The organism is Synechococcus sp. M16CYN, assembly GCF_040371545.1.
Taxonomy (GTDB): domain Bacteria; phylum Cyanobacteriota; class Cyanobacteriia; order PCC-6307; family Cyanobiaceae; genus Parasynechococcus.
Map to the genome: position 1 here is coordinate 57672 of NZ_AP029048.1, position 922746 is coordinate 980417.

Below are 922746 nucleotides of genomic sequence, written 5' to 3' on the forward strand. Positions count from 1 at the left end.
TCCACTGCAACCGATCTTCTATGTTTAATTCTCTAAATAACTGAAGCATATTTGGGTAAGCACCAAAAAAAATATGCAAACCAGTTTCGTACCAATCACCATCATTATCTTTCCAAGCAGCCACTTTGCCACCAAGAACATCACGGGCCTCCATCAGAATTGGCGTGTGCCCGGCATCCGCGAGGTATTTGGCACAAGACAAACCTGCAAGTCCGGCTCCGGCGATAGCGACGCGCATGCAAAGAGTGAAATATTGAAATCAACCTTAAAAGAGTCTTCTTCTCAATCGCTTCTTAAGCTCAAGAATCGACTCTGATGCAATATGGCCGACACCCTGCTGAAGTGTGCAACCCGACATGTGCGCTTGTTCACCGCCCGAGTGGAACAGGAAGAGCTAATACCAAGTCCAGATCAACTTACGTTGGACCTTGACCCCGATAATGAGTTCATCTGGAATGAAGGTGCCATCAATCAAGTGCAACAGCATTTCCAGCAACTTGTGGAGACTGCCGCGGGAAGCGAACTCAGCGATTACGTCTTACGTCGTATTGGTACTGAACTTGAAGGATCTATTCGTCGGCTGCTGCAAAACGGAGAGCTTAGCTACAACCCAGAAGCTCGTGTTCAGAACTTTTCTATGGGTCTACCACGTACTCCTGAGTTGCTGTGAACCGCTCCCGCTACAACCGCTTACAACGAAGAGGGGGAAGGGGCTACGAACAGAAGGGTTATTACGATGATCGCCGCAGCTACGATCGGGGTGAGCGCCCGGCCAACTCATCACCGGAGGCCAACGAAACAGAGCTGAAGTTTAATTCCCGCACCGCAGCAGTCCTGGCCGGCGTTCTGATCGTTGGCATCGGCATCGGGAGTACGGTGACGAGCACAACACAAGGTGACCAAGGAAATATTGCCAGTTCGCAACAGCTGGATATGGCCGTGCCTGATCCTGAATTTTGCAGGCAGTGGGGTGCCAGTGCTTTTGTGATGGATATTGAGATGTATACAACACTGAACCCATCTAGCAGCTTCGTGACTCAGCCAACCCTGCAGCCAGGCTGCGTAATCCGTCGAGAAAACTGGTCTGTACTGCGCAGGGAAGGTGCAATCACGGGCGATCAAGAACGAGAATGCAAACGACGCATGAATACTTTCGCTTACATCGGTTCAGTGCGAGATAAGCCAGTAGTCCGCTGCGTTTATCAAACAGACGTCACTCAAAATCGATTTATCAACAAAGGAATTGCCAACGACACGTTGGGTATAACACCGGAAGCGAATCAATTCTGAAATGGCTGCTCTGCTACGGGAATAAATGCCGATGAATCTGGTGCTGAAATGTTTTGGCGAATAGGGCTATCAGCACTGGCAAAAACAGGGAGCACGTCCTGGCGGAATGCTGCAGAAGCTCTGGAACAGTACCGGGCAGGGTGCGTGATCAGCTTCAGCTGCCGTTTTACCTGCAGATCAGCGACCTGGGGCCGGTGAATCGTGCCTGCTGTTAACTCACGATCAATCGACACCACAGGCACAAATGCGGCGCCAAGACCAGCTTGAACTGCATTTTTGATGGCTTCAAGAGAATTGAGTTCCATCTCGATTTGCAATCGCTGTACATCAAGACCTGAGCTAGCAAGCAACTGATCCACCATCTTTCGAGTAGTTGATTGGGCGTCCAAACAAACAAAGCTAAGTCGGTAAAGATCTTCCTTGGTTAATTCCGTAAGGCGAGCAAGCGAGTGCTTGACCGGGAGAACGAGCGCCAGCTCATCATTGGCATACGGCACAACCTGCAACAGCTCGTTTAGCTCTTGCGGTAGCTCTCCGCCAATGATGGCTAAGTCGATCTGGCCGTTCGCTACACTCCAGCCGGTCCGACGAGTACTGTGGACCTGAAGCTGTACTGACACCTCAGGATATCTCTGCCGAAACAATCCGATCATCCGAGGCATCAGATACGTACCAGTGGTCTGGCTTGCTCCGACTATCAACGAACCGCCCTTTAAATTATGGAGATCGTCCAGCGCCCGACAAGCCTCCGTGCATTGGCTAAGAATGCGGTCGCAATAACTGAGTAGCAAATGCCCAGCTTCGGTGAGCTGTGCTTTGCGGCCTCCACGATCAAAGAGAGACACCTCCAACTGTTTCTCGAGATTCTGAACCTGAAGACTGACGGCCGGCTGCGTGACGTAAAGGCTGTCTGCGGCTTTTTTAAAACTTCCCTCGCTCACTATCGCGCGCAGGATGCGCAGTTGATCAAGGGTGAACGGCAGATCAGCCACCGCGACGCACCCACTAGAAAGCTGGAATCTAAGCCCAGAATGACAAAGGGCCAGAATTACGGCCTGATGAATCCTTTCTTATGGCAACCAACCATGACAGCAGCTTGGTGATGCTGGCTCTACTAGTGATCTTCGCGGTGATTCACAGCGGGGGCGCTGCTCTCCGCAGCCGGGCAGAAGCAATAGTCGGAGCACGGATCTGGCGCTTGATTTTCGCCGCTGTCAGCATCCCATCAGCAATGGTGATAATTGGTTGGTTTCTCGCCCATCGCTACGACGGTGTTCGGCTTTGGAATCTTCAGGGTGTACCCGGGACAGTCCTCTTGGTCTGGATTGGCACAGCTATCAGTTTCCTATTCCTCTATCCAGCCACCTACAACCTTCTGGAAATCCCTGCCGTTTTAAAACCACAAGTTCGCCTGTACGCCACAGGAATCATCAGAATTAGCCGCCATCCCCAAGCGGTGGGACAAATTCTTTGGTGTATTACCCATGCCCTATGGATTGGTAGCAGCTTCATGCTGGTCACCTGTCTCGGCCTGATTAGCCACCATCTCTTCGCGGTATGGCATGGTGACCGTCGACTGAAAGCGTACTTTGGGGCAGCCTTCGACGACGTCAGAAAAAACACGTCGATACTTCCCTTCGTCGCTGTCGTCGATGGTCGCCAAATCCTGGACTGGCGAGAATTTGTGCGTCCTGCACAGTTGGGTATTATTGCTGCCGTTGGCTTATTTTGGTGGGCCCATCACTTCATTCCTCAAGCCAGTGAAATGGTGCGCAATTCCGCACTCGAATCTTTACTGGACTAAGTCTTAAACTCAAGTCTCAATCGGTTACTAGCGGATGCCCTCGGCAGCTGAATTAGCCTGGCTAATCCCCGTTTTGCCCCTAGTGGGGGCCGTCATTACTGGGTTGGGATTGATCAGCTTTAACCGAACCATCAATCGCTTACGTAAGCCAGTTGCTCTCCTATTGATCACCTGCGTCGGAATAGCCACAGCTTTGAGTTATGCCACTTTGGCAAATCAACTGGCTGGGTCACCGACCGTTGAGCATCTTTTTGTTTGGGCTAGTGCTGGCGACTTCACGTTACCGATGGGTTATGTCATTGATCCGCTAGGAGCGATGATGTTGTCGTTGGTGACCACCATCGCTCTCCTGGTGATGGTGTACTCCCATGGATACATGATCCATGACAAGGGTTACGTGCGTTTTTTTACATATCTCGCCCTATTTAGTAGTTCCATGCTGGGTCTAATCATTAGCCCGAACTTGCTGGAGATTTACGTGTTCTGGGAGTTAGTTGGCATGTGCTCCTACCTTCTCGTGGGATTTTGGTATGACCGAGAGGGAGCAGCCCATGCCGCTCAAAAAGCATTTGTGGTAAATCGCGTCGGTGACTTCGGACTTCTTCTCGGTATTCTCGGCTTATTTTGGGCCACTGGAAGCTTTGATTTTCATGGCATTGCTGATGGGCTGCAAAGGGGCTTAGCCAACGGCAGTGTTGCTCCATGGGCTGCTCTGTTGCTCTGTCTGCTTATCTTCATGGGGCCGATGGCAAAATCAGCCCAGTTCCCTCTTCATGTTTGGCTGCCCGATGCTATGGAAGGGCCAACACCTATATCTGCCCTAATCCACGCCGCAACAATGGTGGCAGCAGGAATCTTTCTCGTAGCTCGACTTGATCCGCTGTACACCCAGTTTCCCACAGTACAAGCCGTTATTGCTGTCATCGGGACTATCACTTGCTTCCTGGGGGCTTCTATAGCTCTAACCCAGATGGATCTAAAGAAGGGTCTCGCCTACAGCACGGTATCGCAGCTCGGATACATGATGCTGGCCATGGGGTGTGGCGCCCCTATTACTGGCATGTTCCATCTGGTCACGCACGCCTTCTTTAAAGCGATGCTCTTCCTTGGATCTGGCTCGGTCATACATGCTATGGAAGATGTAGTTGGCCACGAACCAATTCTGGCCCAAGATATGCGCCTGATGGGAGGCCTACGCCAAAAGATGCCGATCACTGCCACCACCTTTTTCATTGGCTGCATAGCGATCAGTGGTATCCCGCCCTTGGCTGGTTTTTGGAGCAAAGATGAAATTCTTGGCCAAGCCTTTAAAACCTTCCCGGCGCTATGGCTCGTGGGTTTCCTCACAGCAGGGATGACGGCCTTTTATATGTTTCGGCTTTATTTCCTTACCTTCGAAGGAAAGTTTCGCGGTAACGATAAGGCTATTCGCACCTATCTCCTTGCCGCTGCTGGCAAGGAAGACAAAGATCATGACGATTGTGTCAACAGCGTGCATGAGTCGGCCTGGCCGATGACGACGCCGCTCATCCTCTTAGCTGTACCCTCCGTACTGATTGGTTTGCTGGGCACCCCTTGGAATAATCGTTTTGCTGGCCTATTGAACCCGGAAGAAGCTGCAGAGATGGCTAAGTACTTCAGCTGGAGTGAGTTTTTGCCCTTAGCGATTGCCTCTATTGTCATTTCTTTAACAGGCATCGGCTTAGCAACTTTTGCTTATGCCATACAGCGAATCAATCTCGGACAGCTTATTGCTGGGCGGTTCCCAATAATTAACACCTTCCTTGTCAATAAATGGTACTTGGATTGGATTAACGAACAATTATTTGTTCGAGTTAGTCGCAGGCTCGCTCGCGAGGTTCTAGAGGTGGATGCCAAGGTGGTAGATGGGGTTGTGAACCTCACCGGCTTGCTTACCCTTGGTAGCGGAGAGGGTCTCAAATATCTGGAGACTGGTCGTGCGCAATTTTATGCGCTGATTGTGTTTGCTGGTGTGATTGCCATGGTTGTTTTGTTTGGAGTGATCGGCAGACCAATTAACTGATCCAGACCCTTATGTGTGTCATCACCTATCGAGGTGATGACACAGCCTCAGCGATTTCTACGATCCAACCAGTGAAAACTTAGGTAGTTCGTGATCGATTTTGCTGTCGCTGGTCTGAGCGACCCCGTGCAAACGGCAATACCTTGGCTGAGTCTGTCGATCATCGCGCCGATAATTGGCGCGATGATGGTTCCCTTCATCCCTGACAATGGAGAGGGTAAGCAAGTGCGTTGGTATGCACTGCTTATCACTTTGGTCACATTTCTAATAACAGTTGCGGGCTATCTCAGAGGCTATAACCCCAGCCTAAGTGGCCTACAGTTGTCTGAGCGCGTCAGCTGGTTACCTGATCTTGGCCTCACCTGGACCGTTGGGGCTGACGGACTGTCGATGCCCTTAATCCTGCTGACTAGTTTTATCACTAGTCTTGCCTGTCTGGCTGCATGGCCGGTGACCTTTAAACCGCGGCTGTTCTATTTCCTATTGCTCACGATGGATGGAGGCCAGATTGCTGTTTTTGCGGTGCAAGACATGTTGTTGTTTTTCTTGGTTTGGGAGTTGGAGCTGATTCCCGTTTACCTGTTACTTGCAATTTGGGGAGGCAAAAAACGTCAGTATGCTGCTACGAAATTCATCCTTTACACGGCAGGTAGCTCTCTTTTCATCTTGCTGGTGGCTCTCGCTATGGGATTTTTTGGAGGGGAGACGCCGAGCTTTGAATACACCAAGTTGGCGGCCAAAGACTTCGGAAGTGGCTTTCAGTTGTTTTGTTACGCAGGGCTGCTCATCGCCTTCGGAGTAAAATTGCCAATTGTGCCTCTGCACACATGGCTACCGGATGCCCATGGTGAAGCGACAGCACCGGTACATATGTTACTGGCCGGCATATTACTAAAAATGGGTGGTTATGCTCTACTGCGCTTCAACTGTGAGCTACTTCCCACAGCGCACGCTCAGTTCGCCCCTTTACTGATCGTGCTTGGCGTTGTGAACATAATTTACGCTGCTCTCACTTCCTTTGCCCAGCGTAACCTCAAACGGAAGATTGCTTATAGCTCGATCAGTCATATGGGATTCGTGTTGATAGGTATCGGCAGCTTCAGCGTTCTTGGCACAAGCGGTGCCATGCTACAAATGATAAGTCACGGACTGATTGGCGCCAGCTTGTTCTTCCTTGTGGGCGCCACCTACGATCGCACCCACACTCTACTTTTAGATGAAATGGGTGGGGTAGGGCAGAAAATGCGAGTCATGTTTGCCCTATGGACTGTTTGCGCTCTCGCTTCTCTAGCCTTGCCTGGAATGAGCGGTTTTGTCAGCGAGCTAATAATTTTCGCCGGGTTTGCTACTGATGAGGCCTACACATTGGCCTTTCGCGTAGTTATTTGCGGACTTGCAGCAGTGGGAGTCATTCTTACGCCAATTTACCTGCTCTCAATGCTTCGGGAAATCTTCTTCGGCAAAGAAAAAATTGAGCTTGTTTCCGACACGAACCTGGTAGATGCCGAGCCCCGTGAGATTTATATCATCGGATGCTTACTCATTCCAATCATTGGCATTGGTTTGTATCCGCGTGTTATGACCGATAGTTTCAGCAGCTCGATCGAGGCGTTAGTAAGTCGAGATCTGACTGCTATGGAGCAGCTCAGCAAGCCCACGGCACCATTAATTCGGGGTCAGCGCGAATCTTCCATGCCGGCGATGCTGCAGGCACCCATCCTCACCCCTTCAACCTCTTAGGTAATTAGGTAACACACCGATCCTGTGGCTTTAGTGCCGGGCTCTCTAAAGTTCGCCCAGGCCAAGGCGCTTTGCCCATGCTCTGTCTTGGCCTGATGTTTGTCTTCAAACTGGGTTTATCCTTAATCTTTGAGAACAAGGCTTTAGCAATCGCTTACGTGTTGTGGGAGAGCAATACTCTCTGCGGATTTGGTGAATCCCTACCTTTTCTTTATTTTTTGTCACTAAAACCGGAGCCACATCCCACCAAAAGGTAGGTCAGGTTTCCGCTAGCAATGATCCTGACCTTGAGTAGGCCCTACACAAAAACGCAATACCAACCAAGACGGACTCGGATGAGCAGGCATACATGGCAGATGGCTAGCCTGCCAACAACATGGTCGATACTTTAGATCGGGCAGAGATTTGAATTCCCATTGCATCAGGTTATCCCCGAAGAAACCACTGGTTCCGGTACGCCTCTAGCTATCCGTCTTCTGCAGAGCGCTGTCGAGTGCGGAAGCCTTGACCCTTGGGGTGTCAATGTGATTGCTGTTTTGGACGGATTCCTGGACCAACTTAGGCAACGTCTCGAAATGTCTCGACAAATAACAACGGCCGTAACAAGACAAGGTGGCAGTTACGAGCGCGATCTAGCCGAAAGCAGTCAAGCCTTTTTGGCTGCATCAATTCTCCTGGAGCTAAAAGCCCAATCGCTTGAGGCAAGTTTGCTCTCATCTGCTCCTGAAGTGGATGAATATTGCGAAGTCGACCCTGATAATCAGAGAGGGCTGAATCCATGTTTTGAACTACCTAAACGACCAGAGCTCTATCTGCAACGTCGACCAGTAGCGCCTTTACCACTGCGTCGGATTGTTGCTCTCGGAGCATTGGCATTGGTTGAACAACTCGAGGCCATTGCCAAGCGGCGGCTTGAGTCACGTGAGTTTGAAATACGACCTCGTCAAAGCCACAGGCGTTCCAGTGCAAACAACGCAGTTGCCCAAGTAGCCGACCTAGCTCATAGGGAAAAACTACCTGAAACTACAGAAGCTCTTGGTGTTTTTCTCGCCGGCTGGGAAGACGCTTTGGATTGGGTGGACTTCGAACAACTGGTACGGCACTGGGGTCATGTAGCCGCAGCTGATCTTAATCGAGACAGGGTTGGGGTGTTCCGGGCCCTTCTCTTTCTCTCCTCCCAAGGCAAGGTGGAACTCGACCAAAAAGTGTGGCTACATGGACCATTACAATTCAAACGAACCCCAGCCAGTGGAATTCCGACTCGATTGCCGATCGGCTGTCTTCGTTTGCCAGACCCTGTATCGACTGCGGCAACCACTATCACGCGAAAGTAGTCTAATGTGCTGCCAATTCAGGAGCCCGAAACGCCAATGAAGGCGATGATTCTGGCGGCTGGCAAGGGGACAAGGGTGCAGCCGATTACGCATGTGATCCCCAAACCAATGATTCCGATCTTGCAAAAGCCAGTGATGGAATTTTTGTTGGAACTATTGAAGGAGCATGGTTTTACCGAAGTGATGGTAAACGTTTCTCATTTGGCCGAAGAAATTGAGAACTACTTTCGTGATGGCCAACGTTTTGGCGTAGAACTTGCTTACAGCTTCGAAGGCAGAATTGAAGATGGTGAGCTAATCGGTAGCGCCCTAGGTTCGGCTGGTGGACTAAAAAAAATCCAAGATTTCCAACAGTTTTTTGACGATACCTTTGTGGTGCTCTGCGGAGATGCCCTGATTGACCTCGATTTAAGTGAGGCCCTGCGACGTCACCGGGAGAAAGGAGCTATTGCCAGCTTGGTAACCAAACGTGTTCTTAGAGACCAGGTCAGTAGTTATGGTGTTGTCGTCACCGATGATGCGGGTCGAATCTCATCCTTTCAGGAAAAACCAAGTGTTGAAGAGGCGCTCAGTGACACAATCAACACTGGTATTTATATCTTTGAGCCAGAAATCTTCAAACACATTCCTTCTAGAGTCTCCTTTGATATTGGCTCTGATCTGTTTCCAAAGCTGGCCGCATCCGGAGCACCTTTTTATGCCATCCCGATGGATTTTGAATGGGTGGATATCGGCAAAGTGCCAGATTACTGGCAGGCAATCCGTAGGGTACTCTTAGGTGAAGTTCGCCAAGTCGGTATTCCGGGCAAGGAAGTGTGTCCAGGTGTCTTCACCGGCCTTAATGTCGCTGCCAACTGGGACAAGATCAAAATTTCTGGGCCTGTTTACGTTGGGGGCATGACCAAAATCGAAAACAGTGCAACCATTATTGGTCCCTCAATGATCGGGCCTAGTTGCCATATTTGCGAAGGCGCCACAATCGATAACTCAATTATTTTTGATTACTCACGCATTGGAGCCGGTGTTCAATTAGTGGAGAAACTGGTTTTTGGACGCTACTGCGTTGGCAAAGACGGTGGTCACTTTGATCTGCAAGAAGCCTCGCTTGATTGGTTAATTACTGATGCTCGACGCCAAGATCTTGTAGAGCCGTCTCCACAACAAAAAGCGATGGCAGAACTACTCGGCACTGATCTCACCTCAGCAACGAGCTGATTCCTGCTTGATCAAGAATCAGGGGGATTCGCTCTTCTGCTCTAATTGCCATCAGGTGAACGCCTCGGACAATTCCTAGGTATTGCTGTACTTGCTCCGCAGCGATGGCTACTCCTTCCATTGATGCATCGGAAGCCCTGTCTAAACGCTCGATCAGATGGTTTGGAATACATGCTCCAGGCACCACACGGTTAATGAAGCAAGCATTCTTTGCCGACTTTAATAGAAATACTCCCGCTATCACAGGCAGCTTCAGAGGGCCTGCAAGCTCATGCTGAAAACGTTCCAGTACAAGAGGATCCATTACCATTTGGGTCTGAACAAAACGGGCACCTGCCGCTGCCTTTCTTTGCAACCGGCGCTGCAACCCGCTCCAGCTACGCGAGTGAGGATCAGCGGCGCAACCCACAAACAAGGAGGTTGCACCATCAGGAAGGCTTCCTTTAACCGGATCTTCACCCTGGTTCAAGGCGGCCACTTGGCGAATAAGCTGCACCGACTCCAACTCGTTCACTGGTCGCACCTCAGGCTGGTCCCCTGCACGCATGGGGTCGCCGGTTAGGCATAAAAGATTGCGAATGCCGAGGGCATGGGCTCCTAGCAGATCTGCCTGAAGAGCGATGCGATTACGATCGCGACAAGCTAGTTGCCACACTGGCTCAGTGCCAGCATCTAACAAGAGTCTACAAGCGGCCAAGCTGCTCATTCGCATCACAGCACGGCTTCCGTCAGTGACGTTCAGAGCATGAACACGCCCACTTAAGTGAGCAGCCATGGATAGCATGTGAGAGGGATCTGCGCCACGTGGTGGCATCACTTCTGCTGTGAAAACCTGCTCCCCAGCCTCGATCGCGCGCTGAAGCGCTGTCATCAAACCCTTTTTTCGCTTCAAGAAATCACTGTGTATTACTAGAACCCGTAACGGGACTAGCATGGTGCCAAAGGTGGCCGACCATGTCATCAGTCGATGCAACTGATCCCTTGGACATTGCCCTGTCCACCAGGGAAATCGAGATCATTCAGTTGGTAGCAGAGGGACTCACCAATCAGGAAATTGCTGATCGTTTAACCATCAGCAAGCGAACCGTCGATAACCACGTGAGCAATGTGTTCACCAAGACTGGCTTGAGGAACAGGGTGGCCTTACTGAATTGGTCAATGGACAACGGGAAGATTTGTCGCGACGGCTTCAATTGTTGTGCTCTTCCAGACGCGGACCCCCCCATGAATCCTGATCGAGGAAAACACGGACTTAGGCAAGACTTGAAGAGTCGGAGACAATGAGGGACGAGGCTTAAACAGGTGGGTTCCAGGCAAACCTCGATGCTGCTTTCAACCGAGTGAGGCATTTCTATCCAAACCACAAAAACCAAATATTGCCGGAGCGTCACCACGCTCCTCTCGAAGATAAAAGTAATCTATAAATTAATTAGGGAGGTTTAGGCCAACCCATAGTGTTGGCGATCTTTCAAAGGCCAAGATTGCAGTGGGCAGTTTGCTAGAACCGCGTTGGCCCAGCGCGATTCTCCGGTGATCTCGTTTCCGCACCAGGTCGGGATTTCGATCTTCTGATTAATCTGAGAAAGTTCCACTTCTGCCAAGACCAGGGGAGAATTAGCACCGGTAAAGCAATCCACTATCCAATCTCCACCGGGAAGATCAAGGGCCCAACGCGTTTTCTCTAAGCTAGGCAATGACAAACGCCACATGACCTCTGCATCCACAACGGGGATGGCATATTCGAATTCATGTCGAACTAAGCCAACGGCATCAGCTGGAGCTTTCAGACTGAGCCGAGCCTGATCCTCATCCTCAAATCGCAGGCGCACAGTCACCCCTTCAGCACTTGCTGCGAGATACATCTGCCGCAATCGCTGAGCAGACCTAGCATGAGTAAGCCATCCCTCACCATGTACCAAGAACCGCCGCTCAATTTCCAAGGTCATAAGTCAATTGGGCGAGGGCTGATCAAACGTAAGGCTGCCCGCCCAGTGCAACTTATGAGTTAAAGTTCGATAGTAAGAGGGACTTTGGTTCAGCAGTACCATCTGGGCATGGCAGCGAGCCTGTTGCACTACGACGCACTCGCCAGGTTGCAACAAAGTGCACCCAACACCATCTTTCCAAAGCTTAATTTGATGACCTAAATTTCCTAAGGGCCACAGCACCAGCCGAGAACGAGAGGGAACGACAACGGTGCGGCTTGAGAGACTCATCGGACAAATTGGCGTAACTATGATGGCATCGATGCCTGGATGCAAAATCGGCCCCCCAGCAGCCATCACGTACCCAGTAGAACCTGTCGGGGTCGCGAGAATTAGCCCATCTCCACGTACCTGATCCACCACTTCCCCATCGATTTCGAGTTCGAGAGTGCAGGTAGGAGAAATTTCATCGAGGTAGGCCCTCAGATAAAAATCGTTGAGGGCCCAATGATGTTCCTTATCACCTTCAACACCGGGTTGCTCCAGCACTGCTGGCCCTATAGGCCGTTCTGTCGCACAGCGACGATCGACCATCGCCTGCAACATCATCCGTCGTTCAATTGCATACTGATCGCGTAGCAAACGCTGCCAGACCTCGTTTCCTCTTAATACCCATTGATCATGCGTAAGAAAGCCGAGATGACCACCTACGTTGATATTAAGCAGGGGAATATCGTGCACTGCAAGATGACGGGCAGCGCCAAGGACCGTACCGTCACCTCCCAAAACAACTGCCAGATTCGGCAACTCAGCCTCCACAGCCAATAAACCTGGGAACGGATTTGCTTGGGGACCAGACATCGCCAAAATGACTCTAGATCCAAGGGCCTCTAACTGCCTTGCACAGTGACGCGCCTCACGTTGGGCTGGTTGACTATCTGCTCGATAGACCAACCAGATCCGGTCGAGACGCATAACTTTCCGGGGGATGGTTTACCAACGCAACAGGTTGAACTGCTCCATATCAACAGTAACGCGGTTGCGATAAAGCGACAGTAGAATGGCTAAACCGACCGCTGCTTCTGCTGCGGCAACCGTAATTACGAAGACTGCGAACACTTGACCCCTAATTAGATCACCATCAACATAAGAGGAGAAGGCCATCAAGTTAATATTTACCCCGTTCAACATCAATTCAATGCTCATCAATACGCGTACGGCATTGCGGCTGTTAATCAACCCCCAGACACCTATGCAAAATAGCATTGCGGCAACAAGCAAATAAGCTTGAAGAGAAGAGAAGGTGGAGAGAAATTCGTTCATTTGTCGATGTTTAAGATCAGCAGTCAGGAAGAGCGCCGCTCCAAAAGCAGTGAAGCAGGAGGCTTTTCGATCAGGCCCTGATCAGCAACCTCACCAGTCACCACATCATTTGAAAAAACGTCGCGGCGTGCTAAGACAATGGCACCGATCATCGCCATCAGCAGTAACACAGAAGCTAGCTCAAAAGGTAGTAAATAATCAGTAAATAAGTGTTCACCGATCCTGGCTGTCGCTTCCTCGCCAACTACAGTTGGCCCGGGTAGTGACCAGGGCGTGGTGACTACCACGCGCGTCAAGAGCGCCAGAAGGCCAAGACAGACGGCACCGGAGACTAAACGTCGAGTAGTGAGATTGGCAATAGTTTTAAGCTCTTCTCGCTTATTCACTAGCATAATCGCGAATAAAATTAAAACGTTGATAGCGCCTACGTAAATCATCACCTGAGCTGCTGCAACGAAGCTGGCATTAAGTAGCAAATACAAGCCTGCTACGGCCATAAAGACTCCGCCTAAGAGAAAGGCCGAATAGACGATGTTACTTAGCAGAACGACCCCAAGGGCACCAGCCACCACAGCAGCAAACAGTACCAGCAAGCAAATCAGCTCAGCAGTCGTCGCAATGGTCATGCGTCTACCCCCCTATCACTTTCAAATGATTTCTCCTTGTTCTTGACCAAAGTGATGGTTTCCATCACTTCAGCAGGTAGTGTGCCAGCACGAGGATTGTCAGCAGGCACACCATGGGGATCAACTTCTCCGACAGGTAGATACGCCAATTCACGCAAAGGTTGTACTGATGGATCTGTGGTCACGTTGGTTGGAAGACGTCCAAGGGCAACATTGTCATAATTCAGACCGTGGCGATCGAACGCTGCCATTTCATATTCCTCAGTCATTGAAAGGCAATTAGTGGGACAATATTCCACACAATTACCGCAAAAAATACAGACTCCAAAGTCTATAGAATAATTACGTAATTCTTTTTTCTTTGTATTTTTATTCATGACCCAATCGACTACTGGAAGGTTGATTGGACAAACTCGAACACACACCTCACAAGCAATACATTTATCGAACTCGTAGTGGATTCGACCCCTATAGCGCTCTGAAGGGATGAGCTTCTCGTAGGGATACTGCACCGTAACCGGCCGGCGCTGCATGTGGTCAAAAGTGACCGCGAAACCCTGTGCCAGATTACGGGCTGCATACATTGCATCTCGAGTGTAATCACCAACCTGCTTAAGGAATCCAAACATTGACAGAAACTAGTTAAGGGTTAATAGTAATTCTCAATCCAATAATGACGGAAAAGAGAAGAGAACGGCGACTTCAGCCGCCAAATGCCACAGGAAATGCCAACTTGAGAGCAGCAGTGACCAAAAGATTTACAAGGGCCAGGGGAAGCAAGAACTTCCAACCCAAATCAAGTAATTGATCAATGCGAACGCGCGGTGTGGTCCAACGCAACAAGATTGCAACAAAGACCAGTAAATAAGACTTCAGGATGGTCATCACAATGCCGACAGACCCCGTGATCACCTGTACCGTAGGTGCATTAATTGGTTGATGCAGCCATCCAGCAAACCACTCCACTGGAATCGGGCAACCCCAACCACCTAAGTACAGCACTGATACCAAAACAGCTGAGAGCACCAAATTGATGTACCCCGCCAGGTAAAAAAGGGCAAATTTCATCCCGGCATATTCGGTCTGATAGCCTGCTACGAGTTCCTCCTCCGCTTCCGGAAGATCGAAGGGAAGGCGCTCACACTCGGCCAAGGCACAAACCCAGAAAATTAGAAACCCGACGGGTTGGCGCCAAATGTTCCAACTGAGGATCCCAGCTCCAGTCTGCTGGCCAACAATGTCAACTGTGCTGAGAGAGTTACTCATCATCACGATCGCCAGCACTGCTAATGCTAGTGGAATCTCATAACTAATCGACTGCGCTGCAGCGCGTAAGCCCCCTAATAATGAATATTTGTTGTTAGAGGCATACCCACTCATTAATAATCCGATTGGCTGAATGCTGCTAAATGCGATCCAGAGGAAGATGCCAACCCCAATGTTACTAATCAGCAGGTTCTGGCCAAAAGGGACGATCAACCAAGAAACAATTACTGGCACCACCACAAGGATAGGGCCAAGGGTGAACAGAATACTGTCGGCACGTGCAGGAATGATGTCTTCCTTGACTAACAGCTTAAGACCGTCGGCCAAAGGCTGAAGAACGCCGAGGGCACCAGCATATTCGGGACCGATTCGCTGTTGAACGGATGCCGAGATCTTCCTTTCCAACCAAACTGACACCAGCACACCAATTACTGCCGCCACGAGGACGAGCAGCATCGGCAAAGGAAGCCAGAGCAACCGGGCAACCTCAGGAGAGAAGCCAAACCCCTGCATTGCCTGGCTAAAACTTAGTTCCAGGTCCAATCCCGGGCTTACCATGGTGTCGACCGAAGTGTCTTTAACTTAAACGGCTGAAGACGCAGCCCGTTCGTTTATCGGGGTCCACGATCGCGGCTGCGCACCGGAATAAATCTGAGATGGACGAAAAATGCGGTTGGCACCCAGCTGTTCCCGCCAGTGGGCAAGCCATCCAGCCACGCGGGCAATCGCAAAAACAGGGGTGAAGAGATCACGAGGAATACCGAGTTTCCTATAGACCAAACCAGAGTAGAAATCCACGTTGGGATAAATACCTTTAGGGCCCAGACGAAACATAGCCTCTCGTTCTATAGCCCTGGCGACGTCATAAAGCTCGCTATGACCGAAGTCGTTAAACATCTCTTCAACAAGCGACTGAAGAATGACAGCTCGCGGATCTTTCACCTTGTATTCCCGATGGCCAAAGCCCATGATCTTGCGTTTAGCGGTTATTGCCTCATCAAGGAAAGCACCGGCATTATCTGGGCTACCAACCTCTTCAAGCATGGCCAACACATCTTCATTTGCTCCACCGTGTAGGGGACCAGCCAGAGTTCCCACCGCAGAAGCGATAACAGCATAGGGATCGGTGAGAGTACTTGCGGTCACTCGAGCACTAAACGTGCTTGCGTTGAGACTGTGCTCGGCATGAAGCATCAAACAGCGGTCGAAAATTCGTGCGGCTCGCGGATCAGGCTCACGCTCGGTGAGCATATAAAGAAAATTAGCTGAGTACGCCAAATCATCTCGAGGCTGAATCGGATCTTGGCCTTTGCGAATTAATTGGAAGGCCGCCACCATCGTTGGGATTTTGGCAATCAAGCGCACCACAGCTTTGTAGATATAGCCGGGATCGTCAATGGCACGTCGTGAATAAAATAAACCAAGGGATGCAGCACTGGACTGCAATGCATCCATCGGGTGACCACTGGCCGGGAAGCATTTCATCATGTCCCGCACCCGAAAACTCATCCTGCGATGCATTTGTACCTCATGCTCGAACTCATGAAGCTGCTCATGAGTAGGCAACTCACCCCAGATCAACAAATACGCCGTCTCCAAAAAACTGCTGTTAACTGCTAGATCCTCCATGGGATAGCCGCGATAGGTAAGAAGCCCTTGCTCCCCATCGATATCGCAAATCGCAGACTTGGTGGCGGGTACACCATCTAAGCCAGGCCGCAATTCGATTCCAGTCCGCGCATGGCGTAGGTCGCCATTCTGCTGCTGAGCCAACGCCTCGATGCCACTGCAGGCAACCTAAGGCGCGAGGATATACGCCCTTGGTTTAGGGGGAAAGACCTGATCGCGGCAAGAAAAAGAACTGCTATCAGTCGGTCATCTCAACTGATACAACTGAAAAATTAATCCTACTTTCTTCGGCACTAAACCATCAGAAAGTAAACCAAACGAGGTAGAGGCCAGGCACATAAAGTCAGGCTCATGCTCTACCAAATCGACTCGATCTCAAAGCTTTGGGACTAGCGCCAGCCTGGTCTTCACTGGGTCGTGGACATCTAGTCAGTATCAAACACTGAAGTAAACACGCAGCTTGGTCATTGCCGCATAGGTACGTTAATGCAGCCGTACCTATGCGCACCATGTTTCAGATGGTACGGGGAGTTTATCTCCATCGATCTTATGCCTTACCACGAAGGGGCTAGCGTCAACCGAGCCTAAGGCGAGCATGGAAGGGAAGGATGGCGCCCACATCGTCTTTTTTGTCGGCATCCACGGCAAGGCTGAGTTCTCGCACATGATCCTTTAAAGATTGACCCGCGAGAGCCTGAATCAAAATCCAGGGTTGCCACTGATCCAACAAGTTCTGAGAAGGTTCATCTGCCAAAAGAAGGGCCTGGACCGGATTCATTTTGGTGCTGATAGCCTGCCACTGAAGAAGACGAGGCCGCAACCCGCGGACGTCTTGACGATGCGTTAATGCCATCAGGGTCTCCCCCCACCAATCTAAAGAGGAGGCACGAGCCTGAGCCACCGCCAATTGAACCTCGAGGCCAGCATTCCGATTGCGTTGACGTGCGAGACGCGTCCAAACTTCAAGCGTTTCACCTTCACCCTGTAGCTCTGAGCGAGACAGCCCAAACTTACGGAGTCGCGAATCTACGGCAACCTGAGATGGATGTTCACGATGTGTGCCCAGTAGCCAACCATCAGACTGGTGCTGCCAAAGTAATGGTCCGTCGTTGAGTTCCGCAATCGCTGCTGCTGCAAATTGACCTCGCAGATAATCTCGAAGCAATGGTCCTAACCACTGCGCTATCGGATGTTGTTCATCAGGGTCAAGCAGGCGGGCAGGGTTTTGCAGTTGGGCCAGCCAAAGAGCTCTACCACCAGCTGTTGCGGAAAGATCTGTGATGGATGGCCAGGCTTCTGACTTCAAGCTGTCGCGAAATTTAAGCAAGGCATCTACAACCAACTCAGTACCCTCTAAGCGCAAGGACGCAAGCAGACCTACTAAGTCATCACGGTTCACGAGCGCCGCGGGAAGCTGCAACCAGCGCTGCATTGCTGGTGGCGAGGCCGTCAGCAATGCGACACCATTACTAAAGTCGGCGACGTTCTGCTGTAGGCGCTGATCCCCCAGCTGATGCTGGGCATCCAACTGAGATACATCGAGGGATTGCTCGAGGACGCCGCGACCCGACGCCAGTAGTAAGAGATCGTCATCAATCAAAGCCGTAGCCAGCGGCTGGGGATTTCGACCGATCAAAGCACCACGCCCACTGATCACACCGATCCCTCGATAGCTGCTGACCTGAAGATCTGTTCCGGCTAGGCTACGGGTCTGCCAGAAGCGCTGCAAAAAGCGACGAGCACCATCGTTATCACGACTGGTAAGGGCAAGAATCCATCCGGGCTCAGAGCCACTTTCTAACAAAGTGAAGCTGATTTCAGACCCAATCCATGGCAGGAGTTCAGCCTCGAAGTCAAGACCCGCTAAAGCAAAGGCACCATTGCGCCAAGTCCGAGCACCATCCCGGGCTGCACGACGCCCTGTCGCGGGCGCCACCGCCTGGGCATAAGCAGGAAGGCGTGACGGGTCAGCCAACCAGCACAGGGAGATAGCAGCATCGCGAGGTACGAAGCGCGCTGAACGTGGCAATTGCAATGTCTGCTGCGCAAGATGGAGAGGACTACGTCGGTCTATTGCCCAGACCAAACCGATAGCCAGCAGTACTAGCGACAAGAGAACAGCACCAACTGCTGCAAAAAAAGAGCGGGCCTTCATAGGCCTGCGATTGCGAGTTCTCTCATCTTTGTCCATCGCAACATAAATGGCGCTATGAATTCCGTCTAACCGCCTCTGATCAGCGTCCGTGAACGTTTACTTTGACTGCACAGCAATCAAACTCCATTGGAATTAGTGAATGTGCGGTAGGTACAAAAATTGGTATTACCAGCTTCCTGTGAGAGGCATCGCATCTTGTCCATACAAGGCGCGATGCCAAAACGCTACATCATTGATGCGGATGAATTAAATCTGCAAGAGTCGGCGCTCTAGTGCAACAGCCTTGCATCCCAGTCAATTTGATCTCGACCCAAACCTAATAATTAAAGTACTGAAATAGCGCAATATACTCATCCAATCCTGTATCTCATCGAGACGAACTCCAGACACTTTTCCTGTGTACAGCTCACTTTGACTAGCGCCCGGATCGCGAGTTGTAAACCTTCCTAAGCCTGCGGCTAATGATACGATCCATCAATAACGAATTGATTACGCCAACTAGCTACGGAGCACACATGCGGACCTATCTGAGTAGGACAGGCTGCTTGCTAGTTAGTAACTTGGAAGCGAGATTCAGAGTTTCTCTCCGAGCCTTTCTACGACTGTATTCACGTCCTTGTCTCCACGACCAGAACAGTTTATTACAACTTCACAACCCTTCTGAAGAGTGGGACACAGTTGGTCTAACCATGCAAACGCGTGGGCCGTCTCCAACGCAGGAATAATGCCCTCCAGTGCACTAACTAGACACAGAGCATCAAGAGCCTGCTGATCGGTCACCGCTACATACTCTGCGCGGCCAATTTCACGTAAATAACTGTGTTCTGGCCCAACACCAGGGTAATCGAGACCTGCACTAATGGAGTGTGCTTCTTGCACCTGGCCGTCGCTGTCTTGCAGCAGTAGGCTCATGGCACCATGCAGAACACCAGCGCGACCTTGTGTAATGGTGGCAGCGTGACGAGGTGTATCTATACCATCGCCAGCAGCCTCAACCCCGATCAGACGAATGGCTGTGTCTTGAACAAAATCATGGAATAGGCCCATAGCATTAGATCCACCACCGACACAGGCCATCAGCACGTCAGGCATACGACCAAAAGCCTCACGACACTGCTGCTTGGTCTCCTGTCCAATCACAGCATGGAAGTCGCGCACCAGCATGGGATACGGATGTGGGCCAGCAACAGAGCCCAGAATGTAGTGGGTGGTTTCTACGTTAGTGACCCAATCGCGAATCGCCTCACTAACTGCTTCTTTTAGGGTAGCTGAGCCCGTGGTCACCGGTTGCACCGTCGCGCCGAGTAAGCGCATGCGAAATACGTTAAGCGCCTGACGATTCATATCTTCGGCACCCATATAAATCATGCACCTAAGGCCGAAGCGTGCACAGACTGTTGCCGTGGCCACACCGTGCTGTCCAGCCCCAGTTTCGGCAATGATCCGCTTTTTACCCATTCGGAGAGCCAGGAGTGCTTGGCCGAGAGCATTGTTGATCTTATGAGCGCCAGTGTGGTTTAAGTCTTCACGCTTTAGCCAAATGCGCGGGCCTCCATCAGCGCGACGATAGTGGGCTGTTAGCCGCTCGGCTTCATACAGCGGTGTTGCACGACCCACATAGGTCTTAAGGAGCCGATTCAGTTCATCTGTAAAAGCAGGATCATTCCAAGCTTGCGTCGCAGCTCGCTCTAATTCAACTAGAGCTGGCATCAGGGTTTCTGGCACGTACTGACCACCGAAACGGCCGAAGCGACCATGAGCAGCGGGTCGCATCGTTGGCTGAAGGCTGGCGGGATCCAGGTGGATAGCGTTCGGCAAAGTGCTGGCCACAGATCCAGTTAGTTCAAAGCGCTAGGCCAGCGTAAACAGGCAGTTAGGTGATGACATAGGCAATCAACCTAAAGCTCGGGTTATGAAATCTCGGTCGTTTAAGAGTAATTACTAGAAACTTAAAGCAAAATGCCGTCCAACTTAGGGCCTAATATTCTCAAGTAGCGCAGGCGTACGGGGACACCTTGAAGCTGCAATGTCGGTAAACTAAAGTTGTTGTTACCAAAATCCTAATCAATTACGTAGCAACAATCGGGCTATTTACGCTAACACTGCATGGGTAGTTTCTCAAGGCGATTCACTACAGGCGATCCAGAGACTGGTCACATTGATCACATTCGCGTTCAGACCCGTGTCCTTTGCGACTATGTAGTGTTATTCCGCCACGAAACCCAAAGCATTGGATAACTTTGGCACACTGTGGGGGAAATGTGTTGACTTGATAGCATCGAAATGTCAGTCGCTATGGCTGTTCGACCGAAATATCAGAAACCTTCGCTCGCAGATAGCAGCTAAGAGTCGGCTTATTCAACGGTTATGAAACTGAAGCTACGCAACAATCAAGACCGCGTAAGCCTCTCCTTTGCACCAAGAGAATCTGGCGACTCGGCGTAGGCCTCAACAGCAACGCTATTGCAACTGGTGTTACTGCATCCAGCCATCCGGATGCCCAATTGTTGCACTCGGAAAGGTAACATTAGTTACGATTGGGCTCAAATTGGGCTCAAGCTAAAATAGTATCATATTGAGTATGATCATCTGGGCATTCTCTCAACCGAGGTTGGTTCAGCAGCGGAGTTAACCTCAAGAACTCGACGCCTAATGTAGAGTTGACCTATTCAGCGAGGGTTTATATAGGGTCGGCTTTTTGCTGCGATTTACCCTTAGGGAGGGCTGGATCTAATTAGGGGCGAAACGCTGTCGAAAAAACAGCTAAGAACGACGCAATTAAACCTTAAGGAGTGGTTGTGCAAACCAAACTTTGGTTCTGCTTCCCTGGAAGGGCTATCGGCTGAAATGCGTTGGTAACCGGTTTGAGTGACAATGGTCGCCTTTTCCCACCGATTATGAACTCATTTACCCCCCAGGTCGCTAACATTACCTGGCATGAAGCTTCGGTAGACCGAGTAGCCAGAGCGGACAAGCGTGGGCACCGCAGCGCCATTCTTTGGTTCACTGGACTTTCTGGATCCGGCAAAAGCACCCTGGCCAATGCAGTGAATGCGACTCTGTTTAAGCGAGGATTGGCTAGCTATGTACTGGACGGTGACAATATGCGCCATGGTCTCTGCAAAGATTTAGGTTTTTCTGGCGCTGACAGAGAAGAAAATATCCGACGCATCGGCGAAGTAGCAAAGTTATTTCTCGATGCAGGCATCATCGTTCTCACCGCTTTTATATCTCCGTTTCGCGCTGATCGCAACAAAGTTAAAGCCCTAGTCGAAGCAGATGATTTCCTCGAGATCTATTGCGCGGCTGATCTGAACGTTTGTGAAGTTCGAGACCCCAAAGGCCTCTATGCTAAAGCCCGGTCTGGTGTTATTAAAGAGTTCACGGGTATTTCCAGCCCCTACGAGGCACCTGAAGCCCCCACTCTGAAGATTGATACTGGCGTCCAGGAATTGTCTGTATCGGTCAGTAGAGTAATCAGAATCCTTCAGGACAGGAAAGTGATTCCGTCAATGTAATGTCAGTACTTAATTACCTGTTGCATCGGCCAGTGTTTTAATGTAATCGACGGTCGACACTGCAAAGAGAAGACTCAACAATTCTCCAAAGCCGGGTGGGCTAGCAAGCCCAGCTCCAATTGGCAAAAAAATTGAGCGGTCAGGCCGGTTACAGCCCAACGATCCTACCCATAAGTCTAGGTTGAATCACCTGATCCACAATCTGGCCTACTACAACAGCAGCGATCAAGAGCTTTAGTCCAATTCGGAGATCTTGGACTGCTAAAGCGGCGTTTACAAACATGATGGTGAGAGTACTGGCATATGGGATCAACATGGTGAAGCCGATCAATACGGCAAACAGCACGTCGTAGGGGATATCTAGACTGGCAAACACCAGTAGCTGCCTACCGCAGAGGATAAAGGCAAGTAACACTTGACCGGCAAAGTAGCCGCGAAAGGTTCGGTCAAAAGTTCTCATGACCAGAGCCTGCCGACGCTCCGGTAGCTATCGGATCAAATCCGCGGTGATTGGCTCAGCTCCCAGCAATAGGAACACTGCCAACGCCAACACGATTACCATATCGATGGCGATGCTCACCGTAGCGCCCAAAATACCCAGCAAACGCTGACTCAATTGGGTAGCTACCCAACCCACCTGGGTGGCTAAATCACTGCTGAAACCAACAAAATCCGTAGGAAGGCCATAGGAAGTAGCCCAGGCTTGGGCTTGATTGATCCCCTGCTCAGCGGCCGTTAGCAACGATGGTCCTGTACTAATCAATTGACTGAGCTGCACAATCAATAACGGCAGCAGTTCGACTGCCGCTAGCGCTAGTAGGCCTGCCGTGAGCAGCACCACTACGGTAATCGCTAGCAGTCATGTCAACCCAAGCCTTATTAGTCAGCGACAGGGAAGATCCAAGAGGAATGCGATTAATGCGGCCGTCACAAACAGCCCCGGAAATGGGGCGAACTGCACCAAGATTCGTTTAAGGACAAAAACATTTAACCCGAATAAAGGCAGCACCAAGCTAAGGTGGAATCAGCTAGGCCAAGCCTTCATTTAGTGGAACCTTCTGAGATTGAAGCTTGGGATACTTCGGCCATGTGTTAACACCAAAGACCAAAGCAAGTAGCCATTTCCAGCAACTCAGCGGCTCTTGAAGCAAAGGTGAGATAGCTTTGTAAAACATCAATCACAATTAAAACGTTGATCAGCATCAGGGAAAACATGGAAGAATTGTAATCAAACCGTTGCGAAAAACCGTGGGATTACTAAATAATAGCCCCTAGCACCGCGCAGTTGAGGTAAAGGATAGGCCTCGTTAGAAGTAATAGTTATGGACAAGAAATATATTGTCGCAGCACGACCACGGTAAAAAACCACCTCCGCAATAACTAAACTTCTATCATCCTTTGATAAGATCCTTGGATTCGATCTAATTCGGCAGTAGATCCAGTTTCGTTAATAGTGTTACCTATAGCAAAGAGTTGACCTTGAGACACACCCTGGGTTCAACGGAGCCTCGTAGACTTGAGCAGGGTTCTTGACCATGAATCAGAACCAATTTCTTCAGTCAAATTTCACTACAAAATAATGTTGTTAAAAAATAGTGGTAAGTACTATCGCCCGTCACGAAGTTAGTAAGGGTAAGAGTGTGGTACTGAGCATCGCGCTAACTCATTTGCTCGAGATAAGTACTGCTACCTAAGTCAAGCAAGCGAGCATCTTTTGCCACTACTACATCATGTAAGCTGTTGCGATAATCCGTTAAGCGCTGAGCCAAGGAATTATCGGAAGTGGCCAGGATCTGAGCGGCGAGTAGCCCGGCGTTAAGGCCTCCATTAATGGCCACCGTGGCGACGGGAATGCCGCCAGGCATTTGCACAATCGAGTAAAGCGAGTCCATGCCAGATAATGCTCGGCTCTGCACTGGCACTCCAATCACGGGAAGAGTGGTGAGGGCTGCCATCATTCCGGGAAGATGAGCGGCACCACCGGCGCCGGCCACGATTGCACGATGTCCTCGCCGACGTGCCTGCTGAGCGAACGCCACCATTTCCAGAGGGGTGCGATGGGCGGATAACACTCGCACCTCTACTACAACCCCTAGCTGTCGCAAGATCGCTGCTGCTGGCTCCATCATTGGCAGATCAGAATCACTGCCCATCACCACGGCAACGCGGGCAGAAAGAGAGGATACTGTCACAATGTGCTCCGACAGGACTGCCATCGTCACCTTCTAATGGCCTCAAGTGCCAGATTCAATGCGACGGATCACTGATGTGCGCTTACCCGCACCCTTGGGTAGTGATACTGAACAACGCTACTGGCTCAATTTAAGCCCACAGGGTGTCATAGTCGCATCCGGCCCGATGGAAATAAAAAACCCAGAGGTGAGGAGTAGTTGGCACGGGGATTGGATCAGCCCCCGTGCTGTTGATCTGCAGATTAACGGCGGGTTAGGTCTGGCTTTCCCGGAATTGGTTCCCACCGATTTACCACGCCTGATAGACCTACTGAAATTGCTCTGGAGAGATGGGGTTGAGGCGATCGCTCCAACCCTAGTGACCTGTGGGGTTGCTCCGTTACGCAAGTCCCTTGCCGTGTTGCAAGAAGCCAGAAGCTATAAGCGACCCGATTGTTGTCGATTATTAGGTGCCCACCTTGAAGGACCTTTTTTAGCAGAATCGCGCCGAGGCGCACATCCGAAGCAACACCTAGTTGCACCAAGCCTCACGGCCCTTCATGAACGCATCTGTGGCTACGAATCCGAGATTGCCCTGATGACCCTGGCGCCTGAACTCGACGGTGCCGCTACGGTGATTGACCGACTGCGGGATTTAGGGATCACAGTAGCTCTGGGTCACAGCAGCGCTAACGCCGGCTCCGCAGCAAAAGCTTTTGATCAAGGAGTGGGAATGCTTACCCATGCCTTCAATGCGATGCCGGGATTACATCACCGGGCGCCGGGTCCAGTGGGGGAAGCATGCAGACGTGATGCCATCGCCCTCGGTCTGATTGCGGATGGCGTACATGTAGATCCGACCATGGCGGTGTTGCTGCAAAAACTTGCACCAAATCGAATTGTGTTGGTCAGCGATGCCCTTGCTCCCTACGGACTCGCCGACGGTATACACCGCTGGGATAAGCGAAACTTATTAGTCAAGAACGGCGTCTGTCGACTGAAGGATGGCACCCTGGCTGGGGTGACCCTACCCCAATTGGAAGCGGTAAAACGTTTGGCCAGATGGAGCGATGACGCAGGGGCTGCTATCTGGAGTGCCACGGTAGCCCCACGTGGAGTACTTGGCAGTATCGGCACGCTGGAGCAGATTCTGATTGGACAGCCCCTTACTGCGCTGTTGCGCTGGCACCAAACTGCAAAAGGATGTCTGGACTGGAGTTACGCTGCTTAAGATTTCGCAGCAGATCGCCTTGTCTCACTAGATGGCCTCTGATCAGCTACTAACGCAGAAACAGCTCGAAAAGGAAAAAGTAAAGGGATACTTCGAAACCACGGGCTTTGACCGCTGGAACCGCATCTACAGTAAAAGCAATGAAGTGAACAAGGTGCAGCGCAATATTCGCATTGGTCACCAGAAAACTGTGGATGAAGTGGTGAGTTGGATTCAAGAAGGCGGTGCCGTAAGCGACGTCAGCTTCCTCGATGCCGGCTGTGGTGTGGGCAGCCTTAGTCTGCCGTTGGCCATCATGGGCGCTGGTTTTGTCTACGCCAGTGACATTTCCGCAACGATGGCCAGGGAAGCGGAACGCCGGGCTCGAGAAGCTGGCCTCGATATGGGCAAGTTGAAATTCTCCGCTAACGACCTAGAGAGCATCAGCGGGTCTTTTCACACGGTGTGTTGCTTAGATGTCTTTATCCACTACCCCCAGCCGGCTGCAGAAGAAATGGTGAAGCATTTGTGTAAGCTCACCGAAAAGCGACTGATCGTGAGTTTTGCACCGTACACTCCATTTTTAGCAGTGCTCAAAGGTATCGGCCAGTTATTTCCGGGACCTAGCAAAACCACCCGTGCCTACACGCTGAAGGAAGCCGGTATTGTCAAGGCTGCGGAAGAATGCGGTTTGCGAGTGGTACGCCGCAGCTTGAACAGAGCACCATTTTACTTTTCCCGTCTGATCGAATTTTGCAAATAACGAAATGTTAGCTGAATTAAAGACTTCTTTAGACAACATCATGACTAACTATATTTTAGCAAACTTAAGTCTGTTCAAAGCGCCACCATCTGTGAGCAGCACTCTCAATCTCCAGGTTCGGCCATCATTGAAATCTTTCAAATAAAAGGAGTTACACAATGCGTCATTGAACACTTCTTTAACCCATCTCTTTCGTGCAACGACCCCAATTCGATTCTCTAGAACCAGAACTCAATAGCAAAAACTCTCTTTATATACGCTAGCTTTTGCTAGGAGAGGCCAATCAAACCCTGTCATAACTATACTATTTTGACTAGACTTGACAGACTTATGAAGTAACCGAGCATCAGCTGAAGCATAGATAAAGATACGGGCACGTCAACGAGAAATTTGTCTACCATATCGCTGGTGGTTGACCTGACTCAAAACTGATGCGATGAGTATGAATCATTTTACTAAACGGTGCTCCAACGCATAACGCACCAACTCTGTACGGCTGGAGGTGCCAGTTTTGTTGAACAAGCGACTCACATACTTCTCTACATTACGGATTGATGTTTCTAGTTGACGCGCGATTTCTTTATTCATTAAACCCTCGGCTACCAACTGCAGCACGCTTGACTCTCTCGGGGTAAAACTATGCACGACGGAGTTCTTTAAAGGCAAGGCTTCCGCTTGGGCTAACAACGAACGGATCTCGGTGATCTGCTTGGCCATCTGGCCCATATCGGTATCAGCGAAACGAGCCGCTTCTTGCAGCAGCCGATGTTGGCGCTGAGCGACGTTGCACACCCGTGCTACTAGTTCGTTGGGATCGAACGGTTTGGAGATGTAGTCGTCTACTCCGGCCATATAACCTTGAGTTCGGTCTGCTGTCATCCCCTTAGCAGTGAGGAAAATCACTGGCGTCCCACCCAAAAGCTCGTCTTCCCGTAATTTTTTTAATAAGCCGTAGCCATCGAGTTGCGGCATCATTACATCGCTGATTATGACATTGGGCAGCATTTGTTGTGCCTTAGCAAACCCCTCTTCCCCATTTACCGCGGTGGTGACATCAAAGCCCTCATCTTCTAAATAAGCCTGGACGGCGGTTCGCAGACCCGGCTCATCATCCACTAGTAGTAACCGTTGCGATGGCAGTGGCGCCTCTTGCTCATCGTTTGATGTAGTGGGGGCATTGCTCATGACTGGGGAGATTCTAATTGCAATTTATGGAGACTGTGTTTAAGAGACAAGTGCAGGTAACTACTTCTGCCGTTCATGCAACCAGGATAGAGAAATCGAGTTCCAGTAGCTTTTCACACAGCATGGCAGGGTCTACCCTCCGTTGTCTTTAAAAAGCCACAAGTGGTCTGTTAAGCCAAGTTGACTTCTTAGTTGTACTAAATAATTGGAACACCAGGCCCGAGCCAACGTAGGCAAATCAAACACCTTTTATGCTGTGAAACCGCAAGTTTTCTGGTACCAGTGGTTATAGAGCCATAGATGCAGGGTCCACCATTGCCACCTTCAAGCTGTTTAATCCAGACCGCTTCATTTAATTTAGTATTCTTAGCGGACGGTAGCTTTTATCGCCAAGAGTACTAAAGGCAACATCGATCCAAAACCAAACAGGTTCATTGAGAAAATACGGATCTATGTGGCAAAACAAAATAGCGCCGGTTCATGATCGCGACAGCTAGTTACCAACGGTACGCTGAACAACGTCCCTCTTGCCTTTGATTTCCAAGCCACCACCCCCTGTGAGGTTGAGGTAGTGGAAGCGATGGCGCCCTATTGGAATAAACATTGGGGAAACCCCTCCAGCCGCCAGCACCACCAAGGCCTCATCGCTTCTGCTGCAATCAAGCTGGCTCGGCGCCAAATCGCGGAAGCCATGGCCGTCACACCCGAACGGGTTGTATTCACCAGTGGCGCCACTGAAGCCAATAACTTGGCCTTGCTTGGTCATGCCCGTACTTACGGAAGTGGCCATTTAATTAGCGTGAACACTGAACATCACGCCGTTTTGGATCCGCTCGCCCAACTGCAGCGAGAAGGCTTCCAGGTAACACTGTTGCAACCGCAACCTGATGGTTTAATTACCCCATCTCAATTAGAGAGAGCAATCACGTCGGATACGCGACTCGTAAGTGTGATGGCTGCCAACAATGAGATTGGAGTGTTACAGCCTCTGGCAGAACTAGCAGCAATTTGCCAAGCTCGAAATATCACTATTCACAGTGACGCAGCCCAAGCTTTTGGACACATCCCATTGGGACCCGACGTCCTAGGGCTAGATCTGATCAGTATTAGCGCTCATAAACTTTATGGTCCCAAGGGCGTCGGTGCTCTGATCATCCGAGAAGGCATAAACTTGCAACCACTGCAATGGGGAGGCGGCCAAGAGGGGGGTCTACGGGCAGGCACGCTGCCCACTGCCCTTATCGTTGGCTTCGCAACAGCCGTGCAGCAGGCAATGGCAGATCGGGAGGAAAGGTGGAAACGCCTTGCTTGTCTGCGAGATCGGCTCTGGAGAGGGCTGCAACAAAAGATCCCTGGGCTACAGCTCAACGGCGCCGCTTATCCACGTCTAGCCCACAACCTCAATATTACCATTCCTAGGGTGAGCGGTAGTCGCTTGTATCGAGATTTACGACCCTACCTTACTTGCAGTAGCGGATCTGCTTGCAGCAAAGGTGCTCCCTCCCACGTACTCCAAGCTATCGGTCGCTCTCGCTCCGAAGCAAACTCCTCTCTGCGGCTTAGTCTGGGCCGCTATAGCACTGCTAACGATGTAGAACAAGCAATCGTATCGATTGTGGAGGCTGTTGCTATGCAACAAATGTAGTCTTCCCACGATACCCAGTTATTGCTTAGCACTGCCGCCCAGAACGGACGCTTTCAGCTGGGATTCTTTATTGGTACCCAATCCAGCTATCAGCCAACTAGTGGCTTTGTTTTTAATGACTTCATGCTAGAAGCGTCTGTTAAATGCACCGGTGAACCTTCGAGATGTTATTGATCTAATTCCTGGGTTATGGATCGTTTTCAACGGTAAAGATTCATGTTATTATAGGCCTTCTCAGCATGCGCCGGACGTCCTTTATTAGGGTCTCTTCAGCCAGTAATAGATCACGCTTATATTGCCATTATGTAATTGTTTTTCAGCTTCCCTTTGCTGACTCACTGCTACTGCTGTCGATACTTAAGAGATTATTGATTACGATAATCAACTTGGCTTGCACGGTGAATTCATGAATGTACGGTGCATATAGATCTGTTAGTGACATGAATTGACCATAGTGAGTGAACATCAATCACTTGACACTGGTTGTAACTAAATGCTTATAGCCTGTTGCGTATCTTCACCTCAGTCGGATTGGAGTCGTTTAAATCCACATATACTGCCGGGTGGCTAAAGGGATCACCCTGCTGACGTCATAGATTTGGTAGTATAGGATCGGGACGATAAGCGCTCAGTTTTGGTAATACAAGCGCCGTTTCTATCACTTTGGCAGTCGCCTTGGCTCGCAAAGTGCGCTTTATTCTTAGATTTGGACAAAGTCAGACGGCGGTTGGTGGTTGTTCAATACCAAAAGAGAAATTAAATGGGCGGGCTCAACGATTGTTAACCCGTCGCGCTAAACGCCATTTAGCACTACGACTGCGAGGGTTGATCCGCCGCTCAGCGCTAGTGGCCACTATTGGCTTTCTAGTTATGTTTTCCAGCCGATCGTCCCGCATAAATGCTGTTTTTACCAGCTTATCTTCCAATGAGTGAAAGCTGATGAGACCGATTACTCCCCCAGGCTCCAGCCAACTCGGTCCGCTCTGCAAAAATCTGTCTAACGCTGTGAGCTCGTTGTTCACGGCAATTCGCAGTGCTTGGAAAGTACGTGTGGCTGGATGAATCCGGCCCCAACGAACCTTTGGTGGATAGCAACTGGCTACAGCATGAGCTAGCGCTGACGTTCCTTCATAAGCCCCCTGGTCAGCTAGATCGCTTTTGATCCGACGGGCAATTCGACGAGACCAACGCTCTCCGCCGTAGCTGTAAATGAGATCAGCTAAAGCGTTTTCTTCTAATCGGTTAATCAACTCCGCTGCTGTTTCAACATCGCTATTGGGATTCATTCGCATATCTAAGGGGCCATTCAATCGAAAGCTAAAACCTCTTTCCGCCACGTCCAGCTGAGGGCTGCTAACTCCCAAATCTGCGAGCACCATCAATGCCGACTCAGATGGGGTGTAGTTAGCGAAATTGGCAGCCAGAATGGTGACGCGGTCGCCAAACACTGCCAGACGCTTTGACGCCGCTGCTCGAGCTGTTGGATCTTGATCGAGTCCTATTAAGCGAAGGTTGGTATGGCGCTCGAGGAGAAGGGCGCTATGACCACCGCCACCGAGGGTGACATCGATCAACAAACCGTTGTGATGCGGTAATTGATCGGCTCCAGCAATCACGGCACCTGCCATTACAGGCACATGACTGAAAGGAAACACAGAGCACAGGCGGTAACTGTTTTAGTATCAATACATCATGTTGCTTCGTCGCTCTTCATGACGCAGTTAGAAACGCGCACGGAGCCGATGGTGGTGAACTTCGGCCCACATCATCCCTCCATGCATGGGGTGTTGCGACTGGTGGTCACTCTCGACGGTGAAGACGTGGTGGATTGTGAGCCAGTTATTGGCTATCTCCATCGCGGTATGGAAAAAATCGCAGAGAATCGCACGAACGTGATGTTCGTGCCCTACGTGAGCCGCATGGATTACGCAGCTGGCATGTTTTACGAAGCCGTTGTGGTGAACGCTCCGGAGAAGCTAGCCAATATTCGTGTTCCCAAGCGAGCTAGCTATATCCGGGTACTGATGTTGGAACTAAACCGAATCGCTAATCATTTGCTTTGGCTTGGCCCCTTTCTTGCCGATGTGGGAGCCCAGACACCATTCTTTTACATATTTCGAGAGCGAGAAATGATTTACGACTTATGGGAGGCCGCCACTGGACAACGGCTGATTAACAACAACTACTTTCGGATAGGTGGTGTGGCTGCCGATTTACCGTGGGGTTGGCTCGAAAAATGCCGCGACTTCTGTGACTGGTTTGCCCCCAAAATTGATGAATACGAGAAATTGATTACCAACAATCCGATCTTTCGACGCCGAATTGAAGGTTTAGGGACGATTGCTACGAAGGACGCTATCAACTGGAGCCTAAGTGGACCGATGCTGCGCGCATCTGGCGTACCTTGGGATCTACGTAGGGTGGACCATTACGAGTGCTACGACGACTTTGAGTGGTGCGTGGCCTGGGAGAAAGAAGGCGACTGTTTCGCCCGCTATCGGGTACGGATCGAAGAAATGCGTCAGTCGCTTAAAATCTTGTGCCAGGCTTGCAACATGATCCCCGGTGGACCCACTGAAAACCTCGAGGCTAAACGACTGAGTGAAGGAAAAAGCAACGACGCGGCAAGCTTCGATTTACAGTATGTAGCCAAGAAGGTAGCCCCCACGTTTAAGATCCCCAACGGCGAGCTTTACACCCGCTTGGAATCTGGCAAAGGTGAAATTGGTGTTTTTCTTCAAGGCAATAACAATGTGACCCCTTGGCGTTTCAAAATTCGTGCCGCAGACAGCAATAACCTGCAAATCCTTCCTCACATTCTCAAGGGGTGCAAAGTAGCTGACATCATGGCCATACTCGGTTCCATTGACGTGATTATGGGATCTGTAGACCGCTGATTAACTGAATGATATCGAGGTAAGCATTGAAAGATGAAGCCAGGTGATTAGGTAAGAGCTACAAAAAAACCTCCAATAACCTTAAGCACTCTAAGGCAACTCACACAAATAAAATACTGTCCTACCGATTAGATCGCAAGTTAAGTCGGACTAGCGGATTCCTAGGCAATAAAGCGAATACCTGGATTCTGTGCGGGAGCAATAACCAGAAAGCAATTCTGGCAAAGCCCCCAATAGTTGGCGGTCGCCTTAGTAGCAAGCCTCACTTTCCGAAGGTAAAAGTTACTCTATTAAAGTTATCATTTTATCGCAAAAACCAGCAAAAGCGGGCAACGAAAATGACTATGTACAGCGATAAAGATGTTAATAAAGCTCACACTTTTTCTGAACTTTAATTTTTTTACAATTAGAGTAGTAGTGAAAAAGTAGCGCCGAGAGTTATATCCACATAAAATCTAATCCGGAAGCGTTAACGCTACTACAAAACCAGAAGGAATGTAAGACATAGAATCTAATTGTTGTGACAAAGAGGAAAACAAGCTTACCATCATATGTAAAGGTAATATACCTGAAGTAACCCTCTCAGTATCTAGAACTCAGTACACATCAATACTGCTGGCACGGTCGCTACTTGACAAACCAAACAGACTGGAAAACAGAAAAGACTAAAGTTTATGTCAACACTACTTGTGCAACTATAGACCTTGGCAGATTCGGCACCAGAGTGGCGGCACTGCTCGGCTTTGGTGTCAACAACTTATTTGTAATGTTGCAATGACTATCTGTACTTGGTTGGAGTTAACTCGAACGGTGCGCTTCAGCGACACCGATGCTGCTGGTGTGGTTCACTTCCAAAGACTCCTGGGGTGGTGTCACCAGGCTTGGGAGGCAAGTCTTGAGGAGTTTGGAGTGCCAGCGGTTGCTGTTTTTCCTGGTGGACCAAAAGAACAGCCCAGCGTTGCCCTGCCGATTGTGTACTGTCATGCAAACTTTTGCGCTCCGCTACGTATAGGCGATACTGTTGTTATCCAACTGCGACCCAAGAGGCTCAATCCAAGCTGTTTCGAAGTAATCAGTCACCTACGCTTGGACGATCAGAAAGTTGCGAGTGGTTGCCTACGTCATTTAGCAATTGACGCCAGTACTCGCCAGCGCTGTAACTTGCCCAAACCAATAGAATTTTGGCTGAAGGCGGCAGCCCTAAGCCGAATCTAACCTTTCTAGCCAATTCTGCCAGTGTTGCCGATTCCACTTGCCAGCGTCCGTCTGAGTCAACTCAGGACAAAGAACCCAACGCCGCGGCTGTTCCGCGGCTGGCCAGTCGGTCGTCAACGATGCAATCCGCTTCAACAACGCGGGATCCGAACTATGGACGAATGCCACTAACTGCTGACCCCATTCTGGTTCATCCACTCCCGCTAGCAGTATAGCTTCGACCGGAAGTTCTTCTTGGCGGATCGCTGACATTAACCGAGCTTCAAGCTGCTCTGGGAAAATGGTTTCACCACCGGAGTTTAGTGCTGTATCGAGTCGTCCACATATTTCAAGACCTTTTGCAATTTGTGCCCGATCCGCCGTGCGCCACCAACCATTAGTGTCTGCCACAGGTTGCAAGGAATCGGGCTTTTCTTGTTGCCAGAGGCCTATCGCCAGCCGAGCAGTTTTAATTTCTAAGGCCCCATGCACGGCTAGACGCAGCTCTACATCGTGCAACGGTGTGCCGCAGGTGCGATCTCCGACTAGAAATCGTTGGGGTGACAATGCCGTCACCATCGCAGCCGTTTCCGTAGCCCCATAGCAAGGGGCTAAAAGAATACCTTCAGCTCTAGCTTGCTCGGCGAGGAGTTGTGGCAGAGACGCCCCACCGATCCAAATCAGCCTCATGTCTTTCAACAGGGCTTGACCATTTGTATCAGCCAGCAACCGCCTCAGCTGCGTTGGCACTAATGAAAGCAAGATCTCGCGATTTGACCAATTAGGCAAGCTGCGGCAATAGCGCAGTAGCTCCCACGGCTGTTTCATCAACTCTGGCGCCAAGCGACAATGCGGCACCCCCCAGCTGCGTGAACGCCACCAGGGCATTAGCCCACTGACGTGATGCATCGGAAGAGGATTTAACACAAGAGTCTGCTGAGGATCGATTCCAAGGTTTTGCAACCAGGTCGCCGTCGCCTCTGCTGAAGAGTCGAGATGGTGACAAGGCTGCAAACACAACCGGCGGCCACCAGTGCTGCCTCCACTGCTTATTATTACCCCTGGACCAGACGGTAACAAACGATGGGGCAATAATAACGGCGTACCTTGCAACGATACCCAACGCCCAGCATCTAATTCCTGCAGCAAGTTATCCAGATCCACACACATCACAACGCTCCCGCCCAGACCATCTCCGGATCGTCGGAGAATAGGGGTCCCGTCGGACACCACCCTGGAGCCAAACCCGGAGCTGTTGGCGTGGGTCCATCACACTGAAGGGCGGCCAAATGGTGTAGCCAACGGCGGCCAATGCCAGTTTCAAAAGCCGTACTCACCATTCGATAAGGAACCTGATTCTGGAGCTCCTGTAACAGCGGCCGTGGATCTCCGTCGACTACCGGACGCCGCACCTGCCAACCCATCCAGCTATCCCGAAGTTCGGGCCTATACTCAAGTGATTCGTCCAACGCTACTGGACCAAGCCGAGCTAACTGCTCAAGACCCGCATGGTCATTCACTGCTAACGGCTGTTCTAACCAATCGAAACGTGGCTCCTGCCTCAGGGCCTTCATCCAAGACTCAGCGGTGGAGCGATCCCAACCACCGTTGGCATCTAGCCGAAGCCTGGCGTTGCTGGGCAAACGGTCTAAAAGCTGCCTCAACCATTGCTGTTCAAGCGCGGCCGGTTCAGTTGCTACTTTCCATTTAAGCGTCAACACCTGTGAAGAAGAGGTCTGATCTAGAACGCGGTCAACGGCCATGAGCATCTGCTCCCCTGCCGGTAGGAGCTGAGCAGAATTAGGTGCGGCTTTCCAACTCTGTGAAGCATCACCTCCAACGACCCCATCGAGCTCCGCCAATGCCGCACCACACCCAAAGCCGATCGCACCGGGTCCTTCAATGATCAGCCCCGCAAACTGAGACAAGGAGAGTCGATTCGGGAGGGCTAACAATAATCCACGGCAAAGAGTCCATTGCTCAGCTTGTAATGGCGCCACCTCACCCCAACCGACCATACCGTTGTCGTCTTGCACGCGCAGTAACCAGCCACGGCGTTCCGAGAAAACACCAGCTGCTGTTCGTAACGACTGCATTAGTGCGAAGCGAAAAGAACGAACTTGGAGTCGCAACATCATCTCACCGGCAAGCATGCTCCCAGTGCCAAACCAACGGCAAGACCCAAGCCATTCCAGGCTTGAAAACGTAGTGCCAAAAACTTGCTGAGACCGATGCGTGTGGGCTGATTATGGTAGCGCTGCAGCAAACGAATCAAGGCGCAGCCAGCTGGCAAGCCCAGGCCGCTGAGCAGGGCTGTAAGGGGCCAATGGCCCTGTAGCACAGGAAGCCATTCAATTAGCAGGGTAAGGGTTACAAACCATGGAACCAGAGCTGAGGCTCGCGCGGTTCCCAGGCGCACCACAGGTGAACGCTTGTCATGGGCAATATCCTCTTCTACTTGATGAAAATGAGAGCAAAAAAGCACCAGCGTTGTGGCCAAGGCCGGACCGGACCCCAACAGTAACGCTTGGTCCCATGGAACCACCCCCGTCCCCACCGGCGCTAGCACCAACAAAGCTGCTGCAGTTGCAACAGGGCCGAACGCCAACCAGCAAAGTGGTTCACCAAGCCCCCGGTAGCCGAGACGAAACGGCGGACCCTGATATACATAACCCAAGCCGCAACTGAGCAGCACTAGCATCAGTACCACAGGATTACTTGACCAAGCTAGCCAAGCCACTAACACCAGGCCAAGCAGCAAGGCTACAGACGACAGCAACGCAATGCAATCTCGGCGACCTGTGAGATTCACCACCGAGTGGGGTTTACCAATCGCGTCCACTCCGGTTGCGGAATCAAATAGATCATTGCTGAGGTTCTCCCATATCAATAAAAGAATTGCGGCCAGCAGGAAACCCAACATTTGATTCCAGCGCAACGTTCCTTGAAAGCCAAGCCACCATCCTGCGGCCAAAAGCACTGGCATCACAGCGACCGAGTACATTGGCCACTTGATCGCAGCTTTCCACAACGCCCTCCGTTGGGCGTAACAGGATGCGACAACCTGTGGCTCTTGCATGGGCAGGACCCGTATCACTCGAAATAATGGCTCATACATTTGAGCAATCCCTCTGGCCAGTCACTCCACGGATGTCGACTGATCTCAGTTTCGGCGAACTGCTTACTGCTGCACAACGGAGCTGGAGCGAGCGTCGTCACGATGAAGGACTGTTGAGTTTATGCCTGCCTTTAGACCGCATAGATCCGCTCCAGGCGTTGCCACAACTGGCAATGAAAGAGACATTCCGCGTCCTATGGGACAACGCACCTGGTATCTGCTTAGCGGTCGCCGGCCGCTGTCAACAACTCGAACTGGCCAGTGCTCGCCGATTTGAACTCGCCCAGCGTTTCGTCGACCTTAGCCTTGGCCGTTTAACTGATGGCAGACCAGACACTCCAGCGTTTTCACGTCCGCGAGTGTTGCTTTCATTTCAGTTTTTCAACCAGACTAGCGAATGCCACTATGGCATCCATAGCAGCCCATCGGTGCAGGCGGTTTTGCCCCGCTGGCAACTCAGTCGACAAGGAAGGTGCGGCTGGCTCAGGTTGAACGGTGTCGTGAATAACACGGCAGAAGCACGTGAGCTAGCCGAGCAGCTATGGTTGAAACGCGGCGCATTGCAAGACGAGAGGACTGAATTCAAGCTCTCTCTCAGTCCCGCCGTCCGGCTCGATAGACACAAGATTGATTCTTGGCAGCGGCGCTATGCTGATGCCCTTAACCGTGGCTTAGAGCTAATTAATAGCGGTGAGCTTCGCAAATTGGTGTTGGCAGTGCGTCAATCCATTTATGTGGGACCGCACTTCGACCCTTTACCCCTATTGGCCCGTCTACGGCGCCAACAGGCCGGCAGTTGTCGCTTACTCTGGCAGCGCGACACTGGTGATGTACTTTTCGGCGCTTCTCCAGAACGCCTGTTAAGCCTTCGCGGTAGTCGTTTGAGTAGCGATGCCCTCGCTGGTACAGCAGGCCCGAGTGAGAGCGGCCAGCAATTGCTACATTCGGATAAAGACAGAAGAGAACATGAACTTGTAGTAGAAACCATCATCGACCAGCTTCGCCACAGCGGCTTATCGCCCTTGCGGCAGCGCCAACCCCAACTAGCCCGTCATGGACACCTAACCCATCTGCACACCCCAATTGTTGCCGACGCTCAGGGACACTCAGCACTATCTCTCGCCGAACAGTTGCACCCCACTCCTGCGGTTGCTGGTCTTCCTCGATGTGAGGCTATGGCTTGGCTACGTACTTTGGAACCCTTTGAAAGGGGAAGTTACGCCGCTCCGATTGGCTGGATTGACAAGGCTGGAGACGCTGAATTGCGAGTTGCTATTCGCTGTGGTCATGCCAAAGGGCATTACTTAGATCTCACCGCTGGTGCAGGCCTGGTGCGTGGATCTACCGCAGAACGAGAGCTGCAAGAAGTGGGCTTGAAACTGACTGTCCTTGCTAACCAGCTGACCTTAAGCTCTTCTCAAAACTATGCACCTTAAATTCCTTTAAATTTGGGACGATATTTGGAAAGCGCGGTGAAGTCGATCAATTGTTTGATCCGCTATCGGCTGCTGCATCAGTCGCTCCACCTCTCGCACCCCGGTAGGACTGGTGACGTTGATTTCGCTCAGCATTCCGTCGATCACATCGATGCCTACAAAAAATAGGCCCTCAGCCTGTAGGGCCGGTGCTAAGGCAGCACAAATTTGTCGTTCCCGGTTTGTGAGTTCCGTAGCTTCTGCCTGACCACCTACTGCCAGATTACTGCGGAACTCACCGGCCAAGGGGCGACGGTTAACTGCCCCTAGAGGCTCACCATCCACCAATATGATCCGCTTATCGCCATCAGTAACTGCCGGTAGGAAGGCTTGAGCCATCACTGGTAGACGCTCCTGCTCAGTTACTAACTCCAATAAGGCTTTCAGATTAGGGACCTCAGCATTTACCCGAATCACACCGAAACCGGCACGTCCCCCGAGCGGTTTGAGCACTACGTCACCTTGTTCTTGGGTAAAGGCTTTAAGCTCTGCTACCCGACCAGATACCGTCGTGGGAGCCATCCATCGACAAAAACGCAAAGCGCCAAGCTTCTCATTCCACGCGCGCAAAGCACTGGGGCGGTTGAGCACACGCACTCCTGCACGTTCCGCTACTTCAAGTAAATGGGTGGCATATAAGTACGCTTCGTCTACTGGCGGGTCCTTGCGCATCCATATTACATCGAAGGTAGTGAGGCACTGACGTTCTCCCGCTCCAATGCTGATCCATGGATCCGGAGTTACTGGCAGTGCCATTGCCAACGGTTTATCACCACGAGCAATCAGATCAGCCGGGGTGCACGCCCACACCTCATCGTCGGCACGTTGCGCTGCTTGCATCAGGGCAGCCGACGAATCCTTGAATGGATTAATACGTTGGAAGGGATCCAAAACAAACAGCTGGCGCATGACTTAGACCTTGAGAAGGAGATCAAGCTTTCCTGCTTGCTCTAAGGCATGCAGATCATCACAACCACCCACGTGATAATCGTTGATGAAGATCTGAGGAACGCTGCGGCACCCATTGCTGCGAGCAGCCATTGCATCACGGCCAAGCTCGTCGCCATCCAAATTGATTTCGATGTATGCCGAGCCTTTGGCCTCCAACAAAGCTTTGGCTCGAATACAGAACGGACACGTACGCCAGGTGTAGATCTCAACCTTGGCCATGACAAAAACAAAACACCATATTCGGGACTCTATGAAGCAAATGCGCTGATAGCTTCGGATTCGATTAAGGTCAGCTCCTTGCCTGATTTCACTGACTTCAAACGCGACTTATCTGAGCTAACTGACCGCCTGGGCAACGCCCAGGACTGTCTTTGACGTTCCTACGCTGGCTGCTAAGCAGCAGGATCTGGAACAGCTCGTCGCACAACCTGATTTTTGGGACGACCAGCGAAATGCGCAGAAACAGATGCGATACCTCGATGAAGTGAGAGCCCAATTACAGCAGCTGGCGAACTGGTGCAGCGCCATCGATGACGCTAAGGCTACCCTCGAGCTCTATGAGCTGGAAGCTGACGAAGACATGCTTTCAGAAGCTCAGCGGGGCCTCGACTATCTTCGCCAAGGACTCGAGCGCTGGGAACTCGAGCGCTTGTTTAGCGGTGAATACGATAAAGAGGGAGCTGTACTCAGCATCAACGCCGGCGCCGGAGGCACCGACGCTCAGGATTGGGCCCAAATGCTGTTACGCATGTATACCCGCTGGGCGGAAGATCACAACATGAGGGTGACAGTTGATGAGCTCAGCGAGGGGGAAGAAGCCGGTATTAAAAGCGTCACTATTGAAGTGGAAGGCCGTTACGCTTACGGATACCTTCGCAACGAGAAGGGCACGCATCGTCTGGTTCGGATCTCACCGTTTAACACTAATGGCAAGCGCCAAACTAGTTTTGCTGGCATTGAGGTAATGCCAAAATTGGAGGATAGCATTGACGTAGATATTCCCGAGAAAGACTTGGAAATAACGACCTCTCGGTCCGGCGGTGCTGGTGGTCAAAATGTCAACAAAGTCGAAACCGCTGTACGCATCCAGCATTTGCCGACCGGTTTGGCGGTGCGCTGCACCCAGGAGCGCTCCCAGCTCCAAAATAGAGAAAAAGCTATGATCTTGCTCAAGGCCAAGTTGTTAGTAATTGCGCAGGAACAGAGGGCAGCAGAAATCGCCGACATCCGTGGCGATAGTGTGAGTGCGGCCTGGGGTAACCAGATTCGCAACTACGTCTTCCACCCTTACCAGATGGTGAAAGATTTGCGCACACAGAAAGAGACCAGTGATGTGCAAGCCGTGATGGATGGCGCGCTTGATCCGTTCATTGACGCGTCTTTACGGCAAGGTGTTGAGCGTTCTGACAATGATGCAAGCAGTTAACTACCTATGAGCATTAAACCCAGTCAAACCACCACACCACAGCCCAGCTTTGTGAAGCAAGCAATGCGTAACATGGTGCGCAAGGGACGGCAAAGCGCTCTTCACTTCAGTCTAACTGCCATAGGGTTCCTTGGCTTCATCACCCTGGTGGCCTGGTTGGGTCGACCGACTTTGCCCCAGTAAATGAGTGATAAAAACTGACCTCGCTTTTGGCTTCGCCGGGGTTGACCTGCTAGAAGAAGATAATGATCGGCTCTTGTCAGACACTGCTTGGGCTCTGGTATTTAACCATTGGATTGAACTAGTTCGCACTGATCCTAAGCTCCGCTGTCCATTCGTCGTACGACAGGCCACCGAGGTCAGCCTTGGACTTAGCTTCACTGATGATGCTGGCATCGCTGATCTGAACAACCAATGGCGGCAGAAACCAAATCCCACTGACGTGCTGTCGTTCGCTGCTCTCGAAGGAACGTCAAAATGGATGGATGGCGCAGCTGTGGAACTCGGCGACATTATCGTGTCACTGGACATGGCCCGACGTCAGGCCCAAGAGTACCGTCACAGCCTAGAACGGGAACTGCAATGGCTTGTTAGTCATGGTCTCCTACACCTTCTGGGGTGGGACCATTACAATGACGTTAGCCTTAGTTCGATGCTTGCTCTTCAGGAACGTCTCCTAGAGATAACAAGTAAAATTTTTACTAAGGATAGATGACACATGAAGATTAAATAAATTTTTATGCTCACCAAAACTTCGCTAATTGCTATCTACAGATCCTCAATACCGGACGGGGTTGTGGTCATGTCTCGATCACTTCGTAACGAAAGCTGGCGCGTTGCCAAAGATTTTCTCGCCAGCTTTCGTTACGCTGCCCAAGGCTTGGGCTATGCATTCGTAACCCAACACAACTTTCGCATCCACGTGCTAATAGGTTCGTTGGTCTTTGCTTTGGCCGGCTGGCTGCAGCTTGATGTGATTCGCTTGGCTGTGTTGGTATTCACGGTGACAGCCGTTCTCGTATTAGAGCTATTGAACACTGCTATGGAAGCTGTAGTGGACTTGGCTGTTGGTCGGCGCTACCATCCCCTAGCCCGTATTGCGAAGGACTGTGCAGCAGCGGCAGTTCTGACAGCTGCAATCAGCTCTATCCTGATTGCTTTATTTCTACTTCTGCCCCCTTTGACGCTTCGCTTGGGGCTTTGATTTCACCTTCTCGCCATTTCTTGCGAATGCTGCTGATCATTGATAACTACGACAGTTTTACTTTTAATTTGGTGCAATACTTGGGAGAACTCTCCGCTCAACACCCTGTAGCTGCCGATCTCAGGGTTGAACGCAATGATGCTATGAGCCTGGCTGAAATTAGTCGCTTGGATCCCGCAGCAATTCTGCTTTCACCGGGCCCTGGTGACCCTGATCAGTCCGGCGTCTGCCTAGATGTGCTGCGAAACCTATCTCCTACAATTCCCACCCTCGGAGTATGTCTCGGTCATCAGGCTTTGGCACAAGTCTACGGCGGCAAGGTGGTACGTGCACCAGAACCTATGCACGGCAAAACCTCGCCGGTACTACATGGTGGGAAGGGAGTGTTTGCTGGCTTACCCCAGCCTCTAACAGCCACCCGGTACCATAGCCTTGTGGCAGATCGAAACAGTCTACCTCCATGCTTAGAAGTCACTGCTTGGCTGGCAGATGGCATGGTGATGGGCTTGCGACATCGAAGTTATACTCACCTGCAAGGGGTACAATTCCATCCAGAAAGTGTACTCACTGACGCTGGCCACCAACTACTAGCCAACTTCCTAACAGAAGCGGTTGCAAGCCGCCGGTGGGTCGCTCCCTAGCAGGAGATGTCTCCCTTTTATAGGGCCGGGCCTTATCAATATCAAGTCAGCGGGTATTAAACTTGAAGGATTTTTATGAACCCAGTGACAGGGTGGGTAGCTAAAATTTTGCCAGCGCCATAGTCTGGTTTTGGCAGCGAGGAGTTCGAATTTTGCCCATTTAACGCGGCTGGCGCAAACACTGATCTAATCATCACCTGCACTGATTCGGTACTCTTGAGACAGCTTGACTTAAATTCTTATTAATTCATTTTGATCATTGAAATCCGGTAGCAACAACAGGTACTCAATGGTAACAAAGCTGCCATTTTGATGAACTAGCCAAATCCAAGGGCAAGTGTCTTTCCTTCGTGTAGCACGTCAAGGGCAACGTTTCTATAGGCCACAATAGAGTGGGCACGCAGCCTCTTTTCAACGCTGCCGCTTGCATCACAGCTATACAGAATCCCGATCAATTAATCCGGTCGAGTAACGTTGGATGACTCAAATTATAATGCAATAACTGAAGTAAGATTTTGATAGCGCTTGTAAGGTCAACTTCCAGGAAATCAAATCTAGTCTGAGATTCGTTTGTAGACCACCATCACAGCATTATTTTCAGACGAAATGAAATTAAGCTACGGCCCGACTGCAGACCAATTTTGACATTGCTTACCAAAGGTCAAGGCATGGAATGGAACACTATGCAAAATAACACCAAAACCCTATAACAAAGACGACTTCCAACAAGTTAAAGCCCTTAGGCTAATTCGGTTGCACTAAGAGCCGAAAACTGCAACTAAATAGGCCGAGCGTTGAATGCTCAGTAACGACAGCAGGGCTATAGTAGGTCTGAACCAAGTACAAAGAGTGTAAGCACTCTTGAGGTTTTAAAAGTCATTATTTTTCTTTCAACCTGTCGGAATCAGCTTCCATTGAGTGTCGTCTGGAATTTTAGGAGCTACTTTTAGGTCGGCAGGCTCTTCCCAAGACACTCGCCAATCAGGCACCCGGCAAGACACATAATCGGGGTGCTCGATGCGAATACCTCCCAAATCAGACGGTATTCCTACCCAGCCACTTTCCCAACGTGCACAATCCTGACGGGAGCTTCCCTTTAACCAAACCCAGCACTTCAACTTACTTTTGCTTGGCATCGCGGCCCTCATTATGTCGATCTAATCATTGTAAAATAAACATCTAAGTTTCATTTACACAACGCCAGTCAACACGAAGAGCGAAAAGCCTGGCTCGAGGATATAGGCTAAATATTAAGTACGAGTAAATAAGGTTGGCAGCCTTAAACGTCGTGCGCAATGATGATCCGGTTTGCATAGTTTCAAGGTCTTTCAAACTTCGCAGATCAAATGATCGTTTCGCCTCAGACCAAACTTAGTTTCGGGATAAGGAAATTATTAACTGCTTATTGTATCCAGCACCATGGGTACAATTCAAATCCGAGCGTGGGGATCCACCTAATACACTTAAAATATTAAGTAGTTAAATAAACAAAAAATATTCTTTGCCTAGACACTCTCACAAAAGTCCATAGCTAGATCTGTCGACGCGGTTAGTTCTTGAACTGAATCCAGTAGTTTTGTGACGATGGCGTGTAAGCATTCTGACTCTAAATGGATTGTGATGATTGAGATTGAGTGATTTAGCTCTCCCCCCTGCACCCATTTCTTGGCCATGAATGGCACGGAGATGCGAGCCCTTGACCATCAAAAGCACCATAAACAGAACACTTGTACTAATTCAAGGCGGTATGAGTATTGGCAGTGGAGCGGTGGCTGCCCCCATCCGAGAGCGGCCAGTTGTCAGTTCTGTTCAAGCGGGGGATTTAGTGATTGTCTGGAATAGTCCCGAGGCCAGATCTACTGAATCTCAAGATTGGTGGATGGGGGAGGTGCTGTGCGTAGAAGACTCCGGTCAAGATCCCCAAGCGTCTCGTCTACTTCAAGTTGTCGATGTCGATACAGGTTTGGTCTGTTTGGTTAACGAAGATCAGATTCAACAGGTTCGGCTTCCTATCCACACACCGTTCACCGCTCTTTAAATCAAATCAAAATCAGACACCACACTGGCTGAGTATTGAAGTAGAAAGGCCAGGCCAGAACGATCGAATCCTGCAATCAAAGCCAGCATCAGCAGCACTCGTGCTTTCTGGGGGTTGAGACGACCTGCCGGCAGCAAACCGAGTCGCGACTGGTACTCATTGTTATGAACGAGCCCGGAACCGCATCGGTTTGAATAGAGCATCAAGGGTAAGGGTCCTTTCCAGGAATGCAAACTGGAATGCTCTAACTCAGAGAGCTGTCCTGATCCTGTGCCGGTGAACACCATCCCTTGTACCTCTGCCATGAGAAGTGCTGAAATCAAAGCAGCCGGAGGTTCAACACACCCATAGACAATGGCCACCTGAGGCCATTCATCTCGAAGCTGGAGTTGGGCTAACGGCTTGGGACGCCGATTAACAAGATACAAAAGATGAACACCGGCATCATCCACCCAACCTAAGGGTCCTATACCGGGACTTGTAAAAGCGCCAACACCCTGGGTGGCGCTTTTAGTAACAGCTTCAGCACAGTGAATCTGGCCATCCATGACTATTAGCACTCCTTGACCACGAGCCGCAGAGCTCAGCGCTACTTGTACGGCTTGTAGAAGGTTGAGCGGACCATCAGCACTAAGCGCTGTAGCCGGCCGCATTGCACCCACCAACACAATCGGACGTGGATCATCGATCAACAACTGCAGCAACCAAGCAGTTTCCTCAAGCGTATTGGTACCATGAGTGATCACCACCCCCGCCACCTCGGAGTCCTCAGCAAAAACTTCGCGAATACGCTCCACTAAGCTGCGCCAGTGTGTAAGCCGTAAGTCGGCACTGTCTACGTTGGCAATTTGCTCTAATTGCAGTATTGCTAGCTCTTGCACTTGTGGCACTGCCTTTAGCAGCTCATCGCCTGCTATCACGCCAGCGGTATAATGGTCTAGCTGTGCGCTGTCGTTGCCGCGCCCGGCTATCGTTCCGCCCGTCGTCAGTATAAGCAGCCGTTTCATGGGTCGACGTGAAGGTAGGCTTTGACGAATCGCCGCATCTGGCCTGTCGTCCCGATGCTCACGCGAAAACAACCATCAATCAACGGCTTACCAGCCATCGAACGTACCAAGATTCCCGCAGCTCTTAGATCAGCATCCACTTCCGCTACCGGCCGCTTTGGCCATAACAGCAAGTAATTGCCGCCGTCGCAATGGTAACGCACGCACGCCTGCCGCAGCATTCGCAAAGTCCAGTCCTTTGCCCTCAGTACCTCAGCTACGTAAGCATCTACATAAGACTGATCCGCTAATGCGGCGAACGCTGCAGACACCGCTAAACTGTTAACGTCATAAGGACCGGTTACCCGGCTGATACGGTCGATCACACTGGAATGCCCAATAGCAAAGCCGACGCGGAGCCCTGCTAACCCGGCAGTTTTCGCTAACGAACGGAGGACAAGAAGGTTCGGCGTGATAGCAAAACTAGCAACCGGTAACACACTGTCGCCAGTGAACGCCTCATACAACTCATCAACTACGACTAGAGTGCTGGGGGTCGTTGACGCCAACTCTATAACACGTTCCGGATCTAGACGCGTACCGGTGGGGTTATTGGGATTGCAAATCAGCAGCAACCGTGGCACTTGTTTCTGCAAAGATGCTTGGATTCCTGCCCACGGAAATGAGAATGCATGTCCTTCGTAAGGAATAGCTTCAATCGTCATCCCCTGCATCTGAGCACAAGGGTTGTAATAGCCAAAGGTGGGCGCTGTAGTTAGCAGTTGATCACCTCTATCGCCATAGGCCTGAAATACGGCGTGAATGGCTGCGTCTACTCCGTTGAATAGGCCTACCTGCTCAGGCTTCAGCCCAGCGCGACAACCACCCTCCAACAGATTTTTAACCACTGCCTCGCTTAGTCCTTCATATTCGGGATAGACAGCGATCTCCTCAGCACTCAAATTGCGCACCGCACGTGTCACCAGCGGACTACAACCCATGGTGTTCTCGTTGAAATCCAGTCTCAACAAGAACCGTCGACGCCCTTCTAACGGCGCTCTGTAGGGTTGTAATTGCTCAACCGCCGCGTTTGCCAGAGGCGGGGCGGGGTAGTCACCAGGAGACACTAACGCAGCGAGGCAGGAAAATGTATGTAACCAGTCTGATGATCGTGGTACAAGTAAAAGTAATGGGGGAGATTGATCATCTTTCACTTGCCGATGCTAGGGACTGACTTTTCCTTACTACTGACTCGCAAAGTCACTTCTCAATACCTCTAAAGCAAATAAAAAAGCCGATAAGATGTAGTAGATATGCTGGCATCACCAAATTCATTCCCTAAGCCGGCGGGCGCGATCGACGTTCTTGGAATAAATCATCTAGAGCGGTGGGCGTTTGATAGCGTCAGCTCCTGTATTCCAGCTGGTTGAGTTGCTACGGGTCCGCCACGGGTAAAGTCACATCCGTTCAAGCGCGGGAATTCCCAGCAGACCCAAGCCACATTGCAAAGTGTCTGCTGTATGACGGCAAAGAGCTAAGCGAGACGCAAAGCCGGCGGGCTTCGCTTTCAGCACAGGTACCTGATCATAAAAGCGATTAAATACCTGACTGAGTTCAAACAGGTAACCGCAGAGACGATTGGGTAGGAGTTCTTCCTCCACTTCAATAATTACATTGTCGAACTTCAACAGCTCCCGCGCGAGAGCCCACTCTTGAGGCTCGCTGAGTTGCAGACTAACAGAAGCTGGCTGGGAACCCCTCTCTTTTTCCGCCTTTCGGGCAATGCCAGCAATACGCACGAGGGTATACAACAGATAAGGTGCGGTATTGCCTTGCATGGCAAGCATCCGATCAAAGGAGAACTGATAGTTAGTGAGACGATTTTGGCTGAGATCAGCGTACTTTACGGCTGCGAGGCCGACTGTGCTCGCTACTTGGGTTACGAATTCTTCTGTCTCGTCACGCTTCTCTTCCTTCAAGCGAGACCGTAAATCATCTTCGGCTCGACCCACCGCCTCGTCCAATAGATCACTAAGCCGCACGGTGTCACCAGAACGGGTTTTTAATTTTTTACCATCCTCCCCCTGCACCAAGCCGAAAGGCACATGCTCCAGTCTGGCACCTTCTGGGATCCAGCCTGCTCGTGTCGCCACCTGAAACACACCAGCGAAGTGGTTAGCCTGGCCAACATCTGTCACGTAGATTACTCGTCGTGCCGCATCGCCATTCGGTGCGGATGCAAAACGATATCGGATCGCTGCAAGGTCCGTCGTAGCGTAGTTGAAGCCACCATCGCGCTTCTGGACAATCATGGGCGGGGGATTACCACCTTTACCGGTGACGTCGCTCAGAAAGACGCATTGGGCACCATCGTCAGTAACTAGTAGGTTGGCGGATCGTAGGTCATCGATTACGGCAGGTAAGTAGGGGTTGTAGAATGATTCCCCTCGCTCGTTAAGGCGGATGTCGAGTCGGTCGTAAACCTTCTGGAACTCACGACGGGATTGGTCGCAGAGCAGACTCCAGGCATTAAGTGATACTGGGTCGCCACTCTGCAGCTTTACCACCTCATTCCGAGACTTGTTCCGAAAATCTTCGTCCTCATCGAAGCGCCTCTTGGCTTCACGATAGAAGGCCACGAGATCACCCAAATCTACTGCGTCGGCAGTCTCTAAAGCTTTAGGTGCTATCTGTTTCAGCTGATTAATCAGCATCCCGAATTGGGTTCCCCAGTCGCCCAAATGATTCAGACGTAGTACCGGATAGCCGCGAAACTCCAGCACCCGAGCCAGGGAGTCACCAATGATCGTAGAACGTAGATGCCCTACGTGCATTTCCTTGGCGATATTAGGGCTGGAGAAGTCCACAACTATTGGCGCCGCACTATCCACGGTTGGAACGCCGAGTCGTTCAGTCCCCAAGCGTGCGGCCAACTCCGCCGCCAGGCGATCCGGACTAACGGTAAGATTGATAAAGCCTGGTCCAGCGATTTGAGGTTTTAAGCAAATCGCATTGAAACTGGCATCGTCTTGGAGCTGGTTGACAATCGCTGCGGCAATTCGGTGGGGCGCCTGCTTTAAGAGCTTTGCCAGAGATAGGGCACCGTTAGCTTGGAAATCACCGAATTCCGGCTTACTTGCTGGGGCTAGTTGGGGATTCAGCTCTATCTTTGCATCCGGGAAGGCCCGCTGCATCGCCTCTCGCAACTGGACATCCAAAGTATGGAATAGACTGAGCATGAGCCGCGTGTGATCAGTGGATCCGGCTCTGATCATCTCTTGCCGCAGATTGTTAACAGAAATTTAGTTGAACCGCATGCTGAGATCCAGCCAGCGGCCACGGGTGACCGGAGCACTTGTTGAAATCAAGTCGATCCCAGTAACGGCATAGGCATGCAGCCGTTCAGGTTGCACACCGGAGGCCTCGACCACAAGAAGACCACTAGTGGCCAACCGACGCAACCGTGGCACCAAGCCCATAAGCTGCTCTGGGGTGAATTCATCCAATAGCACCCCGTCAGCCCCGGCTTTCACAGCTTCGCTAGCCTGTCTCTCTGTTTCTGCTTCTACAATAATTCGAGTTGGCCAAGGAGCCTTACTACGGACAGCTTGAACCGCTTTGGAGATCCCACACGACCAAGCCAAGTGGTTCTCTTTGAGTATGGCCGCATCATCGAGTCCCATGCGATGGTTAACGCCGCCACCGCACCGCACCGCATATTTCTCTAGCACTCGTAATCCTGGTGTGGTCTTACGAGTATCGGTCAGTCGAACCGCTGTGCCCTTTAGCTGAAGCATCAAATCTGCGGTAGCAGTGGCGATGCCGGAGAGATGCATAGCCAGATTCAGAGCCGTACGTTCACCAGCCACCAATGCGGCGGCAGGACCCTCAAGTTCCAGCAAACGCTGCCCAGGAAGTACCTGCGCACCATCAGCCAAGAGCAGCTGCACATGGCAGCTTGGATCCAAGCGATGGAATAACTTTTGTACAAGCGAACCGCCACAAAAGCGACCGGGTTGCTTTGCTACCCAATGAGCGGAACCATATTGCCCCTGCAGCGCCACGGAAGTAAGATCACCGCGGCCGATGTCTTCATCTATCCAGCGATCTAAAGCAAGGGTAAGTGCTGGAGCTTGCCAGTCCACATCGCAACACGCAACTTTGTTGAGCCTATTTGCCGATACAGAATCGGGAGAATACACGCTCTAAGATATCTTCATTGATTTCTTCACCGGTGATCTCGCCAAGGTGACGAATCGCCTCGCGTAAATCAATCGTCCAGAAGTCCCAGGGGAGCTGCTGACCCGCTACATCACAGCTCCGCTCTAAGGCCTCCGCTGCTAAGGCTGCTAAATCTCGCTGCCGTTGATTTAATGCTATCAAGAACCCATCTCCTTCACCGGCCCCCGAAGCCGCCAGAAGGGCTTGCACCAACATCTCCTCGCCCTCCCCTTGTAAGGCAGACATACATACATCAGGCTGCATATCAGAGGGCATAGAACCAGCTAGAAGATCAGCCTTATTCGCTACCAACAAACGAGGTACCGCCGGAGGTATGCGGGCCCATAAGGCGGCATCAGCATTAGTCCATCCGTCATGGCGGTCAATAATCAACACCACTACATCTGCAGAAGCGAGTGCTTCTTCACTACGAGCGATTCCAAGCTGCTCTACGACATCGTTTGTCTTACGGATTCCTGCAGTATCAAGCAAGGTAATAGGGACCCCTGCCAGCACAATTTCGCTTTCGAGTAGATCACGAGTAGTTCCTGGTAAGTCAGTCACAATCGCCCGCTCTCGACGACTAAGCAAATTCAACAATGAGCTTTTCCCCACATTAGGGCGCCCTACCAACGCTACGCGCAAGCCGCGTCGCAGGAGATCGGCTCGTTTCCCATCCGCCACCAAGACCAAGAGCTCAGCACGCACCGCTTGCAGCTCTTTTAATAAGATTATCTCGTCCAACGGCGGCAGATCTTCCTCAAAATCGATCCGGGCTTCCAGCTTTATGAGTTGATCCAGCAATCGCTCTCGCAGCACTGTAATCCGCACCTGAATCCCTCCATCTAGACCAGCCATCGCCAAATCAGCCGCACGACGACTTCGTGCTGCCACCAACTCACTTACCGCTTCCGCTCGCGTGAGATCCAAACGTCCGTTCATAACTGCCTGCCGGCTGAACTCACCGGGCAGAGCGCGGCGCACGCCGGGTTGTTCTAGCACCCGCTCCAACACCTGCTGCACTACAATTACACCGCCATGACAATGAATCTCCACTACATCTTCACCAGTGAAACTGCGCGGTGCGCGCATTAGCAACAACAACACCTCATCTAAACGGTGTTGACCGTCGGCCGCCATCACATAGCCATACAAGATCCGATGACTGGCCCACTTTTGACGACCTGGACAGTGTACTAAAGCGCGACCAATTGTTTCAGCCGATGGTCCTGACAATCGAATGATAGCGATCCCTCCTTGGCCTGGTGCAACAGCCGTGGCGACAGCCGCGATGGTCTCGGAATAATTCACAACAAAGTCAGGGTCAATAAATCCATATTTAAAATCCGACCACTTTTCAATTCGATGCCCAAATGCACCGGCTATTGTCAGTCAGTCGCCAATACCTTCGACGAAATCTACAGTTGCTTCGGGAGCAAGAAGGAACTCCTGGCCGGCGTGCTCGGGGTATCGCAGCAGGGGTACTCTGCGGGTGCCTCCCTTTTTTTGGGTTGCAGGTTGTCCTGAGTATGAGTGTGGCAGGATTGATAAGAGGCAACTACCTATTAGCTGCTGCAGGAACACTGATTAGCAATCCCTTCACCTATGTGCCGCTATACTGGCTTAACTATCAGGTGGGGTGTAGCTTACTTGGGCCCAGCAGCTTGAGTACACCAAGCAGAATCACTCATACCGATATCTGGGTGCAAGGTTGGGATTTTTCCCAGCGGATCCTGTTGGGCTCAGGCCTAGTCGGTCTCGTTTGTTCGGCCATCGGCGGCGTTCTTGCCTATAAACTGTTTCGGCGTCACGAAATGCATCAGTCACGACGACGAGGCGCGGTATCCAACCCGAGCGTGACGAAAGTGAGCTGTTAAGGACTGAGTCGATCAGTTGATTTCTAAAGGCCCCTATTCCATTGATGCAGATCTTCTCTCTTAGCAATACCAACGAGGCGTCGCTTTAGCCACTAGATATCTGCTAATCCTTTCGTGTGCCTCAGTGGGTGCTGAGTTTACGTATCTACGCATCTGTACCAAAGGAAATGAAAAATGGCTCCACTACCTCGGCCTAGTCTCTCGGTGTCCAAACGGTATAACGGAAACTGCAAAGGGGTAGATACGCTTTGCTAGATAAACCTCAAGAGTCGTAAAGCTCAGTTAATCATCACCGGCATCGGTAATGTCGCTGACTTTAATATCCCAGCCTGAGTTCTGATCCTCACAAATCTCAGCTAAGTGGTTAGAGTGATTTTTTCATCCAGCCAATTGCCGACTAGCGTCCACAGGTACATAATCTACGTCTAATTTAAGTAAGCTACTATAAAACCAGTGTACTAACTACCCGAGGACTTATTCCCGCGATAAAGATAGAGGATGTTCCTTGCTAGTTTCGCTAAAAAATAATGCCTGGTTTATGATGAAGTTAAATCAATGTGAGGCCTTGAAAGCAATCATCTCCTAAACACTGCTTTAATGAGAAGTTAGCTATATACGATCATCACCTAAAAAGCTTATTGAATAAGTTCGTTTAAAATCGGAATTTCAGAGAGCAATCTGTGGAGCGATGTTAAACCATTGCGGGAGGAAGCGAACGCTATTACTAAAGAAGTAGAAGTATTTAGATAAAAGTGTTAGTTGAGTCAGATTCAAATACTTTACTCAAGCACTTAACTCTAAGCGATCTAGACCTTAAAAAGAATTACGATAGAAAACTGTTCAGTCCTGCAGCGATCCTGAATTAAGCAGATTCCGTTGATTAAAAACTACGACTGCCTAAATTCTAGCTGGATTAGGATTCAGAGAGTGAAAATATATGGGATGAATTTATTTTGGTTATTGTTCCACTTTTTAGTTATCCATGACTCTTGTAGCAAAAAACATTTTTAAACTCAAGAATTACTGGCAACAGTCGCTTAAGTCTGAGAGTGATATCAAGAATCACACGCATCCCAAGACGTTGCGAAAAGACCACTATCAATATGCAGTTTAATATCAATAAAATCAGCAAAGTCTATCAGTTGGTTAGGCTCACAAACCAATAATCCGTAGTTTCCACTACAGAAAATCTGAGTACAAGTAACCACATCAGTGGACATTAAAAATATCTTTGGCTGAGAAACAAACGCAAAATAATTGTCACTTATATCTCAGTAATACAGGGAAGATTACTATGCTTCAGCTACATCCATGATCTGCAAGGCTCGGATAAGGTCCTCGAGACGCTAAAACAGAAACCAAAATTCACATGAAACCAAACTCCTATACCTAGTAGTAGAGGTGCATAGGCACCCACCTGCAAGAATTCAGTTCGATGTATCTAATAACTGCGATTTGAATTTCTTTCCTTGCTATCTCGAACAACTCAATGCTGGAAGCCGTTGTCCCAAGACGACTGGCCAAGTAGTTATCGACAACCAGATTATTAATAATCCTGAGACCATGAGCAAACTCAAGAGTACCTTGAGTTCAGTATATTGCAAGACATGAATCTCTAAGTAAGCGAAACGTCGTCCCTACAATTTCAGATATCCAAGTTTATTACTCTTTGTTCTAAGGGTGGCGAAATTCTGGAAACCAGCATACTTAATTAGATAAAGTAAGGAAAATCAATTAGGAACAGTGACGACTTTTTATCTTTGTTGCACACTAAGCTCACCTGCTTAAATACAACTAACAGATCTTGCTGAGGTTATTCTACTTAAACAGATCTATCAGTTTCCTGACTCACACTTGACGATAGTGACACTTATTCGCTTTACAAGCGTTAGAAATTACTTACATCGTTCCTTAAACCCTGAAACAAGAAACATTTCTTGATCATGAACACTGAGTAGAACCTTACCCACATACTTATCGAGAGGAGGTACCCGGATTAATTCGGCACGGTAGTCCACAACCCTTGTCAATGTTACGAGGCTATGCCATTTAGAGATCGTTAGCGCATTGATCTTGAATCTGTCAGTACAAGAGGATTGCTTGTGAGAAGAGGATCGATTACGGTGAAAGCAATAGTAATCACATAAAATCAGTAGCGCCGATACTCGTAAATAACATTAGGCACCTTTACGCTCGAGTAAAAAGTGACAAACAGAGATTGCCCATAAAGTCATATTTAAGCTTTGGCGTGGCACAACGTCACAGCCCACACGAAACTCATAACCTTTATGGCATCATCACACGGCTAGGACTACAACATCAAGTCGCGGCACAGAGTCGCCAACCGCCGATCATGTTGACTATGGGGAAGTTACTGACCCATAGATTTGTGTTGTGTAATTAAAAGGTTCATGAATCCGACAACCGGGGCTCACCTACCTCTAGGAGGAAATTGCACCCTCTCCACTTATTAGATGGAGCGTTTTATGATGTCGAAACTCTAAATGTTAAGGATCACCTGTCTACAACTCAAGAAACCTGATTAGGGCGGGACAACTCGGATTTACAGCCTTGACTCTGTCTGCTTTGCCTTTATGGCCCTCCCTGACCAATGCGTGCAACACCAATAACATCTGCCATCGAGCGAATTTGAGCCATAGTTCGGCTCAGCTGATCGGCACTCTGCAACTCTACTTGCAGACTGATACGAGCTGGTCGACCAGCAGCTGTCTTTACGCGCGCGTCACTAACGTTGATTGCACCATCCGAAAGACGCATGAGGATGTCCTTCAGGATGCCAACACGATCAATCGTTTCAATGCGCAACTGCACTGAAAAATTTTGGCGCTTGCCGTTGAGCCTAGGATTCCACCGTACCGGTAGACGCCGTTCCCGAGGGATTGACTCCACATTGCAGCAATCCTGACGGTGAATCGTGACGCCATGATTACCGAGAGCAACGGTGCCAACAATGGTTTCTCCTGGCAACGGACTACAGCAACCACCCAAGCGGTAATCGAGTCCTTCAATTCCAAGTATCGTCCCCTCTTCACTGTGCTGGAATTGAACTGAATCCTTTGGCACCATTAATGCACGGGCCACCTTTTCGCTGCTAGTTGGCTCTTCCTCCTGTTGCTGTGTCTGAAGCCTGATTTCCTCACGGAAACGGTTAAGAACCTGTTGCAAGGTCACTGCACCAAATCCAAGCGAAGCCAACAAATCTTCTGTAGTCACAACATTGCAGCGATGTGCTACGCGCATCATGATTTCGCCATTCAACAAAACATCAAATCCATCTCGACCCAATTCCCGCTCCAATAGGTTTTTACCTCTCTCAATCGTTTCATCCCGATGGCTACGCTTGTACCACTGGCGAATGCGATTCCGTGCCGTTGGCGTCGCAACGAAATTGAGCCAGTCGAGGCTGGGATGGGCGGTTTTACTAGTGAGAACCTGAACGAAGTCACCGTTTTGTAGTGGTGTCGCCAAAGGGCATAAGCGGTCGTTAATGCGAACACCGTGGCAATGATGACCAACCTCGGAATGAATACGATAAGCGAAGTCAACAGCCGTCGCTCCTTTGAGCAGACCCACCACATCACCTTTTGGTGTGAATACAAACACTTCTTCATCGAAGAGATCTTCTTTGATCGAAGAGAGGTAGTCGTTGTGATCATCATTGCCCCCCTCCTGCTGCCAATCTATGAGCTGTCGCAACCAATTGAATCGTTCGGAATCACTACTGCAAGTTGCGGGTGAACCTCCCTCTTTGTATTTCCAGTGAGCTGCGATACCGAACTCAGCGATCTGATGCATCTCCAAAGTTCTAATTTGCACTTCAATCGGCCGGTGACGACCAATGACGGCCGTGTGTAACGACTGGTACCCATTCGGCTTCGGTAAACCAATGTAGTCCTTGAATCTTCCAGGAATCGGGCGAAAAGTGTCGTGCACCACAGCCAATGCGCGGTAACACGTTTCAACGCTAGGCGTGATAATGCGAAGGGCAGCCACGTCGTAAATCTCGTGGAATGCCTTCTGTTGGCGTTTCATCTTACTCCAGATGCCGTACAGGTGTTTGGGTCGCCCACTTACCTCACACCCCTCTAAAGCAACCCGCTGAAGCCGCTCATTGAGTAAGTCAACTGTGACCGCCAATCGCTGCTCACGCTCACTGCGTTTAGTTGCCACCTCATGCTGAATCTCCCGGAACGCCTCCGGCTCTAACAGCTTGAATGCCAAGTCTTCAAGTTCCCACTTAAACCGTCCGATCCCAAGACGGTTAGCTAAGGGAGCGTAAATCTCTCGTGTTTCCCGAGCAATTCGCTGACGTTTCTCTTCCTTCAAAGCGCCAATGGTGCGCATATTGTGTACTCGGTCCGCCAGCTTCACCAACACAACGCGGATATCACTAGCCATCGCCATGAACATTCGCCGCAAATTCTCGGCCTGCGCTTCCGTGCGATCGTTAAAATGAATGCCGCCTAACTTAGTAACTCCCTCTACCAGCTTGCGCACTTCTAACCCGAAATGTTGTTGTATCTCTTCAAGAGTGACATCGGTATCTTCTACCACATCGTGAAGGAAGCCCGCTGCGATGACCGGAGCACTGGCGCCTATGTCACGTAGCAGATCAGCCACAGCAACAGGATGAACTATGTATGGATCTCCGCTAGCGCGGAACTGACCCTCGTGTAGTTGAAAACCAAAATCGAATGCCGATACCAGCAAAATTTCCGGATCGGTCGGACAGTTTTGGTCGGTTCCTGGGTGCACATTGGCAATGCATTGCCGCAACCATTCAGGCAAGGCAATCTGATAATCGTCGAGATGCCGAATCGGACGCTGCCCAAATCCCAGCAAACCGCGCGCCATCAGAGCTGAGCTGAATTTGTCTCTTTCTTCATCCGGTATTGAGGCGGCATTACTCATCCATCCAGCAGGCCAACCCATGGTATGTAGTGCTGGTTCTTCACGCCTTTCCGTTCATTCTCACCATGGCACGGCCAGTTTTAGAGCTCAATCAATTAAGACTGCGTTACCCCAAGAGCAAAAATTGGTCTCTAAATGGTTTTGATCTGCGCCTCGATACCGGAGAAACCCTTGCGTTAGTCGGCTCTTCCGGATGTGGCAAAAGCACCGTGGCCCGGGCGATAATGCAACTTCTACCCCAAGGAACCATTTGTGAAGGCGGCTTAGAACTTACCGGGAAAGATCCTCGTCGACTCGATCGCGCTGCACTGCGTCGGTTGCGGGGACAAGCAGTCGGTCTGGTATTTCAGGACCCGATGACGCGATTGAACCCTCTGATGCCTGCTGGAGCACATATACTGGACATTCTAAAAGCGCATCGACCAGCAACAAACCCCAAATGGCGCAAGACACGGGCCCTCAACCTATTAGAACGGGTTGGAATTAGCACCCGACGTTTCCGGGCTTACCCCCACGAACTTAGCGGGGGAATGCGGCAGCGTTTAGCTATAGCCCTCGCGATCGCGCTGGAACCCCCACTCCTCATTGCTGATGAACCGACAACCAGCCTGGATGTAGCAGTAGCGAGTCAAATGATGGCCGAGCTGAGTGAACTATGCCGTGAACTAGGGAGTGCTCTGTTGCTGATCAGCCATGATTTAGCAATGGCCGCCCGATGGTGTGATCGGACAGTTATTCTAAGCGAAGGTCGTCGAGTGGAAGAAGGTCCCAGCGATCAGCTGCTCACCCGCCCACGGTCATCAGTAGGACAACGACTTGTTTATTCGGCACGAACCCGCGAAAGGAGGCGTTTTTATCAACAACCAAAAACCCAAGTCATTTTAAGCGTAGACACCATGCGCTGCTGGCATGCCGTCGGTGGCACGCCCTGGTCACCAGCATGGTTCAAGGCTATCGATGAGGTAAGTTTTGACCTATTGGTAGGCGAAAGTCTAGGTATTGTAGGAGCCTCGGGCTGTGGCAAAAGCACCCTTTGCAGGGCATTAATTGGGTTGCAGACGGTTCGCGGCGGCAGCGTAAAACTCTTTGGAGAAGATCTGCTTTGCCTGCGTGGAGAGAAACTGCGTTTCGTCAGACGTGCGATTCAAATGGTGTTTCAAGATCCGTTAGCCTGTCTCAACCCGGCTTTCAACGTGACCGACGCTATCACCGATCCGCTCCTTATTCATCGTCTCTATTCTAAAGCAGCAGCACGAGAGCAGGCTAGACAACTATTAAAACAAGTGGGCTTAAATCCCTTTAAACAATTCAAGGATCGCTTTCCCAGACAATTATCTGGCGGTCAACAACAACGAGTCGCGATCGCACGCGCTCTCGCTCTCAAGCCGAAGGTACTGATATGCGACGAAAGTGTAAGCATGCTCGATGCAGAAGTCCAAACAGAGATACTGAACTTATTAAAACAACTTCAGCAGAATTTGGGACTTTCTATCTTATTCATCACTCACGATTTATCATTAGCCAGCGGTTTTTGCCATCGCGTCATAGTGCTAGATCGGGGGCACATCGTGGAAGAAGGTCCAGGCGATCGAATCTTCCAAGCACCGCAATCTAAGATCAGTCGCGCTCTGGTGGAAGCATGTCCAAAACTGCCGCACTGATCAAGGGCCAGCATCGAAATAAAAATCATGGTAGTAGATATGGATTACCCTCTGCGCTGAGTGAAATCAATCGAGCGCCTTTATCACTATCTGATGAGATTTTTTAAGTAAAAATTTTCTTCAGGTTGCGATCAACACCAAAAATCACTCAAGAACGACGTCGCAAAACCAGTAACAACTTCTTCATTGCAGATGGCAAGGGTGCCTGAAACACCATTCGCTTCTGTGTAACCGGATGATCTATTTCTAACTGCATAGCGTGCAGAGCTTGACCAGGCAACGCAACCGGAAGTTTTCGACAGCGACTATAGGTGGAATCCCCCACAATCGGATGATTCATATGCGCACAGTGGACCCGGATTTGATGGGTTCGGCCCGTATCCAATTTGAAACGTAAAAGTGAATATTCATTAAGTCGCTCTAGTAAAGTCCAGTGTGTACGAGCATAGCGACCAGATACATCACTAACCACGGCATATTTCTTGCGATCTGCCGGGTGGCGCCCAATAGCACCAATTATCGTTCCCGTCTCGCCATTGGGTGCTCCGTACACCACCGCGCAGTATTCCCGCGAAGCTACCCGCTTCTGAATCTGTACTTGCAATTTCACCAGCGCTTCTTGCGATTTGGCGACAACTATGCAACCAGTGGTATCCCTGTCCAAGCGGTGTACGATGCCTGGACGCAGTTTTCCGCTGATTCCGGGCAGGTTGGGACAGTAGTGCAGCAGACCATTGGCTAAGGTACCACCTTTATTTCCCGGAGCCGGATGCACCGTGAGTCCCGCTGCTTTATTGACCACAATCAGGTGCTCGTCCTCGAACAGCACATCCAAATCCATAGGTTCAGGACTGAGATAAGGCAGCGGCTCCGGTGGAGGAATCCACAACCTCACCTCGTCACCTTCGTGAAGCGGTGTTTTGGCCTTACCAGGCCTACCGTTCACTCGCACATAACCAGCACCGATGAATTTCTGAATACGCGCGCGGCTTTGTTCCCTGCGCTGACTGACCAGCCAGCGATCCAGACGCATCGGCAAAGATCTAGAGTAAGTCAGCGTGGCCATCTCGCCCCTACCCTCACCAAAGGCATTGGTGAATACCTCTTCCATTGATGGCGGACACCCATGAGCATGGATCCGGTCTCGATTTCCACCAGTCATGCGCCTCTCAGCTCCGGCAATTCCAGAGCGATGCTGCCGAGAGCGGATTTGCGAAAATCATCAAGAAGGCGCTGCGCCATGCGGGTGGTATTGCCTGACGTGTGTCGCGCTGCAGCAGCCTGTAGCCAGTAGGCAGGATCTCGGGTTTTCTCTGCCACTGGGATGCCGTAACGAGTCTCTAAGACGCTAATCGTAATTCCTGAAGCATCTCGTTTTTGTGAACCGATCAAAAGCTGCAAAAAAGCCCTGGCCACTAGCTCCCCATCGTAGGCTGCTTGACCAATGTCATCGCATAATGCGAGGTAAAGCGCTGCTTGCTGGTCATCTAGATACGGAGGCAATATACCAGGAGCATCCAGCAAATCCAATTCTCGACCAAGCCGAACCCAGCGTAACGTACGAGTCACACCAGCCCGGCGTGCACTTGCCACAACCTTTTGCTTGGCTAACCGATTGATTAAGGTCGATTTTCCAACATTCGGAAAACCGAGGGCGAGGGCACGCACAGGCCGCGGACGCATCTTCCGGTTGCGACGCCGTTCATTAAGCTGATTCCCAGCTCGAATGGCCGTTTGCTGCACCCGTTTCACTCCAGCGCCAGCCTTGGCATCACACCAGACCGCGCGTTGACCCCGCGCTCTAAACCACCGCTCCCAGGCCTCCCGTGCCGCTGTGGTTACCATGTCGCATCGGTTGATTACCAATAAATGCTGTTTCCCCTTCAGCCAGCGATTGATGTGAGGATGTCCTGTCGCAAGGGGAATGCGTGCATCGCGCACCTCAATGATCAGATCAATTTTATCAAGATGGTGCTTGAGCTGCCGTTCTGACTTGGCTATATGGCCGGGATACCAGTGAATAGGAGGTGAACTCACGGCACCACCAAAACCGGGCACGGCGCCAGCTGAATAACCCGAGCTGCTGTGCTCTCGCGATCATTCTTCAGATTTAGGCCACGGGTACCAATTACGATTACGCTCACATTCAACTCGTCAGCCACGTCGCAGATCACAAAAGCAGGAATTCCATGACGCTCGACGATTTGGCAGGGTCTCCCTGCTCCCTTGATCTTGGCTTCGGTTCTCGCTAACAACTCAGCTACTACATCATGATCTTTCATTTCAGATCGATCGGGTTGGACCACAGACAGCGCGACTATACGGCTGTTGTGGGAGCACGCCAAATCCAAAGCCTTTTCAGCTGCTTCGATCGATTGGTGGCTCTGGTCGATTGGAAAAAGAATAGTCTCGAACATAGACTGATCGCGAGCTGAATTAATGCCTTCGTCTATACGGACTTTATTTCATCTTCCTTTGCCCTGGAACACAGGTTAACCTCTCCCCGACTTTTACTACTGTATGGGACGATCCTATGGCAAAGCGTTCTCTAGTCAGTCTTACTACTGGCGATTTAAGCGGCAAACGCGTTCTTGTACGAGTTGACTTCAACGTTCCTCTCGACGATGCGGGCACCATTACCGATGACACCCGCATCCGCGCTGCCCTTCCTACGATTAACGATTTAATAAGCAAGGGAGCCAAGGTTATCCTTTCTGCTCATTTCGGCCGTCCTAAAGGTCAGGTGAATGACGCTATGCGCCTCACACCGGTAGCTGTTCGCTTGAGTGAATTATTAGGCAAAGCCGTCACCAAAACAGACAGTTGTATCGGACTCGATGCAGAAACCAAAGTAAACGCCATGGTAAATGGCGATGTCGTGCTACTCGAAAACGTTCGTTTTTTTGCCGAAGAGGAAAAGAACGATGCCAGCTTTGCTGAAAAGCTAGCCCAACTGGCTGATGTATACGTAAACGATGCCTTTGGTGCCGCCCACCGTGCTCATGCCTCTACCGAGGGCGTCACCAAATTCTTGAAGCCAAGCGTTGCTGGCTTCTTAATGGAAAAAGAACTTGAATATCTACAGAGTGCTATCGACCAACCCAAGCGTCCCCTTGCCGCGATCGTAGGTGGTTCCAAGGTGAGCTCCAAGATCGGTGTGCTCGAATCTTTGATCGACAAGTGTGACAAGATTTTGATCGGTGGTGGTATGGTCTTCACCTTCTATAAAGCTCGAGGCTTGAAAGTCGGTGGAAGCTTGGTAGAGGAAGACAAGTTTGATCTGGCTAAGAGACTGGAAACTAAGTCCAAAGCGAAAGGGGTAGAACTCCTTTTGCCAACTGACGTAGTCTTGGCTGATGGCTTCGCGCCTGACGCCAATAGTCGGGTTGCCGATGCTACAGCCATCCCCGATGGGTGGATGGGTCTAGATATTGGTCCCAGTACGGTTAGGATGTTTCAAGATGCTTTAGCCGGCTGTAAGACCATAATCTGGAATGGCCCTATGGGTGTATTTGAATTTAAAAAGTTTGCCGCCGGAACCAACGCTATTGCTACCACCTTGGCCGAGTTAAGCGACAAGGGCTGCTGTACAATCATTGGCGGGGGTGATTCTGTGGCAGCTGTAGAGAAGGCTGGTTTGGCTGACAAAATGTCCCACATTTCGACCGGGGGGGGGGGGCAAGTTTAGAATTATTGGAAGGTAAGACGCTGCCCGGTGTAGCTGCTCTTGACGACATCTAGTCGCTCGCAAGCTATGCAATACCCAGGCCAATTGAATGGTCAAACATGAAAAGCCTCTTTTGCAGGCTTTTCATGTTGTGAGAGGCTGGGGAAATGGGAAAAAATCGGCCCGGGCCTCGGTAGGCTAAAGGCGTCTTATGTCGACAAGTCTTTTATATTCCAGGTCAATACCCCTGCTCATCAAGTTCACGGACACCATCCATCTAGACATAATATTTACGACCAGACTTACATTACCTGAAAACTATTGCCTGCGACTTATCTTGGTTCTATCATAAACCGGCTTACGTCAGCGAAACAAAATCGCTAACGTTGCTGTTGCGAAACATAAACATATAAATATGTAGTCACGGCTGCCCTTTGACTAGACCCTTGAGGCTTGAATCATGTCTTGAAACCTACACAATTTAAGATGACTTAGACGCTACTTGTTCCAGATCAACTAACTCGTATTAAAGACATGAATCTTGTGTATGCGCAGCCATGCCACAACTCGACAAGATTTTACAGAGGGGCTATTGCTTACGCGGTACTTGTAGAAATAAACCGAGGAACTAACACCCTGTTGCTTTGTTGCAATAACAGAAATTTGGTCGGTACGATGCTCTTCAAAGCAAACGGTGTATATAAGCAACTAGAAGTCAGGAGCAATTCGCAAGGTATGAAGTAGCATTGAGTTAATTCACTATTACTTTTAACTACTTTTTAATAGTCCCTTGCGCTTATTGCCTCGCTCAATTGAGTAGTGGACACATAGCAGTCCTGAGACGAGTTTACCTCCCCATCCTCAAGATCATTCGGCAATGTCACTTGCTTTGGAGCTATTGATCACAGCCAAAAGGTAAAAAGATCATGGAAGTTAGCTACCGGAAATCGCGCCGCCTCCGCTGCAACAGCAATCGTAGAAAGCTATTATTGATATTTACAAGGAGCGCACCTCTCTTTCAAGGGAGCGCTACGGAAGATTGAACTCTTAATTGTTGACAAACTGACAACGACGAGCACATTATTCTTTATTACTCCAATTATACTGCCGCAGTAAAAAACAGAATGTATGCGTATTTGTGGTGTTATGTGCGCGTCTTTTCGGCCAACCTGTTCAAGATCTGAACGTGTTTTGTGGCCGTCACAATACCGTCAGGATGAACTAACATCATCCCCCACGTCTGCGAGCCAGGCCGCTGGGGTGCCCGCACACTTTTGAACAGACCTCCACCACCCAATGGCGCCAAATGCAAGTTGTGAAGCTTGAACGTGGCTAATTGCTGATCATCGGACAGATTAATCAAGCCTCCAACCAACATTGCCTGACCCAACGGCTCATCCACGATGAAATCGATTTCGTAACGGTTCCCAGCGAGTACCACATCAGGTATGTTCAAGGTCACTTTCAATAGTCTTTTACCGCTACGCAACAACGACTGCTGGGATAGAACTTCCTGTGAGCTAAGCTTTCCCTTCTCCAAGCGTATAGCCATTTGCTTCTGAGCTTTAAGCTGATACTTCAGACTGCCGATAGTGACCGTACCGGTCACATGCACTAACAGAGTGGGACGACCATCCGCCAGAGGTTCGGCCGGTTCTACAGCCCACTTTGCATTAGGGAAGTCGACCCTAAACGACTCGTAACGAGGTTCTAAATCAGATAATACGTCTTGGGCTACCAATGAATTGAGATCGGCTTTAGATTCCCTGTTCAGCGCACTCTCTAAGCGCTCACAGAATCGTGCCAGGGGAAGAGTTTGTAACCCTGCCAGAGCAGGGTTATGCGTTGGGGCAGCACACACACAGAAAACTGTGACAAAAGCGGCCCGCCAAAAACTACCCACGGGTCTGTCGTATTAGTTGAACTAAGATTAAAGTACGCACGTGGGGAAGTCCGAAGCTGTGACTCGGCTTCTAATTGCTGCCAGTGGCACTGGCGGTCATTTATTTCCGGCTCTCGCTGTTGCCGAAGCTCTTGACAAGCATTGGCACGTGCGCTGGCTTGGGGTTCCTGATCGACTTGAAACCAAGCTAGTTCCAGCTCAATATGACTTAATCACCGTGCGTGCTGCAGGTCTGCAGGGCCAGGGTATCGACAAATTGCTACAGCTGTTTCGACTAGTGACGGCTAGCTTTACCGTGCGTAGCCTAATTCGGCGACATCAGATCGAAGCCGTATTCACTACAGGTGGATATATCTCAGCACCAGCTATTCTCGGGGCCCGCTGGTGCTGCGTCCCCGTTGTCTTGCACGAATCCAATGCCATCCCCGGCCGGGTGACCCGTCTGCTGGGGCGTTTGAGCTCCACTGTTGCTGTCGGATTGCCCGTAGCTGCCGGACGTATTCCAGGCTGCCGCCCAGTGCTTACAGGTACACCAGTGCGCTCCGCGTTTCTCACTCCTCAACCCCTACCAGCCTGGGTCCCTACCGGATCGGGACCCTTGCTTGTGGTGATGGGCGGTAGCCAAGGCGCCGTTAACCTGAATCGCATGGTTCAAGCTGTGCTTCCAAGTCTTTTACAGCAGGGTTGTCGAGTGGTACATCTCACCGGCAGCAACGAGTCTGATATGAACCAGCTTCAGCATCCTCAATTGGTGGAACGCCGCTTCAGTGACGAGATTCCTGGCTTACTGCAACACGCTGATCTCGCGATTAGCCGCGCTGGCGCCGGTAGCCTGAGTGAACTTGCGGTGTGTGGTACTCCTACAATTTTAGTGCCTTTTCCACAGGCGGTAGATCAGCACCAAGACGCAAATGCTGCCTGTGCTGCTGAATTCGGCGGTGCGGTAATTGTGCATCAACACGCTCCGGATCATCCTGCACTAGACAACACCATCCGACGGTTGCTGGGACACCGACTGGGACAAGTGAATGCAGTACCTGGATGGCTTGATAGAATGCGCATCGGCATGGAGAAATTAGCCGAACGAGATGCAAATATACGGATGGCCATGTTGCTCCAAGACCTGATTAATGACCTAAGTTCAAACCAAGGGCAGTTGTTTTAACTCTTGTTGAAGGGCGCGGGTAATGCGGCGATTGCCTAGAGGGCTTTGAAAACCGATCCGTAGCCAGCACTCCCCTAATCCATCAAAGGAGCGACAGTCTCGAAGCAAGATCCGGTGGCGCTGCTCAAGTGCTTCTCTCAATGGGACAAGGGATTGTTTTGCACGGATTAACAGAAAGTTGGCTGCCGAAGGCATCGGCCTGATTCCTGGCAACTCAGCTAGGTGTCGCAACAACCAGGCACCCTCTTGTGCCGTCCATTGCTGAACTTTGTGGCACCAAGATCGATGACGGCGGCGGTCGGTGATGAGCTTCACTCCCATGGCGGAAGCTATACCATTCACAGGCCAGGGATCACGCCATTCCGCCCAACGTCGAAGACGTTCGGGCTGGCTAACGGCGTAGCCCAGTCTCACCCCGGCAATGCCAAATAACTTAGTAAGACTGCGTATTACGACAAGATTAGGATATTCAGGTACCAGCTGAATTAGCGACTGACTATCACCGTCAGCGACAAGAGGAAGAAAAGCCTCATCACAAATTACCAGTGCGAATTTCTGCAGCAACACCTTTAAAGATGCTCGACTCCAAAGCTGCCCCGTGGGGTTATGGGGATTACAGATCCATAGGACGTCACCATTGCCAGGGCTTGGAAGGATCTGAGGAAACTGAGCTGACCAATCCAATGGCATTGGTCGCTGAATAATTGTGGCACCCCAACATCGCAAGGCGCGACCATAGTCGGCAAAGCAAGGGGTGGGCAGCACATTGGAACCGGCGGCAGCTGCATCCCGAGCAGCCCAGGTAAACAATTCAGCTGCACCATTCCCTGGAAGAACTAATGCTGCATCAAGACAGTGATGCGTTGCAATAGCAGTTCTCAGGGCTTGGTATTGACGGTCTGGATAGTCGCGTAGCGTTTCAACCGACCATGTGTCGTATAATGGTGTCCAGGGAACTAACGATGCGCTCGCATCTAGCAGCGCGGATGATTGACAACCCAAGGCTTCCCCCAATGTCACCCGGTTACCGCCATGGCGCTCGACAGCCATCTGAACCTTTAAATAGAACTCAAGAACATCTCCAGCGGGACTTCCGCTCTACCTCACTCCAACCCGCTACCGTTGACACCTTATAAGAAACTCAGAGTGTAAGCAGATCAAGAAGCTTTCACGCTTGGCTGCGCATACTTGCTTAATAGGAATCTTGCCAAGATCAACAGATATATGGTTGCAAAGTCAATTTGCAAATGAATGCAACCTGCAGATAAATTATGTTCGAACGCTGGTTACAGTCAGGTTTTCCAGGGAAGATTAGAACCCACAGCCTCAGTGATCGACTGCATACCATAGTGGTCAAGTTGCTCCTTTAACCCCTCAAGAATCCGCGGCACGAGATCTGGGCCCTTAAAGATCCAACCGGTGTAGAGCTGTACTAGAGAAGCTCCAGCAGTAATTCGCTCCCAGGCAGCCTCTGGGGAATCAATACCACCAACCCCAACTAGCGTGAGCGCAGGGCCAGCCACCGCACGCAAGCGGCGAATCACTTCTAGAGCTCGGCCACGCAGGGGCACGCCACTTAGCCCTCCTGCTTCTTCAATCAGAATCCGGCCAGTTTGGGACAAACGACGCTCAGCCAAGTCGAACCGATCGAGCGAGGTATTCACCGCAACCACGCCGGCCAGACCTTCTTCAAACGCAAGCCGGGCAATCGTGTCAATAGCCTCATCATCAAGATCAGGGTCGATTTTCACTAGCAATGGTGGACAGATTGCTAATCGACGGAAGCGCTCAACTAGTCGCTTAAGCTGAGCAGAATCTTGCAAATCACGTAGTCCGGGTGTGTTAGGGGAGCTGATGTTAATCACAGCGTAATCCGCCAATGGAGCTAACAGTTCCAGCGATGCAGCGTAATCTTCTGGAGCCTGCTCTAACGTCGCGATCTTCGACTTACCCACATTGATCCCCAACACCGCGGGACGTTGTCCAGGGGATTTGAGGTACTGACGCACCAAGGTTTTTGACAATGCCCGTGCACCATTATTGTTAAATCCCATACGATTCAATGCTGCTTGCTCTGCCGTGAGGCGAAATAACCTTGGCTTAGGGTTCCCGGTTTGACTATGCCAAGTAACGGTACCTACTTCCGCGAATCCAAATCCGAAGGAATCCCAGATCCCAGCAGCGACGCCGTTCTTGTCAAAGCCCGCCGCTAAGCCGACAGGGTTTGGAAATCGGCAACCAAATAATATTTGTTCCAAACGGGTATCTTGGCGCTGCAGATTCGCCGCCATGCCATTAAGAACTGACGAAACCCCTGGCCAATAACGTCGCAAGCTGGCCTGTTGGAGAGCAGCTAGGGCCAACCGCGATAATTGCTCAGCATCTATTCTTTCGTTGTGCAAGAGAAATGAACTAAGCAAACGTCGGCAGAAAACTCGACTACCAAACGGATCAACCAAAAAAGATGGCGATACATGGAGCCTCACGACTTACCTGAATTTGTATTGCGACGACGCAAACGCCAGTAACCGTTCTGATCAGGAACAATCAACCAATCACGCCATTCCCAGCTTCCATCTTTAGTCACCAGTTGTTTTAAGGGCTCCCCAACCAAGTGCTCCAACTCAGCCGTCGTGATGCTACACCCTCTCTCTGCCACTCGGTCAGCTAGCTCCAGGCGTGTCAGTGACTGATGTAGTTGAGCGGAGACCATATCGAGTTCTGTAGCAAGGGCGGGAACCGTGACTTTGTCATTAAAATTCAGCTTTGGGGCATAGCCATGTGAAAAAGCCACAGCAATGCGGTCTACTCGCTCGTTATCTGGATCACCGCTATGACCTTTCACGTGGGTAAATTGAGCATCGTCGAGACGCGCAGCGTCCAACGCTTTCCACAAATCTTGATTGAGCACAGGACTGCCGGCGGCCGTCCGCCAGCCTTTGCGTTTCCAACCTTTGATCCAAGACCCCAACCCATCAACTAAATACCTACTGTCAGTCCGTAACCTGAGGTCAGGATGGCGCGCGAGTTGTCTGAGACGCTCCAGTAACTTTAGGGCAGCCTGAAGCTCCATCCGGTTGTTTGTAGTGGCAGGGTTATAGCCACCGAACTCTTCAACGCTTCCATCTTCAAACCGTAACAGTACCCCCCAGCCGCCAGGGCCCGGGTTGCCGCGGCATGCACCATCTGCCGCAGCTGCTACCACTCGACCCCGTACATCAGCCATTGGTTTTCTCCTGCAAAATTCAGTAGAACACAGGTTCTCTCTGAGCCGCGCATGCGGAAAACCTACCCCCAGACTGTTATAGGACTGCTCTTTGTATTCCTGCCCAGTGAGCTCGCGGCCCAAGGTTTATTTAAGAGCCAGCCCTTGGCTCAAGAACGTTTCGCTGTTTTGGCACAGCCCATTAACAAAACTGGTTGGAAGTTGTTGGTACTTGAACAGATCAAACGTGAGCCCTTGTGCTGGGAGTTGCGGACAGATGGTCTAATCGAACCTACCCTGAACAATTTTAACTTTACTGGCATTTGCAGTCGCTATCTCGACAGCAATAACTATTCCCTTCGCAATAAGGGCACTGATCTTGGAACACACTTTCGATTACGCTTAAAACAGAGAGGTTCTACGTTAAACCTACATGTCATCGACCCAAGTCGGAGAAGACCGACCCTGATTGCCCGAGCTACTGTGCCTCACAGACGCCGCAATGGTCTCGTGCCCCTAAAGCTGATCGATGGCTGGCAGCTTGAGCGACGCGTCTATCAAGGGCGAACTCTTAACCATCTTTACTTTTCTAATCCTGGCCCTGTACAGACACTCATGACGAGTTCTATGCACAGAGGTGAGAGTTTAAGCTTCTTGAAGTCCGGCCTGTCATCAGTTCCAAGTATGCCGCCACCTGTCTTATCGGCTCCGCGTCAGGTAACTGCTTCTCGACACCATAGTCAATGGCTCGGCTTGTCATCAGTTCCAAGCATGCCGCCACCTGTCTTATCGGCCCCGCGTCAGGTAACTGCTTCTCGACAACGCAATCAACGTCTTTTTAGCACAGAGCCAATACCCATTGAGGTGATTCCTTACAACCGCCAACGCTGATTATTGGCATCGTGCCAGTTGACAGAGAGAACAGCCAAGGCCAGCTCAACATCTTTGGCAGTCTACCTTTGGCTCGTGTGAGGAGTGCAAATCGCCTTCTAGGGTCGAAACAAGGACAGACTCCTGGAAGCGTTTCATACAAAGCCTTGCCTTCGGCAGGCTTTTTTGTTGAGTGCGGCATTTTGATTAAAAAGCGATCATCCATAGACGATCGCCTTATCTAACAGGCTAATCAGGTGCAAGTTAATTGTCGGCTAGCCAGTTCAGCGGGAGCTACTTGATAGTTACCTTACCGCCCAGTTCTTGGATAGTACTTTTGAGAGCCTCGGCATCTTCCTTAGATATGCCTTCTTTAATGGCTTTGGGAGCTGCTTCAACCAAAGCCTTGGCTTCTCCAAGACCCAAACCAGTGGCTTCGCGCACGGCTTTGAGAACTTTAATTTTGGCAGAAGTTTCAAAGCCTTCCAGAATCACATCGAACTCGGTTTTTTCCTCAGCAACTTCACCACCACTGCCGGCAACGCCAGGGGCGGCCATTACAACACCGGGAGAAGCAGCGGCAGAGACATCGAAAGCTTCTTCGATTTGCTTAACAAGTTCGGAAGCCTCAAGCAAAGAAAGTGACTTCAACGATTCAAGGATTTCGTCAGTTTTTGTAGACATGATTAAAAATCAACAACAGATCAGTTAATAGAGTGGCGGCGTGGTCAGTTCAGCCTCCGTCGCTTTCAGCATGTTGTTTGAGAGCCCTTGCCATACCAGAGGGAACTTCGTTGATACCAACGGCGACTCTGGTGGTCACAGTATTTATTGCACTAGCGATCTGAGCCATGAGTTCCTCCCTAGAGGGAATCTCAGCTATGGCCTTGATCTCGTCTTGAGTAAGAAGCCTGCCCTCGAAAAGGCCGCCCTTAGTCTTGGACTTTTTGAGCTCGTTTTGAAAGGACTGAACAGCCTTTACACCAGCACCGACATCACCTCTGACAAGGATAAATGCATTAGTACCCGTCAGAAGAGAGTCAAGGTTGGCCCAAGGACCGTCACTATCAATAGCACGGCGCATCAAAGTATTTTTGGTTACTTTGCAAACGCTGTTAGTGGCTTGCAGACGATCCCGCAAGTCACACATCTCCTTGATAGACAAGCCTTTAAAATCGATCACTAGTGCCAGCTCCGCCTCGGCGAGGAGTTTTTTGAGCTCTACGACGATCTGTTGCTTGCTCTCCAGAGTGCGGCCCATAATGATTGGATGCGGATTGAAGGAACAAGCAGGACATGCGATCGGCTGAGTCTCAAAGTGAGACGAGGCCGCGATTCCGATTCAATCCCGGGGGGAGAGAAAAACGTTACGCATTTGCCTCGGCAGGAATTACACGATCAGGCAAAATCAACTTTTGCCTGATCGTGGCCTACTGTCTCAGGCCGGGCACGTACCCGAATTGGCTTTCGCCAGTTCACGATTGTAAATCAATTTTGTCTCAACCTTCTCGACCGATATCCTGCAAAGCAGATAAGTCAACCTCCACAGATGGTCCCATGGTGGACGTGACGTACAAGCTCTTCCAGTAGCGGCCTTTAGCACCACTGGGTTTGTTGCGATCGATAGTCTCCTGCAAAGTCTTGAGGTTGTCCAACAGATCTTCGGTGGCGAAACTAGCCTTGCCAAAACGAACATGCACGATACCGGTGCGATCCGCGCGGAATTCGAGTTTGCCAGCCTTGAAATCCTTAATTGCCGAAACGAGATCTGTGTTGACTGTTCCCGCTTTTGGATTCGGCATTAAACCGCGTGGTCCAAGCACCCGGCCCAGTTTGGCGACCCTGGGCATCATGTCGGGGGTGGCGATGAGAAGGTCGAAATTTATCTCTCCCTTGCCGATAGCCTCCACCAGATCCTCATCACCTGCTAACTCCGCGCCAGCAGCTTTTGCTTCTGCCACTTTCTCGCCACGTGTAACCACGGCAATACGCACGTCCTGGCCTGTGCCATGAGGCAGCTTAACCGTGGTGCGCAGTTGCTGGTCGGTGTATTTGGGATCAATGCCAAGCCGAGCATGGGCTTCTATTGTCTCGTCGAATTTAGCATTGGCGTTGTCTTTGACCAGGGCAATCGCTTCGAATGGCACGTAAACGCGGTCTTCGATCTTTTTAGCCAAACTGGTCAAGCGCTTAGTTAGTCGAGGCATAACCTAATCAATTGAGTACGGGCGACATCAACAATGTCTTCCCCGGTAGAGGTCGAAAACCAAGTTACAGCGGAGCTAACTGCTGACGTCCACACCCATATTTCTTGCAGTCCCTTTGATAATCCGCATCGCGGAATCAACGGTGGAACAATTGAGGTCGGGAAGTTTAGTCCTTGCAATCTCCTCGAGTTGGGCGCAACTTATGGAGCCGACATTGCCTTTGGCAGATTTACCGGAGCCCTGCTCGATACCGGCGGCCTTCGCAATCAGCACAGACGCAGGGGGCGTCTTTAGGACGAAAGTAAAGCTGCGGTCTTCGAAAACCGAAATCTCCACCGGAATCACTAATCCGATTTTGTCCTGCGTTCGGGCATTGTACTCTTTGCAGAACATCATGATGTTCACGCCGTGCTGACCGAGAGCAGGGCCTACGGGCGGTGCTGGGTTAGCTTTGCCGGCCTGGAGGGCCAGCTTAATCACAGCTACAATCTTCTTGGCCATCGGCTGAGGGGTTTAGGCAGCTGTGGATCATCAAGCCCTTGAGCTAGATATCGCGGCGGGATGGAAACTACCCCAAAGGCCGCCTGCCCTCCACAGGAAAGCGGCCACCACTGTATCAGTTTTGTTTACTGATCTGAGAGAATTCCAACTCAACTGGGGTTTCCCGACCGAAAATGGAAAGCAAGGCTTTCAGTTTGTTGCGCTCGCCAGAAACTTCGATTACTTCGCCTTGAAAGTCTTTGAATGGGCCGGCAGTCACCAAGATTTGATCGCCTTCGGCAAGATCCACTTTGACGACTGTCTTCTTCTCGGCAGCGCGCTTAAAAATACGATTGACTTCTGCACGACTTAACGGACGTGGCCTGATATGACCGCGAGCTTTACCTGTAGCACGGCGATCTTCCGCGCCAACGAAATTAATCACGTTAGGAGTGCTACGCACCGCCATCATCGTGTCCTCGTCTAGAACCATACGGACGAGCACATATCCAGGAAATACTTTTTCTTCAGTAGACTGACGAGTACCGTCTTTTTTAAGTTTGATGGCAGGGGTTTGAGGAATTTCAATATCGATAATCCTATTGCTCACTCCTAGCGTGACCGCACGTTGTTCTAGGGTGGCTTTGACTTTTTTCTCACAACTCGAAGCTACTTGAACTGCGTACCAGCGCGCAACGGCTGTATTAGCTACGAATTCCATGGCAGGGGTTTTGTTTTTCCCATTGTTTGGGGCTGGTAAAGGGAGCGCTTCAGGGTCGTGCGGTGTAATCAAATCGTTGGACACGGAGCAAGAGAGGAACGAATCAACGAAATACCTGAGATGAAACCCAACCAAAGAAGCGACTTACAGCTGCAATGGTAGCCGCCGATAGGCTGACCATCAAAATCACAGCGACGGATTCGCTGAATAGTTGTTGCCGGCTTGGCCAAACCACCAATTTCAACTCTCGAATCGTGGCCTTGAGCAAACCACCTGGATGGGCAGAATCCCCAGAAGGCTTAGAATCTTTGTCGGTGGTGTGCTCTTGGGTGGGGCTGGTCACGAGAGTGGGACCTAGAATTGACAATGGCGCTACGGAACACTTCTCCGAGCGGATAGCCTACTCGATACTCTTACAGACATTGCGGCTCGAATTGTAAGGGTTCGCTGTCCGAAATTCCAATACCAACCTTGATCCTACTAACTCCACTAAAGCGTTCTTCCAGTAACTGAGTTGCTAAAGGATTCTCCAACTGACGTCGCAGAACTCTTTGCAAGGGCCTGGCACCATACTCAGGTTCATGGCCAAGACGGACTAAAGCTTCTGCAACACCCTCACCGATCTCCAGAGTCAAACCCTGTTCGGCCAAAAGGTTTTGCAAACCCTGGAGTTGTAATTGTGCGATTCGCACAAGATCAGCCACCCGCAGAGGACTGAATCGAATCACCTCATCGATTCGATTCAGGAACTCTGGTCGGAAATAACCGGCCAAAGCCTCATCCAGCTTGCTTTGAAGCTGATTGCTGTCGGAATCTATCTGACGAGCGTGCTCAAGAATTGCCGGACTGGCAAGGTTACTGGTCATCACCACGACTGTATGTCGAAAGTCAACGGTGCGTCCTTGAGAATCCGTGAGACGACCATCGTCAAGCACCTGCAGCAACAGGTTGAACACATCCGGATGCGCTTTCTCTACCTCATCGAGTAAAAGAACTGCATAAGGACGGCGTCGCACTGCTTCAGTCAGTTGACCACCTTCTTCGTAGCCCACATACCCCGGAGGAGCACCAATCAAGCGAGCAACGGCGTTGCGCTCCATAAATTCGCTCATATCGAGGCGCACTAGGGCATCCTCTTCATCAAACAAAGAGGCAGCCAATGCCTTGGCTAATTCTGTTTTCCCTACACCTGTAGGGCCAAGGAATAGGAAGGAACCCACTGGTCGACGTGGATCTTTCATGCCCGCACGGGCACGACGAATAGCTGCTGCTACGGCTGTGACAGCTTCTGCTTGTCCAATCACCCGTTTGCCAAGGTGATCTTCCAACGCCAGGAGCTTGCGCCGCTCTCCAGCCAACAATCTTTGCACGGGTATACCGGTCCATCGGGCTACAAGATCAGCGATGTCTCCCGCCTCAACCCGTTCTCTCAACAACGCTGTGCCGGCAGCCTGCGCCTTCAACTGACAAGCCTCCAGCTCCTCTCTCCGCTGTTGAACAGTCTGCAGTCGACCATACCGCAAACGCGCTGCCTCCTCCAGGCGACCTTCACACTCGGCCTCAGCAATAGCGCGGCGAAGATTTTTGTCTTGACGTAGTAGCTGACTGAGTTCCTCAAGCCGATCCCGCTCCTTCTGCCAACGACAACGAAGATCATCAAAACGCTCCGCCATAGCCAAACGATTTCGTTGTAACTGAGTTTTTTCAGTATCCGAGGCCTGTTCTGCCGCCAATAGTGCTAACTCTACCTGTCTAAGATCTGTTTCGGCTTCCTCAATCACCCGGGGCTTGGATGTGACTTCCATTTTTAGCTGAGCAGCCGCCTCATCGATCAAATCAATAGCTTTATCTGGCAAACAACGATCGCTGATATAGCGATCTGCTAATCGGTTAGCCGCTTGAATCGCCTCATCCGTAATGGAGACGCCGTGATGCAGCTCATAGCGTTCCTTGAGACCACGCAAAATTTCAAGGCTTAAGAGTAAATCAGGTTCGCGAATTAGAACCTGCTGAAAGCGGCGGTTCAAAGCTGGATCCTTCTCTACCGTACGACGGTAGTCTTCTGGAGTCGTAGCGCCAATGCAACGCAGATCGCCTCGGGCCAAGGCCGGTTTTAACAGGCTGCCAGCATCCGCGGTGCTGCGATCACTCCCCACCATAGTGTGCAGTTCATCCATGAAGAGAACTACACCTGAGTGAGATTGGCTTACCTCCTTTAGTACAGAGCGAAGTCGCTCCTCAAATTGGCCGCGGAATTTGGCTCCCGCAATCAGGGCGCCAAGATCTAGGGCGATCAGTCGCATTCCTTGGAGCGATTCCGGCACTTCACCAGACACAATGCGTTGGGCCAGTAGTTCTGCTATAGCTGTTTTGCCAACACCTGGGGCTCCAATCAATACCGGATTATTCTTGCTGCGACGCGACAACACCTTGATCAGATTACGGATTTCATTATCACGACCAATCACGGGATCGAGACGACCGGCCTCAGCCTCCGTCGTGAGATCACGGCCAAAAGATTGAAGAGCGGTGGGCTCACTCTGAGCATTAAGCTCCATACATAAGGGAGTCGCTGTCTGATCCAGTGATTTGACAGCAACCGCTCCAGCTCTGTTGCCAGGCGATAACTGGGTTTCTTGAGAAGGATGTGATGCACGAACAATCCGGGAACTACACCTAGATGGTGGCCTGATCGGCGAAGATGGGGCCTGTAGCAGCTCCCCCAAGCGATCGGCTGAGAGCCCTAACCCGGCGAATAGCTTGGCCCCTAGACGTGGATCAGTGCTAATCGCCATGAGCAGCTGAGGTATATCAATCTGTTCGCTCTTCCATTGCCGACACACTGCATCAGCAGACTCAAGCAATCGCTCTAAGTCCTCACCAATAAAAAGATCCGTCCCTTGCCCTGGAGGCTGATCAGCCAGCATGTTTTCCAGACGATCCAATAAAGCGTCAGCGTCTAGCGGTAAATCACCCACCCAGTGCCGACAAGTTGGATCTGTAAATAAGACCTGAATCAGGTGTTCAACATCGAGTTGCTCATGGTGCCAGCGACGGGCAACGTCTTGGGCACTGAGTAGAAGATCCCATGCTGCATGACTAAAGCGATCAGGCTCGTGAGTAAGGCTGCCGTTAAAAGAAGGGGACACAATCATCCAAGGTCACACGGGGGGTTCAGAGGAGATCTCGATCAACTCAACCTTGTAACCATCAGGATCCTCCACGAAGGCAATCACACTGGTTCCGTGCTTCATAGGACCTGGTTCACGTACTACACGACCACCCTTTTCCGAAATCCCTGCACAGGTTTTCCGAATATCATCAACCCCAAGAGCAATGTGCCCATAGGCATCACCAAGTTTGTAAGTGTCTATGTCCCAGTTGTGGGTGAGCTCCAAAACCGTTTGCTCTGTTTCAGGGCCATACCCAACAAAGGCCAGAGTGAACCGCCCACCAGGATAATCCTTGCAGCGTAGGAGCTGCATCCCCAACACTTCTGTATAAAAAGCTAGCGAACGCTCTAGATCAGCAACCCGCAGCATAGTGTGCAGCATCCTCATGGCGTCTAAATCGGGTGCATCAAAGTTCTTGCATTCTGGTCACCGATGTCCTATTCACGACGAGTTTGGAATGGGTGGCCCATAGGATCCAATAGTTAACCACTTAGTCACAACGTGATCGATTCCCTCGACCTCGTCATCGACACCATTGTGGCCCGGGAGGTGCTTGATTCCCGTGGCAATCCAACTGTGGAAGCTGAAGTACTGCTAGAGGGTGGGGCCATGGGACGGGCCATCGTGCCAAGCGGTGCCAGTACCGGCGCCCATGAGGCGCATGAATTGCGCGACGGTGATGCTCGCTATATGGGAAAGGGGGTCAGTCAGGCCGTCACCCATATCGAAGAACGCATCGCCCCTACCCTTTGTGGACTATCCGCCTTAGGTCAAGCTGCTGCGGATACCGCAATGCTTCAACTAGACAACAGCGAGAACAAGTCGAACCTTGGTGCCAACTCAATCCTGGCGGTGAGTATGGCCACAGCCCGAGCAGCCGCTAACGGTCTCGGTCTCCCTCTCTACCGCTATCTGGGCGGCCCGATGGCCAACCTACTGCCAGTTCCGCTGATGAACGTGATCAATGGCGGAGCCCATGCTGCAAATAGTCTCGACTTTCAAGAATTCATGCTTGTTCCTCATGGAGCTCCCAGCTTTCGTGAAGCATTGAGGATGGGCGCTGAGGTATTTCATACGCTCAAGAACCTACTAAATGCCAAAGGTATGAGTACCTCGGTTGGTGACGAGGGCGGTTTCGCACCCAACTTGGGGAACATGGAAGCCGGAGAAGTCCTCGTTGAAGCGATTCAGAAGGCCGGTTATAAGCCCGGAGAGCATATCTCCCTGGCACTGGATGTCGCTAGTACGGAATTCTTTAAAAATAATCGTTATGCTTTTGACGGCGGTAGCTACACCAGCGCCAAGATGGTCGACGAAATTGAGAAACTGGTGAATTTATTCCCGATTGTTTCAGTCGAAGATGGCCTAGCCGAAGACGACTGGGACGGCTGGAAGCTTCTGACTGAACGGCTCGGCAGTAGGGTACAACTCGTGGGTGACGACCTGTTCGTAACCAATACTAAGCGGCTTCAACGTGGTATTAGCAGCTCCACCGCTAACTCGATCCTGATTAAGGTAAACCAGATTGGTTCGCTCACTGAAACCATGCAAGCCATTGATTTGGCCAGCCGCTCCGGTTATACTAGCGTGATAAGCCATCGAAGTGGTGAAACCGAAGACACAACAATCGCTGACCTGTCTGTTGCAACACGAGCTGGGCAAATTAAAACCGGCTCATTGAGCCGCAGTGAGCGTGTTGCTAAGTACAACCAACTGTTAAGAATCGAGGATGAGCTGGGTAGTCAAGCTGTTTACGCAGGAACAGTCGACCAGGGACCTCGAGGTAAGACTTGATCCGGGTCCAAGTCTCTAGAAAATCAACGGTTTGAGTTAGGCACTTGCTCCAACCGTTGATCGTGGTGCATCCGCATTTTCATGCGGAGCCAGTCCCATCCTACTAGGACCGTCGCTACAGCAGGCAACGCCGTCCAAACCGGTCGGTTGCTGGCACTAACAATCGCCGTCGCCAGGGCTAAGCATCCCAATAGAATGGCTTGGCCAATTGCTTGCTGCGCAACGATCATCCGACGGAACTGACGGTCAGAATCTCCCAACCGCACTTGGAGTTGTAAATCTCCCTGTTCAAGTCGCTCTAGACTTTCGTCAAGACGCTTGGGAATGCCGACAGCTTTGCTACTCAGAGCACCCACCTGACGGCCCAGTGCATTGAAAAGGTCATTGGTTCCAGATCCACTAGAAGTCATTAAAGGTAATAAGTAGGGCTTGGCGATCGAGACCAAGCTAAAAGTAGGGTCCAAGCTCCGGCCGACGCCCTCAAAGGTGGAGAGGGCCCTAATCACAAAGATCAATTCGGCTGGCAAACGGAAGGGCTGACCATAAACGAGATCGTAAAGGTCGCCGGACAGCTTGTCGATCATATTGGGACTAAACGGGGGTGTCAGCGCGTCTTGAAGCATCACACGAACAAGACGACGCACCGGACCAACATCAATCCCTGTATCAATTACTCCTGCCGCCTGCAACTCGTCCACCAACGCCGCTGAATCTCTTATTGCAGCTGCTCTCGCCATGGACCCAAGTCGACGACGTAAACCATCTGACAACAACCCCATCATCCCGAAGTCGTAGTAAATCAGGGCGCCATCACTGGCTACCGCAAGATTTCCCGGATGAGGATCGGCATGGAAGAAGCCAAAACGCACTAGCTGCTTGAGGTAACTGGCTGCACCAATTTCCGCCACGGCAGATGGGTCAATCCCTGCTTTTACGAGCGCTTGACGATCGTTTACTTTAATTCCGGGTAAAAAATCCAGGCAGAGTACACGTCGCGTACTTAGCTCCCAAATCACGCTAGGGATACGAATCTGATCATCGTCGAGGAACTGTTGTCGGAAACGGGCTGCATATTGGGCTTCAATATGGAAATCTAACTCACGTAACAACACCCTTCGACACTCCCGAGCCATCGCTGGCCAGTTGCGACCACGTCCCCAGTTTGGGTGACATTGCAGCACAGTAGAAACATGCTGCATCACGTCAAGGTCAAGACGAAATCGTTGATCAAGACCAGGCCGTTGCACTTTGAGCACTACTTGCCGACCGCTACGTAAGCTGGCGCGGTGCACCTGGGCTAAAGAAGCAGCACCTAGCGGCTCAGGGTCAAGATCAATGATCTCCACACAGCGCCGACCCAGCTCTTTTTCCAATACCGTCTGAACCTGATCAAAATCGAAGGCCGGCACGCTGTCCTGAAGAGCAGCTAACTCAGTGACCCATCCCGCTGGGAGAATGTCTGGCCTAGAAGATAACAGTTGACCAAGTTTGATAAACGCCGGACCCAGTTGCAAGAGCTGCCGCGTTAGCCACTGGGCTCGCTGCCGCTGCCGTTCGGCACGACGCTGCGGTGTTGTATCACCGCGGTACGTCCAAGACTGTCCATCCCACCAGAGCAGTACTAAAAGCGTCAATACTGCATGCCAAATCACAAGCGCACGCAAACCTCTTTGCAGCAGCAAGGAGGCGACATTAAAGGGGATCATTAGTAACCAGCCTCGATCCGCCGGCTGAGTTCAGCTACACGAGCTCTCAAGCGATCGATTACCTGTTGCGGGGTATCACTGGTGGGATTTTGAATCTCAACGCCGTCTGATGCTACCGGTGATGCGTCGCCCCGTTCCAACCGCTCAGCTTCTTTGCGCACCTCCTCTTGAAACAAATCCCATTCTTGTCGCAGACGTTCAGGAGCATTTCTTGCCAACATCACTAGTTCGGCAGCTGTATCGGCTAGACCATGACCAATACGGGCTCCGATTCGATTAACAGTTGCGCGAATCAAGGCGTCCGGAGAGCCCATAAACCATTGGCGTATCCATGGAACTGTGGCAGATCTTAGCTGCGACTGACCAATCAGGGCTGCATGGGAAGCATTGGTGGTTGCGTCAGCTTAGAGGGCACAAAGACAGGTTTTGGTTTCCGAACTAGAGACTCGGATTCCGTTAATAGTAATGAAGTGTCGATGGCTGGTACAACGTTCGCTGAGGGAGTGAAAACAATCGCTGCAGAGTTCTGCTGGTTCTCTTGTCCTTGAATCGACTCGACAGAGATATCGTCCTGCTTAGCATTCCAAGCGGAATCTGACCATGTCGGCACTATTCGATCGGATTCGGTAGGCATTCTTAGTGCGAAGCCTGTTTGTGGAGAAACTACCTTTTGCCGAACGGTGTCACCACCTGGCACAATCTCCTTCACGGTTGCTAAATCTATTTGTAAGGCGTCATTATTACCCCGATAGACTGGACGTAAGGCCTGACGAGTATCACTAGGGAATCCAGAGGGAGCAAATGGCTGGGACGGAGGCGGTTCGGTGACGTTCTGCAAAATCAGCACACGATGTGTGATGCCATGCCCTACAGCGAAACAGCAGCCCGCCAACAGGTGACTAACCCAGAAGTGAGGCCATCGAGCAACTGACGCATCAACGGACTGAGATTGATTCATGAAGATAAGCCTCTTCTTAACAAAGTAACTACTATGACAGAAATCTCTCTTGAATGTTACATCAAGATGCATTAGATTAAACATAACTCAGTTCACATCCTTATGACCGACAACTCTTTACAAATAAATTTTGGTTGATTTTGTAGCCAAAATAAATATCTGATGTCGTTGGAACAGAGATATAAAAGAACTAAATCGCAATTCCTTGGTTATACTAAGGAACGGAAATGTGAAAATTTCTACCCAGTCAGCAAAATAAATACCTGGCCATAAAAGCTACGTCGTATAATGGGCATTAATATCAACATATTGTTCTGATAAGTCGCATCCCCAGGCATAACCCTGGCCTACTCCACTTCCCAAGCTGAGGCGGATTTGAACAGTGTCTTGGCGAAGGGCATCACTAGCTGCAGACCGATCAAACATCAACGGCTGGCCACGATCCATGAGTTGATGTGGTCCGATCCAAAGCTCTAAGGCTTCGGGGTCAAAGGCAACATTTGCTCTACCGACGGCCGCAACAATACGACCCCAATTAGGGTCGCGACCATGTACCGCTGTTTTCACCAGGGATGAGCCACAAACGGTGCGGGCGACACTTAATGCTGAAGCCTCATCAACGGCGCCTTCCACTTGGACCTCCATCAGACATGTTGCCCCTTCACCGTCCCGGGCGATCGCCTTTGCCAGATGCTGCATGACCTGGGTAAGACCTAACTCGAGGGTGGCATGGTGCTCTATGGCTAGAGATGAGCCGGCCGCAAAGGCCAGCACCGTATCGTTAGTGCTGGTATCACCATCTACCGTGATTGCATTGAAAGAGCGCTGGACAGACCGAGCTACCATTGCTCGCCACACGCTAGGATCCACACCGGCGTCGCAACTGAAAAATGCGAGCATGGTGGCCATGTTCGGGTGAATCATTCCCGAGCCTTTTGCCATGCCTCCGATCCTCACTATTCGTCCACTTAAATTTGCTTGAACAGCAACCTCTTTGTGCACAAGATCTGTAGTAAGGATGGCGTTAGCAGCGGCGCCTCCGCCGGAGTGAGACAAGGCGGCAACCAGTGGATTCAAACCGGCTAGAAGTGTCTGCATGGGAATCGGCACACCGATTACACCGGTCGAGCACATCATTATCGCATCGGCCGACTGTCCCAATTGATGAGCTAGTGCTTGGGTGGCACGTTTACTATCAATCAAGCCACGGTCACCGGTGCAAGCATTGGCCTGGCCAGAGTTAATCAATACAGCTCGGGTTCTGCCTCCCGTTGCCTGTAAACGCTCTAGACAAAGGTCCACACAGGCCGCCCGCACAACAGATGTGGTGAAGGTACCCGCACAGGATGCATGTTCTGGGGCAAGGATTAAGGCTAAATCTGGACGGCCAGATGACTTAAGGCCCGACGCGATCCCCGAGGCCTGAAACCCCTGCGGTGCCGTAATGCCACCTTCGAGAGGAAACCACATAGAGGCGATGGCTGCAACCACATCGTCGAGAAAGACTTCTCATATTTTCCTCCGCCGCTATGACATCTAATGGTCAATTACCCCAACGACGTATCGGGCTCACTGGCGGAATTGCTAGCGGAAAAAGTAGCGTGGGGACCTGGCTAAAACAGCAGGGTATCTCTGTCTTGGATGCTGATCGATATGCTCATGAAGTCCTGGCGCCTAGAACAGACGCAACCCGTGCTGTTATTGAGCGGTATGGGTTACAGGTTCAAATCGATACGACAGATTGGATCGACCGCGCCGCCTTGGGGCAAATCGTGTTTCACAACCAATCGGAACTGCGTTGGCTCGAGCAACTGATCCATCCGCTGGTGCGTCAACGCTTCACCAAAGAACTTGAAGCCCATAAGGATGAGCCACTGGTGGTGCTGATGATTCCTTTGCTATTTGAAAACGGCTTCGAACAGCTCTGCAACGAAACCTGGGTTGTGAGCTGTCGGCCAGATCAACAGTTGACACGTCTTATTAGGCGCAATAACTTAGACGAAATGGAAGCCAAGGCAAGAATTTCAGCTCAAATGCCCCTGACGCGTAAATGTGAGCTCGCTGACCACGTCATCGATAATACTCGAGATATAGAAGATTTACCAACGATTTTAGCGGAGTTGATCTAAGGGCTAGCCATTGCCACCATACTCGGCCCAAAACTATTTTTTAATCATTTACTTGCCATCAGCTTTTACTGTCATCGCCCCACACAACATCTGCTGGTCTGAGCTCTATCGATTCAACAGCTGTCCTAAAGTCGATGCCAATCCTGAAGTTAGGATAAAGCTATGGTCGAAACGTTAACCGTCTAAGTACACCAGCTGTCATCTTTAACGCTTCATGTAAACCCTTTGCTCTTGGGACCAAACTAATCCACAATCTCTTTATAGGAGTTCGTCTATGTCGTGGCATTAACCCTGGATTGTCTCAAGGAATTGCAGATCGGCCTTTGGCGAGCTAATAAGGTGATCGATCCTGACTGGTGAGAAACTCTTACCAGTCTTCATTATAGCCTGGGCAGTTTGTGGTGAGGTTAAGCCGCTCTCCCGGGTGGCGATGGGCGATAGCAACGTCACATCGGTAGCCTTGATCAGCTCTAGCATTTCTAAAAACATTGAAGAGATATGGCCTCAATAAGGTGAGCTAGTGGCGTATTAGTTTGCCAGATAAGGGACTGAATACTGACTGAGGTTTTGTAATCAGGTACCGCTAGACTAGTTTGATGGTACGAATTTATTGAATTAGGATTAGTTAAGAGAGGCTGGCCGTTAGACTCACGCGCGAGGGTAATAAGTCGAGGCTTTAGTTCTTTATGAACTCGGCAGTAATCACAGTTATCTATCAAGTTCAAGTACGCGAAGCCTGCGGCATAGCAGCGGTGAGGATCATTCACCCTTGAGCTTCTGGCTAATAATCTGATTGGCTAGCTTAGGATCAGCTTTACCTCCAGTCTTTTTCATTACTTGACCTACAAAAAACCCCTGTAGTTTGATCTTTCCACTGCGGAAGGCAGACACCTCTTTAGGGTTGGTTGCAAGTAAATCACTAACAATCGTTTCAATAGCGGCCGGATCACTGATCATTCCCAAACCACGCTGATTGATGATCACCCTAGGCGAACCACCTTTTTCAAGCAGCTCCGGCAGAATCTTTTTGGCGATTTTGCCGCTAATCTCGCCGTCATCAATTAACCGTAACATCTCTGACAGCTGCTCCGGCTGAAATGACAATTCCGCAAAACCAATCCGATTGCTATTCACATAAGCTGCAATATCGCCGGTGATCCAATTAGCTGCAAGCTTGGCGTTGGCTCCAGCTGCCACCACTGCTTCGAAGTAATTCGACATTTGCTGCTCATCGGTTAGTACTCGTGCGTCGTACCGAGAGAGTCCCATACTACCAGCGTAACGATGACGCTTCGCTGCAGGCAGCTCAGGTAGCTGGGCACGCCATTTATCGAGTTGATCTGCACTCACCTCAATTGGGCCCAGATCAGGATCAGGAAAATAGCGGTAGTCGCTGGACCCTTCTTTGCTGCGCATACTCTTAGTAAGCTGCTTACTTTCATCCCAAAGGCGAGTTTCCTGAGCAACAGGTTCTCCTGTTTCGTACGCCTTAACCTGGCGTCTGATTTCATAATCACAAGCCTTCTGAATAGCAGAAAACGAATTCATATTCTTGATCTCGACTTTTGTACCGAAGGGGGCATCCGGACCACGACGCACCGAGATGTTGACATCACAACGCAAGGATCCCTCTTGCATGTTTCCATCGCTCACTCCCAAATAACGCATGATTCTTCGGATCTCAGAGGCATATTCCGCTGCTTCACGACCCGTGCGTAAATCTGGTTTGCTAACAATTTCCGCCAGGGCAACACCGGCACGATTGTAATCCACTAAAGAATGCGTAGAGCCTGCTAAGCGATCGCTGCCAGCATGCACAAGCTTGCCAGCGTCTTCTTCCATATGCAGACGCTCGATCCCGATGGTTTTGAGATAGGTGTCTTTCCCTTTCTCAGCTACCTCCACCTCAATCCATCCCTCTTTCGCAATCGGTTCGTCAAACTGAGAAATCTGGTAGTTCTTCGGCAGGTCTGGATAGAAATATTGTTTACGATCAAATTTGCTGTACTCAGCAATATTTAAATTGAGCGCCATCGCAGCCTTAACCGCGTATTCGAGCACCTTATGATTAAGCACTGGTAGGGTGCCCGGAAAGCCACACACCACGGGGTCAATATGTGTGTTGGGCTCGTCCCCAAAGGTTGTAGACACAGGAGCAAAGATCTTGCTTTCTGTACCCAACTGAACGTGAATCTCCAGGCCGATTACGGCCTCCCATGTCGGTTGGGTTGCTGCGTCGGCCATACGTCCGTTACGTGAAACTACTATCTGAAATCTTATGGAATCATTCTCGACTCTATCGGGATAGCATTATTGAATGAACAGTAGGACGCTTAATAACAATATCTGCGTTCTGAACCCACCAGCAGTAAGCACAGCCTGCATCTGAACAACGATCTTTTGACTCTAAACCCTGGCCATGACCGCCACAAGTCAAACACCACTGATCGTGCTAGGCGGCGGACTGATGGGGCTTGCCATTGCCCATCAACTTGCACGCCGAGGCCAGACTGTTCAAGTCATCAGCCGCCGCCGTGGTGAAGCAGCGGGATTTGTAGCTGCCGGTATGCTCGCCCCTCATGCAGAAGGTCTGAGCAACGCTCTTCTAAAGCTGGGTCAGTTAAGTCTCGAACGCATACCACTTTGGGTGGCTCAGATTGAGATGGATAGCGGACTGAGCTGTGGACTTCGTAAAAGTGGAATCGTAGTGCCGTTCCTCACAGCGACCGAAAGAGACGCTTATCCAACTGCTGCCCTTGGCCAAGCGCTAGATCGTCGTCAACTAGAACAGGAAATACCAGAGCTTGGGGATACTTGGCAAACGGGGCTTCTGTTTGAACAAGACGGTCAGATCGATAACCGTCGACGACTAATGAAGGCATTGGAGCGAGCTTGTGTGTTGCTTGGCGTTCAGTTTTTAGAGGGCGTAGAAGTATTGAACCTAGAGTGCGACCATCAGGGTCAACTAGACCGAATCAACTGTGGTGTCGCAAAAGGCGAAACCAAGCGATTCCTATGTAAACAGGCTGTGCTTTGCAGTGGAGCGTGGAGCCAACAATTGGTACCACAGTTGCAAATATCTCCGGTCAAAGGACAAATGCTCTCTCTACAGGGACCAAGAGAAGCCCTAAAACGAGTCATTTTCCGACCGGATATCTATCTAGTTCCCAGAGAGGATGGATTAATAGTAGTAGGAGCCACAAATGAAGCAGAGGTAGGTTTCTCTGAGGGTCTGACACCCGATGGCCAGCGACGTCTTTACAATGGTATCGAGTCCTTGCTGCCAATTGCCGTCCAATGGCCACTAATAGAACGCTGGTGGGGATTCCGACCATGTACTCCTGATGAAGGACCTTTGCTAGGCGCCGGACCGATACCAGGTTTATGGCTTGCCTGTGGCCACCACCGGAATGGTGTTTTGCTCGCAGCAATCACGGCCGAATTAACCGCTGATGTAATCAGTGGAGTAACCCCTGATAGAACAATGATTTCCCACTTAAGCGCATTTAGATGGGATCGGTTTACATGCGAACTACCAGTGAAGTAGAATCTAGATTAATTTTACTAATTTTATATAAATTATAAATATGCTTGAATTAGTTTAACAATTTTTTCAATAAATATAAATTTATGCTATCAAATAAGTAACTTAAGACATAACAAAAATAAAAACAAAGGCACAGACAATTAAGAAACTATTTAATCAAAAATTAATAATAAGTATATAAAATAAATAGAACTGTAATAACTTTACAAATCTATAGAGCAGATTTAGTATAGTTACTACTAACACAGAAACAACAGAAATTTTAAATATACTAAGGTTATATAGAATACAAGACTAATATTCTTTGATCTTAATAGATAAAAGTCAAAGCTTAGTATATCAGTAATTATCGGAAAAAGATCAGATATTTAGCTCAGAAGCTTTAAACCAAAGATTGATTTCAAATTCAGCTGTTTCTACAGCATCAGACCCATGAATTACGTTACGACTAATATTAATAGCCAAGTCTCCGCGAATAGTGCCAGGTTCAGCTTCTAAAGGTTTAGTAGCACCAATAATTTTACGAGCACTAGAAATTATGCAATCACCCTCCCAAACCATCGCCACAACAGGACCAGAAGTAATTAAATCTACTAAACCAGCAAAAAAAGGGCGCCCTCTATGAACTTTATAATGGTTTTCCGCTAATTCTCGCGTAGGTATAAGTTGTTTTATGCCAACTAATTTAAAACCCTTACGTTCAAAACGTCCAATAATCTCACCAATTAAGCCCCTTTGAACCCCATCAGGTTTAATTGCGATAAATGTGCGTTCAGAAGTCATTAAAAAGCCTGAACTATATCATTACTCAGGCGTTATCTAGTCTTTAACAAATATTAAAATTAAGGATTATTACAGAATTGAATCAAATATCATATGAAAGTGTGCGCAATCAAAATATTCAGCTAACCTGTTCAGACACTCTTTTATGATAAAAACTGAATAGAAAGTCAAGTTATTTAGTAGCTAAAGTTCAACGATTTGATCTTAGCAATTAAACAAAAGTCATCATACATATAGTTAGGTTTTATGATATCTTTTGGTACATCAAATTTAATTATTCAATAAATTAAACCTTCATAAATTAGTTACGATATAAACTAATTAAATATTTCAAGCTAAGTATAAAAATACACTTACTTAACAACAATAAATAAATTTTCAAAGTAAGACACGAATTTTTAACTTTAAAGAATGAAAGTATATAAAGACTATCTGATAATTGAAAAGATACAATAATAACTATTTATATATCAACTTTTACAATGTGGTTAAAACATTACTATTTTATTTAAATAAAATTTAACCAATTTTAGAAAAATATTTAGATATTAAGATTAGTCAACTAATTTTTCTATAAACTAACTATAACTGTACTTATATGTGAAGTAAAATTAATACTATTAAAATAAATATTTGTCTCGCCAGAAGTTAATCATATAACTGGTTAACCTTGATTTCCTAGAATCGGATTAACTTGCCTTTAAAATTCGTAATTATGGTCTTAGCTAATTCCAATCTGCTAATAAATAAAATGACATCATAAGCAAAGATGGCTGATTCACAGTGGAATGCAGAAAAAAGCTCAGAGCTTTATGGACTTGGACGATGGGGAAGTCCTTATTTTTTTATCAATATACTTGGTCATGTAAGTGTGCGACCACGCGGAAGACAAGGGGAATGTATCGATTTGGTCAAGCTGGTCAATGAATTACAAGATAGAAATCTTAACCTTCCTCTTCTCATCCGATTCGATAATATTTTAGAGAGCCAATTGGAAAGTCTGCACACAGCATTTAAACGTGCTATTACTCGCTATAATTATAATGGTCGCTACCAAGGGGTTTTCCCAGTTAAATGTAATCAACAGCGACATGTCGTAGAAAAACTGATTTGTTGTGGAAGACGATGGAATTTTGGGCTCGAAGCTGGTAGCAAAGCAGAACTATTAATTGCTCTTTCACTGATAGAAAATCGAGATGCTTTATTAATTTGTAATGGATATAAAGATCGACGATATATCGAAACAGCAATTCTAGCTAAGCGATTAGGACGGCGATCAATAATTGTGATCGAACAAATAGGTGAGGTTCAACACATTATCGATGCGAGTAACCAACTAGGAACCAAGCCATTAATTGGGATTAGGGCTCGTTTATCAAGCCGCAGCACTGGTCGGTGGAGAAATTCAGTTGGAGAAAAAGCTAAATTTGGATTATCTGTACCTGAAATTTTATCAACACTAAAAATACTTAAAGATGCAAATCTTTTAGAAGAATTGCGATTATTACATTTTCATATAGGAAGTCAAATAAATGATATTGCTATTGTTAAAAATGCACTTCAAGAAATATCCCGGATTTATGTGGAGCTTCATAAACTTGGCGCACCAATGGGGTATCTAAATGTTGGAGGTGGTTTGGGTGTCGATTACGATGGAAGCAAAACAGCGACAGTAGCGTCCACAAATTACTCTCTCCAAAACTATGCTAATGACGTTGTGGCTACAATAAAAGAAGAGTGCGACTCACAATTAGTTGATGTTCCTACACTTATCAGCGAAAGTGGCAGAGCAATCGCCAGTCATTTTTCCGTGCTTATATTTAATATCTTAAGAGTAGGTAATTTACCGGAAGCTATTCCTTCAGAGGGTGAAAATGAACCACTAGTTATACATAATCTTCGTAACACTCTAAGAGATATTCAAATACTTCCTTACGAAACAGATTTTAATATTAATAAACTGCAAGAGGCTTGGAACGATGCACTTAAATTTAAAGATGATGCTTTAGATGCATTCCGCTTAGGCTATCTAAGTCTCACCGATCGAAGTTTATCAGAACAGCTTACGTGGGCTTGTGCTCGTTTGATTCATGAACGGCTTTCAACAAAGAACGACTTACCAAAAGACTTACAAGATTTATCATCTGTTCTATCTAATTCCTATTATGCAAACCTATCAATCTTTCGTTCAGCACCAGACACCTGGGCTATCCAACAGTTATTTCCATTGATGCCACTACAAAGACTACAAGAAAAACCTAGCGAATTAGGACATTTTGTTGATCTAACTTGTGATTCTGATGGTCAGATTAACAGATTTATATCAAATGGACAAAGTAAACCATTGTTAGAGTTACACAAGTTTAATCCAAATGAACCATATCTAATTGGTATGTTTTTAGGAGGTGCATATCAGGAAGCAATGGGTAACTTGCATAATCTATTCGGCACAACAGATGTTATTCATATTAGAATGATATCAGGTAATAATTATCAGATAAGCCATGTTATAAAAGGTGATACGAATGCAGATGTTCTTCAAGCAATGGGACATGATCCAGAACAATTAATTGAACGTCTTCGTATTGCAAGTGAACAATCAATCCGAGATAATAAACTAGATATACTTAGTGCACAGCGATTAATGAATCATTTAGCAAGTAGCATGCGACAGAGCACTTATCTAGAGAGCAAAAATTCATGATATTATTTAATATCTACTAGTTAAGACAACATTATTAATGTATATATTAATTTTATAGTCTTTTATTACAAGAGAAATTGTTGAGTTTATAATGCTTTAGAGAATAACTTACTTAATAAATCTCTATCAATTTTTATTGAACTTCTTTAGATAGCTAGGAGAATTTAGACAATTAGCTAGGCGACTCTGAAGATACTTACTAATTTTAGTTGGCAGAAATTAATTATTATAACTATCGAAGGTTTACTTAACCTTATAATAGTTAAAGCTTGACTTAATAGCGATTGATCATTATCACAATACAAGTTTTGTAATAATGATATTATTTTAAGAATTTTAACTACGGTAACTAAACTTGTTAAATAGAATACATGTGAAATTTTTATTAGTATTCTCTTAATAACTACTATTAAAGTTAGCTTCATTTGATAGCAAATCTTTAATTTTATACTAAATCCTATAAATTTTAATCTAGATAATCATGCAAACTTGATAGAATAGTCAAATTTTTTTCTAATAAATGATTGCCTTAGTTTGTCAAATAGAGTTTAGTTTAATTAGATACTTTAGTTTAATAATTAGAATCTTTTATAAATTTTTATATTTACTAAAATAAGTTAAATTTAAAGTATATAGTATAATTAGGTATTAATAACTTAATCAGAAACAGCTGCTTACCTGTTAGACTAAAACTTAGAAAGACATTAACAAATAGAGCTCAATAAATCGATCAGTTTTTATACTGATGAAAATCTTAAATGTGGAAATACCTTGTCATGGAAAATTCAAGTATACGGATATATAGAATATATATTCTAAATATAATTATAAAAACTTATACTTACTTAATTGAAGATAGATTTTAATCATAATTACATAAACTTATCTATAGATTAATGTTTGACTTTTATATAAAAAATCTAAATAGTTTTGCGAATTATAATCTAATTTAATCTCAAAAAAGATGTAGGCTGCTTTTTAGTTAAGCTAAGAAATAGATAAAGTATTTTTTAGAGTCAACAAAGTCAAACCGCATTTACAGAAGCATAAATAACAAGCCACTAATAAAAACTTTAATAATATTTATCTTTGTTTTTAATGGCCCTTATCTAGTCAAACTATAAAATAAAATCTTAGATAGAAGAAGCTAATATTGGCTACATTACATGAATCTAATGTGATAATGAAATATTAAAATAAATTTTTTTGCACTTTAAGCTTGATTTATATAATTAATCTAAGCTACTTGTAGCTTAGAAATTTTAAAAACTAACCATTGAATCATGTTAGAGCTATAAAAGAAAAGTTTTTAAACTATTTCATGATTATGATGCATTAAAAATAATTATTAGATCAAGTTATCTTAAACAGAAATAAGGCGAATAGCAATTAGATAGGTTTATCAAACAGATTATATTGTATTGCTAAAAAGTGAGCTATTTGTAGCGAGTCTGAGAATAAGAATAAAAGTTCATAATAAATTATGGTAGTGGAGTTAGATATAACCTTAGGGAAGATAGAAATGCTTAGTAAAAACTATTATTTCATATTCATTTCTATTAAAGAAATTCTGCATAATTCTCGCTTCTCGAAATACAAGACTTTTATAAGATTCTTCACTACATGACATGATAACAAACTAATCATGCAAATTCTTAACTCTCTCTTATCAGCGTTTACTGAATATGCTAGAAATAATCTGATATTGATTAACCCTTTACTGAGGATACAAGTTTTTAGCGATGAAGATTAAAAAATTGATAATACTTATTAACCTTAAAGTTTAAGAATTAGAAGACTTTAAATACCTTTCGATTTTTGTTTGAAAATTAAATCAGGCCTAGGAATTAACAGGGGACATATCCTAACCTATCGCAGCAATCATTCTTTTCTTGAAGCGAATTAGACACCGACGCCAGCATGTGCTAATGGCTTTTTAAGATAAGTTTGGAATTTAGCTCTTGGCGTGCTGTATCAAGAGCAGCATCCAAAGCCATCCCATCTCGACCTCCTGCTTGAGCAAGGTGGGGGTGACCGCCGCCACCGCCGTCACAAAGTTTTGCAATAGAACCAATGAATTCACCAGCCTGCTGCTGAGCGGCAACCACCTGCCGACCAAAAGCTGCTACTAGGATTACCTTTCCTTGATTTTTAGAATCCGGCAATCCACCAAGCACTACCGCAGCCCCTTCACCCAATTGTGCAACCAGGTTCTGAGCAGCCCCTTGTAAACCAGCACCGTCCACACCATCTAGGCGTTCTACCAATACTTGGAAGACGCCAACAACAGTTGCTTTTAAAGCCAACGCCGCAGACTTGGCCACCGCCAGTTCAGCCCGTGCAGTAACCAGCGCTTTACTCGTATTTCTTAGCTCATCTCGCATGTTTAGCACACGCCCAACAATTTCGTTGGGCTGCGTCTTCAAGCATTCCCCCAACTGCTTGACTACCAAATCACGCTCGTTGAAATATGCCAATACCGAGGAACCAGCAACCGCTTCAATCCTGCGGATACCGGCAGCAACACTACTTTCAGCAACAATCTTGAACAAACTAATTTCAGCGGTATTCACCACGTGAGTTCCACTGCAAAGTTCCATCGATACACCGGGTACATCGACAACGCGCACAACATCATCGTACTTATCTCCAAACATTGCGATTGCACCGGCAGCTTTTGCCTGATCGATCGCCATCTCCTCTACTATCAAGCTATGAGCTTCGGCGATCCAGTCATTGATCAATGTTTCGATTCGTTCTAACTGCTTGACTGTTACTGCTTTCGGGGCATGAAAGTCAAACCGCAGCCGATCGAAATCAACTAGAGAGCCGGCCTGGCTGATATCTGGATCCACCACTTGCTTAAGGGCCGCTTGGAGCAAGTGCGTGGCAGTGTGATTCGCTTGAATCCGACGGCGACAGACTTGATCAACCTGAGCTCTGACGACGTCACCGACCGCTAGTTCACCCCACCTGATCAAGCCAGCATGGACAAACACGTCACGAACGCGACTCACGTACTTAATAGACACGCTCACGTCGGCACCAGACAGCAGCCCGCGATCACCCACCTGGCCACCGCCCTCGCCATAGAAGGGAGTGGTGTCGAGGATGATTTGCACCTGATCTCCCGCCGATGCAGAAACGGCTGGTCTTCCATTCACCGCCATTGCTTGCACGCAGCTGGATTGTTCTAGGAGCTGATATCCCTCAAATGCAGTTGCATCTTGATGTTCAACCAACTGGTCGATCGCGTCTTGCAGCGTAAGGTCGATGTTCGTCGCTGCGGCCTTAGCCCGCTGACGTTGCTGCTCCATCGCCACTGCGAAGCCCGATAGATCAACTGAAAGACCACGTTCTTCGGCGATTTCCTGAGTAAGCTCGAGCGGGAAGCCATAAGTATCGTAAAGCTCAAAAGCCTGGTCACCACTGATATGTGCAGGCTTACTATTCAGCATCTCTGCCAACAGCTTCTCACCACGTTCTAGGGTTTCTAAAAAGCGAGCCTCTTCCCGTTCTAGCTCGGCTAAAATAGCATTTTTCCGTTTAAGGATCGATGGATGGACATCCTGAAGAAGTGCGATCGAGGCTTGTCCCATTGTGACCAAGAAAGGCTTGTAAATGCCCAATAGACGACCATGCCGGACCACGCGACGCAATAAACGACGTAGGACGTATCCCCGGCCAAAGTTGCTTGCAGTGACGCCATCACAAACCAGCTGAGTGATCGCGCGACTGTGGTCGCCAATCACTTTTAGGGATGTTTTAGCTGAATTGTCTAGTTGGTAATAGTCAACTCCAGCAATGCTTGCCCCTGCTTTAATTAACGGAAAAATTAGATCTGTTTCATAGTTATTGGGTACATTTTGCAAGATCTGAGCCATCCGCTCTAGACCCATACCAGTATCAATATTACGGTCCGCTAAAGGCGTAAGAGTCCCCTCCAAGTTCCGATTATGCTGTATGAAAACCAAATTATAAAATTCGAGGAAACGGTTGTTATCTTTAAGTTCGATCTCTTCATTACCGAGTTCAGGTTTGAAGTCGTAATAAATTTCTGAGCAAGGACCGCAGGGACCAGTCGAACCTGAAGTCCAAAAGTTGTCCGCTTCATCCATACGGATGATTCGCTTTGGATTCATCCCCACCACATCGCGCCAAATCTCTTCGGCCTCTTCGTCCTCACGAAAGACACTCACTACCAAATTCTTGGAGTTAATGCCATACACCTCAGTAATCAGTTGCCACGCCCACTCAATCGCCTGCTGTTTAAAATAGTCGCCAAAAGAAAAATTGCCCAGCATCTCAAAGAATGTGTGGTGTCGCGTCGTACGGCCAACATTCTCAATGTCGTTGGTGCGGATGCAATTTTGGCTGCTGGTTACCCGCGGACATGGACGCTCCTGTTGACCAAGGAATATTGGCTTGAATGGCAGCATCCCAGCAATGGTCAGCAGTACTGTCGGATCTTCTGGAATTAGGGAAGCACTGGTTATCACTTTGTGCCCCCGTTCTTCGTAGAAACGCAGAAAAGCCTTCCGAATCTCTTGACCCGTGCGGGGTACAGACGCTGCAGAAGATGACGATGCGGCGGCGACCATGACAGGAGGAGTAGGTCCAACAGTCATGATCGCCCCTAAACCGCCAGCGCTCGTGCCTGTATCGCTTAGCAATACCCAATGTTTGCAAACTGGACCTGTTGTGGGGGCGATTTGCGGTATTCGAAACCTTCTGATGCCATTACCCCTTGACAACTGGCAGTCCAATGCTTTGGCATCGTTAGCACAAGGGCTTTTCCAAGCTTGGCTGCCGTCGGTCGGTAGTGCCCTCTCGCTCCACAGCATCCTCCGCTTCCTACTTGCGTCGCGGCTATGAGCCTGCTGCACGCCACTTGGCTTCCCGCCATCCGTACGTCTAGCAGTTCCGGACAGCCGGCACTGCTCATTTGGGCTGACGCGTGGCGTGTAGCAGCACCGGAAAGTCCTGGGCTCACACCGGCTTTACATCCCTTTACTCTTGAGTCCGATGCCCTTAAAGCCTGGCTGAGTGAGCGGGATCTTATACCTGATAGAAGTATTGAGGCCACCGCCTGCCTTACCCTCCCAAGTCGCATCGTTAAGCCCCGTAAAGGTCGGATCAACGTAAAAGCAACCGAACCATCATCATCGGACTCGGTTTGGACTGGTCTGCCCATGCAGGCAGGAGAGCCAATTCCAAAACAAACAGAATGGTGGCCTTGGCAGGTGCAGGGCCTTGCAGTGGAACCGTCCGCTGCCACGGAATGGCTAGCACGTTTACCCTTGTCGGGCCAACATCCGGATCTCGGGGATGAACTGCGTTGGTGGAGTCATTTACAACGTTGGTCCCTAAGCCTAGTGGCCCGAGGTCGTTGGATTCCCCAAATGGAATTGAGCAAAGGCGAGGGCTACCCACATCGGGCACGCTGGGTGCCTCTGCTGAACGGCGAAGAAGATCGGCGCCGACTAGAAGACCTTGCAGCAACACTTCCCCTCGTAGCGACTTGTGCCTTGCCCTGGCGCGAACCTCTAGGTCGCCGCAGCAACCGCACTACTCGACTGCGTCCGGAAGCCATGCGAGCCGCTAATCCAGTTGCCTGCTACCGCCCTCGGAGCGGGCGCCTACGTGTAGCCACGTTACTGGAAGATTTACTAGATGCAGAGCTGCGGAAGAACTTTAAACCCGCTACAGGAGAACTAGATCCACTACTCACCTTGTGGCAGGACGCCCTGGCCTCGGAAACTGGTGTTGTGAACTTGGGGAATGAAGAAGCAGAGCGCATTACTGCAGCAAGCCTTCATTGGCGGGAGGGAATCACCGGGGGTGTAACCGCTGCTCGCACCTGTCTGGAACTGAAAACTCCAAACAAAGGAGAAGAACTTTGGGAGTTGAGGTTCAGTTTGCAAGCAGAAGAGGATCCAAGCCTTAAGCTGCCCGCTGCCTCCGTCTGGGCCTCGGGTATTGACACACTCCAGCTCGGAGAGATCCAAGTCGATCAAGCTAGCGAGGTATTGTTGGAGGGCCTCGGCCGAGCTCTCACTGTATTTCCCCCGATCGAACGTGGACTGGAGAGCGCCACACCGGAGGCCATGCAACTCACTCCGGCCGAAGCATTCGTCTTAGTGCGCACGGCAACCCACCAGCTACGTAATGCTGGTATTGGCGTTGAGCTCCCCCCCAGCCTCTCAGGAGGCTTAGCCAGTCGTCTTGGACTAGCCATCAAAGCAGATCTTCCAAGTCAATCTAGCGGGTTCACACTCGGTGAATCTCTCAATTGGGGATGGGATCTTATGATTGGTGGCGTCACGCTCACCCTACGGGAACTCGAACATCTCAGCGGCAAGCGCAGCCCACTGGTCCACCACAAAGGAGCTTGGATTGAACTACGACCCAACGATCTTCGCAATGCCGAACGCTTTTGTGGGACTAATCCAGAACTGAGTCTTGACGATGCCTTACGACTGACGGCTACAGAAGGGGAACTATTGATGCGCTTACCCGTACATCGCTTTGATGCCGGGCCTCGCCTACAAAGAGTTCTTGAGCAGTACCACCAGCAAAAAGCACCGGATCCTTTGCCAGCACCGGAGGGCTTCCGCGGACAACTCCGCTCGTATCAAGAACGTGGGCTGGGCTGGCTGGCATTTCTCCACCGCTTCGACCAAGGGGCATGCCTAGCTGATGATATGGGCTTAGGTAAAACGATTCAGCTGCTGGCCTTTCTGCAACACCTCAAAGCAGAACAGGAACTCAAGCGTCCTGTATTGTTAGTGGCGCCGACATCGGTCCTCACCAATTGGCGACGTGAAACCGAAGCGTTCACGCCAGAGCTCGCGGTCAAAGAGCACTACGGCCCGCGCCGGTCTTCTAATCCAGCATCTCTGAAAGAAAACCTTAAGGATGTAGATCTTGTCCTCACCAGTTACGGTCTGATGCAACGTGACAACGAGCTATTGGGGACTATAGACTGGCAGGGCGTTGTTATCGATGAAGCCCAAGCTATTAAGAACCCCGGTGCGAAACAAAGTCAAGCCGCTCGTGACTTAGCCCGAGCTGATAGAAGTAGTAGGTTCCGTATCGCGCTCACCGGCACACCTGTGGAGAACCGGGTAAGTGAGCTATGGGCTCTAATGAATTTTCTCAACCCGAAAGTATTGGGGGAGGAGGATTTTTTCCACCAGCGCTATCGCATGCCGATTGAGCGCTATGGCGATATGTCATCATTAAGAGACCTTAAAGCCCGGGTTGGGCCTTTTATCCTGCGCCGCCTCAAAACTGATAAATCGATTATTTCTGACTTGCCAGAGAAAGTAGAATTGAGCGAATGGGTAGGCTTAAGCAAAGAACAAAAGTCCCTTTACACTAAAACCGTTGAAAATGCGCTCGACGCAATCGCACAAGCACCGCGTGGCCAGCGCCATGGTCAGATACTGGCACTATTGACCCGCTTGAAGCAGATTTGCAACCATCCAGCTCTTGCTCTCAGAGAAGGCACCATCAGCGACGGTTTTATAAGCCGTTCCGCCAAACTTCAGCGGTTAGAGGAAATTCTTGAAGAAGTGATGGAAGCGGGAGATCGCGCTTTACTTTTCACCCAATTCGCTGAATGGGGACACCTCCTACAGGCTTGGATGCAACAACGCTGGAAATTCGAGGTTCCATTTCTACACGGCGGAACTCGCAAGAGTGACCGCCAAGCCATGGTAGATCGGTTTCAGGAAGACCACCGTGGGCCTCGACTCTTTCTACTGTCGCTCAAGGCTGGTGGCGTTGGCCTCAACCTGACTCGTGCTAGCCATGTCTTCCATATCGACCGCTGGTGGAATCCAGCGGCGGAAAACCAAGCCACCGATAGGGCCTATAGAATTGGTCAGACCAACAGGGTGATGGTACATAAGTTCATCACTAGTGGATCGGTCGAAGAAAAAATCGACCGAATGATTCGTGAAAAAGCCCGCCTAGCAGAGGACGTGATTGGCTCCGGTGAAGACTGGCTGGGAAGCCTTGGTGGCGATCAGCTGCGCAATCTCGTCGCTTTGGAGGACATTTGACCATGACGGTGGTTGATAACACCAGTATCACCGCCATTGGTAGCCAAGGATTGAACCAGCAACCTTGGTGGGTTGAGCGATGGATGGAGCTAATCAATGGGTATCGCTTCAAAAAACGACTTGAACGCGCTTGGGGTTATGCCCGTGAAGGCAACGTCACTTCAATCCGGTTTGAGGGAAGACGGGTGCATGCGCGCGTTCAAGGCACTGAAGAAGAACCGTATAAAGTGAAGCTCTGGCTTGATGTGCTGAATGACGAAGACTGGAATTACGTATTGGAAGCTCTTACCCAGAAAGCCCGTTGGTCGGCTCAGCTGTTGGCGGGGATTATGCCCTCAGATATCGAACGGGCCTTCGCCGCCAGCGGCAAGCGCCTATTTCCATTTAGACTTCAAGAGGTGCGTAGCGAGTGCAGCTGTCCAGATAAAGCTAACCCTTGCAAGCATGTCAGCGCAGTTTATTTTTTAATGGGAGACCGCTTCAGCGAAGATCCTTTTGTATTGTTCCAGCTTAGAGGCCGCAATCGGACCAAACTGCTGAGGGACCTAGGTGAACAGCGTCGGAAAGCTCTAGCGGCTCTTGTGAAAACTAAGGCGATCGGCAAGCAAAAAGTCACCTTCGTCTCTGGCCAAGCCAACGAAGAGACCGCAACGCCCCCCCCTCATCCCGCTGTCCTAGATCCAGCTCTCTGGTGGCACTATAACCGTAGTCTCGATAGTGATTTAGTGGTGGTGACGGCAGCTCTTGAGGGAGAAACTGGCTTGGATGTCGCCGGCGAGCTGCCCTTGGCAGAGGATCCGCGCTTTCCAAACGCTCGCACCAAGTTCCTGAGCAGTCTGAAAGCCCATGGCCAGGCCAGTGCTCAACGCGCAGTGTTGCAAGCTATGGCAGCAGGTAGCCAGTCTACATCTTCAGGTATAACAACCGGTTGAGCCCTTAAGGGCTCAGGCATAAGACCCGTCAGGGCTCCTAGTTCGTACCTGTGCGGCGGACTGGGAAGCGCTGCTTCTCTAGGAAGTGCTGCTGAGGTAATTCATATAGGTAAGCAGTCCCACCACACCTAGTCTCGCTATTCCAACACACAGAACGCGCCGAATATGCAAGCGTCTTCGGCAGTGAACAACGGTTCATAATTTCAGCGCGTGGCCAAGTTAGATCGGTTCGGTTTTAGCTCCAACCAAGACGAAACAACCGAACTTTATCGTGCATACCGAATCAAAAAAAGCGGTTTTTACACTCCTTATTCTTGTTCAGATTATGCAGATTGCTGTGGCGGACAATTAATCAAGTCCGCAGATGTTCACCTCTTTAAATCAACAACCATGCTGACCACCCGTCGATCACCTTTCGAACTGTTTGAACGTCTTGAACAACAACTTATCACCACTGCATGGGTTCCCCCTGCTGAGATTCTCGATGCCGAATCGGCCTATACCGTGCGACTCGAACTTCCAGGAGTGGATCACGAATCAATCAACATCAAAGCCACAGATCACAACCTCGTAATCAGCGCTAAACGTCCTGATACAACCAATTACGATTCAGTATCCCCTGTGCTGAGTGAATTTCGTAGTGGCGCATGGAGCCGCAGTTTTTGCTTTCCTCACAATCTTGATCGTGAGCAGCTAAAAGCAACTTATCGCAATGGAATACTAGAAGTCATAGCAGGCAAAGCTATCATGCATACCAGCGTTACAGTGAAAATTGAAGATTGAAAGTGAACTTCACTGTTTAATCATCACTTTCTTAGAACAAGCGCCGCATTGCAGATGTAACCTACCCCCGCTCCTACGGGGGTTTTATACAGTCGGTTAGTTAGTCGCCAAAGCCCAAAACGTTATTACTTATAGGAAATAAGCTGAAGTCACTCAGAGCATAAAGCTGGCAATGAGAGATCCAGTCATATTGTTAGGGTATTGAACAACACATCCAAGAAGACCGCTGGGATAATTATCCCAGCCGCGCATCCATCCCCCTTTTGCGCAAACAATACATCATTACAAATAAGAATTCCGTCACTCGTATTGCGATATCCTGAACACCAGGCTTAATGAAAAGCCCACAATAGTCATTATGATAATTATGACTCAAATCGAAGCCAGACTATACCTTGACAGGACAAAAGCTATACACTTTCTCCTAGGCTAGGTATTCCGGATCAATATCAAGGAAATTAGAAGTACAACTATTCATTAGAATGTAAGAACTAAGGCCTAATTTAGACCTAAGCTGGGGCCAAGTATCTCATCAGCTGAACTATCACCAAAAGTTTGAATAACCATCAAGTTTTTTGTAATAGCTAAGCCAAATAGTTCAATACATCTGTTGCATGTGACCCATCATTAGACCAATCCTATGCAACAGGATTTTCGCTCCAATGTTCTAACACAGCGCCAATAACACCATAAGAAATAAGCAAGTTTTACTGTTCTGCACGTCGTTGAAACAAACATTTTCTGTAAGATTGTGTTTTGTCACGGTCGATTTCATGGTTGTTGCCCCCACCGCCCCTCACCTGAGCCTGCAGTGCAAAACTATTGCCTCGGACACAACTGCTATTCGGTCTTTGGACTGGGAACGCAACCGCTTTGACATCGAATTCGGTTTACGCAATGGCACTACTTACAACTCCTTCCTTGTAAGAGGTGAGCGCACAGCCCTCATTGACAGCACTCATACTAAATTTAGAGACAGCTGGGTTCCATTACTAAAGGGGATAATCAATCCTCTCAAGATTGATATACTAATTGTGAGTCATACTGAACCCGATCACTCCGGTCTCATTGGAGATCTAATAGATCTCAATCCTAAAATTGAAATCGTGGGATCAAAAATAGCTATTCAGTTTCTTCAAAACCAGGTGCACCGGCCATTCAGATCCCACATTGTGAAAAGTGGTGAGAAACTGGACATGGGTATCAATCCAAATAGCGGTATCCAGCACTGTTTTGAATTTCTCAGCGCTCCAAACCTACACTGGCCAGATACTATTTTCTCCTTCGATTACGGCACCGGTGTGCTTTACACCTGTGACGCCTTCGGCCTTCACTATTGCTCTGAGGAACTATTCGACAGCGATCCTGACGTTATCGCTCCTGACTTTCGATTTTATTACGACTGCTTGATGGGTCCCAATGCTCGCAGTGTTTTGCAGGCTCTCAAACGTATGGATGCTTTGCCAGAAATTAATACGGTCGCCGTTGGCCATGGTCCCTTATTACGCTACCATCTCAGTCACTGGCTTAACAGCTACCGCGAGTGGAGCAATCAGCGCAGCAAAGGCGAGAGTTGCGCCGTTATTTGTTACATCAGTCAATATGGCTTTTCAGATCGAGTTAGCCAAGCCATCGCTCATGGCATCAGCAATGCTGGCGCTCAAGTACAACTGGTGGATCTACGGGCTACTGACCCTCAGGAGATCACTGCGCTAATTGGCGATGCTAAAGCCGTGGTTGTGCCCACATGGTCTGAACAACCCGATGCCAGTGTGCGGACTGCTATCGGTACCCTTTTGGCGGCATTGCACTCCAAACAACTAGTAGGGGTATACGACGCTTTTGGTACCAACGATAAACCAATTGATGCTGTAGCAGAACAATTACTTAGCCAAGGTCAAAAACAGGCTTTTGCACCATTACGCATCCATCAAGTGCCTCGAGGAAGTGATTACCAGCGCTGCGAAGAATCGGGCACCGACTTGGGTCAACTGCTGACCAAAGAGAAAACCATTGCGGCAATGAAAAACCTCGACGGTGACCTTGACAAAGCCCTTGGACGCATCAGTAGCGGTCTTTATGTAGTTACAGCTAGTCAGGGATCGGAAGGCTCTTTGCGTCGCAGCGCCATGGTAGCTAGCTGGGTAAGCCAAGCCAGCTTTCATCCTCCAGGCATCACAGTTGCGGTTGCGAAAGACAGGGCAATTGAGGCTCTCATGCAAGTGGGAGATTACTTTGTGCTCAATGTGCTGCGTAAAAACAATCACCAGCCACTACTGCGCCATTTTCTTAAACGCTTCCCTCCCGGTGCCGATCGTTTTGCAGGCGTCGCGCTGCTGGATGGCATGGCAGAGGGTGGACCTGTACTTAGCGATGCTTTGGCTTTCCTAGACTGCTGCGTGGAACAACGGATGGAAGGACCCGACCACTGGATCGTCTACGCCACAGTAAAGCAGGGCAACGTAGCCGATGTTAACGGGAACACTGCTGTCCATCACCGCAAAGTGGGTAACCATTACTGATGCCCGCTTTTCGATTTAACCATTGAGATCAACTGATATCACTTGATACGTTAGTCTCGACGCCCAATGAAATTTGGGTTGAGGTTACTTTTAAAGGCCCTGATCAGAATGGAACGCCTTGTATTGACGGTTGAAAATAGTAAGTACATCAGATCTTAAGGTTACAGACATAGTTAAAGATCCTCCTGCAGGGTCTGCAGGGAAGAAGCACTAAGGAGAAAGTAATTGTGCTACAAGCAGCGCTGCTTGGCATACTAAATCAAAGGCATTCTTTATATGATTCCTGAGGTTAGCAGGACCTCAAAAAAATAAGGTGATTAAGAATATTTATATTTATTAATGTCATGAGCAAAAACCACTGCAGAGAAGTAGATAGAGAGAGTAGAAAGTCTCTTATTCACAGTTATAGATAATTTTCAGACCAAAAAGTGAAGATATAAGTACCACGTTAGAATAATTAATTATTTAAACGCTATGTACTCTAAATACGAAATTAAAAGAAATTTATGAATATGAAAGAGAATTGTTCTTTACCCTAAATAATCTCTCTAGTGATAAAGCGGTATTGAGTGTAACAACAAGAAATATTTATGGCACTTTTCAGGGGCGTTAAAGGAAAACCTGCTTCCAGAAAGATACTAAAGTAATTCACTACCTTCCAAAAGAGAAGGTGGTGATGGCAATTTTGAATAGAAAGATTTTATTTATAGTACGGGGTTATATCTATCCCCCAAATCTTTTAAATTACCATTACAAGGTACAAAGCAAAATTATTGCCACTACCATACACATGAATTTATTTTCGATGCTCATTACTACCTGCTTCTAGGCAAGGTTACTCTCCGGAATCGTGATGACTACGACTATACCATAAAAATGCTATGTAGCAGTACAAAGAGAAGTTATTACGTAAATCCCGATGGATCAAGATCAGTAGATATTCAACCCAATAGAATGGGTAAATGTCTATTCAGAAATAAATCAATTGATCTTGCCAATATCTATAAGTATTTGCAAACACTATTGAAAAGACCTGACTTAATCTATCCTATCAACTATCTGGCGGTAATAGAGTATTCATACCGGTAATGAATACCTACCTTGAAATCCTGAGTCAAATGAAATGGCAAAAACTTTCGAAAAAACAAAAAAAGAATCTAAATCAACAAAACATGTTGCAGAACCTGCTCCTGTTATTATAAACTCTTTTACTGGAAATAATAAATTTGACGTACTAGAGACAAAACAGATCATCAAAGACTGCTCGACCTTAATTTTGTAGTTAAAACAAAGAGCTCGATTCAAGCAAGAGAATACCTTGAGGGGGATGCTTGGATTATCTGAAGAATTCTCTTGATAAAATTTGAAAAATGTGACTTTCAGAAATAACAATTAACAAGCATAAATGTCTCCTCAGAAAAATTCTGCAGAAAACCCTTGAGTTCAAGGGATTGACTTCTATATGCGTCTGTTCTGTCCATACATGCCCCAGAGTGGTCTCTATTTCTGAGACACTTTTCAATAGAACTCAGGGTAGTATTATGTATCCATAAAGTATTGAATCCCTTGCGATAGACTAAAAAATAGCATCGCATTATATATGCATTGACACTATATTAAGTGCCGCCATACTCAATCGGAATGCTACTCTATCTGTATTCGTAACGATTATAATTATCGTTAAATGTAATGCGGCCGCGAGTGCCAAATAATCCGATTTATAAAAACGCAACTGCAGGTAACGGACCAATTCTAAATCCATCGATTTCAAAATAGATTGCTTTGAAGCCCACTGCAAACAGCGGCAAACTATAAAAACACAATTCAATTGCATCATGTGAGGATTTATCTAGTTATTGAGGTATCAGATCAGAATCTTAGCCATTTTTAAAATGAGCAGTATAGGTTCATTTATCAGCGGCAGGGCTTAAGCGACTAATGTGCAGCGATTTGTAAACAGAACATCAAAACTAACATTATAAAACACAATATAATCATATGTGAGATTTGCCTAATTGTTTTAATAATATAACTAAAAATTTTCATATCACAATGTAAATATTTACATATAAACAAGAAAGATATAAGAATTCTAATTTTGCTCTACAAAAAATAGTTTTTTAGCTGTAGAAATAATGTGGATAAATCTTACTGCTTGAGGAAAACCAAAATAATAGTCCAAAAATATTGCATAATCTATTGATTAATTTTATCATGATTGGTCTTGTTACGATAGGATTAGAAATTCTTCATCATTAACATTGAAGATACATAAATAAGTGATTATATAAAGCGCTGCATCTATCTAAAATGAAACATTGACACTCAACTATGAGATCCTTTGGTTAAGGCGTTTAGCAGAGTTTAACAAAACAACAGCAATCATTGCAGCGTAGATGCTTCAAGCAATCGTCATACTTACATTCAATAGATATGAAGGAAGCGAGCGGTGACCACTGCTGCAAAACGTCGCACTATACAGTTGCCCATCGACACCGATGTGCTTTGCTTCAGAGGATTGAGTCCAGAGCGCCATCGGTTTGAGTCGGAGTACGCTTTGGAGCGTGGGAGTACGGTTAACAGCGTTCTGTTTAAAGCTGGGAATGGAATCCCTGCGGTGCTCATACACCCTCCGGGAGCAGCCTATAAAAGCGTCTTTTTGCCAGAACTCATCAACGTTCTTGGCGGCCAAGATAAGCCTCTTTTGGTGGTGGTGGGTCATGTGAACCCGAATCGGGTCGCTCTGCTCCGCAGCCTCGCTGAGATTTATTGCAGACTTGAGCTTGTTGCTTCCAATCCTGGCGCAAAGCTCCTGAAGGAGCTTTGGAGCAGGCGTAAACCTGCCCCTACCGGCCAGGAACCCGAGCAATCCTTACCCCCACCGCTGCCGCCACTTCGGATTATTCGTAAAGAGCAAACCCTCGCTTTGAGCAGCAGCCGTAAATTACTGTTACTGCCAGCTCCAACACCACGCTGGCCTGGTGGTCTCTTGGCATTCGAGGAGAGCCTTGGCTTATTGATGAGTGGCAAACTTTTTAGTGCTCATTTATGTACAAAGACCTGGGCGGAAACAAGTCGCAACAGTACGGAGGAAGAACGTCGCCATTTTTACGATTGCTTAATAGCTCCGATGGCCCTTCAGGTAGACAGTATCATCGAACGCCTGGAAGAATTGGATATCCGCACGCTAATTCCCGGTCATGGTCCAGCAATTGAGTCGAGCTGGCGCAGCTTGTTGAATGACTACCGACGCTGGGGCGAAGGCCAACGCAGTGCCGACTTCAGGGTGGCTCTGCTTTTTGCGAGTGCTTACGGGCACACCGCAGCCATTGCAGATGCTCTGGCCCAGGGAGTTAACCGCACCGGCATTCGCGTGAATAGCCTCAATTGTGAGTTCACCTCTGCCGATGAACTAGTGAAAACTATCCAAGGAGCTGATGCAATCCTGATCGGTTCCCCTACGCTTGGAGGCCATGCACCTACCCCAATAGTGTCAGCTCTTGGCACGCTGCTGGCAGAGGGGGATCGCAGCAAACCGGTTGGTGTTTTTGGAAGCTACGGCTGGAGTGGCGAAGCAGTAGATCTTCTAGAAAGCAAACTTCGCGATGGTGGTTTCAACTTTGGATTCGATCCGATTCGAATCAAATTCAGTCCCGATAAAGCAAAAGTCAGGGAGTTAGAGGAAACCGGCACTCGGTTTGGTCGACAGTTACTTCAAGCGCAAAATCGCTCTCAACGACGCAGTACCGGAGGCCTTAGCGAAAGCCGCAGCGACCCTGCGATACTTGCTCTCGGACGCGTTCTCGGATCACTGTGCGTGCTGACCACAAAAAAAGATGGTCTCAGTGGGGCCATGGTCGCCAGTTGGGTCAGTCAAGCCAGCTTTACACCGCCGGGAATCACCGTAGCAGTAGCTAAAGATCGAGCCGTAGAATCGATGCTGCATAGAGAGGATTGTTTCGCGCTTAATGTACTGGCAGAGGGTCGAGAAATCGGCTTGATAAAGCAGTTCTTGCAACCGTTTAAGCCTGGTGCGGATCGATTCGCGGGCTTGAAGCTCAAGATTAGCCCTAGCGGACAGCCCTTACTACCAGACGCTTTGGCTTGGCTAGAGGTTTGCGTAAAACAACGTATGGAATGTGGAGACCATTGGCTCATTTACGCCGAAGCCCTGCATGGTGGCCTGTTCGATGCCAAGGGCAGCACAGCCATTCATCAACGACGCAGCGGAGCTAATTACTAGCCTCAGGGGTTAGTCAATCCGAAAGAACATACTCATAGCGAGAGTGATTTCAGCCCAATCAAGAAAGACACACAAAAACTGTTAATCTCTTCCAGCTTAGTCTAGAAGATATTAGAGAGTTATCTCACAGTGGAGGTTTTGGGCTTCTTTTATCCACTCGACGACATTATTTTGAGAACCACAGGGTTGACCCTCAAAGATGAGACCATGGCGCTAAACCTAAACTAAATTCAAATTAAGTCATTGTTACTTCGATTCGTGGTCTTCCCACTTGACAAATTTATCGGGCAGTAAGCAGTCTAACCTTCATCAACTAGATTAACTTTTGAGAGAATTAAGTTAAGTGATTTGCTTTTTGATGTGAAATCCACTCTCTTAAAGAAGGCGACCAATTATACAGCGGTTGCAATCGCTTCCACAGGAGGACAAGTACACACTAGGTTTCTGTCGCCAAAAGCGTTATCAATGCGGGCGACCACCGGCCAGACCTTATTTTGCGCTTGATTTGGCAAGGGGAATGCCGCCTGTTGCCGGCTGTAGGGACGCTCCCAAACCTCTACCATTAGAGCAGTCATCGTATGCGGAGATTGCTTGAGGGGGTTATTTAGCGCATCGATTTCACCTGTCTCAATAGTCCTTATTTCTTCACGTATAGCTATCAATGCATCTACGAAACGATTTAATTCTGACAAGCTCTCACTTTCCGTAGGCTCCACCATAAGGGTACCAGCTACGGGCCAGCTCACCGTTGGAGCATGGAAGCCATAATCCATCAGACGCTTTGCTATATCATCAACATCAATTCCAGCATCGCGTTTTATTGGACGCAGATCAAGGATGCATTCATGGGCCACTCGACCAGTAGAGCCACGGAACAACACCGGAAAGTGGTCATCGAGGCGACAGGCCAAGTAATTAGCCGATAGAAGCGCTACGGAACTGGCTTGACGGAGTGCATCCGCACCCATCATTCGCAAATACATCCAGCTAATTGGCAGAATGCTGGCGTTGCCCAGAACGGCTGCAGAGACCGGACCAATGGCCAAAGCAACTTGGTCTTGGAACGGATGGCCCGGTAGGAAGGGTGCTAGGTGAGCCGCCACGCCTATCGGACCCACCCCTGGACCACCTCCACCATGAGGGATGCAGAAGGTCTTGTGTAGATTTATATGGCACACATCAGCTCCAAAGGCCCCTGGTCGGGAGAGGCCCACCTGGGCGTTGAGATTGGCACCATCGAGATACACTTGGCCCCCATGGTTATGGATTACTTCACAGATATTGCGGATGCCGGTTTCAAAAACACCGTGGGTTGATGGATATGTTACCATTAAGGCGGCTAGACGGTCGGTGTGCTTCATCGCAAGAGCCACTAGGTTTTCTTGATCAATATTCCCTTCGGCATCGCAGGCTACCGCGACCACTTTGAGCCCAGCCATTACGGCACTGGCGGGATTTGTGCCGTGGGCACTCGTCGGAATTAAGCAGATATCACGCCGGTCTTCCCCACAAAAGCGGTGCCAAGCACGGATTACCAATAGACCAGCGTATTCACCTTGAGAACCGGCATTAGGCTGCAGCGAGACGGCAGAGAAACCCGTTAGGGCTGCCAGCCAGCGCTCTAAGTCATCAACCAATTGAAGATAACCCGATGCCTGATCTAAAGGGGCAAAAGGGTGCAGACAAGCGAAAGCCGGCCAACTAACAGGAAATAATTCCGCTGCAGCATTCAACTTCATCGTGCAACTTCCCAGCGGGATCATCCCATGCACCAGCGATAGATCACGACTAACTAAGCGCTGGATGTATCGCATCAGTTCAGTTTCACTGCGATAGCAATGGAACACACTCTGCGTCAGCCAAGGGCGAGTCCGCGATGGAAGCGATTGCAACGTAGTGTTGGTTGGAGTTGTAGTGGGCAAAGCTGGAGCCGGCTTATTAGTGACATGGGCAATAACTTCCAAAAGTTGGTTTACTTCTTTTTCATCACTCAACTCGTCCAGGGTGATGCCAAATCCAGTGGCCTGGGCGACAGGTGCGCCGTTGGGGAGGACCCGTAGGTTGAAGCCAGCCGCCAGTGCTGCAGCATGTACAGCTGGGGCGTAAGAGGTGGTGACGGTGACCGTGTCAAAGCGTTCTCCCGGATCTAACGGGAAGTTCAGACTTTGTAAACCGTTCTCCAAACGAAGACGCAGTGCAACGAGCCGACGGGCAATGTCATGAAGACCATCAGGTCCGTGATACACGGCATAAAACGACGCGATAACCGCTAGGAGGACCTGAGCAGTACAAATATTGCTTGTAGCTTTATCCCGACGAATATGTTGTTCTCGAGTTTGCAGAGCTAAACGTAGCGCGGGATTTCCTTCTACATCCTTCGACTCACCTACCAAACGTCCAGGAATTTGGCGCTTATAGATTTCCCTTGTGGCAAAAAACGCAGCATGAGGCCCCCCAAATCCCATCGGGACACCGAACCGTTGAGCACTACCAACGGCGATATCAGCTCCAAAGTCAGCCACTGGAGCAAAAAGGGTCTGCGCTAATGGATCAACTGCTACCGTAACAAGTGCGTTCGCCCTATGCGCTTTCTCGATTGTAGCAGTGGGGTTCCAAACTATTCCATCAACACCGGGCAGCTGTAACAGAATCCCAAAGACGTTGGCATCAAACGTCACATGTTCAGGATCAGTCCATTTAAGCTCAATGCCTAGCGGCTCAGCCCGGGTTTGCAGCACGGCCCAAGTTTGCGGTAACACCTTGTGATCAACGAGGAAGAACTTGGCGTTTGGCCGAGAACGGACGCCAAAACTTAAGCCCATTGCTTCAGCGGCTGCAGTAGCCTCGTCTAGTAGCGAGGCGTTCGCGATTGGCAAGCCGGTGAGTTCGCTGATAAGCGTCTGAAAATTTAATAACGCCTCAAGGCGCCCTTGCGCGATTTCGGCCTGGTAAGGAGTATAGGCAGTGTACCAGGCAGGATTCTCAAATACGTGACGCTGGATCAATGCTGGCATTGCGGTGCCATGATACCCAAGGCCAATCAATGATCGTTGCACCTGGTTCTTTGCAGCGATTCTGCCGAGATCCGCTAAGGCCTCTGTCTCCCCACAACCAGTAGGAAGAATGTCGCGAGGTGGAATCGCATCAAGAATGTCTTTAGGAACTACATCAGAGATGAAATCCTCCATGCACTGATAGCCCAGTACCCGCAGCATTTGATCTTGCTCCACGTCACTTGGACCTAAATGCCGCTGCAGGAAAGGAGAGGTCACAGATTGCAGGGGCGAAAGCTGTCGATCGTAAATAAAGCTGACTGCTTTTTGATGTCAGTTCGCGTTTATTCTGGCGGAATAGGTTGAAGAATCTAACAAGTTCTCCAGCTGGGTCGGATTACTTGGGCGCACCAAGAGCAGCCATCCCTCGCCATGGGGGTCATTCTGAAGTTCTTCAGGGCTGACTAATACAGCTTCATTCCGCTGGACTACCTCCCCATCAACTGGAGCATACATTTCCTCGACGGCTTTTACCGATTCCACAGAACCGAAGCTAGAGCCCCTATCAAGAGTAGAGCCAACTTGAGGTAGATCAACAAAAACAATGTCACCGAGCTGATCAACAGCGAAAGCACTGATACCAACCTTCATCAGCTCCCCATCAAAATGAGCGTACTCATGGCTATCGGCGAAGCGATAAGAGGCGGGAAATTCAAACGCCATTAATCTAAATAAAAGTGAATTTAGATGCTTTCAATTTGTAGGAGATTAATCAGACCTGCTCCATCAAGCGCGGTTAGGGCTTCACCCAGAGCCAAGCGTATATGGCTGCGGTGGGTACCTCCCTGTACAAATAGGTTAAATGGTTCTCTTAACGGCGCATCTGCTGAGAATTCGCTAGTCGATCCATTAATAAATGTGCCACCTGCCATCACCAAATCGCTAGCGTAACCGGGCATTGCAGCTGGGATAGGATTGAGGTATGACCCCACTGGGGAGCAGGCCTGGAACGCCCGGCACACTTCTTGCAAAGCTTCTGGACTACCCAGACAGACAGCCTGAATGAGATCGCTTCGTGCGGTATTTGGCCGAGGTTGTACAGAGAAACCTAGCCGTTCAAACACGCCAGCTACAAGATTTGCACCAATTAAAGACTCAGTCACCATTTGAGGTGCCAAGAACAATCCCTGCAAGACTAAGCGCTGGAGGTTAAAATTTGCGCCGCCCTCGCGACCAATGCCAGGTGCCGTCAACCGACAGCAAGCCTGCTCAACCAGATCAGCTCTGCCCGCGACGTAACCACCGGTAGGCGTGATCGTACCCCCAAGATTTTTAATCAAAGAACCAGCTACTAAATCGGCCCCCACCTCCGGCGGCTCACAGTCTTGAACCAGCTCGCCATAGCAGTTGTCGACAAAACAAATGCAATCAGGCTGGCGGGTATGAATGAGCTCACAAAGATCACCGATTTCCTTTACTGGCAAGGACGGACGCCAACTGTATCCGCAACTACGCTGAATCAATACCACCCGGCAAGGCGAAGCCAAAGCCCAACTAAGGCCGTTTCGATCGACAGTTCCGTCTGCTGTCAACGCTACTTCGTCGTACTCAACCCCGAAATCAGCTAGCGAGCCTTGGCCACATCCTCTTAAGCCAATTACTTCCTCGAGTGTGTCATAAGGACGCCCCGTAATCGAAAGCAAGCGATCACCAGGTCGCAATACACCAAACAGCGCAGCTGTAATGGCATGGGTGCCACTTACGAACTGCATTCGTACCGCTGCCGCTTCAGCACCGAGAACCCTTGCAAACACACGATCAACTACATCCCGGCTCTGATCGCCATGGCCATATCCAGTGAAGGAGGTGAAATGGTGGGCTCCCACTCGCTCCGCAATAAAAGCCCCAAGAACACGCTGAAATTTTTCTTCGACAGCAGCCGTACGTGCAGCAGCCCACGATGCCTGCTGCTGCACCACAGAGTCAATCAGCTGCTTTGCAATTGCACTAGTCACCAAATCCCCCTTGCTTTTAAACCGTTTTGGGACTCCACGCTGATTCTCTACTCTATGGATAATCAACCGCCGCGAGTCAAAAACTCCTTTAGATTTCCGTTATCAACGGCACCATCCGCTCCCTGGTTTTCCTTTTTGAGCGGTACCGTCAATTCCAGGAGATTCCGATTGGTTCCCTCGCAAACAGCTGGCAACCGCGACCTTCGTCTACGGGCGGCGGTAACCGCTCCCCGCGAGCCGCTCCCCGCACGTCAGCGGCGCGTGAAAACGGGGACAGCCGGTTTCATGCTGGTTAATCATATTTTGGCAACCGTGGCGCTACTGCCCCAGTTCTGGAGCTGGCAAGCCATCGTCGCCTTCGGCATTCTCTACTGGATGACGGTTCTCGGCGTTACCCTCGGTTTGCACCGTTTAGTCGCTCACCGCAGTCTTGTGGTGCCCGTATGGCTTGAGCGCGTTTTAGTTGTCATGGGAACTTTGGCATGCCAAAGCGGACCTATCGAATGGGTGGGACTTCACCGCCATCACCATCGGTTTTCAGACCAACCAGCTGATCACCACGATGCCGGGCGCGGTTTGTGGTGGAGTCATAGCGAGTGGATGCTACATGATATCCCCGCTCTTAAGGAGTTGGATCGGTATGCTGGAGACCTCCAGTGTGATCCCTTCTATCGTTGGCTTGACCGCTGGTTTTTATTGTTACAAATCCCCTTAGGACTTTGCTTATATTGGTACGGAGAAACTGCTCTTGTGCATGGTGGCGGTCTAGGTCTGGTCCTCTGGGGAATTCCGCTTCGTCTGGTGGTTGTGTACCACGTCACGTGGTTGGTGAATTCTGCAACGCATGCATTCGGTTATCGCAACTTTGACTGCCCGGATCTTTCGCGTAATTGTTGGTGGGTGGCTATCCTATCTTTTGGGGAAGGTTGGCACAATAATCACCATGCGCATCCTGCCAGCGCACGCCATGGTCTTCGCTGGTTCGAATTCGATATGACTTGGCAACACGTTCGTTTTTTAAAGCATCTTGGCCTTGCTAAATGTATACGCGAAGCCAGATATAGGCTCTAACTATTTTGCTCAAGGATACTTAAGACCTTGGTTAGAATCAAATTCCTAACTCTAGTCACTCATTTATATTCAATGCTTCATGCTGATTTAGAGAATCAATAGATTCGTCGTAACTTTACGATAACAGCCGATTTAAAAGGTATAATAATTAAAACATATATTCTGCCAAAGCCGAAAAGTTAACCCTATAAAGTCATCCCTTCGCAGACAACTTTATAGCAAAGATAGCTTTTTCATCGAGAAATTTTATTGAATATAAATCATGAAAGGTGATTGATCGCAATAATACTCAACGTGAACACGGTAGATATTACGTTTGCCGAGCTGGCCGATTGTATCCTACAAGATCTCAGAAGCATTTCTCACTCTATATTCAAGATAAGGACAAGGAAAAATCTACAACTTAAGTTTTAGTCAAAACTGATATTATGATCGTGTGATGCTTGACTTATGTTACCTATTCGTTTTTATTGTTACAAATTTCTAAAGTTGCTCTGATAATACCATTATGATATAGGAGTTTCCAAATATTTATTTTTTAGGAAAAATCCATGAGTTAGGTATTAAAATTTTGTCATGAATGAGATTTCAGCTGAGTGTTACCTTCAAGAGCGATTTCTGTGGCGCTTTTGGTTTAATCGATATAAATTAGTTATGAAAACATTTACTTTCGATCAATCATCCGATTAGGCTGCTGAGTATTTATAATTTAACAAATCTATGAAACTTTCATTTCGTCAGTTTATTTGAATAAGTGGAACCCTATTTAAAAAAATAATGTTAACGTTCACCTTACAAAATTTTTTAACTATACTTCTGCAGGCGATTTTAATCAGATGAGAGATTTGTTTTGCCAGTGGCTTATGCCGTCCGCTATAGCCGCAATTGTCTAATTCCTCTGATCAGTTAGGCTAGGGCCATAGTATCGCTGATCGCACCGTTGTTGTTTTTAGTCGAATTCTCATGACTAAGCGTGTACAAATCGTTTTGAGCGAGGACATTCTGAGTCTCGGCAGGACTGGAGATCTGGTGGATGTTGCCCCCGGTTATGCCCGCAACTTCTTACTGCCTTTCGGCAAGGCTACTCCGGTCACTCCTGCAGTGATGAAACAGGTGGAGCATCGCCGTGCCAAGGAGATAGAGCGTCAAGTCACCATCAAGCAAGAAGCCTTGGACTTCAAGATAGCTCTCAACACCATTGGCCGCTTCACCGTAAAAAAGCAAACCGGTGAAGATAATGTGTTGTTTGGCACGGTCACCAACGGCGACGTAGCCCAGGTAATCGAAAAGTCCACCAAGAAGGAAATTGATCGTCGAAATATTCTGGTTCCTGAGATCCATCGTACCGGTAAGTACACTGTACAAATCAAACTGCACAGTGAAGTAACCGCAGAGATCAATCTCGAAGTTGTGAGCTACTGATTTGCAGCACAACGATTTGATTCAGTCAGAGTGTGAAACCGAATAGCTATACCCCGTCGCCATGGTGAGTGTCCCCCTTCCAGGCAACGGCGATCAAGCTGAAGGGGGGCGGCCTGGCTATGCTCGAGGACGCCGAAATCAAGAGCCCGGTTTCGAAATACTGCCTGATTCCATTCCACCTCAGAACTTGGAAGCAGAGGAGGCGGTACTGGGAGGAATTCTATTGGACCCGGACGCGATCAGTCGTGTCGCCGACGTGCTACAGCCGGAAGCCTTTTATCTCAATGCCCACCAAGAAATCTTTCGCACCGCCTTGATGCTCTATAGCCAAGGAAAGCCCACCGATCTCACCTCGATAGCAGCCTGGCTAGCAGACACGGGTTCCTTAGACAGGGTCGGCGGAAACGGACGCTTAATTGAACTTGTGGAACGGGTAAGCTCTACAGCATCGATCGAGCAGGTGGCGCGGCTTGTGATGGACAAGTTTTTGCGTCGCCGGTTGATTCGTTCTGGCAACGAAGTGATCAAGCTTGGCTTTGATCAGAATCTGTCACTGGAACAGGTACTAGATCAAGCCGAACAAACAATCTTTGCAATTAGCCAGGAAAAGCCATCCAAGGGTCTTACCCCTACAGCAGAAATACTGACTCAAACTTTTGAAGAGATTGAAAGTCGCTCTCTTGGGACGTCAGTGGCTGGCATCCCGGTGAACTTTTACGATCTCGATGCGATGACTCAGGGACTCCAACGCAGTGATCTAATCATTGTGGCTGGACGGCCTGCTATGGGGAAAACCTCAATTGTGCTCAACCTGGCAAAAAATGTAGCCCAATTGCACAACTTACCGGTTTGTGTATTCAGCTTAGAAATGAGCAAAAAACAACTTACCTATCGATTGTTGTCAATGGAGGTAGGAATTGAAGCCGGACGTTTACGCACCGGCCGATTGCATCAGGAGGAATGGCCACTACTGGGACAGGGCATCAATAGCTTGGGACAATTGCCAATCTACATCGACGACAAGCCAAGCTCTGGCGTACTGGAAATGCGCTCTCTTTGTAGGCGACTGATGGCTGAACAAGGCAAAGAGTTAGGACTTGTAGTGATTGATTATCTGCAATTAATGGAAGGTTCTAGCTCGGATAATCGGGTACAGGAGATCTCACGCATTACAAGAGCTCTTAAGGCGATGGCACGAGAACTGAATGTACCAGTGATTGCGCTTTCTCAGCTAAGTCGTGGCGTGGAATCGCGGACCAACAAACGGCCGATGCTGAGCGATCTTCGAGAATCAGGTTCAATTGAACAAGATGCTGACCTTGTATTAATGGTCTATCGCGATGAATACTATAATCCTGAAACGCTTGATCGTGGTATTACCGAAATCATTTTAACCAAACACCGCAATGGCCCGGTTGGCATGGTAAAACTACTATTCGAACCTCAGTTCACTCGGTTTCGTAACCTGGCGATGTAACCAATGAAATATTAAACAAGGCTACTGGAGACAGAATACTTGAAATTCTATATATGACCAACAATTATCGCAAATTAATCACACACCTCTCTAAATCGAAAAGCATTTCAAAACAAGAGATAAACTTAGAGTATGATAAGTAATCGAATTACTAGTTGTTTTTACTTCTATAACAACGATTAATACAATTGTATATATTACTAACAGATTAATTAATTGACTCATAACTAAGTATGATGCTTTCGCTATCAATGACAACTAGCTTCTGTCGTTAAGATCAATTAACTAGTGGCCTTAATAGTGACATTATATAGCTCTAATTAGGAGTAAAAAGAAATGCAATTTACTTAGAATAAACTGTTAATGTAGGAATACTAAGTTTTAGAATAGAAATTTAACCATTCACTTTTTTTACTTTCTTACAAAGATAATCTTAAATATTTAATAAGTCGCTACAGATTTTAATAACGCGCTGTCATTATTAAGCATAGTGCTAATACAAATTAACTAAACCCCCATCGATAATAGCAATAAAGTATTGATCTTTCAGGATTTTTTAATAGCTATTTTTAAATAATTACCATAATCATCAGAATTTTAACTAAATTTGACATTATTAAGAGGTTAAAAGTAACGGATATATAGAAAAAATAGAAATCACATGAGTCTAGGCTTTTAAAGACGACTAATCATCCAGTTCAATAATTTTATATTAGAGATTTGTACGGTTACTCACAATTTATTGAAGTAAAATGTGATGATCTTATCTACAAGATAACTATAATAGTTTTCTTAATTATAACGAGCAGTATCGATAGATTAATAGATTTCTAATCGTCAGTTATACTATAGACATCAATTATAAACTTAATGAAATTAAACTCATAACGGATATAATTAAAGCAATGATAATCTATATCATAAAATTATTTACAATACACTATCAATAATAAATATTACAAAATTTACTAGAATTAAATCACAAGGTACGAATAATCAAAAAAATAATTCACAATTAGCAATTGTCAATAGAGCAGAAATAATTATAGTTTTTATTATTATTATTATTTTAGTTATTAATTTTAGTACCAATTATTTTTTATTTTCTAATAAGGTAATAAAATTAACCACTACTTGAGCTTTATTAACTTTATTACCACCACAAATTTAGATCATATAAAACTTAATTACTTTCAACTTTATATTTTTAGTAATTAGATCACACTTTGAAATAAAGCTTTCAATAAGATAATAACTAATTAACTATAAATTCTAATAAAATAGTTTTGTTGATAACTATCATATCTGTAGCAGAATTAATGCTATCGATAAAAGTTTATTTAGCAGAAAATTAATAAAAACTTTTTAGTTATTTTATAACTACTTAAATAAACCTAATATTCTTATATTAATATAACAGTAATAATTGTTTTTGCCGTTAGTAAACTCTCTAACTATAAGTATATTCAAATCCATATTTTATATCAGAGCTAATAATAGCAAAAATACGTAAAATATAGATCTCATAATGGAAATCATTAATATTAATAAGTCAGGATTTAGTTTAGTTCTAATTTTAGTAGAGAAGGTCAATCAAAATGTTGAAAACAATAATACCTAAAATTTTGGTATAAATATGTTCTTAGCAGTTTTATATTTATTCTAGAATTGATATCTAATTAAGTTAATATTCTAGTTATTTAGAGGTTTTGATTATATATAGTACTATGTCAGATTTTTTTAATTAATATAATAATTGATTGAAAATATAAACGTAATTTTAGTCAAAAAACTATTAAACTGACTTGTTACTTAATAACAAATTAATAAAAAAATTAAAAAGTTTAATTAATTATTATTAACTTAGCTAATTTTAAAGATATAAAAAATAGACATTTAAGTTTGCATAAAAGCATTAAATTTTTTCACTTTTAAAAGATTAAGATCATTTTTTTGAAATAAAAATCATTATTTAACGTATGTTTTTATAACTAAAAGATTATAATAACCTAATTAATAGAATCAGTTCAAATGCTTTTGCATGTAATTTTAATCATATATAAAATAGTATTTCAGCTTTGAAGAGATAAAAGATTACTACATTTCATATGTTTTAGGATAGTTACAGGAACTTATATTTTATAGAAATTAATAATAGAAAACTATAATAGAATATATAATAAGATTAGATCATATTTTTAACTAATAAAATCATCAGGATTTGAAGACTATAATTGTTAAACAAATAATTAACTTTTGTAAATTATTCTATGTCAAATTTTATCGAAGAATAAATCTCAAAACTATTTAGGATAAATCTAATTAGATATAATTATAAATATCGATTCATTAACATATGTTTGAAATTAATTGACTAGCCAATTTATATTCTTGATTGAGTAGAAAAAGTTCCTACATTGATATGCTTATCTTTTTGGTCAGAGTTTTAACGCAGAGAATTTAAGTAAAATGCACTTTTACTATATCCAGTTGGATAGTTGATAATGAATCTATGAGCTCTACTATCGTTCCCACTGAATCCTTCGATGTGATCGTCGTCGGGGCTGGACATGCCGGTTGTGAAGCAGCTATCACTACAGGGCGGCTTGGACTCAACACAGCGTTGTTTACCCTCAACCTTGATCGTGTCGCATGGCAACCCTGTAACCCATCGGTCGGTGGTCCAGCCAAAAGTCAGCTGGTGCACGAGGTCGATGCTCTTGGTGGCGTGATTGGCCGCCTTGCTGATGCCACCGCCATCCAAAAGCGCATTCTTAACGCCAGTCGCGGCCCAGCCGTTTGGGCATTACGCGCTCAAACTGATAAACGCCTGTATTCCCATCAAATGCTGCAATTGCTGCAGCGCACTCCGAATCTTGCTCTGCGTGAAGCGATGATCACTGGCCTTGAAATCCAGAGCACAGGTGATCGGCTACGTGTTTCCGGCGTCCACACCTATTTCGGCAGTGTTTATAAAGCCGAAGCCGTAGTCCTCACCGCAGGCACATTCCTCGGTGGTCGCATCTGGGTAGGCCACCAATCCATGTCTGCAGGTCGTGCGGGAGAACAAGCAGCAGAAGGTTTAACAACGGCCCTACAACAGCTGGGCTTCCACACCGACCGGCTCAAAACTGGTACCCCAGCTCGTGTTGACCACCGTAGCATCGCCTTCGATCGGCTAGAAGAACAGGCCAGCGATGCCGCCGACCGTTTCTTCTCCTTCGATCCGGCTGCCTGGGTAAGTGGCAAGCAAACAAGATGCCATATTACCCACACCACAGAAGCAACTCATCAGCTTATCCGCGATAATTTGCACCTCACTGCTATCTATGGAGGTGTAATCGACAGCAAGGGGCCGCGTTACTGCCCCTCGATCGAAGACAAGATCGTGCGCTTTGCCGCTAAGGATAGCCATCAAATCTTCTTGGAACCAGAGGGCCGCGATACCCCGGAGATCTATGTACAGGGCCTTTCGACCGGCCTGCCGGAACCGATCCAACTGCAGTTGCTACGTACCCTTCCGGGGTTAGAGCAATGTGTGATGCTTAGACCGGGCTATTCTGTTGATTATGATTACTTACCTGCCACCCAACTCAAGCCATCTTTAGAAACCAAACGGGTGCGGGGGTTATTCAGCGCGGGCCAACTTAATGGCACTACTGGCTATGAGGAAGCTGCAGCTCAAGGACTCGTGGCCGGCATCAACTCTGCCCGCCTGATCGGCGGTGAGGAACCAGTGCATTTCCCTCGCGAGAGTAGTTACATCGGCACCATGATAGACGATCTCGTGAACCAAGACCTACGCGAGCCCTATCGGGTACTTACCAGTCGTAGTGAATACCGATTAACCTTGCGTGGAGACAATGCTGACCGTCGTCTCACTCCTTTAGGCAATAGATTAGGTCTGATTGACGACCGACGCTGGCAGTTGTTTAAAAACAAGCTGCAAGCTATAGAGGCTGAAAAGCAACGGCTTGCAACGACGCGGCTCAAGGTAAGTGATCAAGCAGCGTCGGCTGTGGAGCAGGAAACGGGCGCCTCAATCAAAGGTTCAGTTACTCTAGCGGATCTTTTACGCCGACCGGGTGTCCATGCTGCCGATCTTGTGCGCCATGGTTTGGCTGACGCAAATCTATCTCTTCCCATAAGAGAAGGTGCCGAAATCGACATCAAGTACAGCGGTTATCTACGACGCCAACAACAACAAATTGAACGGGTACAACGCCAAAGTCAACGTAAACTTCCTACTGATTTAGACTACGAAAATATCAGCACTCTATCCCGCGAAGCACGGGAAAAACTTGCTTGCATTCAGCCTAGCACCCTGGGACAAGCATCGCATATTCCAGGAGTCAGCCAGGCTGACATCACAGCTCTGTTGATGTGGCTAGAGCTTCAGAAACGCCGGACCCTTGCCCCCACTGCACATTTCGATAGCGTTGCTTAGCATTGCGTGAGGAACAAATGGTCATGGGTTGCGTTTCCAGTAATGAGCAAATGGAATCAAGTCACTACATGGCGAAAACCAGCCGCTCTATACCGATTGGGTTGACGGCGGGCAGATCTAGCCCAGCAACAGCGACGCAACTGGGGTCAGAAATATTCGCTTATGAAATTCCCTAGCCAATGCCTTTTATGAAACAGCTAACACTCCCTCATAATACTGCTTTATGACGGCAGTAGAACCTGATGCTTTCCAAGTAAACGAGCTTAACTCCAAAACCGATTCTGTTCTTTTTGTCAACAGTGTGCACCGGGCGATTTGAACATTTCATACCGTCGAGGTTAAGACTATTCCATCAATAGCCATAGAGACTTTATTGGTTGAAAAGACATCATCTTGGCCCCAGGATATAGAGATGCTTCCAGCTCAACCGCATCATTCAAAGATTCAGACAAACAACTCAACAAAGTAATTCTAAAAATCGACCGGACTTTATGTTTCCGCTAGCACGAACAAAAGCTTTGAGAAAAGTCGAAAACTGTAAACTCACCGAGGAATCCAATGCCGCTACCCGCTAAAACGACCAGCGTTTTGCTTCAGCTCACTGGGGGAGTATTCTGAGTAGAATATCTAAGTTATTGCTCTCGCCCCGTCCTCTTTGGCAGGCTTCCACAGCAACGTTATTAGACGCTAGTGGGCCGCGGCAACTGCCGGGAGGTTGGCGGCTCATGTTACTGGGGGATGGCAGCCCAACGCGTCATCTCCGTCTTCTCACAGGTCAACCGGTCACCGTTGATCTGATTGCCATGGAAACAGAGCAAAATGGTCATCCTTATACTCCCGTTGAGGTGCATGAATTACAGGCCCCTTTATTGCGCCGCCAGGTGTGGCTTGTTTGCGGAGGAATACCACTGGCTTGGGCTGAAAGCTGGTGGAATCAAACTGAAGCAGAATTGCACTTGCAAGACCGTAACCAACCAATTTGGTCAAATCTCACCCGAGGAAGATCAGAACTGTTTCGCCAAGTAGATGGACTTGCTCTTGTGGAAGCGGATTGGCTACAACAGACGTTTGGCCGCTGCGGTCCATTTTGGAGTCGCCACTATCGCTTCTTTCGAAGCGGAGTAGCCCTCACGGTAATCCGTGAGGTTTTTAGTCCACAACTAGAAAACTGGCTAGGCTCAACCTTAGCCCTTCGCCAAAAGCTGGCTACAAAGTAATTAATTTATTAATAAATCCTCAGCCATGTAAAATAGCTTTTGACAGTCTATATTAGCTTAAAAAGATATTAAAAACATTTTTTATTTGCAATTTATGCAGGCGAACTTCCTTCAAACTTCCTTTATTTCTAATTCATAAAAGCAAATGACTAAAAGGCTACACAGATATCTTGAATCATTGACTCACTGTGATCGATAATTACACAATGACTACAGATAGCTGCAACTGATTGTCTTTCGAGATCTACAACAATGACAAGAATAGAATCGCGATCTAGTCATCGGAATCGACAGCAAATTTTAGCTAGTAAAATTAACCAAATCTAGTGAGGCACTGATCTAGGAATTACGGCGCAGGCAAGTGACTAACTATTCAAATACGAGGATAATTATAGAGACGAATTAGGGTAGACTAGGAATATCTTGAAAGATAGTTAGTAAATAAAAATAATCTCAGAGTAGATCTATCCATAATTTTATTAAATCTTTTATCTTTTCTCTAGAGACAAGAAAGAAAAGCCCAATTACCTTGGGATTATTTATTTTAGGTATCTTGGCAAAGATACTATAAATAAAGTCAGCGCAAATTTAGAATAAAGATAAAGTACGAAGTTTTCAGATAAAGTCTGGAACTAAAATTTTTCCTAAAAATTAAACAAGGGAAGAAACTTTATAAAACACTATGAACAAACTTTTAGATGTTGACTAAATTATATCAAGCAAACTTAAATATATAATCTTTTGCAATTTTGATAAGTTCTGGATATATAAACTAAACCAGTAATTAAAAGAATCGATCGATAAAGTAAGAGCCTTAACTTTAGGAAATAAGACTTTAGATTTTAGTTTCTTATACCTAGAAAATGAACATTTTATATTTAAAAATAATGTTATCTACATTACGAAGGATTGAAAATAAAATAATTAAAATGTATAATAATTTTGCTCGGCAAAAAAGACAAAAAATCTAATTAAAGATCTATATCATAGTATATAATTTTATTATTTTAGAAAGTACAAGTTTTTCCCTAAAAATTTCTTAACTCTCTCCCATATAAATGCTGACCTGAAAAAAACTTGTACAACTTGATTCTAAATTTATTTGAATAAATAGGATTTTTAAAAATAACATTAAGCAGTATAAATACTCTAGTATTTTGTATTTTAATAGCGATTTTTTGGTAAAATTAAAAAATATTAGATTAATTAAATAAGTACCGAATTATAATTTAAAGTCTCCAAGAAAAGTGATTTGAGATAACTAAATGATATTAGAGGTCTTATTTCTAGAAGGCTCATAAATAATAACAAATAATATGGGCTAAAAACTTGCTATAAAGGTTAAATAAATATTCTTGAAATAAGAGGACTAATGCTAATAAAATAATCTCTAACAAAGATAAGTACAATTAAAGATACTTAGCAGATTAGTTGTAACCAAACATAATTCCGTGAATTACTAAATTTTTAGTCTAACTTATATTAGTGGAAACTTTTTTCCTAACCTATTGAGAAATGAAGTATTTAAAAGTGATTTTATTCTCAATATTGTCTGAAAAATTAAAGGAAAAGCAAGCAAAATTAGTTGGAAGTACATCACTTTTACAAATAATCTGATTTAGTAGAATAGAGATTACAATTCTTGTAATTAGACTCATTAAAATAGTCCTAATTTTTGATAAAAAACTTACAATTAATGAAGAGTTAAATAATGTATAAATGGATAACCAAGTCTCCCAATTCCATTTGAGCTAACCCTGCTTTTAAGTAATCTTAATCAAAATATTAGGCACAAAGATACATTATCTGCTAACTAAAACAATCTAGATATAATTAGTATTAATTTAACTTATCGAACAAAAAATAAAATGCAGGAAGAACTTAGCATAAGTAACTTAGGTTAAACTCGATCTGCACATTCTAACATTCTCTGGAATAACTAATTCTAATGTCTATTAGTTTGAATTTATGTATGGTAAACCAAGAATCTATGGATACGCTAGATCTGTAGAGTAAATATAATACCAATATTTTAGATCAAAAGCCTTTCAAGCTATAGGAATTTTGAGAGAAAATGAGAGAAGAAAAGTACTTTTCTTTAGTCATTTGACTTCAATTAAGTTACTGTATTAAAAAGTCAAAAGGTAATTTACATCAAAAGAGATACCTAACTTATTCAAAGTAGTTATAAAAAAACTAGTACTAGTAAGCTGCATCAAAATAAAACTTAATTATTAAGACATCCTTTTCCAGATTAAGGCTAAAAGGAATTAAGTTTTTGTGCTTATCAAGGATGATAGCTTTAGCAAATTTTTCAATATCATAATATTTTTGCTCCTTTATTCTAGATTTTTTTCAGCATCTGTAGCTCAATATAATGTAAATATGCAGTAATATGTTTGTGGCAATGTTTCTATGCTTTGAATCTTCTTTAGGATCATACTTCGTTAAAAAATAGAGATATTGAAATATTTACTTCCTTTGAGTTCAGCTAAAGTATCAAATAAATACTTCCGCTAATATTCTGAACAAGTAATTGCTATTATCTCAGCCTCACAATCTTCCCTTTGAAAAAATTGCTATTGAAACTATCAAATGCCATAAGGTTAAAATCCGTTTGCCTACTTAAGCATCATAAAATTTCTTTAGATTTTCAGGAAATAAGTTAATGCATTAAATATCTACACTTTTCTATTCTAACATTGCTTTGAACTTCTTGGGCAATAACTATCTAAATAGCAGATTTATTATCTTCTAACTATTTAGCTTTTCTAACAGAATTTCTGTAACTAGATGACTATAAAACTGCCCTATTGTGAGATACAACACCTCATTATTATTAATACCTTAAAATAAGCAAATGCTTTTGATTTTTTGATGAAATAGTCTGAATTCTTATAACTTATTCATTTAAGCTGATTTTTTAGATCAGCTATATCTTTGACTATTTGACTTTCATTAGTTTTACTATTATTCAATTTCAAGTCGATGAATTCCAGTGATTTATCTCTTCCTGAAATCACTTCTAAATCAAGTTATTTACATTACTATTGACAACCTTAGTGTATTTAATCTCATCCGTTTTCATCAAACTATTTGATATTTATCAATCAATTCTCCTTATTATATTATGTTCATCTATATCTCGTTAAATAGTAAGGCATCTATTTAGTATTGATTTGAATGATTTTTAATCCACCGGGTGGTCTAAATGAACGCTGGCATTATTTATATGACTTCTGAGTAAAATAGAGCTAATCACTTAGAATTGCTAAAAAATTTGCTTTCAACATGCTTGGACTAAAATGATTAATACATCACAAAACTTTATTAAAAGAGCCATTACTTATCGATACACTCACCTTTGCAGCCTCTCTCCCTACCTTATTTTTTGATCATGCTAACTGCTAGCAAAATAAAATTTGACTCATCATATCGATTTAGCATAGGTTTCCAATAATTTCTATGTTCTCTAGATTACAGTTAGATAAGGAAGGATGTGATCTATAGTAATAGCATTACTTAAGAACGAATGTTTCTAGACGTATATCTAGTTGAGAAATGAACCAACGCGACTCTGGCTCCTCCTCAAATACCCGCTCCAAACTGCTGTTATGAATATTATTGTCAGTATTTTAGCATCAGAAACACTGATGCTGTTTTTGTATTCAGCCTTAATCCAGCCAATTACTGCTGATATTTCCTCAACGTCTATACAAACTCTTGTTCGATTAGCATTACTCTATCTCTACTTGGCTTGGTATTTAATCCACCACTTGATAGCTTTCATGGCATCCTAATTCAAACTTTTGGTGATTACTAGATCACGGTTATCCAATCAAACATAATGCCGAGCTAAATCAATTAGCTCTGTTTTGCGTAAGTTCATATTTAGCAATAGGGGAAACGGAAACAGTGCTTAGGTCTGGTATTGTGCTAGATCAGCCAGCGTCTATTTGATATTTTCTCTATTAAGAAACTATTCTTGGATACTCCTGACGAGCATCTTAATTACTATAGTGGCTAACGCTTAACCCTTCTCGATGGTTAAATCAATTAGATGCTACTTGAAAACTGCAATTTGTGTAGACTCCGTTAACCCCTCATGCCACATCTAGTTTACAAAAGATTTAACCTCAACTGTTGTTTAGATAATTACCCACAATGCTGCGCCACTTGATGGATACGAATGATTTTATGCTGATAAATGCCTTTAATCACCTGATTAAAGGCATTTATCAGCTCTGGATTTCTGTTTTCCCACTAGCAACTGGTACCTCGACAAGCTCTACCCAAACTGCTCTTGTTTTACGACTGTTTTAAATCCTCTCTAGAAATAGTTAAGGCTTTTACTCTAGCAACGAAATCTAGGAGATATGTTAAGTAGAGCGGCGGCTAGACCGAGGTAAGCCCCGCTGAAAGAAAGGTGGGAGGACTTGAGACTTCACACCAGAAGGCGATCGTTGACCTAATGCACGCTGTTGACGCTGCAACCTAAAGAGTTCTTCATCGGGCCAGTCGTCAAATGACAATGACGTTGATGGTGCCAGTAGGACCGAGGAATCCGATTTTCGTCGTTGAGATCGACGAGAGATGGCCTGGAGCGGGCGTTTCGCTCTGCTAAGTGGTCGCGGCGAAGCCTCTTGCCAAGGTTCACGCCAACCGTCCTCTTCTTCTAATAGCCAATCAACCTTGCCCCCAACCCACCGGCCAAAAGAGTCGAGATTCAATCTCGGGCGTCGTTGCCCTGGACGCCGACCGGCAAATCCATCGATTAATTGACGGCCTGTCCCTAACCAGCGATGCAAAAAACGATCTCTAAGATCATGGGGTCGTTCTGGACGGTATCGTTCGTATCGTTCCTCCATTTGAAGAGGCTCTGTTTTAGAATAAAATTAGGAATACTAGCTAGGTATGACGGCTCCACAGAGCTAGGATAATGACCAAAGAGCTTAGACACCGAAGTCCCCACAGTAGGTGTTTAATTGCGACAAAAGCAGTGACTGATCACATCGCGAGTGCGATGGCAGCAAGGGGACCGTTGTTTGCACAATATTGAGTCCGGTTGTCCGGGATGTAGATGGAACGCTGCGGCCTTGCGTATCGTCATCATAATAAATCCGCCTAAGCTACAGACCGTAACGATTCCGATATTGATCGACTTTGCCGTTACAATTCTTACTCGGCGAAAACCGGATGGTACTCAATTCATCCGTTGTGCTCTTCACCCCAACGTAACTATACGTTACAGACTAAACCTATGTACGGCGTTATGAACGATTCGCCTAATGAAGCAGTGACAGTAAGGACCGCAAGAGCTCACGAGAAAGGTAAATTCACGGCGCCCTATGGCGGTCAGGCAGACTCGTCCATGCTCTGAAAGCTGGTGATGGCGCTCAGTCTAGTTCGCGACATTGGTGTTAAGGCTCTACTTGCAGGCGGTGGCGCCTTACTACTTTTCTGGATCTATACCGCGGTGAAGCTAGTGCTTAGTGCTCGCGGCATTAACCCGCTCATCAAACAGTTTTTCACTCAAGTGGCTGCCGGCCGCATTGACGCGGCCTATTTACTCACCACCAAAACCTACCGCCAACACGTAACACGCCAACAATTCATCCGTTTCCTGGCTGATCTAAAACTGAACAAGTTTAGAAACCTCAAATCGGGACGTCCCCGTATCCAAGAAGGTGACTTGACCCTTGTGGTGAAGCTTAAGGCAGAAAACAGCAGCAACGAACTACCGCTCGATTTCACCTTCACCAAGGTTGACGACAATTGGCGCATTGCCCGCATCAACCGGGTCAATGCTTAATCAGAGCAAACGGGCTGCGGAACTGCGCAGCCTGCTCAACCAGGCCGCTCACGCGTACTACGTTCTCGATGCTCCGACTATGGAGAATACAGTCTATGACTGCCTGTACCGAGAACTGCTGAACCTTGAACAAAATGATTCAAGTCTGCTAAGCCCAGATAGCCCTACGCAACGAGTGGGGGGGTCTCCAGCCGAGAGATTCACAAGTGTCAAGCACCGGATTGGGCTACTCAGCCTCGATAATGCCTTCAACTATGACGACCTTAAAGCGTGGAATCAAAGATTGTTGCGTGCGCTTAATCTTCCCCTGGGCAGTCCCTTAGAGGTGGTAAGCGAGTTAAAAATCGACGGCAACGCCCTCGCTCTCAGCTATCGCCAAGGGGTAATTGAACGAGCAGCGACCCGAGGAGATGGTCAGCAAGGCGAGGAGATCACCGCTAATGTATGTACGATTAGTTCGATCCCCCTGCGCCTTCAAATCGACCAGCCACCAGATTGGGTCGAGGTGCGTGGCGAAGCGTTTATCCCAGATGCTGCTTTCACCGCGATCAATGCAGAGCGCGAAGCCCGTGGTGAAGCTCTGTTTGCAAACCCCCGCAACGCCTGCGCCGGTACCCTGCGCCAACTCGACCCAAAGGTGGTTTCAGCACGTCGGCTAGATTTCTTTGCATACACTTTGCACCTGCCTTCCTCCCAGAGACTAGCGAGCCAATGGGAGGCTCTAAACTGGCTCGAGCGAGCCGGCTTCCGCGTAAATCCCAATCGAGCACTTTGTCCGGACCTTATGAGCATCAACAGCTTTTCGGTCCAATGGGAACAGAAACGTCATGTGCTTCCCTATGCCACCGACGGCGTGGTGGCGAAGCTGAATAGTTTAGCGCTTCAGGATAAGGCAGGTTGCACCCAGAAATCACCACGCTGGGCCATTGCTCTAAAATTCCCGGCACAGGAAGTTCCGAGTCGCCTGCTTCGAATAGCCGTACAAGTTGGCCGAACTGGCGTTATTACCCCTGTCGCTGAATTTGAACCAGTCAACCTCGCTGGTACCAACGTCAGCCGCGCCACTCTTCATAACGCTAACCGACTAGCTGAGCTCGACCTGCACATTAATGACACAGTTGTAGTTCGCAAAGCTGGGGAAATCATTCCCGAAGTCGTGACTGTCCTTGCGAAGTTGCGCCCTCCCAATGCTGAGATTGCCTGCCTTCCCAATAGCTGCCCGGAATGCGGGTCACTTCTGGTCCGGGGAAAAAATGAGGCGGCGACGCGATGTGTCAATAATAGCTGCCCAGCAATTTTACGGGGTGCCCTAATCCACTGGGTGAGTAAAAGCGCACTTGATGTTGATGGACTTGGTATCAAACTGATCGAACAACTCGTGTACCAAGGACTAGCTCATTCCGTTGCTGATTTGTATCGACTCAACAGCACCCTTCTATCCGGCTTAGAGCACATAGGGAAAAGGTCCGCCATTAATCTCATCAAGGCTCTAGAGAAATCAAAACAACAGCCCTGGCATCGGCAGCTCTATGGACTTGGAATCCACCACATTGGTGAGGTGAATGCCAAAGTCCTGGCTGCAGAATTCCCTAGCATTGAGGAACTCCAAACAGCGGCGATTACTGATCCAGAACGTATTTTAAACCTGCGCGGCATCGGCAGCGAAATTAGTGAGGATCTTCGCCAATGGCTCAAAAATCCAAACAATCAAAGGCTTCTCAATGAGCTTAAAAGTGTCGGATTGACACTGCGAGTGACAGATAAGGAAAAAATAAACGACCTTAACCATTCTATAAGTAATGGTCCGCTGCTATCTAAAACATTTGCCATTACAGGCACCCTGCCGAGCCTTAGTCGCAGTGCAGCCAAAGAACTAATCCAAGCAGCAGGCGGAAAAGTATCTAGCTCTATCAACAAAACAACCAACTACCTCGTGGCGGGCAAGGAAGCCGGAAAAAAACTCTCAAAGGCTAAAAACCTTGGGATCACAGTTCTGGATGAAGCATCACTGCAGGATCTTCTTAACAAGCCACACTCAATAAATGAACATCCTGATTTATGAACCAGATGCTTACCCACCCATCCCAATCTTTCAACAACGCACAGATCACTTCATCTAAGCTTGCCTTAGTTCTTATGTTAATCTGCTTAGCAGCGACTAGTTACTCATTCAAGTCTAGTGAAACCACAACCAAACATGTTAATCAAATCTTAATGAATATGTGAACGATTTAACCAGGTGATGGGTTTCAATCAGATTCAAAAATGGACATAGCCAACAAAAGGATTGGTTACAGCATCGAGCGGTTTGTATTCACATCGGGAATACTCTCAACTCAGATTTCACTATGAAATTAACGGCGTCACTGAAACCATGGTTCAGCTCAAGATACATCATTGGATCAAAACCGACTGCGGTCGTGCCAAACTGGCTGAACTTCAGCGACGCCGAGGCGCCGGTGCTCGATTTCACCTGATTTGGTTTATCCTGATTGCGTCAGCTAGGGATTGGTCTCTTCCCAGTCCGAATCGCTTCCCCTAACGGGTTAGTTAGAGATCAACCTCCTCGTTAATTAATGCTTTCTGAGCCGCTCGACCCACAAGCCAGACTGCTGTTACTGTGGCCATTACCCCCACAATTCTGAAAGTCCACGCCCACGCTGACACTTCTGGGGCCAGCATCTCGCTAGGGCTGGTTCTTCCTCCTGTCAAGGCGCCTAAAGTGCAAAACATCACCGTGCTAGGTAAAATTGCTACTAAGCTCAGGTTGTAGTCACGTAGGCTGACATTACTAAGGCCATAAGCTAGGTTTAGCAAAGAGAAGGAAAATGCTGGCGACAATCGCGTTAGCACGACGAGCCTGAGTCCTTCGCTACTTACCGCTTTTTCGACAGCTTGTAACTTGGGAAAATGCTTCAAACGTTCATTTGCCCAACCTTTCAACCAACAGCGACTTAAAAAGAAGGAGGCCTCAGCCCCTAAGCAGGCGCCGATAAACACAATTAGACTACCCCACCAGGTGCCATAAAGCACTCCCGCAAGTATAGAGGCCCAGACCCCTGGTAGGAGTAGTGTTACCCACAAGGCGTAGAGTGGAATGAATATGGCCACTCCTAAGGGAGAATGTAGAAACGGTAAGGCTGCGTCAAGCCAATGGGACCAATCAAGCATCTCAGCTGGAAGCAGAAGTGTAATGGCGCAAAGCAAACAGCCAGAACGCTCGCGTTGAAAGGAAAAAGATACAAGCTAGGGCCAAACTTAGTAGCAGCATCGGTGTTGCTACAACGCGACCGAGTAGCACCTCCGCTGGCACCGTGGTAAGAAAAGCCACCGGCAGCACAAACGTAAACAGCAAACGTAGTGAAACCGGATACGCACTAATTGGGTAACGCCCAGACGCCAAGAGCGTCCTTAGAACTTCAGTAGCATTCCACATTTTTACAAACCAAATGCTGGTGGCCGCAACTAAAAACCAAATTGAGTACAGTATTGTCGTGCCAGATAACAGCATCAGGACTACAGTTAGCAACTCCTGTACCGACGCTTCTGCGCCTGACTGGAGTCCGCCCCAGCCGACTAATAACAAGCCTAAGGCAATTTCAGGAAACCCGCTAAGTGCCATCAAACGGAGAGATAGCCACAGCTGGCTATCAACTGGCTTCAATAAAACAAAATCTAGTGTACCTTCCCTTACATAAGTGACAATTGAACCGAGGTTGGGACGTAACCAGGCGTTTGCTATACCATCAAGGGTTGTGTAGAAACCCTGCACCACCAGTGCTTCGGACCAATTCCAACCGCCTAGAGAATACCCAGGTCCAAAAAACAGCGACAACGTAAACAAGCTGCCCCCAAGGCTCAGGGCAATCGCCACAAGCTCAATCAACAGATTAACCTGATATTCTGCTTGCATCGCTAAAGCTGTACCCCAGAAACAAATTAGCGTTTGCCAATAACGCCTCATTACGCCCCCATCGCGCTGTAGCGGCGCACACCAGCCCGCCAAAGGCATAACGCCAACGGTAGGAGTAGTGTAATCCAAATCAGCTGAGCACAAAATCCGGCCATCCAATCCACTGGTCGCTGAGCCAAAACACGCGCTGGAAAGTCGATCAGATAGGGGAATGGCGTCCACCGCGCTACTGCTTGCATTGCAGGGGGGAAAGCGGTCAATGGCGTTAATAAGCCTGATAGAAACACAAACGGAATAAACAACAGCCGCTCTAGAGCACTAGCTTTCTCGCTCCAGAAACAAAGTGCCGCAATCAGGCTCTGCAGCAGAAAAGCAATTGCAAAAGCCATCCATGTTGCCAACCAGGCGAGAAGAAGTGTTCCTGGTCCAGGCAGCCATAATACTTTTGGCTGAATTAATAAGAACAACGCAGCAATTGCTGCCGCAAATGGTAATCTAGTGAACTGCTCACTAAGATGAGCTGCCACATAACGCCAAAGCGGATGTAAGGGTTGCAAAAGATAGGGCGATAAGCGTCCTAATAAGACATCCTCTTCAAAGGCGTAAACCACCCAAACAACGGAAAACTGGCGTACCAAAAAAGCACTGAGAAAATATCGATCTAGGGCTACGTCATTCATATCAAGTGTGGTGCGGATGCCACTGCTACTCCAAACGCTGAGCATGATCAATGGCAATACACCAGATAGCGACCACAACGCAATCTCAGCGCGATACTCGAGCATGTGAGCATACTGTGATCCCAGTATTGCCGCTACAATTCGACAGTTGAGGCCAAACAAACGCATTACAGCTTCCCTTGGCGGAACAGTTTGCCAATTAAGGTTTCAATCGGCGGATCGTGGACCTCCAGATCAAGAACGGGGAGGCGTTCCAGCAATGCAGCCACCACCGTGGTGAGCTGCGTTCTAGGCACCCGCAGGTGAACAACAGCCCCCTGTAGGCTTTCCACCAAGCCCAAGCCGGCGAACGCATCAGCTGAAACAGGAGACTCCAGCTCGAGCCGCACCTCTCGATCCGGGGAAAGCGCAAGAATTAACTGATCAAGAGGGCCATCATGAAATAAACAGCCCTGGTGGATCATTAACACCCTAGGGCACAGCGCGGTGATATCAGCCATGTAGTGACTGGTCAGCAGCACCGTAGCACCAGTCCTCCGATTGTACTCAGACAGGAACTGACGTATGCGGGCCTGTGCATTTACATCTAAACCCAATGTCGGTTCATCCAAGAACAACACCTCAGGCTTATGCAATAAGGCGGCTAAAAGTTCCGCCTTCATACGTTGACCTAAGGATAGCTTGCGCATCGGACGGGTAAGCTCCTCCCCAAGCTCCAGCAAGTCGGCCAGATCATCAATGCGACGTTTAGCGACATGGTCATTGATTCCGTACACCGCGGCATTGACATATAATGAATCCAGTGGTGGTAAATCCCATATCAACTGCTGTTTCTGGCCCATCACCAAAGTGATACGTTGCAAGAAATCTCGATGACGACACTGCGGCTTGTGTCCAGCTACCCTCGCCCAGCCAGCGCTGGGGTGTATTAAACCGCAAAGCATTTTCAGTAAAGTGGTTTTTCCGGCACCATTGGCACCCAAAAAACCCACCATTTCACCCGGTTCAACCCGAAATGAAACATCGTGAACCGCCACAATATTTCGATACCTTCGTCGAAAGAGATGGCCAAGAGTTCCTGCTAGACCAGGTTGCTTATCAGCCACTCGATAGATTTTGCTGAGCCCTTCTACCTCGATCACAATAGAATCGCCTCTGTCATCGCTGTATCGATGCAACTGACGCTAAGGGAAGCCGACGTAAGACCAACTTTCTAAGCTGACAACTGCACAGTTGGGCCAGAACCCCGGACGTCTACACCGCCTCTTTGCTTAAACCAAATCAGCCAGTCGTTTACGCGCGAGTGCGGCTTGGGTTTCTGCTTCCGCCAGGTTGGCCTGACATTGCGCCACCACCGCCGGCGGAGCCTTATCAACGAAGTTTGGATTGCCGAGGCGTTCAGCGAGATTGTTGATTTCTCTCTCAGCCTTGACAAGGTCCTTGTCCAAACGTCCTTTTAGCACCTCAAGATTCACCAGCCCTTCAACTGGAAGCAGCACTTGTAATTCACCGCTCACTGATGCCAGGACTTTGGCGACCGGCATTGCTTCAGCCTCCGCAGGCGTCATCAATACAACAGATTCAGCTCGGGTCAAGGCGATGATATCGGCAATGCCCTGCCTTAAAATGCTCGTCAGGTCAGCGCGTTCGGTAACAAAACGCACTGGTACGGATTGAGACGGCTTGAGCCCAGCGATGGCCCGCAAATTACGCACCACGCGAATTGCAGTAATTAACTCTTCAAACGCCCCCTCAAGAGCATCATCAAGCGATGCGTTATCAACCACTGGCCAAGGCTGCAATGCGAGCAAATTGGTCTCAGACTCCGCCGTGATGCTGTGCCAAAGCTCTTCTGTTAGGTGGGGCATCAGCGGATGTAGCATCAGGTTTATCTGGCTAATCAACTTGGCCAGCACTTGCTTAGCGGTGCGCTGATCAGCCAAGGCTACAGCACTAGGGTTTTTTCCTGGGTTTAAGCGACGCTTACTCAGCTCAAGGTACCAATCGCAGACATCGTTCCAGGCAAACTCATACAAACCCTTCGCTGCCTCACCAAGGCTATAATGGTCGTAGCGTAACGAAGTTTCTCGGTTAACTCGTGCCAAGCGCGATAAGATCCAGCGATCAGCCCGCTGCAGCGCTGAGGGGTCCGGGTCGCCTAGTTGCGCCGGTGTATCACCTCCCAAGCTCATTAAGGCGAATCGGGTAGCGTTCCAAAGTTTGTTGGCAAAATTCCGAGAGGCTGCTAGAGTGAGAGAAGATTTCTTTTTGCGATCATAATCGAGACGAATGTCTTGACCGGTACCAGCAACCTCGCGTACGAGAGCAAAACGAACAGCATCAGTGCCATAGCGCTCGGTCAGTAGCAGTGGGTCGATACCGTTGCCAAGACTCTTACTCATCTTGCGGTTCTGCTCATCCCGTACCAGTCCGTGAACGTACACATCCTTGAAAGGCATCTTGCCGGTAAAGGCACCGGCCATCATTGTCATTCGAGCCACCCAAAAAAAGATAATGTCAAATCCCGTCACCAAAGTACTGGTGGGATACCAGCGCTTAAAGTCAGGAGCGTCAGTATCAGGCCAGCCGAGCGTTGAGAACGGCCAAAGCCCACTAGAAAACCAAGTATCGAGCACATCTTCGTCTTGTTTGACACGTGCCTCGGCGCCAAACCGTACTTTGGCCTCTGCTAATGCGTCCGTCTCATTTCTTGCCACAATATATGGCGTACTGTCAGTGTGTCGAAAGTCAGTTTCGCTTATTACAAACCAAGCGGGAATGCGATGACCCCACCACAATTGGCGACTGATGCACCAGTCACGGATATCGGTGAGCCAGTCGCTATAAACTTTGTTCCAGCGTTTTGGTACGAAGTGAGGACCTTGCTGATCGAAAACTTCTCTGCAACGGGCGGCTAGAGGCTCGATTTTGATGAACCACTGGGTAGAAAGCAAGGGTTCTACTGGGACCTTGCCTCGTTCGGAGTAGGGTACGCTGTGGCGATAATTCTCCACCTTCACCAATAACCCTTCTGCCTCTAGCTCTGCTACAACGGCACTGCGGGCCTCGAAGCGGTCCAATCCTTCAAATCGGCCGGCAGCCGAACTCATTGTGCCGTCCTTGCATATCGCTGTGACCTGCGGCAATCCATGTCGCTGACCAATCACAAAGTCATTGGGGTCGTGAGCCGGTGTCACTTTGACGCAGCCAGTTCCAAATTCTTTCTCAACGTGGTCATCAGAAACGATTGGGATCTGACGCCCGGTAAACGGCAAGTTAAGCGTAGCACCAACAAGGTGAGCAAAGCGCTCATCAGTGGGGTTCACTGCTACCGCCGTGTCGCCGAACATTGTTTCTGGCCGGGTGGTCGCTACCTCAAGATACCCTTCACCATTGCTAAGTGGATAACGAAAATGCCAAAGGTGACCATCCACTTCTTTCATCTCCACCTCTAAATCACTTACAGCCGAACCAGAAGCCGGGCACCAGTTAACTAAGTATTCACCGCGGTAAATGAGACCTTGTTCGTGCAAGCGCACGAAAGCTTCCTTCACCGCTTCACTCAGCCCCTCATCAAGGGTAAAGCGCTGGCGCTGCCAGTCGACCGAAGACCCTAGACGGCGCAATTGACTAACTATACGTTCACCGTTTTCAGCCTTCCAGCGCCAGGCCAGTTCAAGAAATGCTTCACGACCAATATCATGACGGGTCTTGCCTTCTTTTTTTAACTGCTTCTCGAGAATACTCTGAACCGCAATTGATGCATGGTCGGTGCCAGGAAGACAGAGAACATTTTTGCCGACTAAACGTTGATAGCGAACTATCGTGTCAATTAATACGGTATTAAAGGCGTGGCCTATATGGAGGCTGCCAGTGACATTCGGCGGCGGAATCACCACAGCAAACGGTTCGCCCTTTCCGGTTGGGTCTGGATGAAATGCCCCATACTTTTCCCAAACCTGTTGCCATCGGGCTTCTATGCCTACCGGGTCATACGTCTTAGCTAGTTCGGACACAACTAACGGCGCAATATTTCGACCATGCTCGCAAAGAATCAGCACACCTAAACAAAATAACCAAGACTGAATTAAAGAGTCTTAGCCTAAATACAGACAACTTAGATAAAAAGACTAATAATGCTCACCAATATTCCAATGTTGTCTGGATACAACGATAATACTAGGCTAAGCCTGCTATTACAATACAGACTATGCTAAACTCCATAGATTAATGCAAGCAATAACTAGTCAAATCAAGAGTATTCGACATTTTATTTAAACTGTGTCTTTCTCTATTGTTACAGAATACCTACATTCATTGAGTCGAAAACAAGTAATATTAATTTTAAAGCAAGCTTAAATCATTCTAGGCAATAAATCGGATCAGGTTGATTCAAATTTTACAAAAAGTTGATTAATTTCTTTATAAAAGCTGACACTTCCAATCTCTTAACTCCAACAGTCATAAAAGATAGATAATTAACAGAAAGATTAGTAAATAAATTTATCCAACTATTGTACTAAAATAAAAATTGCACTAACAGGCGATTGCTAATTTTGGAAGAGAGAAAAGCCTTTAGCAGTAATAATAGTTTCATAATAACCTGACAACTTAATAGATACACTTCGAGGTAAATATAAGTTTTCGATAATTTTGACTAAATTCTAACTAAAATAATATTTTTACTACTTTAATACCAGACTATTCTTTAACAACTTGCGTTGATTTAGACGGTAATGATTAGTTTACTTTGATTTTCACTAGCTCATTCGTGATAAGAGCAAGAAAGCTGTGCAGGAGGAGATATGAATCACTCATCTTGTGCAATTGACCCAACGTTAATCCTATTAGCAGAATTGTGTATCCACTTCATCAACATTGTTACGATGCAATAACATGTAATACAGCTAGCCTCACCACATCATTGCCAATGATGTTAGTAGTGTGCACTACCCAATGCTTCTTCTCTCTTGAGCTGTGGTTTAGTCATAATCTTGCAGAATTAAGAATATAATTTACAAATATAACTGTATATTTTAAGTTCTAAATCCATGGTCAAGTTAGATTCTTGCTAAAGAAATCGGAGCTCATAATCTAACAAGGCGACTCACCACTTGCAAATCTAAAGTCTTTGGTTTTCCGTTTGAAAACTGCGGCGTATTCGTCTCGTTACTGCAGAGTCCTTGGCTTTTGCGCAGCATCTCCGGTCTGCTTTGACCACCACAGGGGGTAAAATTAAGGGAGAATTAGATCAAAAGCTTTGGTCAAATATTAACAGTTCAGGACTGCTGCAAGTCGTTATGATACGACCAAATAAACTCGGCAATGGCGAAATTGAACAACATGGTTTGCACACAGGCCAGTGGTATCCGCAAAATTCATGGTTTTCATTCTTTCCTATAGGACGCCAGACTGGTAAAACCGGTTGCTCATACCATGGCCTTGGATCTCAACGATCCCGAACTCGAGTTCTCCAACCTGGTCTACGCCTATCAGAGCTGGGTAATGGCCATGATCAACGATGAAAAGCTTGAGGGCGACGACAAGCTGCTCACTGATGACATCACAGAAGATGCGCTCAATGCGATGCGCTTCTTGTCGGGAGAAGTGACCAGCGCTATCGAAACCAGCCTCGCTCGCGTTTACGACGTGGATCCCGACGAGTTAGCTGAGCTGCTTTTCCCCGAAGAATGACCGCATATGGGATGGACAATCAACGACATTCCCTGTCAAGAGGGCCGACTTGCTCTAGTCACCGGTGCCAACATCGGCCTCGGTCTCGAGACCACCCGCTCTCTAGCTCAAAAAGGAGCAACGGTTATTATGGCTTGTCGAAACCGTAAGAAGGGCGAAGCTGCTCGCCGTCAATTGCTTACCGAAGGCCTTAGTGGTCTGGATTTACTTGAACTGGATTTGGCTGATCTGGATTCCGTTGGTCGTGCTGCCGCTTCCCTAAACGAGCAATATGGCCATCTTAATTTGCTGGTTAACAATGCTGGCATTATGGCACCACCGCGCCAGTTGAGTGCCCAGGGTTATGAGTTGCAGTTTGCCGTGAATCATTTAGGCCATATGGCTTTAACTCAGCGCTTGTTGCCACTGATGGCATCACAAGCGGACGCTCGCGTAGTGACTGTCACATCAGGTGCGCAGTACTTTGGACGGATTCGATGGGATGACTTGAACTGGACCAAGCGCTACGACCGTTATGGAGCCTATGGGCAAAGCAAGCTAGCCAATGTGATGTTTGCATTGGAATTGCAAAGCCGTCTGCAAAGCAAGAACAGTTCAGTGCAATCTTTTGCGGCCCATCCAGGCATCGCACGAACCAACCTCCAGCCAGCGGCCTTGGCCAGCGGTGGTAACCACTGGGAGGCCTTAGTCTATCGACTGATGGATCCGCTGTTCCAAAGCTCTAGTATGGGTGTTTTACCACAGCTCTACGCTGCCACTGCCCCGAACGCGCAGGGTGGTGAACATTATGGACCAGCTCAGCTAGGAGGCCTGCGCGGCTCACCTACCCAATGCCGTATTGCACCAGCTGCTTTGGATCCACAACAACGTCAGCGACTATGGATATTGAGTGAGAAACTCATCAATACCCATACCTAGGCTCTTCAATTCATTTGGATCTACTGGTTCCGCATACGATGAAGGAATTGTCCCTGCCGTAACACTGTTGACTCGAGTTATTTTTTGATTGCTCGCGTTAGATTATTTTCATTACGGCAACTATTTTAAGGAGTAGCGTCTCTATCCCTGAACAGCAAACAACGCGACAAGTCTAACTGTCGTTTAACTTCCCAAATTGAAAACAACCATTATTGCAGATGAAACGCCGATCCCTCAAGCAGTGGCTGCTGCCAAATCGTAGCAATAGCAGTGGGTTGGACTGAATGCTAACTGCACGCTATAGCTTCTAGGCAGCATGGCGCTGCTCTTGCTGAGCCTCAGCAGTCGCTAATTAGTGGCAGCGTAACGACATGGCTGATTCATCTCACTCCATAAATGCCCGTCAGAAATTGCTATTGCAAGCACTGCAAGCCAGCCATGACGAAATGAGCGGCCAACAGTTGCATCGCAGCCTAGACGCCAAAAATGCTATGGGACTAGCAACCGTCTATCGCAACCTGCGCCAATTACATCAACGTGGCCTGGTGCGCTGCCGTCATTTGCCTAGCGGTGAGGCTCTCTACGCACCTGTAGAACGGGACCGTCACCATCTCACCTGTGTGGATTGCGGCCTAACCCAAGCTTTGGAACACTGCCCAATTCGAGATATTGCAGTCCCGAAAGACAGTCAAGGCGACTTCGATCTTCTATTTCACACACTTGAATTTTTTGGTCTTTGTAGTGCCTGCCGCACTCGGCAAAATCCCTCATCATGACCTTGGCCGCAACCCATTTTTAAAGTTAACTTATGGTTATTTGAACTTTATGATTACGGATGTTGATAGATCCCTGGCTGTGAGGAATTCTAGACTTTCCTTCAGCCCCTTGCCTACTGAAGAGGGAACCTCCTCAGCAGTGATCTGTACCGTGTGGAGATCTTGACTTATTGTTGCTAACCCCAAGGTCTTACCGCTGATCGTATCCATCATCCTGCCACATCGGGATTACTACCCTGTGATCTACGGTTAATTGGTTCACTTGCCGCAACTAAAGTAATCAAACAATTAGAACTTCAGATCGTACAAGCCCTAAAACCAGGCAAGTGCATGACCTACTTAAGGATCAGCCGTACCCACGACAACTGATGCCCCTGTAACGATGGTAGGCAGCAACGATTACCTGCTTGAACACTCCTCAGGGAGTCTTTATTTGAAACCTAACGGCTTTCTGAATCCTGAATTAGCTCCTAAAGCCTTATTAGGTGCCGTTGTCATGCCAGCGGTGGATCTTGGGCTGCCTATCTCAAGAACATTATTAAGGGCTATAGAATGGTGCTTCAGGTGATAGGATGGTATCCTGCCCTTCCGCTGTGCTAGTTAGCATCTCATACGGCAATAGTGCTCTGAATTAAGTACCTGACCATGTAAGGGTTGTTTGCCAGCACCGGCGCTAAGCTACTGGAAGATGACCGCTGGATGGATTCCAATTCTGTTGGACAGGTTCATTGCTAGGAGCTAAAAGAAAAAGGGACCACAAAGGTCTCGAGCTTCATTTATAATTCTTTACATAATTCTTGTCATCATGAAGCAATCTCAAATTAGTGACACATGGCTCCAAGGTGTTGCAGCCCGTAAAATCCATATGGAGCAACTCAAGAGCGTTGAACTTTTCAATGGTCGTGCCGCTATGATCGGCATTCTAATTGGCATAATTATCGAAGGATTAACTGGTGCTGGCATTGCTCACCAAATTGGTCTTGGAGCTCTGATCGATGGCTATACCTCATGCCACACCCAGTATTTGCCATTCTGTTTTTGAATTAGCCATACCTTCAGATTCTAATTAGATGCTAATCGAGAGGTTAGAACAAGTAACAGCTGTTGTGGTAACTGCCGGCTTAGTTGCCGGCAACCTTCTCCTATTTACACCCTTTAGAAAAGGTTATGACTCTCAGGAATACCACAATCAACCGATTCATTCCCGATCCGTCGAACCATCGCAGACTACTACTACACCTTCACAATAAAAAGAAAAGTATGCAAATCAAAGATATATCCGACGAATAGTCCTATTAATCCCTAGATCGCTACTGTATAGTACACGGTATAACATAGTACTGTACCTGGTAAACTTTACTCAGTTGCTTTGCTCATTCGTTTATGTATCTAGCGGTGGTTGTCAAGGTTTTAATTAATAGTCTGCACTAGCTGACTAAAGCAACTTATAAAGAGCTAAGCTGGTACTTAATAACCAATTATCAAGATTTTGTAAATAATTTCGATTATAACAAGAATATTTGACCTTTTAGTTAGACTTTGGATGTAATCGCTAAATGAACTAGGATTACACATATTGCAACCAAACCAAATTTCTAGTGCATTAATAAATGCTGAAGACTATAAATAAATTTAATGAAATTTTAAACTATATCTACCAACTCAACGTCATTGATCAGCACTAATACTGTGACAAAGAAGCCGTCTCCCTCAAATAGAGGAGACGGCCCAATTGCCTGATTTGTCTATGTCGCCGATTAGTCTGTTTAATGCAGCCAAACCTGTGAAGCCCGAGGCTATTCGAGCAAAAGCTGGCTATAGAAAACGAAAGAAGTGACCGACCGACGGCAGACCTTGGGGTCAGGTGTGAAACCTTCCTCTCCCACAAGGGCACCTGCAGCGACGTAGGGGAGAAGCGATTGGATTGACGCGCACTTAATGTCGCACCAAACGCGAGCTCACGGTTGAACTGAAAGCTGGAGCAGGGGCCGAACAGCTCAGGCTACTTCTAATAATTGCTCAGGTGGAGTTTCGGCTATCACAAGCACCTCCTATCTCTATAGGCTTTATTCTCGTCGACCAGGGCATATTAAGCAATCAGCTCTTTTACTCATTTAGCATTTCATTGCTAAAAATTAATTGATTTACCCACCTTGGAAGTGATTTATCCACTGATTTTTACTGTTTCCAGAATTTTGGGGAATAATCGACCATAGTGAAATTTATAGATTCTGGATATTAATCAATGCATCCTTATACAACCAAAGAGGCTTTGCTCTAGGCGCTATCAGTGGCCAGCGTACCTATTATGAAGTTATGGCAAACGCGTCACACAAAGCCAAGTTTTAACTCCGCAGTACACTCAATTGTAGAGCTCTGACCTAGTTAGTCCATAGCCAACAATCGCCTTCGGAGAACGTCAAGGAAGTTACTGGCAAGGTAGCCAGGTATCAGCATCTATTAAATCATATTAAACGAACATTAAAAACTTGTTATCTAGTAACGTGGGAAGGCCATTTTTACTGAGTAGCTTTCTGTGTCAAAGACAGTAAAAGGCTTGGGTTTGCTGTGGGAATCAAGGAGAGCCGGACACAGCTAGTCCGAATACGTGAGGATCGCAGTCAACCGTAGCTTTTCAACTTTCATAAAATTATGCGTAGCTATGCAAAACCGCGTTTTGCAAATTGTTCACTCTGTCGAAACGGCCGCAAAAAGCAACTATGAGACTTCTCTTGATTTTCTGGGTTTAACTGCGAGGAATTAGGCTTTCCCGTATGACGAAAGCAGACACTAACAGACAAGCATCGAGACTTAGTTGGTTTTTGCCTAATCCCAACCGATAAGCTCACGCAGAAGGTTATGCCGCTGATGCCAGATGACTTCGAGTGGCTGTGAAGCGGGGATGCCCGAAGATAAGAGACATGAAGCGGTTGCGGCTGACAATGGCGGCAGCGTAATGTTTCAGATTAAGGAAAGGGGAATTCGGAGGAAAGCGGCTACGCCTAGGTTGAAGGAGATTTTAAGAGGGATACTGCAGTAACCGAAAAGCAGCCAATAGAAGAGCACTTACAAAAAATCAGAGTAGCCTTTTTTCAAATTCTGCAAAGATACAAACTCTGATAAGAATTGGTTAAACTTAATCTCGGATCAAGGCGGTATAGAATTAGCCACGGCTTGGGCGTAGAAGTCTCATAAATATTCTGCTCGACCTCTAGGGCAGGGGCTTGTATGGGACACAACGTCAAAACGCGTCTAAAGCATTAATTCAATTCAGCTAGGCGGATTAAAAGAGCCGGTTGAGGCGGGCTACAAATACAATGAAGCCCTGTAATACGCTTGAAATAGCTAGGACAACAAAGCTTTCAAAGTGATTACCATGCTTTGCGATTCTTATCTTCTGGAGTGACATGCTTTAGACAAATCACATGCAATCACTGCAGCCGGCCTTCGGGTTAAGAGTCGTTAATTGGAATGATCATGCTTTTGCTCGACCGTGAGCACGACATTGCTCGCCAAGCTCCACGAGGGTACAGGTTGACTCACTAGCGACGTTGTGTAGATTGTGTTCCCGCTTCATAACCTCAATAACGTTGTTTATAAGCTCCTAAATTTGTGCAGCGACTTTGTTCTTCTTCCCGTTAGTAAGCATCGCTTAACCCGGATGTTGACCCAAGGATGCCAACAAAAGGCGAGACCTCACACTCGCCCCACCCGTCTGCGTCTCTCTGAGACGTGACATACGGGGAATTTCGCATCTGCAGAGGGAAAAGCTAGCCAGTACGGGTAGGCTTTGCTTCCGCGGTCGCTGTTGAGCCCCACTCCAGTCATCCAATCGAGCTAGCAAAGGCCACCACCGCTCCAATGATCTTCTATTTCATCGCCTGACTGGTAGCCAATTACAAGCGTCTAGACCGAATAGTTCAGAGGCTTCTACTGTAGCCGATCAGCCAGTGAAAACCACTGGCGCAACCAGCTTTTAGACATACCCAACACTAAGACTATACCGAAAGACGGGCTCCCCTGCCGAAGCAGAAAATCGATTATCTAGCAAGGGACTTGGCGGAATGGGCGATACTGGGATCGAACCAGTGACAATCTCCTTGTAAGGGAGGTGCTCTACCGCTGAGCTAATCGCCCCCAAATTCATCCTGCCCGACTGAATACAACCAACTCAGGTAAAACCAGCCTAGCTATCCATCAACTCTATCAGCCTAAAACCGCGCGCGCAGCTATGCTGCAAATCTTTAGATATTCTTATCTGGCTTTGGTCTGATTCGAGCAACCGACTCAAATCTAAGTCTGACTGCTATTGCAACATTCAATACTTGCAGGTTACAAGTTTCGTTAATTCTGGTCACAGGCACATTGCTGCATTCAATTTTACTGGGACTCTGGCCAGTTTCTCTAATGAATTTGCTGATGACCAATCTTCTTGGCTTTATGGTCCATGACTTAAGACTGGTTTTTAACCAACGCCGTCGCTATCCTAAACAAGTTTGTTGTCTGGGGTCTTAATTCGATGCAGTAATCGAGATGGCTTAAAAACTTTAAAAAGTGACGAAATACAAACCTAAATCAGGTAATTCTACTTCTAATTTAACTTAAAATGAGCGGCTAGCAACATTTCATCTCAGGCAGCAATCCGTTGACCAACAGGTGATGCAGCAGCAGCAGCAACAAGAGAATAAAAGTAACTCTATGATCCCCCTATGTTTTTCTCTAACGCCAATGCTATTCAATATAATAGTCAAGATGGTGGCGCACCTGAAGAATTCTACACCCATATATAGTTAAAAATATCTTTTTTTCAAACTTATAATGGAAACAATTTAGCTGGCCATAACAATTGTGAGATATTTTAATTTTTTATAAAAAGAGTAAATAAATTAATTTCAAGTCTAAACATTCTTGTTATTAACTGTAAATTTAATAAATAAATTGTCGATAGTGGTTATTTAAAAGGTCATTAAGTTGCTTTTTATTCACAACGATCTCATACTTTCTAACAACAGAGCGCTGTAAATTACAATCATAGCCAAGTAGAACGTAGCACTTGCAATGTTCAGTGCCAAATTTTTAGGATTCCAAACTGAAGCAGGTAAAGCGCACAGCAGCGCGGATGGCTGGATCGATGAATACCATCAAGGCGTTCGTTACGGGCTCGCTGGTAAGGTGATAGCAGAAGACACCAGCCCATTTCAGCACATCACGGTGATTCGCAGCGAGCGCTATGGGCGAGGGCTCTTGCTCGATGGCTGCTGGATGACGGCAGAAGGACAAGAGCGCTACTACCACGAACCATTGGTTCATCCAGCCCTTTGTGGGGCAGTAAATGTGGAACGAGTATTAGTGGTCGGTGGCGGCGATGGTGGCACAGCGCGCGAATGCCTACGCCATCAAGATGTTAAACATCTGGACTTAGTGGAAATCGATGGTCGTGTTGTGGAATTAAGCCGCGAGCACCTCTCGAGCATTGGCAGCTTTGCCTGGAGCGATCCTCGCCTCCACCTTACAGTGAACGACGGAGTCCTATGGGTAGCTAATGCTCCAGCGGACAGCTACGACGTGGTGCTCGTGGATGGTTCAGATGCCGCAGGACCAGCAGAAGGATTGTTTAGTAAGCAATTCCTCGAGCATTGCCGCCGAATTCTCAGACCTGGAGGCATCTTCGCCACCCAAAGCGAGTCGCCGGAAGCCTTTCGGGCTGTTCACTGCGCCGTGGTGAACCTGTTGAGGGATATTTTTGACCACGCTGATCCTTTGTATGGCTGGGTGCCAATTTACCCAAGTGGTTGGTGGAGCTGGACATTCGCCGCTATGGAGAGTCCTAGATACCGAGAACCCAATGCCCAACGATCCAAAGCCATTGCTGATGCTTGCGACGTGTGGAGTCCCGGTTGGCAACGAGGAGCCTTTGCTGCTGTTCCAGCATTCATTGCAAGGCAACTGGACCAATGACCAAACTATTCAACACCGACGGGACTATTTACATGGGGTCTCAACGTGACCCCAAAGGTTGCTCTGTTGGCTTGTTCGGTGTGCCTTACGACGGTACGGCCTCGTTCCGCCCCGGTACCCGGTTCGGCCCGGCCGCTATTCGAGAAGTCAGCAACGGAATCGAGACATATTGTCCACAGCTCGATCGAGATCTCGATGATTTTTGCTTCGCAGACCTTGGGTCTGTGAATATCTCGTTTGGAGCCCCAGAACCCGTCATAGATACAGTTAAGCAGGCCACCGAAACAGTTCTTGATTTGGGTCTCAAACCCTTGATGCTGGGTGGTGAGCACTCAATCAGCTCCGGAGCCGTCGCGGCTATAGCGAGACGGCACCCAGATTTGGTGCTAATCCAATTAGATGCCCACGCTGATTTGCGCCATGAGTGGCTTGGCTCTCGTTACAGCCATGCATGTGCCATGCGCCGTTGCCTGGAAATCTTGCCCAGTGGCAACCTCTTTCAACTCGCCATCCGCAGTGGCACAAGAAAAGAATTTGAAGAGTTGCGAAGTAGCGGTCGCTTCACACGGACTGCAGAAGATCTGCGCCAGAGGCTTGCCCCCTTCCACGGCAATCCGATCTACATCACTGTCGATTTGGACTGGTTCGACCCAGCTATAGCCCCGGGGACTGGGACTCCAGAACCGGGCGGTTGTTTTTGGTCTGATTTCGCAGACTGCGTTAGTCGACTCCGAGGGCATCGGTTAGTAGGAGCAGACGTGGTTGAACTTGCGCCTCATCTGGACAGCAGCGGTGTCAGTGCCCTGTTGGCTGCAAAAGTGACACGTAGTTTGCTAATGCTACTTGGAGCTAACAATTTAGCGGATACAATCGGAGCTTAGCACGCTGCTGTCTCAGATGCGTGAGCTTATTCGCAAGAAATAGACTGTTAAGCGCAGAAAGTATCAAATTAGCGTGAGAATTTGATAAAGCGACTTACCAGAACCGCCACCAGTTCTACAAGTCTTCCCTAGCTACACGCATAAATGCACCATAGGCCTCCCTGGTGGAACACAAATAGACCTGTTGGCATCATATGAATCCATGAACTATTAAGTGTTTTACCGTTTACTAACGATATCCAATGACTTTAACTTTACTACGGAAGTTGATAGGTAATAGGGTCCCAGCAACCAGCTCTAAAAACAATATCTTGCAATTTAGAGCAGAGACTGATACAGAGATACAAACACCAACTCAGAATCTGCAAGTACTTACGAAATCGCTTTAGTCAGCAACTGATCCGGCTCAAACCGACGCCAATCCATACCTCGAGACGACAAAGCATGCAACTGAGACAGCTGGAGCAAACATGTTGTGTAAATCAACGACAGATAACTAGATCAGTTACTTGGGCATTGATACGAAGCCGATGCAAGCAGCACCAACCTCCCAACAGCTGCCACGTAATATCAAATTAGGTGAGATAATCTCTCCTATTAGACCAGAGGATGGTCTCGCTAATTAATAATCTTTACACTAAAGATAGCTTTAAAAATATAAATCAGCTAATACTTGCAGATTCCCTGTTTTGCCTCAATCAGCTAAAGCTCTCCATAAGATTGCGCTACGTCACTTACTTGTCTATGACCCTAATGCGCACACCTCTTTATGAGCTATGCCGAGCCAGAAGTGGTCGAATGGTGCCCTTTGCTGGTTGGGATATGCCCATGCAATTCAGTGGCGTTATCCAAGAGCATAAAGCCGTCCGCAACAGCGTAGGAATGTTTGATATTTCTCACATGGGGGTTTTGAGGTTAGAAGGAGAAAATCCAAAAGATATGCTCCAGCAACTCGTTCCGAGCGATCTGTATCGCATTGGACCCGGCGAGGCAGCCTATACCGTTCTGCTTAATGAGCGCGGCGGCATTCGCGACGATCTAATTGTTTATGACCTCGGAGCCATCGACAGTGAACGCGGTGCTTTGATCTTAGTGGTCAATGCGGCATGTACAGAAAGTGACACTGCCTGGATTCGTCAACACATGGAGCCTGCAGGTCTAACCGTGACCGACGTCAAGGCTAGTGGGGTTTTACTGGCTTTGCAAGGACATCAGGCCATCCCCCTGCTGGAACAACTTAGTGGTGTAAGTCTTAGTGGTTTACCTCGTTTCGGCCACCGTGAACTTCATTTGAAGGGCCTGAGCCATGCAATTTTCACTGCTCGGACTGGTTATACAGGAGAAGACGGTGCCGAGCTTCTGCTGTCTGCAGAAGATGGCCAACGACTATGGACTCAACTTCTTGAGAAAGGTGTAGCCCCCTGCGGTCTTGGTGCACGTGACACCCTGCGTTTAGAGGCAGCTATGCACCTCTACGGTCAAGATATGAGCGAGAACACCAACCCGTTTGAAGCAGGCCTGGGTTGGCTGGTTCATCTAGAAATGCCTGCTAACTTCATAGGCCGTCAGGCTCTGGAACAAATTGTAAAGGCTGGTCCAAACAAAAGACTAGTCGGCTTGAAATTGGAAGGGCGTGCTATCGCTCGTCACAACTACCCAGTGCTTCATGATGGCAAACGTGTGGGTGTGATCACAAGTGGAACCTGGTCCCCCACCCTGGAGAGGCCAATTGCCCTGGCTTCAATTCCAACAGCCCTTGCAAAGGTAGGCGTGACGGTAAAAGTAGAGATACGGGGTAAGGTTGAGCCAGCAATTGTGACGCGGCGCCCTTTTTATAGATGTCCACGCCTATGACAGAAGCTGAGGTTATGGGACACTCGCCTGTCACCAGCTAAGACTCCCATGCGCAGTAACAATTGCGGCAACCTGCGCGAACATGATATCAATGCGATTGTTCAGCTTTGTGGCTGGGTGGATCGCCGTCGTGATCATGGCGGTGTGATTTTTATCGATCTGCGCGACCGAAGCGGCACAGTTCAGATCACGGTGGATCCGGATCTAAGTACAGAAGCCTTTAATGTCGCTGAACACTTGCACAGCGAAACTGTGCTGCAAGTTAGTGGAAAAGTAAGAGCCCGCCCTGCTCAATCATTTAACAGCAGGCTTGCGACCGGTGCAGTGGAGATTCTCGCGAATGAGATAACTGTGCTCAACAACGTAACTAGAAATCTGCCGTTACCGATTTCTGCTCATAACGAGGAGAACACGCGCGAGGAGCTACGCCTACGTCACCGATATCTCGATTTACGCCGTAAGCGCATGAGCGATAACCTTCGACTACGGGCCCGTACGATCCAAATAGCCCGTCGCTTCCTCGAGAACGAAGGTTTTATCGAGGTGGAAACGCCAATCCTGACCCGCTCGACCCCGGAAGGTGCCCGCGACTACCTGCTTCCTAGCCGCGTCTGTGGCGGGGATTGGTTTGCTCTACCCCAGTCGCCGCAGTTGTTTAAACAGTTACTGATGGTAGGTGGTATCGAGCGTTACTACCAAGTTGCCCATTGCTTCCGAGACGAAGACCTACGTGCCGATCGCCAGCCGGAATTCACCCAATTGGACATTGAAATGAGTTTCATGGACGAAGAGCAGATCCTGCAGCTCAACGAAGCCTTGATCTGCGCGATTTGGAAGTCGGTCAAAGGAATCGAACTTTCCTGTCCATTTCCACGCATAACCTGGTCCGATGCGATGGAGAGTTATGGCACCGACCGTCCAGACACACGCTATGGCATGAAGTTAGTGACCGTCTCTGACATCGTCCAAGACGTGGGTTTCAAGGTGTTCAGCAGCGCTGTCAAGTCAGGCGGATCCGTAAAGGTGATAGCTGTACCCGGAGGCAACGATACGCTCTCCAACGTACGTATCAAACCGGGTGGAGATATATTTGGTGAAGCCCAAGCAGCTGGTGCTGGCGGTCTCGCTTTCATCCGTGTGCGTGACGGGGGAGAAATAGACACCATCGGTGCGATCAAAGATAACCTTTCCGAAAAGCAAAAATTCGAGCTACTCCATCGCACTGGCGCTACTCCTGGCACTTTGCTGTTATTCAGCGCCGGTAAAACAGCCATCGTTAACAAAGCCCTCGACCGTGTGCGCCAGTACCTCGCTCATGACATGAACCTCATCAAGCCAAATTGTGCAAATGAGACATGGAACTTCGTCTGGGTAGTGGACTTCCCAATGTTCCAATTCAATAGTGACGAGAACCGTTACGAGGCTCTGCACCATCCGTTTTGTGCTCCCAACAAGATTGACCTCGGCAGTGATCAAGCACAGTGGGAAAACACCCTCCCATCAGCTCGGGCTCAGGCTTACGATCTTGTATTGAACGGGATAGAGCTCGGTGGTGGTTCCCTGCGTATCCATAACTCCACGTTGCAACGTCAGGTATTGCAAACAGTAGGTTTGTCTCCGGAAGAGACCCAAGAACAATTCGGCTTCTTCATCGACGCCCTCGACATGGGTGCTCCCCCTCATGGCGGCCTGGCGTTCGGCATGGACCGTATGGTAATGCTACTGGCAGGCGAAGAGTCGATCCGTGACGTTATCGCCTTCCCAAAAACGCAACAATCTCGCTGCCCGATGACAAACGCTCCCAGCAGGGTGGCTTATAAGCAGCTAACAGAACTCCATGTAGCCAGCACCTGGGTGGATAGGATCGACGACTGAGTCAGATCCGGAAAGGATTCAGTATTTTCCGCCCGCAACTGGAACTACGAGGAACCCTGAAGAGGGAATTATTTATCTTCAGTCTTTGTCGCGCTTAGAACACCGCTCCGGTGGTACGACTGATTTGTTGCGGCTGTATCTGCAAGACATTAGCCGGGTAGACCTGCTTACCAGCGAAGAGGAAGTGACCCTGGCACGGCTCGTGCAGCTACGCGAAACATTGCTAAAACAGCAACAGGCACTGGCCGATATTGATCCAGTAATTGGTGAATTGCATCGCTTGGAAGAACTGCAACATCGTGAGGCTAATCACCATAGTCATTGGCCAACCAAGCAAGAGTGGGCTCGTGCTGCAGATTTAAGCCTGCAGGAGCTGAAATCACGAGTTGATTCTGGCTATACGTCTTGGGCTAAACGAGCCTCGTTAGACGTAAAAGAGCTCAAGATTGGTCTCCGAAATGGGCGCCGTGCAAAAAATCACATGATCCAGGCCAATCTTCGTCTGGTAGTGGCAGTGGCAAAGAAATATCAGCAGCGAGGCATAGAATTTCTAGACCTCGTTCAGGAAGGAACCCTTGGACTAGAACGCGCAGTCGAAAAGTTTGACCCCACCCGTGGCTTCCGGTTCAGTACCTATGCATACTGGTGGATCCGCCAAGGAATGACCCGGGCTATTGCCACCCAGAGCCGCATTATCCGGTTACCTGTCCACATTACGGAGAAACTTAGTCAGATCAAACGAATACAGCAGCAGATTGCTGTCAATGAAGGGCGTATTGCTTCGATTACAGATTTTGCAAGGGAGCTAGGCATTAATGAAGACATCGTTCGTCAAACCTTGGAACGAGTTCCACGCTCCGTTTCCCTGGATAGCCGTGTTGGAAAAGACCAAGACATCCAACTCGGTGATTTAATCGAAGACGATAAGGCTACTCCTGAGCAAACACTAACTCACGACGAACTCCACAACGATCTTGAAGAGCTTCTCAATGAGCTCACCGGTCGCGAGGCAGCTGTGATCCGCCAACGTTTCGGCCTAGAAGATGACACGCCACAAACGCTGGCTCAAATCGGAGAGCAGCTGAAGCTATCGCGGGAACGAGTAAGACAAATTGAAACCCGCGCTTTGTTTAAGTTACGCCAACCCCAGAAATGTAGCAGGATCAGAGATTATATACAAGGACTGGATTCCTGACGACTGCACCGTTCATATACCGCGATTCCCTTATGGTTTACCATAGCGATGGTCCATAACTCCAGCGCCAGTTAGTTTGAAGAATCGACAGACGGGTCATGGCCAAGTTCGTCTTCATTACCGGTGGTGTCGTTTCGAGCATCGGAAAAGGAATTGTGGCTGCCAGCTTGGGTCGACTCCTCAAGTCGCGTCGATATAGCGTTTCAATCTTGAAACTGGATCCCTACCTTAATGTAGATCCAGGGACAATGAGCCCGTACCAGCATGGAGAAGTTTTCGTCACCGAGGACGGCGCTGAAACAGACCTTGACCTTGGTCACTACGAACGCTTCACCGACACTGCAATGTCGCGCCTTAATAGCGTAACTACTGGCTCCATATACCAATCGGTAATCAACAAAGAACGACGAGGTGACTACAATGGCAGCACGGTGCAAGTGATCCCGCACATTACAGGTGAGATACGCGACAGGATCCACCGTGTGGCTGCTAACAGCGGTGCCGATGTGATCATCACAGAAATCGGTGGCACCGTTGGCGATATCGAGTCACTGCCGTTTCTCGAGGCTATTCGTGAAATCAAAGGCGATATGGGTCATCAAGACCTGGCTTACATCCACGTCACCCTACTGCCGTTTATTGGTACCTCAGGCGAACTCAAGACAAAACCCACGCAGCACTCTGTTAAAGAGCTACGTTCTATTGGTATCCAACCCGACATATTGGTATGCCGAAGCGACCGAGAAATTAGCGACGATCTCAAACGCAAAATCGGAGGCTTTTGCGGCGTCCCCAACCGGGCTGTAATCCCATCGCTTGATGCAGATACCATTTACGCGGTGCCCCTGACTCTTGAACGGGAAGGGCTTTGTCGCGAAGTCTTGGATGTCTTACAACTCGCTGATCATGAAAGCGATATGACTGCTTGGTCGCAGCTCGTATATAATCTGCGAAACCCTGGGCCATCAGTGAGAATCGCCCTGGTTGGCAAGTATGTTCAGCTGAACGATGCCTATCTTTCCGTGGTAGAAGCGCTGCGCCACGCTTGCGTCGCTCAAGACGCGTCACTTGACTTGCATTGGGTCTGTGCCGAACAAATCGAAAATAATTGTGCCGACTCTCTACTGCGCGGCATGGATGCCGTTGTCGTTCCAGGTGGATTTGGCAACCGCGGCGTGGATGGCAAGGTTGCCGCTATTCGTTGGGTTCGCGAGCAACGCATACCCTTTCTGGGCCTTTGCCTCGGCATGCAAACAGCAGTAATTGAATGGGCGCGTAATCAAGCTGAGCTAACGGAGGCGACCAGTACAGAATTGGATGCCGGCACGCCACACCCGGTGCTTCATCTTTTGCCCGAACAACAAGATGTGGCTGATCTCGGCGGCACGATGCGACTCGGCGTTTATCCTTGTCAGATTGTTCCAGGCACATTGGCAGAACGCCTTTATGGTGAACAGGTGGTGTACGAACGTCATCGCCACCGCTTCGAGTTCAATAACAAGTATCGTAAACGCTTTCTTGATTCGGGCTATGTCGTAAGCGGAACATCGCCCGACGGCCGGTTAGTGGAATTGATCGAACTCAAAGGCCACCCATTCTTCACCGCCTGCCAGTACCACCCAGAGTTTTTGTCTCGACCAGGAAGGCCCCATCCTCTTTTCCGAGGCTTGATCGAAGCCGCCCAAAAACAACTGACCGTTTCACCGACTCAAGCCATCGGTAATCAAGAAGGAGTGACCATTTAATGAATGACACAAGGTTCATCCCTGTGGTAGAAACCTTTCATTCCCTACAGGGAGAGGGTCACCACGCGGGTCGCAGTGCCTTCTTCATTCGTTTAGCAGGCTGTCATGTAGGTTGTCCCTGGTGCGATACTAAGCACTCTTGGCCCATGGCCAACCATACCCAATTGGATGTGGAAGCTTTGGCTGCAGAGGCTCATCAAGCCGGGGATGCTGGAGCAGCCTTTGTAGTAATTACCGGGGGAGAGCCCCTCCACCATAATCTACAACCATTAACCAACGCTTTAAGCTACGCCTGTGCGTTGCCGCTCCACTTGGAGACAAGCGGGGTAGATTTCCTTAGTGGACGTTTCGACTGGGTCACCCTATCCCCCAAGCGGCACCACCCTCCTAAGCGCGAGGTCCTAACACGCTGCGATGAGCTGAAGGTGGTAGTCCTTGATGTCGAGGATTTAGCTTTCGCCATGGCTTTGGCTAACGACACTTCAACGACAGCCCAACTCCTCTTACAACCCGTATGGGATAACAAAATTGCTCAAGCCATAACCGTTCACTATGTCAAACAACATCCACGCTGGCGACTGAGTCTACAAAGTCATAAATGGCTTGGGGTTCGCTGACCCGGTGTCCATTACCTTGATTCTCGAAAAGCTTTAGTTCTTGCTCAAGTTATGACATCTGTAGCTATACTAGGTACTGGTTCCCTAGGCAAAGCTATCGCCCAGCGGTATTTGAACGAAGGCGTAACCGTACAAACTTGGAATAGAACTCGAGAACGTCTCCGGCTGTTGCTCGAACTGGGGGCAATTGAGCTAAGCAATCTTTTCGAGGTCACTGCAAAATGTCAAGTAGTAATCACCGTGCTGCGGGATGGTCCGGTCACTGCGAAGGTTGTGCGTGAGCTTGGCTCTCTTCAAAACACCACACTCATCCCGATGGGAACCATGGGTGTCAGCGAAAGCAAAAATTTGGCGAAACAGGTAATCAAACAGGGTGGCAGCTATCTTGAAGCGCCGGTGCTTGGAAGCAAACCTCAGGCTCTCAGCGGAAACCTGCTGGTAATGGCCGGTGGCGATGTCACTATCTTCGAGCAGCACTATCAACTGCTTAACTATCTCTGCAAACGACCAAAGCTAGTAGGACCAGTAGGTTGCGGCGCCGCAACCAAGCTTGCCCTGAACCAGTTAATTGCCAGTCTTACCCACAGCTTTTCATTGTCGCTACGCTTGATTCAGCAGGCGGGCGTATCCGTAGAGACTTTCATGGAAATTCTGCGACCCTCAGCCCTCTACGCACCTACATTCGACAAAAAACTTGAGAGGATGCTGCACAGACACTACGCTGACCCCAACTTTAGTACCTCTTTGCTCCGCAAAGATATGACGTTATTCCTTCAAGAAACTGCTGTTAATGGACTGGAAGATCTTGGATTAAAAGGACTGGTGCAACTCTTAAATCAAGCGAAGGGAACAGAACTAGATGCACAAGACTACTGCGCTCTGCATGAGCTGACCAAAGTTTCAGAGTAACTTGGCCCAAGGCCGGGTGGTTATTTTACCGATCAAAAAAATCTTTTCAGGTTTAAGTGTATGGCCCAACGCACCGCAGTCGCTTTAATTTCCGGCGGACTTGATTCAGCGACTGCTGTTGCATTAGCTCAGGAAAATGGTGATCATGTGATTGGACTATCCTTCGACTATGGTCAACGCCATAGGCGCGAACTGAGGGCCGCTGCCAGCATAGCTACACATCTCCAGCTTACAGAGTACTACCAGATCAAAGTTAACCTTGGAGCATGGGGTGGTTCAGCACTTACAGATCCTAGCCAAATGGTTCCGACCAATGGTGTAGAAGAAGGTGTTGTACCTACGACTTATGTACCTGGCCGCAACACAGTATTCATTGCAATTGGGTTGAGTCTTGCCGAGGCTCGCGGCGCGGAACGTCTCATACTCGGGGTGAATGCCATTGACTACCCCGGCTACCCCGACTGTCGTCCGGATTACCTCGAGGCCTTCCAGCAGTTGGCCGCTTTATCCAGTCAAGCTGGACGGGAAGGGCGTGAACCTCGGCTCTGGGCACCACTTGTGGAATGGGACAAAACTAGAATCGTGAAAGAAGCACTGCGCCTTAGGCTTCCGATCGAAGAAACTTGGAGTTGCTATAGCGGTGAGGCTACTCCTTGCGGAGTGTGCGACAGCTGCCGAATTCGTGATGCAGCCCTGTGCAATGCCGGCCGATCAGATCTTTGCAGCAACGCCTCACAATGAATAGTTTCCAACGCCTTGTGATTCCTTGGCGCGCACCATCCATAGTGGCCCAACAACTCATACACCTTTATGGGGAACAGGGCCTGGTCTGGCTTGATGGAGATGGGAGCGATCTAGGGCGTTGGGTCACTCTAGGGGTTGCACCTGTCGAAACTGTACGCTGTCAAGGACGACCAGGGGAGCAGGGGGCAAGCAACCCGTTCAAGGCTTTACGAAAACTCGGCTATGGCCATTGGACTGGATGGCTCAGTTATGAAGCCGCCGCTTGGTCCGAACCGAGCAACCCCTGGTCGGATGATCCCATGCCAAGCCTTTGGATCGCGCGTCATGATCCGATTCTTCGTTTCGATCTTAAAGAGCGGATTTTTTCGATTGAAGGAACCAGTCTGAGTATGGTGATGTCGATGATGCACGCCCTAGCTGATACGCCCACGGTTCCAGAAACCAAACCTGTACCTATTCCCCTCCATGCTTGGACTCACCACACCGATCAAGCCGGATTTTCTAATGGCGTTCGGCGTATCTGTGATCTGATTGCTGCTGGTGATCTCTTCCAAGCCAATCTCAGTGTTTGCTACAGCACCACTTGGCCATCCGATACTAATGCACTGGAACTATTCCTGCGTATTCGAAAGCGTTGCCCCGCGCCGTTTGCTGGCCTAGTTATCACGGAAAAGTATGATGCTTTGATCTCCTCATCACCGGAACGATTTGTCTCTGTGGACTGCTTTGGCAGGGTTCAAACCCGACCGATCAAAGGCACTCGACCTCGTCATAGCGATCCCCTGCGCGATGCAGATCTAGCAGCTGAGCTAGTTTGCAGCGACAAAGATCGGGCTGAGAATGTGATGATCGTTGACCTTCTCCGCAATGATCTAGGCCGCGTTTGCTGTTTGGGATCAATTCAAGTACCTCAACTTGTAGGCTTGGAAAGCTATGCCTCGGTCCATCACCTCACATCCGTAGTGGAAGGGCAGTTACAGGAAGGACTGAGCTGGGTAGATCTCCTTAAGGCCTGCTGGCCTGGTGGGTCGGTAAGTGGTGCCCCGAAACTACGCGCTTGCCAGCGTTTGTATGAGTTGGAGCCCACTAGTCGAGGTCCTTACTGCGGTTCGCTAGTCCGCATCGACTGGGATGGTCGCTTTGATAGCAATATCCTGATCCGGTCACTAATCCGTACAGGTCAAACCCTGCGAGCCCATGCCGGATGTGGCATCGTTGCTGACTCAGATCCTGACGGCGAAGCAGAAGAACTGAGCTGGAAACTTCAGCCTCTGCTAGAGACCTTGGCATGCCAATAAGCGTTGCCTGGATAGATGGTTGTTGGGGTTCTCCTGACAGCCTTCAACTTCCTCTAAGTGACCGAGGCCTGCAATTGGCAGATGGTCTATTCGAAACCGTGTTGATTTTGGATGGTGTGCCGCAATTACTCACCGAGCATCTTGCGCGTTGGGTAGCAAGCGCTTCTTTACTTGGAATGGATATTCCACCGACACGACAGAAACTCACCCCTTTAATTAAGGATGCCATCAATAAAAGCGGTTTGATTAAGGGCAGTGGAGCTCTACGTCTAAATTGGAGCCGGGGTTCGGAACAACAACGGACAATCAGCTTGCCTGTCTCAAATGTGCATCGTTTCTGGCTGACCCTGACCCCTTGCCAGACGAATTTCAAACCCGTTACAGTGATAACAAGCCAATTAGAGCGCCGTAATAGCGACAGCTTAGTAAGTCGATGCAAGACTTTCGCGTACGGCGCTGCAATCCAGGCACGTCGCGAAGCCGAAGCCGCCGGCGGCGACGACGCCTTGCTTCAAAACAACCGACTCGAACTCTGTTGTGGAACAGTTGCCAACTTGTTGGTGCGTCGAGACGGTGTCTGGATTACTCCTCCTTTAAATAGCGGCTGTCTCCCTGGCGTGATGCGAGGTCGAGCCTTAGCCTCAGGGCTAGTTCAAGAAGCAAGCCTCGGGGTATCGTTGAAACAAGATGACGAATCTCTACTGATTAACAGCCTAAGTTGCCGCCCTATTCGGAAGCACAACGGTCAGCAAACTCGTGTATTTCAAGGTGTTATCGATCTATGGAAACATCTACTGACATTTTGAGGTTGACGGTATTGAACTATTCATAACATTCATATCCTAATCGATCTGCACAAGCCAAACTCAAATAAGTTAAAATTAGCTATGCTATTAACCCAACTCGACTTTGACTTAATTTATTAAGAACTACTAGATAACGAAGTGGTTAATTGATAAACTCGTTCACCAGACCGAAAGTACAGTTTATTGATGACTACTCTTCCTACTATTTATTACAAGAACAATGGTTGACTTCCCCGTCAAGCGTACCACAAAGGATATAATCAGTGCTAATCACTTAAAAGATATTTATTTTAATTATAATTGCTTAACATAATAATAAAATGAACATTATCTTTGTCAAAGAGTGTAGCCTGATTTGCGAAGAGAACAGCATTTAAATACGTAACACGGTTGACTATAAATTAATAACAACTTATTTGATCTAGAAAGAGGCTTTCTAAAAAAATTAAACTTTTGGTATATACAGATTAATTGATTATTAGACAGCAAAGTTTCCTCACCATCATCCTAATTATTATAGAGTTCCTCGATGGTAAATTAGTTATGTTTATACACCAAAAATAATTCTATACTATTTTAAGAAGCAGCCGATTGTTAATCGTATATTCATTTTATTCTAAATTTAATAATTTAATTTTTATCTTAAATAATCGGAACCAGTTAATAAGTAAAATTAATCGAAGAAATCAGCAACCTCTAATATGATCACTGATAAAATTAATAGATCAATGCTTAAAGTCTGGGACTTAATAATAACTTACCCTGTAATTTTTCGCTACTATGCTTTTACTGAGTGGTGAAGAACTGTATTCTTAGATTATTTACTTAAAAGCTTATATAAGATAAAAGTTTATATAATATATTAACAAAATGTTAGACTAACCTTAGTAGGTCAATTAACGTCGCGTTTAAACATGATCTGTTTCCAGTAAGATCTTATCAGGGAAGTAACTGTAAAAAACCTAGGTGTAAGAGATAATCAGATTTTGGATAGCGGTTGTATTATATAATTACCTTGAGCGGTAGTGCTGTACCTGACAACAAAGCCATGGTTTTATTGTGCTCCCCTTGATGGGAGCACTGAACCACGACTTCCACTAATTGATATCAGTGATAATTAAAATAATTGCAATCTAACTCATTTCATAGATAAAATTTTCCTGAAATGTAGTTAATTTTATTACCAAATTGTAAGAACCTTATACGTACATAGTAGCGTAGTTGCTACTATGTACAAAATATACGCTACTTTCATAAAGTAAGTACAACTAAATTTGGAAAAGCCACAAATAATTTATGGCTTTGTTAATAATATACTTGGTCGTAATTGTGGTAATTATTTATTATTCTGGCAAAAAATCAAAGCATTTAGTAACAAAAACTATAATTATACTAATGTTAATTATCTTTATCAAGATAAATTTAATTAATCTAGTTAAGTAAAGATTTTATCAAAATTTAAGAAAAAACTTGATGAAATTCTTACTCATTAATATAGCAAAGTATTTACTTATTGACAGAATAATAGTTATTAATGGCTATTAGCGATTAAAGTTATGGATAATTAAAAAGGTTTACAGCATAACATAAGACACAAAAAATAAAACGTTAAACAAGATAACCTTTCGATTTAAATCGAGCAAGTCAGAATTTCTAAAGAATTGTTTAGAAGAAGCAGTCTATTGATATAAATGCTAAAAATAAATACTTAATAAAAACTCATTTGTAGCAAAAACTATCAATTTTTGCTTTGCTCTATTGAGAAGCTTACCACAACTTAGGTTTAGAAAAAAGTTTAAGAATTTGTCCAAACAATCATCTTAACTCTCCTCCTCCATAAAGCATATTTAGTATGAGTGACATAACACTCTTATAGATTCAACAAACATTCAAATTATATATTTAATGCCACTTTTACAAAAAACATCAGTCTAAGCAGCAGATTCAGTCTAACTATCCTCGAAAGTTTGTATTTATAAAGAGAGTTTTACATAGATCCTAATATCTTTCTGCAGTTTCTCAACAGAATCAATCTTCTAAGGCCATGATACGGAAGCTAAAATCTAACATGTTCATAATCGAAAGAAAATCAGGTACCACTTGGCAGCCTGAGATTCAACGTAAAACCGAGTTTAAAGCCTTTATCGATGCCCGAACGAAATGTATGGCCACAGGTCAAACATATCGAATCGTAAATCATGAACGAGAAGTTGAATGCATAATTACCCTCGACGACTGTACAAGACGCTTTCATACCTTCTAAAGCTAGTCGAACTACCAGACTAAGTTGGTCGAAACGTTTTACTAGTAGAACAGATCTAAATTGAGGCTGGTGAGTACAGATGCACCGTAGACATCTACTAGAAACCTCGGCAGGCTTCATAATAACGGCTCTGGTTAGCAGACAACCTGTAGCTGCTGATGTGGCCGAATTATGCCAACCACAAGATCCACTGATGACACTGATGGAAGGCAATCGGCGCTTCGCCAAAGCATGGCGTAGAGCAGCCGATAACCCCGCCACCAACCTCGGACAAGAGTTGCAAAGCAAACGCTGTTTTAATACTCCGCAGGCCCTGATCAACGAACAACATCCATGGGCTACATTGCTAACTTGTGCTGACGCACGAGTCTCGCCTGACTGGATTTTTGACACTACTCCCGGTGAACTTTTTGTGATTCGCAGTGCGGGTAATACTGCTTTTGACGAAGCTATAGCTTCGATTGAATATAGCATTAGTGCCTTAGGGTGCCCTTTAGTTATGGTGATGGGTCACAGTAATTGCGGCGCAGTAGCAACTGCGATGAGTAATGATGTACTAACCCCTTCTCTAGAGCGACTAGTAACCCCAATCCGCAATCAGATTGCAGGCAGTGGCGACTTAACATCAGCGATTCGCAGTAATGCGTTTGAAACGGCCGCAACTCTTAAAAAGTGCAGCGCTTTGATTAGTGAAGCAGAAATTAATGGCAAAATAACTTTGCTAGCGAGTTGCTTCGACCTCGCTAGTGGCGCAGTGACGTTGATTTAAAGAAAACTAAAATTTTATACGTTCTGTCTGCGGCAAGAACTTAGGTCAATTCTAAACCAGTCACTCTTAATACTATAGGTACTCCATTGTTATTAAATGTCTATTGGCTGTTTACTGAAAAACACTAGATCAAGTATTCTTGCAAGCTCTAGTCGAAACGGTCCGGTGGTAGACTAACATGCAATCAACAGTAGCGATGTGTCTACTTACTACTGGGAAGCAGGGGGTGAAGAGTTGCTCTGAGGTTATCTCTAAAGTATCCAGATTAAATTAATATAATATGAGTCATTTCCGATAAACCAATTCTCATTTTAGCCAGCCTAACTAATAGTGACTGTTGCTATCAATTCAGATCAGGGAGAACATTAAATGCAATCATCTATATGAGGCAAATCCGTTTTATGTTTAACAAGGGTGCCGCCACGAATCAGAATAAAAGCTGAAGCAGCTCCCTGAAGCTGTCAGTATTCTCTATCATCGTATGTGTCACTATTGATTGACTACTGTGTCGTTATATCTAGTAAAAACAATCCCTAATTGTCTCAAATCTTGTTATTAAAAGCTGAAAAGCTAGTGTCATTAAATAGTAATATTTATTATCTAAATGGTTAAAAACAGTTAATACACTAAGCTCTATCATATTCTTACCAAGTGCGTTACCTTGCCAGCGGTCCTCAAAGATGTTGCGGTTTAATTTTTACTACTGATCAACCGTAGCGATTACTTTTAGAAGTTTTAGTAAGTTTAATGTTCATCTCATTGAGGTTGTAGGTATATGCTTAACAGTTATTGGATGCTTCTATATTTAGTATCAATTGAACCCATCAATTTCAGCAACATCAGTTTCAAATTACCTGAGACTTGTCACAACTTTTAAAGAATATCTGGCAGATTTAAATCTCTCATGCATAGCATGATCATCTGGGGTACGAATGATTCAATCATTTTCAAATAAGTAATTAATAAATTTGAGGTTACAGTGTTTTTTGTCTAAGCCCAAAAGACAAATGCCAAATCAATATAGATAGCTGCTAGCAAACTTTCTTTGATAGCTTCTGCTGCTTAACTTCCTTGCTATCCTAGCTTCCCCAGTCATAACAGATAATTCACCTACATAAGCAATTGTTCGATGTTATGACGACGTACAAACTTAGTAAGTAAACTAATGAACTACTGCAAGTCTAAATGACGCTAAAGACACCATGCTAGTTGCAGGTAAATCTTGCTACAAGTCACTAACAGATTTTTGATTAATCCATCACATCAGATATATATCCTTTACCTCAGAATTTTCTACAATTCTGAGCGAGATTTAAGGACTATCCTTGGTATTTGGTAAGTAAAAAGGCTTGAAGATCAACAGCAGTTGGTCGAGTGAATTAGCATAGACAGTATGGTAAGAGCTGAGAATTAGATTGGATTACAGCAGCGACCAGTTCAGTAGTGTGGAAATATTGTTAGATTACCAATGCCAACTCAATATTTTTTGCTCAATTGATACACAAATGATTATCTAGCCAAAGCCTCAAATCTATCAAATAGAATGGTAGTTCGAAAGCTTTTAAAACCGCAACTACCGTACTAGTTGAAAATAAATAACCAGGTTATTTTAATTGTATTCTGGAATATATGATGATAATTACTTAGATTTATAATCATTTATTTTCACATTCTTAAAAACTTGAACACATTAAGCATTGTTTAGAACATGCTAAGCAACAACGCAAAATCTCAAAAAGGAATTGGCATCGTAACTGCAGCAAGCTGAGGCTGACAAGCTTCCACTTGCTGATTGATCATATCTCCCACGACTACAATTGCAGGAGACTTGAAATGATGAATCTTCGCTTCTCTGGCTACGATAGATAGAGCTGTTTTGAGACAACGCTGTCCCTCGACAGTACCCTGCTGAATTATAGCCACAGGGGTTGCTGATGCAAGTCCGCCGGCCATTAGTTCTTCTGCAATTTGGGATAAATTATGTAAGCCCATATAAATTACAAGACCATCACTAGCCAATGCTAGAGCGCGCCAATCAACAGAAGAATTATGCTTGTCAATCTCTTCATGGCCTGTGACAAATGTCACCGAAGATCCAGATCGACGATGAGTTACTGGAATTCCAGCATAGGCTGGAACAGCGATTCCAGCTGTTATTCCAGGAACTACCTCCACAGGAATATTACGCTGAGCTAGATAGGCAGCCTCTTCACCGCCCCGACCAAACAAAAATGGGTCACCACCCTTTAGACGGACAACACAACTATGCCGTTGTGCCATCTCTACCAGGAGTACATTTGTGCAAGGTTGTGGTACAGAGTGATGGCCGCGGCGTTTACCGACGAACGTCCGCTCACAGTATGTAGGCACGAGATTAAGTACTTCCTTAGGTACAAGAGAGTCGTAGACTAAAGCGTCACAGTCATTCAGCAAACGCTGCGCTTTAACGGTGAGTAGCTCTGGGTCTCCTGGGCCAGCACCCACTAAATAAACAGTTCCGAACTTTAGGTTAATCACGGTAAAGCAACAAGCAGATTAAGAAGGCCCTGACTAATCAAGGAATGTTCCAGCAAAGAGGGAAGACCCTCAGTCCGGCCCAACGCTTCCGTCATCCTGTTAGGAGCCAGTGCTAACGGAAGCGGTCGGGCATGGGGATGCAGAGCTTGATGCTCTGACCAGCGATCAAATGGAAGCAAAGGGAAGTTCAATGATTCAGCCAGCATCACTAAAAAGCGATCAGCCACCCCAGAATGCAAGGGGTGATGGACTAGAACATCGCTATGCTCTAACTGATTTTGCAACGTCGACGCCACAAGCTTCCACCACAATGGCCATGCCCCTAAAAACGGAATCGTCGTGACCCGGACTCCTGCCGAACTCAGATGTTGTCGAATCGCCGGTATATCATGTCGAGTGTGTGCTCCAGGCCAAAGAAGCAAAGGAATCAACAACAAAGGACCATCTAAGAGCGGCGGGCGATGGTTAGACGTAAGTGCTTGCAGCTGAACCGGAGCCAGACGCTGCCCTTGTAAATCTGTCATTAACGAGCACAGACACTCAGGCACAACACCGTTAGAGCGCCCGTGAACAACCACGCGAAGAGCGCAATCATTCAAACCCAAAGCACTATTTCGTAATAACGGCCAAGGATCAATCAGCATGTTGTCTGATGTCATTAATTAGTTAACTCTATTTGCAAATCTATGTCGTACTATCGTTATTCCAACCATGCCCTCTTGGACGGGCCGTTCATATAAAACCTTTACGATTAAAAACCAGTGTAATAACTGTGTCTTAGAAGAAATAAGGTCTGATTTCAAATCAATCTAGATGGAGGCTATGTTGCTATGACTTGCGTGTGGCCCATGGTTAATGATTCGAACCAGAAAAAGATTAAACATGGTTAACAAAATTAGATACCGCTATTGAACTTCGGCAAACTACCTTTCATGATCCTACACACAATCTCATAATATAGTTGCAGCAACTAATTAATATTTATTCGAACAGTTTGCTTAACCAGAATAAAAATCAGTTGACATAAGTGCCTTATAGCTAAAATAGTTGGGTGTGCTTCGCTAATTTGTAAGATTTTGGGTAACTTCATACCTCATCTCTGAGCCACCACTATCATGTGATTGCCCTGATGGTTATATATTATGAAATCAATTGTTAAGTAGTACGTTGAAAGTTGCAATTATACGATTATTGTATAGCAGAAGTTCTAGCTAAAAAATATATTACTCAGAACTTATCAAAAACTTTCAAAAATTAGTTTACCTTTATTCAATTTAAATTTGCTAATTTAGTGAGTCTCGCTATCGACAAAATTTTAGCCTATAAGTATATTTTTATTATAAGGTTCCACTTTTTACCATAGCACACTTAACCACTAAATAATGTCCTAGATTAGCAATATATATTATTGCTTGGCTCTCAATAATACCAGAAACCAAATACTAAGAATAACCAATAAACTAGATATTGGGTTAAACATTCTAAGAAGAATTTAAGATATCAGACTGATGACTAGAATGTAGCTGGTCAGGTATATATGTTTATTAACATCAAAGCTAAACGTAATAACAGAATGATGCGTGAGAGACATGCTTTTTTGGCAGTTTTTAGGGAATTAATCTTTCTCTTAGCACAAGCTGTACTAGAGAATTATATTTGTCACTGAGATCAAATTAGTTTTGCAAGATAGACTGATCAAGCAATATAGTTCTCATACCAAGAGCCTGAATCAACTGATTCCAGAAACTAAGGATGCTAGGCTAATTATTTTTAACCATATAAACTAGTTCAATTAATATTCAACTTTAGCTGTTAATATAGTCAATATAAATTTCTAAAAAACTCTCCTTCTAGATTTCATTAACCAGTTAATTAATAGTAACCAGAATAGCATAAATATGTTCTTTGATTTATAAATTACATTAGTGTTAACACAAAATAATTCGGGTAAGCACATTATTTTCTGATTAATTATGCCTTGCTAAATAAACTTGTTTATAGCATAAGTATTAAAAGCAATTGTTAGTACTAGAATCTATTCGCCCAAGATTTTATTTGGTTATCACTCGCTATTTTACTTTAATCCTAGCTTTTTATTTTGCCTACTCAGCTACATTAGTATCATGCTTTTCAGCATAAAAATGATCACTGGCTAGTTTGCACTGTTTTCATTGCAACTTGAACTGGCACAAAAATTTAGGGCACAATATTTTAGAATTAAACTTGAATCTAAATCAGTAATTGTACGGAAATTGTTATAACAACCCTAATTATGGCTACTAGCCTCGCAAGTAAGAATCATAAGCCCAGTTACTTAAGATGCTATTACTCAACAGATTTTTTATATTAGTCAAATCAAAATCGGAAAATGATAGCATGCTCTTAGCAACACGGGTTTCTCAATTATCGTTTTAATAGCTAGATATCTACAAGCTAATATTAAGAAACATACATGATTCAAATCTCACTGCCATAACCTATTTGTTACAAAAACAGGATAATTTTATGATCATTCAATATTTATTCAGTTTTTATACAATTGATCTTTAAATTATATTATATAATTTTATACCTAAAAGGCTAGCAATTGTGTAAAGTTAAGCATCCTTAATTTTACCCAGTTAGTTCTAAAAAATTACTATTTCTTATACAGAAAATTGTCTACATGTTAAGTACATAATTTATGATGCTTCTAACTTTATCAAAGAAATTTTTAAATTATATTTAAAAAGTGATTTGGCTTATTTCTAGGCATAATAAACAATGATAAACCAAGTAACCTATAATGACTATTAATACTCAAGTTTTATTTTAATGAGAAATCTGATAAATTTATCTATTTCTTTCAGTATTCTAGTATGATTATAAAAAATAAGTAACCTTAATATTATTACACTTTACTGCAAATGCAAAATTTATATAATTACTTGTTTTAATTTTTAGCTACTACAATTGTACTATTTGAGAGAAAATATAAATGATGAGATTACCATAAAAGATTTATAAATAAGTAATTAAAAATTAGATTGTTTTAAATGTAAATTCTATACACTCTGCTAATTGCCATCGTTTCCTAAGCCATTAGTCACCAATTTTGATATTCAAGTCAAGAGTGCTCAGTGTATCGAAGGATAGCGGATTGCAGATGCCGCATCTCGGTCGCTAGCTAAGAAAATCCCTTCTGAAAAGCTAGGTTAAGTATCAATAATAGCTAGATCAAAGCCGCCTGAGCTTGCATTCGCTAGTTCAGATATGAGAGTACATCTTAAGGCTTAATCGCATCGGCGTAGATGTTACGCAACAAGGTAATGACTATTGGCAGTAATCCGAAGCCAGGCCATATATCGAAGAGCCTGTGAGAATCTGGTCTTCTCTGATTATCGGTCGCCTTGCAGCGTCAGCGTATTCCAACACTCCTAAGCGCATTTTTGACGCTGCTCAACGATCGACTCAGCGAAAGCATAGTCTTTCCGCTGCTGCCGTTCTTGCTTGCACAGTTTTCACCAAACGGACAAACACTGGGCTTCTTGACCGGCATCTATGCATTAGCCCAGTTCCTTGTAACTCCGTTAATTGGAACCCTCAGTGACCACTATGGACGACGACCTGTTGTGGTTGTCTGTGTCGGAGGATCTCTCGTTGGCTTTGGGCTGTTTGCGCTCACCCTGAGCCTTCCTTGGCCAAAAACCAGTTTGCTTCCGCTGGTTCTGCTGTTCAGCGCACGAGTGATCGATGGCATCAGCGGTGGCACGGTAGCCACTGTCTCTGCCGTATTGGCTGATATCAGCCCTCCCGATAGACGAGCCCGCATCATTGGTTTAATCGGCGTTGCCTTCGGATTGGGCTTCATCCTCGGACCTTTACTTGGGGGACAGCTAGCGCTAATAGCAGTGCCACTTCCTCTTTGGGTCGCCACTGGTTTCGCACTAATCAACCTGGTGGCGGTCATCACCTTGCTTCCTGAAACCCACCCCGTTAAAGATCGCCAAAATCTGCCACGATATTGTGATCTGAACCCCTTTATTCGGATTGGTAAAATATTAGCTAAACCAAAGGTTGGAAGATTGTGCGGAGCTTTTTTTCTATTCTTTCTAGCTTTCAACGGTTTTACAGCAATCCTGGTGCTGTACTTCAAGGAATGCTTGGGTTGGGGACCTGACCTGGCCACCACAGCCTTCTTGGTAGTTGGCGTAGTCGCCACCGTGGTCCAGGGAGGACTCATTGGACCGTTGGTTAAACGCTTCGGGGAATGGCGACTCACTCTAATTGGCCTTAACCTGGTTATCGTTGGTTGTCTTTTAATTCCAGCGCTCGGATCAGCAGAACGAGCCCCAGTCATTTTTTGTTCTGTTGGTATCCTGGCTGTTGGAACCGCGTTGGTCACACCTAGTCTGAGGAGTCTAGTTTCGCGACAACTCGGGAGCGAAGGTCAGGGGACGGCTTTCGGCAGCCTTCAATCCTTACAAAGTTTGGGAAGCTTTTTGGGACCACCAATTGCAGGTATTAGTTACGACGTTCTTGGCCCAATCAGCCCTTTTTTAGTAGCGGTATTGGTGCTTATCGTGAGCTTAGCCCTCGTGACACAAAATTCCCCGCCTAAAAGCCTTCTACTGAATTCCTAATTGCTACGTTTTATACCTCGGTGGAAGAAGCATTCAGACCAGCCGACCCATGTATGTAGCTCGCCTTACTCCCGACCAGTACATCAACAGGGAGCTGAGTTGGATTGCTTTCAACCAGCGTGTACTGGCTCAGGCCCTTGACCAGCGGACACCCTTGCTGGATCAAGCTAAATTCAGTGCCATTTTCAGTAATAATCTAGACGAATTCTTCATGGTGCGTGTCGCATCCCTAAAGTCGCAAGTTGAAGCAGGAATTAGCACACCTAGTGAGGACGGCAAAACGCCGCAAGAACAGCTACTCACCATCCGCAAGCATTTAATACCAATACTTCAGCAGCAACAGGAGCATTACCGGCATCACCTCAAACATCGGCTTTGTGAGCACAACATCCACCTACTGGATTACGATCAACTTGTCAATCGGCAACGTCACTGGGTAGATCAATATTTTCAAACATCTATCTTTCCTGTTTTGACACCCTTGGCTGTCGATCCAGCCCATCCTTTTCCATTTGTCAGCAACCTGAGTCTAAATGTGGCGGCTGTAATTAGAGATCCCGAAACTGATCAATGCCAACTTGCACGAGTAAAAGTACCGAAAAAAAATCTGCCACGTTTTATTGCTATTCCACCCAAACTCAGCGAGAACAATACACTGCCAATCCACACAGCAATTCCCCTAGAACAGGTCATCGCATTTAATCTAAAGCTACTCTTCCCTGGCATGGCCATCGAAGGGCATTACTTTTATCGTGTTACCCGAGATGCTGATCTCGAGCTCAGAGAGCTAGAAGCAGACGATCTTATGATCGCCTTAGAACAAGGTCTCCGCAAACGTCGTATAGGCGGTGAAGTTGTGCGATTAGAAGTCGCTAATGAAATGCCCAATAGTGTTATCGATATGCTGATGACAGGACTCAATATTGAAGAAGCAGATCTCTACAAAATAGATGGACCGCTCGGGCTAGATGATTTATTTAGCTTAACTAATCTTCCCATGACGGAACTCAAAAGCAAAATGCAGACGGGTCAGACTCCATTAGTTTTATCTAAAACACAGCAGAATTTAATTGATGAAGGAGTAATTAAACCCAAAGAATTTGAGACTATCTTTTCGGTGATACGGCAGCAGGACATCCTATTGCATCACCCTTATGACCTATTCTCAACGACAGTTGAAGAATTTATCAATCAAGCAGCTGATGATCCAAAAGTTATGGGAATCAAAATGACTCTTTATCGTACATCAACAGATTCTCCAATCATCGCAGCTCTCACTCGTGCAGCAGAGAATGGAAAACAAGTAATGGCTTTAGTCGAACTAAAAGCAAGATTTGACGAAGATAATAATATTCAATGGGCTAGACATTTAGAACGATCTGGTGTGCATGTCATTTACGGCGTCTTAGGACTAAAGACACACACAAAAATTATTCTTGTAGTCCGTAAAGAAAAAGATAGGCTGCGAAGTTATGTTCACATTGGTACAGGCAACTATAATTCCAAAACATCGAAGCTTTATACTGATCTCGGCCTTCTTTCCACACGACCTGAACTCGGCCAGGATCTCGTAGAACTTTTTAATTACCTTACGGGCTTTTCCAAACAACAAAGTTTTAGACGACTACTTGTCGCACCAGTAACATTGCGCAAAGGGATGGAATCACTCATCCGTCGTGAAATCGATCATGCTAAAGCAGATCGACCAGGAATGATTAGTGCAAAAATGAACTCACTAGTGGACCCAGGTATCATAGGATTGCTTTACGAAGCCTCGCAAACTGGTGTTCGCATTAAGTTAATTATCCGTGGCATGTGCAGTCTAATTCCAGGACTACCAGGCCTTAGCGAGAATATCAAAGTTATTAGTATTATCGGACAATTCCTAGAGCATTCACGTATTTTCTGGTTTGCCAACGATGGTAAACCAGAAGTATATATCGGAAGCGCAGATTGGATGACCCGCAACATGGATCGACGCGTTGAGGCAATTACACCTATTGAAGAACCTGCTTTACGCCGAAAGCTCGAACGACTATTCGACCTCTACATGCAAGACAATAGAGGTGCTTGGGATATGAATTGCGACGGAAGCTTCACCCAACGTATGCCGGACAAAGAACAGTCTGAACGCAACTCTCAGATTCAATTAACGTATCAATGGAGCCGCGGGTTGCACCCGACTCAGTGAGACAAAAATCGAACTTGGTTTGTAACTTCAGATACGAGTAAGGTCTGATCGCCAAGACCCAGCAGCATTGTCTGGCCGCGAAAGAATTAGTCAGGTTGAAATTGATTCCCGAAATTCTTCCGATTTAATTCAGCTGACAATTCAACTCAATGCTAAATTTTGTACAAATCTAATAAGGAGACCAGGGTGATAGAGATCCCTCTGGAGACTTCCAAACCGACTAAACAGTTGAATCGGTTGCAGCCTGCTTTGCAGTCTACCAGACATCGTTCAGTATTGGGACAAAGTGAATATCGAACTATGGATTCTATCGGCTTTTACCTCAGTAGCATTGGTCGCGTCCCTCTACTCACAGCTGCTGAGGAAATTGAACTTGCACATCATGTGCAAGACATGAAAAAGCTTAAGGAGCTGCCAAACAAAAAACTCACATCCCGGCAAAAGCACAAGATTCGGATAGGTAAGCGTGCCCGCGATCGCATGATGGCGGCGAATCTTCGGCTAGTTGTGAGCGTAGCCAAAAAGTATCAAAACCAAGGACTGGAGTTGCTTGATCTCGTGCAAGAAGGAGCAATTGGTCTTCAGCGAGCTGTCGATAAATTTGATCCTGCCATGGGATACAAATTTTCTACCTATGCTTATTGGTGGATTCGCCAGAGTATAACTCGCGCTATCGATAACAGCGCTAGAACGATTCGTTTGCCGATTCATATCAGCGAAAAACTATCTAAGATGCGTCGTACCTCCCGGGAACTTTCCCATCGCCTGGGTTATCAGCCAAATCGCTTGGAACTCGCCCATGCTATGGGGATAGGACACCGCGAGTTAGAAGACTTGATTTCACAAAGCACGCCTTGTGCCTCTCTCGATGCCCATGCGCGTGGAGAAGAAGATCGCAGCACACTAGGCGAACTCATCCCTGATCCCAATGGGGAAAGTGCCTTTATAGAAGGAATAGATCGCAGTATCCAAAAAGAACATCTTAGAGACTGGCTTTCACAATTGAATGAGCGCGAACAAAAAATTCTTCGGCTTCGCTTCGGTCTCGGTGGCGAAGAGCCGCTGACGCTTGCTGAAATAGGGCGACAGATTAAGGTGTCTCGTGAGCGTGTACGCCAGCTGGAAGCAAAAGCAATCCTCAAACTCCGCACCATAACCGACCATCAACAAGCCGCCTGAATCAGTTTGTCGGCTTTTAGCGGTGGCAGTCTTCTTATCATCCTGATCTGGATGGTTTGTTTGGGATCCTTAGCTCTGACATCTCGTCAACGTTGGCCACATAAACGAGAACTCAGCAGAAAGATTATTCACATTGGCACAGGAGCTGTAGTTCCTCTGGCTTGGCTTTTTGCAATCCCCTCAATGATTGCAATTCCTTTTGCTGCCGTTATCACTCTGGTTACAGCAATCAACCATCAATGGCAGCTCATTCCCGCAATTGAAGACATTGATCGCAAAAGCTACGGCACTATCGCTTATGGATTAGCTATCACGATCTTGTTGATACTATTCTGGCCGCACCGAGCTGATGCGGTTTGCGTTGGAGTGCTGGTTATGGCTTTAGGCGACGGGCTCGCCGGGCTGATTGGACAGCAGTTGAATACGCCGCGGTGGACCATTTTTCAACAAACCAAATCAATTGCAGGAACTTCAACTATGGCCATAGTATCGGCGCTAGTACTATTCGCGCTCTCGAATTTCACGAATAGCTATTTGTCAGTTCCAGTAGCAATAGCAATTGTCTTAACTGCTACAGGTCTTGAGCAATTGAGTATTCGAGGAATCGATAATCTTTCAGTCCCCTTGGCAGTTGGCTTAGCATGGTCAGCATTGATTCACTAAGACAAATTTTGTAATTAAATCACAAACTGCTAAGCGACATATTTAGCCACAAATAAAAACATACCGAAATAAATTCAAAATTGGTCAAAAATGTTAACCGTCAAGCAGTTACGATCTCTGACCATCAATAATGGTTTGTGCTAAATCGCACAAGATCTTCTCTGTTGTATCAAGATTAATACACGCATCTGTAATACTCTGACCATAAGTAAGTTGAGAAAGGTCAGCAGATAACTTTTGATTACCTTCTACCAGATGACTCTCAAGCATGACTCCCATCACGTGCCTCGAGCCAGCCTCTAGTTGATCAGTAATTGAGATCAGTACCTCTGACTGACGACGAAAATCTTTATTGGAGTTGGCATGACTGCAGTCTACCATTAAACGATCCTTAAGGCCAAACTCTCTCAGTTCAGCGGCAGCTTCTCTCACAGCATCAGCGTGATAATTGCTGCCTCGAGTACCACCTCGCAAAACAAGATGTCCATCAGGATTACCAGCTGTACTTACAATTGATGCCTGGCCATCTCGGTTGATCCCGAGAAAATGGTGAGATTTGGAAGCTGCCTGCATCGCGTTAATAGCAATGGTGGTACTTCCATCTGTGCTGTTCTTGTATCCTATCGGCATCGATAATCCAGATGCCATCTCCCGATGGGTTTGGCTTTCAGTTGTACGGGCACCGATAGCGGTCCAACTAATGAGATCGGCTATGTACTGGGGGACAACTGGGTCTAGCAACTCGGTTGCAGCAGGCATACCTCCGCGAGCTAAATCAAGCAGCAGTTCGCGAGCACGGCGCAGACCCGTATTGATGTCGTAGGAGCCATTTAGATGAGGATCATTTATCAGTCCTTTCCAACCAACGGTCGTTCTTGGCTTTTCAAAGTACACTCGCATCACCACCTCTAACTGATCCTTAAGACGTTCACGGATCGGAGCAAGGCGTCCGGCGTACTCACGAGCTGCTTTAACATCGTGAATCGAACAGGGGCCCACTATAGCCAGTAGACGTTGATCATCCCCACGAATAATCGATTGAATTCGTTTTCGTGCTTCCGTCACCGTGTTTAACGCAGACGCATCAAGGGTCAGATCTTGATGCAGAAGAACCGGCGCTATTAGCGGACGGGTCTCCACCACACGCAGATCTGAGGTGGTGGCCATAACTAAGAGCCTGGATGAATCCAAGGTTACGCACTTGCTCTGTATCAATAGGCTCTCGTCTATGAAGAATAATCATCTGCCCCACACATAGATAGATCACCATGCTGAGCATCTACAGCGAACTGGCCGCTAAACGGGAAGCCCAGGGAGTTCCGGCGTTGCCGCTCACTGCCGAACAGACGAGGAGCTTGACAGAACTGCTCGAGGAGCCTACAGCCGAGAAGAAGCAAACCCTTCTTCACCTGCTCAGCGAACGCATTCCACCCGGAGTGGATGAAGCGGCCTATGTCAAAGCCACGTGGCTCAATGCTGTTGCTCAGGGTGGAATTACTAGTCCATTTGTTACGCCACTCGAGGCAACACGACTTCTGGGAACCATGCTCGGAGGCCACAATGTGACCGCTCTTGTCCAATTGCTAAAACACACCAATGAGCAATTGGCCGACTGTGCAGCGCAAGGCCTCGGTCAAATTCTGCTTGTTTATGACGCTTTGAATGAAGTTATGGACCTGGCGGAAAGCAACCGCTTCGCCAAACGGGTGGTCAACAGCTGGGCTGCAGCTGAGTGGTTCACAACACGAGCTGAACTAGCCAAAGCTATCACCGTGACTGTTTTCAAGGTGGAAGGTGAAACCAATACCGACGATCTGTCCCCGGCTACCCACGCCACAACCCGCTCTGATATTCCTTTGCACGCTTTAGCGATGCTAGAAACAAAGTATCCAGACTGTCTCAAAACAATTGCGACTTTGAAACATAAAGGCCATCCCGTGGCTTACGTAGGCGATGTGGTGGGCACAGGCAGCTCCAGAAAAAGTGCCATCAATTCCGTTCTCTGGCATATAGGAAATGACATCCCCCATGTGCCGAATAAACGAGCTGGAGGAGTGATTATGGGTGGCAAAATCGCACCGATTTTTTTCAATACAGCGGAAGATTCTGGTGCTCTTCCCATTGAATGTGATGTCAGCAAACTGAATACCGGCGATGTGATCACAATCCGCCCTCATGCTGGAACGGTAGAACGCGACGGTGAGGTGGTCAGTCGTTTTGATCTCAAGCCAAGCACCATGAGTGATGAGGTGCGTGCAGGCGGGCGTGTTCCTCTGATGATCGGTAGAACGCTTACTGATAAAGTCCGCAACCGGCTGGGACTTCTTCCCTCGCCACTATTTATTCGCCCAAGTTTACCTGTAGACACTGGCAAAGGTTTTACCTTGGCCCAAAAAATAGTGGGTAAAGCCTGCAGTCTCCCGGGCGTTCAACCAGGCACTAATTGCGAACCACTTATGACAACAGTTGGTTCCCAAGACACCACAGGACCAATGACACGTGACGAGATGAAGGAATTGGCCTGCCTGGGTTTCTCGTCCGACCTCGTAATGCAGAGCTTTTGCCACACTGCGGCTTATCCCAAGCCTGTAGATCTACGAACTCAGCAAGACTTGCCTGATTTCTTTTCCCAGCGCGGCGGAGTAGCCCTACGCCCAGGAGATGGAATTATCCACAGTTGGCTAAATCGCATGCTTTTGCCAGATACTGTTGGCACAGGTGGAGACAGCCATACACGATTCCCCCTCGGCATTTCTTTTCCCGCTGGTTCTGGTTTGGTGGCATTTGCTGCTGCAATTGGCGTCATGCCGTTGGATATGCCGGAGTCGATACTGGTGCGTTTCAGTGGTGCGCTTCAACCTGGCGTGACCCTGCGCGATGTTGTAAATGCAATCCCTTGGGTAGCGATTCAAAAAGGCTTATTAACTGTAGATAAAACCAACAAAAAGAACGTTTTTAATGGCCGGATAATGGAAATTGAAGGCCTTCCTGACTTAAAGCTTGAGCAAGCTTTTGAACTCACCGACGCCACAGCTGAACGATCTTGTGCTGGCTGCACAATCAAACTCTCCGAAAAAACGGTCAGTGAATACCTATGCAGCAATGTAGTGTTGTTAAAAAACATGATTGCCCGTGGTTACGGCAATGTTCGAACTCTTGCTCGACGCATCAAAGCTATGGAAGATTGGCTTGCGAATCCCCAACTTCTTGAAGCTGATGCCAGTGCAGAGTATTCCGAGGTTATAGAGATCAATCTCGATGAGCTAACGGAACCTATTTTGGCTTGCCCCAACGACCCTGACAACGTGAAATTGCTCAGCGAAGTGGCTGGAGAACCTGTACAGGAAGTCTTTATTGGCTCTTGCATGACCAACATAGGTCACTATCGTGCAGCGGCTAAAGTGCTCGAAGGCGTTGGTAAGAGCAAAGCCCGTTTGTGGGTTTGTCCGCCCACACGAATGGATGAAGAGATGTTGAAGGGGGAGGGTTACTACGCAATATTCGAGGCGGCTGGTAGTCGTATGGAAATGCCTGGCTGCTCTCTTTGCATGGGTAACCAGGCGCGCGTCGGCGACAATACCAATGTGTTCTCTACTAGTACACGCAATTTCGATAACAGGCTTGGTAAGGGAGCTCGAGTCTACCTAGGTAGCGCTGAGCTCGCTGCAGTTTGTGCATTGTTAGGTCGTATTCCTAACACTGAAGAGTATCAACGCATTGCTACAGAGAAGATTTATCGCTTTTCAGGAGAGCTTTATCGCTACTTGAACTTCGACCGAATTGCAGGATTCAAAGATCAGGGGCGTGTAGTGAGCATCGATGAAGAAGCGATTTTTCTTGCGCAAGCCCGAAACTAAACTGTGCACTCTGTGAACGACCCACAACAAAATCAAGATCCCCTAATTTCAAGCCATAGTATCCGCCGGCTTTTGGAACGTGGCTGGTTGGTTGTAGTTATAGCTCTCTCTCTTACAGGACTTGGAGCCACGATCGCTGGATTACTGTTCCAAAGCGGTATTTACCTACTGAGTGATTGGCGCCGTGAATTACTTCTTGAGATTCCTGCCTGGATTGTGTTGCCTTTTCTGGGTGCTTTTGGAGGTTTTGTGTCCGGATGGTTGGTGAGCAATCTCGCACCAGCTGCTGGTGGGGCAGGTGTAACCCACATCATGGGTTTTTTACGCCATAAGTCAGTCCCCATGGGACTGCGAGTGGGTTTTGTGAAATTGGTGGCGGGAATTGTTGCTATCGGCTGTGGATTCCCTCTCGGTCCTGAAGGTCCAGCAGTGCAAATGGGTGGATCCGTCGCTTGGCAGATGTCGCGATGGTTAAAAGCACCTGTCGCTTTTCGAAGGTTGATCGTGGCAGCAGGCGGGGGCGCCGGCATCGCAGCAGTATTCAATGCACCACTGGGTGGATTTATTTACGCCATTGAGGAATTGTTAAACTCAGCAAGGCCAGTCGTGCTTCTTTTGGTTCTAATCACTACCTTTTCAGCCGACACATGGGCTGATGTGCTTAGTGTTTTTGGACTGGGTTCTGGAACCAAAGGACTTGATCCCATATTAGGCTTTTTGCTCGAACGTAAGTTTCCAATTGATGTAGAATTCTTCCCCATCGATGTGATTTACTTAATCACCCTTGGGTTTTTCGTTGGCATTTTAGCGGAACTGTACACTCGTTATGTTCTGATGATGCAACGTCAAGGACAAAATTGGTTTGGTGATCAGCTAGTTCTGCGAATGAGCCTAAGTGGTCTTATTTTAGGCGGCGTTTACGCAGCTTTACCATCAAAATTTCATAACCTTGATGAGTTATTTCACGTCATTGGGTCTAGCCAAACAGACGCTGCACAGGCCTTAGCTGGTTTTGCTGTCCTATTCCTCAGCACCGGACTAGCAGCAGCATCTGGTGCTCCCGGGGGTCTATTCATGCCTATGCTGACGCTCGGAGGAGCTATTGGCCTAGCCTGCGGCGATTGGGTCCAGTCTCTTACTGGCCACCTTCCTAATACCTATGTTTTTGCTGGCATGGGTGCATTCGTAGCTGGTTGCTCAAGAACGCCAATTACAGCTATGTTCTTAGCTTTTGCGCTGGTGAAAGACTTGCTGATCTTGAAGCCGATCCTAATAGCTTGTCTCACTAGTTTTTTAGTAGCTCGAATCTTCAGCAACCACTCTATTTATGAGCGCCAAATGAGTATGGAGGCAACAAGTATGAAGATTTAGATAAAAAACCTCAAAAAATTTACACTATTTAATAAGCTTTGACTAGGTTAAACATTTTAATTGCCAAACTAGTTTTTGATCTATATATTTATCTGTTAAAGAAAATGTAGATGTAAAAATAAGTCTAAATAACTTATAAAACCGTTACCTTAGCTTTAGTTAAATAAATTTTGAACGACAGTATTTGCTTCTAATTTCATCAAAGGTTCCTAATTTTAAATAGCGATGGGCAAGATTACTCGATCAAGAGCGACTAATCGATAAATCTATAGTATGAGAAAAAATTAAATTGTGATCTTCTGAATTAAGAAACCCCACGATTCAATCCAACATTGCTGGACTCTAATATACGAAAAACTATTTTGGCTTTTCCCAGTATTTAATTCGTTCAGTGTTATCAACCTAGACTACCAAATTGCCTAAGTCACCCCTTCTTGATAACGTCATAATGTAGATGTTTACTTTTTCTCTCAGAGCAAGCTTGCGAAAGTGCCAAGAATCTCTGTATTATTGATTTCTGTACTATTACTTTAGGCATCTTCCATTAAGATATAAATGACGCTTTAAGACTGTTAAAGCTACTGAGACTGGCACATTGTAGCCTGAATTAATTAAAAAATAGGCTCGATGTGGAAATACTCTAAACTACCTCACTCTAGTGAGGCCAGAAAAGCTACCTGGCCCAGCACCTATTGCAACGGGGACTCATAGCTATCAGTAATTGTGCTGACTATGCTCAATTTAGTTACCTAATTTTCTCACCGTGAATCTTATCCCTGGATAATTTCTATTCTCACAGTCAGCAAACATTTGAGTCTATTAAATAGATTCACCATCTAACATCCCGGTTTTCAGAATCATAAAGCCCAAGTCGGTCGCTCTAGGCCTCCTTACCGCCATGGGTCTTAAGAGTCGGGAAACCCAGTTTGTTACATTTTAGACCCGTCATGAATGCTCTTTCTGCTTACTTCGCAAAAACTACAAAATTATTGCGAACATGCTCTTGGACGAAGCATCTTAAACCAGCTAACAGAACCCAGCCAAGGACATTCACCCTACTGTCGAAAAATGGAAGATCGGTTGCATGCACTGCTATTAGCACCAGTGTAGCTGTCCACCAAGCTCGTTCCAGCGCACTTTGTTCTAAGATTCCGCGTCGCAATGACAGAATTAAAAGCAGCAACACCGTTCCCACAACCAACAGGGTTACTGGCAAACCGTAACTAATCGTTAACTCCAAAGGTAAGTTGTGAGAGTGGCCGTGCCACTCTTTGGCGGCATAAACCGGGTACAAGACACTGAAAGCGGCTGCGCCCCAACCCAACCAAGGGCGAGCAGCCACTAGCCCAACCCCATACTCCCACTGCCCAAGACGGGTATGCTTCCAAGGTATTGGGTTTCCCTGTTCAAGCAATCTCACCGCTATCTGATCTGGAAGTAAGCCGGCGCTCCATTCCTTCAAACTAATGGGAACGCCTGGTAACAAAGCCAACAATAGGGGTAACGCCAGGACAGACAACAGCGGTAATAGCCAAAACCATTGTAACGGACCTACCACCAAAGGCACTGCAAGCGTTAGAGCACCCATAGCATTTCGAGATTGCGTTAAAAGAATTGCGATAGCACCGGACAAGGTTAAGACCAATGCACCAGTACGCCGTAACCATCCATCAGGACGCAATACACATGCCAACGTCAAAGGCCAAACCACTCCTAACCATGCACCAGTGATGTTGGCGTAATTAAATAACCCTGAAAGTCGACCGTTCGGTTCACCTCCAGGGGCCATGAACCAAATAATCGCACTGCCTCCTAATCGCCACGGACCAGACCACCCCAAAAGCATCTGTCCTAAACCAGTTACCAAGACAGGTACTGTGCCAGCTACAAGCATCCAGGCAGCTTGGCAGCGTTGTTTCTCTGTTGTGAGATGCGGCTGAAATGCCCAGAAGGCCCAAAAGAACGGGAGCCAATTAGCTAGTCCCGCTCGTGCTAACACACCGGACTCGGCAAACCAGCATCCTACTAGCATTAAAAGGCCAGCCAAGAGAAATGGCTGTGTCCATCTATCACGCCAGATCGGTTGATCACGGCCACGACTCCCACCAATGCAGGCTACAAGAAGACAAAGTGCAGCTAAAAGCGCACTAGAGGGAAGCAAAAACAAACCCAGCCGAAAGAGCTGACCACTAGAAAGCTTTCCTACCGGGCACGGCCTCATCGCTCAGAAACTTTCGTATGACAGCAATAAATCATCACCTAGCGATGCACAATGCAGCTGCAAGGACGTATATTTAGAGCTCATTGCTCCATATCAAGTTCCTAACCGATTAGATTACTTGAGCTTATCACGTTGACTGATGTGAACCGCCGTTCGTTTGATTATCGAGCTGTCATCGAGATCCCCTCTTCAGCAATACGGTGAGCGGTGGCATCGGCTATTTGACGCCCTGCTTCCAATAATGATGAAAAGTACACCAACCAGGGGCAAGGCCGCAGCTCTTAAAAAATGGGTAAAAATAAATGATAAATATTGATCATATCAAGCAAGCAGCCTAGGGATTTGTTAAAATTGGGTGCTCGCATGCACTCAGCCAAAATAACCAAGTTCAACGACATAATTCTGAGATAAAATTACAAAATGCTTGGCCTAATTTTTAACTTTGAAGACGGTTTAGCTAAAAGTTAAAATAACGAGGGAAATTAAATTTCCGGCATAGCAATTCTAAAGTCAAATGCGATTGATGTTAATAAGCGGCAACCATATTGACAATTATTCAATCTAGACTTAACAAAGCGGCTTTGGCAAATAGTTATTATTTGCTTCCCGAAAAGGATTTATACCTTCGACAATTGATCTGGTAAATGTTGTTAGACTTAACCAGAAAGTTAAATGCCTAAGCTCTGATTTTACTGTCAATTTATAACTTACTACCAAGTCTCAGGATTTTTAAATGCCTTTCGATCTGGCTTGGGAGCCCCCCAATGCCCATACTGGCTAACGATTAACACAATAAACCCGCCGCTGACTATATGTCCTACGCCTCATATTCCATTTACAAAGCGAAAGCAACAGAAGATCGGATCATCTGCAGGATGACCCCAGTCTCACTTACGACAAAGCTTTGAAAAGCAAGTTCTCCCGTAAGAAAGTTCCTGGTTAAAGTCTTCAGAAATTGTTTCCTGACCATGCTGAAGGCCATGCGTCGCCTCGCCGCGTTCTGCCTCTGCATCAGCCTTTCCTGGGGTCTAATTGCTCCAGTAAGTAGTGGAGCTGCCACTACAAAACCGAAGGACTTGACTGTGATCAAACGCCAAGCCGAAGCTTTTGTTGAAACCAAGGCTCGCTTACCTGAACTTGCTCGTCTTGTCAGTGCCGAAGACTGGACCTTCACCCGTAATTTGATTCACGGCCCCATGCAGGAAGTGGGTCGCGAAATGCTCTACATCAATGCAAGCCTAGATCGTGCGGAGCGCAAAGAGGCAGACAAGTTAGCTCGCTCTTTAAAAGACGCCTTGGCAGATCTTGATGAGGCAGCTCGTCTACAGGATGCAGATCAAATGCAAAAGGCCTACAGCACACTTGCTGCCAGCTTTGATGCTTACTCTGGTGTGATACCCGCTGAGGCACTTAGCTGATTGATTCTATCGCTGTCGTTGGTGCTGGTGTCATAGGTCTCAGTACTACGTGGCAGTTATGCCAACAAGGGCATCGTGTTGCTCTATTCGATCCAAGGCTCAGCCGACCGATCAACGATGTTTTCTCCACCGGTCGGCTGAGCGGGAACGCCAGCGATGCGTCTCTGGGTGTATTAATGGGCTATGTATTCCGACAATCGAGTGGGCGCGGCTGGAGGATGCGTTATCGCAGTATGAAGCTTTGGCCTCAATGGATCGCACAGCTTCAAAGGTTCGAGCCATCACTTATCCTGCAAACATCTCTAGTTCAAATTGCAGCAGACGACAACGCATTCAGGCGAATGCTTCAATTAGCGAATAAGCGCCGTGACCTGGGATTGTGTACCGTTCCGGCAAAGGCAGTTCAACTAATCTGGCCAACGGCTCAATCCGGGGCACTTCAATCCAACAATGACGGTAGAATCAACCCGTTGATCTTACAAAGAGCTCTCCGTCTAGCGTTAAAAGAATGGGCTGTAGAGTTTATTCCAGAGCCAGTTGTTGAACTTGCCCGCTGCAAAAACGATTGGCATGTAATGTGCGCTGGGGGTCGCCGAGACACCTACGGCGCCGTTGTCGTGTGTGCTGCACTAGCGAGCCAAGAGTTGCTGAAGCCCCTAGGATACAGTTGGCCTATCAGTCCGGTACTTGGACAGGCCCTTGCGCTCCAGCTTAATGACGAGCCTCCTAACTGGCTGGATTGGCCAGCTGTTCTTGTGGATCGAGGATTTAATTTGATTCCGGATGGTCCTAGACGACTACTGTTGGGAGCAACCGTAGAACCTGGAGATGTTGCTGCAAAAAATCCATTGGCTGCGATGCAGACTCTGAACAATGGAGCTCCGGATTGGTTGCGAAGGGCCGAACCTATTAAGCAATGGGCTGGTTTACGAGCACGACCGGTTGGACATTCAGCTCCGTTGCTTGAAAAATTAGAAACAGGATTGCTACTGGCGTCAGGTCATTACCGTAATGGTGTTCTTTTAGCGCCAGCAACAGCAGAATGGGTCGCTTGTGTCTTGGCTAATGCTATTTAGGTAGCTTCCTTATCTGCAATTTCAGCACGAAAGGATCTCTATAGAAATCCTTTCGTGGAATTTATGGAAAAAATAATTAAAATAACCAAAAAAATTGCTTTACTTTGTTTCAGTGAATTCTGCATCAATGACATCATCTGAATCACTGCCGTTACCGACATTACCTTCAGACTTGACATCTCCCGCCTGAGCATCCTTCTGATAAACAGAAGCGCCTACAGTATAGAGCTCCTGCTGCAGTTCCTCCAGTAATGTTTTCATTACACTGTAATCTTTTTGCTCAACGGCGTTTTTAAGCTTCACACGCTTGTCTTCAAGCTTTGCTTTGGCGTCAGCATCAATTTTATCTCCTAACTCTCCAATTTGCTTCTCAGCTTGATATACAAGCGTTTCGGCTTGATTTTTCAAATCGATTCGTTCACGCTTTTCCCTGTCAGCACTAGCATTGGTCTCAGCGTCTTTAACCATTTTGTCGACCTCTAAATCAGAAAGAGTCGAGGCACCAGTAATCGAAATCGATTGTTCTTTTCCACTTCCTTTATCTTTAGCAGTTACACTAAGTATTCCATTGGCATCGATATCGAAGGTTACTTCAATTTGAGGGACCCCCCTAGGAGCAGGAGGAATGCCGTCAAGGCGGAAGGTTCCAAGAGACTTATTGTCGGACGCCATTTCACGCTCACCTTGGAGCACATGAATTTCAACATTGGTCTGGCCATCCACGGCAGTGGAATAAGTCTCTGATTTTTTGGTGGGGACCGTGGTGTTGCGAGCAATCATCTTGGTCATCACACCACCGAGAGTTTCTACACCTAAAGATAACGGCGTGACATCTAGAAGAAGAATGTCTTTCACTTCTCCAGCAAGAACACCACCCTGAATAGCAGCCCCAATGGCCACCACTTCATCAGGGTTGACAGTTTGATTTGGATTCTTACTGGTGGTTCTCTTGACCAAGTCAAGAACAGCAGGGATGCGAGTGGAGCCACCCACCACGACAATCTCGTCGAGTTCGCCTGAGGAAAGTTTAGCGTCTTTAAGCGCCTGCTCTACCGGAATACGGCAGCGATCAATTAGGCTGGACGCTAGTTCTTCAAATTTGGCACGTGTCAGGGTGAGATCTAAATGCCTAGGTCCTTCTGGTGTCGCCGTAATAAACGGCAGGTTGATTTCACTCTGAGTGGCACTAGACAGCTCAATCTTAGCCTTTTCGGCCGCCTCAGTAAGACGCTGCAAAGCTTGCTTATCCTGACGAAGATCAATTCCTTCGTTGGATTTAAATGTTTCGGCGAGGTGATCGACTATTACTTTATCGAAGTCATCACCACCCAGATGGGTATCACCAGAGGTTGAAAGAACTTCGAAAACTCCATCACCAACCTCGAGAACGGACACATCGAATGTGCCCCCGCCAAGATCAAAAACTAAAATTCGCTCGTTGCTCTTTTTGTCGAGACCGTAGGCTAAGGCTGCTGCTGTGGGCTCGTTGATGATGCGGAGCACCTCGAGACCAGCAATTTTTCCCGCATCTTTTGTTGCTTGGCGTTGGGAATCGTTGAAGTAAGCGGGAACAGTAATTACTGCTTGGGTAATCGTTTCACCAAGATATTTACCAGCATCCTCTGCTAACTTTCTTAACACTTGGGCCGATACTTCCTCGGGTGCGAATTGTTTGTCCAGAGCCGGACACTTCACCTTCACATTGGAGCCAGATTTTTCTACCCCATAGCTCACTTCTTTTTGTTCTCCGCTTACCTCATCGACGCGGCGACCGATAAAACGCTTGACCGAATAAAAAGTATTATCCGGATTCATCACTGCCTGACGTTTAGCTATCTGACCGACAAGTCGATCCTGATTCTTTGTGTAGGCAACTACAGAGGGCGTTGTTCGGAAGCCCTCGGCATTAGCGATGACGGTGGGTTTGCCACCTTCCATCACGGATACGCAGCTATTCGTGGTACCTAGGTCAATACCGACAACTTTGCCCATTAGTGCCCACCTTCTAAAACGTTGATTTAAACAATGTCATCCTCATCAAGAGATCTCAAGAGAGGCGAGGTGGGGTTCCCGAACAGACAAGCTGGAGAAGCGATCCAGCGGCTAGATGATCAACGGCGGTACAGGCCTAGTAGGACTGATCGGCAATCCAGTGCGGCATTCCCTATCGCCGGCAATGCATAACGCTGCACTCAAGGCATTGGGACTGGATTGGTGCTATCTAGCCCTACCCTGTAAGAATTTATATCTCGGCGAGGTTCTGCAAGGCCTTCTTCGGGTGGGTTGCCGCGGTTTGAACGTGACAGTCCCCCATAAGCAAAATGTGGCTAGTTGGTGTGAGGAGCTTAGTCCTTTGGCGCAGCGGCTTGGCGCCGTAAACACACTGGTCCCACTGGAGGAAGCCGGCGGCTGGCATGGCACCAATACCGATCAAGAAGGATTTCTCACCACCTTGGATAAGAGCTTTAAATTGCGTAACCGTCAGGCAGTTATCCTCGGCTGCGGTGGTTCTGCCCATGCCATTGCTGCTGGTTTGCAAAGTCTTGGACTGGCCTCAATCACCGTGGTCGGTCGCCGAGAAAACACTCTCCATAGATTCATTCAAAACATCCAACACGACACAGTCCCCCTCACTTCATGTCTTGAATCTAATCCAATGCTCTCTGCCGTTCTTGAGCAGGCAGACTTGGTGGTAAACACCACTCCTGTAGGCATGGCTCAATATCGCGATGCAAATGTCATGCCCTTAGGCCAAGAAATCTGGAGCAGCTTACAAGATTCCGCGATCCTCTATGATCTTATTTATACACCGAGGCCAACTGCTTGGCTCGCGTGGGGTCAAGATCACGGACATCAATGCATTGATGGATTTGAGATGTTGGTACAGCAAGGTGCTGCTTCACTTCGCTTGTGGAGCGGCATCACCGACATTCCAGTTGGGATAATGCGCCTTGCCGCTAAAACCGCGTTGGAAGCCTAGCTAGACTCGAGCCAAGTAGTCCATAATTGATATGGAAATTCCCCTTTGGCAGCGATTCCTTGCTCCGTTTATTTATCTGTTGCCATGGAGCGACGCAGTCCCATTTGGCCTTGGTTTAAATGGCCTTTTTAATCAGATTCCATTGTTGCGCTTATTGATTATTCCAGCAATTCCATTTATTCAAATCCAACGCAGCGTGCCATTCGGTGGTTTACTTCTTTTTTTCATTCTGTTTCTAGCAGCGGTCCGCAATACAAATGTTCCCTATTTCTTGCGCTTCAACGTGCTCCAAGCACTTCTGACTGACATTGTGGTGATCGTGCTTAACTTTGCTTTTAGCGTTCTATTAAAACCGGTTGCTGGAGGAAGTCTACTCATTGGAACATTATCCAGTACAGTTGTATTGAGCGTGCTTGCGATTTTAGTCTTCGTGACAGTTGAGTGTACGCGTGGACGTGAACCCGACCTACCTGCTTTAAGCCAGGCTGTACGGATGCAGTTGTACTAAGAATGGGGGGTACGCTTTAAACGATAGAGTGTTGTGCCATTGCTAACTCCAGTGAACCTGAAGTCGCCCCGTAAGTGCAGCTCATGACGCTTGATCCGTATTACGAGACCATGTATATCCTTCGCCCAGACATTCCGGAAGAGGAGGTTGAAAGCCACGTCACCAAATACCGCGACATGCTTATCGAAGCCGGTGCTGAAGTCCTCGACAATCAAATGCGAGGCAAGCGCCGCTTGGCCTACCCAATCTCCAAGCACAAAGAAGGCATCTATGTACAACTGAGCCACAACGGCGATGGCCAGCAAGTTGAGGTGCTGGAAAAAGCCATGCGCCTTAGCGAAGATGTGATCCGCTACCTTACAGTGAAGCAAGAGGGACCTCTTCCCGCTCCCCGGGTAATTACGAGTACAGAAATTCCTACTCAAGCCGCGGAAAGCCCAGTGTCTGAAACTTGAGTAAATCTACTCAATCTGTGAGTAGACGACAGGAAGGCTCAAGCTGAAGCCTTTGCTAAAAGGCCCTAAAATTGCAGTAATTAAAGTAGATAATAAATCTGAGCAAAGCGTTGCTATAGAGCAGATGGGAATTAAATGTAGACTTACGCCTGTGAAGGCTAATTCTTTGCCTCTTCCGAAACGATCAGCGTGAGGATCGCTTAGAAGCAGCCCAAAGCCGAATTGGCAATCCCCAAATATAAACGAATCCTTCTGCGGCTTGGTGATTAAATCGATCCCTACCGTCATAGGAAGCCATTTCAGGCACGTATAGGCTACTCCCACTGGAACTCCGGCCTGTAACGATTGCATTACCCTTGTGTAGCCTCAAGCGCACCACACCATTGACAGGTTGTTGTGTGCAGTCCATGAAACCGTCCAAAGCCTCTTTGAGAGGACCGAACCAGAGCCCTTGATATACCAAATCAGCCCACTGCATCTCAAGTTGGCGTTTACTCCTTAAAACATCCGCAGCGAGGGTGAGGCTTTCCAACTCTTGATGAGCCTGAATTAAAAGTAAGAGACCTGGGGTTTCATATATTTCTCTTGATTTAATCCCTACCACGCGGTCCTCAATTATATCGAGACGACCAATGCCGTGGTTTCCTGCCAAACGATTGGCCTCGCGAACCATCGCTACTGGGTCTAATCGCTGATCATTGATAAAGACAGGATTGCCGCTTTTAAAACTGATCTCAATCTCTTCAGAAGCATCTAAAGCATCGGTCACAGAACGGGTCATCGTGAATATCTCTTCTGAAGGAGCCACCATTGGATCTTCAAGAGGACCTGCCTCAATGCTCCGTCCCAGCAAATTGAGGTCGACAGAATAAGGAGTTTTCTTGCTGACCGGAGCAGGTATCCCAAAACGTTCGCCATAAGCAATTGTCTCTGCACGGCTCATTCCCCATTCCCTTGCAGGGGCCAAAACCTTGAGATCCGGCGCTAAGGATGCGATCGCCACATCAAAACGTACCTGATCATTACCCTTTCCGGTACAGCCATGGGCGACGGCATCAGCGCCCACCTCACGAGCTATCTCCACGAGTCGCTTAGCAATCAGAGGACGAGCCAAAGCCGTTGAAAGCGGATATCGACCTTCATAAAGAGCGTTCGCCCGAATTGCCGGAAAGGCGAACTCTTCGATGAATGGTTTGATGAGATCACTTACAAGAGACTGACTGGCCCCGGCATCGAGGGCTTTCTGACGTATCAACTCAAGTTCATCTCCTTGTCCGAGATCTGCTGCAAAAGTAATCACATCATCAACACCCCATTCCTGCTTCAAATAGGGTATGCACACACTGGTATCAACCCCACCGGAGTAAGCAAGCACCACCTTTTTTGCGCGGCCCATCAACGACTCTCCCGATCAAACAGGTCTGATTGTCGCGCTCCACTATCCACTCTTTGGGAGGGGGCTAGAGTGAGCCATACTGCCAGTAGAGTGGATGGCAAAAAAACAAACAACCACACAACTAAAGTAGGGGCCTGCAGGGGAAGTGGCTGCGATTTACCCCAAAAACGAAATCCCGCACTAATGGACAATGCTAGGAGCCAAATTAAACTGACCAGTAGTGGCTTGGGCATTTGATGAGTAAGCCGAGCGTGGCATATGCTGATCAACCGGTCTAAACTTATAGTGGCACATGAGTTCTCTAGTTGATACGAACGCTTTAGACAATGTCAATCCCTCTCTCACCCGGTATGGACGGAAAGATCCAGCGCCAGTGTTGCCTCTACGTGAAGAGCCTGACCTGTTGTCTTGGCTAGAAGCCAGCGGGCGGCTTGTCTCTGACGAAGAATCCGGTTCACCCGAAGTCAGCACCGTCGAAGAAGAAGAACTCTCAGCACTCATGGGTGAAAAAGAGGACTACAACAACACTGATGAGCAGAATGAAGAGCAATGGGAAGAGTAATCTAAATTGCCGTGTCTGTTGATGAAGGCTAAAGCAACTAGTCTAGTTCCAAGAACCGAGCCAATGTCCCGTGACTATCACGGAAGAACCCGAGCAATCCTGGTGGGGAAAAGGATCGGTCAGCGCAGCACTATTGACCCTTGTCATTTTCGCCTCTAGTATTGCCGCCGATAAGTGGGTTAGCAATGCTCAGCTAACCCTGCCATTGCTACTGGCAACCGTAGCTTCCATGACTGCTGCCAGCTTAGGAATTTCCCCACTCAAAGCGCTTAAAGTAAGGCAGGTCGTCTGTGAAAAGACACCAAAAGGTCATAAAAGAAAATCAGGAACGCCAACAATGGGCGGTCTACTTATTGTTCCAGTTGGCACCATTTTAGGTGGTTTAATTACCAGAGAGCCAGAAGCATCACAACAACTTCTAACAGCCTCAGGTGTAACACTGGCCTACATGGTGATTGGTGGATTTGATGATTGGTGCAGTCTTAAGCAAAGAAGCAACACGGGTCTCAGGCCGCAGAGCAAATTGCTATTGCAAACAACAGCGGCCTTGGTTTTTCTAGTCATTGCCGCCTGGCAGGGATGGATCAGCAGCACCGTATCCCTGCCCTTTGGCATAAGCCTGTCGCTTGGAATGTTGATTTGGCCGCTGGGCCTCTTCGTGTTTCTGGCTGAAAGCAATGCTACAAATCTCACTGATGGCCTGGATGGACTAGCTTCCGGCTGTGGCTCCCTGGTATTTACCGGACTAGCACTGCAACTGATGCTACGCGGTAATCACGGTAACCCAGCGCTCGCTGGTTTTTGCATGGCGATGGCGGGCGCCTGGCTCGGTTTTCTTATGCTAAACCGGAATCCAGCTCGAATTTTCATGGGCGACACGGGGTCGCTTGCAATGGGGGCAGCTCTCAGCGCTGTGGCACTGCTATCAGACAGCCTTTGGCCACTCCTTGTAATGGGCGGGGTATTCTTAGCAGAGTCTCTCTCCGTGATCATTCAAGTATCGGTATTCAAAGCTACCAAAGAAGCTAATGGACAAGGACAACGTCTCTTCCGAATGGCTCCGCTGCACCACCACTTCGAACTTGGAGGTATGAACGAACGTGTTGTAGTGCCATGTTTTTGGTTGGCTACTGTAGTTTTCGTAGTGCTGGGCTTGTTACTTCGTCCCTTGGCTTAAAACTTGATGACCTATTTTACCTGGAGGGAATCTGGTCTCACGGCAAAATGCTCCAGTCTTGAGGCCATGGCAGCACGTTTTGAGGAATCAGCTAGCTTGATGCGTAGGATGGCTAGTGAAGGGTTCTATCTGGAAAGACATGGGACACAACAGCGCATTACTCACCCAGACCCCACCGTGTTCGAAGCATGGGGATTTATTAGCGAAGAATCGCCGGTCTGCCAACTAAACTTGACTTCCGATTCCGATAATTAATGGAGGGTCTGCTCACTAAGACTGCGGCGCTATTCTCAAGCGCGGCAGCTAACCCCGATCATGTCCTGAAATGGGTGCTCGTTTATTTCGGCATCTCATCGTTAGGTTTCATGGGTGTTTGGCTAATTGGTTCCACTCAGAACACTGAACGTTCTGGGCCTAGCTAGCAAATTCTAAAAAATTGATGCTGGAAGCTAACCCGCTCGCACCCTAGAGACTTGTTTTTGTGTCAGTTTTGATCCGGCAAGACTCATTGGATCAAGTCTGACCCAAACAAACATACAGCAATTGTGTGCCGACCAAATCTGTAGCAGGGCGTGTTGTTTCAATATTTCGTAGATACATTTCCGCACGCTGTAACAGTCCGCGTTAGTGACGGACTGGGCAGAGAGGCTGTGGTTATCGACTCTGATCGTTGATTTGCTACCGGTTGAACATAAGGAATCTTGTGAATCTTGTCTTGCATTAGTGCCAGATACCGACAGACATGTGCATCCCAACTGAAATAACGACCAACGGCTTCCACACCGTTGTCACTCCAACATCGCCATCGGCGGAGATCACTACTAGCTATTTCCAAGGTTTTTTGGAGTGCACCGGAATCAGTCACATCAACCAGCAGGCCATTCTTACAACGTGCCCGAATGTCTCGTGGACCACCATCGTTCGTGGCTACCATTGGCAACCCACAGGCTGCAGCCTCAAGAAGTGTAAGACCGAAGGGTTCTGTAAGGGCAGGGTTTACGAATAAACCACCCTGGTTCACAGCCCATCGGTACAGCGCAGGGATTTGAGCGCGGCGGTGTTGCTTTGGATAAGCTACTTTTCCATAGAGGTTGAACCGATCGACAAGATCAAATACCTGCTGGAAAACTTCACGTTGTTGCTTCTCGAGCTGAGGTAAATCCTCGCGACAGCCTAGTACAAGTACCAAATTGTGATGATGCTTTAGCACTGGCGAGCGTCCGTAAGCCTCCACAAGCGCGGGAATATTTTTGCGTCGCACCGCGCGAGAAATAGCCAAAAGAGGGGGACGATCGAGATCACGCAAAAATGGCTGGAGTAGAGGTTGGATCTCAGCCAATTCCTGTGTAGAAGCACCGGGATAAAAGCGGGTGGTATCCACACCAGGTGGAATCACCTCAGACCGGTCAGTTCGAAAATGTATATAGCGGGCATACTGGTTCTCTGCCTCTTGACGGGTGCTGGTGACCACTAAATCGGCTTGCGAGAGGGCGCATTCTTCGGCATCAATGCGACGACTGATGGCATAGGTACGCTCGATTTGAGACCAATCTAAGCCGCCCTCAAGCAAACGACGCTGTTTCTCGCGACCCAAGGAATGACCTGTAAAGACCAACGGGAGTCCCGTCCGCTGACTCACTAGCGCGCCGACAAAACCAGCATCAGCGTAATGAGCGTGTATCCAATCCACACCCTCTCCTGGTTGACCTAAATGGGAAACAAGTTGATCAGCGAGTTGTTCAAGGTACGGCCAAAGCAACTCTTTTCGTAAGTAGCGCTTTGGTCCAAATGGAAAACGAAGGATACGAGCTCCTAGGCAGATCTCTTCTTCTGGCATTCCATAATCGGGGGATACATGCCGGTCACAAATCTGCCGGGTAACAACGTCAACTCGATCTACCTCAGCCCGCAAAGCCAAGCTACGAACAAGTTCAAGTACGTATAGCGTTTGGCCTCCGGTATCCGCATCACGGCCAAGTTCTGGATCTTCGGAACGGAATAGGCCGTGAAGATGCAGATGCAACAAACGAAGACCCATTCCTTGTCAATCCCAAAAAACAAACGCATGAACGAAGACGTTCAGGAGGTTTTTTTAAGAGCGAAATAAGGATTGAAAGGTGAAAAAAACATTAGAAACTTAGCTAGGATGCAGGGCAACAACCACTAAAACCCTGTTCACAACTAGTTATTGAGCAAGTGACGACCATTTCAAGGCAACTGGGTTTATGAAGTATCAGCAATCTCAAAAGCTGTTATTCACGTCGATATAGCCGACCTGTCCATCACCCCATCTGCTCCCAGAAAAGAAAGTTAGGGAAACCTCTCAATCGAGATATTCATTTGGCCAAGCCAAGATCCGGGGACGATCAAGGGTCGAACCGTATTTTTTAAAGAGAACTACACGACCCAAAACCATTAGCACCCCCACAAAAATTAGCCTATGCTTTATCTAAACAATACAGGCTTCACGAGTGAAGTAATCACTGCTAACCTTAAAGAAGCTACCAGATACCTCTCTTCATTCATAAGCAAAATTTTGGCATTCAGTAACTCAGAACTAGTGAGATCAAACAGTAGGTGTGATGTCAAAATTGACCACCGTTGTAGCTTTCTACTTTGTAGAAGTTGTTACGGCAATCCCATTGATTCTAAAAGCCAGCCAGAGTACAGCACTCAATTCTACCGCATTCTAGGTGATTTGGGTCAACACAAAGAATAAGCTGGATTCGTCATTGATCTTCTTCTGATTACTAGTTCGTGAGGAAACCGCTCACTTACAACCACCAGGTCTGTTCCCAGTGAGCACTCTTAACAAGAGTTAGCAATCACAGACTGCGTTAAAGAAGACTGGAACTTCTAGGAGGTAAACAAACGACCTCTCTAGACAATAACCATATGCCTCGGCATGGTTTGGCCCGTTATTGGCAAACAGTTCACTTCAACCCTTGAATGACTCTGGAGTACCTAACAGGCTGTGAGAAATCATTTGCTAATAGTCTGAAATATCCTGTCACTTGCTGCAAAGCAGAGAATCACAACGATCTTAACCGGTAGAAGCTCCGATTATACGGATTTTTGCGAACCCGAGCGCTTCATAAAACAGTTGATTACTTCAGACCTATAGTCAAGCTTTTCAACAAATATTTCAGAGCATTCATCGACGGACAACCGCCAACTTTGGAGCTAGAAATGATTCTCTTAAGTTCTATGCAAACGGGGTCGCCATCAAAACCTGCTCAAGCAATGCGTATAATAACCTCAGACAGAACCCTCAAAAAGCCTTTGCCTCAGTCTGAAAAGTGCCAAGAAATATGTTATCCGTCCCCTACCGAACATAAACCAGACCTAGTGATGGTTTTAATTAGCGAAGTAGCTAAGGTCCAACGCGGGTCTATTCGATAATCAAAATGAGCTAGCGTAGGCAACCCTGCTCCACCAATGCAAGCCCGAAGCAAGCCGTAGCTGACCTCCTAAGACCCCTACCTACGATCATGCCGCGATCTCCGCAGATATTCCCGGCGGATGCCGCTCAAGTACACGAGTGAGATATCTACCGGTGTGACTGCTCGAATGCTGAGAAACTTGCTCCGGTGTACCGGTCACCAATACCTCACCACCGCGATCTCCTCCCTCAGGACCGAGGTCAATCACCCAGTCGCTGCAGCGTATTACATCAAGATTGTGCTCAATACAAATAATCGAATTGCCCTTATCAACAAGACGTTGCATCACATCCATCAACTTGTGAACGTCGTAAAAACTGAGGCCCGTAGTTGGCTCGTCAATCAAATAAAGTGTCTTCCCTGTGGCACGACGGGAGAGTTCCGCTGCCAACTTGACTCGCTGAGCCTCACCTCCAGAGAGCGTAGGTGCTGGTTGGCCAAGCTTCACATAACCAAGGCCAACATCCACCAACGTGTGCAATCGATCAGCGGCCTGGGGAATCGCTGAAAACACTTCGGCGGCTTGCTCTACGGTCATCTGAAGCACATCTGCTATGGTGTGGCCCTTATACTTGGCCTGCAAAGTTTCGCGATTGAAGCGCGCCCCCTTGCAAACGTCGCACTGAACGTAAACATTGGGCAGAAAATTCATCTCGATCATGTTTACGCCCTGACCGCGACAAGATTCGCACCGACCTCCCCTAACATTGAAACTAAACTGTCCGACCTGATAGCCCCGGGCTTTTGCTTCAACGGTGGCGGCGAACGCGTGACGAATGGGATCAAACGCACCAGTGTAAGTAGCAGGGTTGGATCGTGGAGTCCTACCGATTGGACTCTGATCAACCACGATCACTTTATCGATAGATTTGATCCCGCGCAATTCGCCTAAGCCATGGGGGAAAGGTACTTTCAAACCAAGACCATTTTCAAGAGCCGAGTGAAGCAACTCATTCACTAGTGTGCTTTTGCCGCTACCGCTTACGCCGGTTACAGATACAAGACGACCCAACGGAAAGTCAACGCTGACGTTCTTGAGATTGTTACGTGTGCAATCAATCAACTGCAATCGTCGAGATCCCTCTTCTCGACGTTCGACTGGTGTGGGAATTGAACGACGACCACTGAGATAGGCCCCTGTTATAGAGTCTTTGCTGCTGAGCAAATTCTCAAAAGATCCCTCCGCAACAATTTGCCCACCATGAACCCCAGCGCCAGGACCGATGTCAACTACGTGATCTGCGGCACGAATAGTGTCCTCATCGTGCTCTACAACAACCAAAGTGTTCCCCAGGTCTCTTAAACGCTTAAGGGTGTTCAACAAACGGTCATTATCGCGCTGATGGAGACCGATACTTGGCTCGTCGAGGACGTATAGCACGCCACTCAAACCTGCACCAATTTGGGTAGCTAAACGGATCCGCTGTGCTTCACCACCGGAAAGCGTCATCGCGGGTCGATCAAGGCTCAGGTAATCAAGACCAACATCCAGAAGGAAGCGTAACCGGAATCTAATTTCTCGGAGTACTAGATCACCGATCTTCATCTGGCGATCTGTTAGCAAAGGTTCTGAACCCTTATAGGCGCCAACCCCCATTAGCCTCTCGATTCGTTCCAACGTCTGACCAACGCTGATAGAGGTGAGTTCTGGAATCCGAAACGGACCGACTTTTACTGCAAGGGCTTCAGGACGCAAACGCTGACCGGCGCAGCTAGAGCAAGGTACAAACTCTAAAAATTTTTCTAACTTCTGTCGTATCGCCTCACCGCTAGCGCCGCGGAGTTGACGTTCAAGAATCGGCAAGATTCCCTCGAAGGGACGGGTGTATCCGGTCTTTCCTTTGTCATAGCGATTATCAGCTTGAATCAATATTGGGTCACGGCTGCCATGAAGCAGCACATCCCTCTGGTCGTCGGTCAGGTCTTTCCAAGGTGTTTTGATTTCAAAGCCGAAGGCTTCGCCGACGGAATAGAGGAGTGAGAAATAGTAGCTGTTGTCCTTTTCAGCCCAAGGAGCAACTGCAGAATAAACTGGCTGGCTTGGATCTGGAACGACACGATCACAAGTAAATTTGCGAAGGTGGCCTATGCCGTGGCAGTCCTCACAAGCGCCATAGGGGCTGTTGAATGAGAACAAACGCGGAGAAAGCTCTTCAATGACGGACCCGTGAACGGCACACGCAAAATTCTCGGAGTACAGGTGCTCGCGCTCTACACCATGCGGAAGCTCTTCATCCTTTCTAGGGACCACCTCCACTAAGGCTAAACCATCCCCTCGCTTTAGCGCAGTGCGTAGGGAATCGGTGAGACGTTCCTGAATTCCCTCACGTGCTACTAAACGGTCCACCACCACTTCGATGTTATGGATCTGGTTCTTATCCAACTCAATGTTATCGGCAAGATCTCGCACCTCACCATCAACGCGAACGCGAACAAATCCTTCGGCAGTAAGCCCGCTGATCAATTTGGTGTGAGTACCCTTTTTGCCGCGAACCACAGGGGCTAAAAGCTGGTAGCGCGTCCCTTCCGGCAGCAAGAGAATCTGATCGACCATCTCGTCGATGCTTTGGGGCCGAATAGAGCGACCGCACTGCGGACAGTGGGGTTCACCTGCACGACCAAACAAAAGACGGAGATAGTCCTGAATCTCCGTGACAGTGCCTACCGTAGATCTTGGATTGTGGCTGGTTGATTTCTGATCGATTGAAATCGCTGGGGAAAGGCCTTCAATGGCATCAACATCTGGCTTATCCACCTGACCAAGAAACTGCCGCGCATAAGCCGAAAGGCTTTCAACATAACGACGCTGACCCTCAGCAAAAATGGTATCGAAGGCTAGTGAGCTTTTGCCGCTGCCACTCACACCTGTGAAGACCACTAACTTATTTCGCGGAATAGTAAGGTCAATGTTCTTGAGGTTGTGCTGGCGTGCACCACGCACCCGGATCACATCCTCCAGAGTCCCGCCGGACAGGTTCACCGGACTCGACCCGTTGACACTCTTGGTAACAGCTCGCACCATGAGGCTTCGGTCACATGCAAGCAATCCTAAGGACAATCTACATGGTTCAGGCTGTTTTTTGTTTCAGCAAACAAGCCGCAGCGTATTCACCACCCGCCAACTCAACTAATTTCTGACGCTGCTGTTGAGTATCCCGCAGTGCAACACTTGCGAGTGAGTCGCCCCATCTCTCATTTGCTTGGAGAAACAGAGATGACAATCTGCCACAGCTGCTGTTGATAGCGCCGCGCCAACAAGCGCAATAGCCCCGTTATCACTCACCCACCTGGACTGCTCACACCAATGTCAATTTCATCAGACAACGGAATGTTTGGCCGGTCTAGGACGACAATGAGAATAGTCCTCACAGTCAGAAATGAAGCGTGATACCCCCTAGCTAGACGTCTCCTCCCATGACGAAACTAGTGGCTGACCAGAATTAACTGAGAACGAGGCCTAACAGAATAGGGTGACTTTGTTCTGCCGGCTTTGAAGCCAGTAGCTCCACCCCAAAAACAAAACATTGGCCAACCCTATCGGAAGAGCCAGGCCATCTTGACAGTCTCATTCTATGGACTAAGCCAAGTGCTCCTGTTTAAGCTGATATTCCTCACCAAGACTATCAAGATCCGTTTGCTCGAGCGAATCCAACAGCCCCTCCTATTCCAATCGTTCTTGTCCGAACAGCTTGAAAAACTGGTGTCGTCCTAATGCTCCCGTTTGCGACTGAGCAACGACCCGTCGTCATCGTTGCGGTCCAACTGCCTTTCCAAATAACCACTGACGGACGGGAAACGAGAAGCTAAAGCTTAGCTTAATCTTGGCCCGTTTCCAGCCACTACGCGCTTAGTTTAAGTCCCGTTTGCTCCTTGGGCTCCTCCCGGAACCGCGTCGAAGGCATCAAGAAGAATCGATGTTTCAGCTCTAGTTTCACCAGTAAAAACTGTGAAGCCATCACAAAATCCAGCTCAAAGCTATTTATCAAGGCGATATTTTTAAGTTGAAAACCGGTCAACAAATCAAACACTGACGGTGAAAGCAACCGTAGTTGCGATCCAATTCGTTTAGAAGGGGAGGGACTACACGCCCAAAACAATGGCGGAGGAGCTCGGAGATTTTATCGAAGCGGCGGGTTTGCTCGAATACGACCCTACCGCCATCAAGCGCATCTATGCAGGCCATCCTCAACGCCTAATCCGACGTCTATGGCAGACGCTAGTTCCAATTGGCCTATTGCTTTTAGGAGTCTTCTTCGACTGGCTCTTACAACGTTTTAAAGATCAAAGACAGGCCAGAAAACGTGCCAAGGAATGTGCCGAATTGCTGGTAGATCTAGGCCCTGCTTTCATAAAAGCTGGGCAGGCCCTATCAACTCGACCTGATATTATTCCCCCTCTTCTGTTAGAGGAACTATCTCAACTCCAAGATCAACTGCCCGGCTTCGATAGCGATTTAGCGATGGCCTGCATCGAAGAAGACCTTGGAGGGCCAATTGAATCCTTTTATAAGCAACTAGATCGCAATCCGATTTCAGCAGCTTCGCTTGGTCAAGTACACCGGGGAATTCTTAAAGAGGGACAAAAGGTAGCAGTCAAGGTTCAACGTCCTGGATTACGTGAACAAATTACTCTTGACCTCTATATTGTACGTAACATTGCTGCTTGGCTCAATAAAAATGTAGGACTAATTCGTAGTGATCTCGTCGCACTAATTGATGAGCTAGGGCGACGTGTATTCGAAGAAATGGATTATCTGAATGAAGCAGCTAATGCTGAAAAATTCGCACGATTACATCAAAAAAATAATCGAATAGGAGTACCTAAAATTTATCACAAAGCCACAAGTCGTCGTATTTTGACGATGGAGTGGATTGATGGCGTAAAACTAACAAATCTTGACGCGGTCCGTGAAATGGGAATTGATCCTGATGATATAGTTGAAGTGGGAGTTAATTGTAGTCTCCAGCAATTACTAGAGCATGGCTTTTTTCATGCAGATCCACACCCGGGAAATCTTCTTGCTATGGCGGATGGGAGACTCTGCTATCTTGACTTCGGGATGATGAGTGAAGTTAGCAGAGAGTCCCGTACAGGTCTAATTCAAGCAGTTGTTCATTTGGTCAATCGCAACTTTGAAAGGCTTTCCAGGGATTTTGTTACTCTTGGCTTCCTGGCAAAAGATGTCAATCTCGAGCCAATAGCTCCTGCTTTTGAGAAGGTTTTTAGTCAGGCTATTCAAGCCGGAGTTGATCGGATGGACTTCAAAGCAGTCACCGACGACATGTCTGGTGTGATGTACAAATTTCCATTTCGAGTACCCCCCTATTACGCCCTAATTATTCGCTCTCTCGTAACTCTCGAGGGCATTGCACTAAGCGTAGATCCTGGGTTCAAAATTCTCGGGGCTGCGTACCCGTATTTCGCGCGACGTCTTATGGAAGATCCTGATCCACAACTGCGCCAGAGTCTTAAAGAAATGCTTTTCGATGGAGAAATATTCCGTTGGAGTCGATTGGAAAACCTTGTATCTAGTGCGGCTAATCAGTCTCAACTCGACCTCGACACGTTGCTAGATCAATTGCTTGATTTTCTATTTTCTCAGAAGGCTGGATTACTGCGTGATCAATTGGTAGATGCAACAGTTGATCATCTCGATGCTCTGGGCTGGTCAACGGTGCAAAGACTGGGACGACGCCTACCTAGACAACTTCAACCTGCATTTTTTATATCGAGTCATGGTAGTGCATTAAATGATCCATTGATACAACTAGAGCCAATTCGTAAACTCATAGCTGTGTTGCAATCCCTGCCGGGCTTTACTCCAAACCTTGTTATGAAACGGATGTCTCGAGTGTTTAACGAACCAAATACAAGGAGGATGAGTTTTCAAGTTGCCCAAGGTCTGGCCGAACGCGGAGTCGTTCGGCTGGTTCGCGCCGCAGCTGGAATAGCAACCTAAGTTTCGGATCGAATCTCAAAGCTGGATATCCTCAGCCAAATCGATGATAAGGACGATGCTTGCATGGTCAACTGGAATAAGCCTCACCTTGATGAACGCCATTATTCCCGGCCTGGCAGCTACAGATGTAGCGCTCGTAAGCGGAGGATTCCGTCGCTCAATTCCTGTGAAGGAGATCAAGCACTTCGCTAAAACAGGTGAGGCAGCTGGGCTATTGGGCAGTATCTTAATGTTCTCCAAGCAAGATTCAAAGGAAGTTGCTAAACTGCTTAACCGAAGATTAAACGTTCCGTTGATTCTAACGAGCCGTTTGATTAACACACAAATTGGCGAAGCAATTGTTCGTCGCGTAGCACGGGTCATCTATCCGCTCTATACACCAAAAGCAGACATAGTCATCCCAGCAATCCGTGCTGGCATTATCAATGGCCTTCAAAGCGACGAAGGACTTACGGCTGTCAGCTTCCTGACAGCCTATCCCAACCAAGTGATGGCAATCAATATATCTGCGCTATTTGCTATGATCGAAACAATGGAATCCGTGGCCGGCCTAGTAAGATCCTTTGCAGATTCTCCGCTTGATGGGTTGAAGAACAAGAACCGTTAGAGACATGTTGTCCAACGCCTCGTAGATTTCATACCATTCTGTCTAGACGCTGGTGTCCTTGCTCCAAAACCTTCGTCGGCGTTTCACGGCTAATGCTGTGATGCATAACTGGCCTGGTCTAATTGAAGCCTACAGAGGTTGGCTACCGGTCAGTGCAAAGACACCCGTCATCACTCTTCATGAAGGAGCGACACCTTTAATACCAGTTCCCTCAATCGCCGAGCGAATTGGGAAAGGCGTGCGCGTGTTTGTGAAATATGACGGTCTCAACCCCACTGGATCGTTCAAAGATCGAGGCATGACAATGGCTATTAGCAAAGCTAAGGAGGCTGGCTGTGAGGCTGTGATCTGCGCTAGTACAGGTAACACTAGCGCTGCCGCCGCTGCCTATGCCCGCCGCGGTGGGATGAGGTCTTTTGTCCTAATCCCTGATGGCTATGTTGCCCAAGGAAAGCTGGCCCAAGCCTTGATTTACGGAGCCGAAGTTCTCGCCATTCGCGGCAATTTCGATCGTGCACTCGACATTGTTCGCGAAGCGGCTGAAAAGTACCCGGTGACCTTGGTGAACTCCACTAATCCCTATCGGCTTCAAGGTCAAAAAACAGCTGCTTTTGAAATTGTGGATGCCCTTGGCTATGCTCCTGACTGGCTGTGTATTCCCATGGGCAACGCGGGAAACATTACTGCTTACTGGATGGGTTTCCAGGAATATCAACAGGGTGTTCACAATCACAAATTACCGCGAATGATGGGCTTTCAGGCCAGTGGATCAGCGCCGTTGGTTTACGACACTACCGTGGATAACCCCAATACAATCGCCACAGCAATTCGTATTGGTAATCCAGTAAATCGTGCCAAAGCTATAGACGCCCGCAACGCTAGCAACGGTGCTTTCTTCGAGGTTACTGATGCCGAGATCATCACCGCTTACCAATTTCTAAGTTGTAAAGAAGGAATCTTCTGCGAACCCGCGAGCGCGGCATCAGTAGCAGGTCTATTTAAACGAAAAGACGAAGTGCCTGCCGGCGCAACTGTGGTGTGCGTTCTCACGGGAAACGGACTAAAAGACCCTGATTGTGCCATTAATAACAACGACGCAGCTTTCCATACAAATCTCGATCCAGACCTGGACACCGTCGCAAACACGATGGGGTTTTAGCTCCAAGCAGAGATCAAGTATCAGAGCCTCATTTGTTAATGTTTTAATGCCCTTTCTCCACAGACAGTCTACGAAGCGACTGCGGAATACACGCTAAAATCCTCCCAGTCAGCTGTGGAAATTTGCCATGAACTCCACAACTCGATCAACTCGGAAACTTCCACTTGCCGCAGAAAAACGAGAAGCAGCGATCTTTTCCACAACGTAGTTCTTTTATCCCAAAAAACAGAACTCACAAAAACCTAGTACCTGTCTAAAAAACGACCGTTTTTCCCCAATTCCCCAACCTCTACTACGACTACTAGTTAGTTTTTCTGTTCAAAACCCTATTAAAAAACAGCCGAAAAGTAATGAAAAGAACAAGGCCATTGCGCTTCTCACGTCGCTGTGAAACCTTGGAATACTTCTCCAGCACATTCAAGCCCGCAGCACGATGAAAGTGGTCTGTTCCCAGTCGGAACTGAATACGGCGCTTCAGTTGGTCAGTCGAGCTGTGGCGACGCGACCAATCCACCCAGTGCTCGCGAATGTGTTGTTAACCGCTGATGCAGGAAGCAACCGCCTGAGTCTCACAGGATTTGATCTTAGCCTGGGCATCCAAACGTCCCTCGCCGCTAGTGTTCAAATCAGCGGAGCTGTTACCCTACCTGCCCGTCTCTTAGGTGAGATTGTTTCTCGCCTCTCCAACGCCTCTCCAATCACGCTCGCTGCGGAGGCATCAGGTGAACAAGTGCAGTTGACAAGTCTTGGTGGTAACTACCAGATGCGAGGGCTTCCTGCAGATGACTATCCCGAGTTGCCGATGGTGGAAAGTGGGATGACTTTGAAATTGCATCCTTCTGGCCTGGTTCAGGCTTTAAAGGGGACATTGTTCGCTAGCAGTGCTGATGAAGCCAAACAGCTGCTCACCGGTGTGCATCTGCGGTTTAATGCCAGGGCTTTGGAGGCGGCAGCCACAGATGGCCATCGTCTTGCGGTCCTTCAGGTGGAGGATGCTCTGCAAGATGAAGCCGCTACCAATGACGAAACCTCAGAAGACTTTGCAGTCACACTGCCGGCCCGATCACTTCGGGAAGTAGAGCGATTGATGGCAGGATGGCGCTCGGATGATCCGGTGAGCCTATTTTACGATCGGGGCCAAGTGGTGTTTCTGGCTGCAAACCAAATGGTGACGAGCCGCACGTTGGAAGGCACTTACCCCGACTATGACCAACTCATTCCAAGTCAATTCAACCGTACCCTGGTGCTAGACCGTCGCGCCCTGGTAGCGGCACTCGAGCGCGTCGCTGTGCTTGCCGATCAGCATAACAACGTTGTGAAGTTCAGTAGTCAGCCAGAAGATGGTGTAGTGCAGATAAGCGCTGATGCTCAAGATGTAGGGAGTGGTTCTGAGTCGCTGCCAGCAAGCTTGGCTGGAGACGCTATTCAGATTGCGTTCAACGTGCGCTACCTTTTAGATGGATTAAAGGCCATGGGACCGAATCGAGTTGTTTTGCATTGCAATGCGCCTACTACCCCCGCGGTTTTCAAACCGGAAGAGTCAGAAAAAGCGTTTACTTATTTAGTAATGCCAATTCAAATCCGTTCTTAAGGTGGTTCTACCCAGTCAGCTTTTACTGAGCGATCTGCTGGGTCGCACTGTCCGTTGTGAGCTGGGTTTAGATCATGGTCCCGGGCTGATGGCATGGATGCATCCGCCAGTACATCGTTTACTCGGATGGGTAAGTCGACCTTCCGTTCTTCACATGTCTAGGGATGTTTGGCGATTAGACCAATGTCGTGGAATAACCGACCAGCAGGTTTTTGTTCGGGGTAAACCCGCTGTATCTGATCAGAATATATTGGATCGCTTACCTACACTGATAGGTGGAGATTTGATCAACCGAGATGGTAAGCGAATCGGCTTGCTGGTTGATCTGGCTTATGAATCATCCACAGGAACAATTCTTCACTACCTGGTCTCACGTAGTGATCCCCGCTTACCGGGGCATTCTCTTTGGCGGTTGCTGCCAGACCGGATCACAGAGCAACATTCTGGCTACGTGATGATTGGTTCAAGAACGCTAGACGACTTGCCACTGGTGCGCTCGAGTATACGCCAGAGCCTATTACAACGCACGCAGCGTTGGCGAGATCAGTTGCAGGAAATAGGCAGTCGTGCGAGTGATCGCTTAGAGGGTTGGATGGAAGAGTCTCTGTGGAATGAATCTCGATCAAAACAACCTTTTGAATTAAACAAGCTAAGCAAGGAAGCTTCTGTAGAGGAGATCTGGGATAGTGACATCTGGTCAGAATCGCCCTCTCAGCGCCGTAGCTAGCTATCGAGATGGGGACCCTTTGGAATAACAAACTTTTGGTAACACTGGGGAAAAGGTTTTTTTGGTTGTCATGGTGTTTTCCTCTGCATACGACGTTTCCACTGCACTCAAACAGGAAGGTCTGAAACCCAGCTATTGGGATGAAATTTGTCGACGACTCGGGCGTCAACCTAACCGCGTTGAATTGGGTATGTTCGGTGTGATGTGGTCAGAACATTGCTGTTATCGTAATTCGCGGCCGCTTCTCAATGGATTTCCTACAGAAGGTTCAAGGGTTTTGGTTGGCCCCGGCGAAAACGCAGGGGTTTTAGACCTTGGTGAAGGGCGTCACCTTGCTTTCAAAATCGAAAGCCACAACCACCCATCCGCAATAGAACCATTTCAAGGTGCTGCCACTGGTGTTGGTGGCATTCTTCGCGACATCTTCACGATGGGTGCTAGGCCAATCGCATTGTTGAATGCTTTGCGTTTCGGGCCGCTTGAAGAAAGCGCAAATGTTGGTCTAATGGAAGGCGTCGTGGCCGGCATTGCCCATTACGGCAACTGTGTGGGCGTTCCTATCGTGGGTGGTGAGGTGGGTTTTGACCCCTCATATTCAAGCAATCCTCTGGTTAATGCCATGGCTTTGGGCTTGATGGAGACCGAAGAGATTGTCAAATCGGGTGCCATTGGAGTGGGCAATCCTATGGTTTATGTGGGCAGCACAACGGGTCGAGATGGCATGGGTGGTGCCAGTTTCGCCAGTTTTGGGTTAAGTACAAATTCGCTGGATGACCGACCAGCGGTTCAGGTAGGTGATCCTTTTCTGGAGAAGGGCTTGATTGAAGCCTGTCTTGAAGCCTTCGCTAACGGGGATGTATTGGCAGCGCAGGACATGGGTGCCGCAGGTTTAACTTGCAGTTGCTCGGAGATGGCCGCCAAGGGCGGATTGGGGGTGGAGCTGGATTTAGATCGTGTCCCTGCCCGCGAATCAGGTATGACCGCTTACGAGTTTTTGTTGTCTGAGTCTCAGGAACGAATGTTGTTTGTGGTGAAGGCTGGCAAGGAAGACGTTCTGATGGCTCGTTTTCGTCGCTGGGGTCTTCAAGCCGCGGTAGTGGGACGTGTGTTGGAAGAACCGGTAGTGCGTGTTCTTCACCATGGTGAAATTGCAGCAGAGATCCCTGCAGCAGCCCTTACTGATGACACACCGATCGAGCATCATGAGCTGCTCAAGGAGCCTCCCAGAGACCTGCAGATGCTCTGGAGCTGGACCGAAAACCAGGTTGCCCTACCCGCCGCTGTTGACCACGACTGGAATGCTGCGCTGCTCAAGCTTCTCGATAATCCCACTGTTGCCAGTAAGCGCTGGGTGTATCGCCAGTACGACCAACAAGTTCTTGCTAACACTATTCTATCTTCGGGTGACGCGGATGCTGCTGTAATTCGACTGCGTCCCCAACAGGGCAAAGGATGCTTTAATCCTACTCAAAAGGGTGTTGCCGCAACCGTAGATTGTCCTAATCGTTGGGTAGCCCTCGATCCCGAAAGGGGGGCGATTGCGGCCGTAGCTGAAGCTGCTCGCAACCTGAGCTGCGTCGGAGCCAATCCGCTCGCCATTACAAACAACCTCAATTTTTCATCTCCGGAAACTTCCGAGGGCTACTGGCAATTAGCCATGGCTTGCCGTGGAATCACAGAAGCCTGCAGGGAGCTCGAGGTGCCAGTGACTGGTGGCAATGTTTCGCTCTACAACGAGACCCGTCAGAGCGAGAGCGGTGTGCAGCCGATTCATCCCACACCTGTGATCGGCATGGTCGGTCTTGTCGATGATATTTCCTCCGTGACTGGTTTAGGATGGCGTCGAGCTCAGGACGTTGTTTTTTTGCTCGGTGTTCCCCCAGATGATGGGAACCATGAATCTCTTGGGCTAGCCGGTAGCGCTTATCAGCAAGTTTCAACTGGTATTTCTGCAGGCCGGCCTCCAAAGCTCGACCTCAAGCTCGAAGCTAGGGTCAGCGGTTTAGTAAGAAAATCCATTGCTAGGGGCATTTTGGCATCGGCCCATGATTGCAGTGATGGTGGATTAGCTGTAACTCTCGCTGAATCCAGTATTGCATCAGATCTAGGAGTCGATATCAATCTCAAGATTAATAATGTTCGATTAGATCGTGCACTTTTTGCTGAAGGGGGAAGTCGTATTATTGTTTCAGTTAAAGTTGAGTATCTGCGTGAATGGTATGATTTGACTAATGAACTTGTGAATGTTCCAGTTACACGAATTGGTACCGTTACAGATTGCAAATATTTAATGATTAGATCGGACGATAATCTAATCGTTCGACTTGATATCTTATGTTTGCATAACTCTTATAATAATTCGATTTCTCGGCGAATCGACTGTTGTTGTTCCAAATCTTCATCGGACTCTGATATTTCAGAATAGCAGTTGCCTATCTTTGATAAGGTTGGTAATTCTCGCTTATTTTGCTCATGTATTTATTTAATTTTTACGATGCAATTGACAGATTACGCTGGTATCTATAAGCGTTTCCTGAGTTTCGTTTTTTCTTGGAGGTTTAAGTATGTGTGGAATTATTGGAATATCTTGTGTCGATTCGGTCAACCAGCAGATCTATGATGATTTACTACTGTTGCAACATCGTGGCCAGGATTCCGCGGGAATTGTGACGATGGATAACTATACCTTTCACCTTCATAAAGCAAGAGGAAGTGTTCGAGAAGCTTTCCGTACAAGAGATATGAGAAAGCTTTTTGGTAATGTAGGGATTGGACATGTACGTTATGCAACACGAGGCGCTGCTGCATCTGATGAAGAAGTTCAACCGTTCTATGTTAACGCTCCTTATGGAATTACATTTGTTCATAATGGGAATTTAACTAACACTCATCAGCTAGAGCAGGATTTATTCAAAGTTGATCGGAGGCATACAAACTCTTCTAGCGACACCGAGATGCTTTTAAATGTCCTAGCAACTGAAATTCAGTCGTGTTTAACAGGTAAGGACCTTTCCCCTGATCAGCTCTTTGATGCCGTTGGTTTATTGCATCAACGTGTCCAGGGCTCTTATGCTGCGATAGCACTTATTGCTGGTCACGGCTTGCTTGCTTTTCGAGATCCTTGTGGCATCCGTCCCTTAATTTTGGGTCAAAGGAAATCGGAAAAAGGACGTGATGAATGGATTGTAGCAAGTGAATCTTTAGTTCTCGAAAATAGTGGTTATCAAATTGTCAGAGATGTAAATCCTGGCGAGGCAATATTTATTGATAATGATGCAAATTTATATCAGCGTCAATGTTCAAAAAATTCGAAGCTTATTCCTTGCGCTTTTGAATATGTCTATTTAGCTAGACCTGATTCTGTAATGAACGGAATATCTGTTTATGGATCACGTTTACGCATGGGGGATTTACTCGCAAAAACTATTATTCAATCGCTTCCAAAGGGAGATATTGATGTTGTGATGCCAATCCCTGACTCAGCCAGACCTTCTGCAATGCAGGTAGCAAAAAAACTTGGAATTGAATATCGAGAGGGTTTTTATAAAAATCGTTATGTTGGTCGAACTTTTATTATGCCAGGTCAAGCTGAAAGAAAAAAATCTGTACGTCAAAAATTGAATGTCTTAGGAACTGAATTCCTTGGTAAAAATGTTCTTATCGTTGATGATTCTATTGTTCGAGGTACGACATCGAAGGAAATTGTTCAAATGGCTCGTCTTGCGGGCGCCAATAAGGTAACATTTACATCTGCTGCACCGCCTGTTCGATATCCTAATGTTTACGGAATTAATATGCCTACTAGAACTGAACTGTTAGCCCACGGACGTACGGTTGATGAAATTGCCGATCTTCTCGCGGCTGATCATGTCGTTTATCAAACAAGAGAGGATTTAAAGAAGTCAATCATTAAAGATTCTGATATCAAGGATCTTGAAATGTCGTGTTTTGACGGTAGGTATATTAGTGGTGATATTGATGAAGATTATTTTATTTGGTTAGAAAAACACTGTAACTCTTAAGGTTTGAATTATAAGCATTAGCCGGCATTATTTTATATCGATTCAATTGTATTTAAAAGGTTGATAATTTTTTCATTTTTATGAAGTTTTAGTTGGTCGCTAAAATAGTTTCCTGGTTTTGACTCAGTCAGCGACATAGAATTGATTCGACCGTGACGCTGCTCACTACTCACCACATTAACTAAGTTACCTGCTTCAGCAATTCCGACCACTCGATCTTTATCGTCATTCAGTAATACAGCAATTGATCCAAGATCTCCCCGTTGAGACAGGCGCTGGGGGCTGAGAGTAATGCGACTGATCCTTCCTTCTCTACTGATTACTACAAACGTTGATTCTATTAATATCAGTGCGCCTACTAAATGTTCATCGGGTAGCAGTCGCATTGTCATTGGACCCTGTGCTAGGCGACCCATCAGTGGAAGTGTGGCTTCGTTAATTGGCAAACGTAGAGCTCGACCGATGTCGCTAATGAGTAACAGGTCCTGATGTTCATGACAGATCATTGCACTTTTCAGCTGAACACCATCTTTCAGTTTCACCACGCTGGTCGCACGTCCAGAAAGATCCAGGACCTCCGTGAGTGGTAACCGTTTGAATCGACCATCACTGCTTAACAATCCCAGACTAAGACCACTGCTGTCTTGATTTGGCAAAGGAGTGATTGCCACCACCGAATCTCTTTCTAAACCGCTGGGAAGGAATCGTTTAAGTGCCCCCGGTTGCTGACCGGCAAATTCCCAGCGCACCAAAGCAACGCGGCCATTGGCACTGATGGCCAAGAGTCGCGGAGAAGGTTCTATAGGAAGGATAATCCGAGCCGGTGAAGGTGCGTTGCCTACCGGGCAAGGATCACTGAGGCGAAGACGGCCGAGCACTTGCGGTGTTACGATTCTCACCTGCCCGTCTGCTTGAATCAAAAGGCGACCATCGCCGGGTAAGGCAGCCAAAGCCTGTTGCCGCAATGCTTCTGTGTTAGGACGTTGGTTGGCTGCCTGTTCTGCCATCAATGCATCACCTCCCTCAATTAGGCGAGTGCGACGTGGTGTAGTAAAGCGTTTTTGAAGCGTTCTCAGTTCCCTGACCATGGTGTCAAGTAACTGATCGCGGTTCTCGAGCAGCAGTTTGAAATGCTCTTGTTTTCCCCTGAGGCTATTGAGCTCTTTGCGTAAGTCTTCCCGTTCTAGCCCCGTCAACCGCCGGAGCGGCATTGCCAGGACAGCATCTGCTTGACTTTCGGTCAGTTCTAAGCGAACCATCAAATTTGCCCGAGCTGAGTTGGCATCATTGACTTCCTGAATCATTGCGACTACGGCTTGAAGGTTGTTCAGAGCCGTGATCAAACCATCAACTATCTTTAAACGACTCTCCGTTTTGCTTAGAAAGTGGCTGGTGCGCCGAATCAGGGTGAGTTCCCTGTATTCAAGGAAAATTTGAAGAAGCTGTCTTAGTGAAAGTTGCTGAGGTTGACCATTCACAAGGGCTAGCAAGATAGCGCCGAAATTGCTTTGTAATGCCGTCCGACGCTGTAGGTCTTTCAGCACCTTGTCAGGATCCGCATCACGACGAAGTTCCACAACAACCCGCATGCCATCACGGTCGCTTTCGTCTCGGACGTCTACGACGCCGCCGATTTTCCCACCATTGACCAACTCAGCTAGTTTTTCAATCCAACCAGCTTTGTTGAGTTGATATGGTAGTTCGGTAACAACAACAGCATTACGTTTGTGTCTTCCTTTGCCGAGTTGTATTTCTTCGGTATGGGCTACACCTCGCATAGGGATGCTGCCACGACCATAGAGATAGGTGTCCTGTAACCCTGAACTGAGTAGCACTTCTCCACCCGTTGGAAAGTCCGGGCCGGGTATCAATTGTAGAAGTTGTTCGTCGCTAAGATCAGGTTTGTGAATTAGAGCGATGAGACCTTCTACCACTTCACTCAAATTGTGTGGTGGAATGCTCGTCGCCATGCCAACGGCGATGCCCGAACAGCCATTCAACAATAAAAATGGGAGTTGTGCTGGAATTACCGTCGGCTCTTGTTGAGACCCATCGAAATTGGATATGAATTCGACAGTATTGTCGCTTATTTCCTCAAGAAGAGCGTGGTGCGCTATCGGAGTCAAGCGTGTTTCGGTGTATCGCATAGCAGCCGGTGGATCATCATCGACAGATCCGAAGTTGCCATGACCATCTAGTAAAGGATGACGGCTAGTGAAGGTTTGAACAAGTCGAACAAGGGCATCATAGACTGCCTGATCGCCGTGGGGATGGTATTTCCCCAACACGTCGCCCACCACACGGGCGCATTTCCTATACGGCCGATCAGGAGTTAGCCCCAACTCCTGCATGGCGTAAAGAATACGTCGTTGCACCGGTTTTAGACCATCGCGAGCATCGGGTAAGGCCCGACCTACGATGACGCTCATAGCGTACTCTAAGTAAGAGCGCTGCATCTCTTGATGCAGCGCAGTCGGTTGAATGCGCTCTTCAGCCATCCTGTCCACAGATATTGGAACGGAGGCTGATCGACTCACAGATGTCACTGACGTTTTTGCCAAGTGGCATTTGCCTGAGCCCGTTCGACGCTGCTAGCGAGTGCTGCTTCACGCAACAAGTTTGCGGTGGCTTGACGCACATGGAAACCCCAGAGCTGTTCTTCTTGATGCAATGGCAACACGTAATTGGGATTTTTGGATAATGCTTCTTTAGCTAGCGCCAGAGCTTCGTTCTGTTGGCCTTTTTGATTAAGAGCCGCGGCTAAGGCAAGCATGGGCTCAGCGTTGTTTTCAATCCTGAGGACCTTGCGCCAGCGTCGGATCGCCTCGTTGTACTGTCTTAGTTCAAATAAAACAAGTGCTTGATTATTAAGAGCTTCCCAAAATCTGGGTCTGAGTTTGGTGGCTTTCTCGAAAGATTGCAAAGCTTGTATAAGCTTATTCTGCATGATCCAGGCATTGCCTAAATCAAAGTAGGCTGCTGGATTATTAGAGTCCAGTTGCAAACCACGTTGGATGAGAGGAATAGCTGCTTCTGATTGTTTTGCTCGCAGCGCGATAGCGGCTTCAGCAAACCAAAGCCCGGCATTATTTGGGTTGATTGTTTTTGCTTTTATGAGTGATTGGCTCGCATTCTTAAGTCGGTTGTTACGAAGTTGTGCTTCAGCAAGAACAGTCCATAAACGTTCATCATTTGGATTTAGGCGAACAGCCAGGGCGGCCAACTGTGCAGCCTTTTTTGGTTGACCCATTTGCAACAGTTGAGCCGCGGTCCGCCCGATCCCGATAGATGATTTAGCAAGTTCTTCTTCTGTCGGTAAGTAGACATAGGGCACCAAGGCCTGGGCTGGAGAAATGAGGCAAAAGGTGCTGAGACTGATCAGTGTTGCGGTTAGACTTCGTTTAAGTTCGATTCCTCGAAACACGTTTGCTGCTAAATGTTTTTCAAAGCGTAGGGGTTTGATCAAGTTGTGCTGTAGCAGCATTTCTTCGCCACATCCAGGGTTTGATTCGCCGTAAGGTTGATCCACGCAACTTTTGATTCCAGGTTGCGTCGTCCCAGCGCTGAATGTTTTGATTGCTCGCATTCAGAAGCCACGGTCGTGGTTGCATGTCCGAATCGTTGCTGCAGGGCAAGTTACCGTGATTCCATGGACAGACGTCTTGGCAGATATCACAGCCGGCGATCCAAGGCCCAAGAGCTGTTCTAATTTCATCCGGAAGCTCTGGATCTCGGTTTTCGATGGTGTGGAATGCCAAGCATCGTTTGGCATCAACTACAAACGGTTCGCGAATAGCGCCGGTAGGACATGCATCTATACAGGCGGTGCAACGCCCGCAGAGACTTCGGGCTGGCGCATCTGCTTGAAGTGGCTCCGTCGTTAATAAATGGCCAATCACCATCCATGAGCCCCGACGCGGATGGATCACGTTACTGTGCTTCCCGATCCATCCTAGTCCGGCTTCCTCAGCCCAGGCTTTATCCAGCAATGGCGAGGAGTCCACGCAAACGCGCCATTGGCATCCCGGTTGCTGTGTGGATAACCAACGGCCAACTCGTCGAAGGCGTTTACTAACGACACGATGGTAGTCACGGCCCCAGCCGTAGCGGGCTACTTTTAAGGCTCTTGGATGTCTCTGAGTAGAAACATAATAATTCAAACCTACTGCCAACAGACTTCGTGCACCATCTAGCAGGAGAGAAGCGTCGTGACGGCGTGGCGCAGTCATCCATGCCATGCTGGCTTGATAGCCATGATCAAGCCAGCGTTGGAGTGCCTGCGTGCGCAGCTGCAACCGAGGACTCCCCGGTAATAGAGCAATGCCGACGGGATTGAAACCCTCCTCTAAAGCACGCTGTTTCAGAGCCTGACTCAGTTGCACTCTTTCATTTGAGTCTCGCCATGCCATCGACCGTAAGGTTGGAATTCGATTTCGTATCTTTACGTGACGACGGCAACCGAAACGGGACGCCTGGCCTCGCTGCTTCGTTGGCTTGGACTAACGATGATTCTCGTTCTTTTGCTACAGATGATTGCGGTACTAGTTGGTGTTGACTGGTCCGCAGGTGCCGCTCGCCCCCAAATCACCAGACCTTTAGTAGCTTTGGCGCCACTAGGTTTCATTGGCCTACTAACCTGCCTGATTGGGTCACGACTTGAGACTCTGCAGCAGAGGACAACCCCTCTACGGGTTTTGGTTTGTGTTCTTTCAACTCTGCTGGCAATTGGCATGTTGGTGACTGTTCCAATGCCTTCGCATAAAGACACTGGTGAGGCTTCAAACGCCCAAAATCTAGAGCAAGGTCGTGCAGCAGTAAAGGATGCCCGGGCTTTTCGTAAAGATCCTAAAAAGGTTGCCCTTTTGGGTGAGCAGCTTGCTCAGGCTGGTCAGTTGACAGTTGAAGCCACTGCCGAAGACAAGCAGCGTGCTGCAGAAACGATGATTGATGAGCAGATCGCCCAAATGGAAGCTCAAATCACTCAAGTGGAATCTCAGCAAACTCGCGAATACCGTCAGAGATTGATTGGTGTTACGACTACTGCAATTGTTCTGGCGATTGCTTTTGTACTGCTCGCACTCACGGCAGTGATCTGATTGCTGGTTAGGTTGGACAGCATTCCTCGACTCTGGGCGCAGAAGCTCCTTGGCTCAGTCTAATTCCAGACCTGATCTGCCGCTAAGCGAAAGGCTTCAGCAAGATCTAAAAAATGACCTGATTGCAGGGTTGCTAGTGGTAATCCCATTGGCAACCACAATTTGGTTGTCCACGATCGTCAGTCGGTTTGTTCTGGCTTTTCTGACGTCAATCCCGAAGCAGTTCAACCCTTTCATCACCCTGAATCCGCTTCTTCAGGATCTAATTAACCTTACTCTTGGATTGACGGTCCCCTTAATGGGGATTCTGTTAATCGGCCTTATGGCTCGCAACATTGTTGGTCGATGGTTGCTCGAATTTGGCGAAGGAACACTTACCCGGATTCCGCTTGCAGGTTCTGTTTACAAAACACTTAAACAGCTGCTCGAAACTGTTTTGAGTGGAAATTCGGCTCGTTTTCGCCGTGTTGTTCTTGTCGAATATCCAAGAGAGGGTTTATTCAGCATCGGCTTTGTGACTGGCGAGGTTGGTCTATCGCTGCAGTCTGATTTAAAAACACCGTTATTGAGTGTGTTTATTCCTACAGCTCCCAATCCAACCACTGGTTGGTACACACTTGTTCCTGCTGACTCGGTTCGCAAACTCGATATCTCTGTTGAGGAAGCATTCCGCACAATCATTTCGGCTGGCATTGTTAACCCGGACGAAAAAGAAGCACCTGTGAATCGAAGTTTTTCGAGCCTTATAGCTCAGCTGCGGAATTCTACATCTCCTTCCAGCTAACGAATGGCCTCACGATCTCTTTCTCGCGAGCTAGCCTTACTAGCGCTTGGTCAAGTGTCAGAACAAAAGCAGTCTGCTGTGGCTGACCTGGCTATCGAAACCCTGCTTGAAAAGACCTTGGATAGCCTGACCTACCACTGGCGAGAAGCTCTTGACTCGTGCGCTATGGAGTTAGAACAGGCCCAGCAGAGCCTTCTGGACACCGAACTGCAGCGGGAGCGAGCGCCAACATCAACTATTGTATTCGATCATTTGCATTCCTCCCTCAAAGTGGCGGAACAGGTTTTGAACAGCCTTTCTGCAACATTGGAGCTTCCTCGACTTCTCCTTCTAGCCGATCAGGAACAGGTCCGTTCCGCAGCGGTAGAGCGAATTTGCCAAGTAATTCTGCAACGCAAGAGCATAGATGCAAAGCTAGATCACGTAATGGAAGGTTGGAGGCTGGCGCGTTTACCGCGCATCGATCGCGACATCCTTCGCCTTACTGTTGTCGACATACAGACCATGGGTACACCTACGCCAGTGGCTTTTAGCGAAGCTGTTGAGCTAGCAAATAGATACAGCGATGAACAGGGGCGTCGAATGATCAATGGTGTGTTGCGTCGTTTCCACAATGCTCGATCCATTGCTTCGGACTAATGGTATTCAACTGGTTCGATCGCCAGAATTCCTCTCCGGGGAAAACCACTCCAAAGGTGCCTTCTTCGCAGGAGTCATCACTAGCTTCGGCAGACGATTCTTCAACAGCTTCTGCATCGACGGTTGTTGATCTGCAACCCGCTAACAGTACCGCTCCAGTCGATCCGATCGCTTCTGGCTGTTCTTCAGAGACGACATTGTCTCAAGAAGAAGAGGATGAGGCTTTGGTTTGGGCACGTGAAGCTTATGCGTGTTTGAAAGCGCAGCAACAACAGGCCACCGCAGGTTCTCGACCAACAACTCCAGAGCAGAAGCCCAAGCCACCAGCCCCGAACTCATCAGCTAGTCCTTCATTGCTTGAACAGGCTGCAGCACAGCGTCAGCAGCGCCAACATGAGCAGGAAGTTAGGGCCCTCGAGGTTGATACAGAACCAACGCTGACGCACAAGGCCCCTGCAGCAACTACAGACCCCGTTAAGTTAACTCTTGGAGCATTTGATAGCAATTTTACCTGGTCCGCTGAAGTACTGGCAGCTCAAGGCCGTCGTGTTGATCAGATTTCACTAGAAGAAATCGATTGGCTTGGGCGTTTACGTCGTGGTCTAGAAAAAACCCGACGGGGCTTTGTTACTGGTTTACTGGAGAGCTTTGGCGATGATCCACTAACTCCGGCAGTACTTGAAGATCTTGAAACCCTTCTGCTTCGGGCTGACGCCGGCGTTCAGGCCACCGATCAGATGCTGAAAGCCTTGCGTCAGCGCATGAATGAGGAAATTGTCGATCCAATCGAGGGAATTCGCTTTCTTAAGAACCAACTGAGGGATCTACTAGATGCTCCCATTCAGGCCAGTGGGGTGTCTCTTTTAGCGCCGGAGCGAGACCACCTTAATATCTGGTTGATGGTTGGAGTGAACGGTGCTGGTAAAACCACGACACTTGGAAAACTGGCAAATCTGGCTGTGCGTAGTGGGTACTCAGCACTGATTGCAGCAGCGGACACGTTTCGCGCTGCAGCTGTTCAGCAGGTCCAAATATGGGGCGATCGCAGCGACGTCTCAGTAATCTCCAATTCCAGCAGCAATGCCGATCCAGCTGCTGTTGTGTTTGATGCTATAGGTTCAGCTCGGTCTCGCGGAATCGATTTACTGTTGGTGGACACGGCAGGGCGCCTACAGACTAAGCACAATTTGATGGAAGAACTTCAAAAAATTCGAAATATCATCGACCGTTTGGCTCCTAAGGCAAACGTTGAATCACTGTTGGTACTCGATGCCAGCCAAGGACAAAATGGTTTACGTCAAGCGATGGCTTTTGCTAGGGCGACCCGTTTGACTGGTGTCGTCATAACCAAGCTTGATAGTACGGCCCGTGGTGGTGTTGCCTTAGCAGTGTCATCGGAAGCGGGTTTACCTATCCGCTTTATTGGTGCTGGTGAAGGTATCCGTGATCTTCGGCCGTTTAACAGTTTTGAATTCGTTGAGGCTCTGCTAGCTAGATGATAAGTCATTGCCACGTTGCGTTTTCCAAGAGGGTGTAACGTTGAGCAGCAATCACCCCCGCTGCTTTTCCCCCATACCTCGGCGGAACAGGCCGTCCTCGTCTCGGGCGAGCACCTCCTTGCGCCAGCTGCTTGACAATCTAGATAACGACCAACGACGCAGCCAGGACCTCTTGGTTTCTCTCGTCTTTGCTCTACGCAATTTTACCAATTTGCATCGTTTCTTGGAGCTGGTGCCGGTCGTGGTGTCTCGATTAGTTGGCGTCGATGGCGCTCTAATTGTACCCTTTCAACCCGATGGACGAGTTTGGCGAGACCAGCTTCAGGCTGTTCCCGTCGAGCCCTCTCAAGATCTTTTTCGATGTCTGATTGGTTTCCAACCTGGTGAATCTGCTGGATTTGGAACGGACGATGACCAAGTGCTGGCCTTGGATCGACTAATTCAGTGTTGTCTTCCCAAAGCGGGACTGTTTGCCACATCTGTAGTCGTTCGTGGCCGATGCCGTGGCCGTCTTTATGTCTTTGATTTGTCATCGAGAATCGTTTGGACAGATGCGCACCGCCGTCATGCTCAATTAGTGGCAGATTTGGCAGGTGTAGCGATCGAGAATGATCAAATGTTTCGGGATGCCCGTCGCCATGAACGAGTCGACCGTCAGCTGAGTACTGGAGCCGAAATCCAAGCTCAACTACTGCCTGATCATTGTCCCATCATCAAGGGCGTGGATTTAGCGGCTCGCTGCCGTCCAGCCTTCCAAGTTGGTGGTGATTACTACGATTTTATTCCTATGCAACCCGAACTCATTGGCCGTCGGCGGGAGTGTGGTCGTTGGGCTCTGGTGATGGGCGATGTGATGGGCAAGGGCATTGCCGCTGGCCTCCTGATGACCATGCTTCGCGGTATGCTGCGAGCTGAGGTCCTCAGTGGATTACCGCCGGATCGCATTCTGCACGACCTCAACCAACTCGCTCAAGAAGATTTAGCGCAGTCTCGTCGATTTGTAACATTATTTTACTCGGACTTTGATCCTTTAACCTATCGTTTGCGTTATGCCAACGCGGCTCATAATCCACCTTTGCTCTGGTGTTATAAGCGCAAGAGCATCAGTAGATTAGACGCTGCTGGCTTGCTTATTGGTCTTCAACCGGAGGCCAATTACAGCCTTAGTGAAATTTATTTGGCTCCTGGTGATGTCCTTTTGTATTACACAGATGGTGTGACCGAAGCTTCTAGTCTTACGGGGGATCGCTTTGGTGAGGCTCGATTGATTCGCGCTCTGCGTAGGATCTGCCGCAGTGGAGGAAGATCCCAAGTGATTCTCGACACACTATTTGAACGTCTTGATCAATTTGTCGGCGCCAACCGACAACCAGAAGACGATGCCTCCATGGTCGTACTGAAAGTACCTGAAGCAATAGCGCTTTCAAATATGCTTGTTTAAAGGCCTTGAGGCAATCATACTTTCGCTTGATAATTTGATGGCACTCATAAACCGATGGCTGGTGAGGTCCAAGATAGCAGTACAAGCGTCTGGAGCAATCGCTTCAAGCAAAGTCTGCACCCTTTTATTGAGGTTTTTAACGCTTCAATTGGGTTTGATCTGACGTTGCTCCAAGAAGATTTAGATGGGTCGATTGCCCATGCACGGATGCTGGGCTCCTGCGGGGTGATCACTGCTCAGGAAGCCGAGCAGTTGGTTCAGGGTCTTGAGACGGTTCGGACTGAGGCTGATGCTGGGGTGTTTCAGCCCGGCCCAGCTGATGAAGACGTTCATTTCGCTGTCGAACGACGTTTAATTGCCCTGCTGGGACCGGTCGGTAAGAAGTTACACACGGGTCGAAGCCGCAATGATCAAGTTGGAACTGATCTGCGGTTGTGGTTAAGGAGGCGATTGGATGAATTGGAAGAGGATCTTCAACATTTGCAGCGAGCTCTTTTTTCTCAAGCTGATCAGCATCGACGCACAATGATTCCTGGGTACACCCACCTGCAACGCGCCCAGCCACTGTGTTTAGCTCATCATCTTTTGGCTTATATTGAGATGTTGGAACGGGATCGGATGCGACTGCGAGATGTGCGTCGTCGGGTAAACATCTGTCCCCTTGGTGCTGCTGCATTGGCTGGAACACCAGTACCAATTAATCGTCAGCAGACGGCTAGAGAGCTGGGTTTTGAAGCTATTTATACTAACAGTCTGGATGCGGTGAGCGATCGCGATTTTTGTGTGGAATTTTCAGCGGCTGCATCACTAGTTATGGCGCACCTAAGCCGGTTGGCCGAGGAAGTGATAACTTGGGCCTCAGAGGAGTTTAAGTTCATTCGTTTAAGCGACCGCTGTGCCACAGGAAGCAGCCTAATGCCGCAGAAGAAAAATCCTGATGTGCCCGAGTTGGTGCGGGGCAAATGCGGGCGTGTTTTTGGTCACCTCCAAGGCCTATTAACTATGATTAAGGGCCTTCCCTTGGCTTATAACAAAGATTTACAGGAAGATAAAGAAGCTCTTTTTGATGCATTTCGCACAACTCGTGATTGCACTAAAGCTATGGCTCTTTTATTTGAGGAAGGCCTCGAATTTCGCACACAAAATCTGAATGATGCTGTAGAACAAGACTTTTCAAACGCCACTGATGTGGCTGACTACCTTGTGGCGCGAGGAGTTCCCTTTCGTGAAGCTTATCACCTTGTTGGTGCTGTCGTTCGTCGATGCCTCGATGAGGGTTGCTTGCTCCGAGATTTAAGCTTGTCGACTTGGAAGGAGTTGCATCCAGCGTTTGAGGCTGACTTAAATGCGATGCTCGCTCCCCGGGCAGTAGTAGCTGCTCGTCGGAGTCAAGGAGGCACTGGATTTGATCGTGTGGACGAGCAGTTAGAACATTGGTTGCAGCATCTGAACGTAACGCAACCAGTGGGATGACCCATTTGCTCTACCGGGTCTACGCTTGTCAAGCCAGAGGTACGTCACTTCTTTACCGGAGTCGTGGCCCCCATGGCGATGTTCCAGGTCCCTTCAGTCCATTTTTTCGTACCCGGTCCACGCAGAACGTGAGCATTTTTGTTGGCAACCTTCCCTTCCGCGCTGAGCAGGAGGATGTGACTGAACTGTTTGCACAGTTTGGTGAAGTCGTGAGCTGTGCCCTTCCCCTTGAGCGTGATACGGGCCGCAAGCGTGGCTTCGCTTTTATTGAAATGTCTGATGAAACAACTGAAGAGGCTGCCATTGAAGGCCTACAGGGGGCTGAGTTGATGGGGCGTCCGCTTCGAATCAACAAAGCCGAACCCCGCGGCAGTGCACCGCGTCGGGGCGGTGGCTATAGCGGCGGTGGCTATAGCGGTGGCTATAGCGGCGGTGGCTATAGCGGCAGTGGCTATAGCGGCAGTGGCTATAGCGGCAGTGGCTATAGCGGCAGTGGCGATCGCCCTTCCGGCGCTCGTGGTTGGAAAGATCGCAGTTACGGCACTCGCAATGACGTTACTTCCCAGGGCAACGCTTACGACGAAGGACGTATCCGTCGTCGTCGTTCCTCTGGTGGCGGTAGCGACGAATTCTCTAACCACGACGGAGACGAAGGTTGATACCTCGCGCTGCCTTCTTCCTTCGTTTAGAGGCCGACGTCTTCCAGTTGCCGTTTGGCCTCTTCCAGGATGTTGAGATCAGCTCTTTTGTCCTGAGTTCGTTTGCTTAATTCACGGCGCCAGCGACGTGCGTCTCGAACACCTTTGACAAGATTGACAAGGTGTCGACATAAATCCCAAAGTCGCCCGCCTCGTTGCAAATGCAATGAGGCGTGGGGAACCAATCTCTCAACTACATTTGAAACCAGGATCCGTCGCGGTGCCTCTCCAAAAATCAGATGATCGACATCGACCCAACGCATGGGGTGGTTGTACACAGCTCGACCGACCATTGCACCATCGCATCCTTTGAGGGCTGATAAGCAGTCATCTGGTGTATTAAGACCACCGTTGAGCTCGATCACTAAATGAGGGCGTCGTTGTTTTAGAGCAATAATGCGGTTGTACTGAAGTGGAGGAACAGTTCGGTTCAGTCTAGGATTAAGACCTTTTAACCAAGCTTTGCGAGCATGAATCGTGAATCTGTGGGCACCGGCTGCAGCTACTTGGTCAACAAATGCAGTGAGTAGATTGTCGCTATCGAGATTGTCGATACCGATACGGTGTTTCACAGTGACCGGTAGCGAACCAGCTTTGACCATCGCCTCAACGCAACGGGCCACCAGTTCGGGTTTGGCCATCAAGCAAGCGCCAAAGTTACCTGTCTGCACCCTCTGGCTAGGGCAGCCTACATTCAGGTTGATTTCATCGTAACCCCAGTCCTGAGCAAGCCGAGCGGCATCAGCAAGTAAGGTAGGATCGTTTCCGCCAACCTGAAGAGCGATTGGCTTTTCAATATCATCAAAATCCAGTAGCCTGCTACGGTTGTCGGTGTGATGCAAGGCCTGGGCGACCACCATCTCCGAATAAAGCAATGCTCTGCTACTAATCTGTCGCATTAGTACGCGGAAGTGGCGGTCTGTACAATCGAGCATTGGTGCCACACTGAAACGGTAGGCAGCAATGGTGTCGCCTTGTCCAACTTTGTTCATGAATCAATTCAGAACCACTGGGATTTCTCTTTAAGGGCTGATCAATGACCCTCAACCCGATTGTTGTCTCCCGTCGTTCGTTGCTGTTGGCAACAATAGTCAGTGTTTTCAGTGGTTTTTGGCGGTCGGAAGCAGTGTTGGCAGCTTCTAAAGCCAATGATCCACAGTGGGATCTCACTGATGAGACTTGGCGTAAACGCCTGTCTTCTCAAGCTTTTGATGTACTTCGCAACGAAGGCACGGAACGGCCGTTTACCAGCCTACTTAACGATGAGAAGCGCGAGGGTACTTACCACTGTGCGGGTTGTGATTTGTCTTTGTTCTCTTCATTAACCAAGTTTGATAGCGGCACCGGCTGGCCCAGTTTTTGGCAACCGCTCGAGCAAAGAATTGCAACGAGAATAGATTTCAAATTAATTGTTCCCCGCACGGAATATCATTGTCGTCGTTGTGGTGGTCATCAGGGTCATGTATTCAATGATGGACCTCGACCAACGGGAAAGCGGTACTGCAACAATGGAATTGCCTTGCGCTTCAAGGCAGCAGTAAGGTCTGATCATGACGGGTAGGATGGTAGCCATGCTGATTCATAGTCGCAACTATTAACGCGGAAAATACATGCAAAAGGCACTGATTTCGCAAAGCGCCCCACGCCGTTACCGAAGATGCGGACGGCAATAGCGAACGTTGCAGTGTGACGAATGCTCGTTTGCACCTTTATGAGCTGGTGACCTTCTATTCACGCAGACAGAGCAGTTGACCCTTGTGCAGTCTGTTTAACGATCTTCCCCGTAGCGGCGCGCGCGCCACACTTGATTTGTTAAGCATGATATGGCTCTGACGAAACAACTCTATGGACCAAGGCCTGAATCATTCATTTATATTCCAGAGAGTGATATTTATGGAAAGCAACTATTCCAATAGTCACAGAGTAGCTGAAAATTTTATTTAAATCGAAAACGGCTAAGTCAGGATCATCGATCAGAGAGCGAGGTGCGGGCTTCCGCAGCTTGTGGGAGTTGGGCTCTTTCCTTCAACATGTCTATATGTCAATCCCTAAGCGTTCAGCATGAGCGGCGACGCCTCCACCTCAGCGCAGAACCAGAACGCCGAATCGAGCGACGTTCTTACGGCTTCAAACGTCGATGTTGGCAGTACCATCAATGACCCAGTCGCTAAGGCAACTCCTACGCAGGATATCAACCCAGCTTCAGTACAGAACCAGAACGCCGAATCGAGTGACGTTCTTACGGCTTCAAACGTCGATGCCGCTGGTGCCGCCAATGATCGAGTTGCTGAGACAGGTTTGACAGAAGAGAATGATTCTGCAAATCGCTTGCAGCAGCTCGAGCAGGAACTGAGTTTATTGAAACAAGAACACGGGACGGTTCAAGCTCAATATGTCCGCATCGCAGCGGATTTCGATAATTTCCGCAAGCGCCAGACGCGTGACCAGAGCGACATGCGCCAGCAACTCATCTGTTCAACTCTTACCGAAATTCTGCCGGTGGTGGATAACTTTGAGCGTGCTCGTCAACAGTTGAATCCTGAGGGGGAAGAAGCTCAGGCGTTGCACCGTAGCTATCAGGGCCTCTATAAACAACTTGTGGATGTTCTTAAGCAGCAAGGTGTTGCACGTATGGAGGTTGTCGGTAAAGAGTTCGACCCGAACCTGCATGAAGCAGTACTTCGTGAAGAAAGTGAGGAGCACGCCGAAGGTATTGTCTGTGAGGAGCTGCAACGTGGTTATCACTGCGATGGCAGGGTGCTGCGTCACGCAATGGTGAAGGTTTCGATGGGGCCCGGTACTACGGCTGTCTCCGAAGACACTAAGGAACAGCCCCAGGCGGGGGATGCCTGATGGCTAACTACTACGATCTTCTTGGTGTAAGTCAGGATGCGGACGCGGATTCTTTGAAGCGTGCCTACCGGCGAATGGCCCGTCGATACCACCCAGATGTCAACAAGGAGTCAGGCGCCGAGGACAAATTTAAGGAGATTGGGCGTGCCTATGAAGTTCTTAGCGATCCTCAAACCCGAGCCCGCTACGACAAATTTGGTGAAGCCGGGTTAGGGGGTGCCGCTGGTGTTCCGGATATGAACGATATGGGTGGGTTCGCTGACCTGTTCGAAACTTTTTTCCAGGGATTCGGTGGTTCTGGTACAGCGGGTGGACGGCAGAGGCGTCGGGGGCCTCAGCAAGGTGACGACCTTCGATATGATCTAACTATTGAGTTTGAACAAGCTATTTTCGGACAAGAACAGGAAATCAAAATCCCTCATTTAGAGACGTGTGATACCTGTGGGGGTAGCGGTGCCAGGCAGGGCAGCGGTCCGACAAGTTGCAGCACCTGTGGTGGTGTGGGCCAGGTGCGACGCGCGACACGGACTCCGTTTGGTAGCTTCACGCAGGTCGCGGAGTGCCCCAACTGCGACGGTAGCGGCCAGGTTGTTGCGGATCCCTGTGGATCCTGCGGAGGGCAGGGTGTTCACCAAGTGCGCAAAAAACTACGCATCAATATCCCAGCGGGTGTTGACACGGGCACACGCTTGCGGGTTTCCGGTGAGGGTAATGCGGGTCCTCGGGGTGGCCTGTCCGGCGATCTTTATGTGTTTCTCACGGTCAAACCCCATCCACGTTTACATCGCGATGGCCTCAACCTTATCTCTGAAGTAAAGGTCAGCTATCTTCAGGCAATCCTCGGAGATACAATTGAGGTGGAGACCGTTGAAGGTAAAAAAGAACTAGAAATCCCTGCGGGCACCCAGCCGGCCACGGTTCTAACTCTGGTAAATCAGGGAATTCCCAAATTGGGTAATCCTGTGGCTCGTGGCGATCAGCGCATCACCATAACTGTGGAACTCCCCAAACAAGTGACTTACTCTGAGCGTAGCTTGTTGGAACAGCTGGCAGGTCACCATTCTGCTCGAGGCCAGCAGCATCATCATCACAACAGCGGGTTATTCGCTCGCTTGTTTGGTCAGAAATGATGGACTACCGTTCTCTCGATTTAAGAGGAACACCTTGTCCATTGAACTATATCCGCTGCAAGCTCACTCTGGAGACAATGATCGAGGGTGACTGCCTTGAAGTTATTTTAGACCGAGGTGAACCGGAGGATATGGTCATGAGTGGTTTAAGGAGTGCAGGCCACCAGGTAGTGATGTCTGTTAATCATTCAGCCTGGATACATTTGCGGGTGATTTGTGGTGGTTAATGGCGCTGGCATCGTCGTGGCGCTGCAAGCAAACTACCTGGAAGTGGAGCTTAATACAGTTCCTAAAGGGTATCCAAAACGGCTGCTTTGCACTCGCCGGTCTCGTCTGAGCCATCGCGGTATGGACGTACATGTAGGGGATCGAGTTCACGTAGAAGCCATTGATCCCAAGCAAGCTAGAGCTGTGGTGGTTGATGTTTCGCCTCGTAAGAGTTGGTTGACTCATCCATCGGTGGCAAATGCCTCGCTGGTGGTCGTTGTTTTAGCGGTCGATCAGCCGACTTTTGATCCTGATCAGGCCAGTCGCTTTTTATTAGCAGCGGAACGCACTGGTTTGGATATACAATTAGTCCTCACTAAAGTCGATCTTATTTCCGAGGATGCGTTGACCCGTCTTTGCGGGCGCTTGCGTGCGTGGGGCTATGAAACTCTGCTTGTATCTAGCAAAACTGGTTTTGGAATAGAGATATTGAAACAACGCTTACAGAGAAGCACTCTTGCTGTTCTCTACGGCCCTTCAGGTGTCGGAAAAAGCAGTCTCCTTAACAATCTTTTGCCGTACTTATCTTTACGGGTCGGTACTATTTCTAAACGACTACAGCGCGGACAACATACAACACGACATGTAGAATTGTTCCCATTAGGCAAACAAACATTAGTTGCAGATACTCCTGGATTTCATAGTTCAAATGCGATAGATGGCTTGATAGAAGTAGCGTCTTTATTTCCAGAACTCCGGTGTCAATTAGATCCGTGGCCTTGTCGTTTTCGCAATTGCTCGCATCAGAAAGAACCTGGTTGCGGTGTAGATCGTGATTGGGAACGATATAATTTTTATATTACTGAGTTTAATCAAGTAAAGAAACTTACTAGCTATAAATAATATGATTAGATATTTAATCTATCTTTAATTTTTATATAAATTTTGTTCCTAAGCATTTAGAAGTTAATTTAATAATCCTTAAATTCATGTTTCATAATTACAAAGTTATAATTTATATACATGAATAAATACTATTTAGTGTAATAGTTATTTAAATTCTTATAAAAAATTACTTGATATTCACTTGTAATTTTTTAAAAAGTTTGAATTAGGTTTTAAATATACAATAATACTATAAATAAATTTTATGGTATAAATTTATTCATAGTATAGGAAATACAACTATTTATACTGATTACTAATCAGGCTCTTAATTAGCATTAAAGATAAACCATTAAACCTATAACGTGAATAGTAAATATTTACTCTATTAATTTTATTTATTATAGTATTATAGTGTTAATTAAGTTTCATAAAACTTATATGAAATTAGATAATTATAGCTAATTAAATTAGTTATCAAGAAAACTAAAAACCATTATTTTGATAACATGTGTTTAATATAATGTTCCATTCAATATGCATATCGCTAATTGATAGATAATAAGATGCAAATAAGTTCTCATTATTCTATTATTGATAAATATAAATTAGGATATTCAAGACTTTGATATTATTTTTTTCAATAAATTTAACCACTATTAAATTTTAGTTGTCAACTTTATTAGTTTAGGTATTAAGAAGTAGAAATGTTTGAAACAGCATTAAAACTTTGTTAAACATAAGTGCTATAATTATGAATTAATCATTATTTTAATATTTTAACCCTATCAAAACGAGGTTGTTTGTTTAAATAAGTTAGCATTTCTACTTTTAATTAAAGATAGCAATAATTATATAGCTTGTCAGATTTGATATAATTAAATTTTATTTTAAGTTTTTATTAGTCCCGTGTGTAACTTAGTAGAAATTTAAATAAAACAACTGTTGCTTTATTTATTATTAATAATTACTAAAAGTTTTGTACAGATTAAAGATTTGATAAATTAATTTTATTAAATATATAGCTAATTATCACTGAAAAAACAGTAACATCATAATATTTAGCTATTATTTATCTAGTTTAATCTTATAATATTCTTGCCTAATGTTATTAGAATCCAAGACTTTTCGTTAGTTCTGTTTACTTAATTATTTGCTCTAAGTCTAAATTTTTCTGAATTCTTTGATATAGCAGAGTTTTAGTTGCTTAAAAAAATTTTAGTTGCCCATTCCAGGAAGATTAAGATTAAGTCCGCCTGTGATTTCTTCCATACGGCATTTCATCGTTGTAATAGATTGTGTGTAAGCAGCTTGCAAAGCTTCAAGCATTGCTGACTCACAAGCTTGCGCACCATCGTGAATCAATGCTGGATCTAGACGTACGCTCAAAGGCTGCTGGTTTCCTGATAACCAAACACTGGCACGTCCATCAGCATTTTTCCCTTCGATTTTCATGTCGTCTAACTCTTTTTGGAGTTCTTGAGCATCTTGCTGAATTTGTTGCACTTTGCGGAAGGATTCAGTGAGCTGACCGAAATTTGGAAGTCCGAAACCTGCCATAATGATGTTGGATGATATTTAAAGACTAAACGGCCGCAGCAAATCCCAATCGTTTCACTTCTGGGTGAAGATAAAGATTATGTTGTGATTCAACGCGTTCTTGCACCAGATAAATCAGTTTGTTGATGTCGTTGGCTTGGGCATCGCCGACGTTGACAATGAAATTTGCATGCACCGTAGAGATCTCAGCACCACCAATGCGGGTACCTTTAAGGCCTAGAGTCTCAATGAGCTGTCCAGCTTTCTGAGGCTCTGGGTTGCGAAAGACGCTGCCACAACTGGGCTGTTGATATGGCTGTGTGTTAGTACGATGGTTCAGATTGCAATGCGTTTTGCGACCAATTTGTTCTGGGTCATAACCGGGTTCGAGCTTGAAGCGTGCGGATAGCACCACTAAATTCTCCTGCTGGAGTCGGCTATGCCGGTAAGCAAAGCTGAGTTCATTGTGATGGAGTTCAAAACTGTCTCCACCGTGTATAGGGATCACCCGGACAGACACTAACCGGTCTGCTATGCATCCCCCTTGAGCACCGGCGTTCATTACGGTGGCACCTCCAACGGTCCCAGGTATCCCAATGGCCCATTCGAGACCGTGAAGCCCGGCGTGTGCCGCCCGGCGAGAGAGGGAAGAGATGGGTTCACCAGCAAGCGCCTCAATCATACCGCTATTGGTGTCGATAATGAGACACTGCAATCTGCGTAAGCAAAGGCATAGTCCTGACAAACCATCATCGTGAATGAGTAAATTAGAGCCAGCTCCAATCACTTGGCAGCGAAGACCTTTCTCTTTACTCCATTCCACCCAAGCAATGGTTTCTTCGAGGCTCTTAGGTTCCGCTAACCATTCGGCTAGTCCACCGACGCGCCAGGTGGTGAATTTGGCTAGGCGAGCCTTTGCCCGAGGAACCAGCAACCTCGTCATCGAGCGAGTCGTCCCCAAAGGCTGTCGACGTCGCCGGCTCCCATGGCAAGTACGAGATCTTTTTGACGGCTGTGTTGCTTTACTAGATCCGTGAGATGATCGAGATCGTCAGCAACAGCGATCTCGAGGTCAGGCTGCAAATTTTGAATACGTTTGGCGAGTGTGTTGCTGCAAATGCCTGGAATGGGTTTTTCTCCGGCGGCGTAAACTGGGGCCAGTAGCAGAGCGTCACAGTTCTGCAGCGCCTCGGCAAAAGCATCGAGAAACTCTTGCATGCGACTGAAACGGTGCGGTTGAAACACCGCCACTAACCGCTGTGGAGGCGTGGGAAGTGGACTCTGTCCACTGCTCACCATCAGTTGTGCCATTGACAAAGTTGCCCGAACCTCACTGGGATGATGGGCATAGTCATCAACGATATTTCTGCCTTTCCAAGTCCCCCTGAGGTCAAAGCGACGGCCAGGTGCTTGGAGTCGAGCAAGACCCTGCACCAATCGCATAAAGGGAATACCCTCCATGCGACAGGCGGCTAGAGCCGCTGTGGCATTACTCAGATTATGTAAACCAGCCATCGGCAAATTGAACTCGCCTACAGCCAGACCATCTTCGTAAAACAGTGCGGTGCACCGATCGCCATTCATTTTCACAGGTAGGGCAGCAAAGGCCACGTTCTCGTTCTGTTGGTTGGACCACCAAGCAGTTGGTTGAAAATGCTCCTGGAGAATCGGGTCGTCACGATTTGCGAGTAGTCGCCTACAACCGCGACCAAAGCGCTGCAAAGTCGAAATCAAATCATCTAACCCATCGTAATAGTCGGTATGATCCAATTCTAGGTTGGTGATTACCCCAAGACTTGGGCTGAACTTCACCAGAGACCCGTCAGATTCATCCGCTTCTGCTACCAATAAGCGACCTTTGCCAGAGTAACTGTTGCTTCCAAGGCAAGGGACAACCCCGCCGATCACAGCGGTTGGATCTTCTCCAGCCTCAATAAGTAGCGTGGTAATCAAGGTGCTTGTAGTGGTTTTCCCATGGCTCCCTGCTACAGCGATGGAGGCCTGTTGATCGATCAGCGCAGCCAGTAGATCCGAGCGATGCCAGATCGCAAGCTGATGGTTACGGGCGTGTTCCAATTCGGCATTGTTATGCGGAATTGCGGTGCTGATCACTACCACCGGTGGATTCTTTCTAGATGCAAGAACTGCATTGATGCTTTCAGCCGTTTGTTCTGAAAATACGGTGACGCCTCGGTTGCGTAGCTGCTTAACCGCAGGGCTGTTTTGAGGGTCCGAGCCACTAACGGGGTAGCCACGATCCACTAAAATTTTTGCCAGCGCCGACATCCCAATACCGCCAACACCGATGAAATGAACTGGTGTCTTGGGGGCGAGTAAACGTGGCAACCGGCGGCTACGAAGGATTGTAAAGATAGTCCGGTTTTGCGGCCATGTTCTATGGGAGATAGAGCGAAGTAACCGAGATTTTGTAGGTCGAACGAAGAATTTCCGTCAACTTCTGTATGATCGGCGCCCAAAACCATTACACGGGTTTCCCGCTATTTCTATGACCCTGCGCGTTGCAATCAATGGATTCGGCCGAATTGGTCGCAATGTTTTGCGGGGTTGGATCAGCCGGGGAGCGGATACTGGTTTAGAAATCGTGGGAATGAATTCCACATCTGATCCCGCAACCAGTGCACATCTGCTCACTTACGACTCAATTTTGGGTCGCTTGGATCCATCAGTGGACATCAAGACCACAGACGATTCCATGTTCGTGAACGGCAAGGAAATTAAATTCTTTGCTGATCGCAACCCCCTGAACTGTCCTTGGAAAGATTGGGGTGTGGATCTTGTGATTGAATCCACAGGCGTTTTCAACACTGACGAAAAAGCCAGCATGCACATCCAAGCTGGTGCTAAAAAGGTGATTTTGACCGCCCCTGGCAAAGGTGACGGAGTGGGTACATTTGTCGTTGGCGTGAACGAAGACCAATATCACTATGAGGACTGGAACATTCTTAGTAATGCCAGTTGCACCACCAATTGCCTGGCTCCGATTGTCAAAGTTTTAGATCAAAGCTTTGGCATGGAGTGGGGTCTGATGACGACCATTCACAGCTATACCGGTGACCAAAGGATTCTGGATAATAGCCATCGTGATCTGCGTCGTGCCCGTGCTGCCGCACTAAACATGGTTCCTACCACTACAGGCGCAGCCAAGGCTGTTGCTCTCGTTTACCCCGAGGTGAAAGGCAAGCTCACCGGATTTGCCATGCGTGTTCCAACTCCTAACGTCTCTGCTGTTGATCTGACCTTCGGTACTTCTCAGGGTGTCACCGTTGAAGAAGTTAAGGCTGTGATGAAGAATGCCTCTGAGAACGGCATGAAGGGAATCATCAAGTACAGCGATCTACCATTGGTGTCTACCGATTACGCTGGTACCGACGAATCGACTATATTCGACGCCGATCTTACTTATGCGATGGGGGACAGAGCTGTAAAGATTCTGGCCTGGTATGATAATGAATGGGGCTACAGTCAACGTGTTGTTGATCTCGCTGAGGTCGTTGCTAGAAAATGGAAGTGAACATAATCTAAACTGGTCGAAGACAACCCCCCCAAAGGGGGTTGTTGGTTATTCGCTGTGATCATTTTTGTAATGATCAAAACCCGCAACATAAACGATTTGCCGATTCTTCTGCCAACGAATCATGTTTGATTCTGCAGTGATGTGACCTATGCGACGACTTTGAGGCAAGGCTTCTAGCCATCTTTGAGCCCAGGTGGGGGGTAGGCTAACCACAATCTCGAAATCTTCGCCGCCAGCCAGACACCACCGATCCCAAAGTTCGCCAGCAGGCCAGTCGTCTGGACGTGGCAGTTGATCCCATACGAGCGAGGCTCCGCAGCCACTGCTGGTACAGAGCCCTTGGATGGCAGCTAGTAAGCCGTCGCTGCTATCTACTCCGCCAGCACGCCACGGTAATGCTTCCGGTTTGCATCGGAGTAAAGTCTGGAGAGCTGCGAGTCGTGGGATTGGCCTCTGATGCTGGTTGATCGCCGTTATCCGCAAAGCACTGGGTAAAGAGATCCCGTGCAGTGCCGCATCATTCCGAAGAAGAGCAAGTCCCAGTCGGCTGAGTCCATGGGGCCCGCTTGTAACAAGGATATCTCCCGGTTGTGCATCGCCGCGGTGGAGGCGTAGAGGTCCCAATCGCCCCAGCGCGGTTACTGACAACAACCGCTGGCAACCTTTAGAGCAATCCCCTCCCAACAACACCCCACCAAACTCATCGAGGGCGGCCTTCAACCCGTCATAGACACCGGCCACCCAGCTCCAGGGGGTATGACCTGGTGCAATCAGCGCCACGGTGATGCCATCAATGCTGATGGCTCCACTAGCAGCGAGGTCAGAGAAATTCGCAGCGACGGCTCGCCAGCCTACATCACTGGGTTGGGTGCTGATGTCACTGAAATGGATGCCATCCACAAGAACATCGGTATTCACCAACAGGGGACGGGGATCAGATCCAATGGTTGCACTGTCGTCGATCAGTTGCCCTGGAGGAGCAAAGTAAGCCAGCCGTCTTAATAGTTCTGCTTCACCAAGTTCCGCCAAAGTTTTACTCATGCGCGAGATTTGAGTTGACCGCCAATCTCATCGATGAGAGTTACCGTTATAATCTTGTCGTCTACACCGAGCTCCTTGAGTACATCAAAGCCTTCGATCACATAGCCAAAGGCTGCATTGCGACCATCTACCAGGTTAAGACCAGCTGGTGTTAACTCTGGTTCATAAAGAAATATGAAGAACTGGGAAGAACCATCATCGAGGGCGTTGTCCGAGTGAGCCCATCCTAAGGTCCCAAGTGTGGCGAAGGGCAGAGTCGGTGTTGCTTTAAAAAATCCCACGTCCTCAAAGGTTTCGTTATATAGCGTCTCAGCTTTTTCAGGTATTCGAATTTCGAGGGGTATGTAGCGTTCCTGTTTCGTGGATGGATCGATGTACCCAATCTCCGGACCCTCGGGATCACCACTTTGAAGGACGTAAAAGTCCTCTGCCCTAGTGAAAGGAAGGCCGTCGTAGAAGCCTTTCAGAGCAAGGTCTACAAAAGCACCCGAAGTGAGCGGTGCGTTGTAGCCATCAACAACGGTGGTCAGCTCTCCTTTTGTGGTACTGATTTTGAGCTTAGCCCTCCCCTGTAGACGAGGCAGGGAATCGAACTCGGAGGGAATTATTCGCTCGAATCCGTCTTTCACTAATAAACTCTCCACCTCGCCGATTTGATGTAGCGTGACTCGTCTATCGATGATGAATCCGGGCTTGTCGGTTGCTTTCACTCGAGCGGCCATTTGCTCTAAGCCCGAACCCACCTCTGAAAGCCTCATATCAGCCTGCTCACGGAGAGGTTCTGGAATAGCGTCGAGAATTGTCTTGCGTCGTGTACTAAGCAAAGCCTGACCGCGTGACACGGTTCTTCCAAGCGCACTCCAACGCTTGGCACGTAAATCGTCGCTGGTGAGTTCAAGACGATGCTGCAACTGACGAATGTCGTCTTGTTCGAAGGGCAGTGCATCACGCAGGATTGCCGTTGGATCCTTTACGGCATTGCCTTGAGGTAGGCTAGCCCAGGCAGGAGATGTTAAGTCGAAGAACACGAAGCTGATCAAAGCGACCAAAACGGCCTTGAAACGCTGATGGGTCAAGGGGGGGAAAGCCAGTTATGAAGCGACTTTGGCACAGCCGTATGATCTTCCAAACCGTTCCGTTGGAATGATCTCCAGCAACGACTTTCGCACCGGCACCTCGATTGAAATCGATGGCGCAGTTTGGCGAGTGGTTGAGTTTCTACACGTAAAGCCCGGCAAGGGATCCGCGTTTGTACGCACCAAGCTCAAATCAGTAAAGAACGGAAACGTAATTGAGAAGACGTTTCGTGCTGGCGAAATGCTTCCCCAAGCCTTATTAGAGAAATCGTCTCTACAGCACACATACATGGATGGCGAGGACTTTGTCTTTATGAACATGTCCTCCTATGAGGAAACGCGGCTCACGGCGGCTCAGATTGGTGATAGCTGTAAGTATCTCAAAGCAGGCATGGAGGTGAACGTCGTCTCCTGGAACGGTAGTCCTCTAGAAGTGGAATTGCCTAATTCGGTAGTTCTCGAGATTAAGGAAACTGATCCTGGTGTCAAGGGAGATACAGCGACAGGTGGAACAAAGCCCGCCGTGCTGGAAACTGGTGCCCAGGTGATGGTGCCTTTATTTCTTTCCGCCGGTGAAAAGATCAAGGTAGACACTCGTAATGACTCGTACCTCGGACGTGAAAACTGATGGCCATGCATCTGGATTATGAACAACTTCACCAATTACTTCAGGCGCTTGGAGAAAGCGACATTCAGGAGTTCCGGTTAGAAGGGGATGACTTTCGGTTAGAGGTCCGGCGCAACATCCCGGGGCAGGCTACCGCTGCATCAACTATGCCTACTCCGGTGGTGGCTGCGATTCCAGCGACATCATCAGAACCAGGTTCACCTCCTCCTGTAGCAACATCCATCCGAAGCGATCTATTAGAGATCACTGCCCCAATGGTCGGGACGTTCTATCGAGCCCCAGCGCCGGGTGAACCATCATTTGTGGAAGTGGGCACCCGTATCAGTGTTGGCCAGGCTGTGTGTATCCTGGAAGCCATGAAATTGATGAACGAACTTGAATCTGAAGTCAGTGGAGAAATAACAGAAATCCTAGTGGAGAATGGTACACCTGTTGAGTTTGGTCAAGTCTTAATGCGCGTCAAATCCACTTGAGTCAAGCTTAGTTCCCAAGCGGCCCGGATTGCGGCAATCATACTGTCCGGGCGTGCGGTCCCTTGCGTTGCTATATCAAACCCGGTGCCGTGATCAGGTGAAGTACGTAGGAATGGCAGTTCCAGCGTGGCATTGACAGCAGCATCAAAGGCCATCAACTTCACCGGGATCAGGCCTTGGTCATGATAAAGCGCAAGGATCCCATCAGGTCCCTGTTGATTCTTATGTTGCCAAGCCCGAGCTGCACTCAGCCAACAGGTATCTGGAGATACAGGACCATCTAATCGAACCTCTGGATGCCTATTTCTCCAGTGCAAGACAAGTGGCGTGAGCCAGCTTATCTCCTCAAACCCCAGTCGTCCTGATTCCCCTGCATGTGGATTCAATCCGGCGATTACGAGATGTGGACAAGGTTGAAAGCGTCGACAGAAATCCAAGAGCACGGTCAGCTTGTGATTCACTAACTCTGGAGTTAACGCCTGAGGAATCTGATACAACGGGATGTGGGTGGTCGCTAACAGTGTGTTGAGTCGCCATCCGGTGTAAGGTGAGACAGCTGTGAACAACATGGACGAGCGGTTACTGCCGGCTAGTTCCGCCAAACGTTCCGTTTGGCCAGGGTATTCGTGCCCGGCTGCATACCAGAGGTGCTTAGCAATAGGAGCGGTCACCAGGGCGCGTCCTTTGATGTCCTGTAACAATTTTACTGCCCTGGTGAGCCAGCGGAATCCAGCTTCTCCACCGTGCGTGCTTGGCACCCCAGATTCGATACCCATCTGAAGAGGTTGGTCATCAATAATAAGATGCCGTGGATCGGCTAGGGGTACTGACGTCTGTTGCTTTAAGCGGTTGTGGACTGCCAGTAGACTACTGCGACAACCAACCAGGATTGGTTTCATAGATTTTGGTAAATCTCTTGAAGCCAGTGCCTTTAATACCACTTCCATGCCAATGCCGGCGGGATCGCCAAGAGCGATCACGAGGATCTGTCTAGGATCTTTGGCAACAGTGAAATTCATTACTACGCTGCGCTTGTTACTCCGATAGGGGTCGTCGCAGAATTATGCAATCAACAACCGATACCCAGTTGGCGCCGCTTTGCCGATAGCCTCAGTTCTTCTGCCGATATATCAAACAAACAGCAGCTTGAGCCCAGGCAGTCAATTTAGTGGCCCGTGGACGCTATTGGAGTCCAGTTAACTTTGTCTTGTTTTAGGCAATCCTTTAAGCCCTCTCGATAGGTTGGATGAAGTAGGGAATAGCCTAGTTCATGACAAAGAAGCCGGTTGCTGACGCGGCGGTTTTCATTCCAAAAAGACCTTGTCTTAGGGCTCATTTCATTGCATATGTCTTCGTAGTATTCTTGGCGAGGCGGCTTATAACCAAGAAGGTCAGCTGCATAGCGGACGAGATCAGCAGGCGCTGCAGGCTCATCATCCACCACATTGACGATTGTTGGTCGGTGTTCAGAACCGGAATCCTGGATCAGATGCCAGCATGCGCCAGCAATGTCTTCCACGTGAATACGACAAAAAACCTGCCCGGGTTTATTAATCAAGCGGGCTGTTCCCTGCCTAATTGAATCGAGAATAGAACGCCCAGGGCCATAGATTCCTGGTAAACGTAAGATCTGGACTGGTAAGCCTGAGCTCAACCAAGACCGTTCACAGTCCAATCGACGGCGACTGCGTTGTAGTTCAGGATTCGGACAGTCGCTCTCCCGGACCCATTCACCATTACGGTTTCCGTAGACACCAGTTGTGGAAAGATAGCCCGCCCATTTCAGAGGAAGTTTTTTCAACATTGGTAACAGCGTAGAAAGCACGGGATCGCCACCTCGCTGCTCAGGGGGGATTGTACTAAGCAGATGTGTGACACCTTGAAGAGCCTCTGGACTAGGTAACAGCCCCTTGCTGCTGTTGAACACCAAGTCAGCATCGCCCTCATCAGACTTTTTGGCTTGTCGCCTGGTACACAACACAGACGTGCCTAACAAGCGGGCTAGCTGTACTAAGTATCGGCCGCTGTACCCACCCCCCAATACGAGAAGGCGTGTACCCGCTGGTAGAGGGCTATATCGCTCAACGAATGCCGACAGCATTGGTAGTCTTGCATCGCTCCATTATAAGCGCGATACTTTAGTATCAGAGCCACCTGCTACTTGTATTTTCAAGACTTAGCTGGTTGGACTACGCAGCTTGGCATCTTAATCATGCTCAAGCTGGTTGAAAAACTAAAAATCCCCAGAAGGTAAACCACAACCCGTTCGTTAGTTTAGGACTACTTCGCTAATCTCTGCTTAGGCTGCCTAAAGCATGTTCGCTGATTAGCTAAGGGCGAGTATAGCTGATTCGGTTGGGTCCATTGCAGCAGACGTAAGGCAAGATGCAGATCGCCGCAGCGCCATGCACGAATAGCCATGGCACGGCGTGGGTCATAGAAGCGCTGGCAGCGATACCACTCAAAGACGTCGGCATTTGACTTAAGACCATTGCAGGAGAGACAAGCCGGCACACAGTTTTCGGTAACGCTTAAGCCCCCTTTAGCGCGCGGAACAAGATGATCGATGGACTCTGACAGTTGACCGCAATAAATGCAACTTTTTCCGGTAAAAGTATGCAAAGATTGACGCCACTTCCGAACGCGCAACTTGGGACAGAGCTCGTCAAGAAAAACTGCATCCCTACTATGCATCCGAATTAATCGGTTGAAACCGGCATAGCTTAAACGGCATCTCGATTGGATCGCGGCTGCTCTGAAAAAACCATTTGCCTGGCGCTGCTGTACCTTACTGCCACTGTTTATCCATGTTTAGATTTTTCCAAATAATCATCAACTTTTTGTATCGGGAGCATAGTGTTCGCCGCTGCCCGTCACAACTTAGTGTAGTGTTTACCAGCTAACCGAGTCTAAACAGATAAATTTCTCACTTTCCTGTCAGAAGTTAGGCAACGGTGCCCTGCAAGGAAGTTTGACTTCTGATTACTCTTGCAGGAGTGACTTACGCTGCTCACTGATAGTGCAAAGCGAATGCACTTAACTGATTCCCACAGCCAGTTGACCCAGCCATCAAACACAATGTCGTCGGCCGTTATTCAGCCTCGACTCTAAAGTAAGACACATAATGTCCTAGCAGTTAATTTGAGTTTGCTATTTTAGCCTATCCGTTAGCTTTGTTTAGTGACCCAGGTAGAGTAAACAGTTTTAGTTTGGGTAGCTAAAATCAGCATCATTCAAGTTATTTTGCCGGCAAATAGAGCTAATAGACGTAACTATTGGGTTGATTAATGACGAGAAGGCATCGAAGAGCACGACTCGGGCGCCCACCACTAGTTGAGCACTGGGCAATGTTAGCAGCAATGTGCTTCACCATAGAATTGTAGTTATTTATTATTCAACGATTATTGTTGGCATGGCTACATGAGTAGGATAAAGTAATTGATTATGTTGTTTAATATTCTTATCACACCACCTCAGCTTTTGGATTAGGCAAATAAGGCTGAGCCAATCGCATTCTGATGGATCTTCACATATAGAGTCTTCAGCGTTAATTATTACTGCGGGCAGTTAGCGAGTGCTCGCATGTGGCCTGACGCACCTCCAATTCGTAGTGCAGCATCGACCCGACGGTTGCCACTGCTCCTCGAATCAGCTCCAAGCCAGCAGCAACATCCGAACATGCCTCTTGATAATTGCCATTAAGGATGTGAACTAATGCTCGATCTCGCAACAACTCAGCTTGATTAGGAGTTGATACAATGGCCTCATTGCACACTTTAAGGGCACCATCCAGTTCTGAGGTCTGGAACTGCTTCAGACAACTGGTTACTGCAGAGATAGGACTGTTATGCGGCACAGATCTGTTAGTCAGCTTCGACTGGCAGCCAGTACTAAACGGCAAAAGTAAAGCGGAAGCGAAGAAAAGTGCAGCGACTCTAAGATGCTCAATAGCTATAGCGCTCGTCATTGATGGCTGTGGCGTTTGTGCCAACGGGTGTGGTTGAGGCTTTATTAGATGGACTGCTAAACAAATCGCCAAGGAATTGACCGCAATCAGGGAACTTTCTAGGATCATTGACCACAGCTTCAGTGATCATCACAGATGCATGTTCAGGTGATGTTCTGAACAAAGTTTTACCTTGTCGTTTGATGACAGCATAAGCCGCGTTCCAACTCACAATGTGACTATTGCCACTCGAGCGCATGAAGCAATAAATCCTGGCGCCTTTCTCTTCGGTTGCATTACTTGCTCGTACAACCTGAATGCCTCCAAATAGCGTACTGACAAGAGTAAGCGTCGTGAGGATAAACTGATAACCGAAGCGAGGCATAGGTCATGGGTTAGTTTGCCCAACGTATAGGCTAGAGTTTCGCTGTTTGATCCTGATTAGTGTTGCCCAAGGATTGATGAAAGAACGAGACGAACGATTAGGGGAAGCACTAATAAAACAGTGATCAGGCGGACTGCGTGTAAGGCGGCTACCGCTGCTCCGACTCCGAATTCAGCCCCAACTAGGCTCATGCCACTGATCCCTCCGGGTGCCGCTCCTAGAAGGGCCACTACTGGGTTGATACCGAACAGCCGACTGCTCCAAAGGCCAATCACAATCCCCGTAAGAACAAGAGTAACGGTAATCAGCAGGGCCGGTCTCCAAAGACTGTGTAATTGCTCTAAAGATGCTCGTGTCAGCCCCGTGCCAATCACTGTGCCAATACCGATTTCGAGAGCGGTACGTGTTCCAGTTGGCCACACTGCCGAATCTAAGCGTTCACTCATGCTCACGATACCAGCCCCAAGCAGTGCGCCTGCGAGTGGCGCTGCGGGAATTCCACTTAACAATGCCAATAGTCCTAATGTAGTTCCAGCTACCAGGTAGAGCATTAGCGTTGCTAGAGGAGACATGGGAGTTAATGCAGCCATATCAGCTTGATTTGAGTCAGCACCATACTTAATTGATTTGGTTTTAAGTAATGATTATCTGATTCTTGACATTGTTCATGTCCTTCCAAATCACCCACACCTATTGAGGGCTTGACTCAAGCCATCACGATTTTGTCTTGATTTATTCTCAGAGTTTAGCAGTGCTAGGAAACAAGATGGTGGCTATAGCTTCGTTATCAGCTCAAAAATGTGAGCAATGTGTCTAATAAAGTAGTTGGTTAGTCACTTCGAACGTAGTTGAGATTTTGTTCGGGGATGTTCCTGAACTACCGCAAAGCATAGACCCAGCTGCTTTAAATGCCGCGACGAACTGGCAGAACCCACAAGACGCGCTTGCCTTAAGATTAGTTCCTAGACCATGAGTCAGCACCACTGCTTCGCACAGCAGTAGCGAGAGATACCAGAAAGAGATGGGGGGGGGGACACAGTTGCTAGTGTTCGCCGTTTATACTCAAACACTGTCAGTTCTTCCGTTAAGTCTGTACAATAGGCGTGTTGACTATCTATCCCGAAGGCCTCCTTTATCAAAAATGGATTACTAACTGGAAAACTTGGATTTCGCCTTGGCACATACCAGGGTTTTGATGGGTTAGAGCCTGTTGCGATCTATTACGGGGATGTATCAGAGGTTCTGCGTGAAAACACATTTAGAACTGAATATCTAGTGGTCATTATTTCCTAACAGTTTCAGTCCGGTTGATGACTCTGGGGGCTTTTTAATAGAAAAATATTGGCTGTTAACCTTTTGGACGGTAGAATGGCTGCTAAAGATGCACCTCAACTCCATTGTCGCTCATTCTGGCACGATCTGAGACCGCTTCTGGGAAGCGACAGGATCATGAATCAGCAGCTCGTGATTTATTCGATCGGGCTCGTCAGTGTGCCGAAGCTGGGCAAATCTCAGATGCTGGTTCGCTCATTCTTCAAGCACTCAGCCATGAGCGGCGCGCTAGTGCAGTTGGTCCACAAGTGATACAACTGATTAAACCTCGTTCTTAAAACGGCCGGATGGCCAGACCAGACCTAGATAATTTCATAGTTCCGGAGAATGGTGTGCGGCTGTCTATTTCATTTTAAGGCGATTTCACTCGCGTCCGTCAATTGTGTTTTAGATTTGGTTTAGTATCGCGGACACCGCTGCAACTCCAGAACCCACTTTGCTCTTTTGAAGGCCCAGGAACTGCAGAGCAACTTCGATAGCAGAGATAGTAGCCAGAATGTCACGATCGCACACATAACCCAGATGGCCGATGCGGAACACTCTTCCTTTGAGATGATCCTGCCCGCCGGCTAGAAGGATGTCAAATTTTTCCTTCACTACTTTGCGCAGTTGTTCTGCGTCAAGACTTCTTGTGGCAACGGCGGTGATAGCGGGGCTACCATAGCCTTGGGCAGCAAAAAGCGGTAAGCCGATGGCTTCCATACCTGCTTGAGCCGCTGTTCGATGACGTGCATGGCGCGCAAATATCGTATCAAGACCTTCCTCTTGCATCATCTCGAGAGCAGCTTCCAGGCCGAAATAGAGATTCACAGCTGGAGTGAAAGGATTACTGTCTTTGACAGCGGTCTTCTGGTAAGCGCCAAGATCTAAATAAAACTTAGGGAGATCTGATTGTTCGTAGGCCTTCCAAGCACGGCTGCTCATGGCGACGAAGCTAAGTCCGGGCGGAAGCATGTAGCCCTTCTGAGATCCTGAGACCACTACATCAATTCCCCAAGTGTCCATCGGGACGTTGGTGGCTCCGAGGCTAGTTACACAATCTGCAATAGTCAGCGCCGTTCCGTGTGCCTTGACGTGTCTGGTAACAGCCTCCAGGTCGTTGATCACGCCGGTGGAAGTTTCCGAGTGGGTGAGTATAACTGCTTTGATCTGCTTTGCCGTGTCTGCTTCAAGCGCGGTACGAAAAGCTTCAGTGTTAAGCGGTTGTCCCCACTCCGCTTTTATGACCTCCACCTCAAGTCCATAGGTGCGGGCCACCTTAACCCAGCGTTTCCCGAATTTGCCATTGTCTCCGCAGAGAACTTTGTCGCCACGACTGAGGGTGTTGATAATTCCTGCTTCCATGGCCGCCGTGCCACTGCCAGTGATCACTAACACATCGCCACTGGTCTGATGTAGCCATCTTAGTTGCTTAGCTGTGCGTCGCACGACGGCCTGGAATTCACCGCTGCGGTGACCGATGGGATGACGACCCATCGCCTTGAGCACCGTTTCTGGAACCGGGGTTGGGCCCGGAATCATCAAGGTGAGCTTATCCTGCATGGCGTGGGAAATGCCAAGCGACGATTCTAGAAAACAGTGCTTCATCCATCATTGATAAGGCCATTCCAAATTCAGTGAGTTCCGGGTTGACTTTGCCGGTCTGGGTAGCTGCAGCGGCTAAAGCATCATTGCGTGCACTACTTGGACAGCCGTTTGCTGCTCAAGTGCAAGTAGAACTCTCAGATCGTCCCGACCCAGTCTCGGTGCCTGTGATCTCAGCAGCACAATTGGATAATGGCAAACAGGCTTTGGCGATTAGTTATTGCGACCCAGGGCTAATACTCGACCTCACTCGTAACCTCGAAATCTGGGTACGTGTGTCTTGGGGACCTGATAATCAGACAGGATTGCAGCTGTTGGCTGGAACAGGCGTTGGGACTAAGGGTCCAGGTGGTGACTTGTGCATTTCTACTTACGCCCGAGATTTGTTGGTACGTAATTTATTGCCCTTGGATCGGGCCCTAACTGTTGAGATTGTACTCCCGAGGGGGCGAGATTTGGCTTTACGGACCAGTAATGCTGCTTTTGGCGTTGTCGACGGACTGGCTCTTATCGGAACTCAAGCCGAAGTACAACACAGTGCAGCGCCTAATCAACTGAAACAGGTGCTGTTAGAACTAGCCCGACTCAAAGCAGACCAGCAGTTTCAAAAGGACCTAGTGCTGGTCATAGGAGAAAATGGATTGGATTTAGCCCGTCAGGCTCAACTCAAGCCTTTGCTTAAGGTAGGTAACTGGTTGGGTCCGGTGATGGTTGCAGCAGCTGAAGCAGGTGTCCAGAACCTTTTGCTCCTCGGCTACCACGGTAAACTGATCAAGCTTGCTGGTGGAATTTTCCACACGCATCATCACCTTGCAGATGGACGCATGGAGGTGTTAACCGCCCTCGGTTTCGACGCAGGGCTGTCGTTGTTTCATTTACGTCTACTTCGTCAAGCCGCCTCGGTGAACGATGCTTTAAAGCGACTGGAGGCATTAGATTCAGTCGCTGCTAATCACCTGTGGTTACGACTGGCATCAACAGTTGAGCAACGCAGTCAAGAGTATGTGGCTCGCTATGGTGATTGGCCGATGCAAATTGGTGCTGTGTTGTTTGATCGCAGCCGTCGTTTACGCTGGCGTGGACCGATAGCGGAAGAGCGGTTCTTTACACTGATGGATTGACGATTGTCACAGCGCGGCACACACCTGGAGCGATGTCCCAGCCCTCGTCCGACGGTCAGCGTCAGCCGGCCATCGTCATCCTTGATTTCGGGTCTCAATACTCGGAACTGATTGCCCGTCGCGTACGCGAAGCTGAGGTGTTTTCAGTTGTTCTTGGTTACACCACCACAGCATATGAGCTCTACCTGATGGCGCCGAAGGGAATCATCCTTAGCGGTGGGCCGAACTCGGTTTACGCTGAGCATGCGCCTGTTTGTGATCCTGCGATCTGGGATCTTGGTATTCCGGTACTGGGTGTTTGTTATGGCATGCAATTAATGGTTCAGCAGCTGGGGGGTGTTGTTGAAGCTGCTGCTGGTAATGCGGAATACGGCAAGGCCCCACTTGAGGTAGATGATCCCGCCGATTTGCTGATCAATGTGAATAGCGGCTCTACGATGTGGATGAGCCATGGTGATTCGGTCAAGACTTTACCTGAAGGCTTTGTGCGTTTGGCCCATACCGCCAAAACGACTGAGGCAACGGTGGCGCATTTGCAGCGCAGGTTTTACGGCGTGCAATTCCATCCAGAGGTGGCGCACTCTACAGATGGGATGGTCTTGATTCGCAATTTTATTCACCAAATTTGTGGCTGTGATCCAGACTGGACAGCTGCCGCTTTTATTGATGAAGCTGTAGCATTGGTGCGCGAACAAGTAGGTGATAAACGGGTTTTACTTGCCCTTTCAGGAGGCGTTGATTCCTCCACGCTTGCTTTTTTGCTGAAAAAGGCAATAGACGACCAGCTCATGTGCATGTTTATTGATCAGGGCTTTATGCGGAAAGGAGAACCTGAGTTTTTGATGGATTTATTTGATCGAAAGCTTAATATCCATGTGGAATACATCAATGCGCGCAAGCGATTTCTTGACAAGCTGGAAAATATCACTGATCCAGAAGATAAACGTAAAATCATTGGTACTGAGTTTATTCGGGTGTTTGAGGAAGAAAGCAAGCGTCTTGGACCGTTCGATTACTTAGCTCAAGGGACGCTTTATCCAGATGTGATTGAGAGCGCTGGCACTAACTTCGATTCCAAAACCGGTGAAAGGGTAGCCGTAAAGATCAAAAGCCATCACAATGTGGGCGGTCTGCCCAAGGACCTGCAATTCAGATTGGTGGAACCGCTTCGCAGTTTGTTCAAAGACGAAGTACGCAAAGTCGGCCGCAGCCTTGGTTTACCAGAGGAGATTGTGTGTCGCCATCCCTTTCCTGGGCCTGGATTAGCTATTCGGATTCTTGGAGAAGTCACTGATGAGAAGCTTAATTGTCTACGCGATGTAGATCTGATCGTACGTGAAGAGATTCGTGACGCAGGGCTGTATCATGATGTCTGGCAGGCTTTCGCCGTTTTGCTTCCTGTTCGTTCTGTTGGAGTGATGGGCGACCAACGCACTTATGCGTGGCCAATTGTATTAAGGTGCGTTTCCAGCGAAGATGGCATGACTGCGGATTGGTCACGCCTTCCTTATGACTTGATGGAAACGATTTCCAATCGAATTGTCAATGAAGTAAGAGGAGTAAATCGGGTTGTTTTGGATATTACGAGCAAACCTCCTGGTACAATCGAGTGGGAATAGTCACTGGGGGAAGAATCCAGTCATAGAACGGATCTGGTGGTTTCACGTAACCGACACGCGACGGATACTTCACCGATTTGACTGGGGTTTGGAGGGGTCGGTTTCACGTAGGTTTCACGTAGAGGTCTGCTCACCTCTCTATAGAGAACTCGTAGAGAAGCAGTTTTCTCTACGGGGTAGACCCCTTGTGTCCGTAGAGAAGTCATTGAGAAATCAACAACGTAGGAAGTGACTCTTCTACGAGTCATCGTAGAGAGATCGTCCTATAATGGAAATACGGTCGATAAGGAACTCGTTTTTAGTGGGAAGTCGGAACAACAGAGGGAACAACCAAAAGTCCTATGGGATGTATGAGGAACTGACTCACTTGCGTGTCAGTGCGGATGCGGAGGTTCCATATGTCTACAAGCGTTTGGACACACAAACTCACCTTCCAGTCGAAGACAGGACCTATCAACTTCGTATTCCTGTTCCTGGTTCTAAGGGGGTTCGGAAGTCCCTGAAGACCTCTGATAGGACAACTGCGATCGAGAAGTCAGAAGAGGAAGTCCTCCAGTTGAGAGTTCTTCTGAGACAGGGAGGAAGTCCCAATAAGGTTTCTGTTCTGGAACTGGTGAAGAAGTTCCTTAAGACCAAGGAGGTTCGGATTCGTGGAGAGTGGGAAGGGAAAGAGGATCGTGGAGATAAGAGTATTACTCAAGGAAGATATGAACTGGTTCGTGGGAAGTTGTCCAACTATTTCATTCGTTTCTTAGGTGAGAAAACGGATGTTCGGACGATTCCTTTATCCGTATGGAACGAGTGGGAAACCTGGAGGATCAATAACAACACAAGGAAAGAACTTGGAACGCCCAGTTCTGACACGATTAAGAATGAGATGGGTATAATCCGTGAAATCTGGAAATGGGGTATTGAGAACTCATACCTTCCTAATACTCCTAAACTTCCATTCCATGATGAGAACCTGACTCCGAACGACAAGGTTCGTCGGGACTCTTGGGAACCTCACGAATGGAAGATATTTTCTCGACGTGTCCGTGAGTGGGTGAGGTCGCTCAAAGGTAGTCAGGAAGAGGTTTGGGACTCTTGGATTTCTTATCAGATGATGTTCTTTCTTGCCAACTGTGGTATGCGTCCTGGTGAAGTTTGTAAGATTCGTAGGAAGGATGTTGAGTTCTATATTCGTAATAATCAAGATCATAAGTTTAAGAACCTGTGCTGTCTTGTCCAGGTCCATAAGTCAACAAAAACTGGTTCTCGTCAGGTCAATGCCATGGGTGGTTCTTTCCTGAAGAGAGTGTTTGATAAGTCAAAGCATAAAAAGAAGAGTGATTTCGTTTTTTGCCACCTTGATGGAACTCCTCTCACTACATCTGAGTTCCGAAACCAGTTTTACAAAATGACCAAGTTCACGAACGAAGATGAACGACTTGGGAAACGCCTAACGCCTTACGCACTCAGACATCTCTATTACACAATCCGCCGATACAATGGAACAACTATTGAGGGTCTGAGTAAAAATATGGGTAGTGATTACACTTATCTAAAGAAACACTATGATCATACAGAGAATCGATTGGATACGGAGAATCTCACGAGGATGAATAATGCTCTTGGTTTGGGTGGAAAGTTTATCCCTGAAGGGGAAGATTTTATGGTTCCAGAGGAGATCTAAAGGGGTGGATTGATTCCACTATTTTTGATCATCAAATTATACCAAATAGACAACTCTTTTCGATCGCCTAAAACTTGTTCCAACCTTCGTTTGAGGTTGTGTCTGGTTCCTGCGTCTTCGGTGTGACCCATCAGGAAGCAGACCTTTGCGACGTAGGTCTGACCGTGTTTCTCCCAGAACTTCTCCCGTCCTCCATCGACGTGGATCAGGAACCCCGTGAACTGACGGAGAGGTGTGTCTCTCACCTCGTCCACGTTCTTCAGGTCGAACTTCTTCTTGATGTCCTCAGGAACCTCCAGGAACCACTTCGGGGTCAGTTCCTTCTCCAGGACTCCTCTCCAGAAGACCGAGTAGTCACTCCACTCCCTCTGACGGATGGTGAGAGATCCCTCTGTGGTCGTCTTCTGGAGGAGCAACCCGTATTCCTTACAAACCCTCCTGAGGTCTTCCTCAAGCGTCTTCAGGGTCTCTCCTTCCAGAGGAACGTCGTCAGGTCGCAGGACGTTCCACATCACCTCGTGTTTTGACCCCCAACGTCCCTTCTCACCGTCTGGGGTGGTCAGGTGGGGTGATTTGACCTGACGGACGTATTGGGTGACTCCCTTAACGGTGGTGGAGGGGGTGACGTTCTTGGTTCGGACTGAGTTGAGGAGTTCCTCTGGTTTCAGGGAACACAGGATGTGGATTGTCGAATAGGAGGAGGGGAGACCTTTGATCAGTTCCTGACGGTGTTTCGTGGAGAGTCCTGAGAGGGTTTTTCCAATGACCCTCAACTTGGAGAAGATCTTGTCCTGGATTCCCGATTCCTCCTTGTAGACCTGGTAGGTCGATGGATCCAGTCGTTCCTTCAGGTCAAACAGACCACAGGAGAGGTTCACGATCTGTTCTGTGGAACCCGTGTATGGGTTCTCCACCACGAAACGTCGGAACGTCTGGAGTGAGTCGTCCTTCTTCTTCACCCCTGACCATCGTCGTCAGGGTCACTCTACTAATGGTCGTAGAGATTTCATAGAGGAAAAGTCGCACCGAAGAAGTGTCTCTTTCTACGGGACAACGTAGAGAAATCGTTTATTATATGGAAGTGGTCAAGGGAGGGTTCCTTCCCAAGACAAACAACAGTCGATAAACCGACTCAAAACCCTATCGGTGAGAGAACACCGAGAAAAAACAAATCCCATATTCTTTTTCCAAACAAATGGATTATCCGACTGCGACTTTTGTTCGTAATATGGTTCTGACTGATTTGATTAGTCAGCATCAAGAAAAACTTGACTACTCGATTGTGAGTAGTGTTGTCTGGAGTGAAAGCGAAGCACCCAAAGAGGGCACGAAAGAAGGAAACGATTTAATCAATCATATCGTTAAAAAGTTTGGTATTGATCTCGACGATTTCATTTACACACAGATCTCGATTTTCGACCACTCTTTTGAGAACGACCCCGAATGGTTTGACGAAGAGGATACTGACGAAAAAGATCGTATCCGAGACAAAGTTCTCGAACTGATTGGTTGATTAATCAATAGTCGATAAACCGACTTAAAACCCTATTGGTAAAAACACCATAAGCATATTTTTCATTCACTTTATCGGAGTTAATCCTCATGTCTAACGTCTTCCAAGAAACTATTTCCGAACTCACCAATGCTTTGGAGATTGCTAAGAATCTTTCCGATGAGCAAGTAAAGAACTTGTATGGACTCTCAGACAAATATCAAACTAAGTGTAATGGAGACGATGTGTCCCCTTCTGATTTTGATGATTACCTTTCTGAATCAATCGGTTTTAGCAACTACACCATTGCGACTCTTGTTCTTGATGGTGAATGTGGAAACCTGAAGGAAAGTATTTGTTCAGATGTTTGTGAAACAAACGAAGAAGAGAATCAAGTAGAAGAACTTGTTGATCGTATCTTCGCCTGGGTTTAGTTCAGATCCAATCTGCCAACTCTGCTCTTATTTGAGCATTCGATAGGTGAATAAAAGCAAGGGAACCCACCTTTATAACTCCTTCCTAAGAAATACATAAAACAATCCTTAGGAGTAGTCCTCATGTCTAAGAAGAAGTCCAGAAAAACTGCTGGTAAGGGTTTTGGAAAACCTCAAAAACCGCACAAGTTGATTCGTCAAAATGGTCTGTTATTGATGGACCGCAAGACCCTTTTGGAATCACTCCGTTTCGTCAAGGAAAAGGAGCAAGATGGATTTGATATTGCTGATGCTGAAAAGGTTTCAGAAGACAAGTTCCATCAAAAGATTCTGAAACTGTCTTCCATGGGTCATGTCCGACACAATCGAGAAGCAGTTCCAGTTTCTGTCTTCCATAATCCAGAAACTGATAAAGCACTTTATTGTCCTCTTACCCGTGATGAGTTCTCACTCGTTCATGGAATGAGAACTATGGACGAGGATGGAAACATAATCGAAAGTGTTGATGCTCCTAAGGTCCAATATGCTTATACGCAGGGAAATACTTTCTATTTTGATCTGGAAAAACTGGATGAGTTGGAGGAGATGCTTCCTTATAATGAACCCACTTTGGATGAACTGATTTATTTGGGTCAGATGGATGAGAGATTCACTCCTCTCTCAAAGGAAGAATACGACAATCATTTGGGTTTTATTATTCATTCTTGCGGTCGTGATTGGGACAAGTTTTCCCGTATGTATCGCACCAAAGATGCTGGTGATGGATTAATCCATATTGCGACGGAGGTTCAGATAGGAACTGGTGGTGAGGAGTTCTATCAACCCCAGAAGACCCGTCATGCTTGGTCGAAGAATGTTTATTCAGTTCCTCTCTACTTTGAGGAGAGCGGACAGGTCTCAGTCCCTCCTTACGCATTAGTTGGATCGATTGAGAGTGCTGTCTGACCCATGAAACCAGCACAGGTGAACCGCAGGATTCAGAACTTCCTGCGGGACCTTGCTGACGAAGGAACATTCCGTATGCGAAAAAAGACAGGACACCCTGTCTGTGTTGCTTCTTATGGGGGTGAGCAGAGGTCTTTCTCTCTCTGCTGGACCCCTGGTCAGAACTACCAGAAGTATGCGGTCTGGAACCTGAATCAGTTTGTGCGGACACTCCCTTTGGACGATCCGCCGAGGTTCTCACTACATAAGTTCTTCGAGGACTTCTGACCCTCGTTAAACCCTGGTTCTGGGGACCAGGAGACAGAAAGTAATAACTCCCCTTTTATTCACTTACTCAGTTGCTCGACTCCTGAGCAAGAAACTGCTTAGCAACCTCCTTCTCACGGATATATTTCCTGTAGAGAGGGGGGTTCCATTGTTTTAGGAAGGTCGAAAACTTCATTGTGTAGGAACACCTTTGATTTCCCTTCCCACCATTCAGACCACGATTACATGAAAAGAAGTAAGAGAAGGATTGAGGGACTGGGTAGATGACAGCACACTTCTCATTGCTTTTGGAATCGTTCTTTTGTGCGTCTCTACAGAATGGACAAGCAACCTTATATCCAGTCCCGTCTCTAAACTGGTGCTTCTGATATGGAGACAATGATCGAATAACTGCTTGGAGATATTGGTCTTGTAATGACATTAGAACCTTATTTCATTCTACTCGATATATTATAAGGGAAACATATTGACTTGACAAGGTGTAAAATAGCAAGTAAAATAACTCTGTCAGGGTTGATAGGGAACTTATAGGTAGATATAAAAGAGATAGATTCTGGAAATATCTATTTGTCTATATAATACATAGAGGTTTGACCAAATCATGTCTTAGTCCAGTAATAAATAATCAAAGAGATACGACCGAAGGGAGTTTCACCGAACGAAGTGAGGTGAAAGAACAATAAAAATGTCAAAATAAATATAGGCGTGTTTTGTATCTCTTGCGATCTAACACTGTGAAAACTATAGATCTCAAGTTCCCAATAAACCCCTCACGTATACCCAACAGAAATCAAAGAGAATGCTTTTGCCACCAAAGAATCAGAACAAGTTCATGATGTCCTATAAGACGAAGGAAGTTCCTATCTACCTTCCAATGGAGCAATACCTAATGGAAGATTTAGGTATTGCCACAAGGTGTGATGTTCATAAGTTTGCTCTAAAGCACCTCTATAAGACCCGTAAGCAATCAAAACTGGAGTTGATATGAGCACAAAGACCATTACCGCAAGGGTGCCAACACCTGTTCATGCGATGTTCGAGGAAGAGAAAAAGAGATACAGGATGACCACTGACCAACTCATCACTGAGTTGATTGAGGAGTCATATGGGACCAGGAAGAAGAGATGAACCAGCACCCTCACAACAAGACCTCACCAGCAGTGTCCTTCTATGCGGAGACCCTTCAGAACTTCGTTAAAGCAACTGGAGACGGACACTCCTACAGAGATGACTCCAGACCCCTCAATATCCGACTGAAACCAAATGAGTTGTATGCGGTCAGAGCACAGGATGACAAGCGGTTCTACCGCACAGTCATGATCAAAAAGAACCAACTGAATGGTGGGTTCCAAACTCTGGTCTCAAATCCTGTAATGGGGACCATTCCGGATGGGATACAGGAGGTTCCTCAGGAGCAGGTGTTTAAGCAGATGCGGGATATGAACTCCAGCATGGTCACTGGACAGGACCTCAAAGCATTCCCCTTCACGGGTGCCATGGGACCTTCAGAGATTGCTCCTGGGAATGGTCTGGTCAGTCAGCACCACAAGAACCTTCAGAGGAGGAATGAGAGATGAAAACTTTTGAGCAGTTCAGAAGCGATGTGGTCTTCGCACAGGAAAACCTGATTGCTGAAGCAAAGGGTTTTAAGGACGCAGTGAAGAGAAGACGCAAAGAGAGAAGGGAGTTTCTCAGTGCCAGGGATAAGAAGATACGCAAGTTAAGAAGTTCTGATTCCCACTGGTCGGGTTTGGTCTAAGAACTTGCTTCAGCACTCCAAATAAATAATCACATACAGAATGTTAGTGATGAAATCCATATAGGTTTTTCTACCACCTATTGCGAAATAACTCTCCAAAGTTATAAACCCCGCTTTTTGCCGAAGTGGGGTTTTGCCATTTTGACTAATGAGGAAGTCCCCTCATCAACCAAGATTCATATACAAAGAAAAGAAGAAAGAATATAACGATTCCTGCTACAAGAAGTTTTCCGTTCATTTGACCGTTGACGCTATCGCCCGTCTGATATTAAGTCAAAACAACAGATAGGGGTCAATATAAAAACGATAGAGACCCAACCCTACAACGCACCTAAAGAGCAAACGAAATATCAAATCCACTTTGACAAAAAAATCCCCCAGGATTTTTGAGGTCCAGGGGGTCGAGGGTTGTCTTGGGTCTTATCGGTTGCCCAGCAGTCGATCGATCTTCTGACCAATAGAAAGGTCTCTCTCGGTCTGCTGGTCGATGAAATCAGCAAATAGGTCTTGCTGGTGCGGAGACTCTGCCACTGAGGATCTGAAGGTCTCTACTAATTGGGACTTAGACGATCGTGAAGTCACTCGCACCTAATTCAGGTGCTCCTATGAGTTTTGCGAAAAAACCGCCATCGCCCCAACCTTTACTTGCGCCATTTTCATTGAAGTAAAGATTCCCATTCTTTTCGTTGTATATAAAATCTACCGATGTTTTTGCGACTTGTTTCGCTGACTTTTTGTTCTCAACCGCCTCAAAGTCGAATGCAGAACTTACTCCATAGACGTCTCCATCGATAAGAATTGAGTCGCCCTCCGTAGGGTCGAAATCAACGATATTATCTTTTTTACTTTTTCCAAAATCATCGCGCTTGTGGAACAAGAAACCATCTCCTCCACCCTTCCCTTCCAGTTGATCTTTATTCAAGCATCCAACAAGTATTTCTGCATCTTGTGTACCTGTGATGATGTCCTTTTTAGACGTCCCGAGAATGATATTTGAAACAACCTGATTTCTTATTATAACTGCTTCTCTCAGTTCGTAGTTTGATATCTCATCCACCATGGGGAGATTATTGATGGATTGAACACCAGGGTTGATAGGACCAGGACCAGGACCAGGGTCTATTGGTATTGGTGCAGGATTAGCACCCCCTGGAGGACCAGGATCAGGATCAGGTTCTATTGGTGCACCCCCTGGAGGACCAGGAGCAGGACCAGGGTCTCCTGGTGCAGGATTACCACTCTCTGGAGGGTCAATGGGTTCAGGGTCAATGGATTCAGAGTTAATGGGAGTTGGGTCCTGAGGTGGAAGGCATGCGCATGGTTCTGGTAATGGTCGTAGATAAAGTTTTATTTTCTTTCTATATCTGCCCCCATCAAGATCAATTGTGCGGATCCGAATTCTATAAATCGTGGTGCTGTCTTCTGAGGTAGGTACTTCTCGTATCATCAAATTCTCGCCGTCGATCTTAAATTTGTGATTGTCTCTATCACCCCTTCCTTTGACTAACTTATATCTATGACGGTCAGCATGGTCCTGGTCTTGACTTGATAGTGCTGCAACTGTACGGACTGAACTAAAAGTTCCGGAATCCAATCCGTAATATGATGTAGCATTATCTATATCTACATAATGGTCATTGAATGTATCGCCGGAAGAAAGATATAAATCTGTTGGCGCATCATTGATGTCATTCACACTCAAGTTGAATGACTTCTCGAAGGTCAGTCCACTTGAGTCTGTGGTTTGCAGTCGGACTGAGTAAGAAGACTTGGTTTCAAAGTCTGGTGACTCAATGATCTTTAGTTTATCGTTCTCAATGGTGAAAGAAGCATTATCGGTATCTCCAGTTCCAGTGACCAGTGCGTAGGTATGGTTGTCTCCTGAATCTGGGTCTGAGGTGCTCAGGGTTACTACTGCAGAACCACTTGCGATGTTTTCGTCAAAGGATGATGCTGATATTGAGATATCCGTGGGTGACTTATTAAAGGCAAACCTACTAATAAATGCATCAGCACTTCCACTATTTGTTTGCCCATCCAAATCCCCACTGGTAGAACCCGTGATGTAGATGGATTCATCATCAGAAATGCTGATAAATTCTGCTTCGTCAGAATCTGACGTTCCTAGTAATTGTGTCCACTGCCTAGATCCGTCACTATTGTATTTACTAATAAATGCATCCGTATTTCCACTATTTGTTTGCCCATCTAAATCTCCACTGGTATAACCCGTGATATAGATGGATTCATCATCAGAAATGCTAATGGAGGATGCATAGTCATAATCTGATGTTCCAAGTAATTGTGTCCACTGCCTAGATCCATCACTATTGTACTTACTGATAAATGCATCAGCACTTCCACTATTTGTTTGCCCATCTAGATCCCCATAGGTATAACCCGTGATGTAGATGGATTCATCATCAGAAATGCTAATGGAGGATGCATAGTCATAATCTGATGTTCCTAGTAAATGTGTCCACTGCCTAGATCCATCACTATTGTACTTACTGATAAATGCATCAGCACTTCCACTATTTGTTTGCCCATCTAGATCCCCATAGGTATAACCCGTGATATAGATGGATCCATCGTCAGAAATGCTAATGGAAAATGCGCAATCGTGACTTGATGTTCCAAGTAATTGTGTCCACTGCCTAGATCCATCACTATTGTACTTACTGATAAATGCATCCGTATTTCCACTATTTGTTTGCCCATCCAAATCTCCAGGGGTAGAACCTGTGATGTAGATGGATCCATCGTCAGAAGTGCTGATGGAAAATGCGTAATCGTGACTTGATGTTCCTAGTAATTGTGTCCACTGCCTAGATCCATCACTATTGTACTTACTGATAAATGCATCAGCACTTCCACTATTTGTTTGCCCATCCAAATCTCCAGGGGTAGAACCCGTGATGTAGATGGATCCATCGTCAGAAGTGCTGATGGAAAATGCGTAATCGTGACTTGATGTTCCAAGTAATTGTGTCCACTGCCTAGATCCGTCACTATTGTACTTACTGATAAATGCATCAGCACTTCCACTATTTGTTTGCCCATCTAGATCCCCCTTGGTAGAACCCGTGATGTAGATGGATCCATCATCAGAAGTGCTGATGGAAAATGCATAGTCATCATCTGATGTTCCTAGTAATTGTGTCCACTTTCTGTGTGGAATTGCTAATTGACTGGAAGGAGAATCTTCTAAGTCATTCACATTAAAAGTAAATGATTTTTCAAAGGTTAGACCACCAGAGTCTGTGGTTTGTAGTCGTATTGAGTAGGAAGAGTTGGTTTCAAAGTCTGGTGATTCATTAATGTGGAGTTGATCACCATCAATTGTGAATGCGCTGTTATCGGTGTCTCCAGTCCCAGTGACCAGTGAATAGGCATGGTTATCACCTGCATCTGAGTCTGTCGTGCTCAGGGTCGCGACTGCAGATCCACCTGCGATGTTCTCGTAAAAGGATGATGCTGATATTGAGATATCCGTGGGTGTAAAAGTTACTTTTGAGGGATCCTCATCCAGATCAATGACAGTCAAGTTGAATGACTTCTCAAAGGTCTGACCAGCAGAGTCCTTGGTTTGCAATCGAATTGAGTAGGACGACTTAGTTTCAAAATCTGGATAGTGATTTATAATTAATTCTGCAGGGATTGTGTTCGCATCGCCGGAATCTCCGGGAATGCCTCCGAATATATCTGTAGGGGCGCCCCAAAAACCATCTATTTCTGGGATATCGACTTCTGAAGGATTGTTGATGGAAAAAAGATGGTTGTCTACGCTGCCAGGACCTTCTACTAGTTGATATGTATGCTTGTCATCCTTGTCCGCGTCGACTGTCGACAACAGTGCCACGATTGACAATGAATTTATGTTCTCATTAAAGGATAGAGAAGATAAGGTGATGTCAGTTGGTTCGCTGCTGCTCTCCTCGTATTCATATGTATACGGGTTTGACAAGTCGGTTTGCGAAACAGTTAATACCCCTCTTGAATCAAGTACTTCCGTGTTGCCTGCTTCGTCTGTGTATTCAGCAATTACGTACCAGTCATTCCACCCTACTGTGTTTTCCTTCCAGAGATTGAATGATACTGCAATTCTTGCTCCATCTCGCCATTGCGTAACGCTCTTCTCGTAATTAATTGAGTCGTTCTTGAAAGCATAGGTTACGGGTTGATATATACTTATTCCGTCTTGATCTTGGATGCCGGGGGATATTATCGGAACATCTTCTCCAGGGAATTCGGTGGAAATCTTGTAATAAAGGTTATATCCGTCAAAAAGACCGAGAGTATTTAATGCGGACACCTCTTCTTCCTCCTACAGATTTTCTTAATCTAGCATATCTGTGTTGTCTGATTGAGCGCTTATGCGGGATTCGCTGCAAATTTCTAATCCTTTGGACGAATGAAAATAACTTGACTGCTTTGCGCCTGAGGGTAAATCTCATCCTCTGCCTCTACGATTCTCTCGGAAATGCCTAGGATTTCTGGACGTCTATCTTCAAGTTGTCAGTGTAAATTATAAATGTATGGATTTCGCATGCATTCGCTCCTTTGAGTCGTTCTCTGCCAGTCGCGAGTGCATCAATCACCCCCTTTACATCGTAGAGGAATTAGTGCTCTTGCACGTAATGCGTACTCGTGTTGCAGTTGTTGCCCAAGTTCGCAATGCAAATACCTTTCTCACTCCATCGAAAACAGGGACACTGAACTACTGACTCGCTACCTCCTGTTCCCAAGCAATCGGTCAATCTTCTGACCAATAGAAAGGTCTCTCTCGGTCTGCTGGTCAATGAAGTCAGCAGACCCCCTCAGGAAGTTGGTGGTGAAGTTCCGTGCCTGAGGGTTGGTCCAAACCAAGTAACCACAAGCAACCAGCATCAGCAGTCGAATCACGGGGTACCTCCAAGACCAGAAGCAACGGCATCGAAAAGTTCTTTCGCCACCTCACGGGGCAAGTCATCCGGGAGTCCCAGAGAAAACAGCGCCTGGTTCCCTGCCGCTGCTGCGACCCGGAGTTGAGTTGCAGAAATGCCCTCAACGCCATCTGACTCCGGATCCCTATCCCCTCCGGAGACCACCTCGATCTCCTCCATGTCGTAGAGGTCTCCGTTGTATTTGGCGGTCAGAGCAGAGAAGGTCTCCAACCGGTCGCCTCCAACCACCATCACCGCTTTCTGGAACCCTTCCTCACTCGCCAGGGTCAGGACATCCAGAGCGGTCCGCACCCGTTCGTCATCCACAAAGCAAGACGCCATGGACGGGAACGCCAGTCGGAGGAAGTGGTGCTTCTGCTCTGGGGTCAGCGGGTTCTTCTTGGCGTCCTGGGTCCTGGACGGATAGACCCTCAACTCCCCATCACCAGCGAACTGCCGAGCAGCAACCAGAAGACGAGCGTGTCCCTTGGTTGGTGGTTGGAAGCGCCCAAAGACAAAGGTGAGGGTCTTCAGCAAGTCGCCCTCCCCAGAAGGGCACCAGCAGCAGCACCGATCGAGGTTCCCAGGATCGTCTTGTTCGACTTCCTGCCTCCCACGGCGTAGCGACCAGCAACTCCCCCAAGGATCCCACCAAGTCCCATCCGGGCAAGGGTTCCATCGCACCTTTGCTGCTGTGGAGCAATCGCCTGGTTATTGACCACCAGCGGTTGTGCCTGCTGTTGACCCACTGGGACTGGTGTGTGGGGATAGTGCGGGTGGTGGGCGACGACTGGAGCAGGAGTCCCATAGGAAGAGCAAGGGATTTCGACCTGCCCCTGAACTATCCGACCTGAAACCCAGATTCCATTGGGTAGGTAGTGCCCTGGTTTGTAGGTCTCGGTGTAGCGGTAAGCGTTACAGGTCTCCCTCACGACTTGGTGGTGATGAGCAAGTGCCCCAGTTGGTGAGACCAGAACTGAAGTTGGGAACAGGAGTGTTCCCATGAGGAAGAGGTGTCTCATCTCAAACCACCTCCAGTGTTTTGACCATTCGAGAAACCAGTGAGGGGTGGAATCTGGTCCCACGCTCAGTGGTCATCCCAGAGGAGTTCAGAACCTCACAGATTCCACGCAAGGACATCCCCCGACGACGTAAGGGAACGATCACGTCGGAGACCTTCTGACAGTCCTGACGGTGTTTCTCCTTCTTCCCCTCTGCCAGACGTTCGAGGTTCCATCTGGGTGTTCCGAGTTTCACTCCTCTCTCCTTCAGGGACTGGAGACCCGACTTCGTTCTCTGACTGATGAAGTCCCTCTCCTGTTCCGACAGACAGGGATAGATGTGGAGTTGGAACTTGGAGGAGTTGGGAAGGGAAGAAACGACCAGTTCCAGGTCTTTGTCCTCCATCAGTTTTGAGATGAAACTGACTTTTCTGGAGAGTCGGTCGAGTTTGGAGACGATCAGGATTCCCTTCACCTCCTTCGCCAGTTGGATGGACTTGAGGAGTTCTGGTCTGGAGTCGTCAGACCCTGAGTGAACCTCCACGAATGTCCCGACGACTTCGTAGGGGGAATCCTTGTGGTGTGTATCCAGGTAGTGGGTGATGTCCCTCTCCTGTCCCTCCAGACCCAATCCAGAACGACCCTGCTCTCGGGTTGAGACCCGCAGATACTTCACATAACGAGTCATTGGAACCTCCTGTCCTGAAACGAAACGAGCGTTTGACATAGGACAACTCTACGATTTTCTCTACGTAGAGACACGTAGAGAATCCAGAAATCAACCTGTCATATGGTCTACGAATCTCTACAGAGAATCGCATAAGAAATCTCTATCCATCCACTCGTTTGGGTCGGATCGCCCATGACGCCATTTCTCACCGTTCGGTTCCACGTGGGTTTCACGTGGAAATCAGGGTTTTATCCGATCCATATTTGTGTGTATATGACACTGATATGACCCTTACAAGCACCAGATACGGGGTTAATCCGTTGTCCCTCTGAAACCTGGGTAGATCTCACTATCGAGTGGGAATAGTTTAGGGGGTAAAACTCTTGTCTTTCCCTCAAAGAGGGCACTACAGATAAAATCTCATTCTAGGCATGATCAGGGTTTTATCTCCCGACTACACACGCACTATGTATGGCGTGGAAATCGCTTCTCCACCGAGGAATCGTAGATTGCTTTTTTCTCTATGACTAAAGCGAGTGTCTACTAGGAATGCCAAGGAGAAGACCCGCGCCTTTTATGAGGAACTGGGTAACCTGCTAGTTGCTCCAGCTAAAAACAGTGTTAGTGAAGCTATAGCAACCGAACACTGTTATTTAGAACACCCTAATTTCAGTGCTTGATAGTTTTGCTCGCGTTATCGCAATCACCCAATCAGGGGAGGCGTAATCACCATGCGAGATCCAAAATCAGAGCAAGCAGTAGAACTCCGTGACGGACTCGGCAACTAACCCTTTTGCTCAAGGAGCGGACCAGACACCTACTGGTCTGGATGACTTACTGGCATCTGTCCGCACAGGCGAAGACGAGCAACCCAAGAAGCTAGGGCGGAAGAAGAAGGTTGCCGCTGCCGAATCAGGACTGACCTTCTAGATCGGTCAGAAACTGACCCTCTCTCAACTGGAGTCGTTCCTTTGGAAGAGCGCGGACATATTGCGGGGAAGCATGGATGCCTCGGAATTCAAGGACTACATCTTCGGGATGCTGTTCCTGAAGCGCCTGTCTGATGCCTTTGAGGAGGCACGGGAAGGGGTCATCGCCTATTACCTGGGCAAGGGCAAATCCCAGTCAGAGGCAGAAAACCTTGCAGATAACCAGGATGAGTACGACAAGACCTTCTATGTGCCCGCGAAGGCGAGGTAGCAGAACCTCAAGGACCTCAAACATGACATTGGTGCAGAACTCAACAAGGCGACTGAGGCGATTGAAGAGCACAACAGAACCCTGGAAGGGGTGATGGTGTCCATTGACTTCAATATCAAGAACAAACTCAACGACCGTAAACTCAGGGATCTGCTCTCCCACTACTCCACCTTCAGGTTGAGGAACGAGGACTTTGAGCGGGACGATCTGCTGGGTGCTGCATACGAGTACCTGATCAAGATGTTTGCCGATTCAGCAGGCAAGAAGGGCGGCGAGTTTTACACGCCCAACGAGGTGGTCAAACTCCTGGTGGCACTGCTGAAACCTCATGCAGGAATGCAGGTGTATGACCCCACCTGTGGATCAGGGGGCATGTTGATCCAGACCAAGAACTACCTGGCAAGTCATGGCGAGAACCCAGCAAACCTCCAGTTGTTCGGGCAGGAGATGAACCTGAGCACCTGGGCAATCTGCAAGTTGAACATGTTCCTGCACGGCATCATCAGTGCCGACATCAGGAAAGGCGACACGCTTGGAGACCCTCAGCATGTGGAGAACGGAGAGATCAATCGTTTTGATCGGGTGGATTGCTAAACCTCCGTTCTCGCTGAAGAACTGGGGGCGGGACCTCGCTGAGAACGACGGATATGGGTGCTACCGCTGTGGGGTGCCGCCTAAAAATGTTGGCGACCTGGCATTCGTTCAGCAAATGATTTCGTCTCTGAACCAGGTGAGAATCATGGGTGTTGTCGTTCCTCATGGCGTTCTGTTCCGTGGTGGGCAGGAAGGGGATCTTGCAAGACGACTTGATTGAAGCAGTGATCGGTCTGCCTTCAGGATTGTTCTACGGAACGGGGATCCCTGTAGCACTGCTGATCCTGAACAAGATAAAGAGTGTTGAAAGGAAGGGCAAGGTTCTCTTCATCAACGCCGAACTGGACTACCAAGAGGGCAAGAACCAGAACACGCTTCGGGATCAGGACATTGAGAAGGTTGTTGGATGCTTTGACTCGTACAACGAAATCAAGCAGTTCTCAAGGGTGGTGCCGTTGGAAGAGATCCGTGAGAACGATCACAACCTCAATATTCGTCGTTATGTAGATACCTCACCACCACCTAAACCCTTTGATGTGAGAGGGATATTGCATGGTGGTGTGCCAATCAGGGAAACCCAGGATGAGTATGTCCAGGAAATCCTTGCTGGGTTTGATGTCAATTCTGTATTGGTGCGAAAGGATGGTGAGTATTTGAAATTCAAGGACGACATCAGGGAGAAATTCCAGATTCGCCAGCATCTTGGCAATGCGTCTGATGCCGTAATTCAGCAGTTGGAGCGGTGGTGGGACAAGTACGGAACCTCACTTGCTCAAATTGATGCTGAGGTCAAGGAAGCAGAAGCAGTGATGCATGGCTTCCTGAAGGAGTTGGGATATGAGTGATAACAGAAGCATTTGGAGGAGGATAAATCTCGGTGATGCGTGCATTGCATCTGCTGGAGGAACCCCCAATAGAAACGATCCTCTCGCTTACGGGGGAGATATACCTTGAGTCAAGTCAGGTGAAGTTGCCTCGTCTGATATCTGGACCACAGAAGAACGGGATTACCACACATGGAATGTGCACATCTGCGGCAAAATTGATAGACGCAGGTTCAGTGCTTATTGCAATGTATGGGGCGACAACAGGACAAGTTGCCCGACTAAAAATACCTGCAGCAACCAATCAAGCAGTCCTTGCTATTAAACCCAAAGATGATCTGCTATGCGCTGATTTCTTGTATCACTACCTTCGCCAATCAAAAGACGACCTGATTGCAACCTGCCAAGGATCTGGGCAACCGAACTTAAATGCTGGAATAGTCAAAGGTTTTCTGATTGAATTTTCCCCACTCCCCGAATAGAAGAAGATTGCCAAGATACTCTCTGGGATTGACAGGACGATATCGGTCAAGAGGCAGGCAAAAATTGATTTGGAGATAACACGAGAGGCGATATGCGATGAACTGATTCAGAACGGAAAAAAAGGGGCGGGGGAAGAGAAGGTAGGCACATTCGCAACCCATATGACCAACGGTTTCGTAGGAACCGCAACTCCCTACTACAGAAAAAGAGGCGTAAGATATCTAACCTCAAAGAACATCAGAAGAGACAGAATAGATCCAAGAAGGATGATTTATATCTCAGAAGAATTCCACGATGTAAATCAAAAGTTGTCTTTCAAGACCGGAGATGTACTAATGGTGCAGTCGGGACATATTGTACCACCGCTGTGATTAAAGATGAATACAAGGACTGCAACTGCCATGCTCTTATCCTCATGAGATTCAATCAAGACCAAGTAAATCCGCAATATACCTCTCTGTATTTCAATTCAGCAATTGGTAAAGTGCAACTATCTGACATTTTCGTTGGTTCAACCCTCAAGCATGTCAATATCGGAGATCTCAGGAAATTCAAAATTCCATTACCGTCCTTGGATATACAAAAAGATATCGTTTCAAAAATCTATTCCATGGATTATCTGCTGAATGCTAGAGATGCTCAGATCCAGAAACTCCTTTTGCTAAAGACGGCGATTTCCGCAGATCTTCTCTCGGGTCGCATAAAGGTCAGCGTCTGATAGCAGGAGATGAGCGCCAACTCGTAGAAGTATCTGCTGTTGAGCAACTCAAAACTCAAGGGTCTGGGTTGGTGGCACATAGACGGCACCACGCTGCATCCAGAACAACCAGGTAAACGCTCATCTCTCAAGGGAATTGGTATCTATAAAATTAAAAATATAAACAGTGAGTTTGCTAAGCGTGAGATAAATTTAGGTACAAAATATATATAAAAGCGAATTTTAAATGCACTTGGGCACCATTAATTAAGATACCCTAAAAGGCCTCTGGTCGAATTTTATCCCTTTATTATCTATAAAAATATGCCTGATAGTTATGTTAGCTATCGGATAATCGTAGTATTTAATTGTATCTGCTTGAATTTTTTAGGTACTATATTACACCTGTTTCGATTTATTAAATGCTTTTTTATTGGGTCTGAACAAACACAGATCAGAAGGTATTTAGTAAGCATCTGATTTTACTCTTTCTATAGTTTTTGTTAACGCAGCAATGTCTTTGTATTTAACATCACAATGCTAAAGAAGTAGGGCGGCTTTTATGTATTCTGGATGGCCAGAGTGGTTTGATTCATGATCACTTATCACCTCTTAAGGTTTGAGCGAGATAATTAACGATCAGTAGCGGCTGTTTACAAACCAGAATATAAGGCTTAGGCCCTGCGAGGTTTAACTAATGATCAGAGTCTACAACCACGGAGACATCTGTACCGAGATAGGTTTTAACCAGGGGAATAAGCCGCCAACCCCCATCCCTTTTCCATGTCGAAATCCTCTAATTTGTTGACATTCAGTATGGTAGTAGTATCGACTATCGGACTAAATTTAGTTGATTGAGTGCCAAATCAGTGTCAGCTCTATTAGCTTTGCCCCGGCTAAAATTCTAGCAGTTGGTGTTGCCTGACAGTAAAAATCGTATATTTACAAGAGGGTAGAGCAGCGGGATTTTTTCAGAAACCTTAGACTAGATTGAATACACCTTCTATATGGCACTAGGTACTGGGTAAAAACTAGAGGTAGAACGTAAAATGTCCATTACTAATGGAGTAGGCATTTTAATGAGATGTATTGGCAAATCTATTCATCATTATCAAAGGGAGCAGGGTTATGAGTCTCGTGATTTTGGGCGCAATTGACCTGGGCAGAGGTGAACTCATGAGTATCACTCAAAAAACCTTGGTTGCCTCCGAGACAGACTGGAGTTCGCTGATTGGGCCCGATGGCCACTGACTCCAGTTCTAATAATCCTCTTGACCAACTGCGTTTGTCGCTGATGCAAGACGTTTTGCCTGTTGGTTTGGCCCTTCTGAAAAGGGCCGAACAGGGAGGGCCTGGCAAAATCGCAGAAGCTTTTGCGTCTGGATCAGCGGATCCCATAGCTGATCTGCGTCAGGAAGGGGAGCCCTTGGCTAGCGATGTCCGCAATCGATTGGATTCTGTTAGCCCTGGGCTCGGAAATCCTGTGATGCCCGTCAGTGTTTCGGTAGAAGAACCAGACGCAGCAGCGGCCGAACAGCAAGACTTGATGCAGACGCTGCAGCGTATTGAGGCTCGGCTCGATGCGTTGAGCAGAGCTTTGCCAGCAGATTGACGTATGACCTCCGTCCAGCAACGTCGTCAGACCGGATTGCAGCAGCAGCCACTTGTGCTGCTGCTGATTGTATTTTTGTTCTGTTCGGCAATGATCAGCCGCCTGGTGTGGATACAATTGCTGCAAGGATCACGGTTCAAGGAATTGGCGGATGAGAACCGTATCCGTCTTGTTCCGCGATCTCCAATTCGAGGACGGCTTTTGGATCGTAAAGGTCGCGTATTAGCGACTAGCAGGCTGGCTTACTCGCTGTATCTCGAGCCGCGCCTAGTAGGCGATAAGGATTGGCCTAGTTTACGCCACAGACTAGCATCGCTTCTAAATCTCGATCCCCAGCTGTTAGACGAGCGGCGCAGGCGCGGACCGGATCGTAACGGCTATCGTACGATGCTAATGCTGGATCTCAAACCGGAACAGGTTCTCCGATTTCGCGAACAAGCTTTGAGCTTGACTGGAACGCAAGTGGATGTGGATATCCTGCGCTTTTACCCTAACGGCAGCCTTGCAGCTCATGCCCTAGGCTATACTCAGCCCATTACGGAGTCAGAGTTCGAAGCGTTAGCTGAGAAAGGCTACAAGATCCACGATCGTATTGGTCGAACCGGAGTAGAGGCTGCCTATGAAAACGATTTACGTGGCAAGTGGGGCGGCCAGATGTTGGAGGTTAATGCGATGGGGCAAGTACAGCGCAACCTCGGGGATCGTCCATCGGAAGCGGGTGAAGATCTCATCCTCACTCTTGATTTAGATCTACAACGGGTTGCGGAACAGGCTTTGACTGATAAACCTGGCGGAGCAGTCGTGGCGCTTGAAGCCACGACCGGAGCTGTGCTGGCATTAGCTAGCAAGCCTGGATTTGATCCAAATTTCTTTTCCAAGTTGATCAAAACGCAAAAGGAGTACGATTCGCTGTTCTCGAATCCCAAGAAGCCATTGTTAAGTCGGGCGATGAATCCCTATGACCCCGGCAGTACTTGGAAGCCAGTTACGGCAATGGCAGGGATGGAATCTGGCAAATTCCCGCCGAAGACCAAGCTTCACACCAAGGCTTGCATCACTTACGGAGGTCATTGTTTTCCCGATCATAATGGTGCTGGTTTTGGTCGTATTGGCTACGCTGATGCTTTGCGTTTTTCCAGCAACACATTCTTTTATCAGGTAGGTATTGGCGTAGGGTCTCGGGCGCTGAAGCAGGCAGCCAGTCAGCTAGGCTTTCAGCAGAAGACTGGCATTGAGATCGACTGGGAGGAGAGTGTAGGCTTGGTTGGAGACGAAGATTGGGCTGCAAATGGCCGCGGCTGGGCTAAGCCGGGCAGTACGCCGTGGATTCCCGAAGACATGGCCAGTGCGTCAATCGGTCAGTCTGTTGTCCAGATTACACCTTTACAGTTGGCTCGTGCTTACGCCGTATTTGCCAATGGTGGTTGGTTAGTGACGCCACATCTAGCTAAAGGTGATGTGGATTGGCTAGCACCTCAATATCGACGTCAGGTGGTGATGAAAGCATCCACATTGCAGACCATTCGTGAAGGCCTGCGCAAAGTGGTTGAAGATGGCACTGGACACGGTCTTAATAGCCCGGGCGTTCCTCCCGCTGGAGGCAAGACGGGCACCGCTGAGGACAGTACAGGCGGACCCGACCATGCGTGGTTCAGCTGTTATGCTCCGTATCCAAACGGTGAGATAGTTGTGGTTGCCTTTGCCCAGAATACTCCCGGCGGTGGGTCCGTTCACGCTTTGCCAATGGCCAAAAAGCTACTTGTTGTATGGGCAAAATCCCAGAGAAAAGGCTGAGCTTGATTGGACTTGCTCTTTTCAGTTTGGTTAGTTAGGTTCTGTATCAGATTAGCTAAGCCCTATTTCGATATTTCTTAGTTCAAGGCTTAAGTTTGTGCACGCAAGTGAGAAACATCTTTTCTTGTCCCGGTTGACTTGCAGGAGAATTGCGTCTTGTTTTGCACAGCTGTTTGCAACACACTGACGTTAACATTATTATTGTCTTTGGCGTTAATTTTTGATCAAGTAATTGCTAAAATGTGTTGCTTTTAGAGGAAATGCTCTAAATTAATTTTTAAGTAACCTAGGTGTGCAATCTATTCCTAAAAGAAACATTTAGTTGAGGATACTGTGGTAGTAACTTCTTAATTGTTCCGTGGCCCCGGCCCAGCCCCAACGTTCTGCCTCTGAGCGCGCCGCACTCCGCAATGCTTGACGCTCCAAATCGTTGCCTACCAGCTTTTTAGTAGCTTCGATTAGACTGTCTTCGGCCCCATCGGGCTCGTAAAGGCAGCCGTTCACCCCATCTGTGATTATGTCGGTGACACCGCCGCGGTTAGCCCCCACTACCGGACACCCAGAGGCCATCGCCTCGAGTAATACTAGTCCCAGGGTTTCCGTGCTGGAGGGGAAAAGAAAGGCATCACCACTGGCGTAGGCACTGGCTAACTCTTCTCCCGCTAAGTACCCCACAAAGGTAGTTGGGGTTCCAGCGAAATATTTTTCTAGCTGATAGCGATGAGGTCCATCACCTACAAGAGCGAGGCGTGCATCTGGTAGCGCCTCGAGAACTGGACGGATGCGTTCGATTTGTTTCTCGGCAGACAACCGGCCGACATAAAGTAAAAGAGTGCCACGATCGTCATGCCCTCCAAGCAACCGTCGTCTTAAAGTCGTGCTTCTCAGGTCGGGACGGAACAGCTCTGTATCAACACCACGTTGCCACAAGGCGGTGTGTTGAATGCCTTTTTCACTGAGCTCTTGCACCATTGCTGTCGATGTACAGAGGTTTAGTAGAGCTTTGTTATGGGCTGCCTTTAGCAGTTCCCAAAGCAAGGGTTCGAGCATCCCCATGCCGTAATGCTCGAGGTACTTCGGAAGGTGAGTGTGATAACTGGCAACCAGCGGGATATTTTTCATTTTAGCCAGCCAAATTCCACCTAGGCCCAGCACGGCAGGATTCACAACATGGATAAGACCCGGCCGGAATGTGTCAATAGCTTCCGAAACAGCTGGCCGTGGTAAAGCCAGCTTTAGTTCGGGATAAAGCGGCAGAGGCATAGCTGGTATGCCAATTAATCGAGCACCCATGTACTCATCAGGACAGCCGTCTGGACAAAACACCACTACCTCATCGCCGGCGTCCACTAGGTGCTTTATTGTTCTAGTGAGGCGGGTGACAATGCCGTCGACCTTTGGCAAGAAGGTTTCTGTAAAAAAAGCGATTTTCAAAGGATGAAGTCTGGTTTTATAAGGAGGCGTTGCTAATAGCCTCGGCTTGGTCCTTAGTCCAAGCCGAGGTGCAAAGGATGCGATTGCGATCGCAGCGGTCGGAATAGCGAGCCGCAATTCCTACAACTTCTTTCAATAGCCCGTCATCGAGAGTAGTAGGGCTGAGCCCTAGCTCGATAAAGCAGCGGTTATCTACAATTAGGTCGTTCTCGACAGCTTCGTTACGCGGGTTCGGTAAGTTACTTACTTGAGCACCAGTAAGGGCGGCAACCTTGCTAGCAAGTTTACCAACCTGATGACTTTCTGTCATCTGGTTAAAAATCTTCACTCGTTCTCCTTGCTCAGGAGGATTGTCTAGCGCAAGCTGAACGCAACGCACCGAATCGCGGATGTGAATGAATGCACGCGTTTGCCCACCAGTGCCATGAACCGTTAATGGATATCCAATCGCTGCTTGCATGAGAAAGCGGTTTAGCACTGTGCCGTAGTCGCCGTCGTAATCAAAGCGATTGGTAAGGCGTGGGTCACGATCGGTAGATTCGGTATTAGTCCCCCAAACAATGCCTTGATGTAAGTCTGTGATCTTTACTTTGTCGTTTTTGTTGTAATAAAGAAACAGCAGCTGATCTAGTGTCTTGGTCATGTGGTAGACACTGCCGGGACTGGCAGGATGTAGTATCTCCTCCTCAAATCGGCTGCCATCAGGTTGAGGAACTTCAACTTTGAGATATCCCTCCGGGATGGTGGCTCCACGATGTGATCCGTAGCCATACACGCCCATGGTCCCGAGATGCACAACATGAACATCAAGTCCGGACTCCACGATGGCGGCAAGAAGATTGTGGGTACCGTTAACATTGTTATCGACTGTGTAGCGTTTGGTCGCGCTACTTTTCATGGAGTAGGGAGCAGCCCGCTGTTCTGCGAAGTGAACGACAGCAGCTGGCTTCTCCGCGCACAACAAATCCAGCAGACGCTGATATTCGTGTGCAACGTCCATGTGAACAAACTTCATCGGTTTGCCACCGATTTCCGCCCAGGCTTGAAGGCGTTCGCTAATGCTCATAATCGGCGTTAGGGACTCGACTTCAAGATCAATATCAATCTTGCGTCGGCTGAGGTTATCCACTATCAAGACCTCATGTCCCTGATCCGCCAGGTTCACAGCACAGGGCCAGCCACAGAAGCCGTCGCCGCCGAGAACGAGAACTTTCACCCCAAACTCCTGCTGGAACGAGCAAAACGCTCAGTGGAGGCAAGCTACTACAAGGGTTTTTTGGTCAGGGCTTGGTTAGCTGATGACCATCGTTTATGGCCATGGTTCCAGATGTGAAGATTGTATCGTTAGGGGGTTGCGACTGCACTGCCCGCCGACATCTCGATTAATCACTCCTGATAAAAGAGTTTTTGGGCAAGGGCACACAGAAAACTATTCTCTTCCCAATGGCGACTGGTACGCGGGCAGTTCCATTAGGCCAACTGGAAGTCTAGGGCTCCCATTCTTTGTAATCAACTTTTGTATGGTTATTGACTTCACACCACGTCATTGAATGCACTCACCTAATCAATCCTGTAGTAGGGGAACTGGCTGAAGCTTGTAGACGACTTGGCAAGCGGCCCGCACGGTGCGCCATGCGCCCAGCAATTACAGCCTTCTTCATTGCTTCAGCCATTGCTGGAGGGTCGCCGGCCATGGCAATAGCACTGTTCACTAAGACGGCATCTGCCCCCATCTCCAAGGCCTGGGCAGCTTCGCTGGGCACGCCGATGCCAGCATCGACGATCACGGGAACGCTAACCTCTTCGATAAGCAGGCCGATGTTAGCGGCATTATTGAGACCCTGTCCAGATCCTATCGGTGATCCAAGGGGCATCACTGCAGCGCAGCCTACATCCTCCAACCGTCGTGCCAACAGGGGATCTGCATTGATATAAGGCAACACCGTGAACCCTTCTTGTACAAGTGTTTCTGCTGCTTGAAGGGTCCCGATTGGATCTGGCAATAGATAACTGTTGTCCGGAATAACCTCTAACTTGACGAAAGTGTTGTCTTCCTGGCCGGCCAGTTTTGCTAGCTCTCGTCCGAGTCTAGCGACACGAATAGCTTCTTCAGCATCGGTGCATCCCGCGGTATTTGGCAACATCCAGATGCGCGACCAATCGATCGTTTCCATTAAGCCGGCATGACTAGTAGCCATTGTTTGAACCCTCCGCACCGCCACCGTCACCATTTCGCAAGCGGAGCGTTCGAGGCTATTTTGCATTGATTTGATCGATGGGTATTTCCCCGTACCTGTAAACAGACGACTGATGAAAACGTGACCGCCGATAATGAGTGGATCCGATCCGGTGCAGGTGAAAACCATGACGCGCGTGAACAAAAGGGCTTACCGTGTTTCTCCATAATCCTTTGTTCTTCATGCCGTTCCTGATTGCCATGGATCTCCTGGCTGGTAGTCAGGTGCCATTTCGGTATGACGTCCAGCCGCTTTCGGATCCAATTCCCCTTGAAATAAGTCACCAGCGGGTAAGGAATTTAGATCCTGTAGCACGCGCCACTGAGCTTGCATCCAGCCTTTCACGTCAATGGTGTGGAGCGTTTCAAACTTTTGATGGCAGTCCTGCAGTCAATGTGACACTGGGTCTAACTTCGCTTAAGGCGATCGGCCAGATGGTTGACCTTAGAGGGGAAATAACCGTTGGATCCGTCACCACTCCGATTCAGGGCAACTTGCATGCGAAGTCAGATCAGCTTGATTTGATTCCCTTGGGCAATCCGCTCATTATGGGTGTTGAACCAGGCGGTATCTTTCTTGGCTTACAAGGCTTCAACCTAATGGGGTGGCAATCTCCGCGCTTAGCCAAGGCCCTTGATCCCAGCACCAAGCTGGGCGGCCGTTTGGAACTAGCCGATTCGTGTCAAACAGAGATGCCAACCAAATAGCTTTGATGACCTGGTTGTAATTAAACCTGTTTTTCTAATTTCTTTAGCCCCTTTTTGGCCGTTGAATTATTGGGTTCAAGCTCGAGCGTGCGTCTGTAGAGGACTATAGCCTCTTCGTTTCTGAAAAGTTTCTCTTGAGCAAAGGCAAGGTTATTAATCGCGACCGGATAATCTCCTTTAGCTCTCAACGCCACCTTGTAATGCTGGATGGCCCCCCTGTAGTCTTTCTGTGCTGCAAGTGCAAAGCCTAAAGCGTTTTCTATTAGTGCTTTGGCTTCATCAGGTTCGTCGTCAAGATGCTTCAGTGCTTGTTTAAGCGTCGCGGCGGCCTGCGGATAAAAACGCTTTCGGAGCTGGATAGAACCGAGTTCATAAAGGTCTGCAGCTCGACACGAAGCGGATGCTCCAACTTGTTCCAGCTGGATTAAACGTGCCTCGTCTCGACGGACACGAAGCAGTTGTCGACTAACAACAACTGCAATAACCAAGAGGAGGCCGACCAGGCCCAGTAGATAGACCTGGGGCAGTAGGTTCACAAGTTTGGGTGGGTTTTAGCCGTATGCGCGACGCTGGCAAAACTAGTGGGGTCAATTACTGCAAGCTGTGCCAGCATTTTACGATTGATTTGCACATCAGCTTTTTTAAGGCCACCCATTAGCTGACTGTAGCTCAAACCATTTATGCGAGCAGCAGCATTGATCCGAACAATCCAAAGGCGACGGAAGTCCCGTTTGCGACGACGGCGATCGCGATAGGCGTTGCAGAGAGCTTTCATGACTCGCTGATTCGCGGTACGAAATTGAGTACCGTTGCCACCACGGAAGCCACGGGCTAACCGAAGAATTTTATTGCGGCGCTTACGGGCAATATTGCCTCTCTTAACACGGACCATGGAGTTAGATCAGGTTTGGATGAACAATGAATGCAAGCTTCCCTGCTTTAGGCGTAGGGCATCATCAGGGTTACGCGTTCTTCATCAGCGCGATCAACCACGGCTTTAGTGGCCAAATAACGCTTCTGTTTAGGCGTTTTATGGTCTAGCAAGTGGTTCCTGAAAGCATGCCGACGAAGAAATTTGCCGGTGCCGGTCGCTTTAAACCGCTTGGCGGCAGCTTTGCGGGTCTTCAGCTTGGGCATTACTTTGATCAAAAGAGCGCGAAAAGCGACAATAAGTCCTGACGCGCTATTTGTTGATGATTCGGCTGTTGTTACTGCCGATGCTCCTTGGGCTAATTTCCGGTTGTGGAGTTAGAGAGTTGGTTACACCTCGACCACAGCGGACGACTTCTAATGTATTGGCCACCCACCGCCCAGTACCTACCCCTCCTCTGGTGTCAAGTGTGGCCCCCGTCCTTTGGGTAGCGCTTGCAAGCCACCTTGGTGCCCAAACGGCTGCCGCGCCACTACAACTGCGCAGTGCCGGCGCACCCATGAAGCTTTTCGATGGGTCTGGTCGGAGTTGGAGTGGCGTCAACTTTACAGTGCGGTGGCGATCAGTGCCGTTGTCAGCGTCGGTGACGCTATCACGACGGATCGCAGGTCCTTTCGCAAGTTTTGAATCAGCTGAACACATAGCGCAGCGTTGGCGTGCATTGGGGGTACGAGTGAGCGTGGCGCATCCCAGCGATTGGGAGGTTTGGGCTCCCGCAAATGCGATCACGCCCAAAGGGCTCGTGGTACGCGATTGGAGCCAGAGTGTTCAGGCTACAGTGGAGCCAGTATTGAATGTCTCGGGTGAAGGTGACCAACTTCTAAAAGGGCCAGTTCAGATCGCAGCGCCCGACGGTCTGCTCTGGAATCAAGGTATATTCAGCGGACCCTTTAGGCTGCAGCGCGACGCTTACGGCAGCTGGTCTTTGGTGGAAGAAGTTCCCATAGAGCGCTACCTCAAGGGGGTAGTGCCCAACGAAATTGGAGCCTCATCACCAATAGCAGCATTGCAAGCCCAGGCAGTGCTTGCCCGTACGTGGGCTTTGGCTAATTGCCACCGCTTCCAAACCGATGGCTATCATCTTTGCAGCGACACCCAGTGCCAGGTATACAGTGACCCGCGTTTGGCGGGAGTAAATGTACAGCGGGCAATTGCAGCTACAAGCGGACATTTCTTAAGTAGAGAAGGCCAACCCATCAATGCTGTTTATCATGCTACAAATGGCGGCATAATAGCGGCGGGCTCTGAAGCCTGGGCCATGCAACCCCAGTCTTACTTGAGAGCAGCTGCTGACGGCGATAGCCGTTGGCAAGAGCGCCACCGCGTGCCGTTGCAACGGCCTCAGCAGGTATCTTCCTTATTGCTGGATAGTCTAGGCGCCTATGGAGCACAACATCCGTCGTTTCGTTGGAGTCGAATCTTAACTGCTGACGAAATCCGCCAATCCATTGGTGCTTCTGTTGAACTATTGAGATCGCCATTGCAGTTGAACGTTCTACGACGAGGCGAGAGCGGCCGCGTCTTGGCCTTGCAGATTGCTGGCGCTAATGGGGCGAAGCCTGTGGTACTAGAGCTGGACCATATTCGACGCACGCTTCGCCGTTTGCCCAGCACGCTGTTTGTAATTGAGCCACAGGGCACTGAACGTTGGCTGATACGTGGTGGTGGATTCGGTCATGGTGCAGGTTTGTCCCAGGCGGGGGCTATTGACCTGGCACGGCAAGGATGGTCTACAGAACAGATACTGCATCACTATTATCCCGGGACTGTTTACGGCCCGCTACCTGCTGTGGTGCGGTCCCCTTAGAGTCCTGCCCACCCAAACCGGTGCATGACCTCAAACGCTGCAACTAATGATCACCGCAGGGTGAAGTCTGCAGGATTTCTGTTCGCCTGCGGCTGCGCTGGAGCATCACCCCATTGGCTGGACTCAGCTCGTTCTCTTTGGCCTGCCATCAGTCTTGCTCTGTTACTCGGCGGATATGCTCTGAGAACAGTACTGCGTGGCAAGCTATTGCGTAGATCAGCTGCGCAGAGTCCCATTGTATCTCCTACGTCCTTGCAACCAGGAGATGTTCCTCCTCTCGATGTGATTGTAGCCGCGCGAGATGAAGAAACAGTTGTCACGTGTTTGGTGGAGCGACTCATAAAGCTGCGCTACCCAGCTGATCGTCTTTCCATCTGGGTAGTCGACGACGGTAGCCTCGATCGCACCCCTGCCTTACTCGATTCCCTAGCGGATCGTCATCCGCGTTTAAATGTGATTCACCGGTCTAGAGATGCCGGTGGTGGCAAATCTGGTGCTCTGAACGCCGCACTAGCGCAACTCAAGGGAGACTGGTTGCTGGTGCTGGACGCCGACGCTCAGTTGCAAGGTGACCTGCTAGAAATGGTTATGCCTTATGCCTTGGATAGTGGATGGTCTGCAGTTCAACTGCGTAAAGCGGTAGTTGATGCCGACCGCAATTGGCTAACACGATCGCAAGCAATGGAAATGGCACTGGATGCTGTGATTCAAGCCGGCCGTTTGACGGGTGGTGGAGTTGCCGAGTTGCGAGGCAATGGTCAGCTAATCAAGCGTTCGGTTTTGGAAGCCAGTGGTGGCTTTAACGAAGACACCGTTACAGATGATTTGGATTTGAGCTTCCGTTTATTGACCAATGGAGCTCTTGTAGGGATTCTTTGGGATCCACCGGTACAGGAAGAAGCAGTGGCCGAGTTGTCGGCATTATGGAAACAGCGCCAACGCTGGGCAGAAGGAGGTTTGCAACGGTTTTTTGATTACTGGCCTACACTGACATCTGCCCAACTCAGCCCTAATCAACGTTGGGACTTAGCCTGCTTTTTCTTGCTTCAGTACGGCTTGCCGGTGGTGTCCTTCGCGGATTTGAGCACAAGTGTAATTAGCCGGACCCCGCCCACATATTGGCCCCTATGCATAGTCGCCTTCAGTGTGTCGGCGGTGGCTTATTTGAAAGGTTGTCGGGGTGCGAATCAGGGTCCAGCTATTCCTTCCCCAGGATTTTGGAACCTTCTCGTGGCGATAGCCTATCTTGGGCACTGGTTTGTTGTGATTCCCTGGGTGACGCTACGGATGGCTTTCCTCCCAAAGCGTTTGGTTTGGGCCAAGACCAGTCACGGTGAGAAAGACCCGCTTCAGGTCTGAAGTCTTTCCATTGAAACTGAAATGTTAGGGTCTCAATTGACCATCGCTCAATAGCTATCAGGATCAATATCCAACACCTGGCCATTGAATACATCAGCCAGATTTTTTGCTTCTCGATCGAGAACCGAAAATGAATCTTTATCTGGTGATTGCTGAGCCATTGTCACTGTTTGAGATGTTGTTGGTGGTGAGGAATTTATTGGGACCGATTGTGTGTTTGTTGCCGGTGGAGTTGTATCTGTTTTTAAAAGTTGCTGTGTTTCAGGTTGTAATGCCGCTGGCTGTGATGAAGAAGAGGTTGGTCCAAAAAACTGTGTTGGAGTTAGAGGCAAAGGTACCGGTGTTGGCTGCAATGCGGCAGATGTTGATGGTATTTGGGTAGGGGTAACAGCACCGCTACTAGCTTCGATCACCAGTTGGCGAGACCCACCGAGAGACTTAGCCATCGCTTGTTCCAGCAGACCAGCGCGGCTCTGAACCATACCCACCCAGTTGCCAGCAACCCGCACCACAGCACGATTAGCATCTATGTGTGCCAGGTGTGCCTGCTGAGAAAGCAGCATGCGAGTGGACCGCAATTCCAGGCTTCCAAGGATCTGCTTCCACAGCTCAGGCAAACTGACCCCGGCTGTTGATGTCGTAGCTGCAATCTCTTCCGGTGACTTTGGTGGAGTTACTCGTGCTGACGAAAGAGATTTTACTATTGGCGGAGTTAAGGATGTTGGCTCTGCTCCCGGTGTTTGGTTTATTATCGCCGCTTTAGAAGTCGAGGTTGTGACCACGGTTGAAGTTGTTGCCCGCACGGATTCTGTTAGCAGCCCTAGGAGCAGTACCTCAAACCAAAGACGTGGTTGAACGCTTTGACGCAGCTGCTGTTCTGACCCCCGTAGTTGTGCCTGCCAGTGCAGTAAACGTGTCCGCCCGATCGCTTGTGCTAGCTCTGGTAGTTGATCGCGGAACTGGGGCGAAACGCCAGTAAGTTCAGGCCGATTCGGTGCGGCGGCAATTAAAACTAGATCCCTCAAGATACCTGCCAGCCCCTGCAGTAGTGAACTTGGATCGCGACCCCGATCCAGCAGACTGCGTGCGGCTTCCAACAATGCTACTGGTTCGGCACCAGTCATGGCCCTAACCAGCTCTAATAGTTCTTGTTCAGGTACTGCTCCCAGCATATCCCATACGGCGTCTGCTTCGATCGGTGGTGGTAGCAGGCTAAGCTGATCCAGAAGGCTTTCCGCATCGCGTAACCCCCCTTGGGACCGTTGTGCCACAACGTGAATAGCTTCTGGTTTGATCGCGATGGCCTCCTGCTCGGCGATCCAGCTCAGGTGTTTTTCGAGCGCTTCCAATGGAATGCGACGAAAGTCGAAACGCTGGCAGCGGCTGAGGATAGTAGGAAGCACTCGCTGTGGATCAGTAGTGGCAAGCACGAACACCACATTTGGTGGTGGCTCTTCTAGTGTCTTGAGCAGGGCATTGAATGCGGCAGTGGAGAGCATGTGGCACTCATCCACTACGTAGACCTTGCAACGAGCTTGCACCGGTGCGAATCGCGAGCGTTCAATCAACTCGCGAATCTTGTCGACGCCGGTGTGTGAAGCGGCATCAATTTCAATCACATCAAGGGCTGTGCCTGTTGCGATTGTTCGACACAAGTCACAAGAGCCGCAGGGCTGTAGTGTCGGCCCTTCGCTGTTTTGACAGTTTAGCGAACGTGCCAGGATTCGTGCGCTTGAGGTTTTGCCTGTCCCGCGAGGGCCACTGAACAAATAGGCGGGCGCAATTCGGTTGCTGGTCAACGCATTGCCAAGAGTAACTGTAATTGCTTCTTGCCCTATAAGCTGATCGAAACGCTGAGGTCGATATTTGTGATGCAGCGGCCGGTAAATTGGATTCATACGCCGCGAGCTTTGTAGTGAGCTTACTAGGAGATTTAAGCCTGAAACTTGAAAGCTCCTGGGGTGGATTTTAGAAAAGCATTGATTCTCTTCTTCAAGTCTTCAACAGCAGCCAGCTCATCTGCCAGGCCTTGCCCAGTGATCAGAAGCTGGTTATCGTGATTACTACTGGCTTGTTGCAACAAAATTTCTAGTTGCTTGAGTAATGCTTGGCGCAACTTTTCTAATTTAGCCACCCCATGGCCAGCGATTTGCCGGGTGTTATCGTTCAGCACACCACGTTGCACTAACAACTCAAGTCCATTGATTAGGACAGATGGCATTAACCGACTGCAATAACGCGCTCGTCTAACAACCGAGTCTACTTGCCTACTGCGATGTCGTCCAGTTTTACACCAAGTGGCGAAATGTTCGCAGTTATTGAAAAGCAGATTATAATTTTGCTCACCAATTCGGCTCATGGCACGCCTTATGGTTATCCCCGCTGATAAAGGTTGCTGATACTTAATTACAGTAATTGGCTCAGCTTGAGAGAAATCTTTAAATGGGCTCCTTAGGATTTCTCGTCCCTCCAAATAATGAGCGACAGTGTTGTCGCCGAGGTCAATGCCGTGGTGGTTGAACAAACCGTGTTGGCGCGGCACCTGCAAGTGATCACCTACAGCCATAGTTGTTTATTTAATAGAAACATACCTAACCCAAACTATAGATGAAAATCAAGTGTTTTGACTAAACTGATTTCTTAAATGCACTAAACTGAACAGTTTAATTTAGCAACAAACACATGTCTAATTTGGATTTTTAATTATTTAATCTTAGCTTGCAATCTTTATTTACTACATTATGGGGTTTTTAGATATTTTACTTCAATATCGCTTAGTGACAAATTAGCATTATAGTCTATAATATTTTATCTCATTAATATGGCGAATCAAATAATATTAAATCTTTTAAAATTACACAACAATAGCTTTTGCTACTGATTTAGCAATATCTTAAGAAACTGAATATGAACTCCTTATTCTAGGTGTACTCACTAAACCAGTTCATTATTAGTATGATGAAGTTGTCGTTTACTATGTAGTCTTAAAGATTCAACTAGATCTGCAAATTATTGTCAGCTCTGAAGTAGGTTAGACAACTTATAAAGATATATATATTTTAATTTTTATTTCCGCAATACCAAAAATTTATAGATTTTTTCTTTTCACCAAGGACTAAAAAATATTTGTCGACAATTTTTATCAGAGTTAATTAGTATTTAAGTCTCTTAAAAGTCAATCATATTTCTTATCTCGAGGAAAATGTATCCTCAGAAATTTAATTTTAATTGCTACTAATTCAATTACTTTTTTAGAAAATTATTATCTCCTATGTTACTAATTTAAATCATTAATCATATAGGTATTAATCTGATTCTTTCTAGATGCTTAAATTAAGCCGAATAGTTACTTAACAATATTTGATAAAGATAATAAATATTTTACTTTGTTTATTTTTATTTCGCAATATAAATGCTAATAATTAATAGAAACAAGTTTTTAGAAATCTATACTTTTGTCTCATTAGACTGTCTTGAAAAGATATTTAAAATTAAGTATGTGATTAGATTTATAGTTTAATATATTATTAAAACAGTTCTTTATCTAAAAAGCTTTTTAGAAAAACTTAAAAATATTTTCTAATATTAGTAGACTCGAGCAGGAATATGCTAATATTAGTTATTAACTTATTGCTAATAAATCCAAAGCCTAAACAAATTCTAGTTATCAACCTTAAAAAAGACACTTTTAACAAAAGATTTGCCTACGCATTAATTTAGAGTATGATTTTAATAATCTGCAATTTAGAATTAATTACCTACTAACACAGAAGAACGCCTGTTCTAACTGTAGAAGCTGGCATTCATGCTCCTAATTTATTTAGATATATTCTCACCTAAAATAAAGCAGACAATTCACATTAGTCTTGCTGTAGTTTCTCTAAAAAATTAAGCTGTTTTTTGCTGATCACTGCCGGGAAGAGACAAAATTTCGCCTACCGTATGCTCGTCTACCATTGATTTTGTCACTGTGAACTCTTTTACAGCCGACTGCGACGGAAGATCATACATTAAATCTAGCATGATCGCCTCGATGATTCCTCGTAGCGCACGAGCTCCGGTTCTACGGCGATGGGCTTCTTGAGCAATTGCCCGGATCGCATCGTCGGTAAATTTTAGCTTTACATTATCCATGCTTAGCAGGGTACGGAATTGCGTAACAAGAGCGTCCCGTGGTTCTGTCAGGATTAATTCCAGATTTTTTTCGTCCAGAGGTTCGAGCACTGCACTCACCGGTATGCGGCCGATAAATTCAGGTATGAGCCCATACTTCACCAGGTCGTCTGGCTCAAGGTGTTGGAGTACCTGGGTAGCTTGAAGACGCTTGTTCGATCGGCTACGACCGTGGCTATCTGCAGATGGTACGAAACCAATCGCGTTACGCCCCATTCTCTTCTGTAAAACATCTTCTAGGCCAATAAACGCACCACTGCAGATAAATAAAATCTGGCTGGTGTCTATCTGAATGCAATCTTGATAGGGATGTTTACGACCACCTTGGGGCGGTACATTAGCTACAGTTCCTTCTAACATCTTAAGGAGAGCTTGCTGCACTCCTTCTCCCGATACGTCACGGGTGATCGAAGGGTTTTCGCTTTTACGAGCTATTTTGTCGATTTCGTCTATGTAAATGATGCCACGCTGGGCTTGTTCTACATCCATGTCGGCTTTTTGAAGCAGTCGTAATAAGATATTTTCAACATCTTCACCTACGTAACCGGCTTCGGTGAGAGTAGTGGCGTCAGCAACGGCGAAGGGAACATCTAGTATCTCTGCCAGAGTTTGGGCCAATAGTGTCTTGCCACAGCCAGTGGGACCGATCAAAAGGATATTACTTTTGTGTAGACGGGTGGCGCTTTGTTCGGTTTCTTTCTGACCGTTTCCTTGCCAAGCCAACCGTTTATAGTGGTTGTATACGGCCACAGACATCACCTTTTTGGCAGCGTCCTGGCCCACCACCTGTTGATCCAGAAATCTTTTGATATCCAGTGGCTTGGGAATAGAAGCCAACGTGGGCGCTGGCTTACTGTTCTTGCGACTTGCTGGAGTCGTTTTGCGGCTGGGTTCAATCTCGGGGCGAAGATTGCCTCGGCTGTCGACCAACTCTTCGTCAAGGATTTCGTTACAAAGATCGATGCACTCATCGCATATGTAAACCCCAGGACCGGCGATTAACTTGCGCACCTGATCTTGCGACTTACCGCAGAACGAGCACTTCAAATGGGCATCGAATTTGGCCATAGAACGCCAGACACCTCAAACAGGAACTATTACGGAAAGCAACCGGGTGGATCTTTCTAGACATTCAGCCTTGAGAAGGGATGGCGTTCTGTCAGCCTTCCGTAACCATTCCTCTGTCTTTAGAATTATCCACTACTCGATCAATTAGTCCGTATTCAACTGCCTCTGCAGGGGAAAGAAAGTAGTCGCGATCAGTATCTTCCGAAATTTTGTCGAGAGGCTGACCAGTGTGTTCGGCCATTAATCCGTTGAGCGTTTCTTTAAGAAAGAGTATCTCTTTGGCTTGGATCTCAATGTCCACAGCCTGGCCCTGAGCTCCGCCGAGGGGCTGGTGGATCATGATTCGGGCGTTTGTTAGAGCCAGTCGCTTGCCTTTGGTACCGCCCGAGAGCAGAAATGCGCCCATGCTGGCGGCCAACCCGTAGCAAATAGTCATCACGTCTGGAGCCACCTGCTGCATCGTGTCGTAAATAGCTAACCCAGCTGTAACGGATCCGCCAGGAGAATTGATATAAATTTGGATGTCTTTTTCTGGGTCTTCGGCTTCTAGGAAAAGCATTTGGGCGACGAGAGCATCTGCCACCGCATCGTCAATGCTGGTCCCTAAGAAAATAATTCGCTCACGAAGAAGCCTGGAGTAGATATCGAAAGCCCGATCGCCTCGACCTGACTGTTCCACTACAGTCGGTAATGGGCCAGGGGCAGAGATGGGCATCTCGGACAGCCAGTGATTTTGGATGGGGTGGCGAATGCAAGCATTGATCACGCGTTTAGCATTTTGTTGAATAAGTTCAATCTATTGAGTGTGGATCAGATTTTGGTGTCTTGATCTGTTTCTGCAGCTTCTTCCGTGAGTGTGCTGTTCGTCTCTAACCAACTCATTAGCTGTTCTTGCATCAGTTCCTCCACCACCGCCAGGCGTAGGCGCTCGGGGTCCATCTTCGCGTCAGAGGAAAGCTTTTTTCTTACCTCGATCAGTTTATTGTCCACAGCGCTATCTTCTACCTTGATATTCTCCGCTTCTGCTAGGGCGGTTAGAGCAAAGCTGCGACGTAACCGCTCTTCAGCTTCTGGGCGAGAGTTTTGAATCAAATTGCGCACCAGATCAGGTGTGAAGAGAGATTTCACATCCATACCTTGCTGAGCGAATTGGGCGGCAGTTTGTTCCAGTAGCTTGCGGCTTTCTTGCTGAATTAAAGCTTCGGGTAATTCTACCTCCAGCTGTTCGACCAGAGCTTTAATCAAAGCATCGTGACGGTTGCAGGTTTGACGGCGTTCAGCGTCATCTCTGAGAAGCTGTTCTAGATGTTTACGTAGGTCAGCCATGGTTTCTTGTTTGCCGGCTTGCTTAGCAAAAGCATCATCAAGATCGGGTAACTCACGAATTTTGAGATTCTTGAGCTCAATTTCAAAAGTAGCCTTACGACCACGGACATCTTTTTTTGGATAGTCCTCTGGAAATTGACAATCAACTGTTTTGTTGTCACCTACTTTCATGCCAATCACCCCTTCGATGAAACCTGGAATCATGCGGCCGTTTTCCAGATCCACATCCATTGAATCAGCCTTGCCATCTTCGATATCGGACCCATCGTCACTATAAGAGCCTTTAAAGCTAAGTACAGCAATATCGCCTCGTTCAGCTGCGCGTCCTTCAACAGGAACTATCACGGCAAGCTGCTTGCGGGAGTCGTCAATCATGCTATCCACCCGAGATAAATCGCATACAACGGCTTTATATTTTGCTTTTAGCCCTTTTGTGTTGTGCAATTTTGGCGTCGGAGCGATGTCGGCTTCCAACGTGAAGGTCAACTCGTAATCAGGGGTAAAACTGTCTAATAGCTTGTCAAAGCCACTGCTCAGATCGGGTTGACTGATTGGCTCCAGAGATGACTGCTTGATCGCGTCACGCCAGGCGTTATCGATCAGCTTTTCTAAAGCGGTAGCTTTGATGCGTACTCCACCAAGTTGTTGCACTAACACTGAGCGAGGCGCCTTCCCTTTGCGAAATCCGGGCAGATCGATGCTGCGGCTCAGGCTAGAAATAGCTTCCTCATAGCTAGCTCTACAGCGTTCCCCAGGCACGGTGACGGTCACCGCCAACCGGCTGCCTGGGCGGGGTTCTGTGATCACCTTCAAGGCATTAAAGCTCATGGTCGTCCTGTCGACTGTGTCTAAGCAACACACCATCGTAAGAACTGTTGCTTCTTCTACTACCCGCCATGCTTTTGAAGCGATCATTATTGATGCGTCTCTCTCTCTACACCCTGGTGGTCTTGCTCGATTAAACCAAAAGCTCTTAAGTGTAAAACCTTCATCCAACCGCTTGTCACCTTCTTTCCCTAACCCTCCTCTAAACGTTGCTGTTCTTGGCGCCAGTGGAGCTGTTGGTCAGGAGCTTTTGTTGCTGCTACAGGAACGTCAATTCCCCATTGATAAGTTAAAGCTGTTGGCTTCTGCCCGCTCTGCCGGACGCAAGCAATTATGGGACGGTCGCAACCTTGAGATTGAAGAGGTTAAGGCAGAAGCATTTCAAAATGTGGATCTCGTGCTCGCATCGGCGGGGAGCTTGGCAGCGCGCCGTTGGCGCGAAGCGATCATTACTGCAGGAGCGGTGATGGTGGATAACTCCAGTGCGTTTCGCATGGAAGAGGGTATTCCTCTCATAGTTCCTGAAGTTAATCCTCAGGCGGCTTTCCATCACAGTGGTTTAATTGCCAACCCAAACTGCACCACAATCTTGCTCACTCTTGTGTTGGCTCCGCTAGCTGCTAAGCGCTCGATGCGCCGTGTGCTAGTGAGCACCTACCAATCGGCGAGCGGCGCGGGGGCTCGAGCAATGGAAGAACTCAAAAATCTCTCACGTGTAGTACTAGATGGTGGTATTCCTAAGAGCGAAGTACTCCCTTATTCACTCGCTTTTAACCTGTTTCTTCATAACTCTCCTCTTCAAGACAATAGTTACTGCGAAGAAGAGATAAAGATGGTAAACGAGACTCGTAAAATCATGGACTTACCTGATTTGCGTTTTTCCGCCACATGCGTGCGTGTTCCAGTTTTGCGAGCGCACTCTGAAGCTGTAAACATTGAGTTTGAACAACCCTTTCCCGTAGATGAAGCCCGACAACTGTTAGCTTCAGCACCTGGCGTTGAACTCATTGACGATCATTTGTCCAAACGTTTTCCAATGCCCATCGATGTCACGGGTCGTGATCCTGTGGCTGTTGGTCGGATTCGTCAAGATACTAGCAACCCGAATGCCCTTGAGCTTTGGCTCTGTGGTGACCAAATTCGCAAAGGAGCAGCTCTTAATGCTGTGCAAATTGCCGAATTGTTAATTCAGAATTAATGTCGCTCTCTACCCATTTGTCTCCAACGCCGTTTGGTCGCGTCGTCACGGCAATGATAACGCCGTTTGATTCTGGCGGCACAATTAATTTTAGCATAGCTGGTCGTCTGGCCCGCCATCTAATAGAGCACGGTTCTGATGGTCTTCTAGTTTGCGGCACTACGGGTGAATCACCCACTCTTAGCTGGGATGAGCAACTGGAGTTGCTGAAAACTGTGCGAGAAGCCGTTGGATCCAATACCAAAATTTTGGCAGGGACAGGCAGCAATTCCACCGCCGAAGCTGTGAAGGCAACCCGCGAGGCAGCTCTAGCTGGCGCCGATGGAGCCTTAGTGGTCGTTCCCTATTATAATAAACCTCCCCAAGACGGTTTGGAGGCTCATTTCCGGGCGATCGCTGAGGCTGCCTCTACGCTCCCTTTGATGATCTATAACATTCCCGGCCGAACAGGTTGCAACATTGAGGCAGAAACAGTCGCCCGGTTGATGGACTGCCCCAACATCGTGAGCTTTAAGGCAGCAAGTGGGACAACTGAGGAAGTCACTTCTCTTCGCTTGGCCTGTGGGTCACGGTTGGCGATCTACAGTGGTGATGATGGACTCACCCTACCGATGCTGTCTGTTGGTGCGGTGGGTGTCGTAAGTGTGGCCAGCCATGTGGCTGGACCGCAGATTCGGGCAATGATCGAAGCGTATTTCGAAGGCAAAGCAGCCGTTGCCCTCGCACAGCACGAGCAGTTAATTCCCTTGTTTAAGGGTTTGTTCGCCACTACCAATCCTATTCCTGTCAAAGCTGCCCTTGAACTTAATGGATGGCCTGTCGGTGCTCCTCGCCCTCCGTTGTCGTCTTTGCCAGAAGCCATGAGAATCACGTTGTCCAAAACCATGTCTGCCCTTAGTCAGACCTAGCCGGGTTTGGCTTAACGGCTCAAGCAAATAGTCTTTTCTTCTACTTCATTGTTTATGGCTTACAATTTTCGGCCTGCCAAAACCCAGGAGTCTTGCTTGCGGGTGATCCCACTGGGCGGTCTGCACGAAATTGGCAAAAACACTTGTGTATTTGAGTATGAGAACGACCTCATGCTCGTAGACGCCGGACTAGCCTTCCCGAGTGACGGCATGCATGGCGTGAATGTGGTGTTGCCCGACACTAGTTTTTTGCGCGAGAACCAGAAGCGCATTCGCGGCATGATCGTTACCCATGGTCATGAGGATCACATTGGTGGCATTGCTCATCACTTAAAGCACTTCAACATCCCGGTGATTTATGGACCACGGTTGGCTCTCTCGATGCTCACCGGAAAGATGGATGAAGCTGGTGTTACTAATCGCACCATGCTTCAAACTGTCGCTCCGCGCGATGTGGTGAAGGTGGGTCGACATTTTTCAGTCGAGTTTATCCGTAACACTCACTCGATGGCTGACAGTTTTTCGCTAGCGATTACAACGCCAGTGGGCACAATCATTTTCACCGGTGATTTCAAATTTGATCACACTCCTGTTGATGGTGAACACTTCGATATGGCTCGCCTGGCTCATTACGGTGAACAGGGTGTTCTTTGTTTGTTCAGTGATTCCACCAATGCGGAGGTTCCCGGTTTCTGTCCGCCAGAACGTTCTGTCTTCCCTAATCTCGATCGTCACGTCGCCAACGCCGATGGTCGCGTGATTATCACGACCTTCGCTAGTTCGATCCATCGGGTGTCAATGATTCTTGAGCTGGCTCTTAAAAACGGCCGTAAAGTCGGTCTGTTGGGCCGTTCAATGCTCAACGTAATCGCAAAAGCACGCGAACTAGGGTACATGCGCGCGCCTGACGAATTGTTTGTTCCGATTAAGCAGATTAACAACATGCCTGATCGTGAAACCCTGTTGCTGATGACTGGTAGCCAAGGTGAGCCTTTAGCCGCCTTGAGCCGTATTTCTCGCGGCGATCATCCTCAGGTGAAAGTAAAAACCACCGACACGATTATTTTCTCTGCCAGTCCAATCCCTGGTAACACTATTTCCGTAGTAAACACAATTGACAAATTAATGATGCTCGGAGCAAAGGTGGTCTATGGCAAAAATGAGGGCATTCACGTGTCCGGGCACGGCTTTCAGGAAGATCAAAAGCTGATGCTGGCTCTTACTAAGCCCAAGTTCTTCGTTCCGGTACATGGTGAGCACCGAATGCTGGTTTGTCATTCCAAGACCGGCCACTCTATGGGAATACCCGTCAACAATACCTTGATTATTCAGAACGGCGATGTAGTGGAACTCACCTCAAGTTCCTTAAGAAAGGGAGATCCGGTGAAAGCCGGGATTGAATTACTTGATCAATCCCGTAATGGCATTGTGGATGCGCGTGTTCTGAAAGAACGCCAGCAGCTTGCGGAGGACGGAGTAGTTACGATTTTGTCTGCGATCAGCACCGATGGCGCAATGGTGGCACCGCCTCGTGTAAGCCTCCGCGGCGTAGTCACGACGGCGGACACCCGTAAGATGTCACTTTGGACAGAGCGAGAGATCAGTTGGGTGCTTGAGAATCGTTGGAAGCAATTATGCCGCAATGCTGAGGGCAAGGCACCTGAGGTGGATTGGATGGGTATTCAACGTGAGGTGGAGGTTGGCCTTAGCAGCCGTATGCGTCGCGAACTACAGGTAGAGCCATTGATTCTTTGCCTGGTACAGCCGGCCCCTAGTGGAACTCCAGCCTACAAAAGCCGTGCTGATACAGAGCCCAGTGATCGTTCTGCATTGCGAAGTCGCAGTGAGTACGTTCTTACTCGTCGTAACGGTGGAGCCATACCGGCTTCGGCGCGTATCAATGGCAGTTCCGCGTCTGCAGCCATGGCAAGCAGAGCTAATTCGAAGGTGGAAAAAAAAGCAGATTCTGAACAAGCTATGACCGCTGGTCGTACCCGCCGCCGTCGTTCAGCTGCAGCATAAACCTTAGAATACACACTGTATGAAAGACAAGGGTTGAGCTCGATCAATCCAGATCAGGTCGGCCTTTGTTTTATTTATGGGGAATAGGGAATGAAACCCGTTGATCGAGCCTTTTAGAGGATTCACTTTGCAATCGGGACAGATCACAAAGTTTTCTTCTGGTGGTTTTTTGGCTACTATCTCACTCAGAGTAGCTAATGCTGCAGTTATTAAAGGTGCAGTCTTGGGGCTGCCGGTTGCGTTACAACTGACAACGAACCAGACTTGCCGAGATCACCTTAGGAATAGTCGTTTGGAACTGGCTTGAAAGCAGGTGACCTCTATTTGAGATTCGGTGATTATCGGCCGAGCGTACGGTGTGCTAGTTTCCGTCGAAAGTCCTGCAAGGATATGCTTCGCCTACGTCGGTTTCTCAATTGTAATACTGACCTAGCGTGCTAGCTGCGTTGGCGATTTACTTGCGATCATGCAAACAGTCCCGTGATCAGCTTAGCTGTGAGTTCGTTTTTAGGAAATCACTATTAGCTCAAGAAAAAGAGTTGGTACGTCCTCGCCATGCTTTTATTAAGTATCGGCCCTCGTCGATAGAGGGTGTGGGATTCACTGTCCGTAAGCTCGACGACACTTGTCGCCGCCTAGTCCAAAACAAGCGTGAACTACCTGAAGGGCTTTGATACCGTCATCTTCCGCTACTACACAGCTTGTCCGGATTTCACTGGTAGCAATCAGGCCTATGTTGATGTTAGCATCAGCAAGAGCTCGGAACATGCGCCCGGCGGTGCCAGCCTTAGCAGGCATTCCAGCACCAACAGCACTAACGCGCGCGATAGCATCACTATCCTCTAGTGAAGCACCAGGCCATTTGGCTAGTAGTGGGGCCAGTGCAACGTCAGCTCGGACACGGTCGTTTTTACTCAGGATGAAGCTAATGTCGCGCGATCCATCGGCGTGTTGACGCTCAGATTGTACAATCGCTTCTAAGCTGATGCGGTTGTCTGCGAGAGATGAACAGAGAGCGGCGGCGGTTCCAGGTCGATCGGGCACATGGTGCACGGATAGCTGCACCTGATCGCGGTCTAGGGCAACACCGCGCACCTCCGGTTCGTCCTCTCCGCTGAGTGGCGGGTTGACAACCACTTGAGAATCCTCAACTTCGAAAGCGTCCCGGACGGCCTGGAGTGCTTTGCGCCCAGCACTTGCCGCAATCACGCAGCTCACTTTCACTTCGCTGGTGGCTATTAGACGCAAATTGATTCCTTGCTGGTATAGACAAGTGAACAAACTCGCTGCGATTCCTGGACGGCCCATGATTCCTGCACCGCTGATGCTTAGCTTGGTGAATCCACCTTCGGTAGCGAGCTCACCGCCTAAGTTAGCGATAACGCTTTGGCTTACCTGACTGGCAAGATCCAAGTCGCTTTCGTCTACCGTGAAAGTTATGTCGTTACTTCCGCCTCGGTGGGTTGCCTGAATAATCAGGTCCACATTAATTCCTGCTTCTGCGAGAGTTTCAAATAGGCGGGCAGCAATTCCGGGTTTATCTGGAATATGTGATAACGCCAAAATAGCCTGACTTTCTACCTGCTCCACCCCGTCCACCGGACTACCTAGTTCTAGGCCTCCATGGCCAACTGGTCGAGCCGTTTGGCTAGTGAGCTGTGTGCCCGGATCATCGCTCCAACTAGAACGTACCACTAAATTAACTCCATAGTTCCTGGCAATTTCGACAGCGCGGGGGTGCAAGACTGAGGCGCCAAGACTGGCTAGTTCGAGCATTTCATCACAGCTAATTTTCTCCATCAATTGGGCATCGCTCACTTTGCGTGGATCGGTACTGAGTACGCCAGGCACATCGGTATAGATCTCGCAAACATCGGCATTAAGTGCAGCTGCCAGGGCTACTGCGGAGGTATCGGATCCACCTCTTCCTAGGGTGGTGATCTCGCTGATCCCATCACTACTTTGACTGGTACCTTGGAAGCCTGCTACTACTACTACCTTTCCCTCTTGCAAACGAGTGATGATCCGGTCAGTACGTATTTCAAGGATGCGGGCACGGCCATGGGTAGACTCGGTGGCGATGCCTACCTGAGGACCCGTCATCGAAACGGCAGCAACGCCCTGACTATGTAGAGCCATCGCGAGTAAAGCAATAGATACTTGTTCACCACTTGCCAGCAACATATCCATCTCTCGTTGTGGTGGCGTGGCATTAATTTCATTGGCGAGCTCGATTATCTCATCAGTTGTGTGTCCCATAGCGGAGACTACCACCACTAAGTCATCCCCGTCTTCGCGACAGCGAGCGACTCGCTGCGCTACAGCTCGGATGCGCTCGACACTACCAACGGAGGTACCGCCAAACTTCTGCACCAGCAGGACCATTTCAGCCCTCTTCTACGGCAAGGTATTATCTCATTGCATGTCTGGGTGTACAACCAGCAACGTTTTGCTCATTCACAAGAGAGGTTGCCGGGCAGCAAATAAATTGCATTAATTATTTGCTAGAAATCGCAATAAGAATACAAGTTATATAGTATTTACCGTTATTTTTTGACTCTGATTTGCGAGAAATTTGATTATTTTAGTCAAATTTCTCGCAGTTCCAACCACATCTATGCTAAACGTTGCAAACAGCAAAGTTTAGCCAACAAAGGCTGTTAAGTTTGTGTGCTACTAATTAACCAGCCCTCTCTATGATAAATTACTTACCCTGAGAGACTATTTTAATTATTAAACCAAATATTAAGTTGTATCGTTTGAGCAGTAGATGATTGTAACTAATGTTATTAGAAACGGTGGACGTTTGACCAAGCCTAGAGTAAATAATCAGCGCTTAATATTTAGTTCTTATACAAATCAATGGCTCTATAAAACAATGTTTAGTCATAAAACCTTAGAAACTAGATTAAGACTTTAGGGCTTAATTATTCTAAAACTACAATCAGATCTTGTGCACCCCTGTGTGCCCGTATCCTAAATATATATGTTTTAATTCATTAAATTTGACATCTTGTGAACTATTAAGCTGGGGACCAGGCCGACTAGGATGGTTGGGGTACACCTGAATATGGATTAGCTTCAGCTTTAATGGCGGCTCAAGTGTTGGTTAGAAACGCAATCAACCCAGTAACCCATCGCGAAACGCGTCACCCGGGATGGCGCCTCGTTTAAGTCTGGCTTCCACCTCTAGCAACCGTCCCAACAGGGACAAGAACGCTTTGGGTGGTCTGCCTTGTAGTTGCTTGCGCATCACATAGATTCGTTTGGGATTGCTGATGCCGGCGGCTTTGGCAATTACGCCAACATCATGCTCCCCATGTTGTTCCAATAAGCTCACCCAAAGCCAGCCTCGAACCTGCCCGGTTAGGGTGGCGATGATACGCAAAGCTGATTCACCGGTATCAATAAGAGCATCCCAACCAGCGATGGCTTCCCCGGGGTCCTCATCCAAAATGGCGTCACCCACCGCGAGAATGTTGCTAGCCGTGCCTTCTACGAGCTCTTTAACGAGGTCTGCACTAATCCTAGTGGCGCGTAAGGAGAGCTTATGCAGCTCTGACTCCAACCTAATGCTGTCGGTTCCAATGGAGTCCACCAAGATATCAACGGCGTCATACTCCAGCTCGAGCGATAGTGCATCTGCGGTGCGCTGGACTAATTGCCTTTGTCCAGGACCATCCCAAGCGGCTGGCAATAGAAAACTCTGCTCAAGATCCAGCCCCTGTTTAATTCTCTTTTGAACTGCTTTTGTTGTGCGTAGCCGACCGTCTGGTTTGGCAGAATTTACTAATACGAGATGACTGGTTTCGGGTATGAGATCGAGCGCGGCTTCGAAGCGATCGGTGAGTTCACTGGGACAGTCGTTACAAAATGGGCTGCGTTGCAGCAATACCAGCCTCTCTCCGGCTGCGAAGGGGGGGGTTCGTGCCTCTTCTAAGGATTGAGCGGCTTGGTCTGTCTCGGCTCCATCGAGGCGGCTGAGGTTGAGGCTGTTCCAGTTAGGATCTACGAGACGGCTTATGAGGCTGTCAATAGCCCGGTCACGCGCTGCGACATCATCTCCCCAGATCAGATGAATGGGCATAAATCTACGATGACTAGGATGGCCCAAGAACACCCGATTTTTGACGAGAGCATCCGTAGAATCCGAGTGTTGCTCAGTGATACCGGCTTGGAGTCTTTAGAGCAACAGGTACTGGAGCGTTTAGTACACAGCAGTGGTGATCCTGCAATAGCTCAATTACTACGGTTTAGTCCAGGAGCTTGCAGGGTAGGAGTCGATGCCCTGAGGTCTGGTGCCATGATCCTAACGGACACCGCGATGGCGATGGCGGCTGTACTTCCAATGGCTAGGCGAACCTTGAAGGTTCCGGTGCGAACAGTGCTCGAGTGGGCACCAGCTCAGGCCCCCTCTGGATCAACTCGAACAGCGATGGGACTGTTGTCGGCTTGGCGGGAACTTGCCACTATGGGACCAGCCCCCATAGTACTAATCGGTAGTGCTCCAACAGCACTGCAAGTGCTGTTGGAGCAGGTGGATGCTGGTCAACCTGCGCCAAGTCTGGTGATTGGCATGCCAGTAGGATTCGTTAAAGTGACCGAAAGCAAACATCGCCTAGCTGGAAGCGGCCTAGCGCAAATTCGGCTAGAGGGCACCCGTGGCGGTGCGGGTTTGGTAGCCGCTGTAATCAATGCTTTACTAAGGGCGGCTGTAGTCTCAGATCAAGACCTTGCCAACTAAGCTTCCATCCTTTCGGAAGATCTGCTTGTCCACCAGCTGCCCCGCTGGCAAGCCGCAGACTTAGTTGCTCTAGGGTATGAGCAGTCAGGCATGGGACGTTTTGTGTTTGCAACCATTGAGCTAACAGTTGCCGACGTGTAGGGTGGGGTAAATCGCCTAAGGCTTTGCGATCCAGTCCGTTGTTCCGCTTTAGTGTTGCGAGAGCCAGAGTACCCAGGATCTGCTGAGTGTCTTGCACTTGTGATATCCGTTCAGCTAAACCAGCCAAGCGCTCACTACAGCCAGGATAAAGCTCCTCTAAAATCGGTAGTACCTCCATACGAATCTTATTGCGAGGTAAGGCAGTTGAGCAGTTGCTGGGGTCATTCCATACCGGTAGATTGAGATCACTGCAGATTGCGGCCGTTGCCGTACGCGTAAAACCCAACATTGGTCGACGCAGTTGAATGAATTTCGGTGCGCTTTTTTTTAAAAGCCGCACCGGTCGCAAGCTGCCTAGTCCAGCGAGATCACTGCCGCGACTCATTTGTAATAGCAGGTTTTCCGCTCGATCACTGGCGGTGTGGCCAGTTACTACGTCAGACCCATTAGCTTCGGCTAGGTTTGCGAGGCTGTCGTAGCGCCAGTTGCGAGCGGCTGCTTCTGTTCGAGGCAAATCTTTTGGTGCCTGATCGATCCGAAACACAAGACTTTGGGTATCACACCAATGGCCGAGCTCTGTTGCGATCCGGCAGGCCTCGCTATGCCAGCAGTGGTTGCCGTGCCATATTTTTAATGTCCACTGATGCAGTGGTAGTAGATCACGGAGCAGAGCTAACAGCGCCATTGAGTCCTGACCACCGGACACGGCTAATAGCAGTGCTTTCCTTTGGGGCAGTAGTTCTGGTGAATTGAGTAGCCGCTGATGTAGTTGGTGATGCCAGAATGTCCAGGGCAACGATTTGGAGTGATTCAACTCCACGATGTGAGAATTAGAAGATCGCTGTCTAGCCCATGTCTCGTCTTCAGCAACTGCCCGCCGCTTTAAGGCATAGCCTCGAGCAGCGGTCAACTCTTAAGGTGATAGCTGGTCTGATGAATTTTGATGCCGCTAGCGTGGAGAAAGTGGCTTACGCTGCAGGTCGGGGTGGAGCAGACCTAATTGATGTGGCCTGTCATCCTGAGTTGGTTAAGTTGGCTATCGCTTCCTCTGATGGTGTGCCAGTATGTGTATCGTCCGTGAAGCCGGAGCAGTTCCCTGCAGCTGTGACCGCAGGAGCAGTGGCGATAGAAATTGGTAACTTTGATGTTTTTTACCCCCAAGGCCGAATTTTTAGTGCTGATGAGGTTCTTAAGCTCGCTCGCCACGCTCGGCAATTACTGCCGAAAGTGACGTTGAGTGTTACTGTGCCCCACACTCTGCCGATGGATCAACAAGAACAGTTGGCAATTGATTTAGTAGCTGACGGCGTTGATTTAATTCAAACTGAAGGCAGCTTGGGTGCTAAGCCCTTCAGCGCTGGTAGCCTTGGCTTGATCGAGAAGGCCGCTCCCACTCTCGCTGCGGCCGCCAGTATTAGCCGTGTGTCGGCAGCTCCAGTGCTTTGCGCCTCTGGGCTCTCAGCTATTACGGCTCCTATGGCGATCGCTGCCGGTGCTGCCGGCGTGGGTGTCGGTTCCGCGGTAAACCGTCTCAATGACGATCTGGCAATGGTCGCAGCGGTACGGGGTTTGCGTGAATCCCTTGACAATTTTAGAGTTTTAGTAGGTGCGCAGATTTAAAACCGCTTTTAATCTAATAATCGTAGTGTTGGAGAGTGTAGTGGGACCTATTGGTTGGCTGCTGCAGTGGCCTATCAGGGCTTTAGTTCTTCTCCTCGTAGCAGCAATGCCGTTAGGGGTGGAGCTGTCAAGTTTCTCGACAGCTCTTGGATCCGCAGCGCTGATCGGCCTATTGGGAACTGTACTGATGATCCCGCTAAAGCTAGTGCTCGCTTTACCTTGGGCTCTTGTTAGTCTCGGTGGTTTGATTACTCCAATTAACTGGCTGTTCAACTGGTTGATTGCGGTGATTTTGTTCAGCCTTACGGCCTTTTTGATTGATGGGTTCCGTTTGAAGAACGGGCTCTCCAGTGCAGTGCTGGGTGCTATGGCTTACGGTGTACTGAGCACTTTGTTCATTCATCTACTGGATTTAGGATGATATACTTAGTCAGCGCCCGAGCTGTATCGATTTGAAAGAGTTTGAATTCCGGTGCCTATGTTTTTCTTGGCAGCTCTTAACTTAATTGATTCGGCATCACGGCACGCCTGTACATGCCCGCTTACGATCTCTCGACACCGTATCTCCCGAAGGGAGATCAACCCTCAGCCATTGCCCAATTAGTCGAGGGTGTTAATAGAGGTGAGCGTTATCAAACCTTGCTGGGAGCCACAGGTACTGGTAAGACCTTCACCATAGCCAACGTAATTGCTCAAACTGGGCGTCCGGCGCTGGTATTGGCCCATAATAAAACACTTGCAGCACAGCTGTGTAACGAGTTGCGAGAGTTCTTCCCAGAGAACGCTGTCGAATACTTTATTTCCTATTACGATTACTACCAGCCGGAGGCCTATGTTCCGGTGAGTGATACGTATATTGCAAAGACCGCGTCGATTAATGAAGAAATCGACATGCTGCGTCACTCAGCTACTCGTTCTTTATTTGAACGCCGAGATGTGATCGTTGTGGCATCGATCAGCTGTATCTATGGATTAGGAATTCCGAGTGAATACCTCAAGGCAGCGGTGAAATTCAAAGTAGGTGAGACTCTCAATATTCGTGGTCAACTACGGGAGCTAGTAATCAACCAATATAGCCGAAATGACACTGAAATTGCCCGTGGCCGCTTCCGAATGAGGGGGGACGTACTCGAGATTGGCCCGGCCTATGAAGATCGACTGGTGCGGATTGAGCTGTTTGGTGATGAAATAGAGGCGATTCGCCACATAGACCCTATTACTGGAGAAATTCTCCAGAACCTAGAGAGGGTAAACATCTATCCGGCCAAACACTTTGTCACCCCAAAGAATCGTTTAAATACGGCCATTAAAATGATCCGCAACGAACTTAACAAACAACTAGAAGTTTTCAACAACGAAGGCAAATTATTAGAAGCCCAGCGGCTGGAGCAGCGTACCAAATACGATTTAGAAATGCTTGGCCAAGTTGGTTACTGCAATGGGGTAGAAAATTATGCTCGGCATTTAGCGGGTCGTAAGGAGGGCACGCCGCCCGAATGCTTAATCGATTACTTTCCTGACGACTGGTTATTGATCGTGGATGAAAGCCATGTCACCTGCCCCCAACTGCAGGCTATGTACAACGGCGATCAGGCTCGTAAAAAGGTGTTGATTGACCATGGTTTTCGCCTGCCCAGTGCTATAGATAATCGGCCATTAAAAGGTGCTGAATTCTGGGAGAAAGCACGCCAAACGGTGTTTGTGAGTGCAACACCGGGAAGCTGGGAGATAGAGGTGAGTGTTGGACAGGTAGCGGAGCAGGTGATTCGCCCTACTGGTGTGTTGGATCCGATTGTTGAGGTACGACCCACCACCGGTCAAGTTGACGACCTGCTGGGGGAAATCCGTGATCGCGCTTCCAAGCGACAGCGAGTGTTAGTGACTACTCTCACTAAGCGCATGGCTGAAGACCTTACCGATTACTTGGCGGAAAATGGCATGAGGGCACGTTACCTTCATTCCGAAATCAACTCGATCGAGCGAATTGAGATCATTCAAGATTTGCGGGTCGGAGAATACGATGTACTGGTGGGGGTAAACCTGCTGCGGGAAGGCTTAGATTTACCTGAGGTGTCATTAGTAGCTATTTTAGATGCTGATAAAGAGGGATTTTTGCGTGCTGAGCGATCCCTAATTCAGACAATTGGCCGGGCTGCTCGTCATGTAGAAGGTAAGGCATTACTGTATGCCGAAAACATGACCGATTCGATGGCGAAAGCGATCGACGAAACCGAACGTCGGCGCGAGGTTCAGCACGCCTATAACGAAAGGCACGGTATCGTGCCTACGGCTGCGGGCAAAAAGGCCAGTAATTCAATACTGAGCTCTCTCGAACTTTCAAGAAAGCTAAAACAGGATAGTTCCGATGCAGATTTGGTGGAGATGGCAAGTAAAACCGCTCAGGTTTTGAACAATGACTTTGATACTGTTTCGGCATTGGAGGCATTGCCAGAGTTGATTGATCAGTTGGAAAGCAAGATGAAAGATGCTGCGAAGAGGCTTGACTTTGAAGAGGCGAGTACCTTGCGCGATCAGGTAAAGCGACTGCGCCGGAAAATGGCGGGAAGCTGCTAACTTGGCTTTGGTCTGATGCGTACCAGTTGCTAGACCGCAAATTTGTTGAGTATTTGGCGTGCCCGTTTAACTACTACTGGTGGTACCCCAGCCAATCGCGCTGCTTCGATCCCGTAGCTGCGGCTAGCTGCCCCTGGCCTTACTTGGTGCAAGAAAAGCAAATCATTGCCCGTCTCTTTCACTAGTACTTGGAAATTGGCTACGTTGCTATGGTCCTCGGCCAAGGCGTTCAGCTCATGGTAGTGAGTGGCGAATATGCTGCGGCTCCCTAAGCTTTCAGCGAGATGCTCACTAACAGCCCAGGCGATCGATAGACCATCAAAGGTGGCCGTACCTCGTCCGATCTCATCCAATAACACCAAGGATCGCGACGTAGCGTGATGAAGGATGTTGGCAGTTTCAGTCATTTCTACCATGAACGTGGATTGGCCAGCAGCTAAATCATCCACGGCGCCAACGCGGGTGAAGATGCGATCGGCTAACCCAATACGCGCCTGTTTGGCCGGAACCCAGCTGCCCATCTGAGCAAGCAATTGGATTAGGCCTATCTGCCGCAGATAACAGCTTTTGCCACTGGCATTGGGTCCGGTGAGTACCACCAAATCGGTGCCGGCGCCGAGAGCCACATCGTTGGGAATAAAAGGAGTTTCCACCAACAGCTGTTCCACTACGGGGTGCCGAGCCGAAGTAAGCACCAGTTCTCGGCTGTTAGTAAGCAGCGGGGGACAAAAGTTACTGGTAGCGGCCACATCTGCTAGACTCGCAAGAGCGTCGAGACTGGCAACGGCTCGGGCCGCTTCACGGATTGATGTGGACATGGTGCCCACTTGGTCTCGCAACTGCACAAAAAGTTCGTATTCTCGCTGGTAGGTGCGAGCGCGCAGTTGTAAAATCCGTCCCTCGCGCTCTCTTAGTGCAGGGGTTACAAATCGCTCTTCGTTGGCCAGAGTTTGGCGACGGATCCAGTGCTCGGGAACCACATATGCCTTGGTTCTGCTCGTCGCGAAATAGTAGCCGAAGGTGCGGTGATGTTGAAGCCGCAAAGTGTTTATCCCACTGAGTTGGCGCTCTTGTTCTTCTTGCTGAGCAAGCCAGCTATCCTGATCGTCCAGTTGGTTACGAAGACCATCCAGCAGAGGATCGACGCCGTTATGGATCAAACCGCCCGCGCTGAGGGAAGGTGGCGGAAATTCCACCAAGGTATCGCCGACGGCAACGGCGAGTTCCTGCAAGTGCGATTGCGGTTCTAGCAGTGCTTTGAGCCAGCAGGGCCCATCATTAACAGCACCAAGGTGAGCCGCTAGTTGCGGAAGCCGCTTAAGCCCGTTCGCGATCGCAACGAGATCGCGTGCGTCAGCATGACCAGCTCCAGCCCGCCCCGCTAACCGCTCAAGATCCTCCATGGGCTTAAGTAACCGACGCAGGGTCTGGCGAAGAGGGCGTTGCTTCACAAAGGTACTCACTAAGGTTTGACGCCGTTCGATTGCTGCGAGATCCATCAGCGGTGTTTCTATCCAGCGACGTAGACAGCGACCCCCCATGGCAGTAAGTGTGCGGTCGATAGCCCACAGCAATGATCCCTGCAAGACCCCATCCCGCTGGGTAGCAGTGAGCTCCAGATTGCGTCGAGTTTGAGCATCCAATACCAGGGCTTCACCACTGTGCAAAATTTTTGGTACTTCCAAGGGAACGCTGACGTTGTCATTGAGGGGTTGGGTTTCGTGCACGTAGCGGAGAAGGCCCCCTAAGGCCTGAAACGCGAGCGGCAGTTCTGCCATTCCTAGCCCATCAAGGCTGGCTAGCTGGTAATACTGCAGAAGAGTGGCTTTTACTTCAGGCCAGTTGAATGGAGTGGTGCCGATGGGAGTCAGTTGAACCCGATCTGGACACCAAGACGGTGATGGATCTTTTCCACTCCAGAGCAATTCGGAGGCCTCCAATTGCACCAGGTGTTGATGTAGGTCATCACTACCCTCCCGTTGCATCACCTGCACGTCGCCGGTACTCACATCGGCCTGGGCAATCCCCCATTGGAAGGGTTGTTGCCCACCGGTTGCTTCCACCACAACGGCTACAATCCAGTTGTTGCGCCGAGCACTAAGCATACTTTGTTCCAGTACCGTGCCAGGGGTCAAGACGCGGGTGATAGCCCGCTTTAGGAGAGCTCCTTTAGCTGGTGTAACCTCCAATTGATCGCAGAGGACTATGGAATACCCCAGGTGAATCAGATCGCTGCAATATCGCTCTACGGCGTTATGCGGAATGCCAGCCATCGGTACCCTCCCAATTGCCTTACCGCCTTGCTTGGCTGTAAGCGTAAGTTCAAGTTCTCGGGAGAGGGTGATCGCGTCTTCAAAGAAGCATTCAAAGAAATCCCCAAGCCGGTACAGCAACACCCGCTCCGGGTGCGCTAGCTTCAGCTCTACATAATGACGCAGCATCGGTGTGAGCTGCTCCGGATTGATTTGGCTGTGGTGGGTCCACGCTAGGTTGTCCTCAACTGGATCGCTCCTGTTAGGAGCTTTGACGCTAGGTTGGGTAGCGATTTGGCGGCGAGGACGAATTGCAGCATCGGCTTTCAACTTGGTATCGCAGAGGACGTCAGCGTTTGATTGAGGATTTACTGATCGCACTGGTTCAGCCTCTGCGAACAGGCTGCCCTGCAGGGAAAATTCCGGCTGGATGTCAGCGGATTGCGGCACGACCCTAAAGCGATATACCGAATACCGATCGTAAGGGTGCCTACCCGTTCATATAGCCGAAAGCACGATTATCAACTGCATAGAGCCAGCGTACTTGCTGCTCCAGAGCCTGCAGCTCCGCGTTGGGTAGTTCCGGCAGCGGTTGGCGGGTCGGATTGTTGTGGGGCAGACGTATCGATTCACCGTAATATTCACTGAGCCACCTCTCAAGTTCTTCAAGTCGTTCTTGATGGAATACCTTGACCCGTGAGTGAGAGTATTTGCTGCCCATTCTGCTCAGGAAATCGAATTGAGACCGCATGTGAGGATGGGGCAGCCAACGCGCCAAGTCGATGTAACCCGCCAGATTGAGACTACTTAGTTCGCGGTGGGTGCGGTAACGATAGTAGCGGGCTAAGTCGGGATCCTGATTGCGAAAGGAGGAAAGCAGGCGTTGCCAGGGATCACGCACCACGGTAAACAGCTGAGCTCCCTCTAAGGCTTCGGGAAACAGCTGCTCCAATTCTACGAGGCGCAGGTGCTGAAGGAAATTGCTAGATAAGTTGCGGGCCAGTAGATCGCGACTCTTAATCAAACCAAAGCCCGTAGTTAGATTCTCCTGGTCCCATGGGCCGTAGAGATTAAGAGCTTGTTCAATCGAGGTGCCCGCAGTTTTGGGAATGTGCAGAAAAACTAGCTTGCGCGGACGATCGAAGGGCATTGTGTCAGCCCTGGCCACTGCGGGGCAGTTGTTCTCCTACCAGGTTGTAGTCCGGGGCTAAAAATTGTTTCAGGATGTTGTAAGGGGTGTGTGTAATGTCATACACGAGGCTGCGCAGCTGGGATTGCTGTTGGAAGCATTGCAAAATTTCGGCGTGTGCCTGGTGCCACATCCGGCGCCATTCCAGTAGCACGTCATCAACTTTGAGCTCATAGCCATGTAAGCGGCTGAGATGGTGACGGTATGTCTCCAAGAAGCTGCCATTAAGGTGACGGCAGCGTGATTGCAGCCAGGCCTCTACCGGACGGGTATTGAGAATGAAGTAAGCGTCTGGATCGCTATCAATCAGCTGACGGTGGAGCAAGGTACCCTCGCTAAGGACGTGGTCACCGGTTTCGCCATGTTCTGGCACATGGATGAAATCGAGAAAGGCGTTGCTGCGGGGGTAGTGAGCCGGTAGGTTGATTCGGCCGTGGCGACGCAAATCGCTGAGGGTAGCGAGCATGAGCTGGTTGCGATCCCAATGAACGCAACCGATACCGGCCCGCTCGAAAGCAGTGGCGAGACTGCGGGTGCCGCAGCGGTTGAAACCCACCACATAGATTCGCCGGGTGGCTTTGATGTCGGGAGCGTTCACGCTTACCGGCTTGCGTATTGAAATCGCCTTGGACATGGACGTCAACGAAACGCTGATTAAATCCCTCAGCGTTTCGGCACAAGAGACACAGTCGGCAACCTACAGTACAGGAGTCTAGCTGGTTACCAAGCGGGCGCTGCTGCCTCCTAGAATCGGTTAAGCCAGTTACTTGCTATATCAAAGACACGTAACCAAACAGGTAGCTAAAGAAGACGACAAAAGCACCAGCTAGGGACACACACTTGAATCGAGACCGAATCGGCGTAGTTATGGATTCTTCGTAATGTGGCCTAGTAATCGGGACGAAATAAGCATTTCTCCGCACAAATCTGGACTATTTCATCTTGCATCTTGACTGGTCGATTGTGGCATGTTCCGTGTGACAATCTTCAAGCGCTACGAGCAGCTGATCCAACCCAATGCAGTTCATCAATACCCTCACCGTTTTGGCGTTAGTAGTGGTGTCGTTCGCTCTCATTGTGGCCGTGCCGGTTTTGTTTGCTTCCACGGAGGATAGCGGCCGCTCAAATCGTTTGATTCTGCTAGGAAGCAGCGTTTGGGTAGCACTTGTTTTGCTAAACTGGGGCGTAAGCTTTTTTGTCGCTTAATTGGGTCTAGGCATGAAGCGAAGATGGGTGTAGAGCCAACCGGGCATGTCATGGCAACCTTCGAAGGATGTTTTACAGACGTAAGCAGTCTCCAAATCGCGCTGGTAGTCGCCAGATTCAATGATTTGGTTACCACCAAGCTGCTGAGTGGCTGTCTGGACTGTTTGACCCGTCATGGTGTGGATACCACATCCAGCAGCTCCCAGCTAGATGTGGCCTGGGTGCCCGGATCATTCGAACTACCTTTAGTGGCACAGAGTTTAGCGGCCAGTGGTCGTTATCAAGTGGTGGTAGCCTTGGGAGCAGTAATTCGTGGCGACACGCCTCACTTCGACGTGGTGGTAGCCGAAGCGAGCAAGGGAATCGCTGCTGTAGCGCGTGAAACGGGCATACCGGTGATTTTTGGAGTATTGACGACAGACACAATGCAGCAGGCGCTGGAGCGAGCTGGGATTAAAAATAATCTGGGATGGAACTATGGCCTTGAGGCTCTCGAGATGGGTAGCCTGATGAGGGCTTTGGGTCGAGCGTGAGGCTACCAACCTTCGTCAGTATTGGTACCCAAAAGGGGGGTACTACCTATCTGTATGGGCTGCTAAAGCAACACTCGCAAGTACAGATGGCTCATCCCAAAGAACTTCACTATTTTTCCTTGCACTATGCTCGAGGGCTTGACTGGTACGCTAGCCATTTCGCTGCTTCGGAAGTAGAGCGGCACTACGGCGAGGTAACACCCTATTATCTATTTCATCCCTTGGCAGCGGAACGGATGGCCAAGGAACTGCCAGATGTAAAGCTCATCGTTCTATTGCGGGATCCAGTGGAGCGAGCACTGTCGCATTACTTCCATAGCCGCAAGCTAAACCTAGAGCCACTGGGGTTAGAAGCGGCTTTTGCGGCAGAAGAAACACGATTAGCTGATAGCTACGCGGTTCTCAATCAGGGTGAGCGGCATCTTAGTCATCAGCAGCATAGTTATCTCAGCCGTAGTCGATATGAACAACAGCTGCCCCGCTTTCAGGCATCATTCACACCAGAGCAGCTGCTGGTATTGCGCAGTGAGGATTTATTTGAACAGCCGCACCAGGTTTGGGATCAGATACTAATCTTTCTTAGATTGACTTTATGTCAGCTGCCGAATAGTGTCACTTATAGTGGTGGAAGCAAAGTAGTAGGCTTACCTTTAGCTTTTAAGCATCAATTATATATTGATTTGCAACCGACTTATAGTATAATGCAAGAACAATTTAATCTCAGCTGGAAATATTCTAGCTTATGAATATTTTATTTATACATAATAATTTTCCGGGACAATTTTTAAAACTTGCACCTTATTTAGCATCTCAGATAAGTGGACGAACGATATTTCTTACTCGGTCTGAGAATTCTCAAAAGATTAGGCTTGATGGTGTAGAAGTCGTGCACTTTACAACCCATCGTAATCAATCAACAAATGTACATAATTACCTTAAGCCAGTAGAGCAATGTGTCTTGCAAGGCCAAGCTGTTGTTAAAGCTCTAGATCAACTACTTAGACAAGGATTCCGGCCAAATATCATAATTTCTCATGCTGGCGTGGGCTCTGGAATCTACATTAAGTCTTTTCTTTCGAGTGTGCGTCTAATCTCTTATGTAGAGTGGTTTTTTAAGCCAGAGACATCTCGCTATATATTTGCTGATTTCCAACTTAATGATAATTTAGCGATGCAAACGATGATGTGGCCGTTGATGCATGAAATGCTTTGTGCAGATGATTTAGTTTGTCCAACCCAGTGGCAACGTTCACAGTTTCCTTCGCCTTGGTATGAGCGTATTCAGGTGATTTTTGATGGTGTAGATACCGAATTGTTTCAGCCACGACACTGGCGAGGAGTGTTGTCTTTGACGAGTGGTTCTTCCGGTCACACAGTGATTTTACAATCGTCAGATCGAGTATTGACTTATGCTACTCGCGGGATGGAACCTTTACGGGGGTTCCCTCAGTTTATGCGCGCAGCAGCTGTAGCGCAGCAGGCCAACTCTGATGTACAAGTAGTAATTGCGGGGAATGATCGTGTTGTCTATAGCCATCATTCAGCCCATCCATCCGGCAGTTGGAAGCAGCAAATGCTAAAGGAGTTATCAGATCAGCTTGACCTCAAGCGTTTGCATTTTGTTGGGCTACTCCCATATCGAGATCTGGCGAAATTGATGCAACGCTCTAACCTCTACTGTTACTTCACCAGGCCTTATGTGGTGAGTTGGAGCCTGTTTGAAGCGGCAGCATGTGGTACACGTTTGCTAATAAATCAGTTTGAAGGGATTGACGAAGTGCTAGCCCTACCATCTTTATTGCCACCAGTGAATTTGGATGATCAGGAAGAGATCAATCAGGCTGTATTAAGGGGCATTACACTGGAACGACCTCATTTTGTACAGGATTCCCTATTATTACCTGAAATGGATTTTCATCATACTAAACATGCATGGTTGAAGCTCCTAGCTTGTTAAGCCTAAATTACTGATATTAATCGATTATATTGCGGTCAGCAATTATAAAGTTTTTATTCTATAAATTACGTAATAATCACAATGTCAATTGTGCCGCTAAATAATTAAACTTCTATGTTCATAGTAGATCTTTGAGAAAATATGAAGTCAATCGATCTTAACTACATCATAGTCGTTGCCTATAGCTTCCAGCAGATTTTAACTTAATGTAAATGGGTAAATGAAATATATGTGGGATACCAAAGATTACAACATATAGAAATATTTACTATAGGTAATAAGTTTCAGTAAACTACATATAATGCTAATTAAATTAGCTTTCAGTGCCTTGAAAAATATTTCTTCTAGAATGCTTCTATAAATTAAAATCTATAATTACCTTATCTACTGGCATTACCATTAGTCATTACATGTCTACCTAGTATTCATCTTGATAAGTAGATGATTATTTACAACATGATGCAATAACCATAGCATGGCTTTTAGTATATTTATAGTTTATATATTAAACCATAAGATTATTGAGTCTAAAGTGTGTACAATTTAAAAAGTTAAATAACTGATTTGAAAACTAAGTGTAGCTTACTCATAGTCAATCTTATCTTTAGTCATAAGAAATACTTCATTTGTTAATGCTAAGAACTATTGAAATTTTATAGACATAACATTTTAATTACTAGTGTGAAGCTATTGCTGAATAAAGTAATTTTTTTATTCAAATTTTTGCACGTATTAGTCTAATTAGATTCTTAGCAAATTTGAAGATTTAAATCACTGTTAAATTCTAAGTTATATGAGTAAAATTATTAATAAGAAATTTATATTATATTTAGCTAAATATCCTTGAGGAAGAAAATATATCCTAACTAGCATTTATACAAATGAACTTTCGATTAAACTCTTGTTGCCTGAGTTAATATGCTTATGTACATTAAATTATTTTTAATTTCGTTTTAAATACTCGATTATTGATTTTTGGACCGTTAGCTATCCATGTATTGCAATGAATATATGTGATACTATTGGGTTTAAATTTGCTCAAAAATTGAATATTAAGAATCATAATTTAATGACCACTTTTTGTAGCTGAGGTAAGATTAATATGCTGTTATCAGCCTGAATTACTATTTATTTCTACAAGTTATTACCATTATATTCAACTTAGGTTGAGTAATGGTTTAACTATTTAGTCTATTGTCACTACCTCTGCATATACGTGCGATTCTGCCCCATTTTTTCGGTGGATTATCTACTCAAGTCAGAAAGATTGGTAATGGCTTCGGAAGCTGCTAGCCGTCAGCGCGTTTTCAGTGTTCTACCTCGCTGCTACGTTGCTTATATGGTTTATTGAATTTGCAGCGTTCACCTCAAGATGTAATGTTGCGCTTATTAGATGAAAAACCGATAGCGACGCCACATTCTAACACATTCGGTTTTAACCCCGTTTCTGTTGAGATAATCGTTCTACGGTGGGAGATAACATCCTATACGAGGCTCTCGAACAGTTTCGCCCTGCTGCGACTGTTCTTTCGTTTGATTTGAAGGATCCCCGTTATTTGGGTTTAGCCGCACGCGACTGGTTAATTTCTCATTCTGAACCTGCGGACTTAAATATTTATTTAGAAGATGATCTTGTGATTCATGACCCTTTACTGCCTGAAAAATTTTTATGGATAGCAAAACAATCAAATCATAGTTGTGTGTTATTTCCACATCGTTATGAGCTAATTCAATCTCTAGAGTTACCTACCCGTCTATATATTGATGGACCAAGTAATCATGATGATATTACTAGTTGGCATCAACCACTGGAATCAGCAGCGTCTGGTCGTTTCTGTGGTAGAGAACTATTAACTTTTGATGTTCCTAGTAACCCTCATTCCGGATTCTTTGCTCTGTCACGGCAGCAGACAGACTACCTCGCATGTAATGATTTAGCTATAGAAGGTTTTGTTGGTCCCCTCGAGACAGCAGCTACTCATACTGTTGGCAGATTTTTTAAGCTTTTAAAACCAGCTTTAAATTGCCGAGAATTTTTAACGTTAGAGCATGCACACCCTTCCTATTTGGGGTATCTTTTTCCTTTTAATTAATAGAATAATTATTCGCCTGAAATTTTAGGTAACATCAAACTAACAAATTATATTGGTACAATCAAAATAATCTTCATGACATTAAGTAATATATATACTTAAAACTACTGTACAAATATAGAATCTGATTATTTATTTGCTTTGTATTCTATTTGATTCCTAACTCTAGATAAGTTGATAATAACGACTATTTTTATTAATTTATTCAAGAAATTATGCCTGATATATTTGCTAAACTTTACTCTCAAGTATACTAATCTTTTTACTTAAGTTAGGGACTGCTTTTGGCTTAGTATTATAGGTTATTAGCTTTATTCTAACTTTCTATTTTTAATATTCTAGTAAGTTATTTAATTTCCTAGGCAGCTTTTCTCTCTATCAGTAACTAATGTAACAAGCTAGGCAAAATACATGTAAATATCTTTTTTAACTACTACATATAACTTTTATCAGTCAGACTGTGAGGGTAAAAATATCAGCGGAATTTTCCTCGGCAATTGCTGTAACTGTCTTACCAGTAATCTCTACAATATTAGCAATTGTGTGTCTAATCTTTGCATGAACGATATAGGAACTGTCGTTATATATAAAGCCAGCCACATTATTATCTAAGAATGAGGGAGCAAGACTAAATATGACAGTGGCAATGTCAAAAGACGATGCTCCAGCAATTCTAGCCGCGAGAGTACCAGTTGCCATCCCATTTAAGAATTGATTGCTTACATTACTAGTCACAGCTGCGTCGTTTGTAGTAGCCCCGTCATCATGCGTGTCAAAACTAATGACATCGTCGTCAGCACTTTTCCAATCAGTAATCGCATCAGTTGTAGCTGGGGTCGAAGTGTTGAGTATGTTGTAAGTAAACGTATCATTACCGCTACCACCAATCAACACGTCAGCACCAGTACCACCGATCAACACGTCAGCACCGGCGTTACCAATCAGGGTGTCGTTGACTCCATTGAGCCCTATAATGACGTCGTCCCAAGCAGAGCCACCCAGAGTTGTGGCTGTACCTGCAATATGGCTAATGGTGAAACCTTGGATTCCTGAGGCTAGGGCCAAGTCAACTCTACCACTAGCTCCACCAGCAACAGCATGGATAGTGGCAGAGCTACTATTCATACCAAGGTTGCTGGTGGCAGAGGTTGCGACAAAGCCATTAGTTGTTGCAGTTGCAGCTGTACTAGAGGTTCCGACAAGTTGGAAAGCATCGCCAGTTGTCAGGTCTCTCACCGACACTGCGCCGGTATTTCCTTCAATAACAAAGGTATCTGCACCATCTCCGCCAGTCAGATCATCACCGTCTCCATCAGCGCCTGTGTAGAGAACGTCCGCTCCACTACCACCAATGAGGATGTCGCCAGCATTAGCATCGTCACTACCGTGAATAGTTATTCCGTTTGTGTATGCTGAAGCATTAACAGTGACGCTATTGCCGTTTGAGTAAAGATTATTTAGTTCAATAGTGGTAAAACCCGCTGCTTGAGCATTTGAACCAAGAGTTATTGACATATCATTTGCGCCATCAGTATCAGTGATACTAAGTGTCTCTATTGCAGTTACATTTTTGAAGCTTAGGTCAGTGATAGTGCCATTGCTATCATCTATATCTGTGATCAGAAGTACGTCTGTACCTGCGTCGCCTTTTAAGGTATTCAAGGTGTCAAGAGATCCTAACATTCCGGCCGTAATGCTCAAAGTATCTGCATCTACACCACCGTAAATAAGGTTATTCCCACCTTGAACGGCAATAAAGTCGGCTCCTGCTTGAGCCGAAATAGTGTCGTTGCCGTCACCGGAGAGAATTGAGTCAGCGCCAGCGCCGCCCGTGATGCTTTCCGCACCGATACCTCCGATAATGGTATCAGAGCCTCCACCACCCGCGATCGTGTTTTCGCCCGAACCTGTTACCGCGATCTTATCGTTACCCGCGTCAGCTGACACGCTCAGGGCGGCTGGGCCGGTTAAACGGATCAAATCATCACCCTTGCCGCCGAATATTGTGGTGTCCGTGGCAATCGCAGAGATAATGTCAATAACGTCGTTTTCCGAACCACCCATTACGAAGGTATTAGCCAGTGTACCCGCGTTAATAGTGATGGTATCACTATTACTATCCCCGCGAATTATACTGGACGTGATGTCACCAGTCACGGTGATAACATCGTTCTGTTTGCCACCATAGATTGTAGAAGCGTTAAGAGTTGCGGTAACGGCGATACTGTCGTCTCCAGAGCCACCGTTAATGGTTGATTTTGTCGTTGCACTACCGTTAACGGTAATCGTGTCGTTGCTGGGGCCGCCTGTTAGTTTTGCCGATTCGGCTACATGACTGACCAAGATCCAGTCGGTGCCGTCTGCACCTGCAACGCTGCCCACTAAGCCCTGGAATTTCGCGATATCTGCTCCTCTGCCTAGGTTAATATCTGCGTTAGTCAGGTGATCAGAGAAACTGATGCTATCGTTCCCGTCACCTCCAGCGAATTTAATCTTATCACAAGCACCCACCGCTATAATGGTATCATCGCCGTCTAGTCCTTCAATCTCAAGGGCATTTCCAGTGATGGAGGCGAGGTCATCAAGCCCTGTGCCGAGCATGGTCGTATAGTCAGTGCTGGCATGGCCGGGTATGGTAAGGAAAGTCACCTGGTTTTGCACACGAAAAGCGGCCGGTGGATGGTAGAAGCTCAAGGTACGCTTCGGCCAAGACTGGTAACTAGTTTTCGACCGGGCCAAGTTCTTACACCACTAAATGTTTTTATTTGGTGGTGTAAGACAAGGGAAGAGCTTTCTTACGAATATTTTGTGGCGTCTATTGGATGCCCGGTAGATATAGTTGTTATTTGACTAGGCGGTGTATATTTTTATTAACAAAATTGCCTGGGTGGTCACTGTTGCGTCTGATAGATACGTTATGTAGGCTAAGTTAGCTTAACTATGTTTTCTAAAAGTATTGCGGATGTAGCTCAGTGGTAGAGCATCTCCTTGCCAAGGAGAGGGTCGAGAGTTCGAATCTCTTCATCCGCTTACTGAAAGTTTGTTTCAATATTTCTGTGCTGTTCGTTTAAGCTGCGCTATTCCGGTTGGTTATGGTTCTAATGCTTAAGTTTTTACTAGGTGATCTAAACGCTCGCAAATTAAAGCGTTATCAACCGATTATTTCTGATATTCAATTATTGGAGGATGAGATATCTTTGCTGAGCGACGACGATCTACGTCGTCGCTCAGCAGAATTTCGTCAAAAACTAAACAATGCCAATAATTTTGAAAATCAAAGACTAATTCTTAACCAACTTCTACCGGATGCTTTTGCCGTAGTACGGGAGGCTAGCAAGCGTGTGCTGGGGATGCGTCACTTTGATGTGCAATTGATTGGCGGTATAGTATTACATGAGGGTCAAATTGCTGAGATGAAAACCGGTGAGGGTAAAACCCTCGTAGCCACATTACCTAGCTATCTCAATGCCCTCACTGGACGCGGTGTACACATAGTAACTGTAAATGACTACCTTGCCCGACGTGATGCTGAATGGATGGGCCAGGTACATCGCTTCTTGGGCTTATCTGTGGGCTTAATTCAGCAAGATATGCGACCAGAAGAACGTCGCCGTAATTATGCTTGCGATATCACTTATGCTACAAATTCTGAACTGGGCTTCGACTATTTGCGGGACAACATGGCCTCAGACATTAATGAGGCAGTGCAACGTGATTTTCAATATTGCGTGATTGATGAGGTGGACTCGATCCTAATCGACGAAGCCCGCACACCTCTAATTATTTCTGGCCAGGTAGAGCGACCTCAAGAGAAGTATCAACAGGCAGCTCGGTTGGCTGAAATGCTTGAGCGTTGCGCCGAATTGGGTAAGGACGGCATTGATCCGGAGGGGGATTATGAAGTCGATGAGAAGCAACGTAGCTGCACCCTCACTGATGAAGGCTTTGCCAAAGCAGAACAAATACTGGGCGTACAAGATTTGTTTAACCCTCAGGATCCCTGGGCTCATTACATCACCAATGCTCTCAAAGCTAAAGAGCTATTCGTGAAGGATGTGAACTACATAGTTCGTGATAATGAAGCCGTAATTGTAGATGCATTCACCGGTCGAGTAATGCCAGGACGTCGCTGGAGCGATGGCCAACACCAGGCGATTGAAGCGAAAGAAGTGCTGCCAATTCAACCCGAAACTCAGACACTTGCGTCGATTACTTACCAGAATTTCTTTTTGCTATATCCGCGTTTGGCCGGGATGACCGGTACTGCAAAAACAGAGGAAGTAGAATTTGAGAAAATCTACAAACTCCAAACTACGATTGTGCCTACTAACCGAGTTCGGGCACGTCGAGATTGGGCAGATCAAGTCTATAAAACAGAGTCTGCCAAGTGGAGAGCGGTTGCGATTGAAACGGCCAAAATCCATCACAAAGGACGCCCGGTCTTGGTGGGCACTACGTCAGTTGAAAAGAGCGAGCTGCTCAGCACCTTGTTAACAGAGCAGGGGGTTCCTCACAACTTGCTGAACGCTAAGCCTGAGAATGTAGAACGTGAGTCGGAGATTGTGGCCCAGGCAGGTCGTGCCGGTGCTGTTACTATTGCCACCAATATGGCTGGCCGGGGCACAGATATTATTCTTGGTGGCAACAGCGATTATATGGCTCGCCTCAAACTGCGAGAGGTACTGCTGTCGCGGCTGGTGAAGCTTGAAGAAGAGCATCGGCTCCCTGCCTTCCGGCAACAACGCAACTTCGCTGACGGTTTTTCTAATTGGGAGGCGGTACCGACAATAGTGCGTAAGACCGGTAGTCCCTATCCATGTCGACTTTCAGATAATACAGATCAGATGCTCGGTCAGCTGGCCCGCACTTTAGTCAAAGCGTGGGGAGACCGTACACTCACTGTAATCGAGCTGGAAGAGCGTATTGCAACCGCTGCCGAGAAAGCCCCTACTGATGATACCCAGATTCAGGCTCTACGCGAAGCAATTGCAGCGGTAAAGGGAGAATACGACACTGTAGTGAAACAGGAGGAGACTAAGGTGCGTGAGGCTGGCGGCCTCCACGTGATCGGTACTGAGCGCCATGAATCACGCCGAGTAGATAACCAATTACGGGGTCGCGCCGGTCGTCAGGGTGACCCTGGTTCGACACGTTTCTTTCTTTCTCTAGGTGACAACCTGTTGCGTATCTTCGGTGGCGATCGCGTCGCTGGCTTGATGAACGCTTTTCGCGTTGAGGAAGATATGCCAATCGAGTCGAGGATGTTAACTCGCTCTTTGGAGGGTGCCCAAAAGAAAGTCGAGACCTACTATTACGACATTCGTAAGCAAGTATTCGAGTATGATGAAGTAATGAATAATCAGCGTCGGGCAGTTTATTCCGAACGCCGTCGCGTTCTGGATGGTCGCACCCTCAAAAAGCAGGTGATTGGCTACGGTGAACTTACGATGGGAGAAATCGTTGAGGCCTATGTAAATCCGGATTTGCCGCCCGAGGAGTGGGATTTAAATCAGCTGGTAGGTAAGGTAAAAGAATTTATTTATTTGCTTGAAGACCTTACCCCCGACCAAATTCAAGGTTTGGCGATGGAAGAGTTGAAAGCATTTTTGCAAGAGCAGCTGCGCAATGCTTACGATCTCAAAGAAAGCCAGATCGAGCAACAACGTCCTGGTTTGATGAGAGAAGCTGAGCGTTTCTTCATTCTCCAACAAATTGACGCCCTTTGGCGTGAACATTTGCAAGCCATGGAAGCCTTGCGTGAGTCCGTCGGTTTGCGTGGATATGGCCAAAAAGATCCGCTAATTGAATACAAAAACGAAGGTTATGACATGTTTTTAGAGATGATGACGAATATGCGTCGTAACGTGATTTATTCTATGTTCATGTTCCAGCCGGCGTCGACGTCGCAGAGTCAAACGTGACCAGGATGCAGTCGTGGCTACCATCGGTTGGTTGGTAATCGGCACCAATCGCTATCTGTCTCTAGCATTGAGCTGTTTGGAATCTATCCAGGCTCACTATTCTGGTGCCTTACATTCACGTTTCATCCTGTTCACGGATCGTCCTCAAGTCTGTTCGCATTCTTGGGTGGAGGTAATCGACGTTCCCCATGAGCCATTTCCAGGTATCTCACTACAGCGGTACCATCATTTTTACCGCCATGCTAATCGTTTAGTAGATTGCGATTACCTCTTTTATGTAGATGCCGACATGGCATTTGTAGATGTGGGTGATGAGATTCTTGGTAGACGCGTGGTAGTAACCCATCCTGCTTTTGTGAACACTCAATCCGTAGATTGCCCATTTGATCGAAACCCAGCTTGTCGTGCCCAGATTCCGATTGAATATCAAGGCCCTTATTTTCAAAATTGTTTTCAAGGTGGGGAACGCACGGATTTCCTTCGTATGAGCCGGCGGCTGGCTCGTCGCATCCGGGCTGATCTCCGGTCTGGAGTAATGCCCTTATGGCACGATGAGAGCCATATGAATCGCTACATGCTGGAGTACCCACCTACCCGGATGTTGCATCCCGGTTACGCTTACCCTGAGTGGTGGAGGGGGTTTTCTTATCCGCGCCGAATCATCAGCGTGAAGAAAAATAATCAGGTTCTACGAGCAGATTGAGTGACTTGGAACCGTTTGGCCATCCGACCAACCATCAAATCCTCGGCTCCGCAAAGGAAGCGAGCGTGTTCGCGCGCTACAGGTGCACCATAGCCCGCGATGTAGCGCATTAAGGATCGACTCAGGGCGTAAGCCTTACCGCTATAAAAACTTGGCACGTTACCGCCAATTCCGAAAACCCGTTCTGGTTCCACGGACACGCCCTTGTTACGCCCCCATAGGTGGATGTCATCCTGTACAGGAGCAATGTGGTGAAGGAACCCGTCGTAATGGGTGGGTTCACGCAGTGGTTCCGTGAGTCGTCCTTCTAGCCAAGTGACCACCGCTTTAGGTTCAATGGCCTGTCGTCCGCGGTAATTCACACAGGTGAGGTCAATCTTAATCAGTTGTTTAAAGCGCAGCCGTCGGATGCACCAGCGCAACATCCGTAGGGTTTTGTAGCAAAGTTGATCGTAGGCCTCAGGTGTGGCTAGGATTAGGCGTCGCCCATCACAATGATCTACTGTTTTCCCGCCCCCCCACACTTCGAGTAATAATGTGTCCGCTCGCTGGCGAATTAGTTTCCATAAACTTGAACTGTAAAAATCATTGAGGAGAGCAGTATCAGCCGCACAGCAATAGAGGCACACTATGCTACGGCAAGGTCTGGTTTTGGTAGCATCGGGCCAATGCCAGTAGTGCTTTTTGTGAGAGGTGCTACGTTCTAGCTTTCGTTGTTTCGGCATAGCAAGCTGTTCAAGCTCTGAGGCATCGGGAAAAGTGAGCTGTCTGGCGGAGAGTTGCAGTCGATTCTTATGCCAACCTTTGTGTAATTCTTCTGGACTAAAATGGCGTTGTAAGTATTTTTGTTGCACTTGATATTGATTACGCGCAATGTAGTGACGGAGTATTAGAGATTCTTTTGCTAGGCGTAACGGTGTATTACCGATGTCATTTAGTTGATGACCACCATTGCTTTGATTGTTGAAGCGACTACACCGAGCCCAAGCTCGGTGTAGTCGCTGTGATGTTGATTCAAAAAAATAATAATGCTCCGCTGGTTGACCTGAAATAAGAGGCAAAAACACAAATTCCTCAAAATTCACTGCATTAGCACCAGTCGCTGCCAATCGACTAATCGCTTGTTGTAAAGTTTCGCCACTATGAGGACTATGTAACCATTCATCAGTATCTAAGTGCACCACCCAATCATGATCGAGTGACTCAATTACAGCAGCTTTAGCAGCAAGCTGCTGGTCAAGGCTAAAATATCCCAACCATTTCATAGTACTCACTGCTAATACGCCATGATTCAGATAGGCATTGGCAACAGCCTGTGTCTCATCACTAGAGCTATGGTCGATCACTACCAATTCAAGTCCTTCACTAATCCATACCGGCAGATGCCGTTTCAGTAAATCTGCTTCGTTACGGCAAGCAACTACCGCAGCACAACGCAACAAAGCAAAGCTCACCCAGTGTTCTCCCCAAGGAACTCAAGAATCTCACGATCTTTAAGATTTTGTGCCTCGCCCACACACTCATCTGTAAATTGACGACCTGCAGTTACTTCGTTTAGGCAACGCTGCAAAGAGATAACAGTGTTTTCTAGTTGATCGATGCGCTCTATTAGATTGCGGATCATATTTGCCTCCGCATCGGGAAGAGCAGAATGAGCCAAAGGGTTGATCCGCACTCCGCTCTGATGAATTACCCGGCCAGGGATACCTACTACGGTGGAATCTTCTTCCACATCGCGCACCACCACGGAACCTGCACCGATGCGGGTGTTAGCCCCAATTGTGATAGCTCCTAATACCTTCGCTCCGGCCCCCACTACAACATTTTCTGCCAGAGTGGGATGGCGTTTTCCATGATCTTTACCTGTTCCACCTAGGGTCACCCCCTGGTACAGCAGGCAGCGGTGTCCGATCTCAGCGGTTTCTCCGATTACCACTCCCATGCCATGGTCAATAAACACACTGTTCCCGATACGTGCGCCGGGGTGAATCTCAATGCCAGTAAGGGCACGGCCTATTTGGCTTAAACATCTTGCTAGAAGCTTTAGTGGCAGCTTGCTGCGCCATAGTCGATGGCTCAGTCGGTGCAAGCTGATAGCGTGCAAGCCCGGATAGCAAAACAGCATCTCCAGCCAGTCCCGAGCAGCCGGGTCGCGCTCGCGGATGATGGCAAGATCGGCATGGATCTGATCAAGCATCGGCAAGAGGCTAGCTAACGGCCGTGGAAGTCTGTAGGCCGATTTCCTTGCGGAGTAATTCGATCGTATCGATGCTTAGGTAACTTTCGGCGCAGTGCAGTTGCGGCATTCGCATCAATTGGGCCCGATTCTGACGCAAGCTTCGCTCTACAAGGGGCAGGCTGGGACGATCGCAGAGCACATGGCTAGAAGCACGTAGCAATGCTAGTAATCGACTCCCTACATCAGACGTTGCGGTCATTAAAAGCAACTCGTTACCACGCATCGAATGCAAGATCACTTCTGCTGCCCGTAGGATGCCTGGGCTGATGCTTACAAGGCCCACGCAACTGCCTGGACGCAACTCCTTAAGCATGGCCAGTTCATAGTGAAAATCGTTAAGATCGAGCGCCACAGCTCGCACACTATGTTTTTTGGCGAGTTCTTCCACGGGCTGGAGAAAGTAGCGGCTGGTTACCACTGTGCCGTTACTTGAGTCTTCCAAAACGCTTTCCAGCTCCTCCATTGGCACCACTTCAACGGGCACATCAAGACAAGGTTCCAGTTCTTCAGCGATTAATACCGAAGCGCCGATGTCCTCACGAGGAGTGCTTACTAACACTCGACTACCACAACGTAAGCGCCAGTCGATCTCCCGAGTGAGCAATTCTCGGGTTTGCTGCAGCGTGCAGCCAGCATTAAGTAGGCCGTCTACGCATCTGCGTACTTCCCGATTGAGATCGGGAACACCACGGTTGCGGATGTGGGGTGATGTTTTGATCTCTCGCAATTTTTGTTGGTCGCGCACATATATGCCCGATCCAGCCATAGCTTCGACCACACCGTTAGTTTCGAGCTGGCGATACACCTTGCTAATAGTGTTGCGGTGCAATCCAGTCTGCATTGCCAGTTGGCGAGTGCTGGGCAAGCGGTGTCCTGGTGGATAGTGTCGTGCAGCGATGGCGAAGCAGATCTGGTTGTACAGCTGGGTCGACGCCGGAATGTCGCTTTCCTGCTGGATATGAAATCGCACACCAATGGGCCAGGTTGGAATGCGGCCACCATACGGAGCGATCCCACTGGTGACAATTATTTGTGTGTCTGTACACCTTTGACCTCTTCTGGCTCTGTTTGCGGAGACTGGGTTGATTTGATGGTTGAAATTGTGCTGTTTTAGTGCGGACGGCCGTCAGTTGACATAAAATTATGCAATGGGAGCCACCACCGTATGATAATTATGTCGTCGTCGTGACGCTCAAGATTTTTAGTGTGGGTAAGCGCGTTTGCGGCACTATTGATCAAAGTAATCCTATTAAGAACGCCACAACGACTAAATCAAATTCTTTGAGGATGTTTTCACTGCTATCATCTAGTTTAATCCACAGCTGTTTCGAAATCATTCGGAGGTATGGGCTTTTGTTTTAGTAACAATGCGGCCCTAGCTGCCGTCGCATCCCCTCACTCTGGTTTTGGTTTTTTGGTGTCTGAAAATTAACTGCGGTACATTTTCGAAGGTGGCTTCGCCAACGTTAAGACCTCCATCTACCATTAACACAAAGAACAACTAGCTTGGCGTAGTGCGCGTCTGACACATTCAAAGATCTAAATTTTTCTAAGCAAACGCTACTGTAGTTTTGAGGACACAGAGAGTCGCAGGTCGAGGTTGGCTGCACGCAGGGTAAAGACACAGATCTTTGGTTCTAGACAGTCAAGACATAAGTTAAGAAAACTTCGTTCCGATTATTTACCTTGAAACATAGTTGCCCTTCATCGAGGCTTAGTCAGACCTTAGGGGTTGTCGCTTCTTCGGCTGCAGTGGCGTAGAGGCAGAAACAGTACGCATGGCTTGACGAAGATTGGAATTTTTGTCGTCTTTCTTTAGTAGCGGCGTTTTACGGGGAGTAAGAAACATGATCATATTGCGCCCCTCCCTTTTAGGAGACTGTTGGATTTCGGCTTTCTCCTCGAGGTCATTTGCCATACGTTGTAGCAAGGTCTCAGCCAGAGCGGTGTGCTGAATCTCTCGGCCTCGGAAGATGACCGTGCACTTTACCTTGTCTCCTGCTTTAAGAAAACGCTGTGCCTGGCCGATTCGCACATCGTAGTCATGTGAGTCGATCTTGTACCGCATCTTGACCTCTTTCACTTCGGTCTGATGCGATTTCTTTTTAGCTTCCTTAGCCTTTTTTTCTTGTTCGAATTTAAATTTGCCATAATCCATGATCCGGCACACTGGAGGGTCGGCTTTTTCGCTGACCAGTACCAAATCCAGTTCACGCTCTTCCGACACCGCCAGAGCTTCCTCCCTACTAACTACGCCGAGTTGACTACCATCCGAATCAACAACCCGTAATTGAGGATAATTGATACGTTCATTAATGTTAGGGAGCTCCCGAACCGGAGCGCGACGATCAAAACGGGGACGTGGGGGCATTCAAAGAGAAGATGGAACAGTTGCAGACAGGACAGCGAATACGAACGCCTGCTTGGCTTACACTAGTTGTCGTTCGATCTGTGTCATCGCTTCGGTTAGAGTAAGTGAATCGTTCAACCAATGTGGGGAATGCTGGTGACGAAACCAAGTGCGCTGGCGTTTGGCAAGCCTCTGGGTGCGCCGGTTGGTAATAGCAATAGCCGACGCCTGTGCGATCGATCCATCGATAACCCGCAGCGCTTCACCGTAGCCGATAGTCTGCAACAAGGATAAGTCCGCACCATACTTTACCGCCAAGCGCTGAGTTTCTTCGATTAAGCCTTCTTGATAAAATCGTCCAGTGCGTTGCTCGATGCGTGCCTGCAAATTGGCGGGGTTGAGCCCTAATTCCAATATCCGCCATGGAGGAGGCACAGTGGTAGCCTGGCGACTCATTAGTTCACCCGAGGCATAAAGTACCTCCAGGGCACGTTGAGTCCGAACTGCGTCTGCGGGAGAAATTTTTGCAGCGGCAATTGGGTCTGCGGCGGCCAGGAGGAGGTGGCAGATAGGTTGCCCCATAGTGCTAAATTGCTTTCTCAGTTCAGGCTGTGGCGCGACGGCAGGTGGTTGAAGGCCGCTGGTGAGCGATTTGAGGTAGAGACCGCTTCCTCCCGCCAAGAGTGCGATACCCTTCTTGTCCAATTCGCGCTCGATGCAAGAGGTCGCTTCCGCTTGGAATTCCTGCAGCGTCATTGGCTGGTTTGGATCGCGTAGATCAAGCAGATGATGGGTTACCCGCGCTTGTTGTTCAGGTGTGGGCTTAGATGTGCCTATATCCATTTCCCTATATAATTGGCGAGAATCCACATTGATTACTGATAGTCCGAGACGCTCGGCTAACTCGAGGGCCAAGACAGTTTTGCCGCTAGCGGTGGGTCCCAAGAGGACAATTATGAGGGGTTTGCAAGACATTGCGGTAGTAAAAAGCAGTAGCCAAAGAGATGATGCAGACTGGCTGAAAACCGCCCCCTGGACGCTTCTGAGGGGGGCTATAAGCGGCCGGTGTTAGACTACTATCGACTTCAGGGTGGGCTTAGTCAGGCCCACTGCGGCCGCTTAGAACCCGATTGACTGGTTTGAGAGTTTTTAAATGAGCGACGCTTCCACGATTCAGAATGCTTATGGCGCCGAGCAGATTCAAGTGCTGGAGGGCTTAGAACCCGTCCGGAAGCGCCCAGGTATGTACATCGGCAGTACCGGTCCCCGGGGGCTTCACCATCTGGTACACGAGGTAGTAGACAACGCAGTGGATGAAGCTCTGGCGGGATATTGTGATCGGATCGTTGTCGTCCTAGGAGACAATGGCTCGGTGTCCGTCAGTGATAACGGACGAGGAATTCCTACAGATGTGCATTCTCGCACCGGGAAGAGTGCTTTAGAAACAGTGCTCACTGTGCTGCACGCCGGCGGCAAATTCGGCACTGGCGGCTACAAGGTGTCTGGTGGTTTGCACGGCGTTGGTTTGTCTGTAGTGAATGCCCTAAGTGAATGGGTACAGGTAACCGTACGTCGTCAAGGCGAGATACACCGTCAGCGTTTTGAACGCGGCAAAGCAACCGGCAGCCTGTTATCCGAGCCCCAACCGGACTCAGAACAGCACATAACCGGTACAACGGTGTGCTTCCGTCCTGATTTTCAAATTTTCACCGACGGTATCACTTTTGATTACGTCACTCTATCCGTCCGGTTGCGTGAACTAGCTTATCTCAATGGTGGTGTTCAAATTGTGTTCCGCGATGAGCGCGAAGCTGCTCGTAGCGAGGCAGGTGAGCCTCATGAAGAGAAATATTGTTATGAAGGCGGCATTAAGGAATATGTGGCCTACGTAAATAAGGAGAAAGAACCCCTACATCCAGACATAATCTACGTTAACTCTGAAAAGGATGGTGTCCAGGTAGAAGCTGCGTTGCAGTGGTGCTCCGATGCCTATTCGGACAGCGTTCTTAGCTTTGCTAACAATATCCGAACAGTTGATGGTGGCACACATATCGAGGGCCTTAAAACAGTACTCACACGCACACTCAATGCTTTTGCTAAAAAACTCGGTAAACGCAAAGAAACTGACTCAAACTTGGCAGGTGAAAACATCCGCGAAGGTCTAACGGTGGTGTTATCAGTAAAGGTACCGGAGCCCGAATTTGAAGGTCAAACAAAAACTAGGCTTGGAAATACCGAGGTACGCAGCATTGTCGACAACTTGGTGGGTGAGGCTCTGAGTCAATTCTTGGAATTCAATCCTTCGGTGATTACTTCGATTCTGGAGAAAGCAATTCAAGCCTTCAACGCTGCTGAAGCAGCGCGGCGGGCACGTGAACTAGTGCGCCGTAAGAGTGTTCTGGAAAGTTCAACTCTTCCTGGTAAATTAGCCGATTGCAGCTCTCGCGACCCTAGTGAGTCAGAGATTTACATTGTAGAAGGTGATTCGGCTGGTGGTTCAGCCAAACAAGGACGTGATCGTCGCTTCCAAGCTATTCTTCCTCTACGGGGTAAGATTTTGAATATTGAAAAAACTGACGATGCTAAAATTTATAAAAATGCTGAGATCCAAGCCCTAATTACAGCCCTAGGATTGGGAATTAAAGGCGACGATTTTGATCAAAAAAACTTACGCTACAATCGTATTGTTATAATGACAGACGCAGACGTTGATGGCGCTCATATCCGTACCTTGATCCTTACATTCTTCTATCGTTATCAAAAAGAATTAGTTGAAGGTGGTTATATCTACATTGCGTGTCCTCCGCTTTACAAAATTGAACGCGGTAAGAATCACACTTACTGTTATAATAATTCAGATTTGCAAAAAACTCTCAAAAGTTTTGGTGAAAAAGCTAGTTATACGATTCAACGCTTTAAGGGTCTGGGTGAAATGATGCCCAAACAATTATGGGAGACTACAATGGATCCTACCACACGAATGATGAAGCGGATTGAGATTGAAGATGCTTTAGAGGCTGATCGTATTTTCACAATCTTGATGGGAGACAAAGTGGCTCCCCGCCGAGAGTTTATTGAAACCCATAGCGCTGAACTCGACATGATGGCGCTTGATATTTGATGGGCCCCGTATTAGAATGGAATTGGTTATTAGGAGTAATATTGATAGCACCAACGGCACTACCTGCCGGTGGTGCTGGGAGCTGTTAGCCTCAGATTCGTCACCGCGCTGGTGCCGATCACCTGCATCTCTTAGCTAACTCTCCTTTTCGCCTAAGACCACTATTAATAGCACCGTGCTTGCCCACATTTGAGGTTAGCGCATCATTGCATCTACTACGTTGATGGCCAGCTGCCGATGGCAAAGACTGAGTGCATGTGCAGCTCATATCTGAAGATCGATCCCGTGGTTGGCTCCACGCTTGATACTATATCGCTGGTCCCAAGAGCCTAGGTCGTGATTGGGTGCTAGTTGGATTGAAGCTAGCTTTTCGAAAACCTAAGCACCTTCTACATTTTTCACTTTTGCTATGAGACTTGTTTGATAAGTCGCGTGCTGACGGTCAACTCGTGATTGCTATCTTGCCGTGCTCATCCTGGCGACTGGATAATTTCTCCCAATTATGCCTATGTTGAGTAAATATTGCGAGTGCTGGGTCACTAGTCAGCTTCGGTGGTTCAATCTCTAACACCTGTACTGTATCAGGTGTTAGAGATTGAAGTTAGATCTGCGCTCCGAACTGGCCCCTCTCTAGAGCCATAGAACAAAATTTCAATTCCCGATTGTACTGAACAGGCCCGAGCTAGAGTTCAGACAGCCAGTGCTGCTTCGATGGGGGTCTTAAGCGAATCAGGCGTTACGTCGCTCTTATAGCGGGCTATCACTGTACTATCTTTTGCTATCAAAAACTTCTCGAAATTCCAAGCAACATCACCTACCGGCTCAGTTTTGTTCAAAGTCGTATAGGGCTCAGTCGTATCCCCTTTAGCATGCACTTTACTGAAGAGTTCGAAGTCGACGCCAAATTGGGTAGAGCAAAAGTTCTTGATTTCATCGAGCGTTCCCGGTTCCTGAGCGCCAAAGTCATTGCAAGGGAAACCAAGCACAGCCAGCCCCTTGCCCGCGTAAGCCTTATTTAGAGCTTGCAGACCGGCGTATTGCTTGGTAAACCCGCAACGGCTTGCCACATTCACGATTAGCAGCACCTTGCCTGCGTAATCACCAAGAGACTTTGTTGTGCCATCAGAGGATTTCACAGAAACGTCACTGACGTTGATCGTCATAGCTGAGGTCAAGTATTTCGGAAGATTAACCGGCTGTAGCGACCATACACCTGAAATTCCACCCGAAGAAGCATGATGGAGGTGACGGGGACTGAAAAAGGCAGATCACGGTCGAACTTGAGCTGATGGCACAAGCCGTAAGTCAACAACTGGAGGCGATGCTGTCTGTCGGAAATTACGACGCAGTGAAGTTGTTGCTCGAACCAATACAGGCGGTGGATATCGCTGAGGCGATCGGCAGTTTACCCACTACCCTTCAGGCTATTGCTTTTCGTTTACTGGGAAAGAACGAAGCGATCAGTGTCTATGAATATTTAGACAATGCGACGCAACAGAATCTGTTGGTTCTGTTGCGCTCGGGTGAGATGCGCGAGGTTGTAGAAGAGATGTCACCCGACGATCGGGCGCGGCTATTCGAAGAGCTACCCGCCAAGGTAGTGCGCCAATTACTGACCGAGCTTAGTGCGGAAGAGCGCAGGGTGACCGCTGAATTGCTCGGCTACAAGGCGGAAACCGCCGGCCGCCTAATGACGACGGAGTATATCGCTTTAAAGGAGAATCAGACTGCTGCTGTGGCCTTGGAAATTATTCGTCTTCGCGCTCGTGAAACAGAAACTATTTATTCGCTATATGTCACGGATGCCAAACGCTGCCTCACTGGAATTCTGTCGTTGCGGGATTTAGTAACCGCTGATCTAAGCGCGCGAATTAGCGATGTTATGGCTAGCGATGTTCTCAGTGTTTCGACGGATACCGATCAGGAGAAAGTGGCACGCACCATTCAGCGTTACGATTTTCTGGCGGTGCCTGTGGTGGATTCAGAAAAGCGCTTGGTGGGAATCATCACCGTCGATGATATCATCGACGTGATTGAGCAAGAAGCCACTCGCGACTTCTATGCTGCTGGGGCCGTCCAGGCTGGTGACGACGACGACTATTTTAGCAGCAGCCTTTTCGTTGTAGCTCGGCGGCGGGTTATCTGGCTTGTTGTGCTCGTAGCGGCAAGCTTTTTCACCTCGGAGGTGATTGCCGCCAATGAAGAGATTCTTGAGCAAGTGGTGCTTCTGGCAGCCTTCATTCCTCTGCTTGGTGGAGCTGGCGGAAACGTTGGTGCCCAGAGCTCAACCGTAGTGATTCGTGGTTTAAGTACCCAGAGTATCTCAGCCTTAGGAAGCCTACAGGCTGTAGTGATGCGGGAGATGTTAGCCGGTGCTCTTCTCGGAGTATTAATGATGGGTCTTGTGCTGCCTTTTGCTTGGTGGCGTGGTGAAAGCGCCTTAATAGGCTTATCCGTAGGCATCAGCCTCCTTGCCATAACAACAATGGCAGCTACAGCAGGTGCAGCTTTCCCGCTCTTATTCGATCGGATGGGGCTTGATCCAGCTCTGATGTCTACCCCATTCATAACTACATGTACAGACGTAGCAGGCACGTTGATCTATCTGAAGACAGCGGAGTGGTTGCTGCGCAATCTACCTGAACTAGGGCAAATAACAAGTATTTCTACTCTATTTCTGGCTGCTGCCTCTTTTTGAGAACTCGTTTACGTTTCTTAGGAGTACGCTTTACATAGCTAAACAGAAGCGCCATGGCTCTCGTCGCTACCGCTGCTTCAAAACCAGCAAATCCTTCCCGTACTGTTGGTGTTGATGTCGACTTGGTGCGTTCTTATCTACGCGACATCGGACGCGTTCCCTTACTCACCCATGAACAAGAGATCACCTTGGGTCGTCAAGTTCAGGAACTCATGGCGATTGAAGCCCTGGAGTTGGAGCTAGAAAGCAGAGATGGCATCAAGCCAGCACACGAACAGCTCGCTAAGGTAGTTGGAGTTACAAGTGTGCAACTCAAGCGCAAATTGCAGCATGGTCGCCGAGCCAAAGAGCGGATGGTGGCGGCTAATCTGCGCTTGGTCGTCAGCGTTGCCAAGAAATACACCAAGCGAAACATGGAGCTTCTGGATTTGATTCAGGAAGGAACTATTGGTCTTGTGCGCGGCGTTGAGAAGTTTGATCCTACACGTGGCTATAAGTTTTCTACATATGCCTATTGGTGGATACGTCAGGGTATCACCCGTGCCATTGCGGAGAAGAGCCGCACAATCCGGTTACCAATTCATATCACCGAGATGTTGAATAAGTTGAAGAAAGGTCAGCGGGAGTTGAGCCAAGAATTAGGGCGTACTCCTACCGTTACTGAACTTGCTGAATGTGTAGAACTTCCGGAAGATGAAGTTAAAGATTTGATGTGTCGTGCCCGTCAGCCTGTGAGTTTAGAGATGAAAGTTGGTGATGGTGACGATACGGAACTGTTGGAATTGCTTTCCGGAAATAATGAACTCCCTAGCGACCAAGTAGAAGAGGATTGCCTAAAAGGCGACCTTCGCAGCTTGCTTGAACAGCTACCCCGTCTTCAAGAACAAGTTCTGCGCATGCGCTTTGGCATGGATGGTGAAGACCCCATGAGTCTTACCGGAATCGGACGTATTCTAGGAATGAGCCGTGACCGAGTTAGAAATCTAGAACGTGATGGTTTGGCTGGGCTTCGTCGTGTGAGTAATCGGGTTGAAGCATACATAGCTTGCTAATTGGATAATGCTTGCTCAATTCTACTTGCAGCTGTGTAAATACAAACATACTAGAACCGGATTATTACTTAAACATTAATCTTCTAATCGATCTTTCTGACAGCGGCAGAGGATTAATTCAGAAATTAGATATAAAGGCGAAAATATTGTTGTTGCTCGTAAATTTCACGACCTATTAGCCATTTATGTAAATTTTACGTATGTGTGCGTAGCAAATAACTTAGCAAAGGTTATCGTCAGCTAACTATGTATAATGGTTTCGAAAAAGCAAAAAAATTTATACTTTTTGCTGTTAAAATTAAATTATTCTTATGGTTGCTGATTTAATAGTTTTAGTTGCGTTAATGTATTTTTATTTAGTATCACATGATTTCTCATTTAACAGGGTATAATATTTGAATGTTTTAGAGTAGCTATATTATGGATATGTTATAGCAATTAACTAGAATGATAATTTTAATCACTGATCTGTGCTTAGGTAAGATAATGGTGTCGGTCTTCAGACGGTTTGTTTACGGAAACTGCGCGCGTATCGCGATCAGAATCGGCAAAAGCATTAGCCAGTAAAGTCTTAGCTAAGAGTGTTTACCAAAGCAGCTAATAAACTACACTTAAATTTAATTAGAACACAAAAAAGAAAAAATCGTGAAGGGCAAAAATTAAATATTATTTAAGTTTTAATTTTAAACACAGTTAAGCTTTGCTAGCGGAAGAGCTGAGCAGCGTTCCAACGCTGAAATTAATTTATAAACTATTTATGCAAGGCCCAATTACGTCTTCTTCATGGCTTTAGCCTTTCTTTAACTTTAAAAACTTTTTGTCAAATTTTTACACCTATATTAACTACTAGAAATAGCTAACTATGATTTAGTCTTTCTCTTCCAAGCTTATTAAAACAGCACTTTGTAGCCCGACTTTTTAACCAACAATGTTATTTACAATGAAAACTCTTGACTGGGATGCATTAATGAATTATTTAGCTGACTTTATCAAATGATGTCTCAGTATTAAAGTTAAGTTCACTCAACTTTGACGTATGATAGCTTTGAAACTTCTAAAGTGTCAGTGGGTTGATTAAGAATCACAAGGCGATCCGTCAAGTATAGGATTGAAATACTTAATATTATTAACCTGCCCGTTGGTCTAAGAGGCTGACCTATGAGTTGCTCGAGAAGATTCCATAATCAACTTAAGCCTCTCTTTAAGCAGTGTATTCACAGCGTCTGGTGTTTCATCATGCGGGCAATGACCGGCTCCAGGGATTACATTGAACGAGTTCACACAACTGATCTGCTCGGCCCAACGCTTGGCTTCAGCAAGTGGTTCCCAGGGGTCTTGTTCTCCCCAAACTAAATCAACCGGTACCATCAGCTTTTTCATCAATTGTGGTGCTAAGTGGTCATTGAATAGATTAATGAAACCGTGAAACGCTTCGGCTGCGCCGTCGCGTTGAGTTGGTTGGTAAATGAGTTCGACTAGCTCATCATCGATGTTTTGGCCACTGGGGTAGGCTTGCTTCAATATATTTCGGATGACGCCAGGGTGGGCAGCATTCTTAAATAGAATCGTACTCAACCAATGCTGGCGCACCATTTTTTTTAGGAGGGGGCGGATCCAGGTCATCCAGGCAGGTTGCGTCACTAATTGCTTGTCGTCCATGAGCCGTTGGGCGCAATTGATGAGCATCACACGCCGGCAACGGTCCGGTCCCAGCAGTTGAGCGGCCCTTAGGGCCACCACTCCACCGATGGAGTTACCAACGAGTACCATCGGTCGGTTGATCACAGCCCGACAAAAATCAGCGGTTTGATGTCCCCAAAGATCAAAGCTGTAGCAAACGGCTGAACTATTTACAGGCTCATCTTGGAGTCTGGCACGAGGCTGATCACTTCGTCCAAAACCAAGCAGGTCGATGGCATAGGTAGGAGCCAGTTCAGCAAGAACGGGTTGGTTGAAGCGCCAATGGCTAGCGTTGGCTCCGAATCCATGAATTAATAGCACCGCTATTGATGCTGTTTGATCCCCGGCCAACGACCATCCAACTCGGTGACTCTCCCATGTCCAGAACGCCTGCATCGGGGAGAAGGTAGCAGTCATTCAGAGAGCGTGTACTGGTATTGAACTTTGGCGCCTAAAGGTCCGCGGCGCAAATAGTCGCTTCTTTTTTTACTGCCGCATACAACCTGGGGTAAAAACACTTAATAAGAGCACGGTATCTATCGTTAGTTCATCAAAGATCACAGTACCTCATGGTTGTTGCTGGCGAGACTCAGATCGCTTGGCAGCGCTGGTCATGTCAGTCCAACCATCAGAGAATTCTAGAACTAAGGCGTCCCAAAGCCAGTCCGATCATCACATCTAAACGCACTCTTCTTCTTTGATTCCGTTAGTTTCTCTACTTTAAGGTTGATAAGTTATTAATCTGAAGAGTAATGGCGTTGCTGCTAGTCAGATGTCAGTTAACAGTTCCTAAGCTTCGAATTGAAATTGTGATAGGTTATTTTTGTATAGTTCTAATAACCAAGATCTGCGAGATAATCCAAGTGTGCAGATGTTTAGATTTTTTCGTTATTGTGTTACGGCTTTGAATAATTTGCGGATATAAAAACTGTGTTGAAGGGCATTTATTCTAAAAGTAATTTTTCTGTTTTTCGGCTGTAATCAACCAATTTATATCAATTTTTCGAATTTCAAGATAATTGAAGAGATTGAGTTGTTCATATAGCGCAAAAGTGCTGCTATATACAATAGTTTACTTTATGGCATAAAATTTCGATATTATTTTTTAGTTTCTAGTAACCAGTTTTATTGCTAAGAATAAAAAGTATTTCAACAAAATTAGGCGAATAAAAGTTCCGTAAGATAATGTAATTTTCTACATAATTAGACTAAGTAAATAACTAGATTAATTATATTTTTAGCTATTTATGCGTAACTTTATTTAGAAAAACAATATTAGTAGCTACAATTGTAATTTTGATACAAATCAAAATTACATTATATAAAGAAGGTAGGTTTAGATTAGCGAGTAAAAGCTTAGAAGCTATTGCAAACTTAATTTTTAACATGTTACTCTAAAGTTTATAGAATTTATTGAGCAAAGGATGAAAACCGGCTTTTGTTTCTTAGTCAAAGAAAGTCTGAATAATTGTTCCCTCTGGGAACAATTTTTGCATTCTGCAATGCCTAATTCATTTGGGCTTTATGTACATGCCAAAACATCATCACCTCGACCTGTACTTTCTGAATCCTGTATTGATCTAGAGCCATTGGATACAGCTTGGGGTGACCGAAGTCTTGTTGCAGCGACTCAACGTTTACTGTCTATAGCAGTCGATGATGGCTGTGATTCGATGGTTTTAGTTTCAGGCGACATGCTACCGTTGCAGCCTTTTGATTGGATTCAATCTTTCTGTAAACAAACGCGTTTTTCATTGCAGCAGAAGGTGGGACTAGATCAACAGCAGACTATTGCTAACGCAATGCGATTTGCTCGTATTGCACCTTATTTTGGGCTTCCTATCAATCAACTAAAAAAGCAAAATATGTTTTTTATAATGACGCGTAATGATTTTTGCAGAATTTGCGAGAATGCAAGTATAATGAGCTTTCCTTTACTAGAATTAGCTGACGAGTATTACTGGGTAAATCATGCAATTCGTATTGGCGCCGAATGGAAGTCTTCCAACGTCGTTTTTTGTAATCCTGATCCTACGAGAACGCAAGCTCTAAATATGGAACTGACGCCAAAGCTTCTACATTTTTGTCGTTCCGTCGACTACGGTTTTATTCGCAAGGTAGCTGGTATTGATGCACAAGCTGTCGCGGATCTGATCAATGTATACGCTTTATAGTTGCTTGTATTTAGATCGAACAGAATAATATTTATATGCATAATTATTATTTGAGTATATCTGTCTAACAGATGTTCCGCAGGGTTGGTAAGCTTCGTTGGCTTCGATCTGCCAAAAGCGTTTCTCAATTGACTCATCCTATAAAACTGTTACGGCTGTAAGTTGTTTTACACAAAACATTATGCATAAATTGAAATCACATAGTTTTTATGTGTTGGATTTTGAGTTGCTACCGCTAGATCTTTTAGTAAGCTTACATCAGAGTTATGGCTACTTTATCTACTCCGTCTGTTACGGCAAATTTATACAACCAAGGAATTGTTATAACCGGTTCTAGAAGCTTTTTCTTCGAGAAAAATGCCTATTTTTGTTTAGAAACATGGAAATCAAATTGTCTATGCACTGTGCCCTGCAATTGAACTAGACGGATTTTTTCTGTAGCTGAGATGATAGCTAACTGAGAACATCATCTTGCATGTATTCGAAGTTGTTTTAAAGGTAGGGCGTGTTCACTTTTATTCTTGGCTCGACTGAGGCCTGGCGTAACTATTGGACAGGCTTAATTGACCAGTATCTCCTGGTGTTTTTGCAGGTAATTCTAACTCCGCTACCATTCAATTTGTCAATTTTAGTTTCTCTCAAATGATTCGCGTATTTGAGTGTTTTCTTCGGGCTCGTAAAGATCATCATTAAAATTATTGCTTGCCTAAGATTTTCCTAACGGTATCTCCGATACCGTCAACAGCAACGGCTAGTGGACGTTATGTTCTACTAGTTATAGTTAAGCTCAAAGCGGTGCTCCGCGCATTTGAATTGCAACCGCGCTATTTATTTGCTGATTACTTTCTGAGTTATGAAATCATTTTTTATTTTGCTGCTGGTTGACATTTATTTGATCAAAACCTGTGAACGTTTAGTGAATGGCGAGTATGTAGATTAACAGATTGTTTCTTATAGGGTCATGCCTGCCCAAAATGCCTATAGACGTTTTTTCGCTGAATTTAGTACGCCATCGTTGATTGTTAAGGACACCTCATGCAGGAATTGATTTGCGAGGAGAAATTACTCGATCGAGAACTAAATGGTTAGGCAATTGATCCACTTTATTTAGTACGTCTTACACCCGAGTACTTGAACAAGCGGCCTTTTTGCATTTAGAACTGGAGCCGTACCTCTGTTTTTATTCCATTGGGACGCCACTATTGTAACTATTACTGAGTTGCGCTACTGCACAGGTGTTAAATCGGACGATTTGCTGGGATATACCAAGATCAGAATAACTCTTGAAGGTATTCGATCGACTTGATCAGCTTCCTCACCGATGCGCGAGGTTTTACCACGATTGTCGAATGCCACAGAGCTATTGGGAGATCTAGACCCAGATTCAGCCGTGGTTTTTGTTAATCCTCTGTTTTGGTTTACGTTCTTCTTATCTAGTTGGGTGTTGAAATATTCATTTTAAAGAGCAGTTCCATCGATGTACTGGACAGCTAACCACTCCGTTAGCTTTGACTCATCTTAACGATTTGGCATGAGACTTTTCTGTTACGTGGAACTGTTTCATAGTTATCTGTCATTTGATCCACAGGAAGATCTTAGCGCTGAGATTTTGTTTAATATCATTCAAGCTTGGACTTCAAAGTACCAATTTGGGTTTGGTGCTTTCCTGATTGCTGTGTTTCTTTTAGGCATCATATTGATTCAGAAGCTCATGATCAACTCTATGTCTGGCGACTGCGCCATTCCAATAGTCTCTATCGATTGATTTCTACTCCTTTTCAGTTGTTAGATCCGGTTAAGAAAAGTACTTTACCCCGTTATGGGGGTGGACCGAGTCATGGCAATGCAGCTTTTGCTAAAAGGCTCCGAATCACATTCTTAATTTCGTACGTTTTTCTAGGTCCAACACCACAATGATGGAAGTACCAAATGTGCTTTGTGGGTTTGTTAAAGACAAAAACAATCCTTTGCTTAGGAGAAGCACTTGTTGATCGCCTAGGTCCTCTTGGCGGAGATCCATCGCAGGACCGACCTGTCAATGATCAGCTTGGAGGAGCTCCCGCTAATGTGGCCTGCGGCTTGGCCAGACTAGGAACACCTGTTGTTTTTGCAGGTCGTTTGGGGTTAGACCCAATCGGCGATGCGTTTTGCCAGTTGTTTGACGAGCGCCACATTGATACAACTTGTTTGCAGCGTGATCAGCAACGACCATCACGGATAGTTTTGGTGCGTCGTTCCTTAAAGGGTGAACGCCTGTTTCAGGGATTTATTAACAATTGGGGATTGGGTTTTGCCGATCAGGCTCTGACCAAGCAAGCTCTACCAAGGGTGAGCTGGTTGCTGATCGGAACCATCCCTTTGGCGTCGCCAGCTTCAGCGAGTGCGCTTCGCGCCGCGCTACAGGAAATGCGATGTCGCGATACTGCTATAGCGCTGGATGTGAATTGGCGCCCTACATTTTGGAATACAACAGCAGACCCAGCTGCTGGCCCTCAGCCAGAACAGATCTCGCTCATTAGCCCACTTCTACAGCAAGCGTCGCTCATCAAGCTTGCTCGCGAAGAGGCTCTGTGGTTCTTCTCCACAGATCGGCCTACAGTAATCTCCCGGGCATTGCCCCGGCATCCAGATGTTGTCGTGACCGACGGCGCTAAACCAATACACTGGTTCCTTAATGGTGTTACCGGCATGCAGCCGGCGTTCCGACCTAAACAAGTAGTGGATACCACTGGAGCTGGGGACGCTTTTATGGCAGGCCTGTTGCATAGATGGCAATCTCCACCGACGGAGCGAGTTCGTTTTGCTGCAGCTTGCGGCGCCCTCGTTTGCGGTGGTACAGGTGCCATCGATCCGCAGCCAACAGATAATGAGGTGGGGCTATTTCTAAACCAACAGAAACATTATTGATGGCTGGAGCGGCCATACATAAGCCAGCCATTAGCTTCCGAGAATATGAATCAGGTCCGATGCCACCCAATTCAGTTCATTTTGAGACCCCCCTGGTGCAATGATTTGGGCATATCGACCCACTCCGTCTTTATGGGAGAGTTCTACTTTCCATGCTTCCGGTAAATCCAGGCTGAGGCGTACGGCCCATTCCACAGCTAGGAAGGCACCGATAGCTTTGGCTTCTTCATCTTCTTGCAGAAAGATGTCGTTGGCTGTTTTGGGGTTCTCCAAGCGATAGAGGTCAAGATGTATGAGAGGTGGACTCCCATCTGGGTAATGCTGGGCCAAAGCAAAAGTGGGACTGGTGATAGGTTCATAAATACCGAGTCCCGCGGCAATCCCTTGCACTAATGAGGTTTTACCAGTCCCTAGTGGTCCTTCTAAAAGTAGAATGGTGCCCGCTGGAAGCCATTTGCTCATTTTCTTGCCCAATGCCTGAGTGGCTTTGAGGTCGGACAAATAGATGGACATACTCAGTAAGGTGATGATGTCATGAGTCCGAAGCTTCGGATCCTCTGCATAAATTCCAGTCCATGTTCTCCCTACGGAGCTAGAAGGCCATGGTGGTAGCGCCCACAACCGCGACCGAGCCTAAGCTCGGCGTTGACTATGTCATTGCTGATATCAACCTGGCCAATTTTGGTCGGAAAGAGCTTGATATCGCCGAAACTGAGATGCCTGGATTGATGGCTCTCCGGGCCAAGTACGGCAAAGAAAAGCCTTTAAAAGGGGCTCGGATTGCCGGTTCTTTGCATATGACAATTCAAACCGCAGTGTTGATTGAAACCTTAAAAGATCTCGGTGCAGATGTGCGCTGGGCTTCTTGCAATGTTTTCTCCACTCAGGATCATGCAGCGGCTGCTATCGCAGCTCGTGGTATTCCTGTGTTTGCGGTGAAGGGAGAAACCCTTGAGGAATATTGGACTTATACCCATCGCATCCTCGAGTGGAGTGATGGCGGTGCTCCCAATATGATTCTCGATGACGGTGGAGATGCAACTGGTCTCCTAATACTTGGTACGAAGGCTGAACAAGACATCACTGTTCTCGATAACCCTTCCAGCAAAGAAGAGACTTACTTGTTTGCTTCGATCAAAAAGAAGCTCGTTGAAGATCCCACTTTCTATAGTTGTACTAGAGCGGCAATCCAAGGTGTGACCGAAGAAACCACCACAGGTGTGGCACGCCTCTACAAAATGCAGAAGAGCGGTGAGCTGCCCTTCCCTGCCATCAATGTCAACGATTCGGTCACCAAGAGTAAATTCGACAACCTTTACGGCTGCCGCGAGTCTTTAGTGGACAGCATCAAGCGCGCTACGGATGCGATGATAGCCGGTAAGCAGGCTCTTGTAATCGGTTATGGCGATGTAGGTAAAGGATCTGCTCAATCACTCCGCAGTCTTGGTGCCATTGTATGCATTGCCGAAGTGGATCCTATCTGCGCATTGCAAGCAGCGATGGAGGGCTATCGCGTTGTCCGTCTGGAAGATGTAGCGGATCAGATGGACATTTTTGTTACGGCTACTGGTAACTGTCAGGTGATTCGAAATGAGCATTTAATAGAGATGAAGGATGAAGCAATCGTGTGCAATATCGGTCATTTCGATAATGAAATTGATGTAGCGTCATTGAAAGACTATGCCTGGGACAACATAAAACCCCAGGTTGATCACATCACCTTACCTAACGGCAACAGGATTATCCTTCTTGCTGAAGGTCGTTTGGTGAACTTGGGCTGCGCTACCGGTCACCCGAGCTTCGTGATGAGCAACTCTTTTACGAATCAGGTATTGGCTCAGATTGAGCTATTTACCAAAAGTAATGAATACGGTAAGAGGGTGTACGTCCTACCCAAACATCTTGATGAGATGGTGGCTCGTCTTCATTTAGAAAAGATCGGTGCTAATCTAACCGAGCTCAGCAAAGATCAAGCCGATTATATTAATGTGCCGATAGAAGGCCCCTACAAACCTGACCATTATCGATACTGATCTTGTTAAGCCTTGTGGAATATTTGCGCGGTTGCACGCGAGCTCCATGGTGCTTTCTGATCTTATTGCCCGTTTGCCTGAGCTCATTGATCAAGCAGTTGATACTAATCAGTGGCTGGGATACATCGCAATTTTTACGGCGATGTTTTTGGAAAATCTGTTTCCCCCTATCCCCTCAGAGTTAATCATGCCTTTGGGAGGCTTTTATGTGCAGCAAGGACAACTGCAGTTACTGCCGGTTGTGTTGGCAGGTCTTTTGGGAACCGTACTTGGAGCTTTATCTTGGTATGGAATTGGTCGTCTAGTCAATGAGGAACGTATTGAACTTTGGCTCAGTCACCATGGCCACTGGATTGGGATTAGTCCAAAACAACTCGACCGAAATCGTCGTTGGTTTAGCCGTTATGGCACAGCATTAGTCTTCTGGGGACGACTTGTCCCAGGTATTCGTACCCTGGTCTCCGTTCCCGCAGGCATTGAGATGATGCCCCTTACGCTATTTCTGGTATGGACGACCGCTAGTAGTCTTATTTGGATGATTCTTCTCACTGTGGCCGGCATAGTGATGGGAGAGGGCTATAGCAACATTGGGCTTTGGATCGATCCCGTTTCGAAAGTAATCAAAGTGATAATTGTAGTCGCCATAGCGAGCGCTGTAATCTGGATTGGTTTACATATCTGGCATCGCCGCAATTCCGTTGATTAAGTTGTGAGTGGTCTCAGAAAGGAATTTCCTCTTCTAAGGCTTGATCGCCGAAGTTGCTGCCTCTGGCTTCTTGGTTGTCTCGCTTAGAACTTAGTAATTCAAGACGATCCACGCGTATGACGGGTTTGGTGCGCTCCTCCCCATTGTTTCGATCAGTCCAACGATCTAATTTGAAGCTGCCGATGATTCCTAGTAGGGATCCCTTTTTCACATAATCAGCGGCCACCTGGGCTTGTTTGCCCCAGATTTCCAGATTGAACCAATCCGGCTCGTCATCGCGGCGGCGGCGGTTGACAGCCATGGTGCAATTGGCCACCATGTTGCCAGATTCGAAATAGCGCACTTCGGGGTCGCGACCGGCACGACCAACAAGAGTGACAGAATTGACGCTCATTGAAAAACTACCCCTGAATGATGAATGATGTTTGTCATGTTGCGCCAAGGCTGAAATAGCCGAATTGAGAAGGTTTTATCCAGGCGACCAGTTGTAGCAAGCAACTCTCGAGTTCGCCCTTATGATCCAACGACTCAAGCCACGGTATCCGTGCTGTTTCGTCGTTTTCAGCTGTCGCGTGATATCGGCATCGACCTTGGCACTGCTAATACCTTAATTTATGTCTCTGGTCGAGGCATTGTTTTGCAGGAGCCCTCTGTAGTGGCGCTCGATTTAGAGCGGGGTACCACTTTGGCCGTGGGCGATGAAGCAAAATTGATGTTGGGTCGTACCCCTAGCAACATTCGTGCCGTTCGTCCATTGAGAGACGGTGTAATCGCTGATTTCGATGCGGCCGAGCAAATGCTTAAGACCTTCATTGCCAAGGGCAATGAAGGTCGTGGCATCTTGGCGCCTCGTTTAGTAGTAGGGATTCCAAGCGGCGTTACCGGTGTAGAACGCCGTGCTGTTCGTGAAGCTGGAATGGCAGGTGCTCGAGAGGTTCACTTAATTGATGAGCCTGTGGCAGCTGCAATCGGCGCTGGTCTTCCCGTCACCGAACCAGTAGGCACAATGATTGTGGATATCGGAGGCGGTACTGCCGAAGTGGCAGTAATTAGTCTTGGCGGCACAGTTCTCAGTGAATCAGTACGAGTAGCTGGAGACGAGATTAGTGATGCGATTGGTGTATACCTAAAAAAGGTGCACAACATGGTGGTAGGTGAGCGCACCGCGGAGGACATCAAGATTCGGATCGGTTCCGCCTTTTTAGATGATGAGTTTGATCAGCAATCAATGGATGTACGCGGTCTACATTTGGTTTCCGGACTTCCTCGAACCATCAATCTCAAGGCTGGCGACTTGCGTGAGGCGATTGCTGAGCCTCTGAATGTAATCGTAGAGGCGGTGAAACGCACCCTGGAGCGTACACCGCCAGAATTGGCTGCTGACATCGTTGACCGCGGTATCATGTTAGCCGGCGGTGGTGCATTAGTACGCGGTATCAGTGACTTAATTAGTCATGAGACCGGCATTTTTGTTCATATTGCTGAAGATCCTCTGTTGTGCGTTGTGAATGGTTGTGGTCAAGTGTTAGAGGATTGGGAACGTCTGAAGCGGGTAGTGGATACGCCAGAGTTTGTCCGTTCTACGTCTAACGCCTGAGGCCATGACCCCGTTCCTTCGGCCCGGCAGGAGCCGTCGGCGCGGGTTGGGACAACTCAGTCTCTGGTCACTATTGGTGGTCGGTTTGTTGCTGGTGCGTTTCAGTAAAGGGGTGGGTTTCACGGATATTTATGCGTTGATTACCCGTCCGTTCTGGCCGGGACCAACACAGCGCGATTGGATCGTTTCCGCAACCGATCTAGAGAATCAGGCTCGTTTGCAGTTATTAGAACAAGACAACCGCCGACTACGGCAGTTGTTGGAGCTCCAGCGCGATGGATCAAGCCGAGGAGATGTGGCAGCAGCCGTGATTGCTCGGTCACCTCGGGGTTGGTGGCAGCAACTAGAGCTTGGTAAAGGTGCGCTGCATGGGTTGAGCGTAGGGAATGCTGTACTTGGACCAGGTGGTTTGGTTGGTCGGGTTGCTAGCGTGACGCCGGCAACATCTCGGGTAAAGTTGCTTACAGCGCCAGGACATGAGATTGGAGTATGGCTCCCCCGCTCTCGTAGTCATGGCTTGTTAGTAGGTCACGGCAACAGTCGCCTTGCATTGCGTTTCATTGACAAAGATCCAGATGCGCGGCCGGGGGATCTTGTGACCACCTCTCCCGCTAGCACACTGTTGCCTCCGAATGTATCAATTGGGGTGATCCAATCGATTGATAGTCGTGCCGTACCGGCACCGATCGCGATGGTGCAGTTGATCGCTACTCCCGAGGCCATTGATTGGGTTCAGGTACGCACTCGTTAGGCATGGCTCGATTGCACCGACAACCGATCTGTGTAGCCTCGGCCCTTTTAGTGCCTTTGTTAGTACTGGGCTCTCCAAGATGGCTCAGTATTGATGGCGTAGGACCGGCCTGGGTACTGTTGTGGTTATTGCCTTGGGCTCTGGTTGATGGTCCTGTGTCTGGTGGTTTGGCCGGTGTCGCGTTAGGACTCATTCTTGATGGTCTCAATCTTGGCGAGCTAAGCCAGATTCCGGCACTTCTCGTATTGGGTTGGTGGTGGGGACAGCTGGGTCGTCAGGGTAGGACTATCCAACGCAGCTTAAATCTGGGTTTGTTGGCCTGGATCGGATCGGTTGGCCTGGGATTGAGTCTTCTATTGCAACTACTGATTTGCCAAGGCGGGAGTCTCCATCCTTTAATGCAAAGTTGGGGGTGGCAGACCCTATGGAGTCAAGCCTTAATTACAGGTTTACTGGCTCCAATGATGGTGTCTTTGCAGTTATTGCTTTGGCGTACAAAGGCTCTGTCATGAGTATTCAGCTGACACGTCGAAAATTGCTGCTATCAGGGGTTGCCGCCGGATTGGCGGCTTGTGGGCGCCGTTACCACGGCCCGGAGCTGAATCTATGGACCTTACAGCTGGCTCCTAAGTTCAATCCCTACTTTACCGATCTGACGGCAGCCTGGGCAACAGTCTATCCCCAAAATCCACTGCGCTGGTCCGATCTACCTTGGGGTTCAGTGGAACGCAAACTTCTATCCTCAGTTTACGCCCGTACAGCACCGGATGTGGTGAATCTGAATCCCCCCTTTGCGGCCAGTCTAGCTAGTAAAGGAGGGTTGACAAATCTCACGCCTTTATTGCCATCAAGCGCTGCAAAACGCTATCTACCATCAGTTTGGCAGGCTTGCCGCAACCAAGAAGCTGGGCAGTTTGCTGTGCCTTGGTATCTCACAGTCCGGCTCAGCTTAGTGAATCGCCAACTCTTGGATCAAGCCGGCATTGCATCGCCGCCGACTTGCTGGGATCAAGTTCCAGCGTTTGCCAAGCGCATCCGCGAACGGACAGGGCGTTACGGCCTTTTTCTTACAATGGTTCCGGATGACTCCGTCGAGATGCTCGAGGTCTTGGTGCAAATGGGAGTCACGCTGCTGGATGCGCGCCGACGATCAGCCTTTAATAGTGCCGCTGGCTTACGCGCTTTTCGATTTTGGACCGAGCTCTATCAGGAGGGGTTACTACCTCGTGAAGTGGTGAGTCAGGGTCAGCGACGGGCTATTGAGTTGTTCCAGAGCGAAGACTTAGCCATGGCGGCCACAGGAGCGGAGTTCTTGCGCAGCATTCAAACCAATGCTCCTAGGGTCGCCGCAGTGACCGAGTCGCATCCTCCGGTCACGGGCATAGATGGTACAGCCAATGTAGCCCTAATGATGTTGGCCGTGCCCCGTCAGAGCAAAAAGCAGGCCTTGGCAGTTAAACTGGCCCTGTTCCTTACCGGTGCTGCCAACCAGCTGCGTTTCGCCAATGAAGCACAGGTGCTTCCGTCGTCGACAAAAGCCTTAGCGATGGTTCTTGCTCAGTTGCAGCAGGAACGAATAATGACTGCCGAGCAACAGCAAATTCGTCAGGCTCGTTTACTGTCGGCCATCACGTTGAAGCGAGCACGAGTTTTGGTACCGGCCTTACCAGGAATTAAGCAGTTACAAAAGATTCTTTACACCCAGTTACAGCGTGCCATGCTGGGCCAGATCGGCAGCGATGAGGCGCTAAAGACCGCCTCTGATGAATGGGATTATTACGCGGCTTCTCGCGAACCCTTAAAAAGGCTCGATTCTTAAAATAATCGATAACCAGCTTGTAGGACAATGCTTTTGTTTCTGTTTTGATCCCCTGACCGGTAAAGTTTCGACTCATTAAGCGTGGTGCCGATGACGGATGACTTGCCGTCGCAATCGGGTACAACAGTCCTGGTTGTTGATGACGAAGCCGCGGTACGCCGCGTCTTGGTCATGCGTTTGCAGCTTTCTGGATACCGCGTCATCTGTGCTGAGGATGGCGAGCAAGCCTTGGAGTTATTTCACAGCGAGTCTCCTGACCTCGTAGTTCTCGACGTGATGTTGCCCAAGCTTGACGGCTTCGCGGTGTGTCGTCGTCTTCGCGCCGAGTCGTGTGTGCCGATTATCTTTTTGTCAGCGGTCGAAGCAATTTCCGAACGTGTTGCCGGTCTCGATCTCGGTGCGGACGACTACCTGCCCAAACCATTTAGCCCAAAAGAACTTGAAGCTCGAATTTCTACCATCTTTCGTCGAGTAGGCCGTAGTAATGCTGTTGTGGAAAGCCGCGAGCTTTTGGCAGGCCAAGGTGTGCTGCGCCTTGGAGAGCTGGTAGTCGACACTAACCGTCGTCAGGTAACCCGTGGTGTTGAACGTATCAATCTCACTTACACCGAGTTCAGTTTGTTAGAGCTGTTGTTCCGTGATCCAGGTCGCGTTGTGCCCCGAGCCGAGATCTTGGAACAGCTCTGGGGTTATCCACCTCGCCGCGCTGCGGACCTTCGCGTAGTTGACGTGTACGTAGCGAGGTTACGTGGCAAGCTTGAACCTGACCCAAGAAACCCTGAACTAATCCTCACTGTGCGCGGTATAGGCTATTCATCCCAGCGCATAGGTGAGGCTTCCGCCACTGCTTAGGATTCCCCTGGACGGGCAAAATATATACCGACTTTTCACTTACCCCTGCTGCTGCTTTGTCTGAGCTGCGCGATACCCGTCTCGAAAAGGCAAACACCTTGGCGGAGTTGGGACAGGGTCCCTATGCCTCAACCTTTAACCCCAGCCACCGCATGGCTGAGCTTCAGTCAAATCATGCCGACCTCCTTAATGGTGAGGAACGCGACGTCACCGTGTCTATTGCAGGTCGTGTTATGACCCGTCGAGTATTAGGCAAGCTTGCCTTTTTCACCCTTGTCGACGAAACCGGCACCATTCAGCTCTTCCTTGAAGAAACTGGTCTGGAAGCACAACAGGAAGGCTGGTTTAAGCAGATCACGACTTTGGTAGATACCGGTGACTGGTTGGGTGTCAGCGGAAGCTTGCGTCGTACTGATCGTGGTGAATTATCGGTGAAGGTGCATGATTGGCGCATGCTAAGCAAGTCCCTGCAACCGCTGCCCAACAAATGGCATGGTTTGGTGGATGTGGAGAAGCGCTACCGTCAGCGTTATCTTGACCTGATTGTGTCCCCCCAGTCACGTGAGACTTTTCGGCGTAGAGCCTTGCTGGTGAGTGGCATTCGACGCTGGTTGGATGAGCGACAGTTTCTTGAGATTGAGACGCCGGTGTTGCAATCAGAAGTGGGCGGGGCGGATGCGCGGCCGTTCGTCACCCACCACAATACTCTTGATTTGTCCTTGTATTTACGCATTGCGACCGAGCTGCACCTCAAACGTCTAGTGGTAGGTGGTTTTGAACGGGTGTATGAGCTTGGTCGTATCTTCCGTAACGAAGGGACCAGCACTCGTCATAATCCCGAGTTCACTTCGATTGAGGTTTACCAGGCTTATTCAGACTACATCGGGATGATGAAGCTTACAGAAGCAATGATTGCTGAAGTATGCCAACAGGTTTGTGGTAAAACCCAAATTACATACCAAAACAAAGAAATTGATCTCACACCGCCTTGGCGGCGGGCCACCATGCATGAGTTGGTGTACAAAGCAACGGGTTTGAATTTCAATGAATTCATGAGCCGAGAACAGGCGGCTGAAGAAATGGAGGCGGTTGGGCTCGAGGTTTCGGACACCGCTGACTGCATAGGTCGTCTGCTCAATGCAGCTTTTGAACAACGAGTGGAAGCAAACCTGATTCAGCCCACCTTTGTGATTGATTACCCGATTGAGATTTCGCCCTTGGCTCGCAAGCACCGCAGCAAGCCTGGTTTAGTGGAGCGCTTTGAGCTATTCATTGTGGGTCGGGAGACTGCCAATGCTTTTAGTGAATTGATTGATCCCGTGGATCAGCGGGAGCGGCTTGAGGCACAGCAGGCCCGCAAAGCTACTGGAGACCTGGAAGCGCAAGGTTTAGATGAGGACTTCATCGAGGCATTGGAAGTGGGCATGCCCCCCACTGGTGGTCTGGGGATTGGGATCGACCGTTTAGTGATGTTGCTCACCGATAGCCCTTCCATTCGCGATGTGATTGCTTTCCCTCTCTTACGTCCGGAGTCTTCAGCAAAGGGTGCACCTGCGATGGGATAATTAGGCAAATGGCATCGTCCAATCCTCATGAGTGGTGAGCGCGTAGGGTTTCGCTTCAAGCACGCCGACGCGGTGGTTAAGCGCAATCCACAGGGCCGTTCCCGCCGGGGATGGGTCATGGAACCTGTGGAACAGACCACCAGCCGCGGCACTAAAATGCCGGCTTATCGCATCCGCTGGCGGGATAGTGAACGTCCTGAGATTGTGCTTCAGCACATGCTGATCGCTGATCCAGATCCAACGCCGCCACCCGAAGGAGTCAGCCTCAAACCTCCAACTCCTAAAACCTGATCAGGTCACAATCCCGAGTCTTCACGAAGTTTTTGTAACTCCAGTTCTGCATAAAACAGCGCCCAATCTTTGTCTAAATCAGAAGAGCCGGGCGCTTTTTGTTGAGTTTGCAAATCCAGCAATTGTTGCTCTACTTCCCTAAAGCGACGCCCTAAATCATCGAAGTCATTCCAGAGTTGACGTCCCCGCTCCATTAATCTATGGAGATATTGATCAGCGCGACTAGCCAGTTCAGTAGCGTTAGCTTGCCGGGCTCTATCTAACCGATGACGCCAAGTGTTTACATCCTCAGCCAGTTGCAATAGTTGCTTGCGCTGATGCTCTGCGCTTTGTTGTAGTTGCTGCCGCTGCCGCTGCAAGGCTTGTACCCGATCACAATTGCGTTGCTCTCGGAATAGCTGTTCTTGTGTTGTACTACTACTGCGTAAGAGATCAGCTAGACGTTGATCTAGCTGATCTAGCTGCAGTTCCAGCTGTTCCAACCAACTCACATCTGGCCGCCACCGGGGGTGGTTATTAGGGGCTTTTCGATTTCTTTAAGCAGCGGTTCAAGGGCCGCTGATCTCGAATTTAGGATCATTTGCGTGAGTTGAGCAACCTTCATTTCTCCAACACTTCCTTCAAGCTCCCCGAGTCGGTCAAAAGCGGCCAGGTAGAGGGATTCCAGGTCTCTAATCAGCTGTTCACGTTGCTGCTTGATAACTTGACGTCGTTCGTCTTGTTTCACGATGGTAAAGGCTTAGTTGCTCGGTCTTGCAAGTACTGGTGGATGGGTAAAACAAACAGTTGGGAGGACCCTATCAGCATTATTAGATGTTCCGTATGATCTGTGCAGCTAACTTCAGCAGCGTTCTCGCGGTTGTATTTCTTATACGTTCTGTAACCCAAGGTTGACCTGGCAGGCTGACCACAGTAAAACAAAACAGGTTCCAGATGAGGCAACCAACCTAAAAAATCTTGTCGTATTCGCCCTGGAAGTCCAAGCGTAGGGTCGTCAGCGAGCTTGTGGAGCCTGAACGAACCTAAAACTTGCATTTGCATAGACTTGAGGTCGCGCGTTCTTGGCGCTGTTCACAGAAAAAATCTCCTCTGGGGAAAATGATAGTTCCGAGTGGCGAGGGCTAGATTTGTGAGGTAGTTATCTTGTTTAAACGTATGTTTTAATTTGTGATTTATTAAGAAGTACGGCAACACTTAACTGGTGGGAGAATGATAACCGAACTATTCTATTGATTTTATCAGGTTAATTAGCTACAGCAAAATAATAATATTTAATGCGAACACTATATTCCTCATACTGTGGTAAACTCCTAATCGATATTAGATTCAGTGACAGATAGATCCACCCTACTTCTCACATGCAAGAATCAGGTATATCTATGATTCAAATTTACTATTATTGCTCTAGATGCTCAACTAAGACTAATCAATACCGAGCCATGGCAGCTTGGATATCTTTTTTTGACTGCTTCTCTTTGCTGGCTGCGCGTTTGTCGTGTAACTTTCGACCTTTACCAACACCAATTGTAAGCTTGATCCAAGAGCCTTTTAAATGAATGTTAAGAGGAATCAAAGCTAATCCTTTCTTATCGAGCTGTTTTTGTAGCTTGTCGATTTCACGGCGGTGAGCTAGTAACTTTTTCGTTCTCAATGGGTCGTGATTGAAGTAGCTACTAGAGTGATTATGGGGAGAAATGTGCACATTATGAAGTTGTAATTCACCGTTACGGATTAAGCAAAATCCATCTCGTAGGTTGGCTTTGCCGTTACGGATTGACTTGACTTCAGTGCCAACCAGCTCGATTCCGGTTTCGAGCGTTTCTAGAATCTCGTATTGGTGACGAGCTTGGCGATTATCAGCCATGAGACGGTTGGCGGCAGCCCGCGCGGCTGCCGCGGCAGTTTTTTTTACTCCTCCTTTGACCATGGTCTTGTTTTTGTCTACAGAGGTTGTCTAAGCGTAGGTAGCCTTATCCTATGGCGATTGTTTCTTCCAACTCCGATCGCAAGTTTCCTCTTCGCGAAACGGCCTTGGTGGACTCGCAGCCGGCTTCAAACGAACAGGTCGCTCAACCAACCGGTAACCCAAGGCCGAAATGTTTAGCCGAGTACATAGGCCAAGGTGAGTTGAAACAGGTATTGGGGATTGCCGTAGAAGCGGCCCTCGGTCGGGGTGATGCCTTAGATCACGTACTGCTCCATGGCCCGCCAGGGCTAGGTAAAACCACGATGGCGCTTGTGCTAGCTGAGGAACTTGGGGTGAACTGTAAAATCGCTAGTGCCCCCGCTCTTGAACGACCGCGCGACATCGTGGGTTTGTTGGTGAATCTTCAACCGCGTGATCTGCTATTCATTGATGAAATCCACCGTCTTTCACGCGTTACGGAAGAAATTCTTTACCCGGCGATGGAAGATAGCCGTCTGCATTTTACCGTTGGAAGAGGTAGTACAGCTCGTGCCCGCACGCTTGATTTACTGCCATTCACTCTTGTAGGAGCCACAACCAGAGCGGGATCTTTGAGCGCCCCCTTTCGTGATCGCTTTGGTTTAGTTCAGCGTTTGGAATTTTATGATCAGGACGACCTTGAAGCGATTGTGGCCCACACTGCTCAGTTGGCATCTATGAATCTCACGGCGGACGCCTGTGCGCGAATTGCGGCTTCATGCCGGGGGACACCACGGGTCGCCAACCGCCTGCTGCGACGTGTCCGCGACGTGGCCAGCGTCCAGCAAGGCAGCGGCATAACAATCGATGCTACTATGGTGACAAAGGCTCTTAGCCTACATCGTGTTGATCATCGTGGTCTCGATGCTGTCGACCGTCGTTTGCTCTCGGTGTTGGTAGATCAGCATGGAGGGGGTCCAGTGGGTCTAGAGACATTGGCAGCTGCCTTGGGTGAAGACCCTGCCACATTAGAAACAGTGGTGGAACCGTTTTTGCTGCAGCAAGGGTTGCTGGTTAGAACACCTCGGGGGCGTGTGGCGACGGACGCTGCCCGCTCTCATATCGCAGAGGTTGTGTGATGCGTTGCCTGACGGTAATAATGATTCTGGCGATCAGCTTGACTTGGCCCTGGCATGCCTTAGCCCTGGACTTGCAGGAGCTCTATGAACAAGCGTTGATTGCGAGTCGAGGCGGTAATTTTACGAAGGCCCTCCCTCTCTGGGAGTCTATCCTGGCACAATCTCCGCAGGACGCAGCGGCTTTGAGCAACCGCGGCAATGTGCGGCTGGCCCTTGGGGATTTTGATGGTGCAATTGAAGATCAAACTCGCTCAATTGCTCTAGCTCCGGAGGAGAGTGACCCACACCTCAATCGCGGCACCGCGGAAGAGGCTTTACAGAATTGGCAGGCTGCCGCTGCCGACTATCTTTGGATCCTAGATCGGCAGCCTGATAATGCCTCTGCCCTCTATAACCTTGGCAATGTGCGGGGTTCTGAAGGCTATTGGAACGAAGCCAGACGCCTTTATGGTCAGGCCTCACTCGCTCGCCCAGGTTTTGCGATGGCCCGTTCAAGTGAGGCCTTGGCAGCTTGGCAAGAGGGCGATTTGGCCTGGGCGGAGTCAGAATTGCGCAAATTGGTTCGGCGCTATCCGCTGTTTGCTGACGCCCGGGCGGCCCTGAGCGGTCTGCTCTGGCGCCAGGGTTCCGCTGGGGAGGCAGAAAGCCATTGGGCTGCGGCTGCCGGACTGGATCAACGATATCGACAAACGGATTGGCTCGTAGATGTGCGGCGATGGCCGCCACGCCCCACTCAGGACTTGATGGCATTTCTGGCCTTGAAGAAATCTTGAGATGAAGGGATTAACTGTTCCTTTGGATCGGTTGGCTCAAGATTTGCCAGAGCTACTGGAGTTGCGTCGACATCTACATGCGCACCCAGAACTGAGCGGAGAAGAGTATCAGACGGCGATTTTGGTTGCCGGCGAGTTACGACGCCTGGGCTGGCGTGTGCAAGAGGGCGTCGGTCGCACTGGAGTGGTAGCAGAATTAGGTCTCAGACAAGGACCTACCGTGGGTTTGAGGGTGGATATGGATGCTCTCCCTGTTGAAGAACGCACAGGCCTGCCTTATGCCTCTAAACGCCAAGGGGTGATGCACGCTTGTGGTCATGATTTGCATACTTGTACGGGATTGGGGGTTGCACGCCTACTGACGTCGGTGCCCACAACAATGAGAGCACGGGTGCGTCTGCTCTTCCAACCTGCAGAGGAGCTAGCTAAAGGAGCGATCTGGATGCGCGATGCTGGAGCTACTCAGGGCTTGGACGCACTATATGGAGTACACGTCGTACCAGATCTTCCGGTAGGAACTATAGGAATTCGCCGCGGGTGTTTGACGGCTGCTGCCGGAGAGCTAGAGATTCTAGTACGTGGGGAAGGCGGCCATGGGGCCCGTCCCCATCAATCAGTGGATGCGGTGTGGATGGCAGCCAAGGTGGTGACCGAGTTGCAACAGGCGATCAGCCGTCGCTTAAATGCCTTACAACCTGTAGTAGTAAGCTTCGGCAGGGTGGAAGGAGGCCGAGCCTTTAACGTTATTGCTGATCAGGTGCGTTTGCTCGGTACGATCCGATGTCTGGATCCAGATCAGTATGCTCAGTTGCCCGGCTGGATTGAAGACACAGTGCAGGCCATCTGCGCTTGTTGCGGAGGAACAGCCAGAGTACAGTACCGTCGCATAGCACCGCCTGTACATAACGACCGAATCCTCACGGACATTTTAGAACAATCCGCAATCAATCGTCTTGGTCCCGATCGGGTCCTCGCAGTAGAGCAGCCCTCTTTGGGTGCCGAGGACTTTGCAGAATTGCTTCGCGATGTACCGGGAATGATGGTGCGCCTTGGAGTAGCAGGCCCGGGGGGCTGTGCTCCTTTACACCACGGGGCCTTTTCTTTGGATGATGCCGCTCTAGGGGTTGGTATTGAAGTGCTAACGGCCACACTTCTAGCTTGGATTGAAGAGTATGGGGTTCTTCTATGAGACCAAAGCATATCTTTGGTTTAGATTTTTTTAGAATCGCCCTTGCTTTAGTAGTTGTACACAAACGTCGAGGCAACAACAAATATAAGCTTTACGGTCAATATTTGTTGGGCCTAATCCGATTATTCGTTTATGCCTTCAAGCGTAAGCTGTCGGCGCTCCAAGCTATTCATAGATTTAAAGCGATTGCATCTCGAGGACGGTAAGTCATGAGTAAGTCCACCCCAAATCAACCCGATCTTGATTCACTAAGGGAAGCAATTGTAAGTGGCGATCCAGTAAGGGCAATGTCAGCTCTTACCCAGTTGCGTTTTTATGGAGATGAGGCAGCAGTACCATTACTAGTACTGGGTACTAAGCAGACTCTTTTCCTAGTGCGCTCGTTAAGCTGCAGCGGCTTGGGTTACAAACGCACGGAACAGGGTTGGAAAGTTTTAAGTCATCTTCTCAGTAGTGACGGGGATCCGAATGTGCGGGCGGAAGCGGCAAATGCTCTTGCGAGTTATGGGGTGGAGCGCTCTTGGCCCTTACTGAAAGCTACTTTTGTGGAGGATCAAACCTGGTTGGTGCGGTGCAGCATTCTTTCAGCCTTGGCCGAACAGCCGGATATAAACCTTACCTGGCTTCTAGAGTTAGCTCAGTTAGCAGTGAACGACAAAGATGGTACAGTGCGGGTGAGCGGGGCAGAAATCCTCGGCCGGGTCATTCGAGATGGTGCAGACCAGCCAGTTGCTGCACAGGCTCGTAGCTTATTGCATCCCTTGCAACAGGATACTGATCATCGCGTGGTAGCTGCGGCATTGAACGGTCTTCAGACTACCTAAATAGTCTCTGTCAACGACTCTTGCTAGCTTCTAGCCATCACTAGGGGTGCCTCATTGTCGCTTCAGGCAATTATGGCTGAGATAACACCCTCTGAACCTGACTTTGGATTACGCCAGCGCAGGGAAGTGAAGGATGTGATCTGCAGCCAAAAAGTTATCTCCTGGCAATTTCGCTGCTGCTAAAAACATGCGTACTCAGTTGGTTTCGACTCGTCAAGGCCAGGCAAATGTTTCCCAGATGTACTACGCCCGAAAGGGTGTTGTGACCGAGGAGATGATCTATGTGTCTAAGCGAGAGAATCTTCCTCAGTCTCTAGTAATGGAAGAGGTGGCTCGTGGTCGGATGATCATCCCGGCCAATATCAAGCATACTAATCTGAAGCCGATGGCAATCGGTATTGCTAGTAAATGCAAAGTGAATGCCAACATCGGCGCTTCTCCTAATGCTTCAGATGTTGCAGAGGAGGTCAATAAATTAAAGCTAGCGGTTAAGTATGGTGCCGACACAGTGATGGATTTGTCTACCGGTGGTGTCAATCTTGATGAAGTGCGCACGGCAATTATTAATGCCTCGTCGGTACCAATCGGAACGGTACCCGTTTATCAGGCTCTAGAAAGTGTGCATGGCTCCATTGAAAGGCTAGATGAAGATGATTTCCTACACATTATCGAAAAACATTGCCAGCAAGGTGTTGATTATCAAACCATTCATGCTGGCTTATTAATCGAACATCTTCCCAAAGTAAAAGGCCGTCTCACTGGAATTGTGAGTCGCGGTGGTGGTATCCTGGCTCAGTGGATGCTGTATCATCATCGCCAGAATCCACTTTTCACTCGATTTCAGGATATCTGTGAGATCTTTAAGCGCTACAACTGCACATTTTCTCTTGGTGATTCCTTGAGGCCCGGGTGTCAGCACGACGCTTCTGATGCTGCTCAACTAGCTGAGCTCAAAACGCTTGGCAAGCTAACGCGCCAAGCTTGGAAGCACGATGTTCAGGTAATGGTTGAAGGTCCTGGTCATGTTCCCTTGGATCAAATTGAATTCAATGTTAAAAAACAGATGGAGGAATGCAATGAGGCACCTTTTTATGTGCTGGGCCCCCTAGTTACCGACATCGCACCTGGCTATGACCACATCACATCGGCCATTGGCGCTGCGATAGCAGGTTGGCACGGCACAGCAATGCTTTGTTATGTTACCCCCAAAGAACACCTGGGTCTTCCAAACGCAGAAGATGTGCGTGAGGGACTCATTGCGTATAAAATTGCAGCCCACGCTGCCGATATCGCTCGACATCGCCCCGGCGCTCGCGATCGTGACGATAAGCTCAGTCAGGCCCGTTACAATTTTGATTGGAATAGGCAATTTGAATTGTCTTTAGATCCAGAAAGAGCTAAGGAATATCATGATGAAACGTTGCCTGCGGATATCTACAAACAAGCAGAATTTTGTTCAATGTGTGGGCCTAAACACTGTCCAATGCAGATTAAGATCACTAATGAAGATCTTGAAGATATTGAAAAAGTTTTACAGGTTAAAAGCGAATTGGTTAACTAGACAATTTGTCCTAGTCAAGAGTTCATCAGATATTAATTAAAAAATTAGATTTATTTAATTAGGTAGGCTCTTGGGCCATGCACTTTTAGCTACCAAGAATGCATGACCCGAAAGTCTAGTCTAGTTTTTAGATATAAAAACTGTATAAAAAATTATTTCTCGCCTAATGAGCTAGAACCCTAAATTTGTTGCTAATAAGGGCTACATTCTTACTTTACTGTCTACTAACTTATTGCTCTAACAGAGCCTTGGATTTGGCTACTACATTTTCTACAGTGAAACCAAATTCTTTCAAGCAGGTTCCGCCGGGCGCAGAAGCGCCAAAACGGCTCATGGTCACACTGTCACCGTCAAGACCGATGAAGCGATGCCAGCCGAATGATTCAGCTGCTTCCACCACAATGCGCTTACGTACAGCTTTGGGAAATACCTCTGTCTTATAGGCCTCGCTTTGTTCGTCGAAAAGCTCTACACAAGGCATGGATACGACCCGTACTTTCTTACCGTCAGCAGCAAGCTGTTTAGCAGCTTGTGTGCAAAGGTCCAATTCTGTACCAGTGCCAATTAAAATCAGATCCGGTGTGCCGGTGCAGTCTTCTAGGATGTATCCACCAAGAGCGACTTTATCGATTGAGGAGTTGGCCTGATTTGCCATTCCCTGGCGACTGAGGCAGATGGAGCTAGGACGGTTGCGGTTTTGAATAGCCATTTTGTAAGCGCCGCTGGTTTCATTACCATCACCAGGACGGAATACCAGCATTCCGGGCATCGCACGCAAAGAAGGGATCGTTTCTACTGGCTGGTGAGTTGGTCCATCCTCGCCTACCCCGATCGAATCATGAGTTAGCACATAAATGACTCCCAACATGCTGAGGGCTGAAAGACGCATTGAGCCGCGCATATAATCAGCGAATACCAAAAAGGTGCCGCCGTAAGGTATTAAACCGCTATTGTGATAGGCAATACCATTCATGATCGCGGCCATGGCGTGCTCACGTACGCCGAAATGGAGGTAACGCTTTTCACGGCTATCTGCCTGAAACGAACCAATCTCTCCCTTAATGTCAGTGTAGTTGGAATGAGTGAGATCAGCGGAGCCACCGATTAGTTCCGGCAAGTTTGGACCCAGGGCACCCAGACAAATTTGCGAGTGTTTGCGCGTGGCGAGACCACTTTCTTCCGCTGTGTAGGTAGGTAGATCCTTGTCCCAGCCTTCGGGGAGTTCACCCCTTAACATTCGCTCGAACAGAACAGCCTCACTGGGGAATTTACTTCGATAGTTGGCAAGGCTTTGGTTCCACTCAGCTTCGAGTTTTGTTCCACGATCAACTGCTTGACGGAAATGGTCGTAGGCTTCGTCGGGAATCTCGAAGGGGCCATAGTGCCAGTTTAGCTGCTTGCGAGTGAGTTGGGCTTCTTCTGCCCCCAGAGGTGCGCCGTGTATACCGGCAGTATCGCTTTTATTTGGTGAGCCATAACCGATAGTAGTAGTCACCTTGATTATCGACGGCTTATCGGAGACGGCCTTGGCGGCCTTGATTGCCTTGGTGATTGCGGCAACATCAGTGTCACCGTCGACCACATGCTGCACATGCCAACCATAGGCCTCGTAGCGTTTAAGCACGTCCTCAGTGAATGACACGTCGGTCCTGCCGTCAATTGTGATTCTGTTGTCGTCATACAGCACTATTAACTTACCCAGCTTGAGGTGGCCTGCTAAGGACGCGGCCTCGGAAGAGACTCCCTCCTGGTTACAGCCATCGCCCATCAATACGTATGTGTAGTGATTGATGAGTTCAAATCCAGGCTTGTTGAACTTGGCAGCCAGATGAGACTCGGCTACGGCCAAGCCAACAGCATTAGAAATACCAGCACCAAGGGGGCCAGTAGTCACCTCTACACCAGGAGTTTCAAATGTTTCGGGATGACCTGGAGTTTTCGAGCCCCACTGCCGGAACCGCTTGATGTCGTCCATGGTCACCGATTCGTAGCCGGTGAGGTGGAGTAGTGCGTATAGCAGCATACAACCATGGCCAGCTGATAGTACGAAGCGATCTCGGTTAAACCACTGGGGATTCTTCGGATTGTGATTCATCACTTTATCCCACAACGCGTATCCCATCGGGGCACAGCCCATCGGCAGACCTGGGTGGCCGCTGTTGGACTTGTTCACGGCATCTACGGCCAGCATACGAATGCTGTTGATGCAGAGCGTGTCAAGAGATGCGGGCGCAGCAACCATGTAGTTAAGGGGTTAAGAATGAGAGGGTTTTGACGCATGGATCGAGAAGACCCACTCAACCAAAGCGTCGAAAGGCGAGGCAAACGTTGTGTCCACCGAAGCCAAAAGAGTTAGACAACACTGTCGCCAGTGCCTGGTCTCGTGCCGCGTTAGGCACTATATCCAGATCACAATTAGGATCGGGACTGGTGTGATTAATAGTTGGTGGGACGACACCGTGCTTCAGAGCTAATACGCAGGCCACAGCTTCGATGCCACCAGACCCACCTAAAAGATGGCCGGTCATCGATTTGGTAGAGCTCACTGGGATCTGCAGCGCACGAGACCCAAGAGCACTCTTGATCGCCGCGGTTTCATTTTTGTCGTTAGCGGGGGTGCTGGTGCCGTGGGCGTTTACGTAATCCACTGTATCCGCTTCGATGGCGCCGTCCTCTAGGGCTAGTCGCATCGCCTGCGCACCGCCCACACCACCCGGAGTGGGAGAGGTGATGTGGTGTGCATCGCAAGTCATCCCGTAGCCAACGACCTCGCCCAGAACGGTGGCGTCACGAGCTTCGGCATGTTCAAGGGTTTCTAGCACTAATATGCCAGCTCCTTCACCAATTACGAAGCCGTCGCGCTCTTTATCGAAGGGACGACTGGCTGTAGTGGGGTCATCGTTACGGAAAGACAGTGCCTTTGCGCTGGCGAAACCGGCAACCCCTAACGGTGTAATGGCAGATTCGGCACCACCGCAAACCATCGCGTCCGCTTTGCCTAGCTGCAACAAACGGAAGGCATCACCGATGGCATTGGAGCCGGCCGCGCAAGCTGTAGCAACTGCGGAGCTAGGCCCTTTAGTACCTAGGGCAATCGCAGCTAGGCCAGAAGCCATGTTTGGTATCATCATCGGCACCGTGAACGGGCTTACCCGATCTGGACCTTTGCTGTACAGCACATTGGTCTGGGTTTCCATCGTAAGCATACCGCCCACTCCGGAGCCAATGCTCATACCGATTCGGTCAGTATTGGCATCCGTGATTTCTAAACCGGCGTGAGCGATAGCCTGTTTGGCGGCTACCACACCGAACTTACAGAAGCGATCCCAACGCTTGGCTTCTTTGGGCTCAATGAAACCTACAGGGTCAAAATCTTTCACTTCAGCCGCAAATCGGCAGGCATAGTTCGAGGCATCGAATAGAGTAATCCCATCGACGCCGTTGCGTCCGGAGGTCAGACCACTCCAGTAATCCTGAACTGTGTTGCCTATCGGTGTAACTGCGCCGAGACCAGTGATAACGACGCGATGGAAATCTCCCACCATGCCGATCCTCAAGCCTGTTTGTCTTTGATGTACTTAACCGCGTCGCCGACGGTAAGGATTCCCTCTGCAGATTCGTCAGGGATCTCGACGTCAAAGGCTTCTTCCAGAGCCATCACTAATTCCACAGTATCAAGGGAGTCAGCACCCAAGTCGTTTTGAAAATTGGATTCCGACTTTACCTCGCCAGCGTCGACGCTGAGTTGTTCCGCGACGATAGAACGGACTTTCTCGAGGATCGCTTCCTGGGACATAGCAGTGGCAACGGGCCTCCGCATCTTACGGGCAAGGCCTGTAACGCTTTAGCTGCGCTGCCTTCGCGTTAACAACGGTGACGGCTGACCCATCAAGGCCCTACTGCGCATGTACCTTCCAGTTTGGAGTCTTTGTTCGCAAAGGGTACATGTCCCACGCTGTCAAGATCTACGACACCTGTATCGGTTGTACCCAGTGTGTTCGAGCTTGTCCCCTTGATGTTCTTGAAATGGTGCCTTGGGACGGTTGTAAAGCTGGTCAAATTGCCTCCTCTCCCCGTACAGAGGATTGTGTGGGATGTAAGCGATGTGAAACTGCTTGTCCCACCGACTTCCTCAGCATTCGCGTTTATCTGGGGGATGAAACCAGTCGATCGATGGGCCTTGCTTACTAGGACCCAGTTGAGTGACGTGTTTTAACTTATAAGCTCAGCCCGGCTTTGTCCGGGCTGAGCTTATGTGCGGAATCGTTGCCCTAGTTGGCTCTCGTGAGGCGGCGTTTCAGTTGCTCGACGGGTTGCGTCAGCTGGAATATCGTGGTTATGATTCAGCAGGCATTGCGACGGTAGATGCAAGCGGGCGTATTACCTGTCTAAAAACCGAGGGCAAGTTAATCAATCTCACCGCTCGGGTCGACGAACAGGGAGCTCCAGGCCGGTGCGGTATCGGCCATACTCGCTGGGCTACTCATGGCAAACCAGAAGAGCGCAACGCCCATCCTCATTGCAGCGTGGACGGGGCTGTGGCAGTGGTACAAAACGGCATCATTGAAAACTACCGCAACCTACGCGAAACACTGCAAGCTAATGGGGCAGTGTTTTTGTCAGAAACTGATACCGAAGTCATCCCCCATTTGATTAGCGCAGAGCTAAGCCGATGGCTTGCTTCTGGTGAAACAGCAAGCGGCACGCTATTGCTGCAGGTTGTACAGACGGTGTTACCACAGCTGCAGGGGGCTTATGCCTTGGCTGTAATATGGAAGCAAGCCCCCGGCGCTCTCGTGGTAGCCCGTAAAATAGCACCACTGCTGATTGGGTTAGGGGAGGGAGAGTTTCTTTGTGCCAGCGATACGCCGGCCTTAGCCAGTTTCACCCGCACGATACTTCCGATGGAGGATGGTGAGGTGGCCTTGCTATCACCCTTAGGGGTTGAACTCTACAACACCCAGGGGGAACGCCAGCAACGGATGCCGACTCTGCTGACGGGTGCGGACCACGTGGCTGACAAGCGTGGGTTTCGCCATTTCATGCTGAAGGAAATCCATGAACAGCCAGAAATAGCTGAACTTTGGGTGACTCGTCATCTCCCTCAGGGGCTAACAGCGCAGATGCCTGTGGCACTACCTCTCGAAACTTCCTTTTACAGAGACATTGAGCGGGTCGAGATCCTAGCTTGCGGCACCAGCCGCCACGCTGCTCTGGTGGGGGCCTACCTACTTGAGCAATTCGCAGGACTTCCCACTACGGTTTACTATGCCAGCGAATTCCGCTACGCCCCGCCACCATTGGCGCCGAACACACTCACCATCGGTGTGACGCAGTCAGGTGAAACCGCGGATACCTTAGCTGCTCTGACGATGGAAGCCAAGCGTCGGCGAGCACATGGTGACCCAGCCTATGCGCCCCGCCAGTTGGGGGTGACCAATCGACCGGAGAGTTCTCTCTCTCGACAGATGCCACACATCCTTGATATCGGTGCCGGTATAGAGATTGGCGTAGCAGCAACTAAAACGTTTCTTGGTCAATTATTAACGTTTTACGGTCTTGCCATGGCCTTTGCGGCCAAACGATCTAGCCGTTCAGCTGATGAAATAAGTGCTTTGGCCGACGAATTGCGAAAGCTACCGGAACAACTTCGAGCTTTAGTAAACTTGCACGATCAACGTTGTGCAGGTTTAGCACATCGCTTTGCAGCCATCCAAGATGTGATCTTTCTGGGTCGTGGTATCAACTACCCGATTGCGTTAGAGGGTGCACTCAAACTTAAGGAAATTAGTTACATTCACGCCGAGGGCTATCCTGCCGGAGAAATGAAGCATGGCCCGATTGCCTTGCTTGATGCACATGTCCCTGTGGTATCAATTGCCGTGCCAGGTATGGTTTTTGAGAAGGTTCTTAGCAATGCACAAGAGGCTAAAGCCCGCGATGCTCAATTGATTGGTGTGGCCCCCGAGGGACCTGATACTGCTTTGTTCGATGAGCTTTTGCCAGTGCCCGAGATGAGTGAATGGATCAGCCCCTTGTTCACCGTAATCCCAATGCAGTTGTTGAGTTACCACATCGCTGCACATCGAGGATTGGACGTAGACCAACCCCGTAACTTGGCCAAGAGCGTTACAGTAGAATGAGATAAACTAAAGTGAGTGGTGGATTTTACTTTTTGGGATCATCCCGGCAATAGTGATCTTCAAAGCGTAGGATATCGTCCTCGCCAAGGTATTCGCCGCTCTGTATCTCGATCAATTCCACCGGGATACGTCCCGGATTAGATAGCCGATGTTTGCAGCCCATCGGAATGTAGGTGCTTTGGTTCTCACCTACTAGTTGCTCGTTGCCATCCCGCTCCACCAACGCTGTTCCCTTCACTACCACCCAATGCTCAGCACGATGGTGGTGCATTTGCAATGATAAACTTGCCCCTGATTTAACAGAAATGCGCTTTACTTGCCAGCGGTTACCTTCGGTGATACCGGTGTAATAGCCCCAAGGTCGATAAACCTTGCGATGCGCTTTGCCTTCCGAGCTGCCGTCAGCTTCCAGTCGGTTCACCACTGACTTGATCGCCTGAGTCTGGGAGCGATCAGCTATCAGTACCGCGTCGTCTGTCTCTACCACCACTAGGTTCTCCACCCCTAACCCAACTATGAGACGGTGTTCGCTGCGGAGATAGCAGTTGCTGCTGCCTTGAGCAATCACGCGTCCTTGCAACACATTACCGTCGGGGTCGCGATCAGATGTTTCCCAAAGGGCGCTCCAACTACCTACATCGCTCCACCCTGCATCGAGGGGTAATACCGAGCCCAGTTCTGTCTTTTCCATGACAGCTACATCAATAGCCACGTTTGGGCACTTAGCAAACACAGTCTTTTCTAGGCGCAGAAATCCCATATCGACCCTATCTGGTTCTAGTGCTGCCCGGCAGTAACTCACCATTTCAGGTGCCAAGCGCTCTAATTCTGCCAACATCGCACCGGCTTGGAAGAGAAACATGCCGCTATTCCATGTGAAACGCCCTGTTGTCAAGAACTGTTCGGCAGTGGCGCGATCTGGTTTCTCCACAAAACGAATGATCGGAACGTCTTGCAGCGCACCAGCATCAAAAGCTCGGGCTGCTTCTATGTAGCCATAACCAGTTTCCGGTGTCTTAGGAATAATGCCGAAGGCCACTAATCGACCGTTCTCTGCAGCCAAACGTCCGGCAGTGACCGCGGTGCGAAATTGTTTGGCATCCCGAATAAAATTATCTGCCGCAAGTACTAGGAGCAGGGGATTATTTCCGTTGGCGGTGGCTTGTAGAGCTGCCACAGTTACCGCAGGAGCTGTGTTGCGTCCCACAGGCTCCAATAGGATCGCGTGCGGTTCGACGCCCAGTTGACGCATCTGTTCAGCCACGATGAAGCGGTGATCTTCATTGCAAATCAGCAAAGGAGCCGATAGACCCTCCAAGCCTTCGAGTCGCTGTTGAGTCTGTTGTAGCAAAGTGGCGTCTCCGTCACCGCTAAGAGGCCAGTACTGCTTGGGGTAGCTCGCGCGCGACAGCGGCCACAACCGTGTGCCAGTTCCTCCGCAAAGGATTACAGGAATTAGAGGTGTGGCAGCCAAGATATCCCGGAAATGGTACAACCCAGATTCCCCTATTCCAGGGGAGCCCGTCTATAGCTTGCCTAAAGATCCAGCAGTCCTGGAGGTGGCGTTAGCAGCAGCCAACCTTCCTTCAGATACACTTCCGGGACAATAGTTTTCACGAATGGTATCAAGAATGTACGGCCATCAGCATATTTGATCTCTAGGAGATCGTTGCCGCCATGAATGAGATCAGTCACGGTGCCGATGGCATCGCCATCTGCAGTGAGACGTACGTCGAGGCCCACTAAATCCATTAGGTGAAACTCTCCTTCTGCCAACTTTGGACGGTCGGTAGCAGGAACCATCAAATCACTGTCTACCAAGCCCTCTGCGGCAATGCGATCGTTGATGTTCTTAAGGCGCACCACAAACAAGTTTTTACCTGGGAGTCGACGACCTGTTTTCAGCTGCACCTCCCGTAGAGCTTGACCTTTTACTCGCACCCAACGCGGACCGGGGACAGTGAAACGCTCTGGGAAATCGCTGGCTGGATTAACCCGCACTTCCCCCCGCAGACCCTGAACGCCCACAATTTTCCCTACTGTGAGCCATTTCTCGATGTTGGCCATGTCCCGTTGATGCCTTTGGTTGATAATGATCCCAAGACCGTGTGCAACCGAATCATGTCGCCTAAATCCGTTCCCATCCTTCCCGGTTCTACCGTGACGGTTAGGGACGCCACATCGATCTATAACGGCTACAATGGCTTTGTACAGCGTATCAGCGATGACCGTGCTGCTGTTTTGTTTGAAGGTGGCACTTGGGATAAGCTGGTAACGTTGCGGTTGAAGGATCTTCAAGCGGTCTGAGCTCGGATGCTCCATCGGTAGTGTTTGCAATACGGTAATTTCGGCACGATTGCACTCGGCACCATAGATTTGAAGTGATGGAGCCCAACTTTTTTCAGAACTCAGCTCTCTTGCAGATCGAGATATTTCGTGATCAATTTGGTTCGAAGTCTTTTCCTAATCATCTCAAATGTTGATTTTGTGTCAAGCGTGGTAATGGCATTAAGCCCAGCCAATACCTAGGTTCAGCTTTATCGATTTAATCGTTCTCAACACAGTGTCGTTTTTTCTTATCATGGGTTTATGCTGTAATGTCATCGCAAAGGTTCAGGCTAGTAAATTTTATTAATCAAGGTTGAGATGTTAACCTGACTAAACTTTGCGCGACAGCATGCGATCGCTCTCTTTTCTTCATATCTCTGTTCTCCAACATCATTTATTAGGCTTTCATCAATGACAACTACCGACGACTATGCCCTTACCGTAGAAAGCTCTAAACCAATATTGCTGGTATCGGTAGTGTGAGGCTTGGCTTCATCATTGTCACTACACCGTGCGACGTTTTTCAACGCTTTTACTTTTATCACTCAACACCACCAGAAGAGAATTATTTTGAGATTAGGTACGGGACTCAGAGAAGCTGTTGCTACGGCATCTACTGTCGCTATGAAGATCTATTTGGGAGAGGCAGCGTCAGTAACGTCACGGTCTTGAATGACTTGCACAGCTGCTGAGGCTGCATTCTGCTCGGCTTCTTTACGTGAACGGCCTAGACCTTCAGCACGTAACCGCTTTCCCACCCTTACTTCGCTATGAAAGCGTTCCGGATCCCCATGGTGAGAGCTTTGTTCATCTGTGATGTAATTCGGCAACCCCAATCCCTGAGCTTGACTCCACTCTTGAAGAATGGTTTTGCCATGGAAGTGATGCGGCGCTTCTAATACTTCAACTGTGGTTTGTTGCCAGTAGGGGGTTAGCCAGCGGTGAATTGGCTCTAGGTTGCTTTTGCTGCCGGCATAAATTGCGCCGATTAGTGCTTCAGTAGCATCGGTGCGTAACCTCGCCCGCGCTGCGGAATCCCCTAAAGCTTTGGTTCCGAGGATGAGCAAAGAGTCTAGTTTGAGGCGGTCTCCCATCTGCGCTAGCCAACGATCACTAACGAGCTGGGCGCGCAAGCTGGAACAACTTCCCACAGAAATGTTCGGATAGTGGCGATCAATGAATTCTGTGGCCGCTAAACGTAGCACGGCATCGCCGATGAATTCTAGCCGCTCAAAGTTTTTATTCCGATCAGCAGATATGTGAGTAAGAGCCTGATCGACAAGGTTCAGGATCTCAGGGTAATTGAACTCATGCAGGCCGATTACCCGCATTAGCAGTAACAGATTGTGTTGTCGAGTACTGTCCAATGTAATTAATAAATTGGGGAGTGAAAGCAGGACATAAGCCGGGTTCTGTTCATACCTCTAAAGAGGATGGGTGGCTATCTATCTGGGACCGCCGTTACCGGCAGCCTCAAGCGGTGCGTTTAGGCGGAACGGGGCAAATGGCCAGCCATCGCTCCTTGACCTTGCTCCCAGCCGGGGTTTACCGAGCCAGCACCTCTCGATGCTGCTGGTGCGCTTTTACCGCACCTTTGCACCCTTGCCTGTGCCGGTGAGCCGGCCATCGGCGGTATGTTTCTGTGGCACTCTCCTCACGGTCACCCGTACTGGGCGTTACCCAGCAAGCTTGGCCATTAGGGAGCCCGGACTTTCCTCAATCAAATCCATAAGGATCTGATTGCAACCACCTCGCCTGCTTTCAGCCTCCATCATGCCTCGGTAAGCATAATTAATAAACCTGGGGCTGTAGCTCAGTCGGATAGAGCAACGGTTTCCTAAACCGTAGGTCGTGGGTTCGAGTCCCGCTAGCCCCGTCGTAACCTTCTCGTCTGATAGCTGGCACCAGCGTTTGGTAGAATTTGGTGAGCAGATTGTTCAGCCTGATTGAGCTAAATTACTCAGATAGTTTAGATGGCTCGCCTTTGTGGTGTTTGTTCGCATTTGCTAACTGACGAATTGGGTTGGCGAGCCTAAAGATGAATGCGGGAAGGGCAAAAACCTAGCAAACTTGTTTAACTTCATCTTAAGTGAAGGAATACGAGTTGGAAAAGCGCCAGTTAGTTAGGTAAAACCAGCTTGCATTGTGGATGCCACTTTTTGAAGTTGCTGAAGCAAATAAGGATTCATTAGATATTAGTTAATTAATATTTTATGCACTCATCGGTTCAGCAACATCTTCTACAATCAAACACGGCCACTCACTGTTCGAGCGACAATAAGAAGATGCAGAACCCAGTGCTTATTTGGTCAAGGATTCTTCTGCTACCTCCATCGTGAAATAGAGATAATTGACAATTATAATCCCGTCATCTAGTGCTGTGATCTTTCCATTTTCATCAACATCGAATGTTCTCGGAATAAGTTAATCGTGCTGAGTAAAAGTAGTCATTTCATCCATGCATGAGCCTAAGGGCAATAGCACTGGGATCTATGTCAGTGGCAGAGTCAGCCTGGAAGATTGCACCAAAGAGACTTTAGATCGACGGCAGGCCATGGGCTATTGTTAAGAGGTTTCACCATCCTATCCGACCGATATCCAGTCTAAAATGATATGGGCTGAATGAATTTCAGGATGGTTGAATTGCTGTTCAAGTCTCGCTTATAGCAACTTCAGCAATATTTAGTTAGCCACACAATCATCGCCTATCCGATTACCAAAGCAATCTCGGCTCTAGAGCTTTAAAGCTAAAGATAATAAGAACAAACAGAAGATAAGTTTTGGTCTCAGTTTAGGCTAAAACTTCCTTAAATTAGTTGCAGAATCTTATCAGCAAAACAGTTTTAGCCAGTGTTGTGAATAATTTTAGAGTTAACTATGTTTACTTGGAATTGGTCTGAAGGACCATTATTTTCATCAATCACAGCAAGGAGTATGAAATCGTAATAGATATTGAATCTGAGATAGGCTAAGCTGATTTCATCGATATTAGCAACATAGGTAAGAAAAAATGTTAAGATTTAAATTAGGTCTTACAGTTGATCAAATCTTTCTCGGTGAAGATTATGCTGGGTTAGAGAGTTTAGATTTAAAACTAACGAAATTCTTGGTACCACTGTTTTATTAATCTTATGGGTATGAGAATGGTCCCGTCGCTCTATGCAGCGGCTGAGCTGTTACCGGTTTCTTTTGCGATGAAGTTATAAGAATTATAGCTCTGATTAGTATCAGAATGTGTTAATGTCATTTAAGTGATAGTGGTCTCATTAAGGATTTTTCACAAATACTTGCAAGATAATAATCCAATTTTTTGTTAGCAACAATCACCAGATAACTGATAAATTCATTGTGGTTGGTTTTTATTATTTTTTAGGTAGAGCCTTCAAAGATCACATAAGTAGGATGTCTATAATGGATACAGATGATTTAGTTAGGCTTCTCGGCCATTATAAATGATGTTTACTAATACTAGTTAGGTTTATAATTATTTTCTTGTCAACTTACTGAACTATATATCAGTTTTGACCTGCTGTCTAAGCTATTTTAAATGTACTTGATGCAGTATAGCTACTTTTTCATTAAGTAACCAGTATTCTTTACATTAAGATATTTTTATTTAGTGAGTAAACCATAGCTTAGCTAATTAAAAACTGCTCTTACAATTTGTTGCTATTAGTAATAAGCGAGTTAGTTTGTTCCCGTAAAACAATTTATTTTTTATTATTAACTGTAGGCATAATGAGATTTTTGCTTTCTTTTTCTCTATATTCTACAAAATTATTTTACTATTAAAATGACTTATTTATCACTTCATTTGCTCTATTATCATTAGCTAAACTTTCAAAGTTGTTGCTAGTCTACTTTGCTAGATTAATCTTTTTATACTTATTAATTACTACATTTATTGTCTTATAAAATTTGCAATACTTAAATTTATAATTTAAACCGCTTCTCCAAATCCCCTTGTTATGATTGCAGAGATGTTCTCATCCTTTTGTTTATATTTTTTAATGTTCTTTTGCTTATATCATAATAATAATATTTTCTTGATTGTTGAACATAATTGTCTTAGCAAAATCATAGTTTGTATTTCGATTCTCTATAAAGCTAGTCTATATACATTGATTAGTATTAAAAGTTTTATTATAATGTACACTATCTGGTTTATTTAGAATTTTTCGTCTAAGGCGAGAAGCTACATGCCTCAGCGACATATAAATTATTTTGTTTATTTATGACAGTAATTATTTCTCTTGCTATCATCTTTATAATAAAATTTACCTAACTTTAGGCCTTCATACTTATTAAGTATAACTGAGCCCGCTTTAAGTACCCATTATAGGCCGGCCTGCTGCCTGCCTGAAGAACTAACGATTAAGCTACTCGACTCTGCCTAACTTAGGCCTCTTGCACAAGATCTGCTGCTTGTTCCAATGGTAGTTCTGTGCAGCATGATCTCCAGAACCCAGCCATGCCAGAGAAGCAAGCGATCTTTTGAACAAAACGTTTTGTTAGTTGGAAAAGGTGATCAAGCTAAATACCAAAGCAAACGACAGAGTAGCTTTCTCAATAGAGATCTCTTCCCAAACCAAGGAACGGTTAATGAAAATAAGATTGACGCAGGTAAAGGTCTTAACACTCAAACTGCTTAACAAGTGTCATAGTGGGTAGTAACTAAGGGGGAATGCGGTGCCGGAAGAGCCCTGCCAATGCCCGGACTGCCAGAGGTTTTACCGGCAACATGATCGGCTAATCCGTGAATCTCCAACCCTGCGTCAGCAGCAAGAGTTGGGTTGGGCTGCTTTGCAGTCGTTTCGAACTCTCTCTGGTCGGGTCCTGGAAGAGCTTCAAAAACAAAATGGTCCTAGCCGGTCTACAGAGCCCGCATCATCTCCTGCTCTTGGTGCGGGTTCTGCCCCGGAGGAATCCATTGACGCTATGCAACAGGCAATTGCCGATTTAGAAAGTATCAACGCACATTTGTTCTCAATAGAAGCGCTAATGGAACGCATTTTCGATGTGCGAGTGCCCGAAGAAATCGAGCAAAAATTCCGAGAACTAGCTGATGAGCTTGCACCGGATCCTTTAAATGCGGATCGCTTGCGATTAAATCGTTTGCTTTGTCAAGCCCCTGAATTGCCCGATCAGGGCTAACTAAGGTGTATGGCTCTGGCGAGTCTGAGCGAATTCTGGCGGAACATAATTAGAGTTTTTATCTTTATCGTGCGTCACAGGTGATTTCCACCTTCAGCGGATCCACATTCCAAATATTCTTGCAATATTCTCTAATAGAACGATCGGAAGAAAAGAAACCAGCACGAGCTGTATTCAGTAACGACATCCGCTGCCAGTGCATCTGATCGCTCCAGGCGTGATTGACCGCATCGTGTGCCCGCACGTAATCAGCAAAATCTGCCATCACGTAGAAGGGATCACTGCCCATAAGATTATCCAGTAGTGGGCGGAAGAGTTCTCCATCGCCGTTACTGAAATGTCCCATTTCTATCAGATGAAGTGCTTCCTGCAACTCGGGCATCGCTGTAATGAAATCATGAGGGCGATAGCCATTCTGTTCAAGCGCATTGATCTCTTCCACAGTTTTACCGAAGAGGAAAAAGTTGTCGGCACCCACCAGTTCGCGAATCTCTACATTGGCGCCATCCAAAGTCCCGATTGTGAGAGCGCCATTCATAGCAAATTTCATGTTGCCTGTACCGGATGCTTCCTTGCCGGCCGTAGAGATCTGTTCAGATAAATCTGATCCTGGATAAACTTGCTCACCTAATTTTACATTGTAATCTGGCAGGAAGACCACACGCAGCCGTCCGTCCGTGTCCGGGTCGGAGTTGACAGTTTCGGCGATACCGTTGATAAAGCGAATGATTAATTTCGCCATATAGTATCCGGGGGCTGCTTTACCGCCAAAGACGATTGTGCGGGGTGCCATGTCATCAGCTTGCCCGTTCTTAATCCGTAGATACTGATTAATAATTTGCAACGCGTTGAGATGTTGACGTTTGTACTCGTGGATACGCTTAACTTGCACATCGAAGAGAGTAGAAGGATCCACCAGTACACCCGTGTTGCTATGAATGTAATTGGCCAGCTTGCGCTTTACTGAGAGCTTGGTATTACCCCAGTGTTCGAGAAAAGCATGATCGTTCTGCCGTTTTTCCAGCTTGCGCAAGCTCTCCATATTAGATATCCAATCACGGCCAACATGCTCATCAAGTAACGCCGACAACTCCGGATTGGCGAGAGCCATCCAGCGTCGGGGAGTAACACCGTTGGTGACGTTGGTGAACTTTTCTGGCCACAGTGCAGCGAATTGCGGTAGCAGATCAGTCTGTACCAGACCGGAATGGAGAGCAGCCACACCGTTTACATGGTGCGCGCCAATAGTGGCCAGGTGAGCCATGCGAACAGCCTTGCCGCCTTGCTCATCAATGATGGAAAGCTTGCTTAGGACTTCGTCATTGCCAGGGTAACGCAGGCGTACTTTTTGAAGAAATCGGCGGTTAATTTCATAAATCAGCTCTAAATGTCGGGGCAACAAACTTCCAAACAGACTCAGATCCCATTTCTCTAAGGCTTCGGGAAGCAAGGTGTGGTTTGTATAAGCAACTGAGCGGGAAGTGATGCTCCATGCCTGATCCCATTCCAAATGACGGTCGTCAATTAGCAGACGCATCAGCTCTGCTACAGCGATTGCTGGGTGGGTGTCATTCAGCTGAATGGTCCAGTATTTGGGAAAGTCCTCGATGTCAAGACTGCGATGGTCGAGACCTCGCAACATATCTTGGAGAGAACAGCTTACAAAGAAGTGCTGCTGTTTTAATCGGAGACGACGCCCCTCATCTGTACCGTCGTTCGGGTAAAGAACCTTCGAGAGGGTTTCACTGCCCACCTTTTCTTCAACGGCTCCATAATAATCGCCGATATTGAAGGCGTAGAAGTCAAAGCTTTCGGTGGTATCAGCGCGCCATAAGCGTAGGCGATCACAAACGTTCACTCGGTAACCAAGCACAGGTACATCATGAGGAACGCCAATTGCATGCTCGGCAGGAATCCAACGAGAGCGGTAGTTACCTTTGTCGTCGATGTAGCTCTCAGTACGTCCTCCGAAGCCAACAAAGCAAGCTTCATCTTGTTGGGGTAATTCCCAAGGCCAGCCCCCCTTGAGCCACTTATCTGTGATTTCGACTTGCCAACCCTCACGAATTAACTGATCGAAAATTCCAAATTCGTAGCGAATTCCATATCCTGTTGCGGGGATTTTTAAGCTAGCCAAGGATTCCATATAACAAGCTGCAAGTCGCCCTAAGCCACCGTTGCCTAGTCCAGGCTCTTCTTCAACATCAAGAATTTGCTGGAGTGACTCTATACCGAAGTTGTGAAGGGCTTCCTCTGCTTCCCTCTGAATGCCTAGGTTAAGCAAATTGTTGTTCAGTTGTGGTCCGATTAAGAATTCGGCTGAAAGATATGCCACCGATTTTTGCGGTCGAGTCCGCATCGCTTCTGTAGTGGCTAAGTAACGCACCATCAGCCGATCACGCACCGCATAGCTCAGAGCTACATAGAGGTCGTGCCGACTTGCAGTGGATGCAAGCTTCCCAAGGGTAAAGAATAAATGTTCTGTCATGCCATCGAACACGCTCTTGGCATCAAGGCCCACTCGTTCAGGATCGTTATGACAACCAGGGGTTGGCAAGCGCAAATCGCAGGGTTGAGATGCAGTCATGTCGACAAAAATCTGGGAGGATCGCATCTCCCAAGGGCAGCTGAACAAATCCAATGCTGATTAGCTCTTACCGAATGTGCGGCGCTAATTGTTGATATCCGAAGGATCGAGATCGTCGAAGATGGTTTCTAAGTAGCCGTCTCTGTGTTTGGAAAGGACATTGCTGGTTAAGGTTTGGAGCGATTTTGCCCATCGTTACACTCAACTTGTTTCCGTTCAAAATGGACCACCTTGTGGATAGTCCATTTGAGGAATCACCATTAAGGTCAGCGAGAGATTTGCCAGCCACGATGCTGCTCCCTACACTGCTGAGCGAGATTAGCAGTCATGACTTTGAGGCTGCTGAAACACTAATCGGCATCCTCCGCTTTGTTTTGATCTTCATCGGAGCGCGCGTCCTATCGGAAATTCTGGTGCGCCTCGAACTCCCCACCATCCTCGGTGAACTCCTTGCCGGCGTGGTTGTCGGTGCGTCGGGGTTACATTTGTTGGTACCTCCGGAGACACAGGTTCAGCTCAGTGGTGCCTTTACAGACGTAATAGCCAAACTGGCCCATGTCCCTGCTGATGCAGTGCCAAGTTTGTACAACGACAGTTTTGGGGCGCTCCAATCGGTAGCCACCCTTGGCCTTTACTCTCTCCTATTCCTAACGGGTCTGGAGAGCGAGTTGGATGAACTGATGGCAGTTGGAAAGCAAGCCTTCTCGGTGGCCGTGGTGGGAGTGGTTCTCCCTTTTGCACTTGGCACCTTTGGATTGATGACCATTTTTCACGTAGACGCTATCCCAGCGATTTTTGCTGGGGCTTCTATGACAGCTACCAGTATCGGAATTACAGCTAGCGTCTTCGGGGAGTTGGGCTATTTGCGCACACGCGAGGGGCAAATTGTAATCGGAGCCGCTGTGCTCGACGACATCCTTGGGATCGTTATTTTAGCGGTAGTGGTGTCTTTGGGCGCTGGCGGTAGCCTCAATATCACTCCGATTATCCAGCTTGTTGTTGCGGCAGTTTTATTTGTCGTCGTCGCCTTAATACTGAGCCGAAGGGCTGCGCCAGCGTTTGATTGGGTCATTGATCAGCTCAACGCCCCTGGTTCCAAGCTGGTAGGCGCTTACCTACTGATGGGTGCCAGCTGCTTTACAGCTACAGCGATTGGGTTAGAGGCCGCCCTTGGTGCATTTGCCGCTGGTTTAATTGCCAGCACCTCTAAGCACCATCGTGAAATTCAGGCGGCTGTGACACCGATCGTGGGACTATTCGCAACGGTGTTCTTTGTGTTGGTAGGGGCAGGAATGGATCTGTCCGTAATCAACCCCTCTGTTCCAGCTGCTCGTTCAGCTCTCATAATTGCTGGATTTCTATTTATCGTGGCGATCGTCGGCAAAGTCGCTGCTGGCTGGGCAGTCTTTGGAAAGCAGCCTACAAACCATCTTGTAGTTGGTTTGGGAATGATGCCGCGCGGGGAAGTTGGTTTAATTTTTTTAGGGCTCGGTACCGCTTCTGGGCTGCTCGGTCCAGGATTGGAGGCCGCCGTACTCTTAATGGTAATTGGTACCACTTTCTTGGCACCAGTACTTCTGCGTTTGGTGCTGAAAGGTAAGCCACCAGAGGACGGCAACCGTGTGCCTGATGAGTTCGTAGCTGATCCCCTGGCCGGCTCGTCTTGATCGTTAGTCTGAGTTTGAGATTTTCGAGTCTGATCACTCTGATTGGGAGGTAGCTATCAGTAACAAACTCCAGCCGATGGCAATCAATCCCAAGCTAGAAGCCCAACCGGGTCCTAAGACCCAGCTCATTGCGAGCCGGGTGATTATTCCAACCGCTGAGGCTAACAGCAGGCTGCTGAGCACCAATATGATTTGACGCCATTGTTTTGATAGCGGGCTGTCCGTAAGGCTGGCTTCGAAGGCAACTAGAGGCTTACTCAAAGGTATATAAAAAACCAAAGCCCAGAGCAAGGCACCCCGCCACATTGATAAATCGGCCAGTGGTCCACCAAAGGCTACGTACTCCTGCATTCGAACTTTGAGTTGAGCTGTTTAGCATCGCTGCTCTTTCTTATTGTTGTGGAGACCAGCCCCTGGAGTTACCTTGGCCATCCTGTACACGCAGTTTGTCAGCAACCTAACCAGCCAATTCCAGCTGATCGCCCTGCCCTTTTGCTAGTGCATGGTTTTGGTGCATCAACAGATCATTGGCGCTACAACATCCCCGTGTTATCCCACAGTCATGTGGTCCACGCAATCGATTTGCTTGGATTTGGCCGTAGTGCCAAGCCATCCGACCTCAAATACGGCGGCGATCTATGGCGCGATCAGCTGGTGGCCTACGTCTATGAACGAATTGGTCGGTTAACGGTGATTGCCGGTAACTCTCTGGGGGGGTTCGCAGCATTAGCGGCCGGCGCAGTCCTTGGAGAAGCCTGCGCCGGCGTGGTTTTGCTCAATGCCGCTGGTCCTTTTAGTAATGAGCAAAAACCACCGAGGAGATGGGGTGCCATTGCCCGACAAAGCATCGGGAGTGCCTTGATAAAAAGTCCCGTTCTACAGCGAATCTTATTTGAGAACCTCCGTCGTCCCAGCACCATCCGTCGTACCCTAAATCAAGTCTACGTTGATAAAACCAACGTGGATGATTGGTTGGTGGAGTCAATCCGCCGTCCATCTCTTGATCCTGGCGCCTTTGGTGTTTTTCGTACCGTCTTCGATATTCCCCAGGGTCAGCCCCTAGACGAGTTATTTGCACAGTTGACTGCGCCTTTACTTCTTGTCTGGGGTATTCGTGACCCTTGGATCAATGCTCCTGGTCGCCGTTCCACATTTCAACGGTACGCACCGAAGAGCACAACGGAGGTGGTCTTAGAAGCCGGACACTGCCCCCATGACGAAGTCCCTGATCAAGTAAACGCTGCTTTGCAGAACTGGTTGGCTAAACTCGGCTGAATTAAAGAATGAAGTGATCTGCAGCTGAGGACATTCCCCGGCGCCAGGCTAATTAAGTACAAGCTCCCTTTCCCTTGGCGGATGGTGCTGGGTCTTGCTTAACACTCGGCTTCTAATCGTATGCACATCGAAACCCATGTATCTCAAAAATGATAATAGTGTAAAAGTCACTTCAGAATGAAAAGGGCATCTTCAGCGAATGACACCGCAACGCGCGTGAAATTATTTGTTTTATTTTGATCGAGCGATCAAGAGTATCACATCAATTCGGTGGCTAACAACAGCATTCGCAGTAGAGAATTTTCGTGTTGTTTTTACTCTGTGGTAATCCTCTTTGTAGTATGCACTGGATGGACAGAACAGATCGCATGCCTTAGCAGTACAGCCTCGCGGCAACCTGCCTTAACAGTTGCGACCGTTTGCACTTAATGTAAAGCGCAGTCGAACTTCTTCTACTAACACGGAGTAAGCACTTGTTACATGTCGGTTGTTAGATTCGTTGGCTTTTATTGTAAATAGAAGATACGTCTGGGTAGAAGGCGATAGAAATTATTGCTATAACTAAGTTGGCGGCAACGCAATGAAATCTTGTTCCGTCTCCGGCTGCCTTCTACTTTAACAGCGATGACTTGTCCAGTGTGCACTTGGGCGACTTGGCAGAGCGTTAGCCATCTATCTAGGGATCATTTGTGAAGGCTAATTTAGGAGACAAGCATGACTTAGACTAAGCAGCCTACCAAAGGCATAAACCTTTTCTATCTGTCAAGTCCAGCCCCGTCACCCTGGTCGATTCAACCTTGAGCTTTAGCGTCAAGACCCAACGGATATCGTCGTCGTCTGGATAGAGACCCCGCAGGAAGTTGGCCCTTAGTTATGAATTGAATTACATCAATCCTTGGTCAGCGGTTATAGGTGAACTGATGTTGTGATCTGAGTCTAGGTTTCTATCGTTGCTTTAAGCCGTAGCTAGCATCTGGTTGACCCCTGGGAGACGGCCCCGACTAAGTTGTTGCAAGGGATCGAACTGGCGCTTTACGGCTTCGATTATCGGCCGGGCTGGTGAGTCTCTCCAAGTTGGGAAGCATTGGCTTTCAGCTTGAACCAATACCATTAGCTGCCCTCCCAAGGAGTCTACTTGGTGTAGTAAAGCTTCGATTTGGAAAGCTGGGGTGGTAGTGTTGCACCAGCCATCGCCACAGCCAGCTCCGGCAGCAATTTCCCAAGTCCAAGCGTCTAGGGACGCCATGGCGTAACTGGCCAGCAAATGATGCAGTGCCGTTGCTGGTAGGATCAATCGTACTAGTTGGGCGGGGTCCTGACATGGGACAGCTACTTCTAGCGGCGTGGCGCAAGCCTGCTGTTCTGATTGCAACCCATGCTCCGTCGCTAGGAACTTGAGACGACTGAGTTGGTCCTTTACTGCTTGCTTCGAGACGCCGCTTAGAATGAGTCGTAAGCCCCAAGCGCCTTTGTTCGAGTTATGCCAGTCGCAGCGTTCTGGCGTGAGCGTAGAGCGTAGCAGGGCCACGCGGAAACCCTCCAGATCTAGGAGTTCACCTGTCAACCATAAAGCGACATGCATAGGGCGAATCGGTTGTACTCGCAGGGTGACCTCAGTAATCAATGCCAGGCTCCCCCAGCTGCCACAGAGTAGCCGCATTAAGTCATATCCGGCCACATTCTTTACGACGCGACCGCCTGATTTAGCGGCTATTCCATCGCTGCGCAGCAGCCCAATACCGATGATTTGGTCACGTATTCCTAAATGACGTTGCCGCAAACCACCGGAAAGCCCACGAGCTACAAGTCCGCCAATGCTTCCCGCCGCCGATCTGTCATCAGGTGGATGCCCCCCACGAGGCCAGTCTACCGGGAGCCATTGATGCTGTTGGGCCAGCAGCTCCTGCAAGTCACACAGGGGAAGACCGGCTTCCACGGTAATTGTGAGATCGTCTACAGCATGATCTATCACTCGATTCAAACTGTGGTAGTTGAGCACTGCATGAGCAGGATCCAATGTTGGACCCCAATGCAGGCGAGTTCCAAGTCCACTAGGGATCCAGGGGGTGGAGTCTTGATACCACTGGCGCACCAGGGTGATCAGCTCCGCGCGATTAGCAGGGGTATGACTCACGACACGATGGTGTCATGAAGATTGTCGTTATCGACGATGATCCCACCGGCTCGCAAACAGTGCATGGCTGTCCATTATTGTTGCGCTGGGATGTGGAAACCGTGCGTCGTGGACTGCGCCATGCTTCGCCGCTGTTGTTTTTGTTGGCCGATACCCGGGCGCTAAAGCCAAGTGCCGCTGCGTTGCGAAATCGTGAAATTGCTGCCAACCTTGATGCCGCTCTGGTCGAAGAAGGTCTCAGCCGCTCGGATGTGCAGCTTGTCAGCCGCGGAGATTCCACCTTGCGCGGTCATGGGACTCTAGAGCCTGCTACCCTAGAGGGTTGTTTTGGCCCTTTTGCAGCTACGTTACACGTGCCTGCGTTCCTTGAGGGAGGTCGAACTACTGTAGGCGGTGTACATCTGCTTCATGGGGAGCCGGTTCATACCACCCCCTTTGCACAGGATCGTTTATTTGGCTTCACTACTAGCTATTTGCCGGCCTGGTTAGAACAAAAGAGTGCTGGCGCCATCAAGGCAGCTGATGTAGTTAAGATCAGCTGCAGAGAGTTGAATCAGGCTATCGAAGGTACATTACCACAGTTGATCGAACGCCTGGCTTGTCTACAAGGGAATGTTTCAGTGGTTGTAGATATTGTGCATCAGTCGCAGTTAGATGTTTTAGCTGACGCGGTGCTGGCCTTAAAGGGGGAACGACGTTTTTTGTTTCGCTCAGCGGCTAGTTTGCTAAAGGCATTGGCCGATCTGGGCCCGCAACCATTAGACTCCATCGGTTTGGCGCAGCTGCGTCGACGTGGTTCTAACGGTGCTTTGCTTCCAGGAATGGTGATGGTTGGTTCCCACGTACCTCTCGCTGATCACCAGCTGAAACGCTTGTTAGGAGAATCGGAATGTACGGGACTAGAGCTACCTGTCCGTCGCGTTGCGCACGTGTTAGCCAGGGGAATGCCAGGTCCTTTGCTAGCCGATTTAGAAAGGGTTTGGCAAGATCAACTGAATACCTTAATCCAATCGGGTGGGACACCGGTTGTATTCACTAGTCGTGATGAGTTAACCTTCGCCAGTGCTTCAGTAAGCCGGCGGTTCAGCTGTACTCTTGCTCGACTGATGGGGCGTCTTGCCAGCGCTGTGGCACCTGATCTCGGTTATTTGATAAGCAAAGGGGGACTTACCACCCAAACATTGCTGGCCTATGGCTTGGGACTAGAGGCCGTGCAACTAGAAGGTCAATTTTTGCCGGGTTTGTCGCTGGTGCGCCCTTCAGGAGGTGCTGAACGCACATTGCCAATCCTTACCTTTCCCGGCAATCTTGGTGCCAGCGATACCTTGCTAGAGGCTTGGCAACGAATGCAGGCCGGCTGACACAGCCAATAGTTCCATCGGGTGATACACTGCTTGTCCTCCTTGAAGGTGCCGACGCAGCTGTAAGGTGCAGCCGATGTTAGCGCTGGCTATTATCGACGCTCCCGTACTGCTAAGGTCAATAGCTTTAATCATTCCCAGCTCAGCGGCTTCCTGCGGCTGTACCAAATTATAAATGCCGGCACTCCCGCAACATATACCTGCCTCCATAGGTTCTCTCAGCTCCAGATTAGGAATGGCGTTAAGCAGAGTTCGTAACTGTTGCTGAATATTTTGACCATGAATCATGTGACATGCGTCATGTATAGCCACCGCACCGGCTATTGGCTTGAGCTGAGTTCGAAAGCTGTCACTGAGGCCCACGTTGGTTAGAAATTCATGTACGTCTGAGACGGTCGTGCGGAAACACTCGCTGTCTTGGAGGAGCTCGCCATAAGTTTTCATCGTGTGACCACAACCAGATGCCGCTACAATCACTGCGTCTAGTTTTCCGTCGATTCTGTTCATACTCCGCACCAGAGCAGATGCCAGTTCGCGGGTAAGCGACATCTTTCCTTGGTGATGGCTTACAGCTCCACAGCAGCCCTGATCAGGCGGTAGGACAACCTCGAAACCATTGGCTTGTAGAACCTTCACCGTTGCAATGTTGACAGAAGGATCGAAGCACCGCTGGACACACCCCAACAGAAATGACACTCGACCGCGGCGTGGTCCGATCGCAGGATTGATCGTAGGTATTAGATCGTCGAATGCGCTGGCTGTAAGGACTGGTAACAGCAGTTCCATCGCTTCAATTTCAGGGCCGAATAACCGAGTGAGACCGGTGCAACGAGCAACTTTTTGAAGGAGGGTGCCGGTGTAAAGCCGTACTAGATGGAGTAAAGTTCGAAGTCGACGGGGGTAAGGTAAAACCCAGAGCAACAGCTGACGAAGACTGATTTGCCAGATGCTGCGCAGCCCAATGCTATTGAGCTTAGGACGTATAGCTTCAATCAGTTGGTCGTAACGAACGCCGGAGGGACAAGCCGTCACGCAGGCATAACAGCTTAAGCAAGTGTCGAAATGGCCGGCAACAGTAGCATCAAATCCCAGCTCACCGGCTTCGATCGCCCGCAGGGCGTGGATGCGACCACGGGGTGAATCCATCTCGCTAGCTAACACCCGATAGCTAGCGCAGGTGGATAGACAGAAGCCACAGTGTACACAGGGATCTGTTAATTCAGTAGGGAACTTGGGGGGTCGAGTGGATGCGTTAGACAGCATGAAGTTTAGTTTGATTTTTTAGCAAGTGTTCAAGCGCTTTTTGCACTTGTGTAATCTTTACCTAAAGAGAAGAATAATGACTGATATGATGAAGATTGAAAGATCTTCGTAAAAAGAAGACATTATACTAGCAAATTTGAATGCTATCAATAAACCTTTGAATGAACTTATAGTACAAGTTTTTGTATGTTCTGTTCGTTTCTTTAAAATCTTTTGGCTTATTATCTAATGCTAATTATTACAGTAATTATGATCAAGGGTAATATTAGTTGTAACTAATTTAGCCGCCACTTATAATTAATATTGTATCGTGATTCAGTATATTTTTGACGTCGCTGATCTTATCGCTAAAATACGAAAGTTAATGGCGACTAATTGAAATGATGTCGCCGCTATGCTCATTAGTAGGGCAACGATCAACTACTGAAGTGATGGATCACAGCTTTAGCAAAATTGCTGCAACTTATAGGTTCTACTTGAGGCTCCATCAAGCGAGCAAGATCATAAGTGACCTCGCGATTAGCAATTGCAGCACCCAGTCCTTTGGTAATTAGATTAGCAGCCTCTTGCCAGCCAAGAAACTCGAGCATCATAGCGCCACTAAGAATCGTCGAGCCTGGATTGATCCGATCAAGTCCAGCATGCTTAGGCGCCGTACCATGAGTGGCCTCAAAAATTGCTGCATACTCCCCAATATTGGCCCCAGGGGCCATACCAAGACCACCAACTATTGCAGCGGCGGCATCAGATATGTAATCACCGTTGAGGTTTAGTGTAACTAGGATCGAGTACTCCTGTGGCCGAGTTTGGATTTGCTGAAAAATATTGTCGGCAATGCGATCATCAATAAGAACCATGTCTTTCCATTTGCCATTGCCATGGCTAGTGCCGATAGCGTCAATTACCGTCTGGACTTCGGTATTAATGTTGGTCTTTTTCTCGGGTGTGAGGCTGTCGTATCCCGGCTCAATCATTCGAGCGTTCGAGATAACGCTTGGATTTGGACACTTATCTAGGTTGTCCAAAATCCAGCTTTCACGCTCAGTGATGCACACATCGCGGAATTCCGTAGTAGCAAGTTCATAGCCCCAGTCACAGAAAGCACCTTCCGTGAATTTCATAATATTACCCTTATGTACCAAGGTCACGTGGCGCTTTTTACCCCGGAGGCGCAGTGCGTGTTGTATTGCCTTACGAATATGGCGCTGGCTACCATGCTTGCTTACCGGCTTGATTGCGATACCGGACCCTTTTGGAATCCGACGCTTACCCAGCTTTCCGTTAGCAGGTATTACCGTTTCATTAAGGTACCTGCACAGCTCTTGGCCAACAGTATCGTTGGCTTCCCACTCGATACCCATGTAGATATCCTCCGTATTTTCCCTATAGACAATTACATCAAGATCTTGGGGGCGCCTATGAGGGCTGGGCGTACCCTCGTAGTAACGGCATGGCCGCACACAGGAGTAAAGGTCAAAAATTTGTCTGAGAGCTACGTTGAGAGAACGAATACCTCCACCGACTGGCGTTGTCAGTGGGCCCTTGATTGCAACGCCATAGGTGCGGATTGCTTCAAGAGTGTCTTCCGGCAGGTATTGATAAGTGCCGTACAGCTCACAGGCTTCGTCCCCGGCAAATACCTTGAACCACTCAATTGACTTGGCTCCGCCATAGGCCTGGGTTACAGCTGCATCTAACACTTTTTGTGTAGCTGGCCAGATGTCGACGCCCGTCCCGTCTCCACGGATGAACGGGATAATTGGTCTGTCGGCAACTATCGGTTGTCCGTTCTCGAAGCGGATAGCCGTACCTGTGCTAGGAGCTATGAGCTTCTCGAACTGGGCCATGGTAGTGGGGTCACATTTCAATATAAAGAACCTAATAACTGAGAGTAAGAAATCTAGGATTTAACTGATATCAAATGATTCAAAGCAACTAATTGTGCTATTTCTGGTCGCAGCGGTCCACTTCAACAGAAAAACCCTATTTATTTGCTTTAATTGAATGAGGGGTTAACTCGTTAGAGACGAATCGGTCTCTGTTAATTAGCAACGCTTTATCGGACGGATGCTATAGCGACAGTAATTCGCCACCGGATTGATGCAGTACATTCAAAGACTGGGCTTGATCCTTTCGAAATTCATTAAATAAGCTGAGGAGATTGTAATGTTTACAAGGTTCGACCATATCGGTAGTAAGTATGCAGCTGCTGTGTTAATTGATCTGGATCTTTAGCATCCGTTTGAAAGTATGTGATCAATAGTTGCGGTATAGTGCGAGGGAGATTAAGTCGTCACTGCTATGCTCGGATCAACCATGATGAATAAAGTTCATTTAAAAGTAGCCACAGAGTTATGATTCTATCTAGTTTTCAATTGGCTGGTAAGTTTGATTTGGCTTTGGGAAGAAGCCAAATATTTTTATGCTTTTCCCGAATTTGTTCTTGCTACTGTTAGTTTAGCTTAATAAAATTAAGCATTTTTTGGAGGCTTGTTGCCTTAAATCTTTAATTGAATCTCTGTATAAAGATTTCCCAAGTACTTACATGATCTGGTTTAGCAAATAGACATCCTGAAATCTATTTAAACTCTAGAGTTATATATTAGGCAGCATTTTTTATTTTCCGTTTGATCACTGATTAGAGGTATCAATAACTTTGCTTTCATTGCTGAATTTAATTTGTACAGTTTTAATTTTACTGTGTAATCTAATATTAATTAAACTAATATATCGAATTAATTATTGTGACACTACTATGAGTAGTTACCATTGGTGTTGATATTCTTGCTAAGAATATCGGTTACGCTTTTTTGATATAAAAGGCAAGGATATTAATTTCTTATATGGATCTATTATTACCAGAATATCTTGAAATTGACACCAGACAATTATAGACTTTTAAGCATCAAGTCAAAGACCCTATGATTATAAATTTATATTACTTATTTTTATTCGAATTTTAATTGTAAAGTTGTTAACATTTAGACGTAGTTTGAAGCTTGGTTTAGCAAGTCGTTATAATTTACTTTATATTTCTAAATCTTCAAATTTTTATCGCTGATCAAAGCTATCTCTTATTACCACTGAATTAACGAGACAGAGTTAAAAGTGTTTAACAAACTAACGTTACTTCATGATCACACCCAAACGGTAGCTGTTGAACCCGTGATGCTGGCATGCCCATAACGCTGTGGTGCCCGTGAAAATACCTCGACTGTATAGTTGCGTTAGATACCAGTAGCTTAAGCTGGTGTTTAGATCTCGCTTTATCTGCTCGACACTGATCTAAGTAAAGCCGTGAGAGTGCTTAACAAGGTTAAGACGAAACCTCCCTCGGGGTTGTACCGAGAACGAATCAGAATTTTAAACTTTGGGTCATACAACGCCAAATATGCTTGGCGCGGGTGCGATGGTGTTCCCTTGCCAATGCCTGCATTATAGGGAGTAGCAGATTGAGTGTCGTGAACGCAGGCGAGTCTGTGCGGAGTGTTGCGCAGATGCAAGTTGTGGCCTCCACGGTTACGTTGGTGCGCCGCTATTTCCCACAAGCAAAGCCGAATCTTCGACCTTGGCGAGACGACGCCCAGACCCGTCAGTGGAGTGAACCCGAATCTCTCGATCTATCCTTTCACTTTCCTGGATGGGATCCGCGGCTGCAGTGCCGCAGCTTGCTGTTGCAACTTCGTCTGCAATCCATAGCCAGTAACGATGGTTTGCAATTGCTCGGTGTCTTGATACATGGGATGACTTACGATGGAGAGCGTTGGCGCTTGGTCACAGTGGGAGACTGGCAGCCAGAAGGAGCACATCTCCCCCAACCAGCCCAGGTGAAGCAACTGCGTCAAATTTGTCGCGATTTGTTCTATTTGTTTGATTCAGACGTTCATGCAGATCAAATGCCGTAACCCTTCGCAACGCTCTGGACTCATACACCAAAACTCCTTATAGGTTCGAAGAACGGATGATTTAATAGCAACGATGTCTGTCGCTTTGGCTACTCAACTTCGAGAGGGAACCAAGAAAGCTCATACCATGGCTGAGAATACCGGCTTTGTGAGCTGCTTTCTCAAGGGTGTCGTCGATAAAGCCAGCTACCGCAAGCTCGTCGCCGATCTTTATTTCGTTTATGAAGCGATGGAAGAGGAGGTGAACAAACTCTCCAAGCATCCGGTAGTGGGTCCTATTGGCAAAAAGGAGCTAAATCGCCTCGAGTCCCTTGAGCAGGATCTTGCTTTTTACTTCGGCGAAGGTTGGAAAGAAGAGATCCAGCCATCTCAGTCAGCCGTCACTTATGTGGAGAGGATTCGTACTGTGGCTAGAGACTCTCCCGAATTGTTAGTAGGACACCATTACACCCGCTACATGGGGGATTTGTCCGGTGGCCAAATCCTCAAGAGTATTGCCCAGAAAGCCATGAACATGAGTGGTGATGATGGTCTTCGCTTTTATGTCTTCAATGACATCACTGATGAAAAAGCGTTCAAGGCAAGTTACCGTTCCGCAATGGACCAGCTACCAATTGATCAAGCCACGGCTGATCGCATCCTTGAGGAGGCTAATTATGCCTTTCGCCTTAATATGAGGATGTTTCAAGAGCTAGAAGGCAACCTCGTGGCAGCTATAGGCAAGGTCCTATTTGGTTTTTTAACCCGCCGTCAACGGGCTGGTAGTACAGAGGCTGCAACTGTTGCCTGATCTGTGCCTACCAGACTGATCCGCTTTTTGGTACCTGGTACAGGTGGTCGGTTTAAGTGTGGTGGATTGATAGTTGAATTACAAACGGCCCGTTTACTGGTAAGTTTGTGTCCGACGGAGGTGGTCACATATAGGCAACGCCAAACCGATGTAGCTTTTCTCAATGATTATCTCAAGTCGGAGAGACCTGACCGAAGTATTCTCTGGATTGTCAGTTGGGGATTTGACGTCCCTGCTCTGATAAAACGCCTACGCGGCCATCGAGTGGCTTATCATGCTCATAGTAGTGGGTACGGTTTTAACCTCCCTTCCGGCATTCCAGTGTTGGCTGTCAGCAGGAATACGCTTGGTTACTGGGGATCACGGGCACCGCGTAACCCTCTCAGCTTGGTACCAAACGCACTTGATGATGCTTGGCTAAAACGAGGTGCGCTGAAGAGTAAGGCAAAACGCCCCATTGATGTTCTGGTACAAGCGCGTAAGAGCAGTCCCTATGTGACAAACAAGTTGGTGCCAGCATTGCGACGTTTCGGTTTAACAGTTGAGGTTCAGAGCGGCTGGGTGGAAGATCTCATTGATCTATTTAATAAATCAACCGTCTACCTCTACGACTCCGCAGACTATTGGCGAGGTAGGGGTATAACCGAAGGATTTGGCTTACCTCCTTTGGAGGCTCTCGCCTGCGGCTGTGTGGTGTTCAGCAGTTTAAATCACGCTCTTGCAGACCATGGTGATCCGTGTCGCGGCATGCATCAGATCGGTTGCGGTCGTCTTGGGTTTGATGTTCAACGCATCTCACGGGCAGCGCAAACGCCGTCACAATGGCGCCCACAGGTCGATCAGTTAAAAACTTGGTTGACTCCCTATACGGAGACATGGTTGCTAGAATGCTGGCGAGAAGTTCTTCAGCATCTCGACTCCTTTGACGAAGCACCAGGTGCGTTATTGACCAGCCGCGCAACTTGGCAATTAGTATGGGGTCAGAGGCTGATGCGTCTTTGCCGAAGCGGCCGATCGGTTGCCCGACTGGCCTCTAGTCTAGTAAATGTTGAGCATTAATTAACTTAGATTCCTAGTAAGACAGGCTGGTGTTATGTCGGCGTTCTATAATCGTCAACTTCTGGCATGCCTGTTCGAAGTCAGACCTGGATAGGCCTTAGGCGGCTGCTAAAAGAACTGCCTTCTAGGCGTATTCGATTCTTAATTATTGTTCTTCTGGTCTCGTTCCTACAAGGCTTGACGGATATTTTCTTGGTGGCTTTGCTCGCACGCCTAGTCGGACTGATGTCGGGAGCAAAACTGATCGATCACACTTCAGGCATTCGTGTCTTTGACGGCGACATCTTCGATCAGGCTAGATGGTTATTAAGTTTGTTGGTTGTTACCTTTTGGGTTACATCAGGTATCCGTTTTGGGGCAGCTTATCTTCAAAGCATGTTAAGCGCTGAAATTTGGAATGATCTTGTCAGTAAAGTCTATCGAAATTTGATGTTGCAAAACTATGCATTTTTTACTCAGCATCGAACAGCTAATTTATCAGAAACCTTTAATAGAATTTTAAATAAAGTATCTACATCTGTGGTTAACCCAATGATTATAATTGCAGGCAATGCATTGCCAATATTTGTAATGTTGGTAGGCGTTGTGCTTGTTCTTGGCATACCTGCTTTCGCGATGCTTAGCTTGATGTTAATAGCTTATACCTTATCTTCAAGGCTAATTATTCCTTATCTTCGATTTATCGCAAAGCAACGAGTTTACTATTCGCGGCAGATTAATTTATGGTTAATGGAGTCTTTGCGCTCAATGCGCGATATTCAGTTATATTCTGCCGATCAATTTTTTATCGATCATCTTGCTCATAACGGTGTGATTGCGAAGCGTTATGATCAACTTGCTAAGTTGCTTCCTGATGTTCCACGTTATGTAATTGAGCCAGCAGGAGTTACAATTTTATTTATTATTGGTCTCGGTCCATCTGTTATTAATGGAGATGTAGATGAGATTCGTCAAGTAATTCCTACTTTGATAGCCGTACTCAGCACGCTGTTTAGGATTTCTGCTCCATTGCAAAACACATTCCGTAATATCAATAAATTGCGTAGTGGATTGTCAGAAATTGAAGATGCCCTTGAACTTTTAACACTAAAGCCCGAAAGGATGTGCTTGACCTCCTCTAGTGTCTCTACTGTTTCTAGTATTATGCCTCGTCAGTTTATTCAGCTTAAGCAGGCAAGTTTTAGCTACTCTAGAAGGGAACAAGATGTTCTGTCTAATGTAAATCTTAAAATTCCTGTTGGATCTCGCATTGCATTGGTGGGACGTACTGGAAGTGGTAAGACCACATTAGTCCACCTTTTATTAGGTTTATATCATCCCACTTCTGGGAATCTTTGCTTAGATGGTATTCCCTTAAAACCTCAGGACTTGCCGGCTTGGCAGGCAAATTGTGCACTTGTTCCACAAGATATCTGCTTGCTAGACACTAGTATTCGTGAAAATATAGCCTTTGGTATTGATCCTAAAAATATCGATGATGCTCAAATCTGGGCTGCCTTAAAAGTTGCGCAGCTTGATGATGTAATTAGCAGAATGCCATACAGTTTGTTAACTATGATCGGTGAGAATGGAATTAAATTATCAGGTGGTCAACGTCAAAGACTTTCTTTAGCTCGTGCCTTATATAGAGGCGCAAAAGTTCTTATCTTGGACGAAGCAACTAGTGCACTTGATAGCAAAACTGAGCATGATGTTATGCAAGCTTTAGACTTAGTAGGGCATAGATGCACAATTATTGTAATTGCTCATCGTCTATCGACAGTTCGTAAATGCGATCGAATTTACGAGATTGAATATGGGTCTATTAAAGCTTCTGGAGATTTCACCATGTTATACGCATCTTCAGAATCTTTCCGTGAAATGACGCAGTTAGAAGACATCTGATAGTCATGGCTGATTTTGTTGTTATCGCAACAGCTGATTGGGATCACTTGCTTTGGACTAATAAGCAACACACATCACTCAGTTTGGTGGCAAATGGCCATCGAGTTCTTTATGTTGAATCCCTAGGTTTACGGCTTCCCCGGGCAACTTCTGCAGATGGCCTCAGAATTTTCCGTCGGTTTTGGGGAATGCTGCATCCACCTCGTCAGGTGCAAAGTAATCTTTGGATTTGGTCTCCGCCAGTTTTACCCGGAGGGACACAGGGATTTGCCATAACTCTGAATCGTCGACTATTGCGTACGGGCTTGTCATTGACATTGCGTTGGCTTGGCTTCTGTAATCCTCTGCTTTGGACTTATAACCCGCTGACACAATTATATATAGACATTAGTGATTTCAGTGGCTCGATATATCATTGCGTAGACAGTATTCAAGATCAGCCGGGGATGCCGTCAGCACTGATTGAGCACGGCGAAAGAAATTTGTGCGTTGCGGTGAACCTCGTATTAACCACAGCACCAAAATTGCAACAGAAGCTGGAGCTGCTAAATCCACATACCTACTTTTTTGGTAATGTAGCGGATGCCAAGCATTTCGGTCAAGCTTCAGAGTCCAATCTTCTCTGCCCGGGAGATCTTGCAAACATACGTCAACCCAGGCTGTTGTTCACGGGTGCGCTCGATGCTTATAAGCTTGATCTTGTAATGCTTGAGACTCTGATCCGTAATACCCCACAATGGTCTTATGTGTTAGTGGGCCCTGTTGTGGAGTGCGACCCTTCGACGGACTTATCCAGAATTCTTACTTTGCCCAATGCGTATGTAATAGGTGCAAAACCATATAGGGAATTGCCATCATGGTTGGCCCATAGCGACGTAGCTCTGCTTCCTCTACGTCTGAATAGTTATACGCAGCAAATGTTTCCAATGAAGTTTTTCGAATATTTAGCTTCCGGATGCCCCACAGTTGCAACAGCGATTCCTTCCCTACAGCCACATGCTGATGTGGCCTTACTTTGTGCCCCATCCGCTAAGGAGTTTGAAGTAGCAATCCGCCAGGCTCTAGCGGGAGAGGGACCATCGCACACAATGCGTCTGCAACGGGCTTCTGAGCATACCTATGACCAACGCAGCCGGCGCATACTGAAGTTGTTGACCCAGCTTGGGCTGCTTCCGGATCAGTAGGCTATCGGGCAGGTTTTAGACCATCTGAAACTGCATTCGTTTGTTTACTCAACAGTCTGATTCAACACCTTACAGTCTTCCTCCTTGCGTTAGCCGATCAACTAACTATTACTGATAATGTGGCGAAGACGTTACACATGTTTGCTCGAGCGGTTGGTGTATAGCGAAGTAAGGTTAGAACGTTGGAAAGAAGCTATTTTACTGTTCTTTGAACTTTAGAGATAGCGCAGCACAGTCACTGTTTCGCATAAATCTCTGTTTAATCGTGATGCAAAGAAACCTATCGATCTGGATGATCGGATTGATTTATTTGAGGCTGTTAGTCATTGTGCAGCATTGCCATTGGCGGACAGCCACCACAGCCAGATCGTTTTAGAGCGTCAGGTGTTTCAAACTCGAAATTCAAAACGGACGCACCAGGTAATAATTGCCCTAGATCAGACGGCTTCGTATCCTGGCTAAGCAACTGGTCTCCTGCTACTCGATCTTGCTGGAGCTTTATTTACGACTAGAGAGTTGGGATGGTTGACATCCATCGGAGAACGTGTATCCATGTTTATAGATTAATTGGACCTAGTAAAACTTGACCGAGAGACTTCATATGACATGATGCGAGATTTGATGTGTGCACTTTCAATCGACACTATCTTCACCTGGAAAAATTAAGATTCGAGTCGTTTATATAGGCTAAATCAACAATTAGAGCGTCAAGCCTTACACTATCAACGCTTATACCGCAGCTCAGGCTTTATTCAAGGAAATTATTTAGCTTTCGTAACCAAGATAATGCGAATATTATCAGATATCGAGACGGATTTAAAAAGGTCAATGATTTGTAGTCGATAAGCTTTCTTAAATATACTCTTTTTCTCTTGTCTACCAAATCAATAAAACAGCCATCAGGCAGCTGATTGTCTCAGTTTTTTCCTTGGTATTCTTCTACCGAGCTTAACAACGGGCTCAGACCTAAACATGTGTTGAGATACTAGTGAAAAAGAGAGTTGTTTTTTACATTGATTCGCTGCGCACCGGTGGCGCCGAGCGGATCACGCTTACCTTGGCGCGTTGGTGCGTTGAATCTGGATGGGCTCCAATCGTTCTAACCCGTCAAAGTTTAAACATCGATTTTTATCCAATTCCGAGTGGTGTCCAACGGATGACTGAACCTAAAGAGCCAGTTTGGTTGAAGTGTCTTGGGCGTTGGGGATTTCTTTGGCGAGTGGTTTGGCTACGTCGCTGGCTACGCACCCAGAGGATCAGCGTAGCGGTGGGAATAACTACCAAGCCATCGGTGAAACTTCTTTTAGCAGCTCGGCCGCTTAAGATTCCTTGCATCATATCCGAGCGCAATTACCCGCCACTAAAGCGCGTAGCTCTACCTTGGGCGGTTTTAAGGCATTTCATTTACGCTTGGGCTGCGCTCCATCTTGTTCAGACTCGTGCAACTGGTGAATGGTTAGAACGTCGGTTGTCCGCACGACCTCAGCTGTTGATGCCCAATCCCCTACAGTGGCCATTGCAGCGCTTTAGCCCTGAGGTGGAGCCCAACCGTTGGCTGGCAAGCCGTGGCGTTTCCCATAATGCCAGGGTCATTTTAGCTGCGGGCACGAAGCTTTACCAAAAAGGATTTGATCTCTTAGTACACGCTTTTGTTCCATTAACAAATAGCTTTCTCGATCTGCAACTGGTAATCTTGGGTTTGGATGCTGAGCCTTACTGCGGCGTAGATCAACAGCAAGAGTTGATGAATCTTGTGCGTCAATCTCCTGATGCGGCTGGTCGTCTACATTTACCAGGTCGTTTAGGAAATATCGCGGATTGGTATCAACGTTGCAGCGTATTCACATTACCATCTCGCTACGAAGGTTTTCCAAATGTCTTGCTTGAGGCAATGGCGACCGGATGCGTCTGCGTCGCTTCAGATTGCCCTCATGGGCCGGCCGATTTGATTGAGCATAAGCGAAATGGCATGCTGCTGCCACGTCATGCTCGGGCGAACAAATGGACTGAAACCTTGGCTGGTTTACTCATGGATCAAGAGCGTTGCCAGGCCTTAGCAGATGCCGCTTGCCAGGTTCGTGAGCGCTATTCCGAATCAAAGTTGCGTATGCGCTTCTTACAAGCTATGGATCAACTCTAGCAAAGAACTAAGTCTAGATTTTTGAGATTGTTCGCTGATCTGATTTGCATTTGTTATGCTTGGTCTCTAAGCTTGATCAGACTCAAAAATCTGTGAGCCGTAAGGCACCGAAGCAGACACTAGATACCTTGTTTGTGGAATGCGTGGCCGTATGTCTCGCAAGATCTTTTGGGATTTGTCGTGCATCGGCTTCCTGTTTGATAGTTATTCTTAAGGAGGATGGAACGGTGTTTGGTTGAATCTATGTGTTACAGCATCAGTTGTGGCAAACGACCCGGGATTATCTACAAGCTCAAAATTTGCATATGCCGGGACTCGTTTCGAATGCTGTGTTGATAGTGCAATGAAGAATCAACTAACGCTACTTGTGTTAGCTCCAACGCGACGGGCAGCATCGGAGACTTTTATTCGCGCTAATTTGCGTGGTCTACCTTTTCAGATTCATGCGTACTTTGGTGATGAGCACCCGCTCATGCAGCCGTTGCGATGTCTCTACGGACTTGCAGTGTTCATTAGCAAGGTACTGACTCAGTTGGGTTGGCTGAGGTTCGCGTCCTGGCCTGCTGCACTGGTGGCTGTACTGATCGTGCGGCGTCATCACCCCGATGTTGTTTTAGCGGAGTTTGGTTTTCATGCTGTTCGTGTAATGCATGTCGCCTCTTGGAGTGGTGTACCGCTGGTGGTGCATTTTCGCGGATCGGATGCATCGTCAGAATCGAAATTTCACCGCCTCAAGGAAAGATACCGTCAACTTATGAAGGTTGCATCAGCTGTCATTGTCAAAAGCACCCTGATGCGAACCACCCTGCAGGCCCTCGGTGCTCCAGCCAACAGGGTATTGATCAGTCCTTCTGGAGCCGATACAACTTGTTTTTATGGTTCATCACCTAAAACGGCACCGCCGATTTTTTTAGCTGTGGGCCGCTTTGTTCCGAAAAAGGGTCCTCTACTCACCTTGGCAGCGTTTGAGTGCCTACTAAATCAGCTTCCGGGCTCATTGGCATCCACGTGCCACTTGATAATGGTAGGGGATGGTCCGATGTTGAACGAGGCCAAACACATCGTAATGAGCAAAGCCTTAACCTGCCGAGTGCATTTTACCGGAGTGCTACCACCTCGAAAGGTTGCGTCATTAATGCGTCAAGTACGCGGCTTCGTGCAGCATTCATTAGTGGCGTCCGACGGTGATAGTGAAGGGAGCCCTGTGGCCGTGTTGGAGGCCCAGTTGAGTGGTTTGCCTGTAGTAGCCACGCGCCATGCCGGTATCCCAGAAGTAGTAGTTCATGGCGCAACCGGTTTTTTAGTAGACGAGGGTGATGTGCAGGGTATGGCCAATGCAATGGCTCGACTGACATACGATCCCCAGTTAGCGGATAAGCTCGGTGCGGCTGGACGCGAGCGGATTAGTTCAAATTTTACTGTTGACCACCATTTGGCTGCCGTCAGTGCATTCCTTCATCGCGTTGCTCGACAGGGAGCCTCTCAGCAATGACCGAATCGCTCAGCATCGTGGCGGTTTGCATGAACCGGCGATCCCATCTTTTGATATCGGCAAAATACGTCGCTGGCTAGAGCCATCATAATGAGCATCTAATTCTGGATTGGAGCAGTGATAAGCCCTTAAATCGAGCTGAACTACCAGTGAACCCTCGGATTCGCTTGGTGCGGGTGAAGGGCAAACGCCAATGGCAGCCTTGTCGGGCTTACAGCTTAGCATTACAACTGGCGCGGAGAAGTCAACTGCTGAAGCTGGATGCAAATTGTTGGCCAGAAGCCATGCCTACGCCAGATGATCTTGCTGAAGCGGGAGCATTGGCGGCATTCTGCAGTGGACCCAATAAGCGCGCTAGCCAATGGCTGCTCGACCGTCACCTTATAGGCATAGACCAGGTCGGGGGATTCAACGAGGTGTTGCTGGGCTATGGCTTTATGACAAAGACTTTCGTTCCCGTATAGAGGCACAGGGCGTTCTTATACGTCGATTGCCGGCTAGCGCCCTTGGGACGATTTCCCCTTCCGTTAAATTTGGAGTCCAGGCTCCTAATGGGGCACCGCAAACGGCGATGGGGCAGGCTGAGTCTCGTTCGCTAAAACGTGCTACAGCAATTGCTAATTGAACGCTAGCCGCTAATCACCCTTGGAGTGGTCAACGGGTGGGCAGCATGTATAGGGCTGATCCCATTACCGGTGAGCTGCAAGTGCAGCATTCCACAATCCCCGGCCCATCTCTGCAGGTAGACGACGAAGCCCGGCGGTTAAGTCGTCGAATCTATTGGGGATTGTTCTTCAGCCTTCCTGAAAAATTCGTGATGCGCATGCCCATAGGTCTGCTTTCCAACGACATTCGGGGTCGCTTTCCTTTAAAGTTAATGCATCAATGGGCTTGGTATTTGATTCGCCCATTTTGGGCTTGGCCGCCACTATTAATGTGGATACTACAACTATCATCGCGGAGTGATTTAGCTAAACGAGACTTTTGGCTTGCTTTGGAGACAACGAACTGTTCTATCTTGTTACAAGCATTAGAACAGCTCCGCCTTAAACCACGTCGAGACTTAATTGAACGGTTGCTGTTTCAGCGAAACCTACGACCACGAGATATAAATCAGCAAAAGAAATTGTTTACCGACTTGTTTTATTGTAAGATACTGGAAGCGGATCAACGTACCTATGCTGGAGTTGCCTTAGGATAAATTTTGATTCGTGTGGCAGACGTTAAGACAGCATTGCTGCTCGTCAAGCAACTAATGCCAGAGGCCACACAGCTGCAAATAGATCCCGCCACGGTGGGCTGTAAGCGGCGAAACCGTGAAAACCGATAAAGCGGTTAGTGTCTATCTGGGCTGTGGTGATACATTTAGCCCTGCTTTGTAAGCAGGATCAACTGATCGAAGAAATTCTGCTGCTGCGCACAGCCTCCTGGAGCGCACAGATCTGCTAAAAGGTGACCTGGATCGCTTGAAGCGTGCCGTGCATCACACGCGTTACTGAGTCAGCGCTCCAGATGAGAACTACCGTCGCTTTGTGGGTGTATTGCAACAACTCATCTCTACGTCACCTAAGTCGCAAGTGTTGCAGCACTCACTCACGCTTAAGACACCTGAATTGCTTGCGGCTATTCAGCGTTTCTAAACGTCCATTCGTTTCTGCTTTCATGACGGTTTAGGTCATAAAGATGGCGCTTAGCATTGAAATTTATCGTAATCACTAATTAGAATTAAACGTGAACTCATTCTTTATCGATACGACTTTTGATATTTCAAAGAGTGTTCTTGCTAACAACATGGATCTCAAGCCAACAACACACTTTACCATAAAGATTTGAGCTTTCTTCGGCATTCCTCAAGTGTTAACCACTAATTCATAACAGGCTGCTAAAGCAAAACATTCAGTGCAGCTATTAGCAAATACTTGACTCAATATTTAGTAAATATCTAACCTAGGTTGTGCTTTCACTAGGTCGTCAATGGCTTTTAGTTGGCTTAAGAATGGCTCCAATAGACTCAGCGGCAGGGCGCTTGGACCATCACAACGTGCTTTATCGGGATCAGGATGTGCTTCGAGAAACAACCCTGCAAGTCCCACTGCAAGTCCAGCCCGGGCCAAATCGAGAACTTGAGAACGGCGACCGCTAGAGGCAACGCCACCAGGTTCTCTGCACTGAAGAGCATGGGTTACATCAAAAGTGAGAGGCAGGTCATAGCAGGTTCGTTTCATGACCCCGAAGCCCAGCATATCTACAATCAGACCGTCATAGCCAAAGTTGCTGCCCCGCTCACATAGCAACAACTGATCATTTCCATACTCTCGAAATTTTTCTACGACGTTGGCCATTTGTTCCGGGCTGAGGAACTGTGGTTTTTTTATATGAATGACGGCTCCAGTTTGTGCCATTGCTGCGATTAGATCGGTTTGACGACCGAGGAATGCTGGTAGCTGAATGATGTCAGCTACCTCAGCGGCAGCGACGGCTTCTTCTGGGGTATGAACGTCCGTAATCACTAAGATATTGTGAGTGTTTTTGACAGCTTGAAGAATGCTGAGTCCTTGTCTTAGGCCAGGGCCTCGAAAAGAATGAACTGAGGATCGATTAGCCTTGTCGTAAGATGCCTTAAAAACTAGGGGAATACCAAGACGTTCGCAAACAATTTTGTAATGACTCGCGCAGTGTAGGGTGAAATCCAGATTTTCTAAGACATTCACCCCTCCCAGTAGAACAAAGGGAAGATCGTTGGCGAACGTGATGTTATCCAGTTGAACTTGTCGCGCCACGATCTGAAGTCGCTGATAGTTGGGATAGCTTACTCCTGATAATTATTTAAATCCATAATTTAGTGATTATGAAATCGCGGATGATGCACGTGATTTATTGAAAGCCGATTATCTATTGATATAAAAATGCTCATATTGACACCAAGGTTTCGATCGTTAAATCTTTGCATAATTAGTGTCAGTATTATTATGACACAATTTTACGAACTTTTGCTTAGCTTAATGTTAAAGTTGGATATTTAGCATTATATTGCTAATAAATATTTCATATTACTATTTAATTTAGATATACTTTTTGCTGAGGTTTTTATTGTCGTTTTGCGTTACATTAGCTTTGGGGTATGGATTTGTTCAACTCTTGTGTTGGATATTCTCCGGAGTGAAGTCATTCATTCCAGAATCTAACGCATCTGATGTGACGACGTATCGCATGCTGTTTTCTTGATCTAACGTTCCGGTTATGAGTTTTTTGGCGGGCCTTAGCGATACCCAGCGTCGGGTGGTGAATCATCACTACGGACCTTTACTGGTGGCTGCTGGTGCAGGTAGTGGAAAAACGCGTGCATTAACGCATCGCATTGCCCATCTCATTGGAAAACACGGCGTAGATCCGGCTCAGATTCTTGCGGTGACCTTTACCAATAAAGCCGCGCGCGAGATGAAAGAGCGACTTGAAATTCTCTTGGCACAGAGCCGGTTTGGTCAGACTTGGAGCACCTTGTCGTCGGTGCAGCAAAGCCAGTTGCAATCTCAAATTCACTGGGAGGTAACCAAAGAACTCTGGATCGGGACGTTTCATGCTGTGTTCGCTCGAATCCTCCGCTTTGATATAGATAAGTTCAGGGATACTGAGGGGTTGACCTGGACAAAACAATTTTCGATATACGACGAGGCCGATGCGCAAAACCTGGTGAAGGAAATCGTAACTCAGGAGCTGCAAATAGACCCGAAACGGTTTGAACCCAAGAAGATACGTTGGGCGATTAGTAATGCAAAGAATCAGGGTTGGCTACCAGATCAGCTAGAAGCCAATATAGAGAGCCAGCGCGGCCAACTCACTGCCGATGTTTATCGCCGGTATCGCAAAGCTTTGGCGGCGAATAATGCTCTGGACTTTGATGATCTATTGTTGTTATCTGTACAGTTGCTGCAGCAGAATCAACAGGTACGTAGTTATTGGCACCAACGCTTTTGTCACGTGCTGGTGGACGAATATCAGGATACCAACCGTACGCAGTATGAACTAATCAAACTGTTGGTCACCGATGGCAAGGAGCCGCAGATGTATGACAATTGGGCTGGGCGATCTGTATTTGTGGTTGGTGATGCTGACCAGAGCATTTACAGCTTTCGTGCCGCCGATTTTACGATCCTGATGGATTTTCAGGAAGATTTCGGCGATCAGGCACCAGATGCTACTACCCGTACAATGGTAAAATTAGAGAAGAATTACCGCTCCACGGCGACGATCTTAGCTGCAGCAAATGCTCTGATTTCGAACAACAGCGAGCGAATCGATAAGGTATTGCGTCCCACCCGTGGAAAAGGGGAGCTAATCACTCTCACGCGCTATGATAGTGAGATTGCCGAAGCCGAAGCTGTGGTACATCGTCTGCGGGCGGTGAAGGCTGCTAACTCAAATCTGAGTTGGGGAGATATGGCAGTTCTTTATAGGAGGAATGCTCAGTCCAGAGCGATGGAAGAATCCTTAGTGCGCTGGGGCACCCCTTACGTAGTTATTGGCGGTCTTCGCTTTTACGACCGACGCGAAATTAAGGATTTATTAGCTTACTTACGTTTGCTGGCAAATCCAGCCGACACCGCCAGCTTGCTGCGAGTGATTAACGTGCCCAAGCGTGGGATTGGTAAAACCACAATTCAGAGGCTGACCGATACTGCAAACCAGTTGGACACCTCGCTTTGGGATGTTGTGAATGATTCAAAAATAGTGCGCTTCCTTTGTGGGCGTTCAGCTAAAAGGCTACTGCAATTTTGCGAGTTGGTGAACGACTTGAAAGCACAGGTTCAAACAGCTGCGCTATCAGAGCTGCTGCAACAGATCATGGAAAAAAGCGGTTATGTCAGCGAGCTGATTGCGGAAGGGACTGACGAGGCCGAGGAACGCCGACGAAATCTTCAGGAGCTAGTGAATGCTGCCTTGCAGTACCAAGAGGAGAACCAGGAAAGTGACTTGGAAGGGTTTTTGGCGTCAGCCGCATTGTCCAGCGATGTAGACAACAAAGACACAGAAACAGGCCGCGTTAATCTGATGACTCTGCACAGCAGTAAAGGGTTAGAGTTCCCCGTGGTTTGCCTTGTTGGGTTGGAGCAAGGTCTGTTACCGAGCTACCAGTCGCTGAATAGCCGTGCGTCATTGGAAGAAGAGCGTCGCCTTTGCTACGTGGGAATCACACGTGCCAAAGAGCGTCTTTTTCTTTCCCATGCTAGCGAGCGTCGTCTTTGGGGTAGCACACGAGAAGCGGCTATGCCCTCGGTATTTCTCTCAGAACTGCCAGAGGCTCTTATACAAGGGGATCTTCCGCGTGGTAGTAAAGCAAACCTAAGGGGCGAGCACCGTCTGAATCGACTTGCCCACATCCGTCGTAATCGACCATCGACTGCATTAGCTAATGCCGCGTGCCATCGTAAAATGGAACAAGACCCAAGTCGCAATTGGACTGTTGGAGACAGGGTCACCCACGCCAGCTTTGGCATCGGCGAGATCACCCATACCTTTGGGAGTGGAGAAACGATTTCGATTGCTGTCAAGTTTGTAGGAATGGGGTCAAAGATCTTGGACCCGCGCCTGGCACCGATCGAGCTGGTGAACGGCATCAATGATTGACTCTCTTATATCAGCTAGGCTCGTTATTGGTCCGAGGGTTGGGTCTGATGCAAGTATCCTCTTGGGTTTAGCCCTTAAGTGGTCGTCCCAGTATCATTAGTTTTGAGAAGAACGGTACGTACGGGTGTTGGAGCAGCTTCGTGTTTGTGAATCCCAATAAATGTCTTCAGGGATTGCGCAGTAATTTTCACTTAAAACGATCTTATGCCTGTGGTGGACTTGCCAGCTCAGGCGTCCGGCGTGGAGGCCGTTGCTTGCTAAAAAGTTTTTCTGTCCCTGAGTCTTGCGGTTCGGTTACCGTCTGTTATTAAGACGAACAGGGGATTAGTACACAGCAACGACTTGCTTGGGCCGGTTTGGTCCAGCAGCTTAATCTTCCTCCAGTAACCAACGGCCCGTGCCGACCGTCGTCCACCAGCCGATTCCGATTTTTATTGGCTATGACCCACGTGAGCGTGCTGCCACTAATGTGCTCATCGATAGTCTGTATCAGCACAGCAGCGTGCCGCTGGCAATCACCCCATTGGTGGCTCCTCAACTAGTGAATCAAGGGTTGTTTCATCGTGAGCGAGATCCAAAGCAGAGCACAGCATTTTCTTTCACGCGCTTTCTTGTTCCCTATTTAATGGGATATCGGGGCTGGGCACTATTCATGGATTGCGATATGCTTTGTCGCTCTGATATCAAAGCTTTATGGGATCAGCGAGATGATTGTTACGGTGCCATGTGTGTTCAACATGAGTACGTGCCAGGTGAGACTATGAAGTTTCTTGGTGAAGCGCAGAGCAATTATCCAAAGAAAAATTGGAGTTCCTTAATGCTGCTGAATTGCAGCCGCTGCACCAACCTTACAGTTGATTACGTGAATACGGCGACGGGTTTGCAATTGCATCGTTTCCATTGGTTAGAAGGCGATCACGACATCGGGGCCATCAAGGGAGGATGGAACCATTTGGTAGATGTGCAGCGCCTTCCAGATCAAGAGGAGCCAACGCCGATGTTGCATTGGACTCTTGGTGGCCCCTGGTTTCGTAAACAGCGCACCATGGGAGGTCGCTTGGCTGCGGAATGGTTTAGCGCCCGTGATGACGCGATGAAGCTCTGGGATTGATGGCAATTCAAAGATGTTTGGTGGCTGTCCCAGCTCGTTTGCAGTCGTCGCGGCTGCCGAATAAACTGCTGGCAGACATCGGTGGTAAACCGATGATTAGGAGAGTACTCGACCATTGTCGTGAATCGAGCGAGGTGGATGCGGTGATACTTTGCACCGATAGCCAAGAGCTTCGGCAACACGCAATAGACTGGGGATTCCCTGTACTTATGACTGCCAACTCCTGCAGCTCCGGTAGCGAGAGAATTGCTTCGGTCGCTGATAAACTGATCGCCGCCGCCTGGGGAGCTCCAAGCCCAGTTCCTGATCAAACAGGCATAATCAACGTCCAGGGGGATCAGCCATTTATCGAATCTAACATTATTGATGATGTGGCGACTAACCTTCGCCGGCTTGACCCTACTACAGCCGTCGTAACCCCTATTTATAGTTTGAAGCCTGAAACTATCCACGATCCTAACGTGGTTAAGGTTTTGTTGGCCCACGATGGAAGGGCCCTCTACTTCTCCCGTTCGGCTATTCCCCACGTGCGCAATGTGGATCGATCTGAATGGTATCTGCACACGACTTTCTGGGGACACGTCGGCATATATGGCTTCCGAGGGGACGTGCTGGTTAACTGGAATCATCTCCCAGTTTCACCTCTAGAGGGTTTGGAACGACTTGAGCAACTTCGCCTCATCGAGGCCGGGCACACCATCGCTACCTTTAAAGTGCAGGGAAACTTTCTATCGGTGGATACTGCGGAACAGCTAGAGCAAGCTCGGGCGATAGTCTGACACTCCTGGCGACTGAGATTGATTGATTTCAACAGATGTTGCATCAGCTACGGCTTGGCGGTTAGTGCCCAGCGACGTAATCAGTGTCGCTTACAAACCGGTGCACAGCAGTTGTGGCAGGTAAATAGGTAGCGGCCTAGCACCGCTGTTACGTCATGCAAAACCGTCGTGCCGGTGTGGCCGACTTTGACCCGTTAGCTTTCATGAGGTTTCTTCGCAAGGAAACCTTCGGCGTGTTGCAAAAGTGCTACTAAGCTGTGTATTGCGAATGAACGTTTGTAGAACTCAGTAAAACCAAAATTTGGGGGTAGAAATGTATATAAAGGCATCTATGATATGCCCATAAAGGTCTTATAAGAAAGTGTACAATTGAGCGGCTAGACTGGCATTGTGAGTCGTCTCAGCACGCTCGCTAATTATTCATATTCTTATATCGATCGAACGAGAAAACGTTGACTTTGCCAGATGAATAATTTTAGTCAGTAAGCATTTCGGGGAAAGTCAAAACATCGAAAATGTACTTACTTTCAGAAAACTGAGGTTGGCATACTATTTAACGATTGACTTGGGTGTATGTAGCCAAGATGCAGTACCTGCCTATGGACACTAGAGACTTAGCAAAAACCTCCACAATGCAATATTTAGTTATCGTAATCACGCCAACCGTTACGCTTTAAACCTTGCCAGCGCCCACGGGCTTTTAGGATCGCCTCCGCGAGTTCCCTAACGGCACCGTGACCCCCCTGTCTGCGCAGAACAGCATTGGCCCTACACCGAACTGCTGAGCACGCGTCGGCGGGTGCGAGTAGCAGTCCTACGACTGGTCGAACGGCTAAATCATTCAGATCATCGCCTAGGAAAGCTGTCTCAGCTACACCGACACCAAGTTGGTGTTGGAGTTCAGTTAGGGCAGCCAGCTTATCCTTAATGCCTAGCAAACAGTGTTGGATTTCAAGCTGACGAGCTCTACGGTCGGCTGCTTCCCCGTGGCTACCGCTAAGGAAGGCTATCTCCATACCTGTTTGTTGTAACAAACGAATGCCGAGTCCGTCACGTGCATCAAAGCGTTTGATCAACTGGCCGCTGGCATCAAACCAAAGTCCCCCATCGGTAAGAACACCGTCTACGTCCAAAACAAGCAGTTTGATCTGGCTTAAGCGTTGCCTTAGTCTCCACCAGTACAACCTTCTCATATCAAGCCTGCTCGCACAAGATCATGCAGCCGCAGTAACCCCATGAGTCGTCTGTCATGCTCAACAACAGGAAGGACAGAAATAGGTTTACGTCGGTTGTTTTCCATCTGTTCAAGAGCCTTTATCACCAACACATCGCTATGCACTGTGATTGGATCGACTGTCATTAAGTCTGAGGCTGTAAGAGTTGTCCAGGTTTCAGCATTGTGATTTTGAAGAGCGCGACGCAGGTCACCATCAGTGAGAAGTCCCACCAGGTGGCCTGGTGATGTTGGATTTTCGACCCAGCCACTGCCTATTCCATCCCGAGTTAGGCCACTAATCACATCCGGCAAGGGTGTCTGCAGTTGCAATGGATGCAATTCACTAGCCGGAATCATTAGGTCAGCGGCTGTTAGAGTAAGCTGCTTTCCGAGGGAGCCGGCTGGGTGATTGAGTGCGAAGTCAGCTGGAGAGATACCACGACGTTCCATCCACACCGTAGCCAAAGCATCGCCAATAGCCATAGCGACAGCGGTGCTGGCGGTTGGGGCTAGATTTAATGGACAGATTTCGCGGTCAACACTGGCTTCCAGCACAACATTGCTGCCGCGGGCTAGGGAGGAATTAGCTCGTCCGACAATGGCTATTCTGCCGGTACCCCGGCGTTTTAGGTGAGGCAGTACTTCTAGCAATTCAGTAGTTTCGCCGCTGTTGGACAGCGTTAGGCAGACGTCGTCAGGTGCCACAACGCCTAGATCGCCATGCAAAGCGTCGAGGGGATTTAAGTACAATGCCATCAGGCCGATCGACGAGAAAGTGGCAGCAATTTTGCGAGCTACGATGCCGCTTTTACCGACCCCGGTAATCACAAGTTTGGCTTTTTGGTCGGCACAACGCTCGAGCAAACGGATGGCTGCTTCAACTTGATCGCTGCTCAGTCGTTTTGCTGCAGTGGCGATCGCTGAGGCTTCCTCTTGCAGGCAACGAGTCAGAGCGGACAAGGTCAGAAACCCGTGATGATCAGGCCATTGTCATTCACGCTATACGATGAACCTAATGGGTGTACCGCCCGCTGTGTTGGCTGAGTTGCGGGCTGCGGCTGCGGCGGCAGGTGTAAGACGCTTGGCGATAGTAGGTGGTGCCGTTCGAGATGGATTGCTGCACCAGCACTATGGCTGGTCCTTAAGTGGTAAGACTGACTGGGATTGGGTTGTTGAAGGCGATGTGTTGAGACTTGCAGTCGAATTGTCGCAGCGTTGTGGAGTAAAGCGAGTCACAGAATTGCAGGAATATGAGACCTTTGGAACGGTGGCCTTGCGGCTGGACGGTCTTCCGCTGGATCTTGCTATGGCACGTCGAGAAACATATTTGATGCCGGGCCAGAATCCAACAGTTAAACCCGGATCTCTGGAATCTGATCTAGTCCGTCGTGATTTCACTATTAATGCAATGGCGCAGGATCTGATTTCTGGGAACTTGATCGATCCGTACCACGGCCAGCGGGATCTGGCGGCTGGTCGCTTAGTGTTCCTCAGTGATAGGAGCGTTTCCGATGACCCAACCCGGGTTGTCCGTGCGGCTCGCTACGCAGCTCGATTGGGTTTCGTGTTAGCACCGGAGGCGCGACAGCAAGTGATCGACACTGTGCGGCGTTGGCCCTGGTCTTGGCATTGGTACGACACACCGGAATACGCTCCACCAACGTTGGCCAGTCGTATGCGAATGGAATTAGATCGTTTATTAGAAAAGGAGCCCTGGCGTGAAGCTCTTGATCTCTTGGAGGACTGGCAGGCTATGTCTTTATTAGATCCGGTTCTGCAGGGGGACCTTGATCGAGCCCGCCGCCTTCGCTGGGCGCAACGTCTTAAGATTCCTCTACTACCAGCCTGGTTAGCTGCAGCTTCGATTCCCGAGGCTGTTGCTCGTCGTTTGTGCTGTCCTGGGCAACAGCAACAATGGCTAAGGCAGTTAAAACTGTTGAAGGAATGGTTGTCGTCTGGAGGCGCGCCGTCTGTCGATGCCTCGCCTGCGGTTTGGACTGCCGCGCTGGAAGATCAAAACTGGATGCCAGAGACAGTGGCCTTGATGGTGTGCCTCAAACCCCGGCAATGGAAACCGTTGCTCCGTTGGTGGGGACGTTGGCGTCGTCTTCGAGCACCAAAAACGGCTCAGGATCTTATGGCTGCTGGTTGGTTGTCAGGTCCTGGGTTGGGGACTGAGTTACGTCGTCTTCGATTGGAATTGCTAGGTCGTAGTCGATGAGATAGTCCTGCTTCCTAGGGGTTGTTGTAATTGCCCTCATTTATTGATACGGAGTGATGAGCTGTACAGCGTTGGTAGAAAGCTTTCATCCATTCCTGATTCCTGGCTCCCTGAGCTGCGACGGGAAACCCACCCGCTACTCTATTTATTGCGACCTTGTTGCCTTAAGCCTTTCATCTTCGTTTACTATTTTATTACGTCTACACCAACCCAACTCTTGTACTACTAGTGGCGATGCTCTTAGGTTTTACTAGATAAATCTATATTAAGTCGGTTTAATCTCTCCTTCTAGCATAAACTCAGCTTATGTAAAAGTAAGCTAAACAAACTAGTTTGTTTGACGTAAGGATGGTTCAGAGTCCATTAGACATGATCGGCCCTTGCAATGCCAATCTGAATCCATGAATACTCAGCCGTAAGACTTGCTGCGGCTTCTGCTGTGCATGCTACTAGGAGCGGACCACAGGTCTGGGGATCAACTAGCAAATTCATCATTGCCCTCGATGAGGCAGGGATTAGTTGAACAGGGCCATTAAGACAGTTCCATGCCTCACGGTTAGAAGGTGCAAGGCTGCTGGCAAATCCTTTCTCAAGTAGATCCATCGCGCCTTGATGTACTGGTATCAGATTGGTCCATAGTTGAATAGTTAACGGTTTGCTTCCCTGTAGCATTTCAGTAAGATGACCTAAAAGGCCGAAGCCAGTGATATCGGTACAAGCATGAATAGCTGGTCCGTACCTCCGCAAAGTGGAAATAAGTTGATGTTGGCTACTGTTCATTACGCTCAGGGCTGCTTCTATATCTCTAGGCTTAGCAGCGCCGACCATAGCGGCAGCAAAAAGCACGCCGGTACCGAGAGCACGGTTGAGTAAGAGAGCGTCCCCTATTTGAATTCCCCCTTTTGACCATGGTGTGGAACTCTGGCCATTCACACTGAGAGCAACTTGTATGCCGAGGCTTGTTGGAGTGGGGATAGGACTACGTGATTCCAAGGTGTGCCCCCCGATTAGCGTTGCTCCTTGTTCATTCAAGACCGATTGAATACCTTCCAAAGTTTGAGCCAGCATTTCTTGCTGTTCAATGGGGTGAATTGATGGCAGCGTGACCACGGCCATGGCACTAGTAACAGTGGCACCACAAGCCCAAAGGTCTGAGCAGGCGTGAAGGGCGGTGAGGCGAGCATTGAGCCAAGGATCACTCAGTAGTGCAGGGAAGCCATCAACACTTTGCAGTAGTGCAGGTGTCCCGCCAAGATCGATCGCGTCTTCTGGTTGTGTGTCAAGGCCCACCTGTGACAACGCTGCACCTAGGAGACGTGCCGGCAGCTTGGCGGCACAGCCACGGCAGGCTATAGCTTCAGCTGTTCTCATATTCATGTTTGCTGGACGGGCAAAGCCAGCCATGAAGGCATGATCGATGGTTTGCTTTAAAACCCAGAGCATGTGAGAAGGACCGATTTGCAAACGGCCCCGTTGCAGCCAAGCCGCACCGTTTTGATCTCCGATCAATTGCAGGGCCTGGCGCTGTGGTTTCCATGGATGCAAGCTTTGACCTTTGTACGCAGCTTCAAGGTTGCGGGCCAGCGGCTTAGCAGCTTTCACAGCCCATACACCAGAAGCTGGTCGTGGCTGCGACACGACCACCGCGCAATCGCCACTGGCGAAAATATTAGGATAATCTTTTAGTTGCAAATAAGCATCCGTGTAAACGCGTCCATCCTTATTCACCGCGAAACCACTTTCAGCAAGCCAAGACGGGGCTTGACTGCCTGTACAGAGGAGCGTGGAATGTCCGGTGTTGTCAGCATTCCTGAGGTTCGTAAGACAGCAAACCCGGGCGCGTTGGAGGACGCCCCGGATCTTGGCGTTGAGCTGCCCTACGCGAGTATGCAGATGTAACGGTCGGTGTGGCCAGCGATGGCGTAAAGCAAGTACCACCTCTACTCCTGCAAACCCACCACCTACTACGCGAAACGGTTTTCGGCTCAATGGATCCTGCTGAGATAAGATGCTCAGAGCGGTTTCTAGTGGTCTGATTGGAAAACCAGAAAGTCCATCAATGTTTTGGATTACTGCTCCCACATCGAGGCTCAACAATCCAAAACGAAGCGCTGGACGACGGTAAAGATTTAAATATCGATGGTGGGGATCAGCGCCTGTGATCTCAGCTTGTACAAAGGCCACACCAGCTCGATCGCATAGATTCCTCAGATCGATGCTTATCTCATCGAGAGAATATATATTAGCGATCAGGCCTGGGACCATGCTCGAGTAGAGCGTTGTGGGATGTCGGTTCACAAGAACGATTCCGCATTTTGGTCGTAGCCGTGGCGTCATGGCCCAGCGTTTGAGCAAAAGAGTGTGGCTATGTCCACCACCTGCTAGGAGTAAGGGGCCCAATGGGTTCATAAGACGTCGCGATACCCCGTGGGATTAGCCCGTTGCCAGGCCCAGCTGTCTCGACACATTTGTGCAAGATCGCGCGTGGCAGACCAGCCCAAGATGTTTTTGGCCTTTTGGGGACAAGCCTCGAGCTTGGGTACATCTCCAGGGCGTCGGCTGACCAACTGATAGGGAATTGAAAGTCCAGTTGCTTCTTCAAAACCGCGTATCACGTCTAGAACGCTGAATCCGCAGCCGGTACCGATATTCAGAGTCAGCTGGTGGGGACTTGTTTGCTTTAATAAATGGTTTAAGGTGGAGCTGTGAGCTTCGGCAAGGTCCATCACGTGTAGATAGTCACGGACTCCAGTTCCGTCGTGCGTTGGATAATCGCTACCAAAGACATTTAATTTCTTGCGACTGCCTGCGGCAACTTGGGTGATAAAGGGGAATAAATTGTTAGGAATTCCCAGGGGGTCTTCTCCAATGCGACCACTGGGGTGAGCTCCCACAGGGTTGAAGTAGCGTAAACAAGCGATTCGCCAATTGCCCGAACGACAAAGCGCATTCAGCATCTGTTCAACTGCTAGTTTGGTTTGGGCGTAGGGATGAACAGGTACCGTCGGCATCTCCTCGTGTAAGGGAAAATTCTCTGGCTCGCCGTAGACCGTAGAAGTGCTGCTAAATACGAGTGTGCGAAAGTTGCGCTTTTCCATCGTGGCGGCAAGAACTCTGCTACCATTGACATTGACATCCCAGTAGCGCAGTGGGTTAGTCACCGATTCGCTCACGGCTTTGAGACCAGCAAAGTGGATCACGCCTTCGACGGAGCCACAGTTGTCGAAAGCACGATTTACCGCTGTAGGGTCGCGTACATCTCCCTCCACAAGTTCCAGTGCCTTGGATCCTGCAAGATCCTTGACTCGATCCAGAGCTTTTGGGTTACTGTTGTCGAAATTATCGAGAATTACTAGCTCATAGCCCTGTTCTAGCAATACAAGAGCCGTGTGGCTGCCGATGAAGCCAGCACCACCGGTAATTAGGACACGATTGGTCACTGCAAATAGTTTCAAATAATCGTCCATATACCCTTTATTCTGATACGACTTTCAACAGCTACCCTCCGGGTTTAGGATAATTCTAATGTTCTGTGACCTTACTTTTAATTGAGTGGATATTAAAACAAGTCCTAGATAAGTTTAACTAAGTGATTGGAGCATAGGGAGGGGTGCAACCTGCTCCAAGGTTTTGGTCTTCTTAAAGGTTCTCATCAAAAATATGATTATTGTGCAGCCGTTTGTTGAGGTAGAAATCCTTAATAAGGATCCTAGTCTAGCTGGTTTAGCTTTTCTTAAACGGTATAAATATGGAGGTTTTAAGTAATCGTTATGGTTACTGAAAGAGCCTAAATAAATAGAGTAGGAAACCCTAGATCGCTTAAATGACGTCTTGTATTGGTAAACTTTATTTCGCAAACAATTTGCCACTAGGGTAGAAGCTTATTTTCTCGATAAAAATCAGTTCGATTGTGTGGTCGAAAGTTTGCTTTGAATTAGGAGTTATTTTTTAGCTCGAGAGCGAATCTAAAAATCGAGACTGGTGAATTCGATTTCGCTAATCTAGCTAAACGCTATGCTTAAGAAGAAGAATTTAATGCTAGTAATATTATTTGTTTAGCTTTTTAAGCAAGCTTATTTTATTCTAACAGGAAAATTTTGAGTTGTCAAACTTAGTAAGCTTTTAGAATTATTTTCGATTCTTAACTGATGGTTAATCATTAGGGTAGAGTGCTATTTACTAGCTGTTTGTGCTTAGAAAATTTTAAATTAAATGTGTCAAGAAATGTTGGATGAATGATTTGAAGAATAATACATTTTTATTTAAAGTAGCTAATATAAGCATATAAATAAATTTATAGCTTTTCAAGCTTAGTACAGTTATAGTTCTTTTTAGTGAACTGGTTATATCAAAACTAACCAGACAAAAATACAAAAAGATAAATAATCTAGAAGTTCAGATATTAAAGAAATTCATTCTTCAACTGGAAATTCTTGAACGTTATCAACAATTAGAAAAAGTAGGTACTACCTTTAAGCTTTCATTTTTGTCTCAGCATAAAACGGTTGAAAAGACCCGTGATCATCTAATACAGTCAAAGCTAAATAGCCTTTGCTAAATATCTCTTTTAAATCGAGCAGATGGCTCAAATTTAAACTTGTCAATCTCATCGATTAGCTAGCAAAAGTCCTAGTAATCTCATGCTGCTAACAGCTTAAGTCACCTGTAGATGCAGTGGTTTTCAATCTAGAGTTGACAGCATTTGGTTATACGCCTCAATTCACACAAACCATTATGAAATGTAGTGACTTTTGGTTTGCTTAAAATTAAAATAGAAATCCTTAGTAATAAAATCTGGATTTATCAAGACACTGGTCAGATGCCCTAAGAATCTTTTCACTTGCATGGATGTTGATATCAGTGCTGACTTGTATTATGCGATTGATTTCGGTGTCATTGAGAACAATATGATAAAAATTGGTTTTGATGCTTTAAAACCTAATCAGCAGGGACAGCGACAGAAGCCTAACTTTCCTGTTGCCATTACATTAAAAAACAATAATTAGAGTTGAAGAGTAGCTCTACACTTCCTCTAAAAATGAGTATGCCTATGACAACTAATATTAAGCTACGCAAAGTCTCTTATTTGCGGCTTTTGGTTGGTGGATTTTAAAACAAAACGGAATCATTACAATGTATTTGAGTTTAACATGAAAATTCTTTTCGTACATCAAAATTTTCCAGGACAGTATATTCACCTTGTTCAGCATTTAGCTCAGCAGGGTAGTCATCAAATGATAGCCTTAGGAATAAATCAACTAGATCAGAATTGTTTGCTTTCTAATAAACTTCAATATTTTCGCTATAGATTAAGTCGTAGCAACACTAACGGGTTACACCCTTTGGTTTTGGAAACTGAATCTAAGGTGATTCGTGCCGAAAGTTGTGCTCGAGCGGCGGAGCTGCTCAAAAAAAAGGGTTTTATTCCTGATCTTATATGTGCCCATCCAGGCTGGGGTGAGCCACTTTTTTTGAAAGCAATTTGGCCTAATATTCCTTTGCTTTGCTACCAAGAGTTTTTTTATAATGAGCATGGATTCGATGCTGGCTTTGATTCTGAATTTGAAGATACACGTGATTGGCAATCTAAGGCAAAACTAATAATGAAAAATGCTTACCTGCTACTCACGCTTGAGCAGGCAGATTGGAATATATCGCCTACTCACTTCCAGTTTAGTAGCTTTCCCGAAAATTATCGACATAGATTTAGTGTTGTTCATGATGGTGTTGATTTAAATAAAGCTATACCGAATAACTCACCTATCCCTCTTACGCTGCCCGATGGTACAACATTGAGAAGTGGACAACCGATTATCACCTTTGTAAGCCGACGTTTAGAGCCCTACCGTGGCTGCCATATTTTTTTGCGGGCCATTCCGAACCTACAAAGACTTTACCCCGAAGCACAGATTGTAATTGTTGGAAAGACAAAGGATGTTAGCTATGGCATGATTTGTCCCCAGGGTGAGTGGAAAGATTTCTTTCTGGCTGAAATTGAAGGACGTTACGATCCATCACGCGTGCACTTTACTGGCCATCTCCCCTACGACCAATTCATCCTTCTGCTACAGCTCAGCGCCTGCCACGTCTATCTTACTTACCCATTTGTGATGAGTTGGAGCCTATTGGAAGCTATGGCATGCGGCTGTGCAGTGGTAGGTTCTGATACCGGACCTGTACGTGAAGTAATTCACCATGGTCAGAACGGTTTATTAGTAGATTTTTTCTCTTCCACGGATCTTGCTTCCGCGGTGGTTGAGTTGCTTAATGATCGTGAGCGGGCCAAGGCATTTGGTGCAGCAGCCCGGCTTACGGTGGAGCGCACCTACGACCTTGATATTTGTGTCACTCGTCAGTTAGCCCTCCTAGATTTAGTGGCTAGTGGCAGCATCATTGGCTGATTAACCCGGCAGACTGGGTTGATTGATGCAAAACCTCCACTGTGACGCAGCTGCAAAGCCTGAGGGGGATGGTGGACTTGCTTCCTAAGGCTTTGCAACGTTGGCAGGTAGTGGAAGCGATTGCGCGCACTCATTTCCAACACTCTGGCTTCAAGGAGATTCGAACACCACTAATGGAGACCACTGACCTGTTTTGCCGTGGTATTGGTGAATCCACTGATGTAGTAGGGAAGGAGATGTATACCTTTCAGGATCGTGGGAATCGTTCTTGTACATTGCGTCCTGAGGGAACGGCCTCTGTTGTGCGTGCTGCGCTTCAGCATGGGTTGATTAGTCAGGGCACACAAAAGCTCTGGTACGGCGGACCAATGTTCCGCTACGAGCGTCCTCAGGCTGGGCGGCAGCGTCAGTTTCATCAGATTGGGGTCGAGTGGCTGGGGGCAGCGAGTGCCCGCACCGATGTAGAGGTAATTGCTCTGGCCTGGGATCTTCTTACTTCCCTGGGTGTGAGTGATCTTGAATTGGAATTGAATAGCCTTGGTTCAATAGAGGATCGTCATCTTTACCGCTGTGCCTTAGTGGCTTGGCTAAAGCAGCAATCGGATCAATTGGATAAAGATTCTCGAATGCGTTTGCTAACCAACCCTTTGCGAATCCTCGACTCTAAAGACAAAACTACCCGGGCGTTGCTGGAAGAGGCGCCAACCTTAGGCGACTACCTGAATTCTGAGAGTCGTACGCGTTTCAGTGTTGTGCAACGGGGACTGATCACTCTGGGAATCCCATTTCGTTTAAATCCTCGATTGGTGCGCGGCTTGGATTACTACTGCCACACTGCCTTCGAAATCACTAGCAAACAACTCGGTGCTCAGGCCACCGTGTGTGGTGGGGGTCGCTACGACCACCTGGTAAGTCAACTAGGCGGTGCCGAGACCCCTGCAATCGGCTGGGCACTTGGGATGGAACGTTTGTTGCTAATTCTCGAGGAAACCTCCAAAGCCAACCCAGATGGTCGCGCTTCTCGGCTCATTACAGCAACGAAACCGGATGCTTACGTAGTGAACTGTGGTGAGCGAGCTGCAGAACCTGCCCTCGTTCTTGCCCGTGCTCTTCGTATGCAGGGATTAACGGTTGAATTGGATTCCAGCGGAGCGACTTTCAGTAAGCAGTTTAAACGGGCAGATCGTTGTGGTGCTCGTTTTGCTCTTATCCTGGGAGATAAAGAAGTAGACCGCGGACAAATCCAAATCAAACCGCTTCGGGTTGAGGGAGACGAGGTTATCCGGTCGATAAATGCAATTTCCGCGATCGTAGATATATTGCAAAACCGCTGATGCGGATTCATTTGGTTACCGGTGGAGCAGGTTTCCTCGGCTCACATCTAATCGACCGGTTAATGGAGACCGGCGAAGAAGTGATTTGTCTTGATAACTACTTCACAGGTCGTAAGTGCAACATCGAACATTGGATCGGACATCCACGCTTTGAGTTAATCCGCCACGATGTAACTGAACCTATCAAGCTTGAGGTTGATCGTATTTGGCATCTGGCTTGTCCAGCTTCGCCGATTCATTACCAGTGCAATCCTGTTAAGACGGTTAAGACCAGCTTTATTGGCACGTACAATATGCTTGGCTTAGCCCGGCGCGTGGGCGCTCGTTTGTTGTTGGCTAGTACAAGTGAAGTTTATGGGAATCCCGAGATTCATCCTCAGCCGGAAAGCTACTGTGGCTGCGTAAATCCAATTGGGCTTCGTAGCTGTTACGACGAGGGTAAACGCATTGCCGAAACCCTCTGTTTTGATTATCAGCGTATGAACGCGGTTGAGGTGCGTATTGCTCGCATTTTCAATACGTACGGGCCGCGAATGTTGATCGATGACGGCCGGGTTGTGAGCAATTTCATCGTTCAAGCTTTACGCAGAAATCCCCTCACGATTTATGGAGATGGTTCTCAAAGCCGTTCATTCTGTTATGTAAGTGATTTGGTGGATGGATTACTTCGGTTGATGAGCGGTCAATATGTTGGACCGATGAACTTGGGTAACCCCAACAAATTTACAATTAGGGAGTTGGCCTATCAGGTGCGACAGCACATTGCCCCTAACCTGCCTTTGATCGAAAAGCCTTTGCCATCTGATGATCCTCGTCAGCGCCAACCAGATATTTCCTTCGCGAGGACAGTGCTTGGCTGGGAGCCGACTGTGTCACTAGAGCAAGGCCTAAGACCGACCATCGACTCCTTCCGGAGTCTTCTCGCACTCCAAAAGGAGACGGGAGAGTGAAGATTAAACGCATCTGTTGTATTGGTGCTGGTTATGTTGGAGGTCCGACTATGGCGGTCATTGCCGACCGCTGCCCAACGATTCAATTGACGGTTGTAGATGTCAACCAAGCCCGCATTGATGCTTGGAATGCTTCAGATTTAACCCAGCTGCCTGTGTACGAGCCTGGGCTAGATGCCGTGGTAGCGAGGGCTCGAGGTCGTAACTTACATTTTTCAACGGCCATAGACGCGTCAATCGCTTCGGCCGATATGGTATTCATCTCTGTGAATACCCCCACGAAAAGAAAAGGTCTTGGTGCTGGTCAAGCTAGCGATTTACGCTGGGTGGAGGCGTGTGCTCGTCAGGTGGCGGCGGCGGCAAAGGGTCACACGATTGTTGTTGAAAAAAGCACCTTACCGGTGCGTACAGCGGCTGTGATTAAAACGATTTTAGAGGCAACTCAAAAAGAGGATCCTCGACGCAGCTTTGCGGTTTTGTCCAACCCTGAATTTTTAGCGGAGGGAACGGCAATCGATGACCTAGAATCGCCTGATCGAGTTTTGATTGGCGGAGATGATGTCTCGTCCATTGACGCCTTGGCTGAGATTTATAGTCATTGGATCGCGACGGAGAAGATACTGCGCACTAGTTTGTGGAGTAGTGAGCTATCCAAGCTCACAGCCAACGCCTTCCTAGCCCAACGGATAAGTTCCATCAACTCGATCGCAGCGTTTTGTGAGGCTAGCGGTGCTGATGTACGGGAGGTAGCGAGAGCAATCGGTACCGATAGTCGAATTGGTCCCAAGTTTCTGAACGCTGGTCCTGGATTTGGTGGGAGTTGCTTTCAAAAAGACATCCTGAACTTGGTGTATCTATGCCGCCATTTTGGTCTTCTTGAAGTGGCAAACTATTGGGAAAGCGTAGTGACGCTGAACATTTGGCAACAGCATCGCATTGCTTGCCTTGTTGTTGAGAAACTGTTTGGCACAGTGACGGGCAAGCGATTAGCAATTTTAGGTTTTGCTTTTAAGGCAAATACCAACGATACCCGTGAAGCCCCTGCCATTCGAATCGCGCGCGATCTCCTGGAGGAAGGAGCCAAGCTTTCCATTCACGACCCCAAGGTGGCTGAAGCGCAGATCAGCCGAGATCTGCGACTAAAGCCAACAGCTTTCGCAACAGAAGCCTTGAATGGATCAGGAGGCTGGAGTCAAGCCGCTTCGATCGAGGAAACGGTTGAGGGCGCCGATGCCATATTGATACTCACGGAATGGCAAAACTATCGCTATCTAAATTGGTCTAGTCTTGCTGTATTAATGCGACAACCGGCATGGGTATTTGACACGCGTGCTGTTGTCGAGCCGGCAGATGTTAGAGCTGCCGGACTTAAATTGTGGCGTATTGGCGATGGCGAGGATTGATGATGGTACGTACCGTTTTGGTTACTGGCGCCGCTGGCTTTATTGGTGCCGCTTTGTGTCAAAGGTTGCTTCAACAGGGTGACCGAGTCGTGGGCTTAGACAACCTAAACAGCTATTACGATCGTACTTTAAAACAGGCACGGCTTCGGAAGATTGAGTCAATTGATTCTGATAGAAGGTGGAGATTTGATTCCATAACCCTTGAAAACAGTAATGCCTTAATGGCATTATTTTCTGCGGAAAAACCTTCAGTGGTGGTGAATTTGGCAGCGCAAGCCGGGGTGCGCTATTCTCTAGAGAATCCCTCTGCTTATATCCAAAGTAATCTTGTAGGTTTTGGCCACCTCCTTGAAGGGTGCCGATACCACGGAGTGAGTAATCTGGTATACGCCTCCAGCAGCTCGGTTTACGGCGGTAACCGTAACCTACCGTTTGATGAACTGCAGCCGGTTAACCATCCGATAAGCCTCTATGCAGCCAGTAAGAAGGCAAATGAGTTAATGGCGCACACCTATAGTCATCTCTATGGACTTCCAGCAACAGGACTGCGCTTTTTTACTGTTTATGGCCCATGGGGTCGCCCGGACACTGCCCCGATGCTTTTCGCGCGGGCAATTTTAGCTGGTGAACCCATCAAGGTGTTTAACTATGGCAAAATGCAACGCGACTTCACATACATCGATGATGTTGTTGAAGGGGTAACGCGTTGTTGTAATAAACCTGCCACCACCAATATTGACTTTGACCCTCTCCACCCCGATCCTGCCACAGCGTTAGCTCCGCATCGGGTGTTTAACATTGGTAATGACCGACCTACGCCTTTGCTGCATTTTATTGAAGTAATGGAGCAAGTTTTCGGGTGCAAGGCAATAAAAAGCTTTCACCCTATGCAACCCGGAGACGTGGCCTCTACTGCTGCAAACACCCGGGCGTTGGAAAAATGGGTTGGATTTCGACCTCTGATCCCGATCGAGGTTGGTTTGGCCCGCTTTGCCGAGTGGTATAGATCTTTCTATGAGGTCTAGGTTGCAGCAAAGCAGTCATGTAAACCTTCTTACTTAGGTAGTTAGTACTCCAAATACCTTTTAATCTTGTTCAGTAAGAATTTAAATTAGGCAGAGCCAACTCCAGTGTAAGAACCGTAGAAAAATAAGCCTACAACAAATAAGACTGCCATACCTCCAGCCGTGGCGACAAGCCACAGCGGAAGAACACCTTCGGTCCAGCGAGAACGCCAAGCCACAGCTGGGCGGCCATCAGGGAGACGATCGGGAATACGTCCGTCGGGATAGAGGGACTTCTTACTGCTCATGATTCAACGCCTCAATTGAAAAAGTAACTGGACATAAGCACGCCCGTGACGAAAACGAACAGCAGTCCTAGATATAGGCTGGTGCGATTCAGTTCGACTGGGAGATTGTTGGGGTTGTTGTTGCGTTCCATGGCTCAGGGGTCAGCGGCGAATAAATTGCATGGCGGCAAGAGAACCGAGAAAAAATACAGTTGGAATTGCAAGCGTATGGAGAGCGAGCCAGCGAACCGTGAAAATCGGATAACTACGAGGTGTGGTGGAAATTGGAGTTTGCGACATGATCTAGATCCTATTTCAAGCGGACGTCGAGTTGAGACTTACCTTCGTAACGTTGGCTCACCACAGGAGCTTTACTTTCTGTGACTTGGAAGTAAGCATCAGGTCGAGGTGTCCCGAACGCATCATAAGCTAAACCTGTTGAAACAAAAAGGAACCCAGCTAAGAAGATTGATGGCAGTGTTATCGCGTGTATTACCCAGTAACGGATGCTGGTGATGATTTCGAAGAATGGGCGCTCTCCAGTGGAACCTGCAGCCATGGTCTTGGTGTATCAACAGTAAGCATCTCCGAGAGTAGAAGATGATGCCGAACTTCTGAGTCCGACTTCTGACTTCGGTTACACAGTGTCGCCGGCCCAACGTAGAAGACTGCCGCGCTCTCCTAGGATAAACATATGATCGCCGTCCAGGACAAAACGGGTGAAGTTGCTGGGCTGGAGCTTCCCAACTGGATCCGTCTCCCAGCTCTCACCTCCGTCACGGCTCACCAGAAGTGTTCCATTGCCACCGCCAACCCAAATACCATTGTCCTCATCCCAAGCCATGTCCATATAGCCATAACCGTTGGTGATTGGGATAATTGCCTTACCCCAGCTCTCTAAGTTGCCGTCTTCGTTATTGAGACGGATTTGTGCACCTCGGGCAACCATCCAAAGGTTTCCGTCAGGTTGATAACCGATGCTTTGCAGGCGCTGGCTGCTTACTCTTTGGTGAACCTGCCAAACGGTGTCACCCGGTTTCCAGGTGGCATAAAAATTGCCAAGGCTGCTCACACTCACGTAATCGCCGTTATCTCCGCGACGCAGATCACGAACAGCACCTGCAGCATCAGTCACTTTTGCCTCCCAACTCTCACCACCATTGTTGGTCTTGTAGACAGCACCCACGTTCGTGGCAAGCTCGGCAGCGTTTTTGCCGAGAGCTGTGATTAGGTATGGCTCGCCAGGCAGTTTAGTGTCGAGTAAAAGGCGCGTCCAGTTCTGGCCACCGTTAGTGCTGTGCATAAGCAGACCTGGCTGACCAGCAATCCAGCCTTCTTGTCCGCTGAAGTCAATACTGATGAGTCGAAAATTTTCCTCATCAGGCAGATCAAGGCTGCGTTCGTTCCAACACGATCCACCATCGTCGGTCTCTTGAACCATGCGATTGCTGCCCACCAAAAAACCGTGGTTGGGATCTGTAAAAGCGATGTCAAGGGGATTGGATTGTGTTTTGAGGTCGATGGCTTGCCAGGGGCTAGTACTAGCTGTTGGTACCCTTGTGGAAACACAGCCACCCAGTCCAACGCCGAGCATCAGCACCAGGAAGAGATTGATGGCAGAAGACAACAATCGGGTCATAACAAGTGCGTTTAGCGCAGGGAATAGAGAGAGAGAAAGAAAGCAAAGCCCAGGGCAAGACTTCCAAAGATCAAAACGTTCTTTTGGCCAGGCGTCATGCGGTTAACGCCGAGCCCGTAGCCGAGGTTTTCCTGAAAACCGCTGGCTTTACTGCGAGGTCCGATATCGCGAAATGCAGCTACTTTGCTACGGCACACAGGACAACGGAAACTAAAAGGGTTGAGATCTATAAAGGCCGTACCAACCTCGATGCCGATCTTTTTCACCCCTTCTTCAGGATCGTATACGTATCCGCAACTGCGGCATTCGAACCGATGGGTTCGAGGATCAGTCTCAGGAGTTGGTTCAACGGGCGCCTCAACTGCCTTGGCGACAGACGCAATCTGTTCCACGGGCTCGAGATCATTTCCCACCGCTCTACTGCTGCTTTAAACAACTCTATCCGCGACAACTCCTTTCAGTGAATGCAAGACTATTCTTGTCTACTGGGGTGTCCATGTTTACCCTGCCGGGTTACGACGCTTTTCTGGGGTTCTTGCTGGTCGCGGCGGCGGTTCCGGTTCTGGCGTTGGTCACTAATAAATTGCTGGCTCCAAAAAGCCGTGCCGGTGAACGTCGGCTCACCTACGAATCCGGTATGGAGCCGATCGGCGGCGCATGGATTCAATTCAACATTCGCTATTACATGTTCGCTTTGGTGTTCGTTATTTTCGATGTCGAAACAGTATTCCTCTATCCTTGGGCTGTCGCCTTTCATCGCCTAGGTCTTTTGGCGTTTGTCGAAGCATTGATCTTCATCGCCATCCTATTAATAGCCCTTGCCTACGCCTGGCGCAAAGGTGCCCTCGAATGGAGTTAACTTACGCCTGTTATGCCTGAAATCCCTTCAGTCAGAGCCATTCGCGACCTGCGAGAGACCAGTTGTGGTTCCGTTGGTACGCCCGCCGTTACTAGCGAATTAAGTGAAAACGTCATCTTTACTAGCCTAGATGATCTTCATAACTGGGCCCGGCTTAGTAGCCTCTGGCCTTTGCTTTATGGCACAGCATGCTGTTTCATCGAATTCGCAGCCCTTCTTGGATCTCGTTTTGATTTCGACCGATTTGGTTTAGTGCCGCGTAGTTCGCCTCGTCAGGCAGATTTGCTGATCGTCGCTGGTACTGTCACAATGAAAATGGCCCCGGCCTTGGTGCGTCTCTACGAGCAGATGCCTGAACCAAAGTATGTCATCGCCATGGGTGCTTGCACAATCACTGGTGGCATGTTTAGTGCCGACTCCACGACAGCGGTGCGTGGGGTTGACAAGCTAATCCCTGTGGACCTGTATCTGCCAGGATGCCCTCCCCGTCCAGAGGCTATTTTTGATGCGGTGATTAAGCTAAGGAAGAAGGTGGGAGATGAATCTCTCGCTGAGCGTCACAAGCATCAGCAAACGCACCGCTATTTCACCATTTTCCATCAAATGAAACAAGTAGAGCCGCAAGTGACTGGTACTTATTTGCGTGCTGAAACTCAACAAGCGGCTCTGGCTGCATCCTCTGCCGGCCAATCATTGGCGACCGATGCTGCTGTTGCGGAGGCTACTCCTGAGATAGCTCAACCATGAGTGAGGTTTCACCGTCTGAACAACCACCTAAGGATCCCAGTCTTACTGTCGCTACGTCAGGATGTGGCGCTGTGAGCCAATGGCTAAGCAGTCAGAACTTTCATCACGATGTGCTCGAGCCAGATCATATTGGCATAGAGCAGATTGGGGTCGAACCGGCTGTATTACCAATCGTCGCTGCCGCTCTCAAAAGTCATGGTTTTGATTATCTTCAATGTCAGGGCGGTTACGATGAAGGTCCTGGAGAGCGACTGGTTTGTTTTTATCACTTTCTTGCCATGGCTGAGCAAGTAGAGTCAACGATGGCAGGAAAAAGTTCAATATTGCGAGAGGTACGATTAAAGGTATTCCTCAGTCGTGAGGGTACTCCATCGGTTCCTTCTATTTACGGTCTGTTTCGCGGCGCTGACTGGCAGGAACGAGAAATATTTGACATGTATGGCATTCAATTTGAAGGTCATCCTCATCCTAAGCGCCTGTTAATGCCGGAGGATTGGAAAGGCTGGCCATTACGCAAGGATTATGTCCAGCCCGACTTCTATGAAATGCAAGATGCTTATTGATTAAAAATTAAGTGAGATTTGGTTCTATTGGCAACCTATTTCTACACTTCTCGGCTAGACACTAGGCATATATTGAGCCGCTTTTTAATTTATGGTGGTACCTGTGATGATTCTTTTTTGTGTTTTCGATAAAATCGCATAATAGCCAGAGCCAAACTGTGCGGGTCATGCTGTAGCCCGGATGTGGGGTCAGCTCTTTGAAGCGATACCTGGGTCACGTCATATCCGTCTTGTCTTAAGCCATTTGCGTCACATAGCACCGGTTCGGCTCCTCGACTTTGACCGGACTCAACTATGGTGGAATTTGGAAGTTCATCTTGCGCCAAAACAGCATGAAATAGCCGTTGGCTTGATCCCAAGCTCGTGAGTTGTGCTTCAATCGCGCGGAGATGACCTCGTACGTCAAGGCCGTCTGTTTCCCCAGGTTGAGTCATCAAGTTGCATATGTACAGCCGGGGTGCGCAACTGCGTTGAATTGCTGAAACTAGTTCTGGCACAAGCAAGTTTGGCAGTAGTGAGGTGTAGAGGCTGCCTGGGCCCAATAAGATCAGATCCGCATTAGCTATGGCTTTCAGAGCTCGAGGTAACGCAGGAGGATGAGCTGGTAAACAGCCGATCCGCACAATCGGGCTGGGAGCATGCCCGATTGTGCTTTCACCCTCAATGTACTGACCATTCTCCAATTCAGCCCATAATTTGACGTCTATGTCAGTAGCCGGTACTACCTGACCTTGAACCGCCAGAATCCGACTTGAAGCGATGATCGCTGTTTCAAGATTGCCTGTGATGGCTGTGAGTGCCGAAAGGAATAGATTCCCAAAACTATGTCCTTCAAGTCCGTTACCGGAAGAGAACCGATATTGAAAGAGTCGTGTGAGGAGCGGCTCCTCGGTGGAGAGGGCCGCCAAGCAGTTTCGAATGTCACCAGGCGGTAGGATGCCCAGCTCGCGTCTTAAAATGCCGCTGCTACCGCCATCGTCGGTCACAGTGACGATGGCTGTGATGCGACTGCTATAACGCTTTAATCCACTCAGCAGCGTAGATAAACCGGTTCCTCCGCCAATCGCTACGATGCTTGGCCCGCGGTTCAGCCGGTTTTTTGCTCGCAGTGCATCAATAAGCACAGTATTTTTCTCGGGTACTAAAGCTTGTTTGATCGAACCGAAACTGCGGCTTTGTCCTAATAGGATGAGGGCAACGCCGATAAGGACAACCAGGGGCCCAGTTACCCTTCTTGATAAAGCGGTGGTAAGTTTGCCCAGTAGCCAACTTAGAGTTTCAAGGATCCAATAAATCGGTTTCAGGTCAGCCCAAATAGCCCCGCCTAATAGGGCCGTTAATAAACCTAAACCGGAGGTAAATACCCAACGCTTCACCAGTAGGCCGGGTTGTAACCAGCATACGGCGCGCCGCGAGCGCGCCATTAGTTCTTGCTGCCAATGGCGCCGGATCATTTTAGTTATTCGTCTGCTTGTTGGATTCTTGGGCGCCAAAGGGCGGCTCTTTCAGTCGTTGCCTGAACTGTACGAAGCTCTTTCAGGCGCGGCAGGATGGGCCAGTGCCTTAGCCTGTGATGTGTTTCAGCCCCAACCCGTAGTAGAAATGCGGAACCTCACCGTACGGTGGGGTTCAAGGCCAGTGCTGAATAGGGTCAATTTGACTATGCAGCCGGGCGAGCGACTTGCTGTAGTTGGCCCGTCGGGAGCGGGGAAATCGACGGTTTTACGTTTGTTAGCTGGACTGCAGTTGCCTACAAGTGGGGAACTACGTCTTTTCGGGGAGAGTCAAGATTATCTTCGACTGGATCAGACCACCCCCCCCGACGTGAGGTTGGTATTCCAGAGCCCAGCTCTACTGGCGTCACTCATGGTTGAGGAAAATGTCGGCTTTTTGCTGCGTGCAAAAGGACAACTTTCTAATGTCGAGATTCGTGAGCGAGTGGAAGCTTGTTTGGAGGCAGTAGGTCTTTATGAAGTGGCACATCTCTATCCCGGTGAATTGAGTGGAGGAATGCAAAAGCGAGTGAGCTTCGCTCGCGCCCTGATTGATGACCCCCAACGTGGAGATAAGTCGATGCCTCTTTTGCTCTACGACGAGCCCACCGCGGGACTCGACCCTATGGCGTGCACACGTATTGAAGATCTAATCGTAAAGACAACAACAGTGGCTCAGGGTTGCTCTGTCGTTGTCAGTCACGTGCGCAGCACAATCGAACGTTCAGCTGAACGTGTACTAATGCTGTACGAAGGACACTTTCGGTGGGATGGCTCAGTGGATGAATTTCGCAATTCTGACAACCCCTACGTTGAACAGTTTAGGACGGGTAGCCTGTGCGGACCGATGCAACCTGCGGAGCATTGATCATTATGCGGCGCAGTGTTCGTGACGCCATTGTGGGGTTCACAATTATCGGCGGAATTGTAGGTTTCGTTGCCACAGCCATGTGGATGCGCGGCATCAGCCTAGGATCAAGCGAGTGGAAAGTGATCGTTCATTTTAACAATGCTGCCGGACTGACAGAGCACTCTCCGGTAACCTACCGAGGTATCCTAGTCGGCGCGGTGCGTTCGATCAAGGTCACTTCCAACGAGGTGGTGGCTGAATTGGCAATTGCTAAAGAGGATCTACGTCTTGCGTTGCCTGTTGCGGCTACCGCAGCGTCGGCGTCATTGCTGGGAGGCGATGCGCAGGTGACGCTAGTGAGCCATGGCAAGCCCTTGCTTGACGATGCTCCACTGCCCAAGGCCACAACTTGTAATTTCATGACGCAACTTTGTGATGGCGCCATCATTGCTGGTCGTGAGACGCCCAGCATTGCGACAGTTACCGACACCCTTCAGGAGCTTTTGCTGCAAGTCAAGGCCGAGGAACTGATACCTAATGCAGTCGCCTCACTTGAACAAATCGACGCCATGGCCAAATCCTTCGAGACATTGACTCTGCAGTTACAGGCCGAAGCGGTGAAGATAGATCCAGTTTTGCGCAATTTGCAGTTGGCTACAGCCTATGCAAGCAATATTGCGGCTTCATTGGACAACCCAGAGACCTTATCGAATCTGCGTAAAACGGCCAACAGTGCCGCTCAGCTGACGGCCAGAATTGATTCTGTGGGTGGTGATGTAGAGAAACTCACCTCCGATCCAGCATTTATGCAGGGTCTTCGTAATGTGACTATCGGGCTCGGAGCAATGTTCTCAGAGGCCTATTCCGTCAAGGCAGGCGAATGAGAACAATCACGCCACGTTTCTTGATCCTTATCGCGATCTGACTGTGCTAATTGCATCCATAGCGATCGATGCAATCGTTTGATCGCTAACTTTGGGTAGTTGAATGTATTTACCGCCAGCAGCCTCTGCGAGATCTTTGCCAATACCACTACCGATGAATTTGCGTTCGGTGTCGATTACCAAAAGCTTGATACCAAGCACACGATATCGAGCAGCAAGATCCAGTACCTCTTGCTTCAGATGGGGCTTTTCTCCTCCCTCTGGCTTTGGCTGACCAAGAGACACACTCAGGGGAACATTGCCACGACCGTCGGTAATGGCAACCACCACCACTTGGCTTAGATCGCCCGTGGCTAGAGAGTTGGCACCGATTTTTGCCGCTTGTGTAAGCCCATGGGCGAGTGGTGAGCCGCCGCCGCAAGGCATCAGTTCTAACCGTCGTCGCGCTGCTGTGATCGAGCGTGTTGGTGGCAACAGCACTTCAGCTTGTTCACCTCGGAAAGTGATCAGCGCTACTTCATCACGGTTTTTGTAGGCCTCAGTAAGGAGGCGAATGACCGCACCCTTAGCACTTTGCATGCGGTTGAGAGCCATAGAACCACTGGCATCCACCAAAAAAATCACTAGAGCTCCAGCTGTGCGATGCATCAGCTTGGCGCGAAGATCTCCTTTTTCCACAATCACCAAGCGACCAGGCCGACGTTCCCGACGCACCTTTTGGTACGGGGCGGCCGCGCGCAGGGTCGCATCAACTGCGATACGACGCACAGGGCCGCGGGGTAGCATCGGTCTAATATATCGACCTCGGCTGTCACTTAACACTACGGAACGACTGCCGCCGCTATTGACCGCCTTTCTTGTGCCTGCGTTAAACAGCAAAAGATTTGGGTCCACATCGATGGCTTCTGGGTTCAGCATGAATTCCTCGGGAACGACAGATGAAGCTTGGTCCCTCAGCTCATCGTCGTCGGTATCGCCCTCCTCAGTATCATTTCGGTCGTTGTCTTCCTCTGGATTATCACCGTCTTTTGAACCTTCTGATGACGGGTTTGGATTCTCCTGTTGTTCTCGATTTTCTTGATTCGATGATGGCCTTTGATCTTGGGGTGGCGGAGGCTCCGTATGTTGTTGATCCAGCGGCGGCAGCTGTGAAGCTCTCGGAGCAATCACGAGAGCGACGGCCACTTGTAAATCGTTGGCTTCGACGCGGTCACGCCCACTGAGGGCGGCATAAGCGCGGGCGACGCGTACGGCATAGAGATCCGAGCGGTGTCCTTCCACTCCCCCGCGAATTGCCTCGGTGACAAGATATTTAATCTGTTCACGGTTGATCTGCACGTCTGGCAGCCATTGACGGGCGAGCAACAGCTGGGTGGCAATAGCGTCGGTTTCTTTGCTCCAAGTTTCAGCAAAACTGCGGCTGCACTGGCCGTGAGCCAGTACAGCTTTGGTGATCTCTACCCGTTGCTTAATGTTCACCAACTGATTGGCCGAAAGCGCGATAGCAAAGCGGTCAAGCAAATGATCGCGAATCGTGCCTTCCTCCGGGTTATAGGTGGCGATCAAAAGTGGTTTGCAAGGGTGGCTTAAGCTGAGGCCCTCTCTCTCAACGTGGTTTTGGCCGCTGCTCACAGCTGCCAGCATCAGGTTAACAATGCCATCATCGAGAAGATTAAAATCGTCCACGTAGAGCACACCACGGTGTGCATCTGCTAGAAGACCTGGCTGAAAGATCGCGCTGCCATTTGCTAATGAGGCTGCTACGTCAATGGCCCCAATCAGACGGTCTTCGGTTATGCCTAAAGGGATTTGCACAAAAGGCGCTGGAATTACCTTGGAGACAACGCCACCCGCGAGCCGTTGTTGCGTTGCAGCATCCCATTCCTCAGAATTCTCGGGATCGAGGTTGCGGCTTATCCCACCCTGGATATCGACGATATTGATCGGTGGCAGCAGGGCGTGTAACCCTCGTGCCAAAACCGATTTGCCGGTACCCTGCCCTCCAGCAATTACAACACCACCAAGCCCAGGGTCGACCGCTGCCAGTAAGAGCGCCAGCTTGATCGTTTCATGGCCAACAATTGCAGCCAGCGGAAAGGAATGGATTGTCCGGTCGTTTTTGCAATTAGACCGCTCGCTAACATAGAAGTGTTCCATTCTATTCATGTGTGTCAGTCTCGCTGATGGTTGGTTGCAGCGATACCTCTTTAGCAATTGCCTTGGGTGCAAATTTGCCGCATGCGGGTAAAGAGCCACGGCAGACTCTGCTAGAGGTGCGTCCACTGTTGATCGCATTAGCAACAGAGTGGGCTGACGCGCCATTACGGTTTAGCTGGTCTCCTCTGTTCGATACAACTCCTATGGGCGGACCGCCCAGCCAACCTCGGTATTTGAACTCCGTGGTGGTGATACGGGGCTGTCTTGGTCAGCCCGCTCAGACGGCGGCTATCAATCTATTGGATAACTTACATAGTCTGGAGCGCCAATTCGGACGTCAGCGCGTCGCAGAACAACTTTGGGGACCTCGAACATTGGATCTTGATTTGTTGTTTTGGGGGGAACTGCGGTTTGAGCATATGCGGTTAACACTCCCTCATCCACGCCTTCACCTACGCAGCTTCGTGCTTGAACCGCTTTTAGCCGCGATGAAATGCTCAGAAGATTGGGGGACGGCTTAAAGGCGATGACGTGTTTAGCGATCTAGCCATGCTAAGTATCTAAAATATTGTTGATTCCATGGCACCGTTGCCAACTCCGGAGCCTTTTGAGTTGTTGGAAACCGTAGAAACGGTAGCTGTTCGCAAGCTCCGGTTTGAGCGAAACCGGATCAGGTTACCCATAGCAATGGAGGGCACCTTTGGCATGATTCGCCATCCTGGTGCATCACTGGCAGTGCCAATCACAGACGACGGCCAGGTCATCCTATTGCGCCAATATCGTTTTGCTGTACAAGCACGGTTACTTGAGTTTCCTGCCGGCACCCTAGAAGAGGGTGAAGATCCGCTTGCGTCCATGCAGCGAGAGCTTGGGGAAGAAGTGGGCTACAGCGCAGCACGTTGGGATGGTCTGGGCTCAATGCTTCCCTGTCCTGGCTACTCTGACGAAGTAATTCATTGCTTCCTGGCCCGGGATCTCATACCCTTGGAGAATCCCCCGGCTGGAGACGACGACGAGGACTTAGCCGTGGTAACTATGACTCCCGCTCAGCTAGATCGCGCTTTGGCTTCTGGTGATGAATGGCTAGACGGTAAGAGCGTCACGGCCTGGTTCCGGGCGAAACAATTGTTGAGTCTTTGATGGCGGTCCCTCGCGTTCTGTTCTGGCATCGTCGCGATTTGCGTCTAGCTGACAACCTTGGCATCCATAAAGCTGTTGGCATCAGCCCCGCTGTGACCGGGGTATACGTTCTGGACCCAGCGCTGATTAACCCACCCGAATTTTTGCCACCAACGGCCCCAGCCCGATTGTGGTTTTTGACTGAAAGCCTGGTCGAGCTGCAGCAACGCTGGCTTGCAATCGGTAGCCGGTTATTAATTCTTGAAGGTGATCCGCTGGAAGTGGTGCCACAGTTGGCCAAAAGGATCGATGCTGAATCTGTTGTATGGAATAAGGATGTAGAGCCTTACAGTCGTGAACGCGATCGGCAGGTAGCAAGGAGTCTACAAGCTGATGGGCGCAAGGTGCTAGTTGGCTGGGATCAGCTATTGGTAGCACCTGAGTCGCTCAAAACTAGTACTGGTAATCCTTACCGCGTTTATGGTCCTTTCTTTCGCAATTGGCGAAACAAGGTGCAGGCCAATCGGCCTGCAACGGTCGATGCTCCTGCAGGACTGATTGATCTAAGTTCCGACTTGATCCCGGCTAGAGATCCACTAACTGCGATCCGCCACAACCATGGGTTTCAAGGAGCCGAGATCTGTCCGTGTCGTCCTGGCGAGGCAGCGGCACTGGAGCAGCTTACCAATTTTGGTAACAATGCCATGTCCGACTATGAGCTAAATCGTAATCTCCCGGGCACCGACGCCACCTCTCATCTTAGTGCAGCATTGAGTGCCGGCACACTCAGCCCTCGTCAGGCTTGGTGCGTCGCGCAACTGGCTCGTAGTCGTATCTGTAATCACCAACAGCATATGGCAATTGGTGTGTGGGAGCAAGAATTGGGTTGGCGCGAGTTTTACCAGCAGTCTTTGTTTCATTTCCCGCAGTTAGCGGACGGCCCGTATCGCGAGCAGTGGAGTCGGTTTCCGTGGAAGAACAACGCGGATTGGTTCAGTATTTGGAAAGAGGGCCAGACTGGTGTTCCTATTGTTGATGCAGCAATGCGTCAACTCAACCAGAGTGGCTGGATGCATAATCGCTGTCGAATGATTGTCGCTTCTTTCTTGGTGAAAGATTTAATTTGTGACTGGCGTTGGGGCGAACGCGCCTTCATGGAGATGGAGGTAGATGGAGACCTAGCTTCTAACAACGGCGGTTGGCAGTGGAGTACGAGCAGTGGAATGGATCCCAAACCGCTGCGTATCTTTAATCCTGTGACCCAAGCTGCAAAGTTCGATGCTCAGGGCGATTACATTCGTCGCTGGTTACCCGAACTAAAGCACGTCAACACCAAGGACCTGCTTACTGGGGAGATTGGTGCGTTGGAGCGTCATGGCTACCCACAACCGCTTGTTGACCATAAAAAGCAACAAGCTCTATTTAGAACACTCTATTCTACAATTCGATCTTAATCATATTTCATAAATCTCCAGTTGAAGGTGTTAGTTATGCGATAAGCCGGAGCGTAAGTAACCCCAAGCTCTTATTTTTCCTTTGCGAGAAACTTAATTATAGAAAATTGACAGACTTTAAAACTTCATTCAATAACTGTTTCATAATGAGAAGTAGATTTTAAATATAGCCTGGCTATCATTAAAGTAATTGAAAGTCCGTTATAATTGCACACTAGACAATTATTCTGACTCTAGCTTCCTTTCTGCGAAGTTTACTTTAGGCTAGCGCCTATGAGCCACGACTTCCGTTAAGATATTAAGCCGAAATTGTAACTAATTAACGCATAGTAGGTTTGACCAGAAGTGAAGCTGCTCAAGCCAATTTACGGCTCATATTACTAACTAGTTCCGGCTGTAACTATGTACAGTTATTGATTAATACCGGTTAACCTAAGGCGTTAGCTTCTGTTAGCGCACAGTAATCGACGATGTTGCGATTGCTAATCTAGTCTATGTTCGAGGCTGCTGCTTGCACCAAGGTGTCAAGGCGTTCGCCCATCATAATGAAAGATGTGTAAGAAACTAGCTGGCGTATCATTCACGGCAAACTCATGCATAAATTACATTGCGGTTAGCGTTGCTTATTTGCAACACACACGGCAACTTTGCTTAATAGCAGAATTCTTGGCGGGGTAGGTCTGAGCTAATAGCTGAATGATTGGCCCATTTAATAAGTTAGCCGTTTTTGGACCTGATTTCGGTGCCAATCAAGACTGACCAAGAGGATGGAGCTAAATCCATATCTGTAAACACCGAAGCCTTACTCAGTGACAGTGCTGATGGTTTCTTATTGTTGTGGGGAAACCAGATAAGCTAGTTGCTGCTTTGCTTCATCGCCTATTTCGATTCCAGGGGCTTATCAGGTCAAAATTAAGGAATATCAGGCTCTGCTATCGCAGTTTATAGCACCTAAAGGTTAAGGGTTTAAAACATAAAGTATTTTCGGCTTATTGGTTGATTCATTATTTAATGCCATATTTATATGGTGTTGTTCCTCTAATAAAGTTAGCACTCAGATTAATAATTGCTTGATTGAGGTTTGAAGGTGATGTCTGTACATAAGGAAACTATGAATGTTTCAGATGAACCATTGTGGTTCTTGACCAGGGTTCCATTTTATATTGCACCCTACTGAAGCCAATTGTTTGGGGTTGACCGCCTCACCACTAAGTGTGGCATTGAGCGCTGCACGTAAGTCGGATCCGGTCAGGGGTTCGTTGTTGCCGGGTCGACTGGAATCAAGTTGACCCCGATAACGAAGAGTTTGCGTCGTGCTGCCTTGTGGACTAAACAGATAGAATTCAGGTGTACAGGCAGCCCGAAGAGATTTTGCAAGACTGTGCTCTGTGTCCAGAAGGTATGGAAATTGCCAGCCATGTTTATTAGCTTGCTCCGTCAGTTGCTCTGGCCCATCTTGGGGATGTGTGGCTAAGCTGTTGCTGCTCAAACCGATGATCTGGATTTGGGTTCCAAAGTCTTGATCTAAGCGAGTGAGCTCCGGTTCGATGTGCTTTACAAAAGGGCAATGTGCACAGAGCACCATCAGCAATACCGGTTGTTGATTCAGTTGCGTCGATTGAAATTTCTCTCCACTCACCCGCCGCAAACTGAAAGTCGGCATTGGTGTTCCAAGGGCTAACATTGTTGAAGATGTGAGAGTCATCGCAGTGTCCGTAAATCTCGACTATTCATCAGGATGGCGCTAATTGGCATTAATTGACACGGTAGTTGTTCTTAACCCCATTGATAGTGATGTTGTCAGTAAGTTGCGATTGCCCACCTAAGCCGATAAGAAGAAAGATTGTACTTTACCGTTCGTATGGTCAGTTCTGAGGCAATGAATCAGGAATCAATGAATAACAAAACGGTCTTTCTAGTTCACATATAACTAAAAACCGGTTAACCCTTAGTGTTGGTTTCGCCGGTCGTGGTCAACTTTCCATCTTCGCAAACTGCGGTAATGCAATGAAAAAACCTCTCATAATTACGATCGTGAACAAAACCCTATTTTATCGGAGCATTAAAAATATATAAAAACAAGCTATTTCAACTACGTTAGTCGCAATCCTCAGCACGGTTATTTTTCTCTGATAGAGAGAGTGAAGCACTTATTGGCCGGCCTTGCAAAGCTTGTAAAGCAACCCGAGCGACTTGAGTAATTGCCGAACGATCAATGTCGCACACCGTAATGCTGCCAAATTGCTGGTTCGGCATCGTGCCAGTAGTGACTAAATCGTCCCAAGCGAGGCGGATGCGCGAGCTCTACAAACGTCTCCCCATCAAGCATCCGGAGAGGACATTCTCGGTTAATGGCATCTCCAATCCGTTTGATTCGAGGATCAACGGCTCTGCTGCTGACAACTCCATCTGCTCCACAACGTTCAGCAAAAGCCAGGACTTCGGCAGCAACATCTCCTTTGCGTATTGTGATAGGCAAATCCAAACAACATTCGTAAAGGAAACCTAGTCGTTTGCGACTAATGCGCTGCATCTCAATCCAGACTTGATCAAAGACAAAAAGCCCAGGCGCTTCAGGGTAACTCTTGAAGGCAGGGTTAGCTGTTCCAAGTGCTTCTTCATGAAGCCAAATGATCGGCCGTTTCAGTTCCATTGAGATTACTAGCTGCCTGGATTTAACTTTTTATGGTCGACTTACTGCGGTTGCTTCGTCGTCGCACAGGTGTGTTGCGAATTGGGGGTGCATAGGGGAATAAATCGCTACCGAGCCTGTCGTAGCTGCCCTCAAACGGACAAGATGTTGCACTTGTACAGTTCTCGCAAAAACTACCCCCGCTGTAACGCTCCAGGGTGTCGCGATTGAAAAAATAGGGCTTATGGCTGAAAGTACTGGCGACCCACTGCCAGCTCAGGTTATTGCTGGCGGGATCGCCGTCAAGCAAATGCTCAAGAAACCAATCGGCCCCTGTCTTCCAGTGTACACGTCGCCAGTGCACCAACCAGGCTGCCATCCACATACGGGCGTGATTGTGTAACCAACCGATACTGACAAGCTGCTTGTAAAAACTATCCATGCAGGCCAAACCGGTGCATCCGTAGCGGACATCTTCCGGAATCTCTCGGCTGTAACTAGCACTTACATAACCAGTTTTAAACTCTTCCTGATCATCGTTGATTCCATCACCAAGGTTTTGCCATATTCGTTGCCAGAAATCGCGCCAACCCAGCTCATTGATCAGTTTAGCCCCGTCGTCGCGATTGTGAATACTCTTGAAGACTGTGTCGCGCACTTCTGCCAGGGAAATTACACCGTGGCGGATGTAAGGCGATAAGCCTGTGACGAATCCGCCGAGGTGGTCGCGACTGCGAGCATATAGTTTCGCGTCAATGCTCTTTAGCCGTTTCTCAGCAGCCTCTCGCCCGCCACGGATTGAGCTAATTAAGCCGTTCGCTTCAGGAAACTCCCTCTCTAGCAATTCATTGAGATCATCGCGACAATTAATAGTGCGCGGCATGTCGCCGGCAATTGGAGGCAACGGAGTAACTGGCATCCGTCCTTATGAAATGACTGGTGCTTGATCTTGGCGGTTGATGGGAGAGAATGGCGCGAGTTTACCTCCGTTCCGGTTCGTTCTGATGCTGCTTGATCTCACCGGTAAAAAAATTCTGGTTACCGGCATCGCTAACAATCGCTCGATTGCCTGGGGCATTGCTCAGCAGTTGGAAGCGGCAGGGGCGGAGCTCGGCATCACTTACCTTCCAGATGAGAGAGGTCGTTTTGAGTCCAAGGTGCGGGAACTAACCGCACCGTTGAAGCCCAGCTTGTTTCTTCCTTTGGATGTCCAAGATCCTGCTCAAATAACGAGTGTTTTTGCGGAAATCAAAAATAAATGGGGAGTCATGGATGGTTTGGTGCATTGCTTAGCTTTCGCTGGCAAAGAAGAACTGATTGGCGATTACAGTGCCACAACAACCGAAGGTTTTGCACGCTCCCTCAATATCAGTGCCTATTCCCTAGCGCCGCTTTGCGCTCATTCCAAGCCTCTATTTAGTGAGAAAGCCGGCGTAGTCACTCTCTCCTACTTGGGAGCTGAGCGTGCTGTTCCTAATTATAATGTGATGGGCGTAGCCAAGGCTGCTTTAGAGGCCTCCGTGCGCTACTTAGCAGCTGAGCTTGGTCCCGAGAAGCAAGTTCGTGTCAACGCTATCAGCGCTGGTCCGATTCGCACTCTAGCCAGCTCAGCTATTGGAGGCATTATCGATATGATACACAATGTAGAAAAGAAAGCCCCATTACGTCGCACGGTCACCCAGATAGAAGTCGGTGGTGCTGCTGCATTTTTATTGAGCGATTTGTCCAGTGGGATCTCGGGTCAAACTATTTATGTAGATGCGGGTTATTGCGTAGCTGGCATGTGATCTGCTTTTGTACGGTTCAAACACAGCTGGCTTGAATTATTTTTATCTCGGTACAGCGTGGGTGCCATACACAGAGTCGGCTTGTCTTGCACTATTGGTTGTTCTATTTGGGCCTCTCCTGAACCTGTAGGCATACTGGTATACGATTTTGGGGTCCCTCTGCGGCTGTGCTTAATAACCGTCGCCGGCATAAAGACAAAGGGCACTTTGAGTGGAGCCGATCAATCTAAGCCTCAACATTTGGATGTATTAATTGTCGTCTGATGCACCAGTAAATGAGATCGGTAACGCACAGGCTGCGTAAGCCAAAAATAAACTGCCTCTCCTTGTTTGATGTATAGATAAGCTCCTCAAGATTAAAAATAATGAGGCTCCCATTCTATCAAAGTTTGTTATTATCTGCCATTACATCAATCTTTCTTAAACAGTTCAAAGTCCCGTAGTAGTGCAGTCAGCCTTTCAAGTTTTGATTTATGCGCAACGTAGTCTGTAGCGTGATGTAACCGTGCCCCGCATTAAACACATTGAGAACTCAGATGTATTCTTGGCCTGATACTCGTAGCGGAGCACCGAAGTATTTGAAAATCCATTGATCAAATGTCCCGGCGGACGCCTTAAACAACAGTTGTGTCGATACCCATCGATCTTTTGGTTGATGTTGAAGATTCGCATTGCTATGCTTACGATTCGCCATGACCACTGCTTTGGACATATCGGCGGGAGCCTTGAAACATGCGCACAGGGGAAATCCATCGCCATACCGGTGAGACTGACGTGAAAGTCCTTCTTAATCTGGAAGGCAGCGGTCAATGTCAAGTCAACACCGGTGTACCTTTCCTCGACCACATGCTCCACCAAATCAGTAGCCATGGCTTGATTGACTTAGTAGTCAACGCTGTGGGAGACACCCATATCGACGATCATCACACCAATGAAGATGTAGGTATTGCCGTGGGGCAGGCCCTTGGTCAGGCCTTGGGTGATCGGAAGGGCATCCGTCGTTTTGGTCATTTTATAGCGCCTCTTGATGAAGCTTTGGTGCAGGTAGCCCTCGATTGTTCTGGTCGGCCTCATCTCAGCTACGGGTTAGTGATCCCAACTCAGAAAATTGGTTCTTACGACACTGAATTGGTGAAGGAATTTTTTGTGGCGATGGTGAACAATAGTGGTCTCACGCTACATATTCATCAACTAGATGGAGTAAATTCGCATCACCTTGTCGAGGCTTGTTTTAAAGCATTTGCTCGTGCATTACGCATGGCGATAGAAATTGATCCCCGCCGCGCTGGTGCAGTTCCAAGCAGCAAAGGCATTCTTGAGCAAGCTGGCGCGCATTGAAATCTTCGAGCGATGCTCCACGTTTTGCAGTCTTTTACGAGATGATGAGGCTCGCAGGTGTCCTTGTCCGTGACCATTACCCCTACTCGTATTTATAGCCGCGAGGATTGGTCGAGCGCTTTCGTTAATGTGCAGGAGGAACTCACAAACGTGACGCTTAATCCGGCGCGTGGTGAAATCCCCACAGACCTGAAAGGCACATTCTATCGAAATGGCCCCGGTCGCCTGGAACGCAATGGTTATCGGGTTCATCACCCTTTTGATGGTGACGGCATGATTGCCGCGATGCGCTTTGAGAATGGTGCTGTTGCCTTTACAAATCGGTTCGTCCGCACAGAAGGCTGGCTCGCGGAGGAAAAGGCCGGCAAAGTCCTCTATCGCGGTGTCTTCGGGAGTCAAAAACCCGGTGGACGCTTCTCTAATGCTTTTGATCTGCGGTTAAAGAATATTGCCAACACCAATGTGGTGCGGCTCGGCGACCAACTTTTGGCTTTGTGGGAAGCAGCAGAGCCTTACACAATGGATCCCGTCAGTCTCGACACCCGTGGTTTGTCACATCTGAATGGTGTGCTGAAAAAGGGAGAATCCTTCAGTGCGCACCCACGCTTCGATCCCAGTCATCAAGAACGCCCACGCATGGTGACCTTTGGTGTGAAGACATTCCCTCCATTTCCTAGTAGCACTATTCGTTTAATGGAGTTCGCCACCGACGGTCCCGATGCTGGCGCACTTCTCAACGACCGTTCGGATAAATTCCCGTGCTTTGCATTTCTGCATGATTTTGCAATTACACCCAATTGGGCTGTATTTCTGCAAAATAGTCTCTCGTTCGATCCTTTCCCCTTTGTGACCGGTAGGAAAGGGGCGGCGCAGTGCTTAGCCTCACGGCCCGGGGGTAAAGGACAATTTTGGTTGATTCCTCGTGACTCTGGTCGTTTCGCTGGCAAAGAACCCCTAATCATTAAGGCACCTAGCGGCTTTGTTTTTCACCACTTAAATGCTTTTGAGGAAGGTAATGACATTATTATCGATAGCATAGTCTACGATAGCTTCCCGCTAATTGGCCCGGACGACGATTTTACTCAGGTTGATTTCGATAACCTTCCAGAAGGAATTTTACATCGCTGTCATTTAGATTTGAGCCGTAGGATTGTTCAAAAAAATGAGCGAATCACAAGTCGCACTTGTGAGTTTGCCATGGTTAATCCCCTGCGTCAGGGGCTGTCAGCTCGCTATGCATGGATGGCTGTAGCCGAACGAGAGGTTGGCAATGATCCGCTACAGGCAATCCAGAAACTTGACCTAATTACAGGGAATACGAGGACGTGGAGTGCAGCACCCCGAGGATTTGTGAGCGAACCGTTAATGGTTAGTCGCCCTGGAGTATCAGTAGAAGATGATGGCTGGGTGCTAGATATAGTCTGGAACGGAGCACGCAAGGCTTCTGATTTAGTCATCCTGGACGCTAGTGATCTATCCGAGGTGGCTTTGTTTGAACTGCCCTTGGCGATACCCCACGGCCTGCACGGCAGTTGGGCTGAGTTCCCTTGAATCTAGCTGAATTTTCTAGTTGTTGCTTTTTATTCAACAAGTCTTATGGCCGCCGTTAGATAGCTTTTTCAGTCATTTACTGGAATGAAGAAGTGAAAAAATATGTTTAAAGCTTTAATTTAGATGAAAATATGACTTACCAAAGTTCAGAGTTAAACACATGTTTTAGTCATGTTAATATTGAGTGAGGTGATTTTTACTATCAGCTTATCGTGTTGCCAGTATCGACTTACACTTCGTGGCTTAAACACTATCAAACTATTATCAACGTTAGGAACGGATTAATTCCTGCCAAAATATGAGCTCTTCAATATTAAGCGTATGTATCATTTATATAAAAGATGATCGATAATCTAATATCTTTAAGAAGAAAGAACATTGGCTTTCTTAAAACTGTGCTAAATAAGGTTAAAGATAGGTTATTGGGTTGTAGGTCAATATAAAGCCAATTTATGCATAGGCAGTGCTCAAATCAGCTTATATCGTAACACCAATGCAGCAATGTTTGATAGTAAGTTGCATTTTTGTTTAATGCGTGAGTTCGTATGAACAGGGATTTTTGTCTATACGGTAAATTCAATATTTAACCGGTTTATCTGGTCGGGTATAAGTAGCAGATGGCCATGATTTTTCGTAGATTTTCATTATTCGCTTTCTTAAAAGGGAGAGAAAATGTGACATTCATATCACTGCAAAACTACATATGAAGGCGTGCAAATAAAGTTGCTATGTTGAATGGCTGAATTTGAGTACATCATCCATATTCTTTGCATGATGATTTAAACATTATTTTATCTTTTTGTGCTAATTGTTTTTACTAATTATTAATCAATAGCGATGAGTAGATGTGTGGATTTATATTAGACTTTATAAAGTAATTTATAGATATGTGGCAGAACATTTGTATGAAAACTATCTATTCTGATGATCTGGGTGGGTCGTGCTAATGGGCGATTATAGTATTTACTTTGTAAAGCTTATTGCTATAAAAAAATTGTCAAACTCTCTTTTCTTAAGATTATCATTTAACTTTGGTCATGCCTATAATTAGCTAATGCGCTTGAAATCTGTTGGCGCGTTATGTGTGAATTAAATTCCTAGCACGCCACTTAGAACAAGAACAACAGAGTTGAAGTCATTAGCTAGATTCCAAATTCTAGCGGTAAAAATCACTGTTAAGAATTTTGATTTAACCCTCGATAGTAAATACCGCAAATTTTGTAATAGACCTCTTCGATTTTCCTTCAGATTCTTATTGGCTACGACTCCACTCTCGAAGCAATCCTCTAGACAATTGTCGAAACGCACAGATTCCGCCCCGATCATTAATCATCATCAACAAATTACAAGCGCTTATCCTTTAACCATGTCGCTTCCGCAAATTGTCTTGCCCAATCTAGAACAGCCCCAACTCGACCAGAGCTAGGTCCCTCGCAGTACAGGCGCAATAATGGTTCAGTGCCCGATAAGCGTAACATCAACCAGTGGTTCGGTCCCATTCTTAGCTTGATGCCATCAGTTCGAATGATCTCTTCAACAGCCTGTCCGGCTACCTCCTGCGGAGTGGTATCGGCTAGTAGATGCTCCAGCCGCTGGCGAGCATCCATATCGGCGAGACGCAGATCGAGCCGGTTGTAATGGCTGACTCCACCATGTTGTTCTTGAAGAGCCGTTAGTCGTGCTCCGAGCGGTAATCCTTCTTCAACTAAAGCTTCTAGAACTAGTATAGCAGCATAAAGAGCATCCCGTTCAGGTAAATGCATGCCAAACCCCACTCCTCCTGACTCCTCTCCACCAATCAGGACGTCCCCGGTTAATATTTCCGCCGCGATATACTTGAATCCGACTGCTAACTCGAGAACCTCACGTCCTTGTGCTTTAGCAACCGACTGCATCAGATCTGAGCCGCTTACGGTTTTCACTATGGAACCAGGGAACTGCCGGACGCGAGCTAGGTGATCAATAAGTAACGGTATCAGTAGCTGGGTGCTGCAAAATCGGCCCGTCTCATCGATGGCTGCGATCCGATCGCCGTCACCATCAAATACCAGCCCCACTGCAGGGGTACCCACTGCTGTGGAGGCTTGAACAGCGGTAATAATTTCCTGCAGGTACGGACTCAAAGGTTCGGGGGGATGACCCCCAAAGAGTGGGTCGCGTTCGCTACGTATCTCTTCGACCCATCCGTTTGCTTTAGAACCCAGTAGCTCTGAAATACAGCCGGCGGCTGAGCCGTGCATCGGATCAACTATTACCTTCAAGTTCATCGCTTTGAGCCCGTCCACAATTGAGGCTAGGCCAAGCTTGTGGCGGAGTCCGTCTAAGTGCTCTTGCCTTCCTTGAAATCGTGGAACCTTTGCTTGGATAGGAACCGTAATTCCCCCGGCAGCTAGACGCCGTTCGACTGCGGCTGTAAAATCATCTTCCACAGATCCTCCGAAAGGACCTTTGATTTTGAGTCCTAGCCATTCTGGAGGGTTATGGCTTGCCGTAATCACGAGGGCACCTAGAGCTTGACGCTCAACGACTGCCCAACTACAAGCAGGTGTTGGCACCGGAGTGTCTGTGAGAAGAGGCTCAAGCTCGCATCCATACACAGCTGCAGCGATCGCTTCTGCCATTTCGGGTGCCAGGAAGCGACGGTCATGGCCGATTACCACTGTGCGGCTGTTGAAACCTTCAGGGGAGCGGTAGGCCAACTCTTGAGCAGCGGCGGCAGCCACGGGGAGAAGACGTTCCAACGTGATGTCTACCCCTAATACTCCGCGCCAACCATCTGTGCCGAATTGAATCGGAGTAGGGCCGAGAGGTAATGGAGCCGATGCCATGGCGACATCTTGACAAGGTGGAGGGTTTAGCAGCTCGCAGTCGCCTAGGGTCGATCAATGGGTGCTACTCCGTTTGCCGACAATGTTCTGACAGATCGGCTGCTGCGCAGTTGGTTGCGTTGCCGCCGTAAGGCTTGGCTTGACTGTCATGGCGATGCAGATGAACGGCACTGGACAGCTCATCGCAACCTTTTACTTGATAATCAGCAGCGGTGTTTCATCGCGTTGTTGACCGATAAGCCAGGCCATGGTGAAGCAGCTTGTGCCGCTGGTCAAGAGGGGGTAGTTGGTTTGCGATTGAAAGGGCCTGGGCCCTCTGGGGAGCGCCTAGAGGCTCATCCCCCTTTGCTAATCCGGGTGAATGGGCAGAGCCGTTGGGGTGCTTTTGCATATCAGCCTGTACTTGCGCGTCAGGGAAGACGGATGACTCGGGAGCACCAGTTGTCATTGGCCTTAATGGGACATCTATTAGAGCAGTACCAGCAGGGGCCTGTACCGGAGTTATTGGTGATTGGTGGGGGAGGACGGCCTTTGGAGCAGGATCGAATCAAGTTGACCAGTGGTCTCCGGAAGCAACTATACAAGGCACTGAGAAAACTCCGTATCGATTTAGCTCGACCTCAGCCACCCCCTCTAGCAGCGGATCGCCGTAAGTGCACGCTCTGCGGTTGGAAAGAAAGCTGCAACCGCATTGCTGTGACTAACGGACATCTAAGCGAGGTAAGTGGTATTGGTTCGAAACGTCAAGACATATTGCAGAAGCTGGGGATTAATGCTCTCAAAGACCTCGCTTTGGCCGATCCAGATTGGTTGACTACTCAAATGGAACGCCACGGAGAGCACCAAGGAAAGGTGGCCCGAACTTTGGTAGCCCAGGCGATAGTTCAGTGTGATGGCCGTGCGGAACGTCTTGGACTCTCCCCTGCTCTCCCTGAACTTGACAGTGCTCCAGGCGTTCTGCTCTACGACATCGAGTCGGACCCAGACGTAGGTCATGATTTTCTACATGGCTTTCTGCGTCTACCGCGTCAAAGTGATGATCAGTGGGATCTTGCAGTGGCTTCCTACTGTCCACTATTGGTACTAGCTGAGCACGGAGAGCACAGCAGTTGGTCACGTCTGCAGCGGCTACTCAATCGATATGAAGGATGGCCGATTCTTCATTACGGCGAAACCGAAACTATTTCATTGAGACGAATGGCGCATAGTCAGGGTGCCTCCGACACACAGTTGGGTCGATTAGAACGGCGATTAATTGATGTACATGCAAGGATTCGCAGTCACTGGCGTTTACCCCTAAGCAGTTACGGACTGAAGTCTGTGGCAGCATGGCGAGGATTTAGTTGGAAACAAACCCGCGTTGACGGAGCCAGATCGTTACTTTGGTGGCGTCAATGGTTAGGAGAAGGTCCTGAACGACGAGGAAGCCTTCATAACCTAGGCTGGATTTTCGCTTATAACCGCGATGATTGTCTGGCTACTTGGACGGTGGCAGCATGGCTACTGGAACAAGATAGGCTGTTGCACCGGCATCAGCAGCCTGCTGGCAGAGATTCAAAGGCTGGCAGGGAGTTGAGCTGAACAGGTTGGCCACTCGGTCCGTCTAGCACTTCTGCGTCGAGATGTCGACGTCGCACTAGAGCGAGGCCGATCGAACCGTGTGGTGTGTTCAAAACACTGGTAATCGTTGCTGCTAGCTCACCGTTGTAGCTCATGGTGTCGCGAACAGCTAGTTGGGTGCCGCTACTCCACCCCCTGAGCTGCTGTTTAACTTTGCCGAGTCTTGCAAGCTTCGCTACGACCTCCTGGCCGAGGTAACACCCTTTATTAAGATCCACCCGATCGGAGAGACCTAACTCAAATGGATTGGCATTGGCCTTCAGCTCTCCAGGGCCAATCGCCAGCCCTTGGTCAATACGCCAGTATTCTAATTGTTGAGAATTCGCAGGTTGGCTAGTCCAATCTCGAGGCAATGAGGATTGAGGTTTGAGCCACAATGCTGCACTTTTAGTAAGGAGTTGCTGAATACGCCGTTGCTTGCTCATAGGACGTAAACGCACGCGATCTGTGGGAAAAATCACCTGGCTGAATCCCTGCTCTAACGCAGACGAGTCTCCAGCCAGAACGAGGACATCAGCACCGTTGCGATCAAGACGAACTTCTAGCAAAGCCCTTAAGTGCCCTGTAGTGGTTAGCCAACAACTCTGAACCAATGCTCCGTCTAGTGCGTTGGCGATATTAGCGCTGGTTTGCCCTTGGAGAAAGCTGCAGGCACTCTCGCCTTCTAGTCTCAGCAATGGAAATACAGCATCCCAGTGAAGGTTTTTACTCATCTATTCAGCTTTGCTGCACATATGGAGATTTCTGAGAGGCGGTACAGGCTGATTAGTTCAAGGCCTGCCGCCTCAATGGAGGCGGCTCCTCCTTCTTCGCGGTCTACGATCGTGACCACGCGAGTCACTGCGTAACCTGCCTCGCGCAGTTGCTTAACGGCTTTCAGGGATGATCCCCCGGTCGTGACAACATCTTCTAACACTGTTATTACGGCACCGGGTTGAGGAAGAGGACCTTCGAGCCAAGTACCTGTTCCGTGGTCTTTAGCTTCTTTTCGGACGATGAGCGCATCCAAGTCTTGGTTGGCTAGGGATGCAGCCATGGCCACCCCACTCACCAGAGGGTCGGCTCCAAGGGTGAGCCCTGCGACGGCAACGGCTTTCGCATCTACATAATTCAACATCGCAGTGCTGATTAGGGAAAGCCCCGTACCACTCAAACTGACGGGCTTGCAATTCACATAGTACCTGCTCTGGCGTCCAGAAGCCAAGGTAAAGTCGCCGCGTTGGTATGCATACAAAGCCAAGCGCCTTGTTAGTTCGCCGCGCTGCTCCTCGGAGAGTCCGGGCAAAGTAGGCATAAGGTCAACCGGTTGTCATAAGGTTCCTTCCAGCTTGCGATAGTAGGGCCGGGATTTGTTTTGATGCTCCTAGATCTGGTTTCAACCTCATTCGTAGCATCTGGCTGCCGTGGCTGATTTTGCTAGGTAAGTCTGCATAAATGAAATGGTTTCTATCCGGCCTTGGAGGCTCCTAACTAGCTAATGCTAGTCTACTACCGATGACGAAAAGCTTTGATACGACCCAAGCAATCATAAGATCCGTTGATTCGAACAATTAGCTATTGACGGTTAGGTCTTCATTAGCTTCAAACGGATTCAAGTCTGGCAGTTACACTGAATTGGGAGCATCATTACAACACAAAGCTTTTTGGTCTTATTTCACAAGTTGAGCTTTAACCTTACCTGGAGCTTTGAAATCGTCCAAGACGAATGAGCCTTCTTCCAGCGTTGCTCCTGTGATAACACTGCCTAAGGGGGGTCTAGCAATCTGGTGAATGCAGCGAACTCATAATTCGCCTGAGGCGGGTTCGATCCCCGCGACCCCCATTGAAGTCACCTGATGCGGCTCCTCTTGCTGGCTGTCTTGTTGTTTTTACCGGCATTTTTCGCCGCTGCGGAAGTGTCGCTTTTACAACTGCGGCCTAGTCGGGTTGAGGTACTGATTGAAGAAGGACGTGTTGGAGCATGTGCAATTCAACGTCTACAGCGCAGGCTAAGGCGAGCCCTAATGGTTTCTCAGCTCGGGGCAACTCTGGCTTTGGTGTCCTTAGGCTGGACTGGCCGGGGCTTGGGAGAGCACCTTTGGACTGCTGAGTCTTTCGGTTTGCTCTGGTGTGATGCCGCGTTGTTTATAGGAATTGTTTTGGTAGCCACATTTTTTGGGGGTTTGCTTCCTAAAGCTTGGGTATTGAATCGACCGGAAACAGCGGCCCTGCGCTTGACGCCGTTGTTAGAGGTGTTGATGCAGTGTCTTGCGCCGCTTCTCAATGTGCTTGAGGCATTCGCCGGTTTGTTAATGCGCCTTTTAGGGCTAGCTCCTCAATGGGATGTACTAGTGCCAGCATTGTCCGCAGGTGAATTAGAAACCTTGGTCGAGTCTGGCCGAGTAACGGGGCTGTACCCAGATGAGCGCAACATCCTTGAAGGAGTTTTTGCTCTACGTGACACTCAAGTGAGAGAGGTGATGGTGCCGCGCTCCGGAATGGTCACGCTGCCAGCAACCGTTTGTTTCGCTGAGTTAATGGAAGTGGTGCATCACACTCAGCATGCTCGTTTTCCGGTGATTGGTCAGTCCTTGGACGATGTGCGTGGGGTGCTAGATCTGAGACAGATGGCCGAACCGATCGCTCATGGACAGCTGGAAGCTGGTTCTCCATTAGAGCCTTACCTTCAGCCTGCCGTGCGCGTATTAGAAACCTGCACGCTAGCCGAACTTCTTCCCATAATCCGTAGCGGTCAGCCGTTGCTGTTGGTGGTGGATGAGCACGGCGGGACGGAAGGGCTCGTGACCGCCGCTGATCTCACAGGGGAGATAGTTGGTGATGATGTGCAAAATGAGACCCATGAACCAGAGTTACAAACTGAAGACGGCCGCCCAGGGTCATGGTTAGTAGCTGGTGAGTTCGAAATCGTTGAGCTGAACCGCCAGCTCAACCTCAATCTGCCAGAAGCGGACGATCACCACACTTTAGCGGGCTTTCTCTTGGAACGTCTTCAGCACATCCCTGCTCCCGGAGAAGCCCTACGTTTTCAGGGCCTACAGTTCGAAATCATCATCATGGCCGGTCCACGTATTGATCAAGTCCGGTTAGTTCTACCGAATTCGAACGAGGTTGCTTCTGAAGGCCAGTAACCCTCCCCCAGCAGTCTTAAATCAGCCTATGCTTGCTGGCCGCATCTTTAACTGGTAAAGGGTCGCCATAATTAGACAACACCGATTGGCGTCCAGCACCTAGTTTCCAACCTATCTCTGTACGCTGCTAACCAGATTGCGAGGGCTACTTTGATCATATTGATAGAGGTTTTGTTGCCCCATTCTCATATGTCGTAGTCAGTGCGCGATAAGTCCTAATTGCGATGCAATGAACTAAACTTTGGGTGGTCATAGTATCTACCTCATCTCGACTACGTATGAATCGAGATATAGGCTTCGGGCTCGCTCTATCTCAGCTGTAGCCGGGACAAGGCATCGACGTCGCCCTGAAGATGCTTCCGGCGCGATCAGCGGCTGCAGGACTCTCGTACAGCATCACATTTTGCGTCAAAAACGTCGAGAATATTCAGGCTGTTGGTTAAAGTCCTCAATCCTCTTTGATTGGGACAGCATAGACCGTAATAGGCTTTTCATCAGGCTTAGAACCCGCTACTTCAATTTCTGACTCTTGGTCAGCCTGCGTTATGAAACCAGCTATGCGCGAAGCTTAGACCCCCCAAAACACCGAATGGAGTACACGCAACCCTTCACTCACGCGTTTCTAGTAATTGCCACAGATCATTGTGGGTTTGCTGGTCGGTAAAAAATCACTGAATGAGATCCTAGCGATCAAGAATCACCTGCTCAACAATTTGACCGAGCTGCCTGAGATCCGGTCATGATGGCTATTACCCCGGGAGTCCTTGTCCTAAGCATAGTTATGCCTGGCTTAATCACTAACCCTAAACTTTCCGACACGGACTTATGGTAATACAGCCAGCCACCAAAGCCTGTGGTGGCTGTCACCGCTACCGCGTGCTTGGTTTTCCCGTAGATGTCTGTTGTGATGTACAAGTTGCCGCTTTAGACATGCATGTAAGCGGTGGCGGACGCATCGTCACCCTGAACGCTGAAATGACGATGGCAGCGCGGATGGATAAGGATCTCGGTAGTGCAATCATTAATGCTGAGCTCGTGATCCCCGATGGCGCCGGCGTCGTTTGGGCTCTCTCTAAGCAAGGGGTGCGGGTAGTGAAGACGGCAGGAATCGAGTTGGCCTGGAGCTTGCTCAACTACGCGGCTTCCCACGGTTGGACCGTTGCTCTTGTGGGCGCATCTCCAAATGTGATGGCCTCGCTCAAAATCATGCTATTTAAAAGATTCCCTGGCCTAAGATTAGTCTTCGCCGTTGATGGTTACCAGTCAGCCGAAGCTTGGCCTCACCTTGAGTCAAAACTCAGAGAACTTCGACCTGATTTGGTGTTGGTTGCGTTGGGTGTGCCTCGTCAAGAAACCTGGTCACATCGAGTACAGAAGGGTCAGCATGGTTTGTGGATGGGTGTTGGTGGCAGTTTCGATGTCTGGGCAGGCACCAAAAAAAGAGCGCCGAAGTGGATGTGTCGGATGCAAATTGAATGGCTCTATCGACTGATACAAGAGCCCAACCGTTGGAAACGCATGTTGTCCCTGCCAGCTTTTGTTTGGCAGGTCATTAAGGGTGAGCTGAATGATTAGCGGAAACCTACAGATGCCTGCCACACAAAGGCGAGAAGTAGGAAAAACACTGGAATCAGTGGAAGAATGTCAATAAGCGGAGAGAAAGCTTGATAGGCCTCAGGCAGCTGGGCCATCAAGTCGGGGGTAAAGATGATCATCCCTAAGCGTGAAGCAAGCATCGAGCCGGACGTTACCACGTGTGGTGGGCTGGTGAGTTCCGCTGCCAGGGAGCGAAATCCTCTGAAAAAGAACCATCCTGAATGGCCTGCGCCATAGCACTGGTAAATCTCAATAGGTGTGTGATGTTATGCAAGCTCACAAGCGTGAGACCTAGCAATTCCTCGCTGCGGATCAGATGATGGAGATAGGCTCGACTATGGTTTGTGCAGGCCGGGCAGGAGCAGCTGGAATCAAGGGGGGTGTGATCATTACGAAAGCGTGCATTTCGTAGGTTCCAGCGCTCTCCACCAACGAGTGCTGTGCCGTGTCGGCCCAGTCTCGTGGGAAGGACACAATCGAACATGTCGGTGCCATTTGCAACGGCAATGGCCATCTCGCATGGTGTCCCGACCCCCATTAGGTAACGGGGACGATCTATTGGCAGGAGTGGGTTGATGTCGCGAATGATTCTATGTATGTCGTTGACCGGTTCGCCAACGCTTACGCCACCGATAGCGATGCCCGGAAGGTTGAATGCTGCCACAGCGTGGGCGCTATCTCGACGTAGATGCGGGAAACAACCCCCTTGAACGATGCCGAACAGGGCTTGGTCGTTTCGGGTATGAGCATTGACGCAACGCTCAAGCCAAGCATGGGTGCGTCGACAGGCATCAATCACATCATTTTCGGTGGCTGAGTAAGGCGGACACTGGTCAAAGGCCATTACCACATCAGCCCCCAGAGTCATCTGAATGGTGGTGGCCTGCTCCGGAGTCATGTGGATAGTGCGACCGTCACGTGGGCTCTGGAAGATCACCCCGCGTTCATCAACAGTGTTGAGATTCCCGAGACTAAATACTTGGAATCCACCCGAATCGGTAAGCATCGGCCCGTGCCAGCCCATAAAACGGTGGAGCCCACCTGCGGAAGCTACAATATTCTCACCCGGCTGAAGATGTAGGTGATACGTGTTAGACAACACCATCTGTGTGCCAGCATGTATCAATTGCTCTGTACTAATCCCTTTCACTGTGGCCAAAGTCCCCACAGGCATAAATTGGGGTGTTTGTACTGGTCCGTGCGGTGTGTGAAAACAGCCACAGCGGGCCTGGGTGTTTGAACAATGCGCACTGATTTCGAAGTCGAACATGTCGGTACTTTCTCTTTTGCTGAACCTAGGGTTAGGCCAGGGAAGCGAAGCTGCTGGACTTGTGCCTTACGTATTGAAACTCCTTACGTTTTGATTGTGTTCAACTGACCTACGGTTGAAGTCAGATGCAGGCTCTGATCGCTCGGAAGTTTTTCCTTGGCTCGCTGATCTGGCCGGGGCATGGATTTTCTATTCAGTTTTGCCGCCTTGGCCCTGGCCACAACCTAGTTTCAAACGTATTGCTCGTTTTGCATCTTGGATCGGGCTGTTGATTGGCGCGTTCCAGGCAATGCTCTGGTGGGGAATGACAGTTCTTGGCTGGGGGACTTTGGCTTTAGCTCCCTTGGTGATGGCTGCTGGAATTTGTCTTGGTGGCGGCTTACATCACGATGGATTGATGGATACTGCGGATGGCTTGGCTGCTGGTTTTTCAAGACGCCTGGAAGCAATGCAAGACAGCCGTGTCGGTGCCAGCGGCGTGCTCGCCTTAGCAGTAGCCCTATTGCTTGAGCTTGCTGCATTGGTGCAACTTAGTGATCAGGCTCCTGTAGCGCTTTGTCTGGCAGGGTTTTGGGGTCGTGTCTCCCCTTTGTGGGCAATAGCCCGCTTTAACTATTTACGACCAGACGGCACAGCAAGCTTCCATCGGCGTCATTACCAGAATTGGTGGGATGCCTTGCCGGCCGGCTTAGGACTGCTAGTTTTAGCCCTATTTATTCCGCTCTTTCCCCTCCTCGTAGGTGCACCTGTGTCGTTAGTCGTTGCTGATTGTCTGGGGCGACATCTAGGAGGATACACTGGAGATAGCTATGGAGCTGCTGTAGTGATCACAGAGGTGTTCACTCTATTGCTGCTGGCAGGGTTGGCTGCAGCCAGCTGAGTCGAAACGCGTTACCTTGTTTCGGTAGATTCGTGTTGATTCGCCACGGCTCAACGGACAGCGTGAGTTGTCCTCCGTTGCGCTCGGCCAGAGCGCGGGCAAGAGCTAGACCAAGCCCGGTACCAGGCCGATCGCGACTGGTGATGCCACGTTCCCCTCGCCGAAAAATCAACTGACGTTCGTCTGTTGCAATAGGAGGACCGCCATCCCAAACACAGAGACCATCAGCCAACAGAGTCAGGCCAACCGCACAGCCTGGCGGGCTGTAACGGAAAGCGTTCTCAAGCAGATTGGCAACGATCTCAGCAGTGCTTCCGTCTCCTGCAGAGCAGCCACCCCAAGCTGGCCATTGCGAGGGGCCATGCCATTGACGTCCTTGCAAGCTGGCTGTTGCACTCGCTCGTTCGATGAGGGGAATCAGGAGTTCTTTTAGATTTTTGTTTTGTTGAGCGGCATCAGGCGGCAGTAGGTAGGGGCTCGAGGTATCTGATCCGCTGGGAAGCTTCTGTTGACCGAGCGTTTCGATGGCATCGATGTATCGTCCAAGCTGTCGCTGTTCTGTCAGGATGCCGTCGATCAAAGGTAAATGAATATTCTCGGGCCCCAAGCGTCGAATTATGAGTTGGGCGTAGGTACGCAGCGCGGCAAGTGGGTTGCGGAGTTGATGCACCAGCATTTTGAGTTGGTTACGCTCATGGTGAAGTTCCTTTCGCAGCTGCATACATTCCAGGTCGCGACCAAGAGCGTTGCTAATGGACAATGCGCATCTGCACATTTGCTCGTCGAGATCTTTGGTCCAGCTAAGACCCGGTTCAAGCTCAACATGAAGAGCACCTAAAATTAGGTCAGCATCCTGAAGTGGATACCACCGGCGCTCTTCATTGGTTTGCCTAAGCTCAATATCCACGCTTGTTGCAGGTAGGGCGTGGCTCGACGATGACCATTGCTGAATTAAGATTAGTGGCGGCCCCGGCTGTTCTGGCGGAGCGCTTAGGTACAGGTCTAGATGACTGAAAACCTTTCTCGAGACCAATGGATCGAGCTGCTGGTCTGCGAAGTCGAGAAACCGATTGGTCAGCTGCATGTGGAGTGAAACGGACCCATCGGGTTATATGAAGTTGAAAAATCCGAAAAAAATCTTAAATCTTGATGGCATTGGAGTGCCGCTTATCAAAAGTGAATGCTCGCCAACGCGCATAAAAGTTGCATTCTTAATGCAATCGCAGCTACAGCAGAGACAGGTGGGTCTCCGCTGGATGTCCACTTTGGCATTGCTGAGGTGTTGGTGTCCTTTCGATGGCTTGAGCTATTCATGCTCCTCTGTCCTGATGCGGTCCACTCCTAGCGTCTGACGTCTTTCCGTCGACCCGCTTGTGGCGAAATAACCGAAACTGTGATTTCACTCTTTCGGTTTCCGCTTGCCTTTGCGTCCATCCCTAGTTCTTTTTCCTCAACGGGATCTTTCCATGTCTAAGAAAAGAAAGCGCATCAGCCGTCGCAGGCTTGCCGGACAGCGTGTCCTTACTCGCGTGCAGACGCATTACTTAGAAACTGGTGAATACAAGCCCGTCACCGCGGCACGTCGTTATATAGCCGAAGGCGGTCTCGTTCCTCCTGCCCTGCTGAATGTTCGACGCAATGAACACACTACCGATCGCTTTTTTTGGGGTGAAAAGGGCTTATTTAGTGCTCAGTATGCTGAAGAAAACTACTTTCTATTCCCCTCACTTCGGTTTATAGTCTACTCCGTTGGTGAAGATACGTTGTTTGAGGGTCTTGATCTAACCTCCGACGACTGGGAGGAAATGGAAGAGTACGAATACTCTTTTGTTTGATCAACTCAATGTCAGCATTGCTTGAAGAGCGTTTTGAAGCGGCTGCATCATCTCCGTTGTGATGGTGTGGCCATTTTTCAGCAGTTGATTCTGACATCTTTCAGGCGTAAGCCGAGCTGTGATCATCTCGAGAGCTGCTGGTGGTACAACTTCGTCGTCAAGACCGTGCAGTGCTAAAACGGGTGGGTGGTCGTGCGGTGGTTGCCAATCCGGATGGGGGTAACCACTACAGCTAATCACACCAGCCAAAGGAAGACTGCAACCGCAGCTCAGAGCCATTGCTCCTCCTTGAGAGAAACCAAATAAAACTGTGCGTTCTAGAGGAATGCTATCACTTGAGATTTTGAGTAGCCGTACTCGAAGGTCATGAACAGCTTCTGGCACTGCAGCCCAATCTGGTGGAAATAGCCCATACCACTGGCGTCCTCCTGTTTGTACATGCGGCTGCGGTGCTTCTAAACACATCACATCAAGCTCATTTGGATGCTGTGCAGCCAATTGTCCCCCGAGTGGTCGTAAATCGGCAGCATTTGCACCCCATCCATGCAGCAGCACAAGGCGTTGAGACATATGGAAAATTAATGATTAATGCGTAAGTTGGCCAAAGACCAAGTCATGTCGACTGATGGCTCCTATTGCTTTGCTGAGTGTGTCCGATAAATCTGGTCTTGTGCCCTTCGCCGAGGCCCTCCATCTCACCTACGGTTATCGGCTGCTCTCCACTGGGGGTACTGCCAGAGTACTAGAACAGGCGAGTCTTCCTGTAATACGCGTATCTGACTATACGGGAGCACCTGAAATCCTTAGCGGTCGCGTAAAAACGCTTCATCCTCGAATTCATGGTGGTATCTTGGCTAAGCGTGGTGATGCGTCTCATGGCGCAGAGCTCGATCGGCAAAAGATAGACCCAATTGACTTGGTGGTCGTGAATCTATACGCTTTTCGAGAGACATCAGCCAAACCTAATGTGACTTGGGATCAGGCGATTGGGGATATTGATATAGGTGGGTCAAGTATGATTCGCGCCGCTGCGAAAAACCATGAGTACGTTACTGTCTTGACGAGTCCTGATAAGTACAATCGTTTACTTGAGGTGATGGCCAGGACTGGCGGTCGGGTTCCCCCGGAGTTGCGCCGTCAGCTGGCTCTTGAAGCATTTCAACATACGGCGACATACGATATCGAAATCAGCCGATGGATGGAGCAAACGGTTGCCACCGAGAAGGCACCCCGACTGGAGGCAGTCCCTTTGCGTCAAACCCTTCGTTACGGCGAGAACCCTCACCAGAAATGCAGCTGGTATAGCTATAATGACCAGGGTTGGGGCGGTGCTACTCAGCTGCAAGGTAAAGAGCTGAGTGCCAATAACTTACTGGATCTTGACGCTGCTCTCGCCACTGTGCGAGAGTTCGGATACGGCTGTAATGAGCAGAACTCTTGTACTCGGCCTTCGGCTGTGGTGGTTAAACACACTAATCCTTGTGGGGTTGCGATCGGCGAGGATGTTGCAATTGCACTCGCCAAAGCCCTCAACACTGACCATGTTAGTTCTTTTGGAGGAATTGTCGCCGTTAACAGTGTGGTCGGCGCAGCGGCGGCAAGCGAATTAAGCAGCTTCTTTCTGGAGTGTGTTGTAGCGCCGGGCTTTTCTCCGGAGGCCAGAGAGATTCTTTCAGCAAAAGCCAACCTGCGCTTACTAGAGCTTCATTCTACGGCGATTGATTCAGTGAGATCGGATCAGGTACGCAGCATCCTCGGCGGATTATTGGTTCAGGACTTAGATAATCAAGCAATCACCCCGAGTGACTGGACCGTAGTCAGCCAGCGACCTCCAACATCTCAGGAAAGGCAAGATCTTGAGTTTGCCTGGCAATTGGTGCGTCACGTGCGTTCGAATGCCGTCGTAGTTGCTGGAAAGGGTCAAAGCTTTGGGATTGGCGCTGGCCAAATGAATCGGGTCAGTTCCGCTCGCCTTGCTCTCGGTGCAGCTGGAGATCGAGCAACAGGGGCTGTTCTTGCGAGTGATGGGTTCTTTCCTTTCGATGACACTGTCCGCTTAGCGGCACGTTATGGAGTTACTGCTGTCATCCATCCGGGAGGTAGTCTTCGCGATGTTGATTCGATTAAGGCCTGTGATGAACTGGACCTGGCGATGCTACTTACAGGCCGTCGCCACTTCCTACATTGAGTCGCCAAACTACCAGGATTTTTCAACCCCTAACCTCGCGACAGAGTAACTACTTTTTTGATGATGCTGGCCACCCTTCCCTTCGCTTTGAATTTCGCCCATCCGTTAATGGAATGGGGTCTTCTGGCTACAAGCGCCTGGGCCCTTTACCTCGGCATTAAAGTCAAAAAGACGCGCACAGGAACCCCGAAGCAACGCAAAGCTTTACTGCCTGGGAAGTTTGCTCAGCGCCACTACATTTGGGGAAGCATCCTTCTTGCATTAATGACGCTCGGTACACTGGGCGGCATGGCAGTCACTTACCTCAATAACGAGAAGTTGTTCATCGGTCCTCATTTACTCGTGGGCTTAGCTATGACCGGAATCCTTGCTGTAGCTGCCTCTCTTTCCCCACTCATGCAGCGGGGCAACACAGTAGCCCGCAAGACTCATGTTGGCCTCAATATAGGGATGCTTACCTTGTTCCTGTGGCAGGCTTTCAGCGGAATGGAAATCGTCAACAAGATTTGGGTTAGCCGCTGATACGCACTTGTCATTCTCAGCATTTGCTGTTAAAAGGCTGCTTGTCGTCGTGACGGGCAGCTCAAGCCGTGGGACGCATGAAAGTCTTCTTGTACCTTCCACGTCAGCCGTCTTGAAATTTGACGTACTATCTGCTTAAGCAAGTGGTTCCCGCTAGACTGTACAAAGTGATTTGGAAGCATGGTAATTACCTGAGGAAGGCGAATCCAAACAGAGAGATCGAGATCCCATTGAACAGATGTTCCCGTTCTGCGGGATAGTTTGTCGTCCTGGCGATGTATTGGAACTAGGTGCATGCTGGCCTGGAAATCGACGTCGTAATGCCCTCGTAAATCAAAAGTTTTTGGGGTGAAATGAACTGTTTCAATTCGATAAATGCCTTTATCCTGTGGTAGAAGGCGCAATGCGATAGTAGGCTCGATCTCAAATCCAAAATTTTTAAATTTCCCCAAGGTGAGCTTGTATGACTGTGGATCAAGAGGATGTACGCTCATAGGTGTTGCGCAGCGTTCAAACCAAGCTCGGTGGCGGTCTAAGTACTTCTCAACTGCATCACTAGAAGACAACATCTCCATCTGATCGGAGCACTGGCTGCGGTAACAGCGCACCTGGGGATCATCTCTGTAACGCAAATTGATAGTGTCGAAACGCGACAAGAGCAACAAGGTGAGAAATGGGCTGATACAGAACTAGTAAAACATGAACCAATGTAAAGCTGGCTGGAATCAGCCTTCGCTCAGTCGTTTCAGCTTGTCGATAACGGCCTCAACAGCACGGTCTGGGGTCGATGCACCTGATGTGATTCCAACAGTTACTGATCCTGCGGGAAGAAAGTCGGGCTCGCTTTTAAAATCCTCAGACAGCGGCTTATGCTCAATAGAGTTGGCGTTTACGTTGATCCTGTCTGGTGTGTCTATATGGAATGATCGGATGCCGCGGCTGATAGCAATTTCTTGAAGATGAGTGGTATTGGATGAATTGAAACCACCAATCACCACCATAAGATCTAGAGGATTGTCCACGAGCGAGAACATGGCATCCTGACGTTCCTGGGTAGCATCGCAAATCGTGTTAAATGCCAAGAAATGCTCGTCCAGCCGCGTGGGGCCATATTTGCTGAGCATGGTCTGCTCAAATAAGCGGCCGATTTCTTCGGTTTCACTTTTTAGCATTGTGGTTTGGTTCGCAACGCCGAGTCGCTCTAAATCACGGTCCGGGTCAAAGCCTTGTGAACAAGCTTTGGCGAAGCGTTGCATAAATGAAGTACGGTCGCCCTTGCCGTGTATGTAGTCGGCGACAATTTGCGCTTCTTCTAAATCCAACAAAACAAGGTATGTTCCAGCAAATGAACTTGTTGCAAGGGTTTCCTCGTGCTTCACCCTACCGTGAATTACAGAGGTGAAGGCGTGTTTTTTGTGTTTTTCCACCGTGTTCCATACCTTGGAGACCCAAGGACAGGTGGTGTCCACGATGTGACACCCTCGTTCGCTGAGGAGTTGCATTTCTTGGACCGTGGCACCAAAAGCAGGAAGAATCACTACTTCTCCAGACCTGACCACTGAAAAGTCCTTTATTCCCTGTTCGACGGGAATAAACCGGACATTCATGTCGCGCAGATGATCATTAACGGAAGGGTTATGGATGATTTCATTGGTGATCCATAAACGCTTATTGGGATAGTGACGCTGCGTTTCATAGGCCATTGCAACCGCTCGTTCTACGCCCCAGCAGAACCCAAAGGCCTCCGCTAAACGCACTTTGAGTCGGCCATGGGTCAGTTCATATCCGTTATCTCGAATGCTTCCAATCAAATCACTTTGATAAGCCCGCTTGAGACTTTCAGCCACTTCTTCAGCTCGTCCAAACCCTCGTCGGTTGTACTGTCCAGAGTGGTGGAGGGAACGCTTAAAGGCGCGGGTGTCCATGGCCTACCTTTGATCGAGTAACTTTTATGGTGCCTACGGTGAGAGCGAAATCTAATTAAAGCCCGGCCCTTCGGCCGGGCTTTAGCGCTTAAACATCCGTAAAGACTTAGTTGTTGGTTAGGAAACCAGCGTAGGCTTCCATACCGTGTTCGCCAATATCCAAACCGTCTATCTCTTCCTGCTCTGTTACGCGGATACCACCCAACAAAGCTCCAATTACTTCCCAGGCAATAAAACAGGTAACAACGGTCCAGGTGGCATAAACCCCTGCACCCAAAGCTTGGATACCGAGTTGTTCAAAACCACCACCAACCAGGAGACCGATAGGCGAGCCATCGCCCTGAATATTGAAACCCCAAAGCCCGATTACTAACGTACCCCACACACCGCAGACTCCGTGTACAGAGAAGGCGCCGACAGGATCATCAATTCCTGAAGAGTCTAGTGCAGAAACAGCAAACACGACGATAATGCCACCCACGAGGCCGGCAAACCATGAGCCTAACAAGGTGAGGCTGTGACAGCCAGCAGTCACGCTTACTAGGCCAGCTAAGATACCATTAATAATCATAGTGATGTCAGGCTTCTTGGAAGTGACTGTGGAAATCAAAGTTGCACCTATGGCACCGCCAGCAGCACCTAAGGTGGTTGTGGCGGCTAGATAAGGTACCCATTGGTCCATGGCGAGCTCAGAGCCAGGATTGAAGCCGTACCAGCCAATCCAGAGGATCAAAGCGCCGAGGGTGGCGATAGGCATGTTGTGGCCAGGAATTGCCTGCACCTTGCCCCCGACGTACTTACCAACGCGAGGGCCAAGCAATACGGCGCCGACCAAACCAGCCCAGGCACCTACAGAGTGTACGACGGATGAGCCAGCGAAGTCGATGAACCCTCTATCGCCAAAGTTGTTTAGCCAGCCACCGTTCCATGTCCAGCTACCGGCAATTGGATATATAAAGGCTGTCAATATAAGGGCGAAGATCACGAACTCACCAAACTTGATTCGTTCGGCAACAAGACCGGACACGATTGTGGCTGCGGTGCCTGCGAAAGCAGCTTGGAAAAGGAAATCAACCGTTGGAACTAAACCAGTGTCACTGATAGTTTCTGCTGTCACAGTCGGATCAAAGAACAACCCGCCGAAGTAGAGCCACTGACCGATTAGGGAGTCACCGTACATCAAGGAATAGCCCACAAACCAATATGCAGTTACCGCAAGGGCGAATACAAACAGGTTTTTGGCAAGGATATTGACGGCGTTTTTTTGACGGCACATGCCAGTTTCCACCATGGCAAAGCCAGCATTCATGAAAATCACCAGAATTGTGGCGACTAACAGCCAAAGGTTATTAATCAGGAAGCTTACCGACAATTTGGGTAATTCCTCTGCCTTAATGGAGGTTGTGAAAATGCTGAAGCCAAGCAGTGTCAGAGGGACGCAAGCAAGCCAGGTTATCGCGCGATTGGAACTGAATCCACGGATAATCTTAAAAAACATCACTGGACCATCAAGAAGACTGACTTCTCGAAGTGTTTTCCGTCGCCGTGTTTTCCGTCGCCATGGAGGCGGGGCTTGGAAGGCGGTTGTCATTTACAAAAAGGCAAAAACGCTGAGGTGCTTGGGTTCATATATCCCAGCAGATGCCCAATTTGGAACTACGCGGTCCCTCTCAATGTTTAACTTGATACCAAATCGTCAAGATGTCGTATGGGCTTCAAGCCTTGCCAGGTGATTTTGTTTGATTTGTAACGGAAACAGCAGGGAATAACCTCGACGCCGGCGCTCACGGCGGCACGAAAAAGGGAGCCATAGCAGGAATCAGCTTGATCGCCAGGTGCGAAATCGTTTACATCAGGACGACTCAAGCAAGGGATCAGAATGGCCCGTGCTTTTGGTAACACGTTCATAAGCTGTACCAAGTGTTTCTGACCCCTTTTTGTCACACTGTCTGGAAACAAGGCAGTTCGACCATCCACCCAAGTTGTATTTTTAACTTCTAAATAAACCAAGCGTTGATCAGGATTGCTCTCCGCTGGTGTGAGCAGGAGGTCGATCCGGCTACATTGGTTTTCACCGTAAGCCACCTCGGCACGGATGCTCTTTATATCGCCCAACTGGTCGACAAGGCAACCAACCTCGATCGCAGCTCGAACCAAACGATTGGGGAGGGCCGTGTTTACCCCTACCCAACAAAGTTGACCATCTGCACCGGTGACTGCGGCTTGCTCCCAGGTCCATGCCAGCTTACGTTTTGGTGAAAGTGCATGCCGTAGTCGGACCCGCTGCCCCGGGACTAGCACACCTCTCATTGAGCCTGTGTTTGCACAATGAGCCGTAACCACCTCCCCATTGTCGATTTCGATGTCGGCAAGGAAACGCTTGTAACGTTTGATCAGGACCCCCTCCTGTAAAGCTTCAAACTCCAGGAGAGGCATGTCCAACCAAACAGGACCGGTCATAGCTCTAGCAGATAGCCTTCCATGCTGTACTGATGTTTCCACAATGCGTCCACTGTTAGGGCCTGGATGTAGTGCGTTCACTTAAAGACATCGCATTAGTGGTGACCCTGGGCACTTTTCTTAGTAAAGTCGGTGGGTTAGGGCGGCAACTTGTGATTGCAGCCGCTTTTGGTGTGGGTGCTGCTTATGACGCTTACAACTACGCCTATGTGTTGCCGGGTTTCTTTTTAATCTTGCTCGGTGGCATCAATGGGCCATTACATAGCGCCATGGTGAGTGTTCTGAGCCGGCGACCTCGTGAAGAGAGTGCTTACATCCTTGCAGCATTAAACACAACGGTTAGCGCTCCGCTGTTGATGGTAACTGTTGTTTTGGTGCTTGCTGCTGATCCATTAATAACTTTGGTTGGTCCTGGCTTAAGCCCAGATGTCCATGCGATTGCTGCAATGCAATTGCGGGTGATGGCGCCGATGGCGCTCCTAGCCGGACTGATCGGACTAGGTTTCGGATCACTTAATGCGGCTAATGAATTTTGGATTCCAGCGATTTCACCACTTATGTCCAGTTTAGGGCTCATATTTAGCGTTGGCCTTCTATGGTGGTGGGCTGGAGGAGGAATTGGTGCGCCAACCCTCGCGATGCTCGGTGGAGTAGTGCTGGCAGTTGCAACGCTGGTTGGAGCATTCGTGCAATGGCTTATTCAGCTTCCAACCCTGATGCGGCAAGGCTCAGGAAAACTTAAGCTGGTGTGGTACTGGACGCATCCCGGGGTTCGTGAGGTCTGGCGAGTTATGGGGCCTGCGACACTGTCGTCCGGAATGTTGCAGATCAATGTATTCACCGATTTATTTTTTTCCTCGGCTATTACCGGAGCAGCAGCTGGTCTTAGCTACGCCAACCTACTAGTGCAGACACCGCTTGGATTAATTTCCAACGCCTTGCTAGTGCCACTATTGCCTACCTTTGCACGTCTGACTGCTCCAAGGGATCGCCCCCAGTTGCTTGCGCGTATCCGTCAAGGTCTAATTTTGTCGATGGCATCAATGGTACCGATTGGAGCGCTGTTCATCGCTTTAGGTGCTCCAATAGTGGCCCTTGTATATGAACGTGGAGCATTCGATTCTGCTGCTGCTCAGTTGGTGACAGCACTTTTAATGGCATATGGCCTTGGCATGCCGGTTTATCTCGGTCGAGATGTTTTAGTGCGGGTGTTTTACGCTCTCGGTGATGGCACTACCCCGTTCCGTTTTTCTTTGGTAGGGATTGGTCTTAATTTAGTATTCGATTGGTTATTGGTGGGGGGGCCAACTCCCTGGGGTAATCAGTCACCTTTAAACTTCGGAGCACCGGGACTGGTTCTGGCCACTGTTGGAATCAATTTCGTTACCTGTTTGGCATTGTTGCTCGAACTCAAGCGCTGCTTGCCGACGTTGACTCTTACTCTTTGGGGGGCGGATGCAGCGCGTTTACTGGTTGCTGGCCTGCTGTCAGGAGTAGCGGTTTGGGGTTTTTCAGTGCTAGCGGATTGGCCTTTGGGCTGGTTTGGTCTGCTGGCTCAGGTAGGGTTGTCGAGTGTGCTGGGTTTGGCGTTATTCGGTTTGCTCGGTTCGGCATTGGGAGTCTCCGAGGTGCGTGACATCGGCAAGATGTTCCTTCGAGGAATCCGATTGTATTAACTTAATTCCTGCAGTCTCGACTGATTTGTGTAAATTTACTCCTTATGTCGGACTTCTTTGATGTTTCTCACCTGGATTGGCAGCTCGATTAGACCAGTACCAATCGTTTGTGCACCAGAAACTGATGTAATTTTAGCTTCAATTCCAAATTCCTTAAAAGCAGTTTCCATTTCCTGAATCAGGGCCTCTTCGACTTGCTTGTCAGGGTCAACGATTTTACCAATCAAGCGTGCGCCTAACTTTCCAATGCGTTGCCGCACGACCTCACGTGCGTTGATGACCTCGATTAGCAGCACGTAGGAACTCTGTCGTCAAGTGACTTTATGAGATCTCCATAGCGAGGCCCTCATAAACCGGTCCTAAGTAACAGATTCATGGTTTTTGATAAACAAAGACTGCGTAGACTACTTATTCCCACTGAAATCCTTCTTAATGTTAAATCCTGTGTCGTAGATGGATGGATCAAACGTCATGCTCGTTCCCTCTTCCGATCAGTCGAAATTAGCTCTGTAATCGATCAGCAGTATGTCTCTAATATTTCTTCAAGGTCACGCAGCTGAGATGGAGGTAACAAACATGCCAACGGTAGTCGACTCGTGCCCCCGCCTATAGGTACCTTTACAGTTTCTGTGGCTTGACGTGCAGCTACAGCGGCCCCTTGATTAATAAAGGCACTGCACTCTATAGCAAGTGCTGCTGCGAGTCCAGCATCCCCCAGATATAAATGCCATCCGCTGACCTGGAGGTAGAGGCGATCAGCGACTGCAGCCTGAAGATCCTGCAGGTCGGAAGCTAAAAGAGACATGGCGCCAATTGAAGCATCCTTTTAGGATCATTTTAATTGGGTCTGCTTGGTTGACGCTGGGCAATCACGTTAATCAAGTGGATGGTGAGAATACTTGCCCATATTCCAGTGATCCAAGCAAGAGACGGTTCGGGAAATGGGTGCTTCATTTCCTGCAAAAACCATATACCGCTGTTGGTTGCGGCAAAAATTCCAGCATGTAAACAAAAGTTAACAATTCTTTCGAAGTGTCGATATATGGGGTCTTGAGGATTAGCAGGGCCATACCAACGGATTGGCATCATGTTGAAACTTTTCTACTGTGATTTTGGCTTGGTTACGTCTTGGTTGACGATGGGGACTTTGATAAGGTTTTATGGGTTTATTCCAGCGCTTGTAGCTCAGCGGATTAGAGCATCTGACTACGGATCAGAGGGTCGGGAGTTCGAATCTCTCCAGGCGCGTTAGAAACCGAAAAACCACCTTCTTGGTGGTTTTTTCGGTTTCTAAACAACCTGACTTAAAGGTTGTTCTTTACGATCCAGCTGCGATCATTCTAAAAAGCCATGAGCCAGATCTCCGAATTAACCATCAATATGAGTCTAACCATGGCTGATTCTGAGATTTCAAACTTAATTAATCAAGAACGTCATCGTCAAGAAAACCATTTAGAACTAATTGCTAGTGAGAACTTCACTTCACAAGCAGTAATGGAAGCCCAGGGTTCTGTACTCACCAATAAATATGCCGAGGGACTGCCAACTAAGCGTTACTACGGTGGATGTGAACACATTGATGCAATTGAAGCATTAGCAATCAATCGAGCCAAAATGTTGTTTGACGCGGCTTGGGCTAACGTTCAACCTCATAGCGGCGCACAAGCTAACTTTGCTGTGTTTTTGGCCTTATTAAAGCCCGGAGATACGGTCATGGGCCTCGATTTGTCCCATGGTGGACACCTTACCCATGGGTCACCAGTGAATGTCAGCGGTAGTTGGTTCAACGTTGTTCAGTACGGCGTGGATCCAGAGACAAAGTGTCTCAACATGGAAGTGATTCGGCGGCTCGCTATCAGGCACAGACCGAAGTTGATCATTTGTGGTTACTCTGCTTATCCCCGCAAAATCGATTTTGCGGGCTTTCGTTCTATCGCTGATGAAGTTGGTTCCTATCTTCTCGCTGACATAGCTCATATAGCTGGGCTAGTGGCAGCAGGAGTACATCCTAACCCCATTTCTTGTTGCGATGTAGTTACAACTACGACTCACAAAACTCTGCGTGGTCCTCGCGGGGGTCTAATTCTCTGTAACAACACAAAGCTTGCAAAGCAGCTTGACAAGGCCGTATTCCCCGGAACGCAAGGTGGTCCACTGGAGCACGTGATCGCAGCCAAGGCGGTTGCTTTTAAAGAAGCATTGCAGCCGTCGTTTAAAATCTATGGCAAGCAGGTAGTAGCAAACGCTCAGGCCTTGGCAAAACGGTTAATCTTAAGAGGTATTGATGTAGTGAGCGGCGGCACTGACAATCATCTAGTGCTGCTGGACCTCCGATCCATCAGAATGACTGGAAAAACAGCCGATCTTTTGATGGGTGGTGTTCACATCACTGCCAACAAGAATACGGTGCCGTTCGACCCAGAGTCTCCTTTTGTAACAAGCGGACTCCGTCTTGGTACGGCAGCGCTGACGACGCGAGGTTTTGATGTTGATGCCTTCCAGGAAGTAGCTGATGTCATTGCCGAACGCCTACATTATCCAGACGATGAGACGGTTCGCGTCCACTGTCTTGAGCGTGTTGCCGCTCTATGCCAGCGCTTTCCTCTGTATGTCAATAACAAGCAACCTGCACTGGTGTAACTCAACCAACCTGTGATGCTGCTTCGCACTCAGCTTCTTTATGGTTAGTTTCTCCTTTTAATTAGCAATTAATTAGCAAAGCCGTCCCATCTCAGGTGCCCCAGTGAACCTCGCAGCCAGCCCGATTGCGGTTGCCACGGTCATTTTCCTTGTGGCGGCTGCATTCACGATCGGATTGGTTCCTTTTGTGCGGTGTCTGGGTCTTCGCTTCGGTTTTATCGATCGACCGGATGCGCGTAAGCAGCACAGCAAGCCAATAGTGCGCGTTGGCGGCATCGCCATGGTTTGTGGATTTGTTCTTTCTCTTAGTGGAATCCCGCTGTTTGGAGGTTGTAGCCTTTTGGCTCTCGAGCAAAATCGGCTGATTTGGAGCACTCTTGCAGGTTCCCTGTGTTTCTTTCTAATCGGTTTGGCAGACGACTTGTTCATCTTGTCGCCATGGCCGCGCTTGGCCGGTCAAATTTTTGTAGCCACAGTAATCTGGGGCCAAGGTGTCCGGATCGGGGCGATTGACCTGCCGTGGCCAACATCCACTGGGTCTGTAATCAACCTTTCGGATGGCCTTAGCTTGTTGACCACTGTAGCCTGGTTGGTGGGAATCACAAATGCAATAAATTGGCTCGACGGATTAGATGGCCTTGCAGCCGGCGTGACCGGTATCGCTGCGATTGGACTGGTGTCTGTCAGCTTTTCTCTGCATCAAGTTGCGGCAGGTTTTTTGGCTGCTGCTCTGGCTGGCTGCTGTTTGGGTTTTCTTCGCCATAACTTCAATCCTGCTCGGATTTTCATGGGTGATGGTGGTTCTTATTTCCTTGGCTTTACCGTAGCTTCAGTCAGCCTAATGGGACCAGCCAGGAAGCTCTCCACAGTGAGTTTGTTATTGCCTTTGCTGATTCTTTCGTTGCCTTTGGCGGATATGTCGGCTGTGATCATGGGTCGTTTGCGGGAAGGAAGATCTCCGTTTTATCCTGACCGTCGTCACCTGCACCACCGTTTACTGCGTGCGGGCTTCAGTCATCGGCGCACCGTCTTACTGATTTACGTGTTCACACAGTGGTTGGCTTCTATAGCTTTGGTGGTTGCGAATGCCGAGATGCGCTTTCTCTGGTTAGCTCTCGCTACAGCGATTCTTGTGGCCACGGTTGTGACCAGCCGTCATCAATTGCAGACTGAGAAAGCTTTTCCCCGAGACTTCTCCAACCATGTCCGCCATTGATGTAAGTTCCCACAGTAATCACCATGGCTGAGAATGGTGTTGAGATTCTTTGTGTTGGCACTGAGCTGCTGCTTGGTGACATCCTCAACAGCAATGCACGTTGGATTGCTCAGAGGCTAGCCGGTTTAGGGCTGTCGCATTTTCGTCAGAGCGTGGTAGGTGACAATACAGATAGGATTGTCGCCGCAGTACTAGAGGCAACTAAACGTTGTCGGATTTTGATTACAACCGGAGGCTTAGGGCCAACACCCGATGACCTAACCACTGCCGCTTTGGCCACAGCATTTGACACGTCCCTTGAAGAACGTTCAGAGCTTTGGCATGAGATTCAAGCCAAGCCGTCCGAAGAAAAACATATTTCCGCCCTGAGCGATGGCTCGCAGGTGCTGCTGCCTGCGGGTGCAGAAGTTCTTCCTAATCCTTTAGGTTCTGCTCCAGGGATGATTTGGTCCCCCGTATCAGATTTTACGATTCTCACTTTTCCCGGGGTTCCATCGGAGATGCGAGCAATGTGGATAGAGACAGCAGAACCTTGGTTGCGTCGCAATGGCGGTGCCTCATCTGTTTTTATAAGTCGGAAACTTCGATTTAGCGGGATTGGCGAGTCTGATTTGGTGGAACGGATAAGAGATCTGTTGGTATCGACAAATCCTACCGTGGCTCCTTATGCCTCGCTTGGTGATGTAACGCTAAGGCTAACGGCTTCCGGGATCTCAACAATTCATGCTGAAGCCTTATTGTTACCTATGGAGACTGAGTTGCGCCAACGCACTGGTCGATTCTGCTATGGAAGTGATGAAGATACCTTGGCTTCTGTAGTGCTAGGGCTACTCAAGGAAGCTGGGCAAACCCTAGCCGTCGCCGAGTCATGTACAGGCGGCGCTCTCGGCGCTGCTCTCACAGCGGTGCCCGAATCTTCAATTTCATTTAATGGTGGAGTAATCGCTTACAGCAACACAGTAAAGCAGAAGCTTCTAGGAGTCCCTTCAATCTTATTTGATGAACACGGCGCCGTATCTGAGCCCGTAGTGACCCAGATGGTAGCAGGTCTTCGTTCTCAGTTTCGATCCGACTGGGGCATCGCTATTAGTGGTGTCGCCGGGCCAGAGGGTGGAACCGTAGAGAAGCCAGTTGGCATGGTGTATTTAGCGCTAGCGGGTCCGCAAGGCTGTGAAGCTTGGGTGCAACACTTTGGCTCTAGTCAAAGTCGATCAGCGGTGCAACAGCTAAGTGTGATTCATGCACTGGACCGTCTTCGTTTGCACCTTCTCGCTCAGTCGTAAGGTCATCATTCCCTTGCACCTTCTCGCTCAGTCGTAAGGTCATCATTCCCTGCAGTCAAAGGATTGAGTTCTGGCACCCTCTACGACAAGGTGTGGGACCTGCATCGGGTGGCTGATCTGCCCGGAGGGTCAACGCAACTGCTCGTGGGTCTCCATTTAATCCACGAAGTGACAAGCCCACAAGCATTTTCGAGCCTACGCGATAAGGGGCTAACAGTTGCCTATCCAGAAAGGACGGTGGCTACCGTAGACCACATCGTGCCAACAACATCTCAGGCTCGACCGTTTGCAGATCCTCTAGCTGAGGCAATGCTCAGCACTTTGGAGCGGAACTGTGCCGAGAACGGCATTGCTTTCAACGGTATCGGCAGCGGGCAACAGGGTATTGTGCATGTGATTGCACCCGAACTTGGTTTAACTCAACCCGGGATGACCGTTGCTTGTGGTGATTCACACACCTCAACCCATGGGGCTTTCGGTGCGATCGCTTTTGGCATTGGCACAAGTCAGGTACGCGATGTTTTAGTAAGCCAAAGCTTGGCTATAAACAAGCTCAAAGTTCGACGCATTCAGGTCAACGGACTCTTGTCAGCGGGGGTTTTTGCCAAGGATCTGATCTTGCACGTGATCCGCATGTTAGGCGTGAAGAGTGGCGTCGGTTACGCCTACGAGTTTGCAGGCTCTGCGATAGAGGCTATGTCAATGGAAGAGAGAATGACTCTTTGCAATATGACTATTGAGGGTGGTGCGCGTTGCGGGTACGTCAATCCTGATCAAACCACCTTCAAATATTTGGAGGGACGTCCTTATGCGCCCTCTGGTGCAGCTTGGGATTCTGCTGTGGCTTGGTGGCGATCTCTCGCCACCAAGCCCTCGGCTGTTGTGGACGATGAAATTATATTCGATGCAGCGGTCATCGCTCCAACGGTGACTTGGGGCATTACACCTGGACAGGGGGTAGCTATTAATGAGTGCATCCCGAGTCTCAGCGCGCTCGACCCTGATGAGCGTTCAATTGCAGAGGAAGCTTATCGCTATATGAATTTACAGCCTGGTACTCCTATTGCTGGTGTGCCTGTAGATGTGTGTTTCATCGGAAGTTGCACAAACGGTCGTCTCAGCGATCTACGTATGGCGGCTGCCGTGGTTCGAGGCCATCACGTGGTGGAAAGAGTTAAGGCATTTGTTGTGCCAGGTTCGGAACAGGTAGCTCGCGCTGCTGAGGCGGAAGGACTGGACCAAGTGTTCAGTGCAGCTGGTTTCGAATGGCGGAAACCAGGATGTTCTATGTGTCTAGCAATGAATCCAGATAGACTTGAGGGTCGTCAAATCAGCGCTAGTTCGAGTAATCGTAATTTCAAGGGACGGCAGGGGTCTACTGGTGGACGGACTTTGTTAATGAGTCCGGCAATGGTGGCAGCGGCGGCCCTACATGGTCAGGTCACCGATGTTCGCACCCTTGCTTTTTATCCAACATCCTGATGTCTAAATTCCCCAATGGCCCAATTCATCAAGTTGCTGGTACTGCTCTCATGATTCAAGGAGAGAATATTGACACCGACCGAATTATCCCGGCTCGTTTCCTGAAATGCATCAGTTTTGATGTTCTTGGAGATCAGGTTTTTGCCGATGACCGCCTAGAATTGAAAGGTAAGCATCCCTTTGATGAAAATCGTTTTCAAGGTGCTTCAATCTTGATCGTGAACAGTAATTTTGGCTGCGGTTCTAGTCGGGAACATGCTCCCCAGGCCTTGATGCGTTGGGGTATCCGTGCATTAATTGGTGCTAGTTTTGCAGAAATTTTTTTCGGAAATTGTCTTGCCCTCGGTTTGCCCTGTGCATCAGCGCCACCAGACCAAATTAAGGCAATTCAAGCCGTTGTAAATTCGGATGCATCGCGTCATTGGATCCTGGATCTTAAAAATATGACATTCGCTTCCAATCAAAATCGCTGGAGTGTTAATATCAAGCCGGGAGTAAGGGAAATGCTATTTAATGGGCAGTGGGACGCTACGTCACAGTTGCTAAAAAACAGTTCTAAGGTAAAGATGCTGATGAGTCAAATTTCTTATCTCAATAATTTTAAGAACATTTGATGATAGTAAGTAATCTATAAATCACAATTGAGACCTTTGGGAAAGGATTATGGCAATTTTAGTTTAGATTTGTTGTGCGTAGTCCGCCTCTTGAGTTTTTGACAGCATTCTTTGCGACGCGACTGTTTTATAATCTAACTTTGCGAATTTTCTGATCGCAGTTGCTTGCTTATGCTGCGATCTTCATTGCAGTGATCGGAAGAGAGCTATTTTATATACAACTTGCACTGATGTGTGCTATGGAAATTTGCGTTATGCATTGATCATCAATGTTTTGTGTGTAACATCTATACTAAATTCACCTATTTCGTTGAAATAAATCTAACCGGCGCTAATCTAAATTACTAACTAATCAGAATTGACTAGAATGCTCAATTACCGTTACCACGATCTAGTTGGTCGGTTGGATAGTAAGGTATGAAAGGCACGCCAGTTCCTTTGAAGTTGAAGTCATTTAATCGAAATCTTACTCCACTGGTTCCTTCATAAGGATTAAAGTAGGCACCAATATCATAACTACGCCGTTGCCACCGCAATTCAAGATCAGAATCGATAATTTTACCGTAATACTGAGAGCCTGGGTCAATATTTACATTTATCCATGTGCTGAGTATTAATGGGCCGACGATTTGCTGAGTGATCCCAAATCCGAGGGTTCTAAAGTCAATGATGCGATCAAACTGAAAAGGACTTACACCGTTGCTAAGAGTTATACCCCCGATGGCAGAGATTCGGGTAAAATCCAGAAATGGCTTGCTAAATGTACCAATGGTGACGCTAGGTCCTCCGCTGAGGCCAAGGTTTTTCTGATGAGCATCTCTGCGGTAGATCATCACGGCCCCGTTGATGTTGGTAGTAAAACTCAAACCTGGAATGATGGCCACTGGCGAATAGCGATAAGCTTCCATCGGTGTTAATTTTGCTGCCTTTCCCTGCCATAAATGGAAGTTGCTGCTCAGTGAAGCGAATAAACTGGCCCGTCCACTTCGCAACATACGGTCTTCATTGTAGCCGTCTGCTGCTGCTGCGTAGTAGTCACCGACGGCACCTCGAACTAAATAGCGGTGTCTGATGTCAACAATACCATCTTGCGACCATTCACCGCTCTTTTCTCCGTACAAGCCATAAGCAGCTTGGATATCTGTTTCACCTAGCGAGCCATTCCAGGTCCGGTAGCGGTAGGCGCTGAAAAGGTTAGCTTTAATTTCGCCAAATAAACCCAGATTGATTTTGCGGGCGAAATCGGCCCAGTATCGACTTCCATCAAGCAAAAAGTTGCCGTTAAGACTACTGATGTCGACCTCGGCATTAAGGCGATAGTCACCGATCAAACTTTTTAGTTTGGCTTCAAGGCCAAAAACGTTGTATATATTTTTCCCGTTGCTATTAACTGCACGTTGCAGAAGCAACTGAGGTTGCAGGGACAATTCGGTGTTGTCGCCGATCATGAGGGTTTGGAGTGTTCGTCCTACAAACAGACCGTCACGGTCATTATCATCAATGCCAACTACCCAGCGGTTCTCAACCTCTTTCTCTTTCTGAATAAGCTGACTGCGTATCACCGGAATCGGAAATCGTTCATCGATGATCAACCGATTTCTTTGTGTAGAAATCAGCAGATCACCATTAGGCCGTTCTCGTGTGACAACACCTTCGGCATCAATTCGGAATTGCGCGGGAGTGAATGGATCATTACTGAAACTCATTCGATCCGCTTGCCAACCCTTAGCAGTAACTCGGACTCGGTTAGCTTGAAACCGCCATCGGGTAATTATTCTGTTTAAGTTTCCCGAATGAGGTAATTTGACTACGCCAATATGACTTTCTTCTCCAATAGATGAGTTACGATGGCCGATGGGGATACCACCACGGCGTTCTATAAAAAAATTGCCGGTTAGCTCAACATTGGAAACTCGTTGATCAATCTTTTTGATGGCTGCGGTGCGTTGTGCTTGTTGTTCAGAGGGTAAGATTGCCAAGGATTTAGGGTCCTTTGGTTTTGGCACATGCCCCTGAAGATTGTCCCTATCCCCCAGTGTGATCGATTCCAAGCGCTCTAACAGCGAACTTGGATAAGCACGCTCAGCTCTGTCGGGATCTGGGCAGCCTTCTGGAGGTGGCATTTCTGCAAAATTGGTGGTTGGGAAATCTTGTCCCCAGCGGTAGCGCAATCCAAGCAAGTAGGCGTTGCCTCCCGTAGTGACATCTTTGTCAGTGCCGAAAACCCTCGCTTGATGCTTAATTCGACCAACCAAGGAAATATCTGATGAAACCGTTGCTTCCAGCTCAAAGCCTAGGCGGTTGAATAAATGCGAATAATTGTCTCGGTGGGTGTATCCGTATAAGCTTTGATTGACGCCGTAACCAGCCTCCCCGATTAGGCCAAGGCTCAGCCAGGGCTGCACCCATAAGTGAGCCCCAATGCTGAGCACGCCTTCTCTAAAGCTTTGAACCGAAAGATCTCCATAGGGGTAGTTTTGGTTGCCTTCCCCGCCGGTTTGCTGTTTGGCGATATGTCTAAAAAAATCAGCTCCGATCTTTAGAGCAAACGGGCCAGTTCGGAAAATGCGTTTCTGTACTCCAACACCGATAAATATTCCCGGACGTATATTTTCACTGAATAAAACGGTGTCGCCAAGGAAAGCATCAACCAATTGACCACCCCAGGCGGTAAGTGCCCATGGCTGCGTGTACCAGTCCTGTACGGAGGGCAATAACGGCGGACAAGCTAATGATGTTGGGCTCTCTTGAGCGGTATTGCGTTGCACGGCTTTGTTATACCGTGCCACGAGGCGAGGTGAAACTTGGTTGGTGACTGGGTTTTCAACTGTGTTTTTCGCTCTGTCGCTAGGAGCCTCGAACTTAATAACCCCGTAGACGTCGTCGAGTTCTCCCTCGCCTTGAAGGAGATTGTATCGCAAACTTGAGGCTTGAAAATATTGATTTCTACGCCGTAGCCGAACTGAGCCGTGCGCAAAGAGTGTTCGAAATTTACTGTTAAACTCGATGCGATCAGCTTGAAGCTCTGCCTCATTACCCAATTGCATACTAGCGTTACCTTCCGCAATCGTGATATTTAGTCTGCTGTCATAAGATTGACGGTCGGCTTTGAGGTTGAGCTGATTAGTAACAGTTGCATTAGAGCGCAGAAAATCACCAGCTGCAGCAGAGCTTGACCAATTAACCAAACAAGTGCCTACTGCCAAAAATTTTGTGACAGTAGTAGCGAGGCGGAGAGCCGTCAATGAACTTCTCCCCGCCACCAGTGAGTTTAACAGCTCAAAGGCAAAGAAGGTGAGCAATCAAATCGATGCTTGGTGTGATCTGATCGGGTTTATTTAATCTTCCAGGTCCTTACGACTTGGCGTGCGGCTTGGGTCGCTCGCCAAGAAGCCGAACACGAAGATACCTAGAAAAAAGAAGACGACCGAGTAAACGGAGATTTTAAGGGCAAGCATGGAGACCGACCGGCGTCTGTGACATCAGCATCATCTTATGGGAAGTGACAGGCTCACAAATAGGATCACCCCATGCAAGGTGAACGATCGGAGTGGATTGAAACGTTTCGCAGTCGTACGCGTCGGGATTTGCAATCTCAATGGCGCCGTTCTGGTGCCGCAGGATCAAGACCTTTTTTAGAGGAGCCGTGGGGAGGAAAATACCGTCTAGACTGGACTTCTCGGGGTTTATTGGTTTGGCCACGTGGCCGTCAGTGGGTGCGACTTGAGCAACGGTTAATTTGGCCAGATTCCTGGCGTCAAATGCAAGCCAGCCATGCCCGTTTAGCAATGAGTTGGTGGGCAGAGCAAATGCGATTTTGGGTGGATGGTGTTCTCATTCACGAGGGTGATTTATTTGATACGACCTGTCGTTGGCGAGTGCCGAAACACTGTCAACTAGGAGCCATCCTGCGACTTCAACTTGAGTTGTGCAGCCCTCTGCATGATGACGGCGCTTTGATCAGTACCCAATTAGATTTGGAGCCCGACGATCCAGTAGCAGATTCAGATTTCAGTCTGGTACCAGAAGCACTAATGTTGCATTTGACTGCGGGTGGTTCTCTCCCTGCCAATTGGTATGAGCTAGAACCCGATGGACCAGATGCTTTGTATGCCGTGGTCAAGCAGCTCCGTGCTGCCGCGCCAACGCAAGGAGAGATTTTTTGGATAGCCCACGCTCATCTTGATCTAGCTTGGTTATGGCCAGTGGCTGATACTTGGCAAGCCGCAGAGCAAACTTTTCGTTCTGTGTTGGACTTGATGAAGCACTGGCCTGAGCTTCGTTTTTCCCAATCCACCCCAGCGCTTTACGCTTGGATGGAGCGTCATCGCCCTGTCCTATTTAGTGAGATTCAAGCCGCAAGTCAAGCTAGGCGATGGGAACCGGTCAATGGCCCATGGGTGGAAACCGACTGTGTGCTGATCAGTACAGCGTCGCTGTGGCAGCAGTTTTCGATTGGTCAGCAATACAGTCAAAAGACGTTTCCCAATTGGAAACACAACCTCGCTTGGTTGCCTGACAGCTTTGGGTTCGGCGCTGGTCTGCCGGCTGTGGCCTCTTCAACAGGCGTGCGTTGGTTCTGCACCCATAAATTAGCTTGGAATGCTGTGAATACTTTCCCTCATAGGTTATTTCGCTGGCGTAGTCGTGGAGGCTTGGTAGTAAACAGCTTAATGCTTCCACCAATCGGGCGCCGAGGTGATCCGATGGACATGCTTCAAGAGCAGTGTAGTTGGCGAATGCAAACGGGGCATGATTCTGCTCTTTGGATTCCTGGCGTGGGAAATCATGGTGGTGGACCCACAGAAGAGATGCTAGAGCAAATACAACTCTGGGATTCGCAACCCTCGGCTGTATCAATGCACGACGGCACGGTTCGAGACTTCCTTACAGAACTTGATCCTGTTGTAGAGCGCCTGCCGATCTGGTGTGATGAGCTTTATCTTGAGCGACATCGAGGTTGTGCAACCAGTCGTCCAGATCAAAAACGTCATAATCGGATATTGGAGAGGCTTTTGCGTGAAGCTGATAGTGCGTCCGCCCTCCTTGCCCTCAAAGGTCAATTGATTGCCAACAGCGATTGGCGGACTCTGCTGTTTCATCAATTTCACGATATTCTTCCTGGTACATCGATCCCAGAGGTCTTTGATCAGGCTGATCCAATTTGGCGAGATGCCCGGCGTCAAGCACGTCAACGACGCGATCGCGGGCTAGCCACACTTTTGAACGCACATTGTGATTCTACAATGGATCACCATTGGGTATGGTGTGCGCTGCAACCGTTGGCGCATTGGTCTCCAATACTTCGGTTACCAGTCGGCGGTTGGAATGTTGCAGGAGAACAACTGCCTCAGCAAGCCTCCTCGGTTGGCGGCACCTGGGTGCAGTTGCCGCCTCAACAGGGAATCAGCTCTGTGTCGTTGGAGCGTCAGCCATTAGAGCCTAAAGAGACCCCTAGGCCAAGGGGCCCTGTGATAGTCCAGGAGCCAAGTCTAGGTGTTTGGCGAATAGGTAATGGTTTGATTGAATTGGATTGCTCAGCAGAGGGTCTACTTCAGATTCGAGATCGAGACGGACGAGAGCAATTGGCTACTCCACTTCATTTGGAGCGCTATCGCGATCGTGGTGAGTTCTGGGATGCTTGGGATCTTGCAGCGGACTATCGGGAGCATCCTCTAGGAGTTGAAGCGATTGGTCCGTTGCAGTGGATTGAGCGAGGTCCACTAGTGGCTCATGTGGTACTCAAGCGGCAGTTTGGATCTAGTCGTCTACGGTTGGATTTACGTTTGCAAGCGGACCAACCTTGGCTGGAGCTGATTCTTAACATTGATTGGTATCAATGTCATGAAGTGCTGCGGTTGGAACTTCCTTTAGCGCAACCCGCAGTACGCGTGGCGGCTGATACTAGTGGCGGTGTAATCGAGCGTCCGGCGATGCCCAAAACAAAAAGAGAAGCGACGCGATGGGAGCTGCCTGTTATTTCATGGATGGCTTCCCAAGCCGCTGCGCCTGGGGGTGGCCTTGCGGTGTTGCTGGATGGACCACAGGGTGTGGATTGGGAGCCAGATCGCTTAGGTGTATCACTATTACGTGGGCCAACGTGGCCAGATCCCGGTGCAGATCGCGGTCAGCATAAACATCGGTTGGCGTTGATGCCGATTGCAGGATCCTGGAACGCTGCTGGCGTGGGACAAGCCGCCATTGCTTTTCGGGAACCAGGCTGGTGCCGACCATTACAAGGCATTGCCAAGACTTGGTTCCCCCCGCTGCCTCCATCACTAAACCCCGTCTCCCTTCAGAGTGACTCTGACATGGTCGTTTGTCTGCGCCTATTCAACGCCGGACCATCTCGCTGTCAATGGCGCCCTGGTCACAACTGGACAATCCACCGCTATGGAGAAGACATGTCCTCAAAACAGGTGATGATTGGCCCGGGGAAGCTTGTTGAGCTAAGACTGCGTCAATCGTCGTGATCGTCAAAAGGATCATCCAACTCTTTTGAAGGTGGGCCGAAGGCCTGGTAGACGCCAAATCCCGTGAGACCAAGCACGACAGCGAGCATGCCGAGTGCAATAGACAGGGCTGAGGACGACGTTTCCATCACGACATCTTGATAAGATCCAGCCCCGAATCGTAGCGGACCCCTACAGTGCTCACATTATCTTTCACTAAGTAAAAGCCCAAGCGTCACTATGGCTCAGCGCACCCGTCTTGGGGACCTTCTCCGCCCCTTAAACTCTGAATATGGTAAGGTAGTTCCGGGTTGGGGAACAACCCCAGTTATGGGGATTTTTATGGCCCTATTTTTGGTTTTTCTCCTGGTAATTCTTCAGCTGTATAACAAATCCTTGATCCTCGAGGGCATCAATGTCAACTGGAATGGCCTTGGTTAGGGGCGGGTTATGAATGTGTTTGGCGTCGGGCTTCCCGAAATGGTGGTCATCGCTGCTGTTGCGTTATTGGTCTTTGGTCCGAAGCGTTTACCTGAACTCGGTCGAACATTGGGCAAGACCTTGAAAGGATTCCAGTTTGCCTCCAAGGAATTTGAACGAGAAATTAACAAGGCTATGGCTGAATCTGAAACAGTTGTTTCTACTGATCATCAGTCTAAAAAAGAGCTTCCCCCAAGAGCTTGAGGTTGGTGGTCCAGCATCTTCGTCTTGTTGTCGGTTTGGGTAATCCTGGGCCGGGGTACAGCGGTACTCGTCACAACATTGGCTTTATGGTTCTCGAGCGGTTAGCACGACGCGAAGGCTTCGATTTTCGGCGACGAGATAAACTACATGGCTTGGAAGCTGATACAGGTCTGGGTGATCGGCGGCTGCGCTTGCTCATGCCTCAGACCTTTATGAACGATAGTGGTCGCTCGATTCGGGCTGCATTAGATTGGTACGGCTTTCAACCAGAACAAATTCTGGTGCTGGTCGATGATATGGATCTTCCACTTGGGCGATTGCGACTAAGAGGTCAAGGCGGTGCAGGTGGGCACAACGGTCTCCAAAGCACAATTCAATATCTAGGTACTTCGGTGTTCCCCAGGCTCCGCATTGGGATTGGCGCGCCGGCTGAGAATCCAGCCGAACGGCGAGCACTCACGGTATCCCATGTACTCAGTCCCTTCAGTCGATCTGAACAGTCCTGTGTCAACGCCGTTCTCGATGTCGCTCTAGATGGCCTGGACCGCCTTAAGGAGCAGGGCATTGAGCAAGCTAGAACATGGATCAATGGATTCCGTTATTCACCCGCTCCTGAGATGTGATTGCGATATTCCCTGCCAAAATGTAAATCTTCGCTTATCAGGACAGTATTTTTAAAATCAGCGAGTGCCAGAAGAAGTTCCTATAAAAAGGGGAGTTTCTTTGACCTTTTGACTGCGAAGAAATTGACAGCAAAACTTTTACTGGGAAGAGCATTGGTTCAAAGTTCCCTGCTGTGTTTCCTTGTTTATTTCATTTATATAAACCCTTGATAAGGGTTTAGTGTTAATAGTGATTTCACAGTTCGGGCCAAGTTTTAAGCGAAAAATCAGGAGGTGGTCCTGGCCAAGCGCAACGATATCCAAGGTGGTCCTCCAGCATTACCAGTGCAGCTATGGCATCTAATTCCTTAGGGGGCAATCTCAACCCTGTAGGCAGTAAGCGTTGCCAACCTTTTGGTGGCCACAACTCCCAATACCGACGACGCGCCCGCAGGGTAGTGCCATACTCATTAACCCGGTGGATTTTAGCAAGACCAGTAAAAGCGCGAATCCATTGAGTACCACCTGTGCCATTTCCAATGATAATGCGATCAAGAAGTTGATGCCGCGCCCATTTATTCACAAGCTTGAGAACGGCGGTAGGTAACACAACATGACCAGCTAAAACGCGGCTTTGTCTATAATCAACCAGAATTAAGCCGCACTTGCTTCGTCCTGGATCTAGCGCTATCAGCAGGTTCAAAGGATCGACTTCACGACCACGAAGATTGGGTCAGCGCTGTTGCTGTCACGCGCGGATATCGCCTGCAAGGTGACTTCCCTCTCGGGCTGGTCCATTAGTGTTTGTCCGAGATAAGCCAATGCACCACCATCGAACCGCAGACTTGCGGCTAGGGATCCGCGTCGTTTTGCTTCTGCGTAGGCCGATGTAAGTAGCAAGTTTAGACGAGTACGGATGGTTGCGTTGTTGCGTTCAGTAGGAGTAAATCTTACGGAAGCTAGGATATCTCCTGAGAGGGCCACTAAACGATTTGGATAGACTTCTGGGAAAGCGTAGACCACAGATTCTCCCCGTAAAACGTTGGCTGCCGATCGCATCGATATCACCCATATGCCTGGTTCACTAATAATTTCTCGCAAACGCTTTATATCGCTCTGAGGGACGCGAACAATTTGCTGATCAGGAAGTTCTCCAGGTAAAACTTTACTGTAAGCATTGAAATTGGCCGCTCGAAGCAGATGATCCACCATCTTTTTGCTCTGATCAACTGACTCTGTCCGGATCGTGGCAGTGGCCAAGACTTGACCACTGCTGAGCACCACGGCACCACGGCACCACGGCGTAAGGCGACAAGATTGCGCTCAAGATCATTTAATTCCTTCTTTCCGAGCTTGATTTGATTGCGCACCCTGCCGAGTTCAGCTTCTTTTCGTTGGATGTCAACGTCGCGGTCTGCGATATCACGACTGAGTCGATCTTTATCTGTTTCGAGGTCTTGACGTTGCTTTTGCAAAAGTGTCAGCTCTTGCCGGAGAGTATCGGCACGTCGCCGTGCTACCCCAAGCCTATCCTCAGCGCGGGCTGTAGCAGATCGCGCTTCTACGCGCTCGCGCTTAGCGGCGTCTAACCGCTCACGGCTCTCTTTTAATCGCGCCTGTAGCGTGTCCAACTCAAAGAGACCAACTCGTAGTCGCCGGCTGACTAGCAGCATCAAGCCAAACGAAATAGCGCTAATCAGGCTACCAGTTAATATAGTAATGACCACGGCCGTGCGGCGTGGACGCATGTTAAATAAGCGAAGGCGGGCTTTCCCTACGCGGCTGCCTAAGCGGTCGCCGAGAGTCGATAAGGCTGCTCCAAGCACCAGCAAAGAGAGGATCAGTAGCCACCCACTCATGGACCACTAAGGCCTCCACTAGGAATGCAATCAGCTGAATCGCTTAGCCAAGGCAGTCGGGTCGAGGACCGTAATCTTTTTACGGTCAATTTGCACGAGACCCGATTGCCGCAGATCTCCTAGCAGACGCGTAATTGTGACGCGTGTTGAGCCAATTGCTTCAGCTATTGCCTGATGGGAAAGGCGCAGATCAATCGTAATTCCTAAAGAGTCAGGTACCCCAAAGTCTCTACAGAGCACAAGAAGAAAACTCACAAGACGGGAGGACATGTCTCGATGAGTAAGAGTTTCAATCATTGTTTCAGTCTGCAGAATTCGACTAGACAGACCCTGTAGGAGGCGGAGCCCCACAGAGGTGTCTGCTTCAATCGCTGTTCGAACCGATGCTGCCGGTGCTGTCACCATCTCAACACGAGTGAATGCTACTGCGTGGTAGAAACGATCAGAGCGTTGACCCGTCAACAACGACAGCACACCAAATAGGCTGTTTTCTCTTAGCAGTGCGACGGTGATTTCTTCGCCGGATTCATAAACTCTTGATAAACGCACAGCGCCGCGCCGAATGAGGTAGACGCGTTCTGCGGGGTCCCCCGGGAAGAAGATTGTTTTGTTGCGTTCCACCAGCTCGGTGTTGGCACCGTCAAGATCGCGAATGATATCTAGCAAAGAAGTAAATCCCGGCTGCTGAGCAGGCGTAATCGCATTGCCGAGCGGTACGTAGTGAGTGAAACCAGTGCTGGTGCTCATCGGTTTACCGCTATTAACGGAAAAGTTACGAGTCTGACTCGGGGAGCTCTACAACCATTATCACGCATTGGCCTCCTACTCAGATTTTCAGTACTTGCATCTATATCCCCGTTGCTTATCCTAATCTCGGCCGCACATGTTAGCAGGCGGCGACTGCAGGAGACTCTTTTTGCGGTTTCCTGCACTCTCGATCGTTGTAAACCGTTCTAACCATACCTGTTTTGAGTCAGATTTCCGCCTGACTGTCATAAAAGTCGAGCGCCTAATCGACTGCAGCCACTTTAAGGCTACAGTCGATTAGGCGCTGAATGTTTTGGATTTAGCCCAACAGCTTCTTTAACTCGTATTTCTGACGTTGCGGTGTGGAATCTAGGGAAAGTACATGCTCAGCGCCGAATAGCCGTTGACTGTCGTCTCGCCTAACTACTGCACGTTGTCATCGAAATAAACACCGCGAAGGAAAATTCAGCATGCTCGGCATAGACAACAACTAAGTTCAACGCTTATAGGGCCTTAAGCTCACCGGAAAAAGGTGAGAATTGCCATTATGACCTTCATCGAACTAAAGCCAATATTGGGTCGCTTGTGACTCAAAAGCAAGTGCGTTACACCTCGTAACTATCCCGACATCACACTTCGAACACTATGGATAGTGTCCATCACCCCGTGAGGTGGCTTTACGCCGCTACATTTTGAGGTATTCCGGGAATCTCTCGGCGTAGAATAACGTGATGACCGCAAGCCTGACCGACCGCCACAGACATCAGAAGATCCATTCCAAAGGTAGTGATCTTCAAGCGCTTGATCGTATTGGTTTGTGTTCTCTTTCGCGTGTCCTAGGAACGTCGCCAAGCTCTCTACGTTTAGTGGCCCCGAAAGGTCAGTTGCAAGTACACACGGCTCCTTATCGGGGAAGTTTTTCTGGTGTGCTGAGCCAAGCTGTGCGTGCAGCAGGGCTTGGAAGTCGCGTTTTGATTAGTCAATTCCTCAAGGGTGGCGTACACCAAGGACCGTCGGGTCGTGTTCAATTGTGTAGTGCCCTTACCTGGTTGCGTCCCGATATTCCGGTACGCGTTGCGGAACCGAGTATCTACGGATGCCGTGATGCCATTCAGGCCGTTTGGAAAGTGTGTCGCCAGCACCTAATAACCGGAGATCTTGATCAGCTTGTTCTGGATGAAATTGGTTTAGCTGTACGTCTTGGCGGTATAGACGAGGCTGACCTGTTGTCGACCTTGAAACAGCGCCCTAAGTCCATGGATGTCATTATCACTGGTCCATCTGTCCCCACCAGTATCGTTGTGATGGCTGATCAGGTAACAGAACTGCACCGAGGACTCTGATGCTCAAGTGTGATCGTTGGATCATGGAACAAGCCGAGCTTGGAATGCTCAAGCCTTTTCAATCGAGTTTAGTTCGTCACCTGGACTCTGAGCTACGTGAGCGACCTGTTCTCAGCTTTGGCTGTTCTTCCTATGGCTACGATCTCCGACTTTCACCTAAAGAGTTCCTGATTTTCAGGCATATACCTGGGACAGTGATGAATCCCAAGCGATTCAACCCTACCAACCTCGAACCGACTCCTTTACATGAAGACGGAGATGGCCGTTACTTCATTATTCCTGCTCATTCCTATGGGCTTGGGGTTGCCTTGGAGAGCATGAAAGTGCCGTCAGACATCACAGTGATTTGTCTTGGCAAGAGCACCTATGCGCGCCTTGGAATCATAGTGAACACAACTCCTGTAGAGGCTTGCTGGGAAGGCCATCTCACCCTTGAATTCAGCAACAGCTCCGGAGCTGATTGCCGCATCTACGCCAATGAGGGAATCTGTCAACTATTATTTTTCGAGGGTGAACCCTGTTCCATTACGTATAGCGACCGCCAGGGCAAATACCAACATCAACCAGAACGCGTCACTTTGGCTAAGGTCTAGGGTGCCAACTGCGCGCGATACATTCGGCTTTCTTTGTACCATTGCGCGAATTGTGGGGCCCAATTCTCTATATGAGGCCACATGAGATCGCAAAGTTGACGAATCTCTAGCTGGGCATCCAGTTTTGAGCGTAAGTCTACGAAGTGGAAAAATGCTCGCAAGCTGAAGCTAACTACGAAGTGTTGACGGTAATCGAATGGAAGGGTTCCGCGGGCATGTTCCTCGGAGAATCCCGAGCGAAGGAGATCTCGATATCGCTGCGCAGACAGCCGACAGTGATCTAAATCTAATGATCGTTGCTCCGAAGTGTAAGCGTATCTTTTGCCATATCGATCTCTATAATCTCCAAGCGGTCGCAGGTAAAATACTTCCTCAGGATCGATTTTACCATCTGCGGCACGGCAAATACGTTCTCCTGTGTACCTCATAGACTGCACATCAAAACTTACCCCAACACGGTGTGTGCGTGCTTGCTGAACCACTGAATGAGGGAACCACCCCACATTCAAAATAATCTGGGCGTGTTCAAGAGGCCCGTAGTGGCCGCGTCCTCCTGAGAGCAACCGCTTGACACAGATTTCTCCAGCATGTTCTTCATCTGGCCAGTTGCTGCGTTCTCTTGCAACGAAACTCTCGCTGTAGTCTTGATGCATCGCAGCGTAAGTGCACTGTTGCGGGTTTGGTGTAGCAGCAATCAAGTCGACGCGAAAACGATCCATGAAAGTAAATAAGCCAGCACTATGTAATAATCGTGGTGAGATTGCTAATGTCTTTCAAGTCAGCTATAGCTGTAAAGAATCACATTCGCCAAGCCCACCGAAGGTGGATTCATTGTTCAAGGCCAACACTACTTTTAACGCCTTGTAACTTTGGAAGCGATCTCTCGTTGATCAAAGCTGTGCTTAGAGCCAATAACTCTTCTGGCTGTCGCAACCCGATTGAACGTCCGCATAGTTGACCATCAGCGGAGAATAGATTGAGTTGGGGAATTCCGTTCACTTCGTAGCGATTCACTAAACCTTGCCAGCGAGGGTTGTCGACATTCACTAAAATGATATCGAGGTAATTCCGGGTTGAGCTTTCCAGTTCAAGCATTGCTGGTGCCATTTCCCGACACACTTGACACCAGTCTGCATAGAACTCAATTATCGTTGGCGTCCCGTTTGTTAAAGCTACTTCTAAGTCTATGGAGCGCCGTGCAAGCTGTTCCGTAGGCGTTTCGCTTTGAATGTCTCCCCGCATTAGGAGAAGGCCGATAGCTAATGCCATCGAAACGATCACCAGCACAACTTGCTGAAGCCGGCTCAGCGGCACGGGCTGAGGGCTACCGGTCATCAATATGAACGCGACTAGCTTCACTCTGACAGTTTTGACCGAATAGTGGGGCTGGTGTAAACCAACGGCTTTGATATTTGCATTGAACCTAATTAGTTTAGATGACGCACTTGATGTTTCTCTAGCCTTCGACAATTTTAGATATTGTGGGTTACGTTAGGTAATCACTTTTATCTAAATATAAACAATTTATTTTACATGTAATTCAACACATTTTTCCTAAAAATAGTATAAAATTTAGAGAGTGATTTTAGTAGTCAATTTGTTATTTATAGTGATTATTAGCGCTTACTTAATATTTCCCAACTTGCTCAATAATTTTATTATTTTGGTGATGAATGTTTCCAGGTTTCACAATAAATTTTACTCATATTAGGACATCAATCAAACCTCTTACATTAATATTTTTAATTGCTCTGATTATATTTATTTAAGATTTCTTTGGATTGCTTTTTGCTCGATTTTATGTAGGATTGGTTTGCAAAAATTCTTATTTCGTTCTAAGTAAGCGAGCATATTATCTATAATTTTTTTGGCATAAAATCTCGTCTCTGGGTATGGAATTCGTTCAACCCATAGATCAGGTGCTTCTTGCAATAACTGATTGGACCACGACCCAACTACCTCCGGTCCAGCGTTGTAACTAGCGATACTGCGCAAAGGATCTCCTCCCCATCGCTCGAGGAGTTGGTTTAAGTAAGCAGCGCCAAGTTTGATATTTAGTTCTGGCTCCCGGATCTGCTTCTCAGACAGTTGTGCCCCGGCTAATTCTATTGCTGTCGCTGGCATCAGCTGCATAAGGCCGATTGCTCCTGCTGGTGAAGTCACCCCTGAGGCGAACCCTGATTCTTGCTTGCTAATAGCTAGCAAAAGCTCCAATGGTAGTTGTTCTGATTTCGCAGCCTTGGCAAACTCTTTCTTGAACAGCAGTGGGTATTGGCTTTGTCGCAAGTCAATCCGTTGGCGGCAGGTAGGTGAACGCCAGCGCAAGTTGAGTCGCCACAGTTGATCAAGACCCATCCAGCTATCACCAATAGCCAAACGAAGTCTGCCCTCCACCAGTCTTTCTGGTTTTGATTGTGCAATAGCGGGATCGATACCGGTGCGCCATGTTTGCCATGCTTTTTGCTTTAGTCCAAGACGCCAGAGTGTATTTACAAAAGGGTGAACACTATTTAACGGTCTCCACGGCAGAGGCTGCATTGAATTCTGTGAGCGTTGAAAGCTAAGGGACTTGGTGTGACCAAGCCTATATTGCGCAAGCCAGCGGTAATACCCGGCAGGAAATTGTGTGATCAACTTTTGCCAAGTTCTTCTAGAACTTTCCCGATCTCCCAGTCGTGATGTGCTTAACCCAAGCCAGTAAAGCCGACGTGCTTCAAGTGGATCTGGTAGTGGTTTTGCATTCGGCCTACGGCTTAGAATCGCTCTTACATCGTTCCAGTTCTCTAACAGAAGAGCATCCCGGGCAAGATCCCATTGCAATTGCCAAACGTCGGGATCATTAGGCCAGCGTTTGAGGACGCTATCAGCGTCATCACCACCAGCGAGTCGAACGCGGGCTGCAGCCACGGCAGCTGATCGTTCCTGTACCAAGGTCGGTAGGGCGTCGAGTATTTGGGGATCAGGTCGTAAGGGTTCGCTCAGCAGTCGCGCTGCATCGTCGCTCGCTGGATGGCTTGAATGCTCACGACTTAGCGCTAGCAGTACTTCGGTTCCTTTTTTTGTAAAGCCTCCCTGCAGGAGAGCACGCCCAATAGCGAGCTGTGTGGATGGTTGGTTCAAGCTATGCGTAATTTGGTTTAGAGAATGGTTTTGCAAGCAGCGCAGTGCTCCCTGGCCATCGCCAAGACTGGCTAATCCTCGCGCCAGTAACTGCCGTGCCTGTGCATTAGGGGCCATCGAACTATTGTCATTGCACGCATGGCTCATACGTTCAAACGCTCCAGGCCAACGCGCCCCCCAACGCGCCAAGTGCACAGCTCCCAGATACCCAACATCGGGACTGGGGTCCATCCTTGCAGCTACGCTCAATGCCGCTGGGTGGCTGGGTTGTTGGTCGAGAAGTTGCATATGGAGTTCACTATCTTGTTCTCCCAGAACTTGGCGTGCTGAAGCAGATGATGCCGAGTTGGGAAACCGTCGCAGGAGGTCTTGCCAGAGCAAGGTCGCGCGGCGTGTTTCTCCGCGAATTGTTGCTGTTTCTGCCGCTTGTTCTAAGACAACAGCACTAATGAGATGGGTTCCCCAGGCTTGACTCCGCAGTACTTCAATCGACCCAGATTGGGAAGCTATCAGCAGCGCTGCTTCGCGCCGTTGCTGGGGATCAATAGACCAGCGATATATTCGCCAAAGTCGCGATATCGATTGATCGGGTGTCAGTGGTTCGTGCTGATGCACCAGCAATCTTTGACCACCCCAAGTGGCCAGGCCGCTAAGAGTTGCGATTCCCAGCAAGAGAAAAATCCCTATTTGGGGACTTGTGCGCAATCTTCGAAGACTTGTACCCAAGCTTTCAACTGAACTCCTGCCATTCTGTTGGCTGTGCTTGGAGCGGTGGACGATGTTTCCTTCACGTTCAACTGGCTGGCAGCGAAGACACACATTTTTAGTAGTGGTCTGCTTCTTAGTCTGAGGGTTGCGCTGGTTCTGACTTGTTCAGCCATATCCAGTTGGGTGGATGAGTGGTCATTGACTTCATTGCTTGGGCTGAACCAAACCTGTTTCATGCCTTTGGCCCTCCTATCGCTGCTGTTGAGGGCGGACATGCAACCTGGCACGTTCAGGTTATGAATACCGGATAGCTATCCGTAACCTTCTTTTCACGATTGAGATCTATGGTTCAAACACCGATCTCTCCTGTTGGCTTGTGCCTCGGCGACACAGTCCCTGAGTTCGGGACCGATGGTATCCGCGGCAGAGTTGGGACTGTCTTGACGCCTGCGCTTTGCCTGCAAGTGGGCTACTGGGTTGGACGTGTATTGGTTGTCGAGGGACCTGTCTTGATCGGGATGGATTCCCGAAACACCGCTTGCATGCTTGCTTCTGCTCTCACCGCTGGTCTTACTGCTGCTGGGCGTGAGGTTTGGAACCTAGGCTTGTGCCCTACTCCTGCCGTACCGCTGCTGATCCGGAAGTTAAGAGCAGGAGGTGGGCTGATGGTCTCTGCGAGCCACAATCCGCCAGCGGATAATGGCATCAAGATATTTGGGGCTAATGGTGCTAAATTGAGCGGGAAGCGACAGGCGCAGATTGAAGCTGGCCTCCGCGGCCAGTCTGAACACGAGGACCATGATTGTTCAGTCTGCGGCGGCTTGCGACAAAGTAATGATCTTCTAAAAGATTACAGGGACTCACTCTTGACGTCCGTTGGCTCCCGTCGTTTGGATGGAGTTTCTGTTGTGCTCGATCTTTGCTGGGGCTCCGCGACCGTCTGTGCTGCCGAAGTATTTCAGTCTCTTGGAGCTGATCTTACGGTTTTGCATGGTGAACCAGATGGTTCTCGCATCAATGTGGGTTGTGGCTCCACAGAGTTGGCCCCACTACGTCAAGCGGTAATAGAACGTGGCGCCGATATGGGCTTCGCTTTTGATGGTGACGCAGACCGAATGTTAGCCGTGGATGGCCTCGGTCGGGTTATGAACGGCGATCACATACTATTCCTGTGGGGCTCTGCACTGCAAGAGCAGCAGATATTGACAGATCAGCGCTTGGTATCTACCATAATGTCAAACCTTGGCCTTGAGCGCGCCTGGCAACAGCGTGGTGGCATCTTTGAGCGCACCCCAGTAGGCGATCGCTATGTACACGCTGCGATGGTTGCCAGTGGTGCAGTTTTGGGAGGAGAACCATCTGGCCATATTCTAGCTGCCTCGCACGGGTTGTGTGGTGACGGGGTCTTAACTGCTTTGCAGTTATCGACCTTGTGTCACGCCCAGGGGATCACGCTTAGTAATTGGTTCAATCAAAGTTTTCAGCCTTTCCCGCAAAGGTTAGTTAATGTCACGGTGACCAATCAAATCCGTCGCAAGGGTTGGTCTAGCTGCAAACCCTTGGTTGCGGCCATTCATTCTGCTAAAAAGAAAATGGGCTCAGGTGGACGCGTTCTCGTGCGAGCCAGTGGGACCGAGCCTTTGGTACGAATTATGGTCGAGGCTGCTGACGCAGCCCTGGTGGACTACTGGGTAGAGCACTTAGCATCAGTCGTTGATCAACAACTCAACACGGTTTAGTGTTGAGTTCCTTAGCCATGGCAAGGGCTCCTTGGCACCCATCCCCTGAGGCTGGGAACCATTGTGCTGAGGGAAGGAGTTCTCGCACGGCTGTTTTAACGAGGCTGCGAAACTTATAAAAATGTTCAAGCGCTCCGCCATGACCGACAAGATTTGGTTGCTTAAGATCTAATTCACTAGCCACCGTGGCAATTGATGCTGCCAAGACATCTGCTGAGTGTTTAAGAATGCAATGAGCTTCAGTCATTCCTTGATCTGCGGCCTTTACCACAAGAGGTGCCAGCGCAGCAAAACCGGCAGCACCGAAGTCAGGTTCCACCACCCTGGCTTTCACCGCAGCGCTGCTTCGACAGTCCAAAGCTTTCCATAGTTGTTGACGCAGCGGATGATCCGGCTGTCTTCCATCTGCCATACGAAGGCTTAGTTGAAGTCCCTGATGGCCAAGGTCGAATGCCGAGCCTGCTCCGTCTAGCAGCCAACCCCAGCCACCGCAGCGGTGTTCTTGGCCTCGATCAGTGCGCCCCAGACAAATCATCCCGGTTCCGCTGACTAACAAGATGCCAGAACAGTTTGGAAAGGCTCCGCGCAGGGCGGTGCGTTCATCGCCGGTGGCCAGCACCTGGGATCGATCGAGATTTAGTTCTTCGGCCAATAGAGCCGTGGCTTGTTGTTGAGCCACGGATCCTTCTTCGATACCACTAGTGCCCGCTACAGCCCCAGACAATGTCGTAACAGTTTGGTTTTGAAGGGCGGCGGCAGCACTGCAGCTAATTGCTCTGCGAAAACGCTTTTTTCCACAAGAGGAAGCTAAGTGGCTGACACCGGGTCCATGGCCTTCCCCGATCTGTTTCCAACTGCCATTGTGCCATTGGCTGACGCGACAGCGTGTACTGGTCTGTCCTGCATCAAATCCTGCTAACAGCATCACGCTTTCTTAGGCCGGCTAGCTAAGGTTGCTACAGCAAACCAGCCGATAATTTGCACTTCCGGGCGAAAAAAAATTGTGTCGGTAATTCCTTGCATTAGCAAGCCGCCGATCGTAGCTAGACAAGCGATCCCCGCCAAAGCTTCGTTTCGGTTCAAGCGCAAACTCGCTAGGCCGTTGCCCAGAACATTGCTGAGAAGCCCTAAGCATGCGATCAGTCCTGGTAGTCCCATCTCTACTAGAATCTCTAATGGTACTGAATAGGCACTGAGAGCGTCAAACCTAGGTTGCTGGTATAATGGATAAACACTTTGAAAAGCATTATTCCCAGGACCAATCCCCAACCAAGGTCGGTCTCGCACCATGTCCGCAACAGCTAACCAGACGTTGATACGAAAATTATTTGAACTGTCACTTCGACCAACTAACAAGCTTGTAATACGAATATGAATTGATTCGAATTTTGTGACAACCGTTATTAAGATGACGGTACTAATGAGTAGCACTCCCAAAGTTAATAATTGCCGCCAAATTGGACGCCACTCTCGGGTAAAATAGGCGAGTAGCAGGAGCACAAAGATAGTTAGCCCTGCTGTCATACCCAACCATCCTCCACGGCTGTAAGTGAGCGTCGTGGCCGCCCCTGCCAAAATTAAGGTGACGGTAGCAAATATCCGACTGCCACATCCTGTCCAACGCAGCAGAGCGACTGCAGCTAAAGGCAGCAAAGGCAGCAAATACCCTGCCAGCAGATTAGGGTTGCCAAGTGTTCCATAGATGCGAATTGTATCGGTAGTGATTGAGTTGGGATCGGCCCATGTTGCTAGCTCTTCAGTATTGCCATAGAGCTGTCGGAGGGCAAGAGTGCTACTAAGCAGTCCTCCACTTAGTAGTCCTGCAAGGAGGCGATCCCACCAAGTGGGGTTATATTTCAGCAGTTTATACATCAAGGCGTAAACACCGAGATAGCCCAGCAATTTCAGTAACCCTTTGGTTGCTTCTATTGGTACTGGCGATGTCCCTGTTGCTAAGATCGCAATACTCAGAATGATGAGTAGCCATACAGTAATTCCATTAATTCTTCCTGCGGGCGTGGCCACACTCCAGACTACCCAGAGTAGGCCACTGGCAATTAATAGAAGGGCAAGCCCAGGGCGTGTCAGGATAGGAAGACTGCCTAGCAGGATAACTAACAGGAAGCCTGCTAACTTCTCTAGCCGTTTCAACACGGATGGGGCTGGATGGAGGAGCCCTTGCCAGCGCAGAAGTAACGGAATCTGATAGATGAGCACGTCCGCCGCGGGCATTGATTTAGAATGCCAGTATGAGAGCTTTACCTAAGCTATTGATCTCTATTTAAGCGCCTTTTTAATTCTTCGGGTGGTATTAGTAGTTCAAGGGCAACTCTGCCGAATTTAGTATGTAACATAAAAAGCATCTTTAATCTTGTTAGGCAGTACTTTGCTTTACTAGGGTTAGCGAGAAAGAAAGCTAGTGTTGCGGCGCAAAGCTCTTGTCAGCAAGTTGATAACGACCAAAGTAGAAATGAAGTTTCATGAGCACCTTACGAGGTCGATCGGCGATCTCTTGAATCGCTCTCTGAAAAGACAAGTTTTTTCTTGGATTGGAGAGTAGTAGTAGTAGTAATCACCGTAGGTTATGGCTACAGGATATGCTGTTTGTTTTGTAATAGTATTGCCCGGATCTAGCCAAGGATTAAAAAGCTGAATTTGAGATTCCTTATGGTTGATTCATCGGCAGCTTGCTGTCCAGCCTTCAAGGTTGATACCAATGTTACACAATGAGACTTGCCTATCATCATGGTCAATTGGAAGGGCTTAATGATTAGCAAGAATCATTGATGAAGAATAGGTTTTGACTTTCAATGCCGAATTAGTACATGGTCCTCGACCGCAAGATCGAAGATGCGGCGGGCATAGGCGCATCCGATGTTGAGGTGGAGGGTTATCACGTCAAACCATGTGAAAGGTTCGATTCGGCAGTTAGCTGAGCAATTGTTAAAGATATCTAGAAATTAAAACCAAGGTGATTCACAGTGCCTCTGCAAGGGTTCAGGGGTCATTTAGTTTTGAGACAGGAGCGTGACGGAGGAGCCCCCAGCAGGCAGTGTAACCATGCAAGTGGGTGGTGCCAGCGACGGGTCCAATCTCACCGTTGCAGAATACTCCTGCTACAGGTAAGTTGGGCATCAGGCTGCGGGCTAGATTGATGTCGCCATTTGGTGTGCCGAACAGTCCTTGACCACGGCCAAAACAGGCCATGAGCAATCCGAATGTAATCGGAGCTGCTGCTTCGGTCATACGCTGAGTCAGCAAGGCAAGTGCGCCTTGACGGGAAGCTTCAGCTTCTCTTAGGTGGAATTGCACGTTTTGGCCAGCACGCATCCGTTCGGCTACCGCAACTGCGCCGTTAATGGGATCTACTCCGATTAGGTTGCGAACGAGGAAAGCACTGCCTTTCCCTCTCACACCTGCTGAAGGGAGTTGGAGATCTCGGCGCTCAATGCCGAGAAAGAGTGAATGGCGTACCTGTTCTCGCTCCGGTTCGCTCAGATTTGCAAGAACGCGCTGAAGACAAGCCACAGGACTGGCTTTAGTAGTGCCATCGTTTAGTTCCAATAGGATGTTACTTTGCACCTGTTCGATTGCGAACACGGGTCCGATTGGCCTGCATCCTTGTGCAACAACGGTGTCCAGGAACCAGTCACCACCGATAGAGCAGACCACGGCGCCTGTAACCACACGGTTACCTATCAGTAGAGATCCATGTGGAGCGTTATGAGGGGCAGCTATGCCACCGATTTTTTCAGCGCGTGGGTAGGCATAGTCCAATCCACTAATCAGGTCGTTGATGCTCCGACACGTGGGATCAATTAGGACAATTTGACTGCGGCTGTCATCTGGATGAATGCCCACCCAATCCTGCCAGTTCTGAGACGCTCCATCGAGATCAGGCAATTGATCGGGCCTAAGGATGCTCGTTTTAATCTCGGCACCGGCAAGGGACAGCAAAGTCACACTCAGTGCTGGAACTTGTTCAAGCTCGGAAGCGCTGCCATTCGGTTGGGTCCCGACGACACCTCCGCCTGCACAACCAATCCAATGTCTGGCGTGAAGGCTGGTTTGGAGCATCGGAAGTAAACGGGGTAAATCGCTGGCGTAGCCGGTAGATACGAACACGAGTGCCAGATCGGCATTACCGCGGCGTCCTACTTGATGCACTACATCCCGCACTGCGTCGTCCAGGGAGGGACTGGATGACAAAGCAGTTCGGCAGTTCGGTGCCGAGGTTGCGGCTTGGAACCAGCTAAGCGGAGAGAACGTCGACATAAGCTGGACCCTATCAATCCTGTGGCGCTGCTCGGTGCGTCGATAATGACGACACCTTGATGCTCCTACGTGAACGAGCTGTCTTACCGCACGCTAGTTTGGCTTACTTATCGGTTGGCAGCTACGTTCGCGGTCGGCCTTCCCCTCGTCCTGCTGGTTTGGTCAGCATGGCGTCAAGACGTCATGGTTCTTCGACTGCTCACGCTTTATTGGAAGGTGGCCAGCTTGATGGGGATCAGTCTTCTGCTGCTAGTCGATCAGCGCCCACTTGGTTATGTCACAGCTACTATTGCGCCCTTACTTATGGTGACAAGCGTTTGGTTTTGGGTGGATCTCAATGAAGAGCTTGCTGATCAACCGAATTGGAAAGCGCTCCCTTTGACAGTGCGAGTATGGCGCTGGGCATTGAGCGGATTTAGCTTAATTAGCATCGCTATGACGACAACCGGTCTGAGTTGCATGCAAACGAATCAGTCCCCTAATTGCTTGATATGGCTAGAGGCACCGAAGGGAATCAATATCCTTGCTGCCAAGGTATTCAACTTCGTCTTTGGTGGTCAGTGGACTGAGGCGTTCGCGGCGTTTCTAGGATATGCGGCTCTAGTGGCTTACACGGTTGGCTTATTGCAGTGGCTTTTGATTCGTTTGCCTCGCTATGGACGTGTTGCAGGAGAGTTTTAATGACGGATGTCGAGTTGATCAACCGTCTGGAAGAGCGCAGTCGGAGCCATTCCGATCGAGTAGTGCGAATTGTAGGCGTTGTGGGCATGGATGCATTCGAATTGTTGATTTTTCGTGGTTTTAGTAGCAGCACAACTCATGCCACAGCCCTTGACCCCGACGTCTCTGTGCTGCCAGAAGGTACGATTCTCAAGAATGCCGAACTGTTGTGGGGACCGATGAGACCCGGCGAAGAGTGCGTTTTAATCAAAACCGCTTCCCCTGCTGAGTTATTAGCTCAAGCTAATTGGTAGGATCTCCTCTCGAGAATTCCAACGCATCGACCACATAGATCAGGATGCAAGGCGTGCTGTCCCACATCGGCTTCGTAGTGCCAACAGCGACTGCACTTGTTGCCTCGAGCTTGGGCTACTTCAATCAGAACTTGCTCGTCGTTCTGGCTATCTAGTACTTCTGCCCAGGGTTCTCCACCAATCTGGACTTGTGATACGAGTAGCCAGTCGCGCAAGCCATCTACCTCAGCATCGCCGTGCTCATTAAGCCAATGCAGAGCCGCTTTTAACTCTACACTCTCTGCTTCCAGACGGACGGCCGCCTCGAGTGAGGCGCCTAGTTCCTGTCGATTTCGACAACCTTCCAATACTCTGTTCACTCCTGTACGCAGCCGCCTCAATTGCCGAACTGGTGCGGATAAACTACCGTCACGCCATTCAGCAGGAACACTGGGCCAACCGCGCTGGAAAACAGAAGTTTCTGGCACCGAGTAGGGGAGGTTCTGCCAAATATCTTCTGCCATATGGCAAAGCACGGGGGCGATCATGCCAGCAAGTCGCTCTACCATCAGCGCTATCACGGTCTGGCAACTACGTCGGCGCCGGTCTGCAGGCGCGCTCACGTAAAGGCGATCTTTGGCGATGTCGAGATAAAAGCCCGATAGATCGGAAACGCAAAAGTTTTGTAGCAGTTGGAAGAAGCGATAAAACTCAAAATTATCAAAGGCAGCGGCGGCGGCGTCTATTACTTCAGATGCACGCTGCAGCATCCATCGATCCAGTAGTGGAAGCTCATTTATTGGAACAGCATCGCGAGACGGATCGAAAGAGTGCAAGTTGCCGAGCAGATAGCGGCTAGTATTGCGAACTTTACGATACACATCTGCAAGCTGATTTAAAATGCTGGCGCCGATCGACACATCGGCGGAATAGTCTACGGAACTAACCCAAAGCCGCAAAACATCAGCCCCATAGGGAGGCTCTTGTTTCTGATTTTTGCCACCCGCGATAACCACCATTGGGTCCACTACGTTGCCCAAGGATTTGCTCATTTTCTGGCCTTTCTCATCCAAAGCGAAACCATGCGTGAGTACACGTTGATATGGGGCCTGGCCGTTGATTGCAACAGAAGTAAGTAAAGAACTTTGAAACCAGCCGCGATGCTGATCAGAACCTTCCAAATAGAGGTCTGCCGGGTAGTTGAGATTTGTGCGTTGGCTGGCGACAGCTGCCCAGCTAGAGCCGGAGTCGAACCACACATCCATCGTGTCCAATCCTTTACGCCATTGGTTAGCTTGATCTGCGAAGGTTGCAGGCAGCAACTCTGCTTCGTCTTTTTCCCACCACACGTCAGCGCCATGCTCGGCAATCAACGCCTCTACGTGTCCCAGAGTCTCAGCATTGAGTAATACATCACCGTTGTTGCGATTATAAAAAACTGGGATTGGTACACCCCAGGTTCGCTGGCGTGAAATACACCAGTCGTTACGTTCCTTGATCATCGACTCAATCCGATTGCGACCGGATATCGGTATCCACTCCACCTCATCGAGTGCAGCGAGTGCCTGATCTCGAAAACCGTCAACCGATGCAAACCATTGCTCTGTGGCACGGAAGATGGTGGGTTCCTTGGTGCGCCAGTCATAGGGATAACGATGGGTATATGGCTCATGCTTCAACAGCGCTCCGGTATTTTGTAAAGCATCGATGATTACTGAGTTTGCATCCTTCAATACGTTCAGCCCGGCAAAGGGTCCGGCCTCGCCGGTGAGGGTGCCCGCCTCATCAACCGGACATAACACAGGCAATCCATGCTTTTGGCCGGTATAAAAGTCGTCTATACCATGACCGGGAGCGGTGTGCACTAGTCCGGTACCTGCTTCGGTAGTGATGTAGTCACCGCCGATCACTATGGGACTGGTACGGTCCAGAAGAGGGTGACGGTACCTCAGGCCAGCCAGTTGATCTCCTTTGATTGTTGCTTTAGCTGTGAGCGGCTGTCCGAGGATTTTACTGAGGGATCCTACCAAATCAGCTGCGATAATTAGTAGACAACCAGCATTGTTGTCGGCGAAAACGTAGTTGAATCGTTTGTTGACAGACACTGCTAGATTAGCCACCAACGTCCAGGGCGTGGTTGTCCAGATAGCGACTTTTAGTCTTCGGCCAAGCTCTTCTACTGTGTTTGGTAGGTGGATTGACTCAGCTTCCAAGATCTCCCGTAATGCAAACGGGAGCTCCACGGCTGAAAAAGCGGCATACACGCTAGGGCTAATATGGCCGTCAGGATATTCTAGTTCTGCTTCCGCAAGGGCCGTACGGGAGCTTGGGCTCCAGTGTACTGGCTTGAGATCGCGGTAAATATGTCCTTTAAGCGCCATCGTACTAAAAACTCTAATCTGTGCCGCCTCATACCCTTTCTGAATGCTGAGATAGGGATGCTCCCAATCCGCCCAGATTCCCCAGCGCTGGAAACCCCGCATTTGAACGCGAACTTGTTCGCAAGCGTAAGACGCTGCTTTTTTGCGCAACTCAATCGGCGTCAATGACTGGCGCTGTTCTCGATTCATCGATTGGAGTACTTTGAGCTCAATAGGTAAACCGTGACAGTCCCATCCAGGGACAAACCGCACACGACGCCCCTTTAGTACCTGATACTTGTTAATTATATCTTTCAATACTTTGTTAAGGACATGCCCCATGTGAAGCGAACCATTCGCGTATGGCGGTCCATCGTGAAGTGTGAACGTGGGCCCTTGATTCTGTGAACCTAGTTTAAAATCAATACCATGCTCTGCCCAAAAGTTCTGAAGCTCGGGTTCCCGCGTGACGGCATTGGCGCGCATTCCGAAATTGGTCTCAAGCAGGTTGAGGGTGGTCTTGTAAGAGGGGGGCTCCCCGGTGTTGTCGCGCGTTTTCTTACTCACATGCTCTTTTGTTTGTACTCGAAATTATCAGTCTTAAATTCCATCATCTGCGGAGGATGAAACAGGTTGCACTTTGGAAGTCGCTTTAGGTGCTTCAGCTGGTTTAAAACCAGGGCGCACCCATTTCTTCGTTACTCCAGATTTTCCAGTTGGCTTCAACTGCTTAACAACGCTGCTTAATGCTTCTCCAAGGCTCACTGCTGCTGATTTGAGTCGCCAGATGTTACTCAACCAGTGATCTAGAGAGCCGAGTTTCCGTTGCTCATCATCACTCAGAATTCGCCAGCGAGCCTGCCCCACTTCCATGCTTAAGCGGCCGATCAGCAGGCTCCCGCAGAGAACTGCCAGCATGGGAGCGCCGCGCAGCCGATCATTACTGGTCACTAAGACCAAGCCGAGAACTAGTACAACGGCTCCCCAAGCACCATCGCGAGGTCGGCTTAGTTCCGTAGCCAGCAAGGGCAGTAGGAGGAGTGTTAGGCCGAACAACAGGCAAATATCGCCACTGAGGATAGCAAGCATGGCTTATCACGGATCAATACACTCCATTGTGCGGTGATCCCTAGAGTGAAGGTGTTGCCCACCTGGCGGAATTGGTAGACGCGCTGGTTTTAGGTACCAGTGACCTCGGTTGTGCGAGTTCAAGTCTCGCGGTGGGCACTCTTCTCTCTACGTTGGTGATGGAGAAAAACCTTTGATGCGTTGCCTATCTGTCGACCAGTTGCCCCAGACCCCTTTTCAACAACAGCAGCCCCATTTGGCTGGGACTGTGCATCGTTCTGTGCTCAAAGAATTTGTTGACCCACCCGGTGCTTGGAACCCCACTATTGGATTATTTTTCAGTGGCTACGGTTTAGCTGCCTTCACAATTTGGGGCTGGTTTGTTGGCGAATTGCCTTTGCCAATTCTGCTTTGTAGCGGGTTTTTGGCTTTGCATCTTGAAGGAACGGTTATTCATGATGCTTCTCATAACGCTGCACACCCCAGTCGCTGGATAAATCAATTAATGGGGCATGGATCAGCCCTGCTACTGGGATTTAGTTTTCCCGTTTTTACACGCGTCCATCTTGAACATCATTCCCATGTTAATGATCCACATAACGACCCTGATCATATCGTTAGCACGTTCGGGCCTCTCTGGTTGATTGCTCCTCGTTTTTTCTATCATGAGTGGTTTTTCTTTAAGCGTCGTCTTTGGAGACGTTGGGAGTTAATGCAATGGGGATTTGAACGAAGTGCTTTTGCAATAATTATTCTTGCTGCTGTTCATTTTGATTTCCTTCCTTTTATTTTTAACTGTTGGTTTGCACCTGCTTTGATGGTGGGTGTAACTCTTGGTCTCTTTTTTGATTATTTACCTCATAGGCCCTTCACATCCCGAAACCGATGGACCAATGCTCGTGTTTATCCTGGACGAATAATGAACTGGTTGATAATGGGGCAAAATTATCATCTAGTTCATCATCTTTGGCCTTCTATTCCTTGGTTTGAGTACAAATCTGCCTACGAGGCTACAAAATCTCTTTTTGATTCAAAAGGCTCACCCCAAAGACTTGGCATTTTTGAAACCACTAAAGATGGATGTAATTTTCTTTACGATATCTTAGTCGGTGTCAGGAGTCATAAGCACCACAGGGGAAAGATGCGCCGTATCGCTAAAGTCTTGCCTGCACGTCGTTTACGACGTGGTTGGCTTGCGTTTGTGAACCGCATTGCAATTAAAACAGAGCCGAGACGCTGGCGATCATTCTAAATTAATCTACTTTATTAATCCGCCAGTATTTTTGGCACTCGCAAAAAACTTCCCTCCCGTTGTGGCGCTTGATTCAGAATTTCTTCGCGAACTGGGGTCGATATCACACTGTCTTGCCTGGTGATGTTTGTGACTTCAACGGTACGAGCGGTTGCAGGAATTCCCGTGGTATCAACTTTTTCAAGCTGGCCGACATACTCCAAAATCAATTCAAGTTGCCCTGTATAAGTGGCGATTTTTGTTTCTGACAAATTAAGGCGAGCTAGCTTTGCTACCTTGCGCACTTCGTTCGCAGAGATCCGGTTCATACTTCGCTGAGGAAATTACATAAATCTTCGCTCAAAGCGGTTGCTGCTGTTTCAAGCAATAAGGCGCCATGTTCAGGGATTGCAAGAGATGGATGAGATCCCATACGGCCATCTGGATGACGCCGACGAAAGTCCTCGGAACCATGGATTGGTCCTGCAGCAGCTGGTTTTGGGAGCGGACGCTGTTTGCTTTGCAGCGTGGGTTCTACCTGGAGGGTTACGGCAATCTCGCTTGGTGTGGCGTGATGCCCTTCCTTATCGCCGTAAAGCTCGCGGGCCTGCCGCATCACTGGGCCAGCCATAAACCAATTGGATAGGCGGCAGCGCAGGTTAGGGGTAACCTGTAGACCTCGGCTGGCTGCAGTGCCATGAACTTGAGCGAACGCCGCTTTAGTAGTGGAGATATTACCTCCATGGCCGTTAATAACAAAGACACGTTCAAAGCCGTGGCGGGCTAAGGATAAAACTAGGTCTTGCATCACAGCCAACAAAGTTGCAGGCCGTAAGCTCATAGTCCCGGCAAAGCCAAGGTGATGTTCCGCCATACCGAATGGTTGAGCTGGTGTCACGAGAACTCCATTGCGTCGACCAACCTCCAATGCGACGGCTTCGGCGGTTAGCACATCAGTTCCAATTGCGCCTGTGGGGCCGTGCTGCTCTGTGGAACCCAATGGGATAATGATCCCTTTACACTCTTGAAGATAAGTTTCGACTTCTGGCCAGCTGCGCAGTGCCAGGCGGATGGCTTCGATGTCTTTGATAGGTCTGGGAGGTGAGACAGGCATCTCAGCTTATGGGTTGAGAAAATGATTAATCGAATTTGCAAATCTCCAGCTTGCGTTTAGTGCGCGGTGCCGTTTCCCTTGTATTTGTCAGTGTTATAGTAGCCGCCTCGTGTACCAAAGAATAGGCAGGCCAAGGGAAAGAGTACAACGCTGGCTAAAAGCACGGTTCCCAGATTGAAGCTAGACAAAGCGGCATCCATAGTTTTTTGTCTTAATTCAGACCAGCTTGGCGTTGAAAAGTTAATGCTGCAGAAGTTCAGCGTGTTTCCGTTGTGGATTGACGATCGTTTGCGAATGAACCAGGGAGTTTCGTTTTATCCTCCGGGATACTCAGCCACCAGCGTAGCCAACCTGTGAGCCAGATAAATGGCAACGTGTCGGCGAGAGCGGCCAGCAATTTAAACAAGTAACCGCCCACGATAAAGCTGCCCAATTGGGGAATAAGTGGGGCATCTGTACGAATCGGTAGTACGTGAGCACCGTAATGACTGATCAGCACTACCGCAGTGGTGTCGACAAGTTGACTTACCAAGGTAGACCCATTGTTTCGAAGCCAAAGGGCTTTGCCATTGGTCAGACGCTTCCAAAAATGGAAGAGCTTCACATCAATAAATTGGGCAGTGAGGTAAGCCACCATTGATGCCCCGATTGTGCCAAAACTAAGTTGCTGAATGGTGCGGAAGGTAATGTCATCACTGCCTGGCAAACTCGGCAGTAGACCCCCGAGCCATAGAATTAGAATAATCCAACCGTTTAGCAGTAACCCCACCCAAACCAACTGGTTCGCCTTGTACTCTCCCCAAATTTCACTGATGAGATCTGTACAGAGAAAGGTGACAGGGTACGGGAGGGCACCAACAGCGACAACGATTGGCCAAGAACCTAACTGTCCTAGTTGTAGAAAGCGTGTGAGTCCAAGGATATTTAGCATCCCTAAAGTCCCGAGAAAGAACCCTGCCAACACCAAAAAAGTGATGTCACGGCGGGCTTGAATATTAGTGGCAGTGCTACTGACAGACGCAAACATGCTCGTGAAAAATTGACAGGGGTAGTAGTAGTTGAGCTATTGATACTTTTCTATCTATCTTATGTTAATTGATGCTCTCTGGCGAAACAGCCTTGTCTGTGTTGACTTATTGACATCTGGACTGGTGCTGATGTACTGCGGCTGGACATTATTAGATAACAATAGATTACACAATATCTCATTATGATCGAAGCTAGTGTTCGCAACGGCTAATTTTTGACATTGTATATTTTGAGCCCAAAACTCAGAATTAAAAAAACAGAAAAATAGTTATAGGCTATTAAATTCTTGCCGTTGTAAGTAACAAATGGAGGGGTCATTCTCAGATAAGTAAGAACGGTTTTGCGTCAACATTAATATGATGACGTAGTGCCTTGAGGTTGATCTAGAAATGGCTGTGTATAAACAGCTAACAGAGACTGGTTGTAATTAAGCAGAGCCTGAGGTGATTAACAGAAAATAAATTTAATTTGTGAGAAGTAAATACTTAATTTAATCAATAATCACTAGTCATTTAGAGTTTATTAAAATTATTAGCTAAGGCCAGGCAAGCTTCTTTAAATGCCAAGCACATGCCGTTAGTTATTTTAATCGCCAGGTTGGTGTTATTTGAACCTTAAGTTAGGGTAGTTTTCTTCCCAATATTCTAGGGTGAATATTGTGATTCTTATTAGTTGAATACTCTTATTTGGCTAGTTGTTCCATTCGACTACTTTTCGAAATAAAAACTTATTAACTCAATATAATAGATAGATGGCATCAATTTTAATTAGAGTTACGATCTTGAAAGAAGCTTAAAGTTTCCGATTTAATTATTAGAAGGAGATTAAATCGATAGTGACAACTAAATTACATCGCTAATCTACAGTAGATAGAGTAACCCCGCTAGCTAAATTTAACATGTAAGATATCGACAGAACTAGTATAACCTCATTTTATTTGAGTTTCGGCGAATGTTGACTTACTGTCAAATTAGCAAGCATAGTTTTAACTCTGCCCTAAATTTTCTTTGTTGTTTTATTAGGATCGAGCAGTTTACTAGGTCATGAGTTGATTAGCTGTCCTTGTAGTGAATCTTTAGCATACATGGTAAGTATCTTGGGCATGACTATAGAAACAGGGTGTGTACTCTCGGAAAGAACTTATTCATCGTGGCTACCGCACATAGTCACCGCAAGATAAAAGTCTTTTGAGAAGAGAGGTGAACCTAGATATATGCGTAACCATAAAATCTACTAACGTATTAAGTGTGGTACTCAGGTGTTCAAGTCAGATCAACGGAGTGTTGGTTTGAACGTTAGCGATGCTAAGGAGATTTAAATTAGTAACAGCTGGTTTTGAGAGCTCCTTTTTTAGGCGCTCTAGTCTCGATTATTGAGGTGGTAGGCTCGCGATTGTAGGTGAATATGAAACATGGTTGGCTCCCCAGCCAACATTTCTCGTTAGTTGGTGGTTTATGAACATCATAAGAATCGAAATTTTTGGGGACCAGTAGTTGCTCTAGTGCTGGTGTTTGTGGTCGAGTCGCAGTATCGGTCAACGTGCCATGGGAGACCAGAAGCCACCCCGTGATCAAGCATGATCCTCAAGAGGAGGATTCCTATCATGAGTGGCTGGAGCCATCGTCATCTTCTTGATTTGGCCTCGTTTTCTCGCGAGGATTTTGCGGAAATCCTTGAACTTGCTCAGCGTTTTCGCTCGCTTCCAGTCACTGGCGTTCGGAAACTACCAGTGCTGCAAGGACGTCTTGTCGTTACACTGTTTTTCGAACCCAGTACACGAACACGCAACAGCTTTGAACTGGCCGCAAAGCGTCTCTCAGCTGACGTGATGAGCTTTTCGCCTTCTAGTAGTTCTTTGAGCAAGGGTGAAAGCGTGTTGGATACCGCACGCGCTTACGTTGCTATGGGTGCTGATGTGCTGGTCGTGAGGCATAAATCCACATCAGTTCCTCAGCAACTAGCTGCTGACCTAGATCAGCTTGGAAAGCGTACGATGATCCTCAACGGTGGCGACGGCCTTCACAGTCATCCGAGTCAAGGCTTACTGGATCTATTCACGTTGGCACGACACTTTAACGCCCAACACCCGATGTTAGATGTGCTGGATGGTAAAAAAGTCGTGATTGTCGGAGATATACTCCACTCCCGTGTTGCTCGTTCCAACCTCTGGGCTCTTACTGCCTGTGGTGCTGATGTGGTGTTATGCGGTCCTCCTAGTCTTTTGCCAGACGATTTCTCGGCGTTTGTTGATGCGCCGCCACCGGGGCTGTCGTGTGATCCCGTTATGCAGCGTGGGCGGGTCACAGTCGAGCGTCGTCTTGAACAGGCGTTGCCTGGAGCTGATGCTGTGATGACGTTGCGCTTACAAAAAGAACGCATGGCACAGCAGTTATTGACTAGCCTGGAGCGCTACCACAGGGATTACGGTGTTAGCCATGCGCGACTTCAGCTATGTGGACGGGAGGTTCCTGTGCTACATCCGGGGCCAGTCAATCGTGGTATTGAGATGACAAGCGCATTGCTAGATGACCCGTCGATTTGCCTTGTAGAAGAGCAAATAAGAAACGGTATTCCTGTGCGAATGGCATTGCTTTATTTGATGACAGCAACAAAGTCTGCAGCGGAACCGTCTTTACCGTCTTTCGCGCCGATTAGTTCTTGAGGGTTGGGAAATTTGGAAATTTCGTAGCGAGGTAACAGCACAAGGTTGCATCCGGTGCATTAATGGATTATCTTTTTTCTAACTCTCGTTTATCTGCAGTAACTGCAAAGGTTATTTATGATTTGAATTGATGGTTGCTGGTAGTGGAAAAATTCGATTTCACGATAACGTAGTTGTCAGGATCCAAGCAACAATCTGTTGTTGTTGCTTTTAAGGCAAGAATGCTTGCAGTCCGGATTACGGTATGGACTTGAGGTGCATTCAGTATTTATCTGTGATTTGACATGCTCTCACTAAGATTTCAATTAGGAAACATAACTTTTGTATTCAAACTCTGCGTGGAAATTTTATATTTATTTTGTGAAGTACTTGTATTCTATTCGATTAATAACGTCTTCGGTTTGATTGTCATAAAGGGAAGATTGCTTCACCAAGTAAGATTCTGTACCGATCCATATTTAAGAATGTGAAAATACTTTGGTTTGTTTTTAATTCCCGCTTTGATCTTTTAAATCTAAATTAGTTTGAACGCCTCAAGAAATAGTCCATAAAGGAATCCAATCCTACTGAGGTTTAACAAGTGTTCTAGCAACATCCATTGCGATTTTCTTTTACGGATGCGCCGCATGGTGAGCTCGCTTCCTAGAACCACAATAAGTGCAGCAACTGGATCCATCTGAGAAAGAACACCTGCTACAGACGTCGTAGCACTGCCTAGTAAGAAGCCGCTGAATAAGGCAATGACCAATAACGACAGCCGTCTCCATGGATTTTGAGCCCAACAGTCAAAACGGTCAACCACATCGCCCCATTGGCTTTGTAATCGAGTGGTCTGGAATCGTCGCACAATTCACACCAAAAAGATAGACAGGAATGCTGTCTTAATGATTCTCATCATCCAGTCAAAGCTCTATAGCTCTTTATTTATGACGGGAATAAAAGTGTTGCAGCAAGCCTCATACCCCCATAAACATCAGATTTCATAAAGAATTACAGAAAATCCCTAGACTAAATATTATAAGGATTTGTGAAATAAGACCAAAATGAATTTATTCAGTAATGAATTCATTCAGTTTGGAGATGTTTTATGCTGAAACTTATTTGGACTCAGCTTTTGCTTTTCGCGATGAACTACTTTCAAGAAGCTCTAGCAAGGCTTCCATCTGGGCCATAACTCCACGTACTTCTCCAACCTCGGGCAAAAGACCGTCTTCCATCACTCCTTGATGCATCTCGCGAAGCTCCTGGCGGATGTAGCGCAGGTGGCTAACGACCTGTTCGCGTTTCGACTGCGACATCGATAACAGGAAATTTCACTTTTCCTCTTTTACCCCATGATGCGCCAGTATTGTTGAATCCGTTGGTGGCCAACAGTTCGGGTTTTGAATGTCAGCAGCGCTGCCGAGCAAGCTGGAACACGCATGAAAATAGTTGAATCAAGTTCCTGTAGGAGAGGAAAGTGGGAAGAAACACTCCAGGTCTAATGGAGAATAGGGGACTTGAACCCCTGACCTCTGCAGTGCGATCGCAGCGCTCTACCAGCTGAGCTAATTCCCCACCACTTGACGTTAACTGCTGATCACTGCGCCGGTTCAAACCTAAGTTGTCATACCTTTGTCAAACCTGATGGCCACGCCAGAACAACTCAAGTCGTTTAATGAAGAAACGATCGCAGAGCTCGCACTCAGATTAGAAGAGGATGACTACTCCATTCCATTTGATAGCCTCTCTGATTGGCATTTGTTACGTGCGCTGGCCATTCACCGTCCGGAGTTAGCACTTCCCTACCACCATCTCATAGACCAAGAACCCTTTGACGAAGACTGATTCGGTGCTACCAGGAGCAGGGCCTCTATTGAGGCGGCATGTACTTGTGGCAGCTAGCGGCAGCATCGCAGCTGTGAAAACGCCTTTGTTAGTCAGTGCACTGATCAAGGCTGGTGCTGTGGTGCGCTGTTTGGTTACTCCTAATGCGGAGCACCTAGTTAGTCCTATTGCTTTAGCAAGTCTCAGCCGCCATCATTGTTATCGGGATAGCGATCAATGGGATCCATCGAGAAGCCGGCCTTTGCATATTGAGTTGGCTGAATGGGCAGAAGTAGTTGTAGTAGCTCCTATGAGCGTCAGCTCTCTGAGCCGTTGGTGTCAGGGATCGGCTAACGGTTTATTAGCCAGCGTTCTACTGGCGATTGAAGTACCTGTGTTGGTTGCTATAGCGATGAATACAGCCATGTGGAAACACCCGACTGTTCAACAAAACTGGAAGACGGTAAAGGCGTTTCCTGGTGTTGTTACGCTCTCTCCCACAACTGGATTGTTGGCCTGTGATCGTCTTGGTAATGGCCGTATGGCAGATCCAGATTTGATCATGTTGGCCATTGCATCTCTATTCAGTCGCACGGAAGCCAAAGCATTGGCTGATCGTGACTGGAAAGGTAAGCGGCTTTTAGTCACAGCAGGACCCACCCAAGAGTCGATTGATCAGGCTCGTGTTCTTACAAATCGCAGCAGCGGTCGTATGGGTGTGCTCTTGGCACAGGCGGCTCATCTCCGAGGTGCGAGCGTGCAGCTGATCCATGGTCCACTCTCTGTACCGGAAGCATGGTTAGAGGGACTGGATTGTTCCCCGGTACGTACTGCTGCAGAAATGCAGGAGGCTATTGCTGAACGACAGCCATTCGTTGAGTTTATTGCGATGGTAGCGGCTGTGACCGATTTCTGCCGAATTGAACCCTCGTCGGAAAAGTTATCAAAAACTCACTTGTCAGATTTTTTGGCTTCGGGTTGGAGTCAGGTGCCAGATTTGTTAGCGAATTTGTCGCGGCAACGTCCCGTCGGGCAGATATTGCTTGGTTTTGCTAGTCTGACCGGCGAGGATGCGATTTTGATCGAAAAAGGTGAAATTAAACGTCGGGTTAAGGGCTGCGATTTGCTAATGGTTAACCCTATAGATAGGCTGGGTCAGGGCTTTGATGATCAAGCTAATGGTGGTTGGTTGCTAGGGGAGAGCTGGATTCGCGAGATGCCGATTACATCAAAATTATCTCTAGCACATCGACTTCTCGATGAGATGCGCCAACTGCTTGTTAGCTCTGCGGTTGAACCAGGTTTAGTCGAGTTACCAGTGGTTAATATCTAGAAAGATGAACCGAAGTATTTTGATTTGAATCGGCGACGTCGGCAATTTGTGAGTTGTTGAAATTTACATAAGCTAGCTTTGTCTTGATTTGGTAAGTTTTATAGGATTAGCATTCGTTAGCATCATACCCAGTGACGGCGTCAAGCTGTACTGTTTTCCTATGCGCATCCGTTCCTTGCTGGTCATAGTGCTGGCGTTGTGTTTCACTTTTTTAACCACGGCTTGCAGCGGCAGTACCGTTGCAAGCCGTGGTGAGTCCAATGTGACCTATGATGACATTCGCAACACTGGTAAAGCTAACGATTGCCCTACAATCGGGGACTCAGCACGTGGTTCTATTCCTCTAACCATTGGCGGGAAATATCAGCTTCGCGAAATCTGTATGCATCCTGTACAGGTTTACGCAAAGGAAGAGCCCAAGAATATTCGTCAGAAAGCTGAATTTGTTGAAGGCAAAATTCTGACGCGTTATACGTCTAGCCTTGATGAGGTTTACGGTGACTTAACAGTAACTGAATCCGGTCTTCAGTTTCAAGAGAAAGGTGGGATCGATTTCCAACCGATTACGGTGCTGGTTCCTGGCGGCGAAGAGTTTCCCTTCGCATTTTCTAGTAAGTCTTTGAATGCCAACGCTGATGGTACCGCCATCACCACTAGTACCGATTTTGAAGGAACCTATCGCACTCCAAGTTATCGCACGAGTAATTTCATTGACCCCAAGGGTCGTGCTTTGACCACCGGTGTTCAGTATGCTCAGGGTCTGATTGCACTCGGAGGAGACGAAAAAGATCTTGAGAAGGACAATAACAAGCGATATATTGATGGCCTTGGTAACATGAGTATGTCAATAACCCGGGTAGATCCTGAGACCGGAGAGTTTGTTGGCGTCTTTACAGCGATTCAGCCATCCGATTCTGATATGGGTGGTCGTGAAGTGGTTGACATTAAGGTTAGTGGCGATTTGTATGGACGTTTAGAGGAGGTTTAAATTCACATAAAGTCCCATACAAAGGGAATTATTACTACTTTCCCTTTGTATGGGACTTTATGTGAATTTAAACCCAATCTATAATATTAGCCGGTCCTAATTAACTACCATGACCGCCAGCGCCTTTACTCCAAGTCAACGGTCAGGGGTAATAGCCCCTCACGGAGGTGACTTGCTAAACCTAATGGTACCTGAGGCTAATCGCACTACAGTTAGTGCCTCAGCTACCAAATCATTGGAGTGCTCTGATCGCAGTGCCTGCGATATCGAACTCTTAATAATAGGCGCTTTTTCCCCGCTCCGTGGCTTTATGCATCAGGAAGACTATAACGCTGTTGTCGCAAGGAATCGTACCGTCTCTGGCCACCTTTTTGGCCTGCCGATCGTGATGGATACAGATCAGGAAGATGTTATCGTAGGTGACAGACTTTTGCTTAACTACAAAGGTCAAGAGCTTGCTGTTCTTGATGTTGAGAGCAAATGGGAACCAGATAAAGTTATTGAGGCACAGAGTTGTTACGGTACTACATCACTCGAGCATCCTGCCACGCGCATGATTGCGATGGAGCGTAAACGCTTTTACTTAGGTGGAACTTTAAAGGGTTTGTCACTACCGAAACGTGTATTTCCATGCAAAACCCCCGCTGAAGTTCGTGCTGGTCTACCAAGCGGTGAAGACGTAGTAGCTTTCCAATGCCGTAATCCCATTCACCGCGCCCACTATGAACTGCTCACCCGTGCGCTTCATGCTCCAAATGTGAGCAAGAACGCAGTGGTGCTAGTTCACCCCACTTGTGGTCCAACACAACAAGATGATATACCAGGGGCTATGCGTTTTGAAACCTATGAACGCTTGGCTGCAGAAGTAGATAATGATCGGATTCACTGGGCTTACCTCCCTTATGCGATGCATATGGCAGGACCCCGGGAGGCATTGCAGCATATGATCATTCGCCGTAATTATGGTTGTACCCGCTTTATCATCGGGCGTGACATGGCGGGCTGTAAATCTTCCCTCAGCGGTAGCGATTTCTATGGGCCCTATGAGGCTCAGAATTTTGCCAAGGAATGCGCGCCAGAGCTTGCCATGGAAACGGTACCATCGTTGAATCTTGTTTACACAGATGAGGAAGGTTATGTCACCGCTGAGTACGCTGAAACTCACCGGCTTCATGTTAAAAAACTGAGCGGTACCCAGTTTCGCAAGATGCTGCGCAGTGGTGAGGAAATCCCTGAGTGGTTTGCTTTTAAGAGTGTTGTTAAAGCTCTCCGCGCCCTATGAATTGCGAGGACTCGTTTAACATTCCTTCATCTGTGAGGGGCGACCTGTGAACAAGCGTTGGCGCAACATCGGACTTGGCACCCTGCTGGTAGTTGCCATTGTGGTAATTACACCAGCTTTTTTTGGTGGCAGCAATGGCAGTCAGTCCCAGATCAATACCATTCGGTATAGCGAATTCGTTGAAGCTGTTAAAGACGACCAAATCAGTCGCGTTTTGATTGCTCCAGACCAGGGCACAGCCCAAGTCGTTGAGAATGATGGTCGCCGCGCTCAGGTAAATCTTGCACCTGATCGTGAGCTGCTTAGCCTCCTTACCAGTCATAACGTTGACATTGCTGTTCAACCTTCCCGTCAGACTCCCGGTTGGCAGCAAGCAGCTGGGAGTTTAATTTTTCCGCTACTTCTCCTTGGTGGTTTGTTTTTCCTTTTCCGCCGTGCCCAAAGTGGTAGCGGTGGTAATCCTGCGATGCAGTTCGGTAAGAGCAAAGCACGAGTCCAAATGGAACCTTCCACCCAGGTAACTTTTACAGATGTAGCCGGTATTGAAGGAGCCAAACTGGAGCTAACCGAGGTAGTGGATTTTCTCAAAAATCCTGACCGTTTTACAGCTGTCGGCGCCAAAATCCCGAAAGGAGTTTTGCTAGTAGGTCCTCCGGGAACCGGTAAAACTCTTTTGGCCAAAGCTGTTGCCGGTGAGGCAGGCGTTCCGTTCTTTTCTATCTCTGGTTCAGAATTCGTGGAGATGTTCGTTGGCGTTGGCGCAAGTCGCGTCCGTGATTTGTTTGAACAGGCCAAAAAGAATTCTCCCTGCATTGTGTTCATTGACGAAATCGATGCTGTTGGTCGTCAGCGAGGTGCTGGTCTAGGCGGTGGTAACGACGAACGTGAACAGACTTTGAATCAACTCCTCACCGAGATGGACGGGTTTGAGGGCAACACAGGCATAATCATTGTTGCTGCCACCAACCGGCCTGATGTGCTTGATGCGGCCTTAATGCGTCCAGGTCGTTTCGATCGTCAAGTCACGGTTGACCGTCCTGATTATCTGGGGCGTCTGCAAATTTTGGGAGTTCATGCCCGTGGCAAGACGCTAGCCAAGGATGTTGATTTGGACAAGGTGGCGCGGCGTACACCTGGTTACACCGGTGCAGATCTTGCTAACTTGCTGAATGAAGCAGCAATTCTGGCTGCTCGTCGTGAGCTAACAGAAGTAAGCAACGACGAGATCAGTGACGCCATTGAACGTGTAATGGCAGGCCCCGAGAAGAAAGACCGTTTCATGAGTGAGCGCCGGGCTCGTTTGGTTGCTTACCATGAGGCTGGTCATGCTTTAGTCGGAGCTTTGATGCCTGATTACGACCCCGTTCAGAAGATCTCGATTATTCCTCGTGGCAATGCCGGTGGCCTGACATTCTTTACACCTAGTGAAGAACGCATGGAATCAGGTCTGTACTCCCGTGCCTATCTCCAGAATCAGATGGCAGTTGCCCTTGGTGGCAGGGTTGCTGAAGAGATTGTCTACGGCGAGGACGAAGTTACCACAGGCGCTTCTAACGATCTCCAACAGGTTGCTTCGACGGCTCGTCAAATGATTACCCGTTTCGGTATGAGTGACGTCCTTGGTCCAGTCGCCTTAGGCCGTGCGCAGGGAGGTATGTTTCTTGGACGTGACATTGCTGCTGAACGCGATTTCTCCGAAGAGACAGCTGCAACTATCGATCAAGAAGTTTCTGATCTCGTTGATGTCGCTTATAAACGTGCCACCAAGGTCTTGGTTGATAATCGCGCGGTTCTTGATGAACTCGCCTCGATACTTGTAGAACAAGAAACCGTCGATGCTGAGGAGCTTCAGGAGCTTTTAATCAAGCGTGACGTCCGGGCTGCTGAATACGTCTGATTCCTATCATTGTACATGGTTGGCGCGTCAAGAGGCATTAATTGCTTCGCTGCGCAGCCAACCTCTTCTTTTGGTTGTTCGCCCGGCGATAAAAGACCTCACTGGCTCTAGTAATCTTCTGATTCAGCTGCACGATCTTCACGAAGCCGGCCTGCGCCATATCGAACTAGCGTGGAGTTCGCATTCTGGTTGGATCCCTTGGGTCAAACAAGTTAGACAATGCTGTCCGCGTTTTCAATTGGCTGCTGCTTCGATTACAGCACCGATGGCATTATTCGATTTGCAAACCCTTGATTTTGCTTATGCGATGTCTCCCTGCTGGGATCCTACTCTTGTGAGTTTAGCAAGGGATCAGGGAATACTCCTTGTGCCAGGAGTCTTTAGTCCAACTGAGGTACATCAAGCGGTGTCATTTGGGTGTCGACTAGTCAAGCTGTTCCCTGCCATAACTCTCGGTATTTCATATTGGAATAGGCTGGCTGCCCCTTTGGGTTCACTTCCATTCGTAATTGCAGCGGGCGGGTTGACTGCCCATGACTTATCTAATTGGCTCTCTGCAGGTTACGATGCTGTTGCTCTTGGACATCAAACAGTTGGTTCGGACGGAGTTGATCCTAAACTTTTCACCTGGCTAACTCAAGTTTCGAACCTAGCTTAACAAGCTTCTATTCGACTACATGAGCTTGTAATTCACCATCGGACCGAGCTATAAGTAAATCTAAGCTTATATTTCAGCCATAAAAAATAGAGATTTTTCCTTTAATCATCGCCACAAAAAATTAACTACTACTGAGATAGTATATGATTTAAAACGCGGTCAAATCTTGACATAGTTAATAGTTGATTATGTTTTAAATATGTCTTATTCACCGAAGTAAGTTTTTACCTTAAATAATGAGGAATTCGTTTTCATACCAGATCATCACGATTACCTTGTCACTTCTAGTAAACAGAAAATTTCAAAAAGCTTATGTAGCATATGTACATGCGAGCTAAGGCTACGTGTGATCGGTTTGTCAGGTTATTTTAGTATTGGTAATGGTTCTCCGATATCCAGCTATTGAATCTTACCAGAAGCTGCATTGGCCCTGTTGTCTAAGCTGATGATCCGCCAATGTCAAAGCCACCATTGCTTCTACTATCGGTACAGCCCTCGGCAGCACACAAGGGTCATGTCTTCCTTTGCTGGCTAAAATGGTTGCTCTGCCATCGGAATTGATGGTTTGCTGTTTCTTGCGAATGGTTGCCGTTGGTTTAAAACCAACTCGAATCACGATTGGTTCACCGTTACTAATTCCACCTTGAATGCCGCCGGAATTATTGGTGGCAGTGTGAAGGCGTCCGTCGCTTCCTGAAATGAAAGCGTCATTATGCTCACTCCCTTTTAACAGAGTACCGCTAAAACCTGAGCCAATTTCAAATCCTTTAGTTGCAGGAAGAGACATTACAGCTTTGGCAAGATCTGCCTCTAATTTGTCAAAGACTGGCATTCCTAGTCCTATCGCAGGAGTGCGAACAACGCATTCGATCACACCACCACAGGAGTCCCCCTCTTGGCCAATCGCTTCGATTCGCTCGATCATTCTGCTCGCAGTGTTAGCGTCCGGGCAGCGCACAATATTGGCCTCAATCTCATCAATTGAGACAGTTAGTGGGTCGATCGCACCGGCTTCGAGAGAGTGAATTTGTTTTACCCATGCCAGGATTTCTGTACCCGCTACTTTGCGCAATAGTTGCTTGGCGACAGAGCCAGCTACCACCCTGCTAATAGTTTCACGCGCAGAAGCACGTCCTCCTCCACTACGTGCTTGGATGCCATACTTAAATTGATATGTCGCATCGGCATGGGAAGGACGAAAAGCGACTGCGACGTCATCATAGTCTCCTGGTCGCTGATCCTTATTATGTACCAACATTGCAATAGGGGTTCCAAGAGTGGTTTTACCATCTAGCAGACCACTCAGGATTTCTAATTGATCTGTTTCCTTGCGCGGCGTGGTAATGCGACTTTGTCCTGGTTTGCGACGGTCTAGTTCTGCCTGTATTTCATCTAGATCTAGTTCCAACCTTGGTGGACACCCTTCTATGACGACACCGACGCCCCTGCCGTGAGATTCGCCAAAGGTGCTAATGCGGAAGAGATCGCCGAAACTACTACCCATGGCTAATAGTCGATCGAAAAGAAACCAAGGGGTGACTGATTGCTACACTAATGTCGGTAAAATTTCGAGTTAGCATGTGGATAAAGTCACTGTTACTATCTTGATTTTGGCTAGTATGGCGTCGTCTCAGAACTAGTGTGAAAAATCATTTCTATTAAGAAGTACATCATACAAAGATAGTAACGCTATTTAAAGCCTTAGGAATTAAATTTTCATCGTTATTTTAGTAGCATGGGATTAGATTTGTCTAATCACATCGTAAGAGTTAGTGTCCTGTCCCCAACTTTACATTGTACGTACACAAAAATTAAAGATAATTATTGTTAGATATAACCTATTTATGACCAAGCTATTCTGATATAGCGCGGTTGCTCTTATTTTTTTCAAAGATAGGAATATATATTTGTTTAGTTATGATGCCATTCAAAGGCAAAATCGAAAGGAAACAGAGTAGAAAAGTAAAAAAACCTCCGTCAGAAGACGGAGGTTTGGGAGGTTTCGGGTGATTCGGTTAATCGAAACCGGGCTGTCTACATTGACTTTAGATCAACCAATTGCAGGTGCCTGCAGAGCCACAGGAGTGGATTCGGCAGCTGCTAGATCCAGAGGGAAGTTGTGAGCGTTGCGCTCGTGCATTACTTCCATGCCAAGACCGGCACGATTCAACACATCGGCCCAAGTATTCAAGAGACGACCTTGACCATCAAGAATGGACTGGTTGAAGTTGAAACCATTCAGGTTGAAGGCCATGGTTGACACGCCAAGAGCGGTGAACCAGATGCCAACAACGGGCCAAGCAGCCAGGAAGAAGTGAAGGCTGCGGCTGTTATTGAAAGATGCGTACTGGAAGATCAGACGACCGAAGTAGCCGTGAGCAGCAACGATGTTGTAAGTCTCTTCCTCTTGGCCGAATTTATAGCCGTAGTTCTGGGACTCGCTTTCGGTCGTTTCACGCACCAAGGAGGAAGTCACCAGTGATCCGTGCATTGCGGAGAACAAGCTACCGCCGAAAACACCTGCAACACCCAACATATGGAAGGGGTGCATCAGAATGTTGTGCTCTGCTTGGAACACCAACATGTAGTTGAAAGTTCCAGAAATGCCCAGGGGCATTGCATCTGAGAATGAACCCTGACCGAAGGGGTAGACCAGGAACACTGCGGAAGCAGCAGCGACAGGAGCGCTGTAAGCAACACAGATCCAGGGGCGCATACCCAAGCGGTAGGACAGTTCCCACTCACGTCCCATATAGGCGTAAATGCCGATAAGGAAGTGGAAAACAACGAGCTGGAAAGGACCGCCGTTGTACAGCCACTCGTCGAGTGAGGCTGCTTCCCAAATGGGATAGAAGTGCAGGCCGATGGCGTTACTGGAAGGAACAACAGCACCGGAGATGATGTTGTTGCCGTACATCAAAGAGCCAGCGACAGGCTCACGGATGCCATCGATGTCAACCGGAGGTGCGGCAACAAAAGCGATGACAAAACAAATGGTGGCAGCCAACAGAGTTGGGATCATCAGTACACCAAACCAACCGACATACAGACGGTTATTGGTGGAAGTGACCCACTCACAGAAAGACTGCCAACTAGAAGCGCTGGAGCGCTGCTGGATGGTTGTGGTCATGAGAACGGAAAGAAGTGTCCTCGAAAGGACGGTTTAGGGAAGAGCCGATTGATTCAGCCGAACCCAATATAGGGGAAATTTGCGATGTTGACGTGATGCCTAAGCTGAGCCTTGCTAATCTCAGCCATTAGTTGATCTAATCACTGTCTATGTGATTTCAGTACCTCACAGGCTTTTGGGTAATGACTTGAGCACAGGGTTAGAAAATCCTGTACTAAGACAGCAGAGTCTCTCATTTGATACACGGTGTGCATACGCCCAAATGAGCCAGTTGTTATCAATAAATTCGATCTATAAGGACGAAATCAAATCAAGCAAGTGCTTTCGATGACTATTCGAATTGGAATTAACGGATTTGGCCGTATTGGTCGATTGGCTTTCCGCAAAGCGGTATCCATGGAAAATATTGAGGTTGTCGCGGTAAATGATCTTCTTGATATTGATTATATGGCATATCTACTTCGCTACGATTCTACACATCGTCGCTTCCCTGGGAGTATCAAGGTAACTGATGGAAGCCTAATCGTAAACGGCAAAAAGATTCGAATTAGCTCTGAACGCAATCCTAAAACTCTTCATTGGGGAGATATCGGAGCAGATTATATTCTTGAAAGTACGGGCTTTTTCCTGACTGACGAAACCGCACGCTCTCATATTGAAGCAGGAGCTAAACGTGTTGTCATGAGCGCTCCTTCAAAAGACGACACACCAATGTTTGTTATGGGCGTTAATCATAAAAACTATGCAAATGAAGATATAGTTTCTAATGCGAGCTGTACAACTAATTGTCTAGCTCCTATCGCCAAAGTCGTCCATGATAAGTTTGGCATCATGAGTGGTTTGATGACCACTGTTCACGCAACAACTGCAACTCAAAAGCCAGTCGATAGCACATCACTCAAAGATTGGCGCGGTGGACGAGGAGCAGGGCAAAGTATCATTCCCAGTGCGACTGGAGCGGCTAAAGCAGTTGGAAGGGTAATCCCAGAGTTAAACGGAAAACTCACCGGCATGGCGTTTCGAGTACCAACCCCTGATGTTTCAGTTGTAGACCTGACAATTAATTTAATCCAACCAACTACTTATGAGAGCATGAAAAATGCAATGAAAGAAGCATCTGAAAACGAGCTTTCGGGCATTCTCGGTTATACAGAAGATCAAGTTGTTTCAAATGATTTACTTGGCGAAAGTTGTACCTCAATTTTTGACGCTGGTGCAGGCATGGCCTTAAACGATAGTTTTATGAAACTAGTTGCTTGGTATGATAATGAATGGGCTTACAGCTCTAAGTGCATTGATTTAATTCAGCATATGGCATCTAATTAAACCATAATGGTTTACATTAAGTTTCCAACTAAAATATTAAGCCAAATTCAATTTTTAGTTAGACTCAACCAATGCCCAATCTAGAAATTCGACTTGCCCAGCCCTCAGATATTCCAACAATAATCGATTGGGCTAAGAATGAAGATTTTGCACCTGGATCAGGAGATGTTCAAATTTATAGAAATACTGATAAGCAAGGAATTTGGGTAGCATGGGTTGACTCATTAGCTGTCGGATGTATCGCCGGAATTAAATACAATCATATCTACGGATTTATAGGTTTGTACATTGTTAAGCCTGAGTATAGGCGAAATGGTTATGGACACAAACTTTGGGAAAAAGCACTTGCGCATCTCAATAATGTGCAGTGTATTGGGCTAGAAGCTGCTCCACATTTAGTTGATAGTTATTCAGAATGGGGATTTAAAGCTTCATCTCAAACTATCCGATGGCAACTCTTCAAGATAGATGAAATTAATCATACAGAACAACTATTAAATAACCACAATTTCCATGTTGTTACAGGGAATCAAATTCCCTTAGAAGTAATTAATAAATATGATGCGATGCGAGAGTCTACAGCAAGACCACATTTTCTGTCTCAGTGGTTAAAGCACCAGAGTGGCAGAGTAATGACTTTAATTGATAATAACAATTTATGCCATGGTTTTGCTCGCATACGACCTTGCTTTCTTACTGTAGGTGAGGGCTGGAGAATTGGTCCAATCCTAGCTGATTCACAACAACTCGCTAAAATTCTAATTACGAATCTTTTAAGCCAGCATCAAGGAATAGTTTTGATTGATTCACCTCAAAATAATACTAAAGCTCAGGCTCTTCTGTTTAGCTTAGGATTCAGACAAGTCTCGTTTACAATTCGTATGTATAAGGGACTTTGTCATCATGTTGTTTCAACCAAGGATGTTTATGGACTTGCGTGTCTTGAGCTTGGTTAAATAAAATTATTTAAGTTAACATTTTTATCTATTGCAGAATTAATCAAGGGTAAAGATTGATAAAGGAAACAGAGTAGAAAAGTAAAAAAACCTCCGTCAGAAGACGGAGGTTTGGGAGGTTTCGGGTGATTCGGTTAATCGAAACCGGGCTGTCTACATTGACTTTAGATCAACCAATTGCAGGTGCCTGCAGAGCCACAGGAGTGGATTCGGCAGCTGCTAGATCCAGAGGGAAGTTGTGAGCGTTGCGCTCGTGCATTACTTCCATGCCAAGACCGGCACGATTCAACACATCGGCCCAAGTATTCAAGAGACGACCTTGACCATCAAGAATGGACTGGTTGAAGTTGAAACCATTCAGGTTGAAGGCCATGGTTGACACGCCAAGAGCGGTGAACCAGATGCCAACAACGGGCCAAGCAGCCAGGAAGAAGTGAAGGCTGCGGCTGTTATTGAAAGATGCGTACTGGAAGATCAGACGACCGAAGTAGCCGTGAGCAGCAACGATGTTGTAAGTCTCTTCCTCTTGGCCGAATTTATAGCCGTAGTTCTGGGACTCGCTTTCGGTCGTTTCACGCACCAAGGAGGAAGTCACCAGTGATCCGTGCATTGCGGAGAACAAGCTACCGCCGAAAACACCTGCAACACCCAACATATGGAAGGGGTGCATCAGAATGTTGTGCTCTGCTTGGAACACCAACATGTAGTTGAAAGTTCCAGAAATGCCCAGGGGCATTGCATCTGAGAATGAACCCTGACCGAAGGGGTAGACCAGGAACACTGCGGAAGCAGCAGCGACAGGAGCGCTGTAAGCAACACAGATCCAGGGGCGCATACCCAAGCGGTAGGACAGTTCCCACTCACGTCCCATATAGGCGTAAATGCCGATAAGGAAGTGGAAAACAACGAGCTGGAAAGGACCGCCGTTGTACAGCCACTCGTCGAGTGAGGCTGCTTCCCAAATGGGATAGAAGTGCAGGCCGATGGCGTTACTGGAAGGAACAACAGCACCGGAGATGATGTTGTTGCCGTACATCAAAGAGCCAGCGACAGGCTCACGGATGCCATCGATGTCAACCGGAGGTGCGGCAACAAAAGCGATGACAAAACAAATGGTGGCAGCCAACAGAGTTGGGATCATCAGTACACCAAACCAACCGACATACAGACGGTTATTGGTGGAAGTGACCCACTCACAGAAAGACTCCCAGCTACTCTTGCGTTCGCTACGAATTAGGATAGACATTATAGAAGAATAAAAACGGACTAACCCCTCCACGAATAGGGAGATTGGTCAGCGGGAGTTTACATGACTGGTATGACCAAAGCTCCAGATTTTTAATACTCTGAATTATGTTTAAAAAAATTCACGCGGCACTTAATTTTTCATGAAGTTGTATTCAGTGCCCACTGGCGGGATTGTTGAAGAAATTTTGACCAGTTAAGACGTTCCTTCTCAGCCGCACGGGCTATTAAGAGTGGTGCCTCAAGTTTCAGTAACTTGAGATCAGGTTCTGATACTCCAGCATTTATAGCCAACCAGTCAGCCATAGAGCGACCAACGACGCGAGTTAAATAAGCTGCGCTTAGAGACTGCATCACTCCCGCAGCTAACCAGCTTCCAGCATCGAGCTTTGCCAGACTCAATAGCGTCTGACTGGCCCACTCCACTACTCCCTGTGCCAAGGCTGCTTTAACCAGCTGGGACGCAGCCTCCTGGAGCGCATCTAGTTTGATATCCGTTCCCCAAATCTCTTTCATCTCCTTCATCATTAGACCGTTGGCCACTACTAGCGCGAGCAGATCCAGACTGAGCAGTGGAGAAGCGAAAACTGAACCTGCCACAACCCATTGGGTACGTTGCTGTAGTTGCTGAAACCGAGCACGCCGATAAAATTCGAGATCAGCTTGCCAACGTCGGTGCAGGTCTTCGAGTAGACGTTGACGAGTATCAGGCAATCCATACTTTAAAGCTCGCCGAAGCGGAGCGAGAGATGTACGGAGAGACTCATAATGGCTCTGCACTATGATGCGGTTCCGCCACCGTTCGGGTAGATCCGTTTTTATTTGAGCAGTAGTTTGTTCGGTTGACTGACCAAAACATGCGCCTACCAGTATCCAGGCTGGTTGAGTTACAGGGACTTCCTGAAGCCACAGAAACTCGGAAGCTGTTAACGGGCTAGATAAGCTGAATAAGATTGCGTCTTGGTTTTGCAAAACAACAGGCCAGCAGCGCTTCCCATCGATACAAACCAGGGGATGGCAGAATGAGAGTTCGAGGGATGCTGAACCAGCGAGACTTTGTTGTAAAGAGGTGTGATTAGACACATCCGACTGATTGAAACTTACAAATGCGATCCGTTGTGGTCCAGATCGTTCAACAATATTCTTCAGGTCCTGACGTCTTAATGCAGTAGCCGATGGATTGGCTTCGAACAGTTCGAACTGATTCAAAACGGTCTGGCAGCGCTCAATCCAAACATCTATGGATACCGGAGCGACAAAGCAAGGTTTGGAGGCTTCCCGTCCAAGCCAAAGCACACAACCAACCACCACTAGGGCACCAAATCCCTCGCCCGGGATATGGATCACATTACTGAATAACCACTGTTCAACCAACAAACCCCCAGCAGCAAGCGCTAATGGCTTAACAAGGGAATTTGGCATCAACAAGATCTGCGGTAGCGCAGCTGGAAGTTTCAACTCAAAGCGTGACTTAGCAAAACCTCTCTTAGCCCAACTCACTCTCCAAAACCAGGAGCATCGGTCAGACTGCAGACTGCTCGCACGCCGCGTACACAAAACTCATCTATTGGGAAACACGAGTGCCGCGTAGCCCGACAGGATTCAATTTTTGCTCTTTGCTAAGAAGTGCTATTGATTCCGATTTCGATCAGAACTCTGGTTTAGGGAGCTGCCACACTCCCGTCAGATCTAGCTGCGGAAATACTAAGCACCTCTGTTGCTCTGCTGATGTTAAGCACAGTGCTATGTAATGCTTTTCCAAGACTTTTTGTAAGGTTTCAATAAACCAAAAGCTTTCCAGACCCCGTCCTGGCTGCAATCGTCGCTGTGGCCGCTGCTCAGTGCAAAGACACTGGTATCCTGCTAAATCATGGGCTTAGCATCTCTTTACATCCTTCGAAACTTTGCCCTGATCTGGTGAATAGACCCTGAACAGCCCCATGTAGATTCGGGCAACTTCTGGGAGGTAGATGCTTTTGGTTACAACCTTGTGTTCAGCCTATCACCGATCAGTTGTGGAGATGGCTAGAGAAGTCGGCTTGGGATTAGCTCTTACAAAGCAGATGTTTAACCTGCAGCAGTGGCAGCTGACGCGCCGACTACCATAGTTGCATGCATGAAAGTGGCAAAGATCGCCTGGCTATAAATGAGCTGGCCTGACACTGCCGTTACTGTACTGGTGAAATTGTTACCAACAATAACTGAGGTGTGTTGTCGTGTTTTGGGTCAAATTTTTCCCCAAAAGGCCAACCGACCATTCGGCTATGGTATCGTCATCCTAGGATGTATCTGTGGTCGTAGCTAGTGACAGGTCCCAAGCATATTTTAGGATATCGTAATGTTTTTAATTGCGACTTATTTAAGCCGATAAGTCTTTGTGGATGCGCACTCAGTGGTGGCGAACATGAAGGCTTTAGACATTCTAAATCAAAGTATTTATTACAAAGCTCAGGTCACGACCATCAATCAGTACATCCTACCTCGAGCCAAGAGATTATTCCTGGTTTAGATCAAATATCCGAATCTATGTGCAGAACTGATCGGTGTTCGGGTTTTCTTGAACAAAGTCAACCATCACCCAGGGTATCGAGGTTGCTTTACGAAGCAGCTTTAGTGCACCTGTGATCAGCTGTATCAAACGTTCGCGCTGCCGCGAGACCACCATCCGGTGTGGCTTAATTTGGGTTCAGCTAGGTTTGCTTTTGCCACTATAATCATCTTCCGAAGTCATTGGCGATCTATAAAAATTCAGTGAATTATCAAGCAATTATTCCGATGGGGTAAGTCAATTAATTGATTTTTCAGCGGACCTGTTGCATTGATAAGCACAGTGTGTGGACGATTGTCATCAGGTATTCAAGACGTATTTAGTCTAGCTAGTCTATGTTTGAATATTGTTGAACCGCAAGTGACGCTGACACCCTGTAAATCGTTGCAAAGACTGCCATTGAACGCAGTCTCGACACATTTCTTACGTTCACACTAATCTATGCTAGAAACCTAGGAGTTGCGGCCAGCTTGCTAACCTCACTGCCAACATACCGATGATGCGTCACACTTGCGCCTGATTACGGGCCATCGGCCATGACTAATTCCTACAACGATATCCAACAGCAGGGTGGACAGGGCGGAAATCGTCGCTACGAGCGCGGTCGCGGCGGCCGTGGAGGCAACCGTGAAAGTGGCGGCTTTCGGATTCGTTTGAGCGACAACGAAATGGGCGCAGTAAAGGCCTTACAGGAAGCTTTTAATTTGCGCTCTCCTGTGGCTGTACTCGGCTTTGCGGTACGAACCCTCGCTCAGATGCTTGCAAATGGGCAACTAGCTGATTTGATTGAGCAGCAGCGCGACCAGGCTGCTAACAGCGGGCGGCGCGACTCGAAGAATCGTCGTTTTGATAATGAAAGCGGAGGCAACCGTGGTTCAAGGCCGGATCCTTTCGCTCGGCCCAGTAAGCCCAAACCCAAGTTAGAAACGACTTCTGAACAGGAAATAGCAACCGATACGGAGATGCCGTCTGAAAGCGAAGGGGATGTCGATATCAGTAGCGTGGACTCCAGTAATTTGACCGTCATTACGGCGGACCCATCGGTAAAGCTAGATGAAGGTAAAACAGCAGAAATAGAGGCCTGATTCATGCCGCAGCCAAGGGTTCTCTCCGGTGTTCAGCCGACCGGAGCACTCCATCTCGGCAATTGGCTGGGAGCGATCCGGAACTGGGTTGATCTGCAAGACAGCCACGATACTTATGTCTGCGTTGTTGACCTTCACGCGATCACGGTACCTCACGATCCTGCCAAACTTGCCGCTGATACAAGGTCCACAGCCGCGCTCTATCTAGCGTGCGGAATGGATCCCAAACGCTGCTCGATCTTCGTTCAGAGTCAAATCGCGGCTCACAGCGAGTTGTGCTGGCTCTTGAACTGTGTTACACCCCTTACTTGGTTGGAGCGCATGACCCAATTCAAAGAAAAGTCGGTGAAGCAAGGAGACAATGTTTCCGTTGGCCTGCTAAATTACCCGGTCCTTATGGCAGCGGACATCCTTCTATACGATGCCGACCTTGTGCCGGTGGGTGAAGACCAGAAACAACATCTTGAACTTGCTCGTGATATCGCCCAGCAACGCGTTAACGCTCGGTTCGGTTCTGAAAAGCAACCTATCCTTAATGTTCCGAAGCCGCTCATACTTAAAGAAGGTGCCAGGATCATGAGCCTGACGGATGGTCGTAACAAAATGAGTAAGAGCGACCCAAATGAGAGTAGTCGTATAGCCCTGCTAGATCCTCCTGAGCTCATTACAAAGAAAATTAAACGTGCCAAAACAGATTCGGAACACGGTCTTGAATTCGGCAACCCCGAACGCCCCGAAACCAATAACCTGCTTGGCCTCTACTCGATTCTCAGCGGCCAAGATCGTCAGTCTGTAGCCTCTGAATGTGCTGAGATGGGATGGGGGCAGTTCAAACCCCTCTTGGCGGAAGCTACGGTGGCCGCACTGAAGCCGATTCAAATTCTTCATAAGGAGCTCATGGACAATCCGAAAGAGGTAGATCTTGTTTTGAAAGCTGGTCGCGATAGGGCTGCAGCCGTAGCCAATGCAACCCTTAATCGTGTCCGACAGGTATTGGGTTTGGCTATAAGAGCTTAATCAGACTTAAAAACGGTTAATCAACGAAGCTAATGAGTAGGTTTTTTATGAATGTAATCTCTCGATTACTAAAAAGACATCTATCAAATTAGATCGAGATAAATTTTTTCTTAAGACTCTTGTCGTTTCTTTATCTTCTCGAGCGCAGCGCGAACCAAAGGTTTACCTCACGATGACCGAACTTTCCACAAAGCAAACATTGGTATCAAAGTGAAACTACTTTGAAAACGCCATGTGTCTCAGTTATTTCCAAGCACTGTCCTGTTTCCGAAATACACCTGGGCTAATTTCCTTCTTTGCGGTGGATTGCTGCTTTGCGTACAAGGTTTGTCCTTACTTAATTCAAAGGTAATACCGAAGACAGTAGGCATTGTTGAGAGGGCAGCCACTCGCGCCTCGTTAGCGCAGGGTAAAGAAGGTGGTCCTTATGAGTTCACACCTGAACGTCGCGCCTTACTGAACACCATCCGTTATGCTGAAGGCACCTGGAGGGGTGGTAAAGATCAGGGTTACGTTGTCATTTATGGGGGAGGTCTATTCAACGATCTTTCGCGCCATCCCGAACGAGTTGTCGTGAAGCGCTATTCAAGTGCTGCCGCTGGTGCCTACCAATTTCTACCCGACACCTGGAAAGGAGTAGCTCGGGAGCTGAAGCTCAGTAGCTTTGAACCTCAGCATCAGGACCAAGCGGCACTTCATTTAGCTAAACGCCGTGGGGCACTTGAGGAAATTGATCGGCGTGGCCTTACTAAGGTAGCCATGGCAAAATTAGCTTCAGAGTGGGCTTCTTTCCCAACCACCACTGGTCATTCTGCATATGGGCAACCGGTTAAAAGCCACCAAGAATTAGCAGCGTTTTATAGTGAAAACCTAAATAGCCTAAAATGTCAAATCAACGCCTGATCACAACGACGCGCAGCCACAAACGCCGACCAAGCCCTATAACCTAACTGCCCTATCTACGTCATGAGGTGCATGAACTGCACGGAATGCAACTGCTGGTTGACGTTTTGCTAATCGCCTGCGAAATTATGGCTCGACAATACCCCATTTGTTTCTTGTGTGGCGGGGGGTTCACGCTATCTAAATCCAGTCAAACCCGATCTTTGGGCTGCTGGAGCGCTTAAGTAGGCGAGGTCTAATAAAAAGGTTATATCGTCTTGACCTCCGAATACTAGTTACTGCAGAACTTAGCTTTAGCCATTCTCCGAGCACTTTCACCAATAGGATGACGCGTTCCCATTAGTGATAAGGGGAATAACCCGTTCAGTGTCTGGAGTTTTTCACGTTCATGCCCGCCGTCACCCTCCCCGATGGACTAATTAAGAGTTTTGACGGCCCAGTCAGTATTGCGGATGTAGCTGCCTCAATCGGACCTGGGCTAGCAAAAGCAGCTGTTGCGGGAATTGTGAACGGTGAATCCCTTGATTTGGTCGTGCTGATTGAGAAAGATGCCGAAGTGCGTCTTCTCACGAAAAAAGATGCTGAAGGAGTCGACGTCATTCGGCACTCATTTGCTCACCTTCTGGGGCACGCGGTGAAGCAACTCTATCCGGAGGCACAAATGGCGATCGGACCTGTAATCAAGGATGGCTTCTATTACGATGTTGCTTATGACACACCCTTCACTCCAGAAGATCTTCAATTGATTGAAAATCGGATGAAAGATCTGATTGCAAAAGACTATGATATTAATATGCAAGTAGTCAGCCGCAATGAAGCGATAAAAACATTTGAATCCCGAAAAGAAACATACAAACTCCAAATCGTTGAAGAAATTCCAGAAGGAGAAACTATCAGGTTGTATCATCACGAAGAATATACGGATATGTGTCGTGGACCACATGTACCCAATACACGCCACCTCCGGCACTTCAAATTAATGAAAGTGTCAGGGGCATATTGGAGAGGAGATTCAAATAATAAGATGCTTCAGCGGATTTATGGAACTGCGTGGGGATCGTCTTCGGACCTTAAGGCTCATCTTAAACAATTGAAAGAAGCTGAAGCAAGAGATCATCGACGTCTCGGTAAACAGCTATCCTTATTTCATATTCAAGACAATGCACCCGGGATGGTATTTTGGCATCCATCTGGATGGTCGATTTACTTAACGCTGCAGCAATTCATCCGAGAACGGTTAAATATTTGCGGTTATCAAGAAATACGCACACCACAGATTGTCGATCGGACTCTTTGGGAAGAATCTGGACACTGGGAAAAATTTAAAGATGACATGTTTACAACATCATCAGAAAATAGAGATTATGCCGTTAAACCAATGAATTGCCCTTGCCATGTTCAGATTTTTAATCAAGGATTACGAAGTTATAAAGATCTTCCAATAAGACTCGCAGAATTTGGTTCTTGTCATCGTAATGAGCCTTCCGGAACACTGCATGGTTTAATGAGGGTCAGGAACTTTATTCAAGACGATGCTCATATTTTTTGTTCAGAGGATCAAATTCAATCCGAAGTCTCAGAGTTTATTGATCTTGTATTCGATGTATATAAGACATTTGGTTTCAAGACGATTTTGATTAAACTATCCACACGGCCAAAGAAAAGATTTGGCAGCAATGAAATTTGGAATAAATCCGAGCGTTCTCTGCAAGATGCACTTGAAGCAAAACAACTTAGTTGGGAACTTTTACCTGGGGAAGGTGCTTTCTATGGTCCAAAAATCGAATTTTCACTTCAGGATTGTCTTGGTAGAGTCTGGCAATGCGGAACTATTCAAGTTGATTTTTCCATGCCAGATCGACTCGGAGCAACTTTTATAGGAGAAGATGGTTGTCGCCATGCAATAGTAATGCTTCACAGAGCAATTCTAGGAAGTTTTGAACGTTTTATTGGTATCTTAATTGAAAATTATGCCGGAGAATTTCCTTTTTGGCTTGCTCCTGAACAGCTGAGAATTCTTCCTGTTAGTAATGACGCTAGAATCTTCTCTGAGAAAGTTCACGATCGATTAATGCGCTCAGATATTCGCGTTAAAATCGATACAAGCGGAAAGCGTCTTGGTAAGTTAATTCGAAATGGAGAAATGAGCAAAGTCCCTGTTCTAGTCATTGTTGGTGCCACAGAAGCTCGAAATGGTAGTGTAAGTTTGCGTAGCCGAAGAGGAGGAGATCTTGGGACGATGCCTCTCGATACACTAATTCAATCGGCTGTAGATGCAAACCGTTATCGATGGGATGATATTCGTCTGACCACAAAATAACTGCTTTGCTTCAAATAACTTTTGCCTATCTGTAAACAACTCCCGATCTCTCAAAAAGCGAAGTCGAAACCTAAGACTGGAATCAAACTGACAAAACAACTTTAGCGATCTGCTCCACTATCGAGATTATAATAAGTTCAGAATATTTAGTCTTTTGCATTTATAGGGAACCTAAAACCAAGTGAGATTAGTGGATATTTTCTTTGTTAAGAACTACCAAAACATTGAGATTATTCGGAAGAATATTAAGGGTTTATTTTTATTTCGTACTAAAACTGAATGCATCTTAAAGCTAGTGATTATGATTAACAGCTATAGAGGTGAAACCCAGTCCGTCGCCATACGAGTCTCATTTCTCTTTGACTTTCTCATCTAAATACAGTTAGTGGATTGTTTCCAAACTGGAATAAGCTTCTCACCATGTCTTCAGTGGTTGTTTCTACTCTTTTGGCCGGAGATATGGGAGGGACTAAAACCCTCCTTGCTTTATATGGGGTTAGCGGCAATCGGCTCATTCAACTCCATCGCCAGCGCTTCATTTCCAATGAATGGAAGTCGCTTGGGGCCATGTTGGAAAGCTTTTTGAACAATAGACCAAATGATATTAAAGCGCCCCAATACGGCTGTGTGGCAGTGGCAGGTCTGGTTCGAAACAGCAGCGCACACATTACTAACCTCCCTTGGCAACTCAAAGAAGATCAATTAACTGTTGCTGCTGCTTTAAACCAGTTGGAACTAATCAATGATTTTGGCGTTCTGATCTACGGCTTGCCTTATTTAAAAAATTCACAGGAGGTGGTACTTCAACCTGGGGTCCAAGACAATGGCCCCCTCGCTGTTCTCGGCGCAGGGACGGGTTTGGGCATAGCCCGGGGAATTCGTTTTAACAATCAACTAGTCGCACTTGCGAGCGAGGGCGGCCATCGTCAATTTGCTCCACGTACAGAAGAAGAGTGGCAATTAGCCTGCTGGCTCAAACAAGACCTTAATGTAGACAGCTTATCCGTTGAACGAGTGGTTAGCGGTACCGGGCTTGGGCATATCGCGCGCTGGTTGCTTCAAAATCCTGGAACAGAGCAACACCCTCTACGCCCCATCGCAGAAAGATGGAAAATTGACAGCACCTGCGATTTACCTGCTCAAGCGAGCCTCGCCGCAAAGGAAGGTGATCAATTAATGTTGCATGCTCAGCAAATTTGGTTATCCGCCTACGGATCGGCAGCAGGGGATCTTGCCCTTCAGGAGCTTTGTACGGGAGGACTTTGGATTGGTGGCGGTACAGCTGCTAAACAATTGGTGGGACTTCAGTCAGAGACATTTTTGAACGCGATGCGGCAAAAGGGTCGTTTTAATAATTTTATTAGCGGGTTAAAGGTCACAGCCATAATTGACCCTGAAGCAAACCTCTTTAGTGCGGCTTGTCGTGCGTGGGCTCTGGCCAGATCAAACTAGGTGGGACACTGTCCTAAGCAGGGGATCGGCGATGGTACTGCCGCGTATCGGGCAGACAGTGGTGGTCGAAGTACCGGCAACCACTGCCAACCTCGGCCCTGGCTTTGACTGCCTTGGTGTTGCTCTCGATTTGAATAATCGTTTTGTTATGCGAAGGATAGAAGGCGGAGGAGAACGATTTGAGCTGATTATCGAAGGGAGCGAAGGCAGTCATCTCCGTGGCGGACCAGAAAATTTGGTTTATCGGGCCGCGCAAAGAGTTTGGAAAGCTGCAGGACTAGAACCAGTCGCCTTGGAGGCACGCGTACGACTTGCTGTGCCCCCAGCTCGGGGGTTGGGCAGTAGTGCAACTGCGATTGTGGCTGGATTAATAGGCGCCAATGCTCTCGTGGGAGAACCACTAAATAAAGAAAAGTTGTTGGAACTAGCGATTGATATTGAAGGTCATCCAGATAACGTGGTGCCTTCACTGCTCGGAGGCCTCTGCATGACAGCAAAAGCAGCCTCACAACGCTGGCGTGTGGTGCGCTGCGAATGGATGAATTCGGTGAAAATTGTGGTTGCTATCCCCTCAATCCGACTCAGTACCAGTGAAGCTAGGCGTGCTATGCCTAAAGCCATCCCGGTAAGCGATGCGGTCGTAAACCTCGGTGCGCTGACTCTACTGCTTCAGGGGCTGCGCACTGGCAATGGCGATCTGATCTCTGATGGCATGCATGATCGTTTGCACGAGCCCTATCGATGGCGTCTGATTAAGGGAGGTGACCAAGTGAAACGAGCTGCGATGGGGGCCGGAGCCTGGGGGTGCGCCATCAGCGGAGCAGGGCCAAGCGTCTTGGCTCTATGCAGGGAAAGTAATGGAATAACTGTGAGTCGGGCAATGGTTAAAGCTTGGGAAGCCGCTGGCGTAGCCAGCAGAGCTCCAGTGTTGAATGTGCAGATCACTGGTAGTCATTGGCAACCAGCAAATGATGAGTAGGACTACCCAAAAGACGATTTTATACCTGTTAGCTTTGTTAAAGATTGCGAACACAGAATGAGTGGTGGGATGCGGCAAATTGCTGATACAGGCGCGGCCTTTCCCTGGCTTTCCCTGATCATTCTGTTGCCGGCTGTATCAGCATTGATCCTGCCGTTGTTGCCAGCCCAAGAAAATAAATCCTCTCCTTGGCCGCGCAACATCGCCCTTAGCGTTCTTTTGGTGGATCTTCTCCTCATGATGGGAGTTCTGGCCACTCGATTCGACCCAACCTTTTCCGGTATTGCACTGGTGGAGCGCGTAAACTGGGTGCCCTACATTGGACTGGAGTGGTCCCTTGGTGTAGACGGTCTCTCGGCGCCGCTAGTAGTGCTTAGTGGACTAGTCACCTTGCTGTCGGTTGGTGCGAGCTGGACAATTGAACGCAAATCACGCCTCTATTTCGCGCTGCTGCTAGTTCAGGCTTCAGCTCAAAGCCTTGTCTTCCTCTCTCAAGATTTCCTCCTTTTCTTCTTGGCTTGGGAGCTTGAGCTAGTTCCGGTATATCTACTAATTGCGATTTGGGGAGGTCAGAATCGTCAGTACGCGGCAACCAAGTTTATCTTGTATACCGCCGTCGCTTCATTACTGATTTTGATTAGTGGCCTTGCCTTGGCACTATCAGGAGATACTTTCACCCTGAATTTAAGCGAACTTATTTCTCGTTCGGCCGGCGGCAGTTTTGGGCTGCTTTGTTATCTCGGATTCCTGGTCGGATTTGGCGTAAAATTACCAATGTTCCCTCTCCATACATGGCTTCCTGATGCTCATGGTGAGGCGAATGCCCCGGTGTCCATGCTGCTAGCCGGTGTTCTGCTTAAAATGGGCGGCTACGCTCTGCTGCGTTTTAACGTGCAGATGCTCCCGGAAGTCCACCAGATTCTTGCTCCGGCGTTAGTAGTTCTAGGAATCGTAAACATTGTGTATGGCGCTCTTAATGCATTTGCACAAGACAATGTGAAACGACGGATCGCTTTCAGCTCTGTTAGTCACATGGGTTTCGTTTTGGTGGGAATTGGCGCTGTTGATGCACTCGGCATCAGCGGAGCCATGCTTCAGATGGTGAGTCATGGTCTTATTGCAGCCGCAATGTTTTTTATTACAGGTGTGTTTTATGAACGCACTAAAACTCTTTCCATTCCAAATATGGGCGGTCTCGCTAAGGCATTGCCGATTACGTTTGCTTTCTTCTTGGCCAGTTCTCTGGCGTCCTTGGCTCTTCCAGGAATGAGTGGCTTTATCAGTGAAATAACCGTATTTCTTGGTATTACCAGCCAGGAAGCTTTCACTTCTACATTTCGTTCCATCACGATTATCTCGGCCGCAGTTGGCTTGGTGCTAACGCCGATGTACCTACTCTCGATGTGTCGTCGGGTCTTTTTCGGTCCGCGAATCCCAGCACTGGCTAGTGTGGAGGATATGCGCCCACGCGAATTAGTGATTGGGTTGAGCTTGCTTGTTCCCACCCTCGTTATTGGTATTTGGCCACGAATCGCAATGGACCTTTATGAAGCCTCCACGGATGCTATTGCACTACCGCTCCTTATCTAAAACATGTCTTCGTCCCCCTCACCTCTCCAAAGTGGCGAAGGAATACCTGAGTTCAATGCCATTACCCCAAAACAGATCAAGCGCGATATACCGCTAATTTTGAAGCAAGTCGATGACGCCTTTAGCGCTCATGAAACTAATCTTCGGTCCATTCTTGATAGTGGAGGCAGTCCAGACTGGATTACAGTCGTTGAGCCGTTGTGGGAAATATGCGAGCGTCTACGATGGAGTTGGGGAGTTGTATCTCATCTCAATGGGGTCTGTCATTCAAAGGAACTCCGTGCTGCTCATGCCGAGCAGCAGCCTAAGGTGGTGCGCCTTAGCAATCGGCTAGGACAGAGCCAAATTCTGTATTTAGCGTTTAGTCGCCTTTTGGATAGCTCGGCTCAAATTCTCTCGCCGACTCAATCAAGAATTCTTCACTCTGAGCTGCTGTCCATGCGGCACCGAGGTGTTGCGTTAGGTAGCCATGATAAAGCCAAGTTCAACGAAGTCAGTGAAAGATTGGCGTTTCTTTCGAACCAATTTAGTAACCATGTTTTAGATGCAACGCAACAGTGGACCTTGAAATTGACCCAAGCCGAGGAGGTTGCCGGCCTTCCACAACGCGCCCTCAGAATTTTGGCAGCAGCAGCACAAGATTCCGGAGAGGATCAAGCTACGGCTACTGATGGCCCATGGCTACTCGGGCTTGATATGCCTCGTTACCTACCGTTCCTTACTTATGCTGACAATCGCAAACTTCGAGAAACTATATACAAAGCGCGTGTGGGATTAGCCAGCAGCGGCGATCATGACAACCGCGCACTAATCGAAGAGATCCTTAGCCTTCGACATCAGCAAGCCATTCGCTTGGGTTACGCCCATTGGGCGGACATGAGCCTTGCCAGCAAAATGGCAGACGATGTTGATGCAGTGGAAGCGTTGCTCGAAGAGTTGCGTTCCGCAGCATTCCCTGCTGCCGAACTCGAACTGAATGATCTACGAGCACTTGCCCAGCGACACGAGGCTCTAGAAGCAGGGGAATTGGCCCAGTGGGATCTGCCCTACTGGAGTGAAAAACTACGCAAGGAACGTTTTGACCTTGACCAGGAGAGATTACGTTCTTGGTTCCCTCTCCCACAGGTATTGAATGGCCTATTTGGTCTTTGCAATCGTCTATTTGGCGTGACCGTTGAGTCTGCTGACGGTGATGCTCCTGTCTGGCACGATGATGTGCGTTATTTTCACGTCAAACAAAACAGCACCCCAATCGCCTCTTTTTATTTGGATCCCTACAGCCGACCTACAAGCAAACGTGGCGGGGCTTGGATGGATGAGTGCTTGGGGCGGCGAATCAAAGCCGATGGCACCTATGCTTTACCTGTGGCTTATTTAATTTGTAATCAGACGCCACCGGTCGGGGAAACGCCAAGCTTGATGAGTTTCGAGGAAGTGGAAACGCTGTTCCATGAGTTTGGCCATGGACTTCAGCATATGCTTACCAAGGTTGATGAACCTAAAGCCGCCGGTATTAACAATATTGAGTGGGATGCAGTCGAGCTTCCAAGTCAATTTATGGAGAACTGGTGTCTAGACCGAGCAACCCTAATGGGTATGGCCCGCCATTGGCAGACGGGCGAATCACTGCCCGAAGAGGAATTTCATAAACTCCGAAGGAACCGCACATTCAACTCTGGTTTGGGAACCCTGCGTCAAGTGCACCTTGCCTTAAGCGATCTACGTTTGCATAGTCGCTGGACCCCTGAACTTGGTCTCACCCCTAATCAAATACAGCGTGACATAGCTCGGACTACCACAGTGATACCACCAATCCCCGAGGATCAATTCCTCTGTGCCTTCAGCCATGTTTTCGCTGGTGGTTATTCAGCTGGGTACTACTCATACAAGTGGGCTGAAGTACTAAGTGCCGATGCATTTGCAGCCTTTGAGGACGCTGGCCTTGACGACGAAAAACAAGTTCAATACACGGGAGCTCTCTTCCGCGATACTGTGCTTGGCCTTGGAGGCAGTTGCTCTCCGGCTGAAATATTTGAGGCTTTCCGCGGACGTCCGGCTAGTACAGAAGCGTTAATCCGCCACTCGGGTCTAGTCGAGCCTGGAATGAAGTGAAAACTAAATAAATAGGGTCGGCCTGGCACACGAATTAACTAGTTGCAAGGTTCCGTTGGTTTAAGCCTCACACAGTGCTCCACTCAGAATTTTCAGCGAGGTTGGGTGTGTCATCAGCTGTTGATGCGTCCACACTGGTATCTCTTGGGCTGATCCCGTTGGAAGTACAGCACGCCATCCAGGACACACAATCAGATCCCAACGGCAGAAAAAGCTACGGCACCGCACAGATGATAACTGATTAGAAGTTTTGCGAAGGTCGAGGAGAAGTTGGCTGCCAATCTTCATATCAGCAGCACCTGGCAACAATAAGTGTGGAATGGGCAAGGCAGTGATGGTGCCCTGATGTGGACTACCAACACTGAAAAAATGGTGAGTCCGGCAAGCCCCCTCTAACTCTTGAAGCCAAATCCGACCTACGATTCCACCCATAGAAAACCCCAATAGATTCACCGTTGTCTTTGCACCAAAGCGGTCGTGAATCTGCATATTTAACTGATGTGCTAACTGACGCAGGGGAACCTCCCCAAGACCGTGCCTGAGATGGGGTGCGAGAAGATCTTGCTGAGGTTGATCCAAATACTGAATCAATCGATGAAAGAGTCGTGGGTGGTCCCAAAAACCATGAATCAAGATGAGAGGAGTCATAAAGTTGGTAGATAGCCGCCGTGTCTCTGTCGTTCTACGGCTACAAGCCCGCTGAAGCCAGGTACCGGTGCTGCGCATTTGGTCAAACGCAGCCCAACAGGGATAGGACCGTATAGACGCTCAATCCGATTGAGAACTTGTTCACTGAAATGCTCAACAGTGAGACAGTTAATTTTTCGAGCCAAGCTCTGCAGCGTTCTAATCACCAGGCTGTAATCCAGGCTGTTGTCTAGGTTGTCAGAAACAACTGCTGGGCCAAGATCTAGCTCGAAGCGTAGATCTAAACGGAACCACTGCCCGTCACGACGCTCACGTTCGAGTATGCCAACGTGCGCCCAAAGTCTTAAATCATTAATGTGAATTGAGTCAATCAGAGTGGTAGATCGTTATGGGTAAAGGAACGGTCTCCGTTAGCATAGTCTGCCGCAACGTGGCCATCACCACGCAGCTGGTAGCGATACGTCACCAAACCTTCGAGTCCCACCGGTCCTCTTGGCGGTAAGGTTTGGGTACTGATTCCAATTTCAGCGCCAAAACCATAACGAAAACCATCGGCAAATCGACTCGAACAGTTATGGTACACGCCTGCACTGTCCACTGTTGCAAAGAAGCGCTCCGCCACAATCAAATCTTCTGTCAAGATTACCTCGGTATGGCGGGAGCCATACCGACGAATGTGCTCGGTGGCTTCTGCAAAGTCACCTACAATTCGCACTGCTAGAGTCAGATCGAGGTACTCTGTATCCCAATCTTCTTCACTGGCGCTTTCTGATATGCCAAAAGCTTGACTTGCTGCATCTCCGCGAAGGGTGACGCCGGCGGCCTGAAAAGCCGGCACAGCATCCGATAAGAAAGCAGATGCAATATCGTGATGCACTAAAAGTGTTTCGATCGCATTGCAAGCAGCTGGGTACTGGGTTTTGCTATCCACTGCAACACGAATAGCTTTTTCTATATTCGCAGCTGCATCTACATACAGATGACAGATGCCATCTGCGTGACCAAGTATGGGAATGCGAGTGTTGTCTTGAATGAAGCGAATGAACTTGTTACTTCCCCGCGGAATAATGAGATCTACTAAACCATTAAGCCGGAGTAACGCCAAACTTTCTCGTCGCGTGGTGAGTAGGGTGAGGGTATCCGATGAGATTTCACTGGCGTCTAAGCCTGCTTTCAAAGCATTCATCACTACCTTGTTGGTGCAACGGGCCTCGTTGCCTCCTTTGAGTAGGGCGCCGTTACCAGAACGAATTGCCAACGAAGCTATTTGAACTACTGCATCGGGACGAGCTTCAAAAATTACGCCCACCACACCGAGAGGAACCGTAACGCGTTCTAATACAAGTCCGTCGTCGAGTTCCCTATGCAGTTGTCGACGACCGAGTGGATCGGGCAGCGTGACCACTTTTTGTATTCCATCAATTGCTGAAGCAAGCTTCTTCTCATCCAGCTTTAGACGTGCCATAAAAGCCGGAGATAATCCTTCGGCAGCAGAACGGTCCAAATCCTCCTGATTGGCCGCCACAATCGATGCTGAACGTTCAGCTAGTGCATTGCCCATTAATTGCAACGCTCTGACTCGTTGGCCGTTATTAGTCTGTACTAGATCGACGGTGGCCAACCGGACGGCCCTAGCTCGTGCAAACAGCTCGATTGAAGGCTCTGGAACGTTGGTCATGGCAACTTCAACGCGTCACATTCTCTATCATCCTTTGCTAAGGATCCAAGGGATATGAATGTGTATCAAAGAATTAAAGGTTGATGTTCATTGAAAATGTACATAGTTTCTTTTCGGGATCGTCGATAACCTCCTTTTTAAAGTATTGCTAGTGGTTAAATATCTAAAGTCTTTTAAAGCTTAGTTCTGTCAAAATGACTGAACATTCTTGGTTGTATAAATCAAAAACCCAAACCGCGCGAAATCGAGCATAACAGGCCTAAACCAGCTCATAATAATCAATTAATCGTAATGTCTTTTTACTGCGACGTATCAGTCAACCGCTGTAAAGCGAGTCGAGCAGCTCCTAGGCGGCCAGCACCATTACCAAGGGCACATGCTTCTATGCGAAGTCCTTCACGAGAAACCGTATGCACGCGCTTCTTCACCTCTCGACGTACGGCAGGAAGAAAATGAGAAGCGGCAGCAGCAAGACCACCACCCACCAGTACGCATTGCGGCGTAAAGATATAAATAAGAGACGCAATCCCAATGCCGAGGTTCTGTCCGTATTGTTCCCAAACGGCCTGTATGTCAGGATCGCCGGCGTCAGCACGCTTGTTCAACTCGCGAGGATCTTGATCATAGAGACGACGCAGCGCAGTGCTACTAGCAAACTGCTCTAACGAGCCCCGATTACCACTATTACAACTTGGACCGTCTGGCTGAATTCCAATCAAACCGAGTTCAGCACCTGCACCGTTGTATCCCGTAAATAGTTTGCCGCCTAAAACAACACCGCCACCGACCCCGGTCCCAAGGGTAAGCAACACAACATCTGTGAGGTTTTTAGCTGCACCGCGCCACAATTCCCCCACAATGGCGCAACTGCCGTCATTAGCAAGAGTAACTCGCCGCTGCAAGCGAGACTCTAACCAGTCTGCAAGGGGAACTTCTTTCCAGCCAGGCAGATTGATACAAGTGCGCGCAACACGCGCTGTTGCATCCATTGGACCCGGTAAACCAACTCCGACAAGAGGCGCATGATGCCGGGGATCGATCTGCTCGATCCCTTCACATAGTGCCATCGTCACGGCCCCAGGAATCGCTGGTTGCGGAGTTGGAATTTGTAATTGTTGAAGCAACTCACCGTCGCGGTGAAACCTTGCGAACTTGATGGCCATACCACCTAGATCGACGCCGATGACCTGATCAGATCGCATCGTCAGAATCGAAATAAGACCTGTAACTGACTTTGCCAGGTACCCTTAAAGTCCACAGAACCCGATAAGGTCGTGCTGGGAGTAAGCCGATAGGTGACGGTAGTCTGAGGTGGGACATTAGGATTATTGGGCGCTGCAATCAGAGAAAGATCAAAGCGATCGGTTATATCAATTCCAACTTCTGTCACCAGGGTGAAAGTGGGGGGTGCCTGCCCCGGATCGCCCTCTTTGGCTGGTTTAACCGATGGTGTGACATAGGTGGGTAATAAGCCAATCTGCATTCTTTGGCCAAGAACATTGGTGATCGTTCCGAGTACCGGTGATAGCAGAGATTGACCTACCATCGTGGCCAAAGCAGCGCCTCCTGCTCCTGCAAGACCATTCAGCGAATTACCGCCAATCAACCTCAGAAGTTCAGACTCGCCCATCGGAGGAGCACTTCGAAGTTTGAGGTTGTCTCTTAGACGATCCGCCTTCCCCACGGCTTCCACGGTGACTTTGACCAGATTTAATTGGCTGCCACCAATCGACATCATTCCCAACCCATTCGTTTCAAACACATTGGAGTTAGTTACGTGATCACTAGCGCCAATACCGACGCTGTCAGAAACGCGGGCTTTCATTGCGACATCGATATAGGGAACTAAACCCAGTGAAGGGGTGAATACCGCTACGTTCGATGCCTTTGAATCTAGTAAAAATGTAGTGGTGAAAAGGGTAACGCGTCCCGAATTGAGTCTAATTACACCCCGTGTTTGGAGTGACGAGTCTAACGGTCCATTCAGCAACAGCTCACCACCAACCCTAAAACTGATCCAGGGAGGCATCTCTACTTCTAAATTCGGACCGAGAACAAGTTTTAGATTTCGGAATCGCAATGTCGGAAGATTCGGCTTCATTTGCCTGAAGCGATCTTGTGATTCTTGCAGAGGGGTGTTAGGCTCAATCAAGACCAGTGGCTTTTTGAAATCCCACGTTTCTCCCCAGAGTTTTCCCACGGACATTTTAGGGATAAAATCTTCCTTTAGGTTTGGTCGAGCGTTTGAAGTAGCCACATTGCTCAGCCCACTGTTGCGGGTTCGGCTCAAGATCCCGGAGCGCGGCGTAATCACGCCATTTGAGAAAGTAAGATTGCCAGCCACGGAAGGTTGAGTTAGGGCACCCTTAACCACCAGTTTTCCATCAGCTTGGAAACGGATAATCGACTGATGAATTGTGCCTTTAGTGATTTCAAAGGTGAGTGGACTATCGACCTTTTGCCTCTGAAACAAACCGATAGAGCCAGCACCTTGCAATTTGCCACTCGATCCCAACTGTGCTTCTAACCACTGCAGTTCAATTTGATTAGAATCGAACAGTATCGATGCATTAACCCGGCTCAGGTTTTGTTCGCCAACTGTGATATTGCCATTAGATATCACCATAAATCCATTGGCTATAGGCTGAGAAAGAGATCCTCGTAGAATCAGACTCAAATCAGCTTTACCCGCGTGAATTTTGACGTCACCTCTGGTTAGGCCGGCAAGCATGTGCAGAGTACCTCTATGGCTTTCAATCTGAAGACTGATATTTGAAGAAGGATCGAGTGGAACGCTTCCCTGAAGAGTGATCAACTTATCGTTTTCACGACTTTGGAGTGCTAAATCGAGATGAAGAATCCCATTCTTGAGAATAACCGCATTACGCTTAAGATACGGTTGCTGATTAGAAAGGATTGTAGATTTTAGAACGAGAGATGAATGGATTAGGGGTGATGTATCACTAAGATCATAACGACCATGCAAGCCTAACGTTCCTTGTAGAACAGGTGGAACTGGTATAAATAACGCCATCAGTGAGATGGGTAGATGTAGTAGGGAAAATTTTCCATTACCGCCAAAGAGAGACCCTTGCAATGTGATCATTACAGGTTCAAGTTGCAGAGCTTTAGCTTGGTCCCCGTTGTTTATCCAAAGATGAGCTTGAGCCTGTATATTTGCAATTAAAGCTTTAGAGTATGGGCCTTGCAATGTAGCTAGAGCATTGAGTCGTCCATCTAGACGATTAATCCGTATTTCCTGATCAGGATGACTATGTTTAGAAGTTTTTAAGGTTTGGCGAGTTTTAGCGAGTATTTGGAGATGGCTATCTAAGGAGTTACCAAAAGTGTTTGTAATTATAGTTCCTAGGTCATCAGTATGACTTAGACGTTCTTTATCAGCTTGCTTTGGGTTAAGTAATTGACGAGTAAGATTCAATAACCAATTGAAACTAATATCAGTAGCTTCGAGGCGGCTGTATAGAGGTTTGCCTATAGTTCCTTGAGTCGTGACGGTTACGGTGCCTAATGGGGGTGTTAAAATGGCCTTTGCCTGAAAATGGTCATCTTGGATATTGCCGTTTAAACTCGCCTGTTGTAGTATTAGAGGACCTGCTTTCAGGGCGTTAAATGCAAGATTGCCGTTTATACCTATAGGTGCTCTGTTCAACTGGCCGGTGCCTGTGACCTTGCCGGTCACAGGCACCGGCCGTCGGTAAAACGGAAACACCACTTTTAGACCATTAAGAGCTAATCCAGTAGCAGTCCAATTATATCCATTCTGACTACCTACTACACGCAGCAAGCCACCACCACGCTCCAACTCTACTACTAAAGGCCAACCATTAGTAGCAAAGTTGATATCGAGTACACCCGGTACTGTTGGTTTAGCAGCAGTCATCAATAGTCGAGGCCTCTGACCAACTTCCTCCGATAAACGCCCAGTCCAGAGCCCCGACAGTAAAATAGGACCGATGCGAGGCTGGTTCGTTGCAAGAGTGAGGTTCGACTGCAAAGCATTTAATGGTCCTTGCAAACGACCACTTGCCGAAAGTGTGCCACCCAATTTTATCCCTGCTAGTACCGAAAAACGTTGTAATTCGAGTGATTGAAGACGCAGGCTAGCCCGCAGCTCGCCACTTCTCACTTCGCTTTTAGCCCAAGTAACTGGCAAGTAAGCCGTTGCTTTAAAGAACGGACTGTTAAATTGATTTAGGATTAAAGCTGATTTGTTTTTCGACCATTGGGCCCGCAATGTCCAATTATCTAGTAACGGGTTATCTGCTTGTGCAAGTTTAATGTGTACCACCGGAGAGCCACCCTCACCGTTGATCACAAGTTGACCGAGCACTGGGGCCGCTGTACCTAGACTTGCTTGGAGGATAGGAATATCTTTCCAAAGCTCAGGCAGGACTAACAGTTTGGTACTACGAAGATCGGTGGCTTGCCCCCATTGACCTGACAGGGCCAAGCGCAATCCTGGAGCTTGCAAACTTAGGTCTTTGAGCAAAATACGACGCCCATTGGATCTTGAAAACGAGGTCGTCCCCTTGCCTTTAAAAATAAATGGCCCACGTAAAGCCGACTTGTTCTGAAGTCCTAATTGGCCAGTCAGTTGCCAGTGCGCTTCGGCCCACGGACCAATAATCTGAAGATGCAGAGCGTTCTCACCAAAATCGGAATAACGATGTACGGTAAATTTGAGGTCTACCCGCTTCCCAGGTGCAATCGTCCCTGAAGCAGCAGCCGTTAGGTTACCGTTGTAAATTCGAACGGGCGCGAGTAGGATTTGGCCATCGTGACAGTCGATACGGGTCCGACTAAAGCGGAGCTGATCAGATAGAGCCTGCAACTGCAGGCGCACTCCAGTGAAGTTAAGTCTCCCTTGACAGCCCATTGTCTGCCCAGACCATTGCAAATGCAAGTCACCATTCACTGTTCCGGCGGCGACTACACTTGGCGTAGCTGGAAGCAGCGCCGCGAGGGTCTTTAACTCAAGCGCGTTTGCTCGACCACGCAAGCTGAACTGGGGTCGATCCCAGCGACCGCTACCTTCTAATCGCAAAGAACCAGTTTGACCCAACCAGCGTAAACTAGAGGTAGTGTTGAAGCTGGACTTAGCCAGCTGAATGGCTCCGTGACCACTCAACTCCAATTCCCGACCAGCTGGTTCGAAAATTAGACGAGCTGGTTGATCTAAGCGGTAATGAAGTTCTAGGTCAGGAATGTTATCTGTACTGTCTGATTGACCTAGAGTCCAATAGTTGCCTTCCTTATTACGTCGAAGTTTTGCTTCCAGCCCCCGAATGTTAAATCGAAGAACCGGTTTCCATTTGCGCAAACTGGCCAATGGATCCAGGCTGACTACAAAACTATCCAGGTTGATTTGGGATCGATTGAGCTTGGAGGGCAGGATTTGACTTCGCCCGAAAGATAATCCCCACAGGCGAAGGCCCTGATAAGGACCAACTCGTATCGAATGTCCTAGAGGACGAGCCAGAGAACCTTCTAATTGCAGCCGCCACCCTGCCACGCTCTCAGCCACCCAGCGATCGATTGCACGAAACCCAAACACTCCTGAACTAGCTAGGAGTAGAATGCCAACCACTGGTACCACTCCTCGCCGCGCCACCGACATTAAACGCGACAAACAGAACAAAACCAAATGCAATATAAAACGACTTTATTGAAAGATGCCAAGCCTAATGTCAATTGATCAGCTACTCCTAACTTCAGCGCCTTGGTTGGCCTGGTTGGGTCTTGGACTCGGATTAGCAACTGTAACGGCATTTCTAGCTCGCTGGGACATTCGTTTTCGCCTCGTAGGCTTTAGCAGTTTCACGTTGCTTTTAGCTGTAAGTAGCTGGGGTTTCGGCGTGAGTTACACGCCACCTGTCGTAATAGATGGTGCAGTGCGAGCGCCGATCGTATTCGATAACGGAGACAACCTCGTTGTAGCTCAGGTACCCCCGAACATTAATACTTCCGCAATCGAACCGACCCTCGAACAAATTGCTGGCAATTTGCGAGGGTCGGGACGAAGAAACAGTAGAGTAGTTGTGCGGCTTCGGGGTATTGAACCTGTCGGAGAAGGTGTAGGTCGTCCGGTAATACTTGGAGAAACAATCCGAGATTTCCAGATACCTAACCATAAAAGAGTATTGCCTACATAACAGTAATTCAACAAGTTTGCTACAATACCCAGGTTTTTAAAGTGAGGATTCCCTTGGGACTCTGAACCTACGACACTAATCATCACTAAATTTGACGTCGTTGATGATCTCCAGCTTCATCGGCTCATCCCCAGCAATCAGACATTAATAGTTAGTAGCTTTGAGTAATTAAGGGGTATCGCTATCTGCTTATTATGAGTTGCCAGCTTAAGCTCTTTCAGTAGGATGAAATTCCTCCAACACGTGTAAGGGTTGTTCTAGCTGTCGCATTGTACTCCGAATGTTTATTGCATCTAAGCGGTTTCTTCGAGATGGGGATCCTAGAAACCCATCAATAGGCTACATTGGATTTAAGCTTTGTTAGAAATTAAATTCATCTCACCATGTTAGACAACTCTTAAACTGGCCCTGAGCTGTCATTCCGATTCCAAACGATTGCTTATGAGAACAGTGTATTTTAGTTATTGATGTGCAAAATTTTGATTGGATGGGTTCTAATCAGTCTGCAAACCGTTGCTGCCTCTGCGGGTTCCGAATTATTGAAGGGTGTGAAGAGGAATCCACAGCAAGCCCAAGCCATGTGTAGTGAGTTTCAGAACCAGAACAAGAATAATGAGTCAGTTTATTCGCGTATATCTATTCGGTCAATTGCCGCAAGTCGCAACATCGACGAAGAAGATGCGGAGGTCTTGGTAACCTATGTAGTGGGGATGCATTGCCCCGATGTACGCTGATTCATCATCTGTCCACTCACGGGTTTCCGAGTTAAGTCTTCCAGACGGGGTGAGACTCGTGGCAAATCTTTGGTACCCGAGCGGAGAGGGACCATGGCCAACCCTTTTGATGCGTCAGCCTTACGACAAAAGCATTGCATCAACGGTAACGTACGCCCATCCCTCATGGTGGGCTCGACAAGGTTTTCTTGTAATTATCCAGGACGTGCGTGGACAAGGACAATCGACCGGGGTATTTCAAGGGTTTGCCCAGGAAGCACAAGACACGGCAGCAACTCACGCATGGGTTCGATCACTGCCGGAATGCAACGGCAAATTGGGCTGTTATGGTTTCTCTTATCAAGGCTTGACGCAGCTCTTAGCACCGGCACATGCCCAAGCACCAGATTGTCTGGCGCCCGCAATGGTAGGGCTGGACGAGCGCGACAACTGGAGCTGCGAAGGGGGAGCCCATTGGTGGCATTTAAATTTGGGTTGGGGATTGCAGCTGGCGGCCCTGCAAACCAAACGACGCGGTGACAATCAAGCCTGGCTTGAAATCTTTCAAAGCCTCGAATCAGGAAGCTATCTTCAGGATGGTCCAGAGCTGCTTCAACGTTACGATCCGCTGGGAATGGCATGGACTTGGCTGCAGCGAGATCCCCAGCGTCGTGACGATTGGCCTGTCCATCAGGTTCAAGACAGTTGGTTAAAACAACCAATGTTTTTGATCGGTGGTTGGTGGGACCCTCATCTTTTGGGTGTACTCGATCTCTGGCACAAAAGTCAGGCTGTCGGCGGCACGCCAGAAATCGAGGTGGGCGCAGCGACGCATTTGAATTGGTGGCCAGGTACTCAAGCGCGGCTTTTGACCTTTTTTAATAAATACTTGAAGGGTGAAACACTCTCAGAAACAAAGAAATCTGCACAATTTTGGAATATTACCCGTTTTCAATGGGAGAAGCTTTCTGCACCTCCAGACGTCACCTGGTCACTTAATAGTTCTGGATTGGCCTGTAGCGATCCGAATCACGGCAGGTTGATCCCTGATGCTCCGGGTATAGGTGAGGAGTGGATCGTACATGATCCATGGCGCCCCGCCTTAGCAATCGGTGGACATCTCAGTCCCAGTGCTGGCCCCGTTGACAGAAGGGAGCTCGATCTTCGCACCGATATCGCGACCTTTAATTCTGTCCCATTGCAGCAAGAGCTTTTGCTAAGTGGTCGTCCCCAGTTAAGCCTGAATGTTGAAGCAGACAATCCCGGATTTGATCTCTGCGTTGGCTTATCCCGCTGCCCAGCTGGAATTAACGTCGTAGAGCAACTGAGTACAGGTCATCTGAGAGTTTTAGGTGACAAAGCGTGTACTTGCGCAAAATACATCGTGCAGTTTCAACCCCTCTTGGCAAGTTTGGAAATCGGGGATCGGCTGAGAGTTTCAATTGCCGCTGCCGCTTGGCCAGCTATCGGTGTCAATCCGGGGCATCGAGGCGTACCTTGTGGCCCAACCTCTGCCCAACACCGCGTTGTAACACTAATATTGCATCTAACTGGCTCTAAGCTGCGGCTCAACCCACTGAATTTTGGTCAACCGAGTTTCGGTTGACTCTTCTTGCTAGAAAGCTGTCTGCTGTCCTACTGAGTTTTTTCTTCTGATGTTCCCGGCTAGAGAAGTCACTTTTGAAGGCTCAGAACAATCGATTTTAATCAAACCTGAGCTTGCATATAGTTCACTTAGGTTACGGTTATAATTAAACTTGAACTGGATTAGAATAATAAAGACTGAAACTATGATAATCTGTGCGAATTCTTTACTGATTCTATTCGTTTTAGTTTCAGCAAAGGTAGGATTTAAGCGCATTTGGACCAACGCTAGTTAATATTAACGACACTCGACTTGTAAACCTCACTTCTGGGTACAAAGCCGTATCCACGTACATCCAACCTGGAGGATCAATTGTTTCCAGTGGCGCTGGATAACAAAGGGAGGATAATCATCTAGGTTTAATTAATGAATCTGGATTCATGGGCCTAGTCTTAACCTAGTCCGCCGAGCTCGTTGCTTTGAGCCCTATTCAGATTTTAGTTGCAGATCTAGAGCTCGACCAGGGTTACACCCTCCCTTCAATTGCATTGGGGAATTCTCGTATCTAAAGTTCCCGCAAATTAGAGGATGTCGCAACTACCAGCAAGGGGCTGCTAATAGTCAAAGTTGATCATCCTTGCAAAGATTACTCCAGCCCGTTTTTGATCTTTACTAAGCAGAGCAAAGTTACTAGTACTAGTATTTCTGAGGACTTCGTTTAATCCCGGTAGCGGGGATCCAATCACAGAAGCCAGACTAGCATCGTGCCACCTCCTTAGACTCACACATGAGTGGCGCTGCGGTCCTCGACTGGATGGTACAGGACGGCAAACGGCTAGGGAATTGCCGTCATGACCACCCCTTCGCTGTGCTTGGTCCTCAACCAAGCGAACAGGAATGGACGGTTCGGATTTGGATGCCTGAAGCGGATAAGGTAACTGTGCTCCTGAGTGATCAGGAGGTTGCTACCTCAACTCCTAACCATCCTTGGATTTTTGAAGTCCCTACAAAGTCATATCCTGGCAATGAGTATCGTGTGCGGGTTGAGCGCGGGGGTAGTACCCACGAGCAACACGATCCCTGGGCATTTCGGGACGAATGGATAGGTGAGATGGACCGCTATCTTTTTGCGGAGGGCAACCATCACCACATTTGGGAGCGGATGGGGGCTCACTTCACCCAACTAAATGGTATTGCTGGTGTGATGTTTTGTCTTTGGGCTCCCAACGCATTGAGCGCATCAATTCTGGGAGATCTTAATTCTTGGGATGGGCGTCATCACCCGATGCAAAAACGGCTAGGGGGTATCTGGGAATTGTTCATTCCCGGTCTTGACATCGGCGCTCTTTACAAATATGAGATTCGTTCTCAAGAAGGACACTGCTACCAAAAGGCAGATCCCTACGGCTTTCATCACGAAGTGCGTCCTAACAATAGTTCTATTGTGGCGCAATTAGGGGGCTACAGCTGGTCTGACGCCAGCTGGATGCAAGATCGAGATGATCGCAATGTACTTGAGCAACCCATCTCTGTTTATGAGATGCACCTAGGGAGTTGGATTCATGCTTCCGTAGACGAACCATGGATTCAGCCAGACGGTCAACCGCGCACCCCAGTTCCTGCAGCAGACATGAAGCCTGGAGCTCGGCTGCTCACCTACGCCGAGCTAGCGGACCGTTTGATTCCTTACGTGAAGAAGCGAGGATTCACCCACGTCGAGTTGATGCCAATCACCGAGCATCCTTTTGATGGCTCATGGGGGTACCAAGTGACTGGTTGGTATGCTCCCACAAGCCGGTATGGAACGCCCGACGAATTCCGCGCTTTTATCGATCGCTGCCATGCCGAAAATATTGGTGTGATTATTGATTGGGTTCCTGGACATTTCCCTAAGGATGCCCATGGCTTAGCTTTTTTTGACGGCACTCATTTGTATGAGCATAATGATCCGCGCATTGGCGAGCATAAAGAGTGGGGAACTCTGATTTTCAACTACGGTCGTAATGAGGTCCGTAATTTCCTCGTTGCTAACCTTGTTTTTTGGTTTGAACAGTTTCACATTGATGGAATACGTGTTGATGCTGTTGCATCGATGCTTTACCGTGATTATCTAAGACCAGATGGTGAATGGCTCCCGAATGAACATGGCGGTAGAGAAAATACTGAGGCTGTAAAATTCCTTCAGCAAGCTAATCATGTACTCTTTGAACATTTCCCAGGAGCTTTATCGATTGCAGAAGAATCCACTACCTGGCCAATGGTGACTAAACCCACCGATATTGGTGGTCTTGGATTTAACCTGAAGTGGAATATGGGTTGGATGCATGACATACTCGATTATTTCGAGCTAGATCCTTGGTTCCGCCAATTCCATCAAAACAATATCACTTTTTCAATTTGGTACACCTATACTGAGAACTTCATGTTGGCTTTAAGCCACGACGAGGTAGTACATGGAAAAAGTCATCTTCTTCACAAAATGCCAGGAGAAGATTGGCAAAAGTACGCTGGTATTAGAGCCCTACTTGCTTACATGTGGACTCATCCCGGTAAGAAAACTATATTTATGGGAATGGAATTTGGTCAGCGTATGGAATGGAATGTATGGGGAGACTTAGAATGGGATTTACTTAACTACAAGCCTCACAAGGGAATTCAACATCTCGTTGATGATCTAAATGTGCTCTATAAAACCCAACCAGCATTATGGCGCGATGATTTCGATCAATTTGGTTTCCAATGGATAGATTGCAGCGACAATCGCCAATCCATTATCAGTTTTATGAGGCGTGATAGATCTAGTGGTACGTGGCTTGTGGTTGTAGCTAATTTCACACCTCAAAGTCATTCAAATTATCGAATTGGGGTGCCCCTTGAGGGTTTCTACAAAGAGATTTTTAACACAGACGCGGCCCAATACGGTGGTAGTAATCTCGGAAATATGGGGGGCAAATTTACAAATGCTAGCCATATTCATAACTACGATGATTCCCTTGATCTCTGTCTACCTCCGTTGAGCTTAGTGGTGTTTAAGCATGATCCCAAACACAACCTTTCGGAACTCTCTGAGTGAAGTGTCTAAACGCAAGTAACCGATAGAATTTGGGGAAACGGGTTTCACGAGTATTATGACGAAGCCAGTGACAGTTGGCCGGAAAAACCCCCTAATGATCCCGCTACGTCGGGTAAGTTTTTAGCTTAATTGAACCAGCTCAATGAGCGACACCCTGTTGCTGCGCGCTGCACGCGGTGAATCAGTGGAGCGTCCTCCTGTATGGATGATGCGACAAGCTGGTCGGTACATGAAGACCTATCGCGATCTTCGCGATAGGTACCCGAGCTTCCGCGAGCGTTCTGAGAATCCTGATCTCTCTTATGAGATTTCCATGCAACCATTCGAGGCATTCCAGCCTGATGGTGTGATCCTTTTCTCAGATATCCTCACGCCCCTCCCAGGCATGGGGATCGACTTTGATATTCTTGAAAATAAGGGACCTCAAATTGGCGATCCAATTCGATCGATAAGTCAGTTCAGCGCATTGCGTCACCTGAATCCTGCAGAATCCCTGCCTTTCGTTGGTGAAGTACTGGGTCGTTTACGTCAGACGGTTGGCAACCAGGCCGCTGTATTAGGTTTTGTTGGCGCCCCGTGGACTTTAGCCGCTTACGTCGTCGAAGGTAAAAGCAGCAAAAACTATGCGGTAGTTAAGGCGATGGCCTTCTGCGAGCCTGAACTGCTCCACAAACTGCTGAATCACTTTGCTGAATCCATCGCAAGCTATTTGCGTTATCAAATTGACTCGGGTGCTCAAGTGGTCCAGATGTTCGATTCTTGGGCCGGTCAATTGAGTCCAATAGACTACGATACCTTCGCTGCTCCTTACCAGAAAAAGGTCATAGACCTAGTTAAACAAACCCATCCCCACACCCCCTGTATTCTATATATCTCGGGCAGTGCAGGAGTGCTTGAGCGTATGGCGCACACTGGTGTAGACATCATTTCCCTCGACTGGACTGTGGATATGGCTGAGGCCTGCGCTCGTTTGCCAAAGCACATCGGTGTACAAGGCAACGTTGATCCAGGACTGTTATTTGGAACACCTGATATGATCCAGGCTCGGGTTGATGACACTGTGCGTAAAGCACGGGGTCGACGCCACATTCTGAACCTGGGTCATGGCATTCTTCCCGGCACACCCGAGGAAAATGGGGCAGCCTTTTTACGAGCCGGCAAGTGCGTGATGGATAGATTAAGAGGCGAGTTTTGAGCAAGATCTTAGTTACCGGCGCCAGCGGATGCATTGGTCAATATGTTTCTCACTGGCTTTTCAAATATACAGATGCAGATCTTCTGCTCTGGCTTCGAGACCCCACAAAGCTAACAGCTATTTCCGCGGATCATCCGAGGATTTGGCTTCTGATCGGTGACTTACGAGACGCCGATCGCTTTGCAGCTGAGTTAGCGACGGTGAAGCGAGTTATTCATACCGCCACAGCCTGGGGAGATCCTGAAAGAACCGAGCAGGTAAATGTAATCGCGGTCAAGCGATTGCTGATGCTGCTGAATCCTTTCGTAGTTGAACAAATCATCTATTTCTCCACAGCTAGCATCCTGGACAAGCGCCTTAAACCGCTGCCTGAAGCTCTAATACACGGCACCGAATATATAAAAACCAAGGCCCGCTGCCTGCAAGACCTCGAACGTCATCCCCTTGCTGATCGGATTATAGCTGTATTCCCCACCTTGGTGTTTGGTGGACGAGTTGATGGAATGAGTAAGTTTCCTACCAGTTACCTAACGAAAGGTCTTGTGGAAGCGAGTAAATGGTTGTGGTTGGCCCGCTGGTTAAGGGCAGATGCTAGTTTCCACTTCATCCACGCCAAAGACATTGCTCGAATCTGTGGCCAGTTCGCGACACGAGCTCATGAGGCTAATCGAGAGTTGGGCCAAGGGGCTCTAAGGCGCATTGTGATGGGTCAAAGGGCGATTTCTATGAACGACGCAGTGGCAACGCTTTGCTATTGGCGTGGGGTGAAGCTTATGCCAGGAGTGCCCCTTTGGCCCTGGCTGATTCGAGTATTGACTCAGATCCTTCCAATTGCAATCAATGACTGGGATCGTTTCAGCATCCGTCAACGGCACTTCATTTACGACCCAGCTAGTGCTCCAGAACGATTCGGCAAAATGAGCCATGCTCCGACACTAGAAACAGTTCTTATAGATTCGGGACTCCCTAATCGCGGGAAACCGAGAAAAGGACTTACAGTCAGACCATTAACTTGACTCACAATGCAGTCTGCGATTCGATCCCTTGCAGTTGTGTGCTGCGCCTTTTTGATGTTGATTGGTCTCAACGTTGGCTTTGCTCAAGCAGAAACAATTGAAGTGAAACTAGGCACAGATGCCGGCATGCTAGCCTTCGAGCCTAGCACTGTTACAATCAGCGCCGGTGACACAGTAAAGTTTGTCAACAACAAGTTGGCACCTCATAACGCCGTATTCGACGGCCACGCTGATCTTAGTCATTCCGATTTGGCATTCAACCCTGGCGAATCCTGGGAAGAAACTTTCTCAGAGGTTGGCACTTACGACTATTATTGCGAGCCTCATCGTGGTGCCGGCATGGTCGGCAAGATAATTGTCGAATAATTAATCACCCTGCAATCTTGCGTTAAAATCATTATTTTATAATCCTCGGCATCGTGTTTACTTCATTTGTTGTCCGGGGATCTTTTACTTAGGGTTAATTTTTGATAGATTCGAGTGACCGATTTTTAAATTCACTTCGTTAATTTACTTTTAGTGTTATTAGGTTTCGTAACCGCGATCATTACATCGATTTTGATAGTGGCTTTCGAGGTGTGAAACGTCAGTTGTTTAGAGAACAGCTATTTAGCCGAAATCGTGCAGCCATATTACATGGGCGGCGGGAACGTGATTCGAGCTGACTGAATTCTTGATATCTGCGATCTAAATTCACTTTCGAACGATACTCTCAAAATCCTCTTGAAGCGGTCGAGAACTAAATTGAAAAGGGAAAGGGACTCTATACCTTTCTATGCCCGTAAACCAAGCCAAGATTATTGCCATCGTCACTTATGTAGAAAACAAGGCGCAAATCTAATAGCAGTCTAAATAAATATTGTTACTGATTTTTTGTATATCGTACCTGTACCTGTGGTCCTTGCGTTCGGTTTTATGATACGTTTGTTGATATTAGCTATGTCTTCTCGAAATCTTTCCTACCTCAATTTAATGTAGGAGTAATGGTCATCCTGCTGAGTAATCCTGTAATTAATGCCGAAACGATGACTTTCATTAAAGATGTGCACACGGCTATTTTCGATGGGCATAATGCCTCAAATTCAAGATATGCTTAGGATCAAAATTGCCGCATCCGAAGTTGACTTTAATACATCTAAAATACGGCCCAGGGAGTTCCTTTCTTAACTTGGGAGAATAAAATTGCTTAAAATCCCGATCGATGCTTCTTAATGTGACCAAACCAGCTTCTTTTCAGGAGCAGACGGTCTTTATTATCATAAGCAACCTTAATACTTAATGACCGCTCACTAGCGTGTTAGTAATGTTGCTTTACTTAATGGTCGGCTTTAGGAGGTAGCGATTTAATTGAAAGGAAAGCTCACGAAGGTTCAGTTAATCGGCCCTGGCGTGCTGTCTCAAGAACTGAGAGGTAGAGATCTTCGTCGATCTCACGGATGTCATACTCGGTAGGACGTGCACCATGTAGGTGTTCATGTACAACCATCCAACAACTACGCTCAAGTTCTCCTCCCGCCGCCGTAGAAAGCTCTAAACTTCTCTGCGTTAAAGCATGAATTAACTCCTGCTTAAGCATAACCAAATGTCATTGTTTGGTTAACTCTAAAAAAATAATTGGGTTATTCGTTTCCCACTGCAGTCACCCCCCAACCGAGATCTAGATTCGTTTGCTATTCTCGTGTTTTGCAGAATTTCTATACGGTGTAACTGGTTCGGAAAGACATTGATATGCAACCAGCGGCGGAACACTTCACCGAAAAAGCCTGGGCAGCTATTGCTTCGGCGCAACAGCTAGCACAAACATCCCGTCACGGGCAACTGGAGACTGAGCACCTTCTTCTGGCTTTACTACAACAAAAGGGTTTAGCCGGACTTATTCTTGACAAAGCCGGCGTTAATCCAGTCAAATTTGAAATGGTTGTTGACGCTTACCTGCGACGTCAGCCAAAGCTGGGGTCACCACCAGAGTCAGTTTTTCTTGGACGCGACTTGAATGCTTCGCTTGATCGAGCTGAGAAAGAATGCAACAAATTTGGAGATAGCTACATCTCCATTGAACACTTGTTATTAGCTCTATCTAGTGATGATCGCTGCGGCCGACAGTTATTTCGCCAATCCGGCATCGCCATTAACAAACTCCGAGAGACTATTACAGCGGTGCGGGGGAATCAAACAGTGAATGATCAAAATCCGGAAGGAACCTACGAATCACTCGAAAAATATGGACGTGATCTTACTGATGCTGCCCGAGATGGAAAACTGGACCCAGTGATCGGTCGCGATGAGGAAATTCGTCGCACTATTCAAATCCTCAGCCGCCGTACAAAGAACAACCCTGTTTTGATTGGTGAGCCAGGCGTTGGAAAAACTGCCATCGTTGAAGGGCTTGCCCAACGCATTATCAATGGAGACGTCCCACAGGCGTTGCAGAAGTGTCAATTAATTGCCCTAGATATGGGAGCCCTAATTGCAGGAGCAAAATATCGTGGAGAATTCGAAGAGCGTCTCAAAGCTGTGCTCAAGGAGGTCACGGCCTCTGAAGGTCAAATCGTGTTATTTATCGACGAGATCCATACCGTCGTGGGTGCTGGCGCGACCGGTGGCGCAATGGACGCCAGCAATCTACTTAAACCCATGTTGGCAAGAGGTGAGCTTCACTGTATTGGTGCAACTACCCTGAACGAACATCGTCAGCATATTGAAAAAGATCCAGCCCTCGAGCGCCGTTTTCAGCAAGTGTTAATAGATCAGCCCACTGTGGAAGACACCATCTCCATCCTGAGAGGACTGAAGGAACGCTATGAAGTCCACCATGGTGTTCGCATTGCTGATAGCGCACTCGTGGCCGCTGCAATGCTCAGTAGCCGCTATATCGCAGATCGGTTTCTTCCAGATAAAGCGATCGACCTAATGGATGAATCAGCCGCTCGATTCAAAATGGAGATCACTTCCAAGCCTGAGCAGATCGATGAAATCGATCGTAAAATTCTTCAGTTAGAGATGGAAAGGCTCTCGCTTAGGCGCGAGTCCGACAGCGCTAGTCAAGAGCGGTTACGACGCATCGAAAGAGAATTAGCGGAGCTCGGTGAGCAACAGAGTAGTCTCAATGCTCAATGGCGGCGTGAAAAAGGGGCAATTGACCATATTGCTTCTCTTAAGGAGGAGATTGAGCGAGTACAACTCCAGATTGATCAAGCTAAGCGCAGTTATGATCTCAATAAAGCAGCCGAGCTGGAATACGGGACCCTAGCCGTTTTGCAAAATAAACTGCAGGATAAGGAAGTGCAGCTTGCGACTGAAGACTGGTCCGATAAAACCCTGTTGCGCGAAGAAGTCACAGAGGATGATATCGCTGAGGTGATTGCCAAATGGACAGGCATCCCAGTGGCACGGCTCGTTCAAAGTGAAATGGAGAAGTTGCTCCAACTCGAAACTGATCTGCACCGACGGGTGATTGGTCAAGACCAAGCCGTCACGGCTGTGGCGGCCGCCATCCAGCGATCTAGAGCTGGGCTCAGTGATCCAAACCGTCCAATAGCTAGCTTTCTATTCCTTGGACCAACAGGTGTAGGCAAGACCGAACTCTCGAAGGCCCTCGCCAACCAGTTGTTTGACAGCGACGATGCCATGGTACGAATTGACATGTCGGAATACATGGAAAGACACTCGGTGAGCCGCTTGATCGGTGCACCGCCTGGATATGTAGGCTATGAGGCCGGCGGACAGTTTACAGAATCGGTTCGCCGCCGGCCCTATACCGTTGTCCTGTTTGATGAAGTTGAGAAGGCTCACCCTGATGTGTTCAATTTGATGCTGCAGATCCTCGATGACGGTCGCGTCACCGACAGCCAAGGACGGACAATAGACTTTACCAATAGTGTGTTGATTCTCACCAGCAATATTGGTAGCCAATCGATCCTTGAGCTTGCGGGAAACATTAAGGAACATCCGGTGATGGAAGCCCTAGTAAACGATGCCTTGCAAGCTCACTTCCGGCCGGAATTTCTCAATCGATTAGATGCCCATATTATTTTTCACAGTCTCCGCAAGGACGAGCTCCAGCAAATCGTAACCCTGCAAGTAAACCGTTTACGACGACGCCTGGAGGAGCGCAAATTGAAACTAAGGCTTAGCGCCGACGCGGCAGAGTGGCTTGCTAATATTGGTTACGATCCAGTCTATGGCGCTCGTCCACTCAAACGGGCGATCCAACGCGAGTTGGAAACACCAATCGCCAAAGCGATTCTTGCTGGCCGTTACGGAGAGGGTGATGTGATTTCTTTAGACATCGAATTGGACAAGCTCACATTCCGCTGAGGCTCTGTTGTAAGCAAAAATGAGGAGAAAAAGATCTCATAACTAGGCCCTAAAATAAGGATTTAGCTTGTTTCTTCGCTGATCTCTACATAAAAGGAGGGACAAGTTATAGAGACTAAACTCCATCAATTGCAAGTGCAGGGTATAAAGCCCAATAAATTAATCGTTTTATAAGAAAATCAAATTTATCTAGGAATCAACTACCATTGTAATTTTTGGTTGATCGTATAATCCAGTCTTTTGGGTTAAGAATAATTATAATCTCAGTAAATTTTGTTTAGAAGTTTGCATACTAGGTATGTAGAATAACCACAGCTAAAATTAAGCTATCTTAAAATCTATCAAAGCTAGATTAGCAAAGCAAGCACGAAACCAATAGTGGTATTTGCTTAGACTTATTAAAATGTAGTAATCCGGTTTTGTTGTGAGAGTCTCTACAATGCAATAAACTGTTAGCGGATTCTTTTTAGACACTTTAATGCAATCTCTTATTTGTGGTCAGATTGAACAAATCCAAGTAGTCTAATCAATACATACGAATACAAGGATTAATCCTACTAAATAAGGATACGACTTAAAAATCTCATTGCACAGAGTTGATATAAATTCAAAACAGCTAGATATAGGTTGAAAACCAATTAGGCACTTGAGAATATGTGGCAGCATTGCAACGGTTCTCCCGGGCCTCAACAGTCCAGCAGCAAGTACGTCCACTATCTTTTTGTTGAAGCAACGCATTGGCCCAGTCCCACACTAGTGTGGCGGTGGTTTCCATCCCTACATTCTCCATTACCCGCAGGTCTAAGGCTCCAAGTTCGTCTAAACGGCGCCATTCAGCGAGCAAAGGATCGTCCGCATTGACAAGAAATGTGTGGTCAAATTGCTTTCTCAAACGTTTTTCAAATGGTCGGAGGCTAGAAAAATCCACCACGAATCCGTAAGGATCAAGCTCACGGGCACCAAACCACAAAGTGAAACTACGGCTATAACCATGTACGAAGCGGCAGTGGCCCGGGTGGGACCACTGCCGATGACAACAGGAGTAACCTTCGAACGATTTACTACAACTAAAGGGCGTAGGAAAAACGGACACAATGCTGATGAAGAATGCGAAAGGCTGAATACTGAGAGAAGATCAGTGTACGTCTGTTAAGTCTGAGGCCCCATGAAGTCCCTCATTCCAGCTTTTATCGATCAACTCCGTTTTAACGAAGCAGGATTGATTCCATCGATCGCTCAGGACCGGCTTGATGGAGCCGTACTGATGATGGCCTGGATGAATCGTGAGGCGATTGAGCACACATTTAACACTGGCGAAGCTCATTATTGGAGCCGATCGCGTCAAAAGCTTTGGCACAAGGGATCAACTAGCGGCCATACCCAAACCGTGCATGGAGTGCGTTACGACTGTGATGCAGATGTCTTGCTACTTACAGTCGACCAAATTGGCGATATCGCCTGTCATACCGGATTACGAAGCTGTTTCTATAAAGATACAAATCAGCCTAGCAAAAACAAAGATAATGCGCCCGCACCCCCTGCCGATATTTGCACAGAGCTGTATAGAGTGATTCAGGATCGACAAAACAATCCAGAAAAAGGTAGCTACGTTAACAAATTGCTGAACGGAGGTGATAGTGGCATTCTCAAGAAAATCGGCGAAGAAAGCGCTGAATTTATCATGGCTTGCAAAGACAATAATGTTGCTGAAATTGCTAGGGAAGCAGCAGACATAATTTTTCATTTACAAGTAGCAATGGCCTGTCACGGCGTGAGCTGGCGCCAAGTTCAAGAGGTTTTGGCCGCGCGGCGTGGAGCACCTAGGCGATCTTAGTTCAGTATGTAATCAGTGCAAACAGAAAGTATCTAGACTGATTTCAGTCTCAGTGCTAAACGGAATAGTAGTCAAAGGAGTCTTAAGTATTGCTTACTTTATCTTAACGAAACTATTAGTTAGTATGTGATTCATTATTGTTTGCATGGACGACAAGGTTATAGCAACGGAACCCAACTTAATAAGTGTTAAAATAGAGTGGTTAGTTCTTATTATTAACTAAGACAACATTGATATACCTTGTATTATACTCACATCTTTTATCATAATACTTGAAACTAATAGCTTTTATATTCCAAAAAAGTCTTGCGCTAACCAATCTAACTCTTATCAGATTTTCTAATCGGTTATAGATCCATATAAATCTTTATTTCGCCAAAATTTTATTTGTCTCGAAATTATTAGAGAGGCAACATATTCTAAAATGGGATTTTGCTATAAGCGATGCCACACCAAACAGAAGCAATCTTGAAGTACAAAAAACTTTGTTTGGTAAAATTCTTCGACTTAAGTCAATTCAACTTGCATTAAAATAAATATAAATCGTATAGGCATCGAGTATGTCATTTTATTAGTAACTTAGAATTGCTCATAATTAAATAAGTTAAGTGTATATTATCCTTAAGTGATAATAAACTAATACTAATTAAATAAAAAATTTAAGGAAGTGAGGAACTATTGCTGTATCTGCAAGGACTATACACAGAGATAAAATATGATCTATTAGCTCCGAGTAATTATTTGTTTAAATTATATATTTAAGGAGTAATTTTTACTTTAATTAACTGTCCAAAACGTGTAGGCTTCTGATACAGCCAGGTCAGTGTAAGAATATCGCGTTTGCTTAAATTTAAAACAGGGCTTCCTCCTTGATTAATCGCCATAACACTGGTAGAAATTAAACTGCGAACCCATAGTCCAGAAGCATGGCCGAGTTCGTGCATAGTTATTGCTTGTAATGACAAAACCCTAAGCTCGGGGGATGTAAATAGCTCCACGCGCGGCTCGAGCCGCCAACAGCAGCGGCGTTTTACCGCCACCACCTGAAGTCGACTGCGTCCATCGCTAGCACGCTACACCAAACCAACTCGTTGCCGTAGCGGTCGTCGTCGCAAAATATGAATATGGGCCTGTGTTGGCGGACGTCACCCGAACTATAGAAAGTATCTTCTCCCACGCCATAAGGGCTGCCTCAAGGGCCGTACCCCAGCGACCCTCCAATTGATTGAGAGGTTGTTGGTTTGCAGGCTCAAGCCACATACCAACGTGGAAGAATTGGTGGTCCTAGGGCTTGTTGTAAAGAGCCCAGAGCCGTAAGCAGAGGCTGATTCCACCTATGAATGTTGTAAATCCACGTTAATAATGCGAATTGATTCTGCTGGTGGGCATGGATCTAATTGCATTAAGTGATTGGCAAACCAACGCCACGGGCCATCAGCGTCGCTAACAATGGAATACTGGCGAAACCAATCAACTCGATATTTATGATCCAACTAAGACGGTTAGCCAGAGATTGATCTACTCGAGGCACTTCACCCTTACGCAAGGGAATTATCCAGATAACGTAAGTGATCGTTGGATACAGCGATAGGCCTCCCACCGAGAAATACAAACCGACCTTCCACCAAAACAGCGGATTTTCAGTATAAAAATCAGGCCCTTGGCCGAAATGAATAACCCTAAGGATGCCGCTTACTAATAAAGCTAAAGCAGCTATGCCGTAAAGGATGTCGGTAACTACCATCGTAGTGGCCTCACGATAGTCGAGATTGGCTTTGATCAAGCGGCGCTCTAACACTAATGCCGTAAAGCAAAGGGTGAAACTGAGGTAATGAACGTAAGCAACACCGGCACTTTTAGCGACGTCGGTAGTGAGGATGGTGAACAATTGCATTACATTGAAAATATGGAGAAAGCGTGACCATATTGATCCGCAAGACCTCAATATTGCAAGACCAGCTTCATGAACAGGAAGAAACCATTGAATATCGCACAAAACATTGATTCCGAACTTTTATTACACCCCCAAGATCAAAACACTTTGGTTCTAGCTTCAATTCAGCAATGAAGTTAAGATGACTAGCTCCCTGAGCGCCTTTCTAGGTGAAATCGGTCGCCATCAACTGCTAACCCCCGAACAAGAATTGATGTTAGGGAGAAAGGTTCAGGCGATGATTGCAATCACTGAACCTTGTCTTATTGCAGGTGGAAAAGGACCGTCTTGCGCCTATAGCGACGATCAGAGATTTGTTATTCGTCGTGGTGAGAGAGCAAAGAATCAGATGATCACAGCTAATCTGCGCCTAGTGGTCAATTTGGCCAAGCGTTATCAGGGTAAAGGTCTTGACCTCTTGGATCTCATTCAAGAGGGTACTCTTGGCCTCACCCGTGCCGTGGAAAAGTACGACCCTACTCGAGGACACCGTTTCTCTACATATGCCTATTGGTGGATTAGACAGGGCCTGAATAGGGCTTTATCCACCCAGAGTCGAACCATTAGGATACCCGTTAATGTAAACGAAAAACTAACAAAGCTTAGGACGGCCAAGACACAAACGATGCAACGCTATGGGCTCTCGGCCACCAGAGAGCAGCTGGCCAGTTACATGAACATATCTCTCTCCGAAGTAGAGGACCTGATGGCTTGTGAATTGCACAGTGCGACCGTTAGCCTTCAAGGAGCAGTGAAGTCTAAGTCTGATCCTTCTGAACTCGTGGACGTGCTGCCGAGTGATGAATTATCACCGATGGAACGTGCCGAAGTTGCTGAACGTTCAGCATCTGTTTGGGCCCTATTGAACAAGGCAAATCTTACTCCCAAAGAGCATAAGGTCGTTATTTTGCGCTTCGGTCTTGATAACACCAACGAGTGGAAGACCCTGGCTGAAGTAGCCCGCCACATGAATTGCTCCAGAGAGTACTGCCGTCAGGTCGTGCAGCGCGCTCTTCGCAAGCTCCGTAAGGCTGGCGTTCAGAGTGACTTAGCGAAATCTGCGCTCTGACATTTGGTATTCCGGTGCGCTGTCTATTGGCCTAACGTTTTATATGGGAGAGTTCATGTATAGGCCCCTAATTACAGATTAATGGTCAAAGCTGCGACTGGACCCACCATCGATGCTGATGTAGTCGGCAGTGAAATTATCGACGAAGGCATCTTTCGGAACTTGTTGCGCCGCGCTGGTCGGCAACTGGCAATCCCGGCCTTGGAGGCTATGGAATTATTGCTGGGATATGACACTCCTACTCAAGTTCGGCTCACAATGCTTACTGCTTTGAGTTATTTGCTATTGCCAGCCGATCTAGTTCCAGATATTTTGCCGGTCGCTGGATTCAGTGATGATTTGGTAGTACTGACAACCGTGATTGGGCTCTGGAATCATCATGTGACGCCAGAGATTCGCAGCCGCGCTCAACGTAGGCTGAATCAATGGTTTCCCTTATCGCGCGAACGCAGTTGATCGATGCCCGGATGGACTCCCGCTTTCGAAAGCGACCTCACACAATTACTTAAAGATTGGTTAAAGAATCAGGGGCGCACCCAAGCTGATCTGCGCCGCAGTCTTCATGCTGTATCGGCTCGAATGAAGTCACTTTTAGAGGTGCTTGAGCGCGATTACAATTCCCGTGGTCTTTCAGGCCTTGGCTTTCGCTTATGCAAAGTGGAAGCCGAATGGCACAGTGAAGGGCGCCCCTTCGATCAAACCTCAGGGGAGGCCACATCGGACCCGTTCAGACAGTTAGATCTACTTTTGCAGGAGATTCGTCGAGATTGCTCCGGGTAACGATTGTTAACTGCACACTGGTGTTTTCAACAGCTGTGAAATGAATCAGTTCAAAGTGTTCGAAGCGAGCCTTCTTGTTTTTATCGCTCTCCCGAATGGAACAACTACTGCTCTTGTACCAACGGGAGGTTGGTTGAAAGGTTCGGGAATTAAGGTCGATCAAGAAAATACTATCGCCCTGACCAACTGCGTGGAAGGAAGTGATGGATCGATCGGCCGTGAGGCTGTGACACTAAAATCGCGCACTCAGCCGACGATGCTCAAGCTCGCCCGTACTACACCCTACTAACGATTGAGACCATTTCAAACGCTCCGCCGCGGGGTTAAACGACCTTTCCTGAGCTGGGTTGATGCCGGCGAACGTGTTGTTGCTCGAATACTGGCGTTGATCACTGGAGTGGTGATAGCTTCCGCTCTGTTGAAGTTGGTTCTTTACCTGGGATCCAAGTTGCTAACCGGTTCGGAAGCCACTTGGTTGGGTGACCATCTAATCAAAGTGCTTGGTGATCTGCTCACTGTGCTGATCGCTCTTGAAGTTCTTGAAAACATTACGAGTTATCTCCGACGTCACGTTGTGCAAATCGAGCTTGTACTAGTAACAGCACTTACTGCAGTTGCACGAAAAGTAATTGTATTGCCTTCAGGAGCCGAAAACAAACCACAGCTGCTTATTGGGCTTGGGATTGCTGTCGTGTCAATTTCTGCTGCGTATTGGTTAGTCAAGAGTGCTAATATAATGCCGGCTAAAGTATTCCCAGACCAGGATCAGTCCTCTCCACCTCGCAAAGCTAATGCGGGTGAATCAGGAGAAGGTCTCCGTAACTGAAATTCGTCTTAATTGTAAACCTCGGGACTTCTGACAATAAAGTCGAGTACTGCTTATAAAGCTGCTGCAACAAGTCAACAAGAGTCGAAAGCCTATCTTCGGAACGGTTCTCGCCGATACACTTCCTTTTTCCTTGTAGAGAATTCAGTACTCGAGACAAATTATTTGCAGAAACAGAGTTTTTCTTGTTGGCATTTTCTCAACACTGATTGATGTCAAAACTTCAGAATTACACAAAAATAACCATCTGGTTGATCGTGGCCATAAGGACACCAATTAATCACGTCGCCTTGAATCGCTTTTAAAGTACTGTACAAATAACCGTAACCATCCTAGCCTGCCCAAAAGATGGACCAGTGGTACAGAACAAATCCTAGTTCGGCGTTCGAATTCAGCCCGTTCGCTTTGAATTCAACCCCAACAAGAGATACTTATAGGCCGCAGATTGACCCCAAATCAAAAAGATGTGTTGTAGGCATCCTATTTGGAAGAACCTTGATTGTGTTAGCAATCGTTCTAATGATACCGGCTCATACCAATGCTATTGGGTCGTTACGGGGAGCTACATTGTTTGAGCAACACTGTTCTGGTTGCCACGTCAATGGAGGTAACATCATTCGTCGTGGCAAAACTCTAAAAATGGAAGCGTTGGAACGTCGAGGTATTGCATCACCCAAGTTCATCGCACAAATCGCTCGACAAGGCATTGGCCAGATGAGTGCTTATGCCGATGTGCTTGATGACGGCGAAGATCAAATAGTTGCCGAGTGGATTTGGGAACAGGCTCAGAACGGTTGGATTAAGAAATAAACATCATCAACAGCTATCCACTTTAGTTCTGACATATATTGGTTCTTAATTAGTTGTTAAGTATTGGCAAGGTTTTGAGCAGCAACACTATCAATAATAATTATTACCTCTCCCTTTTTATAGGGCCAAGATTGATTAGGATTTTATCTTGTTTAAATGTTTTAAGTACAATAAATGTTTTCCATAATCAAAGAGTATAATCTTTGAGTGCAATTAGTACAGCATGTACTCCAAAAGAAAAAATGTACAATAATAAGCCCCAATTATTAAGAGCCTATTCTTGATCTGGAGTATTACATTAGATATGACTGAGCAAAAATATCTATGTATCTATTAATTAACTCTGCAATAATATTTACAGAAAATTATTTTTTTCAGTTGAGCAAAGGATTCAATGGTACGATAAATGTTAACCTTATCTCGTACGTGGCAATTGCATGTCTAATAAAATAAGAATAAATAGAATATCTTAAGCTTATGCCACTCTACTAAGAAAGATTTTTGCAGAAAATGTTATTAATTTTACTAGCATTGATATTGGCAGACAGAGTAATAAATATTAGTCAAAGATCAAATTACATCGCAACTGTGCAAAGTAATGAGAATCTTATTAAGCAAAAAGCTCATGCTAAATGCTTGGCCTGTATTTTGATACTAGGTTTGAATCGGGTTCAAACAGTAGTAAATCTGTCTAATGTTTGTTGAGCGGGAGCGAAGACTATGAGTGATTCTTATCCAAGTAATCATTTTTCATTGCTTTACATTTGACTGATTTTTTTTAGTGCTTAGCTTTTAATCCGCAGCTTGTCGAAGCTTTGCACAAAAAGATATTGCTTCTGCAGTGATAGCATCAGGTTCTACAGACGCCATTCTTTTCACTAAAGCGCTCCCAATAATCGCTCCGTCAGCCCCCCAATTACGTACTTGTCGCATTTGCTCTACCCCAGAAATTCCAAATCCCACAGCAACGGGTAAAGAAGATGTTTGTTTCAATGCTTGAACCAAGCCTTTCACTCGATTTTCCACTCGACTGCGTTCTCCAGTTACACCAGTTACGCTTACCAAATAAGTAAAGCCACGACTGTTCTGAGCGATGCAGCTCATTCGTCTTAGTGGGGTTGTTGGAGCAACCAAAAGAATAAGATCGATTCTTGTTTGCGCCGCGACCAAAGACAGTTGCTTGGCTTCCTCCAGCGGCAGGTCAGGAACTACCAATCCTGATGCTCCTGCCTTTGCGGCTTGGTCACAGAAGCGCTCCATTCCCATGTTGAGTAAAGGGTTGGAGTAAGTAAATAAAATTATGGGAATAGATAATCTTCCACGAAGAGAAGAGACCATCTCTAGGACGGTCGTCAAAGTAGTTTTAGAAGCGAGAGCACGAGCCGCCGCTGCTTGAATGACAGGCCCGTCAGCAAGTGGATCGCTGTAAGGCACCCCAAGTTCCACCATATCAGCTCCTGCTGCTTCTAGGCCAGCTAACACTTCAGCGGTGACCGATAAATCAGGGTCACCAGCCATAAGGAACGGTATTAAGGCCATGTGACCACTTTTCTTTAGTTGTTCGAAACGCAGTGCAATAGTCGACGGCTGCTGGGTTGACATCTTGGAAGCTCAACCTAAGCGAAACATGTCAAGCTTACGATTCGGGAGACCTCCTATCCGTGGTGGGGACTTCGCCACCATCGGCACCGAGTTGATTCAGTAGCGCCTGCTGTTCCTTTTCTGTCAAAGCAGTGAACCGGGCTTCTATGTCGTTCGCAGCAACTTCGTCATAAACGCTGCGATACCGACGACGCTGCTCCATGTAGGTCATCCGTCCAGTGATAACGCGCAACATATAGGAGGTTGTCCAGACCATCACAATCAGCACCAAAAGGGCTTGCGCGGCTATACCCGATGAGAAACCCTGAAAGCCAGCCATCTGAAAACTGATTTGGCCTAGTCCACCAATCAGGAAAACCGCTAAGCCAATCAGTAGTACCTTTCCACGAGTCAATTCAAACCTCTCCTTGTCCGCTAAGTCGAAAATTAATGAAAGGGGCGAACACGATCATGCCTGGGAAAAACAAGAACACAAATCCATAAATAACTAAACGCTCTAACTTGCTCATGCTATGCCAACGGAAATTCATCCAGGCATAAAGCGCTAAGGGAACGACCACAAGGTATAGACCAGCTATCAGGGCGTAGGCCAACAGTACGAACAGTGTCTCTTCAGGGATTTGATTGGTGAGGAACTGAAAGTCCAAAATGTCACAACGAGTGATGCAAATTTAAGATGGTTGCTGTGGGGGTATGGCGGAATTGGTAGACGCACGCGACTTAAAATCGCTTGGGCCGTAAGGCCTGTGGGGGTTCAAGTCCCCCTACCCCTATCCGAACAACTCGAAACGGTAATAGCCCTAAAGCCTCGGCGTGGAATTCCTTCCACATAACGTGTCTTAACTCAGTTGTGGATAGTGAAGTCGCCGTTTGACTCCGTTACAAGCAGATGGATGAACAGACCAACCTGTTGTTAACTTCCCTGGGCTGGGTGCTGTTGCAAGAGGATTCTGCAGTCTTTTCCGCCTTCTGAAACATTATGTAATATATCAAAAGCGGTTGTTTCTTTCGCTACTCTGCATCGACTGATAGGACCGATTTGGCAGTGCGTTTCAGAGTCTAAACGCGTGGTTGCAATCGCCAAGGGAGCGTTTCTCCGGCGTGAAATGGAACAAAGCCATTTACTAGATCTGGGACTAATTGTTTATCTCGTTGGAGAATGATGCGTTCTTCATTTACGGGTAACCCATAGAATGCAGGGCCATGCAGCGACGCAAAAGCCTCGAGACGATCAAGTTTCCCTTCTTGGTCAAACGCCAAAGCGTAGCTTTCCAAGGCGTAAGGAGCATTAAAAATACCGGCACAACCACACGAGGTCTCTTTAGCGGATCTGACGTGCGGAGCAGAGTCTGTACCAAGAAAAAAGCGTCGATCTCCGCTTGTGGCTGCGCGACGTAAGGCAAGACGATGTTGTTCCCTTTTTGCTACCGGTAAACAATAAAAATCGCTGAGCAATCCGCCCGCGAACATCGCATTGCGATTGATATGGAGATGATGAGGAGTAATGGTGGCAGCCAGGTTCTGATCTGCAGAGCCCACGAAATCCACAGCTTGTTCCGTCGTGATGTGTTCCAAGACCATCCTGAGATCAGGATAACGCTGGCGCAGGGGCTTTAGCAAACGTTCTATAAATACTGCCTCCCTGTCGAATACATCTACGCTGATGTCCGTTACTTCACCATGGATGAGCAACGGCATTCCGATACGCTCCATAGCCACCAAAGCACTATGGATGTGCTTTACATCAGTAACACCTGCAGCGGAGTTAGTTGTAGCATTAGCTGGATAAAGTTTAGCGGCAGTGAACACTCCCTCTTGGAAACCTCGTTTAAGCTCTTCAGTGGAAATGTCATCGGTTAGATAGGCGGTCATCAGCGGCGTAAATCTCGTCCTGCTCGGACAAGCTGAGAGAATTCTGTTTCGATAAGCCCGAGCTGCAGCCATAGTCGCAATTGGGATGCGGAGATTAGGCATCACGACCGCTCGCCGAAAGGTCTTGACAGTGTTCGGTATCACCTGGTTCAACGTCTCACCGTCACGAAGATGAACGTGCCAGTCGTCTGGCACGATCATCTCGAGTTGATCAATCACTTAGCAGGGATGCCGGCTACAGCCAAACGCAACGCAGTAAGACGATCAGGCGTGATGTTTTGATTAGGCAAGCGGTCTGTGAGCTTCAGCTTTTGGAGTCGATTTTCTGTACTGCCAGAGGCACCTACGAGAAACACTTGACGACCCACTTCCATAGCCTCCTTAACAGCATTTTCCAGCGCAATCGCCGCAGTCACTCCAAGGTGAGACACTTCAGAGAGATCGAAAACAACAGCTTGACAGGCTCCGATGGCGTTGTGCTCTCGGGAAATAGCCTTAGCCACACCAAAAATCATTGGACCTGCGAGTTGGAAAAGTAATACCTTGCCAGAAGCCTGATCCAGAAGGACTTGTTCCTCATTACTTAGTTCAACATCATCATCAGCTGTGCTAATCGTCTTCACTTTTTTGGATTGCAATGAGCTCATCCGATCGATTGTGAGTACGTTTGCGACAAACACGCCGATTCCTACCGCAGTGATTAGATCTACCAACACAGTAAGCACTATCACTCCGTAAGTAATCACAGCTGCCTTCAAAGACAAATGGTGGGCTCGTTTTAAAAATTCCCAATCGATGATGTCGATGCCGACTTTTACGGCAATGCCGGCGAGTACAGCTAAGGGAATCCGGGAGGCTAATGGAGCGGCTAACAGCACCACCAGCATCAGAATCATCGCTCGAACAATGCCTGAGAGGGCAGTACGTCCGCCAGTCTGAATATTTACCACAGTTCCCATGGTGGCCCCAGCTCCAGGCAAGGCTCCAAATAGCCCCGCCGTCACATTGGCGAGGCCTTGTCCAATTAATTCTTTGTTGGAATCGTGTTCCGTACGAGTAAGGCTATCTGCAACAACAGAAGTTAGTAAAGCATCGATGCAACCAAGCATTCCCAACACCGCGGCATCAACTATCATGAGGCGCATCTGACCGATTGAAAACGTTGGAAGATGCAGTTCCGGGAAGGCTGCTGAGAATTCAGGAATGGTTCGCAGTTCGGCTGCGGAGAAGAAGGTCAGTGACAACACTGTGCCTAAAACGAGGGCCAAGAGTTGTGGAGGACATAATCGTTTGACTGATTGGGGGGTTAACCACAACACGAGGAGGGTGATTCCAGCCAGGGCTAGTTCCCAGATTTGTGTACCCTCGATCAAAGCCGGCAACTGACTCAATGTTGCCATCACCCCACCTTTTGGTGAGGCTTGACCCAAAAATGGTCCCAGCTGCAGCAGCACTAAAATGATACCTATACCGGACATGAAGCCCGAAATAACTGTGTAGGGCATCATCGTGACGTAACGACCCAATCGGAAAAGTCCGAACAGGATCTGGAAGATGCCTGCCAAAACACCGACGGTGAAGGCCATTGCCAATGCTTGTTCAGGCGAATCAGCAGTGGCGGTAAAGCTGATAATGACCGAGGTGAACACGACCGTCATCGGACCGGTGGGTTCGGAAATCAGGGTTGGAGTCCCTCCGAAGAGGGATGCAACTAAACCAATGATTACAGCTCCCCAAAGGCCTGCAGCGGCTCCTGCCCCCGACGCAATGCCGAAGGCCAATGCCATCGGCAAAGCAATCACAGCAGCGGTTACTCCTCCAAAGACATCGCCTCGGAGATTTGTGACGTTGATTCGATTCAGCAAATCCTGACCTTGCCCTGTGGTTAACGACTTTAGATCGATTCTTGGCAAAGCAGAATTCTCCTAGGTACGCAGTTGCTTATGCCTGAATTCCTGCGGTCAACGATTCAAGTTTTGGTCGGCATCGCCTTTCTCTTTGGCGGGGGTGAACTGTTTGTTCAAGGGTCGGTTGCTTTAGCAGTGATCTTCGGTATCCCTCAGCTGGTGATCGGTCTTACCGTTGTGTCACTGGGTACTAGCGCCCCTGAGTTATTCGTCAGCCTCAATTCAGTCTTGCAAGGCTCCGATGCCCTGGCTCTCAGCAATGTAGTTGGTAGCAACATTTTCAATGTGATGGTGGTTCTAGGTAGCAGTGCTTTGGTACTGCCACTTCATGTAGAAAGTCGACTGGTGCGTCGCGATGTACCTCTAATGATTGCCGTCTCTGCTGCGGTATGGGGAATGGCCTCCGCTGGACGCGTAACTTGGCAGGCTGGATTGTCTCTGGTGCTCGGCCTCATGATTAACACCATCTGGGCAATTAGAACCGCCAGGGAGCAACTAAATGACAATGAAAATGTCGAAACAGAGATTGAAGAGGATAAAGCAGAAGGCGGATGGAATCTGGCCGCGTTTCAGCTAATCGGCGGCATCGCTGTTCTCACAATTGGATCAAGAGTTCTTGTGCATGGTGCAACCAGTGTTGTATCTCTGCTCGGAGTAAGCGAAGAAGTTATCGGTTTGACAATCGTTTCTGCCGGTACATCAATGCCGGAACTAATTACTTCGCTGGTGGCTGCCCTACGTGGTCGAACTGATTTAGCAATCGGCAACGTTGTGGGGAGCTGCTTGCTGAATCTAATGCTTGTACTAGGTGGTACTGCGTTGTTCGCAACGGGGCGAGGGTTAAATGTGACTCCAGAACTCATCAACGAAGACTTGCCGGTGATGCTGCTCACTAGCCTGGCTTGTCTTCCAATTTTCTGGACAAGAGGACAAATCAGTCGCCTCGAGGGGGGGCTGCTACTTGGTTTATATGGACTTTACCTGATTGATAATGTGCTCCCGAGAACCCAACTCTCTAACTGGACTGACGAATTCCGCTTAGTGATGCTTTGTCTTGTTCTACCAACTGTGGTGATCATGATTGCCATGCAAGCCCTTATTTACTGGCGGAATACCAGATCAAAGATTGACTTCCCCAACATTCAAATAAAGTAGTAACTAGAAACTGATAGTTCAAATCAGTCGACCCATTTACCCTATGACATGGTGACAAACTCTTCTGACACGGAAGGGTGCAAGGCCATGGTTCGGTCGAAATCAGCCTTGGTAGCGCCCATACCAACGGCAATCGCTGCCATCTGAATAATTTCAGCTGCATGTTCGCCCACCATATGGCATCCAAGCACCAATTCTGTTTCACGCCTTACCACCAGCTTGAGTAAACAAAGGGGTCCTGTAGCAGGTAAAGCACGTGCCATCGATCGAAAGCGGCAGCGGTATATCAAGACTCCATCGGCGCTGTACCGGGCGATGGCATCTTCTTCAGATAGTCCCACCGTGGCTAGCTCAGGATTACTGAACACGGCACTCGCAACCAAGTTATGGTCGACCTTTCGATGACGATTTGAGAAAACACTGTCGGCGAAAGCTCGACCCTCATCGATGGCGACGGGAGTAAGATTTACTCGATCAGTAACATCTCCAACCGCATAAATATGAGCCATTGACGTGCGGGATTCTGCATCCACCTGTATTCGTCCCTCCTGTACTGCAATATCAGCACGTTCAAGCCCGAGTCCTTGGAGCCAAGGCCTTCGTCCAGTGGCCATTAGAATTGCATCACAGGGCACGCTGCCTCCTTCGGAGAGAAGCGCACTGAGCTGACCAAATGTTCCCCTTACGGCAGCTACACTGCTTCTGAACAGTACCTCAATACCGCTCTCATGCATCCCGTCAAGTACGGCAGCAGCTAGTTCCTCGTCAAACCCTCGAAGCAAGCGGCGACCTCTCACCACTTGGGTGATGGCGACTCCCAAGCCCTGAAGGATGCACGCAAATTCACAGGCGACGAAACCTGCGCCTACCACGATCATGCGTTTGGGGAGATCGGTGAGCTTGAATATGTCATCACTCACCCAAGTGTACTCAATCCCGGGAATCTCTGGGCGAACCGGCCGCCCACCCACAGCGATTAAGAACTTGGCTGCAGATAGTTGCCTCTCCACAGCACCGCCACGTTCGACCGAGATCCCAATGGTATTGGGATCCATGAATTGCCCCCACCCGGTCACTAGTTCAACCCCCGCTTTGTCGAGAAAGTCAAGGTGTAATGCGTTGAGCCGATCGACCTCCGCACGTACACGTCGGAAGAGTTCGGATACATCGGATCGAACAGTACCAAGAGTGAGGCCGTACGCAGAACCGTCCCTCAGCTGATGACGCGCTTGAGCTCCGTAGACGAGTAGCTTTTTCGGTACACAACCGCGAATTACACAAGTGCCGCCAACGCGATCGCCTTCAACAATCGCTACTTTGGCACCATAACGTGACGCCCGCTTTGCCGCCGCTAAACCGCCGGAACCGGCCCCAAGCACAACAAGATCAAAAGGCGATTCCATGGGTAGCGTCACTGCTTACATTCCCGTTAATTATCGGTTTAGAGATGAGTTGATTAGTGAAGAAAAATTTTGATGATTGCCGGTTGGAAGATTGAACCCAAGGAATAATTACATACCAAGTTACACTATTGAGCTGGCGGAGCCTTTGCTTTTTTCTTTATGTTCTCTCCTTTAGCTTTCGCCAATCCGTTGAGCTGGCAAGAGCTGTTGAGACGTGCTGCCCCTGAACAAGAGCGCGTACAGGGAGTTACGAATGCTCAATCTAATCTGCGTTTATTTGGTCACGATTTTCAAAGCGTACGAGTTATCCTCTATCGAGATCACCATGCTTGGTGTCCTTACTGTCAAAAGATCTGGCTTTGGTTGGAATTTAAACGGGTTCCCTACATAGTTCACAAGGTCACTATGCGTTGCTATGGAACCAAGGAACCCTGGTTTTTGAGAAAAGTTCCCTCTGGCATGCTTCCAGCTCTTGAAGTTGACGGGCAATTGGTTACGGAAAGTGATTCGATCTTGCTTTGTCTCGAGGAAAAATTTGGACCTCTTGGCCATTCTATGGTTGATCGCAATTCCCTGGAACTACGCCAATTAGAACGGTTATTGTTTCGTGCCTGGTGCATTTGGCTTTGTACGCCCGGGCTGACACTTCATCAGCAAAAGCAGGCGAAGGAACAGTTCAAAAAAATCGCCCAGCGCCTTGAAAAAGAACTAGAAACCACCCCTGGTCCATGGCTTCGAAGTGACGAGCTTGGAACGATCGATCTAGTGTTTGTTCCTTATTTGGAGCGGATGAATGCCTCCCTAGCCTACTATAAGGGGTATCGGCTGCGACGTGAACACCCCTACATCGATCGTTGGTTCCGCGCTCTGGAGTCGTTAGACAGCTACCGAGGCACTCAGAGCGATATGCACACCCACGTTCACGATCTACCGCCACAAATGGGGGGGTGCTGGACAGACGACACGCCACTCGCTGCTGATCTCGCAGCTCGAATCGATCGCGGAGAAGGACTAGGCGAGGACGAAGCCGTTTGGCCGGAAGATAGCAATTGTGGTCAGGCTGCCATAGCTTTGGGGAGGGTGCTGCGGCATCGGCGACAGTTGCTGAGACGCAACCCGTTAGGCAGCGAAGGGTTTGACCTCCCTTTACGTTGTGCACTCACTTGCCTCATAACTAGTGATGCTTGTCAACCACCCCGGGGCTGTGCAGCCGCATTACGTCACTTACGCGATCGAATTTCAGTTCCACGCGACATGCCTTTACCTGCGGGACGCCTCTTGCGCCAAGCTTTGGAGGTCACTGCTGCGCTGGATGGACCCCAACAAGCCAAACGACTAGGCGTGCGTGACCGCTTTGATCAAGACCCCAGAGACTTTTTAAACCGACAATGACGAAACTACAATAGGGACATTTTTTGTGAGCAGGCGCGTCGCCCCAGTTTATGTTTACCAAATTGCACTAAGACTCCCCGCACGCTAGCTCGGATCTGCTTTATTCATATCTCAAATATTGCAAATTTCTGATGCACTGAGAAAACGCTTGCAGTGCAATAGGCCCTATTAGATAGCGACTTGATTCAACGTTTGCTTCGGGAATCAATTTGTAGCAGATCGCGCACCTTTTGTATTTGACTAGCTAACCGTGGATCTGTGGCTAATTTCTTCTCTACCTGCCCAATAGCGTACATCACCGTCGTGTGATCTTTGCCGCCAAAGGTATCGCCGATTCGAGGGAGACTTAAATCTGTGCCTTGCCGCATCAGATACATTCCCACTTGACGCGCCTGACTAACGGTGCGTCGACGAGTACTACTGCACATTTCCTCTGTAGTGACGGCAAACACCTCAGAAACCTTATCGATAACCTGCTGAGGAGACACCTCCATACCTTGATCGGTTGGATCGAGCATCGGTGCCACTGATTCCACGGTCATAGGCAGCCCTGTGATCGAAGCAAAAGCCACAGCACGGGTAAGTGCTCCTTCTAATTCACGTATGTTGGATGTGAATCGTCCAGCTATGTACTGAATAAGATCTCTGGGTAAAGTCATTTTCTCTTGCTCGGCCTTCCTCTGAAGGATTGCCATCCGCGTCTCTAGATCAGGAGATTGAATATCGGCAATAAGCCCCATCTGGAAGCGAGAGATCAGGCGCTGTTGTAAGCGAGGGATCTGGCTGGGTGGACGATCACTAGCGATGACTACCTGACGGCCAGCCTCATGGAGGGCATTGAAGGTATGAAAAAACTCCTCCTGGGTGTATTCCTTGCCTTCAATAAACTGGATATCATCCACCAAAATCAGGTCAGCAGCACGATAGCGGTTGCGAAAAGCCTGCATACCGTCTTTGCGAATCGCTTGGATCAGATCATTTGTGAATGTTTCAGTCGACACATACGCCACCCGTGCGTCGGGCTTGATTTCAAGGTGGTAGTGACCGATGGCTTGCATCAAATGGGTTTTTCCTAGACCCACACCTCCACAAATGAACAATGGATTGAACTCGTGACCAGGAGCTTCTGCTACCGCTAAAGCGGCTGCGTGGGCCATGCGGCTATTCGGACCCACGACAAATCGTCCAAATACATGGCGAGGATTAAGTGCTGGCAACTGTCGGCGCTGTTCACTGAGTCGTACCGGATTCAAATCTCTGAGAATTTCAGTAGCCTTATTACCTTCTGTCAGGGCCGCATTGGCAACTGACTTAGGCCTAGTCAAGACTGTTTCGGAGAGTACGGTTACCTGAATAGCTCTACCACTGATGCTGCTAGCCATCTCAGCAATAGTAGGAAGCAGCTGTTGGCGTAAGCGAACACTAGTGAAGGGATTGGGCGCTAACAGTTTCAATTCGCCATCGATAAAGCCGCTGCATCCAGTAGGACGGATGAAAGTCTCAAAAGTAGGCTTGCTGAGCTTGTCTTGCAATTTCTGTCGCACTTTGGACCAAAGCTCGTCGCCCGTTTGCACCAAAACCGCCATGCTTTTAAATGGCGAATCTACGCATGTTGACGAGCTCTGGCGGTTTTAAATACTGCAGCAGCGAAACAGTCACAATGAATTATCTTCTTCGCTGGGTCGGATTTGCTCTGATCGGTACAACACTGTCCTCGTGCAGCTTGATCAAATCTCAACTGGGATTGCGTCACGACAGCTCACAGTTGACCCCTCCTGTTGTGGTGAACGACAAGCCACAAAGCGCACCGCTGCAACCGGGAGAAAATGTGATTGTGAGAGCAGTAGATCGGGTAGGACCAGCCGTTGTTCAAATTGACGTTGTAAAGAAGGTCAACAACTCTCTCAACAGCATTTTTGGAATCGGACCGTCTACACAGCGTCAGCAGGGACAGGGATCTGGCTTCATTATACGCAGTAACGGTTTGATTTTGACTAACGAACATGTCGTCCGTGGGGCTAATCAAGTTGCTGTCACTCTTCCAGATGGGCGCAGCTTCAAGGGAAAGGTACTCGGAGGAGATCCCATTACGGATGTGGCGGTGGTGAAGGTGGTGGCCGATAGTCTGCCGGTAGCCTCTCTAGGCAACTCTGACAACCTGAGACCAGGGGAATGGGCAATTGCCATCGGTAACCCCTTCGGCCTCAATAATACCGTGACAGCAGGGATTATTAGCGCCGTCGATCGAACTAATGCCGTGGGAGAAGGCCAACGCGTGCCTTACATCCAGACTGATGCAGCCGTAAACCCAGGGAACAGCGGCGGGCCGCTGATCAATGCGGTCGGCCAAGTAGTCGGCATCAACACAGCTATCAGGACAGCACCGGGAGGAGGTCTCAGCTTTGCTGTACCGGTTAATCTTGCCAAGCGCATTGTTCAGCAAATTGTGAGTACGGGACAAGCGTCCCACCCCTTCATTGGCATCCAACTACGCAACCTGACGCCGCGACTGGCTGAAGAAATCAATGCTGCGGGCAGCGGCTGTAAGGTGCCAAAATTTAACGGGGTCATGATAACGGATGTAGTGCCAAATACACCCGCTGCGAAAGTTGATATTCGCCGGTGCGACCTAATCCTAGGTGTTGATGGGAAATCCGTGCGAAATTCTACAGAGGTGCAACTAGCTGTCGACCGTGGTCAAGTGGGAAGGCCGATGCTACTTAGGCTGAGACGTGATGGCAATGAGATTACGGTGGAAGTGCGGCCGAAAGAACTACCGCGTCGCAATTAAGGTGCCGCGTGTCGTAGTGATGGCTCGTTGGCCGGCACCAAACCGCTGTAAGCGGCGTTTAGAGTCTGATCTGCAACACCACTCTGGGCTGCTTCAAGCCGGTGAGTGTGTGATGCGCATCCAACGCCAGCTGAGTATCCATACTGCCAGGGTACTTTCCCTTATGGAGGCCAACGGGGAAATCGAAACAACTTTGGCGGTTAGTGGACTTGAGCTTAAAGCCGCCCGTCGATGGGGTCAAAATCTTGGCCTAAGTGATATACAACTGCAAGGAGGTGGCAGTTTAGGTTGCCGGATTAAGCGCCAGCTTCTATCAGCACGGCACAGCAAACTCAGCACCCTATTTATAGGGACCGATTTACCAGACCTAAATGCTGTTGATCTTCGATCGGCCATAGCACACCTTCAGACGAAGGATCTAGTGATTGGTCCCACAGACGACGGAGGTTATTGGTTAATTGGATTTGGACCAAGCTTGATATATCGCCCACAGCACTGGCCTTTAGTAGGAATTCCTTGGGGTAAGGCCAACGTACTGGATGTCACCATGACGCAAGCTAAGCACAATGGTTTGCGTACCGCTTCAATCGCACAGCGTAGTGATCTTGATCGCCTTACAGATTTGAGTCGATGGCAGGGCTAAGTGTGGTGATTCCTACCCTCAATGAGGCGAGGTACCTTCCTCTTCTATTGGCAGATTTGCATCGGTGGCGAGATAGTTCACAAATCATTGTCGTGGATGGTGGCAGTACAGATCGAACTATCCAGGTGGCCCTTCAAGGAGGGGCCATCGCTGTGCAGAGTCCAATCAAGGGGCGAGGTCAACAACTGAAATGGGGAATTCAGTTTGCACAAAACAGCTGGCTATTAGTGCTGCATGCCGACAGCCGCTTGAGCGTCGACTGGGTTAATCAAGTCGCAAAGGTCCAAGCCTGCTGCCTTCCTCGCCGCGCGGCTTGGACCTTTGCCTTTCGCATTGATGAACGGCGACCGATGCTGCAGTTGCTGGAGTGGTGCGTGAATATTCGCAGTCGTTGGAAACAGATACCGTACGGAGACCAAGGTCTTCTGATCCATCGTAGTTTGTACGACTTGTCGGGAGGGTACCGACCGTTGGCGCTGATGGAAGACCTTGACCTGGTGTTAAGGCTACGGCGAATCAGCCGGATCGGAATTTTGGGGTGTGCTCTTACTACTAGTGGACGGAGTTGGAAAAAGAGGGGTGTGCTGAAAACAGCTTGGCGTAATGCGCAACTACGACAGCGTTGGACTAATGGTGATAGCCCAGACCAACTCTTAGAAGTCTACAGGAGCTAAACCAAATGCTCAGCCGGCATACCAAAAGGCACACCGATGGGCCTGGGGCTCCAAATCCCATCCCTCACGCCGATAAAAGTCCACCACCCCTGGATCAGCGAACAGGCTTACTCGTTCTGTTCCCATTTGGTTTAAAGCATCAAGAATGTAAGTCATCATCTGTTTACCCAAACCATTGCCTTGATAGAGGGGATGGACAGCCACGTCCCAAACAGTAGCCTCAAAGATCCCATCGCCTGTGCAACGAGCGAAACCTACCAATCGCGGCACCCGCGGGTCATGTCGCCATAAACCCACTTTGAGCAGACTATTATACAAAACCTTTCGAACTCGCCGCATTGGACGGCGGCTCCAACCCACGGCTTCGAGCAAACGTTCCAATTCGACCAAGTCGAAAGGTTTTGTTTGACTAAATATCAAAGTGAGCTGATCATTCGAGCAAGCACAAAGCCTTGCTGCTTCGCCGTATTGCTGCAGTAATGATCCCGCAGGTACTTGCAAAGGTGTCATAATTTGACAAGCCCTCGCTCTTGCAGATCGGCTAATTGAGCGTAGAGACCACCGTTGGCTCGCAGCTCTACGTGGGTTCCTTGTTCGATTAATTCTCCCCCTTTGAGTACAAGAATTCGATCCGAAGCTTCAACTGTGGCGAGTCGATGTGCAATTACAACAGCCGTTCTCTTCTGCAGCAACCGATTAAGGTCTCGTTGCAGTGTTGCTTCCGTCGAGGAATCCATGAAAGCCGTTGCTTCATCCATAATCAGCACCGCGGGGTTGCGAATCGCTACCCGTGCGACGGCTAGTAGTTGGCGTTCACCCGAGGAGAGATTGCCGCCGCGTTCGCGCAACTTTGTTTCGAGCCCCTGCGGTAAGCGACTAAGCAGCTCATCGAGTCCGAGATCTGAACAGATTCTTCGTAGTTTTTCATCGCTTACATCGGCATCAAGACGCAGATTGTCTGCCACATTGCCGCTGAACAGAAAGGTGTCTTGAAGAACAACCCCCAACTGGCGGCGAAGGTCTGCTATTGGGATCGAACGAATATCACGACCATCAAGAAGAATACGTCCTTTCTGCGGTTCGTAAAGACGGCAAAGTAATCGGATCACTGTAGATTTACCTGACCCGGTTGGTCCTACAAGGGCCACGTGCTCTCCAGGAGCAATGCGAAAAGAGAGGTTGCGCAAGATGGGGTCGTTAGGGCGATAAGAAAAGCTGACATTTTCGAAGATTAACTCTCCGGCACTCAAAGCCTTGAGAGGTGTCGCATCACGGGCTTCAAGGATTTCCAGAGGCTTTTCCATCAATTCGCCAATTCTTTCTACGGCTGTTAGACCTCCTTGTATCTGAGTGAACCGTTCAGCTAGCTGACGCAAAGGATCAAAAAGACGTTGCACGTAGATGATGAATGTGGTGAGTGTGCCCAATCCCATGACACCGCTAGTGACCATCCAACCACCGACGGTAAGCACTAAGGTGACAGCAGCGAGGCCATCCCATTCGAGGAAGGCGGAAATGCTGCTATCAAAAAAAATCGTCCTATTCACAGCGCTGCGATAGACCGCACCAGTTCGGGAAAAGCGTTTGCTGTTTAACTGCTCTCGGCGATACATCTGAACAACCTCAAGCCCCTGGAGATTCTCTTGAAAGTCAGCATTGAGTTGGGACAATTCTTCCCGAACTTTGTAATTAGTTTTTCGGTACCTGCCCTGAAGCCAAAGCAAAATAAGAGCGACAGGAATTTGAGTAACTAAGAGGAGCAGCCCTAGTCGCCACTCGATTAAAAGCATGGTGGTGGCAATCACTGTCAAGCTCACCAAATCGCCAAGCACCCCGACTGCCCCGCTGCCGAACACCTCTGCCAAAGCATCTACATCATTGGTGAGCCTGGTCAGAAGCTTGCCAACCGGCATACTGTCGTGAAAGCGAAGTGAAAGCGATAAGGCATGCCGAAATAGATCTTCACGGATGCGAGCCGTGAGTCGTTGACCCACGGCCTGAATGTTGAACGACTGAACGCCTTGTAAGGCCAGCCGCAATAACACTGAAATCAATAAAAGGCCAATGATCGTATGGATCGCATCATTTACCGACAACTCCGATAGCCAAGGTAGACTGGGCTCCCGGCGCAACACACTGATTGCTTGACCGACTAACAATGGTTGGATAGACCCTGCGAGGGCAACAGGCACCAAAAGAGCGAGGGTGATCAATAGCCGGCGTCGATCTTGAGATAAATAACGGCCTAAGCGTCTAACCCGTTTCCAGTCACCTATAGCTTTCATCAGAACACGACCTCACTCGTTTTAACCGAGCGAATCGAGGTAACGATGTCGAACAAAGCTCCACCATCAAGACGCATCGATAAAGGATGTCCCACTAGACGAGCAGTTGACTGAAAGAGTTCTTCTATTTCGACCAAGCCGTTGTCACGCAACGTTCGACCGGTAGCCACCAGGTCAACAATCGCTTCCGACATACCCGTGATCGGGCCAAGTTCTACAGAACCATTCAGATGAATCAATTCGACGGGAAGATCTAGGGCGTCGAAGTATTCTCTAGCGCAATGAATGAATTTGCTGGCAACACGGCAATGCGCCGGGAGATCTGATGCACGGCGGTAACCACTACGGGCCTTTACCGCAACCGACATGCGGCACGCACCGAAACCCAAATCCACCAATTGAGCTACAGGCAATTGGTGTTCTTTCAGAACGTCGTATCCCACGACCCCTAGTTGAGCTTGTCCATATGAGACATAGGTGGGCACATCCCCGTTGCGTACCAGCAGAGCGCGAGCACGTCCGCAGGGTGTCGGGACCATTAGTTGGCGATTGTTTTTATCAAGAACAGCTGAAAAATCAAGATCCGCCGCTGCAAAACGCGCCACGGAGTATTTCAGAAGCGCACCCTTGGCCAACGCAATGGTGATCATAGACCCAGCGTTGATAAAAGCGATCAGTCAGGACTTTAACTATGCACTCTGCCCTTCATGCGCTGCCAGTCTTACAAGACAACGTGGTTTGGATCTGGATTCGAGGTAAGAATGCTGTTGTTGTTGATCCGGCTGTTGCCGACCCAGTACAACAGTGGTTGACACAACGTGCATTATGCCTCATTGCGATACTGCAAACGCATCATCACGATGATCACATTGGTGGAACTCCAAAACTCCTTCAGTATTGGCCGGATGCAGAGGTGATTGCTGCTGCTGCTGATCATTCAAGGATTCCTCTTCAAACCATATCTGTCTCTGATGGCGACACCGTCAACGTTTTGGGTCGACGTCTCGACGTGATGGATGTGGCAGCACACACTTCTGCTCACATTGCTTTTGTGCTCCAGCGATGTGAGGATCAAGATATCGGTCCTTTGGTGTTTTGTGGCGACACCCTTTTCGCAGGTGGGTGCGGACGATTGTTTGAAGGTACTCCACAGGACATGCATCAAGCTTTAAGACGGTTGGCGAAGTTGCCTGATCAAACTCGTGTCTGTTGTGCTCACGAATACACCGAGGCTAATTTGCGCTGGGCTATCGAGCGATGTCCAGAAGACATAGCCATCACCAAGAGGTATCTCGAGGTACAAGCGCTACGTCGCCGCGGCAGGCTCAGTCTGCCAAGCAGCATTGGCTTAGAACGGCGCACTAATTTGTTTATGCAAGCCAAGACAGCTGAGCAACTAGCCGATCTCAGGATCCATAAGGATCGGTGGCATTCAGCCTGAGTCGTTGGGGAAACAAAATGGCGGAGGCGCTCTTTCGGAATCCTAAGCGACAACGCATTCCTTGATTGTAATCGTGTTCCAAGGGTTGCGTAACACGCAGTTGTTGGTGGTTTATTCGAACACGGAACTGCCAGCCATGACCGTAAAACTCACGGCCCACAACACAAGCCTCGGCGTCAGGCTGGGGTTGGAGGCTGATCGCAGTCGGGTCAACAAGAAGACTGGCGTCTTTCCTCCAAGGTTCTAATGAAAGCCCTGAGGGACTAACAAGACTACCAAGACAACAGTGCAACAAACCATCTTCACCTGGCCAAACAGGTAGCAAATTTCCTTGAAGTACAAAACGGCCCACAAAGGGTGTGGCTGGGTTACCGACTAAATCCTGGGGTGTTGTGAATTGGTGCAACACACCATCGCGCATTACAGCAACACGATCACAAATCGCGAGAGCCTCCTCTGGATCGTGGGTTACAAGAAGACCACTCGTCTCACATATTTGCAATAAAGAAGCAAGCTCACTACGCAAGAGAAGGCTCACCTCCACGTCGAGGTTAGAGAAAGGCTCATCAAGAAGCACCACCTGAGGTGCTGGAGTCAGTGCACGCGCAAGGGCCAAACGCTGACGCTGTCCACCAGAGAGCTGATGCGGGTAGCGCTCTTTAAGCTCCTGAAGCTCCAACAAGTCCAACAGCCAAATGGCACGGCTTCTGTCCTGGCCAGGACGCAGGCCAAAACATACATTCTGCCAAGCGGTGAGATGAGGAAATAACGCATAATCCTGAAATACCACACCAACGCCACGTCTTTCGGGAGGCAGCCAATAGTTGGGGCCAGCCACAGTACGGTGTCGAAGGTGAATGGATCCTCTACTAGGCCGTTCAAAACCAGCGATCAAGCGGAGTAGCGTGGTTTTTCCACAACCCGATGGGCCTAACAAACCTACAAGTTCGCCCTTCTTGATTTGAAGGTCTATCCCACGCAAAATCCAGTCATCAGAAGGCTTCCCGTAACGATGCCAAAGGCCCCGAAGTTCAACTAGTCCCAGGGTCCTTTCCAAAGACGAAACGCGATGATCTAACTCCATTATTCTGTGTTTTCGTCATGCCAAACCAAGAAGCTCAGGCCATCACTGCATCAGCGGCACCTAGACCTATTGGGCCTTACAGCCAGGCCGTATTAGCTGACGGTTGGCTCTATTGCTCTGGTCAAATATCGCTTGAACCAAGCACAGGAAAAATGGTTGGCAACGGTGATGTAGGTGCCGAGACCCATCAGGTTTTTAAAAATCTTGTGGCTGTGTTAACTGAGGCAGGAGCATCTCTGAAACAAGTCGTACGGACGACAGTATTTCTAGTTGATTTAGCTGATTTTAGGATTGTGAACGAGATTTATGCGGATATGTTCAAAGTGGGAGTCAGTCCGGCCCGTGCTTGCGTTCAGGTCGCTGCCTTACCAAATGGGGCTAAAGTGGAGATTGATTGCGTCGCTTGGTTGGGATAAATTACTGAACACTTCATTTGGGGCCACCTATTAAAAGCAGGGAATTTAGATTGCTTAACAATATGAAAACTCTCCTGTAAGCTCTATGAAAAGATAGAAATCTTGCGGCAACCACAATTTGAACTTAATGGTTAGGGAAAACCACACTAAATATGCTCAAGAATGCTAGTAAGATTAATTTTCATTTTAGTATCACTTCAGAGTACAAATCCGAAGCAGACAATCTGATTATTAAGAGTTTTAGAATTCGTCAATATAAGTTGTTATTTTTTTTAATTTTTAGATCAATAATAAATAGCCTCAAGTATACATTATTTTATCATTATCAGACTCAAGTGATTTAAGCAAACATAAATATATGTTAAATGACATAAGCACCAAATCGTCAAGACTCACAAATATTGCTGATTTTTCATAAAATTTGGTTAGATTAAGATACGTAAAATTTTTACAGTTAAAATCTTGTATTCAATTGTAGAATATTTATAGCCTGAAGTAGTGTTGCCAAAAATTAGTAAAGTATGCATAGTTTTATAACGAGAAAACAAGAAAAAGCTTAAGATAAATCTATTAAGAATAATAAGAGGTTAACTACCATATATATCTAGACTAAACTAGTAAAAAACAATGTCAGATTCTACAAAGTTTGATTCAGCCATTAGATTTGCGATTACTACAGGAAAGATACAATCAGCAAAGGATATTGATCTTGCAAAGAGTACAGATGGGGTTGACTCCGTCATTTTAAGAAATTTACAGGGAGTTACTGTGGCGAGTATTTCTAAAAGGGTTTTAAGAGAACGTGCTGAAGACGAGACTGTAGCCAAATTAAAAAGGTTAAAGCAGGTAGAATAATAAGATATTTATACTAAGAGTAATCGATTCAATACATATATTTTGCGAATCTTTAAAATACCAGAATCTTTAATACATAAAATAATGAGATTAGATAACAAAACTAATTTGTATAGCTTAATTATATAATAAATTATGTATCATCTGGATTAGAAGAATTTGGTGTGTAAAAATTAATTTAGCCCTAAAATAAGTAGTAATATTTAGTACACAATAATAAGTTGTTTACTTAAGCTTATTAACTCATAGATGACCTTATAAAATCTAATAATATTCAGTTTATCTATAAGAAAAATAATTTATCACAAGGACTATCGACAATTTAATATATTCTTTAAAGTTAAGAATAACTTGTGCTAATAAAAAATAAATATTTGATGGCTATATAATACTTTATTGAAGTGATTAAAATTTAGTTTCTAATTATTAAATGAAATTTTTAAAAAAATATTTTTCGCTGCATTTAGGTATGAGTATTTGATTCCTCTAAATCTTTAGCTATCATAAATTACTTTTATAGCTGTTAATTTTTAATATCTTAAAACTAAAAGGCTAAATAAATTATGTCAACTAGAAAACTATAATATTCATGTTTTTTACAGTTTCCTTATTTAAATTATTACTATATATTTTTCTATACTCAAAAGTTAACTTTATATAATGTAACTATTAGATTAGTCAGAAAAAAGTCAGTATGGTTATACTGATTAATATTTGATCTAAATAAAGTAATCACTAGCTAAGATGAAGCCTGAGTAACTAAAAAATTTATTAGTAGTAGCTTAATGTAACAGAAAGTAACATTTTTTAATTAAATACTTTTAAAGCATTATTATGCTATAATTCAAATATAATACATAAGAAAAAGAATAAAAATAATATTTACTAATAAACAAGCCTCGATTAATAGAAAGTATTAAACTTTTATTTAAAGATGGATACAGATAAAGAAGGGTCATATTTACAATTAGGATGAACAACTATAATGAGATATTCCACCAATACTAAATACTGATTCTGGCTTTAAAAGGTAATACTTATTTTCAATAGTTTTTGACTGTTCATCATAAGGATGACTAAGAACATTATGAATTTCTCTGATTAACTTATAGTCACCCTGAGTTGCTTGTTCATAGGCAGGAACAACGAGCCATTCTCTCCAAGTATATTTGGGATTAGTTTGTTTCATCTGTTGGCTAATTTCGTATATATTTCGTTTGGATGTAACGACTTTATACCAATCATTCAACCAAGATAGCCATTGATTTTCAAGTGTTTTAGGTAACGAGTCGTAAAAACTCTTTTTTAGTCCTGATAAATTGCGGGGTAAGTTTGATAACTCACGGAAAAAGATCGTGTAATCTACTCTAGAGTAACTTAAGAGCTGTAATAACCTTTGACAAAGCTGATGATCGTATCTAACTAAACCTAGCTTAGAGGTCCACACTGCTTGAATTTTTAATCGCATTGTTTGTTTAAATTGTTGACGACTCTGATCAAATCTTTGTAGAGCATCAGCATCATCTAAAAGTAATATTCTTAAAGACTTCCAAAACATATTAAAATTGGCTTCTGCAGCAACAGGTTGATTAAAAAAGGAGAAATGTCTACCACCACTAATCCAAGGCTGAAAATTAGGATCAAAAAGCTCACAGAACCCGAATGGTCCATAGTCCAGTGTGAAGCCGCCTACAGTGCAATTGTCACTATTAAAGTTACCTTGGCAGAAACCAACACGTAACCAATTGGCAACTAAAGATGTAAGGCGATCTTGGAAAAGAAAAGATAATTCTACCAATTGATTTGTAAAAGATAAGGTTAAATCAATACTGTTTTTATACTCTCTATCAATTAAATGCGATACAATCATGTTCAACTCTTCCATAGCTCTTGGATGCGCACGGTTATAGGCCCGACGTGCAAATAGTTCTAACTGTCCAACGCGTAAGAAAGATGAAGCAACACGCGTTGTGATAGAAACGGGATTTTCAGTTACGATGTCTGGTTCGTGTGATGTGGAGTGTTCTGAGTACCAAGGCCTCATTACCATTTGAGATCGGGAAACAAATAGAGTTAAGGATCGTGTTGTTGGAATACCAAGAGCGTACATAAACTCCTGAGCTAAGAATTCGCGCACGCTGGAGCGCAACACAGCACGTCCATCCCCACCGCGGCAATAAGGTGTTGGGCCGCTGCCCTTCAATTGCATTTCCCAACGCTTGCCATTTAATAAACCTTCAAAAACTGATATGGCACGACCATCACCATATCCATTGCCAGTGCCAAAAGGACATTGTCGAATATATTCGGTTCCATAAATTGAGAGGGCATAACCGGTTGCCCAGCCAAATGGACATTTAACATCGGCAGAAGATAGATCACCAGAAAACATTTTGATGAAATCTTGATCTTTCACTAAAGAATCGCTGAGACCAATTTCATCAAAGAATCTTTGACTATGAATTACGTAATCAGCATCTTTCAGCGGAGTAGGTTTGACAGGGACAAAATGACCAGAAAAAACCTGACGTGCACTATGATCATTACCATTCTGAGTAGAATCTGGATCAGCATTCAGATAGTTTATTAATGAATAATCAGCACATTGCAGAAATTCATTAAAACTAGTAATGGAATGATTCAGAGAATTTTTAGATTGAGGTGACATACTTGGCGACTATGATTAGCAAGATTTAATTACATTATATATTATACAATAAATCCTTTTACAATCAAGATGGCCAAAGTACTAAGTAAGCTGTTAATATATAAAGTTAGATTATTCACTAATCTTTAGTTAATATTAATATTTTATAAGTACTTATAAACTTTACTAAAAACTTAAAAGAATTAGGCATTTATATATAGATAAAAAAGTAAACTTTAAAACCAATAGTATGTCTTTATGTTAGTCAAAGTTCAAGTACACAACAATTTTATCTTGTAATATATTAATTAATTGGTTTATATAAATGTTATATAAATAACTAATAAGAATATAAATGTATTGACTATAATAAAAGTTTCTACGTATATCTATTCCTTAACTTATACGAGTATAATAAAAGCCCACAGAAGACTATAAAAAATAACATTACTATAATCTAGATTTAGATTATTAATAAAATTAAAAGATTAAAATAAAGTAATTAAATTGATAATAAATTAATTGTTAATCATATAAAAATTTTTTATTCTTAGTCAAGTAAAATATATTTAATTATTTAGCGACTAACAAAATCTTTAGTTACCTAAATTATAAGAATTGCTTAATAATAATTGATAATTAAATGTAAATTCAAATTCTAAGTTAAAAAACATGCTGACTATATTGTGATAAATAACTTAATAATTGAGTTTTAATTATGGTTAACAACTATTTAAGTAATAAAATATTTACTTTTGATATTCGGAATTTGACTTATTGAGTTTATTTAATATTTTTAATTTTTAATTCTTGAGAAATTTTAAATTTATTGGTTTAAAAAATACAACGTTTACAACAACAACAAAGTATATTTACTATCCTGGTATTTTTTAATAAAATATTTATAATGTTAATCTAGTCATTAATATTAAGAAAACTAATATTAAAATAATGAGGGACAAAAGCTTATTAAATAGACTATAAATTTATAAATCGAAAACATTAATTTACCAACATATTAGTTATCTTATGCGAAGTTATGATACTAGGAAGAATAAAATTACTAAGCTCAAAAAATAAAAAATATTTTATTGATATTGATTGTAAGTTGGGTAATTAAAAAGCTATTAATTTTTTTGCCTTAAAATAAAGGTAATTATTATAAACTAACTTTTATGTAAATATTTTATTAAGAAAAAGACTTAAATGGGTAAGATATACAGCTTTAAATCTAAAGATTAGCACAATTCCACTATTTTTAGCTGTTGCATTAATTAAAATAATGATTAAAATTAGAATAAGAAAATAAACTATTACACTAGTTATTTTGTGCAATAAATATCTGTTAAGTTGGTTTTATAGAAAATCACTGCAAATTTGTTGCTTTATATATGAAAATAAATAAGATGTATTTACTTTTAGCTCTAAATATTTCTCTTAATAGCTTAGATAACTATTAGAATTGACATTAAAATTTTATTAGATTAAACAAGCTAAAACTCGCGTATAGTATTTTATATTACTTAGGAAGATAATCTAATTTAAAATAATTTAATTTTATGAATTAAATTATTTTAAACATAAACAGAGGTAAGTAGTAAATATTTATTGGTTTCTAAAAATTTTTATAGTCTGTTTTAGCTAGTGCTTAGTTTAAAAAATGGTTTTTATATCTGTCAAGCTTTTATTTATTAGCTTATCAGTTTAATAATCTTGAAGTGATGGCTCATTCTGGTTAAGCCTAAACCTTTTAAATTAGATAAAAATATATTAATAAATATTTAGCTTTGTGTTCTAGTTTAACAGATATATTTTATAAGAATAATTTAAATAATTTATATATTATTCTCACAATATCTTATTATATTTGAGATATCTATTAAGCTTTATAATCTGAATATTATTACTAAGATAATAGCAGTTGCTAATATTATTTTAAACTAGATTTATGTTTGCATTAAGACTTATAATTCAGGACAAAGTTTTAATTTTATTAGTTTCTTTAAAGCTTTAAGCAGTATTCTTATTACATAAAGTTAATTACCGCACAATAAAACCTAAGTAATACCCTAAAATCCAGATTATTTGCAATTGTAATACTCATATAAAGAGATACTTTCAGAAGAAAGGTTATCATATCTTAAAAAATCGTAAACAAATGCTATAGATTACGATATCTCAAATTTGCACTTTTCCTATTATTATAAAAATTTTTATTTTTAATAGTGAATCTATTTTCTAGAAATAATCAAATTACAAATATGAATACAAAGTAAAAACTTAGTTAAAGAATTATTTCTATGACACGCTTAAGCTAATAAAATCTGATTATTATATTTAATAATGTAACTTATTTTATTAAAGATTAAGAATTAATGCTGTAAATAAGGAACTTAGAATTTACAAAACAAATATTTAGTTAGCAGATCAATAAATAAAATTTCGACAATTAGAGCTTATATAATGTCCGTAATCATTTAGTAATTTTTGATTATGAGAAGAGTATTTACAAAAAATCAAATAAATAATTAGTGCTAGTTAATTAATATTATAAGCTTAATTAACTAGTTTGCGCTGAATATAACGTTAAAGTATTAACGAAATTATAGAATTTGCTAAACTCTTAATTAATAAAATATACTCAATTTATGATAATATTGAGAATATAATCCTAAATTTAAATATTATTGTTTTTATGATTTGATATTTAAAGTTAGTTAATAAGCTAAGTTAATGTCACACTAATTAAAAGTCAAGTTAAATTAAATAAAAATTAGTTGTTTAAATACTTTATGCTATTGCATATATACTTCAGAGTATAATTTGATTAAACTTATTAGTATAGTAAGAATCAAGTTCTGTTATCGTAGATGTAACTTAATTTTGAAAATTAAATTAAGCGGAATCAATATAAAATGTCAGTTCATTATACTGATCATTTATCTTATATAAAGTAGCATTGTCAATTAAAAATTAAACAAAATTTATTTAATTTTGTTTACTAATATCATATATACTATCAAAGCTAAAAATTTTTGAGATTAGATAATCAGTTTAGAGAAACTAATTGCACTACATAAATTTAAAATCCTTAGGCATTATTATAGGAATAACATATCTACTTCACTTTCGGTTAACGGATAATTTTGTATATAAAACAACATTTAAAAATTCTGAACAAGAAAAGATACTTATAAATATAAATACTTAATTATTTAATTATAGATCATCTTGAACATGGATTAGTAACAAACTATATTTATTTAAATATACAACGATGGCAATATCAATACAGTCTTAAAATTTATGGATTCTTTAATGAAAAATTCTTTTTTTAAATACAGACAACAAGAAAAGGAAGCAATTGCGCGTTGGTTTAATGAGTTTCAGCCAATTGATATATCAATAATTGGAAATATGAAGATTGCACGAGGAATACCAATAAATATGGATAAAGATGAAAAATATAGGACTAAACTTTAATATTTTGTTCTTGCTAAAAGCCTAAAATTATATCAAAATCTAAGTATAGTAGCATGTTAAACTTTGATAAAGTTTATGTATCTTATCGTTAATTTATTCCTATAGATAGCTATTATAATCTCGACTTTTCTTATTTTGGCTCTTTACTATTATTAGCTCTTAATTTTAGTTTGCTATTTTAATGATCCAAATTATTGTAGATAGTACATTCACAATAATTTGCTATTGTTTGACTAAGATACTACTCGGTAATACATTATTTTTACAAGTCTGTTAAATTCATTATAATTTTTTAATCACGAAATCATTTTTATATTTCTTAAATTATCGTATAACGAGCTATACTTAACTTTGCTGTAATTTAACGTCCTTGTATCTATAGCAGTAGAATTGCTAGATTTAATAAAGTAGTCATTAAATTAAGACTTAATATTTATTCTGTTGATTTAGTGCCACATATATTAATAACTTGACTAGCTATCAGATAATATTTGACAATTAGATATTATCTTATTAATTCTAATTAGATACTAAGTGCATATATTTGATTTACCTAATTTGATGATTAATTAAGATTAATAATAATATATTTATTAAGTAAAAGTCTCATAAATAATTTTTAAACAAAACTTTTCAACAAAATTATTGTTATTAATGCTCTTATTGGCATGCAATTAGTTGCCATTACTTACATCATAAAGTTGATAGCGTATAAATTAATTCAGACTTAATTATGTAAGATACTAAAGTCAGTATTCAAAATTAATTGAGCTAACTTTTTCATAAAAAGTTTAAAGATAAGAGATTAAAATTTTAACCAATAAATAGTTTTAAAGACAATTTTTTTCAAGCAGCAGTTAGCCGAAAAGTTCGGATAAAAAGCAAAAATGGTTTGAAGCAGCCTTAATATAAAAGTTCTAAGAACAATTTTTATCTTCTTAAGAAAATTATATAGATAGCTTTTAAAGTTTTTTATCAGCTACTTAAATTAAATGTGTTTAAACTATGCAAAATGTAATGCTACAATTAGAGTTTTTATCTCTTAGCAACATATCAAGTACAGTTTGAGTTTAGTTAACTTTAAATTCTAGAATTTGTAAAATAGTAATAAATTAAAGCTTAAGCTCGAGACTAATTTATTGACTTTTCTATCAATTTAACCGTTTAAACGATTTTTGAAAAATCAAATTGATTACGATAATTATGAGGCAAGTTTTTGCATGAGTTCTTAATTCTTGCTAGTTTAATAGTGTAATTTTAATGATAAGAACAAATCGTATTCACTAAATTTAATTCAATATCAATAAGATAATTAGTTATTAAAATGCTAGTAACGAAATTGTTCAGTTGTAGCAAACCACGAAACAGTTTGCTGTTACTGATCTTAAACCTTAGCTCAAAAAAGTGACTAAGCTTGATGATGCTACTATCATTGTTATTCACACAAGTCTACACGACATAATTAGACTTTTGACCTATGAGTACATATAAATATAATTATTTATAAAGATAAAGTCAAATAGCGTTTTTGTTTAATTATACTTTTCATATCCGTGTTAATTTTATAAATGTTATAGATAAAAACTAAGCTCTATCTAGATTTCTCGAATAAGCTTATTTAGATAATTTTCATCTCGTTTATTTTTTGTAAAAAAAATTAATTATAAATAAATTAAAAAAGCTCAATTTGAACATTTGTATTTATAATAATATTTTTAAAGCTAGAAAATTTTTAAAGTAATGCTACGCACTAACAAGTATATGATTACGTAGCAAAAACCTATTTTAGGTATATTAATTAATTGTATAATATTTTTATTGTCTTAGGTCTAAATTATGCAGATATAAAATGTATTAAGTTTATTTATTTTGTCAATATTTTTTGCAACCTGCTTTTGATAATTACTAGTATAAATAAAATAGTTCAGTTCAAGTCGTATATTGCTAATGCTTAATAATAAATACTAGATTCTGTTTTAAACAATTTATGATATGTATCGATGATAGTTTTAATAAATACAATTTTACCTATACGATGCTACCTATTTAATCTAATAGGATGCATTAAAATTCTTCAATCACTTAAAAAATAAAGCTCCCCCATGCATTTTACCAAAACTGTCTCAAATTTTCTTATTAAGATTTTTTAGGCAGTGAATAATAATTAACTAATTATTTCGCCTTTTTGTTCTTTGAATTCTTAGAGCAATTAAATTAAATTGTTTGGAAAGTAATATGGTATCTTTTAAGTTAATTTTAAAAGTCTTATAAAAGACTGAATAACAATAGTCAAAATTTTAATAAATTTATTAGAAATATGTAAATAATTAAACAGTGTTAACTGTAAATACTGATTGGCTTTTTATGATAATTTCATTGAAATCTATATTTATGATATAGTTTATTTCAATAACTTTAACAAATATTTTATTTAGCTTATTGATGATACCGTACTTACGGTCTTGTAATTTAACATTCCAAATTTTTTCTTTCCTAGGATATATTTAATCTTTTAAGTACAATCTAACAATATTAAATCTAAATTATCTGATTATTAATAATATAACTTGTATAAAACTAATAAATTCATAATTTTATGTGATCGCTTTACTCTAAATTATTCAATTCGTATTAAATTAATAAGATTAATTTTCTAGTCTATTTAATATTTATAATTTTTAATTTAGCCTACTAATAAACTAATATAAATTCTTTATATTAACAGATATAATTTCTACATATTCTTAGAGATTAGATTTAAAATAAGTTCAATAATTAAAGCTTTCCCTATATATTTTACAATTATTCTTGTAATTGTTCAGTAAAAAGTTACCTTATAGCCTTGCTACTCTTTAGAGCAAAAATACTAAAATTTAGGCATAATGCGCTAAAAATAATTTGCTACAGTATTTTAAACAGTTAAAATAAATAAAAAATTTTAATAAAGGGGAAAAACTGTTTTTTAGCAACAAACCGTATAAGTTTATATAAAAAACTAAGTTAGCAAACCTTTGAAATCTGTAACTAACTTATTTTAAAAATAAGAAACTTAATTATCTAGTCAGTTGCTTTTAAAAGCTATATATCATATTCTTAAACAATTATATATTTTAATTAATATCTTTAGAAGCACAATTCAATTTCAGACTTTCTTGGTAACCCGTTAATCTTATAATGTACATATTTTGTATTAGTTTCTGCTAAAGAATCGTTAAGTTTATTTATGATAAAAACTAAATTTATTTCAACTAATCTCATAAATATATAATATTGATTAAGTAGCTTAATATAAATCTCAATACAATAACTCTATAATTCATCAGCCCATAGCACCTAAGATGACCAAAATTATTTTCGCCTTTTCTTTTTACAGTGTTCTCCCTCAAGTGCCTCTATTATTATGTATTAATGAATATAAGGCTGAGATCTGAATATTTTAATATGATTTAGCTAGTTTGCATGTTGCTTACATTTAATTAATTTAACAAATTCCTAGTTGTTAGCTTTTATGGGCTTATTATAGTCCAATTATTTTTTAGCATTTTCGTTTTTATGCTAATCTTAATTAATTCTAGCTAAAATTAATTAACTGATTATTTTAATAACTTTTTAGCTATCTTCCCCAAGTATTTATCTTAATGAAATGATAGTAAGTATTTATTTGTTTGAGATATTTTTTGCTGTTGAAAATATTTGATAAAAACTAAGTTAGAGTAAATCATGCAAATATGCTTAATTTATGTATAAATAATGAAATCTTATATAGTAACTGTTACGAGGATGAATCTGAACTTTGTTGCTTATCTGAGGTCAGTACCAGTAATTAAAAATAACGGGTGTAGCTGAGCCAGAGTGTATAGAGTTATTATAAGAGCTTAAAAAAACTCCAATGGCAGAGACATCCTTGTGGCTGTAGCATAGGCATAAATTGTACGGGCTTAGTCAAAGCTAAACAATGAAACTAAACTAAAAGTATTAATCAAATTTGCCATTGCAAATGGTGGCTAAGTTGTCATAAAGTTAAAGAGATTTGAATTTCTTATTCCTAAATATCAGGCCAACTATTAGATCATTTCGAAAAAATTAGTATGACAGAATTTATGTAAAATAATTTGCTACGTTTAACGTTGCTTTATTTCTAAATGAATATAAACAGCTACATATTCCATACTTTACAGTTTAGAGACTAGCGTTTAAGTAGAAGAAACTCACTTTATTTTAGATAAATTAATGTTAAGAAAACAGCAAAGATGATTCTCATACCATAGTCAAGTGTATAAGCGAGCTTGTTCGAATAACTCTTTTCGATTCTAGCAATATCACCTATGTTCTCTGTATGACTCAATAGCGAGAGTTATCGCAAAAATAAAATTTAAGTTGCTAAAGGACTGAGCAGTAGATCACAGATACTATTAATGAAGCTGATATTAATCAATAAGAAATATCTTGCTAGTATATCTATTAGCTTTACGCTAATTCGACTGATGACTCTAATAAAATAATCCGTAACGATATATACGATTGAAATTTAATGAGGGCTTGGGGCTATGAATCGTAAATGTGTTTTTAAGGTGAAAAGCCAAATAATCCGTAACGATATATACGCTCATGAGTGTTTTATACGGTTATCACTATTCAGGTTGAGCCGTAAACCTTTGAGAGATTTATAGAAAATCATTAAGACTAAGTTCAAGGTCAACCATGGACCATTTTTTGACACGTTTACGGATGTTTGGAAGCGGCCTAATCATTGCGGCATATTTCACCATTTTATATTTAGATATCACTATTGGAGCAATTGTTCATGTAATAGCCATAAGTATTTCACTGCCATACTTTATCAAATCAAAAACATGGGATGTGGTTGTCATGTTTTCATTCTTAGCCAGTCTCGGAGTAAGTAGGCTTATCACTTCAGGTGTTTTTTAAAAAATTAAATAATATTAAGTTAAGAAGTTTTTTATGGTAAAGCCCTGAGGGCTAACTCGACTGACAGCTAGTCTATTCTTTAATGAAGTCTTCAGCTAACTCGGCATTATTCGCAACTTACATAATCCAGCGTTTAACACTGGAAAAATGCTGAGTGCAGTGAAAAAGCACTTGATTAGTTTGCAATTACTCTATTTACTTAGTACTGAGTGATTAGAAGCTCAATCCCAGATCCTTCGCTAATTACAAGTTAAGTATACTTGATTGAGGAGTAAAATATTAATATAGTCTATTTTAATAAAATTTTTTGAGTAATTAGCTTAAGAAGCATTACTGCATGCTATCCAATCTATTTTTTATTGCGAATTAAAAAACTATTAAGGAAGAAATCATGCCTAAACAAAAAAACTACCGGTTTTACTGACAACTTTGAACTAAATCTATGTAAAACTAGCTAGCTATAAATCACTGTTTTTTACAGTACCTAATTATCAAAGTATACTAGCTCAAAATAATAATTCTGAGCCATAGGTTTAAGATTTTCTTAATTCTTTTGCAAAGAGTCACATATTAAAAGTTAGCGGGGATTAACTTAATGCGATTTGAGTTATATTATTAGTAATAATAAGCAAAAAAATATTATCAATTTTTTAATGGTGAAACCTAAATAATTGACACATCTATATTTATGCAAGGACGAATAATCCAAACAAGAATGAGTTTGAATGCAAAGCTGTTTATCTAGAGGTAATTGATACTTTCAGTTAAGTTTTACACTTTCAATATTGTTGAATAGTTGAAATTGTTATAAAATGCTTTTGCAAGTGCGTTTGGTTAGTGCTAACTAGCAACTAGCTTCCAATGATATTCATTGAAGTAAGAAATGTTAGTATTTTTTAGGTCTTCTGTTTAAGTATTAACTTCTTTAGATAGTAAACAAGAATTACTCAAAGACACTTGCTAGCATAGTCGTTATTTTGAGAGGCCTATAAAGCTAATTATAAGCCAAAGCCAAGCTTTTAACCGCGGAGGATCAGTGGTTAAATCTAATTATCTTTCAGCATAATCTCCCGATTGTTGTCTATAGATCTGATGATAATTTTCTCAAATTACCAGCAGCTTCTTGCCATCAGCTAAAGAGCAACAGCATTTCACAATTGGTTACTTTATTTGAAAGATTTTTAAAAAAATTTGGTTGCCTCAAGCCAAATTCTAGAATATGCTCACTTAAATTGATTACCATAAATTTCTGTATTTTATACCATCATCGTTGTTAATTCAATAAATGACTTGTATATCATTACTCCGATTTGCAACTCTCAACTCAATCCACAGCAGTCTTTTGTCTGTTCCTAGAGGCACTTAGGTCGCTATTGTATTGTCTTAGGCATGCTCGCAGAAAACTTTTATGCATAAAAGTAAATAAATACGAAACTAGTTAAATAAGACATAGTGCGCAAACTACCGCCTTACAGATACCTAAAAATTTAGGTTTGGCCTAAAATTTTTAGTGAAGTTAAGGAGACTCGAACTCTTGACCCCACTGCAATTGGTCAAGTAGCTGGTGCCAAGCAATTGTTACCGGCTCGTTACCGTGGACAGCCTGTTGATCTCGAAAAAAATCAGAGCAAACTCATACTTACCAGCCTTATTAAACAAGATTCTTTAGTTATCGATCCAAGTATTCGTCACCGTATCGACTAGGAACGCTAAGCAAGGGCTATGGCTGTGCAAGCCCCCTATCAGATACGAACAGAGTGCTTGCGAGAAGCTAATGAGAGAGTTGCCAAGATCCGTGTGCAGTAGTTCATCAGCGGCATTAATCCTATAACGGTGAGATACTTCTGATACTTGTTCGACCGCATCCTTGTCTTGGCTGGCTGCACATAAGCCCTAACGACACGCGCAAGGTCATGGATCGTCTGCTGCCTAACCATAATACGGCTCTAGAAGCCAACCTAGCCTTAAGTGGAATGTCGCAGTTGTTTATCAACTGGACTTAACAAACATGGTTGCCGTCAAACCCGCACCGCTATGAACACCAGGTAGAAGCGCACCTCACCTATCTCGATAGGCGCAGCAAGATCGACTATCTCAACGCAGAGCTTAAGCAGCGCGCTGGTGGTCTTCTGGATGACCGTTAGTGTAACTGCTGTGTAACTTGTTATGCGATCGCTACAACGCCAACTGGAGCCAGACAGGCTGTATGAGAGCCATTCTCCTTGATCACAGACGCCCCCCCTGCTTGAAAGCGTCGTCGAGCGGTGGGCCTAAGAGCTGCACTAAAGACGAACGGTTCCGCATCACTAGAGCGATCGTCTCTGGCGTTATCGCTGACATAGCTTAAGACTTTGATGAAGTAAAGCCGATGAAGTAAAGCCGTTGACGGTCGAGCAGCATTTCGTCAAAGCGGGTTGCTATAAGTTCAGTCAAGAAACAATCGATAATGCTCAGTAGTCTTCAAAGATTGTGCAGCAGCTTCGATTTCAGAAACGTCTGGAATGCAAACGGTCAATACTAAAGGTTGATAAATCCTGTTGCTTATCCATATCCCAAGCAATCCTTTCTATTTAGGTGGAATGCCTCTCAGCGAGTAGATGTCTGTGTTGCTACAGCCTCACAAGAGCCTATAGAAGCAAATTCTTCGATTACGAGAGATATTTCGAAGTCTGGATTGATTATCCACATAGATCTAATCAGCATCCACGCAAGTGCTGCTCGAGCAGCAGTTCCAAGACTCAAGGCAGATGCAATGGCAATACGGATTGCTCCTTTCACCACTAGTCAGTTATTGTTACCTAAAATGGCTATGACTACCAAGCACTAGATCAGACATCGCATGAATCATGCGGTAAAACTCCCTCTACTTGCTCACTTCACGTAAACCGTCGTGACAAAAATGGCCGCAATGGAGAGGTATACCGCTGTGCAACACGTCGCCTCACTTCCAGGCCCTGGAAGTCGTTAGAAACAACATGCGCACAGTAAGCAGGTACTGGTAACACCTACAATTGCTGCCCAGGATTTTTGAGCAGGTTTTTCTCTGTAATCCGTTGCAATGCATCGAATCGAATTTGCTCGGGAGACCTCTGTCCGCAGGTTTTCAGGTAGTAATTCGCTGAGATTGACTGCAAAGCAATGACTTTGCACTTGCTGGTTATTGCAATATTCTTGGTGCTGTTTGGATGTCGTCCAAGATGTGAAGTAAGTGGCTGCACTTATCAGCATTAATTTAGCGAATGTTGCCGCAACTGAAATTAATTTTCATAAAGAATTACCAGATACTCAGAGAAATTTATTAAATCTTGATCAAGATAGTCCGATTTGTGTAAACAAGCCTTTGCTGATTACGATTAATACGGTTACAGAAGTAAATGCAATAAGGTTTGCATTCGCTAGCTGAAAAACAAGAGGGCTTGAGCATATGCTTACAGATCCTGCGGTATCTTTTTGTTGCTTATCTTTCCCCCAATAACCGAAAACGATAGCCTTTCGAAGTGATAAGGGGTCTAAAGAGGTTACTGCTTGATATCCATTCCTCTTAATAGCAATTTGTTGATCCTTAATCCTTTTTGACTCCTGAGCAAAAACCCTGATAAACCAATCTGCATGGGTTTTGATCCCTATAAGAACCCACGCGATGACACTTATACCGATGAGAATATTGAGGTAGTGCATAAAGACTAAAATGATTATTATCCGACGATAGTCGGATATCATTGTGCATATTTTGCATGAAGTGTATGTTTATGATACTTGCATTAAAACTAAAGATACACGCACTCAACTTTAAAGGAGCTCACAGCTTTTACTTCTTGTCGAGGTATTCACCCTTGCTGCAGCATCCCTAATCAATGACGGGCCATTACAACTCTTATGCATTCGATAAGCCACGCCATGCCGTAGGGAGTACAGTTTCAGACCAGGATTTTGAGCCTGTAGATTTCTCCACAACCGGTAACGCTTCAACTGCTGACGTATCTCATCACCCATCGACTTGAAGCCTTTGGTTTCGATCTCATTGATCTTGTTCGATAAGATGCTCATCCTCTCCCTCATGACCAGGAATATCTATTAGCAGTACCAAACCTGTTTTTGGTTTTTTTCTTGCCTTGAGTGGCTTTGTTTCTTTTGCCGCCAGAGCGAATTAGAAGTTGTCCGTCTTCTCAGATCATTTAGGCTACTTCATGCGGCCGTAGTCCATGGATGCTAAGTAATCCCTACCAGCAATAATCAGGCTGGATACGTAACGACGCGTGTGGCAGCGCAGATCGCGGATGATGGTGGCCCGGTTGGCTTGTTGATACTCCTCGATGAAGTCGGCAATAACTGCTTCTCATCCATCATTATTTGACCTAGTGATGACGGTGAAGCTCTTTCTTGCAATCAGCAGCTGTTTGGAGTCGGCAAGGGAGCAATGACGCTCTGCGATCAGTTCTTTGAGTTAGCGACCTTCACGAAGAGAATTAAAAACCCAGGTAGGGCCTGGGTTTTTTTAATGGAGCCAAGGAGACTCGAACTCCTGACCCCCTGCATGCCATGCAGGTGCTCTACCAGCTGAGCTATGGCCCCATTCTGAGGCTGGCTATAATGTCAAGCCTACGCCTCCATCTTCGGCATCGTACACTACGACCTGTCCAGAGCTGCCGCCATAAGGCGATGAGCTGCTCTTGAATTCGTATCTGCTCTGTCCGGCAACTCCATTGAAGCGGACATGGAATCTGCCACCTCAAGCGCAACAGCAAATCTTCGACGGCGAAAACACCTGAGAGTAGAGCTACCGCCAGCCATCACAACACTCACGATCGCGCCGTTTTTAAGATACTGAAGATTCGTAACCAGCTTCATCAGCACCACATGCTCGTCAGTAATACGAGTATCCATCGTCGACTTTCCACTCACAGCAAGGGCAAACAATCTTCCAATTTGCCAAAACTAGCGTTAGCTTCAAACGATTTTGAATGTGGTCGCGTGTGTTGAATGGATTACTTGCTGCGATGGTTCCCAATGCAGGTATACCTAAGGAATGCGCCGTGTTACTCAGTAACTGAAGAGTGCGCGCCTGACTTTCCGCCAAGTGATCCAACCTTTCTGTTGGAGATGACGTAGCCTACTCCGCGCTGGTGCCGGCGAACATGAACCCATGGCCCGCATCGTTTGACGAATAGATGAGCTATGGCATGCATGCCAATGTAATCCACTAACCGGTCGTACAACTCCTGCTGTGCGCACGCCAGCCTCTCCTGGGGACTGCAAGCCGCTAGAACATAGAACAGATGTTGAACGATACATTTGCGCATCCTGCCATGCTAATCAGCAAGCAAGAAGGCGGTGTTTAAAATCTTTCCGACCCATAAACCACCTATCAACTCATAAACCACCCATCAACGCAGCCAATAAAGCTTGCTGGGCATGAAGCCGATTCTCGGCCTGATCGAAAATCCTACTGGATGCTCCCTCAATTACCTCAGCGGTAATTTCTTCACCACGGTGGGCTGGCAAACAGTGCAACGCAATCGCATCCTTGGCGGCATGATCCATCAATGCTTGATCGACGCAAAAAGACGCAAAGGCGCTCTCTCTTTCCATTTGCTCTTGTTCTTGTCCCATAGAAGCCCACACATCAGTATAAACCGCTTGGGCACCAGCAACCGCCTGCACTGGGTCTGTGAGTACTTCGATTGTGGCGTCATGCTGAGCTAGAGATCGAGCTTGCTCCAATACTCCTGACAAAGGTTCAAATCCCTCTGGACAACTAATGCAAATATTGACGCCTAATAACGCACCACAAATCATTAATGAGTGTGCAACGTTGTTGCCGTCACCGATATACGCCAAGGTCTGACCCGGAAGCTCGCCATGCTCTTCTTGCATAGTGAGGAAGTCCGCAAGGGCTTGGCAAGGATGTTCGAGGTCAGTCAAAGCATTAATTACGGGAACCGAAGCCCAATGTGCATAGTCGACGAGCTCTTGCTGGGCAAATGTTCGAATTGCCAGAACATCGCAGTACCGACTCAACACACGAGCAGTGTCCCGTAATGGTTCACCGCGACCCAACTGCGTCACTGTTGGATTTAGATCTATCGTTTGACCACCAAGACGGGCCATCGCTACCTGGAAACTAACCCGAGTACGAGTAGAAGCTTTGGTAAAAATCAGACCAAGAATGCGATTACCAAGATCAATCTGACGATCTCCTGATTTAAGTTGCGCCGCCAGAGTGAGCAAGGCCGTTGTCTCGCTAACAGACCCATCTGCGGATGAAAGATAATCACGACCTCGAAGTCCTATTAATGAGGCTGCGACCTCTTCAACAGCCATAGTCATAATAGCAATCCTTCAAAGGACTGTTATCAGAGATGAATAGGGTGCCCGTCAAGCTGTAACAACACTCTCTGGCAGCACACTGGCCTCTAGCATTTGTTTGAGATCATCGCCTTCAATCACTTCTTTCTCAAGGATCTTTTGAGCTATAGTCTCTAAAAGGCCCATGTTTTGGCGAAGGATCGCTAGTGCGTCATCATGAGCTTTATCGACAAGTCCACGCACCTCATGATCTATAGCTTGTGCAGTAGCATCGCTCACAGATCGGCGTGGATTGTTGTTGTTACTCAGAAAACGGTTATTACTCTGTTTGTCGTAGGCGAGAGGACCAAGTGTGTGGCTCATGCCATAGGTGCCTACCATTTGTTCAGCAAGATCGGTAGCCCGTTGCAGATCGTTAGCTGCACCAGTTGTGATTTTGCCAAACACAATTTCTTCAGCGGAACGACCGCCTAACAAAGTAGCGATTTGACCCTGAAGATCTTCTTTAGAGTTGAGGAAACGTTCTTCGGTCGGCAACTGAAGCGTGTAACCAAGGGCGCTCATGCCCCTTGGTACAATTGAGATTTTAGCAACCTTGCTGCCACCAGGCATAAGGTGGCCCACGATGGCATGACCAACCTCATGGTAAGCAACCACTTTTTTCTCGTCATCTTGAAGGACACGACTTTTTTTCTCTAAACCTGCAACAACGCGTTCAATCGCTTCACTTAAATCTCGTTGTTCAACACGAGTGCGCTTTACACGAGCAGCTAATAAAGCTGCTTCATTGACAAGATTAGCTAGATCTGCACCGGCAAACCCGCTTGTCGCTTGCGCAACACAGTTAAGATCTACACCTTCAGCCAGCTTCACCTTTTTAGCATAAATCTCGAGAATAGTTTTACGACCAGAAAGATCTGGACGATCAACTAGCACCTGACGATCGAAACGACCGGGACGCAATAGGGCTGCGTCAAGAACCTCGGGCTGGTTGGTGGCCGCAAGCACGATCACGGGTTTGTCTTGAGCAGCAAAACCATCCATTTCTGTGAGCAATTGGTTCAACGTCTGCTCACGCTCATCGTTTCCACCCACAACGCCCATAGAGCCAGAACGACTTTTACCAATAGCGTCTAATTCATCGATGAAAATAATGCACGGTGCTTTTTTCTTTGCCTCTTCGAATAAGTCACGAACACGGGCAGCACCGGCGCCAACGAAAAGCTCTACAAATTCTGAACCGGAGATAATGAAGAATGGGACGCTTGCTTCTCCAGCAACAGCCTTCGATAATAAAGTTTTACCTGTTCCGGGAGGGCCGACCAACAACACGCCTTTCGGAATACGTGCACCAATTTCGGCATAACGCTCCGGTGCTTTCAGAAAGTCAACGATTTCAGTGAGTTCTTGCTTTGCTTCATCTACGCCTGCAACATCGGCAAATGTAATTCGGGATTCTTCATCCGGCACGTACACCTTGGCTTTGCTTTTTGTGAAGCTTAGTGCTCCTTGGGCACCACCACCCATGGAACGACGAGCAAAGAATTGCAAGACCAAAATAAAAATTAGGGGTGGAACAACCCAGCTCAAAATAGTCGTAAAAATGTTGGGCTTTTTTGGAGGAGCTGCTGCAAATTCAACCCCCTTCATCTCAAGACGTTGGGGAAGATCCATGTCGAAAATGGGAGTTGTTGCTAAAACAGGAGGAGTTCCCTCCTCTGGATTAGACAGTTCATAGCGGATCTGGTCTTGGGTGATGAATGCTCTCCTCACAGCACCGTCATTCACTTGATCGATGAAGAGTGAATAGGGAACCCTTGGCACTTGTTGCATGCCATTGTTAGGAATAAAGCTACTGAACAACAGCAATACCCCGACGCCAATCAATACCAAGTTGATGATTCCAAAACGACGGTTGGGTTGGTTATCGTCTTGACGGATTGGCATATAGCCACACTTAAACTGGCATCACGCTACGAGGGAAAAAGCAAAGTGTGACTGAGAAGCATGGGTGTAAGAACCGAACGGTTCCTAAAGTTTGACGACGGCAGTCGGTGCAAGCTTGAGTCGCCTGCCGAACGTTTGTGTGCTTCCAGCACCCACGGCCCGGAGTAGAGGGCGGACAGACGCTTTGCTTAATGTCTATATCCCCTGGTCGTTTCTTCAACCCGGAGAAATCATAAAACAAGAAAGAGCCACCGTGGTACACGGCCTTTTAGGGCTTCCTCCCGACTGAGTCGAAGATTTGCTTGCCAATCCGTGACCGACCTAACTTACATGTTGAGATTACCGAGTAAAAGTATTTGGCTTCGTATACTTAATAGTACTGTCCATAGTTGTTTGCCCCACTTCGAACCTCAAGAACCGGTCTTTGAAAATGGTAATCAGATCGATCAGAACAGCCATAGGTTTTTGGTTCGCGAGACTTTGGTTCGAGCTTTTGAAATAAGCCTAGATGATAGATGAGAATGAGGCGAAAACTTATGGCGTCATCAATTACATACATAAGCCAATGCCTCGATTAAAAAACTATATGGGTCTGAATCCCATAATCATTTCATATAATCTCAATAGTTCTGGCTTGAGTCTGAAAACTGATGATTGTAATCAACTGCTTGAAGCAAGCTACTTCCTCTACCCCCAAAATAAAGCTGACCCTATACAATAGGGCACATCTGCATTGCTGTTAGCTGATCACCGACAGTCTTTGCTAATACGACCTGAGGTCTTCATAGATAGTTAGTTGATAATATCTAGCTAACCGTAACTAGTTAATATCGCAACGATGTCGACAGCAATGTTCTGTGCAAACCCTACCGCTAGCCGTGCGAAAATGATAGACGATAGTACTAGCCGAAATCGTGTTTCTACCATGAATCAACCATAGTAATCTGCTATATCTTCTTGCGTTTGTTTATATCATTTGTCTAAACTAGATGCTAGCATTATCAATGCACGTTCAGATAATAATGTATAGAATCATAATACCAACTATAGCTAACTGACTATACCGTAACTTTAGAGTTTTGCCGTGGTCGCAGAGTTACCCTGGTTGTTTACCTCTAGCAAATCCAGCCCTTATAGCCTCTTTCTTGCCGTAAGTTAAAGCACTACAATGCGAGCAAATGCGATTAGATTAATGAAATATTCAACCCTAAGGATCCGAGCCAATATTGGATAGACTGTTTTTGATGAGGACTGCAGCTTCCTGTCTTTTTAAACACAATGCATACACTCTAAACTGTTAATCGCTGTATTTCTTCGTTTCACTACCTGTGGGTTGGCAAACATCAGCCCTACTTCTGTTGTACATAGTGATGCGTACAGATACAGTCAGCGCCATTCTATTTGATCTCACTGGCAGGATGTGCAGATATGCACTGCTCAGTCTGTTATTACAATGGTCAGAGTAGAGTGACCATCCTCGCAGTGCTCTAGCGATCGATCCTCAGACTGAACAGCCAATCTTCCCCATAAGACTTGGGAGGCAACAACGTTCCAACCACCACTTGATTCATCTTTGTGAAACCAAGATCATCGATCGGTGTGCATGCAGATTCCCCTCCCATTAGCTTAGGTGCCACAACAGCTACCACCTCTTGAATACAACCTTGCTTTATGGCCGAAGCGGACAATCCCGGACCACACTCCCACAACACACAATTGCAGCCTCGAACCGCCAGTTCCTGTAATAAAATCTCTGGTTCACAGGCTGAAAGAGCATGACGTTGCGGGCCGCAGGGAATCGATCGCTTCATTGCCTCCGGTCCATGCACTACCAGGGTGGGAGCTACAGCTGTATCCCAAAGATGAGCCGTGGCTGGGAGATCCAAGCTGCGGCTGAGAACAACTCGAAGTGGCTCTGGCATACGACGCCCTCTACTAGTAAGCAGCGGATCATCGGCACGCACGGTACCACCGCCGACAATCACCGCATCGCATTTTGCACGCAGGCAGTGTACCCATCGACGAGCAGACGGTCCCGTGATCCATTGGCTCGCTCCGTTGCTTAGGGCAATACGGCCATCTAATCCCATAGCCCATTTGAGAATGCCCCAGGGGCGTCCGGTGCGAACCCGGTGGAGGAAAGCACGATTCTGAGCAGCTGCCTCAGCTTGTAAAACCTTGCTCAACACTTCAATCCCTGATGCACGGAGACGGGCGATGCCGCCTCCAGCAACCCGTGGGTCGGGATCCTCAAGGGCAATTACAACGCGGGTGATTCCAGCTCGCAGCACGGCCTCAGAACAAGGAGGAGTGCGGCCGTGATGGCAACAGGGTTCAAGTGTGACCACTAATGTTCCGCCCTTTGCTCGATCTCCGGCCTGCGCAATGGCGCCGACCTCGGCATGGGGTTCACCCGCACGAGCATGAAATCCTTCTCCCACCAACTGTCCGTGGCGATCCAAAACAACGGCCCCTACTAAAGGATTGGGGCTTGTGACTCCATCGGCGAGTGCAGCCAGCGCTAAGGCGCGCCGCATCCAGGTATCCCACATCAGAAAAGCGGTAAAGTCTGAAGCGAGCGCCACTCACTCACAACATATGGAGGAATGGGAAGCTCAGTAAACACTCCAGGGAGTACTAAACGTAGCGGACGATTGTTGCTAAGATCGTCAAGTAATGGATCGAGACTAAATTCAGCAGCGGCTTCACGACCATCTCCAACCAAAACTGGGTTTTCCAGCGTGATGTCGTTTAGAATCCAAGTATGGCGACCGGCTAGGACTTGAAGGCTGACAGGATGATTTAAACGCAGCTTGCCTGGATAACCGACGATGCGAAGCACCACCGGCTGACCAGGCTGACCTTTCCGGTAAGCCACAGTTTGCCAGCTGTCGTAATCCAAATCCCGAAGGCTTTCAAGTGACCGAACTATTGCAACACCTGTTTCGTTTTCATGCTGATGAACCTGTGCTCGAGCTAAGCCAGGAATTACCAGCAATACTAAAGCGACTAACAACGAACAAATTAGACGATGCATTTGGGCAAGACCTTGAAAGAATTGGGCGGAACATTACTAGTTCTGAACAGAACTTTCTTGACGATGGGAGAAAGGACAAACACTAATTAAGTACTAGTAGGGTTGGTGTATTTGATTTGATACAGCTGAGGGTTGCCAAAATTTTATTTTTTCCGACTGAGTAAGAAGAAACATGGAGAACCAGAAGTGTCTAAACTCGAGTGTTGCAATTGGTTACTTTAAGCTTTCTGTGCAGTTTGAGAATTCAACCTCTGCTTCCCGAAACTTGGCTATCAGGCAAACATGACCCAGGCCACTTTCGTCGAAACACGGTTTTTACCAATGCTCTCAATTTAGATTAACTAAGCTATAGCAATTGGAGACATAGAGTCCGGATAGTATCGCCATTAATTCACGGTGGGACAACAGTTCACAACCTTAGCATATTTGTAATATACCTAATGGCTTATTCTAGCGTCCATGGGTTTAAACATTGAACTAATGTTTTTCTTTCTAAGTTGTGCCAAGAGTTTTTGTTTGTATTGCGTTTGTATATTTTTGACGTACAAGTATGCTGACACCATGGTACAGAGTTACGAAGAAGTTTGTCTAATCAATAGAACAAACCTATATAACCCCCCACAACATTTGACTAGCACTGCTGACGTAGTTTTATCAATCAAATTTAATCAACTCGCCAGGCTGCCCGCTAAAAATCTTAAAAGTTACCTTAATTAAGCGTTTTTATCTGCAAGCTTGTATTTTGTTAAGTGACAGTAACGCACACTATCAGATATCCAGTGATATAGTAGATACTAGCTGTTTAATATGTGAATATTTCGACTAAGCTGGCAGACTGGATTGTTTTTGAGTATGGTTAGTGTTAAAGATTCTTAATATGAGACATACTTGATACACTCGTGGGTTTTGGTTCAAAGACTCCGGTTGAGCACATCGAACCCTGAATACGTGCAGTTCGCACTGGGTTGTCTCTACATGTGAAAGCTAGAAGCGCGTCACATGTAGTGCAATACAAAGCACTTCGAGTTCATGGCTAAAACCGCTCTGGTCTGAAACTGATGTGATTCACCCAAAGATTACGTAACGTAACAGTGTTAGCGATTTGAAGCTCCGGGAATGCTTGCCCAATTGGTGTCGGTGGCCCAGAGACCCCAGATGGCCATAGCCCTTAAGTAATGACAGGCTCGGAATGTGTTTGCAGTAGTGATCGCCTCTGGGGTGCGGAACTGTAGACCGCCCGAATAGACCTGATGCACTACGGCTCTTGTGATGGCTGAAGCGGTGCTACCTTGACCCATCAGACGGAAGTAGCTAGCGACGCCGAAATTGATGCCAGTCCAGACTTCGAGAGGATGCGTGTTTGTGGAATCGAGGGGGACGCCATCGCGGCGTAATCCGTTGGCAAGGCCAAGTTTTCCTCCCTCAAAACGTTCAAAACATGTTTCCCTTACAACGTTTAAGGTACTGAGAGCATTGGCATCACTAACAACAGAGGGTAACCCCAAGAGGCGTGCGTAGAAATCTCCACAAAGTTGGTCGGCCATTACCACTGGTACACGACTTTCGGTATCGATTTTGTAATATTCGCCATTCCAGAGCAAACGATCAAAATTGCCGCGCGACTGCTCCAACCACTGACCGAAGCGACGCTGTTCAACAGTGGTATCGAGTCCCAAATCTAGCTGCAGACGCTGAGCCATTGCCAATGCTGCTTCCAACGCCGCGATCCAGAGGGCACCGCAGTAAGCACTCACCCCTTTTAATGGCCAATCATCAAACGTTTGGTCTGGTGCTCCACTATTGTCAGGTAAACCGTTACCGTCGGTATCGAAGAGTTTAAGGTAGTCGAGAGCTTGCACAGCCGATGACCAGCAATCGGCTAAAAAATTCAAATCTTCTCCCGTTGGGGCTAGTCGGAAAGTTCGCCACACTTGGAGCACGAAGTCACTGGCCAGGTCTTTCCAGAGGTTGCAATCCTGATAGGCGGTGTAATTGGTAGCATCGAATGGCATCTCATTTGGAGCGCCTAGGTCATGAGGGGTTGCTCCCTCCAGCTTGCGATCTGCCTCGACCCTTCCCTTCCCCCGGGTGAAATACCAGCCGATAGGACGTTGGGTGGAATCTTTGGCTGGAATGGCACGGGAAAAACTACGTAAGACTGCCTTATCTAATTCTGGCCATAACTGGAGCAGAGCTAAGGAGCCGTACAGTCGAACATCCAGACTTTCGTACCAGGCATAATCAGGGCACTCAAGAACCCCGAATCGACCGTAGGGATCCTTGGGTGTTGCTGCCGTCCACAAACTGCCGCCACTGCAAAGGTCATAAAGCTCGTTGAACAGAGCCATACGGACAGGTTTCGGAAGGGTCTGGCGTTTCATGACGGGTTGCTGCCAAACCTCGATTTGCTTACGCCAAGCACTCCAATCCCTTAAAGCTTCTGCAGCAATTGCTGCAGCATTCGTGCCATCAGCTCCAAAAAAGTCGGTGTAGCGGCGACGATAACCGCATCGAGAAGCAAATGTTGTGATCGGTAAATCCCAACTCATCACCACAGGGATCTCTCGTGTCTCCCCTGGAACCAAGGTGAATTTCACCGCCATGGCGGTGCTGACCTGCTCCCCTGCACGTTTATCGTTATTGTTTGGGATTGTCCCTTCCGCAGAAAATGGGTCCCAAATTTCAGCTCCGTCTCCACTGGGATTCCAACAGCTACAGCGAAGGATCTCGACATCTTCCAAGCCATCTGGTACTGCTAGACACCACTGGCCTTCTCCTTCAGCGATTGGCTCGGAACGTCGACCATCGAGTAGGAGACCAACTAAGCCAGGCTGATCGAGGTGCCGATTACGTTGGCTATAGCCTCGGCCAATGGCGGGGGAGTAATTGTATTTAGGGCTGCCATCGTCTCGGAAGTGAATCTTAGCCGAAGTATCGGTATTAGTGAACCAACCCAAAGTGTTACGCCAACTTAGCATCAACGACAGCTTCAGCAGTTGGTCGGTTTGATTGCCGAAATGCCAGCGGAACACCGCTACGGGATAACTGGTGCGCTGGTAATCGCCAGGGATAATCGGGCTAAAAGCCTCGCACAACACGTAGGATCGGAATACACCGGCGTAGTGCGTCCAGCTCAGCGGATAGCGAGCGGCGTAGGTTCCTGTGTTGCGTTTCAGGGTGCTAGCTGGATACCAACTCCAAGATTGAAGCGGCCATCTGGAATCTCTGGGACGCGATGCATCGCGATTAGGTCTAACCCCTAGGGCATGGGTTCGTACATCTTTTCCCTGCTTTTCCCAAAGAGAAAACTGACAATCTGGAAGAATGCCAAACCAATGTTCGCCGCCATCGAGATGCCAGAGATTAATGTTGCCGTCTGGTGCCCGACCAATGCAACCGGCGCCGAATCCTCCTAGCGGCATGCCGTGGTTGGGACCATCGTCGAGGTTACTCGTGTAGCGTACGCTGTAAGGCTGGTCCCAACCAAGGCCGAATGGGCGGCTCCAACTTGCTGATGGCGGGGTCCAAGAACCCTGACCACGCCTCAGCATCCCGCGTAAAGCGGAGAAATCCAGTCCGGCCATGAGGTGTTGCGAAATAGCCACAGCCTGTCAGATTTAAGGTCCTCAGCCAGGGTTGAGATTCTGCGAAGTGTCCTCTGCGTCCAAAAGAGCGTCTAGGGTGACCACCGTACGAACCAAAGCCTGGTAACGATGAAGCGTACGGCGGTTTTGATCCAACCAACGCGCTGGTGTACTGCCACCGGCCAGTGCGGGCAATTCCTCGTCCATCAGGGGCAATTCTTCTTCTCTGGCTATCAAAGCCAGCAACAATTCGTGTAAACGCTGACGTCTTTCAGTTCGCTTCATATCAATCTCAACAGTCGCTGTGAGCATTGTTTACGCAAGGAAGCCATGATGACCGGATCGAGCTGATGGTCAGCAGCCTGACCAAATGTATTCAGAAATTGGCTGTTCTGCTTGGTGCCAAATCGAAAGGCCGAATTGTTCATCATTGATTTTAATTGTAAGTAACAACTACTGCACCGAATTGCTATAAGCTACTTCAATCGGTTTATCCGCCGGACCCGTTGCTTGACCTAAATTAGAGATTAAACTAGTTAATTTCAGCTTTAAGGAGATAAATTGTGCTCTAGAAAATTGCTTTAACACTATTGAGACTAGGCTATATGTGCAAAATTTTGACCAAATAAATGTGATCTCTCTATCTGCATCAGTACGCAACCAAATGGGTCTGTGATATAGCTAAGCCACAGGTTTTTAAAGTAGTTAGTAATAATGAGCACAACTCGCAGAAATAGAGCAAGTAATTCAGCCAGTAGGAAAAGTATTCTAGTAGTGCTAACATACGCGTTTAATCTAATGAAGTAAAGCTAGTGCATATGATGATGTTAAGTGATTATGACTCAAAAACCAGGCCGAAGATTTGACTGCTGGGCTTATTGTATGACTCTATCGCCAATAGAGGTTAGCGAAATTGAAAAGACCGACTGAACTAGAGATGCGCAAGAATATTCATAGCCTTATAAAATCAGCAATTGTCAGAAAATCTAGAAAACAGCTGATAATAACCCGATTTTAAAATATCAACATTCTGCCATAATTCTCTGATGATCGATGTAATTGGCACTGATGCAGGAGCACCTGCTTCTCTAGCGGCGGCTCAGCAACAGCTGATCCGTGAAGCTCAATGTATTGCCGCTCCACTCCGACTCCAATCTGCTGTGAAAGCATGGTTAGGTCATGCAGCAACTCTCATCAACAGTGACGATCAGCGAACACTGCTGAACGCCTTACAGGAATTAGACACGACTGCAGCGGCTGTGGTACTTGCCAGTGGTGATCCCCTCTGGTTTGGCATCGGCCGCATTCTGAGCGATCGGCTAGGGCCAGATCGACTGCGGTTTCATCCAGCTCCCACCTCCCTGCAACTAGCGTTCTCGCGTATAGGCCGTTCTTGGCAGGATGCCACGTGGGTGAGTCTTCATGGCCGAGATCCGCAGGTTTTAAGTCAGGCCTTACAAAAGCGTCCTGCTGCTCTGGCCGTTTTGACAGATCCCAATCAAGGCGGTGCTGACACCGTGCGGCAAACGCTGCGGAGTAGTGGGCTTGAGGCGAGCTATACTCTTTGGTTATGTGAAAACCTTGGCCATTCTAAAGAAAGGGTTCAATGTATTGCTCCCGATATTGATCTACCTACTGATACGCAACCGCTATTGATTGTTCTGTTGATAGCGAAAAACCCATCTTCCCATCTTCCCGAGTCCTACACGCTTTTCGGTTTAGATGATGGGCTGTATTTACAACACAGCGACCGTCCGGGGTTGATGACTAAAAGAGAAGTGCGAATTCAATTGTTAGCCGACCTCAATCTGCCGGAAACAGGTGTAATTTGGGACCTGGGTGCTGGTACAGGTAGCGTGGGAATAGAAGCTTTGCGGTTGCGACCAGATCTTCAATTGATGGCTGTAGAGCAACGTGCTGGTGGAGCGGCTTTGATTAAAGCCAATGCCGGGCGGCTTGGCGTAAAACCTACAGCCGTAATCGAGGCGGAGGCGATCAACCTGCTGCGTACAGGAGTCCCGCCAGGTTTGGATCAACCAGATCGAGTTCTTATCGGAGGTGGAGGACGCCGCCAATGCAGTAAGCTTCTGGAGCTTGTGATTGAACGACTTCAACCTGAAGGAATAATAGTTATCCCACTTGCCACTATAGAGAGTGTGGCTGAGATCCGCTCCACATTCGAAAGATCGGGCATGACTGTTCGCGTCAGTCAGCTTCAAGCTTGGCGAGGACAGACCCTTGGTGATGGCACTCGTCTCACACCCATGAATCCAACGCTCATAGCCACTGGTACAAGGGTAGCTTAGGGGTAAACCATTGCAAACAGAAAGCCGAGATTTTGTCATAATTACTTCATTACTCATATAGAGATACAACATCTAGAAGGGTCGAAATTTTGAACGTCTAAAAGCATATGGTCGTCGACTACTTGATAAAAACCACATGTTATGCAGCGACGGTAAGGATGCAGCTGAATCGATCTTGGCCTTTGCCGGTTTGCCTTACGGCTTGCCCCCGTACTAACGCAGATATGGGTTTTACCACAACATTGTGTTACCAAGGGAAGTAAGATTACCCGAGAACTACTCATAACGATCAGTCATCAAAAGTAACAAGACTGAGGCAGTAGCTAGAGTTACATATTCATGTATAAAATCTACATTTGCAAAAGCTTGAATTCTTAATACGTACACCGTGCGCTCACTCTGTCTGGTAGCGTCATTACCAGGAAAACGCTGCCCTCGCTTAGATCAAAGTAAGTGGTGCGTTAGTTTTTGTGTGGTGAGTCAATTAAGTGGAAGGGGGTGCGAATAACTAAGTATGTATTGCCGGAATGTTACCCCGCCCAAGGGGGCTATAGAATCACCGAGATTAAAACCCAAACCAGTCGTTTGTGGATTTAGTAATTGTCTGCACAAAAATCTATCAAAATGTGCACCTCAACAAATTAATTGCATAGCTTTAGGGACAGCCTTGGTGTTTACCAGCGACGGGTACAGCTGCTAACCAGTCTCAATATCGGGGCACCACCTACCTGTGTTGGGGACTTGAGACGAGTGCTCAGTGTTACGACTCATAGTTCCATCTGGAGGCTTAGCCCAAGCGTTATTCTCTACCAGGCTTTGCAATGTGAGGCAGACCCCATCCCAATTTGTTGCGAAGCACTTGGAAAAACTCATGATCGACAAGCCGCACAAAACGTACGGGATGATCACTTCGGTGAATTAACACACGATCCTCCGGACACACGTAACAACCCGCAGATCCATCCACTACCATCATTAGCCGCTCCGGTGTCGCGGGAAAAACCGTTACCGGTTCGCGGTCGCTAAACACAAGAGCCCTTGACGCCAAGGAATGGGGTGCTATCGGTGTGAGCTGTAATACGGGGCAATCCGGAGAGATTACCGGACCACCGGCACTCAAGGCATAGGCGGTGGAACCAGTCGGCGTGGAAAGAATCACCCCATCAGCAGCAATGTCCACCGGAGCATGGCGGCCGATCGCGATCTCAAAGTGACACATACTAGTGAGCGGTTCACGGTGCAAAGCCATCTCATTAAGAGAGAGGGCTTCCCAGCAGCGCTGATCACCGCGCATCACACTGACCACGAGGCTGCTGCGCTCCTCAATTTTCCATTGCTGCGTCAATATTATCTCGAGGGCGCGATCCAAATCCCCCAAGTAAGCCTCAGCCAGAAAGCCAAGGTGTCCTGTGTTAATTGTTAAAATAGGCACACGCACAGGCGCCGTCTGCCGTGCTGCTGAGAGTACGGTGCCATCGCCGCCGAGCACTATAGCTAATGCCATCGATGCATCAAAGCCCTCTGGCACAAAGGAACTGTAGCCCTGCACGCGGAGATGTTGGTCTGGATTGGTAAATCCGACCATGCCGCCGGAGCTGCTGGCGCGTATTACTTCCTGACCAGCAGCTTCAAGACGTTGCTGAATTGTGTCTGCCGTCTGTTCTGCAAGCGGCTTGCCATCATTAACGATCAGTCCAATTCGGGGCACTGATCGAAGAGGGGGATACAACGCACCCATTTTATGGGCGTGACTTAAGACGAATAAAACAAAAAGCTGCTTGAAGCGAAATCAAATTTATGATCGCCTCACCAATGACTTTTACTCATGCATTGAACAGAGAATTACTAGTCTTAAGCTTGGACGTTAATGTCACTGACTGGACTGGTGGCTTAACATCGCAGCTAGGTTAAGTTATTGACTTATGTGGTATGGCTTTCCTAAAAGGAATTTTGTTGTGTGTAATCTAATTATTTTCTGGTAAATTGGTAATAGTGGGAGCTAAAAGTTTAAAAATGTCATTTTAAACTGAGTAAAATAATTTTACAGTTCTTATTATCATAAATGACTGATCGGTATTAGAGAAATGACTGAAGTAGAATCAACAACCAAAAAAGTAAATCAATTAGCAGTAACTAATATTATTAATAAAATACCGAAAAAAAATTTATATTAATAAGTCGACAATAATAAAATTTGTATAGTTCAAGATTCAAAAAGTTTAAAATAATTAACTGTTTAACATCACCAATACATTTATCCTAAGTCTTAGGAACATTAGATATTTAATAAAATAATATGTAAATTAATGTAAGGTACTTTATTAAACTAATCTAATCTATTTTAATGAAAGATAGATAGTTAACAAAGTATATTGTTAGTTCTTTATTGCCTTGCAATAACCTGTCAAAAGAAAATAATTATGGTCAATTCCTGAGGTTTATTAATATCAAATAGTTTTAATGCTATGACCTAGAATCGTGTTCTATTGAACAAAAATGTTGATCATATTAGTAATTAAGTTTTAATTTGCATTTGCCAAAGCTTTAGTCTTATTAAAATCTAACTCAGAAGCTTTTATTAGTAATAATCTTATTGTTGGATAGCTGAATGCCATTATTGGTTAATATGATTTCGGAATAACTATTAAGCCAACTGAAATCAAATTAAGATCTAGTTTTTATAACAGATGCAAATGCAGATAAAAAGAAAGCTATAAGGCATGAACAACCAGATTTATATATCAGCTTTGAGCAAAAGATTAACTAGCATGGACTCATGTAATATCGAGATAAAAAGTTATTTTATGTGATTAAAAGTGAAATTAGAAGTTATTTGCCGGTTATCGAGACTGCTTCCATCAAAACTGCTCAAGAAAGCGCAAATCACTTGTGTATAACCGACGAATATCGTCAATGCTGTGGCGAACCATGCATAACCTTTCTACCCCAACACCTGCAGCGAAACCACTGTGGCGCTCTGGATCAAGTCCTAGTCCCGTTAAAACAGCGGGATCCACCATGCCACAGCCCATTACCTCCAACCAGCGTCCATGCCAACTTACATCCACTTCTGCAGAAGGTTCGGTGAAGGGGAAATAGCTGGTGCGAAAACGAATGGGTAGGTCTCCAAAGAATGCTTTCAAAAATGCCATCACTGTCCCCCGCAAGTGGCTGAAATCCAGGCTTTCATCCACGGCTAACACTTCCACCTGATGAAACACCGGCAAGTGGGTGGCATCTATAGTATCTCTTCGGTAGACGCGGCCTGGTGATACTATACGAACCGGCGGTGGATTCTGTTCGAGATAGCGAATCTGTACTGGAGATGTATGAGTTCTCAACAATAAGTCTCCTTCTAAGTAGAAGGTATCTTGCATGTCTCGGGCCGGGTGATCTTTTGGGATGTTTAAAGCTGTGAAGTTGTAGCGATCTTGCTCTACCTCAGGGCCTTCCGCAACGTTATATCCCAAGCCCAGAAATAGATTAACAATCTCTTCAGTGGTGGAAATCAAGGGGTGCCGATGCCCCATAGACGCTCCAGAGGCTGGAATTGTCACATCAAGGACTTCCTGAGAAATGCGTTTAGCCATCGCCGCCTGTTTTACAGCCTGCATACGATCGGCAAGCAGAGTCTGAACCTGATCTTTCAATGAATTAGCCCGCTTTCCTACAGCGGGTCGGTCGCACCCAGGGAGTTGTCCCATCGCACTAAGCACAGCTGAAATTCGACCTTTTCTGCCGAGTAAGCCAACACGCAACTGCTCGAGAGATTGGGCATTGACTGCTTCGGCAATTTCAGCAGCGGCTTTCTTTTCTAAAACGTCCAGCCGATCGGTGAGCTGCTGCAGAGTGACCGTGGAGCTCACTAGCGTGTTTTGGGTGGGAAGCTAATTGTAAGTAGTTTGGCCGCCTCTAGGTTCCAAGAAGCACCACAGATGTCTTTGCCATGACCCCGCTGCGGATTCTGATCAGCAACGATGATGGGGTTTTCGCTAGCGGAATTCGCACTCTTGCTGCTACTGCCGCTTCTCGTGGTCACCAAGTAACAGTGGTCTGTCCGGACCAAGAGCGTTCTGCCACCGGTCATAGCCTCACCCTTCAAACACCCATCCGAGCTGAACGTGCCGACGAGCTGTTTACACCAAGAGTCACTGCATGGGCCTGCAGCGGCACTCCAGCCGACTGCATAAAGCTTGCCTTATTTGAGCTGGTGAAGGACAAACCTGATCTTGTTTTATCGGGTATCAACCACGGTCCGAATCTCGGCACAGATGTGTTTTACTCCGGCACAGTAGCCGCTGCCATGGAAGCCACACTGGAGGGAATCCGCTCTCTCGCTGTAAGCAGTGCCTGTTTTCAGTGGCGTCAATTTCAAGCCGCTGCAGATTTGGCCATGGACGTTGGCGAGCAAGCTTTAAATGATCATTGGCCCAATAATATGCTGCTGAATCTCAACATTCCGCCTTGTACAAGAGAGGCTATGGGTCCACTAGGTTGGACGCGTTTGTCGATTCGGAAATACGACGAACAATTCAGCCAACGCCTCGACCCGCGAGGCCGTGCTTACTATTGGCTTGCTGGCGAAGTGGTTAATGATCTCGAATCGACAAGTGAAGGACCCAAAGACTGGCTCAGCGATGTGGCGCAAGTTCACTCAAACTGCCCATCTTTGACTCCAATTCAGCCAGATCTATTTTGGCGTGGCCCACTCGGGGACCTTCCCCGAATCAAGCTTCAGGGCTAGTACGTGCATTAAGGCAAGTCAAAAAACAAAACCGATTTGCTCATTGAGTCCGATAAACTTTTTGTAACAATCGCAGCGAAAACATCAACCCGATTAAGTGAGCGAATAGCACCTGGGTATTGCTCAACACCGAGAGCATTTCCAGGGACGTAATAGCAAGATTATCAGCCATGCCACCACTGCCAATAGCGATACCGGGAGCTTGCATCGATGCTTGTACGAATAAGCTTCCTGCTAGAGCTTGGTAGCCGATTGCACCGAAAGTAATACCCACTAAATCCGCCAGCAAGCCTCGCTTAATTAGACGTGCAGTCTCGCCACGGGTAGGTCGTGCTGGGCTATCAACAGCTCGGCCGATTCGCACAATCAACCATCCTTGCCAAAGGCTGTATAGCAACACTAGAAAAGCCAGGGTAGTGAGCGACAGTCCTGGTCCAAGTCCCACCGCTCGCTTTGTATTGCGAGCCAGGCTTTCGCCAATGTTGTTGAAAAGCAACACACCAACAACAACTATGCCAAGGGCAACCTGAATCCAAAAACGAATCCAGCCCATGCGCCGCAGCCCGAAGGACAACTGCTGGAAATCGAAGCGATTCGCCATGCCCGGGAGGTCAGTCGTTCAAACTTGCCACTAAAGCGTCCGGCCCGCACCTCTTGATTCCGCTCTGCTCGCCAAAGGACGCCCGTAGGCCTACTGCATTAGCCCTGGGAAGTTTTGATGGGCTCCATGCTGGACATCGCGCTGTGATCGAGGCGGCCATAGAAGGTACTAATGCCGTCCCCAGCATGGTGAGCTTTTGGCCGCACCCCCGTGAAGTGCTCTTTGGTGAAGCGCGACTACACCTAGACCTTCCTAACGAAAAACTTTCATTACTTGAACCGTTAGGGATCGAACAGCTGGTTTTGGTGCCATTTACGTCAGCGCTCGCTCGGCTTAGTGCAAAAGCATTTGTGAAAACAATTCTGCTAGACACCCTGAAGGCGCAGCGTATAGCTGTCGGCACAAATTTCCGTTTTGGTTACCGCCGCAGTGGAGATGCAGCTCTGTTGCGAAGCTTGGCTAGCAATCAAGGGGTTGATGTCAAAATTGTCGACAGCGTAGGAGACGCGGAGGGGCGAATGAGTAGCAGCCGAATCCGCACCGCCCTCGAGCAAGGGGCCCTTGATGAAGCCGGAACCCTGCTGGGGCGACCTTATAGATTCCAGGGCAAGGTAGTTAGCGGTCGCGGACTGGGCCGCAGGTTAGGGTGGCCGACAGCGAACCTACAGGTTGACGGCCGTAAGTTTTTGCCCAAGCTTGGCGTTTACGCAGCCTGGGCGAGCCTGGACGGGATTGAAGAATGCCTCCCCGCTGTGATGAACCTGGGGCCACAACCTACAGTGGATCCTGACTCGCCATCTGCAGTTGAGGTAAACCTGCTTGATCGCGACCTGAAACTTAAACAGCGCAAGCTACTGATCGAACCTGTTCAATGGCTACGCGGTCAACTGAGGTTTAACAATCTTCAGGCGCTCAGTGAACAGATTGGGCAGGACGCAGAACAGGCCCGACGCTTACTGCAACGCAAAGATCAGGATAGATTTGGGTAAGCATTGACCAACCCCCAGACGATGAGGAAGCCGATGCTGCCGATCAGTCCAATACCCCAGATCAAGACATGCATGGAGCTTTCGGAACCTTCGTTTTCCATTATCTGTGGTAGATCATCTCTTCTCAGCGTGCCATGGGATGGATGGATGGAATGCCGTCAATCGATCGACGAGTGGCACGGCTAATCGATGCCAATCTAGATAGAGCCCGCGAAGGTCTACGTGTGGTAGAAGACTGGTGTCGCTTTGGTCTTGAGCGCGACGACCTAGTGATCCGTCTTAAAGACTGGCGACACCGCTTGGGGCGTCTGCATTGCACTGCTTACAAACAGGCACGGTCTGTAGCAACGGATCCAGGAGCCGATCTAGGGCATCCCGCACAACTCGAACGCCGAAATGCCGAAGATATAGTGGTCGCTAACTGCGGGAGAGTCCAAGAAGCTCTCCGTGTGCTGGAGGAGTACTGCCGGTTAGTTGATCCTTCTTTGGCTTCCGAAGCGACTGTGATTCGTTATGGGCTCTACGACCTCGAATTGACCTGTCTTAATGATGCGGTTGGGGCACAACGACGCCAAAAACTTAATGACTGTCATCTTTGCCTCATTACCACTCCCTGTCCTGATCTAATTGAGCGAGTGGGGCATGCACTTCGCAACGGAGTAGCGATGGTGCAATATCGTTGCAAACACGGAAACGACCGTCAACGACTTGAAGAAGCAAAAGATTTGCGAGCTCTTTGCCAGGTCCATGGAGCTCTTTTCCTAGTCAATGACCGTATCGACTTGGCCCTAGCGCTGGATGCAGATGGAGTGCATCTCGGTCAAGACGATTTGCCTACCAGCGTAGCGCGGGCGCTGATTGGTGATACGCGACTACTTGGTCGAAGTACGCACTCCATCCATCAATTGCGCAGTGCCGATGTTGAGCCCTGCGATTACTTAGGACTTGGTCCGGTACATAAGACGTCAATCAAGCCCGAACGGGCCGCTATTGAGGCACAACAGGTTGCCGAAGCCTTATCACTTGCATCTCTCCCGCTATTCGCCATAGGAGGTATCCACATCGGTAACGTTGCCTCGCTGCGTAAAGCGGGCTGCCGGCGGATTGCCGTAATCAGCGCAATCATGAATGCAGAGGACCCCGGACTTGCAACTCAACAGTTGCTTCAGGCTCTGTCGCTACCACCAAATTAAATTCCATGGCTTTGGATCTCTATGTGAATGGTGAACCACGTCGCCTTGATCAATCTCCGGTTTCAGCAAACTTGCTGTCAGTAATACAAGCCCTCGGACACAATCCTCAGTTAGTAGTGACTGAGCATAACGGCGTCATTGTTCCCCGCAGTCAGTGGCCAAATATTCCAGTGGGTGATTACGACAGCCTAGAAATTGTCACCATCGTTGGCGGAGGTTCTTAGAGTCAAGCCACTGATTTAGTGCCGCGTTGGGAACCAAACTTTTATTCTGCATCCGTCGCCTGCTTGCCTTGTTGCTCCTTCCCATAGCGTTGGTAGGATTCAGTCTCGTCCAGGTACAGCCCGCCGATGCAGCCCGAGGCGGTCGCATCGGCGGTGGGAATTTTCGTGCACCGTCGACGTCGTCTCCCAGCAGCCGCAGCTACAGCGGAGGTGGCTACCGGGGTGGTGGCTTTGGCTTCCCTTTCATTATTCCAATTTTTGGATTCGGTGGTGGTGGTCTCTTCGGATTCTTAATCCTCATGGCGATCGCAGGTGTTCTTGTAAACGCCGTTCGTAATGGAAATGTTTCACCGACATTAGATGGGAGTCAAGCTGCCCCGACGTTGTCCCGCAATGTGAACATGATTCAAGTACAAGTAGGTCTCCTAGCCAGTGCTAAATCACTCCAAGGAGATTTACGTCGCATAGCCTTGACGGCTGACACCTCCAACATTGTCAGTTTGCAAAGGGTATTACAAGAGACAACTCTTGCCTTATTACGTCAGCCAGACCTTTGGGTATACGCCAATTCCGAAGTCGGGAACGTTCCCTTCAATGCAGCCGAATCGACCTTCAATCGCTTGTCGATGAATGAACGCAGCAAATTAGACGCCGAATTAATCAGCAACGTCGGGGGGCGACAGCAGACCGACGTCAATCTTGGTTCCGGTGATGCGGATGCCGCCAACGAATTTATTGTAGTAACCTTACTAGCGGCATCCACAACCAAAGCCAAATTCTGTGGTATAGAAACAGAGGAGGACTTACGTCAAACGTTGCGTATTCTCGGGTCAACAGCGTCGAGCGATCTAATTGCTCTAGAGGTAATTTGGCAACCTGAAGGACATGGAGATGTGTTGAGCGCTGAAGATTTAGTAACCGCCTACCCAAATCTTCAGCATCTCTAAAGAGATTCACATATTTATCAGGATTTCGGCTTTTAAAGAGTATTTTTTTAATATTCAGTGCTCAGATTTCGAATTCACATAATCACCATCCTAAAGCCGTAGCGATATGAAGGAGACGAATAAAGGTAAGTGTAGTGCTTGATAGAATTGTGTACCACAATTTAGTATGGCGAGCTAAAGTATTGGCTGACAGCTTGATTCTAATCTAGTCGCTCGTGTGCACTCTTTAACTATGCGCAGTGCTGCCATCGCAGCTCCATAACCGTTATCGATATTAGTGACTAATAATCCCGGTGCACAACTCGCTAGCATCCCCTCGAGCGCCGTACGACCTCCTTTGCTAACGCCGTAACCGACAGAGACAGGTACACCTATAACAGGCTGTGGCATTAACCCAGCTAGCACGGTCGGTAATGCTCCTTCCATTCCAGCACAGGCAATGAGGACTTTGGCACTGCTGATCACTGGCAGTTGATCAAGGAGACGATGTAAACCGGCAACTCCAACATCCGTTACTGAGTCGACATGGATCCCGTGGCAATGCAACGCAAGTGTGGCCTCTGCTACCACTGTGCGATCACTGCTGCCTCCACTAATAACTGTTACAGCTGCAGGCATATCAGTCAGTTTTGGCAAAGATCCCACTGTTAAACAACGTGCATCGACATGATTCATGACCTGGGGCATCACCGACAAAATTGCCTCCGCTTTTTCGACATCTACCCGTGTTACCAGACCCAGTTCACCGGCCTCCTCAAATTGCTTTAAAATTGCGACCACCTGATCAACAGTTTTGTGTTCTCCCCATATGGCCTCCACCATACCGAGACGCTGTCGCCGCTGTAAATCCAGGCAATCATCTAGCATCAATCAGACAAATGGAGCAGCTGCAGCTCTCCTTCCGATACAAGCGGAAAAGGCGACGCCGCGGCTTCGTTGCGTCCTAAAGCTACATTCACCACAGCCTCAAATTGGCACCTTACCCGCTGTACTTCTTCGGGATTAATCGCCTTCCATTGTTTTCTGCTCGCCCAACGGATGAGTAGCTGTCCCTCTTCTCGGTCAGGATCCCAGGTAATCTCGCGCCCTAGAAACCCTTCCTGAATCTCAAGCCAAGGCTGCCAGATCTTTTTCTCACCGTCTAGCCAAGTGTCTAATTGATGGGCAGGAACCCGCAGCCGCAGTTGCTCGATCACTTCTTCGTTAGCCAAGACTTGTCCCACGCAAAGGACCAGGATGGCTAATACGAGGGAGAGTTTGCGAATCACGACTGTTGCAGCAGCGCTATGGCATGGCAACTAATTCCTTCTTCGCGACCTTCCGGACCAAGTTTTTCATTGGTAGTGGCTTTGATGCTAACGGTCTCCTCAGTAATGCCAATCCGCTTGGCGATGTGATGACGCATGATCCCCAGATGGGGGTTGAGTTTGGGACGTTCGGCGATCAAGACAGCGTCAATGTTGACAACTCGCCATTCTCGCTCTTTTACCAGTTTAACCACTTGCTCTAAGAGTATCAAGCTGTTGGCGTCTCTCCACTTCGAATCAGTGGGCGGAAAGTGTTTGCCAATATCGCCAAGGGACAACGCACCGAGCAGGGCATCCATGACAGCATGAACTAACACATCAGCATCGCTATGGCCATCAAGGCCCAGACCATCTGGATGTTCCAAGCTCACCCCACCAATAATCAATTCTCGCCCCCGTACTAGGCGGTGTATGTCATATCCATTGCCAATGCGCAGCTTCATAGCAGTTTTGCTGCAGTCGTCGTCCATTCTCTCGAATTGCCATTTTGCAAATAGATCCGGACGACGTTCCTTAGTCCGAATCTCTCGCTGTTGCTGCCGCCAACTTGCAATCGCATCATGATCTCCACTACGTAGCACTGCTGGTACTTTCATTCCTCGAAAATCCGCAGGTCGCGTGTATTGAGGGTGTTCTAGCAACGGAGTGCTGTGGCTCTCCTCTATCAGCGATTCTGCTGTGCCCACTGTTCCGGGCAACAGGCGAACCACACCGTTGATTATTGTCATTGCCGGCAACTCACCACCGGTCAGCACAAAATCTCCCACTGACACCTCTTCATCTGCTACATGACGAATGCGTTCATCAAACCCTTCGTAATGGCCGCAAAGGAAGATCAATTGATCGAACTGGGTAGACCAACGCTGTAAGTCATTTTGCCGTAAGGGTCGACCCTGAGGGGACATCAATAACACCCTGAAACGTAGGCAGCGTGGCACCGACTCCATGGCTGCGAACACTGGTTCAGGCTTAAGCACCATCCCAACACCGCCACCATACGGTTTGTCATCTACCTTTCGATAGCGATCTGTGGCAAACGTCCGTGGGTTGTGCAAATGTAACTCCGCAATCCCTGTGGAAAAGGCACGAGCGACTACTCCAAAACCAGACAACATGGCGAAAGCCTGAGGAGCTAAACTCACCACATCGAATCGATACGCCTTAGTCAAGCTGCTACCAATTTCAAAGCTAGCTTATGATTCTTTCTGTCAGTACCAATGAATCAATCGGTGGAGCCTCATGGAATCTTGCTAATCCGCATAAAGCTCACCTGATTATCTTGATTTAATAATACGGCTTAACGCTCGCTATCCCTCTTTTCCCCTGGCTTGGCTTAAAGAAACAATCGAAACTTCTTGTTACCAACTTCTGCTCTTTTTATTTAATCATTTTTATCTATTTCTGTTCATGTTCATTCGATCCACTATCGTGATTGGTTCTTGCCATTAGTCACTTGCTTTTAAGTAATATAAAGTTTTGGCTTTTTTAATTTTTTAGTAGTTACTTTCATTTATCAATGTTGTTACTACTAATTTAACTAAAACATTCTAAATATTATTTAATATTTGTTTCAAAGAATAAACGATTAGACTTTTCCTATCTTTAATAAATATGCGATTATTTATCTATTAAAAAGTTTATTATATGATAAAACTAGGTAATTTCTTATTTATTAGCTATGCATTGGTATATTTGCATTAGCAAAAATAAATTTAAACAAACAATAATCTCACGTTAAAAACTGTTGTTATCTACTGACGTCATCAGAATAAAATAATAATAGTAACTAATTGTTTAATATTTTCTGTATGATGAAAGTGAACATTATATTTAAACCTGAAAAATAAATCGAGATACTTAACTGTTAATCTTTCTAAAAGAGCGATACGAAAATAATCGTTTCGATAATTTCTAAATATCATCATATTTAGTTTACTTAATTAAAACATAAAGATAATTGCTATCATCAAATAGAAATATATTCCTTGATTAAATATCAGAATTAAATGCAAAGAAATTGTATACCTTATGTACTGTTACTCTTGCATTAGCAAGCGATAAAACTTACTTACTTACTGAAGTATAATAATATGTTCTGCATTATGCTTAATTGTTGATTAATTACTTCTCATATTATCGATAATTGACTAATCAAATCTTATGTCTTCAAATTTATTGATTAGCATTGCCTAAGCTTACAATCTGACAATACTTGTAAGACAAACTATTTAAATCACCTATATATATTAAACTGAGTTCCTGCATCTATCTTGATGTAAGCAATAGTTAATTATCTATCTGATCTTGTGAACATCTATTTCAAGATCTTCAAGTTCTCTCTATTATATTTAGTGAGTTCTACAGCTAATGCGGTTTTATTCTACTTTTTCCAAAGCTAATACTAATCCTTGAATAATAAATTTATTGTCATAAATTATTGTTTATATTTCATTTAAGTGAGATAATTTTACGCACTTTGATTAGATATTTAAAGCTAGTCTTGATACATTTATTGTCTAGCCATCCTTGGCACTAGATCTGATCGTTTACATCCTCTAGATTCAAATCTTGGTGTTTTCTAGTATTGGCTGTTCAGGTTAAAAGTATCAATCACTGATAAAAATTAGACGAGTTTATGCTAGAATTATTTATGTTATTGCATCAGACTATACTCTCTTCTTGATCATATCTATGATCTAATTAGTGCTATCATGAGAATCGTCCGGTACATTCCATATATTTTGATGACTGGTTATCTCAATAATTTGAAGATTTTCCACCTATGCCACTGATTTTAGTACGATTTTATAACAAACTTGTTGCACAATCATGAAAATCGCTTCATCTAGTCTCTTCAGGGGTGGATAGTTATGCTTATGTTATTGTCCTTTATATTTAGTATGTCTAAACGCAAGAGGGCTGTGAGTTGCTTTTGATTCATCCGATGGGCTGATAAGACCACAAAATTACTTACCGCTTATGACAACCAGCAGAACCAAGCCTGCTGGTCATGATTATAAGCCTGGGATCGATACTTTTGGATGGCTTTCACCCTATTGGAACGATTACGCTGCCGTTTTTCTTGAGTGGACGGGGTTTAGACACTCGGCGGATATCAGTACAAAAACTTGCTTGCAAGGGCACCCCATCATTATCCACAGCAGTCGTGCTGCGTAAGCGCAAGTTGACGTAGACAAACCAAATTCGCTCCTGTACCAAAACACCATCAGGTCGAAAGACATTGAGCTCCATACTGCCGTCGGGCCAAAAACGCCATCTCCCTAAATGTTCTCCGTTGCGAGACAGGTGACCATATGCACCGAATATCAGGGTGTTGGTGCTTGCACCGGGGGCTTGTACTATTAACCGTCCCAATGCTGATGCGTCGGACACTTCACACCTAACAGTTAACTCCCCTCGTTCACTGGTATGCCATTCATTGTCACCTCCCACTGACAACTCGAAGCAGCTGCGCAGGCTCATCCACTCTCCATCGCACAGGGTAAGGAAAGCCACTGGATCGGTCGGAGGGAAGCTTTGTTGGCTCACTATCACTCCGTCTTCTCGACTAACTTCACCATGTAACCAGTAAAAATTGATAGAGTCGATCTCACCAATAAATTTTTAGCTGTTGCTAAACACCACGGAACTGTACCGACAGACATCAAAGGATATTTTGCACGCTAGCACACTTACACACGGATTCTAGAAATTCCGCTAAATCAGAATTCGTTAATGCTTCTTCTCAAATCTGAGAGCAACTTGACAGAAAGAAATGGTAGTAACATACGGTGATCGCTAACGTGGTTATTTGTGTTTAAAGCGAATGTACTGAATTCAGACAATAGCTACTGGGCTTGTCTCAAGCAACCTACCATGGGAGCCAAGCAAAATATAAAAATAATTAGGATTTCATAGACTAACCAATAGTCACGATATATATCCTCCGCCAATAAAGCGTTTTAGTTCCTTTATTTGTGTACAATGAGGTAGATATTTACTTTGCTTTATAGTGATTTATTAACAAGTTAATTGTCTGAAGTTACTATGAAAAAATTGTGGACCATGGCATACCACTCTCACCTACAACAGTAGGGTTGAATCTATATGGAGAACTAATCGCAGGGCGCCGTTATTGAAATAATTAGGGCTACTTGAGAACATTTATTTGCATTGAAAGTCAACACGATATTTACCGGTATTAGATGTCGATATACCATTCTCTACGGTAGTCTCTGTATCTCTCTAAGCAACATTACAAACTGATTAGATGCAAAAGTTTAGAGTCAGAGTCACTGCAAAACTGTCGCTATCCTCTAACCAGGAATATTGGCTTGGCTTGAACAAGCGACCATACTGTGTTAACGTGGAAGCAACTTAGCATTTAAATAATGCGATTATTGATTTCACCATTTGCTACCATATCTTAAACGAGTTAGCAACACAAAAATGAATACTAACTATGCCGATTATATTAGCAACTATTCTCTAAATTAGTGTTTTAGTATACCAATCAAGAACTACCTCCATAGCCAAGCTCAGCGAGACATTGCGGCTTACTACGCCAATTGGGAATCACCTTCACAAACAACTCTAGGTAAACCGATCCATCAATCAGGTTCTGCATCTGAAGCCGTGCTTCTTGACCGATCGTTTTAAGCATTTTACCTCTCTTACCGATCAAGATTCCCTTTTGGCTTTTTCGCTCTACTAAGACAGTGGCAAGGACAGCTGTGCATCTCTGGGTCTTGCCCTTAGCAGCAGAGAATTCTTCAACACAGTTGATTGTCACAGCTACGCTATGGGGCACCTCTTCACGCGTATGGAGAAGCACTTGCTCACGAATTAATTCCCCTAAAAGCACATGACCAGGTTGATCACTCACCATATCTGGTGGGTATAGTTGCGGCCCGAATGGGAGTTTATCGACCATCGCTGTAGTAAGGCTGGAACAGCCTTCCCCCGATACTGCACTGCAGCGATGTACCGGCCAATTGTTTTTGGTGAGGAGTTTCTCATAATTAGCAGCAGCTCGCTCATGCTGATCGGGCATTACCTGATCCCACTTATTTAATGCCACCAGTACTGGCAACGACTGCTGCCGCAACAAATTAACAATGAAGGCGTCGCCACGACCAGGTTGCTTGCAACCCTCGAGTATCAGTAGCACAAGGTCTACTTCTCCGATAGCGCTACGTGCGCTCTGTACAAGCCGCTCGCCTAAAAGATGATGGGGTTTATGAATGCCAGGGGTATCCACAAGCACCATCTGGGCTATCTCAGTTGTGAGGATGGCGCGCAACCGGTTACGGGTGGTTTGGGAAACCGGTGACGTAATGGTTATTTTTTCTCCCATAAGCTGGTTCAACAGGGTGGATTTACCGACGTTCGGACGGCCGATCAAAGCGACAAAACCGGAACGGTAGTCGTCTGGCAGTGAGGATTGAACCATGATTAAGCTTCCCGATTCATCAGTCAGCGATGAGGTCATAGCCTGTCAAAAGTGGCAACGCAGAGCCATGCCGAATCAACAGCCCAATTTTCAACAAGCGATGGAGATCACAGCTGCTTGGCTGCGGCAATGGGACGATGAAGAAATCAGTGATGAAGTACTGGCAGATCGCATTGGAGAAATGGTGGCTAGCCGCGATGGGGCCCGTGGGTTTTTCGCGGTGAGTCTTGCAGGAGAAAGCGCCTTGATGGATCGTATTCCCGACGTCGTTGTAGAGCAGCTCCGTGGTGCAGGAGGCAGTGTAGTGGACCTCAGTGTTCGCAATTTGGCGATGAGCACGGCGATGGCAATGCATCACAAGCGCAGTGGAGACGATACCCAGCAAGCAGGATCAGAGCGGGTTACCGTCCGTTGCATGGAGTTACTTAGGTTATTGGAACCCTCATTAGTGAAGGAGCGATTGGAACAGCTTCTTGAGGCGACTGTAGATGATACGGGTGCCGATGTCTTATTCTTGGAGCGTTGGGGTTATGATGAGGACCAAAAGCGTGCTATCAGTACTAATGCTTACGCTGTTGCTACCGATTGAGTACTCAATCACGGCGAAGTACTGGTCCAAAGTAGATTAACCCATGCACTATAAGAGACTAGAAACAACTTTTACATATGGTGGAGGACTACAGCTAAGTTCCAAATCATCTTGACTGACCTGTTGCCGTCTTACGAAAACTAGTAATTGTCACACGCTGGCCGATAATGGAATAGATAACAAAAACAGTTCAATTAGAATTGTTTACTTGTAAATCTCAGGTAGCAAAAGAAATCATATTATATTGATTACTCCGAAAGACGCCCCGGATTTTAACGGGGCGTCTTATCATTGAGTACGAAATGAAATTCAATCCCGGCGGCCACTGCCATTAAGCACAATGATTAACCGAAGAATGAAGATAAACAGATTAATGTAAGTGAGATACATGCTTAAAGCACCGGCCAAGTACTGATCATCTCGGTAAGAGCGCGGCATTGTATAGAAGTCTACAAAAGCTGCACCAACGAACAAGATTGTGCCGAAGCCAGCAATCATTAGTTCAAAGCTGGTGCCGTGGAACATTGCAGGAGCGAAAATCCCACCGATGAATTGAACAAGCATCGCTAGGAGAAGGCCAATCAGGCCCAGCCCAACAACACCGGACAAAGCCTGACCAATGCTGTCGCTCATGCGACGGCCAACGACGGATGCGATTACAAAAGTAATGCCGGTTGCCAGTGCAGCTGTACCGACAGCACCTGCTCCGGCCGCAGCTCCGGCCAAGGCCACCAGGCCACTCAGAGTAAAACCAGTAACCAAACTGTAGATAGCCAAGAGTGGAAGTGCCGTGGCATTATTCCCCTTCATCGCCACGTTTTGGGCAACAAAGAACAAAATCAAGTTGCCGACTAACGCAACCCAGAACAGAGGTATGAATATCGGAGTAGCAATCAACGTTAGGCCACCCAGCACACCCAAAGAAGTAAGTACCATCCCACCGCCCACATAAGGCAGTGCCTTATTAACGACGTTAGGGCCTACGAGAGCGCTGGATTGCGCCTCACGAATAGCTTGTTGAAAGTTGCTACTAGCAGGCATGTCGACCAGATCACATTGCGTTGACATCACTTTGACAGTGTTATCAGGGAATTGGGGTGTGGATCTCCCCATCGACGCATAATCCGACGGAGACGTTGCCTGTCAGATTCTTTATCTTGTTATCCATCCCGTCTTGCATAAGCTTCGACAATCCGCTGCACCAATTGATGTCTCACCACATCTGCCGATGTCAAATGACAAACAGCAATACCTGCCACACCATTTAAGACATTGGAAGCCTCCAGGAGGCCACTAAGTTGACCTTTAGGAAGATCTACCTGGGTGACATCTCCTGTAACTACCATTCGAGATCGTTCTCCTAGACGGGTAAGCACCATGCGCATTTGCGCTGACGTAGTGTTTTGGGCTTCATCGAGGATTACAAACGCATTATCGAGCGTACGACCACGCATATAAGCCAGTGGTGCCACCTCAATCACACCTTTCTCAAGCAAAACGCTTGTTCTTTCGCACCCTAGGAGAAAGTGCAAGGCATCGTAAAGCGGCCGAAGGTAAGGGTCCACCTTCTGTTGGAGATCTCCTGGAAGGAAGCCAAGCCGTTCACCAGCTTCCACTGCTGGACGGGTCAGGATAAGTCTTTCAACTTTGCGTTCGGTGAGCATCCGCACTGCCAGCACTACAGCCAGGAATGTTTTCCCAGTGCCTGCTGGACCAAGCGCAAAAGTGAGATCGTGGCCCTCCATATCATCAACGTATTTCTTCTGCCGCAGGGTGCGCGGCCGCAGTATGCTGCCCCGCTGACTACGAACCAAAATATGCTCAGCCATGGCCGCGTGATCGTTGCTGCGGCCCGTGTTGAGTGCGTTGATAGCCGATTGCAAATCAACCAGTGATATGACTTGGCCGTCTTGCCAAATCGGTCGTACAAGCTCCACCACAGATGCGGCACGCTCGATCTGCGACGCACGCCCTGAGATAACCAACTGAAGACCCCTCAACACCAGTGACGCTCCAGTAAGAGCTTCGAGGCGATGCAGATTGGACTCAGCTTCTCCAGCAACTGCTAGAGCAGCTTCTGGATCAGGAAGGTCGAGAACGAAACGACCGTGGTCGTCTCTGTCAGGCACTGGGTTAATCAGCCTTCAGAGCGTCTGGCTTCGCCAGAGGAAGCTTTAGATCCTGTGGCAGTGGTAGCCGTCTCAGCGGCGACCCGTTTGGCTGCCTGCTTCACCTGCCCCACGGTTACTGAAGAGCGAACTCTTTTCTCGATTAAACCACCGCGCTCTAATAGCGTGCGCACCACTTCCGTGGGTTGAGCACCCTGAGCAAGACGTTCACGGATGGCTTCTGTATCAAGCCGCGTCTGCTTCGTACGTGGGTTGTAGAAGCCTAACTCCTGTAGCGGTCGGCCGTCTCGACGAGACGTGCTGTTGCAGGCAACGAGGCGAAAGCTAGCTTCCTGCTTTTTACCGAACCGCTTTAGGCGGAGCTTAATCATTGTGGCCCTGGTGTTAAATGAAGGGTAAAGTTAAGGTGATTCAAGCAAGTCCCCTGCCCAGGCTAACACCAAGCTTAATCTAGCCCTCAGAGCTCGCCAAAGCCCTTTTTTCGCTTGGCTGGGCGCTGGCGCCTAGAAGATCCACCTTGACTGACCTTAGCAGGCACCCTAGGCGTCCTTCCCATTTCTGGGGCTGTACCCATTCCAGGCATGTTGCCACGGCTTACCTGCTGCATAAAAGCGCGCATTCTTTGAAAATCAGCTAAGACCTTGTCCACATCAGCCGGCTGATGACCACTGCCAACGGCAATACGACGACGACGAGCCGGCTGGGCAGCCAATAACTCCGGTTGGCAACGCTCTATCAACGTCATCGAACCAATCATGGCTTCGATGCGCTTGAGTTGATCTTCACCTTTTTTGAGCGTACCGTCGTCGATTTGGTTCATGCCAGGGATCATTTTCATTAGTCCTCCTAGCGACCCCATACGTTTAATCAAACGCATTTGCTGAAGAAAATCTGAGAAATCAAACGATGCTTCCTGCAGTTTCTTTTGCATATTTTTTACATCGGCGAGTTCAACCTCTTTTTGGGCTTTTTCGACCAAAGTCAGCACATCTCCCATACCGAGTATGCGACTAGCCATCCGCTCTGGATAAAATGGCTGTAGCGCTTCAACCTTTTCGCCTGTGCCAATGAATTTAATTGGCTGACCACTCACCTTTCGAATCGACAGCGCAGCTCCACCGCGAGAGTCGCCGTCCAACTTGGTGAGAATCGCACCAGTAATGCCTATTTGCTCGTGGAAAGCTCGGGTAAGTTCGGCTGCTTCCTGACCAATCATGGAATCCACTACCAGCAGTACCTCATCCGGTTGCACAGCGGTGCGGATTCGCACAATTTCCCCCATCATCTCGGTGTCGATTTGAAGGCGGCCGGCAGTATCCACCAACAGAGCGTCGTATCCCTCCATCCTTGCCTTTGCCAAACCGGCGGTAGCGATCTCTTCGGGCTTAGTTTCTGTGCCAAGGCTGAATACATCGATGCCGATCTGTTCACCAAGGGTTTTCAATTGCTCGATGGCAGCTGGGCGATAGATATCGGCACCGACCATTAACGGTCGACGTCCTTGATCTTTCAGATATAACCCAAGCTTTGCTGTAGCAGTAGTTTTACCGGCGCCTTGAAGGCCTGCCATCAAGACTACGGTGGGGGTTTCTGAGGTTTTTGCAAGGGAAGCCTTCTCTCCCCCCATCACCTCTGCCAATTGGCAGTGGACTACCTGGATAAATTTTTGATCTGGACTTACCCCGCGTACTACTTCAGTACCGACCGCCTTCTTACGCACCTCGGAGATGAAATCCTTAACAACCGAAAGGCTGACGTCAGCTTCGAGTAAGGCACGACGTACCTCTTTTAAAGCTCCATCAACGTTAGTTTCGCTAATTTTGTCTTGGCCTCTCAGCCCCTTAACCGCGTCCTCGAAGCGAGCTGAAAGTTCGTCAAACATAGCTTGATCATAACTAGACTTGGTTCACTAATCGTAGAAAGCTGGCCATTAATTACTCACGTATCGGGAATGTATTCATACAATTTCCACTGGCCATCGTCACGTCCCAACACATAGGTGATAGCTAGAGTCCTGGCAGGGGTCTGGTTAACGATCTTGCCCAAGTTGTCAATAGTTTTATCAGAATAGGCAACCTGGGCCTTTAACTTGATCCTTCGAGCCGTTCTGCTCACAACATCAAATGTTGTCACTGAAGCATTGATCATCTTGCTATGGCTTGCAGCCGCATCAGACATGCGCTCTGCCTGCACCAGCTGCACAAGCCTGTCACGAGCTACTGCCGCAACATCAGCATTTTTTCCGGATAGGAATTCGGCTTTGGCATTTAGCCACCTCTGGATTAGACCTCTTAACTGCCTCTCTGAGGGAGTATCACTGGTGAGCGGTAGTACCACCAGTGGGGCAGTCACAGCGGGTTGACCTGGTCGAAGCTCGACCCGCCGTTGATTTAAACCATATTCTGGATCAAGTAAAGTTGATTTATTTTTGACCAATGAGGCAGACCGAGGTACCCCAAATCTTTTACCTGACATTAGCGCGAGTGCCCCGCTGATTGCAGCGATAGCGACAACAAGTGTGGCGCCCTTCATTAATAACGAGCGCAAGAAGGGGGACCAGCGCAATAGAGAAAGGACAGGAGTCTCTAGCTCAACTGCATTTGGGGAAAACTCCGAATTCACCTTTGATGCTGTCGGATCTAAATCAGTTTTCGCCTTACAAGGCAAAAACGATGTGTCGAAGATGAGCTGGCGTGAACTCTGCTGATCAAGTCGATCAACATAGTCCTTTACATCGCGATCGGCGAACCAAGCATCTAAGTCAACAGCGGTTACATCCACATCGCGATACCCTGGCAAAACATCGCACTTGAGCCACGTTCGACAGTATTCACACTGCGCTGCCAAGCTGTCGTTTGCATGCTTGGCAAGCCAAGCCTGTATATCAGGTGCACAGGTCGCCGCGAAATGATGGTCTGCTTTGCGAACATTGCCAAGCAATAACTCTAGACAACCCAGTAAGGGCATCGGATCGAGCGCTGAGGCCGGAAAAAGTTGCAACAGCTCCCTTGCCTGCTCAAGGCGTTCGGGCTTACGGCAGGAGAAACCCGCTGCGGTAAGTGCGAGAACAGTCAAAAAACCGGCTTCTATTTCGCCCCTCTCAGACCAACGACCAAACAAATCGATTTGCTCTTGAACCGTCAGAAAGCGACGAACCTGTTGAAAGAACGATTCAAAATCCTCTTGAGTCATCAATTCACCGCTATCTGATCCATCGGTGGCACTCGGTTTGCCCTTGGCATTTAAACCACCGCGGCGGCTAACTAGCTGGTCTAGCAAGGTCAGTCCCTGCTGATGCGACGCCCGATCACTGAGATTGCGACTGATTAAATCCAAAATTCTGAACGGCAGCAATGCCTCAAGCTCTCTTTCTAAGACGCGCTGCTGTTCAGGCAGCTTGCCCATACGCTGCTGCAGTTGGATTCCATCCAATAAAAGTTGTGCTGCCGCTTCATAACGACGTTTTCCCTGTTCTTCCAAAGCGGCATCGCGACAAGCTAATGCTGCAACAAGTGTTAGGTCCGTTTGTCGTCCACTATCGAGAATAGGTACTCGAGACGGTTGGAGTTGGAGTCCATGACTGGCTATCTGGAAAGCCTCCAGAGCACCGTGAGCCTCCCAAAGGAGAATTAACCCCGCCACTTCGCTGCTTGCTGGAAGATTAAGTCCAACTGCCTCATTGGGGTGAGATTTGCTAGACCGAAGAAGAGTCGACTCGTACTCGCTTCGTGCTTTCTGATCGGTCAATAAATCGGCCGAACGATGCAACAAGTCGTTGCGCTTGAGCAGGGCTTCATGGGTAAAACCCTGATCTGGCGGGCTATCACAACGGCTTTGTAAACGATGCAGTATCGACGCCGCGTCAGCTGTGGGACTGACACCCAGCAGTCGGAAATGATCAATGGGCAAATCCAACGGTATTGCGTCTAGCATCCCTAATTTTAGTCAGCGCCTAAGGTTTTGACTGTTCCTCATCAGTTAACCCCTGGCATTTTACTTAACCATCATTCGTTGGCCCTTACAGTCTTGACTATTGTAATGAGGTGGTCATGGGTGAGTACCCTGCGGTCGATACCGCTCCTGTCAGCACGGCAAATCCCGGTTCCCATTCCGAACGTCTTTCAAACCTTGTGACATCTCAGCGAGCCATCGTTGATCGCGACACGGGCCTGAGGCTATATCGCGATATGGTTCTGGGTAGGCGTTTCGAAGACAAATGTGCCGAAATGTATTACCGGGGCAAAATGTTTGGCTTTGTGCATCTATACAACGGACAAGAGGCTGTCTGTAGCGGCGTTATTGGTGTGATGAAGCGCCAATACGATTGGTTTTGCAGCACTTACCGAGATCACGTCCATGCCCTAAGCGCTGGCGTTCCAGCACGTGAGGTTATGAGCGAACTTTTTGGCAAAGAAACAGGTTGCAGTAAGGGCCGTGGCGGCTCGATGCACCTATTTTCTAGAGAGTACCATCTCTTGGGTGGATTTGCTTTTATTGGGGAGGGGGTTCCCGTAGCGCTTGGCTCAGCCTTTGCCAGTCGTTATAAACGCGATGCCCTTGGTGACGCTTCAAGTAATGCGGTTACGGCTGCATTCTTTGGAGATGGAACATGCAACAACGGTCAGTTTTTCGAATGCTTAAATATGGCCCAGCTCTGGAAACTGCCAATTCTTTTTGTTGTTGAGAATAACAAGTGGGCCATCGGTATGGCACATGATCGTGCCACCAGCGATCCTGAGATTTGGCGTAAAGCTGCTTCATTCGGCATGGCTGGAGAAGAGATCGATGGTATGGACGTCCTCGCTGTACGAGCTGCCGCTCAGCGAGCGATTGCGCGGGCGCGCGCTGGTGAAGGTCCTACCGTTCTCGAGTGTCTCACTTATAGATTTCGTGGTCATTCCCTGGCCGATCCTGATGAATTGCGCTCAGAACAGGAAAAGCAATTTTGGGCGCGACGCGATCCTGTGAAGATCTTTGAGCGTGATCTCACAGAATCAGGTTTAGTGAAAAACGGTGACCTACGGGCAATTGACAAGGAAGTAGATGAGGTGATTGCGGATTGTGTGGAGTTTGCTCTCTCAGCCCCTGAACCTGATCCTTCAGAATTGACTAAATATATTTGGGCTGAGGAATAAACAAACGACCCACCTCAGCCCGTAGTTCGTCAAATTCCGCTTGGTAAACGTCGGGTGAGATTGCGCAATTTTCGTAGTGCCTTGAGTTCCAGCTGTCGTACACGTTCGCGAGATACATCCATGAGTCGGCCAATTTCGGCAAGCGTGTGGCGTTCGTTACCTTCTAATCCGAATCGAAGCCGAAGCACACCCCGCTCCTGCTCGCTAAGATGACTGAGCCAACGACCCAGTTGCTCGTGATGGATGCGTTGCTCAACAATATCGAGGGGCTCGTCAACTGATGAATCTGCAATTAGATCACCAACAAAGCTGCGACCTTCCTCACCGTTGACCGGAGCATCAAGACTGCTAGTAGTGAGTGCCTGACGCAACAGCGAATCAAGCTCCTCGAGGGGTATATCCATGGCTTCTGAAATCTCAACACGACTAGGCATGGCACCTAGTTTGTGAGCCAAATCCAAACTTACTTTGCTGATCGTGGTGAGTCGTTCACTGAGGGGAATGGGGAGGCGAATTGTGCGAGACTGACAAGCAATTGCCCGAGTCATACTTTGTCGGATCCACCAGAAGGCGTAAGTCGAAAACTTGTAGCCACGAGTTGGATCGAATTTCTCAACAGCCCGTTCAAGTCCCAGGGACCCTTCTTGGATCAGATCAAGCAGTTCCAACCCCTTTCCCTGATATTTCTTAGCAACACTGACAACAAGACGGAGATTAGCTTTCATCATCCGTTCTTTGGCTCGACGCCCAATTCGCAACACCCGACGTTGCTGATTTGTTAGCTCATCGGCCTCAAATTCTCGTGATCCGTCCTCCGTGAGGGCTATCATAGCTTGGACGTGGTTGCCTAACTCGATTTCTTCCGCTGGCGTCAGCAGAGGAATTCTCCCGATGGATGCCAGGTACCAATTTACGGGATCGCTGCTGCGACGACGCTGTGTCTCGAGCGGCTTAGAAGCTGTGGAAACCATGGTGGCAGCCCGAATGTGAGAAGACTTTCTTACGAATAAAGAGAAAGTGGCTCTCTTTTTCATTAACCCTTCAGATTCGAGCGAGGAAATCAAAACATTTGGATTTCACAAGTATTCCATAGCTCATAAGAACTGATCTCTAGTCCATGAGATAATCCTGGAGTGGCACAAAAAACCACCATTGACATTGTGTCTGCGCTTGATACTTGTGTATATGGGTCTTAGGTAGATGAGAATCCCTCTATTGCAATTCTGTTTAAGAAAATTGGGTGTTGGTACGGGCATGCAAAAACGCTTATCTTTTGTTTTCGAATGGAGACCTAATTATGGTTTGGTTAAGTATCAGGACTTCACTATAGGGTTGGTTTCTCTGCGCCGCATATGGCCCTTGGAGTAAGCATCACAAAAGCCGGGGAAGCCGCACTGAAGCGCTTGCGTCAGTGGCCTGGAGAGCGTCGAGTAGCTGTTGGACTTTCGGGCGGTGTGGACAGCTCGTTGACGGCTGCTCTCCTGGTGGAAGCTGGCTGGGAGGTGGAAGGATTGACGTTGTGGTTAATGAGTGGAAAAGGCGCTTGCTGTGCTGAAGGGCTAGTGGATGCCACAGGTATCTGTGAACAACTAGGCATCCCTCACTACATTTTAGACATTCGAGAGACTTTTCAACAAGACATTGTTAAACGACTGGTGGACGGCTACCAGCAGGGTATTACACCGCTGCCCTGTTCCCAGTGCAACCGTTCAGTGAAATTTGAACCAATGCTCGAATGGGCTCTGAGTAAGCGTAGAATCTCACAAGTTGCAACAGGGCATTACGCAAGGATTCGCTATGGCGGCAAAGGAAGGCGCCACCAACTTCTGCGAGGGTTGGATATCCACAAAGACCAGAGCTATTTTCTCTATGACTTAACCCAAGAAGTGCTTGGGCGCACCATTTTTCCGTTGGGTGAGTTGACTAAACCAGATACACGCCTGGAAGCCAGTCGCCATAGCCTCCGTACAGCTAAAAAGCCAGAAAGTCAGGATCTCTGCTTGGTTGACCATTACGGATCAATGAGTGCTTTTCTGGGAACTTATCTACCACCACGCCAAGGCGAGATTGTGCTGAAGGACGGAACTGTGGTAGGTAAGCACAACGGCATCGAGCATTTCACCATTGGCCAGCGCAAAGGACTCGGGGTTGCCTGGCGAGAGGCTTTGCATGTGATCAAACTAGATCCAGCCAGGAATCATGTTGTAGTAGCGCCTCGCTCCGAGGCCGGACGCCAAGAAGCTACCGTGGGGGCTGTCAACTGGATCTCAATTGATCCCCCTACAGACCCGATTGACCTACAAGTTCAAGTGCGGTACCGTGGCACCCCGGTTACCGCCCGCCTCACACCTTGTGCTGCAACTGACGATGACCGGTGCCGTCAGCGCCCCCATCGCTGCCATCTGGTCTTCAAAACTGAGCAATTTTCCATCGCTCCGGGCCAGGCAGCCGTGTTTTACAACGGAGAACAGGTGTTAGGGGGTGGGCTCATTCAGCGGGATCTCGAAACCAGCCAGGGATAGAGTCCAGTTCCCTGTCGGAGTTTTATCTCTACTGTGGCAACGCCTGGTTGCATTGGGGGTAGCAGTTGCTTCACATGTCCGTCCGCTGAAATCAGAGCCGTTGGCCCTGTATTCGCAACGCTGACCAAATCACGGCCTGACTCGATTGCTCGCAATTGGGCAATAGCTAGAAACTGATGCTGCAGTTGTAAAGGGTAGGGGTCGAGATTAGCGATAGAAAACAGCCAACTCGCTCCCTGAGCTGTCGCTAGCGCTAGCGCCTTACCGTCTGCAATTTCATAGCAGATGGCAGCCGCGGCAGGCGGATCAAGCGCCAAGATTAAGCGCGATGCACTATTACTTGGATGTATACCTCCAACAGCCGATAAACCGTTGGTAAAACCAGCCAGAAGAGGTGGAATCCATTCCCCAATAGGCACTAATCGATATTTATCAAGAAGGGGGCGAGGTAGGTCAGCTTCGGGATAAAAGAGTTGCAATGTGCTGCGCTGTTGCCCTTTCACCCAGCGAAACCCGCCATTGATCAAAGGCACATGCGGTGCTTCTTGCGGCATCTGCCATCCAGAAGGAAGCACACCTTCTGGTGCCAACAGCGCATCAGCCTGATTGTTCTCAGCAGCTTGCAGCGCGGCAACCAAAGCCGAGGTTAAACGACTTTGCTGTTCAGCATCCAGCTTTTCGCGAGTCGGAATTGCTGGTTGCCATGCTGCTAGCGAAAGGTTGCCTACCGCAGGCGGAACCGCCATTAAAAGTACGCCGCCGAGGCTATGGGCAAGTAAAATGCTTCCAAAGCCAATTAATAGTCGACGAAGACGCTCTACTCGGCACTCAATCAAACTCCAAAGCCACCAACCCCAAATCAATTGCATAACGACCAGGCCATAGGAGCCAAACCAGCGCGCTAAACCGGCTAAAGGTCTGTCCCAGGGCAGCGTGCTGGTGCCAACGCCAATCCAGAACAAAGGCGAATTGGACAAAATCAACTCGGCGTATGCCCAAACCAGTGCAAGAAGAAACGCGCGGACACAAGGCTTCAGCTGTGGAAACCAGCAACGACAAAACTGCGATAAAAGCGACCAAAGAGCAAGTAAACCAGCGGCACAACTCCCACAAATCAACCAAAGGGTGACTGTCAGTGGCAAACTCAAAAAAGCTGGCACACCCATCCATGTAAGTGGATGAAGGGAGAGCAGCCAGGCATGGCTGACTAATACAGCCAACAACCCCCAGATTGCACACCAATGAGTGTATTCAGCCAGCGACCACAGTAGAGCCAATGCTGGTAGCATTAAAGTAGGACCTCCTAGCGAAGGAGCAAGGCCAGCAAATAATCCACCCAAGACGGCATTCCACCCAGGAGACAGTCGGTGATTGCCCATGGTCAAAGTGGCAGGACAAGGTAATCCTGAATCCCCACCTTCTGCTAATCCCATGGACGCCGCCAATTTGTTTCAGCAACTGCTGTTCCGTGGTCTAGGCACCACGACACTAGTAGCCGAACATTTGCGCGGAGTTGCTCAGGCTCGGGTCAACAATGGTCAGCTAGGTTCAAACCAGGCGTCCGCATTGGTGGACAACGTACTCAAGGCCCTACTTGGAGAGACACCGGAACTGGAGCAACAGATGGGCCGAAATTTAGAACGCAACCGAGATAATCTTTCTCAAGACTTTGGTGTACCAAATCAAAAGGAAATGGATGAGCTGCGAGGAAGAATCGATCGATTGGAACAACAGTTCCGTCGAATGAACCGGTCGGGTTGAGATCACGTTAATCCGATGGAAAGCCAGACTTACAGTCGTTTGATACGGACTCTATGCGCGACATCCTTATTTCTACGACGGTGTGTGTGGCTTGCTTGATTCTGGCTTGCGTGAGCCAACTAATTGTTCCCTCGACGGTGACGGCGGCACCACAGGCTCAGGCCACTGTGGTGCATACCAAATTCAAAGCAGCTGCACCGGTATCCAAATTTGAACTGGATCCAGACAATCCAAATCCAATCCTTTTTGCTATGGCTCCTGAGGCTGACCAAACTGGCCTTTCCACTTTCAGTGAACCGATGGACGTCCCAGATGCCCGTCTCCTTGCAAGTGGCCTTAAGATTACGGAACTAGAAATGGGCACTGGCGAGGAAGCCACTTCAGGCCGGACAGTCGTAGTGAATTACAAAGGAACCCTCGAAAATGGCAAAGAATTTGATAGTAGCTACGGTCGCGGCCCTTTTAGCTTTCTTTTGGGGGCTGGACGGGTGATTAGAGGCTGGGAGGAAGGAGTTGCCGGCATGAAAGTGGGTGGTAAGCGTAAGCTGGTGATACCGCCCGATTTAGCCTACGGCGACCGTGGTGCTGGTGGTGGCGTCATTCCTCCGAAAGCAACTTTGGTATTTGAAGTTGAACTGCTCGACGTAAGGAAGTGAGTGGAAGCTAGGCTCCTCCCAAAGACAATTCCGCTCACTAAATGATGCTTCGCTCAGCCTTCAACGCTTTTGTTCGCGCTCTACCTGCTTCTACTGTCGAAGCTCATTGCGATGGTCCCTGTGGCGTCTACGACCCTGCTTCTGCTCGAGTGGCAGCTGAGGCAGTTCTTTCAATGACTAAAAAGCTAAAAGCACTTGAAGCACCAGACGCCGGAGATGCTGCCACTCTAGCTGCTTACAACAACACCTTCGGCCGCTTCGTAGCTATTAAGGAGGAAGAAGCACAAAAGACCAAGAAAGAGTTGTTAATCCTTTGGACCGACTACTTCAAACCTGATCACTTGGCCACTTTCCCAGATCTTCACGACACCTTTTGGAAAGCAACCAAATTATGTAGTGCTTGCAAAGTTCATATCGATCAGGGCAAAGCTGAGGAGTTGATGTCTACCGTCGAAAAAATTCATGGTATGTTTTGGCGGTCAAAAGGTCGTGATGAAGTCTGGGTCACCGCTTCCTGAGTCTTATCACCTCAACTAAGCAAATTGCGGCAGCGGGTCTGCTTGATCTGCTGCTGGTTTTTTCTAGGCGAAGGTTGCTCTTAAAGGTTCAAGGTGTATCGATGCTTCCGACACTGGGCCCGGGGGATCGTATTGTCGTCAAGCCTTTAGCAGTCGATGCATCTCTCCCATCCTGTGGTTCTATTGTGGTTGTTTGGCATCCCTGGAAATCAAATCTTCGTCTGATCAAACGTCTTCATAAGGTGGATAGAAATGGCATGATTCTTCTGGGTGATAACCTCTCGGCCAGTACAGACAGTAGACAATTGGGGGCTTTTTCGCCAAAGGCCGTGGTTGGCGTTGTAGTATCTAAAATCGGCTAGAGGATACTTAAAATTCCAGATCTAATTTTTTGGTTAGAACGTTGGAGCCGAGGTCTTTTGAACCCAGAAAGCTCCGGTCGCTATTGATAGTCCACCAGCGCAACCCAGCAGCAGCGGCAACATACGTGAACTGCTTTTAAAGGTGATAAAAGAAAGCATACCGACAACAGTCGCCATCGCTACAATCGATCCCCCTAAGTAAGCCATCAAATAGGCAAGGGCACTTAAAGGAGGTAGGGCCAATGCAGGAATCATTGCCAGAAGATGACTGGCTCCGGCCAAACCATGTAGAAGACCCAGGCCAGAAGCGACATGATGATGGTGGTTGCTTTGATCGCGGATATGTAGATGAACATGATGGTGGGCTGCGTTGCTGTTGTGGTGATGGTGTTTATGGTTGTGCAGTTCAAGATTGAAAGCGTTACGAACTGCTAGGCCACCACCAATTAGAAGTGCAACGCCAACTAAAAATTCAGCCCGCATTGACATTTCTTCAATGTGGACTAAGTCTTTAAAAGTGATTGCTATTAAGGTGAGAGCCACAACGCCGACTGAATGACCAGCTCCCCAAGCCAAACCGGCCCGGAGTGCTGCCGCCGGCCGCCGCAATGAGAAAGGGGTCATTGCTACGAGGTGGTCTGCCCCACTCACAACATGTAGGGCACCGGCCGCAAAGCCCGCAAGAAGGCTAATCAGCAAGGGCTCGATGCAATGGATCGCAATTCTGTAAGGCTGAGTGACATCAAGCCTCAACCAGTTGTTTGAGAGCGGACTCGACGTCATTTTGAAGCATCAACGCTTCCCCTATCAGCACTGCCTTGACTCCAGCCACCCGCATACGATTCAGATCTGATCGGGTGAAGATTCCCGACTCACTTACGACTGTAGCATCCTTCTGAAACAAGCGATCACTAAATTGATTCACTAAATGTTCTGTAGTGGCTAAGTCTGTTTCGAAAGTAATGAGGTCTCGATTGTTGATACCAATCAACGAAAATCCACCTATTGTAAGGACCCGCTCCATTTCGATGGAGTTATGAACTTCTACCAGCACATCCAAGTCTAGGGACTGAGCTACTTTATTCAGATAGTAAAGATCCTGATCTGTGAGGATTGCAGCAATCAGAAGTACTGCATCTGCTCCAGCGGCTCGCGCCTGAAAAAGCTGATACGGACTCAAAACAAACTCTTTACATAACAAAGGAAGATCGACGGTCTGACGCACGCTAATTAATACATCAAACCCTCCTTGAAAAAAATTCTTATCGGTGAGTACCGATAAACAGGTTGCACCTCCAGCAGCGTAAGCTGTCGCAATGGTAACAGGGTTAAAGTGTTCACGTATCACTCCTTTGCTGGGACTGGCTTTCTTTAACTCAGCTATTACCGCCGGCCTTATCCCAGCAGAATGGAGTGCCGTTGTGAAATTTCGTGTGGGCGGCAGTTCCTTGATCTGCTGCTTAAGTCTGTCTAGCGGTATTTTTTGACGGGCAACTGCTATCTCGTAATCTTTTTGCCACACAATTTTTTCAAGAATATTACGCGGCTCCTCTTCATCATGTGGAATAGCGTACTCAAGATGAGCCACTTGAATCTTGGGATTAGGAGGACGACGACGGATCTTCATAACAACAAGACGAAATGAAATAATGGGCGGTATATGAAACCTGGTTTAAGTCACGAGTTGAGAAGCAGCTTGCTTGTAAGCGACCTCTACCACTTCACTGAGGGTAGGATGGGTATGGACCTCTGTAGAGAGCTGGCGCACACTCTGGCGTCGTGCCACCGCGTTAGCCACCTCCTGGATCAAATCTGCAGCATGCAAGCCATAGATATGAGCTCCAAGAACCTCCCCGTTGTTTTTATTAAATAGCAGTTTCATAAGCCCTTCACTTTCGAGTTCTGCCAAAGCCTTCGAATTGGCCTTGAAGTAGCTGCGCACAGACCCCAATGGAAAGCCTGCCTTGTCTGCAAGTGCCTTGGCGCTAACTTCAGTCAAGCCAACGGAACTGATCTCAGGATGGGTGAATGTGGCCGCGGGAATACTGCGGTAATCAATTTTTCGGGAATGGCCAAGAATGTTGTCGACAGCAACGATGCCCTGGGCTGCAGCGGCATGGGCAAGCATCAGCTTGCCAGTGACATCGCCGACAGCCCAAAGGTGAGGCACGGGTTGATCATTAACCAACACACGCATCGAATCATCGACCGGTATGAATCCACGATTGGTGGTTTCGATCTTCAGGGATTCAAGATTAAGCGCCTTGCTAGTAGGCACACGACCGGTCGCTACCAAAACCGCATCCACTTCCAAGATATCCACAGAAGATTTATGGCTGTCGGCTAGTTCAATTTGTACTGGACAACCGGGAATGACTTTGCGAGCTAAAACTCCGTGTCGCGCGTCGATATCACGCCCATCCAGCAGACTCCGACTAGCGATTTTGACGATATCGGGATCAAACGTTGGCATCATACGGTCGAGTGCCTCAATCATTGTGACTTCACAACCAAGGGCTGTGTATACATCGGCAAATTCCAAACCGATGTAACCGCTGCCGACGATGGCAATCCAGCGTGGAAGCCATTCCAAGTTGATGGCTTCATCACTGGTAAACACCGTGCGGCCATCGGTTTTGATCCCAGAAGGGACAAGAGGATCCGAACCCGTAGCCAGGATCACATCTCTAGCTGTTAAAACGCGGTCTACACCATTGGATTCACGTAAGTTAACTCTTTGAGAACCTTCGAGGCGACCGTGCCCCTGAATAATGGTAACGCCGGCACGTTCAAGCGATTTCGTGAGATTAGTGCGTATGGCCTTGACCAGCTGATTGGCATGGTCAGCAATCTTTTGCCGCTCAAAGCGCACAGGAGCAGCGTGGATACCGAAGCTCAAAAGGTGCTTATCGTTTGCGAGTTCACGCACCTTGCCACTAGCAGCCAATAGTGCCTTTGAGGGAACGCAACCGCGGTTAACACAGGTGCCGCCCATATCGCGAGATTCAATAATAGCTGTTTTCAAGTCATGATCTGCAGCGTGCTTGGCGGCATCAAAGCCTCCATAACCGGCACCAATTACGACGACGTCAAAGTCGAAGCCAGTGTCGTTCATCCGAACCGCTGCGATATGGCGGTCATTGTCGCTCTTCGTCGCTCCATAAGAAGTGGAACTGCTGCAGCTGCCACATTTAGCGACTTAACCCGTGGACTGTGCGGAAGAGTGACAGCGTGGGTACAACAGGCCCGCAAACACGGATGCAGACCAGCTCCCTCTGTACCAAGAACCAAAGACGTTGGCCTTGTCCAATCTAGCTCCCAATAAGGAATGAGCTTCATTAAGCTATTGGCATCGGGTACGAGAGTTGCCACCACTTGCACCCCCTGAGAAGCTTGCTCTTTCAAAGCTTGTTCGAGTTGTTGAATTGCTTGACTTTCATCTGGTCCGAAACGCTGGTGGGGCAATCGCAGTAACGCTCCTGCTGATGCTCTAATGGCCTTTGGCGCTAATGGATCAACACCAGATCCCATCCAAACAACCTGAATCTCAGCAGCTAGGGCAGTGCGCAACAGCGTGCCAAGGTTGCCTGGATCCTGAATACGGTCTAGCACCAACTGAAAATCACAAGTAGATGGTGGCTCTGGCAGCATTGTCAACGGACACGAGCAAGCCACGCCATCAGGGTTGGTAGTTGTCAATGTCGTTCGCAGTACCTCGTTGGTCACTAAGCGCCAAGTGACTGTTGCATCAAACTTTTTGATCAGATACTCATGACGATCCAACCAAGCTTCCGTCGCAATCAATTCGGTTGGACACCCCCCAACAGCAAGCAGTTCTTGGACTAGATGTGTTCCTTCGAGAAGTATGAGTCTGGCTTTTTTACGACCAGACCGTGTTGACAATGCTCTAAGTCGCTTGATTAGAGGATTTCGACGACTGCTGATAGGTGGTTCCAACAAGATTCGCGGCAGGCCTCCATTTAGAAAAAGCTGTGCTTCCGCACTCTTAGACCATCGTGAACACTCAAATCTTGCCCTTCGAGTTCGAGACCATTAATCGATGCCACTTCACCCTTAAGGCCCTCTGCCGACAAATGCTCGATCAACTTTTTAATCACTTGATCTTCCACCGTTGTCCGATCGATAGAATCTGGTGTTAAACGCTCTAAAAACCTACCGACTTTCGCCGCCACAACTTCCGAAGTATTTGAAATCTTCAGGACAATCATTGTTGAGGAACGTTGGATTTGATGCGGATGGGGAGATTTGAACTCCCACGATGTCGCCATCACTAGTACCTGAAACTAGCGCGTCTACCAATTCCGCCACATCCGCTGGTATTTGTCATTTTAGGTACCATAGGGCATCACTCTTATTTCTTAAGCCACTTGCTATGAGGCCAAATCATCCAGTTTGGCCGCCGGCCGTCTAGACGGTCTCATGCGCGATTGCGAATATGCCGAAGCTATGTAGATTTTAAAGGGAATGGTAGTGGGTGTAACTGCGTCTCAAAAAAATCTCACCCAATATCTCAGCGTCACGGGCGGGCATTCTCTTCATGGAACCCTAAAAGTCAGTGGCGCAAAAAACTCGACACTCGTCTTAATGACAGCCAGTCTTCTCACCAATGAGACTATCGAGTTAACCAATGTTCCCGACCTGACCGACATTCATAGCATGGGCAAGATCCTTGGATCCCTCGGAGTGGTGGTAGAGCGAAGTATGAATCGCATGCGCCTAACAGCGTCAGACCTAACAAATGCTGAACCTCCTTATGAGCTCGTCAATAGCCTGCGCGCAAGCTTTTTTAGCATTGGCTCGCTTTTGGGTCGTTTGGGTCACGCCAGAATGCCACTACCAGGGGGATGCCGAATCGGAGCGCGACCCGTTGCCGAACATATCCGTGGCTTGAAAGCACTCGGCGCGGTAGTGACAGTGCAACATGGCGTTGTCGCTGCCTCAGGAACAGGGTCCAATCAAAGACTTAAAGGAGCGCCAATAATTTTGGATTGCCCAAGTGTTGGGGCAACAGAAACGATCTTGATGGCCGCAGTTCTAGCAAAAGGTACTACTACGATTGAAAACGCTGCTCAAGAACCAGAGGTGCAAGACCTAGCTAATTTGCTCAACGTGATGGGAGCACGCATAAGTGGGGCAGGCAGGTCCGTCATCAGCATTGAAGGCGTTGAATCTCTCCATGGCTGTCTTGATTATCCAGTCATACCTGATCGCATCGAAGCGGGGACTTTTCTTATGGCCGCCGCTGTGACACGCTCCAGCATGCGTGTAGAACCGGTGATCCCCGAGCATATCAACGCTGTGCTTCAAAAACTACGCGATTGCGGTTGCCTCCTTAAGATCAGCGGCACCAGCGTCGATATCACCCCTGGTGATCTCATCGCCACAGACATCACAACTCAGCCTTTCCCTGGCTTTCCCACTGACCTTCAGGCTCCATTCATGGCTGTGATGTCGACGGCGAAAGGCACTAGTGTGATTAGTGAAAGAATTTATGAAAATCGCCTACAGCATGTCGCTGAATTGCAGCGTATGGGCGCTAATATACGCGTGGAGGGTGGTACTGCCATAGTTGAGGGAGTTCCAATCCTCAGCGCTGCTCCTGTAGTCAGCAGTGATCTTCGTGCGGCAGCAGCTATGATCTTGGCGGGACTGTCGGCACGCGGAACCACCCAGATTTCTGGTCTTTCACATCTTGATCGTGGTTATGACAACATCGAATCGAAGCTGCGTGGCGTTGGTGCCGACGTGGAGCGTGACGGCTTCTAAAATCAGAAGCTAAAAGGTTTTCTGCAACGGGCGCATTGGTCCATACAATCAAAACGCGGGAGCATGGCGGAATTGGTAGACGCAGTGCACTCAAAATGCACCGGCCTCGGCCGTCTCGGTTCAAATCCGAGTGTTCCCACTGCAGTTATGGGGACTTACAGTCGCTACCCGCTCACACTGGTGCGGGGTCGTGGATGTTGGGTACGCGATCAACAGGGACGTCGATACCTTGATGCCGTTGCAGGTATTGCCGCCTGTACCTTGGGGCATAGCGACCGAGCTATGCGGCGCGCGCTCAAGGATCAGCTTCAGCGGCTACAGCACGTGTCCAACCTCTATCAAATTCCTGAGCAAGAGCAGCTCGCACGCTGGTTGGTAGACAACAGTTGCGCTGATAGCGCATTTTTCTGTAACTCAGGTGCTGAAGCGAATGAAGCAGCGATTAAGCTGGCCCGTAAGCATGGACACCAACGGCGCGGAATTGAACGACCCATTATTTTGACGGCTAACGCTAGTTTTCATGGCCGAACGTTAGCAGCCGTTAGCGCCACAAATCAGCCCAGATATCACAAGGGTTTTGAACCCATGGTCGATGGCTTTAAGAGCTTCATTTATAACGATCTCTCTAGCTTTGAAAACCTTCTGAGAAGTTTAGAGGTTCATGGCCCACGGGTCTCAGCTGTTTTGATCGAACCTCTACAAGGCGAGGGTGGTGTTAACCCAGGCGATCCCGCTTTCTTTCATGCGATTCGGCATCATTGCAGTGAGAAAGGAATCTTGCTAATCTTCGACGAGGTCCAGGTGGGAGTGGGTCGCAGTGGTTTTCTTTGGGGTTACGAACAGCTAGGTGTAGCTCCTGACGTGATGACTCTAGCCAAAGGCCTTGGAGGTGGGCACGCTATCGGTGCAATGCTGGTTCAAAAGGAGGCAGATCTATTTGAGCCCGGTGATCACGCCAGCACATTCGGCGGTAATCCCTTTGCTTGTAGGGCTGGTCTTACGGTGGTCCAAGAATTAAAACGTCGCGATGTGTTATGCAATGTCCGCAAACGCGGTGAACAGTTACGACGAGGCCTTGATAGCCTGATCGAGCGTTTCCCCAATATCTTGTGGCAGGCGAGGGGTTGGGGCCTTCTTCAAGGCGTCGTAATTCGAGATGATTGTAACCTTGGTGCTGCTGCTGTTGTAAATGCAGCATTAAATCAACGGTTGCTTTTGGTCCCTGCTGGTGCGAAAGTGGTGAGAATAGTTCCCCCGCTTGTGATTCGACGTCGAGAAGTCACCGAACTGCTTATTCGATTGGAACGTGCGCTGCAACTAATCCAAGTGTGAATCGAGCCCAGAGTGATGAACTAGAACGTTTCCTGCCCCAGTTTGAACAATGGGGCACCGATCTGTCCCTTGATCGGATGCATCACGCTCTTATCGACCTGGCGTATCCCTGCGGTAATGTCCCTGCTGTACAGGTAGTAGGGACTAACGGAAAAGGATCGATCGCTTGCATGATCCACAGTGGTTTAACTACAGCGGGTGTTTGCTCTGGCCTCACTACTTCTCCTCATTTGGTGAGTTGGTGCGAACGCATTTGCGTCAATCAGCAAGCGATCACGATGGAGCAACTGTTGCATCGCCTGGAAAGGCTGCAACCTCTGGCAGAAAAACACAACCTTACGCCTTTTGAACGGTTAATTGCCGTAGCTTTGATGCACTTTGATGCCAGCAACGTGGACTGGCTAGTACTAGAGGCAGGACTTGGTGGCCGTTTAGACGCCACTACGGCTCACGGCAAACGACCGTTAATTGCTGTAGGGGCAATTGGTATCGATCATCGCGAACACCTCGGGGATACGATCACAGCGATTAGCCAAGAAAAAGCTGCCGCTATCAGCCCTGGTGCTCATGTGATCAGTGCCGCTCAAGCAGATAATGTATGCACTGTTTTAGAGCAGCGTGCTCGAGAGGTTGGGGCAACCATTGAATGGGTTGAGCCACTCCCAAAGGATTGGAATCTTGGACTTCCTGGCGACTTGCAACGCTACAACGGAGCTGTGGCTTGTAGCGCTCTGCGACACATGCGAAAGTTGGGCACCAACATCCCCGAATTGTCCATTTGCCAAGGTTTGGCTCATGCTCACTGGCCCGGCCGACTTCAGACTGTGCTCTGGCAGGGACGACCTGTCCTCCTAGACGGGGCCCATAATCCTTCCGCAGCCACCCAACTAGCCCATGAGCGACGGAGATGGTGCAATAACAACCAATCTCAGATTTGGATCTTGGGAATCCAATCGCATAAACAGGCACCCGAGATGCTTCACCTACTGCTTGAACCTACAGATTTCGCTTGGATTGTTCCTGTACCAGGACATCGAAGTTGGACCGTGGACAACTTGATTGAAGCCTGTCCAAATTATGCTCATCAGCTGGCTAGCTCTGGGGGAGTCTTTGATGTACTCAATGCCCTTTCAAGAGCTCTTGAGGTATGGCCCAATCCACCACCACTTGTCGCCGGATCACTATATCTTCTCGGAGAAATAATAAACCAGCAGATAATTAAGCAGGATAGGATTAACTGAATTTATGGATACCGCCGCCATACGCCATTCATTCCTGCGATCCATGATGGTGTTATCACTAGCATTGCATTTATGGATCTTGCCAACTTCAGCTTTCGCGCTCGATACCTCCGCTGGCTTCGGATTGCAGGATCGCGCTCTTTTTCAGGAGAAAGTCGACTATACTCTCACTAATCAGAGTAACAGAGATTTTCGCGGACAAAACTTGGCTAATACTTCTTTTGCCGGAGTTATCGGTCGTGGTGCTGATTTCCGTGACGCCAACCTTCACGGAGCAATTTTTACGCAAGGCGCTTTTACCGAAGCAGATTTCCGCGGCGCTGATCTTTCCGATGCACTTATGGATCGTGCTGATTTCGTCGCGGCTGACCTACGCAACGCGATTCTCTCTGGAGTTATTGCATCAGGCAGCAGCTTTAGCAGGGCAAAAATAGAGGGAGCTGATTTTAGTGACGCGTTACTTGACGCTGATGATCAGCGTCGTTTCTGTCGCGATGCTGATGGTATAAATCCAATAACCAACGTACCGACCTTTGATAGCCTTAGCTGTTGATACTAATTTAAGCCCCCTGATTGAGCTCTAGCCAACCGCGGAGCTTGCCCGGATTCATCAATCCATTTGGATCGAGTCGCTGTTTAGTTGCCACTTGATTACCATCGATGATACCGAGTCCTCCATCCTCTACGGTAATTACGTGGGGGTTAAAGACTATGGCTCCTTGGGTGTGGCAATCAGCTATAAGCTGCTTTAACAATTTAGCCCCATGCCAACGCACCAAAGGCAGGGCAGCTATGCGTACATCACCCTGTTGCCTTACCAACTCAAGATGCCAGATTAGATCATCACCCCAGAGTTTTTGTAAGGCATGCATTGCAGGCAACTCAGGTTGAGGCAGAAGCATTTGTAAATATGTCCAGCCCGGTTCTGAAGCTCTTGTGTGACAGGTAGTGTGATTCCAGCTCAACTCACGAAGGCCACTGCTTTTTTTAAGGTCCTCAGCTCCAAGGCTATGTAGGTCTGCTCCAGCCGCAGCAGCTAAGCGATACAAAGTTGAGAGACCATCAGGGGCAACGAGTAGCAGTAACCTGTGCTTTGTTGATGTCGGCCCGCTCCAGGCAGGCAACTTTTTCAGTAAAGGGGCCTCCAGCGCAGTTGCTAGATGCAGCGATAGGGCTGATCGGCCGCAGTCAAGAAGTAATTTTACTGCGACATTCCAATCTGCGCAGTCAAGACTGACTTGCTGCCAATCCACAGAAGGAATTGTAGCCAATGTTAACGCTGTGATAATTCCATTAGTCCCATAGGCGTGGTTCAACGCTTCCGCCTCAGCATTCTCGAGATAAAGGCGCTGGGGCTTTGTCGTCACAGGCACTACTTCACAGCCCAATAGATGACCAGGATCGCGAAGAAATCCCCAGCTCACTGATCCAATCCCACCCGAACCTCCGGCAACGAAACCACCGATTGTGGCGCTACGCCAAGTACTGGGAAGTAAGCGCAATTGACGACTGTGGCTACGCAACTCCTGATCTAGGTGACCCATTGGACAACCCGGTTCCACGGTGACAATCCCGGTAGAATCATTGATTTCACGAATACAACGCAACTTGTTGGTCAGCATCACCACCCCACCATCGAGCGGCACACACTGCCCATAGTTACCGGTTCCCGCACCCCGAACTGTTATAGGTACTGCATGCCGAGCGCATGCCGACGCCAAATGTTCGACAGCATCGATCGATCGAGGACGTGCCACCAACTGTGCCTTACAATTCTTGAGCCGAGGACTCAAAACAGGCGAGTAGTCGAAAGCATCTAGAGAATATCGCGCTAGATCGTCAGGCTCATCGTGAATATCCAGGTCATCCAAAACTTCTAGGTCTTTTTTTAGAATAAGAAGCGCATCGGAACGAGTCATCGTCACAGGTAACTCACTGTTAAGGGGTCTAGCGATTAAACGGTGCCAACCAATTCCCTTGAACCAAGACTTTTCGGGAAGATGACCGTCGCATTGCGTCTGACCAGCTGTTGCCCTCAACACAAATGAGATCAGCTGGTGCGCCCTCGCGGAGGACTCCATCCCAGGAGAGATCAAGAATCCTCGCTGCTGCAGTGGTAAACGGCGCCAAACCTAGTCGCTGCCAAGGCAGCAGTTGAGTGAGGGGAATGGCAGTAGCCATCAAGGTCAATGGATCAAAGTCACCGCCGGGAAACCAAGGATCTGCAACATTGTCTCCTGCTACGGCAACTTGCACGCCACAGCGTTGAAGCTGGCGAATTGGAGCCTGAGGACGATGCAATGGTGTGATATCTGGGTTACGAGCAAGAAGCCAGGCATTAGTCAACGGTAGAGCGATCACCTGCAGCTTTGCCATCGCCATGCGCTCACCAAGCCGCTGAAGCGAGGCTTGGGGCAATAATGCGAGGCTGCTGACATGACTACAGGTGACCGGTACTGCAACAGGAGTGACGCACAACGCCAGAAGCAACTGCTGAATGCCCTGAGCGGGAGCTTTATCAGATTCATCAATGTGCAAATCCACACCACAACCATGTCGATCGGCTAGTTGAAGCAAAATTCTCAACTGTCGGTCAACCTTAGACCCAATCATTGATGGGTCCAATACACCACCGAGGAGACCACCACATTGGGCCACACGTACGGCCATTAATTGCCCTTCCGGTGAGCTCCAAAAAGCAAGAGGGGCTAGGGCTACAAGCTGTAGTTCAAGCTGACCATTCCAGCGCCCTTGCAGAGTCAAAAGTGCTTCCCAGCTGGACTCTATCTCGAAGCCACCGCTATCGATATGGCTACGTACAGCCCGCAGTCCCTGAGAAAAGGCTTGCTGCATGGCACGTTCTCCCCGGGCTAAGACCATATCCGCCGATCGAGACCGGTGTTCCATCAAATTTGCTTTTAGCGCTCCCTCGTAAGTGCCCGATAGATTTGGGTGATTGCTCCACGTAAATGCTTTGTCTAGATGCACATGGGCATCTACAAGACGTGGCAACACCATCATTCTCGGGAGTGGCAAACCAGGGGGCAATGGATGCGGTTGTAGAAGATGTCCATTGCGCCATCTGAGCTGAATAGGGGTCAATCCCTCTTTCGTACAACCGGGAATATTGTGTTGGGTAGACAGTTCAAGCAGCCCGCGGGGGACCCAAGCCTTAATGTGATTGTAGCTGTCTAAATGCTCATTCACTCTTTGTCATCGCTTTTAACTTGGGCACATGGAATCACAAGACAACGCTAGATATAACTTTAGACTCGATATTCCAATTTGAGACAAATCCAAATCGAAAACAGCTCCTTATCTTTACTTGTACGGTGCCTCGGGTTACCTGTGTGAATCTTCTAGTGTTTTAAGTGAGCCTGCTAAGCGATTAATAGCTCATCGTTGCAACCGTACAGAACCGAAGTGATCGTCGATCCAAAGATGTGACCATGTCAGAAGACGAATGTTGTTGCAAGATTTCTTATTCGCAACCACCATTAGTTGAACTACTGAATATTGGATTTGATAACCACCAAACGGAGAATTGATAGGAAAACGTCCAAGCCTTTAGTATACCGAGACCTACCGTTGGCGATTCTGCTATGGGCAAGTACTGCTTAGGGAGTAAAAAACACTCGGTAGGCCGTGACACGGATTGGTAGATTCTTGCTAGTGCGGCGGGTGTAGCCAAGTGGTTAAGGCAGCGGCTTGTGGCGCCGCCATTCGGGGGTTCGAATCCCCTCACTCGCCCTCAATTTGACGAGGTTCTAGTTGAAAACCTAAATAGAATCAAGCCTTTTGGATCATTAGCTGTATTGATTTGGTCAGCCTTAAAAGGTGACTCGTGCGCCAACATCTGCTCTCAACCGCTTTACTAAAAAGCAGCGTTATGACTACGACACCACCGAGAACGTCGATTCAACTACCTCCTAGGACGGCGGTGCTAAGTGATCGCGGCAGCTATTGGATCACTACCTTCGGTTGCCAGATGAATAGAGCCGACTCTGAGCGCATGGCGGGGATTCTTGAGTCTATGGGTTACAGCCAGGCGACAGGGGAACTAGAAGCAGATCTAGTACTCTACAATACCTGTACAATTCGTAACAATGCTGAGCAGAAAGTCTACAGCTATTTGGGCAGACAGGCTCAGCGGAAACGTCACAATCCCAATCTTACTCTTGTGGTAGCGGGTTGTGTCGCACAACAGGAAGGCGAGTCCCTACTACGTCGTGTTCCTGAACTGGATCTTGTGATGGGCCCCCAGCATGCCAATCGCCTTGAAACTTTGCTTCAACAGGTAGACAGTGGACAGCAGGTTGTAGCTACCGAAACGCACTACATCCTCGAAGACATCACCATAGCCCGCCGCGATAGTCCCGTCTGTGGCTGGGTCAATGCAATTTATGGATGCAATGAACGCTGCACATACTGCGTTGTACCCTCCGTACGTGGATTAGAGCAATCCCGCCGCCCAGAAGCAATCCGCTTAGAGATAGAAGATTTAGCTGCTCGGGGATTTAAAGAAATTACCCTATTAGGACAAAACATCGACGCCTACGGCCGCGATTTACCTGGTATCACATCGGAAGGACGTCGCCAACATACTCTCACCGACTTGCTGCATTACGTACATGATGTAGAAGGAATCAAACGTATTCGTTTTGCCACCAGTCACCCCCGCTACTTCACGGAACGCCTGATCGATACTTGTGCTGATTTGCCAAAACTCTGTGAGCATTTTCACATCCCATTCCAAAGTGGTGACAATGATGTACTTCGAGCCATGGCTCGGGGTTACACCGTAGAGCGCTACCTAAGAATCATCGATCGAATTCGTGAACGAATGCCGGATGCTTCAATCAGTGCCGATGCGATTGTGGCGTTTCCGGGAGAAACGGACGCTCAGTATAAACATACCCTTGAGTTGATTGAGGAGGTTGGCTTTGATCAAGTTAATACGGCTGCTTACTCACCACGGCCGCACACCCCGGCTGCTAATTGGGCCAACCAACTACCTGAAGCGGTGAAGGTTGCTCGGCTGCAGGAGATCAATGCCGTGGTGGAACACAACGCTCGCGCCCGTAATACTCGTTATACGGGGCGAATTGAAGAAGTACTTGCGGAGGGCATCAATCCCAAAAACCCAGTGCAACTAACAGGCCGTACCCGTACTAATCGGCTCACCTTCTTCAACTCTAAAAGTTCAGACGGACATCACTACAATCTTGGTGATTTAGTGAATGTTCGAATCGATGCTGTCCGGTCTTTTTCACTTAGCGGCACAACTGTGTCCTGAACCGCATTGATGCTTTTGAAGTTCTCAATTTCCAGGAGCCGGTTCTAGTGATGGCAACGAACCCCACAACGATCGGTCTTGTTTTTGGTGGTCACTCCGGTGAGCATGAAGTATCGATCCGATCGGCGGTCACTGTACTGAGTGGGTTATGCAGTGGTACTAACGTTCAGCGCTACGAGGTCATTGCTTTCTACATCGACCGAGACGGCCGCTGGTGGGGACCCGATCTGGCAAATCGTGTGTTAGCCACTAGACAGCCGATCGATCCGCCAGATCCTCTCCCCCCAAAAGGATTTAGGTCACTCCCTGTCGACAGTGAAGCTGTTGAAATTTGGTATCCTGTACTACATGGTCCCTATGGAGAAGATGGAACTGTTCAAGGACTCTTCAAACTCATGCGACAGCCCTTTGTCGGCGCAGGCGTGCTGGGCTCGGCATTGAGTATGGACAAGCTGGCAGCGAAAACAGTATTTGCTAATGCTAACCTGTCCCAAGTGCCCTACGTCGGACTCCATTCTTCAGATCTCACTGATCCGTATCAACGAAAGATCATTTTCGATCATATTGAAACCAAACTGCGTTACCCCTATTTTGTGAAGCCAGCTAACCTCGGGTCGTCATTAGGGATTAGCAAAGTTCGCAACCGTGAGGAACTTGAATATGGCCTTACATCAGCAGCTTTGCTTGATTCGCGGCTTGTTGTGGAAGAGGGAGTTAGCGCCCGAGAGTTGGAATGCGCCGTTTTGGGTCGTGATTCTTTAAAAACTTCCGTCGTGGGCGAAGTGCACTTCGACGCCGATTGGTACGACTATGATACGAAATATACGGCTGGTCTTAGCTCTACAGTGATACCCGCTGAGTTGCCCGAGAATGTGTCACAACGCATTCGTGAACAAACGCTGAAAGCATGTGTTGCCACAGGGGTGATAGGTATGGCTCGCGTTGATTTTTTCTATAATGCGTCGACCGATCAGCTGTGGATCAATGAAATCAATACTCTTCCGGGTTTTACGAGCCAAAGCATGTATCCCATGCTGTGGGAAGCCAGCGGAGTAACACTCGACCAACTTGTGCACAGACTAGTCCAAACAGCGTGAGAATAGGAATAGCATCCCCGCCATCGCCGTGAATCATGGACTGTTATGGCTTCCGTTGCTTTTGGCTTTCATTCTGCTGGCTTCTCTCGGTTGGCTAGAGCGTCGTCGCCAGGCTATGTTTCGTAGTTGGGCTGAGGGATCAGAATTAGCGAAGCTAGATGGCAGCGGCGGCGCGCAACTCAAAAATGGTCAGCTTCACTGGAGCAGCTTTGAAGCCGGCCGGTTTCAGAACCAGGGCAGCTTTGATGTCTGCAAGCTTGAACTAGTGGAGCTGATGGCTTTGGCCTCGGGCGATGCTCCACTCACCGATGAATCCCAAGGCCCCTGTCGTTTAAGACTTGTAGGAAAGGACCTTCAGATGGATGTTCCCTTTGCCGATGCCGAACGAGCTCGCAATTGGGGTGCACAACTGATGGCTCGAGCCCGATGCGATCTTTGACTCCCCGCGTTACCTCACATAATTGTGATGACGGAGCGTCCTCTTTCACCACATCTCTTACGTCGCCGAGAGCTGCGCCGACGCAAGCGCCAAGAGCTTACTGTTCAAACCTGGCGTGTGAGCATCTACTTTCTCCTGGCCAGCAGCTTTGGGTGGTTGTTATTGCGCTATGGCTGGACCGTGGAAGATGTGAACAAGATTTTTATCAGCGGAAATTCTGGTCTCAGCGCCGAGCAGGTAGCCAAATCAGGCGGACTGTCTTTTCCTCAGCCTTTGTTCCAAATAACACCAAGAGAGCTGGAAAAGAAACTCGTCTTTGATTTTCCGGTGCAATCAGCTTCGGTGGAGCGGCGTCTACTACCTGCTCGGCTTGAAGTGCATCTACTTCGACAAACACCGATAGCACGCGCCGTACGCCAACAAGCGGGTATGGCAGAGCGTGGAATGATTGATGCTGATGGGCATTGGATCCCGCTCAGTATGCTCTCAAAGATGCCCGCTCCGCTGTCGAGCATTACGGTCAATGGTTGGAATTTCTCTCAACGCTGTTCAATTGCCCAGCTGTTACAACAACGCTATCAACTGAAGGGCATCCTCAAAACCATCAACATCGACCCCAGCGGAAGAATTACCCTCATTACGAGTCGTCTTGGTGAGATCGATCTAGGTCGAGACCAGAGCCAACTAGACAAACAGATTAGGGCGATCGCTCGACTTAGCACAACCCTTCCAGCCCACTTGATCAATGATGATCGGATCACACTAGACCTAACAAATCCTGATCGTCCAGAGCTTCAGCTACCGACGAAACCATTTCCTTCAGAGATGGCACCCACTTCTTGAATAGTAAACCCTAATGCAAGGTTACATCATAAGAACGTTTTTTGATTGTGGCCAATCAAGGCTGATACATTGTTTCAGGGACATAATGCAGCCATAAACCATTAGATCAGCCTCGGTAATGGAGATGGCGAGCGATATGACATCTTTCGAGGCTCCAGGCATCCAGCCTAGCCAATCGGCCCGCATTGAGGTGATCGGCGTTGGGGGCGGAGGTGGTAACGCGGTAAATCGCATGATTATCAGCGATCTTGAAGGCGTGGTCTATCGGGTGCTGAATACAGATACTCAGGCTCTCATCCAGTCCCAAGCTGAACACCGTCTCCAACTTGGTCAAACCCTGACTCGAGGACTGGGGGCTGGCGGCAATCCCACAATTGGGCAGAAGGCAGCAAAGGAATCTAGAACCGATCTACATGACTCACTTCAAGGTGCAGATCTAGTTTTTATAGCTGCGGGAATGGGAGGCGGAACAGGCACTGGTGCTGCACCAGTGGTGGCAGAAGTGGCCCGCGAAATCGGTGCCCTCACGGTCGGCATAGTAACTAAACCGTTCGGCTTTGAAGGCCGCCGTCGTATGCGTCAGGCTGATGAAGGCATTGCTCGCCTTGCTGAACATGTAGACACCCTGATTGTGATTCCCAACAACCGATTACGAGATGCCATAGCCGGCTCGCCGCTCCAGGAAGCCTTCCGCAGTGCCGATGATGTACTGCGTATGGGCGTCAAAGGTATCAGCGACATCATCACATTTCCCGGGTTAGTAAATGTGGACTTTGCTGATGTCCGCTCGGTGATGACTGAGGCTGGCACGGCCCTTTTGGGTATTGGTATCGGCTCGGGTCGATCCAGAGCGATCGAGGCAGCACAAGCTGCCATTGCTAGTCCGCTATTAGAAACAGAGCGTATAGATGGGGCAAAGGGTTGCGTGATCAACGTCAGCGGCGGCAAGGATATGACCCTTGAGGATATGACTACAGCCTCTGAAGTGATCTACGATGTGGTTGATCCAGAAGCAAACATCATTGTTGGGGCAGTGGTCGACGAAGCTCTTGAAGGAGAGATACACGTAACAGTTATTGCAACCGGTTTTGAGAACAACCAACCGTATATTAATGGGCGCAATAGTCGCCTGGCCTCGAATGCCGCCCGCCGACAAGAGGTCGCGGAAAACGGTGCCCGTATTCCCGAATTTTTAAGGCAGCGCCAGCAACGGCCTGAGCGTCTCGGTTGAGCAAGCATCCATTCGATGACCCGGAGTCCACGCCTGCTCTAAGCATCCCGTGTGGCTGCTACCTTCCGGTTCTGACCAGGTTTGGGCGTCAGAACCGCGTGGGTCCGAGTCGCTGCAATGCTAGCAATAAGAAGCCGAGGGATTTGAAAGTTTATGCGTCCCTTCGATTTGATCAGACTCAAACAAAGTGGGAAGCCCATCATCATGCTCACCGCGTGGGATTGTCTGTCAGCTGCCCTCGTAGAGGCTGCCGGTGCTGATGTAGTCCTAGTGGGTGATTCTCTGGGGATGGTGGCCTTAGGCCATGCCACCACGCTACCGGTCACATTGGACCAAATGCTTTATCACACCCAGGCTGTAGCTAGGGGCTTCACCGCCATGCCATTGAATCAGCCGTTGTTGGTGTGCGATTTGCCGTTCCTCAGCTATCAATGCGGAACCGATCTTGCGGTGGCAGCTGCCGGGAAATTGCTTAAGGAATCCTCGGCCTCGGCCGTCAAATTAGAGGGAGCCGATCCCGAAGTTGTGATCGTGGTCGATCGTCTTGTACGTATGGGCATCCCAGTGATGGGCCACCTTGGCCTCACTCCGCAAGCTGTCAATCGGTTGGGATACCGACGTCAAGCAACTGATCAGGTGAGTCAAGACCGTCTAATCGCACAGGCCATCACCCTCGAGAAAAGGGGCTGTTTTGCCTTGGTGTTGGAGCATGTTCCCGACGAATTAGCAGGGCGAACTCGCCGCCAATTAAGTATTCCTGTGATTGGGATCGGAGCAGGAGATGATTGCGACGGTCAAGTTCGTGTAACGGCTGACCTACTTGGCATGACTGCGCAGCAACCTCCCTTCAGTCCTCCTCTGTTGGATAGCCGAAAGATGTGTATTGATGCTCTGGTGTCGTGGATTCGACAGCAGCATCGGATAACGAGTCCCACCACAGCACCACCTCAATCAAAATTCGATTGCTGAGGGCCATGCCCTCCGGATCACTTAAACACCAACGCTTGGCACGTCGCTGTAGCAAGCCCTGTGCTAGAAATGGAGCCCAGCGTTGCTCCAGGGCTGTTGCATCGATCGTACTGAGATTTACCCCTTCAGCTCGACGAAGTCCAACTAGTAGCTGCTCATCGAGAGGCATGCCTGACCCAAATTGCGGCACATAATCATTATTTAACCAAGCTGCATAAGCATCACGAGTCCGCGGACGAGTTAACCGTTCTCCCCAGGGGGCAGACGTCGCCCCCATTCCAAAACCCCACCAACCAGACCCACTCCAATACACTCTATTATGCCGAGATGCATGCCCAGGACGTGCATAGTTAGAGATTTCATAACGGCGAAGCCCGGTTTTTGAAAGGCGAACCGATGTGAGATCCATTAAATTGCAAGAAACATCCTCGTCCGGTAGCGATAAGTCGCCGCGCTCAAGCCAGCGGTGAAACACTGTTCCTGGTTCCACAGACAAATCGTAAATCGATAGATGAGGAGAACCGCTTGCTATGGCTTGATCCAATTGATGATTCCAACCTTCTGTAGTTTGGTCAGGCAGACTCTGAATCAAATCCAGACTCCATGATCGCAGCTGACGATTCTTGTAAGCCTCGTCCATCCATGCACAGGCTTCTAGAAGGTCTTTGGATCGATGTCGTCGCCCCAATCGCTCCAAAACCCCATCGTCGAAACTTTGACCACCAAGGCTGATCCGATTAACGCCAGAGGATAAAACTTTGATCAGCTGACGCTGATCAAAGCTGGCAGGATCCATCTCAAGGGTGATTTCCGCACCGTCTTGCAGTCCATACCGAGAGCGGAGTTGATCAAGCAAAGCACCTATTTGGTCAGCGCTCAAAAGTGATGGAGTACCACCACCGAAATAGACCGTTGACAGTGGCGGACCAGTTGGTGCAGAAGCGATCTCGCGATGTAAAAGATGTAGGTAGCTCTGAATCGAAGTATTTCCTGGCCCCTGTGTACAATTGGCTCGATCACCGAGCGGGACAATAGCGAAGTCGCAGTAGTAACAACGTCGATGGCAAAAGGGAATGTGGATATAAGCGCTGCGAGGAGGAGCGAGGTAGGTCATGCTTCGATCGTTTGGACTGAGCTGCCACGACTTGAGCCCATGGTGGATCCGCTCATTCTGCTACTGTTCATTCTTTCCGGCTCGGCCGCTGGATGGATGGGAGTTCACCTCCTTCCGGTGGGAGTCGTGAACGAAACCACTGATGCAGAAAGAATTCGCCTCATCCTCAGTGGATCAGGTGGTGGGATCGGCCTGATTGCTGGATTGGTGTTTAAACGGCTCCGAGTGAACCTGATGAATCAGGTTCGTACCATGCCAACAGATCTGTTAGTGAGCCGCGCTTTAGGTCTGATTCTTGGCCTACTAGTCGCTAACCTGTTGCTGCTCCCAGTCTTGCTGTTGCCTTTCCCCGGTGGCGTAGCACTGGTTAAGCCGCTTTTAGCAGTGGTCAGTAATGTGTTTTTCGGGGTTTTAGGCAGTAACCTTGCTGAAGTACACGGGCGTACTCTGCTTCGATTGTTTAATCCAGCGAGCACCGAAGCACTATTGGTTGCCGATGGGGTTCTGACACCTGCAACTGCCAAAATTCTCGATACAAGCGTGATTATCGACGGTCGAATACGCGGGATGCTCGCTTGTGGTCTTTTGGAAGGTCAGGTGATCGTGGCTGAATCGGTGATTGACGAGATGCAACAGCTGTCCGACTCCACAAACATCGAAAAACGTGCCAAAGGCCGACGTGGCCTTAAGCTCCTGAAGGATTTGCGAGAACTCTACGGCCGCAGGCTAGTGATTAATAGCACCCGATATGATGGCAAAGGCACTGACGACCGGCTTCTTCAGCTTGCAGGAGACACCGGTGGGACTCTGGTGACCGCTGACTTCAATCTGGCTCAAGTAGCGCAAGTTAAATCACTTAAAGTGATGAACTTGAGCGAACTCGTGATCGCTCTTCGGCCGGAAGTGCAACCCGGCGATGAACTTAATCTCAAAATTGTTCGAGAAGGTAAAGAAGCAAGTCAGGGCGTTGGTTACCTTGAAGACGGAACGATGGTAGTAGTGAATGAGGCTCTGGAGCTCATTGGTCAGCGGCGTCCGGTTGTTGTGACTGGTGCTCTTCAGACACCTACAGGGCGAATGGTATTTGCTCGGCTTGATGTGAAGAAGAGTGTCAAGACCAACAGCAAAGGAAAGGGACAGACCAAGACGGATAAATCCACCACTCAACGACCCATTGACCCTCGCTAGGCTCCCTTCACACGAAATGAGGCGCGGGAAATGACCACGTCAGCTCCTTACTACGGCGATGGCGCCGTGATGCGAACGCCTCCTCCAGATCTTCCTTCCCTCCTTTTAAAAGAGCGGATCGTCTACTTAGGATTACCCCTGTTTTCCGACGATGATGCTAAACGACAGATCGGAGTAGATGTAACCGAACTAATTATTGCTCAGTTGCTTTATTTGGAATTCGATAACGCCGAAAAACCAATCTATTTTTATATTAATTCGACTGGTACCAGCTGGTATTCCGGAGATGCTGTCGGTTTCGAAACGGAGGCTTTTGCCATCTGCGATACGCTCCGCTACGTAAAGCCTCCTGTTCATACGATATGTATCGGTCAGGCTATGGGGACAGCCGCTGTAATCTTGTCAGCAGGGACTAAAGGCCAAAGAGCCGCTTTACCTCACGCTTCCATTGTTTTGCACCAGCCACGCAGCGGCGCGCAGGGACAGGCAACGGATATTCAGATCAGAGCAAAGGAGGTTTTGCACAACAAGCAAGCGATGCTCGAAATCCTATCTAGGAATACAGGCCTTTCCGTGGATGTGCTGAGTAAAAACTCTGACCGTATGAGTTACCTCACCCCTCATGAAGCAGTGGAATTCGGCTTAATTGATCGGGTACTCAGCAGTCGCAAAGGTCTCCCTGACCCAACAGTTAACTGAACCGTTTTCGCTTTCAACAACTTTTGTCCTTCCTGACCAATGCCAATCGGTACTCCCAGCGTTCCCTACCGCCTTCCCGGCAGCCAAATGGAGCGCTGGGTTGATATTTATACTCGTCTCGGCGTTGAGCGCATTCTGTTCCTCGGCTCCGAGGTGAATGACGGAATCGCAAACAGCCTAGTAGCTCAGATGCTTTACCTTGACTCTGAAGATAGTGGCAAACCGATCTACCTATACATTAATTCACCAGGCGGTTCTGTGACAGCAGGTCTGGCGATTTACGACACGATCCAATATGTCAAAAGCGAAGTTGTCACCATCTGTGTGGGACTCGCGGCATCTATGGGTGCTTTCTTGCTTGCTGCTGGAGCGAAAGGCAAGCGCGTGGCCTTGCCCCACAGCCGTATCATGATTCACCAACCTCTGGGAGGTACTAGTCGCCGTCAGGCGAGTGACATTGAGATCGAAGCCCGTGAGATTTTGCGGATGAAAGATATGCTTAACCATTCTCTTGCGAATATGAGTGGTCAGACTTTCGAGAAGATTGAAAAGGACACAGACCGCGACTATTTCTTAAGTGCTGAAGAAGCTAAGGAATACGGGATCATCGACCGTGTTATTTCTCATCCGAATGAAGCCTGATCGCGTTTTGCGTCAGGCTATTGCGTAAGCTCCTGCATTGGTCCGCACTGCACGCCCACACCGGATATGGCCCAGCTTTTTTATGACTCCGATGCCGATCTCGGTCTGCTGAACGGCAAAACCATAGCGATCATTGGTTACGGCTCCCAAGGTCACGCCCACGCTCTTAATCTCAAAGACAGTGACGTAAAAGTCATCGTAGGCCTGTACAACGGCAGTCGATCTATCAATAAGGCAAAAGCTGATGGTCTTGAAGTCTTGAGTGTGGCTGATGCTTCCGCTAAGGCAGACTGGATAATGGTGCTTCTGCCTGACGAATTCCAAAAAGAAGTTTACGACAAAGAAATTGCACCACATCTAAGTACAGGCAAGGTGCTGGGCTTTGCTCATGGCTTTAACATTCGCTTCGGGCTTATCAAGCCCCCTGCAGATGTGGATGTGGTGATGATTGCCCCTAAAGGTCCGGGTCATACCGTGCGTTGGGAGTACCAAAACGGCCAGGGCGTTCCTGCGTTGTTTGCTATCGAACAAAACCCCTCTGGCAATGCTAGATCGCTTGCTATGGCTTATGCGAAGGGAATTGGCGGCACCCGTGCCGGTATACTTGAGACCAACTTCAGGGAAGAAACCGAAACAGACCTCTTTGGTGAGCAGGCGGTGCTCTGTGGTGGTCTCTCCGAGCTCATCAAGGCTGGTTTTGAAACCCTTGTAGAAGCAGGATACCAGCCTGAGCTAGCCTACTTCGAATGCATGCACGAAGTGAAGTTAATTGTGGATTTAATGGTGAAGGGTGGCCTAACGGCCATGCGGGACTCCATCTCTAACACCGCTGAATACGGTGACTATGTGAGCGGACCCCGCCTGATCACAGCTGATACCAAAGCTAAGATGAAAATGGTTCTAGCTGACATACAGGACGGGACCTTTGCGAAGAACTTTGTAGCCGAGTGCGAAGCCGGCAAGCCCAAAATGAAGAAGATGCGGAATCGCGATGCTCAGCATCCGATCGAAAATGTAGGTAAAAGTCTCCGTTCCATGTTCAGCTGGTTGAAACATGCCTAATACAGCGACTATCCATCCCGAGATCGGGGTGGTATTTGCTGCCGGGCTGGATTGGATTATGGGGGATCCACCGTGGTTGTTGCACCCTGTCGTTGTGATGGGGTGGGTAATTCGGTGGATGCGTGAGTTTTTAGAAACAGTTGCTGGGACGAACCGATTGGCCCTGAGTTTGGGCGGTGGACTAATAACCCTTTGCATAGTTCTCGGGAGCTGCGCGATAGGCTGGGCTGTCGAGCGTCTATGTTTTGCAGATTCACCAAATCACGAGTGGGGGTGGATACTTTTAGTGGTCGGGTTGGCCAGTGCCCTTGCAGCTCGTAGCCTTCGTTCTAGCGTTTTAGCTGTAGTGAAAGCGCTGACTATTCACTCCCACGATGGCGATTTTAGGTCAGCTCGCAAACAATTGAGCCGGATTGTAAGTCGCGATGTTAACCAGCTTGATGAATCAGAGATCCTACGAGCAGCAGCAGAAAGCGCTTCAGAAAATGCTGTCGATGGTATCTTCGCTCCGCTGTTTTGGATGATCGTCGGAATAGCGCTCTGGAGAGTCAACATAAGTCTCCCAGGTCCTCTTGCGCTGGTATGGGCTTTTAAAGCAAGCAGCACCCTGGATTCAATGCTCGGATACAAAATTGGAAAACTGCAATGGATTGGCACAGTTGGAGCCTGTTTAGATGACCTTCTTACTTGGGTCCCATGTCGGCTTGTTATGTTGTCGTTGCCATTGGTATCACGATCGTGGAACCGTTGGCTGATTTTGGTGAAGGCGGCTGAACGAGACGGTGCCCCTGATCCATCCCCGAATGCAGGACGTTCGGAAGCTATTTTTGCTCACTGCGCTGAAGTACAACTTGGAGGATGTAACCGTTACAAATCTAGTTGGGTTAACAAGCCAATTCTAGGCATGAACTACCCGCCAGCTGACCAAGCTGCGATTTTGACAGTGCTTAACCTTAGCCATAGGCTGGAGGGGCTATGGCTGTTTAGCATATTACTTGTGCATTTAAACCCAGCCTCTATCGAGTTAGCTTCAATAAGCACCTCGATCAATTGGTAATAGCAGTAAGCTAAACGTGCGAGCAATGATAGCGCAATCGAGCGCAAAAGAACGGCCACGGACATAAGCCAAATCAAGCTTCACTCGTTTCTTGTAGCTGAGGTTATTGCGCCCACTCACTTGCCAAAGCCCTGTTAATCCTGGGCGTACAGCCACTACTTCATCCATGTAAGGACCATAACGGACTAGCTCTTTATCAACGATTGGTCGCGGGCCAACTACACTCATATCACCGAGTAATATGTTTATGAACTGAGGTAGTTCATCAAGACTGGAACTCCTTAAAAATTTGCCAATCCGAGTGACGCGGGGATCGCACCGTAATTTGAAGTCTCGTTCATATTCGGCTTTAAGCTCTGGGTCTTCTATTAAAAAGGCGGCCAATGTAGCGTCAGCATCAGGGCGCATGGTACGGAATTTGATACAGCCGAAGTATTTGTAATCCCGTCCGACGCGGCGCTGAACGTAAAAGATTGGACCTGGGGAACCAAGCTTGATCAGACAAGCCAACAGCAGTAGCACGGGAGATCCCAAAGTGAGAACGGCGAGCGAGAAGATCACATCTCCACTACGCTTGAGTCCGCGTTCTGTCCGGTTCTGCTGACGAATCAGTGTCTTTGTTGTCAACGTGGACGGAGAAGCAAAAATCGCAGCCAGATATGGGCGATAGGTTCGTCTGCTGACATTTAGGCTGATCACCTTAGGCAAAGATGGCCGGAGAGCTTTCGTCGAAAACCCAGTATGCGTCTCAACATACTCAACTTTAGGACAATAACCCTGGCGGTCTGGTTCGGTCACTCGCAGCAACGGCGTAGTATGTCTGGTGCTGTGCCCAGGCTCGAAGCAAAGAAGCTTTAAACCGTGAGACGAATGTTTTGGGACAAAAGCATTCAGCCCGGGCTCTGATTTTTGCAGGATTCAGCCGATGCCACAGTCGGTTGTGCTCAAACCACTGCACAGCTTGTACAAGTGACTCTGCCGTTTGATCGGGGAAAAGCACGCCAGTTGGCTCTGAACAACCGTTAACAGCGCAACATACTGTGTCCAATAGACCACCTCGACCCAGACCAATTACTGGAGCACCAGCAGCCATGGCTTCTACCGGGGCGATTCCAAAATCTTCAAGTCCCCCATGTATAAATGCACGGCAGCGCGACATTAACCTTTCCACCTGCTTGTGAGACTGACGACCCAAGAGAGTGATGCTTGAGCCGGCGAGGGTTTCTAATCGAGAACGTTCTGGACCATCTCCAACTACAAGCAAGGGAAGCTTGAGGTGATTGAAAGCCTCCATGACCAAATCGACACGCTTGTAAGGAACTAAACGGCAGACGCACAAGTAGTTTGAGTCTCGGGCGGAATCCCAACGAAAGCGGTGAACGTTAACGGGAGGATGGATTACTTCAGCGTCGCGTCCCCAAAACTTACGAATTCGCCGAGCGGTAAATCGTGAATTAGCGATTATGTGGTCAACTCGTTGAGCACTAAGTTGATCCCATTGTCTCAATACATGCAATTGCCAACGAATCAGAGGTCCCAAGCCATGGCGTGCCAAAGCTGAACGGTTTAAGTAGGTATGCATTTGGTCCCATGCATAGCGAACCGGCGTATGCACATAACTAACATGGAGTTGGTCAGGCGACGTAAGTACCCCCTTCGCCACAAGATGGCTACTGCTGATTACAAGCTCAGTATCAGTAAGGTCAATCTGTTCAATAGCCATGGGGAGTAGCGGCAGGTATTGCTGGACATGACTTACACCCCAGGGGAAATGCTGGATCGGGCTTGTGCGAATGGCATGCTCAGAAAACCAACTCCCTTTACGGTAACTTTCATCATTGACGAGGGATGCTAGTAATGGTTGTCGACCAAGATCCCTCAATAAGCGGTCCAAAGCCTCCACAACAAGTTCAGCGCCTCCAATCGATCTTGGAGTGAACCAATCATGAACAAGAGCAATGCGCTGGGGCAAGGAATCGGATGTTAGCGACATAGTTTGACTAAAGTATTGATACAAAATTTCTTGGCTTGTTGCAATCCGCCCCCCTTAAGAGCTCACGATGTTGCTCTTGAATAAGAGGCTAGTTCCTGGGAATAAGCAACTTCCTTAATGTGAAAAAAAACTAAAAGATCTTTTGAAAACCCTTCGGTCTATTAACAAAAAAAGCGCAAGCGTCTTCATATCTTAAGTTGATAGAGGTCGGATTGTTGTGGGCACCCTCTCCTTCGACGAGACACAAACACAAGGCCCTCGCCGTTAACGACCTAGAAAACCATTGACAGTGGTGTTGCCATTATCAAGAGGGTAAGTAGCAATTAGGATAATAGAAGCTTTAAACGAATTCCTTGATCCGAAAAGTGCCGTGAATTATAGAACTAGTCAACTAATCATATTCGTAGCGGGAGCGATTGTTAACAAATACGCTTCTCTTTTAGACATCACATTTGGATGCTCTAATACTAATAAAAAGATTCTCTTATAAATTGACACAGATTTTTTGCTGCCGTTGCGTCTTTCTCAATCCAACCATCTTGGAACCAATCCCAGTAAGGTAGGTATTTGATAGTCCAACCTGCTCTCTTTAAAGCATTTGCACGTTCAAGGTGATCATCTGTGTAAGTGGAGCCATCAGCAAGGTAATGATGCTTACCATCAACTTCTATCCCCACTGCTTTTTTAGTTAATCGATCATAGACAACCAGATCCAGTCTGAAACCGCATGTGTGGACTTGATTATAAAGAACAAGTCTTTGTGGATAATCACTCTGAATGAGATCAGAAATTACATCTGCAACAATTAATTCGAACTCTGATTCGCATGCTAACGGTTCATAGGTCCAGCCAATAGGCAAATATCCAAGATCGATATCTTTGATATTCTTTATGCCTTGTCCCATCTTAGCAAGCATTTGCCGCATTAGCAGCATATTAGACGGTAATTTTCCATGTATAAAATAAGTAAAGTATTTTGCACGACTCGTTGCAACATTAAACCTATTCTGATCTTCCATAAATGCCTTAGAGTGTTTCTGTTCTTCATCTAAAGATGGCGTAAAAATGATTACGTCTCTCTCATTTCCCTGAAACTCTTCTGGTGTTCCAATCATTAGGGAAATATTATCTTGCTCTTCATCAGACAAACGGCGAAGTGCTTCCTCTTTCATGAAATTTACTTGATCTCTTATGAAAGAGACAACTCCAACATTAATGAACTCATTGTGCGCTAAAGGTGCTATCAAAAACACACTTTGAGTTAATGGTGTTGGTGTATTTCTAGCAAAAGACTCGATGATTTCAAAAGCACAATCAACCTCGCCTTTATTAATTTGTGAATTCTCCTCACGTTTTGTAGAGACCTGCAGGTCCATGAACGCGTTAATTGCCTTGTTTTCCGGTAATGCAGTCATGATTCTAAGTCCCTTTCCCGACCCTTCGTCTGAATAGAATTGATCGCTTGTAAATTCAGCAAGCATAGGAAGTGATCTAAAATGCTCGTTTAGTAGTACGGGAGCAGCAGTAACTGGATTCAGGTCATTGCGGATCAAATCAAGGATGGAAGACTCAGAGACAAGCAGGTCTCTATCCCCTGCAGTCTTGAAATCCAACGGGTATCCAGGGAGTCCGGAGAAGTACTTGTTCCAGGTTAACTTTTCAAAGACCTTGCTAAGGAAGATAACTCCGCCTGACTTAATCCCTAATTGCTTATGATCTCCAACAATGCAAAATCGCTTGGCACGAAAAAGGATTGGAAATATTTCTGCTAAATTGACTTGTGATGCTTCGTCAAGTATCAGCAGATCGAACGGCTCTGCTTCGAATGGCAAGTAGGGGTGAAGCGATTTAATCTCACCCATTACAATTGGAAAGACTTGGAAGAGCATATCAAATTCAATTTTTGCATTTGCACTTTTCACTCTATTAATACTCTTCCAGTATAATCTCTTGTAGAAAGCATCTAATGCATCTCTATATTTAGAATTCTGAAGCAGGTTATTAACCCGTATTGAGTGACTACTTGAGAGAAGTTCGGCAAGAATTGATTCCTTTGGGTTTGAAGGATAAAGTTCATTATTCCTTCGCTCAAAAGTTTTGCGTATTACTTCCAGAGGTTGATTAACAACGCTTCTCTGCAGTTGCTGAGCATCGGCAAAATAAGATAAGTATGTCAGTGTAAGAATTAATACTTCTTCCTTATATTGATTATATTGTTCGATCTCGAAGTTAAGTGCTCTAAGCACTGCTGTCGATAGAATTTTTAATCTTACCGCCTCTTTCAGGGATATTTCCCCCCCACTGCATCTTGATAACTCTCGAATATTGATACATTCTTTGAGCATTCTTCTTGCTTTTAAGCGAGATTTGTTGTTTTGAATGGGATTTATTTTTTTGATGATTGTTTCAGAAAGTGCAAAATCTTCTTCAAGTATTTTTCGACAATCAAGTGCTCTTTGATTGTTATTGTAATATTGTCGCAACTCAGATTCAAGGTTAAATATTTTCGATGCATAATTTTGTTTCTCAACAATTAAAGTATCCACTGTTTTAGATAGTCTCTCTAGTTCATTCTCCTCGATGCTTGTTTGGCAATCAGTTGCCCTGCTGAGTAAATCGTTAATCACGCCCCGGGTTTTTTGCTTTGTCCGTTTGTCATCTGAAATATAAAGGCACGCGGAATCGCCAAGTATATCTGTTACGTTTTTATAAACGATGTCAACAGCAGGCTTCTTCTGAGAAGCGACAAGCACTTTCATGCCTATCTCGCTCGCTGTTATTGCAAGTGCTGAGATTGTAAATGACTTACCAGTTCCTGGAGGACCTTGAATATAAGAGATGTCATTCTGTAGTGCACGATAGATTGCTGTTTTCTGTGATTTAGATAAGGAAAAAGGAAGTCTTGCTAAGGATACAAAAATATCATTATCCTCAATTTGCTTATGTCTAGATTCGAAATTCTTTCCGGCAAAAACTGATTGAAGTAGTCGCTCAAGAGTAGTCATTGTGAGATCCCTTGTGCAAGATCATTCAGTGCCCGGTATGTGCTCAGTCCTGGTGGTATTGGAGCAAAAAATATCCAGTCACCAGGACAATAGAAAAATTTCTTGATTTTAGTGATATCTCTTGCCTCAATCGCTGACTTAACACATGCTAAAGGTGACTCTAAACATTCGCATGGAGTTTTAGTAAATATTTTGAAGTCGCTAACAAATTTATCTGACAATGCTGCCATACTTACTAATTCCTCAAGACCGACATTATCTAGTTTCTCCTCAATATCCTGCACTATTTGACTCCCTGTCAAATTTGCATCTGGATCAAAAGCAGCATATGCTTCTTCTTCTTCGTCTGTATTTTTTGAAATCAATGCAGTCGCTAGATCATAGTTAACTACCCATTCGGAAATTTGACATTCTCCATTTTCTTCAAAAATGACCTGCCCATAAATTATTGGAGCAGCAATTAATCTAAGGAAATTCCTTGTACCCACCTTTTTAGTGTAAGTGCCCGCAAGCATGCCTACGCCACAGAAAATACCATTCCCAATTTTCTGTTGGTCAATTTCTCTCTTGTAACCCTCGTTACCTGTATTCTTCAGATCAGAAAAATGAATATTAGTTATCCGCTGAAATCTACTTTTAATTTTTCGCTTTGATGTTGTTATTAGAACTTGTGCATAATCTCCACCTGATGCGGAGCTGAATGCAACTTTTCTGCTCATATCTCGGAGATAAAGCAAATAGCGTTCGCTAAGATTACTATTCATAAACCTCAAAGAGAAACGGTATTCTTAAGAGTTTCCTCAAGATCTTTCACTGCATTAATAATTGCAACTTGTGCTGTCTCTACTTTCTTGACCTCATTAGTAATAGATTCGACCGTTTGAACTAATTCCTGGTTGCTTGCTTTTAAAGCAGCTTCAAGTTCCTCAGATCGCTTCTTGATTTTGTCTTTTTCCAGGAAAATGATAAAGGTGAGAAGCGCAGTGACTACAGGATTCGCCACTGCTGCCACTGCAAGGAAAGCGTTCATGGGTGTCTAATTACGGGAACTACCTTGTAAGTCTGTTACTGCTCTCTAGGTCTAACACCAGTGCAATTGATTTCTGCAAACATTTTATTATAAGACAATGAGGTTGTCAGATTTTCCAACAACCAAATGCAAATGGAAACAAACTTTAAAAGCTAAAGTCATCAAAGAGAATGGCATTTTAACAATACAGTTTGATTGTTACATTATTGACAGCAACTATTTCTGGAATATCCCTATTTGTAAAATCGAGATGCTCGTTACTTGACCGCTTTATAAAGTGTCTTTGGTTAAGCAATAGCACTTAAAGAAGAAATAAGTAGGTTACGTTGTTGTCCTCAAAGCAACCGTCAGTATCATGTTTACCGATACTAGTTGCTCTTAGCCCTGAGTATGATTCAATGGGCTAGTAAAAAGGTTATGACTGTTACTGGTTAAGTTACACTATCTTGGTTAGAACTAAGTGAGGATAGTTATTAACCTAAATCAGTTCTCAAAAAGAGCATTCATGTCCAAATTTATGATAAACCGGTAAATATACAAAAACCGGTTAAGTTTGCACCCATCTCGATTAATTTGTGTTTGGTTTAATAAAAGCGAAGCGATTTCTGATCTAAAAATTGATACCTTGACACCTGTAAGGAGACAGGTAAATTCTGGCAGTTGTTTAGAGATTAACTAGGCCAAGGAGTTTCTGATTCTGCTGTACACTATCCAAATCTTCTCCCTATAGAGAGAGTCACCATAACTTGCCTTCTAACGCTTGTCCGTTGTCTGAAAGGAAGGACTCTCCGAGTCAGAGAGAGGCATTATCCCCCGCCCCTATTCACATTTTCGGAGCATAATGATATTTCTAAGGATTCCCCTGGAATAATTAAATGGCCTAAGTTGCTTTCAGAGCAAATTTCTCTGTAATCTTTTGGGATTAGCTAAAAACGGAGAGGGAGGGATTCGAACCCTCGAGGGCGCTAACCCTACACGATTTCGAGTCGTGGGCGATCAACCGGACTCCGCCACCTCTCCATATGTCCATAGAACTTGGCCAATCTTGGCGCAGACTTATCGAGTCACAATCATGTCACGTATAAACGGTAGCGTGTCAATAATAACTTGGGATAGACTTTCCCCTATTCAGGTTATCGTTTCAGCACTTCAGCCAAGCATTTAACCCAATTCTGAATGACTCAAGAAATTTTAGGTTCGCACGACACGTTAGATAAAATTGCTGCTGATCAGCTCCCGACGGCAGAACTTGTGTGTTACTACTAGCAAATTAAATCAAGTATAATGACTACAATTAAATTCAGCATATTGCTGATAGAATATGTGTCTTTGGTAAGCGGCCTGCATGATTAGTCATCTGTTGCTGCTAAGCTGTTAGATTTATAACATCAAGACCAAGTATACTTGCAAATCCACTGGTAGTTTACAAATATACAATTCTAAAATATTAAGCAATTATAGTTACTTTGCTAATCTAAATATCAGTATCCAACTGAGCGTTGGCAAGCAGTCATTATATCTTTGTTGTTTGTTGTACGCCTTTCCTCTAGTTTTGATAAGAACGGATAGAAGTGATAGGTGTAGAATTATAGGTTTGTATGACTGTGATGATGATGGTTGTCAATTTACGATGCACTGGCTAAGATCAAACAATTTGATTTCAAGATAGCAAGTATCTGTTAGCAATTGAAGTGAGCAGTTTCCCAATGGTCAATTGCTGCCGAATGTTAACATTAAAAATGTTAACATTCGGCAGCAACAACGAGTAAAATCTTAAGAACAATATGACCAACTAAAACACAACGATCCGGATAATCTAAATAAATGCTCCTCTAGAAAGAAAATAATTTTAAACAGCATATTTACAACAGAATTAGTCACTCAACCACTCAGAAGAAGCGGAAATCCCAAAGCCTCTCGTTCAGCCAGCCATGTTTCTGCTACCCCCCGTGCCAAGTTGCGAATCCGGCTGATTGTGGCGGTGCGTTCTGTAACTGAAATCAAACCACGCGCTTCTAATAGATTAAACACATGGCTACACTTGAGTACGAAATCAAGAGCTGGTGCCGGCAACAACTGTTCTATAAGATCTGCTGCCTCAGCTTCGTAAATGGAGAATAACCGTTTGAGCCGCTCTGGATTAGAAGCTTCAAAATTGTAATAACATTGGCCTCTCTCAAAAGGCAACCAAATATCACCATATGTATGGCTTGCGTTCCAGCGCAGATCCCATATATTTTCTATATCTTGAAGGTACATAGCTAGTCGCTCAAGACCATAGGTAATTTCAATTGACACCGGCTTGCAATCCAGACCGCCGCACTGCTGGAAATAGGTGAACTGGGTAATTTCCATACCATCTAGCCACACCTCCCATCCGACACCCCAAGCCCCGAGAGTGGGCGACTCCCAGTTGTCCTCAACAAAACGAATATCGTGATCGACTAATTTAACCCCTAATGTCTCAAGGGAAGCGAGATAGGTCTCCTGAATTGAATTTGGAGACGGTTTGATCAGAACTTGATACTGAAAGTAATGCTGTGCTCGGTTCGGATTATCTCCATAACGTCCGTCTGTGGGGCGGCGACAGGGCTCGGTGTAAGCCACAGCCCAGGGTTCAGGACCAATTGTGTTTAGTACAGTATGAGGATTCATGGTGCCAGCCCCTTTCTCAATGTCGTAAGGCTGAAGCAAGAGACAGCCTTGGCTAGCCCAGAATTCGTTTAACGTGCTGATAATGTCTTGAAAATACACGAATCCTTCTATGATTAGGGTTATAACTTATGAGATGGTAGAATGGTAGTGAGATCAAAAAACAACAGACCATTGATCTAACGGTTTACCAGCAATTTTTTTCGATTACAAATAATTGAAGGTTTAATATACTTTCTTTTCCAGTTTAGGTCTATTAGTAGAGTGACAAATTAAAAACTAATTATAAGTATGGACGCTTACACAATATATAGTTTATTCTAAGAAATAGAAGGGAAGCAATCAGATATAAAATAATTACACTTACTTTAGAAGTATAAAAGATATAGCATCAATTATAAAAAGATAGTCTTACTTTAAAATAGATGTTTGGCAAACAATAAAATTATTAAATATCTTTATTTTACGTTTTTTCGAAATTTATATTTATTCAATATAGAAATTTAGGTAGTGTTAGAAAGCTTTATATTATCAAGTAAGATTTTTAGATTATTAATCTTAGTGCAATAGTAAAGTATGGTTTTAAGTTTGTTAAAATACCTTATGTTTATTAAATAATGTCAGTATAAATAACATCATTATTTATACTGACATTATTTAATATTATTACTTTAGAAATATAAGTTAGTTTTTTAAGATATAAGCCTAATATTATTGTTACTAACTAAAATATAATACTAATCTTGATTAAAGGATAATAAAAATGTTAGTTAGTGATTAATTTAAAAGTAAATTATAAAACAGTAACTTTTAAAAACAAAAATAATAATTACGGCAAGATTATTTGTATTCTATTTATTTTAAATTATATAATATTTACTAAAATTATTTTAATATATAGAAATTATAAAATGAGATAATTTTTAAAGTAATTTGGTAGTATTTGCACATTAAGAATATAAAACGTAATCAATTTAGTATGAACTAAAGTTTGATATAAACTATATGCAGTTTATAAACTGTAATGTCTGAAAGATTTGATGTTCTTGTTGAAGGGATGAGTGAAGAGAACGCATTGTCATTGATAATGGCTAAAACATCAGACATTCAAAGGCCATCAGACCGTTACTTTGCAGCGACACGTCTTGGCTTAAGTAGTAGTGAAGAGACATTAGATGCTTTATTAAAAGCTACTAGTAAATTAAGAACAGATGAATTATACGATCGAATAACACGACGAAAATCAATTGAATCGTTAGGAAGAAGAAAGGATAAACGAGCCATACCAATTTTAATTAATATTTTAAAATGCGTAGATACTGAAGCTGTAATTAATGCTATTTATGCTTTAATACGTATTGGTTGGGATCCAGACTTGAAGGAACAAAATTTACTGTTATCAATATTAAATGGAGTGAGTACAAAGACTCGAGCAGTTATTCAAGCTCATACAAGACTAGAGATTAAAAATTCAAAAGCTGAATCTAGTATCCAATCGCTTTGTAATGATGAGCAAGTTTTAGTATCAGGTGCAGCAAGAGCTTATCAAGCAAGAGTATTTAAGAGAAATTATTTGCTGGATCCGCTTATAGATCAATTATCAAATATTATTGCAGGTAAAAGACGCTCCGCTGTAATAGATTTAGGCGATGCTAGAGACTGTAACAGGCTTGCTGCCTTAATACAAGCACCAGTATCTATGTCGCTTAGAGCAAATAGTTGTTTTCAAATAGTTGAAAATCAAAGTTTGGTTCAATCTAATGACTTGGCTTTGTATCTTGAAACTCTTTTAACTGATAATCCGAAACGTTTGAATATCAGAAAAGAATGGCAATGTGGGCTTGATGTAAATGAGATAGAACGACGCTTGAGCCATCAAGATGAAGCTATTCAATATGGGGCAGCTCTGAGCCTTATGTCTCTTGATTTGGAAAGTTGCTTAAATGTGGTTGATAGCATGCAAGAAAGACTCTGGTCAGACTATGTCACAAATTATTACTTAACATGCATCATCGGCTTGAGAGGATTATCTGAAAAAAGTTATCTAATAAAGTCAGCTCTTCATGAAACTACTCCTCAGTATACAAAGTCAAGAGTTGCTGCTGCTTGGGCATGCTTAAAACTAGAGCTTTATGACCAATTAGAAATTATCTACGAGTTGTCAAACTCTGCATACTGGAAACCCCTTCGTTGGACTTGTCAACAAGTTTTTACTCGCTTGGTTGACAAGCAAAGAACCCTTATAAAGACATAAATTCTGTTATTTTAACTAAGCAAGGAAGAGTTCTTATCTTACCACTAAATGACATGAATCTCACATAAATGTGTAAATATAATCACATTTATGTGAGATTAATTTATATATATTGTCATATAAAAATTCATTAGTGATTATTAATATAGCAGTAAAGTTGGATTGAAATTGTATGCAGAATCGTAGCTTATTATAGAGAACTACTAAAGATCAAAACACAAATAAAATTTTTAGAGGCGTTAAGACACATCCAAACTAGCTAGAGTTTATGACGAATATTTTTATCTAAATTAAACAATTAGTTGAATCAAATAATGTATAATTAAATCATCATTTGAATTATAGTCCTTCTGTTTACATAGTTATATTAAACCGATATAATTTTTTAACTTACTCTCATGAAACAGTTGAGTTACTGTGATATCTTTCAGAAATTTATCTCGATATTAACTATTAGTTAATTGGCTGTAAAGTCACCTAGTAACACTATTAAATTGTAGTCTTGCTAACTTGTAAGTAATCGGTCTAAGTATAGTTTTTTTAATTAAAATTATGTAATATTGCAAATTGCACCTTAAGCAGATGCGTTGTAGCTTTGTTGTAATGGCTTCGGTTAATCTAGAACTGATAGAGAATAAATTAGCCTGAATTATATCAACCTAAATAACAGACATTAAAACTAATAAATCACTTGGGATGTCGATAATCTTGACAAGATTATCTCTGAATTCTTTATACCTAGAATATTGGCGAAATTTTATTTTTGCGTTTATTGAGATCAAGGACTTTTCTAATGCAAAACATACTGCTCGTAAACAAATTTAAAATAATCTGTTGGTAAATTAAAACCAAGATGGTAGATCTTATAAAGATTAATTTTATAACACTAAATGATAATAAAAACACTTAATAGTTTGATATTTATAATCTGAGTCGAAATTAATTTGCATTTCAATCAAAAATAAAAGCTTTGTTTTTATTTAAGCATTCTTAAGTTAGTCAATATAAGCTTGCGGTGGGTCCGTTTGGTTTAGAGAATGAGATGCAACAATGGTTTATTTAAGGTCAATCAGTAAAACTGTATTTATCCAATTATCAGGAAGTTTTTAACGGTAGCTGAGACAAATTTAAGATCGAGTACAGTTTGTTCTAATTTTATCTTTTCCTTTAGCTTACCCAAACCTAAAGTTGGATTACGCCGCAAGTACCTCAAATGACACTGTAGGCGTGAGGTTATGCATGCAATAACAATAAGCCCATCTGTCCTCCGGCCATAGATCGATGCTGAGACTTTGAGAAACCTGCTGTATTCGCCATTGCTTCTTGATCAGTTCCTACGGGAAAGCGCTGAAGACTGCGTTCCAAATAAGCATATTCATCGCCTAAACCTATAGCGGCAGCGACAGGAACTACCAACTGACGAAAGTAGAAGCGCTGAAATATGGCCGCAGCTGTACTGGAGATCAAGCGGTTGAGATCTAGCACTCCTGCACGACCACTTGGTTTCAGTAAACGGTGCATTTCCCGCAGACCCATCGCAGGATCAGTCAGGTTTCGGAGACCGTAAGCCATTACGATTCCGTCTACACTCCTTGACGGCAGTTTTGTTGCCAAAGCATCCCCCTGATTAAAAGTCACGGGTAACCAAGGCTGCCGTCGCTGTCGCTCTCGGGCCAACTTTAGGGGAACCGCAGCAGTATCAAGACCAATCACCCTGCCCTTAGGGCGAACATGACGCGAAAGTTCTAGGGCTATATCACCCGTGCCACAGCAGAGATCAAGCCAGATTTCTCCAGGGACAGGCTTCAAAGACCGCACTACCTGTCTCTTCCATTGGCGATGCAAGCCAAGACTAAGAACGTCATTGAGTCGGTCATAACTAGGAGCAATGGTGTTGAAAAGTTTCTTAATAGCAGCTGAATTGCCTGATTTCATGGCCGAATCTTTAAACCACGAGCTAACAGGTTTGTTTTAATCTGCTCCACGGTGAGAATGCCGTCGTGCAACAAGGATGCCAATAATGCTGCTGAAGCATGTCCACCCTTAGGTCCGGTTTGCAACACCATCGCAATATGATCAAGACAACCAGCACCCCCAGAGGCGATCACGGGTATTGATACAGTAGAAGCCACGGCACGCGTCAGCTCCAAGTCATACCCGGCCTGTGTTCCGTCTCCATCCATGGAGGTCAACAGGATCTCGCCTGCACCAAGGTCGGCCACGCGTCTAGCCCAGAACAGAACGTCAAGACCGGTGTTTTTACGGCCACCTTGAACGTAAACATCCCAGCCGCCGGAGAGACGCCGCCGCCGGGCGTCGATTGCAACGACGATGCACTGGCGGCCGAAGTGTCGAGCACCTTCCCTAACAAGCTCGGGCCGATGCACCGCTGAAGAATTCAGGCTGACCTTGTCAGCGCCGGCGTGCAGTAACTCGGTAATGCCTTCCACGGAATTGATTCCACCGCCTACGGTGAATGGGATCGTCACCGAATCAGCCGTGCGTCGTACCAGATCCACCAGGGTGGTTCTTCCTTCATGGCTGGCTGCGATGTCGAGAAAGACCAGTTCATCGGCGCCAGCGCGGCTGTAATGATAGGCAAGTGCCACCGGATCCCCAGCATCACGAAGTCCAGCGAAGTTGACACCTTTCACTACTCGTCCACCAACAACATCCAGGCAAGGAATCAGACGTGAGGCAACCATTGTTGTGATGCAAAAGCGACTGTTAAGGTTGCGCCATTCTCCAAGCTTTCCAGACAATGTCCCAGACCATCTCGATTACCATCGGATCTAAGATCAGGGTTTCTCGCGTCCGAGACCGCATTCCCAAAAGCCTGGTGGACCTTTTAAAAAAAGATCCCAGCGGAACGGTAGAGGAATTCCGTACAGTGGACGGTAAAGGAATCGGTGTCGTGGTGAAGCTTAATGATGGTTCCACTAGCTGGTTCTTCGAAGATGAGATCACAGCCGCTTGAGTGTTGATCCTGTGAGCGATGTACGCCAGCTGTTGGGTATGAAAGGTGCCTCGGGCACCACCACTAGCATCTGGAAGCTGCGGCTGCAGCTAATGAAGCCCGTTACTTGGATTCCCTTAACCTGGGGTGTTATCTGTGGTGCAGCTGCAAGCGGGGGATACCACTGGAAACTAGACCATGTGTTGGCCGCATTCGTTTGTATGCTGATGAGTGGTCCACTATTGGCTGGATTCACCCAAACCATTAACGATTTTTACGATCGCGAAATTGATGCCATTAACGAGCCATATCGACCTATTCCATCTGGAGCAATTCCCCTCGGCCAGGTGAAGCTACAGATTTGGGCGTTGCTGTCGACTGGTCTAGGTGTTGCTTATGGTCTTGACATATGGGCGCAACACACGATCCCAGTGCTGTTTTTCCTCGCCCTCGGTGGCTCCTTTTTGAGCTTTATCTACTCGGCCCCTCCCCTAAAGCTAAAGCAAAATGGTTGGTTGGGCAACTATGCCCTCGGTGCTAGCTACATTGCCCTCCCATGGTGGGCTGGTCAGGCACTATTCGGTTATCTCACTTGGAGCACAGCCCTATTGACGCTGATCTACAGCATGGCGGGGCTCGGCATTGCCGTGGTGAATGACTTCAAAAGCATTGAAGGCGATCGAGCCCTAGGGCTTCAGTCCCTTCCAGTGTTGTTTGGCATCAAGCGAGCTAGTTTGATCAGTGCCGGAATGATCGATCTCTTCCAGCTTGCCATGGTTGCAGTTTTAATCGCCATTGGTCAAAACTTTGCAGCGGTGCTTCTGGTTCTTCTGATCGTACCCCAGATTACTTTTCAGGATATTTGGCTTTTGACAGATCCGATCAAATTCGACGTTAAGTACCAAGCCAGCGCACAACCCTTTTTGGTGCTTGGCATGTTGGTTACTTCTTTAGCAGTTGGTCATAGTTCCTTGACTCATGTGATGTGAATCACACCCGCTTGCATTGGGTTTTCATCGCTGGAACAGCTGCTGCTGTCGGTATTGGCACCGCCTTTGGGACCCGCGCTTTCACACAGCTCGTAGATTCAAAACTGCCAGATGCACGAGGCATCGCCAGCTTCAACCGGCCAGGAACGATTACTCTTCTATCATCTAGGGGTAGAGTGATCCAGAAGCTGGGCCCCGCAACCCGGGATAAAGTTAGACCGGGCGGGATGCCCTTAATTGTTCAACAAGCATTTATCTCTGCAGAAGACCGGAGATTTTTTCAGCATGATGGTGTGGATAGCTGGGGGATCGCTCGGGCTATTGTCACCAATGTTCGTCAGGGTGCGATCCGTGAAGGAGCAAGCACGATCACCCAACAATTAGCCCGTATCGTTTTTTTGAGCCAAGACCGCACTATCACGCGAAAACTAAAGGAAGCAGCTCTATCTCTCAAGCTGGAGCGCCAACTCAGTAAGCAGCAGATTCTTGAACAATATCTCAACCACGTGTATCTAGGTTCCGGTGCTTATGGAGTATCGGATGCAGCTTGGATTTATTTCTCTAAAACACCTGATCAACTCACGATTCCAGAAGCTGCTTTGATAGCGGGGTTGCCTCCAGCTCCATCAATTTATTCACCACTGGTGAATCCAGGGCTGGCCATCAAGCAACGCGCGTTAGTGCTTAACCGCATGGTCCAGTCGGGATGGATAAGCCGAGATGCAGCTAAAACCGCCAGCGAGTCCCCTCTAGCACTCAAGCCAGCCACGCCAAAATATTTCAATAGCGCCGCTCCCTACTTCACCACATGGGTAGCCAAGGAGTTGCCTAAACTAGTCACACCTGAACAACTTGAAGTAGGTGGATTGAAAGTCAGAACGAGTCTCATTCTCGATTGGCAGTTTAAAGCACGCGATGTAATCCTTGAAAACGCCCCCTTCGATACCGAGGGAGTTATGGTATCGATCGAGCCCGACACCGGTCTCGTTCGGGTGATGGTAGGCGGCCGCGATTTTTCTAAAAGTCAATTCAACCGTGCTACATTGGCGCTCCGCTCGCCGGGATCTACGTTCAAGTTATTTCCTTATGCAGCAGCAATCGATCTAGGCCTTAAACCGGAGACCATTGTTGTTGACGCTCCACGCTGCTGGAACGGGTACTGTCCCAGAAATTTTGGAAAAAAGTATTTCGGGAAAATTTCCTTAGCCGACGCCTTGAAAAACTCCCTCAACACCGTGGCAGTTCAGTTGCAAGACACAGTTGGTTTTGATGCCATCATAAAAACCGCTAATCAATTTGACATAGGCACTAATCGGCCATTGGGCAAGTACTACCCGATGGCGATAGGTGCCTATGAACAGACAGTCCTCGATATGGCAGCAGCCTATGCCGGTGTTGCTAATCGTGGCATGTTTATAAAGCCAACTCCTTTTGAAGAAATCCGTGGACCGGAAGACCACGTTCTCTGGAGTCGCAGGGTAGACGGATTTCGGGGTCGGCGAGCACTCGATATTGATGTAGCCGATACTATGAACTGGATGTTTCAGCGGGTTGTGTCCGGCGGAACTGGTATTGCCGCAAAACTTGAAGATCGACAGGTAGCTGGTAAAACCGGCACCTCAGAGGGCGCACGCGACCTCTGGTTTATCGGTTCTATCCCCCAGTTGACGACGGCTGTCTGGTTTGGTCACGATAACAATCGGGAAACCAAAAGCAATAGTGGTCAAGCCGCTTGGGCCTGGAAACAATATATGTTGCAGATCGAAAAGGAAATTCCTATTCAAACATTCCCCCCCAAGCCGGTACTGAACCGTCCGTGGCGGGTGCCGGGTAAGGAAGAGTTGAAGATTACAGAGAATGAAACTGTTTATGCTGGTCGTAAACATGAGGACGAACCTACCGATTCTTCAGGGGTAATTGAGCTTGTACCTCAGGCACCATCACTTGGCAGTCCGTTTCCCCAACTGCGTCCAGCCCCTGCGCCTCCTCTCAGGGAATCTGCACAAACTTTAAAACGGAATTGGTTAAAGCCTAAAATTCAAGCGCGTTGAAATAGGGTTGGACAAACCTCGTTCCCAATTTTACCTTTGTACGGCCACAGCAGTTGCTTTTAAAACAACTTTGATGAAGAACAGACACCGACAGCGGATCTATTACGGGATTCATAAATCCTCAATCGCCCCTAGCTGCATATAAAAGCACGATACGCTCATGAACAAAATCAAGATCACAGCAAAGCCGAGTTGCGATATGTATCTTTCACATAAATAACTCGGGCTAGTAAGTGAGTTAATCTATGGCTCAAAGTAATTTACACCACCTAACCACACTTCTCCAAGACACATCACTTTCCTTTTAAGACAGCACAAATGCTCAAGAAGCCTGCCAGTCTGGGTGTTAGCAATACAGCCATATGATTTTTAGACATATAAATATTTTTCGCCCTACCCCGAAAGATTGGAAAGTAATAGTTATGGCCCGGCGCCTTATATGCCATCTTGGATTTGACGCGTGAAAAGATCAGAGGTTGGCATTACATGCCGATGTTACCGTCGCCGCACCTAACCAGGCAAGTGCTACCTCAGGAAAGGCAGAATGGCAGGCGAGTAATGAAAAATACTCTTGGTCCGATTGAGTCGTCAATTACTAGGTTTTTTCCTGAGTTTTTCAGAGACAAGTGCCTTTCACTCACTTTCTGAGCTCTAGTAATGCCTCGAGGCAAATCATTTACAGACGAAGGCCAAACGATTACAATCTCTTTCTGTTGGTCTGGCCGCACAGTAGCTAAGTAACGATTTTCGCGACATACGAGCAAATAATGCATCTTCTTATAATTCTCTAGCTATAGGAGACTTCCAGATTCAGCCTAACCTGTGTTACTTAAAGCGCGATGCTGGTAAGTCAAGTATTTTACAAACTAGCTTGGTTACACCAACTTTTTCTCAGAACTCTTTGGGGCGTGACTTTGAGTGCAACGTTCTAAGACCAAGTTTACATGGGCTTTCATGGCGGCCGCACTCCACGCTTAACATTGTCTGTTAAACGGAGTAGTCCACATGAGCGGTACGTCTGGATGCCAGAGAAATTTTTTTAATTGCAAGCGACCATCCAGGCAAATTGGAATACCCTCAGCAATAAGCAACTCCCTCTGAATCCAGTCACTGCCTTCACGAGTACAGCTCATTGAGACTCGGCCTTTAGCATTCACTACGCGGTGCCAGGGAACATCAGATGGTAGTCGGAGTCGCCTGAGCGCCCAACCCACTTGCCGACCATACCCCCACGTGCCCATCAGGTCAGCTATTTGTCCATAGGTAGCCAGCTGGCCATGAGGTATCCGCCTCACAGTGGAATAAACACTCTGATCAAAAGAACATTCTGGCATTAATTCTGCGCTCAAGAAGCCTCCCACATACGCATTTTGCAACAAGTAAGGCAGGCTGTCGTATCTATCCTGCCATCCTAAAATGCCAAAGAGAGGTTCTGAGGATTGTCTAATGTGCAATTACCCAAGGGTTTCCATTTAAATTTTCCTTTCGATTTTTTCATGCCCCTGCTGCCGCGTCGGTTTCAACGATTCAAGTCTGTCTTGAATCACCGCATGGCAGATCTCACCGTGCTACTCGAGCATGTGGAGAAGCCTCATAATCTCTCTGCCATTCTGCGTAGCTGCGATGCCGTTGGGGCATTGGAAGCCCATGCTGTGAACCTAGATGGCCGGCCACTGCGCACTTATAACAGCACTGCTCAGGGCAGTCAGAAATGGGTACCCCTCAATGACCATCCCGATATAGAGACGGCTGTCAGTGTCCTGAGGAACAAAGGGTTCCAGTTGTTTGGTACCTATCTTGGGATGGATGCTAAGGACTACCGCGACTGCGACTTCACCGGTCCAACAGCCTTTGTTTTTGGAGCTGAAAAATGGGGGCTAAGCCATCGAGCTCGGGATCTGATGGATGAAATTCTATTTATTCCAATGCGAGGTATGGTGCAGTCTCTGAATGTCTCCGTTGCTACGTCTACACTCCTTTTTGAGTCATTGCGACAGCGGCAAATTATGGGGATAGCACCCACTCAAGGAGAGGGGCTTCAGCCAAACCATTACCAGCGGCTGCTACTTGAATGGTCTTATCCAGAAGTTGCCGCCTGGTGTCGTGAGCAAAACAAGCCCTACCCAGCTCTCAATGAAGCCGGGGAGCTCATGGAAGAGCTGCCGCGTACGGTCAAGCTTCGCTATTAAAACCTAATAAAATCTTGATCTTTATAGAAGTTCAGACAACTCGATTGTCACAGACAGACAAGGGATCGATTCGTTAATACACGGTTACATGTTCCTAGGCTAAGAGTTAGGAGGAAGAAATGCTTTAATACGATAATTTTGATCATGTATATCAATAGTTAAGCTATTCTTTTCGATGAGTTTCTGTTCTCGTGATGTGCTGGCTAGTAGCTGTACGGGGGTTTAATCTCACTCTCAGTAGGAGTTGTTGTAGATTGCTTCAGACAAACAAAAGGCAATTAGCTAAATTCATCCTTCTCTAGAAGTAGATTTTGGCCGGATAACAAAGTTAAATACCATAATGGCAGTTTCAATGACTTCTTCAAAACAAATTAAGCTGGCTATATCACTCAGAGTGATTTTTACTAATTAACTAGAATTAGGATGGTTACTGCGGGTACAGAAATTCGACTCTCTAAACTCACTGTAATAATATACTAAATAATATAATCTCAGTCTGATGCTGGGCGAGCTTCACTACCACTTAACCAAGCTTCGATCCCTTCACCAAGAAACGAAAGACCGAGCACAAGGGTGAACATAGCTAATCCTGGGAATAAGGTTGTCCACCAGATCCCGGTTGGAACGGTTGCTAGAGCAAGATTTAGGTCTCCGCCCCATTCTGGTACTGCTTCGGGAAGGCCTAGGCCAAGAAAACCGAGTCCGCCTAATACCAGAACGGCATCGGCCGCGTTTAGCGTGAGCAGCACCGGCACTGAGGTGATCACGTTACGAAATAGATAGCGACGCAGGATCCACGCTGGCCCAGCGCCAAGGGACCGCGCTGCTTCTACAAAAAGTTCGCTTTTCATTTGTGCCGTCTGGTTTCGCACCATTCTGAAGTACTGAGGTACGTAAACAACGCAGAGGGCTGCTGCGGCGTTGAGAATGCCCTTCCCTAGCAGAAAGGCGAGTACCATCGATAATAATAAGACTGGTAGAGAATAGAGAGCATCCATCAACAACATTAGGATCTGGTCAATTCCTCCGCCGAAATAGCCACTTATCATTCCTAGGGGAACACCCATGATCAAAGCCAAACCCACAGCCAATAAGACCACCTGGAGTGCAACACCACTGCCAGCCATGGTGCGAACACACACATCCCGGCCGAGACGATCTGTACCACACCAGTGACTCCAGTTCGGACTATCGTTAATTGGGTTAGCTAGCCCGGCATTGGCGTCTGGAAGCCAACCTAAACAGATCAGCAATGGGGTGATCAGAGCGACAAGTGAATAGAATACGACGATCACAAGTCCCCAGCGAGTCATTCGGGCTGAGAGGCTAAAATTCATGCGTTATCGGAGATATAGTCGTTATGCTTCCTTTTCGCCGGCCGTGTTGATCGAATTGGCGTCGCCTCATCTCTAGCAAGAGGGTTACACTGGGCGATTTTAGGGGGTAGCCTGACCCGCAATGCATCTCACTCTTAGATCTCACAGATATCGCAACAACAGGTTATAAATTGAATAATAAAAACTTTATCAAAAGTAAAAAATGATCTAGTGAGTCCACCGTCCGAATGAACAACAGTATAGTAAACTATGAGCCTAAGCCGTTTCTATATCTCACATCAAACTAGCTCAGATCAAAAAACTTTAAATAACTATCTGTATGCTAGTACTATCTATTTAGACAGCCATTCTAAGATTTTTTTATTTGATTTAAGTCAAACATTAAGGCACTAAGGATGCATTCTAAACCGATGTGAATGCGATTTACTTGGACACTATACATACAACTGCAACTTACCCATAGAGAGAACCATTTAGGCGATGCGACTGAGCCGCGCTTACAACACGCTATTAAAAATTGCTAATCAGTTTTGGAACTAAGAGAATCAATTTGCAAGTACCGTAATCTACGAGCTGCATATATTTCTTGAGCCTGAAATCCTGCAGAAATTTTATATCGAAAATCAAATAAAAGATAATTACTGCAATAATCATGTGCATGCCACTTTGCAAGTAAATAAAAATAAAAGTATCCCCAGTCTAAGCATAAGCAAGGCATCCAACTTAATTGATCAATAATAAGGCTGTTGGCTAAGGGTATGGACAGCAAAATAAGCAGTCTAATCGTCTCAATGTAGCCAGCTAATTTACTGTAAGCCTATCTAAGCTTCTAATTATTCCCGTGAGTTCTTGAATCGATATTACTCCGCTTTTGTATAGACACTTTTCTCCAACGCTGATCTTACAGGACACTTTTGCTACAGCGATAGTGTTGTTGTCCTTGTTTTATAGCATCTGGAAATAACGGTAGAAGCCAAAACATACTGCCGACAGCTGTGCCTTTCTTGCCATGATGGTAGTGGTCCTGAATAGTTGGATTGCTGGAAGTGAGTGTAGATGAACTAGATCGGCTGAACCACCTGATGCTTAATAATCTTCTCTAAGGAAGTTATCCTTATATTATATTTAACAAACCAGGGTTACTAGGCAAAATCGTCAGGGATCTAGAGCCTAGAAGAATTGAAATCATTCTCTGTTACTAGCTACGGTAATCGTATAGGAACTTACAGTTTCATTCCAAACCAGAACTCAACCATCAGCTGTTGTTGAGTTTAAGCACCGCCCTAAAGGCCTCCTGGGGAACATCTACGCTGCCCATAGCTTTCATTCGTTTTTTACCCTTAGCTTGCTTTTTGAGCAATTTTTTCTTGCGTGATATATCACCGCCGTAACATTTTGCCAAAACATCTTTGCGAACTGCACTGATGCTTGTTGATGCAATAATACGATTTCCGATTGAGGCCTGCAAGGGAATTTTAAACTGCTGGCGCGGGATTAATTCTTTTAATTTTTCTATCAAGGCTTTGCCTATATTGTAAGCCTTATCTTGATGAATAATAGTAGCAAGAGGATCGGCTCGATCACCGTTAATCAACACCTCAAGTCTAACCAACTGATTCTTTCGATAGCCAATTAAGCTATATTCCATCGACGCATAGCCTTGAGTACGAGTCTTCATCTGATCAAAAAAATCAGTCACCACTTCAGCTAACGGCAACTGATAAACTAAGGTGACACGGTCTTTTGTAATATACTTCATATCGAGATATTCACCTCGTCGCTCCTGGCAAAGTCCCATCAAGGCACCGCTATAATCATTTGGCGCATAGATCTCCATGCGTACATAGGGTTCCTCGATCGACTCACGCTTTTGTGGTTCAGGCAGTGTGGCGGGGTTGTCCACCATTGTTTCACTGCCATCCAACATATTTACCTTGTAAACTACTGATGGTGCTGTAACGATAAGATCTAGATTGTATTCGCGCTCCAGTCTCTCCTGGACGATTTCCATATGTAAGAGACCAAGGAAGCCACAACGAAAACCAAAGCCCATGGCACTACTGGTCTCTGGCTCAAACTTTAACGCTGCGTCAGATAGTTGTAGTTTGTGCATTGCTTCACGTAGATCGGGATATTGGTCCGCTTCTGTGGGAAACAATCCGCAAAATACTACCGGTTTCGCTTCACTGTATCCAGGAAGCGCATTCTTTGCTGGTGTATTGAATAAGGTGATCGTGTCCCCTACACGGGCATCAGCCACAGTTTTAATGGATGCCGCAAGGTAGCCAACTTCCCCAGCATGAAGTTCACCTACTTTACGTTGATCGGGTGTCATGATCCCTATCTCATCGAGCTCGTAAGTTTTTTTACTGGCCATCAACAGTACTTTTTCTTTACAGTTGATACGACCGCTCATTACGCGAAAATAAACGATCACTCCGCGATAAGGATCGTAATAAGAATCAAAAATCAACGCTTTGGTTGGCTCATGAACAGCATCCACAGGAGCTGGAACTTTATCGACTACCGCCTGAAGGATCTTAGATATACCGAGACCCGTCTTAGCCGAGCAATAAATCGCATTGCTACAATCAAGGCCAATGATTGACTCAATTTCTTTTTTAATCTGATCCGGATCAGCACCAGGGAGATCAATCTTATTTAATACCGGAATAATTTCAAGATTGTTTTCTAATGCCAGATACACATTGGCTAGAGTTTGTGCTTCTACACCTTGGCTTGCATCTACTACTAACAGCGCCCCTTCACAGGCCAACAGGCTACGACTTACTTCATAAGAGAAGTCAACGTGCCCTGGAGTATCGATCAGATTTAAAACATATTGTTTTCCATCGGCCGCTGTGTAGTTCATTCGAGCCGCCTGGAGCTTGATAGTAATTCCCCGTTCCCGTTCGAGATCCATATTATCCAGGAACTGCTCCTGCATATCACGATTGGCCACAGTGCCTGTGCTCTGCAACAGTCGATCTGCCAGGGTTGATTTGCCATGATCAATGTGGGCGATGATGCAGAAGTTGCGAATCCGTGAAACAGGGGTGTCGGTCATGCAGCGGTGATTTCCGAATTAAGGGCAGAGACTCCGACCCTGGGTAATCCTGGAGAGAGGCTATCGGCATCCGCCGAATGGTTTTTTCGGACCTCTTCATTATTGGCTATAAATTACGCAAACAATCAGCGCTTTCTATCTACAGCCTCTCATAATTGTAACACAAGTCGGGTGATTTAGACGGGAATAGTGGTCCTAAGACCTCGTGTCATTGCCATGGGCTTGTTCTTTCAAGAAGATCATGATACTTCACTTCAACCTTGTCTAAATCCTCTGCGAAGTAAAACCGGGACAATAACAAGCATTTCTGTGAGTTGGTTGATTTACAATGGAATGTTGAATTTTTACTAAACCTATCGGGCTTTATTGCATCGATGGCAGGGGTAGCGCTGGTAAATCTGAAGCAATAGCAATCAACCGCTCAGTCCGAGCATTGTATTACTGCGCTCGCGCATGCTCCACAGAACATCAGGGTTCAGGGGATTGGCATGAAAGCTCGGCAGTAGTGCTGATAGTCGCTCCTGCCAGGCCGCACTGGCAAACCGCTCACTGAAACAACGCTGCAGTACCTCCAGCATAATTGTTACCGCCGTGCTAGCTCCAGGAGAAGCCCCCAGCAACGCGACTAGAGAGCCATCATTGGCAGCCACTATTTCCGTGCCCAGCTGCAGTTGGCCGCCAGCCTTGCTGTCTTTTATAACCTGCACCCGCTGGCCTGCCACAGAAAAACTCCAATCTTGGAACTGGGCCGTAGGCATGAAATCCTGAAGAGCGGCAAAGCGTTGCTCCGGGCTCTGAAGCAACTGATTGATCAGGTACCGCACTAATCCAATGTTTGTGATCCCCACCTGCAGCATTGGTAACAGGTTGGTGGGCCGCACCGATGCTGGCCAATCTAGAAGTGACCCCCGTTTGAGAAATTTACTACTGAAGCCAGCGAACGGACCGAAGAGCAGAGAACGTTTCCCATTAATCCAACGGGTGTCGAGGTGAGGCACAGACATTGGGGGAGCGCCCACGGCCGCTTTGCCATAAACCTTGGCCTGTTGCTGTCCAGCCAGAGCGAAGTCGTCACATACTAACCAAAGGCCACTTATCGGGAAGCCTGCAAAATCCCTAGATTCAGGGATGCCTGAACACTGCAACAGCGGCAATGTACCACCACCGGCACCCAGAAAAACAAAGGGAGTTCGCACCTCGCGCTGACCAAAAGCATCATTGGTGATTACCCGCCAGTCTGTTTCGGTCATGTCTGGTCGTCGCAATCGTTTGAGATTGCTCACCGCCGTGCCGTATCGCACCGTGAGCGCACCGCTGGTTTGCAATGGCAGTAAATAAGCGCGGGTCAGGGCACCGAAGTCCACATCTGTTCCTCGCTCAATCCGGTTCGCGGCAATCGCCTGACCGGGATCACGTCCTTCCATCACGAGGGGCATCCAGCCCGCAAGTTCCTGACGGTTTTCGCTCCAACGCATCCTCGAAAAGGCTGGGAGCTCTTTGAGCTGTGCGAAACGCTGACGCAAAAAAGCAATATTGTCCCGGCTCCACACAACGCTGATATGGGCAGTCTGATGGAGGAAGTCGGTTGACTTAAGAAACCCTCGCTCAGTTAAAGAGCTCCAAAATTCAAGGCTGCGTTCAAAAGCAGCATTGATAGCCACTGCTTTCTCAACGGCTACCTGGCCATCCACCTGCATTGGCGTATAGTTCAATTCGCAATTGGCGGCATGACCGGTACCGGCATTGTTGGCGGCAGCCGAGCTTTCTAGCGCAGGAGCTTCTAACCGCTCCACAAGCAACAGACGCAGCTGTGGATCCAGTTCGTGCAGCAGCACCGCGAAGGTGGCGCTCATAATCCCCGCGCCTACCAGGATCGCATCGTAGCGATCTTCTGCATGAAAAGAGCCATCGTTTTGCACCAGGGCTTTAAGTGGAAACCATTCTCGCCACCCTATGGAACCACTTCCTAGGGTCGGGTTGTCATTTTTATGAATTTTCTGATGAACACTGAAACTATGGTTCTAACTATGGAAAACGTAGAGAAAGTGCTAGATGAACTGCGTCCCTTTCTCATGGCCGATGGTGGTAACGTAGAAGTAGTGGAGCTCGATGGTCCAATTGTAAAAGTACGCCTACAAGGAGCATGCGGTAGTTGCCCCAGCAGCACAATGACACTAAAGATGGGTATTGAGCGTAAGATGCGTGAGTTAATTCCCGAGGTAAGCGAAGTGGTTCAGGTACTTTAATACTAAAGCTCAACCTTACGAGTACCCTGTCGAAGTTGCGAATACCAAAAGAAAATGCTTTTCCATAGGTCTGCGATCACTATCTGAATAGTAATTAATATCAGCTAAAAAGTTCGCCGACTGGGACGCGGATTCATTCGAAGCTGTTGGAGAGGTCTTACTTCATTGAAGCCATCAAATACACTAGCACAGCATATCAAACGGCAAGATCGTGGCAGCAATCCTTAGGCAGCTAATAATCATCAATTTATTTCTCAGGGGTTGCTGCGTTAAAGTGTTGGCGGGATTTATTAAAGAAAGGGAGGATCCTTAAGGACGCTGTGCCTATCACTGGAGGCTTTGACCAGGTTTAGTAGAATTAAAATCGCAAGGTTAGAATAAACAATTAGAGTCATAGCATAAACAAATCTACAAATGCCACGGCTAATCTATTAAACATTTAAAAAATAAAATAGCCTGGCTTACACTAATAAATTACAGACTTAGGTTATAATAGTTTCAGATAAGAAAGTGAGGTTATTAAATTAAGTAATGTTGTGCTGCAAATAGCGATTCTATTCTGATGTGGACTGCCATTGTTGAGCTAAGGATAGATTAGCAAATTTTTAATCTAATTAATGAGGACAAAACATTAATAACGGTGTGAAGAAATAGCAACTTGCTACTAATAAATAATTATAGATTTGTAAACTATGATTAACAAAGAAATTTATAGCAAAAGTATTTTTGCAATAGCTTAAATAAATTATATTCACATATGTTTAAATTTATTGATAATTCAACTGGAAAAATATAAATTATAACAATTGAGATTACTAATATCGATGTTTTTTAATCTTAAATTTATTTACTTCTAGGCTATTTAATTTTTTATTAACAAGATGGAGAAGTGATTTTCTCTTTAATATCATAGTAATCTTAGTTAATGATTAGGAGTCCATTCAATATATCAGAATCTTCTTTAATAAAGCAACTTTAAGAAGGTCCTTTTTATTTTCTTCAAAGCCAATTAACTTTCTTTTTTCTTTAAACAAAATTAATTATACTTAAATATTTTGAAAATAACAAACAATAATTAAGATAACTAAACGAGAATGGGATTAGGCTGATTAATATTAGAGCTTTAAGGCTTGAGTCGCAGGGAGAGTGCTTTTTCTGCTTCTTCTCGATCATCAAAGTGTACTTTCCCAAGCTTTAAAAGCTGGTATTTTTCGTGACCTTTACCGGCAATCAGAACAATGTCATTCCCTTTAGCTTCGCCAATTGCAACTGCAATGGCAGCAGCACGATCGTTTTCTACCATTAAGTCAGTGCCTTTTGGAATGCCCCTTACCACATCATCAAGAATACGTTGTGGGTTTTCAGTTCGCGGGTTGTCGGAGGTTACAACTACTCGATCAGCTATGCGAGCGGCAATGGCGGCCATCTGAGGACGTTTACTGCGATCCCGATCTCCGCCACAACCGAATACACAAATAAGGCGACCTTTAGAAAAAGGACGCACTGCAATCAGAGCATTTTTTAACCCGTCGGGCGTATGAGCGTAATCTATAAGAACAGTTGGTAACTCATCAGTTAAAGATCCTGCGAGGCGCACACGTTCCATGCGTCCAGGCACTCCACGGAAATGACTAATAGCATCAAGCAAAACAGATAAAGGCAACTGTTGCTGAAGCAATGCTCCCACCGCCTGCAATAAATTCATCAAGTTGAAGCGACCTAGTAAAGGTGACCGGAACGGACCCTCCCCCATAGGACTGATCAAACGCCCGGCCACACCACAACTGGTCGTAGTGAGATCAACCATTCGCAGCTCAGCGGTGGAATCTACAAGCGAGCTACGCCAACACACCTCACTTAATCGATTTGCAAGTTTTGCTCCCCAAGGATCATCACTATTCACAACAGCGCGTGCCGCTCCCGCGTGAAGCAACTCTTGTGAGAACAACAGTGCCTTAGTCTCGAAGTAGTCCTCCATCGAAGCGTGGTAGTCGAGGTGATCCTGGGTGAGGTTGGTGAATACAGCCCCGGCAAACCGACAGCCAATAACACGATTTTGTGATAGGGCGTGGGAACTGATTTCCATAGCTGCTAACCGACTACCCGACGATGCCGCTTCCGCCAACTGCGCTTGAAGACGATCAGCACAAGCAGTAGTGTGTGTAGCGGTGGCACTATGGCCAGACCAACGATTCACGAGGGTGCCAAACATGGCGGTGGGTAATCCTGAGGACAAGGCCAAGTATTCGATCAGGTGAGTGATGGTGGTTTTCCCATTCGTGCCTGTCACACCCAATAGAGCCATACGCTCACTGGGACGATTCCAAAAGGAAGCTGCCAGCTCTCCTAACGTTCTTGCCACTGGATCTGGCACAACCACAACAAAGTCTTTTGCCATCGGGGGATCGGCTGCAGCTGCAGCCGATCCGATCACCGCAGCTACAGCACCAGCTTGTAAAGCTTGCCTCCAAAAGATTCCACCATCAACCCGTTCTCCAGGCAATCCAACAAATAAACTGCCAGGACCAACCATGCGGGAGTCACTTGTAACAGCCTTTACCGATACCGATGTATTGAAACCATCAGTAGGAAGTACAAGACCGACATCACGGAGTAGTGTGTGAAGCATTTGAGTCATTAAAATCCTCTATTTACACCAGATACTTAAAGTCTTTTTTAAATTTAAAGCGATACGGCTAATAAGAAAAGTCAAATTTAAGAAAAACTGCCCGTTTTCACTAGTTAAGAGCAAGCTTAAATAGGTTCTAAAAACCTAATAAACAGTAAAAGATTTTGTCCAAAAAAATAATTTCACGCATTTCAAGTGATGGTCTTTATTAACCAAGCCATCAATCTATCTCCTGCTAGTCGTGGAGGTACTCGTGGCAATTCTGTCGTGTCCAAGAACAAAACAGGAACTTCTAAGTCGTAACGCACTTTAAGTGGAGTTGGTACCTCTGGAGCGTCTATATCCACCACGATAAGGGTCACACGAATATGATTGAAATCGAGCGCGCGTAGTCGTCTTTCCAGGCTTGCACAAAGACAGCAGCCTTGTCTGCTATAGAGGCGCAACTCATGCATCAATCAGGCACCGGGTCACAACCGCATGGGGTAAAGGGGTGGCATCGCAAAAGTCGCTTCACCGTGAGCCAGCCGCCTTTCCAAGGGCCATGCCGCTGTATCGCTTCCAATCCATAAGCACTGCAAGTAGGGGTAAAGCGACAGTTTGAACCCATCAGAGGCGAGATGAAACGACGATAAAAGCTGATTAGCATGAGTAATACTGCAGCAAGACGTTCGTTTAGACTCGTCCACCGGTAAACCTGCTTGTCGTTAGATAAACTGAGAGGCTCGTGCGTCGCTGGATGCGCTGACGCCTGTGATGGATTCAGCATGGCCAAAAGCTGCACGAATGATCTACACACGTTCCCAACTTATGTCTCGTTACCGCGGCCCTCGTCTGAGGATCACGCGGCGCTTGGGAGACCTGCCTGGTCTCACCCGGAAGACCGCAAAGCGGTCCTATCCTCCCGGTCAACACGGCCAAGCCCGTCGCAAACGTTCCGAATACGCAATTCGTCTCGAAGAAAAGCAAAAACTTCGATTCAACTACGGAGTCTCCGAGCGTCAACTTGTTCGCTATGTAAAGAAGGCTCGCGCTCAAGAAGGCTCTACCGGAACCAACCTGCTAAAACTCCTGGAAAATAGACTTGACAACGTTTGTTTCCGTCTTGGTTTCGGTCCTACTGTGCCTGGATCCCGTCAACTTGTGAATCATGGTCATGTGACCGTGAATGGTCGAGTGACGGACATAGCTGGCTACCAGGTAAGGCCCGGTGACGTATTGGCCATACGTGAACGCAAATGCAGCAAACAGCTTACTGAAGGCAATCTTGCCTTCCCCGGTTTATCCAATATTCCTCCTCACCTGGAATTGGACAAAGCCAAGTTGAAAGCTAAGTGTATTGGTCGCTGCGAACGCGAATGGGTTGCTTTGGAAATCAATGAACTTCTTGTCGTGGAATACTACTCCCGCAAGGTATAAATCTCACTCACTAAGGGATCTGGAACAACCCTGATCCCTATTTCAAATTTTGTTGACTTGTTTTCGAGATTGACAAAGTTTTTATATTTATATTGCCCAATATATAAAAGAATTAATCAGCAAAGGCATAACAGAGTAGTTTAATCAAGCGAAAAAATTGCCGCCAAAACTTATTTAGATTCAACCAAGTATTTGCTTATAATACTAAAGATATATATCATTTTTGAGAAAAAATAAATCTAACAACAATATAGTTTTCAAATCCAGATCTTTTGAAGTTCTATTTTCAGTAAAAATTGCTATAACCAGAGTATTTAAAACAAGTTTTCTAACACAGAACATTTATAGCTTTAATCATTAATTTCATAAAATAATACTGATGATTAGTTAGAGGTTACTTTAAAATAAACAAATAAAAACAATAATCAAGAGATGAAAGTATAAAGGTTCTTACCTTGTAATCATACTATTATATGCTAATTTATCTTTTATATAAGCTATAAATTTAACATTTATGTAAATTGCTCTAGCCTAGAAAGTTAACGACAATTTAAATTAATTATCATAACTTTTTATGACTTATATATGGTTTTAGATTATAAAAACTTGAACCAAGTTCTCTCTAGAGAATTAATAAAAATTACACAAATTAGGAGAGCTTACTTAATAATAAAGCACAGAGACTTAGCTATTGACGCGTACATAATGTTAAAACTTGTAGCAGTTGACATAAAGAATAGCTAAAATTATTCACGATTTTAAACAAAAAAATGATTAATCATGCTTGCAATTATCAGCTTACCTCCAAGAACTTAACAGATTGAGTTCAGTACACTGCGTAACCACGGCAGGCTAAGACCCATCACATTTGAATAACAACCATCCAAACCACTGATATAGAGTCCACCTTGCCCTTCTAAAGCAAAACCACCTGCACATTGTAGCGGCTCGCCACTCGCTACATAGTTTTCTATTTCAATTTGGCTAAGCATTGCGAAGTGCACCACGGTGCGAAGGCAAACAATTATTTGCTTCTCTGTATGAGGGATCAGGCAATGGCCAGTGAGCAATTCACCACTGCGGCCTGCTATGCACCGCCAGCGATCGATAGCTTCCTGTGCATCCACTGGTTTGCCGAATACCTCACCCTCAAACACGAACATCGAATCGCAACCGAGCACAGCATGAATATCGGCATCAGCGACAGGGTCGAGGCTTTTCTGAACGGCCGCAGCCTTGGCTAGTGCTAGCTGCTGCACTAGTAAAACAGGATCTTGATTGCTGATAGTACTTTCATTGACGCCGCTAACGCGTATGCGATGAGGTATCGCCGCCTGCTTCAGCAGACGACGACGGGCTGGAGACGCTGAAGCAAGCATCAGCACGACAGACACAAATCTGGGGAACAACTCTTAGACTGGCAAAGAAGGGAGGCCGCGCCATCGCCCGCTCCACCGATTTGTTCGATCAACGTAGCTGCAACCGGGCACGACGGGCTATAAATTGTCTTCCGTTTTCTGATGCTCTTTATCAAGATCTTCGGCATCAAGGCCTGGATGCCGGACACTTTTTTTGTAATCGCCGTACTTATCAACGCAACGGTCGTTGGTATCGCCACAGCGATGCTTTGGAAAAGGATCTGCTTTGGTTAATCTCCGTGGGTGTACTGCGGCGAGAAGTAGATGGACAAGGACTTACCAATCGTTTTCGGTTAACTCCTCTCGGTCGCCAAATTTTGGATAACACTCCTGATCTCTTCATACAATCGATATCATGGATAGAACGCCTTCGCAATGGAGTACGACGATTATTGTCTTAACAACCGCGCTGTAGCCTCACATGATCTCCCCATTACCAACGAATGGCAAGTAATGGTAATTGATTCAACCCAATACATCCCTTGTATCGCCCACTGATGGTACTTGGCACCTCCAGTGGTGCTGGCAAGACACTCATGACAGCAGCACTTTGCAGAGTGTTGAAACGACAGGGCGAACAACCCCTCCCCTTCAAAGGGCAAAATATGAGCAACAACGCCTGGGTGGATGCGTCCGGTGGCGAGATGGCTTACTCCCAGGCGATGCAGGCATGGGCCGCAGAACTAGAGCCCTGCTGCGCGATGAATCCAGTGCTGCTCAAGCCGAGAGGGGACAACACGAGTGAAATAATTCATTGCGGCTATAGCGTCGGAATTACTAGGGCTGAGCATTACTACCGCGATTGGTTCCGGCCCGGTTGGCGAGCGATTCGCAGCGGGTTAAACCAATTGCAACAGCGATGGCAAGGTGGACGGTTAGTACTGGAAGGTGCAGGAAGCCCCGTGGAGGTTAACTTGCAGCAACGCGACCTTACCAATCTGAGATTGGCCCAGTATTTACGTGCCAACTGCCTGCTTGTAGCAGATATTGAACGGGGTGGTGTCTTTGCACAGATAGTGGGTACTCTTGCGCTACTACGACCGGTGGAGCGATCTCTTATTAAAGGAATTTTGATTAATCGCTTTCGTGGACGCCGGGAGCTATTTGATCAAGGGAGAACCTGGTTAGAAGAGAACACTGGGGTGCCGGTACTTGGAGTGGTGCCATGGTTAAACGAAATATTTCCCCCCGAAGACACACTCGACCTGCTGGAGCGAAAATCCAACAAAAGCTCAGCTGATCTTGACATTGTTGTTTTGAGGTTACCCTGCCTGAGCAACTTTTCGGATCTCGACCCTTTAGAAACTGAATCTGCTGTACGATTGCGCTGGGTGAGTCCGGGCGATCATCTTGGACATCCAGACGCGGTAATTATTCCCGGAAGTAAGCAAACCCTATGCGATTTAGAAGCCATTCGCAAGTATGGTCTTGATCAAGATCTGACGGCTTATACCCGGGACGGTGGATCCATTTTGTCGATCTGTGGTGGCATGCAATTGCTGGGTGAGTGGCTCACGGATCCAGAACAATTGGAAGGTGGTGCAGGCCCTGGACCTTGGCCGGGTTTAGGTTTACTACCAATTACAACCTGTTTTAGAAGAAACAAAATTCTGCGTCAACGCGAAGTCCAAAGCACTTGGCCATCAGTTTCAACCATCCAAGGTTTCGAACTCCACCAAGGGAGCACTACCGCAAAAATAAAACTGCCATTATTCAGTACTGATCCGAGTTTGGGGTGGTGGACTAAAACTACCCGTGGGGGAAGCATCATTGGCACATACTTGCACGGAATTCTTGATAACGGCCCTTGGCGACGTCACTGGTTGAACCAGCTACGTGCTCGAAAAAACCTCCCTTTCCTGCCGACAAATTGTTCCCATCATGGTGAACATCGTGATCGACTACTGGATCGTCTCGCCGATGCTTTTAAGGAACATGTGAATTTTTCCCCCCTGCTTTAGCGATGGGCACTGTCCTTATACACTGGCCAAGTGGCCGCACTACTACAGAAACCATTGGTGAGAATTGGTTGAAAACCGCAAGTAAAGTAGGAATGTCCATCCCTACCGGGTGCATGGGAGGAAGCTGTGGTGCTTGCGAGATCGAGGTAAACGGTAGGCTCGTTCGCGCTTGCGTTAGCACAGTACCGCCGTCAAAGTCTGGTCGGCTTATAGTTAGCTTTGTAGCCGATCCTTATTGGTAGATAATACAATTGAGAGAGAAGTTAACTCATTCACAACGCAATTAATATTAATTCATAGTAGACAAGTCAAAACTATATCAAGATAGATAAAAGTTAGAAACGAATTCAACTTTGTTTGGAAGGTAGATTCTAAAATAGACTAGGATCTCTTAGCGGCATAATTATCTGAATTGTTAGCTAGTAAGTAATATTAACAATTTGTATATGCTAAAAATTATTCGATTATAGATAGCGATTTTATCGTTGAATAAAAAGGGACTAGTGGTATTATATTAGGCGATATTAATGCATTATTCATCAAACTTTTATAGACTTGAAATAGTTAATGGGTTTCACAAGACTCAATCTGTTGATGATGTCATTAAATATTTACTTGATGTATTAAATAGTTATGTAGTCTATTAAGAGATCTCTTACGCTTAATTAAGCGAGTTGTTGAAATTTAAACTTTTCATTTCATTATTAGAAATAAAACTATATTTAACATTGGTATTTACCAAATAAATATTGATCAAGATAATGCTTGGGTAGATAATAGTTTAAGCCATATAAAATTATGAATAAATAATTAAATTCGTACTAGCCGTAACTTGAGTAAATAAATGATTTGGCTAAATAGATTTAGCTAAATATCTCATAGACAAACTTAACAATAATATATGTAGATTTGCTATATAAGAGGTCAAAGTTAGCTCAATTAGTTAAGAGAAACTTCAAGGAGTGTCGCCTTGATAAAATTAAAAAATTAATGATTCTTGTTATAGTGGTCACCGCTTGAACACTATGCCGCTCTTCTTGCTTAGGCGTGGGTGTTCCTTGAAGTTCCGTTTTGTCGCCAGCTTTCACGCTTCTATTATTAGAATCAGGCATTAATGTAATGAGTGGGTACACAATCCTTATCCAACTCTCACTAAGATCATATTATAAGGTTTTATTAAACTGAGAAATTATCAGAGACAGTAGGCAATTAAACAAATTCGTTTAATAGAGGAGGGGGTAAAGTTGGATGATGTCCCTCCACTTCTCCAGCAAATACTCGACTGGCACGAATATCCGACGCCTCAATGGTCATCAAGTCAGTTTTTGTGAATGTCTCTCCCATCCGAGCAAACAATCGATTGGCTTGACGCAGACGTGCTCGATCGATCGCGTTACGAATCGATCGAGCATTAGCAAAGAAAGGCAATTGTCGTCTTCGACTGATGTATTCCTCGAAGGCTTTTGTAGCTTCTTTATTAAAGCAATAATGCTGTGCTTCAAGTAGCAAGTCGGCTATAGCCATCAACTCACTATCGCTATAGTCGGGAAAATCTAAATGATGTGCCACACGAGACGAAAGGCCTGGGTTGGAGCTATAAAAGGTTTCCATCTTATCTTTATACCCAGCAAAAATGACCACAAAGTCGGTACGTTGACGCTCCATTTCTTGTAAAAGAATCTCTATCGCCTCAGCGCCATAATCTCTTTCGTTGCCAGGTTTGTAAAGATAATAAGCCTCGTCGATAAACAGTACACCACCCTGTCCTCGTTTAATCATTTCCTTTGTTTTCGGGGCGGTGTGTCCTACATACTGCCCAACAAGGTCATCACGAGTTGCAGTCACCACATGACCTTTACGCAAATAGCCGAGACGATGCAAAATCTGCGACATCCTCTGCGCCACCGTCGTCTTACCTGTACCAGGGCGACCGGTGAATGACATATGAAGGCTCGGTGCTGTACTGGGGAGTTCCATTTGCTGCCGGGCTTGATCGACTAATAACAAAGCAGCTATCTCGCGGACTCGCGTCTTCACCGACGTGAGTCCGACCAGTTCATTGTCGAGTTGCTCCAGCACTTCAGCCACACCCGACTCGGCATAGGTTGCCTTCAAATCAACTAAGGAGGGCATCAATCTCCGCTGCAAAGAATCGGTCAGCATCACTTAATGCATTGCCGCTTCCATCCACTCCGGGACGAAGCGTAATGTTCACATATGTCCTGCCAAAGCTAATGTCTGGGAATCGTTGAGTCTGCTCGCTGTAATACCCCAGTCGATCTAAAAAGTCGCGTGTAGCGCTGTAACTATCGAACTCGTAGCGACGCTCTAAGCAGACTGGCCGCTTACGTTCTTGCCACTGATTCATCCAAGTCACCCACGACCGTTCCTAGAATTTAAAGGAGTACCTCTTCAAAGGAGTGCTTCCCGCTGACACCCCAGCAGCCGACTAGACCATGCCTCGGCATGGGCACGGTTAGCCATCTGTTGATTTAGATCGGTCACGTTAAGGGGATAGGGCATGGTTCCAGCAATGGCACCGTTTGTGACGCAGAACATCGACTTCTGGAAACTTACGCAGATTTGCACATGAACATCAACTTGTCCGCGTCCATGATTGTCATACCAGCTGCTAAGTTCCTCCGGTAGGTGACGGAACATATCCTTCATGCATAAACTCGGTGGAATACCAGCCCCCATACTTGGAATCGGATCGGCATAAAGGGCACCATACTTGAAATCGCTTATGTCGGGGGAAATTTGGCGGGCTTGTGCGTTGTAGGAAACAGTGCCAAGAAAGGGCATTCCTCGGAAAAATACGGCTTCCACGTAAGGGACGGCGACGTCTGCTAAAAATGTGAGTCCAGCCTCAGGTGGCAATATCCAGATTTCTTTCTCCGCCACATTTACTTTATAAGTGATCGGGTTAGCGGCAGCCGCCACAAGTCCGTCTCGAATGTGATGGACTACGTCTCGAATGCAAGCAATTTCCCTGGTTGCATAACGATGAGCCAGGCCGACGAACATATCACTCATCACTCGCCAGAATAAACCAAGGCAATAGATTGTGGTGAGCGATCGAATTGACTCTGGCGCAAACCCTGGATATAAACCGTTGATAAGCGCCAACAACGGGTCCCGACGAGCTTTCAACCGAATAATCCATTGGCAGGCTTCCTGAAAGGCTTTACTGTCGAGATAGGCATCTAGGCCTCCAGTGCCATGCCAGAACATCGCCTTCTGGCAATACTCGGCGTATTCAAAGTTGATGCGATCACCCAGCAGATGATCCCAAAGACGCTTTGGTGAAAATCCTTCATGGAAGAAGCGGAATACTGGGAATGGATTCAACAACTGTTTCTTGCCTTGATCAACTAAATTCTTGCTGTAAGCGTCAAGAACGATACCGTAACTCTCAAGAATATTGACCACTTGGATAAGATGGTCCGGTGTATCTGCAAGTAGTGGGATATCCGATAGCAAACGTCGCATCAGCTCGCCCTGATCTGGAAGAACTGGTGCGAATGATGCTCGAGCGGTGATCATGACAAACCTCCGTTGAGCTGACTTAGACCGGTTGTAGTTGCTTCACTGAGATTCGACAGCAACGCGGGAACCAAACCCAGAGTAAGAATTCCCAGGCTGAGTGCAATAGCTGGGATTTGCTCATATAAAGCGACACGATCAAGAATACGGGGATTGGATATCTCACCAGGAGCGATGGCAAGACGGCCAAAGAAAGCACGGTTTACAAGCAGTAGGAAATACACAGCCGTGAGGCCAGAACCTATCATCGAAAGTAGTGTTGCAACGGGGAAGGGTTGAAGACTGCCGCGGAAGATCAGAAATTCAGAGATGAAACCAGCCATCCCAGGAATGCCCGCACTAGCCATCACACCGATTATCATCAGAGATCCGGTAAGAGGAAGTCCCCGTTCAGGATTCAATAGACCGCGCAACACGGTAAGGTCTCGTGTTCCTGTGCGGGCATAAACGGTACCAACCAGCAGGAAAAGCACACCAGAGATTAATCCATGACTCACCATCTGAAACAATGCCCCCATTAAACCGAGGGGAGTGGCCGCTGCTGCTGCCAGTAGCACGTAACCCATATGTCCTACAGAGCTGTACGCCACCATCCGTTTCATGTCGGTTTGCGCAATGGCAGCTAGTGAGCCATACAAAATTGAGATTGCCGCCCAAACGGCAAGCCACGGGGCAGCTACCTGCCAAGCCTCAGGAAATAAGCCGAGACAGAAGCGCAACAAGCCGTAAGCTCCCAGTTTTAAAAGGACACCAGCAAGAAGAACCGAAACAGGAGTTGAGGCCTCAGTATGGGCATCTGGCAGCCAGGTATGGAATGGAAAGAGAGGGATCTTAATTCCAAAACCAATCAGGAGAGCCCCCATCAACAAGAGCTGAGTTGTTAGGTTTAATTCGTTGCTAGTGATGGGTCTTAAACTAAAATCCATAGTTCCTGTCGCCAGAGCCAAGCCAAAAAAGGCACCCAGAATCAACATCCCAGACACAGCAGTGACAATTAAGAACTTAGTGGCTGCATAAAAGCGATTAGCACCCCCCCATACTGCAATCAACAACCAGAGGGGAATCAATTCCAATTCATAAAATAGGAAGAAAAGCAATAGGTTTTTGGATAAAAAAGCCCCATTTACAGCACCACAAATCACCAGCAATAAGGCGAAGTAAATCCTCGGTCGGTTTTCGATGAAACGGGATGCTACTGCTGCAACAAGACAAAGAGTCCCATTCATGAATATTAGCGGTAGTGACAAACCATCTACTGCAAGGGCGTAATCAAGACCGATTGAGCGCACCCAGCGAGCTTGTTCCAGTAGCTGTGATTTAGGATCTGTGGGATCGAAGAGCAGCAACAGAGTAAAACTAGTAACGCACTGGATCGTCAGTAGCGCGATTGTTCCCGTCCGCAAACGGGAACTTGTCTGCTTGCCGGGCCAAATGCTTAGGGCAAGAGCTCCGGAAAACGGAATCAGGAGTAGGAGCGAAAGCAACATCAGAGCAGAATTAAGTAAGCAGCCAGCTCACTGCAGTAAGGAAAAAAACAATGGCTACAAGTACCGTGAGCACGTAAGACTGACTCTGGCCGCCAACGCTGAGTTTTAGACCTTCGGCGCTTTGCATAGATAAGCGCGCCACACCATGTAAAAGTCCGTCTACAACATTACGATCAAACCAATAAGCAAGGCGCGAGAACCCAGCCACGACGTTGACGATAGTGAGCCGATAAAAACGCTCTGTATAGAAATCGTAGGCTAGGAGGTCTTGAAACCAGCGCAAGACAGGGTTAAGTGAGCGAGACCAGGCTTTACTAAGAGGAATAAGAATGCCTAACAGTAAACCAATCAGGCCACTACCAACTACGAGAACAGCAGCCCACAAAGGGAAGGCCAACAAGCCATCGAGGGACTCGAGCCTAACCAAAAACACGGGAGTCAGCAGCACAACTACACACAAGCCAACCATTGGCAGTGCCATCTGCCAGTTCACCTCGGCTGCTCGACGGGACTTAATCAGAGCATCGCCAAGAAAGACATGGCGGAAGACCCGAACCAAGCCCAAGGCCGTCAGGGAATTGGTCATCAGAAAAATGGCCACAAAAGGTATGGAGCGAGCGCTCAGTAGATCAATAGATTGAGCCATAGCCAGAAAACCTCCCAGGGGCAAGAAACCAACAAGTCCGGCAGCACCAATCAAAAAAGATGTTGTTGTTGCAGGCATTCGGCTTCCAAGTCCACCAAGTTCGGTTATGTCTTGGCAATTCGTTGCGGCAATCACTCCACCAATACTCATCGAAAGTAGGGCTTTCGATACCGCATGGGAAAAGAGTAGTAAGAGCGTTAGCACTGGGATCTGCAAAGCAATGGTGATAAACACCAAACCCAGGTGAGCTGTTGTGGAATAAGAAAGCGTCCGCTTGATATCCACTTGAGCAAGAGCTACTAAAGACCCTCCAATGGAACTAATGCTGCCAATCACAAGAAGGACGGTTAGGGCAATCGGCGCGTGTTGAAGGATCGGCATCACTTTAAGAAGTACAATGGCACCGCAGGTCACCACAACAGAATTTCGCAAAATGGAGGCGGGGTTTGGCCCTTCCATCGCCTCGTCTAACCAAAGGTGCATTGGGAACTGGGCGCACTTGCCCGTCGGTCCGGCAATCAAACCCAGACCGAGTAAGGTCGCTGCCAAGGGAGATAAAGAATCTTGTGCTGCCCAGGTATAGAGGTCGTTAAAGCCCATACCTCCTGAGAAAGTACACAGTGCTACAACTCCCATGAGCAACAGCACATCTCCGACCCGTTTGGTCAAGAAGGCGTCACGAGCAGCCGTGATCACAAGAGGCTGTGCGTACCAGAAACCCACGAGTAAGTAGGTTGAAAGCGTAAGCATTTCCAGCAAAAAGTAACTCTGAAAGAGGGAATTGCTCAAAACAACGCCACTCATCGCCCCCTCAAAAAATCCAAGCAGCGCAAAAAAACGAGCTAATGCCCATTCTTTGTCCATATATCCAAGGGAATAAATCTGAGAAAAAAGGCTCAGGCCAGTAATTAGTTCCAGGGCTACTAAATTCGTAAGAGACAAACTGAAACTGATATCAAGCTTCAATTCAGCCACGGTGAGCCATGGAAAAACAAGATCAACTGAACCTGACTCAAATACTTCCTTAAGAATCAAGCTGCCGTGTATAAAAGCCAGCAACGTGAGCAAGATGTTGAGATAGGCCGCTGGCCTATGGGCTTGGCGCCGAAACAAACCTGCTGCCCACGGCAGAGCAACTAACGTCCCAACGAATCCGTATAGCGGAATCAGCCAGGCGGTTTGGATTGAAAGGGAAATCTCCTGATTCAAAACGGCAAGCGGGATGGGAATCGGGCTGGTCGTCGATTAGGGGAAATTTTAAGTGCGAATACTCCACCTGGGGAGATCCTGGTGAACTCTTACGATTGGTAAAGTGTGCGGCATCAACTGCGGCGGACTGTTCCGGTACTAGCCAGTGCAGGCTCCACTCCCTCATTCGGCCGAGCGATGATATGGGCAGCAACCAGCCCATCCCCAACACGCTCGCATGCATCAGCACCAGCACGCACTGCAGCGTTTACGGCACCAGTCTCGCCACGCACCATGACGGTGACGTAACCGCCACCAACGTACTCACAACAGATCAAGTTTACTTCTGCAGCCTTCGTCATGGCGTCTGCCGCCTCAATGGCAGGAACCATGCCACGGGTTTCGATCATGCCGAGCGCAATACCCTTGACTGGTGCTTTGGACATCAAACTCGGCGGACCTAACCCTTCACCACCACCTGAAAGTACGCCACTACTGTCACTCATGACTTTTGTGGAGATTTTGCTTGTAGGTTTCGGGGGGGAGGAAGACACCGTGGACTTCTGCGATGACACGGAAGCCTTGACCGGAGGAGCCGCGGAGCCAATGGACTTTCCACTAGATGAAGCAGTGTTTGTGTTTATTGACTTCGCATCAACGGCCTCATCACCTGCATTACCGCGGCGACGGGGGTTAGAGGAGGAGGTAGCCATAGCAGATTAAGAGCAATAAGCGAATTGGAAGCCAAGTATCAGGAAAGAGAAATGCCCCTATCCATCCGGCATCCAGTGATCAATGATTCCGCCGATGGTTAAGTCAGTGAGCACCGTATTATTGGGGCAGGCATGACGAGCAGCCGAGCCGCTGGCTGTAAACACCCAGTTTCCCATTCGGGCACCGACCGGATCAACAGCGACTAACTTTTTGCCCTTGTTGTTGACAAGAATGCGCAAGTGCATATGATCGAGTCCTGCGACGCGGAACGTACAAACTAGAGTGCCCATCACTTGCATAATCTCCATCAGCGTGCCGAACCTCCCGAGGGTTCTGAATGGGGGGAGGGGCTAGTTAAAAGCGCAGAGCCTTTGGGAGGATCAGGCTCCCAGTGATCGATTATCCCTACGATTGTTAAATCACTAGGGTACGATTTACTGCCTGCAGCTTCCCTTGCAGCGGAACTACTCACACAAATTACCCAGTCCCCAGGTTTCGCACCAACGGCATCAACAGCGACCTTTTTAGTGCTGCCATCGAGTACTACCTGAAGATGTTTATGCTCAAAGTCGGGAATCCTATTCGTTGAGACAAGGGGTTTGATGATCTTGACAATAAGCATGCTCAGTGAGCCTCCTGACTTTGAGGATCGAGCGTGGAGCCGATAATCTCGGCCGGAGCCGATTGATGCCTATCGCGAATAGTCAGGCATGTGTGCAGCAAGCCATCGTAGACCAAGTCAAAATAGCGGTCGACGATAGCTTTATTCACACGTTTGCAATCTGCAATTGCTCGATCGCGGGCACCAGGAACACGACCGGAATAATCAAAACGCACCACAATTGGAATTGGCAAATCACGAGAAATGTTTAAATTCCGAAAGATTTTGATACCGACATCGAGATCAGGAGCCCCCTCCTCGACCGTATCTAGGTGAGCGAAGTATGTGAGATTGCGTAAATGAACCTCTTTAAAACCAATACCCACACCAATGAACCTTTCAGCATGACCGACATCGAGATAAGAAGCCCCGTAAAGCTCCCGCACGTAATCAATTTGTGAGCAGTTGTTAGATAACAAATGCGTTAAGAAGGTGAGCATGCCAGGATCCATAGGACCAGGGGCGGCTGACTTCAATGCTTTGGCAATTTGAGCCATCGCCTGATCAGGAGACATGGCTACGGTTGCAGTATAAAGTTCATGCGCACACACCCACTGATCAAGAACCATTTCACTATCTCTATTGGGTGGGTGGACGCGAATTGCGTCAGTATCGGTATCGAGACCAATTAGCAGAAGTTTTACGGAGGCTCCACAGCAGAAGCTATTCTCCACGGCTTCTCGGAAATTAAGAAGACGCTTATAAGCGGCCGATGCAGCTAACTCGTCGTTACTGGCATGTGCAGCACAGCCGTGAAGATGAGGCGCTAAGGAACTAAAGTGGTACGTTACTACTTTCAAATAACGGGTCGTTTCTGTGAAGGGGTTGGGTTTACCTTCACGATGGCGACTGTGTTCAGTTTTAATCCAGCGGTTCACCGTGTTTTCCACATTAAACATGGCACCAGCATGGGAACGGCGACGCACGGCACTGAAAGGAATGCGTAGAACATAGGCAACGGTATGAGCCAAGCGACCATCAGCGCACGGCGTGATGTCTAAGAGGTGGATGCCGCAATTCAGCAGAAATTGTTCAAATTCCCGAGCAGAGGAGCTATCTTGTGCACCCTGGAGAGGGTCGTCTTGAAAAAAGTGATCACTAAATAAGCGATGGCTTTCGAAAACACACCAAGCGAATAAACCACGCATATCTAGTGGCTTAATCCAAGCGCGTTCGAGTATATAGTTAGGCAAATCGAAGCCAAGCTCGGCACGGCTCAAACGCTGGGCTTGGACAATGAAATCAGGCTTGTGCTGCAAAGCAGACACCTGTTGCAATACAGGGACGATGCGGTCAAAACCCCCCTTAACCTTTTGTTCGTAAGAACGCAGGCGGTCATTTACAGCTTGATTGGTTAGGGGATGACTTCGGTTACTGCGGGAAAGCGAGGACTGATCGGAATTGAACGGCATTGTCGAGCGATCCTGGTTCTGTCGCAGCTGACGACGACTAGGAGCCTGAGGTCGCCCGTTGCGGATACGAACCCGATCAGAACCGAGGGGTCCTTGAATTGCTACGGCTGCCTTGCCAACAGTAGCCAGAGCGCGACGACGCTCGAGAGCGGTGCTGCGGACCGGACCGTCACGGAAGCCTGACTGAAGATCAACAGAGTTCTTTTTTTGGCTAGAGCGATCCTGGTTCTGTCGCAGCTGACGACGACTAGGAGCCTGAGGTCGCCCGTTGCGGAAAGACATGGAGCGAACCATTAGTAAATCAACCCCTTGCTCCACCTGAAACGGTGACTAAAGAACCCTTATCGGTATTACCGCTTGAGCCTGTTACACGGCTTGTAGGCCACTCGACTTCTTGATTACGCTTCTTCTCGTAGGAAGCCATAGCACTCATTGGACCAGGACGGGTGGGATTGCGACGGCGTGCTGATGCACCTTCGGTTCCCGTGACGTGTTTTCCACGATCCCAATCATCGCCGGTCACCTTGGTAGACGAACCTTCGCCGGTCACTCGTGAGATGTGCTCGGCTGGTTTTTGATCTACGTCTGGAGCTGTTAGGGCTGTCGGTTGAAACCGACGGGCTTGCTGTTGGGAATTTTGAAGTTCACGATTGTCAAATCGAAATTGTTCTGTACCGGTCACCTTTCCGCCAGCCATGTCAAAAGGACCGGTAATGCGATGGCCATTCTCATAAGCGATACCGGTCACTGAGGATCGCGAATCACGCCGCCGCTGCGCCGCTCGTGCAGGCGATACGACACTAAAGCTCATCCAAGGAGCATGCTCGTCGGACTGAACATGGCGATCGGAACTCGCAAGAACTTCGGTTCCACAAACAGCTGATAATTGTTCAGCACCGACGTAAGGAGTGCCTGAGATCGTTTCACACGCACCGCGCTCATTACCGGTCATGACTCCACCAATCCCCGGCTGAATACCTGTCATAGAAGCTGCGGGAGTACCTGGGCGATACGGGGTGCGTTCGCGAATTGCTTGAACGGCTGAAGTACTGCAGTACTGACCAGCCTGCTCAAGGCCTGCATAGGGCGTTCCTGTGACAGGCTTGCAAGTCCCCGGTTCATCACCAGTCACTTGTTCAGATCTCCCGGTTTGGGTTCCGCTCACCACAAGACTGCGGTTGGTAGTACTGAAACCAACTTTGGAGGCTTCGGCAACTGGCTTCGAACCACAAAAAGAGTGGAACTGTTCGGAACTGAGGTATTGGTCACCAGTGACGCGATGGCAGGACCCAAACTCATCTCCGGTGACGGCTGATGAACGACCCACCAAGGTACCGGTCACACTTGCACCAGCCACGGTCTCGGATATACCAACCTTGGCGGCTGGACGACCTTTAGGCAATGGATCAGAACCCAAGTATTGATCACCTGTGAGGGTGCGGTCCGCTCCAGCTTCATCACCTGTCACGCTGGAGGAACGACCCACCATTACACCGCTCACACGACGTCCCTGCTGGGTAAGGCTCTGACCAACCTTCTTGGGTGAAGGGTTCACACCACCGCAATAAGCGGCATGCTGAGTTGCAGATATGTACTCTGTACCGGTCACACTTTTGCAAGTTCCGGGCTCATCACCAGTAACTTTCTCTGAACGACCCACCTCATTTCCCGTCACTCGGTTGCCATGAGTAGTGGCGGTGACGCGCACCTTTGCTGGTGTTGTCGTCTCGGGTGCGGATTGACAAAAGGTTTGAAACACTTCGGCACCGAGATACTCGGTGCCTGTGATGGAACGGCATGTGCTGGCTTCGTTGCCCGTTGTCTTTATCGAGCGATTGGCTTGGGTACCAGTCACAATCTGACCGGAGGATGTTTTGCTTTCACCAACTTTCCAGTAAGCGTCAGCAGAAGCAGCCTGTTTTGCGCCGTGACGGTTCGGACCACTTGGACGTGTAATTCCGGTGCTTTGTTGGTTTCGAGAACCTGCCTTAGCACGAAGCTGACGGACTCGCTGGGCGAGCTCCCGACTGGTTAAATCAGGGTTCGCATGACGTGCAACAGCAGCAGCACTGGTTGGTTGTCTTCCTGCAGTCTTGCCATGCTTAGCCATGGCTTCTCTACGGGCTAAAACTAGTGTCCGGCTAGGATTATCGATAGCACGACGCTTCAGAAAAACGGAACGTCGATCATTGTTACGACTGCCCAGTTGAGTAGCGGGAGCAGATAACGCTAGGCGAGATGTCTGTGAGACCGCACTATCTCCACCGAGTTTGAAAACTTCCTTCTTAGATCCTAGTGTGGCGGCAGGAACAGTTGACTTGGTTCTACGGACAATCTCAGCACGAGTGCAATCATGGGATGTGTCAGCCGCTTTTCCGCGACGAGATAAGGCATCACGGCGGGCCAACGCCAGTTCACGGCTGGGGCGGCTCAAAGGCTTGGCCTGAGAACGATAGGCAGAAGAAGATGTCAATTTCTGCCAACGTCGCTGACCAATAGAAACCGATGCAGCAGGGGTTGATGCCTCAAGTTCAGGAGGCGAAGCACTGGCATCGGTGCGGCGCCTCAAGCGGACATCGGCCGCTGTGCGAACACGATTCGAGCCATTACCGGCAGCGATAGATGCCTTTTTACCAACAATGGTGAGAGCCTTTCGGCGCTCAAGCGCAAGTTCGCGACTAGAAAGTCTTACCATGTCTGCCCAAGGGTGTCGTCGTGAATAATCTGTAAAAAACTGAGCCCTGATGAAGGTCAGGGCTCGGAACCATTGAATCGCTGGTTTAGCGACCCTCAAAGACTACGAAGCAGGAGCCTTGGCTCTGAGTGTATGCGTCGTAACCGACTATGCGTACGTGATGGTCGGGGTATGCGCGGTGACAAGCTTCAAGCTCACTAACCACATTGTTCAAATCCTTTTCACCAAAGAAAGGAAGCTTCCAATAAGACCAATAGGTGGCCATGGAGTTAGAAGGATGGACGTGCTCAACGAGCGGGCTCCAACCCTGAGCGATAATGTACTCAATTTGATCGTAAATTTCGTCCTGCGTCATCGGCGGTAGGAAACCGAAGGTCTCCAGGGTGGCAACTGTTTGATAGTCACCCACGGTGCTCTGGAAAGGCATAGGGGTCTTGCTTTAACGAGGTTGTTTTGGTCGAATCGGAGTTGTCTGGTCAGATTTTTAATGAAAAAGAGTTAGGGACAACATTGCCCTTTATTCTCAGATCATTGGACGTCGAGTTTGTCGACAGTGTCGAACTCGAACTTGATTTCCTTCCAGGTATCGAGAGCGATGGCCAGCTCAGGGCTATGCTTACCGGCCTCCATGAGAATGTCACGGCTTTCTTGCTCGATCTCGCGACCAGCATTGCGTGCCTTAACGCAAGCCTCGAGAGCCACACGGTTAGCAGCAGCGCCAGCAGCGGAGCCCCAAGGATGGCCATGGGTACCACCACCGAACTGAAGAACCGAATCATCACCGAAAATGGCAACTAGCGCGGGCATGTGCCATACATGAATACCGCCGGAAGCAACGGCAAACACACCAGGCATGGAACCCCAATCCTGATCAAAGAAGTTGCCACGGCTACGATCTTCAGGAACGAAAGATTCGCGCAATTGATCTATGTAACCGAGGGTGGTCTGACGATCGCCTTCCAACTTGCCGACCACGGTGCCGGTGTGCAGTTGGTCACCCCCGGATAGACGTAAGCACTTGGCGAGGACACGGAAGTGAATGCCGTGCTTGGGATGGCGGTCAATCACAGCATGCATGGCACGGTGAATATGTAGCAGCATGCCGTTCTTGCGACACCACCTCGATAGACCAGTGTTCGCGGTGAAACCGCCGGTAATGAAGTCATGCATGATGATTGGCATGCCAAGTTCTTTGGCGAACTCGGCACGCTCATACATTTCTTCAGGGGTGTTGGCGGTCACGTTGAGGTAATGACCTTTGCGCTCACCAGTCTCTTGTTCGGACAGTTTGATGGCTTCCGCAACAAATTCGAAGCGATTTTGCCAGCGTTGGAAAGGCTGGGAGTTGATGTTTTCGTCATCTTTAGTGAAGTCCAGACCGCCGCGCAGACACTCGTAGACAACACGTCCATAGTTTTTGCCGCTCAAGCCAAGTTTTGGTTTAATGGTGCAACCCAACAGAGGGCGACCGTACTTATTCATCCGATCGCGCTCAACAGCGATACCGTTCGGCGGGCCGTAGCAGCTCTTGATAAAAGCGATTGGAAAACGTATGTCTTCCAATCGTAGATGGCGCAAAGCCTTGAAGCCAAACACGTTGCCAACCAGTGAAGTCAGAACGTTGGTAATGGAGCCTTCCTCAAACAAGTCGAGAGGATAGGCGACAAAAGCATAAAAGGCTTCCTTGTCACCAGGAACGTCTTCAATGCGATAGCAGCGGCCTTTGTAGAAATCGAGGTCGGTAAGCAGCTCGGACCACACAGTGGACCAGGTGCCAGTTGAGGATTCAGCAGCCACAGCAGCGGCAACTTCTTCTTTTGGAACACCTTCTTGGCCGGTGCACTTGAAACAGGCTAAAAGGTCGGTATCTAAGGGAACGTAATCAGGAGTCCAGTAAGTGTCCCTGTACTCCTTGACCCCAGCGTCGTACTTTTTGCTCATAGGAAAACTCTGTTTGGTCGGTGAAGAGGTGAGGTGGGGTAGGACGTAGCAGCCTTCTCAGGGGCTCAGCCGGTTTCAGTCCTTCTGACCACTAAGGAAGTTGCCATTGCCAAGTGCAGGCTCTACTTCACGATGGGGGCGGGCAATGATGTGAGCAGCAACCAAGCCGTCTCCTACACGCTCGCAAGCATCTGCACCGGCACGCACTGCGGCGTTTACGGCGCCGGTTTCGCCACGGACCAAAACAGTTACATAACCGCCGCCGACGAACTCACGACCAATTAGGCGCACCTCAGCAGCCTTGGTCATGGCATCAGCTGCCTCAATTGCGGGAACCAGGCCGCGGGTCTCGATCATGCCGAGAGCGATACCCATGGTTTCGTTAGCCATTGCCTACCGGAGAAAAAAATTGTGGGATGTTCGCTCGAGACATTGCTCTGCCAAGACCCTCGTCGTCAAGCGATTTGGAGCCCTGTCTTGATTACTGTCTGTGCTCAACCCTATAAGCTTGACCTATCAGCCTGCCGCTAAAATCTCTCGAATTGCTGCCGGGGCTTCTATCTGTGCCTTTCCAGAGGTTGTTATTGCAGCAACCGTAACGCTCTAATATTACAAAATGTTAAGAGCAACAACAACTGCCTAGCGTTTGTGGAGATGGAAAACTCTTGGTTTGGTTGGCTATTGAAACGTCTAGCGGTACTGTTCTTGCGACTGTTTTTATCCTCGGAATGATTTCCCCGTTGCTGGGTCATCCTTGAGCCGGCTTTTGACCATTGCTAGCGGCAACCCAAATAAAGTCGCAGAGATTGGTTCCATGCTCGGGCCTTTACCTCTCATCGTTCAGCGTCAACCCGACGATTTGAACGTTGAAGAAACCGGCGTTACATACCAGGAAAATGCCAGCCTTAAGGCGGCGGCAGCGGCACGTCGAACTAACAGCTGGGCAATTGCTGATGATTCTGGGCTAGAGGTTGACGCTTTGCAAGGAGCGCCGGGCCTCTATTCAGCTCGCTATGCATCAGACGATAATGCAAAGGTTCGACGTCTACTCAGCGAGCTAGGAAATTGTCCTTATCGTAGCGCGTGCTTCCGCAGTACGATGGTGCTAAGCAACCCTAGAGGCTGCTGCGTTGCCGCCGCTGAGGGTGTGTGTTGGGGTGAAGTCCTGACAGCGCCGGCTTATCCAAATGGAGGGTACGAGTCGTTGATTTGGGTGCGTGAAGCTCGGTGTAGCTATGGCCAACTCAATCTACCTCAACTGAATAAACTTGGCAGTCGAGGCAAAGCTGCGAGAGCACTAGCCACACTTTTGCGAAAACATCTAAAACTCGATTAAAGGAATCAACGCATAGTTGAGTTGCGATTAACCATTTCGATAGAGCGCATAGCAGCTGCAGCAGCCTCCTCTACATCCCCTTCCCGTCCAGCGAGGGTTAGGCGTCCAAACGCTCCGACCGCTTTTACGTCAACGAGCGTGATGTTTGATGATTTCTCAGCTTCGTTGGCTGCAATGAGCACGTAGCCAGCTGGTTCTGTTTCGAGTATGAACATACTCATTCCTGCTTCAATCATCGACCCGCGACGGTTTTGACGATTGATCAGAACGGTATGATCAGGGGTGATAGCACGAATTACCTCGGTCCAGCTTACCTCAGCAGAGTTGCGTTGTTCAACTGTGCCGCCAATAGCTTCCAAAACGACGTCGCCCGAATGAAGTACTGTGCTTTGGTCGCGATGATAGAGGGCCATGGAACCAAAAGCCCGCTCCACTATCATTTGGCCGAGGCGAACATTGCTAGCCTTCAACGCAATATCGGTAACTCGATGAACTGCCATACCTGGCGATACTTCCATCCATAAGCAAGCGTCGCCAGGTATGGGAAGAAATCCCTGGCTAGCCGTTCCCATGTAGGCTGCCAACTGCGGCTGTAGTGAATCAATAAAGACATAAGTGCGAAGCTCAATGGATTGCACATGGCTGTTCTGGCGCAACAGCCGCGGTGACTCCGAATCCGTTGTAACAACGCAACTAGCACCTGCGACAGGCGATCGCTGCACTTCGGTCCCGGTCACAAGCGCGCTACCGCTAAACCGCCCCTCTCGGTGCTCGAAGTTGGCGAAACTGATCATTGTGGGATTGTAACGGACGATTTTACATTGAGACTCGCCATGACGCCAGGTTCCAACCTGGGGGTTGGCTGTACTCGGATGCGATTGACATCGTCTCCCGAACTACCCTCAAAATCACGGTGATTTCTAAGCAAACCTGCGCAAATGCTATACAGATCCAGTGTTGACTACGGTCGTGGCGTGGTTGCCTTTTCCCATTTAATCCAACACTTGAATCAAGGTAATTGAAACCAATATATTGCAGCTACCATTAATTAAAAATACTCTAATACTGCATCGTTTCAAAGGTACGTCTCTCATTATTGGAATATGGACCTGTTAGCTGAACTCTCAACTGCTGGTCAAATTAAATTTTAAAGGTCAGATATGAAGTTGATTGAGACCAGACGAATTTTAAATTCCAAAAAAGTTCGTTTTGGTTTTGAGATAGATAGAGACAGACTCCATAAGATCTTGTATTTTTATTTCGGTTAGCGGTACCATAGTATGTTTGAGATTTACCTATTCATAGACAACTGCTAGAATCGAGGCAGGTGGGATAGGGGATTAAGTGTTTTAGGCTGTGCAACACTGACGATGGCGGTAACCTTATTGTTATTATCGTTATTGTTTTTGGTTTTTGAAGTGGAAAGTCCGATATGATGAAAGCGTAGCATTGACTCAAAGTTCACGCCGCAAAAATTTTACTATTAATTTTTCCAGGTAAGTTCTTCGCATCTAGAAGCATCAACCCTGTGGTTTCTGTCTGTTAGTAACTGATTCCAAAGAGTTTGAGCACTATTGGGCTGAAGTGCCTTTTCGCCAGCACATTAAAGAAAGTTTCATCGATGGAGTGGCCGATGTCCGGCCCAACCTTGCTTAAGGAAAGTGGACCGCGAGAAGTGTTCTGCGGACTCACGTCGATTGTTTGGCTTCACAGGCGAATGCCAGATGCCTTTTTTCTTGTTGTGGGATCTCGTACCTGTGCATATCTGATCCAAAGTGCAGCAGGAGTAATGATTTTTGCTGAGCCACGCTTTGGAACGGCAATTCTGAACGAACGCGATCTAGCTGGCATCGCAGACGCGCAAGAAGAACTTGATCGCGTCGCGCATGAGCTCCTGCAGCGTCGACCTGAAATTCGGACACTATTTCTTGTTGGCTCCTGTCCGAGCGAAGTGATCAAACTGGATTTAGCCCGTGCCGCGGAGCGGCTAACAGAAGAGCTTCAAGGTCGTGTCCGTGTTATTAACTATTCCGGCAGCGGCATCGAGACCACTTTTACACAAGGTGAGGACGGAGCACTCGCAGCACTCGTTCCACTGCTTCCAGCCTCTGAAGAACGCCAACTCTTACTTGTCGGCACATTGGCGGATGCCGTAGAAGACCGCTTCACATGCCTTTTCAGCAGGCTCGGTATTTCAGTGATACGGAGCTTGCCGCCGCGTCAATCGACAAATCTGCCTGTGGTCGGTCCCGGTACTACGGTGCTCTTGACACAGCCGTACCTTACAACTACGGCACGGCTGCTGCGGGATCGCGGTGCTCGGGTGCTTACCACAACCTTCCCCCTTGGTGCAGAGGGAAGTCGGCGCTGGATGGAAGCAGCCGCACATGACTTCGGCATCAGCGACGGCCAAGTGCAAGCGGTTCTTGATCCCCTGATGGAACGAGCTCGGATCGCTTTAGCTCACCATCGCGAGGTATTGCATGGAAAACGCATCTTTCTCCTTCCCGAATCTCAACTCGAGCTACCCCTCGCTCGTTTTCTTCAAAGGGAATGCGGCATGGAGCTCGTCGAGGTCGGCACTCCCTATCTCAATCGAGACCAGATGGCCGAAGAAATCGCCCTTCTACCAGAAGGAACACCGGTCGTGGAAGGTCAGCATGTTGAGCTGCAATTAGACAGAGTCCGTAATAACCAGCCAGATCTTGTAGTGTGTGGAATGGGTTTAGCCAACCCTTTAGAAGCAGAAGGGATCGCCACTAAGTGGTCTATCGAACTCGTCTTTAGCCCAATTCACGGAATCGATCAAGCTGGTGAATTGGCCGAACTGTTCTCAAGACCACTGAGACGACACCAGCTACTCGCGCGTTAGCAACGACAGCACATCTTTAACCACACTTGTGTGATCTCCTATGGAATTAACGCTCTGGACTTATGAAGGTCCCCCGCATGTTGGGGCCATGCGAATTGCAGCTTCGATGAAAGGTGTGCATTACGTGTTGCACGCTCCGCAGGGCGATACCTATGCCGACCTTCTTTTCACCATGATTGAACGACAAAACAATCGACCACCCGTCACCTACACTACATTCCAAGCGCGTGACTTAGGCGGTGATACCGCAGAGCTCGTCAAGCGTCACGTGCGTGAAGCCGTTGAACGTTTCCGGCCCGATGCCCTTCTCGTTGGGGAAAGCTGCACAGCGGAATTGATTCAAGATCAACCCGGTGCTCTTGCTGAAGGGATGGGCTTGGACCTTCCGGTTGTGAGCCTTGAGCTTCCCGCCTACAGTAAAAAAGAAAACTGGGGAGCATCTGAAACCCTGTACCAATTGGTGCGTGGGCTTCTTAAGAATCACTATGTTCAAAGCGAGAGCCGAGATCCAACAGCCTGGATATCAGAAAATCGAAGGCCCTGCGTAAATCTGATTGGACCTTCACTCCTGGGATTTCGCTGTCGTGATGACGTAATCGAAATCAGTAGGCTTCTAGCGAACCATGGCATCAACATCAATGCCGTAGTTCCACTTGAGGCTACGGTGGCTGATATTTTGCGGTTGCCACAGGCAGACTTAAACGTTTGTCTTTATGCGGAAATCGCTGAAACCTGTTGCAGTTGGATGGAACGCCAATTTGGACTCCCATTTACTCGAACGATACCCATTGGCGTGGGTGCCACAGCTGATTTTTTGGAAGAGATTCACGGACTCCTCGGGATGAATCCACCTGATGCAAAAGAAGGGCAACGTAGTTCCAGATTGCCCTGGTATTCTGCATCCGTCGACTCGACATATCTCACCGGCAAACGTGTTTTTATTTTTGGAGATGGAAGCCACGTTTTAGCTGCTGCACGAATTGCCAAGGAAGAACTGGGTTTTCAAGTGGTAGGATTGGGCACTTACAGCCGGGAGATGGCTCGTCCGGTGCGAGCTGCAGCAAAAGCTTTAAGGCTGGAAGCCCTGATAAGCGATGACTATTTGGCCGTGGAAGCTGCGATGGCTGAGGCCGTGCCGGAACTAGTGCTCGGGACGCAAATGGAGCGTCACTGTGCCAAACGTTTAGGAATTCCTTGTGCGGTGATCAGTACGCCTATGCATGTACAAGATGTACCGGCACGATTTAGCCCTCAAATGGGATGGGAAGGTGCCAATGTGATTTTTGATAACTGGGTTTACCCACTAATGATGGGTTTGGAAGAGCACCTAATCGGGATGTTCCGTCATGATTTTGAATTTGTGGACGGACATCAAAGTCATCTAGGCCATCTGGGTGGCCTACAAGCAGCTCAAGCTCAGGTTGACGAAACAGCTGCCACAGTAAGAGAACACAGTGGGAACAGTACTGACTCCCCAAGCCATTCCAAAGTTGGCGTCGCGACGCCAACTTTGGAATGGACCCTTGATGGCGAAGCCGAATTGAAAAAAATTCCATTCTTTGTACGCGGCAAGGTGCGGCGGAACACGGAGATCTTTGCTAAAGAACAGGGCATAGCCCGTATTGATAGTGAAATTCTCTATGACGCCAAAGCTCACTACGGCGCTTGATTATTTAGGGTCTGTTAACTAATGCATAAGTATTTGTCATTGACGTTTTTGAGAAAAGTGTGAGCAAATGAACACTGTTCAACCACTTATGTCGAATTAACCATGGACATAACAAACGGGCCCAGCATTGAACTTCAATGAAGATAGATAGTTGACCTCCATGACAACCACGCTGTCGCGTCCTACGGATGGAGAGGGAAGTGTTCAAGTCCTTCAGGACCCGAAAATAAAGATCGAAGACGGGGCTCTCGTTATTGCGGTTTATGGCAAGGGTGGAATAGGTAAATCCACCACTTCATCAAACCTATCAGCCGCCTTTTCAAGGCTCGGAAAACGTGTTTTGCAAATCGGTTGTGATCCTAAACACGACAGCACCTTCACCTTGACCCACAGAATGGTGCCAACGGTGATTGATATTCTCGAAGAGGTGGACTTTCATAGCGAAGAACTGCGTCCGAAAGACTTCGTTTTCACCGGGTTCAATGGCGTAAAATGTGTAGAAAGTGGTGGACCACCTGCCGGAACTGGTTGCGGCGGCTATGTTACCGGACAGACCGTAAAGTTACTCAAAGAGCATCACCTGCTAGAGGAAACTGATGTTGTAATCTTCGATGTTCTTGGCGATGTAGTTTGTGGTGGATTTGCAGCCCCACTGCAGCATGCTAACTATTGCTTGATTGTAACAGCCAACGATTTTGACTCAATCTTCGCGATGAATCGCATTGTACAGGCTATTCAAGCTAAAGCTAAAAATTACAAAGTTCGATTGGGTGGCGTCGTTGCAAACCGTTCAAAAGATACCGATCAAATCGATAAATTCAATGAGCGCACTGGCCTGCGCACCATGGCTCATTTTAAGGATGTGGACGCAATCCGACGCTCACGGCTGAAAAAGTGCACTATCTTCGAGATGGATGAGAACGATGAAGGAGTCATGGCTGTTTGTAATGAATATTTATGCCTCGCACAGAATATGCTTGATAAAGTTGAACCCCTTGAAGTAGTCTCTCTTAAAGACCGTGAAATTTTTGACCTACTTGGGTTCGACTAAGTTAGGTCTTTATTACTTTTAGAGCTCTTAATATAAAAAGCTTCTTTAAGCATCGTTTGGATTAGAAGTGTTAAGCCTTAGTTGTAACAGTAATACGACAATATAAGATATTGAGGAAAATCGGGTATCGTTATTGTCAGCTTGTCTAATCAGAATAAGCTGTTAGTGAAGTCCGACAAGTTGTTTGGATAAGTTCCACACTTTTGAGGCAGTTTCTCGATCAGTAGCCTGTTCCGACAGTTGCTGGTTGAATTGCTTGCCATTTTTCTTTTGGCGGTTGCCCCAACTCCAATGCACCCCAGATTCAGCAAAATCTGAATCTGCCAACACCTTGGCGACTCGGTCACCAGCTAGCGCTTGGGTGACATAACCGCCGGTAATATTTTTTTGGAACCAAGGAAAGATCACTTGAAATGCTTTCGGGGCATTACGAAACAGTGACGAGTCTGCGACACAACCGGGATAGAGAGAACTAAACGTGATACCTGTTTTTTCATGAAGCCGCTGATGCAGCTCTTGCATCATGATCATATTGCATAACTTGCTGTCTTTATAAGCCTTCCCTGGCTTAAATTCCCTCCCATTAGCCATAGAAACAGGATCTAGAAAACCCAACTCAAAGCCAGAAAGATCTCCTAAGTCAGCTGGTGCAGGAATAGGAATTTTACCGCCTAATTCCTTTGAATTTGCCGTTACCGTGCCGAGAATCACAACACGCCTAGATGGGTGATTAGATGCCCTCAAACGATCTAGCAAAAGTTGGATCAGCAGAAAATGGCCTAAGTGATTAGTGGCCATCGATATTTCATAACCTTGTGGTGAACGCTCGGGTTGCTTCAACTTCGGCTTGTAAACCGCAGCATTACAAACGACAGCATCAAGCTTCTCCGGAAGACTTTGCATAGAGCGACGAATACTATCTAAATCACCGAGATCCATTGCAACGTGCTCTATTCGCTCTTTAGGGATCTTCAGTTCTGCTGCCGCTGCTGTTGCCCGTTGTGGACTGCGATTGGCCGTAATCACCTGCCAGCCGTGCATTGCCAAAGTGTTCGCAGCGTTTAGACCAATACCCGATGTCGTACCAGTAATCAAAACAGTGCCTGGTGTGCCGTACATGACAAGAGGTCGAACAGAAACATAGTCTGGGAGTCAACAGCAAAACGCTGCATCATGTGGTCATGAAATTCAGTGCCAAATAATTCGAATTCGATTTGGGGCAATCCATTGATCCTGCTCATCTATTAAGCGTTTCTCACCACCGATGCTAAACAAATGATCAAATCGCCTTTGTAATGTTCGCAATTTTATTGATTCTGCTGCAACAACAGCAGCCAACTCTTCGTGACGATCAAATCGCTCTTGATAAGCACCAGAAAGACGTACCAAACTAACTCCACTGAGGATTATCAAACCTACTTTGACTGTCAAAGCAAGAACACTGCACTGAAGCTCACGACGATCTGCTTGCAGCTGAATGTCAGTAACCACGTGTGCAGTGTCAGGCTGAGACATTGATCAAATTCAAAGTTAAACGCGGACAACGGTTTAAAACCTGTTACCCGTTTATATAACGCGGCCAGATCTAGTGCCAAACCTGTAATGGTCAATCAAATTAGGTATTGCTGATGCGTTTAATGGCTATTACTACTCAGGCACGGTACAAACTCACAGAAAGACGCAAAGCCAATACGGCAGCGTGGGCGGCAACCACGAGAGCAATAAAGATTTCAGCAGCAGAAAGGGCGGAGGCCATAGATGAGAGAACATCTAAACAACACTCCCATTCTTCTTCCTTGGGGCCGTTACAGGCCATCATTCGCAAAAGCCTGTCACACCAACTCATGGATCCGATTGTAATCGATGCAACATCAATTCGTCATCTTGATCTCAGTCCACTTCGGATTTGTACCGATCAGTCACTCAACTCATTGCTAGACCAAGGTCCAATTCTCGAGCTCAATTTCCACTGGCCCAGAGACGCAAGAGACCCACGGGAATTAGCGGAATGCCCAGAACCTCGTCTCTGGGCGTTGCGTGCTGATGCGCGTTATCCCTGGTTACCTCTTATACTGGAGCGTGACCGAGGTAGCTTGATTCGCCACGTTGCAATGGTAGTTTCGCATACCTTTAACCGCAGCGAAGGGCTGCGATTTGATCCCCAAGCACTCGATCTTTGGCTTACACATCGTCTGATGCAACTCGACGAGCTTTGCAACGAGAAGCTTAATCGACCTATGCGAGGTAATCTCTCGCAGATGGCAGTCGCCCTCGGTTACGAGCTCAACGACAGCTTTTGGGCCCTGTTGAACTAAAAGCAACCCAGCTCAACCAAAATTGGATAACGCAGTGATAACCATCAACTGCTAGCATGATAGTCAAATATCAAACCTAAATGGTACGAGCATCAAAGCAACCGACCATTCACGGCTTTGCCACAGCAGCTACCCAACCCAGTAACAGCCCTAATCGGGAGCTTGTAGCAACCTTTATGCATAAACTATTGATGAGGCAGCGCTTAGGAGAGCAGAGCACAGCTGAAGTGTTGATCTGAACAGCTTGGCTAACTCAAGTAGATATCAATCCAATTAACAAATGAGATCCATGACCAATTCTTTTTCAGAGCCAAGTATTCCGGCAATCCTATTAGCAGTGTAATCAACCCCCGCTAGAAAAGAGTAGAGGTAAATTCAGTCATCGCATGGTTCCTCAGATGGGAGTTGCTGAAAGGCACAAGGCGTGGAAGCGGTATTGATGGTTTCTTTGGTATAACCAACAGCGTTCAAATTGCAGCAAAGCTTGCTAGTATTGCTGCCAACAGGGCCAGTTCAGCTGTTAAAGCTGGACGCAGGAAGACAGGTGCGCTGCGTGAGTGAACGATTTTGCTCGCTAAAACCGTCGGTCTGAAACAACAGCTGGATTGCCTGTAGCTAAAATTTGGTAAAGAGGTAGGTATGATTTGGCCAAAGTAAAAGAAGGATAGGAACCCTGTGGTTATCATTATGATTTAGTAAGTCCACCATATCGCCGGCCAGAAACCCTGGAGCGGCTGAGGTTGGCGCGTTCGCCAAGACAGCATGACAACCGATTCCCGTACCTCATACCTAGATAGTGTCTTTTAGCACACTCCCCACAGGGCGGTTCATCCCCACCCTGCGTGCCGATGGTTACACCCAAATGGCATTGGATCGTTTGTTGCTTAATCAAAACCAGACCCGGCCAGTCCTTCGCTTTTATCAATGGTCTGGCCCATGGTTATCGCTGGGACGACATCAGCGCAGTTGGCCAGAACACTGGAATGAACTTGTCCAGGCCAAAGAGATCACACTGGTACGTCGTCCAAGTGGCGGTCGGGCTGTCTTACATTCGGGCGGTTTAACCTATGCTCTCTTATGGCCCGACGCTCCGCGACGACGGCGACAGGCTTACCTAGAGGCATGTCAGTGGCTAATCGACGGATTTAGTACCTTGGGCTTGTCACTCTGCTTTGGCCATGAAATTGCAACGACTGATTGCATCAATTGCTTCGCACAGTCTACAGCAGCAGATCTAGTTGACTCCGGAGGAGTTAAACGCATCGGAAGTGCACAGTGCTGGCAACAGGGACGTCTGCTTCAACACGGAGAAATAGTCCTGGATCCATCGGTTGACCTATGGCGGTCGGTATTCAAAGAAGCGCCACCGGTATCAGCCCCTTCCTCAATTCCTAGAGACACGCTAGACAAGCACCTTAGCAATGCCCTGAAGCGTTCGTGGTCTGAAACAGATTGGCATACCGAAGGGCTGAGCATCAGCGAACATCAGGAATTGGCTTCGCTGGTTTCTTCATCGGTGCTCTGGGCCTGAATCGACGCTACCACCTGAGGTAGCACTACCAAACCCATTGGATAGCTGTTTTGCTGTCGCGCCACTGAGAGAAACGATGCTGGCAATGTGATGCCTAATCGTTTCAACACAGCATCCCCAACATCGCTGCGATCGATTGTGGCGTTTGGCAAACCAGCAGCACTTAGAACGAGTAAACGGCCCTCCGTTGACTTCTCCAGGGCTCCAACTGCCTCCCAAAGGGCGGCACTACAAGAAATTGATGGAAGATCATCAAGCGGCTGCATGTGATCCTCCACCTTTTGTCGATCCCATTGCTGAATGGGCAAATTAAGCAGCGGTTGATCATCAATCCAACCTACCCAACGACCGCATTTGCACACCAAGACCCAATCTGCTGCACCGGCGTTTTCTTTTGCGTGCAAACGCATCTGGCTAAGACGACGCAAGGGTTGATCTGCTTCAATGACTCGAAAAGCATGACCCGCAGCCTGATCTACATTTAAATCTTGGAGAATTTTCTGGAGGAAAAGTATCTGTGATTGACTGCGGTTAGCACTAAGGCCAAACCAACCAATTAAGATTAATAACAATCCATTTACGCCAGCGCCTTGCCATAGAAATAGACCACCTATCACGATCATCAGGGTCGAGAGCAAGCGCCCCAAGGCTGAGGCTACCTGGACACCACGTTTTTGGCTACCCGTAATTTTCCAAACCAAAGCTTTAAGAATCAAGCCACCATCAAGTGGAAGACCTGGTAGGAGATTGAACAAGGCAAGCATCAGGTTGAGCAAACCGACTTGCCTAAATAGGATGGTGAATAGGGGTTGCTGTACTGTTAAGGCTTCAGCTACGAGCAACATTCCTAGCGCTAGCAGTAGGCTGACGATTGGTCCGGCGGCCGCAATGCGAAGGTTTCCCATAGCCGTGGAGCACTCTTTCTCTACTCGGGCGATACCGCCGAGATGAAATAGAGTGATACTCACCACTTTCACGCCTTCTCGGAGCGCCATTAGGGCATGGCCGAGTTCATGCAGAAGGACTGAAGCAAAGAGGAGTAGCGTAGTGAGCAGCGCGAATCCCCAACTGAGTACAATTGGTTCAACGGCTGCAGTGTAACGAGGCTGGAACAAGGTCGTGAATATCGCAACCGCAAACAGCCACGTCGGCTGAACCTTTATGGGAATTCCCACAATTTTGAAAAGTTGCCAGCCTTCTCTCACCACTAACCCGGGGATTGTGTCGCTTCGAGGACATGTTATCCCTGATCCTAAAGGAAGAAATGAATAGTCCCTATGAGCGACTCTCTCTCTGTGCCAGCTATCAAGATTTGTGGGTTAACGGATATAGAGCAGGCACTAGCTATTGCAGCCATGGATGTTCAAGCCATCGGAGCAATCGGTGTGGCCAAGAGTGCACGGTTTGTCGACTCTGCCCGACGCCGGAGCCTTTTTAAGGCCTTGCAAGAGAAAACACCAAATTTAAAAAGGGTTTGGGTTGTTGCCGATCCGAGTGATGGAGATCTGAGAGAAGCCTTGATTGGAGATGGAACTCCTTCATCAATTCAGCTACACGGTGCTGAATCACCATCGAGATGTGCAGCTCTCCAACAACGGTGGCCGGATGTTGAATGGTGGAAAGCTTTACGGCCTCGCAGAGCCGAAGATCTTGAAATAATGAAGCTTTATTCCGGAACTGTCGATGCTCTCCTTCTCGATGCTTGGAGCCCTAATCAGCTTGGTGGAACGGGTCACCGGTTGCCCTTGGACTGGATTTCTAGGAGGACTCAATTTACACCATGGTGGCTAGCGGGAGGGATAAATGCCGAGTGGATTCCAAAACTTTTACGCGAAGTTTCACCTGATGGATTAGACGCGTCTAGCATGCTTGAAGTTAAACCAGGTTTGAAGGATCTTGGCAAAGTTCAAGACTTAGTTGATGCGGTCCAGTCTCTAGGCTAGTTTACGAGTCTAGAAGAGCCTGCTGTTGACGCACCAACTCAAAAAACTCTTGCTTAAGGCTTGAGTCATGACGAAAGTCACCCCGTACAACCGAATTAACCATGCTGGTTTGCGGCTCTTTTACTCCACGCCACTTCATACAATAGTGTTGAGCTCTGATGATGATTCCCAAGCCCTGAGGTTCGCAAAGTTTTTCGATCTCATTTGCCAGAATCATCACGGCTTCCTCTTGGATGTGAGGTCGGGAAAACACCCAATCAGCTACTCGTGTAAACTTTGATAATCCAATCACACGACTACCTGGTTTAATTCCAATCCAACAGTTGCCCATAATGGGTACAAGATGATGTGAACAAGCAGAACGAACTGTGATCGGGCCGACTGTATAAATTTCATCGAGTTGCTTCACGTTGGGGAAACTTGCTACCTTGGGCTGCGGATGATAGCGGCCCTTGAATACCTCGTGGAGATACATGCGAGCAACGCGTTCAGCTGTCTCATTAGTGTTGTGATCGTTATCGATATCAATCACAAGAGTGCGCAATAGATCACGTACTTTGTCGGCTACTTCCACTTCAAGCCTAGCTAACTCACCAGGTTCTAAGTGCTCAGAAATGTTGTCATTAGCGAGAAATGGCACTCCAGCTTGTTGCAGACGTTCTCGAATTTCACTCGAGAGGTCAGAATGAATAACGCTGTCGGTGCCGATAGCAGTGCCACGGGAAACGAAGGGGACGGTAGTAGTCATAACGATTCGTTTAGAAGGCGCCGGCAGCCGGCATAAGTGTGAGGTCTTCGATCACTTGATTGGAGGGTTGCTCAGCCAGGCTTACCAATGCATCAGCAGCTTGATCGACAGTGAGCATGGCATGACGATTGAAATCGCTGTGTACGGTTTCTGCATCCCATAAAGGGGTGTTTACAGCGCCAAGTGTGAGCGTACAAGCACGGATACCACGTTGCCGCTCTTCCTCCGCCAAGCAACGCGTGAAGGCAGAAAGAGCAGCTTTAGTCGTGCAATACGCACCCCACTGAGGGAATGCATTCCGAGCAGCGTGGCTGCTTACGTTGATCACCAGACCACCCTGTGGTCGCATAACAGGAACAACCGCAGAACACACTTGCATAACGCTAGTGAGATTGAGTTGAAACAACCATTGCCAATGCTCAAGCGGCATAGCCAAAAGATCACCGGTATAGGCAGCGCCGGCGTTGTTGATCAGTATGGAGGGAGTGCCTCCTTTAGACATCAAACTTGCGAATGCAGTGCTGATCGAACCTGAATCGATAAGATCAATTGCTGCTGTCGCAACGAGCGAACCCGAAGAGCGCAGAGGGATCGCAAGCTCCTCAAGCTGACTTAGGTTACGTGCGGTTAGCAACAGATCCCAACCTCTATAAGCAAGGAGCTCTGCCGTGCGTCGCCCAATGCCTCGACTGGCGCCTGTGATCAATGCCGTTGGCAAACGCTTTTAGCAAACAGAGGCATACTAAGCGACATCATCAAAATCCTGTGAAGTTTTTTCGATAAAACGCCCCATCGCACGGAATTTCGAGTAACGTGCGTCTCTAATTTCCTGTTCTGAAAGAGTCAGCAACTGGTCTAGGTGGCGGTCAAGCGCTGCTCGGAGAATTTTTCCGGCATCCAGGGGAGCCCAATTGTTACCACCGGAGGGTTCCTTAAGAACTTCGTCAGCCACGCCTAACTCGAGCAGGTCGTAGCCTGTAATCCGTAAGGCAGCAGCAGCATCAGGGGCCTTGGTAGCATCCCGCCAAAGAATTGAAGCACAAGCTTCCGGGCTCGCAACGGTGTATACACTATGCTCGAACATGAGTAGGCGATCGGCAACGCCAATGCCGAGTGCGCCGCCAGACCCACCCTCACCGATCACAGTAGCAATAATGGGTACCCGCAAGCGGAACATCTCACGAAGATTCACGGCAATAGCCTCCCCTTGCCCTTGCTCTTCCGCCTGTAAACCTGCATAGGCGCCGGGAGTATCGATAAATGTGAGAATCGGCAAGCGAAATCGATCGGCATGGTCCATCAATCGCATGGCTTTACGGTAGCCCCCGGGTGTTGCCATCCCAAAATTGCGAGCTACATTCTCCCTGGTGTCACGCCCCTTCTGATTTCCAATTAGTAACACGGGACGATCGCCTAGACGACCAATACCACCTACCAGGGCTTGGTCATCATTGCCCCGACGATCTCCGTGGAGTTCAACCCAATCGTCGCAAAACATCTGTATGAAGTCGAGCGTGCTGGGCCGTTGGGGGTGACGGGCAACTTGAATTTTCTGCGCAGGTGTTAAACTTCGGAAAATTTCCTGGCGCCTTTTAGCCGCAAGCGATTCGAGCTGCTGGAGCTGCTGAGTGACGTCGACCTCAGAATCCCGTGCAAGCTGACGGATTTGTTCAATTTGCTTCTCCAGCTCTACTAGAGGCTTCTCGAACTCGAGTAGGGGACGACGAGTCATGAGATTAAGAAAGAGTCAGGCTGCGGCCTGAAGGTTGGTTTTGAGATTGAGGGTTGAGAAGCCGTGGCGGACGGAAGCCGCACCAATCAAATCCATTTTCTCTAAGGTGATGTTGTTTCGACCCCAACTGAAGTTGGTGTGATGGTGCTCAAACTCGAGCAACATCGCCTCGGCAAAACAAGCAAACATCTGGCGTTGAGGTTTTTCCATTTCGGCGATCGCCATCATCGACCAACCTATATCCCGGCAGAACTCCACGATGCCACCTTTCAGTACATGAATATCGCCACCAGCAACTTTAGAATCAAGATTTTTAGGGTAACCACCGTCAATCATCAAGCAGGGCTTGCGCAGGCTGTTGTGATCAATTTCCAATGTGCGGGGCATACTAGCTACCCAGATCACAACATCAGCCTCGGCAAGTGCCTTACCGAGAGCGAGAATGCGCCCACCTTTAAGTTCAGACTGAAGATCTATCAAAGGTTGTTGCTGTCTAGCCACTAAGAGCAGTTCGCCAACACCGGTGCGAGCCTTTAACCAACGACAAACGGCACTGCCAATGTCGCCGGTAGCACCCACAACAGCAACCTTGGCAGATCTAAGGTCGATTCCTAATGTCGGAGCGTTGTTTTCAACTTGACGACAAATCACCCAAGCGGTGTGAGTATTGCCAGTAGTAAAACGCTGCCACTCAAGTATCGTGTTACGGATAGTCCGGTGTTGAAGCAGGTTAAAATTTTCAAATATAATTGAAGTAAAACCGCCAAGGGCTGTGATATTAATGCCTTTCTTCTGGGCGAGTTCCATCGCGTTCAGAACCTTGCGCCGTGCCGTTTTGAACCGGCTAAGCATTTCGGGTACAAAACAGGAATCGATATAGGCCCCTTGGATCGTAATACCAGCGGGGCTAGTCACTTCAACATGCTCAACGAGCTGGGGGGGAGCACTGCACCAAACGTCAAAGTCGCCCCCAGCGATGTGATCGAACCCAAGCTCTAAAGCCTTGAGACGGGCGATCTCAAAACTTGTTGAATGTCCGATCAGACCAAACATGTCCTGTCTTTAAGTTTCTGAAGGGACGACCCCGGAGACCCCATAGTCTCACGGCAACTGGTACTAGCCACAGCTGTAGTGGATGCAGGGAACCGGCATCAAAGTCGTTAAAACATCAAACTGTGAGAGCTACTGAAACCATTCTGGCAATATCGCGAGAACTGAAACCAATCTCACCCAAGGCCTCTTGGTAGGCAATCAAGAAATCTTCGATCAGATCCTCTTTTTCCATGTGGAGGATGGCTGCATCAGCGGCAACCTCTTCAAGCATGAAGCGAATCAAAGGCAGATTAGCCCTGTTGGCTTGAAACAACTCGTCCCTACTAGCTTCAAAATTGGCCCTAAGCCACTTCTGACCATAGTTGAGGTGGGTGTACTCATCTTTCACAACCCCCTCGGTAATTTTTCTAGCGAAGGGATCAGCGACAGGAATGTAAATGTGGTAGGCAGAAATCGCAAATGCTTCGATTAGCAACGCCTGAATCAAAAGGCAAGTCACCACCTTTCCGTTACGCAGGGCGTTCTGGAAGTTGCCATGCAGAGGTCCAAAAAAATCTTCAGCGAAAGGCATATTTGCCTCAACGCCAAGATTTCTTCCACAGGATGTAAACCCTTTCATGTGCTTCATTTCCATTCGCGCAAGGCGCTCCAGCTCCTCAGCCTGGTCAGGGATCAGTGTGCCCAGAGAAATGTAGTTGTCGTGAGCCTCTTGCTCGCCCTCAATCACGATTGCATTGATGCGACTGTATGCGTCCTTATACTCAGCTGTCGTGAAGTCTGGTAGCGCGTCTTGCCCCCTCAGCACGGATACTTCAGGTGCATTGAGGGTAGTCATAGGAGGCAATCAACCACTATCGATGCGATAGAGAATAACCAGATACCCAAGACTTCGGAACAAATGGGTCCAAAGTTCAGCGGTCAAGGGGGTTACCCAGGACGCCCTCGGTGGGCGGCCATTCGCTGCATAACAAGCTTTCTAGACGTTGTTTCCAATGAAGAACTAGGGCTTGCTCGAGTTGCTCACCAAGTTCTGCAGACGCTTTCGTTGCATTGCCGATAACGCCTGTTTTACTCAAATCACTCGTAAGCCAGGCACAGGGAGCCGCCCCCTCTAGGCTCCAACCCTCCGGAGGTTTAAAGGGTGAGTTTTGTCCATGAACCCCATCAAATGGACGGGATACCCCTACTAGCTCCGAGGCTAAGCGAAGCATCAAACTTGTTTCAGCCTGACCAGCATGAAGACCATTAGAGAGTTCTTCAGGAGGGATTAGCGATGGCAATGCCGTTACTCCACTCCAGAGGAAACAGGGTAGAACCCCCATGGATGGACAGCGAACGCGCAATTGACGCGCCGCCACCTGGAGGAGTCCAATCTGCCCTCCATGGGCGTTAAACAACACCAAACGTTGCACTCCCATCGCTGCCAGTTGACTACCCACTTGTTCAACGATCTGCAACATCAACTCAGCACGAAAGCTGATGGTCCCTGGAAATGCCTGATGCTCAGGTGAAAAACCAACTGATTGCACCGGTAAACGCCAGATAGGACAATCATGATCAAGGCGACTCAGGACAGCATCCAGAATCCGATCGGCAAATAAAGCATCGGTCGCAAGAGGTAGCTGAGGGCCGTGCTGCTCGCATGCTCCAAATGGCCAAATCACTGTAGAGCCCTCCTGTTTTGCCGCCTTTTGGGCCTCAGGCCAGGCGAGCTGATCAAAGCATCGTTGCGATTCATCCATCCCGGTTCCCTTGCAGAGGGGCGTTTACCAACCTTGCCTGTCAAACTGGTTAGTCGATGACCCAAAATGGTCCATGGCCGCAGCCGTCAGTTCGCAGCCCAATCGCCCTAAAACACCTCAGCAGGCTGCCAATAAGCCCCTGCAGGTGGTAAGTATCAAACGTAAAGAGGAACAAAATCAACTCCGGCGTAAGGTGGATAAAACCCAACTGGCAGCCGAAGCTACTACCAAAGAAGCAAAGCTATCAGAGGAGAACGTCGTGTTGGCCGGGCCGCCACAGATCTGGCAATCGCACGGTCACTCTGACTTCAGCAATAGAACCTGTGTAGAGGTGGATGCCATAGGAGACATATCCATGGCGGACGTCATGGGATCAACCGGCAGTAAGCTCAAACAAAAGCGGGATGACGAGTCTCGCAACGTTGAAGATTGCGATTTCGACGAGGCGGCCTTTCTAGCTGCCCTTGATGAAAAGGATCCGATTGGGAGTACCGGTGAGATAATTAAAGGTGCCATCATTGCCGTTGAGAGTGATGGCGTTTATGTGGATATCGGGGGTAAAGCTCCGGGATTCATGCCAAAAAAAGAGGCGGGACTTGGTGTAGTTACTGATTTTCAAGAGCGTTTCCCCAAGGGACTTGAAGTCGAAGTTTTAGTTACTCGTGAACAAAATGCCGATGGCATGGTCACTGTCAGCCGTCGCGCGTTGCAACTGCGCAAGAGTTGGGACAAAGTGAAGGTTCTGGAGCAGGAAGGAAAGGTAGCGCAGGTGATTGTGAGCGGCTTCAACCGCGGTGGCGTCACTTGTGACTTAGAAGGTCTTCGAGGGTTCATCCCCCGCTCTCAGTTGCAGGACGGTAGCAATTATCAGGAGCTTGTGGGGAAAACCCTTGGAGTCGCCTTTATCGAAGTGAACTCCGAAACCCGAAAGCTGGTGCTTTCCGAAAAACGCGTAGCTGTCGCTGCTCGTTTTCAAGAGCTTAAAGTGGGGCAACTTGTGGAAGGTTTTGTTGTCTCGGTTAAGCCTTACGGCTTATTCATTGACCTTGGCGGCATTAGTGGATTGCTGCATCAATCAGCCATTACTAATGGCAATCTTCGATTCATTCATGAGGTCTTCAAACAAGGGGATTGGGTAAATGCCCTCATTACTAATTTGGATCCCGGTCGGGGGCGTATTGGCCTCAATACAGCACTCCTTGAAGGGCCTCCCGGCGAATTATTGATTGATAAAACCAAGGTGATGGCCGAAGCAGCAAGCCGAGCTCATCGCGCCCAAAATATGCTCAAGCAAAAAGAACAGTCGGCTGGATGAAAACGGCCAAAAAAAAAGGAGCTGACTGGGAACTTGATTTTTATTCCAGACCAGTCCTTGAGTCAGATGGTCACAAACGCTGGGAGCTGTTGATCACTACAACACCACTAGCTAACGATAATGTAGCCCCCTTCCGTTTTGCCAAAATCTGTCCCTCGGGAGAGGTGAATTCTCTTTGGCTTAGCAAAGCACTCTCTGAAGCTCGAGGTCAGGCAATTGAAGCCGGTTTTGGCGAACCTGCTTGCCTGCGCTGTTGGCGCAGCTCGATGCGAACCATGGTGCAGCGAGCGGCGAAGGAACAAAATTTGGAGGTCATTTCTAGCCGTCGCACCTTCGCCTTGATTGATTGGCTTGAGCAGCGTGCGAGAGAGGTTTATCCCCAAGAAAAAGGTTTTATGACAGGCCCTCTTGCTCTGCCACCTGCGCTAATCCCTGCCCCAGCACTTCCTCTTCCAGAAGAGGTTCAAGGTGAAGCCTGGGCATGGGCAACTCTTCCCGCTAGTCTACTCCGTGACGCCAACGACTGGCCCATGAGCTTTAGCGGGCTGCTTCCATTGCCGAAAGGCATTAAGGACCAGGCCCAAGTCCCAGGGCTTCGACTGTTTAGCCAAACCCGCTCCTTAGCCATGGCTGGATGGTTTGGAGGTTTAGAGCCAGTGCGCTTGATCGTAGAAGGGCGCCAATTAATTCTGGAAGCGGGACAAGACGACCGTTGGTTAGTGAGTGATCTTGATGGTTATACAGCTCAGAGGGTCGCTTCAGAACTGGACGCATGCCAGGAGGATGTAGGCGGCCTTCAATTCATTGCGATCCAGTCTAATCCAGATGAGCAAGCCTTTGCCGGCTTCTGGATGATGCGTGACATCCACATTGCATGACGGGTTCAGCGGTCGATCCCTTTGATCGTCACGACATTAACTTCAACACGCTCCAAGACTGGAGCTGGATTGGCTGCTATGGGGGGTATTACCTCCAATCTGACCTTCTCTACAATGCAAGTTTTGAACATGGCTTTTTCACTCGTTTGTGGCAGGGACGTGGACCGGATGAACTTGCTGGTTACATCAGTGCAGGAGTAACTGTTCACCGAACTCAACAAGTTCACAGTGGACGTGTGCTCCCCGCCAGCAAAGCCAAGGGAGATCCATGGCCAGAAGCTGACGGCTTGGTGAGCGATCAGGGAGGACAGAGTCTTTGGGTCTGTGGGGCAGATTGCACCCCAGTGCTAATTGCTGATCCCATTACGGGACATGCTGCAGCGTGTCACGTTGGTTGGCGTGGCGTTGCGGCCAGAATTCTTCCGGAGGCAATACGGCAGCTAGAAACGGTTGGTGCTAAACGATCTGATCTTCTGATCGCTTTGGGCCCAGCTATCAGCGGGGTTTGCTACCAAGTCGGAGGCGAAGTTATCGATGCTGTGACCAACAGTCTGATATCGCACCACAATCAAAATATCCAGTCCCATCGGATTTCTTTGCAGGCAGAGGTTCTATTGCCCGACGATATGTCAGAATGTCAACGTCTTGATATACGTGGTGCGGCAACTATTCAGCTCTGCCAAGAAGGCATCAAAACCGACAAAATCAGTCGCTGCCCTTTGTGCACACTAGACAATCCAAATTTGTTTCATTCGTGGCGGCGTGATCAGGTAGAAGCAGTCCAATGGAGTGGCATTGTCGCTCAGGCATCAGTGACTAGCTGAAGTGCTAGTGCCTCGGCAGAACGAATTCCATCAATCCCAGCCGAGAGAATACCGCCAGCATAGCCAGCCCCCTCACCCGCCGGAATCAATCCACTTACATTAGTCGATTCTAACGCAGTATCACGTGGAATCCGTACCGGAGAGGATGTCCGCGTCTCTACACCTGTTAAAACTGCATCAGGATGATCATAACCTGATATGCGGCGGGCAAAAACGGGTAAGGCCTCCCGTAACGCCATAGTCATAGATTGAGGAAGCAGGTCACTCAGATCGGATGGCCGAATTCCCGGTTGGTAGGACGCTTCAACTGATCCGAGGTGCATAGATGGGCGATTTGCTAGGAAATCTCCTAACCGCTGGGCAGGTGCAGCGTAGGTGCTACCGCCAAGTCGATAGGCTCGTTGTTCGAGGTCTCGTTGGAGCGCAATTCCTGCTAGGGGGTCTTCTGGATACCGTGCGTAGGGATACAAGTCCTCTGGTTTAAGCGTCATCACCAGTCCACTGTTAGCATTGCGCTCGTTCCGAGAGTGTTGACTCATGCCATTAGTCACCACTCCTCCTTCTTCTGACGTAGCTCCGATAACCAAGCCGCCGGGACACATGCAGAAGCTGTAGACACAGCGACCGTTGCTGGCATGATGAACCAGCTTGTACTCTGCGGGGCCAAGCCTAGGGTGGCCGGCAAAAGTGCCCCAGCGAGCCGTATTGATCAGTGATTGAGGATGTTCGATGCGAATCCCAATTGAAAATGGTTTTGTCTCTAACTCGACGCCAATTTGTTCAAGCATTGCAAAACAATCTCGGGCAGAGTGACCAGGAGCCAAAACAAGGTGTCGGCAGGAGATAAACTTGCCGTTAGCCAGTTCAAGGCCGACAAGCTGGTAGGGCTTTTCCCCCAGGCATACTTCAAGACGTAATTTTTCTACACGGCTGGCAAAACGAATTTCTCCACCCAAAGCCTCAATTCGAGCTCGCAGCCCGCGGACTACCGTGGCTAGCTTGAAAGTGCCGATATGAGGGCGTTGTGAGGTAAGGATCTCCTTGTTGGCGCCACTAGCTACTAACTCTTCAAGTACCTTGCGCCCGTAATGCTCAGGATCACTTACTTGACTGTAGAGCTTCCCATCGGAGAAAGTTCCGGCTCCACCCTCGCCGAATTGCGCGTTGGATTCAGGATTAAATCTTGATTCTCCCCGCCAGAACGCAAAGGTTTGCAAGGTACGCGGTCTAATAGACTGGCCTCGTTCTAGTAGGAGTGGCTGAAAGCCCATCTGGGCCAGGAGTAAAGCAGCGAAGTAGCCGCAGGGACCAGCCCCAATCACCACAGGCCGCTGATCATTGGTTCTAAAGAATCCTTGTGGAGCAAAGGTTACAGGTTTATAGCGGACGTCTGAAACTCGACAAATCGCCGACTTATGCCTGAGACGTTTTAGTAGAGTAGCCTCCCCTCGAACGCGCACATCAACGGAGTAGACGAGTTTAATTTGATCGTGATGACGCGCGTCCACGCTGCGTTTGACAAGTCGTTGTTCTAGTACTTGATCGGCAGGTACATGCAACCGCTTAAGCACGGCCTTGGTAAGCGCCCCCTCGCCATGATCAAGCGGTAACCTCAACTCACTTAGGCGTATCATCTGACAATCGTTTATTTCGGGCCTATATCATCAACCTCGAAGCGATTGATAATTGGTTCGGAGCATTGTTGAAGCAAAACAAATCATGGAGCATCATTAAATTTGTCTGACCTCTTGGGCGCTAGACCCTCCGAGAAAGGCCACTGAGATAGTAGACCAGCAAGTACGAGGACAATACCAATGACAAGCGCCAAGTTCTTGTTGTCCGCCGCGGCCCCTTTTCCCCAGGCTGCGGTAGCTAAAAAGGTTCCGCCAAGAAGGAGGCAAGGCACCAAGACAATACCCCGGGCAATCCTATTACTAGCCATTTATCCAGGCTCCGCTAAACAGCTGTCCGTTGCCAAACCTGCATCTATCAGGCCTGTGCTTAGACTTTTTTCCTCACCGATTGGAGTCACACGGGCTAAAAGCTGGCCATTACTAGATCCGATAGGTTGAAGATTTACGCGACGACGGCGAGGCAACCGTTGACGTAACCATTCGAGAGCTTCTGATTCCTGTTCCGGCACAATTTCAACACAGGCTAACTCAATTGTGTAGGTGCGATTGCGATCTCCTACTTGGAGAAGCGGTCCACCTTGTACATGTAGTACCTCTGCAGCGAACGCTGGTACGACATTGCAAGAAAGTACCAAGCCAAGTAGTAGAAAGATTCGAATCAAAGGGACATGCCACACTGGGGACAGAACCGGTGTTCACGAAATGTAACGGTACCGCAGGATGAACATCTCTGCACTGTTGTATCCATTGATGGCTTCGGATGGGATGGTAAGCCAACCATTTGAGCGTTGCTTTTGCCTGGCGGGACCATTGGGTAGCAGTTCTCACCTCGGCGGACAGAGATATCAATTAGTGCTGGCTCAGTAGAGTTGAGCGCCGCTTCGAGATCACGATGTAATGATTCCCGTTCAGTAATTTTTATGCCGTTAACACCAAAGGAACGCGCCAACGCAGCAAAGTCAGGCATGCCTTTAAGCATGTCTGAAGAGGAGTATCGCTCATCGTAAAAGCTTTCCTGCCACTGACGCACCATGCCCTGCCAGCGGTTGTTCACTATTACCACCTTTACGGGTAGTCCATAGGATGCGATAGTTCCTAGCTCTTGAATGTTCATTAGGATGCTGGCATCACCGGCAATGCATATCACTTGAGCGTTAGGGCAGGCCACCTGAGCCCCTATTGCAGCAGGCATACCGAAACCCATAGTCCCAAGGCCAGCACTGCTTATCCAGTTCCGTGGACCATTGCGAAGGTACTGGGCTGCCCACATCTGATGTTGACCAACATCAGTTGTCACTATTGCGTTTGGAGCCAGATCTCGTATCGCTATTAGCACTTCCTGTGGATAAAGGTCCCCCGCTTTCGGAGGAACTGTAAGAGGATAACGGTGCTTCCAGCCTTCGATTTGCTCTAACCAAGCGGAGGTGCGAGATTTTTTTTGACGCTGCAGGCTCAATTCCACTAGCCTTACCATACTCAAGCTCAAATCCCCAAGGACCGCTACATCAGCGAGACGGTTTTTACTAATCTCCGTTGGATCAATCTCGAAGTGAATTACCCGTGCTTTCGGGGCGAAGGTGTCCAGTTTACCTGTAACACGATCATCAAATCGCGCTCCAACGGCAATCAATAAGTCACATTCCGTGACAGCAAAGTTGGCGTAAGCAGTACCGTGCATACCGAGCATGCCAACCGCAAGCGAATCGTTTTCATCAAAGGCACCTTTACCCATCAAAGTGGTAGTGACGGGGATCTGAAAACGCTCGGCAATCACCCGCAGGCTATCGTGAGATCCAGCAGAGATTGCGCCACCCCCAACGTATAGCAACGGACGATGAGAGGCCTCGATCAGATCGAGTGCTGCATTGAGCGCAGTGTCGATTGGAGGTTCAGGCTGATGAAAACCGTGGGGAACGATGGAACCAGGCTCCACCGGCACGTAATCAAATATTTCTTGACCAACGTCTTTAGGTACATCAATTAGCACCGGCCCTGGCCGTCCACTGGCTGCAATCAGAAACGCCTGTGCCACAACCGAGCCCAAATCTGCAGGATCGCGCACCACCCATGAATGCTTTACAATGGGAAGGGTGATGCCAAAGATATCGGTTTCCTGGAAGGCGTCTGTACCGATGGCCGGACGTGCTACCTGGCCAGTGATTATCACCATGGGAACCGAGTCCATTTGGGCCGTAGCGATACCGGTGACAAGGTTGGTGGCTCCAGGTCCTGAAGTCCCGAAGCAAACACCTACCCTGCCGGTCACTCGGGCGTAGGCATCAGCTGCATGAGCTCCAGCTTGTTCGTGGCGCACGAGAAAGTGTTTAACCCACCCCTCGTTTTCGGCAATATGGAGTGCATCATAAATCGGCAGGATCGCGCCGCCGGGGTATCCGAAGATCGTGTTAACTCCATGGCGCCGTAAAGCGTCCATGAGAGCAGCTGCCCCCGACATGGGATGAACGATATTCTCAATGACCTGCTGTCGGTTGATAACCGTTGGAGCAGAGGTGATAGTCACGGCAACAGGAATGGATTGACCCTAAAGATTAAGCACCGCATGTTTATCGGCATCTCTAAACCAGCCGTAACCAAACAAATGCTTCCTTGTGAATTAGGGTAGACCACACGCTTTCAGATTGGGTTCAGCGTTATTTTTGTCGGAGTGGTTTAAAATTTCTAGAATAGCCCCAAAGCGTGGAGTGGCCCTTTTCCACTAATAAGCTCAAGAAGAAAGGCGAAAAAACCAATCATCGCCAATCTACCATTCCAAACTTCCGAGCTATTACTCCACCCCCATTCCCACTTTTCTTGGGGATAAAGCTTCACCTTACTAGGTAACTCAGCCGCCACATCAAGGCTGACCTCAGGACCATCAAGACTAGTTGAGACCAGGTCGGCTAAACCCTCAATGAATGGTCTGTATGTACCAAGAGCACGAACGCGGCGGAAGTTTACGACGCCGGCTTTAGCAGCTAGGTCTCGATATTCGATATCAATTTCTTCAAGGGTCTCGATGTGTTCGCTCACAAAGCTTATCGGAACAACAACCAAATCCCGAGTTTTTGCTTGACCCAATGCCTCAAGGGCCTCCTCTGTATAAGGCTGGAGCCACTCAACAGGACCAACACGACTTTGATAAGCGAGGGTATGGGGATTGGCATGGCCAACCAGCTCAGTTAGCTTGTCCATTATGAGGCACGTGCAGTTTTCGATTTCATCTTGGTAAGGATCACCGGCTTCTTCCACATAGCTCTTGGGTACTCCATGCGCGCTAAAAAAGACGTGAGCTTCTTCGGGAACGTCACTGTTATAGATCTCAGCAGCGATCAGCTCCGCCATCGCTCGCACATAACCGGGGTGATCAAACCAGCTGCGAATGCAACGAATTGGCAACTTTTCAAAGCTCGGATCCCCCCGTCTCAAACGTTGCAGCTCGCGGAAACTCGATCCGCTCGTACTGATCGAGAAATGGGGATATAGCGGTAAGACAACCACCTGATCCATCCCATCGGCTTTAAGATCAGCCACCGCCGACTCCGTGAAGGGGTGCCAGTAACGCATGGCCACGTAACTTGTGGCATTAATGCCCCGCTGTCGCAGCAGGCTCTGAAGCTCTCGCGCCTGTTGTTCAGTGATGCGCCGCAAAGGAGAGCCTCCGCCGATGGACCGGTAGGCTGCTTGGGACTTACCACTGCGGAGGGTGCTGATTAACCAAGCCAATGGTTTTTGCAGGGAAGGACTAGGTAGACGAATAATTTCTGGATCTGCGAACAGATTGTACAGAAATGGTCCGACATCCTGGATCCGTTCTGGTCCACCCAAATTCAGCAGGACGACGCCGACACGGGGCATGTGGACATAAGTAATCTCGGGGGTTGAGGGTAGCCGCCTTAAAACCTCATTGAGAGAGCTGATGACTAAACATGGAGCTACGAAGGGAGCTGGTCGCCGTTGAGAACGAATTGACCACTCAAAGATCGTGCTTTTGCATTGAACGACCGGAATAAAAGCTTTGCCTGCCTTTGGCAGAGCTTAGCCCTCCTGCTACCACTAGAGGTGACTGCGGTATTAGGTACAAAGCACCGCCTTTGGCCTGAAAGCAGACACGTGGTAGCTATAAAGTGAAAGAGGTGTATCTAGCCACGAGCCTAGCTCAACGGTGGCCTGAGTAAAATAATGCCGACCGGGATCATTAGCATCTCTGCACCGTCTCGCCCATGATGTGACTTAAAAAATCATCAGATTTCAATCGGCAATCAAAAAAATTTCAAGATGGAGTATTTTTAATGTATAGACGATGTTGCTTCTCAACTGAAAGCAAGAATATGAACAGGCGCACATCTCCTACGATTTTAGGATGGTTTAAAAGCTTTAGCGCAACGCGAGAAGCTCGGGTCGAGCGTGCCGTTTCAGAATGATCAAGGTAATGACGATGGCGGCGTGGATTGCCAAATGACTCACTGCTGTGTCAAAGTCGCATCACAAAATTTGCCTAAGGAATAGAGCCACGGAGAAGGCGGATGAGTATGGCTTGCATCAAACGCGGTTTTTTTCAATTTTTAAACGAAGGCGATCATCAGATTCTTAAGGTCACGCTCCTGACCCCAAGTCTCTACGTTATAAGTTAGCCTGTGAGTTGATAGTCATCAACAGCATTCGCAGTGTAGTAATTGAGGATTGGTTTGCAATAATTACTTGTCTATTGTCTCGTGGATAACGATTGCGAAACATTAGAGATGGGAGCCAAAGGTCAAAAATGCTACCGTCGGTTTTTGCCGGCTTTAGATTCCACCGCCTTAGTCTAAGGCGGAATAATTAAGTGAATAACCAGCCCTGCTGATATAAATATAGATCACCCCTTATAACCTACGGCGTGACTAGGTTATAGCAGTTGTTCACACTAGGACTGCCTAGCATCGTGGTTGCCAAAATAGTGGGCATCTCCCTGACCATTTAGACTCGGCGTACACTGTCACTAAGACTACCTGTCGCTATCAGCAATGGGTAGCGGATGCGGTCTGAGTCCGTCAACGTACCTGATGACCTCCTTTTTGCGCCTACTGGCTTACCGTAATCGTTGGATTTACGATAGCGTTACTGCTGTGTCATCCCTCGCTGTCGGAGGAGTTCAGCGGTTGCGAGGGCTGGGACTTGAAGCGCTGAAAGAACGCTTAGAGCCCGGTGCTGCGGTGCTTGATCTGTGTTGCGGCAGTGGTGAAGCTGCAGCTCCCTGGATCGATGCTGGATATGCCATAACCGGACTGGATCTATCACCGCGAGCTCTAGACTTAGCAGTACAGCGATACCCTCTGATGCAGCGGGTGGAGGGTTTGGCAGAGGATCCGCCTTTCGCTGATCAGAGTTTCGCCGCCATTCAACTCAGCGTTGCCCTTCACGAATTCCCTCGAACTGAACGAGAACAGGTCTTGAAGGGGACCCTGCGCCTCCTGAAACCTGGAGGATGGCTTGTCTTGATAGATCTTCACATGGCTAACCCACTGATGCGGTTTCCCCAGCGTTTATTCTGCGCCTTGTTCGAGACCGAGACCGCCACCGCCATGCTAGAGGACAACCTACCGGCTCAGCTATCGGCCCTCGGTTTTACCGACGTAGAGCAACAGTTGCTGGCAGGTAAGGCCTTGCAACGGATCATCGCTCGGCGCCCATGATCAACAACGCTTCTAAAACTAACGACCTAGACCGATCTGCTGCCGGTCTTGGCATGGGTGGGTACCTGGCCCCTGAGCGAGATGATACTAGCTATCGCAAACGCATGGAACGGCGCCAGCAGGTGCAGCGCCAACGCGTCGAAGAACGCAACAAAGAGAGTGGATTGGTGATGGTTTTCACCGGCCAGGGTAAGGGTAAAACCACGGCCTCCCTTGGGCTCGTCTTACGCACCCTTGGCCATGGAAAACGCGTGGCTGTGATTCAATTCATCAAGGGAAGCTGGGAACCTGGTGAAGCCCGAGCACTGCAGGTCTTCGGCGATCGAGTAGTTTGGCGTGCCCTTGGAGAGGGATTCACCTGGGAAACACAAGACCGCGCGCGCGACCAGCATCTTGTGAGGGAAGCTTGGCGGATTGCCCTAAATTATCTCCGCGACGCGAAGATACAGCTTGTGGTACTTGATGAGATAAATGTAGCAATTAAGCTCGGTTACATCACGGTCGAAACTGTTTTAGCGGGGGTCCGAGAGCGGCCCAGACTTACCCATGTCGTCCTTACCGGCAGAGGCGCACCGAGTCAGCTGATAGAAAACGCTGATCTCGTGACAGAAATGACCCTGATTCACCATCCGTTTCGTGAACAAGGCGTGAAAGCCCAGGTCGGAGTCGAATTTTAAATCCGGTCTTAATCGAAATCACCCTGAGACGGTTAGGCAGACGGACGCCATAGACCTACTCGCGTGCAAGACGTGACAAGCCTTGGATTACGTTGCACAAGACATTTCGTAGCTCATCTGTTCAGCAACGAACCAAGCGAGCCGCGGCTACTGCCGTGCTCCTGATGACATGACAAGTTAACCTGTATCAGGCGTAGCATATCAGTATCTGCTTAATCCAAGCTGCGATCAGAATGCCTGGTTAGCGCTTGCTACTGTCGTGCAGATCTGGACCGTTGATGAGCTACACACGCGTCCTACTGAAACTCAGCGGCGAAGCCCTGATGGGTTCTCAGGGGTATGGCATTGACCCCGCTATAGTCCATTCTATTGCAAAAGACGTTGCCAAAGTGGTGGCGTCCGGCACCCAATTGGCTATCGTCGTCGGTGGAGGCAACATTTTTCGTGGCCTCAAAGGCTCAGCTGCGGGGATGGAGAGAGCCACCGCTGATTACGTTGGGATGCTGGCTACGGTGATGAATGCAATTGCATTGCAAGACGGCTTAGAGCGGGCCGGAGTCCCTACGCGTGTGCAAACTGCCATTGCAATGCAAGAGGTGGCTGAGCCCTATATCCGACGAAAGGCCATGCGTCACCTAGAGAAAGGACGTGTTGTGGTGTTCGGAGCCGGCTGCGGCAATCCTTTCTTTACTACAGATACTACCGCTGCTCTGCGCGCAGCTGAAATTAACGCTGATGTAGTATTCAAAGCCACCAAGGTGGATGGCGTATACGACAAGGACCCAGCTAAATACGCTGACGCTGTAAAACATGATTATTTAAGTTACCAAGATGTTCTGAGCGGAGAGCTTGGTGTTATGGATGCCACCGCAATCTCTCTATGCAAAGACAATAACATTCCGATTGTCGTGTTCGACCTATTGGAACATGGCAACATCGATAAAGCGGTTGCAGGACAACCAATCGGTTCACGAATCGGCAATTACGCTTAAATCACCACCACCAATGCCCTGAAAAATCATGTCAATTAAAGACCTTGAAGCCAGTATGCGTAAGTCAGTGGAAGCAACCCGGTGCAATTTGAATGCTATTCGTACTAGTCGAGCAAGTTCTTCCCTGCTTGATCGCGTTAACGTTGAATACTACGGTATTGACACACCGCTAAAAGCGTTGGCGACGCTTTCAACTCCTGATTCTCAAACGATTCAAATCCAACCGTTTGATACTAGCAAATTAGGAGTCATTGAAAAAGCAATTACCAAGAGTGAATTAGGTTTTACACCTAATAATGATGGTAAGGTTATTCGTATCAATGTGCCGCCGCTTACGGAAGAACGCCGCAAAGAATTCTGTAAGCTGGCAGCCAAATACTCAGAAGAGGGAAAGGTGGCTTTGCGCAATCTGCGCCGAGATGCGATTGATAAAATTAAAAAGCAAGAAAAAAATGGTGATTTTTCTGAAGACCAAAGTCGCGACGAACAAGATACTATTCAGAAGGTTCTTGATAAATTTATCGCTGAACTTGAAAAGCATTTAGCAGAAAAAGAAGTCGACATTTTAAAGGTATAACATATAAAATTTTAATCCTAAAGCTTATGAACTTTACTATTATTCTTACTAATAGATAGTGAATATCATAGTTAAAAATTGGTTTTAATGTATGGTTAGCAATAGTTCAGCTAAAGTTTGTACTAACTCAATTTGTTATGTCTAGATATATTTTGTTTTTAACTGCGTAAAAATAACTAAAAATCTCTCATTACTAAGATTACTTCAAAAATATTAAAGTCATTAATGCTACTTTGGCTAATCAACGAATCAATCATTTGCCTGATAAGATATGAATTCAACAGCTCGAGTAATTATACTAAAATGTTAAAGTATTAAATACTAAATTAATATGCTTTTGACTAATTTGATGTTAGTAAAAGCTAAAATAAACCAAACGGTTTTTAAAAAATACTAAGTTTATCAAACCAGCGAAGAATTAGATAAGGCACTTTTTTAGTATATTAATTGAGTAATTTAATGTCATTAAGCTCTTAATCTGTTACCAGATTGCCAATAACATTTTGATTAGTGTAACTTTAATAATAACTAAAAATAAGGTGCAGAAGATTTTTATGTTATTTATTTAAGTATGTAAAAATACAAACCTATCGATTAATAATGATTACCAATTAGAATGAATTTTTCCTGCTACTAGATTTCTTTTTATGCAGCTAATTTTTGATAATTTATATGAGCATGTATTTAAGTTAAGATATTAAACTAGTATTTTAATTACGGTTATAAGTCATTTACTTAAACTCTGTCGCTAAAATAAAAAGCACTATTATTTTTTAAACATACTGAACTAAACTCTCTAAGGTTTGCTGACGCTGTTCTGTAATAACAGAAACTGCAACAAATTCTTTTGCTAGTTCAGTCTAATTAAGCTAAGCTTTAATCTATTAAGATACTTAATTCTTATCAAGATGTTTAATTCATAAAATTAAGAACGGTTGACACGTACAACATAAGTTCTGATTAAGTTTTAATTAATAGAGGAGCTGCTAGCTTGGTGAATAAATAAGTTTGTTATCTTCCTTAGATCATTAATTTTAGCGGACTAGGTGACTCTTTATTTGATGTAGCTTCGCTTATATTGCCATTATATGATTACTAGTCAGTCAAAATATATAGCTTGCTCTAGGTTGATAGGTTGTTTTTCTGTAAAGTGTAAGAGTATTTACTATTATTTTAGGTACTATCTCGATCTAATTTCTAGGCCAGTCGCAAGCATATTCCACTGAGGAAATATATAAAAAATCAGAAGGGGAATGTAAAATAACAAAAAATCATAACTAGCTTAGCTAAAAAGCATTTAATGATTCCTTATAACTTGTAATAAAGCGACTGCCCTTGCAACAACCCTGGCAAACAACTCTGGCCTACAATTAGCTACGATTAGGTAGGCTGTTAACGTTACCGCTAAAGCAGTATCAGGTTAATATTTCATACTAAATTATTTAGAGGATTCTGAGTTACAACCAGATTCAAAAATACTTAATAGTAATATCTACAGTGCTTAAATCTTAGGTGTTTAGTTAGCTTTTACAGGCACAAATATCTTAATAGAGGGCTATTGCTAATCATATTTTTTTACACTGAAAATATTAAGGCTTAGATAGAGTACGGTAAGCTAAATATTTAGATGAGCAACCTTTGCTTTAAAAGATAATCTAAAAGAGTGGTAAAGTTATAAGTGGGCATTGTGGATTTTAGCCATTTTGATGTTCGCAATTGTCAGGCGACTAGCTATAATAATTCCATTATAGATGTCGAGATTGATTTAAGTGTAAAAACTTTTTGAAAGCTATTGCAATCAACTAATAACAGACAAGTATCTCTGTCTTGTCTAAGTGTTTATAATCACCTGTAAAATTTCCAAGCCAAAATATAGCTTATAAAAAGTTCTTCATGATCCTGTTTAATCTGACTTGCTTTATTACTGAGTAATACCTGAGTTGAGATAGATTTCTCAGTTAGTAGTCAATGCTAAGGCAGCGCCAAAGCCCTTACGGATATCGTCTGGGGTAAGACGACCATCGTGATCCTGATCGAGAACATCAAAGATGGCGTCACTCCCTAGCCATTCGTCACGAGTAATGCATCCATCTCCATTAAAATCATTGAGTAAGAAAATTTCTTGAACAGCATGGCCAAAGGCCGATCCACCCTCCACTTCAGCAAGACGATGAGCTAACTGTTGCTCAAGGATTTCAATTGCTTTACTAAAGCCTTTAATGCCTTCATCGAGCTTGTCAGCTGCCATGCGATCTTCTGACATCAACGCATCAAAATGCTCTCGATCTACTTGAATTTGTTCAACTCTACTAGTTGAGGTTGAAGCATTTAGCTTGCGAGCTAGAGGTTTATGTGTCTCTTGCAACTGATTAAGAAACTTGGGAGAAATAGTGAGAAGGTCACAACCAGCCAATTCGATAATTTCGTCTATGTTGCGGAAGCTAGCCCCCATTACTTCAGTTTTGTAACCAAAGCTCTTGTAGTAATTAAAAATTTTAGTCACAGAAAGAACACCGGGATCCTCAGTACCTGGATAAGAATCACGACCTGTCTCGGCTTTATACCAATCCAAAATTCGTCCCACGAATGGAGAAATCAAAGTCACACCTGCTTCGGCGCAGGCAATAGCCTGTCCAAAGCCAAAAAGAAGCGTGAGATTGCAATGAATACCTTCTTTCTCAAGTACTTCTGCCGCCTTAATCCCTTCCCAGGTGGACGCAATTTTGATCAACACGCGATCACTGCTGATCCCAGCATCGTTATAAAGTCGAATAATTTTCCTTCCCTTTTCGATCGTAGCATCGGTGTCGTAACTTAAACGTGCATCGACCTCAGTTGATACGCGGTGGGGAACGATTTTTAAAATCTCTTTACCAAAAATCACACTTATCTCATCTAATGCTTCGCGCACTACCTCTTCTACCGGAGCATCCTCTCCAATAAGCTTGCGTGAAGACCGTAACGCTTCATCAATCAAATTTTGATAAGCCGGAATCTGCGCAGCAGTCAAGATTAGTGAAGGGTTGGTAGTTGCGTCCCGAGGTGTGAATTTTTTAATTGCTTCAAGATCGCCGGTATCTGCCACAACAACGGTCATCTCAGAGAGCTGTTCAAGCAAGCTAGTCATAGCGGCTAAGGTTTTATAATGTTGTCGTAAAATAGCTATGATTTTCAAGCCGTCAGCTCTTGGTCGGGCTATTCAAATTGGCAGGCTTGGAAGGCGCAATACCCTCAACAACGAGCAAGGCGTCAATGATTTGTTTGGCGACGGGGACAGCGACAGTTGAACCATAAGCATGGGTTCCCTGGGGTTCATCCACGACAACAAAAATTACATAGCGTGGGTTGTCTATTGGTAACGTAGCAACGAAGCTGCAAATTTTTGCTCCAGGTATATAAGTTCCGTTTACGGCTTTCTGAGCCGTCCCAGTTTTTCCTCCGATGCGATAGCCTGGTGTTTTGGCTCCCCTACCGCTACCCTCGTCTACAACGGATTCCATCCATTCCAGTACAGTTTGAGTCACCTCCGGACGAAGTAGCTGCCGACTCGAAGAAAAATTAGCTGGGGTCAGAGACTCACCAGAACGAAAGCCTTGCGTAATATGAGGATCAACTATTTTTCCTTTATTTGCTAACATGGCGTGAAGTTGTACTAGTTTTAACGGAGTCAGGGAAAAACCCTGACCAAACGCTGTTGTAGCTGGTTCGATTGGCTGTGTTGTAAACTGTTTCCGGCTCTTCAATTGGCCTGCGACAGCCCCTGGCAAATCAGTATTTGGACGTTGATCAATACCAAGACGATGCATCCAAGTCCAATAAAGATGATCGTCAAGTCGTCGCATTGCCTGCACCATGCCAACGTTGCTTGACACTTGGAGGACCTTAGCCAAACCAATCAAGCCATTGGCTTTTTTGTCGTGGTTGTTGATAGGCCATCCGCCAATTGTCAGTCTTCCAACATCATGCACACGATCATTGGGCTGAATTGCCCTTTCCTGTAGAGCTAAAGCTAGATTAATGGGCTTAAACGCGGAGCCTGGCTCGTAAAGGTCTTGGACAGACCACTCGCGGAAACGTCCGGTTGGAAAACTCCAATAACGATTGGGGTCGTAGGTAGGTGTCGAGACCAAAACCAGCAGTTCTCCATTGGTGGCATCCATCACGATCGCAGCGCCTTTCTTGGCCTTCCATTCGGCCACTTGTTTAGTCAAAGCATTCAGGGCAAGTTGTTGAAGTCGTGAATCGAGGGTAAGCTGAAGCTGTAGGTCATCGCCGTAGAAGGCTCCCTTAGCTACGCGGTCTGGTAGTGGTGTGCCATCAGCACCGCGGCGGAGACTAAGGACTTGTTCTTGTCTGGCCAGGTCACTGTGACGGCTGCGCTCTAGCCCTGCCTGAGGAACACGCTCCGTATTAAGGAACCCCACAACATTGGCAAATAGCGAGGCCTGTGGATAAATCCTCTGAGAGTAGGCTTCGAGATCTAAGCCGCTAATACCAAGAGACTGAATGCGTTTTGCGGTTTCAAGATCGATTTGTTCCTCCAGCTTGATCCCGGAGGTACGCCGCCCCATCATCTTCAGTAAGTCAGAGGCTTGTATCGCTAAATGTTCGGCCAAAACTTCCGCTACATCTGCCGGTGGACGCACCAGGCCGGAATCATCTCCAGGAAAATTGAAGTAACGAGGATGGGCCCAAAGGCGAAAACGCTTCTCATCAATGGCCACTAAACGACCGGTTCGATCGATAATGGGTCGACGTTGACCTAGGGGTTGGGTAAGTTGAGTTTGAAGCTGCCGAGCTTGCTTTTTTAATGTCGGAGCCTGTACTAACTGCAACCAACCTGTGCGTCCGATTAGACCAACTAAACCGCTACAAAGAAGCAAAAAAATGATCCATAACCGCCTAGATGGAACCTGAACCAAAGAAACAACTTTCTTATGCGTTTTGCCTGACGTATTGCGTAACGAATGTCGAGATTGTTGTCCAGGTAAATAATATCGCACCATTAATAACCAGACCTTAGGCGCTGAGAAACTAAATGACTTAGAAAAAGGGAAATAGAGACCTTGGGGGAAGGCTGCTCTGCAGAAGCAGGGTGTCTGATATGGACTAGGTTGATAGCTCGTGTCGGAACGAGGTTTACAGGTTGAGTGGTATTGCGTAGCCAGTGCTGTTCCATTACAGCCGTTGACTCGGTTAATCGATAAGCCTGAATTCGCGTGGATTCCAGCCGGTCAAAAGCCACGGTCCAACGATGCTGCCAATGCAACGTCAAACCGGCTAATACTGCCACAAGGCTAGCAGCTACCAACAAGGTGATATCCATGAAACAGTGAATGCTTACTAACTGAGTTGACCGCCTGGTAACGCGTCCGGCCAACAGAGAACCTTGGATGAGCTTGAAGGTCCTCATCGATGGACGCTTTTCCGGAGCAGCAATCACCCTTGGAAATGTGAATAGGCTAGTGAATCACCTGCTTTAGAGAGTGGCAAGGCTTAGAGCACAAGCAGATTAAGAAAGGTAACCGCATTCCACAACGCATGCATTAAGACCGCGGGTAATAGGCGTCCGGTACTGATCCGCACTACTGCCAAGCCGATCCCAAGCACGGTCAATGGCGCCAGCTCGCCAATACTGATATGTGCTGTAGCGAACAACAGAGCACTGAGTAAGACACCCGCAAACATTCCTAAGCGTTGCGCCAGTATGGGAAGAAGCGCACCACGAAAGATCGTCTCTTCAAATAACGGCGCCAAAACGACAGCGGTGATTCCAAGCAGCAACAGGGACAGCTGATCACTGCTCTCCAAAACGAGCTCCAGCAAAGGATTGCTGCCGCTAGTGTCTCCAACTAATCTAACTAAAAGCCAGCTGATCGCTACAACCACGGGCGTCACCATCAGCCAGCCACTCAAGGCTGATGTAATCGCTTCAGGTAACGGCCTCCACCGCCACTGTAGCCAACCACCTATTGGAGCTTGCGCCCTAGGTAAAGATTTAAGCTGACGCCAGAGGATCAACAAACTGGGCAGGGCCATCATGCTGTAATTGATCAGTACCGATACGGCCTCACGTCTCGGACTTTTCATTTCCGTTGTAAGGCTTGAAATCAGTGGAAGGGCAATTAAAGGTACTCCTACGGCGCCGATAACCACAAAGCCGCCCGCTACCAACAAGGCCAAATCGATCAGGGTTAGTGCTGGCCCCTGAACAATAGGCCACACCTCGCTGCGGCCTCGTAAAGCACGCCAAGTTTGAACTACCAATAAAAGGCTGCCCAATAAAACGGTGAGCACAGGCAGTAAACTGCTTATGGCGAGGCGCCAAGCCGCTGCCAAGGCTGACTCTACATTGATGCAATCCGCGACCTGGCCTTTACGCCCTTCGCATATAAAACGCATCAGTAATGGATCATCTGACCAACGGTTGTCGACTATTGGGGGCGTTTTATCGAACCGGAGTAGACTCAGGAGAAGTTGCTGTCGGTCGCTAAGCTCCTTTAGAGAACTAGCCTCTAAGGCTCTGAGCAAGGCGCTGCGCGGGTCCTTGCCTAACAACAACTCTCGCAATGATGGAGGAATAGCGGGTTCAGCCAATAACGAAAGTTCTTGCTGTTGAATGGTGAGAGAGGGAGAAACCGATGGCCGAGAGAGACTGTCAATAAGTCCCGATAGCCAGATAAAACCCGCCAGTACAAGAGACAAGGCCGCCAGAAGTACTTTCCAGCGGGGAGAAGTCTGTCGTGAAGAACTGGACACCTAAGAGCCGGCGCGATGACTTTTGATTGTCCCTCTGCAACCTTTGCCCCATACGATGACCGCGCCTTGCAACTAAATCGTGTCCCTTTGCCTTCTCTTGGTCCGCCACGGTCTGAGTAGCTTCAACCAGGCGCGCCGGATCCAGGGGCGCGATGACTCATCCAACCTCACGGATGAAGGACATGAACAAGCTCAAGGTATTGGACGATCCTTAAAGGAGATGACTATCGATGCGGTTTATAGTTCTCCTCTCAAGAGGGCTGTTGCCACAACTGCCTCACTCTTGAAGGCAAGAGGGGGACCTGCACCCGCAACGGAATTTGAAGACGGTCTGCTGGAGGTTGACCTCGAACCTTGGTCTGGTCGGAGCGTCGAAGAATTAATCGAATGTCATCCGGAGGAATATAGCCTCTGGAAACGGCAGCCTCTTGAGCTTGAACTCAAGCGTCGCGACGGTTCTACATACAATCCCCTTGCGGAACTTACAAAGCAAGCAACTCGGTTTATTGACCATCTGCTCCAGCGTCACCCCGTAGAAGCCGACGCCACTATTCTAATTGTGGGCCACAATGCCATTCTGCGTTGCTTAATGCTCACATTGTTAGGTGAACCAAAACAAGGTTTTCAGCGTTTGCAAATAGATAATACATCTCTTTCTATAATCAACCTCTACCCCGGTCCTGAGGCTCCTCAAGTTCAGATAGAATGTCTAAATAACACTACTCATCTGCAGCCTTTTCCGACCAAGGGAGATGGAGCTCGTTTAATTTTAGTACGTCACGGAGAAACCGATTGGAACAAAGCTGGTCGTTTCCAGGGTCGGCTCGATATCCCTCTTAATAAGAACGGTCGCAGTCAAGCCTCTGCTACGCGGAACTTTCTCAAGAATGTCTCTATCGATCAGGCTTGGAGCAGCACTCTTTCGCGCTCAATCGAAACCGCAGAAATCATTCTTCAAGCACATCCCAATGTCACACTAACTCAGACCAACGGACTAATAGAGATTGGACATGGTCTTTGGGAAGGGAAGCTTGAGTCTGAAATACGCAACGAGTGGCCTAATCTTCTCGAGGCCTGGAGGCATAGTCCAGCAACTGCTCAAATGCCTGAAGGCGAAGCGATTCAAGACGTCTGGGCTCGTTCGGTTCAAAGCTGGGCTGAAATCGCTGAAGGCCTCAAACCCGCAGAAACTGCTTTAGTTGTAGCCCATGATGCAGTGAACAAAACAATCCTGTGTGATCTGCTGGGACTCACTCCGGCTGACATTTGGTCTGTAAAGCAAGGGAATGGTGGAGTTACCGTCGTCGACATTCCTCTGGATTCAAGCCGATCTGTAGTGGTGACCTGCCTTAATCTCACCTCCCACTTCGGCAGCATGGTTGATTGTACCGCTGTAGGTGCCCTTTAAGGACTATGAACAACACTCTGTTGTTGGATCCGGTTCGCGTGCTACGCGGTATCGAATATTCAGTCGAGCTGAGCGCAGTATTGATCGAAGCCGGCGTATTGACTGCCTTTGGTGAAGAATCTCGCCAGAAAGCTATTGGTTTAGGCGTTGCCTCCACTGCGGCTCCTACACAGATTGTAGCTCCATGTTTAGTGGATCCACACTCAATACTCGAGACACCCTGTAATGGCACCCATGAAACGATCGAAAGCTTACGACGTTGCGCAGCCTCTGCCGGATATGGCCAAATAGCTCTACTGCCCCGAGGGAGAGTATGGCGTGACCGACCCGATTGCCTGCAAGATTTTTCTCGAGGCTCTACTTCTGACGTACACCTGCACCTTTGGGGGGGATTTAGCCAAAACGGAAGGTCGAAAGGCCTAACACCTCATAGAGACTTGATAGAGCATGGAGCAATTGGACTTGCAGATGATGACGCATTCATTTCTCCTCAGTTGCTAGAGCAGGGGCTCTTGCTTGGTGAGATGGGTAGCTTTCCTGTACTCGTCGCCCCGAGGGACCCCGTATTACAAGGTGATGGCATGGTGCGTGAAGGAGTTGAGGCTTTACGAGCGGGATGGCCTCAAGACCCCCTAACCAGCGAAATCCTGCCTTTGATTCAGCTGCTAGCCTTGCAAAAACGACATCACGATCGTCACCTGCGTCTAATGAACCTCTCTACCGCCGCAGCGGTAGAGCATCTCGTGGCTTATGGACGAGACGCACCGTTGAGTTCTGTCAACTGGTGGCATCTGCTGGCTGATCGCAACGGGCTAGTGGCTGAGGCTCTTGGCTGGCGTGTGCACCCATCTCTAGGAGGTCCAAAGGATCGCGAACAGTTGATCGATGCTGTGTTGAACCGGACCATCACCGCCATTTCAGTCCACGCCATATCGCTTGATGATGAGGACATGCTGTTACCCTCTGATCAGCGGAGGCCAGGGTTATGCGGCCATCATCTCGTTTTACCCGCCCTTTGGGAGGCGCTGGTAAATCAACATAAGGGGTCCATTGAGAGTCTATGGCACGCTTTGAGTTTTGGCCCTTCTGCCTTGATTGATCAACCCCCGGAACAACTTAGCCAAGGAAGTCGCCGTTGGCTTCTATTCGATCCTAATCACCTGTGGACCGTGAGACGAGATGATCCCCAAGCTCCACGGGGAGCAAATGTGCCCTTCCTGGGTCAACAACTTACAGGTCGCGTGATCGCCAGCGGGCTTAGTTATTAAGAAGACCAGTCCTTGAGGGAGGCCAGAAGCGGAATACGGCACGACCAATGATTTGGTTATTTGGTAAAAATGGCCCCCCAGGCCAGCGACGGGCATCCTGACTATTTTGACGATTATCGCCAAGTACCACTACATTGCCCTCGGGAACAGAAGCGTACAGTCCCCGGCAGCCGGTCATTTTTAAGCTATCCGCAATACAGAAATTAGAGACATATGGCTCATAGAATTGCTTGCCATTAATGGAAACCTGACCTTTAGTATTTACCTCTATTACATCTCCAGGTACACCGACAACTCGTTTAATCCATGCATCACACTCAGGGTAACGCTGCACAAGAATTTGATCTATAAACCAGCTTACCCCGGGAAAGGTGACTAAGCCGCACTTTAGGAAACCCGGACGACCAGCACCAAGACTCCAGATTGGATCAAATACGCTGGGTGAGTTGAAAACGACGATGTCACCACGACTTGGAGGCCTTTCCTGGTAGGAGAGCTTTTCAATAATTAGTTTATCGCCAATTTGAAGGCCTGGCAACATGGATCCTGATGGGATGTAACGCGCTTCAAAAGCGAACTGACGAATTAGCAAATAAACGGAGACAGTGAACAAAAAAGGGGCCCAAAAATCCCAGATGAGATTGATTTTGCCTATTACACCTGAAGGCCGTTTCTCCACGTTCAATGTAGGCAGGCTTGTTCTTCATACCCCACGATAGGAGCAGTACGCAGTCGCCATGACCCGACCACGTTGGCAAAGATTACAACCGCAGCAAAAGGCTAGGTCTTGGCGTCGATGGGATCAGATCATTGCCTTCATGGCCACCTTGAATCTGGCGTGGGTGACCGTTGATTTGAGCTACATCCCCCTGCGTAATTTCTGGCTTCAGCGCAACCTCCATCCAGAGTCATCGATTTCATTCATGGTGCCCCTTCCTTGGCTCTCTGACATCACTCTCGTACTAGATTCACTGAAAGGGATCGAACCACACCGCGAAACTCAGACTTATCTCGATGGGTTTGAACGACTCGATAAGGCACTGCAAACAGACAGCACATTCAGCTCAGCGATTACTATCGCATTGCTGAGGCAGCAGCAAGACCTCACCGGAGACCTCGTCAGCCCCCGACCATTCGCCAGCTTTAGTAATACAAGAGCCTTAGATGAACTTAGAAACCGTCTGCGGATTCGTACTGGCCTGGATTCAGCTAAAGATGCAGCCGAAGCTCTGCTTAGCACAAGGCATCTGAAACAGAACAACTGGATGCAAGAACGTCAGTTTTGGAATCAACAAATACTGCCTCTGGTTGAAATCAATTATTGGCGAAGCATTGATGAGAAGGGTCAGCCAACAGATTTGAGTTGGCGCGTTGATACACCTTTCCAATTGCTTTTTCTATTAGATATAGTGATCCGCTGTCTTCGATGGAAGCGGCGCCATCCTACACTTCACTGGAGGGATGCATTATTGCGGCGTTGGATCGACCTCCCAATGTTGCTTCCATTTGCCCGTTGGTTACGAGTTATTCCGGTAACAGAGCGACTATCTAATGCGGGTCTAATCCAACTCGAGCCTATACGAGCGGTGATTAGTCGCGGCGTGGTAACGCTCTTAGCAGTGGAGTTATTTGAGGTGATCACACTTTATGTAGTGGATGCCTTGCAACAGCTCATACGATCTCCCCAACTTTCGGAACAGGTTCGAAGGATACGCGTTCATCAAAACAACGATCGAAATGGTAACCACAAACTAGTAGAATTGATGCGGCTTTGGCTACCTCTGTTACTAACCAAGGTCGGGCCAGCACTGCGGCCTCAACTTGTAGCTTTGATTAGCCATATGCTTCATCGCAGTCTAGGTAGAGGCGTGATGCCAAAGCCGCTGCGCCGCGTTGGAGAACCTCAGACAGCCGAAGCCCAACTAAGTCGACAACTGGCTATTAGTGTGGTCGACTCCGTTCTCGATCTATCACGAGGAGCAGGCAACCGAATTGGTCAACGTGATCAAGTGCTCGAGGATTTAGGTACAGATGTTCTCGATCGGTTATGGGAAGAACTAGCAACCATCTTGGACCAAGGTACTGTCCTGGAACGTAGCCAGGATTTGCTCATATCCTTCCTAGAGGATTTTAAGCACTATGGCTTCCACCGGTTGAGAAATCAAGATGATATAAATACACTTATCGATGAAGTGAACGGCTCGAACCTCGGTTTTTACAGCCGGAAAACTTCTAAACCTTCACTCAAGAATTAAGCAATCCAAAGCTTCAACATTAGTTGCGATTTTAATGATTTAAAGATCGCAGAATATAATAACTTCGCTCGCTGATGCCGAGCAACAACTCTTGGCCTTTAAGAAAATTGTTCGCGATACCCCAAATGATCACATTTCCAGGTGTAACAATTCCTTAGGAAATGCATAGGGATATAAACAATCTTCTGATTCAAAAAGTGACCGAGAGAAAGATTTTCAACACGTGCTGCTGCGGTTGTAGTTGTAACGTGACCTTAGCTGCAATTATGAAGCCGTTCAACCAAGATCAGCGACCAAACAGCGACTTAATGGCACCAACGAGGCTGTTTGAACCTCGACCAACACCTTCGGCTGGCCTGGTCCGTACGGTGACATCGCCGTTTACTGTCGTACGGCAGCTGAGGCGGAAGTTTGCAGGGCGATCAGCGAGATAAATCTCCTCAACATCACTGCGGGGAGATAAGTTCTCCTGTCCTTCTAGAATTTCCATCACGCAGGTGCCACATTGACCAACCCCACTGCAATTATTAAGGTTATTCAGGCTCTTGTAAGGGTTGATCCCAGCATCTAAGGAAGCCCGACGCAGATTTGCACCTTCAATGCACCCAACCTGTTGTCCTTCTTGCTCGTATTGAATAGTGGGCACGGGTTTGACTAAAGTCTCTAGATACGTACCAACCTACAAGAATCTGGTGGGTAGAGGCGGCTCAAATTCAGATCAATTAGGGTTTTTAATGAGGAAGCTGAGCAAAAGCAGCGTTGTACAGGCGTTTCGCTGGCCACTGATGACGCCTAAATCTAACCTCCAGAAAAACAAATTTAGGAAAAAGCTCGATAGCATTCTCAAATCGCGACACGCCGATTTGGGTAAATGTTGTTAGTGGAAATCTAAACTATTAATGGATATGAAATGTTCTAAAAACAACCCTTGATCACAAATAATCTGATCTACAGGGGGTGTGAGTGGTAAAAATTCCCGACTTCATCGAGACCTGAAATGTATGAAAATTGATACTATAGCTTAACAATTTTGCTGTTAACTGGGGACCGAGAAATAGGAGATAGTGTGCCAAACTCAGGGACGCTGGAAATACCAGTCGTTTTTAGGCAGATCAAGACGGTTGTGCTGGACCTGACGGAGCTTGTTTAACTGATCTCTCCAGATGAGCCCGAATTCCTCGAAGCTCTTCAAGGATGGAGCTAAGCATTTGCTGTGTAGCTGTCGAAGGGGAATTAAGCACCTCAACGGTGACCTCCTTAATCCGCAAAACGTCTTTTGCGAACCGAGCAACTTCGTTAGGGTGAAAATGAAGTGGATCTTTTTGATCACACCGATGCTCTGGATTGAGCTTGCGAGGGTTAAAAGGTGGATTCAAGTCTCGTGGATCAGTATTAGTGTAGCGGTACACTGATGCCCGGGAACGATTCAGAGATTTCTGAACGTCATCAATGCCAACAAGAGCATCGGACTGTGAAAGGACAATTGATGGATCAATTGACATATCCACCGACTGCTGAACTTGTGAACCCACAGATTCAACGGATCGAGGAAACATGAGACTCGTGCTCAACAACCTAATGTAGACGAAACGGTAGCAGTTGAGACTCAGGTCGTACAGGGACGTTTGAGACAGCCCATAGACCACATCAACTCTACGGATGATACCAAACCCAGTCGGTGATAACTTCCAAAATTCTGTGTACTGTTCTCATGCGCGTCTCCCATCTTTTGCTGGTGACGCTTCGAGAAGTTCCTGCCGAGGCGGAAATTGCTTCTCATCAATTGCTGCTGCGCGGGGGATACATCCGCAGGGTGGGATTGGGAATATATGCTTATCTTCCCCTAATGTGGAAGGTGATTCAACGGATTACAGCCATTGTTCGCGAAGAACTTAACGCAACCGGGGCTCAAGAAACCCTATTGCCCCAGCTTCACCCTGCTGAATTATGGCAACGCAGTGGCCGCTGGCAAAGCTATACGGCAGGAGAAGGAATCATGTTTCACCTCGAAGACCGTCAAGGACGGAAATTAGGGCTGGGACCTACACATGAAGAAATAATCACGAACCTTGCTAAAGAGCTTTTGCAGTCTTACCGGCAACTCCCAATCAATTTGTACCAGGTTCAGACCAAATTTCGCGATGAAGTTCGCCCACGTTTTGGACTCATGCGCGGACGTGAATTCATCATGAAAGACGCTTACTCCTTTCATTCCACAGAAGCCGATTTACAAAGTACATATTTGGAAATGGATCGTGCCTATCGACGCATATTCGAGCGCTGTGGCCTCGCTACTGTCCCCGTGGATGCCGATAACGGCACCATCGGTGGCGCGGCTTCACAGGAGTTCATGGTCACAGCTGAAGCCGGAGAAGATCTCATTTTACTCAGCGACGACGGTAGCTATGCCGCTAACCAGGAAAAGGCCATGTCCATTGCAGCTGATGCAATACCGCTAGAAGGGAGTGCATTACAGCTCATCAGCACACCAGGCGAGACTAGCATCGAAGCCCTCTGCCACTCCCACAACTGGCATCCCAGCCAGTTAGTCAAAGTCTTGCTGCTCATCGCCCACCTGGGGAACAAGGTCGAACAGCCTTTACTGGTGAGTCTGAGAGGAGATCAAGAGCTTAACAATGTGAAGTTAATGAACAGTGTGAGTTACCTAACAGAACAGGAAGTGCTCGACTGCCATCCAATTGGTCCAGAAGACCTTGATCGACAAGGCGTAAGCACCATTCCGTTCGGTTTTGTGGGGCCAGATTTGGATGATGCCTTGCTGAGTTCAGCACGAAGCTGGACAAAGCGATTTCTCCGCCTGATCGACTGTACCGCAGCAACAATGGATCGAATGATTTGTGGTGCTAACCAGCTTAATTATCACCGATTCTGTGTTAGTTGGAATGATTTAGGAGGAATTCCAAATAGTTTGGATTTACGCAAAGCCAGGGCAGGCGAAGCATGTGTTCATAACCCTAAGGCTTGCCTCATACAAAAACGTGGCATCGAGGTAGGACACATTTTTCAGCTTGGTCAAAAGTATTCGGGAGCGATGGAAAGTCGTTTTACTAATGAAGCTGGTAAAACAGAGCACTTCTGGATGGGTTGCTACGGGATTGGCATTTCACGTCTAGCCCAAGCTGCCGTTGAACAGAATCACGACGATGCCGGTATCTGTTGGCCAGAGGCGATCGCACCATATGAAGCTATAGTAGTTATTGCCAATATGCGGGACCGAATACAGGTAGATCTGGGTGAACTCATTTATGGGCAACTGCTCAATGCGGGCGTGGACGCGCTGTTGGACGACCGTAAAGAACGGGCTGGTGTAAAATTCAAGGATGCTGATCTCATTGGCATTCCCTGGCGAATCGTTGTAGGCCGTGGCGCCGGCGACAGTATGGTCGAATTGGTTCGACGTGCTGATCGTGACGTGCAGAACCTACCTCATGCTGATGCACTCGCTGAACTACTGAGCGAACTACGCCCCTAAAGTTCCTCAACTTTCGGCAGTATCATGCTTTTTGCCTTGGATTGTCTATTCAAACCACTAACCAGGGCAGCTGTTGCCCTTGGATTTAGCCTCTGCTTGTTGTTAACTGCTTGTGGCAGCGATGCCAATGCTCAACTGACTGGGAATTACGTTGAGGACACAGTATTCGTATCACATACCCTGCTGGAAATAATTGATATTCCTCAAGACGACCCCAGCCATGCGAAGGCAGAGAGCGATGCGCGGTCACTGATTACTGATTACGTGTCGCGCTATCGGTCTCAGCCTCGAGTAAACAGTTTGAGTTCTTTCACCACGATGCAAACAGCTCTCAACTCTTTAGCTGGTTATTACACCAACTATGCCAATCGACCTTTGTCAGAGGCTTTGCATGATCGTCTCGCCAAAGAATTGGCTAAGGCTGAAAAATCTGTAGTTCGCGGAAGCTGAACCCATAAAAACCCGGTTTTTGACGCAGGGACACAAAATCTGAAATACTCCCGGAGCGTGCATATCTGCGGCTTCGGGCCGCCGTTTCCTTGGCCAATGTTGTCGTCATCGGGGCTCAGTGGGGTGACGAAGGAAAAGGAAAAGTTACCGATCTTCTCAGCCGCTCGGCCGACATGGTGGTGCGTTATCAAGGCGGTGTGAATGCCGGTCACACGATCGTCGTCGACGGTCGTGTGTTGAAACTCCATCTCATTCCCTCTGGCATCCTTTATCCGTATACCATCTGTCTAATCGGTCCTGGCACGGTAATTGACCCAAAGGTGATGCTTGGTGAGTTAGACATGCTTCTCGCTAACAAGATCGACATCTCAGGGCTTCAATTGGCATCGTCAGCTCACGTGACTATGCCGTACCATCGACTTCTCGATTCGGCGATGGAGAAACGGCGGGGTGACCGCCGTATCGGAACCACCGGACGCGGCATTGGACCAACCTACGCTGACAAGTCTCAGCGCAGTGGCATCCGAGTAATTGACCTCCTCGACGAACAACGTCTGCGCGACCGACTTGAAGAACCGCTCAAAGAAAAGAACAAACTCCTGCAAACGATCTACGGCATTGAACCTCTCGATGAAGAGTCCGTAGTTCACGAGTATCTAGAGTATGGCCAGCGACTCTCCAAGCATGTTGTGGATTGCGTGCAGGTTATTCACAAGGCGGCCAAGTCTCGCAAAAATATTTTGTTTGAGGGTGCCCAAGGGACCCTGTTGGATCTTGACCATGGTACATATCCGTACGTCACATCTTCTAATCCCGTGTCCGGTGGCGCCTGCATCGGTGCAGGGGTTGGTCCAACTCTAATTGATCGGGTTATTGGCGTAGCCAAGGCTTACTGCACTCGAGTCGGAAAAGGTCCCTTCCCAACTGAGCTCAGCGGAAACCTCAACGACCAGCTTACTAAACGCGGCGGAGAATTTGGGACAACTACAGGTCGCCGTCGCCGTTGTGGCTGGTTCGACGGCGTTATTGGGCGCTACGCCGTGCAGGTCAATGGACTTGACTGTTTAGCTATTACTAAGCTGGACGTTTTGGACGAACTAGATGAAATTCAAGTTTGTGTTGCCTATGAACTCGATGGGGAACGGGTTGAATACTTCCCGAGCAGTTCCGATGATTTGGCCCGCTGCAAACCCATTTTTGAAACTATGAAAGGCTGGCAGTGTTCAATAAAGAAGTGCCGCAAGCTCGAGGATTTACCAAAGGCCGCGATGAACTACCTTTACTTTCTTGCCGATCTGATGGAGGTACCGATTGCCATAGTCTCTCTCGGTGCAAGTCGTGACCAGACGATCGTTGTGGAGGACCCGATTCACGGTCCGAAACGGGCCCTGTTAAGTACTTGAAAGTAAATCGCTATCCATATCTTTGAAATTGTTACGCCTTAGCCATGGCTGTTAGTATCAGACCTTTCAACACCTGCAGTCTTGATGTAGTCGGCATTGGCAATGCCATTGTTGACGTTCTTGTACAGACTGAGGACGAGTTTCTAAAGCAGCACGGCTTAAAAAAGGGCGGAATGACCCTGATCGACGAACAACGAGCAGAAGCTCTTTACAAAGTTAGTAGGCCTGGTTTGGAAACCTCGGGTGGTTCTGTAGCCAACACCATGGTAGGGATTGCCAAGCTGGGGGGGAGAGCCGGTTTCATTGGTCGGGTCAAAGATGACCAGCTTGGGAAGATTTTTAGTCGTGACATTCGCGCCGTTGGCACTCAGTTTGAAACACCAGCTGCTACGACAGGAACCCCTACAGCCCGTTGCCTCATTTACGTCACACCTGACGCAGAGCGTACTATGTGTACCTTCCTTGGGGCTTCCACCCAACTCGAACCGGGGGACCTTGATCTCTCCATGGTACGTAATACCAAAGTGCTCTACCTCGAGGGATATCTCTGGGATAGTCCTGCGGCTAAAAGCGCCTTCATCGCGGCAGCCGAAATCTGCCGTGCCGCTAACGGACAAGTTGCTTTATCACTCTCTGATAGCTTTTGCGTAGATCGCCATCGAGATAGCTTCTTAGACCTCGTGAACGGTCACGTGGATGTCCTGTTTGCGAACGAAATAGAAATCAAGTCGCTATATCAAACCAATGATTTCGATGTAGCCCTAAATCGGGTTGGCAACTGTTGCGCAATCACTGCGGTCACTTGCGGTCACCGAGGTTCTGTTGTCTTATGCGGTGACCAACGCTGGGATGTCGGTATTGTTGGCGTAGGGACTCTTATCGATACTACCGGCGCTGGTGATCTTTACGCCGGGGGGTTTCTTTATGGCTATACCCAGGGAGAGTCGCTAGAGCGCTGCGGCAAGCTGGGCGCTATCTGTGCTGGGCAAATCGTGACTCAACTGGGCGCACGTCCCCAAGTATCCCTTCAAGATCTTGCTAGAGCGCATCTCCACTAATCACCTAACTAACCCAACGTTCATAAGCAGGCGGCGAGGCCTTCACCGGCCAACACAACCACTCAGGGATGTCAAAGCTGTGGAATTTTGTCAGCATTTGCTGAAGTGTTTTTAGACAATCAGCGGTGGTTTTTAAAAGAAGCTGCACCTCACAGCTGCTCTGCACTTCCTCTTGCTAGTGGTACAGAGCTTGACTTAACTGGATACTCACGTATGCTAGGAGACGACATTTTAAGAAAATGTTAACTAGAGCTTTTGCATGATTGATGTCGGCTTCGGTTGTAAAAACCAACATCAAGGAATTTGAATCAGCCATGGTCTATTCGATTAAAGAATGCTGCTTCCCCAACAACAGTTTCCACGCCTTGAAGCGATGCTGGACGCCTCAAAAGAATTAGTTGCAAAACTTGCTCTTCAGAAATCCGACGCCATAAACGTTCTGTGACGCCACCGGATTGACGGCAGACGACAGCTGTGATCCCCCAGCGTCGACACAATGCACGTTCAATAGAGCCAGGTGTCTGTCCTTGCAGCGGACGGACCACAGCCAAATGGTCGGGCAGCAAACCAGCAGCCAAAGCGGAGCGTAATCCCAACTTTGTTGGCATAGAGCGAGCAAATAAATTCGCCCCAGCAGAGCGAGCAGCCGTGGCAATCGCTGCAAGGTGACGGCCGCCGACAGCTAGAAGCAGACGCTGGCCTTTTAAGGGAGCTGTTGATAGAGCACCACTGTTCGGCAGAAGACATATGGAAGCACTACCTTGCTCTTGAGGACGTTCGAATCGCAAAAACGGCTGTTTCGCTGATAAACAAACCTCTGCTAGATCCGAGCTAATCCTTGTTGCGAATGGATGCGTGGCATCCACCACCCAACGAAATTTAGACCGGTGCTTTAGTCCCTTAGTCATCTTCGCTGCCCGACTTAGAGTACCAACAGTGATGCTGTCCACCGCAAGTTCGCTATAAGCGGCTGCAGCGGCTTGGCTTGCAACACTCACCCGCACCTGCCAACCCCTCTGAAGCAAGGCACGGGTCAAATGGGGACCATCTCCAGTTCCTGCAAATAACCAAATACGGCGCTGGTCATTCGCGGAGTTGTGCATCAAGATGTGCGTCATAGATAGAGGAGAAGCTATGAATCATTGCGTGCTCGAAGTAGAGGTGATTGATACGCCAACGGTTAGATACACCCAGGATAATCAGACTCCTATTGCTGATATGTCGGTACGTTTTGATCCACTGCGCGATGGTGATCCGCCGAGTGAGTTGAAGGTAGTTGGCTGGGGTAACTTGGCTCAGGATTTGCAAAATCGCGTTCGGATCGGTCAACGTCTTTTGATCGAAGGGCGCTTGCGCATGAACACTGTGCTTCGTCGGGATGGCATGAAAGAAAAACGTGCCGAATTCACCCTGGCTCGTCTACATCTAGTCGATGGTGCAACGGCTGGTACTGCGGACACTAGACGATTAAACGTAGTGCCTGCAGTACCAGCCACAGACCTAAATAAGAATGAATCGCAATATTCCGGCTGGAACGCAGCTCCATTGGTGCCCGATACAGATGACATTCCTTTTTAAGGACTGTCAGCTATTTACCTCATCCTCAAGCTCAGATGCGCGGATAATCAACTGTCCCAACTCGCGCTCCAGAGCAGCCAAATCGAGGCGTAATTCCGGCCAGCGACCACTATCTATCTGTTGCAACAACCAGCTGCGATCTGTATCTAGCTTTTGAAGGAGCTCCTGCACTTCAGGGGAGGGGATCTGGGACACAGATTCAAGGAGACTTAACAGCACCAATCCTGGTCGTCTGCCAGTCAAAATGATTATTATGCGACAACACTCATGAAGGATTTCTTTTCCCCAGGCAGCTTAGTCACAGTCGCCGGCGGTATCCTAACTGTGGTTGGCGCCATCGCATACAGCACTGGCAGTGCCAATCTCAGCTTACCCACTATCTTTTACGGTATTCCGATTCTACTTGGTGGTCTCGCACTGAAATCTTCCGAACTACCTCCAGCAATTCGTATTACGTCAGCAAATCTCCTGCGTAGACAACGTGAGGCGGCAGCGCCGGAACTCAGCACACTTATCGGTGACGTGACTCGGTGGCGCTACGGCCAAAAAGCGCATCTCGAATCTTCACTGGAAGCCCTCAAACTTTGGGATGATGACAATCCACCTCGACTTGAGGAGATTGAAGAGTTAGACACAAAGGATGGTTATGGTCTGCGTTTACGTTTCCAATTAGGATCAGTTTCGCTCGAGCGTTGGGTGGAACGTAAAGTTCGACTGGGCCGTTTTTTTGCCAAAGGTCTAAGGGCTGAGATCAAGGATCTCGGTGGCGATCAACTTGACCTTTTGTTATTGCCTGGACAAACAAACCAAGTCCATGAGTAACTATACTCACGCTGGCGATGATGCATTGCGGGTATCCGTACTGAGCGAGGCGCTGCTTTATATCCAGCGCTTCACTGGACGCCGCATCGTGATTAAGTACGGCGGAGCCGCAATGGCTCATACCGAACTGCGGGCTGCGGTGTTCCGCGATCTAGCTTTACTCGCTTGTGTAGGAGTACAACCAGTGGTAGTTCATGGGGGTGGACTGGAAATTAATCAGTGGCTTAAACGACTTGCAATTCCGGCCGAATTCCGCGATGGGCTGCGTGTGACGGGTCCCGCAACAATGGATGTGGTGGAAATGGTGTTGGTAGGTCGCGTGAACAAACAAATTGTGAATGGTCTGAATCAACTCGGAGCTCGGGCGGTGGGCCTTAGCGGCAGCGACGGCAGGTTAGTGGAAGCCCGTCTTTGGGGTAATGGCAGCCACGGCCTGGTAGGAGATGTAGCTCGCATCAATCCAGAAGTTCTGGAGCCATTGTTAGAGAAAGGCTACGTACCAGTGATTTCAAGTGTGGCCGCCACACCAGATGACGGTCGTACTCATAACATTAATGCCGATACGGTAGCCGGCGAACTAGCGGCAGCTTTAGAGGCTGAAAAGCTCATCCTACTCACAGATACCCCCGGTATTTTACGAGATCGTTCCGACCCTGGCTCCTTGATCCGCGAGCTCCGCTTATCGGAGGCCAGGCAACTCATCGCCGATGGTGTGGTTACTGGCGGAATGACGCCAAAAACAGAATGCTGCATTCGAGCCCTAGCTCAAGGTGTGACCGCTGCTCATATCATCGATGGACGCGTTCCCCATGCGCTTTTACTAGAGATTTTTACGAATGTAGGCATCGGCACTATGGTGGAGGGACGCAGTGCAAGCTGCGATAAACCAACCGGCTACCCAGATGCAGTAGCGTCAAAAGGGGTTGTTAACTAGCTGATAGGGTTCCATGAATTGGTTCGATCTGCTTGGTCACTCATTCCGCCTTAGTTTCTTTAATTGTATTTTGGCTTCGTTTATACACTATAGACATCGCAACGACAGTCTCGTTAAATGGGGCAAATATTTGGATGATGATCCACTAACACTTAAGGCGACATAGATAACTACCGACATTGGGCTTGTAATCGTGAGTCGTTTCCCGGTAAGCTTTAACGCAAACATGCTCTTCTTATCAACTGTTCACCCAGAAGTCTCACCGTTTCGTGAGCTGGTTATATCAACCTGGATGTCGATGCACACGGTACCCCGCAAGCACACCCGCATCACAACAGGGACTTTTTAGTCTAGTTTAGAACTCACCAATCCAACGGTTCTATAAGCTGAAATGAAGGAAGCAAACTGGGAGCTATGCTCGTCAGGAGCTGAGACATGCATTCAAGGTTTACCTAAGTCAATTTAAAAACCCTTATTGGCACAGGCTTTATTCAATACAGCTGATGGAGTGAACGAGGAACGACCAACGCTCGACCTGAATTCGTTAAATGTTTATTTGGAGCGCGGAGATTACGGCCAAGCTCTGGAGAGACTAACCCCGCTAGCTGATGCCTATCCCGCTTCGACATCAGAAGGGTCTCAAGTACGATTGTTAATGATCACTTCTTGGATGGGGCAAGGCCAGGAGGATCAGGCCGTCGCCATGTCTCACATCTTGAGTCGAACCGGTGAGACGAATATCCGCCAGCATGCTAAACAGCTCGTGGCGATCCTTGAAGCCCCCAGACTTGGACGACCCAAGAACTGGAGAATACAATTGCCCTTACTAGAGATAACAACTACAGGCGGCCCCCCTTCTGTTATTAGTGCATGCCGTCGTTTCCGAAAACCAAAATCACCGCCACCGCCAACCGGGCCAACTCGCGCGTTGGGCTTTGGTTTTGCTGCCGTTGTGATGGCCACGCTCATCGGTCTCACACTATTGCTGAGTGGCTGTGTACGTGTTGATGTCGATTTAGAGCTCCCCGGCCCAGATCGAGTTGAATTGATTTGGCAGGTTCAAAGTCCTAACGACCAACCTCTGCCATGGCAACAGAAATTTGAACAGTATCTGAAACTAAGACTACCCAACCTATTCATCGAGCACCCGGCTCCAGGACGTCAGCGTATATCCACTGGAACCGTATCCTCTCGAAACCTGAGCCTTCAAGTGAAGGAGATGGTGGCCTTGGTTAAACAGAGTACTGGGCTTGAACTGCTTATTCCTAAGCTCACTCTGGTGGAACGTAACTGGATTTTAGGGGTGCAACAATGCCTTTATCTTGAAGTTGATCTCAGTCATCTTCCTGATATTCCAGGATTTGAACTAAATGTGAGCGTAGACCACGGTCAAGTGCAACGAAAAATGCATAGCGGTGAACGGATGCGGCTTGAGCAATTAAGCTGGCGTTGGAACCCACTAGGGCTAGGCAGTCTTGGCGTGCTGCTATTACTCAGCTGCAGCTTGCTATTGCAGCATGTTCGACGTGGTTTGGGTTTTGGTTTTCCCGAACTACCCTTATAAATTTAAAGCTGCTGAGGATCAGGGTCTACGGATAAAGTGATTCCACACGGCAGGATGTCCCAAAGCTCCTGACCAGGAGGCAGAGGAAGCCCTGAGCCTACCGGACCATGCAAAAGAAGTTGCCAACGACTTTTTCCAGCTACCCGAGCTACAGGAGCTGGGGCCGGCCCCAATATCCACCATTCCTGATCTCGGCACAAGGGTTTGAGATGTTCGGCTATTACTGATGCAGCATTCGCTGTGGCACTGGCAGACTCGCCGGACAAACGCAATAGACAAGCCCGACTGAATGGAACAAGGCCAGCATCTCGACGCAACTGAATTTCTTGTTCCAAAAACAACTCATATCTGCCATCAACTAGGTGTTGAATAACTGGATGCTCCGGTGAATAGGTTTGAACCAGTACTTGGCCTGGTCGTTCGCCACGACCAGCGCGACCTGCTAGCTGAAATAACAGCTGTAAGGCCTGTTCACCAGCTCGCAGGTCTGGACAGTGAAGTAGTCCATCAGCAGCCAGTACAGCTGCCAGGGTGACACGAGGCAGATCCATTCCCTTGGCTAGCATCTGCGTCCCGATCATTACATCAGCCTTACCGGCTGCAAAACGCTCTAGCAAGTGTCGGTGTCCATCACGACCACTGGTGGAATCCCGGTCGAACCTTAGTAAACGCAGCCCTTGCAATTCCTTGGCCAAAAGCTCTAACACACGCTGTGTCCCTGCACCGAATGGTTTGAAAGCTGTTGATCCGCAATGATCACAATTGGCCTCAATCAATTCACGGTGACCACACCAGTGACAGCGTAGCCACTGCTTTTCCTCCATCCCCTTGTGCACCGTGAGAGCAACATCACAGTGCGGACATTGCACTACTTCTCCACAACTGCGACAACTAAGAAACGGGCTGTAGCCCCGACGGGGAATTAGTATCACCGCCTGTTCTCCCCGTTCAGGTAGGGCAGCAAGACGCTCCATTAATGGTCGGCTGATCAGTTGCTTGTGACCATTGGCAAGTTGGCGGCGCATGTCGACCACGTACACCGAAGGCAGCATTTGCTTCGAAATCCTCTCCTGGAGGCGTGCAAGACGTAACAATCCACCCGGTTCGCAATGCAGCCAACTCTCTATTGAAGGAGTGGCACTGCCTAGGATCAATCGGCCGCCGTGCATTGCCACACGATCTATGGCAAGATCGCGGGCGTGATAGCAGGGCATCGGCGATTCCTGCTTATAGGAGCTATCATGCTCCTCGTCAAGGATCACTAGACCGAGGGGCATTAGCGGAATAAATATAGCCGACCGAGTACCCACCACTACGAGGGGTTGATTAGACTCCAGACAGCGCCTCCACCCACGTACCCGCTCGCTGCCGCTACAACCACTATGGTACTCCAGTACTCTGGAACCGAAACGACGGCGGCAACGGTCTACCAGCTGGGGGACAAGACCAATTTCGGGAGTGAGAAGCAAGACATGTTTGCCCTTTGACAACTCATCGGCAACTAGTTGCAAGTAAACCTCTGTTTTTCCAGATCCGGTTACCCCCCAGAGCAGCAATCCCTTTCCGCTTGGAAGAGCGTGGTAGATTTTGACTGCCGCCGCCTGCTCTTCCGTAAGAATTTGAGGTGATTCGAGTGGTGTTGAACGAACTATCGTTTTTTGTTTCCAATACCGTCTCTTCCGCATAATGTAGCCGCTCGACTCTAATGAGCGGATTAGGGCAGTACGGAAACCAACTGACTCAAGGTCTCGCTGCCAAGCACCACCGCCAGCCTTGTGCAACCAATCCAGTAGCTGCTGCTGCTGCGGCGTGGGGTCGGGTGCTGTATCCATTGCATTCGCTCGTTGTACCCACCACAGCTGACGACCACCGGATCCGGATTGACGCGCTTGTCCTAACCAACCCGGCGGAAGCGCCGCCTTGACCATCCGAAAGGAGCTGAGATGACACCGCAATGCCACTTGTTCTAACCAAAGACTCCAAGCTGGATCAACAGCTGCTTTCTGGAGCAGTATTTCTACTTGCCGAAAGCCGTCTGAGCTATCGGAACGGTGCTCTCGGTTGGCCACTACAAGTCCATTCATAAAGCGGCCGCGCAGTTGAACTCGAACAAGGTCGCCGAACTGAAGTCCCATAGTTGAGTCGGCGAGATAACTAAATGTTCGTCCTTCTCGCCCGACCCCTAGCCAGACATCCACCAGCCGTTGGCGTTGTGACTGCGGCTTGCAATTTTCGGAAGATTTCATTAATCCCCATAATGCTGGTTTCACGGAATTAACGCTGAGTTCGATCTAGTAGCGAGACCCATCACCATGAACCTGATCTTTAGCCTGGATCGTTGAGATTCTGTCGTCAGGACAGCTCAGCGAGAATGTGTGCGCCGAGCCACGTCGACAACCGCGCCAAGCTGCGCCTCATTTATTTCTATCAGCAATCCAGATGAATGACTGGTTGACAGTCTGTCGATTGGCTGTGACCATTTTTTTATAGGGGGACGGCTACCAAAGCGGTATCCAGAGACATTTTTGTCACCTCCTTCTACCCGTTCTCATAACACCCATGACCCTTGCTGCCATCAAATCCGCGACGCCGGACATCGCTCTGTTGGCAGGTACCGGAGGACAGGTAGAAAACATGGTGTCTACCACTGCTGAGAGTGAAGCAAAAAAAGTCTCTACACATCCAAACAATGCGCGTGTCGCGAACAAAGATTTGGGTGCGGCCACAGAAGAATTCATCGCTAATTTCGATGAAGCCTCAGAGACGTTGAGCGAATTGACAAGGGAGACACGCGCAAAGGCGAAGACCGTGAAAATCATGGCTAAAAAGGCAATGGCCAGAAAAGCAACAGCAACAAAATCAAAAGCCGCCCAGTTGAAGGCGGCTACAGCGAAAGTGTCAGTGACCGAATCCACAGCCGAAGAGAAGGCAAAAAAGGCAGCGGCTGAAAAGGAAGCCAAGGCCAAAGCCCTGGCCAGCATCAAGATTGGTCCGAAAGGGGTATACACGGAGGATTCCATCCGTGTATACCTGCAGGAAATCGGGCGAATCCGCTTACTTCGTCCGGACGAAGAGATTGAGCTGGCCCGCAAAATCGCTGATCTTCTTCATCTCGAGGAGCTCTTTGCTCACTTTGAAAGCGATAACGGTCGCGAGCCCGACAAGAAGGAGTGGGCAGCGTTAGTGGGGATGCCGCTGATCCGTTTTCGTAGGCGTCTCATGCTTGGTAGGCGCGCTAAGGAAAAAATGGTCCAGTCGAACCTGCGTCTTGTCGTTTCAATTGCTAAAAAATATATGAACCGAGGATTGAGCTTCCAGGATCTAATCCAGGAAGGAAGTCTCGGCTTAATTCGCGCAGCAGAAAAGTTTGATCATGAGAAGGGCTATAAGTTTTCTACCTATGCTACCTGGTGGATTCGTCAAGCTATTACTCGTGCTATCGCCGACCAAAGCCGCACGATTCGCCTGCCGGTCCATCTTTACGAGACAATCTCACGAATTAAAAAGACCACCAAGGTGCTCAGCCAAGAGTTTGGCCGGAAACCAACTGAGGAAGAGATTGCTGAGTCAATGGAGATGACCATTGAAAAGCTTCGCTTTATAGCCAAGAGTGCTCAGTTGCCCATCTCTCTTGAAACACCCATTGGCAAAGAGGAAGATTCTCGCTTAGGTGACTTCATTGAGGCCGATATTGAAAACCCTGAACAGGATGTAGCCAAGAATTTGCTTCGAGAAGACCTTGAAGGCGTTCTTGCAACCCTTAGCCCTCGTGAAAGAGATGTTCTTCGACTGCGTTATGGCCTGGACGATGGACGTATGAAAACACTTGAGGAAATCGGTCAAATCTTTGATGTAACCCGCGAGCGTATTCGCCAAATCGAAGCCAAGGCGTTGCGCAAGCTACGTCATCCCAATCGAAATGGTGTACTCAAGGAGTACGTCAAGTAAATATTGATTTAACTATCAAGGGAATCCTCTTTGTGACTTCGGTATAAGCCTGAATAAGCTGCAAATCGAGTTCGAATATCCGAGCCAAGCCAATCACTGAAGAGATGAGGGTGCCTTTCAGAGCTACATTAGATCAGACATAGCTAAATAGAATGATTGATGTTCCGATTCGTGGTTTTTTACGGGGACAAGCAACAAGCAAACTTCCACCTGACCGTAAGAGCAAATGAAATTATAATTTCAAACATTAATGACAGGAAAGTTTCCTAAAAGAGATCATCGTTTGGATACCAAGCAACAATGCTGACTTGACGCATGTCTTCTATCATTGAACTCGATATCAGGCTAACCTAGGAACGGAAAAATGTTAAGTGTTATTCACATTATCGAATTCTTTACTCACTTCAGAATTTCGAATTCCCAATTAATTGCTCGACTGCGTAACCTCAACGGCTGATTCACATAACTCATGGTTCTCAATGAACTGCGCATTGCATCACGACGCAGCCAACTGGCCATACTCCAGACTAATTGGGTGAAAGCGAAATTAGAGGAAGCCCATCCAAATTTAAAAGTCACCGTAGAGGCTATGGCCACCAAAGGGGACAAAATTCTTGATGTTGCTCTTGCTAAAATCGGCGATAGAGGCTTGTTCACAAAGGAACTAGAAACCCAGATGTTGCTTGAGCAAGCGGACATTGCTGTTCACTCTCTTAAGGATTTGCCAACTAATCTTCCCGAAGGACTGATGCTTGGTTGTGTCACTAAACGAGAAGATCCCGCGGATGCCCTTGCGGTGAATACTAAAAACCAAAAATACAGGCTTGAAACACTACCAGAAGGTGCCGTAGTAGGCACCAGCTCCCTGCGCCGTCTTGCTCAACTTCGCCATCATTACTCCCACCTGATCTTTAAAGACGTGCGCGGCAACGTGATTACTCGTCTAGAGAAACTAGATAACGGTGAGTACGATTGCCTGATTCTGGCTGTCGCAGGACTAAAGAGGCTCGGTTTCCCGAATCGAATCCATCAGGTGATTTCTGGTGATATCTCTCTGCACGCTGTGGGTCAGGGCGCGTTGGGTATCGAATGCTTAGAGAACAAGCCCGCAGTTAGAGAGATCATCAAGGTGCTTGAGCATGTGCCCACTTCTCAGCGCTGTTTTGCGGAACGTAGCTTTCTGCGTGAACTAGAAGGCGGTTGCCAAGTACCTATCGGAGTCAACACTCGCTTCGAAGCCGACCAACTTATCCTCACAGGCATGGTTGCTAGTCTCGACGGTAAACGACTGCTCCGGGAGGAAGTCAGTGGTGCGGCGACTGATCCAGAGCCCATTGGTGTCGCTTTGGCAAACATACTTAAAGACCGAGGCGCCGACAAAATCCTTAGAGCAATCTTCGACTCCGCTCGTCCAAAAACCTGAGCATACTTCTTATCTACTCCATAAATAGGACCAAATACTGCTAAAATTCTCGAATCTAGAAGGTTTTAAGCACGTACTGAAAACTATATCTTTTACTGTCTAACCTTAAGGCAGGGCAAACAAGTAATCTTATTTGCCCTTTTTATAGTTTAACCCTATTGCTATCACGGAACCATTAGCTTGATCAACATAATCATAAAGGCTATGTATCGTCAGTGAGCAATTAAAACACCATATTTTATGTGGTAGAAATTCATTAAACTAGCAATAGATTTTATATGCAAGACTTCTATTTCTCTTAATCTCAACCAAAGCAAATAAATCCCTATAAGCATAGATAATTTTTATAGACAAAATACGTTTAGTCATACAAAGTACTAATCAGAACTGATTGCCATGCCCTTGACTTTTACCTCTGTAGCCCTAAGCTAGGGAGATTATTATGCCTAGTATAAGAACCTATTAGTTTAACAAAGATTAACTTTTTAACTTTCAATTTTATTTATGAAGTTTTATTTTAATTAGCTTCTTAAGCTTAATTATTAACCTTAAGATAGTTGGAGTTTTAAACTTTAACTTAATCTCAATTCTTGAGTAGTTTTTAATATTTTTTATCCAAAAAATATTAAAAACTACTCAAATAGCTGTTGCAGATCACGGCTTCTAACCTTTCATGGCACCACAAAGCCACGAGTTAGCAGCGCAGTAATAATCTTCGCTCAACCTAATGTAAGCCACATTAGAAGTGGCCGTTTATTTAGTCCTACCATTGAAGTTATGTCTTTAATACATCAAAGAGGTCTATAACACTAATGTAGCCGGAATCTGCTCGCCGTTAATTATTTCGCAACAATCAAACAGCCCCCTCGTTTAACTAATCAAAAACTTAGAATTTTACTGTTAGATTTTTGAAGAATCTTTTCAGGAAACTGCAGACTTGATTAACCGTGTATGTTTGATGTAATTTTAACGTCAGTAGGATTAATTAGCCAGTGTACATAGCAGTGTAAATATTTATATACGACCAAGGCCAACAGCAGTTCGAACTTCTAATCAATAGATATGTAGAGCATCATGAGTTTCATCCTTGTTGTAGCTGTCATATTGAAAAAGTAGCCAGGCTACTTATGTTAATCGGACTAATTTTTCTAGATTTAACCACAAATTGTTCACCAATAATGACGAATTTATATCTCTAATAGCCAAGGATTGTAATTTAAATGCTAGACATATATCACGCGATATTAATCGACTAGGTTAAATTCAGTAAGACTCAAAAAGATTTAAATATCTCAAAGAATTGTCTTATTAGTTATACTTAATTGCGCAACCAGTATCAGAGTAGTAAAAACTGCAAAATATGTGCAATACAATCTACAAAGATATATAAAATTTGTTAATTTCGAATTATACATCACTCAGTGAAAAAATTGTAAATTTTGTCGATGTACATTAGGTTTTTAAAATCTCCTCTCTCGTCTTACATGTAAAATGGGCTAGTTAAGCTCATGATTCTTGAAGTAGCATAATTGTTACGACATTTTGTTGAACTGTCTTTAGCCTCGACCGTGAGCATCGTATCAATGCCACTGTATCACTACGTGCTAGCTCGCACCATTGAAGATGTTAAGCCTAATATTCTCAAAATTTTCTCGAAGCTACTATATTTTCATTGTCGCTGTTTTAATATTTTGATTTTGGGAAACTGTTTACCTTCGTGATGCTACATTAAATTCAGTACTTAGCAGTGATTTAAGACAACATAAATTACTTGATGAAGGAAATAAAAATCAGCAACCACTTTTAGCTCAAAAATATTGCTTATTAGAATTTGCTAAATCAGCTAATTTCAAAAACTATAAGAACTTTCACGACAAAAATTATTCTCTCATAAGTTGTTAATTAAAAAGTATCTACTAAACACACCAACAAAAATGTCAAGATAACCAACATTTTCAATATCTATTAATATTTTTAGAACAAAACATTTTAAATTGACTGCACAAGATGATGATCAAGTAACTGCTGTTCATTAATATCTCAATTACCTGAAAATTAAATACCAAGATTTATATCTGCGCCGAGGAGTGTGTAATGCTCAAGGATTGCCATTATGATGATTAATAATAGAAACTAAAAACCTTCATTTATTCTAGCAATATAAATTGACTGGAAAACAATAGCTATTATTATACTGCAAAGGTTATATAAATAGCACTGTCTGAAGTAAATAGTACTAGTTTCAATAGAAAATAAATTCAGAAATTTCTAACTCAACTGATTTTAAAGGTTTAAACAATTTTGCTATTTATATAAATTGACTATGCTATAGTTGCACTCTCACAAAATATATATCGCAGCAATCCTTAATATACAGTAAAAGCAAATATGCTATTTCAGTGAATATTGACCAGCAATAAGCTATAAAAAATACGGTTACTTTATTTGATTGCCTAATAGATGTATAGAATTAATCAATGAGCTTCGAGTCAATTTCTTCCATGTAGCGAGCCTCACAGTTCTTAATTATTTCTACAGCCTTATCAATTCCAAAGAAACCATTCACTGTACAAGTGCCAGGTTTTTTCATATCTTTATAGTGTTCCCAGTAATAAGTCGTTTCTTTTTTCCAGTGACTGCCAAGATCCTCAAAACTCTTGATATGGTCCATGCGCTTATCATCAGCCAACACAGCAATCACCTTATCGTCAACTTCTCCCCCATCATTAAATGTCATTACGCCGATAATACGAGCTTCTACGATCGATCCCGGAACTAGAGGTTCTGTGACATTAGCAATCTCAATATCAAGGGGGTCGCCATCTTCATCCCATGTTCGAGGGATGCATCCGTAGGCAAAGGGATAGGATAGAGACGAATAGCCAACACGATCCAGTTTTAGATGGCCAGTTTCATTAATTAGCTCATATTTATTGATTGTATTGGAGTTGAGCTCTACAATCGCGTTAAGACAAAGCTTGGCTTCATCAACAAAAGCTGATAACACGTGTAAAAGATTGGGCATGCTGCGACTCGGAGCCTGATTAAGATTGGCCATGAATGGCAATTAATGGCGTCAAGATCCTACGAGGGGAGTTTATCCCTTCAGCTGCCAAATCGAAGAAACATGAAGTCGTGTAGGTATTGAAAATATATTCACACATAAATGGTTAAACTCGACTACTATGGCTGTCGTTGGTATTGGCTAGCTTTTAAAAAGCTGAAGCGATATCTTAGCACTTAAACTGCTACCATATGCTATTAGGCTTTCGTGACTATAGCGAATCATAAATGATTTACTTTTAAGGGGCTTACATGACAGAATTATTAGAGTGAAGACATCTAATCATTTCTTTGACATCACAGCTTGCTGATTGTCTAACACAGGTAGATAGCAAAATTCTGAACTTGTCTATCAAACACAAGTTCAAAAACGAAGATAAATCTCATAAGCTTTGTAATAAAAAGTATTAATACTTATGCACTATTAAAAATATGTGCGATTATATGTCACTAAATAAAAATAATTCTTCTTAATAAGGTTCCGTTATTTAAAAACTATCTAAAAAATTTTTAGATGTTATTTAATAAGTAGATTAAAGGATAAACCCTAAATTTAATCTCTTACCTAATTTTATCCTTTCACTAGTTAACCATTAAATGATTGAGTTTAAGATTAAATACTTGATTTTTCGTAGTAAAATTAATCGTTCGCAAAGCAAAATTTCTAATACAAAGTAACCATATAAATATTAATAAATTACTAATAAATCATTCTACATAATTATGTTAAAAAGTAAATTTTTGCTAATAAAATAATAAAAACGATGTAAAATTGAAACTGATTTTCAAATTTAGCTAGCGTTTTATTAATTATGGTGAAAAATATTTATGTTATCAATTAATATTATATTTAGTAATTTACAAAAATTGAGAATATATTGACTAATTTAAATATTTTATTATTAAAATAATTAAGAGGAAGTTATTGATGTGGTGAGTTGTAAAAGGATTCTAAATAATCAGTATATATAAAATTTATCTTAATGCAAAGTATTTGTATCTAGAGTGACAAACTTTAAATTGCGGATAATTTGCACTTCTTTAAAATTTTTGTGATCAAAAGGCGTGTCTGTAGAGTCGTATCAGTCCTAATCCTTCACGTATGCGCTGCGCTTGTACCGCTATGCTTACTTTACTTTAGGGTCAATTAATGAAGACTATAACAAATAATCTTGACTAGTCTACATAAAGTTTATTATTTATGAGCTTAGTTTGACTGAAACTTCAGTTATGATAAAAGATATTAAATAACAATTAATAAAAATAATTATCAATGACTAATTAAATAGCCTTATAATTTAAGATCGAATTGATAATATTTCTGTATTATTAATATCTAATTGATTAAAGATAAGTAGCAGCTACAAATACAAACATATAATAAATTACTAGCAATATAATTGTAAAAATTAGAAGTTCTGACAAAGTAATCACTAATAAAAATGACATTAGCAATTTAATAAATACGCTTGATTATGTAATTAATCATGATATATACGTCTATTATGCAGCTTAATAGCTGAAGAAAATAGAATCTAAATTCGCTAGTCTTAAAATCTAATACTAGTATTAAACTATCTAAACAAACATAATAATTACTTTTAGTATTAAGAAACGAATATTAAACACAGTAGTTACTGATTATTTTAATTTTTTAGCAAAATGTAAAAGAGAATGCTTCAAATTTTTTAGCCTCTATTACATCATGTAGATAACTCATAGAATTCCTAACATATATACCGCATTTAATTATGTTTTAAGTTATTAACTTTATTCTGAAAATTATACGTTAGTATCCAACTAATTAAAAATCTATCTAGGGATATTTTTATAACTATTGTATTAACAATATTGTATCGGTTGACTTTTACTTTACTCAAAAAACATATAACTTTCTTATAAGTATATTTTTAATTACTTTTTTATTAGAACTATCTTTAATTATTCAATAAATAACTATTCTAAAGTAATAAATTGTATGGACAAAAGTTAGAATTTAACCATAACTAAAAATTTTATATAGAGCTTTAAATTTATGATTAGATGTAAAATTCGATACACTATTTTTAACAGAACTGAGTTAGGTTATATGAAAAGCAATAATCAACTTTTATATATAAAAAATTAAATTTAATCGAATTAATGTGTATGAAAATCCACCATTTATTGAAAGTACATATCTACTATTTTATTAGCAAAATAAATATTGATATAATCAAAAATTATATTTTAATAGATAGTATAAAAACTATAGCAACTTATACAGCTAATCTAGGAGTTTTTAGCAAAAAAGTGGCCTAAAAAATTAGGATACACGATTAAAACTTATAGATATATGTATTATTAATACTGATAAGCTATGATAATGTATGGTAAATATTTTAGTCAAATTATCGGCAAATGATAATCTTACTAAGAAATTCATGGTTCTTATGAGATGAATAGCTTAAAAGTTTATTCGAAAACTAATGGTTAATGTCAAAATACGGTCAACTCAAAAAATTACTATATTAGATATGTCAATTAATTTAGTGATAACTAGTATTATTTAGAGAAAACTTTTTATTATTGGTAATACTATTTTGATAGAGTTGAAGAATCAAATAAATATTTGTAAGATTTTAATCCTAAAAAATAATCATAATCATTGTATGTGAATCTAGTTTAGTGCTGTGACTTATAATTTTATATCCTGTTTTTGTGATAATAATGTTCAAATTTATACATTTTTCTATTAACCTGTTAGCTTGATAAAAACTATTGTTAAAAATAACACTAACTAAAGTAATAATAGTTTAGTAGCTAACTATTTGGATCTGTAACGATTGCTGCTAATAATTAAATTATAATTCTTATTTACTGGTGCTTTAACTATGTAAATAATAACTTTTAAAGATGAATATAGGTTTTATTTTTATAATTACTATTTATATTGATTCTACTAAATTTATTAGTAAACTACTTATTTATATACTATTTATTTAACTTAAAAAATCATCTATGTAATATTAGCGATAGACATTTATACTACTGTGTTCTCTATTATTACTGATTTTAGTTATTTTTGTTATTTGAATGCAATTCTTAGGACTAACAAGTTTAATAAATTAAGTGAGTATTATCATGAATACGATGTTAACGTAATGCGTAGTTTTATATATATCTAGCTACTATAATTTTGTGTCTTGAAGTTATTAACTTTAGCACTAAATAGAAATAATTAAATTATCTAAAGTGACCTAAATGTTAATGCAATTGGCATTAAATTTGCTTGTGTTACAGGCACATATATTGTTGTTAACGTAGCATTTTATCCCATAAAATGGGTGAAAAAATACTTTTTGCTATTTGATAGTAAATATATTATTCTTATCAGATATTAATAGAAATAGCATGTTTCCATTAATTGTATTAAATTATTGCTATAAAATCGACTTATTTCCAAATACTTGCATAGTTTCTATGAATTAATGCTAGTAATAAGTAGATATAAATAATAACATAACTAATACTGAGTTAAAACCGGTACTAATTTAGTAATTGATATCTGCATGACAAAACACAGTTGAAATCCTTGTCAATATCTAGTTTTATTAGTTTGGTTTAACTTGGTTATTAGGAATAAAATAATCTGCATCAAATAGTTGTTTTTTAATTGTTTAGATCAACTCAAGTTGACCGTATACGATCTAATGACGAATCTCGTTAAGCTATACATCGAATTTTGTACCGAAGCACCTGATAACCATTTGTTTTAAGACGGTAAATCCATGATCCACGTAGTATTTGAAATAGCCGGTCAGCTGCAAAATGTCTTGAAGCTGCAAGGCTACAAAGTTGTTGCGGTTTTTCTCTCATGACTAATCTTGACTCCTCCCTCTCTAAGGAATCCAGCAATAGTTATGTTGATCAGGTTTTTGCTGATGAGTATGCAGCGAACCAGCCTTGGGCTGATAAGTGGGCGGCATTAACTGACGATCAAAAAGCGATGTCTTTAATTAGAGCAACATCATGGATGGAGACACTCAATTATTCAGGCAGCCGTTGCACTACGACCCAGCGTTTATCATGGCCCCGAACAAATGCAAGTTGTGACGGTGTTCCGGCTACTTGTGATGTTATACCTTATTCTATTCGCCGGGCAGAGGTTGAGCTTGCTTGGCAGGCTCATCAGAACCCCAACGCGATCATGAGTAGCGATGATAGTGCATCTGTCGGTACCTACGCGAAGCATCAGGATTCAGATTCGTCTATCGTCGAGCATGATCAATGCCAAGGCATATCAGTCACAGACTGTAAGGATTTGTCGGTGATTACAGCTTTCCCTTGGATTAAATGGTTAATTGGTTCCTGGATTGGTAACGAAATCAACGATAATGTCAGTTTCGTATTAAGATTGCGATCATAATCCTAAAATTAATATCATTTTATTATCTATCAGTCACCAGAATAAGTACTATTTGTTGGGTAGCTAGACTGACAATTTAGCTATTAGTGATTCAACTATCTGCAAACAATTAATATAAAATTAAAGTAATATTAGCGTTGAAACTTAAAATCTTAGGAGCATCGTAGTGCGTTGTATGATGGAATAACTTTAAGCAAAAAGTAGTTATTTATTTTATGAAACATTTTTGGAATCATTTGAAGAAATTTAATTAAAAAGATAAGGATTAATGATCAGCTTTGACCTGAAAGAAATATTTAACTATGGTAACCTTATATGTTTTTAGATATTTCTAAGTCATACGCTAGTTTCGATAAATATACGATTAGCAAACGTATAAAATATTATCTGAGTAACTTAAGTTTACTTAACTGTGGGATTATCGGATTAGATATATAGTAAAAACTAGCAGACTTGATTATTTTTAAAGGTTAGTTTAACACTTATTTAAAAGTCAGCTTGCCTAAGTCCTTTGATACATAGCCAACTAACCAATATACTCGAAAGATTTTATAAGCTGTCAAGATTAACGTTTATATCATCTCTGAATTATTAATACCTTAGTTGGTTTGCATATACTTGATTTCGCTAGGTCAACAACTTTAAAATTTTAAAGCGACAAATACAAGTTAAAAATATGCAGTAGTTGACCTAATACAGTAATTAACTAAATTTTATCAGATAAATTATAGTGCTGTTGCGGTTTTTTAATAATTCTAAAAATATAATTCTCGGCCGTAAATACATCTTTAACCTGGGTATAAAAATTATGTTTATAATCCAGCCTTTGAATGAGTTAAATAAATATAAAAGATATACAATAGTTAATATAGTTGGTTTTATTATTGGTCGGAGCAGAATATGCTAGTACTTAATGTATTTAACTAATAACTAATGATTAATTATAAAAAATTTTTTGAAGAGGTTAACTTTATTTATTTAATCCTAGTCATGCATAGTTGGAAAAAGTTACTTAAGGGTAGTACAGCTTAATATTGTTTTTACTTCCCATTTCTTCATAACGGGACACAACGATCCTTGCAAAGCGTATCTATATTATCTCGGCCAGTCCATTGAAGGCGACGCGACGCCCAAAATGCATAGATAATATCGGCTAAAGGTTTAATAAGAGGCCAACGGGTTGGAGCATAAAGCCAACCCAAGCCAATAAGTAAATAAGCTTCTCGAAATACAGCCATATCTCGGAGTACTTCTCCGTTAGCTGTTAATGCATGGATTCGTCCCATAGCAACTCGGTAACTAATATTCGCATAAGTAGAGGGGGTATAATCTGGAGAATCGATATTAACAAAGGCAATTCTCTGGTCACGATCTCGGCTTTGAAGAAAACGAACCTCTCGCATACAAAGTGGACACCCACCATCAAAAAGCATTGTGAGATCTGGCTGATTAGAAGAAAGCATGGTGGATAGTCGGCAAACTGCTACTTTGAGTTAACCGTTACAGAGAACCACCATTCTAGATAAATGCCACGCTACTTGCGGCAAACAGTATTTAGGGAATTTAGCTGGAGCTGTACCGTTAGAGCATATAACAGATTTCTCGAACCAGGCTCTACGTTAGTTCAAACTATTAGTTGCTCTAGAAGTAGAAATCGACTCGTCTTATTGGTTGCTTATTATAACATCAAATGACGGGATTGTACTGAGGTACCCTATGGTGCACTGTTTGCCTCCGCATAAAAGCTAAACCAACGCAAATTTTTATTTAAGGATCTTTTATAGGGTTTGAGCACTTGTGCCGTCGATACTTTGCCAAAGCTTAGATCTGTTCTCGTGATAACAAAACAACCAATGACATGACTGCTGATGCCCGCACAGCACTCACCGATTAACATATCTCTACCTTAAGCATCGATGGTAGCTGACATAAGTTCCCGCGGATTTGCTAAGCAACCTATTTGTTGAAATGTCACGATGCATTCCTGTGAGAATTTTTGCCACTGGATGAGTAAGAAAAACGTCCCTGCAAAAAGTCTGACAGGCTTCGATGATGAGATTCAATCTCGACATAAAACGCAGGTTTAAAGCAAGAACAAACGCTTCCTAACCCTTGTTAAAGCTTTCGGGTTTATGGACCTAAGTAACTCCGCTGGCAAAAGTGCGCAACCACGATTTCAAATAGAGCAGCGTCTACAACCGTGCGACCACTTAACCCGCCGCTCATGATTTGGATGGATTAAATACCTTAGATATGAACTTAACCTCAGCAACCCACGTTTTACTGCCAGCATGAGTGCAGAACACTTTTAGCCATGACCACAACCCCTGCCCCAGCCGGGGTACCCGTGACCATCCTCAGTGGTTTCCTGGGCGCTGGAAAAACCACGCTGTTGAATCACATTCTTAGCAATCAACAGGGTATGAAAACAGCCGTTCTTGTCAATGAATTCGGTGAGATCGGCATCGACAATGATTTGGTCGTAACTACTGAAGAGGAGATGGTTGAGCTCAGCAATGGCTGCGTTTGTTGTTCGATCAACGGAGAGTTAATGGAAGCCGTAGAGCGGATTCTTGATCGACCCGAACCGCTCGATTACATTGTGGTAGAAACTACAGGCCTTGCAGATCCATTGCCAGTAGCGATGACATTCTTGGGCAGTGAACTGCGAGGCCAAACCCGACTAGACTCAATTATCACTCTAATTGATGCGGAAAATTTTGACGAGAAATTGATCAACACCGAGATAGGTAGAGCTCAAGTGGTCTATGGAGATATACTTCTTCTCAATAAATGCGATTTGGTTTCAGAAAAGCGGCTCCGTGCTGTTGAACAATCACTGCGTGATGTGAAAAGTGATGCTCGAATCCTGCGCTCGGTGAAGGGTGACGTTCCATTAGCTCTACTGCTAAGTGTTGGTTTATTTGAGTCCGACAAAGTCACCGGAATAGAAGTCGACAGTAGAATTGAGAGCTTTAAACATGAGAATCAGTATGGCCAAGGTCATGTGCATAGTCATGGACATGATCATAAACATGGGGATGCGCATCATTTAGAAATCGAGGGCTTTACATCACTGGCTTTTCAAAGTAATGGTCCCTTTGCTCTTCGCAAATTTCAGAATTTTCTCGACAACGAGATGCCGGCAGAAGTATTTCGAGCGAAAGGCATCCTTTGGTTCAAAGAAAGCAAAAAACGTCATATTTTTCACTTAGCTGGCAAGCGCTTTTCTATCGACGACTCCGAATGGACAGGTGATCACAAAAATCGGCTTGTGTTAATAGGCCGAGACCTTGACCACGCTACGCTGCACAAACAACTACAAGCCTGCGTAGCGACCGATCTTGAAAAGGGTCTTTTCTGAACAGGCGCGGTGAAAAAAAGCTGACTACTGTGGCTCCATGCAAGACACCTTGATGGATGAGCCCTTCGTCCTTGTTACCCTGCTTTTGGTCACCACAATTCTATTGTGGCTTTTGGCTGATTCTGATGACGACAATAGTAGTGGTGGTGGTTTGAGACAACCGATTTTCATCACCATTCCCGTACCTCATAATCGGCACTAAGCCTAGTTAGGGCGTGTTTTGCAAATCTTCGCTGATACAGAGGTATTTCGCTGACTTTCCCATGATCATAATACGAGAACAAGCTCCATATCGCAATTATTTCGCCGCAATTTCAAGCTTCAATTTCAAAACTAGTTTCATTAGATTTAGAGATATTTTTGATAGCGATAAAGATTTTATTAAAAATAAAATCCAATCAGGGCAGGGTATATGTAAACGAAAGTTTTCCCTTCTAGTTCACATCTACTACTTAGCCATCGTCTAGATATAAATGAGTCGACAGTTATTAAGTTGTTTATCAGCAGGATTGGCATTATTAGCCTTGTGGCCTCTATTCAACCTGGTAGGGGAAGGTCTACGAAGTTTTATGACTGACCCAACCGGTCTGGGTCCCGATGGTGGGCGTCAAATTTACGGCACTGCGATGCTGCTTGTAAGTAGTGCTCTGATTGGAACTATTATTGGAACTGCCAACGGCTGGCTGCTCATCAATTGCCGCTTTCGTGGTAGACGATGGCTACGCATCACACAATTTATTCCACTAGCAACTCCAGCTTACCTATTGTCTGCCACTCTTATCGACCTGGGTAGCCGCCAGGGATGGCGTATCCACGGAATTGGATGGGGAATTATTGTGATGGCATTGACAACATACCCCTACGTATTTCTTCTCAGCACTGAAAGTTTTGCTGTGAGCGGACGGCGCTCGCTGGAAGCTTGCCTAAGCTTAGGGATGGGACCCTGGGCGGCCTTTCATAGGATTGCTCTTCCGATTGCCCTACCGGCGATCGCAGCCGGAGTCGCCCTAATGGGAATGGAAATTATGAACGAATTGGGAGCCGTCCAACTCCTAGGAATACCTAGCTTGTCGGCAGGAATTCTAGAAGCTTGGCAAGCGGATGGCAGTCCTACTGGTGCTATTCGTTTGGCTCTTATTACTTTCATGATTGTATTGGGTCTCATAATATGCGAACGACGACTGCGTCAACACGGTCGCCGTTGGAGTGATAGCACCGCGAAGGATGATGCTATAGCGTGGGAACTACGTGGCACCCGAGCTTTAGCAGCACAGCTTCTCGCCTTTGTACCGCCACTGATCACCTTGGGAACCCCTTTAATTTGGGCTGTAACCAACCTAGATCAGCTACAGAGTAATCTTACCGACGACCTGTTTCAACTTAGCCTTCGCAGCCTTCTTCTGGCGCTTACCGCATCCATCCTGGCTGTTAGCTCGGCGCTGCTGCTAGCTATTGCCAAGCGATGGACCGACTCTCCTTGGTTACATAGCCTCATGTTTTTTGCGGGGATGATTTACGCTGTCCCGGGCACTGTTTTAGCTCTAGCTCTGCTATTAACAGGAGCTCCCTGGCAGATCGCGCCTATTGTTCTTTTGCTATGGGGTTATAGTAACCGATTTTTGGCTGTGGCAAAGGAAGGACTTGATGCAGCCCTTGAGCGTATAAGTCCCAATCTTGATGAAGCTGCGACGATCATGGGTTTCGATTGGCAACACGTATTGCGTCGCATCCATCTACCACTGCTAAAAGGACCCATAATTGTAGGTTTTCTTCTGGTATTTGTTGATACAGTAAAAGAGTTGCCACTCACGTTTGCCCTACGCCCCTTTGACTTTGACACACTTTCGATCCGTGTGTACCAATGTGCAAGCGACGAGCGCTTAGCTGAGGCCTTGCTACCAGCACTGATGATTCTCGCACTTGGACTCATAGCTGCTGTGGCCTTAGTCCCTACTTTTGATCACCCTCCCAGTCGAAGATTACTGGATCCTTAGCGCGATACAAAATTGAGCCAAGCGTAAGCATATTACTGAACACTTAGTCAGATTATCGTTCTGGTTCGCACTGCACTAAAGACGCGATGACCACTCAGGATTCCGACTGCCAATACGTCGGCCATCGTAGATATAATCCGATGACTAAACGTGATCATCAGGAGTGGTGCTTCCTCTACCGATCCGCTAAGGCGAAGTAGCAAGATGGTTTCAAATACTCCCAAGCCGCTAGGGGCGCCTGGTGTCATCAAACCAATCGCATAAGCTAAACCAAAGGCGGCCAGCCAATGCGATATCTTTGGCTGATATATATCAAACGCCTGAACACAACAAAAGAAGCCTGCAAAGCGAAAGAGTACAAATATTGTTGCTGCCATGAGGGGCGTCCAAGGGTACCCTTGATGGTCACTGTTTTCTGTGATAAGAGAACTCATACCAGCCGACTGCAGCTTAGAAGCCTTCGAATGCTTCAACCATTGCAAGATCGGCTCTCTAAAACGAGGTATCATTGTCAGCGCTGGTAGTGGCGCAAGTATCACTAGGCCGCTTTGCCATCCCCCAACTATAAGCGTTAGTAGAGACGCCGCGATAGTTAAGAGGGGATCAAGGATGACGCCTGTTAGAGCAGGACCTGCTCCAATTGAGGAGCGAAGCAAGCGGATGCGCTCTACCAGATGCCAAATGCCGCCAGGCAAGTATTTACGTAAATTGCTACGAATAAATAAGGGCACTACGGCAAGATCCTCAGACAGCCAACCAAGCCAATCCAGCACTGTTCGCCAGGCCCAGCCATTGATCAGGATGCTTAACCAAGTAAGACCCAGGCCAAGCATCAGCCATAACCAACCTTGTACATCCAGGCTTTGCTGACGTAGTTGTACACTCTGCCGAACAAGGGTTACTGTGATGAAGACCAAGCTGATCGGCGTGATCCACAACTTTAGTGAACGTAGTCTGCCCGTCACCACATCCATTTCTCTTCACTGCTGAATGGAGCAGTTGCGGCGGTAGCACGTAAATCCGCTAGGGAACAACCTGTACGACGGCTTAACAGTCCCAACTCATCCGCTTCAAGCTTCACCGTGAGATGTCCATTGGGTCGCTTCACCTGTTTGGCAGGGAGTAGACCCCACTGGGTATCTAGCAGCCCCATTCGACGGGGTAATAACCATCGACCCTGTCGACGTTCCCGTAAGCCAAGGCTGCTGCTGGTATCAAGCCAGACATGCCGGACGGCTACTGCATGAGCATCGTCCACCAAAGCCATGACCCCATGACCACAGCGTCCCTTTTTCATTATCAATGGATGGATAGCTACATCTATGGCTCCTGCTTCGCGCAGCCTTTCCATCAGCAGCGCTAGATCCTCCGGAGTGGCATCATCTATCCAGGCTTCCTGGACAATTACAGCTTGACCAAGAGGAGCGTTAGCAACGTCTGATTCGGATGAACCGAGGATTAGCCTTACCAGGTTAGGACGATCCAACCGAAGATGACCGAGGCCAACGCCTATAGATTCTGGAGTGAAGATAAATGGCGGAGCGAAACAATCAGCTAATACTGCCATCAGAGCTAATCCAGTTGGTGTTACTAGCTCACCGTTCGGACTATCGTTAGTCTGCTGTAGTGGCACCCGATATCGACGTGCCAGTTCCAGAACAGCAGGCACTGGGACTGGCAGAAGACCATGAGCTGTGGAAACAGTGCCGCGGCCTGTTGGAAGCGGGGAACAGCAGATCCACTCAGGATTGACTTGCTCAAGAGCAGCGCATACCCCCACTACATCTACGAAGGCATTTACCGTGCCAACCTCGTGAAAGTGTAAGGCGTTCATCTCGATGCCATGCGCAATGGATTCCGCTTCTGCAAGAGCAGTAAATACAGCCAGTACCCGATCCTTAAGAAGAGAGTTCAGTGGTGCCCCAATGATTTGGCGTTGGATCTCAGACCAATGACGATTCGAAGGCTGTGTTTTCAGACTCGTCACGCTAAGACGACGTCCGCGTAGGCCACCACTGCGATCCTCGATGACGTCTATGCAGTAGCAGCCGGCAAAGCCTAAACGATGGAGTGGTTCTTCGATGACTGACAGCGGTACCCCAAGGTCGATAAAGCCAGCCAAGAGCATGTCACCGGCCAACCCGGTAGGAGCGTCAACCCAAAGCATGTTCATCTCACCAAGCGCGGAGCTGTTTCCAGTAGGGTGATTGCCCGCGATTCAAGTCGGTCGAGTTGCTGACGCAGCTGCTGCTCAATCTCGCGGCGAGCACGTCGTTGTTCCCGCTGAGCTGTGTCGGCATCATGGCCAGATAGACCCCAAAGACGCCCCAAGAGAGCCCTGTCGTCAGCACCGCCACGAGCTTCGCCATATACTAATTTTTCTGCAGTGATGCCTGCTTGCAGAACTCGACTCCAGCGGCGAAGCTCCTCGAGAGGCATACGCACTCTCTCTGGAACGGTGAACTCGGTTGCGCCACTGCTGCGCAGGCCAACCTGAATACAAGCCAGGGTTCCTATTAGAACACGCTGAACAGGCAAAGACTCTGTTTCTGCGATCAATAGATGGCCTGCTTCATGCACAGCAATGCGACGCAAACGATTTCGCCCGCCCGGAAGCGCTTCCGCCAAAATGTGGCCCCCCATACCCTGCCAGAAGGCAGCATCGATGCTAAACGCAACTAATCCTCCGAGAATGAATATAACAATCCAGGCAGGCGACAAACCAACAACCGGACCAACCACACCGAGACCCGTGATCCCTGCCACAACCAAGCCGACTCTTAATGGGTTGGTGGAACCCTGATCTTGTTCTGCCACTAGCGACTTTTGCGAGCTGTCACTTGTTTACGAGCCCCCTTAAATCTGCCGCCGCGGCTGGGCATTGGTGCAATTACCTCATGGTGCTCGAGGTAGAGCTCTTGACCCTGACGGCGGAGGTCGAGGCTGACAAAATGACGTAGGTGCTTTTGTGAGAGCTCACCTTTGATTGACAGTTTGAAAGGCAGAGGACGCTTTCCACCGTGACGGGGTTGTTGCCTCACCTTGACTGCCATCTCACCAGTTTCAGGCTTGGTAAAAATCAACTCCCCACGGACTGAGAAATAGTCATCACCTTGTGAATGCGGAAGAGTATCATCGGCAGCATCTTGATTTGGGGCCAAGGTACTTGGCTCCCAGACACCTACAATTTGCAGATGCAGACGGTCGCTATCGCGACATCGGGGATACACCACCCATAAGTGAGATTGATCCATAGCAAGGTAGCGACGCATCAAGGTTAAAACTCTGCCAAGCACAACGGCTTCAAGTTCAAGACCATTGCAATCAGTCAGCACGCCACGCGTGAGCTGATCAGGATCTGTCGGGATGTAAATGCCGCGAACAAGACCTATAGCCCGGAACTGCAATGGCTCGGTGACTGGAGGAATTGGGTGGGCACGCATTGGGCTGGTCCGTTCGGAGTTAAAAATCCGCGTGACGACTGTAGCCAGCTCTTTGCAATCACCCCAGACTGTTCGGGCTGATAAAAGCCCATGACCCACCCAAAACCGATGCTGTTCCTAGGACTTTCTTTAGCCAGCACCGCACTTGTGGGGTGGGTTGTCGTGGCATCGCTGGCACCGCAAACCTTTGCTCGAGGAGATCGAGCAGCGGTCGATCAGCAGATCAACCTCTTGCTTAAACAACCGCGGCAACAGAGTGACCTTCCGCTGGAAGTACGTCGAACACTCTTGGAACGCCTTCTAGCTCTTGGAAGATTCCAAGAAGCACAGCTGGTGTTACAACCTTGGCAAACAGAAAATCCTCGCTCTTTCGGTCTAGCGCTTCTAATGGCCGACCTACGCCGACTTAACGGCGATACTCTTAGAGCTCGTCGCGACCTCACACAGCTTCTGAGATTGTATCCGGACCATCCTCATGTCCTACAGCTTCTGATTCTAGTGGATGAGAAGGACGGCAAAGGAAAACAAGCAGTGCGGAGATTACAACAACGATTCAACGCTCGGACAGCAGGAAAAAGGTTAGAGCTCGGTCTACTGCTTGCTGATGTCAAGCGGCAACGGGGTCTTTCCAAAGCCGCTGCCAATCTTTATGTCCAGCTTGCTTCAGAATCACCTACGGAAGCTCGTCCTTGGCTAGCCCTCGCTCTACTAAAACAAGACGAAGGAAAAGTTGCAGAGGTTCAAGCTCTGTTGCAGAAAGCTCGACTTCGACGTTTTGGAGATGGCCAGCCTGATCCTTTGATAGACGATTTGGCTGCAAGTTGGAGTCTCAGAGCGGCTCGCATGCGACCGACTCAAAAGTCAGCCCTTGAGGCTGTTGTTGATAAGCCTCAAGGGCTGCATTGATCGCATCCGAAGGAGGTGTAGCGTCATTCATGACACTGAGACGTTGAATCCGGTTGATGAGATCGAAGGAGTTGTTCATGTCCGGAAGAGTATTGCCTCTCAATTTTCTGGAATCCGGTTCATAAATCTGACGCCGTTCATGAGTTTCATGAAAACCATACGTCTGAGCCAAAACTGGGTCGACCATGCCCGATAAAAAGGGGGCGATGGCCGACAGGAACACCATTAGACGACAAGCCATATGCGTAGGTCAAATTAGGCAAATGCTAGACATCAAACTTATTACCAAACTGTTATGCGTATCGCCACCTGGAATGTGAATTCAGTGCGGTTGCGCCTTGACCAGATCTTGGCTTGGCTAGAGTTATCACAGCCGGATTTGCTTTGCTTACAAGAAACTAAAGTAGATGACCCACTATTCCCCTTAAAAGCCTTCGAGACAAATGGTTGGTGGGCTAGTTTCCACGGGCAAAAGTCATATAATGGCGTTGCTCTGGTGAGCCGCAAGCCACTAAACGATGTGCGATGCGGATTTGCCGGGGAACTGCCGAAAGATCCGGAGGCTCTGGCACTTGGAGAACAGAAGCGTGTTATTAGTGCCCTTCTGGATGGTATCCGTGTTCTCAATCTTTATGTACCAAATGGCTCCAGCTTAAAATCGAATAAGTATCTCTACAAACTTAATTGGCTAGGTTGTCTTAACCGCTACCTCAAGGCTCAAGCGGAGCGTGGCGAGCCTCTTTGCATGCTGGGAGACTTTAACATTGCTTCAGAGGCAAGGGATATTCATGATCCGCGACAGCTTGGCAAGAGAATTATGGCAAGTGACGCCGAGCGCAACATACTAAACCAAGCTATTCTGGATAATGGTTTACAGGACGTTTTTAGGGTATTTGAGTCTGGTGCAGGACATTGGAGCTGGTGGGACTATCGCGCTAGCGCTTGGGATTGGGATTGTGGTTGGCGGATTGATCACATTTATCTTTGCGAGGAGCTGCTGGGTTTAGCTCGAAGTTGTGTGATCCATAAAAAGGTACGCGGCAATGACAAACCAAGTGATCATGTACCTGTAAGTGTTGATTTAGACTGGTGGTCTAACTAGAATGAATGACCTGGCCTTTCAGTTTAGAAAAGGTCGACAGTAGTTTGAAGACTCACAGATCGCTTTACAGATTCTCCGCATGTACGTGGCGTCGGAAGAATTTTACCTGGATTTGCACGGTTATCAGGGTCAAAGGCTCGCCGCACAAGACTCATGGTATCAAGATCTTCTGGCTCAAACATCCAGTCTAGATAGCAACGCTTGTCTGCGCCGATGCCATGTTCTCCGCTGATACTGCCTCCCACCGCCACGCATTCTTTAAGAATTGCGGCTCCGAGGTCCTTCACCCGTTGTTCAGCACCGGGTTCCGCTTCTGAGTAAAGGATAAGGGGATGCAAATTGCCGTCTCCCGCATGAAACACATTGGCAACAGGCAACCCGTAGTCCTTACTGAGCTGCTCAATCGCAGTCAACACCGATGGGAGTCTACTGCGGGGAACGACACCATCCTGAATGTAGTAGGTAGGCGCGACTTTCCCCACCGCTGAAAACGCGGACTTGCGCCCCTTCCACAAAGTAGCGCATTCCGCGGGATCCTCAGCTCGGCGTAGCCCCCGAGCTCCGGCCTTACGGCAAAGTTGCTCAGTCCTTTGAGCAGAATCCTGAACCTCCGCCTTTTGACCATCAAGCTCGATCAACAGGACAGCGGCCGCATTTCGCGGATACTCGTCATAACCAAAGAAATCATTGACCGCATTAATGGCGACATTGTCCATGATTTCCATTCCAGCCGGTAATAAACCCGCTGCAGTCACAGCTCGCACCGCATCCCCGGCCGATTCCATTGTTTTGAAATCTGCAAGCAGAACGTTAACACATTCTGGGGCCCTGAGCAGTCGCAGTGTGATCGCAGTCGCAATTCCAAGAGTGCCTTCGCTACCGATAAAAGCACCACGTAAGTCGAGCTCCGGAGATTCAACTAAACCGTTGCCGAGTCTAGTGACACTTCCATCCGGAAGCACAACTTCCAGACCTAAAACATGATTGGCGGTGACGCCGTACTTAAGGCAGTGCACGCCACCAGAGTTTTCAGCCACATTACCGCCGATACTGCAAATTACTTGACTAGAAGGGTCGGGAGCGTAATAAAAGCCGTCGCCAGCAACTGCCCGAGTCACCCAGCTGTTAATCACGCCCGGCTGCACAGTAACTCGGTGGTTTGCTAAATCTAGAGCGAGAACCTTTCGCATGCGACTGGTGACCACCAGCAGTGCCTCTTGATCTACTAAAGCTCCGCCAGAAAGGCCGGTACCGCTACCTCGTGCCACGAAAGGAACGCCATGAACATAACAACATCGGAGAACAGCAGCGACTTGATTAGTTGTTTCTGGCAAAACGGCTAAGGGTGGGCACTGACGCTCAAGCGTTAAGCCGTCACAATCGTAACTCAACAACTCCTGACGCTTAGAAACAACACCTTTAGCAGGGAGTAGATGACGGAGATCTCTTTCCAGAGCTATCAAGTCGTAAGACACGCTATCCCTCAAGATGATTTAAGGTTAGGCCGGTTCTTCTATCCATCTGCCGCAATTGGGACGTGTGTACAGACGTAACCGGACGATTTTAGGTCAGGATGATGCACGGTTTACACTTGCCTCTTGGCGTCGGTTCCTGTGACAACATCTACGTTGAACACCAGCCGCTCTCAGGCTATTTTCGGCGCAGCGCAGGGCTTGATGCCCGGTGGAGTGAGTTCCCCTGTGCGCGCGTTCCAATCGGTCAGCGGTCACCCGATCGTATTTGATCGGGTGAAAGGCTCCTATGCCTGGGATGTTGATGGCAACAAATACATTGATTACATAGGTAGCTGGGGGCCCGCTATCTGCGGCCATGCCCATCCTGAAGTGATCAACGTCCTTCAAGAAGTAATTGAAAAAGGTACAAGTTTCGGAGCACCTTGTGCTCTTGAGAACACACTGGCGAAGATGGTGATCGATGCTGTGCCCAGCGTCGAGATGGTGCGCTTCGTGAACAGTGGAACCGAGGCTTGTATGGCTGTTTTACGTCTTATGCGTGCTTATACCGGCCGCGACAAGGTAATCAAGTTCGAAGGCTGCTACCACGGTCACGCGGATATGTTTTTGGTAAAGGCTGGTTCCGGCGTAGCGACCCTTGGCCTACCGGATTCACCGGGTGTTCCGCGTAGCACTACGGCCAACACCCTTACCGCTCCCTACAATGGTCTTGAGGCAGTTAAAGCTTTATTTGCAGAGAATCCAGATGCGATTTCTGGCGTCATTCTCGAGCCTATTGTTGGCAATGCCGGCTTCATTCAGCCTGAGCCAGGCTTCCTAGAAGGGCTAAGGGAACTAACAAAAGAAAACGGTGCCCTTCTTATTTTTGACGAGGTGATGACTGGTTTTCGCATTAGCTACGGCGGAGCGCAAGCCCATTTTGGTGTCATACCGGACCTTACGACCATGGGTAAAGTGATAGGAGGAGGCCTTCCAGTAGGGGCCTACGGAGGTCGCGCCGACATCATGCAAATGGTCTCTCCAGCAGGCCCGATGTATCAAGCAGGAACCTTGAGTGGAAATCCTCTCGCAATGGCCGCTGGCATCAAAACCCTTGAGTTACTAAAGCAGACCGGTAGTTACGACAAGTTGGCTGCCACAACTGAGAAATTAATAACTGGTATTAAAGATGCCGCCAAGGAAGTTGGTCTCCCGATCACTGGAGGCAGCGTGAGTGCCATGTTTGGTTTTTTTCTCTGCGAAGGTCCGGTTCGTAATTTTGAAGAAGCGAAGGCCACTGACTCTGAGCGTTTTGGCAGATTGCACCGTGCCATGCTCGAACGTGGGGTTTATCTTGCGCCATCAGCGTTCGAAGCTGGCTTCACATCCTTGGCCCACTCCGATACTGACATTGACGCCACGGTTAGTGCTTTTCGAGAAAGCTTTGCCGAAATCGTTTAGTTGTTAGGTTTCTGTTGCTAGCTCCTTCTCCGCACGAGTGTGCTAAACTAAATTTGCTAGATTGTATCGATAGTGATTGACCAGCTAATAACATTGCATTGAGGATGCGCGGAGATCGCCGCCGCGAAGTATCCCAAGTAAGTTTATACCCGCGTTCAAGGCAAATCCAAAACGTTAATAGCAGCAGATATGTGCCATGCTTTAGACCTCTCGCTGAGGACTTTAAACCCAGTTCCTCTTTTCTCGTCACTTGACAGGAAACAAACTAAACGAATTACCAAGTGCTCTTTGATTCTGTGGTTATCGTTTATCACCGGCGGCTACCGGCTAGTAGAGCAGCTATGTCCCAGTCCAGCGTACACACTAATGTTAAGAGAGCGACTTTCTAATGTGCGCTGTAAGGTCTTCCCTACGAACAGTTCCTGAGGGGTTAGTGAATCAAGCTAGTTAACTAGGGTAGGAAGTATCAAATCAAATATACCCGCTGTTCATGCGCCCAGCTTCATACTGGTGTTGCTATTTGACCGACAATGACTCGTTAATTCTCTTAATCGAGAATTAACGAGGTATTTTTGACGATTTAAGCATCTGAGTCGAATGGATTACTTTAAATTCAACTTAACTATTACTTCATATTTCTGACCTTGGGGATTGTGGAGGTACAGACTAAGGAGATACTAAAATTATAAAATCACGTCATACAATGTCGTCAAATGATGCAAAAATCTCTTTCCGATTAAGTACCTATCTACATGGATGACATCAAAATCTAGACGGTTATAAAATTATACGAGAAATCTCATTTAAGAAACTAAACTAATCATCCTAAATAGCCCGCAGCGGTTCGCCGTGATTGATAATCAAGAATCACTTAAAGTACCCTCAACTGTTTGTTTCGGCTGTCTACACCAACAGCAAAACGCTGCTGCCGAGCGACTCACCTTAGCTGATCAGGCCCACTTCGCTATTGAGACGGATTGACTCTAGGATAGAGTTGAGTTGGGGACCACACCGTATATTCAACGGTAAACTCAAGCGTTAACGAGATCTAAACGGTTATGGGGTAGAGAGGCTGAAAAAAGCCTAGAAGGGGTTAAGAAGATATAAAATCAGCTTGAGAGGTGGCTTTCAAAAAGCAGAAAGCGTTTCAAACACTGCCTTAACCCCCCATAGACTAAGAAAAGCATTAGAAGAAAAGTGAGAGACTAAAAAGCAAGATCCAGATCAGAGACGAAATAGCGACCTTTGACCAGTTTTTTATCTTACTACCTAAAGACATAAATCAACGAGACAAATTCTTCGAGGAAATATTCATTCCTCGATACTTGAAAGAAGGATTCGAGTGGAATATGAAAGTAGGTAAGATTTGATTATGGAAAGAATATTCACAAGAATAGGGCAAAGACTGCGATACTAATCTTGTCCTCGAATACAAATAAAAACATATTAGGCAGCCTAATGCAAATATATTTTGCCAGATAAAGATATCTTAAAAGCGGAGATTAATAGCTTTTTCAGCTATATCAAATTATTCAAGAATCAGCGTTCGATTACTGACTTTATAAGTAGATAAATAAGGAAAATATGTAGCAAGTCATCCAAAAGTAAGAGAAGCAGGTTGTGTACTTTCTCGGAGAACATTTCAGGAAATTAGTGGTTGAGTTTCTATTATCAACACAAGATCTCTCTACTGGAAAAAGAAAAGATAAAAGAGTTCTAAGATCTCATCAAGAAGAGAAAATCAAAATGTTATAGTGGAATTAAAAACAGAGGTTAACTACCTATGGCATGTGGCACAGGCAGAATGCTAACTTCTTTATAGGTAAATAAAAAACTCAAAGCCAAATCAGCGCTAGCTCTTGTATTCTTTCTAAGCCTATTAGCTCAAACCCCAAGAAAATAGGCTGTAATAAGTAAAAGAGATCTCGATTGGATATACACATGCTCGGGCAAAATAGTAACCACAAAGGATCAAGCTTTTAACGACTGGATCGAGAACACAAATAAATTAGAGGTTGCAGTCACAAGTGATTCCGGTGAAATCCAAAAGTTTCTTTCAGAAAATCATAAGGGAACTATCTTCTTTATTTACCAGTCATTGCTATCGGTAATAAAAACACAAGACTTGTAGAAAAGCCTTGCTTTCGATATGACATTTGTTGACAAAATACATCGACACGCCGACAAAGCTTTTAAAATATTTCATTCTATTCTTGACGACAAAATAATCATAGTAAAGCAAAGATTATCCATGATTGCAGCTCCAAGAATACTCAGGTTTCATATCAAAGAAATACTAAAATGAACGAGATAAAAGTCATATCAATTGATGATGAGAAAATATTTGGCGACGTTTTTCATGAACCAAAATTCTCACAAGTAATTGAAGCTAATCTCTTAAGCGACTACCAAGTCTTACTTATTAGCATTGACGATTATTCAATCAGAGAAAAAGTCGTAAGCAAAAACTGCTTGCCATCAATGATGAGTAGGATTGCAATGTAAAGAGTATAATATTAATAGTAGTACTCATTAAAGTAACACAAAAAATTTAATTTATATAGAAAACTTTTTATAGTTGAATCAAACGTGCCAAAATTTTGCAAGAAATTAAAATATTTTGTGTAGAAGAGTTTTTTGAAGTTATCAAACTTGATGCTTAGATGAAAAAGATAAATACAGTTTGCTAATAAATTACTGCTTAATCCTCTCTGACTAATAAAGATTCACTCTTGTCTTATAGGTATATTTCAATATTTATTACCGCAGCATTTGCATTGAGATATGTTAAATTTTAACTTAAGTTAATTTACATCACATCGATAATGCTGTTAAACAAATAACATTTTTCTCACAAAATTTAGAACTACTGAGCAAATAATACAGTATTATAATTGAGAATTGTTTAAGAATTTCACCCATGGTCAGTCTTTTCTAAGAAACCGTTATGTTCAATAGTGTTTGGTCAATTTTCGCCAACTTAATGGTTGCTGTTGTGATCGCGAGTTATTTGATAGACGTAGTGAAAAATCTACGTTAATAAAGATAGTTGAAATGTGAGATTAATTTATTTGTATCTTACTTTTAAATAAAACAGATAAACTTTGTAAATACGTTATACATTAATTACAAAAGTAATACTTGAGTTTTATGATTAATTAGGTTGTTAGTTAATTCAACTAACAAGATTGAAATGAAGAGATTAAATAAGTTTAATTAAAATAATTAAAGAAGTAACGTTCTTTAAAGAAGTAACGCCCTTCTAAGCGAAAACTTTTATCCATCCGCCACCTGCGTGAGAATGAGTAAGCCACCGGCTTTAAATAAAATTCTGGCTTAAGTACCTAATGCAGTTAATATCAGTCGCGAGTAGAATTGGGGATAGCGTAGTACCGGAGTAGCAATGAAAGGTCTTGTCCAATGGTTCGGCGATGCTTGCGCTTACGCCATGGGCGCTGTTGGCTTGGATGAAAGGCGTCAAGTGCCACCACCAATAGGGGTGCAACCTTACCATGGTATTCCGATGAAGCATCGGCACAGAGCTTGACGTTAACATCACCTTCATTGGTGGTAGTGTTAGGGACACGAGAGCCTGACGCTTCTTGTTCGCAATCAAATAAATTGAGGTCAGCAGTTCATCTCTTTTAAACCAAGTGATAAGAGGTATCGATGCTTTTGCTCGTCACTAAAGCCACCCCTAATTTTCTATCTAATAAATAAAGTTATAGATGGAAATTTCTGTCTGCAATGTAGCTATTCCAAACAGAAATAATTTACATTGGGGCTATGATAGTGAGTGGAAGTGATGCCTGGCTGTCACGCGATCTAAATTTCAGTTATGGTTCTTCTCATGCTTCCATCTTGTCAGAGTCAGTTTCATTGCTATTGAGGAGGCGGGGTTTTGATATAATAGGGGTGACTGCTCAGGAAGGGATGTTTTTAGTGTTCAGATGGTTTGTTTAGTCAAGCAATGGTTGAGTAAATAGAATTTTGGTGAGTTTTAGAAGCAGGTTTGCTGCCTGGGTGTTCTTGCTCTTCTATCGAACCTACACGCCATCAACGCGTAGTTGAGATCCATTAACGAAGCAGCTATCCGAATTATTTTTGCAATCTTAACAGTGTATCTGAATCAAATTAGATGGTATTGTGTGATTTAATTATCTAAACTTTAAGTTTCAACTCTTACCGATAGTTCTCAAATTGGAGAGGGACATTTAAATCGTCCTCTATGCTTTTTATAAGTTGAATAGCAGCCTGAAGATCGTCCTTGCTTTTGCCAGTGATCCGTATGCTTTCTCCTTGGATAGCAACAGTTACTTTCTTGAGTTTGTCGCGCACGCTTTTACTCAGTTGCTTAGCAGTTTCTTGACTTAAACCCTTACGCAACTTCACAACTTGCTGGATCCGGTTACCCCCAACAGACTTAGGCATCTGGAAGTCAAAGATCTTCAATGAAAGGTTCCTTTTTATGGCTTTTGTCCGCAATATTTCCTCTACAGATTGGAGGGTCATGTCACTGTTGGTTGTGATCACTAACTCAGTTGCCTCCAACACAATCTCAGTGCTAGAATCCTTTAGATCGTAGCGATTAGACACATCCCGACGCACTTGGTCAAGGGTATTCACCAATTCTTGTCGGCTGAAGTCAGACACCACATCAAAGGAGGAAGTGCTGGCCATGGCACGCGTTCAGTGTTCCTTCCAGCTTATAAAAGACCGGGAATAGAGTCCACACCTTGTCATTACCACAACTGTTTATCGCTACAAATGCCACACCTTATGCCTGGTCCCTTGTATTGGCGAGTGGAACTGTTCTGGCCAGCATTATTCCCCTCGGTCTAGCACGCTCCGCAGCTAACTTTGAGATGAAAGACATGGCTGCTCCAAGGGCTATGTTCAAGCGTTTACCAGCCTGGGGAAAACGCGCCAGCTGGGCTCACCAGAACAGCCTTGAAGCTTTCACACTCCACGCCCCAGCGGTTCTAATTGCTTTAATCGCAGCACAACACAGTGGCCCCCTTTCAACGGGGGCATTCGCAGCGGCTTTTGTGCATCCGGTTCTTCGTCTGATTTATATTGCGACTTACGTTAGCAATATGCCCTTAGCTCGTGGGTTTTGCTGGGCTAGCGGTTTACTCTGCACTGGCATTCTCTACAGCGAAGGTCTCAAGTTTTTCATCAGCGGCTAGTCAATCGAAGTAGAGCAAACTCACAATCTTGCCCATCTCTTCCGCGGTACGTGCACTAGCCAGTAACGTCTCGCTATCGTGAAATGCCAGACATATGAGTTGATCACAACGACTAATGATTTCTTGATTGCAAAGACTGCTAGCCATCGGTAGAGGCAAATCGTCTTGTTCAGTTTTTTCGACGAGATGTAGCACTCTCTCAAGTAAATCCCGAATTTCTACAGCTTGCCGATCCAAGCTCTGAGGCAGTAACACTGTGAGCTGCGATGGATCCACCTCTAGTACACCTCGAATCACAGCAGCATTGACACCCTGTGATCCAGACGTAATCAAAGAGTGACCTTCCTGGACGAGCGAGCGAGCCACCAATTCGACGAGATGAATTGCAACCACTGGCACGTGTCTACTACCGAGAATGGCGATCTTCCTCTTTCCCTTGTCTTGTAAAAGCGCCAGTTCTTGCGCCAGCGTGTCTACCCGATCAAGGGACGGCAGATCCAGTGACTGACTCAAGAACAACCTGCCTAAATTACCCAGAAACTAGCAACCATTAGACATTATGAACAGTCAAGTTCAGAGCCGAAAACAGTCGATTTAATTGGCAATGCTCCTCCACAAGGCGAAAAGCATAGGTGGCTTTTACTGCCTCATGCAAACGCACATGACCGAAGGCCTGCTCAATTACCTCCACTGCGGTTAGGGTATCTTGATTGACTTTAAGCAACGGGATATCTAGTTCTTCCGCACGATTAATGAGCTGCGGCAAGGGTTCTCCTACACCAGTAAGAATTAAACACTGCGTTGAAGCCTCTAATGCAGCCAACTGAATATCGGTGCGATCAGCGCCTGTTACAACTGCCATATTTCGTCGCCTTCGAAAAAATTCCATGGCAGAGTTCACATTCATCGCACCAATACTCAATGTTTCCACCAGCAGTTCTTGTCGTTCCTGACAACAGATTACTTTGGCTTTTAAACGTCGTACCAGCTCACTTACGGTGACACTGCGTAACAACGGCGACCGAGGCATTACACCAAGCACAGCAAGGCCGAAAGCCTCAAGCGTGGGCACAACTTGATGCTTCAAATTGTTTACTTCCTGCGGTGTAACGGCATTCAATACCACGCCAACAAGGTGACTTCCAAGAGACTGCTTTGCGGCAAGGAGAGGCTCGACGCTAAGGCTATCCTGCCATAAATGCACAAGTACGACTTTTGCTCCTAAACCTTTTGCAAGTTGCGGGAGGCTTAGGCCATAAAGGAAACCCTCATGCAAACTTCCTGCACACTCGAGTAGAGTTAAGCCTTCATAGGCGGCCACTTGTTGACAGAGCTGCTCAAATCTCTCCCCAGCATCCAACTGACCAAGCCCGAGACGACTTGTAACTGTTACAGGAGAAATTAAATGAAGGGATGGAATCAGACGATCTGCTTCAAATCCAAGGGTGTCGCCGATAAAACGCACGTCGTCATCAATCAACGGCTGCGGAATAGGTTCTTTGCTCGCATCCCAGTCCAGACTTGTGGCTAGGGGTTTGCCAAAACGAATCGCATGACCGGATTGGCTGAGCCGCTGAGCAATGCCCAAAACAAGAGCAGACTTACCACTGAACGGCTCACACGATCCGATCAGCAGAGTCGTTCCCATGAATCGCGTCTTAATCGCTTGTAAATCTAGATGCCTACTCTCCCTTCCTTGCTAATTCGTGAAACGGCGCGTGCCAAAAGAAACTCTGTATAGATTGAATTCCAGTTCCTACTGGGAATAGACAAACCACCAGCCAGGTCAACGACTGATGTATCAGGAAAGAGTATGGGAGTACCGAATCGAGCACGGCGACACTCCTCCGTAACTCCAGTTTAATGGAAATACATGCTCTCTGGATTTCTTTTGCAAGACGTTTTTACTGCTAAACATTAACTCTGCGGAATCTGCAACATCATCTTCAACTCATCTGATTTTGTTGAACCAATGTGGTGGGAGGAAGAGATAATTACCTAAAAGTGTTATTTGACGAAGCGCAACGGTCTCAGAATCATTTTAAGAGTACTTCAGGTTGGAAAAATGACTCGGCTTAAGCAATCTTCTTTTAAAGACCGCTGCATCGGCATCACCGGTGCAAGGGGCACTCTTGGTCGTGCTTTTGCTCGTAGTTTTCGTGCCGGCGGAGCCGAGGTTGTTGGTTTCACTCACGGTACGCCTCCATCGGAAGACGATAAAATGGGACCAAACTATTGGATTTCTTGGAGTTGTGGCAATGAGGCCGCTCTCGACCATGACTTCGCACGGCTTGACGTGCTAGTGGTGAATCATGGCATCAATCCTCATGGTGCCCAGAGCATTGAGGATGTGAATAAGACCTTGGAGGTGAATGCCCTGAGTAGCTGGCGTCTTATGCAGAGGTTCGATCAGATCAGTCAATCTCTGCCTAAGGACAGGCCTAGAGAAATCTGGATCAACACTTCTGAAGCAGAAATACAGCCTGCCATAAGTCCTGTCTACGAACTTTCCAAACGGCTTTTAGGTCAACTTGTCAGCCTCCGTGGAGCTACTCTGGATGCAATTAGTCGAGATAGGTTAATTATACGGAAGCTAGTCTTGGGTCCCTTCCGGTCAGATCTCAACCCAATCGGATTGATGGAGGCCGATTTTGTTGCGAGTCAAGTGTTATGGCAAGCCAGCCGGGGAATGCGTTTGATCATTGTCACCCCGAACCCAGTAACCTACATACTGATGCCTCTTACCGAACTAGGGCGTCGGCTATACAGCCAAATACTTAATCATTCCGGTCGGTAAGAATTTCGCAGCCGTCACTGGTCACTAAGACTGTGTGTTCCCACTGCGATGATAGTTCTCCATCCTGGGTCACCACCGTCCATCGATCTCGAAGAGTGCGGCACGCTTTGCTACCTGCATTGAGTATCGGCTCGATCGCCAAGGTCATACCAGAACGCAGCTTCAAATTGGGAAGCTCATCAGTCCGAAAATTGAACACAGACGGTTCTTCGTGAAGGTTACGCCCGACGCCGTGACCGGTGTAATCCTCTACTACGCTGAAGCCATTGGCTTTGACATGATCTTCTACTGCCCCTGCGATGTCGAGGAGAGTGTTACCTGCCTTGACCTGGCTAATTCCAGCCATCAACGACTCGTGCGCTACACGATTGAGGGTTTGCGCTCTAACAGAAGAATCGCCGACACAGATACTAACGCAGCTGTCACCGTGGTATCCCTCGAAACACGCACCGGTATCCACCTTGAGAAGGTCACCTTTGTGAATCACGCGCTTCGTGCTTGGAATGCCATGTACAACTTCATTATTGATACTTGCGCAGATGCTTGCAGGAAACCCGTGATAACCCTTGAAACTAGGAATGGCCCCCATTTCAAGGATTCGACGCTCGGCGAAAATATTAAGGTCACCTGTGGTTTGGCCCGGCTCCACCATTGCCATGATCTCTCGTAGCACCGTGGCAACGATCTTGCTGGCTTGACGCATGATCTTCACTTCACGAGTCGACTTAATTTCGACCCCGCGGCGTTGTTGAATACGCGGTCCAGCAGCAATAGTTCGACCCTGAGATGCCTGAGTGGTGGCTAGCAAGTCGGCAAAGAGATTCATTGGCCAGCTCTATATACGTCACGCTATCAACAGCATGCATTCCGATGCAGTTCATGACATTGCTTGTGCGCGTGCGCAAACTTCACCAACGCATTGCTCCCTTTGTTCTGCTGCCTTTGCTGGTAACCGTGTGCTCTGGTGTGAGTTATCGACTCGCCCGTGATTGGTTTGGGGTTAGTCGTGAGCAAGTTCATTGGTTGATGGCACTACATGAAGGCGAGTGGTTAGGACCCAATCTCGAGCCTGTCGTGGTATTTATGAATGCGGTTGGGCTACTCTGGATGCTGGTTACGGGCTTAATACTTTTGCTTGGACGCTGGCGTCGGCAGGTAGACTGAAATCTCTTGGTGATATACGCGGAGCTGGGATGGTGGCCAATCTAGAGGACATCGCGGTGACCGAAGAAGGCAATCAAGAAAAACCTACGACAACCAAGGCAATGCCTACGGCACACTCCAACAAGCTTTGTGCAGAGCAGCTGATTCGCCAATTCGAAAGCGAGCAGCAAAAGGTAGACCTCCCTGAGATCTATGTTGGCGACACCGTTCGGGTTGGTGTTCGAATTAGCGAAGGCAACCGGGAGCGGGTTCAGCCTTATGAAGGTGTGGTTATTTCCAGTCGTCACGGTGGGCTGAAGCAAACCGTCACAGTTCGCCGAATTTTCCAGGGAATCGGCGTTGAGCGGGTATTCATGTTGCACAGTCCACAGGTGGCTTCCATAAAGGTTGAGCGGCGCGGTAAAGTGCGTAGGGCGAAGCTTTTCTATCTGCGAAAACGGGTGGGTAAGGCCACCCGTGTTAAGCAGCGCTTCGATCGTTGAGGTTTCGGCCTCAGTTCAACCCAATGGTTAACACAATGTTGGCTGAGGAGCTCATTGTCTTGCGTCGTTAGTTCAGTTGGTAGAACGCAGGTCTCCAAAACCTGATGTCGGGGGTTCAAGTCCTCCACGGCGCGTCCGATGACCTTTCGTACAGTTTCCCGGTTCTGAGTATGGAGTTGGATCTTCAACCTGGTGATGTGGTAAAGGTGTTGGAGTCAGCCGCCCTCGGCTGGGTTCGCGCCCGTGTGATTCGCGTCAAGTCAGGTGGTCGCGTAGTTGTGCAAAGTGATCAGGGTCGGGAATTCACCGCCCGTGGCAATCAAGTTCGATTAATCGAACCCGCTGGATTCCGTCCTTAACGTTGGCCACTCACGTAACCATTACGGCATTGTTTTTATCTGGGAATTGGCAGTTCAACCCCATCCCACACAAACCCTCCTGTTGACGGAGGGCCGTGCGGCGGTTGATACTGACCTGGTCGCTATTGCGACGCAGGTCAGGTTCTTCTGGGCGCGTCTTGGAGTAACCGAATCAGGCCTGGGACCGTAGTTCAACCGGTTAGAGCACCGCCCTGTCACGGCGGAAGTTGCGGGTTCGAATCCCGTCGGTCCCGTTCCCTTGAACTCAATACTGCGATGGTGCGTGTTCGCCTGGCCCCTAGCCCAACGGGCACTCTACATATCGGCACAGCACGCACAGCGGTTTTCAACTGGTTATTTGCTAGGAGTCAGGGCGGAGAATTTCTTCTCCGCATTGAGGACACTGACAAGGAACGCTCAGGGTCTGAGTTTACCCAAAACATCTTGGAAGGCCTTCAATGGTTGGGCATTGACTGGAACGAAAAGCCGGTGATCCAGAGTGAAAGGGTTGACCAGCATCAGGACGCAATTCGTGTGCTTCTGAACAAAGGGTTGGCCTACCGCTGCTACGTTAACGATGTTGAACTTGAAGCGATGCGGCATGCTCAGAGGGCATTAAACCAAGCTCCTCGTTATGACAACCGCCACCGCCACCTAACCCCTGAACAGGAGGATGCGTTCCAGGCCGAAGGACGTGAAGCGGTAATCCGATTTCGCATCCATAACAACGTCGAAATTGAATGGAACGATTTGGTTCGAGGTCCGATGCGCTGGCAAGGGGTCGACCTCGGCGGTGACATGGTAATCGCCCGACGGGCACCTGCCGATCAGATCGGAGATCCGCTGTACAACCTTGCTGCAGTGGTTGACGATGCTGCCATGAATATTTCCCATGTGATACGTGGGGAAGACCATATCGCCAATACAGCCAAGCAGCTTTTGCTTTATGACGCCCTCGGACTGATCGCGCCGACTTTTGCTCACACTCCATTGATCCTCAATGCAGATGGTCGCAAGCTCTCAAAGCGTGACGGCGTAACGTCCATCGACGATTTCCGTATAATGGGGTACACCGCCGAAGCGGTCGCAAATTATATGATGCTATTGGGGTGGTCTGTACCTGAAGGTGTGGGTGAACGTTGCACTCTCGCTCAAGCAGCTGAGTTATTCAGCTTTAAACGGGTTGGTAAAGCTGGGGCACGTTTTGATTGGAGCAAACTTAACTGGCTTAATGCTCAAGTGCTGCATGGCTGGACTTCGGAACAGCTCCTAGAGAGTCTTTGCCCTCTTTGGGTCGACAGAGGCTGGAAGGTTCCAGCAAAGCGATCTTGGTGTCTTGAATTATGTAAGTTGATTGGCCCCTCACTTATACTCCTCAAAGATGGTGTTGAGCAGGCGCTTCCCTTTTTTGAGCGTCCTGATCTCCAAGAGGATGCTAACCAACAACTTGAGGTAGAAGGATCCAAGACTGCCATTATCCATCTCTTAGATCTACTTCAGACAGAGTTTTGGTCAGGTAGCGACATGAATCAAGCTCAGGTCCTTCTTGAAAATGCAGCGAAAGCTGCAGAGGTTAAAAAGAGCGTGATGATGAGATCACTGCGAGCCGCCTTGCTAGGGTGTCTCCAGGGACCTGACCTCATCACTACCTGGTCGCTTTTGGCGCAGATCGGGGAAGATGTACCGCGACTTCAACGTTGCATCAGCTAGATCCCTTTGGAGTGACATTGGTTTTGGTTAAACCCAGTATCTGTGCAAGCGGTTGAGCGGTCAAGCCTTGCAGTCCTACAGTCATCAAGATCGTGAGGAATACTAATCCCTGTAAGCGACCTGCCCCAAGAATTCCGGCCTGTTCCAAACGAATTGAGAACAGTGACGCCACGGATGCTGTGACAATTCCACGAGGCGCCAACCAACCCAAGAACAAACGCTGGGGCAGCTTTAATGGCAAGCCCATGGTAGCGATCCCAACAGCAAAGGGTCTCACCACTAGCATCAGTGTGAGAACGCAAAGGATTCCTCCCCAACCTAAAGGACTCAATTCAGCCCACGAGACATCTGCTGCCAGTAAGGGGAAAAGCATCGTGATTGCCAGTTGCGCCAGTTCTTGAATCAGCCCATCTAGCTCAGCTGTATAAATACCAGGTCGACGCCCCACAACAATTCCTGCTGCTACAGATGCGGGCAATGCTGACTCTGGCAAGAACCATTCACTAACCCCATACATTAAAAATAAGATTCCCAGACTGAGCTGAAGTGGTAAACCAGAAGATTGTTCGGACTTCAGGCGGCGCAAAATCTCAGATAAAAGCCAGCCAACGCCAATACCGACCAGCACACCACCGCCCAAGCGTAATATCAGACCAATAAAAAGCTCTTTCCATCCGTGCAAGTCGCCTAGCACTAGTTCCAAAAGCAGTAGCGCAAGGACGGCACCAACTGGTTCAAGAAGAAGACCTTCTGCTTCAAGAACATCTCCTAAAGGTGGAGCTAAGCGAATTTGCCGCACTAACGGGGTAACCACGGTTGGTCCCGTTGCCAAAACAATTGCACTGAACACTGCCGCCACTGACCAATCTAGACCAGCTAACCAATGGGCAGTAATCAAACCACTCGCAAGAGAGATTAGCAGGCGAAACAAAGCAATGCGCTGCACAGTGGCTTTGATCGTGTCGCCAGGGATGCGCAGATTCATCCCTCCATCAAACAGCACAAGACTGACCAACAGCCCCACAATTGTTTCGAGGCCTGGACCGAGGTCGAGGGGTTCAACGAGACCAAGGCCAGAGCGTCCGATCAAGAGCCCTGACAGCAGCAGAAGAACCACTCCAGGCAGCCCGGAGAAAGCCGATAAAAGACGCGCCGCCGCCCCAGAGAATACGGTAATTCCCCAAAGCAGACCAAGCCGCTCAGGTGTCATAGACAGAAGAAAAACCGATGTTGATGTTCTACGTGTGCACCAACATCAGTTACTGTCTGGGGGCACAAAAGCAGGTATTCATCCTCGCGATCATCCGTGGCCATAGTCACAAAATCTTGCTTTGTTTCAGTACTAATAATTCGTCTGATATCACCCTTGAAAGGTCTCTATTTTCGGGAAAAATACCTGTTTAGTTCGTCTTACCACCAGGAGGAAGCAGTGAGAATGTACGGAATAGGGAAGTGCTATGAGGAGCATCGGTGCAAACGACAATCGTAGTGATTGATTCGAGATGGTGGATTGACTTTGTCTCTACCTAATAAACGTGGCTGGGCCTTGATCAACGCCGAGCTTGGAGGGAATTCCAGTGCAATGGGCAGGAAGACTGAGATGGGTTTTTAGAGACCCTAAGTGGCTTACTAGGCAACTGTATCCTAGCCCATAAAGATCGAATTTGGCAATCATTCCAAGACTGCAACCATCATTCATATTTCAACCCGCCGCAACAAATCTGAGCGCCTATCCGAGGCTAACACTTGAATCAAAGTCGATAAATTTTGTCATTCCTTGCTTCCATAAAATCCCGATCTGCTGCAATGTCGACGGATGACCAAAAATTCAAGCAAACAGATGCAATGATCAATGGTCTTCGATACCATCCATCTCTTCACAAACCTGAGCTTCTCCAAAAAGAAAAATCATGTTCCTCTTTATCGTCAATACAAAAGGGATTTGAGCTAATCAAAAAGGATGCTTAGTGCTGATGATTGGTAATAATACAAGCAAAGCATTACATGGTTAGAATGGAACTAGCATCAGACACTAAGATAGCGTTTGCAGAGGTCAAGAATGCGAGTGCTGGCATGTCCATCTCCGAAGGGATTGATAGCTTGAGACATGGCTTTATAGGCGATCGGATCATTTAACAAGCGTGAGACTTCCCCTACAACTACCGCTGGACTGGTGCCTATTAACCTAGCCGTGCCGGCATCGACCGCCTCCGGACGTTCGGTCGTGCGACGCAATACCAGCACCGGCTTGCCTAGCGCCGGCGCTTCCTCTTGCAGTCCACCAGAGTCGGTTAACAGCAATGTGCAGCCCCTCATTGCTGCCACTAGGCGGTCATAGTCAAGAGGTTCTGTAAGCACTACTCGCGGATGATCTCCCAGCAAGGCCTGCAGGGGTCTTCGCACTGTAGGATTGCGGTGCAGTGGCAGCAACAGAGCGGTGTCTGGAAAGCAATCCAGTACCTGCCGGATCCCTGAGGCGATGTCTATCAGTCGATTACCCCAGTTTTCTCGACGATGGACTGTAGCGAGAATTACACGCTGGGATTGCCAATCAAGCCTATCGAAGTGAATTTTGGGTGCGATTTTTGTCATTAAGAGCAAGGCATCAATCACGGTGTTCCCCGTCACCACCACGTCGCCTAAAACTCCTGATGCGCGTAGATTTGTCTCTGCTTTAACCGTTGGAGCAAAGTGCAGTGTGACAATTTGTGACAGTAAGCGTCTATTTGCTTCTTCGGGGAATGGATCCAAGAGTTTGTCGGTTCGCAGGCCTGCTTCAACATGGCCTACAGGGATCTGTTCATAAAAGGCCGCTAAACCAGCAGCAAACGCCGTGGTGGTGTCCCCTTGAATTAGAACCATTTGTGGTGGGTAGGCCTGAAAATCATTTCGCAGTCCATGCAAAGCTGCACATGTGATATGGGTCAGGGACTGACGCGAAACCATTAGATTGAGGTCCCGATCGGCGTGCAAGCCGAATAAATTCATCACCTGGGCCACCATCTCACGATGCTGGCCGGTTAGAATGACTCGAGTTGTTAGGGCCTTGCAGGCCTGAAAGATCTGTATTACGGGAGCAAGTTTGATCGCCTCTGGGCGTGTTCCTAGGACAATGGTGACACGGGGTCGGTCAGTCATGACATCCGCTCGAGCACGCGGACTCTATGGCTCTTGGATGATCAGACACGCTCAACAGTAGCCTATTTAGATGCAATATGTCGGCATTACCCTGGAATTACGTTATTTCTAGATGATAGTCAACCCAGTTAGGTTCCTCGTTGCACCCTGTCGGCAAACCCAGTCCCAAAACGATTTAACATCGTCCAAGGTCGCATTGGGCTCTCCCAGCCTAAGATTTCACCTTGCGCATTGTCTATGGAACTGGGTATTCCGAATCTACTCGGATGTTAGAAAGATTCTGCTCTTTCAGATCCTTGGCAATTGGAGGCAACCTATCAATCTACTTATCGCTGATTAAACAATATTTTAGGCATAAGTATTGAGAAATTATGTCTCCGCCGCAAATTGACAATTTGCTTTAACAGAGATAAGAAGCCGGGTGACTTCCATTGATCATACAACGAATGGAAGCTAACTCTTGCTCGATTCGCTTCGGTTTCCTATCACGATGAGATTTTGATTGGTTGCACAAAGCACTCTCGACCATGTGAGGAGTTGGCCGCCGGTACTACCCTAAAGCTAACGACACGCTTGAAAGGCTTGATTTTCTACAGCCGCATCAATGGTATTGGCGAAGGGATAACATTAATAACCATGATCGATTAGATCAATACTTAATAAGATTGGTATATATTTCCTACTATGAAAAGACCTATGAAATCAAGCATTTCTTGATTTACTGTCGTGAACTCGAGATAAACATGTTGAAATTTTAGAACATATTACAAGTAACTCTTGATGAACAGCTAGATGCAATTCTTGCAGATGAGCTTGTGGAAAGGTAAGCGGTCAATAGGCCTTTAGGTGGCACAGCCGAGTAAACTCTGTATTTTTATAGCTTTCTTAGTTATTTTAACCTCTCGCAGAGACGGGAAGCATAAATAGTGATACAGTTACTAGTCAAATTTCAGGTTCCAATAAGCTAGCACGAACTTTATGCGATCCATAATCGATCAGCCATCAGCCCGTGTTGCATACTCTGGACACAAGTAATACGACTAAACCGGCTGATAAACCGATCATGGCGAGTCGACCATTCCAAATTTCTGCTTGAGGAGTGAAACCTCGTTTCCAGGCATTGAGTTCACTTGAGCCCACCGGTTCTGGTGCCTGTCGCACCGCTGTCCTTGATACTGGTTGTTCTGTCATGGCGATCCTTTTAGGGAGCACCTTACGAGCATTTTTCAAAAGGCAGGTAAAGATTCGTAAAGGGCATCAGCCCGTTCTAGTTGCCAGCGAGCAGCCACACCGGTCTCACAGGATGTGGCTAGAACCCCCCTCTGTAACCTGCCGAGAGCCGCAGCGCCGATCATGGCTGCATTGTCTGTACAGTACTTTAGTGGCGCCATCGAAACAGTCACTCCAAGGATTTCCCCTTGCCGTTTCATGAGCTGGCGCAGTCGCCGATTTGCAGCAACTCCGCCTACCATAACTAAGTGATTGAGGTTGTGGTCCATTGCACATCGAAAGCTGTGTTCCACTAACACTTCCGCCACAACCCGCTCAAAACTCGCAGCAAGATCGGCTAGCGGCAAAGCACCCCCAGATGCTCGCAATCCATTCACGATGCGAAGCATGGCCGTTTTCAAGCCACTGAAAGAAAAATCGTACGGGTGAAACCCACCGCTAGGCATCGAAATTTTGCCCTTGGGAAGTGAGAAACGCTTAGGGTCCCCCTCGGTTGCTTTCGCCTGAATGGCTGGGCCACCTGGGTATCCCAAGCCAAGTAACCGAGCAACTTTGTCGAATGCTTCACCAACTGCATCGTCATGACTGCGGCCGAGTCGCTCCATTAGCCCATGAGGTCCAACACGGATCAACTCTGTATGTCCACCGCTTACCAAAAGGACAAGATATGGCGGAGAAGGACTGTAATTTCCTAGATATACAGATGCCAAATGACCTTCTAGATGATGAATTCCTAGAAAGGAAATCTGGTGTAAAGCTGCAAGGGTGCGTCCAGTCACCGAGGCAACCATCAAAGCTCCGACAAGACCCGGTGTGACGGTGGCCGCGATTGCATCCAGTTCATGAATGGGAAGAGCGGATTCCCGCAACACTGCATTCACAAGAAACGGCATGGCTTCTACATGAAGGCGCGAGGCAATTTCTGGTACAACTCCACCCCATAAAGCATGCTCTTGTACCTGAGATGCAATTTGGGATGCCAAAACTTCAATATCCCCATTAGCAGTGCTGCGAACGACCGCAGCAGCTGACTCGTCACAACTTGTTTCGAGGGCAAGCACTGAATGCATTGTGGCTGAGACCCTCCCCTACTGTCCGCGTGAGACATCTTGCCCGTTACCGGGCAGTTTTAAAACAGGAATCGTTTCAATGCATCGTTTTTTTGCTGTTGTGATTTCGGCCCTTCTGGTGTTCAGCTTTGCTCCCATTGCAAAGGCAGATGTAGCCGGCTTAACCCCTTGTTCTGAAAGCGCTCGCTTCCAGCAGCGTGCTGCTGCTGCAGCAACATCTCAAGCCAAAGCCCGGTTTGAGATGTACAGCCAAGCCTCATGTGGAGAGGATGGTTTACCTCATCTCATCGTGGATGGCCGTTGGAGCCACGCTGGTGATTTCGTTTATCCTGGAATCATGTTTCTTTATATCGCGGGATGCATTGGCTGGGCCGGTCGCGAGTACCTCAAGGCAACCCGCGGTAAGAATGCAGCTACAAATGAGATTCAAATCGATCTAGGCATCGCATTTAGGAGTCTTATGGCAGCCGCCCTATGGCCCCTTGCCGCTTTTGGAGAATTCACCAGCGGTAATCTTTTGGAAGACGACAACAAGGTCACCGTTTCCCCTCGTTAACCATCCAAAATCGCTTTAACATCACTTAGATCTCATGAACAAATTTCTCACCACTGCTCCTGTAGTTGCAGCAATTTGGTTTACCGTCACAGCTGGAATCCTGATCGAATGGAATCGTTTTTTCCCCGATCTATTGTTCCACCCAATGTGAATGAGCCACCCTAAGTGTGACTATCAAGGACTTTGATTATGTGTCTTTAGTCTGAGGTAAGCCGCATGTGTTGCTCCAGTTGATGAAGCGCCTGGTTCAGATCATCGTTGATCACCACGGCATCAAATTCGTCTTGCGCGTTCAGTTCATCACGCGCTCGGCTTAAGCGGCGCTGAATCGCATCCTCCGTATCTGTTCCTCGACTACGAATTCGTCGTTCTAATTCTTCAAAGCTGGGAGGCGCCAGAAAAATCTGGAAGCCGTCAGGGAAGCTGGTTCGCACTTGCCTCGCACCTTCCAGCTCAATTTCCAATAGGACAGGACGACCCGCGGCTAAGTGCTGCTCGACTGGAATACGGGGAGTACCGTAACAATTAGCAGCAAATTCAGCCCACTCGAGTAATCCTCCCTCGGCCACCAGGTCATTGAATCTGTCACGCGAATAGAAGAAATAGTTAACCCCCTCTTTCTCTCCTTCCCTGGGGGTTCGTGTGGTAGCTGAAACCGACAGCCAAATCTTTGGATATTGATCCAGCAGTCGCTGGATCAATATCCCTTTACCAACCCCACTCGGCCCTGTAATTACAATGAGCCTACTACTGCCTGCCATTTAAAAGCTGTCTAATGTGCAAGCAAGCAGATTAAGAGACTTTTCTTATCATACCTAGTAAACAAGACGTCAAGCTTTCAACCTATTTAGCTCATCATAATCTAAAATCTTTAGAGAGTAGCTTAGCTTAGGCTAAACCAGCAAAAAAATTTACCGCACCTCGTCATGGTCATTGTTTCATTGTAAGATGTAAGTCTATTTGGACAGAACAGTCGCCCACGGCAATCCATCGCTCTATTATGAGCAAACGCGACTGGTCATATCTGGTCGTCAACTTCGAGACCATCGACTCAAAGTTCCTCCGATCAACATCAAAAGCAACTACTACTTTCATCCCTACTTCAAGGATGTTGGTTGGACAGAAAAGAAAATATTCAAAATTGACTAGCACGATTGCGATAATTTCCTTCTATCTGAAAGAGTTTCCTCGATTAAGACTGTTTAGAAGATTTATTCATACACCTAACAGTCCAGTTAGCTGACAGATAACGTCCGCTAGTTCAACCTAGATTTAAGGATCTAAATAAGACTCCGTGTAAATGAAGGCCTACATTTGCGGTTGAATTAAATAAAATGTAACGTTTTCAACAAAATTATCGTGATGACGATTGCTAAGTCTAAGGAAGAAAATCCAGAGAAATACACCAGAAATGAACCAATCTTGTACTTTAGAGAAATTAAGCTCTGCTAACAACGACTTGAATGATTAACTTTAAGCAAGGAAATGTATAGGCCAGTCGGCTTTCAAGAGTAAGGTGGATAATCCCTGGTCAAGATAACTGCCAACGTTCAGACATTGACACAATGATAAAAACTCATCCTCTGAAACCAACGGGCTGTACCAAATCAATGATTCGAGCTGGATTGGGGCGGTTTGTAAAGTAGCCCGGATTGGTTTGAATCAGGGTAAGGCTAAAAAGACGACCCCAGTTCAACGTACGTAATAGGCGCTACTCCGACTATGTATGCGGTCATCAAATGTTTCAATGACCCGGGCGATAAAGACATCTTGGCTCTATGACAAGTGCAAACCGGGCTTGGGGTAGACTATAGTCAGGACTTAGCCGAAAATCTTAGACAGTTTATTATCTATGCACGCTTGGAGCGGTCCGGTAACTATTTGCCATGGATAGAAGAGGACTTATCTAGATAACTCTCAGCATGCAAAGCAGCGTCGGTTTCTCTTTCGCCTGATCTGACCAAGAATCCGGGCTGACCTGTTGTTTCGCCTCTTCCGCGTCCGTGTTTGAACGTCCCGACAGCTCTCCAGCCCTCCGGCCCCCTCCACCGATTCCGGTTGGGAATGGTTCTGATGACGCTGATCTGCCCAATGAGGTGGAAATGCCATTGATGGATCATTTGGCAGAGTTGCGTGAGCGATTGCTACGAAGCCTTCTAGCCATCGTGCTGGGAGCAGTGCTCTGTCTGATTGGGGTGAAGCCCTTAGTGCAATTTTTGGAAGCACCAGCAAAAGGAGTTCGTTTTTTACAGCTGGCGCCGGGGGAATTCTTATTTGTGTCATTGAAAGTGGCAGGTTATGCCGGCCTAGCCCTGGCTTTGCCTTACGTGTTATTTCAGTTGTTAGCCTTTATTTTGCCAGGATTAACTTTGCGGGAGCGTCGCTTAATTGCGCCAGCTGTAGCTAGTTCGGCGGTTTTGTTCTTTGTGGGTCTTGCCTTTGCTTGGTGGATCTTAGTACCAGCGGCCCTGAAGTTTTTGGTCAATTACGGGGCCGATATTGTGGAACCACTTTGGTCAATCGAGCGGTATCTCGATTTTGTTCTACTACTGATGTTGGCCACTGGCCTGGCTTTTCAGCTTCCCGTGCTACAACTACTTTTGGGGCTCCTTGGGTTAGTCCAATGGCGTTCTATGCTTAGCGCTTGGCGATGGACTGTTTTGGGTTCGGCACTCGCTGGTGCCGTATTGACTCCCTCTACTGATCCAATCACGATGCTGCTGCTCGCTGGTGCGATCACAGGACTTTTTTTAGTGGGAGTAGCACTAGTGGCTCTCACCGAGAGTTTCAGATCAGAAACTCTTTGAGCAGGCTGTTTGTTTCAGGCCCTTCTAGGTGCAACTGAAAGCTAAGGGCTTTACCAAAACGCGGTTTGCCGCGCGTCGTGGCTAGCCAATGCCGCACCTCATTGGATAAACCGAGACGATTCACAACATCCAGCACTTCAGCAAGATGACTTCGATAACTATTTTCATCCATCGGAAAGGACTGCTGCTCGAGACACGCCCACATCAAATGCAGGTAAAGACGATGACGTCGCACCACTAGTTGAAGGTCATAAGTCGCCCTCCAGCGCTGACGTAGACAGCCAATGACCTCCTCTACACCAAGGGGAGCAGCAGCAAAAGAAGAGTTGATATCAAGCACAGGTTTACTGATGAACGGTGGCAAAGGCCAGTCGGTGCAAAGCGTGGCAAGCCATTATGTGCCCATAATGATCGTCACTCCGTGATGGATGAACATCCGCCATGACTCAAATTCCCTCGAGCGATGTGCCCGGAATGGGTCGTCGGCAGTTCATGAATCTGCTGACGTTCGGTTCCGTAACTGGTGTCGCCCTGGGGGCTCTGTACCCAGTAGCGAACTACTTCATTCCTCCTAAAGCATCCGCTGGCAGTAGTGGTGGCATCACTGCTAAAGATGAACTTGGCAATGCAATCACCGCCAGCGGATGGCTTTCAAGCCACCCAGAAGGTGACCGCAATCTAGTTCAAGGCCTGAAAGGTGACCCTACCTATCTGGTAGTTGAAAGTTCTGACACCATCGGCAATTATGGCATCAATGCCATTTGCACGCACCTGGGCTGCGTTGTGCCATGGAACAGCAGCAGCAACAAATTCATGTGTCCCTGCCACGGCAGTCAATATGATGCTACTGGAAAGGTTGTTCGTGGTCCAGCGCCGCTTTCCTTAGCTTTGGCCAATGTCAATGTCGAAAACGATAACGTCTTTATTAGCCAATGGTCCGAGACTGACTTCCGCACTGGCGACAAGCCTTGGTGGACTTGATTTCCTTTGTCCAATGTCCATACACCCTTTTTATCGTTTCATGCGTCGCGCTCTCTTTCTCCTTTTCGGTTCGCTGGTTTTCGGCTTGACACTGATGATCGCCCCAGCTGTAAGCTGGGCCTATCCATTCTGGGCACAGCAAAACTATGACAGTCCCCGGGAAGCCACCGGTAAAATTGTTTGTGCAAATTGCCACCTAGCTAAGAAAATAACTCAAGCGGAGGTTCCGCAGTCGGTCCTCCCGGACAGCGTATTTAAGGCCAGCGTGAAGGTTCCGTACGAAGAAGGAATTAGAGAAATTAGCGCTGATGGTAGTGAAGTTCAACTTCAGGTTGGTGCTGTGATGATGCTTCCAGACGGTTTCACTCTGGCTCCTCAGGATCGATGGACTGACGAGATTAAAGAAGAAACCGAGGGCGTCTATTTCACTCAATACAGCGAGGATAAGCCTAACATCCTTCTAGTCGGTCCAATTCCTGGTGATCAAAACCAGGAGATTGTGTTCCCCATCCTATCCCCGGATCCAGCCACTGATAGCAATATTCATTTCGGCAAGTATCAAATTCATGTCGGTGGCAATCGCGGCCGAGGTCAGGTGTATCCAACCGGTGACAAAAGCAATAACACTTTCTTCACAGCTCCAAAAGAAGGTAAAGTCACCTCTATTGAGGCTGGAGACGACGGAACCAATGTGATTACTATTGATGCTACTGATGGTACTAGCATAACTGAAATTATTCCTGTTGGTCCGACCCTTTTAGTGAGCGTTGGTGATTCTGTTGAGGCTGGAGAAGCAATTACGAACGATCCCAATGTTGGAGGTTTTGCTCAAGTTGATACTGAGATAGTTTTGCAAAATCCTGTTCGTATTTACGGCTTGCTTGCCTTTTTTGCAGCTGTTGCTGTTACACAAATCATGCTCGTTCTTAAGAAGAGGCAGATTGAAAAAGTGCAGGCCGCCGCAGGTAACTTTTAAGCCGCATGTTTATCTCCCCCGGGCCTGAACTGTTTCAGTTTGGGCCTTTGGTATTACGTTGGTATGGGCTACTTATCGCCTTAGCCATATTAATTGGACTAAGTCTATCCAGTCGGCTAGCTCAACTGCGTAAGCTTGAACATAATCTGGTCAGCGATTTACTTCCTGCGCTTGTATTGTTTTCTATTGTTGGGGCAAGGGTCTATTACGTTGCCTTTGAATGGCACAACTACGCAGCTACACCACTAAAGTCATTTGCCATCTGGGAAGGCGGCATAGCAATCCATGGCGCATTAGTCGCGGGAATTCTCACCTTGATTTTCTTTTGCCGAAAACGTCATCAACCTTTTTGGGAAGTTTTTGACATCTTAGTCCCATCCGTTGCTTTTGGCCAAGCCCTAGGACGCTGGGGCAATTTCTTCAACTCGGAAGCCTTTGGGGTCCCAACCAATCTACCCTGGAAACTATTTATTCCGATATCAAACCGTCCGCTAATTTACATTGATAGCGAATTTTTCCATCCCACTTTTTTATACGAATCATTCTGGAACCTGTTTCTTTTCACTGCTTTGATCTTAATTTTTCGATGGGGACTGCATAGCGTTAATAAACTTCCAGCAGGTATGATGAGCTGCTTGTATTTAATTGGTTATAGCTTGGGGCGGGTTTGGATTGAAGGACTACGCATTGACCCCCTCTGTATCGGGGCCCTGCCGCCAACCTGTGAAGGCGGTATTCGCATTGCTCAGCTGATGAGTGTGATCCTTGCCGCAATTGGATGTGCAGGCTTTTGGTGGCTCTATGGTCAAAAAAGACCGCTACCTGATCCTGGCTCTCGTGTCAACTAGGGCCACAATCTGTTGAGCTTGTATCCCACAAATTGCAATAACCATGCATCCCATCAGTTTCGTAGGAGCCGGCCCTGGAGCATCAGACTTGTTGACTCTGCGTGCAGCAGATCGACTGCGTTCTGCTGATACTTTGGTCTGGGCAGACTCTCTTGTGTGTCCAGCTATCACCAAATTGGTGCCTGAAAGATGCGAGAAGATTAGGACAAGTAAAATGACCTTAGAAGAGATAATCTCTGTTCTGGTTGATAAACAGCGCAGCGGACAACGAGTGGTACGTTTACATGATGGCGATACAGCTCTTTACAGCGCGATCAATGAACATATTTGTATGCTCACTGATTACAATATTCCTGTTGAAGTCGTGCCTGGTATCAGTGCTTATCAAGCGACAGCAGCAGGACTAGCAACCGAGTTGACAATTCCTGGAGTGGTGCAAACTGTAATTCTTGGTCGAGCTAGCGGTCGAACCGGCGTTCCGAATAATGAAAGTTTGAGCAGGCTTGCGGCTCTCAAAGCCAGTCTTTGTCTTTATCTCAGTGCTCACTACGTGGAAGAGGTGCAATCGACCTTACTAGAATATTACCCAGTAGATACACCTGTTGCTGTTGGTCATCGTGTGAGTTGGCCTGATGAATTGCTTTCTGTCACCCCCTTGAATGAGATGACTGCGTTTACTCGCAAACACAAGTTGCTCCGCACTACCCTTTATATAGTGAGCCCAGCACTTGTTAGCGGACCACAACGTTCTTGCCTCTATTCACCAAATTATAACCATCTATTTAGGCCGAATCTTTAAAAGAAGAGTAGTCTAGGGTTGGCTAGTATGGGCGATTAGCACAGTGGTAGCGCGCTTCCTTCACACGGAAGGGGTCACTGGTTCGAATCCAGTATCGCCCATGTTGTTGTTGATTTCTTCAACTGCCTCTTGTTTAGATTAATTATAACTGTTTAACAGAAAACAACTAATATCAGCTTAGGTCAATAATCTAAATTGAGATGGACATAGCGTCGCTGGATGACAATCAGGAGTTGCACTCAGGTCTTTTGTTTGTCGGTCAAAAACTTGCCAAGCGCCGTCTTGCTAAGGGTCTAAACCAGACGCAGCTAGCTGATCAACTACACTTGGCCGTAGAGCAACTTGATGCGCTCGAATCTGGTTATCTAGAGAAACTTCCAGAACCTGTATTTATCAAAGCGATGGTGAGAAGACTCAGCAATCACCTCAAAATGGATGCTGATGCCATGGTAGTTGCACTCAAACCTTTATCTAGTAAAACAGAATGCAAAGAGCGAAGACTGCTCTCTCCGCGGTGGGCTGTTAATCCTTCTGGATCATGGTTTCGAACATCTAAGGAGATAGACTGGGCGCGGCTTTTCCTTCTCGGCGCAGCTGCGCTGGGAGTCCTGGTCTTGATTCAACATCCTGAACCGTCTGACACCACCCAGCCTATCCAAGCCGACCAGTCTGCATCCTTACCCTTCACAGCAAACACAAATCGGACCAGCGAAGCTACTATCAAGGGCAAGGACCTAGATCACGCCACTTTTAATACCGTCAGCCCTCCTGCTACAACCTTCATTACAATCAATAGTAAAGAATCTAGCTGGATTGCGCTTAGGCGCAAAGGCGCAATCGAGTTTGAAGGTATGCTTGAAGGGCAAAGGAAAATAGATAATCCTGGTTCCGTAGAGATCTATGCAGGTCGACCTGACCTTGTAGTGGTGACTGTCGCAAACAAAAAACCAACCGTCCTGGGTAGGATTGACGAAATTGGCTGGGTGCCTCTTACTCCTGGACGCTGACGCTAAGCAAAACTCCAGATGTTTCACAGATCACGTCAGCGCAACTTTCCAGGCTCCACTTCTCTAAATCCAGACTCTGGTTTAAGCGACTCGGAATGAGTTGAAGCTGCAACTTGTTAGCGGAAGCTTGCACGCGAAGCGAGTCTATAACAGGCTCAGGACGACGATCCAACGCTGCCGCCAGTCTTAGTAAAAGAGACATCTCACCAACACGCCTCCGATTCTCTCTTGTACCTAATGCTTGCCATGATTCATGACGTTTTTTGGGTAGGCCACGGCGATGGTAACGAGCAATAGCTGCTACCATTAGGTGCTCCGCCTCGGAGTAACCTAGGAGCTCGCCGTGGCGAATCAAATACCAGGAATGTTTGTGGTAGGCGCTGAAATTTATATGTTGACCACACTTATGTAGCATTGCGGCAGCCCAGAGCAACTCTCTCCCCTGGCCATCATCATGGTGAATTATACCCTTGGTGTTGTCATACAACGTGAGGGAATTGATCGCTACTTTATGGGCTCGCGGTTGGTTGACAGCGAAACGCTGCACTTGATGAATCACCGTCCGCTGACGGATGCTGCTTTGGAAGTTGAAACGATCTTTTAGTAGACCGTGACGCAGCATCCAATCCACGATCAAACCTTCTCGCAGGGCTCGTTCGCTGAGCATCAGTTCCTCAGCATCCAACATCTGCATAGCGGTTTGTAAAATCAGCGCACCCGGAACAATGATTTCAGCGCGACGATCATTAATCGAAGAGAGCTCACGCCGTTGCATTGGAGTCATGGCCACTAATCGCTCTACCACGCGATCAAGACGGGAGCGCGACACTCGATAACCATGAGATTTGAGAAGAGGGCGCTCGTCTTCATCAGCCGCCAGAGCTCCGATTGCCATGGCCGTTCCGCTAGTGGCAACTAGAACAGGACTCTCCCCAGGATTAATGCGGCGACGCACTTTATCGACTGCAGATTCTAAAGATCCCTGAATAAAGGCCTGAAGGAATGATCGTCGCTGCAGAGAAATCGGTTCGTTTTTAATGAAATCCCGTTGAAGTCGTACGGCTCCTATAGGAGTACTTGTGAGGGCGCGCGCATCTCTACCATCCGCCAAAATCAACTCGGTAGAGCCACCTCCAATATCAAGAAGTAAATGAGGATCTTCCCCAAATGACATTCCGGAGAGCACACCGAGGTATATCAGCCTCGCTTCTTCCGGACCGCTAACTAGATCTATCTCCATGCCCAATTCTTCTTTAATGCGCTGCAGGAAGTCACGGCCGTTCGGAGCTTCGCGCACAGCGCTAGTGGCTGCGGTCACCACCTGCTCGACTTGATGACTGTTGGCTAAATCACGAAAACGACGAAGGGTTTCGAAGCCGCGCTCTATGGCACCAGAGGAGAGTTTTCCAGTGTCCGGATCTCGCTCACCAAGACGGGTGGTGGACTTTTCAGCTTGAACAATGCTGAAGGTGCTTAAGGCTGAATCAACAGATGCCACCAACAAGTGTGTGGAGTTCGTGCCGATATCGATTGCCGCAATTTGCCGTAAACCACCGGACCGCGATCCACTAGATGGTGAAAGCCTTTCAAGCTCTTCAGATGTCAGATCAGCAGTCCCGGCTTCTGACATGGACGACTTTGGCCCGACGCTCTACCACTTTGACACTGTCAGTCACGATCACCTGACTCAGACTTAAGGTCCTTCAAATTCCAGCTTCCGTGAATAGCACCATCACTAGTGTCCGCCCCTGGATCGAGCTGCTCCGCTGGAACAGACCAACCGGGCGACTCATTTTATTAATACCAGCCGGTTGGTCTCTTTGGTTAACACCAACAGCACCCCCCAGCCTACTACTAACCTTCCAAATCCTGGTAGGAGGTCTTGCTGTAAGTGCGGCGGGCTGCATAGTCAACGACCTATGGGACCAACATTTTGACCGCCAAGTGGCAAGAACCCAAGAACGACCGCTGGCCCGAGGTGCTTTGGGGAGAAACGAAGCAATATTCCTTTTGTGCGTCTTACTTATTCTCAGCTTTGTCGTAGTTCTATTGCTGCCCTACGAAAGCAGAATCCTTTGTTTGATATTGGCAGTCGCGGCCCTTCCACCAATTTTGATTTACCCCTCCGCGAAACGCTGGTTTGTATACCCGCAAGCGGTTCTTGCCCTCTGCTGGGGCTTTGCGGTTCTGATCCCGTGGGCCGCCGCGGAAGCCACACTTAACTGGAGTCCAGCTCTCATCGGATGCTGGATAGCTACTTTGCTGTGGACCTTTGGGTTTGACACGGTCTATGCCATGGCAGACCAGAGTGATGACGCAAAAATTGGTTTGCGCAGCAGCGCTTTAAGTCTAGGACAAGCGGCTGTTCCGGTAATTCGAATTTGCTATGGATTCACTTGCTTCTCTCTGGCTGTGGCGGCAGCATCAAACCGTATTTCAGCAACATTTTGGCCGTTCTGGCTAATCGCCACTGTGTTGATGCAGGTCAGCTGCATACCTCTTATGCGAGGAAGGGAAACGGCATCAACAACCCCGTTCATTCGCCATTTCAACCAACAAGTACAAATTGGCGCATTAATATTGGTTGGACTTGTCTTGGCACGAGGTTTGAGCTAATGCTGCCTCTCAGGCCTGCGGTTCCTTTACGTACCGGCGACGGTGTGACCTGCGTGGCAACCAGTTCCGCGCTTGAGACAGGTGAACATTTAAATCAAGGCATCGCCATTTTAGAGAATTGGGGTTTGAGAGTGCACCCCCATGATTTAATTGGTCGACGCTGGGGTTGTCTAGCAGGGAGCGATTGTGATCGACGTGCAGACTTGGAGCCTAAGCTAGATACCGCCTTGCTGGCCTGTGCGCTCGGTGGCTGGGGGGCAGCAAGGCTCCTGGATACACCCATTGCCTGGAAACCAGGCTGGCTGTTGGGTTTTTCTGATATCACAGCTTTACTCTGGGCGAGGCTAACCGCAGGTTTCGCAGGAGGAGTTCATGGCCCTCTGCTCACCACCTTGTCTAATGAACCGGAATGGAGTCAAGAACGATTGCGAAAACTGTTATTCGGTGAATCAATTCCTAATTTACAAGGGCGTCCTGCCGGTACTGGTCAGGCTTCCGGCCCTCTGGTGGCGGCTAATCTCACAGTGGCAACACACCTAATAGGAACTGCCCACATTCCAAATCTATCCAATACGATTCTTATTTTCGAAGATGTTGGCGAAGCGCCGTACCGCGTCGATCGAATGTTGACTCAATGGCGATTAAGTGGGATCTTGCATAAATTAGCTGGGATTGGATTCGGAAGCTTTGAAAACTGTGACAATGCTACCCATCCAAATTCACTGCACCTTGGTATCGAGCAGGTGCTCGAGGAACGCACAGCTGATCTAGGAATCCCTAGGGTGTTCGATCTACCCATAGGGCATCGATGCGGAAATGCTGCCCTGCCATTAGGGGCGATTGCCCGACTAGATGGACAAAATGGGTACCTTATTTTGCCAACCTAGAGCTCAGCACAGCTTCGGCCACAACAAGATCAAACGGTGTGGTCACTTTGATATTTGAGGGACTTGCATCCAATACCCGCACCGACCATTGCAGACGCTCATAAAGCGAAGCGTCGTCTGTAACACTCCATCCCTTTGCTTCCGCCATGGCATGGGCCTGACGTAACTGTTTCGCTTCGAATCCTTGCGGCGTTTGTGCTGCCCACAATCTAGCGCGATCAGGTGTATCCACAATTACCCCATCTATCCCAACTCGTTTAATAGTGTCAGTTACAGGGGTTGCAGCGATTACAGCCGTTCCAGCTTGCACCGCTAATGCACAACGATCAAACAGACCTGGCCGAGACAAACACCTAGCCCCATCGTGGATCATAACGTACTGTGCTCCCTCCGGTAGTTTGGCTAGGCCCCGCAAAACGGATTCCTGGCGGGTGCTGCCACCCTGGATCCAAACAAAAGGTTTGTCCACTGTCCCGACAGCCTTGAGAATGTTGGTTCGATCAATCTCCTGGCCAACGATTCCGATCCAACTGATTTGAACAGCCGCCAATGCTGCTTCCACCGTCCAGGCAATCAGTGGACGTCCTAAAAGGGGCAACAACAACTTGTTTCGATCTGCACCCATGCGGCTACCACTCCCTGCTGCAGCAATCAACAGATGCATAAGCGACTTCCTGCTACAAGCAGGTGGAAACGTTCTCCATACAATCAACTCGCACCACGGATCGCAGTGCGTCAATGCGAGTTCTTGCTCTCAGTCCTGGTTCGCTACAGGACCAATTGGACCGATTACCTGCTCTAGCAAGCCTTTGTCAGCAACTCGATGCGTCTTTATATGTAGCCTGTGATCCAAAGGTAAGCGCTGCATGGAATCTTCTTTCCGTCGTGAAAAAAGTATTCTCATTCGGCTTTGAAACTAATCCCAGCCTTGCAGATTGGGCTAATCTGCTCGGCAATGTGAGAGAGCCAGACTTTCAAGTTTGCATCAACTTCGCCAAAGGACAGCAGGTCAACTTGATGCTGTTTATGAGTCACATCCCCAATCGGATCGCTGCGTCAGGCTTCGCGTGTACGGATCTAGTAGTGCATGAAGGCTCAGGTTTTTCCCCACAACGGCTTGCTTCCTATCTCACTCCTCTTGGATGCAGTTTAGATGCCAACGCGTTTCGTCTCACCTTACCTAGGCAAGAACTGGAAGAGAGTCGCTCCAGTCAGCCTCCGGGGGATGGTCCCATGCTAATGCTTGCTCCATCGAAATCATATGGAGATTGGCCCAGTGAACGCTGGTCATCGCTACCTAGAAGTATTTCTAACCGACTAGCTAACTTGCGGAGCGTCACGCTAGATCGTGGATTACCGTTACGCCGCTGTGCTGCTGCCGTGGCTTGCGCTGATGTTGTGCTAAGCAGCTGCGCTGTCACCCAACGGCTTGCCGTTTATTTCGGAATACCCCTTCTAGCACTGGGAGCTCAACCAGACGATTTGCCGGAGCGTCCTGAAATTCGTTGTCTTGGTAAAAAGGGAGCCCTAGCCTCCCTCAGCGAAAATGAGGTTCTTAACGCTCTCGGTTTTTAAGGCTCCGACATGAGCGGCAAAAACGGGGCCAAAAGAGGGTTAGGTCTACTAATAACACCTTGGCAAAGACCATTCAGCGCTCTTGCCATCCTTATTATAGTTGGCACCATCGGCTACCGACTCACTGAAGGTTGGGATTGGGGTGATTGCATCTGGATGGTGTTAATCACCGTCAGTACAATCGGGTACGGCGAGGTAGAAACCCTCTCCCCACAAGGACGCTTGGTAACTGTTTTGATCGTGGTTGGTGGGCTCGTTGTCGTCCAGCTTGCGATTCAGCGGGTGCTGGGATTGAAAGAATCCGGTTACTTTCACAGACTACAGAAGCTTCACCTTCATCGCATGCTGGAGCTCATGCACAATCATGTCATCCTCTGCGGCTATGGACGTATCGGTCAGGAGATTGCTGCTCAACTATTAAGGTATAACGTTCCATTTGTGGTCATTGAAACGGATTCGAATCGTCGGGATGTGGCTGAATCTAAAGGGTTCAAGGTGCTACAGGCCGATGCAACGCTTGACGAAACACTTCTCGAAGCAGGATTGAAGCGCTGCAAAAGTCTCATAGCGGCTCTTCCAGGAGATGCTTCCAATTTATACATTGTTCTCAGCGCCAGGGATCTGTGTCCAGACTGTCGCCTTGTTGCACGGGCCAGCAGCGATGAAGCTACAGCCAAACTGCGATTGGCTGGAGCTTCGGCGGTTGTAAACCATCACGTGGCAGGCGGTCGAGTGATGGCCACCTCCGCTCTCCGCCCATTGGCACTCGATTTTATGGAACTTCTAGTAGGATCCGACCATGAAATCGAAGAGTTCCAACTCAATCATAAACCTCAACATCTCTGCAAAATCTATGGCCGCAGTTTAGCTGAGCTCGAACTTGGTCGACGCAGCGGAGCGATGGTGCTTGCGATCCTTGATCAAGGAAGATTGATCGCAAACCCAGGCAGTCACATACGGTTGGGTCCAGGCCAACTGCTGATCGTACTCGGCAGTCAACCACAGCTCTCCCGATTTCAGGATTTGCTCGGTGAGGCAGTAGACAGCGTTACAACAACAGTACCGAGTTGAGTGAATAAAGTCCTGAATCTCTACGATGCTGCGGTTATTAAACCCACTATGCATCCTACCGCTTCTCTTGCTGGTCAGACTGCTCTGGTAACAGGAGGCGGCCGCGGTATTGGCAAGGCCATCGCACTGGGACTGGGAGATGCCGGCGCCGAAGTAGTAGTGAACTACTCCACTTCAGCTACTGCAGCTGAGGAGGTTGTTCGTACTATCGAAGCTTCAGGAGGCAAGGCTTACGCTCTCCAGTCCAACGTGTCCGTTGAAACCGAGGTAGATAGTCTAATTAAAGCCATTTTAGAGCGCAGCGGCCGCATCGATGTCCTTGTGAATAACGCTGGTATCACAAGAGATGGCCTGTTGATGCGTATGAAAATAGATGACTGGCAATCAGTGATCGACCTTAATCTCACCGGTATCTTCCTTTGCTGCAGAGCAATTGCTAGGCCAATGCTAAAGCAAAAAAGCGGCCGTATCATCAACATCACGTCCGTTGTAGGCTTAATGGGGAATGCAGGGCAAGCCAATTATGCTGCAGCGAAAGCCGGTGTCATTGGTCTCACTCGAACCGCGGCCAAGGAGCTAGCTAGTCGCGGCATTACTGTGAATGCCGTAGCCCCTGGTTTCATTGCCACGGATATGACAAAGGATTTGAATACTGAAGCTATTTTGAAGGATATTCCGTTAGGTACTTTTGGGACTCAGGAACAAGTCGCTGGAGTTGTAAGGTTTCTCGCGGGGGACCCTGCCGCGGCCTACATCACTGGTCAAGTTCTCCAAGTTGATGGGGGCATGGTGATGGCTTGAAATCTTAAAAATCCAGTGGTTTGGCCAGCTTCTCACGAAGACGACGTATCCGCTTAAGCAGTTGCAAACGGCGTCGCCGTGCTGTAGCAGTTAGAAAAATACGCAACGGCACATAGATAAAAGCCATGGAGGCAGCGAGGCCTGCCATCAGCACAAAGAACAGCGCTCTGGAATCAGACATGCGCAGACCCTAAATAAGATCGGGAGTGCAGGGCACATCAGGGACCTTCAGTATTCGGCTATCCCCACCAGAGTCCCCCTCATGAATGACTACGGCTCTATGGGACAGTGGCGGCTGGCTGAGTTGCCATCATGGCCAAACTTGTTTCCTTCTCTGACGAATCTCGCAGCTCAATTGAGCGTGGTGTTGATGCTTTAGCGAATGCCGTTCGCGTGACCATCGGGCCCCGGGGGCGAAACGTGGTTCTCGAGAAAAAGTTTGGTGCCCCAGACATCGTAAATGATGGTGACACCATTGCTCGCGATATTGAGCTCGAAGATCCTTTCGAAAATCTTGGTGCTAAGTTGATGCAACAGGTGGCGTCTAAGACTAAGGATAAGGCTGGAGACGGGACAACTACAGCGACCGTGCTTGCCCAAGCCATGGTGCATGAGGGACTTCGCAATACGGCAGCTGGGGCTAGCTCCGTAGAATTACGTCGCGGTATGGAAAAAGCTGCGGCTCAAATTGTCGCCGGTCTAACAAATCGAAGTCAGGCAATTGCTAGTGACACAATCCAACAAGTGGCCACAGTGAGCTCTGGCGGTGATGAAGAGGTTGGTCGCATGATCGCTGAAGCCATGGATCGGGTCAGCACTGACGGAGTCATCACAGTTGAGGAGTCCAAGTCACTGGCTACAGAGGTAGAGGTCACTGAAGGTATGGCCTTTGATCGAGGCTACAGCTCCCCCTACTTCGTCACTGATACAGACCGTCAGGTCTGTGAATTCGAGAATCCACTCATCTTGCTGACTGATCGAAAGATCAGCAACGTTAACGATATTGTTCCAGTTCTTGAAACGGTTCAGAAGAGTGGTTCTCCTCTACTGATCCTTGCGGAGGAAGTGGAGGGTGAGGCACTTGCCACTCTCGTGATGAACAAGAATCGCGGTGTTCTTCAGGTAGCTGCTGTACGTGCCCCTTCTTTTGGGGAACGACGTAAAGCAACTCTGTCTGATATTGCTGTTCTCACGGGTGGCATCCTGATCAGTGAAGATCAAGCAATGACTCTCGACAAGGTAGCTCTGGACGATCTTGGTCACGCTCGCAGGGTAACTATCAGCAAGGAGAGCACTACCATCGTCGCCAACGACGACTACCGTAAGGCTGTTGGTAAACGTGTTGCAGCGATTAGGCGCGAACTCGATGTCACAGAATCTGACTACGACCGCGAAAAACTTAATGAGCGGATCGCCAAGCTTGGTGGCGGAGTAGCTGTTATCAAGGTTGGTGCCGCGACTGAAACCGAGCTGAGAAACCGAAAGCTTAGAATCGAGGATGCTCTCAACGCCACCCGTGCAGCGGTAGAAGAAGGCATCGTTGCTGGTGGTGGAAGCACACTTTTGCAATTGGCCGAAGATCTCAACAGCTTGGCGGCTAAACTGGACGGTGATCAGCGCACCGGCGTGGAAATCGTGCAACGATCCCTTACTGCACCCATTCATCAGATAGCTACTAATGCAGGGCACAATGGTGACGTGGTGATTGAGACCATGCGTCAAAGTGGTAAAGGATTTAATGCCCTCAGTGGTGATTACGAAGATTTAACAAAGACTGGCATTGTGGATGCGACGAAAGTCGTGCGTTTAGCTGTTCAAGACGCAGTGTCTATCGCCTCTTTGCTTGTGACAACAGAAGTTGCAATTGCAGACAAACCAGAACCCGAGGCTGCTGCTGGCTCCTCCAGTGGAGACGACCCCATGGGCGGAGGTATGGGAGGTATGCCTGGTATGGGAGGTATGGGAGGTATGCCTGGTATGGGAGGTATGGGAGGTATGCCTGGTATGGGAGGTATGGGAGGTATGCCTGGTATGATGTAACTAATGAGTTAGTTGGTGACAATAGGCTGCTACTTGAAGATCCACACCTGTAATTGCAGTCCCGACGACAACATTGTCCGCTCCAGCTCTGAGAGCCGAGCGGGCTTCTGTCGGCGATTTGATTCCTCCTTCGCAAATCAACCGGACTGATAGACCGAGGTGGCGACGTAGATCTGGCAACAGCTCTAGTCCTGGAGGTGTACGATCTGACGTTTTTTCTGTATGACCGTATAAGGTAGTCCCAATCCAATCGCAGCCAAGCTTTGCTGCAAAAAGACCGTTTTGGACACTATCGATATCTGCCATTAGTGTGGCTTGCAGCTCGTGGCGAGCACGTTGTGTCAAATCTGCTAGTAATTGACTGTTGGGACGCCGACGATCTGTTGCGTCCAAAGCAATCACGTCAGCTCCCGCTGACCAAACCGCTTGAATTTCTCTCCAGCCAGGCGTGATGTACACATCACTACCAGGAAAGGCGCATTTCCATAGACCAATAATCAGTGCCTTTGGACAACGGCGCCGAACAGCGCCAATATGCTCAGGGCTTTCCAAGCGCACACCAACTGCACCACTGCGTAGCGAAGCCTCGGCAATCGAAGCAATCACCTCTGGGTCACGTATAGGAGATCCCCAAGGTGCTTGTACAGAAACGATCAGCCCCTGATTAAGGACTTTAGTCGTTGGGATCATGCTGACTTAAGTAGAAGTGCATCCTCAACCCGAAACAGTTGGTGGTGCAATAGAAAGCGACAGGTTTGGTAAGGGACTACTGGGCATTGGCAGGTTCTCTATAACTCACCACGACTATCCTACTTTTCTGTAACAACAGCCAATCTCTCTGAGATGGAAGAAATGCTTACGTAAATACCGATGCCTAAGCTGGCAACTAGGCATCTCGACAGCTAATTCAAAACAATTGGCAAGCATTTTTGATAGAGGACTACTTATAGAAACGGCACACCCACGCATACGCATTAGGCAATAGATCATCCAACACTTGCTGTGTCAAGTGTTCTAGATTAGAGGTCAAAGAAGATTCTAGCAAAGCTTAAAATCAGGTTAGTGGGATGAAGGGGAAATTATAGATTTAGGAGAGCTTGCGATTAAGCAGAGGACGAGTTAAGAGAAATAACCCGATGGCAAAAACCGATAGGACTAGCAAACAGGTTTGGCCTGTGAGATTTCCGTAGGGAGCCTCAAGAATAACCTCCGAAAGGTTAAGAGGACCACGATAGGCGGCGCGTATGGGCTCTATTGCGAAGGTGAGTGGGTTTAGGACTGCAAGCCAGCCCAACCAAACTGGCATAAAAGACAAGGGTGCGAGCGCCGTGCTTGCAAAGAGTAACGGCAGATTCACTACGAAAATTACCGCAATTAATTCTATATGCCCAGGAAGTGCAAAGGCCAAGCCAAGACTCAACGCTGTTACAGCGAGGATTAACAGTAACAGTGTAGCCATCACTAGGATAAGGCCAACTCCGCCAGGCCAACCGTATCCAAGGTATTTTGCGGTGACCATGATAGCTAGGCTCTGGAACAAGCTCAGAGCTGTGATGTAAATCACCGAAGCCAGTACGATTGAAGTACGGCTTCGCAATGGGGCTACCAACAGTCGATTCAGGAAGCCGAACTCTCGGTCAAACATCACGGGAAGCCCAGCGTTTAGAGCTCCACTGAATGCGGTAAACGCAACGACTCCGGCACCGAGAAAGCTTCCATAACTCATCCCGTCAGGCAGCAGTCCCTCCGGTGCATTAGCGAATAGCGCACCAAACAGAACCAACCAAATTAATGGTTGAAGAACTCCGGCTACCAGGGTGGAGGGACGACGGGTCAACTGTAAAAACAGACGACGAGTCAAGGCTATAGTCTCCTGGGTGAGTTCCGCCAAAGCCCTAGGGGCTTGAGCTGACGTGGCTACAGGGGAAAGTGGGGAGTTCATTAATTCAGACTCATCACATGGATTGACGCTTTTCTTGCTTGATATCTCGCTGCCCAGCAATGGCTAGTTCGGCGTCCATCAGGGTGCATCCAGTTGCTTGAAGGTAAACGTCATCAAGGCTGGGACGACTTTGGGTCAAAGCAAATATGGAAATACCAGCACTGTTAAGCGAATGACGTAGGCGCTCGATCACCAACTCACCCTCAATGACCAAGTTTAACGAAAAACCTTGGGCACGGTTGATTACGACCTGACGCACGCCCTCGACTGATTTAAGGATGGCACAGACACGTGCCGCTTCCTGAGCATCGCTGAATTCACGGATCCGGAGAGTGACGCGGTCCCCTCCCAAGCATTGCTTTAACGCCGCAGGAGTACCTTCAGCAATCACAGTTCCGGCATCTATGATCGCTATTCGATCGGCTAAGGCTTCAATTTCCTCAAGATAGTGACTACTTAGCAGAACGCTAGTGCCATCCTCAACCAGCTGATTCAATAACTGCCAGATTACGCTACGGCTTTCAATATCAAGGCCTACAGTGGGCTCATCCAGCACTAGAAGCCGCGGACGATGCAAAAGGCCGGCGGCTAGATCTAAACGCCGCCGCATTCCACCAGAGTACGTACCGCAGCGGCGATCAATCCACGGCTTCATGTTGAGTCGGTCAATTAAAGCATCAATCTGATAATCACGGTCTCGCCGCTTCAGATGATATATATCTCCTTGGAATTGTAGGAGCTCACGACCGCTAAGAACTTTATCAATCGCTACTTCCTGGGCGACATAACCCAGCAAACAGCGAACCTCTTTTGGATTTTGCAGAGCATCCACGCCAGCCACGTGCACAGAACCACTGTCGGGAGATAAAAGGGTGGTAAGGATACGCAACACAGTGGTTTTTCCAGCTCCGTTAGGACCGAGCAACCCATAAAGACAAGCTTCCGGGACAGTCATATCAAGATTGCTGAGGGCACTTACCGCTCCATAGGTTTTGGAGAGCTGCCTCAACTCAATCATCGCCATCGGGCAACATCGGGGTCATGGACCTGAATCAATCTGAACTCTAGAGAGGACTCAGATAGGGCCTATATACATTCAGTATAAAAATTACCTGCTGATCGAGCCGAGCGACCAAATCTAATCGGCTCAATATAAGAAGGAGACAAATACCGAATAGATAAAGGATTGACCAGCGGAAGAGGTTCTTGGCATTAGTCAGGCTGCCAGAATCAGCCTCCAAACGATGCACCAACTGCAGCAAGCGGCCGTTGTAAGGCAACAACATTAGGCCATAAAAAATGCCACCGGTGGGAAGCGCCAGAATCCCAAATCCACTTAAGAGAGCTGTGGCCCAGCCATACCGACTGATCGCTTTTGCTGTTACAACAGGCCCCCTCACCGAAGGCAGCATCGGAATTCCCACAGCGCGGTAGTCTTCCCGTAGTAATAACGCCAGAGCCCAGAAGTGAGCAGGAGTCCAAACCATAACCAATGCAAACAACCACCATCCACTTAGGCCGATATGCCCTGTTGCTGCTGCAGCACCGACCAGGGGTGGAATCGCTCCTGCAAGGCCACCGATAACAATGTTTTGTGTGGTTCGCGGTTTGAGTAGAGCTGTATAGAGCAGCACATAAATGCAAAGACCCAAAAGAGATAAGCCTGCAGCAAGACAGTTCACGCCACTTATCAAAAGCATTGCTGCTGCTAGCGTGCAAGCGATGGCCCCAGTGAATGCGGTAGTTGGAGATAGGCGTCCCGATGGCAACGCACGGTCGCTTGTACGGTTCATTCGGCTATCCAGATCTTGTTCCCATAGGCAATTCAGAACTCCGGCGGCAGCCGAAGCCAAAGCGCCACCGCCAAGGGTGCACACCAAACGAGGGGAAGAAAGTGGCCACCCTTCGGTCAAGGCCATTCCGGCCAGTGTGGTAGCTAAAAGAAGTGGGATGAGTCGCGGTTTGGCGACCTCCAGCCAGGCCGGAAGCTTTACACGCTTGCGAGACGGTACAATTTCTGCTCTGGTGAAACTAGCGGTCGTGGTTACTTCAGCCATGACAGGTCTCCAAGGTGGATCCCTCAACAATGAAGGGAGTGACGGAAGGTGGTTCAGGGCGTCGGGCCGCGAGTGCCGCCAGCACCGCTACCAAAACTGCCGCTAACAGCTGATGGGCAGTCGTGATCAGGGGCTGAGATAACCCGAAATGTAAAGTGGCTGCCCCGAGACCTGCTTGGCCAGCCAAAAGAACGACAGCTGTCGATAAGAAGGGCCATTGCTGACGGGTCCAGCCGTCGGCAAGCAAGGCCTGGGCTACGAACAGCAACACTGCCCCTGCGACCAGTATTGCGGTGGAGCGGTGCAGTGCAACCCAATTGCAGGTATCTCCTCTGGTCAGGCAAATCTGGGTAGCCCAAGTCGTTGCTATGCGGGCACCGAACAAGCACTGGCCCATAACAGCGACCAAAGCCAGTAGAGAGAAACTACGCCACCAGAGTGGAGCAGGAATTGCAGCGGGTTGCTGCAAACACTGAGTAATTCCACTCAAGATCGCTACTAAGGTTAAAGCTAGTAGCAGATGTGCTGTAACAATCCCCGATGGCAGCAGTTGCAACACGGTGAGGGCACCGAGGCAACCCTGCAGGGCCACCATTACAACCAAGACGAAACTTACCCACGGGAGCCACCGCGGAAGTAGTCGTCTCCAAATCAGAGAAACGACTGCCAACACAAGCAATGCGATACCAACTATGAGGGCATCGAGCCTGTGAAACCACTCGAGAAACACTTGAGTGTTCATCTGCCTGTACGGCAGAAGAGTTCCATAACAGAGTGGCCAATCTGGACAGGCCAGACCAGCTTCCATTACGCGCGTCGCTCCACCGATCACGATGAGTGCTACGAGAGCCACGACGAGATGAGCTGAGAGCCGAGCCAGCTGCTGCCGCACAATTGATAAAGTGAAAGTCGTCATCGACAAGCTCCTATCGACGGGGTCGCCAGTGTCCTAAATGGACCGTAGCGATAGGCTGCCGTATGCCACGTTCTATGTAACGAGTGCAATATTTCTCAGCTGCCAATGATGTACTTTTGCTGACAAAACCAATGACTTAACAATCACTTTATGGAGATAGCTGGATCTCTTTATACGCTGATAGAAGTAAGGGATTTAATTAGTGCAGATCCCGTCCACCATTCTTACACTTGTGCTAGGGATGGTTTTAGTCATCGGAGGATTGTGGATTGGACAAACAATCAATTTTCTGCCTACGGAAGCTAGTCTCAATGCTCTGATTTACGACCAACTTTTCCGGGTTCTTTTCACGATTGGAGCAATTTTATTTGTAGGCATTGTTGGACTCCTCGTCTTTAGCTTGATTCGTTTTCGACGAAAAAATAATTACATTGGTGATGGAGTTGCTATCGAAGGTAACCTTCCCCTAGAAATTTTCTGGACGGCGGTTCCTGCGGTTGTAGTGTTATTTGTGGGTTTATATAGTTATGATATCTACGATCGAATGGGAGGCATAGTTCCCTTAGCTCATGACCACGTGAATGAAACACAAGAACAAAAGATTTGGGGAGGGGTTGGCTCAAGATCAATAGACTCGGAAACGGTCTCCAACGTTTTGTCAATTGAAGTAACGGCAATGCAATTCGCATTTTTATTTCACTATCCCGATGGAAATATCACTACAGGGGAACTGCACGTTCCGGCTGATCGTACAATCACACTCCGCATGGAATCAAAAGATGTCATTCATGCTTTTTGGGTGCCTGAGTTCCGCTTAAAGCAAGACATAATTCCTGGTCAGCCAACACAACTGAGCTTCACCGCGACTCGACCAGGTCGATATCCCATTGTTTGCGCAGAACTTTGCGGTCCTTACCACGGCAGCATGCGCTCTGCGGTTGTTGTAGAAGAGCCAGATGCTTGGCAAAGCTGGTTCAGTAGTAACACGAAACTAACCTAAATCATTCACAAAACAGTTGACAATACCGGAAATGACTGCCACCATCGCCTCTCGCGGAACAGGGCCCCGACCAAGATTACAGCCAACGGGTTGGCTGAGATACTTTAGCTTCAGCGTTGATCACAAAGTAATTGGACTGCAATATCTTGTGTGTGGATTTGTTTTTTATCTGGTCGGCGGCGCCCTTGCTGGAGCAATTCGCACTGAGCTTATTAGTCCTGTAGCCGACTTTATGGCACGCGATGTTTATAACCAAGTGTTGACTTTACATGGTACAGTGATGATATTTCTCTGGATTGTTCCGGTTGTCAATGGTGCTTTTGGAAACTATTTGATTCCATTTTATGTCGGTGCACGCGATATGGCTTTTCCGCGTCTTAATGCAGTGGCTTTTTGGTTAATCCCACCAGCAGGCTTACTTTTAGTCGCTAGTTATTTCATTACCGGGGCAGCCCAATCAGGTTGGACTGCTTATCCACCGCTTAGCGTTACTACACCTGCCACAGGACAAATTATCTGGATTCTTAGTGTCTTGTTACTTGGCGGTAGTTCAATTTTTGGTGGAATTAATTTCATCGCCACAATTTTAAAATTACGTCAGCCAGGACTTAAACTCATGCAGATGCCGATGTACTGCTGGGCAATGCTTGGAACCAGTATCCTTGTGATAGCATCTACGCCTGTCCTTGCAGGCACGTTAGTACTTCTAAGCTTTGATATTGTTGCGCATACTGGTTTTTTTAACCCGGCACTTGGGGGGAATGTCGTTGTATATCAACATTTGTTCTGGTTCTATTCTCATCCAGCGGTGTATATCATGGTCTTACCTGCCTTTGGCTTGGTAAGTGAAATCCTTCCGGTTCACGCTCGTAAGCCTCTTTTTGGCTACGTAACGATGGTTTATTCAATAATGGGGATTGTCGTTCTTGGATTAATCGTTTGGGCTCACCATATGTTCACTAGTGGTACTCCCCCCTGGATGCGTCTATTTTTTACCATTGCCACAACATTTATTGCTGTTCCAACAGGGATTAAATTTTTTAACTGGCTTGCCACTCTTTGGGGTGGTCGGATCAGTCTCAATAGTGCTGTTCTTTTTTCTTGTGGATTTATTGTAAATTTTGTGCTCGGCGGCATTACCGGAGTTGCTCTAGCTCAAGTGCCTTTTGATATACATGTGCACGATACTTATTTCGTTGTTGCACATTTTCACTACATCGTTTTCGGAGGTTCAGTCTTTATAATCTTTGCCTCGGTCTATCATTGGTATCCAAAGTTTACTGGACGCATGCTGAATGAAGATTTAGGCCGCTTCCACTGCATGCTCACCTTTATCGGTTTCAACCTTTGCTTTGGTCCCCAACACTGGCTCGGACTCAATGGTATGCCACGGCGCGTTTCGGAATACGACCCCCAATTCACTTTGATCAATCAGATCAGTTCAGTTGGAGCTTTGTTGATGGCTATCAGTACGCTTCCTTTCCTCTGGAACGTAATTCAGAGTGCCATTTCTGGAAAGATTGCAGGAGATAATCCTTGGAACGCATTAACGCCAGAATGGCTCACCAGTTCTCCCCCCCCGGTGCAAAACTGGGCTGGAGAAACACCTCTGGTAGAAGAACCTTACGGCTACGGCGTTCCTATCAATGCAATCGACCTATCTGCTACCAGCGGTCGTGATCTCTGGAGAAGTGGCAAATGACTAGCACCCTTCCTGTTCAGTCCAAAAGCGCCGATGTAAAAGAACAGGTCGAGAAACAAATCAATAAGGCACATGGCGATCATCGCATATTTGGATTGGCAATCTTCCTAACGGCCGATGCCATGACATTTGCCGGCTTTTTTGCGGCTTACCTCACTTTTAAAGCAGTCAACCCTCTACCGGAAGGAACGATATACGAATTAGAACTCCTTCTGCCAACTCTCAACACTGTGCTGCTTTTAGTTAGTAGTGCTACATTCCACTCTGCAGGCCAAGCGATTCGCAACAGCAATCACGGCCGGTGTCGGCTTTGGTTACTAGTCACTGCAGCCTTAGGAATCGCATTCTTGACCAGTCAGATGTTTGAATACTTTACTCTCCCTTTTGGGCTTACAGATAACTTGTATGCCAGCACCTTCTTCGCTGCTACCGGTTTTCATGGTCTACATGTTACGCTTGGCACCCTCATGATTTTTATCGTGTGGTGGCAAGCGCGAGAGGCTGGGGGACGTGTAACCGCTAACAATCACTTCCCTTTGGAGGCTGCCGAGCTCTACTGGCATTTCGTTGATGGAATTTGGGTTGTTTTATTTGTGATATTTTATTTACTTTAGATCCCTTGCCTATATTGATTATTTAGGTCAAAATTTATTTGAATCAAATTTCGCAATGCTGGTCGGCAAAGAGCTGCTAGATAAAGCCAGATCGCTCAGCAATCGACCGGAAGAGGACATTGCTCGCGGTTGTGGATATGTCGGTGCTAGCGGTCGACTCCTCAAAAAGAGTTTTTATCGAGCCCTAGTTGAAGCCAAAGCAAAGGCTCAGAACTGGCAACTACCAAAAAATACGAACTCCTCTGCGACAGGAACACGTGGACGCCAAGCAGAATTCCGTACCCGAGTCCATGGAAACGGGAATTTGCTTATTGGTCATGCTTATACACGCCAACTTGGGCTTGAACCTGGCCAAGAGTTTCGTATTGAATTGCAAGAGGACGATGGCTCGATTCTTCTTCTGCAGATCGATCAAGACCAGCCATGAAAAGCCAACCAGGCAGCAGAAAGATCGGTTTCCTTTGTTAAAGGATTATCGTTCGAAGCTTTTCCTTTCAACAATAGTTCTGCATAACGTGCAAGCTGGTCGACTTCGAGATTCACCTGGTCACCAACAATCAGCTTTTGCAGGCTCGTTGAGTTCCATGTATGAGAAATCACAGCCACGGAAAAAGTAACTCCTTCATCGCTACAATCGGCTACGGTGAGGCTGATACCGTCTACAGCGATACTGGCTTTTTCACACACGTAACGACCGAAGCGTGGCTCCTGCCAGCGTATTTTTAAACGCCAAGATTGAGGCAAAGTCTCAAGGCCGATTACTTTGCCAGGGGCATCGACGTGACCACTCACCAAATGGCCACCAAGACGATCACTAAAACAAAGGGCAGGTTCTAAATTGACGATTCCGCCTAACTCTGATTTACGGCCCAAGGTGGTTCGGTGCAACGTTTCTTCACTGACATCAGCGCGAAAACCGTCTCCGACTAGTTCGGCTACAGTCAGGCACACCCCATCCACAGCGATACTGTCACCTAACAAAAGGGGTGCAAATGGTGTACAACCCGTCACTACAACTGATCCAGAGCGCCTCTGAATTGTTCCCACCGACTGCACAAGTCCCGTAAACATCGCCTGGGTGATCTACTTTCGCCATAATCTGTCAGCGTTGAAGCGTCGCCATGGTTGAGATGAGCGTCGCAGGTGTTGCTTTAGATGCCATCAGTCGAAGCCCGATCGTACTTCTCAGGGATCCCAGCAGTCGGCGTCAGGTCCCGATTTGGATCGATCAGTCGCAGGCCTACAACATCATGGCGGGCTTGCAAGACATACCTCCTTTACGGCCGCTGAGTCATGACCTCATGGCAACTCTCCTTGTAGTTGGCGGGCTGAAACTCGACCGCGTCATTGTGCATTCCATCGAAGACAATACATTTCATGCTGTACTACGACTTCGAATCGATTCGGACGACGCTGAACTTAACAACAATGAAATGGAATTTATTGAATTGGATGCCAGACCAAGTGATGCTATTGCCTTGGCTGTCCGAACCGGTTGTAGTATCTGGATGCTAGAGGAGGTAGTGGCTGAAGCATCGATTGCAGTCGATGCCGAAGCGGACGCCGAAGATCAAATCGCTTTTAATCGCTTTATTGACGATTTAAGCCCTGCTGCTCTCGTACGTCATTTGGATAAGCGAGGCAGGTCGGATCAGGACCCTTCAGACACCAACCTCCCCCCCTCAGGTGAGTGAAGCGCCGGTCATTTGGGCAGGGACGTCCCGTTAGCCTATTTACCCTGGGAACGATGCGGGCCTTGAGCTCCGTTGAGCACATGGCAAGGGTGCTCGAAGCCGCTGTCGATATTGGTATTAATCACTTAGAGACCGCCCCTGCTTATGGACCCGCAGAACAGTTTCTGGGAGAGGCACTAAGGAGCTCTTCAAAAATTCCCCAAGGCAATTGGGTGATTACAAGTAAACTTCTGCCGGGCCTTACCTTTGAAGAAGGTCAACGTCAACTGAATAGCATCCTTCAGCGACTTGGAGTCAAAACGCTTGACAATCTTGCGATTCATGGAATTAATCTTCCAGAACATTTAGATTGGGTCCTGCAGGGGGACGGAGCACATCTACTGGATTGGGCTCTTGCCAGTGGTCGTGTCACGCAGCTTGGGTTTAGCAGCCACGGAAGCTTCGCCTTGATTAAAAGCGCTTTGGATTGCAAGCGTTTCAGTTTTTGCAGTTTACATCTCCATCTTCTAGACCCTCAGCGGTTGCCCCTTGCGCGCTGGGCTTTGAACCACGGCATCGGAGTAATGGCAATTTCTCCAGCAGACAAAGGCGGACGGCTGCAAGCTCCAAGCGCTACTATGAGGAGCGACTGCTACCCTGTAGAACCCTTAGCTCTCGCTTATCGATACTTGTTGGCTCAGGGAGTTTCCACACTCACCCTGGGAGCAGCGGCTCCAAATGACTTATCAATTTTAAAAAATCTTGCCCAATGCGATGGACCCCTCAATGAGCAAGAAACCAAGGCGTTGCGAAGGTTGGAGCGACTTCGAAAGGAGCGCTTAGGTAATGAGTTCTGCAAGCAATGCCGTGGTTGTTTACCCTGTCCCAATCATGTACCAATACCTGATCTTCTAAGGCTACGCAATTTAGCTGTCGGTCATGACCTTGTTGGTTACAGCCAAGAGCGTTATAACCTCATCGGGAAAGCTGGGCACTGGTGGGAGAGTGTGAATGCCTCTGCATGTAAGGGTTGTGGCGATTGCCTACCTCGTTGCCCTCATCAGCTAGACATTCCCCAACTTTTAGCAGATACTCATGCGAGACTCGCCGCCGCACCTCGGCGGCGGTTATGGGGTTGACGCCTGCCAGCGTTCCCGCAAACTGATTTGTTGCTCAGGCTTAAGCCTCGGAAGTGACCAACATAAATCCCAAATCTTAGCTGGTGGTAGCATTAGTGAGTGCCAGCGTTCAGGAAGATATTGGCGATCGGTTTCAAGTAAGGCGGTGGGCAAAGGGGCACGCCAGCCGAACTGTAAAAGACGTCGCCGCAAGGGTTCGCGCCACGCTTGTTCTACCCATTCTTGAGGCAATGGCTCCTGAGTCCCGAATGGCCTTGCCAGCATAGTCCAGTTTAGAGGGGCCCCCTGAGCTGGTAGAACCGCCGCTACTCGAGGATCTTGCTTGAGCAAGGGTAAGCATCGCTGCAAGGGCAACACCACTACAGTCGCCACTCCCTTCAACAACCAATTTACCGCTTGCCTATCGTCGAACGTGAGTACCTGGCGACGCAAGCGTTCCAAGGCGTCCTTTTGCTCCAATCGATCTGCCAGGTTAATCACCAGTAGTGGACTAGCGGGAAGTATAATTCGTCCCTGCAGATGGGGATCCAGCAACATCTCCCAACCCAGCATTTTTATCGATTCCACGATAGCGTTCTGGCGAACTAGCATCACCCAAGGACTTACGCCAACAGGTAGAACACATGATTCCTGGGGTCCTAATGCTTCCAGAAGCCTGAGTGCAGCTGCATCGAGCCGGTTCCGAAGTGGGGAAGCTGCGATAGGTTGCAATGGAACTGTTGAAAGAGATTCAATCCAACCGTCGGTGAAAGCAAGGAGATCTGCTTGGTTACGATCTGCCTGTGTCCATTGATTTAAGGTTTTGGATGTGATGAACTGCCATGGTTTCGGTAACTCTGTCGTCCAACGTTTCGGTAGAATTCCTGAAAGAGCTAAGAGCTGTGGCGCAGCCACAGCTCTGCGACAGCCAGCCAACGCTACTAAGCTGGCCCCGCCTGCTATCTGTAGAAAGTGACGTCGGCAAATTTTCCTTGAACACCACTCAAGAGATGTGGTCATAAGCCCGATTCTACGGGGCAACCAAGGAGCTGCGCCATTGCTCGGTCGCAGTCAGCCACAAGCTCATGGTAGCCGACTCCCCTTAGCTGGGCAAGGAACAACAACGCACCAGCACCCACCCCTTCTTTCACGTAACCCTGTTCATAGTCACGCAGCGCCTGATAGGAGCTGGCGTGAAAGTGGATACCACATGCGAAAACCGATAGCAGTAACCCAAATCGTGCTCCAATTTCGTTTACTAAATGATCCAACAAAGATGGTTGTCCATCGATAGCTCCTTCATCGGCTAACCAAGCCGTTGTGCCCACAAGTACCTGATGAACTAGGGAGTCCCTGTCTGTTTCCGACAACGCATATAGGGCCAATGCCAACACGGCTAACATCTGACTTCCACCCCCCAGCAGCACAGGTTGATGGGATCGCACAGCTCCCACTAACAAACCTGTCGCTAATACTTGAAAGGGATCGCCCACCGCCGCCAACATAGCTACGGCAGTACAAGTTTCGCCAAGATTGGCTTGTCTTAGCCCTTTAGCCACCAGAGCAAATTTTAAGGCTCGAGGTGATTGTCTTGCGCTACCGCTGATCAAATCCGCGACGTGGAACCCAAGCGCAGTGAGCACAGCCTGAGCCGTGGTTGTTCCACCTGGAACGCATTCGATGAGCGTAAGAGGCCTCTTCAGCCCAGCACCGATTCGTTCTCCTTGACGCCAAAGGTGGTCTACCCGATCAATCGTCATAGCGGCTCCAGAAGAAAGACAGTCAGCGGGCCCGAGATCTGACGATTCAACTCTTAGGTGGTCGAAATCCGGCTGCATCATCAGGCCTATCACCGCCACCAGAGGTTGCAGAGACAGCCGACGAACCGCGACATGACTCAACAAAGCAGGTGATACACCAGCCGAAAGGGATGGAAGAGGCCACTTTTTCGACGTGGAGGGTCCTTTCAGTAACAGTTCAGCATCAGCAAGTGCTGTGATCCTTCGAGCTGTAGCTGTTGAACCGGCTTCAGAAATACCCTTATGCTCAGCGGTTCGCGTCGCTGCCAACAGAAGCAGCAGATCAAGGCTAAGGTTTTGCTTAAGCCAAGGGGCCAGCATCGTGACATGAGCAGCGGGAGAACCTTGCTGACCTACACAGCGACAGCCTTCAGGCAAAACCAGGGGAAAATTAGATGGGGTCGAAGGCAACAAATCCATACAGCAATTGAGGCGGCTCAGGAATGGGAGAACGCAGCCGGGGGAAGATCCAAAACGCCAAGGCATGAAGGGAAAGCACGTAAATGACTTGCTGCATCACCACTAGGGCTAAAACCATCAGCTGAACCTGCGTCATATCAGGAGCCATCGGTAAGTCGAACAAAGCGACAAGGCGTTCAAGCAATCCAGCTCCACCGCGATTAATCACTAACCAAAGGTTCTCGCCTATGAGCAGTGAAAGGACTACAATACGCACCAGAAAGCCACATGTCCCAAGCATTGCTCCTATACCCCAACTCAACCACCAGCTCAGTCCTCGATACCAGCTCCATCCCAGCCAAAGCGCGAGCAACCCATATGGAAACAACAATAAAAGCCCACGAACGGGACCCATTAGCGCGGTAAGGAGAAGTACGGCTAAAAGCAACCCTTCAGCTCCAGAGTGGCCGCCACGGCGCAACTGAAGGAGCGTGAGGGGAAGTGGTACAGCTAAACGAAGTAAGGCACCCCCGATGGGAAGGTAATACAAAGCCAACCAGATCAAGCCTGTTGTTGCTGCCAAATAAGCCCCTTCCACCAACCGCAAAGCCTGCTGACGGCTAAGGGGCATTGGATCCAAGTTCATGGCTCGACCCGTTCAATGCGTTCAACGGTAAAGCTCACATCAGCCTCACGTAGCGTCCGAGTAACGATCTCGGCGGGAGCAGCAGGATCTGCTCCAGATAGATGAATTGTGATTCTGTAAGGCTCTTGGGGCTGATCCGATGGTGGCAATGTGGTCGTTTTTAACTTTATCCTTTCAGCTTTGAGACTTGTTGAAACTCTGGGTTTAGAGTCCGTCAATTCGAAATGTATAGGTTTAGCTCGGGTGTCAGAATCCTCGAACGAGGCTGCTACTGAAGGAGACGCCTGGCTAGCTACTGCTGGCGCCATGCTGGTGGGAGGTGCAGCAGCGGAAGGAACAAAACTCTTTTCCAATTGTTCAGCAAAAGGATTCCCAACACACCCTGGCATCAACACCAGAGGAACCATCCACACCAGGCGTTGCAGCATCAACTTTTTCCTGGTCTAATTATGCGCACGGCACTGGCTCGTAGACGCCCAGTTTTTGTGGTGGCTGGAAGTTTTTTTGCTGCTGGTTTCTTAGCGGCGGGTCTTTTTGTCGAATTTGCCTTACTTACTGCAGGTTTACGGCTTGTCTTCTTAGATGAGGCTTTAGTGGCCAAAAGCTCAATTGCCTCTTCGAGAGTAACATCCTCAGCTCCCTTACCTTCCGGAAGAGAAGCATTTAGCGTTCCTTGCTTTACATACAAACCGTAGGGTCCGTTATAAATCCGAACTGCATCTTCACTGCCTTCTGGCTTACCCAGATCTCGTAGAGCCGCACGTCCACCGCGACCCCGCTTCGGCATTGCCAAGAGCTCTAGGGCTCTGGTAAGACTAACGATCAGGACGTCGTCTTCTCCCTTAAGAGAGCGGTAATCCTTCTCACTTTTACCCTTGTTCCATACTACGTAGGGCCCAAAACGACCCATTCCCGCCTGAATGCGGCCGCCGTCAGGATGATCTCCTAGAAGTCGTGGCAGTCTTAGAAGGCCTAGGGAATTCTCGAGGCTAAGGTCTTCGGGTTTTATGCTTTTAGGCAAAGACACTCGTTTAGGCTTGGGATTCTCATCGCTGACCCAACCTCGCTGTACGTAAGGGCCATACTGTCCAAAGAGCAAATACACTAGGTCGCCGGTTTCTGGATCCTCACCGAGAGCCTCAGGCCCATTCGCTTTTTGTTTCAGAAGCAGTTCGACTTGCTCTTGATCAAGGTCCGCTGGAGTTGTTTCACGGGGGAGTGTCACTTTAATTAACTCCTCGTCACCGTCTTTACTGATGCGTTTCGACTCGAGATACGCACCAAATCGACCGATGCGCACCACGCAGTTCAGCCCCTCAAGGTCAATTGTGCGAGAAGCACCCGGATCGATATCACCCTCTCGTCGTTGAACTTGGGTCTCAAGACCCTGCTCACCTTTATAAAAACCTTCGAGATACGGGAGCCACGGCACCTTTCCATGAGAAATCTCATCGAGCGTATCCTCCATCCGTGCTGTAAAGCCGGTATCCACCAGATCAGGAAAATGTTCCTCCAGTAATGCTGTTACAGCAAATGCTGTGAAGCTTGGTGTCAAGGAATTGTTTTGAATTGTGGCGTAGCCTCGATCGGCGATGGTTCCGATAATGGAGGCGTAGGTGGAGGGACGGCCGATGCCCTCTTTCTCCAGAATCTTCACCAGAGAAGCCTCACTGAATCGCTCTGGCGGCTGGGTTTGATGTCCCAATGCTTCCACTTCTTTCAGCTTGGGAGCATCTCCTACGGCGAGAGCAGGCAGAATTACCTCCTGTTCTTCTAGGGCTGCATCGGGATCATCACTTCCTTCAACGTAGGCGCGGAAGAAACCAGGAAAGTCGATGCGCTTGCCACTGGCTCGAAATTTGGCACCTGCGCATCTGAGATCTACAGAGAGCATGGTGAGTCGGGCCTCCGCCATCTGACTGGCGACTGTGCGCTTCCAAATCAACTCGTACAATGTCAGATCACGACCATCGAGACCTGTTTCTCCTGGGGTACGAAATTTTTCTCCCGCAGGACGGATCGCTTCATGGGCTTCCTGTGTGTTACGTGCTTTGGTGCTGAATTTGCGGGCTACCCGGCTCAAATAGTCCTTGCCATACAAGGTTTGTACACAGCTTCTGGAGGCACTAATTGCTTGGTCAGAGAGATGAACGGAATCTGTTCGCATGTAAGTGATGAAACCTCGTTCGTACAAACCCTGAGCACAACGCATTGTTTCTCGTGCAGAAAGCCGTAGCTTGCGATTGGATTCTTGTTGGAGGGTGCTGGTAGTAAACGGGGGCACCGGCTTACGCACCGTCGGTTTTTCCTCAACGGCATTCACTTTCCAAGCGCTTTGACGCACCTTATCGGTCAGCGCTCTGGCTTCGTCCTCATGAAGCAGTTGCACATTGGATCCAGCTTTCAACTCACCAGTACTTTCATCAAAATCACTACCCGTCGCTATGCGACACCCCCCTAAGTGGGTGAGTTTTGCTTCAAAGCTGCTCCCGGCTTGCCTCAATTTGGCCTTGAGATCCCAATAATTACCGCTGCAAAATGCTCTTCGAGCTCGTTCGCGCTGAACCAGTAGACGCACAGAGACCGATTGAACACGACCAGCAGAAAGTCCCCAGGCTACTTTTTTCCACAGCAACGGCGAAAGCGTATAGCCCACCAGGCGATCCAGGATCCGACGCGTCTCTTGCGCATGCACCAACTCCATATCGAGATCACGTGTTTGATCAAGAGCCTTGCCGATAGCTTCCTTAGTGATCTCGTGAAATACCATTCGCCTTACCGGTACCTTCGGGGCCAAAAGCTGCAGGAGATGCCAACTAATGCTCTCGCCTTCGCGGTCTTCATCAGTAGCCAGCAAAAGCTGGTTTGCATCTTTCAAAGCATCTTTCAATTCTCGGACAATTTTCTTTTTGTCCTTTGGTACCACATACAAGGGCTCAAACTCGGCCTCAATATTTACACCTAGGTTCGCCCATTTTTGGCCTTTAGCGGTCGCGGGAATCTCACTGGCGTTGTTGGGTAAATCCCGAACATGACCCATGGATGCCTCGACTTTGAATCCTTTTGGAAGGAATCCGCGAATGGTGCGGGCCTTCGTAGGGCTCTCAACGATGACGAGGGTGTGCGCCACAAGCGGGCAATAAACCGGACACCTTCTTTATCGCACTGCGGAACGCTCTGCACATCCAATCGGGCTGTATGTATGGGCGCCGCTACAGTCACCCCAACGCATATAGCATTTAGGCCGCTATGCCCGAGATGGGTGCTTTTCTTGTCGTTACCCAGGCCATGGCCGCTCCTGGTGAGTTGCTCAACCTTTCCCCGAACGCCTTAGCAGTCCTGCCAGAGGGTGCTGTTCTCGTAGCGATGATCGCCACCTTGCTTGTAGATCTTGCTGGCGAAACAGTCGCTGCGCGTTGGGCCCCACCGATCTGCTACTTCGGACTTGGTGGGGCCCTGGTGCTATTGGCGCTGCAATGGAATACACCGCTGGAACCATCGTTTCTTGGTGCGTTTCTGGCTGATAATCTGGCGGTCGCATTTCGTGCGGTGATCGCCACATCAACCTTGCTGTCATTGCTGATCAGCTGGAGATACGCAGAAAAAGGTGGTACCCCCGTAGGTGAATACGCCGCCATCCTTTTAGCATCGACTCTTGGAGCAATGCTGCTTTGTGGTGCAACTGATCTAGTCAGCATCTTCATTTCATTAGAGACCCTGTCCATTGCTAGTTACCTGCTCTCCGGATACATGAAGCGGGATGCTCGCAGTTCTGAAGCTGCACTTAAATATCTATTGGTGGGCTCAGCAGCGGCAGCGGTATTTCTTTACGGAGCATCCCTTCTGTATGGGTTTAGCGGCAGCACCAACCTTGAGGTTATTGGCGTAGCCCTACAAACCAGTACAACACCCCTGGCGGCCTTATCTCTAGTTTTTGTACTTGCAACAGTGGCCTTCAAAATTGCTGCGGTTCCGTTTCATCAATGGACACCTGATGTCTATGAAGGCTCACCAACCCCTGTAGTTGCCTTTCTTTCCGTGGGCTCGAAAGCCGCTGGCTTTGCACTGGCATTACGTATCTTAGTTGGTTGTTTTGGCGCTTTCGACAGTCAGTGGAAACTTCTCTTTACTGTTCTTGCTGTGCTGAGCATGACTCTAGGCAACGTTGTTGCTTTAGCTCAGACATCGATGAAGCGAATGTTGGCTTATAGCTCAATCGGGCAAGCCGGGTTTGTAATGATTGGAATGGTATGCGGAACAGAAGATGGCTTTGCCGCGATGGTGCTCTACATGGCGGCCTACCTCTTCATGAATCTTGGTGCATTCGCTTGTATCATCTTATTTTCGATCAGCACCGGGAGTGATCGAATATCTGATTATGCGGGCCTTTATCAGAAAGATCCATTGATCACACTTGGACTTAGTCTTTGTTTGCTCTCACTGGGAGGTATTCCCCCGATGCTGGGATTTTTCGGCAAAATTTATTTGTTTTTTGCCGGATGGGCAAATCATGAATATCTGCTTGTCATCGTAGGATTAGTTACTTCGGTTGTATCAATTTATTACTATATTTCTGTGATAAAGATGATGGTTGTAAAAGAACCCCATGAAGCTTCTGATGTTGTTAAAAACTATCCCACGGTGGACTGGTCATTGATGGGTATGCAGCCTCTACGGGTAGCCTTGATCAGCTGTGTTGCTGTAACAGCTGTGGGTGGAATTCTCTCGAACCCGCTCTTCCAGTGGGCCAATACTGCTGTATCTGAAACGCCTCTACTACAACAAGCTATTGCTGTGGCCAGCGGTAGGAACCTTGGCTAGGGCTGATTCCCGGGTAATTGCTGAATTGCAGGGTGTCAATAAGATTTATGGCTCTGGCGATCTGGAGGTAAGGGCTCTTGACTGTCTCGATCTTGTAGTTCGAGAGGGCGATTATCTAGCTGTGATGGGTGCTAGTGGGTCTGGAAAAAGCACAGCTATGAATATACTTGGTTGCCTTGATCGTCCTACCAGTGGCAGCTACCGCCTTAACAATATGGCGGTCGACCAATTTGATGAGGACGCCTTAGCGGATGTGCGCAATCGTTCGTTGGGATTTGTTTTTCAACAATTTCATTTGCTTCCCCATGCAACGGCGATGGATAACGTAATGCTACCGATGGTTTACGCTGGTGTAGGACCCGATGAGCGTCAATCGCGCGCACGAGCTGCTCTCGAGAGAGTAGGACTAAAACGATGCTTAAATAACAGACCTAATCAACTATCCGGAGGGCAACAACAACGAGTAGCCATCGCGCGAGCAATTATCAATCAGCCTAGTTTGTTGTTAGCGGATGAACCGACCGGTGCCTTAGATTCTCACACTACAGAAGGAGTCCTCGAACTTTTCGATGAGCTTCACGAACAAGGGATCACGTTCGTGATGGTTACCCATGAAGACGATGTTGCTGCCCGAGCACGACAAATCGCACGCTTCCAAGACGGTCGCATTATCGAAATCAGTAGGTCTTTCCGTAAGTAATCAGGGGACTATTCTTTAAGCAACCTGAGCAGTTCCCATGGTCACTAAGGTATAGCAATCCCTATAAGATCGGTACGTACATCACACAGTAGCGATCGCTGAGACAACCTTTTAATCACAAACACCGATCGCATCTATCAAGCTGCAGATCACTCTCCCTTGGGCAGATTAGAAGTGAGATAGTTAGGCAACGTTAGTACTAAACGACTACCACGACAGTCTTCGACATTAAGAACCCGCTCAGTTTACGCCTTTGCAAGCTGAATTGAAATTCCTACAACAATAAACGAATTGGTTACAGTTCAATTGACTTAACAATACAATAAATGAGTCTGGCGACTAGCATCAGCGATTCGGATTTTACATTACTTTCATTGCAGCATTGAGACTAATCTAAGACGCCTCTAGAAGTCGCCAGACTGTTCATTGTTCAGTACAAAGATTTGAGTGTTAATAGACTAGGATTTACTATCCAAAAATAAATTTTTTCTAGAGTTAATAGTCTGCTTAATTTACATTTTTAGTTCTTGCTAAAAATATTTAAACTAACAGCAAAATTATCTTAGTTAAGATTAAGTTGAGGGACAAAATTTAAAAGCAGAAGAAATTCATTAGTTTTTTACTGATATATAATTCACTATAAAAGTCCGAAAAACTATTATAAAAAATCTTATGCTCTATTTGTTAAAATTAATTATAATTCTGCTATATTAGTCAAGTTACTAATTAAAAAGATAATTAATAGCATTTTTACCAAATATTTTTTCAGAATAAGGTAAAATTGTTAATAACCTTATTACTAATAATAACTTGACTAACAAACTAAACCAAAGCGGAAAATCGCTATTTCTTTTACATAGAATGGATTGAGAAATAATAGTAAAGATAAACTCTTAATAAGATTAGCTGCTTGTTTCAGCTCATACGCTGTATATAGAGATCTTAATTATTCTTGACCGTGATTTCTAAAATTTTACCAGAGTAGCGAACAGTAAGTAGTACGCTGTCACTCTAAACAAGTACTTATTTATTGCTTAGTAAATTAAAATAATGCATAATTGCAATATGTTTTTGATTAATGTTTGGCATTGATGAGAACGCTAACTCGGTTTATCCTTAAACAAATCTGTTTTTGTGATATAATTATTAACTCAAAATTTTTTGAAAAGCCTATTGATAATTGAATAAGCATGCCTAGGAGATTAAATAACTAGGCTACAGCAACATGTAAATATGAATGAATAAATCTAGAAGGAATTGATTTAGAATATATAAAGCTCAAATGCTTATGAATACAAGTGATGCCACTGCTCAGTGTGATTACCGTGCTGCAGTTGCAATGCTCCATCAGCAGCTAAACCAGAAATTCTCCAAATTCGACCATCTCGAGGATGATAAATTTTATTGGCCCACAAGCGTCGTTGCAAGGCAGACAAACACCAACTGCCATCACCTCCAGATTGATAGCAACGATCAAACGCAAGTAATACTTCTGCAGTCCAATAAGCTGGATCAGCTGCACGCTGTCGATCAAGTTGGTAGAGAGCAATGCCCTTCATCGGGACCGAATTGCGGACGTTAAGACCTAATCCAATTCGGAATATACGAACTCTAGACCCGCGCTGTATAACACTGGGAAGCAAACCTACCAGCTTTCTTCCATGTAGTAGAATGTCATTCGGCCATTTGATTTGCACCGGTAATCCGTGGCGCTCTAACCGTTCTGCTAGCGCCACGGCGACGGCCAACCCTAACAAACCAACTCGACCACCTAACACCTTCCCCTGCCAAGGAAGAGCTGCACTGATCCATACGCCACCCGTCGGCGATGACCAATTACGTCCCCACTGTCCAACTCCCCATCGTTGATGGGTCGCTACAATCGCACAGGGTTGCTGTGGCTCTGACATTCCCTGCAGCCAGTGGCTGAGGATCATCTCCGTACTACTGCAAACCGGAAAGCAGCGCAGTAGCCAAGGTTGGGCAGAAGACTTGGCTATCTTGTGGTAATGCCACATTAGTCGGCCACCATGGCGGCCAGGACGCCCATTCATCTAAAATATCTATCAATTCTAATTAGCATCCAAAGTCAGTAGCTGAGCAAGGCGTTTTAAGGTGATCTGTAACTATTGTTGTTTATGATCCAGAACTCCAAAGCCGAAGCTTGAAGCGGGAACGACTGTGACGTTGCTTGGCCTATCTAAACTAACTGTGAAGGGGGGTGAACAATCGGTAAAGCCATCAGTGAACATATGCTAGCGACTCTGGGAGTAGTAAAGTTGTCAAATCCCACCGGACAGGCATGCATACGATCCGATTCCTGGGGCTTCCAAGAATCCAGTGTAATTGCATCAGCCAATTTCAGAACTTTTCCACAGTCCGGATTTTTCTTCATTAAATTTTCTTGCTTTAGTTGGGTTATGTGAATAACGCAGGAATAGAGAATTTCAGTAGATTCTAATACGGAGCTTGAATTTCCTTGCAATTTAGACGTCATCCGCGTTAAGGGCAGAGTGCACAAGCCATCGAACTGAAGCTTCTGAAAGGTATAAATCATCCAAATGAAACTAGAATAAAAATCAAGATAAGAACTATGTAATTAAGATCAAGCGCCATGGAGATAACGCAAGCTGTGCTTGCTTGATAGCCAACCAGTGGGCTGGCTCTCTATTTGACGACTTAATGAAAAAGTTTAATCCCTGTTTAAAGTCAATACTCGCTGCTGGAGGAAATCACAATCGCCATAGCAATCGTTTTGATCAACCCAGCTACTAGGGCGAATCTGAGAAAGCAATTAAAAAATAGCTCAAGATTGAGTCATTCTGATTCGACGAAGCTTGTTTCTAGCATACCTACTTAGCATGTTTGCTTAGCGGCATCACTTTAAGCAAAGATTCCTCCGCCAAGATTTTCTAGAGCGCAGCGTCTAATAGTGCCTTCAGTTGAGGCTGTGCGATTGCCCCTTCATGACGTGTCACGAGCCGTCCATGATGAAATAAGATCAAGGTAGGAATTCCTTGAACTTGATAAGCATCCCGAGTAGCGGGATTCCCATCAACTTCAAGCTTGCCAACACTCAATCGGCCACAATAGGTTTCTGCAGCCCAAGTCATAAGCGGAGCAATTAAGCGACATGGACCGCACCAAGGAGCCCAAAAATCAACCAGCACGGCGTTGGAAGCTTTGAGCACCTCGGTTTCGAAACCGTTATCCGTGAAATCAACAACAGCAGAAGCCAAAGCAATCAAGTGACTAGCGCAATTTTATGGAAATCAACGGAGAAAAACTCAGTAGACTAAAGCTTGTCGATAGAACGCTTCAGGTCCTCTAAGTCAGCATCTATTTCCTCAACCTTCACTTTCTTGACCGGCTCAGAGGATCCCGCAGCTGGCAGCATTACCGTCTCGGCATCGCCTTTAAGCTGACTGCGCAGAGTAGCCAGCTCATCATCAACATTGTTACTACCCTCTAGAGCTGCGAATTTACTTTCTAGATCTGCGCCTGCTAACTCAGCAGCAGCCTGCCCAGTCGCCTCCATTGCCTCTACTTTTTCTTCCATTCGCTCAAAGGCGGCCATGGCCGAGTTGGTGCCAATATTGCCTACTGCGCTTTGCAGTTGTTGCTGAGCCTGGGCTGCTTGTGCACGGGCTTTGAGCATATCTTTTTTTGTTTTTGCCTCGGCAATTTTTCCTTCCAAAGCCATGAGACTCTTTTTAAGAGTCTCTACTTGGCTATCCTGAGACCGAGCTTGGGTCCCAAGCGAGGTGGCAGTCTCTTGGAAAGTCTTACGTCGTGTCAGCGCATCGCGCGCGAGAGTTTCTTCTCCCTTTTTCAGGGCTAGCTCAGCTCGCTCATACCAAGTTTTTGCCTGAGATTCTGCCTGTTCAGCCTGATTACGAAGACGCTTCTGACTCGCGAGCGCAATGGCGACTGCTTGCCGCAGTTTGACCAAATCAGACTGCATATCAGCCACGGACTGATCAAGAATCTTGACTGGATCTTCCATGCTGTTAACAGCAGCGTTGGCGTTGGCGCGAACTAGTCGGCTCAGCCGATTGAAGAGGCCCATTACACGAGGAAGGATCCGGTCCAACGTTAGCTAGATCTTATGGAATCTTTCTGCCTAAAGTTTCGGTATGGCAGTTGCCCCCGATTCTCAACGTCGACGTCTACCTGGTCTGGAATTGCTTCAACCGCCCCAGAGAAGACCACTAGAACAACTGAAAAGTTGTCTCGGATCACTGCAGCGTGGCTGGCGGCGAGATAATCATTTTGCCGCTCTCTGGCAGGACTGGCCCGTAATCGTAGGCAAACGACTTGCTCCCCACTGTCGTCCATTAGAGTTACGTCGTGGCACTCTCACCATCGGCGCAAGCCACCCTCAATGGCGCCAGGCTCTTTTATATAATCGCCCTCAGCTTCTCAATGCTTTAGCAAGTGCTGGGTATTCGATCCGGAATCTACGTGTTCAACAGCATCATGCAGTGGAATTCGCCCAGACCGAAGACGAAGCAACCATCTGGGCCCGCCATCCTAGCCGTATCGATATTCACGGTATGGGGACATGTCCAAGCTGCAATCGTTTAGCTTCTAAGGGTGAGATCAAACTGTGGGACCACTGTGGTTTTTGTCATAGGCAGCATCTTATACAATCAACCAAAGAGTGATTCAGAATCGTTCTTGCCTGGGTTGACGCCAATCCGCTTCAACGCCATCTGCTTTTAATACATCGGCACGCTTCTCTAAACGTTGTCGATCGAGTCGCCAAAGATTATAAATTCCGTATTTACCAAGATGGATTGGGTCAAGATCACGCCAGTACTCTTGCTTAGAAGTATCGCTATCGATAGCGATTAGCACGGTGTCGGGAGCCTCATTACCTTCTAGGGAATACCCTACCCAACCGCGACGTCGCTCGTTTGCCAATCGATCTGCCAGATTTACCAATGCTCTATCAGAGCGACCTTCAAACAAAATTATCTGACCGGTGTGGAAATGAAGTGACGGCTTTATGACGCCTACCATTGCAAGAGGCTCACCCTTTCTGTATTGCTGACGCATTTGTGCAGCTATCTGCCGTACAGGAGCCTGGCGTAGTCGATCTGCTAGTTCTGCAATCGGAATCAAAGCAGTGATGTGAAATAGAAGTAACGGAACTTGTATACCAAGTAGGCCTACCACCGCTGGTTCGCGTAAGACTAAAGCGATGAGGCCGAGTATCGCCGCAAGGCTAAACCACAACGCAGTGCGCCGTACCAACCCACTTGCAAGGAGATCGACGGCTAAAGTGGGCATCTCCGGATCATTAATCCATCCAACCCAAGCTGGAGCCAGCCAAAAACAAATGGCCAGCAATACAACCAATCCTAGGGAAATAATCCAGGCCCAGATTTGCAGGCGGTTTCGACCAGTTGTGGCGAAACCCGTAAGTAGAGCGGCCGCCGGCGTAGCCGGCAACCAATAGCTAGGAAGTTTGGTTGCAGCAACAGTGAACAGAAGAAAAACTGCAACCAACCAACATGCGGCGAACTGTTGAAGAGACTGTTCAGGCGGAACACGCTGTCGAGGTACCTGAACCAGGCCAAGGATCAAAAATGGGGTCAATGGCAAAGCGGCCACCACCATAACCGGCCCAAAAAACCACCAAGGTTGAAGGTGATCGTTCACGACTGATGTGAAGCGCTGGATGTTGTGATATCCGAAAAAACTGTCCCAGAAAGCCTGGCCTTCCACTAGCAATTCAAGTCCGTACCATGGCAGGCTGATCAGAGTCGTGACCAGTATTCCTTGGACTGGTCGTAATCGTGTCCAAGCAGTGCGTAGGTCGTGCCGTAATGCACCAAACAAAAGTAGTGCTAAACCAGATATCACGACCGACACAGGTCCTTTTACGAGCACTGCGAGGCCGAGAACGGTCCATGCCGGCCACCAGGCTATACAGGTTGGATCCGCGAACCGTCTCCATTGCAGGAGCAAACTGATCCCCAAGGATCCACAAAGTAGAGCATCGCTGACGGCCGTTCTGCTCCAAACCAAAACTAGAGGAGACAGAGCGAAGGCAAGTGCTGTGATTACCGATGTACTTCTGGGCCGGATATCTTTTTCTTGAGGCCAGCGTAAAAACGTATCTGTTAGCACCAGCATCATTGCGATTGACGCAAAGGCTGACGGCAACCTTGCTGCCCAGCTTCCAAGTGGATCCCAGAAATCTCCGCCTGGCAAGGAATAACCAAGACCCATTAACCAATACACCAGGGGAGGTTTGTCGTAACGAGGTAAACCGTTCACCTGCGGAGTGAGCCAATCGCCGGTTTCGGCCATGGCGCGCCCTGCAGCTGCAAACAACGGCGGGGTTTCGTCCACTACACCAGTTGCACCAAGGCGCCAGAGCGTAATTAGAACACCTAAACCGAGTACCAATATCAGCGTTTGTCGTCGCTCTCGGCAGGACACACTCACAGACAGGCCATTCAATATGTTCCAGTGAGGTTGGCATCTGCTCTTAATCCATCGCGGATCCAGTCATATACGCGGGCACTGAAGACCTCGTGAGTTGCATGGCTTTCCACCCATGCACGACAGTCCATACGGTCAATCTCATCAATGCGATTTAACGCTGACGTCAAAGCGGCCACATCGTCTGCTGGAACAAGCCAGCCGGTCTCACCAGACTTGATGAGTTCACCGGGTCCGCCACGATCGTAGGCTATTACCGGAACGCCGCACGCTAGAGCTTCCACCACAACATTTCCGTAGGCTTCATTCCACTTGGGAGTGCTAATTAATGCACGGCAGCGGCCTAGCTCCTCCTGCATTTCTTGAGTGGAACAAAAACCTCGCCATACAAGTGTTCCCGCTGGCACACTGGCCTCTACAAAGTCGGCGTAGTCTCGATCTTCCTTGAATCCCCACACTAAGAGTGGCTCACCGAGAGCGGCTGCCGCAGCGGCCGCATCCTCGAGTCCTTTTTCCGGGGCTATTCTTCCCGCCCAGCCCAGGGGGCCGTTGGTCTTCGTTTGCATATTGTAGTTGCTCAAGTCAAAACCATTTCCCACAACTTTGGCTGCTCCAGGAAGACAAAAATCAGCAGCTTGGCGGTGAGTATGGAACGCTAGTCGACCCGGATGGCTGCAAGCCAACGCCTCAATGGCCTCACGCATCACCATAGCCACATTGCCCATACTGATTAGATGAAAGAGACGTGGTCTGACATAGGGCGTGAGCCAAAGAGGGAGCCAGTCATAGCCACAATTAATTACAGCATCAGCACGCTCTCCATGTTCGAGAGCTGCCTTCCATAGCGCTGGCAGTAACCCGTTTCTCGGAATAATGACAGAAGATTTGGAATTGGCGTGCTGCCAGCTAGGTTGATCAACACCATCCACCTCAACTAGATCCGCAGCAGAACATCGCGAGGGCAACTGCGAACCCATAGCAGAAATGAGAGTCACTCGGTGATTCTGGAGGATTAAGCCTTGTACTAACGATGTAAGAGTGAGCTCAACGCCACCACCTCGACCGCTACCGAGAGCACCGATCGGTGTATTTACCAGTACAAGGCGGAGAGGGTGCACCGTCACGCAAAAAGTTCCCGGTATCGGTAGTGGGTTGCCATAGTCTCTGTCGCTGACTCATGCAAATTACAGATATCAATACCAACACGACGCCGATCCACTGCAAAGAACTCAAACGCTCCCCAAGTAACCATCCCCCGGTTGCCAAGGCAAAGACTGGAGTCAGGAAGCCTAGGCTGCTAAAGCTCGTAAGGTCCCTGTGATTGGCAAACCAAAAGAAGAGACCGTATGCTAGCGCACCGCCCAATAGGCTGGCAAATCCTATCCGTCCCCAATCGGTTAGGGTCCAGTAGATTGGTTTTGTCTTGTTTTGAAGTCCGAAGAGCAGTAGTAGAGGAACGCTTCCCAAAAACATATGCCATGCCGTCACTGTCACTGGATCACTGTGGCGAGAAGCGAAGCGAATCAGTACGGTGCCGAAAGCCATAGATAGGGACGCTAGTAGCATCCATCCCTCTCCAGGTCGCAATAGCTGCTCAATGTTAGGTGGATCAGCTAATAACCACCAGTGATTCAAAAATTCACCAGGTACACCCAGACAAAAGATACCAGCCAATCCAAGACCTAAACCAGCCCACCCAAACGGATTGATCGATTCGGCAAACAATCCTCGCGCTAAGAGAGCCACCAGCAAGGGCTGACAATCAATCAGGACTGATCCTAGACCAGCACCGGTGTCACTGAGGCCGATTACTAAGAGACTTTGAAACAAACATGCATCCACTAACGTGAATAAAGCAAACCAGCCCAGATCGCGGCCATCAATCCACACGCTACGCCCGGTTGAAAGGATCCAAAGCAAGAGAGCCAAGCCAGCAGGGAGAAGCCTTAAACCAGCTATAAGCCATGGCCCATTCGTATTCGTTAGAGGGGCCATGGCCGTCATGGCGGTACCCCAAAGAGCAAAGGGTAATACCATCAACAGCCAGAGCCGAATTAATGGCATGACGACAGTCCGAAGGCCTCTTTTTAAGATCCTGAGGCCTTCAACTGCGCGACATGATCTGGCCCCTGAGCCGAAAATCACACCGCCGGATGGCGCGCATCGTTGTGGAGGGGCCGATTAACGGCGCTACACGACAGCGTGTCCTTAAAGCGTTGCTTGAAGTCAAGCGTCGCGAATTTCCTGCGCTTCTCCTGCGAATCGACAGTCCTGGCGGAACAGTTGGGGACAGTCAGGAAATTCATTCAGCGCTGATGAGGTTGCGGGATCAAGGTTGCCGTGTGGTAGCTAGCTTTGGCAACATTTCTGCTTCCGGTGGGGTCTACATCGGTGTCGCTGCTGAAAAAATCGTTGCAAATCCAGGCACTATTACTGGCTCCATCGGCGTAATACTCCGTGGCAACGACCTCTCTCGCGTGCTTGAGCGTATCGGCATCCGTTTTGATACGGTGAAGAGTGGAAAATTCAAAGACATCCTGTCCCCTGATCGACCGCTCAACGCGGAAGAGAGCGCACTACTTCAGGACTTAATCGATAGTAGTTATGGACAATTTGTTGCTGTCGTAGCGCAAGGCCGCAACCTTAGTGAGGAGACAGTGAAGCAATTCGCGGATGGCCGGGTGTTCAGTGGCGAGCAAGCCTTGGGATTCGGGCTTGTTGATGAGTTGGGGGATGAGGAACATGCCCGACAGCTGGCCGCAGAGTTAGCGAACCTTGATCAGGACGACATTCGACCAGTGACTCTCGGCAAGCCTCGCCGAAAAGTGAGCAGCTTGCTACCTGGTTCTCAAATTTTCAGCCAGATTCAACAACGATTATCAATCGAACTTATGGGCAGTGGCCAGGTGCTTTGGCTGTATCGCTCATGAACAATTCCACGCTGAGACTGGTTGGCTTGCGGGCCGCGACGACATCTGCCGCCAACACGGTCGCTGCGATCCAGATTGCTGTACGGGATCTTATCGATGCACTTGTCGAGGAAAATGCCCTAACACCAAAACGGATTGTATCGGTGACTTTTTCTGTAACAGCAGATCTCGATGCTTGTTTCCCAGCGGCCATGGCCCGACAACGTCCGGGGTGGGATGGAGTTGCCCTTCTTGATTGTCAACAGATGGCTGTTCAAGGGGATCTCGAACGCTGTATTCGGATTTTGGCTCATGCCTGGATGCCTGGGGACCGTAGGCCAATTCACCCTTACCGTGGGAAGGCCTATCTCCTGCGTCCTGATAGATCCAATTATGATTGACAGATTAAGATGCCGACCCCTCAAGACACCAGTCTAATATTGCATTTAGGAGAATTTATACAAGCCGCCCTCGTCGCTATGCACCGTTCGCTTCTGCAACGTCTGATGCCCTGTGCGGCGGCCACCAGTACATTGTTGATCAGCGCATGCTTGGGCGGCGTAATACCAGCGTCATCTTCGGCCCAGAGCACGACCGGTCTGATGGAGTTCCGATGGAACCCAGATCGCAACTACAGGAAACTGTACTATTTTCAAACTTCTGATACTGAGAACGATCGATCGGACTGGTATCTCACCCTGCGTGAAGAAGATCGCAAGATTGTCATGTCTAAATTGACGGTGACGGTGCCGGATTTTTTCGATGCTAAACTTAAGCCGGAACGTATGTCATTTTGCCGTACGTCGCGAGGTGGTATCACGGGTCGCTCTAGGTGCCTTGAAGAGATTAGAGCGACTATTGAAGTCACCAAGGATCAGACAAGCATCGAGGTTTTACCCAATCAACCGGTTCCGACCGAGGGAGACTATTCCCTACATATCAGGCTGTTCAATCCTAGAGGGAAGCGGATGTACCAAATGAATGCGTTAATTCAAGCCCCTGGCAATATGTCGATACCAAGCTATGTCGGCAGTTGGATAATTGACATAGACTAGGTAATCGATGTAGCAGTTGGCTCAGATCGGCTAGAAGCCAAATCGTTCTTATGACGAAGCGCACTTTTGGTGGGACAAGCCGTAAACGGAAACGCATTTCTGGTTTTCGCGTACGAATGCGTTCTCATACTGGCCGCCGATTAATTCGGGCGCGACGCAAGCGAGGACGGACCCGGCTAGCTGTTTGACCTGGGTTACTTCCATCTCGTAACATTTCAATGAAGTGGACGTCACGTGTTCGTCCCATCTCGATCGTTCTGTACACATTTTGGGTCGATGGTACTCCCGGCTTCCATGCGCCTGCGTGGATATCGTTGCTTCAGCCGACTACACCGTTCTAATCGACGCCACTACAGTCAATTGATGGTCCTGCGTCAAATCGAGAGTGATCCAAAACAGCTCAAGCCTGAGCTAAGGCACCAAAGCACAACTTGTCGTTGTGCTTTGGTGATTAGCAACAGAGTGAGCAAGCGAGCCGTTCGTCGAAATCGCCTGAGACGGTTGCTACATGATCACCTTCGCAAGCGTCTTGAGCAGCGGTCCGATCTAGCTGACCGGTGGTTATTGATCAGTCTCAAGCCAGATGCCGCAGAAGCCGAACCAGCGCAGTTGCTCAAAGAATGCGACAGTCTTTTAAAAATTGCAGGTCTGAGAAAATGACCACCATTCAGGAAGACCTTCACTACGAAGGCGGACCAGCAAAAGGGGATCTGATCCTGAATATTTTGCTAGGATTCACGCTGATTGGTCTACCATTCACCATCGGTGCCATCGTACGAGCCATTTGGTTGCGGTTCCGCATTACTAGCCGACGTATTTCAGTTTGCGGTGGTTGGATGGGCAATGACAAGACGCAAGTAGTTTATTCTCAGATCAGTGAAGTGCGAACTGTCCCACGAGGCTTTGGCGCCTGGGGAGACATGGTTCTTGTTCTTAGGGATGGTGCTCGACTTGAGCTTCGCTCTTTGCCGCGTTTTCGAGAGGTGGAAACTTACATTCTTGAACGCATGAACAACCGTTCATCCGCACCATCTAACAAGTCAGTTGAAGGCTTTGCCGCTTAATCGTCATTCATGCACACTGGCTTGATAACCACACTAACCCCGGGTTTCTCAACGTGATCGGATACATCTCCGACAACCTTCTAATTCCAATCCTGGATTTCTTCTACGGATTAGTCCCCAGCTACGGGCTGGCCATCGTGGCCCTGACTATCGTCATTCGCATTGCGCTTTATCCCCTCAGTGCTGGATCGATTCGCAGCGCTCGGCGCATGCGGATTGCGCAACCTGTGATGCAAAAGCGGCAAGCAGATATTAAAGCTCGTTACGCCAATAACTTGCCAAAACAGCAAGAAGAACTGGGCAAAGTAATGAAAGAATTTGGTAGCCCTCTATCAGGTTGTTTACCCCTATTAGTGCAGATGCCGATTTTGTTTGCACTATTCGCAACGCTGCGCGGATCACCGTTTGCCGATGTTTCTTACACATTAAATATGAAGGTGATTCCTGCTGATCAGATCGCAGCCGTCGAGCCAAAACCTTTCAACAGTGCGAGCCACTCAATTTTTATTGGAGAAACTGATCATGTCCCTGTAATCGCAAGTCTTCCTCGTGGCACCAGGATTGGTGTGGGCGATAGCGCCAGCGTAAATTTACATACCAAGGATGGTCGCACTTTTTCTGACATTTTGACCGATGTTGAAAATCCAGGACGTTTTTCCCCATCCTGGTCTGTGACCAAGGGCAACGAGGTAGTGCACGTCACAAGCGATGGCAACATTACGGCCATCGCCCCTGGCGATGCCACTGTCGAGGCCAGAATTCCTGGTTTAGCAGCACGCAGTGGGTTTCTATTTATTAAAGCCCTTGGACAAGTCGGTTTCTATGATGATGGAGCTATCAATTGGGACATAGCAATTCTGGTTGGAGGATTTGGTTTAACACTCTTCCTATCGCAGTTGCTGTCTGGCATGGGTATGCCGACAAATCCTCAACAAGCCACCGCCAATAAGATCACGCCCGTGATGATCACAGGCATGTTCCTTTTTTTCCCACTGCCAGCAGGCGTACTGCTCTATATGGTGATCGCTAATATCTTCCAAGCTCTCCAGACATTCATTCTGGCCAAGGAAACGCTACCTGAAAATCTGCAAAAAATTCTTGATCAACAAATCTCCCAACAAACTGTACCTGCTACAGCTACATCGGGAGGATCTGGCGGGTCACGACTGCCTTTTGAACCCAAAGGCGGCAAATGATTTCAGAGCTAGAACCGGTTGTTCTTAAGGAGCTTCCTTCGTGCTATTGGCATACCAAAAATTATGTGTAGTGGAAGGAAAGCTGAACACGTGCCCGTTATCAGCGCCTATTTATGGAGATATGTATTAAACATAGCGGCAATATTCTCGCAGTCGATGGAGGTCTTGATGCGATTGCAAAGCCAACTTGTAATTGATTCGTCAGATTATTCGATTATGAGTATAAATTGCTCGCTTTTTCAATTGATTTGGTTGGGTAATCCAATACCAATAGGAGCTCGATTGCAACCATCTAAAAACATATCTAGGCTTGGGGACTTGATAAAAACTCTTAGTCCTCACGGCAGCTTTGATTCGCAGCAACGGATCTGCAAACAATTAAACTTGCAGTCGTCGAATATAAATAACTGCAGCAAAGATTGTCTGGAACTGTCGGAATTAAATCAATTCAGGGATATAGATATAGATTATTTGACCGATTTTTGTTGGGATGCTTCGCGTTGCACTAAAAACCTATGAGCAGTACGGCTTGGGGCAGCCACTTCGATCTTTTAGTGCGAGCGCGAACACCCCTCATCTGGATTCGCAGCAGCGAAGAAGCCCGTGTTGAAAACCTGTTAAACCAGGCGGCCATTCGACTGCAGAGCCAGCTGGTGAGTTGGAATTTTGTCGATGGTCTGAGCGGTGTGCTCAATGCCGAGGGACTTGGCAGCCGTCAGCCCATGGCGATGTTGCAGTGGCTGCGAGATCTCAACCCCAGTTGTCCGACCCTTGTACTAGCAAAGGACTTCCACCGATTTTGTGATGACCCTGGCATAGCGAGAATGTTGCGCAATCTTGAGGCATCGCTTCGAAGTACATCCCATAACTTGATCCTCTGTTGTGGACAGTGGACGCCACCGCTGGATCTAGATGAAGCGTTGACGTTGTTAGATCTTCCCCTACCTGATGCCAGTGACCTGCGCCAGTTAATCAGCAACATTAGTTTGAACAGTGGTGGCTTTATTGACCCCCATGTACTAGATGACCTTGCTGAGGCTTGTAGTGGGCTCAGTGAAATGCGCGTTCGTCAGGTAGCAGCACGAGCTTTGGCGCGTCGCGGAGCTATCGGAGCAGAGGATCTTACCGAAGTACTTGAGGAGAAACGCCAATCCATCGCGCGCAGTGAAGTTTTGGAATTCTGCCGCTGCGACTTAGGAACTGAAGCAATCGGTGGCCACGAATCTCTAAAAATTTGGCTGCAACAGCGTCATAGAGCATTTTCAGAGCAAGCACGTAGCTTTGGGCTTCCTTTACCGCGAGGGGTACTGTTAGTAGGACCCCAAGGAACTGGTAAGTCGCTCACTGCTAAGGCGATAGCACGCAGTTGGTCGATGCCGTTACTTCGCCTTGATGTAGGCCGACTGTTTGCCGGCCTAGTGGGAGCTAGTGAGGCGCGCACGCGCGATATGATTCAGCTTGCTGAAGCCATGTCACCCTGCGTGTTGTGGATCGATGAAATTGAGAAAGGCTTTGGCGGAAATGGGCGCAGCGATGGCGGTACAAGCCAAAGGGTATTGGCCAGTGTACTTACATGGATGGCAGAAAAACGTTCATCCGTGTTCGTTGTGGCGACTGCGAACAGTGTTGAGCAGTTGCCTCCCGAACTGCTGCGTAAAGGCCGCTTTGATGAAATCTTTTTGCTAGATCTCCCAAGCAGCAACGAACGCCTGAGTATCCTTGGTCTTCATTTGCAACAACGTCGACCGGGACTGATTCTCCCGCTAGACACTGTAGTAAGTCGTAGTGAAGGTTTTTCTGGAGCTGAGCTTGAGCAGATGGTGATTGAAGCTATGCACTTAGCCTTTGCCGAGCAGCGTGAGTTGTGTGAAACAGATTTAATCAGGGCTGCCTCTCAATTGATTCCTCTCTCTCGCACTGCTAGCGAGTCTCTAGAGCAACTTAAGGCATGGGCTGCTGGAGGTAGAGCGCGACAGGCTTCTATTGCTAGAAGTAAAGAAGACTGACGTGGCGTAAAGATGCTGTTCACGGTTCAGGCAAGGTCGGACCGTAGTCCCTACGGTCCGAAAAACGTCAGATTCACCATGGAGCGCCGAAACGATATTGTCATGCAACTCTGTGTGGCTTGCCTTGGCGCTGGCGTAATTACCACGGTCGACGTTGCCCAAGGTCAGAATCCAATCACTGCGCTTGGTATCACCCTATTCTCCGCTATTGCCGCAGTCATGGTTGGTCAAATGCTTTGAGTGGGTTGCCATAGGCTGCCGGCGCTGCTGTTGGCGAAACCGTGATCGATCAGCGCCTTGTACGTGACAACCCTGAAATAATTGCTCGACAGCTAGATCGGCGAGGGGCGACTGTTGATCTTGCTCCTCTCCAATTAATTGCACGACAACAAAAAAACTTGGAGGAACAGCGCAACACACTTCACGCCGAAGGCAACCTCATTAGCAAAGAAGTGGGCTTAAAAATTAAAGGCGGGATAGATCCCGAAGGAGGAGAGGTCGCTGCGCTACGCCAACGGGGCAGTACCATCAAGCAAAAGGTGGCTGCACTGGAGGAGAAAGAGAGGCAACTGTCCAGCGAATTACGTGATCAACTGCTCAGCTTCCCGAATCTGCCCTCCTTGCTCTGTCCGGATGGGAAGGACGAGAACGACAACGTTGAAGTGCGTCGTTGGGGCACGCTACGGACAGAAGACGGGCTAGAGGAGCATTGGCAGATCGCGCAACGGCTAAATCTGTTTGATGCCGAGAGATCCGTACGCATCGCTCAAAGCCGCTTCATCACACTCATAGGACAAGGAGCCCGACTAGAACGAGGGCTGATCAATTTCATGCTTGATCTGCACATTAGTAAGGGATACCGGGAGGTGATGCCTCCAGTCCTCGTTAATACTGCGAGCCTTACTGGTTCGGGGCAGTTGCCAAAATTCGCGGAAGAAAGCTTCCATTGTACTAAAGATGATCTTTGGCTTACTCCCACAGCAGAGGTTCCCGTGACGTCGCTGCATCGCGACGAAATAATCCCGGCTGATCAGCTTCCCTTACGGTACGTTGCCTATAGCCCATGTTTTCGAAGAGAAGCCGGAAGCTACGGGAGAGATACACGTGGATTAATCCGACTGCACCAGTTCAACAAAGTGGAATTGTATTGGTTTGTCCATCCAGACCAAGCCGAAGAAGCACATCAGCAGATCACAGCCGATGCCGAGGCCGTATTGCAAGCTCTTGGCTTGCCTTACAGAACCCTGGACCTGTGCACTGGCGATCTTGGTTTTTCAGCCCAGCGCACCTACGATTTAGAGGTATGGCTACCAGGGGCAGGGGTTTTTCGTGAGATCTCTAGTTGCAGCATTTGCGGGGATTTCCAAGCTCGTCGCTCTGCTATTCGCACCAAAGAAGGGAGAAACACAAAATTCGTACATACGCTGAATGGTTCCGGTCTTGCCGTTGGTCGGACGATGGCGGCCGTTTTGGAGACGGGCCAACAACGGGATGGCAGCATCCTTCTTCCCAAGGCGTTAGTGCCGTACGTCGGCTTGGAGCAGCTCGAGCCAGAATAATCCGATTAAGCAGTGATCAATTGGATGAACATTTTTGCAGCCCTTTTGATGCTCGGTCTATTGATCGTGGTTCATGAGGCTGGACACTTTCTAGCTGCCACACTTCAGGGTATTCGCGTTAGCGGTTTCTCCATTGGTTTTGGACCAGCGCTGATTAAAAGACAAAGAAAAGGCGTCACCTATGCTTTGCGGGCTCTTCCGCTCGGTGGATTTGTTGCTTTCCCCGACAACGATGAAGACAGCTTAATCTCGCCTAACGATCCTGATTTGCTACGTAATCGTCCAATCCCGCAACGGGCTTTAGTGATTGCCACCGGGGTCTTGGCCAATCTTGCTTTTGCTTTGGTTGTTCTGCTTGGGCAAGCGGCTGTTGCGGGGCTACCGGCTGACCCTAATCCTGGCGTATTGGTTGTGAGCGTTCAACCCGGTGGCGCAGCGGCTCGTGCTGATCTCCAGCCTGGGGATAAGATACTGTCGGTCAATTCTTTTGCCCTTGGGACTGGTCAACCTGGGGTAGAGGCGATGGTAAATCTGGTAAAAACTGCTCCTAACGAGACTCTAGTAGTGGAACGCGTACGGCATAACCAGCTTGATCGAATCGACCTGAAACCATCTTATTTAGAAGGGCAAGGTCGTATTGGTGCTCAATTGCAAGCCAATCTTAGCGGTAAAAATCGCCCCGTGAGGGACCCAGGAGAATTGTTCTATTACGCCGGAACGCAGTTTACTCACCTGATAGGGCAAACCGTAAGTGGTTATGCCAGCCTGATTACCGACTTCAAGGTCGCGGCTGGACAGGTCAGCGGTCCAGTTAAAATCGTCGAGATGGGCGCCCAGCTCAGCCAGCAAGGTGGCAGTGGTTTGGTATTATTCATGGCCTTAATTTCTATCAACCTAGCTGTTCTGAATGCTTTACCTTTGCCTCTATTAGATGGTGGTCAGATGGCTCTGCTCTTAATCGAAGGAATCCGTGGCCGGCCGGTTCCGGAACGACTTCAGTTAGCTTTCGCCCAATCTGGTCTGCTGCTCTTTGTTAGCCTAACGCTGGTGTTAATTATTCGAGACACCAGTCAACTATCCTTTGTTCAGCAATTCATCAGCCGGTAGCATCTGGTGTCAGCCGTGAAATGTAGAATTGCATGACCTGTTACAGCGCTGCTGTTAAGCCGCATGGCTAAAAAGTCGATGATTGCTCGCGATTTGAAGCGCAAGAAATTGGTCGAGCGTTATGCTGCCAAGCGCGCTGCACTGATGGCAGCATTCAATGCGGCCGAGGACCCGATGTCTCGCTTAGAGATTCACCGTAAGATTCAAGCATTGCCTCGAAACAGTGCTCCTACCCGTATTCGCAACCGTTGTTGGGCAACTGGTAAACCTCGTGGTGTGTATCGCGATTTTGGTCTTTGCCGTAACCAACTTCGTGAGCGAGCACACAAAGGTGAGCTTCCCGGTGTTGTGAAATCCAGCTGGTGAGTTCTGTCGACTTCTGGTCGACAAGGAAGCAAAGGCAAAAACCTTTGCTTCCTTGTCGATTCAAACCATGAAATGTCAAAATAGCCATTGACAAAGGGACATAAACCGTCGTGCAAGGACAAACACAGTCAATCTCGTTTGACGGACGCGAGATTCGACTGATCACCGGGCGTTTTGCCCCTCAAGCGGGTGGTTCCGTCCTGGTGGAATGCGGAGATACCGCTGTGCTCGTCACAGCGACACAATCTGGTGGGCGAGATGGAGTCGATTTCCTACCACTAGTCTGCGACTATGAAGAACGTCTGTACGCAGCCGGCCGAATTCCAGGGAGCTATACGCGTCGTGAAGCACGTCCCCCAGAGCGCGCCATTCTTACCTCTCGACTAATCGATAGGCCGATGCGGCCGCTTTTCCCCAACTGGATGCGGGATGATCTGCAAATTGTGGCTACGTGCCTATCGCTTGATGAAAGGGTCCCGGCCGATGTATTAGCTGTAACCGGAGCGTCTATTGCAACTCTTCTTGCGAGCATTCCATTCAATGGTCCAATGGCGGCTGTACGAGTGGGATTATTGGGTGATGACTTCGTTCTTAACCCTAGCTACCGCGAAATTGAACGCGGTGACCTTGATCTTGTAGTTGCTGGTACACCCAATGGTGTCGTGATGGTCGAGGCAGGAGCCAATCAGCTACCCGAGCAAGATGTGATCGAAGCAATTGATTTTGGCTATGAGGCAATCCTAGAACTAATCGAGGCTCAAGAAGGCCTGCTAAAGACTCTCGGCATTAAGCAGATCAAACCTGACACCCCTGAAGAAGACACTACCGTTCCAGACTATTTGGAGAAGCAGTGCACCAAAGCAATTAGTGCTGTACTCAGTCAGTTTGAGCAAAGCAAAGACCAGCGCGATAGTGCCCTTGAGGCTGTGAAGGCGGAATCTGTTGAAGCGATAGCCACTCTGGAAGATGACGATGTTGTACGTCAGGCCGTATCTAGTAATTCAAAATTGCTCAGTAATAGTTTTAAAGCATTGACCAGGAAGCTGATGCGCCAGCAAATCCTGAACAATGGAAAACGTGTTGATGGGCGCAGCTTAGATGAAGTCCGCCAAATCAGTGCTATGGCAGGGGTTTTGCCTCGCCGTGTTCATGGATCCGGCCTGTTCCAGCGTGGCCTTACCCAAGTACTTTCAACCGCAACTCTTGGTACTCCCAGTGATGCTCAAGAGATGGATGATCTTCATCCCAGTACGGAAAAACTGTATCTGCATCATTACAACTTCCCCCCTTACTCGGTGGGAGAAACTCGTCCAATGCGTTCCCCTGGTCGTCGCGAAATTGGGCATGGCGCTTTGGCAGAACGAGCTATACTTCCCGTACTACCCGAAAAAGACACTTTCCCCTACGTCATACGTGTCGTAAGCGAAGTATTGAGCTCTAATGGTTCTACCTCGATGGGTTCCGTTTGCGGTAGCACTCTCTCCCTAATGGATGCTGGTGTCCCTCTTAAGGCGCCTGTGAGTGGTGCCGCTATGGGCCTCATTAAGGAAGGCAAAGAGGTGAAAATCCTCACCGATATCCAGGGCATTGAGGACTTCCTCGGCGACATGGATTTTAAGGTGGCCGGCAGCAAAAAGGGAATAACTGCACTTCAGATGGATATGAAAATCAACGGTCTCTCTATGGAGGTTATAGCTGATGCTGTGAATCAGGCTCGTCCAGCGCGACTTTATATACTTGAAAAAATGCTTGAGGCGATTGATACTCCGCGGGCGAGTCTATCTCCCCATGCTCCTCGTTTATTAAGTTTCCGCATTGATCCAGAATTGATCGGTACCGTGATCGGTCCGGGTGGTCGTACAATTAAGGGCCTCACCGAGCGCACCAACACTAAGATAGACATCGAAGATAGTGGAATTGTCACTATTGCTTCTCACGATGGTGCGGCGGCGGAAGAAGCCCAGAAGATTATTGAAGGGTTGACACGGAAAGTGAACGAGGGGGAAGTCTTTTCTGGTTCAATCACCCGTATTATCCCAATCGGCGCCTTCGTCGAAATTCTTCCTGGTAAAGAAGGTATGATCCACATTTCTCAGTTATCTGAGGCACGTGTTGAGAAAGTGGAGGATGTGGTAAGAGTCGGCGATGGGGTCACTGTACGCGTTCGCGAAATCGATAATCGGGGCCGTATCAACCTCACCCTGCGTGGAGTTCCTCAGAACGGCGAATTTACTAAAGTGGAGCCTCAGCCTACCCCTGTTGCTCCACTCAGCTGATCATACCTGAAAGCTGGGATCAATCGCAGCCATTGCCCGCGTCGTACGTTCTCCGAGCACGGCGTGGGCTTTCCCGTGACTGGCAATCAAACATCCAGCTTGGCGAATGTCACCGGTATTGTAAGTGAGATCACTTAAGTCAGCGTGGGTGAAACACCCCCCCGCCGCTGAGAGAACAGCCTCCGGCGCAGCCACGTCCCAATCCTTTGGAGCGCTGCGATTTGACAAGGAGATGTACAAATCGGCTTCCCCACGGAGAATCGTGGCCACCTTGCAGCCTATGCTGCCAATAGTTTTAAAACCACCAACCTGAAGGTCAGCAATCAGCTGTCTGAGTCTTTGATCGCAGTGGCTCCGGCTAGTCACCAAGAGCAAATCTGACGTTGCCGTGCGCTTACTAAAGCGCACGGGTGACCGTTCTCCCTCGCGATTTTCACACCAAGCTCCACTGCCCACCAAGCCAATCCAAAGTTCATCGGCTTCTGGTAGGAATACAACACCTAATACCGGCCGATTTCCACGCACTAAAGCTAAATGCACTGCGTATTCTCCCGTCCCTTGGAGGAATTCTTTGGTGCCATCTAAAGGATCAAGAATCCACAGCCATTCCGCTGGTAGCGGCTGACCTTCGGTAAGCTGATTCTTAGCAGTTTCTTCACTAAGTAGAATCCAGCCAGCATCTGGGAAAGCCGCTGACAGCCCCTCAATCAGCCATTGGTTGACCGCTAAATCCGCTGCAGATACGGGCCCTTCCCCGCCGTTATCTACACTCAATACTTTAGGGAAACCATGGGGAGGTTGCTTGCCGCGGGCATAAGCACGGAGGATGTCGGCTGCACCCCAGCTGAGCCGTCGCAATTCGGTCAGCAAAGCTTCTTGGCTGATACCAGCAGGAAGAATGACGGAGTTGGGCATCATGATGATCAGGAGAGGTGCTGGTCATTGTGATGCAGCGGGACGAACCAGCTGCTGGCAGTCTGTACCTGGTAGGAACTCCGATTGGCCACATGGGAGACCTTTCCCCACGAGCCATTCACCTATTGACAGCTGTCGATGTCATCGTTTGTGAGGACACGCGCCACAGTGGACAACTTCTTGGCAGACTAGGGGCGAAGGGGAGGAGGTTATCTTTTCATCGATATAATGCTCGTGCGCGCCTGCCTCAACTACTGGAGTTACTAGCTGGGGGCAGCAGCCTAGCGGTAGTCAGTGACGCCGGATTACCTGCCGTTAGTGATCCTGGTGAGGAACTCGTAGCTGCCGCCCGCCGGGCAGGTCACGCCGTGCTTTGTGTTCCTGGCCCGTGTGCAGCTACCACCGCTCTGGTAAGTAGTGGTCTCCCAAGTGGACGCTTTTGTTTTGAAGGTTTTCTACCCACAAAGAACAAAGAACGTCGACAACGTCTTGAACAAATTGCCAGTGAACTACGTACCACTGTGCTGTACGAAGCACCACATCGATTAATCACACTTCTGTCGGAACTTTGTATTTACTGCGGTTCAGAACGTCCTTTGCAGGTGGCACGAGAACTCACAAAGTGCCATGAGGAACAGGTGGGTCCAACGGTGCAAGCAGCCCTTAATCATTTTCAACAAACACATCCCCAAGGAGAATTTACTTTGGTTCTCGGAGGCGCACCAATCACCACGGCAATAACTCTGAGTGATATACAATTGACAGAAAGTCTTCGAAACCTGATCGCGCAAGGTACGACTGCCAGTGACGCGGCACGCCAACTGGCACGCGAAACAGGACTCTCCCGACGCCGACTTTACGCTTTATTGCATCAAGAAACATCAGACTGAACAACCCCCGGATTTCTCCTTTGCTCCTTCGCTTGCGATTATTGGCAATTAGTTTTGGAGGTAGCATAACGCTACTGCTTGTGCTTTGTTTGGGAGCTCAAAACCTGCAAGATCGCCATCAACTTCAGGTTGGTCAAATGCGCTCTGTCCCACTTCCAACGGGATTTATTATAGGAATGTCCGTTATATTAGGATTTGTAAGTGGCGGAAGCACCGTTGCCTTCCTGATGCCCGCTGGGCAAGACACCAACAATAAGTCCTGATTAATCGTCTAGTGATACTAGGGCACCTTCTATTACAAGGCGAGTGATGCCTCGTTTTAAGAGATACGAGCTCGTGCGTTCAAATACACCGGTATCGGGTACCTTGATAACTCGTTGACTGCGGCTACACTGGCGTTTAGCAGCTCGAGGATTGGAAAATAAACAAAGTCCCTGTCGATCCTGATCAGTAACATCGAGCTGATTAAGTTCAGGAAAATCCCTAAGGGGGCGGACGTCTAACTCAACCGCTTTGTCTACCAGCATATAAACACTGTTAGGAAGTACCCCAGGACTGAGTGGTCGAGTTTCTGTTTTAGTGCGATTATTCAATTCGTTAATCCCGATCAGAGGTACTAGCTCTGTAGGAACTTCAAAAAAAGTCGGGTCCTCATATTCTGAATTTTGCTCTTCGGGTTCCTTACCAAAATCATCGGCATCGTTCAGCGCTAGGCCACTGGGATCCTCCGAAGAAAGCTCTTCGGAGGAGATGATAGGCGCGGTTTTATTGGCGGAGGCAGCGTCGATAAGGACAACAGAGTCGTCTGAGTTCGCAGCAATAGCGGTTGTTAGGACTTCACTACGAGGTGGCACCATATCAACATGGACTGATGCTGAAGCACTCACAGCCCCGCTTTTTTGACGACTAGCTTTTAGAGCGGCATAGGCCTCAGGCGGCAACAGCGATTTAACTGTGCGACTCACAGTATTCGGACTACAACCAAATTCCTCAGCGAGAGCAGCAGTGGACTCACCTGCTTTATAACGGCCTACTAGTTCCTGCCTCTCGCTGTCACTAAGACGACGCGGTACCATCTGATGCCGCTACTTACACAACTGCCAATCTTAGGAGCAAACGGCCCCTATCTACCCGTGGTAACTGGTTTGAGCTACCAAAATAGGAAGGTTGCTCCCTTAGCTCAGCTGGATAGAGCAACTGCCTTCTAAGCAGTCGGTCGATGGTTCGAATCCATCAGGGAGCGTAGCCAGACACATTGCGGCATCTGGGGTTTTTCCTGGTTGCCGCAATTTTTTTAAGCGAATCGTTTCCATCAGTTGAGATCGCTCAGAACTCTTGCAAACCCTTCAAGGTTATGCAGAATTTCATCAGAGTGACGTTCTCGGCCACAACGCGGGCAACCTGGCTGGAAAACATCGAGCATAAACGCGATCGCCTGCGGGTTGTTTCATCAGAATTACCGCCGCGACCAGATGAGCCTCAAGGCGCTGGCGCCAAGCGTAGGGTGATAAGACGCTATAAGCCACCACCAGGAGCAGTAAGGGTATTGCAGGCGGTCGCCGAAGCTGCACGGATTTTCGATGCTGTTACGAAGAGTACCTTTAAGTGGCCCGATCCAAATGGACTTAATGCCTACAGTCCTGCGCATTTGATATCCAAAGCGCTGCAGACGTTGATAACGGCACTCAAAGGCGAATTACTGGGCAAAAAGCTGATCTAACGTAACGCACATGGGTAAGACGTATCCGCCTTATTCCGACAAATTGATCATTTTTTCGCTAGCCAGCAGCGCTAGGCCTCAGATGCCGCGTTGCTGAATACAGTGCTCTGCATCTGGGTTGCTAACACTAGAAGCAGGCAAATTGCCCACGACAAACTCAGGCGGCTGTGGAAGCAGGTGAAATAGGACTAGTTGGATCAAATCCGCAGCATGCGCGGTAATGATGCCGCTGCAAGACTTGTCGCAGGCATCGAAGATTTCGAGAATGACGAGATGATAAGGTGCACATGCACACCTAAACCGACGACAGACCTACCGAAGTCAGCTTAGTATCGTGGGATGTACTGAAAAAAATTTGGTTTTTGACCAAAATAGCTGTAATTTTCTAGTATATTTTATTAGGAAGGCTAACTGGTTTATAAGGTCAATCGCGAAACAGAATCGATTAAAGGCAAGGAAGGATTCCGTATCATTGGCGCCGCACCACTGGAATCATAGCCAGACGACTGCCACGATTTCTACAAGTGGTGGAAACAGCACGAGATACCAAATGCCGCGCCCTTATGGACAAGGTCAACCCCTCCAGAGATCTTGACGCTGCAGCTGGAGAGACTTAAAAATCAACTCATCAATTATTGGCGCCGATTATCCAGAAGGTTGAACAACAGATTTTTGAGTGGCATGCGCTCTCGATCGCGAGCCCACAACACTAACAGCATCGCCAGTCTCAAGACCGACGCATGCCTGAAGGCAGCAGGGCAAAGCGAAAGGTTGCATTCAAGACTGAACCGCTTAGCTCAGAAATAATCTTTAGGCATGGATAATCTCGTTACTATTCCCTATTGTCTTGCCTACACTATCAAATATAAATACAAAGGATAAAAATGCCTTGAGACTTGAGTTTATGCAGACTTCATATGCTTTGAATACGGAATAATTACTATTTTATTTCGCTTTCTGTATATATTTTGTACTGGATATTTTAAAAGAAAATGCGATATAAGTGGCCGGCACTTAGTTTACATGAAATCTAGGTATTTTTGATATAATTAAGACAGTGCCAACGAAAAATCGCTACAGCAATTACAGAGACTGACTTAATACCTTCAGCAATAGATGTGCGAGTATCTCTTATTCAACATGCGATAGCGCTCACGGCTTAAACACCAAAAGCGATAACTATGGCGATAAGATTCGATCGCAGCCTACTTGCGGTTCAGAAATTTCCAGCCTGCCCAGATGATCATGGCAAGAACAATCCAATTAAAAAAAGCTCGGAACACTGTTAAACCGATGAAAATCACCAACGCAGAGACGACAGCATTCCTAATGATGGACTTGGAGCCATCAGTCATGTATTTCCAGCGGGGAATCAAAGCCAAGACGACACAAAGCTACTAAGTACTTTCTAAGTGCAACAGCACTGCGATTGAAGAAAGCTTATTCGCCACGACTTTCTACATGAGACACGCCAGATAGTATGCATTCTGTTTGCAGCTGTTGGGTCCCAAGCCAACTGACCAATTGTTACGATGGGTGAGCGGTTGTTGACACCAATCGAGTTTGTCCAAATCAGGCGCCATCTTTTAACAGAAAGAACTGTGGCAAAAGGCAGTCTGTGACTGATATCTAGTAATTTCCTATGAGAGAAACAGTTTGCCCCTATTGGTTTTAGCAGGAAATCTCTCAATAACTAATGAGATTTCTTAACTGACCTTTCTTCTAATTACTTCCATCTAAATTTTTGTTCTTATCGATGACTTCTATAAATTATTATGAGATTCTTGTCTGCATTTCTAGATTTATTAATTAATAAACAAATATAAATATGATGATCATAAGTTAATATTTAAGAATGATTTAAACTTTATATTAATTTTTAAAAATTAATATTTTTATAATTAGCAATGTAGTTGAGGAGTTTTAACATTTTAGAAAATATTCATTTATTGAAAAAATAATTAATCATATATAGCAATATTAATTAACTATCTTTTATTAGTTTAAAATATTGAGTAAAGTAAAATTACTAAAAACATTTTAATAATGGTAATAAATCTTATACAAGACAACAAGTTCGATTCTAATTATCCTAGTTATTAGTTTTGAAAACAAAAGTTAGTAAGAAAACAAACTATTTGCACTAAGATAGCTTATATAAGCAAATGGCATTGCTAACTCTAACTCTATCATCTTACCTTCTCATAAATTAGCAGATTTGACTGAGCAAAAACTCAGAATAGTCTTAATATTAAAAGAATAAGAAATTTAATAGTTAAATTTTTATAAAAAATAGATACAAACTTAAACATCTAATGAATGATACCATTTTTTATTAATAAGGAATAAACTCTTATCTTAAAATTATTGCTAGTTAAAAGATTACTTCTTAAATAGAATGGAAAGTTTATTGTATAAATTTGGGTCACTTAATAAGTGAATCAAATTCTTGAAATAAGAGATAATAAATTTGTTTAAAATTATTGACTGCATAAACATAAGGTGAATCTTTTTATTCAAGCTTATTTTTATCATTTTTTGATAATTAATGCTATCTTCAGTAGAATATAATATTAAAAGTGTGATCAATTTTTATTGAATATATACAAAGATGAAGAAACTTTTAGAAATTAGAAGACTTAATAGGATCCAGTTTTTTCTTGAAACTTTTATTGTTAAATTGAGTACAAATGCTTATAGCATCTTGTTACCGGACTTCTCTAGAACGCAGTTAGTCGAAAAGCATCGCAAGTGGAAGTTCACACAGCTCATGCCCATCCAATGGGTACTTTGATCATTGAGGGGCGTCATAAACCTTTCCAAGCTTTGGCTTGCCCATTAAATCCAAAAACAACCCTTGTCAGCAAAAAGAAGTAGTTATTTGAGACAGGGTGCCCAATCAATGATGAGTTTTGTCAACAGATCTATGTCCTAGACGCTAAGATAAGCAAAAAGCTATGAGGCTTATCTAGTCGAAAATCCCACCTGCATATCAGGTGGAACTGGATATTGAAACGGTTTCTTAGGTAAGGAGGATTTTGTTTAATCCACAACCACTTTTTAGTAGATGTTATCACGGTTTATCGTAACAAAGATTAGGGTTGCATGCAGTTAGATTTAGATAAGTGAAAGTGGTTTTTGAGATTAATAACTAGAAAAGAGAAATCTTACTCGATGAGAATTCTTAATGGTGTTTTTTGATATTAATGGCTAACCTCAAAATAAAGTAATTTACTAGGATAGTTAAGTAACTGAAGAGTAAAAGATTAGCTACTACATATTCGCCTTAATAAATCAGGAGTTTTGACCTTCTGTTCAGAGATTTCCTCGATCATGGTTTCAATTTTGCTAATCACATGAACGTCTATTTTTTTAACAACGCTATGTATTTTCCATAAACCTACTTGTTTTTCTGACCTCGAATATGTCACTTGCCAAGCATCTTTGACGGGAGTTACAGTGATCTGAGTCCAGAAAAACTTGCTTTCATCATTCAGATAGAGAAAATACTTGATAGAGCCATCTTTCCCTTCTTTTTTGCAAAATCCTAATTCCTCAAGACGAGAGTCTAAATCCATCATAGCAACTTTAATTACTTTGAATGACCTGATGCCTTGTATATTATACTCACAGTAACAGCTTCAAATCTAGATTGATTAATTCAAATTGTATTTACGCAGAGTTAACATAAACCAAGACTCCTAGCTGCTAGCAGCTAGGGCTCTCTGATGGATGCTTTGCATAGTATTTTTCAGACTAGCTACATCCCGTAAACCATTGACATCAAACCATGGCGCTATAGACCAATCAAAACCTTCACCGAAGGTACTGTCCGGGGCGACCACATACCAATGACAATTCACGTCTGGGACATCTATAGCACATTTTGACCAATCGTCTTGCCACTGGGGCACCTGAACCCACATGATCGCCGCAAAAACCAGCGTAAAGAGGCTTTGTAGCATAAATCCTTATGAGAATATAAGGCTTGAAGCTTAGCACCTACTTCAACATGCTAAAAGTAGCATAACAAACCATATTATTAGCTTATTGATAACGTCTTCCTATACTGTTTCTTAATGATTATGCTATCAATAATTTTGCATAAATAATACTCAGAATATCAATCAATCAGTTGACGATTCTTATTTCATCTCTCACTACTATTACAGTGCACCCCTTCAGCTTGTCCAATCATGCAAAGATACATATTTGATGGTGAAGTTTTTCTTTGCGTTTGCAGTAGTTAGTCCTAGAATGATTGATTAATTTGCAGCCAATCAAAATAAGGTATGTATATTTCTTCGCAGCTTTTTTAACATGGGTATATAAATTGCTATAGCAAAGGGAAGTAGTAAGACACTGCAGCAGTGTAATAATGAAACCTTTCGCGATGTTAGCATAACTTCTACTAAATTAGATATTAGTAAATCTGATATTTATTGCTGGATTGATCTAGTTATTTATCTTATCTTGGTAAGGATAAATCAATCTATTACTTTGTAGCAAAGTAATACTATACTTAATGATAACTAGAAATGCAATAGCTTCAAAAGGTGAAGTCATTTATTTCTAGTTTTGCCAAGCATGAACTCATGAAACTTACTAGTAACTCAGCAAAATCTCTATATGATTCAGTTAACGACGAATCAAACGCACTGCCACAATAATCGCTAATAATACAAGAAACCAAGTTAATAGATTAAGTTGGAAAGTAATGGCTACAATAAGTCCCAAAATAAAAAACAGTAGGAAACAACCCAATGTCATGAAAATTTTATAGAGTCATTCCATCAAAGCCGATACAGAAGCATAATGAAAGGTTATTGGGCATGCCTTAAGAATCGATAAAGCTGTATTGTCCGGTTTCCTCAAATATTTTGGGACATGGATAGTACTGCACATAGTATTGAGTGATCTAATTAACTTAATAACAGTGTAAATCTTTTTTCTAGTTGATAGGAAACGCTTTTCTACTTCTATACAGCTCGATAGAAAAACTATCTTTATTTAATGTAATTCTAATTTACAATAGACTTGACAACTGAACTAGATACCCAAACTATCGATTTTATAAAATTTTTATTCTGTTCATACACTTTATTTCAGGAGGAGAAATTATAACCACTGAGTTTATATCTATAAAAGTAACTAGAAGAATGATAGAAGCTTTTTTAATTCAGTATCTTGATTAACAGTTAGGTAAAAACAGAGTCTGGTAACCTAAGATGTATATATTATCTTTCTAGGCCTAGCACCGGTAAGCACATCTGGAAAATCTATTTCAACCAAATCAAGCAAGTTTCTAATATTTAGTGTTATTTTTTAGTTTTTCTCGTTGATCGAAGACTTTTGCTTCATACTGCCTATCTCAACGTTGAATCTTTCATTTGCTAAACTAGGCATAAAGTGCAGAAAAGAAATCTTTGGTTATAGACTAGATTCACAGATACTTATTAATTAATACATACTAATGCAATTCTATACAAAAACATCATCAGTATTTAACTTTTTATAACCTAACGACCAAAGATGCTGAGAGCAGAAATCTATATACTTGAAATTCAATTAATTTAATTATGACTAAATATATCAACTGTTATAAGCACTTTAATAGTTAAATACCTTTAGTTTTAGGACCTAGCTATTTGTTAAGTTTCCATTTGTGTCTATATTTTATTTTCACTTGTGTCAAGTGATTGATCGGTTACAATAAGTAAAGAAACTAAATTTGATCATTCCAGAAATGACGCTACTTCGTTCATGCGGCAATTATCATGCTTGCTGATTCACCAAAGCTATTATCATAGACATGATGATTATTACTCAATTGTAAAGAAACAATTCTAAAAAAAGAAAAAACAACGTCAGTTCGACTACAAATTCATCAAGACAGCACGATCATGGCTACACAATTCAACATTTTTGATTTAAAGATACACCGATGATCCAAACTCCCCGACCTATCAATGATCCTGCTAACACGCTAATTGTGCTTGTAGCGGTTGTGCTGACTACAGTCTTACTCGCCGGCCAAGCCTTATTTATTGTTCCAGCTGGCAAAGTCGCCGTAGTTACAACTCTAGGAAAAGTGAGTGGAGGTTCTCGTTTACCTGGACTGAATCTTAAAATACCGCTTCTACAATCAGTTTATCCTTTCGATGTACGTACACAAGTTCGGCCGGAAGAATTTGCTACGCTCACAAAGGATCTTCAGGTTATTGAAGCCACGGCTACTATGAAATACGCGGTTCGACCTAATGAGGCTGGCCGCATTTATCGGACAATCGCAGGCAACGATCGTGATATCTACCCTCGTATCATACAACCTTCGCTTTTGAAAGCTCTCAAATCAGTTTTCTCTCAATATGAGTTAGTTACAATTGCCACGGAGTGGAACGATATATCTGCTATAGTTGAGCGCACTGTAGCAGATGAGCTTAACAAATTTGATTATGTTGAAGTCCGAGGACTTGATCTAACCGGTCTACAAATTGCGGAAGAATATCGCGCTGCAATTGAACAGAAACAAATTGCTGAGCAGCAGCTCTTGCGCGCCCAAACGGAGGTAAAAATCGCTGAGCAAGAGGCAATTCGATACAATACTCTGAACCGTAGTTTAGACGACCAAGTATTATTCAAGCTTTTTCTTGATAAATGGGATGGGAAAACAGAGGTTGTACCAGCACTTCCTGGCAGCTTGGGCAACACACCATCAGTAATTGTGGGCCGTCGAAATTAGTTAGTAAAAATGTAATAAATAATTAAAATAACTCTCTAGAAACAAAAAATTTTCCGCAGTTTAATATTCATAGAAATTTGATTACGATACCTAAATTTTTTGACTAATATTTATGTCGACTATTAGTATTCTTGTTAAGTACTTTTATTCCCGTAAAGTTGTAATATTTACGAATTTGAGCAGTGTTTAAAAATAAAAAACTTTTTTCTGCATCTTAACTGTTTTAAGGATTAGAATAGTTACTATTATATCACTGGTAAATTTTAATCTAGTTATATTATTTAATAATTTTTAATTATTGACATATTTTTAAAGAGTTATAGCATGTTACTATTAGCATACTGAGAGCAAGCATTCTAATAATTTTATGATTTTAATCATATGTTTATAGTTATAAATAACATAAATATGCTACCACATGCTTGATTAGAATTATTATAATCTATAATTGTCAATTAACCTTAATTACATAGATACAGCTATAAGCATTAATATTATTCTATATTAGAATGTATCTAAAATAAAAAACAGTACTAAATATGAAAATTAAAAGCTTGAATTATAATAAGATTATCTCACCTCGCTCTAAAGATTAAATTAACTAATAGTAACAAGAGCAATGAGTATGTTAATTACAAACTTATGTCAGGATATCATTAGAAGCAACGATAATAAAATAAAAAACTAACAGTGGACTTTTGCTATCAATTAATATTGACTGATTCAAAATTATCTAATAGAAATCTCAATTAATTTAAATCTAGATTAATAGCATTTGGAATTAATCATAATCTATTTACATTTACAAAAATATTTATGGTATTCAACTTATTATTAATCTAATTAATAAGCTATTAGATAGAATAATAGTAGATCTTTAAATAAAATTATACATAGATTTGTAATCAGCTTCTTATTTTATAAGAAGCTGATTACAGCATAAAATGCTGTTATAATATTATCTAAAATAACACACTATTTAATATACTTTTCTATAGCTAACATGCATCAAGAAGGTTTCATCAAAAATCAAGGTTTTAAAGATTTTTAAAAGACAGTTAAAACTAAATAGCTATGTATTTATAATTAAGATTTAGATAAAAATATAACTGTATCAGGTTCACATAAAATCTATCGTTTTGCAATCTAGGAAGAGGTTCGTTCATGCATTAATTGTCCCATCTTAAAGACGCCTTAAACTAAAAGTGAATCATAAGTCTCTATGATACTATAGTGTCTAATCACAAGAATTAATCAAGGGTAAAGATTGATAAAGGAAACAGAGTAGAAAAGTAAAAAAACCTCCGTCAGAAGACGGAGGTTTGGGAGGTTTCGGGTGATTCGGTTAATCGAAACCGGGCTGTCTACATTGACTTTAGATCAACCAATTGCAGGTGCCTGCAGAGCCACAGGAGTGGATTCGGCAGCTGCTAGATCCAGAGGGAAGTTGTGAGCGTTGCGCTCGTGCATTACTTCCATGCCAAGACCGGCACGATTCAACACATCGGCCCAAGTATTCAAGAGACGACCTTGACCATCAAGAATGGACTGGTTGAAGTTGAAACCATTCAGGTTGAAGGCCATGGTTGACACGCCAAGAGCGGTGAACCAGATGCCAACAACGGGCCAAGCAGCCAGGAAGAAGTGAAGGCTGCGGCTGTTATTGAAAGATGCGTACTGGAAGATCAGACGACCGAAGTAGCCGTGAGCAGCAACGATGTTGTAAGTCTCTTCCTCTTGGCCGAATTTATAGCCGTAGTTCTGGGACTCGCTTTCGGTCGTTTCACGCACCAAGGAGGAAGTCACCAGTGATCCGTGCATTGCGGAGAACAAGCTACCGCCGAAAACACCTGCAACACCCAACATATGGAAGGGGTGCATCAGAATGTTGTGCTCTGCTTGGAACACCAACATGTAGTTGAAAGTTCCAGAAATGCCCAGGGGCATTGCATCTGAGAATGAACCCTGACCGAAGGGGTAGACCAGGAACACTGCGGAAGCAGCAGCGACAGGAGCGCTGTAAGCAACACAGATCCAGGGGCGCATACCCAAGCGGTAGGACAGTTCCCACTCACGTCCCATATAGGCGTAAATGCCGATAAGGAAGTGGAAAACAACGAGCTGGAAAGGACCGCCGTTGTACAGCCACTCGTCGAGTGAGGCTGCTTCCCAAATGGGATAGAAGTGCAGGCCGATGGCGTTACTGGAAGGAACAACAGCACCGGAGATGATGTTGTTGCCGTACATCAAAGAGCCAGCGACAGGCTCACGGATGCCATCGATGTCAACCGGAGGTGCGGCAACAAAAGCGATGACAAAACAAATGGTGGCAGCCAACAGAGTTGGGATCATCAGTACACCAAACCAACCGACATACAGACGGTTATTGGTGGAAGTGACCCACTCACAGAAAGACTGCCAACTAGAAGCGCTGGAGCGCTGCTGGATGGTTGTGGTCATGAGAACGGAAAGAAGTGTCCTCGAAAGGACGGTTTAGGGAAGGGACAGGAAGCCCTGCCCAAGGCGACTGTAAAGCAATATTGCGTTGTTTGGCAATACGCTTTGTAAATCGAATTGCAAGAACCGCTTCGTGCTCTACTAGCCGATGAGCTTGTTAGGGTTTCAGCACTTCGCAGCATTGTCATTGTCTCTACAAGAAGAGCGAGTGCTGTTGGTACGGCTTCCTTGCAATCCAATTTTCCCGATTGGCCCAGTTTATTTGGCTGATCATTTGCACAAGTGCTTCCCCGAGATGCCACAGCGCATACTCGATCTTGCTGCTTTGCCGGCGTTAGATGTAAGGCGTGTTTTGCGTATCACTGTAGATCAATTCCGCCCCACGCTTCTGGTGTTTTCTTGGAGAGATATACAGATTTATGCACCGGTCAATGGTCGTGGTGGAAATCCCTTGCAAAATTCACTCGAAGTTTTTTATGCCCACAACCCCCTAAAGCGTCTTCATGGCGCGCTGGGGGGGCTTCGTTTGATGACCAGTCACTATGGCGAGTTGCATCGTAACCAAAGTCTCCTACGTCAGGGTCTGAAACGTGCCCGCCGCCACATCCCCAAGGCAAGAGCCGTGCTTGGTGGTGGAGCCGTTAGCGTATTTTATGAGCAGTTAGGTAAGTCTCTACCTAAGGGCACTATTGTGTCTGTGGGTGAGGGAGAGCTTTTATTAGATAAGCTTCTTTCCGGCCAATCGCTTGAAGACGAGCGATGTTTTGTTGTTGGCGAAACCCCTCGGCCCGGACTAATTCATGAGCAGCCTAAGAGTCATCCAAAAACTGCCTGTGACTATTCTTATATATCTTCAATTTGGCCTCAACTTGATTGGTATCTGGAGGGCAGTGACTTTTATATAGGCGTACAGACCAAGCGTGGTTGCCCCCACAACTGCTGTTATTGCATCTATACGGTTGTGGAAGGCAAGCGGGTGCGTCTCAACCCAGTTCAAGAAGTTGTAGGTGAAATGCGGCAGCTGTACGACCGTGGTGTCCGTGGTTTCTGGTTCACTGATGCTCAGTTCATTCCTGCTCGTCGCTACATCGAAGATGCAAAAGAACTCCTTCGTGCTATCAAAGCCGAAGGTTTAACGGATATCCGCTGGGCCGCTTATATACGTGCTGATAATCTTGATCCTGAATTAGCCCGTTTAATGGTGGAGACGGGGATGAGCTATTTCGAAATCGGTATTACTTCAGGTTCTCAAGAGCTTGTACGAAAAATGCGCATGGGATATAACCTCCGCACCGTCCTTGAAAGTTGTAGGATGCTAGCGGCCGCAGGATTCCGTGACCACGTGTCAGTTAATTATTCGTTTAATGTGATTGATGAACGGCCTGAAACTATCAGTCAAACCGTAACGTATCATAGGGAGCTTGAAAGGATTTTCGGAGTTGATCGTGTTGAACCTGCGATTTTCTTTATTGGTTTGCAACCCCATACTCATCTCGAGCAGTATGGGTTCGATCAAGGGCTTATCAAGCCGAACTACAATCCTATGAGTATGATGCCTTGGACAGCTCGAAGATTGCTGTGGAATCCTGAGCCAATGGGTAGCGCGTTAGGTCGCGTGTGTCTTGAGGCATTCGATCACAATCCGACCGATTTCGGTCGCACTGTCATGGCTTTTCTTGAGCGTGACTACGGCACAGTTTCCCTTCAAGACGCATTGCGGGCTCCCGTCACTGGCCGTCCTGCCCTAGCTGATGCGGTTCGCTAAGTTGTTAAGGTTGATTTCATCATCAAAAATTTTTGTAACTCATTGCAATGATTAGAGCATACTTTGGTCGATCTCTTCGGTTCTTGTGGAGCCTACATTAATTTTAATTACTTAATATTTCGCGGATTACTGGAATGTCAAGTTATTAACTTGCCGCAAGATTTCTAGTAATGCAGTTCAGTTTCAGTCGATCGTTTCCTGCACAAATCTAATTGCGTTTGTAATCAAAACCGATTAGCTTTTATTTAGTGACTATTCTATGTCATTTCAGCTTGGGTTAAAGTACAAAAATCTAATTTTATCTTTTAGATATCTGAACTAACAATTTTTGCTCTTTCGCTCCTGTTCTTTATACAGCTCATTTTTTACAACGTTTAATCTGTTCTTTTAACAAGCTATCAGCTTTCGCTGTTACTTAGAGTGACATGGTTGATACTTCTCCATTGCCATAAGATAAGAAGAGAAAACGCTATGATCGCGACCGTGCCACTGAGCGGGTTTGTGTGGCTTTCCGAGGATCCAACAAGCCATATAGGGGCTCTGGGAGACAACGTCAAAAGGCCATTCTGCAAAAGGAACCAAGCGCCGACAAGGCCCCCATGTAGACCGATACATCCCCAGAGCGACCCGTTATCCAAGTACCGCTGCGCAGCTAGCGCTATCCCCAAAAAAAAGAGGCTAATCAACAGCTTGAGTGTTGACGTAGCGCCAAGGTTAAATCGTATATGCACAATGCTAAATACCAGAGCTTGGCTAATTAAAGCGCTTGAGGACCCCATAAAGCGCTTTAGCTCTTCCCATAGCCACGCACGGAAGATTAGTTCCTCCGCTAATCCTACTCCGAGACAGAGCATTAGGGCATTTATGCTTGTTGACACCTTCCATATCCCCAACCACGTTCCCCAACCACACAGCAATGCTGGAATCGTTACCACACTCAGCAGCACCAAGGCTATGAGCAATCCTCGCATCATGGCTCTGAGATGAGACGGTCGTCGATCGCTATAGCGTCTTCGTATCCCCAGGGTCATCCAGCAGTCTTTTTCTCCCCAACGCTGATCAACCCAACGCGGCATCAAAGCTAGGAACATAAAAAAGCTAAGCAGCGTACCCGTTAATGAGATGCTGCCGGAAGCCAAGCCAAAGGGGGCAAGTGCGATGGCTATGAGCCACCCCAGCCCGTAAAGAAGCGGAATTATGAAGAGTAAAGGTAAATAGCGCGGCTGAAGCAGTAGAAAGCTGTTTAGAAGCGCTAGCAACAAGTTTAATCCTCCGGTTCGATCGAACTCGTTAAACCCTTGGATTTCAGGGTTTCGCAGTAAAATTCGGCGGGCTCAATGTCACAAACGATAACCAGGCCTACTCCTGTGTTGTGCGCCTCCAGCATGATGGCCAGGGCGTCTTGTTCACTTAATTGAGGAACTACCTGACGCAAAGTGCCAACCACATACTCCATGCTATTCACTGGGTCATTGTGAAGTAACACCTTGTAACGAGGGGAGTGTTTGCGGGTTTGTTCAATTGCTCTATCCAGAACAGCAGCCCCCCCGGGACTGCGTTTGGGAGTCTCCACCGCCATGGATAAGGAGTTCACTTATTGAAATGTATAGGAAATCAAATCCCATTTCAGCTAAAGACATTTGATTCTTTCCATGGTCTCATTCACATTCTCACGACTGTTGAAGGCAGAGAGACGGAAATAACCTTCGCCTGCTGCACCGAATCCTATGCCTGGCGTTCCCACCACACTGATTGTGTTGAGTAAGTAGTCAAAAAATCCCCAGGAATCTATGCCATTAGGAGTTTTAATCCATACATACGGAGCGTGCTGGCCACCATAGAATTCAAAGCCGGAAACACTTAATCCATGGCGGATTATGGCGGCGTTTTTCATATAAAAGCTAACCAGAGCCTTCACTTCAGCTTGGCCGGCTGCGGAATAGACCGCTTCAGCTCCACGTTGAACAATGTAGCTAACACCATTTGATTTGGTGCTTTGACGTCGGTTCCATAAACTCCAGAGTTCTATCTGCTCTCCCTGGCCACAGGTTCCTGTGAGTCCCTTGGGAATAACAGTTAAAGCACAGCGGGTTCCAGTAAATCCAGCATTTTTAGAAAAGGATCGGAATTCGATCGCGCACTCCCGAGCACCTTCGACCTCGAAGATCGAATGAGGTAAATCAGGGTCTTGAATAAAAGCCTCATAAGCGGCATCGAACAAAATCAAAGCGTTATTACCTCGCGCATATTCCACCCACGTTTTGAGTTGTGCTTTGGTAGCCACAGCCCCAGTAGGATTGTTTGGAAAGCAGAGATAAATCAGGTCTACTGGTTCACTGGGAATCTCCGCCGCAAAATCGTTATCGGCACTGATCGGCAGGTAGGTGAGCCCAGCGTACCGACCTTCAGAGTCAGCTTTGCCGGTTTGGCCGGCCATTACGTTACTATCGACGTACACTGGATATACCGGATCAGTTACTGCAACTCGGTTACCTGCTCCAAAGATATCGAGGATATTGCTGCTGTCACACTTAGAGCCATCGGATATGAAAATCTCTTCCGCATTCACGTCACAGCCGCGGGACTGGAAGTCGTGTTCAGCGATCGCTTTGCGTAGCCACTCATACCCCTGCTCTGGTCCATAACCGCGGAAACCCTCTGCTGTACCCATATCGTCAATGGCATTTTTCATTGCTTCACGGCAGGCCGGAGGCAGTGGCTCCGTGACGTCACCAATGCCAAGTCTGATCAAAGCGGCATCGGGGTTGGCGAAACGGAATGCTTTGACTCGTCGATTGATCTCTGGAAATAGATAACCCGCTTTGAGTTTTAGATAATTATCGTTGATTTTCACCACGGAGTCGTAGGCGGTCTCTAGTAAGTACATACTGCCCTGTCAGCAGCTCTACTAGGATCTATTGACAAGCCGAGTCACGTTCTGTGGTCGTATCTGCTGTGGATCAGCCGGTCGATTTTTATGCTCTAGTCGGTCAAGGCATCAAAAAACCAGGCCGGTACATGGGGTGTGAGTTAGGGGTTGTTCCACGAAATTGGAACAGTGCTTCCGTGCGTTGGGCTCTTACATACCCAGAAATTTACGAAGTCGGTTCTAGTAATTTGGGGCATGTCATTCTTTATTCGATTCTTAATGCTGTTCCTGGGCAATTATGCGATCGTGCCTATTTGCCAGCAGCGGATTTGATAGATCGCTTGCGAAAGCGAAAGCAGCCATTATTCGCGGTGGAAAGTCGACTTCCATTGCTAGCGTTCGACATTCTTGGTTTTAGCTTGAGTTATGAGCTTGGTGTGACCAACATCCTTGAAATGTTGGACCTTAGTCAGGTTCCGATTCGTGCATCAAACCGCGGTGATTTGCCGTTGAATGATCCGGCTTCGATCCCGTTGGTTTTTGCAGGTGGTCCAACCGCCACGAGTAACCCTGAGCCTTATGCCCTGTTTTTTGATTTTATAGCCTTAGGAGATGGTGAAGAGCTCTTACCAGAAATCGGTTTGGTAGTTGCTCAAGCCAAAGCCAAAGGCTGGCGCCGCTCTCAACTGCTGAGAGATCTAGCCCAGGTTCCCGGGGTGTACATTCCGTCACTTTACGGCCCTGGAGCCGACGGCGTTTCACTTCAGCCACTGTATTCTGAACTGCCAAGGCGAGTGCTGCGCCGAGTGGCGACTCCCATACCTCATTACGCTACGGGGCTTGTTCCGTATGTGGAAACGGTGCATGACCGCCTCACCGTGGAGATTAGGCGAGGCTGTACCCGCGGTTGCCGTTTTTGTCAGCCCGGCATGCTAACTCGCCCAGCTCGGGATGTAGAGCCTGAGGCTGTCATCGAAGCAGTGGAAGCTGGTATTAAGCAAACCGGTTACAGCGATTTTTCATTGCTTTCACTGAGTTGTAGTGATTATCTTGCTCTGCCTGCTGTTGGTGTCGAATTACGCAATCGCCTGATTGACCAAAACATTAGCTTGCAACTGCCCAGTCAGCGTGTAGATCGTTTCGATCACAACATTGCTCATATTCTTGGTGGGGCTAGACGGTCCGGTCTCACCTTCGCTCCAGAGGCAGGAACCCAGCGCTTACGAGATATCGTCAATAAAGGGTTGACTGATGATGACCTCTTGAAGGGTATCCGTATTGCTATGCAGAACGGTTACCGAAAAATAAAGCTGTATTTCATGATTGGGTTGCCGGGAGAAACGGACTCTGATGTTCTTGGGATTGCTAAAACTTGCGCGATGCTGCAGCAGAGTTGCCGGGATTTGGGACGGCTCAATCTAAATGTAACTGTTAGCAACTTCACGCCAAAACCGCACACACCATTTCAATGGCATAGCGTATCGAGCGATGAGTTTCGACGGCGCCAAAAGCTTCTACGTCTAGCTTTCAAGCATCTACGCGGACTGAAGGTCAACTTCACAGATGTGCGCCTCTCTGCAATGGAGGATTTCGTTGGCCGAGGCGACCGTCGGCTAGCTCCAGTTATTGAGGCTGCTTGGCGCGCCGGGGCTGGAATGGATTCCTGGTTTGAAGCGCTCGATCGCGCCTACACTGCTTGGACGAGCGCGATCGCTGACGCCGGGTTGAATGGAAAATATCGAGAGTTGGAAGTTGGAAGTTGGAGTGCAGTCAATGCATTAGATCAAGAGGATCTCGAGGCTTTTTGTCGTCAGCCCCTACCCTGGGACCATATCGATACCGGTGTCGATAAGACATGGCTTTTGGAAGATTTGCGCCGGGCTTTGACTGCAACCATTGTTCCTGATTGTTCTTTTGAAGGTTGCAGCAGTTGCGGAGTTTGTGGATCCGAATTTGGTCACAATGTGGTGGTGTCCCCTCCTGAGGTTCCGAGGCAGGTCCCGAGGCAAGCTCCACTTAATAGTCGGATCTGTCGTTTGCGGATTCAGTTCACTAAAACAGGCCCGATGGCGCTGCTGAGCCACCTTGATCTTATACGTACGCTAGAGCGAATCCTGAGACGTAGCGGCCTCCCTATCAGTTTTACCGGTGGTTTTCATCCTTTACCCAGAATCCAAATCGCCCTGGCTCTTCCATTAGGAGTCGAAGCTGGTGGTGAATGGATGGATTTAGAATTTACGGAATCCCTTGCACCTGCTCAACTGAAGGAACGTTTGCGACCACTGCTGCCAGAAGGTCTCTCTCTATTATCTGTGCTTGAGGTGCCCATCAGTGGTCCGAGTCTGTCACAGCAAGTCCGTGCATCTGTTTGGAGTTTTGATTTAACACTGAAAAGCGGAATGACTATAAATTGGTCCATAGCAATCGCTACTCTTTTGGCAGCGGATAAGCTTATTTGGCACGACACAGATAAGAAAGGTAGGTCTCGGCAGAGAGATTGTCGGCCGGCCTTACGCAGGTTAGACATTTTGTCTAATCCAGAAGGACCTCGGTTGCGTTTGCGCCTAGAAGCAAAAGTAGATGGGATGGGAAGAAGTCTCCGACCGTCGCAAATTCAACACTGGCTGGAGGAACAGCTGCGCACCCCTCTCGTCATTCACGCCTTGTGTAGGGATCGTTTGGAACTTGCTTAGTGTTATGGTGACCGGGGATAGGCGACGCACAATCTGCGTTTGCTTGTTTCGGTCTTGTTTGACCTAGTTGGATGTTGAGACCCGGCACTTGCGTCGCGGTTTGATTAGGACTCCAGGCTTGTTTTCACAAGAGTTTCGGCTCTAGGTCGCTTCGGTCTTTTAAGACCTCTAAATTCACCAAACACCCCGATGCAGTACACCTGTAGGCGTCTGATCGGATTAAGGTCTCGCATGGGCTCAAGCCTGTTCTTTTATGCCCCAGCAAATTGTCATCGCGGAACAGCTGCGCATCGCGGCTGTACTCTCCGGTGAGCGAGTAGATGAACTGATCGTTGCTCAAGGTCGATATCAGATTGGTGACGTCTATTTAGGCACAGTTGAAAATGTGCTCCCTGGTATAGACGCTGCTTTCGTTAATATCGGAGAAAGTGAAAAAAACGGTTTTATTCATGTTACGGATCTTGGTCCCCTTCGTCTAAAAAAAGGTTCTGCTGGTATCACGGAATTGCTTGAGCCTTGCCAAAAGGTTTTAGTGCAAGTGATGAAAGAGCCTACAGGTACGAAGGGGCCGCGACTTACTGGGAATTTGGCTCTTCCTGGCCGGTATCTGGTTCTTCAACCTCACGGCCTTGGGGTGAATATTTCACGTCGTATTAATTCTGAAGCGGAGCGCAACAGACTAAGAGCCTTAGGTGTTCTGGTAAAACCACCAGGTGCTGGACTTCTGATTCGTACCGAAGCGGATGGAATTAGTGAAGAGTTACTAATTGATGACCTTGAGGCCCTCTTACGTCAGTGGGACGCAATCCAACAGGCGGCGGAAACTGCAGCCCCTCCTGTCTTATTAAATCGTGATGAAGATTTTATTCATCGTATCCTTCGCGATCATATGGGTCCAGATCTTATTCGTGTCGTAGTTGATGATCCGGCATCTGTCTCCAGAGTCAGCAGTTTCCTTGGATCTGAGGTTAGCAACGTTTTAGTTGAAGCTCACGACGAGTTCACCGAACTGCTCGAGCATTACAAGATTAATGCAGCTATTCGGGATGCATTGAAACCGAGGGTTGATCTTCCTTCGGGCGGCTATGTGATCATTGAACCTACGGAAGCGCTCACGGTCATTGACGTAAACTCTGGCTCATTTACGCGGTCAGCGAATGCACGGGAAACAGTACTCTGGACTAACTGTGAGGCAGCGATTGAAATCGCGAGGCAACTGAAACTTCGCAATATTGGGGGAGTAATCATCATTGACTTCATTGATATGGACTCCCGTCGTGATCAGCTTCAGTTATTGGAGTATTTCACAACGGCAACTCGAAGTGACTCTGCCCGTCCACAAATTGCGCAACTCAGTGAGCTGGGCCTGGTGGAGCTCACCCGGAAGCGTCAAGGACAGAACATTTATGAATTGTTTGGTCGTGTCTGTCCAAGTTGTGGCGGTCTTGGTCATGTGGCAGTTTTACCGGGAAAAGATCTGCTCCAACCTTTAGCGACGGCGACTGGTTTAGTTCGTTCGGTAGCTTTTACCAGGGCTGAGGCAATCTCTTCAGGAGAGACTGCGGCTAGCAGCAGTCGTCGTCGACGCAGTAGCCATGGCCGAACCACTGCAGATGGTGGTGGCGCACTATCAGCTGAAGCCGCCGTGATCAATTCTGAGGTATCAGAAGAGTCAACGGATAGCACTCAAGAGCCTGTTCTAGTTCGCCGTCAAGAGCCAAAGCTAGTCCTTGTTCCAATGACGGAGGAACAACAAAAGGTGTATAGCTGGCTTGGGCTTAATCCAACCTTGCTTTTAGAGGAACCACCTGAATTGGAGGAGATTCTAGTGCTCGCTGTTCTTCCTGGTGAGGATGAGCAAGAGATTCTTGAAGAGGCACGTCAGCAACTAGCACTTAGTGCTGGACGGCGCCGCCGACGCGGTAATCGTGGTGGAACAGGTAATCGAACTGGCACACGTGTCGGCATAACTTTGTCAGAAGCCATGCCTGCTCAGTTAGCTACTACATTAGGCGCCATCGATCAGAGAAACGATTCTGCTTCATTAATGGTAGACGGTATCTCATCGGAAAGTGTTGCCGCAGTGGAGGTTACTTCAGATCCAGGGCCCACCGCTCTATTCGAACCAACTCAATCAGAGGATGAGGTTGAAGAGTCGCGCCGCCGGCGCCGGCGCTCCTCTGCGCCAACATCTAGCGAAGTAAGTGACTAAATTGCAGAGAGTTTCTAACAGTCTTTTGATAGCAGGGATCGACGAAGTCGGTCGCGGTTGCTTGTTCGGCCCAGTGTTTGCTGCTGTTGTAGTGCTAGACAAGCTAGCGGAGCAACAGCTCTGGCAAGCTGGCCTTAACGACAGCAAAAAACTGTCCGCTAAGCAACGCTCAGAACTCGTACCGGTCATTCGACAAGAGAGCAAAGCGTGGGGACTTGGACAAGCCTCTGCTGGTGAAATCGATGTCCTGGGAATCAGAGGTGCTACAGAACAAGCAATGCTTAGGGCTCTTCAAAAGCTACCACAATCCCCAAATCTTGTTCTCGTTGATGGTAAACTCCGCCTCCGCCTCTGGAATGGTCCACAACAGGTGCTAGTAGCTGGAGATAGTTACTCAGCCGCTATAGCTGCTGCCAGCGTGCTGGCGAAAGAGGTTCGTGATGCTCTGATTCGTCGTTTGGCTTTGCGGTTTCCAGGGTATAGCTTGGAACGAAATGTGGGGTATGGAACAGCATTGCACCGAAAAGCGCTGCTGGATCTAGGTCCCACCTCCTTGCATCGAAATAGTTTTCTCAGACGTTTATTGGCTTGATGGTTCGAATTTGAGTGTTGTACACCAGTGGTTAAAGTCGTTGATGAGTTGCTTGCCAACTCGTGATTTTATCCCGATCAAGATCCCATTAAGAATCGATTCACCTGTGGATTCCAGAACATAGCGGGGGATTAAACGTAGCAGCTGAGGCTGGCTAACTCTTACCGCAAGGTGAGCATGCCCATTTAGCCCTCGGTGATCACTTGTAAGACGTGACTCCAAGGATAACTGAAAGTCATCTACACCACTAAGTCCCTCAAGTTCGCAATCCACTGCCTTCATCACAAGAGTGTTGGCTTTGGTTTCAATTTCGAGGGATACAACAGGTTTCACTTGCAATTGAAATACCTGCAAGCTGGTGACGAGGTAGCGGTAATGCCCCAGTTTGGTTCTTCTTAATTGGCGCGTATCCAGCAGTGCTCTCAACACACGTTCCTCTTGTTGCAGGTAGTCGGGCAGTAGTTCTGCATTGCATTGAACGGGAAGGTCCATCTTCTGACTAGCTTCGAAGGCCAGAGGCATACCATCACCCAACGCGGCATGATCCTATCCAGTCCATACGGCCCGACTTTTCATGCTCATACGTCTCGCTTACCTCGGTCCCACAGGGACTTATGGAGAGCAAGCTGCCCGAGCTTTGGTGGAATTGGAGGCGATGGGTGACGTCGAATTAGTCCCTTGTGCTGGCTTGCATGCGGTTGTTGAAAAGTTGACGAGAACGCAATGTGATGCAGCCGTGGTGCCCATTGAGAATTCTGTTGAGGGTGGCGTGACTGCCACGTTGGATGCATTATGGTCCCATCGCGATCTCTGCATTAGTCGCGCTTTGGTGATTCCCATTCGTCATGCTCTACTAAGTCAGGGAAATGTATCAAATATCACCGAAGTGCTATCCCATCCTCAGGCGTTAGCCCAGTGCAGTGGCTGGTTGGCGACCCATTTGCCGCGAGCGTTGCAGCTTCCCACATCGTCAACGGCCGAAGCTGCACAAATGGTGGTGGGCAGTCATTTTCGAGCGGCAATTGCTTCACAAGCTGCAGGGATTGAGAATGGCTTAAAAGAACTAGCATTTCCCGTAAACGATGTGGCCGGTAATTGCACACGCTTCCTGCTATTGAGGCGTAATGATCGTCAAAATAAAGGAGCTTTAGCGAGCTTGGCTTTTTCGCTTCATCAAAATGTTCCAGGCGCTTTAGTAGAAATCTTAACCTGTATAGCGAAAGGAGGCCTCAATATGAGCCGAATTGAGTCACGTCCTTCTAAGCGGGCGCTTGGCGAGTATGTATTTTTTGTGGATGTTGATCTACCTAGTGACCGGATTGAAGCTCTGCCTGAGCTGGTCAAACAGCTCGAGCCACTCTGCAAGCACTTAGTTCACTTTGGGGCTTATCCCAGCACGGAATTCATTGGCGATCAAACTTAAAAACTCCGAACTGCATCAAGCCTGTAGCGAAGGCCCAGTGCATCAAGAGAAGTGTTGGGGTTTCCCTTAACCCCTGAATTACAGCTTTAGGACCAATATCAAGAATTGCGCCAGGACGCCGTAGACCTTCTACAATGGAATCTATCCAAGATGGAAGGGTTGCTCTACTCCAGTCATCGGTACGGAGACCTCCCTGGGCATAGTGGCTATTTTCCAGATTGTGCCGGAAGCTAGCGATGCTGGCAAATTCTGGATGGGACCATTGATTGAGTAGTTGACGCATCACAATACGCTCTATTTTACTCATGGCGCCATCCGATGGATCACGGCGATTCCAGTCCGCTACTGCAAGCAGACCCCCAGGTTTTAAGACTCTTAAGAGTTCATCTGCGTATCGCTGCTTATTTGGCATATGGGGACCTGCTTCCACGCTCCAAACGGCGTCGAAGCTTTGATCTGGCAACCGTAGGCTGAGTGCATCCATCACATGGAAGCAACAATTTAAATCATGGGGTGTTAGCTCTATGGCTCGAGTAACTTGAGCAGGACTGATACTGATACCAACAACGTTAAAATTGTAGTCACGAGCTAGGATGCGAGCACTGCCACCAATGCCGCATCCTACATCCAGAACCTTGGATCCAGTGGGGAGCTGATTGAGACCACTCCACTGCACTAGTTCATGGACGAAAGACACTTTCGCCTCACGGAAGTCGCTGTACCTTGGCGGATTTCCGTAATGACCCAGGTGCACGTGATCTCCCCAAAGGCGTTCTAGAAGACGGTCATTAGTCCAGGCATCGTAAGCAGCAGCAACACTTTCAGATGATTGATAACGACGATCACCTTGGATCCATAACAAAAACGTAAAAGTTACAGCGATACCGGTTAGCAAAAACAGAAAAATCAGCATTATTTCAGATCCATCAGAACAGTGCGAGCAGCCAATTGTCGGCGCGTGTGATCCAACATTTCAAATTGCCGATAAAGTCGATCATGGGTGTCGGTGAGTTCAAGAAGAGTCTGCTGCTCAGCAGCGGCGCGATTGTCCAAATGGGCACCAATCCAGAAGGAGAGTTCTCGGGGTAGATCTGGCAGATCTGCTGGAAGTTCGACATGGCGACCTTGTAGTTTCGCTGTAAGCGCTACTACATCTTTTAAGGCCCCGCTTACTTGATCTTTTAATCCCATTAACCTTTCTTGGTTTATCACCGGCTCATCTTCAATCCAACTAACCATCGCCATTCGGTAAGGCGTTTCCCGCGTGGTATTGAGAAGTCGAAAGCGCTGCTGTCCGATGGTCACTATGTAACTGCGACCATCGTCACTGGTCTGATGTTGCAGCACTTCGGCACAGCACCCCACGTCAGCTGTATAACCAGTTTCAGGGTCAACTCGGATAACGCCGAAACGCCTATCAGCCTCCAACACGGACCGGAGCAACATTCGGTAGCGTGATTCGAAAATATGGAGTGGTAAGAGTTGTTGCGGGAATAACACAACGTCCGGCAACGGGAACAGAGGAAGTTCCCTAACGGAATAATCGGACACGGACGCCGTGTTGAAGGTTTCCTGATCTTAGGAAAAGACTGTTCCGATCGATGGGATCAGAGCTTCACCTCGATGTCAACACCACTAGGGAGATCAAGTTTCATTAGAGCATCGATGGTTTTTGTTGACGGGCTATATATGTCAATTATTCGACAGTGGGTTCTAGTCTCAAAGTGCTCTCGAGAATCTTTGTCTACATGGGGAGAGCGAAGAACGCAGTAGATTTTACGCTTTGTGGGGAGGGGGATCGGCCCAATGGCAGATGCAGCCGTGGTATCAGCCGTTTCGATAATTTTGTCGCAAGACAAATCGAGCATTCGACGGTCAAACGCTTTCAATCGAATACGGATTTTCTGCTGAGCGATTGCAGTAGACATAGGAGAACTGGAAATGGTGATAAGGGCCAGTAGGAGGCCTGCATGCGATTGTCAAAGTTCAAACCCAACCTAGGCGATGGGAGACTGAAGCCTCACCATCGCCGTCCTCATATGAAGGTGAAAACAGTTGCTAATTACTCGATTATCTTGGAGACCACGCCGGCACCAATAGTGCGACCACCTTCACGAATAGCGAAGCGCATGCCCATTTCCATGGCCACAGGGCAGATTAGTTCACCGGTCATTTGGATGTTGTCACCAGGCATCACCATTTCCACGTTAGAGCCGTCTTCGGAAGTAAAGGCGGTGATTTGGCCGGTAACATCCGTCGTGCGAATGTAAAACTGCGGCCGGTAGCCAGCAAAAAAGGGAGTATGACGGCCGCCTTCTTCCTTCTTTAAAACATATACTTGACCTTCGAATTTGGTGTGAGGTGTGATGGAGCCAGGCTTCACTAGCACCATGCCACGTTCAATATCTTCTTTCTGCATGCCACGCAGCAGCAAACCGACGTTGTCTCCTGCCATCCCTTCGTCGAGCAATTTGCGGAACATCTCTACGCCGGTAACTGTGGTTTTACGAGGCTTGCGGATTCCCACAACTTCGACTTCCTCACCAACCTTGACAACGCCACGTTCGATCCGCCCGGTAGCTACGGTGCCACGGCCAGTGATAGAGAAAACATCTTCAACAGCCATCAAAAATGGCTTGTCAATTTCACGCTCAGGTTCAGGGATATTAGAATCAACAGCAGCCATCAACTCTTCAATCTTGGCTTCCCATTCAGCTTCTCCTTCAATTGCTTTCAGACCTGAGACTTGAACAACTGGAATGTCGTCGCCAGGGAAATCGTAGCTAGACAACAGCTCACGAATCTCCATTTCTACCAATTCGATAATCTCTTCGTCATCAACCACATCGCATTTATTTAGTGCAACAACAAGAGCAGGAACGCCAACCTGCTTGGCCAGAAGGATATGCTCTTTGGTTTGTGCCATAGGGCCGTCCGTAGCGGAGCAAACTAGGATTGCACCATCCATTTGGGCAGCGCCAGTGATCATATTTTTCACATAATCAGCGTGACCAGGGCAGTCCACGTGAGCGTAGTGACGGCTATCTGTCTCATATTCAACGTGTGCGGTATTGATGGTGATACCGCGCTCACGCTCCTCTGGAGCACCATCAATATCTGTGTAATTCTGAACTTGAGCCTGCCCTTTTTTAGCGAGCACATTGGTTATTGCTGCTGTAAGGGTGGTTTTACCGTGGTCAACATGGCCGATGGTGCCGATGTTAACATGGGGCTTGTTCCTTTCGAACTTCTCGCGTGCCATTTGATTTTAAAGAATCAAGGGTGAGATTAGGGGAGTGTAGAGATCAGGAATTGCCCTGATTCTTAGAGATGACGGCTTCGGCCACATTGCGAGGAACATCCTCATAGTGGCTGAATTCCATCGAGAAAATACCCCGACCCTGAGTCATGGATCGGAGTTCGGTGGCATAGCCGAACATTTCAGCTAGAGGAACCTTGGAAGAGACTTTTGAAGTGCCATCATCAATAGCCTGACCTTCAACCTGTCCTCGACGGGAAGATAGGTCTCCTATGATCGACCCGAGAAAGTCCTCGGGGACTTCGACCTCGACCTTCATCATTGGCTCAAGCAGCACTGGATTGCATTTCTTGACCGCGTCTTTAAAGGCCATAGAAGCTGCGATTTTAAAAGCCATTTCCGATGAGTCCACATCGTGATATGACCCATCGACCATGCTGACTTTCACATCAATGAGAGGGAAACCTGCGATAACACCGGACTCGCAGGTTTCTTTCATGCCTTGCTCTGAGGGCTTGATAAACTCTTTTGGAACAACGCCGCCAACAATTTTATTCACAAACACGAAGCCGGATTCAGGCTCACCTGGCTCCATCTCAATTACGACGTGACCGTATTGGCCCTTGCCTCCAGTCTGTCGGGAGAATTTTCCTTCACCCTTTGAGGAACCGCGAATCGTCTCACGGTACGAGACTTGTGGGGCACCGATGTTGGCTTCAACTTTAAATTCGCGCAACATCCTGTCCACCAGGATTTCAAGATGAAGCTCACCCATGCCAGCAATCACGGTCTGGCCTGTTTCATTATCTGTATGGACACGAAACGTGGGGTCCTCTTCCGCAAGCGAAATCAAGGCCTTGGACAGTTTCTCCATATCACCCTTGGTTTTAGGCTCAACTGCCACCGAGATCACTGGTTCAGGCACGAAGAGTGTCTCAAGAACAATGGGGTCATTGGTGGCGCATAGAGTGTCACCGGTTGTGGTGCTTTTTAGGCCAAGCACGGCACCTAGATCGCCAGCCTGGAGTTGATCAACCTCTTCGCGATCGTCTGCTTTCAACACCACCAAGCGGGAGATGCGCTCCTTCACTCCTTTGGTGGAGTTCAATACATAGCTGCCCTTTTCTAGAAGACCGGAATACATTCTAATGAATGTGAGCTTGCCGTAAGGATCAGTCATGACTTTGAAAGCCAGGGCGCTGAAAGGCGCTTTATCGTCAGAAGAGCGAACAGCTTCGCTGCGATCAGGAAGGACACCCTGAATAGGAGGAACGTCAATAGGCGCAGGGAGGTAATCAACAACAGCGTCAAGTACTAGCTGAACACCTTTGTTTTTGAACGCAGAGCCGCAAAGTAATGGTACGAAACCATGCTTTAAAACGCCTGCTCGAATACCTTGCTTGAGATCGTTACTAGAGAGCTCGCCGGTTTCAAGGAACTGCTCTATGAGAGCTTCGTCAGTTTCGGCTACTGCCTCCATCAGAACGGCTCGCCATCTTTCGACCTGATCCTTCATACCAGTGGGGACATCGGTGACTTCGATGTCCTGACCAAGATCGTCTTTGTAGATATGTGCCTTGTTCTCGACGAGATCGATAATGCCGCTCAGTTCGCCTTCGGCACCGATCGGAAGTTGAATGGGGACGGCATTGGCTTTGAGTCGATCCCTAATTTGACCATGAACCTTAAGGAAGTCGGCACCCGTGCGATCCATCTTGTTCACGAACACCATCCGAGGGACGGAATAGCGGTCAGCTTGCCTCCAGACCGTTTCCGATTGGGGCTGGACACCACCAACGGCACAGAATACGGCAATTACACCATCAAGAACGCGCATAGAACGTTCAACCTCAATGGTGAAATCGACGTGCCCAGGCGTGTCGATGATATTGACGCGATGGTCCTTCCAGCTTGTGGAAATAGCCGCGGCAGTAATGGTGATACCTCGTTCTCGCTCTTGGGCCATCCAGTCAGTCACCGCGGCGCCATCATGCACCTCGCCGATTTTGTGAACCACACCTGAGTAAAACAGAATTCGTTCCGTCGTAGTGGTCTTACCCGCATCAATATGAGCGGCGATACCAATGTTTCTGACGCGTTCCAGGGGAAAGGCGCGGGCCACAGGAATACTCCGGGGGTGAAGCGTGAAAAGGCGGGAGCGACTCTACAAGTCAGGCATGAACAATCGTTTATCTCGTCTAGTAGATAGGGCCTAGTAACGGTAGTGAGCGAAAGCTTTGTTGGCTTCAGCCATTTTATGGGTTTCTTCGCGCTTACGAACAGCATTGCCAACCTCGTTTGCTGCATCCATCAGTTCGCCAGCAAGCTTTTGAGCCATGCTGCGGCCATTACGAGCACGTGAAAAACTTACGAGCCAGCGGAGAGCCATGGCAGTACCACGCTCTTGGCGCACTTCCATGGGTACTTGATAAGTGGCGCCGCCAACACGACGAGCGCGAACTTCAACCAAAGGGGTGGTCTTTTTGACTGCTGTCTCGAATAATTCCAAAGGATCGCCACCGGTTCGCTCGTTGATTAAACTGAAGGCATCAGAAAGGATGCGTTGAGCAGTTGATTTCTTGCCGTGCCGAATTAATCGGGCGACCATCATTGTGGCGAGTCGACTGTTGAACTGCGGATCAGGAAGGATTGGGCGCTTTTCAGCAGCGTTGCGACGTGACATAAAAGGGAGATCCTAAAGTGAGAACATTGTGGTCGTGAGAAAATAAAACTTCGGGGTGATCATAGATTATTCCTTAGGAGACTTGGCACCATATTTAGAGCGAGATTGTCGCCGATCTTTCACTCCGGCCGTGTCAAGGCTACCGCGAATGATGTGGTAACGCACACCTGGCAAGTCCTTAACACGTCCTCCCCTAATCAGCACAACAGAATGCTCTTGAAGGTTGTGTCCGATGCCGCCGATGTAAGCAGTCACTTCAAAACCAGAAGTGAGCCGCACACGAGCAACCTTGCGAAGTGCCGAGTTTGGTTTTTTCGGGGTAGAGGTGTAGACACGAGTGCACACTCCCCGCCGCTCGGGGCAAGCCTTCAAAGCCGGTGACTTTGTTTTGACTTTGAGACGTGAACGCTCTGTGCGGATTAGCTGTTGAATAGTTGGCATCGAGAGTCGATGTACGGTCGGACACCCCGACCTGATTTTCGATAATCCAACAGGATACCGGGCGGCAGCACAATCGTCATTGGCGACTAAATGCTCCTCCGCAAGCGCAGGGTTCAACTCCCTCAGAAGTGCGGATTAAAAAACCACCACCGCTAAGGTCGCCCCGATAATCAAGGCATAGGTTTTTGAGGATGACTTGCTGTTCTTTTGGTGCATACAAGGTGACACCGTTGGATCGCGCAATCGCGATCCCAGCAAGACGACCGGGTTGGATTCGGATAATGTGCTGGGCGCACTCCCCTGGAATAACATCTAGGTGCATTAGTCCTGGAGTACCAGCTACTGCAGCCTGGCGCCCTAGTTCGGCAGATGCTGCTGCCGTTAAACGCAGATTGACAGCCATTCTCAGTGAGACAAGCAGTCACTACTCTCGCAAGTGTCTACGATCCAAAAAGGCTTAGAGTCGTTGTGAATATTTAAAATTTGCTGCTTTCCTTGGTCACAATGCTGATTTGCCATCAACAGGATCGCAGAACTGCTATGGCCCATGTCCATTGCATCTCGGAAGCTGAGTTACTCGGCCGTTGAAGCCGTTTCAAGCGGTCCTCCACCGCTACAGTTAGAGTCCATGAAGTTATCTCGGCACTTTAGCGGACCTAGTTGCTCTAAAACAAAACCCAGGTTTCACATGGCTACCTAAGTTGACTTCGTTAAACTGTTCAACAGCCTACAAGTGTAGTTCAAGCGGTTTGGCTTCGAAGTTAGTTATCATGCCCCTCATGTAATCAGCCTTTGCACGCGCCATTAGTTCAAAGCACCACATCTCGATACTGTCGAGAAACGATTGCTACGGTTTGGCCAGACTCAGGTTGTGTAAGTGATAGGTGGCTTAGCTGTAAAACCTCAACAGCTTTCCCTGTTTGACGGAACTTGTTTTAAGTTATCCGCAGAGGTTGGCGCCACCTGAAGGAAGGCATCGGCATCAGTCAGTCTGATGACCCCCTCACGTTTGATTTCATTGTTGAGGGGGGACACACAATCAAACTTCACAAGGCTACAGCCTATTTAGAGCATTTTCAGTTCATTACTACCAAGCACTAAAGTATGCTCAGGCTTTACGGCTAAATGCCTCCAAAAGTTCAAGAGACACCTAGATGTTGAATTTGGTTGATCTCAACCGTTTACAGTCTTTAAGTCGTGTCAATTGTTCGCACCTACCGATTGCGACCAAATGCTAGCTGTCTCTTTTGCCAGGCTTGCTAAGCGCATTTGCAAAGGGGCCTGGGCAGCAGTGTATATAAAGCATTGCTGTTGCTGGGCGCGGTGTGCCGTCTGCCTAGGATCGCCAAACGTGTTGGTTTCTGCAGGAGAAGTCACTGCAGTCCATGCATTTCGTCTGGTTGATGTTTATGTCTGAAGCCATCCGCTCCACAGCTTGGCCTTACAGGGACAGTGTTGCCCCCAATATCATTGGCGGTGAGAAAGACGCCTGTGGTGTTGGTTTTCTTGCTCAGCTTTCAGGGGAAGCCAGCCATTGGGTCTTGCAGCAGGCCCTGCGCGGACTGGGTTGTATGGAGCATCGTGGTGGCTGTGGTGGTGATGGTGATTCCGGCGATGGAGCGGGTATCTTATGCGGGATCCCTTGGACTTATCTAAGGGCAATCTGGCCTGAGGCGGATGAGGCCAAGGGTCTTGGCATGATGTTTATGCCCACCGATCCAACTTGTCGAGCCGCAGTGCGTCGGGTCTGTGACGCCGAAGCAATAATCTTGGGACTAAGCCCACTCGGTTGGCGCGAAGTCCCTGTTGATCAAAACGTTTTGGGGACGTTGGCACAGCGGACGGATCCCTCTATTGAACAATGGCTGCTAGGAGGAACTGCAGTAGGCGACACCCTTGAAGCGCTTCTTTTACGTCTTAGAAGACGTGTAGAAGCTCGTGTACGCGATGAACTAGGTCTTAGGCAAGCAAGTGATTTTTATGTGACTTCCTTGAGTGGTCGCACCGTTGTTTACAAGGCCATGGTGCGTTCAGAAGTGCTACCGCAATACTACGCCGATTTGCGGGATCCGCGCTTCGAAGTCAGCTTTGCTGTATACCACCGACGCTTCAGTACTAATACCCTGCCACGCTGGCAATTGGCTCAGCCAATGCGTCTGCTGAGTCATAATGGCGAAATTAATACACTTCTGGGCAACCTTAACTGGGCCAAGGCTGCTGAGGCTGGCTTAGACGATGTTTGGGGTGAACACTCCAGCGATCTCATCCCTGTAGTCAATCCGGCTTTCAGCGACTCGGCTAATCTAGACGCGATATTGGAACTGATGGTTCGTAGTGGCCGATCCATTACGGACAGCCTAATCACTTTGGTTCCAGAGGCATTCCGGAACCAACCGGATCTTGAGAATCGTCCTGGCGTGATGGCCATGTATGAATTCAATGCTGGAATTCAGGAACCCTGGGATGGCCCAGCCCTCTTGGTATTTGCTGACGGCAAACGAATTGGTGCAGCATTGGATCGTAATGGTTTACGGCCGGCTCGTTGGTGCACCACCAGTGATGGATTCGTAATCATGGGTTCTGAAACGGGTGTAGTCGATCTTAGTGACAAGACTGTTGTTCAGAAAGGTCGCCTGGGTCCTGGGCAGATGGTTGCCGTGGATTTAGAGATAGGCCAGCTGCTCGACAATTGGGCCGTCAAAGAAGACGCGGCCTCGCGCTTTCCCTACGATAAGTGGTTACGCCAGTATCGCTCATCCCTCAAATCACAGCCTTGGATTCAGGAGCGTCGCATCGGTGAGCTTTATCTGCTGCGCTTGCAAACGGCAATGGGATTCACTGCCGAAGACCTTGATCTTGTAATTGGTGATATGGCTGGATTTGGCAAGGAACCGACCTATTGCATGGGGGACGACATCCCTCTGGCGGTGCTGTCTGACAAGCCACATCTGCTGTATGACTACTTTAAGCAGCGCTTCGCGCAGGTCACTAATCCGCCTATTGATCCACTTCGAGAGAAGTTGGTGATGAGTTTAGAGATGCATTTAGGCGAGCGTCGCCCCGCCCTGAGGCCCCAAGCAAAAGCTGCTGCCATGATTCATCTGCGTAGCCCATTGCTTAATGAGTCTGAATTAGATGCTCTTCCTCGACAAGGCCTTCCGGTTAAGATGTTGTCAACTCAAGTGGCCGTTGAATCCTGTGTCAATGGGTTGACGAGTGTCTTAAAGGCTCTCTGTTGGAACGCTGAGCAGCTAGTACGCGATGGAGCACAAGTATTGGTGCTCTCTGACCGAATCGGAATCGATGGCCAATTCGCAGAACTTACTTCTGCTACGGCAACGATACCGGCGTTGTTAGCGATTGGGGCGGTACATCATCACTTGCTTCGCCAAAAACTCCGTCTGCGTTGCTCCCTTGTAACCGATACAGCCCAATGCTGGAGTACGCATCATGTCGCTTGTCTTATTGGTTATGGTGCCAGTGCCGTTTGTCCTTGGCTCACATGGGAGACGACAAGACATTGGCTGGCGCACCCCAAAACGCAGAAGCGGATTGAACTAGGCAAACTCTCTGCTATCGATGCAAGCCAAGCCCAAGAAAACGTTCGCATCTCATTGGAGAACGGCTTACGTAAGATTCTTTCAAAAATAGGTATATCATTGCTAGCTAGCTATCACGGTGCGCAAATCTTTGAGGCAATCGGCCTTGGCGCTGATGTGATTGAAACTGCTTTTGCTGGCACTACCAGTCGTGTTGCGGGCATGACCCTTGCAGAATTAGCTTGCGAAACGCTTGCTTTACATGCTAAGGCTTTTCCTGAACTCAGCTGTAACAAGCTAGAATTCATGGGCTTTGTGCAGTACCGCGCAGGGGGTGAATTTCATCTCAATAGTCCAGAGATGGCCAAAGCTCTGCATGCTGCTGTAAAGATCGGGCCCGGATATGATCATTTTTCCACTTACAACACACTCCTGAGTAATCGTCCTGTAACAGCGTTGCGGGACATGCTAGAACTTAAAGCTGCTCCAACTCCACTGCCTTTAGACCAAGTAGAGAGTGTGGAGAGCTTGTGCAGTAGGTTTTGCACCGGAGGAATGAGTTTGGGAGCTCTCGCCAGGGAGGCTCATGAAGTCTTGGCGGTAGCAATGAATCGCATCGGCGGGAAGAGCAACAGCGGAGAGGGGGGAGAGGATCCGGCACGCTTCCAGGTTTTGCAAGATGTCAATAAAGACGGCCGATCCCCATCGTTCCCCAGTATAGGCGGACTTCGAAACGGTGACACTGCTTGTTCGGCGATAAAGCAAATCGCGTCTGGGCGCTTCGGGGTGACAGCCGAATACTTGCTCAGTGCTAAGCAGCTGGAAATTAAGGTCGCCCAAGGGGCAAAGCCTGGTGAAGGAGGACAACTGCCTGGTCCAAAGGTAGACGACTACATAGCCTGGCTGCGAAACAGCAAGCCAGGCGTAGCCTTGATCTCGCCTCCTCCACACCATGACATCTATTCGATCGAGGATCTGGCCCAGCTCATCCATGACCTTCATCAAGTGCATCCTAAGGCTCCAGTGAGCGTCAAGCTGGTTGCAGAAATTGGTATCGGAACCATCGCTGCTGGTGTAGCAAAGGCCAATGCCGATGTAATCCAGATTTCTGGTCATGACGGTGGTACTGGTGCCTCTCCGCTGAGTTCGATTAAACACGCCGGCGGCCCATGGGAACTTGGCCTCACTGAAGTACATCGTGCTCTGCTTAAAAACGGTTTGCGAGACAGAGTGCTGCTGCGGGCTGATGGCGGTTTCAAAACGGGCTGGGACGTTGTGATTGCAGCCTTGCTTGGGGCTGAAGAATATGGCTTTGGCTCGGTTGCAATGATTGCCGAGGGATGTATCATGGCCCGCATTTGTCACACCAATAATTGTCCGGTCGGGGTTGCGACTCAGAAAGAACACCTACGCCAGCGCTTTACCGGTTTGCCCGAGCACGTTGTGAATTTTTTTTCGTACGTCGCTGAGGAAATCCGACGTCTCCTGAGTGTTCTGGGAGTGGCTAGGCTGAAAGACCTCATCGGAAGAAGCGATTTGCTGCGGCCACGCGCTGTAGACCTCGCAAAGACTAGATGTGTTGATCTGTCGAGCCTTTTGGCTCCGATTGTTGACTCTGAAGATCGCTCTTGGTTAGTTCATAGCACCAAGGTTCATGGTAATGGCCCCGTTCTCGAAGATCGTCTATTAAGTGATCACGAGCTGGTGGCAGCAATTAAGAATCACAGCAACCTCAGTCGCACATTTAATATTGTTAACACGGATCGCAGTGTCTGTGCTCGTCTTGCTGGTGCAGTTGCCCAGCGCCATGGTAACCACGGCTTCAATGGCCAGCTAAATCTTACCTTCATGGGCGCGGCAGGACAGAGCTTTGGTGCGTTTTTGGTTCAGGGAATAAACGTGCGCTTAGAGGGAGAGGCCAATGATTACGTGGGTAAAGGGATGAACGGCGGCCGCATCACTCTAGTACCCAATGACGGCAACGCGAATCCCGGCGATCAGGTGATCCTTGGGAATACCTGCCTCTATGGGGCTACTGGTGGCGAATTATTTGCCTATGGACGGGCTGGTGAACGTTTCGGTGTGCGCAACAGTGGAGCTCATACCGTAGTGGAGGGTGCTGGCGACCATTGCTGTGAATATATGACTGGCGGGGTGGTGGTGGTGTTGGGTAAAACTGGTCGCAACGTTGGTGCCGGTATGACCGGTGGTATCACATTCCTGTTAGACGAGACTGGCGGAGCCACGGCTCGGGTTAACCAAGAAATCGTTGAAGTCTGTTTTCTGACGACCAAAGAGCAGGAGTCCATGCTCAAGAACCTGCTGGAAAGTTATTTGGCGGCCACTGAAAGTGACAAAGCTTCATCATTGTTAGTGAACTGGTCCTCTGTCAAAGGTAGTTTCAAAGTCCTCATTCCTCCCAGTGAACGGATGGCCATGGGACTTGCCGAGAAACAAACTACGGTGGTTTAGCTTGGAACTCCGAATATCCGCGTGGCCTGGTTCATCAAAACAGAAACGTTTAGACCGGAAACAATTGCTCTCACAATCGAACAGCGTAGTTCTTACTTAAAAGCCCATCGCGCCTGGATAGCTCAGCAAGCCGCATGCGGCCGACAAATACGAAGTGGTTTTTTGGTGGATAGCCGGCGGCGCCCGGGAGGCGGAGGTCTATTAATTTTTCAAGCGTCGTCTTATGTCGATGCTCTTGACTGGGTTAGACAGGATCCGATGATTTTAGCTGATCTTGTTACTTGGCAGTTGCAAGAATGGATTCCTGTTAGCGGGGATGGTTGGCCATGAGCCGCTGCACTTCACCAGCGTGGTAACTGCTCCGAGCCAAAGGACTGCTTATTACTTGGAGGAAACCCAGCTCTTCTTCACCAATACGGCGATATGTCTCGAACTGGTCCGGTGTTACAAATCGGTCAACAGCTAAATGTTTGGGCCCTGGGGAGAGATATTGGCCAATGGTCACGATGTCCACCTTATGCCTGCGAAGGTCTTGAAGAACCTTGATCACTTCGTGATCGGTTTCCCCAAGACCCACCATAAGACCTGATTTGATATAGGTCTTTGACCAGCCATCTCGAACGCGTTTAAGCAGCTCAAGGGACCGTTCATAAATTCCCTGAGGCCTTGCTCGCTGATACATTCGAGGGACCGTTTCGATATTGTGGTTTAGTACGTGAGGCGCCGATTGCATCACTTTGGACAAGGCGCTCCAGTTCCCGCAGAGATCGGGAACTAGTAACTCAATGGTAGTTAGTAATGAGCGTTGTTTCACTTGTTCAACACAAGCAACAAACTGAGAAGCGCCTCCATCGTCTAAATCGTCTCGATTAACAGAGGTGATAACCACATGGTTCAGGCCAAGTCGGGTCACCGCTTCACCAAGGCGTTGTGGTTCGCTAGGATCTAGTTCTCGGACGCTTTTATCGAAGTCGATATCACAGTAAGGGCAGGCGCGTGTACAGCCCGGACCCATAATCAGAAACGTGGCTGTCCCTCCGGCAAAACATTCACCGATATTTGGGCAGCTTGCCTCCTGGCAAACTGTATTCAGATGTAGATCTCGCAGCAAATCCGCAACGGCCCCGATCCGTTCCGGCTGAGGGGCTTTGACGCGCAACCACTCGGGCTTGAGCACAGCTGAGTTCGAATCTGGTTATGACCCTAAACGGCTATTTAGTCCATGTTGTCTCCTAAGGTGGTTGTGACGGGATGTAGCGCAGTTTGGTAGCGCACTTCGTTCGGGACGAAGGGGCCGCAGGTTCGAATCCTGTCATCCCGATTTAATACTTCTACTTCTGACCTTGTTAGAGATTTTATTTAGAGTGACGAGGCTGATGACATTGGCCAAATAACTAGCTTTGTGGAAAAGATTTTGAAAATCATGACCAGTACATCCTTCAAATTTGCTAAATTCACTGTTTGTTAGTAAACAAATTTTACCGGTGAAATTGGTTTTTTAACTTAGATGCAGATCTAAGCTAATAGACGTGTTGTTGTTAGCAGCGGTTTGGAATTAGCTAACCTTGCATTTGTACTTAACAGCACCCAGCACCCAGCACCCAGCACCCAGCACCCAATAGGTTGTGTTCCTCAGTTTACTTAGTAGTAGTGGAAAACTGGGTTACTTCCAGTTCGCTAACGCGAACTTCCAAACCATCGATACAACCACGAATAGTAGTGAGTTTGGTTTTGAATTCATTGAAGATGTAATGCAGTTCGTCAGTGACTTTTTCATTGGTCTTGATCATTTGGTTATTTGAACATACTTTGTGATAGAAAATAATTAAGATGCTTTGGCGAAATAACGGACTTAGACAATAGGTTGGAAGAGTAGAGTTCATTGCCTCTAAGATTAAGTACCTGGTATATAGGCATATAGTTGCGCACCCTGAGAAAAAGGGAAAAAGCAAATTGATTGGGACTATATACAATGTGATTAACACTTACATGACAAGACCTAGAAACACCAGAATTTCAATCCAAGGTGCAAATCATTTTGGTAAGGTAATCCATCCAAGGGGGCATGTTGTCGTCAAGGAAGGATGGTCAACGTCGCCAGGAAGTCTAGCTACGCCGTAGATTATTGTCACCCAAAGAGCCAATTGGCGGTGCCTAGGCTAAGCGTCAGTGCTTGTCGTTTAGAGTTCTTGGCCAGGTATCTTTGAAGAAGGGGCTCTAAAGCTACCGGACAGTGCTGGATTTTCGCTGATATTTCCTTGTTTCCTTACAACATCTATGATTACTGAAACCAGACAAGCTGGCCTGCAATTAAAACTTGCATTTGATTTGGTTGATCCTCAGATCCCTACAAACATTATTATGCTTCCACGTATTTGCACAGATATTAAATACATCGGCGGATCACTCTATTGATAAATAAGTGCTTAAGAGATATAGGAGTTAGCTGTTTAATGCTGCGAATTAAGTTCGATGCCTAGCTTTATGAAAGCACTGTTGCTGAACTCATTACACAAGCTTTTGTTTAAGGTTAAACAAGTCAATCCGCAAGAAGCAAAAGCTTATTGAGAATGACTTGCATCTTCACTAACCCACTTGCTACTATTGCGATTAATTCTCAATCGCAATAGTTGTGACGGCTTCCGCTTATCGCTTCTTGCCGGATGATTCGGTTGCTCCGATGTCAATGCCTCGTCAGCAAACTGTTTTACTCGACCCTGCAGGCCGTGAACAGGCCACTGTTCTTGAGGTGATGGAAGGAGTCTGTCGTGTATATTGCCCTTGTGAGGAAACAGAGGGTATGACCCTGGCCTTCTTGCAATCTGGAGACCGTCTTCGAACTGACCGCCTCTGTAGTGATGGTGCTTGTGTAGAGGCGTTGACAGCCCTCAAATTTCGACGAGATGCTGTGAATTCTGATGACTTAGGCATGGACGCTGTTAACGAATGGACATTGCAGCTCTTACGCGTTCGTCATCTAGGTCAGGCTGAGCAGCGTTTGCATGCACTGCTTGTTCTTTTGGTGAATCGCTTAGGTATGAGACGCAGTAGTTGTTTTCAATTACCTTTCCGTTTGACACACGAACGTTTTGGAGAGCTGATTGGTGCAACCCGGGTTACTACAACTCGATTACTCTCCAAATGGCGTCAATCCAATTTGGTTGAGATGCCTTCGAATGATCTAACCACACGGTTGGCTCCATTTTTAGTCGAATCATCTCCTTTAACTTTCTAAATATGACAAGTCTAAGGACAATGGGTCTGCTTGGAGACTTATGTCATGAGGCTGATTACCTCTATACAAGGATAGCGGTTATTCATCTTGCATTAAAACGATGTAATAACTTAGGACTTCAACGCCGTTTTTACTTTGAGATCAGTGTTCACATTCAGCGTTGTTTTGAGATGAAAAATATTGTTAGTCAATTTAAACTATTTGGATTTTCTAAATCTTGTCAACTCTATTTATTAGAAGAATTAATCGATAGAGCACTAACCAAGAATATATCTATAGTTATACACAACAATAAATAGCTTATTGTTATTGAATGCAACTGATTAGAGTTTCTAACTTGATTAATATTTATTAGTTTAATCAAATCTTAATTACAAGAAATTGAGAATTTTAAATATAAATTCATTTATCGACAGTTAACTAACTAAACCCAAATATTAACCGTTTAAAATATAGAAAATATCTTTAGGATTATTAATTGTCAAGCAAACAAATTATAAAAATTTCATATGTTCATTATACTTTATTTGTCAAATATTTTAAAGCTTTGTCTAATTAATAGAGAATTAACAGCCTAAATGCTTAAAACTGCTTAAGCTGCTATAAAGTATAGTTAGCAATTTTGGTTCAGATATTTCTATTATTAGATAATTAGCAAAAGTAAAAGACTTTATTATGAAACCAAAGGCTATTAATTCTGATATGTCAATTACAAAGTTAATTAAATTTTCTTGTACTGATTATGATTAAACTAATCATTTTTTTAAAAATCTGAGAGAATACATATTTCTGTGCTTAGATTAAGCATAGTCATGCTTATTAAGCATTCAGATTAAAAAATCTGTATCTATAAGGAATAACTCTTTCTAAAAACAAAAAATCTTAAGAACTTTTATTGATTGTATTTAAGCTAGTTTTAATAAATATAATTGCTGGCTTGCAAAAGTTAGAATAATTAAACTTAATTAAGCTACTTTAAAGTTTGTAGACTTATTTATTTAGCTAAGAATCCTTAAATTCATAAAAAGTAAAAGAGTGTTAATCAAATAATTTTATAGATTTATATTATTTAAATTAGTTCAAATAGATTGAAGTCTGTAACGAAAGAATGAGTGGAGCTGATGTAGTAATCATGACTTTAGAATGCATCACACAATAACAAGATGCTTGTAGTCAAAGCCAAAATAGCTGAGTCAGACTCATATCATGACTTTCACCATTTTTTTTGCAACGTCTACCGGTAAAACAGAAGAGATTGCAAATCGCCTAACAGAATTGCTTCCAGGTTCAGAAGCTAAAGATGTTGATAATCTTGATTCATCGGATGAACTTGTTAGAGCTAACGCATTAATTTGCTGTATACCAACTTGGAATACTGGAGCTGATGAAGCACGTTCTGGAACCGCTTGGGATGATCTTGCTCAAGAAATTCCAAATCTTGATTTTACTGGAAAATCTGTTGCAATCCTTGGCTTAGGTGACTCCTCGGGATATTCAGATTTCTTCTGTGATGCGATGGAAGAATTATATACTGCTTTTCTTCAATCTGGCGCTAAACTAATTGGTAAGGTACCTGTGACGGGATATACATTTGAATCATCTAAAAGCGTAATTGACGGAAAATTTTGTGGTCTTCCTATTGACGAAGACAATGAGTCTGAATTTTCAGATGAACGATTGGCTAAATGGGTTAAACAAATTAATAGTGAGGCATAAACTTATTAAAAATTTAACGATAAAATTAACAAAATGTATTGCAAAGGTTTGCTGTTTATCTATGAACCCAGTCTACCCGAATTTCCTTACGCTGGTTTAGATATTTATCAATAGACATCGCAGCTATGCAGCCATCGGAGCAAGCAACCACAGCTTGCTTAAAGGGAGTATTTCTAATATCACCGATAGCCCATACACCATCAATATCAGTTTTCATATTATCGTCTACTTTAATACCACCCTTAGTATTTAATGGGACTTGCCCATTCAAATACTCTATGATCGGCATAGATCCTGTTGAATAAATAAATACTCCATTGACATTTACTGTTTCCATATTTAGTTTCCTTGTTTCTCGAAGTTTAATTTGTTTGACACCTGATTCGTCTCCTTCTATTTTTATGAGTTGTGTATATTGCCACCATTGAACATTCGGAGCTGTTGTCAATATATGCATACCTGTTGAGGATGATTTTGGTTTACTTTTTGTAATCCAATGTACTCTTGATGAAGACTTTATTAAAACTAAAGCTTCATCGATTGCCTCTTGATTAAATCCATAAACTGCGACCTCTTGTTGCTTATAGAATGCGCTATCACATGTTGCACAATAACTAACGCCTCTTCCAAGAAATTCATTTTCTCCCGGCAATGTTGATGCACGTCCCATTGCTCCGGTTGCTAAGACTAAGATTCTGCTACGAAAAATTCCTTCAGGTGTATAAACAATTTTTCGATCTGAATGCAAGTCAATACCGTAAACCTGTGCCTGTTTATATTTAGCTCCATAACTTATGGCTTGCTCTCTCATTAATTGTAAAAGAGCAGATCCAGATGTAGTAGCAGTTACTCCTGGATAATTTGCTATCTGATGAGTAATTGCTAATGCACCAACAGAGGGATTTTTATCAAGAATTTGAGTCGTAATTGATGATCTTGCCGTATACAAAGCGCAAGCACATCCCGCTGGACCTCCACCAATAATAAGCACATCTGAGTCAATAAAATCAGTCATTTTATTTGATTTTTGTTAGTGGGTAATTTAATTTGAATTATAAACCTTAAACAAATTAAGTTTCAGGTACCATATCTAGAAAAGACTCAATAATCTGTGATGTTTGTCTTGGATCTTCGTAATGAAAAAAGTGTCTTCCGTTTTTAATTGACCGATAATGATCACCTGGCTTGAATTGACCTACCCAACGTTGATTAGCATTACGATCAACAACAAAATCATCGTTGCCATTAATAACTAATGTTGGAACAGAAGCAATTCTGATGCTACCTAGTATGTACTGTGAAGCAATTGATCCAATAGTATATTCTTGATCTAAGCACTTTGCAAGAAGAGATACCATAGTTAAATTATTTTTAGATACTTTTTCCCTAAAGAGACAAGAAGATAAATGCATAAGGATCCTTTCTCGACTACATGAAAACTGATTTCTCATTTTTAAATAATGCGATGTCCATTGATTAGTTATTGCTGTGTCTACAGAGAGTAGTATTGTTGAATGTACAGTTTCCGGATATTTATTAGCAAAGAGATGAGCTATTGTGCCACTTATTCCATGACCAATTAAATGGTATTTTCGGTTTTCTCTACGCATTGTTTCTAATATCAATTCGTGTATTGTCGCAATACTACATGCTTCATCAAGATCGTGTTGAAATGACCAGTATTTAATCAGTCTATTTTTAACTAAAATTTTTATAAGTCGTTGATTAATGCAATGTAATATTGGCTGCAGATCGATCCATAGAATTGTCGGTAGGCTCATTATGAGTAAAATTTTTACTAGTATGCTTGTTTAAGTACTCATCATTTGTTGTTTTTAACATTTTCATGTTTCGAATTATACTTATAATGATACCATTCAATTTTATTAATTTTAGTATTATTTAAACTAGGCCATACATCATTTTTAATGCTAAGAAATCTTATAAATCTTAGTGCTTTGATTAAATTAATACCATGACTAAACATTAGTATAAGTAAACAGATTTTTACATAAACTCTTTTAGTAAAGTTAAGATAACATTTTACTTTTACTTGAAATTATACTTCAAGCTAGTGTGTTTTTCTTAACAGCTAATTCTAATAAATTTTAATTCTATCCCAGCTTTAAATTTTTTTGATTAACAATTATATCTTTTTCAATAGATTTTAGTATATTAGCATAATTAATATATACTATGTCATTTTTTAACTCTTTTTGTAGATGAGAAAGTACAATGAATTTGCAGTACATCCTAACCTGTCTTGATTATAGCTATTTGGTTTAACTATATCAATTCTAAACAAGAATTTAGTTTAATAAATTATTACTAATTTTTTATTTGCTTAACTAGATTTTACTGGTATATACTGCACATAGCTAAATCTTTGTAATCAAAATATAAACTAACTGATATTTTATTAAAACACGAATAAGCTCCATTATTTAGATATACTAACCCTATAATAAGTGCTGATAAATTTACTTTAAATATTTTTAATTTTAAAATTTAATTATAAATAGTTATAGACCCTTAAAGTTTATTAAATTTATTTCATATAATTGTCAAAAATTTTGCACAATGAACATGATATATGATTACTAAAATGTAAAATTAAAATTTAATATTTTAATTTCTTTCTACATTTGTTTAAAGCGTAAATAGATTTTATATACTCGCAGTTTCTAATTTTCCAGATATAATACTAATAGCTTTTAACTTTTAAGTACCGCTGGTTGATGTTGTCCTTGGTAAAGTTCATTGTCAATAATCAGTAATGCAGGCGCTTCATTTCTTGCAAATTTAACTCGTCCCAAAAGATATGCAAATTCATTCTCTGCTTGGGTTTGTTGATCAATCATAGAATCTAGGAATACAGTAGTTCTCATATCTGATACTTGTTCCCCAAGCGCATAAAGTTGATGAAGAGAAGCAGTTATGTCGGCCTCCATAAGAAAAGAGCTTGCTAAAATATCTACCGGAGATTCCCATAATTGCTTTGGGGCTTCAAGTGAAAGCAGCTTAACTATTTGTCCACGAGCAATTAAGTATTCAGCAAATTGTGCGGCATGTCCATGTTCAGTTTGAGATTCTTCTCGAAAATACTTAGAGAAACCTTTAAGTTCACGTTCAGCAAACCATATTGCTGCTGCAAAATAGTTTGTGTGAGCTTGACGCTCCATATTAAGATGGTGCTGTAGTCCGTTAAACAAATCTTCTGCCATTGGCTCTGCTACGGCACGACCTGAAAATCCAGTATTTACAGCGTTAATGCCAAACTGTGAGGTGGTTACTGAAGTCATGAGTAAGTACTCCTTGCAGTCGTTATGACATGAATATAACCACACTGAGTCACAAATGCATCTGCCAAGTGTTACTTTTATTTTTGCTACTAATAATTAGTATCAACTATTCTATGTGGGTCTAGTTATCTCTATTAACGCCATCCATAATTAGTCATAATCTGAATAGCTCTTTTTTGTGTACTTCCAAGTTTACTAATTGATGTACTAGCTGAATTAAATCGTCCAAACTTTTTGAGTTCATTAGATTCTCCGAACCCATTTATAGGATATTCATAGGTTGGTTTAGTTAAAAATATACTACCTTTTGGTGAAGCAAGAAAGGAAATTAGTTTAATCGCTTCGGCTTTATTTCTTGCTGATTTTACCATTCCAGCAGCACTTATATTGACATGCGCAGGATTAGGCATAATCAATTTAATTGTTTCTGTTAATAGCTTGTCTTTCTTTCCGTTAGCACCAGCTTGCATGCGGGCTAAATAATAGTGATTAACAACACCCACACCACATTGACCTTGGCCAACGGCTCGAATAAGAGATGTATCTCCACCAAAAAATGGTTGATTCACGTTTTTGATCATTCCTTGCACCCAACTTATTGTTTTGGTTTCGCCTTGCTGGATAATTTGATCTGCGACAAGAGACTGATTATATACATTTTTTCGTTTTCTTAAACAAAGTTTTCCTTTAAGATTTGGATTTGCCAAATCATCGTAGCTCTTGATGCTTTCTACCTCTACTAATTTAGGATTAACAATAACAGCTCTAACTCGTCGTGTTAGACCAAACCATCTATGTTTTGGGTCACGATATTGCACAGGAATATTCTGGGTTAGCTGGTTAGATTCTATTGGAGCTAATAACCCTTCCTTTGCTGCGTTGTTTATACGTGCTGCATCGACGAGTAGGATTACATCTGCCCTTGAATTCGTTCCTTCACGCTTAAGTCTTTCTATTAGTGTCATGCCATCGGCCTCAATTAGTCTAACCTTAATCTTGGTAAGTTTATTAAATGCTTTGAAAGCTTGGCGGTCCGTATTGTAGTAACGTCCTGAGTAAACTAAAACTTCTCTCGCAGTATTAGGAATTTGGATCGCCATTAGCAGAGTTATTGCAAGAGCAGGAAGTAACAACGCCTGATTTCACCTGGGGTTCCTTTTCCACTCTACTAGCTCTCCTTTTCCCACCAGTTTATTTTTACTCATTTAGATGTATTAAATACTACATAAGTTGCTTCGGTCTGTCTTTTTTCCTAACTTTTCGTTTTTATGGATTATTTGACATCCGAACTCTTTACTTGTCAAGAAATCAGCCGTCTCTATTGTGACCTTATGGCAGATAATTTACCCTGGCTTGATGGTCGACTTACTGCTGGAGATCATGCAGCTCGCGTTAAAACTAATCGTCAACTCGATCCTACCTCACCCTTAGCCATTTCTATTATTAAGATCGTCACAAATAAGATAATTTCTAACTCTCTTTTGAAGAGTTACGCACTCATTTATAAAGTACATAGTATTTTGCTGTCTCGTAGTGAAATTGGTGATGGGTATGGTTGGCATGTAGATAATCCATTTTCGAAGTATGGTCGTCGTGATATCTCTTTTACTCTCTTCTTAAGTAATCCTAGTGAGTATGATGGAGGCGAACTTGTTTTTCAATCAATTCAAACTACAAATAGTATTCGTTTATCAGCGGGTCACATTATTCTCTATCCTAGCTCGTTACTGCATTGTGTTCAACCCATCTTAGGTGGTATTCGACTTGTTTGTGTTGGTTGGATTGAGAGTTACGTTCAATCTTCAGAAGATCGTTCCCTCCTCTTTAATTTAGAAGCTGGCGCTAAGGGTTTGCTTGCTCGACACGGTCGTTCTGATGAATTAGATCTAATTTTTCAATCTTATGCAAATGCTGTTAGACGCTTTTCTAGTTAAATATACTTTTTGTTGCTGTCGCCCATCGAAATATATGATACTAGTATTTATTTTTCAATTTTTATTCTAGGATAGGCTTTGATTTTTTAGAAATGCCTAGAGTCTCAGCAGTTACCATTTTCTTGGCTGCTACATCTCTTTTAGTTGCTTCTGCATCGTCTAATACAGTCCATGGTCAAGAGGTTAGTAATCTAGAAGAATGGTCCACTGATCAAACTGTTAATGATAATCAGGAAAATGAGTTGGATAATAATAATAAAGAAAAAAATAGGTTATCTGAACATGAGAGCATATGTGTACCTATCGGCGAAGGTGAAAATTGTTGGTAACTTCATATTTATTTAGATTTTTAGTTCTAATTAATAACTTAAAATGCTTAGTAAAAACAATTTTTTTACTTTCAATTTTCCTTCTCTAAAGTTGTGGTGATTTTTGTGATCCGTATAAATTTAATTATTCCTCTAAAGATAAGACTATTTGTAGGCGCTTATTATTTATGATCTTGTTTGTCAAAAGAATATCTAGCAGATATCCTTTTGACCTCTGTAAACTAACTAGCAGTAATCAGAATCGAAATCTAGTTTTTATAAGGCCACCAAATTTATCCTGACCGTTAACTTGTACATCACCGTAGGCATTGTAAACCCAAAATACCGCAGGAGTGATTTTGATGTTATCACTCACCTGAAAATCGTAATAACCTTCGACAGCAAAGTTGGCTTCATTACCAGTGTCTTTATTTTTGACACTGGTGGCATAACCGGAGTAAGAACCAAAACCAATACCCAACTTGTTGCCGTTCATGAAAGCATCTTTCCAGTTTAAACCTATCATCCAACCTTTGAGAGTTTCAGAGTTACCATCGTACTCACTTTCGGCATAACCAAAGTCAACACCTGCACTGATCGTGGGAGTAACATCTGACTCAGTTGGTTGCCAATAACCACGCAAGCCAACAGCGTGCATCGGATGGCTGAGGTTTCTTGCTAGGGGCGTGGAATAGCCCATTGCAGTTGCGACCTTGCTTTTAGTTGTAATACACCTGCCTTCGGTATTGCTTTCTATGCAAAGTTGACCTGCATTCTTCAAAGAATATAATGCTGAGATATGCCACTGACGATTACCATAGCCTATTTGGCTCAGAAAATATGCATCGGTATCCTCACCAAACATTCCCTTCTTAGAGTTGCTTTTAGCTCCGCTCGTAACATAGTTAGCAGCAATATTTAATGCTCTTTTGCCTGGATCGACATTTTGGCGCCATTGTAGGCCAAAACCCTGACCTGTATTGCTACCTAAGGCTATTCCATAACCACCAAGCTTAAAAGCTTTGAGGATGGGCTTGTAACGAGTAGGCGTTTCAATCATGTAGTAATTCTCAATCAAGCTGCCAACAGTGGCAGTGAGCTGAGAGCCGATTGGGAAGATGTACCAGAACTTGTCAACCTTCAGCGTGTTATCTCCTAATTTGGCATCAGCCAAATAGGAATCCTTTTGAGTCCAAACGTTGTCCATGTTACCCGTGCGAAGACGGGCATATAGATGATCCTTTCCTGAAAAGGATGTACTGAGATTCAGTGTATAACGGTACGATAAGTTGCTGCCATTACTGTTGCAATTACTGTTTTTCTTATTGCATTCTTGTCTATTATCATAAGTAACGGCACCAAGAAATAAGTCTGCTTGACCTTGCAGTTTAGTAGTAGTGGAAAACTGGGTTGCTTCCAATTCGCCAACGCGAGCTTCAAGGCCATCGGCACGGCCACGAACGATAGCGAGTTCGGTTTCGAATTCATTAAGGAGGCGACGCAGTTCGTCAGTGACTTCGGTAGTACGGTCGAGGCAGGAGTTCAGCAGTGCTGCGGCCTCGTATCGAGTCATTACCCGGTTACCACGAAAAGCTCCGTTTGGATAACCAGCAACGCAGCCATACCGTTCCACTAGGTTATTTAGTGCTTGATAAGCCCAGTCGGTAGGGTAAACGTCAGAGAATTGGGTCACACTAGCGACTTGGTTAAGACTGTTAGTAGAAGAGTCAGCCGCGTAGTCAGAAACACCGTTGATGTTGATCTCAGCGGCATTGACACCAGAGACCAGAAGGCCAAGAGTGGCGGGAGCCGCCAGTATTTGCTGGAAAAGCTTCACTTGAGAATTCCTCACACAGAAAGCGCCAGATTCTCTAAGCGATCGCGATCTTGCCTTGCTCAAAAAGTATTTAACGTAACAAATTATATGATTAGATCATAACGATTGATCGTTCTACACATTGCGGTTGAGTTATCAATGGTAATCTTGTTTTTTGCTAGAATTAATGTGCCTTTTATTTCAGTGAGTTGTAATTTTTGCTAGTTTGATCTTTAGTGCAAGTTTTTGAGTCGTTTTCAGCGCCTACAATCGCTGATTGTTAGCCTGACGAGGCTTATGGAATTATCTGCCGACGCTAGAGCCAATCTTTTAAGAATTCATAAGAAAAAAGGATGCAGGAAGTCTAAATGTTCAAAGTGGAGAGGCGGTTCTTGCCGTTGTGGCCGTGATTAATCCCAACAAATAGTGTGCTTTTATCTTATCAGTTGAAACAGTTTCTGTATGTTTTAGGCTAACTACCAAGTTAACAGCTAGGTAGCTAGCCTAATTACTTTCCTTGCTTAATTGAGTGTATAATTAAATCACAAAGACCTCGATCTCCTTGGGTTTATAACTAAACATCAAAATAATTGGAGACGGTTTTGAGCCATAATTAAAGTAATTAGCTACTATGTACTTAAAGAGACCGTGAACTGAGGAGTTATCATTGGTAACAGTTATTGGTTGCAGATTAATTGTCTGAAATAATTGGTACCCCATTTTAATACTAGTTATTGGCATGTCGCCAGTCGGTAATAATTGGGCAACCATAAGACACCGCTTCTTAACTGTGATGTTCCTGGATATTTTGCATCTTATCTATATACTACTGAGTTCCTGTGTATACTCTCGGTGTTAGCATCATTCCATCTTTGCTGTAGCTGCTGCTGTTTCCAATTAAAATTATCGTTAACATGTCGACTTGTTCTGGAATTAGTGCTTCAAGAGTCGTGAGTTTAATACTCTCGTTTTCTCTTCCTAATTGCCTTGCTAAAGCCACTGGAGTTGAGTGTCTTCGATATTTCAACAATACATCCTGTGTTTTCGCTAGCTGCCAGTCTCTGTCCTTGGACCTAGGGTTATAGAGGGCTATTACAAAGTCGCCAGTGGCAGCACTTTTAATTCGTTTTTCAATTACATGCCATGGAGTTAGCCAATCGCTTAAACTAATCGCGCAGAAGTCATGCATTAGAGGTGCTCCAACTTTTGCCGCCGCTAGTTGAAGTGCTGAAATACCTGGATGGACTTGAAACTTGGGTCGTTCTCGTTTAGTTCTTTGAAGCCATAGGTCGAGTGCAAGCCCCGCCATCCCATAAATGCCGCTGTCTCCTGATGAAATCAAGGCGACACGTGCCCCTTGGCATGCAAGTTCCAAGGCTTCAGAACACCGGTCTCGTTCTTTTGTAAGCTCGCCATCAAAGCGGATTTGTTCGGGCTGGCGTAACGGTTCTATCAAATCAAGGTAGAGTTTATATCCGACCCAGCAGCTGCATCGGCTTAAAGCACCTTTGCAATCATTGCTTAGTAGAGCTGGATCTCCAGGGCCGCTTCCGATCAGATGAAGTTCCCCACGTTGGGGTGCTATTGCAATGGTGCTTTCGGCAACGGCAATTGTGACGGCACCTTTTTCTGATTTACTCGCATGATAAACGCGCTTAGTTTGTAGCAATGAGCCCTTATTTCCTACCGTTAAAAGAGCGGCTGCCTCGGCTACGGATGCGGTTCCCATTTCTTTAAACACTGTTTCAGACGGAGTTGGTGCTGAGATAGTCGCCAGGTTTTCGGCCGCATAGGTACGTAGTAGCCAACGATTTTCTTCACAGAGAGCAAGCAATGCTGGTTCATTAGCTTTACGATCTGCGGTTGCTAGGCCGGCAACAGCTTCGATAGCTAATCCAGCTTCATCCAATGAGCGTGCAATTCCCCGGCGTAGCACTGTTATGCTGGTGCCCCGTTCACAGCCCACCCCAATCCAAAGAGTCGGTGGATGCCAAGAACATCCCTCATAATGATTTGGACCGATAAAAAAATCGATACTACCGGCTTCTACCATATCGATTAAAGGGAAAATAGTCGCATTTAGCCAACGTCGATCACCGCTATTTTGCATAACCCTCATAGGCTGAGCACGGGCCTGGTTTTTCATTAGATTGCGCCAGGATTCCGCCGTTCCGCTGCGACGCCAACCCCAGGCTTCTCCAAAGCAATCAACCGGAAGTCGTCGCTCATAGAAGCAGGAGCTTGTTATTACAGCGGTTCCCCCCAGTTCTGCTGCTAACTCCAGAGCACATCGCTCCGCTCCGCTGCTATGCCCCCCCAACAGTGGAATCACATGTTCACCGCCCGGGTCAAGGACCAAAATAGCTGGATCTAAATCCTTTCCCCGAATGATGGGGGCGATTAATCGGGTAATTGCCCCAACTGATCCTACGATGACGAATCTATTTTCAGGTTGCCAGTATCTGGCAAGTTCTACTTTGAAATCTTTTTCCTGTGGAATGATTTGATTGAGATGTCCCAGCTGCAATAGTCTTTTCAGAATCGAGTTGCTGCTAGAAGACAGGCCAAAGCCTATAAATCTGGTATCTGATGAGGTAGTCAGGATGTTCTAGAACCTGCTGGAGTTTACTACGCAAGCTACCATCGTTACTGAGAAATCTCATACTCACTCACTCATTCCGCTAGTCGGCGCCGTAACATAACCTTCACAGAATAGGAGTTATGAGCAAGTAAAAATTGCTAGCTTTGGGGTCGCCTCCTCAGGTATCAAGACTCCTAAATAATGATGTTTGTGTGATTCTCCTTCGAGCTTGGTTTCAAGACTCCGATCAAAATCGCAGGCTCAGTAATTTGTCCTTTCTTTGACGTTTAGCTACGTTAGGCTTTAAGGTAAACGTTTTGATTCACTTGGGTTCAGTAAAATGTTCGAGCTCAAGCGATATGGCATATGGTTCTCCGCTTAAACGTATTACTTCCTCATCTGTTAAGTGTGCTTGCAACCAAATCGGGTTAGTAGTTTTGCTAGCCGATTGGTGAATTAGCTGGTTATTAAACACAGGGGTGATTATTTCGCCAATCTCGTTCAGTAGTTCCATCTGCACCAAGTTGTCACTGTTAACGGTCGTCCCTGCGAGCCATATTGCCTCCTGACTATCCACCAAAAAACTTTCATCGTTAACGCTTAGTCGCAGTTTCCAACGCTCATCCCCATCTCGTAGATTCTGAAGAGGTGCATTCCAGATGATCCAGTCAAGCAGTATTGGTTGTAAGGCTGAACCGTTTGTGTTCGTAACAGCAACCAACCAAGGTTCTTTCTCTTGAGGCTGTGTTCCCTCAGTGCGTTGCCATAAATGAAATCGTCCCTGGATCATAGCTCCTGGGGTTTTGACAGCTTCGCCCCAGGGATAAGCAGCCCAAGCGCTGAAGCGATGGCTCCCTGGGGAAAGATCGTCAATCCGCACTAGCAGGCGGTTTTCGTCTATCTCGTCAAGTTGTAGTGCCGGACGATTGTCGACTTGAACCGCTACGTGGGGGCCAATTCCCAATTCTGAATCAGTGCCAACGGGCCAGTCTCTTACCTCCAGCATCAATTCAATGCTGTCAGATTTGATTACACTGTCGTTATTAGGAGTGATCAGCTGAAGATTGGGTTGATACCGTTGCAGTTTTTGACGGATCTGCTGCACAGCTCCAGGAGGAGCAACCTCCTGCAATTGACCGACGGACATTCCACCTGACAAAGGGTCAGGGCTTCCACCGGGTCCTAGGAATAGCCACCCTGGGACCACTATCCCTGAGACTAGAATAGTGATAATAAAAAGCGCCGCCATAAGCAAACCTAAAGGTAGTAACAGACCCAGGCTTGGCATTGTACGTTTTAGTGCGAATTGATTTATTGTGACCAGCCTGATGTTATCGATCAAAAATTCTTAAGTTAAATAATGCCCGAATTGAGCTTGACCATACAAGTCAAAACCCTACTTTAATTTACATTTTGCTTAATCCATTAAGTTCAGAATCCTAATTATTGACTGAATCGCAGCAGGATTGAATCTTTGTAACTCAGGGGGCAGAATTACTCCTATCCGCTCCTATGCTTCGACCAGTGGGCCCCACCTTTGGGGCTCCAGTGCAGCAAAGGGGGTTTAGGCTTTCTTTGAGGCATTGATGCCCTAACTCGACTCCTATACGGAGCTGTGCTCAGGGCCCCGGTGGGCTTCGGTCCATCGGAGGGGTGGCTCACCACCTCGATCCCGTCCCTCGAGGAATGACTCGATGACTATTAGCCCACCTGAGCGTGGGAGTGACGTGAAAAGCCAGGTTGAAAGGGTTGACAAGCCAGCAACCTTTGAACTGTTCGGTAAGCCCGGACACTTTGACCGAACTCTCGCGAAGGGTCCCAAAACCACAACCTGGGTTTGGAATCTTCACGCCAACGCTCACGATTTCGATGCCCATACGAGTGACCTTCAAGAGGTCTCTCGGCGAATTTTCTCTGCTCACTTTGGCCATCTGGCCGTAATTTTTATCTGGTTGAGTGGCGCTTTCTTTCATGGTGCTCGCTTCTCCAACTATTCCGGTTGGCTTCTGGATCCCACCCATGTGAAGCCCAGTGCTCAGGTGGTGTGGCCGGTCTTTGGTCAAGAAGTACTTAATGGCGATGTGGGTGCCGGCTTCCATGGCATTCAAATCACCTCAGGCCTCTTTCAAGTGTGGAGAGCTTGGGGCATTACCAGCGAAACCCAGCTAATGGCCTTAGCCATCGGCGCGCTGGTTATGGCTGGTCTTATGCTTAACGCCGGCGTTTTCCACTATCACAGGGCAGCGCCAAGGTTGGAGTGGTTCCAGAATGTTGAGTCTATGCTCAACCACCACCTGGCAGGTCTGCTAGGCCTAGGCTCACTGTCTTGGGCTGGTCACCTCATCCATGTGTCCCTACCCATCACTAAGTTAACGGATGCCATCGATGCCGGCGAGCCTCTGGTTTTGAACGGCACAACCATCGCTTCAGTAGCTGACATCCCTCTCCCTCATGAGTTCTTCAATCAGGACTTGTTAGCCCAGCTATATCCTGGGATTGGGTCGGGCGTCTCCGCTTTCTTCTCAGGCAACTGGGCTGCTTACAGCGATTTCCTCACCTTTAAGGGCGGATTAAACCCAGTTACTGGAAGTCTCTGGATGACAGATATCGCTCACCATCATGTGGCGATTGCTGTGATGTTCATTGTTGCCGGTCACATGTACCGAACCAACTGGGGCATTGGTCACTCCATTAAGGAGATTCAGGAAAATCAGAAGGGCGACCCTCTACTGTTTCCTGCAACTAATGGTCACGATGGGCTCTATGAGTTCATGACCACCTCCTGGCATGCTCAGTTAGCTGTGAACCTAGCTATTAGTGGTTCCGTGAGCATCATCGTTGCTCAGCACATGTATGCGATGCCTCCGTATCCATACATCGCTATCGACTACCCGACCCAGATTGGTCTGTTTACACACCACATGTGGATCGGTGGATTCTTAATTGTTGGTGCTGGTGCTCACGCTGCTATCGCTATGGTTCGCGACTACGACCCGGCCAAGCATGTCGACAACGTCCTAGATCGGGTACTCAAGGCGCGCGACGCGATCATAAGTCATCTTAATTGGGTATGTATTTGGCTAGGAGCGCACAGTTTCGGTCTTTACATACACAATGACACTATGCGTGCTCTGGGACGTCCCCAGGATATGTTTAGCGATTCAGCAATTTCAATTCAGCCGATATTTGCTCAGTGGATTCAGAACATTCATGCGTCTGCAGCTGGCAGCACCGTTCCAAATGCTCTTGCTGGTGCCAGCGAAATATTTAATGGCTCAGTTGTTGCTGTTGGCAACAAGGTGGCTGCGGCTCCCATGCCATTGGGTACAGCCGACTTCATGGTTCACCACATTCACGCCTTCACTATTCATGTAACGGTGTTGATTTTATTGAAGGGTGTTCTGTACGCTCGTAGCTCTCGTCTGATTCCGGACAAAGCGAACCTTGGCTTCCGCTTCTCATGCGATGGCCCTGGCCGTGGCGGTACATGTCAAGTGTCAGCTTGGGATCATGTATTCCTTGGCCTATTCTGGATGTACAACTCCCTTTCGGTTGTTATTTTCCACTTTTCCTGGAAGATGCAAAGCGATATCTGGGGAACAATGAATGCAGACGGTTCGGTTGCACACATCACTAACGGTAACTTTGCTCAGAGCGCTATCACAATCAATGGTTGGCTGCGTGACTTCTTGTGGGCTCAAGCCGTACAGGTAATCAACAGCTATGGCTCTGCTACTAGTGCTTACGGAATTATGTTCCTAGGCGCCCACTTTATTTGGGCTTTTAGCTTAATGTTCCTGTTCAGTGGTCGTGGCTATTGGCAAGAGTTAATCGAGTCTATTGTTTGGGCTCACAATAAGCTGAAGGTGGCTCCCGCCATTCAGCCTCGTGCGCTTTCAATCATCCAAGGGCGTGCGGTGGGTGTTGCCCATTACCTCTTGGGTGGTATTGCGACCACGTGGGCTTTCTTCCACGCCCACATTCTCGTGGTCGGCTGACTTTACCTGACCTTTCCCTCAATAATGGCAACGAAATTTCCTTCGTTCAGCCAGGGTCTGGCCCAGGACCCGACAACCCGTCGTATTTGGTACGGGATCGCTACGGCTCACGATTTCGAGAGCCATGACGGAATGACGGAGGAGCGGCTTTATCAAAAGCTCTTTTCCACCCATTTCGGTCATCTAGCGATCATCGGCTTGTGGGTTTCGGGAAACCTGTTCCACATCGCCTGGCAGGGCAACTTCGAGCAATGGGTTATCGACCCTCTGCACGTGCGCCCAATTGCTCATGCAATTTGGGATCCCCACTTTGGTCAAGGCGCCATAGATGCTTTCACTCAGGCAGGGGCCTCATCACCGGTGAACGTGGCCTATTCCGGTCTGTATCATTGGTTTTATACAATCGGTATGACCACAAACGCTGAGCTGTATCAAGGATCTATCTTTATGATGATTCTTTCGGCTTGGGCTTTGTTTGCCGGATGGTTGCATTTACAGCCTAAGTTTCGTCCCTCTCTTGCTTTTTTTAAAAACGCAGAGTCACGTTTGAATCACCATCTGGCTGTCCTTTTTGGGTTCAGTTCTATTGCATGGACTGGTCATTTAGTTCATGTTGCGATTCCTGAATCACGCGGTCAACACGTTGGTTGGGATAACTTCCTCAGCGTTATGCCTCATCCCGCTGGTCTTGGTCCTTTCTTTACAGGCAACTGGAGTGTTTACGCGCAAAACCCTGATTCTATGAATCAGGTATTTGGTAGCTCTGAAGGTTCTGGGACGGCTATTTTGACCTTCTTGGGTGGTTTCCATCCCCAGACCGAGGCCCTTTGGCTTACGGATATCGCACACCATCACTTAGCGATTGGTTGCCTATTTGTGATTGCTGGCCATATGTACCGAACCAATTTTGGCATCGGTCACTCTATCAAGGAAATCCTCGAAGCCCACAATCCTCCCAAAGGCACGCCTGGCGACTTAGGCGCTGGCCACAAAGGTCTTTATGACACTATCAATAATAGTCTGCATTTCCAGCTGGGTTTAGCTCTTGCTTGTCTTGGCGTGGTAACCAGTTTGGTAGCGCAGCACATGTACGCTATGCCCTCGTATGCTTTCATCGCGAGGGACTATACAACACAAGCAGCTTTGTACACCCATCACCAGTACATTGCTATCGCTTTGATGTGCGGAGCTTTCGCTCACGGTGCAATTTTTTTCATTCGTGATTATGAACCGGAAGCCAATAGGGACAATGTCTTGGCTCGGATGCTTGAACACAAAGAGGCAATCATTAGCCACCTGAGCTGGGTTTCTCTATTTCTTGGCTTTCATACGCTTGGCCTCTACGTCCATAACGACGTAGTTGTTGCTTTTGGCACCCCTGAGAAGCAGATTTTAGTTGAACCTGTTTTTGCTCAGTTTGTTCAAGCAGCCTCAGGCAAAGCAATTTATGGCTTTGATGTGCTGCTTTCTAATGCTGGGGGTGCTGCTGCCAATGCAAACGCTGCCTACATGGACGGTTGGATGGGTGCAATCAACGGCAACACTGATGTGTTTTTGCCCATTGGTCCTGGTGATTTTCTTGTTCACCACGCCATCGCTCTTGGACTCCACACTACAACTCTAATCCTTGTGAAAGGTGCTTTGGATGCTCGTGGTTCCAAGCTAATGCCAGATAAGAAAGACTTTGGTTATTCTTTCCCCTGTGATGGTCCCGGTCGTGGCGGTACTTGTGACATTTCTGCTTGGGACGCGTTCTACCTAGCCGTGTTCTGGGCTCTCAATACAGTTGGTTGGCTCACTTTCTACTGGCACTGGAAACACCTCGCAATTTGGTCCGGCAACGTAGCTCAGTTCAATGAATCTAGTACTTATCTGATGGGCTGGTTCCGGGATTATCTGTGGCTTAATTCGTCTCAGTTAATTAACGGATATAACCCGTTTGGCAGTAATAATCTAGCTGTTTGGGCATGGATGTTCCTATTTGGCCATTTGGTTTGGGCCACAGGTTTCATGTTCTTGATTTCCTGGAGAGGTTATTGGCAGGAACTGATTGAGACTATAGTCTGGGCTCACCAACGTAGTCCTATTGCCAACATGATGGGTTGGCGTGATAAACCTGTTGCTCTTTCAATTGTTCAAGCTCGTGTTGTGGGTCTTGCTCACTTTTCAGTGGGATATGTACTTACTTATGCAGCTTTTCTAATTGCTTCTACTTCAGGAAAATTTGGTTAACTTAATATTATTTATTAGTCTAAATTAACAAATTATCTTTTTATTTTGCTCCATTCTATTTATCGAATGGAGTTTTTTTTGCTTATTATTTTCTCTAATTCTCTTTTCTATTTTAATTTTAATCTTGCCTTAATCAGTAAGTTTAATGCATTAATCTTGGCTATCATAAGTTAATTAATAAGTTAATAAAAATTTTACAGGTTTAGTAACAGCAACTATATTAATAATGCTCTAAAACTAAATAATATTTAGATATAGCATTTGGATTATGTTGTATATTTTTTATTTTCTGTGATAAAATTCGTAAAAGTTAAGACTTATATTGCTTCCCTTAGTTTAATAGTTAATAAATGCGGGACTTTTATACAGCTAGAGATATAATAGTCATTTAGATAGCATAATCTAAACTTTAGCAATTAACCCTGTTGTTCAGATTTTTTATACATTAGTATTGCCATAAAAGTTACTGCAGCTACTCTTTTATTTTAGCCTCACATTACAATATTAGTTAGATATTATTAATCATTCTTTTGATTTACTCCTAGCTATTTAAAGCTAGGTATTCCAAATATTTTCTCCTTTATAAGTATTATGTGTTGTCATAATAACAAATCTTGATAAAAGACAAGAATGCTTAAGTGGCTAATAAGATAGATTAGTAGCTACTTATTTAAGTTTTGTTAATAATTAGACCTGTCTAAGCTATTGCTTCAAGCATTGATAGACTGAATTCTCATCGCTGCAATATTAATAACTCTATAATTAGTCTAGATTTATTACTAAGTCTATAAGTTTGAACAGTGGTTGCAGTGACATGGGTTTGAATCAGTTTGATTCAGATAACTATTGAAAACTTAGTACTTCATACACTTAACTATATATTCTACATCTAAATCATTTTTGATTAATGCTAAGCATAAATAAAAGTCTTAATTTGTGCTATTTTGATCAAATAAATACTATATGACATTTTTTTGTGTTGACTAAAATTTTTTCTAGTGATACTATTCCTTAAATATGTTTATGAACGATACTACTTGTCTTAAACCTGCTTTATTTTCGTAGAATAAGAATCAAAATAAGTGTAGATTTTTATCAAAACTAAAGGTGATAGAGATTGCTATTGGCTTGGTAATTGCTTATAAAAATAAACTATTGATATAATTATTAGGAGTAAACTAATATGCTAAGTATCTATGTACTGATTATTAATTATATAGTAGCTATAACTTGATTAATCTAAACCTAAGTATAGATTTTAACTCATATATTTATTTATTTTGAGGAGGCAACTTGTCTTTTATTCTTAGCATTTGAAGCTAGTGTTAAGAGTAATAGGCTAGTGAACTTGATTAATCTATCTTGAGACGGGCGACAATTTAGTTAAGACTACTATAAAAAAATTTGTATAATTTACTAACCACCAGATTTATAGGTTCAGACATAACACGTATTGCTACTCACTGCAAAAAAAATTGTTAAGTTCACATTTTTGCTTTACAAGATCTTGATTAAATTTGCTGGTTTTGATATAGAAACTGCTTATTTAAGCCTATTATAATGCTATCTTTTATGTAAGCAATCCTAAGATTATGATACGATATCGTGTTGAATATGCTACTTAGTTCATTCTAAATAAGATATCTTAGCAAGATTAATATGAAACTAAAGACTTAATTCTAGAGATAAAAAATTAAAAACTGATTATTATTTGATGACTTAGTTCACTAATTACAGCCGTATATTCATAGTTTTACTTCTTAATAACTACATAATTAGTGTCTTTAAATTTAATTAAGCCTCTGTTATTCAGTTATTGTAGTATTAATTTTTGGCAAATGATTAAAAATCTTAGACTGATATTAAACTTGTTTATCAGTATCATTTAAATTAATATCTCTTAACTAATTTAAACTATTCAATTATTATTTTAAAGCTGTTTTAATACTTTTATTTTAATTTTTTGGATAAAATTATTAGTGAATTGATGTCTATATTCTATACTAATATTAACTACACTGAAGGAAATCTTTTTTAAACTGGTAGCGGATGTCGATTTTAGCTGACAATATAAGCAGATTATAGATTTTTACAAACAAAAGTCAATATAAAAATGGCTAAAAAAGTTAAGAATAATGATAGGATTTACTATTTCTGTGACAAAAATATAATTCCCTGAAAGTTATTAATAACTTTCAGGGAATTATAAAAAATAGACTTAAACTATAAAGCGGCTTGACTTAACCAACACTCCAAACACCAGCAGCAATCTTAAATAGATCTTGCACGTGAACTGTACTACAAAGAAACCAAGCAAAAACTGCTCCTCCGCAGCCACCTAGCCAAAAACCACTGGTGAAATCAGCCCAACCAATCCGGGTAAACAAATCCGAGGGAGGATTATCAACGGTGACGTCAGCAGGAGGCATATAAGGCTGACTACCTGGCTGGTTATACAACAGGAACAGCAGGGTAAGGATATGGACAGCTCCAATGGCTGCCAAAACACCAGCAGTTTGTTGGTATTCGGTAGCTCGTAAGGGACCGCAAATGGTAAAGGGACCGTACAATAAATAGCCAAAGGCCGCACCGGTTTCGAGACCGCGAAAATTTGGTGAGATTCCTTGGCGGTAAAGCGGTAGGTTGTTAATTAAACTCTTGATAAAATAGCCACTGTTTACTGGCGTGGCAAGGTTGCCTACACAAGGGTCAGCAGCAGGGGTGACAGTCATTGGAAACGAATGTTAAAGGTGCAAGGGGCGATTCGCAGTTTTCGGTTACTCGGCGGCGGTAATTACTCGACCAACGAGAACAATGAACACTGCAGGAAACACTATCCCGATCATGGGCACGAAAATTGCGGGCAACCAAGCAGCAGTGAATTCTCCAGTCATATCGAGACTAAAAGTTTCGCGCTCACTGTATAGAGACTGATCTGACGGCTTCTGTAGAGCCGCGATGGCGACATAAAAGTTCAACCTGAATTCAAGACTTTCTTGTCCCCGATGCCACTGTCTTGTTTACGGTTTCCCTGTGACTATAGTTGATCAAACCGATGCTTGGACTATTATTTACCAATGCTATAGCGTAGCTAGGTCGCGCTTACATAGCTTTAAATTAGGTTCTTGAAAAGGAACAGTGCTTTGTATCGCCTTCCTTTCCCCTCCCCAGCATTAGGCTATCTAGCTGGTAGTTTAAGAAATAGTCTATCTTTGATAACAATCGGATTTGATAATGGAACTTGATTAGAAAATCATATATTATTTGCACGATAGGCAGCGCTTTGATGGCGTATCAATTTTGCTTTTCTCTCTTGTACTAGGCATTACATGACTGCGACTCTCATGTCATGAAAACAACGACTACTATTCAGCAAACGGTTCCACATTGCGATGCACAGTATGCCTGTTTCAAGAGTCTTGTTTGCCACGTAATGTTTCACGAATGCGATAAATTGGTCGATCTTGGCTTTCGTGATAGGTTCTGATTTGTAATTCTCCCAGCAGCCCGAAGCAGAATAATTGTATACCGGCAAGCCCGAGCACAACGGTGAGGGTCAGCAATGGGCGGTTACCGATATCACTGCCCATCAACTTGATCACGAGTAGATAAGTACCAGCTATTAGGCTGGTAACAATTGCAATCAGACCTCCTAAGCCAAAGACATACATCGGTCTAGTGAGAAAACGTTTCATGAACCAAACCGTGAGAAGATCCATTAACACCCGGAATGTTCGGTCAATTCCGTACTTACTGCTGCCAAACCGGCGGGCGCGGTGATTCACCTTTACTTCTGTTATTCGTGCCCCTTCAATAGACGCCAGGGCTGGCAGGAACCGATGTAGCTCTCCGTAGAGGCGCATATCCGCCAGAATTTCCCTACGATATGCTTTAAGTGAGCACCCGTAGTCGTGAAGCCGCACCCCGGTAACCCGGCCAATTAAATGATTAGCAAACTTGGAGGGGAGCCTACGTTGCAATACGGCATCTTGGCGTTGATGACGCCAACCACTCACAAGGTCATAACCTTCGCGCAACCTACTCAGTAGCATCAGGATATCAGCAGGGTCGTTTTGGAGGTCGCCGTCCAAGCTTACGATTACTTCCCCTTGTGACACATCAAAACCGGCGGCCATAGCCGCTGTTTGACCATAGTTTTTACGTAATAAGACCCCCACCAGTTCTGGCACCTCATGACTCAGACGCTTTAATACATCAGTGGTGTGATCACTCGAACCATCATTCACTAAGATCAGTTCGAAGTGTTCCCTGCTAGGGCGAAGTGCCGTAAGAAGCTGGTTGATCAAATGTGGGAGACTCTCTCCTTCGTTGTAAAGAGGTACCACCACCGACAAATCTAGAGGCGCACTCATGTAGGCTGCCTTACTGGTTACTGCAAGCTAATCGGGGAATATTGCTGTTCCTATCTTGTTCATTGTGATTATTTAAACGGCTTGTGTTTAGTGTGTCAGACACGGCCTAAACCCAAGCGCTGCCGTCGTGACAGCATACGACCCTTCCAGCCCCCCGGAGTTTTGCTCGATAGTGACACGCCACAGGGTGGTTGTCTCGCGGGTGAAGGCTATCGATGTCAATGCCATTTCGGCCATATTTACGCCCTGAACTGTGCCTATAGCGCCCCTCACCGAGATAGAGCCCGACATGGGTGCAACGTCGGGGTGTGCCGAAGAAGATTAGATCACCGGGCCGAAGCATGCCGGTAGACTTAGGAGTAACGGCAATCGGTTGGCAAAATTGTTCTTGTTGGTATGCATCGCGCGGAATCCAGATATTTTGGCTCGCAAAAGCCATCTGAATTAGGCCGGAGCAGTCTAGATTTGGCCCTATCGTACCGCCCCATAAATAGATATTGGGTTGCCGTTGCGCAACCCCGCTCTGTCTTAATACCTCCGGTAGACGTAATGTGATTTCCTGACTGGTAAAAAGCATTGGTTTCCAAGGGGGGCATTGTTCTGCCTGATCGATTACATCGTCTTGATCCAGCCAGCACCGATAGCCATCCTCCGAAAGTATTACTAATAGCCGAGGTCCGATACTATTGATAATACGGAAGCTTCTTCCCCTAAATGCTTGGGTTGCCAGGCTACTACCTGTGGGTAAAGAGTAACCATTCACATTCGAATGAAGACGCCAATAGCTATTTGTTGCTAATAAATCCGGAGCTAGTAAAGTACCCGACGTTGCCATGGTCAATCTTTCTTGCTATGGCTTTCTACCGTCCCGATCTCGGAATGGCGTCTTACCTGGAATCGGTATTAGATGACCTCGATGCAGAAGGCCGTCCAGGACTTCGCAATAGTCTCGGATTGACCTGGGTTCGCTATACTGAGGCTGCACCGCAGGCCGGTAATGGATTCGGTGCATCTTGGAATCATCTGCGTTCTTTATACCCTGCTAGCGTAGTAAAATTGTTCTACGCTGTCGCAGCAGAACGATGGCTACAGCATGACTTGATTCCAGACAGCGATGAACTGCAACGTGCTTTGCGAGAAATGATTAGCAACTCAAGTAACGATGCCACTAGCTTTGTGTTGGATCTACTCACAGGTACGACAAGTGGTCCAGTACTGCAAGGGAAACGTTGGCAATCATGGCAACGACAACGACGCTTAGTGAATGATTGGCTGACAACGCTGATGTGGCCAGAGCTTGAACATGTGAATTGCTGCCAAAAGACCTGGGGGGATGGCCCTTATGGACGCGAAAAGGTTTTCTATGGAATAAATAACGCTAATAGAAACCTTCTAACTACCGCTGCAGTAGCTCGCATGTTGGAAGCAATCATGACGGGTGCTGTGGTCTCTCCCCCAGCCTGCCGGCGGCTGCAAGATTTTTTATTGCGTTCGCTTGATCCAGAATTGAGTCGGGCTGATCCGGAAAACCAGGTAGATGGATTTCTAGGAGAAGGCCTGCCGGAGGATGTGAAACTTTGGAGTAAGGCGGGTTGGATGAGTCAGGTTCGTCATGATGCTGCTTGGTGGCAAGCTCCAGGTCAGCCGCCAATGATGATCGTCGCTTTTAGTTCCGGTCCTGATCGAGCCAGAGATGAACAGTTGCTTCCGAAGCTTGCTAGGGCTTTATGTAAATACGACGCTTTAACTATCTTTGGCTAGTTGCCTACCTTTCTTTCCTTGAGCAGGATTAGGCTCATCTAAATACAATCACCTAGTTCAAATTAATCATTAATATGCGGTATCTTTTCAACGCTAGTTTTTAAAACATAGCTGAAGTTGAGATATATTGTTAATAATAACTTTGTTTTATTTACATTGTTTGATTTTCTATATTATTATATTTGTTACCGATTAATAGAGTGCAATCGGTCAAGTACATACCGATTACAAATTTGCTCTTGCTAATAAATACCAGAGCTTTCTTTTTCAAGCATTTAATTATGCAATTAGTGAAGAATAAGTATAAATTTTATAGGAAAATTTCGTTTAATACCTTCCCGGCAAATTGTGTTCCAACATCATTTAGCAAACAACCACCCAACAATTGAATAGTCTGAACTTCTAAAATTTATCTAGTAATTCAGGTTAATCGTTGCAACTCAAATATCCTAATAGTATTGGTAATCAATTTTTTTGGTTCATGACTTGCTTACGTACAAGGGTATTGAGCAAGTTATAATGGGAATAAATTAATTCAGATAAAATCTATCCAAATAAGATAAAAGTTACAAGCAAAACTCTTGGTTTAAAGCGAAGCAAAAGAATCAATGAATATACTTTTTTACTTTGTTCTAGTTATTACTCAAATAAAAAGATATTGCAAAAATTGTAACTTTTTAATGGACGAGATAAATTGCTCCTTGCCAATTATGCAAAGTCGGTTCTCGCATTGAGATGCGAATGCCCCGAATTCATTCCTAAGAAACCTTGGGTAGAAGAATCGTTTAAGAGCACGTAGATGCTCAGGGTTGTCACAACCGCTGATTAGGATGTTCTTAGACGCAACTACGGTCCGGTCAACAAGTGTCTTGCTAGCTGTGCCCCTGAACAAGATTCTTAAGATGTATGACGCTTCTTTAGGGATAGGGGAACGCTGGGAATTCTTTGAGAAATGTTATTTGCCACTGCAGGAGGAAGTCTTGAGTACGATGTCACGTAGGGGAACGGCATCTCCCTCCTACCCGCTTCGTCAAAACCTATTGCAGCTCAATAGAGAGATCGGTTTTAAACTCGGTTTTCCCAGTGTGTGCGATGCGACCTGACGTGACGACTAATCAGCACGCCATGGGAGCAACCATCCGATGCTTCCAAGAAGTTTGGGGAGTTTCGAGACCTGGTGGTACTAGTTGACACTGCCTTAAGATAGAAAAAGCATTTGTGCCTATGTTCGTCTGACACTTGCCGTAACTTTCTTATATCTGTGAAAAATTAATCAGCCTTACCCCGGCTTGTGATTTCAATGTCAGAAATGGACTGATATCACCCAGTTAAAAAAATGGCCCGGAGGGCCGACTGTCAATCGTTTTGAGCCAAACACAGAGACATTGATCAAGTCTCGACTTTTTTCTTGTCGGTCTGCTTGTCGTCGATCTGCTCGTTCTGCATTGCAGAGGCGTTCTGCTTGTGCATATTGCAAATGCCAGCGATGGCTGAACTGGTTGAAGCCAGCGTTAAGGCCACGCATGCAGCAGTTGCTCTGCTGAGGAGCGCAGCATTGAGGAAGCGCTTCATATAAATACACATAAATTTAGTCAACTTAGTCAGGCCCAGAGAGGGATGTGAGTTGTGAGTCCGGTTGCTAGCTCAAATGACCTGAACGCTTGTACGCGATTTCGGCTAGTCCCACAAGTCGAGGAGCAAGTTTTGAAGATATGCACAGCCTTAAAATTTCTGAGCTCCAATCAGGCGTGGTATTATTGTAATATTAGGGATCCGGAGAGTACGAACTCCATCGCGAGTAGTTACGTTGGCTGGCACCCTAGAAACAGTCAATCCATTTGAAGCAATCCCTGCCCTGGATTGGCTGAAACTCCCGGAAGGGATACTCGCTACAGGAGACGGGCCCGACGGCCTGTATACTTCTTACGTTTCTTAATAAAACTACGGATACTAAGTTCGGAATTGGTTGATGCCGAAAGAGAGGGTTGGCGTTTGGGTGCCTTAGACAGGTTTCGGGTGCATCAAGCTCTTCTATTTTCTACTTGGTCATGTTCATGGGAGCTGTTTGTTTTGGTGCTAACAGTGCGCTTGGTTCCTTTTACGGGCGGCTCTAATTCAGTCGTCGACAAACTCCTGAGAAAGAACAGCAAACGCCTAGAAGTTGAGATTTTCGGCTAGCCAAATCGCTGTCGGGGAAGAGCTCAGCGCCAGGTAACAGGTCGCGAAAATTGCTCCGGTAGTCAGGCTCACGCCCATCACGACTAGCGCCGTCAATCCCTGCTCTTAAGTCAGAGTCAGGGCTATCCACGAAATAGCGCTTTGCCATTGATAGGAGATCGCTTCTTACATTGTGCACCTCCCATTGGCTGGGCGGTAGCAGGTCATTGCACTCATCGATTGAATGCCGTCATCGCTTGATCGAAACGAGCCCCATGGGACTGCAGCTGATGTCCGCTGACTTTCTGCATGAGAACGGAATCACTTACCTCATCCGCCGCGACAGCTTAGAGCAAGACTTCGCCATTGATGAAAAACAGGCTGAGGACTGGGTAGAATGCGGCCTCGATCAGACAGTGCAAGATGTCAACTTCACCGAGTTCAAGCGTTTGGGACTGTTGATCAAACGTAGCGTGGACGCCGATTAGTGGATCGCCTGAGCTGTCACCAGCAGTCCACTGCGGGGTGTGGGGCTGGGGATGAGTTGCAGCGACAAGTCCTGATCGGGCAACAGCTCTAGGCTCAGCTTCCGCAGCAACCCCACAGCCATCAGTCGGATTTCCAGCTGTGCCAGGGCCTTGCCCAGGCACAGCCGCTCCCCGCCACCGAAGGGTAGCAGGGTCTGCTTGAACGACCCATCCAGATGTCGCTGGGGCCGAAAAGCTGCCAGGTCGGTGGCGACGGCGGAGTGAGATGGGGTTAGCACCACCTGAATCACCCTGCCTTCCGGTATCGCTACTCCCGCTAGCTGCACGGGTTGAAGGCTGCGTCGAAAAAAACCGCCCACCGGCGGCGTTAGTCGCATCACCTCCAACACCGTGGCATCTAGCCTCGAGGTCGCCGCACCAGCCTTCAACTCCGGCTGTAGCCATGACCCCAGCTCCGGATTGAGCAACAGCGCCCGGAATAGGCAGCTCAGCGATGAGGCCGTGGTCTCGTATCCAGCGAACAGAAGCAGAAGCAATTGTTCCGCCAGGTCATCGTCATCTAGCGGAATGCCCGCCTCATCAAGTCCTCCGCTAAGCAAGTCTAAACCGCCCCGGTCCTGGCTGCTGTTCTGCAGAACCGTCTTCAACCGTTGCAGCAGCCGCTGCCGCGCCGCCATCGCTTTGGCGAAGGGGGTTCCGGGCAGCGCTACGGGGATGGAGAACAGGGCCCGTGTCCAGATTTCGAAATCGTTGAACAGGGCATCCCGGCCGGTGGCTTCCAACCCCAGCACCGTGCTGGAGATAACCGCAAAAGCGAAGCGACGCATTCGCTCGGCAAGGGGAATAGCAACGTCGGAGGCGAGCAGTTCGTTGGCCAAGTCCTCGATCAGAGCTTCGATCGACTGGGTATAGCGCTCCAGCGCGGCGCTAGAAAACAGCTGCCCCACCACCCGGCGGCGCACTTTATGGCCGGGTCCGCTGCGGTTGGCCAGTGAATGACTTCCCAGTAACTGCCGAACGCTTTTCGGCCACCAACCCTCGAGTGCATTCCCTTGGCTAAAGAGGTTACTGATCGCCTGCTCACCGCGGATGAAAACGATTCGTTGAGCCAATAATCTGGTCTCAAATACATCTCCGTATTGCTCAAACCGTCGCTGAGTGAAACTGGGATCTCTGAAAAAATCGAGAGTTTCCTTCAGGCCGGTCACTGCTCCCGTGCTTGGCAAAGGTGTGTTGCACATCAACCTGCTGCTCGATGTGCGGTAACGCTAATCCTGCTTCCGCTTGTGCGTAACGCTACGGATTTCTACGCAGCCTCTGATTGATATGCATTTCTGACTGAAAGCAAGCGCTGGCTTTAAGCTGCTATCAGCTTGGATCCAGTGATGTTCCCTCAGATCGCTTTTATGCTCGGGGAGCTAGAGATCGGCAACGTTACGGCTGCGATTCTCGTGATTGTGTCTTTGGTGTTTGTAGGAAGCTTTGTGGTTGTCTCTCTGCAGACTGGTGAGCTAATTAAACCTCCCAAGTGATGAGCAGCGAGTTGTCGCTTAATGGTCGAGTTTCCATCTAGCGGTACTAAGCGACCGTGCGATTGTTCAGCATGTCGTTCAGCACATGCGGCGCTGTATTGACTATTGATAAAGACGACTGGCACCTCTATGCATCCAAATCAGATGCTTTAAGACTGATGGAGGGGAGATAGTGATTGAAAACTTTTATTTTAGTGCCAGATGTGGAAGATTATTGGTGCGTGAAATCTGTTTCTTGGAAGGTTGTTCGGTTCCTACGAGAATCGTTTGTGACTAAACACAGCCTTTAAGAATCTTCCGCTTCATAGCTTTTACCAATTTATTCGTTGGCCGTGCGTCTTACACGCTCAAGTATGTCAACGAGACACGACTTTGAATACCCAGTCAAATAAGAGCGCCTGAGGTCTTCGTACTTCAAATACCACGGGCAAAACGCTCGGGCAGATCAGTGCACCAAAGCTGTCAATAAATTGGAGTGGCGTTTGGCAATGTGCCCTTCGATTGCCAAAAACAAAGCAACTACTACTGATGGGTTGGTCGATTCGACATGGAGAACAAGCGCTGAACCGTTGACCAATGCTGGTTGGCATCTGGATGTAAAAATTTCTGATGCTGCTTGATTAATTCATGCGCATATGGGCACACTTTAGACGATATAAAGATATTTCTATAAATACATAGAGCCATCGTCTTTGGCTGATGTTGTCAGATAAGAAACACGTCTATCCTTTCTATTGTAAGAGCATTCACGCTCTTCCCTTTTGTCAATGCAGAAATTGCGTCTCGGCCTTTACGGAGCTCTCACCGTTGCGGGTATTGGTTGGCCCTGGCTCTACATTTACAAGTTTATCAAGGAAACAGAGGCGTTAGGCCTCACCGATCCGATAGAGATCGTGAATCTATTTTCAGCCGGGGTCTGGGCAAACGCCTCGGCAGAATCCATCGCAGCTGATCTGACCTTGGTTCTGATTACCTCATTTATCTTCTATGCGGCCGAAGGAATGCGAATTGGAATGAAGCGTTGGTACCTCTATATCCCTGCCACATTCGCTATCTCCTTTGCCTTCTCCTTCGGACTCTTCATGTTCAACCGCGAGAAGACGATCCAGCAAACCACAACAAGCTCCGAAGCCATCGGAGAAGCTGCTATAGGATCTTAATTTTATAAAAAATGTATATTTATACGCAGTGGTCGCTGTTTCTAAGAAAACTGCAGAAGAATTAACTTTATAAAAGACTAAATATGGTGAGAAATTTTCGAGACTTTAACCCCCCTCAGACCTGATTTGATCGATTGAAAGAAAAAGAAACTAGATACGAGCTTGCCTACTTCATTGAACTATTGGCTTCCGTCGGCAAACATAGCTACTGACATTTGGCTGACGTCTACTTGTATGTCTGGCGGAGATGACTACACCCACTGCATTTACCAACAGCCAACAGCAGCTCGGGTGGCGCCGAGTCTGCGAACGATTGTTCTTTCTGGAATGAATCTAGATGACATTCTTCACTCCTATCCTAGTCTTGTCCAACTAGCAGTTCGAGAAGTTGACTCAAGACTTCTCCGGCTTCTCTGATGAGCCTGGCTTCTTTACCAGAGAAGCCAGGCTCATCAGAGAAGATCGCGAAACGATTTTTATCTCAGGAGGCATTACTGTTTCTTAAGGCAGAGCTGCCTATTGCCTCGGTGACTATGGAGAGAGGGTCTAGCTGCCCAACTGTTTGACCTGTTTCCTTAATCGGATTGAGATAACCACCCAGCGGTAGAGAACTTCGAGCCAAGGGAGATGCTTATTGTGTACACCACATCGATCAACAGTGATTGCTGAAGCTATCGCACCGGCTTCGACAGCCATGCCGCTTCATCGCTGTTGAGCTGTATAGGGCTATGTCTCCAGCGCAGTTTGCTGAGCGTGTGGAGTTAACCTTAGTTCCATGTGGACGAGCAACGTTTATCAATATCAGTTGCATTGTGCCAGATCTTGCCTCTTACGTGCGAGTAAGGGTGCCCGATGAAGACCTAGGCCAGAAGTTGGGTTACACAGAAATGCTTGATGTCAGCGGAATTGACTGCAGCTCCCGTTGCTCCTGCACAACTTGATTGTGCACCACATGAATCTGATCCTGTCAAGGGAATCGTTAAGCCAAAGCGGCCAAAGCGTAAGTCAAAGGCACGCGTCAAAACTGATGTGAAAGCCACTGCATAAACCAGAGCCTTATCCTCGACAGGGCCAGTTCAATTCTGATTGTCGCCTGCTGTGTCTTTGAATAGTCATCAGCAAAAGACAGTTCAGTTCCTCTCTAAGTGCACGATTAACGGTCCCATCAATTGGCCAATCACTCTATCAATGCAAGTCAGATCTTCATCACGCTTCTTTCCAATAGATCGCACCACTGGTTTAGAAACTCCCGCCTCTCGTCAAGTCGCTCACTTCTGTCGTAAGCCTGAGCAACCCTTCCTTCCGGTAGGTGGCCCATTCGCTTGCGGATGACATCGCTGTCGGTGTGTAAGACATCGATACCTGTTGTCAAGACGGTAGTTCTCCAACCATGAGCTCTGAGTACACCCCCACAAACAATGTTTTTGAGGAAATTGTTGAGAGTCTCTGGGTCCAGGTGTAGATATCGGTTTTGCCTGAGTGACTGGAAGAGGTATTGGCTCATGCCGTCCCATCGATCAGGAAGTCGAACAGCTTTCTCATTTACGAAGTAATCGTTACGTGGTGAGGTATGTGTTCGTTTTTTCCTTTCTTGCTTTTCAGACCTGGGCAGTCACTAGGAATGGTTATGATGTTTTCAAAATATGTGTCAAACCAATCCCACTCAAGCCTGGTTAAAGCTCCAACAAGGTCATGAACAACAGTTTGGTTGAAATCATTGCTTGAACTTCTGCGTTTAGCTTGTTGAGCTCTATTTCTGTCAGTAATGATGGCACTTCCTTCCAATAAATCGACGGGTGGTGCTTGGAGGAGGATTCGGGCGAGTCATCTCTAGTCAATTTGTCAGCAGGATTACTGCCTTTTCTCATCCATCTTTTGTTAATGGAAAGATTGAAGGTCTGACGAAGCAAGTCCTAACACCTCTTAGTGAGATCATGTTTTTTGTCATCAGCTATTATCTCTAAAGCTTCCATGACAATCTTTCTTCCGCCGTTTTCCCACTCAAATTCTTGGAGTGTTGTTTCAGGATTGATGTTCTGAAGGATTTAATTTTTGATCTTGAGCTGATACTTCCTGTATGTCGAGGCTTTGATCCTCTCCTTAATTCTTTCAAGGAATTCTTCTAATGCTTCTTGAAGAATTCTCTGTAACTGGCTTTCTGATTTTTGTAATCGTAAGTAATCAGCAGGAGATTTGTTATTGTCTGCGGCCTACCCTCTTATGTTAGACCAAAGTTTATGGGCCTGCTTAAGCGTTAGCTCACCAGCATTAGACCTAAACTTCTCTAGATAACATTCAGACGGAGTTTTTTTGTATTAATTTCCCTCAAATCTTCTGTGTGTGACTGCAAAGTAAAGGCCCTATCTACTATAGCAAGGATCATATTTAATGACTAATTAATTTCCGCATTTTTATGTGTTTTCTTGCTATTTTTCGTTGACTTAATTATTTTTTTGTGTGATTTTATCGTCATTATTATTAATAATTATTATGAGTATGGTTGGTTTTCTATCTTATTATATTCTCGCTTAAACTTAGTGGCCTTGGGAATAAGCCGGTTTTCATGCAACGGTAAACTATATTCTTCGAAAGAGCGACTATTTGAATGACTTGCTTTGTAGTCAAGAGTTTGTTGTTTAAGTCGATGATATATTGCCACAATTGCTGGTAATTAAATTATAAATATTCCACATAATCTTATCCATTCTAGATAGAGATTCGTTGCTGCATAAACTATTTGGTGTCTTAATCATATTAATTAGTGTACTTCTGAGTTTCATTCAGGCTCCCTACGAGTAGTGGCGGGAAGGACTACAAGGCTCTGAATTGGCCTTACTTCAACTTTGTGGTTTGGCATGCACTGACATAACTTGATTCTAGCGAATAGCTGCTTCTCAAAGATCTAAGGCTTACCCCAACTTCAGCTTACAACGTCGAAACATGCTGACACTCAGCATTCAGTACTTGCGATAGCTTCAGGGCTGTAAAGGGCTCACTAGGAACCTCCTAAGACAGCGTTAGAACGGAGAGGGAGGGATTTGAACCCTCGACAGGAGTTGCCTCCTGTAACTCCTTAGCAGGGAGCCGCTTTCAACCACTCAGCCACCTCTCCACACACTTCCTCGATTCTATCAAGGCTTGATAATCAGTTAAACCTCGACTCGAGGTAATCTATGTTTGAAACCACAAAGGATTTCCCAGGGGATTGAATGACAGCGCTCGCTCCAGGTCTGCGGTGTTATTTCGGCTTCATGGTCACGTCCCAACAGTGTTACGGTACTGCCAGGACCAAGTTCTGGTGCATTTGTTACATCGATTAAAAGCTGATCCATGGTGATTGCCCCGATTTGGGGCAGATGTTTGTTGCGATACAGCGCGTGAATTCGTCCACTGAGAGCACGCACCACGCCATCAGCATAGCCGATGGCGACAACTGCCAGTCGCACAGAATTTTGGCTGACGTATTGATGACCGTAACTAACTCCAGTGCCCGCTGGGATCTCGCGGATTAGAGTGACTTTGGCTCGGACTGATAACGCTGAGCGCAAGGGCACTACATCAGCTAAATGTGTAGCCGGAGGGTGCCCGTAAAGAGCAAGGCCCACTCTCACCATATCGTGATGCAGGGTTGTTGTTAACAAAGTACCGGCGGAGTTAGCTAAATGAAAGCAAAGCCCGCGCCCCTGCTGAGGCAATGCCTTGATTACGGCACGGAATCGCTGTTGTTGGAGTTGAGTGACAGTTGTGTTGCGATCATCAGCGCAAGCCAGGTGACTGTAGACCCCTTTCAATTCCAAGTCCTTAAGATTTTGGATGTCTCGGATGGTCGAAATACCATCTTTTAGTGCACATCCAAGTCTGCTCATGCCTGTGTCGACTTTGAGCTGAACTTTGAATCGTCTACCGCTGTCCTTCGCAAGTTCGTCGCAGACTCTGGCATCGTCCAAGCTGCTGAGCGTCGGCATGAGCTGCCAATGCAAGCAGGTACGCAGTTCTTCAGCCTCACAAAGGTTGCTCAACAGTAGAATCGGTGCTTCAAGACCAGCCTTCCTGAGCTCCAGTCCCTCTTCTAAGGTGGCAACACCGAGGCTTGTGGCTCCTCCTCGAAGTGCCGCTTTGGTTACTGTGACGGCACCATGGCCGTACCCATCAGCTTTAACTACAGCCATCAGACGCGTTTCCGGACTGAGGTATCGGCGCAAAGCTTTAGCATTAGCTTCAATAGCTGCCGGTGATACCTCTACCCAGGCGCGCTGGTATGGATTCTGACCCGACATAACGATAATGTCCAGGGCTACCTAGACAAACTTGGTATGGCCAATAGCATGGACCGCGATTAGGGAGCTGGCATGAGCCAGATTCTCATTCTCAATGCATCCTACGAGCCTTTAAATATCACAACCTGGCATCCGGGCCATGGTGATGATACTTAAAGGGAAGACAGAAAGCCTCGAACTTTGTAGTCCAAAGGAGAATACACTTCCCAACAGTAATTGGCTTACGTCGAAACGTATGTATGCCTTTCCATCAGATGCTCCCCACTGATTGTAACATCCTTTATCGGGACAATCACAGTTGCCAATACTGCGGTTGCTACGGCTGGTTACTTTTAATCGATCCCTGTTATTCCTAAAAATCGCGGTGATACCGGTGCATGGGAAAACGTCACTACTGTTTGTCTTAACTGCAACGTGTATAAGGGAGATCATAACTCCGAAGGAAGAGAAGATGCTGCTGAAGCAAGTTCCTCGTTGCCTATCGAGCAGTTTGACGTTTGAAACAATCAGCCAGATTCACACAAAGCGCTATGGCGAGTGGGTTCAGTAAGTTATTGATGCTTTAAGACATTTCATTAAAGGCTTCTAGCTTTTGACGCTGCTCTTCGGCTATGCATGCTTCGGTAAGATTCTCTAGTTGGCCTTGAAGTACTAATTCAAGAGAGAAATTACGTCCAAGGCGATGATCGGTTGTTCGATTGTCCTTGTAGTTGTAGGTGCGGATCTTTTCAGAACGATTGCCGCTGCCGATTTGGGTGCGCCGACGGTTACTTTCGCGATCAGCGGCGGCTGCCAGTTCTCGCTCAAGTAATTTGGCTCGCAGTATTTCAAGTGCACGTTCACGGTTTTGCAATTGAGAACGTTGCTGCGTGCAGAACACACGTATTCCTGTTGGCTTGTGAAGCAAATCCACGGCAGTTTCCACTTTGTTGACGTTTTGGCCGCCGGCTCCTCCCGAGCGGGCCGTGCTAATTTCTAGATCCTTCGGATCAAGCTGCACTTCCACCGCTTCTGCTTCAGGCATGACCGCCACCGTAGCAGTCGATGTGTGCACACGTCCCTGGGATTCTGTGGCCGGAACGCGTTGTACACGATGAACGCCTGCCTCAAATTTCAGTTGGCTGAAAACGCCTATTCCTTTAACAGACAAGATAAGCTCCCGGAACCCTCCCAGGTCTGCCTCTGTACAACTCAGTTGTTGTATAGACCATCCCAGCTTCTGCCCATAGCGCTCATACATTCGGGCTAGATCTCTCGCCCAAAGACAGGCTTCGTCGCCACCAGTCCCCGCCCGAATCTCAAGCATCACACTACGATTGTCGCGTGGATCGCGAGGAAGCAAAGCAAGGGTAAGACGCTGCTTTAAGGCAGTGTATCGGCTCTCTAAATCATTGAGCTCGTCTTGAGCGAGTTCAGACATCGCAGCGTCTTCACGATTATCTCGCAATAACTCACGAGCATCAGATTGCTCCTGCTCAAGCTTTTGAAGTTCCTCGAAACCTCGAATCAAGGGTTCAAGTCTTGATCGTTCTCGGGCAATAGTTTCCAGCCTCTTTGGATTATTCGTAACATCAGGATCCGATAGCTGCCGTTCCAAACTATAGAAGCCAGCTGTAGCCGTCTGTAACCGGCTGGTCAAAGTCGAGGCATCCATAGCCGTGCCTTAGGCTTGGGTTGCAATCGCCCCAATGTTGTTTTTCTTACTTCCCATACCGTACTTCTTCATAAAACGATCCACGCGTCCCTCTGTATCAAGGATCTTTTGCGTACCTGTGAAGAAGGGATGATTTCCACTCCAGACATCAACATGAATCTCTGGCTGAGTGGCACCAGTGGTCATGACCACCTCGCCGTTGCAGATTACCTTGGCATCAGGATACCAAGTGGGATGTATGTCAGGTTTAGGCATTGTAAAACCAAAAATCAGCGTTTAGAGAATTGAGGTGCTTTGCGAGCCTTTTTGAGGCCATACTTGCGACGTTCCTTGGCTCGTGGGTCACGGCTTAGATGGCCTTCCGTCTTGAGAGGTTTGCGATTATCTGCAGAAAGCTCACAAAGGGCGCGAGCGGCACCTTGCTTAATGGCTCCGGATTGACCAGTTAGCCCGCCACCGTGAACATTAACGAGGATGTCATATTCGCTGGTAAGACCTAATGTCTCTAAGGGAGCTTTGACAGCAGCAATGTAAGCTGGGTTGTAGTTAAGGTAGTTTTCTCCGGGGCGACCATTGATAGTTATTGTTCCGTTTCCAGGAACCAGGCGCACGCGAGCGACGGAAGTTTTACGGCGACCAGTCCCCCAATAGGCAGCGGAGTTACTCATTTGGCGGAAGCTGAAGGATTAAGCTGAAAGGGTTGAGGTCTCTGGGCTAAGTGAGGGTGACCGTTACCCTTATAAACCTTGAGCTTGCGGAACATTTGACGTCCCAATGCGTTGTGGGGGAGCATACCTTTAACCGCCTTCTCTACAATCCTTTCAGGAATGCGTTTCTGAAGGGATTCAAAGCTTTCTACCTTTATTCCACCAGGACGACCTGAATGACGGCGATAGAGTTTTCGCTGTGCTTTTTTACCACTGACTCGAATCTTTTCGGCGTTGACAACCACCACAAAATCACCAGTATCAAGGTGGGGTGTGAAGCTGGGGTTATTTTTGCCGCGTAAAACGGAAGCTATCTCAGTCGCAAGGCGACCAAGGGTCTGATTAGCAGCATCCACCACATACCACTGACGGTTGATCGAGCTAATTGAGGGAAGGGAAGTTTTGTTCATCTCACCGGCATGTCAGTTTTGGTAATACTCCACTTGGAACAATATAATCGTACAGGAGATAGATCAATCGTGGATTGATGGATGGGCTTACTTATCGATAAATTGTCTATCCAGAGCTGTAACGCGGCCGTGATATTGAGATGCCTGGTTCGGTTGACTTTGATAAGAGAGGAGGAGGATGTGGAGGGTCTTCCGCTGATAGAGAAAACCACGGCTGGCAATCGTACCAGCCGGCCTTACTGAAAATGGCCTCGTTGTAACCAGCTCGCAATAAGCAGAGTCCTTTGGCTGGAGCAGCCTCCCTTACTTCTTGACGGCGGCGTTCCTTCCAACGCTGCTCAAAGCCACTCACACTGAGACGATGCTCTCCAACGGCAACCAGCTGGGCCATCAAGAGCCGCACCATGCCGTAAAGAAAGCCGCTGGCTTGAATTTCAATACGTATGAGATCACCTTTGCGTTCCATCAACACGTCCTGAACAGTGGTACGTGAATGGGCGCGTCTACTACCGGCTCGCATGAAGGCGGCGAAATCATGGAGGCCAACTATTCCCTCCAATGCTTGACGCATTGCCTGTTCGTCAAGGCGATAGTGGTAACAATGCCAACTCCAGGGGCTGAGAAATAGGTTGGGTCGTTGACCATTGTACACAACATACCGGTAACGCCGGTAAATAGCAGAGTAACAGGCGTGCCAATCCCTGGGTCTCTCCACGGACTCACGCACTCTGATCGATGCTGGCAGGCGGCTGTTGAGAGCAAGAGCCCATCTCGAAGCCGGAATCGACTCAAAACAGTCAAAGTGAACCACCTGAGCAGCAGCATGAACGCCCGCATCTGTTCGTCCAGCTGCAAAACTCTGCGTTGGCCTTAGAGAATCGAGCTGGGCAATGGCCTCCTCTAAAACAGCCTGAACACTCCTTGCATTACGTTGTCGCTGCCATCCACAAAAACCTGAGCCTTCGTACTGTAGGCTGAGTGCGATTCGGCGGACAATCAATGCTTCGAGTGATACACGCAGGGAATCCAATAATCGACCATCGGGCTTAACGTCAGTTAGGGTTAGACTAGTTCGATTATGGCCATTTCGGCATTGTCACCACGACGGGGGACTGTACGGGTAATTCGGGTATAACCACCTTTACGATCGCCATAACGACCCGAGGCTTTGTTAAAGAGGGCGTGGACCAGTTGCTTGTCGTAAATGTAGCCAATAGCGCGCCGGCGGGAGGCCAGGCTTCCATTTTTTGCCAACGTGATCATTCGCTCCGTTTCATCACGCAAAGCCTTAGCACGAGCTTTTGTTGTAGTAATCCGACCTTCACGAATGAGATGGGTAGTAAGAGCGCGTAGCATCGCTTTACGCTGATCAGCGGGGCGACCCAACTGAGGAACTCGGTGCTGATGACGCATGATTGGTTTTGTCGTCGTAAGGGCCTTATGTATAGTAAGAAACCAGCGGCCTGAATTAGTTAGAAGTGCGGCTATGAGGAATGGAGATGCCGATACGTTCAAGTGCTTCGATCACCTCATCAGCTGATTTAGAGCCAAAATTCTTAATCTCCAAGAGATCTTCATAGCTGAACCCCATTAAATCAGACACAGAGTTAACCTGGGCGCGTTTGAGGCAGTTGTAAGCCCGAACGGAGAGATTTAAATCCTCGAGAGGAATTTGAGCTTCGGCGGATGGTTCTGGCTCAACGCCTACTTCTTCCACTAAGGTGACGGTAGCCAGGGGTTGGAATAGTTCCAGCAGTTTATTGGCTGTCTGCGCAAGGGCATCATCAGGCGTAATAGAGCCATCAGTAACGATTTCGATTCGTAGACGCTCACGAACAGAACCACCCTCGGCGACAGCTGTTTCGTCGATATTGAAGTTGACTCGCTTGACTGGCATAAACACCGCATCAATTTGCAAGAGATCGATGGAGCTAGTGCCTTCGTTGTGGCGATCGATTGGCCGGTAACCAATTCCTCGCTCTACATGAACCTCTAATTCCAGGCTGTGTCCTTCGGCAACCGTAGCGATCGTTCGGTTACCATCGACAACCTGTACCTGGGATGAAAACTGAAGGTCGCTAGCTCTTGCCTCAGCAGGACCAGCAACAACCAAGCGTCCAATTTCTAGTTCGGCAGAACGACTGTTTACCGACAATTCCTTGCAGTTCAGCAAAATGTCGAGAACGTCTTCGCGAACTCCGGGAACTGTTGAATATTCGTGATTTACACCAGCGATGCGAATCGCGGTGACGGCACTGCCTTCAAGGCCGCCCATTAGAACACGGCGTAACGCGTTGCCTAGGGTTGTGGCCTGGCCGCGCTCGAGCGGGCCAATTATGAACACACCGGTTTGGGCGCGATCCTCGGCTGTTTGATGCTCAATGCAATCGATCTGGTACTGCAGCACGGTCTGAAGCAATGTAGAGAGTAAAAACCGGGAAAGAAGACTGGCTCAGACGCGACGGCGCTTAGGCCGACGGCAACCGTTATGGGGTAAAGGGGTGACGTCTCTGATCAGGGTGATTTCCAGACCGGCGACCTGGAGAGCACGAATAGCCGTTTCACGGCCAGATCCTGGACCACGAACCAAAACTTCAATTTGACGCATGCCTTGTTCAAGAGCACGACGGGCAGCAGCTTCTGCGGCTGTTTGTGCAGCAAAGGGGGTCCCCTTACGCGCCCCCTTAAAACCGCTGGCACCAGCAGACGACCAGGCGATAACGTCGCCAACGGTGTCGGTGATCGAAACAATCGTATTGTTAAAAGTGCTCTGGATGTGGGCAACGCCGTTAGGGACGTTGCGTTTGACTTTCTTAGAGCCTGACTTCTTAGCGGTTTTAACCATGGGCCGTTACGTACAATGAGTAAAGAAGGGAGAGAAGAATTACTTTTTCTTACCAGCCACAGTCTTGCGAGCACCACGACGTGTGCGGGCATTGGTACGCGTGCGTTGGCCACGGACCGGAAGACTCATTCGGTGACGACGGCCTCGGACGCAGCCAATGTCTTGCAGTCGTTTGAGAGCCATGCCCTCTTGTCGACGCAAATCACCTTCCACAGTGAAGGCCTCGGTGGCGCTACGGAGCTTCTGAATATCACCATCCTCGAGGTCTTTGACCCGGGTATCGGGGTCCACCCCCGCTTTGACCAAGATGATTTTGGCCCGAGTTAGGCCAATCCCGTAAATGTATGTAAGCGACACCTCGACTCGCTTATCGCGAGGGATGTCAACGCCGGCAATCCGTGCCACGGAAATTCAATCGAAGGGGACATTAAGGGCCTTCTGCATGTCGAAGGCAATGGAAAACTGAGTTGATGAAGCGGTTGGCTTCACAACCAGCTGGATAGAAACGCTGGGATTAGCCCTGGCGTTGCTTATGCTTCGGATTAGTACAAATCACCATTACCCGGCCGTGACGACGGATTACTCGGCATTTGTTGCACATTTTCTTAATAGAAGCGCGCACTTTCATGAAGCGTGGCTTTCCAAGTTTCCAGGCGGTAATCCTACCATTATTAGTCAGCTCAGCATATTCGTAATTCGCTCAGTGACTTCCTCAACCGAACCATGAGCTGAAACACTGACAAGCAACCCTCTCTCTTGATAGTAGTTGATTAAGGGTGCTGTCTTTGTCTGGTACACACGCAGGCGGTTACGGATCACCATCTCGCTGTCGTCGGCTCGACCGCGGTCGAGCATGCGCTTGATCAACATGCTCTCATTCAGCTGCAATAGTACAACGGTCTCGATCGGTTGCTGGAGCTCTGTGAGCAAAGGTGCCAAAGCTTCGGCTTGAGGGATTGTTCGTGGAAAACCATCAAGAAGCCAACCTTCCCCTGAAATAGACCTCATTTGTTTTTCAACGATGGCCAGAACAAGCTCGTCGCTGACTAGTTCACCTTGACTTATCACAAATTCGGCTTGTTTGCCAAGTTCTGACTTAGCTATTACTTCGCTTCTCAGAAGATCACCCATGGAAAGGTGGTTTATACCATTAGAGTCGCATAGTCTTGTTGCCTGAGTACCCTTGCCGGCTCCAGGTGGACCGAGTAAGAGAAGGCGAGTTTTCATCGAATAATTGAGCGAAATGACGTCTATAGATGATGCATTTTAAATTCACTGGCGCACTAGGCCTTCGTAACGCTGAGAGATCACGTAAGTCTGAACTTGTTTAGCTGTATCAATAGCGACGCCGACCAAAATGAGCAGCGATGTAGCACCAAGCCCTTGAAATGTCTGTACGTTGGTAGCACGTTCCACAGCGGCAGGAATGATGGCAACCGAGCCGAGAAACAAACCACCTAGCAATGTAAGCCTGTTTTGAACACCTGAGAGGTAATTAGTTGTCGCGCTGCCAGGACGCACACCCGGAATAGCAACACCGCCCCTTTTGAGGTTGATGGCAATGTCTACTGGGCTCACTGTCAGAGAAGCATAGAAATAGGAAAACCCGAGAATCAGCGCGAAAAAGGCTAGGGCGTAAGGCCAGGGATTAGCAGCATTAGGGCTGAGTGTGCTTGCCACACGAATTAACCATTCGCTTTTGGTAAGGTTGGCAGCCGTAACTGGAAGCAAAATAAGAGCTGAGGCGAAAATAATCGGCATCACCCCACCGGCGTTTAATTTAAGTGGCAGATAACTTTGGCGTGTTGGCAAGACTCCGGTTCCATTAACTTGGCGCTTGGCACTCACGATTGGGATCCGCCGAGCACCCTCCTGAACAAAAATAATTCCCACAATAGTCGCCAAAAATACTAAAACCAAAACGATAATCCCTATAACCGTGTCTCTATCTCCAGTTTGAGCGGCCTCGACCGTGGCTCCGAGTGTACGGGGGAGAGTAGCGACGATATTCAAAAAGATTACCAAAGATGCTCCTTGTCCAATCCCTCGCTCTGTAATTATCTCTGCAATCCACATAACCACCATCGACCCGGTCACAAGCGCTAAGGATGTCTGTATGACGAAAGCGACCTCACTGAGACCTTCAATAGAGTACTGGCGTAGAATTGTGGCGAATACTAGGCTTTGAATCATTCCCCATCCTAAGGCAACATAGCGAGTAATCTGGGCTATTTTTCGGCGACCTGCCTCTCCCTCATTCTTCTGAAGATTTTCTAGTTGAGGCAATGCTGCTGTTAGCAACTGAAGAATAATTGATGCATTGATGAAGGGAAGAATCCCGAGTGCAAAAATACCCAGAGTCGAGATACCTCCACCCGTGAAGATGTCTAGAAAGCCAATCAACTGTCCACCTTGGTCTATGAACTGTTTGAATGCTTCGCGGTTAATCCCAGGTATTGGGATATAAATGCCAAGGCGGACCAAGAGCAGTAGGCTAAGGGTAGTAAGCACACGACCGCGCAAACCTGGATTTGTGATCAGCTGGCCGATCACTTCTGAAGCGTTAGGGTTGCGTCCCCGACTAACGAGCATATTTGGAAAAATAAAATTTAGATAAATGTAGTTAACTTGTCGAGAGCCTGAACTCCTGTTGATGTCTCAGACCATAGGGCTTATAAAGCAGACAGATCAGTTTGACCCGTTTAGCTAGTAAGGGTTTCGCAACTACCACCAACAAATTCAATTTTGCTGCGTGCCGAAGATGTAAAAGCTGAAGCTTGGACCGTCAAATTTTTCGTAGTAAGTTCACCATCTCCAAGAATCTTAAGGGGATGTTTAGAGCTAGTGACAATGCCATCTTTAGCTAAAGAATCCAAATTTACAATACTGTTCTCTTTAATACTGTTTAAAGCAGAAACATTCAAAAGAGTAAAAGATTTAGGGTTAACTAAGGGAAAATGCTTCAATTTTGGGACGCGACGATATAGGGGCATCTGACCACCTTCAGATCCTGGGCGAGTCGATCGACCTGAACGAGATTTCTGACCACGCATGCCGAAACCGCAGCTTGCGCCTTGACCAGCAGCAATGCCACGTCCTTTGCGCGATTTGCGGCGACGGGAGCCTTTATTGGCCTTGAGAGAGTTGAGTTTGAAGGTCATTGTGAAATCAGGAATAAATCTGCTCAAGTGATATTCCTCGTTCTTTTGCAGTCTCCTTGTGAGTGCGGAGACTGGATAGAGCCACCATGACAGCTCTTGCGTTGTTAAGAGGGGTCTTACTTCCTAAGCGTTTCGCTAAGACATTTTTGATGCCAGCGAGTTCAAGAACAGTACGGATAGAACCACCGGCGATAACACCAGTTCCTGGAGCCGCAGGCCGGATTAGTACGCTGGCAGCACCATCATGTCCATTTGACAATGTCGGAATGGAGCTGTGACGGGTGAGGGGCACTTTAACAAGATTCTTTTTGCCATCCGCAACGCCTTTGCGAACAGCACCAATTACATCGCCAGCTTTGCCGACACCAACACCAACTTGACCTTTTTCGTTTCCGACGACAACAATGGCTCGAAAACTCATTTTTTTACCACCTTTAACAGTTTTGGAGACGCGGCGGATTTGCACCACACGCTCCTGCCATTCGGAATCACGGTCTTGGCTACGCCGGTCACCGCGGCGTCCACCGCGCCGGTCGCCGCGACCACCACCACCGCGACGTTGTTCTTGCTGTTGAACTTCACCCGCAGCTGGCACATTTGCTGCACCAGGTACAGCACTAGAATTAGATTGGGAAGAGGAATCTGTCACAGTTGTAGAGGCAGGTATTAAAACTGAAGGCCTGCTTCTCGAGCAGCGTTAGCAAGAGCTTCGATCCGGCCGTGGTAGAGGTTGCCTCCACGATCAAAAACCACCTGATGGATGCCCTTAGTTATCGCGCGCTTAGCAACAAGCTCACCAACGGCGACCGAAGCATCACATCCACCACTGTTGGTTTTGAGATCAGGACGAAGCTCCTTATCAATGGTTGAAGCAGAACAGAGCGTACTTTGAGCAACGTCGTCGATAAGCTGGGCGTATATATGGTTGTTGGAGCGAAAAATAGCCAGTCGGGGACGGCTGGAAGTGCCGGCAATATGGCGACGCAAGCGCCTATGGCGTTTTCGTGTCTGTTGCTTGCGAGTGAGTTTTGACATAGATGGGTGAGGAGGAGTAACGCCGCTTAAAAGGCTTATTTTTTGCCAGATTTGCCTGCTTTTCGCAGGATGCGCTCACCCTCGTATTTGATGCCCTTGCCTTTGTAAGGCTCAGGAGGGCGAATTGAGCGAATCTTAGCGGCCTCGTTGCCCACTAATTCTTTGTCGATGCCTGAGACGACTACCTTAGTATTGTTATCTACCCTGAAAGTAATACCAGCAGGAGCTGTGATTTCAACAGTATGGCTGTAGCCAGCACTTACTACCAAAGTTGTGCCCCTAACCTGCGCACGAGAACCAACGCCGACAATTTCGAGAGTTTTGCTATAGCCGTTGCTCACCCCCTCTAGCATGTTTGCAACAAGGGTGCGACTTAATCCATGGCGTTCACGCGAGATGCGTTTAGTACTTGTGGGAGCGACAATAACTGTGTTGGCCTCCTGTCTAATGCTGACGCCCTCAGGAAGCCTACGCTCGAGTTCGCCCTTGGGGCCTTTGGCTCTAATCGTTAGACCATCGAGAAGTATGGTGACTTCATTCGGGATAGAGACAGGATTTTTTCCTATACGTGACATGATTTAGTTCCAGATCAATAGACATAACAGAGGACTTCGCCTCCAACTTTCTCGCGGCGCGCATCACGGTCGCTCATCACACCTTTAGAGGTTGAAATGATTGCTATGCCGAGACCTCCAAGGACCTTGGGAAGACCGCGAGTGTTTTTATAAATTCGAAGTCCCGGTTTACTTACGCGTTGCATGGATCGAATAGTAGGTAAACGGTTCTTACCGCTGTACTTGAGACAGAGAACCAGCTCAGCTTTGAAGCCTTCGCCTTCTTCGTTGATTTCGGAGATGAAACCTTCTTGGCGCAAAACTTTAGCAATACTACGAGTTATCCGTGAAGCAGGAATTTTGGTGGTCTCGTGACGTTTCTCACTCGCATTGCGAATGCGGGTGAGCATGTCGGAAATCGGGTCGTGGTTAGCCATAGTTATTGACAGAAAGGGTTCAATTGCTCCGGAATGGCATTCCTATTGCGCTAAGGAGGGCCTTACCTTCTTCGTCAGAACGGGCAGTAGTGACAATGGTGATATCCATGCCTCTGATGGCATCGATTTGGTCGAAGGAAATTTCAGGGAAAATGATTTGTTCTCGTACCCCGAGGGTGTAGTTGCCACGTCCGTCGAAGCTTCTCGGACTTACTCCGCGAAAGTCGCGAATTCGCGGTAGTGCAAGGTTAATAAGGCGCTCTAAGAAAGCGTACATTCGATCACCTCGCAGGGTTACAGAGCAGCCAATCGGCATGCCCTGGCGTATTTTGAAACCTGCAATTGCCTTCTTGGCACGGGTCACAACAACCCTCTGGCCGGTGACCTGTGCAAGTTCTCTTACCGAGGCCTCGAGGGATTTGGCATTAGTAGCAGCCTCGCCGAGTCCTCGGTTGACGGTGACTTTCACCAACTTCGGGACTTCGTGGATGTTGGCGAGAGAGAGATCCTTCAATAGCTTGGGCTGGATAGTCTCCCGGTAACGCTTCTTAAGTGACATGATGCAGGTGGGGTGCTTCCGTACTTGGTCAGAAATCGGGATTAGTCAAGGACTTCACCTGTCTTTTTAAGTCTGCGCTTTTTGGTACCATCTTTTTCAATGATGATCTCAGCTCGGCTTGCTATTTTCCCGCTAATTGAGTACAGCATCACGTTAGAAGCGTGTATAGATGCTTCCTCAGTGACGATGCGCCCGTTCTCCCCCTCTTGGGACGGTTTTTCGTGACGGGTGCGTATATTGACTCCTTCCACGACTAGGCGATTCTCATTAGGCAAAGTGCGAAGTATGGCTCCGGTCTTACCTTTGTATTTGCCAGCGATCACCTGTACGGTATCGCCTTTGCGAATTCGCATCTTAATGCGCTCAGCGGCCTTGGACTTTGAGGTTGCTGCAGTCACGATTCAAATGACCTCCGGAGCTAGGGACACAATTTTGGTAAAACTACGATCCCTCAGTTCTCGGGCCACGGGTCCGAAAACACGGGTGCCTCTGGGGTTCTTGTCATCGTTGATGATCACGGCTGCATTGTCGTCAAATCGGATCGAATTGCCTGT

At 47.5% G+C, this 922746-nt stretch carries 857 protein-coding genes, 19 tRNA genes, 2 other RNA genes, 9 pseudogenes and 1 riboswitch (2 of these 888 running past the window's edge); of the genes and pseudogenes, 450 read left to right on the plus strand and 437 right to left on the minus strand.

Annotation, left to right across the window (positions count from 1 at the left end; translation table 11 throughout):
• On the minus strand, window positions 1-238 hold the 5' end (the start) of the coding sequence (gene pds / locus ABWV55_RS00290) for a 15-cis-phytoene desaturase (protein ID WP_353291806.1). 1181 nt of this gene lie to the left of the window's left edge; 238 of the gene's 1419 nt are visible here — the first part of the coding sequence; the start codon lies at window positions 236-238; its stop codon lies off the left edge, out of view.
• Window positions 239-322: 84 nt separating this feature from the next.
• Between pds and ABWV55_RS00295 the strand changes: the two genes are divergently transcribed.
• On the plus strand, window positions 323-670 hold the full coding sequence (locus ABWV55_RS00295; protein ID WP_353291807.1) for an NAD(P)H-quinone oxidoreductase subunit M: 348 nt from the start codon (window positions 323-325) through the stop codon (window positions 668-670).
• On the plus strand, window positions 667-1290 hold the full coding sequence (locus ABWV55_RS00300) for a DUF3172 domain-containing protein (protein ID WP_353291808.1): 624 nt from the start codon (window positions 667-669) through the stop codon (window positions 1288-1290). Before ABWV55_RS00295 ends, ABWV55_RS00300 begins: the two co-directional genes overlap by 4 nt.
• Here the strand turns inward: ABWV55_RS00300 and ABWV55_RS00305 are convergent.
• Window positions 1281-2282 (minus strand): LysR family transcriptional regulator, encoded by a 1002-nt coding sequence (locus ABWV55_RS00305; protein ID WP_353291809.1) that lies wholly within the window; start codon window positions 2280-2282, stop codon window positions 1281-1283. The genes ABWV55_RS00300 and ABWV55_RS00305 overlap by 10 nt on opposite strands.
• Window positions 2283-2362: 80 nt before the next feature.
• Here ABWV55_RS00305 and ABWV55_RS00310 point away from each other — a divergent pair, with 80 nt between their 5' ends.
• From ABWV55_RS00310 to ABWV55_RS00330, 5 genes are all read left to right on the plus strand, one after another.
• A complete protein-coding gene (locus tag ABWV55_RS00310; RefSeq protein WP_353291810.1) occupies window positions 2363-3094 on the plus strand; it encodes an NnrU family protein in 732 nt (243 codons plus the stop codon).
• Between the two features lie 34 nt (window positions 3095-3128).
• Window positions 3129-5138 (plus strand): NAD(P)H-quinone oxidoreductase subunit 5, encoded by a 2010-nt coding sequence (locus ABWV55_RS00315; RefSeq protein ID WP_353291811.1) that lies wholly within the window; start codon window positions 3129-3131, stop codon window positions 5136-5138.
• 90 nt (window positions 5139-5228) lie between these two features.
• Window positions 5229-6878, plus strand: a complete 1650-nt coding sequence (locus ABWV55_RS00320) for an NAD(P)H-quinone oxidoreductase subunit 4 (protein ID WP_353291812.1) — start codon at window positions 5229-5231, stop codon at window positions 6876-6878.
• A 416-nt stretch (window positions 6879-7294) separates the two neighbouring features.
• On the plus strand, window positions 7295-8212 hold the full coding sequence (locus tag ABWV55_RS00325; RefSeq protein WP_353291813.1) for a segregation and condensation protein A: 918 nt from the start codon (window positions 7295-7297) through the stop codon (window positions 8210-8212).
• A 36-nt stretch (window positions 8213-8248) separates the two neighbouring features.
• Entirely contained in the window at window positions 8249-9427 is a 1179-nt protein-coding gene (locus tag ABWV55_RS00330; protein ID WP_353292755.1) for an NDP-sugar synthase, read from the plus strand.
• On the opposite strand, the gene ABWV55_RS00335 is transcribed toward ABWV55_RS00330, so the two are convergent.
• On the minus strand, window positions 9408-10301 hold the full coding sequence (locus ABWV55_RS00335; protein WP_353292756.1) for a methylenetetrahydrofolate reductase: 894 nt from the start codon (window positions 10299-10301) through the stop codon (window positions 9408-9410). The two genes, ABWV55_RS00330 and ABWV55_RS00335, sit on opposite strands and share 20 nt — an antisense overlap.
• 80 nt (window positions 10302-10381) lie before the next feature.
• Here ABWV55_RS00335 and ABWV55_RS00340 point away from each other — a divergent pair, with 80 nt between their 5' ends.
• Window positions 10382-10711: a helix-turn-helix transcriptional regulator gene (locus ABWV55_RS00340; protein WP_353291814.1), complete on the plus strand. Its 330-nt coding sequence runs from the start codon at window positions 10382-10384 to the stop codon at window positions 10709-10711.
• A gap of 155 nt (window positions 10712-10866) precedes the next feature.
• Here ABWV55_RS00340 and ABWV55_RS00345 read toward each other — a convergent pair whose 3' ends face one another.
• The 9 genes from ABWV55_RS00345 to trpB all read right to left on the minus strand — a co-directional run bounded on the left by ABWV55_RS00345 (window position 10867) and on the right by trpB (window position 20181).
• The gene (locus ABWV55_RS00345; RefSeq protein WP_353291815.1) at window positions 10867-11373 is read right to left on the minus strand and encodes a CYTH domain-containing protein; all 507 of its coding nucleotides are present in this window, start codon (window positions 11371-11373) and stop codon (window positions 10867-10869) included.
• A 3-nt stretch (window positions 11374-11376) separates the two neighbouring features.
• Entirely contained in the window at window positions 11377-12327 is a 951-nt protein-coding gene (locus ABWV55_RS00350) for an NAD(+) kinase (RefSeq protein ID WP_353291816.1), read from the minus strand.
• Window positions 12328-12345: 18 nt separating this feature from the next.
• A complete protein-coding gene (nuoK, locus tag ABWV55_RS00355; RefSeq protein ID WP_353291817.1) occupies window positions 12346-12675 on the minus strand; it encodes an NADH-quinone oxidoreductase subunit NuoK in 330 nt (109 codons plus the stop codon).
• A gap of 23 nt (window positions 12676-12698) precedes the next feature.
• A complete protein-coding gene (locus ABWV55_RS00360) occupies window positions 12699-13301 on the minus strand; it encodes an NADH-quinone oxidoreductase subunit J (RefSeq protein ID WP_353291818.1) in 603 nt (200 codons plus the stop codon).
• Window positions 13298-13930: an NAD(P)H-quinone oxidoreductase subunit I gene (ndhI, locus tag ABWV55_RS00365; protein WP_353291819.1), complete on the minus strand. Its 633-nt coding sequence runs from the start codon at window positions 13928-13930 to the stop codon at window positions 13298-13300. Before ndhI ends, ABWV55_RS00360 begins: the two co-directional genes overlap by 4 nt.
• A 73-nt stretch (window positions 13931-14003) precedes the next feature.
• Window positions 14004-15125 carry an NADH-quinone oxidoreductase subunit NuoH gene (nuoH, locus tag ABWV55_RS00370; RefSeq protein ID WP_353291820.1) on the minus strand — a complete coding sequence of 374 codons (1122 nt, stop codon included), beginning with the start codon at window positions 15123-15125 and terminating at the stop codon, window positions 14004-14006.
• 24 nt (window positions 15126-15149) lie between these two features.
• Complete coding sequence (locus ABWV55_RS00375; protein WP_353291821.1) at window positions 15150-16340, minus strand: citrate synthase; 1191 nt, start codon at window positions 16338-16340, stop codon at window positions 15150-15152.
• A gap of 430 nt (window positions 16341-16770) precedes the next feature.
• Window positions 16771-18387, minus strand: a complete 1617-nt coding sequence (locus ABWV55_RS00380; protein ID WP_353291822.1) for a DUF3352 domain-containing protein — start codon at window positions 18385-18387, stop codon at window positions 16771-16773.
• A gap of 537 nt (window positions 18388-18924) precedes the next feature.
• Window positions 18925-20181, minus strand: coding sequence for a tryptophan synthase subunit beta (trpB, locus tag ABWV55_RS00385; protein WP_353291823.1), 1257 nt, complete (start codon window positions 20179-20181; stop codon window positions 18925-18927).
• A 276-nt stretch (window positions 20182-20457) separates the two neighbouring features.
• On the opposite strand from trpB, the gene ABWV55_RS00390 reads away from it, so the two are divergent.
• Entirely contained in the window at window positions 20458-20589 is a 132-nt protein-coding gene (locus tag ABWV55_RS00390; RefSeq protein WP_353291824.1) for a hypothetical protein, read from the plus strand.
• A gap of 152 nt (window positions 20590-20741) precedes the next feature.
• Here ABWV55_RS00390 and ABWV55_RS00395 read toward each other — a convergent pair whose 3' ends face one another.
• Complete coding sequence (locus tag ABWV55_RS00395; protein WP_353291825.1) at window positions 20742-20879, minus strand: hypothetical protein; 138 nt, start codon at window positions 20877-20879, stop codon at window positions 20742-20744.
• 369 nt (window positions 20880-21248) lie between these two features.
• Here ABWV55_RS00395 and cysC point away from each other — a divergent pair, with 369 nt between their 5' ends.
• The gene (gene cysC, locus ABWV55_RS00400) at window positions 21249-21869 is read left to right on the plus strand and encodes an adenylyl-sulfate kinase (RefSeq protein WP_353292757.1); all 621 of its coding nucleotides are present in this window, start codon (window positions 21249-21251) and stop codon (window positions 21867-21869) included.
• Window positions 21870-22017: 148 nt separating this feature from the next.
• Here cysC and ABWV55_RS00405 read toward each other — a convergent pair.
• Window positions 22018-22710 (minus strand): annotated as a pseudogene (locus ABWV55_RS00405) (AI-2E family transporter).
• On the opposite strand from ABWV55_RS00405, the gene ABWV55_RS00410 reads away from it, so the two are divergent.
• On the plus strand, window positions 22697-22918 hold the full coding sequence (locus tag ABWV55_RS00410) for a hypothetical protein (RefSeq protein ID WP_353291826.1): 222 nt from the start codon (window positions 22697-22699) through the stop codon (window positions 22916-22918). The pseudogene ABWV55_RS00405 and the gene ABWV55_RS00410 overlap by 14 nt on opposite strands.
• Before the next feature lie 609 nt (window positions 22919-23527).
• Here ABWV55_RS00410 and purE read toward each other — a convergent pair.
• Window positions 23528-24085, minus strand: a complete 558-nt coding sequence (gene purE / locus ABWV55_RS00415) for a 5-(carboxyamino)imidazole ribonucleotide mutase (RefSeq protein WP_353291827.1) — start codon at window positions 24083-24085, stop codon at window positions 23528-23530.
• Window positions 24086-24119: 34 nt separating this feature from the next.
• Between purE and ABWV55_RS00420 the strand changes: the two genes are divergently transcribed.
• Both ABWV55_RS00420 and bchM read left to right on the plus strand, forming a co-directional pair.
• Complete coding sequence (locus ABWV55_RS00420) at window positions 24120-25271, plus strand: N-acetylglucosamine-6-phosphate deacetylase (RefSeq protein WP_353292758.1); 1152 nt, start codon at window positions 24120-24122, stop codon at window positions 25269-25271.
• 31 nt (window positions 25272-25302) lie between these two features.
• Window positions 25303-26013, plus strand: coding sequence for a magnesium protoporphyrin IX methyltransferase (bchM, locus tag ABWV55_RS00425; RefSeq protein ID WP_353291828.1), 711 nt, complete (start codon window positions 25303-25305; stop codon window positions 26011-26013).
• Window positions 26014-26460: 447 nt separating this feature from the next.
• Here the strand turns inward: bchM and ABWV55_RS00430 are convergent, their stop codons facing one another.
• A complete protein-coding gene (locus ABWV55_RS00430) occupies window positions 26461-27198 on the minus strand; it encodes a response regulator transcription factor (protein ID WP_353291829.1) in 738 nt (245 codons plus the stop codon).
• A gap of 580 nt (window positions 27199-27778) precedes the next feature.
• Here ABWV55_RS00430 and ABWV55_RS00435 point away from each other — a divergent pair.
• Complete coding sequence (locus ABWV55_RS00435) at window positions 27779-28843, plus strand: cysteine desulfurase family protein (RefSeq protein ID WP_353291830.1); 1065 nt, start codon at window positions 27779-27781, stop codon at window positions 28841-28843.
• Window positions 28844-29613: 770 nt separating this feature from the next.
• Here the strand turns inward: ABWV55_RS00435 and rsmH are convergent.
• Window positions 29614-30480 (minus strand): 16S rRNA (cytosine(1402)-N(4))-methyltransferase RsmH, encoded by an 867-nt coding sequence (gene rsmH / locus ABWV55_RS00440; RefSeq protein WP_353292759.1) that lies wholly within the window; start codon window positions 30478-30480, stop codon window positions 29614-29616.
• A 75-nt stretch (window positions 30481-30555) separates the two neighbouring features.
• Between rsmH and ABWV55_RS00445 the strand changes: the two genes are divergently transcribed.
• Window positions 30556-31740, plus strand: a complete 1185-nt coding sequence (locus ABWV55_RS00445) for an NAD(P)H-quinone oxidoreductase subunit H (RefSeq protein WP_353291831.1) — start codon at window positions 30556-30558, stop codon at window positions 31738-31740.
• 774 nt (window positions 31741-32514) lie between these two features.
• Window positions 32515-32955 carry a thioesterase family protein gene (locus tag ABWV55_RS00450; RefSeq protein ID WP_353292760.1) on the plus strand — a complete coding sequence of 147 codons (441 nt, stop codon included), beginning with the start codon at window positions 32515-32517 and terminating at the stop codon, window positions 32953-32955.
• On the opposite strand, the gene ABWV55_RS00455 is transcribed toward ABWV55_RS00450, so the two are convergent.
• From ABWV55_RS00455 to menA, 3 genes are read right to left on the minus strand one after another with little or no spacing between them, the layout of a single operon-like run.
• Complete coding sequence (locus tag ABWV55_RS00455) at window positions 32941-34167, minus strand: AMP-binding protein (protein WP_353291832.1); 1227 nt, start codon at window positions 34165-34167, stop codon at window positions 32941-32943. The genes ABWV55_RS00450 and ABWV55_RS00455 overlap by 15 nt on opposite strands.
• Entirely contained in the window at window positions 34104-35072 is a 969-nt protein-coding gene (locus ABWV55_RS00460) for an o-succinylbenzoate synthase (RefSeq protein WP_353292761.1), read from the minus strand. Before ABWV55_RS00460 ends, ABWV55_RS00455 begins: the two co-directional genes overlap by 64 nt.
• Window positions 35069-36013, minus strand: a complete 945-nt coding sequence (gene menA, locus ABWV55_RS00465) for a 2-carboxy-1,4-naphthoquinone phytyltransferase (RefSeq protein ID WP_353291833.1) — start codon at window positions 36011-36013, stop codon at window positions 35069-35071. The genes ABWV55_RS00460 and menA overlap by 4 nt, the downstream gene beginning before the upstream one ends.
• A gap of 71 nt (window positions 36014-36084) precedes the next feature.
• Here menA and ABWV55_RS00470 point away from each other — a divergent pair, with 71 nt between their 5' ends.
• The gene (locus ABWV55_RS00470) at window positions 36085-37488 is read left to right on the plus strand and encodes an isochorismate synthase (protein WP_353292762.1); all 1404 of its coding nucleotides are present in this window, start codon (window positions 36085-36087) and stop codon (window positions 37486-37488) included.
• A gap of 6 nt (window positions 37489-37494) precedes the next feature.
• On the opposite strand, the gene gshB is transcribed toward ABWV55_RS00470, so the two are convergent.
• Window positions 37495-38436 carry a glutathione synthase gene (gene gshB, locus ABWV55_RS00475; protein WP_353291834.1) on the minus strand — a complete coding sequence of 314 codons (942 nt, stop codon included), beginning with the start codon at window positions 38434-38436 and terminating at the stop codon, window positions 37495-37497.
• Window positions 38437-38439: 3 nt separating this feature from the next.
• A complete protein-coding gene (gene grxC, locus ABWV55_RS00480) occupies window positions 38440-38697 on the minus strand; it encodes a glutaredoxin 3 (RefSeq protein ID WP_353291835.1) in 258 nt (85 codons plus the stop codon).
• Between the two features lie 78 nt (window positions 38698-38775).
• Here grxC and prfB point away from each other — a divergent pair.
• The 5 genes from prfB (at window position 38776) to ABWV55_RS00505 (ending at window position 41749) form a co-directional block, all read left to right on the plus strand.
• A protein-coding gene (prfB, locus tag ABWV55_RS00485) for a peptide chain release factor 2 (protein ID WP_353291836.1) occupies window positions 38776-39904 on the plus strand; the annotation gives its coding sequence in 2 pieces (ribosomal slippage) (window positions 38776-38850 and window positions 38852-39904; 1128 coding nt in all).
• A gap of 6 nt (window positions 39905-39910) precedes the next feature.
• Window positions 39911-40087 (plus strand): DUF3285 domain-containing protein, encoded by a 177-nt coding sequence (locus ABWV55_RS00490; RefSeq protein WP_353291837.1) that lies wholly within the window; start codon window positions 39911-39913, stop codon window positions 40085-40087.
• 4 nt (window positions 40088-40091) lie between these two features.
• The gene (gene ybeY, locus ABWV55_RS00495; RefSeq protein WP_353291838.1) at window positions 40092-40619 is read left to right on the plus strand and encodes an rRNA maturation RNase YbeY; all 528 of its coding nucleotides are present in this window, start codon (window positions 40092-40094) and stop codon (window positions 40617-40619) included.
• A gap of 87 nt (window positions 40620-40706) precedes the next feature.
• Window positions 40707-41108, plus strand: coding sequence for a diacylglycerol kinase family protein (locus ABWV55_RS00500; RefSeq protein ID WP_353291839.1), 402 nt, complete (start codon window positions 40707-40709; stop codon window positions 41106-41108).
• 26 nt (window positions 41109-41134) lie between these two features.
• Window positions 41135-41749: an aminodeoxychorismate/anthranilate synthase component II gene (locus ABWV55_RS00505; protein ID WP_353292763.1), complete on the plus strand. Its 615-nt coding sequence runs from the start codon at window positions 41135-41137 to the stop codon at window positions 41747-41749.
• A 317-nt stretch (window positions 41750-42066) separates the two neighbouring features.
• Here ABWV55_RS00505 and ABWV55_RS00510 read toward each other — a convergent pair whose 3' ends face one another.
• The 3 genes from ABWV55_RS00510 to ABWV55_RS00520 form a co-directional block, all read right to left on the minus strand.
• Window positions 42067-42204, minus strand: a complete 138-nt coding sequence (locus ABWV55_RS00510) for a hypothetical protein (protein WP_353291840.1) — start codon at window positions 42202-42204, stop codon at window positions 42067-42069.
• A 435-nt stretch (window positions 42205-42639) separates the two neighbouring features.
• Window positions 42640-42885: a hypothetical protein gene (locus ABWV55_RS00515; RefSeq protein ID WP_353291841.1), complete on the minus strand. Its 246-nt coding sequence runs from the start codon at window positions 42883-42885 to the stop codon at window positions 42640-42642.
• A 379-nt stretch (window positions 42886-43264) separates the two neighbouring features.
• A complete protein-coding gene (locus ABWV55_RS00520; RefSeq protein WP_353291842.1) occupies window positions 43265-43453 on the minus strand; it encodes a hypothetical protein in 189 nt (62 codons plus the stop codon).
• Window positions 43454-43517: 64 nt separating this feature from the next.
• Here ABWV55_RS00520 and ABWV55_RS00525 point away from each other — a divergent pair, with 64 nt between their 5' ends.
• Window positions 43518-43787, plus strand: a complete 270-nt coding sequence (locus ABWV55_RS00525) for a DUF3104 domain-containing protein (RefSeq protein WP_353291843.1) — start codon at window positions 43518-43520, stop codon at window positions 43785-43787.
• Here the strand turns inward: ABWV55_RS00525 and ABWV55_RS00530 are convergent.
• From ABWV55_RS00530 to mnmE, 5 genes are all read right to left on the minus strand, one after another.
• Window positions 43784-44794: an asparaginase gene (locus tag ABWV55_RS00530; protein WP_353292764.1), complete on the minus strand. Its 1011-nt coding sequence runs from the start codon at window positions 44792-44794 to the stop codon at window positions 43784-43786. The genes ABWV55_RS00525 and ABWV55_RS00530 overlap by 4 nt on opposite strands.
• Window positions 44791-45900, minus strand: a complete 1110-nt coding sequence (locus tag ABWV55_RS00535) for a histidinol-phosphate transaminase (protein WP_353292765.1) — start codon at window positions 45898-45900, stop codon at window positions 44791-44793. Before ABWV55_RS00535 ends, ABWV55_RS00530 begins: the two co-directional genes overlap by 4 nt.
• 330 nt (window positions 45901-46230) lie before the next feature.
• Entirely contained in the window at window positions 46231-48012 is a 1782-nt protein-coding gene (argS, locus tag ABWV55_RS00540) for an arginine--tRNA ligase (RefSeq protein WP_353292766.1), read from the minus strand.
• Between the two features lie 63 nt (window positions 48013-48075).
• A complete protein-coding gene (nadC, locus tag ABWV55_RS00545) occupies window positions 48076-48918 on the minus strand; it encodes a carboxylating nicotinate-nucleotide diphosphorylase (RefSeq protein ID WP_353292767.1) in 843 nt (280 codons plus the stop codon).
• 25 nt (window positions 48919-48943) lie between these two features.
• On the minus strand, window positions 48944-50305 hold the full coding sequence (mnmE, locus tag ABWV55_RS00550) for a tRNA uridine-5-carboxymethylaminomethyl(34) synthesis GTPase MnmE (protein WP_353291844.1): 1362 nt from the start codon (window positions 50303-50305) through the stop codon (window positions 48944-48946).
• A 62-nt stretch (window positions 50306-50367) separates the two neighbouring features.
• Here mnmE and ABWV55_RS00555 point away from each other — a divergent pair, with 62 nt between their 5' ends.
• Together ABWV55_RS00555 and ABWV55_RS00560 are read left to right on the plus strand one after the other, a co-directional pair.
• Window positions 50368-50871, plus strand: a complete 504-nt coding sequence (locus tag ABWV55_RS00555; RefSeq protein WP_353291845.1) for a DUF2062 domain-containing protein — start codon at window positions 50368-50370, stop codon at window positions 50869-50871.
• Window positions 50872-53119: 2248 nt separating this feature from the next.
• A complete protein-coding gene (locus tag ABWV55_RS00560) occupies window positions 53120-53275 on the plus strand; it encodes a hypothetical protein (protein WP_353291846.1) in 156 nt (51 codons plus the stop codon).
• A 188-nt stretch (window positions 53276-53463) separates the two neighbouring features.
• Here ABWV55_RS00560 and ABWV55_RS00565 read toward each other — a convergent pair whose 3' ends face one another.
• Entirely contained in the window at window positions 53464-55746 is a 2283-nt protein-coding gene (locus ABWV55_RS00565; protein ID WP_353292768.1) for a bifunctional (p)ppGpp synthetase/guanosine-3',5'-bis(diphosphate) 3'-pyrophosphohydrolase, read from the minus strand.
• A gap of 122 nt (window positions 55747-55868) precedes the next feature.
• Between ABWV55_RS00565 and ABWV55_RS00570 the strand changes: the two genes are divergently transcribed.
• Window positions 55869-57464, plus strand: a complete 1596-nt coding sequence (locus ABWV55_RS00570; protein ID WP_353292769.1) for an ABC transporter ATP-binding protein — start codon at window positions 55869-55871, stop codon at window positions 57462-57464.
• 148 nt (window positions 57465-57612) lie between these two features.
• On the opposite strand, the gene ABWV55_RS00575 is transcribed toward ABWV55_RS00570, so the two are convergent.
• The 3 genes from ABWV55_RS00575 to ABWV55_RS00585 are packed head-to-tail and all read right to left on the minus strand — an operon-like array spanning window position 57613 to window position 59881.
• Window positions 57613-58626: an RluA family pseudouridine synthase gene (locus ABWV55_RS00575; protein ID WP_353291847.1), complete on the minus strand. Its 1014-nt coding sequence runs from the start codon at window positions 58624-58626 to the stop codon at window positions 57613-57615.
• Entirely contained in the window at window positions 58623-59501 is an 879-nt protein-coding gene (gene ylqF / locus ABWV55_RS00580) for a ribosome biogenesis GTPase YlqF (protein WP_353292770.1), read from the minus strand. The genes ABWV55_RS00575 and ylqF overlap by 4 nt, the downstream gene beginning before the upstream one ends.
• Window positions 59498-59881 carry a universal stress protein gene (locus ABWV55_RS00585; RefSeq protein WP_353291848.1) on the minus strand — a complete coding sequence of 128 codons (384 nt, stop codon included), beginning with the start codon at window positions 59879-59881 and terminating at the stop codon, window positions 59498-59500. Before ABWV55_RS00585 ends, ylqF begins: the two co-directional genes overlap by 4 nt.
• 116 nt (window positions 59882-59997) lie before the next feature.
• On the opposite strand from ABWV55_RS00585, the pseudogene ABWV55_RS00590 reads away from it, so the two are divergent.
• A pseudogene (locus tag ABWV55_RS00590) lies at window positions 59998-61205 on the plus strand (phosphoglycerate kinase).
• A 1070-nt stretch (window positions 61206-62275) separates the two neighbouring features.
• On the opposite strand, the gene ABWV55_RS00595 reads toward ABWV55_RS00590, so the two are convergent.
• Window positions 62276-63034 (minus strand): hypothetical protein, encoded by a 759-nt coding sequence (locus ABWV55_RS00595; RefSeq protein ID WP_353291849.1) that lies wholly within the window; start codon window positions 63032-63034, stop codon window positions 62276-62278.
• 58 nt (window positions 63035-63092) lie between these two features.
• Here ABWV55_RS00595 and ABWV55_RS00600 point away from each other — a divergent pair, with 58 nt between their 5' ends.
• On the plus strand, window positions 63093-64199 hold the full coding sequence (locus ABWV55_RS00600) for a UDP-N-acetylglucosamine--N-acetylmuramyl-(pentapeptide) pyrophosphoryl-undecaprenol N-acetylglucosamine transferase (RefSeq protein WP_353292771.1): 1107 nt from the start codon (window positions 63093-63095) through the stop codon (window positions 64197-64199).
• On the opposite strand, the gene ABWV55_RS00605 is transcribed toward ABWV55_RS00600, so the two are convergent.
• The 3 genes from ABWV55_RS00605 to ABWV55_RS00615 form a co-directional block, all read right to left on the minus strand.
• Window positions 64176-65249, minus strand: coding sequence for an aminotransferase class I/II-fold pyridoxal phosphate-dependent enzyme (locus ABWV55_RS00605; protein ID WP_353291850.1), 1074 nt, complete (start codon window positions 65247-65249; stop codon window positions 64176-64178). The genes ABWV55_RS00600 and ABWV55_RS00605 overlap by 24 nt on opposite strands.
• Before the next feature lie 242 nt (window positions 65250-65491).
• Window positions 65492-66658, minus strand: coding sequence for a quinone-dependent dihydroorotate dehydrogenase (locus ABWV55_RS00610; RefSeq protein ID WP_353292772.1), 1167 nt, complete (start codon window positions 66656-66658; stop codon window positions 65492-65494).
• Between the two features lie 23 nt (window positions 66659-66681).
• A complete protein-coding gene (locus ABWV55_RS00615; RefSeq protein ID WP_353291851.1) occupies window positions 66682-67425 on the minus strand; it encodes a ribonuclease H in 744 nt (247 codons plus the stop codon).
• A gap of 51 nt (window positions 67426-67476) precedes the next feature.
• Between ABWV55_RS00615 and ABWV55_RS00620 the strand changes: the two genes are divergently transcribed.
• Both ABWV55_RS00620 and ABWV55_RS00625 read left to right on the plus strand, forming a co-directional pair.
• Complete coding sequence (locus ABWV55_RS00620; protein ID WP_353291852.1) at window positions 67477-68295, plus strand: DUF3747 domain-containing protein; 819 nt, start codon at window positions 67477-67479, stop codon at window positions 68293-68295.
• An 11-nt stretch (window positions 68296-68306) separates the two neighbouring features.
• On the plus strand, window positions 68307-68519 hold the full coding sequence (locus tag ABWV55_RS00625) for a hypothetical protein (protein WP_353291853.1): 213 nt from the start codon (window positions 68307-68309) through the stop codon (window positions 68517-68519).
• 49 nt (window positions 68520-68568) lie between these two features.
• Here ABWV55_RS00625 and rplL read toward each other — a convergent pair whose 3' ends face one another.
• On the minus strand, window positions 68569-68958 hold the full coding sequence (gene rplL / locus ABWV55_RS00630; protein WP_353291854.1) for a 50S ribosomal protein L7/L12: 390 nt from the start codon (window positions 68956-68958) through the stop codon (window positions 68569-68571).
• Window positions 68959-69007: 49 nt separating this feature from the next.
• Window positions 69008-69535, minus strand: coding sequence for a 50S ribosomal protein L10 (gene rplJ / locus ABWV55_RS00635; RefSeq protein ID WP_353291855.1), 528 nt, complete (start codon window positions 69533-69535; stop codon window positions 69008-69010).
• 9 nt (window positions 69536-69544) lie between these two features.
• Between rplJ and ABWV55_RS00640 the strand changes: the two genes are divergently transcribed.
• Entirely contained in the window at window positions 69545-69697 is a 153-nt protein-coding gene (locus tag ABWV55_RS00640) for a hypothetical protein (RefSeq protein ID WP_353291856.1), read from the plus strand.
• Between the two features lie 76 nt (window positions 69698-69773).
• On the opposite strand, the gene rplA is transcribed toward ABWV55_RS00640, so the two are convergent.
• Window positions 69774-70481, minus strand: a complete 708-nt coding sequence (gene rplA / locus ABWV55_RS00645; protein ID WP_353291857.1) for a 50S ribosomal protein L1 — start codon at window positions 70479-70481, stop codon at window positions 69774-69776.
• A gap of 75 nt (window positions 70482-70556) precedes the next feature.
• Entirely contained in the window at window positions 70557-70952 is a 396-nt protein-coding gene (rplK, locus tag ABWV55_RS00650) for a 50S ribosomal protein L11 (protein WP_353292773.1), read from the minus strand.
• Between rplK and ABWV55_RS00655 the strand changes: the two genes are divergently transcribed.
• Complete coding sequence (locus ABWV55_RS00655; RefSeq protein WP_353292812.1) at window positions 70890-71024, plus strand: hypothetical protein; 135 nt, start codon at window positions 70890-70892, stop codon at window positions 71022-71024. The two genes, rplK and ABWV55_RS00655, sit on opposite strands and share 63 nt — an antisense overlap.
• Before the next feature lie 73 nt (window positions 71025-71097).
• Here the strand turns inward: ABWV55_RS00655 and nusG are convergent, their stop codons facing one another.
• From nusG to gloA, 4 genes are all read right to left on the minus strand, one after another.
• Window positions 71098-71766: a transcription termination/antitermination protein NusG gene (gene nusG / locus ABWV55_RS00660; RefSeq protein WP_353291858.1), complete on the minus strand. Its 669-nt coding sequence runs from the start codon at window positions 71764-71766 to the stop codon at window positions 71098-71100.
• 19 nt (window positions 71767-71785) lie between these two features.
• The gene (gene secE, locus ABWV55_RS00665) at window positions 71786-72025 is read right to left on the minus strand and encodes a preprotein translocase subunit SecE (protein ID WP_353291859.1); all 240 of its coding nucleotides are present in this window, start codon (window positions 72023-72025) and stop codon (window positions 71786-71788) included.
• A gap of 70 nt (window positions 72026-72095) precedes the next feature.
• On the minus strand, window positions 72096-74837 hold the full coding sequence (locus ABWV55_RS00670) for an AAA family ATPase (protein ID WP_353291860.1): 2742 nt from the start codon (window positions 74835-74837) through the stop codon (window positions 72096-72098).
• Between the two features lie 6 nt (window positions 74838-74843).
• Window positions 74844-75242, minus strand: a complete 399-nt coding sequence (gloA, locus tag ABWV55_RS00675; protein ID WP_353291861.1) for a lactoylglutathione lyase — start codon at window positions 75240-75242, stop codon at window positions 74844-74846.
• A 114-nt stretch (window positions 75243-75356) separates the two neighbouring features.
• Between gloA and eno the strand changes: the two genes are divergently transcribed.
• Window positions 75357-76649 carry a phosphopyruvate hydratase gene (gene eno / locus ABWV55_RS00680; RefSeq protein WP_353291862.1) on the plus strand — a complete coding sequence of 431 codons (1293 nt, stop codon included), beginning with the start codon at window positions 75357-75359 and terminating at the stop codon, window positions 76647-76649.
• A gap of 23 nt (window positions 76650-76672) precedes the next feature.
• Here eno and ABWV55_RS00685 read toward each other — a convergent pair whose 3' ends face one another.
• The 4 genes from ABWV55_RS00685 to argJ form a co-directional block, all read right to left on the minus strand.
• Window positions 76673-78355, minus strand: a complete 1683-nt coding sequence (locus ABWV55_RS00685; protein ID WP_353291863.1) for an AarF/ABC1/UbiB kinase family protein — start codon at window positions 78353-78355, stop codon at window positions 76673-76675.
• Complete coding sequence (locus tag ABWV55_RS00690; protein ID WP_353291864.1) at window positions 78355-78669, minus strand: hypothetical protein; 315 nt, start codon at window positions 78667-78669, stop codon at window positions 78355-78357. Before ABWV55_RS00690 ends, ABWV55_RS00685 begins: the two co-directional genes overlap by 1 nt.
• A gap of 53 nt (window positions 78670-78722) precedes the next feature.
• Window positions 78723-79313, minus strand: coding sequence for a hypothetical protein (locus ABWV55_RS00695; RefSeq protein WP_353291865.1), 591 nt, complete (start codon window positions 79311-79313; stop codon window positions 78723-78725).
• 276 nt (window positions 79314-79589) lie between these two features.
• Window positions 79590-80783, minus strand: a complete 1194-nt coding sequence (gene argJ / locus ABWV55_RS00700; protein WP_353292774.1) for a bifunctional glutamate N-acetyltransferase/amino-acid acetyltransferase ArgJ — start codon at window positions 80781-80783, stop codon at window positions 79590-79592.
• 59 nt (window positions 80784-80842) lie between these two features.
• Here argJ and coaE point away from each other — a divergent pair, with 59 nt between their 5' ends.
• A complete protein-coding gene (gene coaE, locus ABWV55_RS00705) occupies window positions 80843-81442 on the plus strand; it encodes a dephospho-CoA kinase (RefSeq protein ID WP_353291866.1) in 600 nt (199 codons plus the stop codon).
• A gap of 285 nt (window positions 81443-81727) precedes the next feature.
• Here coaE and ABWV55_RS00710 read toward each other — a convergent pair whose 3' ends face one another.
• Both ABWV55_RS00710 and gatB read right to left on the minus strand, forming a co-directional pair.
• Window positions 81728-81931 (minus strand): hypothetical protein, encoded by a 204-nt coding sequence (locus tag ABWV55_RS00710; protein WP_353291867.1) that lies wholly within the window; start codon window positions 81929-81931, stop codon window positions 81728-81730.
• 270 nt (window positions 81932-82201) lie between these two features.
• A complete protein-coding gene (gene gatB / locus ABWV55_RS00715; RefSeq protein WP_353291868.1) occupies window positions 82202-83686 on the minus strand; it encodes an Asp-tRNA(Asn)/Glu-tRNA(Gln) amidotransferase subunit GatB in 1485 nt (494 codons plus the stop codon).
• A 175-nt stretch (window positions 83687-83861) separates the two neighbouring features.
• On the opposite strand from gatB, the gene thiO reads away from it, so the two are divergent.
• Window positions 83862-84989, plus strand: a complete 1128-nt coding sequence (gene thiO / locus ABWV55_RS00720) for a glycine oxidase ThiO (RefSeq protein ID WP_353291869.1) — start codon at window positions 83862-83864, stop codon at window positions 84987-84989.
• 360 nt (window positions 84990-85349) lie between these two features.
• Here thiO and ndk read toward each other — a convergent pair whose 3' ends face one another.
• Window positions 85350-85772, minus strand: a complete 423-nt coding sequence (gene ndk, locus ABWV55_RS00725) for a nucleoside-diphosphate kinase (protein ID WP_353291870.1) — start codon at window positions 85770-85772, stop codon at window positions 85350-85352.
• Window positions 85773-86541: 769 nt separating this feature from the next.
• On the opposite strand from ndk, the gene speA reads away from it, so the two are divergent.
• The gene (speA, locus tag ABWV55_RS00730) at window positions 86542-88476 is read left to right on the plus strand and encodes a biosynthetic arginine decarboxylase (protein ID WP_353291871.1); all 1935 of its coding nucleotides are present in this window, start codon (window positions 86542-86544) and stop codon (window positions 88474-88476) included.
• Between the two features lie 1925 nt (window positions 88477-90401).
• Here speA and alaS read toward each other — a convergent pair.
• On the minus strand, window positions 90402-93077 hold the full coding sequence (gene alaS / locus ABWV55_RS00735; protein WP_353292775.1) for an alanine--tRNA ligase: 2676 nt from the start codon (window positions 93075-93077) through the stop codon (window positions 90402-90404).
• On the opposite strand from alaS, the gene ABWV55_RS00740 reads away from it, so the two are divergent.
• From ABWV55_RS00740 to ABWV55_RS00750, 3 genes are read left to right on the plus strand one after another with little or no spacing between them, the layout of a single operon-like run.
• Window positions 93076-93351 carry a hypothetical protein gene (locus ABWV55_RS00740; RefSeq protein WP_353291872.1) on the plus strand — a complete coding sequence of 92 codons (276 nt, stop codon included), beginning with the start codon at window positions 93076-93078 and terminating at the stop codon, window positions 93349-93351. The genes alaS and ABWV55_RS00740 overlap by 2 nt on opposite strands.
• Window positions 93348-96545, plus strand: coding sequence for a DEAD/DEAH box helicase (locus ABWV55_RS00745; protein WP_353291873.1), 3198 nt, complete (start codon window positions 93348-93350; stop codon window positions 96543-96545). The genes ABWV55_RS00740 and ABWV55_RS00745 overlap by 4 nt, the downstream gene beginning before the upstream one ends.
• Window positions 96546-96547: 2 nt before the next feature.
• Complete coding sequence (locus tag ABWV55_RS00750; RefSeq protein WP_353291874.1) at window positions 96548-97477, plus strand: SWIM zinc finger family protein; 930 nt, start codon at window positions 96548-96550, stop codon at window positions 97475-97477.
• Window positions 97478-97514: 37 nt separating this feature from the next.
• Here ABWV55_RS00750 and ABWV55_RS00755 read toward each other — a convergent pair whose 3' ends face one another.
• Window positions 97515-97676 carry a hypothetical protein gene (locus tag ABWV55_RS00755; RefSeq protein ID WP_353291875.1) on the minus strand — a complete coding sequence of 54 codons (162 nt, stop codon included), beginning with the start codon at window positions 97674-97676 and terminating at the stop codon, window positions 97515-97517.
• Window positions 97677-97867: 191 nt separating this feature from the next.
• On the opposite strand from ABWV55_RS00755, the gene ABWV55_RS00760 reads away from it, so the two are divergent.
• The 3 genes from ABWV55_RS00760 (at window position 97868) to ABWV55_RS00770 (ending at window position 105025) form a co-directional block, all read left to right on the plus strand.
• Window positions 97868-98260: an Hsp20/alpha crystallin family protein gene (locus tag ABWV55_RS00760; RefSeq protein WP_353292776.1), complete on the plus strand. Its 393-nt coding sequence runs from the start codon at window positions 97868-97870 to the stop codon at window positions 98258-98260.
• A gap of 773 nt (window positions 98261-99033) precedes the next feature.
• Entirely contained in the window at window positions 99034-100782 is a 1749-nt protein-coding gene (locus ABWV55_RS00765; protein ID WP_353291876.1) for a diflavin flavoprotein, read from the plus strand.
• Window positions 100783-103231: 2449 nt separating this feature from the next.
• Window positions 103232-105025 (plus strand): diflavin flavoprotein, encoded by a 1794-nt coding sequence (locus ABWV55_RS00770; protein WP_353291877.1) that lies wholly within the window; start codon window positions 103232-103234, stop codon window positions 105023-105025.
• 392 nt (window positions 105026-105417) lie between these two features.
• On the opposite strand, the gene gcvP is transcribed toward ABWV55_RS00770, so the two are convergent.
• The 3 genes from gcvP to ABWV55_RS00785 are packed head-to-tail and all read right to left on the minus strand — an operon-like array spanning window position 105418 to window position 110033.
• Complete coding sequence (gcvP, locus tag ABWV55_RS00775) at window positions 105418-108297, minus strand: aminomethyl-transferring glycine dehydrogenase (RefSeq protein WP_353291878.1); 2880 nt, start codon at window positions 108295-108297, stop codon at window positions 105418-105420.
• A 54-nt stretch (window positions 108298-108351) separates the two neighbouring features.
• Window positions 108352-108741: a glycine cleavage system protein GcvH gene (gcvH, locus tag ABWV55_RS00780; RefSeq protein WP_353291879.1), complete on the minus strand. Its 390-nt coding sequence runs from the start codon at window positions 108739-108741 to the stop codon at window positions 108352-108354.
• A 20-nt stretch (window positions 108742-108761) separates the two neighbouring features.
• Window positions 108762-110033: a methionine gamma-lyase family protein gene (locus ABWV55_RS00785; protein WP_353291880.1), complete on the minus strand. Its 1272-nt coding sequence runs from the start codon at window positions 110031-110033 to the stop codon at window positions 108762-108764.
• 168 nt (window positions 110034-110201) lie between these two features.
• Here ABWV55_RS00785 and ABWV55_RS00790 point away from each other — a divergent pair, with 168 nt between their 5' ends.
• The 6 genes from ABWV55_RS00790 (at window position 110202) to ABWV55_RS00815 (ending at window position 119667) form a co-directional block, all read left to right on the plus strand.
• The gene (locus ABWV55_RS00790) at window positions 110202-111104 is read left to right on the plus strand and encodes a fatty acid desaturase (protein ID WP_353292777.1); all 903 of its coding nucleotides are present in this window, start codon (window positions 110202-110204) and stop codon (window positions 111102-111104) included.
• A 963-nt stretch (window positions 111105-112067) separates the two neighbouring features.
• A complete protein-coding gene (rplI, locus tag ABWV55_RS00795) occupies window positions 112068-112526 on the plus strand; it encodes a 50S ribosomal protein L9 (RefSeq protein ID WP_353291881.1) in 459 nt (152 codons plus the stop codon).
• A 61-nt stretch (window positions 112527-112587) separates the two neighbouring features.
• Window positions 112588-114003, plus strand: a complete 1416-nt coding sequence (gene dnaB, locus ABWV55_RS00800; protein ID WP_353291882.1) for a replicative DNA helicase — start codon at window positions 112588-112590, stop codon at window positions 114001-114003.
• 2512 nt (window positions 114004-116515) lie between these two features.
• On the plus strand, window positions 116516-118450 hold the full coding sequence (gene mnmG, locus ABWV55_RS00805) for a tRNA uridine-5-carboxymethylaminomethyl(34) synthesis enzyme MnmG (RefSeq protein ID WP_353291883.1): 1935 nt from the start codon (window positions 116516-116518) through the stop codon (window positions 118448-118450).
• A 23-nt stretch (window positions 118451-118473) separates the two neighbouring features.
• A complete protein-coding gene (locus ABWV55_RS00810) occupies window positions 118474-118626 on the plus strand; it encodes a hypothetical protein (protein WP_353291884.1) in 153 nt (50 codons plus the stop codon).
• 459 nt (window positions 118627-119085) lie between these two features.
• Window positions 119086-119667, plus strand: a complete 582-nt coding sequence (locus ABWV55_RS00815; protein WP_353291885.1) for a chorismate lyase — start codon at window positions 119086-119088, stop codon at window positions 119665-119667.
• Window positions 119668-124046: 4379 nt separating this feature from the next.
• Here ABWV55_RS00815 and ABWV55_RS00820 read toward each other — a convergent pair.
• On the minus strand, window positions 124047-124535 hold the full coding sequence (locus ABWV55_RS00820) for a hypothetical protein (RefSeq protein ID WP_353291886.1): 489 nt from the start codon (window positions 124533-124535) through the stop codon (window positions 124047-124049).
• A gap of 150 nt (window positions 124536-124685) precedes the next feature.
• Between ABWV55_RS00820 and ABWV55_RS00825 the strand changes: the two genes are divergently transcribed.
• From ABWV55_RS00825 to ABWV55_RS00840, 4 genes are all read left to right on the plus strand, one after another.
• On the plus strand, window positions 124686-124943 hold the full coding sequence (locus ABWV55_RS00825; protein WP_353291887.1) for a hypothetical protein: 258 nt from the start codon (window positions 124686-124688) through the stop codon (window positions 124941-124943).
• A 113-nt stretch (window positions 124944-125056) separates the two neighbouring features.
• Window positions 125057-125479, plus strand: coding sequence for a hypothetical protein (locus tag ABWV55_RS00830; RefSeq protein WP_353291888.1), 423 nt, complete (start codon window positions 125057-125059; stop codon window positions 125477-125479).
• A complete protein-coding gene (gene ligA, locus ABWV55_RS00835; protein ID WP_353292778.1) occupies window positions 125472-127541 on the plus strand; it encodes an NAD-dependent DNA ligase LigA in 2070 nt (689 codons plus the stop codon). The genes ABWV55_RS00830 and ligA overlap by 8 nt, the downstream gene beginning before the upstream one ends.
• A 225-nt stretch (window positions 127542-127766) precedes the next feature.
• Window positions 127767-128021: a hypothetical protein gene (locus ABWV55_RS00840; RefSeq protein WP_353291889.1), complete on the plus strand. Its 255-nt coding sequence runs from the start codon at window positions 127767-127769 to the stop codon at window positions 128019-128021.
• A gap of 8 nt (window positions 128022-128029) precedes the next feature.
• On the opposite strand, the gene ABWV55_RS00845 is transcribed toward ABWV55_RS00840, so the two are convergent.
• The 5 genes from ABWV55_RS00845 to ABWV55_RS00865 form a co-directional block, all read right to left on the minus strand.
• Complete coding sequence (locus ABWV55_RS00845) at window positions 128030-128650, minus strand: TVP38/TMEM64 family protein (protein ID WP_353291890.1); 621 nt, start codon at window positions 128648-128650, stop codon at window positions 128030-128032.
• Window position 128651: 1 nt separating this feature from the next.
• Window positions 128652-129443: an ABC-2 family transporter protein gene (locus tag ABWV55_RS00850; protein ID WP_353292779.1), complete on the minus strand. Its 792-nt coding sequence runs from the start codon at window positions 129441-129443 to the stop codon at window positions 128652-128654.
• Window positions 129443-130240 carry an ABC-2 family transporter protein gene (locus ABWV55_RS00855; RefSeq protein ID WP_353291891.1) on the minus strand — a complete coding sequence of 266 codons (798 nt, stop codon included), beginning with the start codon at window positions 130238-130240 and terminating at the stop codon, window positions 129443-129445. Before ABWV55_RS00855 ends, ABWV55_RS00850 begins: the two co-directional genes overlap by 1 nt.
• Window positions 130240-131214 (minus strand): ATP-binding cassette domain-containing protein, encoded by a 975-nt coding sequence (locus tag ABWV55_RS00860; RefSeq protein ID WP_353292780.1) that lies wholly within the window; start codon window positions 131212-131214, stop codon window positions 130240-130242. The genes ABWV55_RS00855 and ABWV55_RS00860 overlap by 1 nt, the downstream gene beginning before the upstream one ends.
• A 129-nt stretch (window positions 131215-131343) precedes the next feature.
• Window positions 131344-134088 carry a valine--tRNA ligase gene (locus tag ABWV55_RS00865; RefSeq protein WP_353292781.1) on the minus strand — a complete coding sequence of 915 codons (2745 nt, stop codon included), beginning with the start codon at window positions 134086-134088 and terminating at the stop codon, window positions 131344-131346.
• A 1167-nt stretch (window positions 134089-135255) separates the two neighbouring features.
• Here ABWV55_RS00865 and ABWV55_RS00870 point away from each other — a divergent pair.
• The 4 genes from ABWV55_RS00870 (at window position 135256) to ABWV55_RS00885 (ending at window position 137460) form a co-directional block, all read left to right on the plus strand.
• Window positions 135256-135597 carry a hypothetical protein gene (locus tag ABWV55_RS00870; protein WP_353292813.1) on the plus strand — a complete coding sequence of 114 codons (342 nt, stop codon included), beginning with the start codon at window positions 135256-135258 and terminating at the stop codon, window positions 135595-135597.
• Window positions 135509-135766, plus strand: coding sequence for a hypothetical protein (locus ABWV55_RS00875; RefSeq protein WP_353291892.1), 258 nt, complete (start codon window positions 135509-135511; stop codon window positions 135764-135766). Before ABWV55_RS00870 ends, ABWV55_RS00875 begins: the two co-directional genes overlap by 89 nt.
• Before the next feature lie 6 nt (window positions 135767-135772).
• Window positions 135773-136684, plus strand: coding sequence for an oxidoreductase (locus ABWV55_RS00880; RefSeq protein WP_353291893.1), 912 nt, complete (start codon window positions 135773-135775; stop codon window positions 136682-136684).
• 371 nt (window positions 136685-137055) lie between these two features.
• Entirely contained in the window at window positions 137056-137460 is a 405-nt protein-coding gene (locus ABWV55_RS00885) for a transcriptional repressor (RefSeq protein WP_353291894.1), read from the plus strand.
• Window positions 137461-137496: 36 nt separating this feature from the next.
• Here ABWV55_RS00885 and ABWV55_RS00890 read toward each other — a convergent pair whose 3' ends face one another.
• Window positions 137497-137673, minus strand: coding sequence for a hypothetical protein (locus tag ABWV55_RS00890; protein ID WP_353291895.1), 177 nt, complete (start codon window positions 137671-137673; stop codon window positions 137497-137499).
• Between the two features lie 592 nt (window positions 137674-138265).
• Between ABWV55_RS00890 and ABWV55_RS00895 the strand changes: the two genes are divergently transcribed.
• The 3 genes from ABWV55_RS00895 (at window position 138266) to ABWV55_RS00905 (ending at window position 140500) form a co-directional block, all read left to right on the plus strand.
• Window positions 138266-138502, plus strand: coding sequence for a high light inducible protein (locus ABWV55_RS00895; protein WP_353291896.1), 237 nt, complete (start codon window positions 138266-138268; stop codon window positions 138500-138502).
• A gap of 28 nt (window positions 138503-138530) precedes the next feature.
• On the plus strand, window positions 138531-138710 hold the full coding sequence (locus ABWV55_RS00900; RefSeq protein ID WP_353291897.1) for a hypothetical protein: 180 nt from the start codon (window positions 138531-138533) through the stop codon (window positions 138708-138710).
• A gap of 1625 nt (window positions 138711-140335) precedes the next feature.
• Entirely contained in the window at window positions 140336-140500 is a 165-nt protein-coding gene (locus ABWV55_RS00905; RefSeq protein ID WP_353291898.1) for a hypothetical protein, read from the plus strand.
• A 612-nt stretch (window positions 140501-141112) separates the two neighbouring features.
• On the opposite strand, the gene ABWV55_RS00910 is transcribed toward ABWV55_RS00905, so the two are convergent.
• Both ABWV55_RS00910 and ABWV55_RS00915 read right to left on the minus strand, forming a co-directional pair.
• Window positions 141113-141322, minus strand: a complete 210-nt coding sequence (locus tag ABWV55_RS00910; protein WP_353291899.1) for a hypothetical protein — start codon at window positions 141320-141322, stop codon at window positions 141113-141115.
• A gap of 203 nt (window positions 141323-141525) precedes the next feature.
• Window positions 141526-141597 (minus strand) — tRNA-Val (locus ABWV55_RS00915).
• 921 nt (window positions 141598-142518) lie between these two features.
• Between ABWV55_RS00915 and speE the strand changes: the two genes are divergently transcribed.
• The 13 genes from speE to ABWV55_RS00980 all read left to right on the plus strand — a co-directional run bounded on the left by speE (window position 142519) and on the right by ABWV55_RS00980 (window position 158374).
• The gene (gene speE, locus ABWV55_RS00920) at window positions 142519-143418 is read left to right on the plus strand and encodes a polyamine aminopropyltransferase (RefSeq protein ID WP_353291900.1); all 900 of its coding nucleotides are present in this window, start codon (window positions 142519-142521) and stop codon (window positions 143416-143418) included.
• On the plus strand, window positions 143415-144299 hold the full coding sequence (gene speB / locus ABWV55_RS00925) for an agmatinase (RefSeq protein ID WP_353291901.1): 885 nt from the start codon (window positions 143415-143417) through the stop codon (window positions 144297-144299). The genes speE and speB overlap by 4 nt, the downstream gene beginning before the upstream one ends.
• Before the next feature lie 744 nt (window positions 144300-145043).
• Window positions 145044-146153 (plus strand): glycine cleavage system aminomethyltransferase GcvT, encoded by a 1110-nt coding sequence (gene gcvT / locus ABWV55_RS00930; protein WP_353291902.1) that lies wholly within the window; start codon window positions 145044-145046, stop codon window positions 146151-146153.
• A gap of 48 nt (window positions 146154-146201) precedes the next feature.
• Window positions 146202-148028 carry an aspartate--tRNA ligase gene (gene aspS, locus ABWV55_RS00935; RefSeq protein ID WP_353291903.1) on the plus strand — a complete coding sequence of 609 codons (1827 nt, stop codon included), beginning with the start codon at window positions 146202-146204 and terminating at the stop codon, window positions 148026-148028.
• A gap of 85 nt (window positions 148029-148113) precedes the next feature.
• Window positions 148114-149223, plus strand: coding sequence for an RNA polymerase sigma factor, RpoD/SigA family (locus ABWV55_RS00940; protein WP_353291904.1), 1110 nt, complete (start codon window positions 148114-148116; stop codon window positions 149221-149223).
• A 98-nt stretch (window positions 149224-149321) separates the two neighbouring features.
• On the plus strand, window positions 149322-150968 hold the full coding sequence (locus ABWV55_RS00945) for a CTP synthase (RefSeq protein WP_353291905.1): 1647 nt from the start codon (window positions 149322-149324) through the stop codon (window positions 150966-150968).
• Entirely contained in the window at window positions 150968-151585 is a 618-nt protein-coding gene (locus ABWV55_RS00950; RefSeq protein ID WP_353291906.1) for a 7-carboxy-7-deazaguanine synthase QueE, read from the plus strand. Before ABWV55_RS00945 ends, ABWV55_RS00950 begins: the two co-directional genes overlap by 1 nt.
• Before the next feature lie 51 nt (window positions 151586-151636).
• Window positions 151637-152494 carry an NAD(P)-dependent oxidoreductase gene (locus ABWV55_RS00955; protein WP_353291907.1) on the plus strand — a complete coding sequence of 286 codons (858 nt, stop codon included), beginning with the start codon at window positions 151637-151639 and terminating at the stop codon, window positions 152492-152494.
• 60 nt (window positions 152495-152554) lie between these two features.
• A complete protein-coding gene (gene queC / locus ABWV55_RS00960) occupies window positions 152555-153235 on the plus strand; it encodes a 7-cyano-7-deazaguanine synthase QueC (RefSeq protein ID WP_353291908.1) in 681 nt (226 codons plus the stop codon).
• Window positions 153232-154536, plus strand: a complete 1305-nt coding sequence (locus ABWV55_RS00965) for an anthranilate synthase component I family protein (RefSeq protein ID WP_353292782.1) — start codon at window positions 153232-153234, stop codon at window positions 154534-154536. The genes queC and ABWV55_RS00965 overlap by 4 nt, the downstream gene beginning before the upstream one ends.
• Entirely contained in the window at window positions 154527-155342 is an 816-nt protein-coding gene (locus ABWV55_RS00970) for an aminotransferase class IV (RefSeq protein WP_353291909.1), read from the plus strand. The genes ABWV55_RS00965 and ABWV55_RS00970 overlap by 10 nt, the downstream gene beginning before the upstream one ends.
• A 2068-nt stretch (window positions 155343-157410) precedes the next feature.
• Entirely contained in the window at window positions 157411-157605 is a 195-nt protein-coding gene (locus ABWV55_RS00975) for a hypothetical protein (RefSeq protein WP_353291910.1), read from the plus strand.
• A gap of 79 nt (window positions 157606-157684) precedes the next feature.
• On the plus strand, window positions 157685-158374 hold the full coding sequence (locus ABWV55_RS00980; RefSeq protein ID WP_353291911.1) for a carbonic anhydrase: 690 nt from the start codon (window positions 157685-157687) through the stop codon (window positions 158372-158374).
• Window positions 158375-160105: 1731 nt separating this feature from the next.
• Here the strand turns inward: ABWV55_RS00980 and cobA are convergent.
• Window positions 160106-160891 carry a uroporphyrinogen-III C-methyltransferase gene (cobA, locus tag ABWV55_RS00985; protein ID WP_353291912.1) on the minus strand — a complete coding sequence of 262 codons (786 nt, stop codon included), beginning with the start codon at window positions 160889-160891 and terminating at the stop codon, window positions 160106-160108.
• Window positions 160888-161550: a DNA mismatch repair protein MutS gene (locus tag ABWV55_RS00990; RefSeq protein WP_353291913.1), complete on the minus strand. Its 663-nt coding sequence runs from the start codon at window positions 161548-161550 to the stop codon at window positions 160888-160890. The genes cobA and ABWV55_RS00990 overlap by 4 nt, the downstream gene beginning before the upstream one ends.
• A gap of 2730 nt (window positions 161551-164280) precedes the next feature.
• Between ABWV55_RS00990 and ABWV55_RS00995 the strand changes: the two genes are divergently transcribed.
• The 4 genes from ABWV55_RS00995 to ABWV55_RS01010 all read left to right on the plus strand — a co-directional run bounded on the left by ABWV55_RS00995 (window position 164281) and on the right by ABWV55_RS01010 (window position 169546).
• Complete coding sequence (locus tag ABWV55_RS00995) at window positions 164281-165513, plus strand: MFS transporter (RefSeq protein WP_353291914.1); 1233 nt, start codon at window positions 164281-164283, stop codon at window positions 165511-165513.
• Window positions 165514-165562: 49 nt separating this feature from the next.
• Complete coding sequence (ppk1, locus tag ABWV55_RS01000; protein WP_353291915.1) at window positions 165563-167704, plus strand: polyphosphate kinase 1; 2142 nt, start codon at window positions 165563-165565, stop codon at window positions 167702-167704.
• A gap of 300 nt (window positions 167705-168004) precedes the next feature.
• Entirely contained in the window at window positions 168005-168883 is an 879-nt protein-coding gene (locus tag ABWV55_RS01005) for a sigma-70 family RNA polymerase sigma factor (protein WP_353292783.1), read from the plus strand.
• Window positions 168884-168889: 6 nt separating this feature from the next.
• Window positions 168890-169546: a dolichol kinase gene (locus ABWV55_RS01010; RefSeq protein ID WP_353291916.1), complete on the plus strand. Its 657-nt coding sequence runs from the start codon at window positions 168890-168892 to the stop codon at window positions 169544-169546.
• 108 nt (window positions 169547-169654) lie between these two features.
• On the opposite strand, the gene ABWV55_RS01015 is transcribed toward ABWV55_RS01010, so the two are convergent.
• On the minus strand, window positions 169655-170713 hold the full coding sequence (locus ABWV55_RS01015; RefSeq protein ID WP_353291917.1) for a 3-deoxy-7-phosphoheptulonate synthase: 1059 nt from the start codon (window positions 170711-170713) through the stop codon (window positions 169655-169657).
• 101 nt (window positions 170714-170814) lie between these two features.
• Here ABWV55_RS01015 and acnB point away from each other — a divergent pair, with 101 nt between their 5' ends.
• A complete protein-coding gene (gene acnB / locus ABWV55_RS01020) occupies window positions 170815-173403 on the plus strand; it encodes a bifunctional aconitate hydratase 2/2-methylisocitrate dehydratase (protein ID WP_353291918.1) in 2589 nt (862 codons plus the stop codon).
• A gap of 3 nt (window positions 173404-173406) precedes the next feature.
• A complete protein-coding gene (locus ABWV55_RS01025) occupies window positions 173407-174774 on the plus strand; it encodes a ClC family H(+)/Cl(-) exchange transporter (RefSeq protein ID WP_353291919.1) in 1368 nt (455 codons plus the stop codon).
• Between the two features lie 964 nt (window positions 174775-175738).
• On the opposite strand, the gene ABWV55_RS01030 is transcribed toward ABWV55_RS01025, so the two are convergent.
• Window positions 175739-176995: an O-antigen ligase family protein gene (locus ABWV55_RS01030; protein ID WP_353291920.1), complete on the minus strand. Its 1257-nt coding sequence runs from the start codon at window positions 176993-176995 to the stop codon at window positions 175739-175741.
• Window positions 176996-177963: 968 nt separating this feature from the next.
• On the opposite strand from ABWV55_RS01030, the gene psbQ reads away from it, so the two are divergent.
• Both psbQ and ABWV55_RS01040 read left to right on the plus strand, forming a co-directional pair.
• On the plus strand, window positions 177964-178413 hold the full coding sequence (gene psbQ / locus ABWV55_RS01035; RefSeq protein WP_353291921.1) for a photosystem II protein PsbQ: 450 nt from the start codon (window positions 177964-177966) through the stop codon (window positions 178411-178413).
• Window positions 178414-178445: 32 nt separating this feature from the next.
• Window positions 178446-179489: an FAD-dependent oxidoreductase gene (locus ABWV55_RS01040; protein ID WP_353292784.1), complete on the plus strand. Its 1044-nt coding sequence runs from the start codon at window positions 178446-178448 to the stop codon at window positions 179487-179489.
• Between the two features lie 99 nt (window positions 179490-179588).
• On the opposite strand, the gene dnaK is transcribed toward ABWV55_RS01040, so the two are convergent.
• On the minus strand, window positions 179589-181481 hold the full coding sequence (gene dnaK, locus ABWV55_RS01045; protein ID WP_353291922.1) for a molecular chaperone DnaK: 1893 nt from the start codon (window positions 181479-181481) through the stop codon (window positions 179589-179591).
• 115 nt (window positions 181482-181596) lie between these two features.
• Here dnaK and ABWV55_RS01050 point away from each other — a divergent pair, with 115 nt between their 5' ends.
• From ABWV55_RS01050 to rpsF, 3 genes are all read left to right on the plus strand, one after another.
• A complete protein-coding gene (locus tag ABWV55_RS01050; RefSeq protein WP_353291923.1) occupies window positions 181597-182469 on the plus strand; it encodes a shikimate dehydrogenase in 873 nt (290 codons plus the stop codon).
• Between the two features lie 31 nt (window positions 182470-182500).
• On the plus strand, window positions 182501-182977 hold the full coding sequence (locus ABWV55_RS01055) for a Tic20 family protein (RefSeq protein WP_353291924.1): 477 nt from the start codon (window positions 182501-182503) through the stop codon (window positions 182975-182977).
• An 83-nt stretch (window positions 182978-183060) separates the two neighbouring features.
• Window positions 183061-183432, plus strand: coding sequence for a 30S ribosomal protein S6 (rpsF, locus tag ABWV55_RS01060; protein WP_353291925.1), 372 nt, complete (start codon window positions 183061-183063; stop codon window positions 183430-183432).
• A 184-nt stretch (window positions 183433-183616) separates the two neighbouring features.
• Here the strand turns inward: rpsF and ABWV55_RS01065 are convergent, their stop codons facing one another.
• Window positions 183617-184828, minus strand: coding sequence for an argininosuccinate synthase (locus ABWV55_RS01065; protein ID WP_353291926.1), 1212 nt, complete (start codon window positions 184826-184828; stop codon window positions 183617-183619).
• The gene (locus ABWV55_RS01070; RefSeq protein WP_353291927.1) at window positions 184828-185061 is read right to left on the minus strand and encodes a hypothetical protein; all 234 of its coding nucleotides are present in this window, start codon (window positions 185059-185061) and stop codon (window positions 184828-184830) included. The genes ABWV55_RS01065 and ABWV55_RS01070 overlap by 1 nt, the downstream gene beginning before the upstream one ends.
• Before the next feature lie 59 nt (window positions 185062-185120).
• On the opposite strand from ABWV55_RS01070, the gene ABWV55_RS01075 reads away from it, so the two are divergent.
• The 4 genes from ABWV55_RS01075 to ABWV55_RS01090 all read left to right on the plus strand — a co-directional run bounded on the left by ABWV55_RS01075 (window position 185121) and on the right by ABWV55_RS01090 (window position 186989).
• The gene (locus ABWV55_RS01075; protein ID WP_353291928.1) at window positions 185121-185390 is read left to right on the plus strand and encodes a DUF3134 domain-containing protein; all 270 of its coding nucleotides are present in this window, start codon (window positions 185121-185123) and stop codon (window positions 185388-185390) included.
• Between the two features lie 70 nt (window positions 185391-185460).
• On the plus strand, window positions 185461-186567 hold the full coding sequence (gene mraY, locus ABWV55_RS01080; RefSeq protein WP_353291929.1) for a phospho-N-acetylmuramoyl-pentapeptide-transferase: 1107 nt from the start codon (window positions 185461-185463) through the stop codon (window positions 186565-186567).
• 6 nt (window positions 186568-186573) lie between these two features.
• Entirely contained in the window at window positions 186574-186822 is a 249-nt protein-coding gene (locus tag ABWV55_RS01085) for a hypothetical protein (protein WP_353291930.1), read from the plus strand.
• Complete coding sequence (locus tag ABWV55_RS01090; RefSeq protein ID WP_353291931.1) at window positions 186822-186989, plus strand: hypothetical protein; 168 nt, start codon at window positions 186822-186824, stop codon at window positions 186987-186989. The genes ABWV55_RS01085 and ABWV55_RS01090 overlap by 1 nt, the downstream gene beginning before the upstream one ends.
• Before the next feature lie 284 nt (window positions 186990-187273).
• Here ABWV55_RS01090 and ABWV55_RS01095 read toward each other — a convergent pair.
• The 3 genes and pseudogenes from ABWV55_RS01095 to ABWV55_RS01105 form a co-directional block, all read right to left on the minus strand.
• Window positions 187274-188605, minus strand: a pseudogene (locus tag ABWV55_RS01095) (glycosyltransferase); the annotation flags it as partial.
• A gap of 1451 nt (window positions 188606-190056) precedes the next feature.
• Window positions 190057-193032, minus strand: a complete 2976-nt coding sequence (gene uvrA / locus ABWV55_RS01100) for an excinuclease ABC subunit UvrA (RefSeq protein ID WP_353291932.1) — start codon at window positions 193030-193032, stop codon at window positions 190057-190059.
• A 46-nt stretch (window positions 193033-193078) separates the two neighbouring features.
• Window positions 193079-193231 (minus strand): hypothetical protein, encoded by a 153-nt coding sequence (locus ABWV55_RS01105; protein WP_353291933.1) that lies wholly within the window; start codon window positions 193229-193231, stop codon window positions 193079-193081.
• 335 nt (window positions 193232-193566) lie between these two features.
• On the opposite strand from ABWV55_RS01105, the gene ABWV55_RS01110 reads away from it, so the two are divergent.
• Window positions 193567-193722, plus strand: coding sequence for a hypothetical protein (locus ABWV55_RS01110; RefSeq protein WP_353291934.1), 156 nt, complete (start codon window positions 193567-193569; stop codon window positions 193720-193722).
• A gap of 127 nt (window positions 193723-193849) precedes the next feature.
• Here the strand turns inward: ABWV55_RS01110 and ABWV55_RS01115 are convergent, their stop codons facing one another.
• Window positions 193850-194107 carry a hypothetical protein gene (locus tag ABWV55_RS01115; RefSeq protein WP_353291935.1) on the minus strand — a complete coding sequence of 86 codons (258 nt, stop codon included), beginning with the start codon at window positions 194105-194107 and terminating at the stop codon, window positions 193850-193852.
• Between ABWV55_RS01115 and ABWV55_RS01120 the strand changes: the two genes are divergently transcribed.
• The 3 genes from ABWV55_RS01120 to thrC all read left to right on the plus strand — a co-directional run bounded on the left by ABWV55_RS01120 (window position 194107) and on the right by thrC (window position 197735).
• Window positions 194107-195969: an AarF/UbiB family protein gene (locus tag ABWV55_RS01120; RefSeq protein WP_353291936.1), complete on the plus strand. Its 1863-nt coding sequence runs from the start codon at window positions 194107-194109 to the stop codon at window positions 195967-195969. The two genes, ABWV55_RS01115 and ABWV55_RS01120, sit on opposite strands and share 1 nt — an antisense overlap.
• Before the next feature lie 55 nt (window positions 195970-196024).
• Window positions 196025-196576 (plus strand): alpha/beta hydrolase, encoded by a 552-nt coding sequence (locus ABWV55_RS01125; protein WP_353291937.1) that lies wholly within the window; start codon window positions 196025-196027, stop codon window positions 196574-196576.
• Window positions 196577-196676: 100 nt separating this feature from the next.
• Window positions 196677-197735: a threonine synthase gene (gene thrC / locus ABWV55_RS01130; RefSeq protein ID WP_353292785.1), complete on the plus strand. Its 1059-nt coding sequence runs from the start codon at window positions 196677-196679 to the stop codon at window positions 197733-197735.
• A 301-nt stretch (window positions 197736-198036) separates the two neighbouring features.
• Here thrC and ABWV55_RS01135 read toward each other — a convergent pair whose 3' ends face one another.
• Window positions 198037-198249, minus strand: a complete 213-nt coding sequence (locus tag ABWV55_RS01135) for a hypothetical protein (RefSeq protein WP_353292814.1) — start codon at window positions 198247-198249, stop codon at window positions 198037-198039.
• Between ABWV55_RS01135 and dnaN the strand changes: the two genes are divergently transcribed.
• From dnaN to purF, 4 genes are all read left to right on the plus strand, one after another.
• Window positions 198169-199326, plus strand: coding sequence for a DNA polymerase III subunit beta (gene dnaN / locus ABWV55_RS01140; RefSeq protein ID WP_353291938.1), 1158 nt, complete (start codon window positions 198169-198171; stop codon window positions 199324-199326). The genes ABWV55_RS01135 and dnaN overlap by 81 nt on opposite strands.
• Window position 199327: 1 nt before the next feature.
• The gene (locus ABWV55_RS01145) at window positions 199328-200053 is read left to right on the plus strand and encodes an RNA methyltransferase (protein ID WP_353291939.1); all 726 of its coding nucleotides are present in this window, start codon (window positions 199328-199330) and stop codon (window positions 200051-200053) included.
• Window positions 200054-200123: 70 nt separating this feature from the next.
• Complete coding sequence (purL, locus tag ABWV55_RS01150) at window positions 200124-202478, plus strand: phosphoribosylformylglycinamidine synthase subunit PurL (protein ID WP_353292786.1); 2355 nt, start codon at window positions 200124-200126, stop codon at window positions 202476-202478.
• Window positions 202479-202617: 139 nt separating this feature from the next.
• Complete coding sequence (gene purF / locus ABWV55_RS01155) at window positions 202618-204075, plus strand: amidophosphoribosyltransferase (RefSeq protein ID WP_353291940.1); 1458 nt, start codon at window positions 202618-202620, stop codon at window positions 204073-204075.
• A 32-nt stretch (window positions 204076-204107) separates the two neighbouring features.
• Here purF and ABWV55_RS01160 read toward each other — a convergent pair whose 3' ends face one another.
• From ABWV55_RS01160 to queG, 3 genes are read right to left on the minus strand one after another with little or no spacing between them, the layout of a single operon-like run.
• A complete protein-coding gene (locus ABWV55_RS01160; RefSeq protein WP_353292787.1) occupies window positions 204108-206573 on the minus strand; it encodes a DNA topoisomerase (ATP-hydrolyzing) in 2466 nt (821 codons plus the stop codon).
• Between the two features lie 44 nt (window positions 206574-206617).
• Entirely contained in the window at window positions 206618-207499 is an 882-nt protein-coding gene (locus ABWV55_RS01165; protein ID WP_353292788.1) for a tetratricopeptide repeat protein, read from the minus strand.
• 19 nt (window positions 207500-207518) lie between these two features.
• Window positions 207519-208484, minus strand: coding sequence for a tRNA epoxyqueuosine(34) reductase QueG (gene queG, locus ABWV55_RS01170; protein WP_353291941.1), 966 nt, complete (start codon window positions 208482-208484; stop codon window positions 207519-207521).
• A gap of 36 nt (window positions 208485-208520) precedes the next feature.
• On the opposite strand from queG, the gene ABWV55_RS01175 reads away from it, so the two are divergent.
• The 7 genes from ABWV55_RS01175 (at window position 208521) to ABWV55_RS01205 (ending at window position 215666) form a co-directional block, all read left to right on the plus strand.
• Window positions 208521-209171, plus strand: coding sequence for an HpsJ family protein (locus ABWV55_RS01175; protein ID WP_353291942.1), 651 nt, complete (start codon window positions 208521-208523; stop codon window positions 209169-209171).
• Window positions 209172-209220: 49 nt separating this feature from the next.
• Complete coding sequence (locus tag ABWV55_RS01180; RefSeq protein WP_353291943.1) at window positions 209221-209955, plus strand: DUF502 domain-containing protein; 735 nt, start codon at window positions 209221-209223, stop codon at window positions 209953-209955.
• 3 nt (window positions 209956-209958) lie between these two features.
• Complete coding sequence (gene nusB, locus ABWV55_RS01185) at window positions 209959-210594, plus strand: transcription antitermination factor NusB (protein WP_353291944.1); 636 nt, start codon at window positions 209959-209961, stop codon at window positions 210592-210594.
• The gene (ftsY, locus tag ABWV55_RS01190; protein WP_353291945.1) at window positions 210594-212093 is read left to right on the plus strand and encodes a signal recognition particle-docking protein FtsY; all 1500 of its coding nucleotides are present in this window, start codon (window positions 210594-210596) and stop codon (window positions 212091-212093) included. Before nusB ends, ftsY begins: the two co-directional genes overlap by 1 nt.
• Window positions 212094-212166: 73 nt before the next feature.
• Entirely contained in the window at window positions 212167-213534 is a 1368-nt protein-coding gene (locus ABWV55_RS01195) for a GAF domain-containing SpoIIE family protein phosphatase (protein WP_353292789.1), read from the plus strand.
• A 54-nt stretch (window positions 213535-213588) separates the two neighbouring features.
• Window positions 213589-215007 (plus strand): argininosuccinate lyase, encoded by a 1419-nt coding sequence (argH, locus tag ABWV55_RS01200; protein WP_353291946.1) that lies wholly within the window; start codon window positions 213589-213591, stop codon window positions 215005-215007.
• Window positions 215008-215135: 128 nt separating this feature from the next.
• Entirely contained in the window at window positions 215136-215666 is a 531-nt protein-coding gene (locus ABWV55_RS01205; protein ID WP_353292790.1) for an RNA-binding protein, read from the plus strand.
• A 26-nt stretch (window positions 215667-215692) separates the two neighbouring features.
• On the opposite strand, the gene dusA is transcribed toward ABWV55_RS01205, so the two are convergent.
• Window positions 215693-216697 (minus strand): tRNA dihydrouridine(20/20a) synthase DusA, encoded by a 1005-nt coding sequence (gene dusA / locus ABWV55_RS01210; protein WP_353291947.1) that lies wholly within the window; start codon window positions 216695-216697, stop codon window positions 215693-215695.
• Window positions 216698-216741: 44 nt separating this feature from the next.
• Between dusA and msrB the strand changes: the two genes are divergently transcribed.
• From msrB to rsgA, 6 genes are all read left to right on the plus strand, one after another.
• On the plus strand, window positions 216742-217266 hold the full coding sequence (msrB, locus tag ABWV55_RS01215) for a peptide-methionine (R)-S-oxide reductase MsrB (protein WP_353291948.1): 525 nt from the start codon (window positions 216742-216744) through the stop codon (window positions 217264-217266).
• Window positions 217267-217690: 424 nt separating this feature from the next.
• Entirely contained in the window at window positions 217691-217864 is a 174-nt protein-coding gene (locus ABWV55_RS01220) for a hypothetical protein (RefSeq protein ID WP_353291949.1), read from the plus strand.
• On the plus strand, window positions 217857-218558 hold the full coding sequence (gene grpE, locus ABWV55_RS01225; RefSeq protein ID WP_353292791.1) for a nucleotide exchange factor GrpE: 702 nt from the start codon (window positions 217857-217859) through the stop codon (window positions 218556-218558). The genes ABWV55_RS01220 and grpE overlap by 8 nt, the downstream gene beginning before the upstream one ends.
• Window positions 218558-219688: a molecular chaperone DnaJ gene (dnaJ, locus tag ABWV55_RS01230; RefSeq protein ID WP_353291950.1), complete on the plus strand. Its 1131-nt coding sequence runs from the start codon at window positions 218558-218560 to the stop codon at window positions 219686-219688. Before grpE ends, dnaJ begins: the two co-directional genes overlap by 1 nt.
• Window positions 219685-219915 (plus strand): sulfurtransferase TusA family protein, encoded by a 231-nt coding sequence (locus ABWV55_RS01235; RefSeq protein ID WP_353291951.1) that lies wholly within the window; start codon window positions 219685-219687, stop codon window positions 219913-219915. The genes dnaJ and ABWV55_RS01235 overlap by 4 nt, the downstream gene beginning before the upstream one ends.
• On the plus strand, window positions 219905-220798 hold the full coding sequence (gene rsgA, locus ABWV55_RS01240; RefSeq protein WP_353291952.1) for a ribosome small subunit-dependent GTPase A: 894 nt from the start codon (window positions 219905-219907) through the stop codon (window positions 220796-220798). The genes ABWV55_RS01235 and rsgA overlap by 11 nt, the downstream gene beginning before the upstream one ends.
• 1200 nt (window positions 220799-221998) lie before the next feature.
• Here rsgA and ABWV55_RS01245 read toward each other — a convergent pair.
• The 3 genes from ABWV55_RS01245 to murC are packed head-to-tail and all read right to left on the minus strand — an operon-like array spanning window position 221999 to window position 224665.
• On the minus strand, window positions 221999-222340 hold the full coding sequence (locus ABWV55_RS01245; protein WP_353291953.1) for a YbaB/EbfC family nucleoid-associated protein: 342 nt from the start codon (window positions 222338-222340) through the stop codon (window positions 221999-222001).
• 25 nt (window positions 222341-222365) lie between these two features.
• Window positions 222366-223262, minus strand: coding sequence for a UDP-N-acetylmuramate dehydrogenase (gene murB, locus ABWV55_RS01250; RefSeq protein WP_353291954.1), 897 nt, complete (start codon window positions 223260-223262; stop codon window positions 222366-222368).
• Window positions 223259-224665 (minus strand): UDP-N-acetylmuramate--L-alanine ligase, encoded by a 1407-nt coding sequence (gene murC, locus ABWV55_RS01255; RefSeq protein WP_353291955.1) that lies wholly within the window; start codon window positions 224663-224665, stop codon window positions 223259-223261. The genes murB and murC overlap by 4 nt, the downstream gene beginning before the upstream one ends.
• 160 nt (window positions 224666-224825) lie before the next feature.
• Between murC and gap (ABWV55_RS01260) the strand changes: the two genes are divergently transcribed.
• A complete protein-coding gene (gap, locus tag ABWV55_RS01260) occupies window positions 224826-225851 on the plus strand; it encodes a type I glyceraldehyde-3-phosphate dehydrogenase (protein ID WP_353292792.1) in 1026 nt (341 codons plus the stop codon).
• A 48-nt stretch (window positions 225852-225899) separates the two neighbouring features.
• Here gap (ABWV55_RS01260) and thiL read toward each other — a convergent pair whose 3' ends face one another.
• Both thiL and ABWV55_RS01270 read right to left on the minus strand, forming a co-directional pair.
• Window positions 225900-226895, minus strand: coding sequence for a thiamine-phosphate kinase (thiL, locus tag ABWV55_RS01265; protein WP_353291956.1), 996 nt, complete (start codon window positions 226893-226895; stop codon window positions 225900-225902).
• The gene (locus tag ABWV55_RS01270) at window positions 226892-227971 is read right to left on the minus strand and encodes a peptidylprolyl isomerase (RefSeq protein WP_353291957.1); all 1080 of its coding nucleotides are present in this window, start codon (window positions 227969-227971) and stop codon (window positions 226892-226894) included. The genes thiL and ABWV55_RS01270 overlap by 4 nt, the downstream gene beginning before the upstream one ends.
• Window positions 227972-228038: 67 nt before the next feature.
• Here ABWV55_RS01270 and efp point away from each other — a divergent pair, with 67 nt between their 5' ends.
• Both efp and accB read left to right on the plus strand, forming a co-directional pair.
• Complete coding sequence (gene efp, locus ABWV55_RS01275) at window positions 228039-228599, plus strand: elongation factor P (protein ID WP_353292793.1); 561 nt, start codon at window positions 228039-228041, stop codon at window positions 228597-228599.
• Window positions 228599-229072, plus strand: coding sequence for an acetyl-CoA carboxylase biotin carboxyl carrier protein (gene accB, locus ABWV55_RS01280; protein WP_353291958.1), 474 nt, complete (start codon window positions 228599-228601; stop codon window positions 229070-229072). The genes efp and accB overlap by 1 nt, the downstream gene beginning before the upstream one ends.
• Here accB and pdxA read toward each other — a convergent pair.
• The 6 genes from pdxA to ABWV55_RS01310 all read right to left on the minus strand — a co-directional run bounded on the left by pdxA (window position 229042) and on the right by ABWV55_RS01310 (window position 233993).
• Window positions 229042-230091, minus strand: coding sequence for a 4-hydroxythreonine-4-phosphate dehydrogenase PdxA (pdxA, locus tag ABWV55_RS01285; RefSeq protein ID WP_353291959.1), 1050 nt, complete (start codon window positions 230089-230091; stop codon window positions 229042-229044). The two genes, accB and pdxA, sit on opposite strands and share 31 nt — an antisense overlap.
• 146 nt (window positions 230092-230237) lie before the next feature.
• Window positions 230238-231173 (minus strand): SDR family oxidoreductase, encoded by a 936-nt coding sequence (locus tag ABWV55_RS01290; protein WP_353291960.1) that lies wholly within the window; start codon window positions 231171-231173, stop codon window positions 230238-230240.
• Between the two features lie 179 nt (window positions 231174-231352).
• Window positions 231353-231766: an HNH endonuclease signature motif containing protein gene (locus ABWV55_RS01295; RefSeq protein ID WP_353291961.1), complete on the minus strand. Its 414-nt coding sequence runs from the start codon at window positions 231764-231766 to the stop codon at window positions 231353-231355.
• A gap of 853 nt (window positions 231767-232619) precedes the next feature.
• A complete protein-coding gene (locus ABWV55_RS01300; protein ID WP_353291962.1) occupies window positions 232620-233063 on the minus strand; it encodes a hypothetical protein in 444 nt (147 codons plus the stop codon).
• Window positions 233017-233403 (minus strand): DUF6554 family protein, encoded by a 387-nt coding sequence (locus tag ABWV55_RS01305; protein ID WP_353291963.1) that lies wholly within the window; start codon window positions 233401-233403, stop codon window positions 233017-233019. The genes ABWV55_RS01300 and ABWV55_RS01305 overlap by 47 nt, the downstream gene beginning before the upstream one ends.
• 56 nt (window positions 233404-233459) lie before the next feature.
• Complete coding sequence (locus ABWV55_RS01310; protein WP_353291964.1) at window positions 233460-233993, minus strand: AbrB family transcriptional regulator; 534 nt, start codon at window positions 233991-233993, stop codon at window positions 233460-233462.
• A gap of 807 nt (window positions 233994-234800) precedes the next feature.
• On the opposite strand from ABWV55_RS01310, the gene ABWV55_RS01315 reads away from it, so the two are divergent.
• Entirely contained in the window at window positions 234801-235013 is a 213-nt protein-coding gene (locus ABWV55_RS01315; protein ID WP_353291965.1) for a hypothetical protein, read from the plus strand.
• 109 nt (window positions 235014-235122) lie between these two features.
• Here ABWV55_RS01315 and ABWV55_RS01320 read toward each other — a convergent pair whose 3' ends face one another.
• Entirely contained in the window at window positions 235123-236277 is a 1155-nt protein-coding gene (locus tag ABWV55_RS01320) for an alanine--glyoxylate aminotransferase family protein (RefSeq protein WP_353292794.1), read from the minus strand.
• A gap of 74 nt (window positions 236278-236351) precedes the next feature.
• Between ABWV55_RS01320 and cbiD the strand changes: the two genes are divergently transcribed.
• Both cbiD and guaA read left to right on the plus strand, forming a co-directional pair.
• Complete coding sequence (cbiD, locus tag ABWV55_RS01325; RefSeq protein ID WP_353291966.1) at window positions 236352-237440, plus strand: cobalt-precorrin-5B (C(1))-methyltransferase CbiD; 1089 nt, start codon at window positions 236352-236354, stop codon at window positions 237438-237440.
• A 32-nt stretch (window positions 237441-237472) separates the two neighbouring features.
• Window positions 237473-239059, plus strand: coding sequence for a glutamine-hydrolyzing GMP synthase (gene guaA, locus ABWV55_RS01330; RefSeq protein WP_353291967.1), 1587 nt, complete (start codon window positions 237473-237475; stop codon window positions 239057-239059).
• Between the two features lie 20 nt (window positions 239060-239079).
• On the opposite strand, the gene ABWV55_RS01335 is transcribed toward guaA, so the two are convergent.
• Window positions 239080-239307, minus strand: a complete 228-nt coding sequence (locus ABWV55_RS01335; protein WP_353291968.1) for a hypothetical protein — start codon at window positions 239305-239307, stop codon at window positions 239080-239082.
• A 98-nt stretch (window positions 239308-239405) separates the two neighbouring features.
• Here ABWV55_RS01335 and ABWV55_RS01340 point away from each other — a divergent pair, with 98 nt between their 5' ends.
• Window positions 239406-240734: a site-specific integrase gene (locus tag ABWV55_RS01340; RefSeq protein ID WP_353291969.1), complete on the plus strand. Its 1329-nt coding sequence runs from the start codon at window positions 239406-239408 to the stop codon at window positions 240732-240734.
• Here the strand turns inward: ABWV55_RS01340 and ABWV55_RS01345 are convergent.
• Window positions 240731-241612: a hypothetical protein gene (locus tag ABWV55_RS01345; RefSeq protein WP_353291970.1), complete on the minus strand. Its 882-nt coding sequence runs from the start codon at window positions 241610-241612 to the stop codon at window positions 240731-240733. The two genes, ABWV55_RS01340 and ABWV55_RS01345, sit on opposite strands and share 4 nt — an antisense overlap.
• Window positions 241587-241760 carry a hypothetical protein gene (locus ABWV55_RS01350; protein WP_353291971.1) on the minus strand — a complete coding sequence of 58 codons (174 nt, stop codon included), beginning with the start codon at window positions 241758-241760 and terminating at the stop codon, window positions 241587-241589. The genes ABWV55_RS01345 and ABWV55_RS01350 overlap by 26 nt, the downstream gene beginning before the upstream one ends.
• 202 nt (window positions 241761-241962) lie before the next feature.
• Here ABWV55_RS01350 and ABWV55_RS01355 point away from each other — a divergent pair, with 202 nt between their 5' ends.
• From ABWV55_RS01355 to ABWV55_RS01375, 5 genes are all read left to right on the plus strand, one after another.
• On the plus strand, window positions 241963-242247 hold the full coding sequence (locus tag ABWV55_RS01355) for a hypothetical protein (protein WP_353291972.1): 285 nt from the start codon (window positions 241963-241965) through the stop codon (window positions 242245-242247).
• An 89-nt stretch (window positions 242248-242336) separates the two neighbouring features.
• Window positions 242337-242660, plus strand: a complete 324-nt coding sequence (locus ABWV55_RS01360) for a hypothetical protein (RefSeq protein WP_353291973.1) — start codon at window positions 242337-242339, stop codon at window positions 242658-242660.
• 123 nt (window positions 242661-242783) lie between these two features.
• A complete protein-coding gene (locus ABWV55_RS01365; RefSeq protein ID WP_353291974.1) occupies window positions 242784-243605 on the plus strand; it encodes a hypothetical protein in 822 nt (273 codons plus the stop codon).
• A gap of 3 nt (window positions 243606-243608) precedes the next feature.
• A complete protein-coding gene (locus ABWV55_RS01370) occupies window positions 243609-243872 on the plus strand; it encodes a hypothetical protein (RefSeq protein ID WP_353291975.1) in 264 nt (87 codons plus the stop codon).
• A 1268-nt stretch (window positions 243873-245140) separates the two neighbouring features.
• Window positions 245141-245449 carry a hypothetical protein gene (locus ABWV55_RS01375; RefSeq protein ID WP_353291976.1) on the plus strand — a complete coding sequence of 103 codons (309 nt, stop codon included), beginning with the start codon at window positions 245141-245143 and terminating at the stop codon, window positions 245447-245449.
• Window positions 245450-246193: 744 nt separating this feature from the next.
• On the opposite strand, the gene ABWV55_RS01380 is transcribed toward ABWV55_RS01375, so the two are convergent.
• Entirely contained in the window at window positions 246194-249493 is a 3300-nt protein-coding gene (locus tag ABWV55_RS01380; protein WP_353291977.1) for an SBBP repeat-containing protein, read from the minus strand.
• Between the two features lie 49 nt (window positions 249494-249542).
• Here ABWV55_RS01380 and ABWV55_RS01385 point away from each other — a divergent pair, with 49 nt between their 5' ends.
• Together ABWV55_RS01385 and ABWV55_RS01390 are read left to right on the plus strand one after the other, a co-directional pair.
• Window positions 249543-249776, plus strand: a complete 234-nt coding sequence (locus ABWV55_RS01385) for a hypothetical protein (protein WP_353291978.1) — start codon at window positions 249543-249545, stop codon at window positions 249774-249776.
• Window positions 249777-250169: 393 nt separating this feature from the next.
• Complete coding sequence (locus ABWV55_RS01390) at window positions 250170-250358, plus strand: hypothetical protein (RefSeq protein WP_353291979.1); 189 nt, start codon at window positions 250170-250172, stop codon at window positions 250356-250358.
• Between the two features lie 4 nt (window positions 250359-250362).
• Here ABWV55_RS01390 and ABWV55_RS01395 read toward each other — a convergent pair whose 3' ends face one another.
• Together ABWV55_RS01395 and ABWV55_RS01400 are read right to left on the minus strand one after the other, a co-directional pair.
• Entirely contained in the window at window positions 250363-250536 is a 174-nt protein-coding gene (locus tag ABWV55_RS01395) for a hypothetical protein (protein WP_353291980.1), read from the minus strand.
• The gene (locus tag ABWV55_RS01400; RefSeq protein ID WP_353292795.1) at window positions 250533-251027 is read right to left on the minus strand and encodes a hypothetical protein; all 495 of its coding nucleotides are present in this window, start codon (window positions 251025-251027) and stop codon (window positions 250533-250535) included. Before ABWV55_RS01400 ends, ABWV55_RS01395 begins: the two co-directional genes overlap by 4 nt.
• On the opposite strand from ABWV55_RS01400, the gene ABWV55_RS01405 reads away from it, so the two are divergent.
• Window positions 250923-251180 (plus strand): hypothetical protein, encoded by a 258-nt coding sequence (locus ABWV55_RS01405; RefSeq protein WP_353292815.1) that lies wholly within the window; start codon window positions 250923-250925, stop codon window positions 251178-251180. The two genes, ABWV55_RS01400 and ABWV55_RS01405, sit on opposite strands and share 105 nt — an antisense overlap.
• Here ABWV55_RS01405 and ABWV55_RS01410 read toward each other — a convergent pair.
• The 4 genes and pseudogenes from ABWV55_RS01410 to ABWV55_RS01425 form a co-directional block, all read right to left on the minus strand.
• On the minus strand, window positions 251087-251641 hold the full coding sequence (locus ABWV55_RS01410; protein ID WP_353291981.1) for a hypothetical protein: 555 nt from the start codon (window positions 251639-251641) through the stop codon (window positions 251087-251089). The genes ABWV55_RS01405 and ABWV55_RS01410 overlap by 94 nt on opposite strands.
• Window positions 251580-251813: a hypothetical protein gene (locus ABWV55_RS01415; RefSeq protein WP_353292816.1), complete on the minus strand. Its 234-nt coding sequence runs from the start codon at window positions 251811-251813 to the stop codon at window positions 251580-251582. The genes ABWV55_RS01410 and ABWV55_RS01415 overlap by 62 nt, the downstream gene beginning before the upstream one ends.
• 57 nt (window positions 251814-251870) lie before the next feature.
• Window positions 251871-252188: pseudogene (locus tag ABWV55_RS01420) on the minus strand (recombinase family protein); the annotation flags it as partial.
• A complete protein-coding gene (locus tag ABWV55_RS01425) occupies window positions 252079-252378 on the minus strand; it encodes a hypothetical protein (protein WP_353291982.1) in 300 nt (99 codons plus the stop codon). The pseudogene ABWV55_RS01420 and the gene ABWV55_RS01425, both read right to left, overlap by 110 nt.
• A 617-nt stretch (window positions 252379-252995) precedes the next feature.
• On the opposite strand from ABWV55_RS01425, the gene ABWV55_RS01430 reads away from it, so the two are divergent.
• Both ABWV55_RS01430 and ABWV55_RS01435 read left to right on the plus strand, forming a co-directional pair.
• A complete protein-coding gene (locus tag ABWV55_RS01430; protein WP_353291983.1) occupies window positions 252996-253157 on the plus strand; it encodes a hypothetical protein in 162 nt (53 codons plus the stop codon).
• A gap of 72 nt (window positions 253158-253229) precedes the next feature.
• Window positions 253230-253427, plus strand: coding sequence for a type I restriction-modification system subunit M N-terminal domain-containing protein (locus ABWV55_RS01435; RefSeq protein ID WP_353291984.1), 198 nt, complete (start codon window positions 253230-253232; stop codon window positions 253425-253427).
• On the opposite strand, the gene ABWV55_RS01440 is transcribed toward ABWV55_RS01435, so the two are convergent.
• Entirely contained in the window at window positions 253353-253589 is a 237-nt protein-coding gene (locus tag ABWV55_RS01440; protein ID WP_353292817.1) for a hypothetical protein, read from the minus strand. The genes ABWV55_RS01435 and ABWV55_RS01440 overlap by 75 nt on opposite strands.
• Window positions 253590-253604: 15 nt before the next feature.
• Here ABWV55_RS01440 and ABWV55_RS01445 point away from each other — a divergent pair, with 15 nt between their 5' ends.
• The 6 genes and pseudogenes from ABWV55_RS01445 to mrdA all read left to right on the plus strand — a co-directional run bounded on the left by ABWV55_RS01445 (window position 253605) and on the right by mrdA (window position 259431).
• A complete protein-coding gene (locus ABWV55_RS01445) occupies window positions 253605-254021 on the plus strand; it encodes an N-6 DNA methylase (protein ID WP_353292796.1) in 417 nt (138 codons plus the stop codon).
• Window positions 253975-254866 (plus strand): annotated as a pseudogene (locus ABWV55_RS01450) (N-6 DNA methylase). The gene ABWV55_RS01445 and the pseudogene ABWV55_RS01450 overlap by 47 nt, the downstream one beginning before the upstream one ends.
• A gap of 35 nt (window positions 254867-254901) precedes the next feature.
• Window positions 254902-255327, plus strand: a complete 426-nt coding sequence (locus ABWV55_RS01455) for a restriction endonuclease subunit S (RefSeq protein WP_353292797.1) — start codon at window positions 254902-254904, stop codon at window positions 255325-255327.
• A 368-nt stretch (window positions 255328-255695) separates the two neighbouring features.
• Window positions 255696-256046, plus strand: coding sequence for a restriction endonuclease subunit S (locus ABWV55_RS01460; RefSeq protein WP_353291985.1), 351 nt, complete (start codon window positions 255696-255698; stop codon window positions 256044-256046).
• 1219 nt (window positions 256047-257265) lie between these two features.
• A complete protein-coding gene (locus ABWV55_RS01465) occupies window positions 257266-257637 on the plus strand; it encodes a hypothetical protein (protein ID WP_353291986.1) in 372 nt (123 codons plus the stop codon).
• Between the two features lie 3 nt (window positions 257638-257640).
• The gene (gene mrdA / locus ABWV55_RS01470) at window positions 257641-259431 is read left to right on the plus strand and encodes a penicillin-binding protein 2 (protein WP_353291987.1); all 1791 of its coding nucleotides are present in this window, start codon (window positions 257641-257643) and stop codon (window positions 259429-259431) included.
• A gap of 318 nt (window positions 259432-259749) precedes the next feature.
• Here mrdA and ABWV55_RS01475 read toward each other — a convergent pair whose 3' ends face one another.
• Together ABWV55_RS01475 and ABWV55_RS01480 are read right to left on the minus strand one after the other, a co-directional pair.
• On the minus strand, window positions 259750-260865 hold the full coding sequence (locus ABWV55_RS01475) for a glycosyltransferase family 1 protein (RefSeq protein WP_353292798.1): 1116 nt from the start codon (window positions 260863-260865) through the stop codon (window positions 259750-259752).
• A gap of 16 nt (window positions 260866-260881) precedes the next feature.
• A complete protein-coding gene (locus tag ABWV55_RS01480; protein ID WP_353291988.1) occupies window positions 260882-262081 on the minus strand; it encodes an NAD-dependent epimerase/dehydratase family protein in 1200 nt (399 codons plus the stop codon).
• Here ABWV55_RS01480 and ABWV55_RS01485 point away from each other — a divergent pair.
• Both ABWV55_RS01485 and ABWV55_RS01490 read left to right on the plus strand, forming a co-directional pair.
• Entirely contained in the window at window positions 262007-262198 is a 192-nt protein-coding gene (locus ABWV55_RS01485; RefSeq protein ID WP_353292818.1) for a hypothetical protein, read from the plus strand. The genes ABWV55_RS01480 and ABWV55_RS01485 overlap by 75 nt on opposite strands.
• On the plus strand, window positions 262164-262415 hold the full coding sequence (locus ABWV55_RS01490) for a hypothetical protein (protein WP_353291989.1): 252 nt from the start codon (window positions 262164-262166) through the stop codon (window positions 262413-262415). Before ABWV55_RS01485 ends, ABWV55_RS01490 begins: the two co-directional genes overlap by 35 nt.
• A gap of 6 nt (window positions 262416-262421) precedes the next feature.
• On the opposite strand, the gene ABWV55_RS01495 is transcribed toward ABWV55_RS01490, so the two are convergent.
• Window positions 262422-263231: a thiazole synthase gene (locus tag ABWV55_RS01495; protein WP_353291990.1), complete on the minus strand. Its 810-nt coding sequence runs from the start codon at window positions 263229-263231 to the stop codon at window positions 262422-262424.
• A gap of 26 nt (window positions 263232-263257) precedes the next feature.
• Between ABWV55_RS01495 and ABWV55_RS01500 the strand changes: the two genes are divergently transcribed.
• Complete coding sequence (locus ABWV55_RS01500; protein WP_353291991.1) at window positions 263258-263809, plus strand: hypothetical protein; 552 nt, start codon at window positions 263258-263260, stop codon at window positions 263807-263809.
• A gap of 20 nt (window positions 263810-263829) precedes the next feature.
• On the opposite strand, the gene ABWV55_RS01505 is transcribed toward ABWV55_RS01500, so the two are convergent.
• Genes ABWV55_RS01505 through rpmI form a run of 3 tightly spaced genes read right to left on the minus strand, consistent with a single transcriptional unit; the run spans window position 263830 to window position 264946 of the window.
• Window positions 263830-264345 (minus strand): tetratricopeptide repeat protein, encoded by a 516-nt coding sequence (locus ABWV55_RS01505; protein WP_353291992.1) that lies wholly within the window; start codon window positions 264343-264345, stop codon window positions 263830-263832.
• Entirely contained in the window at window positions 264342-264701 is a 360-nt protein-coding gene (gene rplT, locus ABWV55_RS01510; protein ID WP_353291993.1) for a 50S ribosomal protein L20, read from the minus strand. The genes ABWV55_RS01505 and rplT overlap by 4 nt, the downstream gene beginning before the upstream one ends.
• A gap of 47 nt (window positions 264702-264748) precedes the next feature.
• The gene (gene rpmI, locus ABWV55_RS01515) at window positions 264749-264946 is read right to left on the minus strand and encodes a 50S ribosomal protein L35 (protein ID WP_353291994.1); all 198 of its coding nucleotides are present in this window, start codon (window positions 264944-264946) and stop codon (window positions 264749-264751) included.
• A 56-nt stretch (window positions 264947-265002) separates the two neighbouring features.
• On the opposite strand from rpmI, the gene ABWV55_RS01520 reads away from it, so the two are divergent.
• Window positions 265003-266547 carry a SpoIID/LytB domain-containing protein gene (locus ABWV55_RS01520; protein ID WP_353291995.1) on the plus strand — a complete coding sequence of 515 codons (1545 nt, stop codon included), beginning with the start codon at window positions 265003-265005 and terminating at the stop codon, window positions 266545-266547.
• Window positions 266548-266571: 24 nt separating this feature from the next.
• Window positions 266572-267906 carry a glycosyltransferase gene (locus ABWV55_RS01525; protein ID WP_353291996.1) on the plus strand — a complete coding sequence of 445 codons (1335 nt, stop codon included), beginning with the start codon at window positions 266572-266574 and terminating at the stop codon, window positions 267904-267906.
• Window positions 267907-267953: 47 nt separating this feature from the next.
• Here the strand turns inward: ABWV55_RS01525 and ABWV55_RS01530 are convergent, their stop codons facing one another.
• From ABWV55_RS01530 to tig, 5 genes are all read right to left on the minus strand, one after another.
• Entirely contained in the window at window positions 267954-269804 is a 1851-nt protein-coding gene (locus ABWV55_RS01530; RefSeq protein ID WP_353291997.1) for a DNA polymerase III subunit gamma/tau, read from the minus strand.
• Window positions 269805-269839: 35 nt separating this feature from the next.
• Window positions 269840-270472: a lecithin retinol acyltransferase family protein gene (locus tag ABWV55_RS01535; RefSeq protein WP_353291998.1), complete on the minus strand. Its 633-nt coding sequence runs from the start codon at window positions 270470-270472 to the stop codon at window positions 269840-269842.
• A gap of 1322 nt (window positions 270473-271794) precedes the next feature.
• Window positions 271795-273147: an ATP-dependent protease ATP-binding subunit ClpX gene (gene clpX / locus ABWV55_RS01540; RefSeq protein ID WP_353291999.1), complete on the minus strand. Its 1353-nt coding sequence runs from the start codon at window positions 273145-273147 to the stop codon at window positions 271795-271797.
• A 91-nt stretch (window positions 273148-273238) separates the two neighbouring features.
• Window positions 273239-273913 (minus strand): ATP-dependent Clp endopeptidase proteolytic subunit ClpP, encoded by a 675-nt coding sequence (clpP, locus tag ABWV55_RS01545; RefSeq protein WP_353292000.1) that lies wholly within the window; start codon window positions 273911-273913, stop codon window positions 273239-273241.
• Between the two features lie 44 nt (window positions 273914-273957).
• Window positions 273958-275301 carry a trigger factor gene (gene tig / locus ABWV55_RS01550; protein ID WP_353292001.1) on the minus strand — a complete coding sequence of 448 codons (1344 nt, stop codon included), beginning with the start codon at window positions 275299-275301 and terminating at the stop codon, window positions 273958-273960.
• A 172-nt stretch (window positions 275302-275473) separates the two neighbouring features.
• Between tig and ABWV55_RS01555 the strand changes: the two genes are divergently transcribed.
• From ABWV55_RS01555 to ABWV55_RS01570, 4 genes are all read left to right on the plus strand, one after another.
• Window positions 275474-276496 carry an aspartate-semialdehyde dehydrogenase gene (locus ABWV55_RS01555; RefSeq protein ID WP_353292799.1) on the plus strand — a complete coding sequence of 341 codons (1023 nt, stop codon included), beginning with the start codon at window positions 275474-275476 and terminating at the stop codon, window positions 276494-276496.
• Window positions 276496-277404: a 4-hydroxy-tetrahydrodipicolinate synthase gene (gene dapA / locus ABWV55_RS01560; protein ID WP_353292002.1), complete on the plus strand. Its 909-nt coding sequence runs from the start codon at window positions 276496-276498 to the stop codon at window positions 277402-277404. The genes ABWV55_RS01555 and dapA overlap by 1 nt, the downstream gene beginning before the upstream one ends.
• Window positions 277405-277458: 54 nt before the next feature.
• A complete protein-coding gene (locus ABWV55_RS01565; protein ID WP_353292003.1) occupies window positions 277459-279426 on the plus strand; it encodes a ribonuclease J in 1968 nt (655 codons plus the stop codon).
• Between the two features lie 100 nt (window positions 279427-279526).
• Window positions 279527-279733 carry a hypothetical protein gene (locus tag ABWV55_RS01570; RefSeq protein ID WP_353292004.1) on the plus strand — a complete coding sequence of 69 codons (207 nt, stop codon included), beginning with the start codon at window positions 279527-279529 and terminating at the stop codon, window positions 279731-279733.
• Between the two features lie 293 nt (window positions 279734-280026).
• Here the strand turns inward: ABWV55_RS01570 and ABWV55_RS01575 are convergent, their stop codons facing one another.
• Both ABWV55_RS01575 and holA read right to left on the minus strand, forming a co-directional pair.
• The gene (locus tag ABWV55_RS01575; protein WP_353292005.1) at window positions 280027-281811 is read right to left on the minus strand and encodes an aspartate kinase; all 1785 of its coding nucleotides are present in this window, start codon (window positions 281809-281811) and stop codon (window positions 280027-280029) included.
• Between the two features lie 736 nt (window positions 281812-282547).
• Window positions 282548-283513 (minus strand): DNA polymerase III subunit delta, encoded by a 966-nt coding sequence (holA, locus tag ABWV55_RS01580; RefSeq protein ID WP_353292006.1) that lies wholly within the window; start codon window positions 283511-283513, stop codon window positions 282548-282550.
• Between the two features lie 9 nt (window positions 283514-283522).
• Between holA and ABWV55_RS01585 the strand changes: the two genes are divergently transcribed.
• Window positions 283523-284170, plus strand: a complete 648-nt coding sequence (locus ABWV55_RS01585; RefSeq protein WP_353292007.1) for a precorrin-8X methylmutase — start codon at window positions 283523-283525, stop codon at window positions 284168-284170.
• Here ABWV55_RS01585 and tilS read toward each other — a convergent pair.
• The gene (gene tilS, locus ABWV55_RS01590) at window positions 284118-285131 is read right to left on the minus strand and encodes a tRNA lysidine(34) synthetase TilS (RefSeq protein WP_353292008.1); all 1014 of its coding nucleotides are present in this window, start codon (window positions 285129-285131) and stop codon (window positions 284118-284120) included. The genes ABWV55_RS01585 and tilS overlap by 53 nt on opposite strands.
• 32 nt (window positions 285132-285163) lie before the next feature.
• Between tilS and ABWV55_RS01595 the strand changes: the two genes are divergently transcribed.
• From ABWV55_RS01595 to uvrB, 3 genes are all read left to right on the plus strand, one after another.
• Window positions 285164-285931, plus strand: coding sequence for a DUF561 domain-containing protein (locus ABWV55_RS01595; RefSeq protein ID WP_353292009.1), 768 nt, complete (start codon window positions 285164-285166; stop codon window positions 285929-285931).
• 40 nt (window positions 285932-285971) lie between these two features.
• Window positions 285972-286352 carry a phage holin family protein gene (locus ABWV55_RS01600; protein ID WP_353292010.1) on the plus strand — a complete coding sequence of 127 codons (381 nt, stop codon included), beginning with the start codon at window positions 285972-285974 and terminating at the stop codon, window positions 286350-286352.
• Between the two features lie 113 nt (window positions 286353-286465).
• The gene (gene uvrB / locus ABWV55_RS01605; protein ID WP_353292011.1) at window positions 286466-288505 is read left to right on the plus strand and encodes an excinuclease ABC subunit UvrB; all 2040 of its coding nucleotides are present in this window, start codon (window positions 286466-286468) and stop codon (window positions 288503-288505) included.
• A 29-nt stretch (window positions 288506-288534) separates the two neighbouring features.
• Here uvrB and mutS read toward each other — a convergent pair whose 3' ends face one another.
• The 3 genes from mutS to ABWV55_RS01620 are packed head-to-tail and all read right to left on the minus strand — an operon-like array spanning window position 288535 to window position 292580.
• The gene (mutS, locus tag ABWV55_RS01610) at window positions 288535-291207 is read right to left on the minus strand and encodes a DNA mismatch repair protein MutS (protein WP_353292012.1); all 2673 of its coding nucleotides are present in this window, start codon (window positions 291205-291207) and stop codon (window positions 288535-288537) included.
• 40 nt (window positions 291208-291247) lie between these two features.
• Window positions 291248-291925 carry a sulfotransferase family 2 domain-containing protein gene (locus ABWV55_RS01615; protein WP_353292013.1) on the minus strand — a complete coding sequence of 226 codons (678 nt, stop codon included), beginning with the start codon at window positions 291923-291925 and terminating at the stop codon, window positions 291248-291250.
• Window positions 291912-292580, minus strand: a complete 669-nt coding sequence (locus ABWV55_RS01620) for a sulfotransferase (protein WP_353292800.1) — start codon at window positions 292578-292580, stop codon at window positions 291912-291914. Before ABWV55_RS01620 ends, ABWV55_RS01615 begins: the two co-directional genes overlap by 14 nt.
• A 383-nt stretch (window positions 292581-292963) precedes the next feature.
• Between ABWV55_RS01620 and psbZ the strand changes: the two genes are divergently transcribed.
• From psbZ to ABWV55_RS01645, 5 genes are all read left to right on the plus strand, one after another.
• The gene (psbZ, locus tag ABWV55_RS01625) at window positions 292964-293152 is read left to right on the plus strand and encodes a photosystem II reaction center protein PsbZ (protein WP_353292014.1); all 189 of its coding nucleotides are present in this window, start codon (window positions 292964-292966) and stop codon (window positions 293150-293152) included.
• Window positions 293153-293202: 50 nt separating this feature from the next.
• The gene (gene ribH, locus ABWV55_RS01630) at window positions 293203-293685 is read left to right on the plus strand and encodes a 6,7-dimethyl-8-ribityllumazine synthase (RefSeq protein ID WP_353292801.1); all 483 of its coding nucleotides are present in this window, start codon (window positions 293203-293205) and stop codon (window positions 293683-293685) included.
• Window positions 293682-294431, plus strand: coding sequence for a sulfotransferase (locus ABWV55_RS01635; protein ID WP_353292015.1), 750 nt, complete (start codon window positions 293682-293684; stop codon window positions 294429-294431). Before ribH ends, ABWV55_RS01635 begins: the two co-directional genes overlap by 4 nt.
• Window positions 294428-295642, plus strand: a complete 1215-nt coding sequence (locus ABWV55_RS01640; RefSeq protein WP_353292016.1) for a glycosyltransferase — start codon at window positions 294428-294430, stop codon at window positions 295640-295642. Before ABWV55_RS01635 ends, ABWV55_RS01640 begins: the two co-directional genes overlap by 4 nt.
• Before the next feature lie 1469 nt (window positions 295643-297111).
• On the plus strand, window positions 297112-297735 hold the full coding sequence (locus ABWV55_RS01645; protein WP_353292017.1) for a hypothetical protein: 624 nt from the start codon (window positions 297112-297114) through the stop codon (window positions 297733-297735).
• Between the two features lie 453 nt (window positions 297736-298188).
• On the opposite strand, the gene ABWV55_RS01650 is transcribed toward ABWV55_RS01645, so the two are convergent.
• Window positions 298189-300474 carry a calcium-binding protein gene (locus tag ABWV55_RS01650; RefSeq protein ID WP_353292018.1) on the minus strand — a complete coding sequence of 762 codons (2286 nt, stop codon included), beginning with the start codon at window positions 300472-300474 and terminating at the stop codon, window positions 298189-298191.
• Between the two features lie 219 nt (window positions 300475-300693).
• On the opposite strand from ABWV55_RS01650, the gene ABWV55_RS01655 reads away from it, so the two are divergent.
• From ABWV55_RS01655 to ABWV55_RS01665, 3 genes are all read left to right on the plus strand, one after another.
• Window positions 300694-300765: transfer RNA gene (locus ABWV55_RS01655), tRNA-Gly, on the plus strand.
• A 71-nt stretch (window positions 300766-300836) separates the two neighbouring features.
• Entirely contained in the window at window positions 300837-303656 is a 2820-nt protein-coding gene (secA, locus tag ABWV55_RS01660; protein ID WP_353292802.1) for a preprotein translocase subunit SecA, read from the plus strand.
• 13 nt (window positions 303657-303669) lie between these two features.
• Window positions 303670-304359 (plus strand): hypothetical protein, encoded by a 690-nt coding sequence (locus ABWV55_RS01665; RefSeq protein WP_353292019.1) that lies wholly within the window; start codon window positions 303670-303672, stop codon window positions 304357-304359.
• Here ABWV55_RS01665 and ABWV55_RS01670 read toward each other — a convergent pair.
• From ABWV55_RS01670 to ABWV55_RS01680, 3 genes are read right to left on the minus strand one after another with little or no spacing between them, the layout of a single operon-like run.
• Complete coding sequence (locus tag ABWV55_RS01670) at window positions 304338-305813, minus strand: glycosyltransferase family 2 protein (RefSeq protein ID WP_353292020.1); 1476 nt, start codon at window positions 305811-305813, stop codon at window positions 304338-304340. The two genes, ABWV55_RS01665 and ABWV55_RS01670, sit on opposite strands and share 22 nt — an antisense overlap.
• The gene (gene cysE, locus ABWV55_RS01675; protein WP_353292021.1) at window positions 305810-306556 is read right to left on the minus strand and encodes a serine O-acetyltransferase; all 747 of its coding nucleotides are present in this window, start codon (window positions 306554-306556) and stop codon (window positions 305810-305812) included. Before cysE ends, ABWV55_RS01670 begins: the two co-directional genes overlap by 4 nt.
• A gap of 10 nt (window positions 306557-306566) precedes the next feature.
• Complete coding sequence (locus ABWV55_RS01680) at window positions 306567-307568, minus strand: GntR family transcriptional regulator (protein WP_353292022.1); 1002 nt, start codon at window positions 307566-307568, stop codon at window positions 306567-306569.
• Between ABWV55_RS01680 and ABWV55_RS01685 the strand changes: the two genes are divergently transcribed.
• A complete protein-coding gene (locus ABWV55_RS01685) occupies window positions 307467-307712 on the plus strand; it encodes a hypothetical protein (protein WP_353292819.1) in 246 nt (81 codons plus the stop codon). The two genes, ABWV55_RS01680 and ABWV55_RS01685, sit on opposite strands and share 102 nt — an antisense overlap.
• A 600-nt stretch (window positions 307713-308312) precedes the next feature.
• On the opposite strand, the gene infC is transcribed toward ABWV55_RS01685, so the two are convergent.
• Complete coding sequence (gene infC, locus ABWV55_RS01690; RefSeq protein WP_353292023.1) at window positions 308313-308969, minus strand: translation initiation factor IF-3; 657 nt, start codon at window positions 308967-308969, stop codon at window positions 308313-308315.
• 57 nt (window positions 308970-309026) lie between these two features.
• Entirely contained in the window at window positions 309027-309923 is an 897-nt protein-coding gene (miaA, locus tag ABWV55_RS01695) for a tRNA (adenosine(37)-N6)-dimethylallyltransferase MiaA (RefSeq protein WP_353292024.1), read from the minus strand.
• A 178-nt stretch (window positions 309924-310101) separates the two neighbouring features.
• On the opposite strand from miaA, the gene gyrB reads away from it, so the two are divergent.
• A complete protein-coding gene (gene gyrB / locus ABWV55_RS01700; RefSeq protein ID WP_353292025.1) occupies window positions 310102-312069 on the plus strand; it encodes a DNA topoisomerase (ATP-hydrolyzing) subunit B in 1968 nt (655 codons plus the stop codon).
• Window positions 312070-312758: 689 nt separating this feature from the next.
• Here the strand turns inward: gyrB and ABWV55_RS01705 are convergent.
• A complete protein-coding gene (locus tag ABWV55_RS01705; protein ID WP_353292803.1) occupies window positions 312759-313232 on the minus strand; it encodes a glutathione peroxidase in 474 nt (157 codons plus the stop codon).
• A gap of 8 nt (window positions 313233-313240) precedes the next feature.
• On the minus strand, window positions 313241-313366 hold the full coding sequence (locus ABWV55_RS01710) for a hypothetical protein (protein WP_353292026.1): 126 nt from the start codon (window positions 313364-313366) through the stop codon (window positions 313241-313243).
• On the opposite strand from ABWV55_RS01710, the gene mgtE reads away from it, so the two are divergent.
• Together mgtE and ABWV55_RS01720 are read left to right on the plus strand one after the other, a co-directional pair.
• Window positions 313358-314767 (plus strand): magnesium transporter, encoded by a 1410-nt coding sequence (gene mgtE / locus ABWV55_RS01715; RefSeq protein WP_353292027.1) that lies wholly within the window; start codon window positions 313358-313360, stop codon window positions 314765-314767. The genes ABWV55_RS01710 and mgtE overlap by 9 nt on opposite strands.
• 53 nt (window positions 314768-314820) lie before the next feature.
• Window positions 314821-315819: an RpoD/SigA family RNA polymerase sigma factor gene (locus ABWV55_RS01720; RefSeq protein ID WP_353292028.1), complete on the plus strand. Its 999-nt coding sequence runs from the start codon at window positions 314821-314823 to the stop codon at window positions 315817-315819.
• Between the two features lie 1143 nt (window positions 315820-316962).
• On the opposite strand, the gene ABWV55_RS01725 is transcribed toward ABWV55_RS01720, so the two are convergent.
• Window positions 316963-317916, minus strand: a complete 954-nt coding sequence (locus ABWV55_RS01725; protein WP_353292029.1) for an alpha/beta fold hydrolase — start codon at window positions 317914-317916, stop codon at window positions 316963-316965.
• Window positions 317917-318068: 152 nt separating this feature from the next.
• Between ABWV55_RS01725 and ABWV55_RS01730 the strand changes: the two genes are divergently transcribed.
• Both ABWV55_RS01730 and ABWV55_RS01735 read left to right on the plus strand, forming a co-directional pair.
• On the plus strand, window positions 318069-318200 hold the full coding sequence (locus ABWV55_RS01730; protein ID WP_353292030.1) for a hypothetical protein: 132 nt from the start codon (window positions 318069-318071) through the stop codon (window positions 318198-318200).
• A 723-nt stretch (window positions 318201-318923) separates the two neighbouring features.
• Entirely contained in the window at window positions 318924-319673 is a 750-nt protein-coding gene (locus ABWV55_RS01735) for a beta-1,6-N-acetylglucosaminyltransferase (protein ID WP_353292031.1), read from the plus strand.
• Window positions 319674-320897: 1224 nt separating this feature from the next.
• Here ABWV55_RS01735 and ABWV55_RS01740 read toward each other — a convergent pair.
• Window positions 320898-321029 (minus strand): hypothetical protein, encoded by a 132-nt coding sequence (locus ABWV55_RS01740; RefSeq protein WP_353292032.1) that lies wholly within the window; start codon window positions 321027-321029, stop codon window positions 320898-320900.
• A gap of 582 nt (window positions 321030-321611) precedes the next feature.
• Here ABWV55_RS01740 and ABWV55_RS01745 point away from each other — a divergent pair.
• On the plus strand, window positions 321612-322580 hold the full coding sequence (locus tag ABWV55_RS01745; RefSeq protein ID WP_353292033.1) for a carbohydrate kinase: 969 nt from the start codon (window positions 321612-321614) through the stop codon (window positions 322578-322580).
• A 30-nt stretch (window positions 322581-322610) separates the two neighbouring features.
• Here ABWV55_RS01745 and tsaE read toward each other — a convergent pair whose 3' ends face one another.
• Window positions 322611-323201: a tRNA (adenosine(37)-N6)-threonylcarbamoyltransferase complex ATPase subunit type 1 TsaE gene (tsaE, locus tag ABWV55_RS01750; protein WP_353292034.1), complete on the minus strand. Its 591-nt coding sequence runs from the start codon at window positions 323199-323201 to the stop codon at window positions 322611-322613.
• Here tsaE and ahcY point away from each other — a divergent pair.
• Together ahcY and ABWV55_RS01760 are read left to right on the plus strand one after the other, a co-directional pair.
• Entirely contained in the window at window positions 323183-324613 is a 1431-nt protein-coding gene (gene ahcY / locus ABWV55_RS01755) for an adenosylhomocysteinase (RefSeq protein ID WP_353292035.1), read from the plus strand. The genes tsaE and ahcY overlap by 19 nt on opposite strands.
• 46 nt (window positions 324614-324659) lie before the next feature.
• The gene (locus tag ABWV55_RS01760) at window positions 324660-325319 is read left to right on the plus strand and encodes a DedA family protein (RefSeq protein WP_353292036.1); all 660 of its coding nucleotides are present in this window, start codon (window positions 324660-324662) and stop codon (window positions 325317-325319) included.
• A gap of 13 nt (window positions 325320-325332) precedes the next feature.
• Here ABWV55_RS01760 and ABWV55_RS01765 read toward each other — a convergent pair whose 3' ends face one another.
• On the minus strand, window positions 325333-325713 hold the full coding sequence (locus ABWV55_RS01765; protein ID WP_353292037.1) for a single-stranded DNA-binding protein: 381 nt from the start codon (window positions 325711-325713) through the stop codon (window positions 325333-325335).
• A 150-nt stretch (window positions 325714-325863) separates the two neighbouring features.
• Here ABWV55_RS01765 and ABWV55_RS01770 point away from each other — a divergent pair, with 150 nt between their 5' ends.
• The 7 genes from ABWV55_RS01770 to ABWV55_RS01800 all read left to right on the plus strand — a co-directional run bounded on the left by ABWV55_RS01770 (window position 325864) and on the right by ABWV55_RS01800 (window position 332194).
• Complete coding sequence (locus ABWV55_RS01770) at window positions 325864-326916, plus strand: rod shape-determining protein (RefSeq protein ID WP_353292038.1); 1053 nt, start codon at window positions 325864-325866, stop codon at window positions 326914-326916.
• 4 nt (window positions 326917-326920) lie between these two features.
• Window positions 326921-327667, plus strand: coding sequence for a rod shape-determining protein MreC (gene mreC, locus ABWV55_RS01775; RefSeq protein ID WP_353292039.1), 747 nt, complete (start codon window positions 326921-326923; stop codon window positions 327665-327667).
• A 2-nt stretch (window positions 327668-327669) separates the two neighbouring features.
• Window positions 327670-328179 (plus strand): rod shape-determining protein MreD, encoded by a 510-nt coding sequence (locus ABWV55_RS01780; protein WP_353292040.1) that lies wholly within the window; start codon window positions 327670-327672, stop codon window positions 328177-328179.
• Complete coding sequence (locus ABWV55_RS01785) at window positions 328176-329486, plus strand: extracellular solute-binding protein (protein WP_353292041.1); 1311 nt, start codon at window positions 328176-328178, stop codon at window positions 329484-329486. Before ABWV55_RS01780 ends, ABWV55_RS01785 begins: the two co-directional genes overlap by 4 nt.
• Before the next feature lie 90 nt (window positions 329487-329576).
• Window positions 329577-330338, plus strand: coding sequence for a response regulator transcription factor RpaB (gene rpaB / locus ABWV55_RS01790; RefSeq protein ID WP_353292042.1), 762 nt, complete (start codon window positions 329577-329579; stop codon window positions 330336-330338).
• Window positions 330339-330394: 56 nt separating this feature from the next.
• On the plus strand, window positions 330395-331903 hold the full coding sequence (lysS, locus tag ABWV55_RS01795; protein ID WP_353292043.1) for a lysine--tRNA ligase: 1509 nt from the start codon (window positions 330395-330397) through the stop codon (window positions 331901-331903).
• Window positions 331904-331930: 27 nt separating this feature from the next.
• Complete coding sequence (locus ABWV55_RS01800) at window positions 331931-332194, plus strand: hypothetical protein (RefSeq protein WP_353292044.1); 264 nt, start codon at window positions 331931-331933, stop codon at window positions 332192-332194.
• Window positions 332195-332199: 5 nt separating this feature from the next.
• Here the strand turns inward: ABWV55_RS01800 and ABWV55_RS01805 are convergent, their stop codons facing one another.
• The 4 genes from ABWV55_RS01805 to smpB all read right to left on the minus strand — a co-directional run bounded on the left by ABWV55_RS01805 (window position 332200) and on the right by smpB (window position 334121).
• Window positions 332200-332685 carry a hercynine metabolism protein gene (locus ABWV55_RS01805; protein ID WP_353292045.1) on the minus strand — a complete coding sequence of 162 codons (486 nt, stop codon included), beginning with the start codon at window positions 332683-332685 and terminating at the stop codon, window positions 332200-332202.
• Window positions 332682-332921: a hercynine metabolism small protein gene (locus ABWV55_RS01810; RefSeq protein ID WP_353292046.1), complete on the minus strand. Its 240-nt coding sequence runs from the start codon at window positions 332919-332921 to the stop codon at window positions 332682-332684. The genes ABWV55_RS01805 and ABWV55_RS01810 overlap by 4 nt, the downstream gene beginning before the upstream one ends.
• Entirely contained in the window at window positions 332918-333229 is a 312-nt protein-coding gene (locus ABWV55_RS01815; protein ID WP_353292047.1) for a hypothetical protein, read from the minus strand. Before ABWV55_RS01815 ends, ABWV55_RS01810 begins: the two co-directional genes overlap by 4 nt.
• 391 nt (window positions 333230-333620) lie before the next feature.
• Window positions 333621-334121 carry an SsrA-binding protein SmpB gene (gene smpB, locus ABWV55_RS01820; RefSeq protein ID WP_353292048.1) on the minus strand — a complete coding sequence of 167 codons (501 nt, stop codon included), beginning with the start codon at window positions 334119-334121 and terminating at the stop codon, window positions 333621-333623.
• A 50-nt stretch (window positions 334122-334171) separates the two neighbouring features.
• On the opposite strand from smpB, the gene ruvB reads away from it, so the two are divergent.
• From ruvB to thiC, 5 genes are all read left to right on the plus strand, one after another.
• Window positions 334172-335218, plus strand: coding sequence for a Holliday junction branch migration DNA helicase RuvB (gene ruvB / locus ABWV55_RS01825; RefSeq protein WP_353292049.1), 1047 nt, complete (start codon window positions 334172-334174; stop codon window positions 335216-335218).
• 20 nt (window positions 335219-335238) lie between these two features.
• Window positions 335239-335991, plus strand: a complete 753-nt coding sequence (locus ABWV55_RS01830) for a tetratricopeptide repeat protein (protein WP_353292804.1) — start codon at window positions 335239-335241, stop codon at window positions 335989-335991.
• Window position 335992: 1 nt separating this feature from the next.
• The gene (locus tag ABWV55_RS01835) at window positions 335993-337180 is read left to right on the plus strand and encodes an amidohydrolase (RefSeq protein ID WP_353292050.1); all 1188 of its coding nucleotides are present in this window, start codon (window positions 335993-335995) and stop codon (window positions 337178-337180) included.
• A 209-nt stretch (window positions 337181-337389) separates the two neighbouring features.
• Complete coding sequence (locus ABWV55_RS01840) at window positions 337390-338004, plus strand: HEAT repeat domain-containing protein (RefSeq protein WP_353292051.1); 615 nt, start codon at window positions 337390-337392, stop codon at window positions 338002-338004.
• Window positions 338005-338036: 32 nt separating this feature from the next.
• A riboswitch (TPP riboswitch) is annotated at window positions 338037-338146 on the plus strand.
• A 45-nt stretch (window positions 338147-338191) separates the two neighbouring features.
• The gene (gene thiC / locus ABWV55_RS01845) at window positions 338192-339565 is read left to right on the plus strand and encodes a phosphomethylpyrimidine synthase ThiC (RefSeq protein ID WP_353292052.1); all 1374 of its coding nucleotides are present in this window, start codon (window positions 338192-338194) and stop codon (window positions 339563-339565) included.
• 229 nt (window positions 339566-339794) lie between these two features.
• Here thiC and tkt read toward each other — a convergent pair whose 3' ends face one another.
• Genes tkt through acpP form a run of 3 tightly spaced genes read right to left on the minus strand, consistent with a single transcriptional unit; the run spans window position 339795 to window position 343361 of the window.
• On the minus strand, window positions 339795-341807 hold the full coding sequence (gene tkt / locus ABWV55_RS01850; RefSeq protein WP_353292053.1) for a transketolase: 2013 nt from the start codon (window positions 341805-341807) through the stop codon (window positions 339795-339797).
• A gap of 55 nt (window positions 341808-341862) precedes the next feature.
• Complete coding sequence (gene fabF / locus ABWV55_RS01855) at window positions 341863-343110, minus strand: beta-ketoacyl-ACP synthase II (protein ID WP_353292054.1); 1248 nt, start codon at window positions 343108-343110, stop codon at window positions 341863-341865.
• An 8-nt stretch (window positions 343111-343118) separates the two neighbouring features.
• Entirely contained in the window at window positions 343119-343361 is a 243-nt protein-coding gene (gene acpP / locus ABWV55_RS01860) for an acyl carrier protein (RefSeq protein WP_353292497.1), read from the minus strand.
• 149 nt (window positions 343362-343510) lie between these two features.
• Here acpP and psaC point away from each other — a divergent pair, with 149 nt between their 5' ends.
• Both psaC and glmS read left to right on the plus strand, forming a co-directional pair.
• On the plus strand, window positions 343511-343756 hold the full coding sequence (gene psaC / locus ABWV55_RS01865) for a photosystem I iron-sulfur center protein PsaC (RefSeq protein WP_007099573.1): 246 nt from the start codon (window positions 343511-343513) through the stop codon (window positions 343754-343756).
• 62 nt (window positions 343757-343818) lie between these two features.
• Window positions 343819-345708, plus strand: coding sequence for a glutamine--fructose-6-phosphate transaminase (isomerizing) (gene glmS / locus ABWV55_RS01870; RefSeq protein ID WP_353292055.1), 1890 nt, complete (start codon window positions 343819-343821; stop codon window positions 345706-345708).
• Between the two features lie 25 nt (window positions 345709-345733).
• Here glmS and ABWV55_RS01875 read toward each other — a convergent pair whose 3' ends face one another.
• Together ABWV55_RS01875 and rimM are read right to left on the minus strand one after the other, a co-directional pair.
• Window positions 345734-347182, minus strand: a complete 1449-nt coding sequence (locus ABWV55_RS01875) for a mannose-1-phosphate guanylyltransferase/mannose-6-phosphate isomerase (RefSeq protein ID WP_353292498.1) — start codon at window positions 347180-347182, stop codon at window positions 345734-345736.
• Window positions 347183-347244: 62 nt separating this feature from the next.
• The gene (gene rimM / locus ABWV55_RS01880) at window positions 347245-347775 is read right to left on the minus strand and encodes a ribosome maturation factor RimM (protein WP_353292056.1); all 531 of its coding nucleotides are present in this window, start codon (window positions 347773-347775) and stop codon (window positions 347245-347247) included.
• 54 nt (window positions 347776-347829) lie between these two features.
• Between rimM and ABWV55_RS01885 the strand changes: the two genes are divergently transcribed.
• Complete coding sequence (locus tag ABWV55_RS01885; protein ID WP_353292499.1) at window positions 347830-348015, plus strand: NAD(P)H dehydrogenase subunit NdhS; 186 nt, start codon at window positions 347830-347832, stop codon at window positions 348013-348015.
• 653 nt (window positions 348016-348668) lie between these two features.
• On the opposite strand, the gene rnc is transcribed toward ABWV55_RS01885, so the two are convergent.
• Both rnc and rnpB read right to left on the minus strand, forming a co-directional pair.
• A complete protein-coding gene (gene rnc, locus ABWV55_RS01890) occupies window positions 348669-349403 on the minus strand; it encodes a ribonuclease III (protein ID WP_353292057.1) in 735 nt (244 codons plus the stop codon).
• An 18-nt stretch (window positions 349404-349421) separates the two neighbouring features.
• Window positions 349422-349799: RNase P RNA component class A (rnpB, locus tag ABWV55_RS01895), an RNA gene on the minus strand.
• 39 nt (window positions 349800-349838) lie between these two features.
• Here rnpB and ABWV55_RS01900 point away from each other — a divergent pair.
• A tRNA-Arg gene (locus ABWV55_RS01900) sits at window positions 349839-349912 on the plus strand.
• 2813 nt (window positions 349913-352725) lie between these two features.
• Window positions 352726-353190: a hypothetical protein gene (locus ABWV55_RS01905; RefSeq protein ID WP_353292058.1), complete on the plus strand. Its 465-nt coding sequence runs from the start codon at window positions 352726-352728 to the stop codon at window positions 353188-353190.
• Window positions 353191-353254: 64 nt separating this feature from the next.
• On the opposite strand, the gene ABWV55_RS01910 is transcribed toward ABWV55_RS01905, so the two are convergent.
• Entirely contained in the window at window positions 353255-355777 is a 2523-nt protein-coding gene (locus ABWV55_RS01910) for a glycogen/starch/alpha-glucan phosphorylase (protein WP_353292500.1), read from the minus strand.
• A 67-nt stretch (window positions 355778-355844) separates the two neighbouring features.
• Window positions 355845-356066, minus strand: coding sequence for a hypothetical protein (locus ABWV55_RS01915; protein WP_353292059.1), 222 nt, complete (start codon window positions 356064-356066; stop codon window positions 355845-355847).
• Between the two features lies 1 nt (window position 356067).
• On the opposite strand from ABWV55_RS01915, the gene ABWV55_RS01920 reads away from it, so the two are divergent.
• Window positions 356068-357444 (plus strand): cation:proton antiporter, encoded by a 1377-nt coding sequence (locus ABWV55_RS01920; RefSeq protein ID WP_353292060.1) that lies wholly within the window; start codon window positions 356068-356070, stop codon window positions 357442-357444.
• Between the two features lie 33 nt (window positions 357445-357477).
• On the opposite strand, the gene ABWV55_RS01925 is transcribed toward ABWV55_RS01920, so the two are convergent.
• Window positions 357478-357795 carry a hypothetical protein gene (locus tag ABWV55_RS01925; RefSeq protein ID WP_353292061.1) on the minus strand — a complete coding sequence of 106 codons (318 nt, stop codon included), beginning with the start codon at window positions 357793-357795 and terminating at the stop codon, window positions 357478-357480.
• A 48-nt stretch (window positions 357796-357843) separates the two neighbouring features.
• On the opposite strand from ABWV55_RS01925, the gene ABWV55_RS01930 reads away from it, so the two are divergent.
• A complete protein-coding gene (locus tag ABWV55_RS01930) occupies window positions 357844-358719 on the plus strand; it encodes an alpha/beta fold hydrolase (protein WP_353292062.1) in 876 nt (291 codons plus the stop codon).
• A 955-nt stretch (window positions 358720-359674) separates the two neighbouring features.
• On the opposite strand, the gene ABWV55_RS01935 is transcribed toward ABWV55_RS01930, so the two are convergent.
• Window positions 359675-360853 carry an FAD-binding oxidoreductase gene (locus ABWV55_RS01935; protein ID WP_353292063.1) on the minus strand — a complete coding sequence of 393 codons (1179 nt, stop codon included), beginning with the start codon at window positions 360851-360853 and terminating at the stop codon, window positions 359675-359677.
• A gap of 14 nt (window positions 360854-360867) precedes the next feature.
• Between ABWV55_RS01935 and ABWV55_RS01940 the strand changes: the two genes are divergently transcribed.
• The gene (locus tag ABWV55_RS01940; RefSeq protein ID WP_353292064.1) at window positions 360868-362214 is read left to right on the plus strand and encodes a four-carbon acid sugar kinase family protein; all 1347 of its coding nucleotides are present in this window, start codon (window positions 360868-360870) and stop codon (window positions 362212-362214) included.
• On the opposite strand, the gene ABWV55_RS01945 is transcribed toward ABWV55_RS01940, so the two are convergent.
• Entirely contained in the window at window positions 362182-363477 is a 1296-nt protein-coding gene (locus ABWV55_RS01945; RefSeq protein ID WP_353292065.1) for a (Fe-S)-binding protein, read from the minus strand. The genes ABWV55_RS01940 and ABWV55_RS01945 overlap by 33 nt on opposite strands.
• A 416-nt stretch (window positions 363478-363893) precedes the next feature.
• Window positions 363894-365324 carry an NADP-dependent isocitrate dehydrogenase gene (locus ABWV55_RS01950; RefSeq protein ID WP_353292066.1) on the minus strand — a complete coding sequence of 477 codons (1431 nt, stop codon included), beginning with the start codon at window positions 365322-365324 and terminating at the stop codon, window positions 363894-363896.
• Between the two features lie 1614 nt (window positions 365325-366938).
• On the opposite strand from ABWV55_RS01950, the gene ABWV55_RS01955 reads away from it, so the two are divergent.
• The 12 genes from ABWV55_RS01955 to ABWV55_RS02010 all read left to right on the plus strand — a co-directional run bounded on the left by ABWV55_RS01955 (window position 366939) and on the right by ABWV55_RS02010 (window position 377132).
• Window positions 366939-367382: a hypothetical protein gene (locus ABWV55_RS01955; RefSeq protein ID WP_353292501.1), complete on the plus strand. Its 444-nt coding sequence runs from the start codon at window positions 366939-366941 to the stop codon at window positions 367380-367382.
• Window positions 367383-367455: 73 nt separating this feature from the next.
• Window positions 367456-368172 (plus strand): heme oxygenase (biliverdin-producing), encoded by a 717-nt coding sequence (locus tag ABWV55_RS01960; RefSeq protein WP_353292067.1) that lies wholly within the window; start codon window positions 367456-367458, stop codon window positions 368170-368172.
• 3 nt (window positions 368173-368175) lie between these two features.
• A complete protein-coding gene (locus ABWV55_RS01965) occupies window positions 368176-369231 on the plus strand; it encodes a glycosyltransferase family 1 protein (RefSeq protein ID WP_353292068.1) in 1056 nt (351 codons plus the stop codon).
• Between the two features lie 66 nt (window positions 369232-369297).
• Window positions 369298-371115 (plus strand): ABC transporter ATP-binding protein, encoded by a 1818-nt coding sequence (locus ABWV55_RS01970; protein WP_353292069.1) that lies wholly within the window; start codon window positions 369298-369300, stop codon window positions 371113-371115.
• A gap of 5 nt (window positions 371116-371120) precedes the next feature.
• Complete coding sequence (locus ABWV55_RS01975) at window positions 371121-372299, plus strand: glycosyltransferase (protein ID WP_353292070.1); 1179 nt, start codon at window positions 371121-371123, stop codon at window positions 372297-372299.
• Window positions 372300-372635: 336 nt separating this feature from the next.
• The gene (locus ABWV55_RS01980; protein WP_353292071.1) at window positions 372636-372761 is read left to right on the plus strand and encodes a hypothetical protein; all 126 of its coding nucleotides are present in this window, start codon (window positions 372636-372638) and stop codon (window positions 372759-372761) included.
• 526 nt (window positions 372762-373287) lie between these two features.
• Window positions 373288-374439 (plus strand): glycosyltransferase, encoded by a 1152-nt coding sequence (locus ABWV55_RS01985; protein WP_353292072.1) that lies wholly within the window; start codon window positions 373288-373290, stop codon window positions 374437-374439.
• A 343-nt stretch (window positions 374440-374782) separates the two neighbouring features.
• Window positions 374783-375931, plus strand: coding sequence for a glycosyltransferase (locus ABWV55_RS01990; protein WP_353292502.1), 1149 nt, complete (start codon window positions 374783-374785; stop codon window positions 375929-375931).
• A complete protein-coding gene (locus ABWV55_RS01995) occupies window positions 375885-376022 on the plus strand; it encodes a hypothetical protein (RefSeq protein WP_353292073.1) in 138 nt (45 codons plus the stop codon). Before ABWV55_RS01990 ends, ABWV55_RS01995 begins: the two co-directional genes overlap by 47 nt.
• A 58-nt stretch (window positions 376023-376080) precedes the next feature.
• Window positions 376081-376395 (plus strand): hypothetical protein, encoded by a 315-nt coding sequence (locus tag ABWV55_RS02000; protein ID WP_353292074.1) that lies wholly within the window; start codon window positions 376081-376083, stop codon window positions 376393-376395.
• 26 nt (window positions 376396-376421) lie between these two features.
• The gene (locus ABWV55_RS02005) at window positions 376422-376556 is read left to right on the plus strand and encodes a hypothetical protein (protein WP_353292075.1); all 135 of its coding nucleotides are present in this window, start codon (window positions 376422-376424) and stop codon (window positions 376554-376556) included.
• A gap of 36 nt (window positions 376557-376592) precedes the next feature.
• Window positions 376593-377132, plus strand: coding sequence for a hypothetical protein (locus tag ABWV55_RS02010; protein WP_353292076.1), 540 nt, complete (start codon window positions 376593-376595; stop codon window positions 377130-377132).
• 730 nt (window positions 377133-377862) lie between these two features.
• Here ABWV55_RS02010 and kdsA read toward each other — a convergent pair.
• Window positions 377863-378714 (minus strand): 3-deoxy-8-phosphooctulonate synthase, encoded by an 852-nt coding sequence (gene kdsA / locus ABWV55_RS02015; protein ID WP_353292503.1) that lies wholly within the window; start codon window positions 378712-378714, stop codon window positions 377863-377865.
• A 457-nt stretch (window positions 378715-379171) separates the two neighbouring features.
• On the opposite strand from kdsA, the gene ABWV55_RS02020 reads away from it, so the two are divergent.
• The 4 genes from ABWV55_RS02020 (at window position 379172) to kdsB (ending at window position 383446) form a co-directional block, all read left to right on the plus strand.
• Window positions 379172-381556 (plus strand): UvrD-helicase domain-containing protein, encoded by a 2385-nt coding sequence (locus ABWV55_RS02020; RefSeq protein WP_353292077.1) that lies wholly within the window; start codon window positions 379172-379174, stop codon window positions 381554-381556.
• Window positions 381557-381696: 140 nt separating this feature from the next.
• The gene (locus tag ABWV55_RS02025; RefSeq protein ID WP_353292078.1) at window positions 381697-381867 is read left to right on the plus strand and encodes a hypothetical protein; all 171 of its coding nucleotides are present in this window, start codon (window positions 381697-381699) and stop codon (window positions 381865-381867) included.
• Between the two features lie 86 nt (window positions 381868-381953).
• The gene (locus ABWV55_RS02030; protein ID WP_353292079.1) at window positions 381954-382667 is read left to right on the plus strand and encodes a hypothetical protein; all 714 of its coding nucleotides are present in this window, start codon (window positions 381954-381956) and stop codon (window positions 382665-382667) included.
• Window positions 382667-383446: a 3-deoxy-manno-octulosonate cytidylyltransferase gene (gene kdsB / locus ABWV55_RS02035; protein ID WP_353292080.1), complete on the plus strand. Its 780-nt coding sequence runs from the start codon at window positions 382667-382669 to the stop codon at window positions 383444-383446. The genes ABWV55_RS02030 and kdsB overlap by 1 nt, the downstream gene beginning before the upstream one ends.
• 641 nt (window positions 383447-384087) lie before the next feature.
• Here the strand turns inward: kdsB and ABWV55_RS02040 are convergent.
• Together ABWV55_RS02040 and ABWV55_RS02045 are read right to left on the minus strand one after the other, a co-directional pair.
• Window positions 384088-384639: a phosphatase gene (locus tag ABWV55_RS02040; protein WP_353292081.1), complete on the minus strand. Its 552-nt coding sequence runs from the start codon at window positions 384637-384639 to the stop codon at window positions 384088-384090.
• Window positions 384636-385622, minus strand: a complete 987-nt coding sequence (locus tag ABWV55_RS02045; RefSeq protein WP_353292082.1) for a KpsF/GutQ family sugar-phosphate isomerase — start codon at window positions 385620-385622, stop codon at window positions 384636-384638. Before ABWV55_RS02045 ends, ABWV55_RS02040 begins: the two co-directional genes overlap by 4 nt.
• 55 nt (window positions 385623-385677) lie before the next feature.
• Here ABWV55_RS02045 and ABWV55_RS02050 point away from each other — a divergent pair, with 55 nt between their 5' ends.
• Window positions 385678-386883: a CCA tRNA nucleotidyltransferase gene (locus tag ABWV55_RS02050; protein WP_353292083.1), complete on the plus strand. Its 1206-nt coding sequence runs from the start codon at window positions 385678-385680 to the stop codon at window positions 386881-386883.
• Window positions 386884-387246: 363 nt separating this feature from the next.
• Here ABWV55_RS02050 and selD read toward each other — a convergent pair whose 3' ends face one another.
• Complete coding sequence (gene selD / locus ABWV55_RS02055) at window positions 387247-389292, minus strand: selenide, water dikinase SelD (protein WP_353292084.1); 2046 nt, start codon at window positions 389290-389292, stop codon at window positions 387247-387249.
• On the minus strand, window positions 389289-390323 hold the full coding sequence (galE, locus tag ABWV55_RS02060) for a UDP-glucose 4-epimerase GalE (protein ID WP_353292085.1): 1035 nt from the start codon (window positions 390321-390323) through the stop codon (window positions 389289-389291). The genes selD and galE overlap by 4 nt, the downstream gene beginning before the upstream one ends.
• Window positions 390324-391727: 1404 nt before the next feature.
• Here galE and ABWV55_RS02065 point away from each other — a divergent pair.
• From ABWV55_RS02065 to ABWV55_RS02090, 6 genes are all read left to right on the plus strand, one after another.
• Window positions 391728-391889, plus strand: coding sequence for a hypothetical protein (locus tag ABWV55_RS02065; protein ID WP_353292086.1), 162 nt, complete (start codon window positions 391728-391730; stop codon window positions 391887-391889).
• 144 nt (window positions 391890-392033) lie between these two features.
• Window positions 392034-393284, plus strand: coding sequence for a glycosyltransferase family 4 protein (locus tag ABWV55_RS02070; protein WP_353292087.1), 1251 nt, complete (start codon window positions 392034-392036; stop codon window positions 393282-393284).
• A gap of 41 nt (window positions 393285-393325) precedes the next feature.
• Window positions 393326-394618: a histidine--tRNA ligase gene (hisS, locus tag ABWV55_RS02075; RefSeq protein ID WP_353292088.1), complete on the plus strand. Its 1293-nt coding sequence runs from the start codon at window positions 393326-393328 to the stop codon at window positions 394616-394618.
• Entirely contained in the window at window positions 394618-395568 is a 951-nt protein-coding gene (locus ABWV55_RS02080) for a UDP-glucuronic acid decarboxylase family protein (protein ID WP_353292089.1), read from the plus strand. The genes hisS and ABWV55_RS02080 overlap by 1 nt, the downstream gene beginning before the upstream one ends.
• Window positions 395565-396971 carry a nucleotide sugar dehydrogenase gene (locus ABWV55_RS02085; protein WP_353292090.1) on the plus strand — a complete coding sequence of 469 codons (1407 nt, stop codon included), beginning with the start codon at window positions 395565-395567 and terminating at the stop codon, window positions 396969-396971. The genes ABWV55_RS02080 and ABWV55_RS02085 overlap by 4 nt, the downstream gene beginning before the upstream one ends.
• Before the next feature lie 2 nt (window positions 396972-396973).
• On the plus strand, window positions 396974-397996 hold the full coding sequence (locus ABWV55_RS02090) for an NAD-dependent epimerase (protein ID WP_353292504.1): 1023 nt from the start codon (window positions 396974-396976) through the stop codon (window positions 397994-397996).
• Between the two features lie 86 nt (window positions 397997-398082).
• On the opposite strand, the gene ABWV55_RS02095 is transcribed toward ABWV55_RS02090, so the two are convergent.
• From ABWV55_RS02095 to ABWV55_RS02120, 6 genes are all read right to left on the minus strand, one after another.
• On the minus strand, window positions 398083-398283 hold the full coding sequence (locus ABWV55_RS02095; RefSeq protein WP_353292091.1) for a photosystem II reaction center protein J: 201 nt from the start codon (window positions 398281-398283) through the stop codon (window positions 398083-398085).
• 11 nt (window positions 398284-398294) lie between these two features.
• Entirely contained in the window at window positions 398295-398414 is a 120-nt protein-coding gene (locus ABWV55_RS02100) for a photosystem II reaction center protein L (protein ID WP_353292092.1), read from the minus strand.
• Between the two features lie 10 nt (window positions 398415-398424).
• A complete protein-coding gene (gene psbF / locus ABWV55_RS02105) occupies window positions 398425-398562 on the minus strand; it encodes a cytochrome b559 subunit beta (RefSeq protein ID WP_353292093.1) in 138 nt (45 codons plus the stop codon).
• A 10-nt stretch (window positions 398563-398572) separates the two neighbouring features.
• Window positions 398573-398821, minus strand: coding sequence for a cytochrome b559 subunit alpha (gene psbE, locus ABWV55_RS02110; RefSeq protein ID WP_353292094.1), 249 nt, complete (start codon window positions 398819-398821; stop codon window positions 398573-398575).
• Window positions 398822-398899: 78 nt separating this feature from the next.
• Window positions 398900-399901: a photosynthesis system II assembly factor Ycf48 gene (locus ABWV55_RS02115; RefSeq protein WP_353292095.1), complete on the minus strand. Its 1002-nt coding sequence runs from the start codon at window positions 399899-399901 to the stop codon at window positions 398900-398902.
• 11 nt (window positions 399902-399912) lie between these two features.
• Window positions 399913-400284: a rubredoxin gene (locus ABWV55_RS02120; RefSeq protein WP_353292505.1), complete on the minus strand. Its 372-nt coding sequence runs from the start codon at window positions 400282-400284 to the stop codon at window positions 399913-399915.
• Between the two features lie 113 nt (window positions 400285-400397).
• Here ABWV55_RS02120 and ABWV55_RS02125 point away from each other — a divergent pair, with 113 nt between their 5' ends.
• The 3 genes from ABWV55_RS02125 to ABWV55_RS02135 are packed head-to-tail and all read left to right on the plus strand — an operon-like array spanning window position 400398 to window position 402070.
• Entirely contained in the window at window positions 400398-400760 is a 363-nt protein-coding gene (locus tag ABWV55_RS02125; protein ID WP_353292096.1) for an NAD(P)H-quinone oxidoreductase subunit 3, read from the plus strand.
• Between the two features lie 12 nt (window positions 400761-400772).
• Entirely contained in the window at window positions 400773-401507 is a 735-nt protein-coding gene (locus tag ABWV55_RS02130; protein WP_353292097.1) for an NADH dehydrogenase subunit K, read from the plus strand.
• The gene (locus ABWV55_RS02135) at window positions 401504-402070 is read left to right on the plus strand and encodes an NAD(P)H-quinone oxidoreductase subunit J (RefSeq protein WP_353292098.1); all 567 of its coding nucleotides are present in this window, start codon (window positions 401504-401506) and stop codon (window positions 402068-402070) included. The genes ABWV55_RS02130 and ABWV55_RS02135 overlap by 4 nt, the downstream gene beginning before the upstream one ends.
• Before the next feature lie 89 nt (window positions 402071-402159).
• Here the strand turns inward: ABWV55_RS02135 and ABWV55_RS02140 are convergent, their stop codons facing one another.
• Window positions 402160-403524: a gluconeogenesis factor YvcK family protein gene (locus ABWV55_RS02140; protein ID WP_353292099.1), complete on the minus strand. Its 1365-nt coding sequence runs from the start codon at window positions 403522-403524 to the stop codon at window positions 402160-402162.
• Window positions 403525-403672: 148 nt separating this feature from the next.
• Between ABWV55_RS02140 and ABWV55_RS02145 the strand changes: the two genes are divergently transcribed.
• Together ABWV55_RS02145 and ABWV55_RS02150 are read left to right on the plus strand one after the other, a co-directional pair.
• Window positions 403673-404431, plus strand: coding sequence for an ATP-binding cassette domain-containing protein (locus tag ABWV55_RS02145; protein WP_353292506.1), 759 nt, complete (start codon window positions 403673-403675; stop codon window positions 404429-404431).
• A gap of 5 nt (window positions 404432-404436) precedes the next feature.
• Window positions 404437-405297 (plus strand): MlaD family protein, encoded by an 861-nt coding sequence (locus tag ABWV55_RS02150; protein WP_353292507.1) that lies wholly within the window; start codon window positions 404437-404439, stop codon window positions 405295-405297.
• 27 nt (window positions 405298-405324) lie between these two features.
• Here the strand turns inward: ABWV55_RS02150 and bchD are convergent, their stop codons facing one another.
• Window positions 405325-407454 carry a magnesium chelatase ATPase subunit D gene (bchD, locus tag ABWV55_RS02155; RefSeq protein WP_353292508.1) on the minus strand — a complete coding sequence of 710 codons (2130 nt, stop codon included), beginning with the start codon at window positions 407452-407454 and terminating at the stop codon, window positions 405325-405327.
• 26 nt (window positions 407455-407480) lie between these two features.
• Between bchD and folK the strand changes: the two genes are divergently transcribed.
• The 3 genes from folK to ABWV55_RS02170 are packed head-to-tail and all read left to right on the plus strand — an operon-like array spanning window position 407481 to window position 410027.
• The gene (gene folK / locus ABWV55_RS02160; protein ID WP_353292509.1) at window positions 407481-407975 is read left to right on the plus strand and encodes a 2-amino-4-hydroxy-6-hydroxymethyldihydropteridine diphosphokinase; all 495 of its coding nucleotides are present in this window, start codon (window positions 407481-407483) and stop codon (window positions 407973-407975) included.
• Between the two features lie 58 nt (window positions 407976-408033).
• The gene (locus tag ABWV55_RS02165) at window positions 408034-408594 is read left to right on the plus strand and encodes an NUDIX hydrolase (protein WP_353292100.1); all 561 of its coding nucleotides are present in this window, start codon (window positions 408034-408036) and stop codon (window positions 408592-408594) included.
• Window positions 408594-410027 carry an FAD-binding domain-containing protein gene (locus tag ABWV55_RS02170; protein WP_353292101.1) on the plus strand — a complete coding sequence of 478 codons (1434 nt, stop codon included), beginning with the start codon at window positions 408594-408596 and terminating at the stop codon, window positions 410025-410027. Before ABWV55_RS02165 ends, ABWV55_RS02170 begins: the two co-directional genes overlap by 1 nt.
• Before the next feature lie 1120 nt (window positions 410028-411147).
• On the opposite strand, the gene ABWV55_RS02175 is transcribed toward ABWV55_RS02170, so the two are convergent.
• The 4 genes from ABWV55_RS02175 to ABWV55_RS02190 form a co-directional block, all read right to left on the minus strand.
• Window positions 411148-411732: a thioredoxin family protein gene (locus ABWV55_RS02175; protein WP_353292102.1), complete on the minus strand. Its 585-nt coding sequence runs from the start codon at window positions 411730-411732 to the stop codon at window positions 411148-411150.
• A 392-nt stretch (window positions 411733-412124) separates the two neighbouring features.
• Window positions 412125-412253: a hypothetical protein gene (locus ABWV55_RS02180; RefSeq protein WP_353292103.1), complete on the minus strand. Its 129-nt coding sequence runs from the start codon at window positions 412251-412253 to the stop codon at window positions 412125-412127.
• On the minus strand, window positions 412240-412680 hold the full coding sequence (locus ABWV55_RS02185; protein ID WP_353292104.1) for a hypothetical protein: 441 nt from the start codon (window positions 412678-412680) through the stop codon (window positions 412240-412242). The genes ABWV55_RS02180 and ABWV55_RS02185 overlap by 14 nt, the downstream gene beginning before the upstream one ends.
• Window positions 412681-412702: 22 nt before the next feature.
• Window positions 412703-413578, minus strand: coding sequence for an FAD-binding domain-containing protein (locus ABWV55_RS02190; protein WP_353292105.1), 876 nt, complete (start codon window positions 413576-413578; stop codon window positions 412703-412705).
• An 85-nt stretch (window positions 413579-413663) separates the two neighbouring features.
• Here ABWV55_RS02190 and fabI point away from each other — a divergent pair, with 85 nt between their 5' ends.
• The 5 genes from fabI (at window position 413664) to ABWV55_RS02215 (ending at window position 417335) form a co-directional block, all read left to right on the plus strand.
• The gene (gene fabI, locus ABWV55_RS02195; protein ID WP_353292510.1) at window positions 413664-414446 is read left to right on the plus strand and encodes an enoyl-ACP reductase FabI; all 783 of its coding nucleotides are present in this window, start codon (window positions 413664-413666) and stop codon (window positions 414444-414446) included.
• 81 nt (window positions 414447-414527) lie between these two features.
• Window positions 414528-414710 (plus strand): hypothetical protein, encoded by a 183-nt coding sequence (locus ABWV55_RS02200; RefSeq protein WP_353292106.1) that lies wholly within the window; start codon window positions 414528-414530, stop codon window positions 414708-414710.
• 325 nt (window positions 414711-415035) lie between these two features.
• Entirely contained in the window at window positions 415036-415224 is a 189-nt protein-coding gene (locus ABWV55_RS02205; protein WP_353292107.1) for a hypothetical protein, read from the plus strand.
• Window positions 415179-415784, plus strand: a complete 606-nt coding sequence (gene hisB, locus ABWV55_RS02210; protein WP_353292108.1) for an imidazoleglycerol-phosphate dehydratase HisB — start codon at window positions 415179-415181, stop codon at window positions 415782-415784. The genes ABWV55_RS02205 and hisB overlap by 46 nt, the downstream gene beginning before the upstream one ends.
• Window positions 415785-415853: 69 nt before the next feature.
• Complete coding sequence (locus tag ABWV55_RS02215) at window positions 415854-417335, plus strand: carotenoid oxygenase family protein (RefSeq protein ID WP_353292511.1); 1482 nt, start codon at window positions 415854-415856, stop codon at window positions 417333-417335.
• Between the two features lie 1343 nt (window positions 417336-418678).
• Here the strand turns inward: ABWV55_RS02215 and ABWV55_RS02220 are convergent.
• The gene (locus tag ABWV55_RS02220; RefSeq protein ID WP_353292109.1) at window positions 418679-420163 is read right to left on the minus strand and encodes a phosphoglucomutase/phosphomannomutase family protein; all 1485 of its coding nucleotides are present in this window, start codon (window positions 420161-420163) and stop codon (window positions 418679-418681) included.
• Window positions 420164-420220: 57 nt separating this feature from the next.
• Between ABWV55_RS02220 and ABWV55_RS02225 the strand changes: the two genes are divergently transcribed.
• Window positions 420221-421744: a TM0106 family RecB-like putative nuclease gene (locus tag ABWV55_RS02225; RefSeq protein WP_353292110.1), complete on the plus strand. Its 1524-nt coding sequence runs from the start codon at window positions 420221-420223 to the stop codon at window positions 421742-421744.
• On the opposite strand, the gene ABWV55_RS02230 is transcribed toward ABWV55_RS02225, so the two are convergent.
• A complete protein-coding gene (locus ABWV55_RS02230; protein ID WP_353292111.1) occupies window positions 421696-422496 on the minus strand; it encodes a tRNA-modifying protein YgfZ in 801 nt (266 codons plus the stop codon). The two genes, ABWV55_RS02225 and ABWV55_RS02230, sit on opposite strands and share 49 nt — an antisense overlap.
• A complete protein-coding gene (gene pyrE / locus ABWV55_RS02235) occupies window positions 422493-423077 on the minus strand; it encodes an orotate phosphoribosyltransferase (RefSeq protein WP_353292112.1) in 585 nt (194 codons plus the stop codon). The genes ABWV55_RS02230 and pyrE overlap by 4 nt, the downstream gene beginning before the upstream one ends.
• A gap of 455 nt (window positions 423078-423532) precedes the next feature.
• On the opposite strand from pyrE, the gene ABWV55_RS02240 reads away from it, so the two are divergent.
• The 3 genes from ABWV55_RS02240 to ABWV55_RS02250 all read left to right on the plus strand — a co-directional run bounded on the left by ABWV55_RS02240 (window position 423533) and on the right by ABWV55_RS02250 (window position 426486).
• Window positions 423533-423605 (plus strand) — tRNA-Ile (locus tag ABWV55_RS02240).
• Window positions 423606-423618: 13 nt separating this feature from the next.
• On the plus strand, window positions 423619-424911 hold the full coding sequence (locus ABWV55_RS02245) for a hemolysin family protein (protein WP_353292113.1): 1293 nt from the start codon (window positions 423619-423621) through the stop codon (window positions 424909-424911).
• Window positions 424912-425736: 825 nt separating this feature from the next.
• Window positions 425737-426486: a WecB/TagA/CpsF family glycosyltransferase gene (locus ABWV55_RS02250; protein ID WP_353292114.1), complete on the plus strand. Its 750-nt coding sequence runs from the start codon at window positions 425737-425739 to the stop codon at window positions 426484-426486.
• On the opposite strand, the gene ABWV55_RS02255 is transcribed toward ABWV55_RS02250, so the two are convergent.
• A complete protein-coding gene (locus ABWV55_RS02255) occupies window positions 426483-426626 on the minus strand; it encodes a photosystem II reaction center protein K (RefSeq protein ID WP_353292512.1) in 144 nt (47 codons plus the stop codon). The genes ABWV55_RS02250 and ABWV55_RS02255 overlap by 4 nt on opposite strands.
• Before the next feature lie 32 nt (window positions 426627-426658).
• The gene (tgt, locus tag ABWV55_RS02260) at window positions 426659-427777 is read right to left on the minus strand and encodes a tRNA guanosine(34) transglycosylase Tgt (protein ID WP_353292115.1); all 1119 of its coding nucleotides are present in this window, start codon (window positions 427775-427777) and stop codon (window positions 426659-426661) included.
• Between the two features lie 115 nt (window positions 427778-427892).
• Here tgt and cobS point away from each other — a divergent pair, with 115 nt between their 5' ends.
• Window positions 427893-428657 carry an adenosylcobinamide-GDP ribazoletransferase gene (gene cobS, locus ABWV55_RS02265; protein WP_353292513.1) on the plus strand — a complete coding sequence of 255 codons (765 nt, stop codon included), beginning with the start codon at window positions 427893-427895 and terminating at the stop codon, window positions 428655-428657.
• Here cobS and ABWV55_RS02270 read toward each other — a convergent pair.
• A complete protein-coding gene (locus tag ABWV55_RS02270; RefSeq protein WP_353292116.1) occupies window positions 428617-429741 on the minus strand; it encodes an ATP-binding protein in 1125 nt (374 codons plus the stop codon). The genes cobS and ABWV55_RS02270 overlap by 41 nt on opposite strands.
• Window positions 429742-429837: 96 nt before the next feature.
• On the opposite strand from ABWV55_RS02270, the gene ABWV55_RS02275 reads away from it, so the two are divergent.
• Window positions 429838-430002 (plus strand): hypothetical protein, encoded by a 165-nt coding sequence (locus ABWV55_RS02275; RefSeq protein ID WP_353292117.1) that lies wholly within the window; start codon window positions 429838-429840, stop codon window positions 430000-430002.
• 121 nt (window positions 430003-430123) lie between these two features.
• Complete coding sequence (locus ABWV55_RS02280) at window positions 430124-430492, plus strand: DUF3155 domain-containing protein (RefSeq protein WP_353292514.1); 369 nt, start codon at window positions 430124-430126, stop codon at window positions 430490-430492.
• Here ABWV55_RS02280 and ABWV55_RS02285 read toward each other — a convergent pair whose 3' ends face one another.
• Complete coding sequence (locus ABWV55_RS02285; RefSeq protein ID WP_353292118.1) at window positions 430493-431062, minus strand: alpha/beta fold hydrolase; 570 nt, start codon at window positions 431060-431062, stop codon at window positions 430493-430495.
• A 55-nt stretch (window positions 431063-431117) separates the two neighbouring features.
• On the opposite strand from ABWV55_RS02285, the gene purH reads away from it, so the two are divergent.
• Both purH and ABWV55_RS02295 read left to right on the plus strand, forming a co-directional pair.
• On the plus strand, window positions 431118-432680 hold the full coding sequence (purH, locus tag ABWV55_RS02290) for a bifunctional phosphoribosylaminoimidazolecarboxamide formyltransferase/IMP cyclohydrolase (RefSeq protein WP_353292119.1): 1563 nt from the start codon (window positions 431118-431120) through the stop codon (window positions 432678-432680).
• A 63-nt stretch (window positions 432681-432743) separates the two neighbouring features.
• Window positions 432744-433202 carry a DUF4079 domain-containing protein gene (locus tag ABWV55_RS02295; RefSeq protein ID WP_353292515.1) on the plus strand — a complete coding sequence of 153 codons (459 nt, stop codon included), beginning with the start codon at window positions 432744-432746 and terminating at the stop codon, window positions 433200-433202.
• Window positions 433203-433231: 29 nt separating this feature from the next.
• On the opposite strand, the gene ABWV55_RS02300 is transcribed toward ABWV55_RS02295, so the two are convergent.
• From ABWV55_RS02300 to sfsA, 4 genes are all read right to left on the minus strand, one after another.
• Window positions 433232-433867, minus strand: a complete 636-nt coding sequence (locus tag ABWV55_RS02300; protein ID WP_353292120.1) for a DUF1997 domain-containing protein — start codon at window positions 433865-433867, stop codon at window positions 433232-433234.
• A 60-nt stretch (window positions 433868-433927) separates the two neighbouring features.
• Window positions 433928-435127, minus strand: coding sequence for a 4-hydroxy-3-methylbut-2-enyl diphosphate reductase (locus tag ABWV55_RS02305; RefSeq protein WP_353292121.1), 1200 nt, complete (start codon window positions 435125-435127; stop codon window positions 433928-433930).
• Between the two features lie 106 nt (window positions 435128-435233).
• A complete protein-coding gene (locus ABWV55_RS02310) occupies window positions 435234-436718 on the minus strand; it encodes an ammonium transporter (protein ID WP_353292122.1) in 1485 nt (494 codons plus the stop codon).
• 86 nt (window positions 436719-436804) lie between these two features.
• A complete protein-coding gene (gene sfsA / locus ABWV55_RS02315; protein ID WP_353292516.1) occupies window positions 436805-437563 on the minus strand; it encodes a DNA/RNA nuclease SfsA in 759 nt (252 codons plus the stop codon).
• Between the two features lie 86 nt (window positions 437564-437649).
• On the opposite strand from sfsA, the gene murJ reads away from it, so the two are divergent.
• Complete coding sequence (gene murJ, locus ABWV55_RS02320) at window positions 437650-439263, plus strand: murein biosynthesis integral membrane protein MurJ (protein WP_353292517.1); 1614 nt, start codon at window positions 437650-437652, stop codon at window positions 439261-439263.
• Window positions 439264-439298: 35 nt separating this feature from the next.
• Here murJ and ABWV55_RS02325 read toward each other — a convergent pair whose 3' ends face one another.
• The 3 genes from ABWV55_RS02325 to ABWV55_RS02335 form a co-directional block, all read right to left on the minus strand.
• The gene (locus ABWV55_RS02325) at window positions 439299-439559 is read right to left on the minus strand and encodes a cytochrome-c oxidase (RefSeq protein WP_353292123.1); all 261 of its coding nucleotides are present in this window, start codon (window positions 439557-439559) and stop codon (window positions 439299-439301) included.
• A gap of 221 nt (window positions 439560-439780) precedes the next feature.
• Window positions 439781-440068 (minus strand): DUF3181 family protein, encoded by a 288-nt coding sequence (locus ABWV55_RS02330; protein ID WP_353292124.1) that lies wholly within the window; start codon window positions 440066-440068, stop codon window positions 439781-439783.
• 32 nt (window positions 440069-440100) lie between these two features.
• Window positions 440101-440349 (minus strand): hypothetical protein, encoded by a 249-nt coding sequence (locus ABWV55_RS02335; RefSeq protein ID WP_353292518.1) that lies wholly within the window; start codon window positions 440347-440349, stop codon window positions 440101-440103.
• 88 nt (window positions 440350-440437) lie between these two features.
• Between ABWV55_RS02335 and ABWV55_RS02340 the strand changes: the two genes are divergently transcribed.
• The 6 genes from ABWV55_RS02340 (at window position 440438) to leuD (ending at window position 446498) form a co-directional block, all read left to right on the plus strand.
• A tRNA-Arg gene (locus tag ABWV55_RS02340) sits at window positions 440438-440511 on the plus strand.
• Window positions 440512-440613: 102 nt separating this feature from the next.
• The gene (gene glyA, locus ABWV55_RS02345; RefSeq protein ID WP_353292125.1) at window positions 440614-441903 is read left to right on the plus strand and encodes a serine hydroxymethyltransferase; all 1290 of its coding nucleotides are present in this window, start codon (window positions 440614-440616) and stop codon (window positions 441901-441903) included.
• Between the two features lie 103 nt (window positions 441904-442006).
• On the plus strand, window positions 442007-443119 hold the full coding sequence (locus tag ABWV55_RS02350) for an MraY family glycosyltransferase (RefSeq protein WP_353292126.1): 1113 nt from the start codon (window positions 442007-442009) through the stop codon (window positions 443117-443119).
• Window positions 443120-443142: 23 nt separating this feature from the next.
• On the plus strand, window positions 443143-444402 hold the full coding sequence (locus tag ABWV55_RS02355; protein ID WP_353292127.1) for a competence/damage-inducible protein A: 1260 nt from the start codon (window positions 443143-443145) through the stop codon (window positions 444400-444402).
• A 63-nt stretch (window positions 444403-444465) separates the two neighbouring features.
• Complete coding sequence (gene leuC, locus ABWV55_RS02360) at window positions 444466-445884, plus strand: 3-isopropylmalate dehydratase large subunit (protein WP_353292128.1); 1419 nt, start codon at window positions 444466-444468, stop codon at window positions 445882-445884.
• Window positions 445884-446498, plus strand: a complete 615-nt coding sequence (gene leuD, locus ABWV55_RS02365; RefSeq protein ID WP_353292129.1) for a 3-isopropylmalate dehydratase small subunit — start codon at window positions 445884-445886, stop codon at window positions 446496-446498. Before leuC ends, leuD begins: the two co-directional genes overlap by 1 nt.
• A gap of 371 nt (window positions 446499-446869) precedes the next feature.
• On the opposite strand, the gene ABWV55_RS02370 is transcribed toward leuD, so the two are convergent.
• Window positions 446870-449761 (minus strand): DUF3769 domain-containing protein, encoded by a 2892-nt coding sequence (locus ABWV55_RS02370; protein WP_353292130.1) that lies wholly within the window; start codon window positions 449759-449761, stop codon window positions 446870-446872.
• A gap of 75 nt (window positions 449762-449836) precedes the next feature.
• Complete coding sequence (locus tag ABWV55_RS02375) at window positions 449837-449956, minus strand: photosystem II reaction center protein I (protein WP_006042333.1); 120 nt, start codon at window positions 449954-449956, stop codon at window positions 449837-449839.
• A 72-nt stretch (window positions 449957-450028) separates the two neighbouring features.
• On the opposite strand from ABWV55_RS02375, the gene ABWV55_RS02380 reads away from it, so the two are divergent.
• Window positions 450029-452971, plus strand: a complete 2943-nt coding sequence (locus ABWV55_RS02380; RefSeq protein ID WP_353292131.1) for a glycoside hydrolase family 38 C-terminal domain-containing protein — start codon at window positions 450029-450031, stop codon at window positions 452969-452971.
• On the opposite strand, the gene psbN is transcribed toward ABWV55_RS02380, so the two are convergent.
• Window positions 452959-453099: a photosystem II reaction center protein PsbN gene (gene psbN / locus ABWV55_RS02385; RefSeq protein ID WP_353292132.1), complete on the minus strand. Its 141-nt coding sequence runs from the start codon at window positions 453097-453099 to the stop codon at window positions 452959-452961. The genes ABWV55_RS02380 and psbN overlap by 13 nt on opposite strands.
• Before the next feature lie 91 nt (window positions 453100-453190).
• Between psbN and psbH the strand changes: the two genes are divergently transcribed.
• From psbH to pth, 3 genes are read left to right on the plus strand one after another with little or no spacing between them, the layout of a single operon-like run.
• On the plus strand, window positions 453191-453391 hold the full coding sequence (gene psbH, locus ABWV55_RS02390; RefSeq protein WP_007099746.1) for a photosystem II reaction center protein PsbH: 201 nt from the start codon (window positions 453191-453193) through the stop codon (window positions 453389-453391).
• Between the two features lie 9 nt (window positions 453392-453400).
• Entirely contained in the window at window positions 453401-453634 is a 234-nt protein-coding gene (locus ABWV55_RS02395; RefSeq protein ID WP_353292133.1) for a TatA/E family twin arginine-targeting protein translocase, read from the plus strand.
• 5 nt (window positions 453635-453639) lie between these two features.
• Entirely contained in the window at window positions 453640-454257 is a 618-nt protein-coding gene (gene pth / locus ABWV55_RS02400; RefSeq protein ID WP_353292134.1) for an aminoacyl-tRNA hydrolase, read from the plus strand.
• Window positions 454258-454492: 235 nt separating this feature from the next.
• Here pth and ABWV55_RS02405 read toward each other — a convergent pair whose 3' ends face one another.
• The 3 genes and pseudogenes from ABWV55_RS02405 to ntcA all read right to left on the minus strand — a co-directional run bounded on the left by ABWV55_RS02405 (window position 454493) and on the right by ntcA (window position 456842).
• Window positions 454493-454939, minus strand: coding sequence for a resolvase (locus ABWV55_RS02405; RefSeq protein WP_353292135.1), 447 nt, complete (start codon window positions 454937-454939; stop codon window positions 454493-454495).
• Window positions 454936-456095, minus strand: a pseudogene (locus tag ABWV55_RS02410) (DUF3084 domain-containing protein). The gene ABWV55_RS02405 and the pseudogene ABWV55_RS02410 overlap by 4 nt, the downstream one beginning before the upstream one ends.
• Window positions 456096-456125: 30 nt before the next feature.
• Window positions 456126-456842: a global nitrogen regulator NtcA gene (ntcA, locus tag ABWV55_RS02415; protein WP_353292136.1), complete on the minus strand. Its 717-nt coding sequence runs from the start codon at window positions 456840-456842 to the stop codon at window positions 456126-456128.
• Window positions 456843-457573: 731 nt separating this feature from the next.
• Between ntcA and ABWV55_RS02420 the strand changes: the two genes are divergently transcribed.
• Both ABWV55_RS02420 and dcd read left to right on the plus strand, forming a co-directional pair.
• Entirely contained in the window at window positions 457574-458185 is a 612-nt protein-coding gene (locus tag ABWV55_RS02420) for a cob(I)yrinic acid a,c-diamide adenosyltransferase (RefSeq protein WP_353292137.1), read from the plus strand.
• Complete coding sequence (dcd, locus tag ABWV55_RS02425) at window positions 458185-458778, plus strand: dCTP deaminase (protein ID WP_353292138.1); 594 nt, start codon at window positions 458185-458187, stop codon at window positions 458776-458778. Before ABWV55_RS02420 ends, dcd begins: the two co-directional genes overlap by 1 nt.
• Here dcd and thyX read toward each other — a convergent pair.
• The 3 genes from thyX to ABWV55_RS02440 all read right to left on the minus strand — a co-directional run bounded on the left by thyX (window position 458775) and on the right by ABWV55_RS02440 (window position 462717).
• Window positions 458775-459497 (minus strand): FAD-dependent thymidylate synthase, encoded by a 723-nt coding sequence (thyX, locus tag ABWV55_RS02430; protein ID WP_353292139.1) that lies wholly within the window; start codon window positions 459495-459497, stop codon window positions 458775-458777. The genes dcd and thyX overlap by 4 nt on opposite strands.
• Window positions 459498-459606: 109 nt before the next feature.
• Entirely contained in the window at window positions 459607-460113 is a 507-nt protein-coding gene (locus ABWV55_RS02435; RefSeq protein WP_353292140.1) for a thioredoxin domain-containing protein, read from the minus strand.
• Between the two features lie 426 nt (window positions 460114-460539).
• Window positions 460540-462717 carry a lytic transglycosylase domain-containing protein gene (locus ABWV55_RS02440; protein WP_353292141.1) on the minus strand — a complete coding sequence of 726 codons (2178 nt, stop codon included), beginning with the start codon at window positions 462715-462717 and terminating at the stop codon, window positions 460540-460542.
• A 233-nt stretch (window positions 462718-462950) separates the two neighbouring features.
• Here ABWV55_RS02440 and glmM point away from each other — a divergent pair, with 233 nt between their 5' ends.
• Window positions 462951-464345: a phosphoglucosamine mutase gene (gene glmM, locus ABWV55_RS02445; protein WP_353292142.1), complete on the plus strand. Its 1395-nt coding sequence runs from the start codon at window positions 462951-462953 to the stop codon at window positions 464343-464345.
• Here glmM and ABWV55_RS02450 read toward each other — a convergent pair.
• From ABWV55_RS02450 to ABWV55_RS02460, 3 genes are all read right to left on the minus strand, one after another.
• A complete protein-coding gene (locus ABWV55_RS02450; protein ID WP_353292519.1) occupies window positions 464332-465270 on the minus strand; it encodes a BadF/BadG/BcrA/BcrD ATPase family protein in 939 nt (312 codons plus the stop codon). The two genes, glmM and ABWV55_RS02450, sit on opposite strands and share 14 nt — an antisense overlap.
• Complete coding sequence (locus tag ABWV55_RS02455; RefSeq protein WP_353292143.1) at window positions 465270-466577, minus strand: IctB family putative bicarbonate transporter; 1308 nt, start codon at window positions 466575-466577, stop codon at window positions 465270-465272. Before ABWV55_RS02455 ends, ABWV55_RS02450 begins: the two co-directional genes overlap by 1 nt.
• Window positions 466578-467342: 765 nt before the next feature.
• Window positions 467343-468620, minus strand: coding sequence for an FIST N-terminal domain-containing protein (locus ABWV55_RS02460; RefSeq protein ID WP_353292144.1), 1278 nt, complete (start codon window positions 468618-468620; stop codon window positions 467343-467345).
• Window positions 468621-468689: 69 nt separating this feature from the next.
• Between ABWV55_RS02460 and ABWV55_RS02465 the strand changes: the two genes are divergently transcribed.
• Both ABWV55_RS02465 and ABWV55_RS02470 read left to right on the plus strand, forming a co-directional pair.
• Window positions 468690-469301, plus strand: coding sequence for a DUF3177 family protein (locus ABWV55_RS02465; RefSeq protein WP_353292145.1), 612 nt, complete (start codon window positions 468690-468692; stop codon window positions 469299-469301).
• Complete coding sequence (locus ABWV55_RS02470) at window positions 469301-469594, plus strand: hypothetical protein (protein ID WP_353292146.1); 294 nt, start codon at window positions 469301-469303, stop codon at window positions 469592-469594. The genes ABWV55_RS02465 and ABWV55_RS02470 overlap by 1 nt, the downstream gene beginning before the upstream one ends.
• Here the strand turns inward: ABWV55_RS02470 and ileS are convergent.
• Window positions 469579-472500 (minus strand): isoleucine--tRNA ligase, encoded by a 2922-nt coding sequence (gene ileS / locus ABWV55_RS02475; RefSeq protein WP_353292147.1) that lies wholly within the window; start codon window positions 472498-472500, stop codon window positions 469579-469581. The two genes, ABWV55_RS02470 and ileS, sit on opposite strands and share 16 nt — an antisense overlap.
• A 33-nt stretch (window positions 472501-472533) precedes the next feature.
• Window positions 472534-473022 (minus strand): Ycf66 family protein, encoded by a 489-nt coding sequence (locus tag ABWV55_RS02480; protein ID WP_353292148.1) that lies wholly within the window; start codon window positions 473020-473022, stop codon window positions 472534-472536.
• 56 nt (window positions 473023-473078) lie between these two features.
• On the opposite strand from ABWV55_RS02480, the gene ABWV55_RS02485 reads away from it, so the two are divergent.
• Together ABWV55_RS02485 and crtR are read left to right on the plus strand one after the other, a co-directional pair.
• Window positions 473079-473160, plus strand: a tRNA-Leu gene (locus ABWV55_RS02485).
• A gap of 37 nt (window positions 473161-473197) precedes the next feature.
• The gene (gene crtR, locus ABWV55_RS02490) at window positions 473198-474253 is read left to right on the plus strand and encodes a beta-carotene hydroxylase (RefSeq protein ID WP_353292520.1); all 1056 of its coding nucleotides are present in this window, start codon (window positions 473198-473200) and stop codon (window positions 474251-474253) included.
• A gap of 14 nt (window positions 474254-474267) precedes the next feature.
• Here the strand turns inward: crtR and gatC are convergent, their stop codons facing one another.
• The 3 genes from gatC to ABWV55_RS02505 form a co-directional block, all read right to left on the minus strand.
• Window positions 474268-474561, minus strand: coding sequence for an Asp-tRNA(Asn)/Glu-tRNA(Gln) amidotransferase subunit GatC (gene gatC / locus ABWV55_RS02495; RefSeq protein ID WP_353292149.1), 294 nt, complete (start codon window positions 474559-474561; stop codon window positions 474268-474270).
• A complete protein-coding gene (locus ABWV55_RS02500) occupies window positions 474558-475346 on the minus strand; it encodes a creatininase family protein (protein ID WP_353292150.1) in 789 nt (262 codons plus the stop codon). Before ABWV55_RS02500 ends, gatC begins: the two co-directional genes overlap by 4 nt.
• A 256-nt stretch (window positions 475347-475602) precedes the next feature.
• Entirely contained in the window at window positions 475603-476373 is a 771-nt protein-coding gene (locus ABWV55_RS02505; protein ID WP_353292151.1) for a queuosine precursor transporter, read from the minus strand.
• 1481 nt (window positions 476374-477854) lie between these two features.
• Here ABWV55_RS02505 and ABWV55_RS02510 point away from each other — a divergent pair.
• Window positions 477855-478010 (plus strand): hypothetical protein, encoded by a 156-nt coding sequence (locus ABWV55_RS02510; RefSeq protein ID WP_353292152.1) that lies wholly within the window; start codon window positions 477855-477857, stop codon window positions 478008-478010.
• Window positions 477979-479037: an aspartate carbamoyltransferase catalytic subunit gene (locus tag ABWV55_RS02515; protein ID WP_353292153.1), complete on the plus strand. Its 1059-nt coding sequence runs from the start codon at window positions 477979-477981 to the stop codon at window positions 479035-479037. The genes ABWV55_RS02510 and ABWV55_RS02515 overlap by 32 nt, the downstream gene beginning before the upstream one ends.
• 514 nt (window positions 479038-479551) lie before the next feature.
• Here the strand turns inward: ABWV55_RS02515 and ABWV55_RS02520 are convergent.
• From ABWV55_RS02520 to ABWV55_RS02530, 3 genes are all read right to left on the minus strand, one after another.
• A complete protein-coding gene (locus ABWV55_RS02520; protein ID WP_353292154.1) occupies window positions 479552-479884 on the minus strand; it encodes a DUF565 domain-containing protein in 333 nt (110 codons plus the stop codon).
• 250 nt (window positions 479885-480134) lie between these two features.
• Entirely contained in the window at window positions 480135-480335 is a 201-nt protein-coding gene (locus ABWV55_RS02525; protein WP_353292155.1) for a hypothetical protein, read from the minus strand.
• Window positions 480336-480521: 186 nt separating this feature from the next.
• Window positions 480522-480594: transfer RNA gene (locus ABWV55_RS02530), tRNA-Ala, on the minus strand.
• Between the two features lie 69 nt (window positions 480595-480663).
• On the opposite strand from ABWV55_RS02530, the gene ABWV55_RS02535 reads away from it, so the two are divergent.
• From ABWV55_RS02535 to ABWV55_RS02560, 6 genes are all read left to right on the plus strand, one after another.
• Window positions 480664-480864, plus strand: coding sequence for a DUF2555 domain-containing protein (locus ABWV55_RS02535; protein ID WP_353292156.1), 201 nt, complete (start codon window positions 480664-480666; stop codon window positions 480862-480864).
• Window positions 480851-482176, plus strand: coding sequence for a bifunctional phosphopantothenoylcysteine decarboxylase/phosphopantothenate--cysteine ligase CoaBC (gene coaBC, locus ABWV55_RS02540; RefSeq protein WP_353292157.1), 1326 nt, complete (start codon window positions 480851-480853; stop codon window positions 482174-482176). Before ABWV55_RS02535 ends, coaBC begins: the two co-directional genes overlap by 14 nt.
• A gap of 160 nt (window positions 482177-482336) precedes the next feature.
• Window positions 482337-483164 carry a photosystem II manganese-stabilizing polypeptide gene (locus tag ABWV55_RS02545; RefSeq protein WP_353292158.1) on the plus strand — a complete coding sequence of 276 codons (828 nt, stop codon included), beginning with the start codon at window positions 482337-482339 and terminating at the stop codon, window positions 483162-483164.
• A gap of 109 nt (window positions 483165-483273) precedes the next feature.
• Window positions 483274-484446 carry a sulfate adenylyltransferase gene (sat, locus tag ABWV55_RS02550; protein WP_353292159.1) on the plus strand — a complete coding sequence of 391 codons (1173 nt, stop codon included), beginning with the start codon at window positions 483274-483276 and terminating at the stop codon, window positions 484444-484446.
• 46 nt (window positions 484447-484492) lie between these two features.
• Window positions 484493-486343 carry an ATP-dependent zinc metalloprotease FtsH gene (ftsH, locus tag ABWV55_RS02555; RefSeq protein ID WP_353292160.1) on the plus strand — a complete coding sequence of 617 codons (1851 nt, stop codon included), beginning with the start codon at window positions 484493-484495 and terminating at the stop codon, window positions 486341-486343.
• Window positions 486315-487001 (plus strand): bifunctional 4-hydroxy-2-oxoglutarate aldolase/2-dehydro-3-deoxy-phosphogluconate aldolase, encoded by a 687-nt coding sequence (locus ABWV55_RS02560; protein ID WP_353292161.1) that lies wholly within the window; start codon window positions 486315-486317, stop codon window positions 486999-487001. Before ftsH (ABWV55_RS02555) ends, ABWV55_RS02560 begins: the two co-directional genes overlap by 29 nt.
• 409 nt (window positions 487002-487410) lie before the next feature.
• Here the strand turns inward: ABWV55_RS02560 and aroC are convergent, their stop codons facing one another.
• A complete protein-coding gene (aroC, locus tag ABWV55_RS02565) occupies window positions 487411-488505 on the minus strand; it encodes a chorismate synthase (protein WP_353292162.1) in 1095 nt (364 codons plus the stop codon).
• Window positions 488506-489051: 546 nt separating this feature from the next.
• Window positions 489052-490131: a photosystem II q(b) protein gene (gene psbA / locus ABWV55_RS02570; RefSeq protein WP_353291152.1), complete on the minus strand. Its 1080-nt coding sequence runs from the start codon at window positions 490129-490131 to the stop codon at window positions 489052-489054.
• A 327-nt stretch (window positions 490132-490458) separates the two neighbouring features.
• Here psbA (ABWV55_RS02570) and gap (ABWV55_RS02575) point away from each other — a divergent pair, with 327 nt between their 5' ends.
• A complete protein-coding gene (gene gap, locus ABWV55_RS02575; RefSeq protein ID WP_353292163.1) occupies window positions 490459-491457 on the plus strand; it encodes a type I glyceraldehyde-3-phosphate dehydrogenase in 999 nt (332 codons plus the stop codon).
• Window positions 491458-491528: 71 nt separating this feature from the next.
• Entirely contained in the window at window positions 491529-492413 is an 885-nt protein-coding gene (locus tag ABWV55_RS02580; protein WP_353292164.1) for a GNAT family N-acetyltransferase, read from the plus strand.
• A 169-nt stretch (window positions 492414-492582) separates the two neighbouring features.
• On the opposite strand, the gene psbA (ABWV55_RS02585) is transcribed toward ABWV55_RS02580, so the two are convergent.
• Together psbA (ABWV55_RS02585) and ABWV55_RS02590 are read right to left on the minus strand one after the other, a co-directional pair.
• The gene (gene psbA / locus ABWV55_RS02585; protein WP_353292165.1) at window positions 492583-493659 is read right to left on the minus strand and encodes a photosystem II q(b) protein; all 1077 of its coding nucleotides are present in this window, start codon (window positions 493657-493659) and stop codon (window positions 492583-492585) included.
• 140 nt (window positions 493660-493799) lie between these two features.
• Window positions 493800-495215: a YcjF family protein gene (locus ABWV55_RS02590; protein WP_353292166.1), complete on the minus strand. Its 1416-nt coding sequence runs from the start codon at window positions 495213-495215 to the stop codon at window positions 493800-493802.
• Between the two features lie 419 nt (window positions 495216-495634).
• Here ABWV55_RS02590 and ABWV55_RS02595 point away from each other — a divergent pair, with 419 nt between their 5' ends.
• A complete protein-coding gene (locus tag ABWV55_RS02595; protein WP_353292167.1) occupies window positions 495635-495766 on the plus strand; it encodes a hypothetical protein in 132 nt (43 codons plus the stop codon).
• 38 nt (window positions 495767-495804) lie between these two features.
• Window positions 495805-495963, plus strand: a complete 159-nt coding sequence (locus ABWV55_RS02600; RefSeq protein WP_353292168.1) for a hypothetical protein — start codon at window positions 495805-495807, stop codon at window positions 495961-495963.
• A 219-nt stretch (window positions 495964-496182) separates the two neighbouring features.
• Here the strand turns inward: ABWV55_RS02600 and ABWV55_RS02605 are convergent, their stop codons facing one another.
• Window positions 496183-496323: a hypothetical protein gene (locus tag ABWV55_RS02605; RefSeq protein ID WP_353292169.1), complete on the minus strand. Its 141-nt coding sequence runs from the start codon at window positions 496321-496323 to the stop codon at window positions 496183-496185.
• A gap of 419 nt (window positions 496324-496742) precedes the next feature.
• Between ABWV55_RS02605 and ABWV55_RS02610 the strand changes: the two genes are divergently transcribed.
• The 8 genes and pseudogenes from ABWV55_RS02610 to ABWV55_RS02645 all read left to right on the plus strand — a co-directional run bounded on the left by ABWV55_RS02610 (window position 496743) and on the right by ABWV55_RS02645 (window position 507664).
• Window positions 496743-497291: a hypothetical protein gene (locus ABWV55_RS02610; RefSeq protein ID WP_353292170.1), complete on the plus strand. Its 549-nt coding sequence runs from the start codon at window positions 496743-496745 to the stop codon at window positions 497289-497291.
• Window positions 497292-497294: 3 nt separating this feature from the next.
• Entirely contained in the window at window positions 497295-498308 is a 1014-nt protein-coding gene (trpS, locus tag ABWV55_RS02615; protein WP_353292171.1) for a tryptophan--tRNA ligase, read from the plus strand.
• 327 nt (window positions 498309-498635) lie between these two features.
• Window positions 498636-499211 carry a glycoside hydrolase family 104 protein gene (locus ABWV55_RS02620; protein WP_353292521.1) on the plus strand — a complete coding sequence of 192 codons (576 nt, stop codon included), beginning with the start codon at window positions 498636-498638 and terminating at the stop codon, window positions 499209-499211.
• A 388-nt stretch (window positions 499212-499599) separates the two neighbouring features.
• The gene (thrS, locus tag ABWV55_RS02625; RefSeq protein WP_353292172.1) at window positions 499600-501531 is read left to right on the plus strand and encodes a threonine--tRNA ligase; all 1932 of its coding nucleotides are present in this window, start codon (window positions 499600-499602) and stop codon (window positions 501529-501531) included.
• Window positions 501532-501960: 429 nt separating this feature from the next.
• A pseudogene (locus ABWV55_RS02630) lies at window positions 501961-502980 on the plus strand (glucokinase); the annotation flags it as partial.
• 34 nt (window positions 502981-503014) lie between these two features.
• Complete coding sequence (gene thrB, locus ABWV55_RS02635) at window positions 503015-503962, plus strand: homoserine kinase (protein ID WP_353292522.1); 948 nt, start codon at window positions 503015-503017, stop codon at window positions 503960-503962.
• A gap of 57 nt (window positions 503963-504019) precedes the next feature.
• Entirely contained in the window at window positions 504020-505552 is a 1533-nt protein-coding gene (locus tag ABWV55_RS02640) for an NAD(P)H-quinone oxidoreductase subunit 4 (RefSeq protein WP_353292173.1), read from the plus strand.
• A 3-nt stretch (window positions 505553-505555) separates the two neighbouring features.
• On the plus strand, window positions 505556-507664 hold the full coding sequence (locus ABWV55_RS02645; RefSeq protein WP_353292174.1) for a M3 family metallopeptidase: 2109 nt from the start codon (window positions 505556-505558) through the stop codon (window positions 507662-507664).
• A gap of 60 nt (window positions 507665-507724) precedes the next feature.
• Here ABWV55_RS02645 and ABWV55_RS02650 read toward each other — a convergent pair whose 3' ends face one another.
• From ABWV55_RS02650 to ABWV55_RS02670, 5 genes are all read right to left on the minus strand, one after another.
• A complete protein-coding gene (locus ABWV55_RS02650; RefSeq protein WP_353292175.1) occupies window positions 507725-508312 on the minus strand; it encodes an alpha/beta fold hydrolase in 588 nt (195 codons plus the stop codon).
• The gene (locus tag ABWV55_RS02655) at window positions 508309-508683 is read right to left on the minus strand and encodes a dihydroneopterin aldolase (protein WP_353292523.1); all 375 of its coding nucleotides are present in this window, start codon (window positions 508681-508683) and stop codon (window positions 508309-508311) included. Before ABWV55_RS02655 ends, ABWV55_RS02650 begins: the two co-directional genes overlap by 4 nt.
• Window positions 508683-509990 carry a glutamate-5-semialdehyde dehydrogenase gene (locus ABWV55_RS02660; protein WP_353292177.1) on the minus strand — a complete coding sequence of 436 codons (1308 nt, stop codon included), beginning with the start codon at window positions 509988-509990 and terminating at the stop codon, window positions 508683-508685. Before ABWV55_RS02660 ends, ABWV55_RS02655 begins: the two co-directional genes overlap by 1 nt.
• 299 nt (window positions 509991-510289) lie before the next feature.
• Window positions 510290-511192, minus strand: a complete 903-nt coding sequence (locus ABWV55_RS02665; RefSeq protein ID WP_353292178.1) for an ROK family protein — start codon at window positions 511190-511192, stop codon at window positions 510290-510292.
• Between the two features lie 2 nt (window positions 511193-511194).
• Window positions 511195-515628 (minus strand): translocation/assembly module TamB domain-containing protein, encoded by a 4434-nt coding sequence (locus ABWV55_RS02670; RefSeq protein ID WP_353292179.1) that lies wholly within the window; start codon window positions 515626-515628, stop codon window positions 511195-511197.
• 67 nt (window positions 515629-515695) lie between these two features.
• On the opposite strand from ABWV55_RS02670, the gene ABWV55_RS02675 reads away from it, so the two are divergent.
• The 7 genes from ABWV55_RS02675 (at window position 515696) to petE (ending at window position 524111) form a co-directional block, all read left to right on the plus strand.
• Window positions 515696-516163, plus strand: coding sequence for a DUF2518 family protein (locus ABWV55_RS02675; RefSeq protein WP_353292180.1), 468 nt, complete (start codon window positions 515696-515698; stop codon window positions 516161-516163).
• A gap of 467 nt (window positions 516164-516630) precedes the next feature.
• The gene (locus tag ABWV55_RS02680; protein WP_353292181.1) at window positions 516631-516897 is read left to right on the plus strand and encodes a hypothetical protein; all 267 of its coding nucleotides are present in this window, start codon (window positions 516631-516633) and stop codon (window positions 516895-516897) included.
• Window positions 516887-518482: a CocE/NonD family hydrolase gene (locus ABWV55_RS02685; RefSeq protein ID WP_353292182.1), complete on the plus strand. Its 1596-nt coding sequence runs from the start codon at window positions 516887-516889 to the stop codon at window positions 518480-518482. The genes ABWV55_RS02680 and ABWV55_RS02685 overlap by 11 nt, the downstream gene beginning before the upstream one ends.
• A gap of 766 nt (window positions 518483-519248) precedes the next feature.
• A complete protein-coding gene (gene glgB, locus ABWV55_RS02690; RefSeq protein ID WP_353292183.1) occupies window positions 519249-521534 on the plus strand; it encodes a 1,4-alpha-glucan branching protein GlgB in 2286 nt (761 codons plus the stop codon).
• Between the two features lie 142 nt (window positions 521535-521676).
• Window positions 521677-522729 (plus strand): uroporphyrinogen decarboxylase, encoded by a 1053-nt coding sequence (hemE, locus tag ABWV55_RS02695; RefSeq protein WP_353292184.1) that lies wholly within the window; start codon window positions 521677-521679, stop codon window positions 522727-522729.
• Window positions 522726-523745 carry an NAD(P)-dependent oxidoreductase gene (locus ABWV55_RS02700; protein ID WP_353292185.1) on the plus strand — a complete coding sequence of 340 codons (1020 nt, stop codon included), beginning with the start codon at window positions 522726-522728 and terminating at the stop codon, window positions 523743-523745. Before hemE ends, ABWV55_RS02700 begins: the two co-directional genes overlap by 4 nt.
• Window positions 523746-523751: 6 nt before the next feature.
• On the plus strand, window positions 523752-524111 hold the full coding sequence (gene petE / locus ABWV55_RS02705) for a plastocyanin (protein WP_353292186.1): 360 nt from the start codon (window positions 523752-523754) through the stop codon (window positions 524109-524111).
• Window positions 524112-525105: 994 nt separating this feature from the next.
• On the opposite strand, the gene ABWV55_RS02710 is transcribed toward petE, so the two are convergent.
• Window positions 525106-525321 carry a hypothetical protein gene (locus tag ABWV55_RS02710; protein WP_353292187.1) on the minus strand — a complete coding sequence of 72 codons (216 nt, stop codon included), beginning with the start codon at window positions 525319-525321 and terminating at the stop codon, window positions 525106-525108.
• A gap of 152 nt (window positions 525322-525473) precedes the next feature.
• Here ABWV55_RS02710 and clpB point away from each other — a divergent pair, with 152 nt between their 5' ends.
• Complete coding sequence (clpB, locus tag ABWV55_RS02715; protein WP_353292188.1) at window positions 525474-528062, plus strand: ATP-dependent chaperone ClpB; 2589 nt, start codon at window positions 525474-525476, stop codon at window positions 528060-528062.
• 616 nt (window positions 528063-528678) lie between these two features.
• On the opposite strand, the gene ABWV55_RS02720 is transcribed toward clpB, so the two are convergent.
• Window positions 528679-529155: a 6-carboxytetrahydropterin synthase gene (locus ABWV55_RS02720; protein WP_353292189.1), complete on the minus strand. Its 477-nt coding sequence runs from the start codon at window positions 529153-529155 to the stop codon at window positions 528679-528681.
• A gap of 72 nt (window positions 529156-529227) precedes the next feature.
• On the opposite strand from ABWV55_RS02720, the gene hisIE reads away from it, so the two are divergent.
• Entirely contained in the window at window positions 529228-529896 is a 669-nt protein-coding gene (gene hisIE, locus ABWV55_RS02725) for a bifunctional phosphoribosyl-AMP cyclohydrolase/phosphoribosyl-ATP diphosphatase HisIE (RefSeq protein WP_353292190.1), read from the plus strand.
• Window positions 529897-530654: 758 nt separating this feature from the next.
• On the opposite strand, the gene ABWV55_RS02730 is transcribed toward hisIE, so the two are convergent.
• From ABWV55_RS02730 to ABWV55_RS02740, 3 genes are all read right to left on the minus strand, one after another.
• Window positions 530655-530936 (minus strand): hypothetical protein, encoded by a 282-nt coding sequence (locus tag ABWV55_RS02730; protein WP_353292191.1) that lies wholly within the window; start codon window positions 530934-530936, stop codon window positions 530655-530657.
• A 25-nt stretch (window positions 530937-530961) separates the two neighbouring features.
• Complete coding sequence (locus ABWV55_RS02735) at window positions 530962-531156, minus strand: hypothetical protein (RefSeq protein WP_353292192.1); 195 nt, start codon at window positions 531154-531156, stop codon at window positions 530962-530964.
• Between the two features lie 142 nt (window positions 531157-531298).
• Entirely contained in the window at window positions 531299-531790 is a 492-nt protein-coding gene (locus ABWV55_RS02740) for a DUF2214 family protein (protein ID WP_353292193.1), read from the minus strand.
• A gap of 181 nt (window positions 531791-531971) precedes the next feature.
• Between ABWV55_RS02740 and ABWV55_RS02745 the strand changes: the two genes are divergently transcribed.
• The 6 genes from ABWV55_RS02745 (at window position 531972) to ABWV55_RS02770 (ending at window position 535314) form a co-directional block, all read left to right on the plus strand.
• Window positions 531972-532898: a sigma-70 family RNA polymerase sigma factor gene (locus ABWV55_RS02745; protein ID WP_353292194.1), complete on the plus strand. Its 927-nt coding sequence runs from the start codon at window positions 531972-531974 to the stop codon at window positions 532896-532898.
• Window positions 532899-532979: 81 nt separating this feature from the next.
• Window positions 532980-533354 carry a DUF1232 domain-containing protein gene (locus ABWV55_RS02750; RefSeq protein WP_353292195.1) on the plus strand — a complete coding sequence of 125 codons (375 nt, stop codon included), beginning with the start codon at window positions 532980-532982 and terminating at the stop codon, window positions 533352-533354.
• Between the two features lie 3 nt (window positions 533355-533357).
• Complete coding sequence (locus ABWV55_RS02755) at window positions 533358-533678, plus strand: hypothetical protein (RefSeq protein WP_353292196.1); 321 nt, start codon at window positions 533358-533360, stop codon at window positions 533676-533678.
• Between the two features lie 40 nt (window positions 533679-533718).
• Window positions 533719-533967: a hypothetical protein gene (locus ABWV55_RS02760; protein WP_353292197.1), complete on the plus strand. Its 249-nt coding sequence runs from the start codon at window positions 533719-533721 to the stop codon at window positions 533965-533967.
• A 3-nt stretch (window positions 533968-533970) separates the two neighbouring features.
• Entirely contained in the window at window positions 533971-534504 is a 534-nt protein-coding gene (locus ABWV55_RS02765; RefSeq protein ID WP_353292198.1) for a phosphate-starvation-inducible PsiE family protein, read from the plus strand.
• A gap of 348 nt (window positions 534505-534852) precedes the next feature.
• A complete protein-coding gene (locus tag ABWV55_RS02770) occupies window positions 534853-535314 on the plus strand; it encodes a c-type cytochrome (RefSeq protein WP_353292199.1) in 462 nt (153 codons plus the stop codon).
• Window positions 535315-536106: 792 nt separating this feature from the next.
• On the opposite strand, the gene trpA is transcribed toward ABWV55_RS02770, so the two are convergent.
• From trpA to ABWV55_RS02785, 3 genes are read right to left on the minus strand one after another with little or no spacing between them, the layout of a single operon-like run.
• The gene (trpA, locus tag ABWV55_RS02775) at window positions 536107-536916 is read right to left on the minus strand and encodes a tryptophan synthase subunit alpha (RefSeq protein ID WP_353292200.1); all 810 of its coding nucleotides are present in this window, start codon (window positions 536914-536916) and stop codon (window positions 536107-536109) included.
• Window positions 536917-536950: 34 nt separating this feature from the next.
• Window positions 536951-537310: a DUF3007 family protein gene (locus tag ABWV55_RS02780; protein ID WP_353292201.1), complete on the minus strand. Its 360-nt coding sequence runs from the start codon at window positions 537308-537310 to the stop codon at window positions 536951-536953.
• Window position 537311: 1 nt separating this feature from the next.
• Window positions 537312-537563: an NAD(P)H-quinone oxidoreductase subunit L gene (locus ABWV55_RS02785; RefSeq protein WP_353292202.1), complete on the minus strand. Its 252-nt coding sequence runs from the start codon at window positions 537561-537563 to the stop codon at window positions 537312-537314.
• Between the two features lie 40 nt (window positions 537564-537603).
• Here ABWV55_RS02785 and ABWV55_RS02790 point away from each other — a divergent pair.
• Window positions 537604-537689, plus strand: a tRNA-Leu gene (locus tag ABWV55_RS02790).
• A 286-nt stretch (window positions 537690-537975) separates the two neighbouring features.
• Here the strand turns inward: ABWV55_RS02790 and pyrC are convergent.
• Window positions 537976-539007, minus strand: coding sequence for a dihydroorotase (gene pyrC / locus ABWV55_RS02795; protein WP_353292203.1), 1032 nt, complete (start codon window positions 539005-539007; stop codon window positions 537976-537978).
• A complete protein-coding gene (locus tag ABWV55_RS02800; protein ID WP_353292524.1) occupies window positions 539004-540653 on the minus strand; it encodes a SulP family inorganic anion transporter in 1650 nt (549 codons plus the stop codon). Before ABWV55_RS02800 ends, pyrC begins: the two co-directional genes overlap by 4 nt.
• A gap of 78 nt (window positions 540654-540731) precedes the next feature.
• On the opposite strand from ABWV55_RS02800, the gene ABWV55_RS02805 reads away from it, so the two are divergent.
• Window positions 540732-541850, plus strand: coding sequence for a calcium/sodium antiporter (locus ABWV55_RS02805; RefSeq protein WP_353292204.1), 1119 nt, complete (start codon window positions 540732-540734; stop codon window positions 541848-541850).
• Window positions 541851-541891: 41 nt separating this feature from the next.
• Here ABWV55_RS02805 and gorA read toward each other — a convergent pair whose 3' ends face one another.
• Window positions 541892-543253: a glutathione-disulfide reductase gene (gorA, locus tag ABWV55_RS02810; protein ID WP_353292525.1), complete on the minus strand. Its 1362-nt coding sequence runs from the start codon at window positions 543251-543253 to the stop codon at window positions 541892-541894.
• A 159-nt stretch (window positions 543254-543412) separates the two neighbouring features.
• On the opposite strand from gorA, the gene ABWV55_RS02815 reads away from it, so the two are divergent.
• Window positions 543413-544645: a glutathione S-transferase family protein gene (locus ABWV55_RS02815; protein ID WP_353292205.1), complete on the plus strand. Its 1233-nt coding sequence runs from the start codon at window positions 543413-543415 to the stop codon at window positions 544643-544645.
• Window positions 544646-544830: 185 nt separating this feature from the next.
• On the opposite strand, the gene dnaA is transcribed toward ABWV55_RS02815, so the two are convergent.
• Complete coding sequence (dnaA, locus tag ABWV55_RS02820) at window positions 544831-546222, minus strand: chromosomal replication initiator protein DnaA (RefSeq protein WP_353292526.1); 1392 nt, start codon at window positions 546220-546222, stop codon at window positions 544831-544833.
• Between the two features lie 83 nt (window positions 546223-546305).
• Here dnaA and ABWV55_RS02825 point away from each other — a divergent pair, with 83 nt between their 5' ends.
• Genes ABWV55_RS02825 through ABWV55_RS02835 form a run of 3 tightly spaced genes read left to right on the plus strand, consistent with a single transcriptional unit; the run spans window position 546306 to window position 548753 of the window.
• Window positions 546306-547436, plus strand: coding sequence for a trypsin-like peptidase domain-containing protein (locus ABWV55_RS02825; protein ID WP_353292527.1), 1131 nt, complete (start codon window positions 546306-546308; stop codon window positions 547434-547436).
• A gap of 1 nt (window position 547437) precedes the next feature.
• Window positions 547438-548079, plus strand: a complete 642-nt coding sequence (locus ABWV55_RS02830) for a TIGR04282 family arsenosugar biosynthesis glycosyltransferase (protein WP_353292206.1) — start codon at window positions 547438-547440, stop codon at window positions 548077-548079.
• The gene (locus ABWV55_RS02835; RefSeq protein WP_353292207.1) at window positions 548067-548753 is read left to right on the plus strand and encodes a TIGR04283 family arsenosugar biosynthesis glycosyltransferase; all 687 of its coding nucleotides are present in this window, start codon (window positions 548067-548069) and stop codon (window positions 548751-548753) included. The genes ABWV55_RS02830 and ABWV55_RS02835 overlap by 13 nt, the downstream gene beginning before the upstream one ends.
• A 9-nt stretch (window positions 548754-548762) precedes the next feature.
• On the opposite strand, the gene ABWV55_RS02840 is transcribed toward ABWV55_RS02835, so the two are convergent.
• Genes ABWV55_RS02840 through hisG form a run of 3 tightly spaced genes read right to left on the minus strand, consistent with a single transcriptional unit; the run spans window position 548763 to window position 551688 of the window.
• Window positions 548763-549263: a GNAT family N-acetyltransferase gene (locus tag ABWV55_RS02840; protein ID WP_353292208.1), complete on the minus strand. Its 501-nt coding sequence runs from the start codon at window positions 549261-549263 to the stop codon at window positions 548763-548765.
• Window positions 549260-551038: an ABC transporter ATP-binding protein gene (locus ABWV55_RS02845; RefSeq protein WP_353292209.1), complete on the minus strand. Its 1779-nt coding sequence runs from the start codon at window positions 551036-551038 to the stop codon at window positions 549260-549262. The genes ABWV55_RS02840 and ABWV55_RS02845 overlap by 4 nt, the downstream gene beginning before the upstream one ends.
• Window positions 551038-551688, minus strand: coding sequence for an ATP phosphoribosyltransferase (gene hisG, locus ABWV55_RS02850; protein ID WP_353292210.1), 651 nt, complete (start codon window positions 551686-551688; stop codon window positions 551038-551040). The genes ABWV55_RS02845 and hisG overlap by 1 nt, the downstream gene beginning before the upstream one ends.
• A gap of 41 nt (window positions 551689-551729) precedes the next feature.
• Here hisG and gloB point away from each other — a divergent pair, with 41 nt between their 5' ends.
• A complete protein-coding gene (gloB, locus tag ABWV55_RS02855; protein ID WP_353292211.1) occupies window positions 551730-552479 on the plus strand; it encodes a hydroxyacylglutathione hydrolase in 750 nt (249 codons plus the stop codon).
• Here gloB and ABWV55_RS02860 read toward each other — a convergent pair.
• Complete coding sequence (locus ABWV55_RS02860) at window positions 552445-553563, minus strand: ABC transporter ATP-binding protein (RefSeq protein WP_353292212.1); 1119 nt, start codon at window positions 553561-553563, stop codon at window positions 552445-552447. The two genes, gloB and ABWV55_RS02860, sit on opposite strands and share 35 nt — an antisense overlap.
• Before the next feature lie 17 nt (window positions 553564-553580).
• On the opposite strand from ABWV55_RS02860, the gene ABWV55_RS02865 reads away from it, so the two are divergent.
• The gene (locus ABWV55_RS02865; RefSeq protein WP_353292213.1) at window positions 553581-553979 is read left to right on the plus strand and encodes a Rid family detoxifying hydrolase; all 399 of its coding nucleotides are present in this window, start codon (window positions 553581-553583) and stop codon (window positions 553977-553979) included.
• 627 nt (window positions 553980-554606) lie between these two features.
• Window positions 554607-554834, plus strand: coding sequence for a hypothetical protein (locus ABWV55_RS02870; protein ID WP_353292214.1), 228 nt, complete (start codon window positions 554607-554609; stop codon window positions 554832-554834).
• A gap of 967 nt (window positions 554835-555801) precedes the next feature.
• Here the strand turns inward: ABWV55_RS02870 and ABWV55_RS02875 are convergent.
• Window positions 555802-557502 (minus strand): protein adenylyltransferase SelO family protein, encoded by a 1701-nt coding sequence (locus ABWV55_RS02875; RefSeq protein WP_353292215.1) that lies wholly within the window; start codon window positions 557500-557502, stop codon window positions 555802-555804.
• Window positions 557503-567635: 10133 nt separating this feature from the next.
• On the minus strand, window positions 567636-567830 hold the full coding sequence (locus tag ABWV55_RS02880) for a hypothetical protein (protein WP_353292216.1): 195 nt from the start codon (window positions 567828-567830) through the stop codon (window positions 567636-567638).
• A gap of 75 nt (window positions 567831-567905) precedes the next feature.
• Between ABWV55_RS02880 and ABWV55_RS02885 the strand changes: the two genes are divergently transcribed.
• Window positions 567906-568037 (plus strand): hypothetical protein, encoded by a 132-nt coding sequence (locus ABWV55_RS02885; protein ID WP_353292217.1) that lies wholly within the window; start codon window positions 567906-567908, stop codon window positions 568035-568037.
• A gap of 442 nt (window positions 568038-568479) precedes the next feature.
• Here ABWV55_RS02885 and ABWV55_RS02890 read toward each other — a convergent pair whose 3' ends face one another.
• Window positions 568480-568674 carry a hypothetical protein gene (locus ABWV55_RS02890; protein WP_353292218.1) on the minus strand — a complete coding sequence of 65 codons (195 nt, stop codon included), beginning with the start codon at window positions 568672-568674 and terminating at the stop codon, window positions 568480-568482.
• 427 nt (window positions 568675-569101) lie between these two features.
• Between ABWV55_RS02890 and ABWV55_RS02895 the strand changes: the two genes are divergently transcribed.
• Entirely contained in the window at window positions 569102-569296 is a 195-nt protein-coding gene (locus ABWV55_RS02895; RefSeq protein WP_353292219.1) for a hypothetical protein, read from the plus strand.
• A gap of 386 nt (window positions 569297-569682) precedes the next feature.
• Here the strand turns inward: ABWV55_RS02895 and ABWV55_RS02900 are convergent, their stop codons facing one another.
• The 7 genes from ABWV55_RS02900 to ftsH (ABWV55_RS02930) form a co-directional block, all read right to left on the minus strand.
• Window positions 569683-569940: a hypothetical protein gene (locus tag ABWV55_RS02900; protein ID WP_353292220.1), complete on the minus strand. Its 258-nt coding sequence runs from the start codon at window positions 569938-569940 to the stop codon at window positions 569683-569685.
• Between the two features lie 452 nt (window positions 569941-570392).
• Window positions 570393-570465, minus strand: a tRNA-Ala gene (locus ABWV55_RS02905).
• Window positions 570466-570519: 54 nt separating this feature from the next.
• Window positions 570520-570777: a hypothetical protein gene (locus ABWV55_RS02910; RefSeq protein WP_353292221.1), complete on the minus strand. Its 258-nt coding sequence runs from the start codon at window positions 570775-570777 to the stop codon at window positions 570520-570522.
• Window positions 570758-570979 (minus strand): hypothetical protein, encoded by a 222-nt coding sequence (locus ABWV55_RS02915; RefSeq protein ID WP_353292222.1) that lies wholly within the window; start codon window positions 570977-570979, stop codon window positions 570758-570760. The genes ABWV55_RS02910 and ABWV55_RS02915 overlap by 20 nt, the downstream gene beginning before the upstream one ends.
• Entirely contained in the window at window positions 570934-571149 is a 216-nt protein-coding gene (locus ABWV55_RS02920; protein WP_353292223.1) for a hypothetical protein, read from the minus strand. Before ABWV55_RS02920 ends, ABWV55_RS02915 begins: the two co-directional genes overlap by 46 nt.
• Before the next feature lie 114 nt (window positions 571150-571263).
• The gene (gene argF, locus ABWV55_RS02925) at window positions 571264-572220 is read right to left on the minus strand and encodes an ornithine carbamoyltransferase (protein ID WP_353292224.1); all 957 of its coding nucleotides are present in this window, start codon (window positions 572218-572220) and stop codon (window positions 571264-571266) included.
• A 48-nt stretch (window positions 572221-572268) separates the two neighbouring features.
• Window positions 572269-574146, minus strand: coding sequence for an ATP-dependent zinc metalloprotease FtsH (ftsH, locus tag ABWV55_RS02930; protein ID WP_353292225.1), 1878 nt, complete (start codon window positions 574144-574146; stop codon window positions 572269-572271).
• A 91-nt stretch (window positions 574147-574237) separates the two neighbouring features.
• Between ftsH (ABWV55_RS02930) and ABWV55_RS02935 the strand changes: the two genes are divergently transcribed.
• The gene (locus tag ABWV55_RS02935) at window positions 574238-574435 is read left to right on the plus strand and encodes a hypothetical protein (protein WP_353292226.1); all 198 of its coding nucleotides are present in this window, start codon (window positions 574238-574240) and stop codon (window positions 574433-574435) included.
• A 1198-nt stretch (window positions 574436-575633) separates the two neighbouring features.
• On the opposite strand, the gene ribD is transcribed toward ABWV55_RS02935, so the two are convergent.
• The 4 genes from ribD to ABWV55_RS02955 all read right to left on the minus strand — a co-directional run bounded on the left by ribD (window position 575634) and on the right by ABWV55_RS02955 (window position 581079).
• Window positions 575634-576698: a bifunctional diaminohydroxyphosphoribosylaminopyrimidine deaminase/5-amino-6-(5-phosphoribosylamino)uracil reductase RibD gene (gene ribD / locus ABWV55_RS02940; RefSeq protein ID WP_353292528.1), complete on the minus strand. Its 1065-nt coding sequence runs from the start codon at window positions 576696-576698 to the stop codon at window positions 575634-575636.
• Window positions 576698-577183, minus strand: coding sequence for a DUF3122 domain-containing protein (locus ABWV55_RS02945; protein WP_353292227.1), 486 nt, complete (start codon window positions 577181-577183; stop codon window positions 576698-576700). The genes ribD and ABWV55_RS02945 overlap by 1 nt, the downstream gene beginning before the upstream one ends.
• Window positions 577184-578277: 1094 nt before the next feature.
• The gene (locus tag ABWV55_RS02950) at window positions 578278-580767 is read right to left on the minus strand and encodes a GH116 family glycosyl hydrolase (protein ID WP_353292529.1); all 2490 of its coding nucleotides are present in this window, start codon (window positions 580765-580767) and stop codon (window positions 578278-578280) included.
• Window positions 580768-580809: 42 nt separating this feature from the next.
• Window positions 580810-581079 (minus strand): hypothetical protein, encoded by a 270-nt coding sequence (locus ABWV55_RS02955; protein WP_353292228.1) that lies wholly within the window; start codon window positions 581077-581079, stop codon window positions 580810-580812.
• On the opposite strand from ABWV55_RS02955, the gene ABWV55_RS02960 reads away from it, so the two are divergent.
• Both ABWV55_RS02960 and cbiE read left to right on the plus strand, forming a co-directional pair.
• A complete protein-coding gene (locus ABWV55_RS02960) occupies window positions 581079-581201 on the plus strand; it encodes a hypothetical protein (protein ID WP_353292229.1) in 123 nt (40 codons plus the stop codon). The genes ABWV55_RS02955 and ABWV55_RS02960 overlap by 1 nt on opposite strands.
• A gap of 612 nt (window positions 581202-581813) precedes the next feature.
• Window positions 581814-583073: a precorrin-6y C5,15-methyltransferase (decarboxylating) subunit CbiE gene (gene cbiE, locus ABWV55_RS02965; RefSeq protein ID WP_353292230.1), complete on the plus strand. Its 1260-nt coding sequence runs from the start codon at window positions 581814-581816 to the stop codon at window positions 583071-583073.
• A 53-nt stretch (window positions 583074-583126) separates the two neighbouring features.
• On the opposite strand, the gene ABWV55_RS02970 is transcribed toward cbiE, so the two are convergent.
• The 3 genes from ABWV55_RS02970 to pheS all read right to left on the minus strand — a co-directional run bounded on the left by ABWV55_RS02970 (window position 583127) and on the right by pheS (window position 586939).
• A complete protein-coding gene (locus ABWV55_RS02970) occupies window positions 583127-583357 on the minus strand; it encodes a hypothetical protein (RefSeq protein WP_353292231.1) in 231 nt (76 codons plus the stop codon).
• Window positions 583358-583872: 515 nt separating this feature from the next.
• Complete coding sequence (locus ABWV55_RS02975; RefSeq protein WP_353292530.1) at window positions 583873-584781, minus strand: NAD(+) kinase; 909 nt, start codon at window positions 584779-584781, stop codon at window positions 583873-583875.
• 1150 nt (window positions 584782-585931) lie between these two features.
• Window positions 585932-586939, minus strand: coding sequence for a phenylalanine--tRNA ligase subunit alpha (gene pheS / locus ABWV55_RS02980; RefSeq protein ID WP_353292232.1), 1008 nt, complete (start codon window positions 586937-586939; stop codon window positions 585932-585934).
• 80 nt (window positions 586940-587019) lie between these two features.
• On the opposite strand from pheS, the gene surE reads away from it, so the two are divergent.
• Window positions 587020-587817, plus strand: coding sequence for a 5'/3'-nucleotidase SurE (gene surE / locus ABWV55_RS02985; RefSeq protein ID WP_353292233.1), 798 nt, complete (start codon window positions 587020-587022; stop codon window positions 587815-587817).
• 40 nt (window positions 587818-587857) lie between these two features.
• Here surE and ABWV55_RS02990 read toward each other — a convergent pair whose 3' ends face one another.
• Window positions 587858-588418, minus strand: a complete 561-nt coding sequence (locus ABWV55_RS02990) for a DUF3611 family protein (RefSeq protein WP_353292234.1) — start codon at window positions 588416-588418, stop codon at window positions 587858-587860.
• Between the two features lie 53 nt (window positions 588419-588471).
• Between ABWV55_RS02990 and ABWV55_RS02995 the strand changes: the two genes are divergently transcribed.
• Genes ABWV55_RS02995 through ABWV55_RS03015 form a run of 5 tightly spaced genes read left to right on the plus strand, consistent with a single transcriptional unit; the run spans window position 588472 to window position 591771 of the window.
• Window positions 588472-589407, plus strand: a complete 936-nt coding sequence (locus ABWV55_RS02995) for a bifunctional riboflavin kinase/FAD synthetase (RefSeq protein WP_353292235.1) — start codon at window positions 588472-588474, stop codon at window positions 589405-589407.
• A gap of 3 nt (window positions 589408-589410) precedes the next feature.
• Window positions 589411-589593 (plus strand): hypothetical protein, encoded by a 183-nt coding sequence (locus tag ABWV55_RS03000; RefSeq protein ID WP_353292236.1) that lies wholly within the window; start codon window positions 589411-589413, stop codon window positions 589591-589593.
• A complete protein-coding gene (locus tag ABWV55_RS03005) occupies window positions 589542-590600 on the plus strand; it encodes a thiamine phosphate synthase (protein ID WP_353292237.1) in 1059 nt (352 codons plus the stop codon). Before ABWV55_RS03000 ends, ABWV55_RS03005 begins: the two co-directional genes overlap by 52 nt.
• A gap of 5 nt (window positions 590601-590605) precedes the next feature.
• Window positions 590606-590824 (plus strand): sulfur carrier protein ThiS, encoded by a 219-nt coding sequence (thiS, locus tag ABWV55_RS03010; RefSeq protein ID WP_353292238.1) that lies wholly within the window; start codon window positions 590606-590608, stop codon window positions 590822-590824.
• A gap of 26 nt (window positions 590825-590850) precedes the next feature.
• Window positions 590851-591771 carry a DUF1517 domain-containing protein gene (locus ABWV55_RS03015; protein ID WP_353292239.1) on the plus strand — a complete coding sequence of 307 codons (921 nt, stop codon included), beginning with the start codon at window positions 590851-590853 and terminating at the stop codon, window positions 591769-591771.
• A gap of 174 nt (window positions 591772-591945) precedes the next feature.
• On the opposite strand, the gene larB is transcribed toward ABWV55_RS03015, so the two are convergent.
• From larB to era, 5 genes are all read right to left on the minus strand, one after another.
• Window positions 591946-592638 (minus strand): nickel pincer cofactor biosynthesis protein LarB, encoded by a 693-nt coding sequence (gene larB, locus ABWV55_RS03020; protein ID WP_353292240.1) that lies wholly within the window; start codon window positions 592636-592638, stop codon window positions 591946-591948.
• A complete protein-coding gene (locus ABWV55_RS03025; protein WP_353292241.1) occupies window positions 592638-593039 on the minus strand; it encodes a TIGR03792 family protein in 402 nt (133 codons plus the stop codon). Before ABWV55_RS03025 ends, larB begins: the two co-directional genes overlap by 1 nt.
• Window positions 593036-594247 (minus strand): tRNA (guanosine(37)-N1)-methyltransferase TrmD, encoded by a 1212-nt coding sequence (gene trmD, locus ABWV55_RS03030; RefSeq protein WP_353292242.1) that lies wholly within the window; start codon window positions 594245-594247, stop codon window positions 593036-593038. Before trmD ends, ABWV55_RS03025 begins: the two co-directional genes overlap by 4 nt.
• Before the next feature lie 1879 nt (window positions 594248-596126).
• Window positions 596127-596627, minus strand: a complete 501-nt coding sequence (locus ABWV55_RS03035) for a phycobiliprotein lyase (protein ID WP_353292243.1) — start codon at window positions 596625-596627, stop codon at window positions 596127-596129.
• 964 nt (window positions 596628-597591) lie between these two features.
• Window positions 597592-598530: a GTPase Era gene (era, locus tag ABWV55_RS03040; protein WP_353292244.1), complete on the minus strand. Its 939-nt coding sequence runs from the start codon at window positions 598528-598530 to the stop codon at window positions 597592-597594.
• Window positions 598531-598597: 67 nt separating this feature from the next.
• On the opposite strand from era, the gene ABWV55_RS03045 reads away from it, so the two are divergent.
• Window positions 598598-599119: a hypothetical protein gene (locus ABWV55_RS03045; protein WP_353292531.1), complete on the plus strand. Its 522-nt coding sequence runs from the start codon at window positions 598598-598600 to the stop codon at window positions 599117-599119.
• A gap of 309 nt (window positions 599120-599428) precedes the next feature.
• On the opposite strand, the gene ABWV55_RS03050 is transcribed toward ABWV55_RS03045, so the two are convergent.
• The 5 genes from ABWV55_RS03050 to ABWV55_RS03070 all read right to left on the minus strand — a co-directional run bounded on the left by ABWV55_RS03050 (window position 599429) and on the right by ABWV55_RS03070 (window position 605163).
• Entirely contained in the window at window positions 599429-600160 is a 732-nt protein-coding gene (locus tag ABWV55_RS03050) for a Bax inhibitor-1 family protein (protein ID WP_353292532.1), read from the minus strand.
• A gap of 119 nt (window positions 600161-600279) precedes the next feature.
• The gene (locus ABWV55_RS03055) at window positions 600280-601248 is read right to left on the minus strand and encodes a PhoH family protein (RefSeq protein ID WP_353292245.1); all 969 of its coding nucleotides are present in this window, start codon (window positions 601246-601248) and stop codon (window positions 600280-600282) included.
• Window positions 601249-601256: 8 nt separating this feature from the next.
• A complete protein-coding gene (rpsP, locus tag ABWV55_RS03060) occupies window positions 601257-601619 on the minus strand; it encodes a 30S ribosomal protein S16 (protein WP_353292246.1) in 363 nt (120 codons plus the stop codon).
• An 86-nt stretch (window positions 601620-601705) separates the two neighbouring features.
• Window positions 601706-603130: a signal recognition particle protein gene (gene ffh, locus ABWV55_RS03065; protein WP_353292247.1), complete on the minus strand. Its 1425-nt coding sequence runs from the start codon at window positions 603128-603130 to the stop codon at window positions 601706-601708.
• 56 nt (window positions 603131-603186) lie between these two features.
• On the minus strand, window positions 603187-605163 hold the full coding sequence (locus ABWV55_RS03070) for an IMS domain-containing protein (RefSeq protein ID WP_353292248.1): 1977 nt from the start codon (window positions 605161-605163) through the stop codon (window positions 603187-603189).
• 134 nt (window positions 605164-605297) lie between these two features.
• Here ABWV55_RS03070 and pdhA point away from each other — a divergent pair, with 134 nt between their 5' ends.
• Window positions 605298-606383 (plus strand): pyruvate dehydrogenase (acetyl-transferring) E1 component subunit alpha, encoded by a 1086-nt coding sequence (gene pdhA / locus ABWV55_RS03075; RefSeq protein WP_353292249.1) that lies wholly within the window; start codon window positions 605298-605300, stop codon window positions 606381-606383.
• A 29-nt stretch (window positions 606384-606412) separates the two neighbouring features.
• Here pdhA and ABWV55_RS03080 read toward each other — a convergent pair whose 3' ends face one another.
• Window positions 606413-607354, minus strand: a complete 942-nt coding sequence (locus ABWV55_RS03080; RefSeq protein ID WP_353292250.1) for a sigma-70 family RNA polymerase sigma factor — start codon at window positions 607352-607354, stop codon at window positions 606413-606415.
• Window positions 607355-607735: 381 nt separating this feature from the next.
• Between ABWV55_RS03080 and mnmA the strand changes: the two genes are divergently transcribed.
• A complete protein-coding gene (gene mnmA / locus ABWV55_RS03085; protein ID WP_353292251.1) occupies window positions 607736-608905 on the plus strand; it encodes a tRNA 2-thiouridine(34) synthase MnmA in 1170 nt (389 codons plus the stop codon).
• Here mnmA and ABWV55_RS03090 read toward each other — a convergent pair.
• Complete coding sequence (locus ABWV55_RS03090) at window positions 608875-610338, minus strand: apolipoprotein N-acyltransferase (RefSeq protein ID WP_353292252.1); 1464 nt, start codon at window positions 610336-610338, stop codon at window positions 608875-608877. The two genes, mnmA and ABWV55_RS03090, sit on opposite strands and share 31 nt — an antisense overlap.
• On the opposite strand from ABWV55_RS03090, the gene ABWV55_RS03095 reads away from it, so the two are divergent.
• The 4 genes from ABWV55_RS03095 (at window position 610337) to sodX (ending at window position 612202) form a co-directional block, all read left to right on the plus strand.
• Window positions 610337-610666 (plus strand): hypothetical protein, encoded by a 330-nt coding sequence (locus tag ABWV55_RS03095; protein ID WP_353292253.1) that lies wholly within the window; start codon window positions 610337-610339, stop codon window positions 610664-610666. The two genes, ABWV55_RS03090 and ABWV55_RS03095, sit on opposite strands and share 2 nt — an antisense overlap.
• Before the next feature lie 53 nt (window positions 610667-610719).
• On the plus strand, window positions 610720-611322 hold the full coding sequence (locus ABWV55_RS03100; protein ID WP_353292254.1) for an FKBP-type peptidyl-prolyl cis-trans isomerase: 603 nt from the start codon (window positions 610720-610722) through the stop codon (window positions 611320-611322).
• 44 nt (window positions 611323-611366) lie between these two features.
• Entirely contained in the window at window positions 611367-611840 is a 474-nt protein-coding gene (gene sodN, locus ABWV55_RS03105) for a superoxide dismutase, Ni (protein WP_353292533.1), read from the plus strand.
• Window positions 611841-611914: 74 nt separating this feature from the next.
• On the plus strand, window positions 611915-612202 hold the full coding sequence (gene sodX / locus ABWV55_RS03110) for a nickel-type superoxide dismutase maturation protease (protein WP_353292255.1): 288 nt from the start codon (window positions 611915-611917) through the stop codon (window positions 612200-612202).
• Between the two features lie 33 nt (window positions 612203-612235).
• On the opposite strand, the gene ABWV55_RS03115 is transcribed toward sodX, so the two are convergent.
• The 6 genes from ABWV55_RS03115 to ABWV55_RS03140 all read right to left on the minus strand — a co-directional run bounded on the left by ABWV55_RS03115 (window position 612236) and on the right by ABWV55_RS03140 (window position 616537).
• Window positions 612236-612901, minus strand: coding sequence for a hydantoin utilization protein A (locus ABWV55_RS03115; RefSeq protein ID WP_353292534.1), 666 nt, complete (start codon window positions 612899-612901; stop codon window positions 612236-612238).
• A 43-nt stretch (window positions 612902-612944) separates the two neighbouring features.
• Window positions 612945-613829 carry an indole-3-glycerol phosphate synthase TrpC gene (trpC, locus tag ABWV55_RS03120; protein WP_353292256.1) on the minus strand — a complete coding sequence of 295 codons (885 nt, stop codon included), beginning with the start codon at window positions 613827-613829 and terminating at the stop codon, window positions 612945-612947.
• 45 nt (window positions 613830-613874) lie between these two features.
• Entirely contained in the window at window positions 613875-615317 is a 1443-nt protein-coding gene (gene lpdA / locus ABWV55_RS03125) for a dihydrolipoyl dehydrogenase (RefSeq protein ID WP_353292257.1), read from the minus strand.
• A complete protein-coding gene (locus ABWV55_RS03130; protein ID WP_353292258.1) occupies window positions 615314-616162 on the minus strand; it encodes an RNA methyltransferase in 849 nt (282 codons plus the stop codon). The genes lpdA and ABWV55_RS03130 overlap by 4 nt, the downstream gene beginning before the upstream one ends.
• A 20-nt stretch (window positions 616163-616182) precedes the next feature.
• On the minus strand, window positions 616183-616431 hold the full coding sequence (locus ABWV55_RS03135) for a hypothetical protein (protein ID WP_353292535.1): 249 nt from the start codon (window positions 616429-616431) through the stop codon (window positions 616183-616185).
• Between the two features lie 22 nt (window positions 616432-616453).
• Window positions 616454-616537 (minus strand) — tRNA-Leu (locus tag ABWV55_RS03140).
• Between the two features lie 150 nt (window positions 616538-616687).
• On the opposite strand from ABWV55_RS03140, the gene murA reads away from it, so the two are divergent.
• The 5 genes from murA (at window position 616688) to ABWV55_RS03165 (ending at window position 621115) form a co-directional block, all read left to right on the plus strand.
• A complete protein-coding gene (gene murA / locus ABWV55_RS03145) occupies window positions 616688-617989 on the plus strand; it encodes a UDP-N-acetylglucosamine 1-carboxyvinyltransferase (RefSeq protein ID WP_353292259.1) in 1302 nt (433 codons plus the stop codon).
• 57 nt (window positions 617990-618046) lie between these two features.
• A tRNA-Leu gene (locus ABWV55_RS03150) sits at window positions 618047-618128 on the plus strand.
• A gap of 8 nt (window positions 618129-618136) precedes the next feature.
• Window positions 618137-619321, plus strand: coding sequence for an aspartate aminotransferase family protein (locus ABWV55_RS03155; RefSeq protein WP_353292260.1), 1185 nt, complete (start codon window positions 618137-618139; stop codon window positions 619319-619321).
• Window positions 619318-620562, plus strand: coding sequence for a cyanophycin synthetase (locus tag ABWV55_RS03160; protein ID WP_353292261.1), 1245 nt, complete (start codon window positions 619318-619320; stop codon window positions 620560-620562). The genes ABWV55_RS03155 and ABWV55_RS03160 overlap by 4 nt, the downstream gene beginning before the upstream one ends.
• Before the next feature lie 4 nt (window positions 620563-620566).
• Window positions 620567-621115, plus strand: coding sequence for a pentapeptide repeat-containing protein (locus tag ABWV55_RS03165; protein WP_353292262.1), 549 nt, complete (start codon window positions 620567-620569; stop codon window positions 621113-621115).
• Between the two features lie 7 nt (window positions 621116-621122).
• Here ABWV55_RS03165 and ABWV55_RS03170 read toward each other — a convergent pair whose 3' ends face one another.
• Window positions 621123-622481 (minus strand): FAD-binding oxidoreductase, encoded by a 1359-nt coding sequence (locus ABWV55_RS03170; protein WP_353292536.1) that lies wholly within the window; start codon window positions 622479-622481, stop codon window positions 621123-621125.
• Between the two features lie 28 nt (window positions 622482-622509).
• Entirely contained in the window at window positions 622510-623769 is a 1260-nt protein-coding gene (locus tag ABWV55_RS03175) for an amidohydrolase family protein (protein WP_353292263.1), read from the minus strand.
• A 470-nt stretch (window positions 623770-624239) separates the two neighbouring features.
• Here ABWV55_RS03175 and ABWV55_RS03180 point away from each other — a divergent pair.
• From ABWV55_RS03180 to ftsZ, 6 genes are all read left to right on the plus strand, one after another.
• Window positions 624240-624312 (plus strand) — tRNA-His (locus ABWV55_RS03180).
• 139 nt (window positions 624313-624451) lie between these two features.
• On the plus strand, window positions 624452-625858 hold the full coding sequence (gene miaB / locus ABWV55_RS03185; RefSeq protein WP_353292537.1) for a tRNA (N6-isopentenyl adenosine(37)-C2)-methylthiotransferase MiaB: 1407 nt from the start codon (window positions 624452-624454) through the stop codon (window positions 625856-625858).
• Window positions 625859-625908: 50 nt separating this feature from the next.
• Window positions 625909-626955, plus strand: coding sequence for a D-alanine--D-alanine ligase family protein (locus ABWV55_RS03190; RefSeq protein ID WP_353292264.1), 1047 nt, complete (start codon window positions 625909-625911; stop codon window positions 626953-626955).
• Between the two features lie 28 nt (window positions 626956-626983).
• Window positions 626984-627394, plus strand: a complete 411-nt coding sequence (locus ABWV55_RS03195) for a hypothetical protein (protein ID WP_353292265.1) — start codon at window positions 626984-626986, stop codon at window positions 627392-627394.
• 27 nt (window positions 627395-627421) lie between these two features.
• Complete coding sequence (locus ABWV55_RS03200) at window positions 627422-628237, plus strand: FtsQ-type POTRA domain-containing protein (protein WP_353292266.1); 816 nt, start codon at window positions 627422-627424, stop codon at window positions 628235-628237.
• A gap of 118 nt (window positions 628238-628355) precedes the next feature.
• Window positions 628356-629468, plus strand: coding sequence for a cell division protein FtsZ (ftsZ, locus tag ABWV55_RS03205; RefSeq protein ID WP_353292267.1), 1113 nt, complete (start codon window positions 628356-628358; stop codon window positions 629466-629468).
• A gap of 14 nt (window positions 629469-629482) precedes the next feature.
• Here the strand turns inward: ftsZ and ffs are convergent.
• An RNA gene (gene ffs / locus ABWV55_RS03210) (signal recognition particle sRNA small type) lies at window positions 629483-629579 on the minus strand.
• A 42-nt stretch (window positions 629580-629621) separates the two neighbouring features.
• Here ffs and panB point away from each other — a divergent pair.
• Window positions 629622-630437 carry a 3-methyl-2-oxobutanoate hydroxymethyltransferase gene (gene panB / locus ABWV55_RS03215; protein ID WP_353292268.1) on the plus strand — a complete coding sequence of 272 codons (816 nt, stop codon included), beginning with the start codon at window positions 629622-629624 and terminating at the stop codon, window positions 630435-630437.
• Here the strand turns inward: panB and hemW are convergent.
• A pseudogene (hemW, locus tag ABWV55_RS03220) lies at window positions 630385-631551 on the minus strand (radical SAM family heme chaperone HemW); the annotation flags it as partial. The gene panB and the pseudogene hemW overlap by 53 nt on opposite strands.
• Before the next feature lie 39 nt (window positions 631552-631590).
• On the opposite strand from hemW, the gene ABWV55_RS03225 reads away from it, so the two are divergent.
• From ABWV55_RS03225 to cbiB, 5 genes are all read left to right on the plus strand, one after another.
• Window positions 631591-632739, plus strand: coding sequence for a PIN/TRAM domain-containing protein (locus tag ABWV55_RS03225; protein WP_353292538.1), 1149 nt, complete (start codon window positions 631591-631593; stop codon window positions 632737-632739).
• Window positions 632740-632769: 30 nt separating this feature from the next.
• The gene (locus ABWV55_RS03230) at window positions 632770-633438 is read left to right on the plus strand and encodes an ATP-dependent Clp protease proteolytic subunit (protein WP_353292269.1); all 669 of its coding nucleotides are present in this window, start codon (window positions 632770-632772) and stop codon (window positions 633436-633438) included.
• A gap of 39 nt (window positions 633439-633477) precedes the next feature.
• Window positions 633478-634080: an ATP-dependent Clp protease proteolytic subunit gene (locus tag ABWV55_RS03235; protein WP_353292270.1), complete on the plus strand. Its 603-nt coding sequence runs from the start codon at window positions 633478-633480 to the stop codon at window positions 634078-634080.
• A 66-nt stretch (window positions 634081-634146) separates the two neighbouring features.
• Window positions 634147-635142, plus strand: coding sequence for a ketol-acid reductoisomerase (ilvC, locus tag ABWV55_RS03240; protein WP_353292271.1), 996 nt, complete (start codon window positions 634147-634149; stop codon window positions 635140-635142).
• Window positions 635135-636199, plus strand: coding sequence for an adenosylcobinamide-phosphate synthase CbiB (cbiB, locus tag ABWV55_RS03245; RefSeq protein ID WP_353292272.1), 1065 nt, complete (start codon window positions 635135-635137; stop codon window positions 636197-636199). Before ilvC ends, cbiB begins: the two co-directional genes overlap by 8 nt.
• Here cbiB and ABWV55_RS03250 read toward each other — a convergent pair.
• The 7 genes from ABWV55_RS03250 to glyQ all read right to left on the minus strand — a co-directional run bounded on the left by ABWV55_RS03250 (window position 636173) and on the right by glyQ (window position 644981).
• Window positions 636173-636907 (minus strand): sugar transferase, encoded by a 735-nt coding sequence (locus ABWV55_RS03250; protein ID WP_353292539.1) that lies wholly within the window; start codon window positions 636905-636907, stop codon window positions 636173-636175. The genes cbiB and ABWV55_RS03250 overlap by 27 nt on opposite strands.
• A 55-nt stretch (window positions 636908-636962) precedes the next feature.
• Window positions 636963-638192, minus strand: coding sequence for a glycosyltransferase (locus ABWV55_RS03255; RefSeq protein ID WP_353292273.1), 1230 nt, complete (start codon window positions 638190-638192; stop codon window positions 636963-636965).
• A 467-nt stretch (window positions 638193-638659) separates the two neighbouring features.
• Complete coding sequence (locus ABWV55_RS03260) at window positions 638660-641197, minus strand: AAA domain-containing protein (RefSeq protein ID WP_353292274.1); 2538 nt, start codon at window positions 641195-641197, stop codon at window positions 638660-638662.
• Window positions 641194-641961 (minus strand): hypothetical protein, encoded by a 768-nt coding sequence (locus ABWV55_RS03265; protein ID WP_353292275.1) that lies wholly within the window; start codon window positions 641959-641961, stop codon window positions 641194-641196. Before ABWV55_RS03265 ends, ABWV55_RS03260 begins: the two co-directional genes overlap by 4 nt.
• Before the next feature lie 5 nt (window positions 641962-641966).
• Window positions 641967-642227, minus strand: a complete 261-nt coding sequence (locus tag ABWV55_RS03270; RefSeq protein WP_353292276.1) for a hypothetical protein — start codon at window positions 642225-642227, stop codon at window positions 641967-641969.
• A 933-nt stretch (window positions 642228-643160) separates the two neighbouring features.
• Window positions 643161-643247 (minus strand) — tRNA-Ser (locus tag ABWV55_RS03275).
• Window positions 643248-644108: 861 nt separating this feature from the next.
• On the minus strand, window positions 644109-644981 hold the full coding sequence (gene glyQ / locus ABWV55_RS03280) for a glycine--tRNA ligase subunit alpha (protein WP_353292277.1): 873 nt from the start codon (window positions 644979-644981) through the stop codon (window positions 644109-644111).
• Window positions 644982-645936: 955 nt separating this feature from the next.
• Between glyQ and ABWV55_RS03285 the strand changes: the two genes are divergently transcribed.
• Window positions 645937-647133: a HEAT repeat domain-containing protein gene (locus ABWV55_RS03285; RefSeq protein ID WP_353292278.1), complete on the plus strand. Its 1197-nt coding sequence runs from the start codon at window positions 645937-645939 to the stop codon at window positions 647131-647133.
• Between the two features lie 1233 nt (window positions 647134-648366).
• Here ABWV55_RS03285 and ubiE read toward each other — a convergent pair.
• Both ubiE and hisF read right to left on the minus strand, forming a co-directional pair.
• Window positions 648367-649068, minus strand: a complete 702-nt coding sequence (ubiE, locus tag ABWV55_RS03290; protein WP_353292279.1) for a bifunctional demethylmenaquinone methyltransferase/2-methoxy-6-polyprenyl-1,4-benzoquinol methylase UbiE — start codon at window positions 649066-649068, stop codon at window positions 648367-648369.
• Window positions 649065-649838 carry an imidazole glycerol phosphate synthase subunit HisF gene (gene hisF / locus ABWV55_RS03295; protein ID WP_353292540.1) on the minus strand — a complete coding sequence of 258 codons (774 nt, stop codon included), beginning with the start codon at window positions 649836-649838 and terminating at the stop codon, window positions 649065-649067. Before hisF ends, ubiE begins: the two co-directional genes overlap by 4 nt.
• 56 nt (window positions 649839-649894) lie before the next feature.
• Between hisF and ABWV55_RS03300 the strand changes: the two genes are divergently transcribed.
• The 3 genes from ABWV55_RS03300 to ABWV55_RS03310 are packed head-to-tail and all read left to right on the plus strand — an operon-like array spanning window position 649895 to window position 653129.
• On the plus strand, window positions 649895-650110 hold the full coding sequence (locus tag ABWV55_RS03300) for a DUF2862 domain-containing protein (RefSeq protein WP_353292280.1): 216 nt from the start codon (window positions 649895-649897) through the stop codon (window positions 650108-650110).
• Window positions 650111-650121: 11 nt separating this feature from the next.
• The gene (gene chlG, locus ABWV55_RS03305; protein ID WP_353292541.1) at window positions 650122-651078 is read left to right on the plus strand and encodes a chlorophyll synthase ChlG; all 957 of its coding nucleotides are present in this window, start codon (window positions 650122-650124) and stop codon (window positions 651076-651078) included.
• The gene (locus tag ABWV55_RS03310; RefSeq protein WP_353292281.1) at window positions 651075-653129 is read left to right on the plus strand and encodes a PBP1A family penicillin-binding protein; all 2055 of its coding nucleotides are present in this window, start codon (window positions 651075-651077) and stop codon (window positions 653127-653129) included. The genes chlG and ABWV55_RS03310 overlap by 4 nt, the downstream gene beginning before the upstream one ends.
• 469 nt (window positions 653130-653598) lie before the next feature.
• Here the strand turns inward: ABWV55_RS03310 and ABWV55_RS03315 are convergent, their stop codons facing one another.
• Window positions 653599-653721 (minus strand): hypothetical protein, encoded by a 123-nt coding sequence (locus ABWV55_RS03315; RefSeq protein ID WP_353292282.1) that lies wholly within the window; start codon window positions 653719-653721, stop codon window positions 653599-653601.
• 382 nt (window positions 653722-654103) lie between these two features.
• A complete protein-coding gene (locus ABWV55_RS03320) occupies window positions 654104-654463 on the minus strand; it encodes an MGMT family protein (protein WP_353292542.1) in 360 nt (119 codons plus the stop codon).
• Between the two features lie 162 nt (window positions 654464-654625).
• Between ABWV55_RS03320 and ABWV55_RS03325 the strand changes: the two genes are divergently transcribed.
• A complete protein-coding gene (locus ABWV55_RS03325; protein WP_353292283.1) occupies window positions 654626-655318 on the plus strand; it encodes a TrmH family RNA methyltransferase in 693 nt (230 codons plus the stop codon).
• A gap of 491 nt (window positions 655319-655809) precedes the next feature.
• Here the strand turns inward: ABWV55_RS03325 and ABWV55_RS03330 are convergent, their stop codons facing one another.
• The 3 genes from ABWV55_RS03330 to ABWV55_RS03340 all read right to left on the minus strand — a co-directional run bounded on the left by ABWV55_RS03330 (window position 655810) and on the right by ABWV55_RS03340 (window position 661641).
• Window positions 655810-656631: an ABC transporter permease gene (locus tag ABWV55_RS03330; protein WP_353292543.1), complete on the minus strand. Its 822-nt coding sequence runs from the start codon at window positions 656629-656631 to the stop codon at window positions 655810-655812.
• Window positions 656632-657910: 1279 nt separating this feature from the next.
• Entirely contained in the window at window positions 657911-659722 is a 1812-nt protein-coding gene (lepA, locus tag ABWV55_RS03335; protein ID WP_353292284.1) for a translation elongation factor 4, read from the minus strand.
• A 413-nt stretch (window positions 659723-660135) separates the two neighbouring features.
• Window positions 660136-661641 (minus strand): malate:quinone oxidoreductase, encoded by a 1506-nt coding sequence (locus ABWV55_RS03340; RefSeq protein ID WP_353292285.1) that lies wholly within the window; start codon window positions 661639-661641, stop codon window positions 660136-660138.
• Between the two features lie 81 nt (window positions 661642-661722).
• Here ABWV55_RS03340 and ABWV55_RS03345 point away from each other — a divergent pair, with 81 nt between their 5' ends.
• On the plus strand, window positions 661723-661968 hold the full coding sequence (locus ABWV55_RS03345) for a NifU family protein (RefSeq protein WP_353292286.1): 246 nt from the start codon (window positions 661723-661725) through the stop codon (window positions 661966-661968).
• A gap of 1123 nt (window positions 661969-663091) precedes the next feature.
• Here the strand turns inward: ABWV55_RS03345 and ABWV55_RS03350 are convergent.
• From ABWV55_RS03350 to yidD, 3 genes are all read right to left on the minus strand, one after another.
• The gene (locus ABWV55_RS03350) at window positions 663092-664606 is read right to left on the minus strand and encodes a UDP-N-acetylmuramoyl-L-alanyl-D-glutamate--2,6-diaminopimelate ligase (protein ID WP_353292287.1); all 1515 of its coding nucleotides are present in this window, start codon (window positions 664604-664606) and stop codon (window positions 663092-663094) included.
• A gap of 182 nt (window positions 664607-664788) precedes the next feature.
• Entirely contained in the window at window positions 664789-665052 is a 264-nt protein-coding gene (locus ABWV55_RS03355) for a glutaredoxin family protein (protein WP_353292288.1), read from the minus strand.
• Window positions 665052-665366 carry a membrane protein insertion efficiency factor YidD gene (gene yidD, locus ABWV55_RS03360; RefSeq protein WP_353292289.1) on the minus strand — a complete coding sequence of 105 codons (315 nt, stop codon included), beginning with the start codon at window positions 665364-665366 and terminating at the stop codon, window positions 665052-665054. Before yidD ends, ABWV55_RS03355 begins: the two co-directional genes overlap by 1 nt.
• A gap of 41 nt (window positions 665367-665407) precedes the next feature.
• Here yidD and rpsD point away from each other — a divergent pair, with 41 nt between their 5' ends.
• Entirely contained in the window at window positions 665408-666016 is a 609-nt protein-coding gene (gene rpsD / locus ABWV55_RS03365; protein WP_353292544.1) for a 30S ribosomal protein S4, read from the plus strand.
• Window positions 666017-666828: 812 nt separating this feature from the next.
• On the opposite strand, the gene ABWV55_RS03370 is transcribed toward rpsD, so the two are convergent.
• Complete coding sequence (locus ABWV55_RS03370; protein ID WP_353292545.1) at window positions 666829-667401, minus strand: nucleoside triphosphate pyrophosphatase; 573 nt, start codon at window positions 667399-667401, stop codon at window positions 666829-666831.
• Between the two features lie 74 nt (window positions 667402-667475).
• On the opposite strand from ABWV55_RS03370, the gene ABWV55_RS03375 reads away from it, so the two are divergent.
• The 3 genes from ABWV55_RS03375 to ABWV55_RS03385 all read left to right on the plus strand — a co-directional run bounded on the left by ABWV55_RS03375 (window position 667476) and on the right by ABWV55_RS03385 (window position 669637).
• Window positions 667476-667835 carry an Npun_F0494 family protein gene (locus ABWV55_RS03375; protein ID WP_353292290.1) on the plus strand — a complete coding sequence of 120 codons (360 nt, stop codon included), beginning with the start codon at window positions 667476-667478 and terminating at the stop codon, window positions 667833-667835.
• Window positions 667836-667931: 96 nt separating this feature from the next.
• A complete protein-coding gene (locus tag ABWV55_RS03380) occupies window positions 667932-669395 on the plus strand; it encodes a cobyric acid synthase (RefSeq protein ID WP_353292546.1) in 1464 nt (487 codons plus the stop codon).
• A gap of 2 nt (window positions 669396-669397) precedes the next feature.
• Window positions 669398-669637, plus strand: a complete 240-nt coding sequence (locus ABWV55_RS03385) for a 2Fe-2S iron-sulfur cluster-binding protein (protein ID WP_353292291.1) — start codon at window positions 669398-669400, stop codon at window positions 669635-669637.
• Window positions 669638-670604: 967 nt separating this feature from the next.
• On the opposite strand, the gene cbbX is transcribed toward ABWV55_RS03385, so the two are convergent.
• From cbbX to ABWV55_RS03455, 14 genes are all read right to left on the minus strand, one after another.
• The gene (gene cbbX, locus ABWV55_RS03390; RefSeq protein ID WP_353292547.1) at window positions 670605-671528 is read right to left on the minus strand and encodes a CbbX protein; all 924 of its coding nucleotides are present in this window, start codon (window positions 671526-671528) and stop codon (window positions 670605-670607) included.
• Complete coding sequence (locus tag ABWV55_RS03395; RefSeq protein ID WP_353292292.1) at window positions 671512-671763, minus strand: 4a-hydroxytetrahydrobiopterin dehydratase; 252 nt, start codon at window positions 671761-671763, stop codon at window positions 671512-671514. The genes cbbX and ABWV55_RS03395 overlap by 17 nt, the downstream gene beginning before the upstream one ends.
• A gap of 44 nt (window positions 671764-671807) precedes the next feature.
• Window positions 671808-672941 (minus strand): CO2 hydration protein, encoded by a 1134-nt coding sequence (locus ABWV55_RS03400; RefSeq protein WP_353292293.1) that lies wholly within the window; start codon window positions 672939-672941, stop codon window positions 671808-671810.
• Window positions 672938-674428 carry an NADH-quinone oxidoreductase subunit M gene (locus ABWV55_RS03405; protein WP_353292294.1) on the minus strand — a complete coding sequence of 497 codons (1491 nt, stop codon included), beginning with the start codon at window positions 674426-674428 and terminating at the stop codon, window positions 672938-672940. The genes ABWV55_RS03400 and ABWV55_RS03405 overlap by 4 nt, the downstream gene beginning before the upstream one ends.
• Before the next feature lie 10 nt (window positions 674429-674438).
• Window positions 674439-676283, minus strand: coding sequence for an NAD(P)H-quinone oxidoreductase subunit F (locus ABWV55_RS03410; RefSeq protein WP_353292295.1), 1845 nt, complete (start codon window positions 676281-676283; stop codon window positions 674439-674441).
• Window positions 676165-676449 carry a hypothetical protein gene (locus ABWV55_RS03415; protein WP_353292296.1) on the minus strand — a complete coding sequence of 95 codons (285 nt, stop codon included), beginning with the start codon at window positions 676447-676449 and terminating at the stop codon, window positions 676165-676167. Before ABWV55_RS03415 ends, ABWV55_RS03410 begins: the two co-directional genes overlap by 119 nt.
• Window positions 676397-676975, minus strand: coding sequence for a BMC domain-containing protein (locus ABWV55_RS03420; RefSeq protein WP_353292297.1), 579 nt, complete (start codon window positions 676973-676975; stop codon window positions 676397-676399). The genes ABWV55_RS03415 and ABWV55_RS03420 overlap by 53 nt, the downstream gene beginning before the upstream one ends.
• A gap of 57 nt (window positions 676976-677032) precedes the next feature.
• Complete coding sequence (locus ABWV55_RS03425; RefSeq protein WP_353292298.1) at window positions 677033-677284, minus strand: carboxysome peptide B; 252 nt, start codon at window positions 677282-677284, stop codon at window positions 677033-677035.
• The gene (locus tag ABWV55_RS03430; RefSeq protein ID WP_353292299.1) at window positions 677284-677598 is read right to left on the minus strand and encodes a carboxysome peptide A; all 315 of its coding nucleotides are present in this window, start codon (window positions 677596-677598) and stop codon (window positions 677284-677286) included. Before ABWV55_RS03430 ends, ABWV55_RS03425 begins: the two co-directional genes overlap by 1 nt.
• A gap of 2 nt (window positions 677599-677600) precedes the next feature.
• Window positions 677601-679343 (minus strand): carboxysome shell carbonic anhydrase, encoded by a 1743-nt coding sequence (locus ABWV55_RS03435; protein WP_353292300.1) that lies wholly within the window; start codon window positions 679341-679343, stop codon window positions 677601-677603.
• Between the two features lie 7 nt (window positions 679344-679350).
• The gene (locus ABWV55_RS03440) at window positions 679351-681744 is read right to left on the minus strand and encodes a CsoS2 family carboxysome shell protein (RefSeq protein ID WP_353292548.1); all 2394 of its coding nucleotides are present in this window, start codon (window positions 681742-681744) and stop codon (window positions 679351-679353) included.
• 85 nt (window positions 681745-681829) lie between these two features.
• On the minus strand, window positions 681830-682171 hold the full coding sequence (locus ABWV55_RS03445) for a ribulose bisphosphate carboxylase small subunit (RefSeq protein ID WP_353292301.1): 342 nt from the start codon (window positions 682169-682171) through the stop codon (window positions 681830-681832).
• Between the two features lie 101 nt (window positions 682172-682272).
• Window positions 682273-683685, minus strand: coding sequence for a form I ribulose bisphosphate carboxylase large subunit (locus ABWV55_RS03450; protein WP_353292302.1), 1413 nt, complete (start codon window positions 683683-683685; stop codon window positions 682273-682275).
• Window positions 683686-683760: 75 nt separating this feature from the next.
• On the minus strand, window positions 683761-684075 hold the full coding sequence (locus ABWV55_RS03455) for a BMC domain-containing protein (protein WP_353292303.1): 315 nt from the start codon (window positions 684073-684075) through the stop codon (window positions 683761-683763).
• Window positions 684076-684439: 364 nt separating this feature from the next.
• On the opposite strand from ABWV55_RS03455, the gene ABWV55_RS03460 reads away from it, so the two are divergent.
• Window positions 684440-685021, plus strand: a complete 582-nt coding sequence (locus tag ABWV55_RS03460; protein WP_353292304.1) for a non-canonical purine NTP pyrophosphatase — start codon at window positions 684440-684442, stop codon at window positions 685019-685021.
• 5 nt (window positions 685022-685026) lie between these two features.
• On the opposite strand, the gene ABWV55_RS03465 is transcribed toward ABWV55_RS03460, so the two are convergent.
• The gene (locus ABWV55_RS03465; protein WP_353292305.1) at window positions 685027-685815 is read right to left on the minus strand and encodes a BMC domain-containing protein; all 789 of its coding nucleotides are present in this window, start codon (window positions 685813-685815) and stop codon (window positions 685027-685029) included.
• Window positions 685816-686654: 839 nt separating this feature from the next.
• On the opposite strand from ABWV55_RS03465, the gene ABWV55_RS03470 reads away from it, so the two are divergent.
• The 3 genes from ABWV55_RS03470 (at window position 686655) to bchL (ending at window position 690613) form a co-directional block, all read left to right on the plus strand.
• The gene (locus tag ABWV55_RS03470; protein WP_353292306.1) at window positions 686655-687893 is read left to right on the plus strand and encodes a ferredoxin:protochlorophyllide reductase (ATP-dependent) subunit N; all 1239 of its coding nucleotides are present in this window, start codon (window positions 686655-686657) and stop codon (window positions 687891-687893) included.
• A 40-nt stretch (window positions 687894-687933) separates the two neighbouring features.
• On the plus strand, window positions 687934-689562 hold the full coding sequence (locus ABWV55_RS03475) for a ferredoxin:protochlorophyllide reductase (ATP-dependent) subunit B (RefSeq protein ID WP_353292307.1): 1629 nt from the start codon (window positions 687934-687936) through the stop codon (window positions 689560-689562).
• Between the two features lie 160 nt (window positions 689563-689722).
• The gene (gene bchL / locus ABWV55_RS03480; RefSeq protein ID WP_353292549.1) at window positions 689723-690613 is read left to right on the plus strand and encodes a ferredoxin:protochlorophyllide reductase (ATP-dependent) iron-sulfur ATP-binding protein; all 891 of its coding nucleotides are present in this window, start codon (window positions 689723-689725) and stop codon (window positions 690611-690613) included.
• A gap of 162 nt (window positions 690614-690775) precedes the next feature.
• On the opposite strand, the gene ABWV55_RS03485 is transcribed toward bchL, so the two are convergent.
• From ABWV55_RS03485 to psaM, 3 genes are all read right to left on the minus strand, one after another.
• Entirely contained in the window at window positions 690776-691732 is a 957-nt protein-coding gene (locus tag ABWV55_RS03485) for a protochlorophyllide reductase (protein ID WP_353292308.1), read from the minus strand.
• A gap of 69 nt (window positions 691733-691801) precedes the next feature.
• Window positions 691802-692128 carry a hypothetical protein gene (locus ABWV55_RS03490; protein WP_353292309.1) on the minus strand — a complete coding sequence of 109 codons (327 nt, stop codon included), beginning with the start codon at window positions 692126-692128 and terminating at the stop codon, window positions 691802-691804.
• 136 nt (window positions 692129-692264) lie between these two features.
• Window positions 692265-692369, minus strand: a complete 105-nt coding sequence (gene psaM, locus ABWV55_RS03495) for a photosystem I reaction center subunit XII (protein ID WP_353292550.1) — start codon at window positions 692367-692369, stop codon at window positions 692265-692267.
• An 88-nt stretch (window positions 692370-692457) separates the two neighbouring features.
• Between psaM and ABWV55_RS03500 the strand changes: the two genes are divergently transcribed.
• The 4 genes from ABWV55_RS03500 to ABWV55_RS03515 all read left to right on the plus strand — a co-directional run bounded on the left by ABWV55_RS03500 (window position 692458) and on the right by ABWV55_RS03515 (window position 694459).
• The gene (locus tag ABWV55_RS03500) at window positions 692458-692928 is read left to right on the plus strand and encodes a CRR6 family NdhI maturation factor (RefSeq protein ID WP_353292310.1); all 471 of its coding nucleotides are present in this window, start codon (window positions 692458-692460) and stop codon (window positions 692926-692928) included.
• 80 nt (window positions 692929-693008) lie between these two features.
• Window positions 693009-693167 carry a hypothetical protein gene (locus ABWV55_RS03505; RefSeq protein ID WP_353292311.1) on the plus strand — a complete coding sequence of 53 codons (159 nt, stop codon included), beginning with the start codon at window positions 693009-693011 and terminating at the stop codon, window positions 693165-693167.
• 166 nt (window positions 693168-693333) lie between these two features.
• A complete protein-coding gene (locus ABWV55_RS03510; RefSeq protein WP_353292312.1) occupies window positions 693334-693489 on the plus strand; it encodes a hypothetical protein in 156 nt (51 codons plus the stop codon).
• A gap of 301 nt (window positions 693490-693790) precedes the next feature.
• Window positions 693791-694459, plus strand: coding sequence for a lipoate--protein ligase family protein (locus ABWV55_RS03515; protein ID WP_353292551.1), 669 nt, complete (start codon window positions 693791-693793; stop codon window positions 694457-694459).
• Here the strand turns inward: ABWV55_RS03515 and ABWV55_RS03520 are convergent.
• On the minus strand, window positions 694414-695664 hold the full coding sequence (locus tag ABWV55_RS03520; protein WP_353292313.1) for a site-2 protease family protein: 1251 nt from the start codon (window positions 695662-695664) through the stop codon (window positions 694414-694416). The genes ABWV55_RS03515 and ABWV55_RS03520 overlap by 46 nt on opposite strands.
• Before the next feature lie 72 nt (window positions 695665-695736).
• Here ABWV55_RS03520 and ABWV55_RS03525 point away from each other — a divergent pair, with 72 nt between their 5' ends.
• Window positions 695737-696402 carry a phosphoribosylanthranilate isomerase gene (locus ABWV55_RS03525; protein ID WP_353292314.1) on the plus strand — a complete coding sequence of 222 codons (666 nt, stop codon included), beginning with the start codon at window positions 695737-695739 and terminating at the stop codon, window positions 696400-696402.
• 1 nt (window position 696403) lies between these two features.
• Here the strand turns inward: ABWV55_RS03525 and folE are convergent, their stop codons facing one another.
• The 6 genes from folE to ABWV55_RS03555 form a co-directional block, all read right to left on the minus strand.
• Window positions 696404-697150: a GTP cyclohydrolase I gene (gene folE, locus ABWV55_RS03530; RefSeq protein WP_353292315.1), complete on the minus strand. Its 747-nt coding sequence runs from the start codon at window positions 697148-697150 to the stop codon at window positions 696404-696406.
• A 10-nt stretch (window positions 697151-697160) separates the two neighbouring features.
• The gene (locus tag ABWV55_RS03535) at window positions 697161-697868 is read right to left on the minus strand and encodes an SDR family oxidoreductase (protein WP_353292316.1); all 708 of its coding nucleotides are present in this window, start codon (window positions 697866-697868) and stop codon (window positions 697161-697163) included.
• 24 nt (window positions 697869-697892) lie between these two features.
• The gene (locus ABWV55_RS03540; protein WP_353292317.1) at window positions 697893-698882 is read right to left on the minus strand and encodes an acetyl-CoA carboxylase carboxyltransferase subunit alpha; all 990 of its coding nucleotides are present in this window, start codon (window positions 698880-698882) and stop codon (window positions 697893-697895) included.
• A 15-nt stretch (window positions 698883-698897) separates the two neighbouring features.
• On the minus strand, window positions 698898-699935 hold the full coding sequence (locus ABWV55_RS03545; RefSeq protein WP_353292318.1) for a long-chain acyl-[acyl-carrier-protein] reductase: 1038 nt from the start codon (window positions 699933-699935) through the stop codon (window positions 698898-698900).
• Window positions 699936-700050: 115 nt separating this feature from the next.
• On the minus strand, window positions 700051-700770 hold the full coding sequence (locus ABWV55_RS03550) for an aldehyde oxygenase (deformylating) (RefSeq protein ID WP_353292319.1): 720 nt from the start codon (window positions 700768-700770) through the stop codon (window positions 700051-700053).
• Window positions 700771-700846: 76 nt separating this feature from the next.
• On the minus strand, window positions 700847-701677 hold the full coding sequence (locus ABWV55_RS03555) for a creatininase family protein (RefSeq protein WP_353292320.1): 831 nt from the start codon (window positions 701675-701677) through the stop codon (window positions 700847-700849).
• A gap of 73 nt (window positions 701678-701750) precedes the next feature.
• Here ABWV55_RS03555 and ABWV55_RS03560 point away from each other — a divergent pair, with 73 nt between their 5' ends.
• Genes ABWV55_RS03560 through pgeF form a run of 3 tightly spaced genes read left to right on the plus strand, consistent with a single transcriptional unit; the run spans window position 701751 to window position 704694 of the window.
• Window positions 701751-702992, plus strand: coding sequence for a S1 RNA-binding domain-containing protein (locus tag ABWV55_RS03560; protein WP_353292321.1), 1242 nt, complete (start codon window positions 701751-701753; stop codon window positions 702990-702992).
• Window positions 702989-703870, plus strand: a complete 882-nt coding sequence (locus tag ABWV55_RS03565; RefSeq protein ID WP_353292322.1) for a Tab2/Atab2 family RNA-binding protein — start codon at window positions 702989-702991, stop codon at window positions 703868-703870. The genes ABWV55_RS03560 and ABWV55_RS03565 overlap by 4 nt, the downstream gene beginning before the upstream one ends.
• The gene (gene pgeF, locus ABWV55_RS03570) at window positions 703867-704694 is read left to right on the plus strand and encodes a peptidoglycan editing factor PgeF (RefSeq protein WP_353292323.1); all 828 of its coding nucleotides are present in this window, start codon (window positions 703867-703869) and stop codon (window positions 704692-704694) included. Before ABWV55_RS03565 ends, pgeF begins: the two co-directional genes overlap by 4 nt.
• Here pgeF and ABWV55_RS03575 read toward each other — a convergent pair.
• The 5 genes from ABWV55_RS03575 to hemH all read right to left on the minus strand — a co-directional run bounded on the left by ABWV55_RS03575 (window position 704673) and on the right by hemH (window position 710183).
• A complete protein-coding gene (locus ABWV55_RS03575; protein WP_353292324.1) occupies window positions 704673-706328 on the minus strand; it encodes an FAD-dependent protein in 1656 nt (551 codons plus the stop codon). The genes pgeF and ABWV55_RS03575 overlap by 22 nt on opposite strands.
• A gap of 83 nt (window positions 706329-706411) precedes the next feature.
• Window positions 706412-706636: a GIVxVP protein gene (locus tag ABWV55_RS03580; protein WP_353292325.1), complete on the minus strand. Its 225-nt coding sequence runs from the start codon at window positions 706634-706636 to the stop codon at window positions 706412-706414.
• Entirely contained in the window at window positions 706637-707005 is a 369-nt protein-coding gene (locus ABWV55_RS03585; RefSeq protein WP_353292326.1) for a nuclease, read from the minus strand.
• Window positions 706987-708783 carry a biosynthetic-type acetolactate synthase large subunit gene (ilvB, locus tag ABWV55_RS03590; RefSeq protein WP_353292552.1) on the minus strand — a complete coding sequence of 599 codons (1797 nt, stop codon included), beginning with the start codon at window positions 708781-708783 and terminating at the stop codon, window positions 706987-706989. Before ilvB ends, ABWV55_RS03585 begins: the two co-directional genes overlap by 19 nt.
• Window positions 708784-709007: 224 nt before the next feature.
• The gene (hemH, locus tag ABWV55_RS03595; protein WP_353292327.1) at window positions 709008-710183 is read right to left on the minus strand and encodes a ferrochelatase; all 1176 of its coding nucleotides are present in this window, start codon (window positions 710181-710183) and stop codon (window positions 709008-709010) included.
• Window positions 710184-711370: 1187 nt separating this feature from the next.
• Here hemH and ABWV55_RS03600 point away from each other — a divergent pair.
• The 4 genes from ABWV55_RS03600 to frr all read left to right on the plus strand — a co-directional run bounded on the left by ABWV55_RS03600 (window position 711371) and on the right by frr (window position 714246).
• A complete protein-coding gene (locus ABWV55_RS03600) occupies window positions 711371-712000 on the plus strand; it encodes a methyltransferase domain-containing protein (protein ID WP_353292328.1) in 630 nt (209 codons plus the stop codon).
• Complete coding sequence (gene cobO, locus ABWV55_RS03605) at window positions 711997-712677, plus strand: cob(I)yrinic acid a,c-diamide adenosyltransferase (RefSeq protein WP_353292329.1); 681 nt, start codon at window positions 711997-711999, stop codon at window positions 712675-712677. The genes ABWV55_RS03600 and cobO overlap by 4 nt, the downstream gene beginning before the upstream one ends.
• A 278-nt stretch (window positions 712678-712955) precedes the next feature.
• Complete coding sequence (gene pyrH, locus ABWV55_RS03610) at window positions 712956-713669, plus strand: UMP kinase (protein WP_353292330.1); 714 nt, start codon at window positions 712956-712958, stop codon at window positions 713667-713669.
• Window positions 713670-713697: 28 nt separating this feature from the next.
• Window positions 713698-714246, plus strand: a complete 549-nt coding sequence (gene frr / locus ABWV55_RS03615) for a ribosome recycling factor (RefSeq protein ID WP_353292331.1) — start codon at window positions 713698-713700, stop codon at window positions 714244-714246.
• A gap of 1954 nt (window positions 714247-716200) precedes the next feature.
• Here frr and ABWV55_RS03620 read toward each other — a convergent pair.
• The 4 genes from ABWV55_RS03620 to ABWV55_RS03635 all read right to left on the minus strand — a co-directional run bounded on the left by ABWV55_RS03620 (window position 716201) and on the right by ABWV55_RS03635 (window position 721005).
• Window positions 716201-717373 carry a transaldolase gene (locus ABWV55_RS03620; protein WP_353292332.1) on the minus strand — a complete coding sequence of 391 codons (1173 nt, stop codon included), beginning with the start codon at window positions 717371-717373 and terminating at the stop codon, window positions 716201-716203.
• A gap of 52 nt (window positions 717374-717425) precedes the next feature.
• Window positions 717426-719252: a penicillin-binding protein 2 gene (locus ABWV55_RS03625; protein ID WP_353292333.1), complete on the minus strand. Its 1827-nt coding sequence runs from the start codon at window positions 719250-719252 to the stop codon at window positions 717426-717428.
• Window positions 719252-719659: a hypothetical protein gene (locus ABWV55_RS03630; protein ID WP_353292334.1), complete on the minus strand. Its 408-nt coding sequence runs from the start codon at window positions 719657-719659 to the stop codon at window positions 719252-719254. The genes ABWV55_RS03625 and ABWV55_RS03630 overlap by 1 nt, the downstream gene beginning before the upstream one ends.
• Before the next feature lie 83 nt (window positions 719660-719742).
• Window positions 719743-721005: a type II CAAX endopeptidase family protein gene (locus ABWV55_RS03635; protein ID WP_353292335.1), complete on the minus strand. Its 1263-nt coding sequence runs from the start codon at window positions 721003-721005 to the stop codon at window positions 719743-719745.
• A gap of 79 nt (window positions 721006-721084) precedes the next feature.
• Between ABWV55_RS03635 and ABWV55_RS03640 the strand changes: the two genes are divergently transcribed.
• Complete coding sequence (locus ABWV55_RS03640; protein ID WP_353292336.1) at window positions 721085-722413, plus strand: histidine phosphatase family protein; 1329 nt, start codon at window positions 721085-721087, stop codon at window positions 722411-722413.
• Between the two features lie 5 nt (window positions 722414-722418).
• Window positions 722419-723681, plus strand: a complete 1263-nt coding sequence (locus ABWV55_RS03645; protein ID WP_353292337.1) for a dihydroorotase — start codon at window positions 722419-722421, stop codon at window positions 723679-723681.
• Here the strand turns inward: ABWV55_RS03645 and lepB are convergent.
• Window positions 723671-724360 (minus strand): signal peptidase I, encoded by a 690-nt coding sequence (gene lepB, locus ABWV55_RS03650; protein ID WP_353292338.1) that lies wholly within the window; start codon window positions 724358-724360, stop codon window positions 723671-723673. The two genes, ABWV55_RS03645 and lepB, sit on opposite strands and share 11 nt — an antisense overlap.
• Before the next feature lie 58 nt (window positions 724361-724418).
• Between lepB and ABWV55_RS03655 the strand changes: the two genes are divergently transcribed.
• Window positions 724419-725936: a hypothetical protein gene (locus tag ABWV55_RS03655; RefSeq protein WP_353292339.1), complete on the plus strand. Its 1518-nt coding sequence runs from the start codon at window positions 724419-724421 to the stop codon at window positions 725934-725936.
• Between the two features lie 286 nt (window positions 725937-726222).
• Here the strand turns inward: ABWV55_RS03655 and ABWV55_RS03660 are convergent, their stop codons facing one another.
• Window positions 726223-726582 (minus strand): 2Fe-2S iron-sulfur cluster-binding protein, encoded by a 360-nt coding sequence (locus ABWV55_RS03660; protein WP_353292340.1) that lies wholly within the window; start codon window positions 726580-726582, stop codon window positions 726223-726225.
• Between the two features lie 466 nt (window positions 726583-727048).
• Entirely contained in the window at window positions 727049-727492 is a 444-nt protein-coding gene (locus tag ABWV55_RS03665; protein ID WP_353292341.1) for a resolvase, read from the minus strand.
• Between the two features lie 155 nt (window positions 727493-727647).
• Here ABWV55_RS03665 and ABWV55_RS03670 point away from each other — a divergent pair, with 155 nt between their 5' ends.
• From ABWV55_RS03670 to ABWV55_RS03685, 4 genes are all read left to right on the plus strand, one after another.
• Window positions 727648-729429: a proline--tRNA ligase gene (locus ABWV55_RS03670; RefSeq protein ID WP_353292342.1), complete on the plus strand. Its 1782-nt coding sequence runs from the start codon at window positions 727648-727650 to the stop codon at window positions 729427-729429.
• A 24-nt stretch (window positions 729430-729453) separates the two neighbouring features.
• A complete protein-coding gene (psb27, locus tag ABWV55_RS03675) occupies window positions 729454-729879 on the plus strand; it encodes a photosystem II protein Psb27 (protein ID WP_353292343.1) in 426 nt (141 codons plus the stop codon).
• A gap of 89 nt (window positions 729880-729968) precedes the next feature.
• A complete protein-coding gene (locus tag ABWV55_RS03680) occupies window positions 729969-731282 on the plus strand; it encodes an adenylosuccinate synthase (protein ID WP_353292344.1) in 1314 nt (437 codons plus the stop codon).
• Window positions 731283-731326: 44 nt separating this feature from the next.
• The gene (locus tag ABWV55_RS03685) at window positions 731327-732340 is read left to right on the plus strand and encodes an adenosine kinase (protein ID WP_353292345.1); all 1014 of its coding nucleotides are present in this window, start codon (window positions 731327-731329) and stop codon (window positions 732338-732340) included.
• Window positions 732341-732344: 4 nt separating this feature from the next.
• Here ABWV55_RS03685 and cutA read toward each other — a convergent pair whose 3' ends face one another.
• A complete protein-coding gene (gene cutA, locus ABWV55_RS03690) occupies window positions 732345-732506 on the minus strand; it encodes a divalent cation tolerance protein CutA (protein ID WP_353292346.1) in 162 nt (53 codons plus the stop codon).
• A gap of 142 nt (window positions 732507-732648) precedes the next feature.
• Window positions 732649-733443, minus strand: a complete 795-nt coding sequence (locus ABWV55_RS03695; protein WP_353292347.1) for a precorrin-6A/cobalt-precorrin-6A reductase — start codon at window positions 733441-733443, stop codon at window positions 732649-732651.
• Window positions 733444-733474: 31 nt separating this feature from the next.
• Here ABWV55_RS03695 and ABWV55_RS03700 point away from each other — a divergent pair, with 31 nt between their 5' ends.
• On the plus strand, window positions 733475-733918 hold the full coding sequence (locus tag ABWV55_RS03700; RefSeq protein ID WP_353292553.1) for a single-stranded DNA-binding protein: 444 nt from the start codon (window positions 733475-733477) through the stop codon (window positions 733916-733918).
• Window positions 733919-733924: 6 nt separating this feature from the next.
• On the opposite strand, the gene ABWV55_RS03705 is transcribed toward ABWV55_RS03700, so the two are convergent.
• Complete coding sequence (locus tag ABWV55_RS03705) at window positions 733925-734113, minus strand: hypothetical protein (RefSeq protein ID WP_353292348.1); 189 nt, start codon at window positions 734111-734113, stop codon at window positions 733925-733927.
• A gap of 72 nt (window positions 734114-734185) precedes the next feature.
• Here ABWV55_RS03705 and ABWV55_RS03710 point away from each other — a divergent pair, with 72 nt between their 5' ends.
• The 4 genes from ABWV55_RS03710 (at window position 734186) to ABWV55_RS03725 (ending at window position 737238) form a co-directional block, all read left to right on the plus strand.
• On the plus strand, window positions 734186-734740 hold the full coding sequence (locus ABWV55_RS03710; RefSeq protein ID WP_353292349.1) for a DUF2854 domain-containing protein: 555 nt from the start codon (window positions 734186-734188) through the stop codon (window positions 734738-734740).
• Complete coding sequence (argB, locus tag ABWV55_RS03715) at window positions 734733-735674, plus strand: acetylglutamate kinase (protein ID WP_353292350.1); 942 nt, start codon at window positions 734733-734735, stop codon at window positions 735672-735674. Before ABWV55_RS03710 ends, argB begins: the two co-directional genes overlap by 8 nt.
• Window positions 735675-735867: 193 nt before the next feature.
• On the plus strand, window positions 735868-736023 hold the full coding sequence (locus ABWV55_RS03720) for a hypothetical protein (protein WP_353292351.1): 156 nt from the start codon (window positions 735868-735870) through the stop codon (window positions 736021-736023).
• A 126-nt stretch (window positions 736024-736149) separates the two neighbouring features.
• Window positions 736150-737238, plus strand: a complete 1089-nt coding sequence (locus ABWV55_RS03725) for a DUF3153 domain-containing protein (RefSeq protein WP_353292352.1) — start codon at window positions 736150-736152, stop codon at window positions 737236-737238.
• 2 nt (window positions 737239-737240) lie between these two features.
• Here ABWV55_RS03725 and priA read toward each other — a convergent pair whose 3' ends face one another.
• The gene (priA, locus tag ABWV55_RS03730; RefSeq protein ID WP_353292554.1) at window positions 737241-739484 is read right to left on the minus strand and encodes a primosomal protein N'; all 2244 of its coding nucleotides are present in this window, start codon (window positions 739482-739484) and stop codon (window positions 737241-737243) included.
• Between the two features lie 313 nt (window positions 739485-739797).
• Between priA and rpoD the strand changes: the two genes are divergently transcribed.
• Both rpoD and hemC read left to right on the plus strand, forming a co-directional pair.
• Window positions 739798-741186 carry an RNA polymerase sigma factor RpoD gene (rpoD, locus tag ABWV55_RS03735; protein ID WP_353292353.1) on the plus strand — a complete coding sequence of 463 codons (1389 nt, stop codon included), beginning with the start codon at window positions 739798-739800 and terminating at the stop codon, window positions 741184-741186.
• 469 nt (window positions 741187-741655) lie between these two features.
• On the plus strand, window positions 741656-742609 hold the full coding sequence (hemC, locus tag ABWV55_RS03740) for a hydroxymethylbilane synthase (protein WP_353292354.1): 954 nt from the start codon (window positions 741656-741658) through the stop codon (window positions 742607-742609).
• 2470 nt (window positions 742610-745079) lie between these two features.
• Here the strand turns inward: hemC and ABWV55_RS03745 are convergent.
• Window positions 745080-745667 carry an inorganic diphosphatase gene (locus tag ABWV55_RS03745; RefSeq protein ID WP_353292355.1) on the minus strand — a complete coding sequence of 196 codons (588 nt, stop codon included), beginning with the start codon at window positions 745665-745667 and terminating at the stop codon, window positions 745080-745082.
• Between the two features lie 3861 nt (window positions 745668-749528).
• Here ABWV55_RS03745 and ABWV55_RS03750 point away from each other — a divergent pair.
• Window positions 749529-750080, plus strand: coding sequence for a DnaT-like ssDNA-binding protein (locus tag ABWV55_RS03750; RefSeq protein WP_353292356.1), 552 nt, complete (start codon window positions 749529-749531; stop codon window positions 750078-750080).
• Window positions 750081-751135: 1055 nt separating this feature from the next.
• Here the strand turns inward: ABWV55_RS03750 and ABWV55_RS03755 are convergent.
• Window positions 751136-751543, minus strand: a complete 408-nt coding sequence (locus ABWV55_RS03755) for a DUF393 domain-containing protein (RefSeq protein ID WP_353292357.1) — start codon at window positions 751541-751543, stop codon at window positions 751136-751138.
• A gap of 851 nt (window positions 751544-752394) precedes the next feature.
• On the opposite strand from ABWV55_RS03755, the gene ABWV55_RS03760 reads away from it, so the two are divergent.
• The 3 genes from ABWV55_RS03760 to ABWV55_RS03770 all read left to right on the plus strand — a co-directional run bounded on the left by ABWV55_RS03760 (window position 752395) and on the right by ABWV55_RS03770 (window position 755438).
• A complete protein-coding gene (locus tag ABWV55_RS03760; protein ID WP_353292358.1) occupies window positions 752395-753444 on the plus strand; it encodes a GTP-binding protein in 1050 nt (349 codons plus the stop codon).
• Between the two features lie 37 nt (window positions 753445-753481).
• Complete coding sequence (locus ABWV55_RS03765; protein ID WP_353292359.1) at window positions 753482-753646, plus strand: hypothetical protein; 165 nt, start codon at window positions 753482-753484, stop codon at window positions 753644-753646.
• 271 nt (window positions 753647-753917) lie between these two features.
• Complete coding sequence (locus ABWV55_RS03770) at window positions 753918-755438, plus strand: iron ABC transporter permease (protein WP_353292360.1); 1521 nt, start codon at window positions 753918-753920, stop codon at window positions 755436-755438.
• 47 nt (window positions 755439-755485) lie between these two features.
• Here the strand turns inward: ABWV55_RS03770 and ABWV55_RS03775 are convergent, their stop codons facing one another.
• From ABWV55_RS03775 to ABWV55_RS03790, 4 genes are read right to left on the minus strand one after another with little or no spacing between them, the layout of a single operon-like run.
• On the minus strand, window positions 755486-756412 hold the full coding sequence (locus tag ABWV55_RS03775; protein ID WP_353292361.1) for a UPF0104 family protein: 927 nt from the start codon (window positions 756410-756412) through the stop codon (window positions 755486-755488).
• A complete protein-coding gene (locus tag ABWV55_RS03780; RefSeq protein WP_353292362.1) occupies window positions 756400-757605 on the minus strand; it encodes a LarC family nickel insertion protein in 1206 nt (401 codons plus the stop codon). Before ABWV55_RS03780 ends, ABWV55_RS03775 begins: the two co-directional genes overlap by 13 nt.
• Window positions 757606-757607: 2 nt before the next feature.
• Window positions 757608-758255, minus strand: a complete 648-nt coding sequence (locus tag ABWV55_RS03785) for a hypothetical protein (RefSeq protein ID WP_353292363.1) — start codon at window positions 758253-758255, stop codon at window positions 757608-757610.
• Window positions 758255-758881, minus strand: coding sequence for a hypothetical protein (locus ABWV55_RS03790; protein WP_353292555.1), 627 nt, complete (start codon window positions 758879-758881; stop codon window positions 758255-758257). Before ABWV55_RS03790 ends, ABWV55_RS03785 begins: the two co-directional genes overlap by 1 nt.
• Window positions 758882-758971: 90 nt before the next feature.
• Between ABWV55_RS03790 and ABWV55_RS03795 the strand changes: the two genes are divergently transcribed.
• Entirely contained in the window at window positions 758972-759787 is an 816-nt protein-coding gene (locus tag ABWV55_RS03795; protein ID WP_353292364.1) for a hypothetical protein, read from the plus strand.
• Here ABWV55_RS03795 and ABWV55_RS03800 read toward each other — a convergent pair.
• Window positions 759711-759974 carry a hypothetical protein gene (locus ABWV55_RS03800; RefSeq protein ID WP_353292365.1) on the minus strand — a complete coding sequence of 88 codons (264 nt, stop codon included), beginning with the start codon at window positions 759972-759974 and terminating at the stop codon, window positions 759711-759713. The two genes, ABWV55_RS03795 and ABWV55_RS03800, sit on opposite strands and share 77 nt — an antisense overlap.
• Before the next feature lie 108 nt (window positions 759975-760082).
• Here ABWV55_RS03800 and xth point away from each other — a divergent pair, with 108 nt between their 5' ends.
• Window positions 760083-760889 carry an exodeoxyribonuclease III gene (gene xth, locus ABWV55_RS03805; protein ID WP_353292366.1) on the plus strand — a complete coding sequence of 269 codons (807 nt, stop codon included), beginning with the start codon at window positions 760083-760085 and terminating at the stop codon, window positions 760887-760889.
• A 23-nt stretch (window positions 760890-760912) separates the two neighbouring features.
• On the opposite strand, the gene ABWV55_RS03810 is transcribed toward xth, so the two are convergent.
• Window positions 760913-762364, minus strand: a complete 1452-nt coding sequence (locus tag ABWV55_RS03810; RefSeq protein ID WP_353292556.1) for an FAD-linked oxidase C-terminal domain-containing protein — start codon at window positions 762362-762364, stop codon at window positions 760913-760915.
• A 138-nt stretch (window positions 762365-762502) separates the two neighbouring features.
• On the opposite strand from ABWV55_RS03810, the gene hemL reads away from it, so the two are divergent.
• The 3 genes from hemL to ABWV55_RS03825 all read left to right on the plus strand — a co-directional run bounded on the left by hemL (window position 762503) and on the right by ABWV55_RS03825 (window position 767351).
• The gene (gene hemL / locus ABWV55_RS03815; protein WP_353292557.1) at window positions 762503-763804 is read left to right on the plus strand and encodes a glutamate-1-semialdehyde 2,1-aminomutase; all 1302 of its coding nucleotides are present in this window, start codon (window positions 762503-762505) and stop codon (window positions 763802-763804) included.
• Between the two features lie 849 nt (window positions 763805-764653).
• Window positions 764654-764785: a hypothetical protein gene (locus ABWV55_RS03820; RefSeq protein WP_353292367.1), complete on the plus strand. Its 132-nt coding sequence runs from the start codon at window positions 764654-764656 to the stop codon at window positions 764783-764785.
• Between the two features lie 2422 nt (window positions 764786-767207).
• Window positions 767208-767351 (plus strand): hypothetical protein, encoded by a 144-nt coding sequence (locus tag ABWV55_RS03825; protein ID WP_353292368.1) that lies wholly within the window; start codon window positions 767208-767210, stop codon window positions 767349-767351.
• Between the two features lie 635 nt (window positions 767352-767986).
• On the opposite strand, the gene ABWV55_RS03830 is transcribed toward ABWV55_RS03825, so the two are convergent.
• Entirely contained in the window at window positions 767987-768484 is a 498-nt protein-coding gene (locus tag ABWV55_RS03830; RefSeq protein WP_353292369.1) for a YajQ family cyclic di-GMP-binding protein, read from the minus strand.
• Window positions 768485-768540: 56 nt separating this feature from the next.
• Between ABWV55_RS03830 and ABWV55_RS03835 the strand changes: the two genes are divergently transcribed.
• Complete coding sequence (locus tag ABWV55_RS03835; protein ID WP_353292370.1) at window positions 768541-768993, plus strand: MAPEG family protein; 453 nt, start codon at window positions 768541-768543, stop codon at window positions 768991-768993.
• Here the strand turns inward: ABWV55_RS03835 and ABWV55_RS03840 are convergent, their stop codons facing one another.
• Together ABWV55_RS03840 and ABWV55_RS03845 are read right to left on the minus strand one after the other, a co-directional pair.
• The gene (locus ABWV55_RS03840) at window positions 768994-769506 is read right to left on the minus strand and encodes a DNA recombination-mediator protein A (protein ID WP_353292371.1); all 513 of its coding nucleotides are present in this window, start codon (window positions 769504-769506) and stop codon (window positions 768994-768996) included.
• A 37-nt stretch (window positions 769507-769543) separates the two neighbouring features.
• On the minus strand, window positions 769544-770641 hold the full coding sequence (locus tag ABWV55_RS03845; RefSeq protein ID WP_353292372.1) for a phosphotransacetylase family protein: 1098 nt from the start codon (window positions 770639-770641) through the stop codon (window positions 769544-769546).
• Between the two features lie 417 nt (window positions 770642-771058).
• On the opposite strand from ABWV55_RS03845, the gene ABWV55_RS03850 reads away from it, so the two are divergent.
• Window positions 771059-771790 (plus strand): SDR family oxidoreductase, encoded by a 732-nt coding sequence (locus tag ABWV55_RS03850; protein ID WP_353292373.1) that lies wholly within the window; start codon window positions 771059-771061, stop codon window positions 771788-771790.
• Here the strand turns inward: ABWV55_RS03850 and map are convergent.
• The gene (map, locus tag ABWV55_RS03855) at window positions 771771-772616 is read right to left on the minus strand and encodes a type I methionyl aminopeptidase (RefSeq protein ID WP_353292374.1); all 846 of its coding nucleotides are present in this window, start codon (window positions 772614-772616) and stop codon (window positions 771771-771773) included. The two genes, ABWV55_RS03850 and map, sit on opposite strands and share 20 nt — an antisense overlap.
• Window positions 772617-772669: 53 nt before the next feature.
• Here map and ABWV55_RS03860 point away from each other — a divergent pair, with 53 nt between their 5' ends.
• The 7 genes from ABWV55_RS03860 to gltX all read left to right on the plus strand — a co-directional run bounded on the left by ABWV55_RS03860 (window position 772670) and on the right by gltX (window position 775505).
• Window positions 772670-772954: a PepSY domain-containing protein gene (locus ABWV55_RS03860; RefSeq protein WP_353292558.1), complete on the plus strand. Its 285-nt coding sequence runs from the start codon at window positions 772670-772672 to the stop codon at window positions 772952-772954.
• A gap of 29 nt (window positions 772955-772983) precedes the next feature.
• Window positions 772984-773436 (plus strand): 50S ribosomal protein L19, encoded by a 453-nt coding sequence (gene rplS / locus ABWV55_RS03865; RefSeq protein WP_353292375.1) that lies wholly within the window; start codon window positions 772984-772986, stop codon window positions 773434-773436.
• 61 nt (window positions 773437-773497) lie between these two features.
• Window positions 773498-773570: transfer RNA gene (locus ABWV55_RS03870), tRNA-Trp, on the plus strand.
• A 36-nt stretch (window positions 773571-773606) separates the two neighbouring features.
• Window positions 773607-773795 (plus strand): hyperconserved protein Hcp, encoded by a 189-nt coding sequence (locus ABWV55_RS03875; protein ID WP_006043540.1) that lies wholly within the window; start codon window positions 773607-773609, stop codon window positions 773793-773795.
• 46 nt (window positions 773796-773841) lie between these two features.
• Window positions 773842-773985, plus strand: coding sequence for a hypothetical protein (locus ABWV55_RS03880; RefSeq protein ID WP_353292376.1), 144 nt, complete (start codon window positions 773842-773844; stop codon window positions 773983-773985).
• Window positions 773976-774049 (plus strand) — tRNA-Asp (locus tag ABWV55_RS03885). Before ABWV55_RS03880 ends, ABWV55_RS03885 begins: the two co-directional genes overlap by 10 nt.
• Window positions 774050-774071: 22 nt before the next feature.
• Window positions 774072-775505, plus strand: coding sequence for a glutamate--tRNA ligase (gene gltX / locus ABWV55_RS03890; RefSeq protein ID WP_353292377.1), 1434 nt, complete (start codon window positions 774072-774074; stop codon window positions 775503-775505).
• Here gltX and ABWV55_RS03895 read toward each other — a convergent pair.
• From ABWV55_RS03895 to wecB, 3 genes are all read right to left on the minus strand, one after another.
• Complete coding sequence (locus tag ABWV55_RS03895) at window positions 775498-776715, minus strand: cation:proton antiporter (RefSeq protein WP_353292378.1); 1218 nt, start codon at window positions 776713-776715, stop codon at window positions 775498-775500. The genes gltX and ABWV55_RS03895 overlap by 8 nt on opposite strands.
• 312 nt (window positions 776716-777027) lie before the next feature.
• Window positions 777028-777204, minus strand: coding sequence for a hypothetical protein (locus ABWV55_RS03900; RefSeq protein ID WP_353292379.1), 177 nt, complete (start codon window positions 777202-777204; stop codon window positions 777028-777030).
• Between the two features lie 326 nt (window positions 777205-777530).
• Entirely contained in the window at window positions 777531-778643 is a 1113-nt protein-coding gene (gene wecB / locus ABWV55_RS03905; RefSeq protein ID WP_353292380.1) for a UDP-N-acetylglucosamine 2-epimerase (non-hydrolyzing), read from the minus strand.
• Between the two features lie 498 nt (window positions 778644-779141).
• Here wecB and ABWV55_RS03910 point away from each other — a divergent pair, with 498 nt between their 5' ends.
• Window positions 779142-779291 carry a hypothetical protein gene (locus tag ABWV55_RS03910; RefSeq protein ID WP_353292381.1) on the plus strand — a complete coding sequence of 50 codons (150 nt, stop codon included), beginning with the start codon at window positions 779142-779144 and terminating at the stop codon, window positions 779289-779291.
• 354 nt (window positions 779292-779645) lie between these two features.
• On the opposite strand, the gene ABWV55_RS03915 is transcribed toward ABWV55_RS03910, so the two are convergent.
• Window positions 779646-779834, minus strand: a complete 189-nt coding sequence (locus ABWV55_RS03915) for a chlorophyll a/b-binding protein (RefSeq protein WP_353292382.1) — start codon at window positions 779832-779834, stop codon at window positions 779646-779648.
• A 35-nt stretch (window positions 779835-779869) separates the two neighbouring features.
• Window positions 779870-780943 (minus strand): tRNA (adenosine(37)-N6)-threonylcarbamoyltransferase complex transferase subunit TsaD, encoded by a 1074-nt coding sequence (gene tsaD, locus ABWV55_RS03920; RefSeq protein WP_353292383.1) that lies wholly within the window; start codon window positions 780941-780943, stop codon window positions 779870-779872.
• A 79-nt stretch (window positions 780944-781022) separates the two neighbouring features.
• Between tsaD and ABWV55_RS03925 the strand changes: the two genes are divergently transcribed.
• Both ABWV55_RS03925 and psaJ read left to right on the plus strand, forming a co-directional pair.
• The gene (locus ABWV55_RS03925; protein ID WP_353292559.1) at window positions 781023-781499 is read left to right on the plus strand and encodes a Photosystem I reaction center subunit III; all 477 of its coding nucleotides are present in this window, start codon (window positions 781023-781025) and stop codon (window positions 781497-781499) included.
• Window positions 781500-781533: 34 nt separating this feature from the next.
• Window positions 781534-781650 carry a photosystem I reaction center subunit IX gene (gene psaJ, locus ABWV55_RS03930; protein ID WP_353292384.1) on the plus strand — a complete coding sequence of 39 codons (117 nt, stop codon included), beginning with the start codon at window positions 781534-781536 and terminating at the stop codon, window positions 781648-781650.
• A gap of 46 nt (window positions 781651-781696) precedes the next feature.
• On the opposite strand, the gene gmk is transcribed toward psaJ, so the two are convergent.
• A complete protein-coding gene (gene gmk / locus ABWV55_RS03935; protein WP_353292385.1) occupies window positions 781697-782260 on the minus strand; it encodes a guanylate kinase in 564 nt (187 codons plus the stop codon).
• Window positions 782261-782459: 199 nt separating this feature from the next.
• On the opposite strand from gmk, the gene ABWV55_RS03940 reads away from it, so the two are divergent.
• Window positions 782460-782648, plus strand: a complete 189-nt coding sequence (locus tag ABWV55_RS03940; protein ID WP_353292386.1) for a hypothetical protein — start codon at window positions 782460-782462, stop codon at window positions 782646-782648.
• 947 nt (window positions 782649-783595) lie between these two features.
• Window positions 783596-784306 (plus strand): twin-arginine translocase subunit TatC, encoded by a 711-nt coding sequence (gene tatC / locus ABWV55_RS03945; RefSeq protein WP_353292560.1) that lies wholly within the window; start codon window positions 783596-783598, stop codon window positions 784304-784306.
• Here the strand turns inward: tatC and ABWV55_RS03950 are convergent.
• Window positions 784287-784646, minus strand: coding sequence for a DUF3067 family protein (locus ABWV55_RS03950; RefSeq protein WP_353292561.1), 360 nt, complete (start codon window positions 784644-784646; stop codon window positions 784287-784289). The two genes, tatC and ABWV55_RS03950, sit on opposite strands and share 20 nt — an antisense overlap.
• A 101-nt stretch (window positions 784647-784747) precedes the next feature.
• Between ABWV55_RS03950 and petC the strand changes: the two genes are divergently transcribed.
• The 6 genes from petC (at window position 784748) to ABWV55_RS03980 (ending at window position 788917) form a co-directional block, all read left to right on the plus strand.
• Window positions 784748-785287 carry a cytochrome b6-f complex iron-sulfur subunit gene (gene petC, locus ABWV55_RS03955; protein ID WP_353292387.1) on the plus strand — a complete coding sequence of 180 codons (540 nt, stop codon included), beginning with the start codon at window positions 784748-784750 and terminating at the stop codon, window positions 785285-785287.
• Between the two features lie 40 nt (window positions 785288-785327).
• Window positions 785328-786263: a cytochrome f gene (gene petA, locus ABWV55_RS03960; protein ID WP_353292562.1), complete on the plus strand. Its 936-nt coding sequence runs from the start codon at window positions 785328-785330 to the stop codon at window positions 786261-786263.
• A gap of 5 nt (window positions 786264-786268) precedes the next feature.
• Window positions 786269-787111 carry a prolipoprotein diacylglyceryl transferase gene (gene lgt / locus ABWV55_RS03965; protein WP_353292388.1) on the plus strand — a complete coding sequence of 281 codons (843 nt, stop codon included), beginning with the start codon at window positions 786269-786271 and terminating at the stop codon, window positions 787109-787111.
• A 43-nt stretch (window positions 787112-787154) separates the two neighbouring features.
• Window positions 787155-787910 (plus strand): precorrin-4 C(11)-methyltransferase, encoded by a 756-nt coding sequence (cobM, locus tag ABWV55_RS03970; protein ID WP_353292389.1) that lies wholly within the window; start codon window positions 787155-787157, stop codon window positions 787908-787910.
• A 29-nt stretch (window positions 787911-787939) separates the two neighbouring features.
• A tRNA-Val gene (locus tag ABWV55_RS03975) sits at window positions 787940-788011 on the plus strand.
• A 99-nt stretch (window positions 788012-788110) separates the two neighbouring features.
• On the plus strand, window positions 788111-788917 hold the full coding sequence (locus ABWV55_RS03980) for a helix-turn-helix domain-containing protein (RefSeq protein WP_353292390.1): 807 nt from the start codon (window positions 788111-788113) through the stop codon (window positions 788915-788917).
• Here the strand turns inward: ABWV55_RS03980 and ABWV55_RS03985 are convergent.
• A complete protein-coding gene (locus ABWV55_RS03985) occupies window positions 788901-790547 on the minus strand; it encodes a Ppx/GppA phosphatase family protein (RefSeq protein ID WP_353292391.1) in 1647 nt (548 codons plus the stop codon). The genes ABWV55_RS03980 and ABWV55_RS03985 overlap by 17 nt on opposite strands.
• 89 nt (window positions 790548-790636) lie before the next feature.
• Here ABWV55_RS03985 and ABWV55_RS03990 point away from each other — a divergent pair, with 89 nt between their 5' ends.
• Both ABWV55_RS03990 and ABWV55_RS03995 read left to right on the plus strand, forming a co-directional pair.
• Entirely contained in the window at window positions 790637-791533 is an 897-nt protein-coding gene (locus ABWV55_RS03990; protein ID WP_353292392.1) for a 4-hydroxybenzoate polyprenyltransferase, read from the plus strand.
• Entirely contained in the window at window positions 791533-792420 is an 888-nt protein-coding gene (locus tag ABWV55_RS03995; protein WP_353292393.1) for an LD-carboxypeptidase, read from the plus strand. Before ABWV55_RS03990 ends, ABWV55_RS03995 begins: the two co-directional genes overlap by 1 nt.
• On the opposite strand, the gene ispD is transcribed toward ABWV55_RS03995, so the two are convergent.
• A complete protein-coding gene (ispD, locus tag ABWV55_RS04000) occupies window positions 792404-793084 on the minus strand; it encodes a 2-C-methyl-D-erythritol 4-phosphate cytidylyltransferase (RefSeq protein ID WP_353292394.1) in 681 nt (226 codons plus the stop codon). The genes ABWV55_RS03995 and ispD overlap by 17 nt on opposite strands.
• A 74-nt stretch (window positions 793085-793158) precedes the next feature.
• Here ispD and ABWV55_RS04005 point away from each other — a divergent pair, with 74 nt between their 5' ends.
• The 3 genes from ABWV55_RS04005 to fabG are packed head-to-tail and all read left to right on the plus strand — an operon-like array spanning window position 793159 to window position 795867.
• The gene (locus tag ABWV55_RS04005; RefSeq protein ID WP_353292563.1) at window positions 793159-793995 is read left to right on the plus strand and encodes a lipopolysaccharide heptosyltransferase family protein; all 837 of its coding nucleotides are present in this window, start codon (window positions 793159-793161) and stop codon (window positions 793993-793995) included.
• Window positions 793996-794004: 9 nt separating this feature from the next.
• Entirely contained in the window at window positions 794005-795066 is a 1062-nt protein-coding gene (locus ABWV55_RS04010; RefSeq protein ID WP_353292395.1) for an NAD-binding protein, read from the plus strand.
• 48 nt (window positions 795067-795114) lie between these two features.
• The gene (gene fabG, locus ABWV55_RS04015; RefSeq protein WP_353292564.1) at window positions 795115-795867 is read left to right on the plus strand and encodes a 3-oxoacyl-[acyl-carrier-protein] reductase; all 753 of its coding nucleotides are present in this window, start codon (window positions 795115-795117) and stop codon (window positions 795865-795867) included.
• 4 nt (window positions 795868-795871) lie between these two features.
• On the opposite strand, the gene ABWV55_RS04020 is transcribed toward fabG, so the two are convergent.
• Window positions 795872-796048, minus strand: a complete 177-nt coding sequence (locus tag ABWV55_RS04020; RefSeq protein ID WP_353292396.1) for a hypothetical protein — start codon at window positions 796046-796048, stop codon at window positions 795872-795874.
• Between the two features lie 131 nt (window positions 796049-796179).
• On the opposite strand from ABWV55_RS04020, the gene groL reads away from it, so the two are divergent.
• Entirely contained in the window at window positions 796180-797907 is a 1728-nt protein-coding gene (gene groL / locus ABWV55_RS04025) for a chaperonin GroEL (protein ID WP_353292397.1), read from the plus strand.
• Here groL and ABWV55_RS04030 read toward each other — a convergent pair whose 3' ends face one another.
• From ABWV55_RS04030 to ABWV55_RS04050, 5 genes are all read right to left on the minus strand, one after another.
• Window positions 797908-798597, minus strand: coding sequence for an N-acetylmannosamine-6-phosphate 2-epimerase (locus tag ABWV55_RS04030; RefSeq protein ID WP_353292398.1), 690 nt, complete (start codon window positions 798595-798597; stop codon window positions 797908-797910).
• Between the two features lie 397 nt (window positions 798598-798994).
• Entirely contained in the window at window positions 798995-799849 is an 855-nt protein-coding gene (locus ABWV55_RS04035; RefSeq protein ID WP_353292399.1) for an ABC transporter permease, read from the minus strand.
• Between the two features lie 13 nt (window positions 799850-799862).
• On the minus strand, window positions 799863-800873 hold the full coding sequence (locus ABWV55_RS04040) for an ABC transporter ATP-binding protein (protein WP_353292400.1): 1011 nt from the start codon (window positions 800871-800873) through the stop codon (window positions 799863-799865).
• 40 nt (window positions 800874-800913) lie between these two features.
• Entirely contained in the window at window positions 800914-801906 is a 993-nt protein-coding gene (locus tag ABWV55_RS04045; protein ID WP_353292565.1) for a heme o synthase, read from the minus strand.
• Window positions 801899-802822, minus strand: coding sequence for a COX15/CtaA family protein (locus tag ABWV55_RS04050; RefSeq protein WP_353292401.1), 924 nt, complete (start codon window positions 802820-802822; stop codon window positions 801899-801901). Before ABWV55_RS04050 ends, ABWV55_RS04045 begins: the two co-directional genes overlap by 8 nt.
• 202 nt (window positions 802823-803024) lie before the next feature.
• Between ABWV55_RS04050 and ABWV55_RS04055 the strand changes: the two genes are divergently transcribed.
• From ABWV55_RS04055 to ABWV55_RS04070, 4 genes are read left to right on the plus strand one after another with little or no spacing between them, the layout of a single operon-like run.
• Complete coding sequence (locus tag ABWV55_RS04055; RefSeq protein WP_353292402.1) at window positions 803025-803822, plus strand: cytochrome c oxidase subunit II; 798 nt, start codon at window positions 803025-803027, stop codon at window positions 803820-803822.
• Between the two features lie 31 nt (window positions 803823-803853).
• Window positions 803854-805524: a cytochrome c oxidase subunit I gene (gene ctaD, locus ABWV55_RS04060; protein WP_353292403.1), complete on the plus strand. Its 1671-nt coding sequence runs from the start codon at window positions 803854-803856 to the stop codon at window positions 805522-805524.
• Window positions 805521-806138 carry a cytochrome c oxidase subunit 3 gene (locus ABWV55_RS04065; RefSeq protein WP_353292404.1) on the plus strand — a complete coding sequence of 206 codons (618 nt, stop codon included), beginning with the start codon at window positions 805521-805523 and terminating at the stop codon, window positions 806136-806138. The genes ctaD and ABWV55_RS04065 overlap by 4 nt, the downstream gene beginning before the upstream one ends.
• A 55-nt stretch (window positions 806139-806193) precedes the next feature.
• Window positions 806194-806565 carry an AbrB family transcriptional regulator gene (locus ABWV55_RS04070; protein ID WP_353292405.1) on the plus strand — a complete coding sequence of 124 codons (372 nt, stop codon included), beginning with the start codon at window positions 806194-806196 and terminating at the stop codon, window positions 806563-806565.
• Here the strand turns inward: ABWV55_RS04070 and ABWV55_RS04075 are convergent.
• Window positions 806550-807209 (minus strand): riboflavin synthase, encoded by a 660-nt coding sequence (locus tag ABWV55_RS04075; RefSeq protein WP_353292406.1) that lies wholly within the window; start codon window positions 807207-807209, stop codon window positions 806550-806552. The two genes, ABWV55_RS04070 and ABWV55_RS04075, sit on opposite strands and share 16 nt — an antisense overlap.
• A 50-nt stretch (window positions 807210-807259) precedes the next feature.
• Here ABWV55_RS04075 and ABWV55_RS04080 point away from each other — a divergent pair, with 50 nt between their 5' ends.
• Window positions 807260-807832, plus strand: a complete 573-nt coding sequence (locus ABWV55_RS04080) for a bifunctional nuclease family protein (protein ID WP_353292407.1) — start codon at window positions 807260-807262, stop codon at window positions 807830-807832.
• Window positions 807829-808950 (plus strand): aldo/keto reductase, encoded by a 1122-nt coding sequence (locus ABWV55_RS04085; RefSeq protein ID WP_353292408.1) that lies wholly within the window; start codon window positions 807829-807831, stop codon window positions 808948-808950. Before ABWV55_RS04080 ends, ABWV55_RS04085 begins: the two co-directional genes overlap by 4 nt.
• Here the strand turns inward: ABWV55_RS04085 and ABWV55_RS04090 are convergent.
• The 5 genes from ABWV55_RS04090 to topA are packed head-to-tail and all read right to left on the minus strand — an operon-like array spanning window position 808939 to window position 814903.
• Window positions 808939-809970: an ABC transporter substrate-binding protein gene (locus tag ABWV55_RS04090; protein ID WP_353292409.1), complete on the minus strand. Its 1032-nt coding sequence runs from the start codon at window positions 809968-809970 to the stop codon at window positions 808939-808941. The two genes, ABWV55_RS04085 and ABWV55_RS04090, sit on opposite strands and share 12 nt — an antisense overlap.
• Window positions 809946-811214 carry a nicotinate-nucleotide--dimethylbenzimidazole phosphoribosyltransferase gene (locus ABWV55_RS04095; protein ID WP_353292410.1) on the minus strand — a complete coding sequence of 423 codons (1269 nt, stop codon included), beginning with the start codon at window positions 811212-811214 and terminating at the stop codon, window positions 809946-809948. Before ABWV55_RS04095 ends, ABWV55_RS04090 begins: the two co-directional genes overlap by 25 nt.
• Entirely contained in the window at window positions 811120-811773 is a 654-nt protein-coding gene (locus ABWV55_RS04100; protein ID WP_353292411.1) for a DUF2232 domain-containing protein, read from the minus strand. Before ABWV55_RS04100 ends, ABWV55_RS04095 begins: the two co-directional genes overlap by 95 nt.
• Window positions 811770-812201, minus strand: a complete 432-nt coding sequence (locus ABWV55_RS04105) for a hypothetical protein (RefSeq protein ID WP_353292412.1) — start codon at window positions 812199-812201, stop codon at window positions 811770-811772. Before ABWV55_RS04105 ends, ABWV55_RS04100 begins: the two co-directional genes overlap by 4 nt.
• Window positions 812201-814903 carry a type I DNA topoisomerase gene (gene topA, locus ABWV55_RS04110; protein WP_353292413.1) on the minus strand — a complete coding sequence of 901 codons (2703 nt, stop codon included), beginning with the start codon at window positions 814901-814903 and terminating at the stop codon, window positions 812201-812203. The genes ABWV55_RS04105 and topA overlap by 1 nt, the downstream gene beginning before the upstream one ends.
• 119 nt (window positions 814904-815022) lie before the next feature.
• On the opposite strand from topA, the gene ABWV55_RS04115 reads away from it, so the two are divergent.
• Complete coding sequence (locus ABWV55_RS04115) at window positions 815023-816594, plus strand: NAD(P)H-quinone oxidoreductase subunit N (RefSeq protein WP_353292414.1); 1572 nt, start codon at window positions 815023-815025, stop codon at window positions 816592-816594.
• Complete coding sequence (locus ABWV55_RS04120) at window positions 816587-817294, plus strand: ABC transporter ATP-binding protein (protein ID WP_353292415.1); 708 nt, start codon at window positions 816587-816589, stop codon at window positions 817292-817294. The genes ABWV55_RS04115 and ABWV55_RS04120 overlap by 8 nt, the downstream gene beginning before the upstream one ends.
• 1286 nt (window positions 817295-818580) lie before the next feature.
• Here ABWV55_RS04120 and ABWV55_RS04125 read toward each other — a convergent pair.
• From ABWV55_RS04125 to ABWV55_RS04140, 4 genes are all read right to left on the minus strand, one after another.
• Window positions 818581-819348: a biotin--[acetyl-CoA-carboxylase] ligase gene (locus tag ABWV55_RS04125; RefSeq protein ID WP_353292416.1), complete on the minus strand. Its 768-nt coding sequence runs from the start codon at window positions 819346-819348 to the stop codon at window positions 818581-818583.
• Window positions 819349-819494: 146 nt separating this feature from the next.
• The gene (locus ABWV55_RS04130; protein WP_353292417.1) at window positions 819495-819689 is read right to left on the minus strand and encodes a hypothetical protein; all 195 of its coding nucleotides are present in this window, start codon (window positions 819687-819689) and stop codon (window positions 819495-819497) included.
• A 517-nt stretch (window positions 819690-820206) separates the two neighbouring features.
• Window positions 820207-820533, minus strand: coding sequence for a thioredoxin (gene trxA, locus ABWV55_RS04135; RefSeq protein ID WP_353292566.1), 327 nt, complete (start codon window positions 820531-820533; stop codon window positions 820207-820209).
• Between the two features lie 56 nt (window positions 820534-820589).
• Window positions 820590-821363 carry a PspA/IM30 family protein gene (locus tag ABWV55_RS04140; protein WP_353292567.1) on the minus strand — a complete coding sequence of 258 codons (774 nt, stop codon included), beginning with the start codon at window positions 821361-821363 and terminating at the stop codon, window positions 820590-820592.
• Window positions 821364-821430: 67 nt separating this feature from the next.
• Between ABWV55_RS04140 and ABWV55_RS04145 the strand changes: the two genes are divergently transcribed.
• A complete protein-coding gene (locus ABWV55_RS04145) occupies window positions 821431-821961 on the plus strand; it encodes a DUF721 domain-containing protein (RefSeq protein ID WP_353292418.1) in 531 nt (176 codons plus the stop codon).
• 1 nt (window position 821962) lies between these two features.
• Here the strand turns inward: ABWV55_RS04145 and ABWV55_RS04150 are convergent, their stop codons facing one another.
• Genes ABWV55_RS04150 through ABWV55_RS04160 form a run of 3 tightly spaced genes read right to left on the minus strand, consistent with a single transcriptional unit; the run spans window position 821963 to window position 825814 of the window.
• Entirely contained in the window at window positions 821963-823753 is a 1791-nt protein-coding gene (locus ABWV55_RS04150; RefSeq protein WP_353292419.1) for a glycosyltransferase family 39 protein, read from the minus strand.
• An 11-nt stretch (window positions 823754-823764) separates the two neighbouring features.
• Entirely contained in the window at window positions 823765-824874 is a 1110-nt protein-coding gene (locus ABWV55_RS04155) for a glycosyltransferase (protein ID WP_353292420.1), read from the minus strand.
• A complete protein-coding gene (locus tag ABWV55_RS04160) occupies window positions 824816-825814 on the minus strand; it encodes a DMT family transporter (protein WP_353292421.1) in 999 nt (332 codons plus the stop codon). The genes ABWV55_RS04155 and ABWV55_RS04160 overlap by 59 nt, the downstream gene beginning before the upstream one ends.
• Window positions 825815-825867: 53 nt before the next feature.
• On the opposite strand from ABWV55_RS04160, the gene sppA reads away from it, so the two are divergent.
• The 13 genes from sppA to ABWV55_RS04225 all read left to right on the plus strand — a co-directional run bounded on the left by sppA (window position 825868) and on the right by ABWV55_RS04225 (window position 837288).
• A complete protein-coding gene (gene sppA / locus ABWV55_RS04165) occupies window positions 825868-826680 on the plus strand; it encodes a signal peptide peptidase SppA (protein ID WP_353292422.1) in 813 nt (270 codons plus the stop codon).
• Window positions 826677-827060: a chorismate mutase gene (gene aroH / locus ABWV55_RS04170; protein WP_353292423.1), complete on the plus strand. Its 384-nt coding sequence runs from the start codon at window positions 826677-826679 to the stop codon at window positions 827058-827060. Before sppA ends, aroH begins: the two co-directional genes overlap by 4 nt.
• Before the next feature lie 9 nt (window positions 827061-827069).
• Complete coding sequence (locus tag ABWV55_RS04175; protein ID WP_353292424.1) at window positions 827070-827714, plus strand: DUF2808 domain-containing protein; 645 nt, start codon at window positions 827070-827072, stop codon at window positions 827712-827714.
• 50 nt (window positions 827715-827764) lie between these two features.
• Window positions 827765-827902, plus strand: coding sequence for a 50S ribosomal protein L34 (gene rpmH, locus ABWV55_RS04180; RefSeq protein ID WP_353292425.1), 138 nt, complete (start codon window positions 827765-827767; stop codon window positions 827900-827902).
• Window positions 827903-827990: 88 nt separating this feature from the next.
• Window positions 827991-828374, plus strand: coding sequence for a ribonuclease P protein component (locus tag ABWV55_RS04185; protein WP_353292568.1), 384 nt, complete (start codon window positions 827991-827993; stop codon window positions 828372-828374).
• Window positions 828371-828778, plus strand: coding sequence for a PH domain-containing protein (locus tag ABWV55_RS04190; protein WP_353292426.1), 408 nt, complete (start codon window positions 828371-828373; stop codon window positions 828776-828778). Before ABWV55_RS04185 ends, ABWV55_RS04190 begins: the two co-directional genes overlap by 4 nt.
• Before the next feature lie 53 nt (window positions 828779-828831).
• Window positions 828832-829974, plus strand: coding sequence for a membrane protein insertase YidC (gene yidC / locus ABWV55_RS04195; RefSeq protein WP_353292427.1), 1143 nt, complete (start codon window positions 828832-828834; stop codon window positions 829972-829974).
• A gap of 515 nt (window positions 829975-830489) precedes the next feature.
• Window positions 830490-831980 carry an AAA family ATPase gene (locus tag ABWV55_RS04200; RefSeq protein ID WP_353292428.1) on the plus strand — a complete coding sequence of 497 codons (1491 nt, stop codon included), beginning with the start codon at window positions 830490-830492 and terminating at the stop codon, window positions 831978-831980.
• A 12-nt stretch (window positions 831981-831992) separates the two neighbouring features.
• Entirely contained in the window at window positions 831993-832220 is a 228-nt protein-coding gene (locus ABWV55_RS04205) for a hypothetical protein (protein WP_353292820.1), read from the plus strand.
• Window positions 832221-832261: 41 nt separating this feature from the next.
• Complete coding sequence (serS, locus tag ABWV55_RS04210; RefSeq protein ID WP_353292429.1) at window positions 832262-833539, plus strand: serine--tRNA ligase; 1278 nt, start codon at window positions 832262-832264, stop codon at window positions 833537-833539.
• A 24-nt stretch (window positions 833540-833563) separates the two neighbouring features.
• Window positions 833564-834646 carry a site-2 protease family protein gene (locus tag ABWV55_RS04215; protein WP_353292569.1) on the plus strand — a complete coding sequence of 361 codons (1083 nt, stop codon included), beginning with the start codon at window positions 833564-833566 and terminating at the stop codon, window positions 834644-834646.
• A gap of 63 nt (window positions 834647-834709) precedes the next feature.
• Window positions 834710-835012 (plus strand): 30S ribosomal protein S14, encoded by a 303-nt coding sequence (gene rpsN, locus ABWV55_RS04220; RefSeq protein ID WP_353292430.1) that lies wholly within the window; start codon window positions 834710-834712, stop codon window positions 835010-835012.
• A gap of 110 nt (window positions 835013-835122) precedes the next feature.
• Window positions 835123-837288, plus strand: a complete 2166-nt coding sequence (locus ABWV55_RS04225; protein ID WP_353292431.1) for a polyribonucleotide nucleotidyltransferase — start codon at window positions 835123-835125, stop codon at window positions 837286-837288.
• Here ABWV55_RS04225 and ABWV55_RS04230 read toward each other — a convergent pair whose 3' ends face one another.
• On the minus strand, window positions 837289-838206 hold the full coding sequence (locus ABWV55_RS04230; RefSeq protein ID WP_353292432.1) for a 3'(2'),5'-bisphosphate nucleotidase CysQ: 918 nt from the start codon (window positions 838204-838206) through the stop codon (window positions 837289-837291).
• 29 nt (window positions 838207-838235) lie between these two features.
• On the opposite strand from ABWV55_RS04230, the gene rsmI reads away from it, so the two are divergent.
• Together rsmI and ABWV55_RS04240 are read left to right on the plus strand one after the other, a co-directional pair.
• Complete coding sequence (gene rsmI, locus ABWV55_RS04235) at window positions 838236-839093, plus strand: 16S rRNA (cytidine(1402)-2'-O)-methyltransferase (protein ID WP_353292570.1); 858 nt, start codon at window positions 838236-838238, stop codon at window positions 839091-839093.
• A 20-nt stretch (window positions 839094-839113) separates the two neighbouring features.
• Window positions 839114-839356: a hypothetical protein gene (locus ABWV55_RS04240; RefSeq protein WP_353292433.1), complete on the plus strand. Its 243-nt coding sequence runs from the start codon at window positions 839114-839116 to the stop codon at window positions 839354-839356.
• Here the strand turns inward: ABWV55_RS04240 and ABWV55_RS04245 are convergent, their stop codons facing one another.
• Window positions 839357-840169, minus strand: coding sequence for a helix-turn-helix domain-containing protein (locus tag ABWV55_RS04245; RefSeq protein ID WP_353292434.1), 813 nt, complete (start codon window positions 840167-840169; stop codon window positions 839357-839359). It lies immediately after the preceding gene.
• Window positions 840170-840262: 93 nt separating this feature from the next.
• Between ABWV55_RS04245 and ABWV55_RS04250 the strand changes: the two genes are divergently transcribed.
• Window positions 840263-840336: transfer RNA gene (locus ABWV55_RS04250), tRNA-Arg, on the plus strand.
• Between the two features lie 124 nt (window positions 840337-840460).
• Here ABWV55_RS04250 and ABWV55_RS04255 read toward each other — a convergent pair.
• Both ABWV55_RS04255 and ABWV55_RS04260 read right to left on the minus strand, forming a co-directional pair.
• Entirely contained in the window at window positions 840461-840664 is a 204-nt protein-coding gene (locus ABWV55_RS04255; protein ID WP_353292435.1) for a hypothetical protein, read from the minus strand.
• Window positions 840665-840891: 227 nt separating this feature from the next.
• Entirely contained in the window at window positions 840892-841014 is a 123-nt protein-coding gene (locus ABWV55_RS04260) for a hypothetical protein (protein WP_353292436.1), read from the minus strand.
• Between ABWV55_RS04260 and ABWV55_RS04265 the strand changes: the two genes are divergently transcribed.
• Window positions 841006-841143: a hypothetical protein gene (locus ABWV55_RS04265; RefSeq protein ID WP_353292437.1), complete on the plus strand. Its 138-nt coding sequence runs from the start codon at window positions 841006-841008 to the stop codon at window positions 841141-841143. The two genes, ABWV55_RS04260 and ABWV55_RS04265, sit on opposite strands and share 9 nt — an antisense overlap.
• A gap of 315 nt (window positions 841144-841458) precedes the next feature.
• Here the strand turns inward: ABWV55_RS04265 and ABWV55_RS04270 are convergent, their stop codons facing one another.
• The 3 genes from ABWV55_RS04270 to ABWV55_RS04280 all read right to left on the minus strand — a co-directional run bounded on the left by ABWV55_RS04270 (window position 841459) and on the right by ABWV55_RS04280 (window position 842396).
• Window positions 841459-841590, minus strand: a complete 132-nt coding sequence (locus tag ABWV55_RS04270; RefSeq protein ID WP_353292438.1) for a hypothetical protein — start codon at window positions 841588-841590, stop codon at window positions 841459-841461.
• Between the two features lie 428 nt (window positions 841591-842018).
• Window positions 842019-842195, minus strand: a complete 177-nt coding sequence (locus ABWV55_RS04275) for a hypothetical protein (protein WP_353292439.1) — start codon at window positions 842193-842195, stop codon at window positions 842019-842021.
• Window positions 842196-842270: 75 nt separating this feature from the next.
• Entirely contained in the window at window positions 842271-842396 is a 126-nt protein-coding gene (locus tag ABWV55_RS04280) for a hypothetical protein (RefSeq protein WP_353292440.1), read from the minus strand.
• 1168 nt (window positions 842397-843564) lie between these two features.
• Between ABWV55_RS04280 and ABWV55_RS04285 the strand changes: the two genes are divergently transcribed.
• Window positions 843565-843690: a hypothetical protein gene (locus ABWV55_RS04285; RefSeq protein ID WP_353292441.1), complete on the plus strand. Its 126-nt coding sequence runs from the start codon at window positions 843565-843567 to the stop codon at window positions 843688-843690.
• Between the two features lie 389 nt (window positions 843691-844079).
• On the opposite strand, the gene ABWV55_RS04290 is transcribed toward ABWV55_RS04285, so the two are convergent.
• Entirely contained in the window at window positions 844080-844394 is a 315-nt protein-coding gene (locus ABWV55_RS04290) for a hypothetical protein (RefSeq protein ID WP_353292442.1), read from the minus strand.
• 120 nt (window positions 844395-844514) lie between these two features.
• Window positions 844515-844778, minus strand: coding sequence for a hypothetical protein (locus tag ABWV55_RS04295; RefSeq protein ID WP_353292443.1), 264 nt, complete (start codon window positions 844776-844778; stop codon window positions 844515-844517).
• Between the two features lie 1979 nt (window positions 844779-846757).
• On the opposite strand from ABWV55_RS04295, the gene ABWV55_RS04300 reads away from it, so the two are divergent.
• Window positions 846758-847555: a prohibitin family protein gene (locus ABWV55_RS04300; RefSeq protein WP_353292444.1), complete on the plus strand. Its 798-nt coding sequence runs from the start codon at window positions 846758-846760 to the stop codon at window positions 847553-847555.
• 1380 nt (window positions 847556-848935) lie between these two features.
• Here ABWV55_RS04300 and psbA (ABWV55_RS04305) read toward each other — a convergent pair.
• The gene (gene psbA, locus ABWV55_RS04305; protein WP_353291152.1) at window positions 848936-850015 is read right to left on the minus strand and encodes a photosystem II q(b) protein; all 1080 of its coding nucleotides are present in this window, start codon (window positions 850013-850015) and stop codon (window positions 848936-848938) included.
• Window positions 850016-850160: 145 nt separating this feature from the next.
• Here psbA (ABWV55_RS04305) and ABWV55_RS04310 point away from each other — a divergent pair, with 145 nt between their 5' ends.
• The gene (locus ABWV55_RS04310; RefSeq protein ID WP_353292445.1) at window positions 850161-851777 is read left to right on the plus strand and encodes a photosystem II high light acclimation radical SAM protein; all 1617 of its coding nucleotides are present in this window, start codon (window positions 850161-850163) and stop codon (window positions 851775-851777) included.
• A gap of 398 nt (window positions 851778-852175) precedes the next feature.
• On the opposite strand, the gene ABWV55_RS04315 is transcribed toward ABWV55_RS04310, so the two are convergent.
• The 3 genes from ABWV55_RS04315 to ABWV55_RS04325 are packed head-to-tail and all read right to left on the minus strand — an operon-like array spanning window position 852176 to window position 854634.
• A complete protein-coding gene (locus ABWV55_RS04315; protein WP_353292446.1) occupies window positions 852176-853039 on the minus strand; it encodes a type II CAAX endopeptidase family protein in 864 nt (287 codons plus the stop codon).
• Between the two features lie 2 nt (window positions 853040-853041).
• A complete protein-coding gene (gene clpS / locus ABWV55_RS04320; RefSeq protein ID WP_353292571.1) occupies window positions 853042-853356 on the minus strand; it encodes an ATP-dependent Clp protease adapter ClpS in 315 nt (104 codons plus the stop codon).
• Window positions 853357-853407: 51 nt separating this feature from the next.
• Entirely contained in the window at window positions 853408-854634 is a 1227-nt protein-coding gene (locus ABWV55_RS04325; protein ID WP_353292572.1) for an LL-diaminopimelate aminotransferase, read from the minus strand.
• 83 nt (window positions 854635-854717) lie between these two features.
• On the opposite strand from ABWV55_RS04325, the gene ABWV55_RS04330 reads away from it, so the two are divergent.
• The 3 genes from ABWV55_RS04330 (at window position 854718) to ABWV55_RS04340 (ending at window position 860143) form a co-directional block, all read left to right on the plus strand.
• Entirely contained in the window at window positions 854718-857339 is a 2622-nt protein-coding gene (locus tag ABWV55_RS04330; protein ID WP_353292447.1) for a TIGR03960 family B12-binding radical SAM protein, read from the plus strand.
• 253 nt (window positions 857340-857592) lie between these two features.
• Window positions 857593-859551, plus strand: a complete 1959-nt coding sequence (locus ABWV55_RS04335) for an Rne/Rng family ribonuclease (protein WP_353292448.1) — start codon at window positions 857593-857595, stop codon at window positions 859549-859551.
• Window positions 859544-860143 (plus strand): ribonuclease HII, encoded by a 600-nt coding sequence (locus ABWV55_RS04340; protein WP_353292449.1) that lies wholly within the window; start codon window positions 859544-859546, stop codon window positions 860141-860143. The genes ABWV55_RS04335 and ABWV55_RS04340 overlap by 8 nt, the downstream gene beginning before the upstream one ends.
• Here the strand turns inward: ABWV55_RS04340 and ABWV55_RS04345 are convergent.
• A complete protein-coding gene (locus ABWV55_RS04345) occupies window positions 860132-860665 on the minus strand; it encodes a DUF1997 domain-containing protein (protein WP_353292450.1) in 534 nt (177 codons plus the stop codon). The genes ABWV55_RS04340 and ABWV55_RS04345 overlap by 12 nt on opposite strands.
• A 52-nt stretch (window positions 860666-860717) precedes the next feature.
• On the opposite strand from ABWV55_RS04345, the gene pheA reads away from it, so the two are divergent.
• A complete protein-coding gene (pheA, locus tag ABWV55_RS04350; protein ID WP_353292451.1) occupies window positions 860718-861566 on the plus strand; it encodes a prephenate dehydratase in 849 nt (282 codons plus the stop codon).
• On the opposite strand, the gene ABWV55_RS04355 is transcribed toward pheA, so the two are convergent.
• The 10 genes from ABWV55_RS04355 to ABWV55_RS04400 form a co-directional block, all read right to left on the minus strand.
• The gene (locus ABWV55_RS04355; RefSeq protein ID WP_353292452.1) at window positions 861547-862479 is read right to left on the minus strand and encodes a methyltransferase domain-containing protein; all 933 of its coding nucleotides are present in this window, start codon (window positions 862477-862479) and stop codon (window positions 861547-861549) included. The two genes, pheA and ABWV55_RS04355, sit on opposite strands and share 20 nt — an antisense overlap.
• Complete coding sequence (locus ABWV55_RS04360) at window positions 862479-863117, minus strand: LON peptidase substrate-binding domain-containing protein (protein ID WP_353292453.1); 639 nt, start codon at window positions 863115-863117, stop codon at window positions 862479-862481. Before ABWV55_RS04360 ends, ABWV55_RS04355 begins: the two co-directional genes overlap by 1 nt.
• Window positions 863118-863173: 56 nt before the next feature.
• Window positions 863174-863494 carry a 30S ribosomal protein S10 gene (gene rpsJ, locus ABWV55_RS04365; protein ID WP_353292454.1) on the minus strand — a complete coding sequence of 107 codons (321 nt, stop codon included), beginning with the start codon at window positions 863492-863494 and terminating at the stop codon, window positions 863174-863176.
• Between the two features lie 134 nt (window positions 863495-863628).
• Window positions 863629-864828 carry an elongation factor Tu gene (tuf, locus tag ABWV55_RS04370; RefSeq protein WP_353292455.1) on the minus strand — a complete coding sequence of 400 codons (1200 nt, stop codon included), beginning with the start codon at window positions 864826-864828 and terminating at the stop codon, window positions 863629-863631.
• Between the two features lie 43 nt (window positions 864829-864871).
• Window positions 864872-866947, minus strand: coding sequence for an elongation factor G (fusA, locus tag ABWV55_RS04375; protein ID WP_353292456.1), 2076 nt, complete (start codon window positions 866945-866947; stop codon window positions 864872-864874).
• 90 nt (window positions 866948-867037) lie between these two features.
• Window positions 867038-867508, minus strand: a complete 471-nt coding sequence (gene rpsG / locus ABWV55_RS04380; protein WP_353292457.1) for a 30S ribosomal protein S7 — start codon at window positions 867506-867508, stop codon at window positions 867038-867040.
• A 66-nt stretch (window positions 867509-867574) separates the two neighbouring features.
• Window positions 867575-867949, minus strand: a complete 375-nt coding sequence (rpsL, locus tag ABWV55_RS04385; RefSeq protein ID WP_353292573.1) for a 30S ribosomal protein S12 — start codon at window positions 867947-867949, stop codon at window positions 867575-867577.
• Window positions 867950-868025: 76 nt separating this feature from the next.
• Entirely contained in the window at window positions 868026-868352 is a 327-nt protein-coding gene (locus ABWV55_RS04390; protein ID WP_353292458.1) for an AIR synthase, read from the minus strand.
• Window positions 868353-868852: 500 nt separating this feature from the next.
• On the minus strand, window positions 868853-868984 hold the full coding sequence (locus tag ABWV55_RS04395) for a hypothetical protein (RefSeq protein ID WP_353292459.1): 132 nt from the start codon (window positions 868982-868984) through the stop codon (window positions 868853-868855).
• A gap of 165 nt (window positions 868985-869149) precedes the next feature.
• Complete coding sequence (locus tag ABWV55_RS04400; RefSeq protein ID WP_353292460.1) at window positions 869150-869326, minus strand: hypothetical protein; 177 nt, start codon at window positions 869324-869326, stop codon at window positions 869150-869152.
• 32 nt (window positions 869327-869358) lie between these two features.
• On the opposite strand from ABWV55_RS04400, the gene gltB reads away from it, so the two are divergent.
• Window positions 869359-873960 (plus strand): glutamate synthase large subunit, encoded by a 4602-nt coding sequence (gltB, locus tag ABWV55_RS04405; protein WP_353292461.1) that lies wholly within the window; start codon window positions 869359-869361, stop codon window positions 873958-873960.
• Window positions 873961-873981: 21 nt separating this feature from the next.
• Window positions 873982-874290 (plus strand): YciI family protein, encoded by a 309-nt coding sequence (locus tag ABWV55_RS04410; RefSeq protein ID WP_353292462.1) that lies wholly within the window; start codon window positions 873982-873984, stop codon window positions 874288-874290.
• Here the strand turns inward: ABWV55_RS04410 and lipA are convergent.
• Entirely contained in the window at window positions 874268-875137 is an 870-nt protein-coding gene (lipA, locus tag ABWV55_RS04415; RefSeq protein WP_353292463.1) for a lipoyl synthase, read from the minus strand. The two genes, ABWV55_RS04410 and lipA, sit on opposite strands and share 23 nt — an antisense overlap.
• A 70-nt stretch (window positions 875138-875207) precedes the next feature.
• Here lipA and ABWV55_RS04420 point away from each other — a divergent pair.
• Window positions 875208-875281, plus strand: a tRNA-Pro gene (locus ABWV55_RS04420).
• 316 nt (window positions 875282-875597) lie between these two features.
• Here ABWV55_RS04420 and ABWV55_RS04425 read toward each other — a convergent pair.
• Window positions 875598-875750 (minus strand): hypothetical protein, encoded by a 153-nt coding sequence (locus ABWV55_RS04425; RefSeq protein WP_353292464.1) that lies wholly within the window; start codon window positions 875748-875750, stop codon window positions 875598-875600.
• A gap of 896 nt (window positions 875751-876646) precedes the next feature.
• Between ABWV55_RS04425 and ABWV55_RS04430 the strand changes: the two genes are divergently transcribed.
• Both ABWV55_RS04430 and fldA read left to right on the plus strand, forming a co-directional pair.
• Window positions 876647-877195 carry a helix-turn-helix domain-containing protein gene (locus tag ABWV55_RS04430; protein ID WP_353292574.1) on the plus strand — a complete coding sequence of 183 codons (549 nt, stop codon included), beginning with the start codon at window positions 876647-876649 and terminating at the stop codon, window positions 877193-877195.
• Between the two features lie 1206 nt (window positions 877196-878401).
• Window positions 878402-878911: a flavodoxin FldA gene (gene fldA, locus ABWV55_RS04435; RefSeq protein WP_353292465.1), complete on the plus strand. Its 510-nt coding sequence runs from the start codon at window positions 878402-878404 to the stop codon at window positions 878909-878911.
• A gap of 55 nt (window positions 878912-878966) precedes the next feature.
• On the opposite strand, the gene ABWV55_RS04440 is transcribed toward fldA, so the two are convergent.
• The 4 genes from ABWV55_RS04440 to ABWV55_RS04455 form a co-directional block, all read right to left on the minus strand.
• Window positions 878967-879926 carry an FAD-dependent oxidoreductase gene (locus tag ABWV55_RS04440; RefSeq protein WP_353292466.1) on the minus strand — a complete coding sequence of 320 codons (960 nt, stop codon included), beginning with the start codon at window positions 879924-879926 and terminating at the stop codon, window positions 878967-878969.
• A gap of 55 nt (window positions 879927-879981) precedes the next feature.
• Complete coding sequence (locus ABWV55_RS04445; protein ID WP_353292467.1) at window positions 879982-880692, minus strand: alpha/beta hydrolase; 711 nt, start codon at window positions 880690-880692, stop codon at window positions 879982-879984.
• 933 nt (window positions 880693-881625) lie between these two features.
• Window positions 881626-882213 carry a ferritin gene (locus tag ABWV55_RS04450; RefSeq protein WP_353292468.1) on the minus strand — a complete coding sequence of 196 codons (588 nt, stop codon included), beginning with the start codon at window positions 882211-882213 and terminating at the stop codon, window positions 881626-881628.
• A gap of 134 nt (window positions 882214-882347) precedes the next feature.
• Window positions 882348-883313 (minus strand): extracellular solute-binding protein, encoded by a 966-nt coding sequence (locus tag ABWV55_RS04455; protein WP_353292469.1) that lies wholly within the window; start codon window positions 883311-883313, stop codon window positions 882348-882350.
• 168 nt (window positions 883314-883481) lie between these two features.
• On the opposite strand from ABWV55_RS04455, the gene ABWV55_RS04460 reads away from it, so the two are divergent.
• Window positions 883482-884147 carry a Fe2+-dependent dioxygenase gene (locus ABWV55_RS04460; RefSeq protein ID WP_353292470.1) on the plus strand — a complete coding sequence of 222 codons (666 nt, stop codon included), beginning with the start codon at window positions 883482-883484 and terminating at the stop codon, window positions 884145-884147.
• A gap of 122 nt (window positions 884148-884269) precedes the next feature.
• A complete protein-coding gene (locus tag ABWV55_RS04465) occupies window positions 884270-884476 on the plus strand; it encodes a hypothetical protein (protein ID WP_353292471.1) in 207 nt (68 codons plus the stop codon).
• Window positions 884477-884711: 235 nt separating this feature from the next.
• Here ABWV55_RS04465 and ABWV55_RS04470 read toward each other — a convergent pair whose 3' ends face one another.
• The 4 genes from ABWV55_RS04470 to ABWV55_RS04485 form a co-directional block, all read right to left on the minus strand.
• A complete protein-coding gene (locus tag ABWV55_RS04470) occupies window positions 884712-886307 on the minus strand; it encodes an iron uptake porin (protein ID WP_353292472.1) in 1596 nt (531 codons plus the stop codon).
• 790 nt (window positions 886308-887097) lie between these two features.
• Window positions 887098-888798 (minus strand): precorrin-3B C(17)-methyltransferase, encoded by a 1701-nt coding sequence (gene cobJ / locus ABWV55_RS04475; protein WP_353292473.1) that lies wholly within the window; start codon window positions 888796-888798, stop codon window positions 887098-887100.
• Window positions 888799-889174: 376 nt separating this feature from the next.
• Window positions 889175-890059: a hypothetical protein gene (locus tag ABWV55_RS04480; RefSeq protein WP_353292474.1), complete on the minus strand. Its 885-nt coding sequence runs from the start codon at window positions 890057-890059 to the stop codon at window positions 889175-889177.
• A gap of 293 nt (window positions 890060-890352) precedes the next feature.
• On the minus strand, window positions 890353-890514 hold the full coding sequence (locus ABWV55_RS04485; protein WP_353292475.1) for a hypothetical protein: 162 nt from the start codon (window positions 890512-890514) through the stop codon (window positions 890353-890355).
• 32 nt (window positions 890515-890546) lie between these two features.
• On the opposite strand from ABWV55_RS04485, the gene psaA reads away from it, so the two are divergent.
• A complete protein-coding gene (psaA, locus tag ABWV55_RS04490; RefSeq protein ID WP_353292476.1) occupies window positions 890547-892850 on the plus strand; it encodes a photosystem I core protein PsaA in 2304 nt (767 codons plus the stop codon).
• A gap of 24 nt (window positions 892851-892874) precedes the next feature.
• Complete coding sequence (gene psaB / locus ABWV55_RS04495) at window positions 892875-895082, plus strand: photosystem I core protein PsaB (RefSeq protein ID WP_353292477.1); 2208 nt, start codon at window positions 892875-892877, stop codon at window positions 895080-895082.
• Window positions 895083-897322: 2240 nt separating this feature from the next.
• Here psaB and ABWV55_RS04500 read toward each other — a convergent pair.
• The 4 genes from ABWV55_RS04500 to ABWV55_RS04515 form a co-directional block, all read right to left on the minus strand.
• Window positions 897323-897814, minus strand: coding sequence for a photosystem I reaction center protein subunit XI (locus tag ABWV55_RS04500; protein WP_353292478.1), 492 nt, complete (start codon window positions 897812-897814; stop codon window positions 897323-897325).
• 45 nt (window positions 897815-897859) lie between these two features.
• Entirely contained in the window at window positions 897860-897976 is a 117-nt protein-coding gene (locus tag ABWV55_RS04505; RefSeq protein ID WP_353292575.1) for a photosystem I reaction center subunit VIII, read from the minus strand.
• 516 nt (window positions 897977-898492) lie between these two features.
• Entirely contained in the window at window positions 898493-899455 is a 963-nt protein-coding gene (locus ABWV55_RS04510) for a glycosyltransferase family 2 protein (protein ID WP_353292479.1), read from the minus strand.
• Window positions 899456-899561: 106 nt separating this feature from the next.
• Complete coding sequence (locus ABWV55_RS04515; protein WP_353292480.1) at window positions 899562-900290, minus strand: C40 family peptidase; 729 nt, start codon at window positions 900288-900290, stop codon at window positions 899562-899564.
• Window positions 900291-900307: 17 nt separating this feature from the next.
• On the opposite strand from ABWV55_RS04515, the gene ABWV55_RS04520 reads away from it, so the two are divergent.
• Together ABWV55_RS04520 and ABWV55_RS04525 are read left to right on the plus strand one after the other, a co-directional pair.
• Complete coding sequence (locus ABWV55_RS04520) at window positions 900308-901216, plus strand: serine hydrolase (RefSeq protein WP_353292576.1); 909 nt, start codon at window positions 900308-900310, stop codon at window positions 901214-901216.
• Between the two features lie 809 nt (window positions 901217-902025).
• On the plus strand, window positions 902026-902319 hold the full coding sequence (locus ABWV55_RS04525; RefSeq protein ID WP_353292481.1) for a hypothetical protein: 294 nt from the start codon (window positions 902026-902028) through the stop codon (window positions 902317-902319).
• Window positions 902320-902519: 200 nt separating this feature from the next.
• Here the strand turns inward: ABWV55_RS04525 and ABWV55_RS04530 are convergent, their stop codons facing one another.
• On the minus strand, window positions 902520-902741 hold the full coding sequence (locus ABWV55_RS04530; protein WP_353292482.1) for a hypothetical protein: 222 nt from the start codon (window positions 902739-902741) through the stop codon (window positions 902520-902522).
• A 282-nt stretch (window positions 902742-903023) separates the two neighbouring features.
• Here ABWV55_RS04530 and ABWV55_RS04535 point away from each other — a divergent pair, with 282 nt between their 5' ends.
• The gene (locus ABWV55_RS04535; RefSeq protein WP_353292483.1) at window positions 903024-903152 is read left to right on the plus strand and encodes a hypothetical protein; all 129 of its coding nucleotides are present in this window, start codon (window positions 903024-903026) and stop codon (window positions 903150-903152) included.
• A 174-nt stretch (window positions 903153-903326) separates the two neighbouring features.
• Here ABWV55_RS04535 and ABWV55_RS04540 read toward each other — a convergent pair whose 3' ends face one another.
• Complete coding sequence (locus ABWV55_RS04540; protein WP_353292484.1) at window positions 903327-903524, minus strand: hypothetical protein; 198 nt, start codon at window positions 903522-903524, stop codon at window positions 903327-903329.
• A gap of 124 nt (window positions 903525-903648) precedes the next feature.
• Between ABWV55_RS04540 and ABWV55_RS04545 the strand changes: the two genes are divergently transcribed.
• Window positions 903649-903861, plus strand: coding sequence for a hypothetical protein (locus ABWV55_RS04545; RefSeq protein WP_353292577.1), 213 nt, complete (start codon window positions 903649-903651; stop codon window positions 903859-903861).
• Here ABWV55_RS04545 and ABWV55_RS04550 read toward each other — a convergent pair.
• On the minus strand, window positions 903858-905069 hold the full coding sequence (locus ABWV55_RS04550; RefSeq protein ID WP_353292485.1) for a cytochrome P450: 1212 nt from the start codon (window positions 905067-905069) through the stop codon (window positions 903858-903860). The genes ABWV55_RS04545 and ABWV55_RS04550 overlap by 4 nt on opposite strands.
• Between ABWV55_RS04550 and ABWV55_RS04555 the strand changes: the two genes are divergently transcribed.
• Both ABWV55_RS04555 and ABWV55_RS04560 read left to right on the plus strand, forming a co-directional pair.
• Window positions 905001-905186 carry a hypothetical protein gene (locus tag ABWV55_RS04555; RefSeq protein WP_353292821.1) on the plus strand — a complete coding sequence of 62 codons (186 nt, stop codon included), beginning with the start codon at window positions 905001-905003 and terminating at the stop codon, window positions 905184-905186. The two genes, ABWV55_RS04550 and ABWV55_RS04555, sit on opposite strands and share 69 nt — an antisense overlap.
• Window positions 905187-905246: 60 nt before the next feature.
• The gene (locus tag ABWV55_RS04560) at window positions 905247-905393 is read left to right on the plus strand and encodes a hypothetical protein (RefSeq protein WP_353292486.1); all 147 of its coding nucleotides are present in this window, start codon (window positions 905247-905249) and stop codon (window positions 905391-905393) included.
• Window positions 905394-905749: 356 nt separating this feature from the next.
• On the opposite strand, the gene ABWV55_RS04565 is transcribed toward ABWV55_RS04560, so the two are convergent.
• Window positions 905750-905983 (minus strand): hypothetical protein, encoded by a 234-nt coding sequence (locus ABWV55_RS04565; protein WP_353292487.1) that lies wholly within the window; start codon window positions 905981-905983, stop codon window positions 905750-905752.
• A gap of 177 nt (window positions 905984-906160) precedes the next feature.
• Here ABWV55_RS04565 and ABWV55_RS04570 point away from each other — a divergent pair, with 177 nt between their 5' ends.
• Window positions 906161-906553, plus strand: a complete 393-nt coding sequence (locus tag ABWV55_RS04570) for a DUF2834 domain-containing protein (RefSeq protein WP_353292488.1) — start codon at window positions 906161-906163, stop codon at window positions 906551-906553.
• A gap of 234 nt (window positions 906554-906787) precedes the next feature.
• A complete protein-coding gene (locus tag ABWV55_RS04575; protein ID WP_353292489.1) occupies window positions 906788-906970 on the plus strand; it encodes a hypothetical protein in 183 nt (60 codons plus the stop codon).
• 129 nt (window positions 906971-907099) lie between these two features.
• Here ABWV55_RS04575 and ABWV55_RS04580 read toward each other — a convergent pair whose 3' ends face one another.
• Window positions 907100-907249, minus strand: a complete 150-nt coding sequence (locus ABWV55_RS04580; protein ID WP_353292490.1) for a hypothetical protein — start codon at window positions 907247-907249, stop codon at window positions 907100-907102.
• A 32-nt stretch (window positions 907250-907281) separates the two neighbouring features.
• Between ABWV55_RS04580 and ABWV55_RS04585 the strand changes: the two genes are divergently transcribed.
• Window positions 907282-907494, plus strand: a complete 213-nt coding sequence (locus tag ABWV55_RS04585) for a hypothetical protein (protein WP_353292491.1) — start codon at window positions 907282-907284, stop codon at window positions 907492-907494.
• Between the two features lie 254 nt (window positions 907495-907748).
• On the opposite strand, the gene ABWV55_RS04590 is transcribed toward ABWV55_RS04585, so the two are convergent.
• From ABWV55_RS04590 to alr, 6 genes are all read right to left on the minus strand, one after another.
• Window positions 907749-908057 carry a hypothetical protein gene (locus ABWV55_RS04590; protein ID WP_353292492.1) on the minus strand — a complete coding sequence of 103 codons (309 nt, stop codon included), beginning with the start codon at window positions 908055-908057 and terminating at the stop codon, window positions 907749-907751.
• Window positions 908058-908226: 169 nt separating this feature from the next.
• Entirely contained in the window at window positions 908227-908463 is a 237-nt protein-coding gene (locus ABWV55_RS04595; RefSeq protein WP_353292493.1) for a hypothetical protein, read from the minus strand.
• Between the two features lie 135 nt (window positions 908464-908598).
• On the minus strand, window positions 908599-908694 hold the full coding sequence (locus ABWV55_RS04600; protein WP_353292578.1) for a hypothetical protein: 96 nt from the start codon (window positions 908692-908694) through the stop codon (window positions 908599-908601).
• 367 nt (window positions 908695-909061) lie between these two features.
• Entirely contained in the window at window positions 909062-909214 is a 153-nt protein-coding gene (locus ABWV55_RS04605; protein ID WP_353292494.1) for an AlpA family phage regulatory protein, read from the minus strand.
• 362 nt (window positions 909215-909576) lie between these two features.
• A tRNA-Ser gene (locus ABWV55_RS04610) sits at window positions 909577-909665 on the minus strand.
• A 37-nt stretch (window positions 909666-909702) separates the two neighbouring features.
• Window positions 909703-910830 (minus strand): alanine racemase, encoded by a 1128-nt coding sequence (alr, locus tag ABWV55_RS04615; RefSeq protein WP_353292495.1) that lies wholly within the window; start codon window positions 910828-910830, stop codon window positions 909703-909705.
• Between the two features lie 72 nt (window positions 910831-910902).
• Between alr and ABWV55_RS04620 the strand changes: the two are divergent.
• Window positions 910903-911380: pseudogene (locus ABWV55_RS04620) on the plus strand (HNH endonuclease).
• Window positions 911381-911392: 12 nt separating this feature from the next.
• On the opposite strand, the gene prfA reads toward ABWV55_RS04620, so the two are convergent.
• The 20 genes from prfA to rplN all read right to left on the minus strand — a co-directional run.
• Entirely contained in the window at window positions 911393-912484 is a 1092-nt protein-coding gene (prfA, locus tag ABWV55_RS04625; protein WP_353292496.1) for a peptide chain release factor 1, read from the minus strand.
• 9 nt (window positions 912485-912493) lie between these two features.
• A complete protein-coding gene (gene rpmE, locus ABWV55_RS04630) occupies window positions 912494-912739 on the minus strand; it encodes a 50S ribosomal protein L31 (protein WP_353291028.1) in 246 nt (81 codons plus the stop codon).
• Between the two features lie 14 nt (window positions 912740-912753).
• Complete coding sequence (rpsI, locus tag ABWV55_RS04635) at window positions 912754-913152, minus strand: 30S ribosomal protein S9 (RefSeq protein WP_353291029.1); 399 nt, start codon at window positions 913150-913152, stop codon at window positions 912754-912756.
• Entirely contained in the window at window positions 913149-913601 is a 453-nt protein-coding gene (gene rplM, locus ABWV55_RS04640; RefSeq protein WP_353291030.1) for a 50S ribosomal protein L13, read from the minus strand. Before rplM ends, rpsI begins: the two co-directional genes overlap by 4 nt.
• A gap of 106 nt (window positions 913602-913707) precedes the next feature.
• A complete protein-coding gene (gene truA, locus ABWV55_RS04645) occupies window positions 913708-914631 on the minus strand; it encodes a tRNA pseudouridine(38-40) synthase TruA (protein ID WP_353291031.1) in 924 nt (307 codons plus the stop codon).
• Window positions 914632-914663: 32 nt separating this feature from the next.
• Entirely contained in the window at window positions 914664-915014 is a 351-nt protein-coding gene (gene rplQ / locus ABWV55_RS04650) for a 50S ribosomal protein L17 (protein WP_353291032.1), read from the minus strand.
• A 55-nt stretch (window positions 915015-915069) separates the two neighbouring features.
• Entirely contained in the window at window positions 915070-916008 is a 939-nt protein-coding gene (locus tag ABWV55_RS04655; RefSeq protein ID WP_353291033.1) for a DNA-directed RNA polymerase subunit alpha, read from the minus strand.
• A gap of 45 nt (window positions 916009-916053) precedes the next feature.
• Window positions 916054-916446 carry a 30S ribosomal protein S11 gene (rpsK, locus tag ABWV55_RS04660; RefSeq protein ID WP_353291034.1) on the minus strand — a complete coding sequence of 131 codons (393 nt, stop codon included), beginning with the start codon at window positions 916444-916446 and terminating at the stop codon, window positions 916054-916056.
• A gap of 39 nt (window positions 916447-916485) precedes the next feature.
• Window positions 916486-916851 (minus strand): 30S ribosomal protein S13, encoded by a 366-nt coding sequence (gene rpsM / locus ABWV55_RS04665; protein ID WP_353291035.1) that lies wholly within the window; start codon window positions 916849-916851, stop codon window positions 916486-916488.
• Between the two features lie 109 nt (window positions 916852-916960).
• The gene (gene rpmJ, locus ABWV55_RS04670) at window positions 916961-917074 is read right to left on the minus strand and encodes a 50S ribosomal protein L36 (protein ID WP_353291036.1); all 114 of its coding nucleotides are present in this window, start codon (window positions 917072-917074) and stop codon (window positions 916961-916963) included.
• 47 nt (window positions 917075-917121) lie between these two features.
• Window positions 917122-917673, minus strand: a complete 552-nt coding sequence (locus ABWV55_RS04675) for an adenylate kinase (protein ID WP_353291037.1) — start codon at window positions 917671-917673, stop codon at window positions 917122-917124.
• 45 nt (window positions 917674-917718) lie between these two features.
• Entirely contained in the window at window positions 917719-919038 is a 1320-nt protein-coding gene (gene secY / locus ABWV55_RS04680) for a preprotein translocase subunit SecY (RefSeq protein WP_353291038.1), read from the minus strand.
• A 110-nt stretch (window positions 919039-919148) separates the two neighbouring features.
• Window positions 919149-919607 carry a 50S ribosomal protein L15 gene (gene rplO, locus ABWV55_RS04685; protein ID WP_353291039.1) on the minus strand — a complete coding sequence of 153 codons (459 nt, stop codon included), beginning with the start codon at window positions 919605-919607 and terminating at the stop codon, window positions 919149-919151.
• A 7-nt stretch (window positions 919608-919614) separates the two neighbouring features.
• Window positions 919615-920256, minus strand: coding sequence for a 30S ribosomal protein S5 (gene rpsE / locus ABWV55_RS04690; RefSeq protein ID WP_353291040.1), 642 nt, complete (start codon window positions 920254-920256; stop codon window positions 919615-919617).
• Between the two features lie 17 nt (window positions 920257-920273).
• Entirely contained in the window at window positions 920274-920642 is a 369-nt protein-coding gene (gene rplR, locus ABWV55_RS04695; protein ID WP_353291041.1) for a 50S ribosomal protein L18, read from the minus strand.
• A gap of 35 nt (window positions 920643-920677) precedes the next feature.
• The gene (rplF, locus tag ABWV55_RS04700) at window positions 920678-921217 is read right to left on the minus strand and encodes a 50S ribosomal protein L6 (protein ID WP_353291042.1); all 540 of its coding nucleotides are present in this window, start codon (window positions 921215-921217) and stop codon (window positions 920678-920680) included.
• 14 nt (window positions 921218-921231) lie between these two features.
• Window positions 921232-921633: a 30S ribosomal protein S8 gene (gene rpsH / locus ABWV55_RS04705; protein ID WP_353291043.1), complete on the minus strand. Its 402-nt coding sequence runs from the start codon at window positions 921631-921633 to the stop codon at window positions 921232-921234.
• Window positions 921634-921652: 19 nt separating this feature from the next.
• Window positions 921653-922192 (minus strand): 50S ribosomal protein L5, encoded by a 540-nt coding sequence (gene rplE / locus ABWV55_RS04710; RefSeq protein WP_353291044.1) that lies wholly within the window; start codon window positions 922190-922192, stop codon window positions 921653-921655.
• Window positions 922193-922233: 41 nt separating this feature from the next.
• Window positions 922234-922545 carry a 50S ribosomal protein L24 gene (gene rplX, locus ABWV55_RS04715; protein WP_353292579.1) on the minus strand — a complete coding sequence of 104 codons (312 nt, stop codon included), beginning with the start codon at window positions 922543-922545 and terminating at the stop codon, window positions 922234-922236.
• A 48-nt stretch (window positions 922546-922593) separates the two neighbouring features.
• A protein-coding gene (gene rplN / locus ABWV55_RS04720) for a 50S ribosomal protein L14 (protein WP_353291045.1) crosses the window boundary here: on the minus strand, window positions 922594-922746 show its 3' end. It continues 213 nt past the right edge of the window; the window shows 153 of its 366 coding nt (coding positions 214-366); its start codon lies off the right edge, out of view; it ends in the stop codon at window positions 922594-922596.

Excerpts from the sequence above, each read along its gene's own strand:
- ABWV55_RS00295 (WP_353291807.1), top strand. The coding sequence starts at position 323 with ATGGCCGACACCCTGCTGAAGTGTGCAACCCGACATGTGCGCTTGTTC.
- ABWV55_RS00310 (WP_353291810.1), top strand. The coding sequence starts at position 2,363 with ATGGCAACCAACCATGACAGCAGCTTGGTGATGCTGGCTCTACTAGTG.
- ABWV55_RS00315 (WP_353291811.1), top strand. The coding sequence starts at position 3,129 with ATGCCCTCGGCAGCTGAATTAGCCTGGCTAATCCCCGTTTTGCCCCTA.
- ABWV55_RS00330 (WP_353292755.1), top strand. The coding sequence starts at position 8,249 with ATGAAGGCGATGATTCTGGCGGCTGGCAAGGGGACAAGGGTGCAGCCG.
- ABWV55_RS00340 (WP_353291814.1), top strand. The coding sequence starts at position 10,382 with ATGTCATCAGTCGATGCAACTGATCCCTTGGACATTGCCCTGTCCACC.
- ABWV55_RS00345 (WP_353291815.1), bottom strand. The coding sequence starts at position 11,373 with ATGACCTTGGAAATTGAGCGGCGGTTCTTGGTACATGGTGAGGGATGG.
- ABWV55_RS00350 (WP_353291816.1), bottom strand. The coding sequence starts at position 12,327 with ATGCGTCTCGACCGGATCTGGTTGGTCTATCGAGCAGATAGTCAACCA.
- nuoK (WP_353291817.1), bottom strand. The coding sequence starts at position 12,675 with ATGAACGAATTTCTCTCCACCTTCTCTTCTCTTCAAGCTTATTTGCTT.
- ABWV55_RS00360 (WP_353291818.1), bottom strand. The coding sequence starts at position 13,301 with ATGACCATTGCGACGACTGCTGAGCTGATTTGCTTGCTGGTACTGTTT.
- ndhI (WP_353291819.1), bottom strand. The coding sequence starts at position 13,930 with ATGTTTGGATTCCTTAAGCAGGTTGGTGATTACACTCGAGATGCAATG.
- nuoH (WP_353291820.1), bottom strand. The coding sequence starts at position 15,125 with ATGGTAAGCCCGGGATTGGACCTGGAACTAAGTTTTAGCCAGGCAATG.
- ABWV55_RS00380 (WP_353291822.1), bottom strand. The coding sequence starts at position 18,387 with ATGGACAAAGATGAGAGAACTCGCAATCGCAGGCCTATGAAGGCCCGC.
- ABWV55_RS00390 (WP_353291824.1), top strand. The coding sequence starts at position 20,458 with ATGGGTAGTTTCTCAAGGCGATTCACTACAGGCGATCCAGAGACTGGT.
- ABWV55_RS00395 (WP_353291825.1), bottom strand. The coding sequence starts at position 20,879 with ATGTTACCTTTCCGAGTGCAACAATTGGGCATCCGGATGGCTGGATGC.
- cysC (WP_353292757.1), top strand. The coding sequence starts at position 21,249 with ATGAACTCATTTACCCCCCAGGTCGCTAACATTACCTGGCATGAAGCT.
- purE (WP_353291827.1), bottom strand. The coding sequence starts at position 24,085 with ATGGCAGTCCTGTCGGAGCACATTGTGACAGTATCCTCTCTTTCTGCC.
- ABWV55_RS00420 (WP_353292758.1), top strand. The coding sequence starts at position 24,120 with ATGCGACGGATCACTGATGTGCGCTTACCCGCACCCTTGGGTAGTGAT.
- bchM (WP_353291828.1), top strand. The coding sequence starts at position 25,303 with ATGGCCTCTGATCAGCTACTAACGCAGAAACAGCTCGAAAAGGAAAAA.
- ABWV55_RS00430 (WP_353291829.1), bottom strand. The coding sequence starts at position 27,198 with ATGAGCAATGCCCCCACTACATCAAACGATGAGCAAGAGGCGCCACTG.
- ABWV55_RS00435 (WP_353291830.1), top strand. The coding sequence starts at position 27,779 with ATGGCGCCCTATTGGAATAAACATTGGGGAAACCCCTCCAGCCGCCAG.
- ABWV55_RS00445 (WP_353291831.1), top strand. The coding sequence starts at position 30,556 with ATGACGCAGTTAGAAACGCGCACGGAGCCGATGGTGGTGAACTTCGGC.
- ABWV55_RS00450 (WP_353292760.1), top strand. The coding sequence starts at position 32,515 with ATGACTATCTGTACTTGGTTGGAGTTAACTCGAACGGTGCGCTTCAGC.
- ABWV55_RS00460 (WP_353292761.1), bottom strand. The coding sequence starts at position 35,072 with ATGATGTTGCGACTCCAAGTTCGTTCTTTTCGCTTCGCACTAATGCAG.
- menA (WP_353291833.1), bottom strand. The coding sequence starts at position 36,013 with ATGCAAGAGCCACAGGTTGTCGCATCCTGTTACGCCCAACGGAGGGCG.
- ABWV55_RS00470 (WP_353292762.1), top strand. The coding sequence starts at position 36,085 with ATGTCGACTGATCTCAGTTTCGGCGAACTGCTTACTGCTGCACAACGG.
- gshB (WP_353291834.1), bottom strand. The coding sequence starts at position 38,436 with ATGCGCCAGCTGTTTGTTTTGGATCCCTTCCAACGTATTAATCCATTC.
- grxC (WP_353291835.1), bottom strand. The coding sequence starts at position 38,697 with ATGGCCAAGGTTGAGATCTACACCTGGCGTACGTGTCCGTTCTGTATT.
- ABWV55_RS00490 (WP_353291837.1), top strand. The coding sequence starts at position 39,911 with ATGAGCATTAAACCCAGTCAAACCACCACACCACAGCCCAGCTTTGTG.
- ABWV55_RS00500 (WP_353291839.1), top strand. The coding sequence starts at position 40,707 with ATGTCTCGATCACTTCGTAACGAAAGCTGGCGCGTTGCCAAAGATTTT.
- ABWV55_RS00505 (WP_353292763.1), top strand. The coding sequence starts at position 41,135 with ATGCTGCTGATCATTGATAACTACGACAGTTTTACTTTTAATTTGGTG.
- ABWV55_RS00515 (WP_353291841.1), bottom strand. The coding sequence starts at position 42,885 with ATGCCAAGCAAAAGTAAGTTGAAGTGCTGGGTTTGGTTAAAGGGAAGC.
- ABWV55_RS00520 (WP_353291842.1), bottom strand. The coding sequence starts at position 43,453 with ATGGTCAAGGGCTCGCATCTCCGTGCCATTCATGGCCAAGAAATGGGT.
- ABWV55_RS00530 (WP_353292764.1), bottom strand. The coding sequence starts at position 44,794 with ATGAAACGGCTGCTTATACTGACGACGGGCGGAACGATAGCCGGGCGC.
- argS (WP_353292766.1), bottom strand. The coding sequence starts at position 48,012 with ATGCTCAGTCTATTCCATACTTTGGATGTCCAGTTGCGAGAGGCGATG.
- ABWV55_RS00555 (WP_353291845.1), top strand. The coding sequence starts at position 50,368 with ATGCACCGGCTATTGTCAGTCAGTCGCCAATACCTTCGACGAAATCTA.
- ABWV55_RS00565 (WP_353292768.1), bottom strand. The coding sequence starts at position 55,746 with ATGGCGCGCGGTTTGCTGGGATTTGGGCAGCGTCCGATTCGGCATCTC.
- ABWV55_RS00570 (WP_353292769.1), top strand. The coding sequence starts at position 55,869 with ATGGCACGGCCAGTTTTAGAGCTCAATCAATTAAGACTGCGTTACCCC.
- ABWV55_RS00575 (WP_353291847.1), bottom strand. The coding sequence starts at position 58,626 with ATGACTGGTGGAAATCGAGACCGGATCCATGCTCATGGGTGTCCGCCA.
- ABWV55_RS00585 (WP_353291848.1), bottom strand. The coding sequence starts at position 59,881 with ATGTTCGAGACTATTCTTTTTCCAATCGACCAGAGCCACCAATCGATC.
- ABWV55_RS00605 (WP_353291850.1), bottom strand. The coding sequence starts at position 65,249 with ATGGCTGTCGAGCGCCATGGCGGTAACCGGGTGACATTGGGGGAAGCC.
- ABWV55_RS00615 (WP_353291851.1), bottom strand. The coding sequence starts at position 67,425 with ATGGCTGATGTACGGGGTCGAGTGGTAGCAGCTGCGGCAGATGGTGCA.
- ABWV55_RS00620 (WP_353291852.1), top strand. The coding sequence starts at position 67,477 with ATGCGGAAAACCTACCCCCAGACTGTTATAGGACTGCTCTTTGTATTC.
- rplL (WP_353291854.1), bottom strand. The coding sequence starts at position 68,958 with ATGTCTACAAAAACTGACGAAATCCTTGAATCGTTGAAGTCACTTTCT.
- rplJ (WP_353291855.1), bottom strand. The coding sequence starts at position 69,535 with ATGGGCCGCACTCTGGAGAGCAAGCAACAGATCGTCGTAGAGCTCAAA.
- ABWV55_RS00640 (WP_353291856.1), top strand. The coding sequence starts at position 69,545 with ATGCGGATTGAAGGAACAAGCAGGACATGCGATCGGCTGAGTCTCAAA.
- rplA (WP_353291857.1), bottom strand. The coding sequence starts at position 70,481 with ATGCCTCGACTAACTAAGCGCTTGACCAGTTTGGCTAAAAAGATCGAA.
- ABWV55_RS00670 (WP_353291860.1), bottom strand. The coding sequence starts at position 74,837 with ATGATTGTGTCCCCTTCTTTTAACGGCAGCCTTACTCACGAGCCTGAT.
- gloA (WP_353291861.1), bottom strand. The coding sequence starts at position 75,242 with ATGAGGATGCTGCACACTATGCTGCGGGTTGCTGATCTAGAGCGTTCG.
- ABWV55_RS00685 (WP_353291863.1), bottom strand. The coding sequence starts at position 78,355 with ATGATCCCCTTTAATGTCGCCTCCTTGCTGCTGCAAAGAGGTTTGCGT.
- ABWV55_RS00690 (WP_353291864.1), bottom strand. The coding sequence starts at position 78,669 with ATGGGCTCTCCGGACGCCTTGATTCGCGCAACTGTTAATCGAATCGGA.
- ABWV55_RS00695 (WP_353291865.1), bottom strand. The coding sequence starts at position 79,313 with ATGAATCAATCTCAGTCCGTTGATGCGTCAGTTGCTCGATGGCCTCAC.
- argJ (WP_353292774.1), bottom strand. The coding sequence starts at position 80,783 with ATGTGGTTTCCTCTCGAAGGTGGCATTACGGCACCGCAGGGGTTTCAG.
- coaE (WP_353291866.1), top strand. The coding sequence starts at position 80,843 with ATGACATCTAATGGTCAATTACCCCAACGACGTATCGGGCTCACTGGC.
- ABWV55_RS00710 (WP_353291867.1), bottom strand. The coding sequence starts at position 81,931 with ATGTTTTTAGAAATGCTAGAGCTGATCAAGGCTACCGATGTGACGTTG.
- gatB (WP_353291868.1), bottom strand. The coding sequence starts at position 83,686 with ATGGCCGACGCAGCAACCCAACCGACATGGGAGGCCGTAATCGGCCTG.
- thiO (WP_353291869.1), top strand. The coding sequence starts at position 83,862 with ATGACCGCCACAAGTCAAACACCACTGATCGTGCTAGGCGGCGGACTG.
- ndk (WP_353291870.1), bottom strand. The coding sequence starts at position 85,772 with ATGACTTCTGAACGCACATTTATCGCAATTAAACCTGATGGGGTTCAA.
- speA (WP_353291871.1), top strand. The coding sequence starts at position 86,542 with ATGGCTGATTCACAGTGGAATGCAGAAAAAAGCTCAGAGCTTTATGGA.
- ABWV55_RS00740 (WP_353291872.1), top strand. The coding sequence starts at position 93,076 with ATGACAGGAGGAGTAGGTCCAACAGTCATGATCGCCCCTAAACCGCCA.
- alaS (WP_353292775.1), bottom strand. The coding sequence starts at position 93,077 with ATGGTCGCCGCCGCATCGTCATCTTCTGCAGCGTCTGTACCCCGCACG.
- ABWV55_RS00745 (WP_353291873.1), top strand. The coding sequence starts at position 93,348 with ATGAGCCTGCTGCACGCCACTTGGCTTCCCGCCATCCGTACGTCTAGC.
- ABWV55_RS00750 (WP_353291874.1), top strand. The coding sequence starts at position 96,548 with ATGACGGTGGTTGATAACACCAGTATCACCGCCATTGGTAGCCAAGGA.
- ABWV55_RS00755 (WP_353291875.1), bottom strand. The coding sequence starts at position 97,676 with ATGAACCGTTGTTCACTGCCGAAGACGCTTGCATATTCGGCGCGTTCT.
- ABWV55_RS00760 (WP_353292776.1), top strand. The coding sequence starts at position 97,868 with ATGCTGACCACCCGTCGATCACCTTTCGAACTGTTTGAACGTCTTGAA.
- ABWV55_RS00765 (WP_353291876.1), top strand. The coding sequence starts at position 99,034 with ATGGTTGTTGCCCCCACCGCCCCTCACCTGAGCCTGCAGTGCAAAACT.
- gcvH (WP_353291879.1), bottom strand. The coding sequence starts at position 108,741 with ATGGCGTTTGAATTTCCCGCCTCTTATCGCTTCGCCGATAGCCATGAG.
- rplI (WP_353291881.1), top strand. The coding sequence starts at position 112,068 with ATGACTAAGCGTGTACAAATCGTTTTGAGCGAGGACATTCTGAGTCTC.
- dnaB (WP_353291882.1), top strand. The coding sequence starts at position 112,588 with ATGGTGAGTGTCCCCCTTCCAGGCAACGGCGATCAAGCTGAAGGGGGG.
- mnmG (WP_353291883.1), top strand. The coding sequence starts at position 116,516 with ATGAGCTCTACTATCGTTCCCACTGAATCCTTCGATGTGATCGTCGTC.
- ABWV55_RS00810 (WP_353291884.1), top strand. The coding sequence starts at position 118,474 with ATGGGTTGCGTTTCCAGTAATGAGCAAATGGAATCAAGTCACTACATG.
- ABWV55_RS00820 (WP_353291886.1), bottom strand. The coding sequence starts at position 124,535 with ATGGAGGAACGATACGAACGATACCGTCCAGAACGACCCCATGATCTT.
- ABWV55_RS00830 (WP_353291888.1), top strand. The coding sequence starts at position 125,057 with ATGGCGCTCAGTCTAGTTCGCGACATTGGTGTTAAGGCTCTACTTGCA.
- ligA (WP_353292778.1), top strand. The coding sequence starts at position 125,472 with ATGCTTAATCAGAGCAAACGGGCTGCGGAACTGCGCAGCCTGCTCAAC.
- ABWV55_RS00845 (WP_353291890.1), bottom strand. The coding sequence starts at position 128,650 with ATGCTTGATTGGTCCCATTGGCTTGACGCAGCCTTACCGTTTCTACAT.
- ABWV55_RS00850 (WP_353292779.1), bottom strand. The coding sequence starts at position 129,443 with ATGAGGCGTTATTGGCAAACGCTAATTTGTTTCTGGGGTACAGCTTTA.
- ABWV55_RS00855 (WP_353291891.1), bottom strand. The coding sequence starts at position 130,240 with ATGCGTTTGTTTGGCCTCAACTGTCGAATTGTAGCGGCAATACTGGGA.
- ABWV55_RS00875 (WP_353291892.1), top strand. The coding sequence starts at position 135,509 with ATGGCCTTGGATCTCAACGATCCCGAACTCGAGTTCTCCAACCTGGTC.
- ABWV55_RS00880 (WP_353291893.1), top strand. The coding sequence starts at position 135,773 with ATGGGATGGACAATCAACGACATTCCCTGTCAAGAGGGCCGACTTGCT.
- ABWV55_RS00885 (WP_353291894.1), top strand. The coding sequence starts at position 137,056 with ATGGCTGATTCATCTCACTCCATAAATGCCCGTCAGAAATTGCTATTG.
- ABWV55_RS00890 (WP_353291895.1), bottom strand. The coding sequence starts at position 137,673 with ATGATGGATACGATCAGCGGTAAGACCTTGGGGTTAGCAACAATAAGT.
- ABWV55_RS00895 (WP_353291896.1), top strand. The coding sequence starts at position 138,266 with ATGAAGCAATCTCAAATTAGTGACACATGGCTCCAAGGTGTTGCAGCC.
- ABWV55_RS00900 (WP_353291897.1), top strand. The coding sequence starts at position 138,531 with ATGCTAATCGAGAGGTTAGAACAAGTAACAGCTGTTGTGGTAACTGCC.
- ABWV55_RS00905 (WP_353291898.1), top strand. The coding sequence starts at position 140,336 with ATGACTTCGAGTGGCTGTGAAGCGGGGATGCCCGAAGATAAGAGACAT.
- speE (WP_353291900.1), top strand. The coding sequence starts at position 142,519 with ATGTTCAGTGCCAAATTTTTAGGATTCCAAACTGAAGCAGGTAAAGCG.
- speB (WP_353291901.1), top strand. The coding sequence starts at position 143,415 with ATGACCAAACTATTCAACACCGACGGGACTATTTACATGGGGTCTCAA.
- gcvT (WP_353291902.1), top strand. The coding sequence starts at position 145,044 with ATGACCCTAATGCGCACACCTCTTTATGAGCTATGCCGAGCCAGAAGT.
- aspS (WP_353291903.1), top strand. The coding sequence starts at position 146,202 with ATGCGCAGTAACAATTGCGGCAACCTGCGCGAACATGATATCAATGCG.
- ABWV55_RS00945 (WP_353291905.1), top strand. The coding sequence starts at position 149,322 with ATGGCCAAGTTCGTCTTCATTACCGGTGGTGTCGTTTCGAGCATCGGA.
- ABWV55_RS00950 (WP_353291906.1), top strand. The coding sequence starts at position 150,968 with ATGAATGACACAAGGTTCATCCCTGTGGTAGAAACCTTTCATTCCCTA.
- ABWV55_RS00955 (WP_353291907.1), top strand. The coding sequence starts at position 151,637 with ATGACATCTGTAGCTATACTAGGTACTGGTTCCCTAGGCAAAGCTATC.
- queC (WP_353291908.1), top strand. The coding sequence starts at position 152,555 with ATGGCCCAACGCACCGCAGTCGCTTTAATTTCCGGCGGACTTGATTCA.
- ABWV55_RS00965 (WP_353292782.1), top strand. The coding sequence starts at position 153,232 with ATGAATAGTTTCCAACGCCTTGTGATTCCTTGGCGCGCACCATCCATA.
- ABWV55_RS00970 (WP_353291909.1), top strand. The coding sequence starts at position 154,527 with ATGCCAATAAGCGTTGCCTGGATAGATGGTTGTTGGGGTTCTCCTGAC.
- ABWV55_RS00975 (WP_353291910.1), top strand. The coding sequence starts at position 157,411 with ATGTTCATAATCGAAAGAAAATCAGGTACCACTTGGCAGCCTGAGATT.
- ABWV55_RS00980 (WP_353291911.1), top strand. The coding sequence starts at position 157,685 with ATGCACCGTAGACATCTACTAGAAACCTCGGCAGGCTTCATAATAACG.
- ABWV55_RS00990 (WP_353291913.1), bottom strand. The coding sequence starts at position 161,550 with ATGACATCAGACAACATGCTGATTGATCCTTGGCCGTTATTACGAAAT.
- ppk1 (WP_353291915.1), top strand. The coding sequence starts at position 165,563 with ATGTATGTAGCTCGCCTTACTCCCGACCAGTACATCAACAGGGAGCTG.
- ABWV55_RS01005 (WP_353292783.1), top strand. The coding sequence starts at position 168,005 with ATGGATTCTATCGGCTTTTACCTCAGTAGCATTGGTCGCGTCCCTCTA.
- ABWV55_RS01015 (WP_353291917.1), bottom strand. The coding sequence starts at position 170,713 with ATGGCCACCACCTCAGATCTGCGTGTGGTGGAGACCCGTCCGCTAATA.
- acnB (WP_353291918.1), top strand. The coding sequence starts at position 170,815 with ATGCTGAGCATCTACAGCGAACTGGCCGCTAAACGGGAAGCCCAGGGA.
- ABWV55_RS01030 (WP_353291920.1), bottom strand. The coding sequence starts at position 176,995 with ATGAGGCCGTGCCCGGTAGGAAAGCTTTCTAGTGGTCAGCTCTTTCGG.
- psbQ (WP_353291921.1), top strand. The coding sequence starts at position 177,964 with ATGCTGAAGGCCATGCGTCGCCTCGCCGCGTTCTGCCTCTGCATCAGC.
- dnaK (WP_353291922.1), bottom strand. The coding sequence starts at position 181,481 with ATGGGCAAAGTTGTCGGTATTGACCTAGGTACCACGAATAGCTGCGTA.
- ABWV55_RS01050 (WP_353291923.1), top strand. The coding sequence starts at position 181,597 with ATGATCAACGGCGGTACAGGCCTAGTAGGACTGATCGGCAATCCAGTG.
- ABWV55_RS01055 (WP_353291924.1), top strand. The coding sequence starts at position 182,501 with ATGGAAATTCCCCTTTGGCAGCGATTCCTTGCTCCGTTTATTTATCTG.
- rpsF (WP_353291925.1), top strand. The coding sequence starts at position 183,061 with ATGACGCTTGATCCGTATTACGAGACCATGTATATCCTTCGCCCAGAC.
- ABWV55_RS01065 (WP_353291926.1), bottom strand. The coding sequence starts at position 184,828 with ATGGGCCGCGCAAAAAAGGTGGTGCTTGCTTACTCCGGTGGGGTTGAT.
- ABWV55_RS01070 (WP_353291927.1), bottom strand. The coding sequence starts at position 185,061 with ATGCCCAAGCCACTACTGGTCAGTTTAATTTGGCTCCTAGCATTGTCC.
- ABWV55_RS01075 (WP_353291928.1), top strand. The coding sequence starts at position 185,121 with ATGAGTTCTCTAGTTGATACGAACGCTTTAGACAATGTCAATCCCTCT.
- ABWV55_RS01085 (WP_353291930.1), top strand. The coding sequence starts at position 186,574 with ATGACCTATTTTACCTGGAGGGAATCTGGTCTCACGGCAAAATGCTCC.
- ABWV55_RS01090 (WP_353291931.1), top strand. The coding sequence starts at position 186,822 with ATGGAGGGTCTGCTCACTAAGACTGCGGCGCTATTCTCAAGCGCGGCA.
- uvrA (WP_353291932.1), bottom strand. The coding sequence starts at position 193,032 with ATGGTGCGAGCTGTTACCAAGAGTGTCAACGGGTCGAGTCCGGTGAAC.
- ABWV55_RS01120 (WP_353291936.1), top strand. The coding sequence starts at position 194,107 with ATGGCGGAGGAGCTCGGAGATTTTATCGAAGCGGCGGGTTTGCTCGAA.
- ABWV55_RS01125 (WP_353291937.1), top strand. The coding sequence starts at position 196,025 with ATGCTTGCATGGTCAACTGGAATAAGCCTCACCTTGATGAACGCCATT.
- thrC (WP_353292785.1), top strand. The coding sequence starts at position 196,677 with ATGCATAACTGGCCTGGTCTAATTGAAGCCTACAGAGGTTGGCTACCG.
- dnaN (WP_353291938.1), top strand. The coding sequence starts at position 198,169 with ATGAAAGTGGTCTGTTCCCAGTCGGAACTGAATACGGCGCTTCAGTTG.
- purL (WP_353292786.1), top strand. The coding sequence starts at position 200,124 with ATGGTGTTTTCCTCTGCATACGACGTTTCCACTGCACTCAAACAGGAA.
- purF (WP_353291940.1), top strand. The coding sequence starts at position 202,618 with ATGTGTGGAATTATTGGAATATCTTGTGTCGATTCGGTCAACCAGCAG.
- ABWV55_RS01160 (WP_353292787.1), bottom strand. The coding sequence starts at position 206,573 with ATGGCTGAAGAGCGCATTCAACCGACTGCGCTGCATCAAGAGATGCAG.
- queG (WP_353291941.1), bottom strand. The coding sequence starts at position 208,484 with ATGGCATGGCGAGACTCAAATGAAAGAGTGCAACTGAGTCAGGCTCTG.
- nusB (WP_353291944.1), top strand. The coding sequence starts at position 209,959 with ATGGCCTCACGATCTCTTTCTCGCGAGCTAGCCTTACTAGCGCTTGGT.
- ftsY (WP_353291945.1), top strand. The coding sequence starts at position 210,594 with ATGGTATTCAACTGGTTCGATCGCCAGAATTCCTCTCCGGGGAAAACC.
- argH (WP_353291946.1), top strand. The coding sequence starts at position 213,589 with ATGGCTGGTGAGGTCCAAGATAGCAGTACAAGCGTCTGGAGCAATCGC.
- dusA (WP_353291947.1), bottom strand. The coding sequence starts at position 216,697 with ATGAACAAAGTTGGACAAGGCGACACCATTGCTGCCTACCGTTTCAGT.
- msrB (WP_353291948.1), top strand. The coding sequence starts at position 216,742 with ATGACCCTCAACCCGATTGTTGTCTCCCGTCGTTCGTTGCTGTTGGCA.
- dnaJ (WP_353291950.1), top strand. The coding sequence starts at position 218,558 with ATGGCTAACTACTACGATCTTCTTGGTGTAAGTCAGGATGCGGACGCG.
- ABWV55_RS01235 (WP_353291951.1), top strand. The coding sequence starts at position 219,685 with ATGATGGACTACCGTTCTCTCGATTTAAGAGGAACACCTTGTCCATTG.
- ABWV55_RS01245 (WP_353291953.1), bottom strand. The coding sequence starts at position 222,340 with ATGGCAGGTTTCGGACTTCCAAATTTCGGTCAGCTCACTGAATCCTTC.
- murB (WP_353291954.1), bottom strand. The coding sequence starts at position 223,262 with ATGACGAGGTTGCTGGTTCCTCGGGCAAAGGCTCGCCTAGCCAAATTC.
- gap (WP_353292792.1), top strand. The coding sequence starts at position 224,826 with ATGACCCTGCGCGTTGCAATCAATGGATTCGGCCGAATTGGTCGCAAT.
- thiL (WP_353291956.1), bottom strand. The coding sequence starts at position 226,895 with ATGAGTAAAACTTTGGCGGAACTTGGTGAAGCAGAACTATTAAGACGG.
- efp (WP_353292793.1), top strand. The coding sequence starts at position 228,039 with ATGATCTCCAGCAACGACTTTCGCACCGGCACCTCGATTGAAATCGAT.
- accB (WP_353291958.1), top strand. The coding sequence starts at position 228,599 with ATGGCCATGCATCTGGATTATGAACAACTTCACCAATTACTTCAGGCG.
- pdxA (WP_353291959.1), bottom strand. The coding sequence starts at position 230,091 with ATGAATTTCACTGTTGCCAAAGATCCTAGACAGATCCTCGTGATCGCT.
- ABWV55_RS01290 (WP_353291960.1), bottom strand. The coding sequence starts at position 231,173 with ATGCTGTCGGCATTCGTTGAGCGATATAGCCCTCTACCAGCGGGTACA.
- ABWV55_RS01295 (WP_353291961.1), bottom strand. The coding sequence starts at position 231,766 with ATGCATAGTAGGGATGCAGTTTTTCTTGACGAGCTCTGTCCCAAGTTG.
- ABWV55_RS01305 (WP_353291963.1), bottom strand. The coding sequence starts at position 233,403 with ATGCCTCGCTTCGGTTATCAGTTTATCCTCACGACGCTTACTCTTGTC.
- ABWV55_RS01310 (WP_353291964.1), bottom strand. The coding sequence starts at position 233,993 with ATGGCTGCATTAACTCCCATGTCTCCTCTAGCAACGCTAATGCTCTAC.
- ABWV55_RS01320 (WP_353292794.1), bottom strand. The coding sequence starts at position 236,277 with ATGCAGGATAAGCTCACCTTGATGATTCCGGGCCCAACCCCGGTTCCA.
- guaA (WP_353291967.1), top strand. The coding sequence starts at position 237,473 with ATGTCCCAGCCCTCGTCCGACGGTCAGCGTCAGCCGGCCATCGTCATC.
- ABWV55_RS01335 (WP_353291968.1), bottom strand. The coding sequence starts at position 239,307 with ATGACTCGTAGAAGAGTCACTTCCTACGTTGTTGATTTCTCAATGACT.
- ABWV55_RS01340 (WP_353291969.1), top strand. The coding sequence starts at position 239,406 with ATGTATGAGGAACTGACTCACTTGCGTGTCAGTGCGGATGCGGAGGTT.
- ABWV55_RS01355 (WP_353291972.1), top strand. The coding sequence starts at position 241,963 with ATGGTTCTGACTGATTTGATTAGTCAGCATCAAGAAAAACTTGACTAC.
- ABWV55_RS01360 (WP_353291973.1), top strand. The coding sequence starts at position 242,337 with ATGTCTAACGTCTTCCAAGAAACTATTTCCGAACTCACCAATGCTTTG.
- ABWV55_RS01365 (WP_353291974.1), top strand. The coding sequence starts at position 242,784 with ATGTCTAAGAAGAAGTCCAGAAAAACTGCTGGTAAGGGTTTTGGAAAA.
- ABWV55_RS01370 (WP_353291975.1), top strand. The coding sequence starts at position 243,609 with ATGAAACCAGCACAGGTGAACCGCAGGATTCAGAACTTCCTGCGGGAC.
- ABWV55_RS01385 (WP_353291978.1), top strand. The coding sequence starts at position 249,543 with ATGTCAGTTGGTTCGCTGCTGCTCTCCTCGTATTCATATGTATACGGG.
- ABWV55_RS01390 (WP_353291979.1), top strand. The coding sequence starts at position 250,170 with ATGGATTTCGCATGCATTCGCTCCTTTGAGTCGTTCTCTGCCAGTCGC.
- ABWV55_RS01425 (WP_353291982.1), bottom strand. The coding sequence starts at position 252,378 with ATGCGATTCTCTGTAGAGATTCGTAGACCATATGACAGGTTGATTTCT.
- ABWV55_RS01435 (WP_353291984.1), top strand. The coding sequence starts at position 253,230 with ATGGATGCCTCGGAATTCAAGGACTACATCTTCGGGATGCTGTTCCTG.
- ABWV55_RS01455 (WP_353292797.1), top strand. The coding sequence starts at position 254,902 with ATGCGTGCATTGCATCTGCTGGAGGAACCCCCAATAGAAACGATCCTC.
- ABWV55_RS01465 (WP_353291986.1), top strand. The coding sequence starts at position 257,266 with ATGGCCACTGACTCCAGTTCTAATAATCCTCTTGACCAACTGCGTTTG.
- mrdA (WP_353291987.1), top strand. The coding sequence starts at position 257,641 with ATGACCTCCGTCCAGCAACGTCGTCAGACCGGATTGCAGCAGCAGCCA.
- ABWV55_RS01485 (WP_353292818.1), top strand. The coding sequence starts at position 262,007 with ATGTCCCTGATCCGCCAGGTTCACAGCACAGGGCCAGCCACAGAAGCC.
- ABWV55_RS01490 (WP_353291989.1), top strand. The coding sequence starts at position 262,164 with ATGACCATCGTTTATGGCCATGGTTCCAGATGTGAAGATTGTATCGTT.
- ABWV55_RS01495 (WP_353291990.1), bottom strand. The coding sequence starts at position 263,231 with ATGGTTTTCACCTGCACCGGATCGGATCCACTCATTATCGGCGGTCAC.
- rplT (WP_353291993.1), bottom strand. The coding sequence starts at position 264,701 with ATGGTCCGTGTTAAGAGAGGCAATATTGCCCGTAAGCGCCGCAATAAA.
- rpmI (WP_353291994.1), bottom strand. The coding sequence starts at position 264,946 with ATGCCCAAGCTGAAGACCCGCAAAGCTGCCGCCAAGCGGTTTAAAGCG.
- ABWV55_RS01520 (WP_353291995.1), top strand. The coding sequence starts at position 265,003 with ATGATTCGGCTGTTGTTACTGCCGATGCTCCTTGGGCTAATTTCCGGT.
- ABWV55_RS01525 (WP_353291996.1), top strand. The coding sequence starts at position 266,572 with ATGACCTCAAACGCTGCAACTAATGATCACCGCAGGGTGAAGTCTGCA.
- ABWV55_RS01530 (WP_353291997.1), bottom strand. The coding sequence starts at position 269,804 with ATGAATCCAATTTACCGGCCGCTGCATCACAAATATCGACCTCAGCGT.
- ABWV55_RS01535 (WP_353291998.1), bottom strand. The coding sequence starts at position 270,472 with ATGGCTGTAGGTGATCACTTGCAGGTGCCGCGCCAACACGGTTTGTTC.
- clpX (WP_353291999.1), bottom strand. The coding sequence starts at position 273,147 with ATGGCCAAATTCGATGCCCATTTGAAGTGCTCGTTCTGCGGTAAGTCG.
- tig (WP_353292001.1), bottom strand. The coding sequence starts at position 275,301 with ATGAGCTTTAATGCCTTGAAGGTGATCACAGAACCCCGCCCAGGCAGC.
- dapA (WP_353292002.1), top strand. The coding sequence starts at position 276,496 with ATGTCGCTCTCTACCCATTTGTCTCCAACGCCGTTTGGTCGCGTCGTC.
- ABWV55_RS01565 (WP_353292003.1), top strand. The coding sequence starts at position 277,459 with ATGGCTTACAATTTTCGGCCTGCCAAAACCCAGGAGTCTTGCTTGCGG.
- ABWV55_RS01575 (WP_353292005.1), bottom strand. The coding sequence starts at position 281,811 with ATGGTCCTGCTGGTGCAGAAGTTTGGCGGTACCTCCGTTGGTAGTGTC.
- holA (WP_353292006.1), bottom strand. The coding sequence starts at position 283,513 with ATGCCCATTCATCTGATCTGGGGAGATGATGTCGCAGCGCGTGACCGG.
- ABWV55_RS01585 (WP_353292007.1), top strand. The coding sequence starts at position 283,523 with ATGACTAGGATGGCCCAAGAACACCCGATTTTTGACGAGAGCATCCGT.
- ABWV55_RS01595 (WP_353292009.1), top strand. The coding sequence starts at position 285,164 with ATGTCTCGTCTTCAGCAACTGCCCGCCGCTTTAAGGCATAGCCTCGAG.
- uvrB (WP_353292011.1), top strand. The coding sequence starts at position 286,466 with ATGCCCGCTTACGATCTCTCGACACCGTATCTCCCGAAGGGAGATCAA.
- ABWV55_RS01620 (WP_353292800.1), bottom strand. The coding sequence starts at position 292,580 with ATGTCCAAGGCGATTTCAATACGCAAGCCGGTAAGCGTGAACGCTCCC.
- psbZ (WP_353292014.1), top strand. The coding sequence starts at position 292,964 with ATGCAGTTCATCAATACCCTCACCGTTTTGGCGTTAGTAGTGGTGTCG.
- ribH (WP_353292801.1), top strand. The coding sequence starts at position 293,203 with ATGGCAACCTTCGAAGGATGTTTTACAGACGTAAGCAGTCTCCAAATC.
- ABWV55_RS01640 (WP_353292016.1), top strand. The coding sequence starts at position 294,428 with ATGAATATTTTATTTATACATAATAATTTTCCGGGACAATTTTTAAAA.
- secA (WP_353292802.1), top strand. The coding sequence starts at position 300,837 with ATGCTTAAGTTTTTACTAGGTGATCTAAACGCTCGCAAATTAAAGCGT.
- cysE (WP_353292021.1), bottom strand. The coding sequence starts at position 306,556 with ATGCTTGATCAGATCCATGCCGATCTTGCCATCATCCGCGAGCGCGAC.
- infC (WP_353292023.1), bottom strand. The coding sequence starts at position 308,969 with ATGCCCCCACGTCCCCGTTTTGATCGTCGCGCTCCGGTTCGGGAGCTC.
- miaA (WP_353292024.1), bottom strand. The coding sequence starts at position 309,923 with ATGTCTTGCAAACCCCTCATAATTGTCCTCTTGGGACCCACCGCTAGC.
- gyrB (WP_353292025.1), top strand. The coding sequence starts at position 310,102 with ATGAGCGACGCTTCCACGATTCAGAATGCTTATGGCGCCGAGCAGATT.
- ABWV55_RS01705 (WP_353292803.1), bottom strand. The coding sequence starts at position 313,232 with ATGACGATCAACGTCAGTGACGTTTCTGTGAAATCCTCTGATGGCACA.
- mgtE (WP_353292027.1), top strand. The coding sequence starts at position 313,358 with ATGGCACAAGCCGTAAGTCAACAACTGGAGGCGATGCTGTCTGTCGGA.
- ABWV55_RS01720 (WP_353292028.1), top strand. The coding sequence starts at position 314,821 with ATGGCTCTCGTCGCTACCGCTGCTTCAAAACCAGCAAATCCTTCCCGT.
- ABWV55_RS01725 (WP_353292029.1), bottom strand. The coding sequence starts at position 317,916 with ATGACTGCTACCTTCTCCCCGATGCAGGCGTTCTGGACATGGGAGAGT.
- ABWV55_RS01730 (WP_353292030.1), top strand. The coding sequence starts at position 318,069 with ATGGTTGTTGCTGGCGAGACTCAGATCGCTTGGCAGCGCTGGTCATGT.
- ABWV55_RS01735 (WP_353292031.1), top strand. The coding sequence starts at position 318,924 with ATGAAAACCGGCTTTTGTTTCTTAGTCAAAGAAAGTCTGAATAATTGT.
- ahcY (WP_353292035.1), top strand. The coding sequence starts at position 323,183 with ATGGTGGTAGCGCCCACAACCGCGACCGAGCCTAAGCTCGGCGTTGAC.
- ABWV55_RS01760 (WP_353292036.1), top strand. The coding sequence starts at position 324,660 with ATGGTGCTTTCTGATCTTATTGCCCGTTTGCCTGAGCTCATTGATCAA.
- ABWV55_RS01765 (WP_353292037.1), bottom strand. The coding sequence starts at position 325,713 with ATGAGCGTCAATTCTGTCACTCTTGTTGGTCGTGCCGGTCGCGACCCC.
- mreC (WP_353292039.1), top strand. The coding sequence starts at position 326,921 with ATGACCCCGTTCCTTCGGCCCGGCAGGAGCCGTCGGCGCGGGTTGGGA.
- ABWV55_RS01780 (WP_353292040.1), top strand. The coding sequence starts at position 327,670 with ATGGCTCGATTGCACCGACAACCGATCTGTGTAGCCTCGGCCCTTTTA.
- ABWV55_RS01785 (WP_353292041.1), top strand. The coding sequence starts at position 328,176 with ATGAGTATTCAGCTGACACGTCGAAAATTGCTGCTATCAGGGGTTGCC.
- rpaB (WP_353292042.1), top strand. The coding sequence starts at position 329,577 with ATGACGGATGACTTGCCGTCGCAATCGGGTACAACAGTCCTGGTTGTT.
- ABWV55_RS01800 (WP_353292044.1), top strand. The coding sequence starts at position 331,931 with ATGAGTGGTGAGCGCGTAGGGTTTCGCTTCAAGCACGCCGACGCGGTG.
- ABWV55_RS01815 (WP_353292047.1), bottom strand. The coding sequence starts at position 333,229 with ATGCAAGTTTTAGGTTCGTTCAGGCTCCACAAGCTCGCTGACGACCCT.
- smpB (WP_353292048.1), bottom strand. The coding sequence starts at position 334,121 with ATGGTCAAAGGAGGAGTAAAAAAAACTGCCGCGGCAGCCGCGCGGGCT.
- ruvB (WP_353292049.1), top strand. The coding sequence starts at position 334,172 with ATGGCGATTGTTTCTTCCAACTCCGATCGCAAGTTTCCTCTTCGCGAA.
- ABWV55_RS01830 (WP_353292804.1), top strand. The coding sequence starts at position 335,239 with ATGATTCTGGCGATCAGCTTGACTTGGCCCTGGCATGCCTTAGCCCTG.
- ABWV55_RS01835 (WP_353292050.1), top strand. The coding sequence starts at position 335,993 with ATGAAGGGATTAACTGTTCCTTTGGATCGGTTGGCTCAAGATTTGCCA.
- ABWV55_RS01840 (WP_353292051.1), top strand. The coding sequence starts at position 337,390 with ATGAGTAAGTCCACCCCAAATCAACCCGATCTTGATTCACTAAGGGAA.
- thiC (WP_353292052.1), top strand. The coding sequence starts at position 338,192 with ATGCGTACTCAGTTGGTTTCGACTCGTCAAGGCCAGGCAAATGTTTCC.
- tkt (WP_353292053.1), bottom strand. The coding sequence starts at position 341,807 with ATGGTTGCTGCGCCCGCATCTCTTGACACGCTCTGCATCAACAGCATT.
- fabF (WP_353292054.1), bottom strand. The coding sequence starts at position 343,110 with ATGGTGGGAGATTTCCATCGCGTCGTTATCACTGGTCTCGGCGCAGTT.
- acpP (WP_353292497.1), bottom strand. The coding sequence starts at position 343,361 with ATGTCCCAGGAAGCGATCCTCGAGAAAGTCCGTTCTATCGTCGCGGAA.
- psaC (WP_007099573.1), top strand. The coding sequence starts at position 343,511 with ATGTCCCACGCTGTCAAGATCTACGACACCTGTATCGGTTGTACCCAG.
- glmS (WP_353292055.1), top strand. The coding sequence starts at position 343,819 with ATGTGCGGAATCGTTGCCCTAGTTGGCTCTCGTGAGGCGGCGTTTCAG.
- rimM (WP_353292056.1), bottom strand. The coding sequence starts at position 347,775 with ATGGCCAACATCGAGAAATGGCTCACAGTAGGGAAAATTGTGGGCGTT.
- ABWV55_RS01885 (WP_353292499.1), top strand. The coding sequence starts at position 347,830 with ATGTCGCCTAAATCCGTTCCCATCCTTCCCGGTTCTACCGTGACGGTT.
- ABWV55_RS01910 (WP_353292500.1), bottom strand. The coding sequence starts at position 355,777 with ATGACTGCATCTCAACCCTGCGATTTGCGCTTGCCAACCCCTGGTTGT.
- ABWV55_RS01920 (WP_353292060.1), top strand. The coding sequence starts at position 356,068 with ATGCTGCTCCCTACACTGCTGAGCGAGATTAGCAGTCATGACTTTGAG.
- ABWV55_RS01925 (WP_353292061.1), bottom strand. The coding sequence starts at position 357,795 with ATGCAGGAGTACGTAGCCTTTGGTGGACCACTGGCCGATTTATCAATG.
- ABWV55_RS01940 (WP_353292064.1), top strand. The coding sequence starts at position 360,868 with ATGAAGATTGTCGTTATCGACGATGATCCCACCGGCTCGCAAACAGTG.
- ABWV55_RS01945 (WP_353292065.1), bottom strand. The coding sequence starts at position 363,477 with ATGCTGTCTAACGCATCCACTCGACCCCCCAAGTTCCCTACTGAATTA.
- ABWV55_RS01950 (WP_353292066.1), bottom strand. The coding sequence starts at position 365,324 with ATGGCCCAGTTCGAGAAGCTCATAGCTCCTAGCACAGGTACGGCTATC.
- ABWV55_RS01960 (WP_353292067.1), top strand. The coding sequence starts at position 367,456 with ATGTCTGTCGCTTTGGCTACTCAACTTCGAGAGGGAACCAAGAAAGCT.
- ABWV55_RS01970 (WP_353292069.1), top strand. The coding sequence starts at position 369,298 with ATGCCTGTTCGAAGTCAGACCTGGATAGGCCTTAGGCGGCTGCTAAAA.
- ABWV55_RS01975 (WP_353292070.1), top strand. The coding sequence starts at position 371,121 with ATGGCTGATTTTGTTGTTATCGCAACAGCTGATTGGGATCACTTGCTT.
- ABWV55_RS01990 (WP_353292502.1), top strand. The coding sequence starts at position 374,783 with ATGAAGAATCAACTAACGCTACTTGTGTTAGCTCCAACGCGACGGGCA.
- ABWV55_RS02020 (WP_353292077.1), top strand. The coding sequence starts at position 379,172 with ATGAGTTTTTTGGCGGGCCTTAGCGATACCCAGCGTCGGGTGGTGAAT.
- kdsB (WP_353292080.1), top strand. The coding sequence starts at position 382,667 with ATGGCAATTCAAAGATGTTTGGTGGCTGTCCCAGCTCGTTTGCAGTCG.
- ABWV55_RS02040 (WP_353292081.1), bottom strand. The coding sequence starts at position 384,639 with ATGAGAAGGTTGTACTGGTGGAGACTAAGGCAACGCTTAAGCCAGATC.
- ABWV55_RS02050 (WP_353292083.1), top strand. The coding sequence starts at position 385,678 with ATGGGTGTACCGCCCGCTGTGTTGGCTGAGTTGCGGGCTGCGGCTGCG.
- selD (WP_353292084.1), bottom strand. The coding sequence starts at position 389,292 with ATGAACCCATTGGGCCCCTTACTCCTAGCAGGTGGTGGACATAGCCAC.
- ABWV55_RS02065 (WP_353292086.1), top strand. The coding sequence starts at position 391,728 with ATGGATGTTGATATCAGTGCTGACTTGTATTATGCGATTGATTTCGGT.
- ABWV55_RS02070 (WP_353292087.1), top strand. The coding sequence starts at position 392,034 with ATGAAAATTCTTTTCGTACATCAAAATTTTCCAGGACAGTATATTCAC.
- ABWV55_RS02080 (WP_353292089.1), top strand. The coding sequence starts at position 394,618 with ATGCGGATTCATTTGGTTACCGGTGGAGCAGGTTTCCTCGGCTCACAT.
- ABWV55_RS02090 (WP_353292504.1), top strand. The coding sequence starts at position 396,974 with ATGGTACGTACCGTTTTGGTTACTGGCGCCGCTGGCTTTATTGGTGCC.
- ABWV55_RS02095 (WP_353292091.1), bottom strand. The coding sequence starts at position 398,283 with ATGAGCAGTAAGAAGTCCCTCTATCCCGACGGACGTATTCCCGATCGT.
- ABWV55_RS02100 (WP_353292092.1), bottom strand. The coding sequence starts at position 398,414 with ATGGAACGCAACAACAACCCCAACAATCTCCCAGTCGAACTGAATCGC.
- psbF (WP_353292093.1), bottom strand. The coding sequence starts at position 398,562 with ATGTCGCAAACTCCAATTTCCACCACACCTCGTAGTTATCCGATTTTC.
- psbE (WP_353292094.1), bottom strand. The coding sequence starts at position 398,821 with ATGGCTGCAGGTTCCACTGGAGAGCGCCCATTCTTCGAAATCATCACC.
- ABWV55_RS02115 (WP_353292095.1), bottom strand. The coding sequence starts at position 399,901 with ATGACCCGATTGTTGTCTTCTGCCATCAATCTCTTCCTGGTGCTGATG.
- ABWV55_RS02125 (WP_353292096.1), top strand. The coding sequence starts at position 400,398 with ATGTTTACCCTGCCGGGTTACGACGCTTTTCTGGGGTTCTTGCTGGTC.
- ABWV55_RS02130 (WP_353292097.1), top strand. The coding sequence starts at position 400,773 with ATGCCTGAAATCCCTTCAGTCAGAGCCATTCGCGACCTGCGAGAGACC.
- ABWV55_RS02135 (WP_353292098.1), top strand. The coding sequence starts at position 401,504 with ATGAGTGAGGTTTCACCGTCTGAACAACCACCTAAGGATCCCAGTCTT.
- ABWV55_RS02140 (WP_353292099.1), bottom strand. The coding sequence starts at position 403,524 with ATGATCCGGCGCCATTGGCAGCAAGAACTAATGGCGCGCTCGCGGCGC.
- ABWV55_RS02145 (WP_353292506.1), top strand. The coding sequence starts at position 403,673 with ATGCGGAACCTCACCGTACGGTGGGGTTCAAGGCCAGTGCTGAATAGG.
- ABWV55_RS02150 (WP_353292507.1), top strand. The coding sequence starts at position 404,437 with ATGCGGCGCAGTGTTCGTGACGCCATTGTGGGGTTCACAATTATCGGC.
- bchD (WP_353292508.1), bottom strand. The coding sequence starts at position 407,454 with ATGGAACACTTCTATGTTAGCGAGCGGTCTAATTGCAAAAACGACCGG.
- folK (WP_353292509.1), top strand. The coding sequence starts at position 407,481 with ATGGTTGGTTGCAGCGATACCTCTTTAGCAATTGCCTTGGGTGCAAAT.
- ABWV55_RS02165 (WP_353292100.1), top strand. The coding sequence starts at position 408,034 with ATGGCACCGTTGCCAACTCCGGAGCCTTTTGAGTTGTTGGAAACCGTA.
- ABWV55_RS02170 (WP_353292101.1), top strand. The coding sequence starts at position 408,594 with ATGGCGGTCCCTCGCGTTCTGTTCTGGCATCGTCGCGATTTGCGTCTA.
- ABWV55_RS02175 (WP_353292102.1), bottom strand. The coding sequence starts at position 411,732 with ATGACTCTCACATCTTCAACAATGTTAGCCCTTGGAACACCAATGCCG.
- ABWV55_RS02185 (WP_353292104.1), bottom strand. The coding sequence starts at position 412,680 with ATGGAACTGAAACGGCCGATCATTTGGCTTCATGAAGAAGCACTTGGA.
- ABWV55_RS02190 (WP_353292105.1), bottom strand. The coding sequence starts at position 413,578 with ATGCCAGTTACTCCGTTGCCTCCAATTGCCGGCGACATGCCGCGCACT.
- fabI (WP_353292510.1), top strand. The coding sequence starts at position 413,664 with ATGCTGCTTGATCTCACCGGTAAAAAAATTCTGGTTACCGGCATCGCT.
- hisB (WP_353292108.1), top strand. The coding sequence starts at position 415,179 with ATGCGCACAGGGGAAATCCATCGCCATACCGGTGAGACTGACGTGAAA.
- ABWV55_RS02220 (WP_353292109.1), bottom strand. The coding sequence starts at position 420,163 with ATGGCATCGGCTCCATTACCTCTCGGCCCTACTCCGATTCAATTCGGC.
- ABWV55_RS02225 (WP_353292110.1), top strand. The coding sequence starts at position 420,221 with ATGGGTGCTACTCCGTTTGCCGACAATGTTCTGACAGATCGGCTGCTG.
- ABWV55_RS02230 (WP_353292111.1), bottom strand. The coding sequence starts at position 422,496 with ATGAGTAAAAACCTTCACTGGGATGCTGTATTTCCATTGCTGAGACTA.
- pyrE (WP_353292112.1), bottom strand. The coding sequence starts at position 423,077 with ATGCCTACTTTGCCCGGACTCTCCGAGGAGCAGCGCGGCGAACTAACA.
- ABWV55_RS02245 (WP_353292113.1), top strand. The coding sequence starts at position 423,619 with ATGCGGCTCCTCTTGCTGGCTGTCTTGTTGTTTTTACCGGCATTTTTC.
- ABWV55_RS02250 (WP_353292114.1), top strand. The coding sequence starts at position 425,737 with ATGGTAATACAGCCAGCCACCAAAGCCTGTGGTGGCTGTCACCGCTAC.
- ABWV55_RS02255 (WP_353292512.1), bottom strand. The coding sequence starts at position 426,626 with ATGATCATCTTTACCCCCGACTTGATGGCCCAGCTGCCTGAGGCCTAT.
- tgt (WP_353292115.1), bottom strand. The coding sequence starts at position 427,777 with ATGTTCGACTTCGAAATCAGTGCGCATTGTTCAAACACCCAGGCCCGC.
- ABWV55_RS02270 (WP_353292116.1), bottom strand. The coding sequence starts at position 429,741 with ATGCAGCTGACCAATCGGTTTCTCGACTTCGCAGACCAGCAGCTCGAT.
- ABWV55_RS02275 (WP_353292117.1), top strand. The coding sequence starts at position 429,838 with ATGCTCGCCAACGCGCATAAAAGTTGCATTCTTAATGCAATCGCAGCT.
- ABWV55_RS02280 (WP_353292514.1), top strand. The coding sequence starts at position 430,124 with ATGTCTAAGAAAAGAAAGCGCATCAGCCGTCGCAGGCTTGCCGGACAG.
- ABWV55_RS02285 (WP_353292118.1), bottom strand. The coding sequence starts at position 431,062 with ATGTCTCAACGCCTTGTGCTGCTGCATGGATGGGGTGCAAATGCTGCC.
- purH (WP_353292119.1), top strand. The coding sequence starts at position 431,118 with ATGGCTCCTATTGCTTTGCTGAGTGTGTCCGATAAATCTGGTCTTGTG.
- ABWV55_RS02295 (WP_353292515.1), top strand. The coding sequence starts at position 432,744 with ATGCTGGCCACCCTTCCCTTCGCTTTGAATTTCGCCCATCCGTTAATG.
- ABWV55_RS02305 (WP_353292121.1), bottom strand. The coding sequence starts at position 435,127 with ATGGACACCCGCGCCTTTAAGCGTTCCCTCCACCACTCTGGACAGTAC.
- ABWV55_RS02310 (WP_353292122.1), bottom strand. The coding sequence starts at position 436,718 with ATGACAACCGCCTTCCAAGCCCCGCCTCCATGGCGACGGAAAACACGG.
- sfsA (WP_353292516.1), bottom strand. The coding sequence starts at position 437,563 with ATGCCTCTCCTGGAGTTTGAAGCTTTACAGGAGGGGGTCCTGATCAAA.
- ABWV55_RS02330 (WP_353292124.1), bottom strand. The coding sequence starts at position 440,068 with ATGTCTCTTTTAGCTTCCGACCTGCAGGATCTTCAGGCTGCAGTCGCT.
- ABWV55_RS02335 (WP_353292518.1), bottom strand. The coding sequence starts at position 440,349 with ATGCCAATCCGTTGGTATGGCCCTGCTAATCCTCAAGACCCCATATAT.
- glyA (WP_353292125.1), top strand. The coding sequence starts at position 440,614 with ATGAGCCAGATCTCCGAATTAACCATCAATATGAGTCTAACCATGGCT.
- ABWV55_RS02355 (WP_353292127.1), top strand. The coding sequence starts at position 443,143 with ATGGCTGAGAATGGTGTTGAGATTCTTTGTGTTGGCACTGAGCTGCTG.
- leuD (WP_353292129.1), top strand. The coding sequence starts at position 445,884 with ATGTCTAAATTCCCCAATGGCCCAATTCATCAAGTTGCTGGTACTGCT.
- ABWV55_RS02375 (WP_006042333.1), bottom strand. The coding sequence starts at position 449,956 with ATGCTTGCCCTTAAAATCTCCGTTTACTCGGTCGTCTTCTTTTTTCTA.
- ABWV55_RS02380 (WP_353292131.1), top strand. The coding sequence starts at position 450,029 with ATGCAAGGTGAACGATCGGAGTGGATTGAAACGTTTCGCAGTCGTACG.
- psbN (WP_353292132.1), bottom strand. The coding sequence starts at position 453,099 with ATGGAAACGTCGTCCTCAGCCCTGTCTATTGCACTCGGCATGCTCGCT.
- psbH (WP_007099746.1), top strand. The coding sequence starts at position 453,191 with ATGGCTCAGCGCACCCGTCTTGGGGACCTTCTCCGCCCCTTAAACTCT.
- ABWV55_RS02395 (WP_353292133.1), top strand. The coding sequence starts at position 453,401 with ATGAATGTGTTTGGCGTCGGGCTTCCCGAAATGGTGGTCATCGCTGCT.
- ntcA (WP_353292136.1), bottom strand. The coding sequence starts at position 456,842 with ATGAGCACCAGCACTGGTTTCACTCACTACGTACCGCTCGGCAATGCG.
- ABWV55_RS02420 (WP_353292137.1), top strand. The coding sequence starts at position 457,574 with ATGACCGCAAGCCTGACCGACCGCCACAGACATCAGAAGATCCATTCC.
- dcd (WP_353292138.1), top strand. The coding sequence starts at position 458,185 with ATGCTCAAGTGTGATCGTTGGATCATGGAACAAGCCGAGCTTGGAATG.
- thyX (WP_353292139.1), bottom strand. The coding sequence starts at position 459,497 with ATGGATCGTTTTCGCGTCGACTTGATTGCTGCTACACCAAACCCGCAA.
- ABWV55_RS02435 (WP_353292140.1), bottom strand. The coding sequence starts at position 460,113 with ATGACCGGTAGCCCTCAGCCCGTGCCGCTGAGCCGGCTTCAGCAAGTT.
- glmM (WP_353292142.1), top strand. The coding sequence starts at position 462,951 with ATGGTTCAAACACCGATCTCTCCTGTTGGCTTGTGCCTCGGCGACACA.
- ABWV55_RS02450 (WP_353292519.1), bottom strand. The coding sequence starts at position 465,270 with ATGCTGTTAGCAGGATTTGATGCAGGACAGACCAGTACACGCTGTCGC.
- ABWV55_RS02455 (WP_353292143.1), bottom strand. The coding sequence starts at position 466,577 with ATGCCCGCGGCGGACGTGCTCATCTATCAGATTCCGTTACTTCTGCGC.
- ABWV55_RS02460 (WP_353292144.1), bottom strand. The coding sequence starts at position 468,620 with ATGTCGACGTTCTCTCCGCTTAGCTGGTTCCAAGCCGCAACCTCGGCA.
- ABWV55_RS02470 (WP_353292146.1), top strand. The coding sequence starts at position 469,301 with ATGACGGATGTCGAGTTGATCAACCGTCTGGAAGAGCGCAGTCGGAGC.
- ABWV55_RS02480 (WP_353292148.1), bottom strand. The coding sequence starts at position 473,022 with ATGCTTGCTATCCTCAGTGGCGATATTTGCCTGTTGTTCGGCCTAACA.
- crtR (WP_353292520.1), top strand. The coding sequence starts at position 473,198 with ATGCGTTGCCTATCTGTCGACCAGTTGCCCCAGACCCCTTTTCAACAA.
- gatC (WP_353292149.1), bottom strand. The coding sequence starts at position 474,561 with ATGAACCGGATCTCTGCGAACGAAGTGCGCAAGGTAGCAAAGCTAGCT.
- ABWV55_RS02500 (WP_353292150.1), bottom strand. The coding sequence starts at position 475,346 with ATGCCTGTCTCACCTCCCAGACCTATCAAAGACATCGAAGCCATCCGC.
- ABWV55_RS02505 (WP_353292151.1), bottom strand. The coding sequence starts at position 476,373 with ATGTTTGCGTCTGTCAGTAGCACTGCCACTAATATTCAAGCCCGCCGT.
- ABWV55_RS02515 (WP_353292153.1), top strand. The coding sequence starts at position 477,979 with ATGAGTGGCTGGAGCCATCGTCATCTTCTTGATTTGGCCTCGTTTTCT.
- ABWV55_RS02525 (WP_353292155.1), bottom strand. The coding sequence starts at position 480,335 with ATGTCGCAGTCGAAACGCGAACAGGTCGTTAGCCACCTGCGCTACATC.
- ABWV55_RS02535 (WP_353292156.1), top strand. The coding sequence starts at position 480,664 with ATGGCCACGCCAGAACAACTCAAGTCGTTTAATGAAGAAACGATCGCA.
- ABWV55_RS02545 (WP_353292158.1), top strand. The coding sequence starts at position 482,337 with ATGCGCATCCGTTCCTTGCTGGTCATAGTGCTGGCGTTGTGTTTCACT.
- sat (WP_353292159.1), top strand. The coding sequence starts at position 483,274 with ATGACCGCCAGCGCCTTTACTCCAAGTCAACGGTCAGGGGTAATAGCC.
- aroC (WP_353292162.1), bottom strand. The coding sequence starts at position 488,505 with ATGGGTAGTAGTTTCGGCGATCTCTTCCGCATTAGCACCTTTGGCGAA.
- psbA (WP_353291152.1), bottom strand. The coding sequence starts at position 490,131 with ATGACCACAACCATCCAGCAGCGCTCCAGCGCTTCTAGTTGGCAGTCT.
- gap (WP_353292163.1), top strand. The coding sequence starts at position 490,459 with ATGACTATTCGAATTGGAATTAACGGATTTGGCCGTATTGGTCGATTG.
- ABWV55_RS02580 (WP_353292164.1), top strand. The coding sequence starts at position 491,529 with ATGCCCAATCTAGAAATTCGACTTGCCCAGCCCTCAGATATTCCAACA.
- psbA (WP_353292165.1), bottom strand. The coding sequence starts at position 493,659 with ATGTCTATCCTAATTCGTAGCGAACGCAAGAGTAGCTGGGAGTCTTTC.
- ABWV55_RS02600 (WP_353292168.1), top strand. The coding sequence starts at position 495,805 with ATGAGCTGGCCTGACACTGCCGTTACTGTACTGGTGAAATTGTTACCA.
- ABWV55_RS02605 (WP_353292169.1), bottom strand. The coding sequence starts at position 496,323 with ATGGTGGTCTCGCGGCAGCGCGAACGTTTGATACAGCTGATCACAGGT.
- ABWV55_RS02610 (WP_353292170.1), top strand. The coding sequence starts at position 496,743 with ATGACTAATTCCTACAACGATATCCAACAGCAGGGTGGACAGGGCGGA.
- trpS (WP_353292171.1), top strand. The coding sequence starts at position 497,295 with ATGCCGCAGCCAAGGGTTCTCTCCGGTGTTCAGCCGACCGGAGCACTC.
- thrS (WP_353292172.1), top strand. The coding sequence starts at position 499,600 with ATGCCCGCCGTCACCCTCCCCGATGGACTAATTAAGAGTTTTGACGGC.
- thrB (WP_353292522.1), top strand. The coding sequence starts at position 503,015 with ATGGTACTGCCGCGTATCGGGCAGACAGTGGTGGTCGAAGTACCGGCA.
- ABWV55_RS02640 (WP_353292173.1), top strand. The coding sequence starts at position 504,020 with ATGAGTGGTGGGATGCGGCAAATTGCTGATACAGGCGCGGCCTTTCCC.
- ABWV55_RS02645 (WP_353292174.1), top strand. The coding sequence starts at position 505,556 with ATGTCTTCGTCCCCCTCACCTCTCCAAAGTGGCGAAGGAATACCTGAG.
- ABWV55_RS02650 (WP_353292175.1), bottom strand. The coding sequence starts at position 508,312 with ATGACTCCTCTCATCTTGATTCATGGTTTTTGGGACCACCCACGACTC.
- ABWV55_RS02660 (WP_353292177.1), bottom strand. The coding sequence starts at position 509,990 with ATGACCAACGTTCCAGAGCCTTCAATCGAGCTGTTTGCACGAGCTAGG.
- ABWV55_RS02665 (WP_353292178.1), bottom strand. The coding sequence starts at position 511,192 with ATGCGATCTGATCAGGTCATCGGCGTCGATCTAGGTGGTATGGCCATC.
- ABWV55_RS02670 (WP_353292179.1), bottom strand. The coding sequence starts at position 515,628 with ATGTCGGTGGCGCGGCGAGGAGTGGTACCAGTGGTTGGCATTCTACTC.
- ABWV55_RS02675 (WP_353292180.1), top strand. The coding sequence starts at position 515,696 with ATGTCAATTGATCAGCTACTCCTAACTTCAGCGCCTTGGTTGGCCTGG.
- ABWV55_RS02680 (WP_353292181.1), top strand. The coding sequence starts at position 516,631 with ATGTGCAAAATTTTGATTGGATGGGTTCTAATCAGTCTGCAAACCGTT.
- ABWV55_RS02685 (WP_353292182.1), top strand. The coding sequence starts at position 516,887 with ATGTACGCTGATTCATCATCTGTCCACTCACGGGTTTCCGAGTTAAGT.
- glgB (WP_353292183.1), top strand. The coding sequence starts at position 519,249 with ATGAGTGGCGCTGCGGTCCTCGACTGGATGGTACAGGACGGCAAACGG.
- hemE (WP_353292184.1), top strand. The coding sequence starts at position 521,677 with ATGAGCGACACCCTGTTGCTGCGCGCTGCACGCGGTGAATCAGTGGAG.
- petE (WP_353292186.1), top strand. The coding sequence starts at position 523,752 with ATGCAGTCTGCGATTCGATCCCTTGCAGTTGTGTGCTGCGCCTTTTTG.
- ABWV55_RS02710 (WP_353292187.1), bottom strand. The coding sequence starts at position 525,321 with ATGCTTAAGCAGGAGTTAATTCATGCTTTAACGCAGAGAAGTTTAGAG.
- clpB (WP_353292188.1), top strand. The coding sequence starts at position 525,474 with ATGCAACCAGCGGCGGAACACTTCACCGAAAAAGCCTGGGCAGCTATT.
- hisIE (WP_353292190.1), top strand. The coding sequence starts at position 529,228 with ATGAAGTCCCTCATTCCAGCTTTTATCGATCAACTCCGTTTTAACGAA.
- ABWV55_RS02735 (WP_353292192.1), bottom strand. The coding sequence starts at position 531,156 with ATGTGGCTTGAGCCTGCAAACCAACAACCTCTCAATCAATTGGAGGGT.
- ABWV55_RS02740 (WP_353292193.1), bottom strand. The coding sequence starts at position 531,790 with ATGCAATTGTTCACCATCCTCACTACCGACGTCGCTAAAAGTGCCGGT.
- ABWV55_RS02745 (WP_353292194.1), top strand. The coding sequence starts at position 531,972 with ATGACTAGCTCCCTGAGCGCCTTTCTAGGTGAAATCGGTCGCCATCAA.
- ABWV55_RS02750 (WP_353292195.1), top strand. The coding sequence starts at position 532,980 with ATGGTCAAAGCTGCGACTGGACCCACCATCGATGCTGATGTAGTCGGC.
- ABWV55_RS02755 (WP_353292196.1), top strand. The coding sequence starts at position 533,358 with ATGCCCGGATGGACTCCCGCTTTCGAAAGCGACCTCACACAATTACTT.
- ABWV55_RS02760 (WP_353292197.1), top strand. The coding sequence starts at position 533,719 with ATGAATCAGTTCAAAGTGTTCGAAGCGAGCCTTCTTGTTTTTATCGCT.
- ABWV55_RS02770 (WP_353292199.1), top strand. The coding sequence starts at position 534,853 with ATGGACCAGTGGTACAGAACAAATCCTAGTTCGGCGTTCGAATTCAGC.
- trpA (WP_353292200.1), bottom strand. The coding sequence starts at position 536,916 with ATGTCAACCCAGCAGCCGTCGACTATTGCACTGCGTTTCGAACAACTA.
- ABWV55_RS02805 (WP_353292204.1), top strand. The coding sequence starts at position 540,732 with ATGCCTGAATTCCTGCGGTCAACGATTCAAGTTTTGGTCGGCATCGCC.
- gorA (WP_353292525.1), bottom strand. The coding sequence starts at position 543,253 with ATGGAATCGCCTTTTGATCTTGTTGTGCTTGGGGCCGGTTCCGGCGGT.
- ABWV55_RS02815 (WP_353292205.1), top strand. The coding sequence starts at position 543,413 with ATGTTCTCTCCTTTAGCTTTCGCCAATCCGTTGAGCTGGCAAGAGCTG.
- ABWV55_RS02825 (WP_353292527.1), top strand. The coding sequence starts at position 546,306 with ATGAATTATCTTCTTCGCTGGGTCGGATTTGCTCTGATCGGTACAACA.
- ABWV55_RS02835 (WP_353292207.1), top strand. The coding sequence starts at position 548,067 with ATGGCAGGGCTAAGTGTGGTGATTCCTACCCTCAATGAGGCGAGGTAC.
- ABWV55_RS02840 (WP_353292208.1), bottom strand. The coding sequence starts at position 549,263 with ATGACACCTTTGCAAGTACCTGCGGGATCATTACTGCAGCAATACGGC.
- ABWV55_RS02845 (WP_353292209.1), bottom strand. The coding sequence starts at position 551,038 with ATGAAAGCTATAGGTGACTGGAAACGGGTTAGACGCTTAGGCCGTTAT.
- hisG (WP_353292210.1), bottom strand. The coding sequence starts at position 551,688 with ATGATCACCATTGCGTTGGCCAAGGGTGCGCTTCTGAAATACTCCGTG.
- gloB (WP_353292211.1), top strand. The coding sequence starts at position 551,730 with ATGCACTCTGCCCTTCATGCGCTGCCAGTCTTACAAGACAACGTGGTT.
- ABWV55_RS02860 (WP_353292212.1), bottom strand. The coding sequence starts at position 553,563 with ATGGAGTTAGATCATCGCGTTTCGTCTTTGGAAAGGACCCTGGGACTA.
- ABWV55_RS02865 (WP_353292213.1), top strand. The coding sequence starts at position 553,581 with ATGCCAAACCAAGAAGCTCAGGCCATCACTGCATCAGCGGCACCTAGA.
- ABWV55_RS02870 (WP_353292214.1), top strand. The coding sequence starts at position 554,607 with ATGTCAGATTCTACAAAGTTTGATTCAGCCATTAGATTTGCGATTACT.
- ABWV55_RS02875 (WP_353292215.1), bottom strand. The coding sequence starts at position 557,502 with ATGTCACCTCAATCTAAAAATTCTCTGAATCATTCCATTACTAGTTTT.
- ABWV55_RS02880 (WP_353292216.1), bottom strand. The coding sequence starts at position 567,830 with ATGGTTAGGCAGCAGACGATCCATGACCTTGCGCGTGTCGTTAGGGCT.
- ABWV55_RS02900 (WP_353292220.1), bottom strand. The coding sequence starts at position 569,940 with ATGAGCATCTTATCGAACAAGATCAATGAGATCGAAACCAAAGGCTTC.
- ABWV55_RS02910 (WP_353292221.1), bottom strand. The coding sequence starts at position 570,777 with ATGGATACTCGTATTACTGACGAGCATGTGGTGCTGATGAAGCTGGTT.
- argF (WP_353292224.1), bottom strand. The coding sequence starts at position 572,220 with ATGACTATGGCTGTTGAAGAGGTCGCAGCCTCATTAATAGGACTTCGA.
- ftsH (WP_353292225.1), bottom strand. The coding sequence starts at position 574,146 with ATGCCAATCCGTCAAGACGATAACCAACCCAACCGTCGTTTTGGAATC.
- ribD (WP_353292528.1), bottom strand. The coding sequence starts at position 576,698 with ATGTGGGATACCTGGATGCGGCGCGCCTTAGCGCTGGCTGCACTCGCC.
- ABWV55_RS02945 (WP_353292227.1), bottom strand. The coding sequence starts at position 577,183 with ATGCATCGTCTAATTTGTTCGTTGTTAGTCGCTTTAGTATTGCTGGTA.
- ABWV55_RS02950 (WP_353292529.1), bottom strand. The coding sequence starts at position 580,767 with ATGGCCGGACTGGATTTCTCCGCTTTACGCGGGATGCTGAGGCGTGGT.
- ABWV55_RS02955 (WP_353292228.1), bottom strand. The coding sequence starts at position 581,079 with ATGCTCACAGCGACTGTTGAGATTGATATGAAGCGAACTGAAAGACGT.
- cbiE (WP_353292230.1), top strand. The coding sequence starts at position 581,814 with ATGATCGATGTAATTGGCACTGATGCAGGAGCACCTGCTTCTCTAGCG.
- ABWV55_RS02970 (WP_353292231.1), bottom strand. The coding sequence starts at position 583,357 with ATGAGTAGTTCTCGGGTAATCTTACTTCCCTTGGTAACACAATGTTGT.
- surE (WP_353292233.1), top strand. The coding sequence starts at position 587,020 with ATGACCCCGCTGCGGATTCTGATCAGCAACGATGATGGGGTTTTCGCT.
- ABWV55_RS02990 (WP_353292234.1), bottom strand. The coding sequence starts at position 588,418 with ATGGCGAATCGCTTCGATTTCCAGCAGTTGTCCTTCGGGCTGCGGCGC.
- ABWV55_RS03005 (WP_353292237.1), top strand. The coding sequence starts at position 589,542 with ATGGGATGGATGGATGGAATGCCGTCAATCGATCGACGAGTGGCACGG.
- thiS (WP_353292238.1), top strand. The coding sequence starts at position 590,606 with ATGGCTTTGGATCTCTATGTGAATGGTGAACCACGTCGCCTTGATCAA.
- larB (WP_353292240.1), bottom strand. The coding sequence starts at position 592,638 with ATGCTAGATGATTGCCTGGATTTACAGCGGCGACAGCGTCTCGGTATG.
- era (WP_353292244.1), bottom strand. The coding sequence starts at position 598,530 with ATGGTTCAATCCTCACTGCCAGACGACTACCGTTCCGGTTTTGTCGCT.
- ABWV55_RS03045 (WP_353292531.1), top strand. The coding sequence starts at position 598,598 with ATGCCGAATCAACAGCCCAATTTTCAACAAGCGATGGAGATCACAGCT.
- ABWV55_RS03050 (WP_353292532.1), bottom strand. The coding sequence starts at position 600,160 with ATGCCTGCTAGTAGCAACTTTCAACAAGCTATTCGTGAGGCGCAATCC.
- rpsP (WP_353292246.1), bottom strand. The coding sequence starts at position 601,619 with ATGATTAAGCTCCGCCTAAAGCGGTTCGGTAAAAAGCAGGAAGCTAGC.
- ffh (WP_353292247.1), bottom strand. The coding sequence starts at position 603,130 with ATGTTTGACGAACTTTCAGCTCGCTTCGAGGACGCGGTTAAGGGGCTG.
- pdhA (WP_353292249.1), top strand. The coding sequence starts at position 605,298 with ATGGGTGAGTACCCTGCGGTCGATACCGCTCCTGTCAGCACGGCAAAT.
- ABWV55_RS03080 (WP_353292250.1), bottom strand. The coding sequence starts at position 607,354 with ATGGTTTCCACAGCTTCTAAGCCGCTCGAGACACAGCGTCGTCGCAGC.
- mnmA (WP_353292251.1), top strand. The coding sequence starts at position 607,736 with ATGGCCCTTGGAGTAAGCATCACAAAAGCCGGGGAAGCCGCACTGAAG.
- ABWV55_RS03095 (WP_353292253.1), top strand. The coding sequence starts at position 610,337 with ATGGACGCCGCCAATTTGTTTCAGCAACTGCTGTTCCGTGGTCTAGGC.
- ABWV55_RS03090 (WP_353292252.1), bottom strand. The coding sequence starts at position 610,338 with ATGGGATTAGCAGAAGGTGGGGATTCAGGATTACCTTGTCCTGCCACT.
- ABWV55_RS03100 (WP_353292254.1), top strand. The coding sequence starts at position 610,720 with ATGCGCGACATCCTTATTTCTACGACGGTGTGTGTGGCTTGCTTGATT.
- sodN (WP_353292533.1), top strand. The coding sequence starts at position 611,367 with ATGCTTCGCTCAGCCTTCAACGCTTTTGTTCGCGCTCTACCTGCTTCT.
- trpC (WP_353292256.1), bottom strand. The coding sequence starts at position 613,829 with ATGAAGATCCGTCGTCGTCCTCCTAATCCCAAGATTCAAGTGGCTCAT.
- lpdA (WP_353292257.1), bottom strand. The coding sequence starts at position 615,317 with ATGAACGACACTGGCTTCGACTTTGACGTCGTCGTAATTGGTGCCGGT.
- ABWV55_RS03135 (WP_353292535.1), bottom strand. The coding sequence starts at position 616,431 with ATGATTGTCCTGAAGATTTCAAATACTTCGGAAGTTGTGGCGGCGAAA.
- murA (WP_353292259.1), top strand. The coding sequence starts at position 616,688 with ATGGTAGTGGGTGTAACTGCGTCTCAAAAAAATCTCACCCAATATCTC.
- ABWV55_RS03155 (WP_353292260.1), top strand. The coding sequence starts at position 618,137 with ATGGGGACTTACAGTCGCTACCCGCTCACACTGGTGCGGGGTCGTGGA.
- ABWV55_RS03165 (WP_353292262.1), top strand. The coding sequence starts at position 620,567 with ATGGATACCGCCGCCATACGCCATTCATTCCTGCGATCCATGATGGTG.
- ABWV55_RS03170 (WP_353292536.1), bottom strand. The coding sequence starts at position 622,481 with ATGACTCGTTCCGATGCGCTTCTTATTCTAAAAAAAGACCTAGAAGTT.
- miaB (WP_353292537.1), top strand. The coding sequence starts at position 624,452 with ATGACTACGACACCACCGAGAACGTCGATTCAACTACCTCCTAGGACG.
- ABWV55_RS03190 (WP_353292264.1), top strand. The coding sequence starts at position 625,909 with ATGGCAACGAACCCCACAACGATCGGTCTTGTTTTTGGTGGTCACTCC.
- ABWV55_RS03200 (WP_353292266.1), top strand. The coding sequence starts at position 627,422 with ATGACGGAGCGTCCTCTTTCACCACATCTCTTACGTCGCCGAGAGCTG.
- ftsZ (WP_353292267.1), top strand. The coding sequence starts at position 628,356 with ATGGAGATGGCGAGCGATATGACATCTTTCGAGGCTCCAGGCATCCAG.
- panB (WP_353292268.1), top strand. The coding sequence starts at position 629,622 with ATGCGTCCCTTCGATTTGATCAGACTCAAACAAAGTGGGAAGCCCATC.
- ABWV55_RS03225 (WP_353292538.1), top strand. The coding sequence starts at position 631,591 with ATGGTGGATCCGCTCATTCTGCTACTGTTCATTCTTTCCGGCTCGGCC.
- ABWV55_RS03230 (WP_353292269.1), top strand. The coding sequence starts at position 632,770 with ATGACCACGTCAGCTCCTTACTACGGCGATGGCGCCGTGATGCGAACG.
- ABWV55_RS03235 (WP_353292270.1), top strand. The coding sequence starts at position 633,478 with ATGCCAATCGGTACTCCCAGCGTTCCCTACCGCCTTCCCGGCAGCCAA.
- ilvC (WP_353292271.1), top strand. The coding sequence starts at position 634,147 with ATGGCCCAGCTTTTTTATGACTCCGATGCCGATCTCGGTCTGCTGAAC.
- cbiB (WP_353292272.1), top strand. The coding sequence starts at position 635,135 with ATGCCTAATACAGCGACTATCCATCCCGAGATCGGGGTGGTATTTGCT.
- ABWV55_RS03255 (WP_353292273.1), bottom strand. The coding sequence starts at position 638,192 with ATGTCGCTAACATCCGATTCCTTGCCCCAGCGCATTGCTCTTGTTCAT.
- ABWV55_RS03260 (WP_353292274.1), bottom strand. The coding sequence starts at position 641,197 with ATGACTACTCTTGAGCGACTACTTCAATCAGTTTTTGCCGGAAAGAAT.
- ABWV55_RS03265 (WP_353292275.1), bottom strand. The coding sequence starts at position 641,961 with ATGAATAGTAATCTTAGCGAACGCTATTTGCTTTATCTCCGAGATATG.
- ABWV55_RS03270 (WP_353292276.1), bottom strand. The coding sequence starts at position 642,227 with ATGAACGCTTTCCTTGCAGTGGCAGCAGTGGCGAATCCTGTAGTCACT.
- ABWV55_RS03285 (WP_353292278.1), top strand. The coding sequence starts at position 645,937 with ATGAGTGAAGAGAACGCATTGTCATTGATAATGGCTAAAACATCAGAC.
- ubiE (WP_353292279.1), bottom strand. The coding sequence starts at position 649,068 with ATGAAATCAGGCAATTCAGCTGCTATTAAGAAACTTTTCAACACCATT.
- hisF (WP_353292540.1), bottom strand. The coding sequence starts at position 649,838 with ATGGTTGCCTCACGTCTGATTCCTTGCCTGGATGTTGTTGGTGGACGA.
- ABWV55_RS03300 (WP_353292280.1), top strand. The coding sequence starts at position 649,895 with ATGTCCCAGACCATCTCGATTACCATCGGATCTAAGATCAGGGTTTCT.
- ABWV55_RS03320 (WP_353292542.1), bottom strand. The coding sequence starts at position 654,463 with ATGCCAGAATGTTCTTTTGATCAGAGTGTTTATTCCACTGTGAGGCGG.
- ABWV55_RS03325 (WP_353292283.1), top strand. The coding sequence starts at position 654,626 with ATGCCCCTGCTGCCGCGTCGGTTTCAACGATTCAAGTCTGTCTTGAAT.
- ABWV55_RS03330 (WP_353292543.1), bottom strand. The coding sequence starts at position 656,631 with ATGACTCGCTGGGGACTTGTGATCGTCGTATTCTATTCACTTGTCGCT.
- lepA (WP_353292284.1), bottom strand. The coding sequence starts at position 659,722 with ATGACCGACACCCCTGTTTCACGGATTCGCAACTTCTGCATCATCGCC.
- ABWV55_RS03345 (WP_353292286.1), top strand. The coding sequence starts at position 661,723 with ATGAACACTGAAACTATGGTTCTAACTATGGAAAACGTAGAGAAAGTG.
- ABWV55_RS03350 (WP_353292287.1), bottom strand. The coding sequence starts at position 664,606 with ATGACTCAAATGCTTCACACACTACTCCGTGATGTCGGTCTTGTACTT.
- ABWV55_RS03355 (WP_353292288.1), bottom strand. The coding sequence starts at position 665,052 with ATGCATGAGTTGCGCCTCTATAGCAGACAAGGCTGCTGTCTTTGTGCA.
- yidD (WP_353292289.1), bottom strand. The coding sequence starts at position 665,366 with ATGCTGAATCCATCACAGGCGTCAGCGCATCCAGCGACGCACGAGCCT.
- rpsD (WP_353292544.1), top strand. The coding sequence starts at position 665,408 with ATGTCTCGTTACCGCGGCCCTCGTCTGAGGATCACGCGGCGCTTGGGA.
- ABWV55_RS03380 (WP_353292546.1), top strand. The coding sequence starts at position 667,932 with ATGGTACTTGGCACCTCCAGTGGTGCTGGCAAGACACTCATGACAGCA.
- ABWV55_RS03385 (WP_353292291.1), top strand. The coding sequence starts at position 669,398 with ATGGGCACTGTCCTTATACACTGGCCAAGTGGCCGCACTACTACAGAA.
- cbbX (WP_353292547.1), bottom strand. The coding sequence starts at position 671,528 with ATGCCCTCCTTAGTTGATTTGAAGGCAACCTATGCCGAGTCGGGTGTG.
- ABWV55_RS03395 (WP_353292292.1), bottom strand. The coding sequence starts at position 671,763 with ATGAATCAGTGGCAAGAACGTAAGCGGCCAGTCTGCTTAGAGCGTCGC.
- ABWV55_RS03400 (WP_353292293.1), bottom strand. The coding sequence starts at position 672,941 with ATGATCACCGCTCGAGCATCATTCGCACCAGTTCTTCCAGATCAGGGC.
- ABWV55_RS03405 (WP_353292294.1), bottom strand. The coding sequence starts at position 674,428 with ATGTTGCTTTCGCTCCTACTCCTGATTCCGTTTTCCGGAGCTCTTGCC.
- ABWV55_RS03415 (WP_353292296.1), bottom strand. The coding sequence starts at position 676,449 with ATGAGGGAGTGGAGCCTGCACTGGCTAGTACCGGAACAGTCCGCCGCA.
- ABWV55_RS03420 (WP_353292297.1), bottom strand. The coding sequence starts at position 676,975 with ATGGCTACCTCCTCCTCTAACCCCCGTCGCCGCGGTAATGCAGGTGAT.
- ABWV55_RS03425 (WP_353292298.1), bottom strand. The coding sequence starts at position 677,284 with ATGGAGATTATGCAAGTGATGGGCACTCTAGTTTGTACGTTCCGCGTC.
- ABWV55_RS03430 (WP_353292299.1), bottom strand. The coding sequence starts at position 677,598 with ATGCTTATTGTCAAGATCATCAAACCCCTTGTCTCAACGAATAGGATT.
- ABWV55_RS03435 (WP_353292300.1), bottom strand. The coding sequence starts at position 679,343 with ATGGTTCGCTCCATGTCTTTCCGCAACGGGCGACCTCAGGCTCCTAGT.
- ABWV55_RS03440 (WP_353292548.1), bottom strand. The coding sequence starts at position 681,744 with ATGGTAAGACTTTCTAGTCGCGAACTTGCGCTTGAGCGCCGAAAGGCT.
- ABWV55_RS03445 (WP_353292301.1), bottom strand. The coding sequence starts at position 682,171 with ATGCCTTTCCAGAGCACCGTGGGTGACTATCAAACAGTTGCCACCCTG.
- ABWV55_RS03450 (WP_353292302.1), bottom strand. The coding sequence starts at position 683,685 with ATGAGCAAAAAGTACGACGCTGGGGTCAAGGAGTACAGGGACACTTAC.
- ABWV55_RS03455 (WP_353292303.1), bottom strand. The coding sequence starts at position 684,075 with ATGGCTAACGAAACCATGGGTATCGCTCTCGGCATGATCGAGACCCGC.
- ABWV55_RS03465 (WP_353292305.1), bottom strand. The coding sequence starts at position 685,815 with ATGATCAGTTTCGCCAACTTCGAGCACCGAGAGGGGCGGTTTAGCGGT.
- ABWV55_RS03470 (WP_353292306.1), top strand. The coding sequence starts at position 686,655 with ATGTCCGGCCCAACCTTGCTTAAGGAAAGTGGACCGCGAGAAGTGTTC.
- ABWV55_RS03475 (WP_353292307.1), top strand. The coding sequence starts at position 687,934 with ATGGAATTAACGCTCTGGACTTATGAAGGTCCCCCGCATGTTGGGGCC.
- bchL (WP_353292549.1), top strand. The coding sequence starts at position 689,723 with ATGACAACCACGCTGTCGCGTCCTACGGATGGAGAGGGAAGTGTTCAA.
- ABWV55_RS03485 (WP_353292308.1), bottom strand. The coding sequence starts at position 691,732 with ATGTACGGCACACCAGGCACTGTTTTGATTACTGGTACGACATCGGGT.
- ABWV55_RS03490 (WP_353292309.1), bottom strand. The coding sequence starts at position 692,128 with ATGTCTCAGCCTGACACTGCACACGTGGTTACTGACATTCAGCTGCAA.
- psaM (WP_353292550.1), bottom strand. The coding sequence starts at position 692,369 with ATGGCCTCCGCCCTTTCTGCTGCTGAAATCTTTATTGCTCTCGTGGTT.
- ABWV55_RS03500 (WP_353292310.1), top strand. The coding sequence starts at position 692,458 with ATGGATCCGATTGTAATCGATGCAACATCAATTCGTCATCTTGATCTC.
- ABWV55_RS03505 (WP_353292311.1), top strand. The coding sequence starts at position 693,009 with ATGGTACGAGCATCAAAGCAACCGACCATTCACGGCTTTGCCACAGCA.
- ABWV55_RS03515 (WP_353292551.1), top strand. The coding sequence starts at position 693,791 with ATGGCATTGGATCGTTTGTTGCTTAATCAAAACCAGACCCGGCCAGTC.
- ABWV55_RS03525 (WP_353292314.1), top strand. The coding sequence starts at position 695,737 with ATGAGCGACTCTCTCTCTGTGCCAGCTATCAAGATTTGTGGGTTAACG.
- folE (WP_353292315.1), bottom strand. The coding sequence starts at position 697,150 with ATGACTACTACCGTCCCCTTCGTTTCCCGTGGCACTGCTATCGGCACC.
- ABWV55_RS03540 (WP_353292317.1), bottom strand. The coding sequence starts at position 698,882 with ATGACTCGTCGTCCCCTACTCGAGTTCGAGAAGCCTCTAGTAGAGCTG.
- ABWV55_RS03545 (WP_353292318.1), bottom strand. The coding sequence starts at position 699,935 with ATGTTTGGTCTGATCGGACATTCAACAAGTTTTGAGATCGCCCGTCTC.
- ABWV55_RS03550 (WP_353292319.1), bottom strand. The coding sequence starts at position 700,770 with ATGACTACCCTCAATGCACCTGAAGTATCCGTGCTGAGGGGGCAAGAC.
- ABWV55_RS03555 (WP_353292320.1), bottom strand. The coding sequence starts at position 701,677 with ATGGATGAATCGCAACGATGCTTTGATCAGCTCGCCTGGCCTGAGGCC.
- ABWV55_RS03560 (WP_353292321.1), top strand. The coding sequence starts at position 701,751 with ATGGCCGCAGCCGTCAGTTCGCAGCCCAATCGCCCTAAAACACCTCAG.
- ABWV55_RS03565 (WP_353292322.1), top strand. The coding sequence starts at position 702,989 with ATGAAAACGGCCAAAAAAAAAGGAGCTGACTGGGAACTTGATTTTTAT.
- pgeF (WP_353292323.1), top strand. The coding sequence starts at position 703,867 with ATGACGGGTTCAGCGGTCGATCCCTTTGATCGTCACGACATTAACTTC.
- ABWV55_RS03575 (WP_353292324.1), bottom strand. The coding sequence starts at position 706,328 with ATGATACGCCTAAGTGAGTTGAGGTTACCGCTTGATCATGGCGAGGGG.
- ABWV55_RS03580 (WP_353292325.1), bottom strand. The coding sequence starts at position 706,636 with ATGGCTAGTAATAGGATTGCCCGGGGTATTGTCTTGGTGCCTTGCCTC.
- ilvB (WP_353292552.1), bottom strand. The coding sequence starts at position 708,783 with ATGTCGGGGGCAGCTGCTCTCATGGACGCTTTACGGCGCCATGGAGTT.
- hemH (WP_353292327.1), bottom strand. The coding sequence starts at position 710,183 with ATGCCCCGTGTCGGCGTCGTCCTGCTGAATTTGGGTGGACCAGAACGG.
- ABWV55_RS03600 (WP_353292328.1), top strand. The coding sequence starts at position 711,371 with ATGACCTCCTTTTTGCGCCTACTGGCTTACCGTAATCGTTGGATTTAC.
- cobO (WP_353292329.1), top strand. The coding sequence starts at position 711,997 with ATGATCAACAACGCTTCTAAAACTAACGACCTAGACCGATCTGCTGCC.
- pyrH (WP_353292330.1), top strand. The coding sequence starts at position 712,956 with ATGAGCTACACACGCGTCCTACTGAAACTCAGCGGCGAAGCCCTGATG.
- frr (WP_353292331.1), top strand. The coding sequence starts at position 713,698 with ATGTCAATTAAAGACCTTGAAGCCAGTATGCGTAAGTCAGTGGAAGCA.
- ABWV55_RS03620 (WP_353292332.1), bottom strand. The coding sequence starts at position 717,373 with ATGACTAGCTTGCTTGAACAGCTCTCTGAGATGACCGTTGTTGTGGCA.
- ABWV55_RS03625 (WP_353292333.1), bottom strand. The coding sequence starts at position 719,252 with ATGGTGCGATATTATTTACCTGGACAACAATCTCGACATTCGTTACGC.
- ABWV55_RS03630 (WP_353292334.1), bottom strand. The coding sequence starts at position 719,659 with ATGAGGACCTTCAAGCTCATCCAAGGTTCTCTGTTGGCCGGACGCGTT.
- ABWV55_RS03645 (WP_353292337.1), top strand. The coding sequence starts at position 722,419 with ATGAACAACACTCTGTTGTTGGATCCGGTTCGCGTGCTACGCGGTATC.
- ABWV55_RS03655 (WP_353292339.1), top strand. The coding sequence starts at position 724,419 with ATGACCCGACCACGTTGGCAAAGATTACAACCGCAGCAAAAGGCTAGG.
- ABWV55_RS03665 (WP_353292341.1), bottom strand. The coding sequence starts at position 727,492 with ATGTTTCCTCGATCCGTTGAATCTGTGGGTTCACAAGTTCAGCAGTCG.
- ABWV55_RS03670 (WP_353292342.1), top strand. The coding sequence starts at position 727,648 with ATGCGCGTCTCCCATCTTTTGCTGGTGACGCTTCGAGAAGTTCCTGCC.
- psb27 (WP_353292343.1), top strand. The coding sequence starts at position 729,454 with ATGCTTTTTGCCTTGGATTGTCTATTCAAACCACTAACCAGGGCAGCT.
- ABWV55_RS03685 (WP_353292345.1), top strand. The coding sequence starts at position 731,327 with ATGGCTGTTAGTATCAGACCTTTCAACACCTGCAGTCTTGATGTAGTC.
- ABWV55_RS03695 (WP_353292347.1), bottom strand. The coding sequence starts at position 733,443 with ATGCACAACTCCGCGAATGACCAGCGCCGTATTTGGTTATTTGCAGGA.
- ABWV55_RS03700 (WP_353292553.1), top strand. The coding sequence starts at position 733,475 with ATGAATCATTGCGTGCTCGAAGTAGAGGTGATTGATACGCCAACGGTT.
- ABWV55_RS03710 (WP_353292349.1), top strand. The coding sequence starts at position 734,186 with ATGAAGGATTTCTTTTCCCCAGGCAGCTTAGTCACAGTCGCCGGCGGT.
- argB (WP_353292350.1), top strand. The coding sequence starts at position 734,733 with ATGAGTAACTATACTCACGCTGGCGATGATGCATTGCGGGTATCCGTA.
- priA (WP_353292554.1), bottom strand. The coding sequence starts at position 739,484 with ATGAAATCTTCCGAAAATTGCAAGCCGCAGTCACAACGCCAACGGCTG.
- rpoD (WP_353292353.1), top strand. The coding sequence starts at position 739,798 with ATGACCCTTGCTGCCATCAAATCCGCGACGCCGGACATCGCTCTGTTG.
- hemC (WP_353292354.1), top strand. The coding sequence starts at position 741,656 with ATGGTTCTCAATGAACTGCGCATTGCATCACGACGCAGCCAACTGGCC.
- ABWV55_RS03745 (WP_353292355.1), bottom strand. The coding sequence starts at position 745,667 with ATGGCCAATCTTAATCAGGCTCCGAGTCGCAGCATGCCCAATCTTTTA.
- ABWV55_RS03750 (WP_353292356.1), top strand. The coding sequence starts at position 749,529 with ATGACTAATCTTGACTCCTCCCTCTCTAAGGAATCCAGCAATAGTTAT.
- ABWV55_RS03755 (WP_353292357.1), bottom strand. The coding sequence starts at position 751,543 with ATGCTTTCTTCTAATCAGCCAGATCTCACAATGCTTTTTGATGGTGGG.
- ABWV55_RS03760 (WP_353292358.1), top strand. The coding sequence starts at position 752,395 with ATGACCACAACCCCTGCCCCAGCCGGGGTACCCGTGACCATCCTCAGT.
- ABWV55_RS03765 (WP_353292359.1), top strand. The coding sequence starts at position 753,482 with ATGCAAGACACCTTGATGGATGAGCCCTTCGTCCTTGTTACCCTGCTT.
- ABWV55_RS03770 (WP_353292360.1), top strand. The coding sequence starts at position 753,918 with ATGAGTCGACAGTTATTAAGTTGTTTATCAGCAGGATTGGCATTATTA.
- ABWV55_RS03775 (WP_353292361.1), bottom strand. The coding sequence starts at position 756,412 with ATGGATGTGGTGACGGGCAGACTACGTTCACTAAAGTTGTGGATCACG.
- ABWV55_RS03780 (WP_353292362.1), bottom strand. The coding sequence starts at position 757,605 with ATGCTTTGGGTTGACGCTCCTACCGGGTTGGCCGGTGACATGCTCTTG.
- ABWV55_RS03790 (WP_353292555.1), bottom strand. The coding sequence starts at position 758,881 with ATGCGTGCCCACCCAATTCCTCCAGTCACCGAGCCATTGCAGTTCCGG.
- ABWV55_RS03795 (WP_353292364.1), top strand. The coding sequence starts at position 758,972 with ATGACCCACCCAAAACCGATGCTGTTCCTAGGACTTTCTTTAGCCAGC.
- ABWV55_RS03800 (WP_353292365.1), bottom strand. The coding sequence starts at position 759,974 with ATGGTCGACCCAGTTTTGGCTCAGACGTATGGTTTTCATGAAACTCAT.
- xth (WP_353292366.1), top strand. The coding sequence starts at position 760,083 with ATGCGTATCGCCACCTGGAATGTGAATTCAGTGCGGTTGCGCCTTGAC.
- ABWV55_RS03825 (WP_353292368.1), top strand. The coding sequence starts at position 767,208 with ATGAAAGGTCTTGTCCAATGGTTCGGCGATGCTTGCGCTTACGCCATG.
- ABWV55_RS03830 (WP_353292369.1), bottom strand. The coding sequence starts at position 768,484 with ATGGCCAGCACTTCCTCCTTTGATGTGGTGTCTGACTTCAGCCGACAA.
- ABWV55_RS03845 (WP_353292372.1), bottom strand. The coding sequence starts at position 770,641 with ATGGGAACGACTCTGCTGATCGGATCGTGTGAGCCGTTCAGTGGTAAG.
- ABWV55_RS03850 (WP_353292373.1), top strand. The coding sequence starts at position 771,059 with ATGACTCGGCTTAAGCAATCTTCTTTTAAAGACCGCTGCATCGGCATC.
- map (WP_353292374.1), bottom strand. The coding sequence starts at position 772,616 with ATGAATCTCTTTGCCGACTTGCTAGCCACCACTCAGGCATCTCAGGGT.
- ABWV55_RS03860 (WP_353292558.1), top strand. The coding sequence starts at position 772,670 with ATGACATTGCTTGTGCGCGTGCGCAAACTTCACCAACGCATTGCTCCC.
- rplS (WP_353292375.1), top strand. The coding sequence starts at position 772,984 with ATGGTGGCCAATCTAGAGGACATCGCGGTGACCGAAGAAGGCAATCAA.
- ABWV55_RS03875 (WP_006043540.1), top strand. The coding sequence starts at position 773,607 with ATGGAGTTGGATCTTCAACCTGGTGATGTGGTAAAGGTGTTGGAGTCA.
- gltX (WP_353292377.1), top strand. The coding sequence starts at position 774,072 with ATGGTGCGTGTTCGCCTGGCCCCTAGCCCAACGGGCACTCTACATATC.
- ABWV55_RS03895 (WP_353292378.1), bottom strand. The coding sequence starts at position 776,715 with ATGACACCTGAGCGGCTTGGTCTGCTTTGGGGAATTACCGTATTCTCT.
- ABWV55_RS03900 (WP_353292379.1), bottom strand. The coding sequence starts at position 777,204 with ATGAATGATGGTTGCAGTCTTGGAATGATTGCCAAATTCGATCTTTAT.
- wecB (WP_353292380.1), bottom strand. The coding sequence starts at position 778,643 with ATGACTGACCGACCCCGTGTCACCATTGTCCTAGGAACACGCCCAGAG.
- ABWV55_RS03915 (WP_353292382.1), bottom strand. The coding sequence starts at position 779,834 with ATGACAGAACAACCAGTATCAAGGACAGCGGTGCGACAGGCACCAGAA.
- tsaD (WP_353292383.1), bottom strand. The coding sequence starts at position 780,943 with ATGCATTCAGTGCTTGCCCTCGAAACAAGTTGTGACGAGTCAGCTGCT.
- ABWV55_RS03925 (WP_353292559.1), top strand. The coding sequence starts at position 781,023 with ATGCATCGTTTTTTTGCTGTTGTGATTTCGGCCCTTCTGGTGTTCAGC.
- psaJ (WP_353292384.1), top strand. The coding sequence starts at position 781,534 with ATGAACAAATTTCTCACCACTGCTCCTGTAGTTGCAGCAATTTGGTTT.
- gmk (WP_353292385.1), bottom strand. The coding sequence starts at position 782,260 with ATGGCAGGCAGTAGTAGGCTCATTGTAATTACAGGGCCGAGTGGGGTT.
- petC (WP_353292387.1), top strand. The coding sequence starts at position 784,748 with ATGACTCAAATTCCCTCGAGCGATGTGCCCGGAATGGGTCGTCGGCAG.
- petA (WP_353292562.1), top strand. The coding sequence starts at position 785,328 with ATGCGTCGCGCTCTCTTTCTCCTTTTCGGTTCGCTGGTTTTCGGCTTG.
- lgt (WP_353292388.1), top strand. The coding sequence starts at position 786,269 with ATGTTTATCTCCCCCGGGCCTGAACTGTTTCAGTTTGGGCCTTTGGTA.
- cobM (WP_353292389.1), top strand. The coding sequence starts at position 787,155 with ATGCATCCCATCAGTTTCGTAGGAGCCGGCCCTGGAGCATCAGACTTG.
- ABWV55_RS03980 (WP_353292390.1), top strand. The coding sequence starts at position 788,111 with ATGGACATAGCGTCGCTGGATGACAATCAGGAGTTGCACTCAGGTCTT.
- ABWV55_RS03985 (WP_353292391.1), bottom strand. The coding sequence starts at position 790,547 with ATGTCAGAAGCCGGGACTGCTGATCTGACATCTGAAGAGCTTGAAAGG.
- ABWV55_RS03995 (WP_353292393.1), top strand. The coding sequence starts at position 791,533 with ATGCTGCCTCTCAGGCCTGCGGTTCCTTTACGTACCGGCGACGGTGTG.
- ispD (WP_353292394.1), bottom strand. The coding sequence starts at position 793,084 with ATGCATCTGTTGATTGCTGCAGCAGGGAGTGGTAGCCGCATGGGTGCA.
- ABWV55_RS04005 (WP_353292563.1), top strand. The coding sequence starts at position 793,159 with ATGCGAGTTCTTGCTCTCAGTCCTGGTTCGCTACAGGACCAATTGGAC.
- ABWV55_RS04010 (WP_353292395.1), top strand. The coding sequence starts at position 794,005 with ATGAGCGGCAAAAACGGGGCCAAAAGAGGGTTAGGTCTACTAATAACA.
- fabG (WP_353292564.1), top strand. The coding sequence starts at position 795,115 with ATGCATCCTACCGCTTCTCTTGCTGGTCAGACTGCTCTGGTAACAGGA.
- ABWV55_RS04020 (WP_353292396.1), bottom strand. The coding sequence starts at position 796,048 with ATGTCTGATTCCAGAGCGCTGTTCTTTGTGCTGATGGCAGGCCTCGCT.
- groL (WP_353292397.1), top strand. The coding sequence starts at position 796,180 with ATGGCCAAACTTGTTTCCTTCTCTGACGAATCTCGCAGCTCAATTGAG.
- ABWV55_RS04030 (WP_353292398.1), bottom strand. The coding sequence starts at position 798,597 with ATGATCCCAACGACTAAAGTCCTTAATCAGGGGCTGATCGTTTCTGTA.
- ABWV55_RS04035 (WP_353292399.1), bottom strand. The coding sequence starts at position 799,849 with ATGAACTCCCCACTTTCCCCTGTAGCCACGTCAGCTCAAGCCCCTAGG.
- ABWV55_RS04040 (WP_353292400.1), bottom strand. The coding sequence starts at position 800,873 with ATGGCGATGATTGAGTTGAGGCAGCTCTCCAAAACCTATGGAGCGGTA.
- ABWV55_RS04045 (WP_353292565.1), bottom strand. The coding sequence starts at position 801,906 with ATGGCTGAAGTAACCACGACCGCTAGTTTCACCAGAGCAGAAATTGTA.
- ABWV55_RS04050 (WP_353292401.1), bottom strand. The coding sequence starts at position 802,822 with ATGACGACTTTCACTTTATCAATTGTGCGGCAGCAGCTGGCTCGGCTC.
- ctaD (WP_353292403.1), top strand. The coding sequence starts at position 803,854 with ATGACTGCCACCATCGCCTCTCGCGGAACAGGGCCCCGACCAAGATTA.
- ABWV55_RS04065 (WP_353292404.1), top strand. The coding sequence starts at position 805,521 with ATGACTAGCACCCTTCCTGTTCAGTCCAAAAGCGCCGATGTAAAAGAA.
- ABWV55_RS04070 (WP_353292405.1), top strand. The coding sequence starts at position 806,194 with ATGCTGGTCGGCAAAGAGCTGCTAGATAAAGCCAGATCGCTCAGCAAT.
- ABWV55_RS04075 (WP_353292406.1), bottom strand. The coding sequence starts at position 807,209 with ATGTTTACGGGACTTGTGCAGTCGGTGGGAACAATTCAGAGGCGCTCT.
- ABWV55_RS04080 (WP_353292407.1), top strand. The coding sequence starts at position 807,260 with ATGGTTGAGATGAGCGTCGCAGGTGTTGCTTTAGATGCCATCAGTCGA.
- ABWV55_RS04095 (WP_353292410.1), bottom strand. The coding sequence starts at position 811,214 with ATGCCTTGGCGTTTTGGATCTTCCCCCGGCTGCGTTCTCCCATTCCTG.
- ABWV55_RS04100 (WP_353292411.1), bottom strand. The coding sequence starts at position 811,773 with ATGAACTTGGATCCAATGCCCCTTAGCCGTCAGCAGGCTTTGCGGTTG.
- ABWV55_RS04105 (WP_353292412.1), bottom strand. The coding sequence starts at position 812,201 with ATGCTGCAACGCCTGGTGTGGATGGTTCCTCTGGTGTTGATGCCAGGG.
- ABWV55_RS04115 (WP_353292414.1), top strand. The coding sequence starts at position 815,023 with ATGCCCGAGATGGGTGCTTTTCTTGTCGTTACCCAGGCCATGGCCGCT.
- ABWV55_RS04125 (WP_353292416.1), bottom strand. The coding sequence starts at position 819,348 with ATGAATGGGCGTCCTGGCCGCCATGGTGGCCGACTAATGTGGCATTAC.
- ABWV55_RS04130 (WP_353292417.1), bottom strand. The coding sequence starts at position 819,689 with ATGAAGAAAAATCCGGACTGTGGAAAAGTTCTGAAATTGGCTGATGCA.
- ABWV55_RS04140 (WP_353292567.1), bottom strand. The coding sequence starts at position 821,363 with ATGGGCCTCTTCAATCGGCTGAGCCGACTAGTTCGCGCCAACGCCAAC.
- ABWV55_RS04145 (WP_353292418.1), top strand. The coding sequence starts at position 821,431 with ATGGCAGTTGCCCCCGATTCTCAACGTCGACGTCTACCTGGTCTGGAA.
- ABWV55_RS04160 (WP_353292421.1), bottom strand. The coding sequence starts at position 825,814 with ATGCCATTAATTCGGCTCTGGCTGTTGATGGTATTACCCTTTGCTCTT.
- sppA (WP_353292422.1), top strand. The coding sequence starts at position 825,868 with ATGATCTGGCCCCTGAGCCGAAAATCACACCGCCGGATGGCGCGCATC.
- aroH (WP_353292423.1), top strand. The coding sequence starts at position 826,677 with ATGAACAATTCCACGCTGAGACTGGTTGGCTTGCGGGCCGCGACGACA.
- ABWV55_RS04175 (WP_353292424.1), top strand. The coding sequence starts at position 827,070 with ATGCCGACCCCTCAAGACACCAGTCTAATATTGCATTTAGGAGAATTT.
- rpmH (WP_353292425.1), top strand. The coding sequence starts at position 827,765 with ATGACGAAGCGCACTTTTGGTGGGACAAGCCGTAAACGGAAACGCATT.
- ABWV55_RS04185 (WP_353292568.1), top strand. The coding sequence starts at position 827,991 with ATGGTACTCCCGGCTTCCATGCGCCTGCGTGGATATCGTTGCTTCAGC.
- ABWV55_RS04190 (WP_353292426.1), top strand. The coding sequence starts at position 828,371 with ATGACCACCATTCAGGAAGACCTTCACTACGAAGGCGGACCAGCAAAA.
- ABWV55_RS04200 (WP_353292428.1), top strand. The coding sequence starts at position 830,490 with ATGAGCAGTACGGCTTGGGGCAGCCACTTCGATCTTTTAGTGCGAGCG.
- ABWV55_RS04205 (WP_353292820.1), top strand. The coding sequence starts at position 831,993 with ATGCTGTTCACGGTTCAGGCAAGGTCGGACCGTAGTCCCTACGGTCCG.
- ABWV55_RS04215 (WP_353292569.1), top strand. The coding sequence starts at position 833,564 with ATGAACATTTTTGCAGCCCTTTTGATGCTCGGTCTATTGATCGTGGTT.
- rpsN (WP_353292430.1), top strand. The coding sequence starts at position 834,710 with ATGGCTAAAAAGTCGATGATTGCTCGCGATTTGAAGCGCAAGAAATTG.
- ABWV55_RS04230 (WP_353292432.1), bottom strand. The coding sequence starts at position 838,206 with ATGATGCCCAACTCCGTCATTCTTCCTGCTGGTATCAGCCAAGAAGCT.
- rsmI (WP_353292570.1), top strand. The coding sequence starts at position 838,236 with ATGCAGCGGGACGAACCAGCTGCTGGCAGTCTGTACCTGGTAGGAACT.
- ABWV55_RS04245 (WP_353292434.1), bottom strand. The coding sequence starts at position 840,169 with ATGGTACCGCGTCGTCTTAGTGACAGCGAGAGGCAGGAACTAGTAGGC.
- ABWV55_RS04270 (WP_353292438.1), bottom strand. The coding sequence starts at position 841,590 with ATGCAACCTTTCGCTTTGCCCTGCTGCCTTCAGGCATGCGTCGGTCTT.
- ABWV55_RS04280 (WP_353292440.1), bottom strand. The coding sequence starts at position 842,396 with ATGGCGCCTGATTTGGACAAACTCGATTGGTGTCAACAACCGCTCACC.
- ABWV55_RS04290 (WP_353292442.1), bottom strand. The coding sequence starts at position 844,394 with ATGATGGATTTAGACTCTCGTCTTGAGGAATTAGGATTTTGCAAAAAA.
- ABWV55_RS04295 (WP_353292443.1), bottom strand. The coding sequence starts at position 844,778 with ATGCTACAAAGCCTCTTTACGCTGGTTTTTGCGGCGATCATGTGGGTT.
- ABWV55_RS04300 (WP_353292444.1), top strand. The coding sequence starts at position 846,758 with ATGATCCAAACTCCCCGACCTATCAATGATCCTGCTAACACGCTAATT.
- psbA (WP_353291152.1), bottom strand. The coding sequence starts at position 850,015 with ATGACCACAACCATCCAGCAGCGCTCCAGCGCTTCTAGTTGGCAGTCT.
- ABWV55_RS04310 (WP_353292445.1), top strand. The coding sequence starts at position 850,161 with ATGAGCTTGTTAGGGTTTCAGCACTTCGCAGCATTGTCATTGTCTCTA.
- clpS (WP_353292571.1), bottom strand. The coding sequence starts at position 853,356 with ATGGCGGTGGAGACTCCCAAACGCAGTCCCGGGGGGGCTGCTGTTCTG.
- ABWV55_RS04335 (WP_353292448.1), top strand. The coding sequence starts at position 857,593 with ATGCCCCAGCAAATTGTCATCGCGGAACAGCTGCGCATCGCGGCTGTA.
- ABWV55_RS04345 (WP_353292450.1), bottom strand. The coding sequence starts at position 860,665 with ATGCCTCTGGCCTTCGAAGCTAGTCAGAAGATGGACCTTCCCGTTCAA.
- pheA (WP_353292451.1), top strand. The coding sequence starts at position 860,718 with ATGCTCATACGTCTCGCTTACCTCGGTCCCACAGGGACTTATGGAGAG.
- ABWV55_RS04355 (WP_353292452.1), bottom strand. The coding sequence starts at position 862,479 with ATGCTGATTTTTCTGTTTTTGCTAACCGGTATCGCTGTAACTTTTACG.
- rpsJ (WP_353292454.1), bottom strand. The coding sequence starts at position 863,494 with ATGTCTACTGCAATCGCTCAGCAGAAAATCCGTATTCGATTGAAAGCG.
- tuf (WP_353292455.1), bottom strand. The coding sequence starts at position 864,828 with ATGGCACGCGAGAAGTTCGAAAGGAACAAGCCCCATGTTAACATCGGC.
- rpsG (WP_353292457.1), bottom strand. The coding sequence starts at position 867,508 with ATGTCACGTCGCAACGCTGCTGAAAAGCGCCCAATCCTTCCTGATCCG.
- rpsL (WP_353292573.1), bottom strand. The coding sequence starts at position 867,949 with ATGCCAACTATTCAACAGCTAATCCGCACAGAGCGTTCACGTCTCAAA.
- ABWV55_RS04390 (WP_353292458.1), bottom strand. The coding sequence starts at position 868,352 with ATGGCTGTCAATCTGCGTTTAACGGCAGCAGCATCTGCCGAACTAGGG.
- gltB (WP_353292461.1), top strand. The coding sequence starts at position 869,359 with ATGTCTGAAGCCATCCGCTCCACAGCTTGGCCTTACAGGGACAGTGTT.
- ABWV55_RS04425 (WP_353292464.1), bottom strand. The coding sequence starts at position 875,750 with ATGATCAAGACCAATGAAAAAGTCACTGACGAACTGCATTACATCTTC.
- ABWV55_RS04430 (WP_353292574.1), top strand. The coding sequence starts at position 876,647 with ATGCCTCGTCAGCAAACTGTTTTACTCGACCCTGCAGGCCGTGAACAG.
- fldA (WP_353292465.1), top strand. The coding sequence starts at position 878,402 with ATGACTTTCACCATTTTTTTTGCAACGTCTACCGGTAAAACAGAAGAG.
- ABWV55_RS04440 (WP_353292466.1), bottom strand. The coding sequence starts at position 879,926 with ATGACTGATTTTATTGACTCAGATGTGCTTATTATTGGTGGAGGTCCA.
- ABWV55_RS04445 (WP_353292467.1), bottom strand. The coding sequence starts at position 880,692 with ATGAGCCTACCGACAATTCTATGGATCGATCTGCAGCCAATATTACAT.
- ABWV55_RS04450 (WP_353292468.1), bottom strand. The coding sequence starts at position 882,213 with ATGACTTCAGTAACCACCTCACAGTTTGGCATTAACGCTGTAAATACT.
- ABWV55_RS04455 (WP_353292469.1), bottom strand. The coding sequence starts at position 883,313 with ATGGCGATCCAAATTCCTAATACTGCGAGAGAAGTTTTAGTTTACTCA.
- ABWV55_RS04460 (WP_353292470.1), top strand. The coding sequence starts at position 883,482 with ATGGATTATTTGACATCCGAACTCTTTACTTGTCAAGAAATCAGCCGT.
- psaA (WP_353292476.1), top strand. The coding sequence starts at position 890,547 with ATGACTATTAGCCCACCTGAGCGTGGGAGTGACGTGAAAAGCCAGGTT.
- psaB (WP_353292477.1), top strand. The coding sequence starts at position 892,875 with ATGGCAACGAAATTTCCTTCGTTCAGCCAGGGTCTGGCCCAGGACCCG.
- ABWV55_RS04500 (WP_353292478.1), bottom strand. The coding sequence starts at position 897,814 with ATGACTGTCACCCCTGCTGCTGACCCTTGTGTAGGCAACCTTGCCACG.
- ABWV55_RS04505 (WP_353292575.1), bottom strand. The coding sequence starts at position 897,976 with ATGACTGGAGAATTCACTGCTGCTTGGTTGCCCGCAATTTTCGTGCCC.
- ABWV55_RS04510 (WP_353292479.1), bottom strand. The coding sequence starts at position 899,455 with ATGAGTGCGCCTCTAGATTTGTCGGTGGTGGTACCTCTTTACAACGAA.
- ABWV55_RS04515 (WP_353292480.1), bottom strand. The coding sequence starts at position 900,290 with ATGGCAACGTCGGGTACTTTACTAGCTCCGGATTTATTAGCAACAAAT.
- ABWV55_RS04520 (WP_353292576.1), top strand. The coding sequence starts at position 900,308 with ATGGCTTTCTACCGTCCCGATCTCGGAATGGCGTCTTACCTGGAATCG.
- ABWV55_RS04530 (WP_353292482.1), bottom strand. The coding sequence starts at position 902,741 with ATGCGTGGCCTTAACGCTGGCTTCAACCAGTTCAGCCATCGCTGGCAT.
- ABWV55_RS04545 (WP_353292577.1), top strand. The coding sequence starts at position 903,649 with ATGGGACTGCAGCTGATGTCCGCTGACTTTCTGCATGAGAACGGAATC.
- ABWV55_RS04560 (WP_353292486.1), top strand. The coding sequence starts at position 905,247 with ATGTTCCCTCAGATCGCTTTTATGCTCGGGGAGCTAGAGATCGGCAAC.
- ABWV55_RS04565 (WP_353292487.1), bottom strand. The coding sequence starts at position 905,983 with ATGCCAACCAGCATTGGTCAACGGTTCAGCGCTTGTTCTCCATGTCGA.
- ABWV55_RS04570 (WP_353292488.1), top strand. The coding sequence starts at position 906,161 with ATGCAGAAATTGCGTCTCGGCCTTTACGGAGCTCTCACCGTTGCGGGT.
- ABWV55_RS04575 (WP_353292489.1), top strand. The coding sequence starts at position 906,788 with ATGTCTGGCGGAGATGACTACACCCACTGCATTTACCAACAGCCAACA.
- ABWV55_RS04580 (WP_353292490.1), bottom strand. The coding sequence starts at position 907,249 with ATGGCTGTCGAAGCCGGTGCGATAGCTTCAGCAATCACTGTTGATCGA.
- ABWV55_RS04585 (WP_353292491.1), top strand. The coding sequence starts at position 907,282 with ATGTCTCCAGCGCAGTTTGCTGAGCGTGTGGAGTTAACCTTAGTTCCA.
- ABWV55_RS04590 (WP_353292492.1), bottom strand. The coding sequence starts at position 908,057 with ATGAGCCAATACCTCTTCCAGTCACTCAGGCAAAACCGATATCTACAC.
- alr (WP_353292495.1), bottom strand. The coding sequence starts at position 910,830 with ATGTCGGGTCAGAATCCATACCAGCGCGCCTGGGTAGAGGTATCACCG.
- prfA (WP_353292496.1), bottom strand. The coding sequence starts at position 912,484 with ATGGATGCCTCGACTTTGACCAGCCGGTTACAGACGGCTACAGCTGGC.
- rpmE (WP_353291028.1), bottom strand. The coding sequence starts at position 912,739 with ATGCCTAAACCTGACATACATCCCACTTGGTATCCTGATGCCAAGGTA.
- rpsI (WP_353291029.1), bottom strand. The coding sequence starts at position 913,152 with ATGAGTAACTCCGCTGCCTATTGGGGGACTGGTCGCCGTAAAACTTCC.
- rplM (WP_353291030.1), bottom strand. The coding sequence starts at position 913,601 with ATGAACAAAACTTCCCTTCCCTCAATTAGCTCGATCAACCGTCAGTGG.
- rplQ (WP_353291032.1), bottom strand. The coding sequence starts at position 915,014 with ATGCGTCATCAGCACCGAGTTCCTCAGTTGGGTCGCCCCGCTGATCAG.
- rpsK (WP_353291034.1), bottom strand. The coding sequence starts at position 916,446 with ATGGTTAAAACCGCTAAGAAGTCAGGCTCTAAGAAAGTCAAACGCAAC.
- rpmJ (WP_353291036.1), bottom strand. The coding sequence starts at position 917,074 with ATGAAAGTGCGCGCTTCTATTAAGAAAATGTGCAACAAATGCCGAGTA.
- ABWV55_RS04675 (WP_353291037.1), bottom strand. The coding sequence starts at position 917,673 with ATGAAAACTCGCCTTCTCTTACTCGGTCCACCTGGAGCCGGCAAGGGT.
- secY (WP_353291038.1), bottom strand. The coding sequence starts at position 919,038 with ATGCTCGTTAGTCGGGGACGCAACCCTAACGCTTCAGAAGTGATCGGC.
- rplO (WP_353291039.1), bottom strand. The coding sequence starts at position 919,607 with ATGACCTTCAAACTCAACTCTCTCAAGGCCAATAAAGGCTCCCGTCGC.
- rplR (WP_353291041.1), bottom strand. The coding sequence starts at position 920,642 with ATGTCAAAACTCACTCGCAAGCAACAGACACGAAAACGCCATAGGCGC.
- rplF (WP_353291042.1), bottom strand. The coding sequence starts at position 921,217 with ATGTCACGTATAGGAAAAAATCCTGTCTCTATCCCGAATGAAGTCACC.
- rpsH (WP_353291043.1), bottom strand. The coding sequence starts at position 921,633 with ATGGCTAACCACGACCCGATTTCCGACATGCTCACCCGCATTCGCAAT.
- rplE (WP_353291044.1), bottom strand. The coding sequence starts at position 922,192 with ATGTCACTTAAGAAGCGTTACCGGGAGACTATCCAGCCCAAGCTATTG.
- rplX (WP_353292579.1), bottom strand. The coding sequence starts at position 922,545 with ATGCGAATTCGCAAAGGCGATACCGTACAGGTGATCGCTGGCAAATAC.